Here is a 922,746-nt window from a genome sequence, read left to right on the forward strand (position 1 = left end):
TGCGATGCAATTATCGAAAATCGGCGGGGGAGTAGCTTTAAACTTATCTAAACTACGCGCACGCGGTGAGCAAATTAAAGGTATCGACAACGCTGCAAGTGGCGTAGTACCTGTTATGAAATTGCTTGAAGATTCGTTTTCATATGCGAATCAGCTTGGCCAACGAAAAGGTGCCGGTGCAGTATATTTAAACATTTTCCATTGGGATATTATTGAATTCCTTGATACAAAAAAAATAAATGCCGATGAAAAGAGCCGTATTCAGTCTCTATCAATCGGAATTATCGTTCCAAGTAAGTTCTTTGAGCTTGCTGAGAAAAACGAACCTTTCCATGTTTTCGCGCCTTACACGGTGTATAAAGAATACGGAAAGCATTTAGATGACATTGATATCGATGAAATGTACGATGAATTAATGAGCAATCCGAAAGTGAAGAAGAAGCCACTAGATATTAGTGCACGTGATATGCTTATTAAAATCGCTATGATTCAGCTTGAGTCTGGTTACCCATACTTAATGTTTAAATCAAATGCAAATAATCAACATCCATTGAAGGATATTGGAACTGTGAAGATGTCGAACTTATGTACAGAAATCTTCCAGCTTCAAGAAACTTCAGAAATAAATGATTACGGTACAGATGACATTATCCGTCGTGATATTAACTGTAACTTAGGATCGTTAAATATCGTAAACGTAATGGAAAATAAAGAAATTCGTGAAGCAGTTCATGCGGGAATGGAAGCTTTAACAGCTGTTTCTGATATGACGATTATTCCGAATGCACCAACTGTGAAAAAAGCAAATGACGAGCTTCATTCAGTTGGACTTGGAGCAATGAACTTACACGGATATTTAGCAAAAAATAAAATCGCTTATGAAAGTGCAGAAGCGAAAGAATTCGCTCGTACATTCTTTATGATGTTAAATTACTACTCTATTGAGAAAAGTATGGAAATCGCTACAGAAAAAGGCGAGACATTTAAGGACTTCGATAAATCTGATTATGCGAATGGCACATACTTCGAAAAGTATGAAACGACAGATTACAGCCCAGTAACTGAAAAAGTTCAGCAACTATTTGAAGGAATTCATATTCCAACAAAAGAAGATTGGACAAGTTTAAAAGAGCAAGTGCAGAAGAATGGTTTATACAACTCATATCGTCTTGCCATTGCTCCAACACAATCAATCAGTTACGTTCAAAATGCAACTTCAAGCGTAATGCCGATCGTAAGTCAAATCGAATCAAGAACATATGCGAATGCGACAACATATTATCCAATGCCGTATTTATCAAAAGATACGTTCTGGTACTATAAATCTTCTTACGATATGAATCAGTTTAAATTAATTGATTTAATCGCAGAAATTCAAGAACATATTGACCAAGGAATTAGTACAATTCTTTACGTTAATAGTGATATTTCAACACGTGAATTAGCACGTTACTACATCTATGCACATAAAAAAGGCTTAAAGAGTCTGTATTATACGAGAACACGTAAATTAAGCGTGGAAGAGTGTGTGGCTTGTACCGTTTAATATAAAAAGTGAGACATGATGAGCAGGGTTTTCTGAACCCTGCTCATGCTTAGTTATCATATTTAGAGAAGGGGCGATTTAATGCGTGCGGTAAACTGGAACAAAAAAGAAGATGATTTTAGTTTAATGTTTTGGAAGCAAAACATCGCTCAGTTTTGGACAGAAGAAGAAATTGCGGTTTCGTCTGACAAAAATACTTGGGTGCAATTATCGAAAGAAGAGCAAATTGCTTATAAGCGTGTATTAGGTGGTTTAACACTTTTAGATACGAAACAAGGTGGCGAAGGAATGCCACTTGTACTGGTTCATCTTGAAAATTTACAAGCGAAAAGTGTATTAGCTTTCATGGGAGCTATGGAAGAAGTACATGCGAAAAGTTATAGTCACATTTTCACAACATTAGCTACAGAAGAAGAGATTGATGATATTTTTGACTGGGTAGACAATCATCCGTTACTTGAGAAAAAAGCTGGTATTATTACTAGTTACTATCGTCGTTTATTAAAGCCTGAAGTAACAAAAAAAGAGTTATACATGGCAATGGTAGCAAGTGTGTTCTTAGAAAGTTACTTATTCTATAGCGGATTCTTCTATCCACTTTACTTAGCTGGTCAAGGAAAACTAACAGCAAGTGGTGAGATTATCAACTTGATAATTCGTGATGAGTCAATTCACGGCGTATTCGTCGGTATTTTAGCACAACAAATCTTCGCAGAACTTTCTGCAGAAGAGCAACAAGAAGTGCAAAAAGAAACACAAGAGTTATTAATGGAACTATATGAAATTGAAATGGCCTATACAGAAGAAATTTACACTTCTATCGGTCTTGTAGAAGATGTAAATCGTTTCGTTCGTTACAATGCGAATAAAGGGCTTATGAACTTAGGACTTGAGCCGAAGTTTGAAGAAGAAGAAATTAACCCAATCGTTTTAAATGGTTTACGTACAGATACGAAAAACCATGATTTCTTCTCTGTAAAAGGAAATGGTTACGTAAAAGCAACGAACGTTGAAAAGTTAGCTGACGATGACTTCGTGTTTAACTTTTAATATAGGATTATAAAGAAAAACTGTCTTATTCATTGATAAGACAGTTTTTCTTTATAATTTTGTTTACATAACACTATTATTTTTGTATAGCGATTTATATTTGGGAAGTTCTATTCGTTTAACGGATAGAACTTTTTTGTAATTAAATGGGTATTTACAAACTTTTTGTATCGGTGTATTATTTAACTAGTACACTAATACAAAAGGAGGGAAGAAATGAAAATAGAGTTTTCTCCAAATACACCAATTTACATTCAGGTAATGGAATACATAAAAAAAGAGATCGTAACAGGACATTTATTACCTGGTGATAAAATTCCCTCTGTCCGTGAATTAGCGAGTGAATTACAAGTGAATCCAAATACGATTCAGCGTACATTTCAAGAGCTAGAACGGGATGGAGTTGTTGTCACACGTAGAGGAATGGGACGGTATGTAACGAATGAAGGGGAGAAAATTATGGAGCTGCGAAAAGAGATGGCGAAAGAATTACTTCATTCTTTTATAGATGGAATGGACAATTTAGGTTTTTCAGAAGAAGAAATTCTTACAATTCTTCGTTCTTCATTACATGATAAGAGGGAGGAGAGCCAATGACAGAGCTATTGAAAATAGAAAACTTATGGAAGAGATACGGATTAAAAGCAGTGATCCGTGAATTAAACATAGAGATTACGGAAGGGAAAATCGTTGGGCTTGTTGGAGATAACGGGAGCGGGAAAACGACGTTATTGAAAATGATTGCAGGCTTGCAACACCCTTCTGAAGGTAGTATTACAATAGACGGTAAAAAGGTAGGGTTACAGACGAAAGAAATTGTTTCATTTATGTCCGATAAGCCAATCTTTGATGATTGGATGACTGTAAAAAACGCTTTATTTTTCTATCGAGATTTTTATAAAGACTTCGATATTCAAAAAGCGGTAGATACGATTGCAGAATTTAAAATACCGTTAGAAGAAAAAATTACAGCATTGTCAAAAGGTATGGTTGAGAAGTTGCAGATTATTTTAACGTTTTCTCGAAAAGCGAAGCTATATGTACTGGATGAGCCATTGGGCGGGATTGATCTTGTTTCTAGAGAACATGTACTTGAGTTAATACTTAAATTTTATCGTGAAGATTGTACGCTACTTATATCGACTCATTTAATAAGAGAAATCGAAAATATATTCGATGAAGTAATCTTTTTGAAAGATGGAGAAATAATAATGCATGAAAATGTGGAAGAACTACGATTTCAAAAGGGTAAAGCAGTACATGAGCTGTTTAAGGAGGCCTATGAGAAATGAGTCAGCTTTTTCTTTATCTATATAATTGTAATAAGAGAAAGATAGCCATTATTTACTTTGGTTTTATTACAGTTTCATTAATTCTTTTATTTAATATGAAAGGAGTTTCAGGAGTTAGAATTTCAGGTAGGCAAGATATAATTATTATTATATTCTTTATCGTACTAGGTATAAATGGATTTGCAATTCTTTTAACAGGTATATCGTCTTTTCGGAAAATGTTAAAAAACTCTATGCTACGTTATACTTCTATTTCAGCAAAAAAGTATATATGTGCAAATAGTTTATTCTGTGTACTACTCTTTATGATTTTGCTAGGAATAGGAATCATTTTTCTATACTATTTTTCTTTAAATATTTACAATGGAAAAACTAATTTAGGTATTCAGCAAGCAATACACAGTTTATATAATTATGGAATATTACATCATATGTTATCTATTTTCTTATGGGGACTAGATTTTCTTAATATGCTAGTTTCTATTTATTTCATTATAGTAATTGTAAAACTATTAAATGTGAAATCATCTATGAATAAAGTTGCTTGTTTAGTTTTATTCGTCATTTTTACCGCATTTAATGGAGGAATAACGTATATTTTTCAGCAAATAGAAAAGTATGTGTTTGCTATAAATAATATTGGATTTATAGATCAAAATGGTTTTTTAAATACATCATTTTATTCTGGTACAGAGGTTACAATTTTAAATCTATTTTTTAATTGTTTATTAACAATTATATTACTAGTAGTTACAGGTCACATAGTCGATAAAAAACTAGAAGTCTAAAGGAGGAATCAGCATTGGGAAACGTAGTAGTAAAGTTAGAGAATGTTCGAAAAAAGATTGGTGGAACGGAAATTATTCGTGGTTTATCATTTGAGGTTCGTGAAGGAGAAGTATACGGATTCCTTGGACCGAACGGTAGCGGTAAGACGACGACGATCCGTATGATGACAGGTCTTATTTCAATGACAGAGGGCGATATTACAATTTGTGGACATAGTATTCGCTCAGAGCGTGAAAAGGCACTAGAGCAAATTGGAGCGATTGTAGAAAATCCTGAACTATATGATTATATGACAGGGATGCAAAACTTAAAGCATTTTGCGAACATGGCCATTACACCAATTAGTAAAGAGCGCATTGCTGAGATTGTAAAGCTTGTTGAGTTAGAGCATGCGATTCATAAAAAGGTGAAAACATATTCACTTGGTATGAAACAACGTTTAGGAATTGCACAGGCATTACTGCATCAGCCGAAAATCTTAATTTTAGATGAACCGACAAATGGATTAGATCCAGCTGGTATTCGCCAAATTCGTGATTATTTACAACGTTTAGCGAAAGAAGAGAATATTGCTGTAATCGTATCAAGTCACTTATTGAGTGAAATTGAATTAATGTGTGATCGCGTCGTTATTATTAAACAAGGTGAGTTTGTACAAGAGTACAACTTACATGAAAAAGTGAAACATGATGAGGCAGTCGTTGTAGCGTTTGAAGTAGATGAAGTTCAGAAAGCAAATGAAATCATTAAAGGTAAAGCAAAAGGGAATGTAATTGTAGCATCTGTAACAAAAGACAACATTCCGCAACTTGTAAAAAAACTTGTTCATGCTGATGTGCTTGTATACGGAGTTACTGTTCAAAATAAAACGTTAGAGGATGAGTTCTTAGCGATTACTGGGGGAGTGAAAGCGTAATGTTTAAATTAATTCAAAATGAATTTTTAAAGTTGCATGCGAAAAAAGGTATGTATATTTTAATGGGTGTCATTGCGGCACTCGAAATTTTAGGTACTTTAGCAATGTTGAAGTGGGGAAAAGGTGATGAGTTTAAGGGATCATATTTAGATTATGCAAACTCAGAGATTGGCTTAATTGTTTTATTTACAACGATTTTTGGGATTACACTTGCTGCCCGTACTCTTACTGATGAGTTCCAAAAAGGTACAATTAAACAATTGTTAATCCGTCCAAGAAAAAGACTTGCAGTTTTATTTTCTAAATATATTACAGTGTTATTAGCAATGTTATTTATCGTATTAGCTGGTATGCTAATTGCAATGATTATTGGCGGTATTGTAATGGATGGTAGTAAAACAGAATTAACATTAGGAATCGTTATGAAGTCCACTTTATATCAACTACTTTCACCGTTCTTTTTTGCAACACTTGCATTTTTCCTAGCAAATGTCTTTAGAAAATCTGTATTACCATTAATTATTACGATGTTCCTATTCTTCTTACAAGGTGCAATTAATATGGTATTAATAATGTTTGCAAAAGGTGTAGCGAAGTTTGTAGTATTCAACCATTTGGATTTAAGAGCTTACGATAGTAATAAATTAATCAATGGTGGAATGGAACCAACATTTACAGAATTTACGTTTACAACTTCATTATTACTTGTAGCTGCATACTTTGTTGTGTTACTTGTAGCATCAAGTGCATTATTCCAAAAACGTGACGTATTATAATAAAAGAAATCCCCGCTTGTAAAAACGGGGATTTTTATTACATAAATTTCACTTGGATTGCAACTTGAAGAACAGCGATATGGTATTTTAAGAGCTATGTTGTTTGAAAGTAATTGAGAAAAATAGGAAGGGTTTCAACTATATTCATATTATAATGTAGTTATCCGACCATTTACTTTTACTATCTTTGGAGGTGTTCTATATGCACTATGCATTTTCACGTATAAGGCTACGCAGCTTTTTTGGATGGATGATTATAGGGGTGTTCCTTATAATGATACCATTAGGTCTAGCAAATGTTTCTGAGAATACGATGGAGGTTATTTCACAAATAACTGTATTTTTTGTATTTCCATTACTTTGGCTATACGTAAAAACAAATAAAAATAATATTGTATTTAACAGTTTTTTTGATAAGCCAGGACGTTTATCTTGGGGATTAATTGTATTAGCAACGATAATGGGGATGATTTTTTCAGTTGGCATATCTCAGATTCAATTTTACATATTAGCACATACGTTACCGAATTTCTTAGTTACTATGCTAGAAGACGGAAATGTTATTAATACGAGTAACGTATATATGACGATATTTACTTTCATTTCAGCATGTGTGTTAGCACCTATTATGGAAGAGGTTATTTTTAGGGGATTTTTCTTACAGCGAATGGCTCATAAATGGGGAATTAAAAAAGCTGTAATTATATCTTCAATTATTTTTGGCCTAGGACATTTTGATGTTATTGGTGCGTTCATGTTTGGTGTCGTTATGTGTCTTTTATACATAAAGACAAAAAATATATGGACGAATATAGCTGTGCACGCTCTAAATAATTTGATTGCAACAAGTATGCAATTTTTCGGTGGAGAAGAAAGTGGTACAATCTCAATTACTGAATTACAAGCGCAAAGTAATTTATGGATCGGTATCGGTCTTACAGTTGTTGGATTACTATGGTTAATTCCGTATGTTTGGAAACAATGGCGTACAGTAAAAGAAGTTGGCGTGCCACCAGTACGTTTTATAAATGAGCAAAAAGTAGTGAATTCATCACAAGAAAATGAAGTGTATAGTCAAGTGATCGTAACCGATAGATTGATGGCCATAGAGTTACCAGATGAGGCTGTAAATAAGCTTCGGTTAGAAGAAAATGATTATGTAACAGTAGCTGTAGAAGAAGATAAAATCGTTATAAAGAAAGCACATAATAGATAATTAAAAAGTAGCTCTTAGGAGCTACTTTTTAATTTGTAATAATTTCTACACGAAAATTATTACCGTTCTTGACATATTTAATATCTGTAACAGTGCGGACTGTCTTTAAAATCTCCACTTTTTCACCAATTCGCGGGATGGTCGGAACATTGTCCCAAATACCAAGCAAGTCATCTAATTGTGCCGTTTTTTCATAAAACCAGATTTTCAATGTAAAGCCCCTTTCTCGAATTTTATGTATTTTAATACATAATATATTATTTTTATTCTTATTGTAAGGGGTTTTTTTATAATTTATGAATAAAAATAAATTAATCTTCTGGGAAGATATGTTCAATATCAGGAGTAAGAGATACTTCTGATAATACGATATGAGAAACTGTCGTTGCATATGAAGAAACATCATTGATAAATTCTTCAAGTTCAACGAGTGAAGGAACAGAAATTTTTACAATGTAGCATAAGCTTCCTGTTACTCGGTAACAAAAACTTGCAGATGGATAAGACTGAATAAACTGTTGCATACGTGTTGTATCACCATTTTTTAAAGTGATTTCTAAAATACAATCTAAAACTAGTCCTGCTTTTTTATAGTCGATATCGATTGTATATTTTTGAATAACGCCTTCACTTTCAAGTTTACGAACACGTTCTGCAGTAGACGGAGCAGATAAGTTTACTCGTTTCGCCAATTCACGCATAGAAAGGCGACTATCATTATATAATTCATTTAAAATTTTTCGATCAACACGGTCTAGTTGCATTTGTAAATATACCTCCAGTAAAATAATGATTTTTGTAAAGGAAAAATATAAATTAAGATTCATATGAAATGTAAAGTGAACGTTATTTATTTTACAATAAAACAGAAGGAAATAGGAGGGGAAATGATGGAGAGAATTTCATTATCAAATGTAGGAGATACAAAGTTTCAAAAGTTATTAGGGCATAATTCGGATATATTACACTCGTGGAGTACGTTAGAAGATACACTGTACAATAAAGGGACTCTTTCAGCAGAGTTGAAGGAGCAAGTGAGAAGAACATTAGCGTATGGGAATGAATGTCCGTACTGTATGGCAAAGGGAAGACCTGATGATGTGCAAAAGGCAGAGGAGATTGGTGTAGCCGTTACTTTTGCGCATACATTTGTTCATGACCGAAAAGCAATAGATGATACTATGTTTCACGCTTTAAAACAATATTGGACAGAAAAAGAAATTGTAGAGCTTTGCGCCTATGTTTGCTTTATTACTGCGTCACAACAACTTGGTTTTCTATTTCAATTACAGCCAAATTAAGGGGGAAATGATGACAAATCAAATAGCACTTATCATAATCGATGTACAAAAGGCATTTCAATTACCAGATTGGGGCGAGAGAAATAATATTTTTGCTGAAGAAAACATGAGAATTTTGTTAGAAGAATGGAGAAAAAGGAAACGACCAGTTTTTCATATTCAACATGTAAATAAAGAAAATGCTCAGTCAATGTTTTATGAGAGAGCGGAAACGGTAAACTTTAAAGAAGAAGTGCAACCACTACTTGGTGAAGTGGTTATTCAGAAATTCGTTAACAGCGCGTTCATTGGGACAAATTTAGAAGAGCAATTAAGAAAGAACAAATGTAATGCAGTAGTGGTTGTAGGATTAACGACAAATCATTGCGTGGAAACTACGACACGAATGGCAGGGAATTTAGGATTTACAACATATTTAGTGAGTGATGCAACGGCTACTTTTAACCGTATAGGTTTAGATGGTAAAGAGTATAGTGCAGAAGATATTCACAATATGACACTTGTAAATTTACATGAAGAGTTTGCTACGATTGTGACGACAAAAGAAGTGTTAAAATTATTTTAAGAAAATAATTGCGAATTATGTAGAAAAAAATAAGAATATTTCGTATAATCTAAGTACAATCATTTTGAAAATAGGGGTGGCATCATATGGAGCAAATTTCAGTAAAGAAATTAGAAGAGGTACTTGTTGTAGCAGGGGATGATAAACAGAAGCAAAAGGAATTTTATGAATTGCTCTTATCTACTGAGTTTTATGTTGCTGGTTCACTAGAAGCAGAGGACGGGGCAACAGAAGGAATACTTCGTTTGCGTCATTTCCAAGGAGAAGGTAGATGGATCGTTCCGTTCTTTACACAAATGGAATTTGTAAAAGATGTGTTGCCAGAAGGAACGCCCCTTATTACGATACGTGGGAAAGAGTTATTTGGTAGCATTGAGAAAGATGCTACAGCTGTATTAAATGTTGGCACTGATATAAGTAAAACATTTATTCCAGAAGAAATTGCAGATATCGCATCTGGACGAATTTTTAATTATTATAAGTAAAAGGAAAAGCGTAATCGCTTTTCCTTTTACTTTTTAATTTGAATATGAAGTGGCTATACCAGAAGAAATAGAGACTGTTTTATTATTCGTGTTTATTGTCGCTGTAGCTCCAAGTGGAATACCGATGTTTGGACTTATATGTCCAATTGGTAAATCGAATAGGACAGGTATATGATATGGCGCGAAATATTCATATAATATTGTTTGCAATGATTGAGAGGGCTTTGAAGGAGTGCAGTCGTGACAACTTGTGAAAATAACGCCCCTGCATTCATTAAACTTTCCAGATAAAAGTAGCTGATTTAACATACGGTCAATGCGGTACGGTTCTTCACCAATGTCTTCAAGTAATAAAAGTGTATTGTTCGTAATTATCTCGTAGGGCGAGCCAATTATACTTGTTAACACAGCTAAATTTCCTCCAACTAACGTACTTGTAACTGTACTGTGAGAGCTAGGTACGATACATTCTGATGCAGATAAAATGGTTGAATACGGATGGAATAGCTGATTAAAAGAGGATAAAGATAGGGAATCAATGCCTTTTCCTAGCTCTTCAATCATCGGACCATGAAATGTTATAAGCTTTGCATAACGTGAAACAGCAGTATGTAAAGCTGTAATATCGCTATATCCCCAAAAGATTTTTGGATTTTGCCTAATAACTTCATATTGAATGTGAGGAAGAAGACGAGCACTTCCATAACCACCTCGTGCACAAAAAATTGCCTTCACTTCATTATTTGTAAATGCTTCATGTATATCGTCAAGCCGAACTTGATCACTTCCGGCTAAAAATCCATATTTCTCGTAAACACTCTTCCCGATTATTACGGATAACCCCATCTCTTGTAATACATTCACACCTTTTAATACACTTTCGATTGTAGGTGGACCAGATGGTGCAATAATCATTACTGTATCACCTTGTTTTAATGCATTTGGATAAATCATTAAGCTCAGCCTCCTTCTCTTTCAATATATTCGCTTCATATGAAGTTCAACCCTTGCAAAAGCAGGGGAAAGCTTATCAAATAAAGAAGATATAAAGGAAATAGGAGGGAAAATGATGTTTACAAGTCGAGTAACAGACATATTAAAAATTGAGTATCCCGTTGTTCAAGCCGGTATGGCAGGCGCGATTACGACGCCAGAACTTGTTGCAGCAGTAAGTAATAGTGGAGGATTAGGGACGCTTGGAGCCGGCTATATGAGCCCAGAACAAATTCGTGAAGCGATTTATAGAATAAGAGAACTAACAGATAAGCCTTTCGGTGTTAATTTACTTGTAACGAAAGAGATAGAAATAGAAGAAGAGAAGGTAAATGAGGCGAAAGTATTACTAAGCGGAGTGAATAGAGAATTAGGTATAGAAGTAGAAGGAACGTTAAAGCTTCCAAAAAGCTATAAGGAACAATTACAAGTGCTATTAGATGAAAAAGTACCGGTCGTTAGCTTTGCATTTCAAACGTTAGAAAAAGAAGAAATAAATGATTTAAAAAGAAGTGGAATAAAAGTTATCGGAACAGCTACCCATGTGAAGGAAGCGAAAGTACTTGCTGAGCTAGGAGTAGATATTATTATTGGGCAAGGTAGCGAAGCAGGAGGGCATAGAGGAACGTTTATTGGGAAAGAACGAGATGCTATGATTGGTACGTTTGCGTTAATACCTCAGTTAGTAGGGGTTATTCCGCATATCCCAATTGTCGCAGCAGGTGGTGTAATGAACGGACAAGGGCTTGTTGCGGCTTTGGCATTAGGAGCAGAAGGTGTTCAAATGGGATCAGCCTTTTTAACAAGTGAAGAGAGTATTACGCACGATGTGTATAAAGAAGCGGTTTTACATAGTACAGATACGAGCACAACTGTAACTCGTGCGTTTTCCGGGAAATATGCACGCGGTATTCGGAATGAATTTATAGAAAGGCATGAAGGAAAAGAAGAAGGGCTTCCGGTATATCCAGTGCAAAACGTATTAACTTCTAAAATACGCCAAGAGGCAGCGAAGCAAAATAAGGAAGAATATATGTCACTTTGGGCAGGACAGGCAGCATCATTGGCACGAATCGAATCAGCTCAGCATGTAGTGGAGCGAGTTATGAAAGAAGCGGCGAATGCAATCGAGCAATTACAAAATATATACAAAAAGACCACTTGAGTAATTCAAGCGGTCTTTTCGTTAGTTTGCTTTATAAAATTGTTGGATGGCTTCGTCGATGTAAACCCAGCCTTTCCAACCTAAGTGCATATGATCTTTTAAGAAGTATTTATCGTATTCATGATTTGAGAAGTCGGCAATTGGATAACCAGCTTTTTCAATTTGCTCATGAACTTTCTTATAGTATGCTTCGCGGCGTTCTTTCGGGAAGCCAGCGTAGTCGTACCAAGGACCTTTGACAGGAACAGAAATGAAGAGTGGTTTTGCACCAGATTGTTTTAATAAATCAAGTACAATTTGTAAATCTTTATATTCTGGCGATTGGTCATAAGCATCATTTTTTAAGTAACCTTCACGTTGCTTTAATTTTTTCTTAATTTTGCTATTGAAGTAACCATCTTCGATACCATATTCATTAGATCCAGATTCTGCTGCACCTGTTTGATCCGCATGTTTACGAGCCTCTTCCCAGTTCATTTGTTTTAATGAAGGATCGAGCTTCTCTTTGTGCGGTTTAATATTAAACATAGCTGTAAATAAATCTTTACGATCTAAAATGTTACGATAAATATAAGCGAAAGGTTTAGCAGCAAGTGCTTTTACTTTATACTTCGTATCATCATAAGCGATACCTTCAAGCGAAATTTTTAATAAAGTTTCTTTTTTTACAATCTCAAAGTTTAATAAACGCTTTGCAATTTGTTTTTTCATTTCAGGTTTTAAATCATTGTTGAAAATGAAGTGGTAACCTTGTTGTTTTGAAAAGTTAGGTGCAAAGTGCGTTTCGTCAATACCTTGTGGTACAAACCATTGCGGAGAAAGAACGAATACCATTTTCTTATCTTTCAATTGATCCATTGTAGATGCGAAGTTTAATACATGTACAAGGTCTTGTGTTCCGCCGCGTCCAAGAAGGAATGGCGTAAATCCTTCAGGCTTTACTTTAAAATAATTAGATGGATGGAAAGCATCCATACGTGCGAATTCCGATGAACCGTACATCGGAAGATATTTTTGATCTGCTAACATCTTTTGCTGTAAAATCATACTTTGAATTTTTTCTTCTTTTAAAGAAGTAGCAGCTTGTTCTACTTTTTCATCACTTAAAAGTGGAAGTAGGAAGCGCGTTGGAATAAGTAAGAATACAGCAAAAAGGGCCAATGCTAAAAGCATCGGACCAAATTTTGCTTTGTTCATCGGATTTCTTCCAACTTTTTAATAACCATGTTTGGTGTAGCCCACTCGTCACGGTCAAAATCAGAAATAGAAACTTCAATATCTAAACGCTCTTGGAATTCAACTAATAAAGATACTACAGCGAAAGAATCAAGGATACCTTCTTCAAATAATTGAACATCTAAGTTTTCTTTCACAATATCGTTTTCACATACTTCTTCTAAAATATCTAATACTTGCTCTTTGAATTCTGCCATTTTTAAAATCTCCTTTATATCCGAAATATATTATATGTGCAACTTCTTAATGGAATAAGAAGGGTGCATTAAAAGTATCTGTTAAGGTGTCCAGAGAAGATTAGGAAACCGAAACATACAACGTGGAACGTAATTACAATCGCAAGGATGTGTGTAAATTTATTGTTTGGCCAAAACTTATGCTTCTTGTTTTTTCGTTCAAAAATATCGAATAAAATAAACAGTGCGGCATGGTATAGACCATAAATAACATACTGCGCAACAGCGCTTCCTTGGATGTGCCAAATTCCCATAATGAAGAAGTTTAAAAATGCACCGATATACGAAATAGTGTAACGGTTCTTAATTAACTTTTTCTTCGTTGCAAAAAAGACGAAACGCATGTAAATAAAATCACGGAACCAGAATGATAAACTCATGTGCCAGCGGTTCCAGAAGTCTTTAATATTACGACTAAGGAATGGCTTATTGAAGTTTTCTGGCGTTTTAATTCCCATCATATAACTTACACCAATTACAAAAGAGCTATAACCAGCAAAATCAAAGAATAGATATAAGCTATAGCTATACATGTAAATCATATTTGAAAATATTGTATCGTGTTGAGCGAATGCTGGATCCATACAATATTGCTTTATTAAGTAAGCAATAATAAATTTATACAAGAAACCTTGGAAAATACGATTTAGTCCTGTATATAGTAAATTTTGATATTCTTCAGCGCTAGGTGGCTTTTGAATATCTTTTTGGAATCTTCGGTAACGATCGATAGGTCCTGTTGAAATCGCAGGGAAGAATAAAACGAATTCCCAGAAGTTAAAGAAAGAAAGCTCTTTAATTAAACCATCACGAACTTCAAATACCATTTGAACTGCTCTGAATGTTACGTAAGATATACCTAGGAAAACAACAAGTTTTAACTCAGGTAAAAACGATGCAAACGGCGCGATTTTTGCCAAAATAAGAGGCAAAATCGATAAAATAACAGCTATGCAAAATGTGAATGTACTATTATTTTGTTTTCTTAAAATTAAATAGCCTTTAATAAGGACATATTGCCAAATAATAAATGCAGCTAGCATCATTGCTTGCTTTGGTTTATCTGAGAAGATAATAGCAATCATGACTAATGTTAAAACGGCATTATATTTGCGCAACATTTTACCTTTTAATCCAGCTATGATAGTAGGTATTAATAAAATGCCCACTATAGCGAAAAAATAAAATGATCCATATGCGGTCATGCTGTAACCTCACTCAATAATTTTTTGCGATCTACCTTTCCATTTGGTGTCATTGGAATAGAAGATTGATACATGAATTTACGTGGAATCATGTAGTTTGGTAATCGCTCATTGAGTTCTTTTTTGATTGCAGATGTTAATTTGAATTCTTTTTCAAATGAATGTTCTCCAGGAACAACAACCGCTAATAAATAATCGTATTTCTCACCTTTTTTAATTGGAACGATAACTGCTCCTTCTACGTAAGAACACGCACGAAGGTGATGCTCAATTTCTTCTAATTCCATTCGATAACCATGCAGCTTAATTTGGAAATCAAGACGACCATTATAGAATAGAAGACCATTTTCAACATAGCCAGCATCGCCTGTTTTATAGGCGCGCTCACCGTCAATCATAGTAAATGCTTTTTCTGTTAATTCAGGGCTTCCTAAATATCCAACGCTTACGCTTGGACCGACAATTACGATTTCACCTTTTTCACCATCAGGTGCGATCGTGCCATCTTCTTTCATAATAAGAAGGCGACAGTCTGATTTACAATAGCCAACTGGAAGTGATTTGTATTGATCAAGCACTTCTTCTGTAACGTGAATACCTGTTACAGCGACAGTAGCTTCTGTTGGACCATACGTATTCATAATTGTTGCTTTAGGGAAACGTTCAATTAATTTTCTAGCCACTTCATTTGGTAACACTTCGCCGCAGAATAAGAATGTTTTCATGTTCGGTAGCATACTCTCAGAGAAAGATGCTTCCATTAAACACATTTCAGCGAAAGAAGGTGTGGAAGTCCATACTTGAATATCCGATTGCTCTAAAGAAGCAAACAAGTCTTTTGGACGCGCAATCATATCTTTATCGATTGCCCAAAGTGTACCACCTGTTACTAATGATGGGTAAATATCCATTACAGATAAATCGAATGAGAAAGGTGCTTGGTTTAAGAATACTTGCCCTGTTTGTAAGTTGAAATCTTCTACAGCCCATTTTGTAAAGCTAACAAGGCAGTTATAAGTAATCTGAACCCCTTTCGGATTACCTGTGCTTCCTGATGTGTAAATAATGTAGAAATTCTCATCACCTTTTACCGCATGTTCAGGATTTGGAGTGTTCCCTTTATGAGTAAAGAAAATATCTTTTAAGTTGTCTTCACTTACGATGCGAACTGGTAAATCAGTTACAGTTACTGCTGTTGCCGATAAAAGTAATTTCGCACCAGAATTTTCAGCAATACGTTGTACACGATCAGCTGGGATAGATAAATCTACAGGAATGTAAGCATGTCCAGCTTTTACACATCCTAAAAAGTTAATAATCATTTCAGGTTGCATATGGCCATACACCATAATTGGTGAACGATCGTCTGGATACTCAGAAGAAATCCAATGTGCTAACGCATCAGAATCTTCCTTTAATTGTTTGTACGTAATTTTCGCATCTCGCCAAACAAAAGCGGTTTGATCAGGCGTTTCTGCAGCCCACTTTTCAATTTGTTCTAATAACTTCATAACGTTCCCACCCTAGAATTCATTGTAAATAAATGTACTTGTGTTTGTATCATGGAATCCATACAACCAAAGTAATGCAAATAAAATTGCAAGATAATAAACCGTCTTTGCAACCCATTGTGTGAGTGGTCGAGACCATATCTCTTTTAATCTTTCCATGTCTTTCCCTCTCTTAATGAAATAATAGCTCTTTGTAGGTATCATGTCCTACATTATTGTGAAAAAAACAAAATCCCACATTTTAGGTAAAAATAAGTCAAAAGGCTCTTTTCTGATATTAGCACTAAATACTAAAAAAGAAAATCCCTAACTTAGCAATTATATTACATTCAGCATGAATTTGTAATGGGTTTGACATGTAAATAGAAAGTGGATTGTGTGAATACATAAAAGTGGACTATAAGAATACGTAAAAATACAGTGTTTGTTTTTATTAATCATTTAAGACGGAGTAAACTTTTAAATTTCTAGTTCTTTTGAAAAGGAGGAAATTATCATGAATAGAGTGTGGAAGAATCTAATTTCGGAAGAAAATATCGTGAAATGGAGAAGGCATTTCCATAAGTATCCGGAATTATCATTTCATGAAAAAGAAACTTCGCAATTTATATATGATACATTATGCTCATTTTCTTCTTTTGAAGTAACGAGACCGACGAAATATAGTGTACTAGCAATTAAAAGAGGTGTGAAGCAAGGGAAAGTAATTGCGATTCGAGCTGATATAGACGCTTTGCCAATTCAAGAGGAGACAAGTAAATCTTATACATCTGTGAATAAAGGAATGATGCATGCATGTGGGCACGATGCTCACGCAGCTATTTTATTAAGCACAGCAGAGGTGTTATCAAATATAAAGGAAGATTTTGCAGGTGAGATTCGTCTATTCTTTCAGCACGCAGAAGAGGTGTATCCAGGCGGGGGACAAGAAATGGTTGAGGCAGGTGTAATGGACGGTGTTGATTATGTAATAGGTTTACATGTTATGTCAGGACTTGAGAGTGGAAAGATAGGAATTGCATATGGACCGATGATGGCAGCTCCAGACGTATTTACAGTTGAGATTCAAGGCAAAGGAGGACATGCGGCGCGACCAGAAGAAACGATAGATCCTATTGCTATCGGAGCACAGATTATTACAAATCTACAACATATCGTATCAAGAAATACAAGTGCTTTTATGCAAAGGGTTGTTTCAGTTACACAATTTCATGGGGGAACGGCTGACAATATTATTCCTAGTACAGCAACTTTAATGGGAACTGTTCGTTCATTTAATCAAGCATTGAGGGTGGAAGCAGAAGGGAAAATCGAGAAAATTGTGAAAGGAATTACAGAAGCACATGGAGGATCGTATACATATACGTATCGATATGGATATGATCCGGTTATTAATGATGAATATATTACGAAAATAGTAGAAGAAAGTGCACTACATTTGTTTGGGAATGAGCGTGTTGTGAAGCTTGAACCTTCTATGGGTGGAGAAGATTTTTCAGCATATTTAAGAAAAGCACCTGGTTGTTTCATTAAATTAGGAACAGGTAATGAAAATATATATACTTGTTATCCACATCATCATCCGAAATTTGACTTGGATGAATCAGCATTAATTTGTGGAGTGGAGCTATTTTTAGAGACGACTATAAGATTACTAAAATCATAGAAAAACAAAAAAAGGCAACTGCACTCTATTGCAGTTGCTTTTATTTCTTTCCGTCAGAGAGGGCTGAGAAAGAACTATGCTCATTCATAGTATATGAATAGCTAACGGACAAGCTTGTACATTTTAATCATTTTTTTAAAAATAGTTATTGACATTGATAATCAATGTCAATTAATCTAAATATAGTTGGAATTGATAATTATTATCAATAGGATGGATGCGACATGTTAATGAGAAAGAATTTTCACCTTCTGCGGAGGGGATTAAAAGATAAAAATAAAGATGTTGATCAGCATATGGAATGGCAAAGAAATGTAATTCGGTCTGAATATGTAGATGAGAAGAAGAGCATTCAAACAGAAAAAGAGATACAAAGTAAAGGGAGAGGTTCAGTTGAGTAAGTTAGTAATGATTTTTGCAAGTATGAGTGGAAATACAGAGGAAATGGCTGACCATATTGCCGGCGTAATTCGTGAAACAGAAAATGAAATTGAAGTTATTGATATTATGGATTCACCAGAAGCTTCTATATTAGAACAGTATGATGGAATTATTTTAGGTGCATACACTTGGGGAGATGGCGATCTTCCGGATGATTTCTTAGATTTTTATGATGCAATGGATTCTATTGATTTAACTGGGAAAAAAGCGGCAGTATTCGGATCATGTGATTCGGCTTATCCGAAATACGGAGTGGCAGTTGACATTTTAATAGAAAAGCTACAAGAGCGCGGGGCAGCAGTTGTGTTAGAAGGACTAAAAGTAGAATTAACGCCAGAAGATGAAGATGTAGAAAAATGTTTACAGTTTGGAGCTGAATTTGTAAAACACCTTTCTTAATGGCAGAAGGGAGATGAAGAGCAAGTGCATGAGAAAATCTCAATCAAAACGATGACAGATTATCATTTGTATGATTTTATGCGTTGTCCGCATAAATTTTATTTTCGTCACATAAAAAGAAGAGAACCTTCTTCATTTGAATGGCAACAAATAGCACAAATGATTGTCAATCAAATTATTAACGAGTATTACACGCTACCTGCGGGTCAACAAACGAAAATTGTACTTTTAATATTAATAGAAAAGTATTGGAAAAAAGTAAGGATTAATATGTTTGCTTCGAAGACGGAGTACTATATTGTATTAGCGAAGCTAACGGATCACTTATTACAGTTCGTTGAAAAGGATGATAGTCAGACACCACCATTGTTTTTATACGAGAAGTTTCAAACATATATGGAAGAGTTAGGTGTCCACATGTCATTGACATTTGAAGTTGGTGAGTGGAGTGCTGAGTCGTTTGTAATTAAAAAGTATGTTGTCGATGCAGATGAGGAAATGCTTGCTCTTTGTCAGAAGCTAATGACAGTATTCAGTTATAAAGCTTTCGGAGTTCTTCCAGAAAAAATTGAAGTTATTAATTTAATAGAAGGAACTAAGTATGAGTACATTCCGAAACAGGAAGATATTATAACTGGAATGGCTGATTTATCTAGAATGAAAGAAATGTTAGAGCAACCTGAGCATTATACAGAGCGTCATTTTCGTTCTGAGTGTATAAGTTGTGCGTTTCGTAGTGAATGCCAAGGGGAAGAAGTAAAGACAGAAGCGAAACAGAAGAAAAATATAGTTCATTAAAGGATGCAACTTTGCATCCTTTTTTGTTATTGACATGAAAAGCTTTTCATCATTTACGGTATATTTGTAGCAGATTTTAATAAAGTGAAACTTTAATCAGTGGGGGTTTTGTCAATCAACCACTGATTATCAGCCCTCATTAATCGGGCTACCCACAAATAGCAGAATAAAGGGAGGAATAATCAATGAAAGATGAAACAAAAGTATTTCAATGGTTAAAAGAACAAAATGCTCCTTTTGAAATTCAACTGCAAATTTTACAGGCGTTTCAATTGTATAAAGTTATTGTTGAAATGGATAAAAAGTTAATGATGTATGAGGAGAGAGTATATAGGGAGAGAATGTAATCTCATCCCTGTAATATCGTTTTTAGCTGTTCTGTGCCTGTAATGAATTCGAGTTCATTCTCTGACTCAAAGTTATAAATAATATTATGTAGTAAAGGACTGTATTGATAAAAGGTAGTAATACGATGAATGAGTAATGGATCATGATGAGAAATAAGTGTACTGTACTGTTCATATACAGATGTAGTAAACTCATCTCCGAAATCATAATATAGTCCTGCAAAATCAAAAGCAGGATCGCCAATTTGCGCATCACCAAAATCGATAACACCTGAAATGCTTTTGTTATGCTTGTTAAATAAAATGTGATGATGAGTAAAATCAGCGTGAATGATTGTGTTTTGAAAAGTGGATGTAGCTAAACATGCAAAGAAATTTTCAAATAAGCGATTTAAGGCTAGTTTCTGTAATGAAGTAAGGCTAGTAGTGAGATATTGGTTTAATTTTGTTTGTAGCTCTTTCCAGTAGGTACATGTTTTTTCAATAGGGAAACATAGCGTTGTAACTTGGTGTAAAGGAATACTATGTAGTACCGCAAGGAAAGTAGCTAATTGTGTAATAATTGCTTTCAGCTCTGTATCCTCCAGCGTGGCAACTGTTTCTGTTTTTAATGGTTCACCATGAATGAGAGTATAGTAACTACAAAGAGGAACCTCATCAGATTCATTTTTATAAATTAGGTGATATTGTGGAACTTCGATTTCTTGTAGTGATTGAGTGAGAATTGCGCATAGTTCTTTTTCTAACGGAATTCGCATCGCATATTCCTGTTTTCGCGGGAAACGAAACAGTAGCTCATCATTTACTATAACTGCTACATTATCCCATCCTTCTTCATTTTGTTTATATGAATGTATAGAAAGATTAGGCAAAGCTTCTTTTATATAATGTTTGTAAGAGTCCATAATTGTTCCTCGTTTCTGAGTTAAGTTATTCTATTTTATGATATCAGAATTTTCTTTCTATATGTTAAAATATATCTATTATTATGAAGAAGGGCGGGAGTATTACGAAAAAAAGACTGTTAATCATTTCTCTATGTATCGCTTTTGTATTGTTTTGGTCATATAAAGAGGAGGTTTTTGCTACCTTTAAACCGATTGATCAGTACGAGTTAAATAAGGAATTAAAGAACAAAAGTATAGAAAATTTAACTCATAATGAAATGAAAAAGGTAGGAGAGCATTTTGTGACTGAACAACTATCAGTGTTTGAGTTTAATAATAAAGAAGATGTGAAACGAAAAGGTGAAGAAATATTTTTAAATAGAGGGTATGAACAATTAATGGAAAATTATTATCCAAATCGTTTTCGAGATTTAGAGCATAAATTTACAAGCGAGGAGATACGTGAAGAGACCGATGAGAGTTTTCTTTATCAAGCTGTAGCGTACGTTGCGGGTACTGAAAATGGTAAGAGAAGCGAAATGAAATTGAATTATGAAGTGAAAATTGTAAAGGTTAATAATATTTTTATGGTGCTAGAACAAAAGCAGCGCGTACAATAAAGGAAATTCATTGCTCAATAGAACATTTGAGGGTGTATTACTTAATGCGGAATAAAAAGGCCCTCAAGGAATAAAGGGCCTTTACAGATTTTCATTTTGTTGACCAAGTTCTTTTTGAGCAATATATAAATTCCCTTGCTCGACTTGTTTAAGAGTATGAACAGAATCTCCTGCATATCCTTTTTGTGTTTTAACAGTTCTTTTTGAACGATTGGAATCTTGTTTCTTCATATAATAGGCCACCTTTCATCAAAAATAAACGAAAATGATAAGTATGAGTAATACAGCAGCGAAAATGGTAATGCCCATTAAAAACGAAGTGTTTTTATATTTAGGTGGCTTATGTACATCTTGCCGATATCCAGGTGAAATTTCAGGGGCAAATTCTTCATCGAATGATTGCTTTTTTTCTTTGTCGTCCATATGTACCCACCTTTCTTTTCATTATATTATACGTTACAAGAAAAAATATGCATAAAGAAAACAGCCGCTTTATTATTAGCGGCTGTTTTGTGTTGTATATTTTCGTTGTACTTGAAAGAGACGGATAAGTAGGAAGACAGCGCCAAATGCTAGACCGATAATAAGACCGATCCAATAGCCTTTCGCGGCCCATTCTGTATACGTCGCTAATATGTAACCTAGTGGTAGACCTATTATCCAATAAGCAATTAAAGTCATAATTAGAGCAACATTTACATCTTTATAACCACGCAAAGCTCCTTGTACAGGGGTTGCAATTGCATCTGAAATTTGAAATAAAATTGCAAAGATAAGAAATTCTTTTGCTAAATGATGAACTTTTGCATCTGTCGTATAAATAGAAGCAATTTGATCATCAAAGAAGTAGAGAAGAATCGAATATAATAAAGCAAAGGCAAGGGCTAATCCAATTCCAATCAATCCGTATTGTTTTGCATTATCGTAACGTTTTGCTCCAACTTCGAATCCGACCGCAATAGTCATTGCCATTGCTAAACTTAGCGGAGTCATATATAACAAGGAAGCAAAGTTCATAGCTGCTTGGTGAGCTGCAATAGTTGTCGTACTAAAATTACTCATCATGAGCGTTACCGCAGCGAAAATACTCGTTTCAAAAAAGATAGCAAATCCGATAGGGACGCCAAGTTTTAAGAATGCTTTCCAACTCGAAAGAGAAGGTCGGTATAATTGTTTGAAAATGTTGAAAGAGGCAAAAGGCTCTTTCGTCTGAATAATAATGACTGTAATAATTAAAATGCACCAATATGTTGCAGTGGAAGCAATTGCTGCTCCGACACCACCAAGCTTTGGGAAACCGAAGTTACCAAAAATTAATAGGTAATTTAATATTACGTTAATTGGTAATGATAATAATGTAATAATCATCGTTGTTCGAGTTTTTCCTAATGCATCAATAAATCCACGTAAAACAGTGTAAGTGAATAAAGGTATAATTCCTATTGCGATAATACTTAAAAATTGCGCTGCAATACGTTCCACAGGTTCTTCTAAGCGCATGCCATTTAAAATAGGTGAAACGACGAAAAAACCGATGAGGATAACAACGAAGCTAGCACAAATTGCTAAATAAACTGCTTGTATGACAACGTGGGGAACGTCCTCTTTTTTCTTGGATCCAACGAGCTGTGCAACAATGGGAGTAGTAGCCATTAAAATTCCTGTTAACCCCGTACTAACTGGAATCCATATACTTGTTCCAATTGCAACACCTGCTAAATCAGTTGGACTTGCATGTCCTGACATCGTTGTATCAAAAAAACTCATCGCAAATAATGACATTTGTGTTACGAAAATCGGAAAAAATAGTAATACAAATTGCTTTAACTTTTGTGAGAATGAAGTAGTTTCTTTCATAAAATCCCCTTTCCGTATAAAAAAACAAACTCTTACTATCATACAATTTAATCAAAGATTAGAAAAGAAATACGCGCCTATAACATATGAAGCCAATAAAAAAAGGATGCACTTTGAAAAGGGATAAGGTATTATGATAAGGTGTGAAAAAATTACATATTATTTGTTATTAAGGAGGCACTACTTGTGGCTGATTGGTTAATTGGTTTAATCATGGGTGCTGTTGAAGGGTTAACAGAGTTTCTACCAGTATCATCAACAGGACATATGATTTTAACAGGACATTTAATTGGATTTGACGATGAGAGAGCGAAAGTTTTTGAAGTTGTTATCCAATTGGGATCGATTTTAGCAGTTGTTGTTATATTTTGGAAGCGTCTATGGTCGTTAGTTGGAATAGGTAAAGTAACAGACGGACCATCGTTAAACTTATTACATATTATTATCGGGATGATTCCTGCTGGGATACTTGGCGTGTTATTCCATAGCGCTATTAAAGAGGTTTTATTTGGTCCAGGACCAGTTGTTATTAGCTTAGTAGCCGGTGGTATTTTAATGATTGTTGCTGAGAAGTTTTCGAAACCAAGTACAGCAAGAACGTTAGATGAAATCACATATAAACAGGCATTTACAATTGGAATGTTTCAATGTTTAGCTCTTTGGCCAGGATTTTCTCGTTCTGGTTCTACAATCAGTGGTGGTTTATTAGCTCGCGTGTCGCATACAGCGGCAGCTGAATATACGTTCATTTTAGCGGTACCGATGATGGTAGCTGCAAGTGGATTAGATTTAATTAAAAGCTGGGATGTATTAAGCTCAGCAGATATAACGCTATTTGTAACAGGATTTGTAACTGCATTCGTTGTTGCGATGCTTGCAATTGTTTCATTCTTGAAATTATTATCTCGTGTGAAACTAACACCGTTCGCTTATTATCGTTTTATTTTAGCTGCGGTATTCTATTTCTTCATTATGTAATAAAAAAACCTGCCGAGCTCGGCAGGTTTTTATTTTACTATTTTTTCCACCATATTTTCCATTACATGCTCCCAAAGAGAAGTATCATCAGCTAATGTAGCACGGAAATTAGCATACATTTCTTTTTGTTTTTCTTCGAATGTTGGATCTTCTTTTTCGGGTAATGTAGCGCGCATTGAAGTTACTAATTCTTGTACTTTTGGAGCGCGTGGTCCAAAGACGGCTTGTTCATTTCCATCTTTATCAATGAAAATAAAGATTGGAATCGCACGTGCTGTTCCATTTGTTAAATATTGATCCATTAATTCTAAGTTTTCGTCGCGAATTAATAAACTCATTTCAATATTTGCAACTTCAGAAATTCGTTTCATAACAGGTACGCATAAAAGAGCATCGCCACACCAATCAGCAGTTAATACGATAACACGCCAGCCGTCATTTTGACGTTCTTCTAATACAGGAAGTAATTCATTTGGAATTAAAAAGTTATTGTAAATGTGTAGTAGCTCGTATTGGTTTACTTGCATTTCATTCACATATGTATCAAAGGACATACCTTTATCAGCCCATTGTTGTAAGTTCATAATTAACACCTCTTTAGTAAGATTTGCTTTCATTGTACCAATTTTTATATAGAAAAGCTTGTATTCTTACTCTTTCTCGTCACTTAATAATTTATTTAAGAGGAAAAAGAATAGTACGACACATAATTCAGCTATGTTGGACATTTGTACGCTTTCTATCCAATCATCAGCAGTATGAATGACGAACCAATCTAGTGTAATTTCAATGAATGAGAAAAGAGTAATAGAAATCCAATTTGGCATGTTTTGTGTCAGTGGATATAGCAGTGCTTTGAAGAAACTGAAGATGAAAAATGTAATACTGTCTAAGAAAGTGATTAATAAAAAAAAGAGAAGTAACACAATACGTGAACTATACTCTATACCTGTAATTTGAAAGATTCCTACATATACAAAAAATATAAATGCAAAAATTATAATGAGAAAAAGAGCAATAATACTAATGATAATCGTTTTATCTTTTAGGCTGAGATTTGAGAATTTCTCCTCCTCATGCATTAAGATACCCCTTTTTTCTGGAAGTTAACTTCATTTTATCATGAAATACATATTAAAAAACTACGAATTATGGGAAAATAAGGTGACAAAAAGTAAGATTTCATGTAAAATTATTAATAAGGTTTTTATTTAACTAAATGAAATAAAAGGAGCTGTCAAAGTTGTCTCAAAATCGAGAGCAATTAATGGAAGAACTATCGACAAATGTGTTTGCTATGTTTCGCACATTGCGTAATGATATCGGAAAAATATTTGGTGGTTACATACCGTGGAATGAATTCATCGTCCTGAGAATATTAAATCGTACGAATAAAGAAATGGTATCGCGTGTAGCAAATGAATTAAATGTGTCGAATAGTCATATTACAGCTGTTACAGAAAAATTAATTAATAAAGGTTTTGTAACTCGTTCACGTTCTACATCAGATCGCCGAGTTGTGTATTTAGAGATTACAGAACAAGGGAAAGATTTAGTTGCGAAAATGGAAGATGCGAAAAAACAATATTTACAAGAAAGATTCTCTGCACTTTCAGAAGATGAAATGAATGTAATGATTTCAATTTCCAAAAAACTTATTTAAGTGATTATAAACAAGAAAACGCTTACGTGATGAAATAGAAGATCTTCCTTATATATGGGAGGTCTTCTTTCATGTGTAATAGATGTTAAAAAATAAAATGTGTATGAAAAAAGATAGAGCGCCATACTACTAATACAAGGAAGGGAGGGAGAAATATGACGAATCGTAACGGTAGTAAAGGGAGCGGTAATCAAGGATCACCAAAGTCTGGCCAGTTTAATCAGGAATTTAGCACTGAATTTGAAACTGGTAATGATAATAAAGGGAAAGAATATCGTTCTAAAAAAGGGAGTAAATCAAAAAAGGAGTGAAATTCATCACTCCTTTTTTGATTTAAGATGCTGCCGATTGATCCGTATTATATTTTTCTTCTGATTTTGCGACAATCATTGCGCAAATTGCATCACCAGAAATGTTTACAGCTGTTCTAGACATATCTAAAATACGGTCAATACCGATAATTAAAGCGATACCTTCTACTGGTAGATTTACTTGATTTAAAACCATTGTAAGCATTACAAGTCCAACACCAGGTACACCAGCAGTACCGATACTAGCTAGTACAGCAGTTAATACGACCATAGCTAATTGCGGTAATGTAAGTTCAACTCCGTATACTTGAGCGATAAATACAGTGGCTACCCCTTGCATAATGGCAGTACCATCCATATTAATAGTTGCCCCTAGTGGTTGTACAAATGAGCTTATCGCTTTTGGAACGCCAAGCTTATCTTGTGCTGTTTTCATTGCAAATGGAAGCGATGCATTAGAGCTAGATGTACTAAATCCAATTGCCATTACTGGTCCGAAATGTTTAAAGAAACGAACAATACTTTCTTTTGCTAATACCTTTAATAAGCCGCCATATACAAAGACCCCGTGAATAATGAGTACTAACATAACGACAATCATATACTTGAACATCGCAGCGACGCCTGCAAGCCCCATTTTACCAACGGATGAAGCGAGCAAACCGAATGTTCCAATTGGGGCTAATTTCATAACGAGATTAACAAGATACATCATTAATTCGTTGCCCTGTTCAAGTAATGAATGGATACCTTGAACTCGTTTTCCTAAAATAGCTATACCGAGTCCAATCAATACGGCAAAGGCAATGATTTGTAACATGTTTCCGTCAGCCATCGCTTTTGCTGGGTTATCTGGTACGATATTTAGCAATGTGTCGACGAAAGATGTTTCAGTTTTTGCACCTTCATACTTAAGACCTTCTGTTTTAAAATTACCGCCAGCTCCTGGTTTTATAATAAGTGCAAATGTAACCGCTATAGAGATGGCAACCGCAGTTGTTACGAGAAAGAATGAAATTGATTTTAAACCGATTCTTCCAAGTTGTTTCGGATCTCCAAGGCCGGCAGCACCAAGTACGATAGAAATGAACACAACAGGAACAACTAGCATTTTAATAAGTCGAATAAACAATTGACCAATTGGGTTGAACACAAATTGATTTAGTGGCTCAAAGATAGATGGAGCAGCTAAATTTAGAGTGAGTCCAACAACTAGACCTAGAAATAATGCGATTAAGATTGCTTTTGTTTGTTTCAATAAAATCCCCCCTTTTGTTTTTGCGAAATTTCTTTCTAAAGTAATTATACCGAAAAAATACCTGATTTGACAATATTTTCTGAATTTTTCGTTTTTTTGTTTAAGTCTAGATAGACTGATTTTGTGTTTGGAAAATAAAATAGACCATCACATAGGATGGTCAAGGGAAGGGGACAATTTATGTCAATTTAATTAGGGATGGAAGTTGCTTTAAGACACTGGGGAATGTCTTATAAATTAGGGAGGAACAACTTCGATACATATACTATAAAAGGTAGGTGTGACTCTCATGTGAACATAGGGTGAAAGAGAGGGGGAGTTTTAAATAAAAGATAGAAAGACAAAAAATAAGACCATCATATATAAGATGGTCAAGGAAGGGGACAATTTATGTCAATTTAATTAGGGATGGAAGCTGTTCAAAGACACTGGGGAATGTCTTATAAATTAGGGAGGAACAACTTCGATACATATACTATAAAAGGTAGATGTGACCTCTGTGTGAACATAGAGTGAAAGAGAGAGGGAGTTTTAAATAAAAGATAGAAAGACAAAAAAATAAGACCATCATATATAAGATGGTCAAGGAAGGGGACAATTTATGTCAATTTAATTAGGGATGGAAGCTGCTTTAAGACACTGGGGAATGTCTTATAAATTAGGGAGGAACAACTTCGATACATATACTATAAAAGGTAGATGTGACCTCTGTGTGAATATAGAGTGAAAGAGAGAGGGAGTTTTAAATAAAAGATAGAAAGACAAAAAAATAAGACCATCATATATAAGATGGTCAAGGAAGGGGACAATTTATGTCAATTTAATTAGGGATGGAAGCTATTCAAAGACACTGGGGAATGTCTTATAAATTAGGGAGGAACAGCTTCGATACATATACTATAAAAGGTGGATGTGACCTCTATGTGAACATAGAGTGAAAGATATGGGGATTTGAAAAATAGTACATATGAAATTGTTATTGCTAGCAATATTGAGTTAGGATATAGAGTTTTCCAGCATAAAACGAAAAGGAATCTGAATATAAATAAAAGTTGTAATCTATGAAAAAAAGGATTATGCTCAACTATATTATGAGAATATAAGGTTTGTCCCAATTATTTAAGGGCTTTTAAAAAGCTTTTTATTGTATGAGGGGAAAGCTTCACTTTAATAAGGGAGTTAGTGATATGGACGTAACAAAAAAACAAGGGCTGTATAATCGTCTTATACGATTAAACCCACCACAAATATTAGCATTAGGCTTTTTCTGCTTAATTGTGGTTGGCGGTTTGTTATTAAAATTACCATTCGCAACGAAAGTACATATTAGTTGGGTAGATGCTTTCTTTACAGCAACGTCAGCAGCGACCGTAACTGGTTTGGGAGTAGTGGATACAGCAAGTACATTTACGATGTTTGGCGAAATTGTTATTATGTTTTTAATTCAAACAGGTGGTCTAGGCCTTATGACAATTGCCATTTTAATTGTTTGGGTACTAGGTAAAAAAATCGGATTACGCCATCGTTTATTAATTGGAGAAGCATTTAATCAAACAAATATAGGTGGTCTTGTAAAATTAGTAAAGCGTGTCTTTATATTTTCGATTTGTATTGAACTTATTGGGGTCATCTTTTTATCGTTTCGCTTTATTCCAGAGTTTGGTTTTGGAAAAGGTTTATACTATAGTATTTTTCATGTAATTGCATCTTATAATAATGCAGGATTTGCTTTATGGCCAGATAATTTAACAAGATATGTAGGGGATCCCATTATTAATATTGGGATTTGCTCTTTAATTGTAATTGGGGGACTCGGTTTTACCGTATTAATTGATATATGGTATAGCCGCAGTTTTCGAAAATTATCACTTCACTCAAAAATAATGATTATTGGAACAATAGTGCTAAATATTATAGCAATGATTGTGATTTTTGTATTGGAATATAATAATGTGAAGACGTTAGGGAATTTATCTTTAAATGAAAAACTATGGGCTTCCTTCTTTCAAGGTATTACTCCGCGGACAGCTGGATTTAATACGGTTGACTATGGAGGTATGGAAGAATCATCTATATTATTTACGATGATTTTAATGTTTATTGGTGCAGGAAGTGTATCGACAGGTGGAGGAATTAAATTAACGACGTTTGTTATCTTAATTACATCTGTCCTTTCTTTCTTTAGAAAAAAGGAGGAAATTGTTTTATTTCAGCGTACAATTAAAATGTCGACAGTAACGAGGGCCTTAGCGATTGCTGTTGCCAGTCAAATACTTATTTTAGCAGCGGTATTCATATTAATGCTTACAGAAAACTTCAGCTTTATTCAATTATTATTTGAGACAATATCAGCGTTTGGCACAGTCGGATTAACGATGGGAATTACTGCAAAGCTATCGGCATTCGGAAAATGTATTATTATGTTTGTTATGTTCTGCGGATTAATTGGACCATTAACACTTGTGTTCTCTTTAGCGCGACCAGCAAAACAAAAAATAAAATATCCATCGGAAGATGTGTTTACAGGATAAGGTATCCCGCGTTAAGCGAGATACCTTTTTCTTTTTTAGAACAGGGAGAACAATAGACCAATAAGTGCTACTCGGAATAAAATTGCGATAAGTGCAGCAATTCCACCGACAACTGCAGCGATACCGCCAGTTACAGTAGCTCCGCGATTATAAGCGTAAATACCGAGTAAAACAGAAACAAGACCAAATAGTGTTGGAAATGTAAATAGCGATAAGATAGATAGCGCAAGAGCAATAAAACCAGCAGTTGATCCAGCAGCGGACGATTTTACAACATCTTTATCGTCTTTATCATTGTAATCATAATCAATGCGTTGTGGTGCAACCTCAGCGGCGTACTCTTCTTTATAGTCACTATAATCACTATCTATTCTATCTTTTCTTTTATAATCATCAAATTTCTCAGTCAAAGTCATGACTCCTTTCATAACAAGGTTCAATAGTAGTATGTATCTCTTTTTCTTTTTTATCCCGCTATTTGTGAGAGTCGAGCTACGTACACATCCCACTGATTAAATTTTCACTATACCGGAGCATGTACAGGGAGTAGTATCTTTTAAAAGGAGGAAAATGTTTTCTTGAAATAGGAAAAGTTAGTATGACTTCCTCTATTTTGGAAAATATAAAAAGGAATAATGAGGAAAGGGTGCAATACATAATGGAACATCCAATTGAAAATTTAATGAAAACGGCAATGACAAATTTAAAAGAAATGGTAGATGTAAATACAATTGTTGGGAGCCCGGTTTCAACAGCTGACGGAAATGTAGTATTAACAGTATCTCAAGTGGCTTTTGGTTTTGGAGCTGGTGGAAGTGATTTTAAAGGGGATTTCATTACTGAAAAACATAACGGTGGGCAAAATCAGCATAAAGAGAACAAACAAGGGCATCCATTTGGAGGAGGAAGCGGGGCTGGGGTTTCCATTAGTCCAGTAGCTTTTTTAGTAGTTGGTTCTAATGGAGTGCAAGTATTACATCTCAACAGCAGTACACATTTAATTGAAAAGGCTTTAAATACTGTACCAAGCACTGTAGATAAATTTGTGAATGGTCGTCAAAAGTGAACTTGCATTTTTTAGGAATTATGATATATTAGAAAAAGTGCGCTTTAGGATGATCGGAATAATTGAAATGTAAATATATATGATGTGTGGAATAAGGGAGAGGAATTTATGATTAATATCAAAAACTTAGTAGTTGGCTTATTTATGTTAGTAAGCGGCTTTGTTGTATATGTAATAAAAGAAAAAGCTCCATTCTAAAACAGACAAACCGTTAATGTCTGTTTTTAATTTGTGAAAAAATATTGACAAGTTATTGTATTGGTGTTAGAATTTTAATTCGTGTCTCGGTTACAGCTAGTGTAAAGTAAATATCTCTTATGAATGCAATACGAAAAGTTTGCGAAAGATCGGGTAATTTTATCAACAACTTTTGTGAACAAACCCTATAAATTGTATTTGTAAGCTATATATGTATACTAGTGAATCAAGGAGCGGTCAGTGGAACCGTAATGATGAGAGAGAGGTAGGGCTTTCATCCAGTATATGTTACTTTCCCGTTAGGTGAATATAAAAAAGAGGACTCCTTTTAAAAGGAGTCCTCTTTCATTTTTCAAGTGCGACTTTCAACTTGTTGACAAATTTCATCCGTTGTTAAACCGTGAGCTGTAATGACTGATCCTTTAATTGATGTATCTGCAATGCCCATCACATTAGAATCTTGCCCAGTTACAACGCAACAATCACACCCTTGTGCATCCTGTTCTGAGTTAAGTGTAACAACTTCATGACCTTGTTGCTGAAGAGCTTGTTGAACGTCTGTTAATGAGTTTTCAACGCCAATTCTAGCCATAATTCTCACCTCCTACCATCTAATTGCTAGTATGCTCAAGTTCACTGCATTTATGAAAAGACGGTAGGAAGTAAATCTTTGTTTAGTCGTTATATACGCCAGTAAGCATTTGACTAACGAATTGATCGTTTAATGTATCTTGGGCAGAAGAAGTATTTGAATGGATGTCGATTGAAGCAATAAAATGATTATGTTCTTGCGTATTTGGTTCTACCTCTACGTAATTATCGAATTTACAAAAACCTTTCGTATCCATTAGATCAAATAATTGCAGCATTTCTACTACCTCTTGTCTCGTTCCTTTAATTTGTACACACGCCATATTTATTTCCTCCTTCATTTTGACAAATTGTTTTTTAAAAATAGGATTATGATTACGAAATGAAAAATATGAATGTTATTTTTAGACAGCGCTATTTTTGTTATTTTCCCCCTTTTTCAGCAAAAGTCGTTATATATTCCCGGATTTATAAAATCGGACGTCCGTTTATTGAATACAATAGATTCGCATCAATTGATGAAAATCCTTCTTTTAAACAAATATTTTTTTAGTGGAAATTGGCGAAAAAAATTTTTTGACTTTTTGTAAACGTTAACAATGTTGTTAAATCAATATAAGTAAAGAAGTACGTACGATTAAAAATTATAAATTTTCTAAAAATTCACTTGATTTATTTAGAAAGGAGAGTAAACTAGGAAACAATAAAAAATTCATAGAACATAGGAGGCGCTTCTAGTGAATGAGCAATGGATTTTCTTAAATGGAGAATTTGTTCCAAAAGATGAGGCAAAAGTTTCAGTATATGATCATGGCTATTTATATGGCGATGGAGTGTTTGAAGGAATTAGAGTTTATAGCGGTAATGTTTTCCGTTTGAGAGAGCACCTTGTCCGGTTGTATGAATCAGCAAAATCAATCCTTTTAGAAATTCCATATTCATTAGATGAAGTAACAAATATTGTTGTTGAGACGATTCGACAAAATAAATTATCTAATGGATACATTCGCCTGGTTGTATCAAGAGGAGCAGGAAATCTTGGATTGGATCCCGATTCATGTAAGAAGCCGAATGTAGTAGTAATTGCAGAACAATTATCTTTATTCCCACAAGAATATTATGAGAAAGGGATTCCAGTTGTAACAGTTGCAACGCGCCGAAATCGTCCCGATGTTTTATCCCCTCAAGTAAAATCTTTAAATTACTTAAACAATATTTTAGTTCGTATTGAAGCGAAATTAGCTGGAGTACAAGAAGCACTTATGTTAAATGATCAAGGATATGTAGCTGAAGGATCAGGAGATAACGTGTTTATTGTTAAAGGAAATAAATTAATTACACCACCAAGTTCTGCTGGAGCGTTAGAAGGTATTACACGAAACGCCATTTTAGAAATCGGCGAAAAACTTGGATATGACGTAAGAGAAGAGTTATTTACAAGACATGATGTATATGTAGCTGATGAAGTGTTTTTAACAGGAACAGCTGCTGAAGTTATTGCTGTTACGACAGTAGATGGTAGAACGATTGGCTTAGGGCAAACAGGTCCACATACGAACCGTTTATTAGAAGAGTTTCGTAAGTTAGTTGTAGAAGATGGAGAGAAAATTTACGAAGAAAATAAAGTTGGATAACAACTTTTTTAACATAAGAAAGCGTTGATAGGGAGGAGTAGTTGATTGTGAAGCCTCACAGAGAGTCGGTGGTTGCTGAAAACCGATGGTTCACGTCGACGAACATCGCCCTTGAGTGCTAAGCTAAAGCATTTGTCTAGGCTTAGACGGTAGCTCCGTTATTAGCTAGATCCATTTATGGATCACTGAGGCAAGAGTATTCTTGCAAAGAAGGGTGGTACCGCGAAATCTTTCGTCCCTTCAGCACATAGCTGGAGTGTGGACGTAGGATTTTTTTATTGTATAAAAGGTTGAAAAAGGGGGCTTATAAGAACAATGTCTTCAAAAACGGAAGAGAAACTGGAAACTGGTGCACAGCTATTGTTAGAAGCGCTAGAAAAGGAAGGCGTAAAAGTGATTTTCGGTTATCCGGGTGGTGCCGTTTTACCTCTCTATGATGCACTGTATGATTGTGAAATTCCGCATATTTTAACAAGGCATGAGCAAGGGGCAATTCACGCTGCTGAAGGGTATGCCAGAATTACAGGGAACCCAGGGGTTGTAATTGCAACGAGTGGCCCAGGTGCTACAAATGTAATTACGGGTCTAGCGGATGCGATGATTGATTCATTGCCACTTGTTGTATTTACAGGCCAAGTAGCAACAACGTTAATTGGGAGCGATGCTTTTCAAGAGGCGGATATTATGGGACTTACGATGCCAGTGACAAAACATAACTATCAAGTGCGAAAGGCCTCAGATTTACCTCGAATTATTAAAGAAGCATTTCATATTGCTAAAACAGGAAGACCAGGACCAGTCGTTATTGACCTTCCGAAAGATATGGTAGTCGAGAAAGGTGAGCGATGTAGCAATGTACAAATGGATTTACCAGGATATAACCCTAATTATGAACCGAATCTACTTCAAATAAACAAATTACTACAAGCAATTGAAACCGCAAAAAAACCGTTAATTTTAGCTGGAGCAGGTATACTGCATGCGAAAGCTTCGAAAGAATTGACAAGTTTTGCCCGTAAATATGAAATCCCTGTTGTGCATACGTTACTTGGACTTGGTGGTTTTCCGCCAGATGATGGGCTATTTCTAGGGATGGGGGGAATGCACGGTTCTTACACAGCCAATATGGCGTTATATGAATGCGACTTACTCATTAATATAGGTGCGAGATTTGACGATCGTCTTACTGGGAATTTAGATTTTTTTGCTAAAGGGGCGACTGTTGCACATATCGATATTGATCCAGCAGAAATTGGGAAAAATGTGCCAACAGAGATTCCTATTGTTGCAAGTGCTAAGCGGGCGTTAGAAGTATTGCTTCAATCAGAAGGAAAGAAAGAAAATCATCATGAATGGCTCTCTTTATTAAAGAGTAGAAAAGAAAAGTATCCATTCTCTTATAAACGAAATTCTGAAAGTATTAAACCTCAATACGCGATTGATATGCTATATGAAATCACGAAAGGAGAAGCGATTGTAACAACAGACGTTGGGCAACATCAAATGTGGGCAGCACAATACTATCCGTTGAAAAATCCAGATAAATGGGTAACTTCTGGCGGATTAGGAACGATGGGGTTCGGATTTCCAGCAGCAATCGGTGCGCAAATTGCAAAGAGAGATGAACTAGTTATTGCAATTGTTGGTGATGCTGGGTTTCAAATGACTCTGCAAGAATTAAGTGTATTAAAAGAACACGCTTTACCCGTTAAAGTATTTATTTTAAATAATGAAGCTTTAGGAATGGTAAGACAATGGCAAGATGAATTTTACAATCAAAGATATTCACATTCTTTATTGCCATGCCAACCAGATTTCGTCGCTCTTGCGAATGCGTATGGTATAAAAGGTGTTCGTATTGACGATCCACTTCTTGCAAAGAAGCAAATCCAGCATGCGATCGAATTACAAGAGCCAGTCGTAATCGATTGTCGTGTACTTCAATCAGAGAAGGTTATGCCGATGGTTGCACCAGGAAAAGGTGTTCACCAAATGGAGGGAGTGGAAAAAGGGTGAAGAGAATTGTTACAGCGACAGTTCGAAATCAAAGTGGTGTGTTAAACCGAATTACAGGGGTTATGACACGAAGACATTTTAATATTGAAAGTATTTCAGTAGGTCATACAGAATCATCAGATATATCGCGAATGACGATTGTTGTACACGTTGAAAGTGAACAGCAAGTTGAGCAGTTAATTAAACAACTTCATAAGCAAATCGATGTTCTGAAAGTATCAGATATTACAGAAGAAGCAATGATTGCTAGAGAGCTTGCTCTTATTAAAGTAGCAACTTCTGTAGCGAGGGCAGAATTATATAGTTTAATTGAACCATTTCGAGCCGCTGTAATAGATGTTGGGAAGGATTCCATAGTTGTGCAAGTAACAGGTACGCAAGATAAAGTAGAAGCGTTAATTGAATTACTTCGTCCATACGGTTTAAAAGAAATTGCTAGAACAGGTGTAACAGCATTTACACGTAGTATGAAAAAACAAGATAAGCAAGTTATGTTAATTCAATAATCATTTAAATATAGGGGGAAATGAAAATGGCAAAAGTTTATTATGAGAAAGATGTAACAGTAAATGTATTAAAGGAAAAGAAAGTAGCAATCATCGGATATGGCTCGCAAGGTCATGCGCATGCGCAAAATTTACGTGATAACGGATTTGATGTAGTAGTAGGTTTAAGAAAAGGTAAGTCTTGGGATAAAGCGAATGAAGATGGGTTTTCTGTATATACAGTAGCAGAAGCAGCGGAAAAAGCTGATGTAGTAATGATTCTATTACCTGATGAATTACAACCAAAAGTATATGAAGCTGAAATTGCACCAAATTTACAGGCTGGAAACTCTCTCGTGTTCGCACATGGATTTAATGTTCACTTTGATCAAGTAAAACCACCAGCGAATGTAGATGTATTTCTAGTAGCGCCAAAAGGACCGGGGCATCTCGTACGCCGTACGTTCGCCGAGGGAGGGGCTGTTCCTGCATTATTTGCAGTATATCAAGATGCAACAGGAGTTGCGACTGAAAAAGCACTTTCTTATGCTGACGGAATTGGAGCAACGAGAGCTGGTGTATTAGAAACGACGTTTAAAGAAGAAACAGAAACAGATTTATTTGGAGAGCAAGCTGTACTCTGCGGCGGAGTGACTGCACTTGTAAAAGCAGGATTTGAAACGTTAGTTGATGCGGGATACCAGCCTGAACTTGCATATTTTGAATGTTTACATGAACTGAAGCTAATCGTTGACCTTATGTATGAAGGTGGACTTGAAAATATGAGATATTCAGTTTCAGATACAGCGCAGTGGGGAGACTTCGTATCAGGACCACGCGTTGTTACTGAAGATACGAAGAAAGCGATGGGGGCAGTATTAGCAGAAATTCAAGATGGTACATTTGCAAGAGGCTGGATTGCAGAGCATAAAGCAGGAAGACCAAATTTCCACGCGACAAATGAGAAAGAGAATGAACATGAAATCGAAGTAGTAGGACGTAAATTACGTGAAATGATGCCTTTCGTACAGCCGCGAGTAAAGGTAGGGATTAAATAATATGAAGCAGATTTTGTTCATGGATACAACGCTTCGTGATGGCGAACAATCACCAGGAGTAAATTTAAATGAACAAGAGAAGTTACAAATTGCTAGGCAATTAGAGAGGCTTGGTATTCATGTAATGGAAGCTGGATTCGCGGCAGCTTCCGAAGGTGACTTCCAATCGGTAAAACGCATCGCGAATACAATTCAAAACGCTACGGTTATGAGTTTAGCTAGAGCGAAAGAAAGTGACATTCGAAGGGCATATGAAGCTGTGAGAGGCGCTGTATCTCCTCGTCTACACGTATTTCTAGCTACGAGTGATATTCATATGAAATATAAACTTTGTATGTCAAAAGAAGATGTGTTAAATAGTATTCATCGCTCGGTTACGCTCGGAAAATCATTATTTCCGACAGTACAATTTTCTGCAGAAGATGCGACAAGAACATCGAGAGCATTTTTAGCTGAAGCAGTAGAAATTGCGATTCGAGCAGGAGCGAATGTAATTAATATTCCGGATACAGTTGGATATACAAATCCGGAAGAGTATTATTCTCTTTTTAAATACTTACAAGAATCCGTTCCATCATATGAAAAAGCGATTTTTTCTTGTCATTGTCACGATGATCTTGGTATGGCAGTAGCAAATTCGTTAGCTGCGGTTGAAGGGGGAGCAGTGCAAGTAGAAGGAACGATTAATGGCATTGGAGAAAGAGCAGGGAATGCAGCGTTAGAAGAAGTTGCAGTAGCTCTTCATATTAGAAAAGATTTTTATAAAGCAGAACCTTCGATGACTTTAAAAGAAATTAAGGCGACGAGTACATTAGTAAGTAGGTTAACGGGTATGGTTGTACCGAAAAATAAAGCAATCGTTGGAGCGAATGCATTTGCTCATGAATCAGGCATCCACCAAGATGGGGTTTTAAAAGAAGTAACAACTTATGAAATTATCGAACCAGCGCTTATAGGAGAATCTCAAAATCTCTTTGTACTTGGGAAACATTCTGGCCGTCATGCGTTTACGGAAAAAATGAAAGAGCTTGGTTATGAATTTACAAATGAAGAGCGAGATGCGGCATTCGAAGCATTTAAAAAATTGGCGGATCGTAAAAAGGAAATTACTGAGGAAGATTTACGCGCAATTATGCTTGGTGAAGCAGCATTTGCAGCCCAGCAATATAACATTACGCAATTACAAGTGCATTTCGTATCAAATAGTACACAATGCGCAACAGTTGTGCTGAAGGATGAGGAAGGAAATGTATATGAAGATGCAGCCACTGGTTCTGGTAGTATTGAAGCGATATACAATGCGATTCAAAGAATTTTAGGATTAGAATGTGAATTGGCAGATTATCGCATACAATCTATTACACAAGGTCAAGATGCACTTGCTCACGTTCATGTTGAATTAAAAGAAGGTAGTCACCAAATATCAGGTTTCGGAGTTGCGCAAGACGTATTGGAAGCGTCGGCGAGGGCTTATGTCCATGCAGCAGGGAAATTAAAATCTCTTATAGCGCTTGTGAAATAAATAATTGATAGGTGAGAGAAGCTTTCCTCACCTATCAAATTAAAGTTCTGAAAATTCAGTTAAAAGGAGTGTTAAAAATGGAAAAACATATCGTTTGTTTAGCTGGTGATGGTGTCGGTTCAGAAGTAATGGAGAGTGCGAAGGAAGTATTGCATATGGTAGAAAGGCTATATGGACATCATTTTCATCTGCAAGATGAGTACTTTGGTGGTATTGCTATCGATTTAACTGGGCAACCATTACCACAGCGAACACTTGCCGCCTGTTTAGCGAGTGATGCGGTTTTACTTGGAGCAGTAGGTGGACCAAGGTGGGATAGTGCGAAAGAAAGGCCTGAGAAAGGATTATTAGCATTAAGAAAAGGACTCGGTGTATTTGCGAATGTTCGCCCTGTAACGGTAGAAAGTGCAACTGCACATTTATCACCATTAAAAAACGCTGATGAAATTGATTTCGTTGTCGTTCGTGAATTAACAGGCGGAATTTATTTTTCTTATCCGAAAGAGCGAACGGAAGAAGTGGCGACAGATACACTTACGTATCATCGCCATGAAATTGAACGTATCGTTTCGTATGCTTTTCAATTAGCAAATAAGCGGAAGAAAAAAGTAACATCTATTGATAAAGCGAATGTTTTAGAGTCTAGTAAATTATGGAGAACTGTGACAGAAGAAGTAGCACTTCGCTACCCAAATGTGGAAGTAGAACACATTTTAGTAGATGCAGCAGCTATGGAATTAATTCGGAATCCAGGAAGATTTGACGTTATTGTAACGGAAAATTTATTTGGTGATATTTTAAGTGATGAGGCTTCAGTATTAGCTGGATCATTAGGAATGCTTCCATCAGCAAGTCACGCTGAAAAGGGACCTTCATTATATGAGCCTATTCACGGATCAGCACCGGATATTGCGGGGAAAAATAAGGCGAATCCAATTGCGATGATGCGTTCTGTTGCAATGATGCTTGGGCAATCGTTCGGATTAACGAGAGAAGGAGATGCAATTGAAGAAGCAGTTTCTGCAGTCCTTAAATCAGGGAAATGTACAGCAGATATCGGGGGGACTGAAACGACAACTTCATTTACAAAGGCAGTTATTCAAGAAATGGAAGAGCAAGCGTTAGTAGGGAGAGGAAGATAATGGGAAAAAGGTTACTAGATAAGCTTTGGGAAAGACATGTAGTTGCGACTAATGAAAATGGATTGGATTTATTATATATCGATCTACATCTTGTTCATGAAGTAACGTCACCGCAAGCCTTTGAAGGCTTGCGGCTTACAAATCGAACAGTCCGCAGACCAGATTTAACATTTGCAACGATGGATCATAATATTCCAACGAAAGATGTTTGGAATATTACCGACCGCATTGCGAAGCAGCAACTAGATACACTTCGGCAAAACTGTAAACAATTTCAGGTGCCATTAGCGGATATCGGAGATGAAGAGCAAGGGATCGTTCATGTAATAGGACCAGAACTTGGACTCACACAGCCAGGAAAAACGATTGTTTGTGGTGATAGTCATACAGCAACACACGGTGCTTTTGGCGCACTAGCGTTTGGTATTGGTACGAGTGAAGTGGAACATGTATTGGCAACGCAAACGTTATGGCAACGAAAGCCGAAAGCGATGGGCATTGAGTTAAAAGGAAAGTTACCGCAAGGTGTCTATGCGAAAGATATTATTTTACACCTTCTTTCAAAGTACGGAGTAGCAGTTGGAACAGGTTACGTAATGGAATTTTACGGAGAGGCCATTCATGCTATGGATATGGAAGAGAGGATGACGCTTTGCAATATGGCAATTGAAGGGGGAGCAAAGGCTGGCATTATTGCACCAGATGAAAAAACGTTTGCTTACGTAAAAGGGCGTAAATATGCACCGAAAGACTATGAATCTATTAAGGAAAAATGGTCAGAACTTTATACAGATTTAGATGCAGTTTATGATTTACATATTCTAGTAGATGTTACGGATTTAGCGCCGTACGTTACGTGGGGAACAAATCCTAGTATGGGTGTTCGGATCGATGAGAAATTGCCAGAAAAGCATGATGCAAATGATGAAAGAGCGTTTTCTTATATGGGATTGAGTCCCGGACAAAGTACGTATGACATTCCAGTTCAACATGTTTTCATTGGATCTTGTACAAATTCCAGGCTTTCTGACTTAGAAATTGCTGCATCTGTCGTGAAAGGTAAAAAAGTAAAAGAAGGTGTGCGAGCACTTGTTGTACCTGGATCTCAAAGGGTAAGAGAAGCAGCGATGCATAAAGGATTACATCGCATATTTGAAGAAGCTGGATTTGAATGGAGAGAGCCCGGATGCTCAATGTGTCTAGGTATGAATCCAGATCAAGTGCCTGAAGGAGAACATTGTGCCTCTACGTCCAATCGCAATTTTGAAGGAAGACAAGGAAAGGGAGCACGAACGCATTTAGTTAGCCCGGCAATGGCGGCAGCGGCTGCGTTATATGGTCATTTTGTTGATATTAGAAAGGAGAGTTATGATGGAGCCATTTCGTATTCATAAAGGTACTGCCGCAGTATTGATGAATGATAACATTGATACAGATCAAATTATTCCGAAGCAATATTTAAAGAGAATTGAAAGAACTGGGTTTGGGAAGTTTTTATTTGATGAGTGGCGATATGATAATAATCGCCAAGAAAACCCTAATTTCCCGCTTAATGCACAAGAAAGAAAAGGAGCCAGCATATTAATCACAGGTGATAATTTTGGATGTGGCTCGTCAAGAGAACATGCTCCATGGGCACTTGCTGATTATGGTTTCCGCGTTATTATCGCTGGAGGATTTGCCGATATCTTTTATATGAATTGTATGAAGAATGGCATGTTACCGATTGTAATGGATAAAGATATGCGTGAACAACTTGCTAAAACAGATGCGAGGGAACAAATTACAGTTGATTTAGAAAATGAAATAATGACAACGAATACGCATAGATTCCATTTTACGATCGAGAAAATGTGGAAAGAGAAGTTATTAAATGGTTTAGATGAAATTAGTATTACAATGCAATATGAACAAGAAATAAAAGAGTATGAAAGAAAAGTGGCTTTACATTAAAAAATGACGGAATATTAAAAATGTATTTACATTCAAAATTAACTGTTATATACTATGTGAAAATCAGAGGAGAAAGGGAGTAAGTATTATGAATACAATAAAATCTATTACAATGCTTACACAACTACATCATCATACATGAAGCCCTTGAACCTAGCGTGAAAACGTGTAGGTACAAGGGTTATTCCCGTTGTACCTACACTCTACTGAAGAGCCTTGTAGGTATTTTGTCTACAAGGCTCTTTTTATTTTCGGCTTAGGGGAATGAAATAGGCATACATTAGAAGGGGAAAGGTGTGAAAATTTAGATGACAAAATGGAAACGAGCAAACCCGAATGGAACGAGAGATTATTTATTCGAAGAATGTACGTTAATTGAAGAAGTAGAACAAAAATTAAGGCTTACTTTTTTAGAGAGAGGTTATGAGGAAATAAGAACACCTACAATTGAATTTTATGATGTTTTTGCATTTCAAAATAGACCGATAGATGAAGAGAAGATGTATAAATTTTTTGATGAAAAGGGAAGGATTATCGTTTTACGTCCAGATATGACAATTCCTTTAGCGAGAGTTATTGGAACACAGAGATGGGATACGCCACTTAAAGTGACGTATAGCGGGAATGTATTTCGAGCGAATGAATCCCATTCTGGAAAATATAATGAAATCGTACAAAGTGGTATTGAAGTTATCGGGATTGATAATGTAAGAGCTGAAATTGAATGTGTAATAAGTGTCATTCAAGCACTTCAAAAGTTGAAGGTGCAATCTTTTACAATTGAGATTGGGCAAGTACAGTTATATAAATGTATTGTAAAAAAACTCTCCATCCAGGATGAAGAAGAAAGGGTACTTAGAACGTATATAGAAAGTAAAAATTATGCAGCCCTCTCAAATTTTATCGGAGAAAAGAAATTAGATCGATGCGATGAGACAGTAAGATTACTTGAGAAATTGCCAAGGCTATTTGGAAATTTAGAAGTTATTGAGGAAGCAGAAAAGCTTGCTTCAAGTAATGAAATGAAAATGGCAATTGCAAGAGTAAAAGAAATGTATGAAACAATTGAAACGTTAGGATATGGTTCTTACATATCAATTGATTTGGGCATGATTCAACACTTAGATTACTATACAGGTGTTATTTTCAAAGGATATATATATGAAATTGGAGAAGAAATCGTTAGTGGCGGAAGATACGATGAGCTAATTGGGAATTTTGGAGAAATGCTGCCAGCTGTTGGACTCGCGGTACAAGTAAATCAAATTGTGAAGGCGCTGCAAGAGCAGCAAGAACCATATGAACGAAATCAAATTGATATTGTGATTCATTATGAGTTAAATAGATTAGCGGAAGCAGAAAGGTTACGAAATTTACTTCGAAAGGATGGGAAAAATGCTTGGCTATCTCTATTCTCTAATTTAAGCGATACCTTTCAATTTGCAAGAAAAAATAAAATAGGAACGGTCGTTGAGGCAAAGAATGAATACTTAGTGGAATATGTATGGAATGAGAAATGGGTAGTCCAGAAAGAAGGAGAGGCTTCATGCGTAACATTCAAATTGCGTTAACGAAAGGAAGATTAGAAAAACATGTCATTCCACTTTTTGAGCAGATTGGAATTGATTGTTCCGAGCTCAAAAATAAAGGTCGGAAGCTTGTATTTCAAAGTGAAAATACAAATGTTTCATTTATTTTAGTAAAAGCGGTTGATGTTGCTACTTATGTAGAACATGGGGTAGCTGATATTGGCATCGTTGGAAAAGATATTTTAATGGAAAACGAGAAAGATATTTATGAAATGCTGGATTTAGGAGTGGGGATTTGTAAGTTTTGTGTTGCTTCTATTCCTACGTATAATCCGAAGAGTTACCGGAAGAAAAGAATCGCTACGAAATACCCCCATATTACTTCTACTTATTTTCATGATAAGGGAGAGGATGTAGAAATTATTAAGATAGAAGGTTCTGTAGAAATCGCTCCTCTTCTTGGATTGGCAGATGCGATTGTAGATATTGTTGAAACAGGAAAAACATTACAAGAGAATGGACTCATTGTATTTGAGGAAATGTACTTTATATCGGCTCGGATGATTGTAAATAAGGCAGCCTTAAAAACTAAAAAAGACGAAATATTCAGCATTATAAATATGATGGAGCAAGAAATCTTATCAGGGAAATAGGAGGATTTAAAATGGAAATCATTTATGAAGAATTTAAGGAGGCATTATCTAAAATAAAAGTGCTAAGAGAAAACGCCAATATAATAGAAGAAACTGTTCAAAGAAGTGTAAGAGAAATCATTAGACATGTAAGGGAAGGGAAAGATGAGGCTTTATCTTTCTATACAAAAAAGTTTGATGGTGTAGAGATGAAAAATTTTCGTGTAAGTGAAGAAGAAATACAGCAAGCGAGTATGTTTGTAGAGAATTCATTTTTAGAAGCTTTAAAAGAGGCGAAGAAAAACGTTGTTTCGTATCACGAAAAGCAAAAGAAGCACTCAATATTCGATTGTGAAAGTAAAGGGATAATTAGAGGGCAACTCATTCGGCCGTTAGAAAATGTAGGTGTATATGTACCGGGTGGGACAGCCTCATATCCTTCTTCAGTATTAATGAATGTATTGCCGGCGAAACTCGCAGGTGTGAAAAAGATTGTAATGGTAACACCGCCGAGGAAAGGAGGAATTGATCCACATATATTAGCTGCTGCAGATCTTGCGGGAGTAGATGAAATTTATACGATAGGTGGCGCACAAGCAATTGCTGCTTTAGCATACGGGACGGAATCGATTCCGAAAGTGGATAAAATAGTTGGACCGGGAAATTTGTACGTCGCTCTAGCGAAACGAGAAGTATACGGAATAGTAAATATCGATATGATTGCTGGTCCATCAGAAATTGTAGTTGTCGCGGATGAAACAGGTAATGCAAAATATATCGCAGCGGATTTATTATCGCAAGCAGAGCATGATGAGAGAGCAACGGCGATTTGTATTACAACGAATATGGAACTAGCTAAAGAAGTAGAAAAAGAGGTAGAAAGACAGTTAGAAACGTTACCAAGAAGTGAAATTGCACGTGAATCAATAAATAGAAATGGAGCCATCTTTATCGTTCCTTCTTTAGAGGAGGCGCTAAAGTTATCAAATGAAATTGCTCCAGAACATTTAGAGTTACATATAAAAGAACCAATGAATGCTCTAGATTATGTGAAACATGCAGGCTCTATTTTCCTTGGGCCATATTCACCTGAACCGCTCGGGGATTATTTAGCGGGACCGAATCATGTATTACCAACGAGCGGAACGGCAAGATTCTTTTCTCCGTTATCAGTCGATGATTTCGTGAAAAAATCAAGTTTTATTTCTTATACGGAGGAAGCATTAAAAAATGTACAGCATCATATTGTAGAGCTTGCAAATAAAGAAGGGTTACATGCACATGCGAGAGCAATCCAAATAAGGTTTGAGGAGGAAAAATAATGCGTCAGTCCAGTCAAGCACGTGAGACGACAGAAACAAAAATTAAATTAAATTTGCAGCTTGATGAAAGTACAAATGTATCTATTCAAACAGGGGTTGGTTTTTTCGATCATATGCTTACTTTATTTGCTAGACATGGAAGATTTGGATTGCAGGTTGAAGCAGAAGGTGATGTATTTGTCGATGCACATCACACCGTTGAAGATGTTGGAATTGTACTCGGAAATTGCTTGAAAGAAGCATTGCAAAACAAAGAGGGAATTAATCGTTACGGTTCTGCGTATGTACCGATGGATGAATCTTTAGGATTTGTGGCAATTGATATAAGTGGACGCTCATATTGTGTATTTCAAGGGGAATTAACAAATCCGAAGCTCGGGGATTTTGATACAGAATTGACGGAAGAATTTTTTAGAGCAGTTGCACATGCTGCCAATATTACATTACATGCGCGCGTTCTATACGGAAGTAATACACATCACAAAATTGAAGCATTATTTAAAGCTTTTGGTAGAGCGCTTAGAGAAGCGGTCGAAAAAAATGCTAACATTACTGGTGTAAATTCAACGAAAGGAATGTTGTAATTGATTGCCATTATAGATTATGGAATGGGGAATATTCGCAGTGTAGAGCAAGCATTAAAATATATTGGCGCAGAGTACATTGTAACGAGTGATAAAAAAGAGATATTGAGAAGCGATGGCGTGATTTTACCGGGAGTAGGTGCATTTCCGAAAGCGATGGACGTATTAGAAGAAAGAGATTTAGTGTGTGTACTAAAAGAGGTTTGTGATATAGGAAAACCACTCCTCGGTATATGTTTGGGCATGCAGCTTTTATTTGAACGAAGTGAGGAACTAAAAGATTGTAGCGGGTTAGGTTTACTACCAGGGGAAATTCGTAAGTTAAAAGTTTCGTATAAAATTCCTCATATGGGATGGAATGAATTAAGGAAGGAAAGAGAATTTCCGCTTTGGAATGGATTAGTGGATGGTTCTTTCGTGTATTATGTTCACTCATATTACGCGGATTGTCCAGATGAAATTGTATGCGGAGTAAGTGATTATGGAATGCAAGTACCAGGGTTTGTCGCGAAAGGAAATGTATTTGGTGCACAGTTTCATCCAGAAAAAAGTGGCGAAATTGGCATGCAAATATTAAAAAATTTTCAAGGGGTGGTAGAAGCATGGAAATCTTCCCAGCTATCGATTTAAAAGAAGGACGATGCGTTAGACTTTATCAAGGAGAGTTTAGTAAAGAAACGGTGATGAATGAAGATCCAGTAGCGCAGGCGATCATATTTGAAAAGCTTGGAGCGGAAATACTACACATTGTTGATTTAGACGGTGCAATTGCTGGCGAGTCTTTAAATTTGCCCGTCATTGAAAAAATCTGCAAGGCGGTACGTATTCCTGTGCAAGTGGGAGGAGGAATTCGTTCACTTGTAACGGTGGAGAAGTTATTGTCAGCAGGTGTAGAAAAAGTGATTTTAGGAACAGCAGCTCTTTATGATAAGTCATTTTTAGAGGAAGCAGTTCGTCTATATAAAGAGAAAATCATTGTTGGAATTGATGCGAAAAATGGTTTCGTAGCAACGAGAGGTTGGCTTGATCTATCTGAAATTTCTTACGTTAGTTTAGCGAAACAAATGGAAAGTTTAGGTGTTCAAACGATTGTGTTTACAGACATTTCGAAAGACGGGACGCTTGCAGGTCCAAATTTTGAACAATTAGCGATACTTCAAAAAAGTGTGGGCATTCGTCTCATCGCCTCTGGAGGAGTGGCATCTATTCAAGATGTGAAAAAGTTAAATGATATGAATATATATGGTGTCATAATTGGAAAGGCGCTTTACGAGAAAACGATTGATTTAGAAGAAGTATTACAGGTAACGAAGTTATGTTAGCGAAACGAATTATTCCATGTCTAGATGTGAAAGAAGGGCGAGTCGTAAAGGGTGTAAATTTTATAGGATTACAAGATGTCGGTGATCCGGTTGAAATAGCTGAAGCATATAACGAGGCAGGGGCAGATGAAATCGTATTTTTAGATATTACGGCGACTCATGAAGGAAGAAAAACGATTATAGATGTTGTAGAAAAAACAGCAGCAAAAGTATTTATTCCTCTTACGGTTGGCGGGGGGATATCAAGTGTGAAAGATATGTACAATTTACTAAGAGTTGGGGCAGACAAAGTTTCACTAAACTCAGCGGCAGTGCGAAACCCGAAGTTAATAGAAGAAGGGGCAGAACACTTTGGATCACAATGTATTGTCGTGGCAATTGATGCTAGAAAAGTAGCAGAAGATAAATGGAACGTATATGTCAACGGTGGAAGAGTTGACACAGGAATGGATGCCATAGAATGGGCGAAGCGTGTTGTTAAACTTGGGGCAGGTGAAATTTTGTTAACGAGTATGGATGCAGATGGAACGAAAAGCGGATATGACCTTCGTTTAATAGAAGAAATTTCAAAAAGTGTTTCTATTCCAGTCATCGCATCAGGAGGCTGTGGTCATACGGATCATATTATAGAAGTTTTTCAAAAGACAACGGTTGATGCAGCGTTAGCGGCATCCATCTTTCATTATGGTGAGGCGACAGTGCAGAGTGTAAAGCGAAAATTAAGAGATGCAAATATTGAGGTGCGGTTATGAAACCTAATTTTTCAAAAGGATTAATACCGGCAATTGTCATCGAAGAAGGTACGAAAGACGTTTTAATGCTAGCTTATATGAATGAAGAAGCATATAAAAAAACGTTAGAGACGAAAAGAACATGGTTTTATTCTCGTTCGAGGCAGTCGTTATGGAATAAGGGGGAAACATCAGGGAATGTTCAATATGTGCAATCTTTATATTTAGATTGTGATCAAGATTCAATTGTTGTGAATGTGAAACAAGTAGGACCTGCTTGTCATACGGGAGAGAAGACATGTTTTTACTATCAAATTATATAGGGGGATACATATGGAAAATGCCTTTAAGTTGCTGTATAAAACAATTGAAGAACGAAAGGGAAGCCCACTTCCTGAATCGTATACAAATTATTTATTTTCAAAAGGAGAAGATAAAATTTTAAAGAAGATTGGTGAAGAGTGTGCTGAAGTAATTATCGCATGTAAAAATAATGATAAAGAAGAAGTAGTGAAAGAAATGGTTGATGTATTTTATCACTGTTTCGTTTTATTAGCTGAAAAAAATATTGCATTGGAAGATGTGATGCGAGAGGTGAAAGAACGAAATGGAAAGCTTTCGAGAGTTGGGGATAGAAGGGAAATAGATACATTATAAGGGGGAATGTATATGAAAGTAGATTATCATCTTCACTTAGAAGAAGGACCGTATTCAATAGGATGGCTTGCTAAAATAAATGAAGCGTTGGAATGTTATGAACCGCTTCAAGAAAGACATTCTATTGATTGGCTTATGAAAACACAAGAGCGTTTGCAAAAGCGTGTGAAGGAAGGGCCATTTACAACAGAATGGATAGATCTATATTTAGAAGAAGCTGTGCGAAAAGGAATAAAAGAAGTGGGAATTGTTGATCATCTATATCGTTTTCATGAAGCAAAAGGATATTATGAAAAATATGTAGATATTAGTGATTCTAAGCTCGGTCGTATACAGAAAGAATGGTTAGATCAAGTAAGGGTAGTTTCACTGTATGATTTTACAAAGGCAATTGAAGAGGCGAAAGAACGATGGGGGAAAAGAGGTGTCACACTTAAACTTGGAATTGAAGCGGATTATTTTATTGGTTGTGAAGGAGAGTTAAAAGAATTATTAGCGCTAGGAGACTTTGATTATGTAATTGGTTCCGTTCATTTTCTAAATGGCTGGGGATTTGATAATCCAGATACGAAAGAATATTTTGAGGTGCATGACCTACGCGCATTATATGATATGTTTTTTAAAACAGTTGAGAGTGCGATTCGTACCGAGTTATTTGATATTATCGCTCATCTTGATAATATAAAGGTATTTAATTATCGATTGGATGAGAATGAACAGCTTTCTTATTATGAGGAAATTGCCTGTGCATTAGTAGAAACGAATACGGCAACAGAAATAAATGCAGGATTATACTATCGTTATCCTGTTCGTGAAATGTGCCCAAGTCCACTATATTTACAAGTATTAGCTAAGTATGGTGTTCCAATTACGATTTCTTCGGATGCCCATTACCCAAATGATTTAGGGAATTATGTACAAGAAAATATACAAACATTACGAGCTCACGGTGTTACTCAGGTTGCAACATTTACGAAGCGAGCAAGAGTAATGAGGTCGCTTGAAGAAGAAGTAACAAATTCAAAATGAAACGCAATTTTTTGATGAAAACTGTCCTTTTTGTTCAAAATAAGAAAGAATGAAAAGGAGGGTAAGAAATGGCGAAACAACAAAACAAACAAAATGTACAAGGTGCACAGCAACAAGCTTATACTTCTGAAACGAATGCTGCATCTCAATCGGTTATTGAGGAGCAAATTAGCGATACGGTTGCAGAAGGAACTATTGATGTGAAGCTTGGAAAAGAATCGCAGGAAAAAGCGTAAGAAGAGGGGAGAGTTGCATCTCCTCTTTTTTCATGGAAAAGTGTCGATTTTCAAAACTATAATCAAATTCCTTGGTTTTTATATGTGGATTTCTTACAATGAAATATAAGAGATGTCTTATTTTCTATAGAAGAGGTGTTAGTAGTGGCAAAAATATTAGTAGCGGGAAAAATTCCGGAAATTGGATTAGAACTATTAAAAGATCATAATGTAGAAATGTACAATAAAGAGGAGTTAATTTCTATAGATGAATTAACAGAGCGTGTAAAAGATAAAGATGCATTGTTAAGTTTACTTTCGACAAAGGTGCCAAAAGAAGTTATTGATGCAGCGCCTCATTTAAAGATTGTTGCAAACTATGGTGCTGGTTACGACAATATTGATTACACGTATGCGGGCGAAAAAGGAATTGCAGTTACGAATACACCGAAAGTATCAACGGAAGCGACTGCAGAATTAACATTTGCACTTCTTTTAGCAGCGGCGCGTAGAATTCCTGAAGGGGATACGTTATGTCGTACGACTGGATTTAACGGATGGGCACCGTTATTTTTCTTAGGACGAGAAGTCCATGGTAAGACAATCGGAATTATAGGTCTTGGAGAAATCGGGAAGGCTGTTGCAAAACGTGCGAAAGCATTTGGAATGGATGTTTTATATACAGGGCCAAATCGTAAGCTTGAAGCTGAAAGTGAACTGGGAGCAACGTATGTGACGTTGGAAGAATTATTACAAACAGCAGACTTTATTACAATTAACTGTGCTTATAATCCGAAATTACATCATATGATTGATGAAGAGCAGTTTAAAATGATGAAGAAAACAGCGTATATTGTAAATGCTTCACGTGGACCAATTATGAATGAAGCAGCACTTGCTCATGCATTAAAAACGAATGAAATTGAAGGAGCAGCTCTTGACGTGTTTGAATTTGAACCGAAAATTACAGAAGAGCTAAAAGAATTAAAGAATGTAGTACTTGCTCCACACGTAGGGAATGCAACATTTGAAACTCGTGATGCGATGGCTGAAATGGCTGTCAGAAATATTTTAGCTGTATTAAACGGCGAAGAGCCAGTAACACCTGTAAATCAAAAGGTATTAGTTACAAAATAAAAAGAAACCTTCCGGACTCGGAAGGTTTTCTTATTTTTCTTTATTGGCTTTTTTAGACGGTCTTTGTCTAATGAATTGAGATAACATGTACAAAATATATAGTGGAATGGCAATGAATAAGAAAACAGAAAAATTTCCAAATCCTGTTTGATACATTGTAATAATGATTCCAACTAAAAATAGTGTAATAATGATGCTATATCGTGGAATTGGTACATCTTTTAAACTCGGGATACGAATGCGGCTCACCATTAAAAATGCGAACGTTACAAATACGGTAATAAGAACGATTTTTGGAATGGTATGTGAAAATAATGTTAAGAAAGCAACAAGCCCTCCCGCTGCTGTAATCGGTACTCCAGTGAAATATTTCATTGAAGTAGAAGATGGTGTTACATTAAATCGTGCTAAACGATATGCTCCGAAAAGAGGGAATAATCCCGCTATGTATAATCCGATGATTCCGTAGTTTGAGAAAGATGTGTAATACATTAAAACAGCTGGTGCTGCACCAAATGTTACGACATCTGCAAGCGAGTCGAGCTCTTTTCCCATTTGTGAATCAACACGTAATAAACGAGCAACACGACCATCAAGACTATCTAACATCATCCCGATAAGTACTAAAATAGCAGCTGATTTATAATATCCTAAAGATGCATAGCCGATTGATAAAAATCCGCTATATAAATTTCCGAGCGTAAATAAGTTTGGAATAGCTGCTCTATACAAAATCTGATCCCTTGCTTTCTGTAATAAATTCTTAATTAGTGTATGAAAGTTTACTTATTTTATCATACCATAAATTTATTCCTCATACGAAAGAAATTACCAATTTGTGAAAGATTTCATAGAAGGATGGTTCGAAAATTAAGTGAAAATAAAAAGAGGAAGCAACTTGTATAAAGTTGCTTCCTTTACTATTCAAATTTCGTTGTCATCGTTCCGGTTTTATATCGGTTATTAGGATCGAAGCGTAATAAATCTCCATAAATTAATTTATCGGAGAGTTTTAATTCTGTTTTTGCTTTTTCAATATACGGCTGACATAACGTCATGTCAGCTTCTTCACCCGTACTTCTTTTGTAGCACATATTTTTTGTATAAACATACTCTTCAGAAACAAAGCTACCATCACGCATTACCATAAGCGGGTCTTTCTCTTTAATAAATAAGTCAGTTCCAAATTCAACGGATTTATTTGTTTTAATACCAAGTAAATGAAGGAGCGTTGGCTTAATATCAATTTGACCGGATACTTTAGAAACAACTTTTCCTTCTTGGCCAGGCACATGAATAATAAGAGGGACTCGTTGTAATTGCATAGAATCGAATGGTGTAATAGTATCTTTTCCTAGGAACTGTGCCATAGCTGCGTTATGGTTTTCGGAAATACCGTAATGATCACCATAAATGACAATAACGGAATTATCATATAATCCTTCTTCTTTTAATTGTTGAATAAATAATTTAAGAGCTTCATCTGTGTAACGAACAGTTGGGAAGTAGCGGTTTACAACACCACTTTCCGAGTTGAATTCATCAACATATTGATCTTCCGGATTTAGAAGAAACGGAAAATGATTTGTTAATGTAATAAATTTTGTATAGAACGGTTGCGGTAAAGATTTTAACTTTGGAATAGATTGTTCAAAGAACTCTTTATCTTTTAATCCCCAACCGACAGACATTTGCTCCGTTCCTGCGTAATCATTTAAATTAAAATAACGATCATATCCAAGCGCAGGATACATTACATCCCGATTCCAAAACGTTTTATCGTTTGAATGGAAAACGGCAGAAGAATATCCGTATTTCTTTAATTGTTCTGGTGTCGCTGTGTATTCATTTGTTGCATGAGTAAAGAATACAGAACCACGATCTAGCGGATAAAGTGAGTTTTCAACGATAAATTCAGCATCAGAAGTTTTGCCTTGTCCAGTTTGATGATAGAAGTTATCGAAATAGAAACTATCCTTAATAAATTCATTTAAAAATGGTGTAATTTCTTTTCCATTTATTTTTTTATTAATAACAAAGTTTTGTGTAGATTCCATTGAAATTAAAATTACATTTTTACCTTTTGCAGCTCCAAATAAGTTTTTATCAACTTGTTTGTCTTTTGAGTCTGTATAGTTTTTAATTTCAGAAAACCCATCCCCACTTGCAAATACACGCTCAGCTGAAGACTTGGATTGAAGCGTAATATCAAATAGATGGTATGTGTATAAACCTAAATTCTTCACGACAGTTTGACGGTCAAATGAGCGCGAGAACATTTGTGGTTTATAAATAACTGATACAACAATTTGTAGTGCTAATAAAGCTGTTACACCGCTAAAGAAAGTTCGCTTCTCTGAGCGGGAAAGTGGTGTTTTGTCGCCAAATGATGGGAATTTACGTGAAATAAACATTAAAATAATTGCATCTGCAAATAAAAGTAATGTTTTGTACGTAAAGAGTTCTTTTATACTTGTCCCTAAATCAGCCATATTGTTTGTTTGGAATAAAACCGGGAAAGTAACGAAATCGTTATAGAACCCATAAAACATTGCGTTTCCAAATAAAATAAATGACAGTATAAAACTGATTCCAATTATAATTCGGTTTCGGTGCTTAGATGCAAGTAAAGCTAAGCCGAAAAATAAAAGTAACGCAGCTAGTGGATTGATAAAAAGCATGAATTCTTCAAAGAAATTATCAATTTTAATATCAAATGCTAGCTTGTACACAATATATGTTTTAATCCATAGTAAAACGACTGCAACGAGTGCAAATCGCAGTTTTGGAAACAGATGTTGTAGCATAATATACTCCTCTCCTAAAAAGCATGACAGTTCTTGTGAGTCAGTTTGCTTAACCACTCATTTTATATATACGAACAGTCCTTTGTTATTATGATTATTATACTATGAGTATCATTATACGAAAATAAAAGAAGGTTGTGGGCTTTTTTATAATAATCGAGTAGAAAAAGAGTGGTGGGAGACAATAAAACAGAATTTCTATGTATGATAATTATCGTACGCAGAAAGAATCGCGTGATAATACGGAGGTTATAATGCGAAAATTATTATATTTTATAGCATGCAGTAGTGTTATACTTTTTACTTCACCGAGTGTGTCGGTAGCCCAATATGATGCACCTCTTATGGAAGATGCACTTTATTCTGTTTTATTTCCAAAAATAAATAAAGCAATTGAAAAACAATATGGAAGTTTGAAACCTTATCAATGTCCTAAAATTATTAGTTTAAAAAAAGTGTATAGCGGTACATATTTATTTCAAGCAAGTATTGAAGTGACAAAGTATGAACGTGTTGCTGGGAAAATTGCTCCACCATTTGAGAAGGTAACGATTACATTTAATAACGAAGAAGGCGAATGGGAAGTGACAAAGATTTCAGTAAAGCGCTTACCAAATGATACGAAACTAAACTGTAAAAAAACAATATAAAAAATTGTTTGACAAATAAAATGGTCCTTTGGTATTGTTAATAGCAACAATTAGATGTTTGAAAATTAAATAGACTTACCTCATCTACTCTCAAAGGTAGAGGCCGCGATAGGAAAGAGTAAGCTATGGGAGATTTAATGGAATCTGTGATCATAGGTTGAAAGGGACTATTGCCGAAATATAAGAATAACCATCTTATTCATATATTGGGACTGCATTGAATAAATGTAGTACTGTCATAAGATTTATTTTATGGAGAGCTATTTGGAGATGTTGATGCGGTTTCTTATTTTGAGGAGATAACAACTCGTTTATTTTTTCAATATATATTTTTCCTAATAAGAAACGCGTGTGAACATTGTTCCGCGCGTTTTTTGTCTATCTAAAAGCGTGCTGCAATGAATAGAAGATTGGGGTTATGAGTTTTAGAGGAAATAAGGGAGGAATTTAAATGTATTTACACGGCACAAGCCGAATTAATGGGCAAGGACACTTAGAAATTGGAGGGTGCGATACGACGCAGCTAGCAAAGCAATACGGAACACCACTTTATGTATACGATGAAGAGTCTATTCGAGGAAAATGCCGAGCATTTCATCGTGCTTTTAAAGAAAGTGGTTTCTCTTATCAAGTAGCATATGCAAGCAAGGCGTTCTTGTGCATGGAGATGTGCCGAGTAGCTCGTGAAGAGAATATGTCATTAGACGTTGTTTCTGGGGGAGAATTATATACTGCGCTCCAAGCAGGATTTCCGGCATCACGTATTCATTTTCATGGAAATAATAAAACAGAAGAAGAAATAGTGATGGCTCTTCAGGCGAATATCGGTTGTTTTGTCGTAGATAATTTCTTTGAATTAGAAGTTTTACACGATTTAGCGATGCAACATGGGAAATTTGTGAACATATTAATTCGTGTAACGCCTGGAGTAGAGGCGCACACACATGAATATATTACAACAGGTCAGGATGATTCGAAATTTGGATTTGGTGTTTCAAATGGTCAAGCAATGCAGGCAATTGGATTGGCTTTACAAAAATCCAATTATAATGTGCTAGGGATCCATTCACATATTGGGTCGCAAATATTTGAAACAGCTGGTTTTGTTCGAGCAATTGAAGTTCTTCGCCAATTTTTAGAAGAAGTGAGAGAGCAAACAAACTATGTAGTAAAAGTGTTAAATGTAGGCGGGGGATTTGGAATACGTTACACAGAGTCAGATACACCATTAACTCTTGAGACATATGTGCGAGCTGTAACAAGTGCAGTGAGAGAACAATTTACTGTATGTGAATATCCATTGCCAGAAATATGGATTGAGCCAGGCCGTAGCATTGTAGGTGATGCTGGGACAACAATTTATACAGTTGGATCTGTGAAAGATATTCCTGGTATTCGGAAATATGTATCAGTCGATGGTGGAATGACAGATAATTTAAGACCTGCTTTATATAATGCGCGTTATGAAGCGATGTTAGCGAATCGAGCGAATGATGAGAATGAGGAACTCGTTTCGATTGCCGGGAAATGCTGTGAGAGTGGAGACATGTTGATTTGGGATATTCATTTACCGAAAGTCGCTGCTTCTGATTTACTAGCAGTTTCCTGTACAGGAGCATACGGGTACTCGATGGCGAATAATTACAATCGGATTCGAAGACCAGCCGTTGTCTTTGCAAAAGGCGGAACATCGCAAGTAGTTGTGGAACGCGAAACATATGAAAATATTATTGGGAACGATCGCATACGTATTAAAGAGCTTGTCTAAATAGGAAAAGGAGTTGTTCGAATGGGCAATTCCTTTTTTATAAAATAAAATAATTAAAATATATCGGAAAACTAGGATTGAAAAAAATCAGAATTGTGATAAAATACAAATACAAAGCTTATCAAGAGAAGCGGAGGGAACTGGCCCGAAGAAGCTCGGCAACCTGCTTATAGAAAGCAAGGTGCTAAATCCAGCAAAATGGGATCCATTTTGAAAGATAAGGTAAAATATATTACCGAACAGTCTTTTCGAAATGGGAAAGATTTTTTTTATGAATAAAAAGGGGGGCTGTTCGCGTGAGTGTACGGGAACATTTTGATGAAGTATCCGAGAAGATTGAAGCGATGCTTGCTGATATGAAATATGGTTCAATTACAATTGTTGTGCAAGATGGGAAAGTAATTCAGTTAGAGAAAAGTGAAAAAGTACGTTTAAAGTGAAAAGCGCTGACTAGAAAAACTAGAGGCGGTTTTAACCTATTTTCATTAGGTTAAAACCGTCTTTTTGCTTTTACAGGGGGAAAAAACATGTTGACGTATGAAACGTGGGAAGAAAATGTTGTTTCGTTTTCGGAAGAAGATGAAACAAAAGGTGCGTTATCAGTATTAAATTGGGCTTATAAAGAATATAAAGATGAGGTTGTCTACGCATGTAGCTTTGGGGTGGAAGGTATGGTATTGCTACACATTATAAACCAAGTAAATCCATCTGCTAAAGTTGTATTTTTGGATACAAATGTTCATTTTCAAGAAACGTATGAATTAATTCGAAAAGTGCGGGAACGATTTCCTTCATTGAATATTATAGAAAAACAGCCAGAACTTACACTTGATGAACAGGCGAAGTTGCATGGTGAAAAACTGTGGGAGAGCAATCCGAATCTTTGTTGTAAGATTAGAAAAATTTTACCTTTAGAAAAATCATTAGTCGTGGAAAAAGCATGGATATCGGGCTTAAGAAGGGAACAATCAGAAACACGTAAGCATACAAAGTTTATAAATCAAGATCATCGTTTTCAATCTATTAAAGTTTGTCCACTCATTCATTGGACGTGGAAAGAAGTTTGGCGATATGTATACAAACATAGCTTGCCGTATAACCCGTTGCATGATGTTGGCTATCCAAGTATTGGGTGTGAGAAATGTACGTTACCTGTAGGGGATGGTGGCGATTCAAGAGATGGTAGATGGGCTGGAAAAGTGAAAACTGAATGTGGTCTTCATTACCAATAAGATGAATCTTGAAATAAAGCTAAGAGAGGATATAGAAAAATGAGCATAGTAAACGAATTAGTAAACCGTATAGATGAGACATATGACGTATCACAAATTGAAAAAGAAATTAAATTAGACAATATTGCGTTAAGTGATTTAGAACTATTGGCGACAGGTGGATATAGCCCCCTTACTGGTTTTTTAGGGAAGGAAGATTATGATTCTGTTGTAGAAACGCTTCGTTTAGCAAATGGTAGTGTGTGGAGTATACCGATTACATTACCGGTAACAGAAAAAGTCGCAGAAAGCCTGAAGGCTGGAGAGGAAGTAAAGCTTGTCAACAATGGAAATATATACGGTGTCATTCAAATAGAAGATATTTTTGTACCAGATAAAGAAAAAGAAGCGTTACTTGTATATAAAACAACGGATGAGGCTCATCCAGGAGTGAAAAAATTATATGAACGACCAAACGTTTACGTTGGAGGAACTATTATTCTAACAAAACGCTTTGAAAATAATCAATTTCCTTCTTATCATTTAGACCCAATTGAAACGAGGGAAGCATTTAAAAAACGTGGGTGGAAAACAGTGGTCGGATTTCAAACGAGAAACCCGGTACATCGTGCCCATGAGTATATTCAAAAATCTGCTCTTGAAATTGTAGATGGTCTCTTTTTAAATCCGCTCGTTGGAGAAACGAAATCGGATGATATTCCTGCTGATGTAAGAATGGAAAGCTATGAAGTACTTCTTCAAAACTATTATCCGAAAAATCGTGTCTTTTTAAGTGTATTTCCTGCTGCCATGCGTTACGCAGGACCAAGGGAAGCGATATTTCATGCGTTAGTAAGAAAGAATTTTGGATGTACCCACTTTATAGTAGGGCGTGATCATGCTGGAGTAGGAGATTATTACGGAACGTATGAAGCGCAAGAAATCTTCACAAATTTTACGATAGAAGAGTTAGGAATTACACCACTATTCTTTGAGCATAGTTTTTACTGCACGAAATGTGAAGCGATGGCTTCAACGAAAACATGTCCGCACGGAAAAGAAGATCATGTTATTTTATCGGGTACAAAAGTAAGGGAATTATTAAGAAACGGTGAGATTCCGCCAAGTACATTTAGTCGTAAAGAAGTAGTGGAAGTACTAATTAAAGGCTTGAAAAAAGAAGTAGTAACAGAATAGGGAGAGAACGAGATGGATACGAATATTACTTGGCATACAGCTTCGGTTTCAAAAGATGAGAGAAGAGTGAAGAATGGACATCATAGTTTTGTAATTTGGTTTACTGGTTTATCAGCTTCGGGTAAATCTACAGTAGCGAATGCGGTCGCTCGTAAACTGTTTGAAAAGAATATTGGAAACTATGTGCTGGATGGGGATAACATTCGCCACGGTTTAAATAAAGACTTAGGATTTTCTGAAAGTGATCGCATGGAAAATATAAGACGTATTGGCGAAGTGGCAAAGTTATTTGTAGACCAAGGAGCAGTTGTCCTTACAGCATTTATTTCACCATTTCGAGTAGACCGCAAACAAGTAAGAGATTTATTAGCGGTAGATGAATTTATTGAAATTTTTGTGAAGTGTCCGATTGAAGAGTGTGAGAAACGTGATCCGAAAGGACTTTATAAAAAGGCAAGAAAAGGTGATATTAAGGATTTCACAGGTATTGATTCGCCTTATGAAGAGCCAGAGCAAGCGGAATTAATTGTAGAAACGCACAAATATTCTATTGAAGAATGTGCAGAACAAATCGTGAAGTACTTACAAGAGCGTAGTTTTATATAGGGGGATAAACAATGAGTTATGAAAAAGTATGGGCTAACAATGAAAAATTAAATCAGACCGAGAAAAATAAATTAGAAAAAGATGGCTTAGAAATTTTTAATGATATTCCTTACTATGCGGAAAATGGTTTCGAATCTATTCCGAAAGAAGAGTGGGATGCCTTTAAATGGGCAGGCTTGTATTTACAAAGACCGAAAGAAGCTGGTTATTTTATGATGCGGGTAAATATTCCGTCAGGGATTATTACAAATGCACAGGCAGAAGTACTTGCTTCTATCGCTGAAGATTATGGACGTAATGTAATAGATATTACGACGAGACAGGCGATTCAGTTTCACTGGTTAGAAATTCAGCAAATTCCAGATATTTTTAAAAGATTAGCAAGAGTTGGGTTATCTTCAGCGGGGGCTTGTGGTGATATAACGCGGAATATTACAGGTAATCCGCTTGCTGGCATTGATGCAAATGAACTATTCGATACAGCGCATATTGTAAAAGAAGTATATGATTACTTCCAACATAATGAAGAGTTTTCTAACTTGCCACGTAAATTTAAAATGTCTATTAGTTCTAATATTTATAATTCAGCAAACGCAGAAATTAACTGTGTTGCATTTACGCCTGCAACGAAAGAAATAGATGGTGAGAAAAAAGTTGGTTTTCATATAAAAGTAGGTGGAGGATTATCAGCTCGACCGTATTTAGCTGATGAATTAGATGTATTCGTTTTACCAGAAGAAGTGAAGGCGGTGGCGATTGCGATTGCTACTATATTCCGTGATTTTGGATATCGTGAAAAACGTCATTTAGCTCGGTTGAAATTTCTTGTTGCGGACTGGGGAGCAGAGAAATTTAAAGAGAAACTAATAGAGTATACAGGGCCTTTACAAAGTAAAGGGGAAAGTGCACTCAAAGGATGGAATGCAGGCTATTTTTATGGTGTTCAAGACCAAAAACAAAAGGGATTAAAATATGTAGGTTTTAATGTACCGGTAGGTCGTTTACATGCAGAAGAAATGTTTGAGATTGCAAGAATCGCAAAGCAATATGGAAATGGACAAATTCGTACATGTAACTCGCAAAACTTCATTATTCCGAACGTTCCTCCGGAAAATGTAAAAGGATTACTTAGTGAACCGCTGTTTGAAGCGATATCTGCTAGCCCGAAATCATTTATTGGTCATGCGGTTTCATGTACCGGTATTGAATATTGTAATCTTGCACTAGTAGAAACGAAAGAAAGATTACGAAAAATTGCAGAATACTTAGATACACAAATTGCACTCGATGTTCCAGTTCGAATTCATATGGTAGGCTGCCCAAATTCATGTGGTCAACGTCAAATTGCTGACATTGGGCTACAAGGGGTGAAAATGAAAACGAAGGAAAAAGGTATTGTTGAAGCGTTTGAAATATACGTAGGTGGAACATTGTTAGATGGCGGTGCCTACAATCAAAAGTTAAAAGGAAAAATAGATGGCGAGGATCTACCTGATGTACTCGCATCATTTATAAGTTATTTCAAAGAGAATAAATTACCAGCCGAAACATTTTATGATTTTGTAGGTCGTGTTGGTGTAGATACATTACAAATAGCGTTAAATAACGTGCTAGAAGAAGTAATAGCGTCTTAGGAGGGACGATATGGATTTATATCGATTTGAAGCTGTGTTAGTAAATAGTATTGTTCCGATTGTTGTTGTTGCTCAAAGTGAAGAACAGGCATTTAAGCTTGCGGAGATTGAGCTTGAAAAGCATTTTTTACCGTTGCCAGAGGTAAAAGAGATTTCTTTGTTTGAAAAAAAGAAGATTCGAAAAGGTGAGGCATTTGTTATCCATGAGTAGAGATTAGTAATACGAAAAAATAAAAACTTCCATTCTTATATACGAATGGAAGTTTCATTTTAATAGAAGAAATGAGGAGAGATGATGGGAAAGGTTTATATTGTTGGAGCGGGTCCTGGCGATCCAGATTTAATTACTGTTAAAGGGTTGAAATGTATTGAGAAGGCAGATGTTATTTTATACGACCGACTTGTGAATAAAGAGCTGCTTTCATACGCAAAGCCTGACGCGGATTTAATTTATTGTGGAAAACTCCCGAATTATCACACGATGAAGCAAGAGACAATTAACACGTTTCTTATTAAGTATGCGAAAAAAGGAAAAGTTGTAACGAGGCTCAAGGGCGGCGATCCATTTGTGTTTGGTAGAGGGGGAGAAGAAGCTGAAGCATTAGCAAAGCAAGGTGTACCATTTGAAATCATTCCTGGTATTTCAGCTGGAATAGCTGCTCCTGCTTATGCGGGCATTCCAGTGACGCACCGTGATGCAAGTGCAAGTTTTGCTATTGTGACTGGGCATAGGAAAGAAGGTGCTGAAGAAGAAGTGAAATGGGAAAGTTTAGCGAAAGGTGTAGAGACTTTAGCGGTATATATGGGGGTTAGTAATTTGCCCTACATATGTGAGCAACTTATGAAGCATGGAAAAGATAAAAGTACGCCAGCTGCTATTATTGAGCAGGGGACGACGTCTATGCAACGCACAGTTGTTGGAACGTTAGGGACAATTGTAGATGTTGCGAAAAAAGAGCAAATTCAAAATCCGAGTATGATTGTAATTGGAGAGGTTGTCCGTTTTAGAGAAAAAATTCATTGGTTTGAGAAGCAGACAGAAAATGCTTATCAAGTAAGTGGAGTGTTGTAAAATGAAAGCCGTCTTATATATATGTCATGGAAGTCGTTTGAAGACAGCGAAAGAAGAGGCGATTCAATTTATTACATCGTGCATGAGCCGTATAGAAGCGACTATTCAAGAAGTTTGTTTTTTAGAGTTAGCGAATCCTTCTATTGAAGATGGTTTTCGTACATGTGTGAAGCGTGGGGCCACTGAGATTATTGCTATCCCTGTTTTTTTATTAGCGGCAGGTCATGTAAAAAAAGATATCCCTTTTGAATTGGAAAAGTTAACTAATCAATTTTCGGATGTTAAAGTTACCTATGGTAATCCGTTTGGTGTATCAGAAACACTTGTTAAATCGGTGTATAGCGGAAGTGGCATCGAACAGGAAGATAAAAATGAAGTGACGTTACTTCTTGTTGCAAGAGGGAGCAGTGATCCTGAAGTATTAAGAGATATAAACTGGATTGCCTCTTTATTTCAAACAAAAGAGAAGGTTAAAAAAGTAGAAGTTTGTTATTTAGCGGCTGCAGAGCCAAAATTTGAGGAGAAGTTAAAGGAAGTTGTAGAACGAAAAGAAAAGAACATCGTTGTACTGCCTTACTTGTTATTTACAGGTTTACTTATGAAACATATTGAGAAAGAAGTGCGCCAATATGAAGTGGAAGAGATAAAAATTAGTCCATATTTAGGGAAGAATGAAGCGTTTCAAGATATGTTAATTCAGAAAACGACGGAGTTATTGAAAGGAGATCAGTATGTATCCACTTACAGTGCGAGTTAATGAGAAACGCGTTGTTGTTATTGGCGGGGGAAAAGTTGCAGGATTTAAAATTATTCCTTTACTCAAACAGGGTGCGGATATAGTTGTGATAAGTCCAGAATTAGATGCGAATTTAGTAAAACTTGTGGAAGAAAAGAAAATTCGTTGGTATCAAAGAGAATATGAAAAAAGTGATATTAAAAGTGCTTTTTTAGTTGTTGCAGCGAGTAGTGATTCAATATTAAATGAACAAGTTGCTGAAGATGCCGCTGAGAATCAATTAGTAAATGTTATTACAAATCCGGAAAGTGGTAATGTTCATTTTCCGGCAGCGATTCATCGTGGTTTACTTAATATAGCAGTTTCTACTGGGGGAGCGAGCCCGAAGCTCGCAAAAAAAATTCGAGATGATATTGCAAATAAATATGATGAGACATATGAATCGTATTTAGATTTTTTATATGAAGTAAGGTTGAAGTTAAAAGATTTACAGTTAGAAAAGAGGGAACGAAATATATTGCTCCAAGAAGTGTTGAAATCAGTATATGTGCAAAATGAGGGGAAAAGAGAAAGTTTTTTACGTGAGTTAGAGGAAAAGGTTTTAAAATAATAAAAGATAAAGTGCGCTTTACAAATATAAAAATATAATTTATAATCACAAGTAACTTCAATAGATGAAATCGATGAGCAAGAAGAGTACGTATATTTGATGCGTTCAGAGAGCTGGGGTTAGGTGGGAGCCCGGTACGATAAAATATACAGAATGGGCTTGCGAGAGGTATGTTGAACATTGTAGTAGGCAACCCGGGTTCCGCCGTTAAAAGGATAGAGTATCGGAATTATTCCTGTACTTGAACAAGTGGGATTTATCAATCCAATTGAGGTGGTACCACGGTATTTACATTACATATATCGTCCTCTACATGCATATTTGCGTGTAGGGGACTTTTTTATTTTCTAAAGGAGGTGTGCGAGTATGAAATGAAAGTGTATAATTAACAAAAGTTTAAATATTCAGAAAAGGAGAAATTATGATGAAAGAAACACAGCAATGGACGTCGAAAATAGGCTTTGTACTCGCAGCAGCCGGAGCCGCAGTAGGTCTTGGTGCGATATGGAAATTTCCATATGTTGCAGGTAATGGCGGGGGAGGCGCATTCTTCCTTGTATTTTTACTATTAACTTTATTTATAGGTATGCCTCTTCTAATAGCGGAGTTTGTTATTGGACGTAGCACGCAAAAAGAGGCGGTTACAGCTTATAAAGTACTAGTGCCAAATAGCAAATTATATCCTTGGATTGGTCGTATGGGAGTTGTTACTTGTTTTAGTGTACTATCTTTTTATAGTGTTGTAGGTGGATGGATTTTACTTTATTTATATTATAGTGTGACAGGAAGTTTCTGGAATGGTGCAGCTGATTATGGACAATTGTTCGGTGAAACGATTTCAAATCCATTAAGTGCGATTGGAGCACAATTTATCTTTATGCTTTGTACGATTTTTGTTGTAAGTAAAGGTGTAGAGAAAGGTATAGAAAAGGCAAGTAAGTACATGATGCCGCTATTATTTATTTTATTTATTGCGATTATTGTTCGTGCGTTAACACTCGATGGTGCTTTTGCTGGAGTAGAGTTCTTCTTAAAACCAGATTTTTCAAAGCTTACAGCAGATACAATTTTATATGCGATGGGACAATCTTTCTTCTCGCTAACTGTAGGTGCCTCGGTAATGGTAACGTATAGTTCGTATTTAAAGAAAGAGGAACATTTAGCGAAATCGGCAACATCTATTGTAAGTTTAACTGTTTTTGTTACAGTACTTGCAGGATTAGCAATTTTCCCAGCGATTTTCGCATTAGGAGTTAAACCGACTGAAGGACCGGGATTACTGTTTATCGTCCTTCCAGCAGTATTTGCAAAAATACCATTTGGTCAATTTTTCTTTATTATGTTTTTAATTTTATTCTTCTTTGCGACTTTAACATCAGCAATTTCAATGCTTGAAATTGTAGTAGCATCTGTTGCGAAAGGTAATGAGAAGAAGCGTCCGTCAGCATCATTATTAATTGGTATTCTTATTTTTGCAGTTGGTATTCCATCAGCGTTATCATTTGGGATTATGAGTGACGTGAAAATATTTGGGAAAACATTCTTTGATTTAGTCGACTTTTCGGTAAGTAACGTATTGCTGCCGTTAGGAGTACTAGCTATTTCATTATTTGTACCAAATAAAATGAGTAAAGAGTTGTTGATGAAAGAATTAGAAGTGACGGAAACGAAAGGGAAAACGTTATTTAACATTTGGTTCTTCTTACTTCGTTATGTTATTCCGGTAACTGTAATAATTGTATTTTTAAATGCGATAGGTGTATTTAAAATGTTTGCATAAAAAAAGGCGGGGATCTCCCGTCTTTTTTTATGTTGATGAATGTAATAGACGATTATACGCTTTATAGGCTGTGGTGACTGCGAGGAATGAACCGATTAAAAATAAAACTGAGCCGCCAAATGTAAATATCCGGCCAATATACGTTTCTCTAGCTTCTTCTATTTTTTGTTGTAATTGCGTATTCATATGGATCACCTCGTAAACTATAGGCATTTAGTTATAGTCTATGTAGAATGCCTATATTGTGTGAAGTGTAAATGAAAAACCTCGGTAGGCACCGAGGTTTTTTATAATCCGATATAAGGAGATGGGTCAACTGCGTTTGTCTTGCCGACATTCCATTCTCCAAGATGAAGTTCGAAGTGTAAATGTTGTCCGTATGATTGGCCCGTATTCCCCATAAATCCAAGCTGATCGCCTTGTTTTACAGTTTGTCCATTCGATACAGAACGACTATTCATATGAGCATATACTGTCGTATATGTTTTTCCGTTTATACGGTGAGATAAATACACTACGTTTCCGTAACTAGATGATAATTCTGAGCGAATAACAACGCCATCTGCAGCAGCGATAATTGGAACCGTTCCCGAAGCAGCGATGTCAATTCCTTTATGGTTATCTAAAGAACGTACACCAAATCCGGAAGTTTTTGATCCAGCTGCTGGTTTGATAAAACCACCGATATTTGTATCATGTGGTGTTGGGGCCGCTTGAGCAGATTTAGTAGCTTGTTGTTTGCGGGCCTCTTCTGCCTGTCGGGCTTCTTCCGCTTTACGAGCTTCTTCCGCCCGTTTTTCTTCTTCAATTGCTTTTTGAACAGCTTGACGTTGATTTTCTAAAATGCCCTTGGATTCTTCTAATCCTTCAATCTCTGAATCTACTTTTGCTACTTTCGTATGTAGATCGTTAATAAGAGTTTGTTGCTGCTGTTGGTTATTTTGTAATTCTTGTTGTTTTTGTTCTAGTTTTTGTTCAGAGTCTTTCAGTTGTTGTTCTTTTTTCTCAACAGCCTCTTTTTCTGTCGTTACAGCATTTTGATCAGATGTTTGTTTTTTTACAATATCTGTATCGTTGTTTAATATTAAACTTACGGAGTACATATTATCAACAAGATCAGCAATGTTTGTAGAGTTTGTTAATACTTCTGTAATGATATTTGTACGCGGTTTTTCTTGCATAGATTGTAATCGTTGTTTAATAACTTCCTGACGTGTATCTATGTTTGTTTGTAATTGTTCTATATGTTTCTTTTTGTCAGTAATTACTTGTTGTGTTTTGCTAATTTCTTTTTTTGTATCGTTTAATTCAGTCTCATTTTTATTAATGGAAGTAGTTAATTCATCAATTTTCTTCTGTAATTCTTGAATTTCTTTTTCTATTTGTTCTTTCTCGACTGATTTATTTTGTAAGTCACTTTGTTTGCCTTCTAATTCAGATTGAATGTTAGATAATTTATCTTGATTCGTTTCAGCGTATACGGGTGAAAGTAACGGGGAAGCAAAAATCGTTCCTGCTGCTAAAACACTAAACGCTGCAAATTTCTTTTTCATTGTTGTCTGACTCCTTTCCCTATGAATGTTATATATCATAAGAAGAAGGGTGTCTATCGTTGTAATCATAATGTAAAGAAAATTTTATAAAATTGCTAAGTTTTGTCGGAATTTATCATTTTTCAACTGTAATTGTCATAGTGCTTACATTTTATTCATATGTGTAACAAAGGTATATTTTGGAATTTTTCTGTAAAATGAAGGAGGAAAGTAATCGTTTTTATGAGGTGAAATATTACTTGGAAAGCTAATAAAACACTAGTGAGGAATCGTTCTCATGTGAGGTTTTCTGACATGGGTCTACTTTTTGTCAAGAAAATTATTTGCGTTCGGGCAAAGTTATTTTGTTGTCAGATTTAAATTTTTGATTTATGATTTTTAACAGGGACAAAATGTAGTGAATTGTCGAATAATATGTAATACTCTTAATTTCTTAGTTTTATAGAGATAGAATGAGAGATAGAGTGACACATCGAAGAGGGGGTTACAACAAATATGAAAAGAATAGGACTAGCATGGCAAATATTAATAGGACTTGCGCTTGGTATTGCGGTTGGGGCGATTTTCTTTGGCAATCCAGCAGTGGTGAGTTATTTACAACCAATTGGTGATATTTTCATCCGATTAATTAAAATGATCGTTGTGCCAATTGTTGTAGCAAGTATTGTTGTTGGGGTTGCTGGTGTTGGTGATGTTAAAAAACTAGGTCGACTAGGCGGAAAAACAATTATTTACTTTGAAATCATTACAACAATTGCAATTATTGTCGGTCTATTAATAGCGAATATTTTCCAACCAGGAAAAGGCGTAAATATGGAGCAGTTAACAAAGACAGATATTTCGAAATATACACATACGACAGAGCAAGTACAAAGTCATTCATTTGCAGATACATTTGTAAATATTGTTCCAACGAACATTATGAAGTCGTTAGCTGACGGAGATATGCTAGCTATTATCTTCTTCTCTGTACTATTTGGTTTAGGTGTAGCAGCAATTGGTGAAAGAGGAAGACCAGTTCTTCAATTTTTCCAAGGTGTAGCTGACGCAATGTTTTACGTAACAAACCAAGTTATGAAATTTGCGCCATTTGGTGTATTTGCACTAATTGGTGTTACAGTTTCTACATTTGGTCTTGCTTCATTAATTCCATTAGGGAAATTACTAATTGTCGTATATGGAGCAATGATCTTCTTCGTCGTAGTTGTCTTAGGACTTACAGCGAAAATATTTGGAATTAACATTTTCCAATTCTTTAAGATTTTAAAAGACGAGCTGATTTTAGCGTATTCTACAGCAAGCTCAGAAACAGTTTTACCAAAAATCATGGAGAAAATGGAGAAATTCGGTTGTCCGAAAGCAATTACATCTTTCGTTATTCCGACAGGTTATTCATTTAACTTAGATGGATCAACTTTATATCAAGCAATTGCGGCTATTTTCTTAGCGCAAATGTACGGTATTGATTTATCTATTACACAACAAATTACATTGTTGCTTGTATTAATGGTTACATCAAAAGGGATCGCAGGTGTACCGGGCGTATCATTCGTTGTATTATTAGCGACACTTGGTACAGTAGGTATTCCACCTGAAGGCTTAGCGTTCATTGCTGGTATTGACCGTATTTTAGATATGGCTCGTACAGCAGTTAACGTTGTAGGAAACTCTTTAGCAGCTGTAGTTATGTCTAAGTGGGAAGGTCAATATGACGCTGAAAAAGGACAAGCTTATTTAAAAGAGATTTCTGAAAAGGGTCAAGCGGCTTAATTATAATATGAACAAGCTCTCACATAATATGTGGGAGCTTTTCTGTATATAGAAGAGGAGCAGACATAATGAAACGAAAATATGGTGACGGTTCTTCGTGGAAGAGACTAATAGAAAAGAGTTATACGGTTAAGCAAGTGGAAGAGGGAATGCTCGGAATACTGGATATAAAAAAGGTGAGAGAGCCTAGTTGTAAACAATATGATGGTGAAGAACTTTGTATTGCAGCAGATCAGTATACGTGGATTCAATATTTCATAGACGGGAAAAACTTTGCGATTACCGCTATGTTAGATGATCAGAAAAAATTAGTGCAATATTATATCGATGTGGCGAAAGAATATAAAATAGACGATCGTGGTTTACCGTATTTTGATGATTTATATTTAGATGTAGTATTATTATCTAGCGGTAAGGTGTATGTATTAGATGAAGAGGAGCTAGAGGATGCTTATAAAAGTGGTGATGTCACGAAGGAAGAGTATGAGCTAGCTTGGCACACTACGAAATGGATATTAGCAACAATAAAAAATAGTGAATTTTATTGGATTTCAATATTGGAAGAAGAAATCGAAAAGTTAAAATGATTGTTGTATTCAAATTTTTGTATAATTACCAAAAAAATCTATACAAAAAATAATTGACTTTTGTTTTGTAAGCGAGTAAAGTTAGGGAAGAAATTATTATTAAAAAATAAATATGAAACCTTCTTATAAAGAGAGGCGGAGGGACTGGCCCTACGATGCCTCGGCAGCGGACTCGATTTCAGAGTGCTGTGCCAAATCCAGCAAGCGTGTGCTTGAAAGATGAGAAGAGTGTTTCTTATAGATGTATAAGACCTCTTCTCATCGGAAGAGGTCTTTTGTTATTTATTAGAAAAAGGTTGAAACTAGGGAGAGATGGTACTTTGAAAGAAACGAGAGGAAATGGTTTAGCTTTATTACCACTTGGGATATTTTTGGCGCTATTTATTGGTTCTGGAATTATTACAGGTGATTTCTATAAATTGCCGATACTTGTAGCGATTTCAATTGCTGTAGGGGTCGCTTTAGTGATGAATCGTAAAGAAAGTTTTAATGTGAAAGTAGAGCGGTTCGCTAAAGGTGCAGGAAATCCGGATATTATGATTATGGTATTAATTTTTGTGCTTGCAGGTGCGTTTTCTGAAACTGCTAAAGGAATGGGCGGAGTAGACTCAACTGTTAATTTAGCGTTAACTATTTTACCGCCAGGATTTATCGTAGCTGGAATCTTTGTTATTGGTGCATTTATTTCATTAGCGATGGGAACTTCAATGGGAACAATTGCAGCATTAGCGCCGATTGCTGTAGGTATTAGTGGTCAAACTGATATCTCAATTGCGCTTGCAATGGCTACTGTTGTTGGCGGAGCGATGTTTGGTGATAATTTATCATTTATTTCAGATACAACAATCGCAGCTGTTCGTTCACAAGGAACAGAAATGAAAGATAAGTTTAAAACGAACTTTTTAATTGTGTTACCAGCGGCTATTATTACAATTGTACTATTAGTAATAGTTACTTCAGGAAGTGACACGCAGATTAAAGCACATAGCTTTGATTGGATAAAGATTTTACCGTACGCAGGAGTACTTATTACAGCGCTACTTGGCTGGAATGTACTTATTGTATTAACTGGTGGAACTTTACTATCTGGTGTTATCGGCCTTATAGATGGAAGTTACACGTTAGAAAGTTTCTTTAAAAGTGTAACGACTGGAATGGGCGGTATGATGGAGTTAGTATTACTTGCTATATTAATTGGCGGTATGGTTGAATTAATCCAATATAATGGTGGTATTCAATATTTAATGAATGTATTAACACGTAATATTCGTTCGAAAAAAGGAGCGGAATTTGGTATTGCTGGTTTAGTGAGTATGACGAATATGTGTACAGCGAATAATACGATTTCAATTATCTTTACAGGCCCGCTTGCAAAAAATATTGCAGATCAATATGAAATAGACCCTCGTAAATCAGCGAGTGTATTAGATCTTTTCTCATGTTGTGTGCAAGGATTAATTCCGTACGGTGCCCAAATGTTAACGGCAGCAGGATTTGCAGCGTTATCTCCGGTTGAATTGTTGCCATATGCATTTTATCCAATCTTAGTTGGAGTATGTGGTATTGTTTCTATTTTAATTGGGTTTCCAAGGTTTTCGAAAGTAGCTGAGAAAAAAGAGTATCATAAAACAGCTTAATTTAATATGAATGTTAGTAATTAAAAAACGTGCAGAGAATAGACTCTGCACGTTTTTTTGCGTAAAGGGCTGAATATGACTCGGTCTTAAGTCTGAGTTAAAAACGGTTCTTAAGCTCGTTATGGAAAGATGAAAAAATAGTTAAGATAAGAGTATCAAATCGAAGGGAGGCAAGCACAAGATGAAACAATTTCTAGCGTTTATCGCAGCCGGTATTTTGGCTTTAATTGCTCTTGGTAGTCTTGCTGGTATTGTAGGATTCGCAATCGGAGCAGGAGTTGTATATTGGAGCTATAAATCATTTGTGCGAGCTAAATCATTTTTTGGAAAGTTAGCTTGGGGTATTGTTGGTTTAATCGGTTTATCCATTGCGCTTTCTCATTCGCCAGCATTAATCGGTATCGCTGCTTTAGTGGTTTTATACTACGGATACCGTGAGTGGAAAAAAGAAAAAGATGTAGTTGTTGAATCTGCTCCAGAAAGTTCTAAACCATATAGTAACTTTGAAGATGAGTGGAACAAATTAATGAAAAACTAAAACAATAAATCAAATTATAAATAAAGTAGAAGAGAGGAAGATTTATAATGAAACAATCTTTATTCGGACGTGTACGCGATGCAATTTTAGCTGATTTTCATAACGTGTTAGATGAGAAGGAAAGAAAAAATCCAATTGCGATGTTAAACCAATATTTACGTGATAGTGAGCGTGAAATAACAAAAATTGAGAAGTTAATTGAGCGTCATAAAACATTAAAATCTAATTTTGCTCGTGAGCTTGAGCAAGCACGTTATTTCGTTAATAAAAGATCAAAGCAAGCTATCATTGCTCAAGAAGCAGACGAATTACAATTGCACGAACGTGCGTTAGAAGAGGTAGCTTATTATGAAGGGCAAGTAACTCGATTAGAAGAAATGTATGCAGGTGTTGTAGAGCAAATTGATGAGTTAGAGCGTCGTCTTTCTGAAATGAAAAATAAATTAAAAGAAATGCACGCAAAGCGCATGGAACTAATGGCACGTGAAAATATGGCACATGCAAATCGTCGTATGAATACTGCGATGCATAAAATGGATGAAAATAATCCGTTCTTACGATTTGAAGAGATTGAAGATCATATTCGTGACTTAGAAACTCGTATGAATGAAGAGCATGAGCGTGACACGTTTGATATGAAAATTGCAAAACTTGAGCGTGAAATGAAAGAAAAGAATGATGTATCGTTAACGAAAGAGTTAACAAAATAATAGTAGTATATTATAAAACAGGCTTATGATATAGTGATAGGAGAAAAGGTGTTGGAAAGCAATGCCTTTTCTTCTATGTATATGTGACAAGAAGGGGGGAGCTGAAATGAAGAAACATTTTTCAAAGACACAATTAATGGGGATGCTCCTCATCATATTTGGATTCGGTCTTTTTCTTGATATGATACTTGGACATTTTGAACCAGGTGGTCTCATTTTTGCATTTATTATGCTTATGTTTGGAAGGCATTATCGTAAAAAGAATCGTTATGTACGGGGAAATGTATTTTTATTTGTTGGTGGTATCGTATTTTTATTTTTCTTATTTTCATCAGCAGCATTTGTTCTTGTCGTATTTGCTTGTTTAGCTTTAATTGGTTATCAATTGATTCAACAAGGGCATCAGCAAAAAGCAATGAAGGTTGAAATTAAAGAAAAAGGGATTATAGACGAAGAGAAGCAAATATATCGTACAGAAACATATTTGAAAAATATGTTTGTAGGCAATGTACGAATGATGGATCATATTTATGAACTTGAGGATATTAATGTTCAATATGGTGCTTGTGATGTGGAAATAGATTTAACAACTGCTATGATTCCAGAAGGGGAAACGGTAATTGTTATTCGGGGTGTCGTTGGTAATATTCGTTTATATGTGCCATATGATATTGAACTTTCTTTAAATCATTCTGTTATTGTCGGACGTGTGCTCTTGCCAGGTCATGAAGAGACAGGGTTTAACCGCAATGTTACATTTAGAACAGAGCAGTATAAAGAGGCTCCTCGTCGTATTAAAATTATTTCTTCGCTTGTCGTAGGCGACACGGAAGTGAGGAAAGTATAATGAAGAAACAAAAAAATATTTCGTGGATGTATATTCGTTATTCTATGTTGTCCTCTGTTAGTATCGCACTCATTTGTACAATTGTATATGTATGGAAAAGCGAGCAACAAGTGTATGATTTATTATGGAAGGAATCCATCGCTTCTGTTCCAATTGGCTTGTTTATTATGACTACAAGTTTACTTATCGGGGGAATTGTAGGATATGCAATCGGTTATTATATAGAGCAGCGTATACAAGGATTAAATACTTTTCTATTTGAAGTAGAGCGAGGGAATTTTCCGAGCGATGTTTCGTTTACTGCAGATGATGAATTTCATGAAGTGGAACGAAAAGTAATCGTTCTGGCTCGTCGATTAGAGGAGCAAGCTGGACTCTTTCAAAAAGTAACGAATGAACGAGCTCATTGGAATGAAGAGATGAGACAAGAAGCGATTTCTCAAGAAAGGCATCGTTTAGCAAGGGAGTTGCATGATTCAGTAAGTCAGCAGCTTTTCGCAATGTCGATGATGATGTCAGCGATTAATGAACAAATAACTGAATTTCCAGATGTGACAAAAAAACAATTGCAACTTGTTGAAAATATGGTTGTAAATGCTCAATCAGAAATGAGAGCATTGCTCCTTCATTTACGTCCTGTACAATTGGAAGGTAAGAAACTGACAGAAGGTATAGAGGAATTATTAACGGAATTATCGCGAAAACAACATATGAAAATTGAATGGCTTATTGAGCCAATAGAATTAAAAAAAGGTGTAGAAGATCATTTATTCCGTATTGTGCAAGAAGCGCTATCAAACACGTTGCGACACGCGAAGGCAAAGAAAACAGAAGTGCGCCTTCGAAAAATTGATCAATATGCGATTTTAAAAATCATTGATGACGGCGTTGGGTTTGAAGTAGGGGTTAATAAGGCTGGTTCATATGGCCTAAGATCGATGCAAGAGCGTGTTCATGAAATTGGTGGGACACTTAAGGTACTTAGTTTCCCGACCAAAGGTACACAAATAGAAGTAAAAGTACCGATCATGATTGAGAGAGGGGGAGAAGTATGATAAAAGTATTGCTTGTCGATGATCATGAAATGGTTCGTATGGGTGTATCGGCATATTTATCTACACAGCCAGATATTGAAGTAGTAGGGGAAGCTGAGAATGGAAGAAAAGGATCAGAGTTAGCATTGCAATTAAGGCCGGATATTATTTTAATGGACCTTGTTATGGATGAGATGGATGGTGTCGAAGCAACACGTGCTATTATTCAAGAATGGCCAGAAGCAAAAATTGTAGTTGTAACAAGCTTTTTAGATGACGAAAAATTGTATCCTGTTATTGAGGCTGGGGCGACCAGTTACTTATTAAAAACATCAAGAGCAAGTGATATTGCTGATGCTGTACGAGCTACTTATGATGGAGAAACAGTATTAGAGCCGAAAGTTACCGGGAAAATGATGTCCCGTATGCGTCAAAAGAAAGAGCAACCTTTGCATGATGATTTAACGGAAAGAGAGTTTGAGATTTTGTTATTAATTGCAGAGGGAAAAAGTAATCAAGAGATTGCGGACGAGTTATTTATTGCACTGAAAACGGTAAAGACACATGTGAGTAATATATTAAATAAATTGAATGTAAGTGACCGTACTCAGGCGGTTATTTATGCATTTAGGCATCAATTAACGAAGTGATAAAGTGAAACTTTAATCAGTGGGGAGGTTGTTCCTCTCCCACTGATTATCAGCCCTCACCAATCGGGCTTTTACGGGCAGTTAATGCGAAGCTTTAATTGGAGGGGAATTCCTCGCTGATTATTGGCTCGATACAATATAGATTTGGCATTAAAACAATTGAATGTTTTTATTGACGATAAATAATGTAAGCGTTATCATTGAGGTGTTAACAGTACATATAAAGGGGAGAATGTATATGTTAGTTCAAACTATATTCGGAATGGATAAGTCTAAAAAATTAGGGGATTATGTGAACGCATTACAAGCGCTTTGTGAACAATATAATGTTGAAACAGATAAAATTGCGATTATTGAGGCAACAGAGGAATACTATTTATTTTTAGTAAAGCAAGAAGAGCGCTATGATGTTGTCAAGGTAGAAACAGTTGATACAAATATTGAATATTATACGAAGGCTTATAAAATAAGCAGTTTTAATCATGCTGCGTATCAAATGTAAAAAAACTCCCTTTTGGGAGTTTTTTTAGGAGGCTTTTACTTCGTGAGATTCGGTTACTAATGGAACTTTTTTCGTACCGCTTAACCTAGCCGTTGCAAGACCAATAAGACCTCCTACTAATGCTGGTATTAGCCAGCCGATTCCTTCATTATATAAAGGGATAAATTCAAAATATGGTGTGATAAATGAAACTGAAATACCACCTTGTTTTAATCCATCAAATACGCTCACTACAGCTGCTCCAATTAAAGCACCTACATAAACAGAGCGATATCCACCGAAGTATTTATGAAGTAATGATAGTAGTACGAGTACAATCGCAATTGGATACACAACAAGTAGAATTGGAACAGAGATTGCGATAATTTTCGTTAAACCTAAGTTGGCAACTAGTAATCCTAATGCGCAAATGATACTCGCGAACGTTTTGTATGAAAATGTAGTCAATAATGTTGAAAAATATTGGCTGCACGCAGATACGAGTCCAACGCATGTCGTTAAACAAGCGAGTGTAACGATAAGAGATAATAGGAGCAAACCGTATGGACCGAATAATTGTTGTACGATAACAGTAAGTAGCTGTCCGCCATTTTTTGCATATCCGAGCGAGACGCTAGTTGCCCCAAGCCAGCCGAGTGCACCGTATACAAGTACGAGCCCTGTAGCGGCAATAAGCCCTGCTTTTGCTGTGGCGATGGCAATGGACTTACGATCATTCACACCTTTAGAGCGAATTGCATTTACAACGATAATTCCGAATGCAAGTGCTGAAATAGTGTCCATTGTTAAGTAGCCTTCCATAAAGCCTTTGAAGATTGGAGAAGTTTGATACTCTTGCATCGCTGGTCCTGATTGCCCAAGTGGTGTAAATACACTTTTAACAAATAATAAGAAAATAGAGAGTAATAAAATAGGTGTTAATACATTCCCAATACGATCAACAAGTTTAGATGGATTCAAACTCAGCCAAAATACGATAGTAAAGAAGATGATTGTATATACAAATAGCACTAGGCTGCTAGAGCGGATTGTTTCTGGCAAGAAAGAACTAACCCCCATTTCATAAGCGACATTTGCAACACGTGGGATGCCCATGGATGGACCGATGGCAATGTATACAACTACTGTAAAGAAAATTCCGAATAATGGATGGGCATGACTTGCAAGTTGCTGCATTCCATTTCCTGATAGAGAAATTGCGATAACAGTAAGTAGTGGTAAGCCAACTCCTGTTAGTAAAAATCCAATCATTGCTGGCCAAAAGTTTTCACCTGCGTTTTGCCCAAGCATGGGAGGGAAAATTAAATTACCTGCCCCAAAAAATAAAGAAAATAGCATAAGACCCGTGAAAAAAATATGTTTTTTTGATACAGTGTTCATTGTTTTTCCTCCTTTTTCATTCATTTGTAAGAACACAAAAAACTCGTCCCTAAAGAAAGGGACGAGTTATATTTACCCGCGATACCACCCTAATTTACACATGTAGAAATAAATCTATATGTATACGGCTTTGCAACGTACAACATGATACGTGTTCCTTGTAACGGGGGACGGCCGGTAAGAACTTACTGTAACATTCGGTTCTACTTCTCGGAGATGATTTTCGGTTACGCACTGAACGTTGGCTTTCAGCAAATCGCCAACTCTCTGGGGAACAGTTCTATAACGTACTCGTTCTCGTCAATGAATTTTTATTCAAGTATTCTGACAGTATTGTTGCATGTTTTTTTTAGAAAGTCAATATGTTTTTTGGAAGATATATTTATATATGGAAATATCGAAAGTGATATTCGTTGTTGCAAAAGGAATAATGAATTGTAAAATAGGAGTAAAAATTTGCGGAGAATTGTAAAATTTATAGAGAAAGTTGATATTTATAGGAGTAAAGAAGGGATTGTTTGAATTTACAGAGAATAATACAACAATCCACTTGCTGGAAAGAACAAACCAAAAGAGGTGACTGAAATGCTTGCGATGGGAGTATTATTTGGCATTATTGCTATAATTGGTTTTATGTGGTTATATTATTCGCGTTCGTTTAAACAAGCAGAAGTTTTACTCTTTCAAAAAGGTAGTTTATTGACAAATCAGTCTAGATATTTAGTATGTCCGAAGTGTGGAAGTGCACAGGCCAGAAGTGGAGGATATCAAGAGTGTTGTAAAATTAGATTATGAAAGAAAGGAAGCCTCACATTATTTTGTGAGGCTTCCTTCCTTACAACTTCATGGCGCTCCAAATTGTCCATCGATCTCTTTCAATAATAGGAGAGACGTTTTGTAATGCGGTCTGTATATGTTGTAGAAGTTGAGAAAGTTCATCATCTGTTAACTCATATAGAATGGATCGACCTGTTCGAGGAGATAAATCTTGCAATAATGCTTCTACAGAATCATGTATTTTTCGTATTTCCCATTGTGTTTGTGCGGGAAGTACATGAAGAGAATGTTTTTGTAATTCTGTCTGTATAGTGTTGGTTTTTGGACGTCTTTTTGACTCTATTTCAATAAGTTTTGGAAATAGAGAGAAAAAATATCCGCGAATGTGTTCGGGACTTCCTGGAATTGTACAATCTTCAATTGTTCGATCTTGTAAAATAAGTACACCGTTTTTATTTAATATACGAGAAGCTTCACGTAAAAATGTAGGAATGTCTTGTAAATGATGAATAACTGCACGCGAAATAACTATGTCGAATGTTTCATTAGGGTATGGGATATTATGTGCATCACCGTGGATGAATGAAATGTTTGAAAAGTTGTTACAATTTTCTTTTGCAGCTTGTAATATTTCTTTTGAAAAATCAAGTCCCACAACATTTTTGGCTCCCATAAGAGCGAGTTCTTTCGTATAAATCCCACCACCACAGCCGATATCAATTATTTGCTTGTTTTGTATTTCTGTAATGTTTTTTACCATTTCAGCCCAAGAAATATGAGCGTTTCTTGTTGCATATGTGTACTTATTATTTTCATCATGAAAATTAATGGACATGATAAAGACCTCCTTTCAATGATTAGTATAGCGTATTTAATAGGATGTCACGTTTTTGTTTTATGTATGAAGATTATAAGGATTTCTTATCGTAAGAGGAGGATTAATTTGAAAGGGAAATATGTATTGGTGTTGTTGTTTGTTATGTTACTAGCAGCTTGTGGTCAAGTTGAGCCGAAAAAAGAAACAAAAAAAGTAGAAGAGACGGTGAATGAAGTGAAAGAAACAATAGGGGTAACCGTTATACAAAAAAAACATAAAGAGAAAAAGTTGCAGGAATCAGAAGCGAAGTTAGTAATAGACATTTTGAATAAAGCTGAGAAACAAGAAATAACAGGAAGCTTCGGTGAACCTGAATATGAAATACAAATTAGTAGAGATGGGAAAAAAGAAACTTATTATGCATGGTTAAGAGGAGAAGATAGACGAGGATGGGTGCAATATAAGAAAGCTATGTATATGTTGAATGAAAAAGATACGGAAAAGCTTTTGGATATATTTCCAAATGTCTCAGAACAAAAAGAAGATGAGATGCAGGTAAGCCCTTTAACAGAAGTAACAAAAAAAGATTTACAGATTACCGCATTTCATATTAAAACAGGCGATCAAAACGTGAATTATACGGTACGGTATACGATTTCACAATCACTATACAATAAGTTAGTGAAGGAGCAAGAATATTATTTGCAACTCAATTTTCCAGAAAAAGTTCAAAAATTAATTGGAGCAAAAGAGAGTGAAATAATTTTAGGTGAAAAAGTAAAGGAAGGGTATAAGCAATATGAATTGCATGCTACTGTTCTGATAAAAAGCGCTTCACAATCACAATTAAAATCATTAGAAACATATTACGAAAATTATGATTTGAAAATATTAAACAGTGAAAAAGAAAAAATAGGTGTGTTTCAAAATATAATTCAGATTGTTAAAGATTATGGTGAAAAAATGAATTTTCAAAGATAAAGTGAGCCTTTAATTAGCCCTTACGGATTGGAATGAATGTAAACTCGTCAAATCTATATGGCCTTTCCTAGGAAATGATAATAGAGAGGGGAAAGCACCCCTCTCTATTACTTTGCTTTTGCAGATGGCTCATTCATTGATTTTCGTGTAATAAGAAAAGAAATCATAAGAGCGGAAAGGATGACAAGGGCAATAAATACGTGATTGGGCAACAAATCTAATAATAATACGTAACTAACGGTATAAAAAATAAGAGTTGAAGCTAAAAACGATAGAGCACCTATTATAAGAGATTGTAAATTCATTTGTGTACACCTCCTTTTATTTATATTTTTGGCTGAAAATGGATTATATAAACATTATTTCTAACAATAGAAAAAAATATGTCATAATAGAGAAAAGAACAAGCTTTGATGAATGAATATGATTCATTAATGAGAGATAAAGGAGAGGAATATGAAAAATAATAAAAAAGGATTATGGGGAATTATTGTTGCGGTAGGTCTATTTTTACTGTCTAAGTTAAAGTGGGTATTTGCAATTTTTAAATTAGCAAAGTTTTCAACGGTATTTAGTATGTTTCTATCGCTTGGCGCATACGCAGTTCTATATGGTTGGAAATTTGGAGTAGCGCTCATTTATTTGTTGTTTGTTCATGAAATGGGCCATTTATGGGCTGCGAAAAGAAAGGGGATCCCGACATCGCCAGCAATCTTTATTCCATTTATGGGGGCCCTTATTGGAATGAAAGAGATGCCGAAAAATGCGAAAGATGAAGCTTACATTGCCTATATGGGGCCGCTTTTCGGACTTCTGTCATTTTTACCGGCGATACCGCTTTATATAATGACGAAAGAGCCATTTTGGGCGCTTGTTATTTTGCTTGGAAGTATGATTAATTTCTTTAATTTAATTCCCGTTTCGCCGCTAGATGGTGGGAGAATTATTTCAGTTGTCAGTACTAAAATTTGGGGAGCAGGCCTTATTTTATTACTTGGCTATTCAATTTACTTTAAAAGTATTTTGGGAGGATTTATTGTTATTATCGGTTGTATGGAGTTATATAGAGTAATAAAGAGAGATGAGCCGATTAAGGAATTAGGGCATAAAATTGATGGGATGAAAGAATATGTTACTAGGCTTGAAGAGGAATTAAAAGAAACGGGTGCTGTACATCGGACTATATACGTGATGCATCATGAGATGAATGCATTAAGACAAAGAGAACGGGAAAAAGAGTTACAAATAGGTGAACTTCAAAAAATGGAAGTGTTAGAGTATCTTTTACCGAAGTTCGAACCGTTAGATTATGTTCCATATGAAGATGAAAAAGATGAGTATACAATTCACATAAGGGAAGCATTTGAAGCGTCAGAAAGAAAATTAAATGAATGGAAAACAGAAAAGGAACAACAAGAAAACTATTATAAAGTGGATGCGAAAACGAAATGGACAGTATTTGCTTGTTATATCGGATTAATGGTTATACTCGGTTACACAGCTTATGAAGGATATATTGTTTTACAAGAACATTTGCCAACGAGAAATGTATAGAAAAATATTGTCGAAATGATAGGAAGAATTAATACAGGAATTATATTTCTACGAGAGAATGTTACAAGTATAGTCATACGTTGCAATATTTTTAGTAGAGAAGGAGTTCTGTGTATGAAGAAATTGTTAAATGTATTAGGTATTATTATCGTGATGATCATTGCGAGTTATAGTCTTATGAAAGTGCTGTTACATTATGCGAATAAGCCTGCTGAGGTAAATACAATAGCTCAAATAGAAGATGTGCAAGAAGAGACAAAAGTGCTAGATTTTATTCGAATGACACATGAAAGCTATAATAATTTCTTAAATTATGGTAAAGCAGAGAATTATACAGACGGGGATTGGAATCAATTTAAGCAATGGTTTCAACAACAAGAACAATCTTTAAAAAATATACATACGGAAATAAAGAATGAAAAAATAAAACGCGATGTAAATAGAAGCTATGAAATTGTAAAACAAGGTGTGGAACTTCAAAATATTGAGTATGTAGTGTATGCCCACCGTGTATATCATGACTTGGATATTATCGTAAATAAATATAGAGGTGAAACGAATATCTGGGGGTATACGGAGTTTGGCGATGGGAAAGATATAAAAGTAATCGAACAAGCTATACAAACAAAATAATAAGCTAGCTAGAATTCTAGTTAGCTTATTTTCTTTTGTAAATGCAATGTTCATATATTATTCACAAAAACACCGTGTTAATAGTGATTAAAATCACAATCTGCATTATAAGATTCAGTTAAACTAAAAACAGTTAAGGAAATAGAGGAGTGGGATACAATGTTAAGTGCAAAAACAATTGAAATCGTAAAGTCAACAGTACCATTATTACAAGAAAAAGGTGTTGAAATTACAACGAGATTCTATCAAATTTTATTTTCGGAACATCCGGAATTGTTGAATATTTTCAACCATACGAATCAGAAAAAGGGAAGACAACAACAAGCGTTAGCGAATGCTGTTTATGCAGCTGCAACGTACATTGATAATTTAGAAGCAATTATTCCAGTTGTAAAACAAATTGGTCATAAGCATAGAAGTTTAGGGATTAAAGCTGAGCATTATCCGATTGTAGGTACATGTTTACTACGTGCCATTAAAGAGGTCGCAGGTGCACCAGATGAAGTTTTAAATGCATGGGGAGAAGCATATGGTGTAATTGCTGATGCATTCATTAGCATTGAAGCAGAGATGTATGAAGAAGCTGCACATAAAGAAGGTGGATGGAAAGACTTCCGCAACTTTGTGATTGTAAAAAAAGTGAAGGAAAGCGATGTTATTACGTCATTTTATTTGAAACCTGAAGATGGAGGGAAAGTTTCTTCATTCATCCCAGGTCAATATGTAACGATTCAAATCAATATTGAAGGTGAGACATATACACATAATCGTCAATACAGTTTATCCGATGCTCCTGGGAAAGAATATTATCGTATTAGTGTAAAAAAAGAAAAAGGTGTAGATACACCAGATGGTAAAGTGTCTAATTACTTACATGAACATGTAAAAGAAGGAGATGTTTTACCAGTAAGTGCACCAGCGGGAGATTTCGTGTTAAATATGGATTCAACATTACCAGTTGTACTAATTAGTGGTGGAGTAGGGATTACACCGATGATGAGTATGTTAAATACGTTAATTGAACAAGATTCAAAACGTAATGTATATTTTGTTCATGCAGCAATAAATAGTAATACACATGCAATGAAAGAACACGTTAAGGCAGTAGAAAATGAATATGAACAAGTTAAAGCATATACTTGTTATTCTGCACCGACTGAAAAAGATTTAGAAATGAAGAACTTTGATAAAGAAGGTTTCATTGAAAGTGAATGGTTAAAAACTATTATTCCGACAACTGAAGCAGAGTTCTATTTCTGTGGTCCAGTAGCATTTATGAAGCATATAAATGCTGCACTAACTGATTTAAGTGTGAAACAAGAGCATATTCATTATGAATTTTTCGGCCCAGCAACAAGCTTACAATAAGCAAAAAAACGAGGTATTTATTTTACCTCGTTTTTTATTTGTTCTCGTAATAAACGGTTTACTGTTTCACGGCGTATACCTATCAGTTGGCCAATTTCGGTTTGTGTTAATATTTCATATATAGGAATGTCACCTAAATATAGGGTGAACCATTCTTGTAAACGATGAAGACGTTCTTTCGGGGAGACGGTTGTCAATTGATCAATTCGTTGTTGCATCATTCTTAATTTAGATTGTAATTGCATAGCAATGTTAGCATACGATTCGGGATTTGCTTGAAGTCTCTCATACCATTCACTACTAGTGATCGGTTCCACTTCTGTTTTTATTAAAGCGATAGCTGTACCGTGATATTCTTTCGGTGAAATTAAAGAATGATGAGGTATCGTTTCACCTGGAACGATAATGTTGAATAAAAATGGTGTTCCGTTTTCTTCTAGCCGAACTACTTTTAATAAGCCTGTTTTTATAAAGTATAAAGGACCGTCCTCGCCTTGACGGAATAGTACATCTCCTTTGTGTAGAATCAATGTTAGCCCCCCATTAATATGTTTCTATTTCTTCTATTTTAGCGTATATGTATATAGACAATATGCTATTTCAACAGCAATTTCATTGACGAAATGTATGCTATTACAGTAGTATACTATTTAGTGTGTAATAGTACTAGCAATGAATACGCTGTAGGGGGTTTAGTATATTGTTAGATGCGATGAGAATGACGGATATGAGAATTCCGGCGAATGCTATCATTCATGTAGAAGAGATGAAAGGTGGAGTCGTTTTATCCGTTGAAGTAGACGGCCAAATTATTTATACGATGGCTTATGATGAAGAAACAGATAGTTATGCTGAATTATATGATCGAAAGGATAAGAGGGCGTGCCAAGTACATGAAGACTTCATGGGATGGTCACTTCTTCACTAAAAAAGATGTCAATATGACATCTTTTTTTATTAAATCGATAGAATATACAAAGAAATGAAATATAAGGATAAAATTTGTAATAATTGATTTTGCATTGTTAGCACTCTGTAACTGCAAGTGAACTATTTTTTCGCTATCATAAAGATAACAGTCGCAGTTATAGGAGTGGTCAACTTGAAGAAAGTACATATTTCAAATTATATGTTATTATGTGTTTGTTTAATTTTATTTGTTCTCCTCGGAGGATTTTTATATTCATGTGTATAAGAAAAACGCATTCTAAAAAGAATACGTTATAAAAGGGAAATAATGATTAATCTAGTTCCAAGAATAATTAACGTAATACGCAATAAATTAATTACGGCGTTACCACTTAGTTTTGTATTAATGTAAGCCCCGATTTTTCCGCCAATCCATGCACCCGGAATCAGGATTAATGCATAAATCCAGCTGACATTTCCAAGTGAGATGTGAGTTGCAGAACTTACAATTGCTGATAGAAATACGATGAACATTGAAGTTGCTACTGCAATATGTGCTGGGAATGCAAAAAGAAGCATCATTGCTGGAACAAGTAAGGCACCGCCACCAATTCCAAATAATCCAGATATAAACCCAACTATAAAAGCGATAAAGATAGCAAGAAACGGTGGGAATTGGTAGTGTACAGTATTTCCATCATTATCTGTAAAAGAACGCTTAATTACAGACGTATTTGAGAGGGAAAGAGGTTTTAATTTGTCTCGAAGCATAAGTAGAATTGAGACGAATATAAGGAAAATCCCAAAGTATAAAGAAAATGTGTCTTGGTTTAAAAATTTATTTGCCCATGATCCGATAATACCACCAGGGCCGCTTCCGATAAATAAAATAAGTCCACTTTTATAATCTACTCGCTTATGCTTCATGTAAGTAAGGGTGGAAGATAGTCCTGTGAAAACGACTGTTACCATAGAAGTCCCTACTGCAAGTTGTGGTGATAAACTGTGTAATCCAATTAATAACGGAACAATAATAATTCCGCCTCCAAGCCCAACTAGGCTGCCGATTGTTCCGGCGATTAGTCCGATGAAAAGTAACATGATGTATTCCAAAATTGCCAACTCCTCTAAATAACTTATCCATCAATTATTATACACGCTTTTTAATGAGAAATAGGCTTGTTCACAAAAAAGTCGTCTTCCTAGAAAAATAAGGAAGACGACTTTTGATTAGAAAACAAAATGTAATAGGTAGTAAAACAGAGCAGCTAAAGAAGCTGAAATAGGAAGTGTAATAACCCATGTAATTAACATACGTTTTGCAGTTCCCCATTTTACCCCTTTCACACGGTGAGAAGCACCAACCCCTAAAATAGAAGAAGAGATAACGTGCGTCGTACTAACCGGTAAGTGAATGAATGTTGCACCGAAAATAACAAGTGATGATGATAAATCGGCAGCTACACCATTTACAGGACGAATTTTCATAATTTGTCCACCGACAGTTTTAATAATTTTCCATCCACCGACAGAAGTACCAAGCCCCATTGCGATAGCACAAGATAATTGTACCCAGAACGGGATATCGCTAGAAGTATGATAGTTATTAGCCATAAGAGCCATCGTAATGATTCCCATTGCTTTTTGTGCATCATTCGTACCGTGTGTGTAGGCTTGTAATGCTGCAGTGAAAATCTGGAATATACGGAAGTTCTTATTCGTTTTTGTTAAGTTAAAGTTTTTAAATACTACTTTAAAAATACTGTATACGATATAACCAATAACGAAAGCGATAATCGGTGAAATGATTAAAGCTTCAATAATTTTAATAAATCCTTTAAGATTTAGCGAGCTAATCCCAGCGGCCGCAATTGCTGCACCTGCGATTGAGCCGATAATTGCATGCGAAGAACTACTTGGAATACCGTAGTACCAAGTAATTAAGTTCCAAGCTATCGCCGCAAGCAAAGCAGCTAAAATTACAAGAGAACCATTTTGTAAGGCGAATGGATCAACGATATCTTTTGTAATCGTTTTTGCTACACCTGTAAATGTCATTGCGCCTAAAAAGTTCATAATAGCCGCCATAATAATGGCATGTCTAGGCTTTAGAGCTTTCGTTGAAACAGCCGTTGCAATAGCGTTTGCTGTATCGTGAAATCCATTGATAAAGTCAAAAGCTAAAGCGCAAATGACTACTAAAACGGTCAGTATCAAGAGTGTATCCATGATCAAACTCCTTACGCGTTCTTCATAATAATTGTTTCTAATACGTTTGCAACGCTTTGACAGCTATCAGCTACTTCTTCAAGCTCTTCGTAAATCTCTTTAAATTGAATAATCTTAATCGGATCTTTTTCACGAGAGAATAAGTTCTTAATCGCATGACGGCGAATATCATCACACTGTGATTCATAATCCTTAATTTTAATCGCATTTGTACGAATGTCGACTAATTTTTTGTTAGACATTAATTCAACAGAGTTTGCAATCTCAATCGCACATTGATTAATTGCTTCTACGAATTTAATCATGTATTCATCAGCTTCTGTAATAGAATACATTTCGAACAGACCAGCACTGTGATCTAATCCGTCTAATACATCATCCATACTCATCGCAAGTTGTAGGATGTCCTCACGCTCAATCGGAGTGATAAACGCTTTGTTTAACTCCATAATGATTTCGTGAATAAATGAGTCACCTTTTGACTCATACTCTTTCATGCGCATAGAAAACTCTTTTAAATCGCTAGCATTTTTAATTTTATACTCCACGAAAAACTGCGCGCCTTCTTTTAAATTTTCGGAAACATTCATTAACATTTCAGAAAATTTATCTTTTTTTGATTTAAAGACCATTATTGTTACCCCCACAAAAGTAATATATGTAAAATATATTGGCTAATCAATTCTAACAAAAAACTGTCGTTTTTTAAAACATTTTATCGAAAAGTTTACAAAAACTTAACATAACTCTCGTTGTTCTATTAATAATATTAATATCCAATAGTGAATATCTTACTTGTAGAATGTCCTTTTCTTGCAAAAAGTATGAATGCAAAAGAAAAGCTTTACACTATAGGAATGACTACGTTATTATAATAAATTTAAAAGGCGGTATATTCTTCCTTTTAAAAAGAAGAGTGTAAATAAATGAAGGAAGTGAACGAATGAAATTGAAGAACACTCATTTTAAAAAAATGCTTGAGTGGTTCAATAAGAGGAAGAAACTTCGTAATTCATTAATTGTATTGGGAAGTGTATTCGTTACTCTATTTATTGCTGTAAATATAATAATTTCCATTCAAGACATATCTGAATTAAAACAAGCTGTTCCACAACCGACTTTAATTTATGATGCAAATAATGAGGTCGCAACTAAATTAGCTTCTTCGAAAACAGAAGGCGTTAAAAGAAAAGATATTCCTGATATTATGGTTCAGGCAATTGTTGCAGTAGAAGATAAGGAATTTTTTAACCATCATGGTATTTATTATAGTGGAATTATAAGTGCGGTTTTTAAAAATATTACAGCAGGAGAAGTTGTAGCAGGGGGAAGTACAATAACACAACAACTTGCGAAAAATGTATTTCTGACACAAGACCGCACATACTCCCGAAAAATAAAGGAATATTTTTTAACGAAAAAAATAGAGCGCACGTATACGAAAGATGAAATCATTGAAATGTATATGAACCAAATTTATTTTGGTGAAGGTGCTTGGGGTATAAAAAGGGCAGCTAAATCTTATTTTGATAAAGATGTAAAAGATTTAACAATTTCAGAAGCTGCAACGATTGCGGGCTTGATTAAAGCACCATCTGCGTATTCACCTTATAAAAACTTTAACAAGTCAATTGAAAGACGTAATGTCGTATTAAGTTTAATGAAAGAGCAAGGGTATATTTCTGACGAACAGTATAATAAAGAAAAAGAGAGCGGACTTGTGTTAAAACGTGGCGTTGATGATAAATACAAGGGAAAATACTCTCAATATGTAGACTATATTGTTAGAGAGGCGATGGAAAAGTACGAATTAACACAAAATGAAATTTTAGCGGGTGGTTATCGTATTTATACAGAGCTTGACCCGAAAAAACAACAGGCTGTAGAAGACGTTGTGAATAATGATAGTTATTTCAAAGATAGTGGCTCAGACCAACTTATGCAAACGGGTGTAGTTCTTATGAATCCAAAAACAGGTGGTGTACCAGCTCTAGTTGGAGGCAGAGGGCCGTATCAGTTTTTACAGTTTAACCATGCAACCCAATTAAAAAGACAACCTGGCTCAACGTTAAAGCCTTTGGCTGTATATGTACCAGCGTTAGAACAAGGATATGAAGTATACGATATATTAAAAGATGAACCATTTAACATTAAAGAATATAAACCACAAAATAGCGATCATACTTTTCACGGTGATGTGACAATGTATGAAGCTGTGGCAAAGTCGTACAATGTTTCAGCTGTGTGGCTATTAGAACAAATTGGATTAGATAAAGGATTGAAATCTTTAGAGCGATTTGGTATCCCATTAGTGCCAGAAGATCGTACGTATCCGATTGCTTTAGGCGGTATGCATGTGGGGACATCTCCATTTGTAATGGCTCAAGCATACAGTACATTTGCAAATGATGGAGTCCAAGTGGAAGCTCATGCAATTAGGGAGGTACAAAATGCTGAAGGTGAAACGCTTGGAAAGTGGTATAAGAAAGAGACACGAGTGACGAGCGAGAAAATTTCTCAAAAGATGACATATTTATTAAAAGGTGTTGTCGAAAAGGGAACGGGCGAAAAGGCGAAAGTTAATAATGTTGATACGGCAGGTAAGACAGGAACTACTCAAATTGTAAATGGCCCGAGCACCGGTGCAAAGGATTCATGGTTTGTTGGATACACGCCAGATTTGGTAGGTGCGATTTGGGTAGGATATGATAAAACAGATAGCGATCATTATGTTCCGGGTGGTAGTCAAATTACGACGACAATGTTCCGGGATATTATGAAAAAAGCAAACGCAAATCCAGCTCAAAAAGCATTCCAGTTATCGCTCATATCTGAGGCTGATTATAAAAAACAATTGACTACAATAGAAGAGGAAAAACGAAGAAAAGAAGAAGAGAAGAGAAGGAAAGAAGAGGAACAACAACGAAAACAAGAGCAACAAGAGTGGCTTGATAAAGTGAAAGAATGGATTCCTTCATTTTGGTAAAAGAAAGAGGCGAATAAAAAAATTCGCCTCTTTTTTGTATGAAAACAAAATAAAATTTTAATCGGTAGAGATTTTTGTCTATCTTAATTAGCTATTAATCCATATCCGTTGAGATACATGATATTACTCATTAAGTACAATATTCGTACTGCCAAAGGATTCGGAATCGTATGTGACGATTATTTTGCCTTTACTAATAGGTTCGTAAGGCAATTCTTCTTCGTAATTACCATTATTTTCATTGTGGATAGAAAGTGTAATTTCATCGATTTTTTTATTTGTATACTGATCTTTAATCGTTTCAGCAATTTGGAGTAACGCCTCGGAACTAGAAGCTTTCGTAATAAGCATTCCTTTTATAACTTTTTTTTCATTATTTGTTGCATTGGAATAAGGGATGTTGCTTTGTTTTGTATACAAAAGTTTGTATGGAACAGTTTTTCTCTCTGCTTTTGATATAGTGGAATATTTTAGAGTTAAAAAAAATCCTACACATAAAATAATGCATACCATAAGAGCAAACCAAATGCGTATTAGTGACATAACTCTCATTTTCATCCCTCTTTCATATCTTTGACTTCATTATTTATCATACAAAAAGAGGATTAAGATAGAGTAAATTTGAGGTAAAGAAACGTAAAGAAGGAGCACTTATCCTCCCAAATAAGTGCTCCTTTCTATATAAAGAGAGATTTAATGCACGGTTAAACGATACATATTATTATAAATATATTTTTCAAGTGAAAATTAGTAAATTCGGAATACAGATAGTGTTGCAGTTGTATCGCCCGTGTTTGGAATAGAAATAGTGTTTGCTGTAGGTTGTACAGAAATTGTTGTACCAGCTTGTAAAGTAACGATTGTAGAGAACGATACAGCACTACCGATAACGTTAGTTGAGAAATTACGAGTAGGTGGTTGGCCGTTGAATGAAATACCGAATCCAAACGGTGAAGATCCTGGGAAAGTTGTAGATGCTGAGAAACTAATATCATATACGCCTGTTTCTAAAACTGTTAGAGTATCTGTAGTGTCATTGAAATCGATATTATTTATTTCGAAAACTTGGTTAAATTGGATATTCATTCCAGGCGATATTGTTTGAGCATTGGAGTTTCCGATTGCTGCGATCGTTACAGGAATTGGCGTACCCGCTGGTCCAGTAGCGCCAGTAGCACCAGTAGCGCCTGTTGCTCCTCCACCTCCAAGACAACCTGATCCGTATTGAACTAGGATAGTTTGGATCTCTGTTATGAGTCTAACTAGTTTGTCGATCGTACAACAATCTACTTTGAATAACTTAGCGATATACAATAAATAATTAAGCAAGCTTTGTAGCTCAACGTACAATGCTCCGCACGAGAAAGGTGTTGTTCTTAAAATAGTTAATAGATTAGCAATAATAGAATTTCCAATTTGTTTTTGTGCTGGAGATAAATCTAAGCAATTGAGGAATTTTTGTAAGTTATTTAGGGCAGCGATCAAGTTATTGATATTATTTTGAGAAGGGTTTTGAAAGACAGCTTGAATAGCTTGGCCAAGAGCTTGAAGAAGTCTAACGAATTCTGTAAGTTCGGACTTAGAGATGTTAATGTGACTGCAAGTTCTGACTTCACAACAATCATTACCATAAAATACTTTTCCTTTATTTTTATTGTTCATCTTTTCATTCTTTTCTTTCATAGAATCATTAGTCATTACTATATATTAAAATGAAATTTATACTAAATTCGTGATGGACAAACTACCATTTCTAAAAAAATAAGAAATTGGCCCACCTAGAAAGAAATAAGTAAGATATAGAGAAAGGTTTATATAATGTAAAGAAGAAAAGTGCAACATAAAAAACTACATGCTAATTGTTGGGAGTGTTTAACAATTGGCATGTAGTTCGTGCATTAGTCCTTTATTTACATTGATTTAATTTTTCAAGGGTTGTTTTAGGTAAGATTGGAATAGAAATAGTGAAAGTTGTACCGTTTGAAGCACTAGTCATTTTGAGCGTGCCGTTATGATTTTGGATGATTTTTTTTGTTACTGACAAGCCTAGTCCTGTTCCCGAATCCTTCGTTGAGAAGAATGGATCAAAGATATATTCTTGAATAGCTGGAGGAATACCAATTCCATTATCTGTGAAAGTAATCCGAACGAAGTTATCAAGGCGATAACTAGTAATTTGAATAGAAAGAGGTTTGTCGCCTTGAGCATCGACGGCATTTTGAAATAGATTTAAAAACACTTGAACAAGTTCATGTCGATCAATATTGACTAAAATATCATCTAATTCATTAGAGAAGTTATAATCAATTGAAATATTATGCAAGGAAACTTCACTAACTAGTAACTGTTGAATATACTCACGTAAAAATGTATTAATGGGAAAGGGTTCTCTTTTAAATTCACGTGTTTTTGAAAGAGATAAAAATTTTGTAATGATACTATTTGCTCGATCTAATTCAGGAATAAGTAAATTTTTAAATAGTTCTTTATTAGATGGAGAAACACTTTCTTGTAAAAATTGTAAGTATCCTCGTACTGTTGTAAGAGGATTTCGTACTTCGTGTGCAATTCCAGCTGCGATTCGCCCTGCTAACGAAAACTTCTCTGCATCACGTTCTGTATTTAAATAATGAAAGACACTAATAACTCTAAAAATCTCCCCGTTATAATCACGAATAATTCGGTTATTTATAATGCCATAGTTTTTGTCTAAAACTTCTTCATTATATATTTCTGTTCCCGTTTTTAATGTTTCAATCGCTTTAATTTTTTCTTCCGGCAAGTTTAGTAATTGTTGAATCGGTTTTCCGATAATATCATTTCGTATTACACCGAAATCATCTGCAGCAACTTGATTACATAAAGTAATATTCCCTTTATTATCGACAAAAGTTACATGATGTGAAAAGGCATCAAAAATATGTACAAAGTGTTTTTCGAGTTGTTCAAATAAAAATAATGAATCACAAGTAAGTTGAAAATGAGCCTCTTTATTCTCTTTTGGTATTTCTTGAATGGAATGGGTTGTTCTAGTTTTCTTTATTCGTAAACCAATATGTGGATTTTTGTATGTGAAATGATGTGGTAATTGATTCACAAGTTCTTCATAAAAACGTACTTTATTTTCTAGTTCTTCAATTCGTTTTTCATGAGATACAGTAGCATCGTTTGGAAGCATAAATAAATAACCCCTCATTTTAAAAATTCTTCCATATAGTATATCATATTTTTATAAGGATACTCTTAAAGAAAAGGCTACATGATGCAAAGTGTTTGGAAAGTGAATAGAAGATGAAGTTAAAAAGGGAGGGGTATATGTGCTGTTTATTGGAGTGACAGGATGGGGAGATCATGATTCTTTATACATAAATCCCTATGAAAATAGAAATAAATTACGAACATACAGCGAGTATTTTCCTATAGTAGAAGTGGATAGCTCATTTTATGCGATGCAACCTGCACGAAACTATACAAAATGGGCAATGGAAACACCGAAAGATTTTTCTTTTATCGTAAAAGCATATCAAGGAATGACAGGACATATGAAAGGTGAAATTCCTTTTTCTACGTTCGATGAGATGTTTGATGTATATAAACAATCTATTCTTCCTTTAATTGAAGCTGGTAAATTAAAAACGATTTTATTTCAATATCCACCATGGTTTGATTGTAAAAAGAAAAATGTAGATTTTCTTCGATATACGAAAGAAAAAATGGAAGGTTTACCATGTGCAATAGAATTTCGAAATCAAACATGGTTTTATCCAGAAATGAGAGATAGGACGTTACAGTTTCTAGAACAAGAGAAATGGATTCATACAATTTGTGATGAACCACAGGCTGGGATAGGTTCTGTGCCACTCGTGTTAGAGGTTACGAATTCAGACATGGCATTAATACGTTTTCACGGTCGAAATGTTCATGGTTGGCTTGATAAAGGGGAAAACTGGAGAGCAGTTCGCTGTTTATATCGCTACAACAATAAAGAACTGGAAGAATGGGTTGAACGATTAGAGCAATTAAAAAAGAAAACAAAGGATATATACGTACTGTTTAACAACAATTCAGGTGGGGATGCAGCAGATAATGCGAAACAGCTTATGAAAATGATGAACATTACATATGGTGAGCCGAAGCCGGAGCAATTAAATTTTTTTGAATGATAATAAACAAGAAAGGCACTGTACAAACAGGGGGAATGTACAGTGCCTTTCTATATGAAAAAGAGGGGTAACAATGTTACTGAGCGTTTGGTTGATTCATCAATTGTTGGCTTCATAATAAATGATAATGGTTATCATTATCATTGTCAATGGTTTTTCTAAAAATATATAAAAAACTTTGTATATTTTAAATAGAGATAAAAAAAGAACAGCATTAATGCTGTTCTTTTCCGTTGACGAATTGTTGCAAATCAAAAGGAGTTATCGCCTGGATAAATTCTTTTGAGATAAGTGTTTGAACGAGAGTGCTCTCAGAGATAGAAGCACCTGTTTTCTTTTCATAAGCTTGTTTTAATAAATCAAGTTTTTCAGCCGTTTCTTTTGGTAATTCAATTGTAAGTGTGTTCATAATTTCTCCCCCTTATTATTAGAGTACCACTACAGTATAGGAGAGACAAGAAAAGAGAATATGAAATATAAAAAAGGTTACCAAATTTTCAAATGGTAACCTTTTTTATGTATAAGAGTTATTAAGCAATACCGATATACTTTAAAGTTTTTGATGGAGTACTGTGATCAAAGAAGTGTTGTAAAAATGCAATATCAACACCTGATTTGTATGCACAATAACCCCAAGTTTTTCGAAGTGTATGTGAGCTAATCCCTTCTAATCCAACTTCTTTTGCAGCTTTGTTTAAAATGTACCATGCATGTTGTCTCGTAATAGATTTTGTTCCTTTTTGAGATTTTAACAATGGTTCATTACGTTTCCAAGTTTTACGTTCTTTCATGTAGTCTTCGATTGCGTGCTGTAAGTCTTCATTTACAGCAAACCATTTATGTTTCTTCACTTTTTCATTGTAAAATAAAATGGAATGGCGAACATTTTCATTTTCATCGATTACATCACTAACTTTTAATTGTAAGATTTCACTTACTTTTAAGCCAGAATTTACAGCTAATACGAATAATAAGCCATCACGTTTCGAAGATTGTAAAAGTATATTTTTGATAGTTTCTAATTGTTTTTCATTTTGAATAGGTTGTCCTGCTTGTTTCATTTCACGCACTCTCCTCTTTTATATGTGTAAAGGAAAGGATTAACTTGTTTCTTACTATAAAGGGAGAGTGTGAATTTCATGTGAACTCCTAGTGAAATTAAGACAAATTATTTGACTTCTTTTACTTTTTGTAAATTGAAATAGAATACAACACTGTTAGTCGTATTATACACACCGTATTCGGCATGATGGAGGTCTAAAATGTTTTTTACAATAGATAATCCGAGACCGGTACCTCCAGTGTGACGGCTACGTGATGCATCTAGACGATAGAAGCGATCCCAAATTTTTTCAAGACTTTCTTCAGGGATAGGGTTTCCTGTATTCTCGATTTCGACTTTTACGTTATCTTCTGCTTCTATAATGGAGACTTGTATTTTTTCTCCCTCTGGCGTATAACGGATTGCATTACTTAGTAAGTTCACAACTACTTGCTCAATGCGACTGCGATTTGCTTTAACAAGTATAGAAGGGTCTGCATCGATGTTCACTTGTAAATGTTTTTCTTCCATGCTAAATAATAATTTTGTGTAGACTTGTTGCGTTAATTCACCGATTGAGAACGTCGTCATATCTAGTTTGTAAGTACCAGATTCCAACTTTGCTAATTCTAACATTTCAACAATCAGCCTGTTCATATTTTCTGTTTCTTCTAAAATAACATCAGTATAATACGAAGTATCCTTACTAACACCATCTTTAATTCCTTCTGCAAAACTTCTAATTACACTTAGCGGTGTTTTTAATTCGTGTGATACGCCAGAAATGAATTCTTTTCTTGTTTTTTCTAATTGACGTTCACGTTCAATATCTTGTTGTAACTTTGTATTAGCAACATTTAATCGATCGATTCGATCTTTTAAATTTACAGATAATGTATTGATACTGCCAGAAAGCCCGCCAATTTCATCGTCAGCTGTAACAGGTAATTTCTCGCTGAAATCAAAATTAGCCATTTTTTTTGTAACACGATTTATTTTAATTAATGGCTTAACAATGATTTTTGAGTAGTAGAAGGATAACAAAATAATTACGAGAAACACGATGATTAAGGCATAGACATAATAATCTTTTAAAACGAGCATCGCTTCATTAACAGGCTGCAAAGATGCTATCGCAAAAGCGTATTCTGTAATCCTTCCATTTTCTATAATCGGTTTTACAAAGATACTATTTTTTATATTTTCTCCGCCATCTAATATGAAAGTACTTAATTGGTTCGAGTTAGAAGTTCCCTCTCTAATCATATCTGCAAAATATTGAACGGCTTGTAATGTTTCAATATCATTTGCAAGACGAACCTCCGCTTTGGATGGGAGCTGTAACTTAGTTATAACACCTGTAAAGACGATTCGAGTTGTAGATTTGTATCGGCTTGCAAGTCTGTTCTTAGAAGGGTTACCATTAATTGACTGAAAATCCGAATAGAAATGTTCGTTCTGCCATTGATTATAATTCGTTCCTAATTTTTGTGGTGTGATTATATTATTCTCTTGTACGACTCCATCAACATTGATTATTACATCTTTTTTTAAACCTAAATTTTCGAATTTATTATATTCTTCTGGTGTTAAAAGATTGTTGAGTGGAATGGAATACTGTTTATTATTGTTGGGATTAAATACATCGATATAGTAATTGTTATCACTTTTAATAATACCGTTAGAATCCAAAAACTGCATATCGGCATTTGTTTTATCATGAAATTCTTGTTTTAGTTTTCTAACCTGCTCATAACTTTTATCACTTTTATCATAATTATCTACGAATTTTTCAAAAGCAGTTTGGACTGTTTTTACTTTCTTATTAATATAAAATTTCTCTAAAAATAGAGATTGTCCTAGGAAAAAAAGTAGGAATATGATTGTAAATAAAGTGGATGTTAATAAAAATAGTTTAAAGACAATACTTCTGTTTTTCACTGCGTCACCTCTTATGAGAAATACTGTAAATGATTTCTTTATCCCGTTAAATCCGATTGGTTCAACTAATAATCAGTGGGGGATGGAAAAAACCTCCACTGATTAAAGTTTCACTTCATTATAACAAACGTTACAAGAAAGTAGAGGGGAGAAATCTGTCTCTTTATAAAGTAGTTATTTATAAAAAGTCACATAAAAAGAACTCGCCAGACGTATGACAAGTTCTTTAGTGTATTATTGTTGAATTGCTGCATCTAAAGCGATTTCAATCATTTCGTTAAATGTAGTTTGACGCTCTTCAGATGTTGTTTCTTCGCCAGTGAAGATGTGATCGCTAACTGTTAATACAGATAATGCATTTACACCGTATTTCGCTGCTAATGTGTAAAGAGCAGTTGTTTCCATTTCTACTGCTAATACACCGTAATCTCCAAGTTTTTTAACTATGTCCATGCTTTCACGATAAAACACATCTGCTGTTAAAACGTTACCGACACGAACGTGTAATCCTTTTTCAGTTCCAGCATCATAAGCTTTCTTTAAAAGGTCAAAGTTTGCAGCTGGTGCAAAATCAAATCCTGGGAATGTTAAACGGTTCATATTAGAATCAGTACAAGCCGTCATTGCGATAATAACATCACGAACTTTTACATCTTTTTGAATTGCACCGCAAGTTCCAACGCGAATTAAATTTTTAACTCCGTAGCTTTGGATTAATTCGTTTACATAAATAGAAATAGAAGGAACACCCATACCTGTACCTTGAACAGATACACGTTTTCCTTTATAAGTTCCAGTGAAACCTAACATACCACGCACATTATTATAGCAAGTAACGTCCTCTAGAAATGTTTCAGCGATATATTTTGCACGTAATGGATCACCAGGTAATAGAATAGATTCAGCGATTTCGCCTTGTTTTGCTTCGATATGTACACTCATAAAAAAGTCCTCCTTATAATGTATTGATAGAAATCAATATCATTTGCATTATACACTACGAATCCTTTCAATTAAAATCTTTTTATTATTTGTAATATGTGCAAAATAGGAGGATTTCATAAATCATAATCTAGAATATATATCTTAAGAAGTTTTGTATGAATAGAGACAATAAAAATGGTAGGTGATGTTTTGAAAAATCTTGTCATTGGGCTTATTGCGTTAGTACTTATTGTGGCAGGAGGATTTTACATAAAAAAATATCAAGAAAACGAAGAGACTGTAGGAGATGTTCAGGAAGTAAAGTGGGATGTTTCAAATGGAAAGGGAAATGAGAAAGTAGATATTGTATTTCAGTTGTTAAACAACAAGAATAATGAAATTCGTGGTGTAAATGATCAAATGCGGGCAGTGATTGTAGATGGACAGTTAAAAAACATACAACAAATTAAACCCACATTTGCAGGGAACGGGTCATATAAGTTATCTTCCAAAATAGCGAAAGACGAAGAATATACAATATTTTTATACGAAGACAAAAATAAGTCCGTAGAGTCATTCGCTAGGAAGAATTTTGGTAGAACGAAAGAGGAGAACAATAAGAAAAAAGTGAAATTTCCAATCGACAGTGTACTTACAAAAAAAATAGGAGAGTATGAAGTTTCTCTTTTATTTGGCGCATTACATCCGAATGAACCAGTTACGTTAACATTTCAGTTTCAAGCGAAAAAGGGTGAAAAATTGAAATTGCATTCAGAGAGAGGAGAAGTAGAGTCACTCTATATAGTGGATGAAACGAAGGAGAATTTTTTATACGCTATGCCTGTAGATACGGATGAGCAATTACAATACCGAATTACATTTCCTGCCGAGGGCACGTATAAAATGTGGGGGGATTTCTATATAAATGGTAAGAAGTATGAAAAAGAATTTATTGTACAAGTTCAAAAAAGAAAAAACAGCTAAGAATTTAGCTGTTTTTTCTTTTTCCTATTAATTTTGTTACAGAGAGCATTGTAATTGGTAAAGAATGATTCTTCCTAAATGCTAAATATTTACCGCTCCATGCTGGTTTATATTTTTCTTTAAAATGTCGTAATCCGCTGAAACTATACGTATAACGAACGTTATTAAAGATTGCAGCAGCCACTCGTTCAGACCAGAAAGACTGTGTGGATAAACCAACATTTGAAAGTGGTGCCATACCGATATTAAAGGAGTGGTATTCATTTTCTTTTGCCCACTGGAATAAGTGGATGAAAATTGCGTCCATAATGCCGCTAGGCGCATCTGGATAATATCGCATTAAATCGACAGATAATGATCCGTTTTGATATACAGGCATGAATGTTGTGAATGCAATAATTTTTCCATCCGCATCAGATAATGTTGCGATAGGAGCGCGACTAATATATTCACGATCGAAGTATCCGAGTGAAAAACCTTTCTCTTTTTTTCCACCAAGCCATGCATCTGAAACTTTTCTTAACTCTTCATATAATTCGTCGGAGAAAGGTGGCTCATGAATAGAGAATGTATAGCCTTCTCTTTCAAAACGGTTGAAAGTAGCTCGCATGCCAGCGCGTTTCTTTCCTGTTATTGTAAAGGTATTTAAATCAACAACAGCTTCTTCACCAAGCTTAAAGAAGTTATAACCAAAATCGTGGTATAAACTCATCCATTTACTTTCAATTTGATAGAATACACAAATGTATCCAAATCGATCAGCCTCAGCTAAAAACTCTTGCAATACAGTACGATAGGAGGAAGGGTCCCCAATTGGATCACCCAGTACAATAAGTCGTTTTCCAGTTATTGAGAAGAGAATGAGTGCTTTTCCATCACTACTGAAAAAGAACTGTTTATCTCCTAAAAAACCTAAATGACTAAGTACATTTCCACCATGTTCATCTAAGAAGTTTTGTAATCGTTTATCATTAGCTGGTTGCCCGGGAAATTCATTTCGATAACGATTTGCAATGAGTGAACCAATTAGTAAAAAAGTAGGAACAAAAAAGGCAGCTGCTAATGCACTTCGTTTTACTTGTGTAATATTACGAACGACAAAATCAGGTTTGAAAGCTTCTTTTGCACCTGCAAATAAAATACCTAAGTTTTTATATAAATATAACGTTACAAGTAGGAATATAAAAACTTTTACGATATCGGAAAGTGAGACTTCCATTTTCTCACGTACAAACCTTTTACGAAGCATATACAATACAGCGAGTACGATTAATAAAATAAAAGTTTCTTCAACATCAATTCCTTTTAGTGTGTTAAAAATAGCCGCTCCAATTAAAGATACAATCGTCATATAATAAGAACGTTTTGTTCCGTAATATATCCCCCGCGAAAGAATGAGGAGGAGAATACCGAATGTTAGCGATAAGCTAAAAGAAAATTGAATAAGATGTTTTGGAGCTAGAATATGTAAGGCGTGTGCCCGATTTATACTTGTCGGTAGAATGGTTGATAAAATAACCATTAAGCCAGCAAATACTGTTAAAGCAGCAGATGCCCAAGAACCTAACTTTCCTAGAAAGTCACGCTGCAAAGTCCATATAACACCAGTTGTCTCTAATGCAGGCGCAATAAAAGGTTTATCTTCAAACTTTTTAATGGCTACTCCTGTCATTTCAAAAGCTGCAAAAATGAGACCAAGGCAGAAGGGCAAGATGTAATAGACGAGACGATATAATAACATAGCAGGGAGTAAAACACCTGTATCGATGCCGTATTGCCCAAGCCCAGTTAAGAAGACAAGATCAAATGATCCAAGGCCACCAGGAACAAGACTAACGACACCAGCTAAAGCAGCAATAACATATACGCCTAAAAACTTTTGGAATTCGATTTCAATGCCAAATAATAGTAATATGACGTACATAACAATACCAGCAGATACCCATTCGACTAATGAAACTAATGAGTATAAAACAGTTGGGTTTTTCTCCTCTTCTTCTTGTTCCTCTGTTTGCGTCGCTTTTCTATTTTTTAATTTAGAAAATCCGATATATATAGGGACGAAAAGAGCGAAGAAGATAAGAACAGGCCATAGCCATGGTTTTTCATGCAAAATAAATCTCGTGTCTAATATTCCGATAAGACCAAGAAATGAAAGAATGGCTAATCCATTAATAAAGGCAGTTGTCATCCAAGCGATACTTTTAATAAGTTTTCCATTTTCTTTTATATATGGACGATAAAGCATTGTGCGTACGCCGGCTCCAACAAGACCACCAAACCCGATAAATCCATTTAAAGTATTAGCAATCCACGAGATACGGAAAATCTTTTGGACAGGAATGTCAGCTTTTAAGTAACGAAGCATAACATAGTCATAAAAGAACATTGTTGATACAGCGAATGCACCAAGTGTAATTGCTAAAAAGACTCCTCCAGTTGGAATGTTTTTAATTGTATCAATCGCTTCTAAAAAAGAAATGCCCGCTAATTCTTTTTTTGCTTGAAAGAATACAATTGTTAATACAACAAATGGGAAGATAATTTTCCCGATTTGTAAGAAACGTTTCCATGAAAACGACATAAATACAACTCTCCTTGTATAAGAAAACTGAGACAATAATATTATTATGACAAACTTCAAGAAAAATAAAAAGGTAATTTCCTGTATAGGGGAGCTATTTTTTATATAGGTATATTTAAAAGAATATTTTGTTTATCAGAAAATTAAGTTAGAATAAGGTGAAAGAAGGTTGAGGGGGGAGTATATGATTATAAAAGGTTACGTAGGATATGAGTTAGAAAAAGAGAAACCTAATACATCAGAAGATTTTTTTAACAGATCTGAAGTGACATATATATTAAATGGTAAAGAGAAAACTTTTTCGGTTTTATACGTTCGATATTTTGAAGAAGTTTTACAAGAAATTACTCCTTTTGAAGGAAATCCAGTGTATAAAGTAGAAGAACAAAACATATATTTGCGCGATATTGTAGCGATATGTTGTTTAATGAAAGATAAGGAGCTTCGTGCGCAAAAACGTTTGTATTTAAATAATATGGAAGAATTTCAACAATATTTTGATGAGGGAACGGTGTCGAAAGTACAAGAAATATTGGCTGAATTACATAAAAATAAAAGAGTAGAAATAGCGTGAAATGGCAAAGGAGAGAGAAAAAATGTCTAATTTTATGGTTGAAAATCAAACAGAACAAGTTTCTATATTTTTAGAAGATGCTATTAATTTGATAACCAATTATGTAAATTATCATACGTTACCTTCTTTATTAGAGGAAACACCAGCAGGGAATGAGCGATATTATAAAGGGTTATTAGCATCAATGAGACGACTTCTCGTTTTTTGCGAAGAAGGACAGGATGCATGTTTTGTTTTGTTGAATAGCCAGCCATTTCGAAAAACAGCAGCTGAAAAAATTTTATATAAGATTTACCATCAAGTAATTGCAGAGTTTTTTTCACCGAAGAGTGATCATTGGTATGAAAATAGTCGGTCTGCATATACAGGGAAAAATTCTATCGTTTTTCAACAAACACCACCTGCATCTTTAGAGCAAGTGATGAAGAGTTTAGAAGGTAAATTTCAATTGATGCGTGAAGAACTAGAATATTATGAGACGGATTATCAGACAAAGATGTTACACAAATATTGATTGAGGAAAAGAAGCTAAGGTGACTTAGCTTCTTTTCCTTTTGTACAGTTATATAAGGGATTTTCATTGAATATAGTTAAGTGGATAGCATTAGGGAGGTGCAACATGAATCAGCAAGGTGTATTTACAGATTACTTTCATGAAGTAGAAAATTGGTGTGAAAGTGTTCTTCACGTATTAGATAGTCGCGCAATGGAAGTGTATGATGTCCATATGCTTGCTTATAAAATTCAGACGTTATTAGAGCGTATGAAAGAGCATGAGTATGAAACAGATGCAGAGTTTATGTATGAAATAAGCGATGATGTAGAACATATTCAGCATCACTTGCAGGAAGTATTTATGCAAGAAGAAGAGGAATATGAATTATATGAAAGAGGGGATAGTGAACGAGCTGTCCCAATTGGAGGACATACACTCCCGCCATTACCTTATCCATATAATGCGTTAGAACCGTATATTTCTAAAGAAATTATGATGTTACATCATGATAAACATCATCGGAGTTACGTGGAAGGATTAAATAAAGCAGAGAAGATGATGGAAGAAGCGAGAAAAACAAATAAATTTGATTTAATTAAGCATTGGGAAAGGGAAGCGGCTTTTCATGGGTCAGGTCATTACTTACACACGATATTTTGGAATAACATGAAAAAAGACGGTGGTGGAAGTCCAAGAGGAACTTTTTCACAACAAATTGAACAAGATTTTGGGAGCTTTTTACGTTTCCAAAAACATTTTACAGAAGCAGCCTCTAAAGTAGAAGGTTCAGGCTGGGCAATTCTCGTTTGGGTACCCCGGTCTGGAAGGTTAGAAATTTTGCAAAGTACACTTCATCAATTATTTACACAATGGGATACGATACCGCTCCTTGTACTAGATGTCTGGGAACATGCGTATTATTTACAATACCAAAATCGAAAAGATGAATATATTAAAAACTGGTGGAATGTTGTAAATTGGCCTGATGTAGAAAAAAGGTTTGAAACTGCGAAACAAATTGAATGGACACCATATTAGACGCAAATTCTCTGCGTCTTTTTTAATGGAAGTAGAAGGAAGATTTCGTTCATATTTTAAAAGGCCAAGCATACACTTGTACAAAAAGTGCCAAAAGGACGTGGGGGGAAATATGAGACGAATTTGTGTAATCATTACGCTTCTTATGATGTATGCAAGCGTTATGCCGATTCCTACATATGCAAAGATGAACAGCAATGTTAGTGCTCGAAATGCTGTATTAATGGAGCAACAGTCTGGTCGTGTATTATACGGAAAGGCAGAACATGAGCCTCAAAAAATTGCTAGTATAACAAAAATTATGACCGCCTTATTAGCTGCTGAATCAGGGAAGATGAAAGAAATGGTATCAGTTAGTAATGAAGCGGTGAGGGTGGAAGGATCGGCAATCTATTTAAAGCCTGGACAAAAAGTGAAGTTAGAAGATTTAGTATACGGACTCATGCTTAGATCTGGTAATGACGCAGCGCAAGTAATTGCTGAAAGTGTGGGTGGGAGTATAGATGGATTCGTATATTTAATGAATCAAAAAGCGAAAGAAATTGGAATGAAAGATACGCACTTCTCAAACCCTCATGGCTTAGATGGAGATGGATCACATTATTCGTCGGCTTACGATATGGCATTATTAACGAAATATGCAATGGGAAACGAGACATTTAAGAAAATCTTTGGAACCAAAACATATAAATCAGATTCTTGGGATTACCCGTGGAAAAATAAACATAAGCTGGTAACGTCTTATTATGAATTTGCAACAGGGGGAAAAACAGGCTTTACGAAGAAAGCTGGGCGAACGCTTGTTACAACGGCATCAAAAGGTGGACTAGATTTAATTGTCGTAACTTTGAGTGCCTCTAGTGATTGGGATGATCATATGAATTTGTTTGATAAAGGTTTTGACCGTTTCAAACAAACGAAAGTTTTAGGACAAGGAGCAATTGCTGAAATAAATGAAAAGAAGTATGCCAACCATGTTTATACGAAAAATAGTTTTTCGGTACCGTTAACTGAAGAAGAAAAAAAGAACGTAGTATTAAAAGTTGAACTCGATAAAAGTACAAAACTTACGGATGGAGTAAAGGTTGGGAAGACAGACATTTATGTTGGTAATGAAAAAGTTGGAGAACGGAATTTATTTTATAGTAAACGAAAGTTAGTAGCTACAACGGGACTTTACTGGAATAATGTGAAAGAAATTTTTTCTTACATGATAGGTGTTGGGAACGATGGTTAATCTCGTATGGGTAGCGATGGCTGTCATTGGGATTGTATACGCTATGATAAATGGAACGATGGAAGAAGTGAATAAAGCTGTATTTGACGGAGCAAAAGATGCGGTAACGATTTGTATAGGACTTATTAGTGTTTTAGTATTTTGGCTCGGTTTAATGAAAATTGCAGAGGAAGCCGGATTGTTAAAAAAATTAGTTACACTTTTTATGCCGATAGTAAAAAGGTTGTTTCCAGAAATACCAAAGGATCATCCGTCTATGGGATTTATTCTATCAAATATGATGGCAAACTTTTTTGGTCTAGGTAATGCAGCGACCCCTCTTGGTATTAAAGCGATGGAACAACTGAAAGAGTTAAATGGAGGAAAGGATTCGGCGAGCCGTTCTATGGTGACGTTTCTAGCATTAAATACATCAGCTATTACATTAATTCCTACGACAGTCATTTCCATTCGAATGACGTATGAATCAGCGAATCCTACTGAAATTGTTGGGGTAACATTTATTGCACAAGTACTTTCTATGATTGGGGCAATTTGGATTGACCGCTATTTTTACCGAAGAAGGAGTAGAAAGGGGCGGAAAAAATGAGCATTGTAAATACAATTTCCTTATGGGTAATCCCTTGTGTAATTGGTTTTATCCTTTTATATGGCACAATAAAGAAAGTGCCGACGTATGAATCGTTCGTTGAGGGAGGAAAAGAAGGGATTCAAATTGCAATTTCCATCTTACCGTTTATGGTTGGAATGCTTGTGTCTATTTCTATATTCCGGTCTTCAGGTGCGTTAGATGCAATGATATCGGTAATGAAGCCAATGTTAGATTTGATCCATGTTCCAGCAGAAATTGTACCCTTAGCACTTATACGCCCTATTTCAGGCTCTGCTGGTTTAAGTATTACGACCGATTTAATTGCAACATATGGGCCAGATTCGTTTATTGGGAGATTGGCTTCTACGATGCAAGGGAGCACAGATACGACTTTCTATATTTTAACTGTATATTTTGGAGCGGTTGGGATTAGAAAAATGGGGGATGCACTAAAAGTAGGACTTTTTGCAGATTTAATCGGGATTATATGCTCAATTGTGTTCGTTTCTTTATTGTTTCAGTAATACTATTCATTTTTTACGCTATTTCGCTTATAATACGTATACGACCACTATTAAGGTGTAGCTTAATAGTGGTTTTTTTATGTGGTATTTTTGACAAAATGATGAACTTTTATTGTGAGAAATATGAAAAATATGGACAATAATAAAGGGTAAAAACATGATTTGACCTTTATATGTTTATTATCATCGCTATGTTGTTTAAGTAAGATGAAGCGAATAGCCGTAAAGCGTATGCGGTTGCCAAGTCTTTCTAATGTAAGGTAAGATAAATTCGAGGTGAAAAAAAGAAATGGAACGATTACAAAAAGTGATTGCGCAAGCAGGTATTGCATCGAGAAGAAAGGCTGAGGAATTAATTCAGCAAGGAAAAGTGAAAGTTAATGGAAAAATAGTGAAAGAGTTAGGGACAAAAGTAACTCCTCAAGATAAAGTAGAAGTAAATAATATCCCTCTTGAAAAAGAAGAACCTGTTTATTTTTTACTATATAAACCAACTGGCGTAATTTCAAGTGTATCAGACGATAAAGGAAGAAGTGTTGTAACGGACTTTTTCCCGGAAATTACACAACGTTTATTCCCAATCGGACGCTTAGATTATGATACGTCTGGCGTATTATTAATGACAAACGATGGGGACTTCGCAAACGTATTAATGCATCCTAGATATAAAGTTGAAAAAACATATGTTGCAAAAATAAAAGGGCCATTAACAGGTGAGAAAATTCGCATGTTAGAACGCGGTGTTACGTTAGAAGACGGTAAAACAGCACCAGCACGTGTGAAAATTATTTCTTGGGACAAGCGTAAAGAGATGGCTATTGTACAATTAACAATTCATGAAGGACGTAATCGTCAAGTACGTCGTATGTTTGAAGCGTTAGACTGTAAAGTAGTGAAATTAAAACGTGAACGTTATGCTTTCTTAGAAGTAGGAAGCCTGCGACCTGGTGATGCGAGAGAATTGACACCACATGAGGTGAAACAATTACGCGCGCTTGCTTCTACAAAGCCAAGATAAGTTATAGAGTTAAAAATTCACCAGTGGAGTGCTCTGCTGGTGATTTATTCAATACAACATTTACAGAAGATAATACATAACATTTACCGAGGAGAGGAGAGGTAATATGAAGAAAAATCGCTTATTATTTCGCGTTATTATTCTACTCATTTTATGTGGTGCTGTAGGATTTACCCTTTATCAAGGATTCTTTGCTAATAAAGAGAAAATGCAAATCGGAAAAGAAGCACCTAACTTTATTGTGACGGATTTAGAAGGAAAGAAAATTGAACTAAAAGATTTAAAGGGAAAAGGTGTATTTTTAAACTTTTGGGGCACGTGGTGTAAACCTTGTGAAAAAGAAATGCCTTATATGAATGAATTATATCCAAAGTATAAAGAAAAAGGCGTTGAAATCATAGCGTTAGATGCAGATGAAACGGATATTGCAGTAAAGAACTTTGTGAACCAATATGGTTTGAAATTCCCAGTTGCCATTGATAAAGGACAAAAGATTATAGGAACATATGGAGTAGGTCCTTTACCGACAAGCTTTTTGATTGATAAAGATGGAAAAGTAGTGGAGCAAATTATAGGGGAACAAACGAAAGAACAGTTAGAAGGGTATTTAAAGAAAATTACTCCGTAATAAAGAAAGCCTTTACATAAGGGGTGCGTGTTTATAGTGCCTCTGGTTTAAAAATTCTGAGTATTGCGGTAACTTGAGGTTAGAATATACAATAGTACATATAGATACAGGGGCGGTGAGAGTGTTGAAAGAAATTAAATGTGAATGTGGACATGTTAATCCGATAGGAACCGTTTTTTGTGAAGCTTGCGGGAAACCATTTGAAAGCAATGAAAATGCAAAACTATTGGATATGCGCTATGAGGGGAGTGCACGGAGATCTCTCACGCAGACAAAAACGATAGTCGATAAAATTTGGAGCTTTTTCTCTTCTGTAAAAGTAGGTGTATGGCTAATCGTAATAACTTTAGCTGCATCAGCGATAGGAACTATATTTCCGCAAGAAATGTACATAACTCCAGGTATTGCACCAGCTGAATATTATAAACAAGAATATGGATTTTTAGGACAATTATACTATCAATTAGGGTTTAATAATTTATACGGTTCATGGTGGTATATGATTTTGATTGCTTCTATCGGTATTTCACTTGTGATATGTAGTTTAGACCGCGTTATTCCACTTTATAAAGCTTTAAAAAAGCAAGGCGTAAAAAGACATCCTAGTTTTTTAAAGAGACAGAGATTATATGGGACTGGTACACCGCAAGAAGGTGACCTGGAAAGAGTGCAAGAGAATTTAAAGAAAAGAAACTATAACGTGAAAGTGGAAGACGGAAACGTTTTAGCAGAAAAGGGACGCTTCTCGCGTTGGGGTCCATATGTAAATCATATCGGTCTTATTATCTTTTTATTCGGTGCGATGCTTCGTTTTTTACCGAGTATGTACGTAGACGAAGCACTTTGGTTACGTGACGGTGAAACGAAAGAAATACCAGGGACGGATGGACAATACTACTTAAAAAACGAGAAATTTATAAAAGAAGTTTATGATAAAAGTAAGGACAAGGAAGTTTTTGATGAAGCGATTGATCGTGTAGGCGATAAAATGATTGCGAAAAACTTCCAAACGAATGCCGTATTATATAAAGCAGTAGGAGAAAATATAGCAGGACAAAAACCGAAATTAGAAAAAGTAAAAGAAGCGGAAATTCGAGTGAATGAACCACTGAAATTTGATCAATTTGCAGTGTATCAAGTTTCTTATAAAGAAAGTGAATTTAAAAGTATGTCCTTTAACTTGCAAAATAAAGAAAATAATCAAAAGTGGGGACCAATTAAAGTAGATTTAACGAATCCTAAGGAAAAATATGATTTAGGAAATGGTTATTCTCTAGAACTATTAAGCTATTTTCCTGATTTTTATTTTGATGAGAATGGAAAACCAAATACAAAAACGAAATTACCAAACAATCCTGCATTTGTATTTAAAATGTTTACACCTGAAACACCAGATGGTGAAGTGAGTTTTGTTGGTATTCAGCAAAATATAGAACCAGATGGAAACAACAAATATAAAATGTCGTTTGCAGGTGTTGAAATGCAAAATGCAACAGCACTTACTGTAAGAAAAGATTTAACGCTTTGGATTCTCGGCATTGGAGGATTTATATTTATGGTTGGTGTCATTCAAGGTATGTATTGGAATCATCGCCGTATTTGGATACAACGTGTTAATGATGAATGGTGGATTGCAGGGCATACAAATAAAAATTGGTTCGGTTTAAAGAAAGATATTGAAAGAGTACTAGAAGGTACAGCAATTCCACAGCCAAATGATAAAGTAATTGATAAAAAAATTAGTTAAGGTGGGGAAACGATATGGTGCAAATAAGTAGTAACTTTCTCTTTACCGCATTTATTTTATATTTAATTGCCACTCTATTTTTCGGGGGAGCAATTAAAGAAAAGGGTCATAAATGGGCAAATGTAGGAATAACGATTACAATTTTAGGGTTTATTGCACAAACAGTATATTTTGTTACAAGGTGGATTGCATCAGGACATGCGCCAGTTAGTAACTTTTTTGAATTCGGTACATTTTTCGGCATGATGCTTGTAGGAGCATTTATTGTCATGTATTTTATGTACCGTGTAAGCATAATCGGACTATTTGCATTACCAGTTGCGCTTTTATTAATTGCCTATGCAAGTATGTTTCCGAGGGAAATATCTCCGCTTATTCCATCTTTAAAAAGTAATTGGTTACATATTCACGTGACGACGGCAGCAGCAGGACAAGCCATTTTAGCGATTAGTTTTATTACAGGTGTTATGTATTTATTGAAAAATGTAGATCAATCGACGAGAAGTAAACGTACATTTTGGCTAGAGACGGTAGTATTTACACTTGTTTGTACAGTTGGATTTATTGGAGTAACAACGGTATTTTCTAGTATGAAATATGAAGCGAAGTTTCAATGGATTGATAAAACTGAACAACAAGTGGAAATGAAATACAATCTTCCGGCTTTAGTTGGACCGCACGAAGGGAAGTTACTGACAGAAAATAAATTAGAACCGGCAGTTGAAGTTCCAGCGATTGTAAATGCGAAAAAATTAAATACTGTTATTTGGTCAGTGTTAGTTGGAACATTACTGTATATTGTATTAAGACTTGTTTTACGGAAGCGAGTATCGGCGGCACTTCAGCCGTTAGTAAAGAATACGAATAGTGATTTACTAGATGAAATCGGATATCGATCTATTGCAATTGGATTCCCAGTGTTCACATTAGGTGCATTAATTTTTGCGATGATTTGGGCACAAATAGCGTGGACACGTTTTTGGGGCTGGGATCCAAAAGAGGTTTGGGCACTTATCACTTGGCTCTTTTATGCGGCAGTATTACATTTACGCCTATCAAAAGGATGGCATGGAGAGAAGTCAGCTTGGCTTGCAGTAATTGGTTTTGCAATCATTATGTTTAACTTTATTGTAGTAAACTTAATTATTGCCGGTTTACATTCATATGCATAGAGAAATAAAATAGGGGAGTGCATGTCACTTTCCTATTTTATTTTTGTCAACTTTTCTTCTTTTTTGAGAAAAACATGACAAAGTAGCGGTTGATTTTGTAAAATGATGTCGAGGACATTATATGCTGTTCAAAAAAAATACATAGTTTTGGAAAAAAATTGAACAAAATTTATTATTCTTGTGAAGCATAATATGGGAAGTGAAACATTTAGAAGATTGCTTAAATAAACGAGAATAGCGCAACATAATAGTTAAAGAAGGGTAGGTGTGAACCGCTGAGGTGAGAGTGCGCAGCGGGTAGAGATGGAAAATGAATCAAGAATTTTAATTGTAGATGATGAGGATCGTATTCGTCGTTTATTGAAAATGTACTTAGAAAGAGAACAATATACGATTGAAGAAGCAGATAATGGTGATACAGCTTTAGAAATGGCGTTGCAAAATGATTACGATTTAATCTTATTAGATCTTATGATGCCTGGTAAAGATGGCATTGAAGTATGTAAAGGGGTTCGTGAGAAGAAAGCGACACCAATTATTATGCTGACAGCAAAAGGTGAAGAAGTAAATAGAGTACAAGGATTTGAAGTTGGAACAGATGATTATATTGTAAAGCCATTTAGTCCACGTGAGGTCGTACTACGTGTGAAAGCGGTATTACGTCGTGCTGTACCAACAACATTCTTTACACAAGATACAACGACAAAAGATGTTACTGTATTCCCGCACTTAACAATTGATAACGATGCACACCGTGTTACTGCAGATGGTAATGAAGTAAACTTAACGCCGAAAGAATATGAGTTACTATTATTTTTAGCGAAAGCTCCTGATAAAGTATTCGATCGTGAGCAACTGTTAAAAGAAGTATGGCAATATGAATTCTTCGGAGATTTACGTACAGTTGATACACATGTAAAGCGTTTACGTGAGAAGTTAAGCAAAAAATCACCAGATGCAGCGAAAATGATCGTTACTGTTTGGGGTGTAGGTTACAAATTTGAGGTTGTGAACGACTGATGCTTTGGAGAAGTGTAGTAGGGAAGTTATGGATGACCATATTACTTCTCGTTTCGTTTGTTCTTGGATTTGTTGCGATTTTACTTTCACAGTTTTTTAGAACGTATTATGTTGATATGAGTGAAGCTAGGCTTCAAAAAGTTGCAACAAGTGTTTCAGAGTTAATTGAAGAAGGTGCCGATGTAAAAACGATTGAGAATATCGCTTACAAATTCTCTGACCCACTTTCAAGGATTATTATTGTAGAAGATGGTAAAGAAATCTCTTCTTCACCGAAACAAGAAGGGTTAGTCACTCTTACAATGGATGACTTAAAAGAAGATAAAGAATTAGCGGCTGTGTTTACAGACAAAAAAGAAATTAAGAATAATATTAGAAAAGCGTCTAATAGTAGGAAGAATAAAAACACCGAAAATGATATTATGATCGTCGGAAAACCAGTGCAATCAAAAAATCAAAGTGCAGTGTTCGTATATGAATCTTTACAAGTACCGATACAAGGTATGGAAAGAACAACTGATTTTATTTTCTTATCGGCTGGAATTGCGATTATATTAACAACCTTCTTTGCCTTCTTCTTATCTACTCGGATTACAGCACCGCTTCGTAAAATGCGTGAGGTTGCTTTTGAAGTGTCACGTGGGAAGTTTGATGCAAAGGCTCCTATGGTATCTCAGGATGAGATTGGTGAGCTTGCAACGGCCTTAAATCAAATGGGAAAACAGTTGAAGTTTAATATGAACGCCTTGCAACAAGAAAAAGAGCAGTTAGCAAGTATTTTGAGTAGTATGGCAGATGGGGTTATTACGTTAAATCAAGAAGGTGAAGTCGTTGTAATCAATCCGCCGGCCGAACATTTCTTACAAGTTTGGCAAGAAGAAAAAGAGATAGAGCTCAGTAAAAAACTACCTTCTGAACTTGTGGAATTATTCCATCTCGTTGTAGAAAGCGAACAACAACAAGTTGTTGAAATTAATTTACAAAAAGGAAACTATGTAGTTCTTATGACGCCGCTTTACAATCAAACGAAAATTCGTGGAGCTGTAGCAGTGCTGCGAGATATGACGGAAGAACGTCGTCTTGAAAAGATGCGTCAAGATTTTATTGCGAATGTATCACATGAACTTCGTACACCAATGGTCATGCTGCAAGGGTATAGTGAAGCGATTTTAGATGATATTGTGCAAACGAAAGAGGAAATAGATGAGTTTGTTCAAATTATTTATGATGAATCTGTTCGTTTAGGTAAACTTGTAAATGAATTGTTAGATTTAGCTCGTATGGAAAGCGGTCATGTAGAGTTACATATTGGTGAAGTGGATATACATCCGTTTGTTGAAAAAATTGGTCGTAAATTCCAAGGGATTGCAAAGGATAAAGAGGTCGCGTTAACGGTTGATTTCAAAGGTCCAATTGAACAATACCCGTTTGATGCAGATCGTATGGAACAAGTATTGACGAATTTAATTGATAACGCAATACGTCATACGAATGCAGGCGGACATGTAACGCTTGTAATTGATACGAAAAATAACGGTCTTATTTTTGAAGTACAAGATTCGGGTGCAGGCATTCCAGAAGAAGATATTCCATTTTTATTTGATCGTTTCTATAAAGCTGATAAAGCAAGAACACGTGGGAAAAAGGGTGGAACAGGACTCGGGCTTGCGATTGCGAAAAATATTGTTCAAGGCCATGATGGTAAAATTTCTGTATCAAGTGTTGTTGGAGAAGGAACTACATTCTCTGTATATTTACCGAATCGTATAATTTAGATATGCGTTTTTAAAGTTGATAATGAATAAAGTTCTGCTGTTTTTTATTTTTTTGTAAACTCAATTAAATAAAGAATGGTAGAACTTTTTTCTATGTTGCTCGAATAAAGAATAATAAGAGAGGTGCTGTGAAGAAATGAAATTATATACAAAAACAGGAGATAAAGGAACGACAAGTGTAATAGGTGGCAGGGTTGATAAAGATGATATCCGTGTGGAAGCGTATGGAACAATAGACGAGGCAAATTCTCATATTGGATATGCAATGACTAAGCTTCAAGGCGGGGCTTTTATAGATATTTACAATGAGCTCGAAAATATTCAACATGAACTATTTGATTGCGGAGGAGACTTGGCAATAGTGGAACAAAAAATTCCTTATAAAGTGACAATTGTGATGGTTGAAAGTTTAGAAAGAAAGATTGATTTATATATAGAAGAAGCCCCGCCACTAGAACGCTTTATTTTGCCAGGTGGTAGCGAGGCAGCGGCTACTATTCATATTGCACGTACTGTTGTAAGGAGAGCAGAACGCTCTATAGTATCATTGCAAAAAGAAGTGAAAATAAATGAAGTTGTATTAAAGTATGTAAATAGATTATCTGATTATTTGTTTGCGATAGCTCGAGTAATAAATGCCCGATTACAAGTGAAAGATGTGGAGTATAACCGTAGTGCATTAGTTTTTCGTGATAAGAAAGAGAAGGAAGTGGAGTAATTCACTTTCTTTTTTGTATACTTTTTTCTGTAATATACCAAAATAGAGAAGGTATGGTGGTAATTAGAAAACGGAGGATGTATATGAAAGTTTTAAAATGCGGTGTCATGTTATTGAGTATACTGTTTGTATCTCAATTACATGTTTATGCAGAAGAAAATCGATGGACATGGCCTGTTGAAGGTCAGATAAGTGATTATTTTGGGACAAGGCATGGAAAACACTATGGTATTGATGTAGCTGCGCCGATTGGAACGCCTGTGGCAGCTATCCAAGATGGTAAGGTAACGAGGTCTTATTATTCAAGTAGTTATGGAAATGTTGTATTTATTAAACACGGAGAATATGAGGCTGTATATGCACATTTAAATAAGAGATATGTGGATCAAGGAGATTATATTTCCAAAGGAGAAAAAATTGGAGAAGTAGGGAACACGGGAGAATCGCGAGGTGCGCACTTACATCTAGAACTTCATCAAGGAAGATGGACGATGGCGAAAAAGAATGCGATGAACCCATTGCTTGTTTTAAGTGAACAAAGAAATGAAGTTGTTTCTTCGTCATTATATGTCGTACAAAAAGGGGATACTTTAGTTAGTATTGCACGGAAATTTAGTATGACACTTAAGGAAATTAAAGAAAAAAATGGATTGCAGCAAGAGCTAATTTATCCTAATCAACAATTATATGTTAAGTAAAGGAAACGCTTCAAAAATTAAACTTTGAACAAATTTATGTTCTTCTTAAATAAGATTCAATGTAAATGAAATTATATGGGCGCTTTTGCTAGAACTATTGAGTGAATCAGAGCATCTATATCTAAAAGAAAACCGTCCCAAAATTTATTTTGGGACGGCTTCTTTTACCAAAAAATAAAGACACATATAAATCCAGAAATAGCTAAATAGCTATATAAGTAAAAAACTTTTGTTCTTGTTTTCTCTTTTGTTCGAAACAGTACGATAGTCGGTTCAATTAAACCGATTGTCAAACAAAGTAGGCCAAGAAGCATACAACCAATCGAGATAGAATACAGGGCGATTTGTGGTGCTTGAAATGGAATCATCCATTTTAATAAAAATGCAATAAGTGCAGTGTAACAAATACTACCGATGTATTTATTCAGTGGTGTATTAGAACGAAAACCAGGAAGTTTTTTTAAGAAAGAGCGGGAAACAACTTCTGTTTGTAAAGATGTATGCTCTTCAATAATTTTTTGAGCTTCTTTTCCTTTTTGAAAAAGAGATAAGATCCAATTTCGCTCACCCTGAAAAATAAATTGAGAAGTTGTCAAATAGTGATCAATCTTCACTTTATTCCAACTCTTCCACGGATGACGCTCACACAATTTTAATTTACTTTCTGTTTTTTTATCATACTGATAAATACTGATGCCATCTTCATCGAAAGTAGCATAGTATGTCTCGTTTGAGAATGTGCCTAAATCAATTGGGCAGTAGAAAAGTAATTCTTTTTTTAAGTAAAAGTATTCTTTTCTTAAGTTTTTTTTCATTGCTTCTCGAATAGAATGTCTCTTGTCTTTTTTCATGACATTTCCTCCATAACTCAGAAAATGTTCTTATCTTAACAATTCAATATCTTATCACTTTTAATTATATATGACTAGGTAATTCAAAAGAGAAATGCCGAATAATAAAAAATATGGATTGTATTGTAAAATATCTCGCAATTTATTTGTTGTTACGAAAAATAAATAACTAATTTTAAATAAGTTACAATTTTTTAGTTCACAATGTTATGAGGTTGTTGTATAATGAAGGGGAAAATAGAATATCGGTCTATCTTCGGGGCAGGGTGAAAATCCCGACCGGCGGTGATGAACTATTTATGATTTTGTTCTAAGCCCGCGAGCCGTTAAGGCAGGATTTGGTGTGATTCCAAAGCCGACAGTATAGTCTGGATGGGAGAAGATGGAGGTTCAAGCGTTCAAAAAAGATATGGATTTGAACGTCTGTTTGATGTGCCTTAAATTCTCCCTTTGTGTAAAACACAAAGGGTTTTTTCGTTCTATGAAAAAATAGGCATAGCAGAACCTTTCCACTTTCCATGAGATGATCGATGGAAAAGGAGAGAGAAAGATGAAACAAAAAAACAGTGTAGTGCAGATGGTGAGTGTAGCGATGCTAAGTAGTATTGCATATTTACTAATGATGTTGGATTTCCCGTTCCCAGGGCTTCCGCCATTTTTGAAAATTGATTTTAGTGATGTACCAGCTCTAATTGCGGCAATTATCTTTGGACCAGTAGCAGGAGTGATTGTAGAGGCGATAAAGAACATTTTACATTACGGGATTCAAGGAAGTTTAACGGGAGTACCAGTTGGAGAAATTGCAAACTTTATTGCAGGATGTTTATTTATTGGGCCAGCAGCTTTCTTATTTAGAAAGTATCGTACTGTGAAGAGTTTAACTACAGGATTAATGCTAGGGACAATTACAATGGCACTTATTATGAGTGTATTAAACTACATCATCATATTCCCGGCGTACACTTGGTTTTTAAATTCACCAGCTATGTCTAGCGAAGCTATAAAAACAACGGTTGTAACGGCAATCTTACCATTTAATTTAATTAAAGGGATTGTTGTAACAATTGTATTTGTAGCATTATTTTCACGCCTGAAAGTATGGGTGTTTGCAAAAATGAAAAATGCATAATATATACTAAAACCATTAGTAGTGTGAAACTACTAATGGTTTTTTATTAAGGAAAATAAAATTTAGATACAAAAAACGCCCCTCATCAATAGGAGGGGCGTTTTTTGAAGTTAATAAAAGACTATTCGAATTTTAAAGCGTCTCCGTCGAATGATTCGTCAGCAACTTTAATTGAGTCAGTTGGACAGCCTTCGAATGCATCCATCATATCTTCAATTAATACATCTGGAATTTCAACGATACCTTGGTTATCATCTAATGTTACAAATGCAATACCTTCATCATCATAGTCATAAATGTCTGGTGCAGCAGCGCCACAAGCACCACATGCAATACAAGTATCTTTATCAACGATTGTATATTTTGCCATCTTTTTTCCCTCCTGATAATATGTATGTGAAAAGCTCGCCATAAAAATTATAACCTTATTGTAAAACGGTTTGTAAAACTTTTCAACATAAAATTATAATGATAATGCTTATCAATTAGAGTGTCAACTTATTTTTGAATTATGTCATAAGATTTTCAAAATACGTAAATATGATTTCGTTTGATACAATAGAATATATACAAGTATATAGTTCTTATATGATAAGTTTAATGAGCGACAGTAGATAGTGTAATTGTACTGAAAAGAATGAAGTTAAGATTGGAAGGTGGAAGCGGTCATGCAAATACAATATACTTTGTTGCATTGTTTAAAACAATTGAATGGTGAAAGAACCGTTTCTTCTATTTATTATTTACTAAAGGGCAAACGTTCTTCGCAAACTTTACAAGATGGAAATATGTTCCGAATTTCTTTTTTGTTCGGAATATATAAATCATTAAATAGAAATGACTATGATGGTGAAGTTGCAAAGTTGTTGCAAGCGGATTTTATTCAAGAAATACATGAAAATACATATGTGTTAACACCTACGGGTAAAATGCAGTTACATAAATGGGAGGAAGTTTATGCTTTTCCGGCGCATTTGCATGGTTTACATTATGGTGAATTAGGTGAAACATTTTGGAAAAGATTATCATTAATTATTCAAACCATATCAAATTTACAACAGAATAATACGAGATTTATTCCAATTCAGCAAGATACAGAAATAATGATGTGGGTGAAACGTTTTCTAACAGGAAGGCCATATAAGAGAAGTGAGTTGGCGAGAAAACTATGGACGGAAGTACATAATCTTTTAGAAAAGAGTAATGCGATAGAAGCGACGATTGTAACATATCGATTAACGGGTTATGAACGCATTGGTTGTACATTGCAACAATTAGCAGAAATTACGAAACAAGATATATTCAGGGTGTATTTTTTATTTTGGGGTACAATACATTTCTTTATACAAGAAGTTCGTGATAAAGAAAATGAATTTCCACTATTAGCTGAAATTATATCTTATCCAAATGAGAGAGCTGAATTATTTAGTTTATCCACGAAAAAAACATATAATTTTTGGAGACAAGGACGTTCTTTAGAAGAAATAGCGACGATTCGGAATTTAAAGGTTGCAACGATAGAAGATCATTTTGTTGAAATTGCTTTGCGAGAAAAAGATTTTTCTATTGAAATGTTTATGGAAAAAGAAAAGATAGACAAAGTAATAAAAGTAATTGAAGCATTGCAAACGCGGAAGTTACGTGTTTTGAAACAAGCGGTTGGAGAAGATATCTCTTATTTTGAAGTTCGTCTTGTATTAGCGCGGATGGAGGGTGTAAATGAAACTTGAAGAATATTTATATAAGTGGTTTGGATATTCTGAATTTCGTCCAGGTCAAAAAGGAGTAATTACAGATTTATTAGAAGGAAAAGATGTGATAGCAATGCTTCCGACTGGAAGAGGGAAATCTATGTGCTATCAGTTTCCGGGGCTTATGCGAGAAGGAACAGTGCTTGTTGTATCACCGTTATTATCTTTAATGGAAGATCAAGTGACACAATTAAAGTATGTTGTGAAAAACCGAGTGATAGCATTTAATAGTTTTCGGACATTAAATGAAAAAAGAGAAGCGATGAAAAAATTATCTTCATATAAATTTATTTTTGTTTCACCAGAGATGTTGCAGTCGGAGTTATTAATTAGGGAATTGAAGAAAATTCATATTTCATTATTTGTTGTTGATGAGGCTCATTGTATTTCTCAATGGGGTTATGATTTTAGACCGGACTATAAAAAACTAAATGTAGTTATTGAAAATATTGGTTCTCCTACAGTATTAGCATTGACAGCCACAGCGACAAAAGGGGTACTGCAGGATATCGCAGATAGTTTAAATTTAAAGGGTGCCGCGGAACATGTATACTCTATTGATCGTCCTAATATTGCAATGGATGTGCAATTTGTAGAGACGATAGAAGAAAAGAAAGAGGCGCTTTTAGAGCAGGTGATGTATTTACAAGGGCCGGGGATTGTATATTGCTCAAGTAGAGCGTGGACAGAAAGGTTAACGGAATACTTGAGAGGGAAAGGTGTTACTGGTGTAGCTTTTTATCATGGTGGTATGGAACATGAAGAGCGTATGTTAATTCAACAGCAGTTTATGAACGATCAATTGCAACTTGTAATATGCACAAGTGCATTTGGTATGGGGGTAAATAAGGCGAATACGCGATATATTATTCATTTTCATTATCCAACTAATATAGCCTCTTACTTACAAGAAATCGGAAGAGCTGGAAGAGATGGCGAACCGAGTATAGCTATTTTATTATGTAGTCCGTTGGATCATGATTTACCAATTTCAATCATTGAGGATGAATTGCCAAGTAAGTCACAAATAAAATTTTTATTTTCTTTACTACAAGAAAGAATATTTCAAACGAAGGAATTACCAATAGAAGATGTAGAAGAAATTTGTTATAATGCAGCAAGATTTAATGAGCAATATTGGCGTTTCGTTCGTTATCATCTCGAACAGGTTGGAATTATACAACAACGAAGATTATTGTTAGAAGGTTTGTCAGATGAAATCATGAACCGATTAATAGCTGAAGTAGAAATAAGGTTGCGTAATAAATATAGTGAGCTAGAAAATATGAAGTCATGGATACAAGTTAAAGGGTGTAGACGTGAATATGTGCTGCAACAGTTCGGTTATAGGAAAGAGCAAGAGTTAATTAATTGCTGCGATTATTGCGGTATTACCAAAGAAGATTATAAAAAAAGACGAGCGCAACAATCGGATTTCGACTATAATTGGGAAACAGAGTTACAAAAGCTTTTCGGCCTAGAAAAGATGGAGGAATGATGAACATTCAAAGGCATAATGTTGAAGATATGAGTCCGCAGGAAATAAGGCTGAATCTATATATAACACAGTTAATTATTATCGGTATTGGCTGTTTACTGGCATATATATTATTTCAAGATGTAAAAGAAGTCTTTAATTTATGGAAATGGGAACCAGTATCTATACTTATTATAGGTGGTTTGTTAGCGATTGGTATTGTGTTATTAGATTATGTTGCAATGCGAGTGTTTCCGGAGTCATGGTTTGATGATGGTGGTATTAACGATAAGATGTTTCGAGGAATGTCCGTTCTACACTTACTCGTTATTACGTTCTTGATTGGTTTTGCAGAAGAATTTTTATTTAGAGGTGTAGTACAGACTCATTTTGGAATTGTAATTGCGAGCTTCGTATTTGCAGTGTTACATATTCGTTATATAACAAAGCCATTTTTATTTTGTTTCGTCTGTTTCATTAGTTTTGTCTTTGGTTATGTATTTGAATGGACAGGAAATTTGTTTATAACAATCTTTGCACACTTTCTTGTTGATTTTATAATGGGACTCCAATTAAGAAAATAAATGGAAGGTGGTGGTGAACAACATGAGGAAACGAATTCCTGATTTTGAAGAGGAATTAGAAGTTGAGCGAGTGGAAGAAAAAGAAAGTTTACCGCCGCGTAGTGAAATTCATAGAAATAAAGAGAAAAAACAAAAGTTTAAAATAAATCACATTTTCGTCCGGGTTTTAACATTTCTATTCATTCTTCTGCCGATTAGTATTTTGTGGTACACGGATAAATATATTCAGGTGAAGGGTGATAGTAATAATGCTGGAAAAAGTGCGTTTGAAGTAATCTTCTTTGATTCAGCTAAATCTGAGTCGCAGAAACATTCTGAAAAAGTAATAACGCATACTGTGAAAGAGGGAGAAACTTTAGAAAGTATAGCGAAGCAATATTTTTCAGATGGAAATGGAATTGAAGTAATTAAAAAGTATAATAACTTGCAGGAAGATGAAGTGAGTGCAGGTCAAGAATTAAAAATTCCGATAAAAGATAAGTCCACAAAGCAAGAAAGCTAGCGAGTTAAGCGATCACAGTTTGTTATAAAAGCCTAGGATTATCTTTATGAGGAGGGAGTCAAAAATATGATATGGATTATATTATTCAGTACTCTCATAGGCATGGGGATTTTATTACTTTTTGTGATGTATAAAGAAGCGATGCGTAATACGGTGTTGGAACATACTTTAGTATTTAAAGAATTTCCGAAAAGTTTTCAAAAAGTAAATGTGTTTTTTATTTCTGATATTCATAGAAGGGTCATTTCGAATTTGTTAATTGAACAAGTAAAAGGAAAAGTAGATCTCGTAATTATCGGAGGAGATTTAGCAGAGAAAGGTGTCTCTTTATCAAAAATCTCTGCGAATATTCAAAAGTTAAGAGAGATAGGTCCTGTATATTTTGTGTGGGGAAACAATGATTATGAGATAGAATATCATGAATTAGATGCGTTATTATTAGAAAATAACGTAAAAGTTTTAGATAATACAAGAGTGGTATTTGAGTCTGAATTAGGAGAGAAAATTTGTTTGCTCGGTATAGATGATGTTGGATTGCACCGTGATCGTCTAGATTTGGCATTGGCGGATTGTAAAGAAGAGGGTTTTCGTATCCTAGTTAGTCACAACCCTGATATAATAAAAAAAATGTCTGGAAATGAACAGATTTCACTTGTGTTAAGTGGACATACGCATGGAGGACAAATCCGATTATTCCCATCTAAAAAATATTTAAAAGGTGGCGTATATAACCATTTGAATACGATTCTCTTTGTTAGTAATGGGTATGGAACAACATTGATACCACTTCGTTTCCGAGCACCTGCTCAAACACATATCATTACATTGTGCGGAGGGAAATGATGCCAACTCTTAGTGGGAAATATAATATAAAAGCCGTTTCGAATATAATTGGAGTTCAGCCGAGTACGCTTCGTGCATGGGAAAGACGATATCAAATTATTGCCCCAAAGCGGAATCAAGCTGGGCATCGCTTATATACAGAAGAGCATATTCAAATTTTAAAATGGTTAATGGAAAAAGTTTCTTCCGGTATGATGATTGGACAAGCAGTTCAGTTATTAGAAGAGAATCGTTTGCAGAGTACAGTTCAAAAAGAGATACATTTCGATAAAGAAGTTGTTTTAGTGGACGATTTGCTACAAGCTTTGTTAAAATTTGATGAAATTACAATTGCTGCATTATTAAACGAAGCTTTTAGTATATATTCAACAGAAAAGGTTGTTGCCAGTATCGTTCTTCGAGTGACAGACAAATTATTAACGTCAAAAAATAATAATGAGATTTCAATGGTGCAATTTCAATATGCACTATCATTTTTACAAACGCGTCTAGGGATGGTGTATCACAATGCCTCAATGTTTTCCTCTTTATACAAAGTTATTGTGTTAGAAAAGGATGCATTGAAAGGATTTATTTTTTCAACTTATTTACGCTTAAAAGGATATGAGGCGATATATATTAGGACAAGCTTAGCTGAAGATGGTATGTTATCAGCGGTAGAGGAAATACAGCCGAAATATGTATTTATATCTTTTGCTGACGAACAAGAAATGAAAAAGACGATGAACTTTATAAATTTATTACAAGAAAAAAGGGAATCTCTTTCTGTTGGATTTATCGGAAAGCTAGGCGTTCTAAACCAGTTGGACATTGAAACAATCTTAATTGGTGATACGAAAGAAGAATGGGATGGATGGTTAAAAATGTCGGAATAGTTGTTCGAAAAGAACCATCTATTTTCTATTTCATATAATAAAAATTAGATGCATTGGTTACGTAGGGAGGGTATGAGATGAGGCTGGAACGATTAAATTACAATAAGATAAAAATTTTTCTAACATTTGATGATTTATCTGAACGAGGATTAACGAAAGAAGATTTATGGAGAAATGCACCGAAAGTACAGCAATTATTTCGTGATATGATGCAAGAAGCAAATAAGGAATTAGGGTTTGAAGCAGATGGTCCGATTGCAGTTGAAGTGTTTTCTCTACAAGCACAAGGGATGGTTGTAATTGTAACGAAAGAAAATCAAGAAATGGATACAGATGATGAGTTCCGTGACGAGTTTATTGAAATGCAAGTGACTCTAGATGAAAGTGAGCATATATTATATGAGTTTGCTACGCTAGATGACGTAATTAACCTGTCGAATCGCTTATATAACCTTGGTGTAACTGGCGGAAAGCTATATACGTGGGATGAGCGCTTCTATCTTTGGGTGGAAGAAGAGGAACAAATTCAATTGTTAAAGGCGGATTTTATAGCTATTTTAGCGGAATACGGTAATCCGTCTACAGCAACCATTTATCGCATCATGGAGTACGGTAAAGAATTAATGGATGTTAACGCGATAGAACAAATACACAATTACTTTGTGAAAAAACAAAACCTCAGCTAATACAACATAGCTGAGGTTTTGTTTTTATTTGGAGAAGGGAAGGGATGATTGTAAATACTCGAACATACTTTTTGAAAATAAAATATGCAGTTTTATGGGAGTGTGGTTGATGAAAATAAAAAATATTTAAATATTTAAGTATTTTACTTTTCTAAAAGTAATAAAAGGACTATAATAATAGTGAAAACGCTTGCAACAGAAAATAGTTTGTATATATTTGTTAGCGTTTTCTATTGCATTCCAAATTTAAGGGTGTATACTAGGCAATGAAGGTTTACTAAACAAGTGAAATTACAGGGGGTTTACTTACTATGGTAGCCGAAAAGGGAACTCAAACAAAAACACAACAACAAAGGGAACAACATTTTGAACTATTGAATTCAACACAAATTGTTATTAGTGAAGCGTTAGAAAAATTGGGTTATCCAAACGAAGTATATGAATTATTAAAAGAACCAATTCGTATGATGACAGTGAAAATACCAGTTCGTATGGATGACGGGACTGTTAAAATATTTACAGGATATCGTGCGCAACATAATGATGCTGTTGGTCCAACGAAAGGTGGAATTCGCTTCCATCCGAATGTAACAGAAAATGAAGTGAAAGCACTTTCAATCTGGATGAGTTTAAAATGTGGTATTGTTGATTTACCATATGGTGGAGGTAAGGGTGGAATTATCTGTGATCCACGTGAAATGTCATTCCGTGAGTTAGAAAGATTAAGCCGCGGTTATGTACGAGCAATTAGCCAAATCGTAGGTCCGACGAAAGATATTCCAGCTCCAGATGTATTCACAAACTCTCAAATTATGGCGTGGATGATGGATGAGTATAGCCGTATTGATGAATTTAATTCACCAGGATTTATTACAGGTAAACCGCTTGTATTAGGTGGATCACATGGACGTGAAACAGCAACAGCGAAAGGTGTAACAATTTGTATTCGCGAAGCTGCTAAAAAACGTGGTATTGATATTAAGGGTGCACGCGTTGTTGTTCAAGGATTCGGTAATGCTGGTAGCTTCTTAGCTAAATTTATGCATGATGCAGGTGCGAAAGTTATTGCAATCTCAGATGCTTACGGTGCGTTACATGATCCAAACGGATTAGATATTGATTATTTATTAGACCGTCGTGATAGCTTCGGTACAGTAACAAAGCTATTTAACAATACAATTTCAAACAAAGAATTGTTAGAACTTGATTGCGATATTTTAGTACCAGCTGCAATTGAGAACCAAATTACAGAAGAAAATGCTAATGATATTAAAGCAAAAATCGTTGTTGAAGCTGCAAATGGTCCAACAACATTAGAAGCGACTAAAATTTTAACAGATCGCGGAATTTTGCTTGTTCCAGACGTGTTAGCAAGTGCTGGTGGTGTAACAGTATCTTACTTTGAGTGGGTACAAAACAACCAAGGTTACTACTGGACTGAAGAAGAAGTAGAACAACGTTTAGAAAAAGTAATGGTAAGATCATTTGATTCTATTTATGAAACAGCACAAGTTCGTAAAGTGAACATGCGCTTAGCGGCGTACATGGTTGGTGTTCGTAAAATGGCTGAAGCAAGCCGCTTCAGAGGTTGGGTATAAAATATTATATCTTGAGAAAACGTGATTTCCTTTCGAGGGAATCACGTTTTTTTGTTGAAGTATTAAATGAGGTGTTGTATATGGAGAATGAAATGCTGGAACGAGTAGAACAATTAGAAGAGAAGGTTAAGAGGTTAGAGGGAGAACTTGCAAGAACGATGAAAGCTCGAAAAATAAGTACCGTTCGGATGTTCGGGGAAGGGCTACTGTTTTTGGTATTTGGTGTGGTTGTAGTAGGGCCGATTATTGCCGTTGTAATCTCGATTTTTACTTGGCTTGCTGAAAAATAAAATAAAATAAAAATAAAAAGAACGCTTGTTCTATGCGAACAAACGTGCTATACTCTCCTTAGATAAACAAAACGGAAATGATTTTAAGGAGAGATAAATGATGAAAATGACAGTAGACCAAAGATTTATGATGCCAGTAGATGTTGTAGAGCGAGTGGAAGTATTACGAAACAAACAAAGCAAGCGTGGCACATTATTACAATCGGTAAATAAATTTTTCGGTTTAGATACGAAAGAAGATTGTGTTTGGTTTTACGGTTTTTATGGAGTGGCTGTAAGTATCTTGTTGTTTATGGTGTTCACTTCAAATATTTTCGATTTTCTCTTCGCGTAAGAAATATGCGATAAGGACATTGCTACCGAATACATATATAAGGAAGTAAGGTAATCTTCTAGAGCGGGAGTTGGTAGCAATGGCGATGTTTCCTATAGAGCGCAACTATATTGGATATGGAAGTTCACGACCGGGGATTCCTCTGACTAAAGTGAGATTTATTGTAAGCCATGATACGGGGAATCCTGGAAGCAATGCGATAGGGAATCGAGATTACTTTAATGAATTACAACCGAAAGCTTCGGCGCATACATTTATAGATGATAAAACAATATTGGAGATTATTCCTATAAATGAAGTTGCGTATCATGTTCGATATGGTGTGCCGACGGATAATGACTTATATGGCTATGACGCGAATAAGGCGGCCATTGGAGTGGAACTTTGTTATGGTGGTGATGTTAACTTTTGGGAAGCATATAATCGTTTTACATGGTATCATGCGTATTTATGCCAAAACTTTGGCTTAAATCCGAAAAAAGATATCGTGTCACATAAAACGCTTGATCCAGCTAGAAAGATTGATCCTGAGAATGTATTAGGGAAACAAGGTATTAAATTTCAGCAGTTTTTAGCAGATGTCTATCGGATGTACGTTTCGTTTAGATGACAAATATATGAAAAATGAATACAATAAAGATAGGTGCCTACTGCTGTAAGTAGGTTTTTTCTTGTTTTTATAAATAGTGTATTGGTAGAAGACTAGGAGTGGACGAGTATGCAGAAAGAAACAGTTATTATAATCGGAGGCGGTCCGTGCGGATTAGCGGCTGCAATTTCGTTGCAAAAGGTAGGGATAAATCCGTTAGTAATTGAAAAAGGAAACATTGTAAATGCCATTTATAATTATCCAACTCATCAAACATTTTTCTCTTCTAGTGAAAAATTAGAAATTGGTGATGTAGCTTTTATTACAGAAAATCGTAAGCCAGTTCGAAATCAAGCGCTTGCGTATTATCGTGAAGTAGTAAGACGTAAATCTGTACGTGTAAATGCTTTTGAGCGAGTGGAGAAAGTTCAAAAAGATGGAGAAGCTTTTCAGGTTGAGACGACAAAGCGTGACGGAAGTAAGGAAATATATATAGCGAAATATATTGTTGTAGCAACTGGATATTATGATAATCCAAATTATATGAATGTTCCAGGTGAGGAATTGAAGAAAGTAGCTCACTATTTTAAAGAGGGGCATCCTTATTTTGATCGAGATGTAGTAGTTATAGGTGGGAAAAACTCGAGTGTAGATGCCGCGTTAGAACTTGTTAAATCTGGTGCACGTGTAACGGTACTGTATCGTGGAAGTGAGTATTCACCAAGCATAAAGCCTTGGATTTTGCCGGAATTTGAGGCGTTAGTACGAAATGGTACAATTCAAATGCATTTTGGGGCTCATGTGAAAGAAATTACTGAGCATACATTAACGTTTACAGTTGATGGTGAAGCTCTTACAATCAAAAACGATTTTGTATTTGCGATGACTGGTTATCATCCTGATCATAGCTTCTTAACGAAGATGGGTGTTCAGATTGATGAAGAAACAGGACGTCCAATTTATACAGAGGATAGAATGGAAACGAATGCTGAAAATATTTTCATTGCAGGTGTCATTGCTGCTGGAAATAATGCAAATGAAATATTTATCGAGAACGGAAGATTTCATGGAGATGCGATTGCGCAAACCATTGCATCAAGAGAAAAATAAAAAGGAGCTGTCGGGAAAACCTCGACAGCTCCTTTTTATTCGTGCATAAACATATTTTGAATGGATTCATGAGAATTTGTATTCTCTAATGCAACAAGTAATTTAATGCGTGCTTTTTGTGCATTTAAGCCGTATGTGAATACAATGCCCATATCTTTTAAGTGTTTACCGCCACCTTCATACGAATATACGTCTTGAACGATACCGTTGAAACAGCGAGAAACTAATACGACAGGAATACCTCTATTTAATAATCTTTCTAGACTAGGTAGTGTTCTTGGAGGGAGATTACCTTGTCCAAGAGCTTCGATAACAATGCCGTCTACAGGAAGATTTTCGATTGCTGCTAATAATGTATCATCCATGCCAGCATATGCTTTTAGAACAACTACATTTTTAGACACTTTGTTTATCGTATATGTTTCGTGATGTACTAAAGCGTGATGGAAGACAACGCCGCGTTTTGTTACCATTCCAATTGGTCCGTATTGTGGGCTTTGGAATGTTGCAACATTACTTGTATGTGTTTTCGTTACATTTGTAGCGCAATGAATTTCGTCGTTTAATACGACTAAAACACCTTTTTCTGCAGCTTCATCACAACTAGCAACTTTTACAGCTGATAAGAAGTTATATAGACCATCAGCACCTAACTCATTGCTAGAGCGCATTGCACCTGTCACTACGATCGGAATAGTTGCTTGTACTGTTAAATCTAAGAAATAAGCTGTTTCTTCTAATGTATCCGTGCCATGCGTAATGACTACGCCATGAATGTTGTCTTGTTTTACTCTTTCATCAATGATGACTTGTAATTGTAACATTTCGCTCGGTGTCATATGAGGAGATGGTAGGTGGAACACATCTTCAACGATTAAATCAACATCGCCTTCTAAATCAGGAATGAATTTTAAAAGAGGATTTTTTTCACCTGGTTGTACGACCCCAGTTTCTTTATCTTCCTCCATTGCAATTGTTCCACCTGTGTGTAAAACTAGGATTCTTTTCAATGCTTATACCCCTTTCAAGTAAAAAAATACATTTAGAACATAACATGTTTTGAGTAAATTCGACAATGGAAATGTATAAAAGTATGCCTCGAAAATGACAATAAAATTAACTGCTATATGTACGATGTATAAAATCATGAAACGAAATGTGCAAATATAGTATAGGAGGGAAGAATTCCGGTGAAAAAGATGGAGAGAATTTTTATTCGTATATTAATAATACAATTCATTTGTCTTTCTGTTGTGCAATTGTTATTTATACATAAGTCATCAGTGAAATATTTATCTAAAATTGTTTATTATGAGGGTGTCATGGTAAAAAACAAAGTGGAAATCTTGCAGGTGAATAGGTAGTTTTCATTTTCTTCTATGAAGGATTATGCTACAATAATTGAGGATTTAATGACGTGAAGCAAATGAGAAGAAGCAGGGTGAACACCTGCTTTTCGTTTTGTTTTATAAGTGAAAAAATGAGGTGTTACAATGGATAAACGAATTTCAATTGCTATAGATGGTCCAGCAGCTGCTGGGAAAAGTACAGTGGCAAAAGTTATTGCGAAGGAACTTTCTTACGTTTATATTGATACAGGCGCAATGTACCGTACGCTTACATATGCAGCCCTTGAACAAAAAGTAGACATTGAAAATGAAGAGCAGTTAATGGAAGTTGTAAAGAATGTAAATATTGAGTTTCAGCAAGGAGAAAATACACAGCTTGTATTTTTAAATGGACAAGATGTTTCTGAAGTAATTCGTACACCTGATGTGACGAATCGAGTATCTATTGTAGCGAAACATCGCCTTGTTCGTGAAGAAATGGTACGTCGTCAGCAAGAGTTAGCGAAAAAAGGCGGCGTTGTAATGGACGGCCGTGATATTGGTACACATGTATTGCCGGATGCTGAAGTGAAAATCTTTATGCTTGCTTCTGTTGAAGAAAGAGCGGAAAGAAGACATTTAGAAAATTTAAATAAAGGTTTCGATTCTAATTTAGAGCAGCTACAAGAAGAAATTGCTCAGCGTGATAAATTAGATTCAGAACGCGAAGTTTCTCCACTAAAAAAGGCTGATGATGCATTGGAATTAGATACGACTTCTTTATCAATTGAAGAAGTTGTCCAAAAAATTATGAGCATTGTTTCTGGAGTGTTTGCGAAATAAAGAAAGGGGATAGTCCTCTTTCTTTTTTTGTTTAAATAGAAATGTAAAGGATACGTGAATTGTGAGTCTCTTTCCTTGACAAATGAGCTGATTTGTAAGAAGTTAGTTAAAGAGGAATAAAACTGTCAGAATATATTCGCTATTATATTTCAAAACATACTTTTTTCAAGCTGGTTTTGCTGTATACTATTTATATAGGTTTAATATATTTTCTTGTGAATGTTATTGAAAAAGAGTATGTGATGAGAAATTCTTAAACATGCAAATGAAAACTTTGTTTTCATTTCGTATATACATAAAAAATGCTTTGTCAATTCTGTAGGGAGGTATTTCCATGGTAGAGAAAATGAATGAAGAAGTTATGGATTCAAAAGAATTACAAGTTGGTGACGTTGTTACAGGTTCTGTAACGAAGGTTGAAGAGAAACAAGTGCTTGTAAATGTTGGATACAAAACAGATGGCGTAATTCCAATTAGTGAATTAGCTAACGTTCATATTGAAAAAGCAAGCGATGTTGTAGAATTAGATCAAACACTAGAGTTGAAAATTATTAAATTAGAAGAAGATGATCTTGTCTTATCTAAACGTGCTGTTGATGCAGAAAAAGCATGGGTAGAACTACAAGAGAAATTTACTTCTGGTCATGTATTTGATGTTACTGTAAAAGATATTGTGAATGGCGGATTAGTTGTGGACCTTGGTGTTCGCGGTTTTATTCCAGCTTCACTTGTAGAAGTACATTATGTAGAAGACTTTACTGACTATAAAGGTAAAACATTAGCGGTGAAAATTGTTGAATTAGACCGTGAAAAAAATCGTGTAATCCTTTCGCATAAAGCGGTAGTAGAATTAGAACTAGATTCTAAGAAAAAAGAAGCAATTTCTTCATTAAAAGAAGGGGACGTTGTTGAAGGAACAGTACAACGATTAACTGACTTTGGCGCATTCGTTAACGTTGGTGGAGTGGACGGTTTAGTTCACATTTCACAAATTTCACACGAACGTGTAGAGCAACCTTCTGAAGTGTTAGAGCAAGGTCAAAAGGTTAAGGTAAAGGTGTTATCTGTTGATGCTGATACACAACGTATTTCTTTATCAATTAAAGCAGCTCAACCAGGACCTTGGGAAACCGTTGCTGGCGAAATAAAAGCTGGAGATATTCGTGAGGGAGTAGTAAAACGCCTTGTTACATTTGGTGCATTCGTTGAGATTTTACCGGGCGTTGAAGGGCTTGTACACGTATCTCAAATTGCAAATCGTCACGTGAAAAATCCGAATGAAGTATTGGAAATGGGACAAGAAGTAAAAGTGAAAGTACTTGAAGTTCACGTAGCAGAGAAACGTATTTCTTTAAGTATAAAAGAAGCGCTTGAGGAAAATAATGTAACTGAAGATTATAGTCAGTATGAGCCAAATGCTGATTCTGCTACTTTCCAATTAAGTGATATTATTGGTGAACAACTGAAAAAATTAAAGAAATAATGAGGGGTACAAGTGGTAAGGGCAAAACGTAAATTAGATCATATTGAATACGCTCTTTCTACTGGTCAGTCTCGTACGCATGGCTTTCATGATATTGATTTTGTGCATCAAAGCTTGCCAAATTCAAATTATGACACAATAACATGTGAAACAAAAATCGGCGAACTTTCACTAAGTTCGCCGATTTTTATCAATGCGATGACTGGTGGTGGGGGAGAGAAAACGTTACATATTAATGAGCAATTAGCATATGTAGCGAAACATCATAACCTTGCTATGGCTGTAGGTTCGCAAATGGCGGCGTTAAAAGATGAAAGTGAAGCTGCTTCTTATAAGGTGATTAGAAAGGTAAACCCAAATGGTATTTTCTTTGCTAATTTAGGTAGTGAGGCAACTATCGAGCAGGCAGAGCGCGCCGTTGATATGATTGAAGCGAATGCATTACAAATTCATTTAAATGTCATACAAGAGTTAACGATGCCAGAAGGAGACCGTGATTTTACTGGAGTACTTCAGCGCATTGAGAAAATTGTTTTAAATAGTAAAGTTCCTATCATTGTAAAAGAAGTTGGATTTGGGATGAGTAAGGAAACAATGCAACAGTTAGTGAACGTAGGTGTAACAGCAATTGATATTGGTGGGCAAGGTGGTACGAATTTTGCTGCTGTTGAAAACGAAAGAAGACAGCGAATGCTTTCTTATTTTAATAACTGGGGCATACAAACAGCAACCTCGATTATTGAAGCAACCTCTACAAATAATAACCTCTCTTTTATTGCATCTGGGGGTATACAAACAGCGCTTGACGTAGCGAAAGCAATCGCATTAGGGGCGAATACAACTGCGTTTGCTGGTTATTTTTTACGTATTTTAATGCAAGATGGTATCGAGAAGTTAGTAGATGAAATTGAGCTTCTACATACAGATTTGAAATTTATAATGACAGCTCTTGGTGCAAAGACGATAGAAGAGTTGCAATCTGTACCTCTTGTTGTAAAGGGTGAAACATATCATTGGTTAATGCAGCGTGGTATTGATACTGCGCATTATAGTAGGAGATAAAAAATCAACCATTCGGTTGATTTTTTTTGTTCTATTCTTTTTCGTAATATAAAGTGGAGAATGGAATTAGTATTATATAAAAATATAATTTCGTAAAAATTGTAATTGAAAAAGGGTTGAAAAATGTAGATGGTGTGTTGTCGAATTACTGGAGAGAACTTAATTTTTAATGGGAATAGGTGAAGGTAAAAAGAAGTAATGGGAAGATATAGTATGCGAAATATTATTTCGATATAAATAGAAATCATTAAACTGATTATGTAAAAGACGGTTTCGTACAATATAGAAACCGTCTTTTTGTATTAATTAGTGCTGGTTTTGTTTTCGAGCCTGTTCTGGTGTATCAAGTCCAGTTGCACCTGGATATTGTAGTGATTGATCACGATCGGATTCAACGCGGCGTGATTCTCGTAGTTTTCGTTCTTGGCGATCTTTACCCATAATGAATAACACCTCCTTGTTAAAAGTGTTGCTGTTATAAGAAAAAACTATGCGTAAATAAAGTGGATTAACTTTCATAAAAAGTTCCCATAATGGAAAACATAGGAGGTGAAGTTGATGGATGGAAGTACTTTTTATTTTGTAGCTTGGATAGGGTGGATCATTGTAACCTTTTTTATGAAAAAGGACCCTATCCGGTGGAAGTTAGGCGCTTGTATACTGATTTTTATAATTTGCTCTCCGTTACATGTAACGATTGCCTCATTCGTGGTATCAGTAAATGCTCTTTTACTTTGTATTATTTCTTTTATAGGGATCACGCTATATTCCGTCTGGAAAAAATTGTATAGCTTACTTTCAGCACTTATTATTGCAATGTTATATACAAGTTTTCATCTGTTAGAAATATATGATCCGATTTGGATTGTGGTGGATAGAGTGTTTCTGCTAAGTAGTGCTCTTGTGTATGCATCGGTGTTATTGCATGGGGATCGCATATTACGATTATGTTCTCTATATGTAGGGATGTTACAAGGAGAGCTGCTAGTGACATTTATTTTTAGGAAATTGAATTTTCCATATGATTACGGTAGTTTAGCATTTTTTGATATCGTCGCCATTTCTACATTATTCATGGCAATATTGTTTTGGATTGCAAAAGCATCAGTATACATGGAACGGTTTAAGAGAAAAACACGTAAAAGAAAGGCGAGGGTAATACATGACTGAATATACACCAGCCATTTTATGCGGCGTAATAGCGGGGACAGTTACAAGGGTGCTAATGCTTCGGACGGATACGCGGCAATATCCGACGAGGCTACATGGGAAAATTATTCATATTGCAATGGGGTTAATTGCAGCTGCTTTAGGAGCGATTGCAATCCCGTCTATTTTGAAAAAAGATTTTTCTGCCATTACATTTCTTACATTAGCAGCGACACAATTTCGTGATGTACGTAATATGGAAAGAAATACGCTTCAACAATTAGATGGGTATGAGCTCGTACCGCGTGGAAATACATACATTGAAGGAATTGCATTGGTTTTTGAAAGTCGCAACTATTTGGCAATGTTAACGTCGTTTGCAACGACGTTTGCGTATATAGGATTCCGTTCATGGATTGCAGGAGTAATTATGGCTATAATCGCATTTTTTATCGCGAAAAAATTAATGTCTGGTAAAAGGCTACATGATCTTGTTGAAATTGAGCACGTTCCGCTTCGTTTTGAAGGAGCGGGGCTTTATATTGACAATATTTACATTATGAATATTGGATTGCCAGCAAGACAAGAAGAAATTATGAAATATGGTATGGGTTTTATTTTAAAGCCGAAATCAATTGATGCGATGGTTACAATCTCAAATTTAGGGCAACGACAAGCTATTTTACACGATGTTTCAGTAGCGTTAGGGATTTATAGAGATTCTGGTACACCAGCGCTTGTACCGTTAGCAAAGCGTGATTTAGAGGATGGCAGGGTTGGGATTTTTGTCCTGCCGCAAGATCAAGATGCAGAGAAAGCGATAGGTGTCATAGGAAATGTACCAACGTTAGAAAGTGCTGTCCATATGTCATCGGAAGCCCCAAAAGGAAGGGGAGATAAGAGATGATGTTAGAAAGTGTTATTCTGGCAGTTATAACAACGACTCCAGAAAAATTTGCAGGTGGTGCTCCTTTATTCGTTTGCGAATCGACGGAGGAACTAGAATTTGTTGCAAATAATTTAGAAGCAATTTTAGATGGTATAGCACATCGCTTACAAGAGAATGTATATATTATTGTGAAACATTAGCAACGTGTGTTATAATGTGAGGTGTTTTGATACGTTGAGAAATATTCTGGAATGCAAATCCCTTCTTGCACAAAGAAGGGTTTTTTACATAATAAACAGAAGCAAGTTGAAAGGATGAAAGTATATGCCGAAACCAGTAATAGCGATAGTAGGTCGCCCGAACGTAGGGAAATCTACTATTTTCAATAGAATTGTTGGAGAAAGAGTTTCAATCGTAGAAGATATTCCAGGTGTAACGCGCGATCGTATTTATAGCGCTGGAGAATGGTTAAATCATGAATTTAACATTATTGATACGGGCGGAATTGATATTGGAGACGAGCCGTTTTTGACACAAATTCGTCAACAAGCTGAAGTAGCAATTGATGAAGCGGATGTTATCATTTTTATGACAAACGGTCGTGACGGTGTAACAGCAGCTGATGAAGAAGTTGCAAAAATTTTATATCGTTCAAATAAACCGGTTGTACTTGCAGTAAATAAAGTAGACAATCCGGAAATGCGCAGTGACATTTATGACTTTTATGCATTAGGATTTGGCGAACCATTCCCAATTTCAGGTACACACGGATTAGGGTTAGGTGACTTACTAGACGAAGCTGCACAACATTTTCCAAAGATTGAAGAAGACGGATATGATGAAGACACAATTCGTTTCTCTTTAATTGGACGTCCAAACGTAGGGAAATCATCACTTGTAAATGCTCTTCTTGGTCAAGAGCGTGTAATTGTTAGTAATGTAGCAGGAACAACTCGTGATGCTGTCGATACACCATATAGTAAAGATGGAAAAGATTATGTAATTATTGATACAGCTGGTATGCGTAAAAAAGGAAAAGTGTATGAAAGTACAGAAAAATATAGTGTACTTCGTGCGCTAAGAGCGATTGAACGTTCTGACGTTGTTTTAGTCGTTTTAGATGGTGAAGAAGGAATTATTGAGCAAGATAAAAAAATCGCTGGATATGCTCATGATTCAGGGCGAGCTGTTGTTATCGTTGTAAATAAATGGGATGCAGTGAAAAAAGACGAAAAAACAATGAAAGCATTTGAAGAAAATATCCGTGCTCATTTCCAATTCTTAGAATACGCACCAATTGTTTTCTTATCTGCAAAAACGAGAAAACGTACACAAACATTAATACCGGTTATCGATGAGGTAAATGAAAGTCATAGTATCCGTATTCAAACGAACGTATTAAACGATGTAATTATGGATGCGGTAGCGATGAATCCGACGCCAACTCATAATGGTAGCCGTCTGAAAATTTTCTATGCAACACAAGTTGCGGTAAAACCACCGACATTTGTTGTGTTTGTAAACGATCCAGAATTATTGCACTTCTCATATGAGCGTTTCTTAAAGAATCGCTTACGTGAATCATTTGGCTTCGTAGGAACGCCGATTCACATTATCGCTAGAGCAAGAGACTAATGGAGAGGATGTGATTTTATGACAAAAATCACAGTAGTAGGAGCAGGTAGCTGGGGAACAGCGTTAGCGATGGTATTAGCTGACAATGGACATGATGTACGTATTTGGGGAAATCGCCCAGAACTTATGGATGAAATTAATACGAAACATGAGAATAGTCGATATCTCCCAGGCATTACATTGCCAAGCACAATCGTAGCCTACTCTTCTTTAGAAGAAGCATTAGTAGATGTAAATACAGTACTGCTAGTAGTACCAACGAAAGCGTACAGAGATGTATTACAAGAGATGAAAGAAATTGTTACTGAACCAATTACTTGGATTCATGCGAGCAAAGGAATTGAACCTGGTACGTCAAAACGTATTTCGGAAGTGATTGAGGAAGAAATTCCAGAGCACTTAATTAAAGATGTTGTTGTACTGTCTGGACCGAGTCATGCTGAAGAAGTCGGTTTACGACAAGCAACAACAGTTACGTCTGCAGCAAAGCGTATGGAAGCGGCTGAGGAAGTACAAGATTTATTTATGAATAGTTATTTTCGTGTATACACAAATCCAGATATCGTTGGAGTTGAACTTGGTGGTGCGTTAAAAAATATTATCGCATTAGCTGCTGGTATAACTGATGGTCTTGGATTAGGTGATAATGCAAAGGCGGCATTGATGACACGTGGTTTAACAGAGATTGCTCGTTTAGGAAGAAAAATGGGCGGGAATCCGTTAACGTTTGCTGGTCTAACTGGTATGGGAGACTTAATTGTAACTTGTACAAGTGTTCATAGCCGAAATTGGCGCGCTGGAAATATGCTTGGAAAAGGACACTCTTTAGAAGAAGTGTTAGAAAGCATGGGTATGGTTGTGGAAGGTGTAAGAACAACGAAAGCTGCTCATGAATTGGCAGAGAAAATGGAAGTTGAAATGCCGATTACAGCTGCTTTATATGACGTGCTGTTCAATGGGAATAACGTAAAAGATGCAGTAGGCTCATTGATGGGACGTGTTCGAAAACATGAAGTGGAAGCTATACCTGATTTACTGTAAAGAAAAGCGACAGAAGTACATTTGTACTTCTGTCGCTTTTTTATTTTTTGGGTCTTTTCACCATTTTTTCATTTTTGCATAGGATGAAGAGTAACTTGAGGAGAGGGTGAAAAGAATGGATAATAATATTTTTAATAATATTGAGAAGGAAGCGAAAGTAAATAAAGAGGATATTTTTAAATTAGCATCATCCGTGCAAAATGCGAATTTACGTGATGAAACTGTACTTCGTCAATTAATTCATCAAGTGGCTCTTATGGCGGGACGTGAAGTGCCGAAAGAGCAAGAGGATCAAATTGTAAAAGCGATTATTAATAATAATATGCCAACAGATTTTGGTTCGTTAAGCAAAATGTTTAAAAAATAAATTATGAGAAACAAAGAGTTTGGAGATTGCATATGATAGCCATGAAAGAATGGGAATAGAGCTGTTTTTGGGCATATTTGGTCAACCGAAGCGAGAGATACAATCGCTTCGGTTTTATTTTTGCCTAGATTGGTGAGAAATGCTGGAAAACCTATTGATTAAAGTTACATACTCGCGATTTGTAGTAAAATGTTCTTTTTGTATTTGTTTAAAGATTTTAATTTGTTAAAATAGTATAAAAATAGATTAATAAAAGGGGGTGTGTATATGTCAGAAGGGCTTATGAAAATGTGGCTGGCTTTAGGGGCAATTGGATTTATGTTTTTTGCAGTAAGTTTTATTTTATTAAGTAGACATAGAATAAAGAATAAATTTTTGAAAGGGATTACAGCGTTAGTAGCGTACACCCTTATGATTGTGTCAGGAATTGTTATTTTTCTTGTTGTATTTAGTGGACCTGTACAGCAGTAAATGGAATGGTCTCGAAAATACTACATACGGAGCAAATTAGATTAGTATGAAAAGGTGATGCTAGTGAAAAAATTCCATATTATTTTAATATTTTGTTGTATGAGCCTTTTAACGGGGTGTCTGTATCCGAAAGAAAATATGAAGCAAAATGCGGTTCCTTATGAAGATCAGCTACAGGTTGTTCAAAAAGCTGTTGTGACATTTAAGGAGCAAAATGATGGGATATTGCCAATTAAGACGAGGGATATGAGTACACCTATTTATCAAAAGTATCCAATCGATTTTCAACAGATTGCCCCGCGTTACATACAAGAAGCGCCAGGGAATGCGTATGAAAGTGGAGGAGTATATCAATACGTATTAATAGACGTTGAAACAAATCCGACAGTAAAGTTAATTGATGTTAGGATGGCTGAACAAATTCAGGAACTATCTTTAAAGCTTAGGATGTATCGTGATGAACATCAATATCCACCTTTTAAAAAAGTAATTTCAGATGGTGTATATGAATTGGATTTCAAAAAACTAGGATATAAAGATGTGCCACAAGTGACAAGTCCATATTCTGGTAAAGGACTTCCTTTTGTAATTAATGAAAAAGGAGAAGTTTTTGTTGATTATAGAATCGACCTATATGACGCTTTGAAAAAAAATGAAGGGCAGTTTACAGAGGGAGAAGATATTCGAAATATACTTTCGAAAGGTTCCCCGTTTGTACCAGCTTATTCTTTACCGTACACAGTAAAGGACGGAGAACCAATTTTTTTAAAATGATAAGTCATGAACCTTTCTTTTAGTGAATAAGTTCTAGAAGAAAGGTTTTTTATGTTATACAACTTACGATGCAAACAAAAGATATTTTTTAATAGTCATATGAAATTGGACAAAATTATATGATATATTGTCCGAACTTCTAGAATACCATTATATTATATCAGATATTATAGGCAACGTTAGAGAAGGTATTAGTTGACTATAAACGCGGAATTATTCCCAAAAATTTTGAGGGAGGGAATCACTTGGAAAAGGTAGATATTTTTAAAGATATTGCAGAACGAACAGGCGGTGATATTTATTTTGGAGTTGTAGGAGCTGTTCGAACAGGGAAATCAACATTCATTAAAAAATTTATGGAACTTGTAGTTATTCCAAATATTGAGAATGAGTCTGACCGTCAAAGAGCGCAGGATGAATTGCCTCAAAGTGCTGCTGGTCGTACAATTATGACGACGGAACCGAAGTTTGTTCCAAACCAAGCGGTTTCTATCGAAGTAGATGAAGGACTTGAAGTGAATATTCGATTAGTAGATTGTGTTGGATATACGGTTCCTGGAGCGAAGGGCTATGAAGATGAGAATGGCCCGCGTATGATTAATACCCCTTGGTATGAAGAACCTATTCCATTCCATGAAGCTGCAGAAATCGGCACGCGTAAAGTAATTCAAGAACATTCAACAATTGGTGTTGTAATTACAACAGATGGAACAATTGGTGAAATTCCAAGAAGAGATTATATAGAGGCAGAAGAACGCGTTGTAAATGAGTTGAAAGAAGTAGGAAAACCTTTCATTATGATAATTAATACGGTACAGCCGTATCATCCAGATACAGAGCAATTACGCCAAAGTTTATCAGAAGAATATGATATCCCGGTTATTGCAATGAGTGTGGAGAGTTTAAGAGAAACAGATGTATATAATGTACTTCGTGAAGCGCTATTTGAATTCCCTGTATTAGAAGTGAATGTGAACCTTCCGAGTTGGGTAATGGTGCTAAATGAAGGGCATTGGTTGCGTCAAAGTTATCAAGAAGCAGTTCAAGAAACTGTGAAGGATATAAAACGTCTTCGTGATGTGGATCGCGTTGTTTGGCAGTTTAGTCAATATGAATTTATTGATCGAGCGAGCCTAGCTGGCATTGATATGGGGCAAGGTGTGGCGGAGATTGATTTATATGCGCCAGATGAATTATATGATCAGATTTTAAAAGAAGTAGTAGGAGTAGAAATTCGAGGGAAAGATCATTTGTTAAAGCTTATGCTCGATTTATCTCATGCGAAAATAGAGTACGATCAAGTGGCGGATGCACTGCGTATGGTTAAGCAAACAGGATATGGTGTAGCAGCACCTGCATTAGCGGATATGAGCTTAGATGAGCCAGAAATTATTCGTCACGGTTCAAGGTTTGGTGTGAAGTTAAAAGCGGTAGCGCCATCTATTCATATGATTAAAGTAGATGTAGAGTCAACGTTTGAGCCGATTATTGGTACTGAAAAGCAAAGTGAAGAATTAGTTCGTTATTTAATGCAAGATTTTGAAGATGACCCGTTATCAATTTGGAATTCTGATATATTTGGACGTTCACTTAGCTCGATTGTTCGAGAAGGAATTCAGGCGAAATTATCTTTAATGCCAGAAAATGCTAGATATAAATTAAAAGAAACGCTAGAAAGAATTATTAATGAAGGATCTGGCGGATTAATTGCGATTATACTATAAGAAAAAATCCCTCTCATTGTAGAGGGATTTTTTGTTTTTTTGATTATAAAATAGAAAAATAAACAGTCATTATCTAATACATTGTTGTAAATTGTCAAGTTTCATCAGATTTTCACATTTTAAGAGTAACAATTTCCTTAAAAATATTGAATTATAAAGGAGAATCGTATAATATAGGCGTTGATAATGATTTATCTACATCTTTGTAGTATAGAATTTGCAAAAATTGCCTACAAATGAAAGTAAGACTCATTTTATGATCATTATACAGTCTTATCTTTGGGAGGAGGTGAATGGCATGAACAAGACAGATTTAATCAATGCTGTTGCAGAAGCAAGTTCCCTTTCTAAAAAGGACGCAACAAAAGCAGTAGACGCTGTTTTTGATTCTATCTTAGAAGCTTTAAAACAAGGTGATAAAGTACAACTGATCGGATTCGGTAACTTCGAAGTTCGTGAGCGTGCGGCTCGTAAAGGTCGTAACCCACAAACAGGTGAGGAGATTGAAATCGCTGCAAGTAAAGTACCTGCATTCAAACCTGGTAAAGCGTTAAAAGATGCGGTTAAATAATCCTTACATATTAACAGGGAAGAAGAGTTTCCTTTTTGGGAACTCTTCTTTTTGCTTTTAAAAACATAAATATGCTAGAATGTGTTCGTATCACTTTTAGGTTTTCGGGAGGGCTAGCGGATGGCAAAAGTTAATTTAGAACAAATTGAACATGCAGTACGCCTTATTTTAGAGGCGATTGGGGATGACCCAAATCGTGAGGGAGTACTTGATACACCAAAGCGTGTTGCAAAAATGTACGCAGAAGTGTTCTCAGGTATGCATGAAGATCCGAAAGAGCATTTGCATAAAGTATTCGGAGAAGATCACGAAGAGCTTGTACTAGTAAAAGATATACCATTTTATTCGATGTGTGAGCATCATTTGGTACCATTCTATGGAGTTGCTCACGTTGCATATATTCCGCAAGGTGGAAAGGTAACAGGGTTAAGTAAATTAGCTCGTACCGTAGATACAATTGCACGTCGCCCACAACTGCAAGAACGTATTACATCAACAGTAGCGAACTCTATTATGGAAGTACTAGAGCCTCATGGTGTAATGGTAGTAGTAGAAGCAGAACATATGTGTATGACGATGCGTGGTGTGAAAAAACCAGGTGCGAAAACAGTAACGACAGCAGTGCGTGGTGTGCTTGAAAATGATGCTGCAGCGCGCAGTGAAATTTTATCGTTTATTAAAACGAAGTAAAGAAAAGCGGGAAACTGCTTTTCTTTTTTTTTTTAGTAAATAAATGATATAGTTTTAACTAGACAGAGTGAGATTAGAAAGATTGCTTACATGAATGGTAGGTGTAGCCAAGTTTTGGTTATAGAAAATAGAGTGTATGTGTTATAATAAGTTTTATGAATTAGAAAACAAGGGTGATTTTTTGTGTGTGACATCTACGGAGGGTATGCGGGTATAAAAGAAAAATTGATGGAGAAATTACGCCATCCTTATTTTATAAACTATATTGAAGAACCATTTATTGATGAAGAAAAGATAGCATTGTTATATGGTGCTTTAAAGAGTGCAAACTTACATATAGAACAAATTGAGCATTACGTAGTAACAATTATGCTTGTACAAATTGCGCTTGATACGCATGAAAGGGTATCAAATAAAGCAGGCGAGGAAGAGATTGAATTCCATAAATGTCGTCAATTAACAGTACTTGCAGGCGATTACTATAGTGGACTATATTATTATTTATTGTCTATGAATCGTGATATTGTTTTAATTCGTGCACTTGCTGAAGGAATTAAAGAGATAAATGAACACAAAATTATGTTATACCAAAAAGCGCATGAAACGACGGATGACATAATGAAAAGCATAGTAACGATTGAGTCTGCGCTCCTTCAAAAAACATGTGATCATTTTCAGTTATCACATTGGAAGCCATTTATCACATACGTATTAGGTGGAAATCGCCTTCAAAAAGAAATTCAATTGTATGCTGATAAGCAACATTCACCTGTTTTTCAAGCTATGCAAGATGCTTTAGGGGATAAAGCAGAAGTAGTGATTAATGGTTGGATGAAGGAATTGAGAAAGAAAGAAAAACAATTTTTAGAAAATCACACAGACATAAATGAAATAAATTCTGTGTTAAGGAATAAATAGAAGACATAAGCAATTTTACATTGGAAGAAGGTACGAGCATGCAACAATCAAAAGAAGAAAGAGTACATGACGTATTTGAAAAGATTTCTGATAAATACGATGTGATGAATTCTGTAATTAGTTTTCAAAGACATAAAGCGTGGCGGAAAGAAACGATGCGAATTATGGATGTACAACCAGGCAGTCAAGCGCTTGATGTATGCTGTGGAACCGCAGATTGGACAATTGCGCTAGCTGGAGCCGTAGGTGAGCAAGGAAAGGTTGTTGGCTTAGACTTCAGTGAAAATATGTTATCTGTTGGTAAGCAAAAGGTAGAAGCGTTACAATTAAAACAAGTAGAACTTCTACATGGGAATGCAATGGAACTTCCGTTTGAAGATAATACGTTTGATTATGTGACGATTGGGTTTGGTTTACGTAACGTACCGGATTATATGCACGTATTAAAAGAAATGACGCGTGTAGTAAAACCAGGTGGAAAAGTAATCTGTTTAGAAACATCTCAACCAACAATGATTGGTTTTCGACAAGGGTATATTTTATACTTTAAATATATCATGCCGTTATTTGGAAAGATGTTTGCGAAAAGTTATAAAGAATATTCATGGCTTCAAGAATCTGCTAGTACGTTCCCAGGGATGAAAGAATTGGCTCAAATGTTTGAGCAAGCTGGACTTGAACGTGTGCAAGTGAAACCATTTACTTTTGGGGTAGCAGCAATGCATTTAGGAATTAAACCAGAATCAAAATAGAAAAAAGAAGTTTTAGGTTAAGGTGAACAATATGAAGTTACAACTTATGTACTCTTTTTTACGATCGGATATTAATGTGATAGAAAAAGAATTAAAAAAGACAGTCGCTTCTGAACAGCCATTAGTAGAAGAGGCAGCATTACAGCTTATTGAAGCTGGTGGGAAACGAATTCGTCCTGTATTTGTGTTGCTTGCAGGGAAATTTGGAGATTATAAGTTAGATGCGATTAAGCATGTTGCTGTTGCGTTAGAACTTATTCATATGGCTTCTCTTGTTCACGATGATGTTATTGATGCTGCATTTTTACGACGCGGCAGTGCGACTGTGAATGCGAAATGGGGAGATCGTATTGCGATGTATACAGGGGACTATCTGTTCGCTAAGTCTCTTGAATGTATAACCAATATTGAAATTCCAGAGGCACATCAAGCGTTATCACATACTATTTTAGAAGTCTGTAAAGGTGAAATTGAACAAATTAAAGATAAATACAATTATGACCAAAATTTAAGAACGTATTTAAGAAGAATAAAGCGAAAAACAGCATTATTAATTGCCGCGAGTTGTCAATTGGGAGCGATTGCTGCTGGTGCTAATCGTGATACGGTAAATCGTCTATTTTGGTATGGGTATTTTGTAGGAATGTCTTATCAAATTATTGATGACATTTTAGACTTCGTTTCTACAGAAGAGAAACTTGGAAAACCTGCTGGTGGGGATTTACTACAAGGGAATATTACACTTCCTGCTTTATATGCGATGGAAGATCCCGTACTTCGTCAGAAAATCACATCTGTACATGAAAATTCAACAGCAAGTGAAATGCAAGAAATTATTGATGCTGTAAAAAATAGTACAGCAATTGATCAAGCATTTGCGTTTAGTGAACGTTATTTACATAAAGCTTTAGAAATAATAAAACCACTCCCACGTGGAAAAGCAAAGTACGCATTACAAAATGTTGCAAAGTATATTGGAAAACGAAAATTTTAAGGTTTATTCTAAAAAATAAAATAATCTCTCTATTTCAAAACTATTGCACAATTGTGATAAGGGTGATAATATGTGTGTGGGGATATACAATTACATACATAATTCAGAAGTGGAGAGATTTTTTATGGAAAAAACATTTCTAATGGTAAAACCAGACGGTGTACAACGTGCCTTCATTGGGGAAATTGTAGCTCGTTTTGAGAAAAAAGGCTTTCAATTAGTTGGTGCAAAATTAATGCAAGTCACTCCAGAAATTGCTGGACAACACTACGCTGAGCATAAGGAAAAACCTTTCTTTGGTGAGTTAGTAGACTTTATTACATCTGGACCTGTATTCGCAATGGTATGGCAAGGTGAAGGTGTAGTAGATACAGCTCGTAACATGATGGGGAAAACAAGACCACATGAAGCAGCTCCTGGAACAATTCGTGGAGATTTCGGTGTAACTGTTGCGAAAAACATTATCCATGGTTCTGATTCTTTAGAAAGCGCAGAGCGCGAGATTGCTATTTTCTTTAAAGAAGAAGAATTAGTTGACTACTCAAAATTAATGAATGAATGGATTTACTAATTATTTTGAAATAATTTGTAAACGCTTTAATCACTGTGATAATAGTAAAAAGTGCAAGGAGAATAGGGGTATTCTTCTTGCACTTTTTTTATTTTCAGTTAGTTACGAAGTTTGAACTGTTATGATATGTTGATATTTAAATTAGGACTATCGGAAATATAGAATAAGAAAATGGTCGATTTATGATATAATTTCTTTAATATTTTTAGAATGATAAAAGTTAATATAGTGAGATAAATACATATACGAAAAGAGGAATAACGTATGCGATATATTACAGCTGGTGAATCTCATGGTCCACAACTTACAACGATTATAGAAGGTGTTCCGGCAGGATTGTCTTTAGTAGCAGATGATATAAACGAAGAGTTAGCTAGAAGGCAAAAGGGATATGGGCGCGGTAGACGCATGCAAATTGAAACGGATCAAGTGCAAATTTTAAGTGGTGTTAGACATGGAGAAACATTAGGTTCCCCTATTGCACTTGTTGTTGAAAATCGTGATTTTGCACACTGGACAAAAATTATGGGGGCGGAGCCTTTAACTGAGCAAGAAGAAAAAGAGATGAAAAGGAAAGTGACAAAACCAAGGCCTGGGCATGCTGATTTAAATGGTGCGATTAAATATGGTCATAGAGATATGAGGAATGTACTGGAACGTTCGTCAGCGCGCGAAACGACGGTGCGTGTTGCTGCTGGTGCGGTTGCTAAAAAGGTGTTAGCAGAACTTGGTATTAAAGTAGCGGGCCATGTAATTGAAATTGGCGGTGTACAAGCTAAGGAGATTACGTATAGTTCAATTGAAGAATTAAAGAGTATTACCGAAGCATCTCCTGTACGTTGCTTAGATGACGAAGCTGGTAACCAAATGATGAAAGCGATTGATGATGCGAAAGCAAATGGTGATTCAATTGGTGGAATCGTTGAAGTAATTGTGGAAGGGATGCCAATTGGAGTAGGTAGCTACGTGCATTATGATCGAAAACTGGATGCGAAATTAGCAGCTGCAATTATGAGTATTAATGCTTTTAAAGGTGTCGAGATTGGAATTGGTTTTGAAGCAGCGCATAGACCAGGAAGTGAAGTTCATGATGAAATTCTGTGGAATGAGGAGCATGGATATACACGAAGAACAAATAATGCAGGTGGATTAGAAGGCGGTATGACGACTGGAATGCCAATTGTTGTGCGCGGTGTGATGAAACCGATACCTACACTTTATAAACCTCTTCAAAGTGTAGATATTGATACGAAAGAGCCTTTTACAGCGAGCATTGAACGTTCAGATAGTTGTGCAGTGCCAGCAGCTAGTGTCGTTGCAGAAGCGGTTGTGGCTTGGGAATTAGCGACAGCTTTAATAGAACAATTCGGATTAGATCGTATGGAACTAATTCGTGAAAATATTGAGAAACATAATGAATATGCGAGGGGATTTTAATGGGAAACATACATATTCAAACGAAATCAAAAGAATATGATGTACATGTTGGTAAAGAAGTGTTGTCAAACTTAACAACGATCGTTCAAAATATGCAGCCAGCGGTATCTAACGTAATGATTATTTCAGATGAAGCTGTTGCATCACTACATTTACAGACAGTTATCGATGCATTACAAGTAGAGCAGCGCGTGTTTTCGTTTGTTGTACCAAGTGGCGAAAAAGAGAAGTCTTTCGAAAATTTCTATGCGGCTCATACGTCAGCTCTTGAAAATAAATTAGATAGAAATTCTTTAATTCTTGCACTTGGAGGCGGAATGATTGGAGATTTAGCTGGTTTTGTTGCTGCATCGTTTATGCGTGGTATTCGCTTTGTGCAGGTTCCGACAACTTTATTAGCGCACGATAGCGCAGTGGGTGGGAAAGTAGCGATTAACCATCCGTTAGGTAAAAATATGATTGGTGCATTCCATCAGCCAGAAGCAGTTGTATATCATACACCGTTTTTACAGTCTCTTCCTGAAAAAGAGTGGCGTTCAGGTTATGCAGAGGTGATAAAGCATGCTCTTATCGGTGATGTGGAGCTATACCATTGGTTAAAAGAAGAAGTGCAAACATTAGCGGATCTTCATGATGAGAAGTTAATCCATATATTAACGAAGGCGATTCCTGTAAAGGCAAATGTTGTGTCACAAGATGAAACAGAGAAGGGTGTACGTGCTCATTTGAATTTTGGACATACGTTAGGACATGCTCTTGAAAAAGAGCTAGGGTATGGAAATATTACTCACGGTGACGGTGTAGCGGTTGGAATGTTATTCGCCATATTTTTAAGTGAGCAAGTGTACAAGGTTGATCTTGCTTATGAAGATATGAAGCAGTGGTTCTTGAAATACGGCTATCCAAAAATGCCAGGAGATTTGAATGTAGAGCGCCTCGTTCAATTGATGAAACAAGATAAGAAAGCAAATGCAGGAGCAATTCATATGGTGCTTATGCAGGAATATGGGGTAGTGAATGTCGTATCTATTTCAGATGAGACTGTTCATATTGCGTTAGAGGCATTTCAAAAAGATATGGTTTAAAATGATAGCGAAGTGCTGTGAAGTGCTCATTTAGAGGTATTCTCGTAATAGTGACGGTTATGACAAAAGATTACAGTAAAGGGCTATAACCGTATTGTAATCAAATTGAATGAAATGACTGGGGGAAGAAAAATGAGAGTGAAAGAGCAATTGTTAACTTTGAGAGCGTATGTGCCTGGGAAAAACATTGAAGAAGTAAAACGAGAATATGGTTTATCAAAAATTGTGAAATTAGCATCCAACGAAAATCCATTCGGTTGCTCAGCACGTGTGACAGAAGCATTAACTTCTTTAGCGAGCCAATATGCCCTTTATCCAGATGGATATGCCTTTGAACTTCGGACAAAAGTAGCGGAACATTTAGGTGTAAAAGCAGAACAACTACTATTTGGTAGTGGATTAGATGAAGTCATTCAAATGATTAGCCGAGCGTTACTACATGAAGGAACAAACGTTGTAATGGCGAATCCTACGTTTTCACAATATCATCACCATGCTGTTATTGAAGGAGCAGAAGTTCGTGAAGTATCACTTAAAGATGGTATTCACGATTTAGATGCAATGCTAGAGCAAGTAGATGAGAAAACGAAAATTGTATGGATTTGTAATCCGAATAATCCAACAGGTACATATGTTGAGAAACAAAAATTACTTTCATTTTTAGAATCAGTTCCTAAGTCGGCTCTCGTTATTATGGACGAAGCATATTATGAATACGCGGAAGCAGAAGACTATCCGCAAACATTACCACTTCTTGAAAAGTATGAAAATCTTATGGTTTTACGCACGTTTTCAAAAGCATATGGTTTAGCTGCTTTTCGTATCGGATATGCGATTGGGGATGCGAAGTTAATCGGACAGCTAGAAGTAGCTAGGTTACCATTCAATACATCAACTGTAGCCCAATCTGTAGCACTCGCTGCATTAGAAGATCAAGCTTTTTTACAAGAGTGTGTGCAAAAGAATGCTGAAGGTTTAAATCAGTATTATGCATTTTGTAAAGAATATAACGTATTCTATTATCCATCTCAAACAAATTTCATTTTCTTAAAACTCGGTATACCAGGTAATGAAGCTTTCGAACGATTAATGAAAAAAGGATATATCGTTCGTTCTGGTGCTGCATTTGGTATCGATGATGGTATTCGTATTACTGTCGGTTTGAAGGAAGAAAATGATGAAATTATAGAGTTACTGAAAGAGCTTGTAAATGAGCAAGTACAGAAAGAAGAAACATATTCTTAAGAGATTGTGGAGGCTCCTATTATAGGAGCCTTTTTTATCGCATTCAAAATAAAGGTTGAAGACTGCTAATTAAGTTATTCTGTAAACCACGGTTTGTATGGCTTGATAATTAGTGAGAGAAGTTATTTGCACGGTCATAAAAGAAAGCGGTACAATAGAAGATGATGATAAGGTATCGGTGTCATATCCGAACCTTTTGAACAATTAACTACTCTGTAGGAAGAAGTATAAGAAGAAGCATGCTCATTCTAAAGGTTGCGTTCTAACAGTGAGTTGCTTATGATAAATGAACAGAAGAGAATATTTTTTAGAATTAAAGGAGACGTTTATGCAAAAGTTTGAACAAGCTGTTTCATATATTGAAAATGGTGAAGCAGAAAAAGGATTACAATTATTAAAAGAACAATTAAAAATTGCGAATGATGAAGAGAAGTATGATATCGCTCGTTACTATCATACACTTGGATTTACAGATGAGGCATTAGCAATTACTGAAGACTTACGTTTACTGTATCCAGAAGAAAGTGAATTCACTGTATTTTTAGCAGAATTATATATTGATCTAGATAAAGAAGATGAAGCGATTGAAGTGCTTCATGATATTCCAGAAAATGACGATTTATATGTTCAATCGTTATTACTTGTTGCAGATTTATTCCAAATGCAAGGTTTTGATGATGTAGCAGAGCAAAAACTATTAAAGGCGAAAGAAATGATGCCTGATGAACCTGTTATTACGTTTGGGTTAGCAGAATTATATAGTAGTAAAGGTGAAGAACAAAAGGCAATTACTTATTATGAATCGCTATTAGCGGAACATAAAGTAATGGGTGGTGTTGTGATCGCACTTCGCCTCGCAGAAACGTTAAGCGCGATCGGAAACTGGGAAGAAGCGATTTCTTATTATGAAGCAGGCCTAGAGGAACAAAAAGATATTCACTCATTATTTGGATATGCCTTCACATTATACCAAGGTGAAGAATATCAGAGAGCAATTGGTGCTTGGCAAGAATTAAAAGAATTAGACCCTGAGTACGCATCACTGTACATGTATTTAGCGAAAAGCTATGAAAAAGAAGGAATGCTTCAAGAAAGCTATGAAACGCTTCATGAAGGAATTAAAGTAGATGAGCTTTCAGTTCCATTTTATGTAGAGTTAGCGAACATTGCGGCGAAATTAGGAAAAATAGTAGAAGCAGAGGAAGTTCTTCAAAAAGCGCTTGAGTTAGATCCAGGGCATTTAGGTGCAACATTAAAATATGCATATATCTTAAAAGAACAAGAAAAGTACGAAGAGTTAATTGCAATTGTAGAGCGTGCTATTGATAGTGGAGAACCAGATACACAACTACTTTGGGATCTTGCGTATGCAAAAAAACAATTAGAAATGTATTCGGATGCATTAAAACACTATGAAAGTGCATATACTTCTTTTAAGAATCATCCAGACTTCTTAGAAGAGTACGGTTATTTCTTATTGGAAGAAGGAAAACGAAAAGAGGCGAAAGAAGTATTTACCCAGTTATTACAACTAGACCCGACACAAATTCATATTGAAGAGTTGTTATATAATTTAGAGGATTTTTCATAAGTTGGAAGGAAACTGAATGCCGCTTCTTGAATCTAAAAAGAAAAGAGAAAGACAGAGGAGGGACTTAATTGCTATGAATACCCCTGTTTCTGTAAACGAGAAGAAGGATTTTGTAAAATGGTTTTTGAATAATTACCAACTGAAACAGCGTGAATGTGTATGGATTCTGAATTATTTAATGAGTCACGACCAATTGATGCATAAAGTCCACTTCGTAGAGCATGCAAAATATTGTCCGCGTGGCTTAGTGATGTCAGCGAATTGTGTGAAAGACACACCGTTTCACTTTTTTAAACAAAATGTTATGACAACAGATGCTGAAAAATCGTTTCATGATATTCGTTTAAATCGAGATGAGGATATTTATATTCAACTCAACTTTAAATCATCGTTTCAAAATGCGAATTATGTAGCTGTATTAGAAGAAAACCCATATCTACCAAAGCATATTGAAGTAAATGAAAAAGATCGTTTACTTGCAGAAAGGTTTTTGGAAGAAAGTGTATTTTCGTTTAGGAGAGAACGCCTTTTGAAACAAATTGATGAAGCGTTAGATAAGCAAGATAAGGAAGCGTTTCATAGATTAACGGCAGAGTTAAAAACTTTATAGAATTTATTTGGATTAATAAATTTTTACAAATTTCAGACTTTCATCAAGAAAAACTACCTATATTGGGTAGTTTTTCTTTTTTTACCTCTTTTAGTATGGTTTAATATATATAAAGTGAAAGTTCTGTCATTTGTAAGTGAAGGAGGGAAGGAATTTGAAGTGGATTGTAAAAGATGTGGAACAGTTTGAGCAAGCAAGAGAGTATGTTGATACAGGAGTAATACCGCTGTTATCAATTTCGGCAGCAAAAGAAATGAAAATGGTTGTAGAACAAGGTGAATTTATCGAATTGTTGAGCACGGAATTGGAAAGAGAGTATAAGGGAAGAGTGCTTTTACTGCCTGCGTTTACGTATTTGGTAGAAAGTCAAAAGAATGAAAAAGGTCGTTTGCAAGAATGGACAAATCATTTACGAAGTGAAGGTTTTAAGCATATTGCTTATGTTACAAGTGATTTTTCATGGAAAGAGGATATGCAAGAGTTACAGGGAGATTTGTTTTGGTTTCCTTCATTAGCATTAGAACAATTTAGTGATCAAGCAAAAAGAGAAGTTATTCATGCACATATAAAAAATATAATGGTGATGTTGGAAGAGAAATGGGGAAACTCATAATAAACAGAAAGTTCTTATTATTATGAGTAGTATGATATTGACCTGTGCATGAGCGTATTATATCATGATAGTGTCCTAGTTTTTATTTTTTATATAATTTATCACGAGGGGACAATTTCTGATAGAGGGGGGAAATTTTCGTGAGCGAGAAAGAACATCGCGTGTCAAGAAGACAATTTTTAAATTACACACTCACAGGGGTAGGAGGCTTTATGGCTGCCGGTATTTTAATGCCGATGACGCGATTTGCGCTTGATCCGGTGTTAAGAAAAGAAGCGGGAACGGATATGGTTGCTGTTGCGCAAGTAAAGGATATTACAACAGAGCCGAAGCGTTTCGATTTTAAAGTGAAGCAGGTTGATGGTTGGTACAAGTCTGAAGAACCAAAATCAGCTTGGGTTCATAAAGATGAAAGCGGAGACATTGTTGCGTTCTCTCCAGTATGTAAACATTTAGGATGTACAGTTAACTGGAATTCGGACAAAGCACATCCGAATCAATTCTTTTGCCCATGTCACGGGGGTCGTTATACAAAAGATGGGATTAACATTAAAGGTACGCCACCCCTTGCTCCGCTTGATGTGTACGAGTCTAAAGTGAAAGATGGAACGCTGTATCTAGGAAAAGCGAAGCCAAGAGGGGGTGTAAAGTAGATGTTAAATAAAATTTATGATTGGGTGGATGAAAGATTAGATATTACACCAATATGGCGTGATATCGCTGATCATGAAGTACCTGAACATGTAAACCCGGCACATCACTTTTCTGCATTCGTCTATTGCTTTGGAGGACTTACCTTTTTCGTTACTGTAATTCAAATTTTATCTGGAATGTTTTTGACGATGTATTATGTGCCTGATATTAAAAATGCTTGGGAATCAGTTTACTATTTACAAAATGAAGTTGCTTATGGGCAAATTGTTCGTGGTATGCACCACTGGGGTGCTAGTCTCGTAATTGTAATGATGTTTTTACATACACTCAGAGTTTTCTTCCAAGGTGCGTATAAAAAGCCCCGTGAGTTAAACTGGATTGTTGGTGTTCTTATTTTCTTTGTTATGTTAGGTCTTGGTTTTACCGGATATTTATTACCGTGGGATATGAAAGCTTTATTTGCTACAAAAGTAGGGATTCAAATTGCAGAGCAAACACCGCTCATTGGTCCTTATATTAAAACATTACTCGCTGGTCATTCCGAAATTGTTGGCGCTCAAACATTAACTCGCTTCTTTGCTATTCACGTCTTCTTCTTACCAGCAGCACTTCTAGGTTTAATGGCCTTCCACTTCATCATGATTCGCAAACAAGGTATTTCCGGTCCACTATAAGAGATTGCTAAATTAAAGGGGAAAGAACTAAAGGAGGGAGATTATGCATCGCGGCAAAGGGATGAAGTTTGTAGGAGATTCTCGGGTACCAGTAGCTCGGAAACCAAATATTCCAAAAGACTATTCTGAATACCCAGGGAAAACAGAAGCATTTTGGCCGAACTTCTTGTTAAAAGAATGGATGGTTGGTGCAGTTTTTTTAATCGGTTATTTATGTTTAACAGTGGCGCATCCGTCGCCGCTTGAGAGAATGGCGGACCCAACAGATGCTGGATATATACCACTTCCAGATTGGTATTTCTTATTCTTGTATCAGTTATTAAAGTATTCGTATGCTTCCGGTTCATTTACTGTAATTGGAGCATTTATTATGCCAGGGATTGCGTTTGGAGCATTACTGTTAGCTCCATTTCTTGATCGAGGTCCAGAAAGACGTCCATTGAAGCGTCCTGTGGCAACTGGATTTATGCTTTTAGCAATTGCATCGATTATCTTTTTAACTTGGGAATCTGTAGCACACCACGACTGGGAAGCTGCAAAAAAACAAGGAGCAATTGTAAAAACAGCGCCAGTTGATAAAAATGATGATGGCTATAAATTAATGCAAAAAAATACTTGTTTAACATGTCATGGTGACAATTTACAAGGCGGGGCAGCAGCACCGGCACTGCAAAACTTAACTTTAAAGCCAGAAGAAATTGCTAAAATTGCGAAAGAGGGAAAAGGTTCAATGCCTAAAGGTGTATTTAAAGGTACGGATGAGGAACTGAAGAAGCTTTCGGAATTCGTTGCAAAGTATAATAAAAAATAATAAAAAAGCTGACTACAAAATTTGTAGTCAGCTTTTCTATTTAGTTGGATGAAGTTTGTTATAATAGAGTAGGATTTAGTGAATGAATTACTTTGCTTGAAAGGTGTTGGACATACGGATTGGTGTACTTGTATGCAATGTTAAGACAACGCTCGGTATTATTATTTTTATTAATTGTTAACTTATTAGGTACAATTTATGGATTTATATGGTACGGAAATCAATTGAAAGAAACGTCACCTATATTTTGGCCGTTTGTACCAGATAGTCCTATGGCGACTCTCTTTTTTGTCTTTGTTTTAATTGCTTTTTTGGCAAAGAGAAACTGGGGATTAATAGAAGCGTTAGCGATTGTAACTTTAATAAAATATGGTATTTGGGCTGTTGTTGTAAACGCGATTATGATTTACGTAAAAGGGCCTATAGGCCTTATGGGCTACATGTTAATGCTTTCGCACTTCGCGATGGCAATACAAGGATTTTTATATGCTCCATTCTATCGTATAAAAAAATGGCATTTTATAGTAGCAGCTGTGTGGACGTTGCATAACGATGCAATTGATTATTTATTTTGGCAAATGCCGCGATATGGAATTATGCATTTGTTTGTAGAGGAAATTGGTTATTTTACGTTTTGGTTAAGTATTGCTGTACTATGTATTACATATTATTGTTGCTTACGTGAGCAAAGAAAACAATTTTCTTTATGATGGTTAGAACATTTAGGGGGAGAACATGGAGAAAAATAAGAGTGGTACAAAAATATTGGATCGATTAATTACTTTAGTTGTTTCATATAGCATAGCATTTTCTATTTTTGCACTCGCAACAACGGCAGTTGTATATGGAAAATGGTTGTATTATTTTGAAATTGATTTTTTAAATATTGCTGATTTAGCGGATATGACGAAGGATGAAATTAAAAGAAATTACGATGTGCTTATTACATATTTATCCCCGTTTTATGACGGAGCATTACATTTGCCCACATTAGATATGTCCACAAATGGCCGTATTCATTTTGTAGATGTTAAAAATATTTTAGTAAAGATTCAATATGTGATGTATGCGACAATTATGATTGCAGTGATAGGCGGAATTTATTTATTAAAAAAGAAAAATGAAAAGTTTTTACTGCACGGATCGATTTTAACAATCATTTTTCCGATAGCGCTTATGTTACCAATTGCTATTAATTTTGAAAAGAGTTTTGTATTATTCCATAAACTTTTATTTAGTAATGATTATTGGGTTTTTGATCCTGAAAAGGATCCAATTATATTAATGTTACCAGAAGAGTTCTTTATGCATGCTGCGTGTGCTATTTTATTATTCATTTTAGGTGGGAGTATACTTTGTTACAGCTTATATAGATATCTCGTAAAAAAGAAAAGGATGTCACAGAAAAAATTCTCTGCTTAAAGAGAATTTTTTTCTTTGTAAAACGATAATATATTTTTCGGTCTAGTTCTGTTCTATTCTTGTCCAAATTAACATATTTTGTACTAGTAGTTAAGGGGGGACCGGGATGAAGAGAACATTAATTGGATTGATAGCATTTCTAATTATAATGTTTCCGTTACGTATATATGCTGAAGAGTGGAATGAGCTAACAGGGTTGTTAGACGACTCGTTACAGTTAGTGAAGCGTAATGAAGATGAAAAAGCGGTACAAGTATTACAACATTTCTCGGAGCAGTTTTTAATAAAGGGGAATGAAAAGAAGCAGGAAGTAACACCAGATCAAGTTAGAGTTATTTCTTTAGCTTACGATAAGGCGCAACAATCGCTCTCTGAAGAAGGTTTAGGTAAGCAAGCTAAAATTGATAATGTGCTGGCATTACAACTTGCTGTTGATGCACAAGTATCGAAATATCAACCACTTTGGATGGAAAGAGAAAGGAAAGTAATGGATGCCTTTTCTCAAATGGAAAAAGCGATGGAAAAAGAAGATGCTGGGCAGTTTCAACAAACGTTAAATACGTTTTTAAATGAATTCAATATTATTTATCCAAGCTTAATGATTGCTTTGCCAGAAAACGAGGTCCAGCGTGTAAATGTTCATTTATCTTATTTAGATGAATTTCGTAACGTTATGTTAAAAACGAAAGGCGGCCAAATGCAATTAGGGATTATTAAAGGGGATTTGCAAAAGATATTTCACACAGTAAAAAAAGATGAAATTGCACCCTCTCTCATTTGGTTTATGACAATTACTGGGGGACTTATTTTATTCACATTAACTTATGTTGGATGGAGAAAGTATAAAGGAGAGAGAGAAAAAAGAAAAAGTAATGTACATTCTAAAAATAGATAATGCAATAAATAAAGATATGGATTGTAAGGTTTATTCATTGACAATAGTGGCAGAAGAAAATAGAATGAGAAGTACTATAATTAAAACTTCAATGGAGGTTCATGATGTTTTATTTAATTTACTTCGCGATCATAATGATCATACCGTTGTATGCACAGTCAAGAGTACGTAGTGCCTATAGCAAGTATTCACAAGTTTATTCAACATCAGGTATGACAGGAGCGGAAGTGGCTCGAAAAATTTTAGATGAAAATGGATTATACAACGTAGCTGTCGAAGAAACACCAGGTCATTTATCAGACCATTATGATCCAACCGCTAAGACGGTTCGATTATCAACAGATAACTATTATGGACATTCAGTTGCTGGTACAGCAGTTGCAGCACACGAAGTAGGACACGCAATTCAAGATGCACAAGATTATAACTTTATGCGTATTCGTCATTCGTTAGTTCCTGTGGCTAATTTTGGATCGAATATATCATGGGTATTTATTATGATTGGTATATTTGCGACAATGTCAAAACTATTGTTATTAGGTATCATTTTAATGGCAGCAGGTGTTGTGTTCCAGCTCGTTACATTGCCAGTTGAGTTTGATGCGTCAAAGCGCGCAATGCAACAAATTGAAGCGTTAGGTATTGTATCAACAGATGAATATGGGCAAGCTCGTAAAGTATTAAATGCGGCAGCATTAACATATGTAGCAGCTGCAGCTGTAGCGGTATTTGAATTATTACGTCTCGTATTAATGTATACTGGTATGCAGCGTAGCGACGACTAAAGACTATCAATTTTGATAGTCTTTTTTTGTTGTGTGGATTGAATTATATAATGTATTGCAAATAGAAATAATAGAAGTAATGCGGAAAGGTGGTGGGGGAAATGAAATATCCAGACCATTTAGTAAAACAAGTACAAGAGCGTAGTGCTCCTTATCAACTAGAAGGTTTTTTAAGTGGACAAGGTCCTGAAAATCCCAAATTTATGTTGTTAGGAGAAGCACCTGGTGAAACAGAAATTCATAATGGGATTCCGTTTAGCGGGAGGGCGGGAAAACAATTAATGGTTTTTTTAGAGCGTATCCACGTTACAAGGGAAGAAGTATATATTACGAGCGCTGTTCGGAGTAGACCTTATAAATGGCGAGAGAAAAAAGAACGAAATGGTGAAATCATACAAAAAAAGTATAATAGAACGCCAAATCAGGGAGAAATAGTTGCCCATGCGCCTTTGTTAGATTATGAATTAGAGAAAATACATCCGAAGCTTATCGTCACGCTTGGAAATATCGGTCTTCAACGTTTAACAGGAAAAAATAAAAAAATCACAGATGTACACGGGCAATTATTAAAACAGCCCATTCAAAAATTAAAGGATATGCAAAGTGCAGAGTTTACATGGTCAGAGAAAGAATATCATGTTTTTCCGACTTTTCATCCAGCTTCCATTTTTTATAATCGGAGTTTATTGGAGCTTATTCATGAGGATTTTGAGAAGCTTAAAAGACTTGTAATAAAAAACTAGAAAAGCTAAGGCGCTTTTCTAGTTATATTTAATTATGTAAAGGGTTTTTATTTTCATCTAACGTAAACCCTTCACCAACTACATCATGTACATCACTTACAGCGACAAAAGCATGAGGATCTACAGAAGTAATGATATTCTTTAATTTCACGATTTCATTTTTAGCAACAACGCAATACAATACATTACGTTCCACTTTTGTATACGATCCAACAGCTTTTAAAAAGGTTGCTCCGCGCTCCATTTCAGATAAAATTTTGGCAGCAATTTCATCGTTTTTCTCTGAGATAATAGTCGCTCCTTTGGCAGCATAAGCTCCTTCTTGCATAAAATCAATGACTTTAGCACCGATAAAAACAGCAACTAGCGTATACATGCCCTCACGGTATGATAAATAGGTAAGAATAGAGACGACGATAACGACAGCATCAAACATAAACATTGTTTTCCCCATACTCCAGCCAACATATTTGTGCGCTAGTCGTGCGATAATATCTACACCGCCAGTAGTCCCGCCATATTTAAATATTATTCCAAGGCCGATACCGATAAATGCCCCGGCGAATAAAGCTGCGAGTGTCATATCATTTTGCAAGTTTAAATGTAAGTTGAGTACTTCGTAACGCTGGAAAATCCATAGAAATAAAGATACGCTAAAGGTTCCAATTAATGTATATAAAAATGTCGTTCTGCCAAGTAACCTCCAGCCAATAAAAAATATAGGGATATTTAAAATTAAGTTTGAATAGGAAGGATCAAACTTAAATAAAAAATACAATAATAGTGTAATACCAGTAAACCCACCCTCTGCAAGGTGGTTTTCAATATTGATATTGACAATACCGAAAGAAAATATAGCGGAACCAATTAAAATAAAAATAATATTTCGCATCTTCAATTTTGATGTCATATAGAAATCCCCCTAATTATGTAATGATTGCATTGCTCCGCTGAAACGGTAAAACATAATAATAAGTAATTTCTAGTTGCTAGTGAAAATAGTAAGAACCTGATTGATGTGGGCTGATTTTTTGTGAAAAGTGCAAAAGAAAGTTTCACTTTATCCCGCTCTAAAGGCTGATAGGAGATGAAGCAAAGAAGAGGGGCAAACCAGCCGTAGGAACCCGATTGGTGTGGGCTGATCTTTTGCAAAAATCGCAAAAGAAGTTTCACTTTACCCCGTACCAACGGCTGGTAGGAGATAAACCTCTGAAGAAAGGCAAACCAGCCGTAGGAACCCGATTAGTTCAACTAATCTTTTGCAAAAAAATCACAAAAGAAGTTTCACTTTATTATAGTCTATCCAAAAATGGGTCGCAAATAGGTGTTTGGCGGGGAATAATATTTGTCAAATCGCGATGAATTGGCTAACATGAAAGAGGAAGGATTAGAGGTGAATAGTATGGAAGCAAAAACGATGAAAGATATGCAGAAAGAAGTAGATGCATATATTGGTCAGTTTAAAGAAGGTTATTTCAGTCCGCTTGCAATGATGGCTCGTTTAACGGAAGAAATGGGAGAGCTTGCAAGAGAGGTAAATCATTATTATGGTGAGAAACCGAAGAAAACAACTGAAAAAGAAAGAAGTATTGAAGAAGAGCTTGGAGATGTATTATTTGTTATGATTTGTATGGCAAATAGTTTAAATATTGATTTAGAGACAGCACATAACATTGTAATGAATAAATTTAATACACGTGATAAAGATCGCTGGACACGTATTGATGAGGGAGAGAAAGAATAATGAAAGAAATTAAAGTAATTATCGCCGGACCAAGAGGACGTATGGGACATGAAGCAGTCCTTCTTATGGAAAGAACGGAACATTTTAATTTAGTAGCAGCAGTGGATTATAAGCATGGTGGTGAGAAGATTTCTGATTTACCTGGCATGCCAGCATTACATGCGCCGATTTACGCTGATTTACATACTTGTTTAGATGAAGTAGAAGCAGATGTGTTGTTAGATTTAACAACACCAGAAGTGGGGAAACAACACGTTACACTTGCAGTTGAGCGTGGACTTCGTTCGGTTATTGGTACAACTGGATTTACAGAAGAAGAATTGACACGTTTAACAGAGAATGCAAAAGAAAAAGCAGTAGGAACAATTATTGCTCCAAACTTTGCAATTGGTGCAGTTCTTATGATGAAATTCTCACAAATGGCAGCGAAATATTTCCAAGATGTTGAGGTAATTGAATTACATCATGATCAAAAATTAGACGCACCATCTGGTACAGCTGTAAAAACGGTAGAGTTAATTCGCCAAAATCGTGAATCAAAGCAGCAAGGTCATCCAAATGAAGTAGAGCAACTAGCAGGTGCACGAGGTGCAAATGTAGACGGTATTCACATTCATAGTGTACGTTTGCCAGGGCTTATTGCACACCAAGAAGTAATGTTTGGTGGAGATGGACAAATGTTAACAGTTCGTCATGATTCATTCAATCGTGCATCATTTATGTCAGGTGTAAAACTATCAATTGAGACAGTAATGAACCTTGATCATCTTGTGTACGGTTTAGAAAATATTATCGACTAAAGGGGAGACAACGGATGAAAATTGCCTTAATCGCACATGACAAAAAGAAAAATGATATGGTTTCGTTTGCATACGCATATAAACCAATTTTTGAACAACATGAATTATTTGCAACAGGAACGACAGGGCTTCGCATTATGGAAGCGACTGGATTAGTTGTAACAAGATATCAATCTGGCCCTCTTGGTGGAGATCAAGAAATTGGTGCAATGATTGCAAAGAACGATTTAGATATGGTGATTTTCTTCCGCGATCCATTAACAGCACAGCCGCATGAACCGGATGTGAATGCATTACTTCGTTTATGTGATGTATATGCGATTCCACTTGCAACGAATATGGCAAGTGCTGAAATGTTAATGCACGCATTAGAGCGAGGAGATTTAGATTATCGTAAGTTAAGAAAATGAGGGGAACAATTATGAGTGGATTACATATATTAGCGTTTGGTGCTCATGCCGATGATGTTGAAATCGGCATGGCTGGTACCATCGCTAAATATACAAAGCAAGGGTATGAAGTAGGTATTTGTGATTTAACAGAAGCTGATCTTTCTTCAAATGGAACGATAGAGTTGAGAAAAGAAGAAGCGAAGGTCGCAGCTCGTATAGTGGGAGTAAAAACGAGGCTGAATTTAGCGATGCCAGACCGTGGTTTGTATATGAAAGAAGAGTATATACGTGAAATTGTCAAGGTGATCCGTACATATAAACCAAAACTAGTTTTTGCGCCGTACTATGAAGATCGCCATCCAGATCATGCAAATTGTGCAAAGCTTGTGGAAGAGGCTATTTTTTCAGCAGGAATCCGTAAATATATGCCGGAACTTTCACCACATCGTGTGGAGTCTTTTTATAATTATATGATTAATGGTTTTCATAAACCGAATTTTTGTATAGATATAAGTGAGTACCTCTCTATAAAGGTGGAAGCATTAGAAGCGTATGAAAGTCAGTTTTCAACAGGGAGTGATGGTGTTAAGACACCGTTAACAGAAGGTTACGTTGAAACTGTGATTGCTCGTGAGAAGATGTTTGGAAAAGAAGTTGGAGTCTTGTATGCCGAAGGATTTATGAGTAAGAAACCGGTTTTATTACATGCTGATTTATTAGGGGGATGTAAATGAAATTAAAAATAGGTATTACATGTTATCCTTCTGTAGGTGGTTCTGGAGTTGTTGGAACAGAATTAGGAAAGCAATTGGCGGAACGTGGGCATGAAATTCACTTTATTACATCGGGTTTACCATTCCGGTTAAATAAAGTATATCCAAACATTTATTTTCATGAAGTGACGGTAAATCAATACTCTGTATTTCAATATCCACCATACGATTTAGCGTTAGCAAGTAAAATGGCCGAGGTTGCACAAAGAGAAAACTTAGACATTTTACATGTGCATTACGCAATACCACATGCAATTTGTGCATATTTAGCAAAACAAATGATCGGAGAGCGTATTAAAATTGTTACAACCTTACATGGAACAGATATTACTGTGTTAGGTTCCGACCCTTCGTTAAATAATTTAATTCGTTTTGGTATTGAGCAATCGGATGTTGTTACTGCTGTCTCGCATTCATTAATTAACGAAACACATGAGCTTGTAAAACCAAGTAAAGAAATTCAAACGGTATATAACTTTATAGACGAACGTGTATATTTCAAGCGTAATATGTCTCAATTAAAGAAAGAATATGGTATAAGTGAGAGTGAAAAAGTACTTATTCATATTTCGAATTTCCGTAAAGTGAAACGTGTGCAGGATGTTGTTCAGGCATTTGCTAAAATTGTTAAAGAAGTAGATGCGAAGTTGCTTCTTGTTGGAGACGGACCAGAATTCTGTACGATTTTACAGATAGTGAAGAATTTACATATTGAAGATCGCGTTTTATTCCTAGGGAAGCAAGATAATGTTGCAGAACTACTTGCGATGAGTGATTTAATGTTGCTTCTATCAGAGAAGGAAAGTTTTGGTCTTGTTTTATTAGAAGCAATGGCGTGTGGTGTACCTTGTATCGGAACACGGGTTGGAGGTATTCCAGAGGTTATTCAACACGGGGAAACAGGATATTTATGTGAAGTTGGCGATACAACAGGAGTGGCAAATCAAGCTATTCAGCTATTAAAGGACGAGGAACTTCACCGTAATATGGGAGAACGAGCAAGAGAAAGTGTTTATGAGCAATTTCGCTCAGAAAAAATTGTTTCACAATATGAAACGATTTACTATGACGTACTAAGGGATGACAAAAATGGAAAGATTTAAAAAAGCTAGTTCTATTATTGAGACATTAAAGCAACAAGGACATGAGGCTTACTTTGTTGGTGGGAGCGTACGAGATCTTATTATCGATAGGCCGATTGGAGATATTGATATTGCGACATCTGCTCTACCAGAAGAAGTGATGGCTATATTCCCAAGAAATGTTCCTGTTGGTCTTGAGCATGGAACTGTAATTGTTGTAGAAAATGGTGAGCCCTATGAGGTAACTACTTTTCGAACAGAAAGCGAATATGAAGATTTTCGAAGACCTAGTAGTGTTCAATTTGTTCGTTCATTAGAAGAGGATTTAAAACGTCGTGATTTCACGATGAATGCAATTGCTATGACAGAAGAAGGAAAAATGGTCGATTTATTTGCTGGACAGGAAGCCATTCAACAGAGAGAAATTGTGACAGTTGGAAATGCTGCGGATCGTTTTCAAGAAGATGCCCTGCGAATGATGCGTGGTATTCGGTTTGTAAGCACGTTAGGTTTTTCATTAGAAATGAAAACGAAGCAAGCGATTGAAACGTATGGGCATTTGCTAGAACATATAGCAATTGAGCGTATTACAGTAGAGTTTGAGAAACTGTTAACTGGTACATATTGTGTGAAAGGTCTCAAAGAATTAGTAGAGACGAAGCTATTTTCTCATTTGCCATATTTACAAATGTCAGAAGAGAGACTGTTAAAAGCTACGCAGTATAAATGGGATTCTTTCGAAACGGATATTGAGGCGTGGGCATTTTTCTTATATTGTATCGGAGAAGAACATCCATCTGTCTTTTTACGTCAATGGAAGTTTTCGAATAAAAAAATAAAAGATATTGTTGCAGTTTTATTGACAATCCGTACTAGAAAGGAGAAGGATTGGGATACAGTCCTTCTTTATAAAACGGGAATTCATATCGCTGAAATGGCAGAGAGAGTATATGAAGCGATGATTGAACGCTATGACCCTACATCTGTTGAACGAGTACAATTAATGTTTCATGCATTGCCAATCCAGGAGCGTCAAGAAATGAATGTGACTGGTAATGATTTATTAAACTGGGCAAACAAAAAGCCTGGTCCGTGGGTTGCTGAGATGCTTCAGAAAATCGAAGAAGCAATCGTACAAGGAAACGTAGTTAATGAGAAAGAGCGTATAAGGGAGTGGCTACAAGGATGCAATCTACTATAAGAAAGCAGTTATTGCAAGTTTTTTCTGAAGCGGATGGCGAGTTTGTATCCGGCCAAACAATTAGTGATAAACTTGGTTGTTCAAGAACTGCTGTGTGGAAACATATGGAGGATCTGCGGAGTGAGGGATATGAACTTGAAGCTGTGCGTCGATTAGGTTACCGAATTGCAAGTAAGCCAGACAAAGTGACCGCTAATGAAATTCAGTTAGGGCTACAAACGAAGCGGATTGGTAGAACAGTGTATTTTGAAGAAACTGTTGAATCAACGCAGCACATTGCAGCAAAACTTGCTTATGAAGGTGCAGAAGAAGGAACAGTCGTTGTAGCAGAAGAACAAACAGCGGGAAGAGGTCGTTTAAGCAGAAAATGGCATTCACCAAAAGGAACAGGGATTTGGATGAGTATTATTTTACGCCCATCAATCCCAGTTCATCATGCACCGCAACTTACTTTGTTAGCGGCCGTTAGTGTTGCACAGGCAATTGAAAAATGCACGGGTGTAAACGTAGGAATAAAATGGCCAAATGATATTTTAATTCAAGGTAAAAAGGCTGTAGGTATATTAACAGAAATGCAAGCGGATCCTGATAAAATTAATGCTGTCATTATGGGCATCGGTATTAATGCGAATCAAAAGCAAGAACATTTTGATGAAGAAATTCAGCACATTGCTACTTCATTAGCGATTGAATCAGGTAAGCCGATTGTTCGTGCAGAACTTATGCAACAAATCTATTTACAACTAGAAAAATTATATGAAGAGTATTTACAAAATGGTTTCTCTGTCATTAAAATTCTTTGGGAAAGTTACGCTGTGAGCATCGGGAAAGAAATTACCGCTCGAACGATGAGAGAGACAATTACGGGGTTAGCAAAAGGAATCACAGAGGATGGTGTATTACTTCTGGAGGATCATGAGGGGAAAGTACATCATATTCATTCTGCAGATATTGAAATTAAGTAAAAGAAGTTCCTCTTTTGGAACTTCTTTTTATTTCAATAGTTTTGAGTTGAATTTGTAACATGATAATAAATTTTTTTCATATTTAAAGTTCATTTCAAAATATCTTCCGCCTAGTTGGCAGGGCATGTTATTTGACGATTACTTTGCCTGCCATTCCTTTAAGAAGATGGTATCGACATATTAATTCATATGTACCAGTATTTTTAGGTTTCACGGTAATATGCTTTTCTTTTCCTGACTCGATTACGACGTCAATGCCGAGTTTTTTCACTGTAAAGGTGTGCTCGTTTTTACCTTTATTTTTCAATAGTAATGTTGTTGATCCTTCAAGCGGAATCGTGATAACATTTGGATTAAAGTAATCATCATTTAGTTCAACCTCAATCACTTTCGTTAAATCGGTGGGGGGTGTTACGACAGTAACTGAGGCAAATACATGGGAGGATCCTAAAGACATCCACCATACAATCATTACAAGCAAACTGCTGAATCGAAATAACCACCTGTTCATAGACATCTGCAATTCTCCTTTGTTAAGTACTTTCCTCAATTAACCTGCATCATTAGTTTAAGAGTTATACTATACAGTTAAATGGATTACAGAAAAAATTAACTTGGACTTTTTTAGCATGCGTTGAAAAAACATGTATCTTTTCAGGATTGAATTCTCCATAAAAACTGTATAGCATATATACTCTCGTGTTAAATTTCATATACCGTAATAAGAATAAAAAATTATTTTTTCAAAAAAATGTAGTAATTCCTTTTTGTAGTTTGCTATAATTAGTTCGAATGTGGGCAGTATCAGAGCGAACTGCACCATGATTCGAAGTCATACGAAAAATAATAACTTGGATTCTGCCTTGATCCAATAACGGACTGGGACAGAGGGATGAATAATGCCGACTAACACACAACCCTTCTGCCCTTTTATGGTCAGAGGGGTTTTTTATATGATTTCGGCCATCTCCTCTCTCCTGCATAAAGGAGGAGTAGTTTTTGAAAACAAAAACAGATTTTTTGAAGATGAAAGAGCAAGGTGAGCCGATTACAATGCTAACGGCGTATGATTATCCATCTGCTAAATTAGCAGAAGAAGCTGAAGTTGATATGATTCTAGTTGGAGATTCTCTTGGAATGGTTGTACTCGGATACGATTCAACAGTACCTGTAACAGTAGAGGATATGATTCATCATACGAAAGCTGTACGCCGTGGAGCGAAAGAGACGTTTATTGTAACTGATATGCCATTTATGTCGTATCACGTATCATTACAAGAAACGATGGTGAATGCACGTCGCATCGTTCAAGAGAGCGGGGCACACGCACTGAAGGTAGAAGGTGCTGGAGAAGTTATATCGACGATTCAATATTTGACGAACGCAGGAATTCCTGTTGTAGCGCATTTAGGTTTAACCCCTCAATCTGTAGGAGTGTTGGGTGGATATAAAGTGCAAGGAAAAGATGCGGAGAGTGCAAAAAAATTAATAGAAGATGCAAAGAAATGTGAAGAAGCTGGTGCAATAGCGCTTGTGTTAGAATGTGTACCAATGCAGTTAGCAGAACTTATTTCAGAGCAACTAACAATACCAACAATTGGGATTGGTGCAGGACAAAAAGTAGATGGGCAAGTGCTTGTTTATCATGATCTTATCTCATACGGCGTAAATCGTGTTCCGAAATTTGTGAAGCAATATACGTCTGTTCAAGAGGAGATTGTGCGTGGGATTTCACAATATGTTACTGAAGTAAAGACAAGGCAATTTCCTGAAGAAAAACATTCGTTCACAATGAAAGAGGAAGAATGCTTAGCGTTATACGGAGGAAAACAATAATGAAAATCGTAACTACAGTGCAAGAGATGCAGCAAATTACAAGCGAACTTCGTGCAAGTGGAAAGAGTATTGGTTTTGTTCCAACAATGGGTTATTTACATGAAGGCCATGCTACTTTATTACGTAAGGCAAGAGAAGAAAATGAAATTGTAGTTTTAAGTGTATTTGTAAACCCGCTACAATTCGGCCCAAATGAAGATTTAGATCGATATCCTCGTGATATTGATAGAGATGAAAATGTAGCAAAAGAAAACGGTGTAGATTATTTATTTTATCCGAGTGTAGAAGAAATGTATCCAGCAGAACAAACAACAACAGTAGAAGTTGTGAAGCGCACGGACGTATTATGCGGTCAACAAAGACCTGGTCATTTCGCTGGTGTTGCAACTGTACTGATGAAACTATTTAATATTACGGTGCCAACGCGTGCTTATTTCGGTATGAAAGATGCTCAACAAGTTGCAGTAATTGAAGGATTTGTAACTGATTTCAATATTCCAGTTACAATCGTACCAGTTGATATTGTAAGGGAAGAAGATGGTTTAGCGAAAAGTTCTCGTAACGTGTACCTATCACAAGATGAACGTGAAGAAGCTCTTCATTTATACCGCAGCCTATGTATAGCGAAAGAAAGAATTGAGGCAGGTGAACGTAATCCGGAAATCATTACAAATCTTGTGAAAGATTATATTGAGACGCATACGAAAGGCACTGTAGATTATGCGGATTTATATGCATATCCGTCATTAACAATGGTAGAGAAAGTCGAAGGAAGAATCATTTTAGCTATTGCAGTTAAGTTTGAAAATGTAAGATTAATTGACAATATAACATTAACGGTTAAATAAGGGGGAGCATCTATGTTTCGCACAATGATGAGAGCAAAGTTACATCGTGCAACTGTAACGGAGGCAAATTTAAATTATGTAGGTAGTATTACAATTGATGAAGACTTAATGGATGCAGTAAATATTGTAGAAAACGAAAAAGTCCAAATTGTAAATAATAATAATGGTGCTCGCTTAGAGACATACGTTATTAAAGGGGAACGCGGTAGTGGTGTTGTTTGTTTAAACGGTGCGGCGGCAAGACTTGTACAACCAGGGGACAAAGTAATTATTATTTGTTATGGGCTAGTTACGGAAGAAGAGATTCATACACAAGAACCAAAAATTGCAGTACTAGACGATAATAATCAAATTATTGAAATGTTAGGTGCTGAAAAAGCGGGTACGATATTATAAGTAGAAAGGCTATCTCCATTGCGGAGATAGCTTTTTTGTGCATCTTTTCATTAAGATGAGATAAAACGTGGTATAGTAACATTATATAAATTATTGTTGTTTGAAAGGTAAGAAATTGAGGTGTTACATATATGAGTAAGCGTTATGTCGTTGTTGATTTAGAGACGACAGGGAACTCCTGGAAAGATGGGAAGGATAAAATTACCCAAATTGCAGCTGTTGTAGTAGAAGATGGAGAGATATTGGAGATTTTTTCGTCTTTTGTTAATCCAAAGAGAGAGATCCCACCATTTATTACAGAATTAACAGGGATTGATGAAAGTCTTGTAAAACAAGCCCCGTTATTTCAAGATGTAGCCCCGATGATTGTTGAGCTATTACAAGGTGCGGCTTTCGTTGCGCATAATGTTCACTTTGATTGGAATTTTTTAAATGAAGAATTAAGGCAAGCTGGATATACAGAAATACATTGTCCGAAAATCGACACGGTTGAATTGGCTCAAATTCTTTTGCCGACAGCCGATAGTTATAAATTACGTGATTTAGCTAAAAAGCATGAACTAGAGCACGATCAACCACATCGTGCGGATAGTGATGCTCTTGCAACAGCGGAATTATTTTTACAATTTTTAAATGAAATTGAAAAGTTACCACTTGTCACGTTGCAATCGCTTTATGAATTAAGTGATGTGTTCCAAAGCGATATAGCTGATGTGCTTTCTGAAAATATTTTAAAGAAAGTAATGCACGGTAAAGAAGATATAGCGGAGTATGAAATACATCGAAATATTGCGCTGAAAAAGCGGAACTATTCCTTAAACCTTGGAGAAACGTGTTCATCAAAGTTTGATGCTTTCTTGAATAAAACGATGGATAAATTGGAATCACATATGCCAAAGTTTGAAAGAAGAGAAAGTCAACAACTGATGATGAAAGAGATATATACGGCGTTAAGAGATTCTCGTTTTTCACTAATTGAAGCCGGTACAGGAACAGGAAAGACTCTCGCTTATTTGCTTCCTAGTCTTTATTTTGCAAAGAGAAAAGAAGAACCTGTCATTATAAGTACACAAACGGTACAACTCCAACAACAAATATTAGAAAAAGAAATTCCGTTATTACAAAAAATAATGCCATTTTCATTTGAGGTAGCTCTTCTAAAAGGAAGAAAGCATTATTTATGCTTACATAAATTTGAGTATGCTTTGCAAGAGGAAGAAAAAAATTATGATATGGCACTTACAAAGGCGAAGATTTTAGTTTGGCTATTGCAAACTGAAACAGGTGATCGAGACGAATTAAATATTCCTGAGGGCGGAAAGTTACTTTGGAATCGTATTTGTAGCGATGCGTATAGTCCAGGCGGTATGCAAAGTAATTGGTTTAGTCGTTGTTTTTACCAGCGAGCGAAGAATAAAGCTTTATTTGCAGATATCGTTATTACAAATCATGCGTTATTATTTCAAGATTTTTCAAGTGAAGAACCGTTGTTTGCTTCATGCGAACATATTATTTTTGATGAAGCTCACCATATTGAAGAAGCCGCGAGTAGAACATTGGGTGAACAGTTCTCTTGTATGTATTTTCAATTGGTTATATCTCGTCTTGGGACACTAGAAACAGAAGATGTACTCTCCAAAGTATATAAAATGATGAAAAAATCAGAGCAAGCATCTCGTTCAACTTTCCGTATGATAAGTTATAGTTTGAAGGAACTTAAGTTTGATGCGGATGAACTCTTCCAAATGTTACGTACTTTTATATTTAAACAAACAAAGCAAGAGCAAGGAACGAATAATATGCCGCTCATCTATAGGTATAACGCAGAACTAGAAAAAGGTAAGTTGTGGGATAGTATCGTCGAATTAACAAATCGTTTTATATATGAATTAAGAAGGGTAGTAACTGCTCTTGAGAAGCAAGTGGATATATTGCAAAGTAAGTTAGAATGGGAGATGCATGTTGTAACAGGTGAATTTATGCATTTAATTGAGTTGCTGAGAAAGATGGCAGAATCATTACAGTTACTCGTATTAGAAAAGAATTCGTATGTAACTTGGATGGAGACTGAAACGAAAGGGACGATTCATTCAACAGTTCTATATGCACAGCCTGTTCATATTGGTGAAAGATTTGCTGATGAATTTTTAACAGAAAAAAAGAGTGTTATTTTTACATCCGCAACACTAACAGTTAACGATACGTTTGATTATATAAAAGAGGAACTTGGTTTACATGATTTCGCTCCAAATACTTTAAAGGTTCCGTCGCCATTTCGTTATGATGAACAGATGAAATTAATGGTGTCAACGGATGTACCTTTTATTAAGCAAGTAAGTAATGAGCGATATATTGAATCTGTATCGGAACATATTGCAAAGATAGCGAAAGCCACAAAAGGCAGAATGCTCGTTTTATTCACTTCGTATGAAATGTTAAAAGAAGCGTATGCGAATTTAAAAAATAATGATGAATTAGAGGGGTATTTATTACTGACCCAAAGTGTGAATAATAGAAGTCGAAGCCGCTTAATTCGAAAGTTTCAAGAATTCGACAAATCAATTTTATTAGGGACGAGCAGTTTCTGGGAAGGAATAGATATTCCGGGAGATGCCTTAAGTTGTCTTGTTATAGTCCGTCTACCATTTACACCTCCTCATCAGCCGATGATGGAAGCGAAAGGTGAGTGGCTAAAAAATCAAGGTGAAGATGTATTTGCTAAATTAGCGCTTCCACAAGCAATATTACGTTTCAAACAAGGATTCGGCCGCTTAATTCGAACGAATACAGATACAGGAACGGTAGTAGTGTTAGATCGTCGTTTGACGAGTTCTTCCTATGGAAAAAGATTTCTACAATCGATTCCTAACGTACCTCTTTATGAAGGGCCATTAGAAGAATTGTTAGTACAATTAGAAGAACCACCAAATGAATAAAAATGGAAGAAAAATACGCCTGAAGTACTTATAAACTTCAGGCGTAAAAAATGTGGGTAGGAGGAATTTTATTTTTCTTACTTCTTGTATACAAAATGTGTTGGTTTTCGACTTGAAACCTTTTTTTGCTGTACATGTCCTGCTATAATAGATGGGTGATGAAGCAGGGGTTGTAAAGAATGTACTCTTATTGTAACCGCATTGCGTTCTTCTATAATTAGAAATTTTTGTGTAACGGAGGAGTTTTTTCATGGAGAAGAAAATCGAAGTACTATCAACGACGCGTATTAAATATTCGTCGGATTTGTATAAAATTGTTGATAGTTTAAATCGTACGTTAAAAGAGCAGGACCTCATGTTCGGACTAGCATTAGACGAAAAAGATAAAGAAACAGCTGTATTTACGATTTACAGAACGTAGTGATACAATGAAAAAGTGGATCTTTGCAATCATTATTGTTATCGTTGCTAGCGGAATATATGGGGCGTATGTTTATAATAAAGCGATGGGAAAGAAAATTCCAAAAGAGTCGAAATTTGTAGAAATTGCTAAAGAAAAAGCAAAGCTTACAAAGGTGAAATCTGTTGATTATTACAACGGAAAATCTGCATATATAGTCGTGCAAGGTACAGATGAAAAGGGAGAACAACTTATCGTTTGGGTGCCTGAGAAAAAAGGGGATACTGTAGTAAGGAAAAAGAGCGAAGGTATTTCTGAAAAAGAGGCTATACAAAGAACAATAGAGCAAGTCGGCAATGAAAGTAAGGAATCAAAAAGTAAGCCGAAAGAGATTATGAAAGTGAAATTAGGCTTTGAAAATGATGTACCACTATGGGAAGTTACATATATTGATGATGACAATCGTTATAGTTATTACTATCTTGAATTTAAAGATGGAAAATTTTTAAGACGATATAGCATTGAAAAATAGATGTAGGGGGAACTACAAATGAAATTAGCAAAGCGAGTAGCTGCTTTAACACCGTCTTCAACTTTAGAAATTACAGCAAAGGCACAAGCATTAAAAGCAGAGGGTCATGATGTAATTGCATTAGGGGCAGGGGAACCTGACTTTAATACACCAGAGCATATTATGGATGCTGCACATAAAGCGATGTTAGAAGGGCATACGAAGTATACACCAACAGGTGGATTACAATCGTTAAAACAAGAAATTGTGAAGAAATTTACTCGCGATCAAGGTATTGCGTATGATCCATCTGAAATTATTGTATGTAATGGTGCAAAGCATGCATTGTATACATTATTCCAAGTATTACTTGATGAGGGAGATGAAGTTATCATCCCAACTCCTTACTGGGTAAGCTATCCAGAGCAAGTAAAGCTTGCTGGCGGTAAGCCGGTTTATGTAGAAGGTTTAGAAGACAATGAGTACAAAATTACAGCAAAGCAGCTGCGTGAGGCAATTACAGAGAAAACGAAAGCAGTTATTATTAATTCACCGAGCAATCCAACAGGAATGATTTATAGCAAAGAAGAATTACAACAGCTTGGAGAAGTATGTTTAGAACATGATATTTTAATCGTTTCTGATGAAATTTATGAAAAATTAATTTATGGTGGCGTAGAATATACTTCAATTGCCCAGCTTTCTAATGCATTAAAAGAACAAACACTTATTATTAATGGTGTATCTAAATCTCATTCTATGACAGGATGGCGTATTGGATATGCTGCAGGAAATAAGCAGCTTATTAAAGCGATGACGAACTTAGCGAGTCATAGTACGTCAAACCCTACTTCAATCGCTCAATACGGCGCAATTGCGGCATATGCAGGCTCACAAGAACCTGTGGAAACAATGCGTCAAGCCTTTGAAGAGAGATTAAACATCATTTATGATAAATTAATTCAAATCCCTGGCTTTACTTGCATTAAACCGCAAGGTGCATTTTACTTATTCCCTAACGTAAAAGAAGCTGTAGCTTTATCAGGATATGCAACAGTTGATGATTGGGCAAAAGCTCTATTAGAAGAGGAAAAAGTGGCTCTTGTACCAGGTACAGGATTTGGTGCTCCAAATAATGTTCGCTTATCATATGCGACATCTCTTGAACAAGTAGAGAAAGCATTAGAGCGTATCCATACATTTATGAAAAGTAAAGTGCAAGCTTAATTTTATATTTCATTCATGTAATATAAAAAACCTCCCCATTAATAGGGAGGTTTTTTTGACGAATTGTGGCAAAAAGAAATAGCTAAAGGTGTGTTATACTAGAGAGCGAGGTGTTTGGTGATGAAAAAGAAAATGATGTTACAGTGGTTTGAGCAGGGAAGCATTGCAATTCCAAAATTACTTATGATGCATTATAAAAAATTAGGTTTAAATGAGACGGAATTTATGGTCGTACTTCATGTACACACATTTTTAGAATCAGGTAATTCGTTTCCGACTCCATCAGAGATTTCTGAACGGATGACGATAACGGAAATGAAATGTATGGAAGTAATTCAAGCATTGATTCAAAAAGGGTTTTTATCACTAGAAGGTGGACAAAGATCAGAAGCGATGATGTGCGAAAGTTATTCTTTACAACCGTTATGGGAAAAAATATTACATTTCTTAATGGATGAATCAATAGAGGAAGAGCAAAAAGAAAAAAAACAGCTGCAAGTAAATTTATATACAGTATTTGAAAAAGAATTTGGAAGACCACTTTCGCCGTTCGAATGTGAAACGTTAGGAATGTGGGAGGACCAAGATCAACATCATCCAAATTTAATTCAAGCGGCTCTTAGAGAAGCTGTAATGAGTGGAAAACTAAATTTCCGATATATTGATCGTATTTTATTTGAGTGGAAAAAGAATGGAATTAAAACGGTAGATCAGGCTCAAAATCAAGGTCAAAAATTTAGAGCGAATCAACAAAGAGCACAACAAATGACAAAACAAGAGACGAAATTTACTGGAAAAGTGCCTTTTTATAATTGGTTGGAGCAGTAATATAGGAGGAAGTATATGTTAAATAAAACGCAAATTCGCTATTGTTTAGACACAATGGCGGATATGTATCCAGAAGCACATTGTGAATTAATTCATGAGAATCCTTTTGAATTAGTAATCGCGGTGGCACTATCTGCACAATGTACAGATGCACTTGTAAATAAAGTGACGAAAAATTTATTTCAAAAATATAAAACACCAGAAGATTATTTAAGTGTATCTTTGGAAGAGTTACAACAAGATATACGTTCTATTGGGTTGTATAGAAATAAAGCAAAAAACATTCAAAAATTGTGTCAGATGTTGCTGGATGATTACAATGGAAAAGTTCCAGAAGACCGTGACGAGTTGACGAAATTACCAGGAGTAGGGAGAAAAACAGCAAATGTAGTTGTTTCGGTAGCGTATGGCATCCCGGCAATTGCTGTTGATACGCATGTAGAAAGAGTGAGTAAACGGTTAGCGATTTGTAGATGGAAAGATTCGGTGTTAGAAGTAGAAAAAACATTAATGAAGAAAGTACCGATGGATGAGTGGGGAGTTACACATCATCGTATGATTTTCTTTGGACGTTATCACTGTAAAGCACAACGACCGCAATGTGAGGAGTGCAGACTGTTAGAAGTATGTCGTGAAGGAAAGAAGCGAATGAAGGTGAAATAAAGGATGGAGCGAGTTATAGAAATACCGAAAGAATTTCACTGTTTACCATTTTTTAAAGAAAGTGTAAATTTAATTAAGTATCATACAGACAATTCTTTTGAAGAGATAATACAAAATACTTACTTTATATTTGATATTGAAAGACAGTATGAGCCGTGGAAGGAAATTGAAAACAGCATTCCAGCGATGTTGAATGTATGGAAAAATAAGCATGAAGACATTGCTATACTGTTTCGAAATAGAAATAAGCAAGAGGCTGAGGGACCAATGATTCTTTTTGCAGCTCACTTGTTATCGGTTGTCTATTGGCTAAATGAACAACCTGTTCATAGTTTGAATGAAATGCAAATAAATACGAATAAATTAAAAGTGCAACCTGTTAATTTTATGGAAAGATATTCATTCATTATAAAGAAACCGAGTAATTATCATTCTTATATTCAATTAGCGCAGTTGTATATCGAAATAGAAAAGCTGTATGTAAAGAAAATGATAACAAAAAAGAAGTCCGCTTCTCGTTAAGAGAAACTGACTTCTTTTTTTGTATATTAGGACTCTGTTGTAACAACAGCACCGTCTGCGTGAGGTGTATCTCCTCCGGTATTTTGGTGTTGCTGTTCTTGTTGTTTCTTAGCCTCTTCTTCAGCTTTTTTCTTGGCCTCTTCTTCAGCTTTCTTCTTAGCTTCTTCATCAGCTTTTTTCTTAGCTTCTTCTTCAGCTTTTCTTCTAGCTTCCTCATCAGCTTTCTTTTGAGCTTCTTCTTGCTGTTTACGTTGTTGTTCTTGCTGTTGTTCTTGTTGTTTCTTAGCCTCTTCTTCAGCCTTTTTCTTAGCTTCGTCTTGTTTTACTTTATCTTCATTAGCCTTTTTCTGGGCTTCTTCATCAGCTTTTTTCTTAGCTTCTTCATCGGCCTTTTTCTTAGCCTCTTCTTCAGCTTTTTTCGCACCTGGAGTTCCGCCAGGCGCAGTGAAGGATGCACCAACTGCTGGGCTTGTTCCAGTGCCTTTTTTCGCTACTACAGAGAAGCTGTAAGTAACACCTGGTTTAATACCACCAAGAGTAGCTGTCGTACCACTTATTGATAGGCTACCACTTGAACCATCAGTTGCTTTATAGCTGGCTGCATATGCATCGACTTCTGCTGGTCCAGACCAGTTTAGTGTAACTGTGCTAGCGCCATCAAAAGTGACATTCAGACCACTAGGGGCATCTACTTTAATTTGTTTAATTGCATCTTTTTTCGCACCTTTTACGTATAATTCTCCGTTTATTTCTTGTACAGAAGAAGGACGTTCAAAGCGAGATTTATCTGTAGCGAATTTGCTCATCATTACTTGGAACATTTGCTGTGCAATTTTAGTATAACGATCACTAATGTAGTTTTCTGGACCATTCTTTACGTAACCAGTCCATACAGCCATCGTATATTGTGGTGTATATCCAGCGAACCAGCTATCCCTGTTTGCATCAGCTGGAATGCCGTATTTCTTTAAATCTTTTGCATCAAAGTTTTGCGTTCCAGTTTTACCCGCTACGTCAACACCTGAAACATATGCTGTTGGTCCTGTACCACCAGAACCAGGTTTTACTACGTCACGAAGAACGTCAGTTACCATGTAAGCTGTATAGTCTTGCATAGCGCGTTGTTCTTTCGGTTTAAAGCTTTTCTTTTTCCCGTCCGGGAAGGTTACTTCTTTTACGAAGTGTGGTTTATTATAGTTACCACTATTACCGAAGGTTGCATATGCACCTGCTACTGCTAATGGAGAACTATCGTTACTACCAATTGCAGTAGATTCATGTACTCCATTTTCAAATGTCATGCCTAAACCTTCAGCAAACTCTTTTGATTTATTAAGTCCAACTGTTTGAGCTGTCTTTAAAGCCGGGATGTTTAATGACTTCTTCAATGCTTCACGAAGTGAAACGTCACCTTTAAAACTCCCTGTAGCATTTTTAATCTTTGTGCCATCCGAATAAGTATATTCAGAGTCATTTAATTGATGGTAAGTAGACCATTGAAGATTCTCAATCGCTGGACCGTAGTCGAAAATTGGTTTCATTGTTGAACCAACTTGGCGTTTTAAATCAGTTGCCATATTATGACCTTTGAAAGTGGACTTATTTTCTTTACGTCCAGCACCAATTGCTCGAACTTCTCCAGATTGTGTATCCATAAATACGAATGATCCTTGGAATTGATCGTTTGGATACTTAATAAGATTACCATCCATAATTTTTTCAGCGTAATCTTGAGCATCTTGATCAAGTGTTGTATGAATCGTTAAACCATCTGAACCGATATTTACATCAGGATATTCTTTTTCAACTTCTTTTACAACCGCATCTAAAAATGCTTGATACTTCATCTCAGTTACTTCTGAAGACGGTTGAAGGCCCTCAGTTACTGGGATCTTAACGGCGTTATTCATTTCTTCTTTTGTTATATAACCATGTCGATTCATTAATGATAATACGACATTACGACGATTTGTTGCTCGTTCAACATTTTCCTTTTTTGTTGGATCATAAATGTTTGGACCTTGGGGTAAACCAGCGAGCATAGCAGCTTCATGTAATTGCAAGTCTTTTAAATCTTTACCATAATATTTTTGCGCTGCTGTCGCAATACCGTATGAACGGTTACCTAAATTAATCTTATTTAAGTACATTTCTAAAATCTCATGTTTAGAGTATTGTTGCTCTAATTTGTAAGATAAGTACCATTCTTGTACTTTTCTTTTAGCAGTTTTGTCCATCGTTAGAAAGTAGTTTTTAACGACTTGCTGTGTAATCGTACTACCACCTTGGGAACCGAAACCACCAGTGACATTTTCCATAACTGCTTTTGTAGTTCGTTTAAAATCAATTCCATTATGATCATAGAAACGCGAATCCTCAGTTGCAAGGAATGCATTTTCAACTACTTTTGGAATTTGATCATAAGTAACGTGTGTTCGTTTTTCAGCACCGTATTCATAGAAGAAATTCCCGTTTTTATCAAGAAACTTTGTTGATAAAGGATTAACAAGTTTGGCTTTGTCTAATTTTGGAGCATCCTTTACCATAACAAAGAAAGCGGAAACGCCGGCTACAAGACCAACGATACCAAGAAGTAGACAACCTATAAGAAATTTCTTGAAAAAGGAGCCTTTTTTCTTTGGTTTTTCTTCTTTATGTGTTTTTTTCTCTTGATTTTTCACATGATTTCGTTCTGTACGAGAACGATAATTATCTGACATTATACTTTCTCCTACCTTTCATTCTCTCCCCCAAAAGTCGAAAAAAGAGCCTTAGTGATGACTCTATCACGAAAAATAAACCATGTCTAGTACACGGATATAGTCAATCCGAGGGTGATAACCGCATGATAATAAGGATCCATGCTCTTCTATTTCTTCTTTCGTAATCGACTTGCGTCCACCAGTATTTTGACGATTCCAAAATGCAATAATATGTTTTGCATCTAGTAAATAAAATTCATCAAAAAGTGTAAATTTAATAATAACAAATGCAATTCCATTATGAGCAACCACTTGCTTCATATGTTCAATTTGATGAAGGTGGAAGTTTTGAAGTGGGAAACTAGTTTTATTTTTTGTTTCCTTTGCTTCAAAATCGATGTATTTCCCTTTGTATACACCGTTGTAATCTGTTGTAGAAGGTTGTTTAAAATACGCTTCTTTTACCACTGCAGCACTTCGAGCGGGGTAATCTACTTTTACAATTTGAAGAGGTGTAGGCTTTTTATGTACACATGCAATATTATGGGTTAAGTAATATTGATTTGTTTCATTCAATTCCTCTTCAAGGGACATACCTCTATTACTATAAGTATGTGTTTTTATAGGTGTTTTTTGAGGTTGTGAAGCTTGATTATACCTTTTTCCATTTGGGTAACGAATGGTCATAGTGTGTCCACCCCCAACTTGCTAAGAATTACTTACAAAGGTGATTATATCAAAAAATGAAAAAAGATGTGACCTTTTTGATGAAAGGTATGATGACTTATTTATGTTTACATGGAATGATTATATGAAAATGAAACAAAATCGAGAAAAAAATTTTTGTACAGAGGAAGAAAAAGCAATCATTCACAATATTAAAAAGAAAACAGAAATAGCTAATGTGGACAATATTTCTCGGACACAATCTTATCAAGAATATTATTTAAGAAATAGTGAAATCAGGTGGGCCTTTTTAGCGAGTATGGTTTCGAGAAATGCGGGCTGGAATATGACTGATTTAGAAGGGAGATATTATGCTACTGTTTTACCTAGAACGGTAAAAAAACATTTATTTATTCTGTACGAACAGGCTAATTGGATTATTTTTTTAGATGCATTTCCTCAGCTATTATTGTATGAGGAAAGTAAGAAGAGACGTGCACCTCTCTTTCATTTGTTGCAATATTTCAACGTATCAATTTTTATGGAAAAAGAATGGTTACTTTTCTGGGAAAGAAGAGATATGAATAGGCTTATGACAGCGCTTATTATAAATGAGCAAAATAAAATTCAAAAACCAGTCATTGAGAACACATATTTTAAAAAACATGTATTCCATACTGCACTTTTTAAAGTACAAGAAAGACTTCATATTAGTGCAGTTATCTTCCCAACAATTGAAGGGAGAATGTATGGATTTTCGGTTTATCAATTTGAAACGTTACAACAGCGTATAGAACTAGGAAAAAAATTAGCATGGTTATTGTTTCATCCAATTTATAATGGTTCGTTTTATAAGTTTGCATTGCAAACTACACATACTGGGTCTAGAGAAGATTATGAAGTTTACGCAAAGGAAACTCGAAAGTCTTATACGCCAACACTTAGAGATATTTATCCTGTTATTTTACATGAAGAAATAAAAATGAGAGATTGGTTTTGTGCAAATATGAAAATGAATGTGCTATTTGTACCTGAAGAACCTAAAGGGGAAGTTAATATAACAGAATGGTATAGAAGAAAGAGAGAACAAATCTATAGGCTATCTATGGCAAATCGTTTTGCTAAAAGGATGGATGAGTTCATGATATAATAAAAAAGAAGTCCCGTCTTCCATTTTGAAGACGGGACTTCTTAATTTGAAACAATCCTGCTATGTGTGCTACAACTTTAATCTCAAAACGTAATGCTAGTAGGAGATTAAGGGTGACTTGAAATTTAACTGTTCGTAATAAAGTCTCGCTTTATGTAGCAGGGAAGTTTGGACCATCTAGCTTTGGATTGCCAGTCTCGGGTTTATTTTGTTGTTTGTTTTGGTTTTTCTTTTTTTCATTTTTGTTCTTTGCCATTGTAATACACCTCCTTTTTGTATTGTTACCATTTCTATAAATGACATACGAAATGATTTCTTTGACGAATAACAACTAGTTTTGTCATGTGGGCAGGAGTGGTGAATCATTCGGCGAAATTACATGACAAAGGAAAAGCAAAGAAGGAGGCGTTTTGTATATGGCGATGGTTCAGAAGGAAGATGTAATGAAAAAAATGGATCAAATGTTAAGTTCTCTCGATTTGCTGGAAATGAATATAGGGATTAGAATGAATCATGCATTAAAGGATGCGAGTGAAAAAATATGCAATAAGATAGAAATAACAGAAATGCATATTGAACATATGGAAAATAAATTAGTGCATCACGAAGAGAAAGGGAATTGGGTAAAGACATTTCAAAACGTCGTAGTGAGTGCATAATAAGGTGGGAAAGAAATGAAGAATGAAGCATTAATACAGTCTTCAGAAAAACTCATGCAGTATAATAATGAAGCGAATGTAAAAAAGAGAGAACTAACCGAATACGACTTTTATAAGGATATGAAACCGTTTGTAGATATGGTAGATGAGGAATTAAAGAAGTGGAAAGAATTAGCTTATAAGTGGATTAAAGAAGAAAAGCCAAAATATATACATGTACAGCAAATTGATCAAGTATATGATAATTTACAAACGAATGTGTTGCAATGCTTTGTAAATAAAGGTAAAGGTAAACGATTCTTTGAAACACACCAAGCCATTTCGTATACTTTGCAAAATATAGTTGAGCAATGTAAATAACAAGAGGGAGAGCCCTCTTGTTATTTTTATGCTTCTGTCATTGTTGTAGGTTTTGTTGCGCCGTTTATTTCTAATTCTTTTATTAATGTTCGATAATCTGATATGCATATTTTTCCTTCGAGATACCAATGTCTCGCAAAGTCTAATAATTCATTTGCATTCTCTGTGCAATACCCCTTTTTTTGAGAAAACGCTTGTTTTAAATCCCCTAATACCATGTTGATTCCTCCCCCATGAGAATCTTCTTCTTCATTATCATAGCATGGAAGGGTTTTCTTTTTTAATTTTTTAAAAATTTAAACTTCCGACAAAAATAGACAGATACTCCATCACACATATTATTTTATAGGTACATATTATATATGTAGAAACTTATGTGAAGGAGGAGAGAATGCATGTTTCAACAACCTAACTTATATCAGCAAACGAATCCATATGCACAGCAAAATATGTACCAATATAATACGGATACATATTTACGGTATAATATGTATCCTTTCGAGCCTTATTATGGAAATCAAAATTATTATCAACCGTTTGAAGTGTCCTTTATGAATCAAGCTCAACAACCACAACAGCAGCAACCTTATGTGAATCAAGCTCAACAACCACAACAGCAGCAACCTTATGTGAATCAAGCTCAACAATCACAAGCTCAGCAACCATACATGAATCAACCACAGCAGCAGCCTTATATGAATTCGCAATATTATATGCCACCACCATCTCCGTATGCTAATCAACAAGCGATGTTTTATCCACCAAAACAACCGTACCCGACGCAGGGTAAGCAAAAGCAACAACAGCCAAGTCAGTTTTCTAGTTTTGTTTCTCAATTTAAAACATCAGATGGTAACTATGATGTAAATAAAATGATGAATACAGCTGGACAAATGATGAATGCGATGAATCAAGTGACAGGTATTGTAAAGCAAGTTGGAGGCTTTTTTGGTAAGTGATGTTGAAGAATTGTCTATAAAAACAATGTAAATGAAATAAAGGACTAGACAAATTTCCTTGTAATAAATGGGTATATATAACAAACGGCTTTCTCTCTTTTCTCATACTGTAAAGTGTAATCAGATTTTTTTAACGAGAGAGGAGAGAAAAAACTATGCATCATTGTCATCCTTGCTTTGGAGGGCATAAGCCTACAGGACCTATTTGTACGACTGCTCCTGTCATTCATCCGACGAAACAATGCGTAACACACTCTTTTTCAACAACGGTGGTGCCACACATTTTCCCAACACATACAACACATGTACATCATCAACAAATTAAAAACCAAAACTTCTTCCCGCAAACAAATTCAAATGTAAATGTTGTGGACCCAATCGACCCAGGATTCGGTGGCGGATGTGGACCGTGTGGCCATGGTCATCATCATCATCATCACCACGGTCATCAAATATCTCCATTTGGGCCAGGACCGAATGTATCACCGTTTGGACCAGGACCAAATGTATCACCGTTTTTACCAAACAATGTATCACCAGTAGGTCCAAATATCGGACCAAACGTTGGTGGAATATTTAAAAAGTAAATGATATGTTAGAACTAGCGAAATGCTAGTTCTTTTTTTGTAATTGGAGTGTTGATATGAAAGTTATTGCAGTAACAGGATATAAGCCATTTGAACTTGGAATATTTAAAAATGATCATCCAGGAGTGGAGTGTATAAAGAAAGCATTACACCGTAAATTAATCACTTTTGTAGAAGATGGTTTAGAATGGGTTATAATAAGCGGCCAATTAGGTGTAGAATTATGGGCTGCTGAAGTTGTTTTTGAAATGCAAGTAGAATATCCTGATTTAAAATTAGCGGTATTCACTCCGTTTTTAGAACAAGAAGAAAATTGGAAAGAAGATAATCGTGAATATTACGAATTTATTCTTTCTCAAGCAGACCATGTTGATAGTATCACGAAACGGAAGTATGAAAGCCCAGAGCAATTTAAATTAAAAAATCAATTTTTTATTGAAAAAAGTGATGCGCTTTTAGCGGTATACGATGAAGAAAAACCAGGAAGTCCCAAATATATTGTAGAATCAGCAAAGAAAAAAGGGGAAATAGAAAATTATCACAGTTATTTCATTCTTTTTTCTGATTTACAAGATATAATAGAAGAGGAACAGTGGAATAATGCAGAGTAATATGTAATATAGTACTCGTATATATGATTGACAAAAAGCATTGTTTCTGAAAAAATTTAGTTAATGAAAGTTTTGGTAAAAATTTGAGGTGAAGAAAATGATTTCGGATAAAATTAAATTAACAGCGAAAGATATTTTAGAAAAAGAATTTAAAACAGGTATGAGAGGTTATCAGCAAGAAGAAGTAGACAAGTTTCTTGATATGATCATTAAAGACTATGAAGCTTTCCACAAAGAGTTTGAGCAATTAAAGCAACAAAATGCTCGTTTAAAGCGTGAATTAGAGGAACAAAAACTAGCAGTAACGCAAGTTCCACAACAACCTGTACAAACACCAGTTGCACAACCGGTTTATAACAACACGAATACGGATATTTTAAAACGCTTATCTAACTTAGAAAAAGCTGTATTTGGAAGTAAGTTATACGAATGATGTAAGGTGGGAAAAGGTTTAAGCATTTTACATAGAAAAAAACGTTGCAAAATCTTTTTGTTTCCACTATACTAATGGATGTCATAACGTTTGGGTAATCGCTGCAACGCCAACGTTGTAGAGGAAAGTCCATGCTCGCACGGCCTGAGATGGCTGTAGTGTTCGTGCCTAGCCAATTCATAAGCTAGGGTATTCTGGCTGTAAGGCTGGTTTAACGGCAGGGAAAAAACCTAAGTCCTTTCGGATATGGTTTGACTACCTTTAAAGTGCCACAGTGACGAAGTCCTTGAAGAAATGATAGGAGTGGAACGAGGTAAACCCCACGAGCGAGAAACCCAAATAATGGTAGGGGAATCTTTTCCAAGGAAATGAACGACGGGAAAGGACAGGTTTTATAACCTGTAGATAGATGATTGCCACCGGAGTACGAGGCGTGGGCCGTTTGTAGTACAAAGGAACAGAACATGGCTTACAGAACGTTATGAACCAACTATGAAATAACTCAGCTCTCCTTTGTTAGAGGAGGGCTTTTTATTTGTATGAAGTTATAAAGTATGAGTTAAAATGGTTAATGAGAAAATTTTTCGTAAAATGTAATAATTAATAGGACCAATTGCTATTAATTATTGTTTGAATATACATAAGAGGTGAATGCAAATGGGAAAAGTTACTTTAATTGCAACAGCGGCAATGGGTATTGAAGCGTTAGTTGCCCGAGAAGTTCGCGATCTTGGTTATGAATGTCAAGTAGAAAACAGCAAAGTAACATTTGAAGCAGATGAAAAGGCGATTTGTCGTACGAACTTATGGTTACGTACTGCGGACCGTGTAAAAATTAAAGTTGGCGAATTTAAAGCAACGACATTTGATGAGCTATTTGAAAAAACGAAAGCATTAAACTGGGGAGATTATATTCCAGAGAATGGTGAATTCCCTGTTATCGGTAAATCTTTAAAATCTGAATTATTCAGTGTTTCGGATTGCCAACGTATCGTTAAAAAAGCTGTCGTTGAAAAATTAAAAACAACATATAAACGTACAACTTGGTTTGAAGAAGATGGTCCGTTATTCCGTATCGAGATTGCAATGCTCAAGGATATTGCAACATTAACAATTGATGCGAGCGGTGTTGGGCTTCATAAACGTGGATACCGTATGGATCAAGGGGAAGCTCCGTTAAAAGAAACATTAGCTGCGTCTTTAATTAAATTAACAAACTGGAAGCCAGATCGTCCATTTGTTGATCCATTCTGTGGATCAGGTACAATTCCGATTGAAGCAGCATTAATTGGACAAAACATTGCACCAGGATTTAACCGTGGTTTCGCATCTGACGAGTGGGGCTGGGTAGGTAAACAAAACTGGCGTGAAGCTCGTCAAGAAGCTGAAGATTTAGCGAACTATGATCAACGATTACAAATCATTGGATCAGATATTGATCATCGTATGATTCGAGTTGCTCAAGATAACGCAGAAGAAGTAGGCTTAGGCGATTTAATTACATTTAAACAAATGCAAGTAAAAGATTTCACAACAAAAGAGGATTATGGCTACGTTGTAACGAATCCTCCATACGGAGAACGTTTAAGTGAAAAAGCACTCGTTGAACAACTGTATAAAGAAATGGGACAAGTATTCCGCCCATTAGATACATGGTCAGCGTATGTATTAACAAGCTACGAAGCATTTGAGAAGTGTTACGGAAAAGATGCGTCGAAGAAGCGTAAGCTGTTTAACGGATTTATCCGTACAGATTACTACCAATACTTCGGAAAACGTCCACCGCGTAATTCATAGTATAAAACTCCTCTAGCGCGCATATACTGGCTATTATGTAATGCGTAAAGGAGGAAGTCATATGGATAATTTTCAATTATCAATGATTCAAAAAGCTATTCACCGTACGTATGATGAGCTCGGAAAAGAAGTGGATAGTCAAGGTGCGATTGTAGATGAAATACAAAAAGCACAAGAAGAATATTTGTCAGCTCTTTCACATGAAACAGCGATTGATAAACGGTATTTAAAGTCATTAATATAGAAGAAAATTTTCCTTTTTCGAAAGGAAAATTTTTTTTCGTGAATTTCTATGTATTGCAACAGGGGAAAGTGGCTGCACACATATGCGTAGCAGTTGCTATTATCTTTTTATAGAAAAACTTTTTGGTTGGAGGCTAAGGATGTTTACTGAGAAGAGATTACCATTTGAAGTAGGAAAACAAGATAATTTTTATGATAAGTTGAATGAGTGGATTGGAGATGTGTTTTACGACATCCTTCCGGAAAAAGGCTTTGAAGAGCGTGATGAACAAATTTTTATGGCGTTTCAGTTAGAACGCGCTTTCCAAGAAAAGAAAGTTATGTTCGCAGAAGCTGGTGTAGGAACAGGGAAAACAATTGTATATCTTCTATATGCAATTTGTTACGCGCGTTATACTGGGAAACCAGCTATTATTGCTTGTGCAGATGAAACGTTAATTGAGCAGCTTGTGAAAGAAGAAGGGGACATCGCTAAGTTATCTGAAGCATTAGGGCTATCTGTTGATGTAAGGCTTGCAAAATCAATGGATAATTATTTATGCTTACGTAAACTTGAAGATGTTATGAGTGGACGAGCTCCAGAAGTAATTGAAGACGTATATTACGAGTTACCACAGTTTGTATTCGATCATGGTACGATGCAAAACTTTACTCACTATGGTGACAGAAAAGAATTTCCACTTTTAAATGACGAAGAATGGTCAAAAGTAAATTGGGATTACTTCCAAGATTGCTTTACTTGTGATTCTCGTCATCGTTGTGGACAAACTCTTTCTCGTGAACATTATCGTAAAGCAGCAGATTTAATTATTTGTTCTCAAGATTTCTATATGGATCATATTTGGACGTACGATGCTCGTAAGCGTGAAGGGCAAATTCCATTATTACCAGAAAGTAGCTGCGTTGTATTCGATGAAGGACATCTTGTAGAATATGCAGCTCAAAAAGCTTTAACATACCGTTTAAAGCAAACGATGATGGAGCAACTATTAACGAGATTGCTACAAAACGATATTCGTGAGGAGTTTGCACATTTAGTAGAAGAAACAATTTGGCAAACTGAACGATTCTTTGATGTGTTACAAGAGAATAAAAAGGAAATTGCCGGTTCTGATCGTCTAGAAATTACTGTGACAGAAAAAGTAACAGCTGAAGCGAAACGACTTTATGCAAAAATCGGTGAAGTTGGAGATGCATTAGTATTCGAAAGTGAAATGCATACAGTAAACACGTATGATTTAAATATTGTTGATGAGCATTTAGATGTATTAGAACATTCACTTCGTCTGTTCATGCACGAGAAAAATGTAATTACTTGGGGTGAAGAAGGTGATGGTGCCTTCACGTTAGTTATTATGCCACGTGCAGTTGAAGAAGTGTTACAAGAGAAAGTATTCTCGAAGAAAATACCGTATATTTTCTCTTCTGCGACATTATCGAACAACGATTCATTCGCTTTCACAGCTAATAGCCTAGGGGTAAAAGATTACTTGTCATTCTCAGTTGCTTCACCGTTTGATTACGAAGAGCAAATGACAGTAAACTTACTATCACATACGAAAGAAAATGAATGGGAAAGAAAGTGTCAATATACACTTGAAAATATACAAAAAACAAATGGACGTACGCTTGTATTATTCCGTACAACGCAAGAGCTTGCAGCGTTCAAAGAGTATGTAAGTAAAGAGCAAATGTCGGTTCCGTTCTTATATGAAGGAGATCAGGAAATTAGCCAGCTCGTTTCTCGTTTCCAAAATGAAGAAGAGACTGTACTTTGTGCGGTTCATTTATGGGAAGGTTTAGATATTCCTGGTTCATCATTATCGCACGTTATTATTTGGTCTTTACCATTCCCTCCAAACGATCCTGTGTTTGAAGCGAAACGTAAGCACGTAAATGATCCATTCTGGGATGTAGATGTACCATATATGATTTTACGACTTCGTCAAGGAATTGGGCGTTTAATTCGTACAAGTGAAGATAAAGGTGCTATATCAATTTTCTTATCTGATTCAGAAGATGAGAAAGTAGTTGCAGCTGTGAAAAATGTACTGCCAGTAGAAGGTAAAGAATTATAAGGAGAAAGCTTGGCGCTTGCCAAGCTTTTTTTCTATTATAAAAGGAATTTATGTTTCTGTGTCGAATCAAATTTGAGGTAGAAAAAGGAGGCTTTTATACGATGACAGTTGCTACATATGAGGTAGAAAAACAATTTTTAACATACGTGAAGAAGATACAGAATTACGGAGAAGCATTAAGTTTAATGTTTTGGGATTTAAGAACAGGTGCACCAAAAAAAGGTGTAGATCAGCGTTCAGAAGTAATTGGTATGCTTTCGTCAGAAGTGTTTGCTATGTCGACTTCAGATGAGATGGGAAACTATTTAACAGAACTTGAAGCTTTAATACGTGAAGATAAACTTTCTGAAACGACAAAGAAAATGGTTGAAGAGTGTCGGAAAGAATATGATAGAAATAAAAAAATTCCACAAGCTGAATATGAGGCTTATGTGAAATTAGAAGCGAAAGCAGAGAGTGTGTGGGAAGAAGCTCGTGAAAAATCTGATTTCGAAATGTTCCGCCCGTACTTAGAAAAAATTGTTGAATTTAAAAAGAAATTTATTACATATTGGGGTTATGAAACATATAAATATAATACATTATTAGACATGTATGAGCCAGGTATTACAGTAGAAGTTTTAGATCACGTATTTGGTCAACTTCGTGAGCGCATCGTGCCGCTTGTAAAAGAAATCTCTGAGTCTAAAAAAGGATTAAAAACAAGTGCTTTATCGGAACAGTTTTCAAAAGAAAAACAAAAGAACTTTACATTAGAACTATTAAAGCAATTGAATTATGACTTTGAAGCAGGTCGTCTTGATGAAACAGTACATCCTTTCGAAATTACATTAAATAGAGGGGATGTTCGTATTACGACACGCTATGATGAAAAAGATTTCCGTATGGCTGTATTTGGAACAATTCATGAATGTGGTCATGCAGTATATGAACAAAATATTGCAGAACAATTTGAAGGTACACCACTTTGCAGTGGTACATCTATGGGTATTCACGAATCACAATCATTATTCTTTGAGAATTTTATCGGCCGTAATAAATCATTCTGGAAGAAAAATTATGATTTATTAAAAGAGTATAGCAATGGTCAATTTGATGATATGTCAGTCGATGAATTTTATGATGCAATTAACGAATCGAAGCCGTCATTCATTCGTATAGAAGCAGATGAGCTTACATACCCGCTTCATGTTATGGTGCGTTATGAATTAGAGAAAGAATTATTTGATGGTACATTACAAGTGAAGGACTTACCAGCAGCTTGGAATGATAAGATGGAAGCATATTTAGGAATTCGTCCGGAAAATGATGCACAAGGTGTATTGCAAGATGTTCACTGGGCTGGTGGCTCATTTGGATACTTCCCATCTTATGCGCTTGGTTACATGTATGCAGCGCAATTTAAGCAAAGAATGTTAAAAGACATTCCGAACTTTGATGCATTATTAGAAGAAGGAAACGTAACACCGATTCGTGAATGGTTAACAGAACATATTCACCAATATGGTAAAACGAAAAAGCCGCTTGAAATTTTAGAAGATGTAACAGGTGAAGGCTTAAATGCAAACTACTTAGCCGATTATTTAGAAGCGAAATATAAAGAGATTTATGAGTTGTAAAAAAAGAGCTGCTTAATTGCAGCTCTTTTTTAAAGGGGGATGGGAGAATGGACTATACATATACAGTAATGACGCAAGAAGAAGCAGAAGAAATTGCATACAACTGGCATTATGAAGGGAAATATTCCTTTTACGATATAGAGGCAGATGAAGAAGATTTAGCTGAATTTTTACATGATGAAAGTAGAGGGAATCATACATTTTCTGTGAAGGAAAATGGCACTCTCATTGGTTATTTTACTGTTTGTAAAATAAATGACGGAACGGTTGATATTGGTCTTGGAATGAGACCTAATATAACTGGGAACGGATTTGGTTTACAGTTCTTAAACGCTATACTAGCTTTTAGTAAAGAAAAATATGGATGCAAGTATATAACACTATCAGTAGCTATATTTAATGAGAGAGCGATTAAAGTGTATAAAAGGGCAGGGTTTGAAGTAGTTGGAACGTTTATACAGAAAACAAATGGTAGTTGTTTTGAGTTTTTGAAAATGAATTATATATGTAAAAATGATTAAAAAACAGAAGAATCTCCTTCTGTTTTTTTATGCAGAAATAAATCATACTTTTTGTAATTGGAAGTTTTGAAATTTTGGAAGAGGATGTGTATGATTGAAGTTTAATAGTAAATAGCAAGTTTAGTAAGGAGAGACAGCATGAGTATAATTAAAACGAAAAATGAAATAGAGTTAATGCATAAATCTGGAAAATTACTTGCTTCATGTCATAGAGAAATTGCGAAGATGATGAAACCAGGTATTACTACAAAAGAAATTAATACGTTTGTTGAAGCATATTTAGAACAGCATGGTGCAACGTCTGAGCAGAAAGGGTACAACGGATATCCATATGCGATATGTGCATCTGTAAACGATGAAATGTGTCATGCGTTTCCGGCCGATGTTCCTTTAACTGAGGGTGATATTGTAACAATTGACACGGTAGTAAACTTAAATGGAGGTCTTTCAGATTCTGCTTGGACGTATAGAGTTGGAAAAGTTTCTGATGAAGCAGAAAAGTTGTTGTTAGTAGCTGAGAATGCTTTGTATAAAGGAATTGACCAGGCGATAATCGATAACCATGTAGGAGATATTGGCTATGCAATTGAAAGTTATGTAACAAATGAAGGTTTTTCTGTTGCAAGAGACTTTACGGGACATGGAATCGGTAAAGAGATTCATGAAGAACCAGCAATTTTTCATTTTGGGAAACAAGGACAAGGACCTCAGTTACAAGAAGGAATGGTAATTACAATTGAACCGATTGTAAATATAGGTATGCGATATTCTAAAGTAGATTTAAATGGGTGGACTGCACGAACGATGGACGGGAAATTATCAGCTCAATATGAGCATACAATTGCGATTACAAAAGATGGGCCAATCATTTTAACGAAGTTGTAATTGGAAATGAAAGAGTTTGCAAAACTCGAACAAAAATAGTAGTTTTTAAAAATTTGTACGTGTTTTTTCGATAAATGCTTTTCAAAGCATAAAAAGTACGTTATAATCCTTCTATAAAATAAATAGTTAGCTACACTCATATAATCGCGGGGATATGGCCTGCAAGTTTCTACCGAAGTACCGTAAATACTTTGACTATGAGTGAGGACGAATATAATTGCTTGTTTAGCATTCTTTTTTTGCGAAACTCCAAAAGCGCGTCTCTCACTTGTAACGAGTGGTGGTGGCTTTTGGAGTTTTTTTATTGCATAAGAGGGGGAACAAACATGAAAGTATTACAAGAAAAGATTTTGAACGAAGGAAAGGTTTTATCTGGTGACGTATTAAAGGTAGATGCTTTTTTAAATCATCAAATTGATCCAGTACTTATGCAAGAAATCGGAAAAGAATTTGCTAAACGTTTTAAAGAAGAGAACATTACAAAAATCGTGACGATTGAATCTTCAGGCATTGCACCAGCAGTTATGGCTGCATTAGAGCTTGGTGTAAAAGTAATTTTTGCACGAAAACGTAAATCGTTAACGTTACAAGATAATATGTACGTTGCAAACGTATATTCATTTACAAAACAAGAAACAAATGAAATTTCATTATCTCGAAATCATATCGATGAAAATGATCGTGTATTAATCATCGATGACTTTTTAGCAAACGGTCAGGCTGCTTTAGGTTTAATGAGTTTAGTAGAGCAAGCTGGAGCGAGTATTGCAGGAATTGGAATTGTTATTGAAAAAGCATTTCAAGATGGAGGAAAGAAGCTTCGTGAACAAGGCGTTCGTGTTGAATCACTAGCAGAAATTGCATCACTTGATAACGGCACAGTTACATTTGTACAGCAAGAAACTGCGGAGGTGAAATAAACGATGAAGCAGCATCCATTTAAAATTGCATCGCTTGGTATGCAGCATATGCTTGCAATGTATGCTGGAGCAATTATCGTTCCGCTTATTGTGGGCGGTGGACTTGGTTTAAATCAAAAAGAGTTAACATATTTAGTCTCAATTGATTTATTAATGTGCGGCGTTGCGACAATTTTACAAGCATTATCAAATCGCTTTTTCGGTATAGGACTTCCCGTTGTACTTGGTTGTACATTTACAGCCGTTGGACCGATGATTGCGATTGGAAAACAATACGGTGTGTCTTCAATTTATGGAGCAATTATTGCTGCTGGGTTATTCGTTGTTATTTTTGCGAAATTATTTGGAAAACTTGTAAAACTGTTTCCACCTGTTGTAACAGGATCTGTTGTTACTGTAATTGGAGTTACACTTGTTCCAGCAGCAATTAATGACATGGCTGGAGGAGTAGGAAGTAAGGATTTCGGTAGTCTTGAAAATTTAGCATTAGCATTTGGTGTGTTATTATTTATCATCATTATGTATCGTTTCTTTGATGGATTTATTCGTTCAATCTCTATTTTACTAGGTCTATTGTTCGGTACTATCGTTGCAGCGTTTATGGGGAAAGTAAGTTTGCAAGCGGTTGGAGAGGCGGATTGGTTCCACGGTATTCAACCATTTTACTTTGGTACACCAACATTTGAATTAACACCAATTATTACGATGATTCTCGTTGCTTGTGTAGGGATTGTAGAAGCAACGGGTGTATACTTTGCATTATCTGATATTTGCAATAAAAAAATCGGTGAAAAAGAATTAACAAAAGGCTATCGCGCAGAAGGATTAGCGATGGTGTTAGGTGGCATTTTCAACGCGTTCCCATATACAACATACTCTCAAAACGTAGGACTTGTTCAATTAACTGGAGTAAGAAATCGCGTTATTATTTATACTTGCGGTGGTATGTTAATCGCACTTGGTTTCATTCCAAAAATCGCAGCTATTACAACAATTATTCCGAAATCAGTACTGGGCGGTGCGATGTTAGCGATGTTCGGTATGGTTATGGCATATGGTATTAAAATGTTAAGTAGCGTTGACTTCGGAAGACAAGAAAACTTATTAATCGTTGCATGTTCTGTCGGAATTGGGCTTGGCGTAACAGTCGTTCCTACATTATTTTCACAACTTCCAGAAAGCATTCGTATTTTAACAGATAACGGAATTGTACTTGGAAGTGCGTCAGCAGTACTTTTAAATATCGTATTTAATATGGTGCCGCAGCGCAAAGTGAAAGTAGAAGAAGAGCCAGTATCTATGCAAAATGCAGTAAGAGAAGCGTAAAAAAGCAAGGTCTCGTTATGAGACCTTGCTTTTCTTTTTAAGTGGCATCATTTTCCCGTAAGTACCAAGACGCCAAATGTACTCAAGTGGTCCGTATTGGTAATGTGAAAGCCACCAGCGGCTAATAAAGATTTGTAACGTGTAGAAACTAATGCAGAATAGTGGTCCAACCCATAGTGGAGCCAGATAATCATTTTTAAACAATAGCCCGAATACAAGTAATGTAACAATTGTATGCGAGATGTAATTTGTTAATGCCATTCGTCCAACGTATTGGAATGGACGTAATAACGTTTGCCATTTTTCTTTTTGTAATAAACGCATTAGTGTGAAAATGTAGAATATGAATAACGTTTTTCCGCTAAACATTGTAAAGACCTGCATATAAATTGGTTCATAAAATGGTTTTGATAAGAAGTAACGAACCATGAAGAACCACATTGGTAATGTAAAAAGGAACATAATAATTTGCCATTTTTTAAGCTTTGGATCTAACTCTTTCGCGCGGCGGAAAATATCCTTTTTGCCGGCGTATAAACCAAGTAAAAACAGCCCAACTGTTTCTGGGAGCATAAGTAAATTTAATCCAATTCCATCAGCGTAAAATGCATGGAAACGATTTTGTATTTGTGACAGCCAGTCTTCTAATGGCATGATAGGTAAGGAAAAACCTAGCTCTTCCTTTGGTACCAATGCAACCGTAATACCAGCCATTAGCATAATGAATTGAAAAATACTCAATAAAACGATAGCCCATATTAAAATAGTACGAGGTTCTCTCTTATAAAATAAAAATAAGAAAAATCCAGCAATCGCATAAGTATGTAAAATGTCTCCGTCCCATAAAAGAACGTAATGTAAGAAACCGAATAATAATAAAATAAGTAAGCGGCGAACAAATAAAATTTTTGGATGATCTGTTTTCGCTTCAGCACGACTCATAAAAATATAAAAACCTAATCCGAATAAAAACGAAAAAATTGTATAAAATTTCGTTTGAATAAACATATCGTAAAATAGGCGAATGTAGCTGTCTATCCCTTCGTAAATTCCTGAAAGATCACGTGAGTCAACCCCGGCGATAACAGGCCAATTCACAAGAAAAATACCTAGTACAGCTATTCCTCTAATAATATCAATGGAGTGTATCCTCTCGCCTTGTGTGAGATTTTGTGTCATTTTTTTCCTCCTTGTTAAGTAATTCCCTTTTATTATACGAAATGTAAGGTGGAGGGGATAGGGGATATTTCCATTTTTTTAAACTGTTAAGTTATGTAGGATGAGATATAATAAGAGTGCACAACAAGTTTTAACCTTTTTCAAAACAGGCAGTAAAGCTCCTTCTTATAAGGAGCTTTCTTTATGAAAAGTGTTGATAATGATTCTCTTTAATGATAAACTGTATTCAAAAGTGATAATCATTATCAAGAAAGGTTGGTGCGTAAGTATGGTATATGCATTAGTAGCAGGTACAGTCGCTGTATATGCAGTTATTGCGAAGTATGTTTTAAATGGAGTAGGAACAGCAAAATGAGTGATATGACATAAAATCCCTTTCATTTGTAAAAAGAATGAAAGGGATTTTTTATTTTTAATGAGAATATGCTGAAAATTTAGTATGATAGTAAAGTGAAACTGTAATCAATGGGTAGGTGTAACTCTCACTGGTTATGAGCTCGCAAATAGCGGGGAAAAGTATATACATCTTGGATAAAGGGGAACAAGGGGATGACAAACATAGTACAGACAAACGGTATGAAAAAACTTGTTTGTTTTTATGAAGAGTGGCAAAAACACGGCGATGCAGAGAATAGTTTAAAGTTGTTTGAGGTAATTCAAAAATATAAACAAGAACAGCTTATGATAGCGTTCTGCGGTCACTTCTCTGCAGGGAAATCAACGATGATGAATCATCTATATAAAGCGCAGTTGTTACCGACAAGTCCAATTCCGACAAGCGCTAACGTTGTCAAAATTGAAAAAGGAATGGATCGTGTTGTTGTAACGGTTAAATCTGGAGAGCAGTACGAATATGACGGTGCATATTCAGCAGAAGAATTAAAACAAATTTGTAAAGACGGCGATGAAGTAATTGGTGTTCATATTTATCGAAACGACGCGCCGATTCCTGAAGGGGTTATGTTAGTTGATACACCAGGGATCGATTCAACAGATGATGCCCATCAATTAGCGACAGAGTCGACACTTCATCTGGCAGATGTCATTTTTTATATGATGGATTATAATCACGTCCAATCGGAAGTGAATTTACAATTTGTTAAAGAATTGAAACAACGTAATAAAACGGTTTATCTCGTTGTAAATCAAATAGATAAACATAAAGAAAATGAATTATCGTTTGAGAATTATAAAGATAGTGTAAAACAATCATTCTCTAACTGGGATATTGAAGTAGATGGTGTTTATTATACGTCATTACGAATGATGAACCATCCACATAATGAAATTAGAAGCTTAGAAGCGTTAATTACTTCTATTATGAAAGAAAAAGAGCAGTATGTAAGGACTGGAATGGAGCGAGAAACAGAATATTTAATGGGAGAACATTTCTCGTTTATTGTTTCTGAAAATGAAAAAGCTCTCTTGAAATATGAGGAAGAGTTAGCATCACCACTTTCTATTTCAGAGGTAGTTGAAAAGAAGGAAGAGTTAACGGAAGCGAAAAATCGTGAGGCAAGTAAAGAATCTTATGTGAGAAATGAATTTATAAAAGGTTTACAAGCTATATTAGATAACGCATATTTAATGCCGTTTGAAATGAGAGAATTGGCAAATGCATATTTAGAAACGAAATTAACAAAATTTAAGGTCGGTTTGCTATTTGCGAAAGGAAAGACGGAGCAAGAAAAACAAAGACGTGTAGAGGCGTTTTATTCTGCCCTTCAAAAGACTGTTGAAACGCAGCTTGATTTTCATGTGAAGGAATTTATTGTAGCCTTCTTAAAAGAAGAAGGATTGTTCACGGAGGAAATTGGGAAAGACATATATGGGTTAGAAATTGCTTTCGGACCAGAAATGTTGGCTGAAGTAATTAAACAAGGCGCAGGTTTCACAGGTGATTACTTACTTCTTTATACAGCGGATGTAGCGAATGAACTGAAGAAACGTTATTTTATAAAAGCGCAGCAAATTTTTGATAAAAGTGCGGTCGTTTTAAAGCAAAAGGTGAGGGAAGCAGTTGCTCGTATTGAAGAAGAGATTGAAACATATACGATGCTGCAAACGGCGAAAGAAACACAATTACAATACAGTAACAATTTGGAGGCATATGAAGACTATTTACGAAATGTTTGGCACGATCATGTTGCTACGCCTGAAGGGCTGCAAATAGATGAGATATTGCAAAGGGAAAAGCAAATTGTTAGTGAGAAATTTACACTACAAGAGCAGGAAATCGTAAGCGATAACGTAGCGGTTCATGAAGAAGAGCTGAAAGGAACGGCGGCTTTAAATATTCAGCGGATATTAGAGAAAGTGAAAAAAGCTGAAACGATATTAGAGCCATTGCCAGCGCTGAAACATGTACAGCAAGAGGTAATAGAGAAAAGAAGACGTGTGGAAACAAAACAATTTACAGTAGCGTTATTCGGGGCATTTAGTGCTGGAAAATCATCATTTGCCAATGCCTTACTCGGTGAGAAAGTACTTCCTGTATCACCAAACCCGACGACGGCAACGATTAATCAAATTTTGCCGGTTACAGAGGAAAAACCACACGGAACAGTAATTGTTCAGTTTAAATCAAAGCAAGCGTTATTAGAAGATATGAAAGCTGTTTATAAGCTGTTTCATTATGAGATTGCTACGTTAGATGAAGCGTTAGCACAAATTGATAAAGTTATGAAATATCCTTCACCAACTGGGAAGCAAAAAACAACATTTAGCTTTTTACGAGCGGTACAAAAAGGATATGATGCAGTTTCTACTTATTTAGGAGAACAAGTACAAGTTACATTAGAAGAGTTCTCTGATTATGTAGCGAATGAAGAGAAATCATGCTTCGTTGAGTATATGGAACTTTATTATGATTGTGCTTTAACAAGGCAGGGAGTAGCGCTTGTAGACACACCTGGAGCGGATTCTATTAATGCTCGCCATACGGATGTTGCATTCCAGTATATTAAAAACGCAGATGCTATTTTATTTGTAACATATTATAATCATGTATTCTCTCGTGCTGACCGTGAATTTTTAATTCAGCTTGGTCGTGTAAAGGATACTTTTGCCCTTGATAAAATGTTCTTCTTAATTAATGCGGCGGATTTAGCAGAGTCTGAAGAAGAACTTGAAATGGTAAAAGGTTATATCGCAGATCAGCTGCTGCAATACGGTATTAGAAATCCGCGTTTATTTGCAATTTCAAGTTTATGTGCGCTTGAAGAGAAACAAGGAAAGAATGTTGAAAAAGAGAAGTATGGTATTTTACAAAACTCTGGGATTACGAAGTTTGAGGAATCATTTACGTCCTTTATGATGAGAGATTTAATGCTTGTTTCTGTGCATGCTCTATATGGTGCTTTGCAAGGGGCAGATCAGCTTTTAGTAAACATGATAAAGGGTGCAAAACAGGGGAATGAAGAGAAAGAGAAGCAAACGAAAAAATATGAAGCAGAGCGTGATCAACTACTTCATATCATTTCATCATATAGTGTACTTGCTGAAGAACAGGCGATGCAAAATGAAGTGAAAGAGTTGCTTTATTACGTGCAACAGCGTCTATTCCTACGCTATAACGATGTGTTTACTGAATTTATTAATCCGGCGTCACTTCGAACGGATGGAAATGTGAAAACACAATTGCAACAGTGTGTTATGGAATTAGTAGCATTTATTCAGCATGATTTATTGCAAGAAATGCGTGCGACATCATTACGCCTTGAAAAATGGATAGACGAAGCGATGAAGCGTGCAAAGGACGAAATTGTAGTGAACTGTAAAGTAGAAAATGAATCAATTTCTATGAATGGAACAGTGGAGTATGAATATAAAGATATTACACATAAAGAACCGTTCCCTTCAGTTGAAATAAAAGATTTCAAAAAAGCACTGGCACATTTTAAAAATGAGAAAAGCTTTTTTGAAAAGAATGACAAAGCTTTTATGCAAGAAGACGCTAAATCTGTATTAGAACCGTTCGTATCAAACTATGTAGCTGATGAAAAAGATTTATTTGTTCATCATTATAAGCAAGAGTGGGATATGAAGTGGAACTTATTCCAAAAAGTGATGCAGCAAGATGTGATGAACTATTATGAAAGTATATTGTTTGCATTGGCTGAAACGATCGATGTATCTCTATATGAACAAAGTAAAGAACAATTGCAAAAGCAGTTAGTAGAGATTGAAAAAGAAATTTATGTTATATAGTCGTTATGAGAAAAAGATTCGTTCAATTTTCTTTTGCAGTACAGTATCTAAAGATTTTACAAATCCAGCAAATTCATCGGTAGAAATCATATGAGTAAGAACGAGTCGTCTGCCATCTGGTGTTTCACCGCATAAGACGAATGAAGAAAATTCATATGTTTTGTTTTCAACTACTAATTTTGGATAGGAATACGTGTCGCTTTTCTTCTTCTTTCCATCAATAGAGATGACGTTGCATTTTTTCTCATTGTTGTCCATGGTGAATCCCTCCTTTCTATTACTTATGGTAGACAAGGAGGGTTTAGAACAATAGAGAAGGGGGAATTTTTTATGTCTGTTGTAATAGAACGTATTCCAAAAGAGGCTATACCGAAGTCTTTATTGCTACTTGCTGATCCAAGTGAACGGCAAATAGCTACATATGTACAAAGAGGATTAACATACGTAGCTAAGCAGGGGGGGAGCGTTATCGGTGTATATGTTCTTTTGGAAACAAGGCCAAAGACGATGGAAATCATGAATATTGCGGTTGCAGAGCATTTACAAGGAAAAGGGATTGGGAAGAAGCTATTAAGGCATGCTGTAGAAACTGCTAAAGGATATGGTATGTCAAAACTTGAAGTTGGTACAGGCAATTCTAGTGTTTCACAACTTGCTTTATATCAAAAATGTGGATTTCGTATTTTTTCTATTGATTTTGATTACTTTTCGAAGCATTATGAAGAAGAGATTATTGAAAATGGGATTGTATGTCGTGATATGATCCGGCTTGCAATGGAATTGAATAAAAACGTATAACTATTTAGGGGGAAGAGAAGATGGAAGTACATAAAGCAATTACAGCACATTCTCGTAAACAAAATGAAAGTGTAAAAGCATGTTTACAATTAGATGCACAGCGTGAAGCAGCTATTGAAGCTGCCGTATCTCTTGCGTCAAATGGGAAAGAATTTTCGGTTGATGTCATTAATGTTGTAACGAAGCAAATTAATGATCTTGCAAAAAATGGTGTTACCTTGCAGCGTAAATATGTTACAGAAGAAATGGTTATGGAGTATGTAAGTCGTTTGAAAGAGAAAGAAGGTCGTTAAAGATGATAGTTACAGTCGAATGGTTACGTGAGCATATAGAAGATGAGAATGTCCGTATAATCGATTGTCGTTTTGATTTAGCGAATCCTAATTGGGGTAGAGAAAAGTATGAAGAAGGACATATTCCTCATGCGTTATATTTTGATTTGAATTTAGATTTATCAAGTCCTATAGCAGAACATGGTGGCCGCCATCCTTTACCAAATATTGAGGAGTTTGCAGACAAGCTTTCGGAGGCTGGTATTGATGAGCATACGACAGTAATTGCGTATGACAGTCAAGCCGGTGCAAATGTTGCTCGTTTATGGTGGTTATGTAACTATGTAGGACATGAGAAAGTATATATATTAGATGGTGGTTTCCCGGCTTGGAAAGAGAATGGACTACCGACAACAACGGAAATTCCTGTTGTTATACGAAAAACATTCAAAACAAACATACAAGATCATATGCTTGTAACGATGGAAACGGTCAGAGAGAATATCCGTGCAGGTGCGGATGTTACATTAATTGATTCTAGAGAGCCAAAGCGTTATGCTGGTGTCGAGGAACTTGTCGATCATAAAGCAGGTCATATTCCGACAGCGGTAAACCATTTTTGGAAGGATGGAATGTTGCAATCAGGACAATTTAAGAATGGAGCTGGGCAACAAGAACGCTTCCAAAATCTTTCGAAAGATAAGGAAACCATTGTATATTGTGGTTCTGGTGTTACAGCGTGCCCAAATATCGTTGCATTAAAATTAGCTGGATTCCAAAATGTTAAATTGTATGCAGGTAGCTGGAGTGATTGGATTTCTTATCCAGAAAATCAAATTGCAAAAGAAGAAGATTAATCACTTGCATGCAAAAATAATTTGTATTAAAATAAGGTCACAAGCAAGAGATTGCTCGAAAAACTTTGTATTTTACACATTGGAAACAATGTGATAATATAACGACAAGTAAATAATACATCCTGCGGTGTACGTAACTTATTTATGTCTAAAACCGATGTTAGTTATACGGAAGCTCAATATTTAGCGACCATCATCAAGCCTTCCTTGTGGAGGAAGATGTACGGTAACTGTGAGGGCATCCACCTGCGAGTAGCGGGTTTTTGGACATTTACGAGGAGCGGCACGTGCGGGGGTCTTATTTCAACTAACCTTATATAAAATTCCTACGGTGTACGTAGCTTATGCATGTCTTAAACCAATAAGTTTAATATGGAAGTTCAATATTTAAATGTAGCTAACATGCCATCTTTTTAAGAAGGAAGTTACAAACATTTGTGAGAGCATCCACCTGTGAGAGCAGGTTTATGGACATCTAGAGAGAACGGCATATGTGGGGCTATATAAAAACCTTACGTTTTATACGTAAGGTTTTTTTGTTGCATAGATATATCAATATTATCTTGATTCACCTGTGAAGTTTCCGTAATAAATGTAGCACTTTCTGTCTTCATCAATCTCTCTTGAATCTAAGGAGAACTCCATAGACATGCCGTCTCGCTGAATATATATAATATCTGAATGAAGAGATGGTAAAATTTCTTCATAGTTCCATACATCTTGACTATCTACTATGTTTGAACTCGTTTCACTTAGTTCTCTAATTTCAAAACCGATGTAGGAGTATGTAGGGTCTGAAGGGTCATTTGCGAAAACTTCTTTTTGAATATAAATAACTGCTGTTCCGTCTGGATCAACCGAAGTTGCAGTAACAACATAAGTATTTTTCTCTTTAATAAAATATTCACAAGTCATGCGTGCGATAATTTCAGAATTAGAAATATTGGCGTAGTTCCATAAAGCAGGATATCCTTTCGTTTCATCATTAAGTCGATATTCTAAGCGCATTTAATCCCTCTTCTTCCTTTTTCTTCTACTTTATCATGCCATCCTATATAATAGGAATAGAATTTAAAAAGGGGAGTGCGAAGGTGACAAAAACGAAATGGCTAGTAGGTGGTGTCGTAACGTCTTTAATGACTGGCACTTTATTTGGTTGCGCACAAGATCTTCCCCCAAAACCAAATGATAATAGTTGTTCTGATTGGGATTGGGATGATGAACTTGGGGTATGGCAGTGTGATGATAGTAGTTCAGGTTATCGTGGGCATTATTTCTATGGTGGGCGATACTATCAAAATAAATCCACTTTTAAAAATTCATCGGCGTTTAAATCGTATCAATCGTCTGCTGAATTTAAAGGTGGAATTGGAAGCGGTTCAAAGGGAGGATTTGGGGGCTAAAATATGTCGCAATACATAAGGGATCGAAAAGAATTTTATTTAAAATATCCGGATTTTTGGTCGGATTTATATGAATGTGAGTATAGTTTGTTTCATGTTTTTTCTATAACAAATCAGACTTTGGACCAATTACACTTAGCGACTGAACGAATGGGGAAAATATTTTTTAAGACTGCTAGACTGCTGCGTAATTTAAGTGACGAACAGCTTCTAGATCTTGGCTTTCCATCCGCGAGTTTATCTTTCATTAGAATGAAAGGGCTCTATCCTGAATCTGTAATTTCGCGATTTGATTTTGCTGTAACAGAGGATAACAAAATCAAAATGCTTGAGTTTAATAGTGATACACCAACTTTTATTGTGGAATGTTTTCAAATGAATGGGAAAGTATGTGGAAATCTAGGCTATGATGATCCAAACTCGGATCAAGAACGATTGCTATCTTCTGGTGTAACGAAAGCAGTAATGGAAGCGACAAAGGGATTAGATAATCCAAATGTTGTTTTTACAGCACATCATGAACATATCGAGGATTGGAATACCACTATGTATTTAAGTCAGCTATGCCATGTTGAAAATAAAGTAGTGCCAATGTCAGAACTTAGAATTACAAAGGATGCTCTAGTCGATAAAGATGGGGCGAAGATTGATGTTTTATATCGCCAAACATATCCGATAGAAGATTTAATTGAGGATCAAGATCCTGAAACAGGAGATTTGGTAGGTGTGGAACTGCTGCAACTTGTAAAAGCCGGAAAGCTTTTTATAATAAATCCTTTGTCAGCATTTTTACTTCAGCCAAAATCAATTCAGTGTCTTATTTGGGGGTTAGCAGAAGAAGAGGCCTTTTATACAAATGAGGAACAACAGTGGATTAAAGAATATATGTTACCTACATATTTAGAACCAGATTTATTTTTAGGAAAAGGTTCTTTCGTTCAAAAACCTTCATTTGGGAGAGAAGGAGATACAATTACGATTCGCGATAAAGACGAAAATATTATGCTTCAAAATGCACACCAAACATATAAAGCGTCACTGCCGATATTTCAAAAGTATATCGAACTGCCAGTCGTATCCTTGGAAACAGAAAAAGGGATCGAGAAACTGTCATATGTGTTTGGTTCGTTTTTAATTGCTGGAAAAGCGAGTAGTATCGGTATTCGCGCGGGAGAAAAGATTACAGGAAATGAATCGTACTATTTACCGGTAGGTATAAAAAGGAGGGGGAAAAATGATTAATTTTTTATTATATTTAGCAGTAACACTCGGTCTTTTATGTATTGGTCTGTTCTTGATGGAAGTGACAACGAAAGTTAAGGAATTTAAGTTAATGGCTCAAGGTAATAAGGCGGTAAGCTATGTGCTTGGAGGGCGATTACTTGGGTTAGCTATCGTTTTATATTCGACAGCAGCTAATTCAATTTCACTTCTTGATATGATTTCGTGGGGAGCAGTTGGGATTTTGGCTCAAATTATCGTCTTTTATTTAGCTGAGTGGCTTACACCACGCTTTAATATAAACAAAAGTCTCGAAGAAGATAATCAAGCAGTCGGTCTTTTTCTTATGTTTTTATCGCTTTCAATTGGGATTGTAATTGCTGGTTGTATAACTTATTAAAAACTTTACGTTTAAACGTAAAGTTTTTTATTTTATTCCGTAAAAGCCCGATTGGTGAGGGCTAATAATCAGTGGGGGATGAACAAAACCCCCACTGATTAAAGTTTCACTTTATATACGTTAGTTTGCCATACCATTTGAAAAAATTGTAGGCTACGGTTGACATCTATTTTAAATAAGAGTAACATTTTCAATGTAATGAAAATAAGTCTCTGTTAGGTGAGGCTCCTGTATAGAGAAATGCTACTGCCCAAAAATGTCGAGAGACGCCAATGGGTCAACAGGAATGATCGAATTAAGGTTTTTCTTAACGTAGCTGGTAATGTACCTATGCTATACAGTGCTAAAACTCGGTGAGGGAGAGGTCCGTAGATTTCTAATTATATTAGAAATCGTTTATTTGTGTATGTAATGGCCGCTACTCTCTTAAGGGTAGGGGTCTTTTTTGTTACCAAGCTATGAGTAATTTCATAGTATAAACTATAAAATTAAACGAGGAGGTGAGGAGCATGTCAAATTCTGACTCGGTTCCGTTACCCATATACTTCAAATCAAAAATATATGATGTAGGCAGGAAACGATTTGTTCCTCCCTCTATATTTATCACAATATAGCGTTTATAAAGCGCGAGACACTTTCACAGTAAAGTGGATAAATTGAGAAACAAAGCGTTTCTTCCTATGTTGTAAAGGAGGAGACGATAATATGTTATATGCAAACAAAACTGTGGGTAACACGTCATATAAACTAAGTAAAAAATCAATAAAAGAACAAACAATGCTCCAAAAAAATAAAGATTTATTAATTGAAATTGCAACAAGAGATGTAAAATCTGTATTTGCATATTTTAAAACAACAAGAGATGGACTATCAATGAAAGAGGCACAAAAACGTATTCAAGTATATGGCCGAAATGAACTAACTTCAAAAAGAGCACTTCTTGCAGAAGTAATGATGAAGCTAGGTGGCATGATTCCAGGTTTTTCAAAACAACGTGTGTGTGATGAATTACAACGTGAAACGATTACTGTATCTAGAGTAGAATGTTCTAGTAGTACAGGGCTAAATAGTGAACTGAAAATGATGGAGATACCTGTGCAAGAACTTGTACCTGGAGATATGATTTTTCTTTCGGCTGGAGATGCTGTGCCAGCTGATGTACGTATTATTTATGCAGATGATTTATTAGTGAATGAGTCTGTGTTAACGGGAAACGAAGCGAATATAGAGAAGTTTGAGAGCTGCTATCACCTTGAACGTAAACGGTTTATTCCATTAAAACGGATGAAAGATTATAATCCACTTGAGCTTGAAAATGTATGTTTTAAAGGTTCGCATATTGTTAGTGGAAATGCAAAAGCTATCGTTGTTTCTACTGGAAAAAATACGTATTCAGGCATCTTGCATACTTGTTGTAGTAGAACGTCTTAATGTGTTAATGATGCTAAATATACAAAAACAATGTATAATAGACAAAGTTGAGCAAAAACGTAGAATGGTAATCTATTTATATAACCTTACGTGATAACGTAAGGTTATTATTTTTTTAATAGGAGAGGAATTATGAAAAAAGTATTATTAGTTGATGGTATGGCACTATTATTTCGTGCTTTTTACGCAACAAGTGTCTACGGACAATTTATGAAACGACAAGATGGAACCCCTACGAACGGGATTCATGGTTATATGAAACACTTATTAACAGCTACGCAAGCGATCGAACCAACACATATCGTTACATGCTGGGATATGGGAAGTACGACATTTAGAACAGAATCGTTCTCGAATTATAAAGCAAATCGTGCAGCGCCACCAGAAGAATTAATTCCTCAATTTGATTTAGTGCAAGAAATGACTGCAAAATTATCCATTCCAGTTATCGGTATGAAAGGCTACGAAGCCGATGATTGTATCGGTACGCTTGCAAAACAATATTGCAATGAAGCTGAAGTTTATATTTTAACAGGTGATACGGATTTACTTCAACTTGTTGATAAGAGCGTTACAGTCATGCTTCTGCGTAAAGGAATTGGAAATTACGAATATTACACACCGGAGAAAATCATGGAAGAAAAAGGTGTAGAGCCGTGGCAAATCGTCCATGCAAAAGCTTTCATGGGAGATACAAGTGATAATTATCCAGGGGTAAAAGGTATCGGTGAAAAAACAGCGTATAAGCTTATTCAAGAGCACGGAACAGTATCCGCTGTACTAGAAAATGTAGAGTCATTAACAAAAGCGCAGCGTACGAAGATTGAAAGTGATTTAGAGAACTTAAATATTTCGTTAGAATTAGCCCAAATTCACTGTGAAGTTCCAATTTCATGTTCACTAGAAGAAGGATTACACACAATGGATGAAGAAAAACTTAGATTTGTTTGTGAAGAAATGAATTGGGGAAGACCTGAAATATTAATAAATATGCTATAAATAGTTTGGGAAGAGGGATGTTGCATAAGTCGAACTTTGACTTGGTGACACCTTCTTTTTGTTTTTGTAAACAGTATTATAATAAATAAAATTATGTCGAACTCAATTTTAAATATATAAATATTTCGACAAGATATAATGATAAAAGTTGATGAAAATAATAACTTTTATCATGAAGTGAATTAATTTCAACATAGTTTTAGATAATCATTTTTTCGTGTTCACAAAGTTGTCAGAAAATAAACGGAATTTTCATATGAAGTTCAAATAGAATTCACAACAATCAATTATTATAAGGACACACAGATAATTCTTTATCTTTTATATAAACCATCCCCCAAGGAGGACAATGAAAATGAGAAAAAAAGTGAGAAAATCTTTTAAACAATTATTAATTGAAAATAAACAATCACTATTAAATAATAAAGAAAATATGAAAGAAATTGAAGAGAGAATTGAGAAACGACATGTAGCATATAGTGGTGCTAGTAATTAAATAAAATAAAAAAGATAGCCTATGCAGGCTATCTTTTTTATTTTATATTGAAAAAACGCTATTCATCTCTTTAATTTATGTAAATTTGCAAGATATTTTTATAGCGTTTTTCTATCAATATTACTCATTTTTCGAGGTTGAAATTGGTATATACCAATTTTTGAGATTCGCTATTCATAATATTACAAAAAATGTTACAATACACTCAAATTTATACTATAAAATCATTTTAATATGAAAAATTGGAATGAAAAGAAAGGAGAGGAATATGAATAAAGATGTCGCTTTGAAATGATTATTATCATTTCATTAGGAGTTGATGTAAAAAGATGAAGAGATACGAGGAATTGGATTCTATAAGAGGGATTTCTTCATTAATAGTAATGATCGGTCATCATTTAATGATTTTTTCAGCATTTCAAAATTACAGTTATGAAGATAATAAACCATTTGTTGTGTATCTATTAAAAGAAACGCCTGCTCGTCTAATTTTTAGTAGTGGTAATGAATCTGTTATTATCTTTTTTGTTTTGAGCGGATTTGTTTTGTATGAATCTATTCAAAAAACCTATAGTAGTTATGGATCATACCTTTTAAAACGTATATGCAGAATATACATTCCCTATATTGTAGCACTAATTATAGCTATTATATGCCAGACTACAATTAGTGGATATGGTATTTCTTATTTAAGTGAATGGTTTAATCGCTCGTGGACGATTGAAAGTTCTTCAAGTTTAATAGCGCAACATATTTTATTGGTTGGGAAATATAATACAGATGCATATAACGGTGTGATTTGGTCACTTGTCCATGAAATGCGAATATCAATAATTTTTCCGCTAATTTTGATGATTTGCTTACGAAAAACGTTGAGGTGTTCATTACTATTATTGTTTAGTCTTAGTATATGTTCTGTCGTAATATTATTTTTGTTTCGCTCGGGCTTAACATTAACAAGCTATGCATTAACGTTGCATTATACGGTGCTGTTTTTACTAGGGGCACTAATTGCGAAGTATAAAAATAAATTAATAGTTTTTTATAGTAATTGTACTAAAAACACGAAAATTGCATGGTTTTTATTTGCGATTTTACTTTTTATGTACGAAGGACTTATTGGAGAAATGAAAGTGCTCAATAATTTCATATTTCGAGACTACGTAGTGGCGATAAGTGCAAGTCTATTTGTCATATTAAGCTTGTCAATATCAACTTTGTCGTCCTTGCTACGCAATAAATACTTGTTATATTTGGGGAAGATTTCTTACAGTCTTTATTTATACCATATTATATCGTTGTTTTCCCTTATATACATGCTCCATGAAATATTACCGTTGCCTATTATTTTAATTTTTTCACTTGTTTTTTCGTTTATACTTGCAATACTTTCGTATATATATGTAGAAAAATTTGCATTCAGAGTCGGAAAGTATGTAACAAAACAAGTGGATAGAAAGAAGAGAGGGGTATCTGTAAAGAGTGACTTGCAGGATGTTATTCAGAAAAGGGCGGTGAAATAATTGAAGCAAGAAATGAGTATAAAAGATTTTCAACAATTATTGAAAAGAAGATTCGTAACGATTATTTTAACGATGTGTTGTTTAACCGCTTCTTTAGTTCTTATCTCTATGTATGTTTTAAAGCCTTCATATCAATATTCAACGCAAATTCTTGTTGGGAATTTAGATGAGTTTAATAAGGAAAATTCAACAAATAAAACACAAGAAAATAAGCAACTAGTAACATCGTATGTTGATATTTTAAAAAGCCCATTAATTATATCAACAGTCAAAAAAACTTTGAAATTAGAGCAATCAAGTTATGAATTAGCACAAAAAATCTCGGTGGTGAATACAGACAACTCACAAATTGTAACTGTTACAGTAAAAGATTCCAATCCGAAAGTCGTGAAAGACATTGTAAAGACATTGGCAGAGCAATCACAACAAAGTTTTCAACAGTACACAAATGTACAAGGTGTGAAAGTGTTGACGGATCCTGAGTTACAGGAACAGGCTGAAAAAATGTTTCCAAAATTTCAACTGATCATTCCTATTTCTTTAATTGTTAGTTTTTTTGTTGGGATAGGTTTAGCTGTATTTCAAGATTATTTTGATGAACGTATATACACGGAACAAGATTTAGAGAAAATAACAACAGTCTCTGTTATTGGTCACATAAATATGAAACCGAATAGAAAAAAGAAACCTACAGAGGTTGATAAACAATCATCTATATATCGAGGTGAACATGTCGATGTTTAGGACAAAGAAACAGCTGCCATCCGATTTGCATGATGATCTGATGAAAGAGCAGTTTTATACGGTGTATCACGAGCTGAAAAAATCTGGGAAACAACTGTTCACAGTTAGTTCAACGAAGGACAGAGGGGTTGTTGCCTCGCTTATAGTAAATATGGGTCTAGTGTTTGCGGAAATGAAGAAAAAGGTGTTACTTATTGATGTGAATTTTTCTGACCCTCAATTACATGTATTATTGCAAAGTGATCACATGATAACCGTAAACGATATAATAAGCTCTTCCCCCTGCAATTATGAATCTTTTTCTAGTAATTTGTCTAAATACTTATATTGTATTCCTGCAAAAAAAACAGTACACACAGGGACGCCCTTAGTTGCTATGGATGAATTTGATAATGCGATTGCTAAGTGGAAAGAAGATTTTGATTACATTTTCTTTTATTCTTCTGAAGTATTTGATCTTCCTGCTACGCACATTATTGCAGAGAAATGCGATGGAGTGGTGTTAGCAGTTAAAAAGCGACAAGATTCACTACGTACAGTGCAAAAAGTAATAGTGGATATAAATAGGAAAGAATGTGAATTAATAGGTATAATTTTATATTCTTGAATGTGGGGGTAACGATCCATGATTCGTGAAACAAATCAAGCCAAGTTGTATACGATTCCGGCTCAAGAAAAGCCTAGCATATTGAATCGAAGTGTAAAACGCTTGTTTGATATTATATTTTCACTCATATTGTTACTATTAACGATACCAATTATGTTGTTCTTTTGTATTATGATTACTTTAGAAACATCAGGGGCTCCAATTTACTTTCAAGAACGTTTAGGTATAAACGGGAAGAAGTTTAATGTATTTAAATTAAGATCAATGGTAAAGGATGCTGAAATAAATGGCCCACAATGGGCAAAAGAACATGATTCAAGAATTACAAAAGTTGGATTGTTTATAAGAAAAACGAGAATTGATGAATTACCACAACTTTTAAATATTTTAAGAGGAGATATGTCTTTTGTAGGTCCTAGACCAGAGAGAGAGTTTTTTTATAATGAATTTGATGCGTATATTCCAGAATTTAAGGAACGTTTAATAGTAAAACCAGGATTAACAGGATGGGCACAAATAAATGGAGGGTATAATCTTGATCCAAAGGAAAAGTTGAGGCTTGACATGGAGTATATTGAAATGAAAACATTTCGGATGGACATCCGTATTTTATGTAAAACCGTTTTAATTGTATTGAACGGTAATGGTGCAAGATAAATATGTAAGTAGGTTACTTGCAAAGGAGAACTTGTATGGATAGATCTATTCTAAACAATATTATCCATCTATTTTATAGTACAATTTTAGCTAACCTTCTTCAGGCCGTCAGTTTAATTGTTTTAGCAAACTTTTTTAACGCACAACATTATGGGATGTTTAGTGTTGCCATAGCAGTGACGTTTGTTATGTTATTCTTTACAGACTTAGGACTTAGTAATACGTTTCTTCGAGAAGGGGCAAAGGATGGAGCAGATTTAGAGCAGATTTTATCATCGTATATAAAAATAAGGATGATTCTACTTATTTTTATTTCTATCATCGGTTATATTGCTATTCATTATATGTATGCGGATAAAAATTTAATTTATATGATGATAAACGTAATGTTTTTCATGTTAATAGGATTAACTTGGCAAAACATAGGGATTGCCTATTTTCAACTGACGGAACGTATGAAGTATATAGCGCTCATAAAAGTTGTATCAGCATCAGTTGTCATTATAATTACATGTTTTTGTATTTTCGGAGAGTTACCGGTGTATGTAACAGCTCGCTTATATGCTTTTGGGTATATGATCGGTGGTTTATTCAGTATATATATCATGAGAAAAAAGACGAAAATGAATATGAAAGTCGTAATTCATAAAGCGTTATTTTGGCAATTAACTCCCTTTATTATTAGCGGTTTTTTAATAATGAGTACGCCACAATTAGCACCTATCTTGCTTAACTATACATTGCCATTAAGTATGGTAGGTGTTTTTGCAGTGGCGTACCGGATGCCGGCAGCTTTATATCAAGTACCAGGGGTAATTGCAGGTGCATTTTTTCCAGTGCTCTTTAAGCATTATAACCAGAATAATATAGAAGAGCATACGAAATTAAATTTACTTCAAATTAAATCAATGGCGATTGTAGGAATATGTATGACGATCGGTTTATATCATTTAGCACCATACTTTATTTCTATATTTTTTCATGAAGAATGGAGCAATGCAGTAGAGCCACTCCAAATATTATCATTTCTTATTGTGCTACAAAGTTTAAATATTGCCATTGCTGACGGTTTAACGACGAGTGGATGTCAAAATAAGAGAACTGTTGTGCAGTGTGTAGCATTGGTGATAGGTGGGGTTATGCTGTATAGCTTTAGTAGTCTTGGTGGAGTGATAGGAGCGGCATACGCTATGGTTTTATTTGAAATAGTCGCTTTAGTGGGATATATAGCAGTGAGTGTAGTGAAGAAAAAAATTGTATTCCAAATTGTAATACCGTATACAATTTATTTTGGTGTAACCTTTATTGGAGTGCAATATATATTGCATACATATCATTTAATTGCGCTTGTTCTTAATATACTAATTGTACTAGCTGCCATATTCCTATATGATTATGAGCTAAAAAAACTTCTTCTTTCTTTTATAAGAAAAATACGCAAAAAGGATTATATTACGAAACAGGGGATATAGCCTATGGAAAATAATATGAAAGTATCGATGGGATGGATTATTCTTCTAATATTATTTGTTATGTTAAGTAAATACAATTTATATATTGGATTTTCATTGAAGATATATATGATTTTTTTAGTCATATATTTTTGTTTAACAATTAAAGACTTTCATATTCAAAAATTATATTTTCATGAAGTTATATTTTTACTGTTTTATTTCATTTATTGTTTAAGTGGAATTCTTTCTATGTATTTAAATGCTAGTATTCGTATGATTTTTGGCGTGCTACTCGTTTTAGGATGCTATTTTATAATGAGGAATTTATTGGGGAATACTGAAATAGTGGTACTTGAATCATCTATTGCTTATGTAGGAGTAGTATTTAATGTTGTAAGTCTAATACTCTATATAATCGGTTTACAATACTTTAGTTTATACGGTGGAGAAGAGAGAGAAATTTTTGCTGGTTTATTAGTGGATAGAGGATATCCACGGTTAATTGGATTGCTAGATGATCCTAACATCTTTATTTTCTATAATACAATATTTTTTATGTACTATATGACGAATTTACAAAATATCACTAACATTCTAGGGTTAATTTTATGTGTTACGACGAGTTTATTAACTTTTTCAAGGGGTGGTATACTAGCGCTTGTGCTTGTCGTTTTTGTATATATATGTATGTCTAGTTTCGCTAAAAAAATAAAAATAATTATAAGTTTAGTATTGTTTAGTGTAGTTATTTTTAGTTTATCGAATAGTGTAATGGGGGGGCAATTAGATGACATATTAAATAAACGAATTTCTGATTTTTCCCATGATAATGGAAGTGGTAGATTTACATTATGGGAAGCTGCTTTTAAATATTATTTATCCAATCCATATATCGGAATCGGTGCTTTTAACTTTTCGAATTATTATGAGTATCAATTTAATGAAAAATTATATGTACACAATACATTTTTAGAAATCTTGTCTGAATCGGGTACAATTGGTTTTCTTCTATATAGCGCGTTTTTATTCATATTAATGTTCAAGCTAGCGCAGCATACTTTGTTTCGTGAAAAACCATATCTTCTATTGACTATGATTGCATTTATATTTCAGATGATGTCATTGTCACTCATTATTAACGAAGCCTTCTTTTTATTTTTAGCAGTTGTTGTGAAGTATATTTCAATATATGAAGGAAGGGGAAAGATAGATGGTAAAATGTCTATCAGCACATAACGAGCCGCCTTATGTTTCTGTAATAACACCTTCTTATAATAGTATGCGATTTATAGGTGAGACAATTTTATCTGTACAGAATCAATCGTATGAAAACTGGGAAATGCTTATCGTTGATGACGGTTCAACCGACCAATCTGCCACAAAAATTAAAGATATAATAGAAGGAGACTCACGTATTAGGTTATTATCATTAAAACAAAATGTTGGTGCTGCTAAAGCTCGGAATTTAGCGATCCAAGAGGCGAGAGGAAGGTACATTGCCTTTTTAGATAGCGATGATATATGGTTGCCGCATAAATTGAAGACACAATTGTTATTTATGGAAGAAATGAATATTGCTTTTTCATATGCGTCGTATAGTTTAATTGATGAAAACGGTAATGAATTAAATCGTGAAGTGAGTGCACCAAAATCTGTTGACTATCATTATTTAGTAGGAAATACAATTATCGGTTGTTTAACAGTGATGATTGATCGTGAAAAAATTCCATATGTCGAAATGCCTAGTATACAGCCGGAAGATACAGCGTTATGGCTGAACTTATTACATGAAGGGTATGAAGCAAAAGGGATACAGCAAGTGTTAGCAAAATATAGAATTGTTACAAATTCTGTTTCTAGAAATAAAATTAGAGCAGCTTTCCGGTATTGGAAATTGTTAAGGGAACAAGAACGACTGAATTCGGTGCAAATTTTTTACTATTTTAGTAAGTATGCTTATCATGCTTATAAAAAAAATAAAATCAATGTAGTTGGGAAGACGCAATTATGAATATACTGTTGATGACAGATAAATTGATAACTGGCGGAGCCGAGAGCTATTTTTGTAAATTGGAAAGTAATTTGCGTTATGATGATTTTAAGATTTATACAGCTGCAGGTGATGGAGAACTATATGAATCTCTTACTAGAAAAGAAAATTTTATATTACTTAGTCGATGGAATCATTTGAGAAATATTTATTATTTACGAAACGAAATTTGTAAACGAAAGATAGAGCTTATTCATGCAAATAGTTTGCGAATGGTATTATATGCTTTTCTAATTCAAAAGTTTATTAAAAAAAAGATGAAAATTGTTTATACGAAACATAATGTAACGATATTAGAAAAGAAAATGCCAACGCTTTTTCGTTATTTCATGAATAAATATGTGAACAATATTATTACAGTAAGTGAGTTTGAGAAGAATAATTTAATTTCAATTCATGTAGCAGAAGAAAAAATAAATACAATTTATAACGGTGTCGATATTGAAAAGTTTTTATTCCAGCAGAAAAAGAAAGAATCTACATATAAAATAGGGATATTAGCTAGATTATCCAAAGAGAAAAACCATCAACTATTTGTCAAAATTGCAAATGTGTTGAAAAAGAGAAATGATTTTATGTTTTATATTGCTGGTGATGGACCAGAGAAAGAATCGATTATGAAAGAAATAGAAAAATATGGATTACAGCAAAGGGTGAAGATGCTAGGGAATATTTCAGAGCCGCATGAGTTTATAGGGAATATGGATGCTTTACTTTTATTATCTTTTCGTGAAGTGTTTCCAATGGTAGTAATTGAAGCGATGGCTACAGGGACACCAATTGTTTCAATAGATGTTGGTGGAATACATGAAGCGGTAATAGATGGAGAATCAGGTGTTTTAATATCTGAATATTGCGAATCTGAATTCGCAAGTGCACTTGAAGAACTACAAGGGGATGAACAAAGGGTAAATGATATTAGATTGAAAGCACGAGAGAAAGCAGTGAGGTATTTCTCGTTAGCTAAAATGATAGAAGAAACGAAAAATATATATGAGTTAAACAAATGACCGGGTAGGTCGTTTGTTTTTTTTATTATAGAAACTTTTAAGAGAGAACTCACATATTATATGAAAAAAGGTAATATGAGGAGTGAATTTATTTTGTCAGAATATATTTCTTCCCAAGAAGATTGTGCGCCAGAAAGTAGCGTTCACATTGATTGTTTTGGCGCAGTTCCAAACTCGGGAAATGATAGCTCATTAGCAATTCAGCAAGCTATTGATTATTGTGTAGCGAATCGAATTTCGACGGTTAGAATTACAGGGGTAAATACGTACAAAATTGTAAAGCCGATTGTTATTAAATCAAACGTAAGATTAGAGTTGGATCCTACCGTAACGCTGCAAATTGATGGGGATTTTAATGCATTTGAGCTACAAAGTAACGCTTCGATAGTTGGTGGTACTATTCAAGTTATAAATCCGTTGTTTCAATCGGCTGTCATTTATGTTTCTGGTTCACAACAAATCGAAGTACCTAATCAATCTGTTATATCAAATATAAATATAATAAATACAACTCCATCGTATAAAGGAAAAGCTATACATTTTTATTGTCAAAAGGCATGGGATTATATTAGTTTCTTTCAAGTTAAATTTATTCAAATTAAAAACTTTCAAACTGCAATATATTTGAAAACAGAGTATATAGATGATATCAATACACCTTGCTGGATTAATGCTAATGTATTTCAATCAATATTTATTGATGGATGTGTGTATGGGATTGAAGTAGATGGAAATAGTGATTTGCCAAATGAAAGTTCAGGAAATACGTTTCATGATATTCAAGTGCAATGTAGACAACAAACGAAAAAAGCAATTCGTTGCTCAGGTGCGTATAATACATTTGATTGTATGATTTGGGATACGTACCGGATGAGTAGTGAACAAATTGTCATTGAATTTTCTTCTAATTCGCATCGTAACTACCTTTTTTCAAATTTACTTTCTACAACTATTGTAGATAAAGGACAATACAATGTTTGTAAGTCTACCTATGAAGAATCTCTTCGAATTCAGTTACCGATTACGTTAAATAAACCACATTTAATAGGGAATCAAGATGATATTTTAGTAAATGCTCAGCAGAAGTATACGATTAAGCAAGTAAGTGGGAAAGTGCCTTACGGGGGGAATCTCGCAAATTGCTTTAATTTAATAGATGAACAAAGTGTAAACTATATTGACGTTCCAGATAGTAATCCAGTTGTAATTGAACTGGATTTTACGAAAAAACCAATACAAATGTTAAATTGTTTTGGAATGTATTTTGGGTGGGGAGAGAGCCCAAAGAAAATTAAAATTGAATATGCATTAAGCGCAACTGGAAGTTGGGTTATCGCGTTGGATGTTCCATTAAATGTTGGCGATACAATTATATCGAATATGAAGGCGAGTCAGTTATATAAAGTTAGAATTACATTAAGTGGTTATTCTCAAGATCATAAGCGTTTTCGAATTAATCGTATTTTTGCAAGGTCTTCTATGGAAAATGGGAACGCTTGGTTAGCGACAACTGGCGGAAGAATGTTTGGAGATATTGAAATAGAGGCAAGTAAAGGTATAATCATGAAGACTGCTAGTGGAGTGAAATGGAAAGTTACTATTAATGAAGCTGGCCAACTTATTACGACTAAGATAACTTGAGATGTTGTTTAATTGTATATCCTTGGACGAGTTACAACGTAGTGGGATATAGGTAATGAAAAAGAGATTGTAATTTGGTTTCAACCAAACTACAATCTCTTTTTTGTTTCAATTACTTCCACCAAATCCAAGTCCAAAGGTAATTTCGTATATTTCGAGGAGTAATGCGAATGAAGCGTTCACCGTCAAAGAAGCAATTTAAATTTGGAAGTGTTTCATCTGGATTTTCTGGAAAAAAAGTGACGATGTTTTCGTTACTTGTAACGGTTACTGTAATTGGTGGGTCGGTAGGCGAGACTTGAAGTTGTAACGAAATATTGGCCGTATTTTTAAATTCATTATTAACAGGTGGACTTATTACTTGTACTGTGAATAATACGATAATTGTTTCGTTTGGTTCCAAATTAGTGGCAACTAGGAAACCGATATTCGGATTCGCTAGTGGAGAGCGTTCACCGTTAATAAAGACAGTGCCGTTTATAAATTGTAAACCTGCTGGAATGGTATCTTGTAAAGAAATATTCGAGAGTGAAATTTTGGAATTATTGGTAATACGTACCGTGTAATCAAAATATTGATTTAAATAAGCTGAGCTGACGGAAGCATTTTTCGTGACTGTTGCAGTTATAAATTGAATTGGTATACGAACAATATTTGAATTAACAATGAAAGTAATAATTGGATCCTGTGGTGTCAATTGAAAGGCAGCGGTAACTGTTGCAGAATTTATAATTGTACTGTTTGAAGGAATAGAAGTTACGAGAACTTGAAATGTTATAGTTGCTACTGAATCTGCAGGTAAAGAGCCGATATTAATACCAGTGTCTGGACGAACATTTGTAACGGGAGTACCGTTAATTGTTACGCTGTTTTCTATAAATGTTGTACCAGCTGGAATGCTGTCTATAACAGAAGTACTGATTGTCGGAATTGGGGAGTGATTAAATACCGCTAATGTGAATGTAATGATATCTCCTATAACGACAATAGATTTGTCAGCTGTTTTTTCAATGTCAACCATCGGATCAACGACTGTCGTTGTAACGGTATTTGTTTGCTTTGTAACTGTATTTATTTGCTTTGTAATCGTAATAGGTGGTTGGATTGGACCGACAATAGGCGTATAGGAAATAGTAGCATCGTTATTGATTGTAGATTGAAGAGTAGAAGAAGAAATTGTCACTTGGAATGTAATAATAATAGATTCATTTGGAGCAAGATTTCCTAACGTAATACCATTTTCCGGATTCGCATTAGGTTGATTGATTCCGTTAATCGTAACACTACCAATAACAAATGTCGTATCTGCTGGTGCTGTGTCTACTAAAAGAAGGTCTTCGATAATGATATTACCATTATTAGTAATCGTGATGGTATACGTTAAAGTTTGACCGGGTAAGGCACTTGTGAAATCAACAGCTTTTATCGCAATGACATTATCATTTTGGACAGTAGTTGTGACGGTGTTTGTTGTAGTCGTATTTGTAACAGGTACGTTATTTGGGTTGACTATATAGTTAAAAGTAGTAATTGCGTTGTTGTTTAGTTCATTTGGTGTTGGAATAGAAGTCACAGTTACTTGGAATGAAACGATAGCATCTTCACCAATAGTTATAGTACCAATTGGTATGCCGCTTACTGGATTCACTCCTGGAAGAGTTTCTCCGTTTACAATGACGCTATTTTCTATAAACGTAGTACCTTGAGGAATAATATCTTGAATGATTACATCATTTACTGCAACATTACCGGTTTGATTTAGTGTAATCGTATACGTTAACGTATCACCAACCGTTGCAAATGCAAGGTCAACAGCTTTATTACTATTCAAATTTGCGTGATTAATTTCTGTTGCGGCAGCTGATGAAATAATAGTTTCGGTAATAGGTGGTCGATCTGGTAACGTGTATTCATATTCAATTGTACTCGTGTTAGAGATTGGATTTGTTTGTGGAATCGAAGTAACCCTTACTTGGAATAGAATAGTTGCTGTCGTATTAGGTGGAATGGTATCAATTTGTATACCGTTAAGAGGATTGTCATTTGGCCGAGCGTTGCCGTTCACGATAACACTATTCTCTATAAAGCTCGTATTTGCTGGGATAATATCTGTAACAATAATGTTTTCGACTTGTATATTTCCGTTATTTATGATGGAAATTGTATAAGGGATGATAGTTTGTAAGTCAGCATATTGGATAGGTGTTGTTTTTGTCGCAATTACATTAGCGGAAATAACTTCAGTGAAGGTAATATTGCTAGTCGATATTTGTTCTTCCACGTTTATTGTATAACGAGAAGTTGATTGATTTTGAACATGACCGCTAGCAGGAAGAGCTACGACGGTAACAGAAAATGTGACTGGGATAGAAATGTTAGGAGCAATCGTTCCCACAAGTATACCTACACTTGGGTTGGCGTTAAGCTGAGGAATGTTATTTACTAAAACGCTACCGTCAATAAAGGTTGTTCCATCAGGTATATTGTCTGTAAATACAACAGCAGTGGCATCCGTATTCCCTGTATTCGTTAAAGTTGTTGTATAAGTTAAAATGTCACCAATCGTTACAGAGGTTAAATCAACAGTTTTAAGTGAAACGATATCAGCATCATTAATTTGAACGAAAGTAGTATTGGAAGTAGTAGATTTTTGAATTGGTGCAAAGTCAGGATTGAAAATAAAGTCGTAGGCGATGTTTGCAGTATTAGGTGTTGGATTTACAGTAGGTAAATTCGTAACGGAAACTTGGAATGTTATTGTAGCCATTTGACCTGCTGCGACATTAGGAATGGAAAAGCCGATATTCGGATCTGCTGCAGGAAGTACAGTATTATTAACTATTACACTTCCTGGAATAAATACTGTTCCATCTGCTATAGTATCTGTAAAAAAGATGGAGTTAGTTGTAGCCGATCCATTATTTTGAATGAATACTGTATATTCAATGGTTTCATCAATAGTAGCTAATACAGTATTAGCAGATTTTGTAGCAATAAGAATAGCATCAATAAATTGTATGTTTGTAGCATTGGAAGAGGTCGTTTCTGAAATTGGTGGTGTGCTTGGGTCTGGTCGATACTCATAGTGAATGACGGCGATATTATTAATGTTATTTTGTGGCGGTATAGAAACTACGCTTACTTGGAACGTAACAATAATCGTATTATTTGGAAGAATTATATCAAGATTGATACCGGTAATTGGATTTTCGTTAGGTCTTGGTACGCCATCTACAAGAATGCTATTTGGAACGAATGTGGTGCCAGAAGCAATTGCGTCAAGTAGGAGAGTATTTGTAATAGGTATTGTACCGGCGTTTGTAACTGCGACTGTATATGTGATGATTTGACCGATACGTGTAATGGATCTGTTAGCGGATTTAATTGCACTAACATTTGCCGTTCGCACTTCAGTATTTACTGCATTTGATAACGATCTACGCTGAATAATTGGAGAACTAGGGTCAATTTGGTATTCGTACGAAGTGTCTGAAATATTAATGACTGTATTGCCCTCTGGTATATTTGTAAGTTGTACTTGGAATGAAATAGTGACTGTTTCATTTGGTTGTATCGTGCCGAGAGTTACTCCGTTTTCAGGATTCACGCCAGGCTGAATTACATTATTTATTGCTAAGCTATCTTCAATGAATATAGTATCTTCTGGAATGTTATCAATGAACACGATATTGTTAGCCGGAACGGTTCCTATATTTTGAAGTGTATTTGTGTAGGTAATCATTTGCCCGATTGATACGAAATTTACATCCGCACTTTTAACAGAAATAATATTTGCATTTTGAAGTGATGTTGTAACAATGTTAGAATTTGCAGAGCGATTTACTGGTGGGGCTGTAGGAATACTTACATATTGGTAAGTTGCTGAAGATTGATTTACAATTTCAGTTTCATTCGGTGGATTATTTGTTTGCACTTGAAATAGTATCGTTTTGGAACTGTTTGCTGGAATTGTTCCAATCGGTATTCCGTTTTCAGGATTTACACCTGGCTGAAGGACACCATTAATTGTGACACTATCGGGAACGAATGTAGTCCCAGCAGGGATAGAATCTGTGAAATTAATATTTATTGCGTCAACATTACCGATATTTTTCACTTCAGAAATATAAAGTATAGTTCCACCGATATCTACAGTTGTTGGATTGGATGTTTTTGTAATTGCCAATTGTGCTTGCACGAAATTTGTAATAACGATATTACTAGTAGATGTTTCAGTAATAGGCGGTTGCCCTGGGTCTGGTTGGATTGTATATGTTGTATTGGATTGATTTGTAATCGATTCTTGGGAGAATGAATCGTTAATAAGAATTTGGAACGAAATAAGGTGAGTAGCGTTTGCTGCTAAGGTAGGTAAAGTAACACCTACATTTGGATTGGCATCAAGTATAGTTGTTCCGTTAAGTGTAAAACTATTTTCTACGAATGTAGTATCTTGGGGGATCGTATCTGAAAATATGAGATTCGTAGCTGGAATATTTCCGGTATTTTCTAGTGTTATTGTGTAAGTCAAAATATCACCTGTTGTTGCTTGCGGTGCATTGACTGCTTTTAAAGAAAGGATAGTCGCATCCGAAATTTGTGTGAAAGCAGGATTAGACGTAATTGTTCGAGAGACGATAGGAGCAGTTGGATCGGTGATAAAAGTATAGTCAATACGGGCTGTATTAGAAATTGGGTTTACGCTTGGAATAGATTGAACGATAACCTGGAATGTTACAGTGACGATTTCTGACGGTGTGATGGAGTTTAATGGTATTCCTACGTTAGGATCAGCATCTGGAACGGAAACGCTATTAATAGTTACGCTATTCGGAATAAAGGCAGTTCCTTCGGGGACCAAATCTGTTAAAGTAACTGTATTTGCAGTAGTATTTCCGTTATTTTGAACGACTACTGTGTAAGTGATTGTACCGTCAGTAGATTGTACGAGAGAATCTGTACTTTTAATTACGGATAATGATGCATCAACAACAGCTGTATTAACCGTATTAGACGAGGAGGTTGCTGTAACAGGAGGTTGACTTGGATCGACAATATACGTGTAACTTGTAAGTGCTTGATTTATAATTGCTCCTTGTGGTGGAATAGAACTTGCAAGAAATTGGAACGTAATAGTAGCGGAATCACCTGGTGCGATAATACCAACGGGAATACCGAGAGTTGGACTTGCATCTGGAAGTGAAATCCCGTTGAGCGTAACACTATTTGGAACAAATAATGCTCCTTCAGGAACTCCGTTAATGAGTAATACAGAGTTTGCAGGGAAGTTTCCAGTATTCGTTAATGTTGCTGTATACGTAATTACATCCCCGATAGACACAATTGAACGATTTGCTTGTAAAACAGTTGTAACAGTCGCGTTATTAATTTGTGTTGAAGCGCTATTAGAATTTATCGTGCCTGTAACAGGAGGAGAGGCCGGATCAACGATGAATGTGTATTGAATAGATGCTACGTTTGTAATCGGATTTGAAGGTGGAGTTGATGTAACTATGACTTGGAAAGTAACGGTTAAGGAACTATCCGAGCTAATTGTTCCGATATTCACTCCGTTATTTGGATTTGCACCTGGAATGGTACTTCCATTTACAGCAAAACTATTTTCAACAAAGGTTGTTCCTGCTGGAACTGGGTCTGAGAAATTTACATTCGTAGCGTTTGTATTGCCGCTATTTTGAATCAAAACTGTATAAGTGATCGTATCTCCAATATTTGCAAAGGCTGTATTAGCAGTTTTTACAGCTGAAAGTATTGCTGTATTAATAGAAGTAACGAAGACATTCGTTTCCACATTGCCAGGTTGAGCCAGTAATGCATTGCCTACGTTATATTGGAAGTTAACAAATCCTAAGTTTTGGAGTTCAGGTGTGAACGTTGTTGGATTGCTTACAATTTGAACTTGGAATACGATTGTTACGATTTGATTTGGAGTTATTGTATTTATGCCAACGCCGTCAATGATAGAAGCGGATGGTAATGGAGTGCCATCAACAATAACTGATCCTGCAACAAATTGTGTCCACGATGGTAAAGGGTCTGAGAATATAGCGTTGTTAGCAGGAATATTGCCTGTGTTCGTAATAGTCGTTGTATACGTAATCGTATCACCAATCGTTGCAAAAGTTTTATCTCCTATTTTAATAGTATTTAAAATAGCACTTTCAATTTTTGTTGTAACGTTGTTAGAAATAATATTTTTTGAAACTGGGGGATTAGCTGGATTAACGATATGTTGAAAGCTAACGCTAGCTTGATTAGTAATTGGATTTATAGGCGGAATTTCATTGGCGATAATGTTAAATGCTACGATGACAGATTCGTTTGGCGCGATATCACCGATTGGAACGCCTGTAATGATATCTGCATTTGGGATGCTAGTTCCGTTCAGTGTAAAGCTATTCGGTTCAAAGGAAGTTCCGTCTGGAATAAGGTCGGTAAAAATAACATTTGTTGCACTTACATTTCCGCTATTTGTAATTGTAACGGTGTAGGTAATATCCTGCCCGATATCTACCGTAGATACATTTGAATTTTTTTGTGCAGTAAGGATAGCGCTATTAATTTGTGTGGTCGTTGTATTAGATTGATTGGAAGTTGTAATAAGTGGCTGGCTAGGATCAACGACATAATGATATGTGGTAGAAGCAGAGTTAGAAATAGGATTAAGTGTTGGAAGTGTAATAACAGTTGCTTGGAATGTAACGATTGCCGTATTACCACCATTAATGGAACCAATATTTACACCAGTTGATAAATCGGCGTTTGGAATGGTTTGCCCATTAGCTGTGAAACTATTTGGAACGAAACTTAAATTGCTATCAAGAATATCGATAATAGTTACATCAGTTGCGGTCACATTTCCGGTATTAGGAAGGTTAAGTGTAAATGTTATTGTATTACCAACATCCGCAAAAGTAAGATCTGCTGTTTTGGTGCTAATAATAGTTGCGTTGTTTATTTGAAGGAGTGTAGTGTTGGAAGTAGCTGCACTTGAAACGGGAGAATTAACAGGATCAACAGTAAATTCATACGTCGTTGATGCTGTATTTGGTGCTGGGTTACTAGGGGGAATATTGTTTACTGTAACTTGAAAGACGATACTATATATTTCATTTGGTGGAAGTGTTGCAAGTAATACACCTGTATTTGGATCCGCGTTAGGTTGTAAAACGCCATCGATAGTTAATGTGTTAGGAACAAATGTGAGTCCACTTGGTAATGCATCTGTGAATACAATATTAGTTGCATCGGTATTGCCTACATTGGTAATAGAAGTAGTATAAAAAGCAGTTTGCCCGATATCTGCAAAGGATACACTTTCATTTTTCGTCATAGACAATATTGCTTCGTTAATTTGGGTTGAAACAGGATTACTAATTGAAGTTTCTGCATCAGGCGGTGAGACTAATTGATACGATGTTGATGAGAAATTTACAATTGGGTTTTGGGTTGGTAATGATGTTACAGTAACTTGGAACGAAACTGTTACTGTAGTCCCGGCTGTTATTGTCCCAATATTCACACCGTTCGATGGATCCGCCCCACTTTGAGGAACTCCATTAATAGAAAATGTGTTTGCAATAAATGTAGTGACGCTTGGCACTGTATCTGTAAATATAACATTTTGTGCAGATGAGTTTCCATTGTTTGTTAAAACGACAGTATAAGTGAGTATGTCTCCAATACGACTAAAGGATTTATCGACTTGTTTTAATGAAAGAATGTTAGCTGTATTAATCGTAGTAAACACTGTGTTTGAAGTAACGTTTCTTGAAACAATCGGTGCATTTGGATCAGCGATAAATGTGTAAGAAGCAGTAGCGGAATTGGCTACAGGATTTTGGTTTGGTGTAGAAGTAGCAGTAACTTGAAATGCGATAGATATTGAGTTGTTAGGAGCAATTGATCCGATTGTTATACCTGTATTAGGATCGAGTTCGATGTGTGTACTGCCATTGATTGTGACACTATTCGGAATGAACGTTGTGCCGTCTGGAATAAGATCAGTGAAAGTAATATTCGTTGCATTTGTATTGCCATTATTCGTTAAAATGGTTGTATAGGTAATGGTATCACCTAGTGTTACAATTGTTTGATCGACCGATTTTACCATCGTTATCATAGCATCTAGTACCGGGTTTGTAACAATATTCGTTGAAGTAGAAGTTGTAATAGGAGTTCCGTTTGGATCGACAGTATAAGAATATAAAATTGTGTCATTACCCATAATCGAACTTGAAGGGGGAACAGAAAGAACATTTGCTTGGAAAGTAACGGTTACTGTTTCACCAGGAGCGATATTTGGTATAGTTACTCCAAGTGCTGGTTGCGCACCAGATTGCTGAACCCCATTTATTTTGACTGAGTTTGGTATAAAGGTAGTGTTAGCTGGAATTGCGCTCGTGAACGTTATATTCGTTGCAGTCGTATTTCCTGTATTTGTAATAGTTGTTGTATACGTAATCGTATCTCCAACAGAAATGATAGATTTATCAACGCTTTTTTGGGTCGTTAATATTGCACTATTAATTGTTGTCGAAACAGCATTAGATACGTTCGTTTGTGTTACGGCAGGTTGGCTAGGATCAACTACATGTGCAAATTGTACAGAACTAAAATTAGAAATTGGATTTATACTTGGAATGTTTGTAACAAGTACGTTGAGAGTAATCACGGCCGTTCCATTTGGGTTTATATTTCCAATCTGAATCCCTTTAGATGGATTTCCGATTTGCTGTGTACCAGAATCGTTTGTAAGAGTGCCAGATATGAATGTCGTCCCATCAGGTAAAGTATCCGTGAAAATTATATTTTGTGAAGTGACATTCCCAGGGTTACTTAATGTAATTGTATAAGAAATTGTATCACCAATCGTTGCGAAAGTTTTATCTACAGATTTGATTGCCACAATTTCCCCAGAATTTATTTGTGTCGAAACAGAATTAGATGTCGTATTTCGTGAAACAAGTGGTAAATTAGGTCCTGTCATAAATTTATAATCAATAGAAGCGCCGTTTACAACCGGTGAGTTTGGTCCGCCTGGTCCAATTGTGAAAATTGGATTTGGAATGCTAACTACTTGCACACGGAAGGTAACATTTATAAAATCTCCTGCAATAATATCTCCAATTGGTATCCCGTTAGCTGGATTTACTCCAGGTAATAAAACTCCGCCTACTCGAACGCTATCTTCTATAAATACTGTGTTATTTGGAATCGGATCTGTAAAAATGATATTCGTAGCAGTTGTGTTTCCTACATTTTCTAATAAAACTGTATACGTTAAAAATGAATTTCCAGGTGCTATGTCAGAAAATAGCCGATCCACACTTTTCGTTGCTTGAATAATCGCTTCGTTAATTTGAACTAAAGTTGGATTACTTGTAGCTGTTTCTGTCACCGGCGGCTGGGTAGGATCAACAATGATCGAGTATGTCGTGCTAGACTGGTTCAAAGTTGGATTTGTAACTGGTATTGAGCCAACGATAGCTTGAAAGCTAATTGTTGTCGTTCCTCCAACTGGAATTGAGTCTAAAGAAATCCCGCTATCTGGTCTAAATCCAAGTTGTGGGATGGTATTAATTTGTACGCTATCAGGAACGAATGAAAGTTCAGGTGGTAATATATCGATAAAAACAGGTGTGTTTGCGGCAGTATTTCCGCTATTGGTGAGGGTAGTTGTATACGTAATTGTATCTCCAACAGCAGCAAAAGCACTGCTTGCAGTTTTTGTTGCGATAACAGAAGCAGTATTTACTTGTGTAAAGGTTTTATTAGATTGAACCGTTCGTGAAACTGGCGGTTCATTTATATCTACAATAAAGCTATATTGAAGCGATGATTTATTCGGGATTGGATTAGGGTTTGGAAGTGTTGTAATGTTTACTTGAAAACTGAGTGTAGCAGATGCATTTGAATTTAAGTTACCAATATTGATACCGTTTTGTGGATTTGCATTCGGAACGGTTACACCATTTATCTTAAAGCTATTTGGGATAAAGGTAGTACCGTTTGGAATTGTATCAGTAAAAATAATGTTGTTCGCAGTAGTATTTCCGTTGTTTGTAACAGCTGAAGTGAATGTAATTGTATCACCAATTGTAGCGAAAGTTGTACTAGCGCTTTTATTTATTACTAAAGTAGCGTCAATAATTGGTGTAACTGTTGTATTTGTTACAGTGCTACCAACAGCAGGAGATTGGTTTGGATTTACGGTATATTCATAATTTACAAGAGCATTATTTGTTAATGTGCCACTAGGTGGTATCGCTAAAATTTGTGCTTGAAAAGTAATGAATACAGTATCTCCTGGCGAAATATCTGCCAAGTGAACACCAAGTGATGGATCTAATCCTAGTTGTGGAACATTATTGATCGTTACGGAGTTTTGGATAAATGAAGCTCCTGCGCCAAGCCCATCTGTTAAAACAGTTGCACTAGCAGGGATATTACCTGTATTTGTTACTGCAATCGTATAAGTAACAATATCACCAATTGCAGCTGTCGGTGTATTCACAGACTTAGTAGCGACAATAGTAGCGTTATTAATTTGAGTTGTTATTACGTTACTTAACGTATTGGCGGATGCTGGAGGTAAGTTAGGATCTACGACATACTGGTACGTTGTATTATTTTGGTTCGGGATTGGATTTGGATTCGGGATAGAATTTACTTGTACTTGGAATGAGATGATTGTATTTGCATTCGGATTTATTGGGTCGATTGCAATTCCGCTTGCTGGATTGACATTAGGCAGTGTATTCCCATTTACAGTAACACTATTAGGAATAAACGATGTTCCGTTTGGAATTACATCTGTAAATATTACATTTGATGCAAGTGTGTTCCCGTTATTCGTTAAAGTAGTCGTGTACGTAATAATATCATTTACGTTAGCAAACTGTTTATCTGCAGATTTAGTAGCGGCAATTGAGGCGTTATTAATAGTTGTCTGTACAGTGTTAGAAGCAACCATCTGCATCACAGCAGGTTTGGATGGATCATACGTATATTGGAATGTTGTGCTTGATTGATTTGTAATTGGGTTTACAGCAGGGATAGTTGGTACAAAAACTTGAAATGCAACGGTGCGTGATGAATTCGCTCCTATCGTACCAATTGAAATGCCAGTGGCAGGATTTGCGTTAGCTACAGGGACATTATTAATCGTTACAGTATTAGGAATGAAGAGGGTACCCGCTGGAATGATATCTGTAAACGTTACATTAGCAGCAGAGATATTCCCGTTATTTGTTAAAATAGTTGCATATAGTATGACATCACCAACATCAGCGAAGTTTGTGCTTGTGAGTTTTGTAGCAACGATATTAGCAGTATTAATTTGTGTAGTTACTATATTGCTAGCAGTGTTTCTAACGAGAGCAGGTAAGTTTGGATCAGCGATAAAGCTATATTGAAGTGAAGCAATGTTTTGAATTGGGTTTGGTGAAGGTAGCCCATTTGCACTTATTTGAAAAACAATCGTTGTAAAACCACCTGAAGGAATGGAGCCGACTTGAAGACCGGTACTAGGGTCTGCACTTTGTTGTAAAGTACCACCTATAAAAATACTATTTGGTACGATAGTGGAGCCATTAGGGATTATATCGGTAACAATAACATTATTTGCTGTAGTATTGCCAAGATTAGCTAAAGAAATTGTATATGTGATTGGTTGCCCGACATCGGCGATAGTTAAATCTACTTCTTTGACAATCACTACATTTGCTAAATTAATTTGTGTACTTACAGTATTACTTACAGATGTTTCTATAGTTGGTGGATCGCCCGGATTTAGAATAAAGCTATACTGTGTACTAGATGAATTTAATGTTGGGTTTTGTGTTGGTAAAGAGGTGACGGTTACTTGATAAGAGACAGTAAGTGAGCCATTAGCAGCAATGGAAGGTAGTGGAACACCTATATTTGGATCTGCGTTATTTTGGAGTACACCATTAATAAGAAAAGTGTTTGGGATAAAGGTAGTACCGTCTGGATTCGTATCTACGAAAGTAGGACTATCAGCAGAAACACTTCCTGCATTCGTCAAAGTAACAGTATAAGTTAATATATCCCCTACGGTAGCGAACGCTCGGTCCACTGTTTTGGCTGAAATGACATTTGCATCGTTTACTTGAGTAAATGTAGTAGTTGAAGTAGTGTTCTTACTTACAGGTGAAGCGTTTGGATCAACGATAAAGTTATAGGAGATGGAAGCGCTATTTGAAATAGGGTTTGGATTTGGAATGCTAGTTATTACTACTTGGAATGAAGCTGTAATTGTAGTATTAGCATTGATGCTACCAATATTGATGCTAGCTGGTGTAACGCCTGGCTGAGTAACACTGTTAACTATAACGCTGTTTGGGACAAAGGCGGTTCCATTCGCAATTAAATCAGATAGTAATACATTGTTTGCTGCAACATTCCCATCGTTCGTAAGAGCGAAGGTGTAAGTTAATACATCGCCAACTTCCGCAAACGTTTTATCTACAGATTTATTAGCACGGAGATTTGCTAGTCTAATTGTTGATGTAACAGAATTAGAATTTGCTGTTTTTGAAGTCGGTGGCAAACTTGGATTTACAGTATATAGATAAGAAGCGAAGGCGTTATTAATGATAGGATTTTGGGTCGTAATATTGATGACTGTTACTTGGAAAGAAAGGGTAACAGTAGACCCACCAGGAATTGTGCCGATAGGTAAAGCAACGAGAGAATCTACATTTTGTAAAACTCCGTTTAGTGTTACAGTACCAGGAGTCAATATCGTTCCGTTTGGAAGTGGATCTGTTAGTTGCACGTTATTAGCGGCTGTATTTCCACTGTTTGTAATAAGGATTGTATAACTTATTGTTTCGCCAATTGTAGCAAATTGTTTATTTGTTGATTTTGTTAATGTTACATTCGCATTGTTAATTTGAGTGGAAACGAGATTCGAAGAAATATTTTTTGTAACAGGTGATTGGCTAGGATTGACAGTATATTGATAAGAAGCGCTTGATCCGTTAGATACGACATTTGACGTGGGTATTGTGTTTACTACTACTTGAAATGCAACATTTTTTGTTGTGCCGCTTGTTATGGATCCAATGTTCACGCCGGTAGCGGGATTTGCACCCACTTGTGTCGTGCCATCTATTGTTAAACTGTTTAGAACGAAAGTTGTTCCAGTAGGGATGACATCTGTAAAAATAACATTGTTCGCATTTGTATTACCTGTACCTGTAAAGGAAACGGTGTACGTTAGTGTATCACCAATATCTGCAAAATTTTTATCTACTGCTTTCGTCATTGTTACAGTAGCATTATTCACTTGAGTGGAGACAATATTTGTCGTATCAGTCCCACTTACTGCTGGTTGATTAGGTACAGGAATGTATTGATATGTTGTTGTTCCACTATTTAATATTGGGTTTGTTTGAGGGATAGAAGGAACGAGCACTTGGAATGAAATAGTAGTAGTGGAATTTGCGGCAATTGAACCAATTGTTATACCATTAGCGGGATTTGCGCCAGCTTGAGTAACTCCGTTCACAGTTACACTCCCTGGAATGAAAGTAGTCCCGCTAGGAATCGGATCCGTATATATCACATTCGTTGCAGCGATATTTCCTATATTAGCTAAGGCAATACTGTAAGTTAATGTTTCACCAATATCGGTAAAAAGTTTGTTAACTGATTTTGTTCCATTAATATCTGCAAGGTTAATTTGTGTTCCAGCAGAGTTACTTGTTGCAAGACCATTAAAAGTTGTTCCTCCGGCGATTGGTGTATATTGAAATGTAATATTAGCAGTGTTAGAGATAGGATTTTGACTTGGAAGAGAAACGACAGTAGCTTGGAAAGTTACTATACGAGAAGCACCATTATTAATTGTTCCAAGAGATATACCAGCCGCAGGATTTGCATTTGTTTGTGGTACGTTATCTACTGTTACAGTGCCGGGTATAAAAGAAGTACCATTAGGGAGACTATCTATAAAAATAGCGTTATTGGCAGGAAGAAGCCCGGTGTTAGGGATAGTAACTGTATAAGTGAGAATATCTCCAATTGCAGCAACACTTTTATTTACGCTTTTCGTTGCTTGTATATTTGGGGAGTTTATATTAATTTGTAAGCCGACTGTATTTAACATATATGCATCTCCGTTAGTAGTTAAACGGATTGCAGCGGATACTTGTGAGTTTGTTAAATAAGGAGAAATATCAATAGAAGTAATATCCCAGCCCTGTCTTCCTGCGGAAATGTTTGTACCTGTAGAAGCACTTTGATTTCGCGTTCCAAATGTCCCAGTTGTATCTAAGTTTCCTGCAGCATTATTAACTTGAGAACCGAAGAAATTATTTATGGCATTATTTGGTCCAGATAAAGCATTTAATGAACTGAAATTTGGTCCAAATAAAGCTTGATCCCCGGTTAAATCTGCATCTCCTTCGGTAGAACTTAAAAATAATCTCCCGCTTACTGGTCCTCCTGAAGGTGTTAAAAATCCAGAAACAGATACATCGGCACTACCAGTTTCTGCAGAAACACGGTTACCAGCTACATAAATGGTTAAGTTTCTTGCTGGCAATGTCCCGTTTTGATAAGCGACGATAAGCGTCCATCCAGCCGAATTAATTGTTCCATTAGAAGCATCTATAGGATCTACAAGTCCAGGAACCGCTCCTGTAGTATAGGAACCAGCACCTCCCGCTTGAATAAGAGTTGTTACGTCTGCTGAACGAGTGTAAAAGCCAAATGTAATAGAGTTTGAAACGAAAGTTTGATTTGAAGCCGTAACAGCTGAAGGAGTAATCGAGTATGTTGAAACAGGTGTTGTAAAAGAAACTGGGTTTCCTAATACACTCGTAATGTTTTGATCACGAGATAAATAGTTTCCACCCCAAACGAGTTCTGCGTAAAGAATAGTACTACCAGCAGGGATATTTAAAATAGCGGTAGAACTATTTTGTGTATAGTTTAATGTTGTACCAGCAGGAAAAGTAGTTACTTGTAAAGCAGTATTCGTAGTTGCGAATGCACCAATTGCCCCGATTGTACCAGCACGGTTTTGATTGCTGATTTTACTTAAGCCTAAAGTATTACCTGTAATAGCGAGTGCGCCGTTAGTGGTGGTAGAAAATCGATTCGTAATGGGCATGTTGTCACCTCATTTACAATATAGTCTTGGTCAAAATAACATATGTGTGTGACAAATAAAGGGAAACATGTACAAGTTGATTTCGTAATAATGATTTAAATGTCTAGATAAGGGGATGGAGTATGATTGAATTGGAATTTAGAGTGGAGCGTCTTCGGAAAGAACAAATAAGCGACATTGTAGCGCTATCTTCTTATATTGGTTGGGATTATAACAGAGAAGAAATTGAGACTATTTTTAACGCAGGGATTGTATACGGTGTTTGGAATGAGAAAGAGGAACTAATTGCTAGCGCAGCAATAATATTATATGGGGAGAAATTAGCATCTATCGGAATGGTGATTGTACATCCAGATTATAAGGGGAGAGGGATTGGAAAGATAATAACGGAAGCGTGCGTTAAAAGCGTATCAGCTCATACTCCAATTATGCTTATTGCTACGGATGAAGGGAAACCTTTATATGAAAAGTTAGGATTTAGGGCAGTAAGTTATGTTTCTAAATACATATGTAACTCATACAATGCGAAACATTATTGTGTAAGAAATGAAGATTATGTGATGAATTATGAAGAGGGTGATTTAGAAAAAATAATAAAAATAGATGAATATGCGTTTGGAACAAATAGAAAAGAGTTTTTAAAGAAAAGAATTATGCAAAGTGAACAGTGTATCGTTGTAAAGGACAAGGAACAAAATGTATTAGGTTACGGTTTAAGCATACAAACACCAGAAAATAAGATAATAGGGCCGGTTGTTGCTAAAAATGATGAGATGGCAATGAGAATTGTACATGATTTAGCAAAAGGGCATAATGGTAAATTAAGAATTGATGTACTAGAAGGAAAGAAAGATTTCATGAAAGTATTAGAGATTGCTGGTTTTAAAAAGGTGAATACACCACCAATTATGATGAAAAATAGCGGTCAATTATTAAAAAGGAATAATGAGTTATATAGCATTGCAGCACAAATTTTTGGGTGAAAAAGAATCCTTCTGAATGAAGGATTCTTTTTCGCTAATCACGATATTGATCATGAGTCGGCTGAAAGAGGTCTTCCTCGATATCTCTCACCATAGAAAAATGATCAACGTTATAATGACCGTGTAAAGTTTTATTGTGATGACCAATAATTTGCTCTGCAGACAATACGTTAGAATCAGTTGTTGAATGCCCGTTTTTAATTAATGTAACGTCAAATCCTTGTACAGTTGCTGTCCTAACGGCAGTGTCAATGCAATGTTCTGTTTTACATCCGCCTATAACAATATGATTAATGTTTTCTTCTTTTAAAAGTTCAAGTAAAGAAGTGCCGTAGAATGAATTGGTTGCTGCTTTATTAATAAAGATTGCAGACTGGGGTACTTGAATTTGATTATGTACTTCAAATCCTTCGCCACTACCAGAAGCAACATCGATATCTCTTACGAAAACAATAAGAGCATTTGAATCTATTGCTTTCTGCAGGGCTATATTTAGTGTAGATAATAGCTCGGTTTTACGAAAAACTTCATTTTCTTGCTCATTTCCATCAATTAATTCTTGCTGAGCGTCAATAATTAATAGTGCTTGTTTCATCGTGTCTCCCCTTTAATATGAAATAAGTTCCACTGTACATATTCCTTCAGATTGTTAGAAAATCCTCCATTGTAAGAGAAGTAGAAGATTGATTTACAAAGTTGTCAAAGAAATTTCATTCTCATAGCGTGTAAAAACATGTATGATAGGAGATGGAGAATTTTTGAGTAGGTGGGAATAACATGCAAACAGTAGAAGATTATCTTTCATTCTTACATACGAAAGGATTTAAATTATCAGAGGAAGCACAAGGGTTTATTATGTTTGGACAAGGATATACTGGTGCGTCTGATGGGATTGTGAACGCAGCAATAGAAGCCACAATTAAACATCAATTGCAGTTTGATGGTAGTTATTTCGTTGCGTTATTAGAACGATTGAAAGAGGAAGAAATTACAGATAAAAAAAGCGCTAAGGCTTTTATGCGGAAGTTACAAGCGTAACTTCACGCAGCCTGCGCTTCTTTTTTTGTTTTGGAAGGTAATTCAACAAAAATCATGCCTAGAAAAATACATAGACATCCGATAATAGCAGAAATAGAAAGTTGTTCATTTGCAACGAGAACGCTTGTTAATGCAGCAAAAACGGGCTCCATTGCGAAAATAATTGCTACTCTCGTTGGAGAAGTGTGTTTTTGTGCCGATGTTTGAATGAAAAAAGCAATAGATGTTGCAAACAGGGCAGTTAGAAAGAGTGCGAATAAAAAGGATTGATTCGTCCATAGTGATACTGAAAATAACTTTTCCCAATCTTCAAACAAGAAAGCGCAAATAGAAGAAAATATACCAACAGCTAATACTTGAGATGTGCTTAATAATAAAGGTGATATTTTTTTAGAAAAGAAGCCGTTAATAAGAATATGGGCAGCGAAAGCGACTGCACAACCAAGAACAAGTATATCTCCTATATTTAATTGGAAAGAATCAGCAGCTGTTAATAAGTACAAACCTGTTGTAGCTACAGCAATACCAAGTACGATGAAAATGGTGGCTTTTTGTTTTAAAAAGATAAATGATAAGATTGGGACCATAACAATGCTTAGCCCAGTTAAGAAACCTGCTTTTGAAGAAGTTGTATAAAGTAAGCCAAATGTTTGTAATAAATAGCCGACAAATAAGAAGAACCCAACCATTAATCCAGCTAAACTACTATGTTTTAATTCTTGTTTTGAAGTTTTCTGTGAGAAAATAATTTGAACGAATAATAAAATAATTCCAGCGAATAAAAAGCGAATACCATTAAACGTAAATGGACCAACGAAAGACATAGCGTTTTGAACGACAACAAACGTAGCTCCCCAAATAAAAGAGACAAATAATAAAGCAAGAGGAGCAATCCACTCTTTTTTCACACTCATACCCCCGTTAATTTTGTAAGATAGCTTTTCTAGCTAATTCATCAGCTACTTTATTTTGACTACTTGGAATCCACTTAATAAAAAAGAGATCGAAGTTTTTTATGTACTGCAGTGCTTCATCTAAAAGAGGTGCAAATATTTTATTTTTTGCGTATTCCTTTTCAACAGCCCGCTCAACAAGCTGCGAATCTGTACGAAAAGAGACAGTGCTATAATTATGCTCGATGCAATATTTTAATGCTAAAAGTAAAGCGCGGTATTCTGCTTCATGATTGGACATTGTTCCAAGTGGTACTGATAATTGTACAGGTGGCTGAACGCCTTTAATAAACACTCCTGCACCAGAAGGACCAGGATTTCCTTTTGATGCACCATCAATATATACTTCAATCAAAATGAGAAACCTCCAAATTATAAGATGATCCCCTACTTAAATATTTTTTTGAAGTAGGGGATAGAGTAGTTATCCGATTGTGATGCTGTAACGACATGTAAATGTTTCATTCGCTTGTAAAGATTGAATTCCCTTTTTGTTCTTGAAATCTTTTGCTGGATTTACTTCATCAGCGATGCCATACCAAGGTTCAATACATAAGAAAGGTGCGTTATCCCCTGGTGTCCATACGCCAACAAATGGGAATCCATCAAATTCTACTTTTACAAATTTATTATGTTTATGAGAACGAATCGAAATTTCATTCGTATTCATATGTTCAAAAATAAGTGCATCATTTTTGAATAAATCATATGTAAGTGGCAATTCAGTCGTATTTTCAGCGATTAATTGCTTTTTGTTTGAAAGATAAGGTCCTTCTAATACGCTTGTTTCTAAGCGTTCCGAACCATTAAACGATAAGTGATAATCTGTAAATGATTCACCGTCCAATAAAGGGAAGTTGAATCCAGGATGTGCTCCGATTGAGAAGAACATCTCTTTTGAAGTAGGATTGTTTACTTCATATGTTATATGAACGCTTTGTCCATTTAGCTCATAAGAAACGAGTAATTCGAATTCGTATGGGTATTTTTTTAATGTTTCTTCATTACTAGTAACGATATAAGTGATTTTTGTTTCGCTTTGTTCTTTCACAGAGAAAGTAAGATCACGAGCGAAACCGTGTTGTGTTAATGAATATGGTTTACCGTCTACGTAGTATGTATTATCTACTAATCGGCCGACAATTGGGAACAAAATTGGTGCACGGCGTCCCCAATAAGTAGAATCACCTTGCCATAAATATTCTGTGTTGTCTTCTTTTAAGCGAACGCTCTGTAATTCTGCACCTTTGTCAGAAATGGAAACGATCACTTTTTCATTTTGAATTGTTGCTGTCATGAAGTGAAACCTCCTAAATCTTTCATATGTTTCATTATACGTTGTCTAAAAGGAAAAAGGTAGTTTATGATAGGAATCTATTGACGAAAGAGGGGCTACCACGTAAAATATAATCTTGGTGCTTAAAAAACGAATAACGTGGTTCGAAACCATCCCACGTAAAAAAACTAAGGAGATTTTGTCATGAATATTAGAACTTTAGTCGGTAATGGTATTTTAGCGGCATTATATATTGCTGTTTCTATGCTTATTCAGCCATTTGGCTTTACGAATGTACAATTTCGTATTTCAGAGATGTTTAATCATCTCGTTGTATTTAACAAGAAAGCAATTTACGGAATTGTATTAGGTGTATTTTTAACGAATCTCTTTTTCTCACCTATGATCGCTTACGATTTAGTATTTGGAGTAGGGCAATCTATTCTTGCGTTAGTTGCAACGATTATTTCTATGCGATTTATTAAAGGTGTTTGGGCTCGTATGATTTTTAATACAGTTATTTTTACAATTACAATGTTTATGATTGCAATTGAACTTCATCTTGCATTGGGTTTACCATTTATGTTGTCTTGGTTAACTTGTGCAATTGGTGAATTTGTTGTCATGGCGATCGGTATGCCTGTAATGTACTGGATTAATAAGCGAGTACAATTTGAAAGATTTATGTAATAGATGAAAGAGCTATTCCTATAGGGATAGCTCTTTTTGTATGTAATCATATTGAATATAATGCTGTGACTCTAGATAAAATATAATAAAATAAAGTGAGGCTTCAATTAGCCGGATATATATAAGAAGTCTTACATAAGGGGAATGTAGTATGAAATATAAAATTCATTGGTTGTATAAAACGAAGCGTGGATTGCAGACGGAATTAACAACAGAGTATATGAACATAGAAGAAGTACTTCAATTTGCAGAGGATTTTGAGAAAACAGGAAGAGCTAAGGAACTTTTATTTTACGATGAAATGGACGCAGAATGGTCATTAAAAGAGATGAAAAAGTTAAGTAAGCAAGTAGAGGAAGAGCCCCAAGAAATACTCGTTTATTTTGATGGGGGGTATGATGTGCAAACGAAAGAAGCTGGCGTTGGTATATGTGTGTATTATAAAAAAGGAAATACAAACTACCGCATTCGCCGCAATGCATATATAGAAGGTATATATGATAATAATGAAGCGGAATATGCATCATTATTATACGGTATGAATATACTCGAGGAACTAGGGATTAAGTATGAAGCAGTTACACTTCGCGGAGACTCACAAGTGGTACTGCAGCAATTAGCCGGAGAATGGCCTTGTTATGATGAACATTTAAATCATTATTTAGACCAAATTGAGCAAAAGGCGAAGCAAATGAAATTAAAACTTATATGTGAGCCGATATCTAGAAAACAAAATAAAGAAGCACATCAATTAGCTACGCAAGCATTAGAAGGAACAAGTATTGATAGTCATAAAGAAATAACCGAATAGAGAGGTGCAAAGGTGGATAAAAAGCAACTCATTACAGAGGTAAATGACTTATTAGAAACGTATTGTGAAGGATGTTTTTTGCGAGAACATAATCGAAAGACAAATAGTAAGTATTACGCTCATTCATTTTGTATAAGGCAATGTACAGTGGGAGAAACATTGAAAAAGTATGGGGAACAGTTGTCATGAAAAAACATCCAGAGAAAATTCTCTGGATGTTTTTTAGTGTCTTGCTTCGTTTAGTTGATGCTCACATTTATTTAATTTTTTTTCCTCATTCATTAAAAATGGCTCATCTAAATCAGTTGCAACAGATTTCATAATTTCAAGCTGAGAGCGAGCTGCTTCTACAGCAGTAGTAGCATGTTCTAATGTATCTGGATCCATTGAAATTGTTGCTGATCCTACCATTTTTTGTGCTGTTTCTACACGGAATTTCACTTCTTCAAAATCATTTACTTCTGATCCCATTAATAATTCCTCCTTTGTATAGTGCGCATTTCACATAGTTTTTGCTCTGTAAAACGGAAATATACAAAGGAATAACAAAGGAGGTTACCAAGTAAGGTAACCTCCTGTTATATGTTGGATTAAAGTTTTACTACGTTAGCAGCTTGAGGTCCGCGGTTACCTTCAGTAATGTCGAAAGATACTTCTTGACCTTCTTCTAAAGCTTTGTAGCCGTCGCCTTGAATAGCAGAGAAATGTACGAATACATCGTCAGCGCCTTCCATTTCGATAAATCCAAAACCTTTTTCGTTGTTAAACCATTTTACTTTTCCTTGCATGTTACAATTCCTCCTAAAAGCGTTTACTATTTTCATTTAGTGAAATTCATTTTAAAAAAATAATATAAACTAAAAATGCTATATTCTTGAATATTCTGCTAAATGATTAATTTAAATATACACGAATTGGGAGAATTTAGTCAAGTAAGCGATTTTATTTTTTTGTATTTTTAAATAATTTTTCAGTCAAATTTTTAAATAGGTATAGGACAGGCTGAGTATATAATATTCTTAATTGAATGCTATACATAATGAGGTGAAAGAATGAATAAGTCTTACTTATTAGATAATGAAGGAATGAGAACGAGAACCGACATACCGGATTGGGTTGCAAAAGAATTTGAGATTTTTTCAAATGTTGTGTTAGAACCAACTTTTCCATGTTATTTCGGTTTAACAGCTTTGAAAAAGAATGAACTTCGTTATTCATTTCTTTCTCATAATGATTGGAGTCATTTACCACATACAATGTTATCTTTTTTAGAGTTAATGAAAGAGAGGCCGATTGTAAGAAGGGGCTTTTTCCTTTTTGTAGAACCGGAATGTGAAGAACAGCCACTCGAATATTACCGTGATTCCTTTTGGAAAGTGTTACAGTATTTACATGAAAACGATAATCAAGCATGGCCAAAGCAAATTCCTGAAGATCCAGACCATTATTTATGGGAATTTTCATTTGGTGGTGAGCCAATATTCGCATTTGGAAATGCGCCAGCTTATAAACAACGAAAAACTAGACATTTAGGGAATTCTCTCGTTATTGGGTTTCAGCCACGCACTATTTTTGATGGATTAGAGGGAGATCGTCCTAAAGGAGCATATTCAAGACAAATGGTTCGTGAGCGAGTTGAAAAGTGGGATCAATTGCCGAAACATCCTAACATTAGTCATTATGGTGACCCAGAGCATCGTGAATGGAAACAATATTTCATAGGAGACGATGTAGAGCCAATAAAAGGGAAATGTCCTTTTCTTCATAGGATAGAAAAGTAAGAGCCATCACCTAGATGGCTCTTTTGTATATTTTGGATAAAAAAGGGTATTTTATTATGAAAGCTAGTCTATTTTTTCAAATTACATCATTAACTAGTAGTAAAGAGAGTAGAAAGGATAGAGCGATGTTTGGAGCAATTATACAGCAAATCATATTAGGTATATCATTAGCTGCGCCAGTAGGGCCGATTAATATTGAAATGTTAAAACGAGGAATTGAACGTGGGTTTTGGCACGCTTGGGTTGTTGGAATTGGTGGAATGACTGCAGATGTTTTATTTATGCTTCTCATTTATTTCGGTTTATCTTCTGTGTTTATGTATACATATGTACAAGCCTTCATGTATTGCACGGGTTTTTTCTTGTTATTTTATTTAGGATTTCAAAGTGTAAAACAAGGAATTTTCGACTCGAATATGGAATATAAAAAAGAAGAGGTAGGTGGCCTTAAGCAATCGTTTATGGCAGGATTTTTAATTGCGATATCCAATCCATTAAATCTTGTTTTTTGGTTTGGTATATACGGAAGTACACTTAGCTCATTACTTACGAAGGTAACGAAACAAGAAGCTTTTTTGTACAGTCTTTGCATTATTGTTGGTATTATTTTATGGAATTTAAATATTGCTTTTTCTGTACATTTTGGAAGAACTTTATTAAAACCAAAAGCGCTTGGCTACATAACAGCCGGAGCAGGTATTATTTTAGTAGGTTACTCTATACATTTTGCATACAAAGCTTTACAGTTGTTCACATAAGATTGAAGGGGAGATTTTTATGTATCGAACCACTATTGACGGAAAAGAAATTATAATTACGTTAGCGCCAAAAATCCGAAAAGAAATTACTGATAGAAATCCACTATATGAAGCGGTATTTCATAATGCTGCAAGATTGTTACAAACAAAGCAACCGACGTTTGCAGTAAATCATGAAATATTTGGGCTCATTATTGGAGAAGTGCAAAGAGGAGAAGTAACAGTGTTTGCAGTGGAACATATTATTCCGAAGCAAAATATATTTGGACCAAACAATTTTTTCTCGACAATAGAACAGCAGGCAAATTTGTAAAGTGAATAGAATAAGAATAGAAAAGAAATAGTCGTAACGATATGTTGCGGCTGTTTTTTGGGAAAAGGGGGAAACAAGATGAAGAAAGTGGGGAAAGAGTTCTTTTTACAACATGATATCGTTATTATGTATAGCATTCTATTTGTTTTCATTATTATTTTAAAAATGCAATTTTTTACGTGGTTTGGCATGTTAGCATGTATGTTTGGGATTGTTTTCTATACACTTAATGAATATATGACACATCGTTTTTTATTCCATATAAAGCCACCTAAAAACACATTTCTATTAAAAATGTTAAGAAGATTGCATTATGATCACCACGTATATCCAGATGATTTAAAACTTTTGTTTTTACCTGTATGGTTTAGTATACCTAGTTTTACTATATATTTACTTATAGCATATGGTATTACAAAAAGTGTTACTATTACACTTTCATTTGGAATCGGAATGATTATTATGCTGCTCGTTTACGAATGGAAACATTATATTGCTCATAGACCGATTCGTCCCGTCACTAAGTTTGGAAGATGGCTAAAAAAACAACATATATTACACCATTATAAAAATGAAAAGTTTTGGTTTGGTGTTTCAAATCCAGTATTCGATTTTATATTTGGAACACTGAAAGACGGAAAAGATGTTGAGCTAAGCGAAACGGCTCGTAATTTAGAAAAGGAAAAAAAGACAAAAGTAGTGCGTTAAGCACTGCTTTTGTCTTAATGAGGATAAATAAGTAAAGTGTCACTTTATTTTGAAAAAGTATATTAAAAATTTAGGGGAAATTGCCGAAAAATGTCTATCAAAAAATCTTTGCATGAATGCATGGATTGTCTAAAATGAATGTAAGTTTCTGAATATTTATAAAATTTAGTCTTTAGGTATGCAAGGGGGAAGTGTATTTCAAGTAAGAGAGGGGATCGGTTAATGAAACGAGACGATACGTCAGCACGTAAGTTGCAAAATGAGGTGAATTATACAGAGGTCGTTCAGTCGGAAGAATTTCAATTGTTATTAAATACGAAAAAGAAGTTTATCATTCCAATGAGTATTTTCTTTTTTAGTTTTTTTATCGCATTACCTATTCTAACATCGTATTCAAAGGTGCTTAATACACCTGCATTTGGAGACGTTACATGGGCGTGGGTATTTGCTTTTTCCCAATTTATCATGACATGGGCACTATGTATGATTTATAGCAAAAAAGCAGAATCATTTGATGAAATCTCCCGAAAAATTCTGCAAGATATGCAAAAAGGGAGGGGCTGAACTTGAATACTACTGCATTTGCACTATTTTTAATTATTGTTCTTGGTACGCTCGTCATAACCTATTTTGCATCGAAAAAAACGAAAAGTGCGAGTGAATTTTATACGGCTGGAGGGGGATTAACTGGTTGGCAAAATGGTCTGGCCATTGCTGGAGATTACATGTCTGCTGCTTCATTTCTCGGTATAGCTGGAGCAATCGCATTAACTGGGTTTGATGGATTCTTTTATAGTATCGGTTTTTTAGTTGCTTATCTAGTTGTACTATATCTTGTTGCAGAACCGCTTAGAAATTTAGGAAAGTACACTTTGGCGGATATGATTGCAGCACGCTTTGATGCGAAAAAAGTTCGCGGAGTTGCAGCTCTTAATACGATGACGATTTCTATCTTTTATATGATTGCACAATTAGTTGGCGCGGGTGCACTTATTAAATTATTATTAGGGATTGAATATACGACATCTGTATTAATCGTTGGAACACTTATGACGGTGTATGTTATTTTTGGAGGTATGACAGCAACGAGCTGGGTACAAATCGTAAAGGCTGTATTACTTATGGCTGGTACGTTTATTATTTCTGTTATCGTTTTCGCAAAATTCAACTTCAGCGTGACTGAAATGTTCGCTCAAATGAAAACAGCTACACCTTTAAAAGATTCATTTTTAAATCCAGGTGTAAAGTATAAGGATGGTCTTGATACACTTTCTTTAAATTTAGGACTAGTACTTGGTACAGCTGGATTACCACATATACTTGTCCGCTTTTTTACAGTACGTGATGCAAAAACTGCACGTCAATCTGTCGTATATGCGACGTGGTTAATTGGTGCATTTTATATTATGACGATTTTCTTAGGATTTGGTGCGGCAGCGTTTGTAGGAAATGAAGCGATTATTAAAGCAAACCCAGCTGGTAATATGGCGGCACCTTTATTAGCCAAAGCGTTAGGTGGAGACTTCTTATTTGCTTTCGTATCAGCAATTGCTTTTGCAACGATTTTGGCTGTAGTGGCAGGTCTTGTATTAACAGCAGCATCAGCATTCGCTCATGATTTTTATAATGAAATCATTCGTAAAGGAAAATCAACGGAAAAAGAGCAAGTATCCATGGCTCGTTATGCATCTATTGGAGTAGCGATACTATCTATCATACTTGCATTATTTGCCCAAACATTAAACGTAGCATTTTTAGTATCATTAGCATTTGCAGTTGCAGCGAGTGCAAATCTACCAGTAATTTTATTTACAATATATTGGAAGCGTTTTAATACAACGGGTGCTATTTCGGGTATGATTGTAGGTCTCGTATCAGCAATTGTTCTCGTAGCGTTGAGTCCGAATGTTTGGAACCCTGTAGCTGGAAAAGCTATTTTTGTTGGGGAAGCGTTATTCCCATATACGACACCAGGAATTATTTCAATTCCACTCGGATTTCTTGCAGCATATTTAGGAACGGTTTTATCTAGTAAGAAAGAAGATGAAGCGAAATTTGATGAAATTCTAGTGAAATCTAATACTGGTCATGGCATTAGCGATGCGTCTTCACATTAAATAAAAGAGGAGCTTTTCGATAGATAAGAAAAGCTCTTTTTTCTTTTGTCATTTTCTTGTAAATATTACTGATTTGTAAGTAGGATTTGTCTTAATTTTGTGGAATGAAAATAGCAGGGAGAAATTTAAGTCATCATGGCACCAGCGCAGCTTTTGTGAAAAATAAGTTGTTATGGAAGGTGGAAGTAATGATGAAAACGAAGCAAACTGATGAATTATTAGCAAAAGATGAGCAATATGTTTGGCACGGAATGCGTCCCTTTAGTCCAAATAGTACAATGGTAGGGGCAAAAGCTGAAGGGTGCTGGGTTGAAGATATACAAGGAAAAAGATATTTAGATGGTATGAGTGGCCTTTGGTGTGTCAATAGTGGATATGGAAGAAAAGAGCTCGCAGAAGCGGCTTATAAGCAATTACAAACATTATCATACTTTCCAATGTCACAATCCCATGAGCCAGCTATAAAGCTTGCTGAAAAGTTAAATGAGTGGCTTGGGGGAGAGTATGTTATTTTCTTCTCAAATAGTGGTTCAGAAGCGAACGAAACAGCTTTTAAAATAGCAAGGCAATACTATGCTCAAAAAGGTGAACCACATCGTTATAAATTTATGTCACGTTACCGTGGGTATCACGGGAATACAATGGCGACAATGGCAGCGACGGGACAAGCGCAGCGTAGATATCAGTATGAGCCGTTTGCTTCAGGTTTTTTACACGTAACACCACCGGATTGTTACCGTATGCCTGAAATTGAAGGGCAGCATATTTATGATGTAGAATGTGTGAAAGAAGTCGATCGTGTTATGACGTGGGAATTAAGTGAAACAATTGCCGCTTTTATTATGGAACCAATTATTACAGGCGGGGGCATATTAATGCCACCACAAGACTATATGAAAGCTGTTCATGAGACGTGTCAAAAACACGGTGCCTTGCTTATTAGTGATGAAGTAATTTGCGGTTTCGGTCGTACAGGAAAAGCATTTGGGTTTATGAATTATGATGTGAAGCCAGATATTATTACAATGGCAAAGGGCATTACGAGCGCATATTTACCATTATCTGCAACAGCTGTGAAAAAAGAAATATATGAGGCTTTTAAAGGTAAAGGAGAATATGAATTCTTCCGCCATATTAATACATTTGGTGGAAATCCAGCAGCTTGTGCATTAGCACTTAAAAACTTAGAGATTATGGAAAATGAAAATTTAATCGAGCGATCTGCGCAAATGGGTTCCCTTTTATTAGAGCAACTAAAAGATGAAATTGGGGAACATCCGCTTGTTGGGAATATTAGAGGAAAAGGTCTATTAGTTGGAATTGAATTAGTAAATGATAAAGAGACGAAAGAGCCAATTGATAACGACAAAATTGCAAGTGTTGTAAATGCTTGTAAAGAAAAGGGCTTAATTATAGGACGAAACGGTATGACAACAGCAGGATATAATAACGTTTTAACATTAGCGCCGCCTCTTGTTATTTCAAGTGAAGAGATTGCTTTCGTTGTTGGAACGTTGAAGACAGCGATGGAGCGTATTTAATAAATAGAGAGAGGAGCGAGCTGTAATATAAGGCTCGCTCTTGTTTAGTAGGAGGGGACTTTTAATGGAGAAATATGATCCTAACAAACATTATCACATCGGATATTATGAAGACGGATATGATTTAGAAGTGACGGCGTACAAAAGAATAAATGAACCAGTTTGGGATGCTTATATTCCGCACTATGAGGCAGACGATTTTTATAAGAAAGTGGAGGGAATGAAGCTAGGTAAATATATAGATGATTATGGCATTATGGTGTATTCATTTGGGAATGATATTGATGATGATGAAGCACGAATTATTTTTGAAAAATGGTTAAAAAAGAACGGGATTGTTTAAAGATAAAACAAAAAGGAGATTGCTATCTTATAAAATAGCAATCTCCTTTTATTATAGTAAATTTATTTACTTGCTTTCATTGCTTTATCTTTTGCACCAAAATTGTATTTTAACATTGGTGGTGTAATCATTGTAGTTAAAATAACGACAATAACGATTGCTGTAAAGTAATCTTGTGCCAATAGACCTGAAGAAAGTCCTGTTCCTGCAATGATAAGTGCAACTTCACCACGAGAAACCATTCCAGCACCGATAATTGCAGAAGACTTAGCGTCAAATCCAGTCATTCGTGCACCGAATCCACAGCCGATTAATTTCGTTAATACAGCGATAACAGTTAATGCTAAGATGAACCAAATTTGATTGCCGATACCGTCAAATGTAATATTCATACCGATACTAACGAAGAATACGGGAACGAACATAGCGTAAGCAATTGGTTCTACTTTCTTTTCTACTTCATGTTTGTAGTTTGTTTGAGAAATTGCAATACCAGCAGCGAAAGCACCGATAATACCAGCAATTCCTAATAATTCGCCAAAATATGCGAATGAGAAACAGATGATAAGAGCCGCGCTTACGATAGACTCAGATACGCGCAGTGGTGATAACCAGCGCATAATCGCAGGAACACCTTTCCATCCGATTAAAATAATAGAAGCGAAGAATACTACTTTCTTCAAGATAACCATTGTTAAGTTAACATCATCAGTACCTAAGAAGCTCATTGCAAATGCTAATAAAATAACAACAAGAATGTCATCAAATACAGCGGCTCCAAGCATCGTCGTACTTTCACGTGTTTTCATTTTACCTAAATCACGAAGTGTTTGTACGGAAATACTAACACTTGTCGCACATAGAAGTAATCCTAAGAATACAGCGTTTCCTTGTTCCATTCCCATCACAAGACCGGAAACGTAACCACCTACGAATGGAAGAATGATACCTCCGAGTGCAACTGCTAAAGAAGAATTACGATTTGCGTTTAATTCTTCTAAGTCTGTTTCAAGTCCAGCCATAAACATTAAAAGAATAACCCCGACATTACTTAATTGAGTTAGAAGCTCTGAATTTTCAATCCAACCTAATACAGCTGGACCGATAACGATACCGACAATTAATTTACCTAGTACAGAAGGTTGACCTAATCTAACACTAAGATCACCAGCAAGCTTTGTACTTAATAAAATAAGTGCAATTTGAAAGAAAAATTCGAATTCCATCTGATCCTCTCCTCGTCATTTTTAATTTTATCATACGATTTCTCGGAATTTGCCTAATGAAAATATGTAAAACCCATTAAACAAAAGGGTCTTATTACAAGTTCTTTTGAACTCGTAATTTGAACCTGTAATTAATATATAATAGATTTTATAAAAAATCAATGAAAAAATGGGAGCTTTTTGAGGAAGAAGCTGCCTTATTGGGATATAGGTGTAAGAGTAGTGTGTGAATTTTATATGTATAAAATAGTATGAAGTCCTTTTCCATTACAAATAATAAATTCTACATACTATTTCACGAACTATAACTGTGAAAGGGAGGATTTATAATTTGAAGGCATTAAAAAATAACTTGTCTATTGTTGCTTTAGGTGGAGTAAATGAAATAGGAAAAAATATGTATGCTATCCAATATGAAAATGATATTGTCGTCATTGATTGTGGATCTAAATTTCCAGATGAAAGTTTATTAGGGATTGATTTAATAATTCCAGACGTCACATATTTGCAAGAAAATAAAGAAAAAATTCGCGGTTTAATAGTAACGCACGGGCATGAGGACCATATTGGCGGAATACCATATTTTTTAAAACAACTAAATGTACCAATCTATGCAACAAAGTTAACGTTAGGTTTAATTGAAATTAAATTAAAGGAACACAATCTTCAAAATGATACGGAATTAATCGTTATTCATTCAGAATCAGAAATTGATTGTGGTTCTATTAAGGCAACTTTTTTTAAAACGAACCACAGTATTCCGGATTGTCTCGGTATTGTTTTTCATACACCAGAAGGTACTGTAGTACATACAGGTGATTTTAAATTTGATTTAACACCAGTAAATAATCAACATCCTGATATTCATAAAATGGCTAAAATAGGAAGTGAAGGTGTACTAGCTTTATTATCTGAAAGCACAAATGCAGAACGCCCAGGTTTTACTCCATCAGAAAGGTCAGTAGGAGAACGGATAGAGGAAATATTTATGAAAGCAAATAGAAAAGTAGTTATTTCTACGTTTGCTTCTAATGTGAATCGTGTTCAGCAAATAGTTGAAGCATGTATAAAAACAAATCGAAAACTAGCTTTGCTAGGGAGAAGTATGGTAAATGTAGTAGAGGTTGCTCTAGAGAAAGGTTATTTACATATTCCAGAAGGTATGTTGATTGAAGCAAATGAGGTAAATCGTTTAGATCCAAAGCAGGTTGCAATACTTTGTACAGGAAGTCAAGGAGAACCAATGGCAGCTTTAGCGCGTTTAGCTAGTGGAAACTATAGACAAGTGGATATTTTACCAGAAGATACGGTTATTATAGCCGCGACCCCTATCCCAGGAAATGAACGTAACGTTTCTCGAATTATCGATAATTTATTTGCATTAGGAGCAAAGGTGATTTACGGATCAGGTAGTTCTACTGGAGTGCATGTATCCGGTCATGCATATCAAGAAGAGTTGAAGTTAATGCTTACATTAATGAAGCCAAAATATTTTATTCCAATTCATGGAGAGTTTAGAATGCTACATCACCATAGTTTGTTAGCAGAATCAATTGGTATTGAAAAGGAAAATATCTTTATTGTACGTAATGGAGATGTTGTAGATATAAGTAATGAAGTGGCAATTCAATCTAGAAGAATACAGGCAGGAAATATATATGTAGATGGATTAGGAATTGGAGATGTTGGAAATGCATTATTACGTGATCGTAAACAACTTTCAGAAGATGGAATGCTCGTTATAGTTATTACTTTTAATAAAGTGGATGGAGAAATAATTTCAGGTCCAGATATTATTTCTCGTGGATTTGTCTATGTCCGTGATTCAGAAGAATTTCTAAGAGAATTAAATAAATTAGCTGTTATTACGATTAATAATTTAAAGAAAGAGAATGTGAATAGCTGGGGGATTTTGAAAAGGGAGGTAAGAGAAGCGTTAGGGAAGTATATATATACAAATACAAAACGAAAGCCGATGATTCTTCCTATAATAATAGAGGTTTAATAGTAAAAAAGAATTCTCGTATGGGAATTCTTTTTTGTTTTGAAGAGAAAATGAACATATAATGAAATAAATAGAAATGGAAGGAAATAAAAGATGTTATTAAATAAACGTTTTACAATTGGAGAAATGGCGAAAATGCATAATATCGCAGAATCTACATTAAGGTATTATGATGAAAAAGGAATTTTTCATCCGTCCATTGTGGATCCTCAAACGAATTATCGTTATTATACAATCGATCAATTTTCACTGTTAGATACGATTAAATTTTTACGCCAGTTAAATATTCCGTTAAAGGAAATTAAGAAATATATTGATGAAAGAAATCCAGCATACGCACTCAATTTACTGGAAAAACAACAAGAGATGATGCTGAAGAAACAAAGAGAAATTGAGTATGCTTTGGCGAAAATGGAGCATAGAATTCATTTAATTAAGAAAGCAACAAAAGCAAAAGCTGAACAAATGGTAATTAAAGAGATTCCGCAGCGAAAAATTACAGCAATTGCGGTTGCTCCAAATACGACGGATGATATGTTTGAGTACTACATTCATTCGTTACAAAAAAATATGAGGCAAATGGATGATAGTTTATTTTCTGGAGATATTGGTGTAACTGTTGCGAAAAAAGGATTAATGCAAAATGAGTTTCAAGCATATAGCAGTGTATTTATTCTTTTGGATTATATGCCGTATGAAGTGCATACTTCAGATGAAATTAAAGAAGGTTTATATGCTTGCTCTTATCATCATGGACCGTATGAAGAAACAGATGCAACGTACAAAGAGTTACTTACATACATTGATAAAGAAGGTTACGAAGTACATGGAGATTCGATTGAGATTGGATTGATTGATTGGTCTGTAACAGAAAATCCAGAGGAGCAAGTAACAGAAATTCAAATTCCTGTAGTGAAAAAATAAGATGAAAACTTTTGAATTGATTACAAATTTACATTCATTAGTATAAGTCAGTTACCTGTTTTTTTAATTCTCTCTTGACCTTCAAGTTACTTGAAGGTTTAAACTAAGAAAAGAGAGTTGAAAAAAAGGAGCATATTAGAGTATGGAAGCAACAGAAAAATTAAGAGAAAAACCGATAAAAAGCTTATTTATTTCTTATTTAATACCAGCCGTTCTTGGAATGGTATTAATGTCAGTGAATATTGTAATTGACGCGGTCATGATTAGTAGAGGAGTTGGGGCGAACGGTTTAGCAGGAGTGAACGTGGCTATTCCAGCATTTTCGATTTTCTTCTCTATTTCATTATGGATCGGAATGGGCGGGGCAACGTTATACTCCATTGCATTAGGCGAAAATAAACGAGAAAGAGCAAGGTCTATTTTTACTCAATCCATGACGGTAGCAGTTGTTATCGTAGGGATTTTAGCAGCGATTTGCTTATGGAGAATAGAAGATTTAGCATACTTATTTGGTGCAAATGAAGTGATTCTACCATATGCGTTAGACTATTTACACGTATTATTAACATTTGGAATGATATACGTTTTAGAAAATATTTTAAGTACATTCATACGGAATGATGGAAATCCTAATTTAGCAATGGCTGGTCTTGTTGTAACAGCTGTATTAAATATAGTGTTTGACTATATCTTTATTTTTATCTTTGGATGGGGCGTAACAGGTGCTGCTTCAGCGACTATTCTTTCGGCAGCGATTGGTTTCCTTGTATTATTAACTCATTTCTTTAGAAAAAGTAGTATTTTAAAGTGGACGAAATTCCATTTTGAATGGGATACTGTCAAACAAATTATGGTGATTGGTTTCCCAAGTTTTACAGCAGAAAGTACGGTTGCAATCGTAACGATTGGTTTTAATATCGCATTCGTCCAATATGCAGGAGAAGTAGGAGTAGCTTCCTATGCGATGGTGAATAGTATTCATGCAATGACATTACTATTATTCTTTGGTGTTGGAGCAGCATTACAGCCAATTGCTAGTTTCCATTATGGGGCAAATTTATCAGAGAGACTTCGTGAAGGATTGAAGTTTGCTGTGAAAATTGCAGTTGTCCTCGGAGGCATTGCGATAATTGTCGGATTATTCTTCGGGAAATATATCATTGGTTTATTTGATGTTCAATCTCCAGAATTATTGGAGTTAACCTTAACAGGTATTAGCTTATTCTTTATCCAATACGTATTTTTAGGTTATAACATTGTGTATGGAGAGTATTTCCAATCAGTGCGACAAACGAAGAAATCAGTACTTATTATAATGAGCCGAGGATTACTATTTATTATTCCATTGTTATGGATTATGCCGAAATTATTTGGGATAAACGGAATTTGGCTCGTTATGCCAGTTGCAGAAGTAATGACAGCGATTATCGTATTTACGATGAATCGTATGAAACATCCTGTTCCATTAAATATGGCAGGAGAGAAAGAAGCGATATGATGAAGAAAATCCCCTTAAGCAATTAAGGGGATTTTTTTATTCCTTTAAACTAATCGCAAAAGATCCATCCGTTTCTTGAACAGAAGCAAAGGCAACGTTTTTAATATTTGTAATTCCTTTTTTCTTTAATTCTTTATATAACCATTTTTCATCTTTATGTATTAACTTTAAGTTATCATATTGAATTTGTGAATCGACGATAAGTGCAATTGGTAATCCAGCATACTTAACTTCTATGTTTAAATCTTTTGGAGTTAATGGTACAAGTTCTCTTTTTGGTAAAATACTAATAGCGCCGTTCGCTTCTAAAATAGCGTATTCAATTTCATGAACACTTGGATATCCTGCAACGCGAAGGTTAGAAAGTAATTCAGCAATTGGATATCTACTTTTTTGTAAATTCTCAAAAATAATGTCACCATGTTTAATTAAAATAATAGGGTGCCCGAGAATAAAACGATTTAGTTTGTTGAATAGGCTTAATTTTGTAAGGATTAAATGTAAACATGTAATTACAAGCATACCGAGAAAAGCTTGCAAAGCACCAGAGACTGGTATGGCCTGAAAAGCTAAATAAGATAAAAAGATAATAGCACCAAAATCATGAGGAGTTAGTTGTGCTAAAGCTGATTTACCGAGCATCTTAAGTGATAGTAAAAATAAAATAAAAAAGAACGATACGTTACATAAAAAGAGAAGCAATAGAGACACTCCTTCGTGCAAAGTTGTACTTACTGTTCCCGAAAGAAATATAAATATTACTTTCTAGAGGATAAATTAGGTTGAATTGGAATTTGTCTGTATACAAACAAATAAATGGATATTATCATGAAAGAAGCAAAGAACATAGGAGTATATGGATATGAAAAAGAAAAAAATAATTAAGTATATGATAGGAATTATAATGGTTTGCGCCGTTTATGTGGGATTTTTACAATATAACATTTATAAGCATGGGCAAATGAATGCGACCTATGAAGCTGATTATATAATTGTATTGGGCTCGAAAGTAAACGGAACGAAACCATCGTACTCATTGCAATATCGTATTGATAAAGCAGCTGAGTATTTGAAATCACATGATAAAGCAATCGCTATTGTATCTGGAGGGAAAGGAAAAGGGGAAGATATTTCAGAAGCATTAGCAATGAAAAATGAATTAATGAAATTAAAAATTGCAGAAGACCGCATTATAATGGAAGATAAGTCAACGAGTACTGATGAAAATATTAAATTCTCAAAACCTTTAATTCCGGACAATATGAAAAAAGGAATGATCGTAACAAACGATTTTCACATGTTTAGAGCGAAAAAAATAGCGGCAAAACAAGGTTTACAATTAGAAGGTCTTCCGGCAAAAACACCGAAACCAATCATCATTCCATCGAATGTACGAGAATATTTAGCAATCACACAGTACTGGTTTATGAATCGAATATAGTGAAAGTGATCCCGGCTGAAACTTCAGGCGGGATTTAGTTTGAGGAAAATCTTACAAATATGTCACGTTCGTGAAAGGTAAAGCGATAGTTTCTAGAATGATTTCCTGACATAATGAAGGTAACAAAAACTATTTAGAGGTGAATCGGATGAAAGGAAATAATATTTTATCTTCGTTATGTTACTTTAGTATCTTTTTTGCACCATTTTTACTACCAATTATCGTGTACTTTGTTGCAGAAGATGAAGTGAAGTATCACGCGAAAAAAGCATTTTGGTCACATGTTTTCCCATACGCAATCTTATTTGGAGGACTAGCAGTATCAGGTATGTACGGTTTAGGTTTCAATCAATCTGACGGTGCTGGAATTGGAATGGCTATCACATATGCAGTGTTCATTCTTGTAGGAATTTACTACTTCATTTGGAATATCGTAAAAGGTATTAAAGTTTTGAAAACGGCGTAATATAATAAGTATAATTTCATTTACCGTATCGATAAACGTTTTAAAAAAGAGCAGTTCAAAAAGAATTGCTCTTTTTGTGCTTATAAGTTGTGAAAATTGAAAAAGATATGTTAATTTTTCATTAGGAAGAGAAAAAAGGAGTGATTTTCATGAATGAGATCATACATAAGATGGAGCAACATGTTTCAGTTCGTAAATATAAAGAAGAATCAATTCCGAAAGATGTAGTAGAAAAGATGGTGCACGCTGCGCAACATGCAGCTTCATCACATTTTGTACAGGCTTATTCTGTTATATATGTAACAGATCAAGACCTAAAGATTAAACTAGCAGAGCTATCCGGAAATCGTCACGTGAAAGACTGTGCAGCATTCTTTGTTTGTTGTGCAGATTTAAAACGACTTGAAATTGCATGTGAAAAACATAGTACAGAGATAAAGTATGAGGGAGTAGAAGACTTTATCGTTGCGACGGTAGATGCTTCACTTTTTGCGCAAAACTTAGCACTAGCAGCAGAATCGTTAGGATACGGTATTTGTTATATTGGTGGTATTCGTAATAATCCGAGAGAAGTGAGTGAACTGCTTCATTTACCTGATAAAGTATATCCTGTATTCGGAATGACAGTCGGCGTACCAGATGAAGATCATGGAGTGAAACCACGTTTACCGGTAGCAGCAGTTCTTCATGAAAATGGATATGATGAACAAAAATATGATGAATTACTAAACGAATATGATGAAACGATGAACGCGTATTATAAAGAAAGATCATCAAACAAGAAAAACGTAACATGGACGGAATCAATGAGTTCGTTTATGTCTAAAGAAAAAAGAATGCATATGAAAGAGTTCTTAAGTGAAAAAGGATTAAATAAGAAGTGAGTAAAGAGGCAAACCTGTGATGTAGGTTTGTCTTTTTGGGAAGGAGAAATACCTAAGGCCAGAAAGTTGTTTATTCTTTCTGAACTTAGGTATTTTGTTTTTTATCATATACATAGAAATAAAAATTAATAATTTTTTACAAAAGTGATAGAAAATGAGAATGAAATGCCAATAGTAAGTAAAAGCGGCATAATAGCCGCTTTTTATCGTTTTATTTAGTATTTGATTTGAAATGTTTATCTTATGAAAGAAAGATTATTGCTAATTGTAAACTGTCAATAAAGTTATTTAAGTTTTGATATGGAATACCCTGCCGGAAAATACAGCAATAATTTTGTTTGAACATATCTGTTATGGCACAATCTAAAGCATCTTCTATAACAAGTTCAAACTTTCAATAAGAAGATAACCCCCTGTACAACTTAAAAGAATGTACGTAAATATTTTAAAAATCCGTTGATTAAGCCATTTAAAAATAATTTGACCTATAAACAAACCTAAAAATACAATTGGAATGGCATAAAAACTTGATTCCCAAATGGTTTTGTTTGTGCCAGTAAAGAGTATTTGAGTTACTAGGCTAATGAAATATATAAACAAATAAAAAGCTAATGTAGTTGCTCTTAACTTCTCTTTTTCAGTATCAGTTCCTGTAAAATAAAGTAACAGGGGTGGACCGGGCATACCGATACTTGTCGTTAAAAGACCAGATAATCCACCAACTATGAAATCTCTAGATTGTGTTGATCTAACCTTAACGTTGCATATTAGCAATAATGTTAATAGTAAGAGTAGGATGCTAACTGCTAATTTAAAAGTGTTTATGTTAACGGAAATGAAAATTAAAATGCCAAAAGGAACACCAACTATACTTCCAAAAATAAACCTTTTCAGTAGAGCAAAATCAACGTCCATTCTTATTTTCCAAATGAGTGAAATGGAAATAATTAAAGATAAAATAATGTTTATTTGTATAGCTTCTTGTGGTAGAAATAACATAAGTAAGAAAGGGGTTGCCATTATGGAAAAGCCAAAACCTGTACTTGCTTGCAGAATAGAAGCCACTAATATAATACATACGAAAATGAATGTTATACCCAAAACAGCCCTCCTATTTAATCAAGTTTAACTAGTTAAAGTCTATTATTTAAGTGCAATATTTCACAAACTCATTTGTATTTTAACATAAATATCTAGTTTTTTCTCAAATAGTATTGCCATATAAGGCTCTTTAACTAAAAAATCCGACTTACATTTTGAAACAATTTTATTATGGGGAAACAAATAATGAATGGGATCAAAATGTATTGATTATCATTAATTTATTCACTGAGATCCCCGCGATAAAACAAGAACAGCCATATAAAACTTACAAAAATACAGCATGTAGCTAATAAACTGCCAATCATTTGAGGAGAAAGAATTTCTAACAGCCCTCCTGTAAAAAACATCGATAACTGAATAAGAGATCCGTAAATAGAATAATGGAATGAAAAAACTTTACCTATCATATTTTCGTGTGTGTAAGTTTGAAGTAATGTCGTATCAAGTGGAACGATGATTCCTCCTGCTATACGCATACAGAATAAAGTAATGATACCGATAATAAGTTGATCGGATAGAATGAATCCGAGAAAGAAAATTCCTTGTAATAAGTAGGCCCAACCGAATACTTTTTTCATTTTTTCTTTATTATGGGATATATAAAGATTAACGAGAAGGCTTCCTATCATAAGCCCAGCCCCTTGAACCGTATATAAAATCCCAATGTTCGTATGGAAAATTTTTTCGGCATAGATCGTTAGAAGTAGTTGATAAGCGCCTCCAATAATGCCCCATGAAATGCCGACAAGAATTAATGTTAAAATGATTTTTGTTTGTAATATGTATGTATAACCACCTTTTATATCAGTGAAAAATGCTTTGTTCTTGTTACAAGTATCATGAGCAGGAATACTCATGTTATAAATAAAATAGGCTGAAATAAAGTATGATAGGCTATTTACTAAAAAAGCGAACTCAATATGTAAAGATTGTGCAATTACTCCGCCCAAAGAAGCCCCCATAATAGACATAAAACCATTAATTGTACTAGAAAGAGAGTTAGCAGTTACGAAATGATTTTGGTGTACGATATTTTTTAGGGTTGCTTGTTTAGCCGGTTCAAATACACAAGAAAGTACAGATAAACATATATTAGCAATGAAAATAATCTCAATTTTATAGCCTGCGAGTAAGTATGTAAGGACTAGAATTCCCCGTGTAATATCGGTAAAAATCATAATATTCTTTTTAGAGAAACGATCTACAATTCCGCCTATGAATGGACTAAGAAGAAGCTGTGGTAAACTTTTACTTATAAAAGTAAGTGCGATCATAAACGGCGATTCCGTTATGCTGTAGACAAATGTTAATAAAGCTACCGTATGGAACCAATCCCCAAGTACACTTAATGTTTGCCCATAAAATAGTTTATTGAAGTTTTTATTTGTTTTAAGAAGTGTGGAATAAGAAACTGACATAAATAGATTAATCCTTATGTAATGACGATGTTTGAATTTGTTTTTTCCACTCACTTAAATACACTTTTTCCCCTCTGGGAAGTCCAACAGGTAAATGTGCTTCGTAAAGACCTCTAATCATTGTAATCCCCCTTAGTAAAAATGTTTCTTATTCCATAGTAAACAATATGTTGCTAGTTGAAATCGCAAATAAGAGGGATATAAATTCATACGAAAGTATGAAAAAAAACAGCTCATATTTGAGCTGTTTTTCTATAGTTTTTAGTTCATTTTTCAAGGATAGGATATATTAATATCCGTATCCGCCGCCACCCCAACAGCTACATCCGATGATGATTAGAAGGATGAATAGTACGATAAGCAAAGCAAATCCACCGCCGAAACCAGCGCAACTTCCACCATAACTCATATGTTTTCCTCCTTTTTAGTAAGTTAATCTATATGGTTCATGGACTACTATATACAGTATGTTTTTTGTATAGAAAACGAGCCAGTCTCATTTATAATTAGACAAATGCCCGTAGATTCATTAGGATTGCATGTTAGTGATTTGTAAATAAACCTTTACGTAATTCATAATTTAGGCATAAAAAATAAAAAATTGTAAAAAAAACCATTTTCTTATTTTTTTATGAGAGAATATGTACTATAATTTTACAAGTAATATTATGGGAAAAGGGAGTTTTAGTATAGAGATGGAGATGGGACAATTAAAAAATAAAATAGAAAACAAAAAGAAAGAGTTAATTCAACTTGTTGCGAGACACGGATTGGATCATGATAAAGTTTTGTTATTTAGTCGTGATTTAGATATACTTATTAATAAGTTTATGAACATAAAAGACAAAGTGCATAAATAAAAAATTTATAGTTTTTTATATTAAGATGTTTCACGGAAAGGAGAGGACAGTAATTGGAACATTTACAGGAAGAATTGTATAAACAAATAAAAGAAGAAAAAAGTACAGTTACCATTTTCTTAAAGAGTGGCGTTAGAATAGTAGGAGAAGTTGTTGGAGTAGATAAATTTACAGTTTTAATCTTAGTGGATGGAAAACAACAGCTTATTTATAAGCAGGCTATATCAACAATAATGAAATAAGACACTCTTGTTGAGTGTCTTATTTCATTATTGCTTGCATGCCTCAACATCAATGCCGGCAGCAATTAACTTCTTTTCTCCATCTTGTTCAATGATTTTTTGTAATTTAGATAGGAAAGAATCAAAGTTTGTATGCTTTGCTACTTGGAATGTCATTTTATGTTCAATTGGTAGCCACGTATCAATATCAGCTTCGTTATGCTGGATTTTCACCTCAAGTTTATCGAGTGCATTAGCAACTTTTGCTTCGTACGTTTCTTTCGCTTCAAACTCCATCCATAAGTCATATAATTCCTCACCGAGAGAACCTGTTAATGTTTGTTTAATATTTAAAATAGCTTCTAGTTCATTTTTTTGTTTTTGTAGCTGTAAGTCATGACTATTCATTGTATCAAATGCAGGGATATCACCAGCTTCGGCTTCGACTAGATCGTGAATAATAACCATTTTAAGTAATTTCTCAATATTTACTTTTTGATCCAAATAAGGTTCAACTAAAATGGCCATTAGAGACATACGCCATGTATGTTCGGCAACACTTTCTTGACGTCCGTTGGAAAGCCAGCTATGTCGCATTTCATATTTTAGTTTTTCTGCTAATGCAATGACTTGTAAAATGTTGTGTTCCATCGTGATCCTCCTCATTTATTCATACCATAATTCTAATATAGAAATGAAATGTGTCAATTTCATGAGTATATTGCGATAAACAGATGATAAGCGTATAATACATGTTATATGTGAAAACGTATTATTAAAATAAAAAAATGTTATATAAAAATGGAAAGGAAAGGGCAGAAATATGGGAGAGAAAAATCAAGTATTAGCTAGACCACAAAGAAGAAAAAGGAAGTTTGATATTTCTAGCCCAGTGGGCATTATAGTAGGTTTCATTATAGTGATAGCGGCAATTATGCTTGGCGGCGGTGGAATAAAAGCTTTCAAAAACTTTTTAGATGTTTCATCTATTTTAATTGTCATAGGGGGAACAACAGCGACAATTGTTGTGGCATATCGATTTGGAGAAATAAAAAAATATACGAAAAGCATTTTTACTGTTTTACATAGAAGAGAAGAAGATTTAGAACAGTTAACGGATTTGTTTGTCGATTTTTCGAAAAAGTCTAAAAAGAACGGCTTGCTTTCTTTAGAGGTAGATGGAGAGCAAGTGGATAATCCTTTTATTCAAAAAGGAATTCGATTAATGTTAAGCGGTTACGATGAAGATGAATTAAAAGAAGTGTTATTGAAAGATATTGAAACGGAAGTGTATGAGTTAAGAAAAGGAGCAGCATTATTAGATAAAATTGGTGATTTTGCTCCAGCTTGGGGCATGATAGGGACTTTAATTGGTCTTATCATTATGCTCCAAAACTTACAAGATACATCGCAAATTGGTACAGGGATGGCAGTTGCGATGTTAACGACATTATATGGGTCTGTACTTGCGAATATGATTGCAATCCCTCTTGCGGAAAAAGTATATCGTGGTATTGAAGATTTATATACAGAGAAGAAGTTTGTAATAGAAGCTATTTCAGAATTGTATCGTGGACAAATCCCTTCTAAATTAAAGTTGAAACTGGATACATACGTATACGAAACAAAGGTAAAAAAGGTAAAAGGAGCAGCCTAATATTTCAAGGAGTGGTATGATGAGTAAAGGACCGCAAAAGGGATCGCCTCGTTGGATGACGACTTTTACAGATTTAACGATGTTATTATTAACTTTCTTTGTATTACTAGTTGCTACATCAAAGCAAGATGCAGTAAAATTGTCAAAGATGCTTGAAAAGTTTAGTGATACGGAGCAAGTAGATGCAAAAGTAATGGAAAATACAATACCGGATATTTCACATGAAAAAAATGATGAAAAAATGATTTCAAAAAAGAGAATGGATGAATTATATAAGAAGTTAAAAGCGTATGTAGATAATAACGGTATTAGTCAAGTGAATGTATATCGAGAGGATACAGGGGTAAGCGTCGTTATAGTAGATAATTTAATATTTGATACAGGCGATGCGAACGTTAAGCCCGAAGCGAAAGGGATAATAAGTCAATTAGTTGGATTTTTTCAATCCGTACCTAACCCAATTGTTGTAGAGGGACATACAGATAGTAGACCTATTCATAACGAGAAATTCCCTTCTAATTGGGAGTTATCTTCAGCACGAGCGGCAAATATGATTCACCATTTAATTGAAGTGTATAATGTGGACGATAAAAGGCTAGCTGCGGTAGGATATGCAGACACAAAGCCAATTGTACCAAATGATTCACCGCAAAACTGGGAAAAGAACCGTCGCGTTGTTATTTATATAAAAGAGTAGTATATTATTATTTTAATAATAAAATAATAAAAATACGAAAATTCTTTTAAAAAAATATTAAATTTTATCATTTTATTTTGTATAATGAGTGAGAATGATAAGGTGAAATATTAAGATATATTTATACATAGAAGGAGAGAATTAAAAAGAATGGCACATAAAATTTTAGTAGTAGACGATGCGATGTTTATGCGAACGATGATTAAAAACTTATTAAAAAGTAATGCTGACTTTGAAGTTATCGGCGAAGCAGAGAATGGGGTAGAAGCGATTCAAAAGTATAAAGAACTTCAACCTGATATTGTAACATTAGATATTACCATGCCAGAAATGGACGGGCTTGAAGCATTAAAAGAAATTATTAAAATTGATTCAAGTGCAAAGGTTGTTATTTGTTCTGCAATGGGACAACAAGGTATGGTATTAGATGCAATTAAGGGCGGGGCAAAAGACTTTATTGTAAAGCCATTCCAAGCCGATCGTGTAATTGAAGCTTTAACAAAAGTAGCAAATAGTTAATATAGAAGGGGTGCCACAAGGAATCAAAACAGTGATAGCGGATCGACGTGTGGCCCCCTTTTTTCTCATTGTAAAACACTAAATTGTTATACATAAATGAAATGTTTGTTAGACAGGTAGGGGATAAAAATGCAAACAGATCTATTAAATATATTTTTCGAAGAGTCAGAAGAACATTTACAGTCGCTAAATGAAAATGTGCTAGTGTTAGAGCAAAATCCTGCTGATATGGATGTTGTGGGAGAAATATTCCGCTCCGCTCATACATTCAAAGGTATGTCTGCGAGTATGGAATTTACGGAGATGGCTGATTTAACGCATAAGATGGAAAATGTGTTAGATGAAATTCGTCATGGAAATATAGTTGTAAATGCGGATATTATTGATGTGATTTTTGAGTGCATTGATAATTTGGAGAAGATGGTTGCAGATGTGCAACAAGGTGGAATGGGCAATATTGATGTAGCCTCAACTAAACAGAAATTAGAAGCGTTATTGAACGGCAATGTAGAAACTCCTACGGAACATATAGAGCAAAATCATATAGACAACGATGATGCAGTTTCGCATGAAGTGCATATAACAGTTGAACAGCAAGCGATTTTAAAAGCAGTACGTGCCATTATGTGTATTGAAGCATTGCAAAATGTAGGGAATATACAAAAAACAGCTCCGAGTATTGAAGAAATTGAAGCAGATGCTTTCGGATTTGAATTTACAGTATTTATGGATACGGATTGTAGTATAGAAGAGTTGAAACAAGTAGTACTTCATGTTTCTGAAATTGAGAAAGTGGAAGTAAAGCAAGGAGAACCTATATCGAAGGAAGTAGCTTCTAAAAAAGTTGTTACACAAGAAGCTGTGCAAGTAGAAGAAAAGCTACAACCAGCTGTGGCTACTCAGGTAGAATCACCGATAGAGGCAACGAATCAACCTTCAAGTACTATGCCAGCTAAAAGTACTACAAAAACGAAAAATGCTAAAGTGGAGAATCGTTCAATTCGTGTTCAATTAGAGAAAATCGAAAGATTAATGAATATGTTTGAAGAAAGTGTAATTGAACGTGGGCGTATTGATGAATTGGCTCAAACGATTCAAAACAAGGAGCTAATTGAACATTTAAATCGATTAGGCGATATTTCAAAAGATATTCAAAATGTACTATTAAATATGCGTATGGTGCCGATTGAAACTGTGTTCAATCGTTTCCCGCGTATGGTACGTATGTTAGCGAAAGATTTAGGGAAAAAAATCGATTTACAAATTACAGGTGAAGATACTGAAGTAGATAAAATTGTTATTGATGAAATCGGTGATCCGCTCGTTCATTTAATTCGAAATGCAATCGATCACGGTGTTGAAACTGTTGAAAAACGACGTGATGCAGGTAAAAATGAGACAGGTACGATTAAATTAGAAGCCTTTCATAGTGGAAATCATGTCGTTATTCAAATTACGGATGATGGAAACGGTATTAATAAAGGGAAAGTATTAGAAAAAGCGATTAAAAATGGCGTTGTAACTGAAGCAGATGCGAATAGATTAACAGATCGTGAAGTGTTTGATCTTATTTTCCAACCAGGATTTAGTACAGCTGAAGTTGTATCAGATCTTTCTGGACGCGGTGTCGGATTAGATGTTGTAAAACATACGATTCATAGTTTAGGTGGGCATTTAATTATTGATTCTGAGGAAGGAAAGGGAAGTACATTTAGAATTGAACTTCCATTAACGTTATCTATTATTCAATCTATGCTTGTTCAAACGAATGATAAGCGTTATGCTTTACCTCTTGGAAATATCGTTGAAGCAATTCGAATTAAGAGAGAAGACATCCAATCCTTACAAGGAAAAGATGTGTTAAATTATCGTAATCAAATTATTGAAGTGAAACATTTAAGTACTGTATTTGGTGAAAAAACAGTAGATGAGGCGTTTGCGTCATATGATGGTCAAATGGTTCCTGTGTTAATTGTTCGTAATACACATCGCAGCTATGGACTTATTGTAAACACAATTATCGGTCAAAGAGAAATAGTCTTAAAGTCATTAGGTGACTTCTTTGCAGAGAGTTCTAACTATTTCTCTGGTGCGACGATTCTCGGTGATGGACGAGTGGTCCTCATTTTAAACCCAGAAGGTTTATAATAGGAATGAAGGAAAGCTCCCCACTTGTATACAATTGGGGAGCTTTTTGGCTAATCGCTACGAATCTAATAATGGGAATACATACATATTAACGTTTTATATAATAAGTTTGTTAAAATTAAATGAGAGTTTATATTATTTGATAGAAAAACAGAAATGAGGAGGCAGGGAAAATGCCTGAGCAACACACAAAAGGGGATACGAGCACGATTGTGCTAGAAAAAGAAAATGAGCATTTAACGCCTCAAGAATGCGATATTCTTGGCGAAATTGCAAATATATCATTTGGTTCAGCTTCGACTGTATTATCAACAATTTTAAATAGGCAAGTAAGCATTACTGCTCCTCGCATAGAGTTGGTAGATTTATATGATTCAAGAGATGTCGAAGTTCCACATGTTGTATTAAACATTCATTTTACAAAAGGGTTGGATATGGAAAACCTTCTTGTCCTTAAGCAAGATGTTGCATTATCCATTGCTGATTTAATGATGATGGGAACAGGTGAAGTGGAGGACGGAAAAGAACTTGGCGAATTAGAGCTAAGTGCTGTACAAGAAGCGATGAATCAAATGATGGGATTCGCAGCTACATCTATGTCGGAATTCTTCCAAGATACAGTAGATATGTCTCCGCCGACGATTAAAGTTGTAAAGTTATCAGAAGAAATGGAGAAAATTTCTGAAATCGATGGGAATCATACGATTGTTAAAGTGTCGTTTGATTTAAAGATAGATAATCTTGTAAACTCTAAACTTGTACAAATTGTTTCAGTTGATCATGCGAAACAAATGGTAAATAAATTAATGCAATTATCTGGTGAAGTAGAAGAAACAGTCGAACCAGCAGAAGTAGTGGAAACTGAGATTGTAGAAGAACAAGTTGAAAAAGAGCATTTAACACAAGAAGAGAAAGATGTACTTGGTGAAATTGCAAATATTTCAATTGGTTCCGCTTCAACAGTATTGTCAACGCTTTTAAATCAGCCAGTTACAATTAGTACACCAAATGTGGAAGCAATCAATGTTCGTCATTATGATGGAGTACCAGTGCCATTTGTTATTTTAAATGTCGACTTTGTTGAAGGGCTAAAGAATGAGAATGTATTCGTATTTACGAAAGATGTCGCCTTAACAATGGTAGATTTAATGATGATGGGAACAGGGGAAGTTGATCCGGAAAAAGAGCTTACTGAATTAGAACTGAGCGGTATTAAAGAAATTATGAACCAAATGATGGGTCATGCTGCTACGGCGATGTCAGAAATGTTCCAAGAAAAAATGGACATGACGCCGCCAAATGTTAAATTTGTAACGTTAAAAGAAGAAATGGAGTATTTGGGAGAGTCAATGGAAGTGGACGAACTCGTTCAAATTACGTTCAATCTTGAAATTGGCGATCTGCTTCAATCGAAAATGTATCAAATTTTGCCAATTTCTGAAGCGAAAGAAATGGTAAGGCGACTTCTGTATCCAATGGTGGAAGAAGACGAGATTGCCACAGAAGAAATTGAAGAAGAAAAAATTGTAGAACCAGTTGTGCAACCTATTGAATTTAAAGAAGTAAAACAAATGGAACCAGTATATATGGACACGTCCATTCTACAAAATGTAGAAATGAATGTGAAATTTGTATTTGGAAGTACAGTGAAAACGATTCAAGATATATTAAGTTTACAAGAAAATGAAGCAGTTGTGCTAGATGAGGATATTGATGAACCAATTCGTATTTATGTAAATGATGTATTAGTGGCGTATGGTGAACTTGTAAATGTAGATGGATTTTTTGGAGTAAAAGTGACGAAATCACTATAAGGCATTGAAATAGGAGTTTGAACTAGTAGATGAAAAACGTAAAGTTTTTTCTAATGAGTTGGCTATGCATACATGTGTGCTTGTTCTTCCCCTTGCAAAGTCAGGCTGAGGAACAAATTGAGTCAGATCAAAAAATAAATGAAGTGAATGTACAAGAAGAAAATAAGGAATCTCAAGAATCGTCAGAACAAGTGGAAACGAAGCAAGATGAAGAGAAACAAAAAGAAGCAGAGCAACAAGAAGTAGTAAATAAACAATTGAATGAAAGAAAGATAGAAACAGAACAAGGAATTATTACAGTAAATAAGCCGGAGCTTAAAGTTGGCGAAGAAGTGCGAATTGCTGTAGAACCAAATGGGAAAAACATTCAAAGTATGAAAGGTATATTGCAGTTACAAAAAAATGGGGAGCAATATGCGCAAGAAAGAATGTTATCTTTTGAGTATGATGAAGAAACGAAGAGCTGGGTTGCTAACTATAAAGCAGGGGATTTTGATTTGCAAGGTGATTGGAATCTTCAGCTCGTTCAAAGTTACAAAGAGAATGAGAAAGAAGAGCTCATAAAAAATGAAGTGAAAGTCCCGCTCATTCGTATTAAAAATGAAACGCCAACTATAGATAAAGAATTGCCAAAGTTACAGAAAGTTACTATTGATGAAGTAAAAGAGAACTTAGTTGAACGAAAACAGGGAGATTCTATACATATACGAGTAAAAGCGTCAGATATAGAATCGGTTGTAAAAGAAGTGCGCGTTACATTAAAAGGGAAAGAAAATAAAGAGCTTTCGTTTTTATTAGACTACAACAAGCATGATATGGATTGGCAAAAAGTATTTGAAATAACAGAAGCATTGCCGGCTGGGCCATACGAATTACTTGTAGAGATAATAGATGCAGCAGGTAATAAACTTGTTGAGGAAAGTGAATATACCATTTCTGTTTTGGCGCCAAAAAATGAAGATGATAAAAAGATAGAAGAGAAAGAAGATAAATTAGATAATAAACTAGAAAATGAATTAGAAGATAAGAAAGAAAATGAGAAGCAAGAAGATTCCAAAGTCAAAAACCCGGTTCCAGAAGAAAATTTGCCAGTTGTTCAAATTCCGAAGCGAGATGAGAAAGTAAATAAGTTTATAAAAGAACCGTTGAAAGAGAAAGAGGAATTTACTTACGTTATAAAAGAGCCGTTCGAAGACAACAAGGAAGTACATAAGGCGAAGGACCAAAAAGAGAAAAATAACAAACAAGTTGCCTCTAAAAAGAAAGAACAAAAAGAAGAACCGAAAGACAAGAAAGAAGAAAAAGGTGAACAGGGAGTGCAAGCTTCTGATGTGTTTACTATCATGTCAGGTTTATTCGTACTGTTTTTAGTTTTAAAGAGTAATAAAGAATGGGGCTAATTATTTCATAGTAGTGGAGGCGCTTAAATGGAGATTAAACGTACGACAATTGAAGATAAGGCGTTACAACCATTAAAACAGCCTGCAGCTATTTCGGAGCATGAAATCCAGAAAGAACGAAAGCGTAGCAATTTAGTGTTTACTGGACAGTCTAAAATTATTTCGAAAAATAATGAAATAGGCATTTTACTTGCAAGTTTAAGTGAAGGAAAGATTATGAAGGAAATGCTTTCTAAAGAGATGGATACAGTGTTACAACTTTTTAAAAAGTTACATACGTTATCTGGAGAAGGTAAGCAAACAGAAAAAATATTTGAACAAGTAATTAGAAGCCTACAAGGGCTTGTTAAGCAGGCGCATATAAAAGAACTTCCTTTGTTAGATGGAACATATGATTTCGCTGAAGTACAACTATCATTTGGTAGAAAAGTACATATTCCGTTACTAGATGTGAGTGCACTTATCTCTAGAGTGGAAAGTGATTCTTCAGAAGGAAATATAAATTTGATGGTAACGGTTATTACTGCTTATATAACGAAATTGTCTAACGAAACAATTTTAATTAGTGTTACAGACCGCATTGCTAAAGATCGGGATGTAAGTGTATGGAGAGCGCTTGCGGAAATGAACATGACACAATTATCACAGGCATTGAAACAAACGATGCAAGAACATAAATGGTCTATGACGCTTCTTTTTCTCTTTATATGGATTGTCGGTATTATTTTAATTCGAGTTATGTAAAAAGGTCGTCACTCCATTGTGACGACCTCTTTTATATTTTTTCGTAGAAGAATGTATCAAATCGCTGAAGATTGTAACGCTCGGGTGTTAAAATTTGTTCCGTACTACCAACAAATAGTACACCGCCTTTTCGTAAAGAACGACTAAATTTTTCGTAAAGTTTTACTCTTGCTTCTTCTGTGAAATATATCATTACATTGCGACAAATAATCAAATCATAATTTGTATCGAATGACTGCATTAAAAGGTCATGTTGTTTAAACGAGACGTTTTGTTTAATGTTTTGATGCAATGAATATAGATCATTCTCTTTTGTGAAATGACGTTCTTTCAAATCAGTAGGTAATTCCTTTAAAGAACGTTCTGTATATTGACCGCGTTTTGCGGTTTCTAGAATATGAAAATCAAGATCTGTTGCTTGAATTTCAAAACGAAATGGAGCAAGATGCTTCGATAAAATTAAAGAGAGTGTATACGGTTCTTCACCAGCAGCGCAGGCGGCACTCCATACCTTTAATTTTCCGCTATTTTGTTCGAGTAATTTTGGTAGTGCTTTCGACTCTAAAGTTTGCCATCGTTCTTTATTTCTAAAAAACTCTGAAACGTTAATTGTAATATAGTCAATAAAATTTAAAAATAAATTTTGATCAGCGCGTAATTTGTTTAAGAAATTAGTGTAGTTTTCGAAGCCTTTTCTCGAAATGAAAGCATCGATTCTACGGCGCATTCTATCTTGTTTATATGAAGCGATGTCCATATTGAATTGTTGTTTAAAACTCGCGATAAAATGATCATAATCTTGTTCAATTATCATATTTACAATGGGCACAATAATGATATTGTGCCTCCCCCTTTACATCATACGAATTTTTTGTTCAAAGCTTTTTTTCATTTGCTTTTCATGTAATCCTGGTAAATCATAAATGACAGCATCAATACCTGCTTCTTTTGCAACATCGACAGGGATGACAGATGTATGTTTGTCCCCATTATAAAAACAGAGAACTAAATCAGTGTCTTCAATAATTTGTTTAACAAAAAACATATAATCTGATCGGTAAATGGAGTCAGAAGGATGATCAAAAGCAACATATTCGGCTCCGTGTTTTTTTAAGTAATCAACGACTTCTTGGAATTCATCTGTAATTGCTTGCAATGGTTGCAGCGTGTAAAGGCATAAATTTTGAGCGAGTCTTTCATTCTCAACGAAAAAACGAAGAACCTCATTTTCAATAGATTTATAACATAATATGTAAATTTTATGTTTGTGAGCATAGTCAGTTAAAAATTTTTTAATTTCTTCTTGATCTAATGCTGTTAATTGATTTGAACCACAAAGGAAAATATTCATAGAATTGTGCCACCTCATGCTAAATTGTAACATATCTTTTATAAAAAATAACTGCAAAATATTACTGTTCAGAGTATAATTATAAATAACTGGATTTTACGATTAAGTTTAGGAAGAAATAAAAAAATAAATAGGTGATATATATGCTACGTTCTATCTCGCATAATCCAATTTTATCGCATATACCACCTGCTACTCAAATGCCGAAAGAAGCAAATGTCAGGACAGGACTTGCATTTTCGGATAATTTGCATGCAGATCCGAAAAAAGATAAATTACTAGAACAAATGGAAGCGTTTGTCGATAATATTGGAGAAATTAAAGAGAAAATTGAAATGGAATTAACGCTTGATAATGTAATGGAATACAAAAATACAGTAAAATCATTTTTGAATTTTTACGTTGATAATGTATTGCAGTATAAAGATGTCATGTCTCGTCACCCACGTTACGGATATTCACAGAAAATGACGATTGTGAAACAGGCAGAAATGGGATTGAATGAATTAGAAGATGTGATGAACTTAATTAATACGAAAACAGGACATTTAGAAATGTTAAATCAAATTGGAGAAATCCATGGTTTAATTGTGAATTTAGTCTTGTAAAAGGAAGGAAGCTATATGTACATACAATTATATGAAAAGCTTGTTATTATACAAAAAGCGTATGAAAATATTCAAGCGCTTGGAGAGCAAATATATGAGAATTTAAAAAATAAAAATGTAAATGCAGTTCAAAAGTTACAAGTAGAGCAATTGCAGTACATTGATGGTTTAAAAGGGTTATCAAGCTCATTTGAAGAAATGGTTGTTCAGTTCTGTAAAGAACAAGGAGTTGAATCGTTTCGTGTAAGTGCGTTATTTTCGTATTTTTCTCAAGAAGAAATTGAAAAAATGAAAGAATTACAAAAAAACGTAACTGAATTAGAAGAGAATGTAAAAATGATTCTTTTGAAAAATCAATATTACTTAAACGTACTATTAAAAACTACAGAAAGTATTGTGGATTCTGTTTCTGAATATAATTTAGAGCGAAACAATAATTCGCAAATCTTTATGAACGAACTATTGTAAAGGAGAAGTGAAGCTTTATGAGATTATCTGATTATAATACACCGCTATCGGGCATGTTAGCGGCTCAAATGGGGTTACAAACAACGAAACAAAACTTGTCTAACATTCATACACCGGGTTATGTGCGTCAAATGGTGAATTACGGATCTGTTGGAGCAAGCAATGGTCATACGCCAGAACAGAGAATTGGTTACGGTGTACAAACGCTAGGTGTTGACCGTATTACTGATGAGGTAAAGACGAAGCAGTTTAATGATCAATTATCTCAACTCTCTTACTATAACTACATGAATTCGACTTTATCACGTGTAGAGTCTATGGTTGGAACGACAGGAAAGAATTCATTATCTAGTTTAATGGACGGTTTCTTTAATGCCTTTCGTGAAGTGGCAAAAAATCCAGAACAACCAAACTACTACGATACATTAATTTCTGAAACTGGGAAGTTCACAAGTCAAGTGAATCGTCTTGCGAAAAACTTAGATACAGTGGAAGCACAGACAGCAGAAGATATTGAGGCGCATGTTAATGAATTTAATCGTCTTGCTGCTAGTTTAGCAGAAGCGAATCATAAAATTGGACAAGCAGGTACACAAGTGCCGAATCAACTTTTAGACGAAAGAGATCGCATCGTTACAGAGATGTCTAAGTATGCAAACATCGAAGTATCTTATGAATCTATGAATCCTAATATCGCGAGTGTTAGAATGAATGGTATTTTGACAGTAAATGGACAAGATACATATCCACTTCAATTAAATAAAGAAAAAGACCCAATGTCAGTTGAGATTTACGGTTCAGAAATCTCTGTAACTAGCGGGGCGATAAAATCAGCGATTGATACGAAAGCGAAGATTGTTGAATATAAAAAAAATCTCGAAGACTTAATGAGTTCGATGAAAAATCAAGTGAATACAGTGATGGGAAAAGATTTCTTCGTTGGAGATTATGCGAAGGATATGAAGTTAAATCCAGAATTCCAAAAAGATGTTTCGAAAATGAAAATGTCTGCTGAAACAGCAAATAAACTAGCAGCAGTTACAGATGACGATTATAAAGAAGGTCTTTCTTATAAACAAGCATTAGACCAATTTATAGTTCGTGTTGCATCTGATAAAAGTGCAGTAAATGGTTATCAAAAAATTCATGGCGACTTACTAGAAGGTATTCAACAAGAAAAAATGAGCGTTGAAGGTGTAAATATGGAAGAGGAAATGGTAAATTTAATGGCCTTCCAAAAATATTTCGTCGCAAACTCTAAAGCTATTACTACGATGAATGAAGTGTTTGATAGTCTATTTTCGATTATTCGATAAGTGATAATAATTGATTGGAAATATATAAGGAGGAGATAGAAATGAGAGTATCTACATTTCAAAATGCAAACTGGGCAAAGAATCAGTTAATGGATTTGAATGTGCAACAACAATACCATAGAAACCAAGTAACTTCAGGGAAGAAAAATCTTCTTATGAGTGAAGATCCACTTGCAGCGAGTAAATCATTTGCGATTCAACATTCATTGGCGAATATTGAACAAATGCAAAAAGATTTAGCTGACTCAAAAAATGTATTAACACAAACTGAGAATACTTTACAAGGTATTTTTAAATCTTTAACGAGAGCAGATCAATTAACGGTACAGGCATTAAATGAGCCAAATGGTGAAAAAGAATTGAAAGCCATCGGTGCAGAGATTGATCAAATTTTAAAACAAGTTGTATATTTAGCGAATACGAAAGAGCAAGGTCGTTATATTTTCGGTGGTGATAGTGCAGAAAAGTCACCATTTACAGAAGATGGTACGTACCAGGGCGGAAAAAATGATGTGAACTGGCAATTAAATGATGGTTATGAATTAAAGGCATTTCGTAACGGAGAAGCATTATTATCCCCGGTTATAAAAACGTTAAAACAGATGAGCGAAGCGATGCAAAAAGGTGACCAAAAAGCGTTACAACCGTTATTAGGAGAAAATAAGAAAAACTTAGATGGCATCATTAACCGTACAACTGAAGTTGGTTCAACAATGAACACAATGGAGACGTTTAAAACAATTTTAAGTGAGCAAAATTTAGCGCTTCAAGAAAACCGTAAAGAAATTGAGGATGTTGATTTAGCGGTCGCAATTTCTGACTTGGCATATATAAATGCAACGTATGAAGCGACGCTTAAAGCGGTTAGTACGATGAGTAAAACGAGTATTTTAGACTACATGTAATCTATAAGGAGTGAGAAAAATGGCAGGAACAACGATGACAGGTATTGGTGGTAGACAACAAATTTGGAACCTCGGAAATAATATGATCGATACTTCTAACTTCGTCGAATTAGAAATGAATGCTTTAGATATGAGGAAAACACCATATACGAAAGAAAAGAATGACCTTACAAATGATAAACTACTATATACAAGTTTAAAATCAGAATTTAGTTCTTTTACACAAACTTTTAAAAACTTAGCGGCTTTTAAAGGAAATGAGAAAAAAGTAACGACAACACAAGACGGTTATATTAATGTAAAAGCTGATGGTGGTGCGATTGCAGGAACTTTTAATATGACGATTACACAGCTTGCACAGCGTCATCAAATAGCTTCAAATGAAATTAAAGATATAAATGCAAAGCTTCCTAAAGATGAAACATTAAAACTAGGTGGTAAAGAACTAAAAGTAACAACTGATATGACATATAAAGATTTAATTAATAAGATTAATGATGGAGATTATGGCGTATCAGCTTATACACTTGGAAATAAAATTTTCATGACCTCGAAAAAAGAGGGAACAGATGGACAGATTAAGTTTGAGGCGAACACATCTACACTATTTCAAGATATGGGTTTAGCTAAGGCGGATGGCACAGCGCTCAATACAATCAATGAAGCACAAAATGCTATGTATACTATTAATGGTATCAAAGGGGAAGGTTCTACTAATACAATTGAAGCTCTTCCTGGTGTGAAAATTGAGTTGTTAAAGGTAACTGAGCCAAAAGTAGAAGGAGCGCCAGATGCTGGTACAACAACAGATCCAAAAGCAAAAGGTATAGATCTGAAATTTACAGTAAGTGATTCAAACGTAACAGATGCATCGAATGTTATTAAAAAAATGGTAGCTGATTATAATAAAGCTGTTTCTACAGTAGATATCTTTGCTGGAAAAGGTGGAGCTTTCCAAGGTCAAGCTATTATGCAAAGTGTACGTCAGGCAATGAACAATGTCGTAACATTTTCTCAAGATGGCAATTATTTATTCACATTTGGTATTCAATTAAAGCAAGATGGAACGATGGAAGTTAATGATGAAAAATTAACACAAGCATTAAAAGAAAAACCCGATGCAGCGAAGCAATTTTTCTTTAGTTCTAACGGTTTAGGAAAAATGATGGAAGAACCGCTTGATAAACTATTCGGTGATAAAGGTGTGGTCGGCGAGAGAGTTAAAAACATTGACTCACGTGTAAGTGATTTAGATAAAAAGATTAAAGATATTGAGACGCAAAACTTGCAAAAGCAAGATGAAATTGTGAAGAAGTATCAAAAGCTAGAGAGTACATTGGCGGCGCTTGATAGCCAACTAAAAACAATTAAAGCAATGACAAAACAAAAAAGTGATGATTAATGAAAGTTGAGGAAGTGATCGTATGCAAGCATGGCAACGTTATATGCAAAATGATATTATGACGAGTAATCCGATTAAAAATACAATTTTTATTTATGAAAGATGTATTGTAGAGTTTCGTAATTTAGAAGAACTTTTACATACTTTTAAACTACAAGAAGGGGACGCACTTCTTGAAAAATTAGAACGTATTTTTGAAGAACTAAAACTTCAATTAAATCCTGAAATTACGAAAGATTTATATGATAGTCTCTATGGTTTATATGATTGGATTAGCATTCAAATTCAAACGATGAAAGTAACGCGTGAGGCGAAAGATATTGATGCAATTGTGAAAGTGTTACAAGATTTAATAGACGGTTACCGCGGAGCACTTGAAAATGAACAATGATATTTATCGGACGTTTGTCAGCTGTTTTAATGAAATCGGTGAATTGCAAGTGTCAGACAGAGAGTTTGCTGAGAAGAGTGAAATGTTAAATCGCTGGATGATGACATTGGATGAAGAAACGCGTGCGCAAGTTGCGGCGGAGGTAAGCCCATTCATTATTAAGGCAGCTCAACATATTCGAGATAAGCAAAAGATTTTGGAAGAAATGATTATGACAAATGATGGGCGAATGAAGGCTAATTCATTTTACGGTAAATATTAATAATAACGTTTGGAAACAGATTCCCCTTTTAAAAGGGGGTCTATTCCTTCGTTTACATAAAGAACTCCGCTGATTGAGGTTTCATTTTATGACTGTGATGAAAAAATAATAGTAATCTAAATAATAGAAAAATGGACTTTAGTTTATATATTGAAATGTTCTATAGATTACCGTGTGTATACAGTTTTTTGCATTCTTTTTATATTTTTATATTTTTCTAAAGACAACAATGAAAAAATGGAATAAAATATGTAAGGGTACATAATAGTAAATATTTTAATAAACGCATATAAGAAAATAAATAATGAAGTGAAACTTCTATCAGTGGATCATTACGTTAGAAAAGGAAGGGTGTGGAATATGCCAGATTTAGTAAGTGATGTAAGCCATTATATGAATTATTTAGTAACGAAACGAAATACTGTTTCTAGTAATATTGCAAATGCGAATACACCTGGCTATAAAGCACAAGATGTAACATTTGCTGAGCAGATGAATAAAAGTAGTGCGTTATATAAAAATAATGCGGCTGATTTAAAGAGCAATCCAGATTTATATCAAACGAATGAAATGCACTTGCCGACAGTAAATACGAAAAATACATATGCAAAGATTCAAACAAAATCAATGCAAACGAATAAAGACGGAAATAGTGTGGATGTAACGACAGAAATGCTAGATTTAATGAAAGCAAATCAGTTATACGGTATTTCAATTAACGCAATTAATACACAATATGCAATTAACCAAGCGGCACGCGGACGTTAAAAGTAGAAGGAGAGACAACGGATGTTTCAGGCAATTAATGCAAGTGGCTCAGGGCTAACAACAGCGAGAAAGTGGATGGAAGTTACTTCTAACAATATTGTAAATGCAAATACGACGGCGGCTCCGGGGGCAGATTTATATGAGCGTCGTAGTGTGGTGTTAGAATCAAACAATAGTTTTGCAAGTATGTTAGATGGGGCTCCTACTAATGGAGTAAAAATAAAAAGTATTGAAGCAGACAAAACAGAAAATTTAGTGTATGATCCGACGCATCCGCACGCAAATGAAGAAGGATATGTACGTTATCCAAATATTGATGTAACTGCTGAAATGACGAATGTAATGGTTGCTCAAAAAATGTATGAAGCGAATACGAGTGTATTAAATGCGAATAAAAAAATGCTTGATAAAGATTTAGAAATCGGCCGAGGATAAGGGGGAAAATCGTAATATGAAAATTCAACCAATGCTACATACACAACCATTTGGAGCAATTCAGTCAATTGGTGCACCGAAAACTTCTCAAACATCGGTAGCTCCGGAGAAAAAGTTTATTGATTTATTGGAAGATATGAATCAAACGCAAAACAATGCACAAACAGCAGTATATGATTTACTAACTAAAGGGGTAGGAGAAACACATGACGTTTTAATTCAGCAAAAGAAAGCTGAGTCTCAAATGAAAACGGCTGCTCTCGTACGTGATAATCTTATTGAAAATTATAAGTCACTAATTAATATGCAAATTTAGGAAAGTGGACGGGTGTGTTTAAATGGAAAAGATGAAAAATGTTATCCAATCGTTAAAAACGTGGCATAAGTTAGTAATCGGTGCTGCGCTTTTAGCGATTGTAACAGGAGCACTTTTATACTTCACCTTGCCAGATAAATATGTTGTTGTATATCAAAATTTAAATGATGCAGATAAACAAGAGATTACAGCAGAATTATCGAAGTTAGGTGTCGATTACCAATTAGCGGCCGATGGTTCAATTCGTGTGCAAAAGAATGATGCTCCATGGGTTCGAAAAGAAATGAATGGGATGGGCTTACCGTTTAATTCGAAAAGCGGTGAAGAAATTTTATTAGAAAGCTCTCTCGGTTCAAGTGAACAAGATAAAAAAATGAAGCAAATTGTCGGTACGAAGAAGCAATTGGAACAAGATATTGTAAGAAACTTTGCGACAGTTGAAACGGCAAATGTTCAAATTACATTGCCTGAAAAAGAGACGATTTTTGATGAAGAAAAAGCGAAAGGAACAGCGGCGATTACGGTTGGAGTGAAACGTGGACAATTGTTAACGGCTGATCAAGTTGCAGGTATACAGCAAATGATTAGTGCAGCGGTTCCTGGTGTGAAAGCAGAAGAAGTAAGTGTTATTGATAGTAAAAAAGGTGTTATCTCAAAAGGAGCAGATGAAGCACATTCTAGTAGTTCCTCTTCTTATGAGAAAGAAGTAGAGATGCAGCACCAACTTGAAGGTAAATTAAAGCAAGATATTGATGCAACGTTAATGACGATGTTTAAACCGAATGAATATAAAGTGAATACGAAAGTATCTGTAAACTACGATGAAGTTACACGTCAGTCAGAGAAGTATGGTGATAAAGGTGTACTTCGTAGTAAACAAGAGCAAGAAGAAAGCTCTACTGCGCAAGAAGGGGCAGATACGAAGCAAGGTGCTGGTATTACAGCGAACGGTGAAGTGCCAAACTACGGTACGAACAATAATCAAAATGGTAAAGTTGTCTACGATAATAAAAATGGCAACAAAATCGAAAACTATGAAATAGATAAAACAGTTGAAACAATTAAGAAACACCCAGAATTAACGAAAACGAATGTTGTTGTATGGGTAGATAATGATACGTTAGTAAAACGAAGAATTGATATGACAACTTTTAAAGAAGCAATCGGAACAGCGGCAGGACTTCAAGCTGATCCGAACGGTAACTTTATAAATGGTCAAGTTAACGTTGTAACTGTTCAGTTCGATCAGCCGAAAGCTGAAAAAGAGAAAGAGCCAGAAAAAAGTGGTATGAACTGGTGGTTATTCGGTGGAATTACAGCTGGCTTATTAGCAATCGGTGGTCTAGTATGGTTCTTATTAGCAAGACGTAAGAGAAAGAAAGAAGAAGAGGAATATGAAGAATACTTAGCAGAAGATGAAATTGCTGCAAGTAATGAAAGTATCTTGGAAATTCCTGAAGAAAAAATAGTGCCAGAGCCAAAACCTGAACCAGAAGAACCGAAAGAACCAACGTTAGATGAACAAGTGCAGGATGCTACGAAAGAACATGTAGAAGGTACTGCAAAAGTAATTAAAAAATGGTTAAACGGACAGTAAGGGAGGAACAACGATGTTAGATGAAATCTCCTCCAAAGAAAAAGCTGCCATCCTCATTCGTACATTAGACGAAGGGGTGGCAGCAAAAGTCATTGAATATATGACAGCTGAGGAAAAAGAAGTATTACTTCGTGAAATTGCGAAGTTTCGTGTATATAAACCAGAAACGTTAGAGAATGTACTAGGAGAGTTCTTATATGAACTAAATGTAAAAGAATTGAACTTAGTCACTCCAGATAAAGAGTATATTCGTCGTATATTTAAAAACATGCCAGAAGACGAACTGGAAAAATTATTGGAAGACCTTTGGTATAACAAAGATAATCCATTTGAATTCTTAAATTCACTTACAGATTTAGAACCACTTCTTACAGTGCTTAATGATGAGTCACCACAAACAATTGCAATTATCGCTTCTTATATTAAACCGCAACTTGCGTCTCAATTAATTGAGAGATTGCCAGATCATAAGCGAGTAGAAACGGTAATGGGTATTGCGAAACTAGAACAAGTTGATGGTGAATTAATTAATCAAATTGGTGAGTTGTTAAAAACGAAATTAAATAATATGGCATTTAGTGCAATTAATAAAACTGATGGCTTGAAAACAATCGTAAACATTTTAAATAATGTTTCACGAGGTGTTGAAAAAACAGTCTTTCAAAAACTGGATGAAGTCGATTATGAGTTATCTGAGAAAATTAAAGAAAATATGTTTGTCTTTGAAGACTTACTTGGTCTTGAAGATCTTGCGCTTCGCCGTGTATTAGAAGAAATTACAGATAACGGTGTTCTTGCGAAAGCACTTAAAATTGCAAAAGAAGAAATTAAAGAGAAATTATTTACATGTATGTCTTCAAACCGTAAAGAGATGATTCTAGAAGAATTAGATGGCTTAGGACCGCTTAAGATGACGGATGCTGAAAAAGCGCAGCAAACGATCACTGGTACAGTGAAAAAGCTAGAGAAAGAAGGAAGAATTATCGTTCAAAGAGGTGAAGAGGATGTCCTTATTTAAAAACAGAATTCCGAAGAATTCTGTTTCTTTTTCTGAAGAAACGTATGAATTACAATTTCCAAAACCAGCTTCAGTCCAAATAGAAGAGGAAGAATTACAAGCAGATCATGCAGAGCTTCGCGCCCAGCAAGAATCATTACATATGGAAATGAATCAGCTAAGGCAAGAGCAGCAAATGCTAGAACGAGAGCGTCAGCAGTTATTACAAGATAAAGAACAATTTCAAATGCATATTCATGAACAAATGGAACAGATGGAAGCAGCGCGTGTGCAGTTTCAAAAAGAACAACAAGAAATAGCATATGAATGGACAGAGTTATTATGGGATCAATCATTTCATTTAGCAGAAAAAATCGTGAATCAAGCGGTAGATTCACGATTGCTTGATGTGCTACCTATTTTAACTGGCATCGTGCAAACATTGCCAACTTCGTTTGAAAAATTAATCATTACAGTACATCCAGAAACGTTTGAACGTATTCAAGAAGAGAAGGAGAATACGAAAGAATATTGGTTACTACAATTAGTAGAATGGAAATATGATTTCTCCCTGCAGTTTGGTGAATTTGTTCTGGAAGAAGAGAAAGAGTTCTTTGAATTTAAATTTGCACCTATATTTGCGAAACTTCGTCAGAAATGGGAAGAAGAGAAGTTATTTGAGGAGCAAAATGTATGAGCCGCCTGTTAATGAATGAGAACGAAAAATGGAATAAGTTCATTGAAACACCGCTGTATACGAAAGTAGGCAAAGTTCATAGTGTACAAGAACAGTTTTTCGTAGCAAAAGGGCCGAAAGCGAAGATCGGAGATGTTTGCTTCGTTGGAGAACATAACGTCTTATGTGAAGTGATTGCCATTGAAAAAGAAAATAATATGCTACTTCCATTTGAACAGACAGAAAAAGTATGTTATGGAGATTCAGTGACACTAGTTTCAGAAGATGTTGTTGTACCACGTGGTAATCACTTGCTCGGAAAAGTGTTAAGTGCAAATGGTGAAGTGTTAAATGAGGAAGCTGAAAACATTCCATTACAGAAAATAAAACTAGATGCACCGCCTATACATGCATTTGAACGTGAAGAGATTACCGATGTATTTGAAACAGGAATAAAATCAATTGATTCTATGCTAACAATTGGTATTGGTCAAAAGATTGGTATTTTTGCTGGGTCAGGTGTTGGTAAATCAACTTTACTTGGAATGATAGCAAAAAATGCAAAAGCTGATATAAACGTTATTAGTTTAGTAGGAGAACGTGGCCGGGAAGTAAAAGACTTTATTCGAAAAGAGTTAGGCGAGGAAGGTATGCGAAAAAGCGTCGTTGTTGTAGCGACGTCAGATGAAAGTCATCTTATGCAACTTCGTGCAGCGAAACTCGCAACGTCTATTGCTGAATACTTCCGTGATCAAGGTAATAACGTATTACTTATGATGGACTCTGTTACTCGTTTTGCCGATGCACGAAGAAGTGTTGATATTGCTGTTAAAGAGTTACCGATTGGTGGTAAAACACTATTAATGGAAAGTTATATGAAGAAGCTGTTAGAGCGGTCCGGTAAAACACAAAAGGGATCTATAACAGGTATTTATACGGTGCTTGTTGATGGGGACGATTTAAATGGTCCTGTACCAGATTTAGCACGTGGTATTTTAGATGGACATATCGTATTAAAGCGTGAGCTTGCAACGCTTAGTCATTATCCTGCAATTTCAGTATTAGATTCAGTAAGTAGGATTATGGAAGAAATCGTTTCACCACATCATTGGCAACTTGCAAATGAAATGAGAAAGATTTTATCAATTTATAAAGAAAATGAATTGTATTTTAAGTTAGGAACGATTCAAGAAAATGAAGAAAATGCTTATATTTTTGAATGTAAAAATAAAGTAGAAGGCATAAATACATTTTTAAAGCAAGGCCGATCGGATAGTTTCCCATTTGATGATATCGTTGAAGCGATACACCATATAGTATAAGGCCTCTGCCCAAGAGGTCTTATTTTTTTGTTTTTTAATATTTCACAGATTTTTTTGGAAAAAAACTATATAATAGAAAAAGAGAACGTTATAATAGGAAGGGGCTATGAAAACAGGTGGATAAACAGCAGTACGACACAATAAAATTGCAAATAAATCAAGAAAAAGAGCATATTTTAAAAGAAGTGTATGAATTAACAGCTGAAAAAAGAAAAATAGAACAGAAAAAAGAATATGATTTATATGTTGTGAAATCGCGTAGTAAAGTTGTACAAACTGGGCAACGTATTATGGCTGGCATGCTTTCTTCACATACGTTTTCACCTGAAAGAATAGAAGAATGGAATCGAAAAATTAAAAAAACAGAAGGTTTTATTCAAAAAAATGAAAGCCTTTTAGAGCAAGTAAAAGAAAAAGAACGTGTCATTGATGAGATGTATCAAGAAGATTGCAGAAAGCTTGCGAAAGCACAAGAAAAGCTGGAAGAAAAAATGCTTCTGGATTTGAAAATGTGTATGAATGGATGAGGTGAATGTAGTGATACAGTCTGTATTACCGGTGCAACAAAGTTTACCTCCGCAAAAAGAAAAAGGGCTAGAAGTACAATCGAAAAATGAAGATTCTTCATTCGATCGTACGATGAGAATCGAAAATAAAAAGCAGCCGAAAACGGAGAAAACGAAACGAGAAGAAGCACCAAAAGAAGAGAAAAAAGAATATAACCTTTCTAAACCATCGGTAACGAAAGAAGAACCAATTGTAAAGAAAGAAGAAAAAAAAGAGACAGAACAGTTGTTATTAGCTGTATCTGAGCAAATGGTTGCAATTGAGCAATTACATGTGCAGCCGGAATTGTTATATCAATACATACAAAAAATACAAGAGCTATATAAAGAATATGGCAATATTAAACTTAATGAATTACCTGCAGCTGAATTACAACAATTACAAGAACTTCTTTCAAATATGAATATCAAAAACGCTATATGTTTAGAAGATACAATGCAAATGGTATTAGACAAAATGAAGATGCCAGAGCAAACGATGCAAGCATTGAAGGTTGTAGAAACAGAAACTTGTAATATTGCAAAGGAACAAGAAGAGTCTAAAGAGGTAGATCTTCCGAAACTTGAGAGCGATGATGCAAAGGTAGAGTTGCCAGAAGTTGATGCATTAAACGACTCGAGCTCTGCAGGTGCAGAATTATTAAATAAAACGACGAGTACCGAACAAGTAGGGAAATCAAATAGTGGTGCTGAGAAAGTTTCATTACCTGACTTAGGAAAGAAAATGGAAGCGCAAGTAGAAGCGCTGCAAAAATTTGTAGTGAAACAAGAACGTGTTTTATTCCAGTTAAATCCAGAAAAACTTGGTACATTAACAGTGTTTATGAAAAAACACGGAGATCAAATTGACGTTCACGTAGAAATGGAAAAACACGATGCGAAAAAACGTGTTGAAATCATTTTTGATGAATTGAGATTAAAGTTAAAAGAAAAAGAAATCAATATTCAAATTAGCTATTCAGATAAAGATGAAAATCGTAAAGAACAGCGAGAACAAGAGCAAAGGCAAAAACAAAAATTAGCAAAAACAAATCATGAAAAACAACAATCAACAGAATTTGCGGGATTATTGGAGGAATAAAGCGTGCCAACAGTTGGATTAAATACAACGAGTATAAATCATATTCCGTTACAAGCAGGAGCGCAAAAAAGTAATGTACCTGTTAATGGTGTACAATCGCCAGTGCAACAAAGTAATGGAGTTTCGGCAGGAGCGCAAAAGACTCCTGGGGTAATGGGGAAAGATGATTTCCTAAAATTATTTTTATCAAGTTTCCAACATCAAGATCCATTTAATGCGATGGATATGAATCAAATGATGAATCAGACAGCGCAGTTATCTCTTATGGAACAAGTACAGAATATGACGAAAGCAGTAGATAAGCTGCAATCAACGATGTATTCAACAGCACTTGATGGTGGAATGAAGTTTTTAGGGAAATACGTAAGAGGTGTTGACGGCGAAGGAAACAAAGTAACTGGTCAAGTAGAGACAGTTCGCCTTGCAGAAAATAACGATGTGCAGCTCGTTATTAATAATAAAGTTGTATCTCTTCGTTTCGTTGAGAGAGTGTCTGATAAACCGATTGGAGAAACGAATCCAGAAGACGCAAAGAAAGACGATCAAAAAGTAACTGAAGAAGTAAAAACTACAAATTCATAAGGAGTGTCCATACGTTATGATTAAAGCGTTATATACAAGTATTACAGGAATGAATGCAACACAAAATGCATTAAGTGTAACTTCAAATAATATTGCCAATGCACAAACAGTAGGTTATAAAAAACAAAAAGCAATGTTTGATGATTTACTATATAACAATTCGATTGGTGCAAAAGGTGACGGTAAATACGCCGGAACAAATCCGAAAAGTATTGGTAACGGTGTGAAAATGAGTGGTACGGTTACGGATTATAGTGATGGCACAATTACGTTAACAGGTGGTAAAACACAAGCGGCAATGGAAGGTAATGGTTTCTTCGTTGTGGGTGATTCAAAAGGCGGAAATATGGAATTTACTCGTAAAGGTACGTTTGGGATATCTTCAGATTACTATATTACGAATACTGAAGGTCAATACGTATTTGCATACCCTGCAAATGAGGCAACTGGTGAAGTTGATTTATCTGGAATTCCAGGACCGTTGCAAATTCCAATGGGAACAGCAATTGGTGGTATTCGAACATCGAAAGGGACAATTAAAGGGAATATTCCAACTGGTGAAAAACAAATTACACAAGATTTACCTGTATATGATAATGCGGGGAATACATGGACAATGCGTGTAGAGTTTAAACAAACGAGTGAACATAACTATACATATAAAGTACAAATGCGTAATGACTCGAAAAAAGAAACAGGGTTTAAAGATGTTCCAGGTGCAGGTGGTAATATGACATTTGATGCTGTCGGAAATCCAAATCCGAAAGAGCAAGGAGCCAATATTCCATTTGACGGTGGCTCTATAAGATTAGACTTAAGTCATTTAACAAATCATCCAACAGATAAAACATTATCAGTAACAGACGTAGATGGTAGAGCAGCAGCGACGGTTAAAGATTGCTTCATTGCTGACGGTGGATACGTAATGGTAAAATATTCTGATGGAAGTATGAAATCTGCAGGTCAATTAGCTGTTGCGATGTTCCCGAACGAAGGCGGACTAATGAAAACAGGTAATGGTAACTATACAGCAACGAATACAACAGGTATTTTAGCTCTTGGTGCATCTGGTCAAAACGGTGCAGGTAAAGTACGCGGTGGTGCACAAGAAGGTGCAAACGTAGATTTATCTGTAGAATTCGTTGACTTAATGTTATACCAACGCGGATTCCAAGGAAATGCGAAAGTAATTAAAGTTTCAGATGAAGTATTAAATGAAGTTGTAAACTTAATTCGATAATATATCGCATGGAAAAAATGTAATGGAGTAGAAAGGGTTTTTTATTCGTATGACAAGACAAGAGCGAATTTTACAATTGCCTTTTTTCGAAAATAAACGTGAACTTGCCGAGCAAGTATTAAAAATAGAACGAGAAGAGCATGTATATTTACCAGATCAATTTGAAATTAAGCAAGTGCCTCCGTATTCATTTGGTGAAAAACAAGCAATCATTGGCCGTATCCATGAGTTTTATTTCATAAGTGTTGGTAGCGATAGCGTTTGGAAGTATCAACTGTTTAAGGATGAGATGAAGTGTCGTGAGTTTTTTGTTATGTTGCCAAATATTACGGATCAGCAAATAGCGTTTTGGTTTAATAACATAGAGTTATTGAAAGGTTCTTAAAAGCACTTTTTAGGTTTTGAGAGAGGACCTGGCGATGTTTTGGAGCGGTTAGTGCCTAATAGAGTCCCGACCGATGTGTAAGACCAGAGATATGTAGAGTTACTAGAGTAGTATGGTAGTGTAAGAAGTGGTAATATAAAAGAGTTTTAAGTTAATTTAAGGTAGTTGTAGTATACAATTAGACTGAATTTCTATAAAAGGAGAGGTGAGGAGGATGGCGCAAAATAAGTATCGCGTTACATTCATTTCGCCGAGTGAGGTTGAGCAGCGGACTGTAATGGCGGCGAATAGTTTGCCAGATTTAATTCGTAAAGTAGAAAGTATTATCGCAGATCCAAACGGTTATTTTGTGAATGATAAAAAAAATAATTGTTATTTTAAAGTGATTAAAGAAAATGTTACGTTTATTCAATATGAGTTACTATTTTCGGATAAGGAAATTCATATTGAAAAATTAAAACATATAGCACCGGTAGTATTAAAGCGATTATTCGAAAAAATAAATGACCCGGAATTATATGCACTCGCGCTACTTGATGTTGATATAGCAACGAAAGAATATGTGCTAGCAGAAATGAATTCTGAGCTGAGAATAAGAGTAGAGACCGAGCTTTCGAAAAAATGGGAAGCAATGCCGACGGAAATTGTAGGAGCACAAGAAGTGTTATTAGAGGCACTTGCTGCGTTTATACAAGATTAATTGTTTTTTAATAAAATGAATCGTTCGACTATCTATATTTTTTATATAGGTAGTTGACTTTTTCTCTTTTATAAAGCTTAATAATTAGATATACGGAATTAATGGAAGGGGAGCGACACCTTTATGTCACAAGCACAAAGTATTTTATTAGAAAGCGGAACAAATGAATTAGAGATTGTTACGTACACTGTTGGTGAAAACCTATTTAGTATTAATGTAATGAAAGTACGTGAAATCATTAATCCATTTCCTGTTACAACTGTGCCAGAATCTCATCATGCAGTTGAAGGTGTTGTTCAAGTACGTGGTGAAATTTTACCTGTTATTAACTTGGCAATGGCTCTTAATTTAAAGTCAACAAAGCCACTTGATCAAACGAAATTTATCATCTCAGAATTAAACCAAATGAAAGTTATTTTCCGCGTTGATGAAGTGCATCGTATTCAACGTATTTCGTGGGAACAAATTGATGAACCAGCTTCATTATCTATGGGACTAGAAGAAACGACATCTGGTATTGTAAAACTAGATGGAAAAATCATCTTATTATTAGATTATGAAAAAATTGTATGTGAAATTAGCGGCACTGGTTATGACAATAAATCAATTGCAGGGTTAGAACAAAAAACAGATCGAGCTGAAAAAGTAATTTACATTGCAGAAGATTCAGCGATGCTTCGTCAAATATTAGAAGAAACATTATCATCAGCTGGATATACGAAAATGAACTTCTTCAGCAATGGTGCAGAAGCGTTAGCGCAAATTGAAAAATTAGCGAAAGAGCAAGGAGAGAAAATGTTTGAACATATTCACTTGCTAATTACCGATATTGAAATGCCAAAAATGGATGGACATCATTTAACGAAAGTGGTTAAGGATAGTGAAGTAATGAATCGTTTACCAGTCATTATTTTCTCTTCATTAATTACAAATGAATTATTCCATAAAGGTGAAGCTGTAGGAGCAAATGCTCAAGTAAGTAAGCCAGATATTCAAGAGCTAATTGGTTTAGTTGATAAGTTAGTGCTTTAAAAGCTTCTATTTAGCCGGAATAGAAGCTCTAGCTAAGTGTTGAGCAGTCAGTGCTTAATAGAGCCCTATGCGATGTTGAGACCAGAGATATGGAGTGGTTATAGGTAAGTAGAAGAGCTGGCGTATAACATTTTTCTATTTAGTAGGAATAGAGGAACTACTTATGTAAGGAAGTTTTCAGTGCTTAATAGAGTTTCATGCGATGTGAGTTCAGAGGTATGAAGTAGTTTTAGGTAAGAAGAAGTGAGACTTTGATTGAGGATTTGAAGACTGGGTTTATAACTCTATTCTGTTAGAGAGAGGAAGGAATTAGCCAATGCTACATATGGCTAATTCCTTTTTAGTATTCTATACTTTAAGCTGGTAGAAAAATGAAAGGTTTCTTGGGTGTTTGTCGCTGTATGTGTGAATAATCTTTATTTAGAGATTTTTGATTTTAAAATATAAGCAAACGTATTTTCGATTGTTATTTTAGTAATATTTCGTGGTAACGCAAATTTTTTCGGTGAAAAAACATTCAAAATACCATATAATATAATTAAATGTAATTAATATGCAATTTTGCATATTAATAAAAAACATTTTCCAAATTTTTATACTTTCTATACATTTTTGTATGTTTATTATTTGACAGATAATTTCGAACTGTTATAATATGGATATGTAAAAATTGCTATTTTCTTAAAAGACATGGGAGTCAGATGAGAATTGTGAAAGGATGAGGGGGAGTGGCACAGATTATGTATCACCACACAGCAATTAATGTATTAGGTCTTTTGCAAAACATGTCAAATAATAAAATGAACGATATGCAACTAGAGGTGGAATTTAAAAAAATAGAAAAAGAATTCCAAGTAAAGTATGAAGAATTAGTTGATTTACATAATAGAATGGTATTATTTCAAATAGATATAGAAAAAAATGGCGGGATGCGAGCATATGAAAAATCAGCAATTACATGGCTGAAGTCTGAACTAGAGCTACTGTATGAAGTGTATCAATTTTGTCAACGTCACGGTTTAAACATTTTAAGTATTTCAAAATACGTAAGTAAAAATGAACTAAATCTTTTTCCAAAAACAGAAAGTCAATTGCAAAATACGTATTATAAATTAAAAAAACGTGAAATAGCGTTTGAAAATATTGAAAAACAAAAACCAGGACGAAAGCGGAAATATATACCAGTAAAAGAGGCAATCGTTGCAAGAAAACAAGGAAATGAGTACGAATTAAAAGAAGAAATCCAGCATAAAGAGGATGAAAAAAATCTTGTAACAGTTATATCTGGTATCGTTGATAACTTTGAAACAATTAATCAATGTAGTGAAAGGAAAGAAGACGAACTACATCAGTTTATGGAAGGTATTTATAAGCTTTCTAGCATGGCAGCAGGGCGTTCTAGAGAAGCAAAGAATACACGTAGCTTAGAAGGTGAATTGCAGTCGTTACAACTAGAAAATGAAAGGCTAAAACGAGAGAAAGAAGAGCTTGTACAAGATATTAAAGGTATGACGCAGCTTTTAATTCATTTCATTACAAGTTCTGATATCGATCAAATTCGTAAATTACCAACTTTCGTACAAGATTGTAAAATGGAATTACATAAACTTGGGCTATATAATGCACAAGACGGAAAAATGAAAATAATGGTTGACCGTAGCGGACAAGTTATGACGGTAACACAGTAATAAAATTTGGGTACAAAATAAAAGGGAGATACATAGTTTATATGTATTTCCCTTTTGTTTTGTATGGAATCGTTCCAAAAATGGAAGATTAATTTTTATGATTGTAGTAGTTTAAAGACCATTTTCGGAATTTGGTTCGCTTGTGAAACCATACTAATTGCAACTTCAGTCAATAATTTGAACTTTAAAAAATCACTCATCTCCTGCGCCATGTCTGCATCTTCAATTCGTGATGCAGCATCTGTTAACGCCATACTTTGGTTATTTAAATTTTCAATATTAAACTGTAAACGATTTATCATTGCACCAAGGTCGGCACGATGAATTGACACACTTTGCAAAGCCTCTTCAATTTTACGGATTGCCGCTCTTGCTTCTTGTTCTGTTGAAATCTTGATGTCATGTTGTGTAGGGGAAGGGGGAATAGATTTTGATATATGTACCGTATGACCGATATCGTCTAATGTAATAGGGCGGTTTGGAACGTCAAATACGGATAAATCATTAAACTTAGTCGTCTCGCCAATATAGCCAATTTGTTCTGTTAAAGATTGAAACTCTTTATTCAGCGAATGACGGTTTTTATTTGAATTTGTACCGTTTGAGGATTGAACGGCCAAATCACGCATACGCTGTAAAATATTCGTCACAGTTTGAAGTGCAGCTTCCGCTGTACGAAGCATCGATAGTGCATCTTCATTATTACGAATCGCCACGCGCATACCACTTGCTCGCGCGTGCATACGAGTCACAATTGCAACATTCGCTGGATTATCAGAAGCAGTATTTAACTTCTTACCAGTCGCCAAATGCTCCATCGCCACATTCATATGCTTCTCATTCTCATACAACGACTGCCTAGCATTCATACTCAAAACATTCGTACCAATACGCATAATAGACACCCCTTATAGATTGATATAGTTAGTGTTCTAAAGCTAATAAAAGGTCATGAAAAGATAAAAGGCTTATGCTTATTTGCTATTTGTGTTTTAGCATAAGAGGGGATCAAGATAAGCACTGACCGCTTCTATGCATGGCAGATACTCTCTTTCACATAAAAAAGAAAGTTTTATAAATAATCTATCTATATAGAAAAAATAAACCTCTCCGCAAGCAGAGAGGTTTATTCAGGAAACTAACTCAAATGGCTTATTGTAATAATTTAGAAACCATTTGTGGAGTTTGGTTTGCTTGAGAAAGCATGCTGATTCCAGCTTCGTTCAAGATTTTGAACTTAGTCATTTCAGACATTTCTTTCGCCATGTCAGCGTCTTCGATTTGAGAAGCAGCTGAAGCCATAGAAGAAGATTGGCTCTTCAGGTTGTTTACGTTAAAGTCAAGACGGTTTAATGTAGCACCTAGAGTTGCACGGTTAGAAGCAATGTTTTTTAATGCTGTATCGATCGATGCAATTGCACCAGAAGCATTAGCTTTAAGATCTGTAGTCTCAAGTTTTGTTAAAGTAGCAAATTCTTTACCTAAGTTTTGTGCTGCAACTTTTGATCCAGCATCATCTGCTTTAGTGTAGGCATCTAATTTTGCTTCGATTTTTTTCACATCATCTGCAGACATGAAAGATTTAACCTTTTCAAATTCTTTCATAGTAGCATTTACTTGTGGATCAAGATCCGCTTTAGTGGCATCTGTTGTTTTTCCAAGAGTGTCAAATGATGTTGCAGTAGCTTCATATACTGTTTTTTCTACTTTATCAGTTCCAATAGATAAAGTAGAAAGTCCTAATTCTTTAGTAGACACATTAGATAAGTTGATGTTAATTTGCTTACTTGTATCAGCATTATCTAATGTTTGAACTGCGATAGTTTTATTTGAACCATCTAATAATTTTTTATCATTGAACTCAGTGTTTGTAGAAATATAATCGATTTGTTCTTTTAATGCATCAAACTCTTTGTTTAATGCAGCTTGGTTTTCGTTAGTATTTGTACCATTTGCAGATTGGTTTGCAAGGTCACGCATACGAAGTAAGATATTAGATACTGAGTTCATTGCTGAATCAGCAGTACGGATTAATGAAATACCGTCTTGAGTGTTGTTAGCTGCTACTCCTAATCCGCTTTCACGAGCACGCATACGAGTTGCGATTGCAAGACCTGCTGCATCGTCAGAAGCGTTGTTGATACGTTTACCGCTTGATAAACGGTCCATAGCGTTGCTCATTTTAGCTTGGTTTTGGCGCATGTACTCTTGAGTACGCATGCTGTTAATGTTTGTATTAATTCTCATGTTAAGAAACCCCCATTTTTTTATATTGACTTTTCTGCAAATTGAAAAACGGTAATATGCGAAAAAATCAATTTCGAGATTTATTGTAATCCTTGCCACAACGGGTGTCAACTAAAAATTCGAATTAATAAATATAAAAAAATAACAGTTTAACAATATATTCATTTTTTTATTACATAATTATTAAAAGGATTATTGCAAACTTTAAAAAAAAACTCTAATATTAGATTATCTTTGTTTACCGAAAAGGTGATATTATGATAGTTGGAAATATAGTAAAAGAAGTGCTTGCATATAAAAAAGGACAAATTCAGCAAAAGCTAAGTAGTCCACAAGCATTTGTTAGTAGTCGTTTTCAAGAGAAATTGCAGAGTGAACCTGCGAAGGAGACGAAGGCTACTACGCAGCCGGCAAAAATAGAAGATATGAGTCAGCCGGTACAATCTACGAAAATAGAAACGGTTGTTAATAAGCCGGAACAATCTATTAATAAAGTAGATGAAGCGAGTAAGCCTGAAGAAAAGGGTGAAACGAAGAAAGCAGATGAAGTGCAAGTTGCGCAAAAAGAGTTTGAACGACGTTTCCCAGAAACGAAAAATGAGGCTGCTGATACGTGGGAATTAACGAAGAAGTATAATATTCAAAAAATACGTTCTTCTAATGAAGGGAAGTATGAGGATATTATTGATCGAGTAAGTCGTACATACGGAATTCCAAAAACGTTAATTCAAAAAATGATTGAAGTAGAGTCTAATTTTAATCCGAAAACGGTGTCACATGCCGGTGCGATGGGACTTATGCAGCTTATGCCAGCGAATGTGAAGGAGATGGGTGTGAAGAATCCCTTTTCACCAGCTGAAAGTATTGAAGGTGGCGTGAAAGAGTTAAGCGGTTATTTAAAGAAAAATAACGGCGACTTAGTATTGGCGCTTGCTTCTTATAATGCTGGTCCTGGTAATGTGAGAAAGTACGGAGGCGTACCGCCATTTAAAGAAACGCAAGGATATATTAAAAAAATATTAAATATCGACGTTTCAAAATAAGAAGTTTCATATATAGAGAGAACATGAAATTTTCGTGAACATGATATGGGAGTTGGCTAGATTTGAAATTACAAGATGATATTCCGTTAACAATTTATTTTGAAATCGGAAATACGAAAAAGAAAATTGAAGATCTGCTTCATATTACGAAAGGTACATTGTATCGTCTTGAAAATTCAACGAAAAATACGGTGCGTCTTATGCTTGAGAATGAAGAGATTGGAACCGGAAAGATTTTGACGAAGAATGGAAAGATGTACGTTGAAATCGTTGAATTGAAAAGGTAGGGAAGGGGATTGTCATGAGTGGCGAAAAATTAAGCCAAGAGCAAATTGATGCCCTGCTGAAGGCGGTAAATGAAGGCGAGGAAATGCCAGCTTTCGCACAAGAAGCAGGAAAGCAAGAGAAATTTCAAGAGTATGATTTTAATAGACCAGAGAAGTTCGGTGTTGAGCATTTACGTAGTTTGCAAGCGATTGCTTCTACGTTTGGAAAACAGACGTCACAGACGTTATCAGCGCGTATGCGTATTCCAATTGAACTAGAGCCTTCAACAGTTGAGCAAGTTCCATTTACGAGTGAGTATGTGGAGAAAATGCCGAAAGATTATTATTTATATTGCGTAATTGATCTCGGTTTACCAGAGCTTGGAGAAATTGTTATTGAGATTGATTTAGCATTCGTTATTTATATTCATGAATGTTGGCTTGGCGGAGATAGTAAGCGTAACTTTACGATGCGCAGACCGTTAACAGCGTTTGAGTTTTTAACGCTTGATAATATATTCTTGCTTCTTTGTAAAAATTTAGAGCAATCATTTGAAAGTGTTGTTGCGATTGAACCGAAATTTGTAACGACGGAAACAGATCCGAATGCATTAAAGATTACGACAGCGAGCGATATCATTTCATTACTTAACGTAAATATGAAAACAGATTTTTGGAATACGACGGTGCGTATCGGAATTCCATTCTTATCTGTTGAAGAAATTATGGATAAGTTAACGTCTGAAAATATTGTCGAACATTCTTCAGATAAACGTAAAAAGTATACGTCTGAAGTGGAAATGAAAGTAAATCAAGTGTACAAACCTGTTCACGTTGCAATTGGTGAGCAGAAAATGACAATGAGTGAAATTGAACAAATTGAAGAAGGCGATATTATTCCGCTTCATACGAAAGTTTCGGATGAATTACTTGGTTATGTAGATGGAAAGCATAAATTTAATTGTTTTATTGGAAAAGATGGAACGCGTAAGGCGCTCCTATTTAAAAGTTTTGTAGAGTAGGAGGATCCATATGAAGCATGAAGTATCTCCTGTGTCATTAATGGGATTAGAAGATTTTGCAGGAAAGCGAAATGAAGCAGGTAAAGCACATATTGATACTGTTTCAGATATTTCGATTGAACTTGGTGTAAAGCTTGGAAAGTCATCTATTACGCTTGGTGATGTGAAGCAGTTAAAAGTTGGCGATGTTCTTGAAGTAGAGAAAAACTTAGGACATAAAGTAGATGTGTATTTAAGTAATATGAAAGTCGGCATCGGTGAAGCAATCGTAATGGACGAGAAATTCGGTATTATCATTTCTGAAATTGAAGCTGATAAGAAACAAGCGGCGCTTATGAAAGCGCAAAGTCAAATGCAAGATAAAGAGTAGAGGAGGAGTCATATGTCGTATATGACGACCTTATTTCAAGTCGTTTTACTGTTTGGTGCGCTCGGTTACGGTGCATATTATATGACGAAAAAGACGCGCAAACAGCAGTTTTTTAAGCAGGGTGAAAATGGCCATATACAAGTAAAAGACGGCGTTTATTTAAATCATCAAACGAGTGCCTTTTTATTTGAAGTGGACGGCAAGCAAGTGTTCACTGTTATTAGTAATAACGGTGTACAGTCTGTGCAATTAACCGGAACAGGAAATCAGTTTCAACAAGCACTAGAAGACGCGGTGAAGAGTGAAACGAAAAAAGTAGAGGATCCATCATGAGAATAAAGAAACAGTTATCATTATTAGCCGTTATTTTCGTATTTTCTATCGTTTTTTCAATTATTTTTGTAAATCCAGCGTATGCAGCCCCGAACGGTTTTATTAATTTCGAAAATGGAAAAGAGTTTACGAGTAATTCAAGTGTACAACTATTTGCGCTCGTTACCCTTTTATCATTATCATCTTCTATCGTTCTATTATTTACACATTTTACTTATTTTATGATCGTTCTAGGGATTACACGTCAAGGACTTGGGGTAATGAATTTACCACCAAACCAAGTGCTTGTTGGACTTGCATTATTTTTATCACTCTTTACGATGCAGCCTGTACTTGGGCAACTGAAGAGTGATGTGTGGGATCCGATGACGAAAGAGAAAATAACAGTAAGTCAAGCTGCGGAAACGACAGCTCCTATTATGAAAGAATATATGTCAAAGCATACGTATAAGCATGATTTAAAAATGATGTTGAAAGTACGCGGAGAAGAGTTGCCGAAAGATTTAAAGGATCTTTCACTATTTACGCTCGTACCATCCTTTACGTTAACGCAAATTCAAAAAGGTTTACTAACAGGGATGTTCATTTATTTAGCGTTTGTATTTATAGATTTGATTATTAGTACACTTTTAATGTACCTCGGGATGATGATGGTACCGCCGATGATTTTAAGTTTACCGTTTAAAATACTCGTTTTCGTATATTTAGGTGGATATACAAAAATCGTCGACATTATGTTTAAAACGGTCGCCTGAAGCGTTTGATGCTATGTGATAGGAGTCATATAAATGAATACGTCACCAATTATAGATATTTTTCAAACCTTTTTTTATAAAGGGGTTATGATTTTAATGCCGGTTGCCGGCGTAAGTATGATTGTCGTTATTATCATCGCTGTCATTATGGCGATGATGCAAATTCAAGAGCAAACGCTGACGTTTTTACCGAAAATGGCGAGTATCGTCCTCGTTATTATCATTTTAGGTCCGTGGATGTTCCAAGAGTTAACGACGCTTATTTTAGATTTATTTGATAAAATCCCATCGCTATTGCGTTCGTACTAAGATAGGTGAACTGAAATGAATATGGAATTATGGGCGGCGACGTTTTTTGCGTTTTGCCGCATTACTTCATTTTTATATTTTTTACCGTTTTTCTCAGGACGATCCATTCCAGCTATGGCGAAGGTTACATTTGGGCTCGGTCTGTCGATTACAGTTGCCGATCAAGTTGATGTTTCTCACATAAAGACGGTTTGGGATGTAGCTGCTTATGCAGCGACGCAAATTGTAATTGGATTATCTCTTTCAAAAATTGTAGAAATGCTGTGGAACATTCCGAAAATGGCTGGACATATTTTAGACTTTGATATCGGTTTATCACAGGCAAGTTTGTTTGATGTGAATGCAGGATCACAGTCTACTTTACTTTCAACACTTTTTGATATGTTCTTCCTCATTATTTTTATTTCACTTGGCGGCATTAATTATTTCGTTGCCACTATTTTAAAGTCGTTTCAATATACAGAGGCGATTTCAAAATTGCTGACGACTAGTTTTTTAGATAGTCTACTCGCAACGCTATTATTTGCGATCACATCAGCGGTTGAAATTGCTCTGCCGCTGATGGGAAGTTTATTCATCATTAACTTTGTTCTAATTTTAATTGCAAAAAACGCTCCGCAATTAAACGTTTTTATGAATGCATACGTAATTAAAATTACATGTGGTATTTTGTTTATTGCGATGAGTGTACCGATGCTCGGTTATGTGTTTAAAAATATGACGGATGTATTACTTGAAGAATATACGAAACTATTTAACTTTTTCTTAACGAAGTAGGGGGACGCGCATGGCAAAGGATAATAAAACAGAAAAGGCCACCCCGCAGAAGCGTAAAAAATCGCGTGAAGAAGGGAATATTGCCCGGAGTAAAGATTTAAATAATTTATTTTCCATTCTCGTATTAGCAGTTGTCGTTTATTTCTTCGGAGATTGGCTAGGGTATGAGATTGCGAATTCCGTAGCGGTGCTGTTTGATCAAATTGGAAAAAATACAGATTCAACCGAGTATTTTTATTTAATGGGGATTTTATTACTGAAAGTATCGGCTCCGATATTAATACTCGTATACGCTTTTCATTTATTCAATTATATGATTCAAGTCGGTTTCCTATTTTCTTCTAAAGTCATTAAACCGAAGGCGTCACGTATTAATCCGAAAAACTATTTTACGAGACTGTTTAGTCGTAAAAGTTTAGTTGATATTTTGAAATCACTATTTTATATGGGATTAATCGGTTACGTCGCTTATGTTCTTTTTAAAAAGAATTTAGAGAAAATCGTCAGTATGATTGGATTTAACTGGACTGCATCACTTACTGAAATTATTAGGGAAATTAAATTTATTTTCTTAGCAATTTTAATTATTTTAATCGTTCTTTCTATTATTGATTTTATTTATCAAAAATGGGAGTACGAACAAGATATTAAGATGAAAAAAGAAGAAGTGAAACAAGAGCATAAAGATAATGAAGGGGACCCGCAAGTAAAAGGGAAACGAAAAAACTTTATGCATGCAATCTTGCAAGGAACAATTGCGAAGAAGATGGATGGCGCAACATTTATTGTAAATAACCCGACTCATATTTCGGTCGTACTTCGTTACAATAAACACGTTGATGCAGCACCAATTGTCGTTGCAAAAGGGGAAGATGAGCTCGCATTATATATACGAACGCTTGCCCGTGAACAAGAAATACCAATGGTGGAAAACCGTCCGCTTGCTCGTTCTTTATATTATCAAGTCGAGGAAGATGAGGCGATTCCAGAAGATTTATATGTAGCTGTAATTGAAGTTATGCGCTATTTAATTCAGACGAATGAACTTGAAGTATAATAGCGCGTTTGGAGGAGATCTCTTTGTTTAAGATAGATTCTGCAAGAACCTATTTTTCTATCTTTTTAGCAGCGTCATTCGTAGTGGCGCTCTTAATTCCACTTCCACCATTTATACTTGATATTATTATCGTTTTTCTACTAAGTATGTCAGTGCTTATTTATATGCGAGCGACAAGTATTAACGAGTGGGATGAATTAAAGTCATTTCCAACGATGTTGTTATTAATCGGGATTTTCCGCGTATCGATTAACGTTTCGACGACGCGAGCGATTTTGACAGATGGAAATGCCGGTCATGTTATTGAAGAGTTCGGCCAGTTCGTAATTGGCGGAAACTTATTAATTGGTATCGTTATTTTTACAGTATTAATCATATTCCAGTTTATCGTTGCAAACGGTGCATCTCGTACAGCTGAAGTAGCAGCTCGTTTTACACTTGATTCTTTACCAGGGAAACAAATGTCTATCGATGCTGATTTAAACCAGCGTATTATTTCAGAAAAAGATGCACAAGCAAAACGTAAAAAATTAAATATGGAAACAGAGTTTTACGGAGCGATGGATGGTGCCGGGAAGTTCATTAAAGGGGACGTTATTTTCGGGATTGTCATTTTATTTGTAAACATTATTTTCGGTTTAATTGTCGGAATGATGCAGCAAGGAATGAGCTTTGCAGATGCAGCTCTTCATTATACACAGTTAACTGTCGGTGACGGAATCGTAAACCAAATCGGTTCATTAATGCTTGCAATTTCAACAGGTATTATCGTAACGCGTGTATTTGACGGCTCACCGGATACAGTAACAGAAGGTATCTTTAAAGAGTTATTAGCGCATGAAGTCGTTGTATATGCGCTCGGTGGTTTATTTATCGCAATGGGTATTTTTACTCCGCTACCGTTTCTACCATTCGCACTCGTTGGCGGAACAATTATCCTCTTAGGCATTCGTAATAAAAATCGAATAAAGAAAGAAAAAGAAGACGAGCTTCAAAAAGAAATAGAAATGATCCAAGGCGAAGATGAGCAACTGCAACAAGTAGAAGATTCATTTGGAGTATTTACAGATAAATATCCAATTATAGTAGAACTCGGTTTAGATTTAGCAGCACTTGTAAAGCAGAAAATTAACGGAGAAACAGCTCGTGATAAAGTTGTTCTTATGAGGAAGTCAATTATTACTGACCTCGGTATTAATGTTCCTGGAATTAACTTTAAAGATAATACGAGTTTTAGACCACGCGGACGTTACATTATTCGAATTAAAGGTGCGAAGGCGGCTGAAGGTGTTTTAAAATCAGGTTATTTATTAGCACTGAAAACACCAAACGTAATGGCTGATTTAGATGCAGAGCCAGCGAAAGATCCAATTTTCGGTGAAGATGGGTATTGGATTTTAGAGCATATGGTGCAAGATGCACAAATGAAAGGCTATCAAGTGTTAGAGCCACTTAGCATATTAATTACACATTTAGATGTTGTCGTTAGACGTAATCTTCACGAATTAATTCAGCGCCAACATGTAAAAGACTTAATTAACTCACTTGAAAATGATAATGGCGTTCTATTAGAAGAGATTAAGAAGAAAGAAATTGATTTATCACTCGTTCAAAATGTTATTAAACAACTTCTAAAAGAAGGTATTTCTATTCGTGATTTACCAACCATTATTGAAGGTATTATTGACGGCAAAGAAATTTATCAAAACCACGTTGATGGTGTGACATCATTTGTTCGTGAATGTATTTCAAAAGTTATTTGTGAAAATGCGAAAAATCCGGACGGAAAAATATATGCAGCGCTCTTCTCTGATTCAATTGAGTTAGATGCAGATGTTGTGAATAATTCATATCAAGGTTACTTATTAAACTGGGATTTAGATTTAGAAACACGTGTCGTTGAGCAAGTGCAGCGTGTCTTTAAACAAGCACGTTTAATGGGAAGAGAACCAGTGTTATTAACACGTAGAAAAGATTTTAGATTTGCGATTGTAAGACTGCTAGAACGTTATCAAGTGGAAGCACAAGTACTTTGTATTAGCGAATTAGCACCAGAAATTGTTGTGGATCAAATTGCCTATATTGAATAGTAGGGGGTGAAGTAATGGAAAGTACAGAAAAGAAAGAAGCGTTAATGCGAATAAAAGCAGCTTCGAAAAATGAATTGTATCGAAAGTTATTTGACCAATATGGTACAGATTATTATTACGTTGTCGATGAAAGTGTAAAACGAAATATACCGTTTTTTTGGAAAAAGGATTATGAAATGTTAGTTGCATTTCCAGAAGAAAAACAGGAAGAAGTGAATGAAGGTACAGCTCAATTTCATGAACAATTAATGGATGTTGTGAATGATCCTTCAGAACAAATTGTGAAGGCGAATGGAATTCAATCAGTACTGCACAATTTAGAAAACGTAACGACTTCTATGTCATACGCGGCGATGCAAACAGGAAATAGTGAAGAATGGGCAAGAAAAAAAGAGAAACTATTAAAGCTGTTTGAAAAAGGAATCGTCGTTGTGAAACCGATGAAAGAAACGGAAGTAACGAAAGTAACGAAAAAGAAAAAAGTTGTGAAACAAGTCGTTCCAGTAAAGAAAGAAGAAGTAGCTCCAAAGAAAGAAAATCAAGAATCTGTACCGTTTATTATTCAAAAAGTAATTCGGATGCTAGAACAAAACGATGTGGAACAATATTTCATTCATGCATATGCTGAAAAGTTAAAAATAAAGTTTGAAAATGCAACGATGATTACGGAAGAAGAAGTTATCAGGTACATATTGGAAGATATGAAATCTCATTTTAATACGGAAAACGTCTTTGAAAAAGAAGTACAAACAATTGCATTAATCGGTCCAACTGGCGTTGGTAAAACGACGACACTGGCGAAAATGGCATGGCAATTTCACGGTAAGAAAAAAACAGTTGGTTTTATAACGACCGATCATTCGCGCATAGGGACAGTGCAGCAATTGCAAGATAACGTAAAGACAATTGGATCTGAAGTAATTGCTGTGCGTGATGAAGCTGCAATGACAAGAGCGCTTACGTATTTTAAAGAAGAAGCACGCGTCGATTATATTTTAATTGATACAGCAGGGAAAAATTATCGTACGTCAGAAACAGTGGAAGAAATGATTGAAACGATGGGACAAGTAGAACCAGATTATATTTGTTTAACGTTATCAGCTTCTATGAAAAGTAAAGATATGATTGAAATCATTACAAACTTTAAAGATATTCATATAGATGGTATTGTGTTTACGAAATTTGATGAAACAGCAAGTAGTGGCGAATTGTTGAAAATTCCAGCAGTATCATCAGCTCCTATTGTATTAATGACAGATGGCCAAGACATAAAGAAAAATATACATATCGCTACAGCTGAACATTTAGCAAAACAAATGTTACAAACATCGTAGAAAAGAGGTGAAGAATAAGGCGCTTGCCTTATTCAAACGAATATGAACGGTCTTTATATAGGTTCTATGGGCATGATGAATTACATGCAGCGCATTAATGTTCATTCGAATAACGTTGCAAATGCTCAAACGACAGGATTTAAAGCAGAAAATATGACGTCTAAAGTATTTGATGTACAAGACACATATCGCCGCGGAGATGGGGCGGTAACAAATATCGGTTCGGTCGATTACGCTGTAGTACCAGCTGCAACGCATGTGAATTTAGTACAAGGAAATATACAAATGACAAATAGCGCTACAGATTTCTTTTTAGATGACGGCGCGGCCGGTACAACATCATTTTTTGTTACTTCTAAAAATGATGAAACGTTTTTAACGAGAGATGGTAGTTTCACATTAAATAGTGATCGATATTTACAAACATCTTCAGGTGCTTTCGTAATGGGAGAGAATAATGAGCGTATTCGTATTCCAGAAGGAGCAAAGGTTGCTGTACAAGCAGACGGTACATTATATGATGAAGTAACACAAAATAATATTGCTCGTTTGCAAACAAAAACAGTAGATGCAGAAACGAATGCACGTCTCGTGCAACGTGAAAACAAAAGCTTTACACTAGCAGAAGGAAACATTGCTAATTTACCGAACGGAACAGGAATAGTAAAAAATCATATGCTAGAAAATTCAAATGTAGATATGACGAAAGAGATGGCAGATCTTATGACAGATCAAAAGATGATTCAAGCATCACAGCGCGTTATGACTTCATTTGATAAAATTTATGAAAAAGAAGCGAATGAAATATTGAGATAGTGGACTCCTAATAAAGGAGTCTTTTATTAATTGTAAATTTCAGAATTATCATTTGACTTTAAGGAGCTTCTTTTTTATATTAGTAGGTATAACTATAACTACTAAAGAGGTGAGAGTATGACAACGGCATTATATTTAGAAGATGCATACAAAACGAGTTGCGAAACAGAAGTGATAAAAGTAGAAGGGAATAAAGTATTTGTAAAGGAAACAGTTTTTTATCCAACTGGTGGAGGGCAAGAATGTGATACGGGTGTCATTGTACAAGATGGGTCTGTATTTGAAGTTGAAAAAGTAAAGAAGGAGCAAGGAGAAATAGTTCACTATATAAAAGACGAAGCACAAGTAAAGTTAGGTCCAGTTAAATTAGAGATAAATTGGGAAAGACGTCATAATTTAATGCGTCATCACTCTTTACTGCATCTTATCGGAGCTGTTGTTTATGAAAAGTATGGAGCTCTATGCACTGGAAATCAAATTTATCCTGATAAAGCACGTATCGATTTTAATGAGTTACAAGAGTTATCGAGCGTGGAAGTAGAAGAAATTGTTGAGGAAGTGAATAAACTTATTAAGCAAAATAAAGAAATTTCCACTCGTTATATGAGCCGCGAAGAAGCAGAAAATGCTGTAGGAATGATTAAAACAGCAATAAATCTCCTACCAACTACCATCCAAGAAATCCGCATTGTTACAATTGAAAATTTAGACGAACAAGCTTGTGGAGGCACACATGTGAAAAATACGAGTGAAATAGGAACACTTGTTATTGATAAAGTAAAAAGTAAAGGGAAGCAAAATCGTCGTTTTGAAGTAAGGGCGATTTAGATTGTGAGGGGTTACCGATGGATAAAATTATAAAGGAATTACAAAAGTTAGGATTTTCCCAGTATGAATGTAAAGCGTATATTGGACTACTAAAACATTCCCCAGTAACAGGCTATGAAGTGAGTAAACAAACAGGAGTACCTCGTTCTATGATTTACGAGGTACTCGGTAAGTTAATGGATAAAGGAGCAGTGCATATTGTACCTTCTGAACCAGTTAAATATGTACCAGTACCAGCTACCGAATTAATGAATCGAATGCGAAAAGACTTTGAAAAGTCCTTTGAATTTTTAGATGAGAAATTAAATTGTTTAGAACAAGAGCGACAAATAGATGTAATTTCGCATATTCGTTCAAATGATCGTGTTTTGAAAGAAATATGCAATATAATTAGTAGAGCTAAGGAAGAGTTATGGGTTTCTGTATGGGAAGAACAAGTGCATGAAATTGAACCATACATTCATCAAAAGGAAGAGGAAGGCGTACATATATTTTCAATCTTATTTGGAGCTCCAGAAACAAAAATAGGAGCGACATTTCACCATAATTATATGACGCCCCACGTTGTTGAAAAGAGAATGGGTGGTCATTTAACTGTTATTGCTCGTGATGGAGAGGAAGTATTAATTGCGAACTTCTCAAATGATAGCACTTCATGGGCCGTTACAACGTATGACCCAGCGCTAGTTCTCGTTGCTACAGAGTATGTGCGGCACGATATTATGGTTGAAGAAATCACAAAGGAATTTGGAGCTGATAAGTTAGATACGTTATGGCGTGAAAATATAGATTTAGTTCATGTCGTAACAGGAAAACGAACTTTAGAAGGAATGGAGGATGATAGAGATGAGTAAAGCTGAGGCACATGTAGCTTTGCAGAGCGATGATACATTTCAGCAAGGAGTAAAAGATTGTTTACCAACTGTATTTGGTTATTTGAGCATCGGTATAGCAGCTGGTGTAATTGCAAAAACAGCAGGTTTTTCTATCATTGAAATTGCATTTATGTCGACTTTAATTTATGCAGGTTCTGCCCAATTTATATTAGCTGGTATGTATGCAGCCGGTGCTCCTGCTTCCGCAATTATTTTTACTGTGTTTTTTGTTAATTTACGCCATTTATTAATGAGTGCTGCCCTCGCGCCGTACTTTACGAAACTACCTCTATTAAAAAACGTCATTATTGGTTCGCAAATTACAGATGAAACGTTCGGCGTCGCAGTGCAGCATGCAACGCAAAAAGGATATTTAGGCGAAAGATGGATGATTGGGCTAAATGTAACGGCTTATTTAAACTGGATTCTTGCTACTATCATTGGCGGGCTATTTGGTGAGTGGATACCAGATCCACATACATACGGGATGGATTATGCATTACCAGCGATGTTTATCGGATTATTTGTACTTCAGCTCATAAGTAGTAAACCAAAGCTAGCAATTCATTTAAGTGTTGCAATTGTAGCAATTATTATCGCATACGTTTCACACCTATTTATGCCAGATAGTATAGCGGTTATTATCGCAACCTTACTAGCTGCGACGATTGGAGTGGTGATTGAAAAATGGAAATGAGATTAGACGTATTATTACTTTTACTAGCAGCAGGAGCTGTCACACTCGTGCCACGTATTTTACCTCTACTCGTATTTAGTAAACTACAAATTCCAGACTGGGGTTTAAAATGGTTAAATTACATACCAATTGCGATATTAGCAGCGCTTTTAGCACAAGTTTTATTTATGCATGAGACGATGCAGTGGGATTATCTTATTGCAGCAATTCCAACATTTCTTGTAGCGATATATACTCGTAGTTTATTAGGTACAGTATTAACGGGAGTGGTTGTGATTATTTTGTTACGTTTCTTTTTCTAAAAAGGATTACGCTCATATAATAGCGAAAAGTGTAATAACATGAAAAATATAGGGGTGGTGTTATGATACTTTTAACGATAGGAGCAATTTTGTTAACGTTGTTTATTTTCTTTATTATCGGTTTCGTTACGTTTATGATGTTTGTTGATAAGGCGACACCTCAAATATATTATACACCTTGTGAATCAGTGACAGTGAAAACTAAAGGTAAACATGGAAGGAAGAAAAGTTGAAAGTTGGCTTTTCTTCCTTCTTCTATTACATCCCCGAAATAACTAACAACAATAATCCAAATAAAAAACTAGTCAAGGAAAGAAAACCGATACATATGGAGAATACACGATTATTTTCCCATTCACGCCAGAAAGTTATAAAACCTAAAATACAAAGGAAAAACCAAATGGGTAGGAATAGGAACTCACTAATTTTCTTTGGAAGTAACGCATAAAAAGTTGATAAATATAAAATCCAATTTGTAAAAAATAAAATGCAAACGATAATAGATTGTAAGTAGAGGCGGTTGAAAAATATCCCTTTTTTTACGGTTATAAAAATGATAGTTAGCGCTGAGATAAAGGAAATGAGTATGAAAATAAGTAAGAGTAATGTAAGTGTCATTTACATCTCCTTTATAAGAGTGTTTTTTACAAGAAATGAATCTATTACATTATATGCTTGTTTTGTAGAGTGCCCGTTATATTTTTCAGTGTACGGATTTAGAAATCCATGTTCACCGTGTAGTTGTTTGATTTCTAATAAAGGATTCTTTTGTTGCTGCAATGTGTGAATGAAAGAGGATACTGAAAAACTAGATTCTTTTTCTGGGAATATAAGTAATGTAGCGCATGTAGGCTTTATGTGAACATAGTCGCGTATACGAGAACCGTAACATCCGATAATAAAATCTATTTTCGGATTGTTACTACATAGCCATGAGATGGTAGCTCCAACACTAAAGCCGATAAGTCCAATATGTGTATAACTACTAGAAAGATGAGAAATGAATGTTTCAATTTGCTTTTTTCCATCATCAAATCCAATATGATTTACAAAATGTTCATATGCTTTTTCTTCATCACGATAATGAAATGCGTGTTGTGATTGTAGAAGATTAGGACAGAATACATCTATATGAGATGAAGTAAAGTGCTGGGTAACGTGATGCATATGGTCGTTCACACCATATATTTCATGAACAATAACGAGAGCTAATTTTTCCTTCATAGTTATAAAGTACCTCTATGAAACTTAAATTCTTTCTCAACAAGGAAAATACGCAGATGGAAGTTTTCATACCATTGCTCACGACCTCTTTTTTTCGCTTCTTTATGTAAGGTGTTCTTCTTCCAATTTTCAATCGCATCAAGTGATTCCCAATAAGAAATTGTTATTCCGAGTCCAGAATTACCTCGTGCACTTTCTACACCTAAAAATCCAGGTTGTTGCTTTGCAAGTTTCTCCATTTCTTCGGCAACGGTATTATAGTCAGTTGTATTATTTGATAAATTAGAAGTGAATATAACTGCATAATAAGGCTTGTTTTTTTCTAAAGTAGATGCCATTATTTTTCCTCCTTAATGTATAGTACGAATAATTAATCCATAGTTTGTATTTTAGCAGGTCACAAAAAGAAAAGAAGTAGAAAATTCTTATTTTTTCAGCTCATGTAAAATAAAGGGTTGAAGAAATTTATAGTAAGTAATCTGAAAGAAGAAAAATGCCACTTCAAAAGAGAAGTGGCATTTCTTATATTTCCTCTAAGCTATTAACTGGAACAGTTAATTCGCGTTCTGGGTTTTTTACTTCATATATGCGGGCGGTTTCATTGCTTTCATCGACGTGTTGAATCATAACAGGCATGCCTTGAAAACTGACATTGGCTTGCTCTGCTGACACAGAAAGCTCTATTGCACGTTGTATATTCATTTATATTCCTCCCATCATTATTATCTTTGCTAAAAAAGAGGAATAATATACCATTTAGAGACATTCTTAAAGTTTTTGTATTATTTGTAATGTTTCTTTAATAAATGAAGTGAAGATGGAATCAGGATAGGACTGTACGATTTCATATGCTTCTGTTACTTCTTCAAGAGCTCTTTTTTTATCATTAAGTTTCACATAACAAAGAGCGCGATATGCCCCAGCTGTTGTAAGTCGTGCGTGATCAAGTGGATGGTTTATATAATCTGGTATGATAGCGCGTTGCAATGTTTTTAAAGCTTCTTCGTATTGTTTTAAACCATACAAAGCTTTTCCTTTTTCAAGATAATATGATCCATCATCTTGAAAAATTGGCTCATCTTTTAATTTTTCTCGAAATTGTTCTAAATGTTCTAATGCAACTGTATATTCATTAGCAATTGTGTTGTAGTAGAAAGCTTTTAAAAGATCAATAACCGCCGCAGAGAAATTATCTTCTGTAAAAATGGCGAATTGCTCTGATTTTTTTATGTAATGTAAATATTGTTCTTTATCAGCCGTGATTACTTTTTGATAAGATAAAATACGATAAAATTCATCTGTTTTATAATATACTTGATGCTTTTTTGAAAATGCAAGTGCATCTAAAATGACACTTTCACATTGTTCGTAATCACCACATGCAAGAAAAATAATTGCTTCATATAAATATAATTCGATATGTATAATGAGATCCATTTCTAAATGTTTCTCTTCATAGTCATTTCGGATACTAGCTATAAGTTGTAAACATTCAGCATATTTTTTACGTGTGAATATCGTAAAGGATAATTTTAATTTTGTTTCCGTACTATCCCGGTATAACGTATATTTCTCAAAAATAGAAGTAGCCTTTTCAACGTAATATTCAATATTGTAATCTTTCATTTTAGCCGCAGCTGTTACAAACTGTTTATATAAACGAGCAGTATTCAAAGTGGGAGGTAGCTCTTTTTGAACGATCGGTAGTAAAACCTCATATACTTCATCGTACTTGTTTGCTTTTATTAGTTTCTCCGTTTGTTGAATGAGTTCTACAATTTCTACATCATCATCTTCTAATAAAAAACTTGTTTCACATTCAAGTTTGTCAGCGATATATTGTAGTGTTTTCATAGAAGGTGTAGCTTTTCCATTTTCAATTTGACTTAGCATACTTTTTGTGAGTTCTGAACCTGCTAGATCAGTTTGAGTAAGCTTTTTTTCTTTTCGTAACGTTTTAATTTTTTCACCGAGAGTAGCCATATAATTGCTCCTTTATAGTTAGAAAGTTAAATGTCATTAAACTTTTTGTTGTGAAAATTGGAAAGTTAATTATATAATAAGTTTAACACAATTTAACTTTTAAGGGGAGAGTGTCAAAAATGGGGGATATAAGTATAGGACAACATGATTCAAGAATGAAGATTGCAACGAGAAATATTATTTTAATGATAATTGGGAAAATGACGTCTTTGCTAGGAGCCGGTATTTATACGTTTGCAATGGGATTATACGTATTAAAGACTACGGGTTCAGGAATGGGGTTTGCAACTACGCTTATTTGCGGATCGATTCCAAGGCTAATCTGTGGACCGATTGCTGGTGCTGTAGCTGACCGCGTCAATCGAAAATGGCTTGTTATTGGCACTGATTTATTAAGTAGCTTAACGATGCTTATTATGTTTATTCTTGCTACTATATTTGGACCGTCACTTCTTTTTATTTATATTTCAGCAGCATTATTATCAATTTGTGCCAGTTTTTATTCTGTAGCATTAACTTCGTCTATTCCAAGTTTAGTAGATGAGGGGCGTATTCAAAAAGCGAGTGCTTTGAACCAGACGGCAGCTTCTTTATCAAATATTTTAGGGCCGATTATTGGCGGAGTTGTATTTGGTTTCTTTTCAATTCAGACGTTCTTTTTGTTAAATAGCATTACATTCTTTTTAGCGGTTGTTGTGCAATTATTTATCGTATTTGATTTATACAAAAAAGAAATGGCTGAAAGTAAAGAGCATTTCTTGACGAGTATAAAAGAAGGGTTTTCATATGTAAAAAGACAGCATGAAATATATGGTTTAATGAAAATTGCAGTAGGGGTAAACTTTTTTGCGAGTGCACTTTTCGTTTCACTTCCATATATTATTGTTCAAAATTTGCATCTATCTTCGAAGCAACTCGGTGTTGTAGAGGGAATGTTAGCAGTTGGGATGTTAATTGGTGCAATTGCGTTATCAGTACGTAAAGAAGTGAATAATCCGTTTCGTTCTGTTTATATTGGGTTGCTTTTATTTGCGGGCTTGAGTTTATGTACAGTGTTTCCATTAGTAGTCACCATCCCGAAAGTAGCAAGTTTTATTTACTATATCGCTTTTATGATGTTAACTGGTATATCAATGATGGTTGTAAATATCCCGATGCAAGTACATTTGCAAAAGACGACAGATCCAAGTTATTTAGGACGCGTTTTCGGCTTACTTGAAACAATTTCTACTGCAATCGCACCGCTCGGTATGATTGTGTATGGATTATTATTAGATATGTTGCCAACTAGCATTGTTATGATGACATTAGGCGGAGGTTTATTGTTAGTTGTATTAGTAGGAATAAAGAAGCATGTAATGAAAAAGCAAGTGGATGTGTCTGTCTAAAAGGCAATTTGACTTAATAAAATAAAAATGACCGAATTAGTATTTTAGTTTTTGAAACTCTTTTTCATGTATGTTACAGTATAGTGAGCAGGCAAAGAAAAGGAGACAACAGCATGAAAAAATTAAGTTTTGTTATGCTTTTTCTATTAGTCGTAATGGCTGGATGTAGCAATTATGACACATATATTGAAACAGGTATGCAATCATTGAAAGATGAAAAGTATAGTGATGCAACAATGTGGTTCGAAAAAGCAGAAAAAGAGAAATCAGGAAATGAAGCGAAATCATATAAAGAAGTTGCTGAGAGAATGGATCACGGAGCAACAGCATTAAAAGACGGTAAGTATTTAGAAGCGAAAGACATTGCAAATGAAGTGTTACAAAAGAAAAAAGATGATGAACTTGAAAAAGCTGTAACATCAAATGCAGAGAATATGCTTCAAAAAGCAAAAGATGTGGAAGAGAAAGTAAATGAAAGAGTGGCAAAGCGTAGAAAGGTAGAAGAAGAAGGAATTGATAAAATTATTAAAGCTGTCGATAGTATAGATGAAGTGAAAGAAAAAGAGAAGAAAGTATCAGAAGCATTAGATAAGGCTGAAGAGGCGCAAGCAAAAATTGAGGCAAAGAAAAATAAATAGATTTATAGTTTAAAAGGCTGTCGTGCATAACGACAGCCTTTTAATTTTTTGTTGCAAATGAAGTGATGCTTTGTAGTAAAAAAGAAATGATTTTAGAATTCCATCTGTCCTCATGATGAATCGTATAAATATTACGCTGAAATTCAAATTCAGGGATTGGTATATAGCATAGCTCATTTCGTTGTATTTCTTGCTCGATAGCAAGTTTAGAAATAAAGGCAATTCCATTACCATATTTTAAAATTTGTTTCATCGTTTCTAATGAGTCTAATTCAATTTCAGATTGGAATGTAATGTTGTGCGCCAACGTCCATTGTGTAAGTAAATCTCTCGTTGTAGATGGATTACGATGCAATAGTATGCGTTCCTTTTCGATATTTTGTAACGATACATTGTCTTTCTTTGAAAAATGATGTTCTTTGGAAAAGGCAAGAACAAGTGTATCGGGCATTATATTCGTTTGTTTTAAAAGTGGTTCATCAAATGGAGCAGCGGAAATTATCCCAAGATCGATTTCGTGATTTTGTAGCATCATTCGAATTTCAGGGGCTGTTTTCACTAGTAGCGTTATTTTTATATTGGGAAATTCGCATTGAAATTGATGAACGACTTCTGGCAAAAGATAAGTCGCTGGTACATAACTAGCGCCGATTGTTATAGCACCTTTATGAAAATCTTTAAACTCTTGCGTGACACGTCTAGCTTCTTTCATAAGCGCATCTATTTTACAAGCATAATGGTGCAAAGCCTCACCAGCCTCTGTTAAGAAATACCTTCCAGAACGTAATTCAAATAAAGACACACCGAGTTCTTCTTCTAAGCTTTTTATATGAAATGTAATAGTTGGTTGTTTAACGCCAAGTTTTTCTGCAACGATTGTAAGCTTTTTGTATTTCTTAATAAGTACTACAATTTCTAATTTTAAGAGATTCATTATGAATTGCCGCCTTTTTTATTTTAACTATAGAAAAAATCTATAGAAATAAATAGTTTATTAGAAGTTTTTTAATTTAATCTTTACAGTACATTAACATTGAGTATAAATCTTCCATATAGAATGAAAGCAGGTTAAGAATGAGGGGAGAGAGGTGAAGCAATGGATATTACAATTAGTGGATTAGAAAAGACATTTGGAAAAATACAGGCGTTAAAGCCGTTGCAGATTGTAATGAAACAAGGGGAATTCACTACACTTTTAGGACCTTCGGGGTGTGGGAAAACGACTTTGCTTAGAATGATAGCAGGACTTGAAGAACCGGATAAAGGAGAAATATATTTTGGAGACCAGTGCATGTATTCTGCTACAAAAAAGATAAAGACATCTCCTCATGAACGGAATATCGGTATGGTATTTCAAGATTTTGCTTTATGGCCGCACATGACTGTTTTTGAAAATGTTGCATTTGGTTTAAGGGCTACAAAGCAAACGAATCATTTACGAGAAAAAGTAGAAGATGCGATAAAGCGAGTTCGCCTGCAAGGTATGGAGAAACGGTATCCACACGAACTTTCTGGTGGACAGCAACAACGTGTCGCATTCGCTAGAGCAATTGTAACAAAACCTCACTTTATTTTGTTTGATGAACCGCTAAGTGCACTCGATGCAATTTTGCGAGAAGAAATGAGAATAGAGCTTATGGATATCGTTCATTCCATTGGTTTAACTGCACTGTATGTCACTCACGATCAAATAGAAGCAATGTCAATGTCAGACCAAATTATTGTCATGAAACAAGGAGAAGTATTACAAAAAGGAACACCGGAAGATATTTATGTGAAACCGTCTCATGAATTTGTTGCCAAATTTGTTGGTAAGGCGAATTGGCTTGTAGAGGGTGAAAAAATGATTCGTCCAGAGCATGTGAGTTGGACAAAAAATGATGTGTGCGAAATGTATACAGGTGAAATTCAGCACGTTACATATGTAGGAGAACGTTATGAAGTGAAAGTAAATATGGGGACTTTAGGCATCTGGACAGCCTATCACAATAGTAAGCTAAGCATCGGTAAACCAGTATCGTTATATGTGCCAAAAAAATGTATTCATCATATAGGGGGAGAATCGTATGAAGAAATTCAGTTCGCTTAAGTCTTTATTTGTATGTACTTTATTATTTTCGGCTGTAGTAACAGGGTGTAGTTCAAAGACAGGTAATGCAGATGCAAAAAGTAAAAATACGAATGAAAAGAAAATTGTTGTATATAGTGCAGGACCAAAAGGGTTAGCAGAAAAAATTCAAAAAGACTTTGAAAAGAAAACTGGTATAAAGGTGGAAATGTTTCAAGGGACAACTGGTAAAATTTTAGCGAGAATGGAAGCTGAAAAGAAAAATCCAGTCGTTGATGTAGTCGTACTTGCATCATTACCAGCGATGGAAGGATTAAAGAAAGAGGGTCAAACGTTAGCTTATAAAGAAGCGAAACAAGCTGATAAGCTGCGTTCTGAATGGTCAGATGATAAAGGACATTATTTCGGGTATAGTGCTTCAGCATTAGGGATTGTGTACAATACAAAAAATGTGAAGACAGCGCCTGAAGATTGGAGCGATATAACGAAAGGAGAATGGAAAGGGAAAGTGAATCTTCCAGATCCAGCACTTTCAGGTTCAGCTTTAGACTTTGTAACAGGATACGTGAAAAAGAATGGACAAGATGGATGGAATTTATTTGAGCAGCTTAAGAAAAATGAAGTTACAGTAGCAGGAGCAAATCAGGAAGCGTTAGACCCAGTTGTAACAGGTGCGAAAGATATGGTCATTGCGGGTGTTGATTATATGACGTATAGCGCAAAAGCAAAGGGTGAACCTGTTGATATTGTATATCCAAAAAGCGGAACAGTTATTAGCCCACGTGCAGCTGGGATTATGAAGGATAGTAAAAATGTTGAAGGTGCAAAAGAGTTTATTGATTATTTATTATCCGATGATGTACAAAAACAAGTTTCTAAAGCGTATTTATTGCCTGGTAGAACAGATATAAAAGCTGAAAATAGACCAAATGTAGAAGAGATTCCAGTATTAAATATTGATTGGAAAACAGTTGAGAAAGAGCAAGATGAAATAGGAAAACAATTTAAGAAAGTATTTCAATAAGATGGTGATTCCATGGTAAATCGATTCGTATCAGTAAGACAAGTTGGAATGACGGTAGCGTTATTACTTGTAGCGATGTTAATCGTCATTCCACTTTTTCTTATTTTATTTTCTAGTGTATATGAAAATAGTAGTTGGAACTTTTTAAAGCCTTTTGAAGTGATGCAGAGTGGTGGATTAGCGGGGATTTTTCTAAATTCGATGCTTCTAGGTGTACTCGTTGTAATAGGTGCTACAATATTTGCATTTCCATTGGCATTTATTATGAGCAAAACAGATGTAGGAAAGTATAGTAAGTTAGATATTGTTTTTATGATTCCATTTATGACACCGCCGTATATTGGATCGATGGGCTGGATTTTGTTCATGCAACCTAACGGCTATTTTGAACAATTTTTCCCGATGCTAAAGACAGTTTCATCATCGTTTTTTAGTTTAGGAGGTATGGTATTAATTATGAGTCTGCATTTATTCCCATTCCTTTATTTCATGCTGAAAAACACGTTACTTCAGATTGGGAGTAGTAAAGAAGAAGCTGCAGCAGTTCATGGCGGAAGTTTTTTCTATCGTTTAAGAAAAATAATATTGCCGTTATTAGTATCAAGTTATGTAATGGGTGCTTTACTCATTTTCGTAAAGACGATTGCTGAATTTGGAACACCGGCTACATTCGGACGTAGAATAGGATTCCACGTGTTAACATCAGAAATCCATAAATTTATTTCGAGTTGGCCAATTGATTTTAGTAGTGCAACAGCATTATCTTCTTTATTACTTAGTGCTTGTATGCTCATTTGGTATATGCAAAATGTATTGAATCGAAAGTATTCATATGCAATAGTTAGTGGAAAAGGTGTGAAATCTAAAAGATATACTTTGTCTATATTTACGCGCGTTGTAGCATGGATGTATGTAATTGGTTTATTAATCGTATCAATTGGAATTCCATACTTTTCTATACTTATTGCTTCTTTTTCAAAATTAAGAGGCGGCGGTTTACATGTAAATAACTTTACAACAAGTCATTATGAGGCATTGTTTACAATGGGGTCTCCGGGATTAGAGGCTTTATGGAATAGTTTTCTTTTTTCACTCGTAACAGCGATTATTGCGGTAATGATTGGAGTCTTTTTGGCACTTATGATTCGAAAGGGGAAAAAAACCTCTGAAAAATGGCTTGATATGTGCGGTATGTTACCGAATATGGTACCAGGAATCGTTATGGTTGTAGGTCTTATTCTATTTTGGAATTCACCATATATGCCTATGTCAATTTACAATACACCAGTCATGGTTATCGTAACGTATGTTGTGCTGTTTTTACCTTACACGGTGCAATATGTAAAATCATCACTCGGACAAATTGATGATTCTCTCATGCAGGCAGGAAGTGTTTTTTCTGGAAATTATATTTATATTTTTAGAAAAATAATATTGCCTCTTATTATCCCAGGCATTCTTGCTGGATGGGCGATGACATTTACAATTTCGATAAGAGAGTTAGTAGCATCGCTTCTCGTATTACCTCCATCAGTAGAAACGTCAGCAACGTTTATTTTTGCTCAATTTGAACAGGGTGAAGTATCTATAGGCATGGCGATGGCCGTTGTTTCTGTTGGACTTACAACAATATGCTTATTACTGCTACAACATATGGAGCAAAAGCGAAAAGGGGTAGTATGATGAGGGTAGAAGTATGGGGAGGAGCAGGAGAGTACGGTCGCTCCTGCTATTTTGTAAAAAATAAAGAGACGAAAATAGTATTTGATTGTGGTATTAATCGATCTTATGAGGATGGTTATCCAAAAATAGAGAGAGAAGCTGCTCCATTTTTAGATGCGGTATTTTTATCACATATTCATGAAGATCATACGATGGGTTTACCTTTATTAGCGAAGTATGGATATAAGAAAAAAATTTGGACGACTCGTTATACGAAGGAGCAACTGCCGTTATATTATGAAAAATGGAGAAACTATAATGTGATGCAAGGGTGGAATTTACCTTATAGCGACCAACACATAAAAGATTTAAATTATGTATGTATTGATGAGATTAGCAATCCAAATGAATGGGTACAAATTACTCCTACATTGCGGTTTCAATGGGGATATAGTGGGCATGTATTAGGAGCTGTTTGGTTTTTAGTTGATATGTGTAATACATACGTATTTTATTCAGGCGACTATTCAGCAGAGTCTAATATACTACGAGCTAATTTACCTGAGAAATTGGGCCACAATATAAAAGTTGCAATTGTAGATGCCGCTTATCACACAGAGGATGTTTCGCAAAATGAAAGATTAGACAATCTATGTGCAGAAATTGAACGAGTTATGCAAAATAAAGGAATAGCATTATTACCGCTGCCACAACTTGGTAGGGCACAAGATATAGTATTGTATTTATATGAACGATATAAAGAATTTCCGCTTATAGTAGATAAAGAAATTTTGGCTGGATTTGAAGAGATGTTCGTATATAAAGATTGGATAAAAAATAATGAAGAACTTAAATGGGTTATGGAGAGTTTAAAAAGAAACATAATAGTGATGGATAATGATATTAGTATGCAAAATAGTTACGGAATAGTTGTAATGAGTGATGCGAATATGCAAACGAAACGAGCGCAGTTATATTATGAACAACTTCGGAATGAAAAACGGAATGCCGTTATTTTTACTGGGCATATTGCGAAAGGGAGTTTTGCAGAAAAAGTTATGAAAGAGCATGTAAGGAATACATGTAGGGTGAATCGAGTTGCGTATAAAGTTCACCAAAGTATAAGAGACGTTAAAGAGATGTTAAATACATTATTACCAGAACATACGGTGCTAGTGCACGCTTTGAAAGAGGATACGGATCGATTACAACAAAAGCTAAGTACAGCAGGATATGAAAATGTATATTCACTTGCAATGGAACGTATAGAAGTCATTTGAAATGTAAAGGGGATAGGTATATGAAAAAAGTATTTGTATTCGTAAGCATTTTCTTTTGTTGTTTCCTTTATAACGTTAAGGAAGGGTTTGCAGCTAGTCCAATGAAACCTAGTTTTGAAGTGAAGTTATTATTGAAGCCAGAACAAGTATTAGGTGATAACAAAGAGATGAAGCAAGAGGTACTAGAACATTTCCAGGCTGGTACAAAATATGAAAGAATACAAGTGCAATTTTTAGATACTGCGAATAAAAGTTTAAGCGAGGAAGGTTGGTTTGCTAGAATTCGAAAGAAAGAATTTAGTAAAGATTTTGAACTAACATATAAAAAAAGATATCCTATTCCAAATGGTGTAATTCAAGATGCACTAGAAGTAGCTAAAAAAGAAGGATTCGATAGTAATACGGATAGTTATGAGGCGGAAATAGATTGGGGATTTGAGAAGAAAACATTAAGCATTTCAAATAAGAAAAGTTACAGTGCTAAAGGATATGGAATACTTGATTTACCAAATAAACAAGCTGCTCAAAACATGTTAATAGAAAAATTACCAGGGAAAATGAACAAATGGTTGTATACAAATTGGGGAGAAGAGATGTTAAAGAATTCCCGTATTTACGGTCCTGTATTAATGAAACGATATACAGGAGAGTTTGAAAACATAAAAGCAAATATTGAAATTTGGCCATTAAGTAATACAGGGAAATTAGAAGATGATTTCGTAATAGAAGTGTCATTTAAAACAAATGAAGAAAGTATTACGACAAAACAAAGGGAATTATTAATGGCGAGTTTAGAGAAAAAAGGCTGGTTGTTACCGAAAGATAGTTTGAAGACAGAGCTTATTTTTCAGTAAATAGTAAAAAGGAATCCATATGCCATGGATTCCTTTTTATATATGAGTATTAAGCTAAATCAGCTGACACAAACATATCACTATTTTGAAGGTTTTTAGAGCGTAAACTATAAGCAACTACCTTCTTTTTATATTGTTTTACAACATCAACATGCTCTTCATGACTATAAATATAAAATGTAAAATCTTTTTTACCACGTTTTGCATTGATAATTAAAGGAGTGCCTTCATTATGGGGTGGTGCATAATAGCGATCTAAAAATAAACCTTCGTTAAAATCATGAATAATTTTTGATTTCTGTTCGCCTACTAAGTTATTTCCGTTCATTGTAACAGTCACATTCTCTTCTTCGAGTTGTGGATGTGTTTCAAAGCGACTAATAATGGATTCAATAACAGAGTTAGGAAGGCTAGAAACGATAATTTTAAATGCTCCAAATACAACTAACATTACAATAAACCAAGTCGTCATAGTATATCATCCCCTTTATTCTATTTAATAATATAACTCATATGGTAATAGTACATATGGTGAAGTTTTGTATAATTTGTGAAAAATATGCCATTTTCACGAACGAAATGTTAGAAAAATCAATTTTGTTACAAAAAGTTGAAATCGAAGTATTTTAAAAGAAAAAGGTTTATAATAAAAATATAACTAATAACCACATTACTAATTATAAGGAAGTGTAACTATGAGTACTGTAGCAATCGTATATGGTATTATTCTTTCCACAATTATTGTTTTGTTTTTTGTTGGGGTTTCACGTTATATTCATAAATGGAAAGAAGGCGTTGCGAAATTAAATCACATTGAAGAAGAACTTAGTGATTTAATGTTACATCATGGTAAGTAAACATTTATTTTTTAACTAAAAAATGTGAAGGATATCACAAAGCATGCTTTCCTAATGAAGGCATGTTTTTTTGTTGTTTAAGAAAAGAAGTGTTTTTGTATAAATAATCTAATTATTACTTAAAAAGGGAAATTTATTTAGTATAATATATAATGTGTTTATTTTAGGGGGAGTATCATGAGGGGATTAAAAGTTGTTGGAATTATAGCTGGAATTACTATAGTAGGCTGTATAGCTTTCTTTTCAGTGAAGGAATATGTCAATTCCAAAGAAGACTCTAATTATGTGCTAAATTACATAAAAGAACATAAGGATGATAAAACAACTTCTTTAATTGTTAAAAGAAATGGTGAAACATTGACATCAATAAATGAAAAAGAAAAACTACCGCTAGCAAGTATGTCGAAAATCATTATAGCAATTGAATATGCTAAGCAAGTAGATGAAGGGAAAATAAGAAAAGACGAGCAAATTTCATTGAAAGAATTAGAAAAATACTATGTGAAAAATACTGATGGTGGTGCACACCCTGCATGGCTAGATGATGTAAAAGTTAAAGAGTTAGTGAAGGGTGGTCAAACTTCTTTAGAAGAAGTAGTGAAAGGAATGATCCATTATAGTTCGAATGCGAATGCATCATATTTATTAGACAAGCTTGGAGCAGCGCGGATAAATGAAAGTTTGAAAGAGTTAGGCTTAAATAGTCACGATGAATTTTATCCAACGTATACAGGGGCATTATATATGAGGGGCTATGTTGAAAAAGAACTGCATATTCCTCAAAATAAAGCATTGGACAAGCTACGTAATATGTCTAATGATGAATATGTTAAGCATGTATGGCAAATACATGAATGGATGAAAGACGAGAAAGAATGGACAAAACGCGAGATATCTTTAAAAGCCGATATGGACTTTCAGCGTATTTGGTCAGATCGGTTTATAGGTGCAAATGCGAAGGATTACATGAGTTTACTGGAAAAGATAAATAGCAGAAATTATTTTACACCACAAATGCAAGGTGAGATTGAGAATATATTTAAAGGAACCGTAGGAGAGGGTATGTTCGAATTTGCTGGACAGAAAGGTGGTTCTACTGCATTTGTATTAACAAATAGTTTCTATGGTACTGATAAAAAAGGGAATAAGATTGAGATTGTCTTTATGATGAACAATTTGAGTGAAAAAGCATTTGAAAAGCTTCTAAGTAATATGGATTACTTTATTCGAGATATTGTCATAAGTGAGGAATTCAGAAATAAATTATAATGAAATAATTTTATTATGTAAACAAAGGGGCACTTATGAAAAGTGCTTTTTTGTAATACAGGATTTTCCAATCTTATTATTGAATATAAATTGAAAATAAGAAAGGAGGTTGAAAAATGACAACAATATATTTCGTTCGCCATGCCCATTCTACATATACAAAAGAAGAACGGGAACGACCTTTATCTGAAAAAGGGCACTGTGATGCAGAGAATGTAACACATTTATTAAAAGATAAACATATTGATGTTGTTATTTCTAGTCCGTACAAAAGAGCAATCCAAACTGTACAAGGAATTGCGAATACATATAAATTATCAATACAAACAGAAGAAGATTTGCGTGAAAGATTATTGAGCACAGAGCCAGTATCAAATTTTAATGATGCTATGCAGAATGTGTGGGAAGATTGGAGTTTTGCATACGAAGGCGGAGAATCGAATGATATCGCACAAAGGCGCGCTGTAATATGTATGCAAAATATATTAAAACAATATGAAGGTAAGAATATTGTAATAGGTACGCATGGAAATATTATGGTATTACTCATGAATTATTTTAATTCGAAATATGATTTTGAGTTTTGGAAAACACTTCATATGCCTGATGTGTATAAATTAAATTTTGATAAAAATCGTTTCATTTCTGCTGAAAGAATAGAGAAAACAGGTCATCGGTTAAATATTTTGTAAAAGTTTATCAAAAAAAGAGGAAAGAGAGAAGTTATTGTAGAAGTATGACTTTGTAACATAAAAATTATATGTTAAAGGAGGCTGTTTACATGTTTGAGAAAGAGAAAGAAGGGCTTATTGAAGTTCAAAACGTATATGAAATTGCACCAGAAGATGGAACAATCATTGGTATGGCAACGGAAGAAGAAATGGAAATTGCTGCTGAACTAGAGTTACAGTACTATGCCCATTCTCGTTTGTTAGAAGCAAATATTCAGTTAGACGGTTCCTCCTACAAAGAGTTACTTCAGGAGTTCCAGGAGTACGAAAGAAAATCAATGAGCTTTTGGCGAGCGATACATAAACGTTTAGCTGTGCCGTGGGCGTGGGTACTACGTATTGATGTTGCGAATGGCCCTATATATGTAAGTAATGGAAGTTCATATTACGAAGAAATCGATGATGAAGAAGATTATGAATAGATAAGTAAGGAAGCAGCTTTAGTTGCTTCCTTTTTTTATTTGTAAGAAATGAATCGCCTCAATAATAATATCTGGTCGATCATTTTCTATACCGTGACTAGCATGTTCGGCAAGAATATATTGGCTGTTAGTTGAGAGGTGTAATTGTTCGTGAATTAGTTCTTGCCACATTGCTTCAAGTTGTGTTGCTTCCTCTTTTGGCATGCCACCATTAGTCAATTGAGTAATAGAATATTGAGGATCTCTACCGATAACGATTAATGGTATTTCTAATGTTTTACATAGCTCTTTTAGTGAGAGAGCACAGTTTTTCGACTCCGATAGTTCAGAAGCTGTCGCTTTATATAATGAAGGCGAGGTAGAGAATTCAATTTGCTGTTTTGATTGATCGGTGAGAATAGGTTTTAGTTCGTTATAAAGTGTGTCTACATCCATTTTTGAATACATATTATATTTTTGAAACCAAACATCATCAGAATCAGTTTGATCAGAAATTGGTAAATGAAGTTCATCTAAACGGTGTAAGTTCATCGAAGTAGAATCAACTAAAATAAGTGCTTGCAGCTTATCTTCATGTAACATCGCAAAATGTTGTGCACATAATCCTCCATAGGAATGACCGATTAGAATAAATGGTTCTTGAATAGCTAGTTTGTTTAGTAACATATGTAGCTCTTTTGTAACTTGCCTTATTGTACGCGGCTGATTGCCTAAATCACTTTTTCCGTAACCTGGGCGATGGTATGAAACAACTGTAAAGTGCTCTGAAAGCTTTTCTATAATAGGAAACCAATCATAAAATGAGCAAGTCATTCCGGTTTGAATGACTACAGTTTGTTTACCATCTCCTTTTATATGTACTTCTATATTTTGCCCCATTATTTCTACAAATTTATGAATGTTAATTCCTCCTAAGCTTGAAATAATTTTTGACAAGCAAAAACGATACACCAAACACCTATACCAAGTAGGACAGATGTACTAAGTGTAAATGAATTTTTTAAACCAATATAGACAATAAATAATAGTAGTGCTGATGCGGGGAATCCATATAATACCCCTAAAGCAAATTGACTCAATTCTTGTTTATTTCCGCCTTCGAATGAAATCCAAAATAAACTAAGTAAACTCACGAGAGGAAGGGCAGCAATAAAGCCACCTATCGTACTGTAATGTTTAGCGACTTCAGTGATAACGCCGATAATAAGTGCCGAAACGATTATTTTAACGAGGAAATGCATATTTTGCCTCCTTCGCTAATAAGGAAAATGCTTTTTCAATTAATTGTTGTTCTTCTGTTGATAACTGTGATTCTAATATTTTTATCTTTTCTTTATCTAGTAAAGTATGTTTTTCTAATACTTCAATTCCTTCAATTGTTAATGTAAGGTTTACCACTCTTTCATCTTTTTTATTTCTCTCTTTAACGATGAAACCCTTTTGAATAAGGCGTTTTATATGTTCAGATGCTGTGTTATGAGAAAGACTAAGCTCAGTAGCGACTTTTCCAATTGTTATATCTTTCTCACGAGAAACGATTTGTAAAATACGAATTGCTTGGTGGGAAAGGTTGTCCTCGTATTCGTATCGTAAGTGATAATAAATGCTCTCCCAATGTTGATTAATGTTGTACATAATAATAAATCTCCTTTTTATATCGTATAGTAAGATATATTCGTGATTTCAGAAATAAAACCCTTTTATTTGGATAAAAAATGTTGAAAAAGTTTATTTTTATTGAAATATAAGGTAATCTATGTGTAAAGGTATACATTTAGCAAGAGAGAGGATGATAGCTGTGAATACATTCAAATGGATTAGTCATGAACAGATGTATGTAGATGAAATACATGTTGAAAAATGTGGTCCTCTTTCAGTCGGCGTATATGGGGGAAATCAAGAGAGTGATGCATATGAACGAGGAGATGCGGTGCTGGCTTGGTGGGATCCTGAATTACAATTTGAATTTGTTATGATTTTTGATACACATCACAAAACAAAAAATATAGATTATATAATAGAAGCGATTTCGGAAAGAAAAGAAAAACTAAAAGAGTTATTCTCATATCCAATACATTTAGCTTTCCATCATACACATATGTACTTATTAGCGTTATTTACAGATGAGTTATTTATTAAAAAGTGTGATCAAGATGATGAGGAACTCGCTTGCTTAATTTGTTTACGAAAAGGCGAATTTTTATATTGGTTATCAGTTGGTGATTGTTTCGCGTATTTATTCCATTCTGAGAAAACGAAAAATGGAAAAGGACGATTAAATAAACGGAAGAATTACGAATATATTGGCAGGAAAAATATTTTTGCAGCAAATACACCTTGCTTTACGTCAGGTGTAAGAGGATTAGAAAAAGGAATGAATCACATTGTAATGGCAACGGACGGTATTTTAGAGTGTGACAAACGAAGGTTTGATGATGATCAATCTTTAGTAGAAATATTACACGACGGAAATAGCTTGCAGATTGAGCCCGTATTAACAAATGTACTGCAGTGGAAAGGTAGAGACTGTGCCACGATTATTGGATGGTCTATTGATACTGATAATAAACAATGTGCTAATTAATATAAAAGGAGTTCAAGGTTTTTATCCTTGAACTCCTTTTTGTTAAGCAATATGGATGTGATATGTTTTTAACCATTCATTTACTTGTAGCATATACTCCATGGCACTTCTTGCTTCAAAATTGTTAATCTCTTTATTACTTTGATCAGCAATTGAAAGTAAGATGGAATGGTTAATAAGTGAGAAAATAGGATTGTTTTTATTGCTACACATATCAAGTGTTAAATTACGGATTGTTTGTAAGTAGTGTGGATCTTGTGAAGTTGGATAAGCGCTTTTTCTTCTATTACGTACATCGTCAGGTAAAGCTGGTTGTAGTGCTCTACGTAAAATGCCTTTTTCAATATTATCAATACTTTTTATGTTGAAAGGAACATTCCATAAATATTCAACTAATCTATAATCGCAAAACGGTACACGAACTTCAAATCCAACAGCCATACTCATACGATCTTTACGGTCAAGTAAGAAAGGAAGGAATCGTGTTAAAAATAAATAAAACATTTGGCGTTGTTTCGCGGATTTTTTACTTTCCCCTTCAAGAGTAGGTACTTCAAGTATCGCTTCTTGGAATCGTGTATCAATATAGTTTTCTAGATTACATTGGTTACTTACTTCATTTAGTAGAAGAGGAGATGTATTTTTCCAATTTGTTAGCCAAGGAAACTTATCTACATATAGTAATTCTTCTTGATGAAACCAAGGGTATCCACCGAATACTTCATCAGCCGATTCACCGGATAAAGCTACGGTCGCATCTTTTTTCATTTCGCAAAATAGTAAATATAGTGAAGTTTCCATTTCACCAGCACTCGGTAAATCTTTCGCATGAAGGGGAACGAATAAGTGATTTGCTAATTCTTCAGCATTCACAATAATATCATGATGCGCTGTCCCTACATGTTCAGAAACGCGTTTTACCCAAGGAGCGTCTAAACCAGTGCGAGCAAATGTCAGCTCGAAATCTTTTGCACTATTTACAAAGTCAACGGAATACGTATGAAGTGTTTTATTTTCCGCAGCAAATTCTTTACCCGCAAGTGCAGTAATACCGCTAGAGTCTAATCCGCCTGATAACATACAAACGAGAGGAACATCGGCAATTAATTGTCTTTTTACTGTATCTTGTAAAATAGATAAAATATGCGAAGATGTATCTTCTATAGAGTCTGTATGGAACTTACTTTCTAAATTCCAATACTTCGTAACTACTTTTTTATGACGTGTAAATGTTATAGAATGTCCAGCACGTACTTCTTGAATATGTTTAAAGACGCCACATCCTGGAGTGCGAAATAAGCCTAATCCAAATATTTCATTTATTCCACCCGCATCAAGTTCAGCAGGGACAGATGGATGCGCTAATAATGCTTTAATTTCAGAGCCGAAAATAATACTGTCATTTCTTTCTGTGTAAAAGAGTGGTTTTACACCTAAATGATCTCGTGCTAAAAACAATTGTTGCTTCTGATCATCCCATAAGGCAAAAGCGAAAATTCCGTTTAAATATCGCACGCAGTCTTCTTTCCATTCTAAATAAGCATGTAGTAATACTTCTGTATCTGAATGGGTTTCAAATGCATGCCCACATTTTTGAAGCTGCTCTTTAAGTTCACGGAAATTATAAATTTCTCCATTATAGGTAAGAGCATACGTATAATCACCAGCACGGAATGTCTTCGGCTGTGTCCCGCCTTCTGGATCAATTACAATTAAACGCCGGTGTGCAAAGGCCGCATGAGGTGAAAACCAAAATCCTTCAGCATCTGGACCACGATGCTCAATACTATTTGCCATCTTTTTTAAAATAACATGTTGATTTGAAAGGTCTTCCTTCCAATCTACCCAACCTGTAATTCCACACATACACATCTCATCTCCTAAATTAAAATAGTAGATTAACGAAATAAAATGTACACTAAGTTAAAAAGTGACTATATAAATAGTGTACTACATGAATTAAATTACAGACTTGAGAAAATTTTCTTTGAACGCATAGTTATGTGAGACAATGGCTAAGGGAAAGTATTCCATTACATACAAAAAATAAAAAGATGAGAGAAAAAATTTTCTCAGACGTTATATAGGGTGTAAAAGCTTTTACAAAACAATAAGGGGAATCGCTACATGAAATCAAATGAGAAAAATTTTATAAAAAGATTACAGCGGCAAAAAGAAGACGCGTTAGAATTTGTTGTCGATACATACTTACCACTCATAAAGGGGATCACGCATAAAGTTCTACTTCCCATTCAAAATGATGGACTCATAGAGGAATGTATAAACGATATATTTCTTTCCATTTGGAATAACGCAAATAAATTTCATGGAGAGCCGAGTGATTTTAAAAAGTGGATTGCAGCTATTGCAAAGTTTAAAGCAATTGATTATTACCGGAAATCGACTAAAACGGTAGAAATCATTTCAGATGAGTTTCATATCAGTACAGAAAAATCAGCAGAAGACGAATTAATCGTTATGGAAGATAGGGAAGAATTATTGAAGCTCATTAATCAATTAGAACCGCTAGATCAAAAGGTGTTCATTATGAAATATTTACTTGGTATGAAGACAGAGGAAATAGGTGACAAGTTAGGATTAACTCGGGCAGCAATTGATAATCGAGTGTACCGTGGGAAAAAGAAACTACAACAAAATGCTACGAATATTAGTTTTGGAGGTAGTGCAATATGAAAGACATTTATGAACTATTAAATGATATTGATATAGACGAAAAAGAACTAGAAGAAATTGAGGCTTCTGAAATTGAAAAGGAAAAAGTAAAACGAAATGTAAAACAATCGATACGTACGAAGAAAAAGATGAAAAGTTGGAAAAAAGGTGTGGCTGCTGCATCTATTTTAGTAGGATTATCAGTTGCAACACTCGGTATCGGATTTCCTACATATGCGGGGGGATTGCCAATTGTAGGGGACATATTCCGATTTTTAGATAATGGTAGAACAGGGTTATATGAAAATTATAAAGAATTTTCGACTGAGTTGAATGTGACGAGAGAGAGTAGTGGAGTTAAGGTTACAATTAATGATGTAATTTCTGATGGCAGAACATTATCTATAACGTATTCACTGGAAAGTGAGCAGGACTTAGGGGAGGATCCTATCATATTAGGGGGATTGGATATAATGGACGCTCATGGTAGTTCAGGCAGTGGTAAAATGACTAAAGTTAATGAAAAAAAGTATGTAGGTATGGTAACAACGACGCATCATGATAGCAATAAAAAGGACAAAGTAAACTTTAGATGGAATATAGAGAGAATAGAGATGCCAGATAGGAAAAAATCAATACAAGGTAATTGGAATTTCGCCTTAACTGTAAAATCAGTGGATAGTAAAGAGAGAACAATTGGTGGGAGTTCGGAAAAAGAAGGTATAAAAGCAAATATGGAAAAGGTCGCAATATCGCCAGTTTCATTTATTCTTTATTACAATCAAGAGGTTTCTAAGGGCGCAAAGAAAGAATGGGATAGTGTAGATGTTGAATTGACGGTTAAGGATGATTTAGGGAATATTTATTCGGGTGAAGGAAATGGGGGAAGTGGCAACGATCCTTACAATATCCATTGGAGTGCCACCTTCCAAAAACTAAACGAAAATGCAACAAAGCTTATCGTTACACCTCGTGTGCACTTGCGAGTACATACACCTGAAAATCATGGTGGAGTAGAGTATGTGAATGGGAAAGAGAAGAAAATAGAAGTGCCGAAAAAAGAAGCGAAGAGTAAAGATATTGTGTTAGATGATATCGTCATTGATTTAAAGAAATAAAAGAGAGACTGCCTAAAACCATTTAGGCAGTCTCTTTTTCGTTAAGAACTAGTAACGAGTAGTGCATGCGGATGCTGCGTTTTATATTCATCTTTCCACGGAATGTTTAGTTGTTCCCATGATTCGCCGCTATCATTGGATTGAAAGACGCCATTGTTATTTAACGTGTAGAACGTATGTGGTTCGGCTTCGTTTGTAGCAAACATCGAAATGACTGTACCGATTGCAGATGGTAGTCCTTGTTGTACTTGCTGGAACGGAGTATCTTTCGTTTTTCGATAAATATAAGATTCATAAGGGATACGGTGATGAGCCAGATCAGCACTCGGTGCAGCTGAAACGAGAATCGTATTGCAATCAGCTGGATCAATTGCCATGCTGTATAAATAATGATGTTCAAGTCCTTCACTACATGAGATCCAGCTGTTTCCATTGTTATAACTTTCAAGATAAGCACGATCAGGTCCGCCCATAAATCCGTCACCACATGATGCATAAAGGCGATTTGGTGCTTCAGGGTGCATAAGTAATTGATGAGCATCGATAGGAGCACCGAATTTTTTATCAATCCATGTATGCCCTTTATCATTACTTTGAATAACAGCACCAGCTTCGATTGAAACGTGTATTGTATTAGGGTTGTTTGGATCAACTGTAATCCAGCGTACGTGATGGGTAAAAGGTCTAGGCGGGAAAGCCCACGTATAAGAAGATAATAATGATTTCATATTTTTAAGTTCAGTCCACGTTTCACCACCATTTTCAGAGCGAAATAAAGCGCTCGGTTCTGTGCCGACATAAACGACCCCATATCCGTTCACTTGTTCATTTGAGCTTATTGTTATGGAAGTGATAGAGGAGTGTAAAATACCATCTTCTTTAGGGAAATCAAAGTAACGATAAGAATCTCCAATTGGTCTCCATGAATCCCCGCTATCGTCGCTTAACCATAGACCTCGTCCGAATGTTCCGCAATATACACGGTTTGGGCGGAACGGATCAACAGCGATACAGGTAGGTTGCATATTTTGTAAGTGGTAAGTCGTTTCATAGTTATCATATTGTTCTTTCACTACAACAAGTTCACGTTCCATACAGAGAAATAAACGTTTCATTTTAGTAACCTCCTTAAAAAGTCTTTCATTAGTAAACAATATGAAAATAAAAAAGAAGTAGTCTTGTTTTTATTTGAGAAAAAGGGATTGTCTAAAAAGTAGCGAAGTGTGTATACAGAGGAAGCGGGCGTTTACAATCAGTTGATTCGGGATAAAGATGGGGAGTTTGTTTCATACTAACATACAGATATTGTACTTAAAGGAGTATAAGTATGGGACATTCGCATGATCATGGTCATTCAAAAAATAAAAAGGCATTACTAATTGCCTTCCTACTAACAACAAGTTTTATGATTGCAGAAGTTGTTGGTGGATTTGTAACAAATAGCTTAGCACTACTATCTGACGCGGGGCATATGCTAAGTGATGCAGTATCTTTAGCTTTAAGTTTACTTGCGTTTAAGCTCGGAGAAAAAACAGCAACAACTGTGAAAACATATGGATATAAGCGAGTCGAAATGTTAGCAGCATTATGTAACGGTGTCGTTCTTATTGTCATTTCGGTATACATTTTTATTGAAGCAATCCGTCGTTTTAAAGAACCAGTTGAGATTGCTAGTAATGGGATGCTCATTATTGCAGTCCTTGGTCTGCTTATTAATATTTTATCAGCTTGGATATTAATGAGAGGCGGAGATGTGAAAGGTAATTTGAATTTAAGAAGTGCTTTCCTGCACGTACTAGGCGATTTATTGGGTTCCGTCGGAGCGATTATTGCTGCGTTACTTATTAAATTTTTCGGATGGACTGCTGCAGATGCGATTGCTAGTATTCTTGTGTCTATTTTAGTCATTATTAGTGGATGGCGTGTAACACGTGATACGGTTCATATATTAATGGAAGGTGCACCACAGCACATAAATGTTGAAGAGGTAAAAAGTACATTATTAAATATTCCGATTGTCAAAGAAGTTCATGATTTGCACATATGGTCTGTCACATCGGATTTTCAAGTATTAACTTGCCACTTGATTATTAAAGGGAATGAAACGCAAAGTGTATTAAAAGAGGCTACGTATGTATTAAAGGAGAAGTTTCATGTAGAACATGTCACCATTCAAGTAGAAATAGATGGTGAATTTCATCACGATGAGACAACTTGCAAAGTATGAAAGAAAAAGGATAAGAAAAAGTGTCATAACATTTTTCGCACGGCATACATATATATAATGTGGCCACAAATACTTTGCAAGGTAAATATTTCATGAAATTACTTTACTTATAAAGAGTCATCTTTTATAATCAAAAGTGGTAATTGATAAAGATTATCATTTTCAATGATCGTAGAAAGGAGTTTTTTAAAAGATGAGTAGTCAACTCCGTTTTGCTGTTGAAAATCGTAAGAGGCATTTAATTGATGAGTTAATTGGAGCAGGTGTGTTTAAGATTCGCGACCGACAATTATACGAGCTGTCTTTAGAGGAATTGGAAAAAGAGTACGAAGATATGGAAGATTATGCAAATATTCAGGCGTAGCTATATAGATTAGTAAAAGGAGAGCTGGTTACGATTTTGTGTAACCAGCTCTCTTTTTATTTCGTAGAAATTATTTTTTGTATTTCTTTCATGGGACGGAGCCAGTTTTGGGTCATTATTTGTTCCATTTGTTTTTCGTCCTGCTTCTGTAATGCTTGAATGATAGAGTGATGTTCTTCAATAGATTGACTTGCTGGAACAAAGTTTTGGAAAAACAAATATTCAAGACGTAAAACGTGAAGTTGCATATTTTCTAGAAAGGGTTCAATATATTGGTTTTTAGCAATAGAAGAAATTGTATTGTGGAATTGTATATCTAATTTTAAAGCTTGTTTTGCGTTTTTTTTCTCTATAGAGTGCTGAAAATGATCATTTATTTCAGAAAGTATTTGAATATCAGCGTCTGTAATGTTTTGAAGAGCTTGCTTTCCTATAATAGAGTGAAGACCAGCCATCGTTTCATAAATGATAGATACGTCGTCTAACTTAATAGGAGCAATTTTCGTTTTTTGCCCTGGTACCATTTCCACTAATCCAGAAAGCTCTAATATTTGAAGTGCTTCCCTTACAGGTGTTCTGCTTACTCCTAGTGCCTCAGCCAATTCCCCATCATTAATTTTTTCATTGGGCTTCAGTACACCTTCAATAATCCAATTTTGTAGTTGATTTAAAACGAGTGATTTTGCTGAAATTCTTCCTGGTTTTTTATAATTTTGAGGGACAGGCATAGTGAATTCAATCCTTTCATTGTATATTTTCCTTTTTTGCATGAACAAGCTTTAATTTTTGTTTCCCTTCATCCGGTTTTTGGCTTAAGATGAGCACCATTACAATGACACAAAAAGCGCCTAATAACTGAAAAGATTGAAATGGCACGTGCAATATAAGTACAGAAGAAATAATAGCTGCGAGTGGTTCTGTGCAACCAAATAATGTTGTTTCTTTCGGAGTCAGGTATCGTATGCTGTCTAAGTATAAATAAAAGGCAATAAGTGTCCCGAAAATGACGACAAATATGATGAGCGGTAGGGTACTTAGTTTTACATATTTCATAGTTGATAATAAAATGAATTCGTTTGTAGAAATAAAGTGTACAATCGTTACACCAATACCCCCAATAATCATGCCCCATCCAACGATAACGGAGGAAGACCATTTTTCTAACAATTCCTTTGAATATAAACTATAAAAAGCGAGAGATAATCCAGATAAAATACCCCAAATAATAGCTGGTGTAGAAACAGCCAAGTTATGAACAGACCCGTTTGTTAGTAAGAGAAAAGTGCCTACTAATGAAAGGGTAATTGAAATGAAATCAATTTTTGATGGACGAACGTTCCATTTGAAAAGTAAGTATACAGTGATGAATATAGGAGCTAAATATTGTAATAATGTTGCCACGGCAGCATTTCCCTCTTTAATTGAAGCGAAATACGTATACTGTACAGCAAGCATACCGAATAGACCAAACAAAATCATTTTAATAGCATCAGATTTTTGTTTCCAAATGCCAAATATCTCTTTTTTTCTCGTTCCGAATGAGGAAATAATGAGCAAAATAATTCCAGATATAAGTAAGCGGATCGTAACTAACCATTCGGTTGAAACATTGTCATATTGAAAAAGCTGTTGTGCAGCTGTACCAGACAAGCCCCATAAACAAGCACCGATTATGACCATTATAATTCCTTTTAATCGATTTGAATCCATATGATTTAAAATTCGCCTTTCTAAAAATATAAATTGAATACAATATGCAATATATCACAGAATAACTCGTTAATAAACTGAAATTTCTAATTTTATTTTTTTTATGTATAGTAAAATATTGTAGAGGAGGGGGAGTATATGTTAGCAGGATTTTTAGTTTGTTTATTTGTTGGGTTACTTATCATTTTTTTAGGGTATCAAATACATGTGAAAAAGAGGTTGTTTTTGTTAGCAGGATATCAAGAAGAAACGTTTGTTGGAGATAAAAATAAATTAGCGAAGCTTTCAGGAGCATTTTCTTATATAGTTGGAGTTGCTACTATAATATTACCGCTTGGCTTGGAAAAAATAGGGGATGTAGTTGGTATCGTATATGCTATATTAATTGTTTTAGGTACAATTGTATTTATAATTAAAGCAAACCTATTAAATAAGAGTGCTATAAAGTAAAAAGGCTTCATTCTACTGAAGCCTTTTATTAATTATTATGAAGTATAAGTAAAAGCCGGAATAGGATCAATAAATGTATTCCACTTTTGTCCCATTTCCTTTTCTGTTAATAGACAATCATCTAATGATTGTTCAATCACAGAACGATTCATATCAATACCGATAAATACGAGCTCAGTTATTCGATCTCCATATCGCTCGTCCCAGTTTTTTAATACTTCTGGTTCTTCTGCAATCATTTGATTTCTTTCAGTTTCAGGTAATGCGGCTATCCATTCACCGGCTCCTTGAATTGTAATAGAGGAACCTGCTTGAGATAGAAGCCCTATCATATTATTACGAGATGCCAGCCAGAAGAATCCTTTCGCTCTTACAACATCTAAAGGCCATTTTTCTAGCCAATTCATAAGGCGCTCGGGATGGAAAGGATATTTGCGGCGGTAAACAAAGGAATTGATACTGTATTCTTCCGTTTCCGGTGTATGATGTTCACTATTTAATTCTTGTATCCAGCCGGCCGATTGACTAGCTTCTTCATAATTAAATAGATTTGTGTTTAAAATTTCTTGTAATGGTACTTTGCTAAACGAAGCTTCAAGAATTTTTGCATTAGGATTTAATTTTTTTAGTAAATGATGAAGCTCTATCACATCTTCTTTTTCTAGCAAATCTATTTTATTAAGAATAATTACGTTTGCAAACTCAATTTGATCTATTAATAAATCAATAACTTCCCGGGTATCATTCTCATCGATTGCTTGTTTTCGGTCTAATAAACTTTCTCCGTCTGCAAAATCATCCCAAAACCTATTTGCATCTACAACTGTAACCATCGTATCGAGGCGACAATTTTTTGTTAAATCAATGTTAAGAACTTCGTCTGTATAAGTAAATGTTTGAGCAACTGGAATAGGCTCACTTATACCAGAAGATTCAATAATAATATAGTCAATATCACCATTTTCAACAAGACGATTCACTTCTATCATTAAATCTTCTCGTAGTGTACAACAAATACAGCCATTTTGAATTTCTACTAGTTTTTCCTCCGTACGTGAAAAACCACCCTTTTTTATAAGAGATGCATCAATGTTTACTTCGCTCATGTCATTAACGATGACAGCTACTTTTAAGTTATTCTTATTAGTCAAAATGTGATGTAGTAAGGTAGTTTTTCCAGATCCTAAAAAACCACTTAATACAGTGATAGGTACTTTTTTCATGAAATGATCTCTCCTTTAAATCGTAATGATTACGTTTTATGTTAAACGATGGGAAAAGAAAAAGCAAGAATAAATCATAATGATTACGATTTAAGAATAGAAATAGACTATAAAATTTGTGCTGTAGTATGGAGCATTTGGACAAGCACATGTTTACATATAAATAAAATGGAGGCGAGAAGCTTGGTCTTTAATAGAGTTTCAAAAGAATTAGTAGGCATAGCTCTTATCGCTATGTTTCTCTTTTTATTATTTTTTGTAGATTTTACAAGTCTAGCAAATTTGCACAAAAATATGCCACAGGAATGGTTGAATGTGAATACAGTATTTTTAAGTATCATTTTTGAAGCAATACCCTTTATTTTATTAGGGGTAATTGTTTCTTCATGTATTCAAGTGTTTGTGACAGAAGATATGATTCAAAAAGTAATGCCGAAATCTCCGATTGTTGCAATGATTCCGGCAGTATTTGTGGGAGTTCTTTTTCCAATGTGTGAATGTGTCATTATACCAATTGTAAGAAGGCTCATTCAAAAGGGGTTACCACTTCATGTAGGCATTGTTATTTTACTGAGTGCACCCATTATGAATCCAGTTGTTCTTTTATCTACTGTATATGCGTTTCCAAAAAATGATTACGTTGTATATGCACGCTTTGGGATAACAATTTTAGTTGCTCTATTCATAGGTCTAATTGTGTATTATTGCTATCGCGAAAGAAATGTTTTAAAAGATATAGAGGTTTCAGTTCAAACAAGCAATAAAAAGAGTTGGAAAGATGTTATGAATCATATTGTAGATGAGTTTTTTGATACTGGTAAGTATTTATTGATTGGTGCTTTTTTAGCAAGTGTATTTCAAACGTTTTTTGATCGGAATGTACTGGATGCAGTAGCACATAACGAAGTAATTGCCCCCTTTATTATGATGGGATTTGGTTATGTTTTATCAATTTGCTCTGCAGCCGATGCTTTTATAGCGGCATCTTTTGGACATGTTTTCTCGGTAAAGGCACTTCTCGCATTTCTTGTATTTGGGCCTATGCTTGATATGAAAAATACGTTAATGCTATTTGCATATTTTCAAAAGAGATTTGTATTCTTTTTGATCGGAATTGTCATTGCATCTGTGTATACCATCCTGCAAATCATAATGTTATAGGAGGTGAGAAAGAATGGAGAAAGAGGAGCAGAAGGCGTATCATCGCTATATACGTGGCATTATTTTAATTGGTTTAGCAATGCTCTTATTTAAACTACTTGTAACAGGGAATATTTATAATTTTATCGCTCCAAAAATGATTAAATTTACGTATATAGCTTTTGTAGTAATTTTAATTTTTGGTATTGTACAAGTTTGGAGAGATGGAAGAGAAAAACAGCATGATTGTAATTGTTGTAAACATCATACAACATCAAAATCAGGGATAAAAAGTTTCTTTGTATATGTTTTATTTGTCGTTCCGATAGTTAGTGCTTTTCTCTTTGGAAGTGTAACAATTGATGGAAGTTTAGCAGGAAAAAGGGGTATGAATCAAAGTGTACAGTCGAGAAGTCTAGAAAGGAACGAAAAAGAGGGGAAACAGGTTAAGTTTGATGGGCGAGAAGTATCAGTTGATCCAGAAGAAACATCAAATTTAGCAACGACTTATAAAACGGAAGAGCAAGTAGTAAAAAGTATGTTAGGACAGCGTAAACTACAAGTAAAGGATAAGGATTATGTTCAAACAATGAATGTAATTGGTCAAAATGTCAATTGGTTTAAAGGGAAAGAAATTACATTCTTAGGGTTTATATATAAGGATAAAGATGTGACGGGTAATAAAGCAGTAGTGGCTCGATATGGTATAACTTGTTGTATTGCGGATGCATCAGTCTGGGGGATGATTGTTACCGGGAAAAATATTGAAAAAATTCCAGAAGAAACATGGGTGAAAATAACAGGATTATTAGATGAAACGACATATAAAGGAACAGTCTTTCCACTTGTAAAAGTAAACAAAATCGAGAAAATTAATAAGCCAACTGACCCATATGTATATGATGCTTTACCTCAATAGAAAAGAATAAATTCTTCATATTTTCATGAAATAGAATCATAATCATGGCAATAAAAAAATAAAGATAAGAGTAATTTGGTTTGTTAAAAATATGTGCAGAAGGAGTTATGCGATGAACTGGGTTACTCATAAACCATCATTTGAATTTGAAACATTTAGTCCTATTATTCGGTCACAATCTGCGTGGAGTGGACATTTAGATTTTGCATATGACTTAGTACGATTTGAAAAACCGGAAACTTTAGTTGAGTTAGGTACACATCTAGGTGCTTCTTTCTTCAGTTTTTGTCAAGGAGTAAAAGATGGAGGGTTATCGACTAAATGCTTTGCAGTAGATACTTGGGCTGGAGATGGGCATACAGGTCCATATGGAGAAGGGGTTTTTCAAATAGTAGAAAAAGTAGTGAGCGATAACTACCTTAATATAGGAAATTTAATTCGATCTACTTTTGATGATGCTGTAGACCGGTTTCAAGATGAAACGATAAATCTGTTGCATATTGATGGCTATCATACGTATGAAGCTGTTTCTCACGATTATAATACATGGCTACCGAAAGTCGCGAAAAACGGTATTGTATTATTTCATGATATTGAAGTTAGAAGTGGTGATTTCGGCGTGTATAAGTTTTGGGATGAGGTAAAAGCGAAGTGCCCTCATTTTCAATTTGCGCATTCATATGGACTGGGAGTGTTATTTCCGAAGGGTTGTAGTGATAAGTTTGAGGAAATACTTAAAAATAAAGAAGAAATACAAAATATGTATAAATAAAGATAGGGCATACATCATTTTAAGGATGTGTGCCCTATTTTTTGCGTAGAAAATAATGGTGTGAATTAAAAAGTTAAGATAGTTGTAAAAAGTTTTGTTGCAGCAAATATTAAAAAAGTTAGTATGGGATTGTTCCTTGTAAATAAAGTGAAGCTTTAATATGTTCATATCGATTCGGAATTTTACAGTAGTTAATTTCTTACCTAAGTGCTTTGCACTTACTGAATTTTAAGGCGGAGGTCTTATTGGCCGAAAATATCGGGATAAATAAAAATACAACATTTTTTATATTTTTCATTGCGAAAAACGTAATCTACTTTTACAATAGAAAGGGTTGTGAATATATTATACTGGAAAAATAAATCGAAATAATATGAAAATTTTGTTTTGTCTTCGCTAATTGTATATTACATACATGTAAGACGACATACGTCATGTTATCGACTTGTAAGGAGAGAAAAAAATGAAAAGTGTAAGATTACCATCGATGCTAGAAATCATAGTTCTTTTATTACTATTTCTTGCTGTTGTCTTTTCCTTCCAAACGATTTTTGATCTCCCAATTCAATTAGCGCTATTTATTTCATGGTTTTTAGTAATTGCGCTTGGATTAAGATTAGGATTTCGTTATCAAGAATTGCAAGATGCAATTACGAAAGGGATTTCTAACGGATTAGAAGCAATACTGATTTTAGTTGCAGTAGGTGCTTTAATTGGAACGTGGATTGCTGGTGGGGTAGTACCAACATTAATCTATTATGGATTAGAATTTATTCACCCTAGCATATTCCTATTAGCAACATTAATTATTTGTTCTATAACTTCTATCGCAACAGGAACGTCTTGGGGAACAGTGGGAACAGCAGGTATTGCTATGATGGCGATTGGTGAAGGACTTGGTTTACCACTTCCGCTTGTTGCTGGTGCAGTTCTTTCAGGAGCTTATTTCGGCGATAAATTATCACCACTTTCTGATAGCACAGTTCTTGCAGCTTCTATGGCGAAAGTAGATGTTATTGCTCACGTTCGAGCTATGCTCGTATTAGATGTTCCGGCTTATATTATTACTAGTATTATGTTTACTGTAGCTGGTTGGATGTATGGCGGCGATAATGTAGATTTGAATCGAGTAGAATTTTTAAAAGAAGCTTTATTAAAGCAATTTGATATTAAAATATGGATGCTTGTTCCGGCGGTCATTGTTATCGTTCTATTAGCGATGAAGAAACCGTCTATGCCAACAATTGCAATGGGAGCTTTAATTGGTGCAATTTGGGCAACTCTTTTCCAAGGGATGAACTTTGGAGAGGCGATTGGAACAGCTTATAACGGATTCTCAATTCAATCTGGTGTTGAGTTTGTTGACAAGTTATTAAACCGTGGTGGAATTAACGGCATGCTTGGCTCAGTAGCCGTTATTATTTTCGGTTTAGGATTTGGTGGATTACTTGAAAAACTAGGTGTTTTAAAAGTAATCGTATCAAAATTTGAGAAGAAATTAAATTCTGCAGGTAATGTAACATTGTCTACATTAATCGTGGCATTCTTAGCTAATATATTTGGTTGTGCGATGTATGTATCACTAATTTTAACACCAAAAATTATGGAAGATAGCTATGATAAATTAAAAATAGACCGTCGTGTATTAGCGCGTAACTCAGAAGTAGGTGGAACGTTAACTTCAGGTATGGTTCCATGGTCTGATAATGGTATTTTTATGGCTGGTATTTTAGGTGTAGCAACGTTCTCATACGTTCCGTTTATGTGGTTAAGCTTCGTATCGTTAATTTTAGCAGTTATTTACGGATATACAGGCAAATTCATCTGGTATGTAGATGATGCAGATAAAGGAAAGCAAGCATCATAAAATAAAAATCACCTTCTACAATATGTAGAAGGTGATTTTTTTATTTTTTAATAGCATTTGCTGAAGTTATTTCATTCTCATATTTAGCAATTTTTTGTTGTATCTTTTTTAAGTTTTTTTCAGTGTCTTGCATGAGCTGTAAGACATTGGTCTCCTGTTGTTTCATTAATGCTAACCTTTGAAGGATGGTAGATTCTCCTTCCATAGACCAGTCGATAAATTGTTTTATTTTTTGAATTGGCATACTGGTGTTTTTTAAACACAAAATCATTTCTAAATATTTCAGTGCTTCTTCATCAAAAACTCGATCTCCTTTTTCGTTTCTTTGCAGAAAAGGAAACAGTCCTTGTTTATCGTAATAACGTATTTGAGAAATAGTTAAATGTTGCATTTTGGCGACTTGCCCAATTGTATAATACATATCATTCATCCTTTTATTACCAAGGTATAATGCCATCTTTGTTAAGTATTTTACCATTATAGTTTGTTTCACTTAATGCATATTTAATAATAATTTTAGCACTTTCAGTGGTTGTATGGCCACCAGGGGAATTTCCATTAAGATCCGTAGTTGTAAAACCAGGAGTTACCCCAAATACTTCTGGACCGTTAGTGGCAAATTCTTTACTAAAAGCTAATGTTAAAGCATTAATAGCTGTTTTGGAAGAATTATATCCTAGTGTATTAATTGGATGTGTTTCACCATTAGCAAACATTGTTAGTGAGGCCATGTCAGTTGTTACATTTATTATTTTACTGTTGCTTGAATTCTTTAATAATGGTAAAAAGGCTTGCATCATTTGGAAAGTTCCAAAAAAATTAACTTCAAATCCTTGGCGTAAAGTTTCAATATTTAATTCACTAGGTAGTGTATTGAAGTCTAGCGCTATGCCTGCGTTATTAATTAATAAATGTAAGTGGTCAGTCATTTCGTAAATTTTCTTTATTGCTTCTTGAATGGATTGTGAATTTGAAATATCTACTTGAATATAGGAAACGTTTGAAACATTTAAAGATTCTACGGCTTGTTGTCCAAGTTGTTCATTACGAGCACCTAAAAATACGTGATAATCTTTTTCTGCTAATTGACGAACAAGTTCATATCCAATTCCTTTATTTGCACCTGTTATAAAAGCATATTTTTTCATATTGAATTCCTCCAGTAGTGTTATAGTAGGTTACAATGGAAAGGATACAGCCTAAACTTAAGTTTAGGTCAAGAGGAATTTTTTAAAATAAATATAGAATATCTATATATAAGAGTGAGAATTCTTATCATTTAAGAGAAAGTCTGTTATTATAAGAGATGTAGGTATTATATTTTCAAGGGGATGAAAACATGGAGTACAGAATTGAAAGAGATACATTAGGAGAAATAAAAGTTCCAGCTGATAAATTATGGGCAGCACAAACACAACGTAGTAAAGAAAACTTTCCAATTGGAACAGAGCAAATGCCACTTGAAATTGTAAAAGCATTTGCAATTTTAAAGAAGAGTGCAGCGCTTAGCAATCAAAAATTAGGAAAGCTATCAGAAGAAAAAGCAGAAGCAATTGTAGAAGCTGCGGATGAAGTGATTGCAGGGAAATGGAATGAACATTTTCCGCTTGTCGTATGGCAAACAGGTAGTGGTACACAGTCAAACATGAATGTGAATGAAGTAATTGCAAATCGTGGGAATCAAATTTTGAAAGAGAAGGGATCTGACGTACATATTCATCCGAATGATGATGTGAACATGTCACAAAGTTCAAATGATACATTTCCAACGGCGCTTCATGTAGCTTGTGTAATCGCAGTAGAAAATCACGTATTACCAGCAATTACGAAATTAAAAGAAACTTTAGTAGAAAAAGTAACTGCATTTGAACATATCATAAAAATTGGTCGTACACATTTACAAGATGCAACGCCGTTAACTTTAGGGCAAGAAATTAGCGGATGGCACCGTATGCTTGAAAAAACAGAGCGTATGATTGCAGAGAGCAATACATATATGAAAGAGTTAGCAATTGGTGGAACTGCGGTTGGAACAGGTATCAATGCTCATCCTAAATTTGGTGAGATGGTATCAGAGGAAATTAGTCAATTTACAGGTAAACAATTTGTTTCTGCACCAAATAAGTTCCATGCATTAACGAGCCATGATGAAGTTGTATATACTCACGGTGCATTAAAAGCATTAGCTGCGGATTTAATGAAAATCGCTAACGATGTACGTTGGCTTGCAAGTGGTCCACGTAGTGGTCTTGGAGAAATTATTATTCCAGCAAATGAACCGGGAAGCTCTATTATGCCAGGGAAAGTAAATCCAACGCAAAGTGAAGCATTAACGATGGTTGTAGCGCAAGTGATGGGGAATGATGCAACAATCGGATTTGCTGCGAGCCAAGGTAACTTTGAGTTAAATGTATTTAAACCTGTTATTGCTTATAACTTCTTACAATCAGCTCACTTATTAGCGGATGCAATTGTTTCGTTTAATGACAATTGTGCAGTTGGTATTGAAGCAGATGAAGAAGTAATTAATGAAAATGTGAATCGTTCACTAATGCTTGTAACAGCGCTAAACCCACATATCGGATATGAAAATGCAGCGAAAATTGCGAAGCATGCTCATAAAGAAGGGTTAACTTTAAAAGAAGCAGCATTGCAATCTGGGCTACTAACAGAAGAGCAATTTGATGAAATTGTAGATCCAAAGAAAATGATTGCTCCAAAAGAGTAATAGAGAAAGCCAAGGTTCTTAGTATAGAATCTTGGCTTTTTTGATGTTCATTTTTATGTTTCATCTACTTGCAATACTACAAGCTTCAAAATATATTATTTGTTAGCAGGCGTATTCATTACTTTCATCTGTGGGCAGTTCTCTTTTAAGAGTGAAATGAATTTTTCTTCTTCTAGTGGTACGAAAGTGGTCACTGAGTCAAATAAATTGTAATGGATTTCTAATTGTTGTCTAGTCCATTTTTTTGAATGAAGTTTTTTACCAGAGTATTTAACGTGACGAATATCTTCAAATGGAATTTCAGTATGAAAAATGAAACCGTGTTTTACAACAAGAGATGATTCCGTTATGTTGTAGTGAGAGAAATAGAATGAAGAAAGATTCACGATATTTAATAGCATCATGAGAGTGAAAAAAATAGAATTTTCATTTTGGAAGAATAACGAAACGAAAAAAATAATTATAAATAATGTAATGAAAATGACGTGGAATGGATTTTTTTTCGCTTTAAATTTCAAGTTAGTCACCTCGGTATACTTGTTCTTTAACTAAATTAAATCATAACATTGTGATAAAACGTGTGAATATGCAGAATTGCATATTCGCGCGTTTTATTATTCATGTAAAATTTCTTGATGGGATAAATTCAAAAGAAGTTTTGTAATAGTGGAGTGGCATAAAGTGACTTACAAGAATAGAAAGATAGCGTTAGTCATAATTAGTTGTATGATCATTATGAGTAGTTGTGCTAATAAATTTGTTGAAGATAGAAATCGAAAGCATACATTTGTACAAGCAAGTAAGGTTTTAGTAGAGACTGTAAATAGAATATATAAAAAGTAAAGGATGTTTTCTTATACGAAAACATCTTTTTTGTAGTTAAAATTGAATACTGAAGTTTTGGAATGAGTGAATACCAGTTCCATATTCACTAATCGCATATGTATTCTGTGCAATTTGTTTAACGGTAAACTAAGGGTCTTAAAGAATATTTATGTTCTATTTCACATCCTATAAAATGAATTTGTATAAACATATTCGCTTTTCGTTGTATTAAACCCTTTTGTTAGATGTTTTTATAAAAGTTTATAAAATGGGCAAACGAAACGTTGAAATGTTTGTTTGTGTTGTGATAAGATGATGAAGTGATAATAAACGATATATTGATTTGTTTGGTTTTAAATAAACATTTTGAAGGAGTGTTTAGTATGAGTGATATTTCAGAGAAGTTTTGGGATGCGTCAATAGAGGAATTAAAGAAAGGGTATGTGTTTGATGAAGAAAAAGAGGAGTACATTTGCTTAGCTTGTGGTGAAACATTTATTAAAGGTGTTATTTATCAAGATAACCAAATTTTGTATGAAGCAGAGAAGTTCGTCCAATTGCATATTCAAAATGAGCATACGTCTATGTTTGATTATTTGTTAAATATGGATAAGAAATTTACTGGTTTAACGGATTTACAAAAGAAAATGGTTCAGTTTTTCCATATGGGACTGAATGATAAAGAAATTGTAAAAGAGATGGATGGCGGAAGTACATCAACAATTCGTAATCATCGATTTACACTGCGAGAGAAAATGAAGCAAGCAAAAGTATTTTTAGCGCTAATGGAATTATCAGAAGAAAAATCAAAAGTACAAACGAAATTTGTGCCAATTCATAGAACAGCAACGATGGTGGATGATCGATACAATATTACGGAAGAAGAAAATGATGAAGTATTAAAAGCTCATTTTACAGAAGGATTAGATGGACCTCTCTCTAAATTTCCGAAGAAACAAAAGCGTAAATTAATTATATTGCGCCATTTAGTGAAGAAGTTTGATAGTAATAAAAAGTATACTGAAAAAGAAGTAAATACAGTGATAGAAAATGTATACCCTGATTTTGTAACTTTAAGAAGATATTTAATCGAATATGGATTTTTAGATCGAACAGCTGATGGAAGTCAATATTGGGTGAAGTTATAATCATACGAAAAGAAAATGAATAGAAGCACAGTATTATAACAACTATACAAAGAGATAGAGATTGAAAATAGATGTTTAATAAAAGGAGAAATGAAATTTGAAACCACCTGCAGATAACAATAAAGAAGGTGCGGAGTCACATAAGTTGGAAAGTGAGAGTAAACCGATTTGGAAATCGATGTCGATGTTTTTAGTACCGTTATTATTAAGTAATGTACTACAATCAGTTGGACAATTATTTGGTATGGTAGTAGTAGGAAGATGGCTTGGAGTTAATGATTTAGCGGCTATATCAGCATTCTTCCCATTATTTTTCTTGCTCGTTTCATTTGTAATTGGTATCGGTTCAGGAAGCTCTATTTTAATTGGTCAGGCGTTTGGTGCTAAAAACGAAGATCGTTTAAAAGCTATCGTTGGTACGACGTTGACGTTTACCTTTATTATTGGAGTTGTGTTGGCGATAATAGGCAGTATTTTTGCAATGGATATTATGCGTCTAATGGGAACGCCAGAAAATATTATTGAAATAAGTGTACATTATGCACGGATTTTATTTATATCGATGCCAGTATTATTTTTATATTTCGCATATACAACATTTATGAGAGGTACAGGAGATTCTAAAACGCCATTTTACTTTTTAATTGTAAGTACAGCGCTAAATATGATCTTATTACCGATTCTTATTTTTGGATGGTTAGGAGCTCCGAAATTAGATGTGTATGGAGCGGCCTATGCATCTGTTATATCTACAGTTATTACGTTTATTGTCATGCTTGTGTATTTAAAGAAGAAAAATCACCCATTACAACTAGATGGAACGGTTAGAAAATACCTTCGAATGGATGGGGAGTTATTAAAGCTATTACTAAGGCTCGGTATTCCAGCGAGTATTAATATGATATTAGTTTCATTATCTGAAATTGCCGTAATCGCATTTGTAAATCGTTACGGTTCGGATGCAACAGCTGCTTACGGCGTTGTGAATCAAGTTGCAAGTTATGTACAAATGCCAGCAGTTAGCCTTGGTATTACAGTTTCCATTTTTGCGGCACAATCGATTGGTGCGAATCAATTTGATCGATTACAGAAAGTTGTGAAGGCCGGAATTATTATGAACTACGTCATCGGTGGTGTGTTAATATCTCTTATTTACGTATTCTCAAGAGACATTTTATCACTATTTTTAACGAGTCAAACTACAATTGAAATTGCTCATAGCTTAGTTATGATTACATTATGGAGTTATTTAATTTTCGGTCATGCACAAATTATTAGTGCGACAATGCGAGCGAGCGGTACAGTACTTTGGCCAACTGTTATTGGAGTTGTTTCAATTTGGCTTGTAGAAGTACCCGTAGCATATTATCTTTCTTACCATACAAGTCTTGGAATAGAAGGCATTTGGATCGGGTATCCAGCAGCATTTATTGTCAGCTTAATATTACAGTATGCATATTATAAGCTTTCATGGCAAAAGAAACGAATTACACGATTAGTTAGTTAAATAGAAAAATGTCCCTAAGTTATTAGACTTAGGGACATTTTTTCGTAAGTTCAGGTTTATAAATAGCTTTTTAAAGTTATATCAAAATGTTGTCTAATGAGTGTTTTATCACTCATATAAAACTCCCACGCTCTTTCCGGTTCACCGATAATCTCAAAGGATTCCTCTGTAATATATAAAGCGCAATTATCCTCCAGTGCAATTCCTTCTATATTCCCTTGATGATTTTGTAAAAAGGAATGGAAGGCGTTCATTCTGTTTAATTGATTATAATGTGGACAAAATCTTTTATTAACAATACCCCATCCGTTACTCTCTATATAACCAGAACCTTCATAATCTGATCGGATACTAGACGTGAACCAACACATAGCACCAGCGCTATAACCAGCAATAAGTGTTCCTTGCTGCAGAGCCAATAATAATTTTTCATCGAGTCTATGTTCTTTCCATTGCGTAAGCATGTGAATATAGTTCCCGCCACCTAAATAAATTAAATCGGCTGAATGAATCATCTCGTCTATTTCATACTTTGAAGGTGAATCTGTTGTAGTACGTAAAATTTGTACTTCACAATGTAATTGTTTTTCAAAAGTGTCTAAAAATAATTTTATATAGCTTTCATCATCATGACTAGCCGTTGGAATAAACAATATTTTTGGGTACTGTTTATTTGTTAATTCTATAAGGCGTTCATTAATAGGCAAGTGATTTGAATCTTGTAAATCACCGCCACCAATGACAGCTAATTTCATAGTAAAGCACCACCTAATTATTTTTGTTATATAAAAATTCGATAGAAGAGAGTTACATTCCTTCCGTAATGTAATCAATAATTAGAAAATGTAGCTTAAGTATATCGGAATAGTAAAGAAACTACTGACTATATATACCAATGCATTAGAAACCATACATTGATATATAATATTTCATACTAATGTTTCAAAATATGGAAAAAATATGTTTAAATAGATATAATGACGCATTGATTCATATTGAATTTATACTTATATTTTAAAAGGGTATCGGAAATAATAGCGATTTTTTAAAACAGTTTTTACTTTTAATAGGAAGTTGTATGACAATATGTTAAAATTATTTCAATATATTTATTTAATATGAAATACAAAGAAGGAGAGTGAAAAAAGTGGATTTTCGATTTGAATTTACAACGAAGCTGAAAGAATACTTAGACGATGAGAAGGATGAAAAAATAATAAAAGATGGACACAGAGATGTAATTTTTCACTATTTATATGCGTTAGAGACTGAAATTGGCGTTGTTAAAAATCCTAATTTTACTTTTTTTGCATCAGGAAGACGTTCACATATAGTGTTAGAAAACGTTGAATTTAAAACAGAAGTAAATGTAAAAAGTAATATAATTGAAATTACAAAAATAGTGGATAATGTAGCTATTCCGTTAGATACTATCGTAGCGAAAGATCGGGAATTATTTGCACTTGGACGTAATGAGAAGTTTAGTGTACAAATATTAGAGCAGTATCTTTTTGATACATTTGGAGAAAAATTAGGTTTAAAATGAATGGAATAGCCTATGTATTTATGGGTAGTTAATTTTCATATATATCATTTACGTTTGACCTTTCATTTAATTTATACTACAATTCGTAGTGTGAAAGGAGTTGTACAATGTTTACTCAAAACTATAAGTTAAATGAGCACGGGTTAAATCATTTCTTTGGACCGCTTGAAGCGAAAATTATGGAGATTGTTTGGTCTAGCGATGGTATTACTATTAAAGAAGTGCAGCAGAAATTAAGTGAAGAATCACCTGTGAATTTTAACACTGTTATGACAGTTATGAACAGGTTAGTAGAGAAATTACACTTAGAAAAACAGACTGTGAAAAGAAGTGGTATATATCGTGCTGTACAAACAAAAGAAGAATTCTTATCCAATCAAACGAAGAAAATGACACAGGAATTGATGGGGGAATTTGGAGATTTAGTTGTAAATCATATGTTAGATGAGTTAGAGCAGGCTGATCCGACTTTAATAAAAAAGTTAGAAGACAAATTGAGTCAGTTAAAAAGAGAGGATTAATGAAATGAAATGGCAAATGCGTAAAATCGTATTGTTAGCAGTAATTGTTAGTATCCTCTTTTTCAGTATGTTAGTGTATTACGTTACATATCCATTTCTGTTTCAAAATAAGATGTTCCTTCTTTCAAATTTTTGCTTGTTCCAGTTAGAAAAACATATGAAAGAATTATCGCTGATTCGTATTATAATCGCTGGATTATTACTACTTACTGTATTAATCGTGTGCAAAAGAATTTGGCGACAATTTTTCTATAGTAAAAAATTACAAAAAGTACTTATCCCTTTCGTCCGAAAAAGAAAACAAATATATATATTGCCGACTACGGAAGTTGCGGCATTTACAATTGGGCTATTTCGTCCGAAAGTTGTCATGTCGGAAGGGTTGCTTCAAACATTTTCAGATGAAGAAATTGATGCGATTATTTTCCATGAAGAATATCATCAAAAGAATTGGGATCCGCTAAAATTATTTTGTTTTACGCTATTAGCAGAAGGAATGATGTACATACCGATATTAAAAGGGTTGTTACAGCGATATCATACGTATCAGGAGCTAGCTGCTGATAAATATGCGATGCAAAAAATGGAATCTTCATTTGAGTTAGGTAGCGCGTTATTAAAATTAATTAAAATAAAGAAAATGGAAAATCGATGTGTTACAGCTTCATTTGCAAAAACAGCAATAAATTTACGAATCGAGCAAGTGTTAAATGAAAAGGTTGTTAAGCTTACTATTCCGTTACATACGAATTCGGTATATGTAACAGTAGGTTTATTCTGTATGTCGGTTGTACTTATTGTCGGAGAGTGCATATAGCCTCTTTTTTTAAGAATAAACACTACTCGTTGTAGTGTTTTAGGGGGAATAAAATGAATGCAGCAGATTTAACAATTTGGCTTGTGGCTGGGGCGGGAGTATTGTCATTTATATCACCGTGCTCTTTACCGCTATATCCATCTTATTTATCTTATATTACAGGTGTGTCTATCCAAGATTTAAAAGAAAATCGTGGGATTATGCAAAAATCAGCGATTATACATACAGTATTTTTTATGATCGGATTTTCGGTTATATTTTACGCGTTAGGTTTATCGGTAAGCTGGATTGGAATAACATTTTCATCTAACCAAAAATTGATTCAACAAATTGGTGGGATTTTTATTGTTTTAATGGGGCTATTTATGACGGGCTTATTTCAGCCTAAGTGGCTTATGGCAGAGAAAAAGGTGCAATATAGAAGTAAATCGACTGGATATATTCGCTCGATTTTAGTCGGTATGACATATGCAGCGGGTTGGACGCCATGTGTTGGACCGATATTTTCAGCTGTACTCATGCTTGGCGCGACGAATCCTGAAGGGGCGCTTCTTTATATTACAGCGTATACTCTTGGGTTTGCGGTTCCATTTTTCGTGATGGCATTCTTTATTGGGAAGGTAAAATGGATTGTTACATATGCCAATGTCATGATGAAAATTGGCGGTGGAATGATGATTGTAACAGGTATTTTATTGTATACAAATCAAATGACGAAAATTACAGCATTCTTTATTCGTCTATTCGGTGGATTTACAGGTTTTTAAAAATGAGGAGGAAGAAAAGTGAAGAAACTAATTGCTATTATACTAGTAGGTGCTCTCGCTTGGGCAGGGGTTAACTTTTATAATTCAAAGAAAGAAGAAAAGGAAAGAAAAGCAAAGCAAGCAGAGTTACAAGAGAAAGAAGTATTACCACAAGTAGGTTTTAAAGCACCTGGCATCACATTAAAAGGATTAGACGGAAAGTTGCAGTCGTTAAATGATGCCAAGGGAAAACCATATATTATTAATTTTTGGGCATCATGGTGTGGGCCGTGTGAAATGGAGGCACCTGACTTAGTTCATATGTATGATAAATATAAAAAGGATGTTGAAATTTTTGCGGTGAATGCAACTGTTAGTGACCCAGTACAAGAAGCAAGCGCATTTGCTAATCGCTATGGATTTGAGTTTCCGGTTCTACTAGATATGGACGGAGTAGCTGGACTAGATTATAAAGTATTCTCTTTACCGACGACATTTTTTGTTAATAAAGATGGAATTATAGTAGATCATGTACGAGGTGTATTACCACCAGATCAATTAGAAAAGAAATTTAAGAAATTGATTGAGAATTAAAAGGAGATTTGGTGACGATGGAGTGGATTGTGAGGTTACAACCCATATCTCTTATAATTGGAAGTCTATTTGGTTTTATGTTGATGAAACGAAAGATGAAGTATCAAAATGTATCATATAAAAAAATGATGGATGCCGTAACAAATGCTTTTCTTATCATCGTATTTGTATGGAAGTTTGCACCAGCAATTTTAAATCCTGTATGGGCTTTTGGGGCGCCGATGCAAGCAATATTAGCTATTGGAAGTATGCAACATATTGTAGTAGGATGCGTAATTGCGAGTGTATACATTGTTTGGAAAAGTAAAAAGGAGCAATTTTCGCTTCGTATTTTACTTGATGCATTGCCTTTTGGTCTGTGTGTGAGTATTATCTTTTATTTTCTATTCCATCATGAAGTAGGTGCACAAACGACACTACCATGGGGAATGAAAATATATGAATCTAAACTTTTATATCACCCTATTTTCGTATATGAGATCAGCCTTGCTCTTTGTATAATGGGCTTGTTATGGATGAAAAATGAAAGGCTCGGAAATGGAAAGAATATAAGTATTTTTCTAATTATTGAGGGGTTTGCTCATATTATTATTTCGCTTGTTAGTGAACAAAATTCGGTTCTGTTTGGTCTATCAGCAGAGCAAATAATGAGCTTTTGTATTATTAGTTTAGGGATTTTGTTGGTGCCGAAAAAATAAAAGATAGCCATGTACAGAGAGTATCTGTATGGCTATCTTTTATAAGCATATTTCTTCATCATATGCTAAATCATTATATTGTAGAAACCTAAAAACCCCTTTATTAGGGGTTTTTAGGTTTCTATAGGTCTGCATGTGTTTCTTGTTTATCTGTATCCCATTTTGGAAGTTGTTTTGCTTGTTGACTTTCAGTAAAATTATTAAATCCAAAAGCAAGTATGCATGTAAAGGTTAAAATAGCTAAACTAATCTTTTTCATTATCTTAGTGCCTCCTTAGTTAATAATTTTTGTTTTGCTTCGTAAGTTTTGAAAAAATATTTTTGAGATTTCTCTATTTTATTCACTTTATGAAATTCTACTGCTAATAATTCGTAATATTCTTGTACATAATCGTATAATTCTTTACTGTTAAAATATGTAGTGCCTGCAATGATTGCGTTTTCTAAGTCGTCTAGAATACCAGTGTGTTGTGTTTTTAAGATAGTGAAATGGTGTTTATATTCTTGATTATTTAATTCATTACAAATTTCTAAGCCCTTTTGAACCCAATCGTTTGCAAGTTCTTTTTCATTTAAACTAAAATGTTCTTTGGCTTGTAGAAAATTGGCTTTTAGGTGTTTAGGTAATTTGTTTGTAACTATTGTAAGATGTCTAATAGCAAGGGTTGATAGATTTTGAGAAGAGTAGAGCCAACCTAAGTTATTTCGAACTTTTAAGATTAGTGTATCGTCTTTCAGCTTTTGTAAAATATTGATTGCTGAATTATAGTTCTCTTCGGCTTGTTCGAATTGTTTTAAATAAACAGAACATGAGCCTAAAATGTTTTCGCATAGAGCTATTTTAATTTCATAACGTGGATATTTTGAGAAAATCTCTTTAGCTTGATTTGCATAATTGATTGCTGTAAGTGGTTTGTTTGTATGGTGATTAAATATAGCAAATTTATATTTATATTCAGCTTCTTCTAGTTCGCCTGGTACATGTTTTAAAAGGGATTCAGCTTTTTCGTATTCTTTTTTTGCTTCATCATAATTTCCAATAATGGTAGCATGTTCAGCTTTAAAAAAGTGATAATAATAAGTAATAAAGTCTTCAGTTATGGGATTGTCTAAACGAACAATTTGACTAAAAGTATCATACTTAATGTTTGTCCAATCGGTTAGGACCTTATATTTAAAGTTTAGTAGGGAGTAGTAAAGCGATAGAGTTTGATCAGCTTCAATTTTATTAATCTGTTTCTCTATTTTTTCTTTTAATTGTTTCGCTTCAATTAATTGCTCCGCTACCATTACTTGATATAAAATGTTTAATTCGTTGACAATCTGTTCATGCCCTTTTAATAACACACTCATTATATATTCCCCCATTCGATAAAAGTATCCTAATTTAATTATTTCTATAATAGCAAAATAGAAGAAGTATAAGAGTGATTTTACCATATTTTTCAACAAAATTCTGAAAAATTAATTAATTTTTACATATTTCTTATTTTTATGTGAATATTACAAGTGCCTCTGGTAGTGGTGGGATGAATCTGACTCATGATACGTTAGCATCAATGGGAGGGATAGTTTTACTTGTAAATATGTTTTTAGGAGGATTGTTCGGATTGGGTTCAACTGTTAAGTTTTTAACAAAAATTTCACTTTCTTATTTAATAAAAACAGGATAATCCTCACTTTATAAGAATCATCCTGTTTTTATTGATATATTAAAAAATCGGCGGAGTAACAGAAAATAAGACTATCGAGTTTTTTTCAAAATGATTCACCCATTTATGCTTTAAATAAGCAGGTATTTTTACACTGTCGCCAGTTTCTAATACGTATTCTTCCTCATTTAAATATAATGTGATTTTCCCATCTAAGACAAATGCTAATTCTTCTCCTTTATGTTCTAGCACATTTTCTGATGAAGCTGTATTAGGCGGGACGGTCATAATTGCTGTTGCTAAATTTCCAGTGAAATCAGGTGAAAGCATTTCATATGATAAATTATCAATAATCATTTTCTTTCGTTTATGGGAACGTACAATTAAATCGTCTGTATTTGTATCTTCAAGTAAAAAGCTAAATGTTGGCACATCAAGAGCTTTAGCAAGCACTTTTAATGTTTGGATAGAAGGGTTAGCGGACCCGCGCTCAATTTGACTTAACATTGATGGTGTAATATCGGCCATCTTTGCTAGTTCTTTACTAGTTAAACCTTTTTCTTTTCTTTGTTTTTCAATTTTTTTACCAATATCTATATTTTCCATAATGAAAATCTCCTTAATAATTATTAAATTATATTTAAATAAATTAAATTAAAATTAACTTAATGGGATTATTTGTGTTAAACTATATTAAAATTAATTTAATTATAATTTATTGTATGGTGAGCTACAAGGATATAAGGAGGAAACAAAATGAAAGAAATAGGGGCATTACAAGCAGAATATCCATTAGTGAATAAGCTTATTGCAACAGAAGAAGTATTTTGGATAAATCCAAACATAGAAAAGTATGAAACAGCAATAAAAGATTCACCACTTAATGAAGAGAATGTAAAAGATGCGGAAGAGAGATTAAAGCGTTTTGCACCATATATTGCGAAAGTTTTTCCTGAAACGAAAGGGGCGAACGGCATAATCGAATCACCTTTAGTGAAAATACCTTCTATGAAAGAAGCTTTAGAGAGAAAATATGAGCAACCTATTTTAGGAGAATTATTATTAAAATGTGATAGTCATCTTCCAATATCAGGATCAATTAAAGCTAGGGGCGGTATTTATGAAGTGTTGAAACATGCTGAGCAACTAGCATTGCAGCACGGAATGGTAACAGAAGAAGATAATTATTCCGTTTTAGATAGTGATACATGTAGAGAGTTTTTCTCGAAATATTCAATTGCAGTAGGTTCTACAGGGAATTTAGGACTTAGCATAGGGATTATGAGTGCGAATCTAGGTTTTAATGTAACTGTTCATATGTCAGCAGACGCAAAAGAATGGAAGAAAGATTTATTAAGAAGTAAAGGTGTAAACGTTATTGAATATGAAGATGATTATAGCAAAGCAGTAGAAGAAGGAAGAAGACAAGCGGATGCGGATCCTAGCTGTTATTTTGTAGACGATGAAAACTCGCATGATTTATTTTTAGGATACGCAGTAGCAGCATCACGATTACAAAAGCAATTAGAAGAGTTAGAGGTTGTAGTAGATGAAAATCATCCTTTATTTGTTTATCTTCCGTGCGGAGTAGGAGGAGGACCTGGCGGAGTAGCATTCGGCTTAAAGTTATTGTATAAAGATAATGTTCATTGTTACTTTGCAGAGCCAACACATTCTCCTTGTATGTTACTCGGCTTAATGACAGGCCTTCATGACAAAATTTCCGTTCAAGATATCGGAATTGATAATGTAACAGATGCGGATGGACTTGCGGTAGGAAGGCCATCTGGATTTGTCGGTAAAACGATGGAACCATTTTTGAGTGGGAATTACACAGTAAGCGATGAAGAGTTATATAGATTGTTAAAAGAGCTAGCTGATACGGAGAATATTTATTTAGAGCCTTCTGCACTAGCAGGTATGATAGGGCCAGTGAAAGTATGTAAAGAAGATGAGTATTTACAAAAGCTACAGTTAACAGAGAAGGTGAAAAAAGGTACTCATATTGTGTGGGGAACGGGTGGAAGTATGGTTCCAAACGATATAATGGATGAATATTATAGGAAAGGTTTGGAATTAACGATATAAGAAAAATGAGGCTAGTTGTAGCCTCATTTTTTCATGTACATAAAAATCTTTGTTATTTTCACAATAGTTCTTTATAGTATATATAAAGGATAACTAATATTGAATAAATACAACAAAAAGCTTTATTTTACATAATAAGAGGATGTGTATACGATGTCATTACAGACTAAATATATAGCGGGTATTTCGCTTGGGGTTATGGGTGTCGGCTTTGCGGCTTCTATCCCTTTTCAAGGAACGATAGCTGGAGAGATTATACAAGGGGGATTTGAAGCTGGGTTAGTTGGCGGGCTTGCAGATTGGTTCGCAGTTACAGCATTATTCCGTCACCCGATGGGAATACCAATTCCGCATACAGCTTTGTTACCTAAAAATCGTAAACGAGTAACGAAAGGGCTCATCAATACGTTAGAAAATGAATGGCTGACGAAAGAAAGTATTACGAATAAAGTAAAAGAGATGCAGTTAGCACAAATGGTACTGCAAATTGCTGAGAGAGAAATGCAGTCTGATGCTGTGAAAAAGGGGATTGTAACGATTGCAGAGAAAGCAATTGTTACAATAGATACAGAAAAGTTAGCTGTTATTATTGAAAAAGAATTAAAAACATATTTGCATACAATTAATACAAGTAACATTTTACAAGTGCTTGTTGATCAATTAGTTGTGCAAGAATATGATGAAAAGACACTTGATTACATTTTAGTAAAAGTGAAAGATTGGACAGCGCAAGATGAAGCACGCTACCAGCTCGGTAGTTTAGGTATGAAGGCGATGGAAAATATAAAAGTAGATGGATTCTTACAGTTTACATTGAAATCGTTTATGAATATTGTAGATGAAGATAAAATTGGCGGCATTTTGCAGAAGTTTATTATTAGCAATATTAACAGCTTACAAGATGCAGATAATAGCACGAGACAACTTATATTAGCGAAAATTCGTCAAGAAATTACAAATGTAAAAGAAAATGAAGCGTTACTACAAGAATTAGAAAATTGGAAAGAAAAATGGATTGCCAATTGGAATGCTACTGACAAAATAAAAGAGATGCTAGAGCAAGTACAGCAAAGAGCAGTTGCTTTTGTAAATAATGAAGAATTTGCTGATAAATATGTTATTCCATTTTTACAAAAACAAATGAATAAAATAAAAGAAGATGAACAGACAGTTCAAAAAATAGAAGATTGGTTACAAAAACAAGTTGTAAGTCTTGTTGAGAAGAACCATTCGAAAATTGGTAAGCTTGTACAAGAAAATCTTGATAAGTTAGATGATAAGACGTTAATCGAAATGATTGAAAATAACGTCGGTAAAGATTTACAGTGGATCCGAGTAAACGGGGCGGTTTGCGGATTTATGATTGGATTAGTGTTAGAAGGAATTAAAGCGATTATATGAGAAAAACCTTCCGCAATTGCGGAAGGTTTTTTATTTTTCGAGAACACTCATATTCAAATTATAAGCTTTCTCAATATTTAACTTGTACGTCCCATTTCCAGTTTTAATCGAATTTTTATACCAATGTTCTTGGGTGTTTAATTCTGGATGTTCTTCTGAAGAAGTATTTTCGTTTTTCGTTAAATCTTCTACTTGTTCCCAAGGTGTACTTCCATGTGTTTCTTTTTGATTCGTTACTGCTGTTAAAGATACATCACTTTCTTTTGCAAGATGGACAGACACTCTTGAGCTTTCCTGTACAAACCAATTATTTTGTAATTGACCTGGATAAAGAGATAGTTCGTTATTTGAAGCACGGATTTCCACATTTTTATTTTGCGGAAGAACAAGCGTTGGTTTCACCTGTGGTGCTGAATTAAATAACGTATGCTGAACAGGTAATGATTTTAAAGTGATATACATCGTTTCTCCAGCCGTTTGAACTGAAAGGAAATCATCTCGTTTTAAATTGAGTTTTTCATTTGCTTTCGTTGTCATTTCATAAGTTCCCAAAAGATGAATTTGATTTGTATTATTTCCCTCTATCGTTAGAGGTTGATGGCCTGCATCTACTACGATTTTTTTGATAGATTCAGGTATATCAAATTGTCCGTCTGGAATATTACTCGTTTGCCTCGTTGTGTTAATAGAGTGACGAACTTCTTCTAGTAATCCAGTTGATAATAAACAGTAAAAAGCAATTCCGACGCTTCCTAAAACACCGATAAAGAAAATACTAAAAATATCATATTTAATAAATGATTGTTCCTTCTTAGAAAATAGAAGGTATAGTAAAACTTCAGCTCCAAGTATGATAAGTAAAACTGGCCACCATGCAGTTAGTGTATCTAATACTTGAATTCCTTTTACGACTGAAAATAGTAAAAAGCACCCTAACGATATAATAGAAAGCCCCATTGAGAATGTTCCAACACGCCAAGTCCTCATTCGCTTGTCCCACCTTTGTTTTCTTTATTTCCAAGTAACAATTTAAAGCCGCCGCCAATTAAAAGGAGCGCAACGATAGATGTCTGGAAATAGCGATAATATAGTTCACTAAGATGAATATTAAATATAGTTACAAAATAATCATTCAAAATAGGAAGGACTGTTTGATTTAATAAATAATAACCACCGAGTGTAATTAATCCGATACCGATCCATCTTTGATGATTTATAAAATAATCGATAATGGGTTCGTCTTGTACTCGTTCTTTTCCGTATTTTGCTGTTTGCTGTAACGCATCAAAAAAGCTATAGAACCAAATGATTGGTACTAAAAATAAAAACGCAGAAAGTCTTAATAAGTCGAGTAAATAAATAGATAGTAAAAAGGCTGCCATAAGCTGAAGACCACGGCGTTGTAAACCTAAATACATATGACCTGCTCCAGGGAACATCGCTAAAATAGAAGCAAATGTTTTACTTTTCTTTCCTTGCTCTCGATGTTCTTCAAAATCTTCGAAAATAGTACGGTCAATTAATTGCTCGTCGCGTTCTTTTTTCTGTAGTTGCTGAACAACGTCAAAGAAATTATAAATCCATAAAACAGGTAACGTAATAAGAAAGATAAGGAAACTTCCTTGAGATGTTAATAATGTCACAAATATAATCATGCTGCCTAAGCCAGCGCAAGCGACTAAAAACGTAAGACCGCGTTGCATAAGTCCTAATTGGAAATGGCCAAGTCCAGGGATGATGGATAGGAGAATGATATAAAATCGTTCGCTCTCTTTAGAGGAATTTATCAATTCTCCAGCTTCTTGTTTTTTCGTTTGTTTTATAATGGTGATAACTAAATCTAGTAAGTTAATTACCCATAGAACAGCTAGTAAAAATAGAGAAAGAAAAGCAATATCACGTTCTCTTACTACTATGGTACAAAATACTGCAAAGGAGAATAGAAATAAAGATCCTCCGCTATATAAAATAAACCGTCCTAGCTTTTTTAAGTATAAATGTCCAAGCCCAGGAATTAGCCCTAATACAAGTGCTAAAAAGGGGTTTTTATTCATGCTTTAAACCTCCGTCCTTTTTTGATGTATCTACCGATTTGTTTACAATTTGTTGTGAGATAGAAGAATCGTTATGTTTTGAAGATTTCTCGAAATTTGATGTCGCTGTAAAAATATATTGGAATAAACCACTTACCATAAAAATAATTGTAGCTGCAGTCGCAATTATGTAGTGAATAATTGTGCGTTTTAGTGAGTTTGTTTTTATATTTTCATTAGGTTGTAGCGTTTCAAAATTAATTTGCGTCATAACTTCGTTCGTAAATGAATCATCATTTATCATTGGAAGGTTTTCATGTTGTTCATCAATACTTTCCATATAAAGTGTTAAACAATGATCACATTCGTAAAGATGTTCTTCCATAGATTCACGTTTATTGTTTTCTATAAAATCTAATGTATAATTGCGCCAATCTTCTTTTGAATAATGCATCATAGAAACTCTTCCTCCTTCCAATGTTTTTTAATCCATTTTCGTGCCCGATACAGTTTCATTTCGACTGTTTTTACTTCGATGTTTTCCTGTAAAGCAATTTCTTGATAACTTTTTTCTTCTAAGTAATGTGCGAGAACGACGTCACGGTAATTTTCGGGAAGTTCTCTCAGTTTTTGAGCAATGAGTAATTTCTGCTCTTTCGTCAATAATAAAGCCTCAATATTATGAGAGGACTTTATATTTTCCTCAGCTTCTTTACATAAGGAGAGTTCTTCACTTTCTCTAGCTTTCTTCCTCTTATAATCAATAGCGTGATTGGTGGCAATACGCGCCATCCACGTTTTTAATCCGCGAAATTGATAATTTGGGAGAGAGGTGTGAATTTTTACGAATACTTCTTGTGTAACATCTTTCGCATCTTCTTCATGTCTTAAAATAGAAAAGATAACTTGAAAAATATAATGACGATATGTTTGTACAAGGATACGAAAAGCATGCTCGCTTCCTTGCTGTGCTTTTTCAATTAATTGTTTTTCCTCAATGGGTCTCTCCCTCCTTTTTGACGCATTCTATTATATAGACGTAAAGAATGATAAGTCACCCTACACATATTGTAAAAAAAAGAATAATATATTTTTTGCAGGAGAGCTAGATGAAAAAAGGTGTGAAAAAATGGTAAAGAGAAGTATATAATGAGCAAGTAGGAAATGTTACACGGAGAAAGGATGTGAATGTTAGTAGGGGAAGGGCCATACTAACAAACATGAAAATTAAAATATTAATAGCGGATGATAACTCTTTTATTAGAGAGGGCATGAAAATTATTTTAAATACATACGAAGAGTTCGAAGTAGTAGATACTGTAAATGATGGGGAAGAAGCTGTAGCATATTGTAAAAAGCATGAAGTTGATATTGCTCTTTTAGATGTTCGCATGCCAAATATGAACGGGGTAGAGGCGACGAAGTTCATTTGTGAAGAGACGAAAACAAAACCGCTTATTTTAACGACGTTTGATGATGATGAATATATTTTGGATGCAGTAAAAAACGGAGCGAAAGGTTATTTGTTAAAAAATAACGATCCGGAGCGTATTCGTGATGCGATAAAAGGAGTATATAACGGTCAAACTGTTATGCAAGATGTTGTCCTCGATAAAATTAAGTCTAATTTAATGGAAAGTAAAGAGGAAGAATGTAAAATTGATAAGAGCCTTTTCACAGAAAGGGAGCTTAGTATTATCGCATTAATTGCAAAAGGTTTCTCGAATAAAGAAATTTCGAAACAGCTTTTTATATCTGAAGGAACAATTGCAAATTATATTACGTCAGTTTTAGGGAAAACTGGACTTGAACATCGCACACAAATTGCGATTTATTACTTAACAGGGAAAGTAGATTAGTGATATGGAATTTTGGCTAACTGTAAGTAAATTAATTGTCTTTTTATATATTGTGTTTAGTTATATTTACGCAAATGTAGTAAATTTACCTTGGGTTATATTTACTTTACTTATTTACCTCTCTGTAAACGTAATGATTTCTATATTTAAAAAAGATACGTATAAAAAATTATTAATCTGTATGTCAATTGGCATAATTATGTTATTTACATGGAGGGTTCATCCATTTTTTATTTTGTTTTTACCTTTGAACTTATACGAAATTACATTCCATTACATAGAAAAGAATTGGCCACGCTTTGTTGTTATGATGCTCCCAGTTACGATTGCAGATGAAAGTATTCGAATGACTTATGGATTAATTGTTGCATTTTCTTTTCTCGTTTTAACTATAGCAGATCGATATATATCGCGTGTAGTAAAGCTTGAATCGCAAAATGATAAGATGCGAAAAGATATGCAACGACTTACGAAAAGCTTACATGAAAATAAAGAGTACATAAGACAATCTGAATACACATTTAAGCTAGAAGAGAGAAATCGGTTATCGCAAGAAATTCATGATAAAATTGGTCACTCGATGACGGGTGCACTTATTCAAATGGAAGCAGCAAAAAGGTTAATGGAAATAGATAAAGAAAAATCTGCGGAGTTATTACAAAATGCAATTCACATTTCAAAAGATGGAATTGAAAGTATTCGCATTACATTAAAAAATATGAAGCCTCCAACTGAGCAAATTGGCATTCATCGTATGAAATTATTCATAGAGGAATTTGCCGGTAAGAATGATGTGAATATTCCTTTTGTATACAAAGGGAACTTAGATATGATTTCTCCCATTCAGTGGAAAATTATCGGTGAGAATGTTACAGAAGCACTAACAAATGCAATGAAATATGCTGATGCGACAGTTATTTCTATAGATATTCATGTACTTAACAAGATGGTTAAGGTGCAAGTGAAGGATAACGGAAAAGGGGTAGCTCTTGTTAAAAAAGGTCTCGGTATTATGGGGATGGAGGAGCGAACGGCGTCTGTAAACGGAAAAATTATTGTAGATGGGACAAGTGGTTTTTCAGTAACGATGTTGTTGCCAATATAAAGAGAATGGTACGAGGATGAACCATCTCATATGAAAAAAGTGAATATTCTCATGTGAAAAGAATGAACTTCTGCACTGAGCAGGTTCATTCTTTTTGTTTATACTAAAAGCAGAGAAACCGAAATAGGGGTGAAAATGATGAATACATTAGAAATTAAAAATTTAACGAAAAAATTTGGTGATTTCATCGCAGTTGATAATATGTCTTTATCTATTAAAGAAGGAGAAATATTTGGCTTTTTAGGATCAAATGGTGCTGGTAAGAGTACAACGATAAATATGATTGCTGGTTTGTTAAGAAGTAATGAAGGTGAGATTAGCATACTAGGAAAAAATATAAAGAAACATAATCGATTTGCGAAAATGAATATCGGTATTGTTCCGCAAGATATTGCGATTTATGAAGAGTTAACTGCCTATGAAAATGTGAAATTCTTTGCTGGATTGTACGGGTTACGAGGAGCCGAATTAAAAGCTAGGGTAGAGGAAGCTCTTAAATTTGTAGGACTTAGTGATAAACAGAAAAGCTATCCGAAGAACTTTTCTGGTGGGATGAAGCGAAGACTGAATATCGCTTGTGCAATTGCTCATAGACCGAAGTTAATTATTATGGATGAGCCGACAGTTGGAATTGATCCACAGTCAAGAAACTACATTTTGCAGTCAGTACGTAAATTAAATGAAATGGGAAGTACAATTATTTATACGAGTCACTACATGGAAGAGGTAGAAGAGATTTGTACGAAAATAGCGATAGTAGATCACGGTAAAGTAATTGCAGAAGGTACGAAAGAACAGTTAAAAGCAATTATTACTGACACGAAAGATATTTGGATTGAAGTGAAATCGGTAGAGAATTTAGATGTAGAAAAATTAAAAGAGATAAACGGTGTGAAAGCAGTTCAAATTGAAGAAAACGTAATTAAAGTGAATTCTGATGCGGGATTAAATAATTTAAATAAAATCATTCAACACTGTATCAATCATGATATTGAAATTCGTTCATTAGAGGAGCAGGCTCCCAACTTAGAAACAGTATTTCTTACCTTAACCGGAAGAAACTTACGAGATAAATAAAAGGTAAATGAAGAAAAGGTAAAGGGAGGTTCATCAATTGAACATCTTCAATATTGCAATTATGCACATTAAAAGAGAATTTAGAGACGTAAGAACTTTAGTTTTTATGTTAGCATTTCCGATTGTACTTATGCTTGTGTTAGGAACAGCGTTAAGTAATGCATTTAATAGCGATAGTCATACTATTAAAGATATACAAGTGATATACAAAGATGAAGCAAATGGTACGTTTTCTCAATCATTTGAAGCATTTGCAAAAGAAGTAAGTAAATCTGGTATTCACTTTAAGAAAGTTTCTGAAGAGGTAGATGGAAAAGAAAAAGTAAAACAAAACAAATACGCTGCGTATGTAGAATTGAATAAGGACGGGGTAAAGTTTTACGGAAGTGATAGAAGTAGTATTGAAAGTAGCATAGTTGAAGGAATGATGACTACATTTGTTGATAAGTACAATGTAGTAGTTGAGATTGAGAAAGTAGACCCTAGTAAAATTAGCACAATAATTCCGAATGGAGAACGTAATGAGTATATTAAAGAAACGGCATTACAAGCGACTAAAAAACCAGGTTCTATGGATTACTATGCAATTGTAATGACAACGATGATTGCACTATATGCTGCGATGGGAGCGAGTTCTTTAATTCGAGGAGAACGAATACGTAAAACAGGAGATCGTCTCATTGCTGCACCTATAACGAAAGCGGAAATTTTTATCGGGAAAATATTGGGTAATATGGTGGCGAATGCACTGTGCATACTACTTGTCGTTTTATTTAGTAAATTTGTTTTTCAAGCTAACTGGGGCGATCATCTTGGAGTTGTCTTACTTATTTTACTAACAGAAGTCCTTTTAGCAACTAGCTTCGGCCTCGGCATCGGATATATTACAAAAACAGGTGAAGCATCTAGAGCAATTATTTTAGTTATCGTACAACTAGCTTCTATTTTTGGCGGGGCATACTTCGTAGTAGAAGAAAATTTCATTACGAATTTATCACCATTAACGTGGGCAAACACTGCCGTTATGAAAATTATTTATGCAAATGATGTAGGGGCGGCACTACCAGTCATCTCTTTAAATATCGGAATCTCAGCACTCTTTTTATTCATATCGATTATCGCATTACGCAGACGGGAGGGGCTATAGTATGAAAGATATTTTATGGCTTATGCAAAAAACATTATCAGTCCTTTTGAAAAATAAAAAAGGGTTACTCATTATTATTAGCTTGCCGATAATAGGAACGTTAATCTCCTTTTCAATATATGGAAATGCGGGGCAAGGGACGTTAAATATCGGAGTTATAAATAAAGAAAATGAGTCGATAGCAAATGATACGGTGAAATTTTTAGAAGAAATCAATCATGTAAAAGTAAGTAAAGTGAAAGAATCTGAAGTAGAAGATAAACTCACTTCAAAAAAACTTGATGGAGTGATTACGTTACAGTCTGGTTTTTCAGAAAGTGTCCGAGAAGGAAAACCAAGCAATATTGAAATTTCATCGATTAAAGGTGATCAAGTAACAGCGTTTATTAAGTCATATTTGTACAATTATATTGATAATGTAGCAGCGATAAGTAAAGTAGCAGGAACAGATCAAAGTGCATTTGATACGATGTACGCAGGATATCAAAAAAGTTCATTTAAAGTGAAGACTGAGACGTTAGAAGATACTTCGAAAAATAAAGATATGACGAACCAAACCATGGGTTATCTTATTATGTTTATGTTATTTTCAGCAGTGAACTTATCAGGCTATATTTTAAAAGAAAAAGAGAATAGAACGTACTTTAGATTATTATCCACGCCGATAGATGGAAAGAAATTTATATTATCTAACGTCGGGGTAAATATGATTATATTAACAGTACAAATTATGATTACAATCCTATTCTTAACGAATGTTTTTCATACGAATATCAATATGCCCTTCATCGTTATGGTTGGTGTACTGATGATATTTGCTTTAATAGCGATTGGAATGTCGTTAGTAATTGTTGCTTTTTCAAAAAACTCATCATCGGCAAATGCGATGCAAAACATGGTCATTGTACCAACATGCTTACTAGCGGGTTGTTATTTCCCATATGACATTATGCCAAGTGCAGTACAAAAAGTAGCTAATTTTCTTCCACAGCGCTGGTTGTTAGACACAGTATCGAAACTACAACAAGGAATACCATTCTCGGAGTTGTATTTAAACATTTTAATTTTATTCGCTTTCGCAATTGCATTCTTCTTAATTGCGATTTATAAGTTTGGAAGAAATAATGATGCGAGAAATTTTGTTTAATGTGAAAAGGATGTGACGTTAAGTCACATCCTTTTTTGTATGAAGCATGAAATCTAAATTTGAATGACAAAATAGAAAGGTGGAAAGAAAATGATCGGAAGGAAATCAAAATGATTAAAAAAATATTGCGAGTTACTTCTATTGTTATTGCTATTTTCGTTTTTATTTTAATATGGATGCATATCGATGTTACCTTAGGTAGGAAAATGGAAGCTGGGAAAAACATGCCGACAGAGTATGCGCCTCATTATAGTGACTTTCAATTATATGTAGAAGGGAAGTCTTTTTATAAACAATTATTTACTGATATAAGAGAAGCGAAAAGCTCCATTTACACGTATTTCTTCATTTTGTCGGATGATAAAAGTAGCCATACTTTTTTAAACTTATTAAGAGAGAAGGCAAAAGAAGGAGTAAACGTCTATTTATCCGTTGATCGCATTAATGATTTATCATTTGAAAGAAAGATGAAAAATGAATTGCAGGAAAATGGTGTGCATTTTACATATAGTAGAAAACCTGAATTACCATTCGGCTTTTATTCTCTTCATCATCGTAATCATCGCCGTATTACGACGATTGATGGGGAGATTGGCTATACAGGCGGATTTAATATAGGAGATGAGTACTTAGGGAAAGATAAGCGATTTGGATATTGGCGTGATTATCATGTACGACTTAAAGGAGAAGGAGCAAAAGATTTAGAACAGCAATTCGCTTTAGACTGGAAACGAGATACGAAAGAAGAGATAAAGAGAAGTACGAATAAAGCTAGTAAAGGGAATACATTACATACTATGACTAGTTACAATGGGCATTACGTTGCTGAAAAATATATAGAGCTCATAAAACAAGCTCAGCACTCCATTGTAATTGCAACACCGTATTTTATAGCGAAAAATAAAGAATCTATGAATGCTTTAATCGCGGCGCAAAAGCGTGGTGTTACAGTAAAAATACTTTGGTCATATAAACCGGATCTACCTCTTATAAAAGAAGCGGCGTATCCATACATACGTCAAGCTGTTAATAATGGAATTACTGTATATGGTTATAAAAAAGGAATGTTCCATGGTAAATTAATGCTTATTGATAATGAATTAACCGTTATTGGTACAACAAACTTTACTTCGCGTAGCTTCAATATAAATGATGAAATGAATTTTTATATTTATGGTGGTCCTATTGTAGGACAAGTTAATAAGGCGTTAACAGAGGATTTTCATGATTCGAAAGAAATGACGAAAGAGTTTTTTGAAAAGTTATCTTTTTGGGAGCGTTGTAAGGAGAAAGTGGCGGGATTGGTTGACTTCTATTTGTGATGATGAATTAGGAAAGGGTGCCTACAAAAGGCACCCTTTTTTGGTGGGAAATCATTATTTTTCATGCACCAGCATCGTAACATCATCATTGATCAACGTCCCCACATGTTCGCCTAAACATATTTTCTTCATGACACCAGGCTCATCAAAGTTAAAGACGTGTGCTGGTAAATTGTAGTCCCGGGCAAGCAGTAATGCCGCTTGATCCATGACTTGTATATTTTGTCTAACGACATCATTATAGTTTAGTTTGCTGTACATTTTTGCTGATTTGTTATGCTTCGGATCACTTGTAAAAACGCCATCGACACCTTGTTTTGCGACTAATATGGCATCACTATTCATTTCAATGGCTCTTTGTACACTTGGATAATCTGTCGTCACGAACGGTTGCCCGTTTCCGCCTCCAAAGATAACGATATAACCGTTATCTAAATGGTGGACTGCACGCAAGCGAATGTATGGTTCAGCTACTGCATTAAATGGAATGGACGTCATAACGCGTACTTCTCTATTTGTTTTACTTGTTAAAACACCGCGAAGCATTAAGCTGTTAATGATTGTACCTAACGTACCGATATTATCAGCTTCTACGCGATCGATTCCCCATTCTTCAGCTAGATGCCCCCTAAAAATGTTACCGCCACCGATGACGATGGATACTTCGATACCTAAATCAACAATGGATAAAATTTCGTTTGCGATATGTTCTAATCGTTTGGAGTTAAAGCTATTTCCAGTTTGATCGGCAAGTGCACCGCCGCTTAATTTAATTAAGACACGTTTATATGGCCTCATAACAATTCCCCCTATATAGATCGCAATAAAAAAGGAACAAAGGCGAATGCCTTTGTTCCTTTTTAAGAAAATGAAAAAGAAAAGAAGAAGATAGGACGAATTGCTTTGTATAGTTTTTCATAACATCCACTCCTTTTCATTTTGATTTGTTTTAAGTATATATCTTTTTGATTATACGAAACAATCTGATTACTTATCAAGTTTATTTTATCGTTTTTTAACAAAATGGTGTCAATGAAAAAAAGAAGAAAAATATTTGAATTTTTTGTGACGAACTTGTAGGTTTTTGTATGATTTTGTAGGTTCGCTTATAAGATGTGTGAGTAGCTTTTATAAATTCAAATTGAAAGCGTTCGCATGAAGGGGATGAACATAAATGAAAAAATTCGGATTGGCAACACAAATTTTTGTCGCGCTTGTTTTAGGGATTGTAGTAGGGGCAGTCTTTTATGGCAATAAAACGGCGATTTCTTATATCACACCAATTGGGGATATATTTATTCACTTAATTAAGATGATTGTAGTACCAATTGTTATTTCAGCATTAATTGTTGCAGTAGCTGGTGTAGGAGATATGAAGAAGCTTGGGAAACTGGGTGGTAAGACAATTCTTTATTTCGAAATTATTACGACGATTGCTATTTTAATGGGATTACTTGCAGCGAATATATTCCAACCAGGTACTGGCGTTGATATGAGTAATTTACAGCAAAGTGATATTTCTTCTTATAAACAAACTGCAGATGCAACAGAGAAGAAAGGTTTTGCTGAGACAATTGTTCACATTGTACCGAAAAACGTATTTGAATCGATTGCACAAGGTGACCTATTACCGATTATATTCTTCTCAGTATTGTTCGGCTTAGGAGTTGCGGCAATTGGGGAAAAAGGAAAGCCTGTTTTTAACTTTTTTGAAGGCGTACTCGAAGCCATGTTTTGGGTTACAAATCAAGTTATGAAATTTGCACCATTTGGTGTATTCGCATTAATTGCCGTTACGGTTGCAAAATTTGGTGTAGCGACATTACTTCCGCTAGGAAAACTAGTGCTAGCTGTATACGTAACTGTTATACTATTCGTTGTGATTGTATTAGGTATTAATGCACGAATGGTTGGAGTAAACATTTTTACATTAATGAAAATTTTAAAAGAAGAATTGATTCTTTCGTTTACGACAGCAAGTTCAGAAGCTGTTTTACCTAATATAATGAGAAAAATGGAAGAGTTCGGTTGTCCAAAGGCAGTTGCCTCTTTCGTAATTCCGACAGGTTATACATTTAACTTGACTGGATCGGCTATTTATCAAGCGTTAGCGGCATTGTTTGTTGCACAAATGTACGGTGTGCACATGTCACTAACGGAGCAAATAACGTTATTATTCGTTCTCATGTTAACATCCAAAGGTATGGCGGGAGTTCCAGGTGCATCGTTCGTTGTTGTATTAGCAACGTTAGGTTCGATGGGGTTACCACTAGAAGGTATCGCGTTAATTGCGGGAATTGACCGCATTTTAGATATGATTCGCTCATCTGTCAATGTATTAGGAAATGCATTAGCGGCCATTGTTATGTCGAAGTGGGAAGGCGAATTCGATAATGAGAAAGCAAAACAATATGTAGAAACAGTCAAAGAAACAAAAGCAGCATAAGAAATCGTTAAGGAGTGAATAATCATGGCAACATTAACTGAAGTTAAAAATGGTGTTCGAATTGAAAAAGATTTTTTAGGTGAAAAAGAAGTACCAAACTATGCATACTACGGCGTACAAACAATGCGTGCAGTTGAAAACTTCCCGATTACAGGATACAAAATCCATGAAGGTTTAATTAAAGCGTTCGCAGTTGTAAAAAAAGCAGCAGCGCTTGCTAATACAGATGTAGGAAGATTGGAATTGAACAAGGGTGGTGCGATCGCAGAGGCTGCTCAAGAAATTCTTGATGGAAAATGGCATGATCATTTCATCGTAGATCCAATTCAGGGCGGAGCAGGTACTTCAATGAACATGAATGCAAATGAAGTCATTGCCAATCGTGCTCTTGAATTATTAGGAATGGAAAAGGGAGACTATCACTATATTAGTCCAAATAGTCATGTAAACATGGCGCAATCCACAAACGATGCATTCCCAACGGCGATTCATATCGCTACATTAAACGCATTAGAAGGTTTATTACAAACGATGGGTTATATGCATGATGTATTTGAAATAAAAGCAGAACAGTTTGACCATGTTATTAAAATGGGTCGTACACATTTACAAGACGCTGTGCCAATTCGTCTTGGGCAAGAATTTAAAGCATACTCTCGTGTGCTTGAACGTGATATGAAACGAATTCAGCAATCACGTCAACACTTATATGAAGTGAACATGGGAGCAACTGCAGTTGGTACAGGCTTAAATGCAGATCCAGAATATATTGAAGCGGTTGTAAAACATTTAGCTGCAATTAGTGAACTGCCACTTGTTGGTGCAGAAGACTTAGTAGATGCAACGCAAAATACGGATGCATACACAGAAGTATCAGCAGCACTTAAAGTATGTATGATGAATATGTCTAAAATTGCGAATGACCTTCGCTTAATGGCATCAGGTCCACGCGTTGGTTTAGCGGAAATTATGCTACCAGCTCGTCAACCAGGTTCATCTATTATGCCAGGGAAAGTAAATCCTGTTATGCCAGAAGTAATTAATCAAATTGCGTTCCAAGTCATTGGTAACGACCATACAATTTGCCTTGCTTCAGAAGCAGGACAATTAGAATTAAACGTTATGGAACCAGTACTTGTTTTCAACTTACTTCAATCAATTAGCATTATGAATAACGGTTTCCGTGCCTTTACAGATAATTGCTTAAAAGGAATTGAAGCGAATGAAGATCGCTTAAAAGAGTATGTTGAGAAGAGTGTAGGAATTATTACAGCCGTGAACCCTCATATCGGTTATGAAGCAGCAGCTCGCGTTGCAAAAGAAGCAATCGCGACAGGGCAATCCGTTCGAGAACTTTGTGTGAAAAATGGTGTACTGTCACAAGAAGACTTAGAATTAATTCTAGATCCATTCGAAATGACACACCCAGGGATTGCAGGAGCAACTCTTTTAAAGAAAAATTAAAAGAAGAGGGGGGGCAAGCCCCTCTTTTTTGTTTACAATATAGAAATGCTATATATGAATAGAGGTAGGGATGTTATGAGCAAGTTTACAGTAGCTTCTAATGGTGCATTAGAAACAACATTAAGAGGAGCAGAAGTATTATCAACACCACTTTTAAATAAAGGGGTAGCTTTCACACAAAATGAAAGAGAAGAGTTAGGTTTAAAAGGGTTATTACCGCCAGCGGTTTTAACGTTAGAAGAACAGGCACGCCGAGCATACGAACAATTTAGTTCTCAGCCGGATGATTTATTAAAGAATGTATACTTAACTGCGTTACATGATCGAAATGAAGTATTATTTTATCGTATATTAACAGATCATTTACGTGAAATGTTACCGATTGTATATACACCAACTGTCGGTGTAGCAATTCAAAGATATAGTCATGAATATCGTAAACCACGTGGCGTTTATTTATCAATTAACGATTCATCAGGTATCGAAGAAGCATTTACCAATATCGGTGCAACAGCTGAGAACATTGATTTAGTCGTTGTAACAGATGGAGAAGGCATATTAGGAATTGGTGACTGGGGCGTTGGTGGTATTAACATCGCAATCGGAAAATTAGCTGTTTACACTGCTGCAGTTGGAATCGATCCTAGTCGTGTATTACCAGTAATTTTAGATGTAGGTACAAACCGTGAGGAGCTATTAAACAATCCATTTTATATTGGAAATCGTCACCCTCGTATAACAGGTGAAGCTTACGATGAATTTATTGATACGTTTGTACAAGCGGTAAACAAACAATTCCCGAAAGCACTTTTACATTGGGAAGACTTTAGCTCTCGTAACGCACGAAAAATTTTAGATAAATATCGTCATGATGTTTGTACATTTAATGATGATATTCAAGGTACAGGTGCAGTTTCACTTGCGGCAGTATTATCGGCAGTGAAAGCTTCTGGTGTACCGCTAAGTGAACACCGCGTTGTTGTATTTGGTGCTGGTACGGCTGGAATCGGTATCGCAGATCAAGTTAGAGATGCGATGGTTCGCGTAGGCGTATCTGAAGAAGAATCATATAAGCGTTTCTGGTGTATTGATCGTAACGGGTTAGTTACAGATAATATGGAAGATCTTCTTGATTTCCAAATTCCGTACGCAAGAAAAGAAGCAGAAGTAAGTGAGTGGAAAGAAAATGATGTGATCGGACTTGCTGAAGTTGTGAAACATGTAAAACCGACAATTTTAATTGGTACATCTACTGTTGCAGGTGCATTTAAAGAAGAGATTATTAAAGAAATGGCTTCTCACGTAGAAAGACCAATCATTTTACCAATGTCGAATCCGACGCCACTTGCTGAAGCAAAACCAGCAGATTTAATCGAGTGGACAGAAGGAAGAGCGTTAGTTGCAACAGGAAGTCCATTTGAACCAGTTACATATAACGGTGTAACGTATGTGATTGGACAATCAAATAATGCACTTATTTTCCCAGGGCTTGGTCTTGGAACAATTGTAGTACGAGCAAGCGTCATGACGGATGGAATGTTCGCAGCGGCTGCTGAAGCAGTTGCAAGTATGGTAGATACAAGTCAGCCAGGAGCACCTATTTTACCAGAAGTCGAAGAATTACGTAATATCTCAGAAATGGTTGCAATTGAAGTAGCGAAAGTTGCAGTTGCAGAAGGTGTTGCAAGAGTGAACTTAAGTGATAACGATATCAAGATGGCAGTGCAAGAAGCAATGTGGAAGCCAGAGTATCGCCAAATAAAAGCGGTAGAAAAGGTTAGAATATAGAAAAAAAGCCCGTTTATAACAATAAGCGGGCTTTCACTTTTACTACTGAAAAAAAGTATAGGAAGTGTCACCTTTGAATTGGAATCAATTATGGAAGAAAGATATGTCCCTTTTAATTATATTAATGGTCGTTGTTCCGATTGCTGGGGAGCTGAACTTTCATCCCTTTAATGATACGTTTCGAGTTAGCTTCGGTACACCGCTATTCTTCTTTTTATTATTATTTTTAAGAAGAGTACCAGCAGGAGTTGCAGGTATTCTTGTTGGTATATCTGTAGTCTTATTCCGAGTATGTCTTGACTGGATCATGCAAGGTTCATTTCATATGACAGAATCATTTTATTTGCGTTATCCTGTGTTCTTCTATTATTTTATTTATGGCAGTTTTTTTTCGCTTTGTAGGGTAAATAAATTCCATCAGAAACCAATCATTATTGGATGCCTTGGAATTTCAATTGAAATTGTTGCAAGTATGTCAGAACTTGCGTTTTATCACATGTTAGTACTAGGTACAACAATAACGATTTCTGAAGTGAATAAACTTATTATTATTGCTATTTTTCGTAGTTTCTTTGCACTTGGTTTTTTAAATATGATGAATTTATATGAAACGAAATTAAAAGAATCGCAAGTTCGAAAAGAAAATGAAAATATGTTAATGCATCTTTCTAATTTATATGTGGAATCTGTTCATTTGAAAAAGACGTTACAAAATGCGGAGTTAATTACACAAGAAGCATATCAACTATATCGAAATTTACAAGTAAGCGCTGATTCAAGTAGTAAAACAGCATTGAAAATAGCGGGGGAAGTGCATGAAATAAAAAAGGATAATCAAAGGATATTTGCAGGATTATCTAAACTGTTATTAGATAAAAATGTGGCTGAATATGTAGAAGGACATGAGTTAGCAGAGATGATTGTTAGAATAAACGAGAAGTATGCTGAAATGCTAGAAAAGGATATACGTTTTTCTAAACATATAGAAGGTGAGCATGCTGCATACCACGTGTATACAGTGCTATCAATTTTTAATAACTTAGTTGCAAATGCAGTTGAAGCAATTGAAGATAAAGGTTTCGTTATTATTAAGCTATATAAAAGAAATCAGCATATATTTTTTGAAGTAATTGACGATGGGCCTGGTATTACACAAAAGTATAAGAAATTAGTATTTAAGCCAGGATTTACTTCCAAGTATGATCAAACGGGAACACCGTCAACTGGTATTGGGCTTTCTTACATAAATGAAATGGTAACAGAGCTAGGCGGAGAAGTGAAATTAGAAGACCGAGAAAATAAAAGAGGATGTAAGTTTATCGTTTGTTTACCAGAGGATAGTTTAAAGCAGGAAGGGGAATAGATTTGTTTTATTATATCGTAGACGATGATGAAGTTTTCCGTTCGATGCTTTCGCAAATTATTGAAGATGGAGATCTTGGAGAAGTAATTGGTGAGGCGGATGACGGAGCTTTTATTGAAGCGGATCAACTAAATTTTAAAAAAGTAGATATTTTATTTATTGATTTGTTGATGCCGATGAGGGACGGAATTGAAACAGTTCGTCACATTGCGTCAACTTTCACGGGGAAAATCATTATGATTTCTCAAGTGGAATCGAAGCAGCTTATAGGTGAGGCATATACACTAGGTGTAGAATATTATATTACAAAACCATTAAATAAAATCGAAGTTGTATCTGTTGTACGTAAAGTGATGGAGCGTATTAGATTGGAGCGTTCTATACACGATATTCAAAAATCATTGAATAACGTGTTTCAGTGGGAAAAACCGCAATTGCGTACTGAACCAGTGCAAGAAGGAAAAAAGATAGGGGATTTAGGGCGCTTTTTACTATCAGAACTCGGTATTGCGGGAGAGAATGGAAGTAAAGATTTACTTAGTATGCTGGAATATTTATATGGTCAAGAAAAGGCACAGACATTTGAGTTTGGCTTTCCTGCGTTAAAAGAAATTTTCCATCATATTACGATAAGAAAATTAGGGGATTTAGCTTTAGAGGCGGATATTGATAAAGAGAAAAAAGCGTCTGAACAAAGAGTACGTCGAGCTATTTATCAGTCGTTAAATCATTTGGCTTCTTTAGGATTAACAGACTTTTCAAATCCAAAATTTGAAAGCTATGCTCCAAAATTTTTCGATTTTACCGTAGTTAGAAAACGGATGACAGAAATGACGAAAGATGAACTCGCATCTTCTGGTCATACGCGAATTAATACAAAAAAGTTTATTCAAGTGTTGTATTTTGAGGCGAAGAGGTTGATGGAGATAGAGTGAAGAAGATGCTTATAAATAAGCATCTTCTTTTGTTAAATCAACATTTTATATTTTCTCGTGGAGCATGTAAAATGTTAAGTAAGAGAAAATGGTTTTATATTAAGGAAGTGTCAAAGCGATGAGTTTCACATTGAATAAATCGATTATTAAAGAAGTGTGCGGAGAGACCTCATATAAAAGAGGTGAAGCCTATTATAAATCAAATAAAGTAATAATAGATCATTACGATGAAAATAAAGAAATTTGTGAGGCGACAGTAAAAGGGAACGAGGATTTCCATGTTACAGTAGCAAAAGCCAAAAAGGGTGATGTTGTTGCAAAATGTAGTTGTCCTTCATTAGCGTCTTTTCAAACGTACTGTCAACATGTTGCAGCAGTATTAATACAAATAAACTATAATCAACAAACAGGTAGAATGAGCTCCACTAGTAGCAGAAATGATCAATTGACAAGTGGTATGTTTCAGCTGTTTGCAGACAAACCACTGAGGCCAAAAAGTAAACAACACCGTTTTGATACACGTGAAATATTAGATATTGAGTTTATATGTACACCAGTTGCTACGAGAAGTGGTGGGGCTCTTCTTGGAATTCAATTGAAACTTGCCAAAGTGTATTTCATAAATCATATTAGAGAATTTCTTTCTAAGGTGGAGAAAAGAGAGTCTTTTCATTGTTCAAATGAATTTACATATACACCAGATGTACATAGTTTTAAACAAGAAACGGATGCAATTATTCAGCGGCTCATTAAAATGTATCATAACGAAAAAATGTATGAAAATACGCTAGAAGTACATGCGAAACAAGATGAAAGTATGATATTTATACCACCAGCTTCATGGAAAGATATGCTCTTTTCACTTTCTAAAGCTGAATATGTACAGCTGAAACAAAATGAACAACTGTTTCAGGGATTACAAGTTTCAAAAGGGTTGTTGCCGTTACACTTTGAATTTACGAAGGGAAATAATGGCGGATTTACACTTCATATAGAGGGTTTAAATCGTGTACAAGTTATGGATATGTATAACAATGCACTTTATAGTGGGAAATTATATCACTTACACATTGAAGATTGTATGCGACTTATTGAATTACAAAAGATGATGAGTCGCTCAAATAGTAATCAGTTTTATATTCCAGAAAGTAAGATGGAACATTTCGTCGCGAAAGTTGTACCAGGATTAATGAAGCTCGGAACTGTACACATTGATGAAGTAATATCGGATCGTGTTGAAACACCTTCGCTAAAAGCGAAATTGTATTTAGACCGCGTGAAAAATCGCTTATTAGCAGGTCTTGAATTTCACTATGGGAACGTCATGATTAATCCGCTAGAAGAGGATGGACAGCCGTCTGTTTTTAATCGTGATGAGAAAAAGGAAAAAGAGATTTTAGACATTATGAGTGAAAGTGCTTTTGCAAAAACAGAAGGCGGTTACTTTATGCATAATGAAGAAGCTGAGTATAACTTTTTATATCACGTTGTGCCAACATTAAAAGGTTTAGTTGATATTTATGCGACAACAGCAATCAAATTGCGAATTAGTAAAGGGGATGCAGTTCCTCTTATTAGAGTGAGAAGAAAAGAAAGAATTGATTGGTTGTCATTTCGTTTTGATATAAAAGGAATACCAGAAGCAGAAATTAAAGGTGTATTAGCGGCTCTTGAAGAGAAACGTAAATATTATCGATTGGCGAATGGTTCGTTTTTATCGCTAGAGAGTAAAGAGTTTAATGAAATTAATCAGTTTATAAAAGAATCAGGTATTCGGAAAGAATTTTTACATGGAGAAGAGGTAAATGTTCCGCTTATTCGAAGTGTAAAATGGATGAACGGACTTCATGAAGGCAATGTTTTAAGTTTGGATGATTCTGTTCAAGAGTTAGTAGAAAACATTCAAAACCCGAAAAAATTAAAGTTTGCTGTGCCAAATACTTTAAATGCAGAAATGAGAAAGTATCAAGTATATGGGTTCGAATGGATGAAAACACTTGCTCATTACCGTTTTGGCGGTATTTTAGCAGATGATATGGGACTTGGAAAAACGTTGCAAAGCATTGCTTTTATAGATTCTGTTTTGACTGAGATTCGAGAAAAGAAACTGCCAATATTAGTCGTTTCACCATCATCTCTTGTTTATAATTGGTTTAGTGAATTGAAAAAATTCGCCCCGCATATTAGAGCAGTTATTGCAGATGGAATTCAAGCAGAGCGCCGGAAAATTTTGAAAGATATAACGGAATTTGATGTTGTAATTACGTCATATCCATTACTGAGAAGAGATATAAGATTGTATGCAAGACCATTTCATACACTATTCCTTGATGAAGCGCAGGCGTTTAAAAACCCTACAACGCAAACGGCAAGAGCTGTGAAAACAATTCAAGCTGAATACCGTTTTGGGCTAACGGGTACACCTGTAGAAAATTCATTAGAAGAGCTATGGTCTATCTTCCATGTCGTCTTCCCAGAATTATTACCAGGAAGAAAAGAGTTCGGTGATTTAAGGCGTGAAGATATAGCGAAGCGAGTGAAACCATTCGTATTAAGACGATTAAAAGGGGACGTATTAAATGAGTTGCCAGAGAAAATAGAGCACTTACAATCATCGGAGTTATTACCCGATCAAAAGAGTCTTTATGCTGCTTATTTAGCGAAGTTAAGGGAAGAAACGTTAAAGCATTTAGACAAAGATACGTTACGTAAAAATAAAATTAGAATTTTAGCTGGTTTAACGAGATTGCGACAAATTTGTTGCCATCCTGCTTTATTTGTTGATGATTACAAAGGAAGTTCAGCTAAATTTGAACAACTGTTAGAGATTTTAGAGGAATGTAGAAGTACAGGAAAGAGAATATTAATTTTTTCTCAATTTACGAAGATGCTTTCCATTATTGGTCGTGAGTTAAATCGCCAAGCAATTCCATACTTTTATTTAGACGGGAGTACACCAGCACAGGAACGTGTAGAGCTGTGCAATCGGTTTAACGAAGGAGAAGGGGATCTATTTCTCATTTCTTTAAAAGCTGGTGGTACCGGACTTAATTTAACTGGTGCAGATACAGTAATATTATACGATTTATGGTGGAATCCAGCTGTTGAACAACAAGCGGCTGATAGAGCGTATCGAATGGGGCAAAAAAATACAGTACAAGTTATAAAGCTAGTAGCCCACGGAACAATTGAGGAGAAAATGCATGAACTGCAAGAAAGTAAGAAAAATTTAATTGCTGAAGTGATTGAGCCAGGAGAAGAAAAATTAGCATCCATTACGGAGGAAGAAATAAGAGATATTTTAATGATTTAATATGAAAAAGCTATGCTTTCACATGTGAAAGCATAGCTTTTTGTTGTAATAATTATATTTTGTTTTGTGCAAAGTAAAGAAATCAAATGTTATTTAAATTACTTCTTTGTACCTTTACTTTTGTAGGGTTTGGCAGCTGCCTTTTTCTTTGCACTTGATTGCCAACGGTTCCATCCTTTACTTCCTGTACCTTGTCCTACACCTTTTTTTGGTTTTGCTTTCGTTTTACTCATATGATCACTCCGTTATATAAAAAATCTTATTTAATAATAGCCAATGTTTTAGAAAAATATTCTGGATAAATGACTATGTTTGTTTTAAGTAAAAACAAACTGCTTGAATGCTATAGTATATCATGAAATTGCAAGTAAACTGAAAGGAATTATAAAGAAAATGAAAATAATAAGAAATACTGCGGATTCTATATTCCGAACGATCACATTAATTATTGTGTATACGTTAGTTTCGGTCAGTGAAACATTTTTTGGATTGACGAGGCAGAAAAAGTAAAGATGTTAAATTAACAACAATCAATAAAGCCGTAAAATAAAGAATTGAAAAATATTTTAAAACTTTTTGTTGACTTTCTTTATTTTTTGTATAGAATAATCATTAATAAAATGTTTCAGAGATGTGACAACAAAACGACTATGAAAGGACGAGTAGTAGTAGGACGTAGTTTAAGCGAGTCAGGGGTGGTGTGAGCCTGATACGAAGCCTATTATGAAGAACCTCCTGGAGTTGCTAACCGAAATCCTTTATAGGAAAGTAGACTTAGCCGGGAACTTCGCCGTTACAAGAAGAACAGTATCGAGATATTTCATCTCCGTATTGTATAAGTGAGCAACCTCTGTTGCTAATTTGGGTGGTACCGCGGAACCAAAGCCTTTCGTCCCAGTTTTTTGGGAAAGAAGGGCTTTTTTTGTTGGCTTCTTTTCACAACATCCAAACATTTTAGGAGGAAACCACCATGTATCAATCATTAATGACAGTAAGAGAGACTCAAATTGCAATTAAGGAAGTTAAAACATTTTTCGAGGACCAATTAGCAAAACGCCTTGAACTATTCCGCGTATCTGCACCATTATTCGTAACGAAAAAATCAGGATTAAACGATCACCTAAACGGTGTAGAACGTCCAATTGAATTTGATATGTTACATTCAGGAGAAGAATTAGAAATTGTTCATTCACTAGCGAAATGGAAACGATTTGCATTACATGAATACGGATATGAAGCTGGTGAAGGTTTATATACAAACATGAACGCGATTCGTCGTGATGAAGAACTTGATGCAACGCATTCCATTTATGTTGACCAATGGGATTGGGAAAAAATCGTTCAAAAAGAATGGCGTACTGTTGAATACTTACAAAAAACAGTACAAACAATTTATGGAATATTCAAAGATTTAGAAGATCACTTATTTGAAAAATATCCGTTCCTTGGAAAGTATTTACCGGAAGAAATTGTTTTCGTTACTTCTCAAGAATTAGAAGATAAATATCCAGAATTAACACCGAAAGATCGTGAACATGCAATTGCAAAAGAACACGGTGCAGTCTTCATTATCGGAATTGGTGATGCACTTCGTTCAGGTGAAAAGCATGACGGACGCGCAGCTGATTATGACGATTGGAAATTAAACGGTGACATTTTATTCTGGCACCCAGTACTACAATCTTCATTTGAGTTATCATCAATGGGAATTCGTGTTGATAGTAAATCACTTGATGAGCAGTTAACGAAAACTGGTGAAGACTTCAAACGTGAGTATGATTTCCATAAAGGTATACTAGAAGACGTACTACCATTAACAATCGGCGGTGGCATTGGACAATCAAGAATGTGCATGTACTTCTTACGTAAAGCACATATCGGTGAAGTTCAATCTTCTGTATGGCCTGACGATTTACGTGAAGCTTGCAAGAAAGAAAACATTCATCTGTTTTAATAGAAGTAAGGGAATAGCTTAAATATAGAGCTATTCCCTCTTTTTTATAAAACATTACTTATTTATTACCGAGTTCTTCTGCTAAACCGATTAAAATTCCTTCGACTCCACGAATGTAGCAGAGACGATACGAGTTCTCGTACTGAACTACTTCGCCAACGAGCTCTGCACCATGCTTAGTGAGTCTCGATACCATTTCGTCAATATCCTCGACAGTGAACATGACGCGTAGATAACCGAGGGCGTTTACAGGAGCTGTTCGGTGATCTGCTATAGTAGGAGGGGTGAGAAATCGCGAAAGTTCAATTCGGCTGTGGCCATCTGGAGTGACCATCATAGCAATCTCTACGCACTGAGAACCGAGTCCAGTTACGCGACCAGCCCATTCACCTTCGACATTTGCTCGACCTTCGAGATTCAAGCCAATCTCCTCAAAGAAAGAGATTGCGTTATCAAGGGATTCTACAACGATGCTGACATTGTCCATTCGTAGTAATTTGTTTTTTGCCATAGTCTTATCTCCTTATGTATAAAAGTTTATTATTTAATTATCCTCATAATTATACTACTAAGTAGTTACAAATTCCTTTCAGTCAAAAACACCTTGTCACAGTATAGGAAAATGTGACAAGGTGTTTTTTAATATATCATATAGCATCTTGTTAACGAATAGCTTTTTAATTAATAGGAAGGAAGTAGATTAATATGTTTTTTTTATAAGCGTTACTAAACATATCAAATTAGCTCATTTGCACGAAAGGCTCAATTTTCGCCATAAATGATTGATGCAGCGCCTCAACGCCTGTTACTAAATGAAGGCGGTCAATAACGACAGACACTTTAATTTCTGATGTACTTACCATTTTAATATGAATATCTTCTTCTTTTAAAGTAGTGAACATATTTGCAGCGACACCTGGGTTAGATACCATGCCAGATCCTACGATTGATACTTTTGCTAAATGATTTTCATATTCTACTGCTTCATAGTGAAGTGCCTCTTGATTTTGTTCCAATACTTCTAATGTTTCTCTTAAATCATTAGAATGGATGGAGAAGGAGAGATGAACAGTTCCTTCATTTGTAATACTTTGAATGATGATATCTACATTAATATGTGCCGCTGCTAATGTAGAGAAAACAGTTGAAAGTGAACCTTGTTCTAATCCTTTCACTGTGATGCGTGTAATATTATCTTTAAATGCAATACCTTTAACGATTGATTGTTGTTCCATGTTACATTCTCCTTTTACAATTGTTCCGTTTTCTTGTTCCATACTTGAGCGAACTTCTAAAATGACATTATGATTTTTAGCAAACTCAACAGCACGCGGGTGTAATACACCAGCACCGAGGTTTGCAAGTTCTAACATTTCGTCATAAGAAATTTCATCTAATTTATAAGCATCTTTTACAACTCGTGGATCCGTCGTATATACGCCGGTGACATCTGTGTAAATATCACATTTTTTTGCGTTTAGTGCAGCAGCTAATGCGACAGCAGTTGTATCAGAACCGCCTCGTCCAAGCGTTGTAATTTCAAAATCTTCACTGACTCCTTGGAAACCAGCTACAATAACAATCGTACCTTCAGCAAGATAAGATTGAATACGATCTGTATGAATGTCAGTAATCCGTGCACTACTATGTACAGATTCTGTCGTAATACCAGCTTGCCACCCTGTTAATGAAATTGCATGATAGCCTTTTGCTTGCAGTGCCATCGTTAATAATGAAATAGTTACTTGTTCTCCTGTAGATAGAAGCATATCCATTTCACGTTTACTTGGATTTTCTGTGATAGCGTTAGCGAGTGCGACAAGTTCATCTGTGCTTTTTCCCATTGCTGAAACGACAGAGACAATGCTATGACCTCGTTCATATTCTTCAATAATTAAATTTGCTACATGTTGAATGCGTTCGACGCTTCCGACAGAAGTGCCACCGAATTTTTGAACAATTGTTTCCATTACAGATTCCTTCTTTCGTCTATTTTTAAGAATAGATTAGGAAATATATAAATCCCAATACTCCTGTAGTTACCAGAAAGACAAACAAAAAACACCATCTCAAATAAGTGAGGATGGTGCTGTTACAGGAAAAGGGAAACAGAAAACGGAGCTAATAAAAAAACCGCCAAAAAAGGAATATCATAAAAAATGATATCTCTTTTTTGTAGATAGCTCTTCATACGTACACGTCTGTACATATGACAGTTCTGTTTCTATTCGAAAACAGCCCCAATTGATAAATGCAGAGAAACTTATCAATTTCGGCAATACTTCCTTTCATCTAAGTTCATAGACATCTCTGTGTCTCCATTAGAATACTCATAAGTATCGCAACCTCTATCTCACGTTTTAGGCGAGAGTGTTTGATTTATGAAGTTGTTGGTAACATTTGTTTTATAATAATTTAAATTTTCCGGGGAATCAAGTGTTTTATATATATTTTAAAAATTCTTTCTTTTTTCTGAGGAAGTTTGTGAAAAATGTAGCAAAATAAATTCATTGCATGTACATTAAACTTATAGTGCATAGGAGGTGGGAGAATGAAAAGGAAACAGCCTATTTATGTTGCGACAAAAATGAACACGACGATGGGAAAATTATGGGGATATACGCAAGAACCAGATATACATACAGAGTGGGATGCTCGCTTTACTGAAATTTCGTATTTAGAGAAAAAAGAAGGAGAACCACAGAAGTTTTTGTATAAAACAAAGATTGGATTTGGGTTTGAAATAGCTGGAGAAGGGGAATCAATAGGTGAAATAAGAAAAGATATTTTAACGCAGTTATGCAATTGGATGGAAACGAAAATGAAATTGTAGATTATTTTGGCGAACCACATTTACTCGTTTCTACACTGCATTTTCATATCGATGAGTTAGGGGCAATGCATATTTCTTCAAAGAAACAATGGTTTTATATGTTTGGAAGAAAAATGCCGTTACCAAAATTTTTGTATGGTGAAGCAAAAATTGTTGAAAGTTATGATGCAACACTACAGTGTTTTCGAATTCATGTACAAGTACGAAACCCGTTAATTGGCTCGCTTTTTTCATATAAGGGAACATTTGTGGAAAGGAAATAAACGATATGAAAAATATAATATTTGGGCTTGCTTGTTATGTTGTTTTTCTAATATATGAGTGGTCGAATATAAATCCTGTTGAAGCAATTATATTATTGTCTGTTTTATTATTTATACCAATGTCACTTTGTATTATTGATAAAAGAAAAAGAGATGGATCGTATTTATTATTTTATAAATTCGTATCGTTTTTATATCCAATCGCAGCAATTTGTGCAATGCTAGCTTTCGTCACAAATTACAATGTATTTGCGCTAGTTTGGTTTGTATATACAGGAATTGTTGCGTTATTTGGTGTAAGTAGATTGCTAGAAAGAGGATGGAAGCCGTTAGAAGAAATCGCCATAGATAGTGCGTTTATTTATTTGTTTTTAGGTGGTTTTTGGTTTTTTGCTTCAGTAGCAAAACTTTCAATTATGCATTTTAGCTCTGACATTGTTTTACTCACAGCAGCGCATTTTCATTATTCGGCGTTTCTATTGCCATTATCAGCTGGTTTAATAGGGAGAAAAAGAGAAAAGAGAAGTAAAGTATATGATGCTATTATGTTTATCATCATGATTTCACCTATGACAGTTGCAATAGGAATTACATACTCGAGAATATTTGAATTTTTTGCAGTGCTCCTATATTTATGTGCCATTTATGGATATGGATTTTACGTTTGGAGAGCAAAATTTAATGCTATCAGTGCAAAGATTCTTTTAATCGTTTCGTCTAGTACACTCATGGTTACAATTATGTTCTCACTTATATATTCATACGGAAATTTGAAGCATGTAATGACGATTACAATTGCTCAAATGGTTTGGATTCACGGTGTTGTCAACGGAATTGGAGTAGCGTTACCGGCATTTGTCGGCTGGATGATCGAAAAGAGTGTTCCGAATTATAAATACTATGGGAAACCAATGAGTAAATTAAGAGGAAGTGTGGCAATTGGTGAGGCTTTTTTATATAGCGGCAATTTAGTAGGCAGTAAGGAATACAACGGTTTAGTTGATCAAATAACTGATTTTCATAGTGAGTCATTTGACGTGACGAAGGTACCTTTAAGTATTATTCGTTTTTATGAAAATACAACAGAGTATGAGTTGCAATCAAATATTAAATGGGCTCGTTGGTTCCGCCTATTTGCATTTTGTTATGAGAAAATGAGCAAGCATGTAGGACAAATACATTTAGGGATGGGCGGCAATTGGGAAACGATGCATGGCTCTATCATTAGTGTAATAGATGAGAAAGATGGAAGAGAGAATGTAAGGGCTTGGATAAGGAAAAATGAAGCAGGTGAATCTATTTTTGTAGCTCTTTATTCAAAGCATACAAATAAGAATGAGACATATATGAATATCGCCTTACCTTTACCTTATTCGAATATGACTGGTATTTTGAAACTATATAATGATAATCATGATTTAATCATTACTAGTAAGTTAAGAGAAAATGGCCAGGGAGATGAGGGGATTTATTTACATACTCGGTTCTTAACAATCCGTTTACCGTTAGCAGAGACTTTCATCATTACAGAGGGTAAGGATAAAATGTTAACAGCTCATCATAGCATGTGGCTATTTGGACTTGAATTTTTACATATTCATTATAAGATTGAAAAAATTGCACAGAAGTAAGAAAGGCTTGGATGGGTTTCCAAGCTTTTTTATGTATGGGTAATTGTCATAGAAATTTGTTTATTTAGCTCATTATCCCAAACACGTTGAATTTCAAAAGTGCCTGTTTCAAAAAATAATGGGAATCTTTCTTTAAACCAAGTTTGCACAGGTAGCTTTAGTGCTGTATTGATTGGTATCCATAATAATTCACCCTCAGGAGGATTCAAAAGAAGTTCACCTTCAAATGAGTCTGTCCAATAGTTAAATACCATATATCGAACATTATCTTTCGGATTGACATATTCATCTAATCCTTTAAAAGTTAAATTGGAAACAAGTAATCCAGTTTCTTCTTTTACTTCTCTTATAGCGGCTTGAACGATACTTTCGGGGAAATCTACTTTGCCGCCAGGAGCGATGTAGCCAGGGAAACCTCGATGGCTGGGGCGTTTTATGAGTAAAATTTCATTGTTACGTTGGATCATACACATTGTATAGATCTGATGTTCGATGTTATGTGAATTTGGAGGCATAATGATGTATTCTCCTTTATATTTTTTTGATAATTTTACCATAACATAATTGTTTCTTATATAATTAGAAATGGAATGTTATAAATTTTCAGTTATATATTATAAATTCTATAGTCATTCGAAAAGAGGGGAGAGACATGCAAGGAGAAATACAAAAGGAGAAAAGTTTAGGTTATATTGGAAAATTATTATTACCAGTTAAAGTATCAACGCACTTTAAGTTTTTATGGATTGGACAATTACTCTCGGCCTTAGGTAGTTCGATAACTATGGTCATACTTCCAGTTGTTGTGTATTCATTAACTGGTTCAACAGTTGTAATGGGGATGACGATGGCAATGTACATGCTACCTAATATTCTTGCTTTACCGTTTGCGGGTTTAATTGTAGACCGAATTGATCGGGTTAGGTTAATGTTATTTACGGATATAATCCGCTGTATATTAATGCTATTACTTGCATCGCTTATATTTATGGATTTATTAACAATTACGATTTTATATATTCTCGTTGCCATATACGGACTTATGGAAGGGATATTCCAACCAGCATATTCTGCTGTAAGGGCGAAAGTATTCGTCCCTGAAATTCGTAATGCAGCTAACGCACTCACTCAAATGAGTAATCAAGGTATACGATTAATTGGGCCAGCACTTGGTGGGTTAATCGTATCGGTTGCATCTGCAGGGATAGGTTTCGGACTAGATGCAGCAACGTACTTATTATCATTTTTATGTTTATTATTTTTAAAAGAAATTAAGTTTAAAAAAGTAAAACCCATTGAAAAGAGTAAGCTTAATTACAAACAAGAGTTTATGGAAGGTGTTTTAGTTTTAAAAAGTCATCCGTGGCTGTGGATTACAATTTTAGTTTTTTCTTTTATAAATATTTGTTATGCCGGTATTATCGTCGTATTAATTCCATGGTTATTTAATGTTCATCATCATTTTGAAGCTTACTTGTATGGACTTGGCATGGCCTTTTCTGGTGGTGGGGCTGTAATTGCCGCATTAATATTTGGTGGGAAAGAGCTGTGGCATAAGAGAGGATTACTGGCTTATGGAGGTGTTTTAATGAGTGGCATTGCTTTATTAATTATGCCATTCATTTCTTGGGCACCCGCTTTAATATTCTTAATGGCAATTGAAGGATTTGGCATGATGATATTTGGACTCATTTGGGAAACGAGTTTACAGGAGCTTGTACCAGAAGAAGCATTCGGAAGAGTGGCAAGCCTTGATATGTTGGGTTCTTTTGCTTTATTGCCATTAGGATACGTAGTTGTAGGCTGGTTAGCTACTGTCATAGGTGGCGAGGTAACTATTATAACACTAGCTAGTTTAGTAATTTTAACAATTGGAATAGCATTGTCTGTACCGAGTATTCGTCGATTTAATTGATTATATGGGAAAAGAGGGCTAGACCTATATAGAAAATAACTTAGCATATAATCAACTAGTATTAATAAAACATCTTTGTAATGAAAAGCCTTCCATACACATTTGGCACAAAAAAATTAGTATGGAAGCAACAAAAATAGAAATCACAAAAGAAGTGACGGAAGCGATACAAGTAGGTTTCAAAAAAGAAGAATAAGCCCTAAAGAAATTAGGACTTATTCTTCATTAAATACAAATGTTTGTTTCATTTTTTTACCTTCATTTACCGGATGGCCGTTATAAGAGAAATTCTTTTCTTCCCAAGTGATCACAACTTTAAAATTATGACTATTAAAGTCTAATGGGAATACCATGTAGTCAAAGCTTGTATGACTTTTAGAAATGTTTTCATTAGGTGTAGAAGGTTTAAAGGTAGCTTTAGAGGTAGGATTGTTATCAAGTATTTCCACAGATACATTTGATACATCATGACCGATGTTTTTTACGAGTAAACTATACGTATCAAATACACCTTGTTTTGGCTGGATTGCTTGCTTGTTTGGATTATGGGATTTATCAATTTCGACATACCATTGTTTAGACTTTGACGCAATCGGCAGTGACTGAAATGTGTAAGCACTAGCTTGCATTGGTAGTGCTAAACATATAAGCGTAAAGAGAGTTAATATTTTTCGTTTCATTTTTTTTAGAGCTCCCATTCTTTAATGGATTTACTTGTTATTATCTTCTCTTTTTGAGATAATATACCATACGATTTTAGGGGAGGATATATTGAAAGAACTCATAAGTATGGGAAGTAGTATTTTTTTACAATTATTATTTTTGTATATATTTATTTCTGGTGTTTTATTAGAACTCAATCCATGGTATGCAGTAGTTGCTTATGTAACTATTGCTATAATAAGTCTTCTTCTGGGGGTATACTCGATGATTTTCTCTATGAAGAGAAGGCCGAATACCCTTTTTCTAACACTACCAGGTGGAATTATAATAACATTATTTTCAATTTTAATTATTGGCTTTACAGTATTCGATTATTTTTTACCAGAAGGAGGTATTCCGCCTGTCATTCGTTTGTAGTATGAGTGAATTGATGGAGTTCCTATTTTTTATTGTTAATCTTTCTAATTAAGCGACATATATATTAAAAAAAGGAAGCTGTGTAGAGATTTTTTGCATAGTCTCCTTTTTGTTTTTGTAATTAATAATAGATGTGCTTAAGGATGCTTAAAAGTATATCAGTAATATTAATTTATCGATATAAAGAAGAGGTGCGATTGTTTGTCAAAATAAATTTGGATTTGAAAAAAATCCCAATGGATATGTTAAAATAACATTGTCATACAACAAGGGGGATTTGTTTTATGGAAAATGGACATCTTGCTAAAGTAGACTTAACGAAAAAAATTGAATCAAAATCTAAGTACAATAAGAAATTAGAAAAATATCAAAGGCGCTTATTAGCATTACAGCAAATTTTGAAAGAAGAAAAAATCGCGGTTATGCTTGTTATGGAAGGATGGGATGCGGCTGGTAAAGGTGGGGCAATTAAGCGGGTGACGGAACATCTTGACCCACGTGGGTTCCAAGTAGATCCAATTGGAGCGCCTGCACCTCATGAAAAACGTTACCATTATTTGCAACGTTTCTGGCGCAAAATTCCACAGTACGGGCAAATCACCATTTTTGATCGCTCATGGTACGGTCGTGTGTTAGTTGAGCGTGTTGAAGGATTTGCTACAAAGGAAGAGTGGATGAGAGCATATGATGAGATTAATGATTTTGAAAAACTACTAACAGATGACCATTACATAATAGGGAAGTTCTTCTACCATATAAGTAAAGAGGAACAGTTAAAGAGATTTAAAGATAGAGAGAAAAATCCTTTGAAAAGATGGAAAATTACAGACGAAGATTGGCGTAATCGTGAAAAATGGGATGAATATGTTGAAGCAATGGAAGACATGTTTGAAAAAACAAGTAAGCCGAATGCGAAGTGGCATATTATTGAAAGTAACGATAAATTGTATGCCCGTGTGAAAACGTTAAAAATCATTATTTCATTCATTGAGGATTATTTCTTAGAACATGGTATAGAATTGCCTTATTATTATGAAATGAAAGAGGATATTGAAGTTTTGCAAGATGTAGGTGTGAAAGAGTAAAAAAGAAAATGGCCCTGTGAATTGGTGAAACCAAATTATGGGGCTTTTTTATTTAGAAACATTTTACAATTAACAGAATAAGGTATATAATCAATAATCATATTAACATTGTTAATATGATTATTGATTATATAATGTGTGGGGGTTTTACTTTGAAGGGAAGAGATGTTGTTTTAGGTTTATTAATGGAAAAGGAATTGTCTGGTTACGATATTAAAATTGTGTTTGAAGACGTATTTACTCATTTTTTTGATGGAAGTTTTGGAATGATTTATCCAACGTTACGACAATTGGAGAATGAAGGGAAAATAAAAAAAGAGGTTGTCATGCAAGAGGGGAAACCGAATAAGAAAATGTACTTTATTACAGATGAAGGACGTGAAGAGTTTTATCAATACATGCAGACGCCTGTAGAGAAGGATGCTTTACGTTCGGATTTTTTAATGAGAATGTATTTTGGTAACTATAGTGATGATGTAACAATAAAAAAATGGATTAAAGATGAAATTGAAAGAAAAGAAGCGTACATTGCAGATCTTCGATTGAAATATGAAAAGTGGAGAGTAGGTATTACTTTCGTCGAAGAAATTTCACTAGATGTAGGTATTGCATCGTATAGTGCACAAGTGGAGACTTTGAAGAAAAAATTAGAAGAGTTAGAGGCGAAAGAAAACAATAAAACAGAAGAATGAAAAACGCGTTCACAATAAATAAAGGGGTATATAAAGATGGAGGAATCAAAGGGTATTAAGATTGTCTTTTTAATGTGTCTAGGTATCTTTCTTTGTATGATTGATACGACAATTATGAATATAGCTTTACCGGCAATACAATCGAGTGTAAATACTTCGTTAGAAAAGATGTCTTGGGTATTAAATGTTTATACAATGACGATTGCAGTACTTGCCATTCCGTTAGGGCGGATAGCTGATATCTTTGGAAAAGCAAAGATGTATATTCTGGGTCTGGTGATTTTTGGTGGTGGATCGGTACTTTGCGCTTTTGCTAATACAGGTGATTTTCTTATTTTTTCTCGTTTTATACAAAGTATTGGGGCAGCGATTTTATTTCCAACAAGTATGGTAATTGGTGTATCAGCTATGCCATTAGCTAAAAGGCATGTTGCGCTTGCGATTTTAGGAGTAACACAAGGATTGTCAGCTGCTATGGGACCAGTAATAGGTGGAATTATTACGCAAAATTTAGGATGGAGATGGGTGTTCTTCGTTAATGTTCCGGTTTGTATAATAGGAATCGTGTTATGTTGCATCATGCTACAAATAAAAAATGAAGAACGTATTATCTCAAAAATAGATTGGATAGGACTACTATTAAGTAGCACAGCAATTTTTTCATTTACTCTCATATTAGTAAAAGGTAATACATGGGGATGGCAAAGTAATATTGCTTTGTCTTGTTATGCAATTAGCACTATTTCTCTTATTCTATTTATTTTAGTAGAACGAAAGATTCATAACCCAATGGTGAATTTAAAGTTATTTCAAGATCGAATGTTTGTCGGAGCGTCGATCGTTGTTATATTGAGTAATTTATTTTTAATTGGAGTTACTGTATTGCTTCCAACGTTCTTGACGAAACTACAGGGTCGAACGGAAATTGAAGCGGCTTTTTTAGTGACACCTATTTCAGCAATGATATTTTTTGTCTCACCAGTTGCAGCAACTTTAATTAAAAAACTCGGAAAAGTAACTATTATTTTGTCAGGATTTCTTGTTATGGGGCTTTCCTACTATTGGTTGCAAATGATTGATGTTCATTCAACAAATATAGAAATTATTATTCCATGTATGATATTAGGTGTTGGATATGGTTTAGTAGTGGGGCCAATTACAGTTTTAAGTGCGTCTTCGTTTGAAGGAGAATTGTTAACTGCTTCTCAAAGTGTTGTATCAATGTTACGACAAGTCGGAATTGTATTGGCAGTCGCAATATTTGTCTCTAACTTAACTCACAATTTAACTGTAAATAAAGAAAAAGTATATCGTTATGCAGAAGAAAAGGTGCGTACTATTCATGTGAATAGTACTGAGCAAACTGAAATTTTACAAATGACTAAAGAGAAAATAGAGAATCAAAGTTTAGAGTCGAATATAAATAAGAAACAAAATGCAATGACAATGGGATTAAGTAAAGAGAAAAAGGAAGAATTGATTCGCGACAAGACGGATGAAATATTAAGAAAAGTTCCAGTAGAATATAGAGATGTAAAAAGAGAAGAAGTTATGAGGAAAGTGACAAAAGAAGTTGAAAAACAAGAGGAAAGTATAAAGAAAGAGGTACTCACATTTTCAAATGATGTGAATCATTATGCCAAGAATCAGATGGCTATGAGTTTTACAGATTTATATAAAGCAAGTGTGCCAATTATTTTAATTTGTGCTTTCGTAAGTTTGTTGTTTTGGGAAGGGAAAGCTTTGAGTAAAAAGAGAAAGGGAAGGATAGTAGAAGAAGCGTAAAGGAAAACAGGCTGCTATTAGCCTGTTTTCCTTACGTTAGTATGAAAAATCTGGATTTAATTCTTTAAATTTATGACTATAATGCCTTTTATTATTAAAACCAACAAAATCAATTCCGACGCAAGATTCTAAATTTCCGTCTACAATCGTAGAATCCACGAAGCTTAAATGTTTTAATTTTTGTAGTTCTTTAATGAATTGTAGATTTCGTATGTTACCACAACTTGATAAGATGAGAGTTTCTAATTCCGTTAAATAGCGCAAATATTCGTGGTTTTTAAGCTTACTGCAATGGTCGAATTCGATGTGTTTTAAAGTTGAAGCATTGTTTTCAATTTCGTCAATATGCTCTAAATTTCTTAAATAATTGAGTTCTAAATGCTTTAATTTAGGTAATGACCTACATCCTTTTAATGAATTAATGTTCCCTTGTGTAATGCTTAGTTTTTCAATTTTTTGTAAAGACATTAATTCTTCAAGGTTCTTTTGTTTCGGTTTGTATTTCCAAATGTATAGTTCTTTTAAGTTAGGACAAGATTCGAAGCCTTTAATGTTTTTATTACACTTTATGTGAAGTTCCTCTAAATTTGTAAAGCTTTCTAGCTCTGTTAAGTTTAGTGGAACTTGTGGTTCTTCTAGTGATAAAGATTTTAAGTTTTTTAATTTATATAGGGCTGAATAATCAGTAATATATATACTACTAATGTGTAAGCTTTCAATTTGCGGGCAGTGTTCAAGAAAATTAATATGGTGCAAACTATACCTAAAATCATTAATGTAAACATCAGTAAAGTTGTTTGTATTAATGAAGTCTACGTATTCATCCAGTCTGTTTTCATGGATTTGTACTGTGCCATCCATAACTAAAAAGTTTTGTGGTTTCTTTTTGATAGATATTTGTAAAGGATTCATGTATTGAAATATTTCTGTCTTGTTTTCTAAAATAGTTTCAACACTTCTTTTGACAGTTGGAACATTGTCTCTTTGTTTGTAAGCTATTAAGGTTGACTTTATTTCTGACGGATCTGCTAATAAAATTTTTGGAGCCATTTTATATAGTACATCTTCATTTGCAGGTATACAGCTAACCATTGCATCAAGTGCTATTAAACTTAAAGGGTGTCCTTTTGTTAGCCAAGACTTAATTCGTCTCCAAGTTAGTTGTGATACTGCAGCTAATCGCGCCCAATCGTTATGAAATGATACTGCATGTTCCTCTATCCAATCTAATGTTTCTGAGGATTGAAAAGAATGCAGACAAATGAAGGAAGTGGTCGGAAGCTCACTTTTTAATACTGTTTTTAGCCTTTCTATTACTAAAGGAAAGGCTTCTTCAAATGGTAAACAATAAGCTGCAGCGTGAGAAAGAGGTGCAAGTAAATCTTCATCAAATGCCTTCCACAGTTTTCTTATCCAATCTGAGGCGAATTCTCCTAGTATACATATAACAATCTCAAGTAATCTAGTTTTAATTACACCATTCATTGTGTTTGAAAAGCGGTTTATAACAGCATCTAGTACTTCGTTTTGATCGTACCTATTAAGAGCTTCAATTTCTGCTTCTTGAAGAAACCATCTAGTCATGGTGTAATCAAGTAATTCCTCTAAACTAGAGCGAACTTCTTCTAAAGTGGGCACGGGTGTAAGTTTGTGCTCATTCATCTCTAATTTTGGTTGCTTCGCTTTACCATCTTCTTCATAAAAACTATCATGCAAATAATATTTATAAGGTGAGTGAATCATTACAAGGTGGTACCATTCTTTAGGATGTAAAGATAACGAAATAAGACGCTCATGACATCGGTTACATAATTTATAAGGTTGATTTGCTTGATCGGATTCTTCTATTTTATATACTGGATCATGTTTGCAAGCTTCACATAATTCTACTGTTTTTTTCATTGTTTCATCCTTGCCTATTGTGAATAGTAGTATTTTTAATATAGCATGGGATAAGTCGAGTATGATCAGAAAGTTTTTTAGAATGAAAGGAAGGAATGGAAAATGCCATTGAATATGTAACGTTATACATAGTACATTAACAAGAGGGATTAATTTTAAAAGGAGGATGGGGAATTGCTAGATAAGGCAGGGGCTTTAATAGATAATCATGTGTACACAGAAGAAGAGCAACAAAAACTATACAAACGAACGTTAATAATCGTCAGCATTTCACAAATGTTTGGCGGTGCAGGACTAGCTGCTGGTATTACAGTGGGAGCACTTCTTGCGCAACAAATGCTTGGAACAGATGCATTTGCAGGATTACCAACTGCTATGTTTACATTAGGATCGGCATTAGCAGCTTTCATAGTAGGGAAGCTTTCGCAACGATATGGACGCCGAATAGGTCTTGCAACAGGGTTTATAGTAGGTGGATTTGGAGCAATTGGTGTTGTAATGGCAGCTTTAACAAATAGTATTATTCTTTTACTTATTTCTTTACTTATATATGGTGCTGGTACAGCCACGAATCTACAAGCTCGTTATGCAGGTACAGATTTAGCAGATAAGAAGCAGAGAGCAACGGCTGTTAGTATTACGATGGTAATGACGACTTTCGGTGCAGTTGCAGGACCAAATTTAGTAGGGGTAATGGGAAGTTTTGCTCATTCAATTGGAGTTCCTAAACTTGCAGGTCCGTTCATACTATCGGCAGCAGCATTTATACTGGCGGGTCTAGTTCTTTTTGTTATGCTTCGTCCAGATCCTTTGATTATTGCTAACATAATAGAAAGATATAAACAGGAACATACATATAAAGGACAACCAATAATAGAAGAAGCGAAAGAAAATAAACGAGGTATTACAGTTGGAGCAATCGTAATGATACTTACGCAAATAGTGATGGTTGCGATTATGACGATGACGCCAGTTCATATGGGACACCACGGTCACGGTTTAAGTGCAGTAGGACTTGTGATAGGTTTTCATGTAGGTGCAATGTATCTTCCATCTCTTGTTACAGGAATGTTAATTGATAAAATTGGCCGAACTACAATGAGCATAGCTGGTGGAGTGATTTTACTTGCAGCGGGTGTCATAGCTGCGATAGCGCCAAGTGATTCTTTATTATTATTAATCGTTGCTCTGTCTTTACTTGGGCTAGGATGGAACCTCGGATTGATAAGTGGTACAGCACAAATCGTTGATTCCACAACACCGTCTACACGTGCTAAAACACAAGGGAAAATAGATGTTTTTATTGCGCTAGCTGGAGCTTCTGGTGGAGCAATGTCAGGTATGGTAGTAGCGAATTCAAGTTATGCGGCATTGTCATTGGCTGGAGGCGTGTTAGCGTTATTACTTATTCCTGTTGTGATATGGTCTCGAAAAGGGGCAAGAAATTAAATGAAAAAGAGGTTCTAGTTACTGACTAGAACCTCTTTTTATACACTTAAATTAAATTCCACTCTACAATAAGCCCTAAATGCGTAAGTCCGCCACCAAATCCGTATAGTAAAAGTGTGTCTCCGTTATTTAATTTCCCTTCTTTTATAGCTAAATTTAAAGCGAGTGGAATGGTGACTGAAGAGGTATTCCCCATATATTCCACGCTCGTTAATGTTTTTTGTATTGGAATTTGAGATTTTTCGCAAATAGATTCGATCATTCGTAAGTTAGCGCTGTGGGGTATGAACCAGTCTATATCATCTACTTGCATATTTACGGTATGTAATAAATTTTTTATGCCTTTTGGTACTGTGCGTGTTGCCCATTTATATACTTCTCTTCCATTTTGAACGATTTTTTCATTTGTTTGCAGTGGTGTGCCATTCATAGTAGTAGATAAGTTTGTTCTATATAGATGAATGCCGCCATCACCGTTTGTTCCCATGTGAGCAGCGATAAAGCTTGGGGTGTTTTCATCTCTTTCTAATAAAATAGCTCCAGCACCATCACCGAATAAAATACAGGTCGTTCTATCGGTATAATCAGTAACTTTAGATAATGTCTCTGTCGCTACGACAAGTACTTTTTCATGTGATCCAGAAGTGATTAAGCTATTACCGACGTGTAGTCCATATGTAAAACCAGCACAAGTTGCATTTAAATCAAAAGCTAGTGTATGAGGTATGTTGAAGTATTGTTGTATTTGGCAAGCAACACTAGGGAAAACGTAATCAGCAGTAGTAGTAGCGACAATGATACAGTCGACATCTTCTAAGTTTTTCTTATATGTTGTACATAAATTTTCAATTGCTTTAATGGCTAAGTTTGAGGAGTATTCTTCGCCGCTAGCGATTCTTCTTTCCTTCATTCCTGTTCTTTGTACAATCCATTCATCATTCGTATGGACCATCTTTTCTAAATCGTTATTAGACAATATTTGATCTGGAACATAAGTACCAATTGCAGTAATACGAGATTTAGAATGCATAGGAACATCTCCTAACTTTTATTTTTATAACCTGATACTAATATTAGGTTATAAAAATGTCAATAAAGATTTTTGTTGTATTAAAACGATAATACTTAACTTACTATGAAGGAATTTGGCGAGTGCTGTAAAAATAATATACGAGAAGTTTCTAAAATTGATAATGAAGGGAGTTGAGCTCCTTGAAAAGGATTTTACACATGTTTCCTGTCGTCATCATTTGTAGCTTTATTCTTATTATTTTTCCAGAGAAATCTTATGCTTGTGATTGTATTAAAGTATCAACAGAAGATGCATTTCAAAAAAACGATGTAGTGTTTGAGGGAAAAGTAATTGAGGTTGGAAGGAAAGCAGGGGTTGGAACTGAAGTGTTATTTGAAGTGAAGAAAATTTGGAAAGGGACAACTTCTTCGCAAATTATCGTATATACAAAGGGTGGTGATTGTATGTTTCGCTTTGTAGAAGGAGGGGAGTACTTAGTATTTTCTACTCAAAGAGGATCAGAAAAACAATTACACACAAATAGTTGTAGTGGAACGAAGAGATTGGATGAGGCAGGGGCGGACAAAGCGGCTTTAAGTCAAATTGCAAAAGAGTCTGTTCCGACGAAGAAAGTGGATTTAAAAGGTGAGATGGTGAGCGGTTTAAATTGGCGGCAAGTTGCTATTATTTCCATTGGTTTGTTATTGATGATTGTTTTTGTTATTTTTATTGTGAGAAAAACTCGCAAAAAATGAAGATTAAAGTAAAAATATAAAGATTTTCTTTCGTGTGATATAGGTTGTTAAACCTTGTGAAAGCGAATTACTTATGCTACACTTTATGTAACTTAAAATGAACGGAGGGGCTTCCTTTGATATTAATCAGATTACGTCTCAATACTTTGTGCCAATAATTGAATAGCGCTCAAAGGCTCTGTCTGTGTACAGAGTGAACGGGATTGGTCTGCCTATTTTAAAGGAACCCTTTATTAAGCTTATATGTGAAAAAGAGGGAGGGACGAATACGCCCTCTTTTTGTTTTGCCTTTATAAATAGAATGGGATTGTATAAGTGAACACTTACTGTGGATACGTATACAATCTTGGGACTTTTTGACTATAAAATAGGATGAAAGCATAGCTTTCTTCTATTTCTTTGGTGAACCCTTATCCGTTTACGAAAACACAGGCAGCGACCTGTGTTTTTTATTTTACGTAATCGAAATGGAGGAATAAATATATGGAAGAAGTATTACAAAGAGCAGTTTTAGTTGGAGTAAATGTAGGTAATGAAGATGATTTTGCATATTCGATGGAAGAGTTAACAAATCTTGCGGAAGCTTGTGATGTAGAGGTAATTGGGCAAGTAACGCAAAATTTACAACGAGTAAATCCATCGCATTATATCGGAAAAGGAAAGATTGAAGAAGTTGCAGCGTATGTACAAGAAATAGATGCCAATATGGTTATCTTTAATGATGAATTATCTCCTTCACAAATTCGAAATTTAGAAGAGGATTTAGATTGTAAGGTAATTGATCGTACCATTTTAATTTTAGATATTTTTGCGCAACGTGCGAAAACGAAAGAAGCACAGCTACAAGTAGAAGTAGCACACCTTCAGTATATGATGCCTCGTTTAATCGGTCTTCGTGAATCGTTAGGGAGACAGAGCGGCGGCGTTGGTACGAAAAATAAAGGTGTCGGTGAAAAGAAGTTAGAGTTAGACCGTCGTAAAATTGAAGAACAAATTTCAGTTTTGAATAAAGATTTAGAAGCGCTCGTTGCCCAGCGTCAAACGCAACGAAAGCAGCGTAAGAAAAATGAAATACCTGTTGTAGCATTAGTAGGTTATACGAATGCAGGAAAGTCAACGACGATGAATGCAATGCTTGAAATTTATAATGGTACAGAAGAAAAACAAGTATTTGAAAAAGATATGTTATTCGCGACGTTAGAAACATCTGTACGAAATATTGATTTGCCAGATAATAAATCATTTTTATTAACAGATACAGTTGGATTTGTAAGTAAATTACCACATCATCTTGTGAAGGCGTTCCGTTCAACGTTAGAAGAAGTAGCGGAAGCAGACCTACTTATTCACGTTGTAGATTACGCAAATCCAAATTATGAACAATTAATTGATATTACAAATGAAACGTTAAAGAAAATTGGAGTAGAAAATATTCCAACGATCTATGCTTATAATAAATCAGATATGGTAGATGTTGAAATTCCGAAAGTGCAAGAAGATCGCGTTTATTTATCAGCGAAGAAACATGTTGGAATTGAAGAACTTGTAGAAATGATTCGCTCACACATCTATAAAGAATATACGAAGTGTGAAATGTTAATTCCATATGATCAAGGACAGGTAGTTTCGTATTTCAATAATCATGCACACGTTTTATCTACGAGTTACGAAAACGAAGGTACCAAATTACAAATAGAATGTAAGACGAGTGATTACGAGAAGTATAAGCATTTTGCAATTTAATGTAAGAGGCAACCCAGTATGTGATTGGGTTGTCTTTTTTTTGTACTGTTTTACCGCTGAAAGTTACAAGGATGCAAGCCAATGACGGGAGTTAAGTTATATTTCTGGAAAAAGAAATGAAAGCAGTATAGAATAGAAATGTTTCAAAAGTCAGAATTTATTACACCTACTGTAATAAATATATATTTTGTACAGAAAGGGGAGATTCACATATGCAGGCAGTTTCACACAAAAAAACTGTAGAAACACCGACAATATATCGAATTTTATTTGCGATTAGCTTTGGGCATTTTTTAAATGATTCGATGCAAGCAGTTGTGCCGGCGTTGTTTCCTATTTTGGAAAAAACGATGAATTTATCCTATATGCAAGTAGGGTGGATTGCGTTTGCATTAAATATGACGTCATCGATTATGCAACCGGTGTTTGGTATGTATTCAGATAAGAAGCCGTCACCATTTTTATTACCACTCGGCATGTTTTCAAGTATGCTTGGAATGATTGGACTCGCGTTTGCACCAAACTTTATTATTGTTATTATTTCTGTTTTATTTATTGGTTTAGGTTCCGCAGTCTTTCATCCAGAAGGCGCTCGTGTTGCGTATATGGCGGCAGGTGCAAAACGAGGGTTAGCGCAAGCAATTTATCAAGTTGGGGGAAACACGGGGAATTCTCTAGCTCCTATTTTTACAGCGCTAATTTTCGTTCCACTCGGTCAAATTGGTTCATTAGGTTTTACAGCATTTGCAGCAGTAGGAATTGCATTATTAATTTTCGTATCGAATTGGTACAAAAATGAATTAGCAACCGGTGCTGTAAGAAGGAAGAAGAGGGCTGCACTTGAGGCGGAAAATGCAATTGTAAGTACACACATTAAATTCGTTATTATACTTCTTGTTTTTCTTACTTTTGTACGCTCTTGGTACGGTGCTGGTATCGGGAATTTCTATCAATTTTACTTAATAGAGCATTACGGTTTATCTATAAAAAATGCCCAGTATTTCGTATTCGCATTTATGATTGCTGGTGTGTTAGGCACTTTCTTCGGAGGACCGTTAGCAGATCGATTTGGTAAGAAAAATATCATCGTATTTTCAATGTTAGGTTCAGCGCCACTTGCACTGTTATTACCACATGTCTCACTTGTGTGGGTCGTACCGTTATTTTTATGTATCGGCTTTATTAGTTCAAGTAGTTTTAGTGTAATTGTTGTATATGCACAAGAGCTTGTGCCTGGAAAAGTGGGAATGGTGTCAGGATTAATCGTAGGTCTTGCATTTGGACTTGGAGCATTAGGTGCTGTAGTTCTTGGGAAATTAGCAGATATATATAGCCTGCAATTTATTATGCTATTATGTAGTTGTCTACCATTAATTGGACTCACTTCATGGTTACTGCCAAGTGATAAGAAAACGATAGAATAGGGGATGCGCTATGAAATTGTGTGAAAACGTTACGGAATTAATAGGAGATACACCTGTCGTCCGATTATCTAAATTTATTCCGGAAGACGCAGCAGATGTGTATGTGAAACTAGAAATGTTTAATCCATCGCGCAGTGTGAAAGACCGTGCTGCTTATAATTTACTTCACGTTGCAGAAGAAAATGGTCTCATCAAACCAGGAGATACAATTATTGAACCGACAAGCGGGAATACAGGGATTGGTTTAGCGATGAATGCAGCAGCTAAAGGGTATAAAGCGATTTTAATTATGCCAGATAATATGTCAAAAGAGCGTATTAATTTATTGAAAGCATACGGAGCAGAAGTAGTTTTAACACCAGCAGAACAAAGAATGCCAGGAGCAATTGTGAAGGCGTTAGAACTGCAAAAACAAATACCTAATAGTTTTATCCCGCAACAATTTGAAAATCCAGCTAATCCGAATATTCACCGTTATACGACTGCACTTGAAATTTATGAACAAATGGATGGAGAGCTTGATGCTTTTGTTGCAACGGCAGGAACAGGCGGAACGATTACAGGGACTGGTGAAACGTTAAAAGAGAAATTGCCAAACTTATATATTGCAGTAGTGGAACCGAAAGGATCTCCCGTTTTATCCGGTGGTGTACCAGGTCCTCATAAACTAGTAGGAACAAGCCCAGGATTTATTCCGAAAAACTTAAATACAGAAGTGTATAACGAAATTATTCAAATTGCAGATGAAGAGGCTTTAACGACAATGAGAAACTTAGCTAGACAAGAAGGATTATTAGTTGGGCCATCTTCTGGAGCATCTGTTTACGCTGCAATCATGATAGCGAAACGCCTAGGCGTTGGTAAAAAAGTTTTATGTATTGCGCCTGATACAGGTGAACGTTATTTAAGCATGGGGTTATTTGAATAAAAAGGATAGAAACACCTTAATAGTGAGTAGCTGCTATTAAGGTGTTTGTTTTATGGAATGAAGAGGGGGAGAAGAACAATGAAACTATTAAAACCAATCCATGAATATAGTGAGCATATTACGGCGTATAGACAAGCGTTTTTACACTCAGGGGAACAACCACATGGAAGTAGTTCTTTACAAAACTTTGATTCTCTTGATGAATGGTTTGAAAAAGTGAGTAAACAAGAACTAGGAGAAAATTTACTAGCTAATCGAGTGCCATCTAGTCAGTTTTTAAGTTTTGAAAAAGGGGAACTTATAGGTTTTGTGAATATTAGACATAGATTAAATCCAGAATTATTACGGGAAAGCGGTCATATTGGATATAGTGTCCATCCGAATAAACGTCGCCACGGTTACGCTACGAAACAACTACAACTTGCATTAGCTGAAGCGCAAAAATTAGGATTGCAGAAAGTATTAATAACTTGCGATAAATCCAATATCGGTTCTGCTAAAACGATTCAAAAGGTTGGAGGTGTGTTAGAAAATGAAGTAGTTTCTTCTCGTACTGGTGAAGTTATTCAGCGCTATTGGATACAAATATGATTAAGTAGGAATTTGAAAAGGTAATGCAAGCTGTAATATCGAAATAGATAAATGAAATATAGGGGATTACTGCAATTTTAGGGGGAAATGAAATGGGATTAAAAGAGAAAGCGATAGAGATGTCAGAGATTTATAGGAAAAATCCGAAAGTAGAAGCTATTATTTTAGCGGGTTCAGTAGCTAGAAAGCTTGAAGATGAACATTCAGATATAGAATTACATATTTTATGGTCAACACCGCCAGAAGATGAGGATCGTAGGGCCCCTATTCATCATATTGATGGGACAATATTATCGTATCATCCGTATGAGGAAGAAGAATGGTCGGAAACGTATTTAACGAAAGAGGGAATTAAATTAGAGATTAGTAACTTTTTAACAGAGACAGTAGAGAAAGTGATTTCGGATGTGGTGGATCAATATGATATAAGTTATGAAAAACAATGTATTGTATCATCCATTCATGATGGTGTTAGTTTGTATGGAGAAGGGAAAGTGAATGAATTAAAAGAAAAAGTAGCGGCATATTCAGATGAACTAGCAAAACGGATGATTTCAGAAAATCTATGGTTAAGTAATCGTTGGCACAATCGAAAGGCGCTTTTAAAACGGAAAGATTGGCTTATGCTTTATGACGTTATTTGCGAAGTACAAAGGAACATATTCGGTGTTTTATTTGGTTTGAATAAAATGTACGTACATCATCCAGCGTTTAAATGGATGCCTAATAATGTGGAACGAATGACTATTAAACCTGAAAAATTATATGAACGTATGGCGGACACATTAATAGGGAATCCAGAAAAAAGTGTGCAGGAGTTAGAGTTGCTGATAGAAGAAGTGTTGCAACAAGTTCATACATACGCGCCAGGAGTAAATGTGGATGAGCAAGAAAAATCTATTTTTTATTTTGTGAAATAGAAAATAGTAATAAGGGGGAAGTTATGGGGTTTTTTAATAGGTTTTTTAAAAAAGTTGAAAAAGTAAATGAGCAAGAAGCTACTCTTCATGAATTAAGTGAAGAATTGTATGTTGAATCACCGGTAGAGGAAGCGACTAGTTACTGGGTATCAATGGCACAAAATATAATTGTTAATGCTGTAAAAGCGGCTGACAATGATGTGGAACGTGCCTTCGTGTTATTGAATTTGAAGAAAGGTGAGGCTTCATTTGATATTTTTTATCAAATAAATGGGCAATTGTATTTCTGGGATCAGCTAGAAAATGAGACGATAAGAAATAGAATTCAGAACGAGTTGTTACCGCAAGCTCCAGAAGTTTCAAATGCAGTAAATGAGCAATTTCGTGGAGCTGATCACCCTATAATTTCGTTCGCACAATTGCAGTTTGAATGGGAAACGAAAGCCTGGTTCTCACATATAATTTGGGAAGATAGCCTTGCTGCTCAATTGCCCAAAAATCAAATTCTAAATGAATGGTTTCGTGTAATTAAAGAAGAAACGAAAAATAGACCACTGGATAGTGATGCGAAATTTTCTTGGTATCCATCAAACTCTTAAAAAATGAATACAGAGAGACAGGTTATGTTTCTAGATGATTTGTATTATTGAATAAGTATCAATAATACGTAATTCTTTTTCTATTGCCTGTTAGAATTCGTTATGTACTAAGCTACTTGTTTTCTAAACTAAAACTTATATTTCTAATTTTTAAATATATTGTAATACATAAAAATTCGAAATATAAGTTGACACTATTTTTAATGTGTGATAAAAATGATAGTAATCAATTCGGAAAATAATATTTGGGCAATGAAAGGGTATAGTAGTGAATATCTCCCTATTTCAGAGAGCTGATGGTTGGTGTGAATCAGTATATAGATTATTCATGAAGTTCGTCCTGGAGCATCTTTCATAAATCTCATATTTTGAGGAAATGAAAGACGGTAGTTTATACCGTTATCAAATAAAGTGGTGAAGATTTTTTCACAACTAGGGTGGTACCGCGATATTTATCGTCCCTACGTATTTACGTAGGGACGTTTTTTATTTAGGTCCTAACTTTGGTGTGGCTTCATAACTAGGGTGGTACCGCGATATTTTATCGTCCCTACGTTTTTGCGTAGGGGCGTTTTTATTTAGGTGGTTTCTTAGTGTTCTTCACAACTAGGGTGGTACCGCGATAATTTTGTCGTCCCTACGTATTTACGTAGGGGCGTTTTTTTATTATTAGGGAGGAAGTGAACGTATTAGAAAAGAGTATTGATAGAACAATATAAATACCGAATTGTAACAAAGAAAAAGAGATAGAGAGGAGATTAACAAATGAATTCACAGCAATGGACATCGAAATTAGGTTTCGTATTAGCTGCAGCAGGTTCGGCAATTGGTCTTGGGGCGATTTGGAAATTCCCATATATGGCCGGCATTGGAGGAGGCGGAGCGTTCTTCCTAATTTTCATCGGTTTCACATTATTAATTGGTTTACCGCTATTATTAGCTGAATTTGTTATTGGAAGAAGTACACAAAAAGAGGCTGTCGATGCATATAGAGAGATTGCTCCTAAAACGTTATGGCCTTGGTTAGGTAAATTAGGAATTGTAACATGTTTCATATTACTTTCTTTCTACAGTGTTGTAGGAGGCTGGATTTTATTATATTTATGGAATGCAATTACAGGTAGACTATGGGAAGGAAATGGAGCATACGAAGCTACGTTTGGTGAAATCATTTCCAATCCATATTTAGCAGTTGGATCACAGCTATTATTCATCCTTATTACTATTTTCATCGTAAGTAAAGGTGTACAAAATGGTGTTGAAAAAGTAAATAAATATTTCATGCCAGCACTATTCGTTTTATTCTTTGTATTAATCGTTCGTGCACTTACGTTAGATGGTGCTGGAGAAGGCGTTCGTTTCTTCTTACAACCTGATTTCTCACATGTAACATCAGAAGTTATTTTATACGCAATGGGGCAATCGTTCTTCTCATTATCTGTTGGGGTAGCCGTTATGGTAACGTATAGCTCATACTTACCGAAAGAAGAAAGCTTACCACGTTCAGCATTTTCTATCGTAGCCTTAACTCTTGTTATTACATTACTTGCAGGACTTGCAATTTTCCCAGTTGTGTTCGCATTTGGGATGGAACCATCTCAAGGACCAGGACTATTATTTATCGTATTGCCAGCTATTTTCAGTAAAATGGCATTCGGAAAATTATTCTTCATCGTTTTCTTATTACTATTCTTCTTCGCTACGATTACATCAGCAATTTCGATGTTAGAAATTAGTGTTGCATCGTTAACATCAAAAGGTAAAGGGAAACGTGAAAAAATGGCCTTAATCGTAGGGTTATTAATCTTCGTTGTTGGGGTACCATCAGCATTATCATTCGGTATATTAAGTGATCTGAAGATTTTCGGGAAGACAGTCTTTGATTTAGCGGACTATGCAGTAAGTAACGTATTAATGCCACTTGGTGTATTATTAGTTTCTATCTTTGTTCCTTTAAAAATGAAGAAAGATGTATTAATGAAAGAGCTAGGTGTAAGTAAAAATAAAGGTTATAAACTATTCGTATTATGGTTATTCTTACTTCGTTATATCGCACCAATTGCGATTATTATCGTATTCTTAAATGTACTTGGCATTATATAAAAAGAAAGGTAGCGTATCATACAAAGATACGCTACCTTTTTATTTTGCTCTTTTTTGCAATTCATTTACTGTTACGAACTGATAGCCCTTCTTAGATAAAGAATCTAAAATACCTTCAATCGTTTGTAAATTTTCATTAGACTCATCATACATAGAGTGCAGTAAAATGATAGAACCTGGTTTTACATTTTTATTAACGTATTTAATTTTATCAGCCGCAGATTTATAAAAAGTATCGGGCTCAAGATCCCATGTGATTGTTTCGATATTGTTTTTATTTAAATAATATGGCAGCCCTATTAACTTTTTACCGTTAGGGGGCCTAAAATCAATTTCGTCTGTAAATCCTGTTTGGCGGATTAATGAATTCGTTTTTTCTATTTCATCTTTAATAAAAGAAGGTGTTTTGAAAACCATTCTATTATGAGAATATGTATGGTTTCCAAGTTGGTGCCCAGATTGCGTGATAGCTTCTCCTAACGATAAATTTTGCTCTAATTCATTTCCAATTAAAAAGAAAGTAGCTTTAGCGTTGTATTTATCTAGTAGCGGTAATATTTGTTTTACATTGTTAGTAGGGCCATCATCAAAAGTTAAAGCAATCACTTTTTCATTTGTTTCTACGCGTTGTGTTAAATCTCCAAATAATTGAAAGCTTCTTGCGTTCATCAATTTGTATGTTCCGAATAATGCCGTGATAATAAAGAATAGTGTAACGATTGTAATGATAATTTTTTTCTTCATAATGTAACCTCACAATGATTTTTAATTCAGTTAAAAAGTATTATATCAAACTAAGTAATTTCGTGCTTTAAGAAGGGTGTGGATGCAAGGAGAAGGAATTTATCATATAATAAAATGCAAAAGGTATATTAGGAGGTGTTTATATGGCGATTATAATTCAATTGCCAGACACTGCAACGTCTCATGCAAAGCCAAGTATGGAAATGGCGATACTTTGCGTGAGGTAGACAAGTAATATACAATCGCCTATATGAGCTCGTATCATTTTTTATATTTGGCTTTGCACCTTATTGAAATGAACCATAAAAAATAAGGGGCGAGCAGAAATGAAATACGTAAAAGCTAATGCTGTTTTACCAGAGAGTTTAATTACTGAAATTCAAAAGTATATACAAGGTGAAACAATTTACATTCCGAAACAAGAAACGAAACATTATAAATGGGGTACACGATCTGGCGGAAGAAAACAACTAGATGAAAGAAATAAAGCAATTAAAGAAGCGTTTAAAAGTGGGATTGCTATTCATCAACTTGCAGAAGAATATTTTCTTTCTGGGGAAACGATTAAAAAGATTGTGTATTCTAAATAAGAGGAAAAGAGTCTGATTCATATATTACTTTGAATCAGACTCTTTTTGTTTTATGTGTATTGGATATATGAGGCGTGAACGGGCATGATAATAGAAAAAATGTGCCGTTTTTTTATTAAATGGTATACAGAGCACTTGAAAAGTAGAAAGGTGAACATATATGAATCATATTGGACAAATAACGATAGAGCTTTTAGTTGGTTTTTTTGTTCTATTAATTGCTACAAAAATATTAGGGAAAACACAAATATCTCAGCTAACGCCATTTGATTTTATTTCTGCAATCGTCCTAGGTGAGCTCGTTGGAAATTCAATATATGATCCTAAAATTAAAGTATGGTCTATTTTATATTCAGTATTTGTTTGGGTAATTTTAATTTATACTATAGAAGTGATAACACAAAAAGTAAGAGGAACAAGAAGGTTTTTTGAAGGGTATCCTTCAATTATTATTCGTAACGGAAAGATTGATCGTGAACAATTAAGCGTAAATCATTTGGATATAAACCAATTACAACAAATGCTTAGGCAACAAAAAGATATATTTTCAATCCGAGAAGTTGAATATATGATATTGGAACCGAACGGAAACATAAGCGTTCTGAAAAAAAGTAAATACGAATCTCCTACTATAAATGATTTAAGTTTAAAACATAAGCCTGTATACTTACCAATTTCATTAATTAGTGATGGAAAAGTAGTTAAGGATAATTTGAGGGAAGCGGGATTTGATGAAGGATGGCTTTATAAACAAATAAAGCAAAAAGGAATTACTAAATTTGAAGACGTATTATATGCGGAATGGAAAACAGATGATGGCTTCTTTTGTCAGGAAATGCAGCGGTAGAGAATAAGTGATATATGTAATGTTTGTTTCTAAGTTATCTTTTACATATCAAAAAATGTAATCATTGTATACAATAAAACTAGATCAACAATTTGTATGGAGTGATAAAGATGGAAGCGTTTATTAGAAGTGATCAATATAATTTTATAAAATCACAAGCTTATATTTTAGCAAACGGGCATGCAACGGCAAATGATAGAGGTGTAATTCAAGCGTTAAAATCGCTTGCGATTGAAAAGATAATACATGTATTTGAGAATTTAACGGATGAACAGAAAGAGTTAATTGATACGGTATTAACAGTTCAAAATAGAGAAGATGCAGAATCATTTTTAATGAAAATAAATCCGTATGTAATTCCGTTTCAAGAAGTTACAGCACAAACATTAAAAAAATTATTTCCTAAAGCGAAAAAGTTAAAACTTCCTGATATGGAAGAAATGGATATGAAAGAAATATCTTATTTAAGCTGGATTGATAAGGGGTCAAGCAGGAAATTTATTATAGCGAAAAATGATAAAAATAAATTTGTTGGTCTGCAAGGAACGTTCCAAAGTTTAAATAAAAAAAGCATTTGTTCGTTATGTCATGGACATGAAGAAGTAGGAATGTTTTTAGTTGAAATTAAAGGCGATGTACCAGGAACTTTCGTTAAAAAGGGAAACTACATTTGCAAAGATGGTGTAGCTTGCAATCAGAATATGAAGTCACTTGATAAATTACATGATTTTATTGAGCGATTGAAGAAATAACGAGAAAACCTCTAGTATTTAAACTGGAGGTTTTTATTTTTTGAAGAAGTAAAATAAGCTTTCTTTGTAAATGTAGATTTATAATGAAATTTGATAAAAATATCTATTATGATACAGTTGCTTATATGCAAGGAGGTAAAACATGGATTACCTTTTATCGAAAGAAAAAGTGAAGCGATGGCCCAAAGATATGATAGCGGCGGGGCGTTGTCATACAGTTGGCCTGAAATCGGATGGCACGGTAGTAGCGGTGGGCCGAAATAAAGAAGGAGAATGTAATGTAAGTGGCTGGCGAGATATTGAAGCAGTCGCAGTGGGCAATGTTCATATGGCAACGAACACGGGTAATGCTCATACAATCGGTCTTACATGTGACAGTACTGCGGTAGCACTGGGTTGGAATAAGCATGAACAATGTGATGTAAACGATTGGCATAATATTGTAGCGGTTGCGGCAGGGTGGCGTCGTACTATTGGCCTGAAATCGGATGGCACGGTAGTAGCGGTGGGCCGAAATAAAGAAGGAGAATGCAATGTAAGCAGTTGGCAAGGTATTGTGGCAGTCACAGCGGGTGACTGGCATACAGTCGGTCTTAAATTGGACGGCACATTGACGACTGTGGGGAATAATCGATATGGTCAATGCAATGTAAGTAGCTGGCGAGGTATTGTAGCGGTCAAGGCTGGGTATCTTCATACTGTTGGTCTTAAACGAGACGGTACGGTGACAGCAGTGGGGAATGATAAACATAACCAGTGTGATGTAAGTGGCTGGCGAGATATTGTAGCAATAGCGGCTGGTACGAATCATACAATCGGACTTAAATCAAACGGTACCGTGGTCGCAGTGGGTTGGAATGAGTATGGTCAATGTAACGTAAGTGATTGGAGAGATATTGTAGCGATAGCGGCTGGTTGTGCACATACAGTCGGACTAAAATCAGACGGTACGGTGATCGCGGTAGGTAATAATGAATTTGGCCAATGCGATGTAGGTAGCTGGCGCGACATTCGGTTACCTGGCAAATAGTCAATTTACAATAAATCATTAGTAATATTATTCTATTTTAGGAGTAATTATGGAATAGGATATGTAGAAAATAATTAAACTTAAATCTGCTGAATAAGAATCTCTTTTGAAAAGGGATTCTTATTATTTTTCATAAAATGAGGGTGTAAATGGAATTTTTGAACAAATTTTATTTCAAAATTACAGTAGAAGATATAAATTAAAAAGTATAGAGGAGATAAAGGAATGCTTAAAAGGTTTTTACTTTCTTTACCGGATGTTTTACTTATATGTATCTTTCTCTACATAATGTACACAAATTCTTTTAGTTTTGGACAGATGCTAGTAATTTCCATTGCAATCGGAATTATTGGTGGTCTTGCTATTAGAATTTGTAAGGATGTATTCACGTATATAAGATGGACAATTAAACAAAGAAAAAATTGAATATGTTTAATAGTTATTAGGAGGGAATGAAATGACTAAGAAAAAGAATAGAGTGAAAAACGAGATAGTACTTTGGTCACTAACAGCAATTGTTCTGTTAATTGTATGGTACTTTTATCAAAAATAAAAACGCAACGTACTAAAAAAGCACGATGCGTTTTTATTATTTTTTTTGCCAATTTTCTTTTATAAAGTCTTCACGCCCAGATTCTTTTTGCTCAGTAGCATATTTCTCTGGATTCTTTTTATAGAAATGTTGGTGGTATTCCTCTGCTTCGTAAAAAGGTGCAGCAGGACGAATTTCAGTCACGATTGGATCTTTAAACATACCGCTTTCTGCAAGAGCTTGTTTTGATTTTTCAGCAAGCCCTTTTTGTGTTTCGTTATGATAAAAAATAGCGGTACGATAAGATGGACCACGGTCAAAAAATTGTCCGCCATCATCAGTTGGATCGATTTGTGGCCAATATAAGTCTAGTAATTTCTGATAAGGAAAAATAGAAGGATCGAATGTAATTTGAACAACTTCTAAATGTCCAGATGTTCCAGCTTTTACTTGTTCATATGTTGGGTTTTCTACATGACCTCCTGCATAGCCAGAAAGTACTTTATGAATACCAGGAAGTTCATCAAATGGTTTTACCATGCACCAAAAGCAACCGCCTGCGAAGGTTGCGAGTTCGTATGTTTTTTCGGACATTGCTGTAATCCTCCTAAATGTATATGTTTTATATAGTATTATATAAATTGTTTTATTGCGCAATAAAAAAGATTTGAAAATATATGTTTTTTACAAACAAGATCCTCCGCTCACATCAATTAATTGTCCAGTAACCCAGCGGCTGTCTGGAGAAGCAAGGAATGCAGCAGTATCGGCAATGTCTTCTACTTCACCTAAGCGATTGAAAGCGGAAATAGTAGTAGCGTACTGCTTCATCATCGGGTCGCTCAAGAGTTCTGCATTCATATCTGTTTTAATAAATCCTGGAAGTATTGCATTCACCGTTATTCCTCGTGCTCCAAGCTGTTTTGCTAGCGTAAAAGTCATTGTATTAATAGCGCCTTTCGTCATACTATATGCAACAAAATCAGGTAAAGAAATGCGGGTGGCAGCGGATGAAATATTAATAATTCGGCTATTGTCACGTAAACGTGGTAGTGCTAGTTGAATGATAAAGAATGGAGCTTTTGCATTTACTGAAACCATTCTATCAAAAAACTGTTCAGTCGTTTCTTCAATAAAAGCACCAGGACCAATGCCAGCATTGTTTATTAAAATATCAAATTGTGTTTCACCAGTGCGCTTTTGTAATTCAGTATCTAAAGCGTTATAAAGGTTTTCTACACCGTGTAAGGATTCTAGATTTGCGCCGATAGAAAAAGCTTGGCCACCATCTGATCGAATTTCATGAACAGTTTCTTCAGCGTCATCTTTTCGACTACCGTAATGAACAGCAACCAATGCACCGTCATTTGCTAAACGTTTAGCGATCGCTCGTCCAATTCCTCGGCTTGCTCCTGTAACTAACGCTACTTTCCCTTTTAACATAGTTTCCTCATCTCCTCATAAACTTTATAAGTTTTTCTTTATGTAGTAATGCAAACATACTTAAGTAATATATGAGTGTATGTAAGTAATGCATTCCAATTTTGATTTGAGAAAAAATAAATAGAATGAATTTTGATTTTTTTTGAAAAAAACATATTGACAACGAAAAGAACAACGTCCTATAATACGTGTAACAAATAAAAGTTAATTAAGAATTTTCTAACTTTATATGTTGTATATGCAAAGAAGAGGAAAGTAGATGATTATGATCGTTTCAGAGAGCTACTCCAAGGCTGTGAGGGTAGTAACAATCGAATCATTGAAGATCACCTCGGAGCATCGCTTGCGAAAGGGAAACTGAGTAGAGGGCGGCGGCATCGTCTCCGGTAAAAGGACGGAGGTCTGATTGGACCTACAAAGCTTATATTTCGTGAGAAGTATAAGGAAGCTGAGTGGTAACGCGAAACTCTCGCCTCAGCAATCAAAGCTACTAAATTGTAGTAGTTGATTGCTGAGGCGAGAGTTTTTATTTTTAAAAATAGAAGAAGAGAATGCGTAGAAGAGGAGAGTAAATGATAAAGATTGTTTCAGAGAGCTGCCCCGAGGCTGTGAGGGTGGTAACAATTTACTCATTGAAAATCACCTTGGAGCACTACTTTTGAAAACTAGTAAAAAGTAGCGGGGTTGTTCCCGATAGAAAAACAAAAGTCTAATTGGACTTGCAGAGCTTATATTTCGTGAGAAGTATAAGGAAGCTGAGTGGTACCACGATTCCCTCGTCTCAGCAATGGATTGCTACAAGTATGTAAGTAATCGATTGTTGAGACGAGTATATTTTTAAGGTTTATATACTGAATATTCTGTTAAAAATACTCATCTCAGCAATCGATGTAGAAATAGATTGCAAAAAATAGAGAAAAAAAGAGGAGCGATGTGAGATGGGAAACCAGTACATTTACATGAATGGGGAATTTGTAGAAAAAGAAAAGGCAGTTGTTTCAGTATATGATCACGGTTTTTTATACGGAGACGGTGTATTTGAAGGGATTCGTAGTTACGGAGGAAATGTATTTTGTTTAAAAGAACATGTGAAACGATTGTATGAATCAGCGAAATCTATTTTACTAACAATTCCAATGACGGTAGAAGAAATGGAAGAAGCAGTTTTACATACACTCCAAAAAAACGAATATACTGATGCTTACATTCGCTTAATTGTCTCAAGAGGAAAAGGTGACTTAGGGCTCGATCCGAGAAGTTGTGTGAAGCCGAGCGTAATTATCATTGCAGAACAATTAAAGTTATTCCCACAAGAATTTTATGATAATGGGCTAAGCGTTGTATCTGTTGCATCAAGACGTAATACGCCAGATGCGTTAGATCCACGTATTAAGTCAATGAATTATTTAAATAACGTACTTGTAAAAATTGAAGCAGCACAAGCAGGAGTGTTAGAGGCTCTTATGTTAAATCAACAAGGATATGTTTGTGAAGGTTCTGGTGATAATGTTTTCGTTGTGAAAGATGGAAAAGTATTAACCCCGCCATCCTATTTAGGAGCATTAGAAGGTATTACGAGAAATAGTGTTATCGAGCTATGTGAGCGACTGAGTATTCCGTGTGAGGAAAGACCGTTCACTCGCCATGATGTATATGTAGCGGATGAAGTATTTTTAACAGGAACAGCAGCGGAGTTAATTCCAGTTGTAAAAGTTGATTCCAGAGAAATTGGAGATGGGAAACCAGGAAGTGTAACGAAACAATTGACCGAAGAATTTAAAAAATTAACGAGAGAAAGAGGAGTACGTGTTCCCGGGCTGACGGAAAGCTTAGCATAAATAAGGAGAGGAGTTAATGGAAATGAAGCAGCAGTATACAGCGTATGAGAAGTTACAGTATGAAGAAATGACAGGCGCTGGGCACGTGATTCAATGTTTGAAGAAATTGGGTGTAACGACCGTTTTCGGCTATCCAGGCGGAGCGATTTTACCAGTATACGATGCGTTATACGAAAGTGGTTTGAAACATGTTTTAACTCGTCATGAGCAAGCTGCCATTCATGCGGCTGAAGGATATGCGAGGGCTTCTGGAAAGGTCGGGGTAGTCTTTGCTACCTCTGGCCCAGGGGCGACAAATTTAGTTACGGGCTTAGCAGACGCTTATATGGATTCGATTCCTTTAGTTGTCATTACCGGGCAAGTTGCAACGCCTTTAATTGGTAAAGATGGATTTCAAGAAGCGGATGTTGTCGGAATTACAGTACCTGTTACGAAGCATAATTACCAGGTTCGTGATGTGAATCATGTATCACGAATTGTGCAAGAAGCTTTTTACATCGCCAAAAGCGGGCGCCCGGGACCAGTATTAATTGATATTCCAAAAGATGTTCAAAATGCAAAAGTCACCAGTTTCTTTAATGAAGAAGTTGATATTCCGGGGTATAAACCAGAATTTGTACCAGACAGCATGAAACTTAGAGAGGTGGCTAAAGCAATTTCAAAATCTAAGCGTCCACTTCTTTATATTGGAGGAGGTGTCATTCATTCAGGTGGATCCGATGAACTCTTCGAATTCGCAAGGGAGAACCGTATTCCAGTCGTTTCAACTTTAATGGGACTTGGTGCATATCCACCGGATGATTCATTGTTTCTAGGGATGCTTGGTATGCATGGGACATACGCTGCTAATATGGCGGTAACAGAATGTGATTTACTACTTGCATTAGGTGTTCGCTTCGATGATCGTGTAACAGGAAAATTAGAACTTTTTTCTCCAAACTCGAAAAAAGTACATATTGATATTGATTCTTCTGAGTTTCATAAAAATGTAACTGTAAAACATCCGATTGTTGGTGATGTAAAAAAAGCGTTACACATGCTGTTACATATGTCTATTTATACACAAACAGACGAATGGCTTCAGAAAGTAAAGACATGGAAAGAAGAATATCCACTTTCTTATAAGCAAAAAGAATCTGAGTTAAAACCACAGCATGTGATCAACTTAGTAAGTGAATTAACGAATGGTGAAGCGATTGTCACAACAGAAGTAGGTCAGCATCAAATGTGGGCTGCTCACTTCTATAAAGCAAGAAAACCTCGGACGTTCCTTACCTCTGGAGGATTAGGAACGATGGGGTTTGGTTTTCCAGCAGCAATTGGTGCTCAGCTAGCTAAAAAAGAAGAACTTGTCATTTGTATTGCAGGTGACGCTTCTTTTCAAATGAACATTCAAGAACTACAAACAATTGCTGAAAATAACATCCCTGTAAAAGTATTTATCATAAATAACAAATTTTTAGGGATGGTAAGGCAATGGCAAGAAATGTTTTATGAAAATCGTTTATCAGAATCAAAAATTGGATCACCAGATTTTGTGAAAGTAGCAGAAGCTTATGGAGTAAAGGGATTAAGAGCAACAAATTCAACCGAGGCAAAACAAGTGATGTTAGAAGCATTTGCTTATGAAGGTCCTGTCGTAGTTGATTTTTGTGTAGAAGAAGGTGAAAACGTATTTCCGATGGTTCCGCCAAACAAAGGGAATAACGAAATGATTATGAAGAGGTGGGAAGAATGAGTCATACTTTTTCACTCGTTATTCATAACGAGCCAAGCGTCTTATTACGTATAAGTGGGATTTTTGCTCGGCGTGGTTATTATATTTCTTCTTTACATTTAAAAGAAAGAGATACTAGTGGTGTTTCTGAAATGAAACTCACAGCAGTTTGTACTGAAAATGAAGCGACATTACTTGTTAGTCAGTTGAAAAAATTAATTGATGTTCTGCAAGTAAATAAATTATAAGGAGTGTATGGAATATGAAAACATATTATGAAAAAGATGCAAATGTAGAGTTATTACAAGGAAAAACTGTTGCAGTAGTTGGTTATGGATCACAAGGTCATGCGCAAGCACAAAATTTACGTGATTCTGGTGTAGAGGTTGTAGTTGGTGTTCGTCCTGGTAAGTCGTATGAAGTAGCGAAAGCGGATGGATTTGAAGTAATGTCTGTTTCAGAAGCGGTTCGAACCGCACAAGTTGTACAAATGTTATTGCCAGATGAACAGCAAGCTCATGTGTATAAAGCAGAGGTAGAAGAGAATCTTCGTGAAGGACAAATGTTACTTTTCTCACATGGATTTAACATTCACTTCGGACAAATTAATCCGCCAAGTTACGTAGATGTAGCGATGGTCGCGCCAAAAAGTCCAGGTCATCTCGTTCGCCGTGTATTTCAAGAAGGAAATGGTGTTCCAGCATTAGTCGCAGTGCATCAAGATGCGACGGGAACAGCGCTACATGTAGCACTGGCGTATGCAAAAGGTGTAGGGTGTACACGTGCGGGGGTAATTGAAACGACATTCCAAGAAGAAACCGAAACGGATTTATTCGGTGAGCAAGCTGTACTTTGCGGCGGGGTAACTGCACTTGTGAAGGCCGGGTTCGAAACGTTAACGGAAGGTGGATATCGTCCTGAAATTGCATACTTTGAATGTTTGCATGAATTAAAGCTAATTGTTGACTTAATGTACGAAGGTGGATTAACGACTATGCGCCATTCTATTTCAGATACGGCAGAGTTTGGAGATTATGTAACAGGATCGAGAATTGTTACAGATGAAACGAAGAAGGAAATGAAGCGTGTTCTGACAGAAATTCAGCAAGGTGAATTTGCGAAGAAATGGATTTTAGAAAATCAAGCAGGGCGTCCGACGTATAACGCAATGAAAAAAGCAGAACAAAATCATCAATTAGAAAAAGTGGGAGCAGAGCTTCGTGAAATGATGAGCTGGATTCATGCACCGAAAGAATTAGTAAAGAAATAGAGTAAGAGAGTATAAATGAAAAATATGTAAGAGGGGATTTGACAAGATGAGAAGTGACATGATTAAAAAAGGTTTTGATAAAGCACCGCACCGTAGTTTATTAAAAGCAACTGGTTTGAAAGATGAAGATTTTGATAAACCTTTCATAGCGATTTGTAATTCTTTTATTGAAATTATTCCAGGGCATAAACACTTGAACGAGTTTGGGAAACTTGTAAAAGAGGCAGTTCGCGCGGCAGGTATGGTACCATTCGAATTCAATACAATTGGAGTTGACGATGGTATTGCGATGGGACATATCGGTATGCGTTATTCTCTTCCGAGTCGTGAAATTATTGCAGATTCAGTAGAAACGGTTGTAAATGCACACTGGTTTGACGGCATGATTTGTATCCCAAACTGTGACAAAATTACACCAGGTATGATGATGGCTGCACTACGTATTAATATTCCGACTGTGTTTGTTTCAGGCGGCCCGATGGCGGCTGGAAAAACGTCAAAAGGAGAAGTTGTTGATTTAAGCTCTGTTTTTGAAGGGGTAGGAGCTTATCAATCTGGGAAAATTTCAGAAGAAGAATTAAAAGATATTGAAGATCATGGCTGTCCATCTTGTGGCTCTTGTTCGGGTATGTTTACCGCGAACTCTATGAATTGTTTATGTGAAGTATTAGGTTTAGCTCTTCCTGGTAACGGGAGTATTTTAGCAATTGATCCAAGACGTGAAGAGTTAATTAAACAAGCAGCAGAGAAATTGAAAATTTTAATTGAAAGAGATATTAAGCCGCGTGATATTGTAACAGAAGAAGCAATTGACGATGCTTTTGCACTTGATATGGCGATGGGTGGATCAACGAATACAGTATTACATACGCTAGCACTCGCACAAGAGGCAGGACTAGATTATGATATGAACCGTATTGATGCAGTTTCAAGACGTGTACCTCATTTATGTAAAGTAAGTCCAGCCTCAAATTGGCATATGGAAGATATTGATCGTGCGGGCGGGATTAGTGCAATTTTGAAAGAGATGAGCCGGAAAGAAGGAGTACTTCATCTTGATCGAATAACTGCTACTGGGCAAACATTAAGAGAAAATATCGCTGAGGCAGAGATTAAAGATAAGGAGGTTATTCACTCTCTCGAAAACCCTCATAGTGAAGAGGGGGGCTTACGTATATTAAAAGGAAATCTTGCTAAAGATGGAGCGGTTATTAAAAGCGGTGCAACAGAGGTAAAGCGTTTTGAAGGGCCTTGCGTTATTTTTAATTCACAAGATGAGGCACTTGCGGGCATTATGCTTGGGAAAGTGAAAAAAGGAGATGTAGTTGTCATTCGTTATGAAGGACCAAGAGGTGGCCCTGGTATGCCAGAAATGTTAGCCCCAACATCAGCAATTGCTGGAATGGGATTAGGTGCTGAGGTTGCATTATTAACAGATGGACGTTTTTCTGGAGCTTCACGTGGAATTTCAGTAGGACATATTTCACCAGAAGCAGCAGCGGGCGGGATGATTGCACTTCTTGAACAAGGGGATATTGTATGTATTGATGTTGAAGAACGCTTGCTAGAAGTAAGGGTGAGTGATGAGGAATTAGAAAAGCGTAAAAAAGAATGGAAACGACCAGAACCAAAAGTGAAAACTGGCTGGCTTGGACGTTATGCACAAATGGTAACATCGGCGAATACAGGGGCTGTTCTGAAAATCCCACATTTTGATTGAGCCAATTTAAAAGAGATAAGGATGATATATAATGGTGCAAAAGGTAAAGGAGAGAGTGAAAATTGAAGATATCTTAATGGCCCATAATTGCATGAAAGATATCGTTATTAAAACACCGTTACAACGTGATACAGTTTTATCTGAGAAATATGATTGTGACGTTTATGTAAAACGAGAAGACTTACAATTAATTCGCTCTTTCAAAATTCGTGGTGCATACAATTTGATTCAAAGTTTACCGAAAGAAAAGTTACAAAACGGTGTTGTTTGTGCAAGTGCTGGTAATCATGCGCAAGGAGTTGCTTACACGTGTAATTTATTGAAGATTCCGTCAAAAATATTTATGCCCACAACAACACCGAAACAAAAAGTATCACAAGTACAATTTTTCGGTGGTGATTTCGCAGAGATTGTATTAGTTGGTGATACATTCGATAGCTCTTTCCAAGAAGCACAGTGTTATTGTGAAGAAAATAGAATGACATTTGTTCATCCGTTTGATGATCCGTATGTAGTTGCTGGTCAAGGGACAGTGGCAGTTGAAATTATGCATGATATGGAGAAACCGGTTGATTATATCTTTACAGCAATCGGTGGTGGTGGATTAGCATCAGGAGTTGGTACATATGTAAAAGGTGTTAGTCCTACTACAAAGGTTATTGGTGTAGAGCCAATGGGAGCTGCATCTATGAAAGAGGCTTTTCTTCAAAATGAAAATGTAGCATTGGAGAAAATAGATAGCTTTGTTGATGGGGCAGCTGTTAAAAAAGTAGGAAAGTTAACATTTGAAACTTGTAAAGATGTAATTGACGATATTATTTTAGTACCAGAGGGGAAAGTTTGTACGACGATTTTAGAACTGTATAAGAAAAATGCGATTGTAGCTGAACCGGCTGGTGCACTCTCTATTGCAGCGCTTGATTTATATAGAGATGAAATAAAAGGTAAAACAGTTGTATGTACGCTAAGTGGTGGAAATAATGATATTGATAGAATGCAAGAAATGAAAGAGCGTTCGCTCATTTATGAAGGACTGAAACATTACTTTATCATTGAATTTCCGCAACGTTCAGGTGCGCTAAGAGAATTTCTTGATAAAGGATTAGGACCAGAAGATGACATTACGCGCTTTGAGTATATTAAGAAACATAATAAAGAAAATGGTCCAGCATTAGTCGGAGTAGAATTAAAACATAAAGGAGATTATGAGCAATTAATTACTCGCTTTAAAGAAAATAATATTCAATTTATGGAGCTTAATAAAAACCCTGTTTTGTTTGATTTGCTTATTTAATAGAAGGGAAGAGTTAGCATCTAAATAAAAAAGATAGATACAAGCGATTGAATATAGTGCTTGTTCTATCTTTTTTATAGTTAAACTAGGTACTCATTAAATTCAAGAAGAATAAAGCTAGCTAACCAAAAGAGTATCGCAATACGAATGATTACATACATTGTAAATTCAAAAGGAGTAAGATTTCTCTCTCGCTTTATTTTTTAAATAGTCTCACAGAATAAAAGGAACATAAAAGTAGAACTGCTATAGACATTTTATAAACGTTTTCTAACAAACTTACATTTTCTAATAAGTCTTTCAGCATGTTTATCACCTATTCTGTAAAGTATATTACAGAGAAATAGATCTTGAGCTGTCTAGTTTCGTTTGTTTTTTATTTTCCCTGTATCATCAATTTCTACATCAGTTGAAATTGTTTGTAAATATTGAAGAGCTTTTTTCTTTTCTCCTTCATTTACAGGGGAAACTTGGTTGTTGCGAATGATATAAGGATTGAATGACATTTGGACATCCTTTCCTTTAAAAGTTAAAGTTAATACGCCAGTTTCAGCGCTTTTCCCATTCACATAACTCGGGAATAAAAAGTTACCTAATGAGTAAGCGATAGGAACTTTATTATAATACTCAAACCCTTGTAACCAATGTGGATGGCTCCCGACAATTGCGTTAGCTCCTGCTTCAACCATTTTAGGTACATATTGCTTTTGGTATTCTACCGGACGATTTGATTTTTCAACGCCCCAATGCATATAGACGATTAAATAGTCTGCATCTTTCTTTTGTTCTTTAATTGTTTTTGTTACAAGATTTAAATCATAGCCATTCGCAACGCCAGGTTTATTCTCACCAGCTACCCAATTAGAATCAGGCATAAATCGAACGAAGGAAAGAAATTTAAACTTTTTCCCTTTTACGGTCATTTCTCGTGCTGTATATGCATCTTTCGCATTTTTTCCGGCTCCAATGTAAGGGAACTTTAATTTTTCTACGTGAGAAATCGTATCTAATAATCCATCTTGCCCATAATCAAGTGTGTGGTTATTCCCAATATTTACGATGTCATATCCAGTGTTTTTAATAGCTTGTAGTGTAGATGGATCACTTTTAATCCAAAACAGTTGCCCAGGTGCTTTCTTTTCTTTCGTTGTAAATGCCGACTCTAAATTCACAAAAGAAATATCAGCTTTTTTTATTTCTTCTTTTACATGTTGGAATGGGTAATCAGCCCCATTCTTTTCGATTATAGGACGTAATTGCCAATCAAACATTGTATCACCAGAGAAGGTGAGTGTGATTTCTTGGTCTTCTATTTTCTTTTCGCTTTTTGAAGCGGTTTTACTAGATTTGTTTTGCAAATCGGGTTTGTCTTTTGCTTTTGAAATAAAAGAGTAATTGATTAATAAAACAATCGGTGTAATGAAAAAGGCTATTAACAAAAATCGTTTTAGTAAAGTTTTCATATATACCTTCCCTTTTAATATTATCCCGCAATTAAATTAACACTGAATCTATTAAAGGTAATTAAAGTTACAAAAAATAGCGGGTTATGTAGTGGAAAACATTTGTTAATATTCTCAATATTAAGTTAACATATAGATAACCTGTAAATCAATGTATAAACCAAAATATAGAAATAAAGAATTCGAAGGGTGAAGAATGAGAAATGGTTATATTAGGAGCAGTTGTAAATGGAATTTGTATTATATTTGGTACTTTACTTGGTAAATTATTTAGTAGGATTCCAGAAAGTATGAAAGGGACGATAATGCACGCAATCGGTTTAGCGGTTACTGTGCTTGGGCTTCAAATGGCATTAAAAAGTGAAAACTTTCTTGTTGTCATACTGAGTTTAGTGATTGGTACGGTAATTGGAGAATGGTTACAATTAGAAGAAAAGTTAAAACATTTAGGGGATTGGCTAGAAAATAAAGTTGGATCGAAAGGGAAAGGTAGCATATCAGAAGGTTTTGTAACAGCTACTTTAATTTTTGCAATTGGCGCGATGGGGATACTTGGTGCACTTGACAGTGGGATTCGCGGAAATCATGATATTTTATTTACAAAGGCGATTATCGATGGATTTATTTCTATTATATTAACGACAACTCTAGGAATTGGCGTAGTATTTTCGGCGATTCCAGTTGTTTTATATGAAGGTGGTATTGCAGTTTTTGCAACACAAATTAATAGTTTTGTCCCGAAAGAATTAATGAACCAATTTATAGTGGAGATGACGGCTACGGGCGGCATTATGATATCTGCTATTGGATTGAACTTGCTTAGTATTATTAAAATCAAGGTGGCAAATTTACTTCCAGGTATATTGGTAGTGGGTGTAATTGTTTCAATTATTTATGGTTACGGTTTGTTAGTAAATTAGTAGAGGATGGAAACACATATGGAGGAATTTCAATTTACAAAACGTGTGCATAAAATATTGGAGATTGCAGCAAAAGAGAGTGAGTATAACATAATTCACCCAGTCCATCTGTTTATAGGTATGTGTAAAGAAGGTACAGGAGTTTGCGCTGAGTTATTTATGTATTTGTTTCACAAAGTCGGTCCAGATTTTTTAGAAAAACTTTCGTTACGAAAACAATTCGATTTACATAATCAAGAGTATAAAAAAATAGGGCAATATAAACTATCTTATAAGGCGATAGAAATTTTACAAATAGCGAAGAAACGTATGGAACGCTTTCAGCAAGTAGTAGTAAATGAAGGACATGTTATGTATGCATTATTTCGTGTAGATACAAATATTGGTGGATTTATACATACACAAATGCAAGAAGATATATTACGTATTACAGCTGCACCGAGAGACTTAGCGGTTGATTTAAATAGTTTTAAATCTATTTATAATACATTATTTTGTCATGTAAGAAGAGTTAGTCCTTCTGATTTTGATAAGTTATCACGATTTGTAGTGGATGAATTTGGTGAACGGTGGTTACAGTCGGTTGATTATGGATTTCGGACATATAACGAAAAGTTACCTATCTATATTGCACAGCAGGAGGAAGTAATAGTTGGTTTCGCCTGTTACGATGTAGTGAGAGGAAAGAAAGGCTTGTTTGGTCCAATGGGCATAGCGAAACAAAATCGTGTGAAAGGTGTAGGAAAAGAATTATTGCATCATTGTTTATATAATATGAAGCAAGATGGATATGAATATGCGATTATTGGACAAGCAGGTCCCATTGAGTTTTACGAGAGAAATTGTAATGCTCGTTTAATACCGATAGATAATAAGTAACCAACTTCATATAGAGGAGTTGGTTTTATTATGAAAATGATGTAGAGATGTAGTGTTTTTTACTAGAAAATAGCGGGTTTTGTAGTAAATCTTGCATATAAAGCAAATTACTAAACTTTTTACAAGAAAGGGTGTAGAATGGGTATCTAAAGAAAGAAGGTGTGAAAATGGCCAGCTGGAAACGGAATTTAATGATTTGTTGGCTAGGTTGTTTTACCACTGCAGCCGGTATGAGTTTAGTAATTCCTTTCTTATCTTTTTATATTGAGGAATTAGGAGTAACTGGCACTTCAAGCATTGCACAGTGGTCGGGACTTGCATTTGGTGTAACATTTTTAATGGGTGCGATCGTATCGCCAATATGGGGAAAGCTTGGTGATATACATGGACGGAAATTGATGCTTATTCGTGCTAGCCTCGGTATGGCGATTATTATGACGCTTATGGGGTTTGTAACGGATGTGTATCAACTAGTCGCACTAAGATTTTTAATGGGAGCAGTATCTGGTTTCCTTTCAACAGCGATGACATTTATTGCAGCAGAAACTCCGAAAGAACATTCAGGTTGGGCGATTTCCACAATTTCAACTGGTGGTGTGAGCGGTTCGTTACTTGGCCCGTTACTTGGCGGTTATTTGTCTGAGTTAATTGGAATGCGTCATGTCTTTCTTGTTACGGGAGCTTTTTTATTCCTTTCCTTTCTCATCGTTTTTTTCTTCCTGCATGAAGAAAATCACTCTGCTCAAGCAAAAAAAACACAGCCGAAAAAAGTATGGACGATGGTCCCAGCGAAGCATTTAATTATTAGTTTATTTGTAACAACATTTATTATTCAACTTGCTAATATGTCAGTTCAACCAATTGTTACATTGTACGTGAAAAATTTAGTAGGTCCTCATACTGCACATATTGAAACAATTGCGGGTGCAGTTATGTCAGCGACAGGATTAGCAGTTATTTTGGCAGCACCAAGACTAGGAAGATTATCAGATCATATCGGTCCTCAAAAAACGTTAGTTGTAGCGTTATTTGCTGCAGGAATTATTTTTATCCCGCAAGCATTTGTAACGTCAGCTTGGCAACTATTAATTCTTCGATTTTTATTAGGTATCGCACAAGCAGGATTATTACCTTCCGTACAAACTCTACTAAAACAACATACACCAACCCATGTTACGGGACGAATATTTGGATATAATCAATCATTTCAGTTTTTAGGAAATATGATTGGTCCAGTGCTCGGGGGACAAATTGCAGCGCATGCAGGTTTCCAATATGTTTTCCTCTCTACATCTTCACTATTATTTATTGCGTGTATTTGGGTTTATTTTCATAATAAGAACGAAGAGGTATCAGAGAAACGACATTTGGAAGTTAGTTAACTAAGTGAATGAAAAAGAAAAAGGATGAAGCAGCATGTGCTTCATCCTTTTCTTTAAAATCGAAGACAAAGATAACTTAATGTACCAAGCTCGTAACTACGGTGAATGACTTCACCGCTATTTTCACCACTTCCCATAGCGATAAATAAAGGAACAAAATGTTCTGCTCTTGGTACTGCTAATTGTGCATGAGGAGCATTTTTCTCCCAATTAAACAATGCATCTTTATCGTTATTCTGCATATGTTTAATAATCCAATCATCAAATTCAATTGCCCATTTTTCAGGTGTAGTTTGATTCCATTTCAGTGCTCGTAAATTATGAACGGTAACGCCACTCCCGATTACTAAAATATCTTCTTGTCCGAGTCCTTTAAGTGCTTCTCCAATTTCAAATTGTTCTTTTGCAGAAAGGAATGGATTGACTGATATTTGCACGACAGGAATATTTGCTTCTGGATACATGCGGTGCAGGAGTGTCCATGAACCATGATCTAAACCTCTCGTCATATTATGATGGACTGAAATACCTTTGTTCTTAAATTTTGTTTCTAAAATAGATGCAATATGAGAAGAGCCTTTCGCACGATATTTGATTTCGTATAACTCAGGGGGAAAACCTCCAAAATCATAAATTGTTTCATACTCGTTATCTGATGAGGAAATCGTTAATACTTCACTTTCCCAATGAGCAGTGAAAATAACAATTGCTTTCGGTTTATATGTTTCTCCAAGTGTTTTTAAAAATCGTGTATAGTCTGTATCTTGAATAGCGAGCATAGGCGAACCATGTGCTAAAAATAATGATGGCATCATAATAGTAGGAACCTCCTAAAAATTATATAGTTACTTTATGTAAGTAACTATATAATTTTATTTTGAATTCGTCAAGAAATTAGTTTAAAAGCAAGTCTGAAAAATACATCATTTGTCATAATGAAAGCAATTACATATAATATAAAATAAGAAAAGTGAATGGATATTCATTTTCTTAAAGCTATACATAATAGAGTTGGGGGCTGACGAAATGAATGTACAGGAAAGTTTCGTTACGGCATTGGATGGATCGGAAATTTATTTGCGTAAGTGGTTACCAGAAGGAGATCCGAGAGGAATTATTCAAATTGCACATGGCATGACAGAGCATGCAGGGGTGTATACAGAATTTGTAGATGCTTTATTGGAAGCAGGGTATGGTGTTTATGCGCATGATCATAAAGGACATGGGAAAACAGTAAAAAAAGAAGAAGATTATGGTCATTTTGAACCAAATATAGGGTGGAATCAAGTTGTATCGGATGTTATCTTTGTTTCAGAAAAGATAAAAGAAGAGCAGTCAAGTCCTTTGTTTTTACTTGGACATAGTATGGGTTCTTTTTTATCAAGACGTGCTGTACAACTTAGAGGCGAATTATATGATGGATTTCTGATTTCAGGAACAGGTGGAAATCCAGGGCTTTTAGGAGCTATTGGTCATAAAGTAGCAACAATCGAAATGAAATTGCGTGGGGCAAAAACGAAAAGTCCAATGTTAAACTTTTTATCTTTCGGAAACTTCAATTCGAACTTTAAGCCAAATCGTACAAAATTTGATTGGTTATCTTCAGATAATAATCAAGTTGATAAATATATTGCGGATCCGTTATGTGGTTTCATTTGTACGACGAGTTTTTACCGAGAATTATTTTCTGGTGTATTAGAAGTAAATAAACTAGAAGAATACAAGAAGACGCCAAAGAATCTTCCGATACATATATTCTCTGGTGATCGTGATCCTGTTGGCGATATGGGGAAAGGTGTAAAAGAAGTATATGAAAACTATAAAAAATGTGGTGTGAAAGACGTGACACTACGTTTATATGAAAATGGTAGACATGAAATGTTTCATGAAGTAAATAAGGATGAAGTATTTAAAGATTTAATTTCGTGGTTAGATGCGCATAATAAATGAGAAAGATAATCCCAAACTGTTTGTAGTTTGGGATTATTTATTATACAGAAATAGGGGCAATAAATTCTTAAATTCACTTTACTTAATAAAAAATAAAAAAATATTGTATGAGAGGAAACCTCACTTTTCTGAAGTGAGGTTTTTTGTAGTAACGAAGTAATAGTGAATAAAACTAATTTTAAAAGTAATTTAAAATTAAACTTTTTATAAAGCAACAGATGCTCGTTCATAATAGTAGTATAATAGTGAATGAGGTGTTAATAGAATGGAAGACAGAACGTTAGGTTTATTACTAGATGTTGTTGGGGAACTATTTTCAGATGAAATTTCAATTGCTGTTTCGAATACGAAAGAATATATTTACTATCGGCCAAGTAAACGAATTGATTTAAAGATTAGTGTCGGGGATCCTATAAAGGAAGGAACGATTGCTCATAAAGCGATGGTGATGAATCAAAAAACCTCTGAGTTTATGAATCGGGATGTTTTTGGTATTCCTTATCATGGAATGGCTGTACCATTTTCAAACAATGGAAAGCTTGAAGGGTGCGTGACGGCAATTTATCCAGCTTTAACGGATGGAAAGTCAGTTGTTACTTTAAAAACAACAGACGGCTGGATTCCGGTTCCTTTTTCAAAGGTTATGTATTTAGAGGCTAAAGATAAAAAGACGTATGTGAATTCAGAAGAGTTATCAGGAACACATAAATACTCTCTGCAAGAATTCGAATACTTGCTTCCGAAAGATTCATTTATTAGATGTCACCGTTCGTTTATTGTAAATGTTAATCATATTAAAGCAATTTATCCTGATACCCATTCTACTTTTGTACTTTCGATGGATAATGGTGAGAGAGTACCAGTTAGTCAATCATACGCTAGTTATTTCCGTAAACTTCTAGGATTCTAAATTTTTCTGCTTTAGAACCTAGATTTGCTGTTCTGTCTGAATTTTCGGCATTGTATACTAAAATCCCTATTTTGATAGTGTTAATATGTAAAATAATTATGAATATTCAATGAGAGAGGGATTACATATGGAGAACAATTTAGATAGAATCAGAGATCAACGTCTAAAAGATCGGGTAGTTACACCTGAAGAAGCTGCTTCCTGGATTCAAAGTGGAATGACTTTAGGCTTAAGTGGGTTTACACGTGCAGGTGATGTAAAAGCAGTCCCATTTGCGCTTGTAAACCGAGTTAAGAATGATGAATCTTTTAAAGTAAATGTTTATACTGGGGCTTCTTTAGGATCGGATGTAGACAAATTATTTGCTGAGGCAGGAATTTTAGGGAAAAGATTACCTTTCCAAGCTGACGCTACTATGCGAAAAGGAATTAATAACGGAGACTTTTTATTTGTGGATCAACACTTGTCTCATACAGCAGAGTTACTCCGTGCTGACGTTCTGGATATAGATTTCGCTATTTTGGAAGCGGTTGCGATTACAGAGGACGGAATGATTATTCCAACCACTTCAATTGGAAATTCCTTAGCGTTTTCCTTAAATGCTAAGTCTATTATTATTGAAATGAATATGGCTCAATCCGCGCAATTAGAGGGGCTACATGATCTATATGAACCAGGTAAACAAGGGGAGAGGCTTCCAATTCCGCTTGCGAAAACAGATGACCGAATTGGAACAATCGGTATTCCAATTGATCCTGAAAAAGTAAAGGGAATTGTGTTTACGAATCAATTGGATTCGCCATCGACAATTGTTCCTCCGGATGAAGAAACTGTTATTATGGCACAGCATTTAATAGAATTCCTTCGAGAAGAAGTCAAAGTAGGCCGATTAACAAATCGTTTAGCGCCGTTACAATCAGGAATTGGTTCAGTGGCTAACGCCGTATTGCATGGAATGTTAGATTCAGAATTTGAAGATTTAGAAGTATATTCCGAGGTTTTACAAGATGCAGTTTTTGATCTTATGGATGCTGGAAAAGTCAATTTTGCTTCTTGTTGTTCTATCACGCTTTCTGAAGAGAAAATGCAACAAGTATTTTCTAACTTTGAAAAATATCGTGACAAATTAATGATGCGTCCACAAGAGATTTCCAATCATCCTGAAATCATTCGTCGCCTTGGATTAATCTCAATTAATACTGCATTAGAATTAGATATATACGGAAATGTTAACTCTACTCACGTTTTAGGTACAAAAATGATGAATGGTATTGGTGGGTCTGGTGATTTTGCAAGAAATGCTCGCCTAGCTATCTTTGTTACTAAATCAATTGCGAAAGGTGGTAACATTTCAAGTATCGTTCCTTTCGTTTCTCATGTAGACCATACTGAACATGATGTAGATGTTATCGTCACTGAACAAGGGTATGCCGACTTAAGGGGACTTGCGCCAAGAGAAAGAGTGGAACTTATTATTGAGAATTGCACACATCCAATGTATCGTGATCAACTACGTGCTTATTACGAAGAAGCAAAAACAAGAGGTGGACAAACTCCTCATATTTTAGAAAAAGCTTTTTCTTGGCATACGAACTATGCTAAAAATGGAACAATGCTTGAAGCGGTAGTAGAAACTGTATAGGTTTGTATCGTACGAAATAGTAAAACGAATGAGTGAGCTTGAAGATTAAATTTTAGAAAAAGAGAACGCCAACTTTTAGGGATGGCGTTCTTTTTCTTTAAAAAAATTGTTGAAAATCGTACTGATTATAATAAAGATTTATAAAATTAATTTCTAATTTATGGAAATTAAAGGTTTTTTTGAAGTGCTTTCCGAATCAATTTAGTAGTGTACATATTGAAAGTGAGGAAAAAGAATCATGAAGATAAGAGAAGTATTATTAAGTGAAGCAAATGAATTAAGTGAACTCGCACTACATTCAAAAGCAACGTGGAATTATAGTGAAGAATTCATACTTGCTTGTAAGGAAGATTTAACAATTACGGAAGAGTACATAAAAAATAATTTTGTATATGTTTTAGTAAACGATAATGCGAAGATTGGTTTTTTCTCATTTTTACGTAATGATAAAGCTCTCGATTTCTTGTACATTCATCCTCATTACAAAGGAAAAGGTTACGGGAAAATACTTTGGGAGTATGTAATAGAAAAAGCCAATGAACTAGGATTAAAAAGTTTTACAATTGATAGTGATCCGAATGCAAAAGGATATTACTTGAAAATGGGAGCACAGTTAATAGGAGAGACACCATCAACTGTCTTTAAGGGTCGTTTACTGCCTCTTTTGAAATATGATGTGTAAAACTATTAATAGTAGGGGAAGATTAGAATGGATGATGTAAAGAAAAAGCAAATATATGAGGCGTTAATAAGATCTTGGTCAATAGAAACAAGTTCAAAGTGGACAATTGAAAATCCAGCAAAGGGACAGTGTGGTGTAACGGCTCTAGTCGTTCAAGATATATGTGGAGGGAAAATTAAAAAGACAAAAATAGGGTGCGTGTGGCATTTTTATAACTTTATAGATGGGCAGAGATTTGATTTTACAGAGACTCAATTCAATGGGAAATTGAATTATATGGATGAAAAGTCAAATTGGGAAGAAGCATTTGCAGATACAAATGAAAAACAATATAGCATTTTGAAGGGAAAAATAACGAAAGAATTAAACTTATCTTTTGACTCTTAATCTTTAATAAGTTACTATAATGGTGGTAACTTATTAAAGGGAACTTCATAGAGTTGAAAGGGGAAATACTTTTGAAAACAACTTATGTAAACGCTACAATTGTAACGATGAATGAACAAAACGAAGTGATAGAAAATGGATATATCATTGTAGAAAATGATCAAATTATAGATGTAAAGAGCGGAGAATTTGCAAATGATTTTAAAGTAGATGAAGTAATTGACATGAAAGGAAAGTGGGTTTTACCAGGGCTTGTAAATACACATACACACGTTGTAATGAGTCTCCTAAGAGGTATTGGCGATGATATGTTATTACAGCCGTGGCTTGAGACGAGAATTTGGCCACTGGAAAGTCAATTTACTCCCCAAATTGCGGTCGCTAGTACGGAATTAGGATTACTTGAGATGGTGAAAAGTGGTACAACATCATTCTCTGACATGTTTAATCCAATTGGAGTAGATCAAGACGCAATTATGGAAACGGTATCAAGGAGCGGGATGCGAGCTGCTGTTTCAAGGACTTTATTTAGCTTCGGAACGAAAGACGATGAAAAGAAAGCGATTGAAGAAGCTGAGAAATATGTGAAGCGTTACTATAACGAAAGTGGCATGTTAACTACGATGGTTGCACCACATAGTCCATATACATGTAGTACAGAATTGTTAGAAGAGTGCGCACGGATTGCAGTAGAGAATCAAACGATGGTTCATATCCATCTTTCTGAAACAGAGCGTGAAGTACGTGATATTGAAGCACAATATGGAAAACGTCCAGTAGAATATGCAGCGAGCTGCGGATTGTTTAAACGCCCAACAGTTATTGCACACGGTGTAGTATTAAATGACGATGAGCGTGCATTTTTAGCAGAAAATGACGTTCGAGTAGCTCATAATCCGAATAGTAATTTAAAACTAGGTTCTGGTATAGCGAATGTAAAAGCGATGCTAGAAGCAGGAATAAAAGTAGGAATTGCAACAGATAGTGTTGCATCTAACAATAATTTAGACATGTTTGAAGAAATGCGCATAGCGACTTTATTACAAAAAGGTATTCACCAAGATGCAACAGCATTACCAGTTGAAACAGCTCTTTCTCTTGCGACAAAAGGAGCTGCGGAAGTAATCGGGATGAAACAAACAGGGTCACTAGAAGCTGGTAAGTGTGCTGATTTTATTACGATTGACCCGTCTAATAAGCCGCATTTACAACCAGCGGATGAAGTGTTATCACACCTTGTATATGCTGCTAGTGGAAAAGATATAAGCGATGTAATTATTAACGGAAAACATGTCGTTTGGAATGGCGAATGTAAAACGTTAGATGAAGAGCGTATTATATTTGAAGCAAGTCGTTATAAACGAGGTTTGCAAAGATAGATAATTATGTGGCAGTTGAAAAAGCTATCCTTTTAAAAGGATAGCTTTTTTCTTGAACGAATAAATATTCAAAAGAATGTCGCATCTTTCTGTTAGTATTTCTGCTATAATATATTACGCTTTATAATATTTTATATTTAAGGAGAACAACTCATGAAGCGAAAAAAGAGCCATTTAATGGTAATGGCACTTGTTACATCTTTATTATTAACAGCTTGTAATAATAAAGCGAATAAAAGTGATACAGAGGTTAAAAAACAAGTGTTAAATGTAACAGTATCAGAAGAAATTCCTTCTCTGGACACTGCGAAAACAATGGATGGTACATCAGCCCACGTTATGCAGAATATATTTGAGGGGTTATATGTATTAAATGATCAAGATCAGCCTATTCCAGCAGTAGCAAGATCGTTTAAAAGAAGTGAAGATGGTAAGAAATATACATTTGATTTGCGTAAAGATGCAAAATGGTCAAATGGAGACAGTGTGACAGCAAATGATTTTATATTTGCATGGAAACGTGCAATTAATCCTGAAACGGCATCTCAATATGCATACATGCTCTTTTATGTGAAAAATGCGAAAGAGATTAATAAGGGAACAATGCCTCTTGATGCACTTGGGGTTAAAGCAATAAATAATTATACGTTAGAAGTTGAACTCGAACAGCCAGTTCCGTATTTTTTACAGTTGTTAGCACTACCTATATACTTACCACAGCATGAATCATTTTTGAACGAACAAGGAAACAATTATGCATTGGAACCTAGTAATCTCATATATAACGGTCCATTTGTATTAGAAAAATGGAAGCATGAACAAGAGTTTCAATTAAAGAAGAATGCTACATATTGGGATCGAAAGAAAGTGAAATTAGACGAAATAAACTTTCATATCGTAAAGGATACAATGACAGCTGTAAATTTATATGAAGCCGGAGATTTAGATCGAGTACCTATTAATTCGCAAGTTGTAGACAAGTATAAAGGGAATAAGGAATTACATATGTCGAGTGATCCTGGAATTGCTATGCTTCGTTTTAATGAAAAAAATAACGCGTTAGCAAATAAAAAGGTGCGTCAATCTATTTCATTAGCGTTAAATAAAGATGATTTCGTTGCTCACTTTATTAATAACGGAGCAAAACCTGCAAGTGGACTTGTACCAGTTGGTCATGTAAATGAAGTGACTGGTAAAGATTTTAGAAAAGAAAATGGAGATATTTCCTCATATGATTTGCAAAATGCGAAAAAACTTTGGGAAGAAGCGAAAAAAGAGCTTGGGGTAGAACAAGTAAACCTAGAGTTCTTAACGTTCGAACAAGATAACGCAATACGTATGGCAGAATATATAAAAGGTGATTTAGAGAAGAATTTGCAAGGGTTAACGATACAAATTAAACAACAGCCATTTAAGCAAAAATTACAGTTAGAACAAATAGGTGATTACGATATAACTATGGCAAATTGGGGACCTGACTATAAAGACCCAATTAGTTATTTAGAGTTATTTACGACAGGGAATCCGAATAATAAAATGAATTATTCTAATGTTCGTTACGATGAATTAATAAAGAAAGCGAAAACGGATTTTGTACTAGATACGGAAAATCGATGGAAAGCGTTGCGAGAAGCCGAGCAGGTATTATTAGAAGATGCTGCGGTGGCGCCGCTTTATCATATTGGCTCAGCATATGTACAAAAGGATTATGTAAAAGGAATTGAAAAGCATCAATTTGGTGGTATTTATACTTATAAGAATGCTTATATTGCTAATGAATAAATACAAAAAACCTTACTTTTTAAAAGTAAGGTTTTTTACACATGAATTCTATTAAACCGATTTTAATAAAGCGTAAAAATTCGTATCATATGGGATATCATCTTGATACATATAATTTTTTAGAACTCCTTCTTTTTCAAAACCTAGTTTTAATAGCACTTTATTGGAAGCTTCATTTTCAAGAAATACAATTGCCCCAATCCGCTTTAAATGAATCGTATGGAAACCGTATGATATAACCTCAGAAACAGCTTCAGTCGCATATCCTTTTCCCCAGTGTTCAGGCAAAAAGGCATAACTTATATTGGCTCGTTTATGCTCAGAAGACCAATCGTGAAAACCAATGGTACCGATGAGTTCTTTCTTGTCTTTTAATTCGATTCCCCATTTTATACCGTTTCTTGCATTGTAACTCAACTTAAAGTTATGAATGATTTGTTTCACTTGATCAACATCTTGTAACGGTTTTTGGCCATAATAGCGCAGTACATTAGTATTAGAAAAGCATTGTAGTATACGCGGTGCATCTTCTTCGGTAAGTTCTCTTAAAATAAGTCTTTCAGTTTTTAATAAAGGAAACATATTTTCGCTCCTTTTCACATGAAAATAGAATGTATTTGTTATTATATAATTTAATCTGAAAATAAAGATTATTCAAGGTGTAAGGAAGTTATTGGCTGGAAATAGATTATAAAATTTATTTTAAAAAGACTTTATAGGATTAATACAAATAATGAAAAAAAGGGTACTCCAAATTAAAATTGGAATACCCTTTTCTCATTACCCTACAAATGTTTGATACAGTAAGAAGATATTTAAAACGATAACGAGTGCTGCAATTATCCAAGCGATAAATGTTGTTATACGGTGGTTAACGAGTGCACCCATAATCTTTTTGTTACTTGTAAACATAATAAGTGGCACTAGTGCAAATGCAATACCGAATGATAAGACGACTTGGCTCATGACTAGAGCGTAAGTTGGATTTACACCTAAAGCGATAATAACTAATGGTGGAATCATTGTAATAAATCGGCGTAAGTATAACGGAATATGCATGCGAATGAAACCTTGCATAATAATATCACCCGACATTGTACCGACAGAAGAGCTAGATAGTCCTGCTGATAAGAGCCCAATTCCAAACAAAGCAGCTGATACAGGACCTACTAAGTTGGTAAATTGAGTGTAAGCAACATCTAAATCTTCAACGTGCAAGCCGTTTTTAAAGAATAGTGCAGCAGCAACAATTAACATACTTGCATTAATTGCTCCAGCAATAACCATTGCAATAATAATATCGATAAATTCGAAACGAAAAATCTTTTTCTTTTGTTCGTCAGTTGTTCCGACCACACGGCGTTGTGTTAATGCAGAATGCAAGTATATTGCATGCGGCATAACTGTCGCACCTAAAATCCCTGCTGCAAGTAATATACTGTCTACACCTTGGAATTTTGGAATAAATAGTCCTGAAAGAAGGGGACTTAATTCTGGTTTTGCATAAAAAACTTGAATCCCAAAAGCAATTACTACAATGAAAATCATTCCTGTAATAATAGCTTCTAGTGGACGAAATCCTCTACGTTGAAATTCAAGGATAATAAATGATCCGGCTGCTGTAATTAAAGCGGCAGGTAGCATCGGGATTCCAAATAGTAAGTAAAGCCCCAATGCAGCTCCAATAAATTCCGCTAAATCTGTAGCCATAATAACTAGTTCACCTTGTATCCATAAACCGATAGACACAGGCTTTGGAAAGTTTTCACGAGCTATTTCGGGTAAATTGTTTCCTGTAGCAATTCCTAATTTAGCTGATAAAGTTTGGATTAATACAGCCATTAAGTTAGAGGCGAGTATAACCCATAATAGTAAATATCCATATTGTGAACCAGCTGCGATATTTGTAGCAAAGTTGCCAGGATCAATATAAGCAACGGACGCTATAAAAGCGGGTCCTAAAAATGGTAACAGTCTTTTCCAGCCTTTTGTTTCTCCACTTAAAGCTAAGTGAGCTGATTGTACGGTTGTACTTTCAGAAGGGAGATGTTCATCTTTTGTTATATCTTTATTCATAGTAGTTTTCCCCTTTAAAATGTTAACTTGATGAAATTATTGTATTTATTCTTACTCATTATTTCAATACATTTAAATATGTTATATGATAATTTCATTTGAACACGAAAGTTTCCTTAATGCAAATTATATGCCTTTATGCAATGGATGGTGTGATAACGTAAAATGAATTGGGAGTTTATGGTGTGATGACGTGGGGAAACATAATAAATTAAAGGGGCAATTTTGAAATTTATGTGAACATAAAGCCGATAATCCAGCATATTAATTGATGGAATTGCATTTGTATGATATATAATATATTGGGATTACAACATAACCATAGTGTTTTGATGTGTAATCTTGTTTTTTATTTTTGTTAACTGATAGAAAATAGTATAAAGAAAAGAAAATGGGATTCATTTTCTTATTATATATGTTTTGATATGAACGTTAACTTATACATGATTTTAAAAATTAGATAGGTGGTAGAAATACATTGGCAACTACAAAACCATACAGAGTATTACTATATTACATGTACACAACAATTGAAAACCCAGAAGAATTCGCGGCAGAGCATTTAGAATTTTGTAATTCACTTGAATTAAAAGGAAGAATTCTTGTAGCGAAAGAAGGTATTAACGGAACTTGTTCTGGAACTGTAGAACAAACAGAGAAATACATGGAAGCAATGAACAATGATCCACGTTTTGACGGTATCGTATTTAAAATAGATGAAGCTGATGGTCATGCATTCAAGAAAATGCACGTGCGTCCTCGTCCAGAGTTAGTTACACTTCGTCTAGAAGATGACATTAACCCACACGAAATAACTGGGAAGTATTTAGAGCCAAAAGATTTTTATGAAGCAATGAAACAAGAAGATACAGTTATCATTGATGCACGAAATGATTATGAGTTTGATTTAGGTCACTTCAAAGGTGCGATTAAACCTGATATCGAATCATTCCGTGAATTACCAGATTGGATTCGTGAAAATAAAGAAGTACTTGAAGGTAAAAAGATTTTAACTTATTGTACAGGCGGAATTCGTTGTGAGAAGTTTTCTGGTTGGTTAGTTCGTGAAGGCTATGAAGATGTAAGTCAGCTTCACGGCGGAATTGTAACGTACGGAAAAGACCCAGAGGTACAAGGTGAGCTTTGGGATGGACAATGTTACGTGTTCGATGAGCGTATTGCTGTACCAGTAAACCAAAAAGAACATGTTATCGTTGGTAAAGACCACTTTACAGGTGAACCTTGTGAGCGCTATGTAAACTGTTCAAATCCAGAATGTAATAAGAAAATTTTATGTTCTGAAGAAAACGAAGCGAAATATTTACGTGCATGTTCTCATGAATGTCGTGTAAGTCCACGTAACCGCTACGTAATACAACATGAATTAACGGAAGAGCAAGTAGCTGCTGCATTAGAGCAAATCGAAGCAGGGAAGTAAACTGAATTCGTATAATAAAAGGGGTACTCCAAGTTTTATTTTGGAGCACCCTTTTTTTATTATCCGGTCCTGTCATTTGTCGGTAAGTCGATATATTAAAAAAATCGCTGATATATTTCGAGTTGCGCCGATATAATCGGAAAATCGCTCATAAAAATTTCACTTACTGCAGCGCACCAAGAATTTGAAAATAACCTTTTTTAATTTTTATCTTCTTTCTCTTTAACGGCAGAAAGTACAGTTTGTTTTACCCAAGCTTTTCTTCGTTTATGTTGTAGACCCCATTGGTATAAACTTTGGGCTCCTAAAATAAGTGAAATGACAATGCCGCTAATCGCAATTAATAGAGCGAAAAATTCAAGAGGTGACGATATTTTGTTTGAATCGGTGTTTCTTAAAAGGTCAATCATAGTAAACCCTAACATTTGGCCCACTACAGAGTAGAGCGTTAAAATTAACAATAAGAGGCTATCTTTTTTAGAGGCGACATTTTCTTGATATTTAAACAAACTATCAAGATTTTGTTTCGCGTTCGAGTATAGAACCTCAATATTAAAAAGTTTTCTTAAACGAAAGAAAATATCTTCACTTTGTGATTGGGATACTAATTCTAAAGAAAAATAATTAGCAGTGAACGAATTGATCGAATAAATTAATTTCTCTATTTCATTAGTATCTTGTTCAATGTTTAGCTCAGCATAGGCGTTAGCCATTTTTAATAAAACAATTTTATGGAATAGGTTTAATAATAAAGCGTAATAAAATTCTCCGTACATTTGACTAGCAAGTTTAGCGATTTTACGTTCTCCTTCATTTGTTACACATGTAAAAATATGTTCTTCCATTATGAAATAACGATTTGGAGCCCATCTCTGGTAAGCGTGTTTTTTTAAATAGTCATGAATGTAAGGAAGGTTATTTGCGCTCACATATGGCTTACCATCACTTGTTAATCCGGAAAGACTAGAAGTACGATAAACATCCACTTCATTAAGCTCCATACCTTCTTTTAGTGACAATAAAGTTTGGACGTACATTCTTTGGTCTTCGAAGAAAGGGAAGGTTTGAAAGTATGAACTTCTTAATCTCTTCTTTTCAAAGAAATCAGTTACGCCATGAAATAAATAACCAAAAATGAATTTTTCAACTTGGGAATACTTTTTTCCGTTACATTCAATACAAATAGTTTCATTTGTATCATTTTTAGTTTCAAGTACACGGAAGCGAGCAGCGAATTCGATTGCTTCAGATAAAGTCATGTTTGGAGCAGTGTTTACTTCTGTTCGAATTGTTAAGAAGCCAAGTTCATAAGGACAAAGTGTTACATCAATAGAGTGTATCTTGAATGGGATTGAAATACGGTTTGTTGTTAAATGTCCAGTTAAGTTAAGGTCCTTTGAATAACGTTGCAAGCCCTTTTGATGCTCTGAGTGAGGAAAGAGAATTTTATTTGTAAATGAAAGATAGTATGCTTCCATATTTTGATGTGAAACTTTAAACTCCCCATAATATGTATTTTCATCATCGAGATGATCGAGCCGAAAAGGACGAAAATCGTTTTTTTGTAAGAAAGGGAACATCTCTTGTTCATATCCAGCTTTAAACGAAAACGGGAATATAAATTGAAATATAGCTGTTGCTACACCTTTTTCCTCAATTGATTGTATTGCCTCCATCTACATTGTGTCCTTTCCATATATGCTATAGAAACAACATGCCCAAATTTATTTGAAAATAACCACTCTTTTATACTCAATTGAGAGTGAAAATTCAGCTTATTTAGCAGAGGACATGTATAATGTTATGTATACTAAAAGTTATAAAATTTTATTTTGAAAAGGGGGATGCTGTATGCGGATTTTAGTATTAGGCGCTGGTGGAGTCGGAGGATTTTTTGGTGGCAGATTAGTCGAAAAGGGAGAAGATGTTACATTTCTTGTTCGTAGTAAACGGAAAAAACAATTAGAGGAAAGAGGACTTGTAATCCGAAGTGTTAACGGGGATTTTTCCTTTCAACCGAAATTAATAACGAAAGAAGAGAGAACTTCTCCATTTGATGTCATTTTATTTTCAACAAAAGCGTATCACTTAAACGAGGCAATTCAAGATTTGAAGCCGTTTGTTGGCGAAAATACTGTAATCATTCCATTGTTAAATGGTATCGCTCATTTATCGCTATTACAAAAAGAATTCGGCGAAGAAAAAGTAATTGGCGGTTTATGCTTTATCGAGACGACGTTAAACGATCAAGGAGAAATTGTACAAACTAGCGCTGCCAACAGACTTGTGTTTGGAGAAATTAAGTCTCAAAATTCAGAGAGAGTAAAGCATATTTCTAAAGCATTTGCAGGTACGAAATCTAGTTTTGTTTTAAGTGAAAATATTACGCAAGATATGTGGCATAAATATTTATTTATTACTGTAATGTCCGGTGTGACAACGTTAATGCGTGCACCAATTGGACCAATCCGTGAAAGTGAAGGCGGCCGTGATTTTATCCGTAATGTATTTGAGGAATCTGTACAAATCATGAGAGTATTAGGAGCTCCAATAAAGGTTAATATTGTCCAGGAACATATGAAAACAATTGATAAAATTTCGTATGATATGAAGTCATCGATGCAACGTGATATGGAGAAGGGTTCGTTTATTGAAGGGAAGCACTTGCAAGGATATTTACTGGATGTAGCAGAGCAATTTTCTATAGCGGCACCATTATTAGGCACTATATATCAAAATTTAAAGGTGTATGAAGAGATGGCCTTTAACAGATCTGTAATAGAATTAGATGTATGAAAAAATAAAAAAGATAGCAATATATAAGTGTATTGCTATCTTTTTTATTTTTTGTATGACAAATTATTTATTTCTTTTCGTTCTATCTGTCAAATTTATTTCCTGTTCACGTTTACCATATAACTGATTAATTTCATTTGCTACTGCATCTAAATATGAATCGGAAAAAATAGGCTTCTTTTCTTTAGACATATGGGTCTCCTTTGCGGATTTTTTAGTATTCATTATGTATATTTCTCAGTGGATTATGCGCAATCATTTTAATTTTTTTCTTATTAAAAATTTTTGTTTACTTTTTGAAAATAAAGGAGTATTATAATCCACAGTTTCAATTTTCTAAATCGCTGAAACCGCATGGTACGGGGGACCCGTTTTTACGGATTAGTACATAATCCGATGGGGTGAATCCTTGAAAAGGTAGGGCTACTCATAGGCCCGAATCCGACAGCTAACCTCGTAAGCGTTATATTGAGAAGGAAGGTGGAGCTTGTGCGACAAAAAAAATAATGTCTACAAGTCTATTTCGCTATGGCTTGTAGACATTTTTTGTTTTCTGAGGAAATCGTTTACTGGCTGTAACAAGCAGTAAAGTTCGTACAAAATTATTGGAGAGTGGACAGCATTGGTTTCATCTATTAAAAGATTTTTAATTGGAAGACCGTTAAAATCAACGGAGCTTGGAGAACAGAAGCTTAATAAAACGAAAGCTTTAGCTATTTTATCTTCTGACGCATTGTCATCAGTTGCTTACGGTCCAGAGCAAATTTTAATTGCTTTAGCAGGTGTTGGAGCGATCGCTTATTGGTATTCCATTCCGATCGCTGTTGGGGTATTAGTATTATTGACAGCCCTTATTTTATCTTATCGTCAAATTATTTTTGCTTATCCGCATGGCGGGGGAGCGTATGTTGTATCAAAAGAAAATTTAGGGATGAATCCAGGCTTAATTGCTGGAGGATCTTTATTAGTTGACTATATTTTAACTGTTGCGGTAAGTGTGTCCGCTGGTACAGATGCAATTACGTCTGCATTTCCTAGCTTACATGCACACAACGTAATTATTGCGGTTATATTTGTTATATTAATTACGATCTTAAATTTAAGAGGAGTAACGGAATCAGCTTCCGTTTTAGCATATCCTGTTTATTTATTCGTTTTAGCATTATTTATATTAATTGGTGTAGGCATATATAATATTTTAACTGGTCATGTTTCACCCACTTTACATGCGCCGATTGGTACACCAGTTGCAGGGATTAGTTTATTTTTATTACTAAGAGCATTTGCATCAGGTAGTTCTGCTTTAACAGGTGTTGAAGCAATTTCAAATGCAATTCCGAACTTTAAAGATCCTGCGCCAAACAATGCTGCAAAAACATTGCTTGCAATGGGTGCATTACTTGCTGTGTTATTTTCAGGAATTGTGTTTTTAGCCTATTATTACGGAGTGACTCCGAGTAAAGAAGTAACAGTTGTTTCTCAAATTGCTGAACAAACATTTGGACGTAATTTCATGTACTATTTCATACAAGGTACAACAGCTTTAATATTAATTCTTGCTGCTAATACAGGTTATTCTGCATTTCCTTTATTAGCGGTTAACCTGGCAAAAGATAAATTCATACCGAGAATGTTTACGATTAGAGGAGACCGTCTAGGTTACTCAAACGGTATTATTATACTTGGAGTTGCTTCGATTATTTTAATTGTAGCTTTCCAAGGACAAACAGAACATTTAATTCCACTATATGCAGTAGGTGTATTTATTCCATTTACACTTTCTCAAACAGGAATGGTATTAAAATGGCTTCGCGAAAAGCCTGAAGGATGGGCTTTAAGATTAACGGTTAATTTAATTGGTGCAGTTATTAGTTTTATCGTAATGAGCATGTTCTTTTTAACTAAATTTGCACAAGTTTGGTCGATTCTTATTTTCTTACCAGTTATTATCTTCTTATTCCATCGAATTAAGAAGCATTATGATGCAGTGGGTGATCAATTAAGTTTAAAAACTTGTGAGCCTCTTATTCCAATTGAGGGGAATGTAATTGTCGTTCCTGTAGCAGGTATGACGCATGTAGTAGAAAATTCATTGAACTATGCGAAGTCTCTTTCGGCAGATCAAGTTATCGCTGTATATGTTGCTTTTGACAGAGAAGAAGAAAAGAAATTTGAAGAGAAATGGAAGAAGTGGCAACCTGAAGTAAGGCTTGTTACATTACATTCTCATTATAGAAGTATTATTCAGCCGCTAACGAAGTTCATTGATACAGTGCAATATAAGGCAAGTGAATCGAATTACCGCGTTACGGTCGTTATACCACAGTTCATTCCGAAAAAAGGTTGGCATAACATTCTTCATAATCAATCCAGTTTACTCATACGTGCGTATTTACTTTATAAAAGAAATGTTGTTATTACGACAGTTCCATATCATTTGAAAAAATAAGAAGATTTTTTAAGGATAGTTTCATGAAAATGAAGCTATCCTTTTTGTGTATATGCTATGCATAATTGCATATGGATTTAAAAATTATATTAATATAATTTTATCGGTTATTTGCAAGTAGTGTTTTCTGTTGTGATATGTAGATATTTCAATCGATAAAGTGAATCGGATTATATTTTGAAATAAGGACATGAAAGCTTGAAAATAAAGGGAATGAAAATACTTCTTTACGTTATATAAACAGCTGTGTTTAAATGACCTTACAGTACAAAACTTATATGAAAACAAAACGAAATTTCATATTTACGCATGTTGTTTAGTTTGAAATGAATAATATTTTTACGTAATATATTCACTATGTGAATGTGGGAATTTTTATAAAACAGAAAATTTATACAATATTATTCATACTAAACACATATGAAAAATAATAAAATGTTTTGTGACGATAAGTAAGTACTGTAGCAATACGAGAGAGGTGGTTCATACATGGATCACGGTGAGAACGTTCTCTATTTTAATCATCTCAAATTATGGGCAAGAAAATAGAATAATAAAATGCGATAGTAATAGTTGCTAATACATAGGAGGAGTTAAAGTGAAAAAGACTTTAATTACAGGGTTATTGGTTACAGCAGTATCTACGAGTTGCTTCATTCCTGTAAGCGCTTACGCTAAGGAGGGGCAAACAGAAGTGAAAACAGTATATGCGCAAAATGTAATTGCTCCAAATACATTATCCAATTCAATTAGAATGTTAGGATCACAATCACCGCTTATTCAAGCATACGGATTAATTATCTTGCAACAGCCAGACATTAAGGTGAATGCGATGAGTAGCTTAACGAATCATCAAAAGTTTGCAAAGGCGAATGTACGAGAATGGATTGATGAATATAATCCGAAGCTAATTGACTTAAATCAAGAAATGATGAGATACAGCACTAGATTTAATAGCTATTATAGTAAGCTCTATGAACTAGCAGGAAACGTAAATGAAGATCAGCAAGCAAAAGCAGATTTTATGAGTGCATATGGAAAATTACAATTGCAAGTACAAAGCATCCAAGAGAGTATGGAGCAAGATTTATTAGAGTTAAATCGATTTAAAACAGTATTAGACAAAGATAGTAACAACTTATCAATTAAAGCCGATGAAGCAATAAAAACACTGCAAGGATCAAGTGGAGATATTGTGAAATTAAGAGAAGATATTAAAAGAATTCAAGGGGAAATTCAAGCTGAACTAACTACTATTTTGAATAGACCTCAAGAAATCATTAAAGGTTCTATTAATATCGGTAAACAAGTATTTACAATCACAAATCAAACTGCACAAACGAAAACAATTGATTTTGTTTCTATCGGTACTTTAAGTAATGAAATTGTAAATGCTGCAGATAGTCAAACGAGAGAAGCAGCTCTTCGCATTCAACAAAAGCAAAAAGAGTTATTACCACTTATTCAAAAGTTATCACAAACTGAAGCAGAGGCGACTCAAATTACATTCGTTGAAGATCAAGTAAATAGCTTTACAGAATTAATTGATCGTCAAATTACAACTTTAGAAACGTTATTAACGGATTGGAAAGTTTTAAATAATAATATGATTCAAATTCAAACAAATGTTGAAGAAGGTACGTATACAGACAGTAGTTTACTTCAAAAACATTTCAATCAAATTAAAAAAGTAAGTGATGAAATGAATAAGCAAACAAATCAATTTGAAGATTACGTTACAAACGTTGAAGTACATTAAACAGAAAAATAATTAGCGATATAGGGAGAGAAGAAAAATGACAAAAAAACCTTATAAAGTAATGGCTCTATCAGCACTGATGGCAGTATTTGCAGCAGGAAATATTATGCCGGCTCATACGTATGCAGCTGAAAGTACAGTGAAACAAGCTCCAGTTCATGCGGTAGCAAAAGCTTATAATGACTATGAAGAATATTCATTAGGACCAGAAGGCTTGAAAGATGCAATGGAAAGAACAGGTTCAAATGCTTTAGTAATGGATCTGTATGCTTTAACAATTATTAAACAAGGTAATGTTAACTTTGGAAATGTATCGACTGTTGATGCAGCTTTAAAAGGAAAAGTGATTCAGCACCAAGATACAGCTAGAGGAAATGCGAAGCAATGGTTAGATGTATTAAAGCCACAGCTTATTTCAACGAATCAAAACATCATTAACTACAATACGAAATTCCAAAACTATTATGATACTTTAGTTGCTGCGGTAGATGCAAAAGATAAAGCGACTCTTACGAAAGGCCTAACTAGATTATCAAGTAGTATTAATGAAAATAAAGCACAAGTGGATCAGTTAGTAGAAGACTTAAAGAAATTCCGAAATAAAATGACGTCGGATACGCAAAACTTCAAGGGTGATGCAAATCAAATTACATCTATATTAGCTAGTCAAGATGCAGGGATTCCCCTTCTGCAAAATCAAATTACAACGTACAATGAAGCAATTAGTAAATATAATGCAATTATTATCGGTTCATCTGTTGCGACAGCTCTAGGACCAATTGCAATTATTGGTGGTGCAGTAGTTATTGCTACGGGTGCAGGAACACCGCTAGGAGTCGCATTAATTGCAGGTGGTGCAGCAGCTGTAGGCGGTGGTACAGCTGGTATCGTATTAGCGAAGAAAGAACTTGACAATGCACAAGCTGAAATTCAAAAAATAACTGGACAAATTACAACTGCTCAATTAGAAGTAGCTGGGTTAACGAACATTAAAACACAAACTGAGTATTTAACAAATACGATTGATACTGCAATTACAGCGTTGCAAAACATTTCAAACCAATGGTATACAATGGGATCAAAATACAATTCTTTACTTCAAAATGTGGATTCAATTAGTCCAAACGATCTTGTTTTCATTAAAGAAGATTTAAACATTGCGAAAGATAGCTGGAAAAACATTAAAGACTATGCAGAAAAGATTTATGCTGAAGATATTAAAGTAGTAGATACGAAAAAAGCATAATCGAATACGAATCGTTAGGGCGTTAAGTGTTGATGAATGATTTGAAGCTCCTGTTCAGTTGTGAGCAGGAGCTTTTGATATCCTTATAAAGAGAATAGGTGAAAAATATGCAGAAACGATTTTATAAAAAATGTCTTTTAGCGGTAATGATTGCTGGGGTGGCAACGAGTAACGCATTTCCTTTACATCCTTTTGCAGCAGAACAAAATGTAACGGTGCTACAAGAAAATGTGAAAAACTATTCTCTTGGACCAGCAGGATTCCAAGATGTAATGGCACAAACGACATCAAGCATATTTGCAATGGATTCATATGCAAAATTAATTCAAAATCAACAAGAGACGGATTTAAGTAAAATAAGTTCGATTAATAGTGAATTTAAAGGGGATATGATTCAGCATCAAAGAGATGCAAAAATTAATGCGGCATATTGGTTAAATAATATGAAGCCTCAAATTATGAAAACAGATCAAAATATTATAAATTACAATAATACTTTTCAATCGTATTATAATGACATGTTAATAGCGATTGATCAAAAGGATAGCGGAAAATTAAAAGCGGATTTAGAAAAGTTGTATGCGGATATTGTAAAGAATCAAAATGAGGTAGATGGATTATTAGGAAATTTGAAAGCTTTTCGCGATAGAATGGCGAAAGATACAAATAGTTTCAAAGAGGATACAAATCAGTTAACATCGATATTGGCAAGTACGAATGCTGGTATTCCAGCTCTAGAGCAACAAATAAATACATATAACGATTCGATTAAAAAGAGTAATGATATGGTCATTGCTGGTGGCGTACTTTGCGTAGCTCTAATAACATGTCTTGCTGGTGGGCCGATGATTGCGGTTGCGAAAAAAGATATCGCAAATGCAGAAAGAGAAATCGCCAATTTAAAAGATAGAATTTCAGGAGCACAAGCAGAAGTCTTAATTTTGACTGATGTAAAAAATAAAACAACAAACATGACAGAAACAATTGATGCAGCAATTACAGCACTACAAAACATATCAAATCAATGGTATACAGTAGGTGCAAAATATAATAATTTACTACAAAACGTAAAAGGAATTACTCCAGAAGAGTTTACGTTTATAAAAGAAGATATACATACAGCGAAAGATAGCTGGAAAGATGTAAAGGATTATACAGAAAAATTACATGAAGGTGTGGCAAAGTAAACAGTGGACTAATTCTGCTGTTTATTTTTTTATCTTGTTTTTTGTGAGAGTTGAACTTGCAATTATATATAAGTTTGTCATGTGTTTTATCCATGTGTGTATAAAAATCTTTTCGTTATCGCTCCCTTTGATAGAATCTATTTTTATATGGTTTTTTACCGAATTTTTTAAAAATTAAATTTTATGGCTTGATAATTCATTTAAAATGATTTAATCTTATGTCAAATGATATGTTTATCTATCAAAAATGCTTTTGTAAAGATAAAGGAGTGATTGAGAATGTTAAACGCCCCATTGATGGTAAGTCTTTAGGTACAGCAGCATTGAAAAGATTGGGAAGAACTGAGTGAGCTTTCACAATAAAGAACTCTATAACTTTATGTAGTGTTTGATACCCTTCGATTAGATTTTTTGAAAAACAAATCAATATTAATTGAATCAAAGTTTAGAAATTAAATATATGAGTAGTAGAAAAAATCCATTAGTTGTTATCATGTTCTAATAAAAAATGGGAAATGGAAATTCTGAGAAAACCTGTTCAGAAAGTAAGTTAGTGAGGGGAATTCAAAACCAATTTAATAAAAGCGAGGTAAATAATATGACTTTTGAAGAAAAATTACAAGCATATGCAGAACTTACGGTGAAAATCGGTGTCAATATTCAACCAGGGCAATACTTATTAGTCAATACATCAGTGGATGCATTGGATTTCGCCCGTATAGTTGTGAAAGAGGCTTATAAGGCTGGGGCAGGGCTTGTTCATGTTAATTTTTCGGATGAAGAAATGGAACGTGCTTACTTTGATTATGCCTCAGATGAAGAATTTAATCGCTTCCCAGAGTGGATAGTCAAAATGAATGATGAGCTGATCGAACGTAAAGGAGCACTATTAATGATAGATGCTACAGATCCTGATAAATTTACAGGTATTTCATCTGATCGTCTAGCTACCTATCAAAAGGTAGCAGGAGCTGCTCTGAGAAACAATCGCAACGCCGTAATGAAGGATTCAATAGCTTGGTCGATGGTAGCAGTTCCTTCACCAAAGTGGGCATCGAAGGTGTTCCCAGGTTTAGCAACTGAGGATCAAGTACCAGCATTATGGGAGGCTATTTTTAAAGCTGTTCGTATTGGTGACGGCAGTGCTATTGAAAAATGGCGTGAACATGTAACAAATTTAGAATCTCGTGCGGTCCTACTGAACGATAAAAAATATATGAAGCTTCACTATACAGCGCCAGGTACTGATTTAACAATTGCATTAGCACCACAGCATAAATGGGTTACTGGAGGTGGTAAAACTCCTGATGATACTATCTTTATGGCTAATATGCCGACAGAAGAGGTTTATACGTTACCGATGAAACAAGGTGTAAATGGCTATGTAAGCAATACAAAACCATTAGTTTATCAAGGGAATATTATCGATGGCTTTAAACTGACATTTGAAGAAGGAAAAATTGTTAAAGCTGAAGCACAGGTAGGACATGATTTATTACAAGAGCTTATTAATGTGGATGAAGGCTCTTGCTATTTAGGTGAAGTAGCACTTGTACCACATGAATCACCAATTTCAGCATCGGGAATTTTATATTTTAATACATTGTTTGATGAAAATGCATCGAACCATTTAGCGATTGGTAAAGCTTATCCAACTTGCTTAGAGGGTGGAAGAGATTTAGAAAACGATCAGCTTGAAACGTTAGGGGCAAATATTTCAGTAACACATGAGGACTTTATGATTGGCAGCAGTGAGATGGACATTGACGGTATTCTACCAGATGGAACTGTAGAACCAATTTTTCGTAAAGGTAGCTGGGCATTTTAAGTTTTTAATTTGAATAAAGGAGTAGAGTGGATGAAACGGTTACTAAGCATAATTGGTGCAACTATATAGGTGTTTCATCTGCTTTTGCTTAGGCTGAAAACTACCTCTTTAATTAGAAGTAAAATGCATGCAAAGGAGATAGGCCAATGAATTTCTGGGAAGTTGTTTTGATAGTAGTGAATTTTAGTCTATTGAGTTGGATACTGTTAATAGGCAGAGAAACGAAAAAGTGGTCTAAATTAGCTACTTTGATTGCCGTTGTAATGGTTACAGTTCAGTTATTGGCAGAAGGTTTTAGGTGGCAGATGATTCCGGCATATGTATCCCCAGTTATCTTAATTTTATGCTATTTATTAGCTGGGCGGAAAAAGGGCTTTAGAAGTTCGGGTATATTCATAGTTAAGACTTCGTTACTATGTATCTATTTGTCTGTAGCAGTTGCGCTACCCTTACTTATGCCAGTATTTTCATTTGAAGAACCAACTGGTCCACATAGGGTCGGTACGAAGCTATATCATTGGGTTGATCATCAGAGAAATGAACCATATTCAAAAAATCCAAACGATCGGCGCGAACTGATGGTGCAAATTTGGTATCCTGCAGCTGAAAAAAGCAAGGGGGATCCAGAACCTTATATTCGTAACATAAATGAGCTCTCCAAGGGATTGGAAAAAACATTGTCTATTCCTGCATTTGCATTCAGCCACATGGAATTGGTAAAGTCTCATTCGTTTATGGATTTACAACTCTCAGACTCAGAGAATCACTATCCCATATTACTCTTCTCTCATGGTTTTAATGGTTTTCGTAATCAAAACACGTTTCAAGTTGAGGAGTTGGCTAGTCAAGGATATATTGTTCTAAGTATCGATCATACCTTTGATGCTGCAGCTACCGTCTTTCCAGGTGGTCGAACTGCTTACGTACAGCCCATAAATTTAACTGATGAAGGAGATAGTCACATAAAATTATGGGAGGAAGATGTCAGCTTTGTCCTTAATCAGATAGAGAAACTTAACGAAAACGATGAGACCGGTTTCTTTACAGGAAGACTGGATACCTCGCGAATTGGAATGTTTGGCCACTCTTACGGTGGAGCTACCGCAGCACAAATACTTGCAAAAGATTCTCGTGTCAAAGCAGCTATCAATATGGATGGTACATTGTATGGTGAAATCTTGCCTGAAAGTGGCATTGGAAAACCATTTCTGCTCATGAATGCAGAAGAGCCTGATGAAGCAGATCCCTTTGAAGTGAGGGAGCGATACGGACGCGGGTTAGCTGGCGGTGGTATGTCAATGGTCATTCCTCATACGGATCATACAAGCTTTACCGATTTACATTTGTTCTCACCTCTGTTGCAGAGCCCAGGTGAAAATCCAAAGGAAGTTCATCGTATTATTAACGAATTCAGCCTGGCATTTTTTGACCAGTATGTAAAACAGAAGGATGACGGCTCAACCCTTAAAAGGCTGATAACCCAATACCCGGAAGTGAATTTTAAAATAAACCGATAACTTTATGCAGAAAGTAACTCGTACCATTTCCTTTGGCTCTTGTATTTATTACATTAAAGAATTTAATTTCTTCATCGTTATCTAAATAATGAAATGCTAAAAATGAAACATTCAAAGTACTATCAGTTTCAGGAATATAATTCTTTTTGAAAAGCTACATTCAGCAGCTGGACACTTTATTTGAGATTGTTTATTATAATATCAAATGATATATTTATCTATCAAAAATGACGACTTTATACAGAAAAAGGGAGAGATTGACGATGAAGAAAGACTTGTCAGCGTTGAAGGAAGCGAGATTTAATGCAATTCTTGATTCAGCTACTATATTGCTTGTTGAAAATCCTACTGCTTCGATGAATGAAATTGCGGAATATGCGGGAATTGGAATTGCTACACTCCATCGCTACGTCGAAAGCAGGGAGAAATTGATGCTGTTCTTGGGCCATCGGGCTATACAACTGGTAAGTGATACTGTAAACCAGATTCCACTGGATGAGGAAAGAAGCGAAAACTATATCCCGGAACTTATTGAAGCGTTAATCCCTTTAGGTGACAAAATCTATTTTCTAGGTCATGATGCATCTGTATTTAACAACAAAGAATTAGGTGAAGCAGAAGAGAAGCTGAGGGAACCCTTAAGACGCGTTATTGAATTGCTACAACAAAGAGGTTACTTTCAGCAAACAGTTAGCAGTGAATGGATTTTGAATACGCTTTATGCTCTGCTTTTCCATACCTGGGAACAGGTACATGAAGGAAATGTGGCTAAAAAATCTGCTGCAGAGCTTGTTTTAAATACATTTTATTATGGTTTCAAAGCTAAGGATGAATTGAGAGGGAAGTGAACTGATTCAAATCCATGATAATTAATATTAATAATATAGAAAGTGAAAAGGAGCAATAGGATAATGAATAAAATCTCTATTGTAAAGGCTGTTCATCAATCCATGGTCGGCGCCCAGCTAAATGTAATGGCATTGGAATACATGGCGTTTCCACTTGCAGGATCTGAGGAGAAGAACACAGTCGATTGGACATTTTGTAAGCTATGGCGGCAGGAGAACAACCGTTTTAGTCATCAATACGCCTATGAAGCTCAAATGGACGGGAAAACTTTAGGGATGATTACTTGCTATCCCATACCCGTTTTAAATCGTCTTGCCTGGCCCACTTTTAAACAGCTGCTTTCGTTCCGAAAGCTAGGTTTTGTTGTTTATAACATTCTGAATATCAAAATGCTTTATTCCATGTTTACCTTGAAGGAGGGAGAAGATGACGAGTTTCACATCGGAACAATTGCCTTACTGCCCGAAAGTCGAGGACTAGGGATAGGTACCAGATTAATTGAGTTTGCTGAGGAACAAGCTTCGCTGCAAGGCTTTGCCAAATGTTCTCTGACGGTAAAGAAAGAGAACCAACTTGCCATTAAATTGTATCAGAGGATAGGCTACCAGATTACAGGTGAAATCAATAAACCAAAGTTATCGTTGTACAGAATGGTCAAAAACGTAGAACCTTACAACCATTTATAAAAAATTTGTACAGTATTAGAGGGTACCAGCACATGCCCATAAGCTTAAGGATTCAAAATTACCCCAAAGTAAAAAATGTACATTTTTTACAAGTTAACACAAAATTTTAGCTTGATAGTGATGGGATGAGGCTTCTATATAAAAAAACACAGTTTACACTCAAACTGTGTTTTTTCGACGTATAATGCTTTATCAACATCTCTTTTTATTCTTTAAAATCTGCAACAGAACCAGGCCCCTCCTCAAAGTATAAATTCCAAGGGAGGACCGTTTTTTAATTTACTTATATACGTACAGCTGTACCACTGATAGCAACCATTAACATTCCATCACGTACAACTTCGTAATCTACGTCAATACCAACGATAGCGTTCGCACCTTTTTGTTTTGCAAGTTCTTTCATTTCGTCCATTGCAATATCACGAGCGTCTTTTAGCTTACTTTCATAAGCACCAGCACGGCCACCGACAACATCACGAACTGAAGCGAATAAATCGCGGACAATGTTTGCGCCCATAATAGCTTCACCATTTACAATATCAATATACTCAATAATTTCTTTACCTTGAATTCCAGAAGTTGTTGTTACAATCATGACCGACACTCTCCTAATAAGTTGTAGTTTTGATAAGATTTCTTATGCCTTAGAAAAAGTGGTTCTGGTACCAAAAATACTCGATAGAAACATAGAGTATTTTTGCATCAAAACCTTCAATTACATATGTCTTGTTATGACATATGCAATTAAATAAAAGGAATAAAATTGTTTAACATATGTATCGCTATAACATATGCAAGGGATCTATTAGAAATAAGATAAGCCGCAGTAAGCATCACCGTGCCAGGTAAATATATAGCAAGATCCGAAAGTTGATTTGAATGAAGACCTGCAAAAATTATAATCGAAACGATGGATGCAATAGCAGTACCAACATATTCCGAAAAACGATTTACTAATATATGACGAAATATAATTTCTTCAATTATTGGTCCTATAATCCCAAATAGAAGTAATGTGAATATAATAGGCATCTCTGCGCCATTTGTAAGGATCTGTTCTTGGTTCTCTGGCTGACCTGTATTTAGAAAATGCATAATAGAATTTTCCACAATTATCATAAGTAAAACTACCATAGGAATGCTTACTATTTTCAAAATTGTTTTCTCTTTAAAATAAGTAAAACTTTCAATAATTTCTTTCCTAAAGAAAATGATTCCTACAATAGCAGGTACAGTCAAACCGATGGCACTAAGAGCAAATTCTGATTCAACTAAGTTGCTGTTAGTTAAAAGGGAGATGCCAAATAATATGAACAAGCCAATTTGAAGTAGTGCAAACAGTATATAAACTATTAGCATAACAAGTTCTTTTGTATTCATTTTTATAAAGCTCACTTTATTACCTCCATAATGAAATTACTTAGAATCTTTGATTTTTCTTGTTGCATTAGGTTCTCCTTCTAAAATATATTTATTTAACACCGAACCGGACCGTTCGGTTCGGAAACTAATGATACTATAAGTTTCTAGTTTTTTAAACCCCTTTTATAAATTATTAATAAAATAAAAATGGTAAATAACAAATATATTTATATCTCAGTTGCTTATTTACAAGCAAATTTCAGTACTCATTAATTTTTGACAATTAGCTTTTTATAGAATGAAGTGATAAGGCTTTTAACTGCAAGGACTGCGGGAGATATCCTAATATACGAAGTGAAAGTGGGAGTAGTTCAAACACTTTAGCTAAACATATTAATAAAAATTATATATAATAATCATAGTCTATACGTTAAAATTAACTATATATTTTTACACCTTCTACGATTGTAGGTGAAATTAGTTGTATAACAGGACTGAATTAAATAATTGGACATGTTAATTTTGACAGAAAATTCATTTTAATGATATAGGTAATACAATTTGATTACCTCTTTTCAAACTGTATGGTTTGAGGTTCACATAATATAGGGATGGATAATATATTTTTGTTCCAAACTTATTTATACTTACAAAAAAATTCAAGAAAATAGATGGTAAATATCACCTGGAATATTAAGCTCGTTTTTATTAGGAGGATTACAAAGTATGACTAAAGTTGATAAGATTAAAGAAAAAATTATTGAAACATCTTTATATTTATTTAATACTAATGGGATAACTCGCACATCCATACAGGATATAATGACAGCTACTGAACTACCTAAAGGATCTATTTATCGTAGATTCAAAAGTAAAGAAGAAATTGTCCTTGCTGCCTATGACAAAAGTGGTGAGATTATGTGGAGTCATTTTCATAAAGCAATGGAAAATAAAAAGACAGCAATCGATAAAATTCTTGCAATTTTCCTTGTATATCAAGATGCAGCTAATAATCCTCCTATTGCTGGAGGCTGTCCATTACTTAATAGCGCAATTGAAAGTACTGGAGTATTTCCAGAATTACAAAAAGCAGCAGCAAAAGGTTATGATGATACAGTAATGTTAATGGCTTCTCTCATAAAAGAAGGAATAGAGAAACAAGAACTTAAAGAAGATATAGATATTATATCGCTCGCTTCTTTTCTTGCATCTTCAATGGAGGGAGCTATTATGGCAAGTCGCGTATCTAACGATAATATACACCATCATTATTTTATTGAACAAATAAAACATCATCTTTTCTCTTATTCTAAATAAGTGAGAACTTGCAGTGTTTCCATCCGATTTTTATAAACTTAAATTGAATAAATACCCCTTATGAACAGTATCTTTTGTTTATGAGGGGTATTTGAATAGCTTTTAGACGATGTTTCATGTTTCTTATTGAACGGCTTTGTTATCGTTACTACAGGAAAAGCAATAAAGAATTACATATAAACCGATTTATATGTTTTAAGTGTTTCTATATTGGGTTTGTAAATCTACACAATAAGGTTTCATTGTATATAATAAGTGGAATAGAAGTTCAGTTAGATAAAATTCGGTAGTCGAATTTTTTTGCATAAAGCTGTATAATGCTTGTAACGAAAGGGAAATACAGGAAGGGATTTGTAATGAGTTACTATGGAAAAAGATAAACAACAATTAAGCGTTGAAGTTGCAAGATTATATTATCAATCAGATTATAGTCAGCAAGAAATTGCTAATAAATTAAATATTTCAAGACCGACGATTTCTAGATTGTTAAAGTACGCGAAAGAAAAAGGGTTTGTTCAAATTAGCATCGCTGATCCATTTGCTGATTTAGATAACGTCGGGAATTTACTGAAAGAAAAGTACAACTTGTTAGAGGCACATGTGGTATTTTCTCCAGTGCCGGAATATGCAACGATTACAGAGTATATAAGTAAATATGCTGCTGAGTATATGGAAAAGACGGTTAAAAACGGTGATATTGTTGGTGTAAGCTGGGGCATGACTATGTATGAAATCGCTAGAAAAATCGTACCGCAACATGTAAAAGGGGTAGAGGTTGTCCAGCTAAAAGGTGGTATTAGTCATTCAAGTGTAAATACATATGCGAATGAGACGATAGCTTTATTTGCAGATGCTTTTCAAACGACGCCAAGAAATCTACCTCTTCCAGTTATATTTGATAATGCAGTGACAAAAGAATTAGTGGAGCAGGATCGACATATTCATCACATTATCGAAATGGGAAAACAAGCGAATATTGCAATTTTTACTGTAGGAACAGTGCGAGACGAAGCGTTATTATTCCGATTAGGTTATTTCGATAAGGATGAAACAAATTTACTCAAAAAACAATCGGTCGGTGACATTTGTTCACGTTTCTTTGATGGAGACGGAAATATTAGTAGCGAAGAAATCAATAAGCGTACCATTGGAATTGAGTTAGAGGAACTGAAATTAAAGAAACGCTCTATTTTAGTTGCAGGTGGTAATAGAAAAATAAAAGCAATTGATGGTGCGTTACGTGGCGGGTATGCGAATGTATTAATTATCGATCAGCATACAGCAAAAGAACTGTTACATTATCAAAAAGGTTAGAAATAAAAGGAGTTCTCAAAATGTTAATTTTGAGAACTCCTTTTATTTTGTTATGTATGAATGATAGGAGTCTTTTTTGAACACAATTTGCCTTTTTAAAAATAATTATGGATATGGAGATACATACTACCATTGTTAACATAGAAAATTTGATTATATAGGAACTGTTCTTTGTTAGAATGCGCTTTATTTACTACAAGAAAATGCTTTTTAAAAAAGAATGAACAAAATTTCAAAAGTGTATTTACATTTGTTCAACTAAGAGTTAGAATGAAGTTGTTAAAAGATATGAGGAGTGAAGATAATGAACATTGCAAAGTTAATTGACCATACAATTTTAAAAGCTAATACTACTAAAGAAGATGTTATGAAAGTAATCGAAGAAGCAAAGGAATATAAATTCGCTTCTGTTTGTATTAACCCAACATGGGTAAAATTAGCGGCTGATGAACTAGCTGGACATGATGTAGACGTTTGTACTGTAATCGGTTTCCCATTAGGAGCAAGCACTACTGAAACAAAAGCATTTGAAACAAAAGATGCTATCGCAAAAGGTGCAACTGAAGTTGATATGGTAATCAACGTAGGCGCTTTAAAAGATGGCGATAACGAATTTGTTGAAAAAGACATTTATGAAGTAGTACAAGCAGCAAAAGGAAAAGCTCTTGTAAAAGTAATCATTGAAACTTGCCTATTAACAGATGAAGAGAAAGTACGTGCTTGTGAATTATCAGTAAAAGCTGGTGCTGATTTCGTAAAAACTTCAACTGGATTCTCAACTGGCGGAGCAACTGCTGAAGATATCGCATTAATGCGTAAAACAGTAGGACCAAACGTTGGTGTAAAAGCATCTGGCGGTGTTCGTACACGTGAAGATGCAGACAAAATGGTAGCTGCTGGAGCTTCTCGCGTTGGAGCAAGTGCTAGTGTTGCAATCGTATTAAATGATGCAAAAGGTGCTACAGATAACTACTAATCGATAAAAGCTTAAAGCAATAGATATACGTTTAAAGTATATCTATTGCTTTAATAATTGAAAAAAATGTAAGCGGATACGAATGGGAGGAAACGGCTTATGAAATACTTAATCGGTGTTTTTGGCCTCGTATTGATTTTAGGTATCGCTTGGCTTGCTAGTAATGATAGAAAGAAAGTCAAATATCGTCCAATCATAACGATGGTTATATTACAATTCATTTTGGGGTTTCTATTATTAAATACAAGTGTAGGGAATATATTAATTAGCGGAATAGCAGATGGTTTTGGAGAGCTATTAAAATATGCCGCTGACGGTGTGAATTTCGTATTTGGTGGATTAGTAAATCAAAAAGAGTTTTCGTTCTTTTTAAGTGTATTAATGCCAATCGTATTTATATCAGCCTTAATAGGTATTTTGCAACATATTAAAGTATTACCTATTATTGTGAAATCTATCGGTCTAGCATTAAGTAAAGTAAATGGAATGGGGAAACTAGAATCATATAACGCTGTTGCATCTGCGATTTTAGGACAATCTGAAGTATTTATTTCAGTTAAGAAACAACTAGGGTTATTGCCAGAGAAAAGAATGTATACATTATGTGCATCAGCAATGTCTACAGTTTCTATGTCTATCGTTGGATCATATATGGTGTTATTAAAACCACAATATGTTGTAACCGCTTTAGTGCTTAACTTATTCGGTGGTTTCATCATTGCTTCTATCATTAACCCATATGAAGTTACTGAGGAAGAAGATATGTTAGAAGTACAAGAAGAAGAGAAGAAGACCTTCTTTGAAGTATTAGGGGAATACATTATTGATGGATTTAAAGTTGCGATTACAGTAGCAGCTATGTTAGTCGGTTTCGTTGCTCTTATCGCATTCATTAATGCAGTATTTAAAGGTGTAATCGGTATTTCATTCCAAGAAATTCTTGGTTATGCATTTGCACCATTTGCATTTATTATGGGTGTACCTTGGCATGAAGCAGTTAATGCCGGAAATATTATGGCAACAAAATTAGTATCAAATGAATTTGTCGCTATGACAGATTTAGCACAAGGAAACTTTAATTTCTCAGATAGAACGACAGCGATTATCTCTGTATTCTTAGTTTCATTTGCAAACTTCTCTTCAATTGGGATTATTGCAGGGGCAGTTAAGAGCTTAAATGAAAAGCAAGGGAATGTAGTCGCAAGATTTGGTTTGAAATTACTATTCGGTGCAACATTAGTAAGTTTCTTATCAGCAACAATCGTTGGCTTATTATTTTAATAGATTTATATAATATAAAAAGGAATGGTGATTGTAATGAGAATGGTAGATATTATTGCAAAAAAACGTGACGGCAAAGAATTAACGACTGAAGAAATCAAATTCTTTATTAATGGATATACAGACGGAAGTATTCCTGATTATCAAGTGAGTGCGCTTGCAATGGCAATCTTCTTTAAAGATATGACAGATCGCGAACGTGCAGATTTAACGATGGCGATGGTTGAGTCTGGAGAAACGATCGACTTATCAGCAATTGAAGGAATTAAAGTAGACAAACATTCAACTGGCGGTGTTGGTGATACAACAACATTAGTATTAGGACCGTTAGTAGCTGCTTTAGATGTACCAGTAGCAAAAATGTCTGGTCGTGGTTTAGGACATACAGGCGGAACAATTGATAAATTAGAAGCGGTAGAAGGATTCCACGTTGAAATTACGAAAGAACAATTCATTGATATTGTAAACCGTGACAAAGTAGCTGTTATTGGACAAACAGGAAACTTAACACCTGCAGATAAAAAGATTTATGCATTACGCGACGTAACAGGAACTGTTAACTCAATTCCTTTAATCGCAAGTTCAATTATGAGTAAAAAAATTGCAGCTGGTGCTGACGCAATCGTACTTGATGTAAAAACAGGTGCTGGTGCATTTATGAAAACAGAAGAAGATGCAAAAGAATTAGCACATGCAATGGTACGTATCGGAAATAATGTAGGACGTCAAACTATGGCTGTTATTTCAGATATGTCACAACCACTTGGTTTTGCAATTGGTAACGCTCTAGAAGTGAAAGAAGCGATTGATACGTTAAAAGGTGAAGGTCCAGAAGATTTAACAGAATTAGTACTCGTATTAGGAAGTCAGATGGTCGTACTTGCGAAAAAAGCAAATACATTAGAAGAAGCTCGTGAAATGCTAATTGAAGTGATGAAGAACGGAAAAGCAACTGAGAAGTTTAAAGAGTTCTTAAGCAATCAAGGCGGAGATAGTTCAATTGTAGACAATCCAGAAAAAATGCCACAAGCGAAGTATGTAATTGATGTACCTGCAAAAACTTCAGGTGTTATTTCTAACATTGTTGCAGATGAGATTGGTATTGCAGCTATGTTACTTGGTGCAGGTCGTGCAACGAAGGAAGATGAAATCGATTTAGCAGTAGGATTAATGTTACGTAAAAAAGTTGGCGATGCAGTAAAAGAAGGCGAGCCTTTCGTAACAATCTACGCAAACCGTGAAAATGTAGAAGATGTAAAAGCAAAAATTTATGAGAATATTTCTATAGCTGAAACAGCAGTGGCTCCTAAATTAGTTCATACAGTTATTACTGACTAATCATCATTTCATTTACTTTGAGGGGGAAATAATATGGATAAGAAAAAATATATTGAAGAAGCAAACAAGATGTTATCGAAAGCGTATATTCCGTATTCTAAATTTCCTGTTGGCGCAGCGTTAGTTACGAAAGAAGGGAAAATCTATACTGGTTGTAATATAGAAAATGCTTCTTATGGTTTATGTAACTGTGCAGAAAGAACAGCAATATTTAAAGCGGTATCAGAAGGGGAGCGCGATTTTAGTTACTTAGTTATTACAGGAGAAACTGATGGACCGATTTCACCATGTGGTGCGTGTAGACAAGTAATTGCTGAATTCTGTGATCCGAAAATGCCTGTATTACTAACGAATGTAAAAGGTGATGAAAAAGAAGTGACTGTTGAGCAATTACTTCCAGGTGCTTTCACAATTGACGATTTAAAATAAGTTAAAAAGCCATTTTGCAATTATTAATTGCAGAATGGTTTTTTTTGTTCATATTCCGTTCATAAACTTTGCGTAAAATGATTGCAGCGAATATGGAAAGTTTACAGCAGGAGGAATATAATGAAGAAATTCTATAATGCGGCATGTAGTTACTTATTGGTTTATGATTTTGCTAAAAAAGTCATTTAAATAGATAGGAGTGGAAAGTATGATAGCACTTTTATCAAGTGTCGTAGCAGTTTGTATGGCTGTTGGGGTAATGTTTCTACGTTTTAAAGCAGCGAAAAAGCCGGTAACGAAAAAGAAAATTATATTGCCGCCAATTTTTATGAGTACAGGCGCAATGATGTACTTTTTACCAGAGTTTCGATTAACATCGTTAGAAATAGTCGAGGCAATTAGTATAGGGCTTATTTTCTCTATTTTTCTTATTAAAACAACTAAGTTCGAAATAAAAGGCGAACATATATTTATGAAACCGTCAAAAGCATTCATATTTATTTTAGTAGGCTTATTAGCTGTACGCGTGGCATTAAAGTCATATTTAAGCCAATCAATTGATTTGGCAGAGTTAAGCGGAATGTTTTTCTTACTTGCATTTGCGATGATTGTGTCGTGGAGAATTGCGATGTATCGCTCGTTTACTAAATTAGAAAAGACAATAAACAGAGCTGGAATTTCTATATAGGAAATCCAGCTCTGTTTATGTTTTATTAAAATTCTTTAGCGCGGAACTCATTTGCTTAATTTTAAACGTATTTGAGCATCTTGTAATGCGGCTGGTGTAACGTTAAGACCATTTTGATCAACAATTTTTGTGTTTAATAAAATGGAATCTAAGCTTCCACGAAATGTTTGTGTATAGTTTTGACGCAACATTTGTTGTTCTTGTTTTTCATCAACTGTTAATCCAGTTGCTTTTTCTTTTTTGGACAATTCGTTAATACGGAATAAAATATTTTTCATTTGTTTCACCTCTAGTTAGATTTAATTACATTAGCTACTTACTAATGTATAGTTATTTTAACCTATCTTTTAATAAGTGTCAATGTCTATAAAATGCCTTGTTTTGTAAGTGTATGGGGTGAGAGAGAATGTAAATGACTACTAATACTTGAAATAGAAAAGATGTTAATATACAATACTGTGGTAGGGTATATTAATTTGTTGTTTTACATTATGAAAGCAATAAGCAAAAAGGAGTATGTAATAATGAATGCAGTAATTTCAAAGAAAGAAACAATCATCTCATATACGATTGCTATTTTATTTATTTTAGCCATGGTAACAGCGGGTGTGTTATTAAATGATCCGGAAGTTATTCTGCCGGAAATAGCAGCGATGGCAATTGCTTTATGGGCGTATCGTGAGCCAGGATGGTTAAGGCAACCAGAAAAAATCTTCATTGCACCTTCAATAACAGCTGTGATTGGTTTTATGGTGAATCAAATGGATATTGCTTATTTAGGGAAAGTAAGTTTAACGCTTGTATTCATGATGCTTTTTTTACGTGTAATTCAATCCAATTTAGCACCATCTATTGCGACAGGTTTATTACCATTAGTAACAAATGCGACGGAATGGTCATTTGTTATCGCGGTATTCGCTTTAACATTTATTTTAATGGTTGGTGTTCTTATATTTAAATTGAATAACGGTATTAAGCGAAAAGTGCAAATACAGTATAAATATATGACTGTATTTCTCATACTAAATTTCGTATGGATTAGTTTATGTTGGATAACTGGTTATGAACAATTAGCAGTTATTCCACCAATATTAGTTGTTGTATATGAATCACTTCAAAAGCCGATGTACAATGAAAAAATGGCTTTTAAACAAATAGTAGTATTAACTACATCTGCAACTGTTGGAACAATATTGTACTTTGCGATTGATTCATGGATTGTAGTCACTTTATTAAATATGATATTAATGCTTATTTTATTAAAAATTGTTGGTGTACGTATTCCAGCAGTGTATGCATTTCCATTATTGCCGCTCGTATTTCCAGATGGAATGATAAAGATGTTACCAGTAGCTTCATTTGTTGCGGGAGTATTTTTATTTGGTGCAGTACTACTGTATAAAAAGTGGGAGATGAAGCAAAAGGGCATGGCAATGTAGATAGAGTAAAGATAGCTTTTAATTAGTAAAATAAATAGACACCTGTGAGTGTCTATTTATTTTATGAAAAATTTAGTTTAATTCATTTAAGTAATGAACAAGTTCCGATGCTTTAGAGAAAAATGGAGAATGATCAGCTTCTAAAGTAATAATTTTCTTGCAAGGTGTTTCTGTATTCATTCGGCGCTGAAAATCAATTGGAATCGCTCTATCTAGAGTCGTTTCAATATAAATGCGATCTATGGCTCCAAAGTTTTCTTCAGATATTTTCAGCTCTTGTTGGAAGGGTCCTAGTGGTTGAGGACGCATTTGATTAAAAGATGCTTCTTTAATAGAACCGTCTTCTGTAGCATTTAAAAATGTTTGTTCAATTAGATTAGGTATAAGTTCAGCAGTCAAGTCATTTTCATTTATAGTGAATTGCGGGCCATCTTCTCCGTCTAATTTACTACCAAGACTTTCTCCATTTCGTGGTAAGAAAGCACAAAGATATACTAATTTATCGATTTTATTTGGTATAAGTTCAGCAGTTTGAGTAATAACGATTCCACCCATACTATGTCCAACAAGAATAACCTTTTCATTTTGTTGATTTATATTAGCTGTTACTGCATCAACATAGGAATCTAACGTTATATTTTGTGAAGGAGTTGTATCTTTCCCACTTCCAGGTAAGTCTAGTGTAATAACAGTGTGACCTAAAGCCTCTAGTTGAGGTTTTACTAATTCCCATGCCCATTCACCTTGCCATGCTCCATGTACTAAAATGTAAGTACTCATTTAATCAACACTCCTCTAGGGTATATAAGTTTCATCTATTTGTAATATTGATGATGTATACTCAGTGTAAATGAAGTGGTTTCATAAATATAATGAAGGTTATTTATAGATGATATAAATATATTTTATATAAGGAGAACAGAATGAATGTTTTTGATTTTAAAGTCTTTACATATGTGGCTCGTTTAAATAGTATTAGTCTGGCAGCAAAGGAATTACATATGACACAGCCAGCAATAACCCATATTATTAACAAATTAGAGAAACGATATGCTATAACGTTATTTGATCGCTCTAGACAAGGAACGATTCTAACTGAAAATGGAAAAGAATTTTTAGTTGGTGTGAATCGACTTCTAATGGAGTATGAAAAACTTGAGGAAACAGCTTTCCAGTTGAAGAATAAAAGCTTGTATAAAATTGTACTAGCTACGTATCCTTCCGTTACTGTATATTGTTTGGCGGAGTGTATTCAACTAGGGAATATTGATCATAGTCAATATGTACTTGCAGTTCGAGAAGGAAGCTATCAAGAAGTGTTAGATTGGCTATCATCAGGTAGTGCAGATTTTTCTATTTCTATAAAAGAAAATTTAATACAAGGATTTCATTATGATGTCATTGGTGAAGATCCGTATGTTATGGTTTCTTCAAAAAAAGTTCCGCCTAACCTTACTATTAATGATATAAAAAATTATCCTTTTATTATGCCGCTTTCTGGTTGCAAAGAAGTGCTCGAACCGTATTTGATGAAAAATGAAATAACAGTTAATAAAGTGATGGAGTCAGAATCAATTAGTTCAGCATTAGCACTTACTATACAAGTTAATGGCATAACAATCGTTCCGTTATCAGGACTACATAAGCAAATTATTAATGATTTCATTGTGCAACCGATAGAAATTACAATTCCACGACAACTTATTATGCAATGGTCACCTAAAAAAGAGAATGACCCGCTGCTTCTCGCGTTTGTTAAGAATTTATTAGCTCAACTACAGCAAAAGAAAAAATGAATATAATATTACAAAAGATAAGCTCATTTCACTAGAGCTTATCTTTTGTATGTATTACCAATAAAGAGCAGTATCATAAAATCCGATTAAAATAAGGAGAAAACCAGCTATACGCTGAATGCTATTTCCTATTTTCCTGCTCTTCTTTAGTAATGCCCCGTTTAATCCCAGATAGGAGATGAAGGACATTAATACGACGATAGGAAGAGCAGTTCCTATCGAAAAGAACGTTGGAAACAAGTACCCGTAATTAAATGATAAAGATAAAGGGATTAACGTTCCAAAAAATAGAACGAACATAGTCGGACAAAAAGCTAAGGAAAAGAAGAATCCGAGTAAAAATGAACCAACTTCATTTTGATTTCGTATAAATTTAATCGAGAAGAAATATCTTCTTTTTATAATACCTGACAACAGTAGCCCCATTAAAATTAATAGGGGTCCCATCATTTTTCGTAACCATGGAAAATACAAAGTCAATATTTGCTGAATCTCTTTTCCTAAAAACCATACTAATAGTCCAAGCGTCGTAAAAGCCATTATTTTTCCTAAAATGAATAAAAGTATATGTTTCCATACATGTTCCTTTTGTAAAGATTGGTTGCTATAAAGTGTAATAGCACTAATGTTTCCTGTTAATTGGCAAGGAGCAAGGGTACCTACTATGCCTAATAAAAACGAAAATAAAAGAGGTACAGATTTCGTAGCATTCGCGGCATCCATTAAAGGAGACATGAGTTGATAGCTCCATTCACTAATTGTTGAAAACACGTTATATTCACCCTTCTACTTAAATTGGAATGTTCCTTCATTAGCAATCTGCTTCCACGTATTACCCTCATCTGTAGAGAGGAATACATTTGATTTCATTGTAGCAAATACGATTTCGGCTGAATTTTGAGGGTTTTGTGAAATATACATAATTGCATCTTTAGAATCTAAAGGTGGAATTTGTATGTTTGTTTCTTCATTTGTAGCAATGGATTTCTTCGTTACGATTTGCTTATTGATAGGCGCATAAATAACATCTTCATTACTTAATGTAATTGCGGTCGATTCAAGTGATTTAGCGAATATTTCAAACGTATTTCCGTAATCTGTAGATAAATAAACACCATCTTTAGTACTTACCGCGACTACACTAGATTGATCTGGATGTACTGAAAAGGAGTGGATTGCACTTGAAAGCCCCTTCAATTTACTAGTTTTCCATTCTTGTCCATTGTTCGTACTGAAGTAAAAACCTTGTTGCAATTTAGAATTTGGACGTTCATTGTATAAATAAATTGTTTCCGTATTATATCCGACAGCAAGGTTATGAAAATCAGATTCTCCATAAAAAGCTAGCTTTTCGAGAGTATTACCACCATCAGAACTTTTCATTAATCCTAAAGGATTTTTTAAATTTGCTCCTGGTTCAGGATGACCGCTGGCAAAGAACCCGTTCTTCGTTGCTTGAAAGCCCATATAATCATGTAGTCCAGTTTTAGCTTCAAGCCATTTGCCATTTTGATAAACTTTTATCCCGCTATGAGTGGCGATAGAAACCCCAGACATATTTCCTGCATAGCCAATTCCGTGAATGTGCTCGATTTTTCCAGATGTAATTTCTTTATAGAAGTCTTGCGGACTCGTATTTGCTGTTTCTATATTTTTTGGTTGAGATTGCGCCGTTTCTTTTTTCACTGGTGCTGTTTCGACGTTGCTAGAACATCCTGAAATTATTAATAAAGAAGTAATTGCTAACCCTGTTGCTACATAATGTTTCAAAGTTATGGCTCCTTTCCTATATATGAGATTTTAAGTATATGGAATAAATATCAAGAAATTGTGGAGTGGTATGCATAATTTAGCGTGGAAGAGGCCCGAGTAATGAAAATTCTCCTTTCGCTATGAGTATAATTAATTGACGAAAAATTATAACAATAATAGAATAAATTGTATTGATGATTAGTTTCACAAGCATACATAGAACACTAGGGGGATTATTATGAAATCAACATTTTTTGCTCAAAATAGAGAAAGACTAACGAAAACATTACCTGATGAATCCGTTACGATTTTATTTGCGGGACAAGCACCGCATATGTCAGCTGATGCACATTATAAATTTGTACCGAATCGTAATTTTTATTACTTAACGGGAATCGATGAACCAAATGTTATTTTTATGCTGAAAAAGTTTGGGAATAGTGTAGAAGAGACACTTTTCATTGAAAAATCAGATCCAGTAATGGAAAAATGGGTTGGGAAGACAGTTTCTAGCGAAGAAGCAGAGGGAATTTCAGGTATAAAGAAAGTTGTATATTTAGATAGCTTTGAAAAGACAATGTCAAATATACTTTTTACAGAAAATGCGAAGCATCTATATTTAGATATAGAACGTCGTGATTGGAATGGTACGGAGACAAAAACATTAGCATTTGCTAAACATGTAAGAGAAAAATACCCACACGTAACAATTGGTAATGTATATCCGAACATTTGTGAATTACGAGTATTTAAAACAGAGGAAGAAATTGAAATTATTAAAGAAGCGATTGCTGTAACGAAAGATGGTATTTACAATGTGTTAAAAAATGCAAAAGCAGGCATGATGGAGTATGAATTAGAAGCTCAATTTGATTTTACACTGAAATCATCTGGCATTAAGCACCATGCGTTCAATACAATTTTGGCGAGTGGGAAAAATGCTACAGTTCTTCATTATGAAGATAATGATGCACAAATTCAAAATGGTGACTTAGTATTACTAGATTTAGGTGCTCAAAAAGACTACTATAACGCTGATATTAGTTATACATTCCCGGCAAATGGAACATTCTCTAGTCGTCAAAAACAAATTTATAATATTGTATTAAAAGCATTAAAAGAAACAACAGCGCTTATTAAGCCAGGATTAAAGTTCGCTGCATTAAATGAGCATACAAAAAAGGTACTGGCAGAAGAGTGTAAAGCAATTGGTTTAATTCAAGAAGATGAAGAGTTATCAAAATACTATTATCATGGTGTCAGCCATTTCCTTGGTTTAGATACACATGATGTAGGAACATATAAAGATAGAGTGTTAGAAGAAGGTATGGTTATAACAATTGAACCTGGTCTTTATATTGAGGGAGAATCAATTGGAATTCGTATTGAAGATGACATTCTTGTAACGAAAGACGGGTATGAAAACTTGTCAAAAGATATCATTAGGGAAGTTGAAGAAATTGAAGGATTTATGAGTGTAAATAATGAACATGTAAAAGGAAACCAAGCTGTAGTTAAATAATAAAAGAGTCATCACTAATTTATTTGAACTTTATCTCGAACCGTGGACAATTAAAAAATCCATGATTCGGGATAGGGTTCTTTTCTTCGAAATACTAATCTTTAATTATTAATCCTAATAAAGTAGCAAACTGAACAGCTTGATATGTTGATACTTTACATCCTCTTAAATCGTTCACTGAAACTGTAAGTGTATCAAAGGTAGAAGAACTAATATCTATCCCCTTCAGTGATGTCTGATCAAAATTAGCTTCATCAAGACTACATAATTGGAATTCAACTTTTTTAAGTTTACAGTCAAAAAAATCTGCATTATTTAATGAAGTTTCATTGAAGATGATTTTTTCTAGTTTGGAATTTCCAAATGCCGCTAAATTCAAAATTGAATTCTCAAATTTAACATTTCCTAAGCTAGATTCTGTGAAATTTACTCCGATTAATTTACTGTTTTTAAATTCGACTCTGTGAACAGAAGAATTGCTTAAATTAACATTTGATAAATCACAGTTTTCAAAACAAACATCTGTAATATCAATATTGCTAAAGTCTGTATTAGTAAACTTACAATTCTTTATCACTGCATCATACAATCGCACTCTATCTACACATTCATTTTCGAAAGTGGAGTCTATAATTTCACAGACTTCTAATGTTGGATCTTCTTCATAAAAAATATCTTGAAAATTCTTTGAAGATAACTCTGGTGAAATTTTTGGTCTATCAATTTTCATCGTATATCAATCCTCTTCTATTTGATATATTTGTGTAATTTGAGTCCATTGTCTGTAAAGAACATTAGTTCTTATTATACAAAAATCTAAGTTCTTTTGTGAAGAGTATTTTAGCTACATTTTTCTTATTTAATAATAGCAGTGTTATTGTTTCTTAAGAAATAACGTCAAAACAAATACGAGAACGGCTAGTATAGTCGCTACAAGGAAAATATTTTGTATTTCTAAAATATTCGCCTCTTGTAATGTCTCCGCTTTTAGTAATCTTCCAATTAGCTTACGTAAGATCTAATTACATCTCCTTATTTTCTTGAAAATCAACTTCTATAATGATTTTGAAAAAGAAAAAGGGGGGATTTTCCATGAAGCGATTTGTATTAGCAGCCGTTACAGTCTCTGTAATATTTTTAATTGCTGCCTGTTCTGTGACGACAAATACAACAAATGATCATAAAAATATGAATGATAAAAAAACACTACAGACTGAAACAGCTACAACACCATTGAAGGTTGAAAAAGGACCAGAAGTTACTTTAATAGCGAAAGAAGAAAAGCAAAAATTAAGTAACGGTGTTATTGTTCCAGTCTGGACATTTAATGGCTCATCTCCTGGTTCAGAAATTCGGGTGAAAAAAGGTGAAAAGGTGAAAGTGACATTAAAAAATGAATTATCTGCACCAGTATCTATTCATTGGCATGGATATCCTGTCCCAAATAATATGGATGGAATTCCAGGCGTGACACAAGATGCAGTTGAACCAGGAAAAAGTTTCACTTACGAATTTGAAGCGAACGTACCAGGAACGTACTGGTATCACTCGCATCAAGATTCTGTAAATCAATTAGATAGAGGTTTGTATGGAGCGCTCATTGTAGAAGATACAAAGGAAAAATATGATAAAGATTACACATTAATGTTGGATGAATGGGTTACAGATAAAGAAGAAATTAAAAAGCAGTTAAAAGAAATGACAAAAGGGCAAATAGGTAATAAATCTAAAGGTAATGAAAATGGGGAAAAGAATGATGATAAGAACGGCATGGATCATTCTGATATGAACATGGGTAGTGATAAAAAAGACTCTAGTAATATGGAAGGAATGGACCATGGAAATATGAAGATGGAAGGTCATGATATGAGTATGTATGATTTATTCACAATCAATGGAAAAAGCGGTGATTTAGTAGTGCCATTGAAAGTGAATAAGGGAGATAAAGTTCGTCTTCGACTCGTCAATGCTGGTTATCTATCACATGATATACATGTTCACGGTCATGATATAAAAGTGATTGCGACAGATGGTCAACCAATAAACGATCCAAAAGTTATAAAGGATAAAGTAATTTCAATCGCACCGGGTGAACGTTATGATATTGAATTTACTGCTAATAATCCTGGGAAATGGTATGTTGAAGACCATTCAAAAAATAAAGGTGCAAAAGGAATGAAAGCTGTTATTGAGTATGATGGCAGCAAAGAGATGAAAGATAAAGCAGACGAAAAAGAAAAATTACCGAAAGTAGATATAATGAAATATGGTACTAAAAAATTAGGTAGTTTCACATTAAATCAAGAGTATACTGCCACATATAATATGGACTTAAATACGCAAATGAATGGAAATGAAATGGTATATACAATTAACGGAAAGGTATTTCCGGATATTGACCCAATTCAAGTGAAAAAGGGTGATTTAGTAAAAGTGAAGTTGGTAAATCGTTCTAAAATGGATGATCACCCAATGCATTTACACGGACACTTTTTCCAGGTGTTGAGTAAAGATGGAAAACCGATAGAAGGTTCTCCAATTGTAAAAGATACATTGAACTTAAAACCGGGTGAAGAATATGAAGTAGCCTTTGTAGCAGACAATCCGGGTAAGTGGATGTTCCATTGTCACGATTTACACCATGCTTCAGCAGGGATGGTAACGGAAGTGAACTATACAGATTATAAATCTGACTATGTTCCAAACCAAAACATTCCTAATAAGCCAGAATAATAGGAAGCAGTTATCCTTTGGATAGCTGCTTATTCATTTTTGTTGCAAGTAATAATGTATATGTTGATTATGCCCAGGTGAAGGAGTATGATCTGGGAATGTCGCGAATACGGCAACGATAATTACTACACTAATTGAAAGTAATAACAAAAAACGCTGTTGGATAAAAGTAGAAAAGTTCTCCGATAATAATTGAATCACACAGGACATAGTAATCGTTATAGTAAGTAAAAGGCTAATGAACAATATACTATGAGCTTGTTGAGCGTTTAACATTTCTGTAATCATTGCTCCCATCATACTTGCCATTAATCCAGAGAACATTCCTTCTAAAGCAGTATATAGGTGAAAACGTAGACCGATTAAGAAACCGATAAAACCACTAATTAAAATAGCAAGCAAAGTAGAATATAGTAATTCCCCCTTAAAGAGAATGCCTAAGTAAAAACCAATACTTAAACCGATACTCATACTAAAAGACATAATAAATACCATATACTCCATTAGGGTACCCTTACGTTTAGAAATATAGGATGTAATAAGAATCGAGGTACAGCAAAGTGTTAAGGTAGTTAACGTATAAGCAAACATTATGATACCTCCTTGTCCTATCGTTCATTTCATCATATGTTTATATGGAGGGTACTTATGCTTATTAATATCTGCATATTATCTGCACAATTTCATAGATGTAAGCAAAGGAACGCTTGATTTTTTAGGGCGTCTTTTTTAATTATAAGCATGTGAAAGAAATTGTTATATTATGAGTTTCTATTGTGAAGCCATAAAGAATAAGCGTATAATATTATAGGTCTCCCATTTGCGAGACAAACCGCGAATGATAAATAAGATTGTTGTTTTATCATCGCTTCTAAACATATAGACAATGAAAGTAACACTGGAATACAGATAGGGAGTTATAAAATGAAATTAATTATTGCCGAGAAACCAGATCAAGGGTTGGCTCTTGTTTCACAGTTTAAATATCGCCGGAAAGATGGATATTTAGAGGTAGAAGCGAATGAGTTATTTCCAAATGGAGCGTACTGTACATGGGCAATTGGTCATTTGACGCAGTTATGTAATCCAGAGCATTATCACGCAGAGTGGAAAAAATGGTCACTTAATACATTACCGATGATTCCAGAACGTTTTCAATTTGAAGTAACAAAGTCAAAGTATAAGCAATTTAACGTTGTGAAACAGCTGTTACATAATCCACAGGTAACAGAAATCATTCACGCAGGAGATGCTGGGCGTGAAGGGGAACTGATCGTACGAAATATTATTAATCTTTGTAACGTGCAAAAGCCGATGAAACGTCTATGGATTTCATCTTTAACGAAGCAAGCTATTTACCAAGGATTTAAAAATCTACTTGATGAATCAGATACAATTAATACGTATTACGAAGCATACACAAGATCTTGCGCTGACTGGGTTGTTGGTATGAATGCATCACGTGTCTTTAGTATTTTGTTAAAGAAAAAAGGAATGAATGATGTATTTTCTGCTGGTCGTGTCCAAACACCAACGTTAGCATTGATTGTAAAGCGAGAGAAAGAAATTGAAAACTTTAAGTCAGAGCCTTTCTGGGAAGTGTTTGCAACCTTTAATATAGAAGGAAAGAAATATGACGGAAAATGGGAAAAGGATAATGAATCCCGCTTAAAAGATCCTGATATGGCGAATAAAATTGCGGCATTTTGCCAAGGGAAACCGGCTGTTGTGAAGGAAATGAAAACGGAGCGTAAAGAGTTTCAGCCGCCGCTTTTATTTAACTTATCATCACTGCAAGCAACGGCAAATAAAGCCTTTAAGTTTTCACCGAAAAAGACGCTTGATATAACGCAAGCACTATATCAAAAAGGGATTGTTTCTTATCCACGTTCAGATTCTAACTATGTTACACAAGGAGAAGCAGCGACGTTCCCTGATATTTTACAGAAGTTGAGTCAGTTTGATGAATATAAAGGCTTATTACCGGCTCCGGTTGAATCCATTATGAATAACAAGCGTTATGTAAATGAAAAGAAAGTAACAGATCACTACGCAATTATTCCGACAGAGCAAGTTACAAACCCAAGCAGACTATCAGGTGATGAAAAGAAAATATACGATATGATCGTAAGAAGGCTTATTGCAGCTCATTATGAAGTTGCAATCTTTGACTATACAACGATTGTAACGCTTGTAGATGAACGTGCTGAATTCATTTCAAAAGGAAAACAGCAAATTCAAGAAGGTTGGCGTAAAGTTATTTTTCAAGACGATAAAGATGACGAAACCATTCTTCCAATTGTAGCTGAAGGCGAAGAAGGAAAAGTTGTAAAGGTGAAAGTGAAAGAAGGAAAAACACAGCCACCGAAGCGCTATACAGAAGGACAACTTATTACGTTAATGAAAACAGCTGGTAAGTATTTAGAGAATGAAGAGCTGGAGAAAGTATTAAAGAAAACAGAAGGTTTAGGTACGGAAGCGACTCGCGCAGGTATTATTACGATGCTGAAAGACCGTAAGTATATAGATGTAAAGAAAACCAAGTGTATGCGACTGATAAAGGAAAAGTATTAATACCGCAATTGGTGATAAAATACTAGCTTCACCAGAAATGACTGCGAAATGGAACAACGTCTTGCGGAAATTGGTGAAGGTACAGCTTCACCAGCTACATTTATGGAACAGACGAAAAAGCTATCAGCTAAAATATTGAAGATGCAGTGGAAATGTCTGAGAAGTGGATTTCACTGGACTACATGTTGAATCGATTGAACGAAAAGGATCGAAATTTACAACGGGTAAAAAGGTTGGTAGCTGTAAAAAATGTGATGGCGATGTAATTGATAAGTCAACGTTTTACGGTTGTTCTAACTATAATACAACGCAATGTGATTTCACCATTTCAAAGAAGATATTAAGTAAAACAATTTCGCAAAAGAATATGACAAAGCTCTTAAAAGGTGAAAAAACTGATTTAATTAAAGGCTTTAAAAAGGGCGAGAAAACGTTTGATGCGAAATTAGAGTGGAAAGATAATAAGATTAATTTTGTATTTGAGAATTAATTTGTTAAAAGAGCATGACATAAAACTGTCATGCTCTTTTGTTTTTCTTTTATATAAAATTTAACGATAAAAAAAATCCTTTAAATAATAATTTTTTATTGTAAAACGATAAAACTTGTATTAAAATCAAAATCATAATAAATGAGTGAGGTGCTTTTGTTAAAAGGTAACAACCTTATTTTTAAAATTAGAGGAGGTATAACTATGAACATTAACAATTTGATTGTTAAAAATATGGATAACCCCCATGAGTTGGAGAAGATGTATAGAAAAGATCCGAAAGCTTTTAAAAAAGCATTCTCACAAGCATGGGACCAAAACCCTGATTCTCAAGTTCTAGTTGCTTGGTATGAAAGGTTGCATTTCAAGGAGAAAGTAAATAAAGAAAAAACATCTTTGTTTCAAAAAGGTTTCTTATTCATGGCCCTTTTAGCTATTCTGGCCGGCATAAGCACCAGGATCATTTTCCACTTTGTTGAGCAGGAAGCAATTGCTCCAATTAACTTGGCTTTTGGTGTAATTCCCTTTATTGCTGCTTATTTTGTTTACAATAATACTCCGAAAAAAAGTATTATTTATTCCCTTGCAGCGTTGTTTCCTAATTTCCGGGTATTATCTTAATACGCTGCCAGTAAATTATAAAGACAGTACCATACTTGCGTATTTACATCTTCCTATATTTTTATGGGTCTTAGTAGGGCTTGCATTTACAGGAAATGAATATTCAAAAGGCAGTACAAGATTAGCCTATATTAAATTTAATTTAGAATATTGTCTTCTCTACGGGAGCATGGCAGTGAGCGGAATGATACTTGCGGTATTCACCATGCGTTTATTTAGCTTTGTTGACTTAGATATAGGAGAATTCTATTTTAGTAATGTTGTTTTATTTGGAGCAGCGGCTCTCGCTATTGTGACTGCATACTTAGTATCAATGAATCTTAAGCTTGCTAAAAATATTACACCATACATATCTAAAATTTTTAGTCCTCTCGTCCTGATTACCTTGCTTATCTATCTTATAACGGTAATTTGGGTCGGGAAAAATCCATTCTTGGATCGCAATTTCCTAATGGCCTTCAACGGAATACTGCTTGGCGTATTGGCTGTTACTATATTTTCTATCGTTGAGAGTGACTCGGACGAGAAAAAGAACATTTCAGATTATATAAATTTTTCCTTAATTGTTCTGGCGCTTATTATTGACACTGTCGCATTGTCAGCCATAGTATTCAGACTTTCTTCTTACGGGATTACACCTAATAGACTTGCTGTTTTAGGTGTAAACATACTGGTCTGGGCAAATTTAATTTGGATTATGTTTTCCTATATGCGTTTCTTGCAAAATAAATCAGGACCAAAAGCTATCCAAGATGCCGTTACGAAGTATTTGCCAATATACGGACTTTGGGCAGCTTTCGTTATATTTACGTTTCCTATCATTTTTAATTAGAAAGGATCTGTTAATGTAACGAAAAGTTAATTCTCTATAACATATAAAATTTTTAGAGCCGATCAATTTATAATTGGTATTATTACGTTTGTAGTTTCGGTAATTTCATTTGTATTGATAAATAAGAAGTAAGTGTTGTAAGTAATCTTTCCATAATAAAAAACGTCCCAAAATGGGACGTTTTTTATTATGCATATTGCCGTTTTTTCTTAATAAGCAACAAAACTTGTGACACACAAGCTAGTACCGGTAACTCAATCAATGGTCCAATAACGAGTGCAAGTGCGATAAGAGGCTCGTCTGGAAAAGCTGTTACAGCGATAGCGAGTGCAACAGGTGAGTTTCTTGCTAACGTTGTTAAGCTTAGACTTACTGTATCTTTGTAAGATAAATGCATGATGCACCCGATAAATTGTCCTAGTAAGAAATTAATGATGAAGAACAATAGAACAGGAACGAGTAATAATAAAACGACATTCATATTTTGCAGTAAATATTTACCTTGTGATGCAAACATCGCTACTATTGCTAAACTTAAAAATACAATTTGAGCAGAGCTGAAAAACGGAATGAGTTTATTCTCGAGAGTTTCAGCTTTTTTCATTTTATTCATAATGAACTTTGTAGCGTGTGCAAGTATAAATGGTAAGACGATTACGATAACAATACTTTCTACTAAAACAGAAATCGCTACAGTTTTCATGACACCAGCAAATAAAAATAAATAAATGGGAAGGAGCAGTACTTGCAAAATTAAATTTACAGGTAAAATTGCAGTAGAAAGTGCTACATTACCTTTCGCTATTTCAGTAAAGATTAAGTACCAATCTGTACATGGAGTAACCATTAACATTATAAATCCAACCCAAAGTGCTGGATGATCGGAAAGAAATAGTGCTCCTAACCCCCAAGCGAGTAAAGGTGTCCATAAGAAGTTAATAGTAAGACTTGTTCCAGCAAATTTTAAATTGCGAAATCCGTTTTTTATTTCTTTTAATGGAATGCTGAGGAATAATCCATATAGCATGAAAAATAAGAAGGGGACAATAAATTTGTCTGAATACGTATGTATCATATTAAATTGTCCGAGTACGATGCCGCATGTAACAGCAAAAAGAATAATAAAAGTTTGAATCTTTTCTATAATGCTCATGAATAAATCCTTTCTATATATGAATTTTCCTCTCAAAGTTTATTATACAAGTAATAAAGATGTATTTGGTGTTCAATTGTATTTTAGTTAATATTTTTAAATTGAGATTTTATTTTTTATTAAAAGTTACTTGACTAAAGTAAGTGACTATATTACAATCACTTACATAAGGTAATTAAATAACAAAAAGTTATGATAGCGTAACTTAAGGTATCTATTGGAACTTTTTCTTAGAATAAGAATTTTTATGATGATGAATAATGAATATGAAAAGAAAGATTAGGTGAAGAAAATGGGACTATTTAGCTCATTATTTGGTAAAAAAGAAGAAAATACGAATGTAGAGGGGAATAAAAAAATGTCAAAAGTATTATTTGTAAAAGCAAACGATCGTCCAGCGGAGCAAGCAGTTAGTTCAAAAATGTATGAAACATTTGTAAGTACTTATAAAGAAGCAAATCCAAATACAGAAATTACGGAATTAGATTTATTTGCATTAGATCTTCCTTATTACGGAAATATCGCGATTTCAGGTGGATATAAACGTAGCCAAGGCATGGAGTTAACAGCTGAAGAAGAGAAGGCAGTTGCTACAGTAGATCAATATTTAAATCAGTTTTTAGAAGCTGATAAGGTTGTATTTGCATTCCCATTATGGAACTTTACAGTACCAGCGCCATTAATCACATATATTTCATACTTATCTCAAGCTGGAAAAACGTTTAAATATACAGCAAATGGCCCAGAAGGTTTAGTTGGTGGTAAAAAAGTAGTTGTGTTAGGTGCTCGTGGTTCAGATTACTCTTCAGAGCAAATGGCTCCTATGGAAATGGCAGTTAATTACGTAACAACGGTACTTGGATTCTGGGGAATTACAAATCCAGAGACAGTTGTAATTGAAGGACACAATCAATATCCAGATCGTTCACAACAAATTGTTGAAGAAGGTCTAGAAAACGTTAAAAAAGTAGCAGCAAAATTTTAATTCATGATAGTAAATGGAAAAACCAACATGGATGACCATGTTGGTTTTTTAGTCTATTTTTCATGTTAAAAAATGTATATTTATAAAATAAAAGAAAAGTTCGAAAATAGTATTGCAAAATATTATATAGCAAACTATAATGAGTTCAAGAATAGTTGATACTTAAATTAAATATTCAGAAAATTCAATTAGTTAAAATTGGAAAATGAGATAAGGAAACTTGAATGGGGGGTTATATTATGGCGAATAAAGTACCGTTTTCGTTCATAGTAGTTATTGGATTAATGTTATTTGCACTATTTTTTGGAGCGGGAAATTTAATTTTCCCAGCGATGCTTGGTCAATCAGCAGGAGAGAATGTATGGATTGCTAACGCTGGATTTTTAGTAACTGGTGTTGGATTACCATTACTAGGTGTGCTAGCATTTGGTTTTTCAGGTAAAGATGATTTGCAGTCGTTAGCTAGTCGTGCTCACCCAGTGTTTGGGATTGTGTTTACAACAGTTTTATACTTAGCGATTGGTCCGTTATTTGCAATACCGAGAACAGGAAATGTTTCTTATGAAATTGGTCTTAAACCGTTTATGCCAGAAGGAGTAGGTTCTACACCTTTAATTCTTTTCACAATTATATTCTTTAGTATCACTTGTTTTTTTTCGCTAAATCCCGCGAAAATTGTCGATATTGTTGGAAAAATCTTAACACCAATTAAGTTGACTTTCATCGGTATTTTAGTAATCGTTGCTTTTATACATCCGATTGGAGATATGCAAGCACCAGTGGAAGCTTATACATCACATGCATTCTTTAAAGGATTCCAAGAAGGATACTTAACGATGGATACGCTTGCATCATTCGTATTCGGGATTATCATTATCAATGCTATTAAAGAAAAAGGTGCGAAAACGAAAACACAAATTATGGTCGTTTGTGCAAAAGCGACAATTATTGCAGCATCTATTTTAGCAATTATCTATACAGCACTTTCTTATATGGGTGCTTCAAGTGTTGCAAAGCTTGGACATTTAGAGAACGGCGGAGAAGTATTAGCGAAAGTTTCTAACTACTATTTCGGATCATATGGCGGAGTATTATTAGGATTAATGATTACAGTAGCTTGTTTAACAACTAGTGTGGGACTTGTATCAGCATGTTCTTCATTCTTCCATAAGTTATTCCCAAATGTTCCTTACAAAGCAATTGCAATCACGCTATGTGTATTTAGTGCAATTGTTGCAAATGTAGGATTAACACAGTTAATCGCAGTTTCTGTTCCAGTATTAACAGCAATTTATCCACTAGCAATCGTATTGATTTTCTTAACATTCTTCCATTCATTATTCAAAGGAAGAGCTGAAGTTTATCAAGTGAGCTTAATCGTAACATTTATCATCAGCTTATTCGATGGATTAAGTGCAGCTGGAGTTAACATTGAAGTAGTAAGCCAAGTGTTCACTAAATTCCTTCCGATGCAGGAAGTAGGATTAGGCTGGATCTTCCCAGCGATTATCGGTGGATTTATCGGATATGGACTTAGCATTTTAAAAGTGAAAAACCAAGTTCAACCAGCAACTAGAGCGGATAAGAAAATAGGTTAAATAAAAAAAGTTATAGAACTTGTTTCTATAGCTTTTTTTGTTACTATTAATAATGAGAAAAAATAAAGTAGTAGGGGAAATAAAATGAAAAAAACAATTGATCATATCGGAATCGCAGTTCGTGATATAGATAGTACGATACGTTTTTATGAAAATGTGTTACTAGGAACTTTAATAGATCGTTACGTAAGTGAAGCTCCTGGTGTGGAAAGCGAAGTAGCCATTCTTGAAGTGGATGGAGATAGAATTGAATTACTTGCACCGACGAATAATACGACATCTCCAATTGCCCGTTTTATTAAACAAAAAGGTAAAGGTGTTCATCACGTTGCGTATCGTGTCGATGATTTAGATGTGGCTCTAGAAGAGTTAAAAGAACAAGGTATTCGGACATTAGAGCATACACTACGCATTAATAAGCACGGTAGAAGGTTAATTTATCTTAACCCAGCGGATACTGAAGGAACGATTATCGAGTATTGTGATTATCCGGAAGAGAAATAGAAGAGGGATATTTTTTTAAAGGTGTTACGTAATAACGTAATACCTTTTTATTTATGTATTTCACATTTTCTTCACAAATGATTCACGATAACTTTTCTTCTTTGATAACTTACATAAATATATTTTATGATATAATAACAATCGGCTTTAAAAATGTAAGTTGTATCTATCATAATAGTTACTATTATATTGGAAGTTTAGAGGTGGAAGAGAAATAAAGAGTTATACTTTCTAGAAGTTTATATTTAATCAGGTTAATATTTTGCCCAGAATCAAACTTTGGAAGTTAAAGTAATGAAAATAGAGCAATGAGGAAGAAAGAAGTGAAATGAGTGTGAAAGTAATGAAAAGGTTAGGGACATTGTTATTACTTGTGTGTGTGCTTATCATATTGATCCCTCAAAGTGCATCTGCTCATGCGTACGTTGTGAAATCAAACCCTACTGAAAATGAAACATTGAAGAAAGCACCATCTGTTGTAAAAATCGAATTCGATGAGGACATACAAGTTTCACGTTTTAATACATTGTACGTGAGAGATACATCAGGTAAAAGGGTCGATTTAAAAGATGCTCATATTGATAAAAAAAATAAAAAACTATTAGAAGCCGGATTAAAAGAAAACCTCAAAAATGGTCTCTACTCTATTCAGTGGAAAGCTATTTCAGCTGATGGACATCCAATTCAAGGGGTTATTCCATTCCGTATTGGATTAGCGGAAGCGGAAACAGACGATGTACAAGTGGAAGAGATGGGGTATGTTCCGCAAATTGATATGATCATGGAACGTGGAATTTTATATACAAGTTTCTCACTATTTATAGGAGTGCTATTCTTTAATCTTATTATGTATAAAGGGAATGCAACCTCGGTTCGATCAAGGAGTAAGAACATAATATGGATTTCCTTATTAGGGATATTTACTAACTTGTTATTCAATCTACCACTGCAAGCGAAAATAAATGCTGATGTTTCATGGCTAGAAGCATTCAATCCTTTACTATTAAAAGAAACGTTACAGCTTTCTGTTTTTAGTTATGTTTGGATTACTCAAATGGTTCTCATTAGTTCGCTTATAATCGTTACGTATTTTGCGATGAGGCGTGAGAAGCTATCGTCTTTTAAAGTATGGAGTATTCCAATAGTGCTGTTTATTGGAATACTTGTTATGAAAGCATTTAATAGTCACGCATATGGTTTAAAGTTTAAAGATATTGCTGTTGTTATGGATTTTTTACATTTATTCGCAGCTTCATTATGGATTGGTGGTTTATCGTCTATTATTCTTCTGTTACGTAAAGAGGATAACAAATGGAATATGTATTGGGATATGATTAAGCGTTTTTCACCGTGGGCAACATGCGCTGTCATTGTGATTTTAATAACAGGTCTTTTTAACAGTACATTTTTTATTCCAACAATCCACTCGTTATTTGATACGAAGTATGGATTAGCTTTACTAGCAAAGATACTTTTATTCGTTTTCATGGGGATATTGGGAATTATTCATTATGTGAAAGGGAAAATGAGAGCGGAGCAAGGATTAGGTGCTACGGTGAAAGTAGAGTTTATCATTGGAATTATCATTTTCGTCATCGTAGCTTTTATGACAAACGTACAAACACCACCGATGCCTCCTACTGGACCTTTTACAGAGAGTAAACAATTAGATAATGGATATGAAATGACGCTAAATGTAAGTCCTAATAGAGTAGGACAAAATATATTCCATATTACTTTAAAGGATGAGAACGGACAACCCGTTACTGATATGGAACAAATTATATTAACGACTCAATCGTTAGATATGAATATGGGAAAAGGATCATTTAAAGTTTCGGCAGTTTCACCGGGAGAATATGAAGCAGAAGGTATGTATATTAACATGACAGGAAACTGGAATATACAAGTACATGGATTAACGAAATCGCTTGATAGCTTCGATACGGATTATAAATTTATTGTAGGTGGCAGATAAAGTGAAACTTTAAGCAGCCCTCATCAATTGGGCTACCCGGCGAATAGCGGGATAAAGAGTAGGTATAGATAAAAAGGAGCTAATTGAAAATGGAACGTATAAAAAAATTAGGAACAACAATGATCGCAACAGCAATTACAATGGGAATGTTTTCGTTACCTGTTAGTGCGCACGTTACTGTGAAGCCAGCAACTTCTGACATCGGTTCTTGGGAGACTTACACGATAAAAGTACCAGTTGAAAAGAATATAGCAACAACAAAAGTTACACTGAAAATACCGTCTGGTGTGGAATTCCAACAGTATGAACCAGTGCCAGGGTGGAAAATGGAAGAGCAGAAAGATAATGCCGGAAAAGTGAAAACTGTAGTATGGGAAGCAATAGGAGAAGGGATTTTACCCGGTCAGTTCCAGCGATTTACTTTCGTCGCTAAAAATCCGGATAAAGAACAAAAAATAGCTTGGGATGCATATCAACAATATAAAGACGGAGAAATTGTTGAATGGACAGGCGATGAGAAAGCTGAAAAACCGCATTCACTTACTACAATTGCAAAAGGTACGTCATTAACAGGAGAACATGGTGAAGTATCTAATGTAGAAAAGAATGAAGGTACCAGTAATATGCAATTTATAGCGATTGTTTTATCTATTTTGGCAATTGTATCTTCGGTAGGTGCGTGTGTTTTTGTAGTGCGTCGTAAAAAATAAGATATAAAAAAGAGCCTACAAATAGTAGGCTCTTTCTCATATTTATTTCACTTCAACCTGCTGCCTTACAGCAAGTGTTTTCGGCTTTATATTTACAAAACAAATGCTCACAACAATAAATAATAGGCCAATAAATAAGCTCATTGTAATGGCTTCATGTAAGAAGATTGAACTTACAATAATAGCGATAAGGGGAATAAGGAATGTATAAGCCCCTACTTTACTCGCTTCACCAGCTCCAACGAGTGTGAAGTATGCAAGCCACCCCATTGCAATAACAAAGAATGAAATAAAGAGTAGTACACTAACAAATGGCATACTCCAAGCAATACTAGACCAACTTTCAAATTCTGAGCCAAATCCGATTAAACAAAGACCACCGATAAGAAGCTGAATTGTTACCATCCAAATGGCATTCACACGGTGACCAGTCTTCTTAATGAATACTGTGCCAAGTGCCCAGCCAATAGCGCATCCTAACGCGAGAAGGATTCCAATAACAGAAATATGTCCTGTTAAACTGCTTGAGCTAATAACACCTACACCAATAAATCCGAGAACAAGCCCGAAAATTTTCAAGCCGTACATTGATTCTTCAAGCCATATCCACGAGAAAATACCGAGTAAAACTGGTTGTAGAAATACAATGGCGGAAAATAACCCAGCAGGCATATATTGAAGACCAACAGTTTGTAACCCGTAAAATATAATGATGTTAAGTAAAGAAGAAATAACGTATAAATGCCACGTTTCTTTTAAATGTAATTCTTTATATTTGGGTAGAGCGAAAAGGAGTAAAATGAATCCTCCAATTAAAGTTCGAACGCCTGCAAATAAAACGGGTGGTGTATAATGCAGGGCAAACTTAGATAAAGGCCAATTGATTCCCCACATGAAAACGAGAAAGGTAAGGATTATGGCCGTCTTAGTTCGAGAAAGCTGTGTCACGGTAAGACCTCCTTGTTGTTATTCATTTCACTATGATATGATATCGAATGTAATAAATAAAATGAATCTTTTTTATAAGGAGTATAAGTGATTAGTTATGACTATTACACAACTGCAAGTATTAATAAAAACTATTGAGTTAGGTAGTTTTACGAAGGCTGCCAGGGTGTTAAATATGACGCAGCCAGCTGTAAGTCATGCCATTTCAAGTATTGAGTCAGAGTTAGGAGTTACGATTCTTATACGTGATAAACGACAAGGATTACTCGTTACGGATGTAGGAAACAGAATTCTTGTACATATTAGAGAGATTTTGAACGGTGTAGAGAAGATTGAACAAGAAGTTGCGATGGAGAAAGGACACGAAGTGGGGACGATTCGAATTGGGAGTTTTCCGAGTGCTTCTGCACATTTCTTACCGAAAATGATAAACCATTTTAAGGAGAAGTATCCGAGCTTAGAGGTCGTTCTTTGTGAAGGAACAATTAAAGAAGTTGAAGATTGGTTAATATCGAGGGTTGTTGATATAGGAATTGTTATTTTGCCTAATAAAGAGATGGAGATTGTCCCGTTAACGAAGGGAAAAATGGTTGCTATCTTAAGAGAGGATCATCCTCTTTGTAAGAAGGACTCTATTACAATTCGTGATTTGGAGAATGAACCGATCATATTATGTAAGGGCGGATACGAACCACCCATCATTGATATGTTTAAACAAGCCAACATACCACTTCGGGCTGAGTATGTAATTTCTACCGTTACTACAGCTTTAAATATGATTCAAGAAGGATTAGGCATTGCAATATTAGCTGAATTATCTTTAACGAATTTACCACAGAATGTGCAAACGAGAGAATTGGAACCGCAAGTATGGAGAGAAATTGCTTTAGCTGTTCCTTCATTAAAGGATTCTTCAATCGCTGTACAGCTATTTATTGAAGAATTTCAAGCGCTATTTGCAGAATAAAAAGGGGTGTCTCATATATCATAATGGGGCACTTTTTAATTTACTTATAAAAAATCTATGAAAAGGATTGACTTATTTTTTAGTTGTAACTATAATGATTACATCGAGGTGGTGATTACGATGAAAATTAGTAGCCGCTTTACCATAGCTGTTCATATTTTATCTATTTTGAAAAACAATCCATCTTCACTTTGTACTTCAGACTATATGGCTGAGAGTGTTAATACAAATCCAGTAGTCATTCGTAAAATCATGTCGTACTTGAAACAAGCTGGCTTTGTTTACGTAAATCGTGGACCGGGTGGCGCGGGATTACTAAAGGATTTACATGAAATCACATTGTTAGATGTGTATCATGCAGTGAACGTAGTCGAAGAAGACAAGCTATTTCATATTCACGAGCAACCGAATCCAGATTGTCCAATTGGGGCGAATATTCAAGCGGTGTTAGAAATTATTTTAATTCAAGCACAATCCGCGATGGAAGAAGTTTTGAGAAATATTACGATGGGGCAGTTGTTTGAAACTTTGCAAGAAAAAATGAATGCTTAAATAATATTTATATTTTTTTATCATCAATGTAACTGATTTGATTACAACGATAAGGTAAGGTGTAAAAGTTATGACTGTAAAAATGAAAGTATACTCAGATTTTATATGTCCGTTTTGTTTTTTAGCAAAAGGTCCATTAGATGAGGTAGCGAAAGAGAAAGATGTAGAGATTGAATGGATGCCATTTGAATTACGTCCAAGTCCATATTCAAAAATAGATCCATGGAATGAACCAGAAAAATTAGGTTCATGGGATGCTTTCATTCTTCCGACAGCGAAGAAGTTAGGAATTGATATGCGCTTGCCACGTGTTTCACCACATCCATATACACATTTAGCTTTCGAAGGATGTCAATTTGCGAAAGAACGTGGACTAGGTAATGAGTATCATCACCGCGTATTCACAGCATTTTTCCAAGAAGAGCAAAACATTGAAGATATTGATGTGTTAACAAAATTAGCGGTAGAAGTAGGACTTCCTGAGGCGGAATTTAAAGATGCTTTAGTAACTCGTAAATATAAAGAAAAGCATCAAGAAGCAATTCAACACGCATATGATGAAGCGAATATTATGGCTGTTCCAACTGTCATGATTGGAGATGAAGTCATTCAAGGACTTGCTAGTAAAGAAACACTAGAAAGGGTCATTGATAAAGAAATTGAAAAGGATAAAACAAATTCATTTGAAGGTATGCAATGTAATACCGATGGATATTGCTAATTCGCTTGTTATGAAATAACAAAATAAATGATAAAACAAACATTTGGAGGAATTAAAATGTCAGCAACTACAACAAACTTAAAAGAAGCAATCGTGAACCGCCGTTCAATTCGTAAAGTAACAAAAAACGATGCAATTACGAAAGAAAGAATTGAAGAAGTGTTAAAAACAGCTTTACACGCACCAACATCTTTCAATATGCAAAGTGGTCGTATGGTTGTATTAATGGATGGAGAGCATGAAAAGTTTTGGGATATCGTTAAAGAAACACTAAGAGCACGCGTACCAGCAGAAAACTTTGAAGCGACTGTAGAAAGACTAAAAGGCTTCCATGCAGGTGTAGGAACAGTTCTATTCTTTGAAGATCAAGCAACTGTAGAAAAAATGCAAGAAAATGCCCCATTATACAAAGATCAGTTTCCATTCTGGTCTCATCAAGGAAATGCGATGTTACAACATACTGTGTGGATGCTATTATCTGCTGAAGGAATTGGGGCGTCATTACAACATTACAACCCAATCGTAGATGCTGAAGTGAAAGAAACTTGGAACATTCCGGCAGAGTGGAGCTTAGTAGGTCAAATGCCATTTGGTGAACCAAACGAACAACCAGCAGAAAGAACGTTCTTGCCTACTGAAGATGTAGTGAAATTTTATTAAGAAATACAATATGTAACGAGAAGGAAGCTGTGCTTAAAAACAGCTTCCTTTTTTGTAGTGGTGTTAATTTATGCGCATTTAGGGAAGAAATATAAGAAATAATACGGTGAGAAGGGAATTAGAAAAATGAATGATGAGAAAAAATATACAGTGGTAGGTACTGATGTTGAGGAAGTAAAGCGTTTAAATAAAAATTCAGGGTTAACGTATAATCAAGTGAAAGAAATGTTAGCAAAGCAAATGCAAAAAAAGAAGTAATTAGATTGAAATCTTTCATTTTTTCATTTAGCATTTTGATTGGAGAGAGTTAAGTAAAAGGTAACTCTCTTTTTTGTATAGCTAAGCATCTTATAGAGTGGAGGAAGCAACATGAAGAAATGGGTAAAGGTAACGCTGTCTATCACTGGAGGCATTGTCTTATTAGCGTGTGCCGGCGGATATTACGTGTATAAAAATTATTTTCCAAAGGAACCTGAGCGTATTGTATATGATAAAGAAAGAGTGCTACAACCGATACATAATCAGCTTAAAGGAATCAATATAGAAAATGTAAAGATAAAAGAAAGAGAAGTCGTAAATGCGACTGTAGATGAGCTTCAAAAAATGATTGATGATGGAAAGTTGTCATATGAAGAATTAACGAGTATTTATCTCTTTAGAATACAAGAACATGATCAAAATGGAATAACATTAAATTCTGTTACAGAGATAAATCCTAATGCGATGGAAGAAGCAAGAAAGTTAGATCAAGAGCGGGGTAGAAACAAAAATTCGAATTTATATGGTATTCCTGTCGTTGTAAAAGATAATGTACAGACGGAAAAAGTGATGCCGACTAGTGCAGGAACTTATGTATTAAAAGATTGGATTGCAGATCAAGACGCAACAATTGTGAAGCAGTTGAAAGAAGAAGGAGCATTTGTTTTAGGAAAAGCGAATATGTCTGAGTGGGCGAACTATTTATCTTTTACAATGCCAAGCGGGTATAGCGGGAAGAAAGGACAAAATTTAAACCCGTACGGTCCGATTACATTCGATACTTCAGGATCAAGTTCAGGATCTGCTACAGTAGTTGCAGCAGATTTTGCGCCGCTTGCAATTGGAACAGAAACGACGGGATCGATTGTTGCACCAGCGGCGCAGCAATCAGTAGTTGGGTTACGTCCATCTTTAGGTATGGTAAGTAGAACAGGAATTATTCCATTAGCTGAAACTCTTGATACAGCAGGACCTATGGCAAGAACAGTAAAAGATGTAGCAACGTTATTTAATGCAATGATAGGTTATGACGAAAAAGATGTTATGACAGAAAAAATGAAAGATAAAGAAAGAATTGATTATACAAAGGATTTATCAATAGATGGATTAAAAGGGAAAAAGATAGGGCTTCTTTTTTCTGTAGACCAACAAGATGAAAATAGAAAAGTAGTAGTAGAAAAAATTAGAAAAGACCTTCAAGATGCAGGTGCGATATTAACTGATAATATCCAGTTAAGTGCTGAGGGTGTAGATAATTTGCAAACATTAGAATATGAGTTCAAGCATAATGTAAACGACTATCTTTCACAGCAAAAGAATGTACCGGTAAAATCGTTAGAAGAGATTATAGCGTTTAATAAAAAGGATAGTAAAAGACGAATAAAATACGGACAAACATTAATTGAAGGGTCTGAAAAATCTGCTATAACGAAAGAAGAGTTTGAAAACGTAGTGCAAACGAGTCAAGAAAATGCAAGAAAAGAGCTAGATAGGTATTTAGTAGAAAAAGGTTTGGATGCTCTAGTTATGATTAATAACGATGAAGTCCTTCTATCAGCTGTAGCTGGTTATCCGGAATTAGCGGTTCCTGCTGGATATGATAAAAATGGAGAACCAATCGGTGTAGTGTTTGTAGGGAAACAGTTTGGTGAAAAAGAGCTTTTCAATATTGGATATGCGTATGAACAGCAGTCCAAAAATAGAAAATCACCTAGTTTATAAAAGATTATATGAAAAATAACTGCCACCGAAATTATGTTGGTGGATTCCAGTTAAACGAATCTAACAATATGAAAAGAAAAAAAGGATTCTTCTCAATTAGTAAGAAAGATTGTCTATAGGAGTTCATAAAATGTAATATATTCAATTTCCATCCATTGAAGGGGGAGGTTAATTCTTAATGAATGAAGTAAAGAGTTTTTTTCGAAGTGGAGGGTTTCAACGGTTTCTCGTTTTAATAATAGTAGCGCTTGTATTATACGCATTAAAAAGTATGATTAATTTAATATTAATTACGTTTATACTGACGTTTTTAATGGATCGATTTCAACGTTTTATTTCAAGAAAATTGAAAGTAAACCGGAAAATTGTTATTGCATGTTTATATATAATACTAGTTTCCTTTATAGGCACAACATTATATAAATATTTACCTGTGCTGACGATACAAATTTCACAATTAATTTATCAATTTAAACTGTTTTTTCAAAATCCACCTGATAATGAAATCGTTAAATATGCACTTTCGACAATTAATGGGATGGAAGTATCAAAATATATAGAACAAGGTGTAGACGTCATATATCAATCAATAGCAAATATAGGGAAGGTAAGTTTACAAATATTATTATCTCTAATTTTAAGCTTATTTTTCTTATTAGAAAAAGAGCGTATTATTACATTTACATCAAAGTTTAAAGATAGTAAGTTAAAAATCTTTTATGAAGAAATTGCATATTTTGGTGAAAGATTTGCAAGATCGTTCGGCAAAGTAATTGAGGCTCAGTTTTTAATTGCCGTTGTAAATTGTATTCTTACTGTCATTGCATTAATCGTTTTAGGATTTCCACAGCTACTTGTATTAGCTGTTATGATTTTCTTACTAGGGTTGATTCCTGTTGCAGGTGTAATTATTTCTTTGTTTCCACTTTGTATCATTGCTTACAACGTAGGCGGAGTTATATACGTAGTATACATACTCGTATTCATAACAGTAATCCATGCTCTTGAAAGTTATTTTTTAAATCCGAAGTTTATGTCTGCAAAAACAAATTTACCAATATTCTACACATTTATGATTCTCATCTTCTCAGAGCATTTCCTTGGAATATGGGGGCTTATTATCGGGATACCAATCTTTATCTTTTTATTAGATGTACTTGATATAAATAATGAGAATGCGACTAAAAAATAAGAAATGATAGAAAATCACTAAAAAGTCATAGGAGATAATGAAAATAAAAAGCAATCCAAAATAAATTGGATTGCTTTTTATCTTAATTAAAGAACTGGAGCCATTGTTTCTTTCAATACTTGAACAGAGTGGTCGAATTTTAATTCTTCATCTTCACTTAATTCAACCTCTAAAATTTCACGAACACCGCCGCGATTTAAAACAGCAGGTACCCCGATATAAACATCTTTTTGACCGTATTGACCTTCTAAGTAAGCTGATACAGTTAATACACTATTTTCGTCGTTTAAAATTGCTTTTGTAACACGTAGAAGTGACATACCGATACCATAATAAGTTGCGCCTTTACGCTCAATAATATGGTAAGCTGCATCACGGACGTTTATGAAAATTTTGTCTAAATCTTCTTGATTATACGTGTTGTCTTTTTCAAGCAGTGTTTGTAGTTTTTGGATACCAACGGAAACATGGCTCCAAACTGGAAGTTCAGTATCGCCGTGTTCTCCGATAATATAAGCGTGAATGTTGTGTGGACCAATATCGAAGTACTCACCTAACATATAGCGGAAACGAGCAGAATCAAGCGTTGTACCAGAACCGATTACACGTTCTTTCGGTAAACCAGATTCTTTCCAAGTTACGTAAGTTAAAATATCTACAGGGTTTGTTGCGATTAAGAAGATGCCATCAAATCCGCTATCCATAATACTGCGAACGATTTGTTTGAAGATTTTAGCGTTTTTCTCAACTAAATCTAAACGTGTTTCGCCTGGTTTTTGTGGTAATCCAGCTGTAATAACTACAAGGTCAGCATCTTTGCAATCTTCGTAGCTGCCTTTCCATACTCTAGTTGGAGCTGGTGCGAATGGAACAGCATGACTTAAGTCCATTGCTTCCCCTTCAGCTTTTGCCTCATTTACATCGACTAAAACAAATTCTTCAGCTACAGCCTGGTTAATCATGCAGTAAGCATAACTACATCCAACTGCTCCTGTTCCTACTAATACAACACGGTTAATACCTTTTTTCATTTCAAAATTCCTCGCAATTTCATTGATTTTATTATGTAAGATAATACGTCTTACTTCTATAGAGTCATATCTAGTTTATTACATTTTATAAAAGATATTCAAGTATTTGAAAATGTATCCGTGCAAACCCGCGAACAAAACATAGGAATTCAGTGAACCGAATATAATTCAGTAAAATCCTTTGTAAAAGGGGAAATGGCATGGGGAATCCATTAGCAATGGAAGAAATGCTTCATATTATTCATGCAGGGCTTGTTAAAAAGAATAACCCAAAACGGATTACGATTGCAGGTGCAGGGATTTCTGGATTAGTTGCAGGTTCTTTATTAAAAGAGGCTGGGCACGAAGTAACGATTATAGAAGCAAATAACAGAATAGGTGGCAGAGTGTATACGATTCGGGAACCATTTAGTGTGGGTTTATATTTTAATGCGGGACCGATGAGAATCCCTGACACCCATAAGTTAACCTTAGCGTATATTCATAAATTTAAACTACCTTTAAACCTTTTTATAAATAAAACTTTTGCAGATATCATTTATACGAATAACATTCAAACGAGATTGAATGTGTTTGAAAATGATCCAAGTGTACTTGAATATCCGGTTTTGGATAAAGAAAGAGGAAAAACGGCAGAAGAGCTAATGATTGAAGTATTAGAACCAATACTAAATTACATTAAGAAGGATCCTGATAAAAACTGGCTTATCGTTGAAAAAAAGTATAAAACGTATTCGCTTGGTTCATTTTTAATGGAGTATTATTCAGATGGTGCGATAGATATGATTGGGGTACTTCTTGATATGGAAGCTTATATGGGAATGTCCTTAATTGAAGTATTACGTGAAATGATTTTCTTTACTTCAACAACGAAATATTATGAAATAACTGGTGGAATGGATAAGTTATCGAATGCATTCTTACCACAATTAAGGGAACATATTTTAATGCCGTATAAGGTTGATAAAATTATACAAGAAGATAATAAAGTAATGTTACAAGGAAATCATGAACAAACGTTAGAGCAATTTACAATAACAAGTGATTTTGCTATTATTACAATTCCATTTTCAGCGTTAAGATTTGTAGAAGTTCAGCCATACTATTTATTCTCTTATTTTAAAAAAAGAGCAATTCGTGAATTAAATTATATTGCTGCAACTAAAATTGCAATAGAGTTTAAAAGTAGATTTTGGGAGAAAGCGGGACAGTGTGGCGGTAAATCTATTACTGATTTACCGATACGGTTTACATACTATCCGAGTTATGGCATTCATACTCCAGGACCAGCTATCGTTATAGCAAGTTATACGTGGGCAGATGAGGCGTTAACATGGGATAGTCTCCCGCAAAGAGATCGTATTCGTTACGCATTAAAAAATTTAGCGGAAATATACGGTGACATCGTCTATAGTGAGTTTGTCACTGGAACATCTTTTAGCTGGAGTAAAAATCCGTATTCTTGCGGTGCATTTACAGCTTTCGAACCAGGCCAAGAGCTCGAGTTATTTCCGTATATTACACCACCATCTGGAAAAGTACATTTTGCAGGAGAGCATACGACATTAACACATGGATGGATGCAAGGGGCAATTGAGTCTGGAGTTAGAGTTGCATATGAAGTAAATGAACAGTGAATCTCTTATATTTACAAATGGTCATTCTTTTAATAAAATGATAAATATAAATCGTAATTATTACGCTTTGAATACATTTGAAGTAAAGAAATGGATGGTCGGTTGAATGAATAAAGTGGAGATTCATATATTAGGTGGTTTTTTAGGTAGTGGAAAATCAACATTATTACAAAATTTATTGTTAGCAGAGAAAAAGAAGAATAGAAAAGTTGCAGTATTAATGAATGAAATTGGTGAATACTCAGTAGATACAGATATTATTGGAAAAGAGAATGTTTTAAGAGAACTTCTTAAAGGATGTATTTGTTGTACGTTAAAAGAAGAGCTTGAAGTACAATTACATTCGTTATACCAACAAGAAAGACCAGATGTAATTTATATAGAAACGACAGGTGTTGCGCATCCAATTGAAGTGTTAGACGCGTGTGTCTCGCCAATTTTAGCTCCTTTTCTGGAAGTGAAATCAATTGTAGTCGTTTTAGATGCAGTAAGGTGGTTAAATCGAAGTATATTAAGTGCAAATGTACAACAGCTATTGCATGAGCAACTGAAATTTGGTAGTCACATTCTTGTTAATAAAGCAGATTTACTAACAGATGAAGATAAGAATACAGTATTTGAAGAAGTAAAGGCAATAAATGATCATGCGAAAATGTATGAGACAAAGTATTGTAATATATCTTTAAAAGATATAGAAGAAGCAGAATTTCCAAATGATGAGGAACACGAGACACTACATGTCAAACAGCATTTACATATACAAACAATGACATATCAATTTACGAAACCGATTGATCAAGACACATTATATGAATGGCTTTCGAATTTACCAGATAGTATTTATCGAGTGAAAGGTTTTGTGAAATTCCATGGAGATAAATACCCTCACCTATTCCAATATTCGTTCGGAGTACCAACTTTATTAGAACAAGACTTCGGTTTCCCGACAAACTTAGTAGTAATAGGAGAAGGACTAGATAAGAAACAATTGGCTGAAGGGTTAGAGAAAGTAGAACTTAACTCTAATTAAGGGGAAAAGACTAACTTAAAAATAAGTTAGTCTTTTTGTATGGTCATTACTGAAATGAAACAGTATTTTCAATTGGATTGCAGAATATATATTGATTGTATGTCCGTTTCCATTACATAGGAAGGTGATTATATATTTGTGCCGAATGTAGAGGGTACTACAAGAGTTTTCCATTATCTATCGAATTAGTTAGTCATGATTACGGACAGGGGATTTTGGCGTGTTTGATTCTATCAGAAAGTAAAGTATGGGGAGGATCACAATGTCGATGAAAAAACGTAAGTGGCTAAAAACAATGTTTACTGGTTGTGTTTTAGGTTCGTTATTAATAACGGCAGCTTGTTCAGGAAAGAAAACAAGTACAGAGGATGAAAAAACGATTAAGGTAGGAGTCCTTGCTTCTTTAACAGGACCGCTAGAATCGTATGGAAAACAAACAGTGAACGGATTTGAATTAGGGTTAAATTATGCAACTGGTGGAACTGGGAAAGTAGATGGGAAAAAGATTAAGTTTGTTGTAGAAGATACAGAAACGAAAGCGGATGTAGCAGTTAAAAAAGCTACGAAGTTATTAGAAGAAGAGAAAGTTGATTTTTTAGTTGGATCGTCTAGTTCAAGTGATACGTTAGCGGTTTTACCACTGGCTGAAGAATATGAAAAGATTATGGTTGTAGAACCGGCAGTTGCGGATAGTATTACCGGGAAGAACTGGAATAAATATATTTTTAGAACTGGAAGAAGTTCCTCACAAGATGCGATTGCAGGAGCAGCAGCAATTGCGAAAAAAGATGTAAAGATTGCAACATTTGCCCCAGATAACGCTTTTGGTCGTGAAGGGATTGCTGCATTTAAAGCGGGTGCGAAAAAATTAGGTGCGAACATTGTGAATGAGCAATACGCGGATACAAATTCAACAGATTTTACAGCGAATATTCAAAATATCATTAGTTCAAAACCAGATTATTTATTTATCGTTTGGGCAGGGGCAAATTCACCTTGGAAACAGTTGAAAGATATGAATGTGGAAGCGCAAGGTATTAAAATTTCTACAGGTGCGCCAGATATACCAGCATTAAAAACAATGGATGCATTAGTAGGTATGCAAGGTTTTTCTGTATATTATCACACACTTCCAAAAAATAAAGTGAATGATTGGCTAGTTGAAGAGCATAAAAAACGTTTTAATGGTGCAGTGCCAGATTTGTTTACAGCAGGAGGAATGTCAGCAGCAATTTCTATTGTAGAAGCCTTAAAGAAAACAAAAGGTGATACAGATGTAGATACCTTGATTAAGAAAATGGAAGGAATGGAATTTGATACACCGAAAGGAAAGATGAAGTTTAGAGAGAAGGACCACCAAGCGATGCAGACACTGTATTCTATCACATTGAAAAAGCAAGACGGTGTTGATTATCCGGTGCCAGTGTTAGAGCGAGAATTAACGATGAAAGAAACAGAACCACCAGTTCAAAATAAATAGACTGAATTTTCTGTTGTTTTTGTATAAAGAGGGGGGACCCTCTTTATACAAATTTCTTTCATACTCACGGCTTTAAAGGGAGGGATTTCGTGACACATTTGCTAGAGACGAAAAATCTTAGTGTATCTTTTGGTGAACATCAAGTTATTAAAGATGTAAATTTAACTGTCCAAAAAGGAAAGCTCATTTCTATTATTGGGCCAAATGGTGCGGGGAAGACAACGTTATTTAATTTACTAAGTGGACAGATTTCACCCACAACAGGTGAAGTGTATTTTAAAGGGCAAGATATTACAAAACTATCGATTTCAGATCGAACACGCTTAGGAATCGGTCGCTCTTTTCAGCTTACAAACATATTCCCAGAATTAACGGTACTTGAAAATGTCCGTTTAAGTGTTCAATCATTCGTACAAGATTACTATAGTTTTTTCCCGAGTTCAGCAAAATTAAAGCAACAAGTTGGAGAGGCGAGACGTTTCTTAAAAACAGTATTACTTCATGAAAAAGAGAACGTATTAGCGAAAGATTTGGCACATGGAGAGAAAAGGAAGCTAGAACTTGCGATGTTATTAGCTTTAAAAACGGATGTGTTATTACTTGATGAGCCGACGGCAGGTATTTCGGTTGAGGAAGTCCCTGCTATATTACAAGTGATTGAAAATATTAAGAAACATCCAGAGAGCACAATTGTACTTATCGAACACAAAATGGATATGATACTAGGTTTGTCAGATCATCTTATCGTTTTATTTCATGGAGAGTTATTGGCTGAAGGATTGCCAGAAGAAATTATGAAAGATGAGCGTGTACAAAGTGCTTATTTAGGGGGATTATATAGTGGCACTATTACAAGTGAATAATATAGAAACGTATTTAGATCAGTTTCATATTTTGCAAGGAGTATCTCTTGCTGTTGAGAAAGGGACGATTACTGTACTGTTTGGTAGAAATGGGGCAGGGAAAACAACGACATTACGTTCAGTGATGGGGTTTCACCGCATTGCAGATGGTGAAATTTATTATGATAGTGCAAAAGTGAGTGGATTACCTACACATTTAATTTCAAGGAAAGGAATAGGGTATGTACCAGAAAATCAAGGTATTTTTCATGATTTGACAGTAGAAGAAACTTTCGCTCTTGCTAGGGGAAAAGGTGAGGAAGTAGAAGGGAAAATAGAGTGGATGCTGGAACTATTTCCGGATTTAAAGCAGTTTTGGAATAAGAAAAGTGGGCTCTTGAGCGGAGGGCAAAAGCAAATGTTGGCTATTTCAAGAGCGTTTATTAATAGTGATGGATTATTACTTATTGATGAACCGAGCAAAGGGCTATCCCCGATAATGGTGGAGAAATTAATGGTAGCTATTTTGAAGATGAAAGAGAAAACAACAGTTTTACTTGTTGAGCAAAATTTTATGATGGCCAGTCAAATTGGCGATTATTTTTACATTATGGATAACGGACGAATTGTTCATAACGGTTTTATGAATGAATTAAAAAAGGATAAGGAAATGTGTCATAAATATTTAGGAATCTCTTAACATGAATCCGAGGTGAAAAGGATGGATGTGTTAATCAATTTATTTGTAAATGGGATTTCAACAGGGATGCTCATTTTTTTGTTAGCATCAGGTCTTTCACTTATTTTCGGTTTAATGAGCGTTTTAAACTTTGCACACGGTGGTTTATTTGCATGGGGAGCATTTACAGGTGTTTGGTTATTTAATGTGACAGGAAGTTATATATTAGCTTTAGTTGGAGCAGTAGCCATGGGAATGTTCCTAGGATTTATTTTAGAAAGGTTTCTTATTAGGCCGGTATATGGAAATCATGTTCGACAGCTGCTCGTTACGCTTGGAGGAATGCTCGTTCTTAGTGAGTGTATTAAAATATTTTGGGGGCCAAACCCTATTAGTGCAAAATTACCGTTATGGTTACAAGGAAGTTTTACATTCGGAGGTATTATATTAATTAAATATCGTCTATTTGTTATTTTGATTGGGATAATTATTTACATTGCACTACTACTATTACTCAAAAAGACGAAGATAGGTCTTATGATCCGTGCAGGTGTAATGGATAAAGAAATGGTTCAAGCGCTTGGTATTAATGTAAAAGCGATATTTTCTTTCGTCTTTTTATTAGGGGCAGGGATGGCAGCTTTGGGAGGATTCTTATTAGCACCGTATTCGGGCGTTATTTTCGCCGAGATGGGCATGCAGTATGCAATTTTAGCTTTTATAGTAGTAATTATCGGTGGATTAGGAAGCGTTCAAGGTTCAGCTATTGCTTCTTTAATTGTCGGATTAGCTGGTGCTTTTACAGCGTATTTTATACCAGATTTATCACTTGCAATTAATATGTTAATGTTACTATTTTTCTTAATAGTGAAGCCAACTGGACTTGTTGGTGAAAAGGGGTGAAATGGTGAACAACACATCGGACCGAATTAAAGTATACTTCGGAGTATGTATGCTCATTTGTTTAAGTGTATTTCCGTTCGTAAATGATTCACGGAGCCTGTTAATTTTGTTCACTCAAATCTTCATCTTTGCTATTTTTGCAATGAGTTTTGATGTATTGCTTGGGTATACAGGAATTGTATCGTTCGGTCATTGTATGTTCTTTGGGATAGGAGCATATGGGGTAGCACTTTTATTTGATCGACAAGGCGTATCAATAACGAACTTTTTAATTGGAATAGTAGCTGCAATTATCGTTTCAGCAATCGTTAGTTATATAATTGGTTTGCTTTCTTTACGATTGAAAAGTCATTTTTATGCAATGTTAACACTTGCTATTTCACAGTTATTTTTTGTACTTGCTGAAAAATGGCGTGGGCTTACTCACGGAGGAGATGGTTTTACATTTGGTGTACCAGACGTATTCCGTGATCGTTTTACGTTTTATTATGTAACACTTATATGTTTACTTATCATTTTTGTTCTGTTACGTCTTTTCACCAAATCTTCTATTGGAAAAGTATTAAAGGCAATTTCCCAAAATGAGCAACGTGTTGAAGCACTAGGATATAAAGTGCTTCATTATAAAATTATTGCTAGCATTGTTGCAGGAGTAGTAGCTGCGATTAGCGGTGGTTTATTTGTTATCACATTGCGTTTTGTTAATACGACTGTATTTTCAATTGAAATGACATTAAATGCATTATTGATGACGATGATTGGTGGGGTTGGAACGTTAATTGGAGCAATTGCAGGAGCTGGAATTATTGAATCTCTAAAATATTATTTATCAGAACTAGCTACAGAGTATCCGATCTTTGAACGATGGACGATTATTCTTGGTTTATTGTACATTATCGTATTGCTAGTTTTCCCGAAAGGATTAGTTGGCACGGTTAAGGGACTGAAGAATATGAAACGGAATAAGAAGGAGAAAAGTGCAGAAGTGGAGCAAAATGTGTGAAAAATCAATTGTATAGAATATGAAAATCCCTCTTTTAGATTCATAAAGGAGGGATTTTTTATTAACCGAATAGTTCATCAGGGATTTGTTTGAAAGAGTTTTGATTTGTAAAAAAATGAACAGCTAATTTTTCAACTGGAACATCTTCAATTGGTACCAATTTATCATTTTTAATCGGCAAAAAGGCTATCCCTTTTCCGTCCTGAATAAACTCTTCCATAAGCGAATAAGAATCTAATTGTTGAAGTTGACGCTGAGATAAATTATTTTCTTTTAGAAATTGTATCGTCTTATTTCTAAAAGGGCACTTTTTGTCATTGCTAACGAAGAAGAGTTCCTTTGAATAGTCAATGATACATTTTTCTTGATCTTTTAGTAAGCCTATAGAAATTGAAGTAGTAAATACTTTTTTAAAACCTGCACCAGAATCATCCTCATAAGTGATGACCATATCAACTTTTTGTTGCTGCAGTAATTTTGGCAAATGACTACTATTTTCTACATATATTTGATAATTCATGAAATTTTCTTTAATACGCTTACTTAAATAATTAGTCAAAATCGATTGTGACGTCGCGATTATATAAGAAGACCCACTTGTTTTAATTTTATCTTTCGCTTCTTCTAATAGAGTTAATATTTGATTCGTGTAATCTAATAAAATGTCACCAGAAGGTAATAAGGAAACGCCTTTGTTATCTCTATGTAGTAAGGGTGTTTCTAATTCTTGTTCTAATTTTTTGATTCTTTCAGTTACGTTCGGTTGAACATAACCTAACTCTTTAGCAGCTTTACTAATAGAACCCTCACTGGCTACAGTTTTGAATATAATAAGATCATTTATTTCCATATATCTCAGCCCCTTATGCACTATCATTATAAATGATACCAAACATAATTTATACCTATTTTACGTTAGCTACTTATCGATTTATCATAATGTATATAAGATTGAAAGCGAGTGATAAACATGATTGGAATGCAATATAAGGTCATTTTGCCAAAGGATTATGACATGGAAATTATTAAGAAAAGGGTAAAGGATAATGGTTATAAAACTGATGGTTTCCAAGCACTAAATTTTAAAGCTTATTTAATTACGGAAACGGAGAAAGACGGGAATTTTTATAACTCCTATGCACCTTTATATATTTGGAATGGGCATGAAGGGATGAATAAATTTATCTTTGAAGGGTATTACGATAATATTTTACAATCGTTTGGTTGGCAACAAATACATATAGGTGTTCCATTAGTTGTTAATCTAAGTGATGGATTTAAGAAAAGTAGATATGTTGTTGAATATGCAGGAAGTATTGCTCAAAGTAAAACGCTGATTGGGACTCAATTAAACATGATGAATGAAAATGTACAAAACAATGAAAAGTGTTTAGGGAATGTAATCGTTTATAATCCGGATAAATGGGGATATAGTAGGTTTGAGTTTTATGAAGAGAAGCCTGATATTATAGTAAATAAAGGTGCTACAGTATATGAGATTTTACACATTTCACGATGAAATTTTGTTGTATATTAAAAATAAGAAAAGGAATGAAAGTCTATGCCTTTTGTGAAGATTTATTATCCTGAAAACATATTAAATGAAGAAGAGTTGGAAAAAATGGGTGAATGTATCCATCTTTCGTTAATTGAACATTTTAACATCCCTGAAAATGATTATTTTCAAATGTTCTTACCTTACCAACAAAATAAATTTTTATATAATCCATATTATTTGTTGGAAAGAGGAGAAAAGAGAACAGAGAATATGATATATGTTTCTATTACATGTGGACCGGGAAGAACGGTGCAACAGAAAAAAGATTTGTATCAATCGATATCTTTAAAAATTACGGAATATTCCGACGTTAAAACTTCGAATATTTTTATTACACTAAATGAGACAGCTGCTGAAAACTGGTCATTTGGTCAAGGAATAGCACAAATGATGAAAATAAAGGGAGAAAAAAATGAAAAATGAACTTATTGAAGTACATATTAAAAAGAAAATGAGAGAAATGGCACCTGCATTTGCTCATTATAGTGAAAAGATATTATTTGAGGAAGTGTGGCGGGATGCCACTTTAACATTAAGGGAAAGAAGTTTGTGTACTGTGTCAGCACTAATCAGTCTCGGTAATACAGAACAATTACAATTTCATCTGAAGCTAGCTAAACAAAATGGGATTAAGGAGAATGAATTGGTTGCATTAATAACACATATGGCTTTTTACGTTGGCTGGCCAAAAGCTATGGCAGCTTTAAATATAGTAATGAATGAAAGGAAAAGTTAAGAATAATGATAAGTAAGAATTCATGTTTATATGAATTCTTACTTATCATTATTTATGCAATACTCTATCGATATATTTATTACATTTTTTCTTGCTTTTTTATCACTTGCGTAGTAAAGTGATAGTAAGATGAACGCTAGGAAGTGACAAAACATGCGTGATAATACGATAGGATCATTAATATGGTTACGTTTAATACGATTTACGAACCAAAGTAATCAAATGTCAAATGAGTTTTTAAAACGTTTTGATTTAACGACAGCTCAATTTGATGTGCTTTTGCAAATACGTACGTATCAACCACTAACACAAATGGAGTTAGCTGAAAAGGTAACTGTTACACAAGGTGGCATTTCTCGAATGTTAACTCGTCTTGAAAAAGAAGGATATATTGTACGAAAACAAGATTGGAAAACGAAAACAATTAGTCTTACAGAGCAAGGAGAAGCAGCTTTAGAGAGAGCATTGCCAGAACAACTTGCATTTCAATCTTCGTTTTTTGATGATGTATTAAATGAAGAAGAGCAGAAAATATTATATGAGCTGATGACGAAAGTTCATAAGCATAGTGAAAAAAAAGAATTACCGCAAGAGTAATTTTTTTTACACCATCAATTGACTAATCAAGTGATGGTGTAGGTAATACGGAGATAAACTTGACTTACCAACGTTTTTAGAAAAAAACTAATACTACTTTATTAAAGGGGAGAGTAACTATGGAAAAATACCGTATAGATACAAGAAAAGGAATTGAGTTTGGATTATATTCAATTGGTGATCATGTTTTAAATCCACATAATGGGGAGAAAATTACGCCAGAAAAAAGAATTCATGAACTAATTGAAACAGCTAAGTTAGCAGATGAGGCAGGACTTGATGTGTTTGCTGTCGGTGAAAGTCATCAAACACATTTTACAACACAAGCTCATACAGTTATTTTAGGAGCTATTGCACAAGCTACGAAAAATATAAAAATTGCAAGTTCCGCAACGATATTAAGTACATCTGATCCAGTTCGAGTATATGAGGATTTCGCTACCATTGACTTGATTTCTAATGGACGTGCAGAAATTGTGGCTGGTCGTGGATCTCGTATTGGAGGATATAGTTTACTTGGTTATGACGTGAATGATTATGAAGAATTATTTGAAGAGAAGATGGATCTTTTATTAAAAATTAATAACGAGGAACATGTAACATGGAATGGACAGTTCAGAGCACCGCTCGCACATGCATCGGTGATTCCAAGAGCGAAAAATAATAACTTACCAATTTGGCGTGCAGTTGGAGGTCCACCAGCTAGTGCAATTAAAGCAGGACGTGCAGGTGTGCCAATGATGATAACAACACTTGGTGGTCCAGCAATTAACTTTAAAGTGTCAGTAGATGCTTACCGCGAGGCTGCTCAGCAAAGCGGATTTGATCCAGCTAGTTTACCAGTTGCGACAACGAGTTTATTTTATACGGCAAAAAATTCACAAGATGCACTTAGTGAATATTACCCTCACATTAATGCTGGTATGCTTACACTGCGCGGTGATGGGTATCCGAAACAGCAATTTACAAATGCAATAGATTACCGTGATGCTTTAATGGTTGGTAGCCCACAACAAATCATTGAGAAAATGCTTTACCAATATGAATTGTTTGGCCAACAACGCTTTATGGCACAAATTGATTTTGGCGGTGTACCATTTGATAAAATTGAGAAAAATATTGAATTAATTGCTACTGAAATTTTACCAGCCGTTAGAAAACATACAGCAAAATAAATAAAAAAACTGAGAGTTTAATCGACTCTCAGTTTTTTTATTTGTTCTGGAAAAATGACAAAAAAATGAACTTTTAGTCGAGGAAGAGGGAAGTTGTTTTCTATTTTTGAATAACATTATTTCGAGTTTGAATTTTGAAAATACATTTTTCTCTTGACAAAAAATAAGCATTTATCGTGGGTGCTTTCGAGGACATTTTTCTGAGTAAAAGTCAAGTGTATGAAGAAAAAACGATTGTTTTATAGATATAAAAGTAAGAAGTATATTGAAAAAACACATTTTGCTAATGAGAAAAATCTGATTCAAAAAAATGACAAAAGACATATTTCAGACAAAATGATGTCAATAATACGTCAAAAATAACCTGAATTTACTATGCAGGTATATTATACAATTCGATTAACGAATAAAACACTACAGAAATAGTGAAAAGGTAAAAAATAGCATTACAATAGTTTGAAAAACTGAAACTTCATATTTTTCGACAATACATACAAAATGTTTTTGTCTTTTCGTATTTCTTAATAATTGAGTTTGATAAGATTGCTCAATTAACTTTTATTATAAAAACTATGAAGGAAGTGATTTTAGTATGGAAACGCTCGAATTGGCACGAATACAGTTCGCATCAACAACGATTTTCCATTACTTTTTTGTTCCGCTGTCAATTGGTTTAGCTTTTATTATTGCGATCATGCAAACGTTGTATGTGGTAAAAGGGCAAGAGGTATATAAGAAGATGGCAAAGTTTTGGACGCAATTATTCCTTATTAACTTTGCAGTAGGTGTAGTAACAGGTATTTTACAAGAATTTCAGTTTGGTATGAACTGGTCAACGTATTCACGTTTTGTAGGTGATGTATTTGGTCCCTCGCTTGCAATTGAAGGATTACTGGCATTTTTCATTGAGTCTACATTCCTAGGTTTATGGGTATTCGGTGAGGACAAATTACCGAAGCGAATTCACTTAATGTGTATTTGGCTCCTTTCAATTGGAACGATGTTATCAGCATTCTGGATTTTAACTGCAAGTGCATTTATGCAGTCACCTGTCGGGTATGAAATGGCAGCTGATGGTCGTGCGCAAATGAATGATTTCTTAGCCATTATTCAAAACCCACAACTATGGGTACAATTCCCGCATACAATTACAGCGGCAATTGCAACAGGTGCATTCTTTATTGCTGGTGTAAGTGCATGGAAAATTACAAAAGGACAAGAAACTGTAGTATTTAAAAAATCTTTCCGAATTTCTATCATTGTTGGAACAATTACAACGGCGCTTGTATTATTCTTTGGTCATGCACAAGCGCAACAATTAATTAAGACACATCCAATGAAGATGGCGGCAGCTGAAGCGCTATGGAATACAAGTGAGGATCCAGCACCATTTACAGTATTTTCGAAAATTGATACAGAGAAGAAAGAAAATTCGTTTGAAATTCAAATCCCTTATATGCTAAGTCTATTATCGTATGATAAGTTTAGCGGTCAAGTTGAAGGGATGAATCAAATTCAAAAACAATATGAGGAAAAATATGGACCTGGAGATTATATTCCTCCAGTGCATACAATGTTTTGGAGTTTTAGAGCGATGGTAATGAGTGGAACATTCATGCTTCTTCTAGGAGCTTACGGATGGTTCTTATCAAGAAAAGATCGTTTAGCTGAAAAAACGTGGTATTTAAAATTAATGGTGTATGCAATTTCTCTTCCATTCATCGGTAATACAGTAGGGTGGATTATGACTGAAATGGGTCGTCAACCTTGGGTAGTATTTGGTGTAATGAAAACAGAAGATGCTGTATCACCAAATGTAACATTCGGTGAAGTATTATTCTCACTTATTTCATTCACATCAATGTATTTAATTATGGGTGGAATTTGTGTGTACTTATTCGTTCGTACCATTAAGGGCCACACGAATAAGAAAACGAAAAAGGATTATCAAAGCCATGATCCATTTGATAAGGAGGAAGAGTATGTTATCTCTTAATGAGTTGTGGTTTTTAGTTATTGCAATCTTGTTTGTTGGATTCTTCGTACTGGAAGGTTTCGATTTTGGTGTAGGAATGGTTTCGAGGTTTTTAGGAAAGAATGATTTTGAAAAACGAGTTTACTTAAATACAATAGGACCGTTCTGGCACGCGAATGAAGTATGGCTTGTTTGTGCTGGTGGAGCCATGTTTGCGGCATTTCCGCACTGGTATGCAACTTTATTTAGTGGTTTTTATATTCCATTTGTATTTATGCTTCTTGCTTTAATTTTAAGAGGTGTTTCCTTTAAATTTCGTGCGAAAATAGATAATCATAAATGGAAGAGTGCATGGGATTGGGGGATGTTTATTGGAAGTATGTTACCTCCTATCCTTTGGGGAGTTGCGATTGCAAACTTTATGGTAGGTGTACCTATTGATGAGAGTAAAAATGTTGTAGGTGGATTCTTGCAATTACTTCATCCATTTGCGTTACTTGGAGGAGTAATGTTTCTCCTACTATGTATTGTTCACGGATTACAATTTCTTACGATACGTACAACTGGTAAATTGAGAGAACGTGCACGAATTGCTGCAATAAAAATTGCACCATTTTCATTACTTACACTTCTTGTTTTTGCTGGTGTGGGGTTATGGAAAACCGACATTTTCACTGCTCATGGAACAGAATGGATTATGGTACCAATCGGAGCTTTTGTAGCACTATTAGTGTCCACTTTATTAAATAAAAGAAGAAGAGATGGTTGGGCTTTCTTTATGACGAGTTTAACGATCATTTTACTAAGTGCGAGTGTATTTATCGGTATGTTCCCACGTGTTATGATTAGCTCTTTAGGAGCAATGAATGATTTGACAATTTACAACGCAGCATCAGGAGCTTATGCATTAAAACTTATGACTTACTTTGCGATTGCTATTTTGCCTTTCGTTATCGGAAGTCAAATATGGAGTTATTATGTATTTAGACAACCTGTTAAGTCAGACAACGATTTGGAGTACTAATGAAAAGAAAAAGAGGACTTCCGTCTTATCCCGGTAGCCGTATTTTATATGTAGCGTTAACGATTATTAGTATTTTAGAAGCTTTTAGTATTATTGCGCAAACAATCTTTTTAGCACGAGCTATTACGTTTTTATTTCATGGAGAGACAGTACAAACAATATTAAGTGAAGTTGTTTATTTTGGTATCGCGTTTGCAGCGCGTAACATAGTAGTTCGAACATCACAAATATTAGTGGAACGTTTTGCTGAAAAAACAGGGTCGTTACTAAGAAAACAATTGATAGAGGCATATTTCACATTAGGTCCAAGGTATGTTCAAACTGTTGGAACTGGTCATCTGGTTACCTTATCAATTGAGGGGATTGAGAAATTTAAAACATATATTGAATTAACGATTCCTAAAATGATTAGAAGTAGTATCGTTCCAGGTCTAATTGTACTATATGTTTTTACGCTAGATATTGAGTCTGGAATCATTTTAGTTGTAACGATTCCTATCGTGATCATATTTATGATTCTTCTCGGATTAGCAGCGCAAAAAATGGCAGATAGTCAGTATGAGATATATCGTGTACTTTCGAATCATTTTGTAGATACGTTAAAAGGTTTAGAAACATTAAAGTATTTAGGGAAAAGTGAACAGCACGAAGGAAAGATTGAAAAAGTAAGTAAAAGATATAGAAAAGCAACGATGCGTACTTTGCGAGTTGCTTTTCTTTCTTCTTTTGCATTAGATTTCTTTACGAGTTTATCAATTGCGTTTGTGGCAGTTGGATTAGGGATACGTTTAATAGATGGAACGATTATACTATTACCAGCCCTTACAATTTTGATTTTAGCTCCGGAATATTTTCTGCCGATTAAACAAGTGGGAGCAAATTATCATGCGACATTAGATGGACAAATTGCGATGGAGCAAATAGAAGAGATTTTGCAACAACAAAAAGGAATACAAAAGAAAGATTTAAATGAAGATATAGTATGGAATGCCTCTAGTAGCTTGAAATTACAAGATATCAAAGTTAATAATACTGAATCTGAAAAGGCTATATTAGAAGGAATTAATTTTACTTGGGAAGGTAACGGTGCTATTGGTGTTATTGGTGAAAGTGGTGCAGGGAAATCGACGTTAATCGACGTATTAGCAGGTTTTTTATCTCCTTCGAGTGGAAAGATGTTAGTAAATGGTGTAGAAGTTGATGGATCTACTCGTGAAGATTGGCAAAAAAATATTGCTTATATTCCGCAGCAACCTTATATTTTTCCGCTTTCATTAAAGGATAATATTCGTTTTTATGAAACAAATGCAACAGATGAAGAAGTTGAAAGAGTTATTAATGAAGTCGGCCTTCGTTCACTCGTTACATCACTTCCAAATGGGATACACGAAAGAATTGGAGAAGGTGGACGTATGCTAAGTGGCGGACAAGAACAGCGTGTTGCTATGGCGCGTGCGCTTTTAAGTAAAAAACCAATCATTTTATTAGATGAGCCTACGGCACATCTTGATATTGAAACCGAATTTGAAATAAAGCAAGCGATGTTACGTCTATTTAATGGAAAGTTAGTATTTTTAGCAACTCACCGTCTACATTGGATGAAACAAATGGACCATATTCTTATTCTAAATAAAGGGGAAATGAAAGAAAGTGGGACGTATGAAGAACTTTTAGAGAATGAGACATTACATTTTCATAGGGAAGAGAGGGGAGAGTAATGAGTAACTGGGTTGAACCTTATATAAAACAAAATAAAGGTAGAATGACTTTAACTATTTTCCTTGGTCTTCTTGGAGTTAGTTCAGGAGCGATGTTACTTTTTATTTCAGGTTATTTGATCTCAAAATCTGCCCTTAGACCAGAAAATGTAATGGCTGTATATGTTCCTATTGTTGCAACAAGAGCGTTTAGTATAGGGCAAGCTGTATTTCATTATATAGAGCGCCTAGTCGGACATGATGTCGTACTACGTATATTAGAAAAAATGAGAACGAGGCTATATAGAATAGTAGAACCACAGGCGTTATTTTTCCGTTCTCGATTTCAAACGGGTGATATGTTAGGAGTGTTATCCGAAGATATAGAGCATTTGCAAAACCTATATTTACGTACAATATTTCCTAGCATATTAGCGCTAGTTGTTTATAGTATCTTCGTACTTGTTATCGGTGCATTTGATTTTGTTTTTGCACTTATTGTAGGTTGTATGTTAGCTATTATCGTTTTTCTTCTTCCGTTTGTATCATTACTTTTGATGAAGAAACATCATGTTACTTTAAAGCAAGGAAGAAACCGTTTGTATCAACAACTGACAGATGCTGTTTTTGGATTATCTGATTGGCAAGCAAGTGGTCGTAAAGATGAATTTATTAATGAGTATGTAAAACAAAATGATCAGTTGTTAAAAATCGAAAAGAGAGTGAAACGCTGGTATCATATTCGGGACAGTATCATTCAATTAGTAGTAGGTATTGTAGTTATTTCGATGATCATATGGACTGGGAATGAAGCGGCAAGTGAACAAATTGCTCCTACAGTTATCGCAGCTTTCGTATTAATGACTTTATCTGTAACAAACGCGCTTATTCCTATTGCAGATGCCATCGATCGAATACCGTCGTACGTAGAATCTACCCATCGTCTTAATGGCGTAGAAAGTGATAGTGTTTTACATGATGAAACGGATTTGCATGGAGAGAAAGATTATATTGAACCAAAACATGTAGATATTGAACTGAATCACGTATCGTATAGTTATCCAGATAGTAATGAGATTGTATTAAAAGATGTATCATTACAAATAAAAGCAGGGAAGAAAATTGCTATTTTAGGGAGAAGTGGGACAGGGAAATCTACTTTACTAAAATTGTTAACAGGGGCGTTAAGCCCAGTAAATGGACAAGTTGTATTGAATGGTGAACGAGCTCATACGAATCTTTTAGCTAAATATATTTCTGTATTAAATCAAAAGCCGCATTTGTTTGATACGACAATTGGAAATAATGTACGAATTGGCAAACCGGAGGCGACGGATGAAGAGATATGGAAAGCTTTAGAGAAAGCACAATTAGCTTCACATGTTACTTCTCTTCCAGACGGATTACAAACAAAAATGCATGAAATGGGAAAGCGGTTTTCTGGTGGGGAAAGACAAAGGGTTGCTTTTGCTAGAACTCTTATGCAAGAAACACCAATTATTGTACTTGATGAACCGACTATCGGTTTAGATCCAAAAACAGAATTGTCTTTAATCGAAACAATGTTTTCTGCAACGGAAGAAAAGACGGTTATTTGGATTACGCACCATCTTGTAGGAATAGAACATGTAGACGAAGTTATATTCCTTGATCGTGGCCAAATTGTCATGCAAGGTAGTCATAAACAACTTCTGAAAGAAAATGAAAAGTATCGTAAACTTTATGAGTTAGATAAAGGAATATGATTTGAATAAGCAATAATTGTAAAAATAGCTACGCCTAATGGTGGAGCTATTTTTTTGTTAGATTGCAGGTGTATATGATTGTTACGAATTAAAAATGAATTTCATATTATACATATAGTGGAGGGGATGTACATGAAGGAGCAATATAAAATCATTGTTTTAAGTGATGAGTTATCAGGGGAGAGGATTCGAAATACGTTAGACAAAAATAAATGTAAAACAATAGTTCATGTTGTAGACGTTTCAGATGTTGTTCGTATAGAAAGTTCTTTTCAATATATAGTCATTTGGAGAGGGGACGCAGAAAAACTTACAAATGACTTGATAAATAGGGGCGTGCAAAGTTCAAAAATTATTAATTTAACAAAATACATGTATGAATGGAAGGATAAATTAATTTCTATCTATCAAATAAATCCGGATCTTATGTCTTTATACATTTCTATGAAAAAAGCAAAGAGTGATCCGACGTATGAATTGTTTGCTACCGGTTTGTCTTATCCACATTGTGGCATAAGTACGGAGCTTCTCTCAAAAAAGTCAATAAAATTAACACTTCCATCGCAAGATCTATACTATGATTATTTAATAGCGTCACAACTTTTATCAAACAATCATTCATTTCAATATTGTTTAATAGGAATAGCCTATTTCTCGTTTTACTTTGATATGTCGTTATCATCTGAATCATATAGAATTCACAAAGTATATTATCCATTGTTTCAAGATGGTCATCATACTGTAGTTCATTCTCCTCTACCCACTGATGGATTCTCACATCTAAATACTCCGAAACCACTTCTTTCTATTTTTAATTTGCATTTTGAATATATTTTATTAGACGAACTAAAAGATGAATCATTGACGCTGCCTTGGATAAATGCTGAATGGAATACTACTTCTCTTCATATTCCTTTTGAAGAACACGGGAAAATAAGAGCAGCTTCACATGCTAAATTGGCGTATCCTCATACTTTAGATGAAAATAAAATGATTTTTAAGAAATATTTAGAATTACTGTTAAAAAACGATATAAAGCCATTAATTGTTGTGTTCCCTGTTACTTCACATTATTTCAATTGTAGTAGTAAGAAATTAAAAGAAGATTTTTATAAAGTTATAAATGATTTTCAAACTCAATATTCTTTTCAAATTATAGATCTATTTGATTCGCCATTATTTTGTGACGATGATTTTTATGATAGTGATCATATGAATAAAAAAGGTGCAAATAAAATGTCCGCATTATTAAATATGTTTATTCAGGAACGAAAAGTATGATATTTTGTTTCATGTTTGCATAAAAGTATATAGGCTCCATACAGTTAAAGTAATGTGATTTTTGTGTCGCGTATATAAATAATATGCGAAGAGGTGAGAGAGTTAAAATGAGAACTCGTATTGAAAGAACTGAAGAAATGGTAGAGCAACTTCCGTTGGTAAGTGTATTAATTCCTACGTATAATCGTCCTAGTTACTTTGAAAAGGCGTTATGTAGTGTGTTAGAACAAACGTACCCTAATATAGAAATTATAGTTGGAGATGACAGCACGAATGATGAAACAGAAAAATTGTTACAAAAATACTTATGTGATCATTCAAATATTATTTATATAAAAAATAGGTCAACTCTCGGACAATTTGAAAATGCGTTAATGTTATTTAATGAAGCGAACGGTGAGTATATAAATTTTTTAATGGATGATGATGTATTTCATGTGAATAAAATTGAAAAAATGATGAAGTATTTTTTCAATGATTTAGATAATGAAATTAAGCTTGTAACATCTCATCGTCAAGTCATTGATGATAAAGGGAAAGAACTGCGACATATTTATTCGACTGTCCGTTTATTTGAAGAGGATACCATTATAGAGGGAACAGAATTAGGAAATAAGGTAATTGTGGATCAAAAAAATTATATTGGAGAACCGACAACAGTTTTATTTCGTAAAAATGATTTACAAGAACCATATGGGATTTTTGATAAGAGGCGGTATTTATGTAACGTAGATATAGCTTCATGGTTATCTTTATTAAGTAAAGGAAAAGCAGTATATATAGCAGAGACACTGAGTTACTTTCGATTACATCCAGATCAACAGTTAAATGAATCTAATAAAATGATGGATGGGTTAGAAGATTTTTCACACAGTATTATAGCAGGAGAACAATATGGTTTCTTATCCACCGAAAAAGAGTTAGACAAAGCGATAACTAATTTTCTAGATTATGCAAGAAGGATAGTTCCATCATCAATATTATATACATTAGACTATTACCAAAAAATTAGAGCGAAGAAAATAAACATAGAAAAGAAAAAACAACATATAAATAATAATTCTTCATTACCGAAAGTAAGTATACTTATTCCTGCATACAATAGACCTTATTACTTGGAATTAGCACTCAACAGCGCTTTGAATCAAACATATGAAAATATTGAAATTATTATTTCTGACGATAGTACAAATAATGAAGTCAATGCTATGATTCAACCGTACTTACGTGAATATAAGTGTATTACATATGTTAAAAATGAAACGCCGTTAGTTGCCGAAAACTTTAATAAGTGTGTAGAACTTGCGAATGGGGACTATATAAACTTTTTATTAGATGATGATTTATTTCATCATGAAAAGATCGAGAGAATGATGAAATACTTTTTGACGTTAGAAAATATTTCATTTGTGACGTCATATCGTGAACTGATTGATGAGAATGGAGAGATATTACCACCTTCAACATTAAATATGAAAATCGCGAAAGAAACTACACTTTTTGAAGGAAAAGAATTAGGAAATTATATGTTAAAAAACTTAAAAAATGTAGTTGGTGAGCCGACAACTGTTTTGTTTAATCGGGATTTGTTTGACGGGAAGTTTGGATATTTTAAAGGAAAGGCTTATTCTGCTATTAATGACATTGCAACTTGGCTAGATATGATGAGGAAAGGAAAAGTAGTTTATATGCAAGAACCTCTTAGTTATTTTAGACAACATAGTGGACAAAATCAAAAACAAATGCATTTTATTTTAATGACAATTGAAGAGTGGATTGAATTAATTATAGATGCATATAATAGTGGATTTTTAAGCTCCGAAAGTGAGTATAAAGAGAGTTTATCTTATTGTTTAGAAAATGCGGGATTTATAGTTAAGGATGCAGTAAGAAATGGCGAACTAGATCAAATTTATAATGAAAAGATAAAAAAAGGGTTAAACAAGTTAGTTGCTCATATGTTTGAGAAAGAATCTTGTTATTGTCAATATTGCAATCAACAATTTGAAAAATTTTCACCTTGGCCAGCGCATTATGATTTTCCGAAATATAAATTTGAGATGTGGAATAAAGATACAGGGATATGTCCAGTTTGCAATTCGATGGATCGTGAAAGATTGTATCGTGCGTACATTGAAACGGAAACGGACTTGTTAAATAGAAACTATACAATGCTTCATATTGCACCTGAAGCGAAGTTAAGAGATTGGTTTAACGAGTATAAAAATATTACGTATGTATGTGGTGACTTAGAACCAAAGGATCCATTAATGAAGGAAATTGATGTTACAAGGATTACATATGATAGTAATACTTTTGATGTAATATTATGTAGTCATGTGTTAGAACACGTTCCTGATGATGACAAAGCAATGCGAGAGTTATATAGAGTGTTAAAGCCAAATGGATGGGGAATTATTCAAGTACCGATCGTAATGAATGTAGATTTTATTATAGAGAATGAATTAATTGTAACACCACAATTGAGGAAATTAGCTTTTGGTCAAGAAGATCATGTGAGAATTTACAATCAATCGGGATTTATTCAACGATTAATGAATGCAGGATTTAAGGTAGAATTATATAACATAGCGGAAAAACAAGGAATGAAAAGTGCTAGGAAGTTTGGATTAACTGAAACAGATATGCTCTATATTGTCCGAAAATGATAGGAAGGAATAGATAGATATGGAGAATATTCCTTTTTTACGTGCTTCAACTGTACCTGTAAGTGAGTATTTGGACGAATTGAAGGAAATTGATACATCTCACATATATACGAATTATGGACCTATAAATCAACGTTTTGAGGAAACAATTATGTCGTCATTTTTTCAAAACAGGGGAGCTGTTACAACAGTAGCAAACGCAACGTTAGGGTTAATGGCGGCTATTCAACTAAAGAAAAGAAGAAAGGGAAAGTATGCTCTCATGCCTAGCTTTACATTCCCTGCGACTGCCTTAGCCGCTATTTGGTGTGGATTGGAACCGTACTTTATTGATATTTCAATAGATGATTGGTATATGGATAAAACCGTACTTTTGGATAAAATAGAAGAATTAAAAGAAGAGGTTGCGATTGTTATCCCGTACGCCACTTTTGGATCATGGATGAACTTAGAAGAATATGAAGAACTAGAGAAGAAGGGGATTCCGGTTGTCGTAGATGCGGCGCCGGGATTTGGATTAATGAATGGAGGGATGCATTACGGTCAAGATTTTAGTGGAATGATTGTATATAGCTTTCATGCAACAAAGCCGTTCGGAATTGGTGAAGGAGGGCTCATATATAGTAAAAACGAAGAAGATATACAACGTATTAAAAGAATGGGGAATTTCGGATTTGATAAAAATCGTGAATGTACGATGATGGGGTTTAATTGTAAAATGTCTGAATACGCAGCAGCTATTGGGATAGCGACTATAAAAAAGTGGGATCAAAAATTAAAAGAACGCAGCCGTATTTCTGAATGGTATAAACAGTTGTTACAAAATACTGGGTTAATGAAAAAAGGGTGGAAAGTCCAAAAGACAGAAGCGGTTATTCACCAATTTATGCCTATCATTTGTCCAGAAGAAGTTCGCAATATACAAGTAATAGAAGAACTGAAAAAACAGAAAATAGAAGCTAGATTATACTTTTCACCATCTTGCCACCAACAAGTTCTTTTTAAAAACTATAAGTCTACAGATTTAACAAAGACGAATAAAATAGCAAAACGAATCGTAAGTTTACCTTTATGGGAAGGAATGACGAAAGAACTAGTAGAGCAAATTGTAATCTGTTTAGAGCAGAAGGTGGTGTCGGTAGATGAATAGTTTTTATAGTCAAGAAGAACTAAAGCAAATTGGATTTTTATCTGTTGGGAAAAATGTATTGGTTAGTAAAAAAGCAAGTATATATAATCCGAGTGCTATATCAGTTGGCAATCATGTAAGAATTGATGATTTTTGCATTTTAAGTGGTAAAATCACAATTGGAAGTTATTCGCACATATCAGCGTATACAGCGTTATATGGAGGGGAAGTTGGGATTAAAATGCATGATTTTGCAAACATCTCAGCTAAAACAATCGTATATGCAGTACTTGATGATTTCAGTGGAAATACATTAATGGGGCCAACCGTCCCGAATCAATATAGGAATGTGAAAGCAGAAAAAGTTATTTTAAAAAAACATGTGATTATTGGTGCTAATTCTATTATTTTTCCAAATGTAACGGTAGGAGAAGGTACGGCAGTCGGTGCGATGAGTATGGTAAAAGAGAGTTTAGATGATTGGTATATTTACGCTGGAGTTCCCGTAAGAAAAGTAAAACCTCGTCAAAAAAAGATGCTAGAGTTAGAAATTGATTTTTTAAAAAGCATCCATTCTTAACAAAAAAGAATGAATGCTTTTTATTTTTATCTCGCTATTTGCCGGGCAGTAAGACCCTACCTCAAAATTCAGCGGAAGTAAAGAAGTTAGGTGGGGATCGGGCTGATAGCCAGTGGGGGATGAACAAAATCCTCACTGATTAAACTTTCACTTTATGATAGAGCAGAGAGTATCTTAACTTATTGTGTTTTAAATTTTGCTGACCAAGGCAATACTGAGCCATAGTGAATGTAAAGTTGGAGGGCGAGCGTATATGTTTGATGAAGATGGGATTGTTTTAATTATGGAACCAGCTGATGAAAGAAACTTGAGGAGATTTATTTTTTCAGTGCCAAAGTCAGTGTATGAAAAGAAGGGGCTTACATTACACTATGGAACAGCTATAGGACAAGGCTATATGGATATAATTGAAGATATTATAAGCGTACATATAGAAATAGATGTTGTAACGATAATAGGGCATGTAAGAGGATAAATAGCTATTTGAAAAAGGTTATAAACAATTTAGCTAGAAGTTATGTATAGAGAAAATTACAGACAATGATAAAGACGAAGGGAGTCTAAAATGAAAATAAAATCAATTTTATTAGTATTTATAGTTTCAATTGGTTTAATGGGATGTTCAATAGTGGAAGAAGGAAAGAACTCCATAGATTATGCTCAAAAGGCGACAGACTATGTAAATGAAATAAGTGCATTTGCAAATGATGCACCAGCATTAGCAGAAAAGGCCGTTAATGATAGCGAGGCTCGAAAAGAATTAGAAACGAAGCTTAGTGAAATTAAACAAGATATACCCGCATTCAATGAATTAACGCCACCTGATGTAGCGAAGGATATTCATCAACAAATCGTCGGATATAACGAAAAGTTAAATACGTTAATTGATACGGCGATGACAAAGATAGAAGAAGGAAAAGTGGATGTAGAGCAATTTAAAAACTCTGAGCTTATGCAGACGGTAGATCAAGTTCGAGATTTGAAAGATAAAGTGCAAAATTTAGGTCAATAGTAAAAAGCTCCGTTTGTGATAAACGGAGCTTTTTGTATAAGTGATTACTGAATAAAATAAACCACAACACCCATTAAAATGATGGTATTCCCAATTACTTTTCTTTTCGTTACTTTTTCACCTAAAAAATACCAACCGAAAATTAATATGATGATATAACTTAATGATTCTAATGCAGAGACTTGATTTATTGTCAGTCCCTTTAAGGCGATAATATTGAATCCTGCGTTAAGTACAAATAAAGAGTAACCGATGATTACATATGGATTTACATATTCTTTTAATTTAGAATCATATTGCTGTAAAGTAGCCTTTTTTAATAAAATTTGTGAGTAATTGGCCAATACGATTCCAAAGATCAATAACAACATATAACTATTCATCTTTTGTCACCACCACAATTCCGACGATAATAATAGCCGCACCAAGTAAATGATTCCACTGTATCGTATCTCCAAATAGAACTACTGACCAAAGCATTGACCACAGTATAATAATTCCGCGATGTGAATATGCTTTCGATATTTCGAAATGCTTAATTACTTGTTGCCATAAAATTGCATATCCGAATAAAAGTACAACTAGTCCGAAATAAGCAATAAAAAATGAGATGGAAGCAATGGGAAACTTAGCTGCCCATTTCATGTAAACCACAATGATAGAATATATCAAAAAAGCTACATGTAAAAATACGTAATTTTTAATAGTTGGTTTCATTTATTCACTCTCTTTTACATATAAATATATATTTATATCTATCTTTTCCTAATAATAGATATTGGAACGTATTTTGTTTAATCTTTCACATTCCAAATTATATAGTATCATGGCTTTTATTGTAAAACAATAGAAGCCATGCATTCATTTTTTCCAAGGTTCTACAATATGTATCGTTTTATTTGTTGCATCCAACTCTACTTGAACACCGATAGGCATGGTAATCATTGGATGTGTATGACAACAATCGAAGTCAGCTAGAAAAGGAATTCTTTGATTTTGAAGTACTTCTAGTAGTATTTCAAAAGGTTTTCGATTTGTACCACAATCATCAAATTGCTCATGTTTTCCAAGAATGATACCTGAAATTTTATCGAATACACCGTTAATTTTAAGTAATGAAAAGCTTCTTTCAATAGTAGCTGCGTCTTTTGAACTGTCCTCAATGAAGAGAATGTCGCCTTCTTGAATATGTGGCATATAGGGGCTACCCCAAATTCCTTGTATCGTGTTTAAATTCCCGCCAATAATACGCCCAGTAGCTTTTCCATCAATTACTGAAATCCAATCGTTTGGTCGAAGTTCTTTCTCCTTTGTCTTTTCTTCCCAATTAATAAATTCATCTGACCAAAATAATGGTTGTTTTATATGATAAGGAAGAGAATGATCATGTAGTAAAGTTTCAGCGAAATATTTGTATGTGCAATCAACAAAAGGTTCAAATTCGCCAAAGGAAGGGACGAGAGCTGGTCCATAAAATGTAGGAATTCCTGTTTTGGTGTAAATTGCTAGTAATAAAGCAGTTGCATCTGAATACCCAATCATTATTTTAGGGTTCTTTAGAAAAGCATCATAATCAATATAAGGTAATATTGAATTTGAATTCATCCCACCAATTGTTGAAATAATACAAGAAATATTAGGATTTCTTATTAAGGCATTTAGCTCCTCAGCACGCTCTTGTATACTACCAGAACGATAAAAATCATATCGACCTGTTAATGAACCTTCTAATATATGAAACCCTTTCTGTTGTAAGTAAGATTTTGCTCGTTCAAATCTCTTTGGTGAAGTGTAGGTTACTGGTGAAGAAGGGGAGTAAATCCCAACTGTGTCTCCGTATTTTAATGATTTTGGAAGTAGCATTTGTATGAATCCCTTCTATTAAATAGTTTATCTCGCTATTTGACGGGTAGCCTGATTGGTGGGGCTGATTAAAGTTTCGCTTTATTTACGAGATTTTATTATTAAATTTTCTTACGTTTCAATATTGTAAGTTTAACATAAATAAATTAAAATAATCATTGCTGTACTATGAATAAATATACCTTTTACCTTGACTGTATAAAGGAATTGTTGATAAGGTTAAATGTGAGTGTATAAAAGGTTTGCTAAAGGAGTTTTGAAATGAATCGGTTAAAATGGGGAAGGATGACAGTCCTATTAGTCATTATTTTAGGGATATGTTGGTTCTTATTCCAAGGAAATCAAAAGAGCATAGCGAATGTAGAGGGACAACCTTTGCAAGTGGCAGAACTACCTAAAGCAGGATTTACTGAAAAAGTAGTCCCGCCAAAGTACATCCCACCAGAAATTAACGCAAAAGCAGCTATGATTATCGATGCGAGTGATGGAGATATTATTTATCAATATAATGAAAATGAAGCTTTTGCACCGGCTAGTATGTCTAAGATGATGACAGCGTATCTCTTACTAGAGAGTATACATAACGGGAAAGTTCGCTGGGAAGATCCAGTGAAAATGAGTGCGAAGGCGGCACAAACAGAGGGAGCGAGAATCCCAGTACAAGTTAATGACACATTAACCGTTAAAGATTTATATCATGCATTAATGATTGAGTCAGCTAATAATTCAGCTGTGGCTTTAGCAGAACATATGGCAAAATCGGAGAAAGATTTCGTTCAGCTTATGGATGCAAAAGCGAAACAGTTAAAAATGTCGGAACATGCTAAATTTGCAAATGCGTCTGGATTACAAGAGCCAGATGGAAGTGAAACAAAAATGACGGCTACTGATGTAGCGCAATTGGCATATCATCTTATAAAAGATTATCCGGAAATATTAGAAGTGACTCACTTACGCCAAAGTCAGCTAGCATTTAATAATATTAATGTTATAAGCACAAACGACATGTTAAATAAAAATAATAAAAGTTTATATATAGAAGGAATGGACGGACTAAAGACTGGATTTACAGATAGTGCAGGATACTGTTTTACTGGGACTGCAAAGCAAGGTGATAATCGAATTATTACAGTGGTCATGGGGACATCAAGTAAAACAAAACGTTTTACAGAGACAAATAAGTTAATGTCGTATGCATTTGGATTAGTTAATTAAGTAAGTAAAATACGAATCTAGATCGCTACATAAGTAAGACTGTTTGTTGTTACTAATTTTAGATAACAACAAGCAGTCTTTTTATTTTCATTTTAAAAAGGAAAAAGAGTCTAAATACAAGTGTTAACATTTGAGTTTATTTGTTGCTGTGATATTATAAAGTTATAAGCTTATTAATAATAAGTTTGAGGGGCGTAATATGATATATACATATGAAATAGCCTCAATTGAAAATTGGAGGGAATTATGATGGCAAAAGATTTTTACTCAGCAATTGAAGACAGAAGATCTATTTATGCAATTAGTAAAGAGCAAGTAGTTTCTGATGAGAAAATTCAAGAAGTGATTTATCATGCTGTAAAACATACACCTTCAGCTTTTAATTCTCAAAGTGCTCGCATTGTTGTTTTATTAGGAGAACAACATGATAAATTATGGGATATTACGAAAGAAACGTTACGAAAAATTGTACCTGAAAATAACTTTGCACCTACTGAAGAAAAAATGAATGCATTTAAAAGTGGTTATGGAACGGTTTTATATTTTGAAGACAGTGAAGTAGTGGAAAGCCTTCAAGCTAACTTTGCATTATATAAAGATAATTTCCCAACTTGGTCTCAGCAATCATCAGGAATGTTACAATTTGCAATTTGGACAGCTTTAGAAATTGAAGGGTTTGGTGCTACGTTACAGCATTACAATCCGCTAATTGATGAAGAAGTGAGAAAAGAGTGGGATGTTCCAGAGAATTGGAAACTTATTGCGCAAATGCCATTTGGTAAACCGGTAGTACATGCTGGTGAAAAAGAATTCCAACCGCTAGAGGACCGTGTGAAAATTTATAAATAATTTAAAAAGGTGAACAGGAATATAACCTGTTCACCTTTTTTTATACGTAATAAGGGTTTTTTTGTCCTGCATTTTTCATCTGATTTTTTAATTCGTTTTTACGTGTTTCAATAGCTGATACTTTTTGTAATGTTATCATTGAAACGAATTGAATAAAAGCATAGTATAGCTCTATGTTTTTTTGTATTGGATCATCTATTATATTTCTCACAAATATGCCTCCTCTTTTTATTCCAATAAAACTCCGCATTAATGGGCAGCCCGAGTGGTGAGGGTTAATAATTAGCGGAGGATGTATAAAACCCTTCCTGATTAAAGTTTCATTTTATAAGGGAATGAAACTTTAATCAATTCGCTAAAATTCTTGTTTATTAAGATATGTATATAATACTATAAATATCCTATAAATTCCATTATAAGAAAAAGAGAACAGTTGATATAGTGTGTGTTTTCTTTAAAGGAGAAATGGCTTTTGTGAAATAAATCTTACAATTCGTCAAATTATTTCAAAATTGTAGATAGTATAGAAATTTAGTTTTCTAAAAATATTATACTATTGATAAATAGAGTGATTTTTGTCATGATGAAAGTATACTTTATGTAAGGAGCTTTATAAGGAAATACATACTTGAGTTTGTATTAGGTTAATAGAATTTTTTATAATAGATAGAAAAGGGATATTTTATATTAAAATATTAAATGGAATGTCGAATTTTCATGCGATATATAAGAAATTTGAAAAAACCATTGCAAAAACACTGTGTTTAATGATAAAGTTCACATGAAGTTCACACGGATTTCACTTTGTTCATTTAAAATGAACTCTGTGTGAAAAATAAAACTCTTGCTAAAAAATGGAACTGGATGAATATTTTACTTTGATAATATTGTAAAGTATTAAAGTTTTAGTTTTTTTTAAGAGGATAGTAGGGAAAGGAAGTAAAGACAACTTATGAAAAAAGTAATTGCAGGTTTAGCAGCAGCTTCTGTAGCTGGCGTTGCAGTTCCAGGAATGGATTCTGCTCATGCACAAGTTTCAAATGAAGCGCTAAAAGAAATTAATGGACAAACTCAAACTCAAACTCAAACGACTGTAACTGAAACAAAAACTGTAGAAACAACTTCTGAATTAAAATACACAGTAACTGCTGATGTATTAAATGTTCGTTCAGGTGCTGGTACAGGACATAACGTTATTTCTAAAGTAAAATCAGGCCAAGTGCTACAAGTAGTTGGACAAGAAAATGGTTGGTTCAAAGTAAACGTAAATGGTCAAACAGGTTATGTAAGTGGTGACTTCGTAACGACTGGTGGCAAAACAGGAACGACTGTTCAACAAGGAACAGGTACTTACACAGTAAACGTTTCTTCACTTAACGTACGTACAGGCCCAAGTACATCTCATACAGTATTAGGTTCTGTAAACAAAGGTAAAACAGTACAAGTTGTAGGTGAAGTACAAGATTGGTTTAAAATCAACTTCAATGGTGGAACTGGATACGTAAGCAAAGACTTCGTAACAAAAGGTGGTTCTGCTGTATCTAACGAAACACAACAACCAACTACAAACAACAATACTACAACAGTTCAAACTGGTGGTTCTTATGTTGTTAACACTGGTGCTTTAAAAGTACGTACAGGCCCAGCTACATACAACGCTGTAATCGGTGGAGTAACAAATGGTAAAGTATTAAACGTTACTGGTGCTGAAAATGGTTGGTACAAAATTAACCATAACGGCCGCACAGGTTACGTAAGTGCAGACTTCGTTAAGTTTGTAAAAGGCGGAGTAAACAACGTTACAAATAACAATAATGTTACAAATAACGTTCAACAACCAGGTAAAGACGTACAAAAACCAACAACAGGTGGAGATACATCTTCAATCGCTGGATTCGCTAGATCTTTAAATGGTTCACCATACAGAACTGCTGGTACAACACCTGCTGGTTTTGACTGCAGTGGATTCATTCACTACGTATTAAATCAAACTGGTCATAAAGGCGCTCGTCAAACAGTTGCTGGATACTGGAGCTCTAAAACAAAAACTAGCAATCCACAACCAGGTGATTTAGTATACTTCCAAAATACTTATAAATCAGGTCCTTCTCACATGGGTGTTTACTTAGGAAACGGTCAGTTCATTAGTGCAGAAACAGATGCAACTGGTGTACGTATTAGTTCTGTAAGTAACTCTTACTGGAGCAAGCACCTATTAGGTTACACAAAAGCATACTAAGAAAAAGTAGTTTTATGTACTTTTCGTATAGAGAAAAGGCTTTCCAAGGAAACTTGGGAAGCCTTTTTATAGTTGAATAAATTGGAAGTTTAATAGTTTTTATTTTAACTTTCCATTTAAAAATCGATCATATAAGTCATGGAAATAGTTAGGACGAAATAAGTTCGCTGCATGTCCCGCTAACGGTATTTCCTTATATAGAACGTTAGGCAAAATAGATTTCAAATCAAATAGACAAGATTTATAGAGATGATCATGCTCTCCCATTACCCATAGTATAGGGTGAGGAAGTGATTTTAATTTAGATTTTAAATCGAATTCTAACCGATGTCGTAATGACTGGGCAATTATGGATGAATGTAATTGTAATCCGAAACGGTAGTAAATATTTCTTGAAATGACTGCGAACGGATTTGCTTTTAGTATACCGCTTGGAAAAATAGTATTTGCGTATTGAGAGAGCCATTTAGAGTATTCATCTCCTCGCTTCTCCCAAAAATTTTGAAATACATTATATAAACGAGAAGGGTTATTGTAATGTCCCCCAATATGACAAATACTTAATACTTTTTCTGGATGCATTTGTGCAAAAATTGTAGAGATGTAACAGCCGTAACTTAGCGCACAAATATGTGCTTTTTTAATACCTTCTTGCTCATATAAGTTTAATAATTGATCTACGAGGCGCTGTAATGAAAAGTCAATTGCTTCTCCTTTATCATCACCGTGACCTAATAAGTCATAAGTTATAATGTTGTAGGAGGAAGAAAAACGTTTTTGCTCCTTTTTGAAGGCGCGACGATTGCCAACTAATCCATGAATAAAAATAATTGTTTCCTTTTCAGAATGTATATTTGTTTGCAAAAAGGATACTCCTTTCACTAACTGGAGATTTATATCGTGTTTTAAATTATTTATCTATAATTTACATAGAATAATATTAAGTACCAGGTAATAATATCAGATGTTTATATCTGTTGTAAAGATGAGTTTTTATGTATATTTTGTAAAAATAGAAAAAGTGTGTTTACATTCAGTTTACATTTGTATCGTATTCTAATTTTAGAAAGAACAGTTTTGTTTAACATGAGGAGATGAACAGGAATGGAAGTTAGAAATGAAATGAAGAAAAAAGGGAGTTGGAGGCAGTTTTTACGCCTTATTCAAGATACAAATCCTCCGAAAGGAATTTTAGTTTTTGCGTTATTAATGAGTTTGCTTTCTACGGGAGCGAGTTTATTTATTCCTATGCTTACAAAAGGATTAGTAGATAATTTTTCGCTTTCTTCAATTAGTGCAGGACAAATTGTTGGATTAGTTGCTTTCTTTGTAATGCAAACTATTGCGGCAGGGTTGTCTATATATTTACTAAATTATATTGGGCAGAAGATTGTAGCGGGACTAAGAGAACGTTTGTGGAAAAAGGTACTTATCTTGCCGGTATCTTATTACGATCAAAATAGAACAGGTGATACGATTAGCCGTATGACGAATGATACAGGTGTTGTGAAAACGTTAATTTCTGAGCATTTGTCAAACTTATTAACAGGCGGTATTTCAATTGTTGGATCGTTAATTGTATTATTTGTTTTAGATTGGAAAATGACTGCGTTACTTTTAACGGTTATTCCGTTGTCTGTATTAATTTTAGTTCCACTTGGACGAAAAATGTATAAGATTTCAAAAGCGCTTCAAGATGAAACGGCATCTTTTACAAGTGTGTTAACGCAAGTGTTATCAGAAATTCGTTTAGTGAAATCTTCAAATACAGAAAAAAGAGAATATGAAACGGGCAATACAGGTATACAAAAGTTATTACAATTTGGTTTGAAAGAAGGGAAAGTGCAAGCATTAATTTCGCCAGTTATGTCGTTTGTTTTAATGGCACTACTTGTTATTATCGTAGGATATGGCGGGATGCGAGTTTCTAGCGGTGCATTAACAACCGGTGAACTTGTAGCGTTTATTTTGTATTTAGTTCAAATTGTAATGCCGATGAGTCAATTATCTATGTTCTTTACACAATTCCAAAAGGCAATTGGTGCAACGGAAAGAATTAGTACGATTTTAGAATATGAAGTAGAAGATCATGAAACTGGTGTGAAAGTGACAAATGCTAAGCAACCAATTGTTCTTGAAAATGTACATTTTGAGTATAACGAAGAAGAGCAAGTTTTGAAAAATATTGATTTCACAATTGAATCTGGAAAAGTGACAGCGATTGTAGGACCAAGTGGTAGTGGGAAAACAACGTTATTCTCATTACTGGAACGTTTTTATGAGCCAACTAGTGGTGCCATTAAATTAGGAAAAGAATCAATTACGAGTTATTCATTAGAGTCATGGCGACGTCAAATCGGTTACGTATCACAAGATAGTCCGTTAATTGATGGAACGATTCGTGATAATATTTGTTATGGTGTCGAGGGCGAAGTAACGGATGAAGAAATTGAAAAAGTAGCTGCAATGGCATATGTTGATGCGTTTATTCATGACTTACCAAACGGTTATGCAACAGAAGTTGGAGAACGCGGTGTGAAGCTTTCTGGGGGACAAAGACAGCGAATTGCTATTGCCCGAGCGTTACTTCGCAATCCGCAAATTCTTATGCTCGATGAGGCAACTTCAAGCTTAGATAGTAAATCTGAGTCTGTCGTTCAAAAAGCATTAAATAACTTAATGAAAGGCAGAACAACATTAGTGATTGCACATAGACTTTCTACTGTTGTAGATGCAGATAAAATTATCTTTATTGAAAAAGGGAATCTTACAGGTAGTGGTACGCATGATGAATTATTACAGACGCATGATATGTATCGTGAGTTTGCAACGCAGCAATTGAAAATTAAAGAGGGGGCATTATAAAATGAATCATCAGTGGGATTTTACTCCACTGATGATTCATTTTTAAAAAATATATTAGATGCTAAATAGAAAGGAAATGGTTCCTTTGATACCTAAAATTTTAATAGTAGACGACGATCCACACATTAGAGAACTCGTTTCTGTATTTTTAGAACGAGAAGGTTTTCAAACATATGAGGCAATTGATGGAGTAGATGCACTTCAGAAAATGGATGACGTAAAAGTCGATATGGTTATTCTTGATATCATGATGCCAAATATGGATGGATTTGATGTATGTTTTGAATTAAGAAAATACTATGATATCCCGGTTCTGATGCTAACTGCCAAAGGAGAAACATCACAAAAAGTAAAAGGATTTCACCTTGGGACAGATGATTATCTTGTAAAACCATTTGATCCTATAGAACTAGTAGTGAGAGTAAAGGCATTATTGAAACGTTACCAAATTACAGTTTCGCAATCGATTCAAGTTGGAAATGTATTATTAAATCGTAAAACATTCGAAGTTACATCTGGAGAACAAACGGTTACGTTACCGTTAAAAGAATTTGAGCTGCTCTTTACTTTAGGGGCTAAATCGGGAAGAACTTGTTCGAGAGAGCAATTAATTGAAGAAATATGGGGATATGATTTTGAAGGGAATGAACGTACACTAGACGTTCATATTAATCGGTTACGTGAGAAGTTTCAAGAAGAGCAATCGAAATTTAGTATTAAAACAATAAGAGGATTAGGGTATCGCTTAGAGGTAAGTAAATGAGAAAAAGAAAACGAATGAGTAAGTTGAAGATGCTGAAAGTATTTGGAGCGGTATTAGCGTTCTTTTCTATTCTTACTATCATTTGGTCTATCGCATTTTATGTAGCAACTAGTTTATTGAATGCTTTTGACGTAAACGTATCGCCGTTTGTTGCCTTTCTAATTAGTGATATGGTCGGTTTTGTCTTTATTATTCTTATTTGGACATTGATTGGAATATTAATGAGACCAAAACGAGAGGCGATGATTTGGACTATTATTGAACCGATACAAAAAATTGCAAAAGGAGACTTCTCCGTAAAAATAAGAAATGAAGAAAAGTATGATGGTGAAATTGGCGTGCTCGTAAAAAGTATAAATGATATGACAGATGAACTGAATACGATGGAGAAAATGAGACAAGAGTTTGTATCGAATGTTTCTCATGAAATACAGTCACCGTTAACTTCTATAAAAGGATTTGCTAGAGCACTACAAGACGATAATCTTTCTGAGGAAAAAAGAAAGCATTATCTTACCATTATTGAAACTGAAACAACGAGATTATCTAAACTAAGTCAAAATTTACTAAAGCTAACTCTTTTAGAATCAGAAGAGTATACACCAGAAAGAGTGAGCTATCGATTAGATCAACAATTAAAGCAAATTGTGTTAAATAGTGAACCACTCTGGGCTGAAAAAGAAATTGAGTTAGAACTAGATTTAGAAAAAGTATATGTTATTGCTGACCAAGAAAGTATGAGTCAAGTGTGGATTAATTTGATTCATAATAGTATTAAATTTACTCCAAGCGGTGGTACGATTACTATTCAGTTAAAGGAACATGAGACAGTAGTGGAAGTGCGTATCCGTGATTCAGGAATTGGTATATCAGAAGAACAGAAACAACATATTTTTGAGCGTTTTTATAAAGCGGATTCTTCACGAAATCGTGCCTATGGAGGAAGTGGCTTAGGTTTAGCTATTGTAAAGAAAGTACTCGACCTTCATCATGGGGAAATAAAAGTTGAGAGTGAGGAAGGAAAAGGTACTGAATTTATTGTGCGTATGCCAAATCATGAAGAGAAATAGTGTTAGAGAGAACCTTCTAACACTATTTCTCTTTAAAAATGCATTTACCGTTACTGCAATTATATTGATAAGCTTTTCCTTCGCTTTTCATACTCATACACTCTCCTATGCTGGATTTGTTTTTATTTTACATGAATAATGGTAAAAAAATGAAACTTATAAATAAAACCTTTCTATAGTTACCTACAAGTAACCTACGCACATGAAAGTGCATCATTGCCTTTTTACATAAACATAGATACAATTTTAATATAATACATAACTGAGATGATTAAGGAGTGTTATACTTGGCAGAATTATTACAAGGTAAAAATGCTTTAATTACAGGAGCAGGTAGAGGGATTGGTCGCGCTGTAGCAATCGCATTAGCGAAAGAAGGCGTAAATGTAGGCTTATTAGCTCGTTCAGAAGAAAACTTAAAAGCTGTAGCAAAAGAAGTAGAAGCAGAAGGTGTAAAAGCTGTTATTGCAACTGCTGATGTTTCTTCATATGAAGAAGTAACAACTGCGATTGAAACGTTAAAAAATGGTTTAGGATCTATCGATATTTTAATTAATAACGCTGGTATTTCTAAATTCGGTAAGTTTTTAGAACTAGACGTTGCTGATTGGGAAAAAATCATTCAAGTAAACTTAATGGGTGTATACTATGCAACTCGTGCAGCTTTACCGAGCATGATTGAACAACAATCTGGTGATATCATTAACATTTCATCTACAGCAGGACAAAAAGGTGCACCTGTAACAAGTGCATATAGTGCTTCTAAATTTGGTGTCCTTGGCTTAACAGAATCGTTAGCGATGGAAGTTCGCAAACATAACATTCGTGTAACAGCTTTAACTCCAAGTACAGTAGCAACTGATATGGCTGTAGATTTAGGATTAACTGATGGAAACCCTGATAAAGTAATGCAAGCAGAAGATATTGCAGAATTTATCGTAGCGCAGCTGAAATTAAATAAACGTACATTTATTAAATCTGCTGGGCTTTGGTCTACTAATCCATAGGAATTAAATTTAACTTTAAAAGAAGGGATATCTATTCTATAAGGGGTAGATGTCCCTTCTTTATTTTTTGTATTCAAGACAGAATTTTCGGTATAATTAAAAGTGAATGGTAGAAAGCATTGGTAAATTGAAAGGAATGGCAGTTGTAAAAGAGTGATGTAAGGAGGGAAAAGGAATGAAAAAGAAGTTTCAAAAATTATAACGTGTAGCGTGTATAACGAGACTAGCTCGTGGACCTCCAATATACATAACACTATATTGTATATTAAAAAATTGGAGGCTATAAGTAGATGAGAACTGAAAAAGAAATGTTAGATTTAATTATAAATACAGCAATAGAGGATGAAAGAATTCGAGCTGTCATCATGAATGGATCGCGTGTAAATCCAAATGTGAAAAGAGATTGTTTTCAAGACTATGATATTATGTATGTTGTAAATGATATACAATCTTTTACGTCTAATCATAATTGGATTCATAGATTTGGAGAAATAATGATTGTACAAATGCCAGAAGAAATGTCGTTAGTTCAACCAGATGAAGATGGGAAGTTTCCATATTTAATGCAGTTCATGGATGGGAATCGGATTGATTTAACGCTAGTTCCAGTTGAGTTAATAAAAAAGTTCGTTGGACAAGATAGTTTAAGTAAACTGCTTCTTGATAAAGATAATTGTATGGAAGGATTCCCGCCAGCAAGCGATAAGGATTACTTAATAAAAAAGCCTACAGAAAAAGAGTTTTTGGATTGCTGTAATGAATTTTGGTGGTGTAGTACAAATGTGGCAAAAGGGTTATGGAGAGAGGAACTTTCTTATGCAAAAGGAATGCTTGAAGGACCAGTGCGAGATATGTTCATCGTAATGCTAGAATGGCATATTGGTATGAAAACAGACTTTACAGTTAATACAGGGAAGTTTGGAAAGCATTTCGAGCAATATATTGAAGAAGATATGTGGGAGCAATTTAAAAGGACATTTTCTAATGCAGAATATGAAAACATATGGGAGTCATTCTTTGTTATGGGTGATTTATTTAGGGAAGTGGCGAACGAAATCGCTAACACATATGAATATCACTATCCGCAAGATGAGGATGATAAAGTGACGAACTATTTAAAACATGTGAAAGCTTTGCCAAAAGATAGTACATCAATTTATTAATAATATAAAGTAGTAAGGCTTTCCTAATTAAGGACAGTCTTATTTTTGTTTATGAATAACAATTTCTCTAACAAAGTGCAGATGAATCACATATGAAAATTTAGGGAGGTTTTTTATCATGTATTATTTTTATTCGCCAGAAATGTTTGCTCCATATCAATGGGGACTAGAACGAGATGTTTCGTATGCTTATATGCCATATAACTCATTTTATTATGGAGACTATATAAACTCATTGCCATACGCATATATCCCTCAAAATTATGAAGTACAAATGAAAGCAGATGATCGTGGATCGTGGACACCATTTTCATGGGTTGAAAAATATGCGTACGCATTTTCAGGACCGTATAATAAAGCGGAAGTCGCTCTTACATTTGATGATGGACCAGATTTAGAATTCACGCCAAAAATATTAGATAAGTTAAAACAACATAATGTAAAAGCTACTTTTTTCTTACTTGGTGAAAACGCAGAAAAATTTCCGAACGTAGTAAAGCGTATTGCAAATGAAGGGCATGTAATTGGTAATCATACGTACAGTCATCCGAATTTAGCGAAAGTAAATGACGCTGAGTACCGTAATCAAATTATAAAAACGGAAGAAATATTAAAACGTTTAGCCGGCTATGCCCCGAAGTTTATACGTCCACCGTATGGTGAAATACTTGAAAATCAATTGAATTGGGCAACTGAGCAAAATTTTATGATTGTACAGTGGAGTGTTGATACAGTTGATTGGAAAGGTGTAAGTGCCGATACGATTACAAATAATGTGTTAGGGAATTCATTTCCAGGTAGTGTCATCCTCCAACATTCAACACCAGGTGGGCATTTACAAGGATCTGTTGATGCACTAGACAAAATCATTCCGCAGTTAAAAACGAAAGGGGCACGTTTTGTAACACTTCCAAGTATGTTCCAGACATCAAAAGAAAGAAAGTGAATGTGTTATAAATTGGAAAAATAAGGGTTGTGTCGTATAATGAAAGTGTAAGTTAGGGGGGGATATAATTGATTGATGCACTAGTAAACATAGGAATAAGCATATTGATTGGTATTATTTTTATACTTGCGGCAATTATTCTTCAAAAAAATCCACCGACCGATATTAATGCGGCATATGGTTATCGTACGAAACGATCTATGAAAAATAAGGAATTATGGGATGCGGGTAACAGGTATAGTGCAGAAGTGATGAAGCAAAACGGATTTATCATGATGTTAATTGGAAGTGTTATTAGTATACTGTTTAGATATCCACATACAATAATAGCGATTATAGTGGTTATGCTGTTATTAATCATTCGTTTATTTATACAAGTAGAGAGTAGATTAAAAATCCTTGAACAATAATAAAAAATAGGACTCTACGCAATATTATGCTAGGAGTCCTATTTTATTTATAAACTATTATTTTTTAATAATTCTTTTCCTTGCTCTATAACAAATTCATAGTATGCAAGATCATACGGATAAATATCTTCAAATGTTATCGTAATCGGTGTATTGTTTAAGACTGAAATAGTCGTTAAAGATGAAATCTCTCCTTTTAATAGTTGTAGAAAAGAAGTTGCATGTACTTTCATCACATCGTCTACTTCTTCACCTGGTGCGAATGGAAGTGGATTGATGACGTTGTGAAAATACATATGACAAAACTCGCGATCAGTAAGATTTGAAATTTCATAATCTATTTTAAAGATTCCCTTGTATGTTAAATCATTAGTTTGAAAGGAAAGCCCTAATTCTTCCTCAATTTCACGAAGACCACCAATTTGTACATCTTCATCATGCATAATATGTCCAGCTGAAGTAATATCCCATATACATGGAGCTTCTTTTTTATTTTTAGAGCGTAATTGGAAATATAAAAACATATCTTCAGTATCTTTTTCTACAAACCAGCAATGAAATGTCTCGTGCCAATCGCCGTCACGATGCACTTCATCACGTAATTTCTTCCCAAGTGTATTTCTTTCAGGATCAAATATTGTTAACCACTCTGTCATTTTAATTCCCCTTTCCTCAAATTTTATTATACAATATTTGTATTGAATTTTGGGAAAATAAAGAAAAAGGAGTGGTTATAAGTGGGGATAGAGCGTACGGAAATAAAATCGATTATTTCAACAGAGGAAGAGTTACGGAAAATATTGGGGCAACCAAGTGAGCGAGCGTTGAAAAAAGTCATTTCATCATTAGACCACCATTGCGTAGATTTTCTTTCTAAATCTCCTTTTCTAGTATTATCCACTGGAAATCAGTTGGGGGAGTGTGACGCCTCGCCGCGAGGAGATGCACCTGGATTTGTATACGTACTCAATAATAATAAAATTATCATTCCAGAAAGACCAGGAAATCGTCGTATAGACTCCATTTTGAATATTATTTCAAATCCACGTGTAGGACTAATCTTTTTTATTCCAGGTCTTGGGGAGACACTCAGAATAAATGGCCGAGCGTATATTACAAACGACGAAGAAATTTTGAAAGAAATGCAGGCGAATGGACGCAATCCGTTGCTTGGAATTGTTGTTGAAATAGAAGAGTGTTATATTCATTGTGCAAAAGCGTTTATTCGTTCTAAGATGTGGGATCCAGAATCTTGGTTAAATAAAAAAGAGTTACCATCAGCAGCAAAAATGTTGCTGGAGCATGCGAAAGTGAATACTTCAGAAGAAGATGTTGCACGTTCTTTAGAAGAAAGTTATACAAAAAGATTGTATTGAAAATTTTATTAATATAGCTTTGTGGAGCGGATATGTACGGGTTTTAGAATGGGGGATTTATCCCGCATTAACGGGCAGTAAGACCCCTACCTCAAAATTCAGCGAAAACAAAGAAGTCAGGTGGGGATCAACTGCCCGTAAAAGCCCGATTGGTGAAGGCTAATAATCAGTGGGGATGAACAAAATCCCCACTGATTAAAGTTTCACTTTATATATGAACCGTTGATTTATAAACTGGAGAAATGACAAAATAGGTAAATTGAGTGGCAGTTGCATAATGCTATTGTGAAATATAATAAAAAGTTATTTTGAAAATAGTTAGTAAAAATAGGCTTGCTTTTTAAAAAGTTGATAACTATAATAAGTTAACAAATAGACATGAACGAAAAAGTAATGATAAGGACATGAAATCATTTTTACGGTTTACAGAGAGGGAAGTCAAGGGTGTGAACTTCCTAACACGAGAAATGATTTTACCACCTTTGAACTTCAATAGTGAACGAGTAATCTAGTAATTATTGACGGTATCAGCCGTTATCTGAACTTGAGCAATCTAGGGAGAAATACGTCTAGATTGGAACAAGGGTGGAACCACGAAAACACATTCGTCCCTTTCCTAGGGATGAGTGTGTTTTTTTACGGATTTAGAGATTGAAAATTTAAAATAATTAAAAAATAGTATTGATTTTGTTTTTTATGCGAGTATAATGAGTTAACAAATAAACATGAACGAAAAAGTAACGATAAGGACACGAAATCATTTTTACGGTTTACAGAGAGGGAAGCCAAGGGTGTGAGCTTCCTAACACGAGAAATGATTTTACCACCTTTGAACTTCAATAGTGAACGAGTAATCTAGTAATTATTGACGGTATCAGCCGTTATCTGAACTTGAGCAATCTAGGGAGAAATACGTCTAGATTGGAACAAGGGTGGAACCACGAAAACACATTCGTCCCTTTCCTAGGGAAGAGTGTGTTTTTTTATTACTTTGAAAGGAGGTGCGGTAATATGAAACGATTTATAAGTACGGAAATAACCACCACCTGCATGACAAAAAAGCAGAGTAAGGTGATTTATAGGTGTAACAATTAAACTTTTAGGAGGAGATTAGAAGATGAATAACGTTATAAATGTTGGAGTATTAGGTTTAGGTACGGTCGGAAGTGGTGTTGTTCATATTTTGAAAGAACATTATAAAAAAATCGCTCTTGATACAGGATACGAAGTGAAAGTGAAAACAGTCGTTGTACGTGATTTGGAAAAAGAACGCGATGTTTGTATTGACGGGATTGCAGTCACAAGTCATGCAGATGAAGTTCTAAATGATTCGAATATTGATATTGTAGTAGAGGTAATGGGCGGAATTGAAGAAGCGAAGCAGCATATTGTTAAGGCTTTACGAAATAAGAAACATGTCGTGACAGCAAATAAAGATTTAATGGCTGTATATGGTGCAGAGCTTCTTCAACTGGCGAACGATAATGATTGTGATTTATGTTATGAAGCGAGCGTAGCAGGCGGTATTCCAGTGTTAAGAGGACTAACTGACGGGCTAGCATCAGATCAAATTGAAAAAATAATGGGAATTGTAAATGGTACAACAAATTATATGTTAACAAAAATGAGTCAAAATGGATGGTCTTATGAAGAGGCTTTACAGGAAGCGCAAAAATTAGGTTTTGCAGAATCGGATCCGACAGCAGATGTAGATGGACTAGATGCGGCAAGAAAAGTAGCAATTCTTGCAAACTTAGGTTTTTCGATGAATGTTTCATTAGATGATGTGCAAGTAAGAGGGATTCGAAAGGTCGAAAAAGAAGATTTACAAATGGCTGAAAAGTTAGGATTTACTATGAAGTTAATTGGTAAGGCTGAAAAACAAGGACCAGCCATTCATTTAAGTGTAGAACCGACGCTTTTACCGAGCCAGCATCCATTATCAAATGTGAATAATGAATTTAATGCGGTGTATGTTCATGGCCAAGCGGTAGGAGAAGTGATGTTTTATGGACCCGGAGCTGGGAAGTTACCGACTGGTTCTGCTGTAGTAAGTGATATTATTTCCATCGTTAAAAATATGAATCAAGTTCCGAAAAATAAAAGTGCGTTAAAAGAACCAGTTCCTTATGAATTACAAGGTGATGAAGAAGTAGTTTCGAAATATTTCTTACGCATTTCATTACGAGATGAGCCTGGGATGTTACAAAAAATAACAGAATGTTTCGTTAATTACTCTGTAAGTTTAAAAGAAGTTATTCAATTACCTTTAAACCGTGAACTGGCAGAAGTCGTTGTTGTGACACATCGAACTTCCAAGTATCAATTTGAACGAGTTTTAGGAGCGATAGAAGCTGTCGCAAGTGAAATAAACAGTTACTACATTATTGAGGAGGAAAAACAATATGTATAAAGGACTATTAAAACAGTATGCTTCTTATTTACCGGTGAATGAAAATACACCTGATGTCAGCTTAATGGAAGGAAACACACCACTTATTCCATTATTAAACATATCAAAACAATTAGGGATTCAGCTATACGGTAAGTACGAAGGAGCGAATCCGACAGGTTCTTTTAAAGATCGTGGTATGGTCATGGCAGTTGCTAAGGCGAAAGAAGAAGGTTCAGAAGCAATCATTTGTGCATCAACAGGTAATACATCAGCATCAGCTGCAGCATATGCGGCACGTCTTGGGATGAAATGTATTATCGTAATACCAGAAGGAAAGATTGCACATGGAAAATTAGCGCAAGCGGTCGCTTATGGAGCTGAAATTATTTCAATAGAAGGGAATTTCGATGATGCACTTAAGGCTGTAAGAAATATTGCTGCAGAAGAGCCGATTACGTTAGTAAATTCAGTGAATCCTTATCGAATTGAAGGGCAAAAAACGGCAGCATTTGAAATTTGTGACCAATTGCAAAATGCACCAGATGTTCTAGCTATCCCTGTTGGGAACGCAGGAAATATTACAGCATATTGGAAAGGTTTCTGTGAATATGAGAAAGAAAAAGGTTATAAGAAGCCAAGAATCCATGGTTTTGAAGCGGAAGGAGCAGCTGCAATTGTAAAAGGGCATGTAATTGAAGAACCTGAAACAATTGCAACAGCGATTCGCATCGGTAACCCAGCAAGTTGGTCGTATGCAGTAGAGGCTGCCGAGCAGTCTCGTGGTGAAATAGATATGGTATCAGATGAAGAAATTTTACATGCGTATAGGTTATTAGCAAAAACTGAAGGAGTTTTCGCTGAACCAGGATCAAATGCTTCATTAGCCGGCGTAATTAAACATGTTGAATCTGGAAAAATCAAAAAGGGAGAAACAGTTGTTGCAGTATTAACTGGAAATGGTTTGAAGGATCCTGATATCGCTATTTCTTCAAATCAACTAGACATCGCAAGTGTGTCAAATGATATAGAACAAATTAAAGATCATATTAAAGGGGTGATTATGTCGTGATACCATTTAGCGTTCGTGTCCCTGCTAGTACGGCGAATGTTGGTCCTGGATTTGATTCAGTTGGAATAGCTTTGTCATTGTATTTAGATGTGGTGGTTAAAGAAAAAGCTGATAAATGGCAAGTGATCCATTCCTTTGAAGAATCAATTCCGACAGACGATAAAAATTTAATCGTTAGCACGGCATGTAAAGTCTGTCCTTCTATATCACCTCATATAATAGAAGTTACTAGTAATATCCCATTAACGAGAGGGCTAGGAAGTAGTGCATCAGCGATTGTAGCTGGGATAGAGCTTGCGAATCAACTAGGCAATTTGAACTTAACTGCTGATCAAAAAGTTCAAATTGCTACAAATTTTGAAGGACATCCTGATAATGTTGCTGCTTCTATATTAGGTGGAACTGTAATTGGAGCACTTGATGGAAAGGATGTTTCCGTCGTAAGAATTGAGAGCAAGGAATTAGGTGTAGTTTCTCTCATTCCGAATGAAGAATTAAATACAGATGAAAGTCGATCTGTATTACCAAAGATGTTTCCGTTTCATGAGGCAGTTAAAGCGAGTGCGATAAGTAACGTATTAGTAGCTGCATTATGTCAAAAGCGGTGGGAAGTTGTAGGTGAAATGATGGAGAGAGACCATTTTCACGAGCCATATCGTTTAGAACTCGTACCGTTATTACCATCTATTCGTAAATGCGCAAAAGAATTTGGTGCGTACGGCACAGCACTTAGCGGTGCGGGACCATCTATTTTTATATTAGCACCATATGAGAAACGTCAAGAAATCGCTGAGCAATTAGCGAGAGTATTTACAGATATGAAAGTATGTGAGCTTGAAATCGACCATAAAGGTATTATTGTAAATAAGGAAGAGCATATTGGATCATAAAGAAAGCTGGCATGGCTAGCTTTCTTTACGTTGCAAACCTATTTTAAATTAGGTTTTTTCGGAAAAAAATATAAAACAAATGTTGATTTTGAATAATGTAAGTAAAGAGTGCATTCATTTTGGAGGTGATTACATGAATAAAGAGTCACCAGAAGAAAAAAGAGAGCGTATGAGACAAAGTGAATTAAAAAGTAATCCTACGGGTTCTTTACATGACGGACTCAATAGAGCGGAAACAGGTAGTCCAGTTGATATAGCAGGCGGTATGAATTGGAAAGGTACAGGGATAATCATTTTAGTACTACTTTTAGGATACATTGTATACACTTATTTTTTCAGTTAAAGAATGCTTGTTAAAATTTTGATTTGTTTAGTTTCATAATTGTTGAGAAAAAATGCAGTTACTGTATTACATATCTTCTAAGCAAGTTATAGTTGTTCATATCAACTTTTAATACTCCAAATAGAGCTAGCAAAATGCTAGCTCTATTATTTTTTGCCACATTCCTGTAACAAAGCACCTGTATATTCATTGGTGGAGGTGCAGAGGATGAAAAAAATGATAGCGATATGTCTTCTTACAACTATGTCGTTTTCGACTTTAGTCGGTTGTGACGTAAAAGGTAGTAATGCTGTACAAGAGTCTAAAATAAAGAAATCGACGTATAAAGATTTTACTTATGATGTAAATCCAGAAACATTCACATTAACTGTAGAACATGAGGGGGTAAAGGAACAGGCATCACAACCCCTACCGAAAATGAAGGTATCGAATGTAAAAAAAGAAAAGGATCGTACATCGTGGGAATATCCAGATCAAAAAGTAAAAATAAAATTAGAAAAGAAAAAAGACCACTTAAACATTGAAGTGGAATCGACTGGTGCAGAAAGCTTTACATGGCCGAAAGTAGAAGCTGAAAATTATACACTTCCGTTATGGGAGGGTAAGCAAATTCCGAGCAATGATGAGAATTGGAAGAAGTTTTTAAAGGATGATGCATATTCATTTGCTGAATCATTTTCTATGAAGTTTTTCGCATTAAATGGTTCGAAATATTCAATTGTATATATTGCAAACAATATGTTTAATAATGAATTGAAGTTTCATTCGGATCCGAAAATAGGATTTGATTTTACACATGAATTTCCGAGCATAAATAAAAATAAAACATATGGATTTCAATTATATGTGACAAATAATGATGCGGTAAGCATTGCTAAACTGTATAAGGATGATATTGTTCGAAAAGGTGAATTTAAAACATTACAAGAAAAGGCTAGAAAAAATAAAGAAATCGAAAAGTTATATGGAGCGGCGCATTTTTATTTTTGGAATCAAAATGGTTTATCAGAAAATAATATAAATTGGCCAAAACTAAGGGAGCAAATAAATAGCCCGCTGTTTAGTCATATAAAAGAACTTATTCAAAAGAATAGTTCAGAGCCTGGGGAACTGAATGTATTAGATCAAGTAAGTAAACAAGATTTCATTGATAAGTATCAAAAAAATGTTATTTTACGTTATATAAACGAAGTATTATCCATGAAGGAATTTTATAAAGAGGATATTTTTCAAAACGTTGATCAGGAAGCTAGTGTGCTATTAAAGAAAGGTGTAGGTCACTTAACGAACACAGAATTGTATAGCTTAAATAAGCATTTATTAAAGTCGCTACTTGGTGATGCGGTTGAAGAGGTAAGTAAATGGGGTAATGCAGATGGAACGGACATACTAAAGGAAATGAAAGAGGTAGGAATAGAAAAAGCGTGGATTGGTCTGCCGAACTGGGAACAAGGATTTATGCAACCTAATTTCGTGACAAAAGCGAAGGAAATGGGGTATTTAGTTGGTCCGTATGATTCATATCATTCCATTCACGAAAAAAGTGATAAAAATTGGAACACAGCATCCTTTAATGACCCATCATTATATGAAGAGGCTACTGTAACGAAGAAAAACGGAGAAAAGGTGCAAGGCTTTTTAGGCAGAGGTCGCAAGTTAAACCCGACTTTATCGCTGCCTAGTGTAAAGGAACGCATGAATGATATATTACAAAATGGTCCTAAATATAATTCATGGTTTATTGATTGTGATGCGACAGGTGAAATTTACGATGACTATTCAGCGAAACATATAACGACACAAGAGCAAGATTTAAAAGCACGTTTAAAACGAATGGACTACATTGCGCAAGAAAAGGGTATGGTCGTTGGTTCTGAAGGTGGAAATGATTTTGCTAGTAGTACGATTGCATTTGCACACGGAATTGAAACACCTGTTATTAAATGGGACGATGAAGATATGCGGAAAAATAAAACAAGTCCGTATTATGTCGGTGGATATTGGTCACCAAATCAAAATGTTCCCGAAAAATATGCAAAACAAGTACCATTGAAAGAAGAATATAAACAAGTGTATTTAAACCCAGTATATTCGGTACCATTATATAAATTAGTATACAATGATTCCGTTATTACAACGCACCATTGGGAATGGGGAAGTTTAAAGGTAAAAGATGAAGTTGGAAATCGAATGCTGTCTGAATTATTGTATAATGTTCCTCCGTTGTACCATTTAGATGAAGTAGAGTGGAATAAACATAAAAAAGAAATTACAGAGCATCTAAAAGTTTGGAATGAAGTTCATGAAAAAGCAGTAAAAGAAGAGATGACGAATTTTGCGTATTTGTCAGAAGATAAGCTAGTACAATCTGTTTCTTATGGAAAAAATATTAAAATCATTGTGAACTTCTCAAATGAAGACATGGAAGTAGAAAAAACGAAAATAAAAGCAAAGTCGGCTTTTATTGATAATCAGGGGAAGAAAAGCATGTATACGCCGTTTGAGAAATAATAACGTGAAATATACTGTATTCATAGAGGTTTTATCATTAGCTGGACTCTTTATTCATATCGTTTATCTGGAAAAAGATATCCTAATTTAAAATGAAAGAGTTAATGAATTTATAAATTTGCATGTTGCGAAGTGCTAAATTTTTGAAATTGGTAAATAGTGACTTGCCAAAAATAAGTACGAGAGTATAATGTGAAATGGAATACATATTGGGTTTTAGTAGTAACCTTACAAAATTGTAAGGTTAATGAAAGGAAATTCAATATGAAGATAAATAGACTTACATTATACTTGGTAAAGAGAAAGAGAGGCGAATGGGTATGAGCTCTGAATTAGAACAAAATACGAGAAGTAATAAAAAGCGTTCTAAAAGAAAGTCAATAAAATGGTTCATATTAATTCCATTTTTCCTACTTATTTTTGGAGGAGTAGGATATGGTTCGTTTATATATAATAAAGCAAAAGCTGTTGTAAATGATGCGTATGCGAAAATTGAAAAGTCATCAAAGCGTGATAAAGAAGTTGAACCTTTAAAGGATAATATTTCAATATTAATCATGGGTGTAGATGGAAGTGAAATGAGAAAAAGCCAATATGGCGAAGCAGTTCGAACAGATGCACTTTTATTAGCAACAATTAATAAAGATGATAAGTCTGTTAAGCTAGTAAGTATTCCACGTGATTCACGTGTTTATATTCCAACTAGAAAAAAATTAGATAAAATTACTCATGCTCACGTATTTGGTGGCGTAGAAAGCACACGCGATACGGTGGAAAGATTCTTAAATGTCCCTGTTGATTATTATGTGAAGTTTAACTTTGAATCATTCGTACAAATTGTCGATTCAATTGGTGGTATTGATATTGATGTACCAGTTACTTTCACTGAACAAGATAGTAAAGACCAAGCTGGTATGATCCATTTAGAAAAAGGTTACCAACATTTAAATGGAGAACAAGCACTTGCACTTGCAAGAACGCGTAAAATTGATAGTGACGCAATGCGTGGACAGAGACAGCAACTTGTAATAGAAGCAATTGCTAAAAAAGCGATGTCTGTTCAATCAATTAGCAAAATGGGCTCTTTACTAGATGCGGTTGATAAAAATATGAAAACGAACTTAACATTTGACGATATGCTTGCCATTACAAAAAATATGGCAGGATCTAATTTGGAAATGGAAAAATTGCAAATAGAAGGTACAGATAAACGTATCGGTGGTATTTATTATTACATTCCAAATGAAAAAAATGTAAAAGATATTTCAAAAAAATTAAATGATCATTTAGGTGTAACGCCAAAATCAGTCCGAAATGAATAATAAAAAAAGATTGGCTTTTGCCAATCTTTTTTTTTTGAATGTATTTGTAACTTTTCTGTAACGATTTTTTAGTTTAGAAAAATTATACTCATATGTATGAGTATAATGGATAGGTAAAAAAGTAAAAGGACATATTCAAAATTTGTGGTAAGGAAAGATATCATATGCAGAAATGGTTAAGCATGATGGGAATTATCTTTATATTGACTGGATGTAAAATGTCTGAAGCTCCAACAAGTCTAATGGAAGCTCCTACAAATGAAAAATGGATTAATGAATTAAAGGAACAAATTGATAAAGATTTACCTGTTAATTATCGCTTACTTACTCCAATGTCTAATAGAGATAAACAGACGACATGGTCAATGAATTTCGAGCGAGATAATAAAAAAGAAGCTGTCATCGTATATAAAATACCTAATGAAGATTATCATATATATTTAGCCGTATATGAGAAGAAAAATAATGGATGGAATATGAAGTCAACCTATACATTTGATGGGGAAGAAGTAGATATTGTTGAGGTAGGAGATTTCACAGGGAGTGGGAAAAGGGAACTATTGATAGGAATAACTACCAATCGTGATTTATTAGAAAACACAATGTATGTTTTTTCCGATGAGAGTGACGATATAAAGGAATTTTATAGACAGAAGTATACAAAGTTATTTATAGATGATTTAAACAAAAATGGTTTTAAAGACATAAGCCTTGTTTCGCATATGAAAGATGAACAGTTGAAGGTTCAGTTCATTGAAAAGTTTAAGGTATTGTCAGAGGTTACATTTGATCCGTATATAAATAGTATTCAAAGAATACAAATGGGTCGTATTTCTAAATCATTAAAGGCAGTTGTAATCGATGCGGGAACAGGGGCTCATTCAGGTATAACTTATGTAGCAAAATTTGATCAGGATCATTATGAAGTATTACCTATAGGTGGGAAAGAAGATTTATTTAATGAATATGTTGTAGAAAGTAAAGATGTTAATGAAGACGGCATTATTGAATTTGTTCGTACTGTACGTCCAAAAGGTTGGGAGGATAAATCACATGGTGATAGTCCGCTTTTTGAACGTTACATACAGTGGAGTGAATCTGGAATTAAACCAATTGAAGAACGATATATAGATATAGAAAAAGGGTATTATGTGAAAATTCCTAAAGAGTTAATAGGGAAAATTACAATACCAGATCAGCAAAAAGAATCAAATTCTCAAAAGTTTTTGGATACAAGAACAAATAAAATATGGCTTGAAGTTCATATTTTTAAGCGGAAAGAATGGTTCAATATAAAAGGCTACAGCGCAGCAATTAAAACGGCTTCTCACGTATATGCAGTACCGAAGCAATCGGAATTTGAAAAAGTGAAAGCATATATAAAACCGCTAGCGGATTATCAACAAGAGTAGGAGGTGGGAATTATGTCAAAAATTTTAGTTTTAGAAGATGAATTAACGATCCGTAGCTTTATTGTTTTAAATTTAAAACGTGCTGGATTTTATGTAATAGAAGCTACTACTGGAGAAGAAGCGTTACAAATTTTGAGTGAACAAACTGTTGATATAGCACTGCTGGATGTAATGTTACCGGGGATTGATGGTTTAGAAGTTTGTAAGGCTATCAGGAAAGAAAATAAAAAAATGGGTATTATTATGTTAACCGCACGTGTACAAGATGAAGATAAGGTGCAAGGACTAGGAATAGGTGCAGATGATTATATTGCAAAACCGTTTAGTCCAGTAGTATTAACTGCACGTATACAGTCTTTATTAAGAAGAATAGAAGTACATGAAGAAAAAACGAATATTGTTACGTCAGGTCCATTTTCGTTAAATATTATAGAAGAAAGATTGTATAAAGATGGACAATTAGTCGATTTAACACCTACAGAGTATATGATATTACAGTATTTAATGAATCAGGCTTCAAAGCCAGTTTCGCGTGATGAAATTTTAAATATGATTTGGGGAACCAATTACGTAGGTGAGACGAAAGTAGTAGATGTAAATATGAGACGGTTACGTCAAAAGATAGAATGTAATCCATCAGAACCTGAATTTATTCTTACGGTGTGGGGAAAAGGATATGTGTGGAAGGAAAGTATGAGATGAAACGGAAAGTGACTTTATATTTTATGACGGTCATTACACTTATGCTTGTATTATTTGAAGTTGTATTTTCAGTCTCAATTTATCGATACTATTATAATGGTATTGTGCAATATATAGAGTCTCATGCGAAAACGAGTACACGTTTTTTTTCAGAATACAATTCACTATACTTTATTCGATTACAAGAATATAGTGGTGACATAATTAGTAGCTTTCAATTAGAAGGAACAGAATTACAGTTAATTGATCGTCACGGCTCGGTTATACAATCTTCAAGTGGTGAAAAGGTAAAAGGTAAAGTGAATATTCCACAATCATTATTAGAAGGTGAAATGTATAATCAAGTTACTACGAAAGGTAATAAAAAACAACTAGAGGTGCTAAGCCCACTTATACATCAAGGACAAACTATTGGTGTTTTAAAATATACGACTGTTTTAACAAATGTAAATAAAAAGATTATTGAAATTATTACGTTTACTATTTCTGTAGGTATTGTTATTTCGGGAGTCGCTTTCTTAATTAGTAGACGTTTGGCAAATTCATTTGTTGAGCCAATTGAATCCATTATTCAAGCCTCTTCACAAATTGCAGAAGGCACATTAAAGCAAAAAATTAAAGAAGATTATCCTGGAGAATTAGGTGAATTGGCACATAGTTTAAATTATATGGCCTATAAAATAGATAAGGCTGAGCAGATGAAAAATGAATTCATTGCTTCTATTTCGCACGAAATACGAACGCCTTTAACAGGAATTAAAGGTTGGAGTGAGACGTTAAAAACAGTAGATCATTTAACAGAAGAAGAAATAAAGCAAGGTATGGGCATTATTTCAGGTGAGACAGATAGATTGATTCATTTAGTAGAAGAATTGCTAGATTTTTCAAGATTACAATCAAATCATTTTAATTTATATAAACAAAAGGTGCAGTTGTACGATATACTAGAGGAGACGATTTGGCAATTAACTCCTAAATCGGAAGAGAAGGAAATTCAATTTATTACTACTATAGACCGAATTGAATTGATGGGAGATCGAAATAGGTTAAAGCAAGTTTTCTTGAATATTGTTCAAAATGCAATTAAGTATTCACATAAAAAAAGTACAATACACATTGAAGCGACTAAAATAGAAGGACAAGCAGTGATTAAGGTAAGAGACGAAGGGATTGGAATTGCTAAAGAACATTTACCATATATTGAGCAATCATTTTACCAAATTAATAATCATGCTGCAGGTGCAGGTATTGGTTTAGCTATCGTTAAAAAAATGGTAGAGCTTCATGGCGGTGTGCTTAGTGTTACAAGCAAAGAAGGAATAGGAACAACAATTTTGATAAAACTCCCATTATAATACAAATAAAATCTATTTATATGGTCAAATAAAAATAAATAGATGTATAATTATATTGGGCGATTTATATATAAGATTAATAGGGAGAGGAATTCGATAGAATGGAAAAAGCTTTAAAAATTAAACAAATAGTAGTCGTTTTAATAGCGATTGCCGCAGTAGCTATTGGGTATTACATGTTTCAATCAATTACTTCACCAGCAAAAGCTGTTGCGAAACAAGAAAATGTAGTGCAGCTTGCAAGTGAACAGCCGAAAGTTGAAATGAATAAAACGGCACCAAGTCGTTTTAATGGAAAAGAAAGAAAAGTTGCTTATCTTACATTTGACGATGGGCCAGGGAAATATACGGCTGAATTATTAAATACGCTAAAACAACATGATGCGAAGGCGACGTTCTTTTTAATTGGAGCGAATGTAAAAGAATTTCCTGATTTAGTGAAACGTGAAAATGCTGAGGGTCATTATGTAGGCATGCATAGTATGACACATAATTTCGCAAAGTTATATAAAAATGGCGAGTATGTAAATGAGATGAAAGAAGATCAAGGTTTAATCGCTAATATTATTGGGAAATCACCTAAATTAACACGTCCTCCATATGGTTCGATGCCTGGATTGAATGAAGGTCTTCGAAATAAAGTGGTAGAAGGCGGATTTAAAGTATGGGATTGGACAATTGATTCATTAGATTGGAGATACAATAAAATGCCAGTTGATGCAGCTGCAGCACAAATTGCTCAAAACGTATTAACAAACGCAACAAAACCACAAGAAGTAATTTTAATGCATGATATTCACCCGCAATCAGTTGCTGCTGTGCCAGCAATTTTAAAGGGGCTAAAAGAAAAAGGTTATGAGTTTGAAGCTTATCATGAAGAGAGTCACTTCCCAGTGAACTTCTGGCATGATAACCGTATGTAATGGAGGAATGAACGTTGAAGTATGGAAAAGTAGCAGTAGTTGGAGCATTATCAGTAGGACTTTTAACAGGTTGTTTCGGTGAAAAGCCAGAAGAAAATCTATATACAGCTTTTGAAACAGCAGCAACACAAGAAAAATCTTTAGTGGATGAAGCAAAAAAATTAGAGCAGTTAGAGAAACAAGGGCAAGAATTATATGCTCAAATTTTGCAAGAAGGTAAAGATCATAATGAAGCAGTTGTGAAGAAAATAGAGCAAGCTACTGCAAATGTAGATGATCGTGAAAAAGTATTGAAAAGTGAGAAAGAAATGCTAGAAAAAGCACAGAAGGAAACGAAATCTGTTCAAAGTAATATAGAGAAGATTGAAGATAAGAAGTTACAAAAACAAGCAAAAGCAGTAGAAGAGTCGTATAAGAATCGTTATGATGCATTCCAAAAGATGAATGAAAATTACACGAAAGTGTTAGCGACTGAAAAAGAACTGTATGAAAAATTAAAAGTAAAAGAAACGAAATTAAAAGAAATCGGTGAAAAAGTTAAAACTGTTAATGAATTAAATGTGGAAGCACAAAAGTCGAAAGAGCAGTTTAACAAATTTACAAAAGAGTATAATGACAGTAAATTAGCATTCTACAAAGGTGCAGAAATTAAGATTAAAGATCAGAAATAAAGAAGAATCTAAAGTGTAATAAAAAGCCGGAGAAACATCGTTATAAATGTTTTTTCGGTTTTTTATGTTAAATGAATAGAAAAGACTGGAATTGATATCATAAAAGAGTTATAGTGAGTTATTCTAAGGGAAACATTGTAAAGTAAGGAGAATAGGAATATGTCATATGAATTTTTACTCAAATTAGGTTTAGCACTCTTTTTAGGATTATTCATCGGGATAGATAGGCAGCTAAAGAATAAACCACTTGGTGTGAAAACAAGTATGGTTATTTCTGTAGCAAGTTGTTTAATTACGATGGTTTCAATTGAATCTGTGCATGTATATTCTGTTCCAGGACATACAAATATGGATCCGATGCGACTGGCCGCTCAAATTGTTAGTGGAATTGGTTTTCTTGGCGCAGGTGTCATTTTACGAAGAAGTAATGACGTTATTTCTGGATTAACAACAGCTTCTATGGTGTGGGCTGCTTCAGCTTTAGGAATCGCAATTGGTGCGGGATTTTATTTACAAGCGACAGTTGCTATGGTTTTAATTATTTTAGCGATTAATGTACTTCCGCAACTTGTGAAAATTGCAGGACCGTATTCATTAAGACAAAAGGATTTATCTATAAAAATTACTGTTAAAGAGCATCATGAGTTAGATGGTATATTTAAGCAAATTAAAAATTTAGGCATGCATGTGAAACGCGTGAAAATTAAAGATATAGATAGTGGAGCATTTCAGCAACTAGAGATGGTTATTTTAGCTCCAGAAGATTTATATACAACAGAATTATATAGTTCCCTGAAAGAGATTGATCGAGTAGTTTCAGTTGAAGTGGAAAGTAGATAATTGTGATAAAAAAGAGTGAAGTGAATTGAAGTGACCCCTAAAAGTTAGACACGGTTATTTCATTAGGCAGCTTGATAAAAGTGAGTCCGGTATTGTACCGGGCTCATTTTTAATTTTGCCTTAATCCGTTTCGTATTATAATAATCTATATATTTTTCTAATTCTATTTTAAAGTGCTCTACATTTTCAAATTCTTTTATGTAGAGGAACTCCGACTTCATAATCCCAAAGAAATTTTCTATTACTGCGTTGTCGTAACAGTTGCCTTTTCGAGACATACTCTGGACGATAGCTCTTGATTCAAGTGTCCGGACGTACTGTCTCATTTGATAATGCCATCCTTGATCCGAATGCATCAGTAGCTGGTGGGTTTCAGGTAAACGTTCCAATGCTTTCTCTAACATGTCTGAAACAAGCGAATACGTCGGTCTAGAACCAATTGTATAGGTAATAATTTCACCATTATACAAATCTAATACAGGTGATACATACAGTTTTTCTCCAAACAATTTAAACTCTGTGATGTCTGTTACCCACTTTTGATTCGGTGCATCTGTATGAAAATTACGCTCTAAAATATTAGGTGCAATTCTACCGACTTTTCCTTTATAGGATTTATATTTCTTCATACGCACAACACACTTTAACCCAAGCTCTTTCATAATGCGCTGAACCTTCTTGTGGTTCACTTTCTGGCCACGATTCGTTAATTCATCACGAATGCGACGATAACCATAACGACTTTCATTTTCCTCATAAATCGCTTTAATCTCAGCTTTCAAATCGGCATCTACATCTGGACGATTCATTTTCTTTACTAAATCATAATACGTGCTTCGAGGAATAGTAGCTAGCTCCACGAGTGCCTTCACCGAATATTTATGCCTTAATTCATAGACTACTTGCGCTTTGTCTTGTTTTGTGATTTTTCCTTGTTTTGAACTAAGGCATTTAACTTTTTTAAGTACTCATTTTCCATCTCAAGCTGTTTAATGCGTGCTTCAAGTGCTTCGACTGACCCTTCAGCTAAAGGTTGTTTTACTTGTTTATTTGAATCTTTTTTCATGGATGGACGCCCCTTTTTCTTAGATTGAAGGGCATCAATTCCTTGTGTTTCGAGCTGTTTTTTCCAAACAGAAATCGTTGAAGGGGCAGGAATATTAAAGATAGCTGCCGTCTCAAATAAGGACATACCGTTTTCAATCATAAAGTTTAGTACGTCTAGTTTAAATTGTTGTGTGTAATTTGTACATCGTTTTAGAAAAGCTTCCAGACCATTCTGTTTATATTGGTTTACCCAATTCAAAATGATTGTGTCACTTATACCGAGCGATCTACCCATTTCTCGATAACTTTCATTTCCGTTCAAATAACGTAGAACGATTTGTATTTTTTCATCAGCTGTAAATTTAGCCATAGAAAAACTGCACCCCCAATTGTTAGACTATGTCTAACAATTGGGGTGCAGTTCAAATTCACTCTTTTTTATTTGGATTTTTAAGGAATGAAATTGATATAATGATGAGTAATAAAGGGGGAGAAATGATGGGAATACATATTAGAAGAGCAATAAAGGATGATATACAAGGTATAGCAAAGGTGCATGTCGATAGTTGGAAAGCAACGTATAAAGGGATATTTGCTGACGAAATTCTAGATAATATAGCATATGAGAAACGAGAAAAACAATGGGAAGATATTTTTCAAAAAGAAGGTAATCATCAATTTAGATTTGTAGCAGAGAATTTAAATGGAGAAATAGTTGGATTCATCGATGGGGGGATAGAAAGAACTGATACATATAATTGTGATGGAGAATTATATGCAATCTACCTTTTACAAGAGTATCAAGGAATGAAAATAGGACAAAAGTTATTTCAAGCGTTACTATCAGAATGTGTAAAGAATGATATGCAATCACTTTTAGTTTGGGTTGTTACGAATAATCCTTCTAAAAAGTTTTATGAAAAATTTAACCCAGAAAAAATTGATACAAAATTTTTAGAGCGATTACAGGTAGAAGAGACAGCATATTGCTGGAGAGATATAAATAATATTATTATGTAAATTTTATGTTTGAAAGAGGTATACCAATTAAGGTATACCTCTTTTGTTTAAACATTTTGGATAGATTACTAATGAAAAATAGTAAGTATGTAGTTTGAAACTGAGTATTTTTTTGTGTATTTTTAACTAGATTAAAGAAAAGAGGGAAAACAATAAAAATTAAAGCAGATAAAAAAATTCTGAAATATACTATTGAATTGAATATCATTATCAATTAGAATCATAGTTGATAACGATATTCAATTATCAATTGTAATATGAAATTCTCATAGCGTTAATATAAAGAGGAGGACCAACATGCAGCATGCGAAACAAATCGCAGAACATGCAACATTACAAAGCTTTTTAAACTGTTATTTAAGAGAAACAGGGAGTGGAGAATGGATTACAGAGGATGAAAGAATGAAGAGTATCTTCAGTAATACGTTGAATAGAGATACAGTCCCCACATATTTATGTTGTCGGCTATCGGCACAGAACGTTACTTTGTATGGAGAAGTTATATATAAATCATCAACAGATCGCCATTTGTTTGGAGAACAATTTTATTATCAAATTGGAGATAGTCATTCTGTTATTACAGCAGATTATGTTACAGTTATTACATTTTTAATAAAAGAGATGTCTATCAACTACGGAGAAGGAACGAATCCTGCGGAACTTATGCTTCGAGTCATCCGTAGTTGTCAAAATATTGAGGAATTTACAAAAGAGAGAATAGAAGATACATCCGCATTATACGGTTTTCATACAACTTTTATAGAAGCGGAGCAGTCTTTATTATTTGGGCATTTAACTCATCCTACACCAAAGAGTAGACAGGGGATATTGGATTGGAAAAGTGCAATGTATTCTCCAGAATTAAAAGGAGAATGTCAGCTTCATTATTTTCGGGCACATAAAAGTATAGTAAATGAAAAATCATTATTATCAGATTCTACAACAATGATTATAAAAGAAGAATTAAGTAATGATGAGATGGTTAGTAAAGAATTTATAACGAAGTACTGTAAGGAAGATCAATATGCATTAATTCCAATTCATCCGCTTCAGGCAGAATGGCTCTTGCATCAAGCTTACGTACAAGATTGGATAGTTCAAGAATTGCTTGAGTATATTGGTCCTGTAGGTAAGTATTATATGGCAACATCATCACTAAGGACGCTATATCATCCCAATTCGAAGTATATGCTTAAGTTTTCATTTCCGGTGAAAGTAACGAATTCAATGCGTATTAATAAACTGAAAGAACTTGAGAGTGGTCTTGAAGGGAAGGAAATGTTAAATACGGCTATTGGTGAAGTACGAGAAAGATTTCCAGGATTTGATTTTATTTGTGATCCAGCCTTTATTACATTAAATTATGGAACACAAGAATCTGGATTTGAAGTGATTATTCGTGAGAATCCTTTTTATAGTGAACATGCAAACGACGCAACATTAATTGCTGGGCTAGTTCAAGACGCTATACCTGGGGAGCATACGCGGTTATCGAATATTATTCATCGCCTAGCAGATTTAGAAAGTAAAAGCTGTGAAGAAGTAAGCTTAGAGTGGTTTAGACGATATATGAATATTTCTTTAAAGCCAATGGTATGGATGTATTTACAGTATGGTGTTGCATTAGAAGCTCATCAGCAAAATAGCGTTGTTCAGCTAAAAGATGGTTATCCGGTCAAATATTATTTCCGTGATAATCAAGGATTTTATTTCTGTAATTCAATGAAAGAAAAGCTTAATAATGAATTAGCTGGTATTGGAGAACGTACTGGAAATTTATATGACGACTATATTGTGGATGAGAGATTTCGTTACTACTTAATTTTCAATCATATGTTTGGCCTCATTAATGGTTTTGGCACAGCAGGATTAATTAAGGAGGAAATTCTTCTCTCGGAATTAAGGTCTGTACTTGAATCATTCCTTCCGTATAACCGGGAACCTTCAACATTTTTAAGAGAATTATTGGACGAAGATAAGTTAGCGTGTAAAGCAAATTTACTAACGAGATTTTTCGATGTCGATGAGTTAAGTAATCCATTAGAGCAAGCAATTTATGTGCAAGTACATAATCCGCTCGTTAGAGAAGTGGCTGTTCGTTCATAAATAGCGTTAAAATTTCACGTAATACAAATAATGGTATTTTGTCATAAGGTGGAGGTTTTTATGAGAGTGGACATGTATCATACGAAAGTATTGAAGGCGCTCGAATCAGAAGATTACATTTCAGTACGAAGAAGAGTGCTACGTCAATTAGTAGAATCGTTAATTTATGAGGGGATTATTACACCGGTTCGCATAGAAAAAGAAGAACAAATTCTTTTTATAATACAAGGACTTGATGAAGAAGACAAAAGTGTCACGTACAAATGCTATGGCAGGGAACGGATGACATTTGGACGTATTTCGTTAGACTCATTAATAGTAAGAGTCCAAGATGAACAGCAAGAAATACAGTCTGTCTCGCAATTTCTAGAAGAAGTTTTTCGGGTTACTAGTGTAGAACAAGCTAAATTAGATTCTTTTATGCACGAATTAGAACAAACAATATTTAAAGACACGATTGCACAATATGAAAGAAATAATAAGAGAGAATATACTCAAAAATCTTACGATGAGTTTGAAAGCCAATTAATAGATGGCCATCCATATCATCCTAGTTATAAAGCACGTGTTGGATTTCAATATCGTGACAATTTTCAATATGGTTATGAATTTATGCAGCCAATAAAACTCATATGGATTGCAGCAAATAAGAATTATGCGACTGTAGGTTATGAGAATGAAGTGATGTATAACAACCTTTTAAAAGAGGAGATTGGCGATCGTAAATTAGAAGAGTTTATGGAACGAATTCGTAATAAGGGATGTAATCCAAAACAGTACGTGTTTATACCTGTTCACCCATGGCAGTGGGAGAATTTCATCATTTTAAATTATGCGGATCATATACAGGGTAAATTTATTATTTATTTAGGAACATCAGAGGACGATTATTGCGCGCAACAGTCAATGAGAACGTTAAGAAATATTACGAGTCCAAAGAAACCGTACGTTAAATTATCGATGAATTTACTCAACACTTCAACACTTCGTACGCTGAAACCATACTCTGTTGTAAGTGCACCAGTAATATCAAATTGGTTAAATGATGTTGTAAGTAATGACGCCTATTTAATGGATGAAGCACGTTTAATCTTGTTAAGTGAGTTTTCAAGTGTAACGTATGACACGAATAAGAAAGCTATATATGGTTCATTAGGATGTATTTGGCGCGAAAGCGTTCACAAGTATTTAGATGCACAAGAGGATGCAATTCCTTTTAATGGTTTATACGCTAAAGAGAAAGATGGTACACCAATTATTGATGCGTGGTTGAATAAATATGGAATGAAGGATTGGCTACAATTACTTATTCAAAAAGCGATAATACCAGTTATACATCTTGTTGTAGAGCATGGCATCGCACTGGAATCACATGGACAAAATATGATTCTAGTCCATAAAGAAGGGGTGCCTGTTCGTATTGCGTTAAAGGATTTTCATGAAGGGCTTGAGTTTTATCGTCCATATTTGAAAGAAGTTGACAAATGTCCCGACTTTACTAAAATGCATAAAACATATGCGAATGGAAAAATGAATGATTTCTTTGAAATGGATCGCATTGAATGTTTGCAAGAGATGGTGTTAGATGCACTATTTCTGTTTAATTTAGGAGAATTAGCATTCGTACTTGCGGATGAGTATGGATTGAAAGAAGAACATTTTTGGATGATGGTTGTTGAAGAAATTGAAAATCATTTAAGAATATATCCACATTTGAAAGGTAGATTTGAAAATATTCAATTATATGCACCTACATTCTATGCTGAACAATTAACGAAACGTCGATTATATATGGATGTGGAATCGCTTGTTCATGAAGTTCCAAATCCATTGTATAGAGTAAGACAACTTATGAAACAAAAATCAGCTGTTACAGGGGGAAATTATGCTAATCGTTAATAAACAAGAGTATAGCAAAAGTGATTTTGAATTGAGATTACAAGTTTATGAGGAAATGGAACAATTTCAAAAAGCAGAAGGAAATAGATTTGCACTTTGTCTGAAAGATCCATTCGATATTATTACGCTTGTGTTTTTCTTAAAAGAAAAGAAATCATCAGTATTACTTATACATGAAGATACGCCAAAAGAAACGGCTATTGAAATGGCAAAGCGTGCAAATTGTGTAGGGATTTTATATGGAGAATATGGCGATTTTACAAAATTAGAAGTAGGGAACTTTTTACTAGAAGAGCCTTCTTTATTGCAATATAGTTCGGGAACTACGGGAGAACCGAAACTGATTCGTAGAGCATGGACGGAAGTTGATACAGAAATTACTGCCTATAATGAAGCTTTAAACTGTGAAGTAGATGAAGTGCCAATCGTTATGGCTCCTGTTTCACATTCATACGGACTAATATGTGGTACGTTATCAGCAATTACGAGGGGGAGCAAGCCTGTAATCATTACGAACAAAAATCCTAAATTCGCATTAAATATAGTTCGCAATACAGAAAAACATATTATATATGCAGTACCACTTATGTTACACATTATGGGGAGTTTTCCATTAGGAACGTTCCAGTTTCATAAAATTATGACATCAGGATCGCCTTTGCCAGAAGCACTATTTTATAAACTAAAAAAAATGACAACATATATGATGCAGCAATACGGTTGTTCTGAAGCAGGTTGTATTAGTATATGTCATGATATGAAAAGCCATTTAGATTTAGGAAACCCTCTACCTCATGCAAGTATAAGCATAGGTTCAGATGAAAATGCACCGGAAGAAATCGTCGTGAAAATGAATGATAAGGAAATTTTCACGAAGGATTTAGGGTATAAATCTGAGCGTGGCATTCATTTTATGGGGCGTATGGACGATGTAATTAATGTCTCAGGATTAAAAGTCTTTCCTATAGAGGTAGAAGAAACGATGCTTCGATTGGAAGGTGTGCAAGAGGCAATTGTATATCGGGGGAAACATCCTGTGATGGGCGAAATAGTTAAAGCGAAAGTGATCTCTCATGTTGATCCAGTGAAAATAAGAGAATGGTGTATTCAGCACTTACCTTCTTATAAAGTTCCGCATGAAATTGAAAGTGTAAATGAAATTCCTAAAAATAAAACTGGAAAAGTAAGTAGAAAGTTACTAGAGATGGGAGAGGTTACAACATGAGACGGGAAGCGTTAAAGAATGCCGTGTTAAAAATTATGATAGAAAAAATGGAACTGAAAAATGTAACGCATTTAGAAGAAACGATGCGCTTAAATCAAGATTTATATATAGATTCGGTCATGATGTTACAGCTTATTGTATACATAGAAATGGATGTAAAGCTATGCGTTCCAGAGGATGAGGTAGATCCAAAGGCATTTCTTACTGTAGGATCTTTGCTTGATTTTATGGAGGAGTTAGAGCCGTTACAGGAAGTAAATGTGAATAACTAACCTTTAGGAAAGTGGATGAGAGTATGACTTCAATTAAAGTGCACTGTTTAGTGAGTTGTTTTTGTGAAATTATAAAAAGGCGTAGCGACATTGATTTTCGTCCATTTTATTTTGGACTATGGGATGGAGATTTTGATATAACAGAAGGCGGAATTATTTCATATCACTCTGAAAACATTAACCATGATCATTATTTACTTTGGTTTGAAAAATTGTACGGTATTAAAGTAAACGAATGGTATGATCATGCAAAAGATAAAGATAGCAATGTAGAAACGTTTTTAGAATTAGTAGAAAACAAGCCGGAAAATCGTTATGTCATTGTAATGGTTGATATGTCTCTATTACCAGAGAGGGAAAATAAATTTCATCAAAAACCGTTTCCACATTATTTAATGATATCAAAAACAGAGAAAGAAGAAGAGTGGTTCATGCTAGATCCTGATTTTCGTTGGGAAGGAAATATGGAAAGAGAAAAAGTACTTCACTCTATTCAAGATAACCCATTTGGTGGAGGTTATTTCATTGATATAGAAGGAATTGGGGAGCCAACGCAAGAAACAGTAGCTAGTTATTTCACAGAAACATTCAAAAAGAACGACAATGAACTGACTATGGAACTGAAAAATTTAATTGTAAAAATGGCAAATGAGGAAGAAGGATATGCGCTTTCTGGACTTGTAGCAGCAGTAAAACAAATACCAGTACTTGCAATTCGTAAATATAGTTATGAGCATGCCTTTGCATACTTCCGTGAAACGTTGCAATATTCGGAGCAAGAATTTGATTATTGGTGTGATCGGGTAGAGGATATTGTACAAGGATTTACAAATGTACAGTATCGTGCAATTAAAATGGCAATGACGAATAATAAAGGTATGCTAGTATCGATTATTGAAAAACTGGATGAAATGAATGCGATTGAACTGCAAATTAAGAAGGAATTAGAGAGACAGTTTCTATCATGGAAAGGTATGAAAACAAATCAATCTGTCGCAACTCTTTAATAAGCTAACTGAATTTAAGATAGGGGAGTTTAATACTATGAAATATTCGCTATGTACCATTTCATTTCGTCATCAATTAATTTCATTTACTGATATTGTTCAATTTGCATATGAAAACGGTTTTGAAGGAATTGAATTGTGGGGGACGCATGCACAAAATTTGTATATACAAGAACGCGAAACGACAGAACGAGAATTGACTTTTCTAAAGGATAAAAACTTAGAAATTACGATGATAAGTGATTACTTAGATATATCATTATCAGCAGATTTTGAAAAAACGATAGAGAAAAGTGAACAACTTGTAGTACTAGCTAATTGGTTTAATACGAATAAAATTCGCACGTTTGCTGGGCAAAAAGGGAGCAAGGACTTCTCGGAACAAGAGAGAAAAGAGTATGTGAAGCGAATACGTAAGATTTGTGATGTGTTTGCTCAGCACAATATGTATGTGCTGTTAGAAACACATCCCAATACACTAACGGACACATTGCCTTCTACTATAGAACTATTAGAAGAAGTAAATCATCCGAATTTAAAAATAAATCTTGATTTTCTTCATATATGGGAGTCTGGCGCAGATCCAATAGACAGTTTCCATCGATTAAAGCCGTGGACACTACATTACCATTTTAAGAATATATCTTCAGCGGATTATTTGCATGTGTTTGAACCTAACAATGTATATGCTGCAGCAGGAAGTCGTATTGGTATGGTTCCGTTATTTGAAGGTATTGTAAATTATGATGAGATTATTCAGGAAGTGAGAGGTACGGATCTTTTTGCTTCCTTAGAATGGTTTGGACATAATGCAAAAGAGATATTAAAAGAAGAAATGAAAGTATTAATAAATAGAAAATTAGAAGTAGTAACTTCGTAATGTGAAATGATGTGAGAGTCTCGTTTTAGAGGCTCTTTTTTTATGGTGAAAAAATAACCAAAAATTTCCATGTATTTTAATTTGAATTTAACACAATTTATATATAAATAAGGAGGTGATTGGTAATGGCTAGAAATCGTAATTCTAATCAATTAGCATCACATGGAGCACAAGCAGCTTTAGATCAAATGAAATATGAAATTGCACAAGAGTTTGGTGTACAACTTGGCGCTGATACTTCTTCACGTGCAAACGGTTCTGTAGGCGGTGAAATTACAAAACGCCTTGTAGCGATGGCAGAACAACAACTTGGTGGCGGATATACTCGCTAATTGTAGAAGGTTATAGGAGAAAGGAAGGATTCTTCCTTTCTTTTTTTTTCAATTAATTGGTATGGATATATTGTGAACTGGATTCAAAGAATAGGAATAATACTATAATTTCCCCAATTTCTTTTGTTGTGAATGGGAAGTAGTAAAGATGTAATAGCCCTGGTGGAATGAAAACTATGTTCCAGCAGGGCTATTATATGGTAAGAAATATATGATGAAAGGTTCCGAAATCAACATGTTAAAAAAAGAAAACTGTTGTTTAATTGCGCTTGCATCAGTTCCACTTGTCATGACATTAGGGAATTCAATGCTCATTCCAATCTTGCCGACAATTGAAAAGAAATTACATATTTCATCGTTTCAAGTATCCATGATTATTACAATTTACTCTATCGTAGCCATTTTACTTATACCGATTGCTGGTTATTTATCAGATAGATGGGGACGAAAGATGGTAATGGTTCCGAGTTTGCTGATTGCGGCTATAGGAGGAGCGATAACTGGTTGGGTATCTTGGAAAGTTGATAATCCCTACACTTGGATATTAATCGGTAGAGCGATTCAAGGTATTGGTGCTGCTGGGGCAATGCCGGTTGTTATACCGTGTGTTGGTGATTTATACAAAGACGAAAAACAAGTTAGTACAGGCCTGGGAATTATTGAGACATCCAATACATTTGGAAAAGTGCTGAGCCCTATTTTAGGATCTGCTCTTGCTGCCATTGTATGGTTCTTACCATTTTGGGCGATTCCAGTTTTATGTGTCATATCAATTGTTTTGTTACTTGTTCTAGTAAAGGCAAAGAAACAAGAAGGAGAAGTACCACCACTTAAAGAGTTTATAAAATCTATTCTGTCTACGTTTCGAGAAAAAGGAAGATGGTTAATTGCCATTTTTGCATTAGGTGCAATTATTATGCTTATTTTATTCGGAATTCTCTTTTATTTGTCGACTATACTGGAATCAAAGTATGACATTCATGGTATATGGAAAGGGTGTGTGCTTGCTATCCCGTTACTTGTACTGTCAATTAGTTCATATATGGCCGGTAAAAAAATTGGAGATAATCAAAATGTTATGAAGAAGTGTATTTATATTGGTTTTTTAATGGCAGCTGCATCAGTCATCATTCCTTTATTTATAAAAGGGATTTATTTACTACTTCTTTGTCTCGTTATTATGGGGATAGGGATTGGTATGGCACTCCCATGTTTAGATGCCCTCATTACACAAGGAATTGAAAAGGAGCAAAGGGGAACGGTTACGTCATTTTATAGTTCAATGCGATTTATCGGTGTAGCAGCTGGACCACCTTTATATTCTTTTTTCATGAAAGGGGCGGACCATGAAGTGTTTTATTTGACAAGTATTTTCGCTGCCATTGGTGCTGTCATAGCAATCATTTGGATTAAACCAGCAAAGGATGCAAAGACGGTAAAACAGAAACCAGAGCCTACTTCATAATTTGTAAGAGAATTGCATGATGTTTTGAGTAACATGCAATTCTCTTTCGTTCATTAAGAATAAATAACTTGTTTTAACATATAAAGCGCGACACCCCATATGATGAGACCAGAAAATTTATTTAATAATAAAATTGTCTTTCCGGTTGAGTCTAGTCTTTTTAGAAATTTCCCCGCTAACGCTAAGCTTATAAACCAAATCCAAGAAACGATAATAGTTGCAAGTGTGAAAGCCCATTTTTCACTTCCTATGTATTGAATAGAATTTGTTCCAATTACACCGATTGTGTCTAAAATAGCATGTGGATTTAATAACGAAACGGATGCTGCGAAAAGGATTTGCTTTTTTAAGGGCATACTTTTTTCTTGTTTTACATCGTTGGAAGGGTTACTTCTCCAAATAACAAAGCCCATGTATAGGAGAAAGAAAAATCCAATTATATATAACGAGTTAGTTAGCCAAGAAAAAGTAAGGAGTACAAGGGAGACACCTTGCACTGCAATCAATATGAGTAACGTATCACATATAGAGGCAGTTAATACTACAGGGGCTGCCCTCCAAATGTTTGGTTGGCTCGCACCTTGGTTAAAGACAAAAACATTTTGTACACCTAATGGAATGATAAGTCCAAATGCAAGAATGATACCATGAATAATTGCTTCACTCATCATATTACCTCCTATTTTAATTCATTATGATAGTGTATATTGTATAGAAGAAATGAAAATTTGTATCCATCCATATGGTTGGGGAGGTTACCAACCAAAAAGAATATAAGGTGATATAATGGAAAGATTCGTTTGGAAACCGAATATGTCTCTAGCGACTCCTCTGTATAAACAAATAGAAACGTATATAAAAGAAAGGATCGTTAATGGAGAATGGACCGTTGGAACGAAATTACCTTCACAAAGAGATTTGGCACATACATTTGGTGTGAATCGAAGCACAATTGTAATGGCTTTCGATGAACTAGTTGCAAAGGGATACATAGAAGGGAATGGCAGGAAAGGAACAATTGTTGTAAATAATAATGAGAATGCTTCAACTTACGCACCCCCACCTAATTGGCAGTCTTATGTAGAAACAGGACTTCATTATCCGAATCTCCCAGCTATTCAGGAGATTAATCAAGCTGAATTTTATCCACATGTAATTCGATTAGGAACAGGTGAGCTCGCGCCGAGTCTCTTACCTGAGAAAAAGATGAAAGAAATTATGAATAAGCTTTTAAAGTCAAATGTGACGCTTGGGTATGAAGAGCCGAAAGGAAATTTTTATTTAAGGGAAAAGATTTCCGAATACTTAAAGGAGCATGGTATATGTGTATCTCCTGACTCTATATTAATTGTTTCAGGAGCAATTCAAGCGCTGCAACTTATCTCTATGGGGCTTCTTCCAAAAGGGGCATCCATCTTATTAGAGAAACCATCCTATTTATACTCGCTTAATGTTTTTCAATCCGCAGGAATGCGTTTCATTGGAATACCAATGGATGAGAACGGTTTAAATACATCATATATTACAAAATATAAGAAGCAATTTAATGCATCTATTTTATATACAATCCCGTCTTTTCATAATCCAACGAACTTTAGTATGAATGCGAAGAAACGAATAGAAGTGATGGAAATATGTAATGAAATTGGATTACCTATTATAGAGGACGCAGTGTATCAAGACTTATGGTTTGATGCACCTTGTTCGAAACCTTTAAAAGCCTATGATAAAAATGGAATCGTACTACATATTGGAAGCATGTCCAAAGTAATTAGTCCAGGGTTAAGAATTGGATGGATTGTTGGACCTGAGCCAGTAATTCAAAGATTGTCAGACATAAAAATGCAAACAGATTATGGTTCAAGCACTATATCCCAGAAAATTGCAGCAGAGTGGTTTACAAATGGTCTATATGATGAGCATTTGCGCTTTGTAAGAAGTGAATTGAAAAAACGAAGAGATTTTATGTTACTAATGTTAGATAAATATCTTCGTGAAATAGCAACTTGGCATGAACCAACAGGGGGATTTTATATATGGGTACATATAAAAGTACCCATTTCATATCGCAGTTTATTTGATAAAGCTCTGCAAGAAAAGGTTTTATTAAACCCAGGTACTTTATATGATAGAAGTGCAAATCAATTTTTGCGCCTATCGTATTCATACGCAACGTTAGAAGAAATTGAAATAGGTATAAAAAAACTTGCACAACTAATGAAAAAGTAAGAGGAGAAAGTAATGAAACAATATGTAATTTGCCAAATGATCAATGGAGAAAAATATTTAGCTGCTTATGCAGAGACGAAGCAAGAAGCGATTGAAAAAGCAGAACTGTTAGGATTAAGAACGGGAAATCGTTACATAGTTATTACTGCAGAGGAAGCCGAAGGGTTAACGTATCCTTAAACAATGTACGAGATTATATAATAATAAATAAGTCTAGTAATATAAGAAATTACTAGGCTTATTTATTATTAAGTTGTTAAACGTTCTCGTATTTATACGCAAAGTAATAATATTATGAGTCAAGTTGACGAAAAAATCGATTTGTCTTTCGGTCTTGATTTCCTTTTCTATATTCATCGATATATTGCCTAAAGTTCCAAGCTTGTAAAAATTTATTAGCAGAGTTATAACCAGAATTGTAAAGCCATTCTTTTTCTTCCTTTGTCAGTTCAAAATTAGTACTTGTAATCGTTCCTGTTGGAATTGTAATGGTTCTTGCTTTTGATTCCTTATCTAAATGACGTAAATCATGAGCTTGCATCATTGTTTTAAATAGTCCTTTGAACATGGAAATAGGCTCGTTATAGTGAGCAGGATCAGCTTGAATCTCATCTTTTACAAAATGAAATCCGAAAGTCGGCCAGCGAGGAGCGGTAGGTGAATCGAAGATCCAAATTGGATAATTACTTAGAATTCCTCCATCAACCATATAACAAGGCTGTTTCCATTTTGGAGTTCTCCATTTTACCGGTTCAAAGAAGAAGGGGATTGTACTACTCATTCTTACCGCTTTAGCGATAGAGAAGCGATAATTTAAAAATCCGTAGTTTGGTAAGTCGTCAGGAAAGACAACCATTTTACCATTACTAATATCAGAGGCGATGATTTTGAGTTTGTTTAGATCCGGTAAATCAGTAAATAAATGAACACCTTTTTTTCGAAGTAATTCTTCAATCCATTCTTCTATAAATACATTAGAGTATATACCTAGAGTAGTCCATGCACTGAGTCCCTTGCCGATAAAAGGAATTCTATCAATAAAAGTTCTTTTCGTAAATTTATTATAATCAATATCAGTTATAATCGTTTTTAACTCTGAACAAGAATATCCTGCCGCTAGGAGCGCTGCAATAATCGAACCAGCCGATGTACCAGCTACACGTTCCCATTCATAACCTTTTTCGGCTAACGCGCAAATTGCCCCAACATGCGCAATACCGCGCACACCGCCTCCTTCAAAAACACCATCAATCTTCATTAAACATACTTCCTTTCGAATGAAAGATTTAGAAATGGCAAAAAAGCACGTATTGTACGTGCTTTTTTACAATAGTTTTTTAGTTTACTAGCAGCCTACAAAGCCGCCCCAACAGCTAGCTCCGATGATGATTAGAAGGATAAATAAAACGATTAATAAAGCGAAACCTCCGTAACCACAACCGCCGCCACCGTATCCGTAACCACAGCAACTATATCCGTAACCCATGTGGAATTCCTCCTTATATTTAAAAATGAACGAGGGGAAAATGTACTGGAAGAACTAAAGAATTATCGTGTTTGTAGGAACAATGTATAGTATGCTTTTTTAAACTTGTTCGCGTACGAAGGATAAGCCCGTTTTTGGGAGGCTTGTTGATTTTGTAAAGAATGAAGTATAATCTTTGTACTATGATATAAATAAGTATGTAAATGTAAGGAGAATTTATGAATAAAAAAATTGAAGTATTAATTGATAAATATGAACTAACACACTTGAAAGAAGAACTTATTAATACTGTATTTCCTTGTATAAAAGTTGTGCCAAAGCAGCAGGGAACTGTTGCGATAGGTAGTTCGAAAATGGGAGGAGTTCCTGATCTACCAGCTTTATTTGAATATCCAAAGCATAAAGGAAATCCACTACAATTTATCGCGCAATTTAACTTAAGTGATTTACAAAACGTTGGTATGGATCACAATCTTCCTAAGACGGGGATGCTGTATTTCTTTTGCATTGAAAATTATTTTGAAGAAAATGTGAATCTAACAGAAGCTGGGCGTGTACTTTATTATGATGTTCCTGTAGAGCAATTACGAAGAGAAAATGAAATACAAGCGAAATATAACCAGTGTGCAATTACTTTTGAACTGACATACAAATTACCAGAACTTTTTATTGAAGATGAGGCTGATTCAGATCGTTTCTTGCAATTACTTGAAGAGCTAATTCCAGATAACTACGATAACCATCAAATGTTTGGTGAGCCATTCTCTGTACAAGAAGAAGTGTTATATGAGACAGGAGAATATATGGGAGTAGACCCGCAGCAAATGACTCTTTTATTCCAAATTGATTCAGATCATAAAAATTGTAATATGGTTTGGGGAGAACTAGGGATGCTATATTTCTGTATTAGTAATGAAGATTTGAAAAATCAACGTTTTGAAAATACATGCTGTGTATTACAAACATGCTAATGAAAAAAGGTTGTTCTTTTAAAAAGAACAACCTTTTTATGTGAATTAGTTAATATGCATAATCTCATATGACCTATACGAAAAAGTATTGTATACTCTGAAACTATACGATACTTTTTCGTATAGTTATAGAATATAAGGAGTGACAAGATGGGAAAGACAAGTAAGTATGTGACAGCTGCCGCACTTTGTTCAACTATAGTAATGGGAGGCTTACAAGCATCATCTGTATCTTATGCAGCTACAAATCCGACTACAGTGACAGCGCAATCAGATGTAAAGTTATTAGATGATTTCAGAAAAGAATTAAAAAAACAGATTGATAATCGAGAAGAAAATATTACAATCACATATAAAACAAAAGATAGAAATGCTAGAAATATTATGGATCAATTGTATGGTGAGTTTAATAAAATTGTAGATGCTGATGAGTATGTAAAATATAATGTAGCGTCTACTAGATATTCTATTAAAGGAATGCCAGGGGACTATACGTTTACACTGCAAGTAAAATACCGTGAATCAAAAGAACAAACTCAATATGTAAAAGCTCAGGCGAAATCAATTGTTGGATCAATTGTAAAACCAGGGATGGATGAGCATGAGAAAGTAAAAGCTATTCACGATTACGTTGTTAAGCATGTGTCTTATGATACGTCTTATCAAGCGTATACAGCATATGAAGCATTAGCGAATCGTTCTGCCGTTTGCCAAGGATATACATTATTAACGTATGAGTTGTTAAAAGAGGCAGGTATTCAAAATCATATTGTAACAGGCACAGGAAATGGACAAGCTCACGCGTGGAATTTAGTGAACATTGAAAACAAATGGTATCACCTAGATACTACATTTGATGATCCAGTACCAGATAAAGCAGGGCGTGTAACTTACTCATATTTTAATATGTCTGACGAACAGTTAAGTAAAGATCATGAATGGGATCGTAGCAAATATCCAGCGGCAACTACAAGTTATTTTGGTGAATTAACAAATAAAATAAAAGCTGGTAGCTCAAAAACTGTCGTATATGAGCAGATATTAAAAGAAACAAATTTACAATACTTATCTGCAGAATACGGAGCAGAAAATTATAATGAATTTAAGCAAAAGTTGCAGCAACAGTTTGCAGCCAAACCAGAAAAAGTAGAAGTACGATATAAGCAGTCCATGGATGGGACGATGCAAGATATAAAGAAAGTATTAAATGAAATAAATTGGCCAAAAGGTGCAAAGCGTGTGTCTTATCAAGTAGCGCCTTATAGTGCATTGGCGGGTTATTCATTAGCGACAATTACATTTACGTATTAAGCAATGGGAAAAAGCACCTGTAAAAGGTGCTTTTTTTATTTATTGATTGATTACTTTTGAATATTAAGAATTATGTGATAAAATAAAAGGATAAGGATGTGAATGTGGAATGAACTTGTTCGAAAGCGATATTTTTACATTGATATATACTTGTTTAGTAATCGGACTTATCGTTTTGTTTTTCATATCATTTACTTTGTTTATTAGAAGAGTATTACAAAGCAGTGCTGCAAAGAAACACCACATGATTAATATGAACCAGAAGCTAGATCGAATCATTGAATTGCTTGAAAAAGATAAGAAATAGCGATAGAAGAGGTATGAAAAGGGGAATGAGAATGGCGAATTATATAAAAGAATTACGTGAAAAAGTAGGACATGATTATGTTTTCTTAAACTTTGCCGGTGGTTGTGTATTTAATAAAGAAGGAGAAGTATTACTGCAAAAAAGAGGAGACTTTAACGCTTGGGGCTTTCCAGGTGGTGCAATGGAGATAGGAGAATCAGCTGCGGAAACTGCAATCCGGGAAATAAAAGAAGAAACCGGGTATGATGTAGAAATAAATGAGCTTATTGGAGTGTATACAAAATATTTTCAATCATATCCAAATGGAGACAAGGCCCAGTCAATTGTGATGTTCTTTTCATTCTCAATAGTTGGAGGTGACAAAAAAGTAGATGGTGATGAAACGTTGGATTTGAAGTTTTTCCCGTTAGACGACATGCCACCGTTATTTTGTAAACAACATGAAGATTGCCTGCAAGATTTATTGGAGAAAAGAGTAGGGGTATATCGTTAACATATAAAAAAGAAGCTAAATGAAGATTAGCTTCTTTTTTATGTTTAATTTATTTCCACCAATCATCAAACATTGACGCTGGTACTTGTCTTTTATGCTCACTCACTGTGTAACGTTTTTCAATTTTCTCTGCAACGTCAGCTGGAACTGCTTTACCTTCTAAATAATCATCTAATTGATCATAAGTAATACCTAACTCTGTTTCATCAGCTTGACCTGGTTTTTCATCTAATAAATCAGCTGTTGGCATTTTTAAGTAAAGTCGCTCGTCTGCGCCTAACTCTTGTAATAATGCACGTCCTTGGCGCTTCGTTAATCCCGTTAATGGTAATAAATCTGCACCACCATCTCCGAATTTTGTAAAGAACCCTGTTACAGCTTCTGCAGCGTGATCTGTTCCGATAACAAGTAACCCTTTTTGTCCACCAATTGCATATTGAGTAACCATACGGATACGTGCTTTCACGTTACCTTTATTAAAATCTGTTAGTGATTCACCCAATAAGTTTTCATATTGATTTGAAAAAGCATCAACAGTTGAAGCAATATCAAATGCAACAGATTGATCTGCTTGAATGAATTGTAATGCTAATTGTGCATCATCTTCATCTTTTTGTACTTTATAAGGAAGACGCACGGCGATAAACGTTACATTACCACCTTCGTTACGAATTTCTTCAACTGCAAGTTGTGCTAAGCGTCCTGCTAATGTAGAGTCTTGGCCGCCGCTAATACCAAGTACAAATCCTTTTGCGCCTGTTTTTTTTACATAATCCTTTAAGAAATCAACTCGTTTACGAATTTCAACTTTTGGATCAATTACAGGCTGAACATGTAATGCTTTCATAATCTGTTCTTGTAATGTCATTATGTTTTCCTCCTATTCATATTAAAGCGGTAAATAAGTTTATATGTATAATGGTACATACTTCTATCCTTTATTATTTCGCAAAACTAACGAATATACAATAGGATGTGTGTATGAATATGAATGTAGTCATTATAAATAAAGTACTACGTATAAGCAATTTTTTTAAACCTTTCAAAAATGTAAGGTTTTTGTCATTTGAATCGATGGAAGGTATTTCCGCACTTTACTAATATAAAAACATAGATAGTAGAAGGGCGGAGAAGTAATATGAACATTAGAGAACTAGCATATCGGAATGTAACCCGAAATAGACGGACATACTCAGCCTATTTTTTGAGTAGTGCATTTGCAATTATGGCCTTTTTTGTGTATTCATTTTTTGCGTTTCATCCGGCATTAAGTGCAGGAGAATTAGGTCAGTACGTATTCGTAAGTATGTCTTTTGCACAGTCTATTATTTACTTATTTACATTCTTCTTTATTTTATATTCGATGGGAATGTTTTTAAAAACGAGAAAGCGTGAACTAGGAATTTTAATGATGCTAGGTATGACGAAATATCAATTAAAGCGTCTGATCTTTTTTGAAAATATTATGATTGGAATAGGGGCAATTATTTTTGGTATTCTTTCAGGTATGTTATTTTCAGGGGTATTACTATTTGTCGCTCCGATGATATTGAAACTAGATATCTCCTTATCCTATTACATACCGATGAAAGCAATTGTTGTAACAAGTATTATGTTTTTCATATTATTTATGATCATATCATTGTTTAGTGCAGGAATGATTCGTAAAAATAAAATTATGAAGTTGTTTAGAGGGTCAGCAGAGGCAAAACCGGAACCGAAAGCATCAATCATTTCTTCAATATTAGCAGTAGTATTGCTTAGTGCTGGCTATGTAGGAGCTCTTCTATCGCATGGCGCAATGGTATTTATTATGATGATTCCTGTTACAACGGTAGTTATTATTGGGACGTATTTGTTGTACAAGCAGCTGAGTGTCTTTATTATTCGATTATGTAAAAAAAGTAAACGTTTCTATTGGACACAGACTAATATTATTACGTTATCAGATTTAGCGTATCGCATGAGAGATAACGCAAGAATGTTCTTTATTGTAACCATTATTTCTACTGTAGCATTTTCCGCAATAGGGACATTAGTCGGCTTCGCATCCATGACGAAAGGGATAATGGAGAGACCAATTGCGTTTCATTACCATTCTAAGCAAGGGAATAGTAACGAATCACAACATATACAAATGATTGACAAAGGATTAAAGAAATATAATATAGCAGCTTCAAAAACTAATATTTCGACAAAGAAAACGGAGGAACAGTCGTTAAGAAGCGCCACTTTTATAAAAGAATCAGATTATAAGGAATATGCAAAGTTAACAGGAGAACCATTTAATACTGTAGCAAATAAAGAGGTTGTATTTTTGTCAGCTGATATACCAGGGCCAGCGATGAAAGAAAGAAAAGAAATTACTTTACCCAATATGAATGAAAGTTTAAAGGTGAAAAAAGTTACTTCATCTTCATTGGGGAAAATATTAAGAGGAAATGTTTATGTAATCTCTAATAATCAATATGATTCATTACAAGATGGATTTATAGAGACAAAAGATTATATGTATAAAACTGAAAGAACGAAAGATGAGATTGAAATTGGTAAAGAGCTTACTCATCAAATTAAACCGTATCAAGAACAGTCAACGTTTAGTGCGGAAGAGTACGAACGAAACCAAAGTTTACAAATTGCAGGACCGATTTTATTTGTAGGTTTCTTTATTGGTATAGTATTTTTCGTTTGCGCAGGAAGTTTCCTTTACTTCCGTTTATTCTCCGATTTGGAGGATGATGTTCGCTTGTTCGAAATGATTCGAAAAGTTGGATTGACGAGTAGGGAATTATCGAAGGTAGTTACAATTCGATTGGCGCTTTTATTCTTCGTTCCAATTGGTGTTGCAACATTACATGGGGCAGTAGCCTTAACGGCGTTAGGGCAAATGTTTGAGTACTCATTGTTTAAAGAAAATACAGTTGTATTAAGTATTTTCATAGGTATTCAAGTTGTATACTTCTTACTTATAAGATCCCGTTATGTAAAACAATTGAAAGAGAGATTACGTATGCATTAAATGTGTTTTTTTAACTCGAGTACAAAATTTTCTAAAAAGAGGCAAGTATTGCCAAAAAGTGATAAAATGGAAAAAGTGAGGTGAAAAAAATTAATAGAGAGAAAGGGGGGAGAAATATGAAAGCAACAGGAGTTATTCGAAAAGTAGACGAATTAGGACGAATTGTTATCCCTAAAGAATTACGCGATGTATTGGGAATACAAATCAAATCACCGCTTGAAATTTTTGTAGAAGCAGATAAAATCATTTTACAAAAATATCAACCTTACAATGCTTGCCAAATCACAGGTGATGTTTCAGAGCAGAACATATCATTAGCAAATGGAAATATTACTGTTGGGATAGAGGGAGCGGAATATTTAGTAAAAGAAATAGAAAAGTTTTTAAACAAGAGTGAGGTTTAGTCTTAATTTATATTATTTTTCAAATTACATATCATTCTTTTAAAAGACTGTAAGAGGACCATTAATTGGTCCTTTTATTTTGGTTATTAGTTGAATGACCCAGGCTGTTATTTCCTATAAATCATAGGGGAAATACAAAAGTAGTATAGAGTTAGTAAATGATGTTGAGAAATATTTGAAAAGAAGGAAAACAAAAAGAATAAAACGAATGTTACATTTACACGTATTCAAAAGTGGTCTGAAATGAAAATAATACATTTTCAGGAGGGATTACGATGAGTAGTACAGTGAATAAACAAAAAGGTATACAATTGATTCCATTTACCGTAAATAAGGTTGTAGAACAAGTAAATGAAATTCCACCAGGTGTACAACTGATTCACGCTCCGCAAGTATGGGGAAAGAGTGTGAAGGGGCAAGATGTAGTCGTTGCCGTATTAGATACAGGGTGTGATACTAATCATATAGATTTAAAAGATCGTATTATCGGCGGAAGAAATTTCACAAAAGATTATGAAGCTGATCCAAATGTGTATCTTGATAATAACGGACATGGTACTCATGTCGCGGGGACGATTGCAGCAACTGAAAATGGTGTCGGTGTATTAGGAGTTGCACCACTTGCTAAAATGTTAGTATTAAAAGTTTTAGCGGGAGATGGTTCTGGAAGTTACGAGCAAATTATTGAGGCAATTCATTATGCTGTAAATTGGAGAGGGCCGAATCAAGAGAAAGTGAGAATTATTTCAATGTCACTTGGTGGTCCGCAAGATGTTCCAGAATTACATGAAGCAATTCAAAAGGCGGTAAAGCAGGATGTTCTCGTCGTATGTGCTGCTGGGAATAATGGAGATTGTAATGATAATACAGAGGAACTAGATTACCCAGGTGCTTACTCGGAAGTAATTGAAGTCGGCGCTGTCAATTTAGAACGGAAAATCACATGTTTTAGTAATTCAAATCAAGAAATTGATTTAGTAGCGCCAGGTGATGAAATATTATCTACGTATCCAGATGGGAAATATGCAGTGTTAAGTGGAACTTCCATGGCGACGCCGCATGTTGCTGGAGCGCTTGCCTTGCTCATTAAACAGTGTGAGCAAGAATACGGTCGAAAGTTATCAGAGCCGGAAATATATGCACAACTTATTAAAAGAACTGTACCTTTAGGGTATGAACGTACATCCGAAGGGAATGGATTATTAGATTTATTAAAAGAATAGTAAATACTAAAAAAACATCTCATATGAATATGAGATGTTTTTTTAATATGGCTCTGTCGCATGTAATACAACTTGTAATAAACCTGGGAATCTAGCATTTAAATCTTCTTCACGAATTGAAATGAAACGTTGTGTTCCTTCAAGGCGCGTGTACATAACACCTGACTCACGTAAAACTTTGAAATGGTGAGATAAAGTTGATTTTGCAACAGGGATGTTTAAAGCACCACAAGATTGTTCATTTTTCTCTAGTAACATATTTACAATTTGTAAACGAATTTGATCGCTAAGTGCATATAAGACAGAAGAAAATTGAATTTCTTCTCGATTTGGATGATAGAGTGTACGCATATTTCACCTACTTGTATAAGTTAAGATATTTGCACTATAACATATAAAGTGGTATATTTCTATTGTTCGAATATTTTCGAACAATAGAAATATAGGGGGAGAAAAAATGAAGTATACAAAATTGCAAAAGGCAGGATTAAATATTTCAAAGTTGGGTTTAGGTACAAATGCAGTAGGGGGACATAATTTATATGCTGATGTGAATGAAGAAGAAGGAAAGCGATTAGTAGAAGAAGCTATTCAGCAAGGGATTACATTTTTTGATACAGCAGATTCATATGGTTTCGGTAGATCAGAGGAATTAGTAGGAGAAGTATTAAAGGGAAAACGTCATGAGTTTATACTTGCTACAAAAGGTGGAATTCAACCGTTGTTAAATGGAGAAACTTATATTAACAATGAACCAAGTTATTTAAGGAATGCTGTGGAAAATAGCTTAAGAAGATTACAGACTGAATATATTGATTTATATTATTTACACTTTACAAATCCTGAAACAAGTTACATAGATTCAATCGGAGAGCTTACTCATTTAAAAGAAGAAGGGAAAATTCGTTCAATTGGAATATCGAACGTAAACATAGAACAATTAAAAGAGGCGAATCAACATGGTCATATAGATGTTGTACAATCTCCATACAATATGTTAGAACGTACAGCTGAGGAAGAACTGTTGCCGTATTGTATAGAAGCGGGTATTTCATTTATTCCATATGGGCCTCTTGCTTTTGGAATATTAGGCGGAAAATATACAGAAGATTTCAAATTAAATGAAGTCGATTGGCGTCAAAATGTAAATCTATTTGAAGAAAATACATATAAGAGTAATTTTAAGAAAGTGAATAAGTTAAAAGGGCTAGCTAAAGAAAATGATATTGAAGTGTCTCATTTAGCGTTAGCATGGTTATTAAATAAAGAAGGAATTGATACTGTTATACCTGGTGGAAAGCGGGCAGAGCAGGTAAGAGAAAGTGTGAAAGCGGTAGACGTTGCATTGAATGAAAGAGTCATGAAAGAAATCCAATCTATTTTAGAAGATTAGTGAAACAGAGGAATAGTACCCTCTGTTTATATAAGGAGAAGGTCTAAATGAACAGAGTACTAGCTGTGTTTTTTATGATAATGTTTATGATCGGTACAGATACTTTCTTAATTTCACCACTTTTGCCGACATTACAACAGGTGTATCATGTTTCAACTGAGTTGTCAGGATGGATGGTGAGTTCGTATGCTTTAGGGTATGCTGGATTTGCGCTTATTGCTGGTCCTATATCAGATGGATTAAACAGAAAAAAAGTGATGGTACTAGGTATGAGCTTTTTTGCAATAAGTACGTTTTTGTGTGGAATTGCACCGAGTTTTTTATGGATGCTAACATTTAGATTTTTAGCAGGTGTAAGTGCAGCTTTTGTATCTCCACAAGTGTGGGCATCTATTCCGCTCCTTATAGAGAAGAAGCAAATTGTGAAAGCAATTGGGGTTGCAACAGCAGGGTTATCAATCTCTCAAATTTTAGGGCTGCCACTGGGAGCTTATTTAGCAACGATACATTATACAATCCCATTCTATTTCATTGGTATATTATCAGCACTACTTGTCATTCTTATTTATGTTGTATTACCAGAAATACAGTCGGTTCATATAGGTGGAAATAAAAAAGCGATTTTACAGCGTTATAAACAATTACTTACAGATTCAAAGGTTTCACTTTCTTATTTTGCATACTTTGTTTTTCAAACCGGAAATTTTGCTGCATTTTCATTTTTTGGTGTATGGCTTTCCATTCAATTTGGCTCACAAGTTCATGAAGTAGGTACAGCTATGCTCGTATTAGGGTTAGGAAATTTAACTGGTAATATTTTTGGTCCTAGAATCGTAAATAAAATTGGTTATAACCTTTCTTTCTATGGTGGAATTATATTTACAGCAGTGCTATATGTATTACTTCCACATGTAAAGAACATTGTATTGGTGGAGTTATCGTTCTTTGCTTTGTTTTTTTGGACAGGAATTTTGTTTGTATTAATGATGAGGCACTTACAAAACATATCTAGTGCAGCAAGAGGAACAGGAGCCGCGCTTGCAAATGCTTCTATGTATATTGGTCAAATGATTGGTGCGGCAATAGCAGGAATGTTATTTGCAGTATCTCACAATTTTATACTTATAGGTAGTTTTACTGCTTTACTATATATAGGAGCTTTATTTTTGTTTAGAAAAAGTGAAAAACTTACTGAAAGTAGTGAAACAGGAATTGCATCATAAAGCTTGTATAAATATTTCGCAAATCAGAATTAATAAGAGTGTGAATACATGAATGTGCTTTTAATTAAAGTAGTTACTAAAAGTATAGAAATAGTAGAAGAAATGTATTGTAACAAAGTTATGAGGAATCAAAAAATAAAAATCCCTATAAAGATAGGGATTTATATATCGGCATATAGTTCCTTGGAAAAGGATATACTTAGTTTAGCATATCGGACTACTTATATTTGTGAAATAGATGTGAAAGTAATGTGAAAAATGCCGAAGGAAAAAACTATTTAAATAGAGGGCAATTTAGATGGGGATATGGATTTTACATAAATGTTGTGTTATATTTCTACTTATCTGTTAATAATTACATATTTTAATTTTATTGGGGATAAAAGGGAGAGGTTTAAATGCAATGGTATTTGAAAGCTCTAAAGAATTATGGGAATTTTAGTGGTAGAGCTACGCGAAAAGAGTACTGGATTTTTAGTTTATCCAATATCGTAATTTTTTGGCTACTGTTATTTTTATCATCATTTTCAGAGGTGTTAGTTGCTATTATTGCGTTGCTATTTATGTTAGTAATGATTATACCAAGTTTTTCGGTTGGTGCACGACGATTACATGATATTGGGAAAACGGGATGGTGGCAACTATTAAATTTTGTACCGTTTGGTAGCGTTGTTTTACTTGTATTTTTTATCATTGAAAGTGAAGAAAATGACAATCAATACGGACCAAATCCGCATTCAGATTTAAAAGAAGCGATTTAATAAACTTATTTAGTTTGTAGCATTACTAGTTCAATTATTTTATCTATTATTAAAATGGTTTGCGTGGGCTAATATTATTAGGTTGATCTTTAGGTCTAGATGACTTTTGAAACTGTAAAAATGGAAAGATAAAGGCGGAGAGAATATAGCATGGAAAGAAAAAAATTCTAAATAAAAAGCACTGTTTTAGCTAATGTAGCTAAAACAGTGCTTTTCTCTTTGATTGAACAGTTGCAGCATTTTCATCATGTATACCTGCATCTTTAATAATTCGTTGTTTTGCTTTATTTAATAGATGGTTTACTGCTTCACCAAAATAGTTAGCTTCGCTTTTTGTGCGGGCTTCTCGTAAACATTTATAGTTTTCTAGCAGTTCCTCTTTTTCGGAGTTTGTTAAGAAATCTTCTATTTTCTTTTTTGTCATACGAAACACCCTTTCTCCTGACAAACGACGCAATAGAAAATATTTATTTCTCATTATAACAATAATTTTAAAAGAAAGTATACACTAACGTCGTAATAATTTGTCAATTTCTTGAATCTTCTCATCAGCTTTTCCAATTTGCGTATTTTTAGCCTGTTCGCCACCAAGAGCTTGATGTAGTAAGAAAGTTTGACCGGAAATAGCAGTTACAATGGATACTTTTATAATTTCTTTTATTGCGGTGACATCGAATAAAACGAGCCCAAGAAGTGCGGCTAGGCTACCAGTAAAAATGTCAGTTAAAAATCCAAAATGAAAAAATGTTTTCAAACGGCGTGGAAGCAATAACTTACCTTGGTTATTGATTAGATGGGAAACGAAGCCGGTAATGCCACCAACGAGTATAGCAGTTAGCCATTGATACATTTCCATCGAATCCACTCCTTTTAGTGAATAAGATTCGATTATTTTATATTGATTCCTTTTAATATTTCATATAAGCATATTGAGAAAGTTTGTTTGGGTATATTTTGTATTCAATTTAATTATAACAGAAAATTTCGAAAGGTTTCAGTCTATTATATGAATCATTTTTACAATAATATGAATGCAGAAAGGGGTGCGTGATATGAAGATAGATTATCGAATAAGAAGTGTAGATGGTTATACAAAAACTATAGGGGAATTAGTAAGCATGCTGGAGCATACGAGGGCTGTAACATTAGGCGAAGTAAAAAATTTATCAGTTGAGCAATTAGATTTAATTATGCAGAGCAGCGGAAATTCAATTGGCGCCTTATTAAAGCATATAGCAGCTATTGAAAAAGTTCATCAGCTTATTTCATTTCAAAATCGTGACTTTACAAAAGAAGAATTAGAAATATGGGAAGATGCACTGTATTTAGGGGAAGCAGGTAGAGCAATCCGTGGTCATGAAATACAGTATTATGTACAACTTCTACAAAGTGTTCGAGAAGAATCTCTGAAGTATTTAAGTGAACAAAGTGATGAGTGGCTCATGTCAGAAAGAAAGTGGCCTAACGGTGTAATATATAACCAGCAATATCTTTGGTATCATGTGCTAGAAGATGAAATTAGTCACCGAGGACAAATTAGAATGCTCAAAAGAAAGTTGTTTGAAAATTACGTTAAATAATGTAGCTTTTTATAGGAGAATTCCATATAATGAGAGTAATTAAAAGAAGAACGGGGTGATGTATTATGGCGAAAATAACTTATATGAATAATAAACCAAATACAAAGGTGGATGGAAAGGGCGAGACTATATAAGTGAGCGCACGATCCTTCCGCTTAGCTTACACTAGGGAGGATATCAATTTGAATCAAAATATTTTAGAATCGTTCGGCTGGGATTCTTTTTTTGAGGAACAAGCTGTTGAGAACTTTGAAGTAGGACGAATTTTACTCGAGCATAAGCATATATATCGAATTATTTGTAATGATGGTGAGTATATGGCAGAACTGTCTGGGAAGTTTCGGCATGAAGCAGTTACGAAAGGCGATTATCCAGCAGTTGGTGATTGGGTGTATATAAAGAAAATAGAAGATGAAAAGAAAGCGATTATTCATCGTATTTTCCAGCGAAGAAGCTCTTTCTCAAGACAAGAGGCTGGAACAAGAACAGAAGAACAGATTATAGCAGCAAATGTAGATTATTTATTTTTAGTGAATGCACTTAATCATGATTTTAATGTTAGAAGGATGGAACGTTATTTATTATTAGCGTATGAAAGTGGCGCTATGCCAGTTATTGTTTTAACAAAGAGTAGTATATGTAATGATATAGAACAAAAAATTGTAGAAACGGAAGCTATAGCAATTGGTGTTCCTATTTTCGTTGTTGATAGTTTAGAGCATACAGGTATTGATTCGTTGAAACAATTCGTTTCTTCAGGGAAAACAATTGCTTTAGTTGGGTCATCAGGGGTAGGAAAGTCAACTTTGTTAAATGCGCTAATAGGAATTGAGGTAGCAAAAACGGGAGATATACGTGAGGAGGATAGTAGGGGAAGGCATACGACAACGCATCGAGAGTTATTCCAATTGCCAAGTGGCGCTCTCGTAATTGATACTCCCGGTATGAGGGAATTGCAACTTTGGGAAGGAAGCGAAGCGATTCAAACAGCATTCTCTGATATTGAAGAACTTGCGACAACATGTCGTTTCCGTGATTGTAAGCATGAGAATGAACCAGGATGCGCGGTGTATAGTGCAATTGAAAACGGACTTATTACGATAGATCGTTTGAAAAGCTATAAAAAATTACAAAGAGAACTGGCGTATTTTATGAGGAAACAAGATGCAATCCTTGCCAGAGCAGAGCGTGATAAATGGAAGAAAATTTCTAAACAACATAAAAAAATGTAAAAACCAAAGGGGCCCCTTTGGTTTTTTCTATTTGTAAATTTTATAATAATATTATTCGTATATATAGACAAAGAGAAATTAATTGTTTAAACTTTACAAAGTATTCACCATAATAGGTTATGAAAATAATAATTAAGGAATGGGAAATATTCATAATTAACTCAATTTAACTTTTGAATTTTAAAATTAGGAGGTTCATAATGGGTAAACTATTAAATTTGTTTCGTGATATGAAAGTAGCAAAAAAGCTATTAATTTCATTCTTTGTAATTTTAATTGCAGCCGTTTCTATAATCGGGGGCATGTCTTATCAAACTGCTAAAAAGAATTTTGAATCACAAATTACGAGTAGTGCTAACGATAATATAAAAATATTAGATAATTTAATCAATCAAATGATTGAAGCAAAATTTAACGATGTGAATAACTTTGCACGAGTAATTCAAGCGAATATGTATCAAGGGGATAATCAGGATGAGCTAAGAAAGACATTATCTCAGTATATCAATTTGAATATAGATGTTGAACAAGTGTATGTTGCCGGTAATGATAAGAAATTTGTACAGGAACCAAATATACAAATGGCAGCAGATTATGATCCAACAACACGACCTTGGTATAAAGATGCAGTGGCAAAACAAGGTGGTATTGTTGTTAGCGAGCCATATAAGGCAAAAGGAAATGGACATATTGTCGTAACGATTGCGAAACAAACAGAAGATAAAAATGGGGTTGTTGCGCTAGATTTAAGTTTAGACAATTTATTAAAAACAACAAAGTTAATCAATATTGGTAAAAAAGGATATGCCTTCATTTTAGATGGAAAGCAAAAAATCATTGCTCATCCACAAGAAAAATCAGGGGATAAAGCAGCTGATTCTTGGGCAAAGAAAATTTATGAAGATAATCATGGTGCTTTTACATATTCTTATGGTGGTAGTGAAAAGAATATGGTATTTGCTACAAACGTAAAAACAGGTTGGAAAATTGGTGGGACGATGTACGCAACTGAAGTAATTGAAGCTGCTCAACCTGTATTTTATAATATGTTAATTGTTATGCTTATCTCATTAGTAGTAGGCGGGGCACTTATTTATTTTGTGACACTTTCAATTACGAAGCCTTTAAAGAGATTAGTTGTTACCTCTAAAGAAATAAGCGAAGGGGATTTAACCCAAACAATTGAAATTCATTCTAATGATGAAATCGGCCAACTTGCTAAAGGCTTTAATGAGATGACGAATTCGTTACGGACGTTAATTGGAAGAATTAACGATTCAGCTGGGCATGTTGCAGCGGCATCAGAAGAGCTAACTGCAAGTGTAAGGCAAGCAAGTGAAGCGACTGAGCAAATCACAATCGCAATGGATGAAATATCAAGTGGGGCAACGACGCAAACAACAAGCGTAGAAAATGGCGCTATGTTACTGTTTGATGTAACGGAAGGAATTCAACATGTAGCAAATAGTTCATCATCTATTAATACGGCTTCTGCACATACTCGTGAAAAAGCAGAAGATGGTGGGAAACTAGTAGGAAGAACAGTAAACCAGATGCAGTCTATTGCAGAATCGGTTTCACAATCAGATGCAGTTATACAATTACTAAATAATAAATCAAAACAAATTGGTGATATTTTAGAAGTAATTCAAAATATTGCAGATCAAACAAACCTTCTAGCTCTAAATGCGGCGATTGAAGCCGCAAGAGCCGGTGAGCATGGAAGAGGTTTCGCAATTGTTGCAGATGAAGTGCGTAAATTGGCAGAGCAGTCTAGCGTATCTTCTAGTGAAATTAGTAAATTAATATGTGAAATACAAGATGATATGGGTAAGACAGTCAAATCTATGAATCATGTAAATGAGGAAGTTCAATCTGGACTTGTTATCGCAAATGAAACGAAGCAAAACTTTGCTGAAATCTTACAATCTACAAATGAAATAGCTAATCAAATTAAGACGATGGTTGAAACGGCTAATGGAATGTCAAAAGGGGCAAATGAAGTATCTATTTCGGTAGGACAAATTGCAATGACAGCACAAAATAATGCGACAAGCACACAAAATGTTGCGGCTTCAGCTGAAGAACAGCTAGCTTCGATGGAGGAAATTGGATCTGCAGCAGGCACGTTATCTCAAATGGCTGAAGAGTTGCAAGGACTAATTGACAGATTTAAAGTCTAATAGAGAACAGACTACCTCTAGTAGCATTATGCCAATAGAGGGTAGTCTGTTTTATTGTAAAATCAAATGGAGATGTAAACTTCCTTTATGACGTTTAAAATGGTATTTTGCATAATGTTTGTCGAAAAATAGAGGTATTTGTTAGCTTTGTGTATAATTATTAACGTATAGAATACAAATAAAAGGAGAGTATTATGGGAGTGTATTGGGGGACAAAAAGACATTCTTGGCTTAGTTACGTCTCATTTTGGCTAAGTATTTCATTTTTTATTGTTTTTCTAATTGAAGTGTTTATATTAAAAACACTTTCGAATAGCTCGGTGCAAATTGTTAAATATTTTTATTTTATATTTGTACCAGTAAATATTTTTCTTAGTTTAAAGTTACTATTTAAGAAGAATGAAAAGAAAGCGTTACCTATTTTTAGTTTCATTGTCTCATTATTATTTGCAATTTTAATAATCGTATTAGTTTTAGCAGCTATAGGGAAGGTCTTTTGAGGGGAGTGGTATAAGTCACTCTCCTTTTTTATTTGTGGTAGTCTTACTATATGTAAAATTGTGAATGCTGTGAGCTAATAAAAGCAGAGAGTAGACAATATTTGCATGGATTAAAGTCTGTCGTTATTTAAACTTGTAAGAGTGTATGGAGTAATGAGGGAATATACATAATAATGGAGATAGAATTAGTTATTTTATAAGTATGTATGAAGCAAATGAATACGGTAAGAACGTTGATATATGGTACAATAGCTATGGATAGTGATAGAGATAAAGGGTATATAAAATACTCATCGTTTTTTAGTAAGAGAGGGGTTATCTTATGCTATACGAGGATTTGGAGACATTATTTCAAACAGCTCCGAAAGAAGATAGAGGCGGATGGAAATATATAATCCAAGAACAAAATAATACATTTAAAATTGTTGATGAAATACTGAAAAATCAAATGAGTGTCGAATTATATTTTAATGAATATGATGAGGTGAAAATCACTTTATATAAAGATGGAATTCCCATTACGACTATGCAAAGAATTGCGATTTCAAAAGTTGAATTAGACGAAGATGAAGAAGGTATTCAGTTTGTTTTAGAGCGCATGCCTAGTCGAATGATTCGGTTGCAGTTAAAGCCATATTTAGCATTAGAAATGGGACCGTACTGGGAAGTATGTGATGATTGTGAATGAGCATAAAAAAGCATCCAATAACATGGATGCTTTTTTATGTTTTTTGAAGTTGTTTAAACGCAATGATTGGAAGTATAACAATACTTACCCATCCGATGATAGGATATAGAATGTGAAGTAAGTCACTGTAACCGATGTAACTAAAGCAATAACTAATTAGTAAAATGAAGAAAATAATATTGTGATTTTTCCACCCAGTAATAGATTGCATCTGTTTTGTCATACCGAACACATTACCAACTAAAGTTGTGAAAACTTCACCGAAAATAATGAGAACAAAGAAGAAGTGAAAAGTTGCATTAAATCTTCTTATGACTTCAGCCATTGGGATGTTATATTGATAAAATTGATCGACTGATAAGATTGCTAAATGGCTGCATAATAAAATTAAAGAAAGTCCAGCACCACCTAAAATCCCACCCCAAAAAATGGCTTTTCGATCCTTTACTTCACTGGCTAATGGGACGAGAACACTTTGGGCGAGAGAAAGATTTAAGGCGACATATGTAATAGGGCTAGTAATCCATTTCATATTCCAGCTCTCTGCAGGAATAGTGTTATTAATGGAAGGTGTACCGTGAAAAAAGGTTGTAATAGCAAGTCCGATAATAAAAATCATCATAATAGGTACGACAAGTGTATTTACTTCAAAAACACCTTGTAATCCGCGGCTACTTATAATGAGACAAGCGATAACTGTAATAAGAATACCGAGTTGTCTTGGTAAGCGAAGTTGCTCTTCAAATACTGCACCAGCCCCTGATAACATAACGCTCGTTACGCCGAATAAAACGAGTAATAATAATGTGTTTACAACATTCCCAAATACATCCCCAAATAAATATTTGTTAAATTCTTGCGCTGAAAATGCCCCGATTTGTGATGAAAGTAACATCATCTTTGTGCCAAGCCAAATAAAAAAAAATCCACTTACACATATGCCAATGGTCCCGTATAATCCATTCACTGTGAAAAATTCAACAATTTCTCGTCCAGTAGCAAATCCAGCTCCAACGACAGTTCCGATATAAGTAGCGGCTACTTTCTTTGCTACTTGCCATTGTTGATTGTCCATGTTATCCCTCTTTCTACTATGATGAGCTTGATGTACTATTATGCATATGTATGAGCTTGGACAATTAGACGTATGAAGTGTTTGAAAAAATACATGAATTTAATGATATTAGGGAAGCATTAAAGGTGTTAAAACTTTGTTACATATAAGCCAATTGTTCGAAAGGAAAGGGAATGTATGGTAAAATGTAATTGGGTTATTAAAAGATAAACATTACAAAATGATAAGAGGAGTGATTGTATGAGTACGAAAACAAATGTTGTTGAAGTATTAAACAAGCAGGTAGCAAACTGGAATGTGTTATATGTTAAACTACATAATTATCACTGGTATGTGACAGGGCCACACTTCTTTACATTACATGAGAAATTTGAAGAGTTTTATAATGAGGCTGGAACGTATATTGATGAGTTAGCAGAACGTATTTTAGCTTTAGAAGGTAAACCATTAGCGACAATGAAAGAATATCTCGCAACATCTAGTGTCAGCGAAGGGACAAGCAAAGAATCTGCAGAAGAAATGGTGCAAACATTAGTGAATGATTATTCTGCACTTATTCAAGAATTAAAAGAAGGTATGGAAGTTGCAGGTGAAGCTGGTGATGAAACATCAGCTGACATGCTGTTAGCAATTCATACAACATTAGAACAGCATGTATGGATGCTAAGTGCATTCTTAAAATAACGATAAATATAATAGAAACCCATTGAAAAATTATTTCAATGGGTTTTTTTATGATTTTTCAGTTTTCTTTTATGCTATAATATAGTAAAAAGGAGGCGATGCGATGTTTCGCTTTTTCAGAACTGGAAAAGAAGAGCGGGAAATTACGAAAGATGAATTAGAACAAGCGATGGCTCAGTTTTTAGAAACGAATGCTAATATCGTTTATACAGTATTAGTAAATGAAGATTATACAGTAAATTATGATTTGTTAAAACCGTATTTACCTGCATTTCCAACAAATGATTTTCTCATAACGAAGGAAACGCTTGAGGTATTTGAACATACAGCAGAAAATTTAAGCCTAGTGAAAGAAATTGATGTCGTACAAAAAGCAGTAGACCAATACGTAACAGAAAAAGAAATGTTCCCAATTGTTGAAGGTAGCGAAGATCGCCTCATATGCGGAATGAAGCTAGGACCTTACTTAAATCGTAGCTTAAAAAGAGACTTATATATTTCAGAAAAACATTATTTAGTTTCAAGTAAACCAGATAGAAAAAAACAAAAGAGCGGGTAGATGTAATGAAAACAACAATACATATATTGTTGTCTTTTTTTGTTTTTTAAAATATTGATTTTTCAGTCTATTATTATTTATACTAAATGTATTGGACAGGGAAGAGTAACTATTAAGCATCATTTTGAGAATAAGGTATTGTTAGCGTGGGTTATACAAAGTGGTATAAAGATTCGCAAAAAATATTATAAAAGGTTTCGGGGGAATTGGTACATGAAAAATAGCATGACTTACATTCAATTATTAAATGAAACGTTACGTTGTTATGCAAATAAAGGAAGTTTTGAAGCGTACAATTATATAATGGAAAACGCTACAGGTGTAATAGGGAATGAGGCGCAAATATATAATTTTAAGTATGCACTCGCAAGTGCATCGGGACTTGAAAAAGAAGCATTACATTTAATGAGAGAGGCCATTATAGAAAAGGGATTCTGGTATGGAAATGAGTATTTAATTTCCGACGAAGATTTAAAATCACTACATAAATTTGAAGAATTTCATACAATGGTGCAATTATGTAATGAAAGAGAAGAATTAGCACATAAAAAGGAAAGACCAGATGTGAAATATATATACAGCAAGAAAGAAGGAAATCTACTACTTACATTGCACGGTGACCAAGAAAATATTCAAATAGTAGAGCCATATTGGAAATCAGTTTTGACACAAGATTACACGTTAGCTTTACCACAGTCTTCACAAATTCAGTTTTCAGATGGATTTGTTTGGGATGATATAGAGAGAGGGAAAGAAGAATTAAAAGGGCATTACAATAAGTTTATAGAAAACCATACAGTAGAAAATGTAATCATTGGTGGTTTTTCTGCAGGGGCAAGAGTAGCTTTATATACGATTTTGCAAAAAGATATAGAGGTTGATGGTTTTGTTTTTATGGCACCATGGCTTCCCGAGATTGAAGAATGGGATGAGTTGCTAAGAGTGCTGCAGGATAAACATATAAAAGGATATATAGTATGCGGGGATCAAGATGAAGATTGTTTCGAATCCACGCAGCAATTTGTACAACTATTAAGAGAGAAGAATATAGAACATAAGTATAAAGTTGTCCCTGACTTAGATCATGATTATCCTATTAACTTTGAAGAGCTATTAAAAGAAGCTATTGAATATATAGGAAATGAAAACAATAAGTAGTAAGAAAAAGAGATGCATCATATGTGATGCATCTCTTTTTAGAATTATAAATTAAAAGCATTTGCTAATAAGCGATAAGACTTTAATTTATGTTCAAATTGATGAGTAATCGTGACAATCATAAATTCGTCAGTATTGTATGCTTTGCTTAAGTTTATTATTTTTTCTTTTACAGAAGACGGATCACCAACAATCATACGTTGACGATTTTCTTTTATACGGAATAAATCATAAGCGCTGTATGAATAATTTTGAGCAGTTTCAATAGAAGGTGTACCAGTAGTTCGTTTTCCTTGCTCTAATAATAAGATTGATAAATCTAAACTAGAAGCAATTTTTTCCGCTTCTTCATTTGTTTCTCCGCATATAACAAAAATGGCAACGATTGAATTAGGCTTATCTCCTAAAAATGAAGGCTGATATTGTTCTTGGTAAGCCCTCATAACTTCAGGGCCTCCAAAGCCATTAATAAATTGCGCAAATGCGAAAGAAGCTCCGTTGTTTGCAGCAATTTTAGCGCTCTCTCCGCTAGAACCGAGCATCCACATTTCAGGAGACGTTGGGATAACTGGAGTGGCTTTTAAGTTTGCATAGTGATGGTTTTCTGGTACTTGATCATGTAAGTACATTGCAACATCTGCAATTTGTTCTGGATATTGATCAAGTGAGACCATTTTCCCTTCTTGAAGTGCGCGAGTTGCTATTGGCATACCACCAGGAGCTCTACCAACACCGAGATCGATACGATTTGGATACAGTGCTTCTAAAACGCGGAAATTCTCAGCGACTTTATATGGGCTATAATGCGGTAACATAACACCACCTGAACCGACTCTAATACGGTCCGTTTTCGCGGCAATATGAGAAATAAGTATTTCTGGACTTGAACCAGCTAAGCTTACGGAATTATGATGTTCGGATACCCAAAAACGTGTGAATCCGAGTTTTTCAACTTCTTGTGCAAGCGTAACTGTATGTGAAAAAGCTTGGGCTGCTGTGCTACCATCTGAAATAGGTGATTGGTCTAATACACTTAACTTGATCATAGAATATACCTCTCAATCTTAATGTACATCCTATTATATATTTACTTATGAAAAATGCGTAGTGAAATGCTCAAAATGAAAAGTGGATAATCCTATTTCCGCTTTTAACGAGAAAATCCGCGTTCATAATGATTCATTTCGACCAGATTTAAAATATATTCATAGTTGTCAATTTCACATTTTAGCTGTTCACGTTCTTTTTCAGATAGTGTCATATTGCTAAGTTTTTTACATAAGTTTTGTTTCTTTAATTCTAAATGTTTTTTTGTAGCATCGTAGTCATAAGTATGTTTCATTTTTAACCACTCCTTCTTTGTAGTTGCTATATTATACGAAGTATAAAGAAAAGTGAGATCTGTCTCTTATGTACTTTTAGTGAATATTCAAATTGCAATGGTGTTATGTTTATGGGGATGTATGAATAAAATGCACTAAACCACTAACGTCCATTTGATGAAGTAAGGGGTGGAATTGTGCAGAAAGATATAATGTATAACACTGAAATGGATGAAGCGTTAAAAGTTATAGATAAAGGATTGAAGAAGACGATAAGCCCAAAACAAATTATTGTAGTGGGAGCTGGTATGGCTGGGTTAGTTTCAGCTTCTTTATTAAAGGCTGCAGGACATGATGTGAAAATTTTTGAAGCAAATAACCGGGTAGGTGGCCGTATAGAAACGGTTAGAATGGAAGATACCGGATTATATTTAGATGTTGGAGCAATGAGGATTCCATATTCGCATACATTAACGATGACATATATAAGAAAATTTGGGCTACAGGTGAGACCTTTTATTAATAGAAATGAGACGGATATTATATACGTAAATGGACGGAAAACGACGTTAAAACAATATGAAAAAGATCCAAGTATTCTAAGATATCCTGTGGAAATGAATGAAGTTGGAAAAACGTCAGAGGAATTATTATTGTTAGCGGTACAGCCCATTATAAATTTTATAAAAAAGAACCCAGAAAAAAATTGGGACGTTGTAGTAAAGGATTTTGGAAGATACTCTACTGGGCAATTTTTAAAGTATCATCCTTATCAGTATAATACTTACTTTTCGCCAGTAACAATTGAGATGATTGGTGTTCTATTAGATTTAGAAGGTTTTTTGGAACGATCGTTTGTAGAGACTTTACGCTTTCTATACATTATGCAAGAGGAGAGCGGATTTTGTGAAATTGTGGGCGGGAACGATAGATTGCCAAAGTCATTTTTACCGCAATTAGAAGAGAATATTATATATAATCAAAAATTAATGAAGCTACATCAACACGATAATGGTGTGACAGCTTTCTATCGGAACGAGGAAACTTTTGAATATAGTAGTATTACAGGAGATTTAGTTATTGTTACCATTCCGTTTTCGACAATGCGTTTTGTAGAAGTAGATCCGTTTGATTCTATATCTCATGAAAAATGGAAAGCAATTCGTGAATTACATTATATGCCTGCGACGAAAATAGGAATTCAATTTAAAAGCCGATTTTGGGAAGAACAAGGACAATTAGGCGGCAGAATTATAACAGATTTGCCAATTCGTTATGCCTATTATCCAAGCTATGGAATTGGGGAGAAAGGACCGGCTATGATGTTAGGTAGCTATACATGGTCTTATGACGCGTTGTTATGGGATGGTTTATCAAAAGGTGATCGTATTTATTACGCATTACACAACTTAGCAACAATATTAGGTGGTCAAGTGTATGATGAGTTTATATCTGGAATATCAAAAAGCTGGACATTGGATCCGTATGCGCTTGGAGGATTTGCACTTTTTCAAGCAGGTCAAGAATCTGAGCTGCAACCAGCGATTGTCAAACCAGAGGGGAAAATATTCTTCGCTGGAGATCATACAACGCTATATCACGGATGGATTCAAGGTGCGATTGAATCTGGAATTCGTGTAGCGTTGGAAGTGAATGAGTAAAAGGTTTTCAATTCAGAAAATTCTTTACTATATAACTTGAGATAGATATTATTATATATAAAAGAAATATAGGGAGTGTTTACAGTGAATCCGTTATTATTCGATTTTCCTTCTGAATTTTATACTGACAGGCTTTTTATTCGAATGCCGAAACCAGGAGATGGTAAAGTTGTATATGATGCAATTCAGGCTTCAATAGAAGAGCTAAAACCTTGGATGGTGTTTGCACAAAAAGAGCAAACAGAGCAAGAAGTAGAAGAAAGTATTAGAAAATCACATATTCAATTTTTGCAACGTGAGGATTTAAGATTACTAGTATTTTCGAAAGGAACAGGTGAATTTATTGCTTCAGCCGGATTACATCGTATTAATTGGGATATACCTCAATTTGAAATCGGATATTGGATTGATACAAGGTTTAGCGGAAAAGGCTATATGGTAGAGGCTGCGAAAGGTATAACGGATTACGCTTTTTCTGAATTGAAAGCAAACCGTGTAGAAATTCGTTGTGATTCTTTAAATAAGAAGAGTAGAGCGATACCTGAGAAATTAGGTTTTAAGTTAGAAGGTACGTTAGAAAGTGCGAGTGTTGCGGTAGATGGAAACGGATTAAGGGATATGTGTGTATTTGCCATGACTAGAAATACATATGAAAAAGAAGAGCTGTAAGAAAATAGCTCTTCTTTTTATGCATTATGGTACAGGATGTCCATTAGAGCTTTCGAAAATTGTAAACCATTGTTGACGGTCTAAGTTAACTTTTGTAGCAAGAGCGGCAGTTTTTACGCGATCTAATTTACCAGAGCCAACGATTGGCATCATATTAGCTGGATGAGCAAGTAACCAAGCATACATAACCGTATCGATATTAGAAACACCTAGCTCAGTAGCAACTTTTTGCACAGTTTTGCGTACACGTACAGCACGTTCTGATTGACCAGTAAAGATCTCACCACCAGCAAGAGGTGACCAAATCATTGGATTGATTCGTTTTTCTTGGCATAAGTCAATTGTTCCTTTTTCAAAATGCTCAAGCTGCAATGCAGAAACTTCAATCTGGTTCGTAATAAGTGGGAAATCTAAGTACGAACTTAACATATTAAATTGTGAAGGTAAGAAGTTAGATACACCGAAGTGACGAACTTTTCCTTCTTGTTTTAATTGTGAAAAGGCTTTTGCCACTTCATTTGGATCCATAAAAGGATCGGGACGATGAATAAGTAATACGTCAATATAATCTGTATGTAAATTTTTAAGTGATGCTTCTACACTTTGCATAATATGCTCTGCACTAGTATTGTAGTGAGCCACATATCGCTCTGGAAATTTCGGTGATGGGGGAGCGATTCCACACTTTGTAATAATTTGCATGTTTTCTCGTAAGGAAGGCTTTAATTGTAAAGCTTCGCCAAATAACCCTTCACATGTATATGCGCCGTAAATATCAGCGTGATCAAAAGTAGTAATTCCCATATCCATACAATCTTCAATGAAAGAAAGTAATTCTTGTTTCGTCATATTCCATTCTGCTAAACGCCAAAATCCTTGAATAATACGAGAAAATTCTAGCGTTTCGGCCATTTGAACTCGTTCCATGATAAGTACCCCCTTGATGAATGATTATTATTTTGAAAAGGCTTTCTTACTACATATTATTATATAGTTAGAGGGGCGTACAAACAATAAATATGTTTTGCTAAAAAAATGATTTTCTCTATATGCTATAATGTAGAAACATATAGCTAGAAGGAGATGTACGAAATGATTCCAGTAACAATATTAACTGGTTTTCTTGGATCTGGGAAAACGACATTATTAAATCGTATTTTATCAGAAAATCACGGTAAGAAATTAGCGGTGATTGTAAATGAAATAGGGCAAATTGGCATTGATAATCAGTTGATTATGAATGTGGAAGAAGAAATTATGGAAATGACAAATGGCTGTTTATGCTGTACTGTACGTGAAGATTTACTCGTTGCTTTAAAACAGTTACTGGACGTAAAAGCGGAAGGGAAAATGGATTTTGATGGTTTAGTAATTGAAACGACTGGCCTTGCAAATCCAGGCCCGATTATTCAAACATTCTTTTTAGATCCAGTCATTCAATCTGCTTACCAAATTAACGGTGTTGTAACGGTAGTAGATAGTTATCATATACATAAACATTTTGAAAAAGGATTAGAAGCAAAAGAGCAAATTGCGTTTGCTGATGTCGTTTTAGTAAATAAATTAGATTTAATTGAAGAGAATGAGAAAGAAAATCTCTTGCATGAAATTCAAGGAATTAACCCGACTGCAAAGTTAATTGAGGCGACTAACTGTGAGGTAGATATACCATCTTTATTACAAATCCAAACGTTTAAAACGAAAGATACGTTGCAAATTTACCCTCATAAAGAACATAACCACTTAGAAGGTGTGAAATCATTTGTATTACGTGAAGAACGTCCGCTGGATTTACAAAAGCTTAATGAGTGGATGTCAGCTGTCGTGCAAGAGCTAGGGGAATATTTATATCGTTACAAAGGAATTTTATCGATAGATGGAGTAGATAAACGTATCGTTTTCCAAGGTGTACATACGTTATTTGCTGCTTCGTACGATAGAGAGTGGCAAGAGGGAGAAGAGCGAGTAAGTGAAGTAGTTTTTATCGGAAGAGATATTAATAAAGAGTGGTTCCAAGAACATTTCGAGGAGTGTGTGAAATAAGTCTGCGTAAATTGTAGGCTTATTTTTTATGAACACTCTATTAGATTGTAAAACAGAATTAAATAAGGGAAAGAAACTAAAAATTGATAACTGTATAATAAAAAGCCTGTTTTCACAGGCTTGTATTTTCGTCTATTAGTAACTCCATTACAACACCTACAACTGGACCTTCATCATCAATATCCCCATTTAAGCGGAAACCAAATGATTCATACAGTCCCATTGCAAGTTTGTTGTCTGGATGTAAACTTAAGTAAATTATTTTACATTCAAATTTTTCTTGTAAGAATTGAATGAGTAAGCGAAGGAAACGTTTTGCGTATCCTTTTCCTTGATATTGTTGGTCAATCATAAAGCGATCGAGCCATACACTTTTATGTTTTACTGAATACCATCCATACATTGCGTATCCTACAAGTGTTTCGCCATCATATAAACCTACTGACGTTCCGTTTCCTTCATATAATGATTCTGCTAAAGAAAACGCGTTACTTTCAATAAATTGTTGCTGGTCTTTTGCGACGTCTAAAGCAACTACTGAACGCCAATTTTTTGCTGTTACTTCACAAATGTGAAGATTCATAATTCCAACTCACCTTCTAAATTAATATAGCTTTCAAGCTAATATGGATAATTTTACTTGTTATTTTGGTCAAGTCAAGGATAAATACATAAAAAGGCAGCTGAATAACAGATTCAGCTGCCTAGAAAATATAATGGATTAGTTTGTTGCTTCTTTCAATGTATTTACGTTTTCTTCCATTAAAGTGAAGTAATCTTTATTATTTTTTGCATCATCTTCAGAAATAGTAGCTAAGTGATTTAAGCGTAAAACTTTTGTACCAGTTTCTTTTTGAATTACGGATGCTACTTTTGGAGTAGAGAACGTTTCGAATAAAATATATTTTAGATTATGTTCTTTTACTGTTTTTGTAATGTCAGCAAGCTGCTTTTGAGATGGTTCATCAGAAGCTGAAATTCCAGCGATAGGAATTTGTTTTAGGCCGTATCGTTGTTCCCAGTAACCATAGGCAGCATGAGAAACTAAAATTTCTTTCGTTTTTGCGTTCGCTACAGCTGCCTTAAATCCATCGTCTAAATCAGTAAATTTAGTTTGAAGTGCTGCAAAGTTTTTTTCGAATTCTTTTTTATGTTCAGGTTGTAATTCTACAAGTGCATTTTTAATTTTTTCTGCTTGTTTCATTGCTAGAGTAGGATCTAACCAAACATGTGGGTCTTTATCGTGATGATGTTCATCTTCTTTATGGCCATCTCCATGATCATGATGCTCTTCTTCAGTAGAAGCACGAAGCTCAATACCTTTAGATGCATTTACAATTTTAACATTTTCTTTTTGTAATGTTTTTTCCATTTTTTCAGCAAATGGTTCTAATTCAGCGCCGTTATAAACAAATAAATCGGCTTTTGCAACTTGTACTGTTTGTTTTTGACTTGGTTCAAATGTATGTGAATCTGCACCAGGTGGGTAAATTGCTTCAACATTTACATAGTCGCCACCAATTTTCTTTGCGAAATCAGCAAGTGGGAAAATCGTTGTATAAACTGTTAGCTTTCCATCTTTCTTGGCATTACTTTCTTTTTTATTTGAGCAGCCAGCGAAAATTAAGGTAAAAATAAGTAAGAATGAAAATATAGTCAATCTTTTAGGCATGAAGTTCTCCTCTTTTCTTTTTTACGGATATATTTTCCCCAATTATAGAAGAAAAATATCATTTTAATACAAAACGGAATAATTACGTTTTAGTTTGCGAACTTAGTATAATACATCTTTAATAAAGTTGCAATAAATAATAATCATTCCGATTTGTTTTTGTTATAAAGTTGTCAAATATAGGTGTATTATTTTTGCAAATGCATGCATATGTGACAACGCTGTTTTCATATATTGAAAAGGAGGTAAAGAGGGGGATGAGCGCTTGGGTTACTTAATGGAAGCTATTTTATTAATATTAGCGGTAGTATTGCCATTATCTTTCGTATTAATTTTTTTAAGAAGATTAATAAGTAATTTAGGGGACGCTACAACAATAACGAAATTACAAGAGAGAGATGAGAAAAAAGAGTGAGTAAAGCACTATGCGTACGCATAGTGTTTTACTTGTGGTAAAATAAGAGCAGGAAACTCCTAAAGGTTGTATTTTACTGAAGGAGAGAAAAGTAAAATAAGAGGTATATGCATATATGAATAAGCGAACAGCGTTAATACTTGGTGCAAGTGGTTTAGTTGGACAAGAGATAACGCGTCTATTACTTGAATCAGATTACTACGATTCGGTTACTATTTTTGTAAGAGAGCCAATGCAATTGCAACATGAGAAGTTACAGCAGAAACAAGTTGATTTTTCGGTATTAGAGGAATATAAAGAGTTCTTTGCTGTGGATGATGTTTTTAGTTGCTTAGGAACAACAATAAAAAAAGCAAAAACAAAAGCAAATTTTAAAAAAGTAGATTATGAATATACGTTACGAGCTGCTTGTTTAGCTGAAAAACAAGGGGTACAAAATTTCCTTGTCGTGTCTTCTATGGGAGCGAATCCTAAATCATTTTTCTTTTATTCACAAGTAAAAGGGAAAATGGAAGAAGAATTGCAAAAGTTAGTGATCGGTGGTATTCACATTTTTAGACCATCATTATTAGTAGGAAATCGACAAGAATTTCGTTTCGGCGAACAAATGGCTGAAAAGTTATCTCGTATTATTCCTTTTATCTTTAAAGGGGCTTTCAAAAAGTATAAACCAATTTCAGCTAAAGATGTGGCGAAAGGGATGTATATAACCGCGCTGCGAGAAGAATCGGGTATCCATACTTATAATTCAAATGAAATTACAACGATAGAATAAATAAAACCGAGAAGAATGACTTCTCGGTTTTATTTATTCGTATGAATTTTCCCTGGCGCTCGCTTGTATTGATATGGTTCTTGCAATTCAAAGCCAAGTTCATTGGCCGCTATTCTCGGGAAGTACGGATTGCGAAGTAACTCACGTCCGATGAAAATTAAATCAGCTTCGTTATTATTTAAAATTTGCTCTGCTTGTGACCCAGTCGTAATCAATCCAACTGCACCAGTTGCAATCTTAGTATGCTCTTTAATATGTTTGGCGTATTGTACTTGATAACCGGGATACACATCAATATGTGCTGGTACAACTGCGCCAGAACTACAATCTATTAAATCTATTCCCTGTTCTTTCATCCACTTTGTATACTGAACATAATCTTGAACCGTTAGCCCGTCAGGGTGATAATCATTTGCTGAAATACGAACGAATATTGGTCCGTCCCAAACTTCATTTACAGAGTCGATAATTTCGCGTAAGAAACGATAGCGGTTTTCAGGTGAGCCGCCGTATTTATCCGTTCGTTTATTAGTAAGTGGTGATAGGAATTCATTGATAAGGTAACCGTGAGCGCCATGTAATTCGATAACATCAAATCCGGCTTGTTTTGAACGTAACGCGGCCCTCTGAAAAGCTAATATAGTCTCTTTGATTTGCTGTATATTCATTTCTACTGGTATCTTCATCTTATCATTAAAAGGAATTGCAGAAGGAGCGAAAGCATTCGTATCTAATTCTGCTTTTCTTCCGGCGTGAGCGAGTTGAATGGCAGCTTTTGCGCCGTTATCATGTATAAAAGTAGTCGTTTTATGTAAGCCTTCAATTAGGTTGTCATCCCAAATACCTAAGTCTTTGTTAGAAATTCGTCCTTCAGCTAACACCGCAGTTGCTTCAACCATAACTAAACCTACTTGGCCAGCAGCGCGAGTTCCATAATGAATGAGATGAAAATTCGTAACGCTGCCATCCTCATTCCCCGATGAATACATACACATAGGCGACATAACGATACGATTTTTTAGTGTAACGTTCTTAATTGTATAAGGTGAAAAAAGCTTGGAATTCATCAAATAGCCTCCTTGATTGAATTTTCTTACATTTTACCATTCTCTTTTTTGTTTCTCTAATAAAACGCTTATACGAAAAATTTTGTATATTCGTGTTACAATGACTAATATGAACTGAATTGGAGGATGGCATATGTACCAGGCTTATTATGAAAGCGAAGTAGGTTTGCTTGAAATTACAGCGAATCAAGAAGGAATTACGTCTGTTATATTTGTTGATGAACGAGAAGAAGAAAATAAAAATGAAATGATAGAACAATGTATAAATGAGTTAGATGAATATTTTAAAGGGAAAAGAAAAGAGTTTACGGTCCCGCTGTCTGCGGAGGGAACAGCATTTCAAAAAAATGTATGGGATGCACTTTATACTATTCCATACGGCGTAAGTGCTTCATATTTAGATATTGCAGAGAAAGTTGGAAATATAAAAGCTGTACGGGCAATAGGAGGGGCAAATAGTCGGAATCCAATTTCAATAATTGTTCCATGTCACCGTGTAATAGGAAAGAGTGGAAAGCTTGTTGGATATGCTGGTGGTTTATGGAGGAAAGAGTGGTTATTAAAACACGAAGGAATTTTGAAATGACGTATGGATGGGAAGAGGGATTGTTTTGAAATGTATAAATTGTGGGCAACCTTGCGAGGAGGAACAGTTAAATTGTGCAAGTTGTCAGCGAAACTTGGATAATGAACAAGAGGAAGGTAGCTCGTTAATAGATAAAGAACTGGAAGTATATGTAGGGAGACAATATCCGTATTACAAAAGGAAATGGGATCTTGAGAATAAGCGGATTGCTAGGTGGAGCTGGAATGGTTGGGCTGCTATTTTCAATATAGGCTGGCTAGGATATCGTAAGTATTATGTACCAGCTGCTTTATTTATGTTGTTATTAGTAGCGTGTGATGCATTTTCGTATTATATGGGATTTAATGTAGCGTTGCCAATCATTAATATGGTGCCTCTTACGTTTTTATTACTCATTTTTATTCTGTTTGGAATGGGGATTTTTGCAAATGGATTATACTATCAATTTGCGGAAAGACGTATATACCGAATAAAAGCAAGAGAAATAAAAGATAAATCAGTTGAAAACTATCTAATCAATGATAGCGGCGGAACGAGCAAAATGGGAGCGACAATTGTTACTATTTTAGCAGTTGCTAGCATATTTTTTAGCCATTTCTTTTTTCCGACTGATCGAGACGTTATTCAAAAGGTTCGTACAAGCTCGCTTTATGAATATCCTTTCTTTTCAATAGGTGAATCTTTCGAAAATTATTTTCAAAATTCAGGTTGGATATATTATCGTGGAACGGAAGGGTTAGAATTAGTAGAATTCCAAGGATATAACACCGGAATGCCAAGACAAAAGGTGAAGATTCAATTTGTTGTCGATTATAAATTAGGTGAAGTGGAACCATACTCACTTATGGTTAATGGTGAATCTAAAACTGAAGAAGAGTTTTTGAAGCTGATGGAAGAAATATTTAAAGTTCAAAATCCATTTGATATAGAGGATGGATTACAAGTAAATGCTATTCAAGAAAGCGGCTGGAAAGAAATTTCCGATCGCTTTTTTCTATGTTTGTTAAAATAAATATTTAAAATAATCAGAATCTTTTGTATAATGAAATATATTATATAGGATTTAACTTATACATATAGATTGGGGGAAGGAAGAATGAAGAGCAAGACAACAACAATTGCTGCACTTGCGTTAACGACGAGTGTATTGGTTGCAGGATGTGGGAATGGTGAGAAGGCTTCGACAACGAAGAAAGAATCGAATAAGGGAATGGCCGATAAACAAGTTTTAAATTTGCTAGAAACAGCTGAAATTCCTTCAATGGATACATCTAAATCAACAGATTCTGTATCTTTCCGTGTATTTGTAAATGCAATGGAAGGTTTATATCGTCTAGATAAAGATAATAAACCAACACCAGGTATGGCAAAAGATGTGAAGATTAGTGAAGATAAAAAGACATATACATTTGAATTACGTGATGCGAAATGGTCAAATGGTGATCCAGTTCGAGCACAAGATTTTGTATATGCATGGCAACGTACATTAGATAAAGCATTAGCGGCAGAATATGCATTCATTTTATTTGATGTGAAAAATGCACAGAAAGTAAATAAAGGTGAATTACCAGCAGATCAATTGGGTGTTAAAGCGAAGGATGATAAAACGTTGGTAGTAGAATTAGAGCAACCAGCACCTTATTTTCTTGAGCTTACGTCGTTCCCTACATTTTTCCCATTAAATGAAAAATATGTGAAAGAGCAAGGAGATAAATACGGATTAGAAGCAGATAAATTAGTATATAATGGACCATTTACAATGAGTCAATGGAAACATGAACAAAATTATCAGTTGAAGAAAAATCCTAATTATTGGGATAAAGATACTGTAAAATTAGACGAAATTAATGTAAGTATTGTGAAGGAAACAAGCACGGGAGTAAATTTATATGATAGTGATCAAGCAGATCGAGTTATTTTAACTTCTGAATTTGTTGATAAATATAAAAAGAATAAGCCAGATGAATTTAAAACGAAGTTAGATCCACGCATATATTTCTTACGTTTTAACCAAAAAAATGCAACATTTAAAAACCAAAAAGTACGTGAAGCGATTGATTTAGCATACGATAAAAAAGGAATTGCTGATGTCATTTTAAATGACGGTTCATTGCCAGCATATTTCTTAGTACCTGAAAAATTCACGACAGGTCCGGATGGAAAAGATTTCCGCTCTGTAAATAAAAACTTCCGTGATAGTAAAGATAATGCAGAGAAAGCAAAAAAATTATGGGAAGAAGCGAAGAAAGAGCTTGGTCAAGATACAATTACGGTTGAATTACTAAACGATGATAACGGTAGCCGTAAAAAAGTGGGCGACTTTATTAAGGAAGAACTAGAGAAAAACTTGCCTGGTATTAAAGTGAATTTGAAACAGCAACCATACAAGCAGAAGCTAGATTTAGAAAAGAAATTCCAATATGAATTCTCATTATCTGCATGGAGTCCTGATTATCCGGATCCAATGACTTATATTGATATGTTTGTTACTGGAAGCTCATTTAATGAAATGGATTATTCTAATCCGAAGTATGATGATTTAGTAGCGAAATCAAAAGGAGAGCTATTAAAAGATGATAAAGCACGCTGGAATGCACTTGCGGAAGCTGAAAAAATCTTAATTGGTCAAGACGCAGCAATTTCTCCTACGTACCAACAAAGTACAGCTTATTTAGAGAAGCCGTTTGTAAAAGGCATTGCTAACCATACGTTTGGCGGGGACTTCAGTTATAAATGGGCATATATTACAAAAAAATAGTATAATAAAAGATGAGTGAATTTTCGCTCATCTTTTATTTGTATAAGGAGGAATTATAGTTGTTAAGGGGAATCAATCATATTTGTTTTTCGGTATCTAATTTAGAAAACTCTATTATGTTTTATGAAAAAGTATTAGAAGGAGAATTATTAGTTAAAGGAAGGGAATTGGCTTATTTTAACATATGTGGAGTATGGATAGCGCTTAATGAAGAGACGCATATTCCGAGAAATGAGATTCATCAATCTTATACGCACATTGCATTTTCTGTTGAACAAGAAGACTTTAAATGTCTAATACAGCGATTAGAAGAAAATGATGTTCATATTTTACAAGGAAGAGAACGTGATGTAAGAGATTGCGAATCTATATACTTTGTTGATCCTGACGGTCATAAATTTGAATTTCACTCAGGGACACTGCAAGACCGTTTAAATTATTATAGAGATGAGAAACCTCATATGACATTTTATTAGGGAGGGATAGTATTTGCATGCACTTGTAATTGGTGGAACAGGAATGCTAAAGAAAGTTTCTATGTGGCTTTGTGAGAAAGGATTTTATGTTTCTATTATCGGGCGAGATGAAGTGAAATTAGAAAATGTTAAGCGAATGAGTTCTGCACTAGAAAATATTACATGCCTTTCGTTAGATTATCATAATGATGAAGATGTAAAGCTAGCTATTAAAAGTACAATTAAGAAAAATGGCCCAATCACATTAGTTGTTGCATGGGTACACACAAGTGCAAAGCATGTACTATCAAATATTTGTAAAGAACTAGATTTGTCGTCTAAAACATATAGTTTATTTCATATTTTAGGTAGTAAAGCATCACGTATGCCTGCACAAAAAATAGGGAGTACGCGATGTATTTATCATAGAATTATTTTAGGTTTTATTTTAGAAGATACATATGGAAGATGGCTTACTCATGAAGAGATAGCTGATGGAGTTATAAAAGGGATTGAAAGTAAACGAGCGGAGTGGATTGTAGGGAGAGTTGAACCGTGGGAATTACGACCAACATGGTGAGGGGGAGTAAGAAATGAAAACAACTATATATGTAACAAGGCATGGTGAAACAGAGTGGAATGTAGCGAAGCGAATGCAGGGACGGAAAAATTCTGCTTTAACTGAAAATGGTATAGTTCAGGCGAAACAATTAGGGAATCGAATGAAAGATTTACCAATCCATGCGATCTATAGTAGTCCGAGCGAAAGAACACTTCATACGGCAGAGTTAATAAAAGGGGAACGTGATATACCCATTATAGCGGATGAGCATTTCTATGAAATTAACATGGGTATATGGGAAGGACAAACAATCGCGGATATAGAAAAGCAATTTCCAGAAGAAGTACATCTGTTTTGGAATGAGCCACATCTTTTTCAGTCAACATCAGGCGAAAATTTTGAGGCCGTTTATGAAAGAGTAATTGAAGGGATGCAGCTTCTTTTAGAGAAGCATAAAGGACAAAACATATTGATTGTTTCTCATGCGGCAGCAGCAAAATTACTTATAGGGTATTTCGCGGGAATGGAAATAGAAAATGTGTGGGATGATCCATTTATGCATAGTGCCAGTTTGAGCATAATAGAATTTGAAGAGGGTATTGGTAAAGTGAAACAATTTGCAGATATAAGTCACTTTCAATAAATGTAAAAAAGGCCGCAAAACGGCCTTTTTTGGGTGGTATAAAAACTAGCAGTTACGTTTTTTATACCAGAAGTGATCGAATTTCTTATTTTTGCAAGATGGGAATTTATGTCCGCCTTTGCAATCATTCCATTTGTGTCCGCTATCGTGACAGTCTTTACCATGATCACATGAATCATCGCAAGAGTGACCGTGTCTGTTAGGGAAGAATTCGCATTTTTTACAGAAACTTCGTTTTGTCCAGAAAAATTTCTTTTCAAAGCGTATGCATTTTGTAATGAATGTACAATGTTTTCTGCGAGTACGTTTTGTAACTAATACGCATTCTTTTCTACGCGTTACTTTCGTAACGAACGTCCATTTTTGAACACGTACACGTGTACATTTCGTAACAAATGTCCATTTTTTTACGTGCGTACATTTTGTAACGAACGTACAATGTTTCACGCGAGTACATCTTGTTCTTGGACATTTACCCCCAGTTGTACATTTACATCCAGTTGTACAATGATGATGAGTGAATTTATCATCATCGCATTCAAAAGTACTTGGATCTTGGTGTAAGAAATCCTCCATCCCAGCACTTTTGATTTCTTCGACAGCTTTTCTAATATCACGTTTCATAGAAATCCTCCTTATCATGTATTAAAGTGAAAAGGTATTCTTTTTCCTTAACATGATATGTATGTAGGCATCTTTCTGAACAGGACAAGAGTGTAATTTTATATAAATAGATGATTGCGGATGTATGGACAAGAAAAGGCGCATACATTGAAGGAAGAGAACTGAGAAGGGATGAGAAAACATGCTGCCTTCATATGATTTTTTTGTTCATCCAATGTACTTAGTGGAATTGAAAAAGGACATTTGGTCAGATAGTCCAGTGCCAGCAAAATTAACTTATGGAAAAAAGAAGTATGATATTGATATCGTATACCGAGGAGCTCATATTCGCGAATTTGAGAAAAAGTCTTATCATGTTATGTTTTATAAGCCTAAAAAATTTCAAGGTGCGAAAGAGTTTCATTTGAATTCGGAGTTTATGGATCCGTCTCTCATACGAAATAAATTATCTTTAGATTTTTTTCATGATATTGGTGTACTTTCGCCAAAATCACAACATGTATTTATAAAAATTAATGGTCAAATTCAAGGTGTGTACTTACAGTTAGAATCGGTTGATGAAAATTTTTTGAAAAATAGAGGATTACCGAGTGGTTCTATTTATTATGCGATAGATGATGATGCGAATTTTTCATTAATGAGTGAACGAGATAAAGATGTTAAGACAGAGCTCTTTGCGGGTTATGAATTTAAATATTCGAATAAAAATAGTGAAGAACAACTGAGTGAATTTGTATTTCAAGCGAATACTTTGACGAGGGAAGCCTATGAAAAAGAAATTGGGAAGTTTCTACATGTAGATAAATATTTACGATGGTTAGCAGGAGTTATTTTTACGCAAAACTTTGATGGTTTCGTTCATAACTATGCACTATATCATAACGATGAAACAAATTTATTTGAAGTTATACCGTGGGATTATGATGCGACTTGGGGGCGAGATGTACAAGGGAGACCACTTAATCATGAATATATTCGCATTCAAGGGTATAATACGTTAAGTGCAAGATTGCTAGACATACCTGTATTTAGAAAGCAGTATCGAAGTATTTTGGAAGAAATATTAGAAAATCAATTCACAGTTTCGTTTATGAGGCCGAAAGTAGAAGGGTTGTGTGAATTGATTCGCCCATATTTACTACAAGATCCATACATGAAAGAAAAATTAGAAACATTTGATCAAGAGGCTGATATGATTTATGAATATATAAATAAAAGAAGAAAGTATATACAAGACCACTTACATGAATTGGATTAATTTTGAAAGAGATTGAAACGTTATCAATCTCTTTTTTTTGTATAATAAAGATGTATCAATAAAAATGAAGTAATATATTTGATAGAGAATGGGGATGCGGATATATGACGATTAAATGGATTGATTGGGTAAAACAAATACAATCTATAGCTCAAGCGGGTTTAACGTATTCTAAGGATGTGTATGATATTGAGCGTTTCCAGCAATTACGAGATATTTCTATTTCAATGATGTCACATTATACGAAAACAGATTGGGAAGTCGTAGAGAAATTATTTGCAAGTGAGACAGGCTATCAAACACCTAAAGTTGATATAAGAGCGGTTGTTTTTCAAAATGAAAAGTTATTATTTGTGAAAGAAAAAAGCGATGGGAAATGGGCATTGCCAGGTGGATGGGCTGATGTCGGTTATACGCCAACCGAAGTTGCAGCAAAAGAAGTTTTCGAAGAGACAGGTTATGAGGTAGATTATTTTAAGTTACTAGCTATATTTGATAAAGAAAAACATCAACCATCTCCATCGGCGACGCATGTATATAAGATTTTCATTGGATGCGAGATTATTGGTGGAGAAAAGAAAACTAGCATTGAAACAGAAGAGGTGGAGTTTTTTGGTGAAAATGAATTGCCTAATTTATCAATTGCTAGAAATACAGAAAACCAAATTAAAGAGATGTTTGCCTACATGAAAGACCCGCAGAAAGAGAAATTAATAGATTAATCCTGCTTGAATTGTACATATTGTTAAAATGAAGATATTGGCAGATTGCAGCCTTTATGTAATAATGGGATGGTATGTGAAGAAAAAAGGAGATAAAAAAGAACATGTTAGCAAACATAATAGATCAGTTATTGCAATTTTTTGCAAGCTTAGGTTACTTTGGAGTAGCTCTTGCTTTAATGATTGAAGTAATCCCGAGTGAAATTGTACTTTCGTATGCTGGCTTTTTAGTAGCGAATGGTAAAATTAGTTTTGTGGGTGCAGTTATCGCCGGAACGATTGGTGGTACTTTAGCGCAAATCTTTTTATACTGGCTTGGATACTACGGAGGGCGTCCGGTTGTAGAGAAATATGGGAAATATCTACTTATTAATAAACATCATTTAGACATAGCGGAAGGTTGGTTTAAGCGTTATGGAGCAGGCGTAATATTTTCTGCGCGCTTTATCCCAGTAGTACGTCATGCGATCTCTATCCCAGCAGGGCTAGCTAAGATGCCATTAAAACTATTTACACTTTATACGGTTGTAGCGATCATTCCATGGTCAATTCTATTTATATACTTAGGTGAAAAACTTGGTGGGAATTGGCGACAAATTAAAGAGTATGCATCTGATTACACACATTACATAATTATAGGAGCTGTTCTTTTTATTGCTCTATACTTTGGTTTAAAGTATTTCAAAAAGAAAAAAGCAGCGCGTTAATGAACTGCACCCCAATTGTTAGACACAGTCTAACAATTGGAGGTGCAGTTTTTTGTATGACAAAATTTACGAAGGATTTAAAGTTAACGCTCGTTCAAGGATTTAATCCGAAAATAATTTCTCAAGCAGAATATGCAAAACAGATGCATATTACAAAGGCACAATTTCAATACTGGTTACGCTTATACGAACTCCATGGAGAAGAAGGTTTACACGAGGTCTATACAAATTACACCGCAGAGTTTAAACTAGACGTACTAAATTTTATGGCTCAATCGGGTATATCGTTAATGGATACAGCGGCTATATTCATGGTTCCTTCTTTTACAACGGTTTATCAATGGAAGAAGCAATTTGAAGTAGGTGGCTTAGATGCCCTTGAACCAAAGAAAAAGGGGCGTCCATCCATGAAAAATAAAAACACAAAACATGATACTAAAAAGATTCCGGCAGAAGGTTCAGTTGAAGCGTTACAAGCTGAATTAGAACGCTTACGTATGGAAAATGCGTATTTAAAAAAGTTGAATGCCTTAGTTCAAAACAAGGAAAAATCACCAAACAAGACAAGGCACAAGTAGTCTATGAATTAAGGCATGAGTTTCAAGTGAAAGAATTAGTAAAGTTAGCGGATATCCCTCGAAGCACCTATTATTTTTATGTAAAACAAATGGATAGAATCGATCCAGATGCCGATTTAAAAGTAGAAATTAAAGCGATTTATGATGAACACGAAGGTCGTTATGGATATCGTCGTATTCGTAATGAGTTAGCCAATCGTAATCAAATAGTGAATCATAAAAAAGTGCAACGAATTATGAAAGAGTTAGGTTTAAAATGTCTTGTACGTATGAAAAAATATAAATCTTATAAAGGAACAGTTGGTAAAATTGCACCTCATATTTTAGAGCGTAAATTTACGGCAGATACGCCAAATGAAAAATGGGTAACCGATATTACAGAATTTAAATTATTCGGTGAGAAACTTTATTTATCACCTGTATTAGACTTGTATAATGGTGAAATCATTACCTATACAATTGGCTCTAGACCGACGTATTCACTTGTTTCAGAAATGTTAGAGACAGCATTAGAAGGTTTACCTGAAAATCACCAACTAATGATGCATTCAGATCAAGGGTGGCATTATCAAATGAAACAGTACCGTCACGCATTACAAAAAAGAGGTATCGTACAAAGTATGTCTCGTAAAGGCAACTGTTATGACAACGCAGTAATGGAGAATTTCTTTGGAATCATGAAGTCTGAGTTTCTCTACATAAAAGAGTTTGAAAGTGTAGAGCACTTCAAAATAGAATTAGAAAAATATATAGATTATTACAATACAAAACGGATAAAGGCAAAATTAAAAATGAGCCCGGTGCAATACCGGACTCATTTTTATCAAGCTGCCTAATGAAATAACCGTGTCTAACTTTTAGGGGTCACTTCAGTCAATGATTTTTCATTGGCTTTTTTTGTTTGTTTCGGTTCTAAAGAAAAGGAGTTGTCCATAATGTGTAATAATAAAGCGTAGCGGAGGAATGTGATGAAAGGGTCACCGTTTATACGTGGAACGATATTTTTAACGATGGCAACGATGATATCAAAAATGTTAGGGTTTATATATGTTATACCATTTACAGCGATGGTCGGTACGAGTGGTTACGTTCTATACACATATGCATATCGTCCTTATACCATCATGCTCAGTATAGCAACAATGGGATTACCACTTGCAGTTTCAAAGATGGTATCAAAATATGATCAACTGAATGATTATCATACGGTTAAGAGAGTGGTGAAAAGTGGAATCGTGTTTATGTTTATAATGGGAGTCATTTCGTGTTTTACGTTATATATGCTAGCTCCGCATTTAGCTAAGCTTGTCATCGATGGGAATGATCAAACGGGGAATAGTGTAGGAGCGGTTACTACTAATATTCGAATTGTAAGTTTTGCGTTAATACTTGTGCCAGTAATGAGTTTATTAAGGGGCTTCTTTCAAGGATTCCAATCGATGGGGCCTTCTGCATTAAGTGTAGTTGTAGAGCAATTTTTTCGGGTTTTAACCATTTTAATAGGAAGCTTTGTCGTTTTATATGTTTTAAAAGCTTCTGTTTCGCTAGCGGTTGGTATTTCAACGTTCGGTGCATTTATGGGAGCTGTAGGTGGATTAACTGTTTTAAGTGCGTATTATATAAGAAGGAGAAGGCACTTAAAGAAAAAAGAGATGGAAAGTATACCACAAACAACGAAATCTTTTTTCTCATTGTATAAGGAGCTCTTTACATATTCTATTCCTTTTGTTGTGGTGGGCTTAGCAATTCCGTTGTATCAGACGATTGATACATTTACAATTAATAAACTACTTATACAAATAGGGTATATGCAAGGAGAAGCGGAAAAAATTAATGCGATAATTGGTCTTGTTCAAATGGTTGTGCTTATCCCGGTATCCGTTGCGACAGCTTTTAGTATGTCTCTCGTACCAGAGATGACGAAAGCTTACACAGCAGGAAATACGAAGCTATTGTACAAACATTTTACGAGAACAAATGTATTAGTAGTAGCAATTACGGTACCGGCGGCAATTGGAATGATGGTGTTAGCCAAACCTGTATATACTCTTTTATTCGGTGCTGGAAATGATCCAGAGATGGGGAGAATCATTTTACAGTATTATGCTCCTGCTTGCATACTATTTTCTCTTTTTACAGTAACGGCTGCTATGCTACAAGGAATCAATCAACAGCAGAAGACGGTGCTAGGACTAGTGATTGGAATTATTGTAAAGATAGTTTTAAATATTGTATTGCTTCCGTATTTCGATTATGTAAGTTTTATCATTTCAACATACGCGGGCTATACGATTTCAGTCGGGTTTAACTTGTGGATGCTTTCTAAATATGTTATAAAGGCAACATAAGCTTTTAAGGCAGAGAGCACTCTGTCTTTTTCTATGTTTAGCCCGCTTTAACGGGCAGTGAGACCCTCACCTCAAAATTCAGCGAAAAAAAGAAGTTTGGTTGGGGGCGGATAACCCGTAAAAGCCCGATTTGTAAGGGCTAATAATTGGTGAGGATGAAGCCCCCCACTGATTAAAGTTTCACTTTATAATATTTTTCTTATAAAAACGTTTTCAAAATAATTTTTCTATTGAAATTTAAACGTATGTTTCATATGCTGAGAATGGCGGTTTAAAAACTGTGATTTAAGAGAGGTAGATTCCTACATGTAAAAAGAATCGGGGTGATAGTATGTTAAATATATATTTAACAGACCGAAACGGAAAACTACAAGAGATTGAGGAAATGCAAAAGGGGTGCTGGATTAATGTACTTCATCCAACAGAAGAAGAAATTCAATATCTAGTACAAACTTTAAATGTAGACTTAGATTTCATTAAAGACCCTTTGGATGATGAAGAACGCTCTCGTATTGAAAAGGAAGACAATAATACTTTAATTATCGTGGATATTCCGACAGTTAGACATGACGAAGAAGGAAATTCGATTTATGACACGATTCCAATAGGTATGATTGTGATGCCGGATTGTTTTGTTACAATCTGCTTAGAAGAGAATCCAATTTTTGAACGTTTTATTAATCAACGTATTAAAGAATTTTATACGTTTAAGAAGACGCGCTTTGCACTTCAGCTCTTATATACGATTTCTACTTATTATTTAAGATACTTAAAGCAAATAAATCGAAAAACAATTGATTTAGAGCATCAATTAAATCAGTCAATGAAAAATAAAGAGATTTTCACATTGTTAGGCCTTGAGAAAAGTTTAGTATACTTTACAACGTCATTAAAGGCTAATAAAATTGTAATTCAAAAGTTAATGCGTAATAGTACATTTTTAAAAATGTATGAAGACGATCAAGATTTATTAGAAGATGTATTAATTGAAAATAAACAGGCTATTGAAATGGCGGAAATATATAGTCACATTTTAAGTGGAATGATGAATACTTTTAGCTCCGTTATATCAAATAATTTAAATAGTGTTATGAAACTGTTAACGTCAATTACGATCATTTTATCTTTACCGACGATGGTTTCTAGTTTCTTTGGAATGAACGTAAAGGTTCCGTTTGAAGGGGAAGCCCACGGTTTTGTAATTGTACTCATCATATGTGTAACACTATCTTTCACGTTAGCTTTTGTTTTTTGGAAGAAACGTTACTTTTAACGATAAGAAAGCTGCTCTAGCATAGTTATATAACTACGCTAGAGCAGCTTTTTTGCTATGAAATCTCAAATTTTGAATAGAATATAACTTGTACAATGTAATGTATATAAAGGGTATGTATGCCATATAAACCTTGTTCAATTAATGAAATGGGGTTAAAATTACATATTGTTAATGAAAAGTTGGAGGAAATACATCATGGAATTGTTTCAATTACCGAAAGCATTCCTGCAAATGAATACAATTTTTATCTCCATATTGATCGAAGCACTTCCTTTCGTGCTCATTGGTGTATTTATTTCAGGATTCATTCAAATGTTCGTGACAGAAGATATGGTGGCAAAATGGATGCCGAAGAACCGATTTCTGTCTGTTTTATTAGCTACTTTTTTAGGTATGTTGTTTCCAGGTTGTGAATGTGGAATTGTTCCGATTGTAAGACGATTAATTGGAAAAGGCGTTCCACCATACGCAGGGATTGCATTTATGTTAACTGGACCTATTATTAATCCAGTTGTATTATTTGCTACTTATGTCGCCTTTGGGAGTAGTATGCACATGGTATGGTATCGTTCTATTGTAGCGATTATCGTAGCCATTATCGTTGGAATTATATTATCCTTTATGTTTAAAGAACATCAATTAAGAGATGATCACTTCCCAGAAGTGAATAATAAGCGTCCACTGCGTAAAAAAATGTGGGATGTATGTACACACGCTGTTGAGGAATTCTTCTCAATGGGAAAATATTTAGTACTAGGTGCATTAATTGCAGCAGCGGTACAAACGTTTGTACAAACTTCAACACTTCTTGCTATTGGACAAGGTCCGTTTTCTTCATCAGCTGTTATGATGGGACTTGCTTATATATTATCACTTTGTTCAGAGGCAGATGCATTTATCGCTTCTTCGTTCCAAAGTACGTTTTCAACAGCTTCACTTGTCGCGTTCCTCGTTTACGGACCGATGGTGGATATTAAAAATATGTTTATGATGCTTGCGACATTTAAAACTAAATTTGTAATTGTTGTTATAGTTACAGTTACTCTTGTTGTTTATGCAAGCTCACTACTCATTTATGCGATGGGGTGGTAGGTTATGTTTCGAGCATATATATTATTAGGTTTTACAATATTAATTGCGCAGCTTCATATTTCCGGTAACATTACGAAGTATATCAATATGAAGTATGCCTATTTATCAACAACAGCAGCAATTATTTTAGGTTTCTTAACGATTATACAAATTATCGTCGTTTTCCAAAAAGAGCACCAAAAGGAAAAAGAGAAAAATGATTGCAGTTGTGACCATAGCCATTGCGGGCATGATCATTCAAAAGATGAGAATACATGGTGGAAAAAAGCATTTTCGTACTCCTTGTTTTGTTTTCCAATTATCTCAGGGTTATTTTTCCCAATTGCGACGTTAGATTCGGATATTGTTAAAGCGAAAGGATTTCACTTTCCTGTTGCACAAGCAGAAAGTAAGGATCCATTTATGACAAGACAATTTCTAAGACCTGATACGAGCATTTATTACGGGAAAGAAGGATACCGTGGTGTAATGGAAAAAGGGAAGAAAGAGTTTGTTACGAAAGACAATATTAATTTGAAAGATGAAGACTTCCTAAAGGGTATGGAAACAATTTATAATTATCCTGGCGAGTTTACTGGGAAAAAATTATCTTTTAAAGGGTTTGTTTTTAGGGATGATTCTTCTAAAAAAGAACAATACTTCTTATTCCGTTTCGGTATTATACATTGCGTAGCAGATTCTGGTGTGTATGGTATGTTAGTGAAAAAGCCAGAAGGCGTAGAGTGGAATAATGATGACTGGATTCAAGTAGAAGGAGAGATAACTACTGAGTTTTATCAGCCGTTTCATGCAAATATTCCTGTATTAGAAGTAACAAAATGGAATAAAGTTGAACAGCCGAAAGAACAATATGTATTTAGAGGAGCCGATTGATAAAATCGGTTCTTTTTTGTGGACTAAAAGTTCTGAATGTTGTTAATATTAAACGTGTAGTTCATGTAGTATAGTGATTATTGAAATATTAGGGATAAATCATTAAAGAGGTGATAACAATGACAGAAGTAAAGGGGAAAACAGCCAATGAGTCAAGGGTGTTCAAAACGAGCCGAGTATTCCCAACAGATTTAAATGATCATAACACGCTATTTGGTGGGAAGATATTAGCGGAGATGGATATGGTTGCTTCTATTTCAGCATCCAGACATTCGAGAAAGGAATGTGTCACAGCATCTATGGACTGGGTCGATTTCTTACATCCTGTTCGTTCTTCAGATTGTGTTAGTTATGAATCTTTCGTAATTTGGACGGGAAGAACTTCGATGGAAGTGTTTGTGAAGGTAGTGGCTGAAGATTTAATTTCAGGTGAGAAGCGTATAGCGGCAACGTCATTCGTTACTTTTGTGGCACTTAGTAAGGAAAATAATCCAGTTCCTGTACCGCGTGTTATCCCTGAAACAGAAGAAGAGAAAGAATTACATCGTATTGCTGTGTTACGTGCAGAACAGCGTCATATACGTAAGGCAGAGAGTAAGAAAGTAGCCACATTGTTAACCTTTTGAGATGAATATTTAGCCATTTAAGTTACTATAGTAGACGGAAATGGTTTTAAAATGAAAAGCGGACACCTAAAAATAGGTGTCCGCTTTTATAGTTTTTTCATCCACATATCATATGACAGTAGCTACTTAGCAGAAGCAAGCAGCACCGACGATGATTAAGAGGATAAATAATACGACTAATAGCGCAAATCCATTACCATGTGCGAAGCCCATTGTTATTTCCTCCTTTTATTTTAAGATACAACATACAATATGCAAATGAGCTATTGTTTGATATGGACATATATCATGCAATGACATATTTTCTTGAATGATAATGTAATAAAAAAGGGAAGATATAGAAATAACAGTAAGTGGAGAAAGGAATTTATCCATGAAGCACTTTTTCGCTATAATCCTTTGTTTAATAGGTGTATTCATTTGGATGAACATCGATGTGGAAATGGGGAAGGAAATGGCTAGTGAATATGAATTAGGACAAGTTCGATTAGGTGAATTTCAATTATATACGAACGGTGAAGAGTTATATAGAAAATTATTTGAGGATATAAACGATGCAGAAAAGTATATATATATCCATTTTTATATTGTAGGAAAAGATGAAATAAGCCAAGAGTTTTTACAGTTATTAGAGAAAAAAGCATCTAGCGGAGTAGAAGTGAAATTGTCAGTCGATCGGATAGGTGGATATAAGCTGAAGAAAAAGGTAATTAGCCGATTAAAGGAAAACGGTGTGAAGTTTACATTTAGTAAAAAACCGAAACTGAAAAATGTGTTTTATTCTTTGCATCAACGGAATCATAGACGTATTGTTACGATAGATGGAAAGGTATCATACGTCGGTGGTTTTAATATCGGAAAGGAGTACCTTGGACAAAATCCAAAGTTTGGGCCATGGCGTGATTATCACGTGCGCATCCATGGTGAGGGTGCAGCGGATATGGAAAGAAAGTTCGCCGAAGATTGGAAAGAAGATACGGGAGAAAAAATGCCTATACATGAAAGTATACCTACATTAGGGAATGTGAAATATCAATATTTATTTTCAAATGGAAAAGGCTTATGGGAAAAGTATGGGGCTCTTTTAAAAAAGGCTAAAAAGTCTTTAATTATCGCTACACCATATTTTGTACCAAGTAAAGAAATGGTGAAAGAGTTAAAAGCTGCATTAAATCGTGGTGTTAATGTGAAAATTCTCGTGCCATTTAAAAGTGATGCCATATTGTTAAAACAAGCTGCCTATCCATATTTGAAAGATATGTTACATGCTGGAGCGGAGATTTATCAATATCGAAATGGATTTTTTCATGGGAAAGTAACAATTATTGATGGAGAAATTGTTGATATTGGGACAGCGAATTTTGATAATAGAAGTTTTTATTTAAATTGTGAGTCTAACTGTATCATATATGATAAAACAGTTGTTGATGAAGTATGGAGTCGATTACAGGTAGACTTTCATAAATCAAAACGATTTTCTGAAGAAGATTTTGAGAAAATTAGTAGATGGGATTGGTTTTTAGCGAGAATAGCGAATGTTTTAGCATCATATTTATAGTATATGGACAAAAAAAAGAGAAGGGAGGCGCTTTAATGGACTGTATGAAAGAATTAATGAAATATAGTTATATGCTAATATACAAGGTTGGAGAGTATGCTGGAAAGGTCAGAGACGAAGAATTAAAAAATCTATTACAGCACCATTTACCATATATGTTACAAGCATATAATGAACAAGTAAATTTTCAAGAAGGAGAGAATGTGCAGCATATAACCTGTGAAACAATGGAGTTTGATTTGCATGAAATGGGAAAGGAAACAGTTAGTAAATATACAGGGGATATTCATATTGCAACCAGTTATATTGCGCATTTGAAACGATTAGCTTTAAAGTTTGCTCAAGTTGCAGTGGAAGTTGCTAACCCAGAGTTTCGCTCATTTTTGGAAAATTGTTTCCTGAAAATGAACCGTTACGCTTATAGTGTGTGGCAATATGTTATGAAGAAGGAATATAAGATTACACATCTATATGAAAATGAAAAGTTTGCATGAGAAACTAAGGCGAAATGGTATGCGCCTTAGTTTTTTTACGTCTATTGAGAGAAAAAACTAGTTTTATTGTGTATCGATTGGAAATGAAATATATAAATTAAAATTAGGTTTTGTTATCGGAAAATTTACAAAAATTTACCGTATATTTACTGTTTTTCAATCTCTCCTTTAAAAATAGAGAGTAATATGAGGTTGTACATATTCTATCACAAGGAGGAAACGCAAATGAACAAATGGGTTAAATCATTAACTGCTATGGCACTTGCAAGTTCTTTATTAATGGTAGGTTGTAGTAAAGGTGAGGACAAGAAGAAAGAAGACGACACAACAACACAACAAGAGGACAAAAAGGATAAAGAAACAAGCGGAACCGAGAAGTCTACTGATTCTAAAGAAAAGAAATAAAGTAATAATAAAGCTTCCTCTTATATATGAGGAAGTTTTTTTGTTGTAAATTGACTGAGATTATTGAAAAATAGAAAGAGAATGAAAGAGGGGGAAAACAAATGAAAGTATGTATATTGGGAGCAACAGGACGAGTAGGTTCAAACATAATTAATTTAGCATTAAAGGATTCAGCTGAAGTGACTGCATTAGCGCGTGATTTAAATAGAATAGAAATACAACATGAAAGGTTAAGAGTGATAGAAGGGAATGTATTGAACGAAAATGATATAAAGAAAGCGATAGAAGGAAGTGATATAGTAATTAGTGCACTTGGAACGGATCAAAATGGAACATTAGCGAAGAGTATGCCACAAATTATAAAGAAAATGGAAGAAGATGGGGTTCGTAGGATCATAACAATAGGAACAGCTGGTATTTTACAAGCAAGAACAGATCTAAATTTATATCGTTTTCAATCAACGGAATCAAAACGGAAAACGACAACGGCAGCGGAAGATCATTTGGCTGCATATAAGGTACTAAGTAATAGTAATAATTTATGTTGGACAGTTGTTTGTCCGACACATTTAATAGATGGTGAGGCGACAGGGGTATATCGAACTGAAAAAGATATATTGCCAGAGGGTGGATCAAAAATTACAGTGGGTGATACAGCACACTTTGCATGGGATCTATGTAAGAAAAACATATATGAAAATAGTCGAGTAGGTATTGCATATTAAAAAACCATCCCGAAGTCGGGATGGTTAAAAGATGATATAACACAAGAAGATGATAATCATAATGATTTGGAGAATTGCTTTCGCTACTGTACTGCTTAAAAAACCAACTACAGTAGCGACTCCAACTAGAAAAGCATCTTTTGGCGATTTTTTATGTACTAGTTCTGTTATAAATACTGATAAGAACGGTATGATAATAAGTCCGAATGGTGGGAAGAAGAACGAGCCGACAATGATAGAAATCATTCCGACACGTTCGCCCCATTTAGAACTACCGTATTTTTTTAAGAAATATCCATTTGCAATAAAATCAGCAACGAAAATGAAAAGAGTGAAAATGACTTGAATAATCCAAAAAGAAGTTGTTAATTCGCCTCCATTTATACCGAAATGGTAAATCAAATATCCAGCCCAGACAGCTAGTATGCCAGGGATAATTGGATAAATAAAGGCGAGAAATGAAACAACGAAACAGGCAATGATACAAATTGTTAATAAAACAGCCACTTTATAGCTCCTTTTTAATATCTAGTTTATGTACAGCAACTTTTTTGACTTGATGTCCATCAAGTTCTAATACTTTAAATTGAAAACCAGCATATTCAATGGAATAGCCAGCTTCAATATTTAAGTCAACTGCTTGAGAGAGAAGCCATCCTCCGATTGTATCTAAATCACTATCATCAATATGTAGGCCAAACATATCATTTACTTCAGAAATAAGCACCTTTCCATCTAAAACAGTAAGCTTAGGTGTACGCTTTTCAATCATAGGTGATTCATCAGCATCGAATTCATCTTGAATTTCTCCAATGATTTCTTCAAGAATATCTTCCATCGTTAAAAGTCCGGCAGTACCACCATATTCATCCATAACGATTGCCATCTGAACGCGATTTTTTTGAAGGTGGACTAACGTTTTACGAATTGGGACTGTTTCAAATACAGTTAGAACAGGATGTATATAAGATTCAAGTGGTTTATAAATACCTTTCGTTTGATCATGGAATACTTCTTTCGTATTGATCATCCCAATGATATCATCTTTATCTTTTTCAATGATTGGATAGCGTGTATATTTTTCAGTAGCGACGATATCCATATTTTCTTCTAACGTATTTTCAGTAGACAAGCAAATCATTTCGGTACGAGGAACCATAATTTCTTTCGCAACTCGATCATCAAATTCAAAAATGTTATTTACATATTTATATTCGGTTTGGTTTATTTCGCCGCTTTTAAAACTTTCACCTAAAATGAGTCGCAATTCCTCTTCAGAATGAGCAAGTTCACTTTCCTTCGCAGGTTCTAATCCGAGTAGTTTTGTGAAAAATATAGCTGTACTATTGAGTAGCCAAATGAATGGATACATAATTTTATCAAATAAAATAAGCGGTCTTGCAAATTTGAGTGTGATTGCTTCTGCTTTTTGAATTGCGAAAGACTTTGGAACTAATTCACCTAATACAACGTGGAAAAATGTAATAACACTAAAAGCAATAACAAAAGATAAAGTGTTAGCCATTGTTCCAGTAATATTAATTTTTTCAAAGAGCGGTCGTAGTATATGTTCCACAGTCGGTTCACCAAGCCAACCAAGCCCTAAAGAAGTGATTGTAATTCCGAGCTGACAAGCTGATAAATAAACATCTAAATTAGATAGGACGCTTCTTGCAGCTAAAGCTTGTTTATTACCTTCATTTGCAAGTTGGTCAATTCGACTTTTTCGTACTTTTACAACAGCGAATTCTGATGCAACGAAAAAGCCAGAAATAAGAATAAGTACAAAGATGAGAAAAATATTTAATATGTCCAAGCGTGTTCTCCATTCCAAGGTTTGGAATAAAGATGTCACCTCCTGCAATTATGTTATACTTTTATAATAAATCCAAATGAAAAGAATAGTCAAAGGAAAAGGGTAAATATTGGTATGTTTCTGTAATAGTTTTTGAATTTGCTGTTATTTTGTCCGCTATACAAAAGGAATAACCCCCTACTTTTAGATTATAGAGGGCTATTTTAAATTAAGGTTTTGGAACACTTCTCGTTAAAGTGTATGACTGTTGCTTGGAGTAGTTTGTGGTCCATAGTGTTTGAAGGAAAGAAAGTATGCTATATGGGATATAGAGTAGTAATAAGCTGATTGTAACAATTATAGGTGAATTTCCGCCAAATTGAACGATAAATTGTAACAGTCCATTTGCATGAAAAACGCATTCCATAAAAACGAATGAAAGAATAATGGAACCTAAAATTGATTTATGATTTGAAGTAAGCGCTAAAAACAATGTGTCTACAAGAAAAGAATCATGTTTTATTTCATATTCATTTGTGTTTTTTAAGAAAGGAATCCATTTTTTTACTGCTTGCATAACGATAATCATGGAAGTACTACATACGATGATAAATGATGAGTAGTAAGGAAGGTTTATAAATTGTGCGATGTATAGAAGTAGTAATAAGACTGAACATTGTAATACTACAGTGCAAAAAGAGTAAGGTATCCATTTCAATACAGTAGTAAACTTTTTAAACGAGTTAGGTACTTTGAAAAATAAATGGCCGATACCCAAACTTATGAAAAATCCGATCGCAAGGGTAAAAGTAAAACGAACAATCGATATAAAATATATTTCCCATATGTAAGGGAATAATGGTGTTGAATGATTAGAAGTATGTATCATTTGGTTTGCTGAGAAAAAGATAGATTCATGCATCCAATCAACCTTTGGAATTGATATAGAAGAAAGCTGTGCGAAGTTTTGAAAAATGCTAATAAATCCATTTTGATAAGAGTAATTGTGTGTAATAAAAAGAGCTGGAATAGGACTTATGGCAAAAATAAAAATAACACCAATTATAAATTTACATATATGTGAGCGTAATAAGGACATATAACCACCTACTCTTAGAATATTCAGAAAATTCTTATTCTTATTTTAGCTTTTTTTGAAAGAAGTTACAATATATTTTTCATTTAGTAATTCAGAGAGAAGATTTGATAGCAAAAATATACAAGTGAAGGATTCATGAATAAATTATGACAAGAAAATGAATAATTTTCAGAAAAATAAAATAAATCATTTATTTTTTTCTGAAAATATAATATAGTTATGGCACAGAAAGTATTTTAACATAAGGAGGCTTTTTATGAGGATTAAAGGGAATTACGTGCCGAAAAGGGAAGTTTTACTGTGCTCAAGTTCGATTACGATTGGGGAAGCGTTAGAGCATTTAAATAAAACGGGGTATCGTTGTGTACCAGTTTTAGATGAAAAAAAAGAGAAATTTTTAGGGAATATATATAAAGTAGATATTTTAGAATATAAAGGATCACTTGATGAGAGTGTAATACAATTATTAAACGATAAAGAAGGATTTGTGAGAGAAGATTCATCTTTCTTTAAAGTATTTTTTACAATAAAAAAATTGCCTTATTTATCAGTAGTTGATGAAAAAGGGGTTTTCCTTGGAATTTTAACGCATAAAAAAGTTTTTGAGTTATTAGAGGATGCATGGGGCGTTCACTCTAGTAAATACTCTGTCATGATTGGAACGCAAGACTATAATGGAGCAATCCAAAAATTATCGACAGTTTTAAAGAAATACACTGGTATTCAAAGTTTGATGACTTTTGATAATGATGCCTTATTAGTTCGTAGAATTATGTTTACATTAGGAGAAGAGTTTAACGACGGTGAATTAGAGACATTATTGAAAGATTTAGAAGATCACGGATTTAGAGTTGTGTATGTGGAAGAGATGAAAAATCCACGTGAAGTTGAAACGATAGAGTAACATACAAAAGCCATCTAATTATATATTAGATGGCTTTTGTATGTTACGTGTATAAAGTTATTTGAAAATAACAATCGAATAATAGGTGAGATTGTAACAATATTTGTGTAAGAGAATAAAAAATGTAGATAATTTCGATTTTCAAAAAAATCAATTTGAAAATATGTTTTTATTTTGTAACTAAATATGTTACTATATGTGTGATAAAAACAAAGAGGTCTGACATCTACACTCCACGTAATAACACTCTAATGATTTAAAAATTCAAAAAAATCAAAATTCAAAATAATAATTGTATTAATGATTAGAGTAAAAATAAGGGGAATGGAGAAATTATGGAGAAAGACACTGCTTTGTAAGGGGCATATTTTATCATCTTGAGCAGAGAGGAGGATGCATAGCATATTGTAAAATATAGAGATAAACAATGAAAAAGTGCTATGCAAATGAAGAGCATGAAGGGACGTTTAAGGCCAGGTGATACGGTAGCAATTGGTTTAATGCTATTTGCATTATTTTTAGGAGCAGGAAATTTAATTTTTCCGCCAGTTTTAGGTCAACAAGCAGGAGAGAATATTTGGATTGCTACAATAGGATTCCTTGTAACGGGAGTCGGATTACCCCTACTAGCTGTAACAGCTGTCGCGTTTGTAGAGGGGGACTTGAAAGCGCTATCTTCTAGAGTCCACCCTATATTTGCGTTTATTTTCCCATTGATTAGTTATTTAGCAATTGGACCATTTTTCGCGATTCCTCGTACTGGAGCTGTTTCGTTTGAAATGGGTATGAAGCCGTTTTTATCAGAGGCAATGGTTTCAGAGTGGTACATGCTATTTCTTTTCACGATAGTTTTCTTCGGAATAACGTGGTATTTATCATTAAATCCATCTAAATTAGTGGATTGGTTCGGAAAGTTTCTTACACCATTATTAGTATTAATTGTCGCTGTTATTGTCGGAAAGGCAATTATTGATCCAATTGGAGAGCCAGCTGCGCCGTTAGCTGCTTACAAAGAAAATGCTTTCTTTGGTGGATTTATTCAAGGATATTTAACGATGGATGCAATTAGCGCGCTCGTATTCGGAATTGTCGTTGTACAAGTTATCCGCTCTAAAGGGATAAAAGAGAGTAGTCAAATTGCAAAAATAACAGTAGTATCAGGTATTATTGCTGTACTTGGTTTAACGTTAATTTATTTATCACTTGCTTATCTTGGTTCAACAAGTACATCACTTGGTATCTCAGAAAACGGTGGCCTTATTTTAACGAATGTTGTAAATGAGCTATATGGGACGAGTGGTAAAATTTTATTAGGGCTTGTTATTATACTCGCTTGTTTAACAACTTCTGTTGGGTTAACATCTGCGTGTGCAGGTTTCTTTACAAACTTATTCCCAAAACTTTCGCATAAAACGATTGTAACAATGGTATGTGTATTTAGTTTAATTGTATCTAACCTAGGTTTAACACAATTAATCGCAGTAACATTACCTGTGTTAATGATCATTTATCCAGTTGCAATTGTATTAATCGTACTTTCGTATTTCCATAAGTGGATTGGGAAGCGTAATACAATTTATATTGGAGCTATTTTAGGTGCATTGTTAATTAGTTTCTTTAACGGTTTAGAAAGTGCGAAAATTAAAATTGACGCGATTTCTAATGTACTACAAATGTTACCGTTATATAACGAAGGAATCGGATGGTTAATTCCATCGTGTATTGGCGGGATTCTTGGTTTCTTCTTCTATAAATCAAATGAATCAAGTGAATTACAAAAGAAAGGTGCTTAGGCACCTTTCTTTTTTTGAAGGGGATTTTTGTATTTTGTCTAAGTAATAATTGGGGGGAATGATAAATGGCTAATTTTGAAGATTTTTTAAATTTGGATTTGAGAATTGGAACTGTAATACATGCAGAGGAATTTAAAGAAGCGAGAGTACCAGCGATTAAACTAGCAATAGATTTTGGAGAAATCGGGATAAAGCAGTCAAGTGCTCAAATTACGAAAAGGTATATTCCAGAAGATTTAATCGGTCAACAAATCGTTGCTGTTGTAAACTTTCCACCAAAGCGTGTAGCTGGATTCAAATCAGAAGTGCTTGTGCTTGGTGGTGTTCCTGAAGCTGATGATGTTGTGTTACTTCAGCCTAATATGGAATTGCCAAATGGAACAAAAATTAGCTAGGGTGAAGGTAGGGGCTAATATGGATATCGGACGAGAATATTTGCAATGTGCGATTTCGAACTTTAAAGCAACAAAGAAACAAGGGGAACGGGCTCTTTCTCAATTATCATATGAACAAATACAATGGTCTTCTCATGAAGAAACAAATAGTATAGCGATTATTATTAAGCATCTGCACGGTAATATGCGTTCTAGATGGACGGATTTTTTAACGTCTGATGGTGAAAAAACAGATCGTAATCGAGATGGTGAATTTGAAGGATGCTATCATTCAAAAGAAGAAACCCTTATAGCTTGGCAAGAAGGATGGAAATATGTTTTTAATACGATGAATACTTTAACGCCGCAACACTTATTGAAGACGGTATACATTCGCGGTGAAGCACATACTGTCATGCAAGCAATTGAAAGGCAAATTTCTCATTATGCATTGCATATTGGTCAGATTATTTACATTGGGAAGATGTTAAAAGAAAATGAGTGGGAATGTTTAAGTATTCCGAGAGGTCAGTCTGCGCGTTATGTAGAGAAAAAACGTTCAACATAATAATAAGAAAGCAACCGATAAAAAATAGGAAAAAAGAAAGTCAGCCAAATAATAGATGGTTCTGTAATCATAAGAATACTGCCAAAAATAAGTCCATATATAATAAGAAAGAAATTGAAAAGTGTATTCACAGGGAGAAATCGTGAGATAAACACTTGCTGTCGTTTAAAACAATCACTGTGAAATAAATAAAAGCGGAAGTACCATGTGGCTGTAATAAGGTCTTTCTTTCTCACAATTCTTTTTTTGCATGTATGACAGATAAATGGTGGTTGCATTTCATTACGCTCCATTTTTTATTTTCATAATAATGTGAGACAAAAGTAGGTACAAAGTGTATGTTCCTATATACGCTCCTGCAATAAGGAAAAATGGATTCAGTAAAATTCCATGAATGCTCGTCATGAAAACTAAATCTTGTATTAAAACATCGTATATATTAATGGAAATAATTGTACCAAGTACATATAGTGCCAAGTACGCAGAAATATGTAGCACAATAGAGATTTTTGGTTGCTTAGCGGACAAATAAAAAATGAATGATAGAGCGATTGGTAATATTCCTATTAATAGCTTCAATTCATTTCACCTCATTAACAATATAGCCGAAATTTTAACGGTCTATTCTCTAGGGCTTGTACATAACTTGAAATAGAGAGGTGATAGTATGAATCGGGGCTTTTTTTTTATGAAGTTTACAAATATGCGTAAGTTAGTTTTATTTGTTATTACTACAGTGCTAGCGACTTTTTTTCTTATTAGTCTGATGGTAACCTCTATGAAAGAGACAAAGTCAACGTATTTATATAATTGGTTAAATGAGTTATCGATGAATGGTTACATGTATGTACTTGGAAAAGAGAATCATTATTTTACACAGGAGTATCGAAATTTGAATCAAGATTTTTCAATTTCTTCTTTTCTCTTTTCTATGGCTACAAATATTCGCTTTAATGATGTACGCAGTTTTGTCGGGAAAGAGCTCCCGGGATTTGGTAAGTACGATACAGAAATTGTTATTGCGGGTGAGGGTACAAATTATTCTAACTTACCGATAGAGTCGAGTGTTCCTCTTGAAGAAGTAGTGAAGGAACGGACTAGTGGAACTGGACAAGCACCTAAACAAGATACGAATAAAGAGAAAAAACAGCCGTCCCAAACGACTGGGAAGAGACAAGTTGCGTTTATTTATCATACACATAGCTGGGAATCTTATTTACCTTTACTTAACTTAACGAATGACCCGAATCCGAATAAAGCAACGAGTTCTGTGTCGAATATTTCTATATTAGGAGATCGTTTCCGTGAACAACTAGAAGGTGAAGGGATTGGAGCTACTAACGATAAGAGTGATGTTGGTCAAAAGTTAATAAGTAAAGGTTTAAACAGTAATAGTTCGTATAAAATGTCACGAGAAATTGTGCAGCAAGCTATGGCTGGAAATAAAGATCTTCAATACTTTTTTGATTTGCATCGTGATAGTGCCCGAAAGAATGTAACGACAAAAACAATTGGAGATAAATCATATGCAAAGCTTGCATTTGTAGTAGGGAAAGGAAATAAAAACTATGAAAAAAACTTACAATTAGCGACAGCTTTACATGAGGCGATTAATAAGAAATATCCAGGAGTGAGCCGTGGGGTCATTCAAAAAGGGTTCCAGACAGGAAATGGGATCTATAATCAAGACCTATCAGGACAAGCGATATTAATAGAAGTTGGCGGTGTAGATAATACAGAGGAAGAATTGAATCGATCAATTGATGCACTTGCTAAAGCATTTGGTGAATATTTTTGGCAGGCAGAAAAAGTGAATGGATAAAGTGAATGGATAAAGTGAAACGTGAATTAGCCAGGACATCTATCGATAATTATTAGCTCACTTCAATCTTGGAAAAACGTAAGTGTAATGCTTGCGTTTTTTCTTTGTAATGGTGAGATGTCACAGAATAGACATAATTTGTCGTTGTTATAGTAATATCGAAATTTGTCAATTTATAGTAGGAGATTTACAAAGGGATTTTCGAGAAAGTAGAGAAAATCTTTTTATAAGGAAAACTTTTTATTATGAAACTGGTAGGGTGATTGAAGTGATTAGAGAGATCGAAATAGAAGATGCAGCATCATTTTTACAATTAAGTAAGCAATTAGATGAAGAAACGAAGTTTATGTTATATGAACCAGGAGAAAGAAAAACTACAGCTGAGCAACAAGAAAAAATAATCGATCGATTTATAGAAAATGAATATGCAACAATATTTGTAGCAGTTGAAGATGAGAGGATAGTAGGTTTTATATTAGTGAATGGAAATAACATTCAAAGAAAGAGACATGTGGCAACCATTGTAATTGGTATTTTGCAAGAGTATAACGGGCGAGGTATTGGGACGAGATTGTTTAAAGAGGTTGAGAAGTGGGCAAAATTACATGATGTATGGCGTTTAGAATTAACAGTAATGGCCCACAATACAAGAGCTCAGACACTATATAAAAAAGCTGGATTTGAGAAAGAAGGTGTCAAAAAAGCTGCTCTTATTATCGATGGAAAGTGCATCGATGAGTATGAAATGGCCAAATTATTAAAATAAGAGGTCGTTATATGAAAAAAAGATGGGCACTACTTGGTATTGTAGCTGCAATAATTATTGTTGGAGTAGCAGGAATCAATTATAAAATGTATAAGGATAAGCAGGCGCGGGAAGTAAGTGTAAATAGCATATTTCCGAAAGCGAAAGAAACGATTGCTAATATGGATGGGGATATTGCGGTAATTAATAATCCGAATTCAATGCTTGTACTTGTAAATAAAAGTAGGCGTTTACCAGATGGGTATAGACCGCCAGATTTAGTTATTCCGAAAGTGCGCTACTCTAGTGAAGGTGATCAAGAAAAGAAAAAGATGAGAAAAGAGGCAGCGAGGGCGCTTGAGGATATGTTTCAGCAGGCTGACAACGAGCGTATTTTTCTTTTTGCAGTTTCTGGATTTAGATCTTTTGATCGACAAAAAGCATTAAATACGATGTATAAAAAACAAGACGGGGAAGCAAAAACAGCAATGTCTAGCGCGGTTCCTGGCACAAGTGAGCATCAAACTGGACTAGCTATGGATATTACGTCTCAATCTGCTAAATTTCAGTTAGAGACAGTTTTTGGGGAAACGAAAGAAGGTCAGTGGCTTTCTGAAAATGCCCATAAATTTGGTTTTGTGGTTCGATACACAAAAGCGAAAGAAACGATTACGGGCTATCGGTATGAACCATGGCACGTAAGGTATGTGGGAAATCCACAAGCTACATATTTGTATGATAATCAACTGACGCTTGAAGAAGTAACAGAGTGAACAATTGAGGGGAGAGATGTACAATGACGATGTTATATAAGAAAAAAGTACATGCATATATTACAAGAGAACAAGAGGGGGTTATGCAATTACTTGTTTTTAAACATCGTGATATACATGAAGCTGGTATTCAAGTGCCGGGGGGAACGGTTGATGAAGGTGAAACGTTAGAAGCTGCTATATTGCGTGAAGTACAGGAAGAATCCGGATTGCGTCATTTATGCATAGAGCGGTTTTTAGCAGATTACATTATACATATGAAAGAAAAACAGGAGTATGAAAAACGCCACTTTTTCCATGTAACTTTACTAACAGATGTAAAGGATACTTGGGAACATATTGTAAGTGCTGGTGAGGAAGATAAAGGATTAGTATTTTGCTATGAATGGGTTGATATTGCAAAATGCCCTGAATTAGCTGGGAAACAAGGTGAGTTTTTACATTTATTAGATGAAGTATACGCACAGTAATGTAAGAGTCTGAAGCGAAGGTTAATCCGTTTCAGACTTTTTTTATTTTTCGGGAAATTAAAGGTGTTTAAATAAGGATATTGAATTTCTTTAAAGGGATATTAATTTAGGATGTGTTGAGATGAAAAATTGAAAAAGTAAGGGGTATATGCTAAAAAAGTTCATATAAGGGAGAATATAAATGGAAATTCAGTTTAATCCAATCTTAAAAAAGGAATTAACAATTCAAGATATTCAAAATGAAATGGAATCTGGAAAGCTAACTTCAAAAGAGCTAGTGATGTATTATCTCTATAGAATCGCAAAGTATGATCAAGACGGGCCGAAAATCAATTCAATTTTAGAAATTAATCCAGATGCTATTTTTATTGCAGAAGCGTTAGATTATGAAAGAAAGACAAACGGCGTAAGGGGACCATTGCATGGAATACCTGTTTTGCTTAAGGATAATATTGAAACGAATGACTTCATGCATACAAGTGCAGGTACAATAGCTCTAGAACAAAATATAAGCAGTGAAGATGCATTTCTCGTTACTAAACTGCGAGAAGCAGGGGCAGTGATAATAGGAAAAACGAATATGACAGAATTAGCAAATGCAATGTCTTTTGAAATGTGGGCTGGATATAGTGCAAGAGGTGGTCAAACAATCAATCCATATGGAACGGGCAAGGATCATATGTTTGTTGGCGGATCTAGTACAGGATCTGCAATAGCAGTTGCTGCTAACTTTACAGTAGTATCTGTTGGGACAGAAACCGATGCTTCTATTTTGAGCCCCGCTGTTCAAAATTCTGTAGTAGGTATTAAACCGACTGTCGGTTTAATTAGTCGTAGAGGAATTATTCCATTTACTTATTCGCAAGATACAGCTGGACCATTTGCTAGAACGGTAACCGATGCTACTATTTTGCTAGGGAGTTTAACTGGAGTGGATGAGAAAGATGTAGTTACTCACAAAAGTGACGGTAGGGCATATCGGGATTATACATCTTACCTTGATGCAAATGGTTTAAATGGAGCGAAGATTGGTGTGTTTAACGATGCACCAAAAGATTATTACGAAAATGGTGAGTATGATGAAATCTTGTTTAAGGAAACGATCCAAGTATTACGTAATGAAGGAGCGACAGTAGTAGAAAATATTGATATTCCTTCTTTTCATAGAGAATGGAGCTGGGGAGTTCCGCTTTATGAGCTGAAGCATAGTTTAGATAACTATCTTTCTAAATTACCTTCTACTATCCCGGTACATTCTATTTCGGAGTTAATGGAGTTTAATAAAAACATAGCAGAAAGAGCTTTAAAATATGGACAAACTAAGTTAGAGGGAAGAAAAGATTTTCCTAATACGTTACGAAATCCAGAATATTTAAATGCGAGATTAGAAGATATATATTTTTCTCAAGAACAAGGCATTGATTTTGCATTGGAAAAATATAATCTTGATGCGATACTGTTTCCTTCCTATATAGGTTCTACTATATGTGCGAAAGCGGGTTATCCGTCTATAGCAATACCGGCAGGGTATATGGAAAGCGGGAGGCCTTTTGGAATTACCATTGCAAGCACTGCCTTTAGTGAAGGGATATTAATTAAATTAGCTTATGCTTTTGAACAAGCGACAAAGCATAGAAAAATCCCCAACTTATCATGAATAGAATAAACAAAGAGGACAGGAATCCCTGTCCTCTTTGTTTTAGTGATTAAAGTGAAATATCGTTCTGCTCTGTCTTATGATATTTTAATAAACTAAAGGATAAACAAGCGGAACATAAAATAAGAATAGAAGCGATGATATAAATTGTACGAACACCGAACATATCAGTAATAATGCCAATGCTAAGCATAGATAGTCCAGAGGCTGTTGAAAGAAGTGCACCATGTGCTGTATACATTTTGGATAATAAAGCGGGGGTAACACTTGATTGTAAAACAGTCGTTTGAGAAATATCTCTAATTTGATAACATGGTCCCATTAGAACACATAGAAAAAGCGCAATAAATCCACTGCTCGTCATACCATATAAAAATGTAAGAATGCTAAATATAAGAGAGCTAATCGACATAGATCGTATTAAATTGTTTTGAATATAGGAACTCATTTTCCACGCTAATAGACCACCGATTAACGTGCCAACATAATAACTTGTATTAATATATCCCCACCATTCTTCGCCCTTATGAAGGATAGTCGTAACGTATGCCATCGTAATAGCACCAATCCATATTGTCCCTGCGAAAGTTTCGATTAAGTCCATATATGTAACGGTACGGAGAGAAGGATTTTGAAATAGGAGTTTCCAACCTTCCAATAAAACAGTACTTTTGGAAGAGGGAGAATCTGCTATTCTTTCAGTATGTATGGAACGTAATGAAAAATGTAATGCAATGCATCCGAAAATCATTAAAATGTTATTAATCATGAGTGTAGAAGTAGCGCCAATGAGAAGAACGACAATACTCGTAAATGAATAAGCAACGGCTTGCACAATTTGTGTTGAAAAGGAAAAGATACTATTTACTTTTACTAATTTTTCTTTCGGTGTAAGGCGCGGAAGAATACCGTATAATAATGGAGCACTCCACCCGCTACATAATGAAATGACAAAAATAAAAGTTAATAGAGCTATAATGTTTGTGGATAAGACCGGGAACAAAATCATTAATAATAGTAAAAAGACTGTTTTCAACCATTGGAGCGTATATAACAGCGTATAAGATGGAAAACGATTTATCATAAGTGGTGCAGAGATGTTAGCAATTAGATTTGTGATAACTTGTAATAATGGAAAAAGAGCAGTAATAGTAGCTGATTTAGTTGCTATATAAATATGAGTTGTAATAATCATTACATATACGATGTCAGCGAGAGTAATGCATATTTTGGAACCTAAATAGTAGATTAGTGACAGGTTTCTCAATAAGAATATCACCTCTATAAAAAATAGTATTTAGTAATTGTAATTTAAAAATTAAAATTTTTAAAGAATTTAATTTTTTGTCACTTTTTGAAAGGGATTTTCATGTATAATGAAGAATATATTGATATAGTATTATATTAATGATCATTGTAACAGTGAATATGTACAATAGCTTGTAGCAAACGCCCAAGTGTAAGAAAGGGCGGATAAACCATTCTTTTCTTCATATACATATAGAAAATGAGAAAGAAAGTGAGGGTTGCATATGGCTGCTTGGGTAATTTGGTTTATAATAGCTGGTATTTTATTTATCGCGGAAATGTTGTCGATTACATTTTACATGCTTTGGCTTGGAATTGGAGCTGTTGTCGGAGGTCTTATTGCTTTGTTTGCTCCTGATGCACTACTGTTACAAGTTACTGTTGGTGCAATTGTAAGTTTAACTTTGACATTCTTTACGAAAAGAATTTCAAAAAACTTTCGAGAAGCAAAAGGTTTTACTGATACAGTAGATATGCTTGTTGGTAAAAGAGGGATTGTTATGCAAGCGATTACAAATGAAGCGAATGGTATTGTGAAGGTGGATGGAGATACTTGGACAGCTATTGCAGATTCTTCAATTGATGCTGGAGAAAAAGTCGTTGTTATAAAGAGGCATAGTACTATATTACAAGTGAAAAAGGAGAGTGAATAAATATGGTAGCATTAACGTTAACGATTATATTCGCACTAATTGTAGTTACATTTATCGCATTAACAATTAAAATTATTCCTCAGCAAAAAGTTGGGGTTGTTGAAAGATTTGGTAAGTTTCAACGTATAATGCACCCAGGGTTAAATATTTTAATACCAATTGTAGATCGTGTTCGTGTATATCATGACTTACGCATTCAACAAACGAATGTACCACCGCAAAAGGTAATTACGAAAGATAATGTTCAAGTAGAAATTGATACAATTATTTTCTATCAAATTGTTGAACCAGAACTTGCGACATATGGTATTTCAAACTATGAATATGGTGTTCGTAATATTACGTCAGCAACGATGCGTCAAATCATCGGTAAAATGGAACTGGATGAAACGTTATCTGGTCGTGAAAAAATTTCAACAGAAATCCGCTTAGCGCTTGATGAAGCAACAGAAAAATGGGGCGTACGTATTGAACGTGTCGAAGTTGTTGATATTAACCCGCCAAAAGATGTGCAAGCATCAATGGAAAAACAAATGAAGGCTGAGCGTAATAAACGTGCGATTATTTTAGAAGCTGAAGCAGCAAAACAAGATAAAGTCCTTCGCGCTGAAGGGGAAAAGCAAAGTAAAATCTTGATGGCTGAAGGGGATAAAGAAGCGCGTATTCGCGAAGCTGAAGGTATAAAAGAAGCAAAAGAATTAGAAGCACAAGGGGAAGCACGAGCAATTGAAGAAATTGCAAAAGCAGAACAAAATCGTATTGAATTGCTTCGTGAAGCGAATTTGGATGAGCGTATACTTGCTTACAAATCATTTGAATCATTAGCTGAAGTTGCAAAAGGACCAGCAAATAAAGTCTTTATTCCGTCTAATGCAATTGAAACACTTGGTACTCTTGGGGCAATTGGAGAAATATTTAAAGAAAAACAAGCGAAGAAACTACCTTCAAATGATACAGGAAAAGAACAATAAAAGTGAGGAAGAGAAATGGTATACCATTTCTCTTTTTTTGTGCGTATATTCTGAAAAGCTTGTACATATCCATGTATAAAGAAGGTGATGCAGTGAAAAAGTATGCAACTCGAATACATGGGAAGAAGCTGATTTCGTTACTCCTTTTATATGCGCTAATAGTAATTATGATAGCGTCGATTTTGACGTCATTTTTACATACAATGAAATCGAATTATGCAAATCAATGGTTTGGAAAAGTATCGATGCAAGGTTTTGTTCAAATGATAGAAAGTGAGAATCGCTATTACGGATTTGATTATTTTAAGAAGAATAAAAGAGAGTCAGTTGGGAATTTAATGTTCTCTATCGCGACAGATTTGAAAATTAAAGATTTAAGAACATTCGTCGGTAAAGAAGTACCTGGTATGTCAAAGTATTATTCTAATATTATCGTAGCTGGGGAAGGGACAAACTTGACAAATATCCCAAATGAATCTAGTGTACCGATTGAAGAAGTAACGAAAGAACGGGAAATAGCAAAAGATAAAGTTACAGAAGCGGAAAAGAATAATCCGGTTCAGAAAAAGAACGGAGCGAAAAAAGGTGAAAGTGCAGTATATATTTATCATACACATAGCTGGGAATCCTTCTTTCCATTATTACCAGGGGCAACTGATCCATCTAGCCCAGATGTAAATGTGTCTTTACTAGGGAAACGTATGAAAGAGCAACTTGAAGGACAAGGAATTCCGGTAGTTCATGATAAAACGAATATGGGTGATTTATTAGCGAGTAAAAAGTGGGTATGGTATCAGTCATATAAAGCGTCTCATGAATATGTAAAAGAAGCATTAGCACAAAATAATAAAATTGCGTTTCCGATTGATATACACCGTGACGATCAGCGTAAGAAAGTAACAACAAAAGTAATTAACGGAAAATCGTATGCAAGATTATATTTTATAATTGGGATGGAAAATGAAGGCCGTGCTGAAAATGAAAAAATTGCAAGAGCGATCAATAGTTATTTAGATGAAAACTATTACGGATTAAGTAGAGGGATTTTTCCAAAGTATAAAAAAGATGGAAATGGCGTTTATAACCAAGATTTATCGAAAAATGCGATGTTAATTGAAGTTGGTGGTGTTGATAATACGTTAGATGAATTATATAACACAATTGATGTGTTAACAGAAGCGTTTAGTAAATATTATTGGAATGATGCGGAAAAAGTGAATGGATGAGGGATGGGAGACCGTTCCTTTTTTATTTTGGAATCTTAAAATGTGATATAATGGAATTTTATGAATGTTAAATAAAGGGAGAGAGAAACATGCAAATACTACTAATACGCCACGGAGAATCAGAAGCTGATATTTTACATGTGCATGAAGGTCGAGCTGATTTTGAGTTAACTGACAAAGGGAGACAACAAGTACAAAGACTTGTACAGAAAGTGAAAAAAGATTTTGCACCAGATTTCATTTGGGCAAGCACATTAAAACGCGCTCGTGAAACGGGTGAAACATTAGCAGAAGCAATTGGTTGTCCAATTCAATTAGAAGAGGAATTAATGGAGTTTAATAATGGAGTGCAAGCAGGCTTATCATTTGAAGAAGCAAAGAAATATCCAGAGCCAAAGTTTCTTCATGATCGTTTTGAAAACGGGGAATCGTTTATTGAGTTTCGAATGAGAATAGAAGGAATCTTTTCTAAAATCTTGACAGAGAATACATATGACCGAATTGCAATTGTTGCCCATGGGGGCGTAATTAATAGTCTATTACGTGCATTTTTCAAAATGCCAATTTCAATGGACTACTATTTCAAAATGGGAGATACGGGAATAAGTTTAATTGAAATTGAGGGTGAACAAAAAACGGTGCATTTCATTAATGATACGAATCATTTGGACGGGATGTAAAGACTTATGTACAAAGTTGTATTTTTCGATGTTGACGGTACGTTATTAAGTGAGATTGATAGAAGCATGCACGAAAGTACAAAAGAAGCGGTACAAAGATTAATAGATAAAGGAATTCACGTAGTTGTTACAACTGGAAGACCATATAGTTTATGCTCACAATTTAAGGAACTAGGTATAAATACGTTTATTTCAGCAAATGGTGCACATATAAAATGTGGGAAAGAAGTTATACATAAATCAGTACTTTCAAGCGAAATCGTTCATGATATTTCAAATTTTGCTGAATTACATGGTCACAGTGTTTCTTACTTTACAGAAGAATTTGCAATGAATAATATTGCTTCCAAAGATGAACGTGTCATGCGAGCGTTAAATGAAACCTTAAATTTAGAGCAGTATCCTGACAAAGTTAGAAACTTATCAGATGAGATGTATTGCATATGTCTGTATGCTGATGATACAGAAGCTCAAAAATTCATTGAAAGATATCCAGCACTTACGTTTGAGCGTTTTCATGGTTACGTTATAAATGTATTGGAAGATAGTAAAGTATCGAAGCTAACTGCAATTCAAAAAGTATTGGAACATTTAAACATTAGTAAATTAGAAGCCATTGCTTTTGGCGATGGTGGAAATGATATTGAGATGTTGCAGTATGTAGGATTAGGAGTTGCGATGGGAAATGGTGGAGAGGAGTTGAAGAGAAGGGCTGATTTCGTTACAACGAAGGCGAGTGAAGGCGGAATTTCTTATGCCTTAAAGAAGTTGCGCATTATTTAAAACTAATAGTTAGTCAGTGTGAAAAATCCTGTTTTATTAATGGCTTTTGTTAATATGTATACTGTTTTAGGGAATTATTTGAGCTCTCCTACTTACAATTTAACTGCAGAACAAATCCTTTATTTTCGCTTAGCAGGGCTGTTTGGTATGTTGCTCTCACCACTTGCAGGTCGTTTAACAAAGAGGTTTGAAGTAAGGAAAGTTCTTCAAGGAGGATTGTTGATTGTTATTTTTAGTCTAAGTTCAATAGGCTTTGTTTCGTATCTATCTCTACTTGTAATGATGAGTGTCTGTTTTGTAATAGGTATTGCTATATCCGTTCCGTCTTTAGTTTCTCTTGTAGGTCAATTAGGAGGGAAAATTAGGAATGATACTTTTTATTGGTTTTGTAGCTTCTCTATTTATAATTAATGAATGAGTGGAAAATCACTCAAATAAAGGAATGCGAGGATCGTTCATATGCTCGCATAATAAAATATGAATTTGTCCACGATGATGATAAAAGTGTGCAACGATTTCAAGTAACCATTCAAAGCGCGAATAAGAAATACCCCAATAGGCAGTCATAACTTCTGCTAATTCTATTTGGGAGTAGGAAAGAAATGTTTTAGAGAGAAGGTTGTAACCTTCAATCATCGTTTGTTGCATGTGAGCAACTGTTACGGGGGTACGTTCTATATAAAAGGTATGTAATTCTTTTTCTGGAATACCATTTAAAATGAGTAAATCAGCATGACAAATAAGAGAAAGATGTGCACACATTTCAAATAATGATCGTTTTGAGTGAATCGGTTGTATTTTTAAATCGTTTTCACTATATTGGTTAAGCATATCAATAGAAGTATCAATAGCAACTTTTAGTTGATGCAATGCAGATTGAACAAACATTGTAATTCTCCTCGTCTCCGTATATAATAGTTTCTTGAGGATATTATATCATACTCAAAATTCCGAAAATTCTAGTAGTTTGACTAGCATAATGAAAAGTATTATATTGTAAAAGGTCATATGAAACGTGAAATAGAATGGAATGCAATTATTGAGTTAGGAGTTAGACCAATGAGTTTGAAATATGGAAGAGATACAATTGTAGAAATTGACTTAAATGCTGTAAAACATAATGTAAAAGAATTTAAAAAACATGTAAATGATGAAGAAATTAAGATGATGGCTGCTGTAAAAGCGAATGGGTATGGCCATGGGGCAGTTGAAGTTGCCAAAGCTGCAATTGAAGCAGGAATACATCAACTTGCAGTTGCATTTGTAGATGAAGCAATAGAATTAAGAGAAGCAGGAATTACTGTGCCGATTTTAATTTTAGGATACACACCAGTAGCGGCTGTAGAAGATGTAATTCAATATGACGTTATGATGACTGTTTATAGAGTAGAAGATTTACATGGTATAAATGAAATTGCAAACCGTCTTCAAAAGAAAGTACAAATTCAAGTGAAAATTGATACAGGAATGAGTCGTATCGGTTTACAAGAAGAAGAAGTTAAACCATTTTTAGAAGAATTAAACCGTATGGAGTATGTAGAGGTAGTAGGGATATTTACGCATTACTCTACGGCAGATGAAATCGATAAATCATATACGAATATGCAAACAAGTTTATTTGAAAAAGCTGTTAATACAGCGAAAGAATTAGGAATTCAAATACCATATATTCATAGTTCAAATAGTGCGGGATCAATGGAATTAAGTAACACATTTCAAAATATGGTACGCGTTGGAATAGGAGTGTACGGTATGTATCCGTCAAAAGAAGTGGATCATTCAGTCGTTTCTTTACAGCCTGCGTTGTCGTTAAAATCAAAAGTAGCTCATATTAAACAAGCGAAGAAGAATCGTGGTGTAAGTTATGGGAATACGTATGTAACAACTGGTGAAGAATGGATTGCGACTGTACCAATTGGTTATGCTGATGGTTATAATCGTCAATTATCTAATAAAGGCTATGCGTTAATTAACGGGGTTCGAGTACCTGTTATTGGCCGTGTTTGTATGGACCAGTTAATGTTGGATGTTTCAAAAGCGATGCCAGTACAAGTAGGAGACGAAGTAGTATTCTACGGTAAACAAGGTGAAGAAAATATCGCAGTAGAAGAAATAGCGGATATGTTAGGTACAATAAACTATGAAGTTACATGTATGCTAGATAGAAGAATTCCGCGTGTCTATAAAGAAAATGACGAAACAACTGCAGTTGTAAATATATTAAGAAAAAACTGAATCATTTCGATTCAGTTTTTTTATTCATATCAAATGCGAATATACCCTCTTTATGTAATACGGAGTAAACTTTGTGAAACACACTTTTTAGTTCATCTAAATTAAACTATCACCGGCAGAGATGACCAGTCCCGCAACAAAGATCTAATATACGAGAGTAGGGAAGAGCATCTTGTAAAACGAGGCTGGGTAGGAGTATTAAACAAAATGTCTCCAATGTTTATTATAGATGTTTGCTAAAATATCATAATTAGAATAAATTGTTTTTTTTAATATATATATTCACCTAAATATTCATTAAATTATAATAGTCATGCCTCGTTTTAATTTCAAAACCACATTGTGTATATAGTTTTAAAGCGTGGATATTTTTCGTTTCGACGTCTAATTCAATTGTTGAAACTCCTTCTGTAATAAGGGTATGTACTATATTACAAAGAATATCTTTTCCGTATCCTTTACCTTGATAAGAAGGATGAACGGCGAATCCTGATAGTGTAGTAGATTGCTCTTGTTTAGAAACTGTAATTGTTCCTATCACTTTTTCAGCAATAAGGGCACTGTAAACTTGATGGGAAGATGAATTCATCATTTTTTGTAACCATGCAGTCGTATTTTCTACTGAATCACCAAAGGCTTTACTAGAAATTTTAATAAGATCAAGAAGTGATTCTGAAGTTGCAAGAGTAAGCTGTATATTATTATCTGTTGTTTTTTGAATTTCGTTTGTTTTGCACTCCATACTATATTCACTATATAAATATGGTAACTTCATATGTTTTACAAATTCATTCCCAGAAATAGAATCCCCATTAATAATAAGAAGAGCTTCATCTGTCTCTCTATTTTGTATTTCTTTCATTGCAGTTTGTAAAAGGATAGTTCCGAAACGTTGTTTTCTAAAATGAGGATGTACAAAGCCTATTAGTTCAAGTTTTGTTGGTCTTTCGAAATCATACATATTTAAAGCGCCAATTAATTGAGTACCGTTATAAAGAAGAAAATCGTTTATATAATCTTCATTTCGATTTTTTAAAAAGTTGATATGTAAATCTGAAGAGTAATCAAGATTGTCTTGTTGCCCACAAATATAAGCCAAATCCTTCATTTGCTGTATTTCACTTTCTGTTACAGAACGCTTTTTCTGAATATCCATTGTATACTCCCTCTCATTCGTATTTAAAAATAGGATGGGTGACTTAACCATTTTTTTAATTCCACATTACCTTGCACAGATAACAGTCGGTATAAATAACGATAAGGCTGTCTATATTCTTCTAAGTGAGGAATAGACATAATTGTTTCGTAACCACTTTTAAAGGCATGTGCTTCTTTTTCGGTAAGTACATATTCTAGTCCGATAAAATCAAGTTCTCGCGGAGCAACAGCGTAAGCTTCACTATCTACTAAACCCGTAATAGTTGTACCGTCAGATAAAAATTGAGTAGGATCCATATCAATTAAGACGAGTGTAGATTCCTTTGGTACGGACAGGGAAGAAAGTTGTGATTCAAAGGTAGGGAATGCATTTTTTATGCTTTCATCATCGGAATAAAACATATTCACAAGCTCTTTACTCACGTTTAAAATATGTGATTGGAATTCATCTAGTGGAACTTGGAACGTGCCTGACGGATTTCCTATGAAATCGGCTTTAAATTTATGTATTTCTGCAAGTCCTTTTCCTAGGCTGAATAAAATAGAATCTGGTTGCTCGATAAAAGATTGAACTGTGTTACCTACTAACTTTTCGACCACCACAAATTCACGGCTATTTAAAACATGTTTTTCTAATATTGTTGGGATAGGAAGATTCGTATGTTCTTGCAGCAATGTATGTACAGTTTCTAAATGATGGACGTTCCTTGGATCAATTCCAAATAGATTTTTACATCCCCACCAAAAATCATTATTTGGTTCTTCATTCATTTTAGAAGCACGAACGATAACTTCTGTATCTTCTGTTTGAACGAGAAAAACATCACTTGCATGATCTTCATAACCTGGGTGCAAGGCTTGAACGGATAGAATAGGTGAATTGAATAGTTGTTGTAACATGAAAAGACTCCTTTTTCTGTAAATTCCATAAATTCATTATATAACAGATGATGTGTTATGAGGATAAAGATAAAAAGATAGACAGCATACTTACATTTATAGTGAAAACTCATTAAAAATATTATATTTCTCTATTTTTGTATGAATTGTCTAAAAATAATGGTGGTAATACTTGAATGTAAGACTCGTATCTTTAAATCTATGAAGAGTAAAAGTAAAATTAAGCATTCATTTATAAGATTGTGAATCACAATAATGTAGACTATAGAAAATATTTCTCAATAATAAAATGAAGAGAAAAGCATGAAGAAGTAGAATGCATTCATTTATAATAGACTTAAATTAATTAATATAATTAATTGTTAATTTTATTATATTAATTGGATAGGAGAGAATGTTATGGCAAATGTACTCGTAATAAATTTTCCTGGGGAAGGTCATATTAATCCGACTTTAGCTATTGTAAGTGAGTTAATTCAGCGAGGGGAAACAGTTGTTTCTTATTGTATTGAAGATTATAGAAAGAAGGTTGAAGCAACAGGTGCGGAATTCCGAGTGTTTGAGAATTTTCTCTCTCAAATTAATATTATGGAACGAGTAAATGAAGGTGGGAGTCCTTTGACGATGCTATCTCATATGATTGAAGCATCAGAGCGTATTGTTACTCAAATTGTAGAAGAAACAAAAGAGGAAAAATATGATTATTTAATATATGATAATCATTTTCCAGTAGGACGTATTATAGCGAATATTTTACAATTACCAAGCGTTTCATCCTGTACAACGTTTGCTGTTAATCAGTACATTAATTTTCATGATGAGCAAGAATCGAGACAAGTAGATGAAATGGATCCATTATATCAATCTTGTTTAGCGGGAATGGAAAGATGGAATAAGCAGTATGGAATGAAATGTAATAGTATGTATGATATTATGAACCATCCTGGTGATATTACGATTGTATATACTTCAAAAGAATATCAGCCGCGTTCAGAGGTATTTGATGAATCGTATAAATTTGTAGGTCCATCAATTGCTACTCGAAAAGAAGTGGGGAGTTTTCCTACCAAAGATTTAAAAAATGAAAAAGTGATTTTCATTTCTATGGGAACAGTTTTTAATGAACAACCTGCTTTGTATGAAAAATGTTTTGAAGCGTTTAAAGATGTTGATGCGACAGTCGTATTAGTCGTTGGTAAGAAGATAAATATAAATCAATTTGAAAATATCCCGAAAAACTTTAAGTTGTATAATTATGTCCCGCAATTAGAAGTTTTACAGCATGCTGATGTATTCGTGACACATGGTGGTATGAATAGTTCGAGTGAAGCGTTATATTACGGTGTTCCATTAGTTGTAATTCCGGTAACAGGAGATCAGCCATTCGTTGCAAAACGATTGACTGAAGTAGGGGCAGGAATAAGACTTAATCGCAACGAGTTAACTTCTGAATTGTTACGTGAGACTGTAAAGAAAGTAATGGATGATGTGACGTTTAAGGAGAATAGTCGTAAAGTGGGAGAGTCGCTTAGAAATGCCGGTGGATATCAAAGGGCAGTTGAGGAAATATTCAAATTAAAAATGAAGCCGTACGTAAAGATTAAATAGATGTTAAAAACACACTTACTTTTAATTTGTAAGTGTGTTTTTAGTATTACGCGTTACATGTGCTACATAAAAATAGCGATAAAGGAGAAACTTTTGTGTATATAAATCGATACCTTTGAATTAGTAGTAAAATTACGTTAAAATAATACTAAGAAAATATATAAGTTTTGGGGGTAATGAATGAAGAAAGTATTTGAATACGTATTATTAACAATTGGCTCAATTATAGTAGCAGGTTCATTAGAGCTTATTTTAGCACCTAATGGATTAGTAGATGGCGGGGTAACGGCTATTGCTATTATGGCAAATAAAGTCGCAGGATTGCCGCTTTATGGTGTGTTCTTAGGAATTAATATCCCAATTTTATTATTTACTGCAAAAGTAATGGGAAAGAAGTTTTTTATCCGTACATCTTATGCGAATGTAGTTACAACACTCGGATTAATTTATTTAAAACCATTTCCAGCAATTACGACTTCTGAGTTATTAATTGTACTTTATGGTGGAGTGCTGTTCGGAATTGGTGTTGGGATTGTTGTTAAAATGGGTGGAGCAATTGACGGTTCAGAAATGTTAGCAGTTTGGATGAATAAACACTTTAATGTACCGATTAGTACATTTTTACTTGCAGTAAATGCAGTTATTTTTATCTTTGTTGCCATTTTATTTTCAATCGAACAAGCGATGTTCTCGTTAGCAATTTTCTATATTGTTACGAAGATGATTGATTTTATACTAGATGGTATTAATCAAGGTAAGAGCGTTATGATTATTTCTGGTAAGAATAAAGAAATAGGCGATTTACTTATGAAAGAATTGCAACTATCTGTTACGTATCTACATGGAGAAGGTGGTTTTTTAGGGGAGCATAAGAGAATCATTTATTGCATTACAAACCGATTCATTTATCCGAAAATGAAAGATCTCGTTCTCTCTGTAGATCCAACCGCTATAATTGAAGCTTCCTATTCAACAGAAACGACTGGTGTGAAACGTCCGGGAAGGAAAGTTAGGTCAGGTGAATAACTAGAAGAAGGCTGTCCAAAAAGTTATTTTGGAACAGCCTTCTTTTTTATTTTGTTGAATTGTTAACATGTTACAAGTTAAACCCAATGTTAACAAGTTTCCTTGCAACTAGGAAACCAAGCGTCTTTCAATAATATAGCCAACGTTTCAATTTTATTTTCCGGAATACTACCAAAGCCGAGTAATACGTATGATTCCTTACGTAAATCATTCACGAAATCATATGGAGAAAGTGGGTATAATTTAACGCTTTGTTTTTTAGCGGATTCAATCAGTTCATTTTCATTCATACTGTTATGGACACATAAAACAATATGAAGTCCGGACTGTTCGCCAAGAATTTGAACATTAGCCCCCATTTCTTTCATAATGGATTTTACTAACGCATGATGTTTTCTTTTATATAGTGTACGACTCCGATTAAGGTGACGTTCCCAATTCCCGCTTTGTATAAAGTTAGCAAAAGCAAGTTGTTGTATTGTAGCGACTGTTTGTTTGAAAATTCCATGCAGTTCTTGATATGTTTTTAAAAGGTGTGGTGGTAAAACAACATATCCCATTCGTAAAGAAGGTAAAAAAGATTTTGAGAAAGTTCCCATATAAATAACGCGTTCATTTGAATCAAGACTTTGTAAAGAAGGAATCGGCTTACCAGCGTAGCGAAACTCTCCGTCATAGTCATCTTCAATAATGTATCCATTGCAATCATTAGCCCACTTTAACAATTCTAATCTTCTAGATAAAGGCATAATAATCCCGAGCGGAAATTGATGTGATGGTGTAACGTATGCGACATTGGAATTTGTATTGTATAAACTAGAAATATCAATCCCTTTTTCATCCAATGGTATGGGATGAATTTGTCTATCACAGCTTTTAATGATTGCGTGTATACGGTGAAATCCAGGGTTTTCAATGCCGTATTCTTTTGTAGGGCCAAGCAGTTGAAGTAGTAGCCAGAGAAGTGGCTGCGTTCCGGCGCCGATCACAATTTGATTAGGTGAAGAATGGACACCGCGAGAATGATATAAATATGTTGATATATGCTCTCGAAGAGCGAATTCACCTTGAGGGTCTTCTTTGGCAAATAGTGCATTTTCGTATGTAAGTATGGATTCTTGTAATGCTCGTTTCCAATTTGTAATCGGAAATGTATTTTGATCAATAAGTCCCTGGCTACAATCATATTCAAATTTTTCGTCTATCAAATTGCTCGTCTTCTTTGCTGCATTTCGCTTTTTATTTGGGATAACGTCAATATCGAAATTTGCTACAAAAATACCACGTTTCGGTTTACTTTCTACATAACCTTCAGCTAATAATTGTTGATAAGCTGATTCAATAGTAATGCGGCTAATATTAAGTTGTGATGCTAAATTTCTGTGTGAGGGTAGACGTGTGCCGACAGAAATAGTCCCTTGTATAATTTCAGCTTTTATATATTCGTAAATTTGCAAGTAAATAGGTGTGTTACTTTGTAATTGCAATGGGATAGTAAAATCCATATAAAACTCTCCTTTAAAACTGGCCTTATAAAAAACACTTAAACTGTCACTTAAGTGAAGGGCAGTTACTTTCTATAATAATGATATAACATTTAGAAAATTAAATAAATGGTTAGAGGAGAGTTAAAAATGAATGTTAAAGAAGTAGTAACAGAAGAGCAATTACATGAAGTATTACCTGTTTTACAGCAATTAAGAACGAAACTTTCAAAAGAGGAAACAAGCTCTTTATTTCGAAATATGAAAGAAGAAAATTATAAACTATTTTCGTTGCGTAATGAGGATGATGAAGTTGTTAGCCTTGCAGGTGTAGCAATTTGTACGAACTTTTATAATAAGAAACACGTTTTCGTATATGACCTTGTAACAGCAGAAGCACATCGTTCAAAAAGACATGGGAAAGTATTACTTTCGTATATAGAGAACTGGGGAAAGGAAAACGAATGTGAGTCTATCGTCCTCACGTCAGCATTTTCAAGAATTGATGCTCATCGTTTTTATGAAAGAGAAGGGTATGATAAGGTGAGTTATTCTTTTCATAAAGAATTATAAAAAATAAGAAGAAGTTGTCCCGCAAAAATTGGGAACAGCTTCTTCTTATTTTTTAAGTTATTATTAAACCGTAAATAGGTTGTAAGTTATGGTATATGTATTTGAAAAGGTTATATAGTGTATTTTGTCGAATTGTTTTAATTTAATAAAGAGAATGATTGGAGCGCTTATACTTGAAAAAAATAAAGAAACTATCAATCCCTAATGATACTAGAGTTATCGTCATATCTGATATTCATGGAGAATTAAATCTTTTAAAAGAAGCACTACATAAAGTTAACTTTAAAGATGAAGATTATTTAATTATTAATGGAGATCTTTGCGAGAAAGGACGAGATAGCGTAGGCGTAGTAAACTACGTTATGAATCTTGTAAAGAACAATTCAAAGGTTCACGTTGTTGAAGGGAATTGTGAAGTTTTAGTTGATGCTCTTCTAAATGAAAATCCTGATCTTATTAATTATTTATGTATGAGAAAGCACTCGATTTTTAATGAATGGCTAGAGCAATTAGGTTTTTCAGTTCATGAGGGCACTTCAATTCGTGAAGTGAAAGAAGCATTGTTAAGTGAATTTTCACAAGAACTATATTGGCTAACAGAGTTGCCAACAGCGATTGAAACAGAAGATTATATTTTTGTACATGCCGGTCTAGAAGATAGAGTAGATTGGAAAGAAACAGAGCGCAAAAATGCGATAGCAATGCCACAGTTTTTTAATAAATCACATAAAGCAAATAAGTATGTAATAGTTGGTCATTGGCCTGTCGTGAACTATTCTGAAGAAGCACCGTCTAACAATCCAGTTATTGATAAGGAGAAAAAAATTATTGCAATTGATGGAGGAAATGCAATTAAAGAAGCAGGGCAATTAAACGTATTTATTATTCAGAGGAAACAAACCGGCGATACGTTTTCTTATACATATGTAGACTATTTTCCAGAGTACGAAGTAATAGCGGATTTTAATGCGAATTCAGAAATGCAGGGCGGAGTGACATATCCGTATTATTACATAGAGCCTATCGAGAAGATGCAAGATTACACCGTATGTAAACAAAAGGAAACGAATAATTTACTCACTGTAAAAAATGAATATATGAAACAACTTGAGTCAGGTGAATATACAGTGAAAACCGATATTTCTTGTGCGCAAATAAGCGTTAGGAAGGGAGATATCGTTTCTCTCATTGATGATAGCTGTTCAGGATATGATTTAATTAAAAAAGATGGCGTAGAGGGTTGGATAGGGAAAGGGATTTTAGTTGAGATAGAAAAAGTGAAAAATAAAACATTAAGCTGAAATAGGAGGGGTATAACCCCCTATTTTTTTTAAGGAGTAGATTGCTTGCTGTCTTTAATAAGTAAATAAATCGTACTCGGCAGAATGATAAACGTCATTCCTAAAAGAATTGCTAGTATAGCATAACCTCTATAGAGAGCAGAAACGATAAAAGGAAGTATCGCTAAAAAAATACCTGCTATCATCATTGAAATACTACTAATATTTGAAGCTCTTTTTTCAAGGTGCTTATCATTCCATTCTAATGAAACGGTTGATTTAGTCGTATCAATTTTGGAACTGAAATAACCTATTAATATAAATAAAAGCCCTAATGCTAAAAATATGAAATGATCAAGAGGAAGTGAAAAGCCAAGAGCGATGAGGGCGATGACAATATCGACAAAAAATAAGAATAGTAACATTGTGTTACCGATTCAATGGAGAAATTTCTGGTTACTCGCTGCTTTAGATAAAGCTAAAAATACAAAGAATAAGAAGGAACATATAATTATATTTACGATTACAAAAGTGCTTTTATCCATTGTTGATGTAGGCGTTCCATTAAAGTCCCATTTCGTAACAATACTTAATGGTAAGAAGAAATAGAGAATAATATTTGTCATAATAATAGTAAGAAATAAAGCAATACTAAATCGATTATTCACTGAATCACCAGCTTTCTAAATCAATAATTGGTATCTAATAACAAAATTATACAATATAATATATGATATTAGTTTTGATTTTTCTGAAAAAATATTATAATTATATATGAAATAAAGAGGAATGCAGGAGGGAATTATGCAAAACGTTGTATTAAAGGGGAAGAAAGTTACAATTCGTACAATAGAAGAATCAGATATAAAAACATTATGGAATATCATATTTAAAGAAGAAAGTCCAGAATGGAAGAAATGGGATGCGCCATATTTCCCGTTCTCAATGCAAGAATACTCTTCCTATAAAGAGAAGATGCAAACTCGTTTGAAAGAAGAACCACTGTCAAATTTAATTATAGAAAATAACGGTCAAATCATTGGGACAGTCGGGTTTTATTGGGAATATAAACCGACGCGTTGGTTAGAGATGGGGCTTGTGATTTATGACTCAACATACTGGAATGGTGGATACGGTACAGAAGCATTGACATTATATAGAGATTTGCTATTTGAAAAAATGGAGATTGGTAGAGTAGGAATCACGACTTGGTCTGGCAATGAACGAATGATGAAAGTAGCGGAGAAAATAGGAATGAGCTTAGAAGGTAGAATGCGAAAGTGTCGTTATTATAACGGAACATACTATGATTCTATTCGAATGGGCATGATTCGTGAAGAATGGGAAGCGCTATGTGTAACGAAGGGGTGAGAAAGATTGTACGCTATTATTGCTACATTTGATCGTGTGTTTACTCATAAAATTACAGAACTGCAAAATGAATTAACAAATGTAATTGGAACAAATCAACTAGCTGGAGTAGAACCTCATATTACGTTAGCTGATTATAATGAGTTAGATGTCCATTTGTATATGGAGAAACTAGGGGAGTTTGTAGCTATTCAAGAAAATATGGATGCAGTGAATTTTCCTTCTATTGGAATTTTTCCTACTAATGGAACGGTCTTTCTAGCGCCGACTGTTACCGATGAATTGTTAAAACTTCATCATTCTTATCATGATTATTTTAAAACTTTTCATGACAACCCAAATTCATATTACGTACCGGGAAAATGGGTTCCGCATTGTACAATTGCAAATAGATTACAGACAAAGCAGTTTTTAAGTGTAATGGAATATATTTATGGGAAATTTGATTTTGCAACAGCTTCAATTGAGAAATTAAAATTAATTAAGGTGAATTATGAAAATGGTTCTGCCATTTCTTCTAGTATATTAGCAGAATATAATTTAAAGAGAATGGAGACATCGAGATGACATATATAATTAGAGAAATGAAGCAAGAAGATATTCATGCTGTACAATCAGTAGCAAAAATAGCTTGGCATGATACATACGAAGGCATTATTCCAAGAGAAATTCAAGATAGTTTTTTAGATGAGGCATACTCTGATGAAAAAATGAAATATCGTCTTAAAAATACACATTTATTCGTTGCGGAAGAAGAGGGTAAAGTAATAGGGTTTGCAAACTTTTCACCTGTTAGACTACAAAACGAAGCAGAATTAGGTGCGATTTATTTGTTACCAGATCAGCAAGGAAAAGGGATCGGAAGTGCTTTATTACAAAGAGGGATTAAAGCATTAAATGGGATACGGAAATTGTACATACATGTAGAAGCAGCAAATGAAAAAGGAAAACGCTTTTATGAAGCGAAAGGTTTTGCTGAATTAGAGCAATTTGAAGAAGACTTTGAAGGACATATGATGCAGACAGTAAGGATGGTTTTATACGTATAAGGAGGACTAGTAATGAAAATTTTTGATTTTAGTGAAAAAGTAGGAAAGCACCTATCAGTATTTCAATCTAATTTCATCATGTCAAAAATATTAAACCATCAAGGAAATATACATATCGGTGCTATGCATTTACACGAGAATGGAATCATCGGTAATCATGAAGCAGTTGTATCTCAACTGCTTCTTATTGTGGACGGGACAGGATATGTATGTGGAGTAAATAAAGAAAAGATAAAGATAGAGGCGGGACAAGCTGTGTTTTGGGAAAAGGGAGAGCTCCATGAAACAAGTACAGAACACGGATTAACGGCAATTGTTATGGAAGCGGAGAATCTTGAACAAGCGATAGTAATGCCTATTATTCAAGGGGAGTTGTGAAAAATGATAATTAAGGCGAATCAAGAAGATACCAATGAAATATTAAAATATGCGGCTCAATCGCTTTTTGAAGGGACGAGAGGGAATTGTCAATTAAGTACCGAGAAAGCAATTGAGATTACAAAGCCGATTGTAGAAAAAGGAGCATACTATTTAATTATTAAAGAAGAAAATAAAGTAATGGGATGGATATTAATAGGGGAAAATACAGACTATTTTTCTCGTGAAAAACTTGGATTTATATATGAATTGTACGTTTTCCCAAAATATCGCGGGAGAGGATTATCGCGAGAACTGATGGAAGCTGGTATTAAGGAATTACAGGAGAAGTATTCAGAAATTCGGTTGAATGTATTTGCTGGGAATTTTGCAAAAGAGATGTACGAAGAGTTTGGGTTTGTTGAAAGGCAGGTAATTATGACTTTGAAGTGAGTATTATAGTCTGAATGGGAGAAAATAATGATTTAGTGGCTACTTTCTCGCTGGGATTTAAAGTGAATAAGTCCCTATAAATATATAAAATAGATGGTTTGCCTTTATTTTATAGTAGATTTATAGAGTGTGCTTAAAAAAACAAATTAGTATTATACAATATATCGTTATTATAGTAAAAGAGAAATTTTGGAAAAATATCATTTTTTTGTTTAGAAATTTTTAAATTATTGATATAATCAATTTGTAGAATTGATTATTGGTTAATTTTACTATTTTTTAATTTTAAGGGGGATTTAATAATGGCAGGACAAATTCGTATGTCACCAGAGGAGCTTAAATCGAAAGCGACTCGATATGGACAAGGTGCAAATCAAATTGAGGACATTTTACGTCAACTACAAAACTTACAAAATGAATTAAGAGGAGAATGGGAAGGTCGTGCTTTCGAAGGTTTTGACCAACAGTTCAATCAATTAAAGCCAAAAGTACAAAACTTCGCACAGCTATTACAAGAAATTAATATGCAGCTTAATAAAACTGCAGAAGCTGTTGCTAGACATGACGAAGATCTTTCTCGTAATTTCGGTCTACAATAAGACAGATAAAAAGAAATATATAATTTAGCCATGCAACCATACGTTGTATGGCTAAATTACTTTAAAACTAGAGTAAGATACGAAGTCTTTCATCAGATAGACTCGCAGTCGCAGGAGTGATAAGTAGTGAAAAAGTTCAAATGGAGCATCTTGTTGTTTATTATTTTAGCTCTTGTACTATCGACAGGGGTCTCCTATTTAGCATTAAATCAAAATGTTAAGAAAGCTAATGAGAATACTACACCAAAAATGACAGTTGCTTTGGTAAATGAAGATCAGGGCACTGTATTTGAGGGCAATAAAATAGCGTTTGGAGATCAATTTGTTAAAAATGTAAATAAAAATACGAAACAAGAATGGTACGTAGTTAGTCGCGGGGTAGCGGAAAATGGATTGAAAAATAATAATTACAATATGATGATTGTTATTCCAAATGATTTTTCTAGGAAGGCAGTTGCGATTGATTCAGAGATTCCAGAGAAATTAACGTTAAACTACAAAGTAAATGCAACTGGGAATAAGGATTTGAAAGCTGAGGCAGAAAATACAGCTTCTGTTATTTTAGAAGATTTCAATAAGCAAATAATCGACGTTTATTTTGCGAGTATTATCGGTAAGCTACAAGGTGCACAAGATAATATAGGTAAAATAATTGAAAAAGGAAACGTTCAAACAACTATGTATAAAAAAGATATACATAGTCCGTTAGCAAATTACACAAATCAATTTAAAACAGTACAAGATTATACAGGTGTTTCTGTTAATAGTTTCAAAGGATTTCAGGATGTTTTAAAAGGTTTCGGTCAAGCGTTAGATGAAGGGAATAAATCTAACAGTACGTATTTAGATGGTTTTAATAACTTTCAAAAAATGCAAAATGATAACAATTTGTTAGCGAATAATTTCACAAATCAATTCAATCAATATATGAATGATATGAATACAGGCGATGCTTTAAAGCAATTAAGTGCATTGGAATCCGCTAATAAAATTATTTCAAATCAATTTACGTTTTCAGAGAAAGAACCCAATATTTTAACTGATGCTTCAGCGATTCAAAAATATTTAGCAGATGTAAAAAAACAAGTGTCTGAATATGATACAGAACTTGCAGGGAAGTTAGAAAGTGATATTCAAGAGACGGTAATTAAGAAATTAAAGCAATCTATGTCGAATGATGGAAAGCAAGAAATCTTCATAAATACATTAATGAAACAACCAGATGCTCGAATAAAGAAACAAATCGAGAATTTAATTGCGAAATTACCTAGTTTAAACATGGAAGAAATCGGTCAAAGTGATTTGCCAGATACAACGAAATTACAACTGCAAAATGTAATTCAATTTACAAAAAAATATAATAAAGAAAATAATTTTTATTATGATCCTGTAAATAAAATATCTTTAGGAAACGCAATTAAAGAAGTAAAGGATAGACTTTATACAGAGGGAATTACATTTAGTGATACTGCGAAAGTAATTAAAATGGAATCTGCACAAACTTTGAAGATAAGTATTCCGGAAGAGTTTGAACTATATGGAAGTACAGAAGCTTTGAAGATTGATGATGTGGATTACACAAGTATGTTTCTGGAGAAAAACGGAGAAATTACTATACCTCCTCGTAATGAAGGGGATATAAAAATTAATCTGAATGTGAAGTTAAAAGATCCAAACATCAATATAGATGTTTTCTCTCCTGTAACATGGCAGTGGGAATTGAGTGGGACTCATAAACCTGAAAAAGAAAAACCTAACAAAGAAGATAAAGGAACACAAACGGAAAATAGCAAGGTGGAAAATGTGGTTCATAAATCACAGTACGGCATAATGCCGTTAGTACACAATGCTAAAACGCCTATTATTAAAAAAATGGAAAACACAACAGGGAATAACGGAGGAAGCCAAGAAGGTGAATCTGGAACAGGTAATGGAGGAAACCAAGAAGGCGGATCTGGAACAGGTAACGGAGGAAACCAAGAAGGTGGATCTGGAACAGGTAACGGAGGAAGCCAAGAAGGTGGATCTGGAACAGGTAATGGAGGAAACCAAGAAGGCGGATCCGGAACAGGTAACGGAGGAAACCAAGAAGGTGGAACCGGAACAGGTAATGGAGGAAACCAAGAAGGCGGATCTGGAACAGGTAACGGAGGAAACCAAGAAGGCGGATCTGGAACAGGTAATGGAGGAAACCAAGAAGGCGGATCTGGAACAGGTAACGGAGGAAACCAAGAAGGCGGATCTGGAACAGGTAACGGAGGAAGCCAAGAAGGTGGATCTGGAACAGGTAATGGAGGAAACCAAGAAGGCGGATCCGGAACAGGTAACGGAGGAAACCAAGAAGGTGGAACCGGAACAGGTAATGGAGGAAACCAAGAAGGCGGATCTGGAACAGGTAACGGAGGAAACCAAGAAGGCGGATCTGGAACAGGTAACGGAGGAAGCCAAGAAGGTGAATCTGGAACAGGTAACGGAGGAAACCAAGATCAAGGTGATAACTCAACGACTATTGAAAGTACAACGAATCAAGTTGTACATCAAAAAGCAGAAGTATTAACAAAAAATATATCTAGTTTATTAATTAAAGAAGCAGTAGATACAGTCGAAAGTTATCAAGGTTTAATGAGCCTTTACGAAATGTATTATGGGATTGATTTAAGAACGAAAGATGTAGGTCCTAAGTTAGAAGAGGGAAGTTTAGATGCAATTGCGACGGACCAATCTTTGTACTACGTATTAAATAAACAAAGCTTAATTGATTTAATTTCAAATCTTGTTTCATCAAGTATTACTACAGAAATAAAGCAAGATATGTCAGGTTTAAAACAAAAAATAAACTCTTATCAACAATCTATTACTAGTGCGGATCAAAATTCTATGCTACTAGCGGAGAAATTAAATGGAACGACGCAACAAGCAACTAGTATGAATGAAAATTTAGGAGAGTATTTAAAAGGTTTAGCGAAATGGCGTGAGAATAGCTTAAAACTAGTTGAAGAGCAGCAAGTATTAACAACAAATCATGCTGGTGAGCAAACAGCTATTTTATCGTTAGATTCTGGTATTAAATCATTAATGATGCAAAGTCAGTCATTGGTCGAAAGTTCGAAGCATAGTTTAGCAACTTCAGACGATGTATATAAAACATTTGATCAAATTAATGGACAAGCAAAAGAAATTCAAGACAGCGGAACGACAATTGTTTCAAAAGCTGATTTATTATTAAATGACTTTACGAAGAAAATGGAAGATGATAAATCATTCTCCAAAAACTTTACGAAAATTTTAGCGAATAGTCGTATTGGAGATCGTCAAAATGAAATGCTATATGACTTTTTAGCTAGTCCAGTTCAAAAGCAAAATGATGGAGTAATTGTAGCAGGAAATGCTTTTACACCATACTTAATTGTATTAACTTGTTTCATTGTTGCATTATTTACAGCATACGCAATTGCGAATCAAGAAAAGAAACGAATGCAATCAGATCATTTTGAAGAGAAATTCTCATTAATTGATATGAATGTACCAACTACAGTAGTAGCTTTCGGTATATCAATTGTGGAAGGGATTAGTATAGGTATCATTTCTGGGCGTCTTTTAAAGTTCGGTCAGGATCAAAGTTTACTATGGATTGCGTTCATCACATTTATTATGATGGCGTTTGTATTGGTCTCAACCTACTTATTACGACAAATAAAAATGGTAGGTATGTTTATACTATTAGTATTTTTAAGCATGTACCTATTTTTAACTGAGGCAGTTGGAAGTAAAGTAGATCAAATGTCCTCTGTCGGAAAGATACGTCAATTCTCACCGCTTCAGTATATAGAAAGTTTTCTAAATGATTTTATTAGTGGTAAAGATACTGGGAAAGTTATTTTTGTCGTATTGTTTGTAATTGCCATTATTGGATTGGTTAGTAATCTATTTGTATGGCATAAGAAATGGGAGGAAAAAGAAGTAAATGATCAAACAATGGAGCATAGTGGCTAAGTTATCATTTCTCTCTATCCTTTTACTGTTTGTCGCGCTACCGATAAGGAGCGCGGCTGACAGTTATCTTGGTGATGATGGGAAGATTAAGTTTAAAGTGGATCGACTTGAAGAAAGCGACCAAGAAAAAAATAAAAAGGAACATAAGGAAACAGAATTAGATAAAGCATCGATTGAGTTATTTAACAAAGATATAGAAGAAGAAATTAAGAAAAAGAAAAAGAAAGAACAAAAAGATATGGAAGCTTTGCGAGATTCTCTTTTTACAAAACCAAAAGAGAATAATAGTGTTAAAGATACGAAAAATAGTTTGTTTAACAGTGAATACATTGTCCGAAAAAGTGCAGATGAAGTAGCAAGTAATGAAACAATGAATGAAGAGCCGATTAGTATAACAATAATATTATTATTTGGCGGCGGCATTCTACTTATTTGCATCGGTATTTATACGGTTCTTCGTAAAAGTTGGAGGTAAAGCGATGGCAATACAAACACATATCAATGTGACAGTAGATTTTAGTAAATGGAATGGAAATACATATGATTTGCGTATTCCGAATCATCAATCTATTAAATATTTATTGAAAAACTTATTAGATACGCTAAAGATTGATAATCATGAAGGTTCACATTTTGTAATTAAAGTGAAAAATAAGTCAATTGTTTTAACAGATAATGATCGTTTAATTGATCACCAAATAACAGATGGAGATATTTTGCAAGTTTTATAAAGAATATTTTTTACTTTTAGTTATTTGAAAATAAGTTATTACGGGTTATAAAGAAAAGGAGAAGAGGATAAACATGACGGAAAAAATAATTCAAATTGATGCAATGAACTATCAATTTCAAATAGAAAAAGAAAATTGGAAATTGGAGATGACCAAATCTCAAACACGTATAAAAGACTTCCGTCAATTCGATATAATTACGGGCGTATCATCTGAATTTGTACCATTAACAATAGAAGAAACGGATGATATGTTTACGTTTCTATATCAAGTAGATAAAAAATTATATAAGTGGGACGATCTTAGCCGTTTTAGAAGAAATGAGAAATTAAGACTACTTCGGAATGTTGCGCAGTTTCGTAAATATTTAAATAAACGAATCACGTTCTTTTTACATCCAGACAATATAGTTTTTAATGCTAATTTAATACCAAGTATTATACATAGAGGAATTCGAGATATTGTTCCGCCAACCCCGTTATTAGAAGAGCAGTTTTTAACACAATATAAGTGTCTAATTATTGCTTTATTCTCCCAAAAACATAACTTTGATGATTTGTATGCTGGGTTACTAAAAGATGCAAAAGAAACAACATTTGAACAGACCGTTGCTCAAATGGAAAGCTTAGATGCATTACTGCAGTTTCTTGATGACAGCTTTGAGAAGGAACAAACAAAAACAGAAAAAAATATGCAGTTAGTACCTAAAAAAAGCTATAAATCATTTAAATACTTAGCTTTTTCCTTCATAGCGGCGACAGTTATTTTAGCTGCTCCTTTAATATATTTCACTTTTATAAAATTTCCTTATCAAAATAAATTGTTAGAAGCAAATGCAAGTTTCATAGCAACTGATTATGACGAAGTCATTACGCAATTGAATGAGGAGGAGTTTGAATCATTACCGATTGCATCTAAATATGAGTTAGCATTTGCATACATTACAGCTGAAAAACTAGGTGAAGCTCAAAAGAAATCGATTATGAAAAACATTAGTTTGAAAAGTGATGAAAAGTATTTGCTGTATTGGATGTATAACGGAAAAGGTAATTTTGATAAATCATTAGATTTAGCTAAGACACTTGATGATCCTCAGCTTATTATGTACGGCCTTGTTAAACAAATTGAATCACTGAAAAATAATCCAGATTTATCAGGGGAAGAACGTGATCAAAAGTTAAAAACATATGAGCAACAATTAGATGAATATAAAAAGAAATATGGCAATTCATCAAGCGATAAAAATTTGTCGGACACGGAGAAAAAAGAGTAAGCACTTGATGAGACAGTTGAAAAGGAGCAGTGAACACGGATGGAGCAACTATTAGTATTGACTTATGGAGACAAAATATATAAGTGCACATTACATCCAAATGAGCAATCAATAGTGTCGATTGGAAAAGAGTGGACAAATGATATTACGAATCCAAGTTTAGAACAAGAAGTAGAGTTAAAGTGGAATAATGAAGTAAATGCTTGGATGGTACAGGATCAATTAATAGAATTCAATAAGGAAATTGAGATTGGGAAAACAAGAGATGTGAGCTTGAAAATCTTTATATCTATTGTTGACACAACTAAAGTGTTTGATATTGGAACGAAACATTCTCTTACAGTGAGTCAAAACGATTACGATGATATTTCTATTACCGGGACTAGTGTAGATTTAATGCTATCTCGCGAAACGTTGTACGATTCTTTTAAAGTGAACGTGTATGGCGGGGATGTATTTCATAATTATACGAAGTTAAAAGATAGCGTTATGTTGGAATCAGGAGACGTATTATATTTTAATGGTATTTTATTGGAGATTGGTAGTGAAGACATTCAAGTACTTTCTTCAGAAGATAAAGTGAAATCTGCGTTACCTATTTTAGTAGAATCAGAAACGAATTATCAAAGTGGTTATCCAGACTATCATCGTTCACCACGTATTATTTACCGTGAACCAGAAGAGAAAATGACAATTGCAAAGCCTTCAAGTATGCCATCAAAACCAACGGAGCATTTAGCAAGAATCATTGCACCTTCACTTGTCATGATTGTCGTAACCGTATTACTTGCTATTTTCATGAAATATGGAATGTTTATTATCGCATCGATTGCGATGACATTAGTAACAATCATTGTTTCTGTCACATCGTATATAAAAAATTTAAAGCAATATAAAGTCGATATTGTTGAACGAGATAAAAGCTATAGAGAGTATATAAAACAAAAAACGAAAGATTTACATGCAGAAAGTGAAAAACAGCGTCACGCATTACATTATCACAATCCAAATGTAGAAGTAATACGTAATATGGCAGTTCAAGTAAATCCTCGAATTTATGAAAAAACAATGTTACATCATGATTTCTTAACATTTAGCGTTGGAACAGGACAAGCTAATACGAGTTTTGAAATTCAATTTAATGAAGAAGAATTTAGTCAAACGAAAGATGAATTAATTGATATAGCACGTGAACTAAGACAGCGTTATCTATCGTTGGAAGATGTACCAGTTGTAACAGATTTAATGAATGGACCAGTCGGTTATATTGGTCAACGCTCTTTAGTGTTAGAGCAATTACAATTATTAGTTGCACAAACGGCTTTATTCCATAGTTATTATGACTTGCAGTTTATTACTATTTTTCCGGAAGAAGAAAAAGAAAAATGGGATTGGATGCGCTGGTTGCCTCATGGAAGTGTTCGCGATATAAATGTACGTGGATTTGTATACCATGATCGTAGCCGTGATCAAGTGTTAAATAGTTTGTATCAAATATTGAAAGAACGAAAATTAAAACTAGATGAAAAAAGTTCTACTAATGAAAAAATGTACTTTGCACCGCACTATGTCGTTCTCATTACAGATGAAAAACTAATATTAGACCATGTTGTTATGGAATTCTTTAATGATGATCCGAGTCAATTAGGTGTATCACTTGTATTTGTACAAGATGTTATGCAAAGTTTACCGGAGCATGTGAAAACGGTAATAGATATAAGAGATGCAAAACAAGGGAACATCATCTTAGAGCAAGGAGAACTTGTTAACCGTCAATTTAAACTAAATCATGTGCCAAAAGGATTCAATTTAGAAGATATTTCACGGGCATTAGCACCATTAAATCATTTGCAAAACTTAAAAAATAGTATTCCAGAAAGCGTAACATTTTTAGAAATGTACGGCGTTGAAAAAGTAAAAGAACTGAATATCACAAGTCGTTGGGAGAAAAATGCAGCGCATAAATCTTTAGCTGTACCACTTGGATTACGTGGTAAAGAAGATATCGTAAACTTAAACTTACACGAAAAAGCACACGGACCACACGGATTAATAGCAGGTACAACAGGTTCAGGTAAATCGGAAATTATACAATCGTATATTTTATCTCTAGCAGTCAATTTCCACCCGTACGAAGTAGCCTTTTTACTAATTGACTATAAAGGCGGCGGAATGGCGAATTTATTCAAAAACTTACCGCATTTATTAGGAACAATTACGAACTTAGATGGAGCGCAAAGTATGAGAGCGCTCGCATCAATTAAAGCTGAATTACAGAAAAGACAACGATTATTTGGTGAAAATGATGTAAACCATATTAATCAGTATCAAAAACTGTATAAAGAAGGCTTAGTAAGTGAGCCGATGCCGCATCTATTTTTAATTAGTGATGAATTCGCGGAATTGAAGTCAGAACAACCAGAGTTTATGAAAGAGTTAGTTTCAACAGCACGTATCGGTCGTTCGCTCGGAATCCATTTAATATTAGCTACGCAAAAACCGAGTGGTGTTGTAGATGATCAAATTTGGAGTAACTCGAAATTCAAACTAGCATTAAAAGTTCAAAATACGTCAGATAGTAATGAAATTTTAAAAACGCCAGATGCTGCTGAAATTACATTACCAGGACGTGCTTACTTACAAGTTGGGAATAATGAAATTTATGAACTATTCCAATCAGCCTGGAGCGGAGCAGACTATGTAGAAAACAAAGAGGATAAAGAACATTTAGACGCAACAATCTATGCAATAAATGATCTAGGACAATATGAAATATTAAGTGAAGATTTAAGTGGCCTTGGTAGCAGTAAAGAAGTAATAAGCGTACCATCTGAACTGGATGCTGTTATTGACTACATTCACGATTACGCAGAAATAAATGAAATTGAAGCGTTAGCTAGACCGTGGTTACCACCACTTCCAGAAAGCGTATATTTACAAGACTTACATGCAATTCAGTTCAAAGAAGCATGGACGAAAGAAAAGAAACCATTACAAGCAACAGTTGGTCTACTAGATCAGCCTGAATTACAATCACAAACACCATTAACATTAGATATTAGTAAAGACGGACACGTAGCGGTCTTCTCAAGCCCAGGCTACGGAAAATCAACATTCTTACAATCAGTCATTATGGATGTAGCTCGTCAGCATAGTCCGGAGCATTTGCATGTGTATTTAGTGGACCTTGGAACAAATGGTCTTCTACCTTTGAAAGGATTACCTCATGTAGCGGATACGATTACGATTGATGAATCTGAAAAATGTTTAAAGTTTGTTGAAAGATTAACTCAAGAAATGAAAAATCGTAAACGATTATTAAGTGAATATGACGTTGCAAATATTGAAATGTATGAAAAGGCAAGCGGGAAAGAAATACCACATATTATTATTGCAATCGACAATTATGATGCAGTAAAAGAAGCGAAGTTCTATGAAAGCTTTGAAATGCTAATTATGCAAATTGTCCGAGATGGTGCAAGTTTAGGAATTCATACCTTAATTAGTGCAGGGCGACAAAATGCACTTAGAATTCAATTGTACAATAATATTAAAATCCAAACTTGCTTATATATGATTGATCAAAGTGAAGTAGCTAGTATTGTAGGGAGATCTGATATAAAAGTGGAAGAAACAGCAGGAAGAGCGTTAATAAAACTAGAATCTCCTACATTATTCCAGGTTGCATTACCTACGAAAGCAGAAGATGAATTACAGCAAATTCAATTATTACAACAAGAAGCAAATGATATGGATCGAGAATGGGATGGAGAACGTCCGAAGGCAATTCCAATGATGCCAGAAGTGATTGATATTGCTACTTATCGTAAAAATAAAGACGTTACAAAAGCTCTACAAGCAGCAAGAATTCCAATGGGGCTTGATTTTGCAAACGTAGAAGTTGTAGCTCATGATATTGCAGTGAATGATCATTTAATGATTTATAGTGTAGATGAAAGTATGAGAAAACAAATTGTATCTAGCATCCTATCTCAATTGAATAAAGATTATTTTGAAAGTGTGACGTTGGTGGATACAGCAGAGTATAGTTTCGTTCAATATAAAGACGATGTGACGCACTACATTGTAGACGAAAATGAAATCAATATGCATGCGAAGTATTGGATGGAAGTAATTCGTGAACGAGCTTTTGAATTAGCACAAGCAAGACAAGAAGGTAGAGAAATTCCTGCATTCACAAAACAACTCATTATCATGACAAATGTTGAAGAGTTTAGTAAATTTGTTTATTTAGAAATGGAGGATGCAGCGACTTTAATTGATTTATCTCGTACAGTAGGTATTTACTTTGTATTAGCAGGTCACCACGACTACATGGACCGAAATCGTGAAGCTCTACCTATGAAAATGAGAAGTAAACTAACAGCAGCAATTATCGCAATGCCATTAAATGATCAAAGTATCTTCAATATAAAATATATAAGCAACGAAGCACCATTAGGTAAAGATGAAGTGTATTACTATCAAAAAGGGAACATAATGAAACTAAAAATGCCTAGAGTAACTAACGAGGTGACAGTATGAAATTAAAGAAGAAAGCTAAGGTGATGATAGTCGTGTCAATAGTGGCAAGTTTATTAAGTGGATGTGGTTTTGGAGAGACAAAGATAGAGTATGAGAGATTAGTAAAGGCGTTGGATGAAGGGGATATGAAGACGGTTATGTCTGCGAGTGATGATGGGTATGCGTATGTGAAAGAAGAGGTTAGGGATAGTACGTTTTGGGCGGAAAATGATAAACGCATTAACGTCGTATATCAAACGACAGGAGCGGTATACAATATCAAAGAAAAAAGGTTCTATGGGACAACTTTACAAGAAATTGCTAGTTCATTAAATAATGAGCAAAAAAAAGAAGAAACTATATATAGAACTAGTATTAAATATGAAGATAATCAATTGAAAAGTCCAGATCAAAGTTTGGATGTTTCGAATGTTCATTTTATATTTGATAGATTGAAGGGAATAGATAGTTTAAAACCCAAAAAAGATAAAAAAAGATTTAGTGAACCATCCAAGGTAACATATTACTTAACTGAATCGGAATTTCAAGAAATAATTAATGATAAGTTAAAGGTGGACTATGATAAATTTGATGAAGCAATATTATTATTGGAATTTAATTCGGCAAAAGATACAAAAGAAAATCCTATGGAATTCACTACGATAAGCATAACGATGGGGTATGAAAAAAAGAATAAAGAAGGTCAATTAATAAGACATGATCAAAAAATAGCAATCTATTTAAATACTAAAGAAGATAATAATGAAAATTCTAAAAACAAATATGAGGAGTATGAAAGACAATATATGAATAATAGGTAATGTATAAAATAGGAGGGAATAAGTGTGGGGAATAGTACAAATGATCTCCAAAGATTTAAAATAAACAGTGATGTAGGAAAATTAAGATTAGCAGCAGCTGATATTTATGCTTTTAATGAAAAAGAAGATGATTATAGTAATCCAGACCCAGGAAAAAATAAGAAAAGACTAGAAGATAACTTTGATGCCGAACTAATAGCAGAGGATGATCAACATCCTCAGACTGGTTTTGGGGCATACGCTCTAAAAGACAACCATACAGGTGAAATTTTTATAGTTTACGTTGGAACGCAACCGAGTCAAATAGGCGATTTAGCAACTGATGGAGCAATTGGACTGCATAATTTAACTAATTCACCTATATTTGGGTCATTAGCGGAGTTTCAGTATAGTCAAGCGGAAAGATTTTATGAAAAAGTCAAAGCGGATAATAAAGGAAAGAAGATAACTTTACTAGGGCACTCTTTAGGTGGCGGAGCAGCGAATACAGTTGCATTAAGACATCAAGAAGATAATATAAACGTATTAGCTTTAAATCCTGCGCCTGTTTTAAATAAAGATGTGGTTAAGTACGGATACGGGACCAATATGAAAAATTGCCGCAGTCTTATAAATGAATATGATCCTTTGTATGGCGCCATTAAAGCCGCAGATTTTGTAATACCTGGACAGGTTTATAAAATGGAAAATGGGGAAGGGCATTCTTTTTTATATGATCCAAAATTTTATTCTGGGAATGGGAATGTAGCAATAGATAAATTGAAAAAGGTTAGCGAAACAGGATTTGATTGGAAATTTGGTTTTTTAGAAATATCAGAATCTGCTGGGGACCTATATAAAGGAATCACTGGAAAAAAAACATTAAGTACAACAGAAGAAGTTGTAGTGGATTTAGTAGTAAATGGAACCCCAGTCAGTGCAATTCTAGTTGCAATAACAGTAGTGGGAGATACTAGTGCTCTAGCAACAAAAATAGCAAGTATAGGTGTAGAAACAGGAAAAAAAGCTTTGAAATTTAGTAAGGAAGTTATACTAGAAGTTAGAAATCAGGTAAATGCGGCTGTGGATTGGATAGAGAATAAATTAGCAAAATGTAAGGAAAAGGTACTTGAAGTGTTAGAATCAGTATTTAACGCAGCTGTAGATTTTTTAGTAGGATGCATTATTCTTTATTTATCACGTGATGAAATTATAACAATTGCAAAAGAAGTAGCATCTTCCCTTGTTCAAGATATTTTAGATGTATTTAAAGGTGACTTTGAAATTGATACAAATATTGCTTCAATTGCTGGAGATTATGTAAGAAGCCATCGCCAATCATTATTAAACTATTTTATGAATGATGGTAGTAGAGGGTTAAATCGTTCATTATTAGTAGAGATTTCCAGAGATGTGAACGAACTTTCAAATGATTTAAAAGAGTTAAGTCAAGACGTTACAGATGCGGTAATTTCTATGATAGCAAAAGATGAAGAGTTAGCTTCGGTTTCCTATTATTGATAAATGTTAAGGAAGGGGGAATGAGGATGGATTTACATATGATAATGTCGAGGGTTCATAGTACATTTCCGGACAGTGGTGGGCGAGATCAAATTATTAACGTTGTTATGCAACTTGAAAAAGCAGCTGTATCTTTGACAGGAGATATTAGAAGATTAGAAAGTAGTATTGATAATAGTTTGCAAGGTAAAACACGTGATGCTTTTATTGATCGTATCCGCCAATTAGAAAAAAGGCGACAAAAAATAGAAGAGAAAATTATCGTGTTAAAAGGATCGGTGAATTAATATGAAAGATTATATGGAGAAAGTTTTGCCTTTAGGAAGTGTAGTGAGGTTGAGTACTGAGGAAGAAAAAGATGTAGAGTATGTAATTACTACAAGAGGAATACTTCTCGATGAAGACACTTTCTATGATTATGGTGGGGTATTACACCCAGTAGGTTTGACGGCAGAGACATATAAATTATTCAATGACTTTGATATTTTAGAAGTGAAATTTGAAGGGTATAAAAATTCTATTGAAGGAAAATTTGCTCATAATTTTAAAATATGGCGAAATGAATTTGTAAAAACGATAAAGAACAAGGCTGAAAATAATAAGTAACAATTATTAATAAAACAAGGGCTATAATATATTTAGAAATAAATAGACTTTCCTCTTCCTACATGGAAAGAGGAAAGTCTATTTTTGATTGAATAAGAATCTAAATATCTAGTATTACGTGGGAACAACATGAAAAAGAACGTCAAGAATTTATAGCGAATAGAAAAAGAATAAAATAAAAGTTGAAATAACATTTGTAAATAATAGTCATAGACTGTTTTTATGGTGGAAATCTATTTGTGAAGAAATGAATCATTTTATCCTATATGATAAAAATGGTATATTTTGGTGTTTTTATAGTTAGGAAAATGTTATTCTAAAAGGAGTATGTTGGGTGAATCATAGACATAAGAAAAAGAAATCGAAACAAATAAGAAAAGAAGCTGTTCAGATAAAACCGATAGTAGAAGAAAAACCACTAAAGAAGAGTAGCAAAAAGTTAGTTGATATTCTTCTAGGTATTCTTCTTTTCCCAATTTTTATATGGGCTGTCTTGGAAGGTTCTACAACACAAGTAAGCAAAGGGAAGACTTTCCTTATTATCGTTTTCTTTCTCTTAATTGCAATAGGGCTATCTATGATAGGAAACAAATAAGGGGGAGTGCAGATGTTTAAGAAGAAGGAGAAAAAAACATTTACGTTAGATTGTTAAACACACAAGGGGAAATCATTCGAGAGTTTAATTGTACAGAAAAAGACTTGCGAAAAGTAAAAGAAAATGGTACTGAAATTCGTTTGGTTGGAGATAACTCATATGAGATGGTAGCAACCGATGAACAACTAGAAAAACTAGCAAGAGCTGAAGCAGAAATCGAAGCGGAAATTAAGGCATGGGAAGATGCTTTAAATGAGAGTTTGGATGAACGCGAAGAAAGAGAAGCGAGACAGAAGGAATTGAAAGAAAAGAATAAATGGAGTACAAAGAAGAAAGTAATCGTATTTGGACTGATATTCTTTGTATTTATTGGATTACCTATTATCGAAGGGTATCAAAATAGTAAATTAGTTGAAGAAGGTACATCATTACATGCAGAAATTGTAGGTAGGCATGTAGAGAAGGAATGCATGTTTACACACCCCACATTAGTAGTTGAGGTAGATGGTAAAAAGCATAATGTATGGGTAAGTGAAGAGACATATAAGGGAGCAGAGTGGTTAGGTAGACTAAAAGTCATCAAAACAAAAGATGGTAAAGTTGAGAAAGACCCTAGATATGAGGGTGAAGACTTAATTACGAGTTATTAAGCAGTAGGTTTTTAATATTCGCTTCTCTCAAATTAAATAACATTATTATTTGCAAAAATCGAATCCATTAAAATAAAAACAAATTTAAAATAACTGTAATAACCTCCTAGCATATTGTTGATGGGAGGTTATCACCTTTCTGAAGATAAAATTAAAGAGCTTTATTATCTCGATACAATTATGATGACAGTAATGTTTTTACTAAGTGAGTGCAGTTTCGGGGGAAACAAAAATAGAGTATGAGGGATATGCTTAAGTGAAAGAGAGAAGAATATTTAGAGCTTTTGAGGAGAACGAAGGCTATTTGAACTATCAAAAGTATTCTGATTATGTACGGTAATTAATGTAGAGGTAATATTATCTGAATATAGTTACGCAAAGATGAATGTACTTAAAAAGTTAGGAATGTAATGGGATTTTAGTGCCTGGAAATTATTTGAACTGTATAGAAGGTGAAAAACTGAATGTGGAACATAAAAGAAGAAGATTTAGATGGATTTCGAGTAACATGTAGCAGCCGTTTAAGTCCTGAGGGTACTTTAGGTTTTATGATAGGAACAATAGTGTACGTTTCAGTTATGATGTTTTTTCTTATTGGTACTTTAGTAACCTTTGGTTGGGATTACTATACTACTTTATTCGAAAAAACAATTGTTAAAATTGAACTTGTGCTATATAGCTTACAAATAATTTTTTTAATTCTATATTCATTTCCAAAAGCTCGATTTAAATTTCAAAAATTACAAACGATTGTTGTGTTATTATATGCATTTCAATTAGGTACAATATTATTCACGGCTTTAATTCTTCCTGGAATGTCTGATTATATAATCGACGGAATTACATTAGTATATGTAGGCTTCTTATTTATAGGAGCAGTGATTCTTCATATTGTGACAACGATTGATACGTTTAAACAGGCAAGTGAAGGTGCATTTAGTATGAATGAAAGATCCGCTCCCTTTTTTAGTAAAACAAAAGGAGCTATGATGAAAGTAGCTTTAATATACGCATTAATCCTACTTGTTTTGATTTATTTTCATAATGATTATGCGATTGATACTTTGATTGGATATGTAATAGGTACTGTTTTACTGTACACAGTAGCCGTTGGTGCAGCAGAATTCCAGCTATTGGTGTACTGTAGATTCAAATTTAAATCATTCAATATGACTTGGGAAGAAAATGAGAGAATGCGTGGGAAAACTCGAAAACAAAATAAAAAATCCAAATCGAAAAGTAAATAAGAGTGACATAGAATTGATGTGAATGAAAATTATTTAAACTGTATAGAAGGTGAAAAACCGAATGTGGAATATAAAATAAAAAGATTTAGATGAATTTAAAATAACATGTAGAAATCGTTTAAGTCCAGAACGCTCCATGGTGTTTATACTTGGCGCAACTGTTTATAGTTCATTATTCATGCTTTTTATTTTTGGAGCATTAGTTAAATTTGGCTGGGGTTATTATCCAAATCTCTTTGACAAAATAATTGTTAGTATTGAATTAGTTTTATATACCTTGCAAGTAATCTTTTTCATTCTATATCTATTTCCAAAAGTTCGTTTTAAATGTCAAAAGTTGCAAGCGCTTGTGATATTATTATGTACATTTCAGCTGGGAACTATAGGATTCACATTGTTTATACTTCCAGCAATTTCAAATTATTCGATTGATCAAATTACATTATTGTATGTGGGTTTATTGTTTCTAGGAGCAGTTTTTGTTCATCTGGTGACCACAATTGATACCTTTAAACAAGCAGAGAGTGGAGCATTTAGTATGGATGAAAGGGTAGCTTCATTTTTTAGTAAAACAAAAAACAACGTAATGATTGGTGTTACGGTATATGCACTAATCCTTCTTATTTTAATTTATTTTCATAATGATTATGAAACAGAGATATTAGTAGGGTATATAGCAGGAACTCTTGTAATGTACGCGGTAGCCATAGGTGCAGCAGAGTTCCAATTATTAGCCTATTGTAGATTTAAATTTCCATCATTTTATATTTCATGGGAGGAACACGAAAGGGAACGTCAGAAAAGACTAAAGCTTTATGAAGAGAAGGAAAAAAGAAAACTAAAGAAATAAAATAAGTTTTGGTTTCTGAAAATTCGAATAGAATATATAAGCAATTAAGGATTGTATATAAATCAATGCTATTAAAAATTAAAGTATCTTCAATATAATCTGTATGAGTTAATAAATACCGGTAAGTAAAGGTGAACTATATTACTATCAAAATGGGAATGTAATGAACCTAAAAATGCCTAGAGAAATCAGCGGGGTGTCAGTATGAAGTTAAAGAAGAAAGCTAGGATGATGATAGTTCTGTTAATAGTATCAAGTTTATTAAGTGGATGTGGTTTTGGGGAGACGAAGATAGAGTATGAGCCATTTGTCAAAGCTTTGGATGAAGGTGACATGAAAACGGTTATGTCTGCGAGTGATGATGGATATGCGTATGTGAAACAAAGAGGTATATATAGTACATATGAGCAAAAGGAAGATGGAGAGCACAGTAAAACAATCTATCAAACTTCGAAAGGCATATATAATACGAAAGATAAAAGTTTATATGGAAATACAACACAAGAAATTACCTCGGAAGTAGATAATAAAAATTATAAAGAAGAAGTTAATTATAGTACAAATATTATGTATAAAAATGAAAAGGTGCAAAGTCCGGATTCAAATCTAGATGTTTCATACGTGAACTTAATTGTAGATCGTTTAAAAGGAATAGGGAAACTAAAGATGAAGCCCAAAGGTGATATAAAAAAGTTTGATCAACCTAGTACTGTTGGATACAAATTAACTGAATCAGATTTTCAGAGCATTATTAATGATAACTTGAAAATACAATATGATGAATATGGTGGTGGATCAATCGCATTGCATATAGATTCTAAAAATGGCTTAGAGCAGATATTACAAGTAAGTATCGTAATGAATTATAAGAAGAGAAATGATGAAGGCAAGTTAGTAAAATATATATCACAGATACACACATATTTTGATAGTCAGCAAGGTAATAATCAGGATGCGAGACAGGAATATATTGATTTTAAAGTAAAGTATAATAAGAAGCAGTAATATTAAGAAGGGCATTTGCACGTAAAGATAATAGTGACATAAGTGAGATAAATCTTTCATAAATATTTCTATTTGTAGCGGAAAGAATTTGAGAATAAACAGGTAGCCTCAATTGCTGGAGTAGATGCAACAATTGGGGCGTTTATCTGTCTAAATTTAGTTTGAATGCATACCATTTTTTAGTTAGAGTCCTCGCTCCTCAAGTAGTTTCTTCATAACAACGGTGTGAAGTTTTTGTGTAATCGGCTTTTATTGCTAAGTTACAACTATTTCCTCTTATAGAGTACTTCTTATTATCGATACATCGTCCACATTCCAATGTCTTTAAATCCTAGTCGTTTATAAATTCGTCCAGCAGCTGGATTGTTATAAAATAAACAAAGTGTTCGGTCTTCTTTCATAAAGTCTTGGATCATTTTTTGTAATATGAGTGAAGCGTAACCATTTCCGCGATAATTCGGGTGTGTACATACACCAACTACCATAGCGGATAATGAATTTTCAGCGGAAGTAGAGGCGGATGCGATGATCACGCCATCTTTTTCAATATAGTATGTGCGTCCTGTATTTGTTTCGATAGCCTGCCTTAATATTTTCTCTGATTCATTGGTAGTCGGAAATTCAGCGATGTCACTTCGTAATTTCATAATTCGCTCTATATCATCTAGTGAGGCAAGTTTAATTGTTTCATGAATTGGTGTGCTAGGTAAGTTGTTGTCATTTAGACATTCGCAAAAATACATTTCATTTTTAGTACCTAGTTGTATATTTGAAGCAGTTTCAAATTGTTCTACGATAGTTGACTTACCAGAGAGTTTAAGTGGCTTATATGCGGAAAGAAGTGCCTCATAATCAGTGGTAATAAATTCTTCTTTACTATAGGGTATAAATGAATCGTGGAATCGGAGTAGAATTGATTTTAATGTTCCATTCTCTTTAAATACTCCCCATAATTCTTGAAAATCTGTGTCATAACCGAAAGCTTCAATATCTCCAATAATAAACAAGTTAAGGGCTGCTTCTTCTTTTAGATAAGCGAATACTTGTTCATGATCTTTCTTTGTTAATTTTCGCATCATAACGAATCGATCTCTTTTTTATTTTTCTAAATATTATAACTTAAGTTTTTTGAAATCAATATAAAATTTTATGTTTAGTTCACAAACTTTCGGAAAAACTAGGAAAGATATGACAAAGGAGGTTATGAACGGTGGATCATCCAATTCAAGGGTTAATGAAAGCAGCAATGGAAAATTTAAAAGAAATGGTTGATGTAAATACGATTGTTGGAGAGCCTGTTCAAACGGCTGACGGTGGTGTGGTGTTAACTGTTTCTAAAGTAGCGTTCGGTTTTGGAGCAGGAGGTTCTGATTTCCAAACGAATGATGGACAAAGAGCGAACGGTAACCCTGCATTTGGTGGCGGTAGCGCGGGTGGTGTTTCGATTACACCAGTAGCATTTCTTGTGGTGAATAAAGATGGAGTAAATATTCTGCATCTACAAAATGCGACACATTTAGCAGAAAAAATGATTGAATTAGCTCCACAAACAATTGATAAAATTCAATCGATGTTCCAAAAAGAAGAAAAGAAAGAGGGAAATCATCATCATCATCAAAACCCTGATGAAATCCTTTAAAAACGCCTGCTTATGAGCAGGCGTTTTTTCTTGTAATCACTATGTAATAAAACACATGAAATTGTAAATAGTTTTTGAAGTTTTTTCTATGTTTCTAAAATTTTTCATGTTAAAATATGCTATAGAATTGAAACATATAAAACGAAGGTGGCTAGGTGCTTTGTCTGGAGGATCTGACCAAGTAAAGAATATGATATATATTAATGGTAATCGTCGAGGTCATTGTTTTATTACATCAGGAATTACGTTTAAAGAGTTTGCGAGTAACATCCCTTCACCGCTTCATCAAGTGTTGCTTTTAAAGCACAACTTTGAATGGACGGATTTTCATTATCATACTTTATTTGAATATGTTGAGGAAGAAAATATACATAAGTTAATTCAAGCAGAGATTGATGAATTTGATGAATTTTGTTGGGTAGATTTTGATGATGCAAGCGATTTAGATGAATTAGAGCCGAAAGAAATTGCAGAATTATTATATTTGGCTCACAAAAAAGAACCACTTGCAAGAACATTCTTTCCGCTGTTGAAAAATAGATTTGTTTATTTTTCACATGATGACGGATGGTACAACAAAGTGTATTATCGTAGAATTGCTGATTTTGTAGGAATGTTAAGTAAAGTCATTCCGTATAAACTCGGTGCTTTCGGTAAGAAACGTTTTTCTTTCTTCCAAAAATCAAAAATTTTCCCAGCGATTTCAAAAGAATTGATTATGGGACTTATTCCACTAATGGAAGATGGTCTTTACATAGATCTAGCAGGGAAGATTGAGTCAAGAAGAGGTCTTGAAATTCCGGTATATGTAGTTGGTTCGTATGAAAGTACGGATGAGGTGTTAGATAATATCGATGAATTGAAAGAGGAAGCAACAGAAACAGGTTGGCTCATTTTTGATAAGAAAGAACAAGAGTGGCAATGGGTTGTTGACTAAGAAAACTTGGCGTATGAAGTCAAGTTTTCTTGTCATTTGAAAGGAGTACAAATGAAGAAATATTATACAATTGTGGGTATTATAAGTATTATTCTCGTGGCAATATTACTTATAACTTGTCCGAAAGAATCAGATTTTAAAGTGTATGTACAGGATAAGTATGCGTTGAATTGTAATGAGAGTAGTTTTGAATGCACGCAAAATGTAGATGGTAAAAAAGAAAAACTACAATTTGAAAGTACAGATGCACGAAATGGTGTATTCTTTATGACTGTAAAGCAAACATTTAAAACAGAAGCTGGTGTTTCAAAAGAATATAGCGGAGTAGGAATGTTTGGTACATTTCTTTTTGTTTCAGAGAAGACTTTCTAGTAATAGAAGGTCTTTTTTTTATGCTTATGTTCATATAGATGAAGTAAGACAAGCATAGGAGGGGTATTGATGAAGAACACATGTATTGTTTGTGGCGGTGAGGAGTTTTTTTCCTCAACGTTATATGCACGTACGAAACAAGATTGGGCATATGCACCAAACATGTATCGATTTGAAAAAGTATTTATTGAGCATCGAGATGAAGAAAATTATCCAGTGTTTCAAGAAATTACAGCGAAACATTGTTGTGGATGCGGCCATATTATGTTGTATCATGAATGAACACACCAAGCATGACTTGGTGTGTTTTTTTAAAACGCTGACAAAGCAAGCGGATAAAATAAAGTGAATAAAACAGAAAAACTACCAAAACCAATTGCTGTATATCCAAGTGTTCTTGCTCCGAAATTGACAGCTAATAGACCAACTAAAATTGCTAGGGAGCCGAGCGTAACTGGATAAAAAGCAATGGAGAATAACGAAAGAAATAAAGCGACATAGCCTACCATTGCACCGGTATTTGTACCTTCTATCTCATTTGCAATTTCTTTACGCTTATGTCTAATTGGAATGCCAGCTGGTGATATTTCAGCTGCATACTCTTCGTTTTTTTCACCACTTTTAAAATGATGATTTCTCTTTCTTCGCATGTACATCCCTCTCTTTCAATTGGGTGTACCTATAGTATCTTTCATAAAGAGAAGAACATGAGTATGAGTTAAACCCAAGTAAAGCAAAAATTGGAGAATAAAGATTCCTTCATTAGCATGTATATCTCCTTATGAAGATAAAACAGGAATTTTGGAAAATGATATAGAATGAAATGAGTGATAAAGCGTGAAGGTAGGGGAATGTATGACGAAATTTAATTGGCATGAATCAGCAGAAAAGAAATGGGATAGTAGCGCAGAGTTTTGGAATCAAAATAGTCAAGAGATGTGGGACAGTGGTAGCAGAAGTACAATTATTCCGTTTTTTGAACAATACGTGAAGAAAGAAGCACAAGTGCTCGATGTTGGTTGTGGTGATGGGTACGGTACATATAAATTAAGTAGCGCAGGCTATAAAGCAGTGGGAGTAGATTTATCGGAAGTGATGATTCAAAAAGGTAAGGAGCGCGGAGAAGGACCGAATTTATCTTTTATAAAAGGAGATCTTTCTGCATTACCATTTGAAAATGAGCAATTTGAATCAATTATGGCAATTAATTCTTTAGAATGGACGGAAGAGCCATTACGAGCGTTAAATGAAATAAAGCGTGTGTTAAAGAAAGATGGATATGCATGTATTGCAATTTTAGGGCCGACAGCAAAGCCACGAGAGAACAGTTATCCTCGCTTGTATGGAAAAGACGTTGTTTGTAATACGATGATGCCTTGGGAATTTGAACAGTTAGCGAAAGAACAAGGTTTTAAAGTTATAGATGGCATCGGCGTATATAAGCGCGGAGTAAATGAGAAGATGTTAGGTCAACTACCTACAGAGTTACAACAATCGTTAACATTCTTATGGGTATTTATGTTAAAAAACGTATAAAGAAATGAAAGAATTTTTAGGAGGTAAATAAGTGCAGAAAATACAAAAAACTGATACAATATCATCAGAACCAATTAAAGGGGGACTAGGGTATATGACAACTACTACAACAGTGAAATCCGATATTGAAATCGCACAAGAAGCGAGTATGAAGAAGATTCAAGAAATTGCAGCTGATTTAAATATTTTAGAAGATGAATTAGAGCCATACGGGCATTATAAAGGTAAGTTATCTCTTGATATTTTTAAGCGCTTACAAGATGAGAAAGACGGTAAAGTTGTTTTAGTAACAGCGATTAACCCAACTCCAGCTGGAGAAGGTAAATCAACAGTAACAGTTGGTTTAGGTCAAGCTTTTAACAAAATTGGTAAGAAAACAGTAATTGCACTTCGTGAACCATCTCTTGGACCGACGATGGGATTAAAAGGTGGAGCAGCAGGTGGCGGTTTTTCACAAGTCGTACCAATGGAAGACATTAACCTTCACTTTACTGGAGATATCCATGCGATCACAACTGCCAATAACGCATTAGCAGCGTTTATTGATAATCATATCCAACAAGGAAACACACTTGGAATTGATACGCGTAAAATTGTTTGGAAACGCTGTGTTGACTTAAATGATCGTGCCCTTCGTAACGTAGTAATTGGTCTGGGTGGACCTGTACAAGGTGTACCACGTGAAGACGGTTTTGACATTACAGTAGCATCTGAAATTATGGCCGTGTTCTGCCTTGCAACAGATATTCAAGACTTAAAAGCGCGTCTATCTCGCATCGTAGTTGCTTATAACTTTGCAAATCAACCTGTAACGGTTAAAGATTTAGGTGTAGAAGGTGCGTTAACACTATTATTAAAAGACGCATTAAAGCCGAACTTAGTACAAACGTTAGAAAATACACCAGCTATCATTCATGGCGGACCATTTGCGAATATCGCTCACGGTTGTAACAGTGTTATCGCTACAACAATGGCAGCAAAATTAGGTGATTATGTTATTACAGAGGCTGGATTCGGTGCTGATTTAGGTGCTGAGAAGTTTTTAGATATTAAAGCTCGTGCAGCTGGCATTAAACCAGAAGCAGTTGTTATTGTTGCGACGATTCGTGCGCTTAAAATGCATGGCGGCGTTGCAAAAGATCAATTAAAAGAAGAAAATGTAGATGCATTAGCAAAAGGTATGGAAAACTTACAGAAGCATGTTGAAACAATTCAAAGCTTCGGTGTGCCTTTCGTAATTGCAATTAATAAATTCATTACAGATACAGATGCAGAAGTTACATACTTACAAGAGTGGTGTAATGAGCGTGGCTATGCAGTATCCTTAACAGAAGTTTGGGAGAAAGGTGGCCAAGGCGGAGTTGACCTTGCTGAAAAAGTACTAAAAGAAATCGAAAAAGGTGAAAACAACTACGCACCACTTTATGAATTAGAATTACCATTAGAAGAAAAAATTCGTACAATTGCTCAAAAAGTATATGGCGCAAAAGATATTGAATTTGCTCCGAAAGCACGTAAGCAATTAGCTCAATATGAAGGAGAAGGTTGGAGTAATCTACCAGTTTGTATGGCGAAAACACAATACTCTCTTTCTGACGATGCAACAAAATTAGGTCGTCCATCTGACTTTATCGTTACAATTCGTGAGCTAAAACCATCGATCGGTGCAGGCTTTATCGTTGCGTTAACAGGTACAATGTTAACAATGCCAGGTCTTCCAAAACAGCCAGCAGCACTTCAAATGGATGTAAATGAAGATGGAAAAGCAGTAGGTTTATTCTAAAAGGTTGTAATTCATCTCGTTTATCTGTAAACTATATATACATCAAGTGGCGCCTTTCCATCGAAAGGCGCCTGTTTTTTGGAGGAAATTATGTTTGATCCAACTGCTTTTGACAATTTAAAAGTAATCGTAGAAGGTGCTGTGTATGATTTTGATCTACATGGAGATATTCTTGTAACAGATCGAAAAGATATGATGGATCTTGCTTCATTAAGTCGTATATATCATATCTCATTTCAATTAACAGAACCGTTTGAACCATTAGTAGAAGCAACATTTTCATTATCTGTGGATGCAAAGAACTTGTCTGGTGAAATACTAGAAGTGCCTCAGTTTACACCAGGTTGTGAGATGAAGCTAGCATTTTCATTCCCGTTAGAACAACCAGAAGTAAAATGTGAAGAAATTGAAACATTAATGCGTTCTATATGGGGAAAAGAAAGAATGATTATGCAGAAAGTTTCATACGAATATAATAAGCAAGCGATTTCATATCATAATAAGGTAGAGGTTCTATTTCAAAAAGCGATTACAGAAGACCATGTTGATGATTTAATAGCTGTTATTTCACACATGATAGAAACGGTGCGAACAATACAGCATTTTCTTCAAAAATAGAGATAAAGGAGAAAAACAAATGATAAAAGATATGCAACCATTTTTACAACAAGCTTGGGAGAAGGCTGGTTTTAAAGAGTTAACTGAAATTCAAAAACAAGCGATTCCAACTATTTTAGAAGGACAAGACGTTATAGCTGAATCTCCAACTGGAACAGGAAAAACATTAGCGTACTTATTACCCCTTTTACATAAAATTAATCCTGAAGTAAAACAGCCACAAGTTGTTGTTTTAGCGCCAACACGTGAACTTGTAATGCAAATTCATGAAGAGGTTCAAAAGTTTACAGCAGGAACTGAAATTTCAGGTGCATCTTTAATTGGTGGTGCAGATATTAAGCGCCAAGTTGAAAAATTAAAGAAACACCCAAGAGTAATTGTCGGTTCACCAGGCCGTATTTTAGAATTAATTCGTATGAAAAAGCTAAAAATGCATGAAGTAAAAACAATTGTATTTGATGAGTTTGATCAAATTGTAAAGCAAAAAATGATGGGCGCAGTGCAAGATGTAATTAAATCAACGATGCGCGATCGTCAATTAGTATTCTTCTCGGCGACAATGACAAAAGCGGCAGAAGATGCGGCACGTGATTTAGCAGTGGAACCACAATTAGTACGTGTAACACGTGCAGAATCAAAAAGCTTAGTTGAGCATACGTATATCATTTGTGAGCGACGCGAAAAAAATGATTACGTAAGAAGAATTATGCATATGGGCGATGTAAAAGCAGTTGCGTTCTTAAACGACCCATTCCGTTTAGATGAAATTACTGAGAAATTGAAATTCCGTAAAATGAAAGCAGCAGCTCTTCATGCAGAAGCAAGTAAACAAGAGCGTGAAGCGACAATGCGTGCTTTCCGCGGAGGGAAATTAGAAATTCTACTTGCTACTGATATTGCAGCACGCGGTATCGATATTGACGATTTAACACACGTAATTCATTTAGAGTTACCAGACACAGTAGACCAATATATTCACCGCTCAGGACGTACTGGACGTATGGGTAAAGAAGGAACTGTCGTGTCTCTTGTAACACCACAAGAAGAGCGTAAATTACTACAATTTGCGAAAAAACTAGGCATCGTATTTACGAAGCAAGAAATGTTCAAGGGATCATTTGTAGAAACGAAACCGAAAGCACCAAAGAAAAAGAAACCAGCATTTACTGGGAAGAAAAAGCCTAGATAAATGATAGGGAAGGCGTAACCATTTGTAGTTACGTCTTTTTTGTTTGTAAACAAGCGATAATGGGAATTGTATTAGTGTTTTTAATGTGCCTATCATATATATGCTTCTACTGGGAGTATCGAAAAAAGGGTAGTTTATTTATTTGGTTTATACGAGGAAATAATATAAAAAAAGTCGAATATTAAACTGACACGAAATAATAAAAAGAAGGTACACATATGGATAGGAAATTAGGAATGTTTTTAAATACGAAACATATTGAAGTAAACGAAGGAATACAAAAAGCAAGGGAATGGGATTTAGAATATATTCAATTATATGCTATGAATAAAAACTTTAACTTAGCTAATATCTCAATGGTAGAATGGAATGCTTTAAAGAAAAGCTTATCTTTTAATGGAATAAAGATTCCATCATTAGCAATTAGTTTTGGAGAAAATGGAATTATGGGAATAGAAGCTGAGAGTGCAATAGATCAGTTTAAATATATTACTGACAGAGGTTTGGGGCTTGGGGCAAAGATCATAACAGCTCATATTGGAAAAGTTCCAGATGATGAAAAAAGTGCCTACTATGATAAAATGCTACGTGTTTGTAATGAAATAGGGGACTTAGCGTTCAGATTTGGAGGATTCTTCGCCATTGAGACGGGATCTGAAAAAGCAATAGTATTAAAACGATTTTTAGAAACTGCAAACTCGAAAGGACTAGCTGTTAACTTTGACCCAGCAAATATAATAAGTGATGTAAATGAAAATCCGGGAGAAGGTTTATTACTATTAAAAGATTATATAGTACAAACTCATATTAAAGATTGTAAAGAAGTGAAAAATGATCGTTCAACTAAGTATATAGAAGTCGCAGCAGGGAATGGTGAAGTAGATTTCGATATATTCTTCAAAGTATTAGATAAAATTGGATTCGACGGATATAACATGATTGAAAGAAATGATTATTTTGATGAACTGGATGGGATGAGTCAGTCGATAAATTTTGCAAAGAAGTACATACCAACTCAAAAGGAATAACGATAGTATTTGTAGAAAGCTACATAGAATATAAAAACCATTAGGGGGAAATGTAATGATCCATAAAGTAGGACAAATTATGTTATATGTAAATAATCAAGATGAGGCAGTAAATTTTTGGACGGAAAAGGTAGGGTTTCATGTAGTAGCAGAGGAAGATAACAAGCAAGGAATGAGATGGATTGAAATTGCTCCGACTAACGGTGCAGAAACGAGCATTATATTACATAATAAAGAAGTTATTTCTAAAATGAGCCCAGAATTGAATCTTGGTACACCGTCCTTAATGTTCTTCTCAGAAAATCTTGATCAATTATATACAGATTTAACAAACAAAAATGTTACTGTTGGAGAAATGGTAACTATGCCTTCTGGTAAAGTGTTTAACTTTGCTGATAGCGAAGGGAATTATTTTGCGGTTATGGAGAAGAACCAATAATAATATTGCTATGTGAAAATCCCCCTCAAATATATTTGAGGGGGATTAAATTTTTGAAGTGGATTTTTCATTAGAGAGTTGTTTAATAAAAAATACTCCTTTTTCAATCGCTGTCTCAATATAGCCAACGATTTGGTCAAACGTAAATACTTGTAAGTCTTCATGCAAATATTGCTTTGGATACAACATATCTTCAAAAAGATACTTTCGAAAAGCTAAAACGTTTTCTTTAGAAACCTCTTCAATATCCACAATGTGAGCCTCTTGATTGAGAAGAGAGAAAAGCTGTTGTTCTTGATCGTAATGATGAAGCAACTTTGCATTTAACAATTTAAAATCGTTATAGTACAGGGGTGCGATAGTTTCGTCATTCTCTATTCTATTTTTTAGCCAAGGTAGAAAAAATCCACTTAGCCAATTATCATCGGCGATGAGATGGGTATAATAGCCTAAAATAAATGGGGAATTTATATGTGATTCATATTTATGAAAAAATGAATCATAATCTATTCTTCTCGTATAGTTCTTCGTTGTACCGGCATAAAAATGTGAGGTTCCTTTTTCTTTTTTTGAATGAACAGCATCAGGGGCTACAGCTCCAAGTAAGAAAGAAGTCTTATCGTGAATAGATAGTTTCTCAGCAATACCGTTAGCGATAATAACATGCATAATTCGTGATCCCATGAATGCCACCTCTGTTTCCAGTATTCATTTCAGGAAGAGGACTGAACAGTTAGTATTACTTTCCCTGTACTTTTTCTACTTTCGACCCATTCATGTGCTTTCCCTGCATCTTGAAGTGGAAAAGATTTCGTAGCCTTAATTTGTAAACGTCCGTCACGCAAATAACGGAAAACTTCATTTGCAGTTTCTTGGAGCAGTTCAGGACGCTTTTTTCGTGTGGTTCCAAAGCTAAAACCGAGTATAGAGCGGCAACTTGCATGTAAATCTTTCGTTTGAAAGTTACCAATTTCACCGCTAGCATTACCGAAATGAACGAGGCGACCGTAATAAGCAAGGCAGTTTAAACTTCTTTCAGAAACCGTTCCAGAAATAGAGTCTAAAATTACATCAACCCCTTCACCATTTGTCAGTTCATTGACTTTCTCTACAAAATCTTCATCTTGATGACAAATAACATAATCAGCTCCAGCATCTAAAGCAATTTCTTTTTTTGCTTCACTTCCGACAGTGCCTATAACTGTTCCAGCCTCTAATAGTTTAGCAAGTTGAATAGCAGTAGTGCCAATTCCGCCAGCAGCCGCATGAATGAGTACAGATTCACCTTGTTGAAGCCTTGCAACATTTGCGAGTAAATTATAGCTTGTAAAAGATACGATTGGACAAGCGGCTGCAGTTTGAAAGTCAACTTCATGGGGTAATACGAAAGTAAGATTTTCATTTGCAACAACGTATTCTGCGTAAGATCCATTTTGAGGAAAAGCAATGACACGTTGTCCAGGGTGAATATTTTTCACATGAGAACCGACACGTTCTACAATACCAGTGGCATCTATACCTAGAATAAAAGGTAGTGCTTTATTTCCTTTTTTACCATAACGTGATTTAATATCAGCGAAATTTACACTAGTAGCAACTACGCGAATTAAAACTTGATCTTCTGAAATAGCCGGTATATCAAAATCTGTATATTTCATCACTTCAGGACCACCGAACGACGTTACAACGATAGCTTTCATTATATGTCCTCCTAAATTTGACTATATAAATTATTTTAAATCTTTATCAGAAATTGGAAAATTATATAATAGTTATGTGTGGTTATAAGTGAAGCTTATGAACTCAGTGGATCATTATATTAATTTATATAAAAAACTTTTTCGGAAAAATCGAACGAAATATGAATTACCTGCCAATATATAGTGTAAGACAAAGGAGGGCTGGAATATGAAGGGTGAAATAGATTACGCACATTTAATTCAATTAACTTTATCAGGCAATAAAGAAGCGTATAGCGAATTGTATGATGTAACGATTCAAGAAGTATATAAAACAGCACATTTTTTAATTGAAGATAAAACGGATGTAGATGATGTCGTTCAAGAAGTATACATACAGCTATATGAATCGCTTCGTAAATATGATAGCGAGAAGCCATTTCGCCCTTGGCTAATTGGGCTTGCGATTAAACAAATTCATTCTTATAGAAGAAAGAGGTGGATGCGACTACGAATTATAAAAAAAGCAGAAGAGCAAAGAAAGCCAGTGCAAATTGATTTTTCTAACGATGTTGTAAGTAAAATATCAAACCAAAAACTAATCGAACTCATTCATAAATTACCGTATAAATTGAAACAAGTTATTATCTTAAGATACTTACACGATTATTCACAAGAAGAAGTAGCACAAATATTACATATTCCAATCGGTACAGTGAAATCTAGAATTCATGCGGCATTAAAGAAACTACGTCAAAAAGAGCAAGTAGAAGAAATTTTTTTAGGAGAGGTAGGGAATGTGAAATGAGTTTAGATTGTAGAGTTAGGGAATCTATACAAGAAGAAGCAAAGGGTATTGTTGCCCCGCCGGATTTAAAAGAAAAAGTAATCGTGCAAATAAAAATGAAGCACGGCGGGAGTAAGAGGAAGAAACGCCTTATCGCAGGAGTACTTGCAGCAGCTCTTTTAATCCCGACGACAGGTTTTGCGTACCAATCTATTATGGCGGATGGTATATATGGATCTTTTGAGAATTTAAAAAAACATGCCGGAGCAATGACATTAGAAACGTATATGCGTTTTAATGCAAAATTATCAGAAGCGAAAGATGAAATGGGTGCGAAGGAATATGAAGAGTTTACAAAAGAACTGAAAAAATTAACTAATGCAAAGCTTGCGTACGGAGATTCGAACGGTAATATAGATTATGATGGATTATCACCAGCAAAAAGAGAAGAAATGAAAAAGGTAAGTATGGGCCTTCAACCATACTTTGATAAATTAAATGGTCATAAATCTAGTAAAGAAGTATTAACGCAAGAAGAGTTTGATCGCTATATGGAAGCTTTAATGACACATGAAATAGTACGAGTGAAGACAAAATCAACTGGTGCAATAAAAATAGAAGAAGTACCTGAGGCGTACAAAGAAAGATTTATTAAAGCGGAGCAGTTTATGGAGTATGTAGATGAAAAGGTGCGATAAGTAGAAAAGCTCAAAGCTTTCTTTCGTTTAACTATTACATATTGATTATGTAAACAATAAAAAATGAGTATACAATCTACGTGATTGTATACTCATTTTATTATTACTTAAATTTTCTTACCGCATGAATAGCGACTCTTACAAGTAATATCGCACTTATAAATAAACCACCGTAACCAACGACACTTAAAAATTGATCATTTGGCTCTGTCGCACTGTTTGCTAAATGCAATACGCCTACCGAAATCCCACCAAATGCAGTTCCAATAAACGCAATGAGGAATTGTGAGATAAATGTAGTAATAAACGATGCATTTGTTTCGTCAGAGAAAAAGCCAACCTTAACGGATAGTTCTCCGTTTTCTAGTTTTGAACTTAAATCATCTAGTTTTCTAGGAATGCGTCGCATGGCAGGTAACATAGCGAGTAATTCGTTTGTTGCAGCTTCTTTTAAACTAGAATAATTGTTAACTGGCATGAAACTAGCTGCATAATCTTTCGCAAAGCGCTTCGCTTCGTCCATTAAATTGAATTCGGGATTTAGTTGCAGCATCGTTCCTTCTAGCGTAATTAGAGAGCGGAAAGCCCCTGCAACCATTGGATAAAACGCTAATTCAAACTCAGCGATTATTTGAAACAACCCTTGAATAAATTCTTCAGAACCGTTTGTAGAGCCGTACGTACTTTGGATTAATAATTGGCTGATAGATTGTTCTAATCCTTCTTTATCAACATTTGGTTTCTTTTCAACTAATTGAAGCAGTCCATCAAGCAAGACATATGAATTTTTGCGCTCAAAGCCAATAAGTAGCCGCTTGAATGCATCTTGTTGTAGGGTTCCTAATCTTCCGACAGAACCGAAATCAAGTAATGCAGGAGTGCCATCACGAAGAATATACACATTACCTGGATGAGGGTCTGCATGGAAAATACCTTTAAAGAAAATTTGCTCTAAAATACAATCAAAGAGTTGCCGTTGTACTTTTTTCGTATCAATTTGTAATTCATTTAATAATGCTGACCCACTTTTAACACTTACTCCATCTAAAAATTCAAGCACAAGTATTTTTGAATTACTGTATTTTTTATATACTTTCGGTATTTTTACTTTCGTTTCACTATTTTTTAGTGAATCAGACACTTGTTCGAAGTTACGAGCCTCAATTTTGAAATCAATTTCTTCTTTCATTGCGATAGAGAAGCCATGTGCTAAATCAAGAAAGCCGATATTTTTAGCCCAAGTTGATTTGTTGGAAATCCATAAAGAAAAGTGAATTAAAATATCTAAGTCACGTTTAATTGTCTCAGAAATATTAGGACGTAGTAGTTTAACGACGACATCCTGGTCGTTTTCTTTCAACTTTGCTTTATGTACTTGGCCAATAGAGGCGGCAGCTAACGGTTCCATTTCAAAGGAGCTGAAGATTTCATCTTTTGGTGTATGTAGTTCCTTTTTCAATATTTCTTCAACTTGTTTTTGTGATAAACGTGTTACATTTTCCTGAAGGTTTGATAACTCGTGAATAAAAACAGGTGGTAATAAATCAGAGCGAGTTGATAAAACTTGTCCGAATTTAATAAATACACCACCGCATTCTTCTAGTGTATTTCGAAGTGAAGTGGCGAGCTTACGATCTGCTTCTGGTGAGCGCTTTAAAGCTAAATATTTTCCCATTCCGTGTTTTATTGCAATAGAAGAGACGCGCATATATCTTTTTTGTCTACCAATCTTAGCGAAGAATTTTGAAATAGGATTTCGGCTTTCCGTTACTACGTCATCCATTTCGCCACGCCTAATAGGATCAAATAATTCAAAAACTAGGTAACAAAGCATCGATACAATTAATGAGCTTCCTAGCCAAAAATATCTATCAACACCGACAACCGATTCATCTTGATAACGTAAATATAAAAACCAATACAGAGCAGACGTAAGTGAAACACCTACAGTGGCTGCACTTGCTTGTTTGAAAAGATTTAGTTTTGTACCAATGAGTCTACCACTAATAAAAGACATAATGACTGCTAGTAGAAAAAATTGAAAAAACATTGTATCATTCCTCCGAAATTTATTCGATAACTGTATTATACAGGAATATAAGTATTCTAAAAACAAGCCAAGGCAGTACAATCCTTGACTTGCACGATTAAATAAAGCATTCAATTATATTTTTTCATCGTTGCATTGTCCTTTTGTATAAAACAATCTAAAAGGGAATAACCAGCTATTAAACTAATAATCGTAACAAAAGTTGTATTTATTAGAATAATATTAACTAAATAAGGTAGGTATTCGGCAAGTGGTGAAAAGAGTAGTGCTGGGGAAAAGGAAATGAATAGTGTAGGCACTGTAATAGCAATAAATTTATCCGGTTGAAAGCTCCAGTTTTGTTTACTCGTTTCGCGATTAATAGATTGAAGGAATCGTAATAAAATGCCAACTATAAGAGGGAAGAGTGTAAAGTAGAATAATCTTGGATAAACGTTAAAGTTCACTTGTGCATCTGTATCTAAATAAAATTGAATTTTTACTCCTACAAATAATAATAAAACGATAAATAATGTGAAGCAGAGGTATAGCATCAATTTTTGCATTATATTCCACCATCCTTTACTCAAAATATATTCAAAAAAAGAAGAGATATACAATAACTACTGTTGTATATCTCTTCTTTTACTGTTAGTTAATAGTGGAGTTTGCTTTTTCTTGCTTCGTGAAATAATCAATAATGCCCATTGCGCTAATTTCTATATCTAAATGTAAAATATTATAAACGGAATGATCTGATGGAACGTTTAACTTTGTAAGATGAGAAGAGATTTTATCCATTAACAAAGTTTGTAAAGCTTTAGTCGCTTCATCGAAATCATTATACTTGTCAAAGACTTCCTTACCAGTCTGAACGAAAATAGGTAGCCAATGTTCCAATTGATTGTATACTTCTGTAACATGAGAGGATGCGCCGTAATGACCGAAATAAATAGTATCTACATTCATGCTTTGAATGTGATTTTTAGAAGCAATCATCGCATCTGGTTGGAATTGTGAAGGGGACGTTGATGGTAGATATAACTCTACATCAACGTCTGCGAGTTCTCTATAATAAATTCCAATTGTATCGCCAGTAAAAATCCCGTTTGTTAATGAATCGTGAATGCTAATATGGTGCTTCGCATGTCCTGGTGTATCATAAAATGTAAGGGTGCGGTCTTTTGCAATTTTTAACATATCACCATGTTGTACAATATGAACACGTTCTTCTTCAATTGGAAGAATTGGGTCAAAGAGTTTATCGAAATCTTCTTTGTAGACAGCTTTTGCACCTAAAATAAGTTTTGTTGGATCAATCATATGACGAGCACCACGAGAATGCACATATAACGTAGCATTTGGGCACTTTTCCATCATTAAACCAGCTGCGCCAGCGTGATCTAAATGCACATGTGTAACGATAATGTTTTTAACATCGTTTAAATCAATATGTAATTGTTGTAAGCCGTCTAAAATATACGGAAGAGAAGGGGCTGCACAAGTTTCAATTAAAGTAATATCGTCACCTAATAAAACGTACGTACCTGTTCGTTCATTATGCTGTAAATCGAAATCATCAATAAGATATAGGTGAGAAGATAATTGCTCTACTTTTTTCATAGTTACCACTCCTTATATACTGCATGTTTTTATTATACGCTAAAATAGAAAAAAGGCAGAAAACGAAGCTCGTCTTCTGCCTTTTTGTAATATTATTATTTCGTTTGTTGTTTATTAACAGACATAATGAACAGTCCAACAATCCCGCCTACTAATGGAAGCATAATCTCTCCTGCTAAATTAAAGTAGGAGCTTAAGAATAAACCATTTACATCGATTACCCAGCCAGTAACATACAATAACATCATATATAGTACGAAATAAAACTCGCGATTTGAAATCGTTTCATGTTGTGCAGTTTTCATAATGAACACCATCCTTTTCTTTTATAATGGAATATAAACTGTCACATTTTGTTCACAATTCAATTGTAAAACTTTCCATCATAAAAGTCTAGTAGTTTGTGTCGAATTTTCGAACAGAAATAAAGCGCTATCATTACAACTTATAAGTACGTAATAAGAGCTGTATATTCACGAATGTAGTATAGTATAAACATAGAATGATAGTGAAGAGAGGGGCAAAGACAATGACAGTTTATGATTTTTCAGCTAAAACAATTACAGGTGAAGAAAAATCGTTAAAAGATTACAAAGGAAAAGCACTTCTTATTGTCAATGTAGCTAGCAAATGTGGTTTCACACCACAATATAAAGGATTACAAGAGGTATATGATAAATATAAAGACCAAGGACTCGAAATACTCGGATTTCCTTGTAACCAATTCGGGGGACAAGAACCAGGTACAGAAGCGGACATTACTAGTTTTTGTGAATTAAACTACGGTGTAAACTTCCCGATGTTTGCAAAGGTTGATGTGAAAGGTGATAAGGCTCACCCTCTATATACATACATGACAGAACAAGCACCAGGTTTACTTGGTATGAAAGCAGTGAAATGGAATTTTACGAAGTTTTTAATCGGAAAAGACGGGAAAGTAGTAGGGCGTTTTGCTCCGCAGACGAAGCCGGTAGATTTAGAGGTTGAGATTGAGAAGGTGCTTGGAGAATAATTAGGAGTTTCACTTTATTAAAAAACGTCTCAAAGAACAATGTAGTTCTTTGAGACGTTTTCTTTAAACTCACATTTTCAAGATTAAATAACTGTATCAAAGCCATCTGATTTAGGTAGAGAAGCTGCTTTTTTCATAAGCACTTCCCATAAGTGTACAGATTTCTTCCATTCTTCTGCAGCCTGCTCCTGTTTATACATAGCGTTCTCATAACTGGCAGTAAGTTGTTGCATATCGGCCGAGTTGTAAAGTGTATCGATATGGAGAGCGTATTCTCGGAATGTTTGACTTTCACTCCGTGGTATGCCAATTCTCGCAAATTGTTTTAAAAGTGCACCGTAAGCTTTTTGATAAACAGCATCATTTTTTCGGTATTTATAGAAATGAATAATAAGAAATGTCATCCAGTTCATTCTAGTGGTGAAGAGAATGTATCCTATAATACTAATTAGTATCGTAGAGAGGAATACGTACCACCAAGAAAAACTAGTTTTAGAATTTGTGACCTTTTTAGTAGAAGCTTCTTCTGTATTTTCTATTAAACTTTTAAGTTTTGCTTCATTATTTCGTTGTTGTATTTGCTCGTTATTAGAATTATTTGCTTCGCTATTTTGTGAAATAGGAGCAGGCGTATTATTTATAAAATTATAGGGATTGGTAAATCCTTTTGTTGGTTCGAATGGAATCCATCCGTATCCTGGGAAATATACTTCGACCCAAGAGTGTGCGTTATCGTTCGTGATTGTATAAACATCCGCACCTTCTGCAGAGGCAAGTGTATTGTCAAGAGTTCCTTCTGTATAGCCTTTTACCCAGCGAGCAGGAATCCCTGCAGAACGAAGTAGTACAATCATAGACGTCGAAAAATTATTACAGTAGCCGCTTTTTGTATCGAAAAGGAATTGATCTACATAATCTTGGCTTTTGGCAGGGAATAAGACATTCGTTGATTCGTATGTAAAAGAGTTGTCTGTGAAGTAATTTTCAATAGCTAATACTTTATCATATCGGTTGTCTTTATCATTTGTAAGATTGACAGCCAAGTCTTTTACGCGCTGTGGTAATGACTCGGGAAGTTGTGTGTACTTTGTCATAAAATAAGGGTTTGTTTCTTGACCTTCATTTGTTTTTACAGCTTTCAAGTTTTCTATGGAAAACTCAGGGATCTCATATGTTACTTTATACGAATGTAAAGTAGTAGAAGAGTCTTCATTCATTGTATAAATTTTTTCTGAAAACGGGTCAACACTGTATGATACATCAGAAGAAGCCTCAACTGATACTAATCCTGCTGGATAGGTAAGGTGAGGGTAACTTTTTTGCATGGTAATTGTTGCCTCAGTCGTTTCCGTTTTTGTATTTTGTTCGTACCAGCTTACGACGTCGTTTTTATTTTTAAAAGAAATCTTTTTCGGATTTTCAGAAATTTCCCAGCCTTTTCCTGTATAGAAATCTTTTGTTTCTACTCTCCAATAGTGTTTGTTTTGCGTTCGTGCTGTGAAAACAATTGTAGGATCCGCCTTAAAAGGACCACCTAATCGCGAGTCATCTAAACCATACCCAATTGTAGAAACTTTTTGTTCTTTACTTGCTTCAGATGTGTTGAATTTTAAAAAATCCATTGGGTTTGGCCATTGAGGGCCAAATTTTGGAGCAAAGTATGCGATGGTTGCTAATAATACAATAAATATTGTAAGTGGTCTAAGTAATTTTGAGATTTCCCTAGCATAATTTTGTAAGTGTTCACGCTCTTTTATTCGTTCTACTTGAAGAAGACTAAGCATAAAAAATCCGATGACAACAGTTCGAATAATAGCGTAGTTTGCATTGTATAAATGTAAGTTATGAAAAGTTGCGATATAAATAATAGTCAATACAAGAAATAGAAACCCACGTTTTTTATGAATAATCCAAAATGAAGTGAAAGAACTCAAAAACCAAAATGAGAGAAAAAATAAAACGGTCGGAAAAACTGGAGAAATATCTAGTAAATTCCCTTGGAAAAATAGGGAGGAATTTCGAGACATATCAGAAAAGAATGTTGTTAGCCAAGATAGATTTATAAAAGCATTTTTATAATATAGGGAATGAATGATAAATAGGACTGTGATAATTTTTATTGGAATCTGCCACCTCGTCTGAAAAAAAGAGAGAGCGAAGCAAATTCCTATAAATGTTACGAAAATATCTAATCTACCTACATTTGTAATGCCTATAAGAGGTCTTAGCCATTCTAGTAAAAGAAGAAATACACATGCATGCATAAAGAATCTGTTCGTATCCCACTTGTATTTTGTTTGTAATGTTATCATTTGCTCACCTCAAAAAACACGTTTGTATACCGGTTTTCATAAACCGTGTTTACAAATATTTGTCGTTTTTTTAGAGTTTCTATTATACTGATTTCTCGGTGTGAAAGTTGATTCGCTTTTTCTTTCACGACAAAAACCATACATTTTCTATTTTTTATAGCAGCACAATCAGCCGCCTTTTGAATATCGGGAGAAAGATTACTGGTCACGAGTATAACCGTGACGGGCTCATAAATTTTTTTTAGTTCCATGTCTACACTCTGGGAGAGCGGGAATACACTGTCTGCTTGCACTTTTGCTAAATGACAAAGGATTTGTTGTAACTGCGTATCTCCATTGTCTAAAGGGAAGATAGTTTGTTCTTTTCCGATAGACACGAATGATGCTGGTGAATTTTGTTTCAAGACAGCCCTTACGATAGAGGCAGTAAATGTGACGACTGATTCGAATAGAGGAGACTCGGTTCTGTCTATGAATATCATGACATTATGGCTGCGCTGCTGTTCAAACTCTTTTGTCATAATATTGTTTGTTCGTGCAGTTGCTTTCCAATCAATCCATGAAAAGCGATCACCAGGTTTATAGTCTCTGACACCGACAGAGATTGTAGAGTCTTTTGCTGAATTTATATTTGCTGAAAGCGCTCCTTGTTCGAAATGATTTTCCAATTGTCGATATGCTATATCTACATACTGGGGATAGACTAAAAATGTATCTGGAACTGAAAAAGTTACTTCTTTCTCTATCATGCCGAATAAATCGCCGGTTTTGACACGAACGCTTGAAAAAGTGTGCTCGCCTCTAGGGATTGTGTCAATAACATATTGAAACGAAATATTTCGTTTCAATCCTGGGAAGAGTACTACCTTATTCATCTTTGTTTGTTTACAACTTATAAATTGTGGTGGCAGTTCATCTTCTATAACTAAATAAAGTAAGGGAAAAGGAAATTTTCTTTTTATTGTAATCGTGCTTACAAATTGTTCTCCTACTACATATCCATTTTGGTTTGTTATTCGCTTTACTTCAGCGTCCCGTAAAGCGTAGAAGGGGAGTAGTAGCGAATAAAGAGCAATGGGAATTATGCTGTAAAACAAAAACCAACTGACAAACCCGCCTTGAAACATAGCGTACATAAATGTTAAGACTAGGCATAAAGGGAGTAGCAATAACTTTATAACGTGATATAGCGCTCGCAGCATTCGTTTCATCAAGGGTTCATCGTCCTTTGAGTAGGCACGGTAGTTCGTGCAACGATTTTTGCGATAACTTGTTCGCCAGTTATTCCTTCAAATTTTGCTTCCATTTTTAGAATGAGTCTATGTGCTAAAACGTAAGGAGCTAAAAATTTAACATCGTCTGGAATAACATAATTCCTGCCATGGATAAATGCATAAGCTTGTGAAGCTTTCATTAAAGCAATCGAGCCACGTGGACTTGCACCTAACTGTATAGAACTGTACGTACGAGTCTGATTAACAAGCTTTACAATGTAATGCTTAATTGCTTTGTCCATACTTACTACCCGTACGCTTTGTTGTAAATAAAGTAATTCTTGTATTGTAGTAATGGTTTGTAATTGAGAGAGTGGATTTGTTTTTTCCATCCGGTTTAAAATTTCAAATTCTTCCTCTGGTGTAGGATATCCCATTTTTAGTTTCAATAAGAAACGATCGAGCTGAGCTTCTGGTAGAGAATATGTTCCTTCATATTCGACCGGATTTTGTGTAGCCATGACAAAGAACGGTTTTGGTAAAGGTCTTGTAATGCCATCTATTGTAATATTGCCTTCTTCCATACATTCAAGTAAAGCAGATTGTGTCTTTGGAGATGTACGATTAATTTCATCAGCAAGTACAAAATTCCCCATAATTGGTCCAGGCTTGAACTCAAATTGGAGCTCTTTCGGATTATAAATAGAAACTCCTGTTACATCTGACGGCAATAAATCAGGTGTAAATTGAATTCGCTTATAATCAGCATCAATGGATTTAGAAAGAGCACGTACTAGCATTGTTTTCCCGACACCAGGAACATCTTCTAATAGCACATGACCTTCAGCTAAGAGAGCTGTCAAAGCTAAGATTGTTTCTTTTCGTTTTCCGACCATTATTTTTTCAATATTATTGATTATTTTTTCTACAGTGGGATGTAATGAATCAAGCTGGGGCATCGTAATCCTCCTAATGTTATTATCGTTTTCTAATCAATTTAGTGGACATATTTCTAATTCTATATGTAGATAGTAAAGGTCTAACTTAAATTCTGAGAATATTCAGATTATTTATTTCAATTACATCTAGTATAATTGTTTCCGTAACTAAGGGCAATACAGTAAATAATGATTTGTAGTTTTATGTAAAATAAGACTCGATATAAAATAATAACATTGGGAAAAATATTTTTACATACAATTTATACTCTTTTCCTTATGGCAGTTTTGAAATAATATCAAAACTCTTTTTCTTTTGCAAAATAGTCGATACCTCAAAATACCATTCTCCTAATAATTAAGATTAACCATAATCTTCACAACGGAACACAAGATTTTCTCACAAACTTATTTTCTACTGAATTTTTGACAATCTCTTGAACTGTGCGAAATGTCACATCTGTATTTTACAACCTCTCTTATAGTAAGGGTATGTAAGAGAGACGTATTAAAGGAGTGAACAGTATGAAGAAAAAACCTTCAGCACTAATGAGACGTTTAAAATATTTTTCACCAATAGATCGTTATAACGATAATCATACACAAGAAACATATGAAGATCGCGAATGGGAAAATGTGTACAGAAAGCGTTGGCAGCATGATAAAGTAATTCGTTCTACACATGGCGTAAACTGTACTGGCTCATGTAGTTGGAATATATATGTGAAAGATGGAATTGTGACTTGGGAAGGACAGGAGCTTAACTATCCAACGACAGGTCCTGACATGCCTGATTTTGAACCACGAGGATGTCCACGTGGAGCGAGTTTTTCTTGGTACATTTATAGTCCGCTTCGTGTGAAATATCCGTATGTACGTGGTGTTCTTTGGAATATGTGGCAAGAAGAATTACAAAATAACGAGTCCCCATTAGGCGCTTGGAAAAGCATTGTGGAAAACCCTGAAAAAGCACGTACGTATAAGCAGGCGCGTGGTAAAGGGGGATTCATTCGTGCGAATTGGGATGAAGTGTTACAACTTGTTTCTGCTTCATTACTATACACAGTATTGAAATACGGTCCAGACCGAAATGTTGGTTTCTCGCCAATTCCAGCTATGTCGATGTTAAGTCATGCAGCTGGTAGTCGCTTTATGCAACTTATGGGTGGACCAATGCTTAGTTTCTATGATTGGTACGCAGATTTACCACCAGCTTCTCCGCAAATTTGGGGTGATCAAACAGATGTACCAGAAAGTAGTGACTGGTATAACTCTGGTTACATTATGACATGGGGTTCAAATGTACCGATGACGAGAACACCAGATGCTCACTTTTTAGCAGAGGTTCGATATAAAGGAACGAAAGTCGTTTCTGTCAGTCCTGACTTCGCTGAATCTACAAAGTTTGCGGATGATTGGATTAGTGTGAAACAAGGTACAGATGGTGCACTTGCGATGGCAATGGGGCATGTGATCTTACAAGAATTTTACGTAGATAATCAAGTGGAATATTTCACAAAGTATGCGAAGCAATATACTGATTTTCCTTTCTTTGTCACATTGAAACAAAAAGGAGATCAATTCGTTGCTGATCGTTTCTTAAACGCTGCTGATATTGGACGCGAAACGAAGTTAGGAGAATGGAAACCTGTTCTTTGGAACGAGAACACGAATGATTTTGCAACACCTCATGGCACAATGGGCTCACGTTGGGATAACGAAAAGAAATGGAACTTGCGTTTAGAAGATGAAGAAACAGGTGAAAAGATTGATCCACGTCTTTCTTTACTTGGAATGGAAGAATCGATTGGAACTGTACAAATTCCGTACTTCTCTGATGATGGAAACAAAGTATTAGAACGTACAATTCCAGTGAAAAAGGTTATGACAGAAGAAGGCGAAGTGTTCGTTACAACTGTATACGACTTAACGTTAGCAAATTACGGTGTGAACCGAGGTCTCGGCGGACAAGAACAGAAAGACTTCAATGATGATGTACCATTTACACCTGCATGGCAAGAGAAAATAACAGGAGTGAAACGAGAGCTAATCATTCAAATCGCTCGTGAGTTCGCACAAAATGCTGTTGATACGAACGGTCGCTCAATGATTATTGTCGGAGCTGGTATTAACCATTGGTTTAACTCAGATACGATTTATCGCGCAGTTTTAAATCTTGTACTTCTCGTCGGGGCACAAGGTGTAAACGGCGGTGGCTGGGCGCATTACGTTGGGCAAGAAAAATTACGACCAGCAGAAGGATGGCAAACAATCGCGATGGCAAAAGATTGGCAAGGGCCACCAAAATTACAAAATGGTACATCTTTCTTCTATTTCGTAACAGATCAATGGCGCTATGAAGATACACCAGTTGGACATTTAGCATCACCAGTGGAAGGAAACTCTCGTTATCAACATCACGGTGATTACAATGTATTAGCAGCACGACTCGGCTGGTTACCTTCTTATCCTACATTTGAGAAAAATGGAATTGAACTATATAAAGAAGCTGTTGCTGCTGGTGCAACAACACAAGAAGAAATCGGAAAATATGTTGCACAAAAACTAAAAGAAAAAGAACTGAAATTTGCAATTGAAGATCCAGATAACAAAAATAACTTCCCGCGCACCTTATTCGTATGGCGTGCGAACTTAATTTCAAGTTCCGGTAAAGGGCACGAATATTTCTTAAAACATTTACTAGGTACAACAAACGGATTAATGAATGACGATAGTGATTCATTACGACCAGAAGAAATTAAGTGGCATGAAGAAGCGCCAGAAGGGAAGCTTGATTTACTCATTAATTTAGATTTCCGTATGGCTGGAACAGCACTGTATTCTGATATTGTATTACCAGCTTCAACTTGGTACGAAAAACATGATTTAAGTAGTACAGATATGCATCCATTTGTGCATCCTTTTAATCCAGCAATCGGTTCACCGTGGGAAGCACGCTCTGACTGGGATATTTTCACTTCACTTTCTAAAGCTGTGTCAGATTTAGCGAAGAAAATTGATCTTGAACCAATGAAAGAAGTTGTTGCAACACCACTTCTTCATGATACACCGCAAGAATTAGCGCAACCACTTGGCAAGATTAAAGATTGGAGTAAAGGTGAATGTGAACCAATCCCGGGTAAAACGATGCCACAAATTCATGTTGTCGAAAGAGATTATAAAACGATTTATGACAAAATGACTGCGCTTGGACCGAATGTCGGAAAACAACCGATTGGTACGAAAGGGATCTCTTGGTCTGCGGAAAAAGAATATGAGCAATTAAAGAGCAAATTAGGAGTTGTTCGAACGGATTCTATCGCGAAAGATTGCCCAGACATAAAAGAAGCAATCAATGCTGCTGAAGCGGTATTAACACTATCTTCTACAACAAACGGTCATATGGCAGTAAAAGCATGGGAAGCACTTGAAAAACAAACAGATCTAAAATTACGTGATTTAGCAGAAGAACGTGAAGAGGAATGCTTCACATTCGAACAAATTACAGCACAGCCGAAAACAGTAATTACTTCTCCAGCATTTACAGGTTCAGAAAAAGGTGGACGCCGTTACTCACCGTTTACAACAAATGTGGAACGTCTTATCCCTTGGAGAACGATAACTGGTCGACAATCTTTCTACTTAGACCATGACATGATGAAAGAATTTGGTGAAACGATGGCAACATTTAAACCAATTCTGCAACATAAACCGTTCCGTAAATCACGGCCCGAAGTAGAAGGGAAAGAGATTACACTAAACTATTTAACACCGCATAATAAGTGGTCGATTCATAGTATGTACTTCGATTCATTACCGATGTTAACGCTATTTAGAGGTGGTCCAACTGTTTGGATGAATAAAGAGGACGCTGCTGAAGCGGGTGTTGCAGATAATGATTGGATTGAGTGCTTTAATCGTAACGGTGTTGTTGTAGCGCGTGCTGTTGTAACGCATCGTATACCGAGAGGAATGGCATTTATGCACCATGCGCAAGATCGTCACATTAACGTACCTGGTACGAAATTAACAAGTAACCGCGGGGGAACGCATAATAGTCCAACTCGAATTCACGTAAAACCGACACATATGATTGGTGGATACGGTCAATTAAGTTATGGATTTAACTATTATGGTCCGACTGGGAACCAGCGCGATTTAAACGTTGTAATTCGCAAACTGAAGGAGGTAGATTGGCTTGAAGATTAAAGCACAAGTCGGAATGGTAATGAACCTAGATAAATGCATCGGCTGCCATACTTGTAGCGTAACGTGCAAAAACACCTGGACAAATCGTCCAGGTGCTGAATATATGTATTTCAATAACGTAGAAACAAAACCTGGAATTGGTTATCCGAAACAATGGGAAGATCAGGATAAATATAAAGGCGGCTGGGAATTGAAAAATGGTGAAATTCAGCTGAAATCTGGTTCGAAAATGAAGCGTCTTATGAACATTTTCCACAATCCAGATCAACCAACAATTGATGATTACTTTGAACCTTGGAATTATGATTATGAAACATTAACAAATAGCCCACAGCGTAAGCATCAACCAGTTGCTCGTCCGAAATCAGCAATTACAGGCGAATTTATCGACAAAATTGAATGGGGTCCAAACTGGGAGGACGATTTAGCAGGCGGACATATAACAGGATTACAAGATCCGAACGTAAAGAAAATGGAAGAAGAAATTAAAACAGATTTTGAAAACGTCTTTATGATGTATTTACCACGCATATGCGAACATTGTATGAATCCATCGTGCGTATCATCTTGTCCATCTGGTGCAATGTATAAACGTGAAGAAGACGGGATTGTACTTGTGGATCAAAATGCATGTCGTGCTTGGAGATTCTGCGTATCATCTTGTCCATATAAAAAAGTGTATTTTAACTGGCAAACGAATAAAGCTGAAAAATGTACAATGTGTTTCCCACGTATTGAGGCTGGTATGCCAACAATTTGTTCAGAAACATGTGTAGGACGTATCAGATATATTGGGGTAATGCTATATGACGCTGATAAAGTAAAAGAAGCAGCGTCTGTTGAAGACGAAAAAGATTTATATGAATCTCAGCTTACTGTTTTCCTAGATCCAAATGATCCAGAAGTGGCAGCTGAAGCGAAAAAACAAGGCATTCCTGAAGAATGGATTAAAGCGGCACAACAGTCACCAATCTATAAAATGATTATCGATTGGAAAATTGCTCTACCTCTTCACCCAGAGTATCGTACAATGCCAATGGTTTGGTATATCCCGCCGCTTAGCCCAATTATGAATATGGTGGAGGGAAAAGGTAGTAACTGGCAAGCAGAAGAGATTTTCCCTGCTATTGATAATATGCGTATTCCAATTCAATATTTAGCGAATTTACTCACTGCAGGAGATGAATCACATATTCGTCTTACATTGAAAAAAATGGCTGTTATGCGAACGCATATGAGAGCAATGCAAATTAATAAAGAACCAAATGAAGCTGTATTAAAAGAACTTGGCTTAACGAAACAGGATGTAGAAGATATGTATCGTCTTCTTGCTATCGCAAAATATAAAGATCGTTTTGTTATCCCGACATCTCACAGAGAACAAGTTGCAGATTTATATAGTGAACAAGGAAGCTGTGGTTTATCATTCGCAGGTGGTCCAGGCTCTTGTATGACAATTTCTTAAATAATGGGGGCGGAAAAATATGAAACAAAGTTTACAAACTGCTTTTTCATGTTCTTCATTTCTTCTCTCCTACCCAGAAATCGGGTGGAGAGAAACTTTAACTGAATTACAAGAAGAGATGGAAGCGATTGAACAGGACGATGTTAAAGCTTCACTTACAGCATTTATAAAACAAGCGCTAAATAAAACGAACGATCAACTCATTGATGGTTACGTATATACATTTGATTTTGGTAAAAAGACGAATATGTATTTAACGTATATGAACACTGGTGAACAAAGAGAAAGAGGGATTGAATTACTAGAGTTAAAGCAGCATTATAAAAAATCAGGTTTTGAAGTAACAGATAAAGAATTACCTGATTATTTACCGCTATTGCTTGAGTTTTTTGCAAATGCAAATGAGCAAGACAGTGAACCAATTATGAGTAAATACAAGGAGAACATACAAGCATTACACGTTCAGTTAAAAGAAGCAGGTAGTATGTATGAACCAATTCTTGCGGCTGTTCTACTCGCTATCGATACATGGGGTGTACAGACAAATTAGAAAGGAGAGTTGTTAAAATGATGGATCAATTTCTATGGGTATTGTTTCCCTATATCATTTTTGCAATCTTTATCGGTGGACATATTTTTAGATACAACTATGATCAATTTGGATGGACATCAAAATCTAGTGAACTATTAGAAAAGAAAATGCTCCGAATCGGAAGTCTATTATTCCACTTTGGGATTATGTTCGTAATTGGCGGTCATGTTATGGGGATTTTAATTCCAGAAGCTGTATACCGTTCAATAGGTATTTCTGAGCATATGTATCATGTAGTAGCAATTAGTTTTGGACTTCCGGCAGGTGTTGCTTCTATCATCGGTTTAATTATATTAACGTACCGCCGCGTAACTGTAAAACGTATCATTGCAACGAGTACAAAGGGAGATTATATTGCGCTTATTTTATTACTTATCGTAATGCTAGCAGGACTTTCTTCAACATTTTTAAATATCGATTCAAAAGGATTTGATTATCGTACAACAATTGGCCCTTGGTTCCGAAGCCTCTTTATTTTCCAACCGAAAGTTGAATATATGATGGAAGTACCAGTATGGTTTAAAATTCATATTCTTGCAGGGATGGGTTTATTCGCAGTATGGCCATTTACAAGACTAGTACATGTATTTAGTGCCCCAATTAAATATATAAGCCGTAGCTATGTAATTTACAGAAGACGTATTCCTAATGAATTGAAAAAATAATACTGCTGTAAACGGATAGGAGCTAATGGTTAAAACGAAACGAGGTCTAATATGGAAGGCCTCGTTTTTGTTTACAGAGGGAATAACCGTTAATAAATGGCTTAAATTGAAAAAAGATTAGCATCTAAATAAGATGCTAATCAATGCTACAAACAGAAGCAGAGCAATCTTCACAAGCAATTTCACATTTTAAAAATTGTAAATCGTGGATTGTAATCTTTCCTTTATGAATTGAAATTGTACCTTGCTTTTTTAATTCATTTAACATTCGATTTACACTTTCACGTGAAGTTGCACAGAAATTAGCAAGTTCTTGATTTGTTAATGGTAAATCGATGAGAATCCCATTTTCTTTTAATATACCGTAACTATTTGTCATTCGTATAAGGGTAGAATACAGGGCACCTTTTTTGCCGTGTAATACTAAATCTCGGAACTTCGTTTGCATTCTTCTTAAATGTTCACTAATCCATTTCATAAATTCAAATACGAGTGCAGGTTTTTGGAGTAATGCTTTTTCTAATGCTTCACGCTTTATAACGCCTACTTCCACATCCTCAAGACATTTTGAATTTAATAAGTATTTCGCATTGTCCGTGAACAATGTTAATTCTCCAATAATGTCATATTCTGAACAAATTCGAAGTGTTAATTCTTGTCCGTCAGCACTTAGTTTGCTAATTTGTACTTTTCCTGAGTGGATGATATAGAGCTCTGTTGCCTCCATACCTTCTTGAAAAATAAAACTACCTTTTTTAATTTGCATTTTATATTCAACAGATGCAAGTAATTCTTTTAAATCTTGAGATAATGTCATACTGTTTGCCACAGTGATCACCTTTCTTCTTATAAGCAATACATTTCCTATTTTGAGTGTAAATATGATGAAAATGCAAGAGCTATTTTAAAAATAAATTGAAATTTCAATGACCGTAAGGGGAAGAGATTTTCAGTTTTTAGTTTGAAAAATTCAATAGACAAAGTAGATGAGATTAAAGATGTGAACAAAATACGAACGGATTTGTGAAAAGTTTTTGAATGGGGAAAGTGATGTGAGAAAAGTCACATTGAATATGTAGCTTCTTTTTTATAATAAAGGCAAATAAAAAAATGAAAGCTTACTAAGGATTGCAGCAGAAAAGAAGGGATAGAGATGCACAAGAACATAAAAGATTCTTTAAAGCGGCCACTTCAAGATTTACGTATTTCAGTTATTGATCGTTGTAATTTTAGGTGTACATACTGTATGCCTGCTGAAGTGTTCGGACCTGATTACGCTTTTTTAAAGGAAGAGCTTTTATTAACGTTCGATGAAATAGAAAGGTTAGCGAGATTATTTATAAGTATGGGAGTTAATAAAATTAGGCTTACTGGCGGTGAACCTTTATTGCGTAAAGACTTATCGACGTTAATTGCAAGACTTACAAATCTAGAAGGCTTACAAGATATTGGACTCACAACAAACGGAATTCATTTAGCAAAACAAGCTAAGGCGCTAAAAGAAGCAGGATTAAAGCGTGTGAATATTAGTTTAGATGCAATAGAGGATCATGTCTTCCAAAAAATTAATGGAAGAAATGTAAGTACGAAACCTGTACTGAAAGGAATTGAAGCAGCGAAGGAAGCTGGATTAGAAGTAAAGGTAAATATGGTCGTAAAAAAAGGGATGAATGATAGTCAAATTCTTCCTATGGTTCGTTATTTTAAAGAACAAGAAATACAGTTACGTTTCATTGAGTTTATGGATGTAGGCAGTACGAACGGATGGAACTTTGAGCAAGTCGTTACGAAGGAACAATTAATAGAGAAAATTAATCGTGTATATCCAATTGAGCCCGCTCAGCCTCGTTACTTTGGAGAGGTTGCGAAATTGTATCGATATGTAGGGAGTAATGCAGAAGTGGGATTTATTACTTCTGTTTCTGAGTCATTTTGTTCTTCTTGTACGAGAGCACGTATTTCGGCAGATGGTAAGTTTTTTACGTGCCTATTTGGAGAAAAAGGAACGGATTTGCGAACGCTTCTTCGAGAAAATATTTCTGATGCCTCACTATTAAAAATTTTACAACATACATGGCGATATAGAACAGATCGATATTCAGATGAAAGAACGGTTGAGAGTGCAAGTAAACGTCCAAAAGTTGAAATGTCTTACATTGGTGGATAGTGAAAGGAGGATTTCTTATGCAAGAGCGTTATTCAAGACAAGTGTTGTTTTCTGGAATTGGTGAAATGGGACAAAGAAAAATAAGAGAAAAGCATGTGCTCCTAATCGGTGCGGGTGCACTAGGGGCTGCGAATGCAGAAGCACTCGCTAGGATGGGAATTGGGAAATTGACAATTGCCGATCGTGACTATGTCGAATGGAGTAATTTACAACGGCAACAGTTATATACAGAAGAAGATGCAAAACAATGCAAACCAAAAGCAATTGCAGCGGCAGAACATGTAAGAAAGATTAATTCTGAAGTGGAAATTGTACCAGTTGTAATGGATGTCACAATGCAAGAAATAGAAGAGTTAACAAAAGAAGTGGATCTCATTATAGATGCCACTGACAACTTCGATACGCGCCTACTTATAAATGATATTTCACAAAAAGAAAATATACCTTGGATATACGGTGGATGCGTTGGAGGTTACGGTGTAACGTATACAAGTCTTCCAGGAAAAACACCATGTTTTCGCTGCTTAATGGATCATCCGATGGGCGGTGCAACATGTGATACAGCGGGAATTATTCAGCCAGCTGTACAGATGGTTGTTGCTCACCAAGTGACAGAAGCAATGAAAATATTGGTGGATGATTTCGAGACGCTACGAGGAACAATGTTATCATTTGATATTTGGAACAATCAATTTCTCTCATTAAAAGTAAATAAACAGAAAAAAAGTACATGTCCATCTTGCGGAAATACACGTACGTACCCAAGTTTAACATTTGAATCACAGGTGAAAACGGAGGTGCTATGCGGACGGAATACAGTTCAAATCCGTTCAGGAATAAAGAGAGTTCTAAATTTAAACGAAATCCAAAAAAGATTACAAAAAATTGTACATGTCCAAAAAACGCCGTACTTACTATCATTTCTAATTGATGAATATCGTTTCGTTTTATTTACAGACGGTAGGGCATTTATTCATGGGACAAGTGATGTGAAAATAGCAAAACGATTGTACGCAAAATATATAGGATGAACAGAGAGAGTTTCCCCCTTATTAAAACGAGGTGAAAAAGAATGTTAGCAAAACGTATACCGATTCCAGTGGCAGAAGCAGTTGCACGAGTAATGAAATATGCTCATCAAGGTGAAACAGAAGAGGTTTCTCTTATAGAAAGTTACGGAAGAACGCTTGGAGAAGATGTTATTGCAGATCATGATGTCCCGCATTTTGATCGCTCTCCGTACGACGGGTTTGCGATTCGATCAGAAGATACGAAAGAAGCAAGTAGTAGTAACCCTATTCAGTTTGAAGTAATTGGTGAAATTGGAGCAGGGGTTGTTTTTACAGAAGAAGTGAAAGCATTTCAAGCTGTCCGTATTATGACAGGAGCCGCAATTCCGAGAGGGTGTAATGCGGTTGTTATGTTAGAACTAACGGAAGGATTTGAAAAAAACGAAAAGACTTATATGACATTAAAACGCTGTTTCACAGCCGGTGATAACATTTCTTTTAAAGGTGAAGATGTAAAACAAAATACTATCCTTGTGAAAGAAGGGACTGTTATTAATCCTGGAGTAGCAGCACTTCTTGCTACGTTTGGTTATAGTACGGTATATGTTATAAAACAACCAGTGATTGGAATTGTAACGACGGGTAGCGAACTGCTTGAAGTACATGAAAAATTAAAGCCAGGGAAGATTCGAAATAGTAACTCCTATATGATAGCTGCTCAAATTGAACGAGCAGGGGGGATTGTACAGTATTATGGGCAATTCGCTGACGATTTTGAGACGTGTTATAACACTGTAAAAAAGGCGATAAAAGAAGTTGATATATTAATTACAACTGGTGGTGTTTCAGTAGGAGACTATGACTATTTACCTGCCATCTATGAGAGATTACGAGCTAATGTACTTTTTGACAAAATAGCGATGCGACCAGGAAGTGTGACAACTGTAGCTGAGGTAGAAGGAAAATTACTATTTGGTCTATCTGGTAATCCTTCTGCTTGTTATGTCGGTTGTGAATTATATGTTAGACCAGTGATTGGAAAATACTTGCATAGGGAAGATTCGCACATATATCGTGCAGAGGCAATTTTACAAAAAGACTTTCCGAAAGCAAACCCATTTACTCGTTTTGTAAGAGGGAGAGTGGAAATTGTAGATGGGCAATTACAAGTTACACCAGTTGGTTTAGATAAATCTAGCGCAATTTCTTCACTTGCAGAAGCGAATGCATTTATCGTTTTGCCAGGGGGAACGAGAGGATTTAAAGCTGGAATTACTGTTTCGGTACTGTTATTAGAATCAAACAACGGAAGTGAGTGGCCGTGGGAAGAGCCGCTTCGATCATACAAGTAATAGAAAAATAGGTTGCTAACTTATATAAAGATAAGAGGTGCAAAATGACACATACGTATTATGAAGTAATTGATACACCTATTTCAATTGAAGAAGTTACAAACAAAGTAATTCGTCGTGAGTGTGGTGCGGTTACTACTTTTATTGGTACTGTTAGAGAATTTACGAAAGGTCGACGTACACTTTGTTTAGAGTATGTAGCTTATAAGACAATGGCGGAGAAACAGCTTGAGAGAATTGGCACTGAAGTAGGAGAGAATTGGCCGGGGATATATGTCGCTATTACACATCGCATTGGTACATTACAAATTTCTGATCTTGCTGTTGTCGTTGCTGTTTCTACACCACACCGGAAAGCTGCCTATGAGGCGAACGAATATATTATGGAGCGTATTAAACAAATTGTTCCAATTTGGAAGAAAGAGTTTTGGGAAGATGGTGAGTCATGGATAGGTGATCAGTTAGAGAGGGTAACATATGCAAATGGTGAGCCTAGAAAGGAGATGAGAATATGATTGAAGTGCTATTATTTGCACATTTACAGGAAGAAGTAAGTAAGTCGTCATTGCACATAGATTGTGAAAATATTACAGTTGCGAAGCTGAAGGAAGTACTCATTAAGAAATACAACATAGCAATTTCAAACGAGATTATGGTCGCGATAAATGAAGAGTATGCAAATGAGAATGACATCATTCAAACTGGCGATATCGTAGCAATGATTCCGCCAGTAAGTGGTGGTTGATTCTTTTCAGCCTAATCATGTTAGGACGTGATTAGGCTGGAGAGAATGAATATAACTATGCATACATAGGAGGGAACAGAATGAAAAGTCCTAATTTTCAATTAAGTTTACAAACTTCTAATCTAATTATCGGTTTTATGGTATGGGTCATTTTATCATCATTAATGCCTTATATTAAAGCGGATATTCCATTAACTGCGGGACAAATTTCTATGGTCACAGCAGTACCTGTTATTTTAGGCTCTATTCTTCGTATTCCAATTGGTTATTGGACGAATCGTTTCGGAGCAAGAAAATTATTCTTTATTAGTTTTATTCTATTATTATTTCCTGTTTTTTATATTAGTGTTGCCAATTCTATGATGGATTTAATTATTGGTGGATTATTTGTAGGAATCGGTGGTGCTGTATTCTCTGTAGGAGTAACTTCTTTACCAAAATACTTTCCGAAAGAGAGTCACGGTTTTGTAAATGGTATTTACGGTGTCGGTAACGCCGGAACAGCAATTACTTCGTTTTTAGCACCTGTCATTGCAACTTCAGTTGGCTGGAGAACGACAGTACAATGTTATTTAGTTTTACTTGCAGCGTTTGCACTTATGAACTTTTTATTAGGTGATCGTAAGGAGAAAAAAGTGAATACACCACTAATGGAACAAATAAAAGGTGTATATAAAAATGAGAAACTTTGGTTTTTATGTATCTTTTACTTTTTAACATTCGGATCATTTGTCGCATTTACAGTATACTTACCAAACTTTCTAGTATCTCACTTCGGATTAGAGAAAGTAGATGCAGGTATGCGGACAGCCGGATTCATCGTACTCGCAACAATTATGCGCCCGATTGGTGGTTGGTTCGGTGATAAGTTTAATCCATTTAAAATATTAATCTTCGTATTTATCGGTTTAACACTTTCAGGTATTATTTTATCGTTTATGCCAAGTATGAACGTGTATACATTTGGTTGCTTACTAGTAGCATTTTGTGCAGGGATTGGTAATGGTACAATCTTCAAACTCGTTCCAATGTATTTCTCAGAACAAGCTGGTATTGTAAATGGTCTCGTATCAGCTTTAGGTGGACTAGGAGGATTCTTCCCACCGCTAATTTTAACATTACTATTCCAATTAACAGGTCATTATGCAATTGGATTTATGGCGCTATCAGAAGTCGCACTTGCTTGTTTAATCATTACAGTATGGATGTATAGCCAAGAGAAATTGTTAGTGATGTTAAAGAATCATTAATAAGGAAAAAGAACCATCCCAAAGTATATTGGGATGGTTCTTTTAGTAATAGGCTTCAACATGTTTTTATTGATATCTCAATAAACGCTTGTTTTCTATAAGAATGTGTTTTTAAAATGAAAAACAGAAGGCTTATGGAATTTTATTTTAAAATATAGAAGTCAAAAGTTATTCATTTAAAGGGTAGATTAGTGAAGGAAATCTTAAATCTATTCTAAAGATCGAACTCATTTTTAGAATGCAAATATTTAATTGAATCGGGATGTTTAGATGAAAAAAATATAAGTCCACTCAAGATAAACAAGTATCAGGTGTGTTAGGTGGTTTAAGCGACAAGTATGGGATTGATGTAAGTATTCTTCGCATAGTAACTGCAGTATCAGATTTTTTTAGGGCCAAATTTTTTGGTAAGGCTAACGGATATTGTGAAAAAAGTACTACACTAAAGAATACAGTTTAGTTCAATAAGATAAAATTATGAATTTGTATAAATAATCCATAATTTTCTTTATGAGTTATATTTGATATGTTAAAGAAAAGAGAGGGGAGGGAAATGAAATAAGAATTTTTGATGAGCATTTTCATATTATCGATTTCAGTTTTCTGATTATTGAGAACTAAGGGTGTTTTCCGATGAATGAAATGTGTCCACATTTAGTAAAGCGTTTAATCCAACTAAAATATATTTAGAATGAGGTTTTAAATGTTTGTATTTATTATATTAGACGTAATATTACCGATATTAATATTGATGCTAATTGGTGCAATCTTACAAAGAAAGTTCCAATTTAACTTAAAGCAGCTATCTACACTTATTACTTATTGCTTAATGCCAGCGGCTGTATTTGTGAATATATATGATATTCGTATAGAAACAGGTTTGTTGCTCCAGATAATATACTATTTAATGCTTTATAGTCTGAGTCTGATTATAGTAAGTCATTTCATTTCAAAAATATTAAAGTTAGAAAAAGGAGAAAGTGCAGCTCTAAAAAATAGCATTTCGTTAATGAATTCCGGTAATTATGGGTTACCAGTAAGTCAATTGATTTTCAGTCACAATCCAGTGGGGGTTTCCATTCAAATTTTTATTGTTATTTTCCAGAATCTTTTAACTTATTCATATGGGATATATAACTTACTATCAGCAACAAAAACAATCGGAGGTATTATTCAATCATTTCTAAGACTGCCTGTATTTCATGCACTCGTATTAGGGGTTTTCTTTCAATCTTTTACAATTCAAATACCTAATTCTATCTTTATTCCTCTTAATCAGCTTGCGAATGGTTTTGTTGCAATAGCACTCATATTGCTAGGGGCACAATTATCCAACATTAAGCTTAATTTTTTCCATCGAGTCATAACATGGGCTTTAATTGGAAGGTTACTGATGGGACCATTATTAGCACTTGCCGTAATATACATACTAAACATCGATGGTATTGTTGCACAATCATTATTTATTGCAAGTTCTTTTCCTACTTCAAGAAATACATCAACCATTGCTATGGAATATCAAATAGAGCCTGAATTACATGCACAAATCGTTTTATTTTCAACACTTTTCAGCATTATTACAGTAACTGTCGTTATTTATTTGTCATATATTTTGTTTTGAATATACGTGTTAAAACGAATAGATTTGAGGCGGTAAATGATGGCGGAAATCCCATAGATATGAGAAGAAAACAGTCTATGATATATTGGGTATCGTTTACAATTGTACCATGTCTGATAATCAAGTAGCTTAGACACAATTTCGCTTATAATTGACGTTACATGAGCTTAGTTTGATAGCGGTGGGGTGGGAGTGTCAAGTAAGAAATTTTTCTTTATTGATTTTATGCGGTTTTTCCGCAAAATTGTAACTAAGGGGGATTCCAAGTTGAGTAAACAGAATATCAGCACAACAGTTTCAGGAGATATAATTGTTACCCATCTAGTTGGCAATATAAAAACAGATGATGTGTATGAATGGTTTAATGGTTTTGAGCAGGTTTGTCAGCAATTCATTTCTGAAGGGCGGAAATACAAATTGTTGGTGGATAGAAAAGGATACACGCCAAATCATTTTTCTGTTCAAAAAGTATGGAAAGAGAAGTTCTTCAATGAAATCATTTTGAATAACAGTAAGGCAATTGCATTTCTCCTTGAAGAGGGGGAGATAATGGATTATTTACAACAATCTAATACGAAAGAATCTGTGAGATTTTTTGATGATTATGAACAAGCGCTAATTTGGTTGAATGAATATCCAATATAAAACCTGTATTGAAGCAGTTGCTCTCAAGCAACTGCTTTTTTGTCCGTAATTGTTGCCGTTATTTTTCTTCACAGATTCTTGTCCAATTGTTTGTCTGATCCTAAAAAACGAAACTAAAGCAAAAAGAACAAACGCCTCTAAAAAACGTTTGTTCACAGTTAATTCCTATTTTAGCTAAGTGATAGATTACATTTTATGAGTACGAGAAAGTCTTTTTATAAGTTTAGGAAGGACAGAAGTTAATTCCTGTTTCATACGCTTCGTAAACGATGGGTCCTTACCTGAAGTCGAAATAGTGACAACATATTCATCATTTCGTATAACGCCAGGTGTGTGAAACGATGATGCTGTACCATCACTTACAACGTTAACCCACTGGAAATCATGAGCGGCCTGTTTGACCATCATATTTACAGCATGTTGATTTGTAGCTGCATAAATTAGATGAGCATCTTTAATATCATCATTACTAAAAGTTTTTTGCTTCCAAGTAATATAAGGAAGTTCTTTCATTTCCTCGCAAATCTCGGGGCTAATAACGGTGACGAAAGCGCCTGTATCTTTTAATCCAGACGCTTTTCGATATGCAATTTTACCTCCACCAATGATAACGACCACTTTATTTTGCAGATTAAACATAAGGGGGTACATGTTATACATATATGCATTCCTCCATTCGTTCTAACAATGTTAATTTCATATATGTATCAAACTGTAGGCAATTACAAGTCGTCACGTGATCGTATTTTTTTGTATACAACTTAATTTTTTGAAGCAATAATCCGGTAAAGAGAAGGTAGGGCATGACATATACATGGGATGCAGTTGATGTTATAGTCTTTAGCTCAGCAGTAAAAGAGGGCGTTCCTTTCGTTAAAAAGGAGCATGATACTGGTAGACTGAGTTTTTGTTCGACAGCTGCTCCGATTTGTTGTAACTCATGTATCGGCTGAAAATCACTACTACCTCTCCCTACGAGTAAAACACTACTACCTTGCATTGGCATAGTTTCACGTATTCTTTTCACTACAAGTTCAACCATATGCGGATGCGTACTAAAAGGTTGTACAACTGAAAATGAGATATGTGGATATTGATTTTTCATTTTCGCTATCTCCAAAGGAATATCACGTTTATAGTGAGCTGCTGCAAATAATAAAACAGGTACAATCATTATTTCAGTTACTCCCTCTATTATCGTTTCTGTAACTGCATCCGAAATAGTAGGTGTCGTTAGTTCTAGAAAAGCTATTTTTTGAATTCTTTCGTTTCGCTCTTTCATAACAGATTGAATAAATTGAATGAATTGTTCATTACCTTCTTGTAGCCGGCTTCCATGTCCAACATATACAATTCCTTTCATTGTCTCACCATGTCTTTCTTCATAAGAGTTTCTTGTAATTGATGATCTACGTTATGAAACCCAACTTTATTTGCATAGTGTAAAGTTGGAACGTCGGTATACGAGAATGGGAGAGTAAGAATATTGATAAAGCCAAGGCGTTTTATTTCTGCTAGAAACGTATCAATAGAAGCACGACCTTCAAATACAATGCTATCCCATGAGAATTCAGAAAGAATACGTGAATGAATTTCATCGAAGCGATGATCAATTGTGTACTCATGAGTCATCATATAGGAACCAGCACCAATTTTTTCTTGAATAACAGCAATTCGGTTAATGTTTCGTCCTAAATAAATCGTTGAATTCGAAGAAAATTGCGCAGGTTTACTGAACAATCCATATTGCATGAGCTTTTCTTGAATAGAAAGGTTCATATACTGAAGTTCTGCCTGTAAGGAACGAATATCTTTATGATATTTACTGCATGATTGCATTAAGATGTCTACACTGTCAGCGGAACAAAATACAAGACGATCAACGTTAAAAATCTTATTGATTTGTTCAGAGGTTACTGTGTATTCTTTCTTTTTGAAAGTTGGAATTTGATATATTTCTGCACCGGACTCTTGTAACTTTTGCTTTATTGCGCTTTTTTTATTTGTTGCAGCTGCAAATAAAACTTTCTTGCCGTGCAATGGTTTACGTTCTTTCCAAGAGATTTGATTCCGCAAAGTAACAACATCACCAACAATTGTCATAGAAGGATTAGAAATATTTTCGTTTTTGACAATAGAAACAATGGTAGACAGTGTCCCTGTGACAACGCGCTGTTTACCAGTTGTACCCCATTCAATGACTGCTACTGGCGTATCTTCTTTTTTTCCTGCTTGTAGTAAGTTTTCACAAATTGTAGGTAAGTTTTTTATACCCATGTAGTAGGCAATCGTGTCGCTATTGTGAGATGAATTATATTTTCCATGATCGGTTAAGGGACCTTTTGCATGTCCGGTTAATAAAGTGACACTATTACTGTAGTCACGGTGGGTGAGGGGAATACCTGCATAGCTACTAGCGGCGATGCTAGATGTAATGCCTGGTACAATTTCATATGGAATATTTGCTGCTGCTAAAGTTTCTGCTTCTTCACCAACACGGCCAAAAATAGATGGATCTCCGCCTTTTAATCGGACAACAATTTTGCCCTCTTTCGCAAATTGAAGAAGGTGTGCGTTAATTATTTCTTGCCGCATAATATGATTCTTTGGCATTTTTCCGCAATACATAAGTTCACATGTTTGTTTTGTATAGCTAAGAAAGAAAGGGTTTAGTAAACGGTCATATAAAACAATATCTGCACGTTTTAAACACTCTATCGCTTTTTTTGTAATAAGCCCTTCATCACCTGGTCCTGCACCAACTAAATATACATATCCGTTCATAATTGCACCTCATCAATTTTTATTTAAAAGGAAGCCAGAGGAGGCTTCCTTTCGAAAATTACATGTATAAATAAATGTCACCGTCAATAACTTCTACTTCGTATGTTTGAATACAGCCGTCATCAGGTTTTTGAACTTCACCTGTTAGTAGTGAGATTTTCCAATCATGCAGTGGACAAAAGACGAATTCTCCAGACACAATCCCTTCTGCTAACGGTCCGTTTTTATGAGGACAACGATTTTCTACAGCTCGAATATCGCCATTTGAAAGGCGGAATAGGGCGATAGACATACCTTTCATTTGCACTTCTTTACCGATTTGAATAGCAAGATCTTCCGCACGCATAACTTTTATTTTTTCTTTCGTGTGTATCATTTAGATCACAGCTCCTTATTTCACAGTTTCTACTTCATACATCGCTTTTAATGATTTCGTTTCTAGTGCTTGTCCCCATGCTTCCGTATATGTTCTACGAGCTGTTTGGAAACGTTCATTTAACGTAGTAACCATACTTGCATCTTGTAGTATTTCTTTTATGTGATCGAAGCCTAAACGTTCTGTCCAGTAGGCGGTACGCTCTCCGTAAATACCAGTTTCACGATAATATTGCATGTAAGCTGCAGCGATGCGAAGGACATCATCTTCAGTAGGGACAATCATTACAAAATCAGCTTCACGTACTTCTGTACCACCATTTCCGCCAATATAAAGTTGGTATCCATTTTCGACACAAACAACGCCAAAATCTTTCGTCAGTACTTCCGCACAGTTACGCGGACAGCCCGTTACACCCATCTTCATTTTATGAGGTGTATCTACCATTTCTAATGATTGTTCAAGGAGCATACCAAGTCCTAATGAATCTTTCGTACCGAAACGGCAGAAGCGAGAACCAACACATGATTTTACATTACGAAGCGATTTTGAATATGCATACCCCGAAGTCATATGTAAGTCAGCCCATACGTTAGGTAAATCTTGTTTCTTGACACCGTATAAGCCAATTCGGCTTGCACCGGTAATTTTCACAAGTGGAACATCATACTTCTTCGCAACTTCAGCAATTTTCATTAAATCATCAGCTGTTGTAACGCCTCCGTACATACGTGGAATAACAGAGAATGTACCATCGTGCTGGATGTTACCATTCATTCTTTCATTAACGAAACGGGACGATTTATCATCTTCATATTCTTCTGGAATCGCCATACGTAAATAGTAGTTTAAAGCAGGGCGGCATTTCGAACAGCCGTCTTCATGTGCAAAACCAAGAACATTTCGTACTTCTTTTGGAGATTTTAAGCCTTTCTCGTGAATGGCTGCTACGACTTCATCACGGGATAAAGGTGTACATCCACACATACCGGCAGATTGCGCTGAGGCATCAAAAGCATCTCCAAGTGTATGAGATAAAACTTGTTCCACAAGTGGACGACATTTACCACAAGAACCTGCGGCTTTCGTACAGCCTTTAACTTCTTCAAAAGTCGTTAACTCTTGTTCTAAAATGGCGTGAACGATTGAACCTTTCGTAACACCATTACATCCACAAATCGTGTCATCCGCACTCATTGTAGCAACGTCAAATTCACTTTCTTCACCAGCTTTGTGAAGAAGGGAAGCTGGTGTATATTCTTGTATATCTTCTTCCTTCTTTAACATGCTAAAGAGACGTGTACCGTCAGCTGTGTCACCATATAAAACGATACCGACGACTTTATTATCACGAATTAATACTTTTTTATAGGAACGTTTACATTCATCAAAGATTGATATTGCTTTCGTTTGATCATCTTCATAAATTTGACCAGCAGAGAATAAATCACAACCTGCAACTTTTAATTGCGTACCGACGATACTGCCCGAATATCCATCAGTTTGTAAATTTGTTATATGTTTTGCTAGTATCGCACCTTGTTCATAAAGAGGAGCAACAAGTCCATATGCGATACCGTCATGCTCTGCACATTCTCCAACTGCATAAATGGACTCATCATTTGTTAGCATATAGTCATTGACTACAATACCGCGATTTACAATTAAACCGGCATCTTTTGCTATTTGCGTATTTGGGCGTATTCCGACAGCCATTACGATTAAATCACAATCTACAACTTCACCATCTTCAAATTGAATGCCCTCAACATGGTCTGTACCAAGAATTTTTACAGTTTTCTTTTCCATTAGAAATTTCATGCCTTGCGCTTCTAAATCTTCGCGCAGAAGAGAAGCTGCTTTCGTATCTAGTTGTTGCTCCATTAAGTTTGGCATTAAATGAACAACATGTACGTCCATCCCTAAGTCAATAAGACCTCTTGCGGCTTCTAAACCAAGTAACCCACCACCAATGACAACAGCCTTTTTCTTTTCATTAGCGGTATCAATCATAAATTGTGTATCTTCAATTGTTCGAAATCCTGTTACACCAGGGAGAGTGGAACCTTCTACAGGCAAAATAAAAGCACTAGAACCTGTTGCGATAATGAGTTTGTCATATGTAAGAGTACGATTCTTTTCTGTAATAATAATTTTTTCTTCTCGGTTAATACTTTGAACTTTTTCATTTGTATACAAAGTTATTTCGTTTTCTTCATACCAACTGTATTCATTCATAATGATATCTTGCATATTTGTTTTGCCTTGTAAAACATGAGAGAGCATAATACGGTTGTAGTTTGGATGAGGTTCATCTCCAAAAATAGTAATCTCATATGAATCACTATCATGTTTTAATATTTCTTCCATACAGCGTATGCCAGCCATACCATTTCCGATCATAACTAAACGTTTTTTCATTTTCGTTTCCCCTTTTTCTGTGAAATGTTGAACAAAGGATTATGTTTTTATTATAGAAAATCAAAAAAGGAAGAGATGTGATGTTTATCACATTTTTATAATGATTCACAAATTGTTAAAATTCGGATTTATTCGAGAGGGATGTGTATAGTCTTTACCAAATGAAAGAGCAGGACATAAGTATGTATACTCATGTCCTGCTCTTTATTTATGCTCTCGTAATGGCACGTGGAAATAAAATATTATTTTCTAAATGAATGTGCTCAAATAAATCAGACTCTAGCGCTTCAAGACGTTGGTAAACAAGTCGATAAGTACCGCAAGCTCCTTCTGGAGGAGTAAAGTCATTTGTAACTTTACGAAGTTCTTTAATAATGTTGCCTGCGTGGTTATGTTCATTTTCCAACTCATCTACTATTTTACGTAATTTCACATAGTTTTCGTCAATTGGATTTTGTTCAAATTCTAAAATTAATGGGAAATCTTCTGTTTCTTCTTTAATTAAATGCTGTTCTAATTCCATCTTTAATTCGTGAAATAGCTTATGAATTTGAGCTAAGTGAGGCTGACTTGCTCCGTGGACGCGTAATACTTTCGTCACATACGGACTTAACTGTGGTAATTCTTCATTTAAATAGCGATGATGCTTATTTATAACATAATCAATCAATTCACGATAAGAAGCATTTTTCCAATCAATTTCAGATTCATTTAATCGTTTCGTATTATGATAAAGCGTATTTAATTCTGTAAGTACTTCTGTTGCTGATAAATTTCTTTCATGAATTGCATCAATAAGTGGTTTATTACCACCACAACAAAAGTCTATTCTATATGATTTAAAAAGATTACTAGCTTTTGGAAATTGTGTAACAATCTCACCGACAATAGAAGTTTCAGTAAATGTATGTTCCATATGAATGCCTCCATAAAGTTTGAATGTAATATCTAAATTAAGAATAGCAATAAATGAAAAACAATGTGGTGATTGAAATCACTTATAATGTGTCAATTTTAAGGATAATCAAATGAGTTTTATAAAAGGAAGAGGGAGAGGGAATTCGTCATAATAGTTTCTGATAATAAAAAAGAAGCTTACTAGAAGCTTCTTTTTTACTACTATTTTTCACATGCAACTCCATCGCCATCACGATCAAGATGTGAGTCATAACCTGGTTGTCCTTTATATAGAGGAGCTTTCCCGGCAGCTCTAACTGCGGCACAATTTTTGTAATATGCACTACTAGTATTTCCTGAAGCAGGTTGTGTTTGAGCTTGCTGTGCTTTTTGCTCTTCTTGTTGCTTACGAGCTTGTTCATCAGCCTGACGTTTTTGCTCTTCTTGTTGCTTACGAGCTTGCTCATCAGCTAGGCGTTTTTGCTCTTCTTGTTGCTTACGAGCTTGCTCATCAGCTAGGCGTTTTTGCTCTTCTTGTTGTTTACGAGCTTGTTCATCGGCTAGACGTTTTTGCTCTTCTTGTTGTTTACGGGCTTGTTCATCAGCCTGACGTTTTTCATCCTCTTGCTTACGAGCTTGTTCATCGGCTAGACGCTTCTCATCTTCTTGCTTTTGAGTTTTTTCGTCCGCCTCTTTTTTCTTTTCGCTATCTTTCTGTTCTTCATTGTTAGAAGCAACTTTTGTACTAGTTGCTGTCGTTTTTTCAGAAGAAGGATCTGAAATACCTGATAGCGCAACAAAAATGACAAATAATACGGCTGTAATAATAAATTGTTTTTTCGCTACACCTGTTTTCTTAATAACAGATAAGATTGCTAGAACAAGGAAGAATATAAATAGAATGAAACTTAAAGTAGAAAAAAACTCGACGACGGGGTGTTCCGATTTTGTTGTACCGGCCGTTATTAATATAATAGAAATCATAAAAAGAATAACGGTAGGACGTCCATATTGTTTTGCTTTTCCATTTTTCTTAAAGAATGAAATAATACATAAGATTAAAAGAATAAAAGCAATAAAAAATAAAGCTGCACCAATATTACTTAAAATCGTCATTTTCATACCTCCATTTGTAAGATTCTTCTTATTGATTATATAGGAACTTATTGGATATTACACGTTTTATATAAATTTAGAAAGTTAATATTTTTACTAGACTTATAAACATTTATTTTATATATAGGGAAAAATAGATATATATCCTATTACGTTTTGAAAGAGATTTCATAAATTATAGTATATCGATTGAAAGGAGGAGATTTGAATGGAATTTCAATTGTTGGTAACTTGTATATTACAAGAAGGTAATGCTTACTTTTTAGTAACGAAGGTAGACGATGTTATTACGTTAAAAGTACCGATTACTGCGGGAGTAGCAGGTTTATTTTTAGCTTTAGGTGTACCAAGATGTTCTTAATTTAAATCTCTATAGTAGAAGGGGAAGGGACATGCCTTCCTTTTCTACTATTACATAATATAATTATGTAAACTTAAATATCATATTTGTGATAGCACGTTTGAAATGGACATGCATATACTATAATGTTTCATTGGATGTTAGCGGTGAAAGGTAGTTTTAATAAGTACATCCAGTGATGTTTTTAAGTTATGAAAATAAAAGAGGTGCTATTATATATGAAAAGAAAAACATTTGATATTCCAGTTACATTGCGAAGAGAGTGGTTTTTACTAGAGTTAGCTTATTTAACGAAAAAATATGGAATTGAAATTGCAACTAGCAAAATGGATGCTGCACCGTTTTTAAGAGATCAAGTTACAGAATCAAAGATAGGGAAAGGGTTACAATACGATAAATATGATGATGAATATATAATTGAAAATTAAAGGGTAACAACAAAATTAAATTAATTTATAACAAAATATAAAATAAAGCAGATTCTAAATATAGGATCTGCTTTATTATGAAGTACTTGTAGTCAACTAACCTCTTTCTAGTGTTTTTCCTACATATTTCTCTTGCGTTATTCCAAAAGATTCAAGAAGAATGCGAGCATAATCTTTAGATTCTATTGGTCGTTTATTTTTAGTGCCTTTAAAGGTTTCTGTATAATTTTTATTTGTTAATGATATGTGACCATAAGTAGTTAATTTACAAGTGATAGCCCCTTTATTAAAAGGAGATTCTTTATGCTCTACAATCACTTTTTGAATGTTATTCACTTTTTTCTCATCTATTGGATCTACAGTGAAAGCATAGCCTATTTTCCATTCATTTGAAGGTTCAGATTGTAAGAAACTTGTAGATTCTCCGTTAGCTCCTTTTCTCATTTCTAAAATATGAGTACCTTTTCGAGTATTTCGCTTACGAATTCGATATTCTCCTGTTTGAGAGGAGATGACTTCTCCGTTAAAAGGGACTGGATGTAAAGGGAGATGAGATGCAAAACCTGCATCCACAACATAATCTTTACCCTCATGACTTAATATGATAATGACATGACCATCATCGGGTTTCCATTTATTATCGTACAGATCATAAACAGTACCGGCTACTTTGTATACTTGAAACCCACAATCAATTAAAAAATAATACAATAAGGAGTTTAATTCATAACAAAGTCCACCTCGTTTTTGAATAAGTAACTTTTCTATTAAGTTATCTTTTGAGATATTTTTAATAGTACCAGCCATAATATCAAGATTTTCATAGGGGAGAATCATTCCCATTTTTAAGAGAATTTCATCTAAATCATCAAATGTTATTTCTTTTGCAGGAATTTTTAAGCGTTTAAAAAACTCCTTTTGTAAATTGGTCATCATAAAGTATTCTCCTTTCTTTTTACAGAATTTTCTTCTGCTCACCGATAGGTTAGTACTTCTAAAAAGTTAATTCAAGTGCGCGGAAATTATCATAATATATGTTTCTGGAAATGTGATTGTTTTTTCTGAAATTTCAGTTTAATTTTTAATCGTAGGAAAGTCTTATAATATAAGCTCCTTTAAAATTAGTTTGTATTTAATGAAAAGAAAGTACAGATCTTTATTATATTTTTAAATAACTAACTAGTAATAAAATGTTTTTTTACTAAAATTTTTTCAAGATTTGTATGCTTTATATAAACAATATTGATTTAAAAAATATCTGGATGTAGCTAAGTTAACAATTATTGAGAAACTTTTTTGTCGTATTCTATCAAAAGGAAGAGGTAGAAACAAAGAGAATAACGAGAGTTAAGAAAGAGGGTATACAACTAGTAACCTTCTAAAAATAGGGCTAACATCTTTTTAAAATAAAAGATTAGCTATTATTAAGGAAGGGAAAATATAAAATATTATAAAGAACACCTTCTTTCAAAAAAATAGGGGGAGTAATATGCGACTGATGAGAAGATGTGTGGCCTTACTAATTGTATTTTTTATCATGGCTCCAACGATTAGCACAAATGTACAGGCAGAAGTTGTAAAAGAGCTTGGAAAGGGGTTTCCTGATACAGAAGTATTCACACCTGGAGAATGGTTTTTAGGCCAAAAACCTGCTAATTATGATGAGAATAAACCGCCAATTCTCTTTGTACAAGGAAGAAATGGTAATGCTGATAGTTGGTATGGAAAGACAGTATATCATGATATAAATGATATGTATGATTATGCTTTAAAAGCAGGCTATCAAACAGTGTTTATACAATTGTATGATGCTGCGGGGAAAGGTTCGGCTAGTCAGTGGGATAACGGAAAATTGTTAGCACAAAAACTGGAAGAAATATATAATCATTTCGGTAAAAAAGTTAATATTGTAGCGCATAGTAAAGGTGGTATTGATACACAAGCCGCATTAGTTGAATATGGTGCGAATCGATTTGTTGGAAATGTTATTACACTTGCTACACCGCATCACGGCTCAAATTTAGCAGATTTGTCATATAGTTGGTGGGCAGGGTGGCTTGCTTCTATATTAGGTCAAAAAGATGATGGTACGTACTCGTTACAAATAGGTGAAATGGCAAAGTTTCGTTCAATAATAGATAACAACCCAGCAGCTAAATTAAACCGTTACTATACGGCTACTGGAACTAGCTGGGGGCCAACATTTTCTGCATTATCTATGGGTGGGTTATATTTATCATCGTACGGTTCAAATGATGGACTAGTAAATGAATGGAGTGCCAAGCTATCGTACGGTACACATTTATTTACAGATTCCAGATTTGATCATGACAATATAAGAAAAGGATCAGCTGTTTTTGCACGAATTGAACCATATTTACGTACGACAAATGTGGGATTACCAGCTTTAGTAGCATCTAGCACTAGTTCAAATGAAAATCTAGAACAATTAAATACAACTTCAAATCAAAATATTTTAGGAGGCGAATTACCACAAAATCAGTGGATAGAGCAAAGTATTTCTGTTGATAAAAAGGCTGAAGGAATAGTTTCTGTACTAACTGCTTCTTCTGATGTTGAAGTACAAATGGTATCTCCAAAAGGAAAAATCTATGCAAATAAAGATAGCGCTATAACTACTAGTGAAGGCGAATCTTTTTTTAATGGGGCGACAATTAGAACATTTAAGTTTGATAAATTGGAAGTAGGCGAATGGAAAATCAAAATGATGGCGAAGCAGTCGAAAGATGCATATTTAGTTGTAAGCGATTACAAGGATGGCGCGCCATTTGTTCTTCAAATGCCTACAAAAGTTAAAGTAAATAAACCTGAGTATAAACTGAAAAAATCACCTGTAGCACCTGAAATGAAAGGGGATCTTTCCATAACAGTAAGAGTCGTTAATAAAGAAGGTAAGTTAGTCTCTGAATTTAATGAATTACAAAATGTTAATACGAATACATTTACAGGTGCTTTGAAAGATATAAAACAACCGGGAGTATATAACGTTACGATGGATATAAAAGGGATGAATAAAGAAGGAAAATCATATAATCGTACGATTGTTAAGTCGGTTTATGTAGAGAAATAAGGAAGAATAAATAAGTATAATAAAAAAGTGCAGAAATCTTGTGTTAGAAAGAATTCTGCACTTTTTTTGCGTGATGAAAGATAATAAAAGTCGAAGAAAACTGTTATTCAATAAAAAAAGATGCTGAAATAGCATCTGAATGTAAAGAAATAATATTAACTTAGTTTTGTAACTGTTAATTCAACTGAATTTATACCATTGTCACAAGTTACAATACTTTGACGATTAAAACCACTATTATTTCTAAGTTGAAGAGTTGAATTAGCAGGCACTGTAACAATCGTTTCGCCAACGAGTTGAAGACATTCGTTATTTGATGAAGTATTCATTTGAATAGCGAAGTCACCTTGACTATTAGCAAGTGGATTGTTATTTAAAAATATAGTTATGACTGGGATATGTGGAAATACAGGATTTAAAGTAGTATTAATACTGGAAATGAACGAAACTCTATAATCACCAAATTGTCTAAAGTGTATAGTAGTAGGATTTAGTAAGGAAACGCCTCCTGCTAAAGGTCCAACGTGATTAAATGGAAAAGGATCGCCAAAAGGAACAGTTATAAATTCAGTTTGCCAAAAAGTTCCGTATGCAGGACAGCTGCGTTTATGTGAATGGTCACATGAACATTTTTTATACGAGTTTGAAGAATGATAGTATGAACCCAATATATTACCTCCTATTCTTAATAAATTTAAACCACATAGTAGTTTATGAAGGTGAATCACAATTGGCGTGTATGCTTGTACTATAAAAGGAGATAGATGTGGAATATAAAGTGGTCAAATGATGAAATGTAGTATTTGGGTATTACCTGTAACACCTTTTGAAGATGATAAGGTTCATAATTTGATAGAAAAATAAATGGAATTTCTAAATAGATTGAAGTAACGAGGAAACGTTTATCCCGCTATTTTCCGAGCAGTAAGACTCCCATCTCAAAATTCAGCGAAAGCAAAGAAGTTAGGTGGGGATGAACAAAACCCCCACTCATTAAAGTTTCACTTTACTATATTAATTTCGTCTGACAAACAGCAATATTATCTTTCGCTGTATGGATGTTATCATTTGGTGAAGTTATGGCATTTAACTGTATGTATATTAGGTTATTCAGTTTATTTTTTTATTTGCGTAGCTGAGCAGGAAGAAGTCAGAAAATATAGAATAATGTACATATGAAGCATCGTTTGTTTTTGGTGTGAATAGTAATTAAAGATACGCTAAAATATTTAAAATTGTAACGAAAGAGAGATTAAATAATAGAGGGAGCAACTTACATGGAAAATATATTAAAGGTATCTTCAAAATCAAGCCCAAATTCAGTCGCGGGTGCAATAGCGGGTGTACTAAGAACAAGTGGTAATGTGGAAATTCAAGCGATTGGGGCTGGAGCTATAAATCAAGCGATTAAAGCAATTGCGATTGCAAGAGGGTTCGTCGCTCCAAGTGGTATTGACTTAGCCTTCGTACCAGCATTTCAAGAGATTTCTATCAATAATGAAGATAGAACAGCGATTAAATTAATTGTAGGTCCTAGAAAGAAAAGGTCTTAGTAGAAGAGAGTGTTACTATAAGGGGAAAAGACCAATAGACTTCCCATGTTAGATACGTTATTTTATGTAACCGATCCTTGGGTGTGGACATGGCATTATGCCGGACGCATGTCTGTTAAGTTTTCCTTAAACTTAGCGAGTGTTCTAGATACTTAAAAATGCCAAATCCTTTGTGACATAAGGGATTTGGCATTTTTGATGTTTTTAAAAATAAACAACCCTAAAACTGCTCATTTAGAAGATTTAGTTTTAGTAGCGGCCATTGAACGTTTTTATGATAGTTTACCTGATAAATAGAAGAGTTTACCAATGAAAAGTAACTGGGGGATTCAAAAAATGAATCAAACTATTTTAGAGAAAGTCCTAAAATTTCGGGATGATAGGAACTGGAAGCAGTCCCACAATCCTAAAGATTTAGCTATTTCTCTTTCTTTAGAGGCGAGTGAGTTGTTGAAGAATTTTCAGTGGAAAAGCAGTGAGGAAGCTGTAGAAACAAAAAAAGAAGACATGAAAGATGAGTTGGCAGATCAATTGGATATTGACTTAGAAGAGATTATTATAAACAAAATAGAAAAAATAATAAAAAATATCCAGTAGAGAAATCTCGAGACTCTAAAAAGAAATATAATGAAATTTAAAAAAGGTGGAATTAAATATGTTATATCTTTTTACTGCAAGTAATGATAGTGCTATAAAAAATTTGGAAGCTACTATTGAAAAAATATATCCTATTTCTACATGTTTAGCAGATTTAGATGCCGATACAGTAACTAAACTTAAAGATAATGAATTACATGAGAATGTATGTATGTGGGGAGCAACTCCTGGTTCTTCAAATGTTGATAGATGGGAAAAGTTAAAAGAGGGTGACGGGATTTTAGCATATTCTAAAGGGGAATTTAAGTTTTTCGGGACAATTTTTGCTAAGACTCATAACCCAGATGTGGCTAGAAAAATTTAGAAAACAAACGATAAGGATGAAACTTGGGAATACATCTATTTTATTAAGGACCTAAAACCTGTAAACATTAAAGCAATCGAATTCGCAGCTTTCTTTGGCTACAAATTGAACCATACACCACAAGGATTTACTAATATTGATTCGGATTTTAGTAAAGTAAAGATTGCAGAAGAAGAGAAATCGGAAAATCGAAAAAAAACTAAAATGGAATCTGGTAGGGAAGTATGGCCTCGTGATCCGAAAAAAGCTAAACAAGCTATTAAACAGGCAGAATTTAAATGTGAAATAGATGACACACATGAAACATTTGTATCGGAAGCCAGCGAAAAAATTATATGGAGGCCCATCATCTAATACCGTTAAGAATGCAACATGATTTTGAAAATAGTTTAGATGTTGTTGGAAATATAGTTAGTATATGTCCGAACTGTCATAGGTTGATTCATTATGGAAGAGACAAAGATAAGAAAAAAGTTTTAGAACTTCTCTTTGAATAAAGAAAAGATTCTTTGAAGAAGTTCGGTATTGAGGTATTTCTCAAAGAGCTATTTGGATACTATGGAATTCTAAAATAAGAATATTCATAGCTATAGGGAAGGTAGAATGTTTCATACTTAAACATAGGTATTATTGTGATGGAAATTTAAATTTCGTCTTTTGAAAGTATCAATAATTTGTATTATTTTTATAGGGTTATATATTTTTCTTTTGCTCTGCTGTATAGCAGAGCTCTTTTTTTGTCGTACAAAAGCCACCTATATATGTGAAGTGCACCCCAATTGTTAGGTTGTGTCTAACAATTGGGGTGCACTTCAGTCCTGTCGGGCGGCTTCTTTTAATTTATATTCACCAATTCATCAAACTTAAACTTAGTATTCAAACCAAAAGCATCTGTACAATATATAGTTTTCGTCATCGGTTCAATATGTAATACATTTATGTACATGTCTTGCACCATTCCATCACGATAGTATGAGATATGTATTTCTTCTTCCTCGTGAAAAGATTGCATTAACGCTCTTTCTATTCGTTCCATAGTATCTTGTGTTAAAAAAGGTTTAGGTACTTTATATTGTTCCTCAAACATTCTATGTATTTCCTCGTATTGCTCCGGTATTGAAGCAAACGGATTCCATTTCACCATACATCTTCCACGTACTACAGGAAAGCCGTTATATTCCATGATGTAATACCTCACTTTTGTTTTTTTAACTCCACTACAAACAAACGTGTGTTCTTTTTTGGGGTTTGAAAAGGGACCATTTTGTTAACATGAATATTCAAAAATAATTTTTTCAAGTTAGAATATTCAAAAACTTATTTATGCAAACAAGCATGTCATGATAACATTTAACAAAAGGGGGTAGAAGTAGATGAGTGTTGACATTATTTCTAAAGAAGAAATCACAAAATTATTAAACGACTGGTATCAAGCTATGATTTCACAACGTGTATTACAGTCTCAGAAAATAAAAGAAGATATTGCAAATAAAATCAATAATATTAAGGAAGACCAAACAATATTAGTCTACTACGCTTTATTGAATGCACGGTATAAACTGCTAATTCGGGATATGGATAGTACAAAAGATATTCTGGACAAAATCGAGCCTTTACCAGAGTCTACAGAAACATTTTTAGAGTACTATCATCATTTATTTAAAGCAATTTACGCTATTAATAAAGCAAACCATAGTGAAGCAAGAATGCAATTTGAAAAAGCTGAAACGTTTTTAGAGTACATGCATGATGAAATTGAAAAAGCTGAATTTAATTATTGGCTTGCAGTCCATTACTATCACGTATTAAAACCGATCCTAGCAGTTCAATTTGCTACAAAGGCGAATGAAGTATTTTCAATTAGTCCAGGGTATGAATTAAAAACTGCAGCATGCTTAAATACTTTAGGAATGGCACACATTCGACTAAATGAATTCGAAAGTGCAGAGGAATATTTACTTTCAGCACTAGGTACCTTCCAAAAATCTAATGATGAACTTCTTATTAAACGAGTTAAGCATAATTTAGGACTTTTATACGCAAGTCAAAACATGCCAGAGTTAGCAATTAAACACTTAGAGGATTCATTAGAAAATAACGCTAAAACTATGTTTCTTTTAGCAAGAGAACATTTTAAGTTAGGTTATAGTCATATCGCTAATGAATATATTGAGAATGGCTATAAGATTAGCGACTTATGTTATCGTCATCATTTCCGAATTTTAAAAGCAGTACATAACTATGTACCGCAAGAAGAATTAGAAAATGTGGTTATAGAAGGTATTTCGTATTTTGAAAAAGAAGAATTATATGATTGGGTAAAAGAATATGCTTCTCTTTTAGGTGAAATATTCTATGGTTCAGAAAATCACAGAAAAGCAAGCAAGTATTTGCACATCGCTTTAGATGCAGACAAAAAGAGCATAGAAAGAAGGGCGCTAAAATGAAAAAAGCAATCTTATTAATGATGATGTTATCCGCTGTTTTTACTTTTGGTCTTACTAATGCAAAAGACATACCACAAAACGAAGCAATTGAAGTGTTTATGGATCATGGAGAACATATTTAAAACCTAAGGAAGAGGGCGCTTATAGTGTCCTCTTTTTAATATCTATTATTTATATGATGAGGTTGCAGGTACGTCTTTTGGTTATTGTTTGATAAACGTAAGATGTTTCTAAAAATGTGTATACAAAGGTTTATTTTTGTACTGTATATGTTCACGTACTATATAAAAAAGTATGAAAATCTATAAAAATAATTATTTCAATAAAATTTGTTTTAGATATTAAAAAGTGCCGAAACCCTTGTGGTATAAGGGGTTTGGCACTTTTGTGTTTTTTATATTTTATCAAATAAACAACCCTAAAACTGCTCATTCTTCTCCCAAGATTCAACGATATAATGTGCAATCGTCGGATTGAAGCCTTTACCAACTAAAAACATAATCGCAGCAACTTCTGTTAATGCGTGTTCGTGTGATGTATGTTTTGCTTCATTTAAACCGTAATCTACCCATGGTTTTACGAAATCTAGTACAGGTTTCTTGAAAGGTAAAAATTGTGTACCGACAACTTGTTGAATTTGTTGTTGTGTTGGTTCAGTAATTGGTCCAGGTGGTAAGATTTGTGGTTGTGTAATGTCTAGTGTTGGTCCGGGCGGTAAAATTTGTGGCTGAGTTGGATCTATTGTTGGTGGTTTAGGTGGTGAGACACGTGCGTCGTAGTTTGGTTGATACATTTGTTGTTGATATTGCGGTTGTTGTGGTTGAGTTGTGTATGGGTTTTGTGGTGCTGCATATGGATTTTGTTGATATTGTTGTTCTTGGTTTTGTGGTGCTACATATGGATTTTGTTGATATTGTTGTTCTTGGTTTTGTGGTGCTGCATATGGATTTTGTTGATATTGTTGTTCTTGGTTTTGTGGTATTACATATGGATTTTGAGGATATCGCTGTTCTTGATTTTGTGGTGCTGCATATGGATTTTGAGGATATTCATAATTTGGACGTGTGTCATATGGATTTTGTTGAAATTCAGTTTCTTGGTTTTGCGTTGTTGCATATGGGTTTTCGTCATATTGTTGCTCTTGCTGTTGTAACTCTTGTTCTTCGTATTGTTCTGTGTATCTCTGTTCTTGTTGTTGAGGATACAATGGTTGCCTTGGATAAGGCGGTTGATTATTATAGAACATGTTTATTCCTCCTTCATGATGATGCCTACCACCTAGTGTATGGGCGGACAAGAAAATATGTGATGAAAAAATGCGGGCGTGTTACAATAAGTAACTGGGTGAAGATAAAATGACAAAACAAGAAAAAATTCAAAAAACAATTACTTTTGTAAAACATATTTTAGAAAAAGATGCGAGTGGGCATGATTGGTATCATATTGAACGTGTACATAAAATGGCGATTTCTTTATCTGAGCAAGAAGGTGGAAATCGTTTTATAATTGAAATGGCAGCATTACTTCACGATGTGGCAGATGAAAAGCTAAATGAAAGTGAAGAAGCAGGAATGAAAAAAGTTTCTGATTGGTTAGAAGAGCTACGTGTTGAAGAAGAGGAAAGTAAACATATTCTTCATATCATCGCCAATATGTCTTATAAAGGTGGCCATGGCGGCACAGTAGAGTCACTTGAAGGGAAAATTGTTCAAGATGCGGATCGTTTAGATGCTCTTGGTGCAATAGGAATTGCTCGTACATTTGCATATGGTGGGGCGAAAGGGAGATTAATGTATGACCCAACTATTCCGCCGCGTGAAGAAATGACGAAAGAAGAGTATAGAAAAAATAATGATCCATCTTTAAATCATTTTTATGAAAAACTTTTGAAATTAAAAGATTTAATGAATACGAATGCAGCAAAACAAGAGGCTGAAATTCGTCATCGTTATATGGAACAGTTTATTGAACAATTTATGAAAGAGTGGAATGCACAAATATGAAAATGTTAACTGTGGAGAACTTATCAAAATCATATGGAGAAAAGCCGTTATTTGATGGATTATCATGTAGTATTACAGAAGGACAACGTGTCGGAATTATTGGTGTAAACGGAACTGGTAAATCGACATTATTAAAAATTATTGCAGGATTAGAAGCTCCTGATACAGGTGATATGACGCATTCACGTGGGTATACAATTAGTTATTTATCACAGCAACCAGAGTTTGATGAAAAACTGACAGTATTAGAGCAAGTGTTCCATGGTGATACACCTTTAATTCGTCTTCTTCGTGATTATGAAAAAGCACTATTAAATATTGAAAAAGATCCAAGTAATGAAAAAGTACAGGAACAATTATTTGCAGTGCAGCAACGTATGGATGCAATGAGTGCATGGGAAGCAAATGCAAATGCGAAGTCTCTTTTAACGAAATTAGGAATTACGGACTTCACTGCAATTGTTGGGAATTTATCTGGTGGACAGAAAAAACGTATTGCAATGGCACAATGTTTTATTGAAACACCGGATTTATTAATTTTAGACGAGCCTACGAACCATCTTGACCATGAGACAGTTGAATGGTTAGAAGAATATTTAGCGAGATATACAGGTTCGGTATTACTTGTAACCCATGATCGTTATTTCTTAGATCGTGTGACGAATCGTATTTTTGAATTAGATAATGGTAAACTATATAGCTACGAAGGAAACTATAGTACATTTTTAGAAGCGAAAGCACTTCGTGAAGAGCAAGAATTGGCACAAGAATCGAAACGCCAAAATTTATATCGTCGTGAACTTGCTTGGATTCGTCGTGGTGCAAAAGCCCGTTCTACGAAACAAAAGGCGCGTATTCAGCGTTTTGATGAGCTAAAGGCACAAGAAGGACCAGCTGCAAAACAGTCAGTTGATATTGCACTAAGCGGAAGTCGTCTAGGAAAGAAAGTACTTGAGTTAAAAGATGTAACGAAAAAATTTGGCGATAAGACGGTATTACATAATTTTAATCATATTGTGAAACCGGGTGATCGTATCGGAATTATTGGGGCGAATGGAAGTGGGAAATCTTCCCTATTAAATATGCTTGCAGGTAAGTTATCTCCTGATAGTGGTGAAGTGGAAGTAGGACAAACTGTAAAAGTTGCTTATTATACGCAAGAAAATGAAGAGATGAATTTAAATCAGCGTATGATTGAATACATTAAAGAGATTGCAGAAGTTATTCATACGACAGATGGAAAAGTAATTGGTGCATCTCAAATGTTAGAACGTTTCTTATTCCCGACGCATTCACATGGTACACCACTTGGTAAACTATCTGGTGGTGAAAGAAGACGTTTATATTTATTACGTATTTTAATGGGAGAACCAAACGTACTTTTACTTGATGAACCTACGAACGATCTAGATACACAAACATTAACAGTACTAGAAGATTATTTAGAAGATTTCCCAGGTGTCGTTTTAACTGTATCGCATGACCGTTACTTCTTAGATAAAGTAGTAGATGAACTGTTCATCTTTACTGGCGGAGGCGAAGTGCGTGAGTTTCTAGGTAGTTATACAGATTATTTAGAAATGGAAAAAACGAGAGAACTTATGGAGAAAGCGGAAGTTCAAAAAGAGAAAAAAGTTGTAGAAGAAGCTCCAAAACAACAACGTAAACGTAAACTTTCATACAATGAACAGCGTGAATGGGAAACGATTGAAGATACAATTGCCGAACTTGAAGAGAAAATTGAGTCAATTGGAGAAGAACTTGCGAAAGTTGGATCTGACTTCACAAAGGCACAAGAATTATCTGAAGCACAGCAGAAAACAGAAGAAGAGCTAGAAAAAAAGATGGAAAGATGGAGTGAACTATCAGACATCGTTGAAGGATTAAAATAAAAACAAGCTGCATATATTGAAAAGTAAAGAGAAAAACTTTACACTATTGGTAGAACCTATTTTAGGAGGGAAAAAATGAGAACATCTAATCCAATGTTGAAAAAAGAGGCATTCCGTAAAGAGGGAGCAAGTGCTTCTGCGATGACGATTGGCGGAACAGTAGGCAAAACGTTCATTATGCTTATCTTGCTACTTGCAACGTCTGTCTATTCATACATACAGATGATGCAGGGGACGATGAAGATGCCAGTATTAATTGGTGCTTTAATCGTTGCGGCAATCATCGCATTTGCGTCTATGTTCTTCCCGCGTATTTCACCTTTTGGTGCACCAATCTATGCAGCGGTAGAAGGGGTTGTGTTAGGAAGTATTTCAGCAGTTTATACAATGAAATTTGGCGATTCTATCGTTTTAAATGCTGTATTACTAACAATCTCAATTCTATTTGCAATGTTAGTGTTATATGCAACACGCGTAGTAAAAGTAACGGATAAATTCCGTACAGGCGTGATGGCAGCAACACTTGGAATTATGGTTATGTATTTAGTCGTATTTCTACTAAATATGTTTGGTGTAACTGTTCCATACATTCACCAAGGTGGTACAATCGGTATTATTATTAGTGCAGTTGTTATTGTAGTTGCTGCATTAAACTTATTACTAGATTTCGATTTAATCGAAAATGGTGTACGTAGTCAAGCTCCGAAATATATGGAGTGGTATACTGCGATGGGATTAATGCTTACATTAGTATGGTTATACTTAGAAATTCTTCGTTTCGTTTCGTACTTTACGAAAAATGACTAATAAAAAAATCCTGCATGAAAAATGCAGGATTTTTTTATTTTCAAAGATATATTGAATGTATGGTATAATATGGATGATAGCAACTTGAAGTGAAGGAGATGGAATATGATGAAAGAGAAGAAGGGGATTATGAAAAAACTATTTTCTAAAAGTTTTTTCATAGAACTAGATGAAGCTTTAACGTATCCATCATCAAAAGTTATTACTTCAGCGATTGAAGGATATGCAACTGAATGCAATGAAAGACTAAAATTTGAGAGTAAAGTTAAACCGATTACTTTCTACTTAGAAAATGCAATGTACCGTGCTGAAATAAAGATGGCTCGCGGAGGATATTACATATCTTGTACTGAAGTGTAATAAATTTTGAAACCATACATGTTTGAACTATGTATGGTTTCTTTTTTTGTTTTGTAAGGTCTAAAATAATACTTTTTACTTACGGATATATCATTTTGTGCTTTTTACCATTCAAACATTTCTCCTTACAATGAAGAAAAACATGTGAGGTGGTATAACTTATGATGAATCGAGTTGTATTAATCGGTAGATTGACAAAGGAGCCAGAATTATACTACACAAAACAAGGCGTTGCTTATGCACGAATATGTGTTGCGGTGAATAGAGGATTTCGAAATAGTTTAGGTGAACAACAAGTCGATTTTATTAATTGTGTGATAATATCTCCGTAACCTTTAATGTACATAAGGGTATTTTTTATCTAACCCATTAACAACACTGGTGTTATGATAAAAAAGAAAGCTGTACAAAATGTATAATACGCACAAAAGTACATGTTGTTATGATATGTAACTGTACATAATAAATTGAACTTTAAAATTCTGAATATTAATATTTTCAGAAAATTACCCCCTTTTTTGTTAGAGTAATGATAATATATAAATAAGGGAGGCGAGAGAATTTTGAAATTGACAAAGTTAACAATTAGAAACTTTAAAGGTATCAAAGAAATAAGTTTAGATATAGAAAATATATCGATTATTATAGGGCCTAATAATTGTAGTAAGAGTACAATTTTACAAGCATTGTGTACATTTGGATCAAGTGGTTTGAAACTTGATAAAAATCTATATTATAGGCATGATACATCCAATCCTATTAGCTTTCATGCTACATTCACAGAATTGACAGAAGAGGAAATCAATCTCCATGGAATAAGAGCTTCTATCCATGAACCAACAGGTAATTTTATAGTAAGAGCGATATATACATATGGAGAAAATGTTGAAAGATCCTCAAAATTATCTGGTAGTGAGGAACATGATTTGGGAGAAACGGGATGGGATGGTAAGATGGGGGGCGGTAAAAACGGGACCCATTTTATAAATGCTTTTCCAGAGGTTATTTATATTCCTGCTGTAAAGAATGCTAATGAGGATATAAAAGACAATTCTCCTTATATGAAAACTTTATATGCTCTATATAAAGATGTGATAAAAGAACTTGAAGAATATAAGGAAGCACAAGAAAAAACTAAGCTTTTACAGGATAAGATAAATTCTCATAATAATGAGAAGATTAAATATTTTGAAGAAGAAGTGCAAGGCTTCTTAAAAGAGGTTACCTCAACAAAAATTAAGTTTAATGTAGATATAAATCCTTTAGATGAAATAGTGAGCACATCATTAAAGCCAAATTTTGATTATAATGGTTTAGAGACTGTTCTTACCCATCAGGGGAATGGTGTTCAACGTACATTTATGTTATCTATTCTTAAAGGATTTAAAATGTATATGAAGAAGTACCAAAGTGAAGGGAAAGGTATAAATAGACCTTTAATAATAGCTATAGAAGAGCCAGAATTGTATTTACACCCACATCTAGCAAGAGTGTTTAAAGAAACACTTTATAGTTTAGCGGATGAGGGTTTTTTCCAAGTATTAGCAACTTCCCATTCTCCTAACTTTATTGATTTGGCAAAACCGCATAGAACATTAGCTAAGTTATCCTTGAATCATGAAAAGAATGTAATAGTAAGTCAAGTTGATTCAAATATTTATGGGTTACCTACTCAAGAAAAAGAGAAGTTTCAAGCTTTATTGCGTTTTAATCCATATATAAATGAAATATTTTTTGCTCAAAATGTTATTTTGGTTGAAGGTGATACAGAGGTAATTGCTCTAAAGTTAATGGGAGAAAAACTAGTTAATAACGGTGAATTAGAAAGCGAAATATATCAAAGAACTTCAGTAGTTAATTGTGCAGGTAAAGGAACGATGTATATTGTTCTAAATGTGCTTAATAACTTTGGAATAAGATACACTTGTATACATGATTATGACATAACGGAATTAAATGCGAGGGGTGAAATAAAAACTGTTGCGGCGCTAAAAAAAGTATTAACTTTAAATCACAAAATCGAAAGACTTTGCGAAGTAAAAAACAACAGAAAATATGTGTTTCAATACACCTTTGAAGAAGAAATGCCTCCTGATTATGTAAAAGGGAGCTCAAAATCTTTTACAGCATACGAATACTTAAAAGAAAAAGAATTACAAGAAATGCCGCATAGATTATTAAATGTTGTTAAATCTGCTTATGGTTTAGAATTAGAAGAGGAATTAGATCATAGGAATTCTACTATATTAGAATACTATAAGTGGGATAATTTAAATCAAGCGAAAGCTGAATGGAGTCCTCCGAAGGATGAGGAGTATGTCATATCTGTTTGGAAGGAAGAAAATGAGAAGACTACACCTATACCCGCAGAATAATTTTTTAAATAAAACATCTTCTAGAAAGTATTTAATAACGCCATTTAATTTAATTTGAAAAATGTGGTAAAGCCTTCTGTGATTAATTATCCTGGAAGGCTTTTAAAGTTGTTTAATTTTATTATTTTTGTACATTTAAAAGGAGCTGATTAAAAAACATCTTCTTAACATTTAATGTACACAATTTATTTTTTATACTATCTCTTTTCACTACTAATAGCAAAGTAAAAACAATTGATGTACAAAAGTGTTAGAAAAGATGGTTGTACATAATAGTGGCACTGTCACATGCCCATTAAGGCAAAAGAATTAGTTACTCCAAAACAATAAAAGGAGCAAAATGAACACAATTATCATTTGGGAGGTATTAAAATTTCATAAGTTGATGGGCGAGTGGCGAGATCCCTAAAAAAGTTCAATGACTTAATATTATGTTGCATTATAATATATCGAATTATATGAATTTAATTAAATACATTGAACAAAAAAGTTAAATCTATGATATCCTTCTGGCTAGGTCTTCTATGAATTTGTTTATTGTTTTATATATTTTTATGGTATGGAGTGCAATATACTCCTACGTTCTTAATTGTATGAACCCATTTGATAAAAATGCTGTGATACTGACAGTTCCTCTTTGAAGTCTATTGTAAGGATTTAACTAAATTGTACTGATTTGACTATACTAATTTAAAAGATTTAATGTATATTTTCTTCCTGAAAACAGTTTTATATATTAAGCTACGAATTCCTTAAAACGCATATAAAATTTAGTGAATATCCATTATAATGAATATATTGCGATTTTTATAAAAATAGTAGTAGGTATAGCTGAAATAAGCTTAAATCGATTATAAGGGTATATGGACTAATATTATGTCGTTTAGGCAAATTATTATTTAGTCCTAGATAGAAAACATCTTGTGAAAAATATATTGACTTGGAGTACAAAAGGGAAATATGTTAATTTGAATTTTTAGAATAAATAATAATCAATAGAGGTATGAGAGGAGTAACCACAATGCAATACCTTCAAGTAGAATCAGAGGATATAAAAAAATTAAATGATATTCAATTAACGAAATTATTATCTTTACTGTTATATAACGAAGCAGATAAAGAAGGATTAGTAGCAAATGCCGTTGCTGTGGCATTGAATATTACCGTAGGAGATGCTGGGGAAGATGGACATATTCAATGGCAAGGTGATAAAGAGAAAACTAATTGGCTTCCAGACCGATTTACTCTATTTCAAGTTAAAGCTACACCTATGCCTTCGACTAAGTGCAAAGGAGAAGTAATAGGGAAGGATAAGAAATTAAAACAACGAGTTAAAGATGTATTTCTTGCAGGTGGAACATATATTTTATTTCATAATGAGGAACTTAATCAAAAACAAATAGATGGACGAATAGGGGCTTTTGAAGCGGCAATCCATACTGCAGAGCCAACATTAAAACCAAAGATTCAGATTTATGACGCAGCGAAAATAGCAGCTTGGACTAATAAATATATTTCGGCAGTTTGTGCAGTATGGGGATGGAACCATAAATTGATTGAAGGAGCTGCTAAGACATGGGAGGAATGGAATAAGTATAGCGAACATTCAGGGGAATATGTATCCTGTTCTAAATTGCAACAGTATATAGATGAGTTAAGAGGATATTTTATTGAAGAGAAAAAAGTTGCAAGGATTATGGGCCTGTCTGGAATTGGAAAATCTCGTCTAGCTTTTGAGGCTTTTAGAGGAGGGAAGGAAGTTGGTGAAGCTAGTCAGAAAGCATTAAGTAAAAAAGTAATTTATATTGATGCTTCTAACCAACGTATTCCTCTTCCAGCTGTAGTAAGTACATGGAGGAATCAAGGTTTTTCTGGAATATTAATAGTTGATAATTGTGATAGTGAGCTTCATAATCAATTAAAAATAGAAGTAGAACATACAGAAAGTAAATTCAGCCTATTAACTATAGATTATAATTTAAGTAGTACATCACATCATGATCCAGAAATCTATATCGATGAGATACCAAAAGAAGTTATTCAAGGAATCATTTCAAATTCTTATCCAGAGATGGAAGCTGGCGATAAAGATAGAATCGTAACGTTTTCTGATGGTTTTCCTAGAATTGCAACATTGTTAGCTGAAGCAAGAATTAATGATTTGAATGATATTGGAAGTTTAAGGGATGAAATACTTATTAAAAAATTATTATGGGGCAGGGATAATACAAATGAAGTGGCTCAAAAAGTAATCGAAATATGTTCTGTTTTTGAAAATATAGGTTTTGAAAAAGAAAAAGAGAATGAAATGGAATATGTCGCTAATTATTTTTGTAATATCTCAGCAGATGAATTTTATGGACATTGTCAATATTTTCTTAAAAAAGGAATTTTAGTTAAGAGAGGTAGGTTTATCAAAATAGTTCCTCAGCCATTAGCTGTGACTTTAGCGGCTCATTGGTGGACAAATTGTAGGCCAAAAAAAGCATTAGAAATCTTATCAAGTGATATGCCGAGAGGTATGAAGGATTCGTTATGCAAGCAAATTTCTAAGCTTCATTTTCTTGAGAAGGCTAAGGAGCTTACAACTAATCTCTGTGGATCACAAGCCCCTTTTGGCCAAGCAGAAGTACTCAATTCTAAAGAGGGTTCACGTATTTTCTGCTCACTTGTAGAAGTGGACCCTGAAACAACAGTAAGCACTTTGGAACGTGAATTTGCTAATATGGATATCTCTAATTTAAAGTTAATGAAAGATGGACGTAGGAATTTAGTACGTGCATTAGAAAAACTTTGCTTTTGGGAAAGTACTTTTGAACGTGCTTCACTTGTGTTATTAAGATTTGCAGCAGCTGAAAATGAAAAATGGGCTAATAATGCAACAGGACAATTTTTCCAATTATTCCATTATACTTTATCGGGTACTCAAGCAAAACCAGCAGCTAGATTAGGGTTAATTGATTTTGCGCTTGGTTCATCTGAAGATGAGATTCGTAAATTAGGAGTTGAAGCATTAGGACATGTAATACAAACTCAGGATCTTTCTAGAATGGTGGGAGTTGAGTATCAGGGAAGTAGACCAGTACAACAAGAATGGAGACCAAAGAATTGGGGCGAAATATTTGATTACTGGGAAGGGGCTCTTGAAAGATTAACAATTATTGCTACTTCAGATGATGATTATGCAGATCGTGCACTTAAAATAATTGCTGATAATATTAGAGGATTAGTTTCGTATGGGCAGATTAATATTCTAGATAGTATTCTTTACAAAATTTTTGCTAAGGTAAGAAATTATTGGCCTGAGGCTTTAGAGTCTATTACAGAGATTATACAATATGATAAGTCTAAACTTCCACCGGATGCTTTGGAAATCGTACAACAATGGAAAGAAAGCCTAGTTCCTGAGGATTTTAAAGATAGTTTGAGTATAAATATTTCACTTGCTAATAGTGACTATGTTGAAAAGGAAAATCCAGGTGATGATGGAAAATATATTGACTTAACAGAAGAACGGGTAAAGCAGTTTGCTGAAGATGTTTATTTAAATAAATTTAATGAATTAATGGAAAACCTAGAATGCTTAATGGTGGGAGAACAACGTCAAGCATACATATTCGGAAAGGAAATTTCGAAAATCGCGGTTAATCATGAGGTTATTATTGATACTATCGAGAAAAAGTTAAGTGCACTAGTTGTATCAAGGTGTAAAGACATTAATGTGTCTTTTGTAGGAGGATATTTAAGTAATTTACAAACAGATAGAGATGAAACAGTTCAAGAATTCTTAGATAGGGCAGTAGAGAGAGAATATAGTATTCTTATTCCAAATCTAACACGTTATTTAGAAGTTAAAATTTTTGATTTAAAAAGACTTATTGGTTTACTAGAAGAGGGGAAAATACCGACTAGTTCGTTAATGATATTAGCTTATGGTAGAGTAACAGATAATATTAATTCTGAAGATATGATATGGTTCGTAAAAGAGATTGAAAAATATGAAGAACAGCATCTCAGGGTTTGTTGGGAAATATTATTTATGTACTGTTGGAATGATAATGCTAAATTTGTGTTGGTTAAGAGTTGGTTTGAAGAAGTATTAATGAAATCACATTTTTTTGCAAATAATCTTATTAATTCTTTTGAAATAGAAGAAATTCTTAAAAAAATATATATAAATAGTGATGACAATAAACCAGAATTTACTCGTGAAATTTCAAAGAATATACTTCAATTATTAGGAGAGAATGTAAACTATAAATTGAATCAAAGGCTAAAAGGGTATACGTATTTAGTGACAAAGTATAATTGGTGTAATAGCTGGGAATTATTCAGTGAAGCTCTGATTTCAAGTGATGGCATGTCCAGATATGAATTAAAAGAAATCATTGGTACATCGAGATTTGATAGTGATGAACCAACTCCAATCAGAAATATACCTGAACAAGCCCTTATAGAATGGTGTAGTGCAAATGAGATTGCGCCAGAAATTTTAGCGGAAATTTATCCAATTACTTCAATAAAGAATGGAGAAGATGGATTAAAAATAATCAATACACTTATAGACTATTTGTTGGAGAATTATAATGATAATGAGAGGGTTTTATTAAATATAGATAGTCAGTTGGTGACATTTAGTTGGATAGGCTCCGTAGTGCCATATTATGAGAAAATTATCCATGTGTATAAGCCATATTTAAAACATAACAATATTAATCTCCGAAAATGGTCACAAAGAAATATAAATCGATTGGAGAGAAATATTCAAAAAGAAAAAATTCGTGATGAGGAAAATGGACTTAGGTTCTAAATTAAACAATATCAAAATCCCTCTGGTATAAATAATACCAGAGGGATTTTGATATTGATAATAATACTTTTGATAATTTGGTTATTAGAATTTATGGTAAAATAAAAATGGAGATTATTATTATAATTTAGTTGAAATATGAATTCGTATTTTTAGATGATAGGGAAGTTATTTCAGATAACTATAAAAAGGGGTTTAATATAAATGCAAAATAGAGATATAATTTCTGGATTTCCAATTAATTTTGATACAAGTAAATTAGAGAAAAAAATAAAGGGGAATAATCAAAAGATAAGAAATATAGTCTCAAATGTAAATCCTTTATCAGTTTTAGTTAATTTATATATAAAAAGAAAAATGGAGATTATGGGGGATATTGAAAAGTCAGTACATGGAAATATAGAGCCCTGGATAAATAAGTCACTACCTTTTATACAAAGTATTATTGTAACTTCAAAAACTTTAAATAATAGAGATATAGGTGAGGAAGAGATACTTTTTATCCAAGAAGAGTTATATCAATTATTTTTGAATGCTAATATGTATATTAATTCAGTTCCTAAAACCGAGTTAATAAAGTATTCTCAGGGAATGCAGACTAACGTTTCAGGGATAATGTATTCATATTTTGAGCAGGAACATTTTCGAGATTTACTAATCCCTTATGAAAGGTTGTTTATAGATACTTTTGGGATAGATGCTGAGGAAATTGTTAATGGATTACTAGCATTAAGCCAGCGATTAAGATCTAATGGAATTATAGATTACTTATTGGAAATTATTCCAAACCACAAAGGAGATTCGGAAGAGTGTTTTTCGGAAGATGTCCTTCAAAAAATCGGAGAATATTTTGATGTTGAGAAAATTACAAATTGGCCGGTTTCTTTTATAAGAGAGTTTACATTGAAACCTGGTGAGATTACCACAGATGATTCAAGTGATTATAGTAAAATGGTATTTCAAGAGCTACCGATTAAATATAAGCCATTTTTGTTAATTAACAATCGATACTACTGTTTCTGTATTGAGAATTTAATTGATAATTTTTATAGGGCAGTATTACGTGCATTGAGAAGAGTAAATAGTAAATTAGTTTCTCGTATAAATGATATTCAAAAAGAGTTATCAGAAGCACTGCCGTTTAAGCTGTTTAAAAAGATGATTCCTAATTCGCGTATGTTTGAAAACATTTTTTATAAGGCACCTGTTGGAGGTAATGGCAAGTATGAATGGTGCGAATGTGATGGAATTATATTGTTCGATGACATAATGATAATTTTAGAAGTAAAAGGGGGAGCATTTTCTCCAGTATCACCATTTTCTGATGAGGAAGCTTATAAGGAGTCACTAAAAAGTTTAGCTCAAAACCCATATGAGCAATCTCTACGGCTTTTTAATGAGTACAAAATCAAAGATAAATTAGAAATTTATAGTAAAGAAAGTAAAAGGAAATACAGTCTATTAGAAACAATTAATGAAGTTAATTATATATATGCATGTTGTGTTACCCTAGACGATTTTAATGAAATTGCAGCGCAAATTGAAAAAACAGAATTTATTAAAGAAAGTGATTTACCTGTTTGGTGTGTATCAATAAATGATTTAAGAGTATATACTGAATTTTTTGATTCATCAAGTATTTTTATGAACTATTTATATCAGCGTAGTCTAGCTGGTAAAAACCCTTATATAAAACTAAATGATGAATTAGATCACATAGGATTATACTTTGAATTCAATAATTATTCTGTTTATATTAATGAAATGGTTGCTGAGACTGAGGCGGCAGACCTTTATATTGAAAGTTTTAGGGATGAGATAGATCTGTATATGGCAGGGAAAGCGAATGGCATAGTGAGTGGAAAAGAATCAGGGAATTCATTCGAATCCTTTTTTGGTCCAGTAGTTAAACCTAAACAAAAAATGAATCCAGTATTTGAACAGTTAATTAGACTATTAGATAGTAACAGGGATAATTTATGTAATAGAGTTGCAAGAAATCTATTGTTACTTGATTCAGAAACACGTGAAAATATTAGTGAATTTATTGAATCAAGAACATGTAGAATTATGGAACGCGGATTTAGGCGTAATATATTAATCCCATATTCAGCATATAATTACAAAAAAGAAGATAGGTTGGATGAAATTCCAGTGATAATGATTTTTATACTTGAAGCCTCAAATAAAATTTTGCGAGATGCAGTTGAAAGAAAACGCTTCTTGATGGAAAGAGTAATGTATGAAGACGAAGATATTATATGTGTTTTGATAGGGGGCAATAGGAATAGAGAGTTAAAAAAGTTATTACCCAGATAATAGGACCAGAACAATTCAAGGCAATTCCAGTAGAGCGTTATGAAGTTTTGAAAAATAACAGAGAGAAAATAAAAGAATCTAGAACGATTAAAACAAAATAAAGCATAATTTCTGTATAGCAGGAATCGTCCGTTTTTAACAACGTTAAGAAAGTTTTAGTGGTCTTAAAGAATCTAAGGATATCATTTTCTCCGAATTAAAGTGGTATTCTCCAAGTAAATATACGAATTAAAAAGGCAGGTTAAAGAAATATCATAAAAATTAAGTAGAAATGAATTATGCAGTAAAGCTATCAGAAGGGAAACAATAATAATTTCTTTGTTAAATCTTTAATAGACAACAAACAAGGATAGTTGTCTTTGGAAGGTCCGTTGATATAACATCAAGATTTCAGTTAGTGATTCTAAACAGCGTATTAAATGATAATTTTGATTAAATCCCTTTTGAACTAATTTGGCTTTTCTTCTTATGTTATGAAAAAGTTCAAAATGTTTTTTGTATCTACGGCTTCTATTATTTTTCATTAAAGAAATTAGGAAACATCTCTTGTAATTTATTGATAGGTTTCTCTAAATTGTTTTTTTCTGTAAGTTCTATGGGGTTTGTAGAAGTTTTATTGATAGTTTTGAATGAATCTTTAAAATTTGTTAAGCTACTATTTTTATCAATATTAGTGTTGAAATCTAAAATGTTATCTGTGAGTCCTATTTTTTCTTGTAAGTGAGGGAATGTACTAGAAATGGTTAATTGCTCGTAAAGGTTTTTATAATGTTCAACTTGTATTTTTAGCTTTTGAATTTGTTGGTCTTTTTCAGCAGCAATTTGCTTTATTTGAATAATTTTTTGTTCATCTTTTTTTAAATTTTGGAGTTCTTCATATAATTTAATAAACATTGTTTCAAATTCATGAAATGCATTAATAATTTTAGGGGTATTACCCTTATAAATTTCAAAAATTTGTTCTATGTTTGGAAAATAGACCTCATCCTCTTCGTTTACACCAATTGTTCGATAAATAGGTTTATTTAATTCAGCTATTGTTTTTTCTAATCTTCTTTTCCAAGTGTTTCTCCCAATGCTGGTCTCTTTTTCAAGAAGAGAGTAGGTTAAATGTACGTGACCTAATCTGTTTTTAACTTCTAATGCGAGTTCTTTTAATTCCTGATCAGTAAATATTCTAGGCCGCCCTGAGCTTTTTTGTTTTCCTTTTAGCATTAGTTTTTTCACTCCTCTATAAATTTTGCATCAACAATAGCTTTGTGGTCCATATATTTTAATAGTTGTCTAGAATGTTTAGTTAGAAGAGATTCATGGTAATTCACTTGTTCATTTGACTTAGATAAACTAAATTTTTTAATATAATCAAGATGTTCATTGATTCTATTTTCTAAGTCCCTTGAGTATGATTCTAACCACTTAATCGCCTCGTCATATTCATCAATAGACGGATTGAAAAAGTAATGATTAACACATATTCTACAATCCTCAACGCAATTATTAGGGAAATTTTTATCAGTGCAGTAGCCATAATCAACTTTCTGGTACTGGTCTGCGTTTTTAGGTGAATATAAGATTCTGTTATCAAAAATCTTTCTTTTAGTTCCCAAAAAGCCACCAGACATTTTGTTTTGAGCTTGTTTCTCAACTATAGTTTGTGTAAGTCTGTATACATATGATTGAGCAAATAATTTGGCGTGAGAATAATAGTTTGACGCATGTTGTATAGTAGTTTGTCCAGCTAATCTGGCGATGGATAAAACATTAAATCCTTGTAAGAACATATTAATGATTGCAAAATGCCTTGTATCACCTGGAGAAATCTTATCTAAAGAGTGCTGTGAATACATCTGTTCAACTATTTCGCTATAAAAGTTCTTCATTAAAGTTTGAAATTGATGCTTTAAAATTCTATTTGAGGATCTCTTAATACTTCTAGAAAAAAACTGACAATAAAATTCTTGTGGGAATAGATTATCTGTATGAATGTTATACGTATCCAACACATATTGAAAATCTTTAATTGCTTTAGATATATCATCAGTAATAAGAATATGTTGAAAATATTCTTGTTGTTTGGGGCTATCGAACTTTTGTTTAGATCTTGGAATAACAATCCATGTTTTACCATCATTTTTTTCATGTAGACAATTATATTTCATTCTTAAAAATTCATTGGGTCTCATGGGAATAATATTTGTAATAGTCCACCATAAAATTACAGGATAATATTTATGGTATTTAGGTAGGACTATCTTATATTTAAAATCATTAATTATTTCATCAAAAAGCAGAACATGATAAAAATTAGGAAGATCTCTATTTTTCCATTTAGGTGAAGGGAATGAGTCACATAATTCTATGTATTTTTCATGTCCTGGCAACGGTGAAAATTTCAAAAACTCTTTTAGTACAAGTGCAAATGTCGAAGCCCAAGGTTTGCTGAGACTAGAAAGTAATTTTTCAAATTGATCTGTGGAGGTTACTCCCTCAGTTGCTAAAATTATTTTCTTGAGTATATTGAATTCGGTTTCTATAGTTGAAGGTGAGATACCTGAAGCACGCCGTAATAAAAGATAGCATTTAATAATGGTGCATAATTTTTTATGTGAAAACAATTTATGAAACGGCAGCTTAAAAGGTGTATTTTGGATGTTACATGGAATAAGCCATTCATCATCATCAAAAGATTTTGCCATTATATATTCATTGATAAGTAAATCGTTAAATATATTTTCGAATTTGGATACATTAAGATCGTTATAAGTTATAGATTCAGTAACGGCTATTGGTGTGTTTCCCATATTTATTACCTTTTTTAATTGCATAATATAAATCCTTTACATAGTATTTTTTTATAAAAGCAAACGTTGTTTAACTTTCTCTAATATTTTTGTTTTTTCTTTTAAAGGAAGAAATGAATTGACGACATCAATACCAAAAGCTTTAATTGCTTCGTCAATTAACAAAATAATATTGAGAAGAAAAAACGAATCCCTTTTTCTAATAGCGTCATATTTGGTGTTCTCTAATGAACTTGTTAATCTTTTAAGTTCACTAATTGCTTCAATTAACACCATTTTTTCAGGGATAAAATACTCACAAGAATAACATGTTTTTAGATTTTTTCTTTTACAATTAGGGTATACAAGACATTGGCCCGCTTTTTCTTTAGAAGGCATTTGATTTGTAAATAATTTTATTGCAAGTTTTTTTAGTTCTTCAATTGGAAGATGCTTGATTTCATCTATAACACGGTTTTTATTAGTATGAAGATTTTGTAAAAGGATTGCCCATTTTTCTAGTTCCATAGGTGAAATAGAATTACGTAGTTCTTTAATAGTATTGGTGCGTTCTTCAATTGTTTGTCCATTTTGTATATCCTCTTTTAATCTGAGTAAAATATAGTTGTATAACCACCCAAACATACCACGATTTAACAAGTTTACTGAGACTCTATTTATGCTGCCATCTTTATTTTTTGCTTGAATGTAAATAGCAGTTGTATCTGAACTTTTGTGTGATCTAGTGTTTTTTGTAATTTCTAGGGCTAAATCAGCATCTTCACCATCTTCTTCTAAGATTGAATAAAAAAGATAGGTCATGGTACTTCTATTCATGACCAAACAGTCAAAATCTTTTAATTGAGGAGAGGGATTAAAAAAGTTTAAATGCTGATCCTTTCCAGATACTCTGGCTGATACAATCTTTTTGCCAAAAAAGAAAGTACCAAGTATACGAGAGTTTTCAGGAAGGGCAGTGTGATTTTGTATATTTCTCTTATGAAGTTCAGAAATGACAAGTGAATGCGCTAAGCTCTCTATTAAGTTTGGAGATACATAGAAGTTATAAAGTACAGAAACTTTATTTGCTACTGCATTTCGAAGTTTAATATAAAGCTGATTAATAATACTCTGTGATTCTTCCATGGTTAATTTATTGGTTTTGAACCAAGATAACTTGTCTGCGCTTATAGAATCCAGTTCTATAGAAGGGAATTCATGGACGATATCTATTCCTCTCCAATTATTGGTGAGAAGAATTATTGTGTATGCCCACATATTCGCATAGTATCTACATGTAGTAGCGTGAGTAATATGCATTTCAATGTTTTGAACATGAGTATAATACTGGTGATAAATTTCAAATGAGTATATATTTTTTTCTGAATAAGCACTATCTTTTTTTTCGTAGTAGTACAAATATTTTTTTTCTCTATTTCTTCCATTTTGATTATCACAATATGATAAAAATTGAACGAAATTTTTTTTAAGTTCATTAGATAAGGATCTATTAGAAAGAAAAAGCTCAATTTTAGCATCTGAAACGGTCCATATTTCCCCATGGAAATTAGAAAGCATTTTATCATATAAGTTAATAAAGTTTAATGTATAGCCTCTTAAGGCGAATGGTCTTGCATTGCTGGAATTAATCTTGATTTCCACCCATTTTTTATAAAGAGATGATGTTTTTATAAAATCACTGGAAGGGGGATGGTTATTATAATGTTTTAATAAGTCTTCTAAAGCTGCATGTGTATCGTAAACAGTATCTAATACATATTGTAGACTTTCTAAATACTTATTTGCATTTTGGATAGGGATAAAGAGCCTATTATTTATTTTTATAGCACCTGTCAATAGGCCTTTTTTATATCTAAACGTAGTTTATCGAATGTAAATCCTGAAATAGAGCGTAGGGTATTCAAATCGTAATGATCAATTAAATGTAGCATTCTTGTTTTATGATTGTAGTAGTATTCTTTTTGGAAATTAGCTATATCAGTTTTTGAAACTAGCCAATGGTGTCCACCAGATGCAGGCACTTTTTTTGAATTAGGGAAGTAGTCTTTTAACAGCCCTCTTAGCCAAATTGGTGGTGCTTGTAGTTTTTCTGCTGCTTGTTTAACAGTTAAGAAATTTGTCATATGTGTGTGTTTTTCTTGTTCCGATGTTTCTATATCGATATATGCGTAATATCCTTTTTCAGCAAAATAATTTAATAACTTGGTGAATTCGTTTTTATGAAAATAGTATTTATTTAGATGCATTACATAATTTTGTATACGCTTTGTATATATTAGGTGTCGGATTGAGCTATCAGTCACATAAATTCTATTTTTTTCAAGTTGACCTATTAGTTCTTGGATGGAAAGGAATTCTTTAGGGTTATATTTATCTAAATAGCCAATCTTCTTTTTTATTAGTGATAAATGAGACTTTAGAAAAAATATATTTTTAACATGAGGGAGTTTAAAGGCTTTGATTTTATCCTTATGTATGTATCCGTGGATTTGATTTTTGGATATTCCTAGTTCTAGGCTAAGTTCATTAATTGTATAGTAATCCTCAATTTTTTGAGACGGAATATTTACATTAGAATGTTCAAAATAGTAAAGCTTTAGTGTTTTTATTTCTTCTTTATGAATATAAAGTTTGTTTTTGAATTTCATATATCTTTTGATTAATCCAGTGGAAACCTTTTCGTGAATCCATGATGTTCCTCGTATACACAAACCATCTTTTGTTAGAACTTCAAATACTTCATATGTTGTTAGGTAGGAGTTTCTATCGTCAACAGAATTTAGTTTAGCTTTTTCTTTTGTTTTTTCTATCTCGTCTATATGGATATATATACGTCCTTTAATGTTTTTTATATTTGAAATAAGCCCTCTTTTAATATATCTATAAGCTGTAGCTTCGTGAATTCCTAATGACTTACTAAATTCCAGTACAGTTATGTATTGGAGTTCACTATTATTTTCAGTAGACATTTGTTCACCTCTTTTTTGAAGGGAATATGATATTAATTAAATTTACTTCTATCAATAAGGCGGGGGAGATAATTCTCATGCATATTATCAAATTTATTTTCGATTTTTTTTCTCATTCTATCTGTCTTAACCATATATGTTAAAGATGATAATAAATTGTCATCACCACGATGAAAAGCTATTTCTAGAGGATTATCTGTATTTTCGGCAATAAGGTTAGTGAAAGTCCCTCGTCCTATATGAGTAGACCAATCTGCAAGAAGTAAATGATTCGCTAGGATTTTTTCTTCTGAGTTACCGTATGTTTTTAAGAAATTTATAAAATTATGTTTTAGTTTATTAAAATATTGACTGTAGCTTTTTCCTGACATAGCTTTTCCGTCCCTATTTATAAAAAGAGCACCTGAGTCAGTATGATCTTTATATAAATTAATATGATCTGCAAAAAGAACTTTTCCCCAGTCAAATATTTGTAGAACGGCCTGATCTCTAGGCTTTTTTACGCTACTGGATCCAGAATGATCTTTAATATCCTTTCTGAAATTTTGATTTTTTAGAGTGACTAGAAAATCTCCAGTATTTAATTTTCTTTTTAAGTTTGAACGTTTCAAATTGACGACCTCACCTCTTCTCAAGCCACCGAATATTTGTAGATAAACTCCTAATGCTATTGGCTTTGTTTTTAGGGTAGCGATTTCTAATAATAATGGAATGTATTTTGCTGGTAACATATGTTCTTTCTTTGAGACCGTTTTGGTGGGATAGATGACTTCAAAAGGGGATTGAAAATAATATTTTCCTTGATAAGTCTCTTTTTTTATAAAAAGGGTTTCATTTACTTTTGGTAAGCATCCTTTCTTTTGAAGCCATATATAAAATAATGTTAATGTTCTTTCAACATCTTTAACCGTACCTACTGTTCTTTCTTTACGAGATAGATTATTAAGAAAATCATTTCCATGTGCTAGTTTTAGTTCTTTTAGATTATTAATCCCTAACTGTTTCTTGTTAGTTAATAAGTAGTTTAGAAAAGAAACCATATTATTACAATGTTTTCTTTGGGTATTGTAAGCATTATATTTCCAATTGCTTAGTATAAAGTCGCTTAATGGATGTACAATGTGTATGTCATTTGAATTTTCTTTAAGTCCAATAATTGAAAACTTCTTATTTGTTATATCACCTTTACTTGAAGTATTCCATTCTAGCCAAACAGGAATAGAGAAAAACTTATAATTTTCTAATTGTAGAGTAATCATTTTTTATCGTCCCCCCAATCACATAATTTTGTACATTATCTTTACGGATTTGGTCGAAAGATATGTGTATAAATCTATAATATATTGTCGCTTTTTTGTGTACAACAATAATTTCTTAAAATTTAGAATTCGCTTGTTTTTAGAGTGTTGGACAAGGATAAATATGTACATGAAGTTTAAGTACATATTTATGGAGATATGTCGTTTGGCGCAAATCGGCTGAGAATGTAACTGAATATTGTAAGAAGGGGTCGCTCGTTGGGATTACAGGGCGTATTCAGACTAGTAATTACGATGATGAACAAGGCAAGAGAATATATAGAACTGAAGTTGTGATTGAGAGTATTACCTTTTTGGAGAGAAGGCGGGAGGGGGCATTGTAATAAAAGGTGATTTTAAGTAATAGCTTCGGAAAAAATTGTGGAAAGTATTTTAATAAACTTAATGGATAAAAAATAAAAATCATCGGAAACGAAAGCTTTTAAAATCCCGTTCCTAATTTAAAATGTAAAAAGAATGAAATAGTATGGTAGCGGGAAGAAAGTAGTAAAATTAAGCATCCGAGTAGGAGTATAGAGTGATAACATGTTACAATACAGCTAAGATCATGCAATAAAGGAGAGTTTTTTACGTGAAGATTAAAGCAATTGAACCGACGCCAAGTCCAAATACAATGAAAGTTATTTTGAATGAAGTATTACCATCAGGAGCACGTAATAATTATACAAATGAAAATAAAGAACAAGCACCAATGCAAGTGCAAGAAATTTTGAAAATTGAAGGCATTAAAGGTGTATATCATGTAGCCGACTTTTTAGCAGTCGAGCGAAATGCAAAGTATGACTGGAAAGTATTATTACAACAAGTTCGTGCTGTTTTTGGCGAAGAAGTAGTGGAAGGAAGTGAAGAACAACAACTGTCTCATTTTGGAGAAGTGAAAGTGTTTGTTCAAATGTTCTTTACAATTCCAATGCAAGTAAAGTTAACAGATGGAACATCGGAAGAACGTGTTGGCTTACCAGATCGTTTTAAAGAATCAATTATGAAAGTGCAAATGTCTGCACCAAACGTTGTAAAAGAGCGTAAATGGGTAGAACAAAGTACACGTTACGGTAATTTTGAAGAAATTGGGAAAGAAGTAGTGGAAGAGATTGTTGCTGCTTATTCAGAAGAACGTGTAAATGAAACGGTTAAAGAATTATTAAATCAAGCAGGTGCTGTTGAAGTAACGATTCAAAAGCGTGAGCCATATAAAGTAACAGAAGAGATGATGAAAGATTCTGACTGGAAAAACCGTTTTGCAGCATTAGAACAAATGGATCCTACTGAAGAAGATATTCCAGTGTTGAAGATGGCGTTAGATGATGAAAAAGTTTCAATACGCCGTTTAGCAACAGCGTATTTAGGTATGGTAAAAGGTGATGAAGTATTACCGTTATTATATAAAGCGTTGTTAGATCGCTCTGTAAGTGTTCGCCGTACTGCAGGAGATTGTTTATCAGATGTAGGTGATCCGGCAGCGATGTTCGTTATGATTAAATCTCTGAAAGATCCAAGTAAATTAGTACGCTGGCGTGCAGCGATGTTCTTATTTGAACTTGGAGATGAAAGTGCGATTCCAGCATTAAAAGCAGCGCAAGATGATCCAGAGTTTGAAGTAGCGATGCAAGCACGTCTAGCATTAGAGCGTATTGAAGGCGGAGAAGAAGCAAAAGGTTCTGTATGGAAACAAATGACGGAGTCTCGTAAAGGGGAATAATGTATGATTGTTTTCTATGATAGTTGGTGTACGATGTGTACGGCCGTTGCAGAACGTACGAAAAAATTAGATAAAAAGGGTAAGATGAAATTTGTTTCATTTCGAAATGAAGATGTAGTTGAGAAGTATGAGCTTTCTCAAGAACTACAAAGTAAGATGGAACAAAGACTGTATATTTTTAAAAATAATAAGTGGTATGACGGTATTCAGAGCATAGATGTATTAGCAAAGGCCGTTCCATCTTATTGGTTTGCAGTTCCTTTTATAAAGCTATCTATCGTACTTGGTTTTGGAAGTAAAGTATACGATTATATCGCTAATAATAGAAAACTCGTTCCAGTGGGACATTGCCGTGGTGGGGTTTGTGAAATCCCTACAAAAAAATGAAATCATCGTTATCTTTCTTTTGCACCTATTAATAGAGCGTGATATGATGAATTTGGAATGAAAGTTGAAGGAGAGATTACAAGATGTCAAATGCTTATGAAGAATACATGCGCCAAATGGTAATCCCAATGCGCCAAGAGTTAGTGCGTTCTGGGTTTGAAGAGTTAACTACAGAAGAAGCTGTAACAGAATTTATGGAAAATACATCAGGTACAACTTTAGTAGTTGTAAACTCTGTTTGTGGTTGTGCAGCTGGTTTAGCACGTCCATCAGCAGGTCAAGCGGTTGTTCGTGCTGAAAAACAACCTGATCATCTTGTAACTGTATTCGCAGGTCAAGATAAAGATGCTACTGCAAAAATGCGTGAGTACTTCGGAGAAATTCCTCCATCTTCACCATCTATGGCATTATTAAAAGGAAAAGAAGTTGTTCACTTCATTCACCGTCATGAAATTGAAGGTGCAACTATGGACGAAATTATTACGAACTTAGAACAAGCTTTCGAAAAGAATTGCTAAAGAAGGGGGAGAGTAAAACTCCCTCTTTTCTTTATATAGAGGTGAAACAATGATCGTAACAACAGCAGGAAGAACGAACAAAGAAATGACAGATTATGCAAACGAGGTAGCAGCAGAATTAAATGCTTCTTTCGTTAAACGTAATGACATACCGGTACATAAGCTACATGAGCAGTATGAACAAGATGTGCTTGTCGTTGGGAAGAACCGATTAGCTATTTATCCAAAAGGTACGGAAGAATCGTTTTTCTTTCATCCGAACTCAGCGATGTTTCGTGTGAAAAGGTTAATGCGTGGAGAACACGATCCGTTTGTACAAGCTGCTAAATTAGAGAGCGGAATGACAGTGTTAGATTGTACGCTCGGGATGGCATCAGATAGTATTGTAGCTAGTTATGTTGTTGGGGAAAGCGGAAAAGTAACAGGACTTGAAGGCAATGAGTATATGGCTTATATTATGGAAAATGGTTTGAAAACATGGTCTTCATCTGTTTCTGAAATTGATGAAGCAATGCAAAGAATCCAAGTAAAGCAAACGGAGCATTTTTCATTTTTAGCGCAATGTGAAGACAATAGTTACGATGTCGTTTACCTTGATCCGATGTTTGAAGAAACTGTCATAGAATCCGATGGAATTAAAGGGTTAAAACACTTCGCTTTGTATCATGATATTACTGACGAAACAATTGCGGAGGCAAAACGAGTGGCGAGAAAACGTGTCGTTTTAAAAGATCATTTTCGTAGTTCTAGATTTGAAAAACACAATTTTTATGTATACAAAAGAAAAAGTGCTAAGTTTCACTTTGGTGTAATTGACCCTTGCTAATTGTTTGAAAAGATGTATAATAAGCAATAATTAATTAAATATACTGTCTGTGATGAAGAGAGTAGTCTTTTTTAGAAGGAAAGCGAGCTAGGGATGGTGTGAGCCTAGTACGGAAGAAAAAGATGAAGCGCACTTCGGAGATGCTTCTTGAACGAATAGTAGAGAAAGCCGAGGCCCCCTGTCCTCGTTATAAACGGGAAAGTGGTTCGTAACGAACAACAAGGGTGGTACCACGGGTTAAAACTCGTCTCTTTTTTAGAGACGAGTTTTTTGTGTTTTAAAAAATAAGGAGGTTGTATCATGGATTATAAAATGCAGTTTGCGGAAAGTTTATCTAATATTTTCACGAATGAATTAACGCAAAAACAAATTTTAGATTTAATTGAAACACCGAAACAAGATGAATTTGGAGATGCAGCGTTCCCATGCTTTTCATTAGCGAAGCAATATAAAAAAGCACCAGCTCTTATCGCAAAGGAAGTTGCTGAGAAATTCAATGATCCGTTTTTTACGAAAGTAGAAGCCGTTGGTCCTTATGTAAATGTATTTTTCAATCGTGAAACTGTAAGTGATGCAGTATTAAAAACAGTTTTAGCGGAGAAAGAAGAGTTCGGTCAAAACCACTTTGGCTGTGAAAAAACAGTAGTAATTGATTATTCCTCTCCTAATATCGCGAAACCTTTTTCGATGGGGCATTTACGTTCTACAATGATAGGAAATTCGCTGAAACATATCGCTGAAAAATGTGGCTATGAAGTTGTAGGGATTAATTATATAGGAGATTGGGGAACACAGTTTGGAAAGTTAATTACGGCTTATAAAAAATGGGGAAATGAAGCAGTAGTTAAAGAAGATCCAATACGTGAGCTATTTAAGTTATATGTCCAATTCCATGAAGAGGTAAAAGACGACGAAGAACTAGAAGAAGAAGGACGTGCTTGGTTTAAGAAACTAGAAGAAGGTGATGAAGAAGCGGTAGAACTTTGGAATTGGTTTCGTCATGAGTCCCTTAAAGAATTTTCTCGCATTTATGAACTTCTCGGCGTAGAATTTACTAATTTTCAGGGAGAAGCATTTTATAATAATTTAATGGAAGATTTTATTGGGATTTTAGAAGAACATGAGTTGCTTGAAGAATCAGAAGGTGCATTAGTCGTTAATTTAGAAGAAGAAGGAATGCCGCCTTGCTTAATTAGAAAATCAGATGGTGCGACGATTTATGCAACGCGTGACTTAACGGCAGCTTTATATCGTCAAAACACTTATGGGTTTGATAAAGCGCTATATGTTGTTGGTCCAGAACAAAGCTTACATTTCAATCAATTTTTCACCGTATTAAAAAAACTTGGCTATACTTGGGTTGATGGTATGGAACACGTACCGTTTGGCTTCATTTTAAAAGATGGTAAGAAAATGTCGACACGTAAAGGAAGAGTTATTTTACTTGAAGAAGTACTCGAAGAAGCAATCGAACTTGCAAAACAAAATATTGAAGAGAAAAATCCAAACTTAAAACAGAAAGAAGAAGTAGCAAAGCAAGTCGGTGTTGGTGCAGTCATCTTCCACGATTTAAAAAATGAGCGTATGCATAATATCGAATTCTCATTAGAAAATATGCTGAAATTTGAAGGAGAAACAGGACCTTACGTACAGTACACACATGCACGTGCTTGTTCTATTTTAAGAAAAGAAAGTGTAGAATTTGAAACATGTACATTTGCTTTAAAAGACGATCATAGCTGGAGTGTCGTAAAATTACTTAATAAATTTCCTCAAGTAATTGAAGCGGCTTTCAATAAAAATGAGCCATCGATTATTTCGAAATATATATTAGATGTAGCACAATCATTCAATAAATATTACGGTAATGTTCGTATATTAGAAGAGAGCAAAGAAAAAGACAGCAGACTCTCATTGGTTTATGCTGTGACGGTTGTATTAAAAGAAGGATTACGTTTACTTGGGGTGGGGGCACCTGAGGAGATGTAACATAGTAGTAAACTGACAAACTGGGTCTAGTATAAACCTGGTTTGTTTTTTTATTGGATATATATTTTTTTTGCAAAATCAATTAAAATCTTTTTAGAGAGGGTGATTCATATTGATTCGAACTTTTATTTTACAAATTCCTTGTCATAGAAGATTAGATAGGAGTTTTTTTAAACTACAAAAGTACATACCTTTATGTGCGCGTTGTACAGGCATGCTTATTGGTATTTTAATGTTTCCAATTTATTTTTATATGACACCTTCATTTCTTTTGGCAATCATACTATCATTTTTCGCTCAAATTCCGTTACTTATCGATGGGTTCACCCAAAAGTGGAAATGGAGAAGTAGCTCAAATTTGCTAAGAATAACTACTGGTGTATTAAGCGGTAATGGTATGGGATTATTCATTTCCTCTAGTGTTATATGGATATTATCTTAAGATATATAGTAATGGAGGTATTTACATAGATGTTCTGGATTTACTTAATTCTAATTTTTATTTCAGGCGGAAGTGGAATTGGTTTTATGATTCAAAATAAGTATACAGAAGCAATAATAGCTTTTGTTATTTGTATACTATTGTTTGGGCTACTGTATTATTATCTTAAAAGAAACAAAAGAAAGAGAAAAGCAGATTGTGACGATTTAGACTGTACGGATTGTTTTGATTGTGATTGTACTTGTTAAATTTTTCTTCCAAATAAAAAGCTAGTGTATTATTAAAAATACACTAGCTTTTTTGCTTTGAAATTTTAAGAAAAGTGTAGGAATACGGCTATTCTATAGAGAACTTTAGTTTTGTATATTTAAGGAGTACCCTGATTCTCCAGATGAAGGATTAGCCTTTTTAAGTAAAATACCTATTATAGATGAAGAAGCAATTTGGGAAACTGATATAGATGAATCAAATTATTGTGCTATTCGAATCATGTTTACATATAAAGGTTGCAATTTAGGAGTTACGAATGTTCATTTAAATTGGAAATCTAATAGAAAAAGACAAGAACAAATGAATGCCGTGAATAATTGGATTACAAATAAAGTAAGTGATTACGAATTATTATGTGGTGATTTTAATGATGATCCATATTCAATGGTGCATCAATACTTAATTCGGAAGCATTGGATAGATGTAGCTCAGTTTAAAGAAATTGAAGAGAACATGATAGCTCAACCAACTTTAGATTATAGAAAGAATCCGAATTTAAAAGGTGATGTAAAGCAAGAAAAAAGATATGATTGGGTCATGATACAAGAAAATGCCGCATTTGAATTTCCTACGATTGAAAACGTATCTATATTTGGGGATTCGGTACTAACTTCAACTGGTGTGTTTCCTAGTGATCATTACAGTGTTTTTGTAGAGTTGAAATTTAATGAATGAGAAAAATGTCATTTTTTGTTGGTAAGTCGATATTCACCGTATAATCGCCGATATAATTTCATGTACTGTTTTTAACTAACAAAAGATAGGATACACATGTTACGTTATTCTATATAATCAAACAAAATACAGAGAAAGACAATCATTTTTACTATATTTTGTTATAAATTTGAATAATATTAATTAATACCATCCATTATAAGAGATTTTAGTTGAATACATACTATATGGTGTGTAAAATCTAAGCAAGTAGCAGTATAAATATAAATTCGAGGTGAATGCATGCTAGATTTTAAGCAGTTAGAAACTTGTTTAAAAGACAAGAGATTTGTAGATGGATTACAGGAAATAAATAATGAAATTGCATATATAAAAGAAACGAATACTTTATCCTATGTGAAGAATTGGCTTGCCAATATTCCTTCGCATAAGGAGTTCGATATATTAATTCGTCTTACTGATGAAGGGCTTATGCACCAATACAGTTCATTCCTCATTCGTTACGCTTATAAAAAATTCCCAAATATGAGAACGCTCTCTTTATATTGTGATGAGTTAATTGATGAGCGGAAAATTCTTGAAGCAGAGCAGCTGTTAAAAGAAACTTTAGAAGAGAGTAATAAAGAAGAAATAGATGCGGATTTTTTAGCGAAAACATATTTTACGTTAGTACGATGTCTTTTAGAAATGAAACGAAACGAAGAAGCGTTAATGTATATGCAAAAAGCAGAGGAGTACAGTGCACGCGCAGTGTTTGATAAATGGGGCTACGTTTATATGCATACAGGTGAATGGGAGAAAGCGGAAGAACAATTTATTGCTGGCATGCAGCATGAAGATTGTGAAGAGTTATCTACCTATTTATTATCACAATTGTATGCGAATAAAGGAGAACAAAAACGCGCGATACAGTTAATCGATGATGCAATTGTAAAATTCCCACAAGTACCATATTTTCATTTTGAGAAGATAAAGTATTTATTAGATTTAGAGCGATATGAAGAGATGTTAGCGGTAATAGATAACATAAATACTCAGCTGCCGTATCATGCCTATAATACTTACTTTGTACATTTACGTGCAGAAGCACTGTACAAAATGAATAAATTTGCAGATTTACAAAAACTATTAAAAGAAGAAAAGAGTTTAAAAGAATCTTTATATCATAATTTAGAAAAAAATCCGGATGGAAAAAAGGTTCACTTGCCGATAGTTCCTATTGTACAAAAGGATAATTATTGTGTTCCGACAAGTTTAGAGATGATGTTGCGTATATGGGGAGAGAAACGTACACAAGATGAAATAGCAGAGTTTATTTTTGATATGACAGGTTCGAAGTTTTCAGATACTGTTTCTTATTTAGAAGAATTAGGTTATGAATATCGTTATTTTAAAGGGAATGAAGAGAATTATAAGAGACTGATTGACGAAGGAATTCCTGTTTTATTAAGTATAGATATTGAGCATGCTTCACACGTACAAGTTCTATCTGGATATGATGATACATTGCAAGCTTTCTATGTTCAAGATCCAAACTTTATAGAACCAGTTCTTGTGGAATATAGTAAATTACAAGAAAAATATCGTTATACAGGCTGTTTAGCAATCACGTTTGTTCCGAAAGAAAAGAAGGAGCAACTAGCGTTTCTAAGTGAGGAAGAAAATCGTTACTTTAAATCTATTTTTTCTCTTACGGATCATTTAGATGAACATGACAAAGAGGGGATTAGTAACTTAGTACAATTTTTAAAAGAAACGAGTGATAATCCAAATACGTGGTTATATACGATAAAGCACTTAGATGTTGAAGTAGATAAAGAATTTATTTTATATTGTATCGATAAGTTAATGGAAAAGTTTCCGAACTCGGACTTTGTTAAATTGCATGGTGCACAGTGTTTTATTCGTCTTCAAGAAGTAGAGAAAGCGGAGCAAATGCTGACAAGCGTTGAGAAGAAAAATAATCGTGCTTTATATCATTTAATAAACGGAAGATATGCTTTTGAGCAGGAAAGTTATATAGAAGCGATTTCAAGCTTTCGTTCATCGTTACAATTAGACGCAGATCAGCCTATTGCTTGGAGTTTTCTCGCTTTATCCTATATGTATATTGATCAATCTGAAAAAGCATTGCAATACTCTCAAGTTGCGTTAGAGCGTAGTCCTGAAAGGTTCACTTTAACAAATCACGGTTTAATATTAATAGATTTAGAAAGATATGAAGAAGCATATGAAATCTTTAATGACTTGTTAAAAGAGTATAAATATGAAGCGCATGTATGGTATGAACGAGCGAGATGTGCACATCAACTAGGGAAATTATATTTAGCAATAAAAGGGCTTAAAGTAGCGATTCGTTTGGATAGTAATGCACCTTACATTTATACGAAACTTTCGGAAATATACGAATCTGATTTGAAGGATGAGGAAAGTGCGAAAGAAATTTTATTAAACGGTATTGAGAATTGTGATGATAAAGCACCTCTTTACGTAAAATTAGGTGATTATCATTTTCAAAATGATAGCTTGGAAGAAGCAGAAGTATTGTATAAGCGTGCTTTAGAAGAAAATGATGAGGATGTTTATTCTCACTTCGGACTTACACAAGTTTATATGGCAAGAGAACAATATAAGGAAGCAAAAGAATATATACTTGGTCTTGAGAAGCAAATTGAAAAGAGCCAAGATTTCCTCATGAATGCAGGAATGGTTTTATGGGATGCTGAAATTGAACTTGGTGGAAATGAAGAAGGGTTTAAAGTAGCACTATCTAAGTTAGAAAATGGTATAAAGAAAAGTGATTATAATGTAGCAAGTGCGTTAGATGAATATGTGAATCGAATTAAAGGAACGGAATTTGTACAACGAGGTATAGCATTTTTAAGAACGTTACACAAAGAAAGAAATGAAGTAAGTGAGTACGGTTGTTATGCAGGTATTTTATATGAATCTATTGGACAGTACGGCCAAGCGATGAAAAGATATAATAAGGCGATAGAACAAATGGAAACGGTATTACCGTATTACCGAATTGGTGAAACACTTATGGCATTAGGGCAATTGACGGAAGCAAAACAAGCGTATGAAACATGTTTAGAGCTTGATGGGAATTTCGTAGGTGTACATTTACAGCTTGCGGAAATATACGAAAAAGAAGAAAACCGTTCTAAAGAACAAAGTCATATGGTTCAGGCGATGAAAGAAGAGCCGTTGCATATTAATATGGAATATTTAGCACAGCTTTCAGTAGATATGAATCTTCAGGAAGAATTGCTGACTGAACTAGAACAATTAGTGGACGAAGTACCTGAAATATGGCGTTTAGATGCGATTGCATATGTGTACGGAGCGATGAATGAAATAGATAAAGAACAAGCACAGGTTGAATACGCACTACAATTAGATGGTGAGCATATAGAAGTTCTATATCATTATGCAAAAGTATTAGTGAAAAAAAGAAATGTAAAAGCAATTGAAGTTGCAATGAAAGTAATACAAAAAGATTTTGATAATGAACGTATATTTGATGTTTATGTAAAAGCAGTAGAGCAACATAAAAAATTGTCTAACATACGAGATTTTCTTCATACGTTAAAGGTGAAAAAAGCAGAAAGGAGTACAGCATTCATGTATGCTGCAGCTGCGGTTACGGAAATATGGATTGAACGCCAGCTGCATGAACAGCCAAAACGATCTATCATTACGAGAGCTTTTTATCGTATGAAAAATCGTGCGAAAGAAATTTCAATGGTTACTATGATAATTGATTTATATGAAATCTCTTTAAAGTTAAATCCGAAAAATAGTATGGCAGCACAGCGATTTGCGCTATTTTATGAGAATGTAGAGATGAATAAAGAAGCAATAGAGATTCTGCACACGTCACTAGAAAATAAATGGGATTATGACGTAGCGAAGCAACTTGTAAATCTTTTCGTTGAGTGCGAGGAAGAAGATATGTTAAGAGATGCTTTGGAATTAACGAAACAAATGGTTCGAGAACTACCAGATGATTATGATACTCTTCTTCTGCAAGCACAAGTATTCTTTAAAGCAGGGGAAGAAAGAAAAGCAGAAAAGATTATCTTACAATTAACAGAGCAAACACCGTTTGTAAGTAGAGCATTTCTTGCTTTAGGAGAAATATATCAAAGTCAAGAAAGGTTTGAAGAGGCAATTCATGTATTAGAAAATGCTTCTATACATCATCCAAATGAAACAGCAATTCTTCTTTCTTTAGCATCTTCATATCATGGTGCCGGCCAAACGATAAAGGCAGAAAAAATAACAAATGAAGTATTAATAATTGACGCGAGTGATTTGTTAGCAAGATATGATCGAGCTTGTTATTTAGCACAGTTAAATAGAAATGAAGAGGCGAAGGAAGAGCTTGAATTTGTCCTTCGTGAGGATGAATCGGGATTCTTTGCTGAACTTATTGAGGATGATGAAAATTTAGCAGCATTGCGAGAATTTGAAAAGTAATTGTATAAGAATAGGGGAAAAAGATAAGGATATATTTTGAATTAGTTGACAATTAGTTGCTAAATGGCATAAAATAACTTTTAACAAAGTATACAAATCTGAAGACGAGAAAGAGTAAAATAGTGAGCTGTTCTCCAGAGAGCCGGTATATTGCTGAAAGCCGGTGTGCAGACGTTATTTGAAAATCATCTCCGAGGAGCCGAGGCTGAAAGTAAGTAAGCCCGGACGGATGTCTACCGTTACAAAGAACACGTATGATAGTACGTTGCTAAGTGCTATTAGTGAAAAAGCTAATAGAATTAGGGTGGTATCGCGGGTAAACCCGTCCCTACTTTATAGGGACGGGTTTTTTGTGTGCTTTAAAATATTCAAAGGAGTGATTGTATATGGAAAAAGTAGATGTAAAAGAATCAGCTGTAGGAAGAGAAATGCGAATTCGCAAACAGTGGAACGAACAAAATATTTTCGAACAATCAATTCAGAATCGAGAAGGCGCACAGTCTTTCGTATTTTATGAAGGACCACCAACGGCGAACGGACTACCGCATGTAGGTCATGCACTTGGACGAACAATTAAAGACTTAGTAGCAAGATATAAAACGATGGCTGGTTATAAAGTGTTAAGAAAAGCAGGATGGGATACACATGGTTTACCTGTAGAATTAGGCGTTGAGAAGCAACTTGGTATTTCTGGTAAACATGAGATCGAAGAATATGGCATTGAACCATTTATTCAAAAGTGTAAAGAGAGTGTTTTCACATATGAGAAGCAGTGGCGCGAATTCACTGAAAGTATTGGTTATTGGGTAGATATGGATGATCCATATGTAACTTTAAAGAATCCATATATCGAAAGTGTATGGCATATTTTGGGGACAATTCATGAAAAAGGATTGTTATATAAAGGACATAGAGTTTCACCATACTGCCCAAGCTGCCAAACCTCATTGAGCTCACATGAGGTTGCGCAAGGGTATAAAACAGTAAAAGATTTAAGTGCAACTGTGAAGTTTAAAGTGAAAGATAGTGAAAATGAGTATTTCTTAGGTTGGACAACGACACCTTGGACACTTCCAGCAAACGTTGCGCTTGCTGTCCATCCAAATATGGAATACGTTAAAGCAAAACAAGAAAGTCATGTATACATTGTTGCGAAAGAACGTGTACAAGAAGTATTAAAAGAGAACTATGAAGTATTATCTGTTCATAAAGGCGAAGAATTATTAAACACATCTTATACAGCGCCATTTCCGATGAAAGAAGTTACAAATGGTTACCGCGTTATTGCAGCAGATTTTGTAACGGGAGATAGTGGTACAGGACTTGTTCATATTGCTCCAGCATATGGAGAGGACGATTATAGAGTTGTTCAAAGTGAAGGATTGTCATTCTTGCACGTTGTAGATGAAAAAGGTGAGTATACAGAGGCAGTACCATTTTTGAAAGGGAAATTTGTAAAAGATTGTGACGTGGATATCGTTCGTTATTTAGCGAAGGAAGGTTTACTGTATCATAAAGAAAAATATGAACATAGCTATCCGCATTGCTGGCGTTGTGATTCACCACTACTTTATTATGCAGGAGAAAGTTGGTTAATCCGAACAACTGCAATTAAAGATACATTTTTACAAAATAATGATTCTGTTACTTGGTATCCGGATCATATGAAACATGGGCGCTTTGGTAAGTTTTTAGAAAATATGGTGGACTGGAATATTAGCCGAAATAGATATTGGGGAACGCCATTGAATGTATGGGAATGTGAAAGTTGTGATCATCAGTTCGCACCGAAAAGCATTGCCGAATTAAGAAAGCATAGTACGAAAGAAACACCAGAATATTTGGAATTGCATAAGCCTTATGTAGATGAAGTGCAAGTCTGCTGCGGGAAATGCGGAGGCACAATGAATCGTACACCAGAAGTGATTGATGTTTGGTTTGATAGTGGTTCTATGCCATTTGCACAATATCATTACCCATTTGAAAATAAAGAGTTATTTGAAGAGCAGTTTCCAGCGGATGTTATTGCAGAAGGAATTGATCAAACACGCGGCTGGTTTTATAGTTTATTAGCAGTATCAGCACTATATACAGGAAAAGTACCGTATAAACGAGTGTTATCACTAGGGCATGTTTTAGATGAAGAAGGGCAGAAAATGTCTAAAAGCAAAGGAAATGCACTAGATCCAGTTGATTTAGTAGATAAATTTGGTGCAGATGCGCTAAGATGGGCTTTACTTGTTGATAGTGCCCCGTGGAATGCGAAGCGTTTTTCTGAAAGAACAGTACTGGAAGCGAAATCTAAATTTGTAGATACATTAGTCAATGTGTATAGCTTCTACGTTTTATATGCAAATTTAGATGAGTATAATCCGAAAGAAACGTATGATGTAAAGCTTACGAAATTAGACGAATGGGTATTATCAAGATTGCATAGTACAACGAAAAAAGTGAGAACTGCACTTGATGATTATCAATTTACGAATGCAGCTCGTGAAATTGCAGCACTTGTAGATGAAGTGAGTAACTGGTATGTAAGACGCTCACGTAATCGTTTCTGGGAATCTGGTATGAACGCTGAGAAAGCAGCTGCGTATGAGACACTTCATGAAGTGCTTGTAACAATTAGTAAATTAATTGCACCATTTACACCGTTTGTCGCGGAAGACATTCATCTAAATTTAGAAGGAAGCAGCGTTCATTTAGCCGATTATCCAGTTGTAAATGAATCACTACTTCAACCAAAATTAGAAGCGGAAATGGATGCTGTTTTACAAGTTGTTGAACTTGGAAGAAGTAACCGTAATCAGCATTCTTTAAAAGTAAAACAGCCGCTAGCAGAACTTGTATTACTTGAGCATAACGAGAATGATATGGATTGGGAATCTTATCGTGATATCGTTATGGATGAGTTAAATGTAAAAGCGTTCCATGTTGAACTCGATGAAACAAAATACACATCATATCAATTGAAGCTTAATTTTAAAACAGCGGGGCCAAAATTCGGTAAAAATGTGAATGCAGTGAATGGTTGGCTAAAACAATTATCACAAGAAGAAGTACAAAACTTTGTATCAACAGGAAGAGCAGTTTACGAAGCAACACCAGAAGGAGAAGTAGTTGTAACTGGTGAAGATGTGTTAGTTGAGAAAGTTGCAAAATCAGGATTCTCTAATACGACTAACGGACAATATACAGTTATGTTAGATACGAATGTAACGGAAGAATTGTTACAAGAAGGAGTAGCGCGTGAATTCATTCGTGCGGTTCAAGAATACCGTAAACAGTTGAATTTACCAGTTAATTTACGAGTCGATATTATTCTTGATACAGAAGAAGAACTACAGCGAACGTTAACGAACCATAAAGATTTATTGGAAGAAAACTTACTCGTTAAACAATTTACATTTGGTCACTTAACGAACGAAGATGATGAACTTTCTTTAGGTGAAACAAAACTTAGAATTAAATTAAGTGCAGCTAATTAAAGAAAAAAGGAAGTTGGAATGATTCCAACTTCCTTTTTTGTATGGAGGTAAATTAACTAGCTAATTTCCTCATAATCCATTCGATAGGTCCTCTAGAAAATTTCTTTCTCCATAATACGCTAAACAAAATACTGAAAATGAAAAATACAGTAGCAAATAATAAAACGAAAAGTAGTGTTTGATGTTCCATTCTATTGAATAGAATTAATGTCCCAATCCCGATAAATACATGACTTACATAATGAGTTAATGTTAATTGACCTGTTTGTATAATGGAAGTAACAAACCAATTATTTTCATATTTTTCAGTAATATAGAGGCAAAGTATTAATATAGCAATAGCAGATCCTGTTGCAGATAAAATGTACAATACATTTGGTAAAACGGGTCCTGTATTAAACAAAAATGTAGCAGCTGCTTTGCCAATGTGTGGAATGAAGTAGTACGTGAGCCCTTTTGATAAAAGTTCTATCAGTATGGTGAATGTAATACCGAGCAAGAGCAACCTATCTCTAATCTTTTTATTATGAAGATCTAATCTGCCAATTATCATACCGATTAAGAAGAATGAAAACCATGGGAAAAAAGGGTGATAACCATTAAAGAATAAATTGCGAAGAAAACCGTTAACTGTCCAGAAGTCTACATAGTTTATAAATGGAGTAGGGCCTCCCCAACCTTCGAAAGCATTGAAAGTAAGCTGAAGAGATTGTGCCAAGAGTAGGATAATAATAGATAAGAAGAGTAATGCTTTTTTTCGGACTGTAATGAGTAAGGCAGCAACGAAAAGGTAAACACCATAGTAGTGTAATATATCCCCAGTCCACTCCATTACGTATAAAAGTAATCCTAAAATAAATAAGAATAGTGCCCGTTTCCATATGATCTTTCGGCTATTAGAAATTTTTATTTTTTCATTTCTAGCAACAGAGGATCTAGTCATTAAAGATATTCCAATTCCAGCAAGTATAACAAACAAGGCAGAAGCTCTACCTTCAAAAAGTGACATTAAAGTTATTAAAAATGGGGGACCATTTCCTTCTGCACCTGTTATCACCATAAAATTAACAAGCAGCATACCAAACATCGCCAAGGCCCTAGCAAAGTCTAAGCCGATAATTCGTTTTTTAGTATTCAATTCAATCCCTTCTTTCAAAAATACTGTTTACAGCTTCCATCCATATTTGTCTATAATCTATATCCACATGTAACATCATAAAATTTCCGACATTATCAAGCACTAATGCTAACATATGAGCTTTTGAAACTAGATTTTTATTTTCAATCAATTGAAGCTCATTTGCTTTTGTAAGGAGGGATTCAAATCCTTGTAAATATTCTGTTTGCACAGTTAGTAATCGATCTTTGTACATATCATTTCTTGAAGATAGTAATACATATTCTTGCAACACACGATTAAAATAAGGATCGTTCTGCTGTTCATCAATTATTTTGAATCCAATTCCAATGCATTTGTCAATAAAATTTCCTTTCGTAAACTCTTCTGTATGGAAGAAGGAAGAAAACTGCATCACAGCACATAATTCTGTGAAAATACATTCGATTAATGCATCTTTAGATTTAAAGTAATAATAAATGGACGGTTTAGCAATTCCGACTTCTTCAGCAATCATTGAATAAGTCGTTTTGGTAATACCATGTCCGGCAAACAGTCGATAGCTTGCTTCCATAATTGAAGAGAGTGTTTCTTCACTTTGGCCCATAATAAAGCCTCCTAAAAAAAGGTTATATAAATCGTATCATTCATTAATATTTTTTTCAACCTACCGTTAGGTAAAAAAGTGGCCTGTTTTTTACAAAGTCATTTAAAAAGTTTAAGAGTTAAGGAATTGCTTTAGAAATATATTTCTAAAATATTGTGTTCACTTTACACATAAATATTGAGAAAATTTCACTTACCCTAAATGGAAAGGTAATAGAAGTGTCCATAGAGAATTACTCGTAGATTCAATTTTTATCCCCCCATTTTGTGGGGAATGATTGCCGAGTGGTAATGGGATAAGGTTGAGCTACTTTATTAGGGGGAGTGGTTCTATGTTTAATAAAAAAATGGTGGCAATGGCAATGACTGTACCGTTAGTAATGGGGACGATTTCTACGGTTTCGGCATTGGAAAAACAACAGCAAGTAAAGTTAGAAGCTTATTCGCCACAGAAAAAAGCAACTGAATATTTAAAAGAAAATGCTGCGCAGTATGGATTGAAAACAGATCTTTCAGACTTGCAATATATTTCTACAACAGAAACATCAGTAGCTTCATATGTTAGGTTCCAACAAGTTGTTAATGGTGCACCTGTATTTTCAAAACAAATAACAGTTACTCTTAACGGAGAGGGAAAGGGAGTACTCGCTGTTTCTGATTATCAGCCTGTTACAGGTGTGAAGGAAGTAACGACAAAAATTAGTGAAAAAGATGCAATACAAAAATCAATGGCGTATGTTGGAGAAGCAAGTGAGCAAAATTTATGGGCTCCTACAGATAAAGAGTTCGGATATATTGTTGAAGAAGGAATTGCTCGTCCAGTATATAAAGTTGTAGTCCATTCTAATAATCCATTTGGTGCATGGGAAACATTTATTGATGCAGAAAATGGAAAGTTAATTAAAAAGGTTGATATAAACCGAAAAGCTGAAGGGTCAGGAAAAGTATTTTTACCTAACCCAGTCGTATCTAGCGGTAGTAAAGTAGGCTTAAAAGATAATAACGATGCAGATTCAACAGCTCTAACGAACCAACTGAAAACTGTTACGTTAAAAGGTTTAGATGGAACAGGATTTTTAATTGGAGAATATGTAACGATTTCTTCAAAAGCGAAAACAAAATCTACGAATTTACAATTTAACTATACACGCGCAAATGATAGCTTTGAAGATGTTATGTCGTACTATCATATCGACACATTGCAACGTTACATTCAAAGTCTAGGTTTTAAAAATATTAATAACCGTTCGATAAAAGTGAATGTTAATGGTACAACTGATGATAACTCATTCTATTCTCCATCAACAAAAGCTTTGACTTTCGGTACTGGCGGTGTTGATGATGCAGAAGATGCTGGTATTATCGCACATGAATATGGGCATTCGATTCAAGATAACCAAGTTCCTGGCTTTGGTAGTTCAGCAGAAGGTGGAGCGATGGGAGAAGGATTTGGGGACTTCTTAGGTGCTACATATGAAGATGCAGTATCGACTACTGGATATGGTAAAGCATGTGTTGGAGAATGGGATGCGACAGCTTATTCTAGTTCAGATCCAACATGCTTACGCCGATTAGATAATAATAAAGTATATCCGAAAGATATAACGAATGAAGTGCATGATGATGGTGAAATTTGGGCTCAAGGCCAATACGAAATGGCACAAGCTTTTGGCCGTGATGTAGCAACAAAAATCATTTTACAATCACACTGGTCATTAACACCAAACTCTAAATTCAGTGATGGAGCGAAAGCGATTAAGCAAGCGGATGCTCTTTTATATGGCGGACAACATGCTGCTGATATTGATCGCATTTGGGCAGCGAGAGGCATTAGTACGAATTAATATAAAAAGTCGTGGCGTTTATAAGCCACGACTTTTTAATTTGCTTACGAACTGGTACTAGTAAATAAAGCTATATCAATGATAGTGTGAATATATCCGTATCCCATTTATTTTTTAGCTTCTTTAAAAACAAAATGCTCTTTAAATTTTCTAGACTCAACTTTTTGACCATTTCTCATGGAGCGGAAAGGGTGTTCTTGCCATGTAATAATTACATCAACCTCATCCGCTTTTGTAGCAACAGGTAAATTAGCGTGTTCAAATCCAGTTTTTCCACTTGCCAAACGACTTTCCTTTAGGGAAAAGAGTTCATATTTCGTTTTCTTATTTGGTTCGTTGTGGAATACTTCGACGTTTACATTATATACTTCATTATTCCCGACATTCTTTACTGAAAAATGATATGTTTGAAATTCATCTTTTTTAGCTTGAAGCATATTCTTGTTTGTTTTTTTCGGTTTATCAATATTCACTTGCCATCGATCAGAGTTTTGAGAGATTGGTAAAGATTTTGGTGAATAGGCATACGTTTCGTTTACTACAATTAAGCAAAACAAAAGGAGAAAGAAACTAATTGCTTTTTGCATAAACACACCTCGCTTTAAAATTTTTATTAATATGCGTAAATGAATTAGTTTTTATGTAAAAATTGGAAAATATTAAAGGTGTAATTTTGGATTTAATACATAAGAATATGTATTACAAAATTAACTTTTCACACTTTAGAAGAATCTAGGAGTTAGAAAATCAGAATGTTTTAAAAAAGGCTTGCATTTTATAAAGTAAGGAGTTAGAATACTCTGTAAATATAAAAAGTGATGATCAGGAAAAGTACATGGTGCAAAGATCTACAGAGAGCAGCCGGTTGCTGGGAAGGTTGCGATACCGCATGATGGAAAGACACCTGTGAGTGTTGCTTTGAACGTGATTATTAGTAAAAGCAAACGGTACCTACCGTTATCAGGGCTAAGATGGTCAGTATGACAATTTGGGTGGTACCGCGGAAAAAAATCCGTCCCTATTTATAGGGGCGGATTTTTGTATTCTTTGAAAGGGGGTGAGTGACCGTGGATGATGACGATGACAACAATAACGTAAATAAATATAAAATTACTGGAGGGAAAAATAATGGATTCAATAATGAAGCGTTCACTCACAAAAGAATGTACAAAGCAAAGTGGAAAGGTTGTATTACTTCAAGGATGGGTAAAAAAAATTCGGCACCTTGGAAATGTTAGTTTTTTATTATTACGGGACAGAACAGGAGTAATTCAATGTGTATTAGAAAATGAATTGGCCGGATATAAAGTTGATGTAGAAAGTGTTGTCCATGTAATCGGTGAGATAGTCGAGACATCGAAAACAGAATTGGGTGTTGAAGTACTTGCTCATGAAGTGAAAGTAATAAACGGTGCAGAGCCACTTCCATTTGAAATAAATAAAAAGAAGTTACAAGTTGGCTTAGATCAACTACTTAATGAGCGAGTAATATCATTAAGGCATGAGCGAACCGCAGCGATTTTTAAAGTGAAATCTACACTCGTTCAGAGCTTTAGTGAATTTCTTATAGAGAACGATTTCACACGGATCTTTACGCCGAAAATTGTTTCGCAAGGGGCAGAAGGAGGAGCAAATGTTTTTAAGCTTCCATACTTCCAAAAAGAAGCTTATTTAGCACAATCACCACAGTTTTATAAGCAAATGATGGTGGCAGGTGGGTTAGAACGAGTTTTTGAAATTGCACCTGTATATAGAGCGGAACATCATAATTCTTCCCGTCATTTGAATGAATATATATCGTTAGACGTAGAACTTGGTTTTATTCATGATTTTTATGAAGTGATGCAACTAGAAACGGATGTTTTACGATATATGTTTCAACAAGTAGCGAAAAAATGTGAAATAGAACTACAACTATTACAAATAGAAGTACCTGTTATTACTGAAATACCTAAAATTACATTGTTAGAAGCACAAGAAATTTTGAAAAGTAAGTATCGTAAAGAATCTCCTGTAGGGGATTTAGATACAGAAGGTGAAAAGTTACTAGGGAAATATGTAAAGGAAACATATAATAGTGAATTTGTTTTCATTACACATTATCCGAAAGAAGCGAGACCGATGTATACGATGCAAAATAAAGAGAATCCAGCTATTACTGATTCATTCGACTTATTATATAAAGGGCTAGAAATAACGTCAGGGGCACAGCGAATTCATAATTATGAATTGTTACTCGCTTCGTTTAAAGAAAAAGGATTACATCCAGAGAAATTTCAATCTTATTTAAATACATTCCGATATGGTTGTCCACCACATGGAGGTTTCGGAATTGGGTTAGAAAGGATTGTATATAAACTATTAGAATTAACAAATGTACGAGAGGCTAGTGCTTTTCCGAGAGATTGTACTCGTCTTATACCATAAAAAGAATCTTTGCGATTATCGCGAAGATTTTTTTTTAGTTCGTTTGAAAAGATGAAAATATAGACCCTTTCTTTTGCTAATAAGCTTAGTAAAAGTGAGTTATCAATATGAACCATTTCGACAAAAAATCAATATACCCCTTGACAGTTACAAATATAACCGATATACTTCATATTAATTTCAAAAGAAAATATATTCTAAATATTACAATGTGTTGAATAGGAGTAGTAAGGTCATGTATTTGTACAGAGAGCTATGGGTTGGTGTGACATAGTCAAATGACATCCTGAACTCGCCTAGGAGCAGTAAGGTGGAACGGAATTACATTCTTAGTAAATCTTAACGGTTAACCTTCGATATTAGGTTTGTAATCAAACGATTACTACTAAGGTGGATTCATAATGGAATCAATAAGGGTGGTACCGCGTTAAGTAAATGGCTTAGCGTCTCTTTATATAGAGATGCTAGGCCATTTTTTTATTATATGGAAGAAGAAATGGAGGGTTTATTTGAATAGGTTTATAAAATTTATTTATTTATATAAAAAGATTTAATTAGGAGGAAAATGAGATGAAACAGACGGAGCAATGGACTTCGAAATTAGGTTTTATAATGGCGGCAGCCGGATCAGCAATTGGACTTGGTGCGATATGGAAGTTCCCTTATATCGCTGGGAAGAGTGGGGGAGGAGCGTTCTTTTTAATATTTATATTATTTACTGTTTTAATTGGACTACCGCTACTTATAGCTGAATTTATGATTGGACGCAGTACGCAGAAACAAGCAGTTGGAGCATTTAAAAGCATCGCACCAAATACAGGATGGCATTGGATTGGACGCCTTGGTGTTGGAACGTGTTTTATACTACTTTCATTTTATAGTGTTGTAGGTGGATGGGTATTAATTTATTTATTCAGAGGAATAACTGGACAACTGATTACGCCAGGACAAAATTACGGCACATTATTTACTGAAACAATTGGGAATCCTGCTTGGGCTATTATGGGACATTTCGCTTTTATGTTCATTACGATATGGGTTGTATCAAAGGGTGTACAAAACGGAATTGAAAAAGCAAGTAAATATATGTTGCCAGCATTGTTCGTTTTATTTGTCGCTCTTATTATTCGTTCGTTAACACTTGATGATGCAATGAAAGGTGTGAAGTTTTTCTTACAACCAGATTTCTCAAAGATTACTTCGGAAAGTATTTTGTTCGCAATGGGGCAATCATTCTTTGCAATTAGTATCGGGATTTCAATTATGGTTACGTATAGTTCCTATTTAAATAAAAAAGAAAGTTTACCAAAATCAGCAATAACAATTGTTGGATTAAATTTATTTGTTTCATTATTTGCAGGTCTTGCTATTTTTCCAGCCGTATTTTCATTAGGAATGGAGCCAACAGAAGGACCTGGATTACTATTTATCGTATTACCATCTGTATTTAGTCAAATCCCATTCGGTGGATTTTTCTTAACAGTATTTCTTGCACTATTTACATTTGCGACATTAACATCAGCATTTTCTCTACTAGAAACTGTTGTTTCAGCATTAGCAAATGGTGAACAAGAAAAGAGAACGAAATTATCATGGCTGATCGGTTTCGGCATTTTCTTAGTAGGTATACCATCAGCGTTATCATTTGGAGTATGGAGTGATATTACGATTTTCGGAAAGAATATTTTTGATGCAGTAGACTTCTTATCTAGTAATATATTAATGCCACTTGGAGCACTATTTATTAGTATTTTCGTTTCATTCAAAATGGAGAAGAAGGTACTAGAAGCAGAGTTTTTTGTAGGTGGAAATTATGGAAAGAAAGTATTTACTTGTTGGGCATTTTTACTTCGATTTGTAGCACCACTTGCAATAATTATCGTCTTCTTAAATGTAATAGGAATTATTTAATATTAAATGTTATAATATTCAGTAAAAAAGGGGTGGTGATCATAAAGGAAAATTTGATAGAAGCAGGGAAATACATGAATATTAGAGGGAAAAAGCTATACGTTGAAACACATGGAAATCCTAAAAATAAGCCAGTCTTATACTTGCATGGTGGACCAGGAGAAAGTTGTTATGATTTTTCATTTCATCAAGCGGAACGTTTAAAAGATTCTCTATATGTAATTATGATAGATCAAAGAGGTGTTTGTCGCTCAGAAGAAATTACTGAAGACGAAGCTTTTGGATTAAATGATTTGATTGAAGACTGTGAGGAATTAAAAAAAGTATTACAAATTGAGAAGTGGTCTATAATTGGACACTCTTTCGGTGGATATGTAGCATTGCTTTATGCGTCGATATATCCAAGTTCAATAGAGAAAATAATATTTGAAGGACCAACTTTTAATTTTGCATTAACAAGTAGGGCTTTGTTACAAAAAACAGGGCATTTATTAAAAAAGTATGGAAAAGAAGAAATAGCAAAAGAATGCTTTGCTTATTCATCTAGCGATGCTAGTTCAGAAGAGTTGTTAGAAGCTTATATAAGATTAAGCGCTGAATTAGAAGAAAAAAGAATGGAGATTTACAATAATAAGGAAGATAGGACAGATGAGAGTTTATACAGTGATGAAGAGTGGGAAATATTTTCAAATCGCTCCAAAATTCACTTTGATAGATTAAAATTAGAGGGAGCATGTCATACATCATTATTATCAAAAATAAAAGATGTACAAAATCTAATGTTATTAATAGTAGGAAAACATGATGTAGTAACGTGTGAAGAACAAATTAAAACATTTAATAAAGATGCCCGAAACGGCAAGTATATCGTATTTGAAGAGAGCGGTCATTCACCTCATTATGAGGAAGCAGATAGATTTGCAGAAACAGTCATACATTTTTTGAAATGAAGAAAAGGGTGCTTCTATAAATGAGAGGCACCCTTTCTAAATTTCTGGATATGTGATTGTGATGCTAGGCCACTTACTTTGCCAATTCTTTTTTATAACTCTGTTTTTGTACATATGTAATCGTTCTTTCGATTTAAGAAAATGAGCTGTTGGTTTCACTTGTAAGGAAAGGACATCTTCAATACCACATGGGGCTGTTAAGATAACGTTGTTTAGTTCATCAAGTGTAACTCCTAAAGCCGTTGCTGTTTCAGGGAATTTAGATATAGCATTAACAGAAGAAGAATATGGTGGCATATTATTCACTACATGCATACGAGCTTGATTTTTTACAGACCAAGGGATAGTAGCATCAATATTCATTAATTTCGTTTCTAATGATTGTTCGTATATCTCATCTTGATGTAGACTATCATAATAAATCACATCAACATCAGGCATAGCCGTTTTAGCTTCATAGTCATGTAAAGTATCCCAAATTTTAGAACGAACAAATCCGGCACAAATCCACCAATCAGGTAGCTCTAGTGATTTTGCCATTTGTAATACATTCATCATCCATTCGTCGTTTTCTATTAAGCGAATGATATCTTGTTCTGTTTGTATAGTCATTTGTTATCTCACCTGCTTTTTTTTAGAGAGTAAATTTAATTCATAAGCTTTATAATCCATGTAATCCAGTAAGCACCTGGTATGAATAACAGTTGAGCAAGTAATGTACCAAAAAGTCTAGAAATCATTAGCCAAGCATACATTTTACTCATTGCTTCAGCACCTTCTTCTGATTGAAGAGCTCGCTCTGTTAAAAGAGCAATACGTGGATCTAGTAGCACTGTTAATAAAATAGTAGCAAAACCATTAATAAGACCAGAAGCTGTAGTGGCTTTTGTTGCGAAAGCTGGAATTAAAAAAGAAGCATATAGTGCGGAAAGAACTCCCGCTGTATAAATTGCAGTAGCGAACATGTTAATAAGCATTATACGCTTTGGAATACCGCCGATACGCAGTCTATGAATCATTTCTAACTTTGGAAAGCGGACATATTTTTTTGTGTACTTTAATTTTTGAATGTTATTCGTTTTCATCATTCGAATGAAAGAACCGTCTGTTTCAAAGTTTTGAATGACATATCCAAATAGTTTTGTCAAAGTTGGATACAGTATAATCGCAAGCAATGTACCGATAGAAGCAGATAATAGTACAAGACGTATAATATGCTCTAAATCAATAGAAGGATCTAGTTTTGCTTCGTCCACAATCCCGCCAAGTAAAAAGGCTTGTAGTAAGTTTGACGTTCTTGAAATGAGTAATACGATTCCTACGACGGATAATGCGACAGCAATCTTCTTTAAACGAACCCCCGCTAATCGAATACTATAAGAGCTTGTTTCAACTGCGTGGATTACAATTGTGAAAGCCATTATAAAAATTAACGTAATTGACATTTGTTTCACCAGTTTCTATTAAAATAATTGTAACTTTTTTACTTTATCATATCTATCGTATTTTGTAACTGAAAGTATGTGACATATGGAAATTGATTTTTCGAAAAAATAGATAATGATAGTATAATAGGGAGAAGTGGAAGAGATGTTAGCAGTTATTTATACAGCAAATTAAGTGGAGGAATGAAACATGTATAAAACATTTCTATTTGATTTAGATGGAACTTTAACGGATCCGAAAGAAGGAATTGTAAATTCGGTTTTGTATGCGTTAAAAAAAGTAGGAATTGAAGAAGTACATATAAGTGAGTTAGATTCATTTATAGGTCCTCCTATTCAGCAATCATTCGTAGAGAGATATAATATGAGTGAAGGAGAGGTTGAACGTGCAGTTTTTTACTTCCGTGAGTATTTAAAGCAGCGTGGATTGTTTGAAAATAATGTATACGAGGGGATTCTGAAGCTCTTGCAACAATTAAAAAGTTCAGGGAATCGCATATTTGTAGCAACTTCAAAGCCCACTGTATTTGCGAAACAAGTTATAGAGCATTTTCAATTAACGAATTATTTCGAAGACATCATTGGAAGTAATTTAGATGGTACGAGAATAAAAAAAGAAGAAATAATTGCTCATATTTTACAAAAAAATGAAGAACTAAATAAAGAAGAAATGATAATGATTGGTGATAGAAAGCACGATATAATAGGTGCAAATCAGAATGGAATTGCTTCAATTGGTGTTTTATATGGCTATGGCTGTAAAAAAGAACTGACTGAAGTTAGTGCGACCTACATAGTGAAAGATGTTGAAGAACTGTATCATTTTTGTGTAGAGAAAAATTTAATACAGCAGTAAATATAGATTCTAGCAATCCCTTTATAACGTATGACGATGAATTCGTTTCTGTTTAAAGGGATTTTTCATATGTAATCGAATAATTATAATTAGACATTTTTAGCATAAAAATTTGTATGAATAAGAGGAGGGATGTCAGAATTAAAAGGTTAGTAGAAATTTATCAATAAAATTTAGAATATTCTGTTTAATGGAGGGGTAAAATTGGAGTTAGTTATTATATTATTAGCACTAAGTTTACTTATGTTCGTAGCATACAGAGGTTTTTCTGTTATTTTATTCGCACCGATATTTGCATTATTTGCAGTATTTTTGACAGAACCTAGTTATGTATTACCTTTCTTTTCTAATATCTTTATGGAGAAAATGGTTGGATTTATAAAATTATATTTTCCTGTGTTTTTATTAGGAGCAATATTTGGAAAAGTAGTGGAAATGTCAGGAATTGCAGATTCTATCGCAAAAACAATTATTGAGTTAGTTGGTGAAAAACGTACTATATTAGCGATTGTATTAATGGGGGCTATTTTAACGTATAGTGGTGTTAGTGTGTATGTAGTAGTGTTTGCTGTTTATCCGTTCGCAGCTAAGTTGTTTCGACAAGCTAATATTCCAAAGCGTTTAATCCCTGGAACGATTGTTCTTGGAGCAGTAACGTTTACAATGGATGCGTTACCTGGATCACCACAAATTCAAAATGTAATACCTACAACATTTTTTAAAACGGATATTTATGCTGCACCGATACTTGGGATTGTAGGAGCAATTTTTGTTCTTACAGTAGGTTTACTATATTTAGAGAGTAGACGTAAGAAGGCAAAAGCGGCAGGTGAAGGATACTTTGGTTTTAATGATGGAAATACTGAAATGGCAGCATCTTTGCAAGTAGAACAAAAAAATATGCCATTAATTAATAACATTGAAATCACAAGAGCACAACAACTTATTGCATTTATACCACTTATTTTAGTAGGTGTAATGAATAAAGTGTTTACTATTATGATACCGAAGTGGTATCCAAGCGGTTTTGATTTTTCTGCAATTGGTATGAAAGCATTTGGAAAAGTAGAATTAAGTGCAGTAGTAGGAATTTGGTCTGTAGAATTGGCACTTATTATAGGGATCTTAACAACGTTATTATTATATTGGAAGCGAGTAGTAACAGGTTTCCAAGCTGGATTGAATACAAGTATTGGTGGAGCGCTACTTGCAACGATGAATACAGGAGCTGAGTTTGGATTTGGTGGTGTCATTGCAGCACTTCCAGGTTTCGCAATTATGAGAGATGGCATCTCTGCTACTTTCACAAATCCGTTAGTGAATGGTGCAGTAACGACGAATATTTTAGCTGGAATTACAGGCTCGGCATCAGGAGGAATGGGAATAGTATTAAGTGCAATGGGAGATAAATTTATTGCAGCGGCCAATCAATTTGATATTCCATTAGAAGTTATGCACCGTATCGTATCAATGGCATCAGGAGGAATGGATACACTACCACATAACGGGGCTATTATTACTATTCTTACAGTAACAGGATTAACACATAAACAGTCATATAAAGATATATTTGCTATTACAATTTTGAAAACGGTTGCTGTATTTTTAGTTATCGCATTCTATACTTTAACAGGACTCTATTAAAAAATTTGAATCGTAAAGATTCATCAAATCGATAATTTATGTTATAAAATATTAATTAGGATAAGAAGGGGTGGGGGACTTGCAAGAGGTTTCTGAGTTTCGTATGCCAAAGTCGGTATTATATGGAAGGAATTCGCTTGAAAAACTGGGAGAACAATCAAAAAAGTTAGGGAAAAGAGCTTTTATAGTTACTGATACAATTATGGAGAAATTAGGATATGTTGAAAAGTGTATGCAACAACTAAATAAGAAAGGTATTACTGTTAGTACATATAATAAAGTGGATGCTGAGCCTACAAATATACACGTATTAGAAGCGTTATCTCTTTGTAAAGAGGAAAAGTGCGATTTTATTATCGGTATTGGTGGTGGAAGTTGTATTGATGCTGCGAAAGCGGTAGCGGTTTTATATACAAATGGTGGAGAAGTTGAGGATTATGTCCAAAAGGATATTAAAATAGAAAACAATCCACTACCACTTATTGCAATTCCAACAACTTCTGGTACTGGATCGGAAGTTACAAGTGTAGCAGTAATTACGAATAAAAAAACAGATGTAAAAATGATGATGAAGCATCCTAGTTTTATACCGAAAGTAGCAATTATAGATCCAGTTTTGACAAGTTCGTTACCCCCACAAATTACGGCAGCAACAGGAATAGATGCGTTATGTCATGCGATTGAAGCTTATATTTCTAAATTTTCACAACCACTTACAGATGTACTTGCTCTTTCAGCTATTGAAAGTATTATGAAATATTTACGTATAGCATATGAAGATGGACGTAATATGGAGGCAAGAGAAGCGATGATGATTGCTTCTTTACAAGCTGGAATTGCATTTTCTAATGCATCAGTTACATTAGTTCATGGAATGTCAAGGCCAGTGGGAGCATTATTTCATGTACCGCATGGAATATCAAATGCCATACTATTACCTACAGTGTTAGAGTTTACAAAAACAAGTGCAATGAAAAGGTTAGCAAAAATTGGACGTAGTTTAAATAAGGATTTGTATTCGAATTCTGATGAGGAAGTAGCAGACTACACACTTGGTGAAATAAAAAAACTTTGCTTTGATCTTCGTATTCCAAATTTAAAAGAATACGGAATCGATGAAATTGAATTTGAAAATGCTATTTCTAAAATGGCATCAGATGCAATTGAAAGTGGTAGCCCAGCTAATAACCCACGTGTTCCATCATATGATGAAATCAAAGAGCTGTATCGAGAGTGTTTTAATTATAAGTATAAAGAATTTATAAAAACATCAGATTGTTAATTTCAGAATATTCTATAAAAATTTCCTTGGAAATGAAAGTAGAATTATTCTTTATTATTTCCATATTTCCGTTAAAACAAGACTTTATATTCCAAACTTAAAGTCTTGTTTTATTATGTATAATATACACAATAAAACGTTGTTATTAGTTTTATAAAAATAGTTTAGGTAGGTGTTTATATGAAAACGATAGGTCTTATAGGTGGCATGAGTTGGGAATCAACTTCTGAATATTATCGAATTATTAATGAAGAAATAAAAGAGAGATTAGGAGGGCTACATTCAGCAAAATGTTTGATTAATAGTGTGGATTTTGAAGAGATTGAACGATGTCAATCTAGCGGAGATTGGGATGGTGCTGGAGAAATTCTAGGGAATGCGGCATATTCATTACAAAAGGGAGGAGCAGACTTTATAATCATTTGTACAAATACAATGCATAAGGTAGTTGAAAAAATAAAGGAAAAAATTGATATTCCAGTCTTACATATTGCTGATGCAACTGCAAAAGAAATTAAAAGAAAAGACATTCAAAAGGTTGGTCTGCTTGGAACTAAATATACAATGGAGCAAGATTTCTATAAGTCACGTATTGAAGAGCATGATATAAAAGTAATAGTACCATCAGGAACAAATAGAGAAAAAGTAAACGAAGTAATATATACAGAATTATGTTTAGGAAAAATAGTAGTTCAATCTAGAGAGTATTATAAAAGGGTTATAGAAGAATTAGTACAAGAAGGAGCACAAGGAATTATATTAGGTTGTACGGAAATAGGTTTATTAATAAAGCAAGAAAACGTATCAGTCCCGATATTTGATACGACCCATATACATGCAATTGAAGCGGTCAAGGTAGCTTTAGATAAATAGATTATAATTATATTATGTAAACTTAATTCGTATATCTGGAAAACATTCAGAAAATACTTTATAATGTAAGTGGTTACATTTGAGGGGGAATGCGTATGTTTTCAGTTCAACCAATCGCATTTGTACATAATGAAAGAAAGGAAATAAAAGATGATGAGTGGGGAGAAGTAAGATCCCGTATAACTTTAACTGAAATGTATGCAGAAAAAAGTATACAAGGGATTGAAGATTTTTCTCATATTGAAGTTGTTTTTTATTTTCATAAAGTAACTGACGAGCAAATTCAGTATTTTGCTAGACATCCTAGAAATAATAAGGATTATCCTGAAGTAGGTATTTTTGCACAGCGCGGGAAAAATCGTCCGAATCGCATAGGTGTAACAATTGTAAAGGTGATCAAAAGAGAAGGTAAATCAATTATTGTTGAGGGATTAGATGCTATTGATGGCACTCCTATATTGGATATAAAACCAATAATGAAAGAGTTTATGCCGACAGAAGAAATACACCAGCCTAAATGGGCAACGGATATAATGAGACAGTATTGGAAGGGGAATGGAGTAAAATGAGAATATATGAGGCAACAATTGCAGATTTAGATGGACTGGCATCAGTTTTTAATAACTATCGCATGTTTTATAGACAAGATTCTGATTTAGAAGGTGCAAAAGTATTTTTACGAAATCGAATTGAGAAAAAAGAGTCCGTTATTTTCGTAGCAGTTGAAGACGGCGAATATATTGGGTTCACACAACTATATCCATCATTTTCTTCCATTTCAATGAAAGAATTATGGATTTTAAATGATTTATTTGTACAAGCGGCGAAGCGTGGAGCCGGAACAGGTAAAAAATTATTAGAAGCTGCTAAAGAATACGCATTAGAGAATGGAGCAAAAGGTGTAAAATTGCAAACAGAGATTGATAATTTATCAGCACAACGATTATACGCTGAAAATGGCTATTTGAGAGATAATCGTTATTTCCATTACGAATTAACGTTTTAAAAAATTAAGTTGAAAGAGGCATTTTCAAGAAAAAGAATTTCTTTGTAATGAGAAATTCTTTTTTATTTTTGCCTAAATTAAAAAACATGACAAAAATAAAACGATATTTATTTATTGTTAAACAATAAATGTTGTGATAAAATTATGTTGCCATTAAATAAGTGAGGTATTGTAAATGAATCTTAAACGAAGTTCAACAATGTTCTTAAAAGTAATTATTTTTCTTGCTGGAATTTCAGTGCTTGCTTTATGCATATTTTTAGTGCCGGAAATGGCGGATTTCACAGCGAATTTGTATCCTAACATTACTCCGATAAAATATCTTGTTTTCATTGTAATGTATGGAGCAGCTGTGCCTTTTTACGTTGCTCTTTATCAGGCTTTCAATCTTTTACAGTACATTGATGAGAACACAGCGTTCTCGGAATTATCAGTAAAGGCGTTAAAGAATATAAAGCGCTGTGCAATTACAATCAGTGGTTTGTATGTATTAAGTTTGCCACTTTTTTATTTTATAGCGAAAAAAATGGACCCTCCTATTGGGTTAGTGGGACTCATTATCGTTTTTGCTTCGCTCGTTATCTCCGTTTTTGCTGCTATCCTCCAACGACTTATACAAGAGGCAATTCACATAAAATCAGAAAATGATTTGACGGTTTGAGGTGGCGGATATGACAATCATTATTAATATTGACGTCATGTTAGCAAAACGAAAAATGAGTGTAACGGAGCTTTCAGAGAAGGTTGGAATTACGATGGCGAATCTTTCTATTTTGAAAAATGCGAAAGCAAAAGCGGTTCGTTTTTCAACATTAGAAGCGATATGTAAAGCTTTGGAGTGTCAGCCAGGGGATATTTTGGAGTATAAAAACGATGAGAATACTCAATAAAAACAGATAACAAATGTAAATAATAGAAGTCAATAAAGAAGGGATAGCCACTAAGCTATTTCTTCTTTACGTTAATTGCTGTTACTAATAAAAAATATAATTTGAATTGCAATGTTTGCGTATCAAAAGGGAACTTGCTACCTTTTGAGGTGATCCGTTTTGTGGAATACAATTATTTGCCAAAAAGGCTATTTTAACTATGTTTTAAATTATTTCGGGTGAATCAAGATTTTCATTTGTATTATAGTTGATTTAAAACCCAGTTTGTTGCATCTTCAAAGTTATCTGCAATGTAGTTTGGTTCAATATGTGCCCATTTGTCTCGGTACGTATGCAAAGCATCATACCCAGCGCCTGTTCGGACTAGAATCGTAGTCGCATTTACTTTTGCTCCTGCAACAATATCAGTCCAACGATCACCAACTACAGCACATTGTGTTAAATTAAGTCCATGTTTTTTTGCTGCTTTAAGCAGCATGCCTGTACTTGGTTTACGGCATTCACAACCATCACCGTGTTTATGAGGACATACATAAATATCATCAAAACCGAAGCCTTCTAATTCTTGTACAAAATCGGCTACAGTTGCTATTCCATCTGCGATACCGGGTTGATTTGTGAAAGAGAAAATTTTTATATTTTTAGCTTTTAGTTTTTGCAAGGATGTTTTTGTGAATGGAAATAATGTAAAAGATCCTGGATAATGTATTGTAGTGTCACCACCAATTGTACCGTCACGATCAATGAAAATTGCTTTAATGTTTGTCATAGTTATAGTCCCTTCACTTTATAAAGTAGTTTAAAAATATTTTACAAATCGGTAGCCATTTACTTCATAACCTAATTTTTTGTAAAAAGGATGAGCTTCTACTCTTTTTGTTCCACTAACTAGCCATGTGCCAATGCAATTATGTTTCTTTGCTAATTGCTCGGCATAATCCATCAAAACTTGTCCAATGCCTTTCCGTCGTATGTTAGAATCAACGCTAATAATTGAAATCTCTCCATAACGTGTTACATCTTCTAAATTTTCACGTATACGAAATCCAAGTAATCCAAATATAGCTTCTTCTTCCTCGTAAACATATAAAAAATCAAACGGACTCATTTGTACGAATTGTAGGCGGTTGTTCATATCTTCATAGGAAATAGAGGAACCTTTTAATTCTTTCGTTAAAGAACAAAGTGCGTCTATATCATCTATCGTTGCTTCACGAATTTGAAAAGACATATTATCAACTCCAATAAAATGTAATCAAACATTTAATATTCTGTTAAAAAATGTTTTTTCCTGCTATGAAAATAAATATTTTATAATGATATATAGATAGTTATATGTTATTCTTTTCCTTGATTGTATTGGAAATGGAAAGAAGGGGAATGCATGTTAAAAGTAAATATCCGCTCAGCTGGATATGAAATAGGCGAAAAAACAATTCATGATATAGTTTTTTCTATCGAAAAAGGTGAACTAGTTGCTCTTATTGGAGCAAATGGTGCTGGGAAAAGTACGACGATTAAAACGATACTCGGATTACTTGTAAATATGGACGGTGAAATATCATTCGGTGAAAAGAAAAATCCGTATGCATACGTACCAGAACATCCAACATACTATGATTACTTGACGCTCTGGGAACATATTGAATTATTAATGGCAGCTCGTGGAAGTGAAATGGGAAGTTGGGAAGAACGAGCGGAACAATTATTACATACTTTTCGAATGAATAAGCATAAACATGAGTATTTATCAAAGTTTTCAAAAGGCATGAAACAAAAGTCTATGCTAATATTGGCGTTTTTAACTGAGCCAGATTTTTATATCATTGACGAACCTTTTATCGGTTTAGATCCAGTAGCTACGAAAGAGTTTTTAAATTATTTATATAAAGAAAAAGAGCGCGGGGCAGGAATTTTACTTTGTACGCACGTATTAGATACTGCTGAAAAAATTTGTGAAAGATTTTTACTCATTTCACAAGGTACATTAGTCGCAGATGGACATTTAGAATCTATTCAAATATTAGCGGAAATGCCGGGTAGTTCATTATTAGACTGCTTTGATGTAATTGTAAGGCGTGAACAACATGATTAAACAACAATTTTATAAGAGATTACGCCATGAACTTGAGCGGAAATGGAAGTCTATACGTTCGGTAACAGATTGGACAGTCGCATTATATATTATTCCAGCACTTATATTTATGGGAATCTATTATCGATCGCTATGGATAAATGAATTATCAACGGAAGAGACGATTTATTTCGGATTAGGATTACTCGCATTTTATCTAGTAACATATCCAAGAGGAGTTCGTTCATTTTTTGAGCAAGCGGATAGTTTATTTTTAATTTCGTATGCAACACATATGCGAAAATTAGTCCAGTATGGCATGATGTACACATTTGTTCGAATAGCGATAACGAATATAATAGTAGTCGTTATTATGTTACCAGTGTTGATGAAAAGTATCGAAGTAACGGAGATACAAGTCCTATTATTTTGGGTATTCTTTACTATATTTCGATTTATGTTGTCGTTGTTAACGAGATTTGTTCATGTACATGTGGGGAAACGATGGGTTTTATGGATTGTAAAAAATGTAGTATTTTCTATGAGCGTGTCCTTTTTTGGAATTAGTTTATTTTTTATTTATAAAAATCCGTTGTATTCAATTCTATTTATCGGTCTAGTAATTTTCTTAAGTAGTGTATTAGTAAAAGAGAAAATGAATTATAAAAAGTTCTTTTTTAAAGAAATCGAGAAAGAAAAGGAGGAAAGCATGCGCTGGACGAGCGGAATTATGCAAGTTGGTGGTCATGCGGCTAAACCGAGTAGTTCGAATAAAAAACCGTGGATGTTTCCGCGCTCTAAAAGACTTTTAGGGAAAAAAGCTGATTCTCGTATTGTCGAATCTTTTTTGAAAGAATTTTTCCGTACAAGTACTGCACGAATATTTTATATTCAAATTGTATGTATCAGTACTGCAAGTATAATTATGACTCCAAGGTGGATTGCAGCTATTGTTCTCGTATTTGCTGTAGTTGCAATTTCTCGCTATGCACGTGATTATTGGAATGAATTTACGAATAAGATGTTTCTTCGTTTATATTGTGATGAAGGGAAATTACTATTGTTAAGATGGAAGGCAGATCGTTATTTACTACTACCAGCAATACTTTTATATGGAATAGTTATACTTTCACAGTTTTATTTATTGCCAGCTGTGGTAGGCAGCGTTGTTTTTATTTTATTAATTGTATGGATTGTATTTGTACCATTAAAAAAGAGCCAGTGACGGCTCTTTTTCTAGTCTGTAACACATTGATAAATAAAATATACTAAAACGAGTATACTTGCGGCGGAATACATGACATCTAAAGTCATCTGATCGCCTCCTTATTGTTGTTGTATTTTTATTGTATGAAATCTTACAATTTCATATTCAAGTGAAAAATATGTGAACGTTAACAAAATTGTAAAGTGCAAAAATTACAATCATTTTGTATAATAGAAGAAACCACCGTTATATAAAAAATAATGAGTGAAAGGGGAGGGAACATAAATGCCAAATTGGTTTAGAAAAACCTTAGTCGCATTAATTACCGTGTTTACATTTGGTTTAGTGACGCCTCCTTCCATATTACTTGATAATGCCAAAGCTGCGGACAAGCCTACGAGCACAGCTGGGCAACAAAGTTTGGAGAGCACGTCCTATACATATGAAGAAACGAATGACAGGTTAACCACCGATACTTTTATTACTTATGCAATGCAAGAAGCAGAGAAGCAGTCGATGCAAAAGTTTGGTACTAAAATTGGTCCAGTAATTGAAGATGAGTTTAAAGATGTAATATTACCGAAAATTGAAGAGGCAATTGCTGAGCTTGCTAGTGATGTACCAGAAGATTCACTACAATCATTAGCGATTTCTCAAAAACCAGCTGGTGGAAATAATGAGAAGATTTTTCACGTCTACGATACGAAATCTGGAAATGATTTATTGCGTTTCCATGTAAGAAGAGATCATCCACCGCAAGATGGTTATTATTTTAATTTCCATTACCACCGTTTTGATGATGGATACTCTGGACATCATGAGTTAGGAAATATTTATTGGAATACGAATGTACCACCGAAATGGTTGTCTTAAAAAGAACAAGAGAAAATCTTGTTCTTTTTTATTTTTATAGAAGGGACAGACAACTATGTTGTTGAATAACATAGGTTTAGAAAAAAGAAGCAAAGGGAGTATGGGAATGCAAAAATATATTGTTTTTGACTTTGATGGCACATTAGTAGATTCACAAAATATATTTGTACCGATTTATAATCAACTTGCTGAAAAACATGGGTATAAAGCAGTAAAGGAAGACGAAATTGAACATTTACGTAAATTAACGATGCCAGAGAGATGTAAACAACTTAATGTACCACTGTATAAACTACCGATATTAGCGTTGGAATTTTATAAATTATATCAGCCTGCTATAAAAAATCTCGTTTTGTTCCATGGGATGAAAGAAGTATTAGATGAACTACATAAAAAAGGCTACGGAATTGCAGTCATATCATCGAACTCAGAAGAGCATATTCGGGCGTTTTTACACAAGAATGGTATCGAAAATATTCAAGAAGTGTATTGTTCTAAAAATTTGTTTGGTAAAGATAAAATGATAAAAAGATTTTTGAAATCAAAAAAAATAACAGAGAAAGATATGTTATATGTCGGTGATGAACAGCGAGACGTAGCAGCGTGTAAAAAGGCTGGAGTGAACGTAATTTGGGTATCTTGGGGATATGATGTTATTGAAACAGTGAAAAAAGATGCACCAGATTACATGGTTCATAAGCCGATGGAAATTGTGCAAGTAGTACAAGGAGCGTATTCTTAATATGAATACACTGCGAGCAGGCATTCATCATATTGAATTTTGGGTAGCAAATTTAGAGGAATCCATTTCTTTTTATAATAAGTTGTTTTCCATAATTGGGTGGAGAAAGTTAAATGAAATAGCATATAGCACAGGAGAAAGTGAAATATACTTTAAAGAAGTAGATGAGGAAATTGTAAGGACGTTAGGGCCTAGACATATTTGTTATCAAGCTATTCATAGAGAAGTAGTTGAGGAAGTAGCAGATTTTCTTTCTAGTACGAAAGTGAAGGTAATACGTGGTCCAATTGAAATGAATCATTATTCGGAAGGTTACTATACGATTGATTTTTACGATCCGAATGGATTTATTGTAGAAGTTGCCTATACACCAAATGCAGAAATGTAAGGGGAATAGATATGAAGATAATTACAGCATGGCAAAACAATATACAAATAGTAAAAAATGCAGTGGATATTAAAGAAATTTCTAAAGGTTTTTCACCTGATAAGAAATATATAATTACGAGTGCGAATAATGATAAATATTTATTGCGGACAGGCGATATAAAAGAGTATGAAAGAAAGAAAATAGAGTTTCAAATTTTAAATGAAATGCAAAATCGTAGTGTGCAAGCACAAAAACCAATTGAAATAGGTTTGTTGGCAGAAGAAGGTTTATGCTATGGCATCTTTTCGTATTTAGAAGGGGAAGATGCGAAGAAGTTATTGCCTACGTATTCACCAAAAGAACAATATGATATTGGTATAGAGGCAGGGAAAGATTTAGCAAAAATGCATACATATGAAGCTCCTAATAATATACTTCCATGGTATGAAAGAGCAATGAAAAAACATAGTAAATATTTAGAGGCATATAAAACATGTGGAATAAACATAAAAAATGATGATAAAATCATAAAGTTTATTGAAGAAAATGAAATATATTTAAAGAACCGCCCAAATCGATTTCAACACGATGATTTTCACTTAGAAAATATAATTGTACGGGATGGAAAATATGTAGGTGTTGTTGATTTTAATGGCTACGATTGGGGCGATCCACTTCATGATTTTGTGAAAATTGCACTGTTTGCAAGGGACATTAGTATTCCGTATTCAATCGGACAAATAGAAGGATACTTTAATAGAAAAATACCAGAGGAATTCTGGAAATTATACACGGTGTACGTTGGTATGACAGTTTTCTCCTCAGTTGTCTGGACATTACGAGCAGCGCCGCATATGTTAGATGATATGTTAGAGCGCCTTACTATAGTTTTAGAGGATCATAATAACTTTGAGTTATCGAAGCCAATTTGGTTTCAATCAGATAAGATTGATATGAAATAGAAAAGGTAGGTGTGATTCGCACCTACCTTTATTTTTTACCATCAAAATACTTATTTAATTTTCTTAAATGTAAGCGGCTGAGTACTTAATGTAGCTGGTACATGTAACTGAAGGGATGGGAATTCACCACTTACATTCATTTCATAAGCGAATAATAAGCTCATTTTCATTTGGAATAAGTCAACTTTTGCAGAGAAGATGTCGTAATGATGATGCCCTAATTGAATATCCATTTCCATAAATTGTACATATAACGAATCATCTCGTTTGTATACTTGTAATGTTCCGTATGCAGGATGTTCAAAAGTACCAGTATAATCCTCTAACTTGTGCGAAGGTGTAGTCCCTTTAATTTGTTCAGGGAGGGATTCAGTTGCTTCTTTCATCATTTCCTTCATTTTTTTAGTATCTTCTACAGCACGTTTATGCCAATCAATGGATTCTAATTCAAGTAGTTCGTCATAAATTTGATTAGCGAGATAAGTAGGAAGTAATGTTCCTCCAGCATTCGTTAAAATGACAAGGCCTATGTTTTCTGTTGGTATGAATGAAACAAGCGCTGAAAATCCATCGATATTACCGCCATGATGAATCACTTTTTTACCACGATAAGCGCTAATAAACCAACCAAGACCGTAACTATTTAATGGAGATTCAGGGAGTGATAAAACCGGTTGGTCTGGAATTGAATTGTGTGGTGTATACATTTGTTGTAATAATTCAGAGGAGATTAATTCATGATCTCCAAATTTTCCTTCATTTAAGTGGAGAAGTACCCAATTTGCCATATCTTCAATTGTGGAATTAATACACCCAGCAGCGCCAACTGTATCGATGTTACGGAATGGAACTGCTTTTATTTCACCGTCATTTTCAATGTAAGGTAAAGCGTAATCATCTGTAGTTTGTGAATCGTTAACAGAGAAGTTTGTATGTCTCATATTTAAAGGTTCTAAAATATGTTCTGTAGTGTATTGCTCCCACGTTTGATTTGTAATGTTTTCAACAATGTAGCTAATTGTTGCATACATTAAATTGTTATATAGAAATGCAGTTCGGAACGGTGCATCAAGTGGTAAATGTTTTATTTTTTCAACGAGATCTTTTCGAGATAAGGAAGAACTGTACCAAAGAGCCTCATGACGACTCACTCCAGTTCGATGAGAAGCTAAATCCCGTCCTGTAACTTGTGAGCTAGCAAGTAGTTCAGATAAAGTAAAGTTAGGTATATAAGACTGGATAGGGGTATCCCAATTAAACTTTTTTTGCTGTGCTAACAAGCTTAATGAAAGTGTGCCAAATGCTTTCGTTGAGGAACCGATTGCGAATCGAGTATTCGGTGTAACAGCCTCTTTTGTTTCTATATTACGATAGCCGAAACCTTCTGAAATAATAACTTCACCGTCTTTTATAACAGCGACAGCAGCACCAGGAACATTTAAATCCTTCATCATTTTTTCAGCCGTTGTTTGTAAAGAAGTCATAACAGGCGTTTCAATTTTAGACATACTTCTAACCTCCAAATATAAATTTTGTTCTACCGCACTATACTTTCGGTAATAGAAAATGAAAACCTTTTTATATTTGGAAAGTTAATAATTTTGTAAGAATTAGCGCAAGAAATTTTATTAATTAGGATTATTAAATTTATCATTTTTCATGTTATGATAAATTGCATATACGATTGAAAGAAGGTTTTCCTACATATGAAACATGCTGAAAATGAATACTTAAATTTATGCCGCCATGTAATGGAACATGGTACGAAGAAAGAAGACCGTACAGGGACAGGCACTGTATCTGTATTTGGATATCAAATGCGTTTTGATCTAAGTAAAGGTTTTCCTTTATTAACAACAAAGAGAGTACCGTTTCGCCTTGTAGCAAGTGAACTGCTTTGGTTTATGAAAGGTGATACAAATATTCGCTATTTATTGCAGCATAATAATAACATTTGGAATGAATGGGCTTTTAAGAGCTGGGTAGAAAGTGATGAGTATACTGGTCCTGACATGACTGATTTTGGTCTTCGCTCACAACAAGATGAAGAATTTAAAGTACAGTACGACGAGCAAATGGAATTGTTTAAAAAGAACGTTTTAGAAGATGATGAGTTCTCAAATAAATATGGTTATTTAGGAGACGTTTACGGTAAACAGTGGCGTGCTTGGAAAACGACAGCTGGTGAGACACTTGATCAATTAAAAGATGTAATTGAAATGATTAAAAAAACACCAGACTCACGTCGTTTAATCGTTTCTGCCTGGAATCCAGAAGATGTACCAAGTATGGCCTTACCGCCTTGTCATACGCTATTCCAGTTTTATGTAGCAGATGGAAAGCTTTCTTGTCAGTTATATCAAAGAAGTGGTGACATATTCCTTGGGATTCCATTTAACATTGCAAGTTACTCACTACTAACACATTTAATTGCACATGAATGCGGACTTGAAGTGGGAGAATTTGTTCATACAATTGGTGATGCACACATTTATACAAATCATTTTGAACAAGTAGAAAAGCAATTGGCACGTGAACCACGTCCATTCCCGAAACTTACATTAAATCCAGATGTGAAATCTGTTTTCGATTTTGAAATGGAAGATTTAACGATTGAAGGATACGATCCGCATCCAGCAATTAAAGCACCGGTTGCAGTATAATTGTAGAGGAGATGAAAAAATGATTGTTTCATTTATGGTCGCTATGGACGAAAATAGAGTAATTGGTAAAGATAATAATTTACCTTGGCGTTTACCGAGTGAATTACAATACGTGAAGAAAACAACGATGGGTCACCCGCTTATTATGGGAAGAAAGAACTATGAAGCGATTGGTAGACCACTGCCTGGAAGACGTAATATTATTGTAACTCGTAATGAAGGGTATCATGTTGAAGGTTGTGAAGTTGTTCATTCTGTAGAAGAAGTGTTTGAACTATGTAAAAATGAAGAAGAGATTTTTATTTTTGGTGGAGCGCAAATTTACGACCTCTTTTTACCTTATGTAGACAAGTTATATATAACAAAAATCCATCATGCATTTGAAGGAGATACATTCTTCCCAGAAATAGATATGACAAATTGGAAAGAGATTTTTGTAGAAAAAGGTTTAACGGATGAAAAAAACCCATATACGTATTATTACCATGTATATGAGAAACAACAATAATAAAAAAAGATTGATGTGAGAATTCGCATCAATCTTTTTATTTATATTCACCAATATAAGTTTATAGATGAGATTCGATAGTGCTATAATGATAGGTAGCATGTAAAAATGCTAAAATTTTCAAAAGTACTAATATAGAAAGAGGAGGAGAATCGATTGAGAAAGATATGGGGGATTCTTTTTCTTTGCTTAACATTCATGTTAGTTGGATGTGGTAAAGAAGAAAAACCACAAGAAGCGTTTGATACATATGTAAAAGCGTGGAATAAACAAAAATTTGCAGATATGTATGATCAACTATCAAAAAATGCAAAAAAAGATATTTCAAAGAAAGAGTTTACTGAGAAATATGAAAAAATTTATTCTGGTATCGAAGTGAAAGACTTAAAGGTAGAAACAGGGGAAGTAAAAGAAGATAAAAAAGATGAAGGCCCTGTTCCTTTTAAAGTAAGCATGGATACAGTTGGTGGTAAAATTACATTTGGTCATGAAGCAAAAATGGTGAAAGAAAAAGATGGAGATAAAGAATCTTGGAAAATAGATTGGACTCCTGATTTTATTTTCCCAGGCATGACGAAAGATAGTAAAGTGCGTATGCAGACAACACAGCCAAAACGTGGTGAAATATACGATCGTAATGGAAAAGGTCTTGCAACGAATGGGAAAGCTTCTGAAATCGGATTGATTCCTGAAAAGTTAGGCGATGCTGCTCCGCAAACGAAAGAAACAGTAGCGAAGTTATTAAATATGTCTGTAGAAGAAATTGATCAAAAATTAGCTGCTAAATGGGTAAAACCAGGGTATCTCGTACCAATTGGAATTTTGCCTGAAGGGGCAACACAAAATACGTACATTGATTTACCAGGTGTTTCAACAAAACCTGTAAATGTTCGTACATATCCGTTAGGGGAAGCGGCAGCTCATCTGACTGGTTATATTGGAAAGGTAAATGCTGAAGATTTAAAAACGCTACAAAAGAAAGGCTATCAAGCTGATGACCCAGTTGGTAAAGCTGGTTTAGAGCAAGTATTAGAGGAAAAGCTACGCGGTAAAAAAGGTGGCCGTGTCTTTGTAGAAGATGCGCAAGGAAAAGAAATTAAAAACTTGGCAAAAACAGATGCTGTTGATGGAGAAAATGTAACTTTAACTATTGATAGTGTTGTTCAAGAAAAAACGTATAATGAAATGAAGGGCGAAGCTGGTTCAAGTGCAGCAATTAATCCGAAAAGTGGAGAAACAATTGCACTAGTAAGTAGTCCAGCATATGATCCTAATATAATTGCACGAGGGACATCGAAGGCACAACGCGAAGCTTGGAATAATGATCCGAAAAAACCAATGACAAATCGCTTTACACAATTGTCGGTACCAGGTTCTGTATTTAAACCTATTACAGCTGCAATTGGTCTTGAAACGAAAACAATTAATCCAAAAGAAGAGTTGAAAATTGAAGGATTAAAATGGACAAAAGATTCTTCTTGGGGTAATTACTATGTAACGCGTGTGAAAGATGCAAATCCGATTGATCTTGATAAGGCGATGAAATACTCGGATAATATTTACTTCGCACAAGAAGCTTTGAAAATCGGAAAAGACAAGTTTATGAGTGAAGCAAAAAAATTCGGATTCGATGAGAAACTACCAATTGAATATGGATTCCCTGCTTCTAAAATTGCAAATGACGGCATTAAAAATGATATTCAAATGGCAGATACGGGATATGGACAAGGACAAGTATTAATGACTCCTCTTCATTTAGCTTTAACGTATGCGCCAATTGTAAATGATGGAACGATTCCGTCACCGTATATTATTAAAACAGATAAACAACCAAAAGCTTGGAAAGAAAATGTAATTTCTAAAGGAAATCAGGATATATTAAAAACTGCAATGACGAAAGTAATTAATGATCCAGATGGTACAGGGAAAATTGCTAAAATTGATGGTATGACTCTTGCTGGAAAAACAGGTACAGCGGAATTAAAAGTATCAAAAGAGGCCGAAGGAAAAGAACTAGGTTGGTTCGCTGCATTTGATTTAAATTCGCCAGATATGGTCATTACAATGATGATTGAAGATGTAAAAGGTAGAGGCGGAAGTAATATTCCAGCTGAAAAAGTAAAACATGTATTTCAAAAATAATATGTAATAGAAGGCTATCTCTATAGGTTGTAGAGGTAGCCTTTTTATATGAAAGAGTTTGTAATATCTGTATACTAAATTTTAAGGAAACAAAGTAAATCATTAACTTACGAAAAAAAAGTAGCTATTTTTTATTGACATTGATTAAAACTTTTTATATTATACTTACATAAGGTAAGTTATTAACTTTTAAAAAACAAATCTTGAATTAAAGATAAAGAGAAAAAAGGGAGAGAATACAATGACAAAAGTACTATTTATTACAGCAAATCCAAATTCAGCAGAAGGTTCTTTCGGAATGGCAGTAGGGGAAGCTTTCATCGAAGCTTATAAAAACGAACATCCACAAGACGAAGTTGTAACAATTGATTTATTCAACACTACAGTACCAGCAATTGATGCAGATGTATTTGCTGCTTGGGGTAAATTTGCAGCAGGTGAAGGCTTTGAAGCTTTAACTGAAGTTCAACAACAAAAAGTAGCAGCAATGAACACAAACTTAGAAACATTTATGAATGCAGATCGTTATGTATTCGTAACTCCAATGTGGAACTTTAGCTATCCACCAGTAGTAAAAGCATACTTAGATAACGTAGCAATCGCAGGTAAAACATTCAAATATACTGAAAATGGTCCAGTCGGCTTATTAGAAGGTAAAAAAGCACTTCACATTCAAGCAACAGGTGGCGTATATTCTGAAGGAGCATACGCAGCTGTAGACTTCGGTCGTAATCACTTAAAGACTGTATTAGGATTTGTCGGTGTGAATGATACTGAATATATTGCAGTTGAAGGCATGAATGCAAACCCTGAAAAAGCACAAGAAATTAAAGAAGCAGCAATTGCTAATGCTCGTGAATTAGCAAAACGTTTCTAATATAGAATGCTTAAAAAGTCCGAACACTTGCTGTTTGGACTTTTTTTCTTCTTTTTCCTTCGTTTGTCTAGTATAATGAAGGTCGGAATGATAATAGGTGGGGGTTCTGTATGATTCAAACGTTTTTTAAAATCTTTTATTTAATTTTAATCGTAATTGCGATTACACCGAGAATGTGGCGTCTTAAAAGACAAGTAAATACGATGGCGCCAAAAGAAAAAGATAATGCTGTGTATAAAACGACAAATTGGTTTGGTAAGAAAATGGTACGTGTAGCTGGAGGGGCAGTAGAAGTGAAAGGACTTGAAAATGTTCCGAAAGACAAGCCAGTACTAGTTGTAAGTAATCACCAAAGTAATATGGATATCCCTGTTTTACTAGGTTACTTAAATAAACCAATTGGATTCGTTTCAAAAGCAGAGATTAAAAAGTTCCCAGTTGTACCAACTTGGATGGAACTTATGAATTGTGTATTTATGGATCGTAGCGATCGTCGTCAATCTCTTCAAGCGATTAAAGATGGAATTGAACTATTAAAGAATGGACATTCTATCGTAATTTTCCCTGAAGGAACGAGAAGTAAGGGTGGCGAAGTTGGAGAGTTTAAGGCTGGTAGTTTTCATCTGGCAGTAAAGTCAGGTGTAGCAATTTTACCTGTAACGTTAGATGGTACATATAAGATGTTTGAAGCGAATGGAAATCGTATGAAGCCAGCTCATGCAACAGTAACAATTTCTAAGCCGATTACACCTGAAGATTATGCGAATATGGATATTAAAGAATTAACGAAGCATACACAGGAAGTTATCGCATCACAATTACATAAGTAATAAAAAAGGATTCAGCTTATAGTAAGCTGAATCCTTTTTTATTATGCTGTAGGTAAGACATAAAAGAGTACACAGAAGAACATCATCGCACTACCACCTAAAACGAACAGGTGCCATATGGCATGGTTGAAAGGTAGCTTTTCCCAAAGGAAGAATATAGCTCCGACAGAATATAAAATTCCACCTGCTAAAAGTAGTGAAAAACCATGTCCAGTTAGATTTTCATAAAGTGGTTTAATGGCAACGATTATGAGCCAACCCATAATGATGTAACATAAAGTTGAAGCCTTTATAAAGCGACGTACAAAGAAAATTTTGAAGACGATACCTCCGATTGCTAGTGTCCATATTATAGCAAGCAACGTCCATCCTAATGGGCCACGAAGTGTAATAAGTAGAAAAGGAGTATACGTGCCAGCAATCAATAAGTAAATGGCTGAATGATCTAAAATAGTAAATATTTTTTCTACTTTAGGATGATGAATGCTATGTAGCAATGTTGAAAACAAGTACAGTAAGAACATGCTTACACCATAAACAGTAAATGCAACTACAGCTGATGCGGTACCGTGCTTAGAAGCATGAATAATCAATATGATTAAGGCAGGGATGCTTAAAATGGCACCGATACCATGTGTAATTGCATTTGCAATTTCTTCTTTTACAAATTGGGTCATTCGTGTCATTTTTTCAGTCATAATGCAAATCCTTTCTACTATCATAAAATAATATGTCATTTCCCTTACCATATCATACACAAGAGCAATAGAAAATGAAATTTGTATAATTGATTATATTTTTGAATTTTTTTGACAAAAGACAATGGATTTGTTGACGTTTTCAAACTTTTTTGACAAAATAAAATTATGTAATAGTAGGACAAGGAAACTACTAATAAAGGGGATGGGGAAATGTTTTCAAATATTGGCTTTCCAGGGTTAATTTTAATTTTAGTAGCAGTACTCATTTTATTTGGACCTAAAAAATTGCCGGAAATCGGGAAGGCTTTAGGGGAAACGTTAAAAGAGTTTAAAAAATCAACGAAAGAATTGACAGATGACGCATTTCAAGAAAAGGAAAAGAAAGAAAAAATGTAGTGTATTTTCCTTGTAATGGATAAATAAAGTGTGGTGAACGAGATGGAAAATCGGGAAATGAGCGTAGTAGAACATATTGTTGAGCTTCGAAAAAGAGTAATATATACGGTGTTATCCTTTGTACTATTTTTAATTATTGGATTTACTTTTACAAAGGATATTTATTTTTGGCTTGTAAAAGATTTACCAATGAAATTAACTGTTCTCGGTCCAAGTGATGTATTGTGGATTTTTTTCTCGATTGCTACAGTATTTGCTATCGTTTGTACAATTCCTTTTGCTGCTATACAAATTTGGTTATTTGTAAAACCGGGTTTACATCCAAATGAACAAAAGATGACAATAATGTATATACCGGTATTGTCTATATTATTTATTGCAGGTTTATGTTTTGGATACTTTATTGTAATGCCGTTTCTATTTCACTTTTTAACTACGATAGGTAATGAAATGTTTAATACGATGTTTACGACAGAAAAGTATTTTCATTTTGTACTTAATTTAACAGTTCCATTTGCTGTGATTTTTGAATTGCCAGTCGTTGTAATGTTTTTAACTAGTATTGGAATACTTACGGCGGAATTTTTAATAAAAATAAGAAGGTATGCTTACGTAGCATTAATTATCATTGCATCTTGTATATCACCGCCAGACTTTTTATCTCATAGTTTAGTTGCAGTGCCGCTTATTTGTATTTATGAAGTAAGTATTGCGTTATCAAAGGTTGTTAGTAAGAGGAAAAAGAAAAGAGAAGAAATGCAGTCGAAAAGTGCCTCGTTATAAAGGCACTTTTTTATTTATTTGTTATACTATAGCTATAAACGTATACAATATATAGAAGAAAAAAATTATAGAATCTCCAAAATTTAGACAAACTTTGCGCTTTTATAAGCTTATACTAAATGTATTAAACAATTGATGGATAATGAGATTCCCGTCTCAGAGATATTTAGGACGGAAAGGTGAATTAGGTGGAGATGAATAGAGTATAAATCTTCTAGCCATAAGGACTACAGAAATCATATAAGTCTGATTTTACTCCACTTTAAACAACGTGTTACAGCGCAAAGTAGAGGAAGTTCAAAAATCCAATGAAAAAGAGGATTGATATTGTGATTACGAAAAGTTTTTATTTCACTCATTCAACAGGGGATTGCATTAAAATATTCGAAATCCCTGTCCTACAGGCACAGCATCCATTATCGTTTCTAATTCAGTCTCGTCTTCAATTATTTATTGCAAAAATTCAAAAACAAAAACACCCAAGATTTTCGTATTCTTTCCGTGAATATTTACAAAATTGTTTGAAGTGGAATGATTATTTAAATGTATATAAAACAAATACCCTTGAAAAAAATGCATGATACGAAGTACGGACAGGGTTAGTAAACTCTGTCTTTTTCATTTTAGATATGAAAATATAATTAATTTGATGAAATTTCGTTCCAAATTGTTGAAAGCAATGGGAATACTAGTATAATAACAAGGAGAGCGTATTGGAAAGGGAAGAAGTATAGTATGCAAAAAATTAAAATTGTAACAGATTCAACGGCAGATTTATCACAAGACGTAATCGAAAAGTATGACATTCATGTTTTACCATTATCAATCTCTGTAAATGGACAAACATATTTAGATCGCGTTGATTTACAACCTGACGAATTTATTGAAGAAATGATTAAATCAGAGGAATTACCAAAAACATCACAACCAGCTATGGGTACATTTGTAGAAATGTATGACAAGCTAGGGGAAGATGGAAGCGAAGTCCTTTCTATCCATATGACAAGTGGAATGAGCGGTACTGTAGCAACTGCAAATAGCGCTGCATCAATGACTGATACAAAAGTAACAGTTGTTGATTCTCAATTTATTACACATGCTTTAGCATATCAAGTAATTGAAGCTGCAAAAATGGCAAATGACGGACGCTCACTAGAAGAAATTTTAAAACGTGTAGATGAAGTAAGAAAGAATACTCGTTTATATGTAGTAGTGGATACATTAGAAAACTTAGTGAAGGGTGGACGTATCGGTAAAGGAAAAGCGTTTATCGGTTCTCTACTTAATATAAAGCCAATTGCTAGTCTTGAAGACGGTGTTTATAATCCTGTAACGAAAGTTCGTAGCCAAGGCCAAATTGTAAAAACATTAGCTAAGTTATTTGAGCAAGATACGGCTGGAAAAGTCGTAAAAGCTGTTGCAATTCCGCATGCGAAAGCAATTCCTTTAGCTGAAAGTATGAAAGCGGCGGTTGAAAAAGTAAGTGGATTTGCTCAATCAGAAATTTTCTATACAACGCCTATTATTAGTACTCATACAGGTCCGGGCGCAATCGGATTTATGTATTTAGCAGAGTAATAAAAAAGCTACTTGAAAATATATTTCAAGTAGCTTTTTTATGTAAATAGAAAGTAAGAAATAAGAAGAGCTACACAGGCACTACCGCTAATGATATAGCGAGTCTGTAAATATTCATTCATAGAAAACACCCTTTATCCCGCTATTTGTGGACAGTAAAACTCTCTACCTCAAGTTTAGCTGGAGCAAAGAGGTTAGGTAGCGGGCTGCCCGTAAAAGCTTGATTGGTGAAGGCAAATAATCAGTGGGGATGAAGAAAACCCACTAATTAAAGTTTCACTATAGGATTTTCTATATTATATGTTGGATATAGAAAATCAGTCATTACGTTACACATGTAAAGTTTCAATTTTTTCGTTTATTTGCTTATTATTTGTTGCGTTACTATAAATAAAAGTTTGACCTAAAAAGAGTACATGCAGTTGTTCCCACGGTAACATGCGCAAATTCCAATTATTTCGAAGTCTAGTTATTGCTTCACGAGGTGTTTCATCGGCGAGTGCAAAAGCTCCGTAATGCATTGGTATAAAATGCGTAGCATTTAAATCTAAATAAGCTTGCACGGCCTCTTCAGGTGAAACATGAGATACTTTCATAAACCATTCTGGTTCATAAGCGCCAATGGGCATAAGAGCAATATCAATTAAAAAGCGTTCACCAATTTCTTTGAAACCTTGGAAATAGCCACTGTCACCACAAAAATATATGGTTTCCATAGTCGTTTCATTATCAATAATCCATCCACCCCAGTGAGACGTATTCATATCAAATAAGAATCTTCTCGTCCAGTGCTGAGCGGGTACGAAGTGAAAAGAAACTTCGTTAATTATCGTACTTTCCCACCATTTATACTCTTCTACATGTTTAAATTTCTTACGAGTAAATAATTTTTTTAATCCAATAGGTACAAGATATAGAACATCATCATTCAACTGGCGAAGAGTTGAAAAATCTAAATGATCATAATGACCATGTGAAATAAGGACAATATCAATTTTAGGTAGTGCTTCTATAGAGAGTCCAGGTTCTGTAAGTCTTGGAACTAGCTTTAATTTATTAGCCCATACTGGATCTGTTAATATATTAAGTCCATTCGTTTGGATAAGAAAAGTGGAATGCCCAATCCATGTGATAGTCGTTTTTTCAACATTACTTTGCAAAAATGCACTTTGTTTAACGGGTGATTGTTCTACTAAGAAAGAAAAATCTTTTTTGTTTTGCTTTCGTTCTTTACGCCAGCGTAAAAAAGAGCGAATTGATTTTTTGGTACTAACATTATCCATATTTTCATAGCGCTTTGCCATGAACATCACCTCATTTAAAATCGTTGTATTTGTATTGTACCGAAATGTTGTTAAGGAATACAGTGTAAAACATGGATTAATGTTTAAGGAATTGTTAAAAAATAGGGAGAGGTATTTACAAAAGTAACAATAAAATTAGTTTTATCACTTTTATTTAGAGAAATAATAGTAAAAAAATATATTTTGTCTAGTAATTCGCTTGAAATAAAAAAGTAACATACGTAAATTCGTACGATTTCGTGAACAAATGTAGTAAACAATTTTCTCGTAGTGTTAACTTTTGTTATTATAAACATAACCTATTTAAATTTAGGATAGAGAAAAGAGGTTTATAAATGAAGCGTTATCAAAAAATAATTGGTCTTATGGTTGTATTTTGTCTCTTTGTACTTGCTGGATGTAGTGAATCAGGTTCAAAGCTTCGTAAACCATTAAATTGGGATTTAGAAACCTTCCAATTTACCAATCAAGATGGAAAGAAATTTGGTACAAAAGATTTAAAAGGGAAAGTTTGGGTTGCAGATTTTATGTTCACAAATTGTCAGACAGTTTGTCCACCAATGACTGCAAATATGGCCAAGCTTCAAAAGATGGCAAAAGAAGAGAAATTAGACGTTCAGTTTGTTTCATTTAGTGTAGATCCAGACCTTGATAAGCCAGAAAATCTGAAAGCTTTTATTCAAAAGTTTACAGAGGATACTAGTAACTGGAATTTATTAACGGGGTATTCGTTAGAAGATATTACAAAGTTTTCAAAAGATAATTTCCAATCACTTGTAGATAAGCCGGAGAACGGTCAGGTCATGCATGGTACATCATTTTATTTAATTGATCAAAACGGAAAAGTAATGAAAAAGTATAGTGGCATTAGTAATACGCCATACGAAGACATTATACGTGATATGAAGCGATTAGTGGGTTGAAAATAAGGGTGCATAGCACCCTTATTTTTTTGCATTAGTCTATCGATAAAATGTCATGTTGCTGGGGAAGTTTCGGCGCCCGAATTTCTAATACGCCGTTTTGATAAGAAGCTTTTGCCGCTTTTTTATTAATTGAATACGGCAATTTAATCAATCTTGATGCTTCTGAAATGGAACGTTCTCGGCGATAATAGTTATGGGATGTTTGTTCTTCTTCCTCTTCAAGTATCTCTTCTTTTACAGAGACTTTTAAGTATTCACTTTGTATTTCAATTTGGATTTGTTCTTTTTGTATACCTGGTAGTTCAGCTGTAACAACGAGTTCTTCACCAACTTCATATAAATCTACAGGGAATGTTAATAAACGGTTTCCTTTTTGGAAAAAATGATTTAAATCAGCGATTACATTGCGAAGAGGTGTTTGCTCGAAGAAATCATCAATTTGCTTTAAGTAATTACGAACCGGTGGGCGAGAAGAATCTTTTTTTTCTTCACTCATGGTATTCCCTCCTAGAAATCAATTTGCAATATCATATGACAAAAGCGGAGAAAGGTGAGTGCCTAGTTTTCATGTTTTCATAAAAAATTGTTAAAAATGTGAAATGGAGTGATTTTTTTATAGTTTTTGGTCGCCATATTCAGTTGATTATGCTAGTATAAATAGGGTTGATATAGTAGTATAGAGACAGAATGAAAACTGAAAGAGGGTAAGAAGTATGTGTGGTTTTGTAGGATGTTTATGTGAAAACCCTAGAGAGTTTTCAGAAACAGAAAAACATCAATTTGAAAATATGAACACGATGATTTTCCACCGTGGTCCAGATGACGAAGGATATTTTCGTGATGAACATGTACAATTTGGCTTCCGCCGTTTAAGCATCATTGACTTAGAGGCAGGACATCAGCCGCTAACTTATGAAAATGATCGATATGTAATTATTTTTAATGGTGAAATTTACAACTATGTAGAATTACGTGAAATGTTACTTGAAAAAGGTGCAACGTTTGCAACGCAATCTGATACAGAAGTTATCATTGCATTGTATGCACATATGAAAGAAAAATGTGTAGATTACCTTCGTGGTATGTTTGCATTTATGATTTGGGATCGTGAAGAAAAGAAACTTTTCGGTGCACGTGATCACTTCGGTATTAAACCTTTATACATCGCACAACAAGGTGATACTACATTCTTCGCATCTGAGAAGAAAAGTATTATGCATGTGATGGAAGATAAAGGCGTTAATCCAACGTCACTACAACATTACTTTACGTACCAATATGGTCCAGAGCCAGAAACTTTAACAATTGATGTTAATAAAATCGAGCCTGGTCATTATTTCGTAAAAGAAATCGGTAAAGAGATGGAAATCCATCGCTACTGGAAACCTTATTTCAACGCTTCAAGTGCAACGAAAGAGGAGCATATCCAAGCAATTCGTGATGTGTTATATGATTCAGTAAAAGTGCATATGCGTAGTGATGTACCAGTAGGTTCATTCTTATCTGGTGGTATCGATTCATCTATCATCGCTTCTATCGCAAGAGAAATGAATCCAAATCTTTTAACATTCTCTGTTGGTTTTGAGCAACGTGGTTTCAGTGAAGTTGATGTTGCGAAAGAAACTGCTGAGAAATTAGGCGTTAAAAACCATAACGTATTCATTTCAGCGAAAGAATTTATGGATGAGTTCCCAAAAATCATTTGGCATATGGATGATCCTTTAGCTGATCCAGCAGCTGTACCATTGTACTTCGTTGCGAAAGAAGCACGTAAACATGTAACAGTTGTTCTTTCTGGTGAAGGCGCAGACGAGCTATTTGGTGGTTATAACATTTACCGTGAGCCAAACTCACTAAAAATGTTCTCTTACATCCCTAGTCCAGGTAAGAGCGTTCTAAAAGCATTAAGTGGTGCTCTTAAAGAAGGATTTAAAGGTAAGAGCTTCCTAGAGCGTGGATGTACACCAATTGAAGAGCGTTACTATGGAAATGCTAAAATCTTCCGTGAAGAAGAAAAAGCTGAATTAATGAAGTATTACAATGAAAGTGTTAACTATATGGATATCACGAAACCATTGTATAACGAGATTAAAGATTATGATGATGTAAGTAAAATGCAGTACATTGACATGTTCACATGGTTACGCGGTGACATTTTATTAAAAGCTGATAAAATGACAATGGCAAACTCATTAGAACTTCGTGTACCGTTCTTAGATAAAGAAGTATTCGATGTTGCATCTAAAATTCCAACTGAATTTAAGATTGCTAACGGAACTACGAAAGCTATTTTACGTGAAGCAGCACGCGGAATCGTTCCAGATCACGTATTAGATCGTAAAAAACTTGGATTCCCAGTACCAATTCGTCACTGGTTAAAAGACGAAATGCATGATTGGGCTATAAATATTATAAACGAAAGTAAGACAGAGCATTTAATCGACAAACAGTATGTATTAAACTTACTGGAAGCACATTGTGCAGATAAAGGCGATTATAGCCGTAAAATTTGGACTGTACTTGCGTTTATGGTATGGCACCAAATTTATGTTGAGCATAAATACGATACGAATAAGTTCCATGAAGAAACAAAACGTGCGTATAGCTTAGTTTAATTAGAAAAACCTTAAGATCGCATACGGTCTTAAGGTTTTTTTCATAAATAGGAAGTATTATTGATACAATAATAGTAAAAGGATGGACAACATATGATTACGTTTGAGAAAGTTACTGTAGAAAATGAAAGCGTTGTTAAAGAAATGTTTAAATCGCATAGTTTAGGTGAGAAAAAGGTACAGTACTGTGTGAAAGTTGATGATACATATATTGGTGTAATAGATTATAGTGTACAAGAGGAACGGGCTGTTTTATCACAGCTAATTATTCATTTTGATTACCAAGGTTACGGTTATGGTACAAATACGTATTTTACATTTGAAGAAATGATGAAACAAAGAAATGTGAAAGAAATAAAAGTGCTACAAGAGAAATTAACAGAAAAGGCGAAGTCTTTCATAGAGAGTTTTGGTTTTACTTCAGAAGATGAAGAGTATGTAAAGAAAATATAACGATGATTATTTATGCGATACAATAAATATAAGGCAGGTGGATGTATGACGATGACTTCTGGTCTTGTATTAATTGGAGGGTGCTTTATAGTAGCAGAATTATGTCATACAATCATTCGGAAAAGAATGATTAAGAAAAAAAAAGCCGTATGAATTACAATACGTCCCTGTCTTTTTCATTATGTTTTGTATGCTTAGTACATTACAAAATCTAATAAACTTTCCACCACTTGTAAATGTTTTTTTAAAGTTCGGTTTACTTTATAGTGGTGTTGGAATAGCACTTTTATTTATTTTATTTTGCATACGTTATGTTCACTATCAATCGTATATATTTATTTTAAATTGGTTAAAGCAAGATGATAGAAACCGCCTTACATAAGGCGGTTTTTTTATTTGCAATTGTAACAGAATTTGTACATTTCACATAAAATAGGACGAGTAGAAATGCAAACATATTACAAGAAAGGGGCGGGGCAATAAAATGAAACTTGTTATAGACGCAGGGCATGGTGGATATGATTCTGGTGCTGTTGGTAATGGTTTAGTAGAAAAAAACTTAACACTTCAAATTGCTAGACGCGTTCGAGACATTTTAACGGTAAATTACCCAATTACAATTAAAATGACACGTGATAGTGATGTGTTTATTTCTTTATCTGAACGTGCTAATATTGCTAATGCTTTCAGTGCGGATTATTTTATTTCATTTCATATTAATAGCGGCGGGGGTACAGGTTTTGAAAGTTATATTTATAATGCGTTATCCAATAGCAGCACTGCATATGCAAAGCAACAAAAAATGCATACAGCTGTCAATCCTGTATTAACAAAATATGGTCTTCGTGATCGAGGAGCAAAAAAAGAAAATTATGCGGTATTAAGAGAAACCGCAATGGATGCAATTTTAACTGAGACTGCTTTTATTGATACAGCTTTTGATGCAAATTTATTAAAAAATCCACAATTTATTGAAGATCTAAGTCAAGCGTATGCAAATGGAATAGCAGCTATTTTTGGAGTAACTCCAAATCCACAACCTCCTAACCCACAACCGACACCTCAAACGAAGGGAATCGCTTATGTTCTTGGGAAAAATGTAAATTTAAGAAATGGTCCATCAACTTCTTCCTCAGTTATTCGTCAATTAAATTCTCCAGAATCTTACGTTGTATATCAAGAAAGTAATGGATGGCTAGATTTGGGGAATGGACAATGGGTGTATAATGATCCTTCTTACATTAATTTTGTAAAGACAAGCAATAGTGATGGAAGCCCGATTGGGGTTGCATATATACAAGGGATGAATGTAAATTTAAGAAGTGGTCCATCAACTACATCTGCAGTTATCCGCCAATTAAATTCTCCAGAATCTTATTTAGTATATATAAATGAAAATGGTTGGTTAAACCTTGGGGGAAATCAGTGGGTATATAATGACTCAGCGTATATTAAGTATACTCAATATTAGGAATTGAAATGATAGTGCAATATGGATGCGTATCCTTGTTATGTATAACAAGGGTACGCATTTTAATAACAACATTTTTTTCATACTTATGCACTATGTTTTAAAAAGAAACATTAGAAAAGCGGATAGAATCTAAATAGTATATATTAAAAAAGTTTTCTGATATACATTGACAATGTATGTAAGATACATTAATCTTTAAATGTTAATGATAATCGATTTCATCTAGGGAGGACATATGATACATACTAAAAAACTAATTATGTTCTGCATTATGATACTCATGGTTGTAATTGCAGGATGTAGTAAAGAAGAGAAAAAAGAAAATAATATATCAGCGAAAGCAAAAGATTCATATACGGTAAAGCATGCAATGGGTGAAACGACAGTAAATGGTACACCTAAAAAAGTTGTTGTTTTAACAAATGAAGGCGCAGAGGCTCTCCTAGCTGTGGGCGTAACGCCAGTGGGGACTACGAAACCACGTGCTGGTGATGAATGGTATCCTCATTTAGCGAAAGAGTTAAAAAACACGGAAGTTGTAGGAACTGAACGTGATATTAATTTAGAGGCTGTAATGAAGCTTAAGCCAGATTTAATTATCGGAAATAAAATGCGTCATGAAAAAATATATGATCAGCTAAAAGAAATCGCACCAACTGTTTATGCAGAAACATTACGCGGTGATTGGAAAGAAAACTTTACACTTTATACAAAAGCTGTAAATAAAGAAAAAGAAGGGCAAAAAGCTCTTGATGATTATAAAAAACGCATTGAAGGAATGAAAGAGAAGTTAGGCGATAAATTGAATTCTAAAGTTTCTATTATTCGTTTCGTGCCAGGTGATGTTCGTATTTATCAAAAAAACTCATTCTCGGGCGTTGTTTTAAATGATATTGGATTTAAACGACCACCATTACAAGATAAAGATGATTTTGCGATAAAAGGAATTACAAAAGAGCAGATTCCAAATATGGACGGAGACTACTTATTCTATTTCACGTCTGATAAAGATGCAGATAAGAATAATGAAGGAAATTCGTTAGCGAAGGAATGGACAGAAGATCCACTCTTTAAGCAACTACAGGCTTCTAAAAATAATAAAGTATTCCAAGTGGATGAGGTAATCTGGAATACAGCAGGCGGTATTAAAGCTGCGAACCTTATGTTAGATGATATTGAAAAATATTTCCTTAAATAAATGATAAAATACATCACTTTTACGAAGTGATGTATTTTTAGTTTGCGAAAATACAGAAAATTCCTTCTTTCAGGGTGTCATAAGTTGTACAATAAAATCAATCATGTGATAAAGGAGTGGGGAAGAATGAAAGCTACTCATAAAGATTGGATCTTGTTTAATGGGAGAATGATTAATACGAAAGAAGAACAGCCGATGGTAGCATTAGAAGAGAGAGGCTTCCAATTTGGTGATGGGATTTATGAAGTATTTAGACTATACGATGGCAAGCCTCATTTATTAGATTTACATTTGGAACGATTCTTTAACTCTATGGCAGAAATAAAACTAATTCCACCATTTACGAAGGAAGAATTAGTAGAAGAGTTATATCAAATGATTGAAAAAAATCAATTTCAAGAAGATGGGAATGTATATTTACAAATATCAAGAGGTGCACAACCGCGCAATCATGTATATGAATCAGATTTACAACCGACATATTTTGCAAATCTTGTTTCGTTCCCAAGACCAGTTGCTTCAATGGAGGCAGGGATTAAGGTGACAGTAGAAGAGGACATCAGGTGGAAGTTTTGCCATATAAAATCTTTAAATTTGCTTCCTAATATCATGATCAAAAACAAAATAAATGAACAAGGGTATCAAGAAGCAATATTAGTACGAGATGGTATTGTGACTGAAGGGTGTCATTCCAATTTCTTTATCGTGAAGAATAATAAGTTGATTACACATCCAGCGGATCATTTCATTTTACATGGTATTACACGTCACTATGTAATTACATTAGCGAAAGAGTTACATATCGATGTAGAGGAACGAGAGTTTTCATTACAAGAAGTATATGACGCTGAGGAGTGCTTCTTTACAGCGACGCCACTTGAAATATTCCCAGTCGTTCAAATTGGTGATGAACAGTTCGGGGCTGGTGAAAGAGGACCAATTACGAAAAAACTACAAGCTGCATACGAAGAGAGTATTCGTTTGTTTAAAGTGACAAATTAATCATGAAGAAAAAAGCTGGTATTCTTCCGGCTTTTTTTCATGATATAATTCAAGCATAGGACAAGTTTTGAAAACGCTGTAAAAAGGGGATTTAATATATGAATTATGAAGATTTTAAAGAAGTAATTCACGGAAGACGAAGTGTTAGAAAGTTTACAGATCAAGAAGTATCTACTAATGATATAAAAGAAATAATTGATTGTGCTCGTTACGCACCAAGTGATACGAATTCACAAACGTGGGAATTCTTAGTTATCATGAATCGAGAGAAGATTAAAGAAATTGAACAAATGACGTGGGATGCATTACATAAACTTGCGGCAAAAGCAGCAGAAAATGGAGAAGAGAAAGCAGGGAAATTACTTACACGTTCTTTCGGACCATATGCAACAGCTTTCTCGGAGGCACCAGTATTAATCGTATGTTTGGCAACACCATATGAATCAAAGTTCCGTGAAAAGATATTTGATCCAATTGCTTTTGTTCCAAATTCAGTTTGGGAGGAAGAAGGCATTAAGAGTAGCTGTTTAGCGGCACAAAACTTAATGTTAGCTGCACATGCAAAGGGACTTGGTACTTGTCCAATGACAGGGCCAGTATTGCTAGCTCAAGATGAACTGCGCCAATATTTACAAGTTGAGCCTGAAAAACAAATAAATATGGTTATTTCACTCGGATTTCCGAAAGATAAACCGAAGAAACTTCCAAGAAAAGAAGTAGATGAGATTACAACGTTTGTTTTTTAATTGCTGTATAGAAAAGACATTGAATTAACAATGTCTTTTTATTTTTGAGGGTATGTAATTCATATGTTGGGCTAAAATGATAGATAAGAGGAAATTACTATTTATTTCATAAAAAAAATTAATGTTCTATTAAGGAAAGTATGATACATTAATCGTGAGCAAGATTCTATTTGTTCATGAAAGTGTTGAAAGTAGTCTCAAAATTTAAAAGTTATTTTTGTATAATAAATTATAATGAAGTTACAGGGGGGATGAATTTTGAAAAAATTCATAATCACTGGATTGTCTGTATTGTTATTAGTTGGTTGCGGTGCTCCACAGGAAAAAGAGGACGCGCAATCAAAACAGGAAGAACAAGTTGTAAACGCAAGTGATGAGAATATGGTTGTATTTCCTGAAGGAGCAATGTCAATTGGAGAAGGGAAAGTAAAAGTTATTACTCCAGATGGTACTTCTGAAAACGGCAATATACCGACTGTATTCATCAAAAAGGATACGTTAATTCAGCAAGTTGAATTAGAACTTTCTAATTTTCAAAGTGATAAAGAAACATTCGTATTTGTAGATCAAATGTATACAGATAAACATCAAGTAACTAGTACAACGCAGACAACAGTGCAGTTAAAAGAAAAAACGCTGGAAACAGGTAGTCATACAATTACTGCAGTTCAGTATGAAAACAATGACCCGAAAGGAAAGGTTATTAGTTTTAATCAAGCAACATTTGAGACAAAACCTGCGTCTTAATAAGAATAAAAAGTACATTACTCAAAAAGTAGTGTGCTTTTTTGTTTGGACTAAAGTGGGCAAGAGTGAATAACTTATTTCATTTTCTAATACGATTAAATAGGAAGTAATCACTTGTTACTACTATGACAGAGAAAGAGGTTGAATACGTGAATGGGTGTATTCGTATCATTTTGATTAGCCTAATGATGGCAGTAATTTGGTTTACGATACAAGAGTTTATGCAAATAACGCTCAATTATCAAATTCATGACTTGTTAATAGGAGCTATTTGTTTTACCGTTGTTTATCTATTATATGATAAACTCGGACTAAGGTAAGTTTCAGAAGAAAAATGTAGGTATTTCATTTGAAATGTCGAATAGTACATACGATGTCGTAATAACAAATTTTCTATTGTTTACTGTGAAACAGAAGAAGGAGAGATAGTGGTTATGAAACGAGCTCTTATTAATATTGATTATACATATGATTTTGTAGCGGAAAAGGGTGCTTTAACTTGCGGGAAACCAGGACAGGAAATTGAGAAGGAAATTGTACATATAACGAAGCAATATATTGAAAATGGAGATTACGTTGTCTTTGCTATTGATAAACATGAAGAAAATGATGTATATCATCCAGAATCAAAGTTATTCCCACCTCATAATATAGCTGGTACAAGTGGAAGAGATTTGTTTGGTGAATTACAAGATGTGTACGAAACATATAAAAATGCAGAGAATGTATATTATATGGACAAAACGCGATACAGTGCGTTTGCTGGAACGGATTTAGAGATGAAGCTAAGAGAAAGAGGAATAGAAGAAGTTCATCTTGTAGGTGTTTGTACTGATATTTGTGTTCTTCATACAGCAGTAGATGCTTATAATAAAGGGTTTAAAATTGTTGTTTATGAAAAGGCGGTTGCATCTTTTAATGCACAAGGGCATGAATATGCACTTGGACATCTTAAGTCATGCTTACATGCAGAAGTGAAGTGAAAAAAGAGGCCTTTAAAAAAGGTCTCTTTTATTTGTCCATGTTCATTGAAAACAGCTACAGCAACTCCTGCTAGATTGAGTGGTCTTGATCCGACAACTTTTCTAAGTTCTTCAATATATCCCATTGTATGTAACCTCCGTAAGAAAAAAAAAGAGCAAATAAACTATTCGTTATTATGTAAATATATTCCTCTTTATAAGGGGAGAGATGACATATAACTTATTTGTTTTATTTGGTAAAATATACATCAAAAAAGGTCAAACAAAAACTTTGACCTTTTTTGACCAAATGTTATAATAAAGGCAGAAAGAGATAATCTTTCATTCATAAATAATAAGGAGGAAAAAATATGCGTAATTTATTTCCAGAGATAACAAAACGTCAAAATGGCATTTTTGATTTTGGGCCTTCTTTATTAGAAGGGATGACAGATGCTTTCTTTAAGCCACTGAACATGGATACTTTTAAAGTAGATGTTCATGAGCAATCTGGTAAATATACTGTGAAAGCAGATTTACCAGGTTTTCAAAAAGAAAACATTCAAGTTGATTTTGAACAAGATATATTAACGATCCAAGCAACGAATCATAATGAAGTAGACGAAAAAAATGAGAATGGCACATATATTCGTAAAGAACGTTCTATAGGTTCTGTAACTCGACGCTTTAATTTTAAACAAGTTGAGGAAGAAAATGTTAAAGCAAATTATAAAGATGGCGTACTGACAATTGAATTGCCAAAATTGAAAGAAGAAAAAAGTAGTAAGACAACAATTAATATTGAATAAAAGAGCTGATAAATTCAGCTCTTTTTTTACGTAGTTAATGAATAAATGAGTTGAAATCGTAATGAGATGAATAAAGTTTTAACGTATAAAAAAATTTCACGATTCGCTCCCCCTTAGGTTATTAAAAAGGGTATATTTAAAGGGAAAGGAAAAAGAACACCTAGACATACTGTTTAAGGTGAATTAGTAATAGAGTCAAAATACATAGTAAGGATAGTGGCATTTTAGATTAGGATAATAGATTTTTCTGGAACAAACTTAGGCGATTATGAATTTTTTAATTAGTAAGGAAGTGGTTAAATGAGCTTATTAACGTATACTGAAGAATTTTTTAATTATGTAAGAGAGTTTTTACTTTTAAGATTTTTACTATTTGCTTTAGTTTTAATCATTATTTCTTTTGTAATAAACCGTATTATTGATTGGTTTTTTAGGAAATCAAGCTTTTTTGATGAAGAGGTAGAGCAGACGATTCAAAGTGTAATTCGATCTATTTTTAGATATATCATTATCATCAGTCTTATCATATATTTAATTAGCCAATTTGTAGATATAAAAAGTATTATTGCAGGTGCAGGGATAGCTGGAGTTGTCATCGGTTTTGCTGCACAACAGATGCTAAAAGATGTTATATTAGGCTTTGCAAGATTAGCGGACAAAGAGTTTCGGGTTGGTGATTTTGTAACTTTTAACGGAACAAATTCAGGAACTATTGAAGAGATTAGTATTCGTTTTATGCAAATTCGTGAATGGTCAGGAAAACTACTTACCATCCCGCACGGAGAGATTAGAACGATACAAAATTTTAATAAAGGATGGATGCGTGTAATTGAACGCATCACGGTAAGTTATCAGGAAGATCCAACAAGAGTGAAGGAATTGTTAGAAGAAGTATGTGTTATATGCAATGAAGAATTGAATCAAACTCTTTATAGAGTAGAGGATGAGGCTGTTGAACCATTTAAATACGTCGGTGTTACAGACTTAAATCCTAACTTGAAATATGTTGGCTATGAATTTTGTATTACAGGTTTAATAAAGCCAGAAGATTATTTTGAAACTTCTAGACAAGTAAGATTTGAATTAATGTCTATGTTCCATAAGAATCAAGTGCAAATGCCAGCAGCGAATATGGTTGTTACTACTGAAGGTTTACAGCATATCCATGGTGGACAATCTTTATCGGACAGCTAAAGTAGAATCGTTTGTTAACAAAAATTCTGCTTCCAACATTGGATAGAATAACAATAATAAAATGATTGATATAAAGAAAGGGCTGAAGGAATTCGGTTCTTTTTTTATTTATAGAATTTAGAAATTTCTTAATGTTATAATTGTAGTTGGTGATGAGAATGAACTTTGAAGAAAAAGAGATGCGTCGTTTAGAAGCATTAAAAGAAATTGCTGAATTATTAAATGAAGCAACAAACTTACAGGATATGTTAGAAAAAGTGTTGCATACATTGTTACAAGTAATGAATTTACAAACAGGGTGGATATTCTTTATTGATGAAAGTGGAAAGCACAGCATGCTTGTAGACGGAAATTTACCAGAGGCTCTTACGTGGCAAAAGAAGAAGCCGATGTGTGAAGGAAACTGTTGGTGTGTAGAACGTTTTGTGAATGGGAGATTGGAAAAAGCGACTAATATTATTGAATGTAAGCGAATAGAAGATGCAATTGAATGTAATTGGGGAGAGACAGAAGATGTTACACATCATGCGACAATTCCGCTTAGGTCTGGATCAGAAAAATTTGGTCTACTAAATGTGGCTGCACCTCATAAGACTCATTTTTCTGAGGAAGAGTTAGCGTTATTAGAATCAATTGCATTTCAAATTGGAACGACAATACAACGTATTCAATTAGTTGAGAAAGAACGTAAATATGTAGTGGTAGCGGAAAGAAATCGACTTGCACGTGATTTACATGATTCAGTAAAACAATTGTTATTTTCTATTATGCTAACAGCGAAAGGTACTCTGAATATGACGCAAGATAGAGAATTGCAAGAGATGTTAAGTTATATTGGGGAATTATCACAAGAAGCATTACAAGAGATGACGCTATTAATTTGGCAATTAAGACCTGAAGGATTGGAGAAAGGATTAGCAGAAGCAATTCAAAATTACGGGAAGTTATTAGGAGTTCAAGTGGAAGTTCGAATTGATGGGATGGTTTCAATTGGGGATGAAATAGAAGAAGTTTTATGGCGTATTAGCCAAGAGGCGCTACATAATTGTAAAAAGCATGCTTCGTGTGAAAAGGTACATATTCTTTTGAAAATAGAAAATAACCAGTTACATTTTTACATAGAAGACAATGGAATAGGATTTATACAAGAACAAGTAAGGGAATCAGCACTTGGCCTGAAAAGTATGAAGGAACGTATTCAGTTAATGAAGGGATCGTTTCAAATTATAACAGAGCTGAAAAAGGGTACAAAAATAGAAATTCAATTGCCGATTTGAAGGGGAGAATAAGGTTGAAGATTAAACTGCTACTAGTTGAGGACCATCATATCGTTCGAAGAGGACTTGTATTCTTTTTGAAAACGAGAGAAGAATTTGAAATTATTGGGGAAGCGGAAAATGGCGAAGAGGCATTACATTTCATGCAAAAAGAAAGACCAGATGTCGTACTAATGGATGTATCGATGCCGAAAATGGATGGAATTGAGGCAACAAAACGTCTAAAGCAATATGATGAGACAATAAAGGTACTTATATTAAGTAGTTTTTCAGAGCAAGATTATGTTATACCAGCACTTGAAGCTGGAGCAGATGGTTATCAATTAAAAGAAGTACAACCTGAGCAACTTGTCGCTTCTATTATTGCAGTACATCAAGGAAATGCGAATTTTCACCCGAAAGTAACACCTGCATTAATGGGGCGTTCTGCAGTAAAGAAGGAAGTAGAAAATCCTTTTTCAATGTTAACGAAAAGAGAGCAAGAGGTACTTCGCGAAATTGCGAAAGGAAGAAGCAACAAGGAGATTGCAGCAGAACTTCATATTACAGAACAAACTGTGAAAACACACGTTTCAAACGTTTTAGCTAAATTGGAAGTAGATGATCGTACGCAAGCCGCATTATACGCAGTGAAACATGGGGAGAATTATTCATAAGCATGAATAATTCTGTTATATCGTATGACAGAATACATAGGAGCAATTAAAATTTATAGTAATCCCTAATATAGGTTTTTCTTCTTTCGATAATTAGGTACAATAAAGTGAAACTCTAATCAGTGGGGGACCATCCCCACTGATGATTAGTTTAACTAATCGGTTTTTACAGGATAAAGCTACGATGGAAGGGGAGGATATGCTATGCCTGGTACAAGAAGTGGGACTGGAAAGATTCAGGCTTCGTTAAATGGTTTATCACCGAAATTGCGAAGTATTGCCGAACATATTTTGAAACATCCACAAGATGTTGTACATAAATCTATTACAGAATTAGCTGAAGTTACGAATAGTTCCGAAGCTACGATATTCCGCTTATGTAAACACCTTGGTTTGCAAGGTTTTCAAGATTTAAAGATTACATTAGCTCGTGAAATTGTACATACACCGATGCAAAATATTCATGAAGAGGTATCAGCAGAAGATAGTATGGTAACTGTTGCTAAAAAAGTTTTTCATTCGCATATTACAGGACTGCAAGATACTTTACATTTGCTTAATGAAACGGCACTTGAGCAGGCTGTACGAGCCTTACAAGAAGCAAGTCGAATTGAGTTTTATGGAAATGGTGGCTCTGGTATTATTGCAATGGATGCGTATCATAAGTTTATGAGAACGGGTATTTCTTGTATCGCTCATACTGATTCGCATTTTCAAATTATGGGAGCAGGTTTACTCTCGGAAAATTCAGTTGTTATTGGTATTTCTCATTCTGGTAGCAATAAAGGATTACTTGAAGCGTTAGAAGTAGCGAAAGCAAGAGGAGCCAAAATTATTGCGATTACGAGCTATAAGAAATCAGCATTAAGTCAACTTGCTGATATAACGTTATATACATCAACACGTGAGACTGAATTCCGCACAGAAGCAAGTTCATCACGATTAGCACAGTTAAGCTTATTAGATACTTTGTATGTAGGGTTGTCGTTGCAGCGACAAGAGGAAACTCTAAAAAATTTACAAAGTATACGTGAAACGATTTCGATGAAGCGAATATAAAAAAAGCTCTTCAAATGAAGAGCTTTCAGACTGTAGACAAACTATTTTTGGAGAGTTCAAATGCTAAAAATAGTTTGTTTCTTATTTTAGGGATAATTTATCCAATGGAATTTATATGTAGTGCTTTCTATACTATAATTTACTATAAGTGAGGAAGATGTCTTATGAAAATATCTGTTTATGTTGCAAGTGCATTTAGCAAGGAGCATAAAGGCGGAAATAAAGCAGGAGTGGTATTTATTGAGAATACAAATACATTGACCACTACTCAAAAAATCGAAATAGCCAAACAACTGGGTTATGCGGAAACCGCATTTATATCAGAATCTGAAATTGCTGATTATAAATTTGAGTATTTTACTCCAAAAGAAGAAGTTGATTTATGTGGTCATGCCACAATTGGCTCTTTCGCGATACTGATGCATTTAAATAAACTTTTCAGGAATCGCTATACGATTGAAACGAACAGCGGTGTTCTTACTATCACTATAAAAGATGACATCATATTCATGGAACAAAATAAACCGAGATTCTATGATGTTGTATCTCCAAACGAGTTCATCGACTGTTTTGATAGTAAAGATATAGACAATAAATACCCAATTCAAATTGTCTCCACTGGCTTAAAAGATATTTTAATTCCTATAAAAAGCGAAATACAATTACATGCACTGCAACCTAATTTTGAAAAAATTAAAGAAATCAGCAAGTATTATAATGTTGTCGGGATGCATTTATATACTTTTAATGACAATCGAATTATATGCAGAAATTTTGCTCCACTATACGACATTAATGAAGAAGCAGCGACTGGAACTTCAAACGGTGCATTAGCTTGCTATCTTTATGAACAGCACTATTTGCAAAAAGAAGTCTATGTATTTGAACAAGGTTATTCTTTACACTCGCCTTCCGAAATATTAGTTAAATTAGCAACCAATACCAAGAATAAAATAGAAAAAGTTTATGTTGGTGGCAAAGGCTATTACTGTGAAACTAAGTGTTTAAATATAGAAAATATTGAGTGAAGAGCTTTTTTATCGATGAGAAGTTTGTTACTTTATTTTCTTTTAGAAATGTATGACTTACTTATAGTCAGTGATAAACTCTCATTTTTAAAAATTTAAAATAAAGACCGATTTATGTAATAATTCAAATATTGTTCATAATTTCACAAATTGTTTATGAAGTGTCATGTTATGATGAAGATGTAATGATGATTGAACACTTAAATTTGGTACAATAACTAGCCAAAGTAGTGAAGAAAGTAGTTGTGAGATAAACTCATTAAAATGCTAAAACACTAAAGGGGAGATCACATATGAAAGCAGTAGTGGTTAATAAAAACAGCAAAGCAAACATCGAAGTGATTGAAAAAGAATTACGTCCGTTACACTCAGGTGAAGCGTTAGTAGATGTAGAGTATTGTGGAGTTTGCCACACTGATTTACACGTTGCGAATCATGATTTTGGTAACACTGATGGCCGTATTCTTGGTCATGAGGGTGTAGGTATTGTTACGAAAATAGCTGATGATGTTACTTCACTAAAGATAGGTGACCGTGTAAGTATTGCATGGATGTTCCAATCTTGTGGACGTTGTGAATATTGCGTAACTGGTAGAGAAACATTTTGCCGTGAAGTTAAAAACGCTGGTTATTCAGTGGATGGTGGTATGGCTGAACAATGTATCGTTACAGCTGATTATGCGGTAAAAGTACCAGAAGGATTAGATCCTGCTCAAGCATCATCAATTACTTGTGCTGGTGTAACTACATATAAAGCTATTAAAGTATCAGATATTAAACCTAGTCAACCTATTGTAATCTATGGCTGCGGTGGATTAGGTAACTTAGCTATCCAATATGCTAAAAATGTATTTGGTGCAAAGGTAATCGCAGTAGACATTAATGACGATAAATTAGCCTTAGCGACAGAAGTTGGTGCTGATATGACTATCAATCCAATTTCTCAAGGTCCTGCTGATAAAATTGTGCAAGAGAAGTTTGGTGGCGCTTATGCTGCGGTAGTAACAGCAGTCTCTAAAGTAGCCTTTAACTCAGCAGTTGATGCAGTACGTGCTTGCGGTAAAGTAGTTGCAGTAGGGCTACCAGTAGAAACAATGGACTTAAACATCCCACGACTTGTACTGGATGGAATTGAAGTAGTTGGTTCTCTAGTTGGTACTCGTAAAGATTTGGAAGAGGCGTTTATGTTTGGGGCAGAAGGAAAAGTAGTGCCGGTTGTTCAAACTTGTTCGCTAGATAAAGTACAAAATGTATTCGAAGAAATGGAACAAGGTAGAATTCAAGGGCGTATGGTAATTGATTTTAAAAAACATAATTGTGATTGCAAATAATTCACTTTAAATATAAAAAACATGAGTCTAGCAAAGGACATGTAAAAAAGTTAGACAGCATAAGAAGATGATCCCTGTATTTAATAGGGATCATCTTCTTTATTTTCTACTAATATCGATGCCAATTAATACTTCATTAATGAGAAATGATTAAAGGTTTACTTTATTTGCAAACGAAAAGGAATCTTTATGTTTAACAAATTTTTTATGATCTGGAACGTTTTGAATTGCTACAATTTGCGAATCTCTTGCTTTCAGTGCATCTTGAATCCCGATGGTCATAAGCTTAATAAATAGAATCGTAATAAAGAATGAAGCGAGAGTATAAAAAATAATCCACCATGAAAGATTCATTTCATTACGATTTAATCCAATAAGACCTGCCCAATCATTAGATAGAGAAACAGGTTTGAGCACTCCGTCATAGAGTTCACGCATTTGTATGCCGCCAATTACAATGTTAAGCAACGCTAAATGGATAACGAGTATGAGTGTTTGGACGATATGTTCCATAAATAATACAAATAAGCGGTCAAGTAATAAGACTCGTAAGTGTTTTTTTATAATATGAAAACGACTAGCCCCCAGTAATTGTGAACTTAAGATGTAATCTTGTTTCATAAATTCATCAACCTCTGAGGATATGTATAAAGAAAGTGTAGGCAGAGCGACGAAAATAAGTACGAGTACTTGATAAAACGTAAATGAAATATTTGGATCTACCCCATCAGCATTTGATGTGATTATAATATTAACGGGCGTGATGAGTATGAATGCGATAAATAGAGTTGGAATGTAATAAAAAACTTCTGAGCATGACTGGAAAAATCTCTTGAGTTTTGGAGCAAATAAACTTAAGAGGATTCCTATACATGTTCCGCATAAAATTCGAAAGAAGCTAATTGCCATGGCTAATAAAATAGTGAATTTTGCTCCTTCTACAATTTGTAAGAAAACAGACTCTCCAAAACGATCAGATCCAAAAGGTGGAATTAACGATGGCGGAAAGGGGGCCTTTCCAAGTAATTCGTTATTGTCATTGTAAAGTAACTGAGGAGGTTTTGGGATGTTATCTTTAAAGAACCAACTATAAATAAAACTAGCTGAAATAAGTATGAATAGATAAGTAAAGCCGATTAAAAAGCGTTTTGATTTCCAAATAGATTTCATAATGATACTCCTTTCAATTGCTTTTTCCATCTATTCATCATGAATGAGACTATTTGGAAAATAGCATAAAATGGTAAAATAATCATAACAAGTATGATAAATGCAGCTGGAGGTGAAACAAACGCCTTATTAAATAAAAATTGAATAATGCCTTCCATATTAAAAACAAATTCTAAAATGAATAAATTAGAAAGTAAGAAAACAAAAATCGTTTTTAAATGGTGGAAGAAGTGGATAGATATATTTTTGAATAAATGAATGCATAGTATATAACTTGATGAAAGGCCTTTTCCATATGCAACCTCTACGTAATGTTTTCCTTGCTCTTCTTTTATGTATAACACCATCATCCGAAACATTTGTAATGTAGGTAAGACAGCTAATGATAAAATAGGGAGTAAATAAGCTCGATTTTCATTAAAGGAAATAATAGTGACAGGAGATTCCCCAAATTTCTGAAGCACCCATATGAAAAATATTTGCAAACAGATCATCATCATCATATCAGGGACAGCTTCTAATATGAACACAATTCGGTTTATCCATTTTTTTATATAATCTTTTGCTAAAAAATAAAAAAATGCCATGCTAGATGATAAAAAGAGAGCAAGAAAAAAGGCTAAAAATAATATAGTAAATGAATATAGGTAAGGTTCTAAAACAGTTGGAAATAATGGTGTTTTTTTGAAATGGCCAAACTTCGGGTCTGATCCTATAATCACTAATGATTCAGGGGAAAAAACTTGTTTTAACATAGTAACGGTCTGATTAAAAAAATAAATTGGTTGAAAGGTAAATCCTTGTTGAGTGATAAATAAATAAGGTAAATTTAATAATAGTAAGAGTGATAAAAGAATTGATGAAAGCTTAATTGTGAATTGAGATATTTTATTTAACATTAAATCCCTCCGACATCTTTTTACAACATTATACAATAAATTTCGTGTTATTGTTTTTATTTTTCTGAAAAATAAAAATACTTTTCGGTTTTATAGTATGCAAGATATATTTACAAGATAAAAAAGTGATAGTAGGGGGCCACGCTCTATGTTTATCAAGATAAAAGACTAGTGAACCTAAAACAATAAATATGAGTAGAATGCACAGAATTCTCATTCTGCGGTTAGTTACTTTTCTTGGCTTGATGGTGATGTTACGTGACCGCTAAAAATGAATATTGCTTTTCAACTTTTTCTTCAAGCAAATAAGTAGAACGTATGGAGGATTATGTATGTGTTGTTAATGAGAGGAAAGAGTGTATTGCGTAACGAATATAACGTAATTTTACCGCATGGAAAAGCTAAATTTAGTATATAAGTGAAATGGAATGAGGGGATTTATTTTTGGTATGAAAAAAATTTTCTTTTTATAACTTGATAAATGAAAAAATATTTTATATACTAATTCATGTAAACGGTTTACTAAATCGTATTTTGCTAGTAATGAAGGGAAGATTCGCATGGAAACAAGGGGGAGAGTAATCGGGATTGATATCGGTACCACAAGTACAAAAACGGTTGTGTTCACAGAAAAAGGAAAAGTCATTGCATCACATGCAATCGATTACCCAATTATTCAACCGAATGTAGGATGGGCTGAGCAAGATCCTGATGTAATATGTGCCGCTGTATACAAAAGTGTAAGCGTTGCCATCGAAAAAGGTAATGTATTACCAGAAGATATTTCTTCAATCGGTATTAGTACAGCTATGCACGCATTAATTGCAGTAGATGAAAATGGTACGCCATTAACGCGTTCTATCATTTGGGCAGATAATCGAAGTACGAAGCAATCAGAAAAATTATTACAACAAATGAATGGGCATGAAATTTATAGACGTACAGGTACACCGATTCATCCGATGTCACCACTTTCTAAATTGTTATGGATGAAAGAAGAGGAACCAGAGTTATATACAAGTGCCTATAAATTCATTTCCATTAAAGAGTATGTGATTTACCAATTATTTTCACGCTACGTAGTTGATTATTCGATTGCTTCTGCTACAGGGTTATTTAATTTAGAAACATTAAACTGGGATGAAGATGTTTTAACTATGTTACATGTGTCATCAGAAAAATTATCAACCCCTGTACCAACTACATATATTTTATCAGGTATGAAGCCAGAGTTAGCACAGAAGATGGGGATAAGTGCAGAAACACCAATTGTCATCGGAGCAAGTGATGGGGTTCTTGCAAATGTAGGAGTTGGTGCGATATCACCGGGTGCGGCTGCAATTACGATTGGAACGAGTGGTGCGGTTCGAACAATCTCATCAAATATAAATACAGATGAGAAAGGGAGAACGTTTTGTTACGCATTAACAGATGAGCACTGGGTAATCGGTGGTCCAACGAATAACGGCGGAATATTACTGAGATGGTTACGTGATGAATTTGGTAGTCCAGAGCAAGAAGTAGCAAGAAAGCTCGGCATTGATCCTTATGATTTATTAATTAAATATGCAGAAAGCGTACCAGCTGGAGCGGATGGGCTATTGTTCTTACCTTTCTTATCTGGAGAACGCGCACCTTACTGGAATGCAAATGCTCGTGGTACATTCTTTGGAATCAATCTTCAACATAAGCGAGAACATTTTATACGTGCAGTGATGGAAGGTGTTTGTATGAGTGTATATTCAGTAGCACTCGCAATCAGGGATTGTACAGGGCCACTTACTGAAATACGAGTTTCAGGAGGGTTTGCAAAATCTGCATTTTGGAGACAAATGTTGTCCGATATGATGGGAAAAGAATTGCTTGTACCTGAAAGTCATGAAGCATCTGCGCTTGGGGCAGCGGCAGTTGCTTTATATGCTGTAGGAAAAATTGATTCTCTTGAAGAGGTAAAGGATTGGATTGATATTGTCCATCACCATGTACCGAATAAAGAAAATACGGCTATATATTTAGAAATGTTTTATATGTATGAACGACTTTACAATCGCTTGAAAGAAGAATTTGATTGTATAGCTGCTTTCCAACGTAAACAATAGGGGGATTGGGAGAAATGGTAGTTGGGATCGTACTAGCGGCAGTTGTCATACTACTTTTACTTATTACGGTAGTAAAATGGCATCCATTTGTCGCATTAATTTTAACAGCAATTGGTGTAGGATTAGCAATGGGAATGCCTTTAATTGGAACTTCACCAAAAGATCCAGGGATTATTGATTCTATTAAACTAGGGCTTGGTAATACATTAGGGTTTTTAGCAATAGTTTTAGCACTAGGAACGATGCTTGGAAAAATGATGGCCGAATCTGGTGGTGCTGAACGTATCGCTAACACATTAATTAATCGTTTTGGGAAGAAACGAGTTCACTGGGCGATGATGTTCGTTGCATTTTTAGTAGGGATTCCGGTATTTTTCCAAGTTGGATTTGTACTATTAATTCCGTTAGTATTTACAATTGCGTTAGAAACTGGGGTATCACTTATTACAATTGGTATTCCGCTAGTAGCAGGACTATCAGTCGTACACGGACTTGTTCCACCGCATCCAGCGGCAATGGCGGCAGTTGGTATTTTTAAAGCAGATGTAGGGAAGACAATTTTATATGCGTTAATTGTCGGACTTCCAACTGCAATTATTTCAGGTCCACTTTACGGGAAATGGATTGGTGCTCGTATACATAAGGAAGTACCATTAGATATAGCGGAGCAATTTGTTGAAAAAGATAATAAAAAAGAGCTTCCTAGCTTTTGGAATACATTGTTTACAATTTTACTTCCAGTATTTCTTATGCTTGGTGCATCAATAGCAGAAGTTGCATTAAATAAAACGAGTCAACTAGCACAAGTATTACACTTTATTGGAGATCCGATTGTGGCTTTATTAATTGCAACCATTTACTCTTTCTTTAGTCTTGGATATGCAAAAGGTTTCTCAAAAGATAAAGTGTTACAATTTACAAATGATTGCCTTGGACCTATTGCAAACATATTGTTAGTGATTGGTGCAGGCGGCGCATTTAATAAAGTATTATTAGATTCTGGAATTGGAACGACAATTGCAGATATGGCGAAAGAATCACATATTTCACCGATATTATTAGGGTGGGGAATTGCGGCACTAATCCGAATTGCAACTGGATCGGCAACTGTTTCTATGATGACAGCAGCTGGTATTGTTGCGCCGATTGCAGCAAGCACACCAGGTGTAAATGTTGAATTATTAGCACTTGCAACTGGTGCAGGGTCATTAATTTTATCACACGTGAATGATTCAGGATTTTGGATGATTAAAGAGTATTTCGGAATGACTGTGAAAGAAACATTATTAACATGGACTGCAATGGAGACTATATTATCTGTAGTAGCACTTGGGCTAATTTCGATATTAAATATATTTGTATAGAATAGGAGATTGATTAATATGAAACTAGGTTTAATTGGATTAGGAAAAATGGGATTTCCATTAGCTGAACACTTATATGAAGACAAGCATGAAGTAGTTGTATACGATGTAAATAAAGAGCTTGTTGAAAAGGCAGGAAAACTAGGAATTACTGCACGTCATACATTAAAAGAAATGATTGCTGAACTAGAAGCTCCTCGTACAATTTGGGTAATGGTGCCTGCAGGAGAAGTTGTAGAGTCAGTACTAAAAGATGTATATCCATTATTAGATGAAGGTGATATCGTTATTGAAGGCGGAAATTCATTCTATAAAGATACGTTACGCCGTGCTGAAGAAGCAAAAAGCTTCGGATTACATTATGTAGATATCGGTACATCAGGCGGTGTAGAAGGAGCTAGATACGGTGCTTGCTTAATGGTTGGTGGAGAAAAAGAAATTTACGACCAATTAGAACCTTTATTTAAAGATTTAGCAGTAGAAAATGGCTATTCTTATGCTGGCCGTGTTGGTAGTGGTCATTTCTTGAAAATGGTTCATAACGGTATTGAGTACGGCATGATGCAAGCAATCGCTGAAGGATTTGAAGTACTAGATAAGAGTGACTTTGATTTCAATTATGAAGATGTTGCAAAAGTATGGGCTAACGGATCAGTTATCCGTGGTTGGTTAATGGACTTAACTGAAAAAGCATTTGCAGAAGATCCGAAACTAGATGGCATTAAAGGTGTAATGAACTCTTCAGGAGAAGGAAAATGGACTGTTGAAACTGCACTTGAACTTCAAGCTGCAGCACCAGTTATCGCTATGTCATTATTTATGCGCTATCGTTCTCAGGAAGATGATACATTCCATGGAAAAGTAGTTTCAGCATTACGTAATCAGTTCGGTGGACATGAAGTTGTGAAAAAATAAGGATGTTTTTAAAAAGAAACTTGTGTATAAGCGCAAGTTTCTTTTTTATAGTTTAAGAAATTACTAATTTAAAAATACCAATCAATCATCGTTTTTTTGTCACAAATGATAGCTTCAACGTTCATTGAATGAACAATATATTCTATATTTTCTTCTTTAGCTAATAATAAGGTTGTAAAGGAATCGTATATACTCATAAACGCATACTCATTATCTTCGCCAGTAATAATTAACTCATTATTGCTAATGTCCCAAATATCTAATGGAGTAGTATTATTTACCTGTAATAATCCGTTTGTATCAAGAATTGGTTCAGAGAAATATAGATTTTTTGCACCTTTAGAACCGAGGAGTTTAAGTAATTTGTGTAATAAAAATATAGACGTATAATCTTCTGTTGGATAATAAAGATCTTTTTTTAAGTTTGAATGTAGCTTTTCAGCTAAATCCTCTCTTTTATATTCTTCTGAAAGGGCACTAATGGAAGTCAACATGGCCATTGCTAGGTCTGCGTATGAATGTAATCCACTACAAGACATCATTTCCTTCCAAGAAACGGATTTCCCATTATAAATGATTTCTTCAGCGCTAGGATAGATGTGCTCATATGGTCTTTTTCTCACAGACTTTTCCCATCCTAAAGGCATTTGGATAAAAGGATGTAGCAATATAGCTGCAGATTTAAAGTTTCTTGGTAGTTGTTCTAAAATTGGTGATTTGTCATCTAGCCAAATGTAATCCAACAAAATATAACCTCCTCTTAGACTTTGAAATGTACGGATTCCCGTATTATGTTTTTTGTATTGATTGTATCAAATATAAAGCGAAGCATGAAATATGTCCCAACATAAAAGTAAGAATAAATAAAATGAAGTTTTCATAAATAGTAAAAGGGTGCTTATGTCATCAGTATAGCTAAGAAATGTTGTTACATATGAGAAGAGCGTGTTAATAAAATATGAGGTGGTTAAATGGGAAATGAGCAAGTGAAGTCTGTAAAGGAAGAAAAAAAGTTATGTCTTTGTATGATCGTTAAAAATGAGTCTAGAATTATGGAAAGATGTTTAAATGCAACAAAATCAATTGTAGACTTTGTTTCTATTTGTGATACTGGATCGACGGATAATACGCCTGAAATTATTGAAAATTGGTGTAAGGAAAATGAGATACCTGGGACGGTTCATCATGAGCCGTTTAAAAACTTTGGTTATAACAGGAGCTTAGCTGTTTCGTTAGCGCAAAAAACATACCCAGAAGCAGATTATTTATTAATATTAGATGCGGATATGATTTTAGAGGTTGATCCGAATTTCGATAAAACGAGCTTAACGGAAGATCATTATCTTACATTACAATATGATGTTCATATTAAATATTGGCTTACACGTCTTTTAAAAGCTTCTTTACCATGGAAATCTGTCGGTGTTACTCATGAGTATTGGGATATAGATCGTTCAAAAGTTGGAGCGAATTACAATACGAGGGTAGCTCGGTTAGAGACTCTTGTCGTGAATGATCCCGGAGATGGCGGGAGCAAAGCTGATAAATTTGAAAGAGATGAGAGGTTGTTGTTACAGGGAATAAACGACCCAGAAACAACGCCAGATTTGCATATAAGATATTTATTTTATTTAGCTCAGACTTATTTTCATTTAAGTCAATTTGAGAATTCAATTAAATGGTATAAAAAACGTGTGGAAGCAGGAGGATGGGTTGAAGAGGTATTCTATTCGTTATTGCGAATAGGATTTTGTTATGAGCAGTTAGCAAATCGTTCAGCAAATAAACAAAATGAAGTGACAGATGCTGATGAAAAAGAAACTGTTAAAGGGCAAGAAGAGCAATATTTAGCGTTAGCTGTTTTTTATTTTCAAAAAGCTTGGGAATATAGACCAACCCGGGCTGAACCATTATACCAACTTGCAAGGTTGTATCGATTACGATCTCAAAACAATATTGCTTTGATGTATGCTCTGCAAGGGAAGGAAATTCCTTTTCCAAAGGATGATCTACTATTTGTAGATTATCATGTGTATGATTACTTATTTGACTATGAAATTTCTATTAGTGCTTTCTATATACCTCATAAAAAGCATTTAGGGGCGGTGTCGCAAAAGTATTTGGAATCGATAAAAGAAAAGATTCCATTTCATATAGCAAATATAGTAGAGAATAATGCGAAATTTTATTAAATACATTTTCGATTAAAGGAGTAGTGGAGTAATCATGGAATTAATACGATGGGCGATTGAACTAGGAGAATCGGTGCATGGAAATACGTATGAAGAATTGATGCCACTACTAGACTATTATTATGATCGTGATCATTTAAAAGCGTATTGTATCGCAAATCTTCTTTTAAACATGGATGTATTAGATGAGGACCGGGAAAGAATCGAATTAAGAAGATGCATCGCTGCTTATTATGCTGGATTATATAAAGTAGCAAGAAAACATGCAAATGAGTTGGTACTTAAACATCCGGATGTAGATCTATATAAAAATAATTTAAGATTAATGGAAGTTTATTTGAATAAAGAATATGATTATTGTCTTTTTATATGCCCAAAGACATACGGTAGTTTCATAGATGTTGCGCGAGCTTTAAAGTGGAGGTTGGAGCAGGAGGGAAATACAGTAATTATATCAGAAACAATACTGGAAAATGTAAAGAATACAGTTGTTTTTGGAGCACATACATATGCATATAACCCGAACCTTCTTCCGAAAGATGCAATTGTTTATAATTTAGAACAGCTATACGAAGGAAGTCCATATGCGCACCCCCTTTATTTAATATTATTAAAAGATAGAGTGATTTGGGATTATAGTAAACAAAATATAGAATGGCTTAAACAAAAAGGGGTAGGAAAAGAAATAAAACATGTAGAAATGAACTATGCTCCAACTTTGGAAATAAAAAAAGATGCGTTTGAAGATGAAATTATTGAAGATATTGATATTCTGTTTATAGGTGCTCTTAATCCGAGGCGACAAGCTATTTTTGATCATCTAAAAGCGATTGCCCCGAATTTAAATATAGTTTTTAAAAATAATGCGTGGGGAATTGTTAGAAATGAATTGATTGCTAGAGCTAAAATTATATTAAATATTCATTTTTATTTATCAGGAATTCTTGAAACACCTCGCGTGTCTTATGCAGTCGCAAATAAAAAATTTATTATTTCCGAAAATAGTAATCCAGAAGATGAGGTAGAGTGGCCAGGAATTGTGTTTACTCCGTACGAAAAAATAATTGAAAACGTAATGAAATATATAGAATTACCAGAAGAACGGAAAAGATTAGCGGAAAAAGCATATAATCATTTTGAAGCAAATGAAAGTTTAGGTACATTGAGCATGAGAGATGAAACAAAGTAATTGTACAAAACTCATACGAAAGTATGAGTTCTTTTTTGTTTATCATACTATTTTATGAAACAAGTTAACTCTTTATATTGTGTTTTGTATAGAAATTTCTGATAATATATAAGTAGAACTTGAAAACAAAGGGGAGAAATAATCATGAAACTAGTCGTTATTAACGGTACACCAAGAAAATTTGGTCGAACTCGTGTGGTGGCAAAATATATTGCGGATCAATTTGAAGGGGAATTATATGATTTAGCAATTGAGGAGTTACCTTTATACAATGGAGAAGAGTCACAACGTGATTTAGAGGCAGTAAAAAAATTAAAAACGTTAGTGAAAGCTGCGGATGGGGTTGTATTATGTACACCAGAATATCATAATGCGATGAGCGGTGCGCTGAAAAACTCTTTAGATTACTTAAGTAGTAGTGAATTTATTCATAAACCAGTTGCATTGTTAGCGGTTGCTGGTGGCGGTAAAGGTGGAATAAATGCATTAAACAGCATGCGAACGGTCGCTAGAGGTGTTTATGCAAATGCAATTCCAAAACAAGTTGTGCTTGATGGATTACATGTGCAAGATGGTGAACTTGGAGAAGATGCAAAACCATTAATTCATGATGTAGTTAAAGAATTAAAAGCATATATGAGCGTATATAAAGAGGTGAAAAAACAACTAGGAGTGGAATGATATGTCCTCACTTTATCATGATTCTCGCTTGTATTACATTCTAGGAGCCAATAGTCTATCTGCTATTGGTTCCGGAATTGTTATGATAACGATTCCTTGGCTGTTAATTAAAGAGAGTGGAGGAGAGACAACATTTGGTTATGTTTCTATCATTGCAACCCTCATTATGTTTTTATTAACACCATTCATTGGGCAAAGTATTGATCGTTTTTCAAGAAAATCTTTATTGCTATGTAACGAAGGAATCGGAATAGCCGTAATCGGAATAATGGTTATATGGGGATTTGCTGGGCAACCTTATCATTCTATTCACTATATTCTTATTTATATAGCCGGATCATTCTACTATTTATTGTTTTATCCTACAATATTTGCGTTCAACCAAGAGATATTTCAAGCAGAACATTATAAAAGTTTAAGTGGAACGATGGAAATACAAGGACAGTTAACACAAGTTATTTCTGGAGCGGCTGCGAGCTTCTTAATTGAAATTGTATCTTTGAAGTGGATTTTGTTAGTAGACATGTTAACTTTTGCTGGAGCATTTTTTCTTTTCTTATGTATACCGTACGTAAAGAAAAAAGAAGTGAAAAGAAAAATAACATTTAAGAAGCAATTGTTTGAAGGAATTCACTTTATGAAAAAACGTCCTAAGCTCTTTTGGTTCTTACTGGCCACTTATATGCCGTTTATAGGTGTTATGATGGCAAATTATTTAATACCAGTTTATATTTCGGATATACTTAAAGCCAATGCCTCTGTATACGCAATAGAGGGCACGATGTACGGTGTCGGAGCGGTTGTTGCAGGAATCTGTATTCCACTCATAATGAAATATGTAAAAACAGAAGTTTCAATCGTTATGACGATGTTCATTTATGTAATTTCAATTACCGTAATGATTATTGAACCTTCCGTAATTTTCTTATATGGACTTGCAATTTTTCATGCAGTTGGAAATGCGGGTACAAGAGTGGCGAGAAATGTATTGATGATGGAGGAAATTCCAAACGAAGTAATGGGACGTGTAGACAGCTTATTTCGCCTAATTGGTACTGGAATACGAATTGTATTATTAATGCTGTTTACAGCGGGTGTATCTAAAGCCGGAGTAATGCTTCCGTTTTACGTATTAAGCTGCATATTGATCTTCTCATTAGGAATCGCTATTTATTATGTACTATCACAACGTAAAGTAGCGGCGAATGTTTCTAATAAATCAATCGTTTAAAAAACACTTCTGCCGCCCTTTCTTTTTCTGTATAATAAAAAGAAAGGGAGTGCAAACTTATTTATGAACAAATGGATCTTTCTTATCATTTTATTATTACCGCCACTATACATCATTTATATGACGTTTAGAATGAACAAAGTTGCTCGTGAAAAGTTGAGCTATCACTCTCCGTACGTTCTTATACTGGGTGCAAAGTTATTTGGAGATAGACCGTCTTTATCTCTTCAAAATCGTTTGGATGTAGCGGTGGAGTATTTATTTTCCCATCCTGAAGCGAAAGTAATTGTTTCAGGTGGTCAAGGAGAAGATGAAGATATACCGGAAGCTCACAGCATGAGAAACTATTTAATGGTACACGGTATAGATGAGAGTCGTATTTTAATAGAAGATCAATCTACAAATACGTATGAAAACTTAAAGTTTAGTATGGATTTATATAATGTGAAACATGCAGTAGTTGTAAGTAATACGTATCATTTATATCGAACGAAAATAATTGCAAAGCGTTTAGGCATGAAGATGGAGGCACTAGCTGCTGAAACACCAATTCGTTCTAAGAGAAAAATGTATGTTCGCGAATATGCTGCTATTATGAAAACAATATTGTTCGACCGTTAGAGCTCAAATGTGAGCTCTTTTTTAATTTAAAAGCGTATCATTTGAAATGAATGCCATATTCCATCAAAATAAAGGAAACAACATTAAAGGAGTTGTATTTGTGATTCAATTTAATCATGTGTCAAAATCGTATGAAGATGGCACGAAAGCAGTGGATTCATTGCATTTAGAAATTAAAAAGGGAGAATTTTTTGTTCTCATCGGTCCGAGTGGATGCGGGAAAACAACGACAATGAAGATGATTAATCGTTTAATCGAAACGACTGAAGGATCGATTTTAATCGATGGGAAAGATATTCAACAATATAATATAAACGAATTACGTTGGGATATAGGATACGTGTTGCAACAGATTGCTTTGTTTCCTCATATGACAATTGCTGAAAATATTGCAATTGTTCCTGAAATGAGGCAATGGAGCAAAAAAGAAATTAAAGCACGCGTCGATGAATTGTTACATATGGTTGGATTAGATCCGGATATTTATCGAAATCGTATGCCTGATGAATTGTCAGGAGGACAAAAACAACGTGTCGGTGTCGTGCGAGCATTAGCTGCAAACCCGAAAATCGTTCTTATGGATGAACCATTTAGTGCGTTAGATCCATTAAGTAGGGAACAGCTTCAGAAGGATATTGTACAGTTGCAAAAAAAGATTCAAAAAACAATCGTATTTGTAACACATGATATGCAAGAAGCATTATCACTTGGAGATCGCATTTGTATTATGAAAGAAGGAAAAGTTGTTCAACTAGATACACCAGAAGGAATTATACATAATCCGAAAAATGAATTTGTAGAGGAGTTTATTGGAAATCGCGGACGAACTTGGTATCAGGGGAAAAGTATAGCAGATGTATTGCCGCTTGATCAAAGTGTGCAATTAGAAGGGCAGGCGCTATCATTACATTCTTCTTTACAAGAAGCGTTAGTTCGTGTGCGTGATGAGGAGGTCGTTCCAGTTGAAAAAAACGGTCAATATATTGGAGCGTTAACAAGTCGTCATATTGTCAATTACATTGTTGAACAAATGAAGGAAAGAGGCTAAACAGTGACTAATTTTATACAAACGTTCCAAGAACGAAAAATAGAATTACTAACTGCATTAAGTGAGCATTTACAAATATCGCTTATTTCATTATTTTTTGCAGTAATTATAGCGGTGCCACTTGGCATCTTATTAACAAGAAAAGAACGAATGGCTGAATTTATAATAGGAACTTCTGCAGTAATGCAGACAGTGCCATCACTTGCATTACTCGGACTATTAATTCCATTAGTAGGAATCGGAAAACTTCCAGCGATTATCGCATTAGTTGTGTATGCACTATTACCTATTTTACGAAATACATATACAGGAATAAGGGAATTAGATGAATCTCTAATAGAAGCCGCGAAAGCTATGGGGATGAATAGTTGGAGAAGATTGTGGAAGGTAGAACTTCCTCTTGCATTGCCTATCATTATGGCCGGTATTCGTACAGCGATGGTATTAATTGTTGGAACGGCTACATTAGCAGCTCTCATTGGTGCTGGTGGGCTCGGTAAGCTTATACTATTAGGTATAGATCGAAATGATCATGCACTTATCATTTTAGGGGCCGTACCAGCCGCGTTACTCGCTTTATTCTTTGATATAGTACTTCGCATACTTGAACGACCGAAACGCTCTTCTAAGCGTGTTATATTGACGATATGTATTGTTTGTATAATGATTGCTTCTCCATTTCTTTGGAGTACAGAAAAGAAAGATATTGTTATTGCGGGCAAACTTGGATCAGAACCTGAAATTTTAATTCAAATGTATAAGCAGCTTATTGAACAAGATACAGATTTACACGTACAATTAAAACCAGGTCTTGGAAAAACAGCATTTGTATTTGAAGCGTTGAAATCAGGGGAAGTAGATATATATCCAGAATTTTCAGGAACAGCTTTATCTACTTTCGTGAAAGAAGAACCAAAGAGTACAAATCGTGATGAAGTATATGAGCAGGCTCGCATTGGAATGGAAAAGAAATATAATATGATTATGTTGAAGCCAATGGAGTATAACAATACATATGCACTAGCTATGCCGAAAAAAATAGCAGATCAAAAGAATATAAATACAATTTCTGATTTAGGGAATGTTGCACAGGAAGCCAAAGTAGGATTTACATTGGAATTTGCTGATCGTGAAGATGGTTATAAAGGAATGCAAAAATTATATAACTATAAGTTCTCGAATGTTAAAACGATGGAGCCGAAGCTGCGTTATAGCGCAATTGAATCTGGAGATGTTAACGTAATTGATGCATATTCAACAGATAGTGAATTGGAGCAATACGGACTGAAAGTGCTGAAAGATGATAAAGGGTTATTCCCACCTTATCAAGGAGCACCATTATTAAGAAAAGAAACGTTACAGAAATATCCTGAACTTGAAAAGGTATTAAATAAATTATCTGGAAAGATTACAGATGAAGAAATGCGAAAAATGAATTATGAAGTTAACGTAAATGGTAAAAGTAGTGAAGAAGTCGCAAAACAATTTTTACAAAAAGAGAAGTTACTTCGTTAAATTTACAAGAAATATACAAATTTATATGTTTGAAATGACCGTTCATTACAAAATGAGCGGTTTTTTTGTGCATACTTATACATTTTTTCAAAAAAGTATTCCATTTTTGCTTATTTTCTTTTAGAATAAGTAATGTTTTCCTGAAAAAATATAAGAGAAACGTCTATTAGAGAAAAAGGTGACTTTAATAGTTGAACGAACATAACACCTAGAATGACAGATGGGGTGGTACAAATAGAAAAGAAGTTAGGATTTTTTCCATTAATCGCATTAGTAGTTGGAACAATGGTTGGTGGCGGTGTTTTTAGTTTACCGCATGATTTAGCAGTAGGAGCAAACAGTGGTGCAATAATAATTGGCTGGTGTATTACAGCGATGGGAATGATTCCACTTGCGCTCGTATATCAAACGTTAGCAAGACAAAAACCGGAACTTGAAGGTGGAATTTATAGTTATGCACGTGCTGGTTTCGGTGAATATATTGGATTTAATAGTGCTTGGGGATATTGGCTAGCAGGAATCTTAGGTAATGTCGCAACAATTATGTTACTGTTTAGTACATTAGGTTATTTCTTTCCAATTTTCAAAGGAGGAAATAATGTTGCGTCTATCGTTGGGGCATCACTTTTATTATGGACACTTCATTTTTTAATTTTATTTGGAATCCGTGAAGCTTCTATTATGAATGTGATCGCAACAATAGGGAAGTTAGTTCCAATCGTTTTATTTATTGTTGTAATGGTAACAGCCTTTCGCTGGGACACATTTACACATGATTTTTGGGGAGAAGGAACGATCTCACTTTCCGCTATACTTGGTCAAGTGAAAAATACAATGCTTGTAACACTTTGGGTTTTCATTGGAGTTGAAGGAGCGGTTGTATTATCTGGAAGAGCGAAGAATAGTCGAGATGTTGGTAAGGCAACAGTATTGGGACTTATTTTAGTAATGTCCATTTATATTTTAATTTCTGTCCTGTCAATGGGAGCTATGACAAGAGGCGAACTTTCTGTGTTAGAAACTCCGTCCATGGGACATGTATTAGAGCACGTTGTTGGTCCATGGGGTGCAGTTGCGATTAACATCGGATTAGTTGCTTCACTTGTCGGTACATTAATTGGCTGGTTTTTACTTGTTTCTGAAATTTCTCATGTAGCAGGAAAAGATGGCGTATTTCCGAAAGTCTTTACGAAAACAAATAAGAAGCAAACACCGCACATGGCATTATGGATTTCAAATGGTGTTGCCCAAATTATATTTATCATCGTTTTGTTTTCGGAATCAACATATCAAATTATGTATTTCATTGCATCAACATCAATTTTATTACCATATTTATTATCAGCGTTATTCCAATTTAAATTAGTCATTACAAACGAACTAAAAGACGCTAAATTAAAAAACGGAGCGTTAGCTTTAATTGCTTCTATTTACTCTGTATGGCTTCTTTATGCAGCTGGTTTAAAGAATTTACTACTCGTTTCAATTGTGTATGGAATTGGAATTATTGTTTACACGTTTGCAAGAAAAGAACAAGGGAACCGTTGCTTTGTAGGTGCAGAGAAGTATGTGATGTGGGCAATTATTGTTGCGGCTATCACATCAATATATATGTTATTAACTGGAAATATAAAAATGTAAAAAGTCCTTTTCATTTAAAGGGCTTTTTTCTTTGTTTAGAGAATATTTACTACATAAGATATTCAGGAGGGATGAGAATGGAAGAAAAAGAACAGTTGTCTAGAATAATTGATTTAGCTAGTGAGTTAAGGAAAGTATTAGTGCAAGAATCTTTTTTTAATCATCATCCTGAACTAAGAGGAGTCATTGAAAATTTAGCAAGTTCTGTTGAAAATTTGGCGGAATTACAAATAAGTAAAGATGAAAACGCTGAAGATCGATTACGTTACGTACTTGCGAAAATGAAAATTGCTCATAATGCAATTTTACAAGAGAAAAAAGCATTTCCTTCTCATTAATATAAGTTTTTATTTTGAACCTGGCGGATAACGTCAGGTTTTTTATTTCTAGTTTTTCGTTTCTTTCATACACTAAGAATAGTATGAAAAAAGAAGGTGACTAAGGTGAAATTACATAAAGCTCTTCAGCCAAGTTTTATAAAACGAATGTACTATATGAGATTTTTAGGGAAATTTACAAAAGCTGAGAAAGAGAAGAGTGGAGAGAATTTCTTTGTACACTGCTTATCGCCAATACCATTCACTTTACAGGAACAATTTACAAATGAACCATATGTATTTGAAGGGTTATGTAGCAATAAAAAGAATGAAAAAATCTTTTCGGAATTAAAGAAGAGGAAATTAGAAAAGCAATTAGTAATGTTTCGTCTTTATTATGAAAGAGGAAATGTATACGTGGAGTTAATATGTACAGAAGAACCGAAAGAAATAGCAAGCAGCTATAAAATGATTCCGGCACCTAAAGTTACAAATCATAAAAAAAGAGAATCTTTAGAGCGAAAACTTAGCAACGGTTATTTATCATTTCTTATGCCAAAATTTCCGAAAGACTTTGAGCCTCCCGAATTATTGTGGCACGATGGAAGACTGTACGGAAACATATCCCTAAAGTCATCAATTAGCTCAATCGCCTATTTTGAACAGAAACGTGAATGTAAATATATAAACTGCAGTGACTGGACGAAGTATGTAGAAATAGCGGTAGAAGATCAATTATATTTTGTAAGTGATTATGTATATGAGCAATTAAAAAAACGAATGCATGAAGAAGGTAAGCTAGTTGAAGTAGAGGATATAAAAATACAAAAAGATGAATGGGAATGGGATGAGCGTGAATCGTCCTTTTTACAGTATGTACAAAGTATGGTGCATAATAAAGGGTTATATTTGGATGAAACGGATATTTATAATTTCCATATAAGTGTAAAAACAAATATGTTAACGATTCTTGGTGGTATACCGGGCGTTGGGAAATCACGTTTTGTGCAAACTTATGCAGAAGCATTAGGGTTACAGTATGGGGAAGAGTTGGTTTGGATTCCAATTTCGCCATCGTATCAAGAACCACATGATTTACTTGGTTACCTTCATCCAAATGGTACTTTTATTGAATCTGAAGCGAAGTTAGTTAGGACGTTAATGAAGGCGAAAGAAAATCCAAATCAACTGTATATAATCGTTTTTGATGAAATGAACATGTCTCATATTGAGCATTGGTTTACTCCGTTTCTATCTGTTCTTGAACTTGAAACAAAAAATCGTATTTTAAACTTGTATGAGGGTGTACAGGACATAGAGAATTCAATTCCATCAACAATTGAAATTGGAGAAAATATTATATTTGTAGGTACTGTAAATTTTGATGAAACAACGAAAGAGCTCTCTGATCGATTATTAGACCGAACGAACCTAATAACGTTACAGAAAATTCCGTTTTGTGAGATGGGCATGGAACAGGGGAAAGTCGTATTACATCCACCTTTGAAAGTAACGGCGGGAGAATTTCGGATAAATTGGATGAGAAATAAAGCGATGATTGAAGTGTTTTCTGAAGAAGAATTAGAGCTATTAGATAAGTTGCATGTCGTATTGTCATCACATGACGCGTCTAAGGGAATTTCTTTCCGATGTGCAAATGCAATTGCGACTTATTTGCAAAACATACCGTTTCAAAATAACCATACCTATATGATTAGTAGAGAAGAGGGGTTTGATTTACAAATAAAGCAGCGTGTATTGACGAAAATCAGAGGGACCGAAATGATGGTTGGGCCTTTACTTTCTGAAGAAGCAAAAAGGGGGGCGACCTTAGTACCTCTTTTGCAATCTACACTTGCAAACAGAGTATCTACATTTGAACACTCTTTAGCATATATACGAGAAAAACGTAGAGAACTGGAGTTGTATGGATATGCAAAATGAAGGGCGTTATGAAACAAAAATCGTTGATACGAATGAAACGCTCCCTTTTGTATTAAAGTTAATCATTGGAAATGAGGGGAAAGGAGATTATATTTTATTAAATCGTCTTTGTACATCTACTACAGCATTAGTTCAATGTATTTATAAAGTACAAGAATTAAAACCAATAAGATTGCAGTACAATTATGAAATCCCAATGAATATTACTTTTATATGGAATAAAGTATATGAGGGACAGAAAAATATAAAAGAGGCTCAATATGAAATAAATGAAAAAAAACAAAGAGTATTAATATATGAACACGGGAAAACAGAATTCTTTTATCCATGGCGCTGTGGTCTATACCATTTTGAAGTGCGTATAGAAGATACAACGTATTATGGCGCATTTCAAATCGTACCGAAAAACTTTTTTGATGATCAATTTGAAATGATTCAAGACTATGTGAAGTCAATTTTAAATGAGTTGATTTTGGATAGAGGTTACTATAAAAAAACCTTCTCTGCACTTAGCGATATTGAGGATTCTTCTTATTTAGTGTTACTTAGAAAGTTACCGCAAAAAATGAAAATGATAAAGCAAATCTTTAAGAAAATAGAATCAAGCTCAAAATTTATAAATGAATATAAATGGGAAGGAAAAGAGCGAAAGCCAACAAGAAAAGGAACTATAGTGGCAGAACGAAAACCTTATGCCAAACATTATAATCGTAAGTTTATGGAACAAAAAAATAGTAAGGAAAATGCATTTCTTAAATATAAAGCGATGCAATTTTATCATTATTTAATTGAAGCTAAAAGTTTTTTACGTCAAACAATTGAAATATTAGAAAGAGAAAAAAAGAAAAAATCAGAAGAGTTTCAAGCTGTAAAAACGATTATACAAACAATTGAGCGTAATGGATCAGTAACCGATAGAGAGAAGCAAAAATATAAAAATATACATTTACTAAAAGAAGCCGATTTACGAAAGAGCTCAATGAAAATACAAGAATATAAAATATTGGCGCATATTGTGCATGAAAATGTACAATACTTTCAAATGTTAATGCACTCTTCATTTTGGAGGGAAGTTACTGAAACAAGTAACATGAACTTACATGATTTACCGATACCACATCAACAATTACTACATCATTTAGAAGTACTCCCGCAATATACGGATCAATCTCCATCATTATTATTTGTTTATAAGCCAACGTTTTTAGTGTATGAATATTACGCTTTTTTTATCGTTATTTCACTTTTAGAGCAAATTGGTTTTGAGGCTAGAAACTCCATCCGTGAACAAATACAAGAACATTTTTATGTAGATGGATTACAAGATGGAACGACAGTAGTTTTAGAACGAGATGATATAAAGGTGCATGTCGCATTTAATGACTTAATTGAAACACATCCTCTTATTGCATTAAGTAAAGGTAGTAATTTTTACAATGGTGAGGATACGAAGAAGCCAGATATTCGCTTAGACTGTTATGTAAAAGAAGATGGGAAATACGTATATAAATCTTCTATTATTATTGAAGTGAAGTATAGTCCAATGTACAATATTTTTCAGCACGTCGGAAATACGAAAGCAACTGAGCAAATGTATAAGTACTGGTCTATAAAGTATGTAGAAGAACAGGATGGAAAGCGAGTCTATTATCGAAGGTCAATTTATGAAGTCATTTGTGTATATCCAGGAAGCCATATGCATAGTAAAAAAATTGAGTCTGGATGCGGTGTTTTCTTGCAGTTATATCCATATAAGACGAAACAAGGGGAAGAGAAATTAGCTGGAAAACATGGGATGGTACAAATTTTTGAAAAATGGCTAAAAAGCATTAAGAAGTAAAAGAAATCCTTTTTCATAAAGGATTTCTTTAGATTAAGAAGAATTATATGCTGTATGGAAAGAAACGTAGTGTAATTTAGATTTGAAAAGTGCTACAAATGTGTTATTAAAAGGAATGTGAGCGCGGGATAAAAGTCGATTAAATTGGAATCTAATTCATTTTGCAGAATATAATAAGTCATAAATATTTTTAGTTGCATACGAAGATTTGTTCTTATATGATAGATAGTGAAAGCGTTATCAAAAAAACAGAGCGGCGATGGGAAAGGCGGTTAAATATGTTCCAGCGTGTTCAAACAAAGGAAGAACATTTTGGGTTCGAGCAACTATGGGGAGATTTTTGTGAAGAAAGAAACTTAATGTTCGTAGAACGTAATTTAAATCCATCACGATTTTTATTAATAGAAGATGAACATCCTATTGGTACAGTAGAATGTATTAAGTATACGGTACCTGAACAATCGAATTCTGAGTTTTTCTATCCGTTTTCTAAAAATGATTTAGTAAAAGATTTGAAGAATGTATATGAAATAGGCAAGTTAAGTATTTCGAAAACGTCTCGTGGAAGAGGACATTTCAAAAGGCTAACAGCTATTTTATTTATACATGCGTTAGAAACAAAAGCTGAATGGTACATTGCAGCAGTAACAAAAAGAATGTATATGTATTTACTTACACTTGGTTTTCCAATTGAACCAATAGATAATCCTTTTCAGTTTCATGATACTTTACAAGGTGTACCAGTAAGAATTCATGCTCGAAAAGGGGTTACGCATTTGTATTCTTTAAAAGAATTTCGTGATGTGATTCAAGGGAATGCTCATGCACAGGCATTAATTACAGAATACAGTAAAAATATTATGTTAACGAAATAAAGCGAAGTGAATATGTATAATAAAGAGAATAATATTTGTATAGGATATAACTCTTCATTAAAAAAGACCCTTATTATTTTAATAAGGGTCTAAAAATTATAATCCAAATATACTAAAAATCATTTTGCGGCGCTTCGGTTTCTTTTCTCGTTCATATGTTGGTTTTGAATCCGGAGTAATATAAATGGGTTCTTCTTTCGTTAGGGCAGCTTCTAACTTTTGAATTCGCTCTAACATTTCCTCCATTTCACGACGGTGTTGTAAAAGTTGGTACGTGACGACATCATTTGCCTTATCTTGCATTTGTTCTTCCATTCGATCAAGTCTTCTCGTAATAGTGTTTAATTGATTAGCTAATTGCTCAAAATCATTCGATGATATGTTTTGAACAATTGTATTAACTTGAGTTTTTAATTCCTCAACTTCATTTGAGGAAGCCTTTTGAGTAGATTGAGAATTTTGAGATTGCTCTATTTGAAATCGATGGTGTTCTAACATTTGATCGACATCCTCTTGTGTGAAAATAAAGTGGCCATATTTGTTTTTCTCTATCGTAAGATTTAATTGTTGCGCGATCCGGACAACAGCCTTTGGGCTAACACCTAATTTCTTTGCGATAAATGGTGTTTTATATTCCAAAATAATCCCCCCTATATATATCCTGTTGAATGATTTCGAGCTATGAAGTAAGTTCCCTTCTAGTGCGACAAAAGAAGTGTGGAATCGGCAAAGAAAGTGTTTTTTCACGAAATTGAGTTGAGGAGAATAGTTCTTTTAAATAAAAATGTCTTATCGTAACATTTAGAATAATTTGACGAGTGTAAATGAATTAGATTATCATAATGATAAATATCTTTTTTATGTATGCATATAATATATAAAAAGGTGGTTGCTAATGTAGAATTTTGTTAGAGTATTAGAATGCTTACTTCACTTGAATAAAATTAAGTAGGAGGTGGCTTCCTTGCTTACAAAGTAAGTAAGGAAAAGTATTTGGACATATATAGTATAAGTATAGTGATTGTTTTAATTGCCTTAACGGCATTTTTCGTTGCAGCAGAATTTGCAATTGTTAAAGTGAGAAGTTCACGAATTGACTATTTAATTGCAGAAGGAAATAATCGTGCAACATCGGTCAAAACAGTCATTACAAACTTAGACGAATATTTATCTGCTTGTCAGTTAGGAATTACTGTTACAGCTTTAGGAATTGGGTGGTTTGGTAAACCTGCGTTAAAGCAAATGTTTGATACGCTTTTTGCAAATTGGAATATCTCTACTCAACTAGCAGACATTTTTGCTGTAACTTTAGTATTTTTGTTAATTACTTTTTTACATGTTGTAATAGGGGAATTGGCCCCAAAAACATTTGCAATTCAAAAATCTGAACAAGTGAGTTTGCTTGTTTCTAAGCCGTTAATTTTCTTTTATCGTATTGCATTCCCGTTCATTTGGCTATTAAATGGTTCAGCTCGAATCATTACGAAGCTGCTAGGGCTGAAACCGCCGAAGGGGCATGATGAGGTTCATTCAGAAGAAGAATTACGGTTGTTAGTTTCAGAAAGTTATAAAAATGGTGAGATTAATCAATCTGAATATAAATATGTGAATAAAATTTTTGAATTTGATGATCGGATTGCAAAAGAAATAATGGTACCTCGAACTGAAATGAATATTATAAGTAAAGAGATGCCTGCTGAAGAAGCTTTGCAAAAAATGTCTCGTGAAAAATATACAAGGTATCCAGTTGTTGATGGCGACAAAGACCACGTAATAGGTTTTGTGAATTTTAAAGATATTTTTACTGAATTTGTACAACATAAAGCTGTTAATAAGAAGACAGTAGAGCAATATGTGAGACCAATTATTTTAGTTATCGATTCTATTCCCATTCATGATTTGTTTTTAAAAATGCAAAAAGAAAGAACACATATTGCTATATTGATAGATGAATATGGTGGGACATCTGGACTTGTTACTGTTGAAGATATTTTGGAAGAAATTGTTGGAGATATTCAGGATGAGTTTGATACGGATGAGCAGCCAGAAATTCAAAAGGTTAGTGAAACGAAGACGATACTAGAGGGAAAAGTACTTGTTAGTGAAGTGAATACGTTATTTGGTTTAGGGATTGATGATGATGGTGTTGATACAATCGGTGGTTGGATTTTAACGAAGAATATAGAGATTGCTGAAGAGGATTCCATTGAAATTGAAAATTATAAGTTTTGTGTGAAAGAATTAGATGGACATTATATAAAAAGATTAGAAGTTACAAAGATAGTAGAATCGATTGTTATTTTAGAAGATGAAAAACAAATTTCGTTACAAGAGCAAATTAGCTCGTAAACTCTGCTATATAGCAGAGTTTTTTTGAGCATAATGTTTTTTGAGGGATAGGGGCTATGATACAATGACATAAGTTGAACCTTTCACTAGGTGAAGTATTGTTGTATACATATATTTGGAAGGAGAAGAAGTATGAAAAAGCATTTATATATAAACGGAAATTGGAAATCTGTAAACACGTATAAACCATTATACGCACCATATTCTGAAGAAACATTAGCGGAAATTGCACAAGGAACGGAAGAAGATGTAAAAGAGGCTGTTACTGCTGCAAAAAATGCAATGACAAAAATGAATACATTATCTGCATATGATCGTGCGACTATTTTAGAGAAAGTTGCACAAAAAATGGATGAAAGAAGAGAAGAATTTGCAGAGATTATTGCAAAAGAAGCTGCAAAACCAATACGTGCTGCAAGGGGAGAAGTAGATCGTACTGTTCAAACGTACAAATTTGCAGCTGAAGAAGCGAAGCGTATATATGGTGAGACATTGCCATTAGACGCCGCACCTGGTGCAGATGGGCGTATTGCATATACAATCCGAAAGCCGATTGGGGTTATAGGGGCTATTACACCATTTAATTTCCCATTAAATTTAGTAGCGCATAAAGTTGGACCAGCAATCGCTGCCGGAAATACAGTTGTATTAAAGCCAGCTGATCAAACGCCATTATCATCTTATGCATTAGTTGAGTTATTTGAAGAGGCAGGATTGCCAAATGGAGCTTTAAATATCATTTCTGGCCCTGGCCCCACGGTTGGTGAGGCAATCGTCAAAAATGATTACGTTGCTTCTATTACTTTTACCGGAAGTCCAAAAGTTGGAATCGGAATAAAACAAAAGGCTGGGCTAAAACGAGTTACGTTAGAACTAGGCTCAAATGCTGCTGTTATTATTGATGAAGATGTAGAGTTAACAGATGAAATAATTGAACGTGTAAAATGGGGAGCATTTGTTAATAATGGGCAAGTTTGTATTTCAGTACAACGTATTTTTGTACATGAAACGAAAATACATGAATTTCTCTCAAAGCTAAAGAAAGCGATGGAATCAGTTGTTGTTGGTGATCCATTGCTTGAGGAAACGGATGTATCAGCTTTAATTTCAAAAAAAGATGTAGAGCGAATTGATATGTGGGTTCAAGAAGCAATTAAGGAAGGAGCAACTGTTTTATGTGGTGGTAAGAAGCAGGATGCAAGAATTTTTGAACCGACTGTATTAACAAATGTTCCAGATCATGTATCTGTGCAGTGCCAAGAAGTATTCGGTCCACTCATGACAGTAAATACATTTAAAGAATTTGATGAAGCGATTGAGCAAGTAAATAATTCGCGTTACGGCTTACAGGCAGGAGTATTTACAAATAATTTATTTAAAGCAATGCGTGCAATTGATGAGCTAGAGGTTGGTGGTGTCATGATTAATGATATTCCAACGTTCAGAGTAGATCATATGCCTTATGGTGGTGTGAAAGAAAGTGGCACGGGACGCGAAGGAATTAAATATGCAATAGAAGAAATGACAGAAATGAAATTAGTATGTATTAAAAAATAAAGTGGAAAAACTTAAAACTTGCACTAAAAAACGAGTAGGAAATGTTTACGATTCCATACTCGTTTTTTACGCTTCTAGTAACTATTTAATTAAGTGTAACTTTTACTTCATTTCTTGTTTGAAAATAGTATCTTCTACATAAATTTGTTCTTTATCTATAGCAGTAGCATGAGTTAATACTAAACCGATTGGTGTTTTTGTATCTTTATTTTGAACAATTGTAAAAGGAACATTTTTTTCGTTTGCTAATTTAATGTATTTTGATAAATGTGGGTAAGCAATGCCACCATTTAGGAGGAGTTGTAATGATTGAGAAGAGCGCATGCTACCCGCCACTTCAGAGTATACATTACTTTGCATTACTTGACCGATTGTTAAAGCGATTTCCACACGCTCACGTAATGTAGTTAAATACATATTACGTTCTTCTGGTTTGTTTTGCTTTTGGCCGTAAATGCCTTCTTGGAGATAATCTTCCACATTTTTATTTACCATATTTTTCACACCTTTCATTTTCTATTGTACGCAAGAATTAAAAATGATGCAAAAAAAAGTCGTTTTGACTACGGAAATAATGAAAATATGTGAAGGAAAAAGGGGATTTGTATACAATTAGTTAAATAAGAAAGAAAAAATAATTTTATCAACAGAAATTAACAAAATGTGACAAAAATCTATTAACGAATCGTATTTTTTGTGTTAATATTCAAAATATAAAGGGTATTCGTCGTATGGAAATGGAGGGAATGGAGGTTTTTCCAATCGATAAGGATATTAAAGAAATATTTTGTTCACACTTGAAAAACAATAGGCACCAATTCGTAGAGAACTGGAAAAACAAAATGATAATTTCCGAAAAAGATCCATTTAAACTAGAAGTAGTTCAAAATGGAGAGGATTTACTAGAGTTAATTATCGAACTTACTATGGAAGATAAAGATATAAATTATCTTCAACCGTTATGTGAGAAAATTGCTATTGAACGTGCTGGAGCAGATGCGAATATTGGAGATTTTGTTTATAACGCAAACGTGGGAAGAAATGAACTTTTCGAAGCGATGTGTGAATTAGATGTTAGCGCTCGTGAATTGAAACCAATTATGGCAAAAATACATACTTGTTTTGACAAATTAATTTATTATACCGTTTTAAAATACTCGGAAATTATATCGAAGAATTTAGAGGAAAAACAGCAATATATTAACGAAACACATAAAGAAAGGCTGACGATTTTAGGGCAAATGTCAGCTAGTTTTGTACATGAATTTCGTAATCCGCTTACTTCCATTATGGGGTTTGTTAAATTATTAAAGGCGGATCATCCGAGTTTATCGTATTTAGATATTATTTCGCATGAATTAGATCAATTAAATTTTCGTATTTCGCAATTTTTACTCGTATCGAAAAAAGAAATGTGGAATGAATCGGAACGGTTTTGGCTTAATGACTTGTTTCAAGACATTATACAATTCTTATATCCGAGTTTGGTCAATGCGAATGTTTTGATTGAAAAGAATTTACCGTATCCAATTCCGCTTGTTGGTTATCGGAGTGAAGTGAGACAAGTATTTTTAAATATATTAATGAATTCAATTGATGCTCTTGAATCAATGAAAGAAGAACGAAAAATTATCATTGATGTATTTGAAGAAGATCAAGCTATTCGAATTGTGATAAAAAATAATGGACCAATGATTCCAGCTGAAAATGTAGAAACGATTTTTGAACCATTTGTAACTACTAAAAAGTTAGGAACTGGTATTGGATTATTTGTATGTAAACAAATTGTGGAAAAACATAATGGATCCATTATGTGTCGATCAGATAACGATTGGACAGAATTTCAAATTGCATTTCAAAAATAAACAGTCTACACCAAATGAATGGTGTAGACTGTTTTAATTTGTGAGTATAACGGCTTCTAATTTAGGATCTTTAGTTGAATAACCTACTATTGAAATTGTATAAATAACATTTGGTTCAACATTGAATTTTGGTATAGTCAATAAAACGTTTTTATTATCTGCGAGTGAAATTTCAATATCTGCTGTACCAGGGCTAACTTGCAAAAAATCTGTTATTTGTTTAAAGAGTACATTTTCAAATAAATGATCCCCATCTTTTAAATCTACGTTTACAACAGGGGTATCTGGAGAGAAATGTGCAAACCGTATTTTGGCTTGACCAGCTGGTAAATGTGTATTATCAAGTATAGGCTGTAATTGTAGGTGATTATCACTATTTATTGCAGCAAGAGTATAAGTATGATTTCCCATTATTGGTACCAACGCTGAAAAGATTGGAGTTTCATTTCCGACAGGAACAATATCTATACGGTATTTACCTTGCACTAATGATAAATAAGGGCTGAATTGCTTAAATGAAATATTTTTAATAACCTTTTGTCCGTTTACTAAAATGTCAACCGCTGGTATATTTGGATCGGCATGAAAAATTCTTATATGTGACGGTAAAGCAGCTTCTTGTGAGTCTCTTGTTTCATACGCCTGTACAAGTTTTGATAGTGCATCGTAATATTTCATATATAATTCTATATATTTTTTAGGATTACGAAACTGATAGTAACGTGCGAGTTGTTCGTATTGTGTAACTTCTTGTCCATATTTTTCGATTTCAGATTGAGACATGAACATTCCTCCTTTGTCATCATTAAAACTATATGCGAAGCAAGAAAGCGGTTATGCAAAAAAAATGATTTTATAAAGGGAAAATTAAAAATTGACAACAAATATGTTTTCATAAAGAGGTACTGGTGCTTACGAGAATTTCGCAGAGTAAAGCAGTACATATGACTGTACGAAAGTAAAATAAATGCCAAATTGAAAGTGCATTTCAATTAACATATTGAATACATGTCCAAAAATCGCTAGAAAACTAGGGATTTTTTTAATTATAGGCAAATACACATACAAAGTGATAATTGTCCTACATAAATTATAAAGGAAAGATACTTTGAATCTGAGGAAAGGAGTGCCACTTCGGGATAGGGATATCCCGATAGTAATTGTGAATGAAGTTATGAAAAGGTTTTGTGTTATAGGCTGTAGGATGAATTTGTAAACTTCATTTTTCTATTTATTTTAGCAATTGACAGTATTAACCCATAAGAGAGCGTCATGACGAACTGATTAGTGTGGTTAATCGGTTCTTTTTTTATAGTTTAAAACTGAAAAGTTTACATAATGAATAGGAATCTGAATTGATTAGTAAGGTGGGTGTCGAAATTTGTTTTAAAATATGCAATTTAAAGTAGGATAATAGGAAGGAGTTTAACGGGAGTTCCGTCGAAGTGTACAGAATGTCGGCATTTAAGGACAGTTGGCATTATGCTATAAAAACATTTGGTGATGTAGTCATTTCATATAAAAAGGAGGGTTATTTGGGCGTATAGAAAAGGGTTGGTCTTCGGTTTTTTAGTTCTGAATTTTCTGTTTTATAAAAATTTTTAAGCACTCATTTGTATATTTTATAATAGTTTTTTGATAAATTCACTGCTTTTGCAGAGGATTCTTTTTTATGAAAGAAACGTCAATTTTCTTCATATATATATACAAATTGGAGAAATGGGGGAGCGCTATGCGCGATTACTTAATTAAACCACTTGTTGGTCAGCCGTATCCAATGATTTCACATGGAAAAGGTGTTTATTTGTATGATCAAAATGGCAATAAATATTTTGATGGTTCGTCAGGAGCAATTACGGCAGGTATTGGGCATGGCGTAAAGGAGATTGCAGACGTTATTAAAAAGCAAGCTGAGGAGATTGCTTTCGTTTATAGATCACAGTTTACGAGTGAACCAGCTGAAAAATTAGCGAAGAAGTTAAGTGATTTAAGTGTAGGAGATTTGAACTGGAGTTTTTTTGTAAATAGTGGCACGGAAGCGAATGAAACAGCTATGAAAATTGCAATTCAGCATTTTCAAGAGCGAGGTATTCAAGGGAAACATAAAATTTTATCAAGATGGATGAGTTATCACGGTATTACGATGGGTGCTTTATCGATGTCTGGGCATCCACTACGTAGACAACGTTTCGTATCTATTTTGGAAGATTATCCGACTATACCAGCTCCATATTGTTTCAGATGTCCTGTTCAAAAGGTATATCCAACTTGTCAGCTGGCATGTGCGACTGAACTAGAAAGATCAATTGAAAGAATTGGTGCAGAGCATATTGCTGCTTTTATTGCTGAGCCGATTATCGGAGCAGCTGGAGGCGCGGTTGTTCCGCCGAAAGACTATTATAAAGTCATTAAAGAGATTTGCGACCATTACGATATTTTATTTATTGCGGATGAAGTAATGACTGGGCTCGGTCGTACTGGAGCATGGTTTGCGATGGAGCATTGGGGCGTAGAGCCGGATATTATGACACTTGGTAAAGGGTTAGGAGCGGGATATACACCGATGGCAGCGACAGTTGTAAGTGATCGTGTTATGGAACCAATATTACGTGGATCACGTTCAGTAATGAGCGGTCATACGTTAAGTGCAAATCCATTGTCTGCAGCAACGGCTTTAGCTGTTATTGAATATATGGAGAAACATAATCTTCCTGAAAAAACAGCAGAAAAGGGAGAGTATTTAATAAAAGGCTTACAGAAAGTTCAGCAACAATCGACAATCATTGCTGATGTGCGCGGAAAAGGGTTGCTAATCGGGGTAGAATTGCAACCGTTTACAAAAGCGTCAGAGCTTATTTCAGTTGCAGCTAAAAATGGTCTGCTGTTATACCAAGCAGTTTCAGGGCAAGCAGGAAAAGAAGATAGTGCACTGCTTGTAGCACCGCCAATGACAACTACATATTCCGAGTTAGATGAATTACTTTCAATTTTCTCTAAAAGTGTGGAAGAGATGATGCAAAAAGGAGGGCATAGTATCGCATGACAACTATTACAAATACATTCGGTAAATTAAAAGAAATTGAGGAAGTAATTTCTTTGTTCCATGATGATATGACATTGATGTTTGGGGGATTTGGAGGGATTGGATCCCCTCCATCTTTAATACAGGCAATTTTAGAAAAAGGCGTTACAAATTTAAATTTAATTGGAAATGACACTGGATTTCCTGATGTAGGTATCGGTCGTCTTGTTACAAATGAAAGAGTTAAATCAATAATTACTTCTCACATTGGCTCCAATCCAAATGCAGGAAGGCAACTAAACGAGGGAAGGTTACAAATTGAGTTTTCTCCGCAGGGAACATTAGCAGAGCGTATTCGCGCTGGTGGCGTTGGTCTTGGTGGTGTTTTAGTTGATGTTGGTGTTGATACGATTGTAGAAGAGGGAAAACGAACAGTTGAAATGAATGGTAAGACCTACTTAGTTGAAACAGCATTAACTGCTGAAGTTTCAATTGTATATGCGAAAAAGGCAGATCCGTTTGGTAACCTTGTATTTGACAAAAGTGCACGAAATATGAATCCCCATGTAGCTATGGCTGGGGATATAACAATTGTAGAAGCAGAAGAAATAGTCCCGCTTGGAAGTTTAGATCCAGAGGAAATTGTCGTTCCAGGTGTTTTCGTAAATTATATTGTACCGTCGGAAGGAGTGAACTGGAAATGGGTATGGGCGTAGAAGTGAGGGATAAGATTGCTAGGCGTGCGGCGAAAGAAATACAAAATGGTATGATTGTAAATTTAGGTATTGGCATACCATCGCTTGTACCAAATCATTTGCCTGAAGATATAAATGTTATGTTTCATGCGGAAAATGGAATCGTCGGCATGGGACCAACGCCAAGTAAAGGGAATGAAGATGAAAATTTGTGTAATGCAGCAGGTTTACCAACTTCTCTTATAACAGGAGCGAGTTATTTCGATAGCTGCACAGCGTTTGGGATGATTCGAAAAGGTTTGCTAGACATAACGATTCTTGGTTCATTACAAGTAAGTGAAAATGGTGATTTAGCAAACTGGATTGTACCTGGAAAACGTGTTCCAGGTATTGGTGGAGCAATGGATTTAGCACAAAAAGCGAAGCGGGTCGTTGTTGTGATGAATCATGTTGATAAGTACGGAAATGCAAAAATTGTTTCAGAGTGTACATTGCCATTAACTTCAAAGAAATGTGTAGATTTAATTATTACTGATATGGCAGTCATGGAGGTAACTCCGAGTGGACTTATATTACAAGAATTAATGAGCCCATACACAGTAGAAGATGTAAAACGACATACAGAAGCTGATTTTCAAATTAGTTCTAACTTACTAGTAATTGAATGAAGGGAGATGTAATATATGGAGCAATTAAAAAAGCAAGTTTGTGATTATATTGAGAGCCATGAAGAGGAAAGTGTGAAATTTTTAAAACGATTAATTCAAGAAAAGAGCGTATCTGGTGATGAAAGCGGTGCGCAGGCAATTGTGATTGAAAAATTACGTGAATTAGGTTTAGAGCTCGATATATGGGAGCCTTCTTTTTCTAAAATGAAAGATCATCCTTATTTTGTATCACCCCGTACAAGTTTTTCAGATAGCCCAAATATTGTAGCAACTTTAAAAGGAAGTGGCGACGGGAAATCTATGATATTGAATGGGCATATTGATGTAGTTCCAGAAGGGGATGTGAATCAGTGGGAACATCATCCTTATAGCGGTGAGAAAATCGGAAATCGTATATATGGCCGTGGAACGACGGATATGAAGGGCGGAAATGTCGCACTTATGCTTGCGATGGAAGCGATTATTGAATCTAACATTGAATTAAAAGGAGACATCTATTTTCAAAGTGTAATAGAAGAGGAAAGTGGCGGAGCAGGGACATTAGCAACTATATTACGAGGATATAAGGCAGATGGTGTCATTATTCCGGAGCCTACTAATATGAAGTTTTTCCCGAAACAACAAGGTTCCATGTGGTTTCGTCTACGTGTAAAAGGGAAAGCTGCACACGGTGGAACGCGCTATGAAGGGGTTAGTGCAATTGAAAAAAGTATGTTTGTTATAGAACATGTAAGAAAGCTAGAGGAGAAAAGAAATAGTCGAATTACAGATCCGTTATTTAAAGAAATTCCGATTCCAATTCCAATTAACATTGGGAAAATTGAAGGAGGGAGTTGGCCAAGTTCTGTTCCTGATGAATTAATTTTAGAAGGAAGATGCGGTGTTGCGCCGAATGAGACTATAGAGGCGGCAAAAGAAGAGTTTGAGAATTGGATTGCTGAATTAAATGATGTGGACAATTGGTTTGTTGAAAATCCAGTAGAAGTAGAATGGTTTGGAGCGAGATGGGTTCCTGGTGAACTAGAAGAGAATCATGAACTCATTACGACACTTCATCACAACTTTGTTGAAATCGAAGGGAACGAACCAATTATTGAAGCATCTCCGTGGGGGACTGATGGAGGTTTATTTACACAAATTGCAAACGTACCAACAATAGTATTTGGTCCAGGAGAGACGAAAGTAGCACACTATCCAAACGAATATATAGAAGTTGATAAAATGATAGCTGCCGCAAAAATTATTGCATGTACATTACTAGATTGGTGTGAGGTGAAAAAATGAAATACTATGAATCTTTTAGAGAACAGACGAATTGTTATACAGTAGAAGGTGTTTTAGATTATTTTAATAAGCGTATTCGGGTAGATCACTATACAGGAAATGTTGAAAGTATTATACAGACAATTGACGAACTAGCAGAGAAACATTCTTTCACTAAATGTATTATTAAAGGAAAGGGAGAGCATGTTTCAACATGGCTCTCTTTCGGTTTTTTGTTGGAAGCAACGATACCTCATTATTTTCAAGGACACGATGCATACTTTTTTGTGAAATATAATAATGATGAAAGACGAAATAGTATGCATTGGATTGAGGAAGATACTATATTAAGCGGTGTAAAAGGAAAAGAAATAAAAGAAAAAGTAGTTCCAGAGAAATTTTTGCTGAGAAAAGCGACTGAAGAAGATGCAGAAGAATTAGCAACTGTATTCGGAAAAGTATTTGAAGTGTATCCGACACCTTTAAATGAAGCGAGTTATGTATTACAGACGATAAAAGAAGACGATACAATTTACTACGTGTATGAATTTGAGGGGAAAATTATTAGTACAGCATCTGCAGAAATGAACATAAAGGAAGGGAATGCAGAATTAACGAATTGTGCTACTTTACCTGAATACCGTAAACATGGATTTATGAAAAGTTTACTAATTAAATTAGAGGAAGAACTTCAAGAAAGATCTATTTTCTGCTCCTATACAATTGCTCGATCGCTTTCTTTCGGAATGAATGCTGCCTTTCATCAATTAGGCTATACGTATACAGGAAGACTGGCGAATAATTGCTACATTTTCGATAAGTTGGAAGATATGAATATATGGGTGAAAGATCTATCTAGCTATTCGAAAGCAGTAAAACTTCCGCCTCAAAATTTGGCTGTAAAGCAAAACAGTTAGGTGGAGCTGGGTGTTTGAAAAAGCCGTACTAATTAGAGTTTCGAGTTATCTAATGAAAATATGAAATTGATTAAAATTATAGAACGGAATCGTCATGCTTACAATCGCACATAGGTGTGCCGAAAATTCGGCATGTAATTGCTGGATTTTCGGCAAGAGGGGGGATGACATTGCTAGCAGTTTCGACACAAGAAGTCATTGAAGCGATTTTGGGCAGTATTGATGAGGCTATACACGCTGTAGATGAAAATGGAATTACAATATTTTATAATTCTGTAGCTGCAAAACACGATGGATCGAAGATTGAAAAAGTGTTAGGGAAACATCTGTTAGAAGCGTTCCCGTCTTTATCAAGGGAAACGAGTACATTGATGAAAGTACTAGATACAAAAAAACCTATCGTACATCAGGTACAACATTATCAAAATTTAAATGGTGAAGATGTTTGTACAGTAAATACGACGTTACCTATTTTTATAGATGGGAATATTGCTGGGGCTGTTGAAATTGCAAAGGATTACTCTACAATTCAAAAGCTTACTGACACAATTGTTGACTTACAGTCGAAAATAAAGCGATCATCTAGAAAAAAAGTGATTAAAAAGCACGCTGCATTTGAGACGATAGTGACAAATGATACGCGGTTTAAACAGACGAAAGAGTTAGCACAAAAAGTAGCACCAACAGACGCGAATGTTTTAATATATGGTGAAACAGGAACAGGAAAAGAACTGTTCGTACAAGCAATTCATGAAGCTTCTAAAAGAAAAAACAAGCCATTTATTGCACAAAACTGTGCAGCTTTACCAGAGTCGCTATTAGAAAGTTTATTGTTTGGAACGACAAAAGGAAGCTATACGGGAGCGATTGAAAGAGCTGGGCTATTTGAACTTGTTGATGGTGGTACATTATTTTTAGATGAACTGAATTCAATGCCTCTTGATTTGCAGGCAAAAATGTTACGAGTGTTAGAAGATGGAGTCATTAGAAGAATTGGTGATAATAAGACGAGAAAAGTAGATGTTCGTGTTATTACCGCGATGAACCAGCCTCCAGAAATATGTTTACGAGAGAATAAAATTCGCACTGATTTATATTATCGCTTAAACGTATTTTCATTATATATCCCACCGCTTCGTGAAAGAACTGAGGATGTACTATTATTAGCATCTTATTTTTTGAAAGAATATAATAAAAGTTATAAAAAAGGTGTACTTCAAATTGATGAGGAAGCGAAAGATAGACTGCAAGCTTATCAGTGGCCTGGAAATGTACGGGAGTTAAAACATACGATTGAACATGCTGTTATTATTGCAGAAGGGAATACATTAACAGCCAATTGTTTACCACGTACATTTCGGAAAGAGAAGTTTTCGAAGAAGAAGGGTATAATGCCACTTAGAGAAGCACTTCATCAAACAGAAAAAGAATTAATAGATCAAGCGTTGATTGAAACGGAAGGGAATATATTACAAGCCGCAAAAATGTTGGGTATCCCTCGTCAAACGCTTCAATATAAACTGAGCAAGTACGACAAAACCGCCGAATAATCGGCGGTTTTTGTGTGTTTGCACCAATAAAAGAGCGTTTACATATATAAAAAGTAATGAATATGATGTTAAGTATTGATTTCATACAACGCTTAAAAATATTTTTTCGCTTATGTAATAGGGTTCTCCGCACATTTACTTATCAACAATGTAAAGTTGGCATAACTATTGCTTATATAAAGGATGAGCGTATAAAAAGGGGGAATAGCAATGTTACATGATGTATACAAACCAAATCGTCACTGGAAGGATATCGAATTATGGAAAGATGTTACTGAAGAGCAATGGAATGATTGGGTTTGGCAATTAACGAATACGATCAAAACGTTAGATGACTTAAGAAAAGTAATTAACTTAACACCTGAAGAAGAAGAGGGCGTTAAAATTTCAACGAAAACGATCCCGTTAAACATTACACCGTACTATGCTTGGCTAATGAATCCTGATGATCCACGCTGTCCGATTCGGATGCAATCAGTACCGATTTCGGAAGAGTTATATAAAACAAAATATGATTTAGAAGACCCACTTCACGAAGACGAAGATTCACCAGTTCCAGGGCTAACACATCGTTATCCGGACCGTGTACTATTCTTAGTAACAAATCAATGTTCTATGTATTGTCGTTACTGTACACGTCGTCGTTTTAGTGGACAAATTGGAATGGGTGTACCGAAGAAACAATTAGATGATGCAATTGCTTATATTCGTGAAACGCCACAAGTACGAGATGTATTAATCTCCGGTGGTGACGGACTTCTAATTAACGATAAAATTTTAGAATATGTATTAAAAAATTTACGAGAGATTCCGCATGTTGAGATTATTCGTATCGGAACGAGAGCACCAGTAGTATTCCCACAACGTATTACAGAAAACTTATGTAACATTATTAAAAAATACCATCCAGTATGGTTAAATACACATTTCAATACATCTATTGAAATTACTGAAGAATCGAAAAAGGCATGTGAAATGTTAGCGAATGCTGGTGTTCCAGTCGGAAACCAAGCAGTAATTTTAGCTGGTATTAACGACAGCGTTCCAATTATGAAAAAACTTATGCATGACTTAGTAAAAATCCGTGTACGTCCATACTACATTTATCAATGTGACTTATCTGAAGGTATCGGTCACTTCCGTGCACCAGTATCTAAAGGTCTTGAAATTATTGAAGGTTTACGTGGACACACATCTGGTTATGCTGTTCCGACATTCGTTGTTGATGCGCCAGGCGGAGGCGGTAAAATTGCACTTCAACCAAACTATTTAATCTCACAAAGTGCAGATAAAGTTGTACTTCGTAACTTTGAAGGTGTTATTACGACGTATCCAGAGCCAGAGAGCTATATTCCAGGAAGAGCGGAAGGATACTTTAAAGAGATTTATCCGAACTACGAAGAAAAACGTTCAGATGTTGGTATCGCAGGTCTTATGAGCGATAAGAAATTTAACCTCGTTCCAGACGACTTACAGCGTATGAACCGTCGTAAAGACTACGAAGATAATGATACTCATGCATCTTTAAAAGATAAACGTGATAAGCGCGATCAATTAAAAGATAAAAAATATCAAGCACAAATGGCTAAGTTAGAAGAAAACGACAAAAAAACTGAGGGTGATGCAGTATGAATTGTATGTGGTGTGACAGTACAGAAGCGAAAGAAAGCTTGAATACTGTATATTGGGAATTACCAGATGGTACGAAAGCCATTGAAATCCAAGAGACACCATGTATTTCTTGTTCCTCGTGCGGGATGGACTATCAATCAGACCATACAGTAAAAGAAATTGAAGATCAATTATTCTTAATTTACACGAAAGATTTACCAAAACAACTAACATATGAAGAATTAATGGGAAGACCGCGTCTATTAAAAAGAAATTATTTCGACTTTTAACCAGCTTTTATGCTGGTTTTTTTCTTTTTTGCCTTGTATAATGTACCCAAGTTAGAAAGGTAGGGAATATTTTTGAAAAAGACATTTTACCATTATATGATGAAGCATCGTGCAGCTTTATTTAGAAATGAAATTTCAGATTTAGCAGAGGCGATGTATGATGATTTAAGTTTTCCGAAGCAATCTGAAGACTATGATGAAATTAGTTCATACTTAGAGTTGAGCGGAATGCTAGAAAGTATGTCTATATTTGATGAAGCCTGGGATTTATATATACAAGATAGATAAAAACTATTTGAAAACATACAGAATACATTACTTTATTTAAAGTGAAGTATTCTGTATGTTTTTTTATTATGAAATTTGTTGATTTAAAGCTAGTCTAGTTACTAGCTTTTGTTTGAGTGTAATGTAAATTTTATAAGATTATATTTTTTATTGAAAAAATTTATGAATATAAGCTTCTGTGATAAGCGTTTTTATGTAGGTTGCATATACTGATATCAAAATCACGACGTCAAAAAAAGGAGAGATAGAGATGGCAAGAAAAAAACAACCTAAATACAACGTAGGGGACATAGTCGTGATTACGCTATATGGAACCGTTGGGAAAATCACAAATATGAAGGTTTTAGATGGAGTTTATGTATACGAAGTCAATAATCATGATGGATTTTACGTAGAGCAAACATTGCAGCACGTTACAGAGCAAGATATGAAAAAGGGCGATACGGAGTGGATTGAATTAAATTATAATTTCACGTTTGGTGATCTTGTGCAAGTAACTGGATATGATAAAGATGTTTTCCGTATTGTTGGTTTTCGTACAGAAGTATGGAGATATAAGAATGACGCATGGGAAGATACAATTTATGAATTGTCACGGATTACGGATGGTGAATGGTTAGAAGCGGATGAATCAGATTTAACGTTACTCGCCAATGCTCAAACGGCAAATGCAATTTTGAAGAAAATGAAACAAGATAAAGCAGGTATGAATAAATTAGATTTAGGAAAGTTAAAGTCAATTAACAACTCGAAAAAAGTGAGTGTTAAGACGAATCGTCAAGAAATCATTGATGGATTACTTGATATTTATAACGATTATCAATTATTGTTCGATACATTTAAAGATGAAGAATATAAAATTGTAATGGATGTTGTTCATAATTATTTAGTTAAATTGACAGAGAAAAAATAGTTAACTAGAAAGAGAGAATAAATTGAACAACAACATATGCAGTATAAGGTATGCCTACAACTATTAAAAAAATAAAAAGCCACTTTATAAGAGAGTCTGCCCATTGATCTTCATGCATGAACTCTTCTTTTGTTTGTCCTACTTCATATTGATTTTCCATTATTATTTCCCCCTTTGAATAGCTTGTACTACAATCGTATGCATCTCGTCCAAAGCTTATGACCTATAAAAAAATAAAATCTATTTTTCTAATCTCATATACATAATTTTGAGATTTTTTCATAAAACAGAAATAAAGGAGTGATGCTCATGAAGGAAATTGAAGTCGTGATTGATACGGAAGAGATTGCGGAGTTTTTTTATGAGCAACTAATTGAAAGAGGGTACGTCCCAAAACGAGAAGAAATTGAAGATCTCGCAGATATTACATTTGAGTATTTATTAGAGAAATGCATGATTGATGAAGTTTTTGATGAAGAGGATGAATGAAAGTAACGACGGGCATAACTCGTCGTTTTTTACTCTTTACAAACCTGTCACAAATATAGTCAATAATTATTGGTATAATGAAAAGGAAATTTTACTCAAGAGGTGAAGGAATGTTCAAAAAAATTATTGATTCTTTATTAGGAAAGAAAAAATATCGTTCGTATTCAAGTAGTGATTATCGTCGTAGAGGGCGCTCGTATTCAAGTAGCGATTATAAACGACGTTCATCTGGTTATGGACATCAACATTATAAAAGAAAACGTAAAAGCCGTAGCTTCTTTTCAAGTAGCTGATGAAATGGCGTCGTGTACTAGCATTATTTGATAGACCACTGCGAAAAAATACAATTGTTGCAGAGCGTTATAAAATTGAATCAGTAATTGGAATGGGCAGTTATGGGGTTACATATGTCGTTAATGATTTACAAATAAATAGATATAAAGTCTTAAAACAATTAAGACAAAGTAAACAAAGATATGAGTCTGGTAGAAAATCATTTGAACAAGAGAAAATGATTTTACAAACATTAAATCATCATGCAATTCCTAGTCTATATGATCATTTCCTATGGGAGAAAAAGAGCTTCTTTGTGATGGAGTACATGCCTGGTAAAAATTTTGAAGATTATATTTTCATAGATGGGTATGTATATACAGAACGCGAAGTTTTTGAGATTTTATATGAAATATTAGAAATTGTATCGGTGTTTCATAGTGAAGGCATTATTCATCGAGATTTACGCATTCCAAACATACTAATGAAAGAAAATCAAATTAGTATTATCGATTTTGGATTGGCTAAATGGAAAGGTGAAGATGATGAGCGAGCTACAACTTACGAAGGTGAACAAGCTTTGATGCGAGAAGTTCACTTTCGTAGCGACTTTTATGCGCTCGGTCATTTCTCATTATTTTTATTATATGCAGGATATGAATCTAATGAAAAACAGGAAAAACCATGGTACGAAGAATTAACTTTGGAACATTATAATCGTGAAATGCTTATGCGAATGTTACAAATAAAAACGCCGTACTATGAGAATGTACAAGATTTAAAACAAGATGTAGCTTCTGCTTTAGAAAGGATGGAGACTCCATGTTTCAAAAGTTTTTAGCAAGCGTTGGTATTGGAAGTGCAAAGGTAGATACTGTTCTTGAAAAAGATGAGTATATTGTTGGGGAAGAAATAGTTGGAAAGGTTCATATAACTGGAGGTTCAGTTAGCCAACAAATTGAAAGCATTTACTTAACATTATCGACGTCGTATGTACGAGAAGTGGATGATAAAAAAGTAACAGCAACATATGATTTAGAGCGAGTGCGCTTAACAGAACCTTTTTCTGTAGAACCGAATGAAAAAGTTGAAATTCCATTTTCTTTTCCAATGCCAATTGAAGCACCACTTACACTTGGTATGAAAACGGTTTGGATTCATACAGGTCTTGATATTAAACGTAGTATAGACCCAAGTGACCGCGACTACGTTCAAGTGTTACCTAATGCATTATTAAGTAGTGTTTTAGATAGTGTAAATGAATTAGGGTTTAAAGCACGTCATATAGAATGTGAAGAATTACCGCATCGATTACGTAAGCAAGTTCCATTCGCACAAGAATTTGAGTTTATTCCGGTTTCTGGAGAGCATTATGGGAAATTAGATGAATTAGAATTATTAATCTTGCCACGTGCATACGACCGACTAGAAATTATTATGGAAGTAGATAGAAAATCCCGTGGTTTAGCTGGATTATTCGCTGAGGCGCTTGATCTTGATGAGAAGGTGATTCGTTTTACCGTAACAAGAGAAGATATCCCTGAGATGAAGCAAAAAATTAATAATTATATTTTTTAATAAACTATGCATAAAAAAGAAATGGAGAGGAAAACTAAAACAACCGCTCCATTTTTTTGCATAGTGAGGTTATGTATGTGAAACGATATCGACATTTATACTTGCTAAGTTTTACGTTACTCATTTGTTTTGTCGTATTATCACTTTCGTATCATACCGCTTGTATTGAGAACTTTGACAATATAGTCGCACATTTTATTCAAAGCTTTCGAAACGATTATTTGACGACCTATTTTACTTGGGTGTCTTTTATCGGTTCCAAAAGAATATATTTTCCATTACTCATTATTCTTGTAATGTATTTTCTCGTTAGAAAAAAGTTACTTAGTGCGTTACTTCTAACAATTAATTACTACGGATCTCGTTATTTAAACAGTATGCTTAAACTATGGTACGAACGAGCAAGACCTGATGTCACGCAGCTTGTTACTGCAACTGGATATAGTTTTCCGAGCGGTCATACGATGAATGCTACTGCTTTTTTAGGATTTATTGCATACGTCACAATTACTGAAGAGCGTATTTCGTTGCATAAAAAATTGTTAATTATTCTTATAGCAAGCTTTGTTGTATTATCTATTTCAGTTAGCCGAATATATCTTGGCGTGCACTATCCATCTGACATATTAGCAGGATGGGCAGCTGGCGGTAGCTGGCTCGTTTTATGTGTTATATTCCATAAAACGTTCATAAAAAAAGAACCTATGTCATAATAGGTTCTTTTTTCATTGGCTCAACATGAATGTGTGCATGGTAAATTCCAAATTTTTTGCGCAGCATAGCTTCGATGTTGTCGGTAATACAGTGACTTTCTCCAACATCCATGCGAGCATCTACTTCAATTGTAATATCAACGTACGTTTGATTCCCATACATACGTGCTCGAATATCTACAATGTTTTCCACACCGCCAATATGCTCAATAGCATCAGCGTATTCTTCCATTTTATCAGGATCAATTCCATCTGTTAGCATATGAGAAGATTCTACGAAAATCTCCCATGCAGTTTTACAAATAATAAGACCGACAATTAAAGCGGCAATAGGGTCTAAAATAGGCATTTGGAACTGAGAACCGACAATACCTACTACGGTACCAATACTTACGAGTGCATCTGATAAATTATCCTTTGCAGCGGCTTCTAATGATTTACTTTTTGTTCGTGCTGCAATTTTTTTCGTATACAAATACACGCAGTACATAACGACAGCAGAAAATAAAGCAACCCATGCAGCGAGTACATTAGGCGCTGCTTGTTTCGGATTTAAGAAAGATTGAATGGCACTAATAACAACTTCTAATCCGACTGTTGCCATAATGAAGGACGCAACAAGTGATGCGATTTGTTCGGCACGCGAATGCCCATACGGATGATCTGGGTCACGAGGTTTACGAGATATTTTTAGACCAATTAATATCGCTAAAGAAGCACCGATATCCGTTAAGTTATTTAAACCGTCAGCGCGTAATGCGCTAGAGAGGGTAATATAACTGATGATGATTTTCATAGAGGATAAAAATATGTAGGCCATAATGCTGACAATAGCACCTTTATCAGCTTCTTTATGAGAAAGAGTATCCATTTTAATCACTCACCTTTCTTTAAAGGAATTTCTTTCTATAAATAGAGTATCAAACGAAAGTTGTGTGGGTCTATACAAACATTGTTGACGTTTTATAGCTTTTTAAGAAGGGGATAACAAAGTTTCGTAAAGGAAAAATATGTTGAAAAGTACAAAGTCAAGGTGTGAACCTAATTGGAGTTTATTTACTAAAGAGATAGAGGGTAGATGGATGAGGAAACGAATACTTTTCTTACTACGTATTATTCTTATCATGACAAGGTGTAATTCATTAAACGATGAAAAACTTCAAAAGATAATTGTGAAAATAGATGAAAACCCTCTGAAAAATATTTTCCAGAGGGCTTTCATTTTAGTATGCTTCTAAAAACTCAGTAACTTGCTCTTCTGTTTTTGCATTAGCACTATGTAAGTGGCCTAGCTTCTCACCGTTTTGGTATACAAGTAAACTTGGAATACCCATTACTTGATACTCTTCAGCGATACTTGGAAACTCATCTTTATTGATAGAGTACCATTCAAATTTATTGAACTCTTCCATTACATCTCCGATAAAGTTGTCCATACGTACGCAATCTGGGCACCATGTAGTAAAGAACTTAACAACTACAGGCTCCTCGCTTGCGATGATGTCTTTGAATTCTTGTTCTGTTTTAATTTCTTTCATAAGTAAAACTCCTTTCAATATCACACGAATTTATATGCAAAATTCGTATTTGCAAACATGTTGCAAACTTATTATTTGTTTTTTAGTTTTGTAGTTCGTTCACACTTATAAAATTATATGTAACATGACTGCGCTACTAAGTGTGAAAATAATGGAACCTCACTTTTCTTTATAAGCTTTTTCCAGGATTGTGTCAAACTTTTGAATTTTATACAGAAATTAAAGAAGCCCACACTTTGATTGAGTATGGGCAGAGGGACTAAAATTAATCGCTTATTAATTTCGAATAGATATTTAAATCGATAAGCTTTCCAGCTGATTTTTCGCTCTTTCTCAGAGTACCTTCAAAAGTAAAGTTTAATTTTTCTAATACTTTTATGGAATTTACATTTGCAGGTTCAACTTTTGCTTCAACACGATTTAGTTTTAGATGTGTAAAAGCATAATCTAATAAAGAGGATATTGCTTCAGGTGCATATCCTTTACCCCAAAATGTTTTTGAAATATCATAGCCAATCTCAGTCTTTGAGTTTTCAAAATCTAAGGAATTATAGCCACATGAACCGATAATATGATTAGATTCTTTTTCAATAATAGTAAAACGTATAGCTTTATTATTTTGAGCGAGTTCGTTAAGGAATTGAATCATATCTTTTGCCTGGTTCTCATCAGTGAAATTACTTATATTCATGAATTTAGTAACATCAGGATCAGACCATATTTTAAACATACTTAGTGAATCAGATGCTTTCATTTTCCTTAAATATAATCTCTGTGAGTGTAGTTCTGTAATCAATACTTTTACCTCCGTTATGTTGTAATGATAGGTAGATTAAAAATATTGATATCTGCGCATAAGTCAGTCCCTTCTAGATTAATTAACTTTTATTATACAAGAAAATTACTACATTGAACAAAGGCGTTAATTGGAGGTAACGAAATGACAAACTCATCAATTGAATATTGCGTTCAGTGTGATTAAGAAAGTGGTGTATAAAGATGGGACGAGATGAGAGTTACTTCCAAACTAAAAAAAGAGTAGATAATTTAAAAACATTTTACATTCATTTAACCATCTACATACTAGTCAATCTGATGCTTTTTTTACTTTTTAAGTAGTGAATTAGCTATTTTTTATTTTATAAAGAAATAACTCCGAAGCTCATATCCTTTCATGATAATATAAGGTGAAGAGGAGGGCCTTCCCTCTAATTATTAGTACACACTAATAAGGTTTTACGGGTAGTTAATTTTTTATCTAACTTCCTCGTATGTACTGAATTTTAATGTGAAAATGTTCGTTAATAGGAGATAAAAGAAAAAAGAGGATATATGAATGCTTGTATTAGGTTTTATATTAATTGGTTTAGGTGTTTTTATTGTTTGTCTGACTGTAATTGATGGAATCAGAGAGACAAAGGAACATAGTTTCAGTGGGTTTAAAGATTTTATTATTATTGTGCTGGTGCATATTATAGAAATAATCAGTGATTTATGGGGATTCCGATTGCTATTTATATTGATAGGATTGGTTTGCATCGGATTTGGCGTTGCTATTTTAATAGTGGAATTGTAGTGGAAGATAAGTAAAGGGCATCTAATTAAGATGCCTTTTTATATTAATTCCAAAAATTGAATAAGGTTAGAAATTATATGGTTGTAATGGGAATTGAGGGATATGAATAAAAAAATTTTATCCCGCTATTTGTCGGGCAGTAAATACCCCCACCTCAAAATTCAGCGGAAGCAAAGAAGTTAGGTGGGGTCGGGCTGCCAGTAAAAGCCCGATTGGTGAGAGCTGATTAAAGTTTCACTTTATTAGGGGTTTGCCTTAAACATTTATTACAGTCAAGAATATTTATAATAATATGAACTAAAAAAGGTCCAATTTTTGTAATGTTGGAGGGGATTATTGTGGACATAACTCAAAGCGTATCAAGAATAGTGGTTAATGGGAAAGACCTTTCTTTCACTTCAGTTCAAACCTCTGCATGGAATCATGGACCTGTAAATGATTTAATCGTTACGACGAATCAGAGAGTGAATGAGCTTTATCAATTCATGTGGTCGCAAGTACCGGTTACGATTTCGGTATATTTCCTTCAAGGAGCGGATTTACTTAGGTTCGTTAGGGTTGCGGGAATTAATGAGCGTGTAACAGGAGAATATGTATATCATTTCATTTGGTGATAAGAAGGAGTCAAAGTAGTCTAGCAGCTACTTTTTTATTTTGTCATTTGAATATAAGCGAGCGGACTAGCTTTATAGTACCCACTGAAATAAAGAATCATAATATAATTTGTAATAAATTATACGGGAAGGGAGCTGAAAATCATGTTTTATTCATATTTTAATTCTGAAACTGGTATGCGACCAGCATATGGTACATCTATAACGTATAGTGGAGCACAAAGTACAGTCCAAGCTATTCAACAAGCATTGCAAATGCAACAACAAATGCAAATGCAGCAGCAAGGAGTACAACCATATTACTCATCCGTAGAGTATTTTTACCCAGTACATCATGTTACACCGTACGGAAGTTCTTTTCTTACTATTCCATATGGAACTATATACAACTTATAACTAGTAAGGAATGAAGTGGTGTATATAAATAAGGGTGCAGATTAATAGCGCCCTTATGAATAATAAAAATAGCTAGTCCAAACCTTATAAATCAATCTTACATAATATATAGTAATAAGTTTGAAAGGGGAATCAGTATGTCTTGTTATTACTACTGTAAGTATTGTAAAGAGTATAAAAAGAAGCATCATGATTGTTGTAAGAACACTTGTAAGTGCCATGATAACAAGGACAATCTTGTTAGAGCATCGGCATTTAGAGCTAGAAATACTGTGAATCAAAATGTTCCTGCTAATACTTTTGTGAAAGTGTTATTTCAAAATGAACAATTTGATTTAGCGAATGAGTATAATCCAGCAACATCTATTTTTATGCCGAAGACTAAAGGTGTATATTCTATTATTGGAACGATTGGTTTCTTTCCAAACGATCCAACTTTAAATTATAGAGCGCGTGTAGAAATTCGTGTGAATGGAAACGCAGCGATAGCTATAGATAATGACTTTTTTGGTCCAATAAGTTTTGGAAATGTCGTAAGTGTTTCGACGATTGTTCAATTGAATGCAGGGGATGAAGTTGAGATTTATGCACAAAGTAGTATAGATGGAGTTTTAAGTCCTTTAGAAGATGGTGCACATTTTGAAGCAGCAAGATTTCCTTCTCCAATTAAATAAAGTCATTAAACAATGAGTTTGCAGAAGCTTAAAGGTAAACCCTCACCGAAATGGTGAGGGTTTTTTAATCTATTAAAAATAGTAACAGGTCGTCCAAGCTATTCTAATCTATATAGCATACTATGTAAAAATAAGTGTAAAGGGGGACTCACTATGTCTTATTATTACTGTAAGTATTGTAAAGATTACAAAAAGGAAAGTCATGATTGTTATAGGAAAAGTAGTAAATGTGATAGGAAGTATGTAAAGGTGAAGTGTTGTGATGATAAGAAAGAGGAGCTTGTAAGGGCATCGGCATTTAGAGCTGTGAATACAGTTAATCAACCTGTTCTAGCAAATACTCCTGTTAAAGTATTATTTCAAAATGAACAATTTGATCTAGCGAATGAATATAATCCAGTAACGTCGATTTTTACTCCGAAAACTAGAGGGGTATATAGTGTATTAGGAAATATAACATTTTCTCCAAATGATTTTAATGTAAATTACAGAGCTAGAGTAGAAATTCGTGTAAATGGCAATCCGGCAATAGCGATAGATAATGATTTCTTTGGAACAGGAGTATTTTTTAATAATGATGTTTCCGTAACTACTATTCTTCAATTAGAAGCAGGAGATTTAGTTGAAGTTTTTGCAGAAAGTAGTATTGCTGGCGTAATTGTACAAAATGTTAATGGTGTAAATACGGTTCACTTTGAAGCGGCAAGATTTCCTTCTCCAACTAAATAAAACTGATTATTAAATGTTTTTTAGTAGGTTTAGTTAATCCCCTTACCAAATGGTGGGGGATTATTATTGTTTTTCTAAAATATATAAGTAAATAGGTAAAGCGTAGTTTAATTTGTAGGGGCTTCAACCTTCTTCAGATAATAAACAGAATAATAAGTAACATGCTTGTAAAAACGCATTGTTAGTAAGTTTACTAGTTTTCTTATAGAACAAGAAAGACGGAATACATAAAAGATCGTATCATTATGTTTTTTCTTTACCATATAGAAATTATATATTGAACATAGATTTGTGTAGGGAATGCTAATACACTGAAAAGAATAGCATAAAGGCGATTACACTATATAAAAACAAAATCAATCCTAAGATGAGTAGTATTGGATGCAACTTGAACATATTTGACCTCCTTGAGTATATAAAGAATTTTAATATATTGTTGGTCAATTTAGAAGGGGGACGGTTACATAAAAAAAGAGCATACATAAAAAGTACGCTCCAAAGAAAGATAGGTTTTATGAGTGGATAATCTCCATACGATAATATATGTTCTTTTCATAAAAACGTGTGAAAAATCAATGAATTATCAATGGAATATCATAACATGAGTAATTTTAGTCTAGGAATGCAATTATTTTCTTTCTCGGTTATTTTAGGTAATAAAGTTGTGAAAATCGTGCATTATGCGGACTAACAACGGGATAGCGATCGTACTTCCGTTACATATTTCTTAAAGTCTGGGTATTGCGTGATAGTTTGACATTTAGGGGTGCATAGTTGATTAATTATAGACACATTTGTAATTACTTCGTTACAAGGACCGAAAAATGTAATTTTTAGCTTTGAATTTGGTGGGATTTTGAACACGATAGGTTTTTTTTCCATGAAATCAGCTCCTAATATTGAGTATTATAATTTAATGGATATAGAGTCGTATTAGTATAATATGAAATTTCAGTGGATTTGCTTATAATAAAGAATTTTATAGTAGTAAAAGTGCTTAAAGATGTAAAGGGGAAATTGAGAATGGAAAATAAAATGTTTAATTAATATAATCAATAAATACGCAAATGGTTAATATAACTAATGCATTTTTTTGTTTGTTACATATTATGTTAGTAAGAATGGTATAAGGGGGTAGTATAAAATAGTGGAAGAAAATGTACAAGCTCAGCTTTCGCCACCGTGGATCACATATTTTAATGAATTAAAAAATTCAATAGGTGCTGATCCAACTGTTACAGTTGGGCCGCTTATTCCTGTTGGTGGTAATTATATTATTTTAGTGCATGCGTTAAGCAACGAAAAAGCGAGAGCATTAGCAACGCTTTTAAAATCTTTTGTACAATTTGGGAATGTAAGTGTGACAGTTATTGTAACGAATAATGAGAATGAAATTGTAAATCCATTTCCTTGTCCACTAGATGCATTTGAAATAGCTCATTTATTTCAAGTAGCACTAGAAAATAATCCTTATTTTGAACAAGTTGTGGTACAGCCTCAGTTCCCTGGCGGACCGAATGTTGTTTTTCCGGTTTTCGCTGCGGAAGTCATTCAGTTTTTCAATGACGATATTTCTAACTTATGTCAAACGTTTACAGGTGTTGCGGCCAATGTGTTTCGTGATGTAATGAATGATGAGGTTTGTGGTATCCCAATTCTATTTTCCACAAGTTGTGTTATGAGCAGTGAAAACTCACAATTACAAAATACAGATTTAGCACCAAAGTTGTTTTATTAAACTGTAAAAAGACATTTTCAGTAATAGAAAATGTCTTTTTTATGCACCAATAGTGTTCAGGTTGGAAAATTGCAATTTAATAGGAGTAAACTTCAATTAATTAAAATTTTTCTAAATCTCAAATTTCATGTAGAGGTAGTAATTTTGACTTAAGAATATATAGAAAATGAGGGATGAAATTTTTTAGTTGAAAGGAAATCGATACTGAAAGTTATAATTTAATAATACAGGAGATTTTTTTTAATATCTGTAAAAATGATTGATAGGACGAGATTACATAATAAATGAATAGTAGGGTATATTTCGAATGTTTTATGTGGCATACATGTTAAAGTTGATAGAAATATTTCTGAAAGAGAATATATTTTGAAAAACAGTAAAGATTCTTTTTATTTATATTATAGATAGCTAGTTTTAGAGAGAGGAGGCTTACAATAAAACAAGCTATGAATAAGACATTCAAAAGGAGCTGGAATGTATGGGGTATATTGTAGATATTTCAAAATGGAATGGAACTATTAATTGGGATATTGCAGCATCTCAGCTAGATTTAGTGATTGCTAGAGTTCAAGATGGCTCTAATACGGTGGATTTTATGTATCAAAATTATGTTAGTGAAATGAAAAAGCATAGTATCCCATTCGGTAATTATGCTTTTTGCCGTTTTATATCTATTGCTGATGCAAAGAAAGAGGCACAAGATTTTTGGAATCGTGGTGATCAATCAGCTAAGTTTTGGGTGGCGGACGTAGAAGTTCAAACGATGGCAGATATGCAAGGCGGGACACAGGCATTTATTGATGAATTACGCCGTTTAGGTGCGGAAAAAGTAGGATTATACGTAGGGCATCACACGTATTTATCATTTGGAGCATGTAATATTGAAGCTGATTTTGTATGGATCCCTCGTTATGGAGGGAATAAGCCAGCATATCCATGCGATATGTGGCAATATACGGATTCAGGGAATGTTCCTGGGATTGGGAAATGTGATCTGAATCGATTAGTAGGAAATAAGTCACTTTCTTGGTTTATAGATTCCAACAAAGCAAATCAATCTAACATAGTGTATACACAGCAACCGAATGGCATTGGTATTGCAGTTTCGAAATATCCTGATGGATACGGAATAAATTTATATGAAACTCCCATGACCCCTCAATTTACAGGTGCACTCACTCAGAAAATTCCATATTTAATCTTAACAGGTTATTGGGGAGGCGGTGAGCAAGATATGATTTGTTTAGAGAACGATAAGCAGTGGGCATATTTAAAACATTTTAATGTGAAATGGTTTTATGCAACTTCGAAATATCCTGTCGGTTACGGAGTAAATTATTATGAAGAGCCTGAATGTATGAATTATAAAGGGAATATAGATGGATCGACATCTTTTCGAGTGTGGGGTAGAGTGGGAAATGCGGTAGATATCGGGCAGAATAGTTGGATACCTGAAAAACATGTAATTATTAAGTAACTATAGCGGCAGTATTGTTTTTAAGGAGTATGTAAAGAGTCTTCTTACTATACATAATAGTAAGAAGACTCTTTACGTTTAAAAATGAAAATACATGATACATAGTCTACTCATATGAAATGAATTACATGTAGAAAACACACTGTTTTCACAATGACTGTGTATAGTTAATTTGCATAATGATAAAAGTGAGGTATTTGAATTGAAAAAGAAAAAAATATTTATTGGAACAATTATTTCATGCGTGATGCTAGCATTATCTGCATGTGGTTCCTCAGACAACGTAGTAACATCAAAAGTAGGGAATGTTACAGAGAAAGAATTAAGTAAAGAATTACGACAACAATATGGAGAAAGTACTTTATATCAAATGATGTTAAGTAAGGCATTGTTAGATAAATATAAAGTTTCAGATGAGGAAGCAAAAAAGAAAGTAGAAGAAGCAAAAGATAAAATGGGTGAGAACTTTAAATCGACTTTAGAACAACTTGGATTGAAAAACGAAGATGAATTAAAAGAAAAAATGAAGCCAGAAATTGCATTTGAGAAAGCGATTAAAGCAACAGTTACAGATAAAGATGTGAAAAATAACTATAAACCAGAAATGAAAGTAAGTCACATTTTAGTGAAAGATGAAAAAACGGCTAAAGAAATAAAGGAGAAAGTAAATAATGGTGAAGATTTTGCTGCCTTAGCAAAACAGTATTCAGAGGATACTGGTTCAAAGGAACAGGGCGGGGAAATATCTGGTTTTGCTCCTGGGCAAACAGTGAAAGAATTTGAGGAAGCTGCGTATAAATTAGATGCAGGCCAAGTAAGTGATCCGGTTAAAACAACTTACGGTTACCATATTATTAAAGTGACGGATAAAAAAGAATTGAAGCCATTTGATGAAGTAAAGGATAAAATTCGTAAAGATATAGAACAACAAAGACTACAAGATACGACAGGTAAATGGAAACAACAAGTAGTCAATGATTTATTGAAAGATGCTGATATTAAAGTGAATAATAAAGAATTTAAAGATACATTTAAATTTCTAGAAAAGAAATAATGACTGTAATCATAATTAGAAAAGGGAACTCATATAGAGTTCCCTTTTCTAATTAGTGTGTGAGTTATAAATAGATAGTAAGACAATACAATATTACATTTAAATATTAAGAATTACAATGGAAAATTATGGTTTATAATTATTTCAACGAAAGTGGATATTCTACGGTTTTCATTATGCAAGTTTATTACATATATTTACTCTTTAATAATGAATATCGAACATAATTTAAAAAATAATACATATAATGTTTTTGAATAAATATTTAACATGGATAATTAGTAAAAAGCTGAGCATTCGATTGGAAAGGATGTTCTTTTTGTTGTGAAAATTTTAGGATAAAGAATGAATCGTTTTAAACGCATCATTTACCACATCAATAAATTAAGGTGGGGAGAATATATGAAAGTAATCTTTCAAGGAGAGGGCGGAGCGAAAATTTTTGAGTCATATGATGAAAATATAAGTGATTTATTAGTTATATTAAAAGAAACGAAAGGGATTAAAATTGGGATGGTTGAGTATAAAGTGTTAAAGTACGAACTTAATTATTTTCGTCATCCGAAAAAAGCGGATACAGAGAGAGAGTTACATATAATAGTACAACCTAAGTATATGTAATAAAATATAATAATAAAAATCACTGATTCAGTTTTGTAAAGTTCCATAGAGTATGTAAGAAAAAAGAGTGTTGTAAATGCTCTCTTTTCTTATGCTTTGTGAGTTCGTTCATCATAGTATATGTTTTCAGTTATAGATGGTTAATAAACGATAAAAATTTAAAACTTTTTCGTTTAGGCAGGGATTTTATATTTGAGTAAATAAATATACTATGAAGTATTTTTTATACGAATATTGGAGGAGTATAAAATGAGTTTAGCAAGTTACATAGGCTGTAATGTAGAAATTCCGTTAACGGATCCAGATTCTAATGATGTAATTGTTTTTGGACCGTGTTTTTCAGATGAAAGTATGCTTGAAATTGTACAAGATTATCAATTCCAAACAAATTACACATATGAGGTTTCAACTAATTGGGGAATTGAACTGGTCGAGTGGCAAAATGTAAAGGAAAAAAAAGAAGCGAAAGAAAAACTTTTAACTTTATGCAAGATTATGGAAAGTTATTTGGAAGATGGAGACTATTTCGAATTATTTAGTTGTTGGGTTGGTGATGAAGATAAGGAACGAGTAGGGGAATTGAACTTAAAAATAAATCATTTTAATATAGATGAATTATGTATTCTAGAAAGAACATTAGTTAGGATAGAAAAATAAGCTTTGAATATTTTTTAGAAAAAGGCGATTTCACTTTGTGTGAAGTCGCCTTTTAGTTTTTATATGCATTTTATATAAGAAATGAAAAGTTTATTTGATAAAGGAAAAAATATGGAGATAAATAAAATTATGTTTTTTGTTAAGAAATAATAAGTATAGCTCTTCTCAAAGGAACGTAAGTTCGTGTATAATAAGAACGAATGTTCTTTTAAGAGGTAACCTAATTATAGTTTAGTAAGTATTAAAAATAACTAAGGGATAGCATGAATAAATAAATGTATAAATGATCAAGGAGATAAAAAATGAACGATGTAAAGATACAAAAAGAAGAAAGAGAGTGGGTTCCGTTTACAGTAATGTCCGAACAACTTTTAAATATGAGAAAGATTATTGGAGAGAAATTAAAAGTACAAAAACCGCTTTTAACAAATGAAGCAAAAGAGAGGATTTCTGATAAATTATTAACGTCATTACTGTCTGAGAAAGAAATATTGGTAACATATTTTGAAGATGGTTACATATTAACAAGCTACATGACTGTTGTACATATCAATCCGGTAAAACAAATTGTAATTTGTACAGACGCCTTTTATAAAACTTACGTATTTAACGCTATGGATATTATTGAAATAATGTAAAAGAAGCTGAATATTAAATGGCAGCTTTTTTTATTTCTGATTTATGAGACAAATAATATAAGAAAAAGCAGCTAGCTTTGTGCTAGCTGCTGAGCCCCAGGGAAAGGGAGAAAAAGATAGGGTACTCCAAAATCGATAAGAGCTGTCAAACAGCCTGATTATAGTATAGACAAATTAAAATTTTCTATACAAAAAGTTGAACATAAGATTAGGCTGTACCCACTTGGTTTTGATCTGCAAGGTCAGAATCAAATGTATTGGTCGCGCTAACACCGCTAAAAGTATTAACAACAAAACCAACGTTTGATGCGCCGGAACCATTATAAGCTTTCGTATTTTCTTTCGGAGAAACGTTGTAGAAATCACCTAAGTTAAATGATCCATTACTATTTTGTACAACTAAATTTCCTACAACTGATGGCATAATTTTCACCTGCTTTATAAAAAGTTGTTAACATTACTATATGGAGTTATAGTCCAGATGGTTCATATAATAAAAATTGTGGAATAGTAAAACGTTTGGAGCATGGATTTCAATAAAAGTGTGTTAAAATTAATATAATAAAGTTGAGTAATTTTTTTAAAAAATTTGTATAATTGATATATATGAAAATAAAGGAGGCAAAATGTAATGAAAGATATTATGAAAAAAGTTGATTTAACAGATGCCAAATCAAGTAATCTTGTTGCACTAATTTATAGTAATGAAGTTATATTAGTTGAAGACGCATTTTGTCCAAATGAAATAAAATTAAAGTTTAATGAAATTGCAATTTTATCTGCAATTAAAACAGCTCATATTGCGAAAGTGTCTATTAGGAAAGAACTTGAAGCGCTTTTTCATGATACGGGTGTTATATTAGTGAAACAAAATGTTGATTATGGTAGTAGCCAATCTATTACCATGCATTTTGAGCAATTTAAAAAGTTGCAAGATGAGATTGAACATTTAAATAAAAGTATGTAATAAAGCAGCTAAATAAAGGTTCTATCATAAAGGTGGAATGTGTTGTGTTGAAAAAGTGGTTTAAAAATTATTTGGGTGAATCGCATTGTAAACATAAATATATTTTTATTAAGATGCAGGATAATGAGGATTTTAAAAAAGGTACATTAGGTGTAGTTTATATTTACCAGTGTGAGAAATGTGGAAAAGAGAAGTTGAAATGTAAAAACAATAATGAAATAAACAATGAATTTTTAGATATATAGCAAAAAGTAACCATGATGGTTACTTTTTTTGTTTATGTATACAATATCAAAACCATTACTAAAGTATGAGTTGAGTTAATACTATAGTAAATCGCTGAATAAAAATGAAGAGAGTAAGATATAGGGAAGGAGGATGAGAGAAATGAAGCGAAAAGAAATTAGTAAATCTGTAATTATTACAGGCGTGACACAAGGGTTAGGGCGTGCGATGGTTGATCGATTTCATGAATTAGGGTGGAACATATATGGTTGTGGACGTTCAAAAGATAAAATTGAAGAACTAAAAAAACAGTACAGTAAAATACATGATTTCCAAGTAATTGATGTTTCAGATTCTCAGCAAGTTAACAATTGGGCAAATTATATACTTAATACACATACAGCTCCCGATATGATAATAAATAATGCATCGATTGTAAATCAAAATGCACAACTTTGGAAAATTACGGCTCAAGAATTCGAAAATGTAATGAATGTAAACGTGAATGGTGTAGTAAATGTAATAAGAGCATTTGTTCCAGCGATGGTAGCTAGGAAAGAAGGAATTATCATTAATATGAGTTCTAGTTGGGGGAGAGAAGGTGAGGCTGAGCTTGCGCCATATTGTGCCTCGAAATTTGCTATTGAAGGTATCACTAAATCTATGGCCCTGGAATTACCCCATGGCATGGCTGTAGTTGCTTTAGATCCTGGAGGGAGTATTAGTACTCCAATGCTGAAGTCATGTGCGCCACAATATATAAATGAATCGCCTACACCTGAAACTTGGTCACATAAAGCAATTGAATATATATTGAATATAACAATAGATAAAAATGGAGATTCATTGACATGCCCAGCATGCATATAAAAGCACCTTTAAGGTGCTTTTATATTAGTAGCACATTATATCATTCACAAAATTACATCTAAAAAATAAAATAAAAGATTAAGGGTGAGATTTGTTTGTTTTGAAAGCTTTAGAAAATATTTAAATAGGTGATAAAAATGAATCCAAGCAGTTTAAAAGTGACAGGGGCATGGTTTCAAGTGGGAGGGAATCTTACAGCTGCTATTGGAACGACAAGAGGATTTATTGGAGAAGAGAAAGTTGAATCGGATCTTGTTATTGTAGGAAGCTCATTACAAGCCCTCGGATATATATTACAAATCATTGCGAGCAATTATGATGATGGGGAAGAAAAAAGAGAAAATCAAAATATAGGCTTAGAGAATCAAAGTAAATTACTTGATCAAATAGGAATTGAGTTATTAGCATTAGGCAATATATCAAATGTAATAGGAACATATTTTAATATAAATGAACAATTGAAAGAAAATGATTATCTTATCATTACAGGGAACAGTTTACAATCGATCGGTGCTTTTTTAGGAGTAGAAGCAGCTTTGTTGGATATAAATGTATTACAGAAAATTATTATACTGGGTAACTCCATGCAAAGTTTAGGGGCTGGATTACAAGCGTATCAAGGTGTTTCAAATGTATTGAAAGATGAGAGAGAAAATGAAGATAGTATTTTTGATAAGAAGGATGAGAGAATCATTGCACTCATTGGTATTTGGATACAAGCGATAGGAACGTTAATTTCTGCAATTGGAGTAACTGCAATAGAGGAAGAAAATAGGCTAGAAAACAATAAAAAGTCTGAAATACTTATTTAAATAGAAGGAGATACATTGATTTTAGAGGTAGGTTAAGATTAAAATGGTAGTAGGTTTTTTTGCGTATATTTTGAAAAGTGATATATAAAATACAAAATAAGGAGTTTTCAAGGGATGATGTATTTATTAGCAATTCTTCTTCCACCTGTTGCTGTATTATTTTGTGGAAAACCAATTCAGGCAATCATAAATTTCATATTAACATTAATATTTTGGGTTCCAGGAGTTATACATGCAATTCTTGTAGTGCATGATAAAAAAGCTGATCGGCGTTTGAAAAAACAAATTCAAGCATATGATGAAATTAATAAGAGGAATCGAAGATAATTCATCTGCAAAATGTTTTTAAAAGAAAGGAGGATTAACCTCCTTTCTTTTTTAGTGGGTGTTAAGTTTAGATTTTTGTGTGGCGGAAAGAATTTTTAATGTAAGTATTATGATAATAACTTTTAGATTGTGCATGTAATAGGCCAGTATAAATACTTTCTGGTACATTAAAGAAATCGTACATACCATTCTTTAATTGGATTCGCAAAATCATAGAAAAAGGATTATAACCAACAGCAACTATATTTTTTGAAATTACGGGAGATAGCTTCATCATTACGCAACTCCTCACTTTTTATTTTTAATACTTTTTTGTAGATGTTGAGGTTGTGATGTTGAAATCCTTATAATTTAAGAGGTATTATACTTATATGCAATATATTAAATGTTTGTTATACGTAATTATAAGGAAGTTCACACGAAGTACATATCGTTGTGCTATTTTTATTTCACCTTTGATTTATAAATAAGAAAATATTGACCATTTGAAAAAAAGGTATATTATTTATACGAGGTATTAAAAATTCACTTTTTACATTCTATGCTTCAAGGGGCAGCGTTATTAGGAAAAATAGAAGTGAAAATAGTTTGTATAAGAAGTATTCTAAAATTTATAATCTGTGAATTGGGAAAATATTGAATGCTCCAGGTCAATATACTTTCTTAATCAAATTTATTTTAGAAAGTGACCTCAATATTTTTAAGTAAATCAACGGGAGAATTGAAAGGCAGGAGAAAGTAACATGTCAGAAAATTATCGTTCTCGAGAGGAACGACGACAAGTTAAAAAGAAAAAACAACCAGCTTCTAAAACACAAAAGCCAAAAGGTAAAACATCATTCTTTCGCAAGTTTTTAATCACTTGTTTATTACTTGGTATTGTTGGTTTAGTGGCAGGGGTTGCTACCTTTTTCGTAATGATTAAGGATGCACCAAAACTTGAGAAAGCAAAACTTGTTAATCCGTTATCCTCAAAAATTTATGATAAAAACGGGGATTTGGTATATGAATATGGAAAAGAAAAAAGGACGAATGTTACGTATGAGCAAATACCTAAATTAGTAGAAAATGCATTTTTAGCGACAGAAGATTCACGTTTTTATGAGCATAGCGGAGTAGATTTTAAAGGTACTGCCCGTGCTGTTCTAGTAAGTCTTAAAGGGGATTATGGTTCTCAAGGTGGAAGTACGATAACACAGCAAGTTATAAAAAACTACTTCTTATCAATGGACAAAACACCAAAGCGTAAGGCGCAAGAAATATATTTAGCTTATAAGCTAGAACAACAGTATTCAAAACATGAAATATTAGAGATGTACTTAAATAAAATTAACTTAGGAAACCGTTCATATGGGATCGCAACAGCAGCACAAAACTACTATGGTAAAGAATTGAAGGACTTAACATTACCAGAAGTTGCGATGCTTGCAGGTTTACCGAAAGCACCGAATAACTATGATCCAACGAAAAAAGAAAATGTTCAAAAAGCAACAGAAAGAAGAAATGTTGTTCTAAGTTTAATGAACCGACATGGATATATAACAAAACAGGAAATGGAAGAAGCATCAAAAGTTGACGTAGAAAAGGGGCTTAAGCCTGCAGCTCAACTACAAACAATGCCATACCCTGCATTTATGGATGCAGTTGTGAAAGAAGTAGAAAAAGAATTACCAGATGCTAATATCGGTTCTGACGGTTTAGAAATTTATACAACGTTAGATCCGAAAGCACAGAAACTTGCTGATAATATTTTAAATAATAATATCATTGATTATCCGAACGATAAATTCCAAGGTGCATTCACATTTATGGATACGAAAACAGGAGAAGTTCGTGCTATAGGTAGTGGCCGTGGAGAAAATAAAGCTGTATTTAAAGGGCATAATATGGCAATTGAATTAGATCGTGCAGCTGGTTCAACGATGAAGCCGATTTTCGACTACGCTCCTGCAATTGAATATTTAAAATGGGCTACGTACCATCAAATTGATGACTCTCCATTTAAGTATTCAACGGGACAAGAAGTACGAAATGCAGATAGAAGTCATATGGGTCCAATTACAATGCGTGAAGCATTAAAAATGTCGCGTAATATTCCTGCAATTAAAACTGCAAAAGAAGTAGGGATTAGTAAATCGAAAGAATTCTCTGAGAAACTAGGTATTACATTTAATACAGCACCGACAGAATCGACAGCGATTGGTACAAATGAAGTATCGCCAACTGAAATAGCGGGTGCTTATGCGGCATTTGGTAATGAAGGTAAATATACGAAACCGCATTTTGTTAAGAAAGTCGTTTATCCAGACGGTAAGTCACAAAGTTTTGGCCAAAAACCAAAACAAGTTATGACAGATTCTACCGCATACATGATTACTGATATGCTTCGTTCTGTAGTTACATCAGGTACTGGTACATCGGCAAATGTAGGCTCTTTAGATGTAGCTGGTAAAACGGGTACGACAAACTATTCATCAAAGCAATTAGCTCAATATAAAATTCCAGAAAGTGCAACTCGTGATAGTTGGTTCGCTGGATATACACCGCAATATACGATGGCAGTATGGACTGGGTATATGAAAGATGGTAAAGACGAGTATATTAGTAGTAAAAATACGAAAATTGCACAGTTGATCTTTAAAGAAATGATGAGCGAAATGGCTACAGATAAATCACGCTTTAAAATGCCAAGTAGTGTTATTCAAGAAGGTAGTGAGCTACGTATAAAAGGTGAAAAACGTGATTCATCGCCAAATACTAGCGTACCGGATACAACGGAGCAACCAAAACAAGATCAACAGCAAAAAACTGAAGAAGAGAAAAAGCAAGAAGAATTAAAGAAACAAGAAGAACTGAAAAAACAAGAAGAACAAAAGAAACAAGAGGAACTTAAGAAGCAAGAAGAACAAAAGAAACTAGAAGAGCAAAAGAAACAAGAAGAACAAAATAATGGAAATGGCCAAGGAACGACACCTCCAGCAAATAACGGAGGAGGTCAAGGAAATACGACACCTCCAGCAAATAATGGAGGAGGTCAAGGAAATACGACACCTCCAGCAAATAATGGAGGAGGTCAAGGAAATACGACACCTCCAGCAAATAATGGAGGAGGTCAAGGAAATACGACACCTCCAGCAAATAACGGAGGAGGTCAAGGAAATACAACTCCACCAGCGACCACACAACCAGAGACTGGCGGTAATGCAGGAGAGACCCCTGCTAATAATGGGCAATAAGAAAAATTTATAAAAAATATTAAAAAGCACTTAAGATTTGTGAAAATTACAATCTTAAGTGCTTTTTTCGTTTAAATGTAGTAGCTATGAAATGATGTGTTTTAAATGTTAAACGTACCATAAAAATTTTGAAAATAAATTGATGGGAAATGATAAAAGACTTGAGCCTGAGGTAGTGGAGCGTGGCTAGGATGATAAAAGGTAGTGCTACTTGGATGGGCACCATGATGCCAAAATGAAGGGGTAGCTTGACCTGGTGATTGGTATTGTTGCCAAATTGCTGGAAGTTCAATGCCGACATCGGAACTTGCTGTATGAACGGCGGGGGCATGTATTTCGGGTATCGAAGGAACCGCGACAGTTACTCTTGATGATAATACCCACATAAAATAATCACTCCTAAGTTGTGATAATAAATTAGTATATTCTTTTCACACGTATAAAGGTACATATATAGGACTTTCGTTTAAAATATGCGTACAAAGTCTTAAGACTAATGTAAGCTGATGGTGGACTATTTAATATGAAAAGATACGTCTATTTGCGGAGGGAAAAGAGATAAAAAAAATATACAATGAGAGTGTTAATCGTAATATTTTACGAGTGTATGGAGGTATTTTTATGGAACGGTTATGGACGAAATCATTTATTCAAATGACTTTCGCAATGTTATTTTTATTTACAGGATTTTATTTACTTGTTCCAACGCTCCCGCTCTTTATTAAAGAGATAGGTGGCAATGAATCGCAAGTTGGACTTATGATGGGGATGTTTACAATAGCTGCTGTTGTAATACGACCGATTATTGGAGGAATGTTAGATCAATATGGTAGAAGATCCTTTATTATTTTCGGACTCATCTTTTTTGGCTTAACGATGTATTCCTATAATATAGCATCGACTATTGTCCTTTTAGCTGTTTTACGTGTTATTCACGGAGTAACATGGGCTGTTTCTACAACAGCTGTTGGAACAGCAATAACGGATATTATTCCAGATTCACGCCGCGGTGAAGGTATGGGTTGGTACGGGATGGCGATGACAATTGCAATGGCGATCGGACCTATGATTGGATTATGGGTTGTGCAAAATTATTCATTTGATGGTCTATTTTTATTAGCGACGTTGTTATCTTTTATGGCAGTCGTATTATCATTAATAACGAAGATCCCATTTACGCCACAAAAAGAAAAAGGGAAAATTCAGCTATTTGAGAAATCCGTATTAACAATCACGATTGTAGTATTCTTTTTATCGTTTGCATATGGAGGAATAACAACCTTTTTACCGTTATTTGCATCATCAATTCATGTAAACCCGGGAACTTTCTTTCTTGTATATGCAATTGCATTAACAATTGTAAGACCAATTTCAGGGAAACTATTAGATAAGTATGGAGAAGTATTCATTATACTTCCAGCATTATGTATTACTATTTTAGCTATAGTTGTTTTAACTATTTCAAATGGTTTGATAGGTGTAATTATCGCAGCAACATTATACGGTATTGGATTTGGTTCAGCGCAGCCAGCTTTGCAAGCGGCAATGCTTACAATTGTCGATCCGAGTAAAAGAGGAGTTGCAAATGCTTCATTTTTTACAGCGTTTGATTTAGGAATCGGGTTAGGTGCTATTTTACTTGGAGTTGTTTCACAAATGTTTGGTTATCGTATTTTATTTTCAGGGAGTGCAATTTCAGCATTGATAGCCTTAATTATTTTCGTCTTCTTTGTAAAACAACGATTAGGAAAAAAAGAGTTTGCGTAAACTGGAGGAATAAAGATGAGAATTTCAATTGATCGTAAAGCTCTGCAATGGTTCCAGGAAGAATTACGTATAAAGCACGGTGAATCTGTACGTTTTACTGTAAGGTACGGAGGGGATAGTTCAATTCAGCCCGGATATTCTTTAGGGGTTGTTGCTGAGAAACCCGATGGCGAAATAGTGTCAGTTGAGAAGGAAGGTATTATATTTTTTGTAGATTCTGATGATCTTTGGTATTTTCAAAACTATGATTTATTTGTAAGTTATCATGAGGAAATGGAAGAAATTCAATTTAATTATGTAAAATAATAACTTTATTAAAAATGAATAAGTTTTATATAAAAATTATATTTAAGAGATAGTGAAATAAATATCATATAGTAACGAGCTGTATTTATGTACAGCTCGTTTTTTCTATTTCTCAAATAAAATTAGAATAATTGTATATTTGGCGGTGTTATATGAAAAATCTTTATATCTTGTTTTTGAAAATACGCAAAGAAGTCTATCCTTTCTTTATAAAATATAAGAATTATTTTCAAAAAATTGTATTGTTACAGTAAGAAAAGTGTAGGAAACTTATCATTATAAAATAAATTGAAATCTTCTAAAAACTCTGATACATTGAAATAGAAATGTAGTTTCACAATATTGTAAAGGCTTACAGTTATGTGCACGAAGATCTATTAGGATTGGAGGAAATAATGATGAAAGCTGAAGAGAAATTTTCCCCGGGATTAGATGGTATAGTGGCAGCGGAGACGAAAATCTCGTTTCTTGACACAGTAAAAGGTGAAATTGTAATTCAAGGGTATGACTTAATCGAACTCTCAAAAACAAAAGAGTATTTAGACATTGTGCACCTTTTATTGGAGGAACACCTACCGAATGAAGATGAAAAAGTAACACTTGAAAAGAAATTAAAAGAAGAATATGCAGTACCAGAAGGTGTATTCAACGTACTAAAGGCATTGCCTAAAGAGACGCATCCCATGGATGGATTACGTACAGGTGTGTCAGCGTTAGCTGGTTACGATAATGATATCGAAAACCGCTCGTTAGAAGTGAATAAAAGCCGAGGGTACAAGCTGCTAAGTAAAGTGCCAAACATTGTAGCGAATAGCTATCATATTTTAAATAATGAGGAGCCAATTGAACCTCTTAAAGAATTATCTTATAGTGCGAATTTCTTCTATATGTTAACTGGTAAAAAACCAACTGAACTTGAGGAAAAGATCTTTGATCGTTCCCTTGTTTTATATAGTGAGCATGAAATGCCAAACTCTACATTTACAGCTCGCGTTATTGCATCAACACAATCAGATTTATACGGTGCCTTAACAGGTGCAGTTGCATCTTTAAAAGGAAGTTTACATGGCGGTGCAAATGAAGCGGTTATGTACATGCTTTTAGAAGCTGGTAATGTTGAGAAATTTGAAGAGTTATTACAGAAGAAACTATATAACAAAGAAAAAATTATGGGCTTTGGACACCGTGTTTATATGAAGAAGATGGATCCAAGAGCACTTATGATGAAGGAAGCTTTAAAACAGTTATGTGATGTAAAAGGTGATTATACACTATATGAAATGTGTGAAGCTGGAGAAAAGATTATGGAAAAAGAAAAAGGAATTTATCCAAATCTTGATTATTATGCAGCTCCAGTATATTGGATGCTAGGTATTCCAATTCAACTTTACACACCAATCTTCTTTAGCTCTAGAACAGTGGGGTTATGTGCGCACGTTATTGAGCAACATGCAAATAATCGTTTGTTCCGTCCTCGTGTAAATTATATTGGCGAGCGACATGTACTTAGTAAATAAGAACAACTGGGGAGTTGTTAGCGCCGCCCGCCAGATGGGTGTTTGACCGACACCCATCATTAATAATAACGAATTTTCGACAGAAAGGGAAGAATAGCATGATTAAAACAAATGAAATTAAGCAAAAAGATGCATTATTAGAAGAGATTACCGATTATGTATTAAATAAAGAGGTTACTAGTGCAGAAGCATTCAGTACAGCTCGTTACGTATTACTTGATACACTTGGATGTGGAATTTTAGCACTGCAATATCCAGAATGTACGAAATTACTAGGACCAGTTGTGCCAGGAACAATCGTGCCAAATGGTACACGTGTACCAGGTACGTCTTATGTACTAGATCCAGTAAAAGGTGCATTTAATATCGGATGTATGATCCGTTGGTTAGACTATAACGATACTTGGCTTGCAGCAGAGTGGGGACATCCATCTGATAACCTAGGCGGAATTTTAGCAGTTGCAGATTATATTAGCCGTGTTCGTATTTCAGAAGGAAAAGAAGCTTTAAAAGTACGTGAAGTATTAGAAATGATGATTAAAGCACATGAAATTCAAGGCGTGCTTGCTTTAGAAAACAGCTTAAACAGAGTTGGTCTTGACCATGTATTATATGTAAAAGTAGCAACAACTGCAGTAGTTGCGAAAATGCTTGGCGGAACACGTGAAGAAATCTTTAATGCATTATCACATGCGTGGATTGATAATTCTAGTCTTCGTACATATCGTCATGCTCCAAATACGGGCTCACGTAAATCATGGGCTGCAGGTGACGCAACGAGCCGCGGTGTTCATCTTGCAATGACTGCTCTAAAAGGTGAAATGGGTTATCCAACAGCATTATCTGCGCCAGGATGGGGATTCCAAGATGTATTATTCAATAAACAAGAATTAAAATTAGCAAGACCACTAGAGTCATATGTAATGGAAAATGTATTATTTAAAGTGTCATATCCAGCAGAATTCCATGCACAAACGGCTGCAGAATGTGCAGTGAAGTTGCATCCGGAAATTAAAGAGAGATTAGATGAAATTGACCGTATTACAATTACAACTCATGAATCAGCAATTCGTATTATTGATAAAGAAGGTCCATTAAATAACCCAGCTGATCGTGATCATTGCTTACAATACATTACGGCAATTGGTTTATTAAAAGGAGATATCGTTGCAGACGATTATGAAGATGCAGTAGCAAACGATCCACGTGTAGATGAATTACGTAATAAGATGGTTGTTGTTGAAAACAAACAGTACAGTTTAGATTACCTTGACCCGAACAAGCGCTCAATCGCCAACGCTGTTCAAGTTCACTTTAAAGATGGCACAGTAACAGAAAATGTGGAATGTGAATATCCGCTTGGTCACCGCTTCCGTAGAGACGAAGCAATTCCAAAAGTTGTTCAAAAATTCACTGCAAATATGGCAGGTCATTATTCTAGTAAGCAACAAGAACAAATTCATGAAGTTTGTTTAAATGAAGAAAAACTAGAAAATATGAATGTAAACGAATTTGTAGATCTATTCTTAATTTAATAATAGGGGGGAATTTAGAATGGCTTGGGTTGTGAAAAAACAGTCAACACAAGAGGAGCTTGCGAATCGATTCCGAGCTTTAGTAGAAGCAAATGAAATTTTGCAAATTCCAGGTGCTCATGATGCAATGGCAGCTCTTGTTGCGAAAAATACAGGTTTTTCAGCTCTTTATTTATCAGGAGCCGCTTATACTGCAAGTAAAGGTTTACCAGATTTAGGTATCGTGACGTCTACTGAAGTGGCTGAGAGAGCAAGAGATTTAGTAAGAGCTACAGACTTACCTGTTCTTGTTGACATTGATACAGGATTTGGTGGTGTACTAAATGTGGCGAGAACAGCTGTAGAAATGGTGGAAGCGAAAGTAGCAGCTGTCCAAATTGAAGATCAGCAATTACCAAAAAAATGTGGACATTTAAATGGTAAGAAACTTGTTACTACAGAAGAATTGGTTCAAAAAATTAAAGCGATTAAAGAAGTTGCACCGAGCTTATACATTGTAGCACGTACTGATGCTCGTGGCGTTGAAGGATTAGATGAAGCAATTGAAAGAGCAAATGCATATGTAAAAGCAGGTGCAGACGCAATTTTCCCTGAAGCGCTTCAATCAGAGGAAGAATTCCGTCTATTTAATAGTAAGGTAAATGCACCTTTGCTTGCGAATATGACTGAATTCGGAAAAACTCCATATTATAGTGCAGAGGAATTTGCGAATATGGGTTTCCAAATGGTTATTTATCCTGTAACTTCACTTCGCGTTGCAGCGAAAGCGTATGAAAATGTGTTTGCTTTAATTAAAGAAACAGGTTCTCAAAAAGATGCACTTTCTAATATGCAAACGAGAAGTGAATTATACGAAACAATTTCATATCATGACTTTGAAGAGTTAGATACTGGTATTGCAAAAACAGTATTATCAGAAGATCAATAGATAAAGCAGCGAAGGCGATGAAAATACATCTTTGGCAAAATAAAATGCTTGATGTGAAAAATCATCGCCTTCTATTTTCAAAAAAGATATTCCACTCATCGTAGACGAGCATAAGCAAAAAGCTATGAAAGCCGAATGATAGGGGGATACATATGGAGAAAACGAAGTTACCATGGGATGAATTCTTTTCACTTAATAAAGATATAAATCATACTTACTTTACACCAGAAGATTTTTCAGGTGATGAAGATTTAATCGCAAAAACGACAGAACAATTCGTTAAACAAGAAATTGTTCCACAAATGGAGAATATTGAACAACATAACTATAAAGTTTCTCGTCAATTATTTGAGAAAGCTGGGGAACTTGGATTATTAGGCATTGAGGTACCAGAAGATTATGGCGGGTTCGAGTTAGGAAAGGCTGTCTCAGGTCTTGTAGCAGAGAAAATGGGTTACGCTGGTGCGTTTAGCGTTTCTTTTAATATACACGCTGGTGTCGGTACATTGCCTTACATATATTATGGAACGAAAGAGCAAAAAGAAAAATATTTACCGAAAATCGCATCGGGAGAATGGATTGGGGCTTATGCTTTAACAGAGCCAAATGCTGGTTCGGATGCATTAAGTGCAAAAACAAGCGCCGTATTGAATGAAGAGGGAACAGCTTGGAAGTTAAATGGTGAGAAGCAATGGATTACAAATGCTCATATGGCAGATGTATACGTTGTTTTTGCGAAGACAAATAAAGGAATGACAGCGTTTATTGTCGAAAGAACATGTGAAGGTGTATCTATTGGATTAGAAGAAAAGAAAATGGGGATTAAAGGTTCTTCAACAGCGACTCTTATTTTAGAAGATGTTGTCATCCCTGCTGAAAATGTTTTAGGGGAAGTTGGGAAAGGGCATCACGTAGCCCTTAATATTCTTAACTTTGCTAGACTTAAACTTGCTTTTGGAAATATTGGAACAGCAAAACAAGCAATTGGTTTGTCGGTTCAATATGGAAAAGAGCGAAAACAGTTCCAAACGGAATTAGTAGACTTTACGATGATTCAAGAGAAAATTGCAAATATGATCATTGCTACATATGGAGCCGAAAGTGCAGCTTATCGTACGGCAGGTGTAATCGATGAAGCAATTCATGAGAGCGATGAAGATCTTATGAAGAAAATGTCCCAATTTGCAATTGAATGTGCACTGAATAAAGTAAATGCTTCTGAAACACTTGCTTATATCGTAGATGAAGCTGTACAAATTCATGGTGGTTACGGTTATATGCAAGAGTATGAGGTAGAACGATTATATCGTGATGCTAGAATTAGTCGTATTTTTGAAGGAACGAACGAAATTAATAGATTAACAGTTGCCAAAATGTTAATGAAGCAAATCGAACAATTAGAAGATACTGAAGTAGAAAGTGATGTAGCAAATGTAGAAAGAAACCATCGTTACATTTTATTAGCGAAAAAATTGTTGAAACAATCTTTGAAAACGCTCTCTAAAACTCCAGGCCTAAAAATTGACCAAGAACAAGAATATTCACGTGTAATTTCAAATATGTTGACGGACGTGTACGTCATGGAATCAGCGTTTTTACGTACGAGAAAAGCGGTAAGTAAAAATGGTGAGGAAAAAGAACGTACGAAGCAATTAATAACGGATGTTATTTGTGAAGAAGGATACCGTAAAGTAGAAGAAGCGGCGATTTCTGTACTTTCAGCGGCTGTCACAGAAGAACAAGATAGACATGTGATTTTAGCTGAAATCCGTCAATTATTAGTGCCTTTATACACGAACGTATTTACGAAGAAGAGAGAAATTGCGAAAGCTATTATAAATCGCGGGAAATATATTGTGTAAATAGGAGGAAAGCGATATGAAAAAGATTGGTTTTATCGGTTTAGGTAACATGGGCCTTCCAATGTCAAAAAATCTAGTTAAATCAGGTTACACAGTATATGGCGTGGACTTAAATAAAGAGGCGGAAGCGTCCTTTGAAAAAGAAGGCGGAATTATCGGTCTATCAATCTCAAAACTAGCAGAAACATGTGATGTAGTTTTTACAAGTTTACCTTCACCTCGCGCTGTTGAAGCGGTATATTTTGGAGCAGAAGGATTATTTGAAAATGGTCACTCGAATGTAGTTTTCATTGATACAAGTACGGTATCGCCGCAGTTAAACAAACAGTTAGAGGAAGCTGCAAAGGAAAAGAAAGTAGACTTTTTAGCAGCACCTGTGAGCGGTGGTGTAATAGGAGCCGAAAACCGTACATTAACGTTTATGGTTGGTGGATCAAAAGACGTATATGAGAAAACGGAATCTATCATGGGCGTACTAGGCGCGAACATTTTCCACGTTAGTGAGCAGATTGATAGTGGTACAACTGTTAAGTTAATTAATAACTTATTAATTGGTTTTTATACAGCTGGTGTGAGTGAAGCTTTAACATTAGCGAAAAAGAATAATATGGATTTAGATAAAATGTTTGATATTTTAAATGTAAGTTACGGTCAAAGTAGAATTTATGAACGTAATTATAAAAGTTTTATAGCACCTGAAAACTACGAGCCAGGATTTACTGTGAACTTATTGAAGAAAGATTTAGGATTTGCAGTTGACTTAGCTAAGGAAAGCGAACTCCATTTACCGGTAAGCGAAATGTTATTAAACGTATATGACGAAGCGAGTCAAGCTGGATATGGTGAAAACGATATGGCTGCTTTATATAAGAAAGTTAGCGAGCAATTAATTTCTAATCAAAAATAAATTATACAAAGGAGAGAATACAATGATTACAACTGAAATTAAACGAGTAAAAAATCACATTAACGGTGAGTGGGTTGAATCGACAGGTACGGAAGTAGAAGCAGTTCCAAATCCAGCGACTGGAAAAATTATCGCTTACGTTCCACTATCTCCAAAAGAAGATGTTGAAAAAGCTGTTGAAGCGGCAAAAGCAGCATTCGAAACATGGTCTAAAGTACCAGTTCCAAATCGTTCAAGAAATTTATATAAATATTTACAGCTATTACAAGAAAACAAAGATGAGCTTGCAAAAATCATTACGCTAGAAAATGGTAAGACGCTAACGGATGCAACAGGTGAAGTACAGCGTGGTATTGAAGCGGTAGAACTTGCAACATCTACGCCAAATTTAATGATGGGTCAAGCACTTCCGAATATCGCTAGCGGAATTGATGGATCGATTTGGCGCTACCCAATCGGAGTTGTTGCTGGTATTACACCGTTTAACTTCCCGATGATGATTCCGTTATGGATGTTCCCACTTGCAATTGCTTGCGGTAATACATTCGTATTAAAAACATCTGAAAGAACGCCACTTTTAGCGGAGCGACTTGTAGAATTATTCTATGAAGCAGGTTTCCCAAAAGGCGTATTAAATTTAGTGCAAGGCGGAAAAGATGTTGTAAATAGCATTTTAGAAAATAAAGATATTCAGGCTGTTTCGTTCGTTGGCTCTGAGCCGGTAGCTCGTTACGTATATGAAACAGGTACGAAACACGGAAAACGTGTACAAGCATTAGCAGGTGCGAAAAACCATGCGATTGTAATGCCAGATTGCAATCTTGAGAAAACAGTACAAGGTGTAATTGGATCTGCATTTGCAAGTAGTGGAGAGCGCTGCATGGCATGCTCAGTAGTAGCAGTAGTGGATGAAATTGCTGATGAATTTATTGATGTATTAGTAGCAGAAACGAAAAAATTAAAAGTAGGCGATGGCTTTAACGAAGATAACTATGTTGGACCATTAATCCGTGAATCTCATAAAGAGCGCGTTTTAGGCTATATTAATAGCGGTGTAGCAGATGGGGCAACTTTATTAGTAGATGGCCGTAAAATTAATGAAGAAGTTGGAGAAGGTTACTTTGTAGGTGCGACAATCTTTGATGGCGTGAATCAAGAAATGAAAATTTGGCAAGATGAAATTTTTGCTCCAGTATTAAGTATTGTACGTGTTAAAGATTTAGAAGAAGGTATTAAACTAACAAATCAATCTAAATTTGCAAATGGTGCGGTTATTTATACGTCAAATGGTAAACATGCACAAACATTCCGTGATAATATCGATGCTGGTATGATTGGTGTAAACGTAAACGTTCCAGCACCAATGGCATTCTTCGCATTTGCAGGAAATAAAGCTTCATTCTTTGGTGATTTAGGTACAAATGGTACAGATGGCGTTCAATTCTATACACGTAAAAAAGTTGTAACTGAGCGCTGGTTTTAATATAGAGTAAACAACCAAATCAGTTATTAGATGAAAACCACCACTATTAATAGTGGTGGTTTTCGTCTTGTTAATTATTTTTTTCAAAAGCTAGTTTAATACCAAATCCAATTAGGACGACTCCTGTTAGCCCTTGAATATAACGTTGCGTCTTCGGTTTTTTCATAAAAGCACTAATTTTATCAATTAAAAATATATAAAATGCAAACCAAATGACTGTTAAAACGAGGTAAGTAAGGCCCATTACAAGAAGTTGAATAAATGTATTATGATTTGGATTTAAAAATTGTGGTAAAAAAGTTAAAAAGAAGACTGCTACTTTAGGATTTAATAAATTTGTAAGAAATCCTTGGCGAAAGCAAGAAGTATGTTCGTTTTCATTATTCAAAGATAGATCATTTGTATCTAAGTTTTCTTTGTTTCTTACTGCTAAAAGGGCTTTAATACCGATATATATTAAATAGAGAGCCCCAACGTACTTGAAAATAGAAAATAAAAGAGCTGACTTTACAATAAGTGCAGAAAGACCAATTACAGCAGCTAAAGTATGAATTAATAGTGCAATACATGTACCAAACACTGTTTTCACTCCACCGACTTTACCAGCAACCAATGTATTTTTCGTAGCCATTGCTGTATCTGGACCAGGTAAAATGATAAGGCAAATAGACATAATGATGAAAAGAAGATAATTTTCTATCATAGCCGCCCCTCCTTTTTATTTTTAGAATATTTGATTAAAATCAGTGTAGCACAAAAATGGATTTAATAAAATTAAATTTTATTAAAAATAATTAAATAAAAAGGCTATATAGTAGCTGTAATTACACTACTATATAGCCTCGATTTTATACCGCTATTTGCGGGTAGTAAGATTTTCACCGCACAAGATTTAGCTGAAGCAAAGAAGTTAGGTGGGGGATGAACAAAATATCCCCTCATGACAATTTCATTTTATGCATTAAGTAAGTTAAAGAAACGATTCACATCTTCTTCTGAAACGTCACTTAACTGTTTATATTTATAATTCGGATTTTGATCTTTATCAACGACAACGGAGCGTACTCCTTCGAAGAAATCTTCATGTCTCATGAAGTTTTTAGCAAGTATAAGGTCCGTAGCGAAACATTCTTCAACGGATTTATCTTGTCCATCAATAAACTGTTTTAATGTTACTTTTAGTGAAATAGGGGATTTTGATAACAGTGTTTCTTTCGTTTTTAGAGCAAAGGAACTTTCATCTTTCTCCAATGAATGGATGATTTCTTCAATTGTATCGAAAGCAAAATGTGAATTGATTACTTCTAATGAAGGAGCGAGCTCGCTTTCTAAGTTTGGAGCAGTTGCAAATGTACGAATAACTTCTTTTAAATTAGTATGTACATCATCTTCTTTATGCCAATTTACACTTTCAAGTTCAGTAAGAAACTCTGGTAATGAATCAGATGTCATAAAGTAATCTGCAGCATTAATAAATAATACGTCAGAAGCTTTTAAAATAGATGCTGTTAAAGCAACGAATCGTCCTGTATATCCAGGCGCTTTATTTAAGAAATATGCAGCTCCGACGTCTGGGAAGAAGCCGATATTCATCTCTGGCATTGCCCATTTCGTACGCTCAGTTACAATGCGATACTTCGCACCATTTGTAAGACCGACACCACCGCCCATTACAATTCCATCTAAACAAGCAATAATCGGTTTTGTATATTGATAAATATATGTATCAATTTCATACTCTTCTTCAAAAAAACGTTCTGCATGTTGCAATGCCACTTCATTGGAACGCGCTTCATAAAGAGTTTTAATGTCGCCACCTGCACAAAAACCTTTTGTGCCAGCTCCTTTTAACACGATAAGTGCAATACGCTCATCGTGTTCCCACTCTTTAAGTTTTTGTCCGATAGGTTGTAACATGTCATAAGATAAAGAATTAAGTGCTTTTGGACGGTTTAAAGTAATTGTCGCAACGCCGTTTTCACTAACAGAAAATAAAACTTGTTCAGTCATAATGCATCCTCCCTTACATATCTTCTTATTCTTAATTCTTGATATGTACTGAAATGTCCTTTATAAATTTTGTCAAAAGTTGACGGTAAATATTAATTTGGTCACTGCATATTTTGACGAGTTATCTTTGCAGGATTTCAGAGACTGAGGGGGAATATTACAACATTACTGTAAGTGTAATTATTTGAAGTTATAATGATAAAAGCGCTATTATATAGGTGTGAAATGTTCATTATCAATTCTAAAAGTGTGTTTGAAGAAAAAATAAATCGTACAATTGTAATAAAAAATTTTACATTGAATTAGAAATAGAGAAAGGAGAAATCGGAATGCCAGGACCTTTACTATTGTCGGTTATTATTTTGTCTTTTTTAATGATAGGAATAACGCAGTATTTTCATCATACAGATACGACAGAAGAAGTGAAGGATAAAGTACGTCTCGTATTTCCGATTTTTATAATATCTATTTCATTCTGTATTTTATTAAATAAAGATGGCTACATTGTCGCAGTGTTCTCATTTTTCGTCGCAATCGTCTTAATTACCGTTTTATATTATGTAATGAAAGACTTTATACAAAAATAAAGATGTCACAATAGGCATTTTTATTTTGGGGGAAATGTAAAATTTCACATACCGTATTTTATATAAAATACATAAAGCATATAACAATAGAAAAGTGTGTACTTTGCTGTGTATGTACTTGTCAATCTTGCATAGCCACTATACTATTAAAATGTAGAGATTATAAAAAGGGGTTGTATCTATCATGAAATTTGAGATGCACACAAAAATTATTTCAAATGAAAAAGAAGTAAGATTACATATTGAAGAAAATATATTTCAATTAATATTGGATGGTTACCACTTATTTACAATTAAAGAAATATTGCCTTTATATAAATCAAATGAAGAAAGAATTGGAAGTGCAACGATATTGAAACTAGAGTGGGAGAACGGAAAAACTACAATAAACTATCAACTCGTTTCACTAAAATCAGTAAATTAAAAGGAGTAGAAAAATATGAAGTTATTTCATACAGCGGATTGGCATTTAGGAAAGCTTGTTCATGGCGTGTATATGACTGAAGACCAAAAGATTGTATTAGATCAGTTTGTACAGGCTGTTGAAGAAGAAAAACCAGATGCTGTAATTATTGCAGGGGATTTATATGACCGAGCAATTCCACCTACAGAAGCAGTAGACTTATTAAATGATGTGCTGCAAAAAATAGTTATTGATTTACAAACACCAGTTATTGCAGTAGCTGGTAATCATGATAGTCCGGATCGTATCCATTTTGGAAGTAGTTTAATGAAAAAACAAGGATTACATATTGCAGGTCAATTTCAATTCCCGTACGAACCTGTTGTACTAAATGATGAATATGGAGAGGTTCACTTCCATCTAATACCGTATGCAGACCCAAGTATAGTTAGACACGTGTTGAAAAATGAAGACGTACGTTCTCATGATGATGCGATGCGCATTTTTATGAATGAGCTCTCTGAAACGATGGATAAAGAAGCTAGACATGTATTTGTTGGACATGCATTTGTAACTTCTTCAGGAGAAGCGGAGGAGAATACAAGTGATGCAGAACGACCACTTTCAATTGGTGGTGCTGAATATGTAAATAGTCATTATTTTGATAAGTTTCATTACACAGCGCTTGGACATTTACATCAAGCGCATTTCGTACGTAATGAGACCATTAGATATTCAGGTTCACCACTTGCCTATTCAATTTCTGAAGAGAAACATAAAAAAGGTTATTACATTGTAGAACTGAATGAAACTGGTGAAGTAGCAATTGAAAAAAGGTTACTTTCACCACGTCGTAAAATGCGAACAGTAGAAGCGAAAATAGATGAATTATTACAGCACCCAGTAAGTGAAGATTACGTATTTGTAAGATTATTAGACGAAAACCCTGTCTTACAGCCAATGGAGAAAATACGATCTGTATATCCAAATGCAATGCACGTTGAAAGAGCGATGCAAAGGCGAGAACTCACAGATACAAATGAAGTAACGGTTTCAAGACATAAAACGGATGATTTATCTCTTTTAAAGGCTTTCTATAAAGAAATGAAAGGGTTAGATTTATCAGAAGAGAAAGAACGCCTATTTATAGATGTATTACAAACAGTGCAAGAACGGGAAGGTGAACGAGGATGAGACCGATTCAGCTTATTATGACAGCATTCGGGCCATATAAACAGAAAGAAGTAATCGATTTTGAAGATCTTGGAGAACATCGTATTTTCGCTATTTCTGGGAATACGGGAGCTGGAAAAACAACGATTTTTGATGCGATTTGTTATGTGTTATATGGTGAGGCTAGTGGAGAAGAACGTAGTGATACGAGCATGCTTCGAAGTCAATTTGCTGATGATAATGTTTATACAAGTGTTGAATTAACCTTTCAGTTAAAAGGGAAACGCTATGAAATAAAACGACAACTTGGACATAAAAAACAAGGGAATAAGACCATTACAGGACATGCAGTAGAATTATATGAAGTTATTGATGGAGAAAACGTTCCAGCCGTCGATCGTTTTCATGTAACAGACGTAAACAAAAAAGTGGAAGATTTAATTGGGTTAAGTAAACATCAATTTAGCCAAATTGTTATGTTACCCCAAGGGGAATTCCGAAAACTATTAACATCTGAGACGGAAAACAAAGAAGAGATTTTACGTCGTATTTTTAAAACGGATCGTTATAAATTAATGCGTGAGTTACTTGATCAAAAGAGAAAACAATGGAAAGATGTCTTGCAAGAAAAACAAAAAGAGAGAGAGCTCTATTTCCGTAATGTTTTTAAATTACCAATCCGTGATGGAGCATTATTAGAGACATTAGTGGCACAAGAACATGTAAATACGCATCAAGTAGTAGAAGCGTTAGAACAAGAAACAACCGTGTATAAGGCAGAGGTTGAGCAATTACAAGTAGAACAAGATGTTCAAACGAAGCAATTAAAGGATGCAGAAACACGTTTTCATGCAGCAAAATCTGTAAATGAGAAATTTATAGATTTACAACAAAAGAATGAGAAATATAACACTTTACAAGAGAACCGTGCAGCAATTGAAAGGAAAGAAAAATCCTTTAAACGTGCGGAACAAGCAAAGCGCTTATTACCATTTGAACAATGGTATGAAGAAGCGATGGAAAATGAGCAGAAAGCTGAAAGTTTGTTAAAACAGATAAGCGTCAAACAAGAACAGATAATGAATAGCTTTGAACTTGCTCAGGAGAAGTATGAAGTAGTAAAGAATAAAGAAGCTGAGCGAGAAGAGGCTAAAAAACTTGTTCAAAGATTAGAAGAGTTACAAGCGATTATTGAATCATTAGCTGAGAGAAAGCTGAATTTACAAAATACCGAAATCCAAATAGGGAAATTAAAAGAAAGTATGCAAAAGTTAGATCAACAACTAGAAGAGCATACAAACAAAAAGCAGAGAATGTCTGATGAATTGCAGCAATTAGAACAAGCACTTGAGCAATATGTAGCTAAAGTAGAAGAACTAACGAATATGCGAGAAGATGCAAAAGTTTTAAAGCAAGCATATGATGTTTGGCAAGAAAAACAAAAATTCGAGCAAGAAAAAGAAGCGGCAAATAATAAAATGCAAGTGGCAGTTCGTGCATATGAAAACATGGAGCGCCGCTGGTTAAGTGAACAAGCTGGTATATTAGCTCTTCATTTACATGACGGTGAATCTTGTCCGGTATGTGGTAGTACGAATCATCCGCAAAAAGCTACAGAGCAAAGTAATGCGATCGATGAAAAAGAGTTAAACGATTTAAGAGATAAGAAGAACATTGCTGAAAAATTACATGTGCAAGTAGAGGAGAAATGGAATTTCTATCGACTACAATATGAACAAGTGATAGAAGAAGTTGTGAAGCGCGGCTACAACTCGGAAAAATTAGCTGAAACATATAGTGCACTTGTTCAAAAAGGAAAACAATTAGCTGCAGACGTTAATACGTTAAAAGCAAGTGAAGAAACACGTAAGCAGATTGCTGCGAACATGAAAAGCGTAGAAGAAAAAATAGAAGAACTTCAGAAACAAAAACGAGAAGTGGAAACAATGCAGCACCGTACAGAAATGGAGTGTATGCAACTTCGTACGTCATATGAACATGATAAACGAAATATTCCAGAAAACTTACAAACAGTACAAGCCTGGAAAGCACAGTTTGACCAAGCTATGCAGGAACTTAGGTTAATGGAGGACGAATGGAAGAAAGTGCAGGAAGCGTATCAGCATTGGCAAAATGAAAATATACGTATTCAAGCAGAACAAAAAGGTGCTTCTAATCAATTTGAAAGTGCAAAATTAAAGAAAGAAGAGACTTTCGCACGCTTTATGAAAGAGCTAGAACAAAGCGGGTTTACAGACGAATTCACGTATAAAGAAGCCAAATTAAGCGATCACGAGATGGAAATGTTACAAAAAGAAATTCAAGGTTATTATTCATCGCTTGAAGTGCTTGCAAAACAAATTGAAGAGTTACAAGCTGAATTAAAAGATAAAGAGTATATGGATATTACAGCGTTAGGTGAACACATAACAGAATTACAAATTAATCTCGATATCATTAAAGAAAAACGTCAACGTGCGCAAAATGCGGTAACATATATTTCTGATTTACATGAAAACATTAGACGTATTGATGAGCAAATTCATGAGGAAGAAAAAGCCTTCCAAGAACTTGTTGACTTATATGAAGTAATGAAAGGTGATAACGAGAGCCGTATATCATTTGAACGTTACATCTTAATTGAGTATTTAGAACAAATTGTTCAAATTGCAAACGAACGATTACGTAAATTATCAAACGGACAATTTTATTTAAAACGAAGTGAACGAGTTGAAAAGAGAAATCGTCAAAGTGGATTAGGCTTAGATGTGTACGATGCATACACTGGCCAAACGCGCGATGTAAAAACATTATCCGGCGGAGAGAAATTTAATGCATCACTTTGCCTAGCGCTAGGAATGGCAGATGTCATTCAAGCATATGAAGGTGGTATTTCCATCGAAACGATGTTCATCGATGAAGGGTTCGGTTCATTAGATGAAGAATCATTAACGAAAGCAGTAGACGCCTTAATTGACTTACAAAAATCAGGTCGATTTATCGGTGTCATTTCACACGTACAAGAGCTGAAAAACGCAATGCCGGCTGTATTAGAAGTAACGAAGCAGAAGGATGGGTGTAGTCAGACGCGGTTTGTGGTGAAGTAAGCTTAAAAAATGGAGTAGGGAATCTACCGATACTTTTAGTGTCATATGTATGAATAATAAAACGTCGTCTCTTCATATTGGAGGCGACGTTTTATTTTATAAAATATCTATGAATTATCTGTAGAAGGCGGCGTATTCTCCAAACGATTATAAGCTTTAAAAGCTGAAATTGCTGAGATAACCCCGCCTACTAAAAATAAAGTCGATCCTCCAACTAAGATGATACGACTGACATATGTTTCCCGTGCTTCTTCGACTTCTTCTTGTAACGCTGTAGGCATATGAATCCTCCCTTTATAAAAGTTGTTTTATAAATAGTATATACAAACGCCTAAAATGTGTTAAAATAACTGATGATTTTATGCAGTGGGTAATTAGATGAGTAGGATGCGAGTGGCTAAGTAAATCTTCATCACAAATTTATGTGAACTTCACATAGAGCACATATTAACATTGTATTATGTATATGTACCAAATAAATAAATAAAGTAAATGTAAGTTCTGTTTTCAAAAATTTAAAATCCTTTTATTTCTATATGAAAGTTTTAATCAAGGGTTTTAAAAAATTTGGAAATAGATCTTATGAATATGGAATTCATATAAAAGGGGAATGTCTTATGACAACATATACGAGTGAAATGAGAAAAACTTTAGTTTCAGAAGAAGATGTAGATATTTTAAAAATTATGGCGCATCCAATCAGACTGCAAATTGTAAATGAATTAAGTACGAGAAAAACTTGTAATGTAACACAATTAACAGAGTTACTGAATATTCCGCAATCTACTGTTTCACAACATTTATCAAAAATGAAGGGTAAAGTGTTACGAGCAGAGAGAAGAGGTTTAGAAATTTATTATCATATTAACAATTTAAAAGCGAGTAAGATTGTTAATGTTTTAGGGTATATAAACTAGTGAAATATTTTTATATAAAATAGCCCCTGCTGTTGAGCAGGGGCTATTTTGTGTTGTTTTATGTATTTGTATTTAAAACTTTATAGTTTTTATGATTTACAATTGTTCGATCAAATTCAAAAGTACCACCGCTTACATTTGTAATTTCAACTAAGACCGATTCAGTATAAAGTTTTAATACAGATCCTGTAATCTTTAAATTATTTCGTTGAAAAAGTATAGTATCCCCTACGTTTGCTTTCATAGTACCTCCTCATTAAAGACAGAAATATTTTTTTATTATATATATTAAACCACGGATAGATATATTAGTGAATATTTAGTTTTATTTATTGGGAAAAAATTTGTTCTCTAATAGAAGAGTATAAAGTACTCTTATGTTAAAAGTTATATTTTATTTAAGTTTATCCCGCTATTTGCTGGGCAGTAAGACCCCCACCTCAAAATTCAGTGGAAGCAAAGAAGTTAGGTGGGGGCCCTGCTGCCCATAAAAGCCCGATTGGTGAGGGTTGATTAAAGTTTCACTTTATTATAAGCAAAGTAAATTGTTTTCAGCATTAGCGAAACAATATTTCTATGTAAATACTGCAGAGAAACAAATTATTCAAAAAACAGACACTATGTAGCACAAAACGTAAAGTAGATAAGTAAAGTTTTTTTCAGGAGTATAAGAAAAATATACGTTTATTAATAAGATCTCTAATTGGTAAAATTCCAATTAAAAACATAGAAAAACTTTAATATAAAAAGGTAATCAATTACAAATGGAGAAGTAATATATACGAAAGGAGAGATTTATATGAATAAAGGGAAAAAACAAGTTAGTCAACTTAGTTTTCTGGTGAATTTTATGAACGACAAGGGGAGTCTTGTGAAAATTTAATAGTATTATAGTATCCCCTTGTGAAAAAATGGTTGGGGGAATATATAAATGATAACAGAAATGAATATTAAAGTAGTTTGTGAAGAATCGTTTTCAAAAAGAGAAATAAAAATTTTAGAGACGTTTCTTTCAACTTTATCGGGGCATTCTAATGCTCTCGTTACAAAAGAGGGGATGTTTTTAAACCCATTAAGTAAAGAGAAGAGTGTGATTTATTATCACAACTTTGTATTTGTAAAATCACTTACAGAAGAAATGTGTGCAGAATTAAAAGAAGTTTTAACAAGACGTATTAAAAATGCTTTCATTATGATGGAATTTGTAGAGCCAATTGTTACATTTGAAGAAACAATTATAAACGTATAAAAAAAGTCAGGCTTATGAATTGAGCTAATAAAACCGTCTCTTTAATAAATAGTAAAGAGACGGTTTTATTGTTTCACTTTTTAAAAAAGAGTTCAAAAATAAATGTAAATCGATCTTATACAAAAACTACTTATTAAATAAGTGTTACGTATTTAATAAGTAGTTTTTGTATTTCATCCTTCGTTTTTTGTAACTGATTCTACGTTTTTGACGCTCTGTCTTGTAAGTGCTTACATAAACGAAAACATCTTATACAATGAAGGTGTCAAATCAAAAGAGGTGACCAAAATGAACATAAAAAAAGTAAATTTAGCGAATAGCATTGAAATAGAAAGAGGAGGCGGAAAGGTATGAAAAAATCAACTGTTAATCCATGGTTTGTTGTCCTTGGCACAGTTATAGTACAAATGGGGCTTGGGACGATATATACATGGAGTTTATTCAATCAGCCCTTAGTTAGTAAATACGGTTGGAGTCTTAACGCTGTTGCGATAACTTTCTCAATTACTAGTCTTTCTTTAGCATTTTCAACTTTATTTGCGAGTAAATTGCAAGAAAAATGGGGACTTCGTAAACTTATTATGATAGCTGGATTAGCATTAGGACTAGGATTAATACTTAGCTCACAAGCGTCCTCATTAATATTACTTTATGTACTAGCGGGAGTTGTTGTAGGTTATGCAGATGGTACAGCATATATCACTTCACTATCAAATTTAATAAAGTGGTTTCCAGAGCGTAAAGGTTTAATTGCTGGTATTTCTGTCTCTGCATATGGTTCAGGTAGCTTAATCTTTAAATACGTTAACGCACAGTTGATTGAATCAGTTGGTGTATCGCAAGCATTTATATACTGGGGTTTAATTGTTACAGCTATGATTGTAATTGGTGCTTGTTTAATCCATCAAGCTGCAGATCAAGGAGCAGTTCATGAAACAAAAACTAAGGAATACACAACGAAAGAAATGTTAGGCACAAAACAAGTATACTTATTATTTATCATGTTATTTACATCATGTATGAGTGGCTTATACTTAATTGGTATGGTAAAAGACATTGGTGTTCAACTTGTAGGACTTAGCGCAGCAACAGCAGCTAATGCGGTGGCTATGGTTGCAATCTTCAATACATTAGGTCGTATCATTTTAGGACCGTTATCGGATAAAATTGGGCGTTTAAAAATCGTTACTGGTACTTTTGTTGTTATGGCGAGTTCAGTCTTAGTTCTAAGTTTTGTAGATTTAAATTATGGTATTTACTTCGTATGTGTAGCAAGTGTAGCGTTTTGCTTTGGTGGAAATATCACTATTTTCCCAGCTATTGTTGGTGATTTCTTCGGTATGAAAAACCATAGTAAGAACTACGGAATTGTGTATCAAGGATTTGGATTTGGGGCGCTTGCAGGTTCCTTTATCGGTGCACTTCTAGGTGGATTCAAACCAACGTTCATGGTGATCGGTGTATTATGTGTCGTGTCATTCATTATCGCAATTTTAATTCAAGCACCTAAACAGAAAAAAGAACAAGAAGAAGAGTATCGCAGCGTAGCATAAGTATACAAATCTTCTATAACACTATGATTACGAAAAAGCATCCTATTCTATTAATTAGGATGCTTTTTTATGAGTTATTTTAACAAGGTTAAATTACTTTTGTGATTTTTATAGATGTAAAAGTGAGTGGAATACCCATTTGGAATATAATAAATTGATACATCATATTCGAAATATATATTAAATCTTAAATGATAAAGAAGACATTCATTAGTATTTGTAAGATATATTTTCAGAAAAATATTGAGAAAATATATACTTGAGTTTTTCATAAAGCATTGTAAATGAACGTATCTCTAGTTTATCTTCTTCAATTTTAAAAAGAGGAGTTTGAATTTTATTTATAATATAAGTACATTTAATGCGTTTAGGTATGATTTTATTAAGAAGCATTAAAATACTTTATCTGAAAAATAAAAAAAGATTGACAAGTTTATTGAGAAACATTATCATTTCGGTGTAAGATAGTAAATGAAAAACATTATCAATAAAATGGATTTTAAAGTAATGCGCACTTGACCAATTAGTTTAGTAAGTGTATTATTTTTTACAACATCACTGATAATGAAAATCAATATCATTTATGTTACTTAATGAAATTAATGTTTATGTGAAAGGATAGAGAAAATGAACTTAGGGGAATTTGATGGGCAAACAGTTTTAGTAACAGGTGCAGCACAAGGCATAGGCAGTGTTGTTGCCAAAATGTTTTTAGAAAGAGGAGCCACAGTTATTGCGGTTGATCAAAATGAAGAGGGGTTAAATGTACTCTTAAATCAAAATGAATTAAATAAAACACGTATGAAAACGTTTCGTTTAGATGTGAGTAATAGCGCTGCTGTTGAAGACATGGTAAATCATATTGCAAATGAAATAGCGCCAATAGATATTTTAATAAATGTTGCAGGGGTTTTACGTATGGGACCAATTCATTCGTTAAGTGATGAAGATTGGAATAAAACATTCTCTGTAAATACTACAGGGGTTTTCAATATGTCCCGAGCGGTAAGTAAAAATATGATGTTAAGAAAATCAGGGGCAATTGTTACAGTCGGTTCAAATGCGGCAAATACGCCGAGAATGGAGATGGCTGCGTATGCTGCGTCAAAGGCTGCAACGACGATGTTTATGAAATGTTTAGGACTAGAGCTTGCGGCATACAATATACGCTGCAACTTAGTTTCTCCAGGTTCTACTGAAACTGAGATGCAAAGATTACTATGGGCTGATGAGAATGGAGCTAAAAATATAATTGCTGGTTCTCAAAATACATATAGACTCGGAATTCCATTACAAAAAATTGCACAACCTTCAGAAGTTGCTGAAGCCGTGTTATTTTTAGCCTCAGATAGAGCAAGTCATATTACAATGCACAATTTATGTGTCGATGGCGGTGCTACGTTAGGAGTTTAATCAAAATTCAGGAGGTTATTATATTATGAATGAACATATAGCTGTAAAGGAATTGTCAGAAAAACTTTTAGAAGATTATAAGACTGAATCTTCATTCTTTTTTGCTTCACCAACTCGAACGATATTAGCAGAAGGAGAGTTTACTACAGTAAAACATCGTGAAATTGAAATTTTCCCAGAGCTTGTTCAAGCGACATTAAGTAATGCGAAACAAGCTGGAAATCCAAATCCTATCGTTGTGGGTGCTTTGCCATTCGATCGTAGAAAAGAAGTCCAACTTATCGTACCAGAATATAGTAGGATTTCTGAGCGTTTACAATTGGATACAACAAATCAGCTTGAAACAAATGAGAACGTAACATTTGAAATGACGCCAATGCCAGACCCTGAAGTTTATATGAATGGTGTGAAGCAAGGAATTAAAAAAATACAGGACGGTGATTTAAAGAAAATCGTTCTATCTAGATCGTTAGATGTTAAATCTTCGGAAAAGATTGATAAGCAAAAACTTCTGCGAGAATTAGCAGAGCATAATAAGCATGGTTATACATTTGCTGTGAATTTACCGAAAGATGAAAAAGAGAACAGTAAGACACTAATTGGAGCAAGTCCTGAATTACTTGTTTCACGTAATGGTATGCAAGTTATTTCTAACCCGTTAGCTGGTTCAAGGCCACGTAGTGAGGACCCAGTAGAAGATAAAAGAAGAGCAGAGGAATTACTTTCTTCTCCAAAAGATTTACATGAACATGCGGTAGTAGTGGAAGCGGTTGCCGCTGCACTTCGTCCGTATTGTCATACATTACATGTTCCAGAAAAGCCATCAGTTATTCATAGTGAAGCGATGTGGCATTTGTCTACAGAAGTGAAAGGTGAACTGAAGGATCCAAATACTTCTTCTTTACAATTAGCAATTGCCCTTCATCCTACGCCAGCAGTTTGCGGAACTCCGATGGAAAAAGCAAGAGAGGCTATACAGCATATTGAGCCATTTGACCGCGAGTTCTTTACAGGAATGCTAGGATGGAGCGATTTAAATGGAGATGGAGAATGGATTGTTACAATTCGTTGTGCTGAAGTACAAGAAAATACACTGCGTTTATATGCAGGAGCTGGAGTTGTTGCTGAGTCAAAACCAGAAGATGAGTTAGCAGAAACATCAGCTAAGTTCCAAACAATGCTAAAAGCTTTAGGGTTAAGAGATAGTTCACTTAATGAAAAATAGGGGGAAGAAAGAATGCTAGTAGGTTATACAGAATGGCCCAAAGAATTTGCCGATCGTTACCGAGAAGAAGGATGTTGGCTTGGTGAAACATTTGGAGGAGTGTTAAGAGAGCGGGCTGAGAAATATGGAGATCAAATCGCGGTTGTAAGTGGTAAGAAGCATATAACATATAGTGAACTTAATAAAAAGGTAGATCGTTTAGCAGCAGGTTTACTGAATTTAGGAATAAAGAAAGAGGACAGAGTTGTAATCCAGTTACCTAACATTATCGAGTTTTTCGAAATATGTTTTGCACTATTTCGAATTGGAGCGCTTCCTGTCTTTGCACTGCCGTCACATCGAAGCAGTGAAATTAGTTATTTTTGTGATTTTGGCGAGGCGAGCGCTTACGTTATTTCAGATAAGGCTCTCGGTTTTGATTATCGAAAACTAGCAAGAGAAGTGAAAGAGAAAGTGCCAAATTTACAACATGTAATTGTAGTGGGAGAAGAAGAAGAGTTTGTGAACATAAATGATCTGTATATGGATCCCGTCTCATTACCAGAAGTTCAGCCAAGTGATGTTGCGTTTCTCCAATTATCAGGAGGCACAACAGGTCTTTCTAAATTAATTCCTAGAACACATGATGACTATATTTATAGTTTACGTGTTAGCGCTAAAATTTGTAATTTGAATGCAGAAAGCGTCTATATGGCAGTTCTTCCAGTAGCACACAATTACCCAATGAGTTCTCCAGGGACATTTGGAACTTTCTATGCGGGTGGAAAAGTGGTATTGGCAACTGGTGGTAGTCCAGATGAGGCATTTGCTCTTATCGAAAAAGAAAAAGTTACAATTACAGCGCTCGTTCCGCCATTAGCAATGATTTGGCTTGATGCTGCATCTTCTCGTAATACCGATTTATCGAGCCTAGAGGTTATTCAAGTAGGTGGTGCTAAGTTTAGTGCTGAGGTAGCAAGACGTATACGCCCTACATTTGGATGTACGTTACAGCAAGTATTCGGTATGGCGGAAGGATTAGTGAACTATACAAGATTAGACGATCCGGAAGAAATTATTATTCATACACAAGGTAGACCAATGTCTGCACTCGATGAAGTACGAGTTGTTGATGAAAATGACAACGATGTACAACCGGGCGAAGTAGGTAGTTTATTAACACGAGGTCCATATACAATTCGTGGTTACTATAAAGCCGAAGAGCATAATGCACGATCATTTACAAAGGATGGATTTTATCGCACAGGTGATCTTGTAAAAGTAAATGAACAAGGATACATCATTGTAGAAGGAAGAGATAAAGATCAAATTAACCGTGGTGGTGAGAAAGTTGCTGCAGAAGAAGTTGAAAATCATCTATTAGCACACGATGCGGTCCATGACGTAGCAATTGTATCTATGCCTGACGATTATTTAGGTGAACGCACCTGTGCTTTTGTTATAGCTCGCGGACAAGTTCCGGCAGTAAGTGAATTAAAAATGTTTTTAAGAGAACGTGGTATAGCGGCTTATAAAATTCCAGATCGAATTGAATTTATTGAATCATTTCCGCAAACAGGAGTCGGAAAAGTCAGCAAAAAAGAACTACGTAAAGTCATTGCTGAAAAACTTATTACAGTAAAACAATAATAAAAACCGGAAGGAAGTGATTAGATGGCTATTCCATCTATTTCAGTATATAAAATGCCAATTGAATCAGAACTACCGAAAAATAAAGTGAATTGGACACCAGATCCGAAACGTGCAGTACTTTTAATTCATGACATGCAAGAATATTTTCTTGATGCATATAGCGATAAAGAATCACCAAAAGTAGAACTTGTTTCAAATATTAAAATGATAAGAGAAAAATGTAAGGAACTTGGTATACCAGTTGTTTATACAGCACAACCTGGTGGGCAAACGTTAGAACAACGAGGTTTATTACAAGACTTTTGGGGTGACGGTATACCTGCTGGACCAGATAAAAAGAAAATTGTTGATGAACTTACTCCTGATGAAGATGATATATTCCTAACAAAATGGAGATATAGTGCATTTAAAAAGACAAATCTATTAGAAATTTTAAATGAACAAGGAAGAGATCAACTCATTATTTGCGGTATTTATGCGCATATTGGCTGTCTTTTAACAGCTTGTGAAGCATTTATGGATGGTATAGAGCCGTTCTTTGTAGCAGATGCAGTTGCTGATTTTTCACTAGAGCATCATAAACAAGCATTGGAGTATGCATCTAATAGATGTGCAGTAACGACATCAACAAACCTACTGTTAAAAGATTTACAAAGTGTAAAAGGTGATGAGGGTGAAGGAATCACTATACAGGAAGTGCATGAACTAGTTGCACAACTACTTCGTGAGCCAGTAGAGAGTATTGATATTGATGAGGACTTATTAAATAGAGGGCTTGATTCGGTCAGAATTATGAGTTTAGTAGAGAAGTGGCGTCGTGAAGGGAAAGAAATCACTTTTGCAGATTTAGCAGAACGTCCAACTGTTGCAGGTTGGTACAGTTTACTATCTTCACAAACAGCAAAGGTGCTGTAACAAATAGACTACATAATAAAGGGGTAGTAAAGAATGCCTAACAGTCAAAAGATTCGTCATTCGTTATCATCTGCGCAGTCTGGTATGTGGTTTGCGCAACAATTAGATCCGCTTAATCCAATTTATAATACTGGGGAATATGTAGAAATAAACGGAAATATTCATCAAGACATTTTTGAATTAGCTGTACGTAAAGTTGTAATGGAAACAGAAGCACTTCATGTTCGCTTCGAAGAGGATGAAATTGGCCCATGGCAAGTTATTGAAGAATCACAGTTTCATATGCATTTTATTGACGTTCGTAAAGAAGAAAATCCTGAAGAAGCTGCTAAAGTATGGATGAAAAATGATTTATCTATGCCAGTCGATTTGAAAAAAGATACTTTATTTACTGAAGCACTTATTCAAGTTGAAAATAATCGTTTCTTTTGGTATCAGCGCATCCATCACATTGTGATGGATGGCTATGGATTTTCACTTCTTAGCCAAAAAGTAGCGAATGAGTATACATCACTTATAGAAGAAACAAACAAGAATGAAAAACCATTTGGTTCTCTTGCAAAAGTCGTGCAAGAAGATATTGAGTATCGTGAGTCTAAACAATTTCAGGAAGATCGTACTTTTTGGTTAGAAAAGTTTGCAGATGCCCCAGAAGTTGTAAGTTTGGCAGAACGAGCACCGAGAACATCAAATGGATTTTCACGAGAAACAGCTTATTTATCTAGTTCTAGCACGAAAACTTTACTAGAAGATATCAATATTTCGTTAACAAGTTGGCCGGAATTCATTGTGGCTGTAACAAGTATTTATATGCATAAATTAACAGGTGAAAATGATATTGTTTTAGGTTTACCGATGATGGGACGCCTAGGTTCTGTATCTATTCATACACCAAGTATGGTAATGAATTTAGTTCCACTTCGTATTACAGTAACTCCAAATATAACTCTTGCGGAATTATTGCAGCAAGTTTCTAAAGAAATCCGAGATGTACGTCGCCATTATAAATACCGTCATGAGGAATTAAGAAGAGATTTAAAGTTACTAGGTGAAAATCAAAGGTTGTTTGGACCGTTAGTGAATGTTATGCCTTTTGATTACGGGCTTAATTTTGCTGGAAATCGTGGTATTACGCATAACTTATCAGCAGGACCTGTCGATGATTTATCGATAAATGTATATAAACGTTTTGATCAAAATGAGATAATGATTCATTTTGATGCAAATCCTGAAGTATATAATAACGCGGAGCTAGCATTGCATAAAGAAAGATTTATGAATCTATTTGAATTAGTAATAAATAATTATGAGAAAAACGAGTCGATTGGAAAAATAAACATTACTCTGCCTGAAGAAAATCATAAAGTTTTATTGGAATGGAATGAAACGAAGGAAGACGATGAATTAATCAGTCTGCCTATATCATTTGAAAAACAAGTGAAAAAAAATCCCAATAAACTAGCGATTACTTGTGACGGTGTAATCCTTACGTATAAAGAGCTAAATGAACGAGCGAATGAACTAGCACATTATTTAGTAGAAGAAGGAGTACGACCAAATCAGTTTGTAGCTTTAGTATTCCCTAGATCAATAGAAATGGTAGTTAGTATGCTAGCAGTCTTAAAGGCTGGTGCAGCGTATTTACCAATAGATCCAGAATACCCAGCAGATAGAGTTACTTATATAGTAAATGATGCAAAACCAGTTTGTATCATAACACATTCATCTGTTTCATCTAAGTTAGTTATAGAAAAGGATATGAAAAAAATTGTATTAGATGACGAAGAAACGAAACTAGCGTTACATACATATTCTCGTATGAATATAGCATGTAAGAATGATGTATCACTGTTAAACCCAGCCTATACAATATATACTTCAGGCTCAACAGGAAACCCAAAAGGTGTAATTGTTCCTATGAGAGGTTTAAGTAACTTTTTAATGGCTATGCAACAAAAGTTTTCATTAAATGAAAATGATCATTTATTAGCAGTTACAACGTTTGCATTTGATATTTCTGCACTAGAAATTTATTTACCTCTTATTAGTGGTGCAAGTTTAACAATTGCGCAAAAAGAAGACATACAAGAGCCTTCTGCATTAACGACACTTTTACATGAAGAAAGAGTGACCATTATGCAGGCTACACCGACGCTTTGGCAGGCGTTAGTAACTGATTATCCAGAGAAGCTACAAGGGCTAAGCATACTTGTTGGTGGTGAAGCTCTTCCAGCGCATTTAGCAAATAAATTACGAGAATTAGGTTGCTCAATAACTAATTTATATGGACCAACTGAAACGACGATTTGGTCTACTTTCATGAACATTGATGAAGGTGAAAAGGGCATACCTCCTATTGGAAAACCAATTTGCAATACAGAAGTGTATGTATTGGATGCAGGGTTACAACCAGTGCCACCTGGAGTTATTGGGGAATTATATATTGCAGGGGAAGGACTTGCAAGCGGATATTTAGGAAAACCTGAGTTAACAGCTGAACGGTTTGTTGCAAATCCTTATGGAGAATCAGGGAAGCGCATGTACCGTACAGGAGATCTTGTGAAATGGCGTAGTGATGGTGCGTTAGAGTACATTAGTCGCGCAGATCATCAAATTAAAATTCGTGGATTCCGAATTGAATTAGCTGAAATTGAAACGGTATTACAACGACATGAAAATATTCAACAAGCGGTAGTAATGGTACGAGAAGATCGTGCAAATGATAAACGCATCATTGCGTATATCGTTGCAGAAGAAAAGGAACCGATTAATCTTTCAGAAATTCGTTCTTATGTTTCAGAAAGTTTAGCGAATTATATGATACCATCGACATTTGTTGTGCTAGAAGTATTACCATTAACGCCAAATGGTAAGGTTGACAGAAAGAAATTACCTGCTCCTGATTTTAATGGAATGAACAATGAGAGAGTTGCTAGAAATCCGAAAGAAGAAATATTATGTGATTTATTTGCAGAAGTACTTGGTGTTTCTCGAATTGGCATTGATGATAATTTCTTTGAAATGGGTGGACATTCACTTCTCGCATCTCGTTTAATGGCAAGAATTCGTGAAACGTTAAGTGTGGAATTAGGAATTGGGAAACTATTTGAATCACCAACTGTTGCCGAACTGGCGAAACAATTAAACCATGCAAAAAGCGCAAGACCAGCTATTCAGAAAGCAAGTAGGCCAAATGAAGTTCCACTTTCATTTGCACAGCGCAGGTTATGGTTCTTAAATTGTTTAGAAGGTCCAAGTCCTACTTATAATATTCCGCTAGTCATTCGTATGAATGGAATATTGAATCGGGAAGCATTACAAGGTGCTTTTTATGATGTAGTTGAGAAACATGAAACACTTAGAACAATTTTCCCTAACGTATTAGGTAGTTCCTATCAGAAAATTTTAGATATGGAAAACTTAAATTTAGAAATGGTTATAACTAATACATGTAAAGATGAATTAGAAAGTGTACTTTCAGAGGCGGTAAGATATAGCTTTAACCTCGATTTTGAGCCGGCAGTTCGTTTGCAACTTTTTACAATGAGTGAAAACGAACATGTATTATTAATTCTATTACATCATATTGTAGGTGATGGCTGGTCATTACAGCCGTTAACGAGAGATTTTACAGCGGCGTATAAAGCGCGAAGTCAAGGTGACAGAGTTCAGCTGGAGACACTACCAGTTCAATACGCAGATTATGCACTTTGGCAACAGCAATTGCTAGGTGATGAAACGACACAAGAGAGTCTTATTTCAACACAATTAGATTTTTGGAAAGAAGAACTTAAAGGTTTACCAGACCAAATGGAGTTACCTACAGATTTCCAGCGTCCAATTGAGACGAGTTACCGCGGGGAAACAATTCATTTTCATATAGATGAAGGTATGCATAGTAGGTTAGTAGAGCTTGCACGTAAAAATGGAGTTAGTTTGTTTATGGTATTGCAAGCAGGGCTTAGTGCACTATTTACAAGATTAGGTGCAGGCACTGATATACCAATTGGAAGTCCGATTGCTGGAAGAAATGATGATGTACTTTCAGATATTGTTGGTTTATTTGTAAATACATTAGTGTTACGTACAAATACTTCAGGAGATCCAAGTTTTAAAGAATTATTAAATAGAGTGAAGCAGGTAAATCTTGCAGCTTATGAAAATCAAGATGTTCCATTTGAAAGGCTTGTTGAAGTATTAAATCCAGTACGTACTCGAAACAGCCATCCGTTGTTTCAAGTTATGTTAGCTTTTCAAAATACACCAGAAGCAACGTTTCATGTACCAGATTTAGAAGCGAGCCTTGAAATTCAAAGCGTTGGTTCTGCAAAATTTGATTTAACATTTGAAATTAGTGAGAGTAACGGGGTTGATGGTACTCCGAACGGTTTACATGGATTACTAGAGTTTAGTACCGATTTATATAAACGTGAAACGGTTCAAAAACTAATAGAACGATTCATTTTGTTATTAGATGATGCAACTACAAATCCAGATCAATCCATTGGCAGATTAGAAATATTAACTTTAGCAGAGAAAAATACAGTGTTAGAAAAGTGGAATGGTGGTTTTCAAATTGCACCAGAAATGACATTGCCACAATTGTTTGAAAAGCAGGCTCATATAAATCCAAATTCTATTGCTGTTGTCTTTGAAGATAAGAAATTAACTTATGAAGAGTTAAATAGAAAAGCAAATAAAATAGCTCGATTCCTAATAGCAAAAGGGATTGGTCCTGATCAACTCGTTGCTTTAGCGATGCCAAGATCATTAAACATGGTTGTAAGCTTATTAGCTGTTCTTAAAGCTGGTGCTGGATACCTTCCGTTAGATCCAGATTACCCAGCAGACCGTATTTCATTTATGCTACACGATGCGAAACCATCATGTGTTTTAACGAATTCAGAAGTGGAAATTGAATGTAATGAGGCACTAAAAGTTTTAGTTGATGATGTGAAAGTAATAGCAGAGGTTGAGAAATATAGTGAAGACAATATTGATGAAGTGGAACGAATTAAGCCATTATCTCCATCACATATTGCTTACGTTATTTATACGTCAGGGTCAACGGGCAGACCGAAAGGCGTTATGATACCTCATCAAAATGTAGTGAGACTTTTAGGAGCAACTGATCATTGGTTCCAGTTTGACGGAAACGATGTTTGGACGATGTTCCATTCATATGCTTTTGATTTCTCGGTTTGGGAAATTTGGGGACCTTTATTATACGGAGGGCGTTTAGTTGTAGTCCCACATACTGTAAGTCGCTCGCCGAAAGAATTTTTACAGCTTCTTGTTAAAGAAAAGGTTACGGTTTTAAACCAAACTCCATCAGCGTTCTACCAATTGATGCAAGCAGATCGTGAAAATGAAGAGATTGGCAAAAAATTATCTTTACGATATGTTGTTTTTGGAGGAGAAGCGCTTGAGCTAAGTCGCTTAGAAGATTGGTATAGTCGACATCCTCATAACGCACCAAAGCTTATTAATATGTATGGTATTACAGAGACGACAGTACATGTTAGTTATATTGAATTAGATGAAACTATCGTCTCTTTACGGGCAAATAGTTTAATTGGGTGCAGTATACCTGACCTTAAAGTGTATGTGTTAGACAACTATTTACAACCAGTCCCACCTGGAGTAGTTGGAGAAATGTATGTTGCAGGTGCAGGACTTGCGCGTGGATATTTAGGAAGAGCAGGATTAACGGCTGAACGCTTTATCGCAGATCCATTTGGCAAGCCAGGTACAAGAATGTATCGTACAGGAGACTTAGCTCGCTGGCGTAATGATGGGACGCTAGATTATATAGGACGTGCAGATCATCAAATCAAAATTCGTGGATTCCGAATTGAATTAGGAGAAATAGAAGCAGTCATAATGAAGCATCCTAAAGCTGAGCAAGTAGCCGTTATTGTACGTGAAGATCAACCAGGGGATAAACGGTTAGTTTCTTATATCGTTGCATCAAATAATGAAGCAATTGATACGAATGAAATGCGTCAGTTTGCTAGTGGTAGTTTACCAGATTATATGGTTCCATACGCTTTTGTAGTAGTAAATGAGTTACCTTTAACTCCAAACGGTAAATTAGATAGAAAGGCATTGCCAGCTCCAGCATTTATCGCATCATCTTCTAGTCGTGGTCCAAGAACACCGCAAGAAGAAATGTTATGTGACTTGTTTACAGAAGTGCTAAGTGTACCTCAAATTGGAATTGATGACGGATTCTTTGATCTTGGTGGTCATTCACTCCTTGCAGTGCAGCTTATGAGCCGCATGAAAGAGGCGCTTGGAGTGGAACTAAACATTGGTACTTTATTTGCAGCACCGACTGTTGCAGGGTTAGCTGAAAGACTTGAGATGGGGAATGGTCAAAGTGCACTTGATGTGTTGCTTCCATTACGAGCAAGCGGGGATCAATTACCACTATTTTGTGTACATCCAGCAGGTGGATTAAGTTGGTGCTATGCAGGACTTATGAAATCTTTAGGAACAGATTATCCAATTTATGGTGTGCAAGCACGTGGTATTGCTAAAAATGAAGAACTTCCAAAAAGTTTAGAGGAGATGGCGGCGGATTACTTGAAACACGTTCGTGAAGTACAGCCTCATGGACCATATCGTTTATTAGGTTGGTCGCTTGGAGGAAATGTTGTGCATGCAATGGCGGCGCAATTACAAAATGAAGGGGAAGAAGTAGAATTACTCGTTATGCTTGACTCTTATCCTGGACACTTCTTACCGAATACGGAAGCGCCTACTGAAGAGGAAGCGTTAATTGCATTACTTGCTTTAGGCGGATATGACCCAGATAACATGGATGGTAAACCACTTACAATGGAAAGTGCAGTTGAAATCCTTCGTAAAGATGGAAGTGCATTAGCAAGTCTTGAAGAAGAGACTATATTGAACTTGAAAGAAACATATGTAAATTCAGTAGGGTTGTTAGGGAAATATGTACCGAAAGTTTATAACGGAGATATCCTGTTCTTTAGATCTACTGTTATACCAGACTGGTTTGATCCTATTTCTCCAAATACGTGGCTAAATTATTTAGACGGGCAAATTGTGCAGCACGATATTGATTGTAGACATAAAGATCTATGTCAGCCAGGTCCGCTTACGGAAATTGGACAAGTATTAGCGAAATATTTGCAGAATAAGAAAGGGGTAAGTAGAGTATGACGAATCCATTTGAAAATGATAATTACACATATAAAGTATTAATAAATGAGGAGGGCCAGTATTCTCTCTGGCCTGCTTTTCTCGATGTACCTATTGGCTGGAATATCGTATATGAAGAAGCTAGTAGGCAGAGCTGCTTAGAATATGTTGAATATAACTGGAAAGATTTGAATCCAAAAAGTAATCAAGTTCGCGAAAAAACATTAGCAGGAAAACGATAATGAAAGAAAAACTAAATCCAAAAGTAGTTGTAAGTATCGTTTATATAACTGCGATGTTTATGGCTGCGATGGACGCAACGATTGTAAATGTAGCACTGCAAACGATAAGTAGAGAACTACAAGTACCTGCATCTGCAATGGGGACGGTTAATGTTGGGTATTTAGTTAGTTTAGCTGTTTTCCTTCCGATTTCTGGTTGGTTAGGAGATCGATTTGGTACGAAAAGAGTATTTTTAATTGCTCTTTTCGTATTTACAATTGCCTCTGCTTTATGCGGAATGGCTAACGATATTACTTCATTGAATATTTTCCGTATTATTCAAGGTGCTGGTGGAGGGCTTTTAACGCCGGTCGGAATGGCAATGTTATTTCGAACATTTTCACCAGAGGAAAGACCGAAGATTTCTCGGTTCATTATACTTCCAATTGCTGTAGCACCAGCAATTGGTCCTATCATCGGTGGTTTCTTTGTAGATCAAATGTCTTGGCGTTGGGCATTTTATATTAATCTACCGTTTGGAATCGTTGCATTGCTATTTGGACTTCTATTTTTAGCAGAGCATGTTGAAAAATCAGCTGGTCGCTTTGATTCGCTCGGCTTTATTTTATCAGCACCAGGATTTGCGATGCTCATATATGCGCTCAGCCAGGGACCATCAAAAGGGTGGATTTCTCCAGAAATTATGAGTACTGGGATAGCTGGGGGGGTATTCATTACATTGTTTATAATCGTAGAACTGAAAGTAAAGCAACCGATGTTAGATTTACGTTTATTAAAAGAACCAGTGTTTAGAAAGATGAGTCTTATATCATTATTTTCATCAGCTGGTTTACTAGGAATGTTATTTGTTTTTCCACTTATGTATCAAAATTTGATAGGAGTTTCCGCGCTGGAATCAGGACTTACGACATTTCCAGAGGCGATTGGATTAATGATTTCTTCACAAATTGTGCCATGGTCATATAAAAAATTAGGAGCGCGAAAGGTAATTTCTATTGGATTAATTTGTACCGTGGTTATCTTTGTTTTATTAAGTTTTGTAAATCACGATACGAATCCGTGGCAAATCCGCGCATTATTGTTTGGTATCGGTATTTTCTTAGGTCAATCTGTCGGTGCGGTTCAATTTTCTGCCTTTAACAATATCACGCCGCCTTCTATGGGGAGAGCTACTACTATATTCAATGTGCAAAATCGATTAGGTTCAGCAATAGGAGTAGCTGTTTTAGCTAGTATACTAGCTGGTTTTGGAAGTAATAACGCTCAATCCGATTTTTTACCATATCAAGCAGCATTAATTGGATCAGCAATATTTTTGCTCATAGCACTACTATTTTCTTTACGTATTTCCGATAAAGAGGTAATGTCAAAGAAGAAAGAAAAAACATTATCTGTATCAGAAAAAGAGAAAGTACTTGTCAATGAATAACAATATACGCATGCTTTCTTATGAAAATTGATATTCGTTGAATAAAGGAGAGTTTACATGATAGAAAGTAAAGTTGTAGATTCTATTCCAACTTTGAATGAGAATGATTGTCAAATATGGTGGGCAAGAATTTCGGATTTACAATCATGGCATTACAATTTACTAAATGATATAGAGCGAGAGAAAGCAAATTCGTATCATCATTCGGCAGATCGAGCTCGTTTTATAATAGGTTGCGTAATAAGTAGATTAGTTCTCGGTAAGATACTTTCTATGTCACCAGTCCAAGTACCAATTGATCGAATGTGCTCAGTATGTAAAGTGCAGCATGGAAGACCACAATTACCAGAAGGTATGCCGCAATTATCCGTTTCGCATTCAGGTGAGTGGGTTGTCGTTGCTTTTACAAAATCTGCATCTGTTGGCATAGATGTAGAACAAATGAATCCAAATGTAGATGTTATGAAAATGGCAGAAGGTGTATTAACAGACATTGAAATAGCGCAAGTTATGAAACTGCCAAATGAACAGAAAATAGAAGGATTTTTAACATATTGGACTCGAAAAGAAGCGGTGCTGAAAGCGACAGGTGAAGGACTAATGATTCCGCCAGTACATATTACAGTATCAGCTCCAAATGATCCTCCAAACTTGTTGGTTTTTAAGGATAGACAAGAGTTATTAAATAATACAATGATGGAAGATGTAAAGCCTAGTTTAGATTATAGGGCCTCTGTTGCAATATTCAGTAAGGAAGTAACTGAAATTACGCAATTAGATGCGGCAGCACTTTTAAATCTTAAATAAAAAAATTATAGAAGAGGTGTTCCTCATGTTAGTAGCGGAAAATAGAAAGAATGAATTCACTTATAACGTACAAGCAATTAAAAATATTTTATTTTCTGGAGATACATCATCTATTCATGCTTTAGAAAAGCTTTTAAATGATACAGTTCAGTTTGATGTTCTTGAACAAGAGGCACTTGGTAGACAGTACATTCCGAAAGAAGCAAAGAATTTCTTTGATAAAGATGGAACATTTCTTTACCGTGTATCTAATGTTAGTTATAAAGGCAAGGTGTTATCTGAAAATCTAATTTTTGCAGACACTTCGTTTTTACCGGACGCAATAAAGAGTGAATTAGAGAGTGGAAATATTCCTGTTGAAAAGCTTATAGAAAAGATGGAAGTAAGAAGAAATGTATTATATGAAGGATATCAGCCATCTGGAAATATTATCGAATTGTTTGATGGATGTTCTGTTACAGCGAATGTGTATCCAACTAGAAAGTATCAAATTGTAAGTAAATGCAAATGTGTATTTTATATTTGTGAAGTGTATCATGCAGAGAATATAAAGCAATTGCTTAAATAAAAACAAGAAACCAGCCTATAAAATGGCTGGTTTCTTGTTTATTTAACAGCTTCTTTTAATTCTTTACCTGCTTTAAATGCAGGAACTTTACCAGCGGCGATTTGAATTTCTTCGCCAGTTTGCGGATTACGTCCTGTACGAGCAGATCTTTCGCGCACTTCAAAAGTTCCAAAACCGATTAGTTGAACTTTATCTCCAGATTGTAATGCATTAGCAATTGTGTCAAATACGGATTGTACAGCTGCAGAAGCGTCCTTTTGAGAAATATCAGCTGATTGAGCTACGTTTTTAATTAATTCTGTTTTGTTCATGTTTTCACCTCATAAAAAAATTTTTGGAATGAATGTTTTAGTATAATAGATAGTAAAGATAAAGCTATCATTATGATTAGATAGAATACTATATAATTATGTTAATTTCGTTGCAAGAGACTGAATCCCTTCTATTATTTAGGGATTAATTAAGAATCGATGCATATAAAAAGCTTTAGTATGAGGATGAGGGGGAGTATATGAATGATTTTTCGTGAAAAAAATGAGAAGGAAAGTATATTAATTCGTCAACATGACCATGGTTTTTTAGCTGGAGAGATTGCAAAACATATAAAAGAAGACTTTTTTGAAAGTAAAACATATTTAAAAGAAACAGTTGATGCAATATATGAGCATGACAGAGGATGGATAGAGCTTGATAAAGTACCAATTTTGAATGATGCTAAAAATATTCCATATACATTTATGGATTGTCCAAGCCCATTACGTTTTGTTTTTTATACGATTGGTTTGAATGAAATTGAAAATTCTAATCCATACGGGGCATTGCTTTGTAGTAAACATTTTTTATCATTTCCACTAAACGAGGAAGATGAAGAGATGATGTCATTTTATAAACATGAATTAGAACGACAAAAAAGAATCTTGAAAACGTTAACAAAAGAACAGTTTGCGATGTTCGATAAACATTATAAATTATTAAAGTTTTGTGATGAACTTTCTTTATACGTATGTATGAATAAGCCTGGTGTCAAAAAGAAAGATGAAATTGATTTATTTAAAGATGGTTTTGAAGGAACAGAAATGTTTAATAGTAAAGAGGAGAAACTTATTCAAGCTGAATGGGTGGACGAGGAAACAATTCGGATTACACCATTTCCATTTCAAACGGAATTTTATACGTATGTAAAATATAAAACGATAAATAAGCATGAAATGAAAGAAAAAGGGATTGCAAAGGCTGATAGAGAATCAGAAATGAAGAAACAAACCATTCGTTTCATACAATAAGGAGGTAATATAAATTGAAAGATTATATATTAAAACAGTGTGATTATCATGCTTGGGCCAATACAAGATTATTCAATCGATTAAAAGAGTTACCAAACTATGAGACGATTTTTAATGAGCAGATACAGAGTGTATTCCCATCCATTAAGGATACTTTTGTGCATATTTATATTACAGATCAAGTGTGGTTACATATATTGCATGGTAAAAGTATGAATGAAGCAATACAAGACCGAGAAGATTTACGAAAACAAATTGAAACTAAATCGTTACATGAATTAGAAAAAATGTTTGAAAACATGGCAAATCAATATAAAGATTTTTTAATTACAATACAAGATGTGAATGCTGTATTTGTTATTGAGAATCCATATGTAGGGAAATTAGAAACTTCGATTTTAGAATTAGTGCAACATGTCGTAAATCATGGTACATATCATAGAGGAAATATAACAGCGATGATCCGTCAACTTGGTCATTCGTCGACAATGATGGATTTTGTACTGTATTTACATATGGTTAAAAAGCAGGGAGAGTAATATAGTTTGTAAGAAGGAGAGGCTTTAATTATAGAAGTCTCTCCTTCTATTTTATTCCGCATTCATGGTAGATCGACTGATTAAAGTTTTCTTAAGAAGCTTTATTTTCTTGTAATTGCTTAGCGTATTGTACAGCCTTATATGCATTGACTCTACCGTTTTTCCAGTACGTACCTGTACCACTAATTTTATCAGAAGTTGACTCAATAATTTGGCGAATTTGTGTATTACTATATCCTTGATTTGCTAAAAGAGCAGCGACTCCTGCAACATGAGGTGTTGCCATAGATGTACCACTTAATGATTGATACGTGCTTCCTTTATATGTTGAATATATATTTGAACCTGGTGCTGCAACATCTACCCAGCTACCATAAGTAGAGAATGAAGATTTTCTATCTGATTGATCTGTAGAACCAACTGCAATTACTTCGCTGTAATAAGCAGGGTAATTAGCTTTTGTATTTCCAGCATTTCCAGCAGCTGCAACTATAACAGAGCCTTTATTCCATGCATATTGAACGGCTTGTTGTAATGCAGTACCACCATTTGGAGCTCCTAAACTTAAACTAATTACTTTTGCACCCGAATCAGCAGCTTCTCGAATACCTTGCGCTACAGCATCAAGAGTACCACTTCCTTGATTATCTAATACGCGGACAGCATAAATTGAAGTTTGTGGGGCAACACCAGCAATTCCGACGCTGTTATTCGTAAGTGCTCCAGTAATTCCAGCGCAATGTGTACCATGACCATTACCATCATCAGATGTATTGTCGTTATCAACATAATCATGCCCGTAAATTACTTTCGAAGCCAGATCAGGGTGTGAGCCTTGAACTCCTGTATCAATAATAGCTACTTTTACACCCGGATCACTTCGTTGGCTATCCCAAGCTTGTGGAGCTTGAATCTTTTGTAATCCATATTGATTATTAAAATATGGGTCGTTTGGAGTCCAAAAGGCGTGAACGTAATAATTTGGTTCTGCATATTCCACATCTGGATTATTTTTATAACTCTTTATTTTTTCTTTTACAGTACCTTTTGAAAATTGTACGACTTCAAAACCTAACTTATCATCTTTAGATAAGACATTAGCTCCGACAGATTTATGAAAAGATTGCACATTACTTAAAGATGCATTTTGTTTGAACTTAACGATTAATTGGTTAGGAACATAATCAGTAGATGATGTTTCAGCACTTGAAGTATTCGTGTTAAAGAAGAAACCACCAATAATAAATGATAAAACAGATAGGAAAACAATGATTTTGTTTTTCAAAAGATTTTTCCTCCCTTTTCTTGGATGAGTTTTTCAGCGACACTTTAATGTCGCATTCCTTTTCAACTATATAGTTAGACCATACGATTTATGACATTTATGTGAAAAACTTTTGGAGGAATAAAAAGGAGTAAATATTGATATAAATATATTTTTAATGATAGTAATTAAGTAAAAGAAGGGATGAAAAAAGGAATGCTCATCATGTATGAGTCATTCCTTTTTTCATAGATTAACTTGCCTGTTTTTTATTATTTTCTTTCAATTTCTCTGCTTGTAAAAAGCGATTCGTTTCAGCAACAACAATACTACTTAATCCAATCAGACCAATCAAGTTTGGAATTGCCATAAGTCCATTTGCAATATCAGCAAATGTCCATACGATTCCTAGCTTTAAATTAGCACCAATTGCAATCATGAAAATAAAGATTGCTTTATAATATTTAACTGCACTTTCTCCGAATAAATAAGCTACACATTTTTCTCCATAATACGACCAGCCTAAAATAGTAGAGTAGGCAAATAAAATAATTGCGATACCGAGAATCATACTACCAGCAGTACCGAATACAGATTGGAATGCAAGTGTTGTAGCTTCAACACCAGTTTTACCTGATTTCCAAGCGCCTGTAGTAATTAATACTAGTCCTGTAATTGTACATACAATAAACGTATCTAGAAAAGTACCAGTCATTGAAACTAAAGCTTGCTTTGCAGGCGAATCGGTTTTTGCCGCCGCCGCCGCAATTGGTGCACTCCCTAAACCAGCTTCGTTCGCAAATACACCACGCGCCATTCCGATTTGGATAGCTGATGCAACTGTTGCCCCAATAAAACCACCAGCAGCTGCTGTACCATTAAATGCACCAGAAAAAATAAGTGAAAATGCTTCTGGAATTTGGTCGTAGTGATAGAAAATAATTATAAGACCAGCAATTATATAAAAGAAAGCTTTAATAGGAACGACATATCCCGTCACTTTCCCGATTTTTTTTACACCGCCTAAAATAACAATTGCGATTAAAAATGACATTACTATACCAGTTAAAGCAGGAGGGAAAGAGAAATTAATTCGCATTGCCTCTGCAACTGAGTTAGATTGCACCATATTACCAATACCGAAAGAAGCAGTTGTACCAAATATAGCGAATAATATAGCAAGCCATTTCTTACCTAAACCACGCTCTAAATAATACATTGGTCCACCTGAATATTCACCATTTTCATTACTAACACGATATTTCACTGCAAGTATTGCCTCTGCATATTTTGTTGCCATACCGAATAAAGCGGTAATCCACATCCAAAATATTGCACCAGGACCACCAATTGTAACCGCTGTTGCAACACCGGCTATATTACCCATACCAATCGTTGCGGCCATAGCTGTCATGAGTGCTTGGAAGTGACTAATATCTCCAGAAGAAGAAGTATCTTCTGATTTTTTAAACGCTAGTTTGTGAGCGTATAATAGTTTACTAAACTGTAAACCTTTCAAACGCACTGTGAGAATGATACCTGTTCCAACGAGTAGCAACAAAGTTGGTAATCCCCACACGTATTGATTTAGTTGTTCTAATACTTTACTTACTGTCTCCATCTTTATTCTCCTTTTTTAGAAAAAATAAAAACCACTTCAAGTAAATGAAATGGTCTCTGGAGAAACAAGGGATAGAAAAATAAACCGATACAATCGGCTTTTTCTTTCGCTTGTCTCTGTCCTTTTACCTGAGAGATTATCCGCTAAAGTAGCGGATTTGCTCCTTCGGTGCTCGTTTTCCTCCGCGCTCTATGAAAGCGAGAGGGAGTCTCTCCAGAGATTCGTCCCCATGCAGTTCTACTTGTAACCAAGACCTGAGAGTTTCAAAGCTGGTATAACAACTTTTTGCCCCGTCGGTAGATCAATAGACCTTCTCCTGAATGGTTCATCCGAATTATAAAATTTATAAACACATTGATTGTAAATCAATAAAAACATTATAGACATACAAATTGTGAATTGCAATCATTTTTTATTTTAAAATAGTAAATAGTTTTATTTTTTTGTAAGTCCTAATTTATCTTCAACTTCATTTAAAGTAGATAAAGCGATGACAATATGTTGATCCGCAAGTCCTAAAGCTTGTTTTGTTTTTTCAATAGTTTCATTGGTTGGAGTAGAGTTATTTGCTCCGTCTATAATCAAATTTGCTGCATTTTTCATGAAATTTGATGCGGATTTAAACTGAGTTGTGAATTGAAGTAGTTGTTTTTGTATATCTATATCTGTTATGTTTTCTTCAATTTTAAGCGTGTCTATTTCGTTCATAATTGTTTCGTACTGTTTGGAAACAGCACTCATTGTAACTAATAGTTTATTTCGATCTACTGAATCTCCATTCGTGTTAATCTCTTCCCAGGCAGGTAACCAATCTTTTTCGATGATGTCATTATAATGAGTAGTCAATTCATGAATTTTAGGTTGTAATTTCGTTTTGAAAGTTTTTGTCTCCGCTGTTTCTACAGTTGCTTTTTCGTTGTTATTTTTAACATTAGTAACATAGAAAATCGTACCGAAAATGATGAAAATAGAAATAACAACTGTCCATTTAGTAAAAAGTAATTTCTGCAATATGTAACGCCTCCAAAATTTAAAAACTTATAATTATAATATATAACAATAATGTTGTTTAAAGTAGAGAAAATAGGTTAGAAATAATTTAAATTATGTCTTTTCTATACACGAATAATTAAATTTAGTAAAATGATGAAAGCTATATGCGAGAAAAGAGGGTTTTTAGTGAAAATGAATAGAAGAAAACTGGTTTTAAGTATTTCAATGGCTATGTTATTAGTTGGTTTATTTGCACTCATATATGTAGACAAAGAATCTAAAATTAAAGATTTTCCAGTGCCAATGTCAGCAATCCATATTAACGATGATAATGAAGAGGACTATCAATATATAAGTGTAATGCCTATTACAAAGGCAAATGGATGGGAGAACTTAGGGGAACTGTTAGTTTTAAAAAAGGGGAAAGGAAGGTAGCAGTAGTACATTATCCGGGAGAAATTACGTATTATTTATTTGAGAAAAAGATGAATAAGGGAGATTAGCTAAAGATGTAATTCATTAAGAGTTACATCTTTTTTTATTCTGAATCATTTGAAATTAAATTCGATAGATGTTTTGATAGATGTAGTGATAAATATGATTAGTTCTATATGCCTATAAAGAGTATTAGGGTGATTATAAAAATATTATGTGAACTAATTATTGTGAGAAGAAGATAAATTATATGCTAAAGGGGGAATTAAAAATGTTACTAAAAACAATCTACTGTAAGGTGGAAGAAGAGAAAAAGAAATTGTTTTCAAATGCGCAAGAAAAATGGAGTGATATACGGCATCTAGATGGTTTTCATGGACAATTTGGTGGATGGTATGAAGATGAGGCATGTGTATTTACTTTATGGGAAGATAGAAGTACATATCAATCATTTATGAATGGTGCTCACGATACAATTTATTTAAATAGTAATCAAGAGGATACGTTTCTTTCGTGTGAAATTGAATTATTTCAAACGTTGTATGATATAACTGATACGCATTTGAAAGACGTTGTTACAGAAGGATCATTCGTAAGAGTTGCTATATGTGATGTAAAGGTGGAAAAGGAAAAGTATTTTTTACAGAAGCAAGAAACAATTTGGAATAAAGGAATGGAAAAAGCAAAAGGAATGTTAGGTGGAGTAGTTGGGAAGTCTTTAAAAAATGAAAATCGTTACATAGTGTTAACATATTGGAAAGATGAACAGACGCATCAAAATTATGTGGAAGAGATTTTCCCAGATTTATATAAATTAGCTAATATTCATGAAGATATAGAAGAGATAAAAGGAAAACAAGCTGTATGTAAGGAAGAATGGCTTGTATATTAAACGCTGAAAAAGTGTATAAATGAATGTATAATAAAGATATTTTCTTATAAACAAGTAATTAATAGAAGACGTTATATACCCTTTCATGTTAATATATTTAAGTTATAATAGGAGGCTTACCCTTTTGTATTGTACGGTAGAAGCAGTGTGAGCTTGAAATTTTTTTAGAAAAGGATGTGCCTAATTTGCGTATCAATAAATTTATTAGTGAAGCTGGAAAAGCGTCTCGACGTGGAGCGGATAAACTAATTAATGAGAGAAGAGTAATTATTAACGGTAAGGTTGCAAAAATTGGTGACCAAGTGAACCCAGGTGATGATGTACGAGTAAATGGAGAGCAGCTTCGAATTGCTCGAGATCACGTATATATCGCTTTAAATAAACCAGTAGGTATTACATGTACGAGTGAAAAAGCTGTAAAAGGTAATATTATCGATTTAGTGAACCATCCTTTACGAATTAGTCACATTGGACGTCTTGATAAAGACTCAGACGGTTTAATTTTGTTAACGAATGATGGTGATATTGTTAATGAAATTTTACGTGCTGAAAACAAACATGAGAAAGAATATATCGTTTCAGTAGATAAGCCAATTACACCTGATTTCTTAGAGAAAATGGCAGCGGGTGTTAAAATTTTAGGAACAAAAACGCTTCCTTGTGAGGTTACACAGTTATCAAAATATGAGTTCCAAATTATTTTAACACAAGGGCTAAATCGTCAAATTCGCCGTATGTGTGAAGCTTTAGGTTATCAAGTATACACGTTAAAACGTACGAGAATTATGAATATTGAATTGAATAATTTACCGGTTGGGCAGTGGAGAGATTTAACAAAGAAAGAGAAAAGACGTCTATTTGCAGACTTAAATTACGAACCACAAGATTGGTAAAATTGTGAAGTGAAACCAAAAAAATTTGGTTTCACTTTTTTAATTAAATAAATAATTTTTTTAAACACTTGCAAAAATAAAATGAATAAGATATATTAAATAACAATAAATGGATGTTTTACAAAAAGCACAGAAAAGGACACGAGTTATTTTACCCGGTTATACAGAGAAGGAAGGAAAGCTGAGAACTTCCTAACGCAGAAAAATAACTTACCACCTTAGAGCTGCACTAGGGAAATTAAGTATCTAGTGCCGTGTATGCGACGTTATCGCAAAAGAAGCCATTATGTTTTTTGTGATGGGAATCTGGGTGGAACCACGGATATAAGCATATTCGTCCCTATATTTAGGGATGAATATGCTTTTTTGCATTCAATTTCATAATAAGCGAAGAAAAGGACACGAGTTATTTTACCCGGTTATACAGAGAAGGAAGGAAAGCTGAGAACTTCCTAACGCAGAAAAATAACTTACCACCTTAGAGCTGCACTGGGGAAATTAAGTATCTAGTGCCGTATAAACGACGTTACCGTAAAAGAAGCCATTGCATTTTGTGATGGGAATCTGGGTGGAACCACGGGTAAAAGCACGCTCGTCCCTATGTTAGGGATGAGTGTGCTTTTTATTATGAAATGGAGAGATGAAAAATGAAAGAACAAATGATTGAAATTAAATTTCCAGATGGTAGCGTGAAAGAATTTGTAAAAGGAATTACTTTAGAAGAAATTGCGGGATCCATTAGCAGTAGTTTGAAAAAGAAAGCAGTCGCGGGGAAAGTGAATGATGGGTTATATGATTTACGCCGAAAGATTGAAGAAAATGCGGAGGTAGAAATCATTACTATAGATTCAAATGAAGGTGTAGAAATTACAAGACACTCTGCGGCACATATTTTAGCGCAAGCTGTAAAAAGAATGTATGGTGATATAAATCTTGGGGTGGGGCCTGTTATTGAAAATGGATTTTATTATGATATGGATCTTCCAAGTAGTGTAAACGTAGAAGATTTACGAAAAATCGAAAAAGAAATGAAAAAGATTATAAATGAAAATATAAAGATAGAACGAGTTGAGGTTTCTCGAGAAGAAGCAGCAAAACTGTTTCAAGAAATGAACGATCGCTTGAAATTAGAACTTTTAGAAGCAATTCCTAGTGGGGAAAGTGTAACACTATATAAACAAGGTGAATTTGTAGATTTATGTAGAGGGCCACATTTACCATCAACAGGTTATTTGAAAGCATTTCAATTAACTCACGTTTCCGGTGCATATTGGCGAGGTGATAGTAATAACCAAGTGCTTCAGCGCATATATGGTGTTGCATTCTCTTCTCAAAAAGAATTAGAAGAGTATTTACATTTCGTTGAAGAAGCAACAAAAAGAAATCATCGTAAGTTAGGCAATGAGCTTGAGTTATTTATGTTTTCTGAAGAGGCTCCGGGAATGCCGTTTTATTTACCGAAAGGACAAATGATTCGTAACGAATTGGAAGCATTTTTAAGAGAAATTCAAAAAGAGTACAATTATCAAGAAGTACGCACTCCGTTCATGATGAACCAAGAAGTATGGGAGAGATCAGGGCACTGGGGACATTATAAAGATAATATGTATTTCTCTGAAGTAGATAATAAAAGTTTTGCATTAAAACCGATGAACTGCCCAGGGCACATGCTTATGTTTAAAAATAAATTGCATTCTTATCGTGAATTACCGATTCGTATGTGTGAATTTGGTCAAGTACATCGCCATGAATTTAGTGGTGCCTTAAACGGATTATTAAGAGTACGTACTTTCTGCCAAGATGATGCACATTTATTTGTAACTCCAAAACAAATTGAAGATGAAATTAAATCAGTAATGGCGCAAATTGATTACGTATATAAAACTTTTGGATTCGAATATGAAGTAGAGCTTTCTACTCGTCCAGAAGACTCAATGGGTGATGATAAATTATGGGAGCAAGCAGAAGCAGCATTAGAAAATGTATTACAATCGCTAAATTATAAATATAGACTAAATGAAGGTGACGGTGCATTTTACGGGCCGAAAATTGATTTTCATATTAAAGATGCTTTAAATAGAAGTCACCAGTGCGGAACAATCCAGCTTGATTTCCAAATGCCAGAGAAATTTGATTTAAATTATATAGATGAAAATAATGAAAAGAAAAGACCAGTTGTTATTCACAGGGCAGTTTTAGGGTCATTAGATCGCTTCTTAGCAATATTAATTGAGCACTTTGGAGGTGCGTTCCCGGCATGGGTGGCACCAGTTCAAGTGAAAGTAATTCCAGTTTCAAATGCAGTACATGAACAATATGCCAATGAGATTGCACTTAAATTAGCACAAGCTGGAGTTCGTGTTGAACAAGATGCACGAGATGAAAAATTAGGATATAAAATAAGAGAAGCACAAATGCAAAAAGTACCGTATGTTCTTGTTATTGGAGATAAGGAAATGGAAAACGGAGCTGTAAATGTACGTAAATATGGGGAAGAGAAGTCAGAAGTTATTGCACTAGATGTATTTGTGGAAACTATTGAAGAAGAAATAAAGAATAGAAAATATTGATTGTAAAGAAAACACACTATTAGAAATTAGTGTGTTTTCTTTTTTATCTTACAAAAATGTAAGGTAAATGTAAGCGAAATCGAGGGAACGAGTTGTAGAAAAATGAGAATATGAAGTAGGAAATAGGTTCATGTTACAGGTGTAACTCTTATTGAATGAATAATTAAAAAAATCTTAAGGATTTACATGACAAAATAATAAGAAATATGTGAGAAATTAATTTTATACAAAAGGGATGGAGTGAAAGAGATGTCAACAAATGTAGTTACTGTAGAAAGTGTAGAAAAAACGTATGGAAAAAGAAATGAGAATCAGTCAAAAGCATTAAGGGGTGTATCGTTAAGTATTAAAGAAGGAGAATTTGTCGGGATTATGGGTCCTTCTGGGTCTGGAAAAACGACTTTACTTAATGTGATAAGTACACTTGACCAAGCGACAGGTGGTAGTGTGACGATAGCTGGTACAAATATTACTTCTATGAAGGGCAATGCGTTATCTGATTTTCGCTCTCAAAAATTAGGTTTCATTTTTCAAGATTTTAATCTACTAGAAAACTTATCAATTTATGAAAATATAGCTTTACCACTTTCTCTGCAAGGCGTACCATCAAGTGAGATTACTGGAAAGGTAAATGACGTTGCGAAGAAATTAGGAATTACTGAAATTTTAACAAAATATCCAACTGCTGTTTCTGGTGGACAAAAGCAAAGAACAGCGGCGGCAAGAGCTTTAGTACATAATCCAGCAATTGTATTAGCAGATGAACCGACAGGTGCGCTTGATAGTAAAAACGCAAAAAGTTTATTAGAAGCAATGCAAGATTTACATGAAAATCACAATGTAAGTATTTTGATGGTTACACATGATGCATTTAGTGCAAGTTATTGTGAGCGTATTTTATTTATTCAAGATGGTCTTCTTTATAAAGAATTAAATCGTCAAGGCACTAGAGAGAATTTCTATCAAGACATTTTAGGTGTGCTCGCTCATATGGGCTCAGCTGCTGAGTCTAAGTAGGGGGCGAAACTATGTTATTTAAATTATCACGTCATAGTATGAAAAAAATGTTAAAAGATTATATGGTTTTACTTATTGGCCTCGTTATTAGTATTAGTATTTTCTATATGTTCCAAACGATGGCGATGAATAGCGAATTTACGAAAGATAATAGCCTAATTAGTAGTATTAGACTCGTCTTTTGGGTAGGTGCAATACTATTATCTTTCATTACTGTATTTTATATTATATATGCCAACTCTTTCTTACTCACGTTAAGAAGAAAAGAACTCGGTATGTACATGATGCTTGGTGCAAAAAAGAAAAAAGTAGCACAGTTATTATTTATTGAAACATTCGGTATGGGTATTGTCAGTATTATTATCGGTATTTTAGTAGGGATGTTACTTGCAAGTGTAGCAGGAAACTTTTTAATGAATGGAATGGAAATTTCAGCAAAAGGTAGTTATGCATCTGTATACACACCAGCAATTTTAGTTACAGCTATTTTCTTCTTAATACTATTTTTCATTACTGGCTTAATGAACAGTGTCCGATTGTTACGTAAAACTGAACTAGAGTTAATTCGTGAAGATGAAACACTAGATGAAGTAAAGAAAAGTAAAACTCGCATTATTATAATGACAGTACTTGGTGTATTACTAGTAAGTATAGGGTACTATTTTATGATCAATGTAAAAATATATGCTGAATTAGGTTTTATTATAGCAACCATCGTTACAACACTTGGAACATATTTTATCTTTAGTTCATTACTCCCATTTTTTGTGATGAAAATTAAGGGGAATAAAAAACGAAATGAAACTGGTCTAAATAGTTTTACATATGCACAGCTACGCTTTCGAGTAAATAGTTTATCGAGAGTATTAGGTACTGTAGCGATGTTAATTGCATTAGGCGCAGGTGCGATGACGGCAGGTATGGCTTTCCAAAAAAATGTAGGTATTATGACAGACTTTTCTCGTGTATATGATGTTGTAATTCATGATCCGAATGATCAAGACAAAGCTGCCTTAAAAGAAATGGAAATTGTTGAAGAAAGCAAGTACAACTATAAAGTAGATGGAGAAGCGGTTTATTATTTACGTAACGACTTAACTGCGAAACCACCACTTGTTTCAGACCATTTTGATACAAAAACGTTAAAAGAGCCTGTTCGTAAACGTGTGACTGAACCTTTAACTGAACCTGTATATTCAGCTTTAGAGGCTCCTGAATTAGCAAAATTCCCTCGTATGCCAAAGGATTGGGAAGACGCAGTTGTAAGAGAGATACAAATTACGCATAATCAATTTAGCGGAAAACCAGTAAGAATTGCAGACGAAGAGCATTATAAAGGAATTCAAGGAACAGAACACACTGTAACATTAGCAAAAGTAGATGATATGAAAAAATATAAACCGTTATTGATCGAAATAGACAAGAGACAAAAAGCACAAATTGAAAAAGCAACAGGTGAAAAGGTAGACTTATTTACGAAAATGACAATTTATCAGTTTATGAACAGCTTCATGAGCGGAACAATGTTTATGGGATTTTTCCTCGGAATTGCCTTTTTAGCAATGATGGCGAGTTCCCTTATGTTCAAAATATTAACAGGTGCTTCTCGTGATGTACGCCGTTATGAAATGTTACGAAAAATTGGTGTGAGACGCAGTATGCTAACGAAAAGTATATATAAAGAAATTTCATATTTATTTATCTTCCCAGCAATCATTGGCATTTCTCACGTTTTAGTAGGGCTTAACTTATTCAGCTTTATATTAGTTGACCCGTTTGTAAAAGTGTGGGTGCCAATTGGGATATTCTTAGTCATTTATTTCATCTATTACTGGATAACTGTTCAACTTTATAAAGGTATGGTAATGCCGAAAGAAGAGGTAGCTAAATAGTTTATGAAAAGAGTCCTTGTGTTGAAAGCAAGGGCTCTTTTCTATGTGTTTTTATAAAAATGTGTATGCGAGATGTTTTCAAATCTTTCTGTAATGAATATAACTTGTTAGACGTAATTCGTTATAACGTTGGATTATCACATTCTCAAACTGTCTTATTAGAAAAGGATTTAAAAAATCCATTGCCTACTAAGGTAATTGAAATGAAGCTACCGTTTTATTGCCTTATGGGGAAATATGACTATAACACTTCATTCCATGCAGCAAAAACATATTTTGATAAGATAGAAGCAGATCAAAAACAATTTATTACTTTTGAGAAATCAGCTCATTATCCACAATTTGAAGAGAAAGAAAAATTCTATAAGTGGATGTACGATACATTCATAAAATAAAGTATATCCGAACTTTAGAGAATTGAAATAGTTAGCGAGATGTATAAAGATTTTTAGATGCATAGTATTACATAGTATTAACTGAAGCGAAATTAAATAAAAAGACTCTTGATAAAAAATAAGAGTCTTAAGTACAACCAACTATGAATGACTTTTCTTTTTATAAAGAGATACAAAAATAAAAAAGATAGCTGAAGACAAATTGTTTTCAGCTATCTTTTTTCGCTTAAAGTGGTGGTAAATCAATCTTACCTTCTTCAAATAATTCTTTTATCATATGCTTCGTATAACCAGCGGCTTGACCAAATGTGATTTTTGCTGGCATTGGTGCTTCGTTAGCATCTACAACTACATCAATAATACATGGTTTATTTTGTTTTACTGCATTTTGGAAAGCGGGAAGTAGTTCATCTAAATTCTCAACACGGTATCCAATACCTCCACACGCCTCTGCATATTTTGCAAAATCAGGGTTCGTTAAGTCTGTTTCGAATTCGATATTACCCATAACTTCTTGCTCGAATTTAATCATCGCAATTTTATTATTGTTTAATACGACGACAACGATTGGTAATTTATATTTTACAGCTGTTACGAAGTCGTTCATTGTCATTCCAAAACCACCGTCACCACAAACTGCAAATACTTGTTTATCCGGGAATGCAATTTTTCCAGCAAGAGCACCAGGTAAACCGCAACCAAGTGTTGCGAGCCAGCTAGAAATAACAAATTGCTGGTTTGTCATACGGAAGTGCCTTGCGGTCCATACTGTTACATTTCCGACATCGACTGATAGAATTGCGTCATCATGTGCTACTTGCTGCAGAGCATGCATAACGCGTTGTGGTTTAATTGGAATGGAAGAGTCTTCTTCTTGATCGTGTAATTTTTCTTCCCACTTTTTCATCATTTCTTGGTGATGTTCTAAGAAGGAATGGTCTGTGTGTTCTTCAACATTTTCAATTAACCATCGTAATGTTTTATCAGCATCACCAGCTAAACCAATATCTGTCGCATAACGTTTCCCGATTTGGGCAGGATCTGTATCGATATGAATTGTTTTTGCTTTTTCAGGTAAGAAGCCGGTGAACGGATAAGAAGTACCGACCATAATTAAAGTATCTGCATGCTTCATTGCTTCATAAGAAGGTTTCGTTCCAATTAATCCTAATCCACCAATACAAAGAGGGTGTTCATCAGAAATAATTCCTTTAGCAGGTAATGTAAGTACGATTGGAGCACCAATATGTTCTGCCAATGCAAGTAAAGATTCTCTCGCATGTTTTGTTCCTTTTCCAGCTAAAATCACAGGCTTTTTCGCTTCATTTATTGCGAGTTTCGCCGCATCTAAATCTTCTTTTTGTGGAAACAACTCAGGCAAAGTAAAAGAAGTATTTGTAATACGAGCACCATTTTTTACTTCGAATTTCGGGACATCATCTGGAATTGTAAGAACGGATACACCTTTTTTCGTATAAGCCATTCGAATTGCTTGATTCACTACGGCAGGTAGTTGCTCTGCTGACATAATACGCTGGTTATAAACCGCAACATCATCAAACATTCTTTCTAAATTTACTTCTTGGAAAAAGTCCGTTCCAAGTAAATCGGTTTCTACTTGACCTGAAATTGCTAGAACAGGGGCTTTATCGAGTTTCGCATCATATAAACCATTTAATAAATGAATAGCACCAGGTCCTGCAATTGCCATACAAACGCCAAGTTTTCCTGTTAATTTCGCATAGGCAGCCGCTGCTAATGCACCAGCTTCTTCATGGCGAACTTGAATGAATTTAATTTTATCTTGTTTTTTTCTTAAAGCTTCAATGATAGAATTGATGGAATCTCCAGGCATACCGTATATGTGTTCTACTCCCCAGTCAATTAATAAATCAACTAATGCTTCACCGGCTGTTTTCCCAAACATAAGTGTTCCTCCTTATAATAAGTAGATAACATTATGTTTTGGATAAAAAGGAAAAATATACAAATAAGAAAATTTATCTGGTTATTTGTGACCTAAGAATCAGTGTGGGAAGCACAAAAGTTTCACTTTAGCAACTTTAATGATGACCAGCGAATAAAGTGAACACTGTTATTAGTAAAAAACCACTAGTTGCCCACATTAGAAATGTAAGGAAAGAGAGCTGTTTCTTAGCTTTCCAAAGCATTTCATGAATTGTTACATAGCCAAGTGAACCGATAGCACTTCCCATAATGAGTCCTTGCAGGTGAAGAGCTTTTCCTTCCATCAAAATGCCAAAAACTGTGCCAGTACCGAGAATAAGAGAAAGTAATAAAGTTGTTAATAAAAAGGAAACATATTTATGCTTTGTAAAGAGAAAGGGGATAATTAATGCTAAGCCTTCAGGAATATGGTGAACGACGATTGCTATTAAAAAGGGAATGGCAGAGTCATTATGATTTATAAAAGCTGTACCTAACGCAAATCCACTAGGTATATTATGAATAAATATAGCGAAAGAGAGAAAAAGGAAGGTTTGCCATGCTTGTTGCTCTTTTTTATGTATCATTGGATGGTGACAATAGTTATCTAATAAGCTCATAACTAAAATACCGATAGCTATACCAAGTATAGGCCCAATCATTTCGTAGCTTGAAAATGTTTCAGGAATAATTTCAAGGGATAAAAGCCCAAGTAAAATTCCGCCACATAATGCGTATAAACGATGCATCTTTTCTTCAATGAGTTGGCGTGTTGCTACTCCAACAGCACCGCCTAATAGTAATCCACCAAATGAAAAAAACGTAACAATCATTGGAATCCATAATCGTTCCATAGTATCACACTCCGATTCTTCCACTTATTTTTAGCTTACGAAAAGGAAAGTTAGAATAGTCCAAGTAATTGTGTTTGAGTATAGAGAAAAAAGTAGAGATTCGTTATAATCTATATATTAAACTTAAGTGAGGAAATGAAAAGGGGAATTGGTTATGCAACAAATTAAAAAAATAGGAAACTCATTTTGGTATATGACACCTGTTTCTGAAACAGATAGACCTATCTTAGGAATGGTCGTTGGACAAGAAAAAACGTTAATGATTGATGCAGGGAATTCAGAAGAACATGCACAATTATTTTTAGAAATGTTAAAAGAACAAAATGTATCGAATCCTGATTTTGTAGCATTAACGCATTGGCATTGGGATCATATTTTTGGATTATCTGTATTACAGAATGCATTAACTATTTCGCACGCTGAAACGAAAAAAGAAATTCAGGCAATAGTATCTTATGAATGGACAGATGAAGCGTTGGACGCACGCGTAAAAGAGGGTACTGAAATTGCATTTTGTGTGGATTGTATCAAGAAAGAGTTTGAAGAAAAAGCGAGAAATATTAACATTATTCCTCCAACCTTATCGTTCCAGGATCAAATGGAATTAGACCTTGGTGAAGTGACATGCGTGTTAAAACATGTGGGCGGAGATCATGCACATGATTCTGTTGTTATGTACATAAAAGAAGAAAAGATATTGTTTGTAGGAGACTGTATATATGCAGATATTTTTTCTTCGAAGTGGAACTATACGACGAAAAGAACGTTTAAATTGATAGATGAATTAGAGAAATTTGATGCTGAGACATATATTCTTTCTCATGGGGAAGCGATAAATCGAGAGGAGTTTTTACAAGAGATTCGCATGTTAAAAGCAGTAGGAACTTATACAGAAGCTCATAAGGGCGATGAAGAGAAGATAAAGGCAGCGTATAAACAAGAGCTAGATAGAGAATTAAATGCAGATGAGTTAGAAACAATAACGTATTTTGTCAATGGTTATGAAATGAATAATCTGTAAGACACTACATTAATCAAATATAATTAAATTGCACAAAAAGAGTATTGAAATTTAATTCAATACTCTTTTAAATATTAAGTTCCAAGCAATTTCTAAATTTTTTGGCTGGTTCATCATCTGGATTTATACCACTTTCAAAACTGGTAGTGAAAGGTAACCACTGCCAATCTTCGCATCCTACAAAAGCTACCCTTGACCAATTCTCAATGAATTCAATGAAATTATTCGCAATCTTATACCCATGTCCTTCTCCATCGTCGTGGCTTAGGTAAATTATCGGAGCATCTATATCATCTTTCATATCAAATGCTAAATAATCTCCATTTCCCACTTCACAAAATGCTAATTTGTTGTGCCAAACTACATCATATTCATCATCTATATTTGAAAAAACCTCGTCAACCAAGCCTTTACGTTCTTTTTCGAATTCAGAAAGACTTTCTAAACTCCAGTGAGGTGTTCCGCAAAAAATATCAGTAAATTCATTTGGTAGCTCTACATCGTCAGGTAAAAACCAGCGTAAGCTAAAATTTCCTGAGAACTCTAAAAGTACTTTTTTGAAGCTATTTGGTAGTTTAATACCCAGTTTTTCTTCTACTTGGATTATTTGTTCAAGGGAAGATGGTTCATCTATACAAACTTCTTGAACTTCACCACCTATGTATTTAATTCTAGAAGTTATAATTTCTATTCGTTCTTTTAGTAACTCATAATCCATCTTATCACCTCATGTTATATTAATTAAAGTATATCATTCTTAATAAATTTTTTCGTGTTATTAAGGTTTTTAGTAGAAGCTTTCTTTGCTAATTCAGTAATATATTCAAAGAAAACATCATGTTTTACATCATAAACGACATTTACAGGTCGTCCATCAGTAGTTTCTTCTGTACGTCCTTGGCTTGGTCCGTATGTATGAACGATACTATTAATCGTTTCAGTTTTTGCAAGGCTAGTGTTTCCGACAAAAGCGGTAGTTAGTACATCCCATAAATAGTAAGTAGAGTTCGTTGAGAAGTGAACGAGAGGAGGGACCATTGCATAGCATTGACCAAGGAAATCCATACCAATATACTTTCGCTCTTTTGCCCACTGTTCACGTATGTTTATAGTTAACGGAACTTGGTTTGTACTTTCTAGTGTCACTAAGTCGATTTTAATTTTTGCATCCCATACACGAGCCACTGCTTCAGGGTCCCAAAACGAATTCCACTCAGCTGTTCCATCATGCTCTGGTTCATGTACATTGCCAGCTTTAAGAAATGTACCACCCATCCAAACGAGGCGTTCAATTTTATCTTCGATTATGGGAGCTTCATATAATGCACGAGCAAGGTCAGTTAGGGGCCCAGTAAATAATAAAGTTGTTTTTCCTTCCGTTTGTAGAAGCGTTTCTATTAAATGATGATGCGCAGGTTTTGCCACCACGGGTGTTACAACTTTTCCAGACTCATTTAAAATTGGTAGAGCATCTACATAAAATGCATGCATCCGCCAGTCTTTCGGAAACGGGTTTTGCCCGCGAGAGTTTGAAGCGGCTACGGCAATATTACCTTTGCCGAAGCGATCGATAATTTTACGACTGGCAGACATTGCGGGTTCTAAATAGCAGTCTGCTGGGATAACAGATACACCGGTAAGTTCAACGTTTTCCATTTGAAGTAATAAAAATAATGAAATTAAATCATCTACGCCGCCATCATGATTGAAGTACACTTTTTTCTTCATTGTAATCTCCATCCTATATGATTTAGTTAGAAATTAAATATGAATTGAGGAGAAGTCATCAATAATTTCCACCACTTCAATTTCTCCATTAATCAGTAGCTCAGGAAGTTCATTTCTAATATTTCCTTTCCAATACTTTCTAGCTTGTTCGATTTTTTGAGAAAAAGGAATACCATCTTCTTTTGGTAAAAGATTCCCGTCACCTTCAAAAGAACTTCCGATTACTCGTAGTTTAACAATCTGTAAAACTTCTCGATTGTAAGAATCAAATAATGCTTTCCATTTTAAAGCATCTTCATAGCTTTTTGCAGCGTATAAACAAGATAACCTGGAAGGATATTCAGGGAATTCTTGTAGTCTAACCATTTCTACAATGGTTTCTCTAGCTGCTCTAATTGTTTGATTCATATAACTCATGACTACTTTAGCATTTTCATTATTTATATGTAATTCGTTATTTTTATAGTGTTTATTTAAAATTTGTATGCCATCTTCACCACTAGCATTTAATTGTTCTCTTTCAAAAAAGAAGTGATATAGAGTATTGTGTTGATTTTTGTTAAAAGGAATCATTTGTCCGATATGCATTTTTTTCCTTGTTACGATGTGATATGCGTAAAATTCTGTTTCATTCATAGTTATCCTCCTAGTAATAATGTAATGCAATGTTAAATTTAATAATTCAACATTGAAATATATAAAACCTTTATAAGTAAAAGTGAGAATTTGAGTTGAAAGTAAAGAAAATACATGAAAACGTTTTAAATTTGTTCACAAAATGTTCACTTACGAAGGGGGTTCCAATGTCGATATAATGACAAAGACTCAAAGAGAGAGGATGATGAAATTTGCCAACAACAAGAAAAGAAAACCTCCAATTTGGCATGATGATGTGCCTTGGAATGGTTATCGTAATGACGTTTTACAATTTACTAATGAATGAAACAGGAGGAACAATTTATATTAAAGAGATTGCATTAGAACTATTAATTGGCTTTATTATTGCGCTATTAATTGAAATAAGTATAGTTGGACCTTGTGCGAAAAAAATTGTATTCATGTTGCCATTTGATAAATCTAAGAAAATAAATATTATCGTTGCAATGTCGACAACTATGGTAATCGGAATGGTGTTCTTTATGTCATTTTTCGGTATGGCTATGATGCATTTACATGGTGGACTACACGGAGATTCATTTGTTTCAATTTATTTTTCGATTTTTATTAAAAATTTCATAATGGCATATCCATTACAATTAATTATTATGGGACCGCTTGTACGTTTCTTATTTGCAAAGTTTGTTATGAAAAAGAAATCTTTTAATGTAGCGTAATTTTCATTTATAAAACCTTATATATAAATAAAAAACACATCTCGCATTTTTGAGGTGTGTTTTTTTTATTCCAAGTTATTTTCATAGTGATGTGACATTTGTCCTTTTGCCATTATAGGATGATGGTTTTTAATTAAGTCAGAAATAAAGGATGAGGAGATGATTTTTTGAAAGGTATTCTATTTGCTGTTTTTGCGGGGATATTTATAACACTTCAAGGAACCTTTAATGCGAAACTTAGTTCACATATCGGTATATGGTCGACGAGTATTATAACCCATTTAATTGGATTCATTATTGCAACAACTGTATTTTTGTTAAAGAAAGAAGAGAAAGTAACGGATTTAAAGAGTGTAAAAAAAATATATTTAGTAGCGGGTGCATTTGGTGGATTCATTATTTGCGCAGAAACTATGGCGATATATTCACTAGGAGTTACATTGACAGCTGGCACACTAATGGTTGCTCAATTGTTAACGGCAACAGTTATTGAAATGAAAGGACTGTTTCATATAAAAAAGATACAGATGGAGAGATATCATATTGTGGGAACAATAGTAATGATTATAGGTATTGTTGTATTTAATATGTAAATGAAAGGAGGAAATGAATATGGAGAATAGATCAAGTTTAATTACGCATTATTTGAAAATCAATAAAACGCTCGAGGTTTTTTCAGAAATAGATACAGCATATTTTCAATTAAATCACTTTGAAAAAGGCGAGCTTATTTGCAATATAGATGACGAAATGGATCGTTTATATTTTGTTGTTAAAGGGAAAGTAAAAGTTTATACGATTACACCTGAAGGGAAGAAACTAATTCTTCGCTTTATCAATCCATTGGCCATTGTTGGTGATATTGAACTAATTCAAAATAGCAAAGCACATAATGTCGTTGAAGCTTGTTCAGATGTTGTAGCAATTTCTATTTCTAATACGGTTATTAGAAACAAGTTATTACATGATCCTATATTTATGAAGTTCTTGCTTGAAAACATTGCGAACACGTTAAAAATATCGACTCGTTTTACTGCTCTTAATTTACTGTATCCTGTAGAAGTACGTGTAGCTAGTTATTTACTTTCAATTTCAACAGATAGTAACGGGAATATGTATAAAGGGGATTTGGATGCAACTTCGGTAACGAGTATTGCAGATTTTATAGGGGTAAGTTATAGGCACGTAATACGGGTATTACAAAAATTTTATAATGAAAAATTAATTGAAAAGAGTAATGGAGTTATTGTAATTAAAGATTTTTCTAGAATGAAGGAAGTCGCTAAAGATAATATATATGAGCAATGAAAGGGAGAGGAAGATTTTGATTGGATTTAGTTTAGCTATATTAGCAGGAATATTAATTAGCGTACAATCTGTTTTTAATGCAAAAGTAAATGAAAATGTAGGACAGTGGTTAACAACTACATGTGTCCTTGGAATAGGTCTCATTAGTTCTATTCTATTTTATATCATTACAGAAAACAGTATTAACATTAAAGTGTATACTACAAATTATTTGTTTTATGTAAGTGGGTTGTTTGGTATCGGGTTAATTATTTGTATAATGGGTGCAATAAAGAGTTTAGGCCCAGCATATACGGTGCTAATTAGTCTTATTACTCAATTGATCGTTGCGTTATGCATTGATACATTTGGATTATTTGGAATGGAGAGCATTCCATTACAAATAAATAAATTAATTGGTATAGGTTTATTAATTGTGGGAGTAGGAATTTTTAAAAATCTATTTTTGAATAAGAAAGCTATTCATATAAATGAGGATAGTGTCTAAAGAATATAAAGGGAAAAAGTGTAAATAGTCAGAACTTATACATTTAGATAGTAATAAGTGAGCGATGAGGAGAGAGGATAAATGAATCAGTTAATGTTGCAAGATGGTATACACTATTTGAAAATCAATGGGATTATGCATTGGTGTAAAGTTGCAGGGACAGCTCATAATACAGTTCCTCTTATTATAGTACATGGTGGTCCAGGTGGTAATCATTATGTATTCGAAAGAACGCTTGGTTTGAAGTTAGAAGGAAAAATGACTGTAGTTTATTACGAACAAAGAGGTTGCGGACGAAGTGAGGCACCACAAGATGACGGTGAGTACTCAATCAATACTCTAGTCGAAGATTTAGAGGAATTAAGAAAGCAATTACATGTAGAGAAGATAAATTTGTTAGGATATTCTTTTGGTGGACAACTTTGTTTAGAGTATGCTTTGAAATATCCAAAAAATGTTGAACAAATGGTATTACAAGCACCATCGTTAGATGATTTTAATGATATGTATACTGTGCAGATAGAAGGTTTTCTACAAGTAACGAAAGGGGAAATGAAAGAACAAATATTGATAATAAGTAAGTCAGAAATTCCTTTAAAAGAAAGGTATAATCAAGTTTGGAGTATAGTTGATACAAAAGCTGTAGATCGACTATTGTTTAAAAATGAAGAATTTGCAAAGCTAAATAGAAGGTTTTGGGAGGAAAGTCAGTTAAGTAATACAGGGAAGATGAGCAAAGTTATTTTTGGAACAAAAGCATCTTTACCGCTTATTGAGCGTATTAAAGGTTTAGAAATTGATACGTGTGTCATAGTTGGAGCGCATGACTATAACACGGGTGTAGGAATGAGTTATAGAATAACGAGACAATTGAAAAATGGTAAACTTGTTATATTTGAAAATAGTGGACATTTCCCAGATATCGAGGAGATGGATAAAGTCTGTGAAACGATTATTGAGTTTTTGGAACAATAGGGAGGATCGATAGTATTTCGGAAAATCCTCACGCTAAGAGCATACGAAATTTTATACAGTTTTTCGGTTAATCCAATAACAAACGAGATCCATAAAATGGAAGCAGAATAGAAATTTATAAAAAATGCATAGATCTCTAGAATAAAAAGAAGGAATTCTTATGAGAGTAAGGGTTCTTCCTTGTCCTTGCTACCAATAATGAGACGTTATGTTAACCAGTCATGAATAAGTATTCATCCCTATTTTCATTGTTTATAAGTGTAATTGCTAATGGTACAATCAAGATGATATAGGAATATCGTCCTGATTGTGTTTTATGGAAAAGCATTTCTAATAATCAGTACTGCAATGGGACAAAATAACTTTCTATGAATTTATATTGAATATAAATTCATATTGGAGCTGAAACATATGGATTATATAAGTTATTTAAGAAATATGGTTGGACATGAAAAAGTAATTATGGTGGTCGCAGGTTGTTTTGTGTTGAACAAAAAGAATGAAGTACTTCTGCAATTACGATCTGATAATGGGAAGTGGGGACACCCTGGCGGTTTTATGGAATTTGGCGAGACAGTTGAAGATACAGCAAGAAGAGAAGTGTTTGAAGAAACTGGTTTAAAATTAGGAAAACTTGAATTTTTTAATGTGTATTCTGGAAAAAAATACGAAAAAACGCTATCTAACGGTGATCAAGTTGCCTTAGTGAAATTGACTTATATTTGTAAAGATTTTCATGGAACATTACATACTGATAATGAAGAAAGCTTGCAACTAAAATTTTTCTCCCTAGATAACTTGCCTGAACTATGGCAAAATCAACAAGAAGTTTTGGACGATTTATTAAAGTTTATGAAAATAAAAAACTAATTACCCATCTTTTTTTGATATTATTTTACTGCCTATAACGATAATTAGGTAAATAAGCTTTCCTTATGGGCAGCTTATTGTAATTTTTTATTTGGGTTGTTTTTCTTCAAAAATGCATTGGATTTTCATAGAAAATTGTGGTGTGATGAAAATTTTAGCTAGATGGTTATGGACCGGTACCCCATAATAAAAAACAGGAATATTTCGTACATATCAAATATGTTCCTGCCTGTGGTTTTATTAAGATTAACATCTATGACTTAAAAATAAATTTATTGATTTTGAAGTTATGTTTTAAGAAGTGGTTTTAGGCAACGAGAATATAACCGAAAATAAAATATTACTAAACGTATATAACTAATGAATACAATGTCTTTTTCGGTTATTATGTTGTAAATAATTTTATGATAAAATCTTTTACATAATGAAATAAAGGGGTAGTATTCTATGGGTTATTTCTCAAATGGTTTATTAGTTTTGTTTGTGCTAATCGTATGCAGTTGTATATTTTTTGGTTAATAATATAATGAGAGTCTTATATAAAAGAAGTTATCTTAAGTGAGGTAACTTCTTTTTATTTTATATTGAGAAGGAATTCTATCTTTCTTATTGAAGTTTGTTCTAGTTATTTTTACATCGATCAGATTTGTGTAAAGGGAATTTTATGAAATATAAACAAGCCAGAGAATAGGGAGTATTTACATGGAAAATAGTATACGCTACACAAGTGAACATCCTACAGATTTTAATGGATTATTATCCTTATACGAATCTTTAGGATGGAATTCTCTTAAATTAACGGTTAACGAGTTAGAACGAATGTGTAAGCAAAGTTGGTATGCAATTTATGTTTTTGATGATAAGAGGTTAGTAGGGATGGGGCGAGTCATATCAGATGGAGTCATAACAGGCATTATTTGTGGAGTTGGTGTATTGCCAAAATATCAGTCTAGTGGCATCGGAAAAGAAATAGTGAAACGATTAATCCAACACTGTGAACAAAACAAGGTTATTCCACAACTTATGTGTGTAGAAAAATTGCAATCTTACTATGAATCTATAGGGTTTGAAGCATTCTCTATTGGGATGACAAAACATATTATAAGATAGAGGTGCTTTATCCCGCTATTTGCCGAGTAGTAAAAGCCCCATGGATTAAAGTTTCACTTTATATTTTCAGTTTACTCGTACATATTTTCAAACTTCAACATAAAGGAGAATGGCTGTATGGAGATTGCTAAAGGGATAGAAATGTTACAACTTGAATTTCAAGAATTTGTTATTCATCCAATTCTTTTATGGGATGATGAAATGGCAGTATTAATAGATACGGGTTTCCCAGGACAAATTGAAGATATACAAGTAGAGATGGAAAAGGTTGGGGTATCATTTGATAAGTTAAAAGTCGTGATTTTGACGCATCAGGATATTGATCATATAGGTAGTCTTCCGGAGTTGTTGCAGCGCTGTCGAAGTAATATTAAAGTTTATGCGCACGAACTAGATAAGCCATATATCGAGGGGGATTTACCTTTATTGAAGGACGGAAATGTAGAGAACCGACCAAAAGGAAAAGTGAGTGATACTATGATTGACGGGCAAGAACTTCCGTATTGCGGTGGAATACTAATTCTTCATACTCCAGGGCATACCCCGGGTCATATTAGTTTATATTTGAAACAAAGTAAAATTCTTGTTGCAGGAGACTCTATGTATAGTGTGAATGGGATGTTAGGAGGAATTCACGCCCCAACAACTATAAATATTAAGGAAGCACAGCAGTCTTTGAAGAAGTATTTAAATCTAGATATTGAATCTGTAGTTTGTTACCATGGGGGATTAAGTAAGGGGAATATAAAGATTCAACTTCAAAATTTATAAAAGTCGAAGATAATAATTTTTAGATAATGGATGCTAAATTATAAAAAAACATGTTTGAAAAAAATTCAAACATGCTTTTTTATTAAAGGAAATCTGTTTAATATGAATGACCTAATCCGTTCCAATAAAAAGAAACGATTTCTTGTGCTAATTCATCTATATTTGCAAGAATAGGATTGTGATTTTCATCTTTAAAATTCCCAATAGATAATAAAGATACGAAAGCATGAGCCGCAAATTTAGCGTTCCCTTTCGGAATTTCTCCGATGTGCATAGCATTATCGAGTGCTTTTTCTAGTACTTCATACATATTATCTTCAGCATTTTTTAATTGTTTCAATTGTTCTTCAGATAACGACAGTTTTGCATCTTTCATAAAATTTTTCATATCAATATCCATCGTTGCGTGTAAGTAAACTTTAGCGAAGTCTAATAATCTTTCTTCTAAAGTTTTGTTTGTAGAGAGTATTTGAGACATATTCTCACGTATACGTACCATCATTTCGATCATAGTAGCGGTAAATAAATCGGCTTTTGTTGAATAGTAATAGTAGACAGTTGCTTTCGTAACACCACAAACTTTTGCGACCTCATCCATAGAAACGACTTGATAATTTTGTGTAAGAAATAAGCGGGTTGCTACTTCTAAAATGTTTTCTTTTGTAGATTTTGTATTTTTATTTTGACGCGGCCTTCCGATAGGACGTTGTTTTTGTTCCAAATACATTCGCTCCTGACATTTATGATTGAGATAATTATAACATAATTTTCAATCATTCTTGATTAATTAACCGACCAGTATATATAATTAATAATGGAGGAAAAAAGGAAGGTGGGTTTTTATGAAAAAGCACCCGTTACATATGTTAGGGAGGCTTGTAGCAGGGAGAAATACGCAGTGGATCACTTTATCGGTGTGGGTTCTTATTACATTATTACTTTCATTTACGTTACCACAAGTAAACAGTACGAAAGAACCGAATCCGAAAAATTTACCTGAAACAGCTATGTCACAGCAAGCGGAAGCGCTTATGAAAAAAGAGTTTCCGAATAATGCAGGGAATCCTTTGTTAGTAGTATGGTATAGAGATGGTGGATTACAGTCACAGGATTATAAACTCATACAAGATGTTTATAAAGAGTTAAAATCTGGTCCTTTAAAAGAACAATCAACGTTACCACCATTTGATACAATTCCAGAGCAAGTATTATCAAAAAGTGCGTCAAAAGATGGTACATCATTTGTTACACCGGTATTTTTTAATAAATCTGCTGGTACGGATATATTAAAAGGAAATCTTGAAGAGTTTAGAAAAATAGTGAATAGTAAGGTGGATGAAGATCCATTTAAACAAAAAATAAGTGAATCTGGTTTACATGTTCGATTATCAGGACCTGTAGGTATTCAAACGGATGCAGTTAGTTTATTTAGTCAAGCAGATGTGAAATTGTTAGTGGCTACTGTACTACTAGTGTTAGTTTTGTTAATTTTACTGTATCGTTCACCAATTTTAGCGATTTTACCTATACTTGTTGTTGGCTTTGCATACGGTATTATTAGTCCTACACTCGGTTTTTTAGCTGATCACGGATGGATTAAAGTAGATGCCCAAGCGATATCAATTATGACAGTATTATTGTTTGGCGCTGGAACGGACTATTGTCTATTTTTAATTTCGAGATATAGAGAGTACTTGTTAGAAGAAGAAAGTAAATATAAAGCATTGCAACTTGCGATTAAAGCATCTGGCGGTGCAATAATAATGAGTGCGTTAACTGTTGTACTTGGATTAGGAACATTACTACTTGCTCATTATGGTGCCTTTCATCGATTTGCAGTACCATTTAGTGTTGCTGTATTTATAATGGGAATCGCGGCTTTAACAATTTTACCAGCACTATTATTAATTTTCGGTAGAATTGCATTTTTCCCGTTTATACCGAGAACAACTTCAATGAATGAGGAGTTTGCAAGAAAGAAAAAGAGGGCTGTAAAAGTTAAAAAATCAAAAGGCTCCTTTAGTAAAAAACTTGGAGATATTGTAGTACGAAGACCATGGACAATAATTATGCTAACTGTATTTGTATTAGGCGGATTGGCTTCATTCGTACCACGTATTCAATACACATATGACTTATTAGAGTCGTTTCCAAAGGATATGCCTTCTCGTGAAGGGTTTACGTTAATTAGTGATCATTTCTCAGCTGGTGAACTAGCACCAATAAAAGTTGTTGTTGATACGAAAGGAAAAGAGCTTCCTATTAAACAAGAACTAGAGAAACTTTCTTTCGTAAATACAGTGAAAGAGCCAAAAGAGGGAAAAGAAATTAAGCAAATAAAAATGTATGAAGTTTCTTTAGCAGAAAATCCATACTCAATTGAAGCGTTAAATCAAATCCCTAAATTGAAAAACAGTGTGGAAAAAGTATTAAAAGATGCTGGAATTAGTAAAGCTAAAGAACAATTATGGATTGGTGGGGAAACAGCTTCATTATATGATACAAAGCAAATTACGGAACGTGATGAATCAATAATTATCCCAGTAATGATTAGCATTATCGCTTTACTATTACTTGTCTACTTACGATCGGTTGTTGCAATGGTTTATTTAATTGTAACTGTTGTCTTATCATTCTTCTCAGCGTTAGGAGCAGGATGGATATTACTTCATTACGGTATGGGAGCGCCGGCCATTCAAGGTGCGATACCGTTGTACGCATTTGTATTTTTAGTTGCTTTAGGTGAAGATTATAATATCTTTATGGTTTCAGAAATATGGAAAAACAGAAAGACACAAAATCACTTGGATGCAGTAAAAAATGGTGTAATACAAACAGGTAGTGTTATTACATCGGCAGGTTTAATTTTAGCAGGAACTTTTGCTGTGTTAGGTACACTTCCAATTCAAGTATTAGTTCAATTTGGTATTGTAACTGCAATTGGCGTATTACTAGATACGTTTATCGTAAGACCGTTACTTGTACCCGCAATTACAGTTGTGTTAGGCCGATTTGCTTTTTGGCCAGGTAAACTTTCAAGAAAGAGTGAAGAAATACAAAAGGTGGATGCATAGTTAAAAAAGCCAAGGATATTTTCCTTGGCTTTTTTAAATGTAGTTAATTAATTTTTTGAAGTTAAATCATCAGCTGCAGAGTGATCAGCATCTTCAATTGTTGTTTCGGGCATTCCGTATAAGCCGTTCATTGCTTGTTCTTCGATAGTAAGATTTGCAGTATTATTATTTTGAATAGATGTAGTGTTTTCAGTAACATTTTCTTTTTTATTTATACTTTTGTCATTCATGTATGTATCCTCCAAATTTCATTTGATTTATCTATAGTATGTGGATGGATTTCCAGAAATATGTGAATTGATTCTTACAGCCCTTTCCGAACGGGAAAGCCCATCGCCTTTAGGCATGGGATGAAAGTGAGGTTGGATACGGAGTACCACTAAAAATCGCTAAGTTTGTGGTACTTTAAGTATCCAAAATATTGGTATCTTTTGTGGTGTAGTTTAAAAGTAAAACTGATACAATGTGAATATGATAAATGATTATAGAAGAACCAAAACAACTGTGTCATTAATTAACTACCATTTTGTGTTTTGCCCGCGATACAGAAGAAAAATTTTTCTTAACACAAAAGTAGAAGAACGTTTCAAAGAGTTGGTTCAAGAAATATGCGGAGAAATGGATGTTGCTATTGTCGCAATGGAATGCGACAAAGACCACGTTCACTTGTTCTTAAATACACTACCAACACTTAGTCCTGCTGACACAATGGCGAAAATTAAAGGAGTGACATCGAAGCGTTTGAGAGGAGAGTTTCCTCATCTTCAACACTTGCCAAGTCTATGGACACGTTCCTATTTTGTTTCTACTGCTGGAAATGTATCGACTGAGACAATTAAACAGTATGTTGAAAATCAAAAGACGAGGGGGTGAAAATTGTGTCACAAACAATCACAGTCAAAGTTAAATTGCTTCCAACAAAAGAACAAATTCAGTTATTGGAACAAAGTAGCTATGAGTATATCAAAGTCATTAATACACTTGTATCTGAAATGGCTGAAGCGAAGAAGAGCACTAAGAAAAGTACAAAAGATGTTGAAGCGAATCTTCCAAGCGCAGTGAAGAACCAAGCAATTAAAGACGCTAAAAGTGTGTTTTCTACAAAGGTGAAAAAAAGTAAATACAAAGTTATTCCGATTCTAAAGAGACCTGTTTGTGTATGGAACAATCAAAACTATTCGTTTGACTTCACGCACATTTCAGTTCCACTCATGGTAAATGGAAAATCAACTCGCTTAAAGGTTCGTGCTTTATTAACTGATAAATATAATCGCAATTTTAATTTGTTAACACACAAGTTAGGTACACTTCGTATCACGAAGAAATCTAATAAGTGGATTGCTCAAATATCTGTCACAATTCCTACAAATGAAAAAACAGGAACGAAGATTTTAGGGGTAGATTTAGGTCTTAAAGTCCCTGCGGTAGCCATCACAGACGATGAGAAAGTTCGTTTCTTCGGCAATGGTAGACAAAACAAATATATGAAACGTAAGTTTCGTAGTGTTCGTAAGAAGTTAGGTGAAAATAAGAAATTAAATGCCATTCGACAACTTGATGATAAAGAACAAAGATGGATGCAAGACCAAGACCACAAAGTAAGTCGTGAAATCATTGACTTTGCAACTGATAATAACATTTCTGTTATTCGTTTAGAACAACTAACGAATATTAGACAGACGGCAAGAACAAGCCGTAAAAACGAGAAAAATCTACACACTTGGTCATTCTATCGTTTAGCACAATTCATTGAATACAAAGCGAATTTAGTTGGTATTAAGGTAGAATATGTGAACCCTGCTTATACAAGTCAAACATGTCCGAAATGTTCTGAAAAGAACAAAGCACCAGACAGAAAATACAAGTGCCGATGTGGATTTGAGAAACATCGTGATATTGTTGGGGCGATGAATATTCGCTACGCAACTGTGATTGATGGTCACAGTCAATCAGCCTAAGATGCTATACGCACTGTCTTAGGAGGGGCAATGAGATGCCCTCATCTTGAAGTCTGTTCAAAACAGAAATGGACTGCGAACGTTTAGTCATTCAAGAATCCCACCCGTCAATCCGTAAGGATTAGGGCTTGCGACTTTAGTCGTGGGAGTCTCAAATATGTTATATAATTAAATGAATAATTAGGGTGAGTTGTAAACTGTTAGGAGTGAACAATTATGGTGAAAGCAAGGGAATTAGCCTTCTAAAATAAAAAGAAAATTTTAGGAGGCTATTAGAATGAAGTTTCATGTAATTGATAGAGAAGATTGGAATAGAGAGCAGTATTTTGAGTATTATTTAAAGTTGAAATGTACATTTAGTATGACTGTGAATGTTGATATCACGATGTTATTAGGGGAAGTATATCAAAAGGGAATAAAATTTTATCCCGTTTTTATATATTTAATTTCTAGAGTAGTAAATAATTATAAAAAATTTCGAACATGTTTTAACGATGAAGGAGTTTTAGGCTATTGGGAGGAAATGATACCGAGTTATACAATTTTTCATAAAGATGATAAGTCTTTTTCAAGTATATGGACGGATTATTCAAGTGATTTCCGCACTTTCTATAATAATTATGAAGACGATATGAGATGCTATGCTAATGTTCATGGTCTTTTCACGAAAGAAAATATTCCGCCTAATGTATTTCCGATTTCTAGCATACCTTGGACTAGTTTTACTGGATTTAATCTTAATATTAATAATGATGAAAATTTTCTATTGCCAATTATAACTTGTGGGAAATATTTTAACGAAGGAAACAAGGTTATGCTACCAGTTTCATTGCAAGTACATCATTCGGTTTGTGATGGATATGATGCGAGTCAATTTATAGAAGATTTACAGCAGTTAAGTAATACTTGCAACGAGTGGCTTAAGTAATATCTAATTTTTAATTATATAAAGTGAAACTTTAATCAGTGGGGTGTCAGCCCCCGCTGATTATTAGCCCGACCCCCACCTAACTTCTTTGCTTTCGCTGAATTTTGAGGTGGGGGTCTTACTGCCCGGCAAATAGCGGGATAAAATTGAAAATGAATAAAAGAAGAGAACATGTTTATATTACATGGTCTCTTTTTATTATTCATTAATACTAAGTAATCGTGGAAAATATAGGGTGATTTGTAGTTTAATAGTAAAGAGGGTGATTAGTGTTAATTTTCTTTGTTTTTAAAAAATTAAGGATATAAATGTTTTAATAGGGGGTAATAAAGTGAAATTCATAAGCATTGAAAAAGATGAGATCCTAATTGGGAATATGGAAAATTTGTATTGTAAGGTATTTGAGAAAACAAATTTCAATGAAATGATCGAGCGAATGAATAGGCATATAGAATATACAGGTTTTAAAGGTATAGTAGCAATAAATGATGAAAATGAAGTAGTTGGTTTTACTTATGGTTATCGCTCAATGGAGGGACAGTACTATAATCAATTAATGAGAGAAGCGTTACATCTAGAGCAAGTAGACGAATGGTTACAAGATTGTTTTGAATTTGTAGAGTTAGCAGTCCACCCAGAATATCAAAATGAAGGTCTTGGAACGAAATTACATAATGAATTACTAGAAGGGATTCCAAATAGAACGAGTGTTTTAACAACACAAATAAACAATGAAAAAGCACGTTCGTTATATGAAAGATTAGATTGGGTAAATGTATTAGAACCATTTCATCCAAGTAAAAATGATGTTCCATATGTAATAATGGGAAAAGCATTAAAAACAAAAGTGAATTGATAATTATGCCATTCACAAAAATGGTTGGTTTGTAATAATGAAGGGGAAAACGAAAATGACGAAAATATCTATAGAAAAAGCTACAATTTTAGATGCTGAGAAATTAACAGAAATAATGAAAAGAACATTTGATGCAGAAGCAAAACAATGACTATATGGCCAAGATGATGTCATTGATTATAACATTCAACCGCCAGGATATTCTTCAGTTGAAATGATGGAATATTCCATTGAAGAATTGGATTCTTTCAAAGTTGTAATGGATAAAGAAATAATCGGAGGGATAATAGTTACGATTTCTGGTAAGTCGTACGGTCGAATTGATCGTATTTTTGTAGATCCTGTTTATCAAGGAAAAGGAATTGGATCACATGTTATGAAATTAATAGAAAAGGAATATCCGAACATAAAGATTTGGGATCTCGAAACATCTAGTAGACAAATTAACAATCATCACTTTTATAAAAAGATGGGTTACCAAATGATTTTTGAATCGGAAGATGAGTATTGTTACGTGAAAAGAATAAAAACAAGCTCAAACAAAGCGAGTGTAGTTACAAATAAAGATATGAAAAATAGTCAATACGAAAACTGTAATTTAGCAAATACAGAGTATTATCAAGTGAATTTAAAAAACAGTTCATTTGTTGGTAGCAATATAATGAATATGAATATGAGTAATTGTAATGTAAGTCAATCCAAGTTTAGAAATATAAATTTTAGATGGTCATCATATGCAGATTTAAATCTTTCTGGTAGTAAATTTAATTTGGTGACTTTAGGTGGAGTGCAATTTAAAAATACAAGTCTTGGAGATGAGAAGGAACCTATTGTATTCGATAAATGTGATTTGGAATGTAGCACTATAAGTAATAGTAATCTGAAAAATATTGAAATAGAAAATTGTGATATAGTCGGCATGAAACTAAATGGTATTTTGATTGAAAATTTGCTTGATTTATATAACAAGGTGAAAAGTTAACCAAATCCATATCCATATAGTCTTTAATCTTTTTGAAAATTAAGTATTATATCGAAATAATTATGTAAAAATGACATAAAGAAATCCGGGCGAGAAGGTCATTCGTGAACGTTTCTAGAATAACACACAAATATATTGTTATTTATATGGAGGAGAGAAAGATGGGAATCAACGTTAGAGCAGTAGAAATACAAGATGCTAGAGCAATTCATCGTATATGTATACAGGATGACGTTTTACCGTATATGGTTTTCTTACCTAGCATGCGTGTAGAGGCTATGGAAAATAGAATTCGAAATTTAGCACCAAATCAATTTGAATTTGTTGCAGAATATGATGGAGAAGTTGTTGGGTTTGTAGGTTTAACACAAAGTCCGGGCCGAAGATCTCATTCAGGCGATTTATTCATTGGGGTAGACAGTGAATATCATAATAAAGGAATTGGGAGAGCACTTCTTACGAAGATGCTTGATTTGGCTGATAATTGGTTAATGTTAGAGAGAGTAGAACTAGGTGTATTAGAAACGAATCCAAAAGCAAAAGCTTTATATGAAAAATTTGGATTTGTAGAAGAGGGAGTAAAGATAGGGAATTTGAAAGCTCATGGAAAGTTTATTAATGAAATTATGATGAGTCGTTTTAGACCGAATGGTTTAATTGTACATAATGAATAGTTAAAAGCATGACAGTATACTGTCATGCTTTTTTATTAGAACTTGGCTGCAATAAAAATAATACTAAACCAATAAAAATAACGGTAATTCCTAGTCCTTGTTGTAAAGAAATGGTCTCATGTAATATAAAGTACGCTAGTATACAAGTGCCAATTGTTTCACCTAAAATACTCATTGAAATTACAGTAGCACTTATCCATTTTAATAACCAATTAAAAATGGTTTGTCCTAAAATTGTAGCAATGAAAGCTAATCCAATAAAGCACAACCAAGTTTGTGTAGAGTAATGGATGAAAGATTCTTGTTGCGTGAAAGCAAATATGCCAAGAAAGCTAGCACTACTTCCATAACTAATTACCGAATATGGTATAAGTGACAAATCTTTACGAACGTGTTGGCTAATGAAAAAATAAGCAGTAATGATACCGGCAGCGATAAGTGCTAAAATATCTCCATATAAAGCTTCTCCACTAATTTGGAAATCTTGCCAGCCAATGATGATACTACCTGAAATAGCGATGAGGCAACCAATAACTGCTCCTTTCGTAAATCTCTCCTTAAATAAAAAATAACCACCAATCATTGAGAACAAAGGTTGTAACGTTACGATAACTGTAGAGCTTGCTACAGAAGTATATTGTAATGATTCAAACCATAGTACATAATGTGCAGCTAAAAATAGCCCAGATACGAATCCAAGTGCCCATTGTTTTTTCGTTAAAGTTTTTAGCTCATTTCGACTATTTTTATTAAATAGTAATAACGGTAACAGAATTAGTGTGGCAAAGAATAATCTGTAAAAAGCAATGATTGTCGCAGGAGCATCTGCCAATTTTACAAAAATAGCTGAAGTTGATAAGGCGAATACACCAAAAAATAAGATGCAATATGAAAGAATAGGTGATTTCAAAGTTTGTCCCTCCGATAGAATGTTTATTATAATGAACTTAATACGATATAATGTACAAAGGTAAGTATATAAGTCCCGGAGATAATAGGAAAGGATTATTTGCCTTTGTTTAGTATGTCAGCACAAAGACAATGAAATATGCATTATGATGGATGAAAGGAAGTTTTACTATGATACATGATAGGCTTGGACAAACAGTATTAAGTTATCGTAAGAAAAATAATATGACAATTCGTGAATTCGCTGATTATGCAGGAATTAGTACATCACTAATTAGCCAAATTGAAAGAGGACATGCTAATCCTTCTTTAAATGTTTTGGAGTTAATTGCAAAAGCATTAAATGTACCGCTGTTTACACTTTTTATTAATAATATCGATACAGATTCGCTCATTTCTAAGAAAAAAGATCGAAAAAAAGTATATCGGGAAAACAATGATCACATTGTATATGATGTATTAACACCTGATTTTATGAAAGCACGTATTGAAATGTTAATGATGGATTTAAATAAACGAGCAAACACAACAGAAAGCCATTATTCCCATGAAGATAAGGAAGAGATTGCTGTTATTATGAAAGGGGAAGTGTATGTGGAATTGGAGGGAAAAGAATATTATTTAGAAGAAGGCGATGTTGTACGTATTCCACCGAATGTGAAGCATCGATTTTTGAATAAAAGTGATGAATCGAATCACATTTTATTTGTACTGACACCAACTTTAGGATGAAAATATAGTGATTTTTAATAGGGGAGAAAGAAAATGGAAAAAAGTATTTTGAAAGGCGGTCTTTCAATTATTTCTCAATGTAAAAAAGAAACAAATGATATTTGGCATGCACATTTTGGAGCAGCTGCAATTGCTAGTTATTTTTTTATGAAAGATAATAATATTGATGAAGAAACAGCTCGTAATATGTATTCGCAAACAAGGATGATGCTGAACAAGAAAAAAATTGGTGAGATGATTGATGATAAAAAAGAAATAGATTTTAAAATTGCGGAAAATATGATTATAAAATCTTTAGAACAAACGATTGATGAGCTTCATTGGGTGGGGCATAACGTCATTTATGCGTCATTAAGTTTATTAGCTATGAAAGAGCTACAAAAATGGGGTGATAATCAAGCAATTGAAGGGATTACTACTCTTATTTTATCATTTCGAAAAACAATTCCAGGTAGATCGTGGATTGGTTATACGACGAAAGAAGTAAAACAATTAAGTTTTGAAGAGGAGATACAAAGTGAATTGAGTAATCCAACACAAGTATCTCAGTTCATTTTAAATGAGTTATCGAAATTTAATAGTATTTATCGAGCGGAATCACATCATGATTTAATTGGGCATTTGCTTACATACTCCCACGCAATTAATATAATGTACGATTTAGGACATATAGATATATTTCAACGAGGGATACGTCCGCTGTTAAAACTAGTATACGTACTAAGAGCTAGCCAAAAGCTCAAGCTGAATACGGAAATACCTTTACACTCACCTATAGATCGATTACCTTTAATTCAATCTAAACGTGCAAATATTTTACCAACTGAAAATATATTTTGGATAAAAGACTATAGTGAATTCGATTGGGATTTTGGTCATGTATTTAAATTCTCGTATAGTTATTTTAATCATATACAGAGAGCTCCAAATTATAAAGATATCACATTAGAAAAATTCCGTTATGTTATTCATTCTTAATGAACGTTAATGATCTGTAAAAGGATGTTTAATCTAGTTTCTTTTTTTGTTAGTAGTATATTATTTTTTCAAATATGTAAGATTTTACATGCGTATTTTACTTTTACTAATTATGTAAGTAGGCTATACTGAAATACATACATTTTATTTTTGGAGAGATGTAAAACGACATGGAACTAGCGAAATTGGAAAAAGTAATTGAAATAAAAAAAGAAGAACTTTTATATTTAGTATCGGATTATGGAATTCAACATGAAAAAGTATTGGCATTGAGTCAAGAACTAGACAAATTAATCAATTACTTTATGTTTTTAAAATAAAGAGAACTATGACGGGGTTTGTAAATGTTATAGTTCTTTTTTATTAGGTAATTTGAAAATATATTAAAATATATTGTCTAATTTCTTACAGAATGCGCAACTTGCTAGTCGAATATAAGGACTTTTGGTTATAATAAAAAGGAATTATTAATTGTATCGGTTAGGAGCGCAGCACATATGAAAACAGTTGTTGTTATCGGTGGAGGTATAACGGGACTTTCTACTATGTTTTATTTAGAAAAATTAAAAAAGGATTATAATATCGATTTAAATTTAATTCTTATTGAGAAAGAAGAGTATTTAGGTGGTAAAATCCATAGTGTGGAAGAAAAGGATTTCATTATGGAGTCAGGAGCGGATTCAATCGTTGCTCGTAATGAACACGTTATGCCACTTGTAAAAGATTTAAATTTAGAAAATGAAATGGTATATAATGAAACGGGTATTTCTTACATATATTCTGAAAACATGTTACATCCGATTCCTTCTGATACTATATTTGGGATACCGATGAGCGCCCAGTCGTTGTTTAGCAGTACGCTAGTCTCAACGAAGGGGAAAATCGTAGCTTTAAAAGATTTCATAACGAAAAATAAAGAGTTTACGAAAGATACATCACTTGCTTTATTTTTAGAAAGCTTTTTAGGGAAAGAGTTAGTGGAAAGACAAATTGCTCCTGTGCTTTCAGGTGTATATTCTGGTAAATTGAATGAGCTTACAATGGCATCTACATTACCGTATTTACTGGATTATAAAAATAAGTATGGAAGTATTATTAAAGGTTTTGAAGAGAATAAAAAACAATTTCAATCAGCGGGAAATAAAAAATTCGTATCATTTAAAGGTGGACTATCTACGATAATTAATCGCTTAGAAGAAGTGCTGACTGAAACTGTCGTAAAAAAAGGTGCTATAACGACGGCTGTAAGTAAACAAGAGGATCGATATGAGATTTCTTTTGCAAATCATGAAACAATACAAGCTGATTATGTTGTTTTAGCAGCT

926 protein-coding genes, 3 other RNA genes, 19 pseudogenes, 10 riboswitches and 14 other annotated features (2 of these 972 running past the window's edge) are annotated in these 922,746 nt (G+C 34.4%); of the genes and pseudogenes, 719 read left to right on the forward strand and 229 right to left on the reverse strand.

What is annotated here, in order from left to right; translation table 11 throughout:
* The 8 genes from nrdE to C3Y97_RS06800 form a co-directional block, all read left to right on the forward strand.
* On the forward strand, window positions 1-1,546 hold the 3' portion of the coding sequence (gene nrdE, locus C3Y97_RS06765; RefSeq protein ID WP_001215839.1) for a class 1b ribonucleoside-diphosphate reductase subunit alpha. Its footprint begins 539 nt before the window's first position; the window shows 1,546 of its 2,085 coding nt (coding positions 540-2,085); the start codon falls outside the window, past its left edge; its stop codon occupies window positions 1,544-1,546.
* 81 nt (window positions 1,547-1,627) lie between these two features.
* On the forward strand, window positions 1,628-2,596 hold the full coding sequence (gene nrdF, locus C3Y97_RS06770; protein WP_001203029.1) for a class 1b ribonucleoside-diphosphate reductase subunit beta: 969 nt from the start codon (window positions 1,628-1,630) through the stop codon (window positions 2,594-2,596).
* A 216-nt stretch (window positions 2,597-2,812) separates the two neighbouring features.
* Window positions 2,813-3,193: a GntR family transcriptional regulator gene (locus tag C3Y97_RS06775; protein ID WP_000687512.1), complete on the forward strand. Its 381-nt coding sequence runs from the start codon at window positions 2,813-2,815 to the stop codon at window positions 3,191-3,193.
* Entirely contained in the window at window positions 3,190-3,888 is a 699-nt protein-coding gene (locus C3Y97_RS06780) for an ABC transporter ATP-binding protein (protein ID WP_000137744.1), read from the forward strand. Before C3Y97_RS06775 ends, C3Y97_RS06780 begins: the two co-directional genes overlap by 4 nt.
* Window positions 3,885-4,676 carry an ABC transporter permease gene (locus C3Y97_RS06785; RefSeq protein ID WP_000080432.1) on the forward strand — a complete coding sequence of 264 codons (792 nt, stop codon included), beginning with the start codon at window positions 3,885-3,887 and terminating at the stop codon, window positions 4,674-4,676. The genes C3Y97_RS06780 and C3Y97_RS06785 overlap by 4 nt, the downstream gene beginning before the upstream one ends.
* Before the next feature lie 14 nt (window positions 4,677-4,690).
* Window positions 4,691-5,593, forward strand: coding sequence for an ABC transporter ATP-binding protein (locus C3Y97_RS06790; protein ID WP_000528788.1), 903 nt, complete (start codon window positions 4,691-4,693; stop codon window positions 5,591-5,593).
* Window positions 5,593-6,369: an ABC transporter permease gene (locus C3Y97_RS06795; protein WP_000475456.1), complete on the forward strand. Its 777-nt coding sequence runs from the start codon at window positions 5,593-5,595 to the stop codon at window positions 6,367-6,369. Before C3Y97_RS06790 ends, C3Y97_RS06795 begins: the two co-directional genes overlap by 1 nt.
* A gap of 202 nt (window positions 6,370-6,571) precedes the next feature.
* Window positions 6,572-7,585 carry a CPBP family intramembrane glutamic endopeptidase gene (locus C3Y97_RS06800; protein ID WP_000558808.1) on the forward strand — a complete coding sequence of 338 codons (1,014 nt, stop codon included), beginning with the start codon at window positions 6,572-6,574 and terminating at the stop codon, window positions 7,583-7,585.
* 28 nt (window positions 7,586-7,613) lie between these two features.
* Here C3Y97_RS06800 and C3Y97_RS06805 read toward each other — a convergent pair whose 3' ends face one another.
* Both C3Y97_RS06805 and C3Y97_RS06810 read right to left on the reverse strand, forming a co-directional pair.
* A complete protein-coding gene (locus tag C3Y97_RS06805; protein WP_000707107.1) occupies window positions 7,614-7,796 on the reverse strand; it encodes a DUF3913 family protein in 183 nt (60 codons plus the stop codon).
* A gap of 100 nt (window positions 7,797-7,896) precedes the next feature.
* The gene (locus tag C3Y97_RS06810; protein WP_001175498.1) at window positions 7,897-8,349 is read right to left on the reverse strand and encodes an Lrp/AsnC family transcriptional regulator; all 453 of its coding nucleotides are present in this window, start codon (window positions 8,347-8,349) and stop codon (window positions 7,897-7,899) included.
* 126 nt (window positions 8,350-8,475) lie between these two features.
* Between C3Y97_RS06810 and C3Y97_RS06815 the strand changes: the two genes are divergently transcribed.
* From C3Y97_RS06815 to C3Y97_RS06825, 3 genes are all read left to right on the forward strand, one after another.
* Complete coding sequence (locus C3Y97_RS06815; protein ID WP_000439756.1) at window positions 8,476-8,886, forward strand: carboxymuconolactone decarboxylase family protein; 411 nt, start codon at window positions 8,476-8,478, stop codon at window positions 8,884-8,886.
* Between the two features lie 10 nt (window positions 8,887-8,896).
* Complete coding sequence (locus C3Y97_RS06820; RefSeq protein WP_000184436.1) at window positions 8,897-9,451, forward strand: cysteine hydrolase family protein; 555 nt, start codon at window positions 8,897-8,899, stop codon at window positions 9,449-9,451.
* Between the two features lie 86 nt (window positions 9,452-9,537).
* Window positions 9,538-9,936 carry an SseB family protein gene (locus tag C3Y97_RS06825; RefSeq protein WP_000435265.1) on the forward strand — a complete coding sequence of 133 codons (399 nt, stop codon included), beginning with the start codon at window positions 9,538-9,540 and terminating at the stop codon, window positions 9,934-9,936.
* Window positions 9,937-9,969: 33 nt separating this feature from the next.
* On the opposite strand, the gene C3Y97_RS06830 is transcribed toward C3Y97_RS06825, so the two are convergent.
* Window positions 9,970-10,890 (reverse strand): S66 peptidase family protein, encoded by a 921-nt coding sequence (locus tag C3Y97_RS06830; RefSeq protein ID WP_000640079.1) that lies wholly within the window; start codon window positions 10,888-10,890, stop codon window positions 9,970-9,972.
* Between the two features lie 115 nt (window positions 10,891-11,005).
* Between C3Y97_RS06830 and C3Y97_RS06835 the strand changes: the two genes are divergently transcribed.
* Window positions 11,006-12,094: an NAD(P)H-dependent flavin oxidoreductase gene (locus tag C3Y97_RS06835; protein WP_000495279.1), complete on the forward strand. Its 1,089-nt coding sequence runs from the start codon at window positions 11,006-11,008 to the stop codon at window positions 12,092-12,094.
* Window positions 12,095-12,115: 21 nt separating this feature from the next.
* On the opposite strand, the gene dltD is transcribed toward C3Y97_RS06835, so the two are convergent.
* From dltD to C3Y97_RS06860, 5 genes are all read right to left on the reverse strand, one after another.
* Window positions 12,116-13,291 (reverse strand): D-alanyl-lipoteichoic acid biosynthesis protein DltD, encoded by a 1,176-nt coding sequence (gene dltD / locus C3Y97_RS06840; protein ID WP_136363214.1) that lies wholly within the window; start codon window positions 13,289-13,291, stop codon window positions 12,116-12,118.
* Window positions 13,288-13,527, reverse strand: a complete 240-nt coding sequence (gene dltC, locus C3Y97_RS06845; protein WP_000807310.1) for a D-alanine--poly(phosphoribitol) ligase subunit DltC — start codon at window positions 13,525-13,527, stop codon at window positions 13,288-13,290. The genes dltD and dltC overlap by 4 nt, the downstream gene beginning before the upstream one ends.
* Before the next feature lie 68 nt (window positions 13,528-13,595).
* On the reverse strand, window positions 13,596-14,771 hold the full coding sequence (gene dltB / locus C3Y97_RS06850) for a D-alanyl-lipoteichoic acid biosynthesis protein DltB (RefSeq protein WP_000127933.1): 1,176 nt from the start codon (window positions 14,769-14,771) through the stop codon (window positions 13,596-13,598).
* Window positions 14,768-16,282: a D-alanine--poly(phosphoribitol) ligase subunit DltA gene (dltA, locus tag C3Y97_RS06855; RefSeq protein ID WP_000770505.1), complete on the reverse strand. Its 1,515-nt coding sequence runs from the start codon at window positions 16,280-16,282 to the stop codon at window positions 14,768-14,770. Before dltA ends, dltB begins: the two co-directional genes overlap by 4 nt.
* 12 nt (window positions 16,283-16,294) lie before the next feature.
* Window positions 16,295-16,441 carry a teichoic acid D-Ala incorporation-associated protein DltX gene (locus tag C3Y97_RS06860; RefSeq protein ID WP_000440293.1) on the reverse strand — a complete coding sequence of 49 codons (147 nt, stop codon included), beginning with the start codon at window positions 16,439-16,441 and terminating at the stop codon, window positions 16,295-16,297.
* A 337-nt stretch (window positions 16,442-16,778) separates the two neighbouring features.
* On the opposite strand from C3Y97_RS06860, the gene amaA reads away from it, so the two are divergent.
* The 5 genes from amaA to C3Y97_RS27780 all read left to right on the forward strand — a co-directional run bounded on the left by amaA (window position 16,779) and on the right by C3Y97_RS27780 (window position 19,933).
* Window positions 16,779-17,948, forward strand: coding sequence for an N-acyl-aliphatic-L-amino acid amidohydrolase (amaA, locus tag C3Y97_RS06865; protein ID WP_001082783.1), 1,170 nt, complete (start codon window positions 16,779-16,781; stop codon window positions 17,946-17,948).
* A 224-nt stretch (window positions 17,949-18,172) separates the two neighbouring features.
* On the forward strand, window positions 18,173-18,349 hold the full coding sequence (locus tag C3Y97_RS27775) for a hypothetical protein (RefSeq protein WP_000929023.1): 177 nt from the start codon (window positions 18,173-18,175) through the stop codon (window positions 18,347-18,349).
* Complete coding sequence (locus C3Y97_RS06870; RefSeq protein WP_000041153.1) at window positions 18,342-18,788, forward strand: flavodoxin; 447 nt, start codon at window positions 18,342-18,344, stop codon at window positions 18,786-18,788. Before C3Y97_RS27775 ends, C3Y97_RS06870 begins: the two co-directional genes overlap by 8 nt.
* Before the next feature lie 24 nt (window positions 18,789-18,812).
* The gene (locus tag C3Y97_RS06875) at window positions 18,813-19,586 is read left to right on the forward strand and encodes a hypothetical protein (RefSeq protein ID WP_136363216.1); all 774 of its coding nucleotides are present in this window, start codon (window positions 18,813-18,815) and stop codon (window positions 19,584-19,586) included.
* 185 nt (window positions 19,587-19,771) lie between these two features.
* Window positions 19,772-19,933, forward strand: a complete 162-nt coding sequence (locus tag C3Y97_RS27780; RefSeq protein ID WP_000651086.1) for a hypothetical protein — start codon at window positions 19,772-19,774, stop codon at window positions 19,931-19,933.
* Window positions 19,934-19,935: 2 nt separating this feature from the next.
* Here C3Y97_RS27780 and C3Y97_RS06880 read toward each other — a convergent pair whose 3' ends face one another.
* Complete coding sequence (locus tag C3Y97_RS06880) at window positions 19,936-20,838, reverse strand: aminoglycoside phosphotransferase family protein (RefSeq protein WP_000378985.1); 903 nt, start codon at window positions 20,836-20,838, stop codon at window positions 19,936-19,938.
* An 83-nt stretch (window positions 20,839-20,921) separates the two neighbouring features.
* Between C3Y97_RS06880 and C3Y97_RS06885 the strand changes: the two genes are divergently transcribed.
* Window positions 20,922-21,440 carry a biotin transporter BioY gene (locus C3Y97_RS06885; protein WP_136363218.1) on the forward strand — a complete coding sequence of 173 codons (519 nt, stop codon included), beginning with the start codon at window positions 20,922-20,924 and terminating at the stop codon, window positions 21,438-21,440.
* Between the two features lie 81 nt (window positions 21,441-21,521).
* Here the strand turns inward: C3Y97_RS06885 and C3Y97_RS27785 are convergent, their stop codons facing one another.
* From C3Y97_RS27785 to C3Y97_RS06895, 3 genes are all read right to left on the reverse strand, one after another.
* Window positions 21,522-21,671, reverse strand: coding sequence for a hypothetical protein (locus C3Y97_RS27785; protein WP_000743742.1), 150 nt, complete (start codon window positions 21,669-21,671; stop codon window positions 21,522-21,524).
* Window positions 21,672-21,689: 18 nt separating this feature from the next.
* Entirely contained in the window at window positions 21,690-21,863 is a 174-nt protein-coding gene (locus C3Y97_RS06890) for a hypothetical protein (RefSeq protein WP_000341062.1), read from the reverse strand.
* A 75-nt stretch (window positions 21,864-21,938) separates the two neighbouring features.
* Window positions 21,939-23,297, reverse strand: coding sequence for an MATE family efflux transporter (locus tag C3Y97_RS06895; RefSeq protein WP_071741071.1), 1,359 nt, complete (start codon window positions 23,295-23,297; stop codon window positions 21,939-21,941).
* Between the two features lie 186 nt (window positions 23,298-23,483).
* On the opposite strand from C3Y97_RS06895, the gene uppP reads away from it, so the two are divergent.
* A complete protein-coding gene (gene uppP / locus C3Y97_RS06900) occupies window positions 23,484-24,275 on the forward strand; it encodes a bacitracin resistance undecaprenyl-diphosphatase (RefSeq protein WP_098212759.1) in 792 nt (263 codons plus the stop codon).
* A 29-nt stretch (window positions 24,276-24,304) separates the two neighbouring features.
* Here uppP and C3Y97_RS06905 read toward each other — a convergent pair whose 3' ends face one another.
* Both C3Y97_RS06905 and C3Y97_RS06910 read right to left on the reverse strand, forming a co-directional pair.
* On the reverse strand, window positions 24,305-24,892 hold the full coding sequence (locus tag C3Y97_RS06905; RefSeq protein WP_002040836.1) for a thioredoxin family protein: 588 nt from the start codon (window positions 24,890-24,892) through the stop codon (window positions 24,305-24,307).
* Window positions 24,893-24,925: 33 nt separating this feature from the next.
* A complete protein-coding gene (locus C3Y97_RS06910) occupies window positions 24,926-25,357 on the reverse strand; it encodes a YrvL family regulatory protein (protein WP_000544071.1) in 432 nt (143 codons plus the stop codon).
* A gap of 161 nt (window positions 25,358-25,518) precedes the next feature.
* On the opposite strand from C3Y97_RS06910, the gene C3Y97_RS06915 reads away from it, so the two are divergent.
* Window positions 25,519-25,938, forward strand: a complete 420-nt coding sequence (locus C3Y97_RS06915) for a MarR family winged helix-turn-helix transcriptional regulator (protein WP_000081432.1) — start codon at window positions 25,519-25,521, stop codon at window positions 25,936-25,938.
* Window positions 25,939-26,093: 155 nt separating this feature from the next.
* Window positions 26,094-26,249 (forward strand): hypothetical protein, encoded by a 156-nt coding sequence (locus C3Y97_RS06920; RefSeq protein WP_000184928.1) that lies wholly within the window; start codon window positions 26,094-26,096, stop codon window positions 26,247-26,249.
* A gap of 22 nt (window positions 26,250-26,271) precedes the next feature.
* On the opposite strand, the gene C3Y97_RS06925 is transcribed toward C3Y97_RS06920, so the two are convergent.
* On the reverse strand, window positions 26,272-27,507 hold the full coding sequence (locus C3Y97_RS06925; protein WP_000814802.1) for a dicarboxylate/amino acid:cation symporter: 1,236 nt from the start codon (window positions 27,505-27,507) through the stop codon (window positions 26,272-26,274).
* Between the two features lie 1,187 nt (window positions 27,508-28,694).
* Here C3Y97_RS06925 and C3Y97_RS06930 point away from each other — a divergent pair.
* Window positions 28,695-30,038, forward strand: coding sequence for a TrkH family potassium uptake protein (locus tag C3Y97_RS06930; protein WP_000383523.1), 1,344 nt, complete (start codon window positions 28,695-28,697; stop codon window positions 30,036-30,038).
* A gap of 35 nt (window positions 30,039-30,073) precedes the next feature.
* Here C3Y97_RS06930 and C3Y97_RS06935 read toward each other — a convergent pair whose 3' ends face one another.
* Window positions 30,074-30,448, reverse strand: coding sequence for a hypothetical protein (locus tag C3Y97_RS06935; protein ID WP_000136542.1), 375 nt, complete (start codon window positions 30,446-30,448; stop codon window positions 30,074-30,076).
* A 188-nt stretch (window positions 30,449-30,636) separates the two neighbouring features.
* Between C3Y97_RS06935 and ytfJ (C3Y97_RS06940) the strand changes: the two genes are divergently transcribed.
* Window positions 30,637-31,104 (forward strand): GerW family sporulation protein, encoded by a 468-nt coding sequence (gene ytfJ / locus C3Y97_RS06940; RefSeq protein ID WP_000204234.1) that lies wholly within the window; start codon window positions 30,637-30,639, stop codon window positions 31,102-31,104.
* A gap of 108 nt (window positions 31,105-31,212) precedes the next feature.
* A complete protein-coding gene (locus tag C3Y97_RS06945) occupies window positions 31,213-31,302 on the forward strand; it encodes a hypothetical protein (protein WP_000608227.1) in 90 nt (29 codons plus the stop codon).
* 352 nt (window positions 31,303-31,654) lie between these two features.
* Here the strand turns inward: C3Y97_RS06945 and C3Y97_RS06950 are convergent, their stop codons facing one another.
* Together C3Y97_RS06950 and C3Y97_RS06955 are read right to left on the reverse strand one after the other, a co-directional pair.
* Entirely contained in the window at window positions 31,655-31,894 is a 240-nt protein-coding gene (locus tag C3Y97_RS06950; RefSeq protein WP_000101022.1) for a YkuS family protein, read from the reverse strand.
* Window positions 31,895-31,976: 82 nt separating this feature from the next.
* Window positions 31,977-32,216, reverse strand: coding sequence for a DUF3911 family protein (locus C3Y97_RS06955; RefSeq protein WP_000752514.1), 240 nt, complete (start codon window positions 32,214-32,216; stop codon window positions 31,977-31,979).
* 414 nt (window positions 32,217-32,630) lie between these two features.
* On the opposite strand from C3Y97_RS06955, the gene ilvE (C3Y97_RS06960) reads away from it, so the two are divergent.
* From ilvE (C3Y97_RS06960) to C3Y97_RS07055, 20 genes are all read left to right on the forward strand, one after another.
* Window positions 32,631-33,527, forward strand: a complete 897-nt coding sequence (gene ilvE, locus C3Y97_RS06960; RefSeq protein ID WP_001005486.1) for a branched-chain-amino-acid transaminase — start codon at window positions 32,631-32,633, stop codon at window positions 33,525-33,527.
* 15 nt (window positions 33,528-33,542) lie between these two features.
* Window positions 33,543-33,770: a binding site (T-box leader), on the forward strand.
* A 72-nt stretch (window positions 33,771-33,842) separates the two neighbouring features.
* Window positions 33,843-35,543, forward strand: coding sequence for an acetolactate synthase large subunit (gene ilvB, locus C3Y97_RS06965; RefSeq protein WP_136363220.1), 1,701 nt, complete (start codon window positions 33,843-33,845; stop codon window positions 35,541-35,543).
* Complete coding sequence (ilvN, locus tag C3Y97_RS06970; RefSeq protein ID WP_000822952.1) at window positions 35,540-36,049, forward strand: acetolactate synthase small subunit; 510 nt, start codon at window positions 35,540-35,542, stop codon at window positions 36,047-36,049. Before ilvB (C3Y97_RS06965) ends, ilvN begins: the two co-directional genes overlap by 4 nt.
* 26 nt (window positions 36,050-36,075) lie before the next feature.
* Window positions 36,076-37,086, forward strand: a complete 1,011-nt coding sequence (gene ilvC / locus C3Y97_RS06975; RefSeq protein ID WP_136363222.1) for a ketol-acid reductoisomerase — start codon at window positions 36,076-36,078, stop codon at window positions 37,084-37,086.
* 1 nt (window position 37,087) lies between these two features.
* Entirely contained in the window at window positions 37,088-38,608 is a 1,521-nt protein-coding gene (leuA, locus tag C3Y97_RS06980) for a 2-isopropylmalate synthase (RefSeq protein WP_000809600.1), read from the forward strand.
* 77 nt (window positions 38,609-38,685) lie between these two features.
* Window positions 38,686-39,750, forward strand: a complete 1,065-nt coding sequence (gene leuB / locus C3Y97_RS06985; protein ID WP_136363224.1) for a 3-isopropylmalate dehydrogenase — start codon at window positions 38,686-38,688, stop codon at window positions 39,748-39,750.
* The gene (gene leuC, locus C3Y97_RS06990; protein WP_000518109.1) at window positions 39,750-41,144 is read left to right on the forward strand and encodes a 3-isopropylmalate dehydratase large subunit; all 1,395 of its coding nucleotides are present in this window, start codon (window positions 39,750-39,752) and stop codon (window positions 41,142-41,144) included. The genes leuB and leuC overlap by 1 nt, the downstream gene beginning before the upstream one ends.
* Complete coding sequence (gene leuD, locus C3Y97_RS06995; RefSeq protein WP_000433189.1) at window positions 41,122-41,703, forward strand: 3-isopropylmalate dehydratase small subunit; 582 nt, start codon at window positions 41,122-41,124, stop codon at window positions 41,701-41,703. The genes leuC and leuD overlap by 23 nt, the downstream gene beginning before the upstream one ends.
* A gap of 308 nt (window positions 41,704-42,011) precedes the next feature.
* Entirely contained in the window at window positions 42,012-43,274 is a 1,263-nt protein-coding gene (locus C3Y97_RS07000; protein WP_000170298.1) for an ATP phosphoribosyltransferase regulatory subunit, read from the forward strand.
* Complete coding sequence (gene hisG, locus C3Y97_RS07005; RefSeq protein WP_001244469.1) at window positions 43,250-43,885, forward strand: ATP phosphoribosyltransferase; 636 nt, start codon at window positions 43,250-43,252, stop codon at window positions 43,883-43,885. The genes C3Y97_RS07000 and hisG overlap by 25 nt, the downstream gene beginning before the upstream one ends.
* A gap of 11 nt (window positions 43,886-43,896) precedes the next feature.
* Window positions 43,897-45,186: a histidinol dehydrogenase gene (gene hisD / locus C3Y97_RS07010; protein ID WP_000402933.1), complete on the forward strand. Its 1,290-nt coding sequence runs from the start codon at window positions 43,897-43,899 to the stop codon at window positions 45,184-45,186.
* On the forward strand, window positions 45,186-45,770 hold the full coding sequence (gene hisB / locus C3Y97_RS07015; protein WP_001249949.1) for an imidazoleglycerol-phosphate dehydratase HisB: 585 nt from the start codon (window positions 45,186-45,188) through the stop codon (window positions 45,768-45,770). Before hisD ends, hisB begins: the two co-directional genes overlap by 1 nt.
* Window positions 45,771-46,400 (forward strand): imidazole glycerol phosphate synthase subunit HisH, encoded by a 630-nt coding sequence (gene hisH, locus C3Y97_RS07020; protein ID WP_000560360.1) that lies wholly within the window; start codon window positions 45,771-45,773, stop codon window positions 46,398-46,400.
* Entirely contained in the window at window positions 46,373-47,092 is a 720-nt protein-coding gene (hisA, locus tag C3Y97_RS07025) for a 1-(5-phosphoribosyl)-5-[(5-phosphoribosylamino)methylideneamino]imidazole-4-carboxamide isomerase (RefSeq protein ID WP_000402298.1), read from the forward strand. Before hisH ends, hisA begins: the two co-directional genes overlap by 28 nt.
* Entirely contained in the window at window positions 47,086-47,844 is a 759-nt protein-coding gene (gene hisF, locus C3Y97_RS07030) for an imidazole glycerol phosphate synthase subunit HisF (RefSeq protein WP_098212758.1), read from the forward strand. Before hisA ends, hisF begins: the two co-directional genes overlap by 7 nt.
* Entirely contained in the window at window positions 47,841-48,146 is a 306-nt protein-coding gene (gene hisI / locus C3Y97_RS07035; RefSeq protein WP_000803957.1) for a phosphoribosyl-AMP cyclohydrolase, read from the forward strand. The genes hisF and hisI overlap by 4 nt, the downstream gene beginning before the upstream one ends.
* A gap of 10 nt (window positions 48,147-48,156) precedes the next feature.
* Window positions 48,157-48,480 (forward strand): phosphoribosyl-ATP diphosphatase, encoded by a 324-nt coding sequence (gene hisE, locus C3Y97_RS07040; RefSeq protein ID WP_000426358.1) that lies wholly within the window; start codon window positions 48,157-48,159, stop codon window positions 48,478-48,480.
* A 12-nt stretch (window positions 48,481-48,492) separates the two neighbouring features.
* The gene (locus tag C3Y97_RS07045) at window positions 48,493-49,509 is read left to right on the forward strand and encodes a histidinol phosphate phosphatase domain-containing protein (RefSeq protein WP_000861836.1); all 1,017 of its coding nucleotides are present in this window, start codon (window positions 48,493-48,495) and stop codon (window positions 49,507-49,509) included.
* Between the two features lie 68 nt (window positions 49,510-49,577).
* Window positions 49,578-49,745, forward strand: a complete 168-nt coding sequence (locus C3Y97_RS07050) for a YozQ family protein (RefSeq protein WP_001118878.1) — start codon at window positions 49,578-49,580, stop codon at window positions 49,743-49,745.
* 144 nt (window positions 49,746-49,889) lie between these two features.
* The gene (locus tag C3Y97_RS07055; RefSeq protein ID WP_001062858.1) at window positions 49,890-50,861 is read left to right on the forward strand and encodes an NAD(P)-dependent oxidoreductase; all 972 of its coding nucleotides are present in this window, start codon (window positions 49,890-49,892) and stop codon (window positions 50,859-50,861) included.
* 30 nt (window positions 50,862-50,891) lie between these two features.
* Here C3Y97_RS07055 and pssA read toward each other — a convergent pair whose 3' ends face one another.
* Complete coding sequence (gene pssA / locus C3Y97_RS07060) at window positions 50,892-51,593, reverse strand: CDP-diacylglycerol--serine O-phosphatidyltransferase (protein WP_000285417.1); 702 nt, start codon at window positions 51,591-51,593, stop codon at window positions 50,892-50,894.
* A gap of 188 nt (window positions 51,594-51,781) precedes the next feature.
* Entirely contained in the window at window positions 51,782-53,668 is a 1,887-nt protein-coding gene (locus tag C3Y97_RS07065; protein WP_000939078.1) for an LTA synthase family protein, read from the reverse strand.
* Between the two features lie 254 nt (window positions 53,669-53,922).
* On the opposite strand from C3Y97_RS07065, the gene C3Y97_RS07070 reads away from it, so the two are divergent.
* The 12 genes from C3Y97_RS07070 to C3Y97_RS07125 all read left to right on the forward strand — a co-directional run bounded on the left by C3Y97_RS07070 (window position 53,923) and on the right by C3Y97_RS07125 (window position 64,932).
* Window positions 53,923-54,318, forward strand: a complete 396-nt coding sequence (locus tag C3Y97_RS07070; RefSeq protein ID WP_001228823.1) for a DUF3888 domain-containing protein — start codon at window positions 53,923-53,925, stop codon at window positions 54,316-54,318.
* An 89-nt stretch (window positions 54,319-54,407) separates the two neighbouring features.
* A riboswitch (Lysine riboswitch) is annotated at window positions 54,408-54,589 on the forward strand.
* A gap of 180 nt (window positions 54,590-54,769) precedes the next feature.
* Complete coding sequence (lysA, locus tag C3Y97_RS07075) at window positions 54,770-56,086, forward strand: diaminopimelate decarboxylase (protein ID WP_000280648.1); 1,317 nt, start codon at window positions 54,770-54,772, stop codon at window positions 56,084-56,086.
* Between the two features lie 115 nt (window positions 56,087-56,201).
* Window positions 56,202-56,310, forward strand: a riboswitch (SAM riboswitch).
* A gap of 72 nt (window positions 56,311-56,382) precedes the next feature.
* Window positions 56,383-56,526 carry a YezD family protein gene (locus C3Y97_RS07080; protein WP_000116158.1) on the forward strand — a complete coding sequence of 48 codons (144 nt, stop codon included), beginning with the start codon at window positions 56,383-56,385 and terminating at the stop codon, window positions 56,524-56,526.
* Between the two features lie 87 nt (window positions 56,527-56,613).
* Window positions 56,614-57,318, forward strand: coding sequence for a phosphoadenylyl-sulfate reductase (locus tag C3Y97_RS07085; RefSeq protein WP_000959022.1), 705 nt, complete (start codon window positions 56,614-56,616; stop codon window positions 57,316-57,318).
* 39 nt (window positions 57,319-57,357) lie between these two features.
* Entirely contained in the window at window positions 57,358-58,494 is a 1,137-nt protein-coding gene (gene sat, locus C3Y97_RS07090; RefSeq protein WP_000029491.1) for a sulfate adenylyltransferase, read from the forward strand.
* Between the two features lie 12 nt (window positions 58,495-58,506).
* Complete coding sequence (gene cysC / locus C3Y97_RS07095) at window positions 58,507-59,100, forward strand: adenylyl-sulfate kinase (protein WP_136363226.1); 594 nt, start codon at window positions 58,507-58,509, stop codon at window positions 59,098-59,100.
* 11 nt (window positions 59,101-59,111) lie between these two features.
* Complete coding sequence (locus C3Y97_RS07100; protein ID WP_078386019.1) at window positions 59,112-60,734, forward strand: nitrite/sulfite reductase; 1,623 nt, start codon at window positions 59,112-59,114, stop codon at window positions 60,732-60,734.
* 10 nt (window positions 60,735-60,744) lie between these two features.
* Window positions 60,745-60,945 carry a DUF3906 family protein gene (locus C3Y97_RS07105; RefSeq protein ID WP_136363228.1) on the forward strand — a complete coding sequence of 67 codons (201 nt, stop codon included), beginning with the start codon at window positions 60,745-60,747 and terminating at the stop codon, window positions 60,943-60,945.
* Window positions 60,946-61,029: 84 nt separating this feature from the next.
* The gene (cobA, locus tag C3Y97_RS07110) at window positions 61,030-61,806 is read left to right on the forward strand and encodes a uroporphyrinogen-III C-methyltransferase (protein WP_000521262.1); all 777 of its coding nucleotides are present in this window, start codon (window positions 61,030-61,032) and stop codon (window positions 61,804-61,806) included.
* A gap of 1 nt (window position 61,807) precedes the next feature.
* Window positions 61,808-62,563 (forward strand): sirohydrochlorin chelatase, encoded by a 756-nt coding sequence (locus C3Y97_RS07115; protein ID WP_000648887.1) that lies wholly within the window; start codon window positions 61,808-61,810, stop codon window positions 62,561-62,563.
* Window positions 62,538-63,152, forward strand: a complete 615-nt coding sequence (locus C3Y97_RS07120) for an NAD(P)-binding protein (RefSeq protein WP_000283356.1) — start codon at window positions 62,538-62,540, stop codon at window positions 63,150-63,152. Before C3Y97_RS07115 ends, C3Y97_RS07120 begins: the two co-directional genes overlap by 26 nt.
* A 64-nt stretch (window positions 63,153-63,216) precedes the next feature.
* Window positions 63,217-63,465, forward strand: a binding site (T-box leader).
* Between the two features lie 111 nt (window positions 63,466-63,576).
* A complete protein-coding gene (locus tag C3Y97_RS07125; RefSeq protein ID WP_000665430.1) occupies window positions 63,577-64,932 on the forward strand; it encodes a sodium-dependent transporter in 1,356 nt (451 codons plus the stop codon).
* A gap of 27 nt (window positions 64,933-64,959) precedes the next feature.
* Here the strand turns inward: C3Y97_RS07125 and C3Y97_RS27790 are convergent, their stop codons facing one another.
* Entirely contained in the window at window positions 64,960-65,118 is a 159-nt protein-coding gene (locus tag C3Y97_RS27790) for a hypothetical protein (protein ID WP_001096001.1), read from the reverse strand.
* A gap of 101 nt (window positions 65,119-65,219) precedes the next feature.
* Window positions 65,220-66,485, reverse strand: a complete 1,266-nt coding sequence (locus C3Y97_RS07130; RefSeq protein ID WP_000726086.1) for a murein hydrolase activator EnvC family protein — start codon at window positions 66,483-66,485, stop codon at window positions 65,220-65,222.
* Between the two features lie 495 nt (window positions 66,486-66,980).
* Here C3Y97_RS07130 and gltP point away from each other — a divergent pair, with 495 nt between their 5' ends.
* From gltP to C3Y97_RS07175, 9 genes are all read left to right on the forward strand, one after another.
* On the forward strand, window positions 66,981-68,255 hold the full coding sequence (gene gltP / locus C3Y97_RS07135; protein ID WP_000821134.1) for a glutamate/aspartate:proton symporter GltP: 1,275 nt from the start codon (window positions 66,981-66,983) through the stop codon (window positions 68,253-68,255).
* 68 nt (window positions 68,256-68,323) lie between these two features.
* Window positions 68,324-68,842 (forward strand): ribonuclease FAU-1 family protein, encoded by a 519-nt coding sequence (locus C3Y97_RS07140; protein ID WP_136363230.1) that lies wholly within the window; start codon window positions 68,324-68,326, stop codon window positions 68,840-68,842.
* Between the two features lie 120 nt (window positions 68,843-68,962).
* Window positions 68,963-69,068, forward strand: a riboswitch (SAM riboswitch).
* Window positions 69,069-69,162: 94 nt separating this feature from the next.
* Complete coding sequence (locus C3Y97_RS07145; protein ID WP_100655218.1) at window positions 69,163-70,479, forward strand: Na+/H+ antiporter NhaC family protein; 1,317 nt, start codon at window positions 69,163-69,165, stop codon at window positions 70,477-70,479.
* Window positions 70,480-70,660: 181 nt separating this feature from the next.
* The gene (locus tag C3Y97_RS07150; RefSeq protein WP_000808640.1) at window positions 70,661-71,017 is read left to right on the forward strand and encodes a lmo0954 family membrane protein; all 357 of its coding nucleotides are present in this window, start codon (window positions 70,661-70,663) and stop codon (window positions 71,015-71,017) included.
* Between the two features lie 47 nt (window positions 71,018-71,064).
* Window positions 71,065-71,727, forward strand: a complete 663-nt coding sequence (locus C3Y97_RS07155; RefSeq protein ID WP_000814124.1) for a PspA/IM30 family protein — start codon at window positions 71,065-71,067, stop codon at window positions 71,725-71,727.
* A 106-nt stretch (window positions 71,728-71,833) separates the two neighbouring features.
* The gene (gene liaF / locus C3Y97_RS07160) at window positions 71,834-72,574 is read left to right on the forward strand and encodes a cell wall-active antibiotics response protein LiaF (RefSeq protein ID WP_000716095.1); all 741 of its coding nucleotides are present in this window, start codon (window positions 71,834-71,836) and stop codon (window positions 72,572-72,574) included.
* A complete protein-coding gene (locus tag C3Y97_RS07165) occupies window positions 72,574-73,629 on the forward strand; it encodes a sensor histidine kinase (protein ID WP_100655219.1) in 1,056 nt (351 codons plus the stop codon). The genes liaF and C3Y97_RS07165 overlap by 1 nt, the downstream gene beginning before the upstream one ends.
* The gene (locus C3Y97_RS07170; RefSeq protein ID WP_000598707.1) at window positions 73,626-74,258 is read left to right on the forward strand and encodes a response regulator; all 633 of its coding nucleotides are present in this window, start codon (window positions 73,626-73,628) and stop codon (window positions 74,256-74,258) included. The genes C3Y97_RS07165 and C3Y97_RS07170 overlap by 4 nt, the downstream gene beginning before the upstream one ends.
* A 163-nt stretch (window positions 74,259-74,421) precedes the next feature.
* Window positions 74,422-74,760: a DUF3922 domain-containing protein gene (locus C3Y97_RS07175; RefSeq protein ID WP_119683145.1), complete on the forward strand. Its 339-nt coding sequence runs from the start codon at window positions 74,422-74,424 to the stop codon at window positions 74,758-74,760.
* Window positions 74,761-74,784: 24 nt separating this feature from the next.
* On the opposite strand, the gene brnQ3 is transcribed toward C3Y97_RS07175, so the two are convergent.
* Window positions 74,785-76,140, reverse strand: coding sequence for a branched-chain amino acid transport system II carrier protein BrnQ3 (gene brnQ3 / locus C3Y97_RS07180; protein WP_001099135.1), 1,356 nt, complete (start codon window positions 76,138-76,140; stop codon window positions 74,785-74,787).
* Between the two features lie 54 nt (window positions 76,141-76,194).
* Window positions 76,195-76,453, reverse strand: a binding site (T-box leader).
* Window positions 76,454-76,725: 272 nt separating this feature from the next.
* On the opposite strand from brnQ3, the gene C3Y97_RS07185 reads away from it, so the two are divergent.
* Window positions 76,726-76,935 carry a hypothetical protein gene (locus C3Y97_RS07185; RefSeq protein WP_000880630.1) on the forward strand — a complete coding sequence of 70 codons (210 nt, stop codon included), beginning with the start codon at window positions 76,726-76,728 and terminating at the stop codon, window positions 76,933-76,935.
* A 40-nt stretch (window positions 76,936-76,975) separates the two neighbouring features.
* Here C3Y97_RS07185 and C3Y97_RS07190 read toward each other — a convergent pair whose 3' ends face one another.
* A complete protein-coding gene (locus C3Y97_RS07190; RefSeq protein ID WP_000026281.1) occupies window positions 76,976-77,752 on the reverse strand; it encodes a class I SAM-dependent methyltransferase in 777 nt (258 codons plus the stop codon).
* Between the two features lie 108 nt (window positions 77,753-77,860).
* Between C3Y97_RS07190 and C3Y97_RS07195 the strand changes: the two genes are divergently transcribed.
* A complete protein-coding gene (locus C3Y97_RS07195) occupies window positions 77,861-78,715 on the forward strand; it encodes a YhfM domain-containing protein (protein ID WP_000677061.1) in 855 nt (284 codons plus the stop codon).
* A 107-nt stretch (window positions 78,716-78,822) separates the two neighbouring features.
* Here the strand turns inward: C3Y97_RS07195 and C3Y97_RS07200 are convergent, their stop codons facing one another.
* Window positions 78,823-79,020: a hypothetical protein gene (locus tag C3Y97_RS07200; RefSeq protein ID WP_001053356.1), complete on the reverse strand. Its 198-nt coding sequence runs from the start codon at window positions 79,018-79,020 to the stop codon at window positions 78,823-78,825.
* Between the two features lie 151 nt (window positions 79,021-79,171).
* Between C3Y97_RS07200 and C3Y97_RS07205 the strand changes: the two genes are divergently transcribed.
* The 3 genes from C3Y97_RS07205 to hmpA all read left to right on the forward strand — a co-directional run bounded on the left by C3Y97_RS07205 (window position 79,172) and on the right by hmpA (window position 82,270).
* Window positions 79,172-80,269, forward strand: coding sequence for a site-2 protease family protein (locus tag C3Y97_RS07205; RefSeq protein WP_000794503.1), 1,098 nt, complete (start codon window positions 79,172-79,174; stop codon window positions 80,267-80,269).
* Between the two features lie 114 nt (window positions 80,270-80,383).
* Window positions 80,384-80,902, forward strand: a complete 519-nt coding sequence (locus C3Y97_RS07210; protein WP_136363232.1) for a hypothetical protein — start codon at window positions 80,384-80,386, stop codon at window positions 80,900-80,902.
* 159 nt (window positions 80,903-81,061) lie between these two features.
* Window positions 81,062-82,270 (forward strand): NO-inducible flavohemoprotein, encoded by a 1,209-nt coding sequence (hmpA, locus tag C3Y97_RS07215; protein ID WP_000947334.1) that lies wholly within the window; start codon window positions 81,062-81,064, stop codon window positions 82,268-82,270.
* 17 nt (window positions 82,271-82,287) lie between these two features.
* Here hmpA and C3Y97_RS07220 read toward each other — a convergent pair whose 3' ends face one another.
* Window positions 82,288-82,800: a Crp/Fnr family transcriptional regulator gene (locus tag C3Y97_RS07220; RefSeq protein ID WP_000600589.1), complete on the reverse strand. Its 513-nt coding sequence runs from the start codon at window positions 82,798-82,800 to the stop codon at window positions 82,288-82,290.
* A gap of 170 nt (window positions 82,801-82,970) precedes the next feature.
* On the opposite strand from C3Y97_RS07220, the gene C3Y97_RS07225 reads away from it, so the two are divergent.
* Window positions 82,971-83,198: a hypothetical protein gene (locus C3Y97_RS07225; protein WP_000883008.1), complete on the forward strand. Its 228-nt coding sequence runs from the start codon at window positions 82,971-82,973 to the stop codon at window positions 83,196-83,198.
* Window positions 83,199-83,491: 293 nt separating this feature from the next.
* Here the strand turns inward: C3Y97_RS07225 and C3Y97_RS07230 are convergent, their stop codons facing one another.
* The 3 genes from C3Y97_RS07230 to C3Y97_RS07240 all read right to left on the reverse strand — a co-directional run bounded on the left by C3Y97_RS07230 (window position 83,492) and on the right by C3Y97_RS07240 (window position 86,040).
* A complete protein-coding gene (locus tag C3Y97_RS07230) occupies window positions 83,492-84,292 on the reverse strand; it encodes a sulfite exporter TauE/SafE family protein (RefSeq protein ID WP_000455748.1) in 801 nt (266 codons plus the stop codon).
* 117 nt (window positions 84,293-84,409) lie between these two features.
* Window positions 84,410-85,408, reverse strand: a complete 999-nt coding sequence (locus C3Y97_RS07235) for an inorganic phosphate transporter (RefSeq protein ID WP_000380272.1) — start codon at window positions 85,406-85,408, stop codon at window positions 84,410-84,412.
* Window positions 85,409-85,419: 11 nt separating this feature from the next.
* Complete coding sequence (locus C3Y97_RS07240) at window positions 85,420-86,040, reverse strand: DUF47 domain-containing protein (RefSeq protein ID WP_000231449.1); 621 nt, start codon at window positions 86,038-86,040, stop codon at window positions 85,420-85,422.
* 311 nt (window positions 86,041-86,351) lie between these two features.
* On the opposite strand from C3Y97_RS07240, the gene C3Y97_RS07245 reads away from it, so the two are divergent.
* A complete protein-coding gene (locus C3Y97_RS07245) occupies window positions 86,352-88,394 on the forward strand; it encodes a transglycosylase domain-containing protein (protein ID WP_000769242.1) in 2,043 nt (680 codons plus the stop codon).
* A 123-nt stretch (window positions 88,395-88,517) separates the two neighbouring features.
* On the opposite strand, the gene C3Y97_RS07250 is transcribed toward C3Y97_RS07245, so the two are convergent.
* The 3 genes from C3Y97_RS07250 to C3Y97_RS07260 form a co-directional block, all read right to left on the reverse strand.
* A complete protein-coding gene (locus C3Y97_RS07250; RefSeq protein WP_001265569.1) occupies window positions 88,518-88,946 on the reverse strand; it encodes a hypothetical protein in 429 nt (142 codons plus the stop codon).
* A 195-nt stretch (window positions 88,947-89,141) separates the two neighbouring features.
* Window positions 89,142-90,056, reverse strand: a complete 915-nt coding sequence (locus tag C3Y97_RS07255; RefSeq protein WP_136363731.1) for a Gly-Xaa-Xaa repeat protein — start codon at window positions 90,054-90,056, stop codon at window positions 89,142-89,144.
* 244 nt (window positions 90,057-90,300) lie between these two features.
* On the reverse strand, window positions 90,301-91,572 hold the full coding sequence (locus C3Y97_RS07260; protein WP_071741182.1) for an ATP-binding protein: 1,272 nt from the start codon (window positions 91,570-91,572) through the stop codon (window positions 90,301-90,303).
* Window positions 91,573-91,711: 139 nt separating this feature from the next.
* Here C3Y97_RS07260 and C3Y97_RS07265 point away from each other — a divergent pair, with 139 nt between their 5' ends.
* Entirely contained in the window at window positions 91,712-92,557 is an 846-nt protein-coding gene (locus C3Y97_RS07265; RefSeq protein WP_000897361.1) for a DUF72 domain-containing protein, read from the forward strand.
* Between the two features lie 214 nt (window positions 92,558-92,771).
* Here the strand turns inward: C3Y97_RS07265 and C3Y97_RS07270 are convergent, their stop codons facing one another.
* The 4 genes from C3Y97_RS07270 to deoD form a co-directional block, all read right to left on the reverse strand.
* The gene (locus C3Y97_RS07270) at window positions 92,772-92,966 is read right to left on the reverse strand and encodes a DUF3924 domain-containing protein (protein WP_001094860.1); all 195 of its coding nucleotides are present in this window, start codon (window positions 92,964-92,966) and stop codon (window positions 92,772-92,774) included.
* A gap of 121 nt (window positions 92,967-93,087) precedes the next feature.
* Window positions 93,088-93,618, reverse strand: coding sequence for a tyrosine-type recombinase/integrase (locus tag C3Y97_RS07275; RefSeq protein ID WP_000806236.1), 531 nt, complete (start codon window positions 93,616-93,618; stop codon window positions 93,088-93,090).
* A 107-nt stretch (window positions 93,619-93,725) separates the two neighbouring features.
* A complete protein-coding gene (locus C3Y97_RS07280) occupies window positions 93,726-95,540 on the reverse strand; it encodes a sensor histidine kinase (RefSeq protein WP_000797515.1) in 1,815 nt (604 codons plus the stop codon).
* A 234-nt stretch (window positions 95,541-95,774) separates the two neighbouring features.
* Entirely contained in the window at window positions 95,775-96,482 is a 708-nt protein-coding gene (gene deoD, locus C3Y97_RS07285) for a purine-nucleoside phosphorylase (protein WP_000110703.1), read from the reverse strand.
* Window positions 96,483-96,659: 177 nt separating this feature from the next.
* Here deoD and C3Y97_RS07290 point away from each other — a divergent pair, with 177 nt between their 5' ends.
* A complete protein-coding gene (locus C3Y97_RS07290) occupies window positions 96,660-97,448 on the forward strand; it encodes a DUF8832 domain-containing protein (protein ID WP_128266897.1) in 789 nt (262 codons plus the stop codon).
* 4 nt (window positions 97,449-97,452) lie between these two features.
* On the opposite strand, the gene mprF is transcribed toward C3Y97_RS07290, so the two are convergent.
* The gene (gene mprF / locus C3Y97_RS07295; RefSeq protein ID WP_000010848.1) at window positions 97,453-100,032 is read right to left on the reverse strand and encodes a bifunctional lysylphosphatidylglycerol flippase/synthetase MprF; all 2,580 of its coding nucleotides are present in this window, start codon (window positions 100,030-100,032) and stop codon (window positions 97,453-97,455) included.
* Between the two features lie 184 nt (window positions 100,033-100,216).
* Between mprF and C3Y97_RS07300 the strand changes: the two genes are divergently transcribed.
* The 14 genes from C3Y97_RS07300 (at window position 100,217) to C3Y97_RS07365 (ending at window position 113,269) form a co-directional block, all read left to right on the forward strand.
* On the forward strand, window positions 100,217-100,606 hold the full coding sequence (locus tag C3Y97_RS07300) for a hypothetical protein (protein WP_000584367.1): 390 nt from the start codon (window positions 100,217-100,219) through the stop codon (window positions 100,604-100,606).
* Window positions 100,607-100,628: 22 nt separating this feature from the next.
* Window positions 100,629-101,120: a YpuI family protein gene (locus C3Y97_RS07305; RefSeq protein ID WP_000064519.1), complete on the forward strand. Its 492-nt coding sequence runs from the start codon at window positions 100,629-100,631 to the stop codon at window positions 101,118-101,120.
* A 105-nt stretch (window positions 101,121-101,225) separates the two neighbouring features.
* Window positions 101,226-102,140 (forward strand): superoxide dismutase, encoded by a 915-nt coding sequence (locus C3Y97_RS07310; RefSeq protein WP_001075741.1) that lies wholly within the window; start codon window positions 101,226-101,228, stop codon window positions 102,138-102,140.
* 112 nt (window positions 102,141-102,252) lie between these two features.
* On the forward strand, window positions 102,253-103,377 hold the full coding sequence (gene dacB / locus C3Y97_RS07315; RefSeq protein ID WP_001252638.1) for a D-alanyl-D-alanine carboxypeptidase DacB: 1,125 nt from the start codon (window positions 102,253-102,255) through the stop codon (window positions 103,375-103,377).
* On the forward strand, window positions 103,370-103,966 hold the full coding sequence (gene spmA / locus C3Y97_RS07320; RefSeq protein ID WP_000247811.1) for a spore maturation protein SpmA: 597 nt from the start codon (window positions 103,370-103,372) through the stop codon (window positions 103,964-103,966). The genes dacB and spmA overlap by 8 nt, the downstream gene beginning before the upstream one ends.
* Window positions 103,963-104,493 (forward strand): spore maturation protein SpmB, encoded by a 531-nt coding sequence (gene spmB / locus C3Y97_RS07325; protein ID WP_000029514.1) that lies wholly within the window; start codon window positions 103,963-103,965, stop codon window positions 104,491-104,493. The genes spmA and spmB overlap by 4 nt, the downstream gene beginning before the upstream one ends.
* Before the next feature lie 289 nt (window positions 104,494-104,782).
* Window positions 104,783-105,511, forward strand: a complete 729-nt coding sequence (gene rluB / locus C3Y97_RS07330) for a 23S rRNA pseudouridine(2605) synthase RluB (RefSeq protein ID WP_000440556.1) — start codon at window positions 104,783-104,785, stop codon at window positions 105,509-105,511.
* 106 nt (window positions 105,512-105,617) lie between these two features.
* A complete protein-coding gene (resA, locus tag C3Y97_RS07335) occupies window positions 105,618-106,139 on the forward strand; it encodes a thiol-disulfide oxidoreductase ResA (protein ID WP_000742192.1) in 522 nt (173 codons plus the stop codon).
* A 121-nt stretch (window positions 106,140-106,260) separates the two neighbouring features.
* On the forward strand, window positions 106,261-107,886 hold the full coding sequence (gene resB / locus C3Y97_RS07340; protein WP_000910524.1) for a cytochrome c biogenesis protein ResB: 1,626 nt from the start codon (window positions 106,261-106,263) through the stop codon (window positions 107,884-107,886).
* Window positions 107,887-107,900: 14 nt separating this feature from the next.
* Entirely contained in the window at window positions 107,901-109,058 is a 1,158-nt protein-coding gene (resC, locus tag C3Y97_RS07345; RefSeq protein WP_000250086.1) for a cytochrome c biogenesis protein ResC, read from the forward strand.
* Between the two features lie 303 nt (window positions 109,059-109,361).
* Window positions 109,362-110,078 carry a DNA-binding response regulator ResD gene (resD, locus tag C3Y97_RS07350; protein WP_000426861.1) on the forward strand — a complete coding sequence of 239 codons (717 nt, stop codon included), beginning with the start codon at window positions 109,362-109,364 and terminating at the stop codon, window positions 110,076-110,078.
* Window positions 110,078-111,853 (forward strand): sensor histidine kinase ResE, encoded by a 1,776-nt coding sequence (resE, locus tag C3Y97_RS07355; RefSeq protein ID WP_000964677.1) that lies wholly within the window; start codon window positions 110,078-110,080, stop codon window positions 111,851-111,853. The genes resD and resE overlap by 1 nt, the downstream gene beginning before the upstream one ends.
* Window positions 111,854-111,989: 136 nt before the next feature.
* A complete protein-coding gene (locus C3Y97_RS07360) occupies window positions 111,990-112,571 on the forward strand; it encodes a cob(I)yrinic acid a,c-diamide adenosyltransferase (RefSeq protein ID WP_000781268.1) in 582 nt (193 codons plus the stop codon).
* 83 nt (window positions 112,572-112,654) lie between these two features.
* Entirely contained in the window at window positions 112,655-113,269 is a 615-nt protein-coding gene (locus C3Y97_RS07365) for a peptidoglycan DD-metalloendopeptidase family protein (protein WP_000866117.1), read from the forward strand.
* Window positions 113,270-113,433: 164 nt separating this feature from the next.
* On the opposite strand, the gene C3Y97_RS07370 is transcribed toward C3Y97_RS07365, so the two are convergent.
* Complete coding sequence (locus C3Y97_RS07370; protein ID WP_000710837.1) at window positions 113,434-114,120, reverse strand: hypothetical protein; 687 nt, start codon at window positions 114,118-114,120, stop codon at window positions 113,434-113,436.
* 248 nt (window positions 114,121-114,368) lie between these two features.
* A riboswitch (FMN riboswitch) is annotated at window positions 114,369-114,508 on the forward strand.
* Window positions 114,509-114,670: 162 nt separating this feature from the next.
* On the opposite strand from C3Y97_RS07370, the gene C3Y97_RS07375 reads away from it, so the two are divergent.
* Window positions 114,671-115,249, forward strand: a complete 579-nt coding sequence (locus C3Y97_RS07375; RefSeq protein ID WP_000810855.1) for an ECF transporter S component — start codon at window positions 114,671-114,673, stop codon at window positions 115,247-115,249.
* A gap of 121 nt (window positions 115,250-115,370) precedes the next feature.
* On the opposite strand, the gene C3Y97_RS07380 is transcribed toward C3Y97_RS07375, so the two are convergent.
* On the reverse strand, window positions 115,371-115,619 hold the full coding sequence (locus C3Y97_RS07380; protein ID WP_001151993.1) for a ferredoxin: 249 nt from the start codon (window positions 115,617-115,619) through the stop codon (window positions 115,371-115,373).
* 298 nt (window positions 115,620-115,917) lie between these two features.
* On the opposite strand from C3Y97_RS07380, the gene C3Y97_RS07385 reads away from it, so the two are divergent.
* The 12 genes from C3Y97_RS07385 (at window position 115,918) to C3Y97_RS07440 (ending at window position 125,888) form a co-directional block, all read left to right on the forward strand.
* Window positions 115,918-116,979, forward strand: a complete 1,062-nt coding sequence (locus C3Y97_RS07385) for a YpbB family protein (RefSeq protein WP_001167004.1) — start codon at window positions 115,918-115,920, stop codon at window positions 116,977-116,979.
* Window positions 116,969-118,498, forward strand: coding sequence for an ATP-dependent DNA helicase RecQ (gene recQ, locus C3Y97_RS07390; RefSeq protein WP_000762973.1), 1,530 nt, complete (start codon window positions 116,969-116,971; stop codon window positions 118,496-118,498). Before C3Y97_RS07385 ends, recQ begins: the two co-directional genes overlap by 11 nt.
* The gene (locus tag C3Y97_RS07395; protein WP_001025780.1) at window positions 118,498-119,061 is read left to right on the forward strand and encodes a CPBP family intramembrane glutamic endopeptidase; all 564 of its coding nucleotides are present in this window, start codon (window positions 118,498-118,500) and stop codon (window positions 119,059-119,061) included. Before recQ ends, C3Y97_RS07395 begins: the two co-directional genes overlap by 1 nt.
* 22 nt (window positions 119,062-119,083) lie before the next feature.
* Window positions 119,084-119,563, forward strand: coding sequence for a LysM peptidoglycan-binding domain-containing protein (locus tag C3Y97_RS07400; RefSeq protein WP_001231553.1), 480 nt, complete (start codon window positions 119,084-119,086; stop codon window positions 119,561-119,563).
* A 66-nt stretch (window positions 119,564-119,629) separates the two neighbouring features.
* Window positions 119,630-120,406, forward strand: coding sequence for a metallophosphoesterase (locus C3Y97_RS07405; RefSeq protein ID WP_000637793.1), 777 nt, complete (start codon window positions 119,630-119,632; stop codon window positions 120,404-120,406).
* Window positions 120,406-121,281: a MerR family transcriptional regulator gene (locus C3Y97_RS07410; protein WP_001142720.1), complete on the forward strand. Its 876-nt coding sequence runs from the start codon at window positions 120,406-120,408 to the stop codon at window positions 121,279-121,281. The genes C3Y97_RS07405 and C3Y97_RS07410 overlap by 1 nt, the downstream gene beginning before the upstream one ends.
* A gap of 77 nt (window positions 121,282-121,358) precedes the next feature.
* Window positions 121,359-121,967 (forward strand): genetic competence negative regulator, encoded by a 609-nt coding sequence (locus C3Y97_RS07415; protein WP_001235402.1) that lies wholly within the window; start codon window positions 121,359-121,361, stop codon window positions 121,965-121,967.
* A 311-nt stretch (window positions 121,968-122,278) separates the two neighbouring features.
* On the forward strand, window positions 122,279-123,565 hold the full coding sequence (gene gudB, locus C3Y97_RS07420; RefSeq protein ID WP_000225173.1) for an NAD-specific glutamate dehydrogenase: 1,287 nt from the start codon (window positions 122,279-122,281) through the stop codon (window positions 123,563-123,565).
* An 80-nt stretch (window positions 123,566-123,645) separates the two neighbouring features.
* A complete protein-coding gene (locus C3Y97_RS07425) occupies window positions 123,646-123,855 on the forward strand; it encodes a hypothetical protein (protein WP_000426763.1) in 210 nt (69 codons plus the stop codon).
* Window positions 123,856-123,952: 97 nt separating this feature from the next.
* On the forward strand, window positions 123,953-124,189 hold the full coding sequence (locus C3Y97_RS07430; RefSeq protein WP_136363234.1) for a DUF3961 domain-containing protein: 237 nt from the start codon (window positions 123,953-123,955) through the stop codon (window positions 124,187-124,189).
* A gap of 79 nt (window positions 124,190-124,268) precedes the next feature.
* Complete coding sequence (locus C3Y97_RS07435; RefSeq protein WP_001240655.1) at window positions 124,269-124,799, forward strand: peptidoglycan recognition protein family protein; 531 nt, start codon at window positions 124,269-124,271, stop codon at window positions 124,797-124,799.
* A gap of 108 nt (window positions 124,800-124,907) precedes the next feature.
* On the forward strand, window positions 124,908-125,888 hold the full coding sequence (locus C3Y97_RS07440; RefSeq protein WP_001168522.1) for a YpdA family putative bacillithiol disulfide reductase: 981 nt from the start codon (window positions 124,908-124,910) through the stop codon (window positions 125,886-125,888).
* A gap of 35 nt (window positions 125,889-125,923) precedes the next feature.
* Here C3Y97_RS07440 and ansA read toward each other — a convergent pair whose 3' ends face one another.
* Window positions 125,924-126,898 carry an asparaginase gene (ansA, locus tag C3Y97_RS07445; protein ID WP_000822010.1) on the reverse strand — a complete coding sequence of 325 codons (975 nt, stop codon included), beginning with the start codon at window positions 126,896-126,898 and terminating at the stop codon, window positions 125,924-125,926.
* 180 nt (window positions 126,899-127,078) lie between these two features.
* Here ansA and C3Y97_RS27795 point away from each other — a divergent pair, with 180 nt between their 5' ends.
* The 4 genes from C3Y97_RS27795 to C3Y97_RS07460 all read left to right on the forward strand — a co-directional run bounded on the left by C3Y97_RS27795 (window position 127,079) and on the right by C3Y97_RS07460 (window position 130,604).
* Window positions 127,079-127,252 (forward strand): YpfB family protein, encoded by a 174-nt coding sequence (locus C3Y97_RS27795; RefSeq protein ID WP_000738057.1) that lies wholly within the window; start codon window positions 127,079-127,081, stop codon window positions 127,250-127,252.
* A gap of 129 nt (window positions 127,253-127,381) precedes the next feature.
* Entirely contained in the window at window positions 127,382-128,059 is a 678-nt protein-coding gene (gene cmk / locus C3Y97_RS07450) for a (d)CMP kinase (protein WP_136363236.1), read from the forward strand.
* 334 nt (window positions 128,060-128,393) lie between these two features.
* On the forward strand, window positions 128,394-129,542 hold the full coding sequence (gene rpsA, locus C3Y97_RS07455; RefSeq protein WP_136363238.1) for a 30S ribosomal protein S1: 1,149 nt from the start codon (window positions 128,394-128,396) through the stop codon (window positions 129,540-129,542).
* 12 nt (window positions 129,543-129,554) lie between these two features.
* Window positions 129,555-130,604: a type 2 isopentenyl-diphosphate Delta-isomerase gene (locus C3Y97_RS07460; protein ID WP_000251036.1), complete on the forward strand. Its 1,050-nt coding sequence runs from the start codon at window positions 129,555-129,557 to the stop codon at window positions 130,602-130,604.
* Between the two features lie 306 nt (window positions 130,605-130,910).
* On the opposite strand, the gene C3Y97_RS07465 is transcribed toward C3Y97_RS07460, so the two are convergent.
* Window positions 130,911-131,045 (reverse strand): YpzI family protein, encoded by a 135-nt coding sequence (locus tag C3Y97_RS07465; protein ID WP_000513900.1) that lies wholly within the window; start codon window positions 131,043-131,045, stop codon window positions 130,911-130,913.
* A 117-nt stretch (window positions 131,046-131,162) separates the two neighbouring features.
* Between C3Y97_RS07465 and C3Y97_RS07470 the strand changes: the two genes are divergently transcribed.
* The 29 genes from C3Y97_RS07470 (at window position 131,163) to C3Y97_RS07610 (ending at window position 155,715) form a co-directional block, all read left to right on the forward strand.
* Window positions 131,163-131,774, forward strand: a complete 612-nt coding sequence (locus C3Y97_RS07470; RefSeq protein ID WP_000349103.1) for a YphA family membrane protein — start codon at window positions 131,163-131,165, stop codon at window positions 131,772-131,774.
* The gene (locus C3Y97_RS07475) at window positions 131,767-132,660 is read left to right on the forward strand and encodes a YIEGIA family protein (protein ID WP_000141596.1); all 894 of its coding nucleotides are present in this window, start codon (window positions 131,767-131,769) and stop codon (window positions 132,658-132,660) included. Before C3Y97_RS07470 ends, C3Y97_RS07475 begins: the two co-directional genes overlap by 8 nt.
* Window positions 132,657-132,842: a capping complex subunit for YIEGIA gene (locus tag C3Y97_RS07480; protein WP_000979059.1), complete on the forward strand. Its 186-nt coding sequence runs from the start codon at window positions 132,657-132,659 to the stop codon at window positions 132,840-132,842. Before C3Y97_RS07475 ends, C3Y97_RS07480 begins: the two co-directional genes overlap by 4 nt.
* A gap of 124 nt (window positions 132,843-132,966) precedes the next feature.
* The gene (gene der, locus C3Y97_RS07485; protein WP_001125893.1) at window positions 132,967-134,277 is read left to right on the forward strand and encodes a ribosome biogenesis GTPase Der; all 1,311 of its coding nucleotides are present in this window, start codon (window positions 132,967-132,969) and stop codon (window positions 134,275-134,277) included.
* Between the two features lie 18 nt (window positions 134,278-134,295).
* Window positions 134,296-135,318, forward strand: a complete 1,023-nt coding sequence (locus C3Y97_RS07490; protein WP_000161763.1) for an NAD(P)H-dependent glycerol-3-phosphate dehydrogenase — start codon at window positions 134,296-134,298, stop codon at window positions 135,316-135,318.
* 115 nt (window positions 135,319-135,433) lie between these two features.
* A complete protein-coding gene (locus C3Y97_RS07495) occupies window positions 135,434-135,685 on the forward strand; it encodes a stage VI sporulation protein F (protein WP_000369754.1) in 252 nt (83 codons plus the stop codon).
* Between the two features lie 267 nt (window positions 135,686-135,952).
* Window positions 135,953-136,156, forward strand: a complete 204-nt coding sequence (locus C3Y97_RS07500) for a DUF2768 domain-containing protein (protein WP_001289008.1) — start codon at window positions 135,953-135,955, stop codon at window positions 136,154-136,156.
* A 63-nt stretch (window positions 136,157-136,219) separates the two neighbouring features.
* Window positions 136,220-136,930, forward strand: coding sequence for a YphF family lipoprotein (locus C3Y97_RS07505; RefSeq protein ID WP_000713407.1), 711 nt, complete (start codon window positions 136,220-136,222; stop codon window positions 136,928-136,930).
* Between the two features lie 245 nt (window positions 136,931-137,175).
* The gene (spoIVA, locus tag C3Y97_RS07510; RefSeq protein WP_000416519.1) at window positions 137,176-138,654 is read left to right on the forward strand and encodes a stage IV sporulation protein A; all 1,479 of its coding nucleotides are present in this window, start codon (window positions 137,176-137,178) and stop codon (window positions 138,652-138,654) included.
* A gap of 298 nt (window positions 138,655-138,952) precedes the next feature.
* A complete protein-coding gene (locus tag C3Y97_RS07515; RefSeq protein ID WP_001043860.1) occupies window positions 138,953-139,225 on the forward strand; it encodes an HU family DNA-binding protein in 273 nt (90 codons plus the stop codon).
* A 120-nt stretch (window positions 139,226-139,345) separates the two neighbouring features.
* Complete coding sequence (folE, locus tag C3Y97_RS07520; protein ID WP_001151482.1) at window positions 139,346-139,915, forward strand: GTP cyclohydrolase I FolE; 570 nt, start codon at window positions 139,346-139,348, stop codon at window positions 139,913-139,915.
* 183 nt (window positions 139,916-140,098) lie between these two features.
* On the forward strand, window positions 140,099-140,833 hold the full coding sequence (locus tag C3Y97_RS07525) for a heptaprenyl diphosphate synthase component 1 (protein WP_000332847.1): 735 nt from the start codon (window positions 140,099-140,101) through the stop codon (window positions 140,831-140,833).
* Window positions 140,834-140,871: 38 nt separating this feature from the next.
* Complete coding sequence (gene menG / locus C3Y97_RS07530; RefSeq protein ID WP_001187674.1) at window positions 140,872-141,585, forward strand: 2-heptaprenyl-1,4-naphthoquinone methyltransferase; 714 nt, start codon at window positions 140,872-140,874, stop codon at window positions 141,583-141,585.
* A 31-nt stretch (window positions 141,586-141,616) separates the two neighbouring features.
* A complete protein-coding gene (gene hepT, locus C3Y97_RS07535) occupies window positions 141,617-142,579 on the forward strand; it encodes a heptaprenyl diphosphate synthase component II (protein ID WP_000776077.1) in 963 nt (320 codons plus the stop codon).
* Window positions 142,580-142,703: 124 nt separating this feature from the next.
* Entirely contained in the window at window positions 142,704-143,150 is a 447-nt protein-coding gene (ndk, locus tag C3Y97_RS07540; RefSeq protein WP_000415883.1) for a nucleoside-diphosphate kinase, read from the forward strand.
* A 264-nt stretch (window positions 143,151-143,414) separates the two neighbouring features.
* Window positions 143,415-144,587, forward strand: coding sequence for a chorismate synthase (gene aroC, locus C3Y97_RS07545; protein WP_001269384.1), 1,173 nt, complete (start codon window positions 143,415-143,417; stop codon window positions 144,585-144,587).
* Complete coding sequence (gene aroB, locus C3Y97_RS07550; RefSeq protein ID WP_136363240.1) at window positions 144,587-145,672, forward strand: 3-dehydroquinate synthase; 1,086 nt, start codon at window positions 144,587-144,589, stop codon at window positions 145,670-145,672. Before aroC ends, aroB begins: the two co-directional genes overlap by 1 nt.
* 132 nt (window positions 145,673-145,804) lie before the next feature.
* Complete coding sequence (hisC, locus tag C3Y97_RS07555; protein WP_071740355.1) at window positions 145,805-146,917, forward strand: histidinol-phosphate transaminase; 1,113 nt, start codon at window positions 145,805-145,807, stop codon at window positions 146,915-146,917.
* Window positions 146,918-147,245: 328 nt separating this feature from the next.
* A complete protein-coding gene (locus tag C3Y97_RS07560) occupies window positions 147,246-148,508 on the forward strand; it encodes a tetratricopeptide repeat protein (RefSeq protein ID WP_001168671.1) in 1,263 nt (420 codons plus the stop codon).
* 73 nt (window positions 148,509-148,581) lie between these two features.
* Window positions 148,582-149,118 carry a ReoY family proteolytic degradation factor gene (locus C3Y97_RS07565; RefSeq protein WP_001095925.1) on the forward strand — a complete coding sequence of 179 codons (537 nt, stop codon included), beginning with the start codon at window positions 148,582-148,584 and terminating at the stop codon, window positions 149,116-149,118.
* A gap of 154 nt (window positions 149,119-149,272) precedes the next feature.
* Window positions 149,273-149,731: a YpiF family protein gene (locus C3Y97_RS07570; RefSeq protein WP_000871313.1), complete on the forward strand. Its 459-nt coding sequence runs from the start codon at window positions 149,273-149,275 to the stop codon at window positions 149,729-149,731.
* Window positions 149,732-149,871: 140 nt separating this feature from the next.
* Entirely contained in the window at window positions 149,872-150,384 is a 513-nt protein-coding gene (qcrA, locus tag C3Y97_RS07575; protein ID WP_136363242.1) for a menaquinol-cytochrome c reductase iron-sulfur subunit, read from the forward strand.
* Entirely contained in the window at window positions 150,385-151,059 is a 675-nt protein-coding gene (gene qcrB, locus C3Y97_RS07580; RefSeq protein WP_000932700.1) for a menaquinol-cytochrome c reductase cytochrome b subunit, read from the forward strand.
* Between the two features lie 43 nt (window positions 151,060-151,102).
* Window positions 151,103-151,870 (forward strand): menaquinol-cytochrome c reductase cytochrome b/c subunit, encoded by a 768-nt coding sequence (gene qcrC / locus C3Y97_RS07585; RefSeq protein WP_000554603.1) that lies wholly within the window; start codon window positions 151,103-151,105, stop codon window positions 151,868-151,870.
* 119 nt (window positions 151,871-151,989) lie between these two features.
* Complete coding sequence (gene lhaT, locus C3Y97_RS07590; RefSeq protein ID WP_025709269.1) at window positions 151,990-152,580, forward strand: lipoprotein heptaprenylglyceryl N-acetyltransferase LhaT; 591 nt, start codon at window positions 151,990-151,992, stop codon at window positions 152,578-152,580.
* A gap of 25 nt (window positions 152,581-152,605) precedes the next feature.
* Entirely contained in the window at window positions 152,606-153,292 is a 687-nt protein-coding gene (gene lit, locus C3Y97_RS07595; protein WP_071740356.1) for a lipoprotein intramolecular transacylase Lit, read from the forward strand.
* A gap of 106 nt (window positions 153,293-153,398) precedes the next feature.
* Window positions 153,399-154,187 (forward strand): sporulation protein YpjB, encoded by a 789-nt coding sequence (gene ypjB, locus C3Y97_RS07600; RefSeq protein WP_000831584.1) that lies wholly within the window; start codon window positions 153,399-153,401, stop codon window positions 154,185-154,187.
* A 101-nt stretch (window positions 154,188-154,288) separates the two neighbouring features.
* Complete coding sequence (locus C3Y97_RS07605; RefSeq protein WP_011109966.1) at window positions 154,289-154,972, forward strand: zinc metallopeptidase; 684 nt, start codon at window positions 154,289-154,291, stop codon at window positions 154,970-154,972.
* Between the two features lie 101 nt (window positions 154,973-155,073).
* Entirely contained in the window at window positions 155,074-155,715 is a 642-nt protein-coding gene (locus C3Y97_RS07610) for a uracil-DNA glycosylase (RefSeq protein WP_000876873.1), read from the forward strand.
* Window positions 155,716-155,743: 28 nt separating this feature from the next.
* Here C3Y97_RS07610 and C3Y97_RS07615 read toward each other — a convergent pair whose 3' ends face one another.
* Complete coding sequence (locus C3Y97_RS07615; protein ID WP_000202121.1) at window positions 155,744-156,625, reverse strand: YitT family protein; 882 nt, start codon at window positions 156,623-156,625, stop codon at window positions 155,744-155,746.
* Window positions 156,626-157,117: 492 nt separating this feature from the next.
* On the opposite strand from C3Y97_RS07615, the gene C3Y97_RS07625 reads away from it, so the two are divergent.
* From C3Y97_RS07625 to C3Y97_RS07655, 7 genes are read left to right on the forward strand one after another with little or no spacing between them, the layout of a single operon-like run.
* Window positions 157,118-157,459, forward strand: coding sequence for a nucleotide pyrophosphohydrolase (locus C3Y97_RS07625; RefSeq protein ID WP_002108639.1), 342 nt, complete (start codon window positions 157,118-157,120; stop codon window positions 157,457-157,459).
* Window positions 157,459-158,259, forward strand: coding sequence for a dihydrodipicolinate reductase (gene dapB / locus C3Y97_RS07630; protein WP_000658813.1), 801 nt, complete (start codon window positions 157,459-157,461; stop codon window positions 158,257-158,259). Before C3Y97_RS07625 ends, dapB begins: the two co-directional genes overlap by 1 nt.
* A gap of 14 nt (window positions 158,260-158,273) precedes the next feature.
* Complete coding sequence (gene mgsA / locus C3Y97_RS07635) at window positions 158,274-158,669, forward strand: methylglyoxal synthase (protein ID WP_000684765.1); 396 nt, start codon at window positions 158,274-158,276, stop codon at window positions 158,667-158,669.
* Between the two features lie 11 nt (window positions 158,670-158,680).
* Entirely contained in the window at window positions 158,681-159,385 is a 705-nt protein-coding gene (bshB1, locus tag C3Y97_RS07640) for a bacillithiol biosynthesis deacetylase BshB1 (protein ID WP_071740357.1), read from the forward strand.
* Window positions 159,382-160,527: an N-acetyl-alpha-D-glucosaminyl L-malate synthase BshA gene (gene bshA, locus C3Y97_RS07645; RefSeq protein WP_000768305.1), complete on the forward strand. Its 1,146-nt coding sequence runs from the start codon at window positions 159,382-159,384 to the stop codon at window positions 160,525-160,527. Before bshB1 ends, bshA begins: the two co-directional genes overlap by 4 nt.
* Window positions 160,514-161,707: a CCA tRNA nucleotidyltransferase gene (locus C3Y97_RS07650; RefSeq protein ID WP_136363244.1), complete on the forward strand. Its 1,194-nt coding sequence runs from the start codon at window positions 160,514-160,516 to the stop codon at window positions 161,705-161,707. Before bshA ends, C3Y97_RS07650 begins: the two co-directional genes overlap by 14 nt.
* A complete protein-coding gene (locus C3Y97_RS07655) occupies window positions 161,692-162,672 on the forward strand; it encodes a biotin--[acetyl-CoA-carboxylase] ligase (protein ID WP_001192063.1) in 981 nt (326 codons plus the stop codon). The genes C3Y97_RS07650 and C3Y97_RS07655 overlap by 16 nt, the downstream gene beginning before the upstream one ends.
* Window positions 162,673-162,799: 127 nt before the next feature.
* On the opposite strand, the gene C3Y97_RS07660 is transcribed toward C3Y97_RS07655, so the two are convergent.
* Complete coding sequence (locus tag C3Y97_RS07660) at window positions 162,800-163,189, reverse strand: cupredoxin domain-containing protein (RefSeq protein ID WP_065212122.1); 390 nt, start codon at window positions 163,187-163,189, stop codon at window positions 162,800-162,802.
* A gap of 482 nt (window positions 163,190-163,671) precedes the next feature.
* Between C3Y97_RS07660 and panB the strand changes: the two genes are divergently transcribed.
* The 10 genes from panB to C3Y97_RS07710 all read left to right on the forward strand — a co-directional run bounded on the left by panB (window position 163,672) and on the right by C3Y97_RS07710 (window position 172,839).
* On the forward strand, window positions 163,672-164,508 hold the full coding sequence (gene panB / locus C3Y97_RS07665) for a 3-methyl-2-oxobutanoate hydroxymethyltransferase (protein WP_000851108.1): 837 nt from the start codon (window positions 163,672-163,674) through the stop codon (window positions 164,506-164,508).
* Window positions 164,508-165,356, forward strand: a complete 849-nt coding sequence (panC, locus tag C3Y97_RS07670) for a pantoate--beta-alanine ligase (protein WP_000707025.1) — start codon at window positions 164,508-164,510, stop codon at window positions 165,354-165,356. Before panB ends, panC begins: the two co-directional genes overlap by 1 nt.
* Window positions 165,357-165,368: 12 nt before the next feature.
* Window positions 165,369-165,752: an aspartate 1-decarboxylase gene (panD, locus tag C3Y97_RS07675; protein WP_000490184.1), complete on the forward strand. Its 384-nt coding sequence runs from the start codon at window positions 165,369-165,371 to the stop codon at window positions 165,750-165,752.
* 131 nt (window positions 165,753-165,883) lie between these two features.
* Window positions 165,884-168,688: an ATP-dependent DNA helicase DinG gene (gene dinG / locus C3Y97_RS07680; RefSeq protein WP_065212120.1), complete on the forward strand. Its 2,805-nt coding sequence runs from the start codon at window positions 165,884-165,886 to the stop codon at window positions 168,686-168,688.
* A 250-nt stretch (window positions 168,689-168,938) separates the two neighbouring features.
* Window positions 168,939-169,109 (forward strand): YpmA family protein, encoded by a 171-nt coding sequence (locus C3Y97_RS07685; protein WP_000412179.1) that lies wholly within the window; start codon window positions 168,939-168,941, stop codon window positions 169,107-169,109.
* A 7-nt stretch (window positions 169,110-169,116) separates the two neighbouring features.
* The gene (locus C3Y97_RS07690) at window positions 169,117-169,620 is read left to right on the forward strand and encodes a cell wall elongation regulator TseB-like domain-containing protein (protein ID WP_000758739.1); all 504 of its coding nucleotides are present in this window, start codon (window positions 169,117-169,119) and stop codon (window positions 169,618-169,620) included.
* A gap of 18 nt (window positions 169,621-169,638) precedes the next feature.
* On the forward strand, window positions 169,639-170,826 hold the full coding sequence (gene aspB / locus C3Y97_RS07695) for an aspartate transaminase AspB (RefSeq protein ID WP_000761560.1): 1,188 nt from the start codon (window positions 169,639-169,641) through the stop codon (window positions 170,824-170,826).
* Between the two features lie 120 nt (window positions 170,827-170,946).
* Entirely contained in the window at window positions 170,947-171,654 is a 708-nt protein-coding gene (gene dnaD / locus C3Y97_RS07700) for a DNA replication protein DnaD (protein WP_000728542.1), read from the forward strand.
* Window positions 171,655-171,669: 15 nt separating this feature from the next.
* Entirely contained in the window at window positions 171,670-172,317 is a 648-nt protein-coding gene (nth, locus tag C3Y97_RS07705; RefSeq protein WP_000933030.1) for an endonuclease III, read from the forward strand.
* 3 nt (window positions 172,318-172,320) lie between these two features.
* The gene (locus C3Y97_RS07710; RefSeq protein WP_000442650.1) at window positions 172,321-172,839 is read left to right on the forward strand and encodes a YpoC family protein; all 519 of its coding nucleotides are present in this window, start codon (window positions 172,321-172,323) and stop codon (window positions 172,837-172,839) included.
* Window positions 172,840-172,865: 26 nt separating this feature from the next.
* On the opposite strand, the gene C3Y97_RS07715 is transcribed toward C3Y97_RS07710, so the two are convergent.
* Complete coding sequence (locus C3Y97_RS07715) at window positions 172,866-175,559, reverse strand: PBP1A family penicillin-binding protein (RefSeq protein ID WP_086692568.1); 2,694 nt, start codon at window positions 175,557-175,559, stop codon at window positions 172,866-172,868.
* A gap of 66 nt (window positions 175,560-175,625) precedes the next feature.
* Entirely contained in the window at window positions 175,626-176,228 is a 603-nt protein-coding gene (gene recU / locus C3Y97_RS07720; protein ID WP_000155598.1) for a Holliday junction resolvase RecU, read from the reverse strand.
* A 103-nt stretch (window positions 176,229-176,331) separates the two neighbouring features.
* Here recU and C3Y97_RS07725 point away from each other — a divergent pair, with 103 nt between their 5' ends.
* Complete coding sequence (locus tag C3Y97_RS07725; RefSeq protein ID WP_000495659.1) at window positions 176,332-177,357, forward strand: DUF2515 domain-containing protein; 1,026 nt, start codon at window positions 176,332-176,334, stop codon at window positions 177,355-177,357.
* Window positions 177,358-177,508: 151 nt separating this feature from the next.
* Here C3Y97_RS07725 and C3Y97_RS28330 read toward each other — a convergent pair whose 3' ends face one another.
* The gene (locus C3Y97_RS28330; RefSeq protein WP_001987054.1) at window positions 177,509-177,688 is read right to left on the reverse strand and encodes a hypothetical protein; all 180 of its coding nucleotides are present in this window, start codon (window positions 177,686-177,688) and stop codon (window positions 177,509-177,511) included.
* 85 nt (window positions 177,689-177,773) lie between these two features.
* Here C3Y97_RS28330 and C3Y97_RS07730 point away from each other — a divergent pair, with 85 nt between their 5' ends.
* Window positions 177,774-178,016, forward strand: coding sequence for a hypothetical protein (locus C3Y97_RS07730; RefSeq protein WP_001252036.1), 243 nt, complete (start codon window positions 177,774-177,776; stop codon window positions 178,014-178,016).
* A gap of 15 nt (window positions 178,017-178,031) precedes the next feature.
* On the forward strand, window positions 178,032-178,376 hold the full coding sequence (locus tag C3Y97_RS07735) for a YppE family protein (RefSeq protein WP_000786939.1): 345 nt from the start codon (window positions 178,032-178,034) through the stop codon (window positions 178,374-178,376).
* A 26-nt stretch (window positions 178,377-178,402) separates the two neighbouring features.
* On the opposite strand, the gene C3Y97_RS07740 is transcribed toward C3Y97_RS07735, so the two are convergent.
* Window positions 178,403-178,594: a YppF family protein gene (locus tag C3Y97_RS07740; protein WP_000242652.1), complete on the reverse strand. Its 192-nt coding sequence runs from the start codon at window positions 178,592-178,594 to the stop codon at window positions 178,403-178,405.
* Between the two features lie 177 nt (window positions 178,595-178,771).
* Here C3Y97_RS07740 and C3Y97_RS07745 point away from each other — a divergent pair, with 177 nt between their 5' ends.
* The 13 genes from C3Y97_RS07745 (at window position 178,772) to pbuX (ending at window position 190,355) form a co-directional block, all read left to right on the forward strand.
* Window positions 178,772-179,335, forward strand: coding sequence for a YppG family protein (locus C3Y97_RS07745; RefSeq protein ID WP_016122190.1), 564 nt, complete (start codon window positions 178,772-178,774; stop codon window positions 179,333-179,335).
* Window positions 179,336-179,490: 155 nt separating this feature from the next.
* Window positions 179,491-179,922 carry a CotD family spore coat protein gene (locus C3Y97_RS07750; protein WP_000546272.1) on the forward strand — a complete coding sequence of 144 codons (432 nt, stop codon included), beginning with the start codon at window positions 179,491-179,493 and terminating at the stop codon, window positions 179,920-179,922.
* Between the two features lie 56 nt (window positions 179,923-179,978).
* On the forward strand, window positions 179,979-180,533 hold the full coding sequence (locus C3Y97_RS07755; RefSeq protein ID WP_000862908.1) for an SLOG family protein: 555 nt from the start codon (window positions 179,979-179,981) through the stop codon (window positions 180,531-180,533).
* A 97-nt stretch (window positions 180,534-180,630) separates the two neighbouring features.
* Window positions 180,631-180,966, forward strand: coding sequence for a cell division regulator GpsB (gpsB, locus tag C3Y97_RS07760; RefSeq protein ID WP_000622431.1), 336 nt, complete (start codon window positions 180,631-180,633; stop codon window positions 180,964-180,966).
* An 86-nt stretch (window positions 180,967-181,052) separates the two neighbouring features.
* Window positions 181,053-181,443: RNase P RNA component class B (rnpB, locus tag C3Y97_RS07765), an RNA gene on the forward strand.
* Window positions 181,444-181,623: 180 nt separating this feature from the next.
* Window positions 181,624-182,763: a THUMP domain-containing class I SAM-dependent RNA methyltransferase gene (locus C3Y97_RS07770; RefSeq protein ID WP_000521224.1), complete on the forward strand. Its 1,140-nt coding sequence runs from the start codon at window positions 181,624-181,626 to the stop codon at window positions 182,761-182,763.
* Window positions 182,764-182,824: 61 nt separating this feature from the next.
* On the forward strand, window positions 182,825-183,007 hold the full coding sequence (locus tag C3Y97_RS07775; RefSeq protein ID WP_000368570.1) for a DUF3921 domain-containing protein: 183 nt from the start codon (window positions 182,825-182,827) through the stop codon (window positions 183,005-183,007).
* A gap of 139 nt (window positions 183,008-183,146) precedes the next feature.
* Window positions 183,147-185,084: an ATP-dependent DNA helicase gene (locus C3Y97_RS07780; RefSeq protein WP_000493709.1), complete on the forward strand. Its 1,938-nt coding sequence runs from the start codon at window positions 183,147-183,149 to the stop codon at window positions 185,082-185,084.
* Window positions 185,085-185,185: 101 nt separating this feature from the next.
* Window positions 185,186-186,703 (forward strand): carboxypeptidase, encoded by a 1,518-nt coding sequence (gene ypwA, locus C3Y97_RS07785; protein WP_000215077.1) that lies wholly within the window; start codon window positions 185,186-185,188, stop codon window positions 186,701-186,703.
* Window positions 186,704-186,750: 47 nt separating this feature from the next.
* Window positions 186,751-187,224, forward strand: coding sequence for a GNAT family N-acetyltransferase (locus tag C3Y97_RS07790; protein WP_000386779.1), 474 nt, complete (start codon window positions 186,751-186,753; stop codon window positions 187,222-187,224).
* Window positions 187,225-187,362: 138 nt separating this feature from the next.
* The gene (locus C3Y97_RS07795) at window positions 187,363-188,109 is read left to right on the forward strand and encodes a type I methionyl aminopeptidase (RefSeq protein ID WP_000022490.1); all 747 of its coding nucleotides are present in this window, start codon (window positions 187,363-187,365) and stop codon (window positions 188,107-188,109) included.
* A 116-nt stretch (window positions 188,110-188,225) separates the two neighbouring features.
* Window positions 188,226-188,327, forward strand: a riboswitch (purine riboswitch).
* Between the two features lie 108 nt (window positions 188,328-188,435).
* The gene (locus C3Y97_RS07800; RefSeq protein WP_000866483.1) at window positions 188,436-189,029 is read left to right on the forward strand and encodes a xanthine phosphoribosyltransferase; all 594 of its coding nucleotides are present in this window, start codon (window positions 188,436-188,438) and stop codon (window positions 189,027-189,029) included.
* A 3-nt stretch (window positions 189,030-189,032) separates the two neighbouring features.
* The gene (gene pbuX, locus C3Y97_RS07805; protein ID WP_048538184.1) at window positions 189,033-190,355 is read left to right on the forward strand and encodes a xanthine permease PbuX; all 1,323 of its coding nucleotides are present in this window, start codon (window positions 189,033-189,035) and stop codon (window positions 190,353-190,355) included.
* A gap of 15 nt (window positions 190,356-190,370) precedes the next feature.
* Here pbuX and C3Y97_RS07810 read toward each other — a convergent pair whose 3' ends face one another.
* On the reverse strand, window positions 190,371-191,534 hold the full coding sequence (locus tag C3Y97_RS07810; protein WP_000193191.1) for a DUF418 domain-containing protein: 1,164 nt from the start codon (window positions 191,532-191,534) through the stop codon (window positions 190,371-190,373).
* Window positions 191,535-191,724: 190 nt separating this feature from the next.
* Here C3Y97_RS07810 and C3Y97_RS27805 point away from each other — a divergent pair, with 190 nt between their 5' ends.
* The gene (locus tag C3Y97_RS27805) at window positions 191,725-191,889 is read left to right on the forward strand and encodes a hypothetical protein (protein ID WP_002182615.1); all 165 of its coding nucleotides are present in this window, start codon (window positions 191,725-191,727) and stop codon (window positions 191,887-191,889) included.
* Between the two features lie 194 nt (window positions 191,890-192,083).
* Window positions 192,084-195,743, forward strand: coding sequence for a dynamin family protein (locus C3Y97_RS07815; protein WP_063220805.1), 3,660 nt, complete (start codon window positions 192,084-192,086; stop codon window positions 195,741-195,743).
* Window positions 195,744-195,746: 3 nt separating this feature from the next.
* Here C3Y97_RS07815 and C3Y97_RS07820 read toward each other — a convergent pair whose 3' ends face one another.
* On the reverse strand, window positions 195,747-196,001 hold the full coding sequence (locus C3Y97_RS07820; protein ID WP_000369740.1) for a DUF3931 domain-containing protein: 255 nt from the start codon (window positions 195,999-196,001) through the stop codon (window positions 195,747-195,749).
* Between the two features lie 72 nt (window positions 196,002-196,073).
* On the opposite strand from C3Y97_RS07820, the gene C3Y97_RS07825 reads away from it, so the two are divergent.
* The 5 genes from C3Y97_RS07825 (at window position 196,074) to ssrS (C3Y97_RS07845) (ending at window position 198,174) form a co-directional block, all read left to right on the forward strand.
* Window positions 196,074-196,541, forward strand: a complete 468-nt coding sequence (locus C3Y97_RS07825; RefSeq protein ID WP_000117689.1) for a GNAT family N-acetyltransferase — start codon at window positions 196,074-196,076, stop codon at window positions 196,539-196,541.
* 20 nt (window positions 196,542-196,561) lie between these two features.
* A complete protein-coding gene (locus C3Y97_RS07830) occupies window positions 196,562-196,834 on the forward strand; it encodes a YpbS family protein (protein WP_000451818.1) in 273 nt (90 codons plus the stop codon).
* 2 nt (window positions 196,835-196,836) lie between these two features.
* Window positions 196,837-197,670: a sulfurtransferase gene (locus tag C3Y97_RS07835; protein ID WP_136363246.1), complete on the forward strand. Its 834-nt coding sequence runs from the start codon at window positions 196,837-196,839 to the stop codon at window positions 197,668-197,670.
* A gap of 116 nt (window positions 197,671-197,786) precedes the next feature.
* Window positions 197,787-197,969, forward strand: a non-coding RNA gene (gene ssrS, locus C3Y97_RS07840) — 6S RNA.
* Between the two features lie 21 nt (window positions 197,970-197,990).
* A non-coding RNA gene (gene ssrS, locus C3Y97_RS07845) (6S RNA) lies at window positions 197,991-198,174 on the forward strand.
* Between the two features lie 54 nt (window positions 198,175-198,228).
* Here the strand turns inward: ssrS (C3Y97_RS07845) and C3Y97_RS07850 are convergent.
* Window positions 198,229-198,678: a hypothetical protein gene (locus C3Y97_RS07850; protein WP_001235523.1), complete on the reverse strand. Its 450-nt coding sequence runs from the start codon at window positions 198,676-198,678 to the stop codon at window positions 198,229-198,231.
* Window positions 198,679-198,761: 83 nt separating this feature from the next.
* On the opposite strand from C3Y97_RS07850, the gene C3Y97_RS07855 reads away from it, so the two are divergent.
* The 15 genes from C3Y97_RS07855 to C3Y97_RS07930 all read left to right on the forward strand — a co-directional run bounded on the left by C3Y97_RS07855 (window position 198,762) and on the right by C3Y97_RS07930 (window position 213,306).
* A complete protein-coding gene (locus C3Y97_RS07855; protein WP_000169030.1) occupies window positions 198,762-199,073 on the forward strand; it encodes a hypothetical protein in 312 nt (103 codons plus the stop codon).
* A gap of 3 nt (window positions 199,074-199,076) precedes the next feature.
* Window positions 199,077-200,315 (forward strand): glutathionylspermidine synthase family protein, encoded by a 1,239-nt coding sequence (locus C3Y97_RS07860; protein WP_000084933.1) that lies wholly within the window; start codon window positions 199,077-199,079, stop codon window positions 200,313-200,315.
* Entirely contained in the window at window positions 200,308-200,694 is a 387-nt protein-coding gene (locus C3Y97_RS07865; RefSeq protein ID WP_000606857.1) for a DUF350 domain-containing protein, read from the forward strand. Before C3Y97_RS07860 ends, C3Y97_RS07865 begins: the two co-directional genes overlap by 8 nt.
* Before the next feature lie 204 nt (window positions 200,695-200,898).
* A riboswitch (M-box (ykoK) riboswitch) is annotated at window positions 200,899-201,064 on the forward strand.
* A gap of 335 nt (window positions 201,065-201,399) precedes the next feature.
* Window positions 201,400-202,125 (forward strand): P-type ATPase actuator domain-containing protein, encoded by a 726-nt coding sequence (locus tag C3Y97_RS07875; protein WP_000964949.1) that lies wholly within the window; start codon window positions 201,400-201,402, stop codon window positions 202,123-202,125.
* A gap of 132 nt (window positions 202,126-202,257) precedes the next feature.
* Window positions 202,258-203,124 carry a 5'-3' exonuclease gene (locus tag C3Y97_RS07880; RefSeq protein WP_048656983.1) on the forward strand — a complete coding sequence of 289 codons (867 nt, stop codon included), beginning with the start codon at window positions 202,258-202,260 and terminating at the stop codon, window positions 203,122-203,124.
* Between the two features lie 355 nt (window positions 203,125-203,479).
* Window positions 203,480-203,620, forward strand: coding sequence for an FbpB family small basic protein (locus tag C3Y97_RS07885; protein WP_001228048.1), 141 nt, complete (start codon window positions 203,480-203,482; stop codon window positions 203,618-203,620).
* A 329-nt stretch (window positions 203,621-203,949) separates the two neighbouring features.
* The gene (locus C3Y97_RS07890; protein ID WP_000833045.1) at window positions 203,950-205,143 is read left to right on the forward strand and encodes an acyltransferase family protein; all 1,194 of its coding nucleotides are present in this window, start codon (window positions 203,950-203,952) and stop codon (window positions 205,141-205,143) included.
* Window positions 205,144-205,887 carry a YveK family protein gene (locus tag C3Y97_RS07895; protein ID WP_000807063.1) on the forward strand — a complete coding sequence of 248 codons (744 nt, stop codon included), beginning with the start codon at window positions 205,144-205,146 and terminating at the stop codon, window positions 205,885-205,887. It abuts the gene before it with no gap.
* Window positions 205,874-206,494, forward strand: coding sequence for a CpsD/CapB family tyrosine-protein kinase (locus C3Y97_RS07900; protein ID WP_002164585.1), 621 nt, complete (start codon window positions 205,874-205,876; stop codon window positions 206,492-206,494). The genes C3Y97_RS07895 and C3Y97_RS07900 overlap by 14 nt, the downstream gene beginning before the upstream one ends.
* A gap of 18 nt (window positions 206,495-206,512) precedes the next feature.
* Window positions 206,513-207,151: a sugar transferase gene (locus C3Y97_RS07905; protein WP_000617653.1), complete on the forward strand. Its 639-nt coding sequence runs from the start codon at window positions 206,513-206,515 to the stop codon at window positions 207,149-207,151.
* A gap of 35 nt (window positions 207,152-207,186) precedes the next feature.
* Window positions 207,187-208,623 (forward strand): oligosaccharide flippase family protein, encoded by a 1,437-nt coding sequence (locus C3Y97_RS07910; protein ID WP_000376138.1) that lies wholly within the window; start codon window positions 207,187-207,189, stop codon window positions 208,621-208,623.
* Window positions 208,624-208,626: 3 nt separating this feature from the next.
* Window positions 208,627-209,841 (forward strand): O-antigen ligase family protein, encoded by a 1,215-nt coding sequence (locus tag C3Y97_RS07915; protein ID WP_000429874.1) that lies wholly within the window; start codon window positions 208,627-208,629, stop codon window positions 209,839-209,841.
* Window positions 209,816-210,616, forward strand: coding sequence for a glycosyltransferase family 2 protein (locus tag C3Y97_RS07920; RefSeq protein WP_000237687.1), 801 nt, complete (start codon window positions 209,816-209,818; stop codon window positions 210,614-210,616). Before C3Y97_RS07915 ends, C3Y97_RS07920 begins: the two co-directional genes overlap by 26 nt.
* Entirely contained in the window at window positions 210,613-211,665 is a 1,053-nt protein-coding gene (locus C3Y97_RS07925) for a glycosyltransferase family 4 protein (RefSeq protein ID WP_001023704.1), read from the forward strand. The genes C3Y97_RS07920 and C3Y97_RS07925 overlap by 4 nt, the downstream gene beginning before the upstream one ends.
* A gap of 93 nt (window positions 211,666-211,758) precedes the next feature.
* A complete protein-coding gene (locus C3Y97_RS07930) occupies window positions 211,759-213,306 on the forward strand; it encodes a glycoside hydrolase family protein (RefSeq protein WP_000006056.1) in 1,548 nt (515 codons plus the stop codon).
* Between the two features lie 112 nt (window positions 213,307-213,418).
* On the opposite strand, the gene C3Y97_RS07935 is transcribed toward C3Y97_RS07930, so the two are convergent.
* Window positions 213,419-228,472 carry a DUF11 domain-containing protein gene (locus tag C3Y97_RS07935; protein ID WP_136363248.1) on the reverse strand — a complete coding sequence of 5,018 codons (15,054 nt, stop codon included), beginning with the start codon at window positions 228,470-228,472 and terminating at the stop codon, window positions 213,419-213,421.
* A gap of 122 nt (window positions 228,473-228,594) precedes the next feature.
* Here C3Y97_RS07935 and C3Y97_RS07940 point away from each other — a divergent pair, with 122 nt between their 5' ends.
* Complete coding sequence (locus C3Y97_RS07940) at window positions 228,595-229,455, forward strand: GNAT family N-acetyltransferase (protein ID WP_136363250.1); 861 nt, start codon at window positions 228,595-228,597, stop codon at window positions 229,453-229,455.
* A gap of 34 nt (window positions 229,456-229,489) precedes the next feature.
* On the opposite strand, the gene C3Y97_RS07945 is transcribed toward C3Y97_RS07940, so the two are convergent.
* The gene (locus tag C3Y97_RS07945; protein WP_000806320.1) at window positions 229,490-230,050 is read right to left on the reverse strand and encodes a cysteine hydrolase family protein; all 561 of its coding nucleotides are present in this window, start codon (window positions 230,048-230,050) and stop codon (window positions 229,490-229,492) included.
* A gap of 182 nt (window positions 230,051-230,232) precedes the next feature.
* Here C3Y97_RS07945 and C3Y97_RS07950 point away from each other — a divergent pair, with 182 nt between their 5' ends.
* The gene (locus C3Y97_RS07950; RefSeq protein ID WP_001195212.1) at window positions 230,233-230,493 is read left to right on the forward strand and encodes a DUF6123 family protein; all 261 of its coding nucleotides are present in this window, start codon (window positions 230,233-230,235) and stop codon (window positions 230,491-230,493) included.
* A gap of 2 nt (window positions 230,494-230,495) precedes the next feature.
* On the opposite strand, the gene C3Y97_RS07955 is transcribed toward C3Y97_RS07950, so the two are convergent.
* The 3 genes from C3Y97_RS07955 to C3Y97_RS07965 form a co-directional block, all read right to left on the reverse strand.
* Window positions 230,496-231,401: a DMT family transporter gene (locus tag C3Y97_RS07955; RefSeq protein WP_000712610.1), complete on the reverse strand. Its 906-nt coding sequence runs from the start codon at window positions 231,399-231,401 to the stop codon at window positions 230,496-230,498.
* 13 nt (window positions 231,402-231,414) lie between these two features.
* A complete protein-coding gene (locus tag C3Y97_RS07960; RefSeq protein ID WP_000573880.1) occupies window positions 231,415-231,801 on the reverse strand; it encodes a reverse transcriptase-like protein in 387 nt (128 codons plus the stop codon).
* A gap of 69 nt (window positions 231,802-231,870) precedes the next feature.
* The gene (locus tag C3Y97_RS07965; protein ID WP_000127417.1) at window positions 231,871-232,743 is read right to left on the reverse strand and encodes an aldose 1-epimerase family protein; all 873 of its coding nucleotides are present in this window, start codon (window positions 232,741-232,743) and stop codon (window positions 231,871-231,873) included.
* A 132-nt stretch (window positions 232,744-232,875) separates the two neighbouring features.
* Window positions 232,876-232,920, forward strand: a riboswitch (PreQ1 riboswitch).
* A gap of 6 nt (window positions 232,921-232,926) precedes the next feature.
* Here C3Y97_RS07965 and C3Y97_RS07970 point away from each other — a divergent pair.
* The 3 genes from C3Y97_RS07970 (at window position 232,927) to C3Y97_RS07980 (ending at window position 234,412) form a co-directional block, all read left to right on the forward strand.
* Window positions 232,927-233,412, forward strand: coding sequence for a QueT transporter family protein (locus C3Y97_RS07970; RefSeq protein ID WP_001026474.1), 486 nt, complete (start codon window positions 232,927-232,929; stop codon window positions 233,410-233,412).
* A 151-nt stretch (window positions 233,413-233,563) separates the two neighbouring features.
* Window positions 233,564-234,223, forward strand: coding sequence for a ribonuclease H family protein (locus tag C3Y97_RS07975; RefSeq protein WP_000875547.1), 660 nt, complete (start codon window positions 233,564-233,566; stop codon window positions 234,221-234,223).
* Window positions 234,224-234,235: 12 nt separating this feature from the next.
* Complete coding sequence (locus C3Y97_RS07980) at window positions 234,236-234,412, forward strand: zinc-finger domain-containing protein (protein WP_000358801.1); 177 nt, start codon at window positions 234,236-234,238, stop codon at window positions 234,410-234,412.
* 33 nt (window positions 234,413-234,445) lie between these two features.
* Here C3Y97_RS07980 and C3Y97_RS07985 read toward each other — a convergent pair whose 3' ends face one another.
* Both C3Y97_RS07985 and cspB read right to left on the reverse strand, forming a co-directional pair.
* On the reverse strand, window positions 234,446-234,694 hold the full coding sequence (locus tag C3Y97_RS07985) for a DUF2564 family protein (RefSeq protein ID WP_000534392.1): 249 nt from the start codon (window positions 234,692-234,694) through the stop codon (window positions 234,446-234,448).
* Between the two features lie 119 nt (window positions 234,695-234,813).
* Complete coding sequence (gene cspB, locus C3Y97_RS07990) at window positions 234,814-235,011, reverse strand: cold shock-like protein CspB (RefSeq protein ID WP_001161731.1); 198 nt, start codon at window positions 235,009-235,011, stop codon at window positions 234,814-234,816.
* A gap of 264 nt (window positions 235,012-235,275) precedes the next feature.
* On the opposite strand from cspB, the gene C3Y97_RS07995 reads away from it, so the two are divergent.
* The 8 genes from C3Y97_RS07995 to C3Y97_RS08030 all read left to right on the forward strand — a co-directional run bounded on the left by C3Y97_RS07995 (window position 235,276) and on the right by C3Y97_RS08030 (window position 241,784).
* Window positions 235,276-236,004: a YqcI/YcgG family protein gene (locus C3Y97_RS07995; protein WP_001043767.1), complete on the forward strand. Its 729-nt coding sequence runs from the start codon at window positions 235,276-235,278 to the stop codon at window positions 236,002-236,004.
* A 14-nt stretch (window positions 236,005-236,018) separates the two neighbouring features.
* Window positions 236,019-236,762, forward strand: coding sequence for a LysE family transporter (locus C3Y97_RS08000; protein WP_127063895.1), 744 nt, complete (start codon window positions 236,019-236,021; stop codon window positions 236,760-236,762).
* Between the two features lie 19 nt (window positions 236,763-236,781).
* Window positions 236,782-237,075 carry a hypothetical protein gene (locus tag C3Y97_RS08005; protein ID WP_000286361.1) on the forward strand — a complete coding sequence of 98 codons (294 nt, stop codon included), beginning with the start codon at window positions 236,782-236,784 and terminating at the stop codon, window positions 237,073-237,075.
* A 78-nt stretch (window positions 237,076-237,153) separates the two neighbouring features.
* Window positions 237,154-237,783, forward strand: coding sequence for a sterol desaturase family protein (locus C3Y97_RS08010; RefSeq protein WP_000755401.1), 630 nt, complete (start codon window positions 237,154-237,156; stop codon window positions 237,781-237,783).
* A 222-nt stretch (window positions 237,784-238,005) separates the two neighbouring features.
* Window positions 238,006-238,347: a DUF485 domain-containing protein gene (locus C3Y97_RS08015; protein ID WP_000817366.1), complete on the forward strand. Its 342-nt coding sequence runs from the start codon at window positions 238,006-238,008 to the stop codon at window positions 238,345-238,347.
* A gap of 2 nt (window positions 238,348-238,349) precedes the next feature.
* Window positions 238,350-239,900: a solute symporter family protein gene (locus C3Y97_RS08020; protein WP_127063896.1), complete on the forward strand. Its 1,551-nt coding sequence runs from the start codon at window positions 238,350-238,352 to the stop codon at window positions 239,898-239,900.
* A gap of 191 nt (window positions 239,901-240,091) precedes the next feature.
* Window positions 240,092-241,441 (forward strand): aspartate aminotransferase family protein, encoded by a 1,350-nt coding sequence (locus C3Y97_RS08025; protein WP_000850962.1) that lies wholly within the window; start codon window positions 240,092-240,094, stop codon window positions 241,439-241,441.
* A 64-nt stretch (window positions 241,442-241,505) separates the two neighbouring features.
* Window positions 241,506-241,784 (forward strand): DUF3986 family protein, encoded by a 279-nt coding sequence (locus tag C3Y97_RS08030; RefSeq protein ID WP_000417068.1) that lies wholly within the window; start codon window positions 241,506-241,508, stop codon window positions 241,782-241,784.
* Window positions 241,785-241,846: 62 nt separating this feature from the next.
* On the opposite strand, the gene C3Y97_RS08035 is transcribed toward C3Y97_RS08030, so the two are convergent.
* Entirely contained in the window at window positions 241,847-243,010 is a 1,164-nt protein-coding gene (locus C3Y97_RS08035; RefSeq protein ID WP_136363252.1) for a cation:proton antiporter, read from the reverse strand.
* Between the two features lie 331 nt (window positions 243,011-243,341).
* On the opposite strand from C3Y97_RS08035, the gene C3Y97_RS08040 reads away from it, so the two are divergent.
* From C3Y97_RS08040 to C3Y97_RS08050, 3 genes are all read left to right on the forward strand, one after another.
* Window positions 243,342-245,015, forward strand: coding sequence for a ribonuclease J (locus C3Y97_RS08040; protein ID WP_000645621.1), 1,674 nt, complete (start codon window positions 243,342-243,344; stop codon window positions 245,013-245,015).
* Window positions 245,016-245,108: 93 nt separating this feature from the next.
* Window positions 245,109-245,939, forward strand: a complete 831-nt coding sequence (locus C3Y97_RS08045; protein ID WP_000925935.1) for a MerR family transcriptional regulator — start codon at window positions 245,109-245,111, stop codon at window positions 245,937-245,939.
* 142 nt (window positions 245,940-246,081) lie between these two features.
* Window positions 246,082-247,437, forward strand: coding sequence for an MATE family efflux transporter (locus C3Y97_RS08050; protein WP_000388389.1), 1,356 nt, complete (start codon window positions 246,082-246,084; stop codon window positions 247,435-247,437).
* 36 nt (window positions 247,438-247,473) lie between these two features.
* On the opposite strand, the gene C3Y97_RS08055 is transcribed toward C3Y97_RS08050, so the two are convergent.
* On the reverse strand, window positions 247,474-248,139 hold the full coding sequence (locus tag C3Y97_RS08055) for a DUF421 domain-containing protein (RefSeq protein WP_136363254.1): 666 nt from the start codon (window positions 248,137-248,139) through the stop codon (window positions 247,474-247,476).
* 160 nt (window positions 248,140-248,299) lie between these two features.
* Between C3Y97_RS08055 and C3Y97_RS08060 the strand changes: the two genes are divergently transcribed.
* The 3 genes from C3Y97_RS08060 (at window position 248,300) to nfsA (ending at window position 250,228) form a co-directional block, all read left to right on the forward strand.
* Window positions 248,300-248,878 carry a YdcF family protein gene (locus C3Y97_RS08060; protein ID WP_000727393.1) on the forward strand — a complete coding sequence of 193 codons (579 nt, stop codon included), beginning with the start codon at window positions 248,300-248,302 and terminating at the stop codon, window positions 248,876-248,878.
* Between the two features lie 148 nt (window positions 248,879-249,026).
* Window positions 249,027-249,344 carry a magnetosome magnetite crystal formation protein family gene (locus C3Y97_RS08065; protein ID WP_000678055.1) on the forward strand — a complete coding sequence of 106 codons (318 nt, stop codon included), beginning with the start codon at window positions 249,027-249,029 and terminating at the stop codon, window positions 249,342-249,344.
* Between the two features lie 149 nt (window positions 249,345-249,493).
* Window positions 249,494-250,228, forward strand: a complete 735-nt coding sequence (gene nfsA, locus C3Y97_RS08070) for an oxygen-insensitive NADPH nitroreductase (RefSeq protein WP_001002387.1) — start codon at window positions 249,494-249,496, stop codon at window positions 250,226-250,228.
* Between the two features lie 375 nt (window positions 250,229-250,603).
* Here nfsA and C3Y97_RS08075 read toward each other — a convergent pair whose 3' ends face one another.
* From C3Y97_RS08075 to C3Y97_RS08085, 3 genes are all read right to left on the reverse strand, one after another.
* Window positions 250,604-251,329 (reverse strand): sulfite exporter TauE/SafE family protein, encoded by a 726-nt coding sequence (locus tag C3Y97_RS08075; RefSeq protein ID WP_000513090.1) that lies wholly within the window; start codon window positions 251,327-251,329, stop codon window positions 250,604-250,606.
* A 221-nt stretch (window positions 251,330-251,550) separates the two neighbouring features.
* Window positions 251,551-252,750: an MFS transporter gene (locus tag C3Y97_RS08080; protein WP_000117066.1), complete on the reverse strand. Its 1,200-nt coding sequence runs from the start codon at window positions 252,748-252,750 to the stop codon at window positions 251,551-251,553.
* A gap of 289 nt (window positions 252,751-253,039) precedes the next feature.
* Window positions 253,040-253,159, reverse strand: a complete 120-nt coding sequence (locus tag C3Y97_RS08085) for a YjcZ family sporulation protein (protein WP_000120179.1) — start codon at window positions 253,157-253,159, stop codon at window positions 253,040-253,042.
* Window positions 253,160-253,391: 232 nt separating this feature from the next.
* Between C3Y97_RS08085 and C3Y97_RS08090 the strand changes: the two genes are divergently transcribed.
* Together C3Y97_RS08090 and hfq are read left to right on the forward strand one after the other, a co-directional pair.
* Window positions 253,392-253,610, forward strand: a complete 219-nt coding sequence (locus C3Y97_RS08090) for an aspartyl-phosphate phosphatase Spo0E family protein (protein WP_000291688.1) — start codon at window positions 253,392-253,394, stop codon at window positions 253,608-253,610.
* 53 nt (window positions 253,611-253,663) lie between these two features.
* Window positions 253,664-253,852 carry an RNA chaperone Hfq gene (gene hfq, locus C3Y97_RS08095; protein ID WP_136363256.1) on the forward strand — a complete coding sequence of 63 codons (189 nt, stop codon included), beginning with the start codon at window positions 253,664-253,666 and terminating at the stop codon, window positions 253,850-253,852.
* Between the two features lie 27 nt (window positions 253,853-253,879).
* Here hfq and C3Y97_RS08100 read toward each other — a convergent pair whose 3' ends face one another.
* Window positions 253,880-254,482 (reverse strand): HD domain-containing protein, encoded by a 603-nt coding sequence (locus C3Y97_RS08100; protein ID WP_000400752.1) that lies wholly within the window; start codon window positions 254,480-254,482, stop codon window positions 253,880-253,882.
* Between the two features lie 172 nt (window positions 254,483-254,654).
* On the opposite strand from C3Y97_RS08100, the gene C3Y97_RS08105 reads away from it, so the two are divergent.
* The 7 genes from C3Y97_RS08105 to C3Y97_RS08135 all read left to right on the forward strand — a co-directional run bounded on the left by C3Y97_RS08105 (window position 254,655) and on the right by C3Y97_RS08135 (window position 262,810).
* Entirely contained in the window at window positions 254,655-255,488 is an 834-nt protein-coding gene (locus C3Y97_RS08105; RefSeq protein ID WP_000504192.1) for a flagellar motor protein MotP, read from the forward strand.
* A gap of 19 nt (window positions 255,489-255,507) precedes the next feature.
* On the forward strand, window positions 255,508-256,185 hold the full coding sequence (locus tag C3Y97_RS08110; RefSeq protein WP_000033625.1) for an OmpA family protein: 678 nt from the start codon (window positions 255,508-255,510) through the stop codon (window positions 256,183-256,185).
* A 150-nt stretch (window positions 256,186-256,335) separates the two neighbouring features.
* Window positions 256,336-256,704 carry a response regulator gene (locus C3Y97_RS08115; protein ID WP_000940565.1) on the forward strand — a complete coding sequence of 123 codons (369 nt, stop codon included), beginning with the start codon at window positions 256,336-256,338 and terminating at the stop codon, window positions 256,702-256,704.
* Window positions 256,705-256,833: 129 nt separating this feature from the next.
* Window positions 256,834-258,852, forward strand: a complete 2,019-nt coding sequence (locus C3Y97_RS08120) for a chemotaxis protein CheA (protein ID WP_001192607.1) — start codon at window positions 256,834-256,836, stop codon at window positions 258,850-258,852.
* Window positions 258,853-259,025: 173 nt separating this feature from the next.
* The gene (locus tag C3Y97_RS08125; protein WP_136363258.1) at window positions 259,026-260,666 is read left to right on the forward strand and encodes a flagellar motor switch protein; all 1,641 of its coding nucleotides are present in this window, start codon (window positions 259,026-259,028) and stop codon (window positions 260,664-260,666) included.
* A 29-nt stretch (window positions 260,667-260,695) separates the two neighbouring features.
* The gene (locus C3Y97_RS08130) at window positions 260,696-262,066 is read left to right on the forward strand and encodes a hypothetical protein (RefSeq protein ID WP_000800081.1); all 1,371 of its coding nucleotides are present in this window, start codon (window positions 260,696-260,698) and stop codon (window positions 262,064-262,066) included.
* Window positions 262,067-262,093: 27 nt separating this feature from the next.
* Window positions 262,094-262,810, forward strand: coding sequence for a hypothetical protein (locus C3Y97_RS08135; protein WP_136363260.1), 717 nt, complete (start codon window positions 262,094-262,096; stop codon window positions 262,808-262,810).
* Window positions 262,811-262,841: 31 nt separating this feature from the next.
* Here the strand turns inward: C3Y97_RS08135 and cheR are convergent, their stop codons facing one another.
* Complete coding sequence (gene cheR, locus C3Y97_RS08140; protein WP_000582879.1) at window positions 262,842-263,624, reverse strand: protein-glutamate O-methyltransferase CheR; 783 nt, start codon at window positions 263,622-263,624, stop codon at window positions 262,842-262,844.
* Window positions 263,625-263,663: 39 nt separating this feature from the next.
* Window positions 263,664-264,161 (reverse strand): flagellar motor switch protein FliG, encoded by a 498-nt coding sequence (locus tag C3Y97_RS08145; RefSeq protein WP_001020110.1) that lies wholly within the window; start codon window positions 264,159-264,161, stop codon window positions 263,664-263,666.
* A gap of 143 nt (window positions 264,162-264,304) precedes the next feature.
* On the opposite strand from C3Y97_RS08145, the gene C3Y97_RS08150 reads away from it, so the two are divergent.
* From C3Y97_RS08150 to C3Y97_RS08260, 22 genes are all read left to right on the forward strand, one after another.
* Entirely contained in the window at window positions 264,305-264,769 is a 465-nt protein-coding gene (locus C3Y97_RS08150) for a YaaR family protein (protein WP_000946323.1), read from the forward strand.
* Window positions 264,770-264,784: 15 nt separating this feature from the next.
* Window positions 264,785-265,237 carry a hypothetical protein gene (locus C3Y97_RS08155; protein WP_000275879.1) on the forward strand — a complete coding sequence of 151 codons (453 nt, stop codon included), beginning with the start codon at window positions 264,785-264,787 and terminating at the stop codon, window positions 265,235-265,237.
* 17 nt (window positions 265,238-265,254) lie between these two features.
* The gene (flgK, locus tag C3Y97_RS08160) at window positions 265,255-266,553 is read left to right on the forward strand and encodes a flagellar hook-associated protein FlgK (protein WP_001239715.1); all 1,299 of its coding nucleotides are present in this window, start codon (window positions 265,255-265,257) and stop codon (window positions 266,551-266,553) included.
* Window positions 266,554-266,594: 41 nt separating this feature from the next.
* Complete coding sequence (locus C3Y97_RS08165) at window positions 266,595-267,458, forward strand: flagellar hook-associated protein 3 (RefSeq protein ID WP_001266403.1); 864 nt, start codon at window positions 266,595-266,597, stop codon at window positions 267,456-267,458.
* 19 nt (window positions 267,459-267,477) lie between these two features.
* The gene (locus C3Y97_RS08170; RefSeq protein ID WP_059303962.1) at window positions 267,478-268,860 is read left to right on the forward strand and encodes a flagellar hook-associated protein 2; all 1,383 of its coding nucleotides are present in this window, start codon (window positions 267,478-267,480) and stop codon (window positions 268,858-268,860) included.
* 22 nt (window positions 268,861-268,882) lie between these two features.
* Window positions 268,883-269,251 carry a flagellar export chaperone FliS gene (locus C3Y97_RS08175; RefSeq protein WP_001149516.1) on the forward strand — a complete coding sequence of 123 codons (369 nt, stop codon included), beginning with the start codon at window positions 268,883-268,885 and terminating at the stop codon, window positions 269,249-269,251.
* The gene (locus tag C3Y97_RS08180) at window positions 269,241-269,513 is read left to right on the forward strand and encodes a hypothetical protein (protein WP_001058088.1); all 273 of its coding nucleotides are present in this window, start codon (window positions 269,241-269,243) and stop codon (window positions 269,511-269,513) included. The genes C3Y97_RS08175 and C3Y97_RS08180 overlap by 11 nt, the downstream gene beginning before the upstream one ends.
* 309 nt (window positions 269,514-269,822) lie before the next feature.
* Window positions 269,823-270,281 (forward strand): flagellar basal body rod protein FlgB, encoded by a 459-nt coding sequence (gene flgB, locus C3Y97_RS08185; protein WP_370445031.1) that lies wholly within the window; start codon window positions 269,823-269,825, stop codon window positions 270,279-270,281.
* Between the two features lie 21 nt (window positions 270,282-270,302).
* Window positions 270,303-270,716 (forward strand): flagellar basal body rod protein FlgC, encoded by a 414-nt coding sequence (gene flgC, locus C3Y97_RS08190; RefSeq protein WP_000484680.1) that lies wholly within the window; start codon window positions 270,303-270,305, stop codon window positions 270,714-270,716.
* A 16-nt stretch (window positions 270,717-270,732) separates the two neighbouring features.
* On the forward strand, window positions 270,733-271,032 hold the full coding sequence (gene fliE, locus C3Y97_RS08195) for a flagellar hook-basal body complex protein FliE (protein WP_000701670.1): 300 nt from the start codon (window positions 270,733-270,735) through the stop codon (window positions 271,030-271,032).
* A 22-nt stretch (window positions 271,033-271,054) separates the two neighbouring features.
* Window positions 271,055-272,629 carry a flagellar M-ring protein FliF C-terminal domain-containing protein gene (locus C3Y97_RS08200; RefSeq protein ID WP_000413931.1) on the forward strand — a complete coding sequence of 525 codons (1,575 nt, stop codon included), beginning with the start codon at window positions 271,055-271,057 and terminating at the stop codon, window positions 272,627-272,629.
* Window positions 272,630-272,642: 13 nt separating this feature from the next.
* A complete protein-coding gene (fliG, locus tag C3Y97_RS08205) occupies window positions 272,643-273,647 on the forward strand; it encodes a flagellar motor switch protein FliG (protein ID WP_000883356.1) in 1,005 nt (334 codons plus the stop codon).
* Window positions 273,634-274,323 (forward strand): FliH/SctL family protein, encoded by a 690-nt coding sequence (locus C3Y97_RS08210; RefSeq protein ID WP_000051695.1) that lies wholly within the window; start codon window positions 273,634-273,636, stop codon window positions 274,321-274,323. Before fliG ends, C3Y97_RS08210 begins: the two co-directional genes overlap by 14 nt.
* The gene (locus C3Y97_RS08215; protein WP_000088690.1) at window positions 274,320-275,624 is read left to right on the forward strand and encodes a flagellar protein export ATPase FliI; all 1,305 of its coding nucleotides are present in this window, start codon (window positions 274,320-274,322) and stop codon (window positions 275,622-275,624) included. Before C3Y97_RS08210 ends, C3Y97_RS08215 begins: the two co-directional genes overlap by 4 nt.
* A 116-nt stretch (window positions 275,625-275,740) precedes the next feature.
* Window positions 275,741-276,151: a hypothetical protein gene (locus C3Y97_RS08220; protein ID WP_000360859.1), complete on the forward strand. Its 411-nt coding sequence runs from the start codon at window positions 275,741-275,743 to the stop codon at window positions 276,149-276,151.
* A gap of 10 nt (window positions 276,152-276,161) precedes the next feature.
* Window positions 276,162-277,271: a flagellar hook-length control protein FliK gene (locus tag C3Y97_RS08225; protein ID WP_136363732.1), complete on the forward strand. Its 1,110-nt coding sequence runs from the start codon at window positions 276,162-276,164 to the stop codon at window positions 277,269-277,271.
* A 3-nt stretch (window positions 277,272-277,274) separates the two neighbouring features.
* Complete coding sequence (locus tag C3Y97_RS08230; RefSeq protein ID WP_136363262.1) at window positions 277,275-277,853, forward strand: flagellar hook assembly protein FlgD; 579 nt, start codon at window positions 277,275-277,277, stop codon at window positions 277,851-277,853.
* A gap of 16 nt (window positions 277,854-277,869) precedes the next feature.
* On the forward strand, window positions 277,870-279,093 hold the full coding sequence (locus tag C3Y97_RS08235; protein ID WP_136363264.1) for a flagellar hook protein FlgE: 1,224 nt from the start codon (window positions 277,870-277,872) through the stop codon (window positions 279,091-279,093).
* Between the two features lie 49 nt (window positions 279,094-279,142).
* On the forward strand, window positions 279,143-279,478 hold the full coding sequence (locus C3Y97_RS08240; RefSeq protein WP_000198166.1) for a DUF3964 family protein: 336 nt from the start codon (window positions 279,143-279,145) through the stop codon (window positions 279,476-279,478).
* 214 nt (window positions 279,479-279,692) lie between these two features.
* On the forward strand, window positions 279,693-280,178 hold the full coding sequence (locus C3Y97_RS08245) for a LysR family transcriptional regulator (RefSeq protein WP_121868181.1): 486 nt from the start codon (window positions 279,693-279,695) through the stop codon (window positions 280,176-280,178).
* Window positions 280,179-280,301: 123 nt separating this feature from the next.
* Complete coding sequence (locus C3Y97_RS08250; RefSeq protein ID WP_000075943.1) at window positions 280,302-281,210, forward strand: chemotaxis protein; 909 nt, start codon at window positions 280,302-280,304, stop codon at window positions 281,208-281,210.
* Between the two features lie 740 nt (window positions 281,211-281,950).
* A complete protein-coding gene (locus C3Y97_RS08260) occupies window positions 281,951-282,898 on the forward strand; it encodes a DNA-binding domain-containing protein (protein WP_071740377.1) in 948 nt (315 codons plus the stop codon).
* A gap of 95 nt (window positions 282,899-282,993) precedes the next feature.
* On the opposite strand, the gene C3Y97_RS08265 is transcribed toward C3Y97_RS08260, so the two are convergent.
* Both C3Y97_RS08265 and C3Y97_RS08270 read right to left on the reverse strand, forming a co-directional pair.
* Window positions 282,994-283,794 (reverse strand): flagellin N-terminal helical domain-containing protein, encoded by an 801-nt coding sequence (locus tag C3Y97_RS08265; protein WP_121868182.1) that lies wholly within the window; start codon window positions 283,792-283,794, stop codon window positions 282,994-282,996.
* A 256-nt stretch (window positions 283,795-284,050) separates the two neighbouring features.
* On the reverse strand, window positions 284,051-285,145 hold the full coding sequence (locus tag C3Y97_RS08270; RefSeq protein ID WP_121868183.1) for a flagellin N-terminal helical domain-containing protein: 1,095 nt from the start codon (window positions 285,143-285,145) through the stop codon (window positions 284,051-284,053).
* 257 nt (window positions 285,146-285,402) lie between these two features.
* Here C3Y97_RS08270 and C3Y97_RS08275 point away from each other — a divergent pair, with 257 nt between their 5' ends.
* From C3Y97_RS08275 to C3Y97_RS08355, 17 genes are all read left to right on the forward strand, one after another.
* The gene (locus tag C3Y97_RS08275; RefSeq protein ID WP_048538194.1) at window positions 285,403-286,188 is read left to right on the forward strand and encodes a lytic transglycosylase domain-containing protein; all 786 of its coding nucleotides are present in this window, start codon (window positions 285,403-285,405) and stop codon (window positions 286,186-286,188) included.
* 62 nt (window positions 286,189-286,250) lie between these two features.
* On the forward strand, window positions 286,251-286,475 hold the full coding sequence (locus C3Y97_RS08280; protein WP_000775712.1) for a flagellar motor switch protein FliN: 225 nt from the start codon (window positions 286,251-286,253) through the stop codon (window positions 286,473-286,475).
* Window positions 286,476-286,489: 14 nt separating this feature from the next.
* Window positions 286,490-287,476 (forward strand): flagellar motor switch protein FliM, encoded by a 987-nt coding sequence (gene fliM / locus C3Y97_RS08285; protein ID WP_000012356.1) that lies wholly within the window; start codon window positions 286,490-286,492, stop codon window positions 287,474-287,476.
* Between the two features lie 10 nt (window positions 287,477-287,486).
* On the forward strand, window positions 287,487-287,846 hold the full coding sequence (gene fliN, locus C3Y97_RS08290; protein WP_000680010.1) for a flagellar motor switch protein FliN: 360 nt from the start codon (window positions 287,487-287,489) through the stop codon (window positions 287,844-287,846).
* 12 nt (window positions 287,847-287,858) lie between these two features.
* Window positions 287,859-288,179, forward strand: coding sequence for a hypothetical protein (locus C3Y97_RS08295; RefSeq protein ID WP_000121176.1), 321 nt, complete (start codon window positions 287,859-287,861; stop codon window positions 288,177-288,179).
* On the forward strand, window positions 288,176-288,934 hold the full coding sequence (locus C3Y97_RS08300) for a flagellar type III secretion system pore protein FliP (RefSeq protein WP_001220582.1): 759 nt from the start codon (window positions 288,176-288,178) through the stop codon (window positions 288,932-288,934). Before C3Y97_RS08295 ends, C3Y97_RS08300 begins: the two co-directional genes overlap by 4 nt.
* A 33-nt stretch (window positions 288,935-288,967) precedes the next feature.
* Window positions 288,968-289,243 (forward strand): flagellar biosynthetic protein FliQ, encoded by a 276-nt coding sequence (locus C3Y97_RS08305; protein ID WP_001098085.1) that lies wholly within the window; start codon window positions 288,968-288,970, stop codon window positions 289,241-289,243.
* Window positions 289,244-289,258: 15 nt separating this feature from the next.
* Window positions 289,259-290,020, forward strand: a complete 762-nt coding sequence (locus tag C3Y97_RS08310; protein WP_001055706.1) for a flagellar biosynthetic protein FliR — start codon at window positions 289,259-289,261, stop codon at window positions 290,018-290,020.
* Between the two features lie 10 nt (window positions 290,021-290,030).
* Complete coding sequence (flhB, locus tag C3Y97_RS08315) at window positions 290,031-291,077, forward strand: flagellar type III secretion system protein FlhB (protein WP_001030110.1); 1,047 nt, start codon at window positions 290,031-290,033, stop codon at window positions 291,075-291,077.
* Between the two features lie 23 nt (window positions 291,078-291,100).
* A complete protein-coding gene (flhA, locus tag C3Y97_RS08320) occupies window positions 291,101-293,167 on the forward strand; it encodes a flagellar biosynthesis protein FlhA (protein WP_000472537.1) in 2,067 nt (688 codons plus the stop codon).
* 14 nt (window positions 293,168-293,181) lie between these two features.
* On the forward strand, window positions 293,182-294,501 hold the full coding sequence (gene flhF / locus C3Y97_RS08325) for a flagellar biosynthesis GTPase FlhF (RefSeq protein WP_000446171.1): 1,320 nt from the start codon (window positions 293,182-293,184) through the stop codon (window positions 294,499-294,501).
* Between the two features lie 42 nt (window positions 294,502-294,543).
* On the forward strand, window positions 294,544-295,317 hold the full coding sequence (locus C3Y97_RS08330; RefSeq protein WP_001013934.1) for a flagellar basal-body rod protein FlgG: 774 nt from the start codon (window positions 294,544-294,546) through the stop codon (window positions 295,315-295,317).
* A gap of 117 nt (window positions 295,318-295,434) precedes the next feature.
* On the forward strand, window positions 295,435-296,145 hold the full coding sequence (locus C3Y97_RS08335; RefSeq protein ID WP_000205380.1) for an alanyl-tRNA editing protein: 711 nt from the start codon (window positions 295,435-295,437) through the stop codon (window positions 296,143-296,145).
* Between the two features lie 17 nt (window positions 296,146-296,162).
* Window positions 296,163-296,999 (forward strand): TrmB family transcriptional regulator, encoded by an 837-nt coding sequence (locus C3Y97_RS08340; RefSeq protein ID WP_000357819.1) that lies wholly within the window; start codon window positions 296,163-296,165, stop codon window positions 296,997-296,999.
* Window positions 296,992-297,717 carry an AzlC family ABC transporter permease gene (locus C3Y97_RS08345; protein ID WP_000029974.1) on the forward strand — a complete coding sequence of 242 codons (726 nt, stop codon included), beginning with the start codon at window positions 296,992-296,994 and terminating at the stop codon, window positions 297,715-297,717. The genes C3Y97_RS08340 and C3Y97_RS08345 overlap by 8 nt, the downstream gene beginning before the upstream one ends.
* Window positions 297,708-298,019, forward strand: a complete 312-nt coding sequence (locus C3Y97_RS08350; protein WP_000425944.1) for an AzlD domain-containing protein — start codon at window positions 297,708-297,710, stop codon at window positions 298,017-298,019. Before C3Y97_RS08345 ends, C3Y97_RS08350 begins: the two co-directional genes overlap by 10 nt.
* Before the next feature lie 62 nt (window positions 298,020-298,081).
* Entirely contained in the window at window positions 298,082-298,252 is a 171-nt protein-coding gene (locus C3Y97_RS08355; protein ID WP_000602243.1) for a DUF3951 domain-containing protein, read from the forward strand.
* 25 nt (window positions 298,253-298,277) lie between these two features.
* Here C3Y97_RS08355 and C3Y97_RS08360 read toward each other — a convergent pair whose 3' ends face one another.
* From C3Y97_RS08360 to C3Y97_RS08380, 5 genes are all read right to left on the reverse strand, one after another.
* Entirely contained in the window at window positions 298,278-298,637 is a 360-nt protein-coding gene (locus C3Y97_RS08360) for a hypothetical protein (RefSeq protein WP_100655241.1), read from the reverse strand.
* A complete protein-coding gene (locus tag C3Y97_RS08365) occupies window positions 298,638-299,243 on the reverse strand; it encodes a dienelactone hydrolase family protein (RefSeq protein ID WP_000660126.1) in 606 nt (201 codons plus the stop codon).
* A gap of 2 nt (window positions 299,244-299,245) precedes the next feature.
* Window positions 299,246-299,581 (reverse strand): antibiotic biosynthesis monooxygenase family protein, encoded by a 336-nt coding sequence (locus C3Y97_RS08370; RefSeq protein WP_136363266.1) that lies wholly within the window; start codon window positions 299,579-299,581, stop codon window positions 299,246-299,248.
* Between the two features lie 184 nt (window positions 299,582-299,765).
* Entirely contained in the window at window positions 299,766-299,945 is a 180-nt protein-coding gene (locus tag C3Y97_RS08375; protein WP_001025733.1) for an H-type small acid-soluble spore protein, read from the reverse strand.
* A 66-nt stretch (window positions 299,946-300,011) separates the two neighbouring features.
* Window positions 300,012-301,226: a transcriptional regulator gene (locus C3Y97_RS08380; RefSeq protein WP_000212380.1), complete on the reverse strand. Its 1,215-nt coding sequence runs from the start codon at window positions 301,224-301,226 to the stop codon at window positions 300,012-300,014.
* Between the two features lie 119 nt (window positions 301,227-301,345).
* On the opposite strand from C3Y97_RS08380, the gene C3Y97_RS08385 reads away from it, so the two are divergent.
* Together C3Y97_RS08385 and C3Y97_RS08390 are read left to right on the forward strand one after the other, a co-directional pair.
* Window positions 301,346-302,614, forward strand: a complete 1,269-nt coding sequence (locus C3Y97_RS08385; RefSeq protein WP_000502470.1) for an MFS transporter — start codon at window positions 301,346-301,348, stop codon at window positions 302,612-302,614.
* Window positions 302,615-302,727: 113 nt separating this feature from the next.
* A complete protein-coding gene (locus C3Y97_RS08390) occupies window positions 302,728-303,252 on the forward strand; it encodes a COG3014 family protein (protein WP_000736442.1) in 525 nt (174 codons plus the stop codon).
* A 40-nt stretch (window positions 303,253-303,292) separates the two neighbouring features.
* Here the strand turns inward: C3Y97_RS08390 and C3Y97_RS08395 are convergent, their stop codons facing one another.
* On the reverse strand, window positions 303,293-304,186 hold the full coding sequence (locus tag C3Y97_RS08395; RefSeq protein ID WP_001050611.1) for a LysR family transcriptional regulator: 894 nt from the start codon (window positions 304,184-304,186) through the stop codon (window positions 303,293-303,295).
* Between the two features lie 162 nt (window positions 304,187-304,348).
* Between C3Y97_RS08395 and C3Y97_RS08400 the strand changes: the two genes are divergently transcribed.
* Genes C3Y97_RS08400 through C3Y97_RS08420 form a run of 5 tightly spaced genes read left to right on the forward strand, consistent with a single transcriptional unit; the run spans window position 304,349 to window position 310,140 of the window.
* A complete protein-coding gene (locus C3Y97_RS08400) occupies window positions 304,349-305,341 on the forward strand; it encodes an ABC transporter ATP-binding protein (protein ID WP_000355540.1) in 993 nt (330 codons plus the stop codon).
* Complete coding sequence (locus tag C3Y97_RS08405; RefSeq protein WP_000714684.1) at window positions 305,319-306,344, forward strand: ABC transporter substrate-binding protein; 1,026 nt, start codon at window positions 305,319-305,321, stop codon at window positions 306,342-306,344. Before C3Y97_RS08400 ends, C3Y97_RS08405 begins: the two co-directional genes overlap by 23 nt.
* Before the next feature lie 12 nt (window positions 306,345-306,356).
* Window positions 306,357-308,027 (forward strand): ABC transporter permease, encoded by a 1,671-nt coding sequence (locus C3Y97_RS08410; protein ID WP_000248165.1) that lies wholly within the window; start codon window positions 306,357-306,359, stop codon window positions 308,025-308,027.
* On the forward strand, window positions 308,024-309,286 hold the full coding sequence (locus C3Y97_RS08415; RefSeq protein WP_033689189.1) for an MBL fold metallo-hydrolase: 1,263 nt from the start codon (window positions 308,024-308,026) through the stop codon (window positions 309,284-309,286). Before C3Y97_RS08410 ends, C3Y97_RS08415 begins: the two co-directional genes overlap by 4 nt.
* Window positions 309,287-309,306: 20 nt before the next feature.
* The gene (locus C3Y97_RS08420; protein WP_000755316.1) at window positions 309,307-310,140 is read left to right on the forward strand and encodes a hypothetical protein; all 834 of its coding nucleotides are present in this window, start codon (window positions 309,307-309,309) and stop codon (window positions 310,138-310,140) included.
* Between the two features lie 49 nt (window positions 310,141-310,189).
* On the opposite strand, the gene C3Y97_RS08425 is transcribed toward C3Y97_RS08420, so the two are convergent.
* The gene (locus C3Y97_RS08425) at window positions 310,190-310,612 is read right to left on the reverse strand and encodes a YfmQ family protein (protein WP_000214581.1); all 423 of its coding nucleotides are present in this window, start codon (window positions 310,610-310,612) and stop codon (window positions 310,190-310,192) included.
* Between the two features lie 41 nt (window positions 310,613-310,653).
* On the opposite strand from C3Y97_RS08425, the gene C3Y97_RS08430 reads away from it, so the two are divergent.
* From C3Y97_RS08430 to C3Y97_RS08450, 5 genes are all read left to right on the forward strand, one after another.
* The gene (locus C3Y97_RS08430) at window positions 310,654-310,770 is read left to right on the forward strand and encodes a hypothetical protein (RefSeq protein WP_001987133.1); all 117 of its coding nucleotides are present in this window, start codon (window positions 310,654-310,656) and stop codon (window positions 310,768-310,770) included.
* A 65-nt stretch (window positions 310,771-310,835) separates the two neighbouring features.
* Window positions 310,836-310,997, forward strand: a complete 162-nt coding sequence (locus C3Y97_RS08435; protein WP_000108701.1) for a hypothetical protein — start codon at window positions 310,836-310,838, stop codon at window positions 310,995-310,997.
* 177 nt (window positions 310,998-311,174) lie between these two features.
* Entirely contained in the window at window positions 311,175-312,266 is a 1,092-nt protein-coding gene (locus tag C3Y97_RS08440) for a serine hydrolase (protein WP_001214667.1), read from the forward strand.
* A gap of 116 nt (window positions 312,267-312,382) precedes the next feature.
* Entirely contained in the window at window positions 312,383-312,958 is a 576-nt protein-coding gene (locus C3Y97_RS08445; RefSeq protein WP_000208265.1) for a histidine phosphatase family protein, read from the forward strand.
* Window positions 312,959-313,047: 89 nt separating this feature from the next.
* Entirely contained in the window at window positions 313,048-313,419 is a 372-nt protein-coding gene (locus C3Y97_RS08450) for a hypothetical protein (protein ID WP_000461779.1), read from the forward strand.
* Window positions 313,420-313,437: 18 nt separating this feature from the next.
* On the opposite strand, the gene C3Y97_RS08455 is transcribed toward C3Y97_RS08450, so the two are convergent.
* From C3Y97_RS08455 to C3Y97_RS08465, 3 genes are read right to left on the reverse strand one after another with little or no spacing between them, the layout of a single operon-like run.
* On the reverse strand, window positions 313,438-314,370 hold the full coding sequence (locus C3Y97_RS08455; RefSeq protein ID WP_002204813.1) for an alpha/beta fold hydrolase: 933 nt from the start codon (window positions 314,368-314,370) through the stop codon (window positions 313,438-313,440).
* Window positions 314,331-314,660 (reverse strand): DUF3147 family protein, encoded by a 330-nt coding sequence (locus C3Y97_RS08460; RefSeq protein ID WP_000545608.1) that lies wholly within the window; start codon window positions 314,658-314,660, stop codon window positions 314,331-314,333. The genes C3Y97_RS08455 and C3Y97_RS08460 overlap by 40 nt, the downstream gene beginning before the upstream one ends.
* Window positions 314,644-315,054: a MarR family winged helix-turn-helix transcriptional regulator gene (locus tag C3Y97_RS08465; RefSeq protein WP_000282376.1), complete on the reverse strand. Its 411-nt coding sequence runs from the start codon at window positions 315,052-315,054 to the stop codon at window positions 314,644-314,646. The genes C3Y97_RS08460 and C3Y97_RS08465 overlap by 17 nt, the downstream gene beginning before the upstream one ends.
* A 121-nt stretch (window positions 315,055-315,175) precedes the next feature.
* Between C3Y97_RS08465 and C3Y97_RS08470 the strand changes: the two genes are divergently transcribed.
* Window positions 315,176-316,003, forward strand: a complete 828-nt coding sequence (locus C3Y97_RS08470) for a PP2C family serine/threonine-protein phosphatase (RefSeq protein ID WP_002040904.1) — start codon at window positions 315,176-315,178, stop codon at window positions 316,001-316,003.
* Between the two features lie 42 nt (window positions 316,004-316,045).
* Here the strand turns inward: C3Y97_RS08470 and asnB (C3Y97_RS08475) are convergent, their stop codons facing one another.
* Entirely contained in the window at window positions 316,046-317,869 is a 1,824-nt protein-coding gene (gene asnB, locus C3Y97_RS08475) for an asparagine synthase (glutamine-hydrolyzing) (protein WP_000333931.1), read from the reverse strand.
* 261 nt (window positions 317,870-318,130) lie between these two features.
* Between asnB (C3Y97_RS08475) and C3Y97_RS08480 the strand changes: the two genes are divergently transcribed.
* Both C3Y97_RS08480 and C3Y97_RS08485 read left to right on the forward strand, forming a co-directional pair.
* Window positions 318,131-318,697: a sigma-70 family RNA polymerase sigma factor gene (locus tag C3Y97_RS08480; protein WP_000840007.1), complete on the forward strand. Its 567-nt coding sequence runs from the start codon at window positions 318,131-318,133 to the stop codon at window positions 318,695-318,697.
* Window positions 318,694-319,794, forward strand: a complete 1,101-nt coding sequence (locus C3Y97_RS08485; protein WP_000653136.1) for a DUF4179 domain-containing protein — start codon at window positions 318,694-318,696, stop codon at window positions 319,792-319,794. Before C3Y97_RS08480 ends, C3Y97_RS08485 begins: the two co-directional genes overlap by 4 nt.
* Before the next feature lie 41 nt (window positions 319,795-319,835).
* Here the strand turns inward: C3Y97_RS08485 and C3Y97_RS08490 are convergent, their stop codons facing one another.
* Window positions 319,836-320,909 (reverse strand): WD40/YVTN/BNR-like repeat-containing protein, encoded by a 1,074-nt coding sequence (locus C3Y97_RS08490; RefSeq protein ID WP_000825323.1) that lies wholly within the window; start codon window positions 320,907-320,909, stop codon window positions 319,836-319,838.
* A gap of 212 nt (window positions 320,910-321,121) precedes the next feature.
* Here C3Y97_RS08490 and C3Y97_RS08495 point away from each other — a divergent pair, with 212 nt between their 5' ends.
* Both C3Y97_RS08495 and fbpA read left to right on the forward strand, forming a co-directional pair.
* Window positions 321,122-322,021 carry a cation diffusion facilitator family transporter gene (locus C3Y97_RS08495; RefSeq protein WP_000510038.1) on the forward strand — a complete coding sequence of 300 codons (900 nt, stop codon included), beginning with the start codon at window positions 321,122-321,124 and terminating at the stop codon, window positions 322,019-322,021.
* A gap of 193 nt (window positions 322,022-322,214) precedes the next feature.
* Complete coding sequence (fbpA, locus tag C3Y97_RS08500) at window positions 322,215-322,385, forward strand: Fur-regulated basic protein FbpA (protein ID WP_000098302.1); 171 nt, start codon at window positions 322,215-322,217, stop codon at window positions 322,383-322,385.
* Window positions 322,386-322,441: 56 nt separating this feature from the next.
* Here the strand turns inward: fbpA and C3Y97_RS08505 are convergent, their stop codons facing one another.
* Together C3Y97_RS08505 and C3Y97_RS08510 are read right to left on the reverse strand one after the other, a co-directional pair.
* Window positions 322,442-323,113 (reverse strand): GntR family transcriptional regulator, encoded by a 672-nt coding sequence (locus tag C3Y97_RS08505; protein WP_002040907.1) that lies wholly within the window; start codon window positions 323,111-323,113, stop codon window positions 322,442-322,444.
* 16 nt (window positions 323,114-323,129) lie between these two features.
* Window positions 323,130-324,095 (reverse strand): DMT family transporter, encoded by a 966-nt coding sequence (locus C3Y97_RS08510; RefSeq protein ID WP_000378077.1) that lies wholly within the window; start codon window positions 324,093-324,095, stop codon window positions 323,130-323,132.
* A gap of 138 nt (window positions 324,096-324,233) precedes the next feature.
* On the opposite strand from C3Y97_RS08510, the gene C3Y97_RS08515 reads away from it, so the two are divergent.
* A complete protein-coding gene (locus tag C3Y97_RS08515; RefSeq protein WP_000879373.1) occupies window positions 324,234-324,545 on the forward strand; it encodes a DUF3784 domain-containing protein in 312 nt (103 codons plus the stop codon).
* A 35-nt stretch (window positions 324,546-324,580) separates the two neighbouring features.
* Here the strand turns inward: C3Y97_RS08515 and C3Y97_RS08520 are convergent, their stop codons facing one another.
* Complete coding sequence (locus tag C3Y97_RS08520; RefSeq protein WP_000757668.1) at window positions 324,581-325,768, reverse strand: GTP-binding protein; 1,188 nt, start codon at window positions 325,766-325,768, stop codon at window positions 324,581-324,583.
* A 168-nt stretch (window positions 325,769-325,936) separates the two neighbouring features.
* Between C3Y97_RS08520 and C3Y97_RS08525 the strand changes: the two genes are divergently transcribed.
* The 4 genes from C3Y97_RS08525 to nhaC all read left to right on the forward strand — a co-directional run bounded on the left by C3Y97_RS08525 (window position 325,937) and on the right by nhaC (window position 330,466).
* Window positions 325,937-326,929 (forward strand): permease, encoded by a 993-nt coding sequence (locus C3Y97_RS08525; protein ID WP_170871713.1) that lies wholly within the window; start codon window positions 325,937-325,939, stop codon window positions 326,927-326,929.
* 13 nt (window positions 326,930-326,942) lie between these two features.
* Window positions 326,943-327,827, forward strand: coding sequence for a TIGR03943 family putative permease subunit (locus C3Y97_RS08530; RefSeq protein WP_000409939.1), 885 nt, complete (start codon window positions 326,943-326,945; stop codon window positions 327,825-327,827).
* A 112-nt stretch (window positions 327,828-327,939) separates the two neighbouring features.
* Entirely contained in the window at window positions 327,940-328,599 is a 660-nt protein-coding gene (locus C3Y97_RS08535; RefSeq protein ID WP_001104669.1) for a class I SAM-dependent methyltransferase, read from the forward strand.
* 463 nt (window positions 328,600-329,062) lie between these two features.
* Window positions 329,063-330,466 (forward strand): Na+/H+ antiporter NhaC, encoded by a 1,404-nt coding sequence (gene nhaC, locus C3Y97_RS08540; protein ID WP_000843992.1) that lies wholly within the window; start codon window positions 329,063-329,065, stop codon window positions 330,464-330,466.
* 40 nt (window positions 330,467-330,506) lie between these two features.
* Here nhaC and C3Y97_RS08545 read toward each other — a convergent pair whose 3' ends face one another.
* Both C3Y97_RS08545 and C3Y97_RS08550 read right to left on the reverse strand, forming a co-directional pair.
* Entirely contained in the window at window positions 330,507-330,887 is a 381-nt protein-coding gene (locus C3Y97_RS08545) for a MerR family transcriptional regulator (protein WP_000291863.1), read from the reverse strand.
* A 16-nt stretch (window positions 330,888-330,903) separates the two neighbouring features.
* Window positions 330,904-331,614: an SDR family NAD(P)-dependent oxidoreductase gene (locus C3Y97_RS08550; protein WP_000759544.1), complete on the reverse strand. Its 711-nt coding sequence runs from the start codon at window positions 331,612-331,614 to the stop codon at window positions 330,904-330,906.
* Between the two features lie 191 nt (window positions 331,615-331,805).
* Between C3Y97_RS08550 and fumC the strand changes: the two genes are divergently transcribed.
* Window positions 331,806-333,194, forward strand: coding sequence for a class II fumarate hydratase (gene fumC / locus C3Y97_RS08555; RefSeq protein WP_000456610.1), 1,389 nt, complete (start codon window positions 331,806-331,808; stop codon window positions 333,192-333,194).
* Between the two features lie 95 nt (window positions 333,195-333,289).
* On the opposite strand, the gene C3Y97_RS08560 is transcribed toward fumC, so the two are convergent.
* Window positions 333,290-333,712: a PH domain-containing protein gene (locus C3Y97_RS08560; protein ID WP_000669069.1), complete on the reverse strand. Its 423-nt coding sequence runs from the start codon at window positions 333,710-333,712 to the stop codon at window positions 333,290-333,292.
* 690 nt (window positions 333,713-334,402) lie between these two features.
* On the opposite strand from C3Y97_RS08560, the gene C3Y97_RS08565 reads away from it, so the two are divergent.
* Both C3Y97_RS08565 and C3Y97_RS08570 read left to right on the forward strand, forming a co-directional pair.
* Window positions 334,403-335,167: a DUF2087 domain-containing protein gene (locus C3Y97_RS08565; protein WP_001280271.1), complete on the forward strand. Its 765-nt coding sequence runs from the start codon at window positions 334,403-334,405 to the stop codon at window positions 335,165-335,167.
* 97 nt (window positions 335,168-335,264) lie between these two features.
* Window positions 335,265-336,674 (forward strand): MATE family efflux transporter, encoded by a 1,410-nt coding sequence (locus C3Y97_RS08570; protein WP_000804124.1) that lies wholly within the window; start codon window positions 335,265-335,267, stop codon window positions 336,672-336,674.
* Between the two features lie 56 nt (window positions 336,675-336,730).
* Here the strand turns inward: C3Y97_RS08570 and C3Y97_RS08575 are convergent, their stop codons facing one another.
* Entirely contained in the window at window positions 336,731-337,429 is a 699-nt protein-coding gene (locus C3Y97_RS08575) for a peptidase E (RefSeq protein ID WP_000762118.1), read from the reverse strand.
* A 392-nt stretch (window positions 337,430-337,821) separates the two neighbouring features.
* Between C3Y97_RS08575 and C3Y97_RS08580 the strand changes: the two genes are divergently transcribed.
* The 6 genes from C3Y97_RS08580 (at window position 337,822) to C3Y97_RS08605 (ending at window position 341,596) form a co-directional block, all read left to right on the forward strand.
* Entirely contained in the window at window positions 337,822-338,220 is a 399-nt protein-coding gene (locus C3Y97_RS08580; protein ID WP_000347525.1) for a DUF3942 family protein, read from the forward strand.
* Between the two features lie 107 nt (window positions 338,221-338,327).
* Complete coding sequence (locus tag C3Y97_RS08585) at window positions 338,328-338,741, forward strand: BlaI/MecI/CopY family transcriptional regulator (RefSeq protein ID WP_000495053.1); 414 nt, start codon at window positions 338,328-338,330, stop codon at window positions 338,739-338,741.
* Window positions 338,742-338,745: 4 nt separating this feature from the next.
* On the forward strand, window positions 338,746-339,558 hold the full coding sequence (locus tag C3Y97_RS08590) for a M56 family metallopeptidase (protein ID WP_044307074.1): 813 nt from the start codon (window positions 338,746-338,748) through the stop codon (window positions 339,556-339,558).
* A gap of 53 nt (window positions 339,559-339,611) precedes the next feature.
* Window positions 339,612-340,325 carry a cytochrome c-type biogenesis protein CcdA gene (ccdA, locus tag C3Y97_RS08595; protein WP_000990443.1) on the forward strand — a complete coding sequence of 238 codons (714 nt, stop codon included), beginning with the start codon at window positions 339,612-339,614 and terminating at the stop codon, window positions 340,323-340,325.
* An 18-nt stretch (window positions 340,326-340,343) separates the two neighbouring features.
* Window positions 340,344-340,898: a TlpA family protein disulfide reductase gene (locus tag C3Y97_RS08600; protein WP_000733173.1), complete on the forward strand. Its 555-nt coding sequence runs from the start codon at window positions 340,344-340,346 to the stop codon at window positions 340,896-340,898.
* A gap of 17 nt (window positions 340,899-340,915) precedes the next feature.
* On the forward strand, window positions 340,916-341,596 hold the full coding sequence (locus C3Y97_RS08605) for a prolipoprotein diacylglyceryl transferase family protein (RefSeq protein ID WP_136363268.1): 681 nt from the start codon (window positions 340,916-340,918) through the stop codon (window positions 341,594-341,596).
* A gap of 121 nt (window positions 341,597-341,717) precedes the next feature.
* Here C3Y97_RS08605 and C3Y97_RS27810 read toward each other — a convergent pair whose 3' ends face one another.
* A complete protein-coding gene (locus C3Y97_RS27810) occupies window positions 341,718-341,855 on the reverse strand; it encodes a hypothetical protein (protein ID WP_000724012.1) in 138 nt (45 codons plus the stop codon).
* Window positions 341,855-342,949, reverse strand: a complete 1,095-nt coding sequence (locus C3Y97_RS08610; protein ID WP_000114849.1) for a response regulator aspartate phosphatase — start codon at window positions 342,947-342,949, stop codon at window positions 341,855-341,857. Before C3Y97_RS08610 ends, C3Y97_RS27810 begins: the two co-directional genes overlap by 1 nt.
* Window positions 342,950-343,092: 143 nt before the next feature.
* Here C3Y97_RS08610 and C3Y97_RS08615 point away from each other — a divergent pair, with 143 nt between their 5' ends.
* Window positions 343,093-343,269 carry a hypothetical protein gene (locus C3Y97_RS08615; protein ID WP_002040916.1) on the forward strand — a complete coding sequence of 59 codons (177 nt, stop codon included), beginning with the start codon at window positions 343,093-343,095 and terminating at the stop codon, window positions 343,267-343,269.
* A gap of 39 nt (window positions 343,270-343,308) precedes the next feature.
* Here the strand turns inward: C3Y97_RS08615 and C3Y97_RS08620 are convergent, their stop codons facing one another.
* Entirely contained in the window at window positions 343,309-343,854 is a 546-nt protein-coding gene (locus C3Y97_RS08620; RefSeq protein ID WP_136363270.1) for a helix-turn-helix domain-containing protein, read from the reverse strand.
* A 150-nt stretch (window positions 343,855-344,004) separates the two neighbouring features.
* Between C3Y97_RS08620 and C3Y97_RS08625 the strand changes: the two genes are divergently transcribed.
* Complete coding sequence (locus C3Y97_RS08625; RefSeq protein WP_000658538.1) at window positions 344,005-345,336, forward strand: D-serine ammonia-lyase; 1,332 nt, start codon at window positions 344,005-344,007, stop codon at window positions 345,334-345,336.
* Window positions 345,337-345,489: 153 nt separating this feature from the next.
* Entirely contained in the window at window positions 345,490-346,737 is a 1,248-nt protein-coding gene (locus C3Y97_RS08630; RefSeq protein WP_000058302.1) for a DUF445 domain-containing protein, read from the forward strand.
* Between the two features lie 30 nt (window positions 346,738-346,767).
* On the opposite strand, the gene exsE is transcribed toward C3Y97_RS08630, so the two are convergent.
* The 4 genes from exsE to C3Y97_RS08650 are packed head-to-tail and all read right to left on the reverse strand — an operon-like array spanning window position 346,768 to window position 349,769.
* Window positions 346,768-347,724, reverse strand: coding sequence for an exosporium protein ExsE (exsE, locus tag C3Y97_RS08635; protein ID WP_001261429.1), 957 nt, complete (start codon window positions 347,722-347,724; stop codon window positions 346,768-346,770).
* Window positions 347,721-348,791: a hypothetical protein gene (locus C3Y97_RS08640; protein WP_001039115.1), complete on the reverse strand. Its 1,071-nt coding sequence runs from the start codon at window positions 348,789-348,791 to the stop codon at window positions 347,721-347,723. Before C3Y97_RS08640 ends, exsE begins: the two co-directional genes overlap by 4 nt.
* On the reverse strand, window positions 348,784-349,227 hold the full coding sequence (locus C3Y97_RS08645; protein WP_000972340.1) for a hypothetical protein: 444 nt from the start codon (window positions 349,225-349,227) through the stop codon (window positions 348,784-348,786). The genes C3Y97_RS08640 and C3Y97_RS08645 overlap by 8 nt, the downstream gene beginning before the upstream one ends.
* Complete coding sequence (locus C3Y97_RS08650; protein ID WP_256737415.1) at window positions 349,224-349,769, reverse strand: RNA polymerase sigma factor; 546 nt, start codon at window positions 349,767-349,769, stop codon at window positions 349,224-349,226. Before C3Y97_RS08650 ends, C3Y97_RS08645 begins: the two co-directional genes overlap by 4 nt.
* A gap of 221 nt (window positions 349,770-349,990) precedes the next feature.
* Here C3Y97_RS08650 and C3Y97_RS08660 point away from each other — a divergent pair, with 221 nt between their 5' ends.
* The 6 genes from C3Y97_RS08660 to C3Y97_RS08685 all read left to right on the forward strand — a co-directional run bounded on the left by C3Y97_RS08660 (window position 349,991) and on the right by C3Y97_RS08685 (window position 356,427).
* Window positions 349,991-350,629 carry a response regulator transcription factor gene (locus C3Y97_RS08660; protein ID WP_000694093.1) on the forward strand — a complete coding sequence of 213 codons (639 nt, stop codon included), beginning with the start codon at window positions 349,991-349,993 and terminating at the stop codon, window positions 350,627-350,629.
* A gap of 4 nt (window positions 350,630-350,633) precedes the next feature.
* Window positions 350,634-351,734 (forward strand): sensor histidine kinase, encoded by a 1,101-nt coding sequence (locus C3Y97_RS08665; RefSeq protein WP_000397694.1) that lies wholly within the window; start codon window positions 350,634-350,636, stop codon window positions 351,732-351,734.
* A 138-nt stretch (window positions 351,735-351,872) separates the two neighbouring features.
* Window positions 351,873-352,811 carry an ABC transporter ATP-binding protein gene (locus C3Y97_RS08670; protein WP_001093804.1) on the forward strand — a complete coding sequence of 313 codons (939 nt, stop codon included), beginning with the start codon at window positions 351,873-351,875 and terminating at the stop codon, window positions 352,809-352,811.
* Between the two features lie 37 nt (window positions 352,812-352,848).
* Window positions 352,849-353,958 (forward strand): ABC transporter permease, encoded by a 1,110-nt coding sequence (locus tag C3Y97_RS08675; RefSeq protein ID WP_136363272.1) that lies wholly within the window; start codon window positions 352,849-352,851, stop codon window positions 353,956-353,958.
* Window position 353,959: 1 nt separating this feature from the next.
* Complete coding sequence (locus C3Y97_RS08680) at window positions 353,960-355,105, forward strand: ABC transporter permease (protein ID WP_000651904.1); 1,146 nt, start codon at window positions 353,960-353,962, stop codon at window positions 355,103-355,105.
* A gap of 110 nt (window positions 355,106-355,215) precedes the next feature.
* A complete protein-coding gene (locus tag C3Y97_RS08685) occupies window positions 355,216-356,427 on the forward strand; it encodes a phospholipase D-like domain-containing protein (RefSeq protein ID WP_136363274.1) in 1,212 nt (403 codons plus the stop codon).
* A gap of 54 nt (window positions 356,428-356,481) precedes the next feature.
* Here the strand turns inward: C3Y97_RS08685 and pyrH are convergent, their stop codons facing one another.
* Window positions 356,482-357,225: a UMP kinase gene (gene pyrH, locus C3Y97_RS08690; RefSeq protein WP_001248059.1), complete on the reverse strand. Its 744-nt coding sequence runs from the start codon at window positions 357,223-357,225 to the stop codon at window positions 356,482-356,484.
* Between the two features lie 376 nt (window positions 357,226-357,601).
* Between pyrH and C3Y97_RS08695 the strand changes: the two genes are divergently transcribed.
* The 6 genes from C3Y97_RS08695 (at window position 357,602) to C3Y97_RS08720 (ending at window position 367,736) form a co-directional block, all read left to right on the forward strand.
* Complete coding sequence (locus C3Y97_RS08695) at window positions 357,602-358,873, forward strand: cation:dicarboxylate symporter family transporter (protein ID WP_000713293.1); 1,272 nt, start codon at window positions 357,602-357,604, stop codon at window positions 358,871-358,873.
* Window positions 358,874-358,897: 24 nt separating this feature from the next.
* Complete coding sequence (gene aspA, locus C3Y97_RS08700; RefSeq protein WP_000224188.1) at window positions 358,898-360,337, forward strand: aspartate ammonia-lyase; 1,440 nt, start codon at window positions 358,898-358,900, stop codon at window positions 360,335-360,337.
* Between the two features lie 75 nt (window positions 360,338-360,412).
* On the forward strand, window positions 360,413-362,125 hold the full coding sequence (malS, locus tag C3Y97_RS08705; RefSeq protein ID WP_002195357.1) for an oxaloacetate-decarboxylating malate dehydrogenase: 1,713 nt from the start codon (window positions 360,413-360,415) through the stop codon (window positions 362,123-362,125).
* A 64-nt stretch (window positions 362,126-362,189) separates the two neighbouring features.
* Window positions 362,190-363,488 carry a sensor histidine kinase gene (locus C3Y97_RS08710; protein ID WP_002023846.1) on the forward strand — a complete coding sequence of 433 codons (1,299 nt, stop codon included), beginning with the start codon at window positions 362,190-362,192 and terminating at the stop codon, window positions 363,486-363,488.
* Window positions 363,489-363,490: 2 nt separating this feature from the next.
* Window positions 363,491-364,423, forward strand: coding sequence for a response regulator (locus tag C3Y97_RS08715; protein WP_000500302.1), 933 nt, complete (start codon window positions 363,491-363,493; stop codon window positions 364,421-364,423).
* A gap of 118 nt (window positions 364,424-364,541) precedes the next feature.
* Entirely contained in the window at window positions 364,542-367,736 is a 3,195-nt protein-coding gene (locus C3Y97_RS08720; RefSeq protein ID WP_136363276.1) for a DEAD/DEAH box helicase, read from the forward strand.
* Window positions 367,737-367,834: 98 nt separating this feature from the next.
* Here the strand turns inward: C3Y97_RS08720 and C3Y97_RS08725 are convergent, their stop codons facing one another.
* Complete coding sequence (locus C3Y97_RS08725) at window positions 367,835-367,969, reverse strand: DUF3934 domain-containing protein (protein WP_000047588.1); 135 nt, start codon at window positions 367,967-367,969, stop codon at window positions 367,835-367,837.
* 408 nt (window positions 367,970-368,377) lie between these two features.
* Window positions 368,378-368,636 (forward strand) — a binding site (T-box leader).
* 70 nt (window positions 368,637-368,706) lie between these two features.
* Between C3Y97_RS08725 and asnA the strand changes: the two genes are divergently transcribed.
* Window positions 368,707-369,690, forward strand: a complete 984-nt coding sequence (asnA, locus tag C3Y97_RS08735; RefSeq protein WP_000284917.1) for an aspartate--ammonia ligase — start codon at window positions 368,707-368,709, stop codon at window positions 369,688-369,690.
* A gap of 58 nt (window positions 369,691-369,748) precedes the next feature.
* On the opposite strand, the gene C3Y97_RS08740 is transcribed toward asnA, so the two are convergent.
* Both C3Y97_RS08740 and C3Y97_RS08745 read right to left on the reverse strand, forming a co-directional pair.
* The gene (locus tag C3Y97_RS08740; RefSeq protein ID WP_001107259.1) at window positions 369,749-370,201 is read right to left on the reverse strand and encodes a VOC family protein; all 453 of its coding nucleotides are present in this window, start codon (window positions 370,199-370,201) and stop codon (window positions 369,749-369,751) included.
* A 229-nt stretch (window positions 370,202-370,430) separates the two neighbouring features.
* Entirely contained in the window at window positions 370,431-371,660 is a 1,230-nt protein-coding gene (locus tag C3Y97_RS08745) for an aspartate kinase (RefSeq protein ID WP_000448038.1), read from the reverse strand.
* A 202-nt stretch (window positions 371,661-371,862) separates the two neighbouring features.
* Window positions 371,863-372,049, reverse strand: a riboswitch (Lysine riboswitch).
* 192 nt (window positions 372,050-372,241) lie between these two features.
* On the opposite strand from C3Y97_RS08745, the pseudogene C3Y97_RS08755 reads away from it, so the two are divergent.
* The 3 genes and pseudogenes from C3Y97_RS08755 to C3Y97_RS08765 all read left to right on the forward strand — a co-directional run.
* Window positions 372,242-372,520: pseudogene (locus C3Y97_RS08755) on the forward strand (hypothetical protein); the annotation flags it as partial.
* A pseudogene (locus C3Y97_RS08760) lies at window positions 372,463-372,786 on the forward strand (DUF4166 domain-containing protein); the annotation flags it as partial. The pseudogenes C3Y97_RS08755 and C3Y97_RS08760, both read left to right, overlap by 58 nt.
* A 5-nt stretch (window positions 372,787-372,791) precedes the next feature.
* Window positions 372,792-374,417 (forward strand): YndJ family protein, encoded by a 1,626-nt coding sequence (locus C3Y97_RS08765; RefSeq protein ID WP_000789387.1) that lies wholly within the window; start codon window positions 372,792-372,794, stop codon window positions 374,415-374,417.
* 29 nt (window positions 374,418-374,446) lie between these two features.
* On the opposite strand, the gene C3Y97_RS08770 is transcribed toward C3Y97_RS08765, so the two are convergent.
* Window positions 374,447-374,932: an 8-oxo-dGTP diphosphatase gene (locus C3Y97_RS08770; protein ID WP_001134944.1), complete on the reverse strand. Its 486-nt coding sequence runs from the start codon at window positions 374,930-374,932 to the stop codon at window positions 374,447-374,449.
* Between the two features lie 137 nt (window positions 374,933-375,069).
* Here C3Y97_RS08770 and C3Y97_RS08775 point away from each other — a divergent pair, with 137 nt between their 5' ends.
* On the forward strand, window positions 375,070-376,332 hold the full coding sequence (locus C3Y97_RS08775) for an MFS transporter (RefSeq protein ID WP_001161163.1): 1,263 nt from the start codon (window positions 375,070-375,072) through the stop codon (window positions 376,330-376,332).
* Window positions 376,333-376,547: 215 nt separating this feature from the next.
* On the opposite strand, the gene C3Y97_RS08780 is transcribed toward C3Y97_RS08775, so the two are convergent.
* Complete coding sequence (locus C3Y97_RS08780) at window positions 376,548-377,012, reverse strand: hypothetical protein (protein ID WP_000823331.1); 465 nt, start codon at window positions 377,010-377,012, stop codon at window positions 376,548-376,550.
* A gap of 91 nt (window positions 377,013-377,103) precedes the next feature.
* On the opposite strand from C3Y97_RS08780, the gene C3Y97_RS08785 reads away from it, so the two are divergent.
* The 4 genes from C3Y97_RS08785 to C3Y97_RS08800 all read left to right on the forward strand — a co-directional run bounded on the left by C3Y97_RS08785 (window position 377,104) and on the right by C3Y97_RS08800 (window position 380,974).
* Entirely contained in the window at window positions 377,104-377,412 is a 309-nt protein-coding gene (locus tag C3Y97_RS08785; protein WP_000661243.1) for a hypothetical protein, read from the forward strand.
* Between the two features lie 284 nt (window positions 377,413-377,696).
* Window positions 377,697-378,497 (forward strand): polyphosphate kinase 2 family protein, encoded by an 801-nt coding sequence (locus C3Y97_RS08790; RefSeq protein ID WP_136363277.1) that lies wholly within the window; start codon window positions 377,697-377,699, stop codon window positions 378,495-378,497.
* A 152-nt stretch (window positions 378,498-378,649) separates the two neighbouring features.
* Window positions 378,650-379,189 carry a PadR family transcriptional regulator gene (locus C3Y97_RS08795; RefSeq protein WP_000678332.1) on the forward strand — a complete coding sequence of 180 codons (540 nt, stop codon included), beginning with the start codon at window positions 378,650-378,652 and terminating at the stop codon, window positions 379,187-379,189.
* A 36-nt stretch (window positions 379,190-379,225) separates the two neighbouring features.
* Window positions 379,226-380,974 (forward strand): MFS transporter, encoded by a 1,749-nt coding sequence (locus C3Y97_RS08800; protein WP_136363278.1) that lies wholly within the window; start codon window positions 379,226-379,228, stop codon window positions 380,972-380,974.
* Window positions 380,975-381,010: 36 nt separating this feature from the next.
* On the opposite strand, the gene C3Y97_RS08805 is transcribed toward C3Y97_RS08800, so the two are convergent.
* Window positions 381,011-382,876 carry a leucine-rich repeat domain-containing protein gene (locus C3Y97_RS08805; RefSeq protein WP_000754355.1) on the reverse strand — a complete coding sequence of 622 codons (1,866 nt, stop codon included), beginning with the start codon at window positions 382,874-382,876 and terminating at the stop codon, window positions 381,011-381,013.
* Window positions 382,877-383,050: 174 nt separating this feature from the next.
* Between C3Y97_RS08805 and C3Y97_RS08810 the strand changes: the two genes are divergently transcribed.
* Window positions 383,051-384,325: an MFS transporter gene (locus C3Y97_RS08810; protein WP_000884507.1), complete on the forward strand. Its 1,275-nt coding sequence runs from the start codon at window positions 383,051-383,053 to the stop codon at window positions 384,323-384,325.
* Between the two features lie 46 nt (window positions 384,326-384,371).
* On the opposite strand, the gene C3Y97_RS08815 is transcribed toward C3Y97_RS08810, so the two are convergent.
* The gene (locus C3Y97_RS08815) at window positions 384,372-385,355 is read right to left on the reverse strand and encodes a ketoacyl-ACP synthase III (RefSeq protein ID WP_000555760.1); all 984 of its coding nucleotides are present in this window, start codon (window positions 385,353-385,355) and stop codon (window positions 384,372-384,374) included.
* Window positions 385,356-385,555: 200 nt separating this feature from the next.
* Here C3Y97_RS08815 and C3Y97_RS08820 point away from each other — a divergent pair, with 200 nt between their 5' ends.
* The 8 genes from C3Y97_RS08820 (at window position 385,556) to C3Y97_RS08855 (ending at window position 394,400) form a co-directional block, all read left to right on the forward strand.
* The gene (locus C3Y97_RS08820) at window positions 385,556-386,092 is read left to right on the forward strand and encodes a hypothetical protein (RefSeq protein WP_002204811.1); all 537 of its coding nucleotides are present in this window, start codon (window positions 385,556-385,558) and stop codon (window positions 386,090-386,092) included.
* Window positions 386,093-386,575: 483 nt separating this feature from the next.
* Window positions 386,576-387,835, forward strand: coding sequence for a GTPase HflX (gene hflX / locus C3Y97_RS08825; protein WP_000393283.1), 1,260 nt, complete (start codon window positions 386,576-386,578; stop codon window positions 387,833-387,835).
* Between the two features lie 212 nt (window positions 387,836-388,047).
* Entirely contained in the window at window positions 388,048-389,259 is a 1,212-nt protein-coding gene (locus C3Y97_RS08830; protein WP_001149398.1) for an MFS transporter, read from the forward strand.
* Between the two features lie 10 nt (window positions 389,260-389,269).
* On the forward strand, window positions 389,270-390,187 hold the full coding sequence (gene cysK, locus C3Y97_RS08835) for a cysteine synthase A (RefSeq protein ID WP_000762283.1): 918 nt from the start codon (window positions 389,270-389,272) through the stop codon (window positions 390,185-390,187).
* A 78-nt stretch (window positions 390,188-390,265) separates the two neighbouring features.
* Window positions 390,266-390,778: a GNAT family N-acetyltransferase gene (locus C3Y97_RS08840; protein WP_000771271.1), complete on the forward strand. Its 513-nt coding sequence runs from the start codon at window positions 390,266-390,268 to the stop codon at window positions 390,776-390,778.
* Window positions 390,779-390,870: 92 nt separating this feature from the next.
* Window positions 390,871-391,698, forward strand: a complete 828-nt coding sequence (locus tag C3Y97_RS08845) for a DUF4037 domain-containing protein (RefSeq protein WP_000523174.1) — start codon at window positions 390,871-390,873, stop codon at window positions 391,696-391,698.
* Between the two features lie 23 nt (window positions 391,699-391,721).
* Window positions 391,722-392,297: a hypothetical protein gene (locus C3Y97_RS08850; RefSeq protein WP_000505543.1), complete on the forward strand. Its 576-nt coding sequence runs from the start codon at window positions 391,722-391,724 to the stop codon at window positions 392,295-392,297.
* A gap of 243 nt (window positions 392,298-392,540) precedes the next feature.
* Window positions 392,541-392,763, forward strand: a binding site (T-box leader).
* Between the two features lie 299 nt (window positions 392,764-393,062).
* Entirely contained in the window at window positions 393,063-394,400 is a 1,338-nt protein-coding gene (locus C3Y97_RS08855; RefSeq protein ID WP_001088187.1) for a sodium-dependent transporter, read from the forward strand.
* 39 nt (window positions 394,401-394,439) lie between these two features.
* Here the strand turns inward: C3Y97_RS08855 and C3Y97_RS08860 are convergent, their stop codons facing one another.
* Window positions 394,440-395,144, reverse strand: a complete 705-nt coding sequence (locus C3Y97_RS08860) for a polysaccharide deacetylase family protein (protein WP_000726860.1) — start codon at window positions 395,142-395,144, stop codon at window positions 394,440-394,442.
* Between the two features lie 326 nt (window positions 395,145-395,470).
* Between C3Y97_RS08860 and C3Y97_RS08865 the strand changes: the two genes are divergently transcribed.
* The 5 genes from C3Y97_RS08865 to C3Y97_RS08885 all read left to right on the forward strand — a co-directional run bounded on the left by C3Y97_RS08865 (window position 395,471) and on the right by C3Y97_RS08885 (window position 398,789).
* The gene (locus C3Y97_RS08865; protein WP_000878325.1) at window positions 395,471-395,734 is read left to right on the forward strand and encodes a CD3324 family protein; all 264 of its coding nucleotides are present in this window, start codon (window positions 395,471-395,473) and stop codon (window positions 395,732-395,734) included.
* Between the two features lie 160 nt (window positions 395,735-395,894).
* Window positions 395,895-396,581, forward strand: a complete 687-nt coding sequence (locus C3Y97_RS08870) for a DUF421 domain-containing protein (protein ID WP_001015543.1) — start codon at window positions 395,895-395,897, stop codon at window positions 396,579-396,581.
* Between the two features lie 110 nt (window positions 396,582-396,691).
* Window positions 396,692-397,333: a FusB/FusC family EF-G-binding protein gene (locus C3Y97_RS08875; protein WP_000387072.1), complete on the forward strand. Its 642-nt coding sequence runs from the start codon at window positions 396,692-396,694 to the stop codon at window positions 397,331-397,333.
* Between the two features lie 142 nt (window positions 397,334-397,475).
* Window positions 397,476-398,363: an RCC1 domain-containing protein gene (locus C3Y97_RS08880; RefSeq protein WP_000385090.1), complete on the forward strand. Its 888-nt coding sequence runs from the start codon at window positions 397,476-397,478 to the stop codon at window positions 398,361-398,363.
* Window positions 398,364-398,588: 225 nt separating this feature from the next.
* Window positions 398,589-398,789, forward strand: coding sequence for a hypothetical protein (locus C3Y97_RS08885; protein WP_136363279.1), 201 nt, complete (start codon window positions 398,589-398,591; stop codon window positions 398,787-398,789).
* Window positions 398,790-398,952: 163 nt separating this feature from the next.
* Here the strand turns inward: C3Y97_RS08885 and msrA are convergent, their stop codons facing one another.
* Together msrA and C3Y97_RS08895 are read right to left on the reverse strand one after the other, a co-directional pair.
* Complete coding sequence (gene msrA, locus C3Y97_RS08890; RefSeq protein WP_001291883.1) at window positions 398,953-399,489, reverse strand: peptide-methionine (S)-S-oxide reductase MsrA; 537 nt, start codon at window positions 399,487-399,489, stop codon at window positions 398,953-398,955.
* A gap of 90 nt (window positions 399,490-399,579) precedes the next feature.
* The gene (locus C3Y97_RS08895) at window positions 399,580-400,338 is read right to left on the reverse strand and encodes an SDR family oxidoreductase (protein WP_000911822.1); all 759 of its coding nucleotides are present in this window, start codon (window positions 400,336-400,338) and stop codon (window positions 399,580-399,582) included.
* A 547-nt stretch (window positions 400,339-400,885) separates the two neighbouring features.
* Window positions 400,886-401,125 (forward strand) — a binding site (T-box leader).
* A 151-nt stretch (window positions 401,126-401,276) separates the two neighbouring features.
* Here C3Y97_RS08895 and ilvE (C3Y97_RS08900) point away from each other — a divergent pair.
* The 6 genes from ilvE (C3Y97_RS08900) to ilvA are packed head-to-tail and all read left to right on the forward strand — an operon-like array spanning window position 401,277 to window position 408,177.
* On the forward strand, window positions 401,277-402,176 hold the full coding sequence (ilvE, locus tag C3Y97_RS08900) for a branched-chain-amino-acid transaminase (protein WP_000528161.1): 900 nt from the start codon (window positions 401,277-401,279) through the stop codon (window positions 402,174-402,176).
* A gap of 22 nt (window positions 402,177-402,198) precedes the next feature.
* Window positions 402,199-403,914, forward strand: coding sequence for an acetolactate synthase large subunit (gene ilvB, locus C3Y97_RS08905; protein WP_136363733.1), 1,716 nt, complete (start codon window positions 402,199-402,201; stop codon window positions 403,912-403,914).
* Window positions 403,911-404,141: an ACT domain-containing protein gene (locus tag C3Y97_RS08910; RefSeq protein WP_000019909.1), complete on the forward strand. Its 231-nt coding sequence runs from the start codon at window positions 403,911-403,913 to the stop codon at window positions 404,139-404,141. Before ilvB (C3Y97_RS08905) ends, C3Y97_RS08910 begins: the two co-directional genes overlap by 4 nt.
* A gap of 14 nt (window positions 404,142-404,155) precedes the next feature.
* Window positions 404,156-405,163 (forward strand): ketol-acid reductoisomerase, encoded by a 1,008-nt coding sequence (gene ilvC, locus C3Y97_RS08915; RefSeq protein ID WP_000861143.1) that lies wholly within the window; start codon window positions 404,156-404,158, stop codon window positions 405,161-405,163.
* Window positions 405,164-405,209: 46 nt separating this feature from the next.
* Entirely contained in the window at window positions 405,210-406,883 is a 1,674-nt protein-coding gene (gene ilvD, locus C3Y97_RS08920) for a dihydroxy-acid dehydratase (protein ID WP_001255814.1), read from the forward strand.
* Window positions 406,884-406,914: 31 nt separating this feature from the next.
* Window positions 406,915-408,177, forward strand: a complete 1,263-nt coding sequence (gene ilvA, locus C3Y97_RS08925; RefSeq protein ID WP_000250328.1) for a threonine ammonia-lyase IlvA — start codon at window positions 406,915-406,917, stop codon at window positions 408,175-408,177.
* An 80-nt stretch (window positions 408,178-408,257) separates the two neighbouring features.
* Here the strand turns inward: ilvA and C3Y97_RS08930 are convergent.
* Both C3Y97_RS08930 and C3Y97_RS08935 read right to left on the reverse strand, forming a co-directional pair.
* Window positions 408,258-408,484 (reverse strand): annotated as a pseudogene (locus C3Y97_RS08930) (hypothetical protein).
* A 52-nt stretch (window positions 408,485-408,536) separates the two neighbouring features.
* A complete protein-coding gene (locus C3Y97_RS08935) occupies window positions 408,537-409,640 on the reverse strand; it encodes a CapA family protein (RefSeq protein WP_000854536.1) in 1,104 nt (367 codons plus the stop codon).
* Window positions 409,641-409,843: 203 nt separating this feature from the next.
* On the opposite strand from C3Y97_RS08935, the gene C3Y97_RS08940 reads away from it, so the two are divergent.
* The 3 genes from C3Y97_RS08940 to C3Y97_RS08950 all read left to right on the forward strand — a co-directional run bounded on the left by C3Y97_RS08940 (window position 409,844) and on the right by C3Y97_RS08950 (window position 412,821).
* Window positions 409,844-410,560, forward strand: a complete 717-nt coding sequence (locus C3Y97_RS08940) for a DUF554 domain-containing protein (protein WP_000236030.1) — start codon at window positions 409,844-409,846, stop codon at window positions 410,558-410,560.
* 18 nt (window positions 410,561-410,578) lie between these two features.
* Window positions 410,579-411,439, forward strand: coding sequence for a GNAT family N-acetyltransferase (locus C3Y97_RS08945; RefSeq protein WP_000390854.1), 861 nt, complete (start codon window positions 410,579-410,581; stop codon window positions 411,437-411,439).
* A 167-nt stretch (window positions 411,440-411,606) separates the two neighbouring features.
* A complete protein-coding gene (locus C3Y97_RS08950) occupies window positions 411,607-412,821 on the forward strand; it encodes a multidrug efflux MFS transporter (RefSeq protein WP_000179303.1) in 1,215 nt (404 codons plus the stop codon).
* 53 nt (window positions 412,822-412,874) lie between these two features.
* Here C3Y97_RS08950 and C3Y97_RS08955 read toward each other — a convergent pair whose 3' ends face one another.
* The gene (locus C3Y97_RS08955) at window positions 412,875-413,636 is read right to left on the reverse strand and encodes a DODA-type extradiol aromatic ring-opening family dioxygenase (protein WP_000982899.1); all 762 of its coding nucleotides are present in this window, start codon (window positions 413,634-413,636) and stop codon (window positions 412,875-412,877) included.
* Between the two features lie 211 nt (window positions 413,637-413,847).
* On the opposite strand from C3Y97_RS08955, the gene C3Y97_RS08960 reads away from it, so the two are divergent.
* From C3Y97_RS08960 to C3Y97_RS08990, 7 genes are all read left to right on the forward strand, one after another.
* Window positions 413,848-414,771 carry an alpha/beta hydrolase gene (locus C3Y97_RS08960; RefSeq protein ID WP_001102581.1) on the forward strand — a complete coding sequence of 308 codons (924 nt, stop codon included), beginning with the start codon at window positions 413,848-413,850 and terminating at the stop codon, window positions 414,769-414,771.
* A 265-nt stretch (window positions 414,772-415,036) separates the two neighbouring features.
* Window positions 415,037-415,681, forward strand: coding sequence for a LytTR family DNA-binding domain-containing protein (locus C3Y97_RS08965; RefSeq protein WP_000390211.1), 645 nt, complete (start codon window positions 415,037-415,039; stop codon window positions 415,679-415,681).
* Between the two features lie 127 nt (window positions 415,682-415,808).
* Window positions 415,809-417,323, forward strand: coding sequence for a succinyl-CoA:acetate CoA-transferase ScpC (locus tag C3Y97_RS08970; protein WP_086404229.1), 1,515 nt, complete (start codon window positions 415,809-415,811; stop codon window positions 417,321-417,323).
* 238 nt (window positions 417,324-417,561) lie between these two features.
* The gene (locus tag C3Y97_RS08975; protein ID WP_000701928.1) at window positions 417,562-418,005 is read left to right on the forward strand and encodes a GNAT family N-acetyltransferase; all 444 of its coding nucleotides are present in this window, start codon (window positions 417,562-417,564) and stop codon (window positions 418,003-418,005) included.
* Between the two features lie 27 nt (window positions 418,006-418,032).
* Window positions 418,033-418,392: a YunG family protein gene (locus C3Y97_RS08980; protein ID WP_136363280.1), complete on the forward strand. Its 360-nt coding sequence runs from the start codon at window positions 418,033-418,035 to the stop codon at window positions 418,390-418,392.
* A 53-nt stretch (window positions 418,393-418,445) separates the two neighbouring features.
* A complete protein-coding gene (locus C3Y97_RS08985; protein ID WP_121868395.1) occupies window positions 418,446-419,771 on the forward strand; it encodes a bifunctional S-methyl-5'-thioadenosine deaminase/S-adenosylhomocysteine deaminase in 1,326 nt (441 codons plus the stop codon).
* A 153-nt stretch (window positions 419,772-419,924) separates the two neighbouring features.
* Complete coding sequence (locus C3Y97_RS08990) at window positions 419,925-421,553, forward strand: peptide ABC transporter substrate-binding protein (RefSeq protein ID WP_000823515.1); 1,629 nt, start codon at window positions 419,925-419,927, stop codon at window positions 421,551-421,553.
* Window positions 421,554-421,604: 51 nt separating this feature from the next.
* On the opposite strand, the gene C3Y97_RS08995 is transcribed toward C3Y97_RS08990, so the two are convergent.
* Window positions 421,605-422,135 (reverse strand): GNAT family N-acetyltransferase, encoded by a 531-nt coding sequence (locus C3Y97_RS08995; protein ID WP_000484220.1) that lies wholly within the window; start codon window positions 422,133-422,135, stop codon window positions 421,605-421,607.
* A 198-nt stretch (window positions 422,136-422,333) separates the two neighbouring features.
* Entirely contained in the window at window positions 422,334-423,629 is a 1,296-nt protein-coding gene (locus C3Y97_RS09000; protein WP_001030679.1) for an Nramp family divalent metal transporter, read from the reverse strand.
* 478 nt (window positions 423,630-424,107) lie between these two features.
* Here C3Y97_RS09000 and trhO point away from each other — a divergent pair, with 478 nt between their 5' ends.
* Window positions 424,108-425,067 carry an oxygen-dependent tRNA uridine(34) hydroxylase TrhO gene (trhO, locus tag C3Y97_RS09005; protein ID WP_000246231.1) on the forward strand — a complete coding sequence of 320 codons (960 nt, stop codon included), beginning with the start codon at window positions 424,108-424,110 and terminating at the stop codon, window positions 425,065-425,067.
* A gap of 200 nt (window positions 425,068-425,267) precedes the next feature.
* On the opposite strand, the gene C3Y97_RS09010 is transcribed toward trhO, so the two are convergent.
* Window positions 425,268-426,743, reverse strand: a complete 1,476-nt coding sequence (locus C3Y97_RS09010; RefSeq protein WP_000387437.1) for a hypothetical protein — start codon at window positions 426,741-426,743, stop codon at window positions 425,268-425,270.
* A 175-nt stretch (window positions 426,744-426,918) separates the two neighbouring features.
* Here C3Y97_RS09010 and panE point away from each other — a divergent pair, with 175 nt between their 5' ends.
* The gene (gene panE, locus C3Y97_RS09015) at window positions 426,919-427,863 is read left to right on the forward strand and encodes a 2-dehydropantoate 2-reductase (RefSeq protein ID WP_086404227.1); all 945 of its coding nucleotides are present in this window, start codon (window positions 426,919-426,921) and stop codon (window positions 427,861-427,863) included.
* 63 nt (window positions 427,864-427,926) lie between these two features.
* Here the strand turns inward: panE and C3Y97_RS28255 are convergent, their stop codons facing one another.
* Window positions 427,927-428,055, reverse strand: a complete 129-nt coding sequence (locus C3Y97_RS28255; protein ID WP_000031873.1) for a hypothetical protein — start codon at window positions 428,053-428,055, stop codon at window positions 427,927-427,929.
* Window positions 428,056-428,195: 140 nt separating this feature from the next.
* Window positions 428,196-428,341, forward strand: a riboswitch (cyclic di-AMP (ydaO/yuaA leader).
* A 144-nt stretch (window positions 428,342-428,485) separates the two neighbouring features.
* On the opposite strand from C3Y97_RS28255, the gene C3Y97_RS09020 reads away from it, so the two are divergent.
* The 8 genes from C3Y97_RS09020 (at window position 428,486) to C3Y97_RS09055 (ending at window position 439,384) form a co-directional block, all read left to right on the forward strand.
* Entirely contained in the window at window positions 428,486-430,312 is a 1,827-nt protein-coding gene (locus C3Y97_RS09020) for an APC family permease (protein WP_000254887.1), read from the forward strand.
* Window positions 430,313-430,910: 598 nt separating this feature from the next.
* A complete protein-coding gene (gene nheA / locus C3Y97_RS09025) occupies window positions 430,911-432,071 on the forward strand; it encodes a non-hemolytic enterotoxin NHE subunit A (protein WP_000751828.1) in 1,161 nt (386 codons plus the stop codon).
* A 37-nt stretch (window positions 432,072-432,108) separates the two neighbouring features.
* Entirely contained in the window at window positions 432,109-433,317 is a 1,209-nt protein-coding gene (gene nheB / locus C3Y97_RS09030) for a non-hemolytic enterotoxin NHE subunit B (RefSeq protein WP_000162975.1), read from the forward strand.
* Window positions 433,318-433,424: 107 nt separating this feature from the next.
* Entirely contained in the window at window positions 433,425-434,504 is a 1,080-nt protein-coding gene (gene nheC, locus C3Y97_RS09035) for a non-hemolytic enterotoxin subunit C (protein ID WP_136363282.1), read from the forward strand.
* Window positions 434,505-435,102: 598 nt separating this feature from the next.
* Window positions 435,103-436,332 carry an aminopeptidase gene (locus tag C3Y97_RS09040; protein ID WP_000141967.1) on the forward strand — a complete coding sequence of 410 codons (1,230 nt, stop codon included), beginning with the start codon at window positions 435,103-435,105 and terminating at the stop codon, window positions 436,330-436,332.
* Between the two features lie 146 nt (window positions 436,333-436,478).
* Window positions 436,479-437,849, forward strand: coding sequence for an alpha/beta hydrolase family protein (locus C3Y97_RS09045; RefSeq protein ID WP_001012297.1), 1,371 nt, complete (start codon window positions 436,479-436,481; stop codon window positions 437,847-437,849).
* Between the two features lie 263 nt (window positions 437,850-438,112).
* A complete protein-coding gene (locus C3Y97_RS09050; protein WP_000710981.1) occupies window positions 438,113-438,697 on the forward strand; it encodes a TetR/AcrR family transcriptional regulator in 585 nt (194 codons plus the stop codon).
* A gap of 63 nt (window positions 438,698-438,760) precedes the next feature.
* The gene (locus C3Y97_RS09055; RefSeq protein WP_001033856.1) at window positions 438,761-439,384 is read left to right on the forward strand and encodes a GNAT family N-acetyltransferase; all 624 of its coding nucleotides are present in this window, start codon (window positions 438,761-438,763) and stop codon (window positions 439,382-439,384) included.
* Window positions 439,385-439,667: 283 nt separating this feature from the next.
* Here the strand turns inward: C3Y97_RS09055 and C3Y97_RS09065 are convergent, their stop codons facing one another.
* The gene (locus tag C3Y97_RS09065; RefSeq protein ID WP_136363284.1) at window positions 439,668-439,979 is read right to left on the reverse strand and encodes a heavy metal-binding domain-containing protein; all 312 of its coding nucleotides are present in this window, start codon (window positions 439,977-439,979) and stop codon (window positions 439,668-439,670) included.
* Window positions 439,980-440,128: 149 nt separating this feature from the next.
* Window positions 440,129-440,779, reverse strand: a complete 651-nt coding sequence (locus C3Y97_RS09070; RefSeq protein ID WP_000008141.1) for a CPBP family glutamic-type intramembrane protease — start codon at window positions 440,777-440,779, stop codon at window positions 440,129-440,131.
* Window positions 440,780-441,472: 693 nt separating this feature from the next.
* On the opposite strand from C3Y97_RS09070, the gene C3Y97_RS09075 reads away from it, so the two are divergent.
* The 7 genes from C3Y97_RS09075 to C3Y97_RS09105 all read left to right on the forward strand — a co-directional run bounded on the left by C3Y97_RS09075 (window position 441,473) and on the right by C3Y97_RS09105 (window position 448,089).
* Window positions 441,473-442,063 (forward strand): TetR/AcrR family transcriptional regulator, encoded by a 591-nt coding sequence (locus C3Y97_RS09075; RefSeq protein WP_000169640.1) that lies wholly within the window; start codon window positions 441,473-441,475, stop codon window positions 442,061-442,063.
* Between the two features lie 366 nt (window positions 442,064-442,429).
* On the forward strand, window positions 442,430-443,377 hold the full coding sequence (locus C3Y97_RS09080; RefSeq protein ID WP_000409781.1) for a DNA-binding transcriptional repressor DeoR: 948 nt from the start codon (window positions 442,430-442,432) through the stop codon (window positions 443,375-443,377).
* Between the two features lie 304 nt (window positions 443,378-443,681).
* Window positions 443,682-444,353, forward strand: coding sequence for a deoxyribose-phosphate aldolase (gene deoC / locus C3Y97_RS09085; RefSeq protein WP_001017440.1), 672 nt, complete (start codon window positions 443,682-443,684; stop codon window positions 444,351-444,353).
* A gap of 99 nt (window positions 444,354-444,452) precedes the next feature.
* A complete protein-coding gene (locus tag C3Y97_RS09090) occupies window positions 444,453-445,634 on the forward strand; it encodes a NupC/NupG family nucleoside CNT transporter (RefSeq protein WP_000876188.1) in 1,182 nt (393 codons plus the stop codon).
* A gap of 36 nt (window positions 445,635-445,670) precedes the next feature.
* Window positions 445,671-446,972 (forward strand): pyrimidine-nucleoside phosphorylase, encoded by a 1,302-nt coding sequence (locus C3Y97_RS09095; RefSeq protein ID WP_001983022.1) that lies wholly within the window; start codon window positions 445,671-445,673, stop codon window positions 446,970-446,972.
* A gap of 33 nt (window positions 446,973-447,005) precedes the next feature.
* Entirely contained in the window at window positions 447,006-447,401 is a 396-nt protein-coding gene (locus tag C3Y97_RS09100) for a cytidine deaminase (RefSeq protein ID WP_000358533.1), read from the forward strand.
* Window positions 447,402-447,609: 208 nt separating this feature from the next.
* Entirely contained in the window at window positions 447,610-448,089 is a 480-nt protein-coding gene (locus C3Y97_RS09105) for a CcdC family protein (protein ID WP_000561074.1), read from the forward strand.
* Window positions 448,090-448,136: 47 nt separating this feature from the next.
* Here C3Y97_RS09105 and C3Y97_RS09110 read toward each other — a convergent pair whose 3' ends face one another.
* Window positions 448,137-448,367, reverse strand: coding sequence for a DUF896 domain-containing protein (locus C3Y97_RS09110; RefSeq protein ID WP_000789783.1), 231 nt, complete (start codon window positions 448,365-448,367; stop codon window positions 448,137-448,139).
* Window positions 448,368-448,613: 246 nt separating this feature from the next.
* Here C3Y97_RS09110 and C3Y97_RS09115 point away from each other — a divergent pair, with 246 nt between their 5' ends.
* Window positions 448,614-449,528, forward strand: coding sequence for a membrane protein (locus C3Y97_RS09115; RefSeq protein ID WP_000994724.1), 915 nt, complete (start codon window positions 448,614-448,616; stop codon window positions 449,526-449,528).
* A 72-nt stretch (window positions 449,529-449,600) separates the two neighbouring features.
* Here C3Y97_RS09115 and C3Y97_RS09120 read toward each other — a convergent pair whose 3' ends face one another.
* A complete protein-coding gene (locus C3Y97_RS09120) occupies window positions 449,601-450,308 on the reverse strand; it encodes an alpha/beta fold hydrolase (protein ID WP_000109165.1) in 708 nt (235 codons plus the stop codon).
* 143 nt (window positions 450,309-450,451) lie between these two features.
* Here C3Y97_RS09120 and C3Y97_RS09125 point away from each other — a divergent pair, with 143 nt between their 5' ends.
* Window positions 450,452-451,324 (forward strand): LysR family transcriptional regulator, encoded by an 873-nt coding sequence (locus tag C3Y97_RS09125; protein ID WP_136363286.1) that lies wholly within the window; start codon window positions 450,452-450,454, stop codon window positions 451,322-451,324.
* Between the two features lie 54 nt (window positions 451,325-451,378).
* On the opposite strand, the gene C3Y97_RS09130 is transcribed toward C3Y97_RS09125, so the two are convergent.
* Both C3Y97_RS09130 and C3Y97_RS09135 read right to left on the reverse strand, forming a co-directional pair.
* Window positions 451,379-452,095, reverse strand: coding sequence for an urease accessory protein UreH domain-containing protein (locus C3Y97_RS09130; RefSeq protein WP_000493100.1), 717 nt, complete (start codon window positions 452,093-452,095; stop codon window positions 451,379-451,381).
* Window positions 452,096-452,110: 15 nt separating this feature from the next.
* Window positions 452,111-453,094, reverse strand: coding sequence for a F510_1955 family glycosylhydrolase (locus C3Y97_RS09135; RefSeq protein WP_025687216.1), 984 nt, complete (start codon window positions 453,092-453,094; stop codon window positions 452,111-452,113).
* Between the two features lie 220 nt (window positions 453,095-453,314).
* Here C3Y97_RS09135 and C3Y97_RS09140 point away from each other — a divergent pair, with 220 nt between their 5' ends.
* Window positions 453,315-454,598, forward strand: coding sequence for an aminopeptidase P family protein (locus C3Y97_RS09140; protein ID WP_000842982.1), 1,284 nt, complete (start codon window positions 453,315-453,317; stop codon window positions 454,596-454,598).
* A 94-nt stretch (window positions 454,599-454,692) separates the two neighbouring features.
* Here the strand turns inward: C3Y97_RS09140 and C3Y97_RS09145 are convergent, their stop codons facing one another.
* Entirely contained in the window at window positions 454,693-455,328 is a 636-nt protein-coding gene (locus C3Y97_RS09145) for a pentapeptide repeat-containing protein (RefSeq protein ID WP_000687265.1), read from the reverse strand.
* A gap of 362 nt (window positions 455,329-455,690) precedes the next feature.
* On the opposite strand from C3Y97_RS09145, the gene C3Y97_RS09150 reads away from it, so the two are divergent.
* Window positions 455,691-457,331, forward strand: a complete 1,641-nt coding sequence (locus tag C3Y97_RS09150) for a multicopper oxidase family protein (RefSeq protein ID WP_100650752.1) — start codon at window positions 455,691-455,693, stop codon at window positions 457,329-457,331.
* A gap of 33 nt (window positions 457,332-457,364) precedes the next feature.
* On the opposite strand, the gene C3Y97_RS09155 is transcribed toward C3Y97_RS09150, so the two are convergent.
* A complete protein-coding gene (locus C3Y97_RS09155) occupies window positions 457,365-457,922 on the reverse strand; it encodes a hypothetical protein (protein WP_100650754.1) in 558 nt (185 codons plus the stop codon).
* A gap of 333 nt (window positions 457,923-458,255) precedes the next feature.
* Here C3Y97_RS09155 and topB point away from each other — a divergent pair.
* Window positions 458,256-460,395: pseudogene (topB, locus tag C3Y97_RS09165) on the forward strand (DNA topoisomerase III).
* A 204-nt stretch (window positions 460,396-460,599) separates the two neighbouring features.
* Window positions 460,600-461,848 (forward strand): annotated as a pseudogene (locus C3Y97_RS09170) (DUF4153 domain-containing protein).
* Window positions 461,849-462,035: 187 nt separating this feature from the next.
* Here the strand turns inward: C3Y97_RS09170 and C3Y97_RS09175 are convergent.
* On the reverse strand, window positions 462,036-463,001 hold the full coding sequence (locus tag C3Y97_RS09175) for an arsenic resistance protein (protein WP_075677383.1): 966 nt from the start codon (window positions 462,999-463,001) through the stop codon (window positions 462,036-462,038).
* Window positions 463,002-463,293: 292 nt separating this feature from the next.
* Between C3Y97_RS09175 and C3Y97_RS09180 the strand changes: the two genes are divergently transcribed.
* From C3Y97_RS09180 to C3Y97_RS09200, 5 genes are all read left to right on the forward strand, one after another.
* Complete coding sequence (locus C3Y97_RS09180) at window positions 463,294-463,986, forward strand: FMN-dependent NADH-azoreductase (RefSeq protein ID WP_000522528.1); 693 nt, start codon at window positions 463,294-463,296, stop codon at window positions 463,984-463,986.
* A 239-nt stretch (window positions 463,987-464,225) separates the two neighbouring features.
* Entirely contained in the window at window positions 464,226-465,584 is a 1,359-nt protein-coding gene (brnQ, locus tag C3Y97_RS09185) for a branched-chain amino acid transport system II carrier protein (RefSeq protein ID WP_001284786.1), read from the forward strand.
* Window positions 465,585-465,668: 84 nt separating this feature from the next.
* Window positions 465,669-466,088, forward strand: coding sequence for a VOC family protein (locus C3Y97_RS09190; protein ID WP_000750850.1), 420 nt, complete (start codon window positions 465,669-465,671; stop codon window positions 466,086-466,088).
* A 328-nt stretch (window positions 466,089-466,416) separates the two neighbouring features.
* Entirely contained in the window at window positions 466,417-468,066 is a 1,650-nt protein-coding gene (locus tag C3Y97_RS09195) for a copper resistance CopC/CopD family protein (RefSeq protein ID WP_136363288.1), read from the forward strand.
* Between the two features lie 89 nt (window positions 468,067-468,155).
* On the forward strand, window positions 468,156-468,776 hold the full coding sequence (locus C3Y97_RS09200; protein WP_048538801.1) for a YcnI family copper-binding membrane protein: 621 nt from the start codon (window positions 468,156-468,158) through the stop codon (window positions 468,774-468,776).
* Window positions 468,777-468,818: 42 nt separating this feature from the next.
* Here C3Y97_RS09200 and C3Y97_RS09205 read toward each other — a convergent pair whose 3' ends face one another.
* Entirely contained in the window at window positions 468,819-469,724 is a 906-nt protein-coding gene (locus C3Y97_RS09205) for a DMT family transporter (RefSeq protein WP_000192812.1), read from the reverse strand.
* Between the two features lie 97 nt (window positions 469,725-469,821).
* On the opposite strand from C3Y97_RS09205, the gene C3Y97_RS09210 reads away from it, so the two are divergent.
* The 7 genes from C3Y97_RS09210 (at window position 469,822) to C3Y97_RS09235 (ending at window position 475,796) form a co-directional block, all read left to right on the forward strand.
* On the forward strand, window positions 469,822-470,691 hold the full coding sequence (locus C3Y97_RS09210) for a LysR family transcriptional regulator (RefSeq protein ID WP_136363290.1): 870 nt from the start codon (window positions 469,822-469,824) through the stop codon (window positions 470,689-470,691).
* 120 nt (window positions 470,692-470,811) lie between these two features.
* Window positions 470,812-471,243: an Rrf2 family transcriptional regulator gene (locus C3Y97_RS09215; protein WP_075677382.1), complete on the forward strand. Its 432-nt coding sequence runs from the start codon at window positions 470,812-470,814 to the stop codon at window positions 471,241-471,243.
* A 70-nt stretch (window positions 471,244-471,313) separates the two neighbouring features.
* The gene (locus C3Y97_RS09220; RefSeq protein ID WP_000216673.1) at window positions 471,314-471,964 is read left to right on the forward strand and encodes a DsbA family oxidoreductase; all 651 of its coding nucleotides are present in this window, start codon (window positions 471,314-471,316) and stop codon (window positions 471,962-471,964) included.
* Between the two features lie 57 nt (window positions 471,965-472,021).
* On the forward strand, window positions 472,022-472,624 hold the full coding sequence (locus tag C3Y97_RS09225) for a nitroreductase family protein (RefSeq protein ID WP_001277021.1): 603 nt from the start codon (window positions 472,022-472,024) through the stop codon (window positions 472,622-472,624).
* 126 nt (window positions 472,625-472,750) lie between these two features.
* The gene (locus C3Y97_RS28260) at window positions 472,751-472,882 is read left to right on the forward strand and encodes a hypothetical protein (protein WP_000997344.1); all 132 of its coding nucleotides are present in this window, start codon (window positions 472,751-472,753) and stop codon (window positions 472,880-472,882) included.
* 111 nt (window positions 472,883-472,993) lie between these two features.
* On the forward strand, window positions 472,994-474,604 hold the full coding sequence (locus C3Y97_RS09230; RefSeq protein ID WP_000759479.1) for an amidase family protein: 1,611 nt from the start codon (window positions 472,994-472,996) through the stop codon (window positions 474,602-474,604).
* A gap of 178 nt (window positions 474,605-474,782) precedes the next feature.
* Window positions 474,783-475,796, forward strand: coding sequence for an AI-2E family transporter (locus tag C3Y97_RS09235; protein WP_136363293.1), 1,014 nt, complete (start codon window positions 474,783-474,785; stop codon window positions 475,794-475,796).
* Window positions 475,797-475,882: 86 nt separating this feature from the next.
* On the opposite strand, the gene C3Y97_RS09240 is transcribed toward C3Y97_RS09235, so the two are convergent.
* Entirely contained in the window at window positions 475,883-476,827 is a 945-nt protein-coding gene (locus tag C3Y97_RS09240) for an L-lactate dehydrogenase (RefSeq protein ID WP_000715321.1), read from the reverse strand.
* Between the two features lie 200 nt (window positions 476,828-477,027).
* On the opposite strand from C3Y97_RS09240, the gene C3Y97_RS09245 reads away from it, so the two are divergent.
* The 7 genes from C3Y97_RS09245 (at window position 477,028) to C3Y97_RS09280 (ending at window position 484,401) form a co-directional block, all read left to right on the forward strand.
* Window positions 477,028-478,464, forward strand: coding sequence for a flavin monoamine oxidase family protein (locus C3Y97_RS09245; protein WP_000528002.1), 1,437 nt, complete (start codon window positions 477,028-477,030; stop codon window positions 478,462-478,464).
* Window positions 478,465-478,570: 106 nt separating this feature from the next.
* Window positions 478,571-479,494 carry a CobW family GTP-binding protein gene (locus C3Y97_RS09255; protein WP_136363295.1) on the forward strand — a complete coding sequence of 308 codons (924 nt, stop codon included), beginning with the start codon at window positions 478,571-478,573 and terminating at the stop codon, window positions 479,492-479,494.
* Between the two features lie 262 nt (window positions 479,495-479,756).
* Window positions 479,757-480,974, forward strand: a complete 1,218-nt coding sequence (locus tag C3Y97_RS09260) for a substrate-binding domain-containing protein (RefSeq protein WP_000062009.1) — start codon at window positions 479,757-479,759, stop codon at window positions 480,972-480,974.
* A gap of 89 nt (window positions 480,975-481,063) precedes the next feature.
* Entirely contained in the window at window positions 481,064-481,837 is a 774-nt protein-coding gene (locus C3Y97_RS09265) for an ABC transporter ATP-binding protein (protein ID WP_000149338.1), read from the forward strand.
* Entirely contained in the window at window positions 481,815-482,516 is a 702-nt protein-coding gene (locus C3Y97_RS09270) for an ABC transporter ATP-binding protein (RefSeq protein WP_001196696.1), read from the forward strand. The genes C3Y97_RS09265 and C3Y97_RS09270 overlap by 23 nt, the downstream gene beginning before the upstream one ends.
* A gap of 21 nt (window positions 482,517-482,537) precedes the next feature.
* Complete coding sequence (locus tag C3Y97_RS09275; RefSeq protein WP_000382805.1) at window positions 482,538-483,398, forward strand: branched-chain amino acid ABC transporter permease; 861 nt, start codon at window positions 482,538-482,540, stop codon at window positions 483,396-483,398.
* Window positions 483,399-483,447: 49 nt separating this feature from the next.
* A complete protein-coding gene (locus C3Y97_RS09280; RefSeq protein WP_002040965.1) occupies window positions 483,448-484,401 on the forward strand; it encodes a branched-chain amino acid ABC transporter permease in 954 nt (317 codons plus the stop codon).
* 61 nt (window positions 484,402-484,462) lie between these two features.
* Here C3Y97_RS09280 and C3Y97_RS09285 read toward each other — a convergent pair whose 3' ends face one another.
* Window positions 484,463-485,251, reverse strand: a complete 789-nt coding sequence (locus tag C3Y97_RS09285) for a LysR family transcriptional regulator (RefSeq protein ID WP_000405005.1) — start codon at window positions 485,249-485,251, stop codon at window positions 484,463-484,465.
* Between the two features lie 120 nt (window positions 485,252-485,371).
* On the opposite strand from C3Y97_RS09285, the gene C3Y97_RS09290 reads away from it, so the two are divergent.
* The 15 genes from C3Y97_RS09290 (at window position 485,372) to C3Y97_RS09360 (ending at window position 501,579) form a co-directional block, all read left to right on the forward strand.
* On the forward strand, window positions 485,372-485,920 hold the full coding sequence (locus C3Y97_RS09290) for a DUF4865 family protein (protein WP_000579897.1): 549 nt from the start codon (window positions 485,372-485,374) through the stop codon (window positions 485,918-485,920).
* Window positions 485,921-485,962: 42 nt separating this feature from the next.
* Entirely contained in the window at window positions 485,963-486,382 is a 420-nt protein-coding gene (locus tag C3Y97_RS09295) for a tautomerase family protein (protein WP_001117232.1), read from the forward strand.
* Window positions 486,372-486,695, forward strand: a complete 324-nt coding sequence (locus C3Y97_RS09300; protein ID WP_000787195.1) for a carboxymuconolactone decarboxylase family protein — start codon at window positions 486,372-486,374, stop codon at window positions 486,693-486,695. Before C3Y97_RS09295 ends, C3Y97_RS09300 begins: the two co-directional genes overlap by 11 nt.
* 153 nt (window positions 486,696-486,848) lie before the next feature.
* On the forward strand, window positions 486,849-487,292 hold the full coding sequence (locus C3Y97_RS09305; protein ID WP_001205523.1) for a MarR family winged helix-turn-helix transcriptional regulator: 444 nt from the start codon (window positions 486,849-486,851) through the stop codon (window positions 487,290-487,292).
* Window positions 487,293-487,411: 119 nt separating this feature from the next.
* A complete protein-coding gene (locus C3Y97_RS09310; protein WP_136363296.1) occupies window positions 487,412-488,467 on the forward strand; it encodes an LLM class flavin-dependent oxidoreductase in 1,056 nt (351 codons plus the stop codon).
* Window positions 488,468-489,059: 592 nt separating this feature from the next.
* On the forward strand, window positions 489,060-490,463 hold the full coding sequence (gene cydA, locus C3Y97_RS09315) for a cytochrome ubiquinol oxidase subunit I (RefSeq protein WP_000448870.1): 1,404 nt from the start codon (window positions 489,060-489,062) through the stop codon (window positions 490,461-490,463).
* Entirely contained in the window at window positions 490,450-491,466 is a 1,017-nt protein-coding gene (cydB, locus tag C3Y97_RS09320) for a cytochrome d ubiquinol oxidase subunit II (RefSeq protein ID WP_000950085.1), read from the forward strand. Before cydA ends, cydB begins: the two co-directional genes overlap by 14 nt.
* Window positions 491,466-493,184 (forward strand): thiol reductant ABC exporter subunit CydD, encoded by a 1,719-nt coding sequence (gene cydD, locus C3Y97_RS09325; RefSeq protein WP_136363298.1) that lies wholly within the window; start codon window positions 491,466-491,468, stop codon window positions 493,182-493,184. Before cydB ends, cydD begins: the two co-directional genes overlap by 1 nt.
* Window positions 493,184-494,908, forward strand: a complete 1,725-nt coding sequence (gene cydC / locus C3Y97_RS09330; protein ID WP_136363300.1) for a thiol reductant ABC exporter subunit CydC — start codon at window positions 493,184-493,186, stop codon at window positions 494,906-494,908. Before cydD ends, cydC begins: the two co-directional genes overlap by 1 nt.
* A gap of 132 nt (window positions 494,909-495,040) precedes the next feature.
* Entirely contained in the window at window positions 495,041-496,189 is a 1,149-nt protein-coding gene (locus C3Y97_RS09335) for a hypothetical protein (protein ID WP_000664262.1), read from the forward strand.
* A gap of 107 nt (window positions 496,190-496,296) precedes the next feature.
* Window positions 496,297-498,858, forward strand: coding sequence for a glycosyltransferase (locus tag C3Y97_RS09340; RefSeq protein ID WP_001260415.1), 2,562 nt, complete (start codon window positions 496,297-496,299; stop codon window positions 498,856-498,858).
* 19 nt (window positions 498,859-498,877) lie between these two features.
* The gene (locus C3Y97_RS09345) at window positions 498,878-500,008 is read left to right on the forward strand and encodes a DegT/DnrJ/EryC1/StrS aminotransferase family protein (RefSeq protein WP_000427964.1); all 1,131 of its coding nucleotides are present in this window, start codon (window positions 498,878-498,880) and stop codon (window positions 500,006-500,008) included.
* On the forward strand, window positions 500,001-500,567 hold the full coding sequence (locus C3Y97_RS09350; protein WP_001084196.1) for an acyltransferase: 567 nt from the start codon (window positions 500,001-500,003) through the stop codon (window positions 500,565-500,567). The genes C3Y97_RS09345 and C3Y97_RS09350 overlap by 8 nt, the downstream gene beginning before the upstream one ends.
* A 253-nt stretch (window positions 500,568-500,820) precedes the next feature.
* A complete protein-coding gene (locus C3Y97_RS09355; RefSeq protein ID WP_000459099.1) occupies window positions 500,821-501,042 on the forward strand; it encodes a hypothetical protein in 222 nt (73 codons plus the stop codon).
* A gap of 90 nt (window positions 501,043-501,132) precedes the next feature.
* Window positions 501,133-501,579 (forward strand): DUF6376 family protein, encoded by a 447-nt coding sequence (locus tag C3Y97_RS09360; protein ID WP_000695202.1) that lies wholly within the window; start codon window positions 501,133-501,135, stop codon window positions 501,577-501,579.
* A gap of 44 nt (window positions 501,580-501,623) precedes the next feature.
* On the opposite strand, the gene C3Y97_RS09365 is transcribed toward C3Y97_RS09360, so the two are convergent.
* From C3Y97_RS09365 to C3Y97_RS09375, 3 genes are all read right to left on the reverse strand, one after another.
* The gene (locus C3Y97_RS09365) at window positions 501,624-501,962 is read right to left on the reverse strand and encodes an EamA family transporter (protein ID WP_001089877.1); all 339 of its coding nucleotides are present in this window, start codon (window positions 501,960-501,962) and stop codon (window positions 501,624-501,626) included.
* Complete coding sequence (locus C3Y97_RS09370) at window positions 501,955-502,296, reverse strand: EamA family transporter (protein ID WP_000805132.1); 342 nt, start codon at window positions 502,294-502,296, stop codon at window positions 501,955-501,957. Before C3Y97_RS09370 ends, C3Y97_RS09365 begins: the two co-directional genes overlap by 8 nt.
* Before the next feature lie 144 nt (window positions 502,297-502,440).
* A complete protein-coding gene (locus C3Y97_RS09375) occupies window positions 502,441-503,442 on the reverse strand; it encodes a S66 family peptidase (RefSeq protein WP_000926330.1) in 1,002 nt (333 codons plus the stop codon).
* A gap of 261 nt (window positions 503,443-503,703) precedes the next feature.
* On the opposite strand from C3Y97_RS09375, the gene C3Y97_RS09380 reads away from it, so the two are divergent.
* A complete protein-coding gene (locus C3Y97_RS09380; RefSeq protein WP_069358024.1) occupies window positions 503,704-504,657 on the forward strand; it encodes a D-alanyl-D-alanine carboxypeptidase family protein in 954 nt (317 codons plus the stop codon).
* A 246-nt stretch (window positions 504,658-504,903) separates the two neighbouring features.
* Window positions 504,904-505,506 carry a nitroreductase family protein gene (locus tag C3Y97_RS09385; protein WP_002204806.1) on the forward strand — a complete coding sequence of 201 codons (603 nt, stop codon included), beginning with the start codon at window positions 504,904-504,906 and terminating at the stop codon, window positions 505,504-505,506.
* A gap of 40 nt (window positions 505,507-505,546) precedes the next feature.
* Here the strand turns inward: C3Y97_RS09385 and C3Y97_RS09390 are convergent, their stop codons facing one another.
* Complete coding sequence (locus C3Y97_RS09390; protein WP_001244279.1) at window positions 505,547-505,717, reverse strand: hypothetical protein; 171 nt, start codon at window positions 505,715-505,717, stop codon at window positions 505,547-505,549.
* Between the two features lie 741 nt (window positions 505,718-506,458).
* On the opposite strand from C3Y97_RS09390, the gene entFM reads away from it, so the two are divergent.
* Window positions 506,459-507,745: an enterotoxin EntFM gene (gene entFM / locus C3Y97_RS09395; RefSeq protein ID WP_000755513.1), complete on the forward strand. Its 1,287-nt coding sequence runs from the start codon at window positions 506,459-506,461 to the stop codon at window positions 507,743-507,745.
* A gap of 99 nt (window positions 507,746-507,844) precedes the next feature.
* Here entFM and C3Y97_RS09400 read toward each other — a convergent pair whose 3' ends face one another.
* A complete protein-coding gene (locus C3Y97_RS09400; RefSeq protein WP_001194309.1) occupies window positions 507,845-508,609 on the reverse strand; it encodes an alpha/beta fold hydrolase in 765 nt (254 codons plus the stop codon).
* Between the two features lie 240 nt (window positions 508,610-508,849).
* Between C3Y97_RS09400 and C3Y97_RS09405 the strand changes: the two genes are divergently transcribed.
* The 3 genes from C3Y97_RS09405 (at window position 508,850) to hitS (ending at window position 512,443) form a co-directional block, all read left to right on the forward strand.
* Window positions 508,850-510,610, forward strand: coding sequence for an ABC transporter ATP-binding protein (locus C3Y97_RS09405; protein WP_000453886.1), 1,761 nt, complete (start codon window positions 508,850-508,852; stop codon window positions 510,608-510,610).
* 85 nt (window positions 510,611-510,695) lie between these two features.
* On the forward strand, window positions 510,696-511,373 hold the full coding sequence (gene hitR / locus C3Y97_RS09410; protein WP_000612413.1) for an envelope stress response regulator transcription factor HitR: 678 nt from the start codon (window positions 510,696-510,698) through the stop codon (window positions 511,371-511,373).
* On the forward strand, window positions 511,370-512,443 hold the full coding sequence (hitS, locus tag C3Y97_RS09415) for an envelope stress sensor histidine kinase HitS (RefSeq protein ID WP_136363302.1): 1,074 nt from the start codon (window positions 511,370-511,372) through the stop codon (window positions 512,441-512,443). Before hitR ends, hitS begins: the two co-directional genes overlap by 4 nt.
* Window positions 512,444-512,465: 22 nt before the next feature.
* Here the strand turns inward: hitS and C3Y97_RS28450 are convergent.
* Window positions 512,466-512,534: pseudogene (locus tag C3Y97_RS28450) on the reverse strand (DUF3139 domain-containing protein); the annotation flags it as partial.
* A gap of 196 nt (window positions 512,535-512,730) precedes the next feature.
* Between C3Y97_RS28450 and C3Y97_RS09420 the strand changes: the two are divergent.
* The 4 genes from C3Y97_RS09420 (at window position 512,731) to C3Y97_RS09435 (ending at window position 515,969) form a co-directional block, all read left to right on the forward strand.
* Window positions 512,731-513,450 carry a 3-ketoacyl-ACP reductase gene (locus C3Y97_RS09420; protein ID WP_000818985.1) on the forward strand — a complete coding sequence of 240 codons (720 nt, stop codon included), beginning with the start codon at window positions 512,731-512,733 and terminating at the stop codon, window positions 513,448-513,450.
* 290 nt (window positions 513,451-513,740) lie between these two features.
* Window positions 513,741-514,613 (forward strand): aminoglycoside 6-adenylyltransferase, encoded by an 873-nt coding sequence (locus C3Y97_RS09425; protein WP_136363304.1) that lies wholly within the window; start codon window positions 513,741-513,743, stop codon window positions 514,611-514,613.
* A gap of 118 nt (window positions 514,614-514,731) precedes the next feature.
* Window positions 514,732-515,559, forward strand: coding sequence for a peptidoglycan-N-acetylglucosamine deacetylase (locus C3Y97_RS09430; RefSeq protein ID WP_136363306.1), 828 nt, complete (start codon window positions 514,732-514,734; stop codon window positions 515,557-515,559).
* A gap of 71 nt (window positions 515,560-515,630) precedes the next feature.
* A complete protein-coding gene (locus C3Y97_RS09435) occupies window positions 515,631-515,969 on the forward strand; it encodes an SdpI family protein (protein WP_025118474.1) in 339 nt (112 codons plus the stop codon).
* A 47-nt stretch (window positions 515,970-516,016) separates the two neighbouring features.
* On the opposite strand, the gene C3Y97_RS09440 is transcribed toward C3Y97_RS09435, so the two are convergent.
* A complete protein-coding gene (locus tag C3Y97_RS09440) occupies window positions 516,017-516,625 on the reverse strand; it encodes an NUDIX hydrolase (RefSeq protein ID WP_000141357.1) in 609 nt (202 codons plus the stop codon).
* Between the two features lie 81 nt (window positions 516,626-516,706).
* Here C3Y97_RS09440 and C3Y97_RS09445 point away from each other — a divergent pair, with 81 nt between their 5' ends.
* From C3Y97_RS09445 to C3Y97_RS09505, 13 genes are all read left to right on the forward strand, one after another.
* Entirely contained in the window at window positions 516,707-517,345 is a 639-nt protein-coding gene (locus C3Y97_RS09445) for a pyridoxamine 5'-phosphate oxidase family protein (protein ID WP_000510732.1), read from the forward strand.
* Between the two features lie 384 nt (window positions 517,346-517,729).
* Window positions 517,730-517,961, forward strand: a binding site (T-box leader).
* Between the two features lie 115 nt (window positions 517,962-518,076).
* Window positions 518,077-518,308: a binding site (T-box leader), on the forward strand.
* A 154-nt stretch (window positions 518,309-518,462) separates the two neighbouring features.
* On the forward strand, window positions 518,463-519,758 hold the full coding sequence (locus tag C3Y97_RS09450; protein ID WP_001066902.1) for a homoserine dehydrogenase: 1,296 nt from the start codon (window positions 518,463-518,465) through the stop codon (window positions 519,756-519,758).
* The gene (thrC, locus tag C3Y97_RS09455; protein ID WP_000276438.1) at window positions 519,751-520,809 is read left to right on the forward strand and encodes a threonine synthase; all 1,059 of its coding nucleotides are present in this window, start codon (window positions 519,751-519,753) and stop codon (window positions 520,807-520,809) included. The genes C3Y97_RS09450 and thrC overlap by 8 nt, the downstream gene beginning before the upstream one ends.
* A complete protein-coding gene (gene thrB / locus C3Y97_RS09460; protein WP_000612102.1) occupies window positions 520,806-521,699 on the forward strand; it encodes a homoserine kinase in 894 nt (297 codons plus the stop codon). Before thrC ends, thrB begins: the two co-directional genes overlap by 4 nt.
* 133 nt (window positions 521,700-521,832) lie before the next feature.
* Window positions 521,833-522,042: a DUF6366 family protein gene (locus C3Y97_RS09465; protein WP_001031479.1), complete on the forward strand. Its 210-nt coding sequence runs from the start codon at window positions 521,833-521,835 to the stop codon at window positions 522,040-522,042.
* Between the two features lie 207 nt (window positions 522,043-522,249).
* Window positions 522,250-524,553, forward strand: a complete 2,304-nt coding sequence (locus C3Y97_RS09470; RefSeq protein ID WP_136363308.1) for a glycoside hydrolase — start codon at window positions 522,250-522,252, stop codon at window positions 524,551-524,553.
* Between the two features lie 320 nt (window positions 524,554-524,873).
* The gene (locus tag C3Y97_RS09475; protein WP_002182662.1) at window positions 524,874-525,875 is read left to right on the forward strand and encodes an LCP family protein; all 1,002 of its coding nucleotides are present in this window, start codon (window positions 524,874-524,876) and stop codon (window positions 525,873-525,875) included.
* Window positions 525,876-526,039: 164 nt separating this feature from the next.
* Window positions 526,040-527,287, forward strand: a complete 1,248-nt coding sequence (locus tag C3Y97_RS09480) for a hypothetical protein (protein WP_136363310.1) — start codon at window positions 526,040-526,042, stop codon at window positions 527,285-527,287.
* 12 nt (window positions 527,288-527,299) lie between these two features.
* Window positions 527,300-527,989, forward strand: a complete 690-nt coding sequence (locus tag C3Y97_RS09485; RefSeq protein WP_000036071.1) for a response regulator transcription factor — start codon at window positions 527,300-527,302, stop codon at window positions 527,987-527,989.
* Window positions 527,986-529,344, forward strand: a complete 1,359-nt coding sequence (locus C3Y97_RS09490) for a sensor histidine kinase (RefSeq protein ID WP_000824536.1) — start codon at window positions 527,986-527,988, stop codon at window positions 529,342-529,344. The genes C3Y97_RS09485 and C3Y97_RS09490 overlap by 4 nt, the downstream gene beginning before the upstream one ends.
* Window positions 529,345-529,445: 101 nt before the next feature.
* The gene (locus C3Y97_RS09495; protein WP_000409484.1) at window positions 529,446-530,267 is read left to right on the forward strand and encodes a peptidoglycan-N-acetylglucosamine deacetylase; all 822 of its coding nucleotides are present in this window, start codon (window positions 529,446-529,448) and stop codon (window positions 530,265-530,267) included.
* Between the two features lie 14 nt (window positions 530,268-530,281).
* On the forward strand, window positions 530,282-530,938 hold the full coding sequence (locus C3Y97_RS09500; RefSeq protein WP_000873566.1) for a YkyA family protein: 657 nt from the start codon (window positions 530,282-530,284) through the stop codon (window positions 530,936-530,938).
* A gap of 159 nt (window positions 530,939-531,097) precedes the next feature.
* Complete coding sequence (locus C3Y97_RS09505) at window positions 531,098-531,778, forward strand: MgtC/SapB family protein (protein ID WP_000119510.1); 681 nt, start codon at window positions 531,098-531,100, stop codon at window positions 531,776-531,778.
* Between the two features lie 62 nt (window positions 531,779-531,840).
* On the opposite strand, the gene C3Y97_RS09510 is transcribed toward C3Y97_RS09505, so the two are convergent.
* Window positions 531,841-533,195 (reverse strand): IS3 family transposase gene (locus C3Y97_RS09510; RefSeq protein ID WP_136363312.1). Its coding sequence is split into 2 segments (ribosomal slippage): window positions 531,841-532,742 and window positions 532,742-533,195, totalling 1,356 coding nucleotides; the frame shifts between segments, so codons are not numbered across the junction.
* Window positions 533,196-533,323: 128 nt separating this feature from the next.
* Here C3Y97_RS09510 and C3Y97_RS09520 point away from each other — a divergent pair.
* From C3Y97_RS09520 to bcbE, 9 genes are all read left to right on the forward strand, one after another.
* Window positions 533,324-533,845: a GNAT family N-acetyltransferase gene (locus tag C3Y97_RS09520; protein WP_136363314.1), complete on the forward strand. Its 522-nt coding sequence runs from the start codon at window positions 533,324-533,326 to the stop codon at window positions 533,843-533,845.
* 297 nt (window positions 533,846-534,142) lie between these two features.
* Window positions 534,143-535,951, forward strand: a complete 1,809-nt coding sequence (locus C3Y97_RS09525) for an IucA/IucC family protein (RefSeq protein WP_001163346.1) — start codon at window positions 534,143-534,145, stop codon at window positions 535,949-535,951.
* Between the two features lie 60 nt (window positions 535,952-536,011).
* Window positions 536,012-537,850, forward strand: a complete 1,839-nt coding sequence (locus C3Y97_RS09530) for an IucA/IucC family protein (protein ID WP_136363316.1) — start codon at window positions 536,012-536,014, stop codon at window positions 537,848-537,850.
* A complete protein-coding gene (locus C3Y97_RS09535; RefSeq protein ID WP_000909573.1) occupies window positions 537,837-539,075 on the forward strand; it encodes an AMP-binding protein in 1,239 nt (412 codons plus the stop codon). The genes C3Y97_RS09530 and C3Y97_RS09535 overlap by 14 nt, the downstream gene beginning before the upstream one ends.
* Window positions 539,072-539,347, forward strand: a complete 276-nt coding sequence (gene asbD / locus C3Y97_RS09540; protein ID WP_001250560.1) for a petrobactin biosynthesis protein AsbD — start codon at window positions 539,072-539,074, stop codon at window positions 539,345-539,347. The genes C3Y97_RS09535 and asbD overlap by 4 nt, the downstream gene beginning before the upstream one ends.
* A gap of 23 nt (window positions 539,348-539,370) precedes the next feature.
* Entirely contained in the window at window positions 539,371-540,354 is a 984-nt protein-coding gene (locus C3Y97_RS09545) for a DUF6005 family protein (RefSeq protein WP_000200705.1), read from the forward strand.
* 37 nt (window positions 540,355-540,391) lie between these two features.
* Window positions 540,392-541,234 carry a sugar phosphate isomerase/epimerase family protein gene (locus tag C3Y97_RS09550; protein ID WP_000877670.1) on the forward strand — a complete coding sequence of 281 codons (843 nt, stop codon included), beginning with the start codon at window positions 540,392-540,394 and terminating at the stop codon, window positions 541,232-541,234.
* Between the two features lie 125 nt (window positions 541,235-541,359).
* Entirely contained in the window at window positions 541,360-541,566 is a 207-nt protein-coding gene (locus tag C3Y97_RS09555) for an alpha/beta-type small acid-soluble spore protein (RefSeq protein WP_000113545.1), read from the forward strand.
* 235 nt (window positions 541,567-541,801) lie between these two features.
* Window positions 541,802-543,031, forward strand: a complete 1,230-nt coding sequence (gene bcbE, locus C3Y97_RS09560) for a bacillibactin exporter BcbE (protein ID WP_002204804.1) — start codon at window positions 541,802-541,804, stop codon at window positions 543,029-543,031.
* Between the two features lie 53 nt (window positions 543,032-543,084).
* Here the strand turns inward: bcbE and C3Y97_RS09565 are convergent, their stop codons facing one another.
* On the reverse strand, window positions 543,085-543,699 hold the full coding sequence (locus C3Y97_RS09565; protein ID WP_001287303.1) for a LysE/ArgO family amino acid transporter: 615 nt from the start codon (window positions 543,697-543,699) through the stop codon (window positions 543,085-543,087).
* Between the two features lie 118 nt (window positions 543,700-543,817).
* Between C3Y97_RS09565 and C3Y97_RS09570 the strand changes: the two genes are divergently transcribed.
* Entirely contained in the window at window positions 543,818-545,260 is a 1,443-nt protein-coding gene (locus C3Y97_RS09570; RefSeq protein WP_061457083.1) for an aminotransferase-like domain-containing protein, read from the forward strand.
* A 12-nt stretch (window positions 545,261-545,272) separates the two neighbouring features.
* Window positions 545,273-545,440 carry a DUF3933 family protein gene (locus C3Y97_RS09575; RefSeq protein ID WP_000816389.1) on the forward strand — a complete coding sequence of 56 codons (168 nt, stop codon included), beginning with the start codon at window positions 545,273-545,275 and terminating at the stop codon, window positions 545,438-545,440.
* A 112-nt stretch (window positions 545,441-545,552) separates the two neighbouring features.
* Here the strand turns inward: C3Y97_RS09575 and C3Y97_RS09580 are convergent, their stop codons facing one another.
* Window positions 545,553-546,518 carry a patatin-like phospholipase family protein gene (locus tag C3Y97_RS09580; RefSeq protein ID WP_000686807.1) on the reverse strand — a complete coding sequence of 322 codons (966 nt, stop codon included), beginning with the start codon at window positions 546,516-546,518 and terminating at the stop codon, window positions 545,553-545,555.
* A gap of 87 nt (window positions 546,519-546,605) precedes the next feature.
* The gene (locus tag C3Y97_RS09585; RefSeq protein WP_000540419.1) at window positions 546,606-546,746 is read right to left on the reverse strand and encodes a YjcZ family sporulation protein; all 141 of its coding nucleotides are present in this window, start codon (window positions 546,744-546,746) and stop codon (window positions 546,606-546,608) included.
* Between the two features lie 218 nt (window positions 546,747-546,964).
* Between C3Y97_RS09585 and C3Y97_RS09590 the strand changes: the two genes are divergently transcribed.
* The 4 genes from C3Y97_RS09590 to C3Y97_RS09605 all read left to right on the forward strand — a co-directional run bounded on the left by C3Y97_RS09590 (window position 546,965) and on the right by C3Y97_RS09605 (window position 549,828).
* Window positions 546,965-547,717, forward strand: coding sequence for a YwqG family protein (locus tag C3Y97_RS09590; RefSeq protein WP_001034844.1), 753 nt, complete (start codon window positions 546,965-546,967; stop codon window positions 547,715-547,717).
* Between the two features lie 150 nt (window positions 547,718-547,867).
* Entirely contained in the window at window positions 547,868-549,028 is a 1,161-nt protein-coding gene (locus C3Y97_RS09595; protein WP_136363318.1) for a transglutaminase domain-containing protein, read from the forward strand.
* A gap of 109 nt (window positions 549,029-549,137) precedes the next feature.
* The gene (locus tag C3Y97_RS09600) at window positions 549,138-549,335 is read left to right on the forward strand and encodes a DUF4083 domain-containing protein (RefSeq protein ID WP_001048090.1); all 198 of its coding nucleotides are present in this window, start codon (window positions 549,138-549,140) and stop codon (window positions 549,333-549,335) included.
* A 31-nt stretch (window positions 549,336-549,366) separates the two neighbouring features.
* Window positions 549,367-549,828, forward strand: coding sequence for an NUDIX hydrolase (locus tag C3Y97_RS09605; RefSeq protein ID WP_000024999.1), 462 nt, complete (start codon window positions 549,367-549,369; stop codon window positions 549,826-549,828).
* A 49-nt stretch (window positions 549,829-549,877) separates the two neighbouring features.
* On the opposite strand, the gene nadE is transcribed toward C3Y97_RS09605, so the two are convergent.
* Window positions 549,878-550,696 (reverse strand): NAD(+) synthase, encoded by an 819-nt coding sequence (gene nadE, locus C3Y97_RS09610; RefSeq protein WP_000174904.1) that lies wholly within the window; start codon window positions 550,694-550,696, stop codon window positions 549,878-549,880.
* A 270-nt stretch (window positions 550,697-550,966) separates the two neighbouring features.
* Between nadE and C3Y97_RS09615 the strand changes: the two genes are divergently transcribed.
* From C3Y97_RS09615 to C3Y97_RS09625, 3 genes are all read left to right on the forward strand, one after another.
* Window positions 550,967-552,847 carry an FtsX-like permease family protein gene (locus C3Y97_RS09615; RefSeq protein ID WP_136363320.1) on the forward strand — a complete coding sequence of 627 codons (1,881 nt, stop codon included), beginning with the start codon at window positions 550,967-550,969 and terminating at the stop codon, window positions 552,845-552,847.
* A gap of 116 nt (window positions 552,848-552,963) precedes the next feature.
* Complete coding sequence (locus C3Y97_RS09620) at window positions 552,964-553,251, forward strand: AbrB/MazE/SpoVT family DNA-binding domain-containing protein (protein WP_000648324.1); 288 nt, start codon at window positions 552,964-552,966, stop codon at window positions 553,249-553,251.
* Between the two features lie 275 nt (window positions 553,252-553,526).
* Entirely contained in the window at window positions 553,527-554,474 is a 948-nt protein-coding gene (locus C3Y97_RS09625) for a serine protease (RefSeq protein WP_086402051.1), read from the forward strand.
* Between the two features lie 42 nt (window positions 554,475-554,516).
* Here the strand turns inward: C3Y97_RS09625 and C3Y97_RS09630 are convergent, their stop codons facing one another.
* Entirely contained in the window at window positions 554,517-554,825 is a 309-nt protein-coding gene (locus tag C3Y97_RS09630) for an ArsR/SmtB family transcription factor (protein ID WP_001259906.1), read from the reverse strand.
* Between the two features lie 106 nt (window positions 554,826-554,931).
* Between C3Y97_RS09630 and C3Y97_RS09635 the strand changes: the two genes are divergently transcribed.
* The 4 genes from C3Y97_RS09635 to C3Y97_RS09650 all read left to right on the forward strand — a co-directional run bounded on the left by C3Y97_RS09635 (window position 554,932) and on the right by C3Y97_RS09650 (window position 557,851).
* On the forward strand, window positions 554,932-555,867 hold the full coding sequence (locus tag C3Y97_RS09635) for an aldo/keto reductase (protein WP_000877965.1): 936 nt from the start codon (window positions 554,932-554,934) through the stop codon (window positions 555,865-555,867).
* A 47-nt stretch (window positions 555,868-555,914) separates the two neighbouring features.
* Entirely contained in the window at window positions 555,915-557,090 is a 1,176-nt protein-coding gene (locus C3Y97_RS09640; RefSeq protein ID WP_136363322.1) for an MFS transporter, read from the forward strand.
* 48 nt (window positions 557,091-557,138) lie between these two features.
* Window positions 557,139-557,345 carry a hypothetical protein gene (locus C3Y97_RS28335; protein ID WP_001101741.1) on the forward strand — a complete coding sequence of 69 codons (207 nt, stop codon included), beginning with the start codon at window positions 557,139-557,141 and terminating at the stop codon, window positions 557,343-557,345.
* A 143-nt stretch (window positions 557,346-557,488) separates the two neighbouring features.
* The gene (locus tag C3Y97_RS09650; protein ID WP_001198796.1) at window positions 557,489-557,851 is read left to right on the forward strand and encodes a DUF805 domain-containing protein; all 363 of its coding nucleotides are present in this window, start codon (window positions 557,489-557,491) and stop codon (window positions 557,849-557,851) included.
* Window positions 557,852-558,050: 199 nt separating this feature from the next.
* Here the strand turns inward: C3Y97_RS09650 and C3Y97_RS09655 are convergent, their stop codons facing one another.
* Entirely contained in the window at window positions 558,051-558,275 is a 225-nt protein-coding gene (locus C3Y97_RS09655) for a hypothetical protein (protein WP_000162602.1), read from the reverse strand.
* 84 nt (window positions 558,276-558,359) lie between these two features.
* Window positions 558,360-558,707: a DUF4257 domain-containing protein gene (locus tag C3Y97_RS09660; RefSeq protein ID WP_000426310.1), complete on the reverse strand. Its 348-nt coding sequence runs from the start codon at window positions 558,705-558,707 to the stop codon at window positions 558,360-558,362.
* A gap of 196 nt (window positions 558,708-558,903) precedes the next feature.
* Between C3Y97_RS09660 and C3Y97_RS09665 the strand changes: the two genes are divergently transcribed.
* The 5 genes from C3Y97_RS09665 (at window position 558,904) to C3Y97_RS09685 (ending at window position 564,034) form a co-directional block, all read left to right on the forward strand.
* On the forward strand, window positions 558,904-559,431 hold the full coding sequence (locus C3Y97_RS09665; protein ID WP_136363324.1) for a DinB family protein: 528 nt from the start codon (window positions 558,904-558,906) through the stop codon (window positions 559,429-559,431).
* 182 nt (window positions 559,432-559,613) lie between these two features.
* A complete protein-coding gene (rsgA, locus tag C3Y97_RS09670; protein ID WP_136363326.1) occupies window positions 559,614-560,663 on the forward strand; it encodes a ribosome small subunit-dependent GTPase A in 1,050 nt (349 codons plus the stop codon).
* A 200-nt stretch (window positions 560,664-560,863) separates the two neighbouring features.
* On the forward strand, window positions 560,864-562,846 hold the full coding sequence (locus C3Y97_RS09675; protein ID WP_000517289.1) for a methyl-accepting chemotaxis protein: 1,983 nt from the start codon (window positions 560,864-560,866) through the stop codon (window positions 562,844-562,846).
* A gap of 194 nt (window positions 562,847-563,040) precedes the next feature.
* Window positions 563,041-563,346, forward strand: a complete 306-nt coding sequence (locus C3Y97_RS09680) for a hypothetical protein (protein WP_000539569.1) — start codon at window positions 563,041-563,043, stop codon at window positions 563,344-563,346.
* A 322-nt stretch (window positions 563,347-563,668) separates the two neighbouring features.
* On the forward strand, window positions 563,669-564,034 hold the full coding sequence (locus C3Y97_RS09685) for a DUF3979 family protein (protein ID WP_000965068.1): 366 nt from the start codon (window positions 563,669-563,671) through the stop codon (window positions 564,032-564,034).
* A gap of 34 nt (window positions 564,035-564,068) precedes the next feature.
* Here the strand turns inward: C3Y97_RS09685 and C3Y97_RS09690 are convergent, their stop codons facing one another.
* Window positions 564,069-565,109: a YkvI family membrane protein gene (locus tag C3Y97_RS09690; protein ID WP_000370207.1), complete on the reverse strand. Its 1,041-nt coding sequence runs from the start codon at window positions 565,107-565,109 to the stop codon at window positions 564,069-564,071.
* Window positions 565,110-565,349: 240 nt separating this feature from the next.
* Between C3Y97_RS09690 and C3Y97_RS09695 the strand changes: the two genes are divergently transcribed.
* From C3Y97_RS09695 to C3Y97_RS09705, 3 genes are all read left to right on the forward strand, one after another.
* The gene (locus tag C3Y97_RS09695) at window positions 565,350-565,793 is read left to right on the forward strand and encodes a Dps family protein (protein WP_000105199.1); all 444 of its coding nucleotides are present in this window, start codon (window positions 565,350-565,352) and stop codon (window positions 565,791-565,793) included.
* Between the two features lie 103 nt (window positions 565,794-565,896).
* Window positions 565,897-566,352: a DUF3939 domain-containing protein gene (locus C3Y97_RS09700; protein ID WP_000488210.1), complete on the forward strand. Its 456-nt coding sequence runs from the start codon at window positions 565,897-565,899 to the stop codon at window positions 566,350-566,352.
* A 213-nt stretch (window positions 566,353-566,565) separates the two neighbouring features.
* Entirely contained in the window at window positions 566,566-567,510 is a 945-nt protein-coding gene (locus tag C3Y97_RS09705) for an alpha/beta hydrolase (protein ID WP_000798324.1), read from the forward strand.
* Between the two features lie 44 nt (window positions 567,511-567,554).
* On the opposite strand, the gene C3Y97_RS09710 is transcribed toward C3Y97_RS09705, so the two are convergent.
* Window positions 567,555-568,556: an LLM class flavin-dependent oxidoreductase gene (locus tag C3Y97_RS09710; RefSeq protein ID WP_000594045.1), complete on the reverse strand. Its 1,002-nt coding sequence runs from the start codon at window positions 568,554-568,556 to the stop codon at window positions 567,555-567,557.
* A 104-nt stretch (window positions 568,557-568,660) separates the two neighbouring features.
* On the reverse strand, window positions 568,661-568,852 hold the full coding sequence (locus C3Y97_RS09715) for a DUF3896 domain-containing protein (protein ID WP_000683356.1): 192 nt from the start codon (window positions 568,850-568,852) through the stop codon (window positions 568,661-568,663).
* 177 nt (window positions 568,853-569,029) lie between these two features.
* On the opposite strand from C3Y97_RS09715, the gene C3Y97_RS09720 reads away from it, so the two are divergent.
* Window positions 569,030-570,493, forward strand: a complete 1,464-nt coding sequence (locus C3Y97_RS09720; RefSeq protein ID WP_136363328.1) for a flavin monoamine oxidase family protein — start codon at window positions 569,030-569,032, stop codon at window positions 570,491-570,493.
* An 84-nt stretch (window positions 570,494-570,577) separates the two neighbouring features.
* Complete coding sequence (locus C3Y97_RS09725) at window positions 570,578-571,162, forward strand: GNAT family N-acetyltransferase (RefSeq protein ID WP_136363330.1); 585 nt, start codon at window positions 570,578-570,580, stop codon at window positions 571,160-571,162.
* 24 nt (window positions 571,163-571,186) lie between these two features.
* On the opposite strand, the gene C3Y97_RS09730 is transcribed toward C3Y97_RS09725, so the two are convergent.
* Window positions 571,187-572,089: an aldo/keto reductase gene (locus C3Y97_RS09730; protein ID WP_000442782.1), complete on the reverse strand. Its 903-nt coding sequence runs from the start codon at window positions 572,087-572,089 to the stop codon at window positions 571,187-571,189.
* Between the two features lie 165 nt (window positions 572,090-572,254).
* Between C3Y97_RS09730 and C3Y97_RS09735 the strand changes: the two genes are divergently transcribed.
* Window positions 572,255-573,205 (forward strand): CobW family GTP-binding protein, encoded by a 951-nt coding sequence (locus C3Y97_RS09735; RefSeq protein ID WP_000613422.1) that lies wholly within the window; start codon window positions 572,255-572,257, stop codon window positions 573,203-573,205.
* A 112-nt stretch (window positions 573,206-573,317) separates the two neighbouring features.
* Here the strand turns inward: C3Y97_RS09735 and C3Y97_RS09740 are convergent, their stop codons facing one another.
* On the reverse strand, window positions 573,318-573,788 hold the full coding sequence (locus C3Y97_RS09740; protein WP_001048677.1) for a GNAT family N-acetyltransferase: 471 nt from the start codon (window positions 573,786-573,788) through the stop codon (window positions 573,318-573,320).
* Between the two features lie 138 nt (window positions 573,789-573,926).
* Entirely contained in the window at window positions 573,927-574,877 is a 951-nt protein-coding gene (locus C3Y97_RS09745) for a metal ABC transporter substrate-binding protein (RefSeq protein ID WP_001126148.1), read from the reverse strand.
* Window positions 574,878-575,142: 265 nt separating this feature from the next.
* Between C3Y97_RS09745 and C3Y97_RS27815 the strand changes: the two genes are divergently transcribed.
* Both C3Y97_RS27815 and C3Y97_RS09750 read left to right on the forward strand, forming a co-directional pair.
* On the forward strand, window positions 575,143-575,292 hold the full coding sequence (locus tag C3Y97_RS27815) for a hypothetical protein (RefSeq protein ID WP_000540932.1): 150 nt from the start codon (window positions 575,143-575,145) through the stop codon (window positions 575,290-575,292).
* A gap of 115 nt (window positions 575,293-575,407) precedes the next feature.
* Window positions 575,408-576,067: an oxidoreductase gene (locus tag C3Y97_RS09750; RefSeq protein WP_001042735.1), complete on the forward strand. Its 660-nt coding sequence runs from the start codon at window positions 575,408-575,410 to the stop codon at window positions 576,065-576,067.
* A gap of 29 nt (window positions 576,068-576,096) precedes the next feature.
* On the opposite strand, the gene namA is transcribed toward C3Y97_RS09750, so the two are convergent.
* Window positions 576,097-577,134 (reverse strand): NADPH dehydrogenase NamA, encoded by a 1,038-nt coding sequence (gene namA, locus C3Y97_RS09755; RefSeq protein WP_001086176.1) that lies wholly within the window; start codon window positions 577,132-577,134, stop codon window positions 576,097-576,099.
* Window positions 577,135-577,267: 133 nt separating this feature from the next.
* Between namA and C3Y97_RS09760 the strand changes: the two genes are divergently transcribed.
* From C3Y97_RS09760 to C3Y97_RS09785, 6 genes are all read left to right on the forward strand, one after another.
* Window positions 577,268-577,720, forward strand: a complete 453-nt coding sequence (locus tag C3Y97_RS09760; RefSeq protein WP_000283910.1) for a methylated-DNA--[protein]-cysteine S-methyltransferase — start codon at window positions 577,268-577,270, stop codon at window positions 577,718-577,720.
* A gap of 7 nt (window positions 577,721-577,727) precedes the next feature.
* A complete protein-coding gene (locus C3Y97_RS09765) occupies window positions 577,728-578,732 on the forward strand; it encodes a DUF2628 domain-containing protein (protein ID WP_416346952.1) in 1,005 nt (334 codons plus the stop codon).
* A gap of 84 nt (window positions 578,733-578,816) precedes the next feature.
* Entirely contained in the window at window positions 578,817-580,478 is a 1,662-nt protein-coding gene (locus C3Y97_RS09770) for a peptide ABC transporter substrate-binding protein (RefSeq protein ID WP_000837854.1), read from the forward strand.
* Window positions 580,479-580,537: 59 nt separating this feature from the next.
* A complete protein-coding gene (gene fosB / locus C3Y97_RS09775; RefSeq protein WP_048519024.1) occupies window positions 580,538-580,954 on the forward strand; it encodes a FosBx1 family fosfomycin resistance bacillithiol transferase in 417 nt (138 codons plus the stop codon).
* Between the two features lie 13 nt (window positions 580,955-580,967).
* Window positions 580,968-581,513: a short-chain dehydrogenase gene (locus C3Y97_RS09780; protein WP_000543112.1), complete on the forward strand. Its 546-nt coding sequence runs from the start codon at window positions 580,968-580,970 to the stop codon at window positions 581,511-581,513.
* Between the two features lie 13 nt (window positions 581,514-581,526).
* Entirely contained in the window at window positions 581,527-582,138 is a 612-nt protein-coding gene (locus tag C3Y97_RS09785; protein WP_000858826.1) for a phosphoserine phosphatase 1, read from the forward strand.
* A 45-nt stretch (window positions 582,139-582,183) separates the two neighbouring features.
* Here the strand turns inward: C3Y97_RS09785 and exsB are convergent, their stop codons facing one another.
* Window positions 582,184-582,762: an exosporium protein ExsB gene (gene exsB / locus C3Y97_RS09790; protein WP_000817498.1), complete on the reverse strand. Its 579-nt coding sequence runs from the start codon at window positions 582,760-582,762 to the stop codon at window positions 582,184-582,186.
* A gap of 181 nt (window positions 582,763-582,943) precedes the next feature.
* Here exsB and cotH point away from each other — a divergent pair, with 181 nt between their 5' ends.
* The 9 genes from cotH (at window position 582,944) to C3Y97_RS09840 (ending at window position 592,242) form a co-directional block, all read left to right on the forward strand.
* Window positions 582,944-584,020 carry a spore coat protein CotH gene (gene cotH, locus C3Y97_RS09795; RefSeq protein WP_000938001.1) on the forward strand — a complete coding sequence of 359 codons (1,077 nt, stop codon included), beginning with the start codon at window positions 582,944-582,946 and terminating at the stop codon, window positions 584,018-584,020.
* Between the two features lie 104 nt (window positions 584,021-584,124).
* Window positions 584,125-584,742, forward strand: coding sequence for an NUDIX hydrolase N-terminal domain-containing protein (locus C3Y97_RS09800; RefSeq protein WP_000153586.1), 618 nt, complete (start codon window positions 584,125-584,127; stop codon window positions 584,740-584,742).
* 104 nt (window positions 584,743-584,846) lie between these two features.
* Complete coding sequence (gene uptA / locus C3Y97_RS09805) at window positions 584,847-585,449, forward strand: undecaprenyl phosphate transporter UptA (RefSeq protein ID WP_000880691.1); 603 nt, start codon at window positions 584,847-584,849, stop codon at window positions 585,447-585,449.
* Between the two features lie 56 nt (window positions 585,450-585,505).
* Window positions 585,506-586,863, forward strand: a protein-coding gene (locus C3Y97_RS09810; RefSeq protein WP_127063940.1) for an IS3-like element ISBce18 family transposase whose coding sequence is annotated in 2 segments (ribosomal slippage) — window positions 585,506-585,962 and window positions 585,962-586,863 — 1,359 coding nt in all. Because the reading frame shifts where the segments join, the coding sequence is not laid out codon by codon here.
* A 132-nt stretch (window positions 586,864-586,995) separates the two neighbouring features.
* Entirely contained in the window at window positions 586,996-588,375 is a 1,380-nt protein-coding gene (locus C3Y97_RS09820) for a putative polysaccharide biosynthesis protein (RefSeq protein ID WP_086402045.1), read from the forward strand.
* Window positions 588,376-588,706: 331 nt separating this feature from the next.
* On the forward strand, window positions 588,707-589,648 hold the full coding sequence (locus C3Y97_RS09825) for a magnesium transporter CorA family protein (protein ID WP_000932389.1): 942 nt from the start codon (window positions 588,707-588,709) through the stop codon (window positions 589,646-589,648).
* Between the two features lie 198 nt (window positions 589,649-589,846).
* Window positions 589,847-590,743, forward strand: coding sequence for a permease (locus C3Y97_RS09830; protein WP_000418716.1), 897 nt, complete (start codon window positions 589,847-589,849; stop codon window positions 590,741-590,743).
* A gap of 3 nt (window positions 590,744-590,746) precedes the next feature.
* Window positions 590,747-591,616, forward strand: coding sequence for a TIGR03943 family putative permease subunit (locus C3Y97_RS09835; RefSeq protein WP_000488043.1), 870 nt, complete (start codon window positions 590,747-590,749; stop codon window positions 591,614-591,616).
* 119 nt (window positions 591,617-591,735) lie between these two features.
* Window positions 591,736-592,242 (forward strand): acyl-CoA thioesterase, encoded by a 507-nt coding sequence (locus tag C3Y97_RS09840; RefSeq protein ID WP_000141164.1) that lies wholly within the window; start codon window positions 591,736-591,738, stop codon window positions 592,240-592,242.
* 126 nt (window positions 592,243-592,368) lie between these two features.
* Here the strand turns inward: C3Y97_RS09840 and C3Y97_RS09845 are convergent, their stop codons facing one another.
* On the reverse strand, window positions 592,369-592,455 hold the full coding sequence (locus C3Y97_RS09845; RefSeq protein ID WP_000505094.1) for a YjcZ family sporulation protein: 87 nt from the start codon (window positions 592,453-592,455) through the stop codon (window positions 592,369-592,371).
* A 160-nt stretch (window positions 592,456-592,615) separates the two neighbouring features.
* On the opposite strand from C3Y97_RS09845, the gene cls reads away from it, so the two are divergent.
* From cls to C3Y97_RS09865, 4 genes are all read left to right on the forward strand, one after another.
* The gene (cls, locus tag C3Y97_RS09850; RefSeq protein WP_002023919.1) at window positions 592,616-593,800 is read left to right on the forward strand and encodes a cardiolipin synthase; all 1,185 of its coding nucleotides are present in this window, start codon (window positions 592,616-592,618) and stop codon (window positions 593,798-593,800) included.
* Window positions 593,801-593,835: 35 nt separating this feature from the next.
* Entirely contained in the window at window positions 593,836-594,294 is a 459-nt protein-coding gene (locus C3Y97_RS09855) for a spore coat protein (protein ID WP_000340527.1), read from the forward strand.
* A 225-nt stretch (window positions 594,295-594,519) separates the two neighbouring features.
* The gene (locus C3Y97_RS09860) at window positions 594,520-594,699 is read left to right on the forward strand and encodes a hypothetical protein (protein ID WP_001045960.1); all 180 of its coding nucleotides are present in this window, start codon (window positions 594,520-594,522) and stop codon (window positions 594,697-594,699) included.
* Window positions 594,700-594,800: 101 nt separating this feature from the next.
* A complete protein-coding gene (locus C3Y97_RS09865) occupies window positions 594,801-595,424 on the forward strand; it encodes an NAD(P)-dependent oxidoreductase (RefSeq protein WP_000861646.1) in 624 nt (207 codons plus the stop codon).
* A 24-nt stretch (window positions 595,425-595,448) separates the two neighbouring features.
* Here the strand turns inward: C3Y97_RS09865 and C3Y97_RS09870 are convergent, their stop codons facing one another.
* The 3 genes from C3Y97_RS09870 to C3Y97_RS09880 form a co-directional block, all read right to left on the reverse strand.
* Window positions 595,449-595,931, reverse strand: a complete 483-nt coding sequence (locus tag C3Y97_RS09870) for a DUF456 domain-containing protein (RefSeq protein ID WP_000279685.1) — start codon at window positions 595,929-595,931, stop codon at window positions 595,449-595,451.
* Between the two features lies 1 nt (window position 595,932).
* A complete protein-coding gene (locus C3Y97_RS09875; RefSeq protein ID WP_000353738.1) occupies window positions 595,933-597,240 on the reverse strand; it encodes a hemolysin family protein in 1,308 nt (435 codons plus the stop codon).
* A gap of 208 nt (window positions 597,241-597,448) precedes the next feature.
* On the reverse strand, window positions 597,449-598,318 hold the full coding sequence (locus C3Y97_RS09880) for a hypothetical protein (protein WP_065223564.1): 870 nt from the start codon (window positions 598,316-598,318) through the stop codon (window positions 597,449-597,451).
* Window positions 598,319-598,574: 256 nt separating this feature from the next.
* Here C3Y97_RS09880 and cbpA point away from each other — a divergent pair, with 256 nt between their 5' ends.
* The 4 genes from cbpA (at window position 598,575) to C3Y97_RS09900 (ending at window position 601,957) form a co-directional block, all read left to right on the forward strand.
* The gene (gene cbpA / locus C3Y97_RS09885; protein ID WP_001220526.1) at window positions 598,575-599,222 is read left to right on the forward strand and encodes a cyclic di-AMP binding protein CbpA; all 648 of its coding nucleotides are present in this window, start codon (window positions 598,575-598,577) and stop codon (window positions 599,220-599,222) included.
* Between the two features lie 455 nt (window positions 599,223-599,677).
* Window positions 599,678-601,015: a branched-chain amino acid transport system II carrier protein BrnQ4 gene (gene brnQ4 / locus C3Y97_RS09890; protein ID WP_406801671.1), complete on the forward strand. Its 1,338-nt coding sequence runs from the start codon at window positions 599,678-599,680 to the stop codon at window positions 601,013-601,015.
* 65 nt (window positions 601,016-601,080) lie between these two features.
* A complete protein-coding gene (csaA, locus tag C3Y97_RS09895; protein WP_001263013.1) occupies window positions 601,081-601,410 on the forward strand; it encodes a chaperone CsaA in 330 nt (109 codons plus the stop codon).
* Window positions 601,391-601,957, forward strand: coding sequence for a DUF1572 domain-containing protein (locus tag C3Y97_RS09900; RefSeq protein ID WP_000435831.1), 567 nt, complete (start codon window positions 601,391-601,393; stop codon window positions 601,955-601,957). Before csaA ends, C3Y97_RS09900 begins: the two co-directional genes overlap by 20 nt.
* On the opposite strand, the gene C3Y97_RS09905 is transcribed toward C3Y97_RS09900, so the two are convergent.
* Window positions 601,930-602,235 (reverse strand): hypothetical protein, encoded by a 306-nt coding sequence (locus C3Y97_RS09905; protein ID WP_033686886.1) that lies wholly within the window; start codon window positions 602,233-602,235, stop codon window positions 601,930-601,932. The genes C3Y97_RS09900 and C3Y97_RS09905 overlap by 28 nt on opposite strands.
* Before the next feature lie 4 nt (window positions 602,236-602,239).
* Complete coding sequence (locus tag C3Y97_RS09910) at window positions 602,240-602,536, reverse strand: hypothetical protein (RefSeq protein ID WP_000770738.1); 297 nt, start codon at window positions 602,534-602,536, stop codon at window positions 602,240-602,242.
* Window positions 602,537-602,624: 88 nt separating this feature from the next.
* Here C3Y97_RS09910 and spoIIP (C3Y97_RS09915) point away from each other — a divergent pair, with 88 nt between their 5' ends.
* From spoIIP (C3Y97_RS09915) to C3Y97_RS09935, 5 genes are all read left to right on the forward strand, one after another.
* The gene (gene spoIIP, locus C3Y97_RS09915) at window positions 602,625-603,779 is read left to right on the forward strand and encodes a stage II sporulation protein P (protein WP_001079278.1); all 1,155 of its coding nucleotides are present in this window, start codon (window positions 602,625-602,627) and stop codon (window positions 603,777-603,779) included.
* 268 nt (window positions 603,780-604,047) lie between these two features.
* The gene (locus C3Y97_RS09920; protein ID WP_000617568.1) at window positions 604,048-604,545 is read left to right on the forward strand and encodes a GNAT family N-acetyltransferase; all 498 of its coding nucleotides are present in this window, start codon (window positions 604,048-604,050) and stop codon (window positions 604,543-604,545) included.
* Between the two features lie 11 nt (window positions 604,546-604,556).
* Complete coding sequence (locus C3Y97_RS09925) at window positions 604,557-605,297, forward strand: M15 family metallopeptidase (RefSeq protein ID WP_000747649.1); 741 nt, start codon at window positions 604,557-604,559, stop codon at window positions 605,295-605,297.
* Window positions 605,298-605,320: 23 nt separating this feature from the next.
* Complete coding sequence (locus C3Y97_RS09930; RefSeq protein WP_000178293.1) at window positions 605,321-605,767, forward strand: NUDIX hydrolase; 447 nt, start codon at window positions 605,321-605,323, stop codon at window positions 605,765-605,767.
* Between the two features lie 181 nt (window positions 605,768-605,948).
* A complete protein-coding gene (locus C3Y97_RS09935) occupies window positions 605,949-607,424 on the forward strand; it encodes an amidase family protein (RefSeq protein ID WP_000405401.1) in 1,476 nt (491 codons plus the stop codon).
* A gap of 49 nt (window positions 607,425-607,473) precedes the next feature.
* Here C3Y97_RS09935 and C3Y97_RS09940 read toward each other — a convergent pair whose 3' ends face one another.
* Window positions 607,474-608,691: an MFS transporter gene (locus C3Y97_RS09940; protein WP_069358027.1), complete on the reverse strand. Its 1,218-nt coding sequence runs from the start codon at window positions 608,689-608,691 to the stop codon at window positions 607,474-607,476.
* A gap of 265 nt (window positions 608,692-608,956) precedes the next feature.
* Between C3Y97_RS09940 and C3Y97_RS09945 the strand changes: the two genes are divergently transcribed.
* The 6 genes from C3Y97_RS09945 (at window position 608,957) to C3Y97_RS09970 (ending at window position 613,456) form a co-directional block, all read left to right on the forward strand.
* Window positions 608,957-609,385, forward strand: a complete 429-nt coding sequence (locus C3Y97_RS09945) for an NfeD family protein (protein WP_000741976.1) — start codon at window positions 608,957-608,959, stop codon at window positions 609,383-609,385.
* A 2-nt stretch (window positions 609,386-609,387) separates the two neighbouring features.
* Window positions 609,388-610,356 (forward strand): SPFH domain-containing protein, encoded by a 969-nt coding sequence (locus tag C3Y97_RS09950; RefSeq protein WP_000226252.1) that lies wholly within the window; start codon window positions 609,388-609,390, stop codon window positions 610,354-610,356.
* A gap of 20 nt (window positions 610,357-610,376) precedes the next feature.
* Window positions 610,377-611,582 carry a stage II sporulation protein P gene (gene spoIIP / locus C3Y97_RS09955; RefSeq protein WP_306426789.1) on the forward strand — a complete coding sequence of 402 codons (1,206 nt, stop codon included), beginning with the start codon at window positions 610,377-610,379 and terminating at the stop codon, window positions 611,580-611,582.
* An 89-nt stretch (window positions 611,583-611,671) separates the two neighbouring features.
* Window positions 611,672-612,262, forward strand: a complete 591-nt coding sequence (locus tag C3Y97_RS09960; RefSeq protein ID WP_001166435.1) for a histidine phosphatase family protein — start codon at window positions 611,672-611,674, stop codon at window positions 612,260-612,262.
* 6 nt (window positions 612,263-612,268) lie between these two features.
* On the forward strand, window positions 612,269-613,045 hold the full coding sequence (locus C3Y97_RS09965; RefSeq protein ID WP_000278973.1) for a Cof-type HAD-IIB family hydrolase: 777 nt from the start codon (window positions 612,269-612,271) through the stop codon (window positions 613,043-613,045).
* 39 nt (window positions 613,046-613,084) lie between these two features.
* A complete protein-coding gene (locus C3Y97_RS09970) occupies window positions 613,085-613,456 on the forward strand; it encodes an MFS transporter (RefSeq protein WP_080001420.1) in 372 nt (123 codons plus the stop codon).
* Window positions 613,457-613,471: 15 nt separating this feature from the next.
* Here the strand turns inward: C3Y97_RS09970 and C3Y97_RS09975 are convergent, their stop codons facing one another.
* Window positions 613,472-613,933, reverse strand: a complete 462-nt coding sequence (locus C3Y97_RS09975; protein ID WP_000497991.1) for a DinB family protein — start codon at window positions 613,931-613,933, stop codon at window positions 613,472-613,474.
* 171 nt (window positions 613,934-614,104) lie between these two features.
* On the opposite strand from C3Y97_RS09975, the gene alr reads away from it, so the two are divergent.
* Complete coding sequence (gene alr, locus C3Y97_RS09980) at window positions 614,105-615,280, forward strand: alanine racemase (protein WP_002204801.1); 1,176 nt, start codon at window positions 614,105-614,107, stop codon at window positions 615,278-615,280.
* A gap of 22 nt (window positions 615,281-615,302) precedes the next feature.
* Here alr and C3Y97_RS28040 read toward each other — a convergent pair.
* The 3 genes and pseudogenes from C3Y97_RS28040 to C3Y97_RS09995 all read right to left on the reverse strand — a co-directional run.
* Window positions 615,303-615,556: pseudogene (locus C3Y97_RS28040) on the reverse strand (class I SAM-dependent methyltransferase); the annotation flags it as partial.
* Window positions 615,557-615,566: 10 nt separating this feature from the next.
* Complete coding sequence (locus C3Y97_RS09990; RefSeq protein WP_000354421.1) at window positions 615,567-616,436, reverse strand: GNAT family N-acetyltransferase; 870 nt, start codon at window positions 616,434-616,436, stop codon at window positions 615,567-615,569.
* A gap of 23 nt (window positions 616,437-616,459) precedes the next feature.
* Window positions 616,460-617,338 carry a nitrate reductase gene (locus C3Y97_RS09995; RefSeq protein WP_000941374.1) on the reverse strand — a complete coding sequence of 293 codons (879 nt, stop codon included), beginning with the start codon at window positions 617,336-617,338 and terminating at the stop codon, window positions 616,460-616,462.
* Window positions 617,339-617,737: 399 nt separating this feature from the next.
* On the opposite strand from C3Y97_RS09995, the gene C3Y97_RS10000 reads away from it, so the two are divergent.
* Complete coding sequence (locus tag C3Y97_RS10000; protein ID WP_136363334.1) at window positions 617,738-618,946, forward strand: macrolide family glycosyltransferase; 1,209 nt, start codon at window positions 617,738-617,740, stop codon at window positions 618,944-618,946.
* 180 nt (window positions 618,947-619,126) lie between these two features.
* Window positions 619,127-619,972 carry a YitT family protein gene (locus C3Y97_RS10005; RefSeq protein ID WP_000755127.1) on the forward strand — a complete coding sequence of 282 codons (846 nt, stop codon included), beginning with the start codon at window positions 619,127-619,129 and terminating at the stop codon, window positions 619,970-619,972.
* A gap of 89 nt (window positions 619,973-620,061) precedes the next feature.
* Here C3Y97_RS10005 and pdxR read toward each other — a convergent pair whose 3' ends face one another.
* Window positions 620,062-621,477: a MocR-like pyridoxine biosynthesis transcription factor PdxR gene (gene pdxR / locus C3Y97_RS10010; RefSeq protein ID WP_000348024.1), complete on the reverse strand. Its 1,416-nt coding sequence runs from the start codon at window positions 621,475-621,477 to the stop codon at window positions 620,062-620,064.
* 129 nt (window positions 621,478-621,606) lie between these two features.
* Here pdxR and C3Y97_RS10015 point away from each other — a divergent pair, with 129 nt between their 5' ends.
* Together C3Y97_RS10015 and C3Y97_RS10020 are read left to right on the forward strand one after the other, a co-directional pair.
* On the forward strand, window positions 621,607-622,029 hold the full coding sequence (locus C3Y97_RS10015) for a GNAT family N-acetyltransferase (protein WP_001101116.1): 423 nt from the start codon (window positions 621,607-621,609) through the stop codon (window positions 622,027-622,029).
* Between the two features lie 173 nt (window positions 622,030-622,202).
* Window positions 622,203-623,330: a metallophosphoesterase gene (locus tag C3Y97_RS10020; RefSeq protein ID WP_000721395.1), complete on the forward strand. Its 1,128-nt coding sequence runs from the start codon at window positions 622,203-622,205 to the stop codon at window positions 623,328-623,330.
* 29 nt (window positions 623,331-623,359) lie between these two features.
* Here C3Y97_RS10020 and C3Y97_RS10025 read toward each other — a convergent pair.
* Window positions 623,360-623,977 (reverse strand): annotated as a pseudogene (locus C3Y97_RS10025) (DUF1648 domain-containing protein).
* A gap of 136 nt (window positions 623,978-624,113) precedes the next feature.
* On the opposite strand from C3Y97_RS10025, the gene C3Y97_RS10030 reads away from it, so the two are divergent.
* The 21 genes and pseudogenes from C3Y97_RS10030 (at window position 624,114) to C3Y97_RS10125 (ending at window position 644,933) form a co-directional block, all read left to right on the forward strand.
* The gene (locus tag C3Y97_RS10030; protein WP_001181856.1) at window positions 624,114-624,680 is read left to right on the forward strand and encodes a GNAT family N-acetyltransferase; all 567 of its coding nucleotides are present in this window, start codon (window positions 624,114-624,116) and stop codon (window positions 624,678-624,680) included.
* A gap of 6 nt (window positions 624,681-624,686) precedes the next feature.
* On the forward strand, window positions 624,687-625,247 hold the full coding sequence (locus C3Y97_RS10035) for a 2'-5' RNA ligase family protein (protein ID WP_000270860.1): 561 nt from the start codon (window positions 624,687-624,689) through the stop codon (window positions 625,245-625,247).
* Window positions 625,244-625,729 carry a GNAT family N-acetyltransferase gene (locus C3Y97_RS10040; protein ID WP_000221052.1) on the forward strand — a complete coding sequence of 162 codons (486 nt, stop codon included), beginning with the start codon at window positions 625,244-625,246 and terminating at the stop codon, window positions 625,727-625,729. Before C3Y97_RS10035 ends, C3Y97_RS10040 begins: the two co-directional genes overlap by 4 nt.
* A gap of 12 nt (window positions 625,730-625,741) precedes the next feature.
* Complete coding sequence (locus tag C3Y97_RS10045) at window positions 625,742-626,107, forward strand: cupin domain-containing protein (protein WP_000688072.1); 366 nt, start codon at window positions 625,742-625,744, stop codon at window positions 626,105-626,107.
* 3 nt (window positions 626,108-626,110) lie between these two features.
* Window positions 626,111-626,539: a GNAT family N-acetyltransferase gene (locus C3Y97_RS10050; RefSeq protein WP_000584238.1), complete on the forward strand. Its 429-nt coding sequence runs from the start codon at window positions 626,111-626,113 to the stop codon at window positions 626,537-626,539.
* A 302-nt stretch (window positions 626,540-626,841) separates the two neighbouring features.
* The gene (locus tag C3Y97_RS10055; protein ID WP_000918601.1) at window positions 626,842-627,138 is read left to right on the forward strand and encodes a WXG100 family type VII secretion target; all 297 of its coding nucleotides are present in this window, start codon (window positions 626,842-626,844) and stop codon (window positions 627,136-627,138) included.
* A gap of 126 nt (window positions 627,139-627,264) precedes the next feature.
* The gene (esaA, locus tag C3Y97_RS10060; RefSeq protein ID WP_240691054.1) at window positions 627,265-631,131 is read left to right on the forward strand and encodes a type VII secretion protein EsaA; all 3,867 of its coding nucleotides are present in this window, start codon (window positions 627,265-627,267) and stop codon (window positions 631,129-631,131) included.
* Window positions 631,103-631,606, forward strand: coding sequence for a type VII secretion protein EssA (gene essA / locus C3Y97_RS10065; protein WP_088338352.1), 504 nt, complete (start codon window positions 631,103-631,105; stop codon window positions 631,604-631,606). Before esaA ends, essA begins: the two co-directional genes overlap by 29 nt.
* Before the next feature lie 4 nt (window positions 631,607-631,610).
* Window positions 631,611-631,862, forward strand: a complete 252-nt coding sequence (locus tag C3Y97_RS10070; RefSeq protein ID WP_001007571.1) for an EsaB/YukD family protein — start codon at window positions 631,611-631,613, stop codon at window positions 631,860-631,862.
* 73 nt (window positions 631,863-631,935) lie between these two features.
* Window positions 631,936-633,135 (forward strand): type VII secretion protein EssB, encoded by a 1,200-nt coding sequence (gene essB / locus C3Y97_RS10075; RefSeq protein ID WP_136363336.1) that lies wholly within the window; start codon window positions 631,936-631,938, stop codon window positions 633,133-633,135.
* Between the two features lie 39 nt (window positions 633,136-633,174).
* Window positions 633,175-633,456 (forward strand): annotated as a pseudogene (locus C3Y97_RS28455) (FtsK/SpoIIIE N-terminal domain-containing protein); the annotation flags it as partial.
* Window positions 633,451-637,680, forward strand: a pseudogene (gene essC, locus C3Y97_RS10080) (type VII secretion protein EssC); the annotation flags it as partial. The pseudogenes C3Y97_RS28455 and essC, both read left to right, overlap by 6 nt.
* On the forward strand, window positions 637,677-638,480 hold the full coding sequence (locus tag C3Y97_RS10085) for a DUF3952 domain-containing protein (protein ID WP_061673126.1): 804 nt from the start codon (window positions 637,677-637,679) through the stop codon (window positions 638,478-638,480). The pseudogene essC and the gene C3Y97_RS10085, both read left to right, overlap by 4 nt.
* Window positions 638,481-638,504: 24 nt before the next feature.
* The gene (locus tag C3Y97_RS10090; RefSeq protein WP_078420703.1) at window positions 638,505-639,980 is read left to right on the forward strand and encodes an alpha/beta hydrolase family protein; all 1,476 of its coding nucleotides are present in this window, start codon (window positions 638,505-638,507) and stop codon (window positions 639,978-639,980) included.
* A gap of 26 nt (window positions 639,981-640,006) precedes the next feature.
* Window positions 640,007-640,267 carry a hypothetical protein gene (locus C3Y97_RS10095; RefSeq protein ID WP_000363091.1) on the forward strand — a complete coding sequence of 87 codons (261 nt, stop codon included), beginning with the start codon at window positions 640,007-640,009 and terminating at the stop codon, window positions 640,265-640,267.
* Between the two features lies 1 nt (window position 640,268).
* The gene (locus tag C3Y97_RS10100) at window positions 640,269-640,586 is read left to right on the forward strand and encodes a DUF4176 domain-containing protein (RefSeq protein WP_000656387.1); all 318 of its coding nucleotides are present in this window, start codon (window positions 640,269-640,271) and stop codon (window positions 640,584-640,586) included.
* 334 nt (window positions 640,587-640,920) lie between these two features.
* Window positions 640,921-641,181, forward strand: a complete 261-nt coding sequence (locus C3Y97_RS10105) for a hypothetical protein (RefSeq protein ID WP_016122376.1) — start codon at window positions 640,921-640,923, stop codon at window positions 641,179-641,181.
* A 104-nt stretch (window positions 641,182-641,285) separates the two neighbouring features.
* Entirely contained in the window at window positions 641,286-641,831 is a 546-nt protein-coding gene (locus tag C3Y97_RS10110) for a hypothetical protein (RefSeq protein WP_136363735.1), read from the forward strand.
* A 464-nt stretch (window positions 641,832-642,295) separates the two neighbouring features.
* Window positions 642,296-643,078 carry a hypothetical protein gene (locus tag C3Y97_RS10115; protein WP_078404096.1) on the forward strand — a complete coding sequence of 261 codons (783 nt, stop codon included), beginning with the start codon at window positions 642,296-642,298 and terminating at the stop codon, window positions 643,076-643,078.
* Window positions 643,079-643,178: 100 nt separating this feature from the next.
* Window positions 643,179-643,928 (forward strand): hypothetical protein, encoded by a 750-nt coding sequence (locus C3Y97_RS10120; RefSeq protein ID WP_240691061.1) that lies wholly within the window; start codon window positions 643,179-643,181, stop codon window positions 643,926-643,928.
* Window positions 643,929-644,132: 204 nt separating this feature from the next.
* Window positions 644,133-644,933 (forward strand): DUF3952 domain-containing protein, encoded by an 801-nt coding sequence (locus tag C3Y97_RS10125; protein ID WP_000768483.1) that lies wholly within the window; start codon window positions 644,133-644,135, stop codon window positions 644,931-644,933.
* Between the two features lie 293 nt (window positions 644,934-645,226).
* Here C3Y97_RS10125 and C3Y97_RS10130 read toward each other — a convergent pair whose 3' ends face one another.
* Complete coding sequence (locus C3Y97_RS10130) at window positions 645,227-646,012, reverse strand: GNAT family N-acetyltransferase (protein WP_000984753.1); 786 nt, start codon at window positions 646,010-646,012, stop codon at window positions 645,227-645,229.
* A 131-nt stretch (window positions 646,013-646,143) separates the two neighbouring features.
* On the opposite strand from C3Y97_RS10130, the gene ytfJ (C3Y97_RS10135) reads away from it, so the two are divergent.
* From ytfJ (C3Y97_RS10135) to C3Y97_RS10150, 4 genes are all read left to right on the forward strand, one after another.
* Window positions 646,144-646,572: a GerW family sporulation protein gene (ytfJ, locus tag C3Y97_RS10135; RefSeq protein ID WP_000349990.1), complete on the forward strand. Its 429-nt coding sequence runs from the start codon at window positions 646,144-646,146 to the stop codon at window positions 646,570-646,572.
* A 160-nt stretch (window positions 646,573-646,732) separates the two neighbouring features.
* A complete protein-coding gene (locus C3Y97_RS10140) occupies window positions 646,733-647,509 on the forward strand; it encodes an oxalate:formate antiporter (RefSeq protein WP_000014087.1) in 777 nt (258 codons plus the stop codon).
* A gap of 51 nt (window positions 647,510-647,560) precedes the next feature.
* Window positions 647,561-647,881 carry a hypothetical protein gene (locus tag C3Y97_RS10145; protein ID WP_000761174.1) on the forward strand — a complete coding sequence of 107 codons (321 nt, stop codon included), beginning with the start codon at window positions 647,561-647,563 and terminating at the stop codon, window positions 647,879-647,881.
* Window positions 647,882-647,950: 69 nt separating this feature from the next.
* Window positions 647,951-648,163, forward strand: coding sequence for a hypothetical protein (locus C3Y97_RS10150; RefSeq protein WP_000798747.1), 213 nt, complete (start codon window positions 647,951-647,953; stop codon window positions 648,161-648,163).
* 29 nt (window positions 648,164-648,192) lie between these two features.
* Here the strand turns inward: C3Y97_RS10150 and C3Y97_RS10155 are convergent, their stop codons facing one another.
* Entirely contained in the window at window positions 648,193-648,531 is a 339-nt protein-coding gene (locus tag C3Y97_RS10155) for a hypothetical protein (protein ID WP_001253200.1), read from the reverse strand.
* A gap of 205 nt (window positions 648,532-648,736) precedes the next feature.
* Between C3Y97_RS10155 and C3Y97_RS10160 the strand changes: the two genes are divergently transcribed.
* The 6 genes from C3Y97_RS10160 (at window position 648,737) to C3Y97_RS10185 (ending at window position 654,474) form a co-directional block, all read left to right on the forward strand.
* A complete protein-coding gene (locus C3Y97_RS10160) occupies window positions 648,737-649,417 on the forward strand; it encodes a class I SAM-dependent methyltransferase (RefSeq protein WP_000160049.1) in 681 nt (226 codons plus the stop codon).
* Window positions 649,418-649,511: 94 nt separating this feature from the next.
* Complete coding sequence (locus tag C3Y97_RS10165; RefSeq protein WP_014482011.1) at window positions 649,512-651,200, forward strand: formate--tetrahydrofolate ligase; 1,689 nt, start codon at window positions 649,512-649,514, stop codon at window positions 651,198-651,200.
* A 90-nt stretch (window positions 651,201-651,290) separates the two neighbouring features.
* Window positions 651,291-651,818 carry a hypothetical protein gene (locus tag C3Y97_RS10170; protein WP_000460219.1) on the forward strand — a complete coding sequence of 176 codons (528 nt, stop codon included), beginning with the start codon at window positions 651,291-651,293 and terminating at the stop codon, window positions 651,816-651,818.
* Between the two features lie 19 nt (window positions 651,819-651,837).
* Complete coding sequence (locus C3Y97_RS10175; protein WP_000588613.1) at window positions 651,838-653,007, forward strand: DEAD/DEAH box helicase; 1,170 nt, start codon at window positions 651,838-651,840, stop codon at window positions 653,005-653,007.
* Between the two features lie 218 nt (window positions 653,008-653,225).
* Window positions 653,226-654,035 (forward strand): sugar phosphate isomerase/epimerase family protein, encoded by an 810-nt coding sequence (locus C3Y97_RS10180; RefSeq protein ID WP_000375203.1) that lies wholly within the window; start codon window positions 653,226-653,228, stop codon window positions 654,033-654,035.
* Window positions 654,036-654,090: 55 nt separating this feature from the next.
* Complete coding sequence (locus C3Y97_RS10185) at window positions 654,091-654,474, forward strand: VOC family protein (protein WP_000581478.1); 384 nt, start codon at window positions 654,091-654,093, stop codon at window positions 654,472-654,474.
* Between the two features lie 45 nt (window positions 654,475-654,519).
* Here the strand turns inward: C3Y97_RS10185 and C3Y97_RS10190 are convergent, their stop codons facing one another.
* Both C3Y97_RS10190 and C3Y97_RS10195 read right to left on the reverse strand, forming a co-directional pair.
* Window positions 654,520-655,158: a zinc dependent phospholipase C family protein gene (locus C3Y97_RS10190; RefSeq protein WP_000535623.1), complete on the reverse strand. Its 639-nt coding sequence runs from the start codon at window positions 655,156-655,158 to the stop codon at window positions 654,520-654,522.
* A gap of 29 nt (window positions 655,159-655,187) precedes the next feature.
* Window positions 655,188-656,174 carry a quinone oxidoreductase family protein gene (locus tag C3Y97_RS10195; RefSeq protein ID WP_000644620.1) on the reverse strand — a complete coding sequence of 329 codons (987 nt, stop codon included), beginning with the start codon at window positions 656,172-656,174 and terminating at the stop codon, window positions 655,188-655,190.
* A 208-nt stretch (window positions 656,175-656,382) separates the two neighbouring features.
* On the opposite strand from C3Y97_RS10195, the gene C3Y97_RS10200 reads away from it, so the two are divergent.
* Window positions 656,383-656,961: a sigma-70 family RNA polymerase sigma factor gene (locus tag C3Y97_RS10200; protein ID WP_000675556.1), complete on the forward strand. Its 579-nt coding sequence runs from the start codon at window positions 656,383-656,385 to the stop codon at window positions 656,959-656,961.
* Window positions 656,958-657,638 (forward strand): DUF3600 domain-containing protein, encoded by a 681-nt coding sequence (locus C3Y97_RS10205; protein ID WP_000050673.1) that lies wholly within the window; start codon window positions 656,958-656,960, stop codon window positions 657,636-657,638. Before C3Y97_RS10200 ends, C3Y97_RS10205 begins: the two co-directional genes overlap by 4 nt.
* Window positions 657,639-657,741: 103 nt before the next feature.
* Here the strand turns inward: C3Y97_RS10205 and C3Y97_RS10210 are convergent, their stop codons facing one another.
* The 4 genes from C3Y97_RS10210 to C3Y97_RS10225 all read right to left on the reverse strand — a co-directional run bounded on the left by C3Y97_RS10210 (window position 657,742) and on the right by C3Y97_RS10225 (window position 661,595).
* Window positions 657,742-659,688 carry an ABC1 kinase family protein gene (locus C3Y97_RS10210; RefSeq protein ID WP_136363340.1) on the reverse strand — a complete coding sequence of 649 codons (1,947 nt, stop codon included), beginning with the start codon at window positions 659,686-659,688 and terminating at the stop codon, window positions 657,742-657,744.
* A 110-nt stretch (window positions 659,689-659,798) separates the two neighbouring features.
* Window positions 659,799-660,233: a hypothetical protein gene (locus tag C3Y97_RS10215; RefSeq protein WP_001170914.1), complete on the reverse strand. Its 435-nt coding sequence runs from the start codon at window positions 660,231-660,233 to the stop codon at window positions 659,799-659,801.
* An 85-nt stretch (window positions 660,234-660,318) separates the two neighbouring features.
* Window positions 660,319-661,290, reverse strand: coding sequence for an MBL fold metallo-hydrolase (locus C3Y97_RS10220; RefSeq protein ID WP_000754964.1), 972 nt, complete (start codon window positions 661,288-661,290; stop codon window positions 660,319-660,321).
* A gap of 95 nt (window positions 661,291-661,385) precedes the next feature.
* Entirely contained in the window at window positions 661,386-661,595 is a 210-nt protein-coding gene (locus tag C3Y97_RS10225) for a DUF3925 domain-containing protein (protein WP_000844985.1), read from the reverse strand.
* Between the two features lie 224 nt (window positions 661,596-661,819).
* Between C3Y97_RS10225 and bsaA the strand changes: the two genes are divergently transcribed.
* Window positions 661,820-662,302 carry a glutathione peroxidase gene (gene bsaA, locus C3Y97_RS10230; protein WP_000219440.1) on the forward strand — a complete coding sequence of 161 codons (483 nt, stop codon included), beginning with the start codon at window positions 661,820-661,822 and terminating at the stop codon, window positions 662,300-662,302.
* An 83-nt stretch (window positions 662,303-662,385) separates the two neighbouring features.
* Here the strand turns inward: bsaA and C3Y97_RS10235 are convergent, their stop codons facing one another.
* From C3Y97_RS10235 to C3Y97_RS10245, 3 genes are read right to left on the reverse strand one after another with little or no spacing between them, the layout of a single operon-like run.
* Window positions 662,386-664,614, reverse strand: a complete 2,229-nt coding sequence (locus C3Y97_RS10235) for a transglutaminase TgpA family protein (RefSeq protein ID WP_136363342.1) — start codon at window positions 664,612-664,614, stop codon at window positions 662,386-662,388.
* Window positions 664,611-665,825, reverse strand: coding sequence for a DUF58 domain-containing protein (locus tag C3Y97_RS10240; protein ID WP_000827532.1), 1,215 nt, complete (start codon window positions 665,823-665,825; stop codon window positions 664,611-664,613). The genes C3Y97_RS10235 and C3Y97_RS10240 overlap by 4 nt, the downstream gene beginning before the upstream one ends.
* The gene (locus C3Y97_RS10245; protein ID WP_001135810.1) at window positions 665,825-666,787 is read right to left on the reverse strand and encodes an AAA family ATPase; all 963 of its coding nucleotides are present in this window, start codon (window positions 666,785-666,787) and stop codon (window positions 665,825-665,827) included. The genes C3Y97_RS10240 and C3Y97_RS10245 overlap by 1 nt, the downstream gene beginning before the upstream one ends.
* Window positions 666,788-667,291: 504 nt before the next feature.
* On the opposite strand from C3Y97_RS10245, the gene C3Y97_RS10250 reads away from it, so the two are divergent.
* From C3Y97_RS10250 to narI, 4 genes are read left to right on the forward strand one after another with little or no spacing between them, the layout of a single operon-like run.
* Complete coding sequence (locus C3Y97_RS10250) at window positions 667,292-670,975, forward strand: nitrate reductase subunit alpha (RefSeq protein ID WP_098212423.1); 3,684 nt, start codon at window positions 667,292-667,294, stop codon at window positions 670,973-670,975.
* Window positions 670,965-672,440 (forward strand): nitrate reductase subunit beta, encoded by a 1,476-nt coding sequence (gene narH / locus C3Y97_RS10255; RefSeq protein WP_025688298.1) that lies wholly within the window; start codon window positions 670,965-670,967, stop codon window positions 672,438-672,440. Before C3Y97_RS10250 ends, narH begins: the two co-directional genes overlap by 11 nt.
* A 19-nt stretch (window positions 672,441-672,459) precedes the next feature.
* Window positions 672,460-672,990, forward strand: coding sequence for a nitrate reductase molybdenum cofactor assembly chaperone (narJ, locus tag C3Y97_RS10260; protein ID WP_025688299.1), 531 nt, complete (start codon window positions 672,460-672,462; stop codon window positions 672,988-672,990).
* A gap of 17 nt (window positions 672,991-673,007) precedes the next feature.
* Window positions 673,008-673,697, forward strand: a complete 690-nt coding sequence (gene narI / locus C3Y97_RS10265) for a respiratory nitrate reductase subunit gamma (protein ID WP_000969212.1) — start codon at window positions 673,008-673,010, stop codon at window positions 673,695-673,697.
* Between the two features lie 136 nt (window positions 673,698-673,833).
* On the opposite strand, the gene C3Y97_RS10270 is transcribed toward narI, so the two are convergent.
* The gene (locus tag C3Y97_RS10270) at window positions 673,834-674,526 is read right to left on the reverse strand and encodes a Crp/Fnr family transcriptional regulator (protein ID WP_000013865.1); all 693 of its coding nucleotides are present in this window, start codon (window positions 674,524-674,526) and stop codon (window positions 673,834-673,836) included.
* A 324-nt stretch (window positions 674,527-674,850) separates the two neighbouring features.
* Here C3Y97_RS10270 and moaA point away from each other — a divergent pair, with 324 nt between their 5' ends.
* The 9 genes and pseudogenes from moaA to C3Y97_RS10315 all read left to right on the forward strand — a co-directional run bounded on the left by moaA (window position 674,851) and on the right by C3Y97_RS10315 (window position 682,487).
* A complete protein-coding gene (gene moaA, locus C3Y97_RS10275) occupies window positions 674,851-675,864 on the forward strand; it encodes a GTP 3',8-cyclase MoaA (RefSeq protein WP_002197699.1) in 1,014 nt (337 codons plus the stop codon).
* 17 nt (window positions 675,865-675,881) lie between these two features.
* Window positions 675,882-676,895, forward strand: a complete 1,014-nt coding sequence (locus tag C3Y97_RS10280; protein WP_001158124.1) for a molybdopterin-synthase adenylyltransferase MoeB — start codon at window positions 675,882-675,884, stop codon at window positions 676,893-676,895.
* Window positions 676,896-676,936: 41 nt separating this feature from the next.
* Window positions 676,937-678,226 (forward strand): molybdopterin molybdotransferase MoeA, encoded by a 1,290-nt coding sequence (locus C3Y97_RS10285; protein WP_000880215.1) that lies wholly within the window; start codon window positions 676,937-676,939, stop codon window positions 678,224-678,226.
* 44 nt (window positions 678,227-678,270) lie between these two features.
* Window positions 678,271-678,741 (forward strand): molybdopterin synthase catalytic subunit MoaE, encoded by a 471-nt coding sequence (gene moaE / locus C3Y97_RS10290; RefSeq protein WP_000149962.1) that lies wholly within the window; start codon window positions 678,271-678,273, stop codon window positions 678,739-678,741.
* Complete coding sequence (gene moaD, locus C3Y97_RS10295) at window positions 678,738-678,971, forward strand: molybdopterin converting factor subunit 1 (protein ID WP_000573688.1); 234 nt, start codon at window positions 678,738-678,740, stop codon at window positions 678,969-678,971. Before moaE ends, moaD begins: the two co-directional genes overlap by 4 nt.
* An 80-nt stretch (window positions 678,972-679,051) precedes the next feature.
* Window positions 679,052-680,221 carry a nitrate transporter NarK gene (narK, locus tag C3Y97_RS10300; protein ID WP_098212425.1) on the forward strand — a complete coding sequence of 390 codons (1,170 nt, stop codon included), beginning with the start codon at window positions 679,052-679,054 and terminating at the stop codon, window positions 680,219-680,221.
* Window positions 680,222-680,495: 274 nt separating this feature from the next.
* Window positions 680,496-680,624 (forward strand): annotated as a pseudogene (locus C3Y97_RS28045) (PspC domain-containing protein); the annotation flags it as partial.
* 300 nt (window positions 680,625-680,924) lie between these two features.
* The gene (locus C3Y97_RS10310; RefSeq protein ID WP_000497498.1) at window positions 680,925-681,842 is read left to right on the forward strand and encodes an AEC family transporter; all 918 of its coding nucleotides are present in this window, start codon (window positions 680,925-680,927) and stop codon (window positions 681,840-681,842) included.
* Between the two features lie 225 nt (window positions 681,843-682,067).
* Window positions 682,068-682,487 (forward strand): STAS/SEC14 domain-containing protein, encoded by a 420-nt coding sequence (locus C3Y97_RS10315; RefSeq protein WP_073339619.1) that lies wholly within the window; start codon window positions 682,068-682,070, stop codon window positions 682,485-682,487.
* A 186-nt stretch (window positions 682,488-682,673) separates the two neighbouring features.
* Here the strand turns inward: C3Y97_RS10315 and C3Y97_RS10325 are convergent, their stop codons facing one another.
* The 7 genes from C3Y97_RS10325 to C3Y97_RS10355 all read right to left on the reverse strand — a co-directional run bounded on the left by C3Y97_RS10325 (window position 682,674) and on the right by C3Y97_RS10355 (window position 690,081).
* A complete protein-coding gene (locus C3Y97_RS10325; RefSeq protein ID WP_000282590.1) occupies window positions 682,674-683,147 on the reverse strand; it encodes a precorrin-2 dehydrogenase in 474 nt (157 codons plus the stop codon).
* The gene (locus tag C3Y97_RS10330) at window positions 683,140-683,850 is read right to left on the reverse strand and encodes a sirohydrochlorin chelatase (protein ID WP_000676478.1); all 711 of its coding nucleotides are present in this window, start codon (window positions 683,848-683,850) and stop codon (window positions 683,140-683,142) included. Before C3Y97_RS10330 ends, C3Y97_RS10325 begins: the two co-directional genes overlap by 8 nt.
* Window positions 683,847-685,271 carry a uroporphyrin-III C-methyltransferase gene (locus C3Y97_RS10335; protein ID WP_001014945.1) on the reverse strand — a complete coding sequence of 475 codons (1,425 nt, stop codon included), beginning with the start codon at window positions 685,269-685,271 and terminating at the stop codon, window positions 683,847-683,849. The genes C3Y97_RS10330 and C3Y97_RS10335 overlap by 4 nt, the downstream gene beginning before the upstream one ends.
* Before the next feature lie 58 nt (window positions 685,272-685,329).
* Window positions 685,330-685,647 (reverse strand): nitrite reductase small subunit NirD, encoded by a 318-nt coding sequence (nirD, locus tag C3Y97_RS10340; protein ID WP_000581982.1) that lies wholly within the window; start codon window positions 685,645-685,647, stop codon window positions 685,330-685,332.
* 15 nt (window positions 685,648-685,662) lie between these two features.
* Window positions 685,663-688,068 (reverse strand): NADPH-nitrite reductase large subunit, encoded by a 2,406-nt coding sequence (gene nirB / locus C3Y97_RS10345; protein ID WP_000746941.1) that lies wholly within the window; start codon window positions 688,066-688,068, stop codon window positions 685,663-685,665.
* A gap of 208 nt (window positions 688,069-688,276) precedes the next feature.
* Window positions 688,277-688,984: an iron-sulfur cluster repair di-iron protein gene (ric, locus tag C3Y97_RS10350; protein ID WP_000401371.1), complete on the reverse strand. Its 708-nt coding sequence runs from the start codon at window positions 688,982-688,984 to the stop codon at window positions 688,277-688,279.
* Between the two features lie 203 nt (window positions 688,985-689,187).
* The gene (locus tag C3Y97_RS10355) at window positions 689,188-690,081 is read right to left on the reverse strand and encodes an excalibur calcium-binding domain-containing protein (RefSeq protein ID WP_000154137.1); all 894 of its coding nucleotides are present in this window, start codon (window positions 690,079-690,081) and stop codon (window positions 689,188-689,190) included.
* Between the two features lie 208 nt (window positions 690,082-690,289).
* On the opposite strand from C3Y97_RS10355, the gene exsG reads away from it, so the two are divergent.
* Complete coding sequence (gene exsG / locus C3Y97_RS10360) at window positions 690,290-690,442, forward strand: exosporium protein ExsG (protein ID WP_000395679.1); 153 nt, start codon at window positions 690,290-690,292, stop codon at window positions 690,440-690,442.
* Window positions 690,443-690,660: 218 nt separating this feature from the next.
* Window positions 690,661-690,870, forward strand: a complete 210-nt coding sequence (locus tag C3Y97_RS10365) for a hypothetical protein (protein ID WP_000824197.1) — start codon at window positions 690,661-690,663, stop codon at window positions 690,868-690,870.
* Between the two features lie 96 nt (window positions 690,871-690,966).
* Here C3Y97_RS10365 and C3Y97_RS10370 read toward each other — a convergent pair whose 3' ends face one another.
* The gene (locus C3Y97_RS10370; RefSeq protein WP_033695466.1) at window positions 690,967-691,806 is read right to left on the reverse strand and encodes an arylamine N-acetyltransferase family protein; all 840 of its coding nucleotides are present in this window, start codon (window positions 691,804-691,806) and stop codon (window positions 690,967-690,969) included.
* A gap of 553 nt (window positions 691,807-692,359) precedes the next feature.
* On the opposite strand from C3Y97_RS10370, the gene C3Y97_RS10375 reads away from it, so the two are divergent.
* Window positions 692,360-693,961 (forward strand): esterase/lipase family protein, encoded by a 1,602-nt coding sequence (locus C3Y97_RS10375; RefSeq protein ID WP_001238704.1) that lies wholly within the window; start codon window positions 692,360-692,362, stop codon window positions 693,959-693,961.
* 155 nt (window positions 693,962-694,116) lie between these two features.
* On the opposite strand, the gene C3Y97_RS10380 is transcribed toward C3Y97_RS10375, so the two are convergent.
* Window positions 694,117-694,629 carry a hypothetical protein gene (locus C3Y97_RS10380; protein WP_000536148.1) on the reverse strand — a complete coding sequence of 171 codons (513 nt, stop codon included), beginning with the start codon at window positions 694,627-694,629 and terminating at the stop codon, window positions 694,117-694,119.
* 609 nt (window positions 694,630-695,238) lie between these two features.
* Here C3Y97_RS10380 and C3Y97_RS10385 point away from each other — a divergent pair.
* The 4 genes from C3Y97_RS10385 (at window position 695,239) to C3Y97_RS28050 (ending at window position 696,972) form a co-directional block, all read left to right on the forward strand.
* The gene (locus C3Y97_RS10385) at window positions 695,239-695,514 is read left to right on the forward strand and encodes a stage V sporulation protein S (RefSeq protein ID WP_000427799.1); all 276 of its coding nucleotides are present in this window, start codon (window positions 695,239-695,241) and stop codon (window positions 695,512-695,514) included.
* 309 nt (window positions 695,515-695,823) lie between these two features.
* Window positions 695,824-696,111 (forward strand): nucleoside triphosphate pyrophosphohydrolase family protein, encoded by a 288-nt coding sequence (locus C3Y97_RS10390; RefSeq protein ID WP_002197703.1) that lies wholly within the window; start codon window positions 695,824-695,826, stop codon window positions 696,109-696,111.
* Window positions 696,112-696,169: 58 nt separating this feature from the next.
* Window positions 696,170-696,475, forward strand: coding sequence for a hypothetical protein (locus C3Y97_RS10395; RefSeq protein ID WP_000966110.1), 306 nt, complete (start codon window positions 696,170-696,172; stop codon window positions 696,473-696,475).
* A gap of 365 nt (window positions 696,476-696,840) precedes the next feature.
* Window positions 696,841-696,972 (forward strand): hypothetical protein, encoded by a 132-nt coding sequence (locus tag C3Y97_RS28050; protein ID WP_002197704.1) that lies wholly within the window; start codon window positions 696,841-696,843, stop codon window positions 696,970-696,972.
* 338 nt (window positions 696,973-697,310) lie between these two features.
* Here C3Y97_RS28050 and C3Y97_RS10405 read toward each other — a convergent pair whose 3' ends face one another.
* Window positions 697,311-697,658, reverse strand: a complete 348-nt coding sequence (locus C3Y97_RS10405; RefSeq protein WP_000456179.1) for a YolD-like family protein — start codon at window positions 697,656-697,658, stop codon at window positions 697,311-697,313.
* A 190-nt stretch (window positions 697,659-697,848) separates the two neighbouring features.
* Between C3Y97_RS10405 and C3Y97_RS10410 the strand changes: the two genes are divergently transcribed.
* Both C3Y97_RS10410 and C3Y97_RS10415 read left to right on the forward strand, forming a co-directional pair.
* On the forward strand, window positions 697,849-698,922 hold the full coding sequence (locus C3Y97_RS10410; RefSeq protein WP_000109855.1) for a response regulator aspartate phosphatase: 1,074 nt from the start codon (window positions 697,849-697,851) through the stop codon (window positions 698,920-698,922).
* On the forward strand, window positions 698,919-699,044 hold the full coding sequence (locus C3Y97_RS10415) for an aspartate phosphatase (RefSeq protein WP_000709201.1): 126 nt from the start codon (window positions 698,919-698,921) through the stop codon (window positions 699,042-699,044). The genes C3Y97_RS10410 and C3Y97_RS10415 overlap by 4 nt, the downstream gene beginning before the upstream one ends.
* A gap of 296 nt (window positions 699,045-699,340) precedes the next feature.
* On the opposite strand, the gene C3Y97_RS10420 is transcribed toward C3Y97_RS10415, so the two are convergent.
* Window positions 699,341-700,168: a hypothetical protein gene (locus C3Y97_RS10420; protein ID WP_000499733.1), complete on the reverse strand. Its 828-nt coding sequence runs from the start codon at window positions 700,166-700,168 to the stop codon at window positions 699,341-699,343.
* A gap of 109 nt (window positions 700,169-700,277) precedes the next feature.
* On the opposite strand from C3Y97_RS10420, the gene C3Y97_RS10425 reads away from it, so the two are divergent.
* The 8 genes and pseudogenes from C3Y97_RS10425 (at window position 700,278) to C3Y97_RS10460 (ending at window position 713,488) form a co-directional block, all read left to right on the forward strand.
* Window positions 700,278-700,925, forward strand: coding sequence for an HD domain-containing protein (locus tag C3Y97_RS10425; RefSeq protein ID WP_000165966.1), 648 nt, complete (start codon window positions 700,278-700,280; stop codon window positions 700,923-700,925).
* A complete protein-coding gene (locus tag C3Y97_RS10430) occupies window positions 700,922-702,817 on the forward strand; it encodes an ABC-F family ATP-binding cassette domain-containing protein (protein ID WP_000783160.1) in 1,896 nt (631 codons plus the stop codon). The genes C3Y97_RS10425 and C3Y97_RS10430 overlap by 4 nt, the downstream gene beginning before the upstream one ends.
* 75 nt (window positions 702,818-702,892) lie before the next feature.
* Window positions 702,893-703,624, forward strand: coding sequence for a Bax inhibitor-1/YccA family protein (locus tag C3Y97_RS10435; protein WP_001260655.1), 732 nt, complete (start codon window positions 702,893-702,895; stop codon window positions 703,622-703,624).
* A 105-nt stretch (window positions 703,625-703,729) separates the two neighbouring features.
* On the forward strand, window positions 703,730-703,984 hold the full coding sequence (locus C3Y97_RS10440; RefSeq protein ID WP_000975138.1) for a DUF4318 domain-containing protein: 255 nt from the start codon (window positions 703,730-703,732) through the stop codon (window positions 703,982-703,984).
* A 161-nt stretch (window positions 703,985-704,145) separates the two neighbouring features.
* Window positions 704,146-704,304, forward strand: a pseudogene (locus tag C3Y97_RS10445) (single-stranded DNA-binding protein); the annotation flags it as partial.
* Between the two features lie 243 nt (window positions 704,305-704,547).
* Window positions 704,548-706,359: an ATP-dependent nuclease gene (locus C3Y97_RS10450; RefSeq protein WP_136363344.1), complete on the forward strand. Its 1,812-nt coding sequence runs from the start codon at window positions 704,548-704,550 to the stop codon at window positions 706,357-706,359.
* A 1,021-nt stretch (window positions 706,360-707,380) separates the two neighbouring features.
* Window positions 707,381-711,169 carry a hypothetical protein gene (locus C3Y97_RS10455; protein WP_136363346.1) on the forward strand — a complete coding sequence of 1,263 codons (3,789 nt, stop codon included), beginning with the start codon at window positions 707,381-707,383 and terminating at the stop codon, window positions 711,167-711,169.
* A 204-nt stretch (window positions 711,170-711,373) separates the two neighbouring features.
* Complete coding sequence (locus C3Y97_RS10460) at window positions 711,374-713,488, forward strand: hypothetical protein (protein ID WP_136363348.1); 2,115 nt, start codon at window positions 711,374-711,376, stop codon at window positions 713,486-713,488.
* A gap of 513 nt (window positions 713,489-714,001) precedes the next feature.
* Here C3Y97_RS10460 and C3Y97_RS10465 read toward each other — a convergent pair.
* Genes C3Y97_RS10465 through C3Y97_RS10480 form a run of 5 tightly spaced genes read right to left on the reverse strand, consistent with a single transcriptional unit; the run spans window position 714,002 to window position 720,517 of the window.
* Window positions 714,002-714,703 (reverse strand): hypothetical protein, encoded by a 702-nt coding sequence (locus C3Y97_RS10465; RefSeq protein WP_136363350.1) that lies wholly within the window; start codon window positions 714,701-714,703, stop codon window positions 714,002-714,004.
* 8 nt (window positions 714,704-714,711) lie between these two features.
* Complete coding sequence (locus C3Y97_RS10470; protein WP_136363352.1) at window positions 714,712-716,313, reverse strand: site-specific integrase; 1,602 nt, start codon at window positions 716,311-716,313, stop codon at window positions 714,712-714,714.
* A 27-nt stretch (window positions 716,314-716,340) separates the two neighbouring features.
* Complete coding sequence (locus C3Y97_RS28055) at window positions 716,341-718,125, reverse strand: hypothetical protein (protein WP_240691055.1); 1,785 nt, start codon at window positions 718,123-718,125, stop codon at window positions 716,341-716,343.
* On the reverse strand, window positions 718,122-719,258 hold the full coding sequence (locus C3Y97_RS28060; protein ID WP_240691056.1) for a helix-turn-helix domain-containing protein: 1,137 nt from the start codon (window positions 719,256-719,258) through the stop codon (window positions 718,122-718,124). Before C3Y97_RS28060 ends, C3Y97_RS28055 begins: the two co-directional genes overlap by 4 nt.
* A gap of 32 nt (window positions 719,259-719,290) precedes the next feature.
* Window positions 719,291-720,517, reverse strand: a complete 1,227-nt coding sequence (locus C3Y97_RS10480; RefSeq protein WP_136363354.1) for a hypothetical protein — start codon at window positions 720,515-720,517, stop codon at window positions 719,291-719,293.
* Window positions 720,518-720,714: 197 nt separating this feature from the next.
* Between C3Y97_RS10480 and ssb the strand changes: the two are divergent.
* The 11 genes and pseudogenes from ssb to ileS form a co-directional block, all read left to right on the forward strand.
* Window positions 720,715-720,900: pseudogene (gene ssb, locus C3Y97_RS10485) on the forward strand (single-stranded DNA-binding protein); the annotation flags it as partial.
* 248 nt (window positions 720,901-721,148) lie between these two features.
* Entirely contained in the window at window positions 721,149-722,276 is a 1,128-nt protein-coding gene (locus C3Y97_RS10490) for a conserved virulence factor C family protein (protein WP_086385943.1), read from the forward strand.
* A 3-nt stretch (window positions 722,277-722,279) separates the two neighbouring features.
* The gene (locus C3Y97_RS10495) at window positions 722,280-722,663 is read left to right on the forward strand and encodes a thiol-disulfide oxidoreductase DCC family protein (protein ID WP_000634907.1); all 384 of its coding nucleotides are present in this window, start codon (window positions 722,280-722,282) and stop codon (window positions 722,661-722,663) included.
* Between the two features lie 83 nt (window positions 722,664-722,746).
* Complete coding sequence (locus C3Y97_RS10500) at window positions 722,747-723,181, forward strand: BrxA/BrxB family bacilliredoxin (RefSeq protein ID WP_000063706.1); 435 nt, start codon at window positions 722,747-722,749, stop codon at window positions 723,179-723,181.
* A gap of 49 nt (window positions 723,182-723,230) precedes the next feature.
* A complete protein-coding gene (locus tag C3Y97_RS10505) occupies window positions 723,231-724,007 on the forward strand; it encodes a class I SAM-dependent methyltransferase (protein ID WP_000637455.1) in 777 nt (258 codons plus the stop codon).
* Window positions 724,008-724,047: 40 nt separating this feature from the next.
* Window positions 724,048-724,262, forward strand: a binding site (T-box leader).
* 45 nt (window positions 724,263-724,307) lie between these two features.
* Entirely contained in the window at window positions 724,308-725,996 is a 1,689-nt protein-coding gene (gene argS / locus C3Y97_RS10510; RefSeq protein WP_136363356.1) for an arginine--tRNA ligase, read from the forward strand.
* 112 nt (window positions 725,997-726,108) lie between these two features.
* On the forward strand, window positions 726,109-726,438 hold the full coding sequence (locus tag C3Y97_RS10515; RefSeq protein ID WP_000621475.1) for a DUF2085 domain-containing protein: 330 nt from the start codon (window positions 726,109-726,111) through the stop codon (window positions 726,436-726,438).
* Between the two features lie 29 nt (window positions 726,439-726,467).
* On the forward strand, window positions 726,468-726,686 hold the full coding sequence (locus C3Y97_RS10520) for a hypothetical protein (protein ID WP_000498601.1): 219 nt from the start codon (window positions 726,468-726,470) through the stop codon (window positions 726,684-726,686).
* A 115-nt stretch (window positions 726,687-726,801) separates the two neighbouring features.
* Window positions 726,802-727,383 carry an exonuclease/endonuclease/phosphatase family protein gene (locus C3Y97_RS10525; protein ID WP_306299079.1) on the forward strand — a complete coding sequence of 194 codons (582 nt, stop codon included), beginning with the start codon at window positions 726,802-726,804 and terminating at the stop codon, window positions 727,381-727,383.
* Window positions 727,384-727,665: 282 nt separating this feature from the next.
* Window positions 727,666-731,868, forward strand: a complete 4,203-nt coding sequence (locus tag C3Y97_RS10530; RefSeq protein ID WP_000883837.1) for a bacteriocin-processing peptidase family protein — start codon at window positions 727,666-727,668, stop codon at window positions 731,866-731,868.
* Between the two features lie 92 nt (window positions 731,869-731,960).
* Window positions 731,961-732,201: a binding site (T-box leader), on the forward strand.
* Window positions 732,202-732,254: 53 nt separating this feature from the next.
* Window positions 732,255-735,356, forward strand: a complete 3,102-nt coding sequence (ileS, locus tag C3Y97_RS10535) for an isoleucine--tRNA ligase (protein ID WP_136363358.1) — start codon at window positions 732,255-732,257, stop codon at window positions 735,354-735,356.
* Between the two features lie 52 nt (window positions 735,357-735,408).
* Here the strand turns inward: ileS and C3Y97_RS10540 are convergent, their stop codons facing one another.
* Together C3Y97_RS10540 and C3Y97_RS10545 are read right to left on the reverse strand one after the other, a co-directional pair.
* On the reverse strand, window positions 735,409-736,494 hold the full coding sequence (locus C3Y97_RS10540; protein ID WP_001093114.1) for a DUF418 domain-containing protein: 1,086 nt from the start codon (window positions 736,492-736,494) through the stop codon (window positions 735,409-735,411).
* A 1-nt stretch (window position 736,495) separates the two neighbouring features.
* Window positions 736,496-737,080: a TetR/AcrR family transcriptional regulator gene (locus C3Y97_RS10545; RefSeq protein WP_136363360.1), complete on the reverse strand. Its 585-nt coding sequence runs from the start codon at window positions 737,078-737,080 to the stop codon at window positions 736,496-736,498.
* Between the two features lie 331 nt (window positions 737,081-737,411).
* Here C3Y97_RS10545 and C3Y97_RS10550 point away from each other — a divergent pair, with 331 nt between their 5' ends.
* Window positions 737,412-738,923, forward strand: a complete 1,512-nt coding sequence (locus C3Y97_RS10550) for a M36 family metallopeptidase (RefSeq protein ID WP_000482273.1) — start codon at window positions 737,412-737,414, stop codon at window positions 738,921-738,923.
* A gap of 107 nt (window positions 738,924-739,030) precedes the next feature.
* Here the strand turns inward: C3Y97_RS10550 and C3Y97_RS10555 are convergent, their stop codons facing one another.
* A complete protein-coding gene (locus C3Y97_RS10555) occupies window positions 739,031-739,510 on the reverse strand; it encodes a hypothetical protein (RefSeq protein WP_121868331.1) in 480 nt (159 codons plus the stop codon).
* Between the two features lie 222 nt (window positions 739,511-739,732).
* Window positions 739,733-739,946, forward strand: a binding site (T-box leader).
* Window positions 739,947-740,051: 105 nt separating this feature from the next.
* Between C3Y97_RS10555 and aspS the strand changes: the two genes are divergently transcribed.
* From aspS to C3Y97_RS10575, 3 genes are all read left to right on the forward strand, one after another.
* Window positions 740,052-741,350, forward strand: a complete 1,299-nt coding sequence (gene aspS, locus C3Y97_RS10565) for an aspartate--tRNA(Asn) ligase (protein ID WP_000377346.1) — start codon at window positions 740,052-740,054, stop codon at window positions 741,348-741,350.
* A gap of 205 nt (window positions 741,351-741,555) precedes the next feature.
* Window positions 741,556-741,804, forward strand: a binding site (T-box leader).
* A 116-nt stretch (window positions 741,805-741,920) separates the two neighbouring features.
* Complete coding sequence (locus C3Y97_RS10570) at window positions 741,921-743,261, forward strand: sodium-dependent transporter (protein ID WP_000814537.1); 1,341 nt, start codon at window positions 741,921-741,923, stop codon at window positions 743,259-743,261.
* Between the two features lie 74 nt (window positions 743,262-743,335).
* A complete protein-coding gene (locus C3Y97_RS10575; RefSeq protein ID WP_001026102.1) occupies window positions 743,336-744,211 on the forward strand; it encodes an alpha/beta fold hydrolase in 876 nt (291 codons plus the stop codon).
* A 36-nt stretch (window positions 744,212-744,247) separates the two neighbouring features.
* Here C3Y97_RS10575 and C3Y97_RS10580 read toward each other — a convergent pair whose 3' ends face one another.
* Both C3Y97_RS10580 and C3Y97_RS10585 read right to left on the reverse strand, forming a co-directional pair.
* Window positions 744,248-744,823 (reverse strand): nucleotidyltransferase family protein, encoded by a 576-nt coding sequence (locus C3Y97_RS10580; protein ID WP_000155287.1) that lies wholly within the window; start codon window positions 744,821-744,823, stop codon window positions 744,248-744,250.
* Window positions 744,824-744,858: 35 nt separating this feature from the next.
* On the reverse strand, window positions 744,859-745,656 hold the full coding sequence (locus C3Y97_RS10585) for a lipid II flippase Amj family protein (RefSeq protein ID WP_000028911.1): 798 nt from the start codon (window positions 745,654-745,656) through the stop codon (window positions 744,859-744,861).
* 190 nt (window positions 745,657-745,846) lie between these two features.
* On the opposite strand from C3Y97_RS10585, the gene C3Y97_RS10590 reads away from it, so the two are divergent.
* From C3Y97_RS10590 to C3Y97_RS10625, 8 genes are all read left to right on the forward strand, one after another.
* Window positions 745,847-746,512, forward strand: coding sequence for an HAD family hydrolase (locus C3Y97_RS10590; RefSeq protein ID WP_000278486.1), 666 nt, complete (start codon window positions 745,847-745,849; stop codon window positions 746,510-746,512).
* Between the two features lie 204 nt (window positions 746,513-746,716).
* Window positions 746,717-748,156 carry a GntP family permease gene (locus C3Y97_RS10595; protein ID WP_000424332.1) on the forward strand — a complete coding sequence of 480 codons (1,440 nt, stop codon included), beginning with the start codon at window positions 746,717-746,719 and terminating at the stop codon, window positions 748,154-748,156.
* 79 nt (window positions 748,157-748,235) lie between these two features.
* Window positions 748,236-749,438 (forward strand): iron-containing alcohol dehydrogenase, encoded by a 1,203-nt coding sequence (locus tag C3Y97_RS10600; RefSeq protein ID WP_001158674.1) that lies wholly within the window; start codon window positions 748,236-748,238, stop codon window positions 749,436-749,438.
* Window positions 749,439-749,618: 180 nt separating this feature from the next.
* The gene (locus C3Y97_RS10605) at window positions 749,619-750,311 is read left to right on the forward strand and encodes an aspartate/glutamate racemase family protein (RefSeq protein WP_000848563.1); all 693 of its coding nucleotides are present in this window, start codon (window positions 749,619-749,621) and stop codon (window positions 750,309-750,311) included.
* Window positions 750,312-750,406: 95 nt separating this feature from the next.
* Window positions 750,407-750,880, forward strand: coding sequence for an SAM-dependent methyltransferase (locus C3Y97_RS10610; RefSeq protein WP_000493257.1), 474 nt, complete (start codon window positions 750,407-750,409; stop codon window positions 750,878-750,880).
* Entirely contained in the window at window positions 750,877-751,317 is a 441-nt protein-coding gene (locus C3Y97_RS10615) for a GNAT family N-acetyltransferase (protein ID WP_001223866.1), read from the forward strand. Before C3Y97_RS10610 ends, C3Y97_RS10615 begins: the two co-directional genes overlap by 4 nt.
* A gap of 175 nt (window positions 751,318-751,492) precedes the next feature.
* Entirely contained in the window at window positions 751,493-751,978 is a 486-nt protein-coding gene (locus C3Y97_RS10620) for a DUF2975 domain-containing protein (RefSeq protein ID WP_001050144.1), read from the forward strand.
* 10 nt (window positions 751,979-751,988) lie between these two features.
* Entirely contained in the window at window positions 751,989-752,207 is a 219-nt protein-coding gene (locus tag C3Y97_RS10625; RefSeq protein ID WP_000152532.1) for a helix-turn-helix domain-containing protein, read from the forward strand.
* Between the two features lie 241 nt (window positions 752,208-752,448).
* On the opposite strand, the gene C3Y97_RS10630 is transcribed toward C3Y97_RS10625, so the two are convergent.
* Window positions 752,449-752,976 (reverse strand): HAD-IIIA family hydrolase, encoded by a 528-nt coding sequence (locus C3Y97_RS10630; RefSeq protein WP_000181785.1) that lies wholly within the window; start codon window positions 752,974-752,976, stop codon window positions 752,449-752,451.
* A gap of 30 nt (window positions 752,977-753,006) precedes the next feature.
* On the reverse strand, window positions 753,007-753,438 hold the full coding sequence (locus C3Y97_RS10635; protein WP_000009777.1) for a GNAT family N-acetyltransferase: 432 nt from the start codon (window positions 753,436-753,438) through the stop codon (window positions 753,007-753,009).
* 153 nt (window positions 753,439-753,591) lie between these two features.
* Between C3Y97_RS10635 and C3Y97_RS10640 the strand changes: the two genes are divergently transcribed.
* The 6 genes from C3Y97_RS10640 to C3Y97_RS10665 all read left to right on the forward strand — a co-directional run bounded on the left by C3Y97_RS10640 (window position 753,592) and on the right by C3Y97_RS10665 (window position 758,435).
* Window positions 753,592-754,302 carry an ABC transporter ATP-binding protein gene (locus C3Y97_RS10640; protein WP_000921912.1) on the forward strand — a complete coding sequence of 237 codons (711 nt, stop codon included), beginning with the start codon at window positions 753,592-753,594 and terminating at the stop codon, window positions 754,300-754,302.
* Window positions 754,295-755,506, forward strand: a complete 1,212-nt coding sequence (locus tag C3Y97_RS10645; protein ID WP_000595449.1) for an ABC transporter permease — start codon at window positions 754,295-754,297, stop codon at window positions 755,504-755,506. Before C3Y97_RS10640 ends, C3Y97_RS10645 begins: the two co-directional genes overlap by 8 nt.
* 267 nt (window positions 755,507-755,773) lie before the next feature.
* Entirely contained in the window at window positions 755,774-756,361 is a 588-nt protein-coding gene (locus C3Y97_RS10650; protein ID WP_001134421.1) for a YpjP family protein, read from the forward strand.
* Between the two features lie 106 nt (window positions 756,362-756,467).
* Entirely contained in the window at window positions 756,468-757,103 is a 636-nt protein-coding gene (locus tag C3Y97_RS10655; RefSeq protein ID WP_025687389.1) for an HAD family hydrolase, read from the forward strand.
* Between the two features lies 1 nt (window position 757,104).
* Window positions 757,105-757,491, forward strand: a complete 387-nt coding sequence (locus tag C3Y97_RS10660; RefSeq protein ID WP_001094664.1) for a VOC family protein — start codon at window positions 757,105-757,107, stop codon at window positions 757,489-757,491.
* Between the two features lie 11 nt (window positions 757,492-757,502).
* Window positions 757,503-758,435 carry an aminoglycoside phosphotransferase family protein gene (locus C3Y97_RS10665; RefSeq protein ID WP_000692086.1) on the forward strand — a complete coding sequence of 311 codons (933 nt, stop codon included), beginning with the start codon at window positions 757,503-757,505 and terminating at the stop codon, window positions 758,433-758,435.
* 50 nt (window positions 758,436-758,485) lie between these two features.
* Here C3Y97_RS10665 and C3Y97_RS10670 read toward each other — a convergent pair whose 3' ends face one another.
* On the reverse strand, window positions 758,486-759,943 hold the full coding sequence (locus C3Y97_RS10670) for a serine hydrolase (RefSeq protein WP_000034322.1): 1,458 nt from the start codon (window positions 759,941-759,943) through the stop codon (window positions 758,486-758,488).
* Between the two features lie 198 nt (window positions 759,944-760,141).
* Between C3Y97_RS10670 and C3Y97_RS10675 the strand changes: the two genes are divergently transcribed.
* The 5 genes from C3Y97_RS10675 to C3Y97_RS10695 all read left to right on the forward strand — a co-directional run bounded on the left by C3Y97_RS10675 (window position 760,142) and on the right by C3Y97_RS10695 (window position 765,455).
* Complete coding sequence (locus C3Y97_RS10675) at window positions 760,142-761,098, forward strand: thymidylate synthase (protein ID WP_000679609.1); 957 nt, start codon at window positions 760,142-760,144, stop codon at window positions 761,096-761,098.
* A gap of 19 nt (window positions 761,099-761,117) precedes the next feature.
* A complete protein-coding gene (locus C3Y97_RS10680) occupies window positions 761,118-761,606 on the forward strand; it encodes a dihydrofolate reductase (RefSeq protein WP_000637205.1) in 489 nt (162 codons plus the stop codon).
* A 156-nt stretch (window positions 761,607-761,762) separates the two neighbouring features.
* Window positions 761,763-763,748, forward strand: coding sequence for a penicillin-binding protein 3 (gene pbpC, locus C3Y97_RS10685; protein ID WP_001227241.1), 1,986 nt, complete (start codon window positions 761,763-761,765; stop codon window positions 763,746-763,748).
* Window positions 763,749-763,989: 241 nt separating this feature from the next.
* Window positions 763,990-764,625, forward strand: coding sequence for an FMN-dependent NADH-azoreductase (locus C3Y97_RS10690; protein ID WP_000170025.1), 636 nt, complete (start codon window positions 763,990-763,992; stop codon window positions 764,623-764,625).
* Between the two features lie 110 nt (window positions 764,626-764,735).
* The gene (locus tag C3Y97_RS10695) at window positions 764,736-765,455 is read left to right on the forward strand and encodes a lysophospholipid acyltransferase family protein (protein WP_000616577.1); all 720 of its coding nucleotides are present in this window, start codon (window positions 764,736-764,738) and stop codon (window positions 765,453-765,455) included.
* A 41-nt stretch (window positions 765,456-765,496) separates the two neighbouring features.
* On the opposite strand, the gene trhA is transcribed toward C3Y97_RS10695, so the two are convergent.
* Window positions 765,497-766,153, reverse strand: coding sequence for a PAQR family membrane homeostasis protein TrhA (gene trhA / locus C3Y97_RS10700; RefSeq protein ID WP_000136889.1), 657 nt, complete (start codon window positions 766,151-766,153; stop codon window positions 765,497-765,499).
* A gap of 213 nt (window positions 766,154-766,366) precedes the next feature.
* Here trhA and C3Y97_RS10705 point away from each other — a divergent pair, with 213 nt between their 5' ends.
* The 4 genes from C3Y97_RS10705 (at window position 766,367) to C3Y97_RS10720 (ending at window position 768,913) form a co-directional block, all read left to right on the forward strand.
* Complete coding sequence (locus tag C3Y97_RS10705; protein ID WP_000492443.1) at window positions 766,367-766,552, forward strand: twin-arginine translocase TatA/TatE family subunit; 186 nt, start codon at window positions 766,367-766,369, stop codon at window positions 766,550-766,552.
* 42 nt (window positions 766,553-766,594) lie between these two features.
* Entirely contained in the window at window positions 766,595-767,335 is a 741-nt protein-coding gene (gene tatC, locus C3Y97_RS10710; protein WP_000431523.1) for a twin-arginine translocase subunit TatC, read from the forward strand.
* A 329-nt stretch (window positions 767,336-767,664) separates the two neighbouring features.
* The gene (locus C3Y97_RS10715; protein WP_000629012.1) at window positions 767,665-767,916 is read left to right on the forward strand and encodes a DUF2535 family protein; all 252 of its coding nucleotides are present in this window, start codon (window positions 767,665-767,667) and stop codon (window positions 767,914-767,916) included.
* 154 nt (window positions 767,917-768,070) lie between these two features.
* Entirely contained in the window at window positions 768,071-768,913 is an 843-nt protein-coding gene (locus tag C3Y97_RS10720; protein WP_001169470.1) for a DegV family protein, read from the forward strand.
* Window positions 768,914-769,242: 329 nt separating this feature from the next.
* Here the strand turns inward: C3Y97_RS10720 and C3Y97_RS10725 are convergent, their stop codons facing one another.
* A complete protein-coding gene (locus C3Y97_RS10725; protein ID WP_001129630.1) occupies window positions 769,243-770,217 on the reverse strand; it encodes an MBL fold metallo-hydrolase in 975 nt (324 codons plus the stop codon).
* A 335-nt stretch (window positions 770,218-770,552) separates the two neighbouring features.
* Between C3Y97_RS10725 and C3Y97_RS10730 the strand changes: the two genes are divergently transcribed.
* Window positions 770,553-771,140, forward strand: a complete 588-nt coding sequence (locus C3Y97_RS10730) for an SCO family protein (RefSeq protein WP_000833331.1) — start codon at window positions 770,553-770,555, stop codon at window positions 771,138-771,140.
* Window positions 771,141-771,174: 34 nt separating this feature from the next.
* On the opposite strand, the gene C3Y97_RS10735 is transcribed toward C3Y97_RS10730, so the two are convergent.
* Window positions 771,175-771,639 (reverse strand): Hsp20/alpha crystallin family protein, encoded by a 465-nt coding sequence (locus C3Y97_RS10735; protein ID WP_001288085.1) that lies wholly within the window; start codon window positions 771,637-771,639, stop codon window positions 771,175-771,177.
* A gap of 217 nt (window positions 771,640-771,856) precedes the next feature.
* Here C3Y97_RS10735 and asnB (C3Y97_RS10740) point away from each other — a divergent pair, with 217 nt between their 5' ends.
* From asnB (C3Y97_RS10740) to C3Y97_RS10785, 10 genes and pseudogenes are all read left to right on the forward strand, one after another.
* On the forward strand, window positions 771,857-773,758 hold the full coding sequence (gene asnB, locus C3Y97_RS10740; RefSeq protein WP_000333816.1) for an asparagine synthase (glutamine-hydrolyzing): 1,902 nt from the start codon (window positions 771,857-771,859) through the stop codon (window positions 773,756-773,758).
* A gap of 93 nt (window positions 773,759-773,851) precedes the next feature.
* Window positions 773,852-774,211 (forward strand): GNAT family N-acetyltransferase, encoded by a 360-nt coding sequence (locus C3Y97_RS10745; protein ID WP_000627523.1) that lies wholly within the window; start codon window positions 773,852-773,854, stop codon window positions 774,209-774,211.
* Window positions 774,212-774,262: 51 nt separating this feature from the next.
* Window positions 774,263-774,593: pseudogene (locus C3Y97_RS10750) on the forward strand (hypothetical protein).
* A gap of 102 nt (window positions 774,594-774,695) precedes the next feature.
* Window positions 774,696-775,682, forward strand: a complete 987-nt coding sequence (locus C3Y97_RS10755; protein WP_000779892.1) for an N-acetylmuramoyl-L-alanine amidase — start codon at window positions 774,696-774,698, stop codon at window positions 775,680-775,682.
* A 238-nt stretch (window positions 775,683-775,920) separates the two neighbouring features.
* A complete protein-coding gene (locus tag C3Y97_RS10760) occupies window positions 775,921-776,883 on the forward strand; it encodes an ABC transporter substrate-binding protein (protein ID WP_000581989.1) in 963 nt (320 codons plus the stop codon).
* Window positions 776,884-777,009: 126 nt separating this feature from the next.
* Window positions 777,010-777,885 carry a D-amino-acid transaminase gene (gene dat / locus C3Y97_RS10765; protein WP_000648383.1) on the forward strand — a complete coding sequence of 292 codons (876 nt, stop codon included), beginning with the start codon at window positions 777,010-777,012 and terminating at the stop codon, window positions 777,883-777,885.
* Window positions 777,886-777,983: 98 nt separating this feature from the next.
* Window positions 777,984-778,631, forward strand: a complete 648-nt coding sequence (locus C3Y97_RS10770; protein ID WP_001105288.1) for a nitroreductase family protein — start codon at window positions 777,984-777,986, stop codon at window positions 778,629-778,631.
* 258 nt (window positions 778,632-778,889) lie between these two features.
* On the forward strand, window positions 778,890-779,378 hold the full coding sequence (locus C3Y97_RS10775; RefSeq protein ID WP_000713496.1) for a putative periplasmic lipoprotein: 489 nt from the start codon (window positions 778,890-778,892) through the stop codon (window positions 779,376-779,378).
* A 125-nt stretch (window positions 779,379-779,503) separates the two neighbouring features.
* Window positions 779,504-779,698 carry a hypothetical protein gene (locus C3Y97_RS28340; protein WP_033686893.1) on the forward strand — a complete coding sequence of 65 codons (195 nt, stop codon included), beginning with the start codon at window positions 779,504-779,506 and terminating at the stop codon, window positions 779,696-779,698.
* Between the two features lie 114 nt (window positions 779,699-779,812).
* Window positions 779,813-780,361: a cysteine hydrolase family protein gene (locus tag C3Y97_RS10785; RefSeq protein ID WP_000816764.1), complete on the forward strand. Its 549-nt coding sequence runs from the start codon at window positions 779,813-779,815 to the stop codon at window positions 780,359-780,361.
* Window positions 780,362-780,390: 29 nt separating this feature from the next.
* On the opposite strand, the pseudogene C3Y97_RS28065 reads toward C3Y97_RS10785, so the two are convergent.
* Window positions 780,391-780,486: pseudogene (locus tag C3Y97_RS28065) on the reverse strand (DNA mismatch repair protein MutT); the annotation flags it as partial.
* Between the two features lie 225 nt (window positions 780,487-780,711).
* Here C3Y97_RS28065 and C3Y97_RS10795 point away from each other — a divergent pair.
* The 7 genes from C3Y97_RS10795 to adhP all read left to right on the forward strand — a co-directional run bounded on the left by C3Y97_RS10795 (window position 780,712) and on the right by adhP (window position 787,694).
* Complete coding sequence (locus C3Y97_RS10795) at window positions 780,712-781,149, forward strand: Hsp20/alpha crystallin family protein (RefSeq protein ID WP_001245055.1); 438 nt, start codon at window positions 780,712-780,714, stop codon at window positions 781,147-781,149.
* 300 nt (window positions 781,150-781,449) lie between these two features.
* On the forward strand, window positions 781,450-782,343 hold the full coding sequence (locus tag C3Y97_RS10800) for a mechanosensitive ion channel family protein (protein ID WP_000055427.1): 894 nt from the start codon (window positions 781,450-781,452) through the stop codon (window positions 782,341-782,343).
* Window positions 782,344-782,501: 158 nt separating this feature from the next.
* Window positions 782,502-783,620: a two-component system sensor histidine kinase CasK gene (gene casK, locus C3Y97_RS10805; RefSeq protein ID WP_136363736.1), complete on the forward strand. Its 1,119-nt coding sequence runs from the start codon at window positions 782,502-782,504 to the stop codon at window positions 783,618-783,620.
* A 14-nt stretch (window positions 783,621-783,634) separates the two neighbouring features.
* Entirely contained in the window at window positions 783,635-784,276 is a 642-nt protein-coding gene (gene casR / locus C3Y97_RS10810; protein WP_000694623.1) for a two-component system response regulator CasR, read from the forward strand.
* A gap of 204 nt (window positions 784,277-784,480) precedes the next feature.
* On the forward strand, window positions 784,481-785,335 hold the full coding sequence (locus C3Y97_RS10815) for a MurR/RpiR family transcriptional regulator (RefSeq protein ID WP_136363362.1): 855 nt from the start codon (window positions 784,481-784,483) through the stop codon (window positions 785,333-785,335).
* A gap of 164 nt (window positions 785,336-785,499) precedes the next feature.
* Window positions 785,500-786,363: a PhzF family phenazine biosynthesis protein gene (locus tag C3Y97_RS10820; RefSeq protein WP_000704346.1), complete on the forward strand. Its 864-nt coding sequence runs from the start codon at window positions 785,500-785,502 to the stop codon at window positions 786,361-786,363.
* Window positions 786,364-786,656: 293 nt separating this feature from the next.
* Complete coding sequence (gene adhP, locus C3Y97_RS10825) at window positions 786,657-787,694, forward strand: alcohol dehydrogenase AdhP (RefSeq protein ID WP_136363364.1); 1,038 nt, start codon at window positions 786,657-786,659, stop codon at window positions 787,692-787,694.
* Window positions 787,695-787,844: 150 nt separating this feature from the next.
* On the opposite strand, the gene C3Y97_RS10830 is transcribed toward adhP, so the two are convergent.
* Both C3Y97_RS10830 and C3Y97_RS10835 read right to left on the reverse strand, forming a co-directional pair.
* Window positions 787,845-788,864: an ABC transporter permease gene (locus tag C3Y97_RS10830; protein ID WP_000836565.1), complete on the reverse strand. Its 1,020-nt coding sequence runs from the start codon at window positions 788,862-788,864 to the stop codon at window positions 787,845-787,847.
* On the reverse strand, window positions 788,861-789,763 hold the full coding sequence (locus C3Y97_RS10835) for an ABC transporter permease subunit (protein WP_000932683.1): 903 nt from the start codon (window positions 789,761-789,763) through the stop codon (window positions 788,861-788,863). The genes C3Y97_RS10830 and C3Y97_RS10835 overlap by 4 nt, the downstream gene beginning before the upstream one ends.
* A 560-nt stretch (window positions 789,764-790,323) precedes the next feature.
* On the opposite strand from C3Y97_RS10835, the gene gntK reads away from it, so the two are divergent.
* The 3 genes from gntK to gnd are packed head-to-tail and all read left to right on the forward strand — an operon-like array spanning window position 790,324 to window position 794,141.
* Window positions 790,324-791,862 (forward strand): gluconokinase, encoded by a 1,539-nt coding sequence (gene gntK, locus C3Y97_RS10840; protein WP_000450008.1) that lies wholly within the window; start codon window positions 790,324-790,326, stop codon window positions 791,860-791,862.
* Between the two features lie 14 nt (window positions 791,863-791,876).
* Entirely contained in the window at window positions 791,877-793,226 is a 1,350-nt protein-coding gene (locus C3Y97_RS10845; RefSeq protein ID WP_000260208.1) for a GntP family permease, read from the forward strand.
* Window positions 793,227-793,244: 18 nt separating this feature from the next.
* Window positions 793,245-794,141 carry a phosphogluconate dehydrogenase (NAD(+)-dependent, decarboxylating) gene (gene gnd, locus C3Y97_RS10850; RefSeq protein WP_000765995.1) on the forward strand — a complete coding sequence of 299 codons (897 nt, stop codon included), beginning with the start codon at window positions 793,245-793,247 and terminating at the stop codon, window positions 794,139-794,141.
* A gap of 68 nt (window positions 794,142-794,209) precedes the next feature.
* Here gnd and C3Y97_RS10855 read toward each other — a convergent pair whose 3' ends face one another.
* Window positions 794,210-794,887, reverse strand: a complete 678-nt coding sequence (locus C3Y97_RS10855; RefSeq protein WP_000888154.1) for a DUF2711 domain-containing protein — start codon at window positions 794,885-794,887, stop codon at window positions 794,210-794,212.
* A gap of 225 nt (window positions 794,888-795,112) precedes the next feature.
* Between C3Y97_RS10855 and C3Y97_RS10860 the strand changes: the two genes are divergently transcribed.
* The 12 genes from C3Y97_RS10860 (at window position 795,113) to C3Y97_RS10915 (ending at window position 809,235) form a co-directional block, all read left to right on the forward strand.
* Entirely contained in the window at window positions 795,113-796,333 is a 1,221-nt protein-coding gene (locus C3Y97_RS10860) for a glycosyltransferase (RefSeq protein ID WP_000526219.1), read from the forward strand.
* A 34-nt stretch (window positions 796,334-796,367) separates the two neighbouring features.
* On the forward strand, window positions 796,368-797,522 hold the full coding sequence (locus tag C3Y97_RS10865; RefSeq protein ID WP_000420431.1) for a CgeB family protein: 1,155 nt from the start codon (window positions 796,368-796,370) through the stop codon (window positions 797,520-797,522).
* A gap of 144 nt (window positions 797,523-797,666) precedes the next feature.
* Window positions 797,667-798,203 carry an NADPH-dependent FMN reductase gene (locus C3Y97_RS10870; RefSeq protein WP_000780355.1) on the forward strand — a complete coding sequence of 179 codons (537 nt, stop codon included), beginning with the start codon at window positions 797,667-797,669 and terminating at the stop codon, window positions 798,201-798,203.
* A gap of 1 nt (window position 798,204) precedes the next feature.
* Window positions 798,205-799,434, forward strand: a complete 1,230-nt coding sequence (locus C3Y97_RS10875; protein ID WP_000097169.1) for an MFS transporter — start codon at window positions 798,205-798,207, stop codon at window positions 799,432-799,434.
* A 63-nt stretch (window positions 799,435-799,497) separates the two neighbouring features.
* Window positions 799,498-800,055, forward strand: coding sequence for a YdcF family protein (locus tag C3Y97_RS10880; protein WP_001045715.1), 558 nt, complete (start codon window positions 799,498-799,500; stop codon window positions 800,053-800,055).
* 100 nt (window positions 800,056-800,155) lie between these two features.
* Window positions 800,156-801,103, forward strand: a complete 948-nt coding sequence (locus tag C3Y97_RS10885) for an ABC transporter ATP-binding protein (RefSeq protein WP_000614069.1) — start codon at window positions 800,156-800,158, stop codon at window positions 801,101-801,103.
* Window positions 801,104-801,106: 3 nt separating this feature from the next.
* Window positions 801,107-802,618 carry an ABC transporter permease/substrate-binding protein gene (locus C3Y97_RS10890; protein ID WP_000181014.1) on the forward strand — a complete coding sequence of 504 codons (1,512 nt, stop codon included), beginning with the start codon at window positions 801,107-801,109 and terminating at the stop codon, window positions 802,616-802,618.
* A gap of 213 nt (window positions 802,619-802,831) precedes the next feature.
* A complete protein-coding gene (locus tag C3Y97_RS10895; protein ID WP_000129444.1) occupies window positions 802,832-804,259 on the forward strand; it encodes a basic amino acid/polyamine antiporter in 1,428 nt (475 codons plus the stop codon).
* 77 nt (window positions 804,260-804,336) lie between these two features.
* Window positions 804,337-804,597: a hypothetical protein gene (locus C3Y97_RS10900; protein ID WP_000391445.1), complete on the forward strand. Its 261-nt coding sequence runs from the start codon at window positions 804,337-804,339 to the stop codon at window positions 804,595-804,597.
* Between the two features lie 105 nt (window positions 804,598-804,702).
* Window positions 804,703-806,520 carry a DUF8727 domain-containing protein gene (locus tag C3Y97_RS10905; RefSeq protein WP_000766187.1) on the forward strand — a complete coding sequence of 606 codons (1,818 nt, stop codon included), beginning with the start codon at window positions 804,703-804,705 and terminating at the stop codon, window positions 806,518-806,520.
* Window positions 806,510-808,360: a hypothetical protein gene (locus C3Y97_RS10910; protein ID WP_001178729.1), complete on the forward strand. Its 1,851-nt coding sequence runs from the start codon at window positions 806,510-806,512 to the stop codon at window positions 808,358-808,360. The genes C3Y97_RS10905 and C3Y97_RS10910 overlap by 11 nt, the downstream gene beginning before the upstream one ends.
* A 278-nt stretch (window positions 808,361-808,638) precedes the next feature.
* Entirely contained in the window at window positions 808,639-809,235 is a 597-nt protein-coding gene (locus tag C3Y97_RS10915; RefSeq protein WP_000487796.1) for a hypothetical protein, read from the forward strand.
* Window positions 809,236-809,331: 96 nt separating this feature from the next.
* On the opposite strand, the gene racA is transcribed toward C3Y97_RS10915, so the two are convergent.
* Complete coding sequence (gene racA, locus C3Y97_RS10920; protein ID WP_000456023.1) at window positions 809,332-809,874, reverse strand: chromosome-anchoring protein RacA; 543 nt, start codon at window positions 809,872-809,874, stop codon at window positions 809,332-809,334.
* Between the two features lie 354 nt (window positions 809,875-810,228).
* Between racA and C3Y97_RS10925 the strand changes: the two genes are divergently transcribed.
* Complete coding sequence (locus tag C3Y97_RS10925) at window positions 810,229-811,584, forward strand: hemolysin family protein (protein WP_000356254.1); 1,356 nt, start codon at window positions 810,229-810,231, stop codon at window positions 811,582-811,584.
* A gap of 132 nt (window positions 811,585-811,716) precedes the next feature.
* The gene (locus C3Y97_RS10930; protein WP_000716483.1) at window positions 811,717-813,141 is read left to right on the forward strand and encodes an aldehyde dehydrogenase family protein; all 1,425 of its coding nucleotides are present in this window, start codon (window positions 811,717-811,719) and stop codon (window positions 813,139-813,141) included.
* 102 nt (window positions 813,142-813,243) lie between these two features.
* Here C3Y97_RS10930 and C3Y97_RS10935 read toward each other — a convergent pair whose 3' ends face one another.
* A complete protein-coding gene (locus tag C3Y97_RS10935) occupies window positions 813,244-813,636 on the reverse strand; it encodes a YueI family protein (RefSeq protein ID WP_000247558.1) in 393 nt (130 codons plus the stop codon).
* Between the two features lie 236 nt (window positions 813,637-813,872).
* Between C3Y97_RS10935 and C3Y97_RS10940 the strand changes: the two genes are divergently transcribed.
* A complete protein-coding gene (locus tag C3Y97_RS10940; RefSeq protein ID WP_000425086.1) occupies window positions 813,873-815,006 on the forward strand; it encodes a BA2291 family sporulation histidine kinase in 1,134 nt (377 codons plus the stop codon).
* A gap of 33 nt (window positions 815,007-815,039) precedes the next feature.
* On the opposite strand, the gene C3Y97_RS10945 is transcribed toward C3Y97_RS10940, so the two are convergent.
* Window positions 815,040-815,789 carry a DUF4397 domain-containing protein gene (locus C3Y97_RS10945; protein WP_000083284.1) on the reverse strand — a complete coding sequence of 250 codons (750 nt, stop codon included), beginning with the start codon at window positions 815,787-815,789 and terminating at the stop codon, window positions 815,040-815,042.
* A 949-nt stretch (window positions 815,790-816,738) separates the two neighbouring features.
* On the opposite strand from C3Y97_RS10945, the gene C3Y97_RS10950 reads away from it, so the two are divergent.
* The 10 genes from C3Y97_RS10950 (at window position 816,739) to C3Y97_RS10995 (ending at window position 826,223) form a co-directional block, all read left to right on the forward strand.
* Window positions 816,739-818,049 (forward strand): aspartate aminotransferase family protein, encoded by a 1,311-nt coding sequence (locus tag C3Y97_RS10950; RefSeq protein ID WP_001205882.1) that lies wholly within the window; start codon window positions 816,739-816,741, stop codon window positions 818,047-818,049.
* Window positions 818,046-818,744, forward strand: coding sequence for an acetate CoA-transferase subunit alpha (gene atoD / locus C3Y97_RS10955; RefSeq protein WP_000208102.1), 699 nt, complete (start codon window positions 818,046-818,048; stop codon window positions 818,742-818,744). Before C3Y97_RS10950 ends, atoD begins: the two co-directional genes overlap by 4 nt.
* Entirely contained in the window at window positions 818,729-819,391 is a 663-nt protein-coding gene (locus tag C3Y97_RS10960) for a CoA transferase subunit B (RefSeq protein ID WP_000525293.1), read from the forward strand. Before atoD ends, C3Y97_RS10960 begins: the two co-directional genes overlap by 16 nt.
* Before the next feature lie 15 nt (window positions 819,392-819,406).
* The gene (locus C3Y97_RS10965) at window positions 819,407-820,675 is read left to right on the forward strand and encodes a peptidase (protein WP_000436698.1); all 1,269 of its coding nucleotides are present in this window, start codon (window positions 819,407-819,409) and stop codon (window positions 820,673-820,675) included.
* Complete coding sequence (gene ablB, locus C3Y97_RS10970; RefSeq protein ID WP_000878593.1) at window positions 820,672-821,571, forward strand: putative beta-lysine N-acetyltransferase; 900 nt, start codon at window positions 820,672-820,674, stop codon at window positions 821,569-821,571. The genes C3Y97_RS10965 and ablB overlap by 4 nt, the downstream gene beginning before the upstream one ends.
* A gap of 164 nt (window positions 821,572-821,735) precedes the next feature.
* Window positions 821,736-823,121 (forward strand): arginine utilization transcriptional regulator RocR, encoded by a 1,386-nt coding sequence (rocR, locus tag C3Y97_RS10975; RefSeq protein WP_011110073.1) that lies wholly within the window; start codon window positions 821,736-821,738, stop codon window positions 823,119-823,121.
* Between the two features lie 210 nt (window positions 823,122-823,331).
* The gene (gene kamA / locus C3Y97_RS10980) at window positions 823,332-824,753 is read left to right on the forward strand and encodes a lysine 2,3-aminomutase (protein ID WP_000902142.1); all 1,422 of its coding nucleotides are present in this window, start codon (window positions 823,332-823,334) and stop codon (window positions 824,751-824,753) included.
* Window positions 824,750-825,022 (forward strand): YokU family protein, encoded by a 273-nt coding sequence (locus C3Y97_RS10985; protein ID WP_000995763.1) that lies wholly within the window; start codon window positions 824,750-824,752, stop codon window positions 825,020-825,022. Before kamA ends, C3Y97_RS10985 begins: the two co-directional genes overlap by 4 nt.
* A 72-nt stretch (window positions 825,023-825,094) precedes the next feature.
* Window positions 825,095-825,310 carry a YozE family protein gene (locus tag C3Y97_RS10990; RefSeq protein WP_000750717.1) on the forward strand — a complete coding sequence of 72 codons (216 nt, stop codon included), beginning with the start codon at window positions 825,095-825,097 and terminating at the stop codon, window positions 825,308-825,310.
* A gap of 250 nt (window positions 825,311-825,560) precedes the next feature.
* The gene (locus tag C3Y97_RS10995) at window positions 825,561-826,223 is read left to right on the forward strand and encodes a hypothetical protein (RefSeq protein ID WP_000101499.1); all 663 of its coding nucleotides are present in this window, start codon (window positions 825,561-825,563) and stop codon (window positions 826,221-826,223) included.
* Window positions 826,224-826,227: 4 nt separating this feature from the next.
* Here C3Y97_RS10995 and C3Y97_RS11000 read toward each other — a convergent pair whose 3' ends face one another.
* Window positions 826,228-826,383: a DUF3930 family protein gene (locus C3Y97_RS11000; protein ID WP_000431486.1), complete on the reverse strand. Its 156-nt coding sequence runs from the start codon at window positions 826,381-826,383 to the stop codon at window positions 826,228-826,230.
* Window positions 826,384-826,532: 149 nt separating this feature from the next.
* On the opposite strand from C3Y97_RS11000, the gene C3Y97_RS11005 reads away from it, so the two are divergent.
* From C3Y97_RS11005 to C3Y97_RS11025, 5 genes are all read left to right on the forward strand, one after another.
* On the forward strand, window positions 826,533-826,712 hold the full coding sequence (locus tag C3Y97_RS11005) for a YozD family protein (protein ID WP_000658451.1): 180 nt from the start codon (window positions 826,533-826,535) through the stop codon (window positions 826,710-826,712).
* A gap of 110 nt (window positions 826,713-826,822) precedes the next feature.
* Window positions 826,823-827,005, forward strand: coding sequence for a hypothetical protein (locus C3Y97_RS11010; RefSeq protein WP_000473371.1), 183 nt, complete (start codon window positions 826,823-826,825; stop codon window positions 827,003-827,005).
* Entirely contained in the window at window positions 827,005-827,826 is an 822-nt protein-coding gene (locus tag C3Y97_RS11015) for a serine/threonine protein kinase (RefSeq protein WP_000872063.1), read from the forward strand. The genes C3Y97_RS11010 and C3Y97_RS11015 overlap by 1 nt, the downstream gene beginning before the upstream one ends.
* Window positions 827,808-828,563, forward strand: coding sequence for a sporulation protein (locus tag C3Y97_RS11020; RefSeq protein ID WP_000486625.1), 756 nt, complete (start codon window positions 827,808-827,810; stop codon window positions 828,561-828,563). Before C3Y97_RS11015 ends, C3Y97_RS11020 begins: the two co-directional genes overlap by 19 nt.
* 77 nt (window positions 828,564-828,640) lie before the next feature.
* A complete protein-coding gene (locus C3Y97_RS11025) occupies window positions 828,641-829,276 on the forward strand; it encodes a phosphatase PAP2 family protein (protein WP_000833370.1) in 636 nt (211 codons plus the stop codon).
* Here the strand turns inward: C3Y97_RS11025 and C3Y97_RS11030 are convergent.
* From C3Y97_RS11030 to C3Y97_RS11040, 3 genes are all read right to left on the reverse strand, one after another.
* Window positions 829,266-830,147 (reverse strand): cation diffusion facilitator family transporter, encoded by an 882-nt coding sequence (locus C3Y97_RS11030; RefSeq protein ID WP_000380385.1) that lies wholly within the window; start codon window positions 830,145-830,147, stop codon window positions 829,266-829,268. The two genes, C3Y97_RS11025 and C3Y97_RS11030, sit on opposite strands and share 11 nt — an antisense overlap.
* A 352-nt stretch (window positions 830,148-830,499) precedes the next feature.
* Window positions 830,500-830,814: a thioredoxin family protein gene (locus C3Y97_RS11035; RefSeq protein WP_000658787.1), complete on the reverse strand. Its 315-nt coding sequence runs from the start codon at window positions 830,812-830,814 to the stop codon at window positions 830,500-830,502.
* Between the two features lie 265 nt (window positions 830,815-831,079).
* Entirely contained in the window at window positions 831,080-831,610 is a 531-nt protein-coding gene (locus C3Y97_RS11040) for a GNAT family N-acetyltransferase (protein ID WP_000627261.1), read from the reverse strand.
* Window positions 831,611-831,813: 203 nt separating this feature from the next.
* Here C3Y97_RS11040 and C3Y97_RS11045 point away from each other — a divergent pair.
* The 6 genes and pseudogenes from C3Y97_RS11045 to C3Y97_RS11070 all read left to right on the forward strand — a co-directional run.
* Window positions 831,814-831,924: pseudogene (locus tag C3Y97_RS11045) on the forward strand (2TM domain-containing protein); the annotation flags it as partial.
* Between the two features lie 226 nt (window positions 831,925-832,150).
* Window positions 832,151-832,390 (forward strand): hypothetical protein, encoded by a 240-nt coding sequence (locus C3Y97_RS11050; RefSeq protein WP_000960640.1) that lies wholly within the window; start codon window positions 832,151-832,153, stop codon window positions 832,388-832,390.
* Between the two features lie 338 nt (window positions 832,391-832,728).
* Entirely contained in the window at window positions 832,729-833,004 is a 276-nt protein-coding gene (locus tag C3Y97_RS11055) for a hypothetical protein (RefSeq protein WP_000355695.1), read from the forward strand.
* A gap of 144 nt (window positions 833,005-833,148) precedes the next feature.
* On the forward strand, window positions 833,149-833,400 hold the full coding sequence (locus C3Y97_RS11060) for a DUF3947 family protein (RefSeq protein ID WP_000500100.1): 252 nt from the start codon (window positions 833,149-833,151) through the stop codon (window positions 833,398-833,400).
* A gap of 137 nt (window positions 833,401-833,537) precedes the next feature.
* A complete protein-coding gene (locus tag C3Y97_RS11065) occupies window positions 833,538-834,074 on the forward strand; it encodes a C1q-like domain-containing protein (protein ID WP_002183539.1) in 537 nt (178 codons plus the stop codon).
* A gap of 153 nt (window positions 834,075-834,227) precedes the next feature.
* Complete coding sequence (locus tag C3Y97_RS11070) at window positions 834,228-834,803, forward strand: complement C1q domain-containing protein (RefSeq protein ID WP_000122943.1); 576 nt, start codon at window positions 834,228-834,230, stop codon at window positions 834,801-834,803.
* Between the two features lie 687 nt (window positions 834,804-835,490).
* On the opposite strand, the gene C3Y97_RS11075 is transcribed toward C3Y97_RS11070, so the two are convergent.
* Entirely contained in the window at window positions 835,491-835,685 is a 195-nt protein-coding gene (locus C3Y97_RS11075; RefSeq protein WP_000412555.1) for a hypothetical protein, read from the reverse strand.
* A gap of 265 nt (window positions 835,686-835,950) precedes the next feature.
* On the opposite strand from C3Y97_RS11075, the gene C3Y97_RS11080 reads away from it, so the two are divergent.
* The 6 genes from C3Y97_RS11080 (at window position 835,951) to C3Y97_RS11105 (ending at window position 840,988) form a co-directional block, all read left to right on the forward strand.
* Window positions 835,951-836,541 (forward strand): hypothetical protein, encoded by a 591-nt coding sequence (locus C3Y97_RS11080; RefSeq protein WP_000392281.1) that lies wholly within the window; start codon window positions 835,951-835,953, stop codon window positions 836,539-836,541.
* A 478-nt stretch (window positions 836,542-837,019) separates the two neighbouring features.
* Window positions 837,020-838,018 carry a glycoside hydrolase family 25 protein gene (locus C3Y97_RS11085; protein WP_000540655.1) on the forward strand — a complete coding sequence of 333 codons (999 nt, stop codon included), beginning with the start codon at window positions 837,020-837,022 and terminating at the stop codon, window positions 838,016-838,018.
* A 202-nt stretch (window positions 838,019-838,220) separates the two neighbouring features.
* Window positions 838,221-839,072, forward strand: coding sequence for a peptidylprolyl isomerase PrsA (locus C3Y97_RS11090; RefSeq protein ID WP_000727348.1), 852 nt, complete (start codon window positions 838,221-838,223; stop codon window positions 839,070-839,072).
* A gap of 402 nt (window positions 839,073-839,474) precedes the next feature.
* Entirely contained in the window at window positions 839,475-839,693 is a 219-nt protein-coding gene (locus C3Y97_RS11095; RefSeq protein WP_000864275.1) for a hypothetical protein, read from the forward strand.
* A 249-nt stretch (window positions 839,694-839,942) separates the two neighbouring features.
* Window positions 839,943-840,350 carry a KH domain-containing protein gene (locus C3Y97_RS11100; protein WP_000050502.1) on the forward strand — a complete coding sequence of 136 codons (408 nt, stop codon included), beginning with the start codon at window positions 839,943-839,945 and terminating at the stop codon, window positions 840,348-840,350.
* 302 nt (window positions 840,351-840,652) lie between these two features.
* A complete protein-coding gene (locus C3Y97_RS11105) occupies window positions 840,653-840,988 on the forward strand; it encodes a YolD-like family protein (RefSeq protein ID WP_002024004.1) in 336 nt (111 codons plus the stop codon).
* Between the two features lie 208 nt (window positions 840,989-841,196).
* Here the strand turns inward: C3Y97_RS11105 and gerPF are convergent, their stop codons facing one another.
* Complete coding sequence (gerPF, locus tag C3Y97_RS11110) at window positions 841,197-841,412, reverse strand: spore germination protein GerPF (protein WP_001141569.1); 216 nt, start codon at window positions 841,410-841,412, stop codon at window positions 841,197-841,199.
* 207 nt (window positions 841,413-841,619) lie between these two features.
* Between gerPF and C3Y97_RS11115 the strand changes: the two genes are divergently transcribed.
* From C3Y97_RS11115 to C3Y97_RS11135, 5 genes are all read left to right on the forward strand, one after another.
* Window positions 841,620-841,955 carry a hypothetical protein gene (locus C3Y97_RS11115; RefSeq protein ID WP_000651907.1) on the forward strand — a complete coding sequence of 112 codons (336 nt, stop codon included), beginning with the start codon at window positions 841,620-841,622 and terminating at the stop codon, window positions 841,953-841,955.
* A gap of 44 nt (window positions 841,956-841,999) precedes the next feature.
* Complete coding sequence (locus tag C3Y97_RS11120; protein ID WP_000915142.1) at window positions 842,000-842,200, forward strand: hypothetical protein; 201 nt, start codon at window positions 842,000-842,002, stop codon at window positions 842,198-842,200.
* A gap of 142 nt (window positions 842,201-842,342) precedes the next feature.
* Window positions 842,343-843,050, forward strand: coding sequence for an SDR family oxidoreductase (locus C3Y97_RS11125; RefSeq protein ID WP_000823062.1), 708 nt, complete (start codon window positions 842,343-842,345; stop codon window positions 843,048-843,050).
* 137 nt (window positions 843,051-843,187) lie between these two features.
* Window positions 843,188-843,862, forward strand: coding sequence for a DUF6944 family repetitive protein (locus C3Y97_RS11130; RefSeq protein ID WP_001070038.1), 675 nt, complete (start codon window positions 843,188-843,190; stop codon window positions 843,860-843,862).
* 114 nt (window positions 843,863-843,976) lie between these two features.
* Window positions 843,977-844,189 (forward strand): YqaE/Pmp3 family membrane protein, encoded by a 213-nt coding sequence (locus C3Y97_RS11135; protein WP_000990233.1) that lies wholly within the window; start codon window positions 843,977-843,979, stop codon window positions 844,187-844,189.
* A gap of 67 nt (window positions 844,190-844,256) precedes the next feature.
* Here C3Y97_RS11135 and C3Y97_RS11140 read toward each other — a convergent pair whose 3' ends face one another.
* The gene (locus tag C3Y97_RS11140; protein ID WP_000977081.1) at window positions 844,257-844,466 is read right to left on the reverse strand and encodes a KTSC domain-containing protein; all 210 of its coding nucleotides are present in this window, start codon (window positions 844,464-844,466) and stop codon (window positions 844,257-844,259) included.
* A 466-nt stretch (window positions 844,467-844,932) separates the two neighbouring features.
* Between C3Y97_RS11140 and C3Y97_RS11145 the strand changes: the two genes are divergently transcribed.
* Window positions 844,933-847,425 carry a PBP1A family penicillin-binding protein gene (locus C3Y97_RS11145; RefSeq protein WP_001293963.1) on the forward strand — a complete coding sequence of 831 codons (2,493 nt, stop codon included), beginning with the start codon at window positions 844,933-844,935 and terminating at the stop codon, window positions 847,423-847,425.
* A 101-nt stretch (window positions 847,426-847,526) separates the two neighbouring features.
* On the opposite strand, the gene C3Y97_RS11150 is transcribed toward C3Y97_RS11145, so the two are convergent.
* Window positions 847,527-847,811: a hypothetical protein gene (locus C3Y97_RS11150; RefSeq protein WP_000270101.1), complete on the reverse strand. Its 285-nt coding sequence runs from the start codon at window positions 847,809-847,811 to the stop codon at window positions 847,527-847,529.
* 235 nt (window positions 847,812-848,046) lie between these two features.
* On the opposite strand from C3Y97_RS11150, the gene C3Y97_RS11155 reads away from it, so the two are divergent.
* From C3Y97_RS11155 to C3Y97_RS11190, 8 genes are all read left to right on the forward strand, one after another.
* Window positions 848,047-849,192, forward strand: coding sequence for an MFS transporter (locus C3Y97_RS11155; RefSeq protein WP_000440662.1), 1,146 nt, complete (start codon window positions 848,047-848,049; stop codon window positions 849,190-849,192).
* 15 nt (window positions 849,193-849,207) lie between these two features.
* Window positions 849,208-849,498 carry a HesB/YadR/YfhF family protein gene (locus C3Y97_RS11160; RefSeq protein ID WP_001222842.1) on the forward strand — a complete coding sequence of 97 codons (291 nt, stop codon included), beginning with the start codon at window positions 849,208-849,210 and terminating at the stop codon, window positions 849,496-849,498.
* 395 nt (window positions 849,499-849,893) lie between these two features.
* Window positions 849,894-851,015: a citrate synthase gene (gene mmgD, locus C3Y97_RS11165; RefSeq protein WP_002041090.1), complete on the forward strand. Its 1,122-nt coding sequence runs from the start codon at window positions 849,894-849,896 to the stop codon at window positions 851,013-851,015.
* Window positions 851,016-851,113: 98 nt separating this feature from the next.
* On the forward strand, window positions 851,114-852,550 hold the full coding sequence (prpD, locus tag C3Y97_RS11170; protein ID WP_000598123.1) for a 2-methylcitrate dehydratase: 1,437 nt from the start codon (window positions 851,114-851,116) through the stop codon (window positions 852,548-852,550).
* A gap of 19 nt (window positions 852,551-852,569) precedes the next feature.
* Window positions 852,570-853,478 carry a methylisocitrate lyase gene (prpB, locus tag C3Y97_RS11175; RefSeq protein WP_000312639.1) on the forward strand — a complete coding sequence of 303 codons (909 nt, stop codon included), beginning with the start codon at window positions 852,570-852,572 and terminating at the stop codon, window positions 853,476-853,478.
* A 152-nt stretch (window positions 853,479-853,630) separates the two neighbouring features.
* Window positions 853,631-855,340: an acyl-CoA dehydrogenase FadE gene (locus tag C3Y97_RS11180; RefSeq protein WP_000415995.1), complete on the forward strand. Its 1,710-nt coding sequence runs from the start codon at window positions 853,631-853,633 to the stop codon at window positions 855,338-855,340.
* Window positions 855,341-855,356: 16 nt separating this feature from the next.
* A complete protein-coding gene (locus C3Y97_RS11185; protein WP_000719409.1) occupies window positions 855,357-856,247 on the forward strand; it encodes an NAD(P)-dependent oxidoreductase in 891 nt (296 codons plus the stop codon).
* Window positions 856,248-856,269: 22 nt separating this feature from the next.
* A complete protein-coding gene (locus tag C3Y97_RS11190) occupies window positions 856,270-857,730 on the forward strand; it encodes a CoA-acylating methylmalonate-semialdehyde dehydrogenase (RefSeq protein WP_000633344.1) in 1,461 nt (486 codons plus the stop codon).
* A gap of 70 nt (window positions 857,731-857,800) precedes the next feature.
* Here the strand turns inward: C3Y97_RS11190 and C3Y97_RS11195 are convergent, their stop codons facing one another.
* Both C3Y97_RS11195 and C3Y97_RS11200 read right to left on the reverse strand, forming a co-directional pair.
* Window positions 857,801-858,433, reverse strand: a complete 633-nt coding sequence (locus C3Y97_RS11195) for a LysE family translocator (RefSeq protein WP_000572360.1) — start codon at window positions 858,431-858,433, stop codon at window positions 857,801-857,803.
* 251 nt (window positions 858,434-858,684) lie between these two features.
* Window positions 858,685-859,740 (reverse strand): enoyl-CoA hydratase/isomerase family protein, encoded by a 1,056-nt coding sequence (locus C3Y97_RS11200; protein ID WP_000139777.1) that lies wholly within the window; start codon window positions 859,738-859,740, stop codon window positions 858,685-858,687.
* 329 nt (window positions 859,741-860,069) lie between these two features.
* Between C3Y97_RS11200 and C3Y97_RS11205 the strand changes: the two genes are divergently transcribed.
* The 4 genes from C3Y97_RS11205 (at window position 860,070) to C3Y97_RS11220 (ending at window position 865,010) form a co-directional block, all read left to right on the forward strand.
* The gene (locus tag C3Y97_RS11205; protein ID WP_001119404.1) at window positions 860,070-860,327 is read left to right on the forward strand and encodes a hypothetical protein; all 258 of its coding nucleotides are present in this window, start codon (window positions 860,070-860,072) and stop codon (window positions 860,325-860,327) included.
* 184 nt (window positions 860,328-860,511) lie between these two features.
* Window positions 860,512-860,751 carry a DUF2584 family protein gene (locus C3Y97_RS11210; RefSeq protein WP_000667342.1) on the forward strand — a complete coding sequence of 80 codons (240 nt, stop codon included), beginning with the start codon at window positions 860,512-860,514 and terminating at the stop codon, window positions 860,749-860,751.
* Between the two features lie 15 nt (window positions 860,752-860,766).
* Window positions 860,767-861,924 carry an exonuclease SbcCD subunit D gene (locus tag C3Y97_RS11215; RefSeq protein ID WP_000765152.1) on the forward strand — a complete coding sequence of 386 codons (1,158 nt, stop codon included), beginning with the start codon at window positions 860,767-860,769 and terminating at the stop codon, window positions 861,922-861,924.
* Window positions 861,921-865,010 carry an AAA family ATPase gene (locus C3Y97_RS11220; RefSeq protein ID WP_001247465.1) on the forward strand — a complete coding sequence of 1,030 codons (3,090 nt, stop codon included), beginning with the start codon at window positions 861,921-861,923 and terminating at the stop codon, window positions 865,008-865,010. The genes C3Y97_RS11215 and C3Y97_RS11220 overlap by 4 nt, the downstream gene beginning before the upstream one ends.
* Window positions 865,011-865,117: 107 nt before the next feature.
* Here C3Y97_RS11220 and C3Y97_RS27820 read toward each other — a convergent pair whose 3' ends face one another.
* Window positions 865,118-865,291, reverse strand: a complete 174-nt coding sequence (locus tag C3Y97_RS27820; RefSeq protein ID WP_001141668.1) for a hypothetical protein — start codon at window positions 865,289-865,291, stop codon at window positions 865,118-865,120.
* A 336-nt stretch (window positions 865,292-865,627) separates the two neighbouring features.
* Here C3Y97_RS27820 and C3Y97_RS11225 point away from each other — a divergent pair, with 336 nt between their 5' ends.
* The gene (locus C3Y97_RS11225; RefSeq protein WP_000214801.1) at window positions 865,628-865,927 is read left to right on the forward strand and encodes an ArsR/SmtB family transcription factor; all 300 of its coding nucleotides are present in this window, start codon (window positions 865,628-865,630) and stop codon (window positions 865,925-865,927) included.
* Window positions 865,928-865,985: 58 nt separating this feature from the next.
* Here C3Y97_RS11225 and C3Y97_RS11230 read toward each other — a convergent pair whose 3' ends face one another.
* On the reverse strand, window positions 865,986-866,171 hold the full coding sequence (locus C3Y97_RS11230) for a YkvS family protein (RefSeq protein WP_000646793.1): 186 nt from the start codon (window positions 866,169-866,171) through the stop codon (window positions 865,986-865,988).
* A gap of 687 nt (window positions 866,172-866,858) precedes the next feature.
* Between C3Y97_RS11230 and C3Y97_RS11235 the strand changes: the two genes are divergently transcribed.
* From C3Y97_RS11235 to C3Y97_RS11290, 11 genes are all read left to right on the forward strand, one after another.
* Window positions 866,859-867,176: a hypothetical protein gene (locus C3Y97_RS11235; protein ID WP_000627302.1), complete on the forward strand. Its 318-nt coding sequence runs from the start codon at window positions 866,859-866,861 to the stop codon at window positions 867,174-867,176.
* Between the two features lie 350 nt (window positions 867,177-867,526).
* Window positions 867,527-868,729, forward strand: coding sequence for an L-lactate MFS transporter (locus tag C3Y97_RS11240; RefSeq protein WP_000750111.1), 1,203 nt, complete (start codon window positions 867,527-867,529; stop codon window positions 868,727-868,729).
* Between the two features lie 627 nt (window positions 868,730-869,356).
* Window positions 869,357-870,142 carry a 2,3-dihydro-2,3-dihydroxybenzoate dehydrogenase gene (gene dhbA / locus C3Y97_RS11250; RefSeq protein ID WP_001048437.1) on the forward strand — a complete coding sequence of 262 codons (786 nt, stop codon included), beginning with the start codon at window positions 869,357-869,359 and terminating at the stop codon, window positions 870,140-870,142.
* 25 nt (window positions 870,143-870,167) lie between these two features.
* Window positions 870,168-871,367 (forward strand): isochorismate synthase DhbC, encoded by a 1,200-nt coding sequence (dhbC, locus tag C3Y97_RS11255; RefSeq protein WP_136363366.1) that lies wholly within the window; start codon window positions 870,168-870,170, stop codon window positions 871,365-871,367.
* Window positions 871,368-871,379: 12 nt separating this feature from the next.
* Window positions 871,380-872,996, forward strand: coding sequence for a (2,3-dihydroxybenzoyl)adenylate synthase (locus tag C3Y97_RS11260; protein ID WP_000960125.1), 1,617 nt, complete (start codon window positions 871,380-871,382; stop codon window positions 872,994-872,996).
* Window positions 872,997-873,020: 24 nt separating this feature from the next.
* Window positions 873,021-873,914 carry an isochorismatase family protein gene (locus C3Y97_RS11265; protein WP_136363368.1) on the forward strand — a complete coding sequence of 298 codons (894 nt, stop codon included), beginning with the start codon at window positions 873,021-873,023 and terminating at the stop codon, window positions 873,912-873,914.
* 33 nt (window positions 873,915-873,947) lie between these two features.
* Window positions 873,948-881,105, forward strand: a complete 7,158-nt coding sequence (locus tag C3Y97_RS11270) for an amino acid adenylation domain-containing protein (RefSeq protein WP_136363370.1) — start codon at window positions 873,948-873,950, stop codon at window positions 881,103-881,105.
* Window positions 881,102-881,326: an MbtH family protein gene (locus C3Y97_RS11275; protein ID WP_000184055.1), complete on the forward strand. Its 225-nt coding sequence runs from the start codon at window positions 881,102-881,104 to the stop codon at window positions 881,324-881,326. The genes C3Y97_RS11270 and C3Y97_RS11275 overlap by 4 nt, the downstream gene beginning before the upstream one ends.
* Window positions 881,326-882,756 (forward strand): MDR family MFS transporter, encoded by a 1,431-nt coding sequence (locus C3Y97_RS11280; protein WP_000660188.1) that lies wholly within the window; start codon window positions 881,326-881,328, stop codon window positions 882,754-882,756. The genes C3Y97_RS11275 and C3Y97_RS11280 overlap by 1 nt, the downstream gene beginning before the upstream one ends.
* A 57-nt stretch (window positions 882,757-882,813) precedes the next feature.
* Window positions 882,814-883,563 (forward strand): 4'-phosphopantetheinyl transferase Sfp, encoded by a 750-nt coding sequence (gene sfp / locus C3Y97_RS11285; RefSeq protein ID WP_136363372.1) that lies wholly within the window; start codon window positions 882,814-882,816, stop codon window positions 883,561-883,563.
* A gap of 25 nt (window positions 883,564-883,588) precedes the next feature.
* Window positions 883,589-884,131 carry a hypothetical protein gene (locus C3Y97_RS11290; RefSeq protein ID WP_000959125.1) on the forward strand — a complete coding sequence of 181 codons (543 nt, stop codon included), beginning with the start codon at window positions 883,589-883,591 and terminating at the stop codon, window positions 884,129-884,131.
* A 38-nt stretch (window positions 884,132-884,169) separates the two neighbouring features.
* Here the strand turns inward: C3Y97_RS11290 and C3Y97_RS11295 are convergent, their stop codons facing one another.
* On the reverse strand, window positions 884,170-884,442 hold the full coding sequence (locus tag C3Y97_RS11295; protein ID WP_001043905.1) for an HU family DNA-binding protein: 273 nt from the start codon (window positions 884,440-884,442) through the stop codon (window positions 884,170-884,172).
* A gap of 204 nt (window positions 884,443-884,646) precedes the next feature.
* Here C3Y97_RS11295 and C3Y97_RS11300 point away from each other — a divergent pair, with 204 nt between their 5' ends.
* Together C3Y97_RS11300 and C3Y97_RS11305 are read left to right on the forward strand one after the other, a co-directional pair.
* Window positions 884,647-885,414, forward strand: a complete 768-nt coding sequence (locus tag C3Y97_RS11300; RefSeq protein WP_136363374.1) for a DUF3891 family protein — start codon at window positions 884,647-884,649, stop codon at window positions 885,412-885,414.
* Between the two features lie 14 nt (window positions 885,415-885,428).
* Window positions 885,429-885,953, forward strand: coding sequence for a DinB family protein (locus C3Y97_RS11305; protein WP_000656267.1), 525 nt, complete (start codon window positions 885,429-885,431; stop codon window positions 885,951-885,953).
* Between the two features lie 91 nt (window positions 885,954-886,044).
* On the opposite strand, the gene C3Y97_RS11310 is transcribed toward C3Y97_RS11305, so the two are convergent.
* The 3 genes from C3Y97_RS11310 to C3Y97_RS11320 form a co-directional block, all read right to left on the reverse strand.
* Window positions 886,045-887,238, reverse strand: coding sequence for a S8 family peptidase (locus C3Y97_RS11310; protein WP_000790938.1), 1,194 nt, complete (start codon window positions 887,236-887,238; stop codon window positions 886,045-886,047).
* Window positions 887,239-887,470: 232 nt separating this feature from the next.
* Window positions 887,471-888,838, reverse strand: a complete 1,368-nt coding sequence (locus tag C3Y97_RS11315) for an alanine/glycine:cation symporter family protein (protein WP_000451037.1) — start codon at window positions 888,836-888,838, stop codon at window positions 887,471-887,473.
* Window positions 888,839-888,944: 106 nt separating this feature from the next.
* A riboswitch (glycine riboswitch) is annotated at window positions 888,945-889,065 on the reverse strand.
* Window positions 889,066-889,273: 208 nt separating this feature from the next.
* Complete coding sequence (locus C3Y97_RS11320) at window positions 889,274-889,849, reverse strand: hypothetical protein (protein ID WP_001170889.1); 576 nt, start codon at window positions 889,847-889,849, stop codon at window positions 889,274-889,276.
* A gap of 168 nt (window positions 889,850-890,017) precedes the next feature.
* On the opposite strand from C3Y97_RS11320, the pseudogene C3Y97_RS11325 reads away from it, so the two are divergent.
* The 7 genes and pseudogenes from C3Y97_RS11325 to C3Y97_RS11355 all read left to right on the forward strand — a co-directional run.
* Window positions 890,018-890,334 (forward strand): annotated as a pseudogene (locus C3Y97_RS11325) (hypothetical protein).
* A gap of 203 nt (window positions 890,335-890,537) precedes the next feature.
* Window positions 890,538-891,158 carry a YdbC family protein gene (locus tag C3Y97_RS11330; protein WP_025687526.1) on the forward strand — a complete coding sequence of 207 codons (621 nt, stop codon included), beginning with the start codon at window positions 890,538-890,540 and terminating at the stop codon, window positions 891,156-891,158.
* 185 nt (window positions 891,159-891,343) lie between these two features.
* Window positions 891,344-892,051, forward strand: a complete 708-nt coding sequence (gene rluF, locus C3Y97_RS11335; protein ID WP_001222162.1) for a 23S rRNA pseudouridine(2604) synthase RluF — start codon at window positions 891,344-891,346, stop codon at window positions 892,049-892,051.
* Window positions 892,052-892,172: 121 nt separating this feature from the next.
* Window positions 892,173-892,396, forward strand: a binding site (T-box leader).
* Between the two features lie 36 nt (window positions 892,397-892,432).
* Window positions 892,433-892,654: a binding site (T-box leader), on the forward strand.
* 44 nt (window positions 892,655-892,698) lie between these two features.
* Window positions 892,699-894,621 carry a threonine--tRNA ligase gene (thrS, locus tag C3Y97_RS11340; protein ID WP_136363376.1) on the forward strand — a complete coding sequence of 641 codons (1,923 nt, stop codon included), beginning with the start codon at window positions 892,699-892,701 and terminating at the stop codon, window positions 894,619-894,621.
* Between the two features lie 249 nt (window positions 894,622-894,870).
* Window positions 894,871-895,638, forward strand: a complete 768-nt coding sequence (locus C3Y97_RS11345; protein WP_000106426.1) for an ABC transporter ATP-binding protein — start codon at window positions 894,871-894,873, stop codon at window positions 895,636-895,638.
* 11 nt (window positions 895,639-895,649) lie between these two features.
* Entirely contained in the window at window positions 895,650-897,530 is a 1,881-nt protein-coding gene (locus C3Y97_RS11350; RefSeq protein ID WP_063245809.1) for an FtsX-like permease family protein, read from the forward strand.
* 92 nt (window positions 897,531-897,622) lie between these two features.
* Window positions 897,623-897,925, forward strand: a pseudogene (locus tag C3Y97_RS11355) (hypothetical protein); the annotation flags it as partial.
* A 226-nt stretch (window positions 897,926-898,151) separates the two neighbouring features.
* Here C3Y97_RS11355 and C3Y97_RS11360 read toward each other — a convergent pair.
* Together C3Y97_RS11360 and C3Y97_RS11365 are read right to left on the reverse strand one after the other, a co-directional pair.
* Entirely contained in the window at window positions 898,152-899,852 is a 1,701-nt protein-coding gene (locus tag C3Y97_RS11360) for a pyruvate oxidase (protein ID WP_100655275.1), read from the reverse strand.
* A 136-nt stretch (window positions 899,853-899,988) separates the two neighbouring features.
* Window positions 899,989-900,726, reverse strand: a complete 738-nt coding sequence (locus C3Y97_RS11365) for a ZIP family metal transporter (protein WP_059303871.1) — start codon at window positions 900,724-900,726, stop codon at window positions 899,989-899,991.
* A 154-nt stretch (window positions 900,727-900,880) separates the two neighbouring features.
* Here C3Y97_RS11365 and C3Y97_RS11370 point away from each other — a divergent pair, with 154 nt between their 5' ends.
* The gene (locus C3Y97_RS11370) at window positions 900,881-901,747 is read left to right on the forward strand and encodes an MBL fold metallo-hydrolase (protein WP_098664479.1); all 867 of its coding nucleotides are present in this window, start codon (window positions 900,881-900,883) and stop codon (window positions 901,745-901,747) included.
* 67 nt (window positions 901,748-901,814) lie between these two features.
* On the opposite strand, the gene C3Y97_RS11375 is transcribed toward C3Y97_RS11370, so the two are convergent.
* The 3 genes from C3Y97_RS11375 to C3Y97_RS11385 are packed head-to-tail and all read right to left on the reverse strand — an operon-like array spanning window position 901,815 to window position 904,111.
* A complete protein-coding gene (locus C3Y97_RS11375; RefSeq protein WP_000384351.1) occupies window positions 901,815-902,465 on the reverse strand; it encodes an SMI1/KNR4 family protein in 651 nt (216 codons plus the stop codon).
* 23 nt (window positions 902,466-902,488) lie between these two features.
* On the reverse strand, window positions 902,489-903,487 hold the full coding sequence (locus tag C3Y97_RS11380; RefSeq protein WP_100635413.1) for a nucleoside hydrolase: 999 nt from the start codon (window positions 903,485-903,487) through the stop codon (window positions 902,489-902,491).
* A gap of 21 nt (window positions 903,488-903,508) precedes the next feature.
* On the reverse strand, window positions 903,509-904,111 hold the full coding sequence (locus C3Y97_RS11385; protein WP_086402013.1) for a DUF2441 domain-containing protein: 603 nt from the start codon (window positions 904,109-904,111) through the stop codon (window positions 903,509-903,511).
* A gap of 212 nt (window positions 904,112-904,323) precedes the next feature.
* Here C3Y97_RS11385 and C3Y97_RS11390 point away from each other — a divergent pair, with 212 nt between their 5' ends.
* From C3Y97_RS11390 to C3Y97_RS11425, 8 genes are all read left to right on the forward strand, one after another.
* On the forward strand, window positions 904,324-904,809 hold the full coding sequence (locus C3Y97_RS11390; RefSeq protein WP_001143407.1) for a DUF2798 domain-containing protein: 486 nt from the start codon (window positions 904,324-904,326) through the stop codon (window positions 904,807-904,809).
* A gap of 167 nt (window positions 904,810-904,976) precedes the next feature.
* On the forward strand, window positions 904,977-905,402 hold the full coding sequence (locus C3Y97_RS11395) for a DMT family transporter (RefSeq protein WP_000676258.1): 426 nt from the start codon (window positions 904,977-904,979) through the stop codon (window positions 905,400-905,402).
* Between the two features lie 19 nt (window positions 905,403-905,421).
* The gene (locus tag C3Y97_RS11400; protein ID WP_000431608.1) at window positions 905,422-906,117 is read left to right on the forward strand and encodes a Crp/Fnr family transcriptional regulator; all 696 of its coding nucleotides are present in this window, start codon (window positions 905,422-905,424) and stop codon (window positions 906,115-906,117) included.
* Between the two features lie 16 nt (window positions 906,118-906,133).
* A complete protein-coding gene (locus C3Y97_RS11405; protein ID WP_000579023.1) occupies window positions 906,134-906,604 on the forward strand; it encodes a DMT family transporter in 471 nt (156 codons plus the stop codon).
* A gap of 81 nt (window positions 906,605-906,685) precedes the next feature.
* The gene (locus C3Y97_RS11410; protein WP_001072679.1) at window positions 906,686-907,579 is read left to right on the forward strand and encodes an alpha/beta fold hydrolase; all 894 of its coding nucleotides are present in this window, start codon (window positions 906,686-906,688) and stop codon (window positions 907,577-907,579) included.
* Window positions 907,580-907,990: 411 nt separating this feature from the next.
* Window positions 907,991-908,449: an NUDIX hydrolase gene (locus tag C3Y97_RS11415; protein ID WP_000384572.1), complete on the forward strand. Its 459-nt coding sequence runs from the start codon at window positions 907,991-907,993 to the stop codon at window positions 908,447-908,449.
* 702 nt (window positions 908,450-909,151) lie between these two features.
* Window positions 909,152-909,559 (forward strand): GNAT family N-acetyltransferase, encoded by a 408-nt coding sequence (locus C3Y97_RS11420; RefSeq protein WP_000431735.1) that lies wholly within the window; start codon window positions 909,152-909,154, stop codon window positions 909,557-909,559.
* A gap of 117 nt (window positions 909,560-909,676) precedes the next feature.
* Window positions 909,677-910,330: an MBL fold metallo-hydrolase gene (locus C3Y97_RS11425; protein WP_000401476.1), complete on the forward strand. Its 654-nt coding sequence runs from the start codon at window positions 909,677-909,679 to the stop codon at window positions 910,328-910,330.
* Window positions 910,331-910,427: 97 nt separating this feature from the next.
* On the opposite strand, the gene C3Y97_RS11430 is transcribed toward C3Y97_RS11425, so the two are convergent.
* Window positions 910,428-911,051 carry a TetR/AcrR family transcriptional regulator gene (locus C3Y97_RS11430; protein WP_000435995.1) on the reverse strand — a complete coding sequence of 208 codons (624 nt, stop codon included), beginning with the start codon at window positions 911,049-911,051 and terminating at the stop codon, window positions 910,428-910,430.
* Between the two features lie 121 nt (window positions 911,052-911,172).
* Here C3Y97_RS11430 and C3Y97_RS11435 point away from each other — a divergent pair, with 121 nt between their 5' ends.
* Window positions 911,173-913,404: an MMPL family transporter gene (locus C3Y97_RS11435; RefSeq protein WP_000716592.1), complete on the forward strand. Its 2,232-nt coding sequence runs from the start codon at window positions 911,173-911,175 to the stop codon at window positions 913,402-913,404.
* Window positions 913,405-913,451: 47 nt separating this feature from the next.
* On the opposite strand, the gene C3Y97_RS11440 is transcribed toward C3Y97_RS11435, so the two are convergent.
* Window positions 913,452-913,634, reverse strand: coding sequence for a DUF4021 domain-containing protein (locus tag C3Y97_RS11440; protein ID WP_086402011.1), 183 nt, complete (start codon window positions 913,632-913,634; stop codon window positions 913,452-913,454).
* 241 nt (window positions 913,635-913,875) lie between these two features.
* Between C3Y97_RS11440 and tnpA the strand changes: the two genes are divergently transcribed.
* The 6 genes and pseudogenes from tnpA (at window position 913,876) to C3Y97_RS11475 (ending at window position 918,802) form a co-directional block, all read left to right on the forward strand.
* The gene (gene tnpA, locus C3Y97_RS11450) at window positions 913,876-914,277 is read left to right on the forward strand and encodes an IS200/IS605 family transposase (protein WP_000606465.1); all 402 of its coding nucleotides are present in this window, start codon (window positions 913,876-913,878) and stop codon (window positions 914,275-914,277) included.
* Between the two features lie 5 nt (window positions 914,278-914,282).
* Window positions 914,283-915,362, forward strand: a complete 1,080-nt coding sequence (locus tag C3Y97_RS11455) for an RNA-guided endonuclease TnpB family protein (protein ID WP_086402010.1) — start codon at window positions 914,283-914,285, stop codon at window positions 915,360-915,362.
* A 277-nt stretch (window positions 915,363-915,639) separates the two neighbouring features.
* Window positions 915,640-916,290, forward strand: coding sequence for a type A chloramphenicol O-acetyltransferase (gene catA, locus C3Y97_RS11460; RefSeq protein WP_086402009.1), 651 nt, complete (start codon window positions 915,640-915,642; stop codon window positions 916,288-916,290).
* A gap of 331 nt (window positions 916,291-916,621) precedes the next feature.
* Complete coding sequence (locus C3Y97_RS11465; protein WP_136363378.1) at window positions 916,622-917,146, forward strand: GNAT family N-acetyltransferase; 525 nt, start codon at window positions 916,622-916,624, stop codon at window positions 917,144-917,146.
* Between the two features lie 37 nt (window positions 917,147-917,183).
* A pseudogene (locus tag C3Y97_RS11470) lies at window positions 917,184-918,128 on the forward strand (GNAT family N-acetyltransferase).
* A 161-nt stretch (window positions 918,129-918,289) separates the two neighbouring features.
* Complete coding sequence (locus C3Y97_RS11475; protein ID WP_000512619.1) at window positions 918,290-918,802, forward strand: GNAT family N-acetyltransferase; 513 nt, start codon at window positions 918,290-918,292, stop codon at window positions 918,800-918,802.
* A 22-nt stretch (window positions 918,803-918,824) separates the two neighbouring features.
* On the opposite strand, the gene C3Y97_RS11480 is transcribed toward C3Y97_RS11475, so the two are convergent.
* Window positions 918,825-919,712: a DMT family transporter gene (locus tag C3Y97_RS11480; RefSeq protein ID WP_098584405.1), complete on the reverse strand. Its 888-nt coding sequence runs from the start codon at window positions 919,710-919,712 to the stop codon at window positions 918,825-918,827.
* Between the two features lie 170 nt (window positions 919,713-919,882).
* On the opposite strand from C3Y97_RS11480, the gene C3Y97_RS11485 reads away from it, so the two are divergent.
* From C3Y97_RS11485 to C3Y97_RS11500, 4 genes are all read left to right on the forward strand, one after another.
* A complete protein-coding gene (locus C3Y97_RS11485) occupies window positions 919,883-920,443 on the forward strand; it encodes a helix-turn-helix domain-containing protein (RefSeq protein WP_086402006.1) in 561 nt (186 codons plus the stop codon).
* A gap of 33 nt (window positions 920,444-920,476) precedes the next feature.
* Window positions 920,477-921,421: a hypothetical protein gene (locus C3Y97_RS11490; protein WP_086402005.1), complete on the forward strand. Its 945-nt coding sequence runs from the start codon at window positions 920,477-920,479 to the stop codon at window positions 921,419-921,421.
* Window positions 921,422-921,591: 170 nt separating this feature from the next.
* Complete coding sequence (locus C3Y97_RS11495; RefSeq protein ID WP_000417698.1) at window positions 921,592-921,741, forward strand: aspartyl-phosphate phosphatase Spo0E family protein; 150 nt, start codon at window positions 921,592-921,594, stop codon at window positions 921,739-921,741.
* A gap of 177 nt (window positions 921,742-921,918) precedes the next feature.
* Window positions 921,919-922,746, forward strand: partial view of a protoporphyrinogen oxidase gene (locus tag C3Y97_RS11500; RefSeq protein WP_048538736.1) — the 5' portion only. Its footprint extends 564 nt past the window's final position; only the first 828 of its 1,392 coding nucleotides appear in the window; it begins with the start codon at window positions 921,919-921,921; the stop codon falls past the right edge of the window.

The sequence above is a fragment of the Bacillus sp. DU-106 genome (assembly GCF_004799705.1).
GTDB classification, from domain to species: domain Bacteria; phylum Bacillota; class Bacilli; order Bacillales; family Bacillaceae_G; genus Bacillus_A; species Bacillus_A cereus.

Bases quoted from the DNA above. Each gene is read 5' to 3' on its own strand.
- hepT (WP_000776077.1), top strand. From the start codon at position 141,617: ATGAAGTTACAACTTATGTACTCTTTTTTACGATCGGATATTAATGTG.
- C3Y97_RS10795 (WP_001245055.1), top strand. From the start codon at position 780,712: ATGCGTAATTTATTTCCAGAGATAACAAAACGTCAAAATGGCATTTTT.
- hisI (WP_000803957.1), top strand. From the start codon at position 47,841: ATGAAACCTAATTTTTCAAAAGGATTAATACCGGCAATTGTCATCGAA.
- C3Y97_RS09230 (WP_000759479.1), top strand. From the start codon at position 472,994: ATGAAGAAATGGGTAAAGGTAACGCTGTCTATCACTGGAGGCATTGTC.
- aspB (WP_000761560.1), top strand. From the start codon at position 169,639: ATGAAATTAGCAAAGCGAGTAGCTGCTTTAACACCGTCTTCAACTTTA.
- C3Y97_RS09765 (WP_416346952.1), top strand. From the start codon at position 577,728: ATGGGAAGAGGGATTGTTTTGAAATGTATAAATTGTGGGCAACCTTGC.
- malS (WP_002195357.1), top strand. From the start codon at position 360,413: ATGAGCAAGTTTACAGTAGCTTCTAATGGTGCATTAGAAACAACATTA.
- C3Y97_RS08275 (WP_048538194.1), top strand. From the start codon at position 285,403: ATGATAGTTGGAAATATAGTAAAAGAAGTGCTTGCATATAAAAAAGGA.
- C3Y97_RS07890 (WP_000833045.1), top strand. From the start codon at position 203,950: ATGAAGAGATACGAGGAATTGGATTCTATAAGAGGGATTTCTTCATTA.
- C3Y97_RS08005 (WP_000286361.1), top strand. From the start codon at position 236,782: ATGTATCGAACCACTATTGACGGAAAAGAAATTATAATTACGTTAGCG.
- C3Y97_RS06825 (WP_000435265.1), top strand. From the start codon at position 9,538: ATGGAGCAAATTTCAGTAAAGAAATTAGAAGAGGTACTTGTTGTAGCA.
- C3Y97_RS11475 (WP_000512619.1), top strand. From the start codon at position 918,290: ATGGGAATCAACGTTAGAGCAGTAGAAATACAAGATGCTAGAGCAATT.
- aspA (WP_000224188.1), top strand. From the start codon at position 358,898: ATGGCAACATTAACTGAAGTTAAAAATGGTGTTCGAATTGAAAAAGAT.
- C3Y97_RS08745 (WP_000448038.1), bottom strand. From the start codon at position 371,660: ATGGAAACAATTGTTCAAAAATTCGGTGGCACTTCTGTCGGAAGCGTC.
- C3Y97_RS09665 (WP_136363324.1), top strand. From the start codon at position 558,904: ATGAAGATAGATTATCGAATAAGAAGTGTAGATGGTTATACAAAAACT.
- C3Y97_RS08150 (WP_000946323.1), top strand. From the start codon at position 264,305: ATGCTACGTTCTATCTCGCATAATCCAATTTTATCGCATATACCACCT.
- liaF (WP_000716095.1), top strand. From the start codon at position 71,834: ATGAAGAAACATTTTTCAAAGACACAATTAATGGGGATGCTCCTCATC.
- C3Y97_RS08505 (WP_002040907.1), bottom strand. From the start codon at position 323,113: ATGCCTGTCCCTCAAAATTATAAAAAACCAGGAAGAATTTCAGCAAAA.
- C3Y97_RS08115 (WP_000940565.1), top strand. From the start codon at position 256,336: ATGGCACATAAAATTTTAGTAGTAGACGATGCGATGTTTATGCGAACG.
- C3Y97_RS10580 (WP_000155287.1), bottom strand. From the start codon at position 744,823: ATGACTATACAAACAGAACAAGATATCATTCGCTTAATAGAAAACGAC.
- C3Y97_RS07615 (WP_000202121.1), bottom strand. From the start codon at position 156,625: ATGACATCAAAATTGAAGATGCGAAATATTATTTTTATTTTAATTGGT.
- C3Y97_RS09860 (WP_001045960.1), top strand. From the start codon at position 594,520: ATGAACAAATGGGTTAAATCATTAACTGCTATGGCACTTGCAAGTTCT.
- C3Y97_RS07205 (WP_000794503.1), top strand. From the start codon at position 79,172: ATGAAAAATAATAAAAAAGGATTATGGGGAATTATTGTTGCGGTAGGT.
- panC (WP_000707025.1), top strand. From the start codon at position 164,508: ATGAAAATCGTAACTACAGTGCAAGAGATGCAGCAAATTACAAGCGAA.
- C3Y97_RS07745 (WP_016122190.1), top strand. From the start codon at position 178,772: ATGTTTCAACAACCTAACTTATATCAGCAAACGAATCCATATGCACAG.
- C3Y97_RS07865 (WP_000606857.1), top strand. From the start codon at position 200,308: ATGATTAATTTTTTATTATATTTAGCAGTAACACTCGGTCTTTTATGT.
- C3Y97_RS09360 (WP_000695202.1), top strand. From the start codon at position 501,133: ATGAAAATAAAATCAATTTTATTAGTATTTATAGTTTCAATTGGTTTA.
- C3Y97_RS09285 (WP_000405005.1), bottom strand. From the start codon at position 485,251: ATGGAAATAAATGATCTTATTATATTCAAAACTGTAGCCAGTGAGGGT.
- ilvB (WP_136363220.1), top strand. From the start codon at position 33,843: ATGTCTTCAAAAACGGAAGAGAAACTGGAAACTGGTGCACAGCTATTG.
- C3Y97_RS09300 (WP_000787195.1), top strand. From the start codon at position 486,372: ATGAAAAATGAACTTATTGAAGTACATATTAAAAAGAAAATGAGAGAA.
- C3Y97_RS07970 (WP_001026474.1), top strand. From the start codon at position 232,927: ATGAATATTAGAACTTTAGTCGGTAATGGTATTTTAGCGGCATTATAT.
- C3Y97_RS08425 (WP_000214581.1), bottom strand. From the start codon at position 310,612: ATGACGACTTGGTTTATTGTAATGTTAGTTGTATTTGGAGCATTTAAA.
- dhbC (WP_136363366.1), top strand. From the start codon at position 870,168: ATGAATGAACATATAGCTGTAAAGGAATTGTCAGAAAAACTTTTAGAA.
- C3Y97_RS07370 (WP_000710837.1), bottom strand. From the start codon at position 114,120: ATGAAAAAAGACAAGAGACATTCTATTCGAGAAGCAATGAAAAAAAAC.
- C3Y97_RS08775 (WP_001161163.1), top strand. From the start codon at position 375,070: ATGCAAGGAGAAATACAAAAGGAGAAAAGTTTAGGTTATATTGGAAAA.
- C3Y97_RS10245 (WP_001135810.1), bottom strand. From the start codon at position 666,787: ATGCCCCAGCTTGATTCATTACATCCCACTGTAGAAAAAATAATCAAT.
- C3Y97_RS09080 (WP_000409781.1), top strand. From the start codon at position 442,430: ATGGAAAAAGATAAACAACAATTAAGCGTTGAAGTTGCAAGATTATAT.
- C3Y97_RS07465 (WP_000513900.1), bottom strand. From the start codon at position 131,045: ATGGGTAAAGATCGCCAAGAACGAAAACTACGAGAATCACGCCGCGTT.
- C3Y97_RS08575 (WP_000762118.1), bottom strand. From the start codon at position 337,429: ATGAAATTAGCTGTCATTGGTGGCGGTGATTTACAAGATTCAAATCAC.
- C3Y97_RS11275 (WP_000184055.1), top strand. From the start codon at position 881,102: ATGACGAATCCATTTGAAAATGATAATTACACATATAAAGTATTAATA.
- C3Y97_RS07710 (WP_000442650.1), top strand. From the start codon at position 172,321: ATGGAGCGAGTTATAGAAATACCGAAAGAATTTCACTGTTTACCATTT.
- C3Y97_RS09900 (WP_000435831.1), top strand. From the start codon at position 601,391: ATGGAACAAAAATTAGCTAGGGTGAAGGTAGGGGCTAATATGGATATC.
- C3Y97_RS08865 (WP_000878325.1), top strand. From the start codon at position 395,471: ATGAAATACGTAAAAGCTAATGCTGTTTTACCAGAGAGTTTAATTACT.
- C3Y97_RS08340 (WP_000357819.1), top strand. From the start codon at position 296,163: ATGGATAAAATTATAAAGGAATTACAAAAGTTAGGATTTTCCCAGTAT.
- C3Y97_RS10395 (WP_000966110.1), top strand. From the start codon at position 696,170: ATGTTATATCTTTTTACTGCAAGTAATGATAGTGCTATAAAAAATTTG.
- C3Y97_RS10070 (WP_001007571.1), top strand. From the start codon at position 631,611: ATGGCAATACAAACACATATCAATGTGACAGTAGATTTTAGTAAATGG.
- C3Y97_RS07170 (WP_000598707.1), top strand. From the start codon at position 73,626: ATGATAAAAGTATTGCTTGTCGATGATCATGAAATGGTTCGTATGGGT.
- C3Y97_RS10375 (WP_001238704.1), top strand. From the start codon at position 692,360: ATGCGACTGATGAGAAGATGTGTGGCCTTACTAATTGTATTTTTTATC.
- C3Y97_RS06920 (WP_000184928.1), top strand. From the start codon at position 26,094: ATGACGAATCGTAACGGTAGTAAAGGGAGCGGTAATCAAGGATCACCA.
- C3Y97_RS08660 (WP_000694093.1), top strand. From the start codon at position 349,991: ATGAAAATTAAAATATTAATAGCGGATGATAACTCTTTTATTAGAGAG.
- C3Y97_RS08940 (WP_000236030.1), top strand. From the start codon at position 409,844: ATGGTTATATTAGGAGCAGTTGTAAATGGAATTTGTATTATATTTGGT.
- C3Y97_RS09075 (WP_000169640.1), top strand. From the start codon at position 441,473: ATGACTAAAGTTGATAAGATTAAAGAAAAAATTATTGAAACATCTTTA.
- C3Y97_RS07910 (WP_000376138.1), top strand. From the start codon at position 207,187: ATGGATAGATCTATTCTAAACAATATTATCCATCTATTTTATAGTACA.
- dhbA (WP_001048437.1), top strand. From the start codon at position 869,357: ATGAACTTAGGGGAATTTGATGGGCAAACAGTTTTAGTAACAGGTGCA.
- C3Y97_RS09045 (WP_001012297.1), top strand. From the start codon at position 436,479: ATGAATTTCTGGGAAGTTGTTTTGATAGTAGTGAATTTTAGTCTATTG.
- C3Y97_RS08010 (WP_000755401.1), top strand. From the start codon at position 237,154: ATGAAGAAAGTGGGGAAAGAGTTCTTTTTACAACATGATATCGTTATT.
- argS (WP_136363356.1), top strand. From the start codon at position 724,308: ATGGATTATAAAATGCAGTTTGCGGAAAGTTTATCTAATATTTTCACG.
- C3Y97_RS10435 (WP_001260655.1), top strand. From the start codon at position 702,893: ATGAGAACATCTAATCCAATGTTGAAAAAAGAGGCATTCCGTAAAGAG.
- C3Y97_RS06795 (WP_000475456.1), top strand. From the start codon at position 5,593: ATGTTTAAATTAATTCAAAATGAATTTTTAAAGTTGCATGCGAAAAAA.
- C3Y97_RS07310 (WP_001075741.1), top strand. From the start codon at position 101,226: ATGAATCAGCAAGGTGTATTTACAGATTACTTTCATGAAGTAGAAAAT.
- C3Y97_RS09715 (WP_000683356.1), bottom strand. From the start codon at position 568,852: ATGAAACATACTTATGACTACGATGCTACAAAAAAACATTTAGAATTA.
- C3Y97_RS09150 (WP_100650752.1), top strand. From the start codon at position 455,691: ATGAAGCGATTTGTATTAGCAGCCGTTACAGTCTCTGTAATATTTTTA.
- prpD (WP_000598123.1), top strand. From the start codon at position 851,114: ATGATTAAAACAAATGAAATTAAGCAAAAAGATGCATTATTAGAAGAG.
- aspS (WP_000377346.1), top strand. From the start codon at position 740,052: ATGGATTCAATAATGAAGCGTTCACTCACAAAAGAATGTACAAAGCAA.
- C3Y97_RS10170 (WP_000460219.1), top strand. From the start codon at position 651,291: ATGTTTGATCCAACTGCTTTTGACAATTTAAAAGTAATCGTAGAAGGT.
- C3Y97_RS10725 (WP_001129630.1), bottom strand. From the start codon at position 770,217: ATGGCAAAGCGCTATGAAAATATGGATAATGTTAGTACCAAAAAATCA.
- C3Y97_RS09700 (WP_000488210.1), top strand. From the start codon at position 565,897: ATGTTTCGCTTTTTCAGAACTGGAAAAGAAGAGCGGGAAATTACGAAA.
- entFM (WP_000755513.1), top strand. From the start codon at position 506,459: ATGAAAAAAGTAATTGCAGGTTTAGCAGCAGCTTCTGTAGCTGGCGTT.
- nheB (WP_000162975.1), top strand. From the start codon at position 432,109: ATGACAAAAAAACCTTATAAAGTAATGGCTCTATCAGCACTGATGGCA.
- C3Y97_RS10415 (WP_000709201.1), top strand. From the start codon at position 698,919: ATGAAAAAAGCAATCTTATTAATGATGATGTTATCCGCTGTTTTTACT.
- C3Y97_RS08390 (WP_000736442.1), top strand. From the start codon at position 302,728: ATGAAAAAATTAAGTTTTGTTATGCTTTTTCTATTAGTCGTAATGGCT.
- C3Y97_RS10055 (WP_000918601.1), top strand. From the start codon at position 626,842: ATGGCAGGACAAATTCGTATGTCACCAGAGGAGCTTAAATCGAAAGCG.
- C3Y97_RS09625 (WP_086402051.1), top strand. From the start codon at position 553,527: ATGAGTAGTACAGTGAATAAACAAAAAGGTATACAATTGATTCCATTT.
- C3Y97_RS08800 (WP_136363278.1), top strand. From the start codon at position 379,226: ATGGAGGAATCAAAGGGTATTAAGATTGTCTTTTTAATGTGTCTAGGT.
- mmgD (WP_002041090.1), top strand. From the start codon at position 849,894: ATGATGAAAGCTGAAGAGAAATTTTCCCCGGGATTAGATGGTATAGTG.
- C3Y97_RS08155 (WP_000275879.1), top strand. From the start codon at position 264,785: ATGTACATACAATTATATGAAAAGCTTGTTATTATACAAAAAGCGTAT.
- C3Y97_RS10050 (WP_000584238.1), top strand. From the start codon at position 626,111: ATGATAATTAAGGCGAATCAAGAAGATACCAATGAAATATTAAAATAT.
- C3Y97_RS09195 (WP_136363288.1), top strand. From the start codon at position 466,417: ATGAGTGTGAAAGTAATGAAAAGGTTAGGGACATTGTTATTACTTGTG.
- C3Y97_RS08945 (WP_000390854.1), top strand. From the start codon at position 410,579: ATGGAGGAATTTCAATTTACAAAACGTGTGCATAAAATATTGGAGATT.
- C3Y97_RS10800 (WP_000055427.1), top strand. From the start codon at position 781,450: ATGAGCTTATTAACGTATACTGAAGAATTTTTTAATTATGTAAGAGAG.
- C3Y97_RS08240 (WP_000198166.1), top strand. From the start codon at position 279,143: ATGACAAGACAAGAGCGAATTTTACAATTGCCTTTTTTCGAAAATAAA.
- C3Y97_RS09365 (WP_001089877.1), bottom strand. From the start codon at position 501,962: ATGAATAGTTATATGTTGTTATTGATCTTTGGAATCGTATTGGCCAAT.
- C3Y97_RS07305 (WP_000064519.1), top strand. From the start codon at position 100,629: ATGTCTAATTTTATGGTTGAAAATCAAACAGAACAAGTTTCTATATTT.
- hisD (WP_000402933.1), top strand. From the start codon at position 43,897: ATGGAAATCATTTATGAAGAATTTAAGGAGGCATTATCTAAAATAAAA.
- hisC (WP_071740355.1), top strand. From the start codon at position 145,805: ATGAGAGTGAAAGAGCAATTGTTAACTTTGAGAGCGTATGTGCCTGGG.
- C3Y97_RS07380 (WP_001151993.1), bottom strand. From the start codon at position 115,619: ATGGCAAAATATACAATCGTTGATAAAGATACTTGTATTGCATGTGGT.
- cbpA (WP_001220526.1), top strand. From the start codon at position 598,575: ATGAGGATTAAAGGGAATTACGTGCCGAAAAGGGAAGTTTTACTGTGC.
- C3Y97_RS07655 (WP_001192063.1), top strand. From the start codon at position 161,692: ATGCAATCTACTATAAGAAAGCAGTTATTGCAAGTTTTTTCTGAAGCG.
- C3Y97_RS08685 (WP_136363274.1), top strand. From the start codon at position 355,216: ATGATTAAAAAAATATTGCGAGTTACTTCTATTGTTATTGCTATTTTC.
- C3Y97_RS09110 (WP_000789783.1), bottom strand. From the start codon at position 448,367: ATGAAAAATATTTTATTCCGTATTAACGAATTGTCCAAAAAAGAAAAA.
- C3Y97_RS10215 (WP_001170914.1), bottom strand. From the start codon at position 660,233: ATGCAAAAATTGATGCTATACCTCTGCTTCACATTATTTATCGTTTTA.
- C3Y97_RS09465 (WP_001031479.1), top strand. From the start codon at position 521,833: ATGAATAAAGAGTCACCAGAAGAAAAAAGAGAGCGTATGAGACAAAGT.
- C3Y97_RS09855 (WP_000340527.1), top strand. From the start codon at position 593,836: ATGGACTGTATGAAAGAATTAATGAAATATAGTTATATGCTAATATAC.
- C3Y97_RS08410 (WP_000248165.1), top strand. From the start codon at position 306,357: ATGGTAAATCGATTCGTATCAGTAAGACAAGTTGGAATGACGGTAGCG.
- hisE (WP_000426358.1), top strand. From the start codon at position 48,157: ATGGAAAATGCCTTTAAGTTGCTGTATAAAACAATTGAAGAACGAAAG.
- C3Y97_RS10835 (WP_000932683.1), bottom strand. From the start codon at position 789,763: ATGTTAAATAAAATATCTCAATTCACAATTAAGCTTTCATCAATTCTT.
- C3Y97_RS11360 (WP_100655275.1), bottom strand. From the start codon at position 899,852: ATGTTTGGGAAAACAGCCGGTGAAGCATTAGTTGATTTATTAATTGAC.
- ileS (WP_136363358.1), top strand. From the start codon at position 732,255: ATGGAAAAAGTAGATGTAAAAGAATCAGCTGTAGGAAGAGAAATGCGA.
- C3Y97_RS09530 (WP_136363316.1), top strand. From the start codon at position 536,012: ATGAGAGTGGACATGTATCATACGAAAGTATTGAAGGCGCTCGAATCA.
- gudB (WP_000225173.1), top strand. From the start codon at position 122,279: ATGGTAGCCGAAAAGGGAACTCAAACAAAAACACAACAACAAAGGGAA.
- C3Y97_RS10280 (WP_001158124.1), top strand. From the start codon at position 675,882: ATGCAAGAGCGTTATTCAAGACAAGTGTTGTTTTCTGGAATTGGTGAA.
- hisA (WP_000402298.1), top strand. From the start codon at position 46,373: ATGGAAATCTTCCCAGCTATCGATTTAAAAGAAGGACGATGCGTTAGA.
- C3Y97_RS08260 (WP_071740377.1), top strand. From the start codon at position 281,951: ATGTATCACCACACAGCAATTAATGTATTAGGTCTTTTGCAAAACATG.
- C3Y97_RS08535 (WP_001104669.1), top strand. From the start codon at position 327,940: ATGAACTGGGTTACTCATAAACCATCATTTGAATTTGAAACATTTAGT.
- hitS (WP_136363302.1), top strand. From the start codon at position 511,370: ATGAGAAAAAGAAAACGAATGAGTAAGTTGAAGATGCTGAAAGTATTT.
- C3Y97_RS09375 (WP_000926330.1), bottom strand. From the start codon at position 503,442: ATGCTACTTCCAAAATCATTAAAATACGGAGACACAGTTGGGATTTAC.
- C3Y97_RS10040 (WP_000221052.1), top strand. From the start codon at position 625,244: ATGACATATATAATTAGAGAAATGAAGCAAGAAGATATTCATGCTGTA.
- C3Y97_RS10755 (WP_000779892.1), top strand. From the start codon at position 774,696: ATGAAACTTGTTATAGACGCAGGGCATGGTGGATATGATTCTGGTGCT.
- C3Y97_RS08035 (WP_136363252.1), bottom strand. From the start codon at position 243,010: ATGGAATTCGAATTTTTCTTTCAAATTGCACTTATTTTATTAAGTACA.
- C3Y97_RS10385 (WP_000427799.1), top strand. From the start codon at position 695,239: ATGGAAAATATATTAAAGGTATCTTCAAAATCAAGCCCAAATTCAGTC.
- C3Y97_RS07045 (WP_000861836.1), top strand. From the start codon at position 48,493: ATGAAAGTAGATTATCATCTTCACTTAGAAGAAGGACCGTATTCAATA.
- C3Y97_RS07935 (WP_136363248.1), bottom strand. From the start codon at position 228,472: ATGCCCATTACGAATCGATTTTCTACCACCACTAACGGCGCACTCGCT.
- hisF (WP_098212758.1), top strand. From the start codon at position 47,086: ATGTTAGCGAAACGAATTATTCCATGTCTAGATGTGAAAGAAGGGCGA.
- C3Y97_RS08805 (WP_000754355.1), bottom strand. From the start codon at position 382,876: ATGAAAAAAACAGTAGAATTATGTGAAGCTTGCAAACATGATCCAGTA.
- C3Y97_RS07815 (WP_063220805.1), top strand. From the start codon at position 192,084: ATGACAAACATAGTACAGACAAACGGTATGAAAAAACTTGTTTGTTTT.
- C3Y97_RS08830 (WP_001149398.1), top strand. From the start codon at position 388,048: ATGCAGGCAGTTTCACACAAAAAAACTGTAGAAACACCGACAATATAT.
- C3Y97_RS10910 (WP_001178729.1), top strand. From the start codon at position 806,510: ATGCAAAATGAAGGGCGTTATGAAACAAAAATCGTTGATACGAATGAA.
- gpsB (WP_000622431.1), top strand. From the start codon at position 180,631: ATGATTTCGGATAAAATTAAATTAACAGCGAAAGATATTTTAGAAAAA.
- C3Y97_RS09190 (WP_000750850.1), top strand. From the start codon at position 465,669: ATGAAAAAAACAATTGATCATATCGGAATCGCAGTTCGTGATATAGAT.
- C3Y97_RS11295 (WP_001043905.1), bottom strand. From the start codon at position 884,442: ATGAACAAAACAGAATTAATTAAAAACGTAGCTCAATCAGCTGATATT.
- C3Y97_RS09245 (WP_000528002.1), top strand. From the start codon at position 477,028: ATGGGGAATCCATTAGCAATGGAAGAAATGCTTCATATTATTCATGCA.
- C3Y97_RS09685 (WP_000965068.1), top strand. From the start codon at position 563,669: ATGCTATACGAGGATTTGGAGACATTATTTCAAACAGCTCCGAAAGAA.
- C3Y97_RS07360 (WP_000781268.1), top strand. From the start codon at position 111,990: ATGAAATTATATACAAAAACAGGAGATAAAGGAACGACAAGTGTAATA.
- C3Y97_RS07300 (WP_000584367.1), top strand. From the start codon at position 100,217: ATGATTATAAAAGGTTACGTAGGATATGAGTTAGAAAAAGAGAAACCT.
- C3Y97_RS10195 (WP_000644620.1), bottom strand. From the start codon at position 656,174: ATGAAAGCTATCGTTGTAACGTCGTTCGGTGGTCCTGAAGTGATGAAA.
- C3Y97_RS08175 (WP_001149516.1), top strand. From the start codon at position 268,883: ATGCAAGCATGGCAACGTTATATGCAAAATGATATTATGACGAGTAAT.
- msrA (WP_001291883.1), bottom strand. From the start codon at position 399,489: ATGTCCGAAAAAACATACGAACTCGCAACCTTCGCAGGCGGTTGCTTT.
- C3Y97_RS11180 (WP_000415995.1), top strand. From the start codon at position 853,631: ATGGAGAAAACGAAGTTACCATGGGATGAATTCTTTTCACTTAATAAA.
- alr (WP_002204801.1), top strand. From the start codon at position 614,105: ATGAGTTTGAAATATGGAAGAGATACAATTGTAGAAATTGACTTAAAT.
- C3Y97_RS10505 (WP_000637455.1), top strand. From the start codon at position 723,231: ATGATCGTAACAACAGCAGGAAGAACGAACAAAGAAATGACAGATTAT.
- C3Y97_RS06950 (WP_000101022.1), bottom strand. From the start codon at position 31,894: ATGGCTAGAATTGGCGTTGAAAACTCATTAACAGACGTTCAACAAGCT.
- C3Y97_RS07690 (WP_000758739.1), top strand. From the start codon at position 169,117: ATGAAAAAGTGGATCTTTGCAATCATTATTGTTATCGTTGCTAGCGGA.
- C3Y97_RS06835 (WP_000495279.1), top strand. From the start codon at position 11,006: ATGTTTACAAGTCGAGTAACAGACATATTAAAAATTGAGTATCCCGTT.
- C3Y97_RS07920 (WP_000237687.1), top strand. From the start codon at position 209,816: ATGGTAAAATGTCTATCAGCACATAACGAGCCGCCTTATGTTTCTGTA.
- C3Y97_RS28340 (WP_033686893.1), top strand. From the start codon at position 779,504: ATGACAGAGAAAGAGGTTGAATACGTGAATGGGTGTATTCGTATCATT.
- mprF (WP_000010848.1), bottom strand. From the start codon at position 100,032: ATGTCGTTTTCATGGAAACGTTTCTTACAAATCGGGAAAATTATCTTC.
- C3Y97_RS10330 (WP_000676478.1), bottom strand. From the start codon at position 683,850: ATGAAAGGAATTGTATATGTTGGACATGGAAGCCGGCTACAAGAAGGT.
- flhF (WP_000446171.1), top strand. From the start codon at position 293,182: ATGGAAAGTACAGAAAAGAAAGAAGCGTTAATGCGAATAAAAGCAGCT.
- C3Y97_RS07835 (WP_136363246.1), top strand. From the start codon at position 196,837: ATGATAGTTACAGTCGAATGGTTACGTGAGCATATAGAAGATGAGAAT.
- C3Y97_RS07825 (WP_000117689.1), top strand. From the start codon at position 196,074: ATGTCTGTTGTAATAGAACGTATTCCAAAAGAGGCTATACCGAAGTCT.
- C3Y97_RS08375 (WP_001025733.1), bottom strand. From the start codon at position 299,945: ATGAATATACAACGTGCAATAGAGCTTTCTGTGTCAGCAGAGCAAGCC.
- C3Y97_RS08250 (WP_000075943.1), top strand. From the start codon at position 280,302: ATGTCACAAGCACAAAGTATTTTATTAGAAAGCGGAACAAATGAATTA.
- C3Y97_RS11315 (WP_000451037.1), bottom strand. From the start codon at position 888,838: ATGGAGACAGTAAGTAAAGTATTAGAACAACTAAATCAATACGTGTGG.
- C3Y97_RS09125 (WP_136363286.1), top strand. From the start codon at position 450,452: ATGAATGTTTTTGATTTTAAAGTCTTTACATATGTGGCTCGTTTAAAT.
- C3Y97_RS10665 (WP_000692086.1), top strand. From the start codon at position 757,503: ATGAAGATAATTACAGCATGGCAAAACAATATACAAATAGTAAAAAAT.
- C3Y97_RS08145 (WP_001020110.1), bottom strand. From the start codon at position 264,161: ATGAATATTTTCCTTTGTGGTTCAAATCAATTAACAGCATTAGATCAA.
- C3Y97_RS07155 (WP_000814124.1), top strand. From the start codon at position 71,065: ATGAAACAATCTTTATTCGGACGTGTACGCGATGCAATTTTAGCTGAT.
- C3Y97_RS09735 (WP_000613422.1), top strand. From the start codon at position 572,255: ATGATTCCAGTAACAATATTAACTGGTTTTCTTGGATCTGGGAAAACG.
- C3Y97_RS07650 (WP_136363244.1), top strand. From the start codon at position 160,514: ATGGAAAGATTTAAAAAAGCTAGTTCTATTATTGAGACATTAAAGCAA.
- C3Y97_RS09050 (WP_000710981.1), top strand. From the start codon at position 438,113: ATGAAGAAAGACTTGTCAGCGTTGAAGGAAGCGAGATTTAATGCAATT.
- C3Y97_RS08565 (WP_001280271.1), top strand. From the start codon at position 334,403: ATGAGTGATATTTCAGAGAAGTTTTGGGATGCGTCAATAGAGGAATTA.
- C3Y97_RS10830 (WP_000836565.1), bottom strand. From the start codon at position 788,864: ATGAAATCTATTTGGAAATCAAAACGCTTTTTAATCGGCTTTACTTAT.
- C3Y97_RS09770 (WP_000837854.1), top strand. From the start codon at position 578,817: ATGAAGAGCAAGACAACAACAATTGCTGCACTTGCGTTAACGACGAGT.
- thrS (WP_136363376.1), top strand. From the start codon at position 892,699: ATGAAAGAACAAATGATTGAAATTAAATTTCCAGATGGTAGCGTGAAA.
- C3Y97_RS09615 (WP_136363320.1), top strand. From the start codon at position 550,967: ATGAACATTAGAGAACTAGCATATCGGAATGTAACCCGAAATAGACGG.
- cydA (WP_000448870.1), top strand. From the start codon at position 489,060: ATGGAAACGCTCGAATTGGCACGAATACAGTTCGCATCAACAACGATT.
- C3Y97_RS10900 (WP_000391445.1), top strand. From the start codon at position 804,337: ATGGAAGAAAAAGAACAGTTGTCTAGAATAATTGATTTAGCTAGTGAG.
- pdxR (WP_000348024.1), bottom strand. From the start codon at position 621,477: ATGGATTTTACTATCCCATTGCAATTACAAAGTAACACACCTATTTAC.
- C3Y97_RS10555 (WP_121868331.1), bottom strand. From the start codon at position 739,510: ATGCAAAAAGCAATTAGTTTCTTTCTCCTTTTGTTTTGCTTAATTGTA.
- C3Y97_RS27780 (WP_000651086.1), top strand. From the start codon at position 19,772: ATGAAAGATGAAACAAAAGTATTTCAATGGTTAAAAGAACAAAATGCT.
- lit (WP_071740356.1), top strand. From the start codon at position 152,606: ATGGAGAAAAATAAGAGTGGTACAAAAATATTGGATCGATTAATTACT.
- C3Y97_RS07820 (WP_000369740.1), bottom strand. From the start codon at position 196,001: ATGGACAACAATGAGAAAAAATGCAACGTCATCTCTATTGATGGAAAG.
- C3Y97_RS11370 (WP_098664479.1), top strand. From the start codon at position 900,881: ATGCAACAAATTAAAAAAATAGGAAACTCATTTTGGTATATGACACCT.
- cysK (WP_000762283.1), top strand. From the start codon at position 389,270: ATGAAATTGTGTGAAAACGTTACGGAATTAATAGGAGATACACCTGTC.
- C3Y97_RS08385 (WP_000502470.1), top strand. From the start codon at position 301,346: ATGGGGGATATAAGTATAGGACAACATGATTCAAGAATGAAGATTGCA.
- der (WP_001125893.1), top strand. From the start codon at position 132,967: ATGCCGAAACCAGTAATAGCGATAGTAGGTCGCCCGAACGTAGGGAAA.
- C3Y97_RS27785 (WP_000743742.1), bottom strand. From the start codon at position 21,671: ATGAAGAAACAAGATTCCAATCGTTCAAAAAGAACTGTTAAAACACAA.
- panE (WP_086404227.1), top strand. From the start codon at position 426,919: ATGCGGATTTTAGTATTAGGCGCTGGTGGAGTCGGAGGATTTTTTGGT.
- thrC (WP_000276438.1), top strand. From the start codon at position 519,751: ATGTATAAAGGACTATTAAAACAGTATGCTTCTTATTTACCGGTGAAT.
- C3Y97_RS08450 (WP_000461779.1), top strand. From the start codon at position 313,048: ATGTTTGAGAAAGAGAAAGAAGGGCTTATTGAAGTTCAAAACGTATAT.
- ilvD (WP_001255814.1), top strand. From the start codon at position 405,210: ATGAGAAGTGACATGATTAAAAAAGGTTTTGATAAAGCACCGCACCGT.
- C3Y97_RS06930 (WP_000383523.1), top strand. From the start codon at position 28,695: ATGGACGTAACAAAAAAACAAGGGCTGTATAATCGTCTTATACGATTA.
- C3Y97_RS09440 (WP_000141357.1), bottom strand. From the start codon at position 516,625: ATGACAGAGTGGTTAACAATATTTGATCCTGAAAGAAATACACTTGGG.
- C3Y97_RS07415 (WP_001235402.1), top strand. From the start codon at position 121,359: ATGAGGCTGGAACGATTAAATTACAATAAGATAAAAATTTTTCTAACA.
- C3Y97_RS07860 (WP_000084933.1), top strand. From the start codon at position 199,077: ATGTCGCAATACATAAGGGATCGAAAAGAATTTTATTTAAAATATCCG.
- C3Y97_RS28050 (WP_002197704.1), top strand. From the start codon at position 696,841: ATGCAACATGATTTTGAAAATAGTTTAGATGTTGTTGGAAATATAGTT.
- C3Y97_RS08770 (WP_001134944.1), bottom strand. From the start codon at position 374,932: ATGCCTCCAAATTCACATAACATCGAACATCAGATCTATACAATGTGT.
- essA (WP_088338352.1), top strand. From the start codon at position 631,103: ATGATCAAACAATGGAGCATAGTGGCTAAGTTATCATTTCTCTCTATC.
- C3Y97_RS09990 (WP_000354421.1), bottom strand. From the start codon at position 616,436: ATGGATATTCAGAAAAAGCGTTCTGTAACAGAAAGTGAAATACAGCAA.
- C3Y97_RS09310 (WP_136363296.1), top strand. From the start codon at position 487,412: ATGGAAAAATACCGTATAGATACAAGAAAAGGAATTGAGTTTGGATTA.
- C3Y97_RS07275 (WP_000806236.1), bottom strand. From the start codon at position 93,618: ATGAAACAAGCAGGACAACCTATTCAAAATGAAAAACAATTAGAAACT.
- uptA (WP_000880691.1), top strand. From the start codon at position 584,847: ATGTTAGCAAACATAATAGATCAGTTATTGCAATTTTTTGCAAGCTTA.
- C3Y97_RS09930 (WP_000178293.1), top strand. From the start codon at position 605,321: ATGACGATGTTATATAAGAAAAAAGTACATGCATATATTACAAGAGAA.
- mgsA (WP_000684765.1), top strand. From the start codon at position 158,274: ATGAAAATTGCCTTAATCGCACATGACAAAAAGAAAAATGATATGGTT.
- C3Y97_RS10630 (WP_000181785.1), bottom strand. From the start codon at position 752,976: ATGACAAACATTAAAGCAATTTTCATTGATCGTGACGGTACAATTGGT.
- C3Y97_RS08420 (WP_000755316.1), top strand. From the start codon at position 309,307: ATGAAAAAAGTATTTGTATTCGTAAGCATTTTCTTTTGTTGTTTCCTT.
- ilvC (WP_000861143.1), top strand. From the start codon at position 404,156: ATGAAAACATATTATGAAAAAGATGCAAATGTAGAGTTATTACAAGGA.
- leuC (WP_000518109.1), top strand. From the start codon at position 39,750: ATGGGAAAAAGGTTACTAGATAAGCTTTGGGAAAGACATGTAGTTGCG.
- C3Y97_RS11485 (WP_086402006.1), top strand. From the start codon at position 919,883: ATGATACATGATAGGCTTGGACAAACAGTATTAAGTTATCGTAAGAAA.
- fliE (WP_000701670.1), top strand. From the start codon at position 270,733: ATGAAAATTCAACCAATGCTACATACACAACCATTTGGAGCAATTCAG.
- C3Y97_RS08720 (WP_136363276.1), top strand. From the start codon at position 364,542: ATGAGTTTCACATTGAATAAATCGATTATTAAAGAAGTGTGCGGAGAG.
- ablB (WP_000878593.1), top strand. From the start codon at position 820,672: ATGAAATACTATGAATCTTTTAGAGAACAGACGAATTGTTATACAGTA.
- C3Y97_RS09935 (WP_000405401.1), top strand. From the start codon at position 605,949: ATGGAAATTCAGTTTAATCCAATCTTAAAAAAGGAATTAACAATTCAA.
- C3Y97_RS09425 (WP_136363304.1), top strand. From the start codon at position 513,741: ATGAGAACTGAAAAAGAAATGTTAGATTTAATTATAAATACAGCAATA.
- cspB (WP_001161731.1), bottom strand. From the start codon at position 235,011: ATGCAAGGAAAAGTAAAATGGTTTAACAACGAAAAAGGTTTTGGATTT.
- C3Y97_RS11135 (WP_000990233.1), top strand. From the start codon at position 843,977: ATGATGTATTTATTAGCAATTCTTCTTCCACCTGTTGCTGTATTATTT.
- C3Y97_RS07085 (WP_000959022.1), top strand. From the start codon at position 56,614: ATGTTGACGTATGAAACGTGGGAAGAAAATGTTGTTTCGTTTTCGGAA.
- C3Y97_RS10670 (WP_000034322.1), bottom strand. From the start codon at position 759,943: ATGTCTAAAATTGAAACGCCTGTTATGACTTCTTTACAAACAACGGCT.
- C3Y97_RS08060 (WP_000727393.1), top strand. From the start codon at position 248,300: ATGAAAAAGAAAAAAATAATTAAGTATATGATAGGAATTATAATGGTT.
- C3Y97_RS08605 (WP_136363268.1), top strand. From the start codon at position 340,916: ATGGAGTGGATTGTGAGGTTACAACCCATATCTCTTATAATTGGAAGT.
- C3Y97_RS09975 (WP_000497991.1), bottom strand. From the start codon at position 613,933: ATGTTTGTTCAATCTGCATTGCATCAACTAAAAGTTGCTATTGATACT.
- resC (WP_000250086.1), top strand. From the start codon at position 107,901: ATGGTGCAAATAAGTAGTAACTTTCTCTTTACCGCATTTATTTTATAT.
- C3Y97_RS08405 (WP_000714684.1), top strand. From the start codon at position 305,319: ATGAAGAAATTCAGTTCGCTTAAGTCTTTATTTGTATGTACTTTATTA.
- C3Y97_RS10940 (WP_000425086.1), top strand. From the start codon at position 813,873: ATGGAAATGGAGGGAATGGAGGTTTTTCCAATCGATAAGGATATTAAA.
- C3Y97_RS06830 (WP_000640079.1), bottom strand. From the start codon at position 10,890: ATGATTTATCCAAATGCATTAAAACAAGGTGATACAGTAATGATTATT.
- C3Y97_RS07385 (WP_001167004.1), top strand. From the start codon at position 115,918: ATGCAAATACAATATACTTTGTTGCATTGTTTAAAACAATTGAATGGT.
- C3Y97_RS08695 (WP_000713293.1), top strand. From the start codon at position 357,602: ATGAAAAAATTCGGATTGGCAACACAAATTTTTGTCGCGCTTGTTTTA.
- C3Y97_RS11115 (WP_000651907.1), top strand. From the start codon at position 841,620: ATGAAAGATATTATGAAAAAAGTTGATTTAACAGATGCCAAATCAAGT.
- C3Y97_RS09650 (WP_001198796.1), top strand. From the start codon at position 557,489: ATGCAATGGTATTTGAAAGCTCTAAAGAATTATGGGAATTTTAGTGGT.
- C3Y97_RS08440 (WP_001214667.1), top strand. From the start codon at position 311,175: ATGAGGGGATTAAAAGTTGTTGGAATTATAGCTGGAATTACTATAGTA.
- C3Y97_RS09430 (WP_136363306.1), top strand. From the start codon at position 514,732: ATGTATTATTTTTATTCGCCAGAAATGTTTGCTCCATATCAATGGGGA.
- C3Y97_RS10455 (WP_136363346.1), top strand. From the start codon at position 707,381: ATGCAATACCTTCAAGTAGAATCAGAGGATATAAAAAAATTAAATGAT.
- C3Y97_RS10030 (WP_001181856.1), top strand. From the start codon at position 624,114: ATGCAAAACGTTGTATTAAAGGGGAAGAAAGTTACAATTCGTACAATA.
- C3Y97_RS07245 (WP_000769242.1), top strand. From the start codon at position 86,352: ATGAAATTGAAGAACACTCATTTTAAAAAAATGCTTGAGTGGTTCAAT.
- C3Y97_RS08935 (WP_000854536.1), bottom strand. From the start codon at position 409,640: ATGAAAACTTTACTAAAACGATTTTTGTTAATAGCCTTTTTCATTACA.
- C3Y97_RS08740 (WP_001107259.1), bottom strand. From the start codon at position 370,201: ATGGCAAAAAACAAATTACTACGAATGGACAATGTCAGCATCGTTGTA.
- C3Y97_RS09570 (WP_061457083.1), top strand. From the start codon at position 543,818: ATGGAAAGATTCGTTTGGAAACCGAATATGTCTCTAGCGACTCCTCTG.
- dltC (WP_000807310.1), bottom strand. From the start codon at position 13,527: ATGGCAGAATTCAAAGAGCAAGTATTAGATATTTTAGAAGAAGTATGT.
- C3Y97_RS09290 (WP_000579897.1), top strand. From the start codon at position 485,372: ATGATTGGAATGCAATATAAGGTCATTTTGCCAAAGGATTATGACATG.
- fbpA (WP_000098302.1), top strand. From the start codon at position 322,215: ATGAGTAGTCAACTCCGTTTTGCTGTTGAAAATCGTAAGAGGCATTTA.
- C3Y97_RS07965 (WP_000127417.1), bottom strand. From the start codon at position 232,743: ATGACAGCAACAATTCAAAATGAAAAAGTGATCGTTTCCATTTCTGAC.
- nrdF (WP_001203029.1), top strand. From the start codon at position 1,628: ATGCGTGCGGTAAACTGGAACAAAAAAGAAGATGATTTTAGTTTAATG.
- C3Y97_RS08445 (WP_000208265.1), top strand. From the start codon at position 312,383: ATGACAACAATATATTTCGTTCGCCATGCCCATTCTACATATACAAAA.
- C3Y97_RS11150 (WP_000270101.1), bottom strand. From the start codon at position 847,811: ATGTGGGTATTATCATCAAGAGTAACTGTCGCGGTTCCTTCGATACCC.
- C3Y97_RS08395 (WP_001050611.1), bottom strand. From the start codon at position 304,186: ATGAATCTCTTAAAATTAGAAATTGTAGTACTTATTAAGAAATACAAA.
- C3Y97_RS08360 (WP_100655241.1), bottom strand. From the start codon at position 298,637: ATGACACTTACATTACTCTTACTTATTTTCATACTCATTTCCTTTATC.
- C3Y97_RS08875 (WP_000387072.1), top strand. From the start codon at position 396,692: ATGGAAGCGTTTATTAGAAGTGATCAATATAATTTTATAAAATCACAA.
- C3Y97_RS08680 (WP_000651904.1), top strand. From the start codon at position 353,960: ATGAAAGATATTTTATGGCTTATGCAAAAAACATTATCAGTCCTTTTG.
- C3Y97_RS08245 (WP_121868181.1), top strand. From the start codon at position 279,693: ATGGCGCAAAATAAGTATCGCGTTACATTCATTTCGCCGAGTGAGGTT.
- nadE (WP_000174904.1), bottom strand. From the start codon at position 550,696: ATGACATTACAAGAACAGATTATGAAAGCATTACATGTTCAGCCTGTA.
- C3Y97_RS07770 (WP_000521224.1), top strand. From the start codon at position 181,624: ATGGGAAAAGTTACTTTAATTGCAACAGCGGCAATGGGTATTGAAGCG.
- csaA (WP_001263013.1), top strand. From the start codon at position 601,081: ATGGCTAATTTTGAAGATTTTTTAAATTTGGATTTGAGAATTGGAACT.
- C3Y97_RS08885 (WP_136363279.1), top strand. From the start codon at position 398,589: ATGCTTAAAAGGTTTTTACTTTCTTTACCGGATGTTTTACTTATATGT.
- C3Y97_RS09470 (WP_136363308.1), top strand. From the start codon at position 522,250: ATGAAAAAAATGATAGCGATATGTCTTCTTACAACTATGTCGTTTTCG.
- dapB (WP_000658813.1), top strand. From the start codon at position 157,459: ATGAAAGAAATTAAAGTAATTATCGCCGGACCAAGAGGACGTATGGGA.
- C3Y97_RS09485 (WP_000036071.1), top strand. From the start codon at position 527,300: ATGTCAAAAATTTTAGTTTTAGAAGATGAATTAACGATCCGTAGCTTT.
- C3Y97_RS11260 (WP_000960125.1), top strand. From the start codon at position 871,380: ATGCTAGTAGGTTATACAGAATGGCCCAAAGAATTTGCCGATCGTTAC.
- C3Y97_RS10930 (WP_000716483.1), top strand. From the start codon at position 811,717: ATGAAAAAGCATTTATATATAAACGGAAATTGGAAATCTGTAAACACG.
- C3Y97_RS08045 (WP_000925935.1), top strand. From the start codon at position 245,109: ATGTTATTAAATAAACGTTTTACAATTGGAGAAATGGCGAAAATGCAT.
- ccdA (WP_000990443.1), top strand. From the start codon at position 339,612: ATGAATGCAGCAGATTTAACAATTTGGCTTGTGGCTGGGGCGGGAGTA.
- narK (WP_098212425.1), top strand. From the start codon at position 679,052: ATGAAAAGTCCTAATTTTCAATTAAGTTTACAAACTTCTAATCTAATT.
- C3Y97_RS08120 (WP_001192607.1), top strand. From the start codon at position 256,834: ATGCAAACAGATCTATTAAATATATTTTTCGAAGAGTCAGAAGAACAT.
- C3Y97_RS07365 (WP_000866117.1), top strand. From the start codon at position 112,655: ATGAAAGTTTTAAAATGCGGTGTCATGTTATTGAGTATACTGTTTGTA.
- C3Y97_RS09275 (WP_000382805.1), top strand. From the start codon at position 482,538: ATGGATGTGTTAATCAATTTATTTGTAAATGGGATTTCAACAGGGATG.
- C3Y97_RS08380 (WP_000212380.1), bottom strand. From the start codon at position 301,226: ATGGCTACTCTCGGTGAAAAAATTAAAACGTTACGAAAAGAAAAAAAG.
- C3Y97_RS10480 (WP_136363354.1), bottom strand. From the start codon at position 720,517: ATGATTACTCTACAATTAGAAAATTATAAGTTTTTCTCTATTCCTGTT.
- cysC (WP_136363226.1), top strand. From the start codon at position 58,507: ATGGATACGAATATTACTTGGCATACAGCTTCGGTTTCAAAAGATGAG.
- C3Y97_RS09305 (WP_001205523.1), top strand. From the start codon at position 486,849: ATGCGTGATAATACGATAGGATCATTAATATGGTTACGTTTAATACGA.
- C3Y97_RS11215 (WP_000765152.1), top strand. From the start codon at position 860,767: ATGAAGTTATTTCATACAGCGGATTGGCATTTAGGAAAGCTTGTTCAT.
- C3Y97_RS10045 (WP_000688072.1), top strand. From the start codon at position 625,742: ATGAAAATTTTTGATTTTAGTGAAAAAGTAGGAAAGCACCTATCAGTA.
- C3Y97_RS10210 (WP_136363340.1), bottom strand. From the start codon at position 659,688: ATGTTTTTTCAATTTTTTCTACTAGCAGTCATTATGTCTTTTATTAGT.
- C3Y97_RS08345 (WP_000029974.1), top strand. From the start codon at position 296,992: ATGAGTAAAGCTGAGGCACATGTAGCTTTGCAGAGCGATGATACATTT.
- C3Y97_RS07375 (WP_000810855.1), top strand. From the start codon at position 114,671: ATGAAACAAAAAAACAGTGTAGTGCAGATGGTGAGTGTAGCGATGCTA.
- C3Y97_RS11155 (WP_000440662.1), top strand. From the start codon at position 848,047: ATGGAACGGTTATGGACGAAATCATTTATTCAAATGACTTTCGCAATG.
- C3Y97_RS09100 (WP_000358533.1), top strand. From the start codon at position 447,006: ATGGATAAGAAAAAATATATTGAAGAAGCAAACAAGATGTTATCGAAA.
- C3Y97_RS10860 (WP_000526219.1), top strand. From the start codon at position 795,113: ATGGGAAATGAGCAAGTGAAGTCTGTAAAGGAAGAAAAAAAGTTATGT.
- C3Y97_RS11030 (WP_000380385.1), bottom strand. From the start codon at position 830,147: ATGGATACTCTTTCTCATAAAGAAGCTGATAAAGGTGCTATTGTCAGC.
- C3Y97_RS11105 (WP_002024004.1), top strand. From the start codon at position 840,653: ATGAACGATGTAAAGATACAAAAAGAAGAAAGAGAGTGGGTTCCGTTT.
- prpB (WP_000312639.1), top strand. From the start codon at position 852,570: ATGGCTTGGGTTGTGAAAAAACAGTCAACACAAGAGGAGCTTGCGAAT.
- C3Y97_RS09585 (WP_000540419.1), bottom strand. From the start codon at position 546,746: ATGGGTTACGGATATAGTTGCTGTGGTTACGGATACGGTGGCGGCGGT.
- C3Y97_RS11345 (WP_000106426.1), top strand. From the start codon at position 894,871: ATGTCAACAAATGTAGTTACTGTAGAAAGTGTAGAAAAAACGTATGGA.
- C3Y97_RS10935 (WP_000247558.1), bottom strand. From the start codon at position 813,636: ATGGTAAATAAAAATGTGGAAGATTATCTCCAAGAAGGCATTTACGGC.
- ilvA (WP_000250328.1), top strand. From the start codon at position 406,915: ATGGTGCAAAAGGTAAAGGAGAGAGTGAAAATTGAAGATATCTTAATG.
- C3Y97_RS08085 (WP_000120179.1), bottom strand. From the start codon at position 253,159: ATGAGTTATGGTGGAAGTTGCGCTGGTTTCGGCGGTGGATTTGCTTTG.
- C3Y97_RS08480 (WP_000840007.1), top strand. From the start codon at position 318,131: ATGAAATCAAATGAGAAAAATTTTATAAAAAGATTACAGCGGCAAAAA.
- C3Y97_RS10430 (WP_000783160.1), top strand. From the start codon at position 700,922: ATGAAAATGTTAACTGTGGAGAACTTATCAAAATCATATGGAGAAAAG.
- recU (WP_000155598.1), bottom strand. From the start codon at position 176,228: ATGACCATTCGTTACCCAAATGGAAAAAGGTATAATCAAGCTTCACAA.
- C3Y97_RS07190 (WP_000026281.1), bottom strand. From the start codon at position 77,752: ATGTCCATTAATTTTCATGATGAAAATAATAAGTACACATATGCAACA.
- C3Y97_RS11075 (WP_000412555.1), bottom strand. From the start codon at position 835,685: ATGGAAAAAAAACCTATCGTGTTCAAAATCCCACCAAATTCAAAGCTA.
- C3Y97_RS09960 (WP_001166435.1), top strand. From the start codon at position 611,672: ATGCAAATACTACTAATACGCCACGGAGAATCAGAAGCTGATATTTTA.
- C3Y97_RS06885 (WP_136363218.1), top strand. From the start codon at position 20,922: ATGAAGAAGGGCGGGAGTATTACGAAAAAAAGACTGTTAATCATTTCT.
- C3Y97_RS10495 (WP_000634907.1), top strand. From the start codon at position 722,280: ATGATTGTTTTCTATGATAGTTGGTGTACGATGTGTACGGCCGTTGCA.
- C3Y97_RS09145 (WP_000687265.1), bottom strand. From the start codon at position 455,328: ATGAAAATTGATAGACCAAAAATTTCACCAGAGTTATCTTCAAAGAAT.
- C3Y97_RS07900 (WP_002164585.1), top strand. From the start codon at position 205,874: ATGTCGATGTTTAGGACAAAGAAACAGCTGCCATCCGATTTGCATGAT.
- C3Y97_RS08180 (WP_001058088.1), top strand. From the start codon at position 269,241: ATGAACAATGATATTTATCGGACGTTTGTCAGCTGTTTTAATGAAATC.
- casK (WP_136363736.1), top strand. From the start codon at position 782,502: ATGAACTTTGAAGAAAAAGAGATGCGTCGTTTAGAAGCATTAAAAGAA.
- panD (WP_000490184.1), top strand. From the start codon at position 165,369: ATGTTTCGCACAATGATGAGAGCAAAGTTACATCGTGCAACTGTAACG.
- C3Y97_RS08515 (WP_000879373.1), top strand. From the start codon at position 324,234: ATGTTAGCAGGATTTTTAGTTTGTTTATTTGTTGGGTTACTTATCATT.
- C3Y97_RS08970 (WP_086404229.1), top strand. From the start codon at position 415,809: ATGGAGAACAATTTAGATAGAATCAGAGATCAACGTCTAAAAGATCGG.
- C3Y97_RS09340 (WP_001260415.1), top strand. From the start codon at position 496,297: ATGAGAACTCGTATTGAAAGAACTGAAGAAATGGTAGAGCAACTTCCG.
- C3Y97_RS09835 (WP_000488043.1), top strand. From the start codon at position 590,747: ATGTTTCGAGCATATATATTATTAGGTTTTACAATATTAATTGCGCAG.
- C3Y97_RS10160 (WP_000160049.1), top strand. From the start codon at position 648,737: ATGACGAAATTTAATTGGCATGAATCAGCAGAAAAGAAATGGGATAGT.
- C3Y97_RS07995 (WP_001043767.1), top strand. From the start codon at position 235,276: ATGAATAAGTCTTACTTATTAGATAATGAAGGAATGAGAACGAGAACC.
- C3Y97_RS11420 (WP_000431735.1), top strand. From the start codon at position 909,152: ATGGAAAATAGTATACGCTACACAAGTGAACATCCTACAGATTTTAAT.
- C3Y97_RS10095 (WP_000363091.1), top strand. From the start codon at position 640,007: ATGGATTTACATATGATAATGTCGAGGGTTCATAGTACATTTCCGGAC.
- C3Y97_RS10760 (WP_000581989.1), top strand. From the start codon at position 775,921: ATGATACATACTAAAAAACTAATTATGTTCTGCATTATGATACTCATG.
- C3Y97_RS11005 (WP_000658451.1), top strand. From the start codon at position 826,533: ATGAAGGAAATTGAAGTCGTGATTGATACGGAAGAGATTGCGGAGTTT.
- C3Y97_RS08430 (WP_001987133.1), top strand. From the start codon at position 310,654: ATGGTAATAGTACATATGGTGAAGTTTTGTATAATTTGTGAAAAATAT.
- C3Y97_RS09260 (WP_000062009.1), top strand. From the start codon at position 479,757: ATGTCGATGAAAAAACGTAAGTGGCTAAAAACAATGTTTACTGGTTGT.
- C3Y97_RS07175 (WP_119683145.1), top strand. From the start codon at position 74,422: ATGTTTTTATTGACGATAAATAATGTAAGCGTTATCATTGAGGTGTTA.
- cheR (WP_000582879.1), bottom strand. From the start codon at position 263,624: ATGATAATTGAACAAGATTATGATCATTTTATCGCGAGTTTTAAACAA.
- C3Y97_RS10655 (WP_025687389.1), top strand. From the start codon at position 756,468: ATGCAAAAATATATTGTTTTTGACTTTGATGGCACATTAGTAGATTCA.
- C3Y97_RS10405 (WP_000456179.1), bottom strand. From the start codon at position 697,658: ATGGAATATAACGGCTTTCCTGTAGTACGTGGAAGATGTATGGTGAAA.
- C3Y97_RS09475 (WP_002182662.1), top strand. From the start codon at position 524,874: ATGAGCTCTGAATTAGAACAAAATACGAGAAGTAATAAAAAGCGTTCT.
- C3Y97_RS09535 (WP_000909573.1), top strand. From the start codon at position 537,837: ATGCTAATCGTTAATAAACAAGAGTATAGCAAAAGTGATTTTGAATTG.
- C3Y97_RS08495 (WP_000510038.1), top strand. From the start codon at position 321,122: ATGGGACATTCGCATGATCATGGTCATTCAAAAAATAAAAAGGCATTA.
- sat (WP_000029491.1), top strand. From the start codon at position 57,358: ATGAGCATAGTAAACGAATTAGTAAACCGTATAGATGAGACATATGAC.
- dacB (WP_001252638.1), top strand. From the start codon at position 102,253: ATGAGACGAATTTGTGTAATCATTACGCTTCTTATGATGTATGCAAGC.
- C3Y97_RS11365 (WP_059303871.1), bottom strand. From the start codon at position 900,726: ATGGAACGATTATGGATTCCAATGATTGTTACGTTTTTTTCATTTGGT.
- rpsA (WP_136363238.1), top strand. From the start codon at position 128,394: ATGGTAGAGAAAATGAATGAAGAAGTTATGGATTCAAAAGAATTACAA.
- C3Y97_RS10770 (WP_001105288.1), top strand. From the start codon at position 777,984: ATGAATTATGAAGATTTTAAAGAAGTAATTCACGGAAGACGAAGTGTT.
- C3Y97_RS11290 (WP_000959125.1), top strand. From the start codon at position 883,589: ATGTTAGTAGCGGAAAATAGAAAGAATGAATTCACTTATAACGTACAA.
- C3Y97_RS11280 (WP_000660188.1), top strand. From the start codon at position 881,326: ATGAAAGAAAAACTAAATCCAAAAGTAGTTGTAAGTATCGTTTATATA.
- C3Y97_RS09785 (WP_000858826.1), top strand. From the start codon at position 581,527: ATGAAAACAACTATATATGTAACAAGGCATGGTGAAACAGAGTGGAAT.
- recQ (WP_000762973.1), top strand. From the start codon at position 116,969: ATGAAACTTGAAGAATATTTATATAAGTGGTTTGGATATTCTGAATTT.
- C3Y97_RS09925 (WP_000747649.1), top strand. From the start codon at position 604,557: ATGAAAAAAAGATGGGCACTACTTGGTATTGTAGCTGCAATAATTATT.
- C3Y97_RS07985 (WP_000534392.1), bottom strand. From the start codon at position 234,694: ATGGGATCAGAAGTAAATGATTTTGAAGAAGTGAAATTCCGTGTAGAA.
- C3Y97_RS09680 (WP_000539569.1), top strand. From the start codon at position 563,041: ATGGGAGTGTATTGGGGGACAAAAAGACATTCTTGGCTTAGTTACGTC.
- C3Y97_RS07795 (WP_000022490.1), top strand. From the start codon at position 187,363: ATGAGTATAATTAAAACGAAAAATGAAATAGAGTTAATGCATAAATCT.
- C3Y97_RS06910 (WP_000544071.1), bottom strand. From the start codon at position 25,357: ATGCATGAGGAGGAGAAATTCTCAAATCTCAGCCTAAAAGATAAAACG.
- ric (WP_000401371.1), bottom strand. From the start codon at position 688,984: ATGGAACATACATTTACTGAAACTTCTATTGTCGGTGAGATTGTTACA.
- asbD (WP_001250560.1), top strand. From the start codon at position 539,072: ATGAGACGGGAAGCGTTAAAGAATGCCGTGTTAAAAATTATGATAGAA.
- C3Y97_RS08415 (WP_033689189.1), top strand. From the start codon at position 308,024: ATGATGAGGGTAGAAGTATGGGGAGGAGCAGGAGAGTACGGTCGCTCC.
- C3Y97_RS07000 (WP_000170298.1), top strand. From the start codon at position 42,012: ATGACAAAATGGAAACGAGCAAACCCGAATGGAACGAGAGATTATTTA.
- C3Y97_RS10870 (WP_000780355.1), top strand. From the start codon at position 797,667: ATGAAACTAGTCGTTATTAACGGTACACCAAGAAAATTTGGTCGAACT.
- C3Y97_RS10325 (WP_000282590.1), bottom strand. From the start codon at position 683,147: ATGTATAACATGTACCCCCTTATGTTTAATCTGCAAAATAAAGTGGTC.
- C3Y97_RS10155 (WP_001253200.1), bottom strand. From the start codon at position 648,531: ATGCGAAGAAAGAGAAATCATCATTTTAAAAGTGGTGAAAAAAACGAA.
- C3Y97_RS09225 (WP_001277021.1), top strand. From the start codon at position 472,022: ATGTCAGCAACTACAACAAACTTAAAAGAAGCAATCGTGAACCGCCGT.
- C3Y97_RS09695 (WP_000105199.1), top strand. From the start codon at position 565,350: ATGAGTACGAAAACAAATGTTGTTGAAGTATTAAACAAGCAGGTAGCA.
- C3Y97_RS10705 (WP_000492443.1), top strand. From the start codon at position 766,367: ATGTTTTCAAATATTGGCTTTCCAGGGTTAATTTTAATTTTAGTAGCA.
- C3Y97_RS09950 (WP_000226252.1), top strand. From the start codon at position 609,388: ATGGTAGCATTAACGTTAACGATTATATTCGCACTAATTGTAGTTACA.
- C3Y97_RS11440 (WP_086402011.1), bottom strand. From the start codon at position 913,634: ATGAATGACAAAAGTATAAATAAAAAAGAAAATGTTACTGAAAACACT.
- C3Y97_RS10675 (WP_000679609.1), top strand. From the start codon at position 760,142: ATGAAACATGCTGAAAATGAATACTTAAATTTATGCCGCCATGTAATG.
- C3Y97_RS09620 (WP_000648324.1), top strand. From the start codon at position 552,964: ATGAAAGCAACAGGAGTTATTCGAAAAGTAGACGAATTAGGACGAATT.
- flgK (WP_001239715.1), top strand. From the start codon at position 265,255: ATGAGATTATCTGATTATAATACACCGCTATCGGGCATGTTAGCGGCT.
- C3Y97_RS11160 (WP_001222842.1), top strand. From the start codon at position 849,208: ATGAGAATTTCAATTGATCGTAAAGCTCTGCAATGGTTCCAGGAAGAA.
- C3Y97_RS08105 (WP_000504192.1), top strand. From the start codon at position 254,655: ATGGGAGAGAAAAATCAAGTATTAGCTAGACCACAAAGAAGAAAAAGG.
- C3Y97_RS10985 (WP_000995763.1), top strand. From the start codon at position 824,750: ATGAATTGTATGTGGTGTGACAGTACAGAAGCGAAAGAAAGCTTGAAT.
- C3Y97_RS07235 (WP_000380272.1), bottom strand. From the start codon at position 85,408: ATGGATACACTCTTGATACTGACCGTTTTAGTAGTCATTTGCGCTTTA.
- C3Y97_RS08400 (WP_000355540.1), top strand. From the start codon at position 304,349: ATGGATATTACAATTAGTGGATTAGAAAAGACATTTGGAAAAATACAG.
- hmpA (WP_000947334.1), top strand. From the start codon at position 81,062: ATGTTAAGTGCAAAAACAATTGAAATCGTAAAGTCAACAGTACCATTA.
- C3Y97_RS10100 (WP_000656387.1), top strand. From the start codon at position 640,269: ATGAAAGATTATATGGAGAAAGTTTTGCCTTTAGGAAGTGTAGTGAGG.
- C3Y97_RS09640 (WP_136363322.1), top strand. From the start codon at position 555,915: ATGAACAGAGTACTAGCTGTGTTTTTTATGATAATGTTTATGATCGGT.
- C3Y97_RS07880 (WP_048656983.1), top strand. From the start codon at position 202,258: ATGAAAAAAGTATTATTAGTTGATGGTATGGCACTATTATTTCGTGCT.
- C3Y97_RS09140 (WP_000842982.1), top strand. From the start codon at position 453,315: ATGAAATCAACATTTTTTGCTCAAAATAGAGAAAGACTAACGAAAACA.
- C3Y97_RS10615 (WP_001223866.1), top strand. From the start codon at position 750,877: ATGAGAATATATGAGGCAACAATTGCAGATTTAGATGGACTGGCATCA.
- C3Y97_RS08510 (WP_000378077.1), bottom strand. From the start codon at position 324,095: ATGGATTCAAATCGATTAAAAGGAATTATAATGGTCATAATCGGTGCT.
- C3Y97_RS10875 (WP_000097169.1), top strand. From the start codon at position 798,205: ATGTCCTCACTTTATCATGATTCTCGCTTGTATTACATTCTAGGAGCC.
- C3Y97_RS10500 (WP_000063706.1), top strand. From the start codon at position 722,747: ATGTCAAATGCTTATGAAGAATACATGCGCCAAATGGTAATCCCAATG.
- C3Y97_RS10735 (WP_001288085.1), bottom strand. From the start codon at position 771,639: ATGAGTGAAGAAAAAAAAGATTCTTCTCGCCCACCGGTTCGTAATTAC.
- dltB (WP_000127933.1), bottom strand. From the start codon at position 14,771: ATGACCGCATATGGATCATTTTATTTTTTCGCTATAGTGGGCATTTTA.
- C3Y97_RS08265 (WP_121868182.1), bottom strand. From the start codon at position 283,794: ATGCGTATTGGTACGAATGTTTTGAGTATGAATGCTAGGCAGTCGTTG.
- C3Y97_RS10650 (WP_001134421.1), top strand. From the start codon at position 755,774: ATGCCAAATTGGTTTAGAAAAACCTTAGTCGCATTAATTACCGTGTTT.
- C3Y97_RS10225 (WP_000844985.1), bottom strand. From the start codon at position 661,595: ATGAAAACTGCACAACATGAAACGATTTCAAATCGCGAGTTTTATTTC.
- fumC (WP_000456610.1), top strand. From the start codon at position 331,806: ATGGAGTACAGAATTGAAAGAGATACATTAGGAGAAATAAAAGTTCCA.
- C3Y97_RS06800 (WP_000558808.1), top strand. From the start codon at position 6,572: ATGCACTATGCATTTTCACGTATAAGGCTACGCAGCTTTTTTGGATGG.
- resD (WP_000426861.1), top strand. From the start codon at position 109,362: ATGGAAAATGAATCAAGAATTTTAATTGTAGATGATGAGGATCGTATT.
- C3Y97_RS08200 (WP_000413931.1), top strand. From the start codon at position 271,055: ATGGAAAAGATGAAAAATGTTATCCAATCGTTAAAAACGTGGCATAAG.
- C3Y97_RS09580 (WP_000686807.1), bottom strand. From the start codon at position 546,518: ATGAAGATTGATGGTGTTTTTGAAGGAGGCGGTGTGCGCGGTATTGCG.
- C3Y97_RS09520 (WP_136363314.1), top strand. From the start codon at position 533,324: ATGGGAATACATATTAGAAGAGCAATAAAGGATGATATACAAGGTATA.
- C3Y97_RS06880 (WP_000378985.1), bottom strand. From the start codon at position 20,838: ATGGACTCTTACAAACATTATATAAAAGAAGCTTTGCCTAATCTTTCT.
- C3Y97_RS09295 (WP_001117232.1), top strand. From the start codon at position 485,963: ATGCCTTTTGTGAAGATTTATTATCCTGAAAACATATTAAATGAAGAA.
- C3Y97_RS08000 (WP_127063895.1), top strand. From the start codon at position 236,019: ATGGCTCTTTTGTATATTTTGGATAAAAAAGGGTATTTTATTATGAAA.
- C3Y97_RS07945 (WP_000806320.1), bottom strand. From the start codon at position 230,050: ATGAAACAAGCACTATTAATTATTGACGCTCAGCAAGAATTAATTGAT.
- C3Y97_RS11330 (WP_025687526.1), top strand. From the start codon at position 890,538: ATGTTACTAAAAACAATCTACTGTAAGGTGGAAGAAGAGAAAAAGAAA.
- C3Y97_RS11410 (WP_001072679.1), top strand. From the start codon at position 906,686: ATGAATCAGTTAATGTTGCAAGATGGTATACACTATTTGAAAATCAAT.
- C3Y97_RS08895 (WP_000911822.1), bottom strand. From the start codon at position 400,338: ATGTTAAAAGGGAAAGTAGCGTTAGTTACAGGAGCAAGCCGAGGAATT.
- C3Y97_RS08975 (WP_000701928.1), top strand. From the start codon at position 417,562: ATGAAGATAAGAGAAGTATTATTAAGTGAAGCAAATGAATTAAGTGAA.
- C3Y97_RS10590 (WP_000278486.1), top strand. From the start codon at position 745,847: ATGTATAAAACATTTCTATTTGATTTAGATGGAACTTTAACGGATCCG.
- C3Y97_RS06945 (WP_000608227.1), top strand. From the start codon at position 31,213: ATGATTAATATCAAAAACTTAGTAGTTGGCTTATTTATGTTAGTAAGC.
- C3Y97_RS07750 (WP_000546272.1), top strand. From the start codon at position 179,491: ATGCATCATTGTCATCCTTGCTTTGGAGGGCATAAGCCTACAGGACCT.
- C3Y97_RS08305 (WP_001098085.1), top strand. From the start codon at position 288,968: ATGAATACGTCACCAATTATAGATATTTTTCAAACCTTTTTTTATAAA.
- gltP (WP_000821134.1), top strand. From the start codon at position 66,981: ATGAAAAGAATAGGACTAGCATGGCAAATATTAATAGGACTTGCGCTT.
- C3Y97_RS09180 (WP_000522528.1), top strand. From the start codon at position 463,294: ATGGGACTATTTAGCTCATTATTTGGTAAAAAAGAAGAAAATACGAAT.
- C3Y97_RS09995 (WP_000941374.1), bottom strand. From the start codon at position 617,338: ATGTTACAACAACTATTCAATTCACCTATTCTATCCGTTCAAGCCTTG.
- C3Y97_RS07475 (WP_000141596.1), top strand. From the start codon at position 131,767: ATGACTGAATATACACCAGCCATTTTATGCGGCGTAATAGCGGGGACA.
- C3Y97_RS07405 (WP_000637793.1), top strand. From the start codon at position 119,630: ATGATATGGATTATATTATTCAGTACTCTCATAGGCATGGGGATTTTA.
- amaA (WP_001082783.1), top strand. From the start codon at position 16,779: ATGAATAGAGTGTGGAAGAATCTAATTTCGGAAGAAAATATCGTGAAA.
- C3Y97_RS28255 (WP_000031873.1), bottom strand. From the start codon at position 428,055: ATGTCTAAAGAAAAGAAGCCTATTTTTTCCGATTCATATTTAGATGCA.
- C3Y97_RS11000 (WP_000431486.1), bottom strand. From the start codon at position 826,383: ATGGAAAATCAATATGAAGTAGGACAAACAAAAGAAGAGTTCATGCAT.
- C3Y97_RS11010 (WP_000473371.1), top strand. From the start codon at position 826,823: ATGTTCAAAAAAATTATTGATTCTTTATTAGGAAAGAAAAAATATCGT.
- C3Y97_RS09705 (WP_000798324.1), top strand. From the start codon at position 566,566: ATGAAAAATAGCATGACTTACATTCAATTATTAAATGAAACGTTACGT.
- C3Y97_RS09820 (WP_086402045.1), top strand. From the start codon at position 586,996: ATGAAAGGGTCACCGTTTATACGTGGAACGATATTTTTAACGATGGCA.
- C3Y97_RS08670 (WP_001093804.1), top strand. From the start codon at position 351,873: ATGAATACATTAGAAATTAAAAATTTAACGAAAAAATTTGGTGATTTC.
- C3Y97_RS09385 (WP_002204806.1), top strand. From the start codon at position 504,904: ATGATGGCAAAAGATTTTTACTCAGCAATTGAAGACAGAAGATCTATT.
- C3Y97_RS10250 (WP_098212423.1), top strand. From the start codon at position 667,292: ATGAAGAAAAAACCTTCAGCACTAATGAGACGTTTAAAATATTTTTCA.
- leuB (WP_136363224.1), top strand. From the start codon at position 38,686: ATGGAAAAACATATCGTTTGTTTAGCTGGTGATGGTGTCGGTTCAGAA.
- exsB (WP_000817498.1), bottom strand. From the start codon at position 582,762: ATGAAACGTGATATTAGAAAAGCTGTCGAAGAAATCAAAAGTGCTGGG.
- C3Y97_RS11415 (WP_000384572.1), top strand. From the start codon at position 907,991: ATGGATTATATAAGTTATTTAAGAAATATGGTTGGACATGAAAAAGTA.
- nth (WP_000933030.1), top strand. From the start codon at position 171,670: ATGTTAAATAAAACGCAAATTCGCTATTGTTTAGACACAATGGCGGAT.
- C3Y97_RS10205 (WP_000050673.1), top strand. From the start codon at position 656,958: ATGAGTTTAGATTGTAGAGTTAGGGAATCTATACAAGAAGAAGCAAAG.
- C3Y97_RS10660 (WP_001094664.1), top strand. From the start codon at position 757,105: ATGAATACACTGCGAGCAGGCATTCATCATATTGAATTTTGGGTAGCA.
- asnA (WP_000284917.1), top strand. From the start codon at position 368,707: ATGTATCAATCATTAATGACAGTAAGAGAGACTCAAATTGCAATTAAG.
- C3Y97_RS07200 (WP_001053356.1), bottom strand. From the start codon at position 79,020: ATGAATTTACAATCTCTTATAATAGGTGCTCTATCGTTTTTAGCTTCA.
- C3Y97_RS07725 (WP_000495659.1), top strand. From the start codon at position 176,332: ATGTTTACATGGAATGATTATATGAAAATGAAACAAAATCGAGAAAAA.
- C3Y97_RS10680 (WP_000637205.1), top strand. From the start codon at position 761,118: ATGATTGTTTCATTTATGGTCGCTATGGACGAAAATAGAGTAATTGGT.
- C3Y97_RS11070 (WP_000122943.1), top strand. From the start codon at position 834,228: ATGTCTTATTATTACTGTAAGTATTGTAAAGATTACAAAAAGGAAAGT.
- moaD (WP_000573688.1), top strand. From the start codon at position 678,738: ATGATTGAAGTGCTATTATTTGCACATTTACAGGAAGAAGTAAGTAAG.
- spoIIP (WP_001079278.1), top strand. From the start codon at position 602,625: ATGAATCGGGGCTTTTTTTTTATGAAGTTTACAAATATGCGTAAGTTA.
- C3Y97_RS09660 (WP_000426310.1), bottom strand. From the start codon at position 558,707: ATGGAAATGTATCAATGGCTAACTGCTATACTCGTTGGTGGCATTACC.
- C3Y97_RS11490 (WP_086402005.1), top strand. From the start codon at position 920,477: ATGGAAAAAAGTATTTTGAAAGGCGGTCTTTCAATTATTTCTCAATGT.
- ypjB (WP_000831584.1), top strand. From the start codon at position 153,399: ATGAAGAGAACATTAATTGGATTGATAGCATTTCTAATTATAATGTTT.
- cydB (WP_000950085.1), top strand. From the start codon at position 490,450: ATGTTATCTCTTAATGAGTTGTGGTTTTTAGTTATTGCAATCTTGTTT.
- C3Y97_RS07100 (WP_078386019.1), top strand. From the start codon at position 59,112: ATGAGTTATGAAAAAGTATGGGCTAACAATGAAAAATTAAATCAGACC.
- C3Y97_RS11225 (WP_000214801.1), top strand. From the start codon at position 865,628: ATGACAACATATACGAGTGAAATGAGAAAAACTTTAGTTTCAGAAGAA.
- C3Y97_RS10310 (WP_000497498.1), top strand. From the start codon at position 680,925: ATGTTTGTATTTATTATATTAGACGTAATATTACCGATATTAATATTG.
- C3Y97_RS10125 (WP_000768483.1), top strand. From the start codon at position 644,133: ATGAAGTTAAAGAAGAAAGCTAGGATGATGATAGTTCTGTTAATAGTA.
- C3Y97_RS11495 (WP_000417698.1), top strand. From the start codon at position 921,592: ATGGAACTAGCGAAATTGGAAAAAGTAATTGAAATAAAAAAAGAAGAA.
- C3Y97_RS08030 (WP_000417068.1), top strand. From the start codon at position 241,506: ATGGAGAAATATGATCCTAACAAACATTATCACATCGGATATTATGAA.
- C3Y97_RS08460 (WP_000545608.1), bottom strand. From the start codon at position 314,660: ATGCATTTCCTCGTTAAAATAATCGTTTCGGCACTTATTATCGGCGTT.
- C3Y97_RS07735 (WP_000786939.1), top strand. From the start codon at position 178,032: ATGAAGAATGAAGCATTAATACAGTCTTCAGAAAAACTCATGCAGTAT.
- C3Y97_RS11375 (WP_000384351.1), bottom strand. From the start codon at position 902,465: ATGGATTATGAGTTACTAAAAGAACGAATAGAAATTATAACTTCTAGA.
- C3Y97_RS10175 (WP_000588613.1), top strand. From the start codon at position 651,838: ATGATAAAAGATATGCAACCATTTTTACAACAAGCTTGGGAGAAGGCT.
- C3Y97_RS09335 (WP_000664262.1), top strand. From the start codon at position 495,041: ATGAAGGAGCAATATAAAATCATTGTTTTAAGTGATGAGTTATCAGGG.
- gntK (WP_000450008.1), top strand. From the start codon at position 790,324: ATGGAAACAAGGGGGAGAGTAATCGGGATTGATATCGGTACCACAAGT.
- C3Y97_RS07440 (WP_001168522.1), top strand. From the start codon at position 124,908: ATGCAGAAAGAAACAGTTATTATAATCGGAGGCGGTCCGTGCGGATTA.
- C3Y97_RS10185 (WP_000581478.1), top strand. From the start codon at position 654,091: ATGATCCATAAAGTAGGACAAATTATGTTATATGTAAATAATCAAGAT.
- C3Y97_RS07605 (WP_011109966.1), top strand. From the start codon at position 154,289: ATGATGTTTTATTTAATTTACTTCGCGATCATAATGATCATACCGTTG.
- C3Y97_RS09825 (WP_000932389.1), top strand. From the start codon at position 588,707: ATGTTAAATATATATTTAACAGACCGAAACGGAAAACTACAAGAGATT.
- C3Y97_RS08355 (WP_000602243.1), top strand. From the start codon at position 298,082: ATGATACTTTTAACGATAGGAGCAATTTTGTTAACGTTGTTTATTTTC.
- C3Y97_RS08880 (WP_000385090.1), top strand. From the start codon at position 397,476: ATGGATTACCTTTTATCGAAAGAAAAAGTGAAGCGATGGCCCAAAGAT.
- C3Y97_RS06860 (WP_000440293.1), bottom strand. From the start codon at position 16,441: ATGGAAAGATTAAAAGAGATATGGTCTCGACCACTCACACAATGGGTT.
- C3Y97_RS08640 (WP_001039115.1), bottom strand. From the start codon at position 348,791: ATGAATAAAAACCCCTTTTTAGCACTTGTATTAGGGCTAATTCCTGGG.
- C3Y97_RS08950 (WP_000179303.1), top strand. From the start codon at position 411,607: ATGGCCAGCTGGAAACGGAATTTAATGATTTGTTGGCTAGGTTGTTTT.
- C3Y97_RS08215 (WP_000088690.1), top strand. From the start codon at position 274,320: ATGAGCCGCCTGTTAATGAATGAGAACGAAAAATGGAATAAGTTCATT.
- C3Y97_RS07430 (WP_136363234.1), top strand. From the start codon at position 123,953: ATGATGAAAATGACAGTAGACCAAAGATTTATGATGCCAGTAGATGTT.
- C3Y97_RS09970 (WP_080001420.1), top strand. From the start codon at position 613,085: ATGGCTTTTGTTAATATGTATACTGTTTTAGGGAATTATTTGAGCTCT.
- C3Y97_RS06785 (WP_000080432.1), top strand. From the start codon at position 3,885: ATGAGTCAGCTTTTTCTTTATCTATATAATTGTAATAAGAGAAAGATA.
- C3Y97_RS07905 (WP_000617653.1), top strand. From the start codon at position 206,513: ATGATTCGTGAAACAAATCAAGCCAAGTTGTATACGATTCCGGCTCAA.
- C3Y97_RS10115 (WP_078404096.1), top strand. From the start codon at position 642,296: ATGTGGAACATAAAAGAAGAAGATTTAGATGGATTTCGAGTAACATGT.
- C3Y97_RS07260 (WP_071741182.1), bottom strand. From the start codon at position 91,572: ATGCTTCCAAACGATGCTACTGTATCTCATGAAAAACGAATTGAAGAA.
- C3Y97_RS11350 (WP_063245809.1), top strand. From the start codon at position 895,650: ATGTTATTTAAATTATCACGTCATAGTATGAAAAAAATGTTAAAAGAT.
- C3Y97_RS10440 (WP_000975138.1), top strand. From the start codon at position 703,730: ATGATGAAAGAGAAGAAGGGGATTATGAAAAAACTATTTTCTAAAAGT.
- C3Y97_RS08310 (WP_001055706.1), top strand. From the start codon at position 289,259: ATGAATATGGAATTATGGGCGGCGACGTTTTTTGCGTTTTGCCGCATT.
- essB (WP_136363336.1), top strand. From the start codon at position 631,936: ATGACGGAAAAAATAATTCAAATTGATGCAATGAACTATCAATTTCAA.
- C3Y97_RS09965 (WP_000278973.1), top strand. From the start codon at position 612,269: ATGTACAAAGTTGTATTTTTCGATGTTGACGGTACGTTATTAAGTGAG.
- C3Y97_RS10730 (WP_000833331.1), top strand. From the start codon at position 770,553: ATGAAGCGTTATCAAAAAATAATTGGTCTTATGGTTGTATTTTGTCTC.
- C3Y97_RS08130 (WP_000800081.1), top strand. From the start codon at position 260,696: ATGAAAAACGTAAAGTTTTTTCTAATGAGTTGGCTATGCATACATGTG.
- dltD (WP_136363214.1), bottom strand. From the start codon at position 13,291: ATGAACAAAGCAAAATTTGGTCCGATGCTTTTAGCATTGGCCCTTTTT.
- C3Y97_RS11065 (WP_002183539.1), top strand. From the start codon at position 833,538: ATGTCTTGTTATTACTACTGTAAGTATTGTAAAGAGTATAAAAAGAAG.
- C3Y97_RS07730 (WP_001252036.1), top strand. From the start codon at position 177,774: ATGGCGATGGTTCAGAAGGAAGATGTAATGAAAAAAATGGATCAAATG.
- C3Y97_RS08610 (WP_000114849.1), bottom strand. From the start codon at position 342,949: ATGAGTGTGTTATTAAAAGGGCATGAACAGATTGTCAACGAATTAAAC.
- C3Y97_RS10695 (WP_000616577.1), top strand. From the start codon at position 764,736: ATGATTCAAACGTTTTTTAAAATCTTTTATTTAATTTTAATCGTAATT.
- C3Y97_RS09105 (WP_000561074.1), top strand. From the start codon at position 447,610: ATGATAGCACTTTTATCAAGTGTCGTAGCAGTTTGTATGGCTGTTGGG.
- C3Y97_RS11270 (WP_136363370.1), top strand. From the start codon at position 873,948: ATGCCTAACAGTCAAAAGATTCGTCATTCGTTATCATCTGCGCAGTCT.
- C3Y97_RS10965 (WP_000436698.1), top strand. From the start codon at position 819,407: ATGGAGCAATTAAAAAAGCAAGTTTGTGATTATATTGAGAGCCATGAA.
- C3Y97_RS09210 (WP_136363290.1), top strand. From the start codon at position 469,822: ATGACTATTACACAACTGCAAGTATTAATAAAAACTATTGAGTTAGGT.
- C3Y97_RS09710 (WP_000594045.1), bottom strand. From the start codon at position 568,556: ATGATCAAGTTAAGTGTATTAGACCAATCACCTATTTCAGATGGTAGC.
- C3Y97_RS27810 (WP_000724012.1), bottom strand. From the start codon at position 341,855: ATGAAAAAGATTAGTTTAGCTATTTTAACCTTTACATGCATACTTGCT.
- C3Y97_RS11190 (WP_000633344.1), top strand. From the start codon at position 856,270: ATGATTACAACTGAAATTAAACGAGTAAAAAATCACATTAACGGTGAG.
- asnB (WP_000333931.1), bottom strand. From the start codon at position 317,869: ATGTGTGGAATTACAGGTTGGGTAGATTGGAAGGAAGACCTTTCAAAT.
- trhA (WP_000136889.1), bottom strand. From the start codon at position 766,153: ATGACTGAAAAAATGACACGAATGACCCAATTTGTAAAAGAAGAAATT.
- nirB (WP_000746941.1), bottom strand. From the start codon at position 688,068: ATGAAAAAACGTTTAGTTATGATCGGAAATGGTATGGCTGGCATACGC.
- C3Y97_RS09545 (WP_000200705.1), top strand. From the start codon at position 539,371: ATGACTTCAATTAAAGTGCACTGTTTAGTGAGTTGTTTTTGTGAAATT.
- C3Y97_RS07210 (WP_136363232.1), top strand. From the start codon at position 80,384: ATGAAGAAATTGTTAAATGTATTAGGTATTATTATCGTGATGATCATT.
- C3Y97_RS07925 (WP_001023704.1), top strand. From the start codon at position 210,613: ATGAATATACTGTTGATGACAGATAAATTGATAACTGGCGGAGCCGAG.
- C3Y97_RS08845 (WP_000523174.1), top strand. From the start codon at position 390,871: ATGGGATTAAAAGAGAAAGCGATAGAGATGTCAGAGATTTATAGGAAA.
- C3Y97_RS09605 (WP_000024999.1), top strand. From the start codon at position 549,367: ATGGCGAATTATATAAAAGAATTACGTGAAAAAGTAGGACATGATTAT.
- C3Y97_RS10625 (WP_000152532.1), top strand. From the start codon at position 751,989: ATGACAATCATTATTAATATTGACGTCATGTTAGCAAAACGAAAAATG.
- C3Y97_RS07740 (WP_000242652.1), bottom strand. From the start codon at position 178,594: ATGGTATTAGGGGATTTAAAACAAGCGTTTTCTCAAAAAAAGGGGTAT.
- C3Y97_RS09155 (WP_100650754.1), bottom strand. From the start codon at position 457,922: ATGTTTGCTTATACGTTAACTACCTTAACACTTTGCTGTACCTCGATT.
- C3Y97_RS09830 (WP_000418716.1), top strand. From the start codon at position 589,847: ATGGAATTGTTTCAATTACCGAAAGCATTCCTGCAAATGAATACAATT.
- C3Y97_RS07255 (WP_136363731.1), bottom strand. From the start codon at position 90,056: ATGAACAATAAAAATAAAGGAAAAGTATTTTATGGTAATGATTGTTGT.
- C3Y97_RS08725 (WP_000047588.1), bottom strand. From the start codon at position 367,969: ATGAGTAAAACGAAAGCAAAACCAAAAAAAGGTGTAGGACAAGGTACA.
- C3Y97_RS07120 (WP_000283356.1), top strand. From the start codon at position 62,538: ATGTATCCACTTACAGTGCGAGTTAATGAGAAACGCGTTGTTGTTATT.
- C3Y97_RS11050 (WP_000960640.1), top strand. From the start codon at position 832,151: ATGCTTGTATTAGGTTTTATATTAATTGGTTTAGGTGTTTTTATTGTT.
- C3Y97_RS08765 (WP_000789387.1), top strand. From the start codon at position 372,792: ATGAAAAATATAATATTTGGGCTTGCTTGTTATGTTGTTTTTCTAATA.
- catA (WP_086402009.1), top strand. From the start codon at position 915,640: ATGAAGTTTCATGTAATTGATAGAGAAGATTGGAATAGAGAGCAGTAT.
- C3Y97_RS09600 (WP_001048090.1), top strand. From the start codon at position 549,138: ATGAACTTGTTCGAAAGCGATATTTTTACATTGATATATACTTGTTTA.
- cls (WP_002023919.1), top strand. From the start codon at position 592,616: ATGAAGCACTTTTTCGCTATAATCCTTTGTTTAATAGGTGTATTCATT.
- C3Y97_RS10995 (WP_000101499.1), top strand. From the start codon at position 825,561: ATGGCAAGAAAAAAACAACCTAAATACAACGTAGGGGACATAGTCGTG.
- gnd (WP_000765995.1), top strand. From the start codon at position 793,245: ATGAAACTAGGTTTAATTGGATTAGGAAAAATGGGATTTCCATTAGCT.
- C3Y97_RS10240 (WP_000827532.1), bottom strand. From the start codon at position 665,825: ATGAAACGAATGCTGCGAGCGCTATATCACGTTATAAAGTTATTGCTA.
- C3Y97_RS08585 (WP_000495053.1), top strand. From the start codon at position 338,328: ATGTTTACTCAAAACTATAAGTTAAATGAGCACGGGTTAAATCATTTC.
- C3Y97_RS07125 (WP_000665430.1), top strand. From the start codon at position 63,577: ATGAAAGAAACACAGCAATGGACGTCGAAAATAGGCTTTGTACTCGCA.
- C3Y97_RS10460 (WP_136363348.1), top strand. From the start codon at position 711,374: ATGCAAAATAGAGATATAATTTCTGGATTTCCAATTAATTTTGATACA.
- C3Y97_RS08270 (WP_121868183.1), bottom strand. From the start codon at position 285,145: ATGAGAATTAATACAAACATTAACAGCATGCGTACTCAAGAGTACATG.
- C3Y97_RS28060 (WP_240691056.1), bottom strand. From the start codon at position 719,258: ATGTCTACTGAAAATAATAGTGAACTCCAATACATAACTGTACTGGAA.
- C3Y97_RS07490 (WP_000161763.1), top strand. From the start codon at position 134,296: ATGACAAAAATCACAGTAGTAGGAGCAGGTAGCTGGGGAACAGCGTTA.
- nfsA (WP_001002387.1), top strand. From the start codon at position 249,494: ATGAATGAGATCATACATAAGATGGAGCAACATGTTTCAGTTCGTAAA.
- hisG (WP_001244469.1), top strand. From the start codon at position 43,250: ATGCGTAACATTCAAATTGCGTTAACGAAAGGAAGATTAGAAAAACAT.
- C3Y97_RS10785 (WP_000816764.1), top strand. From the start codon at position 779,813: ATGAAACGAGCTCTTATTAATATTGATTATACATATGATTTTGTAGCG.
- C3Y97_RS11265 (WP_136363368.1), top strand. From the start codon at position 873,021: ATGGCTATTCCATCTATTTCAGTATATAAAATGCCAATTGAATCAGAA.
- C3Y97_RS09690 (WP_000370207.1), bottom strand. From the start codon at position 565,109: ATGGACAATCAACAATGGCAAGTAGCAAAGAAAGTAGCCGCTACTTAT.
- C3Y97_RS08520 (WP_000757668.1), bottom strand. From the start codon at position 325,768: ATGAAAAAAGTACCTATCACTGTATTAAGTGGTTTTTTAGGATCTGGA.
- C3Y97_RS08370 (WP_136363266.1), bottom strand. From the start codon at position 299,581: ATGGCATCTACTTTAGAAAAAAACAAGCCTTATTATGCAGTTATATTC.
- C3Y97_RS10165 (WP_014482011.1), top strand. From the start codon at position 649,512: ATGACAACTACTACAACAGTGAAATCCGATATTGAAATCGCACAAGAA.
- C3Y97_RS09525 (WP_001163346.1), top strand. From the start codon at position 534,143: ATGCAGCATGCGAAACAAATCGCAGAACATGCAACATTACAAAGCTTT.
- C3Y97_RS08995 (WP_000484220.1), bottom strand. From the start codon at position 422,135: ATGTTTCCTTTATTAAAAACTGAAAGACTTATTTTAAGAGAACTTACC.
- C3Y97_RS07625 (WP_002108639.1), top strand. From the start codon at position 157,118: ATGGAAGCAAAAACGATGAAAGATATGCAGAAAGAAGTAGATGCATAT.
- C3Y97_RS10365 (WP_000824197.1), top strand. From the start codon at position 690,661: ATGAAAAGAAAAACATTTGATATTCCAGTTACATTGCGAAGAGAGTGG.
- C3Y97_RS11035 (WP_000658787.1), bottom strand. From the start codon at position 830,814: ATGAAAGAAATTAAAACAGAACAAGAATTCAAAGACATCATCGCAAGC.
- C3Y97_RS09370 (WP_000805132.1), bottom strand. From the start codon at position 502,296: ATGAAACCAACTATTAAAAATTACGTATTTTTACATGTAGCTTTTTTG.
- C3Y97_RS10690 (WP_000170025.1), top strand. From the start codon at position 763,990: ATGACAAAAGTACTATTTATTACAGCAAATCCAAATTCAGCAGAAGGT.
- C3Y97_RS09090 (WP_000876188.1), top strand. From the start codon at position 444,453: ATGAAATACTTAATCGGTGTTTTTGGCCTCGTATTGATTTTAGGTATC.
- C3Y97_RS10150 (WP_000798747.1), top strand. From the start codon at position 647,951: ATGAAGAACACATGTATTGTTTGTGGCGGTGAGGAGTTTTTTTCCTCA.
- C3Y97_RS09495 (WP_000409484.1), top strand. From the start codon at position 529,446: ATGGAAAAAGCTTTAAAAATTAAACAAATAGTAGTCGTTTTAATAGCG.
- C3Y97_RS10000 (WP_136363334.1), top strand. From the start codon at position 617,738: ATGGCAAATGTACTCGTAATAAATTTTCCTGGGGAAGGTCATATTAAT.
- C3Y97_RS10880 (WP_001045715.1), top strand. From the start codon at position 799,498: ATGAACAAATGGATCTTTCTTATCATTTTATTATTACCGCCACTATAC.
- C3Y97_RS08295 (WP_000121176.1), top strand. From the start codon at position 287,859: ATGTCGTATATGACGACCTTATTTCAAGTCGTTTTACTGTTTGGTGCG.
- C3Y97_RS11125 (WP_000823062.1), top strand. From the start codon at position 842,343: ATGAAGCGAAAAGAAATTAGTAAATCTGTAATTATTACAGGCGTGACA.
- C3Y97_RS07480 (WP_000979059.1), top strand. From the start codon at position 132,657: ATGATGTTAGAAAGTGTTATTCTGGCAGTTATAACAACGACTCCAGAA.
- C3Y97_RS09865 (WP_000861646.1), top strand. From the start codon at position 594,801: ATGAAAGTATGTATATTGGGAGCAACAGGACGAGTAGGTTCAAACATA.
- C3Y97_RS10410 (WP_000109855.1), top strand. From the start codon at position 697,849: ATGAGTGTTGACATTATTTCTAAAGAAGAAATCACAAAATTATTAAAC.
- C3Y97_RS10470 (WP_136363352.1), bottom strand. From the start codon at position 716,313: ATGCAATTAAAAAAGGTAATAAATATGGGAAACACACCAATAGCCGTT.
- C3Y97_RS06890 (WP_000341062.1), bottom strand. From the start codon at position 21,863: ATGGACGACAAAGAAAAAAAGCAATCATTCGATGAAGAATTTGCCCCT.
- C3Y97_RS07410 (WP_001142720.1), top strand. From the start codon at position 120,406: ATGCCAACTCTTAGTGGGAAATATAATATAAAAGCCGTTTCGAATATA.
- C3Y97_RS10130 (WP_000984753.1), bottom strand. From the start codon at position 646,012: ATGATGCGAAAATTAACAAAGAAAGATCATGAACAAGTATTCGCTTAT.
- rluB (WP_000440556.1), top strand. From the start codon at position 104,783: ATGGAACGATTACAAAAAGTGATTGCGCAAGCAGGTATTGCATCGAGA.
- C3Y97_RS07495 (WP_000369754.1), top strand. From the start codon at position 135,434: ATGGATAATAATATTTTTAATAATATTGAGAAGGAAGCGAAAGTAAAT.
- narJ (WP_025688299.1), top strand. From the start codon at position 672,460: ATGAAACAAAGTTTACAAACTGCTTTTTCATGTTCTTCATTTCTTCTC.
- C3Y97_RS11300 (WP_136363374.1), top strand. From the start codon at position 884,647: ATGATTTTTCGTGAAAAAAATGAGAAGGAAAGTATATTAATTCGTCAA.
- C3Y97_RS07250 (WP_001265569.1), bottom strand. From the start codon at position 88,946: ATGAGAGTTATGTCACTAATACGCATTTGGTTTGCTCTTATGGTATGC.
- C3Y97_RS08465 (WP_000282376.1), bottom strand. From the start codon at position 315,054: ATGTACAACATTAATCAACATTGGGAGAGCATTTATTATCACTTACGA.
- C3Y97_RS09095 (WP_001983022.1), top strand. From the start codon at position 445,671: ATGAGAATGGTAGATATTATTGCAAAAAAACGTGACGGCAAAGAATTA.
- C3Y97_RS08470 (WP_002040904.1), top strand. From the start codon at position 315,176: ATGTGTAAAGGTATACATTTAGCAAGAGAGAGGATGATAGCTGTGAAT.
- C3Y97_RS07115 (WP_000648887.1), top strand. From the start codon at position 61,808: ATGAAAGCCGTCTTATATATATGTCATGGAAGTCGTTTGAAGACAGCG.
- resA (WP_000742192.1), top strand. From the start codon at position 105,618: ATGAAGAAAAATCGCTTATTATTTCGCGTTATTATTCTACTCATTTTA.
- C3Y97_RS10960 (WP_000525293.1), top strand. From the start codon at position 818,729: ATGGGTATGGGCGTAGAAGTGAGGGATAAGATTGCTAGGCGTGCGGCG.
- C3Y97_RS11095 (WP_000864275.1), top strand. From the start codon at position 839,475: ATGAAAGTAATCTTTCAAGGAGAGGGCGGAGCGAAAATTTTTGAGTCA.
- C3Y97_RS27775 (WP_000929023.1), top strand. From the start codon at position 18,173: ATGTTAATGAGAAAGAATTTTCACCTTCTGCGGAGGGGATTAAAAGAT.
- C3Y97_RS10915 (WP_000487796.1), top strand. From the start codon at position 808,639: ATGTTCCAGCGTGTTCAAACAAAGGAAGAACATTTTGGGTTCGAGCAA.
- C3Y97_RS08530 (WP_000409939.1), top strand. From the start codon at position 326,943: ATGGAGAAAGAGGAGCAGAAGGCGTATCATCGCTATATACGTGGCATT.
- C3Y97_RS11145 (WP_001293963.1), top strand. From the start codon at position 844,933: ATGTCAGAAAATTATCGTTCTCGAGAGGAACGACGACAAGTTAAAAAG.
- tatC (WP_000431523.1), top strand. From the start codon at position 766,595: ATGGAAAATCGGGAAATGAGCGTAGTAGAACATATTGTTGAGCTTCGA.
- flgC (WP_000484680.1), top strand. From the start codon at position 270,303: ATGTTTCAGGCAATTAATGCAAGTGGCTCAGGGCTAACAACAGCGAGA.
- C3Y97_RS11205 (WP_001119404.1), top strand. From the start codon at position 860,070: ATGCCAGGACCTTTACTATTGTCGGTTATTATTTTGTCTTTTTTAATG.
- C3Y97_RS09280 (WP_002040965.1), top strand. From the start codon at position 483,448: ATGCTCATTTGTTTAAGTGTATTTCCGTTCGTAAATGATTCACGGAGC.
- C3Y97_RS10895 (WP_000129444.1), top strand. From the start codon at position 802,832: ATGACAGATGGGGTGGTACAAATAGAAAAGAAGTTAGGATTTTTTCCA.
- cmk (WP_136363236.1), top strand. From the start codon at position 127,382: ATGGATAAACGAATTTCAATTGCTATAGATGGTCCAGCAGCTGCTGGG.
- C3Y97_RS11220 (WP_001247465.1), top strand. From the start codon at position 861,921: ATGAGACCGATTCAGCTTATTATGACAGCATTCGGGCCATATAAACAG.
- exsE (WP_001261429.1), bottom strand. From the start codon at position 347,724: ATGAGGACTTGGCGTGTTGGAACATTCTCAATGGGGCTTTCTATTATA.
- C3Y97_RS08135 (WP_136363260.1), top strand. From the start codon at position 262,094: ATGGAGATTAAACGTACGACAATTGAAGATAAGGCGTTACAACCATTA.
- C3Y97_RS09845 (WP_000505094.1), bottom strand. From the start codon at position 592,455: ATGGGCTTCGCACATGGTAATGGATTTGCGCTATTAGTCGTATTATTT.
- pbuX (WP_048538184.1), top strand. From the start codon at position 189,033: ATGAAGCAGCATCCATTTAAAATTGCATCGCTTGGTATGCAGCATATG.
- C3Y97_RS07395 (WP_001025780.1), top strand. From the start codon at position 118,498: ATGAACATTCAAAGGCATAATGTTGAAGATATGAGTCCGCAGGAAATA.
- C3Y97_RS10865 (WP_000420431.1), top strand. From the start codon at position 796,368: ATGGAATTAATACGATGGGCGATTGAACTAGGAGAATCGGTGCATGGA.
- C3Y97_RS07885 (WP_001228048.1), top strand. From the start codon at position 203,480: ATGAGAAAAAAAGTGAGAAAATCTTTTAAACAATTATTAATTGAAAAT.
- C3Y97_RS10605 (WP_000848563.1), top strand. From the start codon at position 749,619: ATGAAAACGATAGGTCTTATAGGTGGCATGAGTTGGGAATCAACTTCT.
- C3Y97_RS10530 (WP_000883837.1), top strand. From the start codon at position 727,666: ATGCTAGATTTTAAGCAGTTAGAAACTTGTTTAAAAGACAAGAGATTT.
- C3Y97_RS06955 (WP_000752514.1), bottom strand. From the start codon at position 32,216: ATGGCGTGTGTACAAATTAAAGGAACGAGACAAGAGGTAGTAGAAATG.
- C3Y97_RS10815 (WP_136363362.1), top strand. From the start codon at position 784,481: ATGCCTGGTACAAGAAGTGGGACTGGAAAGATTCAGGCTTCGTTAAAT.
- C3Y97_RS11020 (WP_000486625.1), top strand. From the start codon at position 827,808: ATGTTTCAAAAGTTTTTAGCAAGCGTTGGTATTGGAAGTGCAAAGGTA.
- C3Y97_RS09175 (WP_075677383.1), bottom strand. From the start codon at position 463,001: ATGAGCATTATAGAAAAGATTCAAACTTTTATTATTCTTTTTGCTGTT.
- C3Y97_RS08090 (WP_000291688.1), top strand. From the start codon at position 253,392: ATGTACTATAATTTTACAAGTAATATTATGGGAAAAGGGAGTTTTAGT.
- C3Y97_RS11100 (WP_000050502.1), top strand. From the start codon at position 839,943: ATGAGTTTAGCAAGTTACATAGGCTGTAATGTAGAAATTCCGTTAACG.
- C3Y97_RS06815 (WP_000439756.1), top strand. From the start codon at position 8,476: ATGGAGAGAATTTCATTATCAAATGTAGGAGATACAAAGTTTCAAAAG.
- C3Y97_RS10085 (WP_061673126.1), top strand. From the start codon at position 637,677: ATGAAATTAAAGAAGAAAGCTAAGGTGATGATAGTCGTGTCAATAGTG.
- C3Y97_RS08100 (WP_000400752.1), bottom strand. From the start codon at position 254,482: ATGGAACACAACATTTTACAAGTCATTGCATTAGCAGAAAAACTAAAA.
- brnQ (WP_001284786.1), top strand. From the start codon at position 464,226: ATGGCGAATAAAGTACCGTTTTCGTTCATAGTAGTTATTGGATTAATG.
- C3Y97_RS10620 (WP_001050144.1), top strand. From the start codon at position 751,493: ATGAATCTTAAACGAAGTTCAACAATGTTCTTAAAAGTAATTATTTTT.
- C3Y97_RS08335 (WP_000205380.1), top strand. From the start codon at position 295,435: ATGACAACGGCATTATATTTAGAAGATGCATACAAAACGAGTTGCGAA.
- C3Y97_RS07070 (WP_001228823.1), top strand. From the start codon at position 53,923: ATGCGAAAATTATTATATTTTATAGCATGCAGTAGTGTTATACTTTTT.
- C3Y97_RS07715 (WP_086692568.1), bottom strand. From the start codon at position 175,559: ATGTCAGATAATTATCGTTCTCGTACAGAACGAAATCATGTGAAAAAT.
- C3Y97_RS10425 (WP_000165966.1), top strand. From the start codon at position 700,278: ATGACAAAACAAGAAAAAATTCAAAAAACAATTACTTTTGTAAAACAT.
- C3Y97_RS11140 (WP_000977081.1), bottom strand. From the start codon at position 844,466: ATGATGAAGCTATCTCCCGTAATTTCAAAAAATATAGTTGCTGTTGGT.
- C3Y97_RS08025 (WP_000850962.1), top strand. From the start codon at position 240,092: ATGAAAACGAAGCAAACTGATGAATTATTAGCAAAAGATGAGCAATAT.
- C3Y97_RS09240 (WP_000715321.1), bottom strand. From the start codon at position 476,827: ATGAAAAAAGGTATTAACCGTGTTGTATTAGTAGGAACAGGAGCAGTT.
- C3Y97_RS10575 (WP_001026102.1), top strand. From the start codon at position 743,336: ATGAATATTAGAGGGAAAAAGCTATACGTTGAAACACATGGAAATCCT.
- C3Y97_RS10745 (WP_000627523.1), top strand. From the start codon at position 773,852: ATGATTACGTTTGAGAAAGTTACTGTAGAAAATGAAAGCGTTGTTAAA.
- C3Y97_RS08435 (WP_000108701.1), top strand. From the start codon at position 310,836: ATGAGTACTGTAGCAATCGTATATGGTATTATTCTTTCCACAATTATT.
- C3Y97_RS07050 (WP_001118878.1), top strand. From the start codon at position 49,578: ATGGCGAAACAACAAAACAAACAAAATGTACAAGGTGCACAGCAACAA.
- ilvB (WP_136363733.1), top strand. From the start codon at position 402,199: ATGAAGCAGCAGTATACAGCGTATGAGAAGTTACAGTATGAAGAAATG.
- C3Y97_RS10720 (WP_001169470.1), top strand. From the start codon at position 768,071: ATGCAAAAAATTAAAATTGTAACAGATTCAACGGCAGATTTATCACAA.
- C3Y97_RS10420 (WP_000499733.1), bottom strand. From the start codon at position 700,168: ATGTTCTATAATAATCAACCGCCTTATCCAAGGCAACCATTGTATCCT.
- C3Y97_RS06780 (WP_000137744.1), top strand. From the start codon at position 3,190: ATGACAGAGCTATTGAAAATAGAAAACTTATGGAAGAGATACGGATTA.
- C3Y97_RS07755 (WP_000862908.1), top strand. From the start codon at position 179,979: ATGAAAGTTATTGCAGTAACAGGATATAAGCCATTTGAACTTGGAATA.
- C3Y97_RS08080 (WP_000117066.1), bottom strand. From the start codon at position 252,750: ATGTCAGTTTCTTATTCCACACTTCTTAAAACAAATAAAAACTTCAAT.
- C3Y97_RS09575 (WP_000816389.1), top strand. From the start codon at position 545,273: ATGAAACAATATGTAATTTGCCAAATGATCAATGGAGAAAAATATTTA.
- C3Y97_RS09675 (WP_000517289.1), top strand. From the start codon at position 560,864: ATGGGTAAACTATTAAATTTGTTTCGTGATATGAAAGTAGCAAAAAAG.
- C3Y97_RS08365 (WP_000660126.1), bottom strand. From the start codon at position 299,243: ATGAAGGAAAAATTAGCTCTCGTTATTGTTCATGAAATATATGGTGTG.
- rocR (WP_011110073.1), top strand. From the start codon at position 821,736: ATGACATTGCTAGCAGTTTCGACACAAGAAGTCATTGAAGCGATTTTG.
- dat (WP_000648383.1), top strand. From the start codon at position 777,010: ATGAAAGCTACTCATAAAGATTGGATCTTGTTTAATGGGAGAATGATT.
- C3Y97_RS08815 (WP_000555760.1), bottom strand. From the start codon at position 385,355: ATGCATTCTAAATCTCGTATTACTGCAATTGGTACTTATGTTCCAGAT.
- C3Y97_RS11195 (WP_000572360.1), bottom strand. From the start codon at position 858,433: ATGATAGAAAATTATCTTCTTTTCATCATTATGTCTATTTGCCTTATC.
- nhaC (WP_000843992.1), top strand. From the start codon at position 329,063: ATGAAAAGTGTAAGATTACCATCGATGCTAGAAATCATAGTTCTTTTA.
- C3Y97_RS07685 (WP_000412179.1), top strand. From the start codon at position 168,939: ATGGAGAAGAAAATCGAAGTACTATCAACGACGCGTATTAAATATTCG.
- C3Y97_RS06905 (WP_002040836.1), bottom strand. From the start codon at position 24,892: ATGAAAGCAAATCTTACTAAAGAGGTGTTAATTATGAACTTACAACAA.
- C3Y97_RS08960 (WP_001102581.1), top strand. From the start codon at position 413,848: ATGAATGTACAGGAAAGTTTCGTTACGGCATTGGATGGATCGGAAATT.
- deoD (WP_000110703.1), bottom strand. From the start codon at position 96,482: ATGAGTGTACATATCGAAGCAAAACAAGGCGAAATCGCTGAATCTATT.
- C3Y97_RS11385 (WP_086402013.1), bottom strand. From the start codon at position 904,111: ATGAATGAAACAGAATTTTACGCATATCACATCGTAACAAGGAAAAAA.
- C3Y97_RS06810 (WP_001175498.1), bottom strand. From the start codon at position 8,349: ATGCAACTAGACCGTGTTGATCGAAAAATTTTAAATGAATTATATAAT.
- C3Y97_RS08170 (WP_059303962.1), top strand. From the start codon at position 267,478: ATGGCAGGAACAACGATGACAGGTATTGGTGGTAGACAACAAATTTGG.
- C3Y97_RS07610 (WP_000876873.1), top strand. From the start codon at position 155,074: ATGAAATATCCAGACCATTTAGTAAAACAAGTACAAGAGCGTAGTGCT.
- C3Y97_RS11400 (WP_000431608.1), top strand. From the start codon at position 905,422: ATGGAGAATAGATCAAGTTTAATTACGCATTATTTGAAAATCAATAAA.
- C3Y97_RS10190 (WP_000535623.1), bottom strand. From the start codon at position 655,158: ATGGGATCACGAATTATGCATGTTATTATCGCTAACGGTATTGCTGAG.
- C3Y97_RS09055 (WP_001033856.1), top strand. From the start codon at position 438,761: ATGAATAAAATCTCTATTGTAAAGGCTGTTCATCAATCCATGGTCGGC.
- dltA (WP_000770505.1), bottom strand. From the start codon at position 16,282: ATGAAGTTATTAGAACAAATTGAAAAGTGGGCTGCAGAAACGCCTGAT.
- C3Y97_RS10645 (WP_000595449.1), top strand. From the start codon at position 754,295: ATGATTAAACAACAATTTTATAAGAGATTACGCCATGAACTTGAGCGG.
- C3Y97_RS07975 (WP_000875547.1), top strand. From the start codon at position 233,564: ATGAAATATAAAATTCATTGGTTGTATAAAACGAAGCGTGGATTGCAG.
- C3Y97_RS09450 (WP_001066902.1), top strand. From the start codon at position 518,463: ATGAATAACGTTATAAATGTTGGAGTATTAGGTTTAGGTACGGTCGGA.
- C3Y97_RS07270 (WP_001094860.1), bottom strand. From the start codon at position 92,966: ATGAACACACTTACAATTGAATTACCAAAAGAAACGGCTGAAAAACTT.
- C3Y97_RS06895 (WP_071741071.1), bottom strand. From the start codon at position 23,297: ATGAAAGAAACTACTTCATTCTCACAAAAGTTAAAGCAATTTGTATTA.
- C3Y97_RS08065 (WP_000678055.1), top strand. From the start codon at position 249,027: ATGAAAGGAAATAATATTTTATCTTCGTTATGTTACTTTAGTATCTTT.
- C3Y97_RS11210 (WP_000667342.1), top strand. From the start codon at position 860,512: ATGAAATTTGAGATGCACACAAAAATTATTTCAAATGAAAAAGAAGTA.
- C3Y97_RS10355 (WP_000154137.1), bottom strand. From the start codon at position 690,081: ATGACGATTTTAAGTAATATTGGTGCAGCTTTATTTTTTATTGCTTTT.
- C3Y97_RS09655 (WP_000162602.1), bottom strand. From the start codon at position 558,275: ATGACAAAAAAGAAAATAGAAGATTTCTTAACAAACTCCGAAAAAGAG.
- resE (WP_000964677.1), top strand. From the start codon at position 110,078: ATGCTTTGGAGAAGTGTAGTAGGGAAGTTATGGATGACCATATTACTT.
- C3Y97_RS09380 (WP_069358024.1), top strand. From the start codon at position 503,704: ATGAATCGGTTAAAATGGGGAAGGATGACAGTCCTATTAGTCATTATT.
- menG (WP_001187674.1), top strand. From the start codon at position 140,872: ATGCAACAATCAAAAGAAGAAAGAGTACATGACGTATTTGAAAAGATT.
- C3Y97_RS08780 (WP_000823331.1), bottom strand. From the start codon at position 377,012: ATGAAACGAAAAATATTAACTCTCTTTACGCTTATATGTTTAGCACTA.
- aroB (WP_136363240.1), top strand. From the start codon at position 144,587: ATGGGAAACATACATATTCAAACGAAATCAAAAGAATATGATGTACAT.
- leuD (WP_000433189.1), top strand. From the start codon at position 41,122: ATGGAGCCATTTCGTATTCATAAAGGTACTGCCGCAGTATTGATGAAT.
- C3Y97_RS10520 (WP_000498601.1), top strand. From the start codon at position 726,468: ATGTTCTGGATTTACTTAATTCTAATTTTTATTTCAGGCGGAAGTGGA.
- C3Y97_RS09235 (WP_136363293.1), top strand. From the start codon at position 474,783: ATGAATGAAGTAAAGAGTTTTTTTCGAAGTGGAGGGTTTCAACGGTTT.
- C3Y97_RS07500 (WP_001289008.1), top strand. From the start codon at position 135,953: ATGTCAGAAGGGCTTATGAAAATGTGGCTGGCTTTAGGGGCAATTGGA.
- C3Y97_RS10005 (WP_000755127.1), top strand. From the start codon at position 619,127: ATGAAGAAAGTATTTGAATACGTATTATTAACAATTGGCTCAATTATA.
- C3Y97_RS07775 (WP_000368570.1), top strand. From the start codon at position 182,825: ATGGATAATTTTCAATTATCAATGATTCAAAAAGCTATTCACCGTACG.
- C3Y97_RS11185 (WP_000719409.1), top strand. From the start codon at position 855,357: ATGAAAAAGATTGGTTTTATCGGTTTAGGTAACATGGGCCTTCCAATG.
- C3Y97_RS07425 (WP_000426763.1), top strand. From the start codon at position 123,646: ATGGAGAATGAAATGCTGGAACGAGTAGAACAATTAGAAGAGAAGGTT.
- C3Y97_RS08665 (WP_000397694.1), top strand. From the start codon at position 350,634: ATGGAATTTTGGCTAACTGTAAGTAAATTAATTGTCTTTTTATATATT.
- C3Y97_RS08300 (WP_001220582.1), top strand. From the start codon at position 288,176: ATGAGAATAAAGAAACAGTTATCATTATTAGCCGTTATTTTCGTATTT.
- lysA (WP_000280648.1), top strand. From the start codon at position 54,770: ATGTATTTACACGGCACAAGCCGAATTAATGGGCAAGGACACTTAGAA.
- C3Y97_RS10820 (WP_000704346.1), top strand. From the start codon at position 785,500: ATGAAAATATCTGTTTATGTTGCAAGTGCATTTAGCAAGGAGCATAAA.
- deoC (WP_001017440.1), top strand. From the start codon at position 443,682: ATGAACATTGCAAAGTTAATTGACCATACAATTTTAAAAGCTAATACT.
- adhP (WP_136363364.1), top strand. From the start codon at position 786,657: ATGAAAGCAGTAGTGGTTAATAAAAACAGCAAAGCAAACATCGAAGTG.
- C3Y97_RS11425 (WP_000401476.1), top strand. From the start codon at position 909,677: ATGGAGATTGCTAAAGGGATAGAAATGTTACAACTTGAATTTCAAGAA.
- C3Y97_RS10950 (WP_001205882.1), top strand. From the start codon at position 816,739: ATGCGCGATTACTTAATTAAACCACTTGTTGGTCAGCCGTATCCAATG.
- C3Y97_RS09355 (WP_000459099.1), top strand. From the start codon at position 500,821: ATGTTTGATGAAGATGGGATTGTTTTAATTATGGAACCAGCTGATGAA.
- C3Y97_RS08860 (WP_000726860.1), bottom strand. From the start codon at position 395,144: ATGAAGAAAAAAATTATCATTACAATCGTTACACTATTCTTTATTATC.
- kamA (WP_000902142.1), top strand. From the start codon at position 823,332: ATGTTACATGATGTATACAAACCAAATCGTCACTGGAAGGATATCGAA.
- aroC (WP_001269384.1), top strand. From the start codon at position 143,415: ATGCGATATATTACAGCTGGTGAATCTCATGGTCCACAACTTACAACG.
- C3Y97_RS07435 (WP_001240655.1), top strand. From the start codon at position 124,269: ATGGCGATGTTTCCTATAGAGCGCAACTATATTGGATATGGAAGTTCA.
- C3Y97_RS10465 (WP_136363350.1), bottom strand. From the start codon at position 714,703: ATGCTAAAAGGAAAACAAAAAAGCTCAGGGCGGCCTAGAATATTTACT.
- C3Y97_RS07185 (WP_000880630.1), top strand. From the start codon at position 76,726: ATGCTTGCGATGGGAGTATTATTTGGCATTATTGCTATAATTGGTTTT.
- C3Y97_RS09255 (WP_136363295.1), top strand. From the start codon at position 478,571: ATGAATAAAGTGGAGATTCATATATTAGGTGGTTTTTTAGGTAGTGGA.
- ytfJ (WP_000204234.1), top strand. From the start codon at position 30,637: ATGACTTCCTCTATTTTGGAAAATATAAAAAGGAATAATGAGGAAAGG.
- pyrH (WP_001248059.1), bottom strand. From the start codon at position 357,225: ATGAGGCCATATAAACGTGTCTTAATTAAATTAAGCGGCGGTGCACTT.
- C3Y97_RS09800 (WP_000153586.1), top strand. From the start codon at position 584,125: ATGACGATTAAATGGATTGATTGGGTAAAACAAATACAATCTATAGCT.
- hflX (WP_000393283.1), top strand. From the start codon at position 386,576: ATGGAAGAAGTATTACAAAGAGCAGTTTTAGTTGGAGTAAATGTAGGT.
- C3Y97_RS09595 (WP_136363318.1), top strand. From the start codon at position 547,868: ATGGGAAAGACAAGTAAGTATGTGACAGCTGCCGCACTTTGTTCAACT.
- C3Y97_RS08350 (WP_000425944.1), top strand. From the start codon at position 297,708: ATGGAAATGAGATTAGACGTATTATTACTTTTACTAGCAGCAGGAGCT.
- moaE (WP_000149962.1), top strand. From the start codon at position 678,271: ATGACACATACGTATTATGAAGTAATTGATACACCTATTTCAATTGAA.
- moaA (WP_002197699.1), top strand. From the start codon at position 674,851: ATGCACAAGAACATAAAAGATTCTTTAAAGCGGCCACTTCAAGATTTA.
- C3Y97_RS08870 (WP_001015543.1), top strand. From the start codon at position 395,895: ATGAATCATATTGGACAAATAACGATAGAGCTTTTAGTTGGTTTTTTT.
- C3Y97_RS09200 (WP_048538801.1), top strand. From the start codon at position 468,156: ATGGAACGTATAAAAAAATTAGGAACAACAATGATCGCAACAGCAATT.
- ilvE (WP_000528161.1), top strand. From the start codon at position 401,277: ATGGGAAACCAGTACATTTACATGAATGGGGAATTTGTAGAAAAAGAA.
- brnQ4 (WP_406801671.1), top strand. From the start codon at position 599,678: ATGAAGGGACGTTTAAGGCCAGGTGATACGGTAGCAATTGGTTTAATG.
- C3Y97_RS07915 (WP_000429874.1), top strand. From the start codon at position 208,627: ATGGAAAATAATATGAAAGTATCGATGGGATGGATTATTCTTCTAATA.
- C3Y97_RS09945 (WP_000741976.1), top strand. From the start codon at position 608,957: ATGGCTGCTTGGGTAATTTGGTTTATAATAGCTGGTATTTTATTTATC.
- C3Y97_RS08235 (WP_136363264.1), top strand. From the start codon at position 277,870: ATGATTAAAGCGTTATATACAAGTATTACAGGAATGAATGCAACACAA.
- C3Y97_RS09345 (WP_000427964.1), top strand. From the start codon at position 498,878: ATGGAGAATATTCCTTTTTTACGTGCTTCAACTGTACCTGTAAGTGAG.
- bsaA (WP_000219440.1), top strand. From the start codon at position 661,820: ATGACAGTTTATGATTTTTCAGCTAAAACAATTACAGGTGAAGAAAAA.
- C3Y97_RS08165 (WP_001266403.1), top strand. From the start codon at position 266,595: ATGAGAGTATCTACATTTCAAAATGCAAACTGGGCAAAGAATCAGTTA.
- C3Y97_RS09065 (WP_136363284.1), bottom strand. From the start codon at position 439,979: ATGATTGTAACAACAACTTCTGGAATTCAAGGTAAAGAAATTATTGAG.
- C3Y97_RS08980 (WP_136363280.1), top strand. From the start codon at position 418,033: ATGGATGATGTAAAGAAAAAGCAAATATATGAGGCGTTAATAAGATCT.
- C3Y97_RS07565 (WP_001095925.1), top strand. From the start codon at position 148,582: ATGAATACCCCTGTTTCTGTAAACGAGAAGAAGGATTTTGTAAAATGG.
- gerPF (WP_001141569.1), bottom strand. From the start codon at position 841,412: ATGCCATCAGTTGTAGGAAATTTAGTTGTACAAAATAGTAATGGATCA.
- C3Y97_RS09215 (WP_075677382.1), top strand. From the start codon at position 470,812: ATGAAAATTAGTAGCCGCTTTACCATAGCTGTTCATATTTTATCTATT.
- C3Y97_RS07875 (WP_000964949.1), top strand. From the start codon at position 201,400: ATGTTATATGCAAACAAAACTGTGGGTAACACGTCATATAAACTAAGT.
- C3Y97_RS09505 (WP_000119510.1), top strand. From the start codon at position 531,098: ATGTCATATGAATTTTTACTCAAATTAGGTTTAGCACTCTTTTTAGGA.
- C3Y97_RS10545 (WP_136363360.1), bottom strand. From the start codon at position 737,080: ATGGGCCAAAGTGAAGAAACACTCTCTTCAATTATGGAAGCAAGCTAT.
- C3Y97_RS07240 (WP_000231449.1), bottom strand. From the start codon at position 86,040: ATGGTCTTTAAATCAAAAAAAGATAAATTTTCTGAAATGTTAATGAAT.
- C3Y97_RS27790 (WP_001096001.1), bottom strand. From the start codon at position 65,118: ATGAATACGCAATTACAACAAAAAATAGAAGAAGCTAGAGAAACGTAT.
- C3Y97_RS07800 (WP_000866483.1), top strand. From the start codon at position 188,436: ATGAAAGTATTACAAGAAAAGATTTTGAACGAAGGAAAGGTTTTATCT.
- C3Y97_RS09635 (WP_000877965.1), top strand. From the start codon at position 554,932: ATGAAGTATACAAAATTGCAAAAGGCAGGATTAAATATTTCAAAGTTG.
- C3Y97_RS08485 (WP_000653136.1), top strand. From the start codon at position 318,694: ATGAAAGACATTTATGAACTATTAAATGATATTGATATAGACGAAAAA.
- cydC (WP_136363300.1), top strand. From the start codon at position 493,184: ATGAGTAACTGGGTTGAACCTTATATAAAACAAAATAAAGGTAGAATG.
- namA (WP_001086176.1), bottom strand. From the start codon at position 577,134: ATGAATTCCAAGCTTTTTTCACCTTATACAATTAAGAACGTTACACTA.
- C3Y97_RS10390 (WP_002197703.1), top strand. From the start codon at position 695,824: ATGAAAAGTAACTGGGGGATTCAAAAAATGAATCAAACTATTTTAGAG.
- C3Y97_RS10180 (WP_000375203.1), top strand. From the start codon at position 653,226: ATGGATAGGAAATTAGGAATGTTTTTAAATACGAAACATATTGAAGTA.
- C3Y97_RS09630 (WP_001259906.1), bottom strand. From the start codon at position 554,825: ATGCGTACACTCTATCATCCAAATCGAGAAGAAATTCAATTTTCTTCT.
- C3Y97_RS08910 (WP_000019909.1), top strand. From the start codon at position 403,911: ATGAGTCATACTTTTTCACTCGTTATTCATAACGAGCCAAGCGTCTTA.
- bshB1 (WP_071740357.1), top strand. From the start codon at position 158,681: ATGAGTGGATTACATATATTAGCGTTTGGTGCTCATGCCGATGATGTT.
- C3Y97_RS10235 (WP_136363342.1), bottom strand. From the start codon at position 664,614: ATGATAACATTACAAACAAAATACAAGTGGGATACGAACAGATTCTTT.
- C3Y97_RS07850 (WP_001235523.1), bottom strand. From the start codon at position 198,678: ATGCGCTTAGAATATCGACTTAATGATGAAACGAAAGGATATCCTGCT.
- C3Y97_RS08550 (WP_000759544.1), bottom strand. From the start codon at position 331,614: ATGAAAAAATATGCTTTTATAACAGGTGCAAATAAAGGAATTGGATAT.
- cydD (WP_136363298.1), top strand. From the start codon at position 491,466: ATGAAAAGAAAAAGAGGACTTCCGTCTTATCCCGGTAGCCGTATTTTA.
- C3Y97_RS09220 (WP_000216673.1), top strand. From the start codon at position 471,314: ATGACTGTAAAAATGAAAGTATACTCAGATTTTATATGTCCGTTTTGT.
- C3Y97_RS11235 (WP_000627302.1), top strand. From the start codon at position 866,859: ATGATAACAGAAATGAATATTAAAGTAGTTTGTGAAGAATCGTTTTCA.
- C3Y97_RS08820 (WP_002204811.1), top strand. From the start codon at position 385,556: ATGTTTCCTGTCGTCATCATTTGTAGCTTTATTCTTATTATTTTTCCA.
- C3Y97_RS10640 (WP_000921912.1), top strand. From the start codon at position 753,592: ATGTTAAAAGTAAATATCCGCTCAGCTGGATATGAAATAGGCGAAAAA.
- C3Y97_RS07830 (WP_000451818.1), top strand. From the start codon at position 196,562: ATGGAAGTACATAAAGCAATTACAGCACATTCTCGTAAACAAAATGAA.
- C3Y97_RS08125 (WP_136363258.1), top strand. From the start codon at position 259,026: ATGCCTGAGCAACACACAAAAGGGGATACGAGCACGATTGTGCTAGAA.
- C3Y97_RS10610 (WP_000493257.1), top strand. From the start codon at position 750,407: ATGTTTTCAGTTCAACCAATCGCATTTGTACATAATGAAAGAAAGGAA.
- C3Y97_RS08490 (WP_000825323.1), bottom strand. From the start codon at position 320,909: ATGAAACGTTTATTTCTCTGTATGGAACGTGAACTTGTTGTAGTGAAA.
- C3Y97_RS08015 (WP_000817366.1), top strand. From the start codon at position 238,006: ATGAAACGAGACGATACGTCAGCACGTAAGTTGCAAAATGAGGTGAAT.
- C3Y97_RS08050 (WP_000388389.1), top strand. From the start codon at position 246,082: ATGGAAGCAACAGAAAAATTAAGAGAAAAACCGATAAAAAGCTTATTT.
- C3Y97_RS10845 (WP_000260208.1), top strand. From the start codon at position 791,877: ATGGTAGTTGGGATCGTACTAGCGGCAGTTGTCATACTACTTTTACTT.
- C3Y97_RS27820 (WP_001141668.1), bottom strand. From the start codon at position 865,291: ATGCCTACAGCGTTACAAGAAGAAGTCGAAGAAGCACGGGAAACATAT.
- C3Y97_RS09040 (WP_000141967.1), top strand. From the start codon at position 435,103: ATGACTTTTGAAGAAAAATTACAAGCATATGCAGAACTTACGGTGAAA.
- C3Y97_RS07150 (WP_000808640.1), top strand. From the start codon at position 70,661: ATGAAACAATTTCTAGCGTTTATCGCAGCCGGTATTTTGGCTTTAATT.
- C3Y97_RS07290 (WP_128266897.1), top strand. From the start codon at position 96,660: ATGGTAGGTGATGTTTTGAAAAATCTTGTCATTGGGCTTATTGCGTTA.
- C3Y97_RS07065 (WP_000939078.1), bottom strand. From the start codon at position 53,668: ATGCTACAACATCTGTTTCCAAAACTGCGATTTGCACTCGTTGCAGTC.
- C3Y97_RS11130 (WP_001070038.1), top strand. From the start codon at position 843,188: ATGAATCCAAGCAGTTTAAAAGTGACAGGGGCATGGTTTCAAGTGGGA.
- C3Y97_RS07790 (WP_000386779.1), top strand. From the start codon at position 186,751: ATGGACTATACATATACAGTAATGACGCAAGAAGAAGCAGAAGAAATT.
- C3Y97_RS06820 (WP_000184436.1), top strand. From the start codon at position 8,897: ATGACAAATCAAATAGCACTTATCATAATCGATGTACAAAAGGCATTT.
- C3Y97_RS07660 (WP_065212122.1), bottom strand. From the start codon at position 163,189: ATGTCTATGAACAGGTGGTTATTTCGATTCAGCAGTTTGCTTGTAATG.
- C3Y97_RS08850 (WP_000505543.1), top strand. From the start codon at position 391,722: ATGGGGTTTTTTAATAGGTTTTTTAAAAAAGTTGAAAAAGTAAATGAG.
- C3Y97_RS10570 (WP_000814537.1), top strand. From the start codon at position 741,921: ATGAAACAGACGGAGCAATGGACTTCGAAATTAGGTTTTATAATGGCG.
- C3Y97_RS09730 (WP_000442782.1), bottom strand. From the start codon at position 572,089: ATGGAACGAGTTCAAATGGCCGAAACGCTAGAATTTTCTCGTATTATT.
- C3Y97_RS09010 (WP_000387437.1), bottom strand. From the start codon at position 426,743: ATGGAGGCAATACAATCAATTGAGGAAAAAGGTGTAGCAACAGCTATA.
- C3Y97_RS11380 (WP_100635413.1), bottom strand. From the start codon at position 903,487: ATGGAGATTACAATGAAGAAAAAAGTGTACTTCAATCATGATGGCGGC.
- C3Y97_RS07950 (WP_001195212.1), top strand. From the start codon at position 230,233: ATGCAAACAGTAGAAGATTATCTTTCATTCTTACATACGAAAGGATTT.
- C3Y97_RS11085 (WP_000540655.1), top strand. From the start codon at position 837,020: ATGGGGTATATTGTAGATATTTCAAAATGGAATGGAACTATTAATTGG.
- C3Y97_RS11230 (WP_000646793.1), bottom strand. From the start codon at position 866,171: ATGAAAGCAAACGTAGGGGATACTATACTTTTTCAACGAAATAATTTA.
- C3Y97_RS10015 (WP_001101116.1), top strand. From the start codon at position 621,607: ATGAATGTTAAAGAAGTAGTAACAGAAGAGCAATTACATGAAGTATTA.
- cobA (WP_000521262.1), top strand. From the start codon at position 61,030: ATGGGAAAGGTTTATATTGTTGGAGCGGGTCCTGGCGATCCAGATTTA.
- C3Y97_RS08625 (WP_000658538.1), top strand. From the start codon at position 344,005: ATGAAAGAAATAGGGGCATTACAAGCAGAATATCCATTAGTGAATAAG.
- leuA (WP_000809600.1), top strand. From the start codon at position 37,088: ATGAAGCAGATTTTGTTCATGGATACAACGCTTCGTGATGGCGAACAA.
- C3Y97_RS08545 (WP_000291863.1), bottom strand. From the start codon at position 330,887: ATGTATTATACAATTGGGCAAGTCGCCAAAATGCAACATTTAACTATT.
- C3Y97_RS08110 (WP_000033625.1), top strand. From the start codon at position 255,508: ATGAGTAAAGGACCGCAAAAGGGATCGCCTCGTTGGATGACGACTTTT.
- C3Y97_RS07105 (WP_136363228.1), top strand. From the start codon at position 60,745: ATGGATTTATATCGATTTGAAGCTGTGTTAGTAAATAGTATTGTTCCG.
- asnB (WP_000333816.1), top strand. From the start codon at position 771,857: ATGTGTGGTTTTGTAGGATGTTTATGTGAAAACCCTAGAGAGTTTTCA.
- tnpA (WP_000606465.1), top strand. From the start codon at position 913,876: ATGATAAATGATTATAGAAGAACCAAAACAACTGTGTCATTAATTAAC.
- C3Y97_RS09000 (WP_001030679.1), bottom strand. From the start codon at position 423,629: ATGAATAAAGATATAACAAAAGATGAACATCTCCCTTCTGAAAGTACA.
- C3Y97_RS09555 (WP_000113545.1), top strand. From the start codon at position 541,360: ATGGCTAGAAATCGTAATTCTAATCAATTAGCATCACATGGAGCACAA.
- spmB (WP_000029514.1), top strand. From the start codon at position 103,963: ATGAGCATTGTAAATACAATTTCCTTATGGGTAATCCCTTGTGTAATT.
- ndk (WP_000415883.1), top strand. From the start codon at position 142,704: ATGGAAAAAACATTTCTAATGGTAAAACCAGACGGTGTACAACGTGCC.
- C3Y97_RS28260 (WP_000997344.1), top strand. From the start codon at position 472,751: ATGAATGATGAGAAAAAATATACAGTGGTAGGTACTGATGTTGAGGAA.
- C3Y97_RS10585 (WP_000028911.1), bottom strand. From the start codon at position 745,656: ATGTCAATTACGTTAATTTTTATAATGGCTTTCACAATTGTAATCCAC.
- C3Y97_RS08645 (WP_000972340.1), bottom strand. From the start codon at position 349,227: ATGATGCATTATTCAAAAGAAGATTGGCGCAATTATACATTAGATTTT.
- C3Y97_RS07940 (WP_136363250.1), top strand. From the start codon at position 228,595: ATGATTGAATTGGAATTTAGAGTGGAGCGTCTTCGGAAAGAACAAATA.
- bcbE (WP_002204804.1), top strand. From the start codon at position 541,802: ATGTTAAAAAAAGAAAACTGTTGTTTAATTGCGCTTGCATCAGTTCCA.
- C3Y97_RS08965 (WP_000390211.1), top strand. From the start codon at position 415,037: ATGGAAGACAGAACGTTAGGTTTATTACTAGATGTTGTTGGGGAACTA.
- C3Y97_RS09405 (WP_000453886.1), top strand. From the start codon at position 508,850: ATGGAAGTTAGAAATGAAATGAAGAAAAAAGGGAGTTGGAGGCAGTTT.
- C3Y97_RS09880 (WP_065223564.1), bottom strand. From the start codon at position 598,318: ATGTCCTTATTACGCTCACATATATGTAAATTTATAATTGGTGTTATT.
- dinG (WP_065212120.1), top strand. From the start codon at position 165,884: ATGAGTAAGCGTTATGTCGTTGTTGATTTAGAGACGACAGGGAACTCC.
- C3Y97_RS09115 (WP_000994724.1), top strand. From the start codon at position 448,614: ATGAATGCAGTAATTTCAAAGAAAGAAACAATCATCTCATATACGATT.
- dnaD (WP_000728542.1), top strand. From the start codon at position 170,947: ATGAAAAAGAAAATGATGTTACAGTGGTTTGAGCAGGGAAGCATTGCA.
- C3Y97_RS07400 (WP_001231553.1), top strand. From the start codon at position 119,084: ATGAGGAAACGAATTCCTGATTTTGAAGAGGAATTAGAAGTTGAGCGA.
- C3Y97_RS10635 (WP_000009777.1), bottom strand. From the start codon at position 753,438: ATGTCTTTTCAAATTCGTGAAGCAACGATAGATGATATAGACGCACTT.
- C3Y97_RS09745 (WP_001126148.1), bottom strand. From the start codon at position 574,877: ATGCCTAAAAGATTGACTATATTTTCATTCTTACTTATTTTTACCTTA.
- C3Y97_RS10550 (WP_000482273.1), top strand. From the start codon at position 737,412: ATGTTTAATAAAAAAATGGTGGCAATGGCAATGACTGTACCGTTAGTA.
- C3Y97_RS10370 (WP_033695466.1), bottom strand. From the start codon at position 691,806: ATGATGACCAATTTACAAAAGGAGTTTTTTAAACGCTTAAAAATTCCT.
- C3Y97_RS07515 (WP_001043860.1), top strand. From the start codon at position 138,953: ATGAACAAGACAGATTTAATCAATGCTGTTGCAGAAGCAAGTTCCCTT.
- C3Y97_RS08990 (WP_000823515.1), top strand. From the start codon at position 419,925: ATGAAGCGAAAAAAGAGCCATTTAATGGTAATGGCACTTGTTACATCT.
- C3Y97_RS09490 (WP_000824536.1), top strand. From the start codon at position 527,986: ATGAAACGGAAAGTGACTTTATATTTTATGACGGTCATTACACTTATG.
- C3Y97_RS09480 (WP_136363310.1), top strand. From the start codon at position 526,040: ATGCAGAAATGGTTAAGCATGATGGGAATTATCTTTATATTGACTGGA.
- C3Y97_RS11015 (WP_000872063.1), top strand. From the start codon at position 827,005: ATGAAATGGCGTCGTGTACTAGCATTATTTGATAGACCACTGCGAAAA.
- C3Y97_RS08620 (WP_136363270.1), bottom strand. From the start codon at position 343,854: ATGGAAAATATAGATATTGGTAAAAAAATTGAAAAACAAAGAAAAGAA.
- C3Y97_RS08790 (WP_136363277.1), top strand. From the start codon at position 377,697: ATGGAAAATGGACATCTTGCTAAAGTAGACTTAACGAAAAAAATTGAA.
- C3Y97_RS09905 (WP_033686886.1), bottom strand. From the start codon at position 602,235: ATGCAACCACCATTTATCTGTCATACATGCAAAAAAAGAATTGTGAGA.
- C3Y97_RS11240 (WP_000750111.1), top strand. From the start codon at position 867,527: ATGAAAAAATCAACTGTTAATCCATGGTTTGTTGTCCTTGGCACAGTT.
- C3Y97_RS07140 (WP_136363230.1), top strand. From the start codon at position 68,324: ATGAAACGAAAATATGGTGACGGTTCTTCGTGGAAGAGACTAATAGAA.
- qcrC (WP_000554603.1), top strand. From the start codon at position 151,103: ATGCATCGCGGCAAAGGGATGAAGTTTGTAGGAGATTCTCGGGTACCA.
- hisB (WP_001249949.1), top strand. From the start codon at position 45,186: ATGCGTCAGTCCAGTCAAGCACGTGAGACGACAGAAACAAAAATTAAA.
- fliM (WP_000012356.1), top strand. From the start codon at position 286,490: ATGAGTGGCGAAAAATTAAGCCAAGAGCAAATTGATGCCCTGCTGAAG.
- C3Y97_RS09550 (WP_000877670.1), top strand. From the start codon at position 540,392: ATGAAATATTCGCTATGTACCATTTCATTTCGTCATCAATTAATTTCA.
- C3Y97_RS07780 (WP_000493709.1), top strand. From the start codon at position 183,147: ATGTTTACTGAGAAGAGATTACCATTTGAAGTAGGAAAACAAGATAAT.
- C3Y97_RS07130 (WP_000726086.1), bottom strand. From the start codon at position 66,485: ATGAAAAAGAAATTTGCAGCGTTTAGTGTTTTAGCAGCAGGAACGATT.
- atoD (WP_000208102.1), top strand. From the start codon at position 818,046: ATGACAACTATTACAAATACATTCGGTAAATTAAAAGAAATTGAGGAA.
- exsG (WP_000395679.1), top strand. From the start codon at position 690,290: ATGGAATTTCAATTGTTGGTAACTTGTATATTACAAGAAGGTAATGCT.
- C3Y97_RS09590 (WP_001034844.1), top strand. From the start codon at position 546,965: ATGAATAAAAAAATTGAAGTATTAATTGATAAATATGAACTAACACAC.
- fliN (WP_000680010.1), top strand. From the start codon at position 287,487: ATGAAGCATGAAGTATCTCCTGTGTCATTAATGGGATTAGAAGATTTT.
- C3Y97_RS10145 (WP_000761174.1), top strand. From the start codon at position 647,561: ATGAAGAAATATTATACAATTGTGGGTATTATAAGTATTATTCTCGTG.
- folE (WP_001151482.1), top strand. From the start codon at position 139,346: ATGGCAAAAGTTAATTTAGAACAAATTGAACATGCAGTACGCCTTATT.
- ypwA (WP_000215077.1), top strand. From the start codon at position 185,186: ATGACAGTTGCTACATATGAGGTAGAAAAACAATTTTTAACATACGTG.
- nheC (WP_136363282.1), top strand. From the start codon at position 433,425: ATGCAGAAACGATTTTATAAAAAATGTCTTTTAGCGGTAATGATTGCT.
- C3Y97_RS09350 (WP_001084196.1), top strand. From the start codon at position 500,001: ATGAATAGTTTTTATAGTCAAGAAGAACTAAAGCAAATTGGATTTTTA.
- C3Y97_RS07165 (WP_100655219.1), top strand. From the start codon at position 72,574: ATGAAGAAACAAAAAAATATTTCGTGGATGTATATTCGTTATTCTATG.
- narI (WP_000969212.1), top strand. From the start codon at position 673,008: ATGATGGATCAATTTCTATGGGTATTGTTTCCCTATATCATTTTTGCA.
- C3Y97_RS10945 (WP_000083284.1), bottom strand. From the start codon at position 815,789: ATGTCTCAATCTGAAATCGAAAAATATGGACAAGAAGTTACACAATAC.
- C3Y97_RS11060 (WP_000500100.1), top strand. From the start codon at position 833,149: ATGTTTTATTCATATTTTAATTCTGAAACTGGTATGCGACCAGCATAT.
- C3Y97_RS08525 (WP_170871713.1), top strand. From the start codon at position 325,937: ATGGAGGCGAGAAGCTTGGTCTTTAATAGAGTTTCAAAAGAATTAGTA.
- C3Y97_RS06775 (WP_000687512.1), top strand. From the start codon at position 2,813: ATGAAAATAGAGTTTTCTCCAAATACACCAATTTACATTCAGGTAATG.
- ilvC (WP_136363222.1), top strand. From the start codon at position 36,076: ATGGCAAAAGTTTATTATGAGAAAGATGTAACAGTAAATGTATTAAAG.
- C3Y97_RS08590 (WP_044307074.1), top strand. From the start codon at position 338,746: ATGAAATGGCAAATGCGTAAAATCGTATTGTTAGCAGTAATTGTTAGT.
- sfp (WP_136363372.1), top strand. From the start codon at position 882,814: ATGATAGAAAGTAAAGTTGTAGATTCTATTCCAACTTTGAATGAGAAT.
- C3Y97_RS08330 (WP_001013934.1), top strand. From the start codon at position 294,544: ATGAACGGTCTTTATATAGGTTCTATGGGCATGATGAATTACATGCAG.
- C3Y97_RS10220 (WP_000754964.1), bottom strand. From the start codon at position 661,290: ATGAAAAAAGTAGAGCAATTATCTTCTCACCTATATCTTATTGATGAT.
- C3Y97_RS07470 (WP_000349103.1), top strand. From the start codon at position 131,163: ATGGATGGAAGTACTTTTTATTTTGTAGCTTGGATAGGGTGGATCATT.
- nirD (WP_000581982.1), bottom strand. From the start codon at position 685,647: ATGATACACACGAAAGAAAAAATAAAAGTTATGCGTGCGGAAGATCTT.
- bshA (WP_000768305.1), top strand. From the start codon at position 159,382: ATGAAATTAAAAATAGGTATTACATGTTATCCTTCTGTAGGTGGTTCT.
- fliG (WP_000883356.1), top strand. From the start codon at position 272,643: ATGTTAGATGAAATCTCCTCCAAAGAAAAAGCTGCCATCCTCATTCGT.
- C3Y97_RS10200 (WP_000675556.1), top strand. From the start codon at position 656,383: ATGAAGGGTGAAATAGATTACGCACATTTAATTCAATTAACTTTATCA.
- brnQ3 (WP_001099135.1), bottom strand. From the start codon at position 76,140: ATGAACACTGTATCAAAAAAACATATTTTTTTCACGGGTCTTATGCTA.
- C3Y97_RS07560 (WP_001168671.1), top strand. From the start codon at position 147,246: ATGCAAAAGTTTGAACAAGCTGTTTCATATATTGAAAATGGTGAAGCA.
- qcrB (WP_000932700.1), top strand. From the start codon at position 150,385: ATGTTAAATAAAATTTATGATTGGGTGGATGAAAGATTAGATATTACA.
- C3Y97_RS09120 (WP_000109165.1), bottom strand. From the start codon at position 450,308: ATGAGTACTTACATTTTAGTACATGGAGCATGGCAAGGTGAATGGGCA.
- C3Y97_RS09740 (WP_001048677.1), bottom strand. From the start codon at position 573,788: ATGAATCTTCACATTTGTGAAGTAACAGCAAAAAATTGGCGTTCAGTA.
- C3Y97_RS08855 (WP_001088187.1), top strand. From the start codon at position 393,063: ATGAATTCACAGCAATGGACATCGAAATTAGGTTTCGTATTAGCTGCA.
- C3Y97_RS10335 (WP_001014945.1), bottom strand. From the start codon at position 685,271: ATGAACGGATATGTATATTTAGTTGGTGCAGGACCAGGTGATGAAGGG.
- C3Y97_RS08955 (WP_000982899.1), bottom strand. From the start codon at position 413,636: ATGATGCCATCATTATTTTTAGCACATGGTTCGCCTATGCTCGCTATT.
- C3Y97_RS07810 (WP_000193191.1), bottom strand. From the start codon at position 191,534: ATGACACAAAATCTCACACAAGGCGAGAGGATACACTCCATTGATATT.
- C3Y97_RS09565 (WP_001287303.1), bottom strand. From the start codon at position 543,699: ATGAGTGAAGCAATTATTCATGGTATCATTCTTGCATTTGGACTTATC.
- C3Y97_RS10315 (WP_073339619.1), top strand. From the start codon at position 682,068: ATGCGGTTTTTCCGCAAAATTGTAACTAAGGGGGATTCCAAGTTGAGT.
- spmA (WP_000247811.1), top strand. From the start codon at position 103,370: ATGGTTAATCTCGTATGGGTAGCGATGGCTGTCATTGGGATTGTATAC.
- flhB (WP_001030110.1), top strand. From the start codon at position 290,031: ATGGCAAAGGATAATAAAACAGAAAAGGCCACCCCGCAGAAGCGTAAA.
- C3Y97_RS08630 (WP_000058302.1), top strand. From the start codon at position 345,490: ATGTCATTACAGACTAAATATATAGCGGGTATTTCGCTTGGGGTTATG.
- C3Y97_RS11200 (WP_000139777.1), bottom strand. From the start codon at position 859,740: ATGACTGAACAAGTTTTATTTTCTGTTAGTGAAAACGGCGTTGCGACA.
- C3Y97_RS28335 (WP_001101741.1), top strand. From the start codon at position 557,139: ATGAATGTGCTTTTAATTAAAGTAGTTACTAAAAGTATAGAAATAGTA.
- C3Y97_RS09750 (WP_001042735.1), top strand. From the start codon at position 575,408: ATGAATAAGCGAACAGCGTTAATACTTGGTGCAAGTGGTTTAGTTGGA.
- cotH (WP_000938001.1), top strand. From the start codon at position 582,944: ATGCTGCCTTCATATGATTTTTTTGTTCATCCAATGTACTTAGTGGAA.
- C3Y97_RS11435 (WP_000716592.1), top strand. From the start codon at position 911,173: ATGAAAAAGCACCCGTTACATATGTTAGGGAGGCTTGTAGCAGGGAGA.
- C3Y97_RS09840 (WP_000141164.1), top strand. From the start codon at position 591,736: ATGACAGAAGTAAAGGGGAAAACAGCCAATGAGTCAAGGGTGTTCAAA.
- C3Y97_RS08210 (WP_000051695.1), top strand. From the start codon at position 273,634: ATGTCCTTATTTAAAAACAGAATTCCGAAGAATTCTGTTTCTTTTTCT.
- C3Y97_RS10285 (WP_000880215.1), top strand. From the start codon at position 676,937: ATGTTAGCAAAACGTATACCGATTCCAGTGGCAGAAGCAGTTGCACGA.
- C3Y97_RS09760 (WP_000283910.1), top strand. From the start codon at position 577,268: ATGTACCAGGCTTATTATGAAAGCGAAGTAGGTTTGCTTGAAATTACA.
- C3Y97_RS08840 (WP_000771271.1), top strand. From the start codon at position 390,266: ATGAAACTATTAAAACCAATCCATGAATATAGTGAGCATATTACGGCG.